Here is a 917,985-nt window from a genome sequence, read left to right on the forward strand (position 1 = left end):
TCGCGCCGACGGCGATGGCTTACAATTCCAGACCAGCCGAACCCAGGATCCTCGCCTGCCATGGAAGCCAAGCCCCAAACCGGTCCGCGTCGCACGCGCGACCGTATCCTCGATGTCTCGCTGCGCCTGTTCAATGAACTGGGCGAGCCCAACGTCACCACGACGACCATCGCGGAGGCCATGGAGATCAGCCCCGGCAATCTCTACTATCACTTCCGCAACAAGGACGACATCATCAATTCCATCTTCGTGCGCTTCGAGCAGGAGATGGAACGGCGCCTCAAGCTGCCCGACGACCACAAGGCCACGCTCGGCGAAAGCTGGGGCTACCTGCAGTACATGTCGGAATTCCTGTGGAATTACCGCTTCCTTTATCGCGACATCAACGATCTGCTGGCGCGCAACCGCATGCTGGAGACCAACTTCAAGCGCATCGTCGACCAGAAGAAGCGGTTCGCGCTCGAGATCTGCCGCCAGTTCCAGGAAGACGGCGACATGGAGGCCACGCCGGAACAGGTGGAGGCGGTCTGCACCAACATCGTGGTGATCGCCACTTACTGGCTGTCGTTCCAGTTCGTGCAGCATCCGCGCCAGTACAACGATGCCGAACAGATCCGCGGATATCTGCACGGCTCCAGCTATCACATCTTCTCGATCCTCGCGCCATACCTGCGTGGCAAGGCACGCGAGGCGTTCGACCAGCTTGCGCGCGAGTACGCCACCGCCAAGGCGGAAGCGGAACGGGCCCAGGCGGCCAAGGACAACAAGTGAAATCTGTCTGCGTCTATTGCGGTTCCAGCCCTGGCAACCGTCCCGAATACGCCGAGGCCGCCGCGCTGCTCGGCCGCACGCTGGCCGCGCGCGGCCTGGCGCTGGTGTACGGCGGCGGCAAGGTCGGCCTCATGGGTATCGTGGCCGACAGCGTGCTCGCGCATGGTGGCACGGTAGTGGGCGTGATTCCGGACGCGCTGATGCAGAAGGAAGTCGGCCATCGCGGCCTGACCGAGCTGCACGTGGTGCGCAACATGCACGAGCGCAAGCAGATGATGGCGGACCGTGCCGATGCCTTTATCGCCTTGCCGGGCGGCGTCGGCACGTTCGAGGAACTGTTCGAGACCTTCACCTGGCTGCAGCTCGGCTATCACGACAAGCCCGTGGGGCTGCTCAACGTGGCCGGTTTCTACGACGGCATGCTCGGCTTTCTCTCGCATGCCGTGCACGAGGGCTTTCTCAAGCCCGTGCACGCCGATCTGCTGCACGTGGCCGATACAGCCGACGGGTTGCTGGGCAAGCTTGCCGCGGCGCCGCGCGTGCGGGTCGACAAATGGCAGGAAGCGCGCGACCAGACCTAGGGTTTGCGTCGTCGGTGGCCCCGCGCGAACGCGGCGCCAAGCGGATGCGAACCTAGCCCGCGATCCACTGCGCAAGCCACCGTGCCACCGGCGGTCCGCCAATCGCCAGCCACGTCCCCAGGCACAGGATCAGCGCCAGCATGACCGCGGCGCTGCCAAAGTCCTTGGCGCGCTTGGCCAGACTGTGCCGTTCCAGCGAGATGCGGTCTACCGCGGCCTCGACGCTGGAGTTCAGCAGCTCGACGATCAGCACCAGGAACAGCGTGCCGAGCAGCAGGATCCGTTCCACGACGGTGGCCGGCAACAGGAACGCGCACGGCGCGAGAATCACGAACAGCGTCAGTTCCTGCCGGAACGCGCTCTCCTCCAGCACCGCGTAACGCAGGCCCGACAGCGAATTGATGGCCGCATGCCAGGCGCGCGTCAGGCCGCGATTGCCCTTGTGCGGATTCTGCTCGATCGAGTAATCACTCTCCGGTTCGGCCGACCCCCGGGCGGGGTTCGGCGGGCGGTGCAGCGGCGGTTCGGTGGGCAGCATGGGACGGGGTTTGGGCATGATCGTGCGACGCGGATACGGCGGAACCGCCACCGGCGGCGGGGAGCGGACGCAGGTGGGCCAGGAACTGCTCGGACGCGGCCCGCCACGAAAAGCGCTCGGCATGCGCGCGCGCGGTGGCGCGGTCGATGCGCAGCGCTTCCAGGCAGGCTTCGCGCAGGTCTTCGTGCATCACGCCGGCCGGGCTGTCGCCAAGCACGTCGATCGGGCCGGTGACCGGATAGGCCGCCACCGGCAGGCCGCTCGCCAGTGCTTCGAGCAGGACCAGGCCAAAGGTGTCGGTGCGGCTCGGAAACACGAACACATCTGCGGAAGCATACACTCTGGCCAGGTCCGGCTGCTCGAGCACGCCGAGGTAGTTCACGTTGGGGTAGCGCGCCTTGAGGCCGGCCAGAGCCGGGCCATCGCCGACCACCCACTTGGAGCCGGGCAGGTCGAGCTGCACGAACGCCTCGACATTCTTCTCCACCGCCACGCGGCCCACGTACAGGAAGATCGGGTGGGCGGTGTTGAGCATGTTGGCGCGCGCTGCGGTAAAGACATCGAGGTCGACGCCCCGTGTCCATAGCACGCCGTGCGTAATGCCGTATTTGCGCAGGTCATCGAGCACCACCGGCGTCGGCGCCATCACCGCGCGCGCGGGGCCATGAAACCAGCGCAGGAAGCGATAGGTCCAGGCGAGCGGAATCGCGAAGCGGGCCTGCACGTACTCCGGAAAGCGCGTGTGATAGGCGGTGGTAAAGGGCAGACCGTGGCGGATGGCATAGGCGCGCGCGGCGATGCCGAGCGGGCCCTCGGTGGCGATATGGAGCGCGTCGGGGCGGAAGCCGTCGATGCGGCGGCGGACCTTGCCGCCCGGAAACAGCGACAGGCGGATTTCCGGATAGGTCGGGCACGGAATGGTCTGGAATTCAAGCGGGGTCAGCAGGTCCACGGTGTGGCCCATCGCCTCGAGTTCGCGGCGCGTCGACTTGAGCGTGCGGACCACGCCGTTGACCTGCGGTTCCCATGCATCGGTAACGATCAGGACTCTCATTCGATCTCCTTGGCGGCATGCGCCCTCTGGTGGCAGGTGTGGCAGGTGTGGCAGGTGTGGCGGGGTGGGCGGTGAGGCCGCCGTGCCGGCCGGTCCCGCCGCGTGCGTGGGCATGTCAGCCTTCCACGGCAGCGGCGGCAGCGGTGGCGGCAGTCCGGCGTCGACGCCGCGCCGCGGGGGCGGGCGGATCGAGCAGCGTGGTCCAGTAGACGATCTTCAGTTCGCCTTCCATGGTCTCGACCAGCGCCGACAGGCTTTCCACCCAGTCGCCGTCGTTGCAGTAGAGCTGGCCGTCCACCTCGCGGATCTCGGCCTTGTGGATATGCCCGCAGACCACGCCGTCGCAGCCGCGCCGGCGCGCTTCCTCGACCATCGCGTGCTCGAACGAGTTGATGAAGTTCACCGCATTCTTCACCTGGTGCTTGAGGTATTGCGAAAGCGACCAGTACTCGAAGCCGAGCCGCGTGCGCACGCGGTTGAAGTGGCGGTTCACGGCGAGGATGAACGTATAGAGCGAGTCGCCGAGGTACGCCAGCCAGCGCGCGTGCTGCACCACGCCGTCGAACAGGTCGCCATGCACGACCCACAGGCGGCGGCCGGTGGCGGTCACGTGGATGGCATCCTCGCGCACCACGATGTCGCCAAAGGCCATGCCGTTGAACTGGCGCGCCACCTCGTCGTGATTGCCGGGGACGTAGATCACGTCGGTCCCCTTGCGTGCCTTGCGCAGCAGCTTCTGCACCACGTCGTTGTGGCTTTGCGGCCAGTACCAGCCGCGCTTCAGTTGCCAGCCGTCGATGATGTCGCCCACCAGGTAGAGCTGGTCGGACTCGTTGTGCTTGAGGAAGTCCAGCAGGTAGGTGGCCTGGCATCCCGGCGTGCCGAGGTGGATGTCGGACAGCCAGATCGCGCGGTAGCGGTTGACGGGAGGGGTGGCGGTGTGGGGTGGCTGCGCGCCGGCGGTATCGTGGTGGGAGGGGGCCGGTACGGCGGCGGAGGGAGCAGGTTCCGACGCGGGCGGCATGTAGGCCGCGAGCGCGGCGGTCAGGCTGAGCGTCGCGTCAGGTTTGCCGCGCAGGCGTTGCGCGGCCCTCGACAGACGTCCGCGGGCAAATCGGATTGCTTGAACCATGGCGGCCCCGGTATCGGCGATGGCTGCATTGGGCCTGTGCCGCATGACGGGACCGTGACGGAAACATGAATGTCATATGAAGATTGCCGGCCGGGCCATGCGCGCCGGCTGCGCAGTGGGCGCTTGCAATGCGGCCAGCGCATCGAGCGTGGCGGCGATCGCGCGCGGATGTCGCAGTAGCGAGACATGGCCGATGCCGGCAAGCGGGATATGGCGCGCGCCGTCGAGCCAAGAGGTGCCGGCGGGGCCGGCGATGGAGTCGTGCCAGCTGAACACCGACACGATCCGCGCGCGCTGGGCCGGCGTTTCGGCAGCGGCGAGCGCGTGCAGCCAGCGGCTGCCGCAACGCATCTGGCGCGCGTTGTGGCCGCTGCCGAAGCGCGCGAGCGCGCAGCCGTGATGCGGGCTGCCGAGCGTGACGATGCCGGTGCAGGACGCGGCCTCGCCGCCAAGTACCTGTGCCGCGCGCGCGGCGAGTCCGCCCATGCTGTGGCACACCAGCAACGGCGGCTGGCCGCCGCGCCCGGCCATCTCGCGCATGCGGTCCAGCAGCATGGACGCATAGCCATCGATATCGCCGAGCACGGGCTCGAGATCGATGCCTTCGCACCGATAGCCCGCCGCCGCGAGATGCGGCGCGAAGTCGAGCCACACCGCGTGGTTGCAACCGTAGCCGTGCACCAGCAGCACGTCCGGTCCGGTACGGTCCCGGCCCGACGAGGGGGCGCTGGCTGACGTCGCTGAAGCCGCTGAGGGCCCCAACGCGGATGCCGACGTGGATGCCGACGTAGATGCGGCCGGTGCCGGTGGTGCCGCGACCGTGGCCGTCGAGCCCGCCGCCGGCGCGGTGAACTGCAGGCGCGAGCGGAACGGTTGCAGCCAGTTGAACATGCGGAACACCGCGCGGCACTCGTGGAGGTAGCATGCCAGCGCGCCGGCAAGCCCGAGCGATGGTCGCGGCGGCCCCGGCGGGGGCGTGGGGCGGTCGTGTGCGTGCACGCGAAAGCCGCCAAGCGTGGCGGCAAAGGCCAGCGCGATCGAGGCGCAGAACACGGTCAGCACCACCACCGCGCCAGCGAGCAACGCCAGCGGCCATGGCCATCCGGCCTGCCACGCCAGCACGGCCGCCACACCGTACGCGGCGGCCGCCTGGACCGCCACGGCCACTCTGCGCAGGGCGGCCGCCGTCAGGCTCATGGGCGCCGCGGAGCCGCCGCCGGGCGCAGGTCGGTCAGGCGGGTGCCGGCCAGGCGATCGTGCAGAAACTGTCGGCGCGGGTCGAGCCACGCCAGCGAAACCCAGATCAGCAGGCCAACCACCAGCGTCGCCACGAACGGCCCCTTGACCAGGCCCAGCGCATGGCCGACCACTGCCGCGGGCGGCAGCCATAGCCACGCCAGCAGAAAGCGCAGCAGCGCGCGCGGCCAGCGCGGCGGCACCCCCGCGGTGGTCTCCAGGCGAATGCGCCAGGTCTGCATCGCCAGGGTCTGCCCCGTCCGTTGCCAGAACCACGTGAAATAGCCGGCCAGCACGACGAAGTTCCAGACCTGGCCCACGTAGAGGTTGTCGAGCCCGAACTGGCGCAGCACGGGACGCGCGAGCACATACAGCGCGGTGGAGGCCATCAGCACGCCGAACAGCAGCACGCCCTCATAGAGCATGCAGGTCACGCGCCGGCGTAAGGTCGGCGTGCGCGCGGCGTCGGCGATGGGAACGTGAGGGGCGGTGGTGGCGGGCATGGGCGGATTATGCCATCGGGCTCACGCACATCCCAGCCGGAGGCAGGGGAAGCGGGCGTGCTGGCGGCGGGCGGCGCGCGGCATCGCCGCCCGCAGTGACGCGGAGCGGCGAGGCACGGCCGCGCTCAGCGACTCTCGGCTGGGGCGGCGACCGGAAAGTCGGTCGACGCTTCGCCCGTCACAGGCGGCGCGAGCGGGGCCGTGGCCGCGGGTGGCGAGACCACGGTGGAGGCTGGCAAGGGCGCCGCCGGCGCCATGGTGCTGGCCGATGCCGGGGCGGCAAGCGGCGCGCTGGCGGCGGAGGGCGCGGATGCCGCAGATGCCGCGGCGGTAGAGGTAGCGGTAGCGGCGGTAGCGGCCAGGGCCGGCGCCGCCGTACCAGCGGCATTGGCCGTAACGGCCGCTGCGGTGGCCGGTGCGGCGGTCTTCCGGGTGCCACGGATCTGACGCGAGGTATCGGGAGGCAGGTGCTTGCCGGACGGCAGCGCACTGACCGCTCCCGGACGGCGCGGTACCTTGTCGGCGGCGGCGAGCTTCTTCTTCTGTTCGTCCGATAGCTGCTGGTAGCGTTGCCACGCCTCCGCCTTCGTCTCGGGCGGCAGCGAGCGCGTGATCTGGTAGTTCTCCCTCGCCAGCCGGCGTTGCTGGGGCGTCATCCGCACCCATTCGGCCATGCGCGCCTGCAGACGCTCCTGGTTCTGGTGCGAATACTTCGGGTAGCGCTCGGCGATGCGCAGCCACTTGTGGCGGTTGAGCTCGGGCATCGTGTTCCACAGCGGCTGCAGCGGTGCCAGGATGCGTTGGTGCGCGGGCGACAGCTCGTTCCACGTGGGGTGAGCATTCACTGCTGTGGCCGGAGCGGTGACAGGGGCTGCGCGGGTGGCGGGGGCGCCAGGGGCCTGCCCCTGGGCATGGACGGCGGGCAGGGCGGCGCAGCCCAGCGCGGCCAGCACGGCCAGCAACAGGCGGCCGAGCTGGTCGGGGAGCCGGCGGGCGAGCTGGCGGGCGAGCGCGTCGGGACGATCTTGCGTACGCGCCATCCTATTGTCCGCGCTTGAGGAACACGTGGAAGCCCTGGTCGGCGTAGGCCTGCGGCGGCAGGTCGTCAAGCAGCATGGCGGCATCGACGTCCGCCAGTTCCTCCACGCGTTGCTGCTTCTGCCAGTGGTAGATGCCGGCCAGGCCACCCACCAGCACGATCAGCAGCCATACCAGCGCCAGCTTGCGCAGCCAGGCACCGGCACGGTGCAGCGGGGTATCGTCGTCCAGGTCGGACAGCGGTATGCCCCCCTGTGTCGCGAACTGCGGCACGCGCACGGGCGCCTCCGCTTTCTTGCGGGCAAGCGCGATACGGCGCCCGGCGGCGAGCCGTTCGGCGATGTCGGCCGGCACCGCGTCCGCGGAGGCATCGAGTGCCGAGCGGATGTCGCGCGCCAGGCGGCGTTCCTGGATATCTCTTTCGTTTCTGCTCATAGTCGGACCCCTCGCGCGCGCAGCGCTTGCGCCAGGGTATGCGTTGCACGGGAACAGTGCGTCTTGACGCTGCCTTCGGAACAGCCCATCACGGCGGCGGTCTCGGCCACGTCCATGTCCTCCCAGTAACGCATCAGAAAAGCTTCACGTTGACGCGTCGGCAGGCGCTGGATTTCCTGTTCGATGATGTGCATGACCTGGGCCCGCTCCACCTTGTCGGCACTGCTTTCGGCTGATTGGGAGCCGGCCTGCGCCTCGAGGGTGTCGAGCAGGTCATTATCGTCGCCTTCGCGGTCGTCGCGCAGGTTCGAGAACAGCGTCACCCACGTATTGCGCACCTTCTGGCGCCGGAACCAGTCGTGAATGGTGTTCTGGAGGATACGCTGGAACAGCGGAGGCAGTTCGGCGGCGCTCTTGTCGCCGTATTTCTCGGCGAGCTTGATCATCGCATCCTGCACGATATCGAGCGCGGCCTCGTCGTCCCGCACCGCGAATACGGCCTGCTTGAACGCCCGTCGCTCGACGCTGGCGAGAAAATCGGAGAGTTCCTGGTCGGTGGCCATGCAGGCGAGTTGCGGGCGGAATAACGGCTTGCTGCGGACGGCATGGCGACCAGAAGTGCTTTGCGCGCCCCGCCGCAATACCAAAATGCCTGCGATCCTAGCAAAAAACACGTGAGTGTGACCACTGCTGTATGGCGATGCAGACATGGCGGGTTGCCGGCAGGCACGGTTGTGGCATCCCCCGCCCGGGTGATGCCAGAAGATCGTAGACCGCGCTGGTGCATTGCAGTATCATCGTCGGTTCACGACATCAGTGGTTGTCTCATTTGACCGCTTATGAGGCGGTCTTCCATGCAGACGCGCACCGCTTGAACCCGAGCCACAAGCCCGGCAGAGAGCATCCAAACAATTTTTTGCCGAAAATTGCAAAGGACTGAAATGAACATGCCCAGCGCGGATTTCTCCCACGCAGACAGCAACGCATCCTCCGCACCCGAAATGATCGGCGCGGAAATCCTCGTCCATGCACTCGCCGAAGAAGGCGTCGAATACGTCTGGGGTTACCCCGGCGGCGCCGTGCTGTATATCTACGACGAGCTCCACAAGCAGACGAAGTTCGAACACATCCTGGTCCGCCACGAGCAGGCCGCGGTGCATGCCGCGGACGGCTATGCGCGCGCGACCGGCAAGGTGGGCGTGGCCCTGGTGACCTCGGGTCCCGGCGTGACCAACGCCGTCACGGGCATCGCCACCGCGTACCTGGATTCGATCCCGCTGGTGGTCATCACCGGCAACGTGCCGACCCATGCGATCGGCCAGGATGCCTTCCAGGAATGCGATACCGTCGGTATCACGCGTCCGATCGTCAAGCACAACTTCCTCGTGAAGGACGTGCGTGACCTGGCCGCGACCATCAAGAAGGCGTTCTTCATCGCGTCCACCGGCCGTCCCGGCCCGGTGGTGGTCGACATTCCGAAGGACGTTTCGCGCAACGCATGCCGCTTCGAGTATCCGAAGACCATCGACATGCGTTCGTACAACCCGGTCAACAAGGGCCACGCGGGCCAGATCCGCAAGGCCGTGGCACTGCTGCAGCAGGCCGAGCGTCCGTACATCTACACGGGCGGCGGCGTGGTACTGGCCAATGCCAGCGACGAGCTGCGCCAGCTCGCGGCCATCACCGGCCATCCCGTCACCAACACCCTGATGGGCCTTGGCGCGTTCCCGGGCACGAGCAAGCAGTTCCTCGGCATGCTTGGCATGCACGGCACGTACGAAGCCAACATGGCGATGCAGAACTGCGACGTGCTGATCGCCATCGGCGCGCGCTTCGACGACCGCGTGATCGGCAACCCCGCGCACTTCACGGCGCAGGCACGCAAGATCATCCATATCGATATCGATCCGTCGTCGATCTCCAAGCGCGTCAAGGTGGACATCCCCATCGTCGGCAACGTCAAGGATGTGCTGCAGGAGCTGATCGCCCAGCTGCAGGCCAGCGACGTCAAGCCCAGGCGCGAGGCGCTCGCGAAGTGGTGGGACCAGATCGAGCAATGGCGCTCGGTGGACTGCCTCAAGTACGACCGCCACAGCGAGATCATCAAGCCGCAATACGTGGTGGAAAAGATCTGGGAATTGACCAAGGGCGATGCGTACATCTGCTCCGACGTCGGCCAGCACCAGATGTGGGCCGCGCAGTTCTACAAGTTCGACGAGCCGCGCCGCTGGATCAACTCGGGTGGCCTCGGCACCATGGGCGTCGGCCTGCCGTACGCGATGGGCATCAAGAAGGCGTTTCCGGAGAAGGAGGTCGTCACCATCACCGGTGAGGGCTCGATCCAGATGTGCATCCAGGAGCTGTCGACCTGCAAGCAGTACGACACGCCCGTCAAGATCTGCTCGCTCAACAACGGCTATCTGGGCATGGTGCGCCAGTGGCAGGAGATCGAGTACGACAACCGTTACTCGCACTCCTACATGGATGCGCTGCCCGATTTCGTCAAGCTGGCGGAGTCGTTCGGTCATGTCGGCATGCGCGTGGAGCGCGCCGCGGACGTGGAACCGGCGCTGCGCGAGGCGTTCCGCCTGAAGGACCGTACCGTGTTCCTGGACTTCCAGACCGATCCCACCGAAAACGTGTGGCCGATGGTTCAGGCCGGCAAGGGGATCTCCGAAATGCTGCTCGGCTCGGAGGACCTGTAAATGCGACACATCATTTCGGTTCTGCTCGAGAACGAACCCGGCGCGCTGTCGCGCGTGGTGGGCCTGTTCTCGGCCCGTGGCTACAACATCGAGACGCTGACGGTGGCGCCCACCGAGGATGCGTCGTTATCGCGCATGACCATCGTCACCACCGGTTCGGACGACGTGATCGAGCAGATCACCAAGCACCTGAACCGGCTGGTGGAAGTGGTCAAGGTGGTGGACCTGACCGAAGGCGCGCACATCGAGCGCGAGCTGATGCTCGTGAAGGTGCGCGCGGTCGGCAAGGAACGCGAGGAGATGAAACGCACCGCCGACATCTTCCGCGGCCGCATCATCGACGTGACCGAGAAGACGTACACCATCGAGCTGACCGGCAACGGCGGCAAGCTGGATGCGTTCCTCGATGCGATCGATCGCACGGCGATCCTGGAAACCGTCCGCACGGGCGGCTCCGGCATCGGCCGTGGCGAGCGCATCCTGAAGGTCTGACCGGCGCCCCCGGCAGCGGCGGCCCCTGGCGCGGTTTCGCCAGCAGGCCGCCACGCAGTATCCCCGGCGGTGCGACCCGGTAGCGCGAACGATGCGCGCGCCGCAGATGCCGCCTCACTCATACCCAGATCAAAGCAATTGAAGGAACCATCATGAAAGTGTTTTACGACAAGGACGCGGACCTCTCCCTGATCAAGGGCAAGAACGTCACCATCATCGGCTACGGCTCGCAAGGCCACGCCCACGCGCTGAACCTGAAGGATTCGGGCGTGAACGTGACGGTGGGTCTGCGCAAGAGCGGTGCGTCGTGGAACAAGGCCGTCAACGCCGGCCTGCAGGTCAAGGAAGTGGCCGAAGCCGTCAAGGGCGCCGACGTGGTCATGATTCTGCTGCCGGACGAGCAGATCGCCGACGTGTACAAGAACGAAGTGCACGCCAACATCAAGGAAGGCGCCGCGCTGGCCTTCGCCCACGGCTTCAATGTGCACTACGGTGCCGTGATCCCGCGTGCCGACCTGGACGTGATCATGATCGCGCCGAAGGCCCCGGGCCACACCGTGCGCTCGACGTACGCGCAGGGCGGCGGCGTGCCGCACCTGATCGCCGTGCACCAGAACAAGTCCGGCTCGGCCCGCGACATCGCGCTGTCGTACGCCACCGCCAACGGCGGCGGCCGTGCCGGCATCATCGAAACCAACTTCCGCGAAGAAACCGAAACCGACCTGTTCGGCGAGCAGGCCGTGCTGTGCGGCGGTACCGTCGAGCTGATCAAGGCTGGCTTCGAGACGCTGGTGGAAGCGGGCTACGCGCCGGAAATGGCCTACTTCGAGTGCCTGCACGAACTGAAGCTGATCGTCGACCTGATCTACGAAGGCGGCATCGCCAACATGAACTACTCGATCTCGAACAACGCCGAGTATGGCGAGTACGTCACCGGCCCGCGCGTCGTGACGGAAGAGACCAAGAAGGCCATGCAGCAGTGCCTGAAGGACATCCAGACCGGCGAGTACGCCAAGAGCTTCCTGCTCGAGAACAAGGCCGGCGCACCGACCCTGATCTCGCGCCGCCGCCTGACGGCCGAGCACCAGATCGAGGAAGTGGGTGCCAAGCTGCGCGCGATGATGCCCTGGATCGCCAAGAACAAGCTGGTCGACCAGTCGAAGAACTAAGCCTGCTGGCCGCGTGATCGCCGGTTTGTGCTGGTGATCCATGCCGCCCAGTCTGCCGCCACACCTGTCTCAGGGTGTAATTTTGGCGGGGGCTGGGCGGCTTTTTGTTATCCTGTCGCGACTTGAACCTCTGACCAACGTTTGCATGAACTATCCTCATCCGCTGATCGCCCGTGAAGGCTGGCCGTTCCTGGCCGGCGCATTTGTCATCTCGCTGCTGGTCCATGTCAGCGCGGGCTTCTGGTGGGCGCTGCCGCTGTGGATCCTGACGCTGTTCGTGCTGCAGTTCTTCCGCGATCCGCCGCGCCCGATTCCGTCGGCACCGAACGCGATCCTGGCCCCGGCCGACGGCCGCATCGTCTCGGTGGAAAAGACGCAGGACCCGTATGCGGGCCGCGAGGCGCTCAAGATCAGCGTCTTCATGAACGTCTTCAACGTGCACTCGAACCGCGCGTCGCTGGACGGCAAGGTCGAGAAGCTCGAATACTTCCCCGGCAAATTCGTCAACGCCGATCTCGACAAGGCATCGATCGAGAACGAGCGCAACGCGGTGGTGATCCGCCGTGCTTCCGATGGCCAGATCGTTACGCTGGTACAGGTGGCCGGACTGGTGGCGCGCCGCATCCTGTGCTACACCAAAGTGGGCGACACGCTCGCGCGCGGGCAGCGCTACGGCTTTATCCGCTTTGGCTCGCGCGTGGACGTGTACCTGCCGCTTGACGCGCGCCCGCGCGTGACCATCGGCGAGAAGGTGTCGGCGTCGTCGACCGTGCTCGCCGAACTGGACGAACACAGGTAAGCCATGGCTTTCAATCGCCGCAACAAGCGCGTCAGCAATGGCAACGTGACGCACCTGCGTCCGTTTCGCCATAACCAGCTGCGCAACGATACCGGCTACGACGACGATGCCGACGAGCACGACGTCGAATACGTGCGTCCGCGCCGGCGCGGTATTTACCTGTTGCCCAATGCGTTCACCACCGCCGCCTTGTTCGCCGGGTTCTTTGCCATCGTGCAGGCGATGAACATGCGCTTCGACGTGGCCGCCATCGCCATCTTCGCGGCGATGGTGCTCGACGGCATGGACGGCCGCGTGGCGCGCATCACCAATACGCAGAGTGCGTTTGGCGAGCAATACGATTCGTTGTCGGACATGACGTCGTTTGGCGTGGCGCCCGCGCTTGTCATGTACGAATGGATCCTGCACGACCTTGGCAAGTGGGGCTGGATCGCGGCGTTCGTCTACTGCACCTGCGCCGCGCTGCGGCTGGCGCGTTTCAACGCCAATATCGGCGTGGTGGACAAGCGCTTCTTCCAGGGCCTGCCGAGCCCGGCTGCCGGCGCGCTGATCGCGGGCTTTATCTGGCTGGCCATCGACAACAAGCTGCCGGTCAAGGAACTGTGGATGCCGTGGGCCGCGTTCGGCATCACGATGTATGCGGGCCTGTCGATGGTTTCCAACGCGCCGTTTTACAGCGGCAAGGCGCTCGACGTGCGCTATCGCGTGCCGTTCGGCATGATGGTGCTGCTGCTGGTGCTGTTCGTGGTGGTGTCGACCGATCCGCCGGTGGCACTGTTCGGCCTGTTTATCGCCTATGCGATCTCGGGCTACGTGCTGTGGGCCTGGCGCGCCATCCATGGCCAGCCCGGCGGCGTGCGCAAGGCGCGAGCGAACGACAGCGCCTCCTGATTTTTCTCCCCCTGTGCCGCGCGCGGGACGGGGGGAACATTCGCAGCATTGCATTCACTCACGTTTCGTCAGGAGGATGTCATGGGCATGTTCGATTTCATCAGGGACGCAGGCGAAAAGCTGTTCGGCAAGGGCGAGGCCAAGGCGGCCCAGGAAGCCGCCAAGGCCGACAACTCGGCCGAGAAGGTCGAGGCCGCCAACCGCGCGGCGGGCGATGCCATCGAGGCATATATCCAGCAGATGGGGCTGTCCGCAACCGGGCTGACGGTCACGGTGGATGGTTCGCAGGGCAAGGTCACGGTGTTCGGCGTGGCGCCCGACCAGGCCACGCGCGAGAAGATCGTCCTGTGCTGCGGCAACGTGGAAGGCGTCGAGCAGGTCGAGGACAAGATGTCGGTCAATACCGAGTCGAGCGAATCGCAGTGGCACACCGTGGTGAAAGGTGACACGCTGTGGGCGATTGCCCAGGCCGCGTATGGCAATGGCGCCGAGTACAACAGGATCTTCGAGGCCAACAAGCCGATGCTGTCGCATCCGGACAAGATCTATCCGGGGCAGAAGCTGCGTATTCCGCCTAAGGGTTGAACCGCCGAGGGGTGAAGCCGCCGAAGGGTGAAGCCGCCGCCCAAGGATGAACGCGGCGGCGGGTCGCCCCCGGATTGCCAACGCGGGGGGTGCTGGCGTGTTGCACGTCCTCGCCAAACCGGCTATAGTCGCCAACATGATTTCGCGCCAAGCCCTTTTCGCACGCGCTGCTTCGGCAGTTGCCCTGTCCCTGCTAGGTGGCCTACTAAGCCATCAGGTCGGGACGCGCGCGCGCTAAGGGTAAGGGAAGCCAGAAACCCCTAGCGCGGAAACCACGGAATTTCCAACGCCCCGGCCTGCATCCTTGCACGCCGGGGCGTTTTGCATTGGGTCGCAAACTGCTCGTGCGTGAGGGATGGGTGGGCGGCAAGATCCACGCAACGCGACTAAAACAGCCCAGGAGCTCCACAAAATGTCTGACAAACTCATCATTTTCGACACCACCTTGCGTGACGGCGAACAGTCGCCGGGCGCCTCGATGACGCGCGAGGAGAAGATCCGCATTGCCCGCCAGCTCGAGCGCCTGAAGGTCGACGTGATCGAGGCCGGCTTTGCGGCGAGCTCCAACGGCGACTTCGAGGCGATCCGCTCGATCGCGCAGGTGGTCAAGGACTCGACGATCTGCTCGCTGGCCCGCGCCAACGACAAGGACATCGCGCGCGCGGCCGAGGCGCTCAAGCCGGCCAACTCGTTCCGCATCCATACGTTCATCGCCACTTCGGCGCTGCATATGGAGAAGAAGCTGCGCATGACGCCGGACCAGGTTTACGAGCAGGCGCGCCTGGCGGTGCGCTTTGCGCGCCAGTTCACCGACGACATCGAGTTCTCGCCCGAAGACGGCAGCCGCTCGGACATGGACTTCCTGTGCCGCGTGCTCGAAGGTGTGATCGCCGAGGGCGCCACCACCATCAACCTGCCCGATACGGTGGGCTATGCGGTGCCGGAAGGCTATGCGGAGCTGATCCGCTCGGTGCGCGAGCGCATTCCGAATTCGGACAAGGCGGTCTGGTCGGTGCACTGCCATAACGACCTCGGCATGGCCGTGGCCAACTCGCTTGCCGCGGTCAAGCTTGGCGGCGCGCGCCAGATCGAGTGCACCATCAACGGCCTGGGCGAGCGCGCCGGCAATACCAGCCTCGAGGAAGTGGTGATGGCCGTGAAGACGCGCCGCGACTACTTCAACATGGACGTTGGCATCGATACCACGCAGATCGTGCCGGCCTCCAAGCTCGTGTCGCAGATCACCGGCTTCGTGGTGCAGCCGAACAAGGCCGTGGTGGGCGCCAATGCGTTTGCCCATGCCTCGGGCATCCACCAGGACGGCGTGCTCAAGGCGCGCGACACGTACGAGATCATGCGGGCGGAGGATGTCGGCTGGACCGCCAACAAGATCGTGCTCGGCAAGCTGTCGGGCCGCAACGCGTTCAAGCAGCGCCTGCAGGAGCTTGGCATCGAGCTCGAGAGCGAGGCCGAGGTCAACGCCGCCTTTACGCGCTTCAAGGAGCTGGCCGACCAGAAGGCCGAGATCTTCGACGAGGACATTGTCGCGATCGTCTCCGACGAGGCGCACGATGCCGCCAACGAGCACTATCGCTTCATCTCGCTGTCGCAGCGCTCGGAAACCGGCGAACGTCCGCATGCGCGCGTGGTGTTCAGCATGGACGGCCAGGAACATACCGGCGAAGGCGAGGGCAATGGCCCGGTCGATGCCACGCTGCATGCGATCGAGGGCAAGGCCGCGAGCGGCGCCGAGCTGGTGCTGTATTCGGTCAACGCCATCACCACCGGCACGCAGGCCCAGGGCGAGGTAACCGTGCGCCTGTCCAAGGCCGGCCGCATCGTCAACGGCGTGGGCACCGATCCCGATATCGTCGCCGCCTCCGCCAAGGCCTACCTGGCCGCGCTGAACAAGTTGCACGACAAGGCAGTGCAGAAGATCAATCCGCAGATCTGAGCGGAACTGCCGGCGCTCCGGGAGCCATGATGGTCACCCGGAGCGCCGGCGGCGTGTGACGGACTCACGAGGTCCGGCGCCGCTCCCGACAAAGGCCCGCTGCCGCGTACCACGCGGTGGCGGGCTTTGTCATGATGGCCGGCGCTTCTCGGCGCTTCTCGGCGCTTCTCGGCGCGTTTCGGTCCGTTTCGGTCCGTTTCAGCGCTTCAGCGCCGGTCGCTGCGATCACGCAGCGGATCGGGCGTGATCTGCGTCTGGCGCAGCACGCCGGCATCGTCGAAGTAGAAGTTGAACATCGAATACCACTGGCGGTCCTGCAGGAAGCGGTAGGTCCACACCTCGCGCCTGAGCCGCGGGAAATACTGGTTCGGTTCACGCGGGGCGCCGAAATGCTCGAGCACGTCCTGCTTGGTCCAGACATTGACCTGCGCCTTGTAGAGCTCCAGCGTGGTCAGCATGTTGCGGAAGTTGGTCAGGTTGCCGTTGCGGTCGAAATCGGCGGCATAGGCGTCCTCGCCGAGCGGCTGGGTCGAGTAGATCCAGCGCGAGGTGCCGTCCTGGAACTGGAACTTGTCGGTCGGCGCGCCGAAAGTCGCCTGGACCGCGCTCTGCGGCTGGCCGACCAGCTTGAGGCCGGTACTGACCGGCGCCAGCGTGGCACATGCCGTGGCCAGCACGACCACCGAGGCGAGCGCGGCGCGGCGCAGGCCAAGTCGTAGCAAGTGTGGCAGCGAGGGTGACAAGGGAAGGGAAGCGGTCAGGCGGGCGGGGAACATGGCTGCACTCAAGGGGGCGGCGGGGGAGAAAGATCCAGTATCCGGCAGTGTAGTCCCGGCCGGAAAGTTGTGTGGCCCCGGCGTTGCTTGCGGCAGCCGGACGTGCCGAGACGCCGTCTGCACCGGCAGTTTCGCCACGCGGTGGATTTCGGCTATAATGCGCGGCTATCGTTTGCCGGGCTTTCCCGGTGGCCGATGAAGCGCGCACGACACAGGCGGCGCATCCCGCGCTGCGGTGTTCGCAAGTGAAACAGAAAGGAAAACATCATGGCAGTTGCCGATATCAACAAGTCCGAAGTCATCAAGCAGTTCGCCCGCGGCGCCAACGACACGGGTAGCCCCGAAGTCCAGGTCGCTCTGCTGACCACCCGCATCAACGAACTGACCCCGCACTTCAAGGCCAACATGAAGGATCACCACAGCCGCCGCGGTCTGCTGCGCATGGTGAGCCGTCGTCGCCGCCTGCTGGACTACCTCAAGGCCAGCGATGCCGACCGCTATCGCGCCCTGATCGAAAAGCTGGGCCTGCGTAAGTAAGAAGGTTCGCGGATGGTGACACCGATCCTGCAAGTGGTTGGGTTGCACGGTTTCGCGTGAGGCCACGATGCCTGCGTCAGCGTTGCTGAGGCAGGCATTTTGCTTTTCTGGTGGCTGTTTTTACCGATTTGCGATAAAAACACCGCCGCTGATGTGCTATCTGCTTCACTCGACGGGGGCTTCACCGGCAACCCGTCGCCCGTTGCGCCATGTTGTGTAACGGAGTAAGTTGTTTTGCTCTTTAGCTCCGAGACACCGGAGCCGGGCAAGGAACCGGGGTTTTGTGTCATTCCATCGCGTGGTGACCAGCGTTCATGGTGACGCGATGGAATGGCATAGCACTTCCCTGCGACCGCGGCCGGCAATGCCTCCGGCAGTACGCCTGCGGCTGCGAGCGCAGGCAAGGCGCGTCCATGCATGGGCATGGCGCGCAGCATGAATCGAAGGAACGCTCATGACCATGTTCAACAAGACCGTCAAGGAATTCCAGTGGGGCCAGCATACGGTCCGCATGGAAACCGGCGAAATCGCGCGCCAGGCCAGCGGCGCCGTGATCGTCGATGTGGAAGACACCGTGGTGCTCGCCACCGTCGTGGCCGCCAAGAGCCCGAAGGCCGGCCAGGATTTCTTTCCGCTGACCGTCGACTACATCGAAAAGACCTACGCCGCGGGCAAGATCCCCGGTGGCTTCTTCAAGCGTGAAGGCCGTCCTTCCGAACTCGAGACGCTGACCTCGCGCCTGATCGACCGTCCGCTGCGCCCGCTGTTTCCGGAAGGCTTCTACAACGACGTCCAGGTGGTGATCCACGTGGTGTCGATCAACCCCGACGTGCCGGCCGACATCCCCGCGATGATCGGTGCCTCGGCCGCGCTGGCCGTGTCCGGCATTCCGTTCAACGGTCCGGTGGGCGCCGCGCGCGTGGGCTACAAGGATGGCCAGTACCTGCTCAACCCGACCCGCAGCCAGACCGCCTCGTCGGAGCTGGACCTCGTGGTGGCCGGTACCGAGCGCGCCGTGCTGATGGTGGAATCGGAAGCCAACCAGCTGTCGGAAGAAGTAATGCTGGGCGCGGTGGTCTATGGCCACGAGCAGATGCAGATCGCGATCAACGCGATCCACGAACTCGTGCGCGAAGCCGGCAAGCCGGAGTGGGACTGGGCGCCGCCGGCCAAGAACGAAGCGCTGATCGCCAAGGTGAGCGAGATCGGCCTGCCGCTGCTGCAGGAAGCCTATCAGCTGCGCCAGAAGTCGGCGCGCAGCCAGAAGCTCAAGGAAATCTACGGCAGCGTCGATGCCAGGCTGGCCGAGGCCGGCGTGGAAGCCGACAAGGTCGAAGTGGGCAACATCCTGTTCGACCTCGAGGCGAAGATCGTGCGTGGCCAGATCCTGGCCGGCGAGCCGCGTATCGACGGCCGCGACACGCGCACCGTGCGCCCGATCGAGATCCGTTCGTCGGTGCTGCCGCGCGCGCACGGCTCCTCGCTGTTCACGCGTGGTGAGACGCAGGCGCTCGTGGTGGCCACGCTGGGCACCAAGAGCGACGAGCAGATCATCGACGCGCTGGCCGGCGAATACCGCGACCGCTTCATGCTCCACTACAACATGCCGCCGTTCGCCACTGGCGAGACCGGTCGCGTGGGCAGCCCCAAGCGCCGCGAAATCGGCCACGGCCGTCTGGCCAAGCGCGCACTGATCCCGGTGCTGCCGCGTGAAGACGAATTCGCCTATACGATCCGCCTGGTGTCGGAAATCACCGAGTCGAACGGCTCGTCGTCGATGGCATCGGTGTGCGGTGGCTGCCTCGCGCTGATGGACGCCGGCGTTCCGGTCAAGGCGCACGTGGCCGGCGTGGCCATGGGTCTGATCCTCGAAGGCAACAAGTTTGCCGTGCTGACCGACATCCTCGGCGACGAGGATCACCTCGGCGACATGGACTTCAAGGTGGCCGGTACCGATTCGGGTATCACCGCGCTGCAGATGGACATCAAGGTCCAGGGCATCACCAAGGAAATCATGCAGGTGGCGCTGGCCCAAGCCCGCGAAGGCCGCATGCACATCCTGGGCAAGATGCAGGAAGCCATGGGTCACGCGCGCACCGAGCTGTCGGAGCACGCGCCGCGCATGATCACGATGAAGATCCATCCGGACAAGATCCGCGAAGTGATCGGTAAGGGCGGCTCGACCATCCAGGCGCTGACCAAGGAAACCGGCACCACCATCGATATCCAGGAAGACGGCACCATCACCATCGCGTCGACCTCGACCGACGGCATGGCGGAAGCCAAGCGCCGCATCGAAGGCATCACCGCGGAAGCCGAAGTGGGCAAGATCTACGCCGGTACCGTGCTGAAGCTGCTGGACTTTGGCGCCATCGTCAACATCCTGCCGGGCAAGGACGGTCTCCTGCATATCTCGGAAATCGTCAACGAGCGCGTCAAGGACATCAAGGACTGGCTGAAGGAAGGCCAGCAGGTGCGCGTCAAGCTGATCCAGGCCGACGAGAAGGGTCGTCTGCGTCTGTCGCTGAAGGCCGCGCTGGCGGAAGAGGGCGGCAGTATCAGCCCGATCGCGCCGCAGGGCGATGCGCCGGCGGCACCGTCGGGTAGCGACCAGCAGTAAGCGGGAGCGGGAGTTTCCTGCCGCGGTGCCATGGATGGCACGGCAGGCAGGGCAAAAAGCGGCTGGCGATGTCCAGCCGCTTTTTTGTTTACACTGCCGGACATCGCGGCGCCTGTTCCCGCAGCGCCGGCCCCATTCGACAGAGACACGAGGAGTCCAGATGAAAGCCATCGAGATCCGTGAATACGGTGACCCGGAAGTTCTGCAACTGACCGAGCGCCCCGACCCCACGCCGAAAGCGGGCGAGATCCTGATCCGCGTGGCCGCGGCCGGCGTCAATCGCCCGGACGTGTTCCAGCGCAAGGGCAACTATCCGGTGCCGCCGGGGGCCTCCGACCTGCCGGGCCTGGAAGTCGCGGGCGTGGTCGTCGGCGGCGATCTCGCTCATGCCGACAACCGCTTCGGCCTGAAAGTGGGCGACCGCGTCTGCGCGCTGGTGCAGGGCGGTGGTTACGCCGAGCTGTGCACGGCGCCGGTGGCGCAGTGCCTGCCGGTGCCGGCCGGGTTGTCGGATATCGAGGCGGCCGGGCTGCCCGAGACGTTCTTCACCGTGTGGAGCAACGTGTTCGATCGCGGCCTGCTGGGCAAGGGCCCGCGCGGCGCCGACGAGACGCTGCTGATCCAGGGCGGTTCGAGCGGGATCGGTACCAGCGCGATCCAGATTGCCAAGGCGATGGGCTTCAAGGTCTTCGTCACCGCGGGCAGCGACGACAAATGCAAGGCATGCGAGGCGCTGGGCGCCGATCGTGCGATCAACTACAAGACGCAGGACTTTGCGGCCGAAGTGAAGGCGCTGACCGATGGCAAGGGCGTTGACGTGATCCTCGACATGGTCGGCGGCTCGTATCTCGCGCGCGAGCTGTCGTGCATCGCCGACGATGGCCGCATCGTGATCATCGCGCTGCTGGGCGGCGCCAAGGCCGAGATTCCGCTCGGCGATATCCTGCGTCGCCGCATCACCATTACCGGTTCCACGCTGCGTCCGCGTCCGCCCGCCTTCAAGGGCGCGATTGCCGAGGCGCTGCACCGGCATGTGTGGCCGCTGCTGGCCGCGGGCAAAATCAAGCCGGTCATCCACAAGGTGTTCCCGGCCGCGCAGGCCGCGCAGGCGCATGCGCTGATGGAGTCGAGCGAGCACGTCGGCAAGATCATGCTGACCTGGTAATTGCGGCTGCTCGGTGGCGGTCCCCCCGGTCGCACGTTACAATAGCGGGTTTTTGATCGAGAGGGGACCCCGTGAGACAAAAGCTGGTCATCGGCAACTGGAAGATGCATGGCAGCCTGGCCGCCAACGCGACGCTGCTGGCAGGCATCAAGGCCACCCCGGCGCGTGCGCGCCTTGCGGTGTGCGTGCCATTTCCGTATCTGGCCCAGTGCCAGGCCGAACTGACCGGGTCGTCGATCGGCTGGGGTGCGCAGGATGTCTCGGCCGAGACGCGCGGCGCGTTCACCGGTGAAGTCGCGGCGCCAATGCTCGGCGACTTCGGCTGCACGTACGTGCTCGTGGGCCACTCGGAACGCCGTACCTATCACGGCGAAACCGATACGACCGTGGCGACCAAGGCGTTGCGCGCGCTGGAATCCGGTATCGTTCCCGTGGTCTGTGTGGGGGAGACCCTCGCGCAGCGTGAAGCAGGCGAGACCGAGGCGGTGGTGGGCCGGCAACTGACGGCCGTGCTCGATGCCCTCTCTATCGAGCAGTTGGGTCGCATTGTGCTGGCCTATGAGCCCGTCTGGGCCATTGGCACCGGCAAGACCGCGACCAGCGCGCAGGCGCAGGCCGTGCATGCCTTCCTGCGTCAGCAGGTCGCAGCGCGCGGCAGCGAGTTGGCCGAAGTGGCCGCACGCCTGCCCATTCTGTACGGCGGCAGCGTCAAGCCCGACAATGCGGCCGAACTGTTTTCCATGTCCGACATCGACGGTGGCCTGATTGGCGGCGCGTCGCTGAAGGCGGAAGATTTCCTGGCGATCGGCAATGCCTGATGCCGATGGCATGTATTGATCAGGCAAGCGAACGAATTTAACCAAATGGCAATCTTCAAGACTTTGTTAGTGCTGGTGCAGGTGCTGTCGGCACTCGGCGTGATCGGCCTGGTGCTGCTGCAACATGGCAAGGGTGCCGACGTCGGTGCGGCGTTCGGGTCCGGCGCCTCGGGCAGCCTGTTCGGCGCCTCGGGCTCGGCCAACTTCCTGTCGCGCACGACGGCCGTGCTGGCCTCGCTGTTCTTCGTCTGCACGCTCGGTCTCACGCTGCTTGGCAACTACAAGCCGCAGACCTCGCTGGGCGTGATGGGCGCAGCCCAGCAGGGCGCGCCGGCGACGGCCGCGAGCGGTGCTTCGGCACCGGCCGCGAATGCCGGCGCCGCTGCGCCCGCGGCCTCGGCGGCGTCCGTGCCCGCAGCCCCCGCAGTCCCGAAATAATTGGCCTGCATCGGCCACGATTCCTGATTAAATTTGCAGTTGTGCATTGAACAAATCAGGAATCTTGAGTTAGAATGCAAGGCTTGAAACGATTCCCCAGCGACGGGGCTCAAACAGGAGCAAAGACGCTCTTGCCAGAGACCCGGAGGGCTTAAAACCCGGCGCCAGGCAATATTGTTTCTCCCCCAGCCGACGTGGTGAAATTGGTAGACACGCTATCTTGAGGGGGTAGTGGCGAAAGCTGTGCGAGTTCGAGTCTCGCCGTCGGCACCAAACAACTTGATCGGAGCACTGCGTGATGTTGCTTCGGGTATTCAGGAATGTTCTACCCGAACCGATAACATGGAGGGCTCCGGCAGTCCGCAAGGCGGCGCCGTGATCTAGACGGAATGGCGCTTGGGGTGGGCAACAGAACGCCGCTTCAGCTGGTGCTGTTGACAACATTCCAGATAAGGCTGGCCGTACCTTGACTCTCGAAGCCTACTTCCCCGTCCTCATCTTTATCCTCTTTGGCGTCGTGCTCGGCGGAGCGCTGATGTCCATCGGTCGGATACTCGGTCCCAACAAGCCTGATCCCGCGAAGCTGTCGCCATACGAGTGCGGCTTCGAAGCATTCGAGGATGCGCGCATGAAGTTCGACGTGCGCTATTACCTCATCGCCATCCTGTTTATCCTGTTCGATCTCGAGACTGCCTTCCTGTTTCCGTGGGGTGTTGCCCTCAAGGACATCGGCTGGCCGGGGTTCATCGCGATGGGCGTATTTCTGTTGGAATTCATCGTGGGCTTCGTCTACATCTGGAAAAAGGGCGCGCTCGATTGGGAGTGATGTGAAATGGCAATCGAAGGCGTTCTCAACGAAGGCTTCGTCACGACTACCGCTGACAAGCTGATCAACTGGACCCGCACCGGGTCGCTGTGGCCGATGACGTTTGGCCTGGCCTGCTGTGCGGTGGAAATGATGCATGCCGGCGCGGCACGCTACGATCTGGACCGCTTCGGCGTGGTGTTCCGCCCGTCGCCGCGCCAGTCGGACGTGATGATCGTGGCCGGCACGCTGTGCAACAAGATGGCGCCCGCGCTGCGCAAGGTCTACGACCAGATGGCCGAGCCGCGCTGGGTGATCTCCATGGGTTCCTGCGCCAATGGCGGCGGCTACTACCACTACTCGTATTCGGTGGTGCGTGGTTGCGACCGTATCGTGCCGGTGGACATCTATGTTCCGGGCTGCCCGCCGACGGCGGAAGCGCTGATCTATGGCGTGATCCAGCTCCAGAACAAGATTCGTCGTACCAACACCATCGCGCGCAAGGGCTGACCATGGCGACGCTCGATACCCTCAAGGCCGCGCTCGAGAAGGTTCTCGGCAAGCGCGTGCAATCGCTGGTCATGGCGCCGGAATCGGTTGGCGAACTGACGCTGATCGTGAAGGCGGCCGACTACCTGGAAACCGCGCTGCTGCTGCGCGACGATCCCGCGCTGCGCTTCGAACAACTGGTCGACCTGTGCGGCGTCGATTATTCCGAATATGCCGAAGGTACGTGGGACGGCCCGCGCTTTGCCGCCGTCTCGCACCTGCTGTCGATCACGCACAACTGGCGCCTGCGCCTGCGCGTGTTTGCGCCCGATGACGACCTGCCGGTGCTGCCGTCGCTGATCGACGTGTGGAACTCGGTCAACTGGTTCGAACGCGAAGCCTTCGATTTCTACGGCATCGTGTTCGAAGGCCATCCGGACCTGCGCCGCATCCTGACCGACTACGGCTTCGTGGGCCACCCGTTCCGCAAGGATTTCCCGGTATCCGGTTATGTCGAGATGCGCTACGACCCGGAACAGAAGCGGGTCATCTACCAGCCGGTGACGATCGAGCCGCGCGAAATCACGCCGCGCGTGATTCGCGAGGAAAACTACGGCGGCACGCAGCACTGAGATCGCGCGATGGCAGATATCAAGAACTACACCCTCAACTTCGGCCCCCAACACCCGGCGGCGCACGGCGTGCTGCGCCTGGTGCTCGAGCTGGACGGCGAAGTGATCCAGCGCGCCGACCCCCATATCGGCCTGCTGCACCGTGCCACCGAGAAGCTGGCCGAACAGAAAACCTGGATTCAGAGCGTGCCGTACATGGACCGTCTCGACTACGTGTCGATGATGGCCAACGAACACGCCTACGTGATGGCCATCGAGCGGATGCTCGGCCTCGAGGTTCCGATCCGCGCGCAGTACATCCGCGTGATGTTCGACGAGATCACGCGTCTGCTGAACCACCTGATGTGGATCGGCGCGCATGCACTCGACGTGGGCGCGATGGCGGTGTTCCTCTACGCGTTCCGCGAGCGCGAGGACATGTTCGACATGTACGAGGCGGTCTCGGGTGCGCGCATGCACGCGGCCTACTATCGTCCGGGCGGCGTCTATCGCGACCTGCCCGACACGATGCCGCAATACCGCGCCTCCAAAGTCCACAACGAGCGTGCCATCAAGGCCATGAACGAAGCGCGTTCGGGCTCGCTGCTGGACTTCATCGAGGACTTCACCAATCGTTTCCCGACCTACGTCGACGAATACGAGACGCTGCTGACCGATAACCGCATCTGGAAGCAGCGCCTGGTTGGCATCGGCGTGGTGAGCCCGGAGCGCGCGCTGCAGATGGGTTTCACCGGTCCGATGCTGCGTGGCTCGGGCATCGAGTGGGACCTGCGCAAGAAGCAGCCGTACGAAGTGTACGACCGCGTCGAATTCGACGTGCCGGTGGGCGTGGGCGGCGACTGCTACTCGCGCTATCTGGTGCGTGTGGAAGAAATGCGCCAGTCGACCCGCATCATCAAGCAGTGCGTGGACTGGCTGCGCCGCAACCCGGGCCCCGTGATCACCGAGAACCACAAGGTGGCACCGCCGTCGCGGGTGGACATGAAGTCCAACATGGAAGAGCTGATCCACCACTTCAAGCTCTTCACCGAAGGGATTCACGTGCCGGCCGGCGAAGCCTATGCCGCGGTCGAGCACCCGAAGGGCGAGTTTGGCATCTATGCGATCTCGGACGGCGCGAACAAGCCGTACCGCCTGAAGATCCGCGCGCCGGGCTTTCCGCACCTCGCGGCCCTGGACGAAATGGCCAAGGGACACATGATTGCGGACGCGGTGACGATCATCGGTACGCAGGACATCGTGTTCGGCGAGATCGACCGATAAATGGAGACCGATTCAGGACCTCTCGTTCTGAATCGGTCGGTAGACCGTCGCACGGACGACGATCCGGGCATCGCTTCGCGGCTGGCTGGCAGTTGCCGGCAGGCGGGGTGGCAGGCGATGCCTGCGACGGAGTGTGGCCGGACGCAGCGTGTCCGGCGGCAGAACAAGGCAGCGACGGCTGCAAACCAGCGGACGTGCCGCGCGGATTGGCACGCGGCGTTCGCCGTATGACTGCAATGACCATGCTATCAGCAGAAGCTCTCAAGGAAATCGATCGCGCGATCGCGAAATATCCGGCCGACCAGAAACAGTCGGCCGTGATGGCGGCACTCGCCGTGGCACAGGGCGAGGTGGGTTGGGTTTCCCCCGAAGTCATGCAGTTCGTCGCCAGCTACCTCGACATGCCGCCCGTGTGGGTGGAAGAGGTGGCCACCTTCTACAACATGTATGACACCCGGCCGGTGGGCAAGTACAAGCTCACCGTCTGCACCAACCTGCCGTGCGCGCTGTCGGGCGGCGAGCGGGCGGGCGACTACCTCAAGCAGAAGCTGGGCATCGACTACAACGAGACCACCGCGGATGGCTGCTTCACCCTCAAGGAGGGCGAGTGCATGGGCGCCTGCGGCGACGCCCCGGTGATGATCGTCAACAACACCCGCATGTGCAGCTTCATGAGCAACCAGAAGCTCGACGAACTGGTCGAGGAACTGCGTGCCGAGGCCGCCGCCAAGGGGGACAAGTAACATGACCTGTCTGCACGACCGTCACATCAAGCCGCTGATCCTGGCGGGCCTGGACGGCAAGAACTGGCATCTCGAGGACTACGTCAAGCGCGGCGGCTACAAGCAGCTGCGCCGGATCCTGACCGAGAAGATTCCGCCCGAGCAGGTGATTGCCGACGTCAAGGCGTCGGGTCTGCGCGGCCGTGGCGGCGCGGGCTTCCCGACCGGCCTGAAGTGGAGCTTCATGCCGCGCCAGTTCCCGGGCCAGAAGTACCTCGTCTGCAATACCGACGAAGGCGAACCCGGTACGTTCAAGGACCGCGACATCATCCGCTACAACCCGCATTCGCTGATCGAGGGCATGGCCATCGGCGCGTATGCGATGGGTATCACCGTGGGCTACAACTACATCCACGGCGAGATCTGGAACGAGTACAAGATCTTCGAGGAGGCGCTGGAAGAAGCGCGTGCCGCCGGTTTCCTCGGCGACAACATCCTCGGCTCGGGCTTCAACTTCCAGCTGCATGCGCACCATGGCTATGGCGCGTACATCTGCGGCGAGGAAACCGCGCTGCTCGAATCGCTGGAAGGCAAGAAGGGCCAGCCGCGCTTCAAGCCGCCGTTTCCGGCGAGCTTCGGCCTGTATGGCAAGCCGACCACGATCAACAATACCGAGACGTTTGCGGCGGTGCCGTTCCTGCTGGAAGTCGGTCCGGAAAACTACCTGAAGATGGGCAAGCCGAATAACGGCGGCACCAAGATCTTCTCGATTTCGGGTGACATCGAGCGCCCGGGCAACTACGAGATTCCGCTCGGCACGCCGTTCGCGACGCTGCTCGAGCTGGCCGGCGGCATGCGCGGCGGCAAGCGCATCAAGGCGGTGATTCCGGGCGGTTCGTCCGCTCCCGTGGTGCCGGGCGACATGATGATGGCGACCGACATGGACTACGACTCGATCGCCAAGGCCGGCTCGATGCTGGGCTCGGGCGCGGTGATCGTCATGGACGAGACGCGCTGCATGGTCCGTTCGCTGCTGCGCCTGTCGTATTTCTACTTTGAGGAATCGTGCGGCCAGTGCACGCCGTGCCGCGAAGGCACCGGCTGGCTCTACCGCATGGTCAATCGCATTGAACACGGAGAAGGTCGCCAGGAAGACCTGGACCTGCTCAACAACGTTGCCGAGAACATCATGGGCCGCACCATCTGCGCGCTCGGCGATGCGGCGGCGATGCCGGTGCGCGGCATGCTCAAGCACTACTGGAAAGAGTTCGAGTATCACGTCGAACACAAGCAGTGCATGGTCCCGGCCCACACCCACTCCTAAGCGTGGCAGAACATGGTTGAACTCGAGATCGACGGCAAGAAGGTAGAGGTTGCGGAAGGCAGCCTCGTGATGGAAGCGGCCCGCAAGCTGGGCACCTACATCCCGCACTTCTGCTACCACCGCAAACTGTCCATCGCGGCGAACTGCCGCATGTGCCTGGTCGAGGTGGAAAAGGCGCCCAAGGCGCTGCCCGCCTGCGCCACGCCCGTGACGCCGGGCATGAAGGTCTTCACCAATTCGGAGAAGGCCGTCAAGGCGCAGAAGTCCGTGATGGAATTCCTGCTGATCAACCACCCGCTCGACTGCCCGATCTGCGATCAGGGCGGCGAATGCCAGTTGCAGGATCTGGCGGTGGGCTACGGTGCATCGGAGTCGCGCTACAAGGAAGAGAAGCGCGTGGTGTTCCATAAGAACGTGGGCCCGCTGATCTCCATGGAAGAGATGACGCGCTGCATCCACTGCACCCGCTGCGTGCGCTTTGGCCAGGAAGTGGCCGGCGTGATGGAGCTGGGCATGCTGAACCGCGGCGAGCACTCCGAGATCACGACGTTCGTCGGCCAGACGGTCGACTCCGAACTGTCGGGCAACATGATCGACCTGTGCCCGGTCGGCGCGCTGACCAGCAAGCCGTTCCGCTACTCGGCCCGTACCTGGGAGCTGGCGCGCCGCAAGTCGGTGTCGCCGCACGACAGCCTCGGCGCGAACCTCGTGGTGCAGACCAAGAACCAGCGCGTCATGCGCGTGCTGCCGCTCGAGAACGAAGACATCAACGAGTGCTGGCTGTCGGACCGTGACCGCTTCTCGTACGAAGGCCTGAACAGCCCGGACCGCCTGACCCGTCCGCTGCTCAAGCAGGGCGGCGAATGGATGGAAACCGACTGGCAGACCGCGCTCGAATACGTGGCCAACGGCCTCGCCAGCATCAAGCGCGACCATGGCGCCGACCAGATCGCCGCGCTGGCCAGCCCGCACAGCACGCTGGAGGAGCTGTTCCTGCTGGGTAAGCTCGTGCGCGGCCTCGGTAGCGACAACGTCGACTTCCGCCTGCGTCAGTCGGACTTCTCGGCCAAGCTGAACGGCACGCCGTGGCTGGGCCTGCCGATTGCCGACGTGTCGGCGCTGCAGCGCGTGCTCGTGATCGGCTCCTCGCTGCGCAAGGATCATCCGCTGCTGGCCTCGCGTCTGCGCCAGGCCGGCAAGAAGGGCGCCCGCGTCGCGGTGCTCGGCGCCGGTGGCGAAGACCTGCTGATGCCGCTGGCGGCGCGCCTCGACGTGGCGCCGTCGGCCTGGGCCGGCGCGCTGGCCCGCGTGGCCAACGCGATTGCCGCCGCCAAGGGCGTGGCCGCACCGGCCGGTATCGAAGGCCATGCCGCCGACGACCTCGCACGTACGGTGGCCGAGGCGCTGCTGTCCGGCGAACGCCGTGCCGTCTTCCTCGGCAACGAGGCCGTGCGTCATCCGCAGTTCTCGGCGCTGCACGCGCTGGCGCAATGGATCGCCACGGAAACCAGCGCCACGCTGGGCTTCCTGACCGAAGCGGCCAACACGGTCGGCGGCTATGTCGCCGGCGCGCTGCCGCAGCAGGGCGGTGCCGATGCGCGGGCGATGCTGGAGACGCCGCGCAAGGCCTACGTGCTGCTCAATACCGAACCGGAATTCGATACCGCCGATCCGCGCCTGGCACTGGCCGCGCTGCAACAGGCCGGTACCGTGGTGGTGCTGTCGCCGTTCGCGTCGGAAGCCGCCATGCAATATGCCGACGTGATCCTGCCGGTCACGCCGTTCACCGAGACCGCCGGTACCTTCGTGAATGCCGAGGGCCGTGCCCAGAGCTTCAACGGCGTGGTGCGCGCGCTGGGCGAATCGCGCCCGGCCTGGAAGGTGCTGCGCGTGCTGGGCAACCTGCTCGAGGTGCCGGGCTTCGACTTCGACACCGCGGAAGCCGTGCGCGAGGCCGTGCTGGCCAACCCGGTGGCACCGACGCTGAACAACACCACCAGCGCGCCGGTCCGCGTGAGCGCGGCGGCGGCCGGCGGTGTGGAGCGTATCGCGGATGTGCCGATCTACCACGCCGATCCGATCGTGCGCCGTGCCGATTCGCTGCAACTGACCGCCGCCGCCCGCCGTGCCATGCAGGTGGCGCTGTCGTCGGACCTGTTCGACCAGCTGGGCGTGCAGGTGGGCGATCCGGTGCGCGTGACGCAGGGCGAGGGTAGCGTGGTGCTGCCGGCCGCCCTGGAGAACACGCTGCCGGCCAACACCGTGCGGGTGTCGGCCGCCACCGTCGCCGCGGCGAGCCTCGGCGCCATGTTCGGCACCGTTACCGTGGAGCGCGCACTCGATCTGTCCGCGGGCCAGCAGGCCGCGACGGTCACCGCATAAGAAAAGCGAGAACGCAACATGATCGAATGGATTACCTCGCAAGGTCACGCAGTCTTCGGTAGCGCCTGGACGCCGCTGTGGATCCTGATTCGTGCCGTGCTTATCGTGGTGCCGCTGCTGCTGTGCGTGGCATACCTGATTCTGTGGGAGCGCAAGCTGATCGGCTGGATGCACGTGCGTCTGGGTCCGAACCGCGTGGGTCCGCTCGGCCTGCTGCAGCCGATCGCCGACGTGCTGAAGCTGCTGCTCAAGGAAGTCATGATGCCGTCGCAGGTCAGCGGCGTGATGTACCTGGTGGCGCCGCTGATGGTGCTGATGCCGGCCGTGGCGATCTGGGCGGTGATTCCGTTCCAGGCCGAAGTGGTGATGGCCGACGTGAATGCCGGCCTGCTGTACGTCATGGCGATCAGCTCGGTGGGCGTGTACGGCGTGATTCTCGCCGGCTGGGCCTCGAACTCGAAGTACGCGTTCATCGGCGCGATGCGCGCCGCGGCGCAGATGGTGTCGTACGAAATCGCCATGGGCTTTGCGCTCGTGACGGTGCTGATGGTGTCGGGCAGCCTGAACCTGTCGGCCATCGTGAACGGCCAGAACACCGGCTACTTCGCCAACATGGGCCTCAACATCCTGTCGTGGAACTGGCTGCCGCTGCTGCCGATGTTCGGCGTGTACTTCATCTCGGGCGTGGCGGAGACCAACCGTCACCCGTTTGACGTGGTGGAAGGCGAATCGGAAATCGTGGCCGGTCACATGATCGAGTACTCGGGCATGGCGTTCGCGCTGTTCTTCCTGGCCGAATACATCAACATGATCGTCATCTCCACGATGACCGCGCTGATGTTCCTCGGCGGCTGGGCGCCCCCGTTCTCGAGCGCCATCACCAACGCGATCCCCGGTTTCTTCTGGCTGCTGTTCAAGGTTTTCCTGCTGCTGTCGGTATTCATCTGGATCCGCGCGTCGTTCCCGCGCTACCGCTACGACCAGATCATGCGTCTGGGCTGGAAGGTGTTTATTCCGCTCACCGTGGGCTGGCTGATTATCGTGGCGATCTGGATCAAGTCGCCGTGGAACATCTGGCATTGAATTAGGAAGTCATCGTCATGCTGACCACGATCAAGGACTTTTTCAACAGCCTGCTCCTGAAGGAACTCTTCAAGGGCATGGCACTGACCGGCCGCTATCTCTTCGCGCGCAAGGTCACGGTCCAGTTTCCGGAAGAGAAGACGCCGATGTCGCCGCGCTTCCGCGGTCTGCACGCGCTGCGCCGCTACCCCAACGGGGAAGAGCGCTGCATCGCGTGCAAGCTGTGCGAGGCCGTGTGCCCGGCGCTGGCCATCACGATCGAATCGGATGTGCGCAACGACGGCACGCGCCGCACCACGCGCTACGACATCGACTTGACCAAGTGCATTTTCTGCGGCTTCTGCGAGGAAGCCTGCCCCGTTGACGCCATCGTCGAGACGCACATCCTCGAATACCACGGCGAAAAGCGCGGCGACCTGTACTTCACGAAGGACATGCTGCTGGCCGTGGGCGACCGCTACGAGCCGCAGATCGCGGCGGCCAAGGCTGCCGACGCGAAGTATCGCTAAGCAGTTTTCAAGCTATTGCAATCAGGCGCGCCCCGGCAATGTCCGGGGCGCCCAACAGAAGGATGCCGCTGCATGCCAGGACACCCCGTGGGTGGCCTGTGCGGAACACGGCAAGAGAATCCGACACGGACCATGGAACTCACGACCACCATCTTCTATGTCTTTGCCCTGGTGCTGGTGCTCTCCGCACTGAAAGTCATCACGGCCAAGAACCCGGTGCATGCCGCACTGTTCCTCGTACTGTCGTTCTTCACGGCCGCCGCGATCTGGATGCTGCTGAAGGCCGAGTTCCTGGCGATCCTGCTCGTGCTGGTCTACGTCGGCGCCGTGATGGTGCTGTTCCTGTTCGTGGTGATGATGATCGATATCGATATCGAGCACCTGCGCCGCGACTTCTGGACGTATGTGCCGATGGCCTCGGTGATCGGCGCGCTGATCATCGCCGAGATGGCGATCGTGCTGGTGCGCAACTTCATCGGCACCACCACGCCGGTGGCGATCGCGGGCGCACAGGACCCGAACTATTCGAACACCGCCGCGCTCGGCAAGCTGATCTATAGCGATTACGTGTATGCGTTCGAGGTGGCCGGCATCATCCTGCTGGTGGCGATCATCGCCGCCGTGGCGCTGACGCTGCGCCGCCGCAAGGACGTCAAGGCCCAGGACGTGTCGGTCCAGCTGCGTACGCGCCGCGAAGACCGCGTGCGCCTGGTCAGCATGCCGGTCGCGTCGCAGGGCAGCCGGGCCGAAGCGGATGCCGCGGCAACCGCCAACAAGAACTAAGCCCGGAGAAATCGCTGTGCTCTCTCTCGCCCACTTCCTCGTGCTCGGTGCGATCCTGTTTGCGATCAGCATCGTCGGCATCTTCCTGAACCGCAAGAACGTGATCGTGCTGCTGATGGCGATCGAGCTGATGCTGCTCGCGGTGAACATGAACTTCGTCGCCTTCTCGCATTACCTGGGCGACCTGGCCGGACAGGTTTTCGTTTTCTTCATCCTCACGGTGGCCGCTGCCGAGTCGGCAATCGGTCTGGCAATCCTGGTCGTGCTGTTCCGTAACCTGGACACGATCAACGTCGACGACATGGATACCCTGAAGGGCTGATCCGTGCCGGACACGACGAACACCGACCACACACCGACCGCACACCAATAAGCGTCCTATGGCAACCACGCTCAACCCCAACCTGCTGCTGGCGATTCCGCTGGCGCCGCTAGCCGGCGCCGCGATAGCCGGCCTGTTCGGTACGAAGTTCTTCGGCCTGTTTTCCTCCGAGTCGCGCGGCGGCCGCGTCGTGGCGCACTCGGCCACGATCCTCGGCGTCGCGATCGCGTTCGTGCTGTCGCTGATGGTGCTGAACGACGTCATGGACGGCGCTGGCTACAACGCCACGGTCTACGAGTGGATGAACATCGGTGGCCTCAGGTTCGAGGTCGGCTTCCTGGTGGATTCGCTGACCGCGATGATGATGGTGGTGGTGACCTTCGTCTCGCTGATGGTGCACATCTACACCGTCGGCTACATGGAAGGGGACCCCGGCTACAACCGCTTCTTCGCCTATATCTCGCTGTTCACGTTCTCGATGCTGATGCTCGTGATGAGCAACAACTTCCTGCAGCTGTTCTTCGGCTGGGAAGCGGTGGGCCTGGTGTCGTACCTGCTGATCGGCTTCTGGTACACGCGTCCGACCGCGATTTTCGCCAACCTGAAGGCGTTCCTGGTCAACCGCGTGGGCGACTTCGGCTTTATCCTCGGCATTGGCCTGCTGCTGGCCTACAGCGGCAGCATGAACTACGCCGACGTGTTCGCCGCGCGCGAGAAGCTGGCGGCGGTGATCTTCCCGGGCACCGACTGGATGATGCTGACGGTGGCGTGCATCTGCCTGTTCATCGGCGCGATGGGCAAATCGGCGCAGTTCCCGCTGCACGTGTGGCTGCCCGACTCGATGGAAGGCCCGACCCCGATTTCCGCGCTGATCCACGCGGCCACCATGGTGACGGCGGGCATCTTCATGGTCACGCGCATGTCGCCGCTGTTCGAGCTGTCGGACACCGCGCTCTCGTTCGTGCTCGTGATCGGCGCCATCACGGCCCTGTTCATGGGTTTCCTGGGCATCATCCAGAACGACATCAAGCGCGTGGTGGCGTATTCCACGCTGTCGCAGCTGGGCTACATGACCGTCGCGCTGGGCGCCTCGGCCTACTCGGTGGCGGTGTTCCACCTGATGACCCACGCGTTCTTCAAGGCGCTGCTGTTCCTGGGCGCGGGCTCGGTCATCATCGGCATGCACCACGACCAGGACATCCGCAACATGGGCGGCCTGCGCAAGTACATGCCGATCACCTGGATCACCTCGCTGGTCGGCTCGCTGGCGCTGATCGGCACGCCGTTCTTCTCGGGCTTCTACTCCAAGGACTCGATCATCGAGGCGGTGGCCGAGTCGCACCTGGCGGGTTCGGGCTTTGCGTACTTCTCGGTGCTGGCCGGTGTGTTCGTGACGGCGTTCTACTCGTTCCGCATGTACTTCCTGGTGTTCCACGGGGAAGAGCGCTTCGGCAAGGCGCATGCCGACCATGGCCACGGCCATGACGCCCATCATGCCGATGCGCATGCCGACGATCATGGCGATGACCACGACGAACATCACCACGGCCTGGCCCCGGGCCAGAAGCCGCACGAATCGCCGTGGGTGGTCACGCTGCCGCTGGTGCTGCTCGCCATCCCGTCGGTGATCATCGGCGCGATCGCGATCGAGCCGATGCTGTTCGGCGACTTCTTCAAGCATGGCGTGGCCTTCAAGGACGTAATCTTCGTCGGCGAGAACCACCATGCGATGGAGGAACTGAAGGAAGCGTTCCACGGCTGGGTGCCGATGGCGCTGCACTCGCTGACGACGCCGGTGCTGTGGCTCGCCATCGCGGGCGTGGTGCTGTCGTGGTTCTTCTACATGAAGCGTCCGGACATTCCGGCCGCGCTGCAGAAGCGCTTCTCCGGTCTCTACAAGCTGCTCGACAACAAGTACTACATGGATGCGATCAACCAGGCCGTGTTCGCGCGCGGCGCGCGCCTGCTGGGCACCGGCCTGTGGAAGGGCGGCGACCAGGGCCTGATCGACGGCCTGCTGGTGAACGGCTCCGCCCGCGTGGTGGCGACGTTTGCCGCGGCCAGCCGCTACCTGCAGTCGGGTTATATCTACCACTATGCGTTTGCGATGATCGTCGGCATGCTGGTGCTGCTGACGCTGACGGTCACCGGCGTGATAGGCACCAAGTGATAGGCACCAAGTAAGGAAAACAAGGAAATGGTTCTGTCTTTCGCAATCTGGCTGCCTATCTTTTTCGGCCTGCTTGTCCTCTTCTTCGGCTCGGACAGGAGCAAGTGCTTCGTGCGCTGGGTGTCCCTGTTCGGCGCACTGCTGAGCTTCGTCGTCACGCTGCCGCTGGTGGCGCACTTCGAGCCCGGTACCGCGGCGATGCAGTTCGTCGAGCAGATGACATGGATCGAACGCTTCAAGATCCAGTACCACCTCGGTGTGGACGGTATCTCGATGTGGTTCGTGGTGCTGACCGCCTTCATCACCGTGATCGTGGTGATCTCGGCCTGGGAAGTGATCACCGAGCGCGTGGCCGAGTACATGGCCGCGTTCCTGATCCTGTCCGGCCTGATGGTCGGCGTGTTCTCGGCGCTGGATGGCCTGCTGTTCTACGTGTTCTTCGAGGCCACGCTGATCCCGATGTACATCATCATCGGGGTGTGGGGCGGTCCGAACCGCGTCTATGCGGCCTTCAAGTTCTTCCTGTACACGCTGCTCGGCTCGCTGCTGACGCTGGTCGCGCTGCTGTACCTGTACAGCAAGACCGGTACCTTCGACATCCTCAGCTGGCACCAGGCCAAGCTGTCGATGAGCGAGCAGATCGCGATCTTTGTCGCGTTCTTCATGGCCTTCGCGGTCAAGGTGCCGATGTGGCCGGTGCACACCTGGCTGCCGGATGCCCACGTGGAAGCGCCGACCGGTGGCTCCGTGGTGCTGGCGGCGATCATGCTGAAGCTCGGTGCGTACGGCTTCCTGCGGTTCTCGCTGCCGATCGCGCCGGACGCGAGCCACACGCTGGCCCCGTTCATCATCACGATCTCGCTGATCGCGGTGATCTACATCGGCCTGGTGGCGCTGGTGCAGGCCGACATGAAGAAGCTGGTGGCGTACTCGTCGATCGCGCACATGGGCTTCGTCACGCTGGGCTTCTTCATCTTCAACGACATCGGCGTCGAGGGCGGCATCATCCAGATGATTTCGCACCACTTTGTGTCGGGTGCGATGTTCCTGTGCATCGGCGTGCTATATGACCGCGTGCACTCGCGCCAGATCGCCGACTACGGCGGTGTGGTGAACGTGATGCCGAAGTTCGCGGCGCTGTCGGTGTTCTTTGCGATGGCCAACTGCGGCCTGCCGGCCACCTCGGGCTTCGTCGGCGAATTCATGGTGATCCTGGGTGCCGTCAAGTACAACTTCTGGATCGGCCTGCTGGCCGCCACGGCGCTGATCTTCGGCGCGGCGTACTCGCTGTGGATGGTCAAGCGCGTGATCTTCGGCGAGATGGTGCACCAGCATGTGCGTGAGCTGGTGGACCTGAACCGGCGCGAGTTCTTCATGCTCGGCGTGCTGGCGCTTGCGACCCTGTACATGGGCCTGTATCCGAAACCCTTTACCGATGTGATGCACGCATCGGTGGCGAACCTGCTGACGCACGTCGCGCAGTCCAAGCTGTAAGCGGGGGAGAGAAATCAACATGCAACCGTCGTCTAGCCTGGCCCCCGTGGCGCCCATCATTTTCCTCGCGGTCGCCATCGCGGCGATCAACTGGATCGACCTCGCGCGCGGCAAGGGCCGCCAGAGCGTGGCGTATCCGCTTTCGCTGCTGACCACGCTCGTGCTGACCTTCTGGTTCGGCCTCGACGCGGCCAGCGGCCAGACCCATTACGCGTTTGCCAACCTGGTCGTGATCGACCCGATGGCCAACGTGCTGTCGGCGTTCTGCTCGCTCGGCATGTTCGTCACGCTGGTCTACACGCGCCGCTACCTGCAGGAGCGCGACATGTTCGCCGGCGAGTTCTACATGCTCGCGCTGTTCACGCTCGGCGGCCAGATCGTGATGATCACCGGCAACAACTTCCTGACCCTGTACCTGGGCCTGGAACTGCTGTCGCTGTCGTCGTACGCGCTGGTGGCACTGCGCCGCGAGTCGCGCGTGACGTCGGAATCGGCAATGAAGTACTTCGTGCTGGGCGCGCTGGCCTCGGGCTTCCTGCTCTACGGCATGTCGATGATGTACGGCGCCACCGGTTCGCTGAACCTCGGCGAAGTGTTCCGCGTGGTCGAATCGGGTCGCGTCAATACGACCATGCTGGCGTTTGGCGTGGTGTTCATCGTCGCCGGCCTGTCGTTCAAGCTTGGCGCCGCACCGTTCCACATGTGGATTCCGGACATCTACCAGGGTTCGCCGACCGCGGTCACGCTGCTGATCGCCGGCGGCCCCAAGGTGGCGGCCTTTGCGCTGATCGTGCGCGTGCTGGTGGACGGCCTGCTGCCGCTTGCCACCGACTGGCAGGTGATGCTGGTGGTGCTGGCCGTGGCGTCGCTGGCCATCGGCAACCTGACCGCGATCGTGCAGACCAACCTCAAGCGGATGCTGGCGTACTCGACCATCTCGCATATGGGCTTCGTGCTGCTGGGCCTGCTGTCTGGCGTGGCGGGCGGTTCCGCCCAGGGCGCGCCGGAGGCGTACAGCGCATCGATGTTCTATTCGGTGACGTACCTGCTAACCACGCTCGGCACGTTCGGGCTGATCCTGCTGCGTACCGGCAAGGGCTTCGAAGCGGAAACGCTCGACGACCTGAAGGGCATGTCGCGTCGCAGCCCGTGGTTCGCGTTCCTGATGCTGGTGATGATGTTCTCGATGGCCGGCATTCCCCCGATGGTGGGCTTCTACGCCAAGCTGGCGGTGCTGGAAGCTGCCGTGCACGCCGGCATGACCTGGCTGGCCGTGGTGGCGGTGCTGTTCTCGCTGATCGGCGCGTTCTACTACCTGCGCGTGGTCAAGCTGATGTACTTCGACGCACCGGCCGGCGAAGAACCGATCGAGGCGACGGCGGGCCTGCGTGGCGTGCTGAGCCTCAACGGCCTGGCCGTGATCCTGCTCGGCATCTTCCCGGCCGCGCTGATGAACCTGTGCTACCAGGCGATCCGCGCCTCGCTGGCGTCGTAAGCGGAAACCCATCGTGAACGCGGCGGCGGGCGGCTGGTTTGTCATCTTGCTGGCACTTGTGTGTGCCAACCTGCCGTTCGTCAACCAGCGGCTGTTTGCGGTGGTGCCGCTGCGCTGGGCGCGCAAGCCCATGTGGCTGCGCCTCGGCGAACTGCTGGTCTGGTACGCCGTGGCCGGCGCCGCCGGCTTTGCGGTGGAGTCCAGCCTCGGCAACGCCTTCCCGCAAGGCTGGCAGTTCTACGCGATCACCGGCTGCATGATGCTGGTGTTCGCGTTTCCAGGCTTCACCTGGCAATACCTGGTCAAACATCGCGCGGCCTGATGTCCCTGCGCCCGGGCCCGCACCTAACCCGGAGCGTTCATGACCAACAAGATCGACGACCTCACAGAGCAGGATGACACCGGGCTGACGGAGACCTGCGTCGCGTCGGCCACGATCCATCGCGGCAAGTTCCTCACCCTCAGGCACGACATCGTGCGGCTGCCCGACGGCAAGCAGGCCGGGCGCGAATACGTGCTCCATCCGGGCGCGGTCATGATGATTCCGCTGTTCGACGACGGCACCGTGCTGATGGAGCGGCAGTTCCGCTATCCGATCGGCGAGGTCATGGTCGAATTCCCGGCTGGCAAGCTCGACCCGGAAGAGGGCGCGCAGCGCTGCGGCGAGCGCGAGTTGCTGGAGGAAACCGGGTACCGCGCGGCGCGCTGGGACTACCTGACGCGCATCCATCCCGTGATCTCGTACTCGACCGAATTCATCGACCTGTTCCTGGCCCGCGACCTGACCGCGGGGCAGGCGGCGCTCGACGATGGCGAGTTCCTGGAGACCTTCATTACCCCGGCTGGCCAGGTGATCGACTGGGTACGGCAGGGACGCATCACGGACGTCAAGACCATCATCGGCGCGTTCTGGCTCGAGAAGATCCTGTCGGGCGCGTGGCAGCCAAGCGAGCAGCGCGAGCCGGCGTTTCCGGCGTCCCGGCCCACCCAGGGCTGAATCTCACGATTGCTGATAAGCTTGCGGCCAGCGCGGGAGCGGCGGCCACGCCGCGGGTTTTCCCCGAGAATCCCCGCGCCACACGGTCACATAAAAAATTAGCACGACCGTTCACAAATTTTCGATTCACGGCTAATATTGCCCGACGGGCTGGAAAGATCATGAAGGTGCTCGACCTGCGCTGTGCGCAAGACCATCGTTTCGAGGGCTGGTTTGCCTCGGAGGAAGATGCGCAATCGCAGATTGCCCGCGATCTCGTCCAGTGCCCGGTCTGTGGTGACCACGCCGTCAGCCGCCTGCCGAGTGCGCCGCGCCTGAACCTGTCGGGTGCGACCGCCGAGGCCGGCCAGCCCGCGGGGGCAGCCCCCGCGGCGGCCGGCGGCGCACGCCAGGCCCTGCAGGCGTTGCAGTCGCAGTATCTGCGCGCGGTACGGCAGGTGCTCGCCCAGACCGAGGACGTTGGCGACCGGTTTGCCGAGGAGGCGCGGCGCATGCACTACCAGGAGGCACCCGAGCGCGGCATTCGCGGACGGGCCTCGCAGGAGGAAGTGCAGGCGCTGGCCGAAGAGGGCATCGACGCCATTCCGCTCGTGTTGCCGGACGCGCTGAAGCAGACGGCGCACTGACCCGCATCCTGTGTCCAGTCAGGTCCGTTGACCGTCGGCGCAGCATGCGCCCGACACAACAACTCGCCGGCCCCGGTGCCGGCGTTACTGGAGACAGGCATGGACCTCAACTACTCGGCGGCCGACAACGCCTTCCGCGAGGAAGTGCGCAGCTGGCTGGAAGCGAACCTGCCGGCGGACATCCGCGCCAAGGTGCTCAATCACCGCCGCCCCAACCGCGACGACTTCGTGCGCTGGCACAAGGCGCTCGCGGGCAAGGGCTGGTCCGCGCCGCACTGGCCCGTGCAGTACGGCGGCACGGGGTGGAATGCCACCCAGCGCCATATCTGGGACGAGGAATGCGCGCGCGTGGGCGCGCCCGGCGTGCTGCCGTTCGGCGTGGCAATGGTCGCGCCGGTGATCATGAAGTTCGGCAACGAGGCCCAGAAGGCCTATTACCTGCCGCGCATTCTCGACTGCACCGACTGGTGGTGCCAGGGCTATTCCGAGCCGGGCGCCGGCTCGGATCTGGCCTCGCTGAAGACGCGTGCCGAGCTGAGCGCCGACGGCCGCCACTACATCGTCAACGGCCAGAAGACCTGGACCACGCTCGGCCAGCATGCCGACATGATCTTCTGCCTGGTGCGCACCGACCCCGAAGCCAAGAAGCAGGAAGGCATCTCGTTCCTCCTGATCGACATGAAGACGCCCGGCATCACGGTGCGGCCGATCGTCATGCTCGACGAGGAGCGCGAGGTCAACGAGGTGTTCTTCGACAACGTCAAGGTGCCGGTGGAAAACCGCGTGGGCGAGGAGAACCGCGGCTGGACCTACGCCAAGTACCTGCTTGGCCACGAGCGCACCGGCATCGCCCGCGTGGGCAATTCCAAACGCGAGCTGGGCTTTCTCAAGCGCGTGGCGCGCCAGCAGCAGAAGAACGGCAAGCCGTTGCTGGAGGACCCGGTGTTCGGCGCCAAGGTGGCCGCGCTGGAGATCGAACTGATGGCGCTGGAGATCACCGTGCTGCGCGTGGTGTCGAGCGAAGCAGCCGGCAAGGGCCCCGGCCCCGAGGCGTCGATGCTCAAGATCAAGGGCACCGAGATCCAGCAGCTGCTGACCGAGCTGATGGTGGAGGCGGTGGGCCCGTACGCGCAACCGTTCGATACGGCGTATCTCGAATGCGAGCACGACCATGCGGTGACCGGCTACGACGATGCCGCGCCGCTGGCGGCGTATTACTTCAACTTCCGCAAGACCTCGATCTACGGCGGTTCCAACGAGATTCAGAAGAACATCATCAGCCAGATGATCCTCGGGCTGTAAGGAGACACGCGAACATGGACTTCAACCTGAGCGACGAACAGAAGCAACTGGCCGACGCGGTCCGCCGGTTTATCGACAAGAGCTACGACTTCGAATCCCGCCGCGCGACCTACCGGTCGGGCACCGGTACGAGCGAACGCGCGTGGGGCGCGCTGGTGGAGCTCGGCCTGACCGCGCTGCCGGTGCCGGAAGCGCAGGGCGGCTTCGCGGGCAGCGCGGTGGACATGATGGTGGTGCAGCAGGAACTGGGTCGCGGCCTCGTGATCGAGCCGTACTTTGCCACCGTGGTGGCCGCGCATGCGCTCAGGCTGGCCGGCGGCCAGGAGGCGCTGCTGGAGCAGGTGGCCACCGGCGAAGTCAAGCTGGCCACGGCGTTCAACGAGCCGCACGCGCGCTATGCGCTCAACGACGTGCGCGTGACCGCCACCGGCGGCCGGCTCGATGGCCGCAAGGTGGTGGTGATCCACGGCGGGCAGGCGGACCGGCTCGTGGTGTCGGCCCGCACGGCCGGTGCCGAGGCCGACACGGCCGGCATTTCGCTGTTCCTGGTCGATGCCCGCGGCAGCGGCGTCAGCATCGAGGACTACCGCACCATCGACAACCTGCGCGCGGCCGATATCACCTTCACCGACGCACCGGCCACGCCGATCGGGCCGGACGGCCAGGGCTGGGAGATCCTCGACGCCACCGCCGACTATGCCGCGGTGCTGCTGTGCGCCGAGGCGGTGGGCATCATCGACACCCTGAACCAGGCCACGCTGGAGTACGCCAAGACGCGCCAGCAGTTCGGCACGCCGATCGGCCGCTTCCAGGCGCTCCAGCATCGCATGGTGGAGATGTTCATCCACGCCGAGCAGGCGCGTTCGATCACGCTGCTGGCCGCGGCACGCTTCGACGAGGCCAGCCCGGAGGAGCGGCGGCGCTACGTGTCGGCCGCCAAGGCCCGCGTGGGGCAGGCCGCGCGCGCGGTGGGCCAGGAGGCGGTGCAGATTCACGGCGGCATGGGCGTGACCGACGAACTGCCGGCGGCGCACATGTTCAAGCGGCTGACGCTGATCAACACGACCTTCGGCGATGTGGATCACCACATCGGGCGCTTTGCCGCGCAGCCGGGCTTCCTGGCGGCGGCCTGAGCGGGTCGCGCCAGCCGGCCACCCGAGCTGCCCCCCAGGCTGTCACCCACCTTGCCACATCTCGTGGGCGGCGGCCGGCGCAAGCCGGTACGCCGTCCGGCTCGCGGCCTTCGCGATGCCACCCTACCGGAGTGCCCGATGTCATCACCCGTCTATTTCGAAGACTACGTCGTCGACAGCGAACACACGCTCGGCAGCTATACCGTGACCGAGGAAGAAATCGTCGCGTTCGCGCGCCAGTACGATCCGCAGCCGTTCCACGTCGACAGGGAGGCCGCCGCCGGGAGCATCTATGGCGGGCTGATTTCCAGCGGCTGGATGACCTGCGGCATCATGATGCGGCTGCTGGTGCAGTACATGGGCGGGCGCTCGGCGAGCATGGGCTCGCCCGGCGTGGACGAGATCCGCTGGATCAAGCCCGTCTATGCGGGCGATACGCTTGGCGTGGTGCTCAAGGTGCTGGCCACGCGGCCGTCGACGTCCAGGCCGGACCGTGGCGTGGTGCATACCGAATGGCGCGCCACCAACCAGCGCGGCGAACTGGTCTGCACCGTCAAGGGCATGGGCATGTACGGGCGCCGCCCGGCCTGAGACAATCGATCATCCCTTCAACGCGGAGTCCGCATGCGCACCATCGCCTCGCTGGAAGAACTGGAAAGCCTGCAGGGCCAGGAAGTCGCGGTCAGCGACTGGGTCGAGATCACGCAGCAGCAGGTCAACCTGTTTGCCGATGCCACCGGCGACCACCAGTGGATCCATGTCGACGTGGAGCGCGCGCGGCGCGAGTCGCCATTTGGCGCGCCGGTCGCGCACGGCTTCCTGACGTTATCGCTGCTGCCGCGGTTCATGCAGAATGCCCTCCATTTCGAAGGCACCAAGGTGGCCGTCAACTACGGCCTCAACCGCGTCCGGTTTACCTCGCCCGTGCCGGTGGGCAGTCGCCTGCGTGCCCGCATCGCGCTGAAGACGGTGGAGCGGCTGGAGCCGCTGCCGAACGCGCCGGAACTGGTCGGCGCCCAGGCCTGCTGGGAGGTGACGGTCGAGCGCGAAGGATCGGCGCGGCCGGTCTGCGTGGCCGAGTCGATTACCCGCCGGTACGCGTAGATCTGGCGTAAATCCGCCCGGTTTTTGCCCGGATTCGTGTCTTTTTGCCCCCTGACTGGCCGGTGCGCGGCAGGCGGGGTGGGCTGCCATTGTTCGGAATTTGGCGATACGCGGCCCTTGAAGATACGGCGGCGCAAGCAAAATATGTCATAAATAACCGCGACCAAATGTCGCGGTCTGGCAGCCATCCAGCGAGAAAAAGCCGTTTCACGGGCCATTCGTCATGGTGCCGTCAGGTTTGCGTCATTGTCCGTTTTGCAGAACAGTGTTTCCGCTGTCCGTGGGTTTACCCGTAATGTTGCGTTGCGGTACATTCCCGGCCACGATGCTTTACGTATTGCGATATCTGCTCAAGAACCGTGCACGCTGCGCTGGCGTGGCGGTCGCACAGGGTGGGCATGGCAAAGGCATCGTGGATCAACGCCGCGCTGCTGCCAGCACGGTCGCGATCCGGGCAGTCCTCCACCTCAGCGCACGCATCGCCGCTCCGGCGCCACGCGCACGCAGTCGTCAGTCGCTGTCCACGTCCCCGGTTTTTTCCCTGCTCAGCCCAGCCTCTTGCCCCGTGCATCAGGCAGTTGAAGCCGCGTGCCGAGTCCGGCCGTGGCACAACCAGACCGTCGTGACATGAAAACACCTAGAATGCCGCGCTGGACGCGGTTCCTGCCTTGCCTTGGCCTGCTGCTGCTGGCCGGCTGCAACTTCGCGCTGATGGACCCGAAAGGGCAGGTTGGCGTCGACATCAAGGGCATCATCCTGATCGCTACCTGGCTCATGCTGCTGGTGGTGGTGCCGGTGATCATCCTCACGATCGTGTTCGCCTGGAAGTATCGCGCCAGCAATACTTCGGCAACCTACGATCCCGACTGGTCGCACTCGACCAAGATCGAAGTCGTGGTCTGGCTGATTCCCTGCCTGATCATCATCGCGCTGGCGATCATCACGTGGCGCTCGTCGCACGAGCTGGACCCGTACAAGCCGCTCGAATCCAACGTCAAGCCGGTCACCGTCGAAGCCGTGGCGATGAACTGGAAGTGGCTGTTCATCTATCCCGAACTGAAGATCGCGACGGTCAACCAGCTGGCGCTGCCGGTGAACACGCCCGTGAACTTCAAGATCACGTCGGATTCGATCATGAATTCGTTCTTCATCCCGCAACTGGGCAGCCAGGTGTACGCCATGGCCGGGATGGAAACCAAGCTCCACCTGATCGCCAACGAAGCCGGCACCTACGACGGCATGTCCGCCAACTACAGCGGCGGTGGCTTCTCGGGCATGAAATTCAAGGCCATCGCGATGTCGAACTATGACTTCGACGCGTGGGTAGCCAAGGTGCGCGGCTCGACCGAGACGCTCGGCGCCGAAGAATACAAGACGCTTGCCAAGCCGAGCGAGGCCGTGCCCGTGACGCTCTACGGCAAGGTGGACGCCGACCTCTACGAAGGCATCCTGCACCAGTACATGGACATGAGCGGTCACGCCATGGCCCGCGAGGGCTTTGAGGGCGGTCCGGTCTGCACGTCGCGCAACACCATCGGCGACGCGAAGGTCTCCATGACTGCCCCGGCCACGCCGGTGGCGGGCGCGCAATCCTAGGAGCGAAGATGTTTGGCAAATTGACTCTGTCGGCGATTCCGTTTCATGAGCCGATCATCATGGTGACGCTGAGCGCGGTGATGCTCGGCGGCCTGGCGCTGCTTGGCGCCATCACCAAGTTCGGGAAGTGGGGTTACCTGTGGAACGAATGGATTACGTCCGTCGACCACAAGAAGATCGGCGTGATGTACTCGCTGGTGGCCCTCATCATGCTGCTGCGCGGCTTTGCCGACGCGCTCATGATGCGTACCCAGCTGGCCGTCGCCACCGGTGGCAACACGGGCTTCCTGCCGCCCGAGCACTACGACCAGATCTTTACCGCCCACGGCGTGATCATGATCTTCTTCGTGGCCATGCCGCTGATGACGGGCCTGATGAACCTCGTGGTGCCGCTGCAGATCGGCGCGCGCGACGTGGCCTTTCCGTTCCTGAACACGCTGTCGTTCTGGCTGTTCGTGGCCGGCGCGCTGCTGGTCAACGTCTCGCTCGGCGTCGGTGAGTTCGCGCGCACGGGCTGGCTGGCATACCCGCCGCTGTCGGGTCTGGACTTCAGCCCGGGCGTGGGGGTCGACTACTATCTCTGGTCGCTGCAGATCTCGGGCCTGGGCACGCTGCTGACCGGCGTGAACTTCCTGGTCACCATCCTCAAGATGCGGGCCCCGGGCATGACGCTGATGCGCATGCCGGTGTTCACCTGGACCGCGCTGTGCACCAACGTGCTGATCGTGGCCGCCTTCCCGGTGCTGACCGTGTCGCTGGCGCTGCTGGGCGCGGACCGCTACCTGGACATGCACTTCTTCACCAATGAGGCCGGCGGCAACGCCATGATGTACGTCAACCTCATCTGGATCTGGGGCCACCCCGAGGTGTACATCCTGGTGCTGCCGGCTTTCGGCATCTTCTCGGAAATCATCGCGACGTTCTCGGGCAAGAAGCTGTTCGGCTACAAGTCGATGGTGTATGCGACCAGCGCGATCATGGTGCTGTCGTTCATCGTGTGGCTGCACCACTTCTTCACGATGGGCTCCGGCGCCAACGTGAACGCGTTCTTCGGCATCACGACCATGATCATCTCCATCCCGACCGGGGTGAAGATCTTCAACTGGCTGTTCACCATGTACCGTGGCCGCGTGCAATTCACGTCGCCGGTGCTGTGAACGCTGGGCTTCATGATCACCTTCGTGATCGGTGGCATGACCGGCGTGCTGATGGCCGTGCCGGCCGCCGACTTCGTGCTGCATAACAGCCTGTTCCTGATCGCCCACTTCCATAACGTGATCATCGGCGGCGTGCTGTTCGGCTACCTGGCCGGCATCACCTACTGGTGGCCGAAGGCGTTCGGCTTCAAGCTGAACGAGCGTCTGGGCAAGTGCGCGTTCTGGTGCTGGATCGTCGGCTTCTACTTCGCGTTCATGCCGCTGTACGTGCTGGGCCTGATGGGCATGACCCGCCGTCTGAACCATACCGACAACCCGGCCTGGACCCCGTGGCTCCATATCGCCGTGATCGGTGTCGTGTTCGTGGCGCTGGGCATTTTCTTCCAGGTGCTGCAGATCGTCGTGTCGATCCGCGACCGCAAGAAGCTGGCCGACGTGACCGGCGACCCGTGGGGCGGCCGCACGCTCGAATGGGCCACTTCGTCGCCGCCGCCGTTCTACAACTTCGCGCATACCCCGGTGGTGCGTGACCTGGATGCATTTGCCGACATGAAGGCGCGTGGCGAGAAGATCCGTACGGACGGCTATGAGCAGATCCACATGCCGAAGAACACCGCCGCGGGCTTCTACATGGGTGCCTTCAGCCTGGTGCTTGGCTTTGCGCTGACCTGGCATATCTGGTGGCTCGCCGCCGTGGGCCTGATCGGCATGGTGGTGGCGTTCATCCGCCGCGCCAACGACGACCATATCGACTACTACGTGCCGGCCGCCGAGGTCGAGCAGATCGAAGCGCGCAACCTGCAGCGCATCGCTTCGGGGGCCTGATCATCATGACGACTGAAGTCCTGGACCGTTTTGGGGCGCAAGCCCCGTCGCATGCGCATTCGCACGACGAAGCGCATGACCACGCGCATCACGACACCAGCGGGAACACGATCTTCGGGTTCTGGCTGTACCTGATGAGCGACTGCATCCTGTTCGCGTGCCTGTTTGCCGCCTTTGCCGTCCTGCGCGGCGAAGTGGCGGGCGGCCCGACCGGCAAGGAGCTGTTCGAGCTCAACTACGTGCTGGTGGAAACCTTCATCCTGCTGTTCTCGAGCATTACGTACGGCATGGCGATGGTGTCGCTGCAGAACGGGCAGAAGAGCCGCGTGATGGGCTGGCTGGCCGTGACGTTCCTGCTCGGCGCCGCGTTCATGGGCATGGAAATCAACGAGTTCATGCACCTGATCCACGAAGGCGCGGGTCCTGGCCGCAGCGCATTCCTGTCGTCGTTCTTCACCCTGGTCGGCACCCACGGCCTGCACGTGGCCAGCGGCATGCTGTGGATGCTCGTGCTGATGTGGCAACTGACCACCAAGGGCATCACCACCGCGACCACCAAGCGCCTGATGTGCCTGAGCCTGTTCTGGCACTTTCTGGATGTGGTGTGGATCGGCGTGTTCACCGTCGTGTACCTGATGGGAGCCATGTAATGTCGCAAAACCACTCGGCCCAAAACCACGCGGTCTCCGCCGCGCATGGCGACGCCCACGGCCACGCTCATGGCGCCGCCCATGGCCACGCCAGCGTCAAGTCGTACGTGATCGGCTTTATTCTTGCCGTGATCCTGACGGTCATCCCGTTCAAGCTCGTGATGGATGGCACCATGGACCGCGGCACGATCCTCTGGGTCATCCTCGGCATGGCCGTGGTCCAGATCGTGGTGCACCTGAAGTACTTCCTGCACCTGGATGGCTCGAACGAGCAACGCGGCAACGTGGTCGCGTTCCTCTTCACCGTGCTGATCCTGTTCATCGTGCTGGGTGGCTCGCTCTGGGTCATGCACAACATGAACGCCAACATGATGCCGACGATGTCGCGATAGCCGTCGCATATCGCAAGGCAGCGCGGCGGCGCAGGCCGCCGGCGCGCACCAGGGAGCCGCCCGGAGACATCCGGGCGGCTCTTTGCATTTGCGCCATCCGCCGCGGCGCAGCCAATCGCTCTTCACTGAATCCGATCGACACGTTTTTGATTTCAGAAATCTCCTAAAGCTATTCGCTGCGATTGCTCTCACAGTGGAACGGTGACACGTTTCGCGGGAGCGGCGCTGTGAAATCTCTCTATTCCGTGGTCTGGCGTACCGCGTCGATGTGGTGCGTACCGATGGCTGTGCTCGGACAGAACCAGAGCGATGGCGGCGACATCGTGGCGCTCGGCGCGACCCAGGCGCGCGTGGCGGGCAACGATGCGGGAGGGAGCGGCGCCGCGGGTATCGCCATCGTGGATATCGCCGACGCCAACGCGGCGGGCGTGTCCCACAATCGATACGCCGCATTCCATGTCGGCCCGGCGGGAGTGGTGCTCAACAATACCGTTGGCACCGGCCCGGCGGCCCTGTCGCAACTGGCGGGGCAGGTCGGGCCCAATCGCGGCATGACGCGCGCTGCCGCGCTGATTCTCAATGAAGTGGTCTCCCCCGGCCGCAGCCGGCTGGCTGGATTCATCGAGGTGCTGGGTCGCCCCGCCGATGTGGTGGTCGCCAATCCTGCCGGCATTACATGCGCCGGCTGCGGCTTTATCAATACCGGGCGGGCGACGCTGACGACCGGTGTGCCGTTGCTGGACCGGCAGGGTGCGTTGGCGGGCTTTCGCGTCGGGCAGGGGGACATCCTGATCGAGGGCGACGGGCTCGATGCGAGCACGCAACCGGGCACGGACCTGATTGCGCGGCTGGTCCGCCTGGAGGGGCCGGTGCATGCGCGCGATCTGGGCATCGTGGCGGGACGCGGGGTGGTCGCGACGGAGGGCGGTGCGGAGGTTGGAACCGAGGGCGGAACGGAGCGCGTGCCAGAGCGCGGGCCGGATGCCGTCGTGGCTGACGCCGTCGAGCCCGTGATCGACAGCAGCGCACTGGGTGGCATGTATGCGGATCGCATCCGTCTGATCGCGCGCGGCGGCGGTGTGCGGCTTGCCGGCAATGTCGTGGCGAAAGCGGGCGATATCGATGTGGCGGCCGCCGGCGATATCGGCATCGGACGGGCCGCGACCCTGTTCGCGCGCCGCGACCTCCGGCTCGCCACCGGGCCCGGCAAGCTCGATCTCCGTGCCATACCGGTGCCGGAACGCGCCGGCGCGGTGGTCAACGAGGGGCGGGTTCTCGCGGGCAACGACCTGCGCATCGCGGCCGGCGGCAGGCTGTTCAACGCCGCGACGCTGCAGGCGCGCGAGGGCATGGCGGTGCGTACGAATACGCTGGTCAATCACGGCGCGATCGAAGGCGGCACGGTCGATATCGTCGCGACCACGGTCCGCAACGAAGTCGCCGGCGGCGACCCGCGCATATGGATGACCACGCGCTGGAAGGAGGCGAAGGACGGCGAGACCGTGTGGCGCTGGCACGGGCTGAGTTCGACCTATCGCTACTACCAGAACTACAAGGCCACGCGGGTCAGGCAGCAGCGTTACTGGCGCACGCCCGGGAAGTCGCCGCATATCGTGGCCGACCGGCGGCTTGCGCTTGCCTTCAGCGAGCTCCACAACCTTGGCGGCACGCTCGCGAGCGGCGACGCCATGCGGCTGCAGGGCTTTGTGGCGATGCCCGCGGGCGGTGCCCAGGCTGGCGATGCGCACGCCGGGGGGAATGCACACCCTGTGGGGAATGCAGACCCTGTGGGGCACGCAGATCCTAAGGAGCACGGACCCGATATGGGGCTCGCGCACGATCTCCGCGATGATCGTGGCAACCGTTTCCGCCTGCAGGGGGCGACGCTCGTCAACGACAGCCTGGCGCTGGAGACCCAGCACATCGCGCGGCACCGCACGATGACCCGGCGCGATCTCTGGATCCTGCTCGGCACCGCGCGCCAGTTCGACTGGCTGCCCTGTGGCGGGCCAGCCGGCGAGGCCGACGCGGCCTGTGCCTACCAGGGTACGCAGGAAACGGTGCAGAGCACGTTCCAGAATCTGCTGCGCGCCGGCATCTCGGCCCGGCATCTCGCCGGGAGCGGCTTCTCCATCCACAATCGCGGCGTGCCGACCGGGGACCTCGCGGCCGTGCGCGATGACACGCTGCCCGACGTCGCCGAGATCGCCAGCCCGGCCGCACGCGCGCTTGGCGGCCGGGCCGGAGATCTCGGCGACCTCTATATCCGGGACACACCGCCACGGTCGCGTTATCTCCTGGCGCGCAATCCGCTGTATCCGTTGGCAGCCGGTGCATCGGCCGTCGCCGGCGGGCGGCCGGCGACGGCCGTGGCGTCCACCGAGCCGTCCGACCCTGACGCAGGGCCGGCGGCGCCTGCCGCCGCCACTGCCGACGGGATCACCGATGGTGTGAGCGACGGCGCCCGCCATGGCGCCGACCCCGGGCTGCACGACGGCGCAGGCGCCGGTGCCCGGCATGGGCTCGCCGTGTCGCCACCCTCGGCCGCACCTACCACCGAGCCACCCACCGAGCCACCCACCGAGCCGCGCCACGATACGGCGCGGCCGCCGCTGGCCGCCATCGCCACCGATACGGGGCAGCCGGCTGCCCCGGCGGTCGACACGGACTACCTGGCAAACCGGCTTGGGCTCGCTGTCGACGCGATCGGGCTCAGGCTCGGCGATGCCGACTACGAACAGCGTCTGGTGCGCGACCAATGGCTCGCCAGGACCGGTGCCATGGCCCCCGGCATCGAAACCGGCCGGTGGATGCAGACACTGATGGACAATGCCGCGCGCGCGGCGGGCCCGCTGGGCCTGGTGTACGGGCGCGCGCTCACATCCGCGCAGGCGGCCGCGTTGCCCGACGATATCGTGTGGGCGGTCAGGACCGATGTGGCGGCCCGCGAGGTCTTGGTGCCGGTCGTATATCTGTCGCCGCAAACGCATGCCCGGCTGGCGCGAGGCGCGTGGATGCGGGCGACGACGGTCGATATCGCGGCCGGGGAAATCCGCAACGACGGCGGCGAGATTGCCGCCGGGGAATCGCTCGCGCTGCGGACCGCGGGCGATCTCGTCAATACGTCCGGCGTGCTTGCCGGCCGCGAGGTGGCGCTGCGGGCCGGGCGCAAGCTCGTCAACCAGACCTTTCACCGTGGTGGTGGCGGCGAGCAGGCGTATGCGAGCACGCTCGGCGGCGCCGGCACGATCGCGGCGGCGGCGCAGCTGTCGCTCGCGGCGGGTGGGGACCTCGTCAACCTCGGCGCGGCGGTCAGGTCCGACGGCGACGTCGCGCTCGCCGCGGGCGGCCAGGTGGTATTCGACACGATCGCGGTGCAGTCCGCCCGATCGACCACCACCGGACGGGCCGGCCCCGGCGCCGGCACCATGCAGACGCAGGCGACGCGCCAGCTGAGCCAGATGCGATCGCAACTGGTGGCCGGCGGCGATATCGCAATGCGCGGCGAAACAGGGACCGTGCTGGCGGGTACGCATGCGGTCGTCGGCGGCAATGCCGACCTGCGCAGCGGGGCGGCCCCTCGCGCTCGTGGCGCGTGGCCACCGGGCAGAGGTGCGGCAGGGGCACCATGCCAGCGGATGGGGTGCGGCGCGCGCGCTCCATGGTTCGACATCGACGTTTCGCACGGAGGCGTCGACCCGGCACGAGGGGAGTACGCTGGAGGTCCGGGGCAATCTCGATATTGCCGCGCACGCGGATGTCCGCATGGTCGGGGCCACCGTCAAGGCCGGTGGCCGGATCGGCATCGAGGGGCGCAATGTGGAGGCACGCGGTGCGCACGACCTTGATACCGCGCACGTCGCCACGACCAGCTCGGCCATTTTCCATGGGGTACGCCCATCGGCCGACAGCCAGTCGGACACCGCGGGCGCGTCCGTCCAGCACAGCGCGAGTGGTGCCGGAGGCTTCGTGCTGGCCAGTCGCACGCGCAGCGAGACGGTCACGACCGACCTTGCGCACGCCGGCACGACCATCGCGGCGGGCGGCGACGTGCGCCTGCGCGCGCGGCAGGACCTGGTGCTGGAGGGCAGCCACGTGGGCGCGCGCGGACATGCCGCGCTCGCGGCCGCCAATGTGCGCATCGTGGCCGCGCAGGACACCGCCGCGTTGACCGCGACCACGTCCGTGCACGCCATGGGACTGATGGTCGGCGGCGACGCCAGCGCGGGCGCGCGCGCCCATGCCGGCTCCGGTGTGCGCAAGGAAGGCAGGGGGCATTGGCTGGGTGCCGGTGCCAGCGCGCAAGCCAGCGCGGACGGCCGCGTGGATCTGCTGCGCGACAGCACGCGCACCGATGCCACCCTGACCACCCGGCATCGCGCGGCGAAGATCGATGTGGAAGGCGACCTCACGGTACGCGCGCACGACCACTTCCGCCTGGCAGGCTCGTCGCTCAAGGCCGGCGGCAGCATGGGTATCCATGCCCGCCGTCAGCGCGCCGATGCCGTGCACGACGTGAGCGAGGTCCACTGGCACAGCCGCGAACGGAACGCCGGCTTCTATGGCACGGCCGGTGCGGCGGCGCACGCGGCACTGGGCGCGGCGGCGGAACAGACGCAGCCGACGGGGCTTCCCGCCGCGCAGGCCAGCGCGGAAGGCGGCCTCCAGTGGCGCGTTGCGTCGGAGCAAGGTGTGCGGGGCCAGACCGAGGCCGTGGGCGCGCGCATGGAGGCCGGGGCCGACCTGGCGCGCCATGCCGGGGAACAGTTACGCGATGCCGGTGCGCGGATCTCGGCTGGTGCGCAGGTGGTGCAGTCAGGCCAGGTCATCGTCAGCGAGGCGGCATACGACACCACCTATGAAAAAGTCACACGCGGCAGCGATACGGTCCGTCTGGGCGGTTATGGCTCGGCCTCGGTCGGACTGCCCGGCGCGGTGGTGCCGGGGCAATCGGGCAGCACCATGGCCACGGGTTTTGGCGCCGGCGCTGGCCTCAAGCTCGGGTATCGCTACGAGCGCGGTCATGCCGATACGCAGGCGAGCAATGTCGTGGTGTCCACCATCCGCGCCGGCGGCGGCATCTCCAGCGCGTCTTCGGCACGGACCCGGCTGGAGGGCACCGTCATGCATGCGGCAGCCGGTGGCATCGATATCCGTGCCGGTGCGCTCGACTATGCCGCGGCGCGGGCCGGCACCCGTGAGGCGCAGCAGCAAACCGAGGCCGGCGGAGAAGGGCAAATCGATCTTGCGAGCCGCGCGGCGGGCTTGTCGGCGGATGCCGCGAGCGCGACGCGTGGCGGCGACAGCCTGACCGATGTGGCAGGACAGGTGAGCGCCAGCGGCATCGTGTCGGTGCGCACGCGTGGCGACGCCATGCTGGCGGGTACCGCGCTTGCCGGCAGCGAAGTCCGGATCGCGACCGGTGGCGCCCTCGACTATCGCGCCGCGCTGACCGCGCGCGCCGCCCGCGCGTCCAGCCTGTCCGCCCACGGCGCGGTGTCGGCCGGTACGACGTTCGTTGGCGCGAGCGGCGGCATGAACCGCGACCACAGCGCTGAAACCGTCCATCGCGAGGTGGCCGGATCCATCCTGGCGCGCGATGGCGGTATCGACATCCGCGCCGGCGGCGCGGCGCGCTTCGTCGGGACATCGCTCGCGGCGAGCGCCGCGCTGGAGGTCGAGGCGGCCGGCACCCTGCGCTTCGATGGCGCGCGCGAGCACGAAAGCCGTCGCAGCCACAAGGTCAACCTCAGCCTCGATGTGGGCCGCATGAATGGCTCGGCCAGCGTCGGCTCGCCGGGCGCATTCGCCGGCGACAGCGAGTTCGAACGCATGCGCGAGACCGGCGCGGTGCTTCAGGCCCGGCGGGTCAGGCTGGCTTCGGGCGGGGACACCGTCATGGCGGGAACGGTGCAGGCCGACCAGGTGGAATATGCGACCGGCGGCCGGCGCATCGCGATGAACGTCGGCCCCGAGCGCGTGCGCGCGCGTGGTTTCGGCTTTGCCTTGCCGCCAGTGATCAGGCCCGCGCGTATGCGATCCGCCGCGCAGCGGGCGCCTGGGCTGCGCCCGCCGGATGGGATGGCGGGCGCGGTCGCGCGGCATCCTGCGCGCGATGCCTACGACGCGCGCGTGGTACTGCAGGCGGGCCACGATGCGGTCACGAGCAAGGCGGCGCAAGCGCTGGCACGCAAGCATCCGGGCACCATGCTGGCGCGCGCGGCCACCGACGGCAACCTCGCGGCGCCGCTGTCGCAGCCGCTCCACGGCAACGTCAAGATGACGGTGGTGGGGCATGGCGATGCGGCGCAGGGGCAGGTCGGCGCCATGCGCGGCGAGCAGCTCGCGACGACCATCGGCCGCTTGCTGGACGGCAACGCCGGTGCAACGCTGGCCAAGGTGTCGGCGGTCGGCTGCGCGAGCGATTGCGTGCTGCCGGCGCTCGATGCCGCGCTGCGGGCAAGTGGATACGACACGCACGTCCGCGGCCACCAGGGGCCGGTCAAAGTCACCGCCGAGGGGCACCGGGTGGCCGCCCACGCGGGCGACCCGGACGCGCTCGGCAACGAATCGCGCGGGGCACGGCATCCGTTCATCGAGTTGCGGCGGCCTTCCTCCGTGGCCGAGGCGGTGCGCGACGCCACGGCCTTGCGGCCCGTGCTGCAGGCCGCGACGCTGGGACGGGGGCTGAGCGCGCGCGAGCGGCAGGTCCTCGCCCGCTGGACTACTCACGATTATCCCGACGGCGCGGCGCAACGGCCGGTGACCGAGTTGACCGGTGCGCTGGCACGTATCGCCGACTACCGCGGCCCGACCTATTACGTCAATGCGCCCCCGTCAGGCGTGTACGACGCGCAGCTCCCCGGCGCGCAGGCCGCGGGCGGGGAGCCGGCCCGGGGGCTGGTGAGGCCGGGCGATCTTGTCTACACGCCGACCTTCCTGCCGATGACCGCCTCCAGCGTGCCGGTCCGCGCGGCCATGGAGCTCGGCATCGCGCCCGCGGGACATACGCTGACGGCGTTCGCCGTCGACGGTCTGCGCGCCAAGCCGGTGGGCCGCTTTATCCCGCATCACGGCGATGCACTACGGACCGAGGTCGCCTACCAGCGCGGGACACGCTTCCGCGTGGTGGAGGTCGACGAGACCCCCGGCATGACGCTCGCATGGCTGGCGGAGACGAAGGATGCCGCCGATGCGACGATGCGCGACTTCCTGTTTGGCACCCGGCATCGCAACTACCGCAACCGGATGGTGGTGCCGCTCGGCGGCGACGCCGTGACGCTTGCATCCGCCGGCCGGCTTGGCGCAAGGTTCGTCGATACCATGCTGGTCGCGCTCGATGCCGATGGCCGGCCGGCGGCCGGCGCATTGTCGGCACGCGGCGCCGGCACGACCAAGATCACGCTGGTCGGGCACGGCGCGGGCGTGGGCGGCGATGGCGAGGGCACGCTGGGCGGCAAGTCGGTCGAGCAGATGGCGGACATCGTCGACCGCGTGGCCGGTGCGTCGACCTTGTGCAAGGTGAGTCTGGTCGGTTGCCACAGCACGCTGGTCACGCCGGCGTTGCAGACTGCGCTTGGCCTGCGCGGCAGGTATGCGCGCGTCACCGGCCAGCCCGGCTTTGTCGCGGTCGATGACGAGGGCGGCAGAAGGCGCGTCGACCGTACGCATCCCGACGCGCTGGGGGACACGCCGCAGGCGGCGCGCGCGCGGCCTGCGCCCCCCACATCCGGGCTGGTGTCATTCGATCCCGAGGGTGGCGGGGCCAGCGCCGGTGGGCCGACCCTGGCGCCCATGGCGCCCATGGCGCCCAGGCGCGGCGCGCGTACCGGCATCGAGGCAGCGCTGGCGGCCATGCAGCGGCAGCTGCCGCCGCGCCATGTGGCGGACGAGCGGGCCGCACGCTATCGGGATGCCATCGACGATGCGCAGATGCGCACGGCATGGTCGGTGCTGTGGAACCGCGACACGTACGACCCCGTGCGGATCTTCGCGCGGCAGCCCGGCAGCTACAACGCAAGCCTGGCCGACGGCCTGCCGTGGACCGGCCCGGTGACGCGCGATGTGCACGACCTTGCCGCGGCGCTGCAGGCGTTGCCCCCCACGCCGGCGATTTCGTATCTGGGCGACAGAACGTCACCCGATGCCTATCGGGCGCGGATCGTACCCGGCGACGTCGTCGCATCGGGCCAGTTTCTGCTGACGGGCATGGTGCCGGAGGATGCGCGCGACGCCATCGGTAGTGCCACGCGCCAGGGATTCGCGACCATGTTCCGCATCGATGGACGGACCGGCAGGAATATCACCCCCTATCGGGAAGCGTCGGTCCCGCCCGGCCGCGAAGGCAGCGCCGGGCTTGCCTATCTTCCCGCCACGCGATTCCGCGTCAAGGCCTCGGAATGGGATGGCCGCACGCGCTATGTGCTGCTCGACGAAGTGCGCGCGCCCGACGTTGTGCCCACCGCGTCCACCGCGTCCACCGCGTCCACTGCGTCCACTGCGTCCACTGCGTCGTCCGCACCGGCCGCACCCCTCCCGACCGTCGTCAAGGACATGTTCACGGGCCGCGCGATCGACGCCACGCCCCTGCGGCGCTATCTTGCCGGCATTCCGGCCGCGCTCTATCCCGACCCGCCGCCGCCGCTGCCCGATGCCGATGCCGAGCACCAGGCGGCGTTCTTCGGCAGGTTGAAGCGTGAGTTGTCACCCGCCCAGGCCGCGTTCGAGCGTAGCGAGTTCCTGGCGCGCATGCCGGCAGGGGAGGCGCTCCCGCCGGACGATGTCACACCGGCCCGCCTGCACCAGCTGCCCGATTTTGCCGGGCTGTCGTACCGCGGTGGCGCGACCGCGCACGGGGTCTATGGCCAACGCATCGTGGCGGGAGATATCGTGACCTCGCGCCAGGCGCTGTCGAGTTCGACGTTGCTGTCCGAGGGGCAACGCGATGCCGCGCATCGCGCATCGCGCGACGTCGAACCTTATCTGTTCGCCATCGAAGGACCGGGCGGCAAGCGCAACGGGGACACGGAGGTCATCTTTCCCGCGCAAAGCCACTTCAGGATCGTCGCGATGCACGACGCACCGGGCCGGCGCTATATCTGGGCGCGCCGCCATACCGGCGAGTTGCCCGCGATCGTCAAGGACATTCATACGGGCGAGGTGGAACGGCTGGTCGACGTGCCGCCTGCCGCCGGCGCGCGGGCGGCGGGCCGCGACGTGGCATCGATCCTGGCCGCGCCGGCGGGGACGCGCTTCGGGGATCGTCCGGCCGCACTCGACATGCGTGCCACGCAGTTCATGCTGGATCAGGAGACCGGCGTGCTGCGCGTGCGCGCGATGCTGCGCGACGACCTCCCCGCCGTGCTGGGCCGCCAGGTCCGCGACTACATGGCGCGCAAGGGCATACTCAAGCTGCTGCGGCCGGTGGAGCTCGAGCTCGGACAAGGCCCCGGGTCCGAGCGGTTGCGGGACAGGTATCTCGCCGGGTTGTCCAGGGCGCTCGATGGCGTGGCCATCAAGACCCGCTACGTGCCGCTGCGCGCGGTGGCGGACGGCATGTGGCGCTGGCCGCCGGCGGCAGAGTGGGCGAAGTTCGACACGGACACGCCGGTCGCCTTCGATCCCGCCACCCGGACCTTGCGCATCGACGCGGATGCGGGACATGCACAGCCGGAAGCGCTTGCCATCACCCTGGGGGCGCGTCTTGCCGATTATCTGCGGGACGAAGGGATTCCGCGCAGCGAGATGGCACGGATCGAGGTCCGCGTGGCGGGCGGACGCGCGGATCTGCCGGACCGGCTGGCAAACCGCTTGAACCGCTACGCCGGGGTGCCGGTCACCAGCGTGCCGGTCCTGCCGCCCGCGGCGCGTCGCGATACGCTGTCTTCGATTTTCGAGGCGCCGAGGGGCACGCGCTTTGGCGAGTACCCGCGCGATTACCACCGGCCGGAAGCGCTGTTCTGGCTGGACAAGGCGTCGGGGGTGCTCACCGTTCGCCTGACCGGCGCCGACAGCCGCGAGGGGGCCGCTTACGCCGTGCGCTACGCGGTACTGGCCGGCCAGATCCGCGACTACCTGGGACGGCTGGGCGTGAGCAGGCTGACCCGGCCCGTCAGGCTCGAGATCGGACGGGCTGGCGATGGGCGCGCGGAGCCCGATACGTCGGGGCTGTGGCTGCTGGCCGGGGAACTCGGTGTTCCCGCGACCGTGGAGCACGTGCCATTGCGCTTTGTCGGCAACGCGCGCGCTGCGTGGCCGCCGGCGCCGCCTGGTGCCCAGTTCGAATCGGACACGCCGGTGGCGTTTGATCGCACCACTGGAACCATCACGGTGCGGGCCGATCCCGGGCGCGAGAGTGCCGGCGAGTTTGCCGTCAAGCTGGGCCTGCGCATCGCCGAGTTCATGGCGGGCGAGCGCATCGGCCGCCACGAGATGCGCGAGATCGAGGTCCAGCTGGCGGTGGGACGCGACTATCCCTTCGCGGAGGCGCTGTCGTCGCGGCTCGGCCATTACGCGGGCGTGCCGACCGCGATATCGCGGCTCGAACCCGTCGGCAGTTTCGATTCAAAGGCGGCGATTCTGGCCGCCGCGCCGGGGTCCAGGTTCGGCCAACGGCCCGCCGATCATTTCATGCCGGCCACCCAGTTCGCGTACGCGCGCAAGTCGGGTGTCCTCAGTGCACGGGTGCATGGCCGCAGCGGGGATTTCCAGCATGGCGCAACACCGTATGTGCTGGCCGAGCAGATTCACAAATACCTCGACCGGCACGGCATCGTGCGGTTGAAGCGGCCGCTCGAGCTCGAGTGGGGGGTGGGCAATCCACCGGTCGGACTGGCGGCCTGGGACAAGCGCATCCTGTCGGACATTCTCGGGGTGCGGGTCAAGGCGGTGGAAGTACCTTTGCTGTTCGACGGCACCACGGCCGCGGCGTGGCCGCCGGCCGCGCCAGGGCGCCTGTTCTCTCCCGAAACGCCCATCGCCTTCGACGCCGCCACGCGTACGGTTGCCATCGAGGCAGCGGCGGGGCGGCAGCGCGCCGAAGATCTCGCCATCAAGCTAGGGGTCCGCATCGCGGATCACCTGCGCGACGCCGGCATCCCGCGCGGCGACATGGAGAAGATCGTGGTGCAACTCACCGATGCCGACCCGGCGGCCGGCGCGGCGCAAGCTTTGGCGCGCCTGCTGGGCCGCTACGCGGGGGTTCCGGTCAGCATGGCGCCACGTGCGGTGTCGGCGGAGGTGGCGCGCGATGCCGAGGCGACGGTGGCGGGGGCGGCGGCAGCGCATGCCGTGGGCTGGCGTGAGCGCTTGCAGTACTGGAAGCGCGCATGGCCTGGCCATCGCGGGCGGTACCAGCTGTCCGCCGCCGACGCGCAAAACGCGCAGAACGCGCACGGCGCGCTGGCGCCGGCGTTCCGCCGCACGCTGCGGGATGACGTCCCGATGGACGGGGGCGATAGCGACCACGCTCAGATTGGACCTCAGGTGGCGTCTCAGGTCGCGTCTCGGATCGCGTCTCAGGCCGAGTCTCAGGTCGAGTCTCAGGTCGAGTCTCAGGTCGAGTCTCAGGTCGCGCCGGAACCGATGCCGCGCGAGGTCCGGTCACGGCTGCCGCGTCGACCGCGCGCTGAGACGGACGAGGGCGCACAGGTCGATCCCGGCCAACGCGCGCATCACGCCGACCGCCGGGACCATGGCGCCGCCGGCAAGGTCTACAACGGCCGGGTGGTGATCCAGTATGGCGACCACGAGGCGGTCCGCCACGCGGCGGCCCACCTGGTGGCCAAGCATCCCGGCACCCACGTCATGCACGTGGGGGACGACGGCAGTCTGCTCGACCCGCTCGCGCCCGGCATGCTGCGCGGCGATATCAAGTTCAGCCTGCTCGGCCATGGCGGCCGGCAGGACCTCGGTGGCCTCGCGCCGGAGCGGCTGGCGGGAATGGTGGCCGCCGTGATGGCGGAGCAGCCGTCGGCACGCGCCGCCAAGGTGAGCCTGGTCGGGTGCGGGACGGCCTGTCTGCGCGACGCCATGGTGGCGGCATTGCGCGTGCGCGCGATCGATGCCGAGGTAACCGGGGAGAAGGGGCCAGTGGCGATCGACGAACCGGGCCACAAGGTTGCCACGACCGCGGACCATCCGCATGCATTGCCGAACGGGTGGCCGCCACCCAGGCGGCTGGAGCGGAGCGAGGTGCCGCCATGGCCGGTTGCCTTGCAGTGGCACCGCATGACGGATCGGCAGCGCGAAGCGTATACATCGCTGACCGGGTTCGCGCGGTCCCAGGGCGCCCATCCGCGCAGCGTCGCCAGCTACGTCACGGCACGCGGCGAGTTGAAACGCCGGCCGAGCGCGGGACTCTCCAGATTGCGCGCGCTGGCCTGGCAATGGCACCGGATGACCGATGTCGAGCGCGAGGAATTCGGCTCGCGGCGCGCGTTTGCCAACCACCATAGCGTACGCGATGTGAGCCTGAGCCACTATGTCACCGCGGATGGCACCTGGCGAGAACCTGCGCCGGAGGCGCCGCCGCAGCCCGATGCGCCGGCTGCCGCCCAGGCGGGGCAGGGGGCGCAGGCGGTGCCGGTGGCGCGGGTGGTGTCGGAGGGGCAGGCAGGACAGGCAGGACAGGCAGGACAGGCAGGACAGGCAGGACAGGCAGGACAGGCAGGACAGGCAGGACCGGCAGGACAGGCAGGACAGGCAGGACAGGCAGGACAGGCAGGACAGGCAGGACAGGCAGGGCAGGCAGGGCAGGCAGGGCAGGCGGGGCAGGCAGGGCAGGCAGGGCAGGCAGGGCAAGCGGGGCGGGTGGGGCAAGTGGGGCAGGCCGCGCCCATGGATCTTTCCGTCGGCCCGCCGGTGGGACAGCCGCATCTCGCCGCACGCGATGCGCACTGGCAGCCCGGCGCCGGCGAGGCCCGCGCGGACGCCGCGGCGAGCGCCTGGCCGTCGCGGCGCCTGGCGGAGGAGCCCCCGTCGGCGCCTGCGATGCATGCCACGAGCCATTCTCCGATGCATGTCACGACGCCTGTCCCGATGTATGCGCCGGCCCATGTCCCGACCCATGTCCCGACCCATGTCCCAACGCATGTCCCAACGCATGTCCCGATGCACGCCCCGATGTACTCGCGCATCCGTGGCCTCGCCATGCAGCCGCGCAGCCCGTTCCCATCGATCGTCTATCGGCGCGAGGTCATCCCCGCGGGCGTGTACGGAAACCTGCTGCAGGTCGGCGACATCGTCGGCAGCGCCGCGCCGTTGTCCGGCGTTCGCGCCTATGCCGGCGCGGAGACCGACTTTCCGCTGGATCTGAGCGCGACGGGCGTGCCCACGTTGTTCCGCATCGAAGGCGCCGCCGGCAGGATGTTCACTCTTGCCGGTGCGGCGGCAACCCTGGTCGGCCCCGCCGCCGATGGCGCCTACCTGCCTGGCGAGGCCTTCCGGGTGACCTACATCGACAGCGAGCCCCGCCCGGAGGGCCGGCACGTCCATCTGCGCACGTTGCTGCCGGGGGAGCCCGGCGGTCCGGTGTTCAAGGACTACCGGACCGGCCACGCGCTCGATCCGGCGCGTATCGGCAGGATGATCGATGCATCGCTGGGCCTGGTCGATGCCGCCCCGGGGGCGGGCGGCCCGCACACCGGGCCCGAATGACCAGCGGCGGGGCGATGTGATCGCTGATGGTGCGCGACACGCCCGTAACCCGCGCCATTCATGCGTCATGCACGGGAACGGTGCGCGTGCGCGCGGCCTGCATTGGCACTGTCGTGGTGCGCGCCCGCGATATCGTCTCACCGGCATCGCTTTTTGCCATGGCATGCTAGTTGCAGAAAAGGCTCCCGGGGTGCGTTAGTCCCTGACCACATACGAACACTGGGAGAGCTGCAATGAAACGACGTGACATGCTGAAGCTGTCGGCGATAGCCGCCGCGGCGATGATCGGTACCAGCCCGCTGGCGATGGCGCAGTCCAAGGAACCGATCAAGGTCGGCATTCTGCATTCGCTGTCCGGCACCATGGCCATTTCCGAGACCTCGCTCAAGGACGTGGCGCTGATGACCATCGACGAGATCAACAAGAGCGGTGGCGTGCTTGGCCGCAAGCTCGAGCCGGTGGTGGTCGATCCCGCGTCGAACTGGCCGCTGTTCGCCGAGAAGGCACGCCAGCTGATCACCAACGACAAGGTGGCCGTGACCTTCGGTTGCTGGACCTCGGTCTCGCGCAAGTCGGTGCTGCCGGTGTACGAGGAACTGAACTCGCTGCTGTTCTACCCGGTCCAGTACGAGGGCGAGGAAATGTCCAAGAACGTGTTCTACACGGGCGCGGCGCCGAACCAGCAGGCCATTCCGGCAGTGGAATACCTGATGAGCAAGGAGGGCGGCGGTGCCAAACGCTTCTTCCTGCTGGGTACGGACTACGTCTACCCGCGCACGACCAACAAGATCCTGCGCGCGTTCCTCAAGAGCAAGGGCGTGGCCGACAAGGACATCGAGGAGGTCTACACGCCGTTCGGTCATAGCGACTACCAGACCATCGTCGCGAATATCAAGAAGTTCTCGCAGGGCGGCAAGACGGCCGTGATCTCGACCATCAACGGCGACTCCAACGTGCCGTTCTACAAGGAACTCGGCAACGCCGGCCTCAAGGCCAAGGACGTGCCGGTGGTGGCCTTCTCGGTGGGTGAGGAAGAACTGCGCGGCATCGATACCAAGCCGCTGGTGGGCCATCTGGCCGCCTGGAACTACTTCATGTCGGTCAAGAACCCCGAGAACGAAGCGTTCAAGAAGCAATGGGCGGCCTGGGTCAAGGCCAACAACCTGCCCGGCGGCGACAAGCGCGTGACCAACGACCCGATGGAAGCCACCTACGTCGGCATCCACATGTGGGCCCAGGCCGTGAAGAAGGCCGGCACCACCAATCCGGACAAGGTGCGTGCCGCGATGTACGGCCAGACCTTCAAGGCGCCGGACGGCTTTACGCTGACCATGGGCGACAACCACCACCTGTACAAGCCGGTGATGATCGGCGAAGTCAAGGCCGACGGCCAGTTCAACGTGGTGTGGAAGACCGCTAAGCCGATCCGCGCGCAACCGTGGAGCCCGTTCATCTCCGGCAACGAAGGCAAGCCGGACAAGGTGATGTAAGGCCAGTCTGCCTGCGCCGTTTTACCCCTCGTGCCCGCGCTGCGCGGGTGTGAGGCGGGGAGCGGGTGCGAGCGGACCGGGCGACTGCGCCCGCCCCGACGCCCATGCCGGTTCCCCAACCCCTCTGCCGCGATGCGGCCGAGGGGCCAGCACACGCGGTTCTCCAAACCAGCCAAGACGCGATCGATCGCGCCATACCAAGACTCCGCCAGCCTTATGCCTCGTCCCAATTCCCGCTCATGGCTCAGCGCCATACTGGCTGCCTTGTGGCTCGCAGTCGCGCCGCTGTGGGCTGCGCCACTGTGGGCTGCGTCACTGACGCAGGCCGATCTGAAGCCGCTCGCCGGCGACGATTTCGACGCCAAGACCGCCGCGCTCGACGCGCTCGCGCGGGCGCCCGCCACACAAGCTGCCCCGATTCTGAAGGCGTTGCAGGACGATGCGCTGCAATACGCGCCGTCGGTCGGCATGGTGCGCCAGGAGGGCGACCGGACCGTCGACGCCATCACCGGCCAGCCGGTGACCGTCAAGGCCGATGAACTCGAATCGCTGACCCTCAACAACAGCCTGCGCACCATCGTGGACAGCGCGGCCAGCAGCCTGCAGTTGCAGTCGCCCGATATCGCCGTGCGCCGGCAGGCCATCGACACCTTGTTCGATGCCCCCGAGAACGCGTCGCGCGAGGCAGTGGAAGCGGCCCGCAAGGCCGAGGCCGATGCCGGTCTGCGCGCGCGGCTCGACGTGATCTGGGCCAATACCGTGCTGGCGCAGGGCACCGATGCCAGTCGCGAGACGCGCCTGGAGGCGATCCGCATTCTCGGTGCCGACAGCAATCCGCAAAGCCGCCAGAAGCTGGCGCCGCTGGTCGAGCGCGATGAAGCCGGCAAGTATCGCGAGCCCGATACCGAAGTGCGCGTGGCCGCGCAGCAGGCCATCGACACCTTGCGCAGCGATCAGCGCCGCGCCGACCTGGTCGGCAACCTGTTTGCCGGCCTGAGCCTCGGCAGCGTGCTGCTGCTCGCCGCGCTGGGTCTGGCCATCACCTATGGACTGATCGGCGTCATCAATATGGCGCACGGCGAATTCCTGATGATCGGGGCCTATGCCACATACGTGGTGCAGACGCTGTTCCGCGCCTATGCGCCGCAGGCGTTCGACTGGTACCTGCTGGCCGCGCTGCCGGTGTCGTTCCTCGCCGCGGGCCTGGTCGGCTTTGCGCTGGAGCGCATCGTGCTGCGTCATCTGTACGGCCGCCCGCTGGAGACGCTGCTGGCAACCTTCGGCGTGAGCCTGCTGATGATGCAGGCGGTGCGCACGATCTTCGGCGCGCAGAACGTGGAGGTGGCCAACCCGGCCTGGATGAGCGGCGGCATGGAATGGCTGCCGGGCCTCGTGATTCCGTACAACCGCATCATCATCATCGTGTTTGCGCTGGCGGTGGTGGCGATCGCCTGGGGCGTGCTCAACCGCACGCGGCTTGGCCTGTTCGTACGCGCCACCACGCAGAACCGCACCATGGCGGCCTGCGTGGGCGTGCGCACGTGGAAGGTGGACAGCTACGCCTTCGCGTTCGGCGCGGGCATCGCCGGGCTCGGCGGCTGCGCGCTGTCGCAGATCGGCAATGTCGGTCCCGACCTCGGACAGGCGTACATCATCGATTCCTTCATGGTGGTGGTGCTCGGCGGTGTGGGCCAGCTGGCCGGCACCATCGTCGGGGCCTTCGGCCTCGGCATCATCAACAAGTTCATCGAGCCGTTCTACGGCGCGGTGCTGGCCAAGATCTTCGTCCTGGTGCTGATCGTCCTCTTCATCCAGAAGCGGCCGCAGGGACTTTTCGCGCTCAAGGGGCGCAGCGCGGAGGCATGATGACGAGCTTTCGATCCAACTCCTCGGGCGGCGCACCGTTCCGCCTTGCGGTGCCGGAGCGGCAGCCGCTGTTCTCGCGGCGCGCATGGGCGGCCCTGGTGGCGCTCACGCTGGTCATCGCCATCGGCGTGCCGGTCTGTGCGTTGCTGCTGCCGCCGGGCCATCCGCTCCACCTGTCGGCGTACGGGCTGACGCTGGTCGGCAAGATCATGTGCTTCGCGCTGGCCGCCATCGCGCTGGACCTGGTGTGGGGCTACTGCGGCATCCTGAGCCTTGGCCATGGCCTGTTCTTCGCGCTGGGCGGCTATGCGATGGGCATGTACCTGATGCGCGCCATCGGCCGCGAAGGCGTTTACAAGAGCGATCTGCCCGATTTCATGGTGTTCCTCGACTGGAAGGAACTGCCGTGGTTCTGGCACGGAACCGAGCACCTGCCGTATGCGTTGCTGCTGGTGGTGCTGGTGCCGGGCGTGCTGGCGTGGCTGTTCGGCTTCTTCGCGTTCCGCTCGCGCATCAAGGGGGTGTACCTGTCGATCATCACGCAAGCCATGACGTATGCGGCGATGCTGCTGTTCTTCCGCAACGAAACCGGGTTTGGCGGCAACAACGGCTTCACCGACTTCAAGCGCATCGCCGGCTTTGCGGTGGCCGCGCCGGAGACGCGCACGGCGCTGTTCGTGCTGACCTTCCTGGCGCTGCTGGGCGGCTTCGTGGCGTGCCGGTACATCGTGACCTCCAAGCTCGGCCGCGTGGTGACCGCGGTGCGCGATGCGGAAATGCGCGTGATGTTCTCCGGCTACAGCCCGCTCGGCTACAAGCTGTTCGTGTGGACCTTCTCGGCGGTGCTGTGCGGCATTGCGGGCGCGCTGTACGTGCCGCAGGTCGGCATCATCAACCCCGGCGAGATGTCGCCGGCCAACTCGATCGAGATGGCCGTATGGGTGGCGGTGGGCGGGCGCGGCACGCTGATCGGGCCGATCGTCGGCGCCTTCCTGGTCAACGGTGCCAAGACCATGTTCACGGCGTACTTTGCCGAGTACTGGCTGTTCCTGCTCGGCGCGATGTTCGTGCTGGTCACGCTGTACCTGCCCGATGGCGTGGTGGGACTGTGGCGACGCCTGCGGGAGCGCCGTACCATCAAGACGGATGTCGCGGCCCCGGACGCGTCCGATGTGCCGGCCGCGCCGGCAGGGAGGGAAGCATGAACGCGGCATTGACCAACGAGCAGGCCGAGAGCGGCGACGCCACCGGCCTCGGCCGGGTGGTGCGGGACCCGGACGTCATCGACACCACGCACGGCCCGATCCTGTACGTGGAGGACCTGACCGTGCAGTTCGACGGCTTTCGCGCGCTCAACAAGCTGTCGCTGTCGATCGACCATGGCGAGCTGCGCTGCGTGATCGGCCCCAACGGCGCGGGCAAGACCACCATGATGGACGTCATCACCGGCAAGACCGGGCCGCGCAATGCCAATGTGAGCGGACGCGTGTTCCTGGGACAGACCATCGACCTCATGCGCATGACCGAGCCGCGCATCGCGCAGGTCGGCATCGGCCGCAAGTTCCAGAAGCCCACCGTGTTTGAACAGCACCAGGTGTGGGAGAACCTCGAACTCGCGATGAAGGCCGACAAGCGCTGGTGGTCGTCGCTGCGCGCGCGGCTGACCGGGGACGGGCATCGCCGCATCGAGGAGACGCTGGCACTGACCGGCCTCGAAGACGAGGCATACCGGCCTGCGGGCCTGCTGTCGCACGGGCAGAAGCAGCGGCTCGAGATCGGCATGCTGCTGATGCAGCAGCCGCAACTGCTGCTGCTCGACGAACCCGTGGCCGGCATGACCGACGAGGAAACCATGCAGCTGGCCAGCCTGCTCAACAGCCTGCGCGGCAGCTGCTCGATGATGGTGGTCGAGCACGACATGGAGTTCGTGGCCGCGCTGGCCGGCGCCACCGGCAAGGTCACGGTGCTCGCCGAAGGCAGCCTGCTGGCCGAGGGCACGCTCGACGCGGTCAAGCGCGACGAACGCGTGATCGAATCCTATCTGGGAAGATAACGATGCTGCAGGTCAATGCACTGAACCAGTACTACGGCGGCAGCCATATTCTGCGCAATGTCGGCTTCGAGGTGCCGCAGGGCAAGCTGACCACGCTGCTCGGCCGCAATGGCGTGGGCAAGAGCACGCTGCTCAAATGCCTGATGGGCGTGGTGCCCACGCGCAGCGGACAGATCAGCTGGGCCGGCGAAGCGCTCGAGAAGAAGAAGCCCTACGAGCGCGTGGCCGCGGGCCTGGCCTATGTGCCGCAGGGCCGCGAGATCTTTCCGCGCCTGACCGTGGAAGAGAACCTCCTGATCGGCGCGGCCGGCCGCAAGGCGCCGGCCGGGGTGCCGGACCGCATCTATCAGCTGTTTCCGGTGCTGCGCACGATGCGCCAGCGCCGCGGCGGCGATCTGTCCGGCGGCCAGCAGCAACAGCTGGCCATCGGCCGCGCGCTGATGAGCGAGCCGCAGTTGCTGATCCTCGACGAGCCGACCGAGGGCATCCAGCCCTCGATCATCCAGGACATCGGTCGCGCGCTGCGGCTGCTGGTCGACGAATTCGGCATGACGGTGCTGCTGGTCGAGCAGTACTACGAATTTGCGCGGCACCTCGCCGACCACTACGTGGTGATGAGCCGCGGCGAGGTGGTGGCGCGCGGGGAGGGTGCGACCATGGAGCAGGACGGCGTGCGCGAGCTGATCGCGGTCTGACGCGACGTTTTGCGGTGCGGCCTCGCGGGCGAGGGCGGTTGCGCGCTATGATGGCCGACATTCATGCCGGCATCCATGGCCGGTGAGCTGGCGCGCGCCGCTGCCGTTGCCCCAGGCCGTCCGTGCCCGTGTTCGTGCCCTTGCCCGTGCCCGTGCCCCGATTGTCAGTGATTGTCATGCGCCATCCCGATTTTCCGTCCTCGCTCGCCCTGCCCGCCACCTGGCAGGCCAGCCTGCGCCTGCGCTTTGCCGTCGCCGCGCCCCCCGCGTCCGCGCACCCCGGCGCCGCCTCGGTTGCTCACACCGGTGTTCGTACCGTGCTGGCCGAACGCCGGCACCAGGGGCCGTTGCTGGTGCAGAAGCCGCTGTATCCCGAGGGGGCAGCGATCTGCCATGCGGTGGTGTTGCACCCGCCCGCGGGCATTGCCGGTGGCGACCGGCTCGATCTCGATATCGAGGTGGGTGCCGGTGCGCATGCCGTGCTGGCCACGCCCGGCGCCACCAAGTGGTATAAGTCGCTCGGCCGCGAAGCCGCGCAGCATGTGCGGCTGAACGTGGCCGCCGGCGCGCGGCTGGACTGGCTGCCGCAGGAGAACATCGTATTCGACGATGCGCGCGCGCGCATTGCCACCGACGTGTGCGTGGCCCCGGGCGGCAGCGCGATCGGCTGGGACGCCGTGGTGCTCGGCCGCCAGGCTTCGGGCGAGCGCTGGTCCAGCGGCGCGCTCTGGCTCGATACGCGCGTCGGCGATGGCGCGCGCGCGCTGTGGATCGAGCAGTCGCACCTCGATGCCGCCTCGCCGCTGCGCGATGCCGTGGCCGGCATGGATGGTCTGCCGGTGCTCGGCACGCTGTGGGCGGTGGGCGAAGGCGCGACGCAGGAACTGGCCGAGCAGCTCGCCGAGACGCTTCCGTATCGGGCCCGCTCGCCCACCCACTCGCGCACCGACCCCCGCACCGACCTGCGCGCCGGCGTGACGTGCCTCGCCGCGCATGGCCAGCGCATGCTGCTGCTGCGGGTGCTGGGCCGCCAGATGGAAGCCGTGCGCCAATTGATGATCGAAAGCTGGACCCGGCTGCGGGTGCCGATGCACGGCGTGCCGGCACGCCCGCTGCGGCTGTGGTCCACCTGATGCCAAGACCACCGATGACCGGACCACAACAAAGGATGACCCGACCATGGAACTGACGCCGCGAGAGAAGGACAAGCTCCTCATCTTTACCGCCGCGCTGCTGGCCGAACGCCGCCGCGCGCGCGGACTCAAGCTCAACTACCCGGAGGCGGTGGCGCTGATTACCGCGGCCATCATGGAAGGCGCGCGCGACGGCCGCACCGTGGCCGAACTGATGCACGAAGGTACCACCGTGCTGACGCGCGCCGACGTCATGGACGGCGTGGCCGAGATGATCCCCGAGATCCAGGTGGAGGCCACGTTTCCCGACGGCACCAAGCTCGTCACCGTCCACCATCCGATCGTCTGACCTCCTGATCCGCACCGTACCGTCCGACCTGAATACCATCATAGGGAAACCCATGCCAACTACCGCAATTACCCGCTGCCGTGCCCTGGCGCTCGGCGCCACGCTGTCGCTGACCGCCGCCACCGCCTTTGCCCACCCGGGGCACGAGGCCACCACCGTGCTCGGCAGTTTCTGGGGCGGGCTGCTGCATCCGCTGACCGGCGCCGACCATCTGCTGGCGATGGCGTCGGTGGGCGTCTGGAGTGCGCTGTCGACGCACGGTCAGGCCGCGCGCTTCGCGCCGGGCGCGCCCCGGCCGGGCGTGGCGCAGTTGCTGCGCCTGCCGCTCGCCTTCGTGGTGCTGATGCTGGTGGGTGCCGCGCTCGGCATGGCAGGCATGGCGCTGCCCGCGGTGGAGCCGATGATCGCCACGTCGCTGCTCGTGATCGGCCTGCTGGTAGCGCTGCGCGCGCAATTGCCGGCGGCGGCGGGCATGGCCATCGTGGGCGGCTTTGCGCTGTTCCACGGCTATGCGCATGGCACCGAGCTGCCGGCCTCGGCGCCGGTCATGGCGTATGTGGGGGGCTTTGCGCTGGCGACCATGACGCTGCATTGCCTTGGCCTCGGTGCCGGCCTGCTGCTGCGTCGCCGCGTGAGCTGGCTCGCGCGTGCGGCCGGCGCCGGCGTGGCGCTCTACGGCGTTGGCCTGCTGGTGGCTTGAATCCCCCGAGAGGAGCATCGCGATGATTCCCGGTGAACTGATGCCGCAGGACGGCGAGATCGAACTCAATGTGGGCCGCGCCACCGTCAGCGTGACGGTGGCCAATACCGGCGACCGCCCGGTGCAGGTGGGCTCGCACTTCCACTTCTACGAGACCAATGCCGCGCTCGCGTTCGATCGCGCTGCCACGCGCGGCTTTCGCCTCAATATCGCGGCCGGCACCGCGGTGCGCTTCGAGCCGGGGCAGAGCCGCACGGTCGAGCTGGTCGCGCTCGATGGCGACCGCATCGTGTACGGCTTCAACGGCAAGATCATGGGAGCGCTGTGATGGTGAAAATCTCCAGGCAGGCCTATGCCGAGATGTTCGGCCCGACCACCGGCGACCGCGTGCGGCTGGCCGACACCGGGCTGGTGATCGAGGTCGAGCGCGACTACACGATCTACGGCGAGGAAGTGAAGTTCGGCGGCGGCAAGGTGATTCGCGACGGCATGGGGCAAAGCCAGCGCATGTCGAAGGATTGCGTCGATACCGTCATCACCAACGCGCTGATCGTCGATCACTGGGGCATCGTCAAGGCCGATATCGGCCTCAAGGGCGGGCGCATCGCGGCGATCGGCAAGGCCGGCAATCCGGACATCCAGCCGGGTGTGACCATCGTGGTCGGGCCGGGCACGGAGGTGATTGCCGGTGAAGGCATGATCGTGACCGCCGGCGGCATCGATACCCACATCCACTTCATCTGTCCGCAGCAGATCGAGGAAGCGCTGATGAGCGGCGTGACCACCATGATCGGCGGCGGCACCGGTCCGGCCACGGGCACCTATGCCACCACCGTCACGCCGGGGCCGTGGTACATGGAGCGCATGCTGCAGGCGGCCGACGCGTATCCGATGAATATCGGCTTTCTCGGCAAGGGCAACGCCAGCCAGGCCGCACCGCTCACCGAGCAGATCGAAGCCGGCGCGATCGGCCTCAAGCTGCACGAGGACTGGGGCACCACCCCGCAGGCCATCGATACCTGCCTGGGCGTGGCCGACGCCACCGACACGCAGGTGGCGATCCATACCGATACGCTCAATGAAGGCGGCTTCGTCGAGGCCACCATCGCCGCGTTCAAGGGCCGCACCATCCATACCTATCACACCGAGGGTGCCGGCGGCGGCCATGCGCCGGACATCATCAAGGTATGCGGCGAGGCCAACGTGCTGCCGTCGTCGACCAACCCGACGCGGCCGTACACGGTCAATACGCTCGACGAGCACCTGGACATGCTGATGGTCTGCCATCACCTCGATCCGGCCATCGCCGAGGACATCGCGTTCGCGGAGTCGCGCATCCGGCGCGAGACCATCGCGGCCGAGGACATCCTGCACGACCTGGGCGCGTTCTCGATGATCTCGAGCGACTCACAGGCAATGGGCCGCGTGGGCGAGGTCATCATCCGCACCTGGCAGACCGCGCACAAGATGGCCGCGCAGCGCGGCAAACTGCCTGGCGATCCCGACGATGCGCGCGGCGGCCACGACAACTTCCGCGTGCGGCGCTACATCGCCAAGTACACCATCAACCCGGCGCTCACGCATGGCATCGCGCACGAGGTAGGCTCGATCGAGGTCGGCAAGTGGGCGGACCTGGTGCTGTGGAAGCCGGCGTTCTTCGGCATCAAGCCGAGTCTGATCCTCAAGGGCGGCATGATCGCGGCGGCGGCCATGGGCGATCCCAATGCCTCGATCCCGACGCCGCAGCCGGTACACTACCGCCCGATGTTCGCCTCGGCCGGCGGCGCACTGCCGCGCTCGTCGCTGACCTTCGTCTCGCAGGCCGCGCTGACGGCGGACGTGGGCGCGCGCTATGGCCTGGCCAAGACGCTCGCGGCGGTGCGCGGCACGCGTACGGTGTCCAAGCGCGACATGGTTCACAATGACTGGCAACCGCACGTGACCGTCGACCCCGAGACCTACCAGGTGGTGGCCGACGGGCAGCTGCTGATGTGCGAGCCCGCGACCGTGCTGCCGATGGCGCAACGCTATTTCCTGTTCTGAACGCCGTTCATCGTGATCAAGATCGATAAACATCTCCCCGCGCCGCATGGCATCGCGCCCGTATTGGTGAAACGCGCGGCCAGGCTGGTGCTGCCCTTCGGCGCACGCAGCAAGAGCCGCCTGCGGGCGGCGCTCGACGATGGCAGCGAGGTAGCGCTGTTCCTGCCGCGCGGCACCGTGCTGCGTGGCGGCGATCTGCTGGTGACCGAGACCGGCGCGTTCGTCGAGGTGCAGGCCGCGGCCGAGTCGGTGCTGCAGGTGACGTCGGACGACGCGCGCACGCTGATGCGCGCCGCCTACCACCTCGGCAACCGCCATACGCCGGTGGAAGTGGGGCGCGACTATCTGCGCCTCGAATTCGACCCGGTGCTGGCGGACATGCTGGTCCGGCTGGGCGTGCGCGTGGCACGGGCCGAGCTGCCGTTCGAGCCCGAGGCGGGCGCTTATGGCGGTGGGCACAAGCACGGCCACGACGCGACGTTCGCGGAAGACTATGCGGCCGCGCAGGCGGTATTCCACGACCATCACGGGCACGATCACGATCACGATCACGGCCACGGCCACGGCCACGGCCACGGCCACGGCCACGGCCACGCGCATGGTCAAGGACACGACCACGCGCACGATCACGATCACACGTGCGGCCATGACCACGGCGATGCGCATGACCACGGCCATGCACACCGGCACGGCCACCCGCATCGTTCCCGCGACTGATCATTCCCTGGACCGAGGCATGTCCCAACTCCCGCAGCTGATCTCGCTGCTCCACCTCGCCTCGCCGGCCTTGCCGATCGGCGGCTTCAGCTATTCGCAGGGCCTGGAAGCCGCCATCGACTGCGGCCTGGTGCACGATGGCGCCAGTGCGGAACGCTGGATCAGTGACAATCTCGTCCATGTGCAGGCGCAATGCGAGGCGCCGGTCTGGCTATTGCTGCATCGGGCGTGGCGCGCGCGCGACATTGCCGTGCTGCGCGAGTGGAACGACTGGTTCCACGCCACGCGCGAGACCGCCGAATTGCGGCTCGAAACCGAGCAGATGGGATGGTCGCTGGCACGCCTGATCGCGCAGATGACATGGGGCGACGAGGCCCTGCGCGACGCGCTCGCGCAGCTGTCGCAGGATGCGCCCGTCTGCCTGCCGACCGCGTTTGCGGCGGCCTGCGTCGCACTCGGCATCGATGCGCGCGAGGGGCTGGCCGCGTATGCGTTCAACTGGGCCGAAAACCAGGTGGCTGCCGCCATCAAGGCGGTGCCGCTGGGCCAGGTGGCGGGGCAGCATATCCTGCGCGCACTGCATGCGCCGGTGGCGGCCCTGGTCGACGAGGCCATGCACCGCGCCGCGGCCGAGCCGCCGCGGCTTTCCACGTTTTCACCGCTGCTGGGGCTGTTGTCGTCGCGACACGAGACGCAGTACTCGCGGCTGTTCCGTTCCTGAACCGATCTCGATCATGACCCGTACCAAGAAGAATCCTCCGCTGCGCGTCGGCGTGGGCGGCCCCGTCGGCTCCGGCAAGACCACGCTGCTGGAGATGCTGTGCAAGGCCATGCGCGACCGCTATGACCTGGTAGCCATCACCAACGATATCTACACCAAGGAAGACCAGCGCCTGCTGACGATTTCCGGGGCGCTGCCGGCCGAGCGCATCATGGGAGTGGAGACGGGCGGGTGCCCGCATACGGCGATTCGCGAGGACGCCTCGATCAACCTGGAGGCCGTTGATCGCATGCTGGCGAAGTTTCCCGATGCCGATGTGGTGTTCATCGAGTCCGGCGGCGACAATCTCGCCGCGACCTTCAGCCCGGAATTGTCCGACCTGACGATCTACGTGATCGACGTGGCGGGCGGCGAAAAGATTCCGCGCAAGGGCGGGCCGGGCATCACCAAGTCGGACCTGCTGGTGGTCAACAAGACCGACCTCGCGCCCTACGTGGGCGCGTCGCTCGAGATCATGGAGAGCGATACCCGCAAGATGCGCGGCGAGCGGCCGTTCGTGATGGGCAGCGTGAAGTCGGGGCAGGGCCTCGCGGACATCGTCGCGTTCATCGAGCGGCAGGGGATGCTCGGCATCTGACGTGCCGACGGCACCTCGGTGCCGTCGGCAGTCCGGGTGGCCTCAGCGGCCTTAGCGGCCTTAGCGGCCTTAGCGGCCTCGGCGGCCGCGGTGCGGACAGCGCGCGTGTACCGTCAGCGCACGTTCTTCTTGGCGAGTGCGCGCGCCACGGAGGCCACCACGTCCTGCTCCGAATCGTCGAGCGCGGCCATGTATCGCAGCGTGGCCTGTACCGCCGGAGAGGACCCGGGGTCGAACGGGGAACGCGGCTCGTCCACGGCGGACTCGTCCACGTGCTTGGCAAAATCGAGCATCTCCGGCGGGGCCACCCCGAGGGTGTCTGCCAGCGTGCAGATGTTGTAGAGCGCAACATTCCGCGTGCCACGCTCGATGCCGCTGAGGTACGATCGCGCCAGGCCGCTTTCCAGCGACAGCGCTTCCTGCGACCATCCGCGTTGTTTGCGCAACCACGTCAGATGTCGACCGAACAGCTTGAGAGGATCGCCAGTCATGAGCCTTTGTGGATTTTAAGTCGCTCAGAGACTAAGGGTTTGACCTGACCGTCACGACAACTTATAGTTCAACGTTCTATCGGTGCCAGATCCGCATCACAAGGGATGCTCTCGTCACGGGAGCGGCTCGATGGCATGACCGGACGGTGACAAAAACCGTGCCGAAACGGGGCTAGCGCGCGACTGTATCGCTGGGGTGGCATTGCCGCAGGACTGCAACCGGGTCTGCGACTCGTTGGTCTGCATCGTTGGCCTTCAACGTTGGCCTGCATCGTTGGCCTTCAACGTCGGCCTGCATCGTTGTCGTTCAACGTCGGCCTGCATCGTTGTCGTTCAACGTTGTCGTTCAACGTTTCCACCAGAAGTTTCCACACCAGCCCGACTTCGCGCATTCCGGGACCCATCGCGTCCCAGCCGCTCTGTTTGTGGGAATGCCAATGCAGATCTTCTCGCTGTTCGATGCCCAGATGCATGGGGCCACGGCCTCGCCGGACACCACCTTTCTTACGCCTTCCGTCCCACCCGCCTTTACTTCCGGTCTGCGGATCGGGTTCCAGCTTCGCATCATCCCGGCAAGTGCCTCGCTCGGCAATACCTGCGACTATGTTTTTCTGCGTGCCGGTGAAACCCAACCGGCATTCAGTATGAATTCCGGGCGTACCGAATGGTGGGCATGCCTGCGCGGTGGTCTCTGCATTCGCGAGGCCGGGCGCGAGGTCGCCTTGCTGGGTGGCGGCGATGTCTTCGAACCCGCGCCCGGCCGCGGCCTCGAACTGCAGGCGCTGCTGGAAAGCGTGCTGGTGCGCGTGGTGGCCGATCTCGCGGCGCCGTGCGGGCCCGGCGAATGCGCGCTGATCGATGTGGGGGAGGGCGACTGGGCGCGGCACCAGCACGCGCAGTCGGTGCGCTGGGCGGTGTGCTATCGCGGCACACTCAAGCTGCAATGGCGTCCCGAGCGTGACGACAGCCAGGCCCATATCGCCTATATGCATCCGGGCACCGCATTCGCGCCCGATCCGCGCGATGTCTTTACGCTGGAGGCACTGCTGCCCGCGGGCGGCCTGCTGTGTTGCGTGTCGCGGAGCAACGCGCCGCGGGATGCCGCGCAGGGGTAGCGTGCCGCGGCGCGGCGCCGTCGATACGGCGGGGCGCCGCACCACAGCGCACCCCACCACACCGCACCACACCATGCCGCACCCCACCCCACCACCTTGCGCGCGCCTTGCCGTGCCCCAGCGCGTGGCGCGGCCCGCGCGGCCGCGCCGCTGAGCTTACCGCGCCTCCGCTGCCGCCTTACGAACCACGCGTGACCGGCATCCGGATCTCGTCCGGATTCACGCTCATATGCTTGGCCAGCTCCAGCTTGGCGATGGCATTGCGGTGGACTTCGTCCGGGCCATCGGCAAAGCGCAGCGTGCGCTGGTGCGCCCACCAGTTGGCGAGCGGGAAGTCGCTCGACACGCCGGCCGCGCCATGCACCTGCATGGCCCAGTCGATCACGCGCAGTGCCGTGTTGGGCGCCACCACCTTGATCATCGCGATCTCGGCCTTGGCCACCTTGTTGCCCACCGTGTCCATCATGTAGGCGGCCTTGAGCGTGAGCAGGCGCGCCATCTCGATATCGCAGCGCGCTTCCGCGATGCGTTCCTGCGTCACGCCCTGGCGTGCGATCTCCTTGCCAAAGGCCACGCGCGACAGCGCGCGCTTGCACAGCAGCTCCAGCGCGCGCTCGGCCACGCCGATGCTGCGCATGCAGTGGTGGATGCGCCCCGGGCCGAGGCGGCCCTGCGCGATCTCGAAGCCACGACCTTCGCCCAGCAGCATATTGGCGGCCGGCACGCGTACGTCCTTGAGTTCGATCTCCATATGGCCGTGCGGGGCGTCGTCATAACCGAACACCGGCAGAAAGCGCTTGATGGTGATGCCAGGGGTGTCGGCCGGCACCACGATCATGGACTGCTGCTCGTGGCGGCCCGCGTCGGGATTGGTCTTGCCCATCACGATATAGATCTTGCAGCGCGGATCGCCGGCGCCCGACGACCACCACTTGGTGCCGTTGATCACGTAGTGATCGCCGTCGCGCTCGATGCGGCAACGGATATTGGTGGCGTCGGACGAAGCCACGTCGGGTTCGGTCATCAGGAATGCGGAACGGATCTCGCCGCGCAGCAGCGGCTCCAGCCACTGGTCCTTGAGCGCCTCCGAGGCATAGCGCTCCAGCGTTTCCATATTGCCGGTGTCGGGCGCCGAGCAGTTGAACACCTCGGCCGACCACGGGGCCCGGCCCATGATTTCGCACAGCGGCGCGTATTCGAGGTTGGACAGCCCTTCCGGCGCACGCTGCGAGCGCGGCAGGAACAGGTTCCACAGCCCGGCCTCCCGCGCCAGCGGCTTCAGGTCCTCGACCACGCGCGTCGGCACCCATGCGTTGCCGGCTTCGCGGTTGGCCTGGATTTCCGCATAGAACTTCTTTTCGTTCGGGTAGATGTGCGCGTCAAAGAAGGCCAGCAGCCTGGCCTGCATGTCCTTGACCTTCTGCGAGTATTCGAAATCCATGGAGTCTCCTTGTGTGGCATGGGAGGCGGCGGCGCGCCGGACGATGCGGGCCACTCTACCGGATGCCATGTAATAAGAGAAATGAATTTACTGGATTTGCCAGTATCAATGTCCTGCATTCCGTGCCAGAATGCCGGGCATGCAGCTATCCCGGATCGACCTCAATCTTTTCGTGGTGTTCGATGCCATCTACAGCGAGGGCAGCATCACCGCGGCCGCACGCCAGCTCAACCTGACCCAGCCCGCGGTCAGTCACGCGCTGGGCCGGCTGCGCTCGCTGTTCGACGATCCGCTGTTTGAGCGGCGCGGACAGGGCATGGCGCCCACACCGCTGGCGCGTTCGCTGGCCGGCGAGGTACGGGGAGCGCTGCAATCGTTCGCGCGCACGCTGCAGGACACGCCGCACTTCGATCCCACCGCGACCGTGCGCCGCTTCACCATCGGCATGCGCGACGCGCTGGAGTCCACGCTGCTGCCGCCACTGATGACGCGCGTGACCGCGCTGGCGCCGCAGGTGGAGATCGCGGCGATCCGCTTCGACCGGCGCGAGATGGAGTCCGAGCTGCTGGCCGGCACGCTCGACGCGGCGATCGATATCCTGCTGCCGGTCTCGCCGGCGATCCACCACGCGCCGTTCATGTCGGACCCGATGGTCGTGCTGGCGCGCCGCGATCATCCGCTGGTGAAGAAGGAGCTGACGCTCGACCGCTATCTCGCCGCCGAGCATCTGCACGTGTCGTCGCGCCGGCGCGGCGCCGGGCTCGAGGACCAGGCGCTGCATCGCATGGGCCTGACGCGGCGCGTGCGCCTGCGTTGCCAGCACTATGCAGGCGCCTGCCGCGTGGTCAGTTGCACCGATTTGCTGGCGACGCTGCCATTGCGTTATGCGCGCATCGCCAACGAGCCCTATGCCAACCGCATTCTGTCGTTGCCGTTCCAGGTGCCGGCGCTCGAACTGCACCTGTACTGGCATGCCGGGGGCGAGAACGATGGTGCCAACCGCTGGCTGCGCGAGCAGTTGCTCGCCGTGATGGCCTCCCTTGGCGGTGGCGCGGGGGGGCCGGGCGGTGCCGTCGGTACTGTCGAATCCACGCGCGCGTCCTGACACGAGGCCGCGGCCGGGTCCTTGCTCGCGTCTTCAGGCGAGTCTTCCAGCGAATCCTCGCAGCGCCTGCCGGCCCCCTGCGCCCCCCTGCGGCAACCCCGGTGGCGCGCGCGCGAATCACAACGTAAGGAAATGTTCGCGCGCTGGACTGCCCATTCCCCCGGCCCCTACCATCGTGCGGTTTTGTCTTGGGGGGCATACATTGCAACCGCGCCGTTCACCACGTTTTCCGCTACGCCGCTTATCGCGTTTTTCCCCGCGTTTTTCGCCACATCTTTCGCCACGTCTTTCACCCGCATCGGCAATGCTTGCGGCCGCTGCCGCCGCCACGATGCTTGCCGCCTGCGGAGGCGGCGGTGACGGCGGTGCCGGCGCGGGCGCGCCTGCCGCCAATAGCACTGCCGGTCCCGCCGGCGGGACCGGCGTGACCGGCTCCCAGGCGGCCGCTTCGCCGGCGCCCGCAGCCCCCATTACGGCTGCGCAGGCACGCGCGTGCTATGCGGTCAGCGGCAACCCGGCCGCACCCGTCACCGGTGCCGTCGGCATGCTGCCCGCGCGCGGCGCCGCCGGGGTGTCCGGCTACCATGTGCTCGACGACGCGCGCGCCGCGGGCCTGTGCTATGCCAACTATCGCCGCGAGCAGGTCGGCCTGCCGCCGCTGGGCGTGCGCGATCCGCTCGGCACCGCCGCGCAGAACCATAGCGCCTACATGCTGGCGAACCAGCTGCTGACGCACGACGAGAGCGCGGGTCAGCCGGGCTTTACCGGCGCGACCGCCGAGACGCGCATCCAGGCGCTGTACCCCACCAACGCCACCGCGGAAGTGGTGGCCACCGCCAACAAGTGGACCTCGGTGGCCGGGGCCAACCTGACGCTGGCACCCAGGGATGCGCTCGTGGTCGACCTCATCAATGCGCCATTCCACCGTGCCGCGCTGCTGGGCGGCTACGCCTCGGCCGGCAGCGGCTATGCGGAGCGCGTGGGTGCCGGCAGCAATGGCGGTACCGCGGCCAGCTACTACCAGACCATCGACCTCGCCGACGCCAGCCCGGGCGGTGCGGCCAACCTGATGGTCGCGTACCCGTACGATGGCCAGGCCGACGTGCCGGCCAGCTGGGTCAACCACGAGAGTCCCGATCCGGCGCCGGCCTATGCCGGCCGCACCGTCGGCTATCCGGTCACGCTGCAGGCCATCGACAGCGCGCTCGCGTTCAACGCGGATACGTTCACCATCACCGATGCGCAAGGCCGCAATGTCGATTGCGCCAAGGTCGATGCCCGCACCGCTGGCATGGCGAGCGCGGCGCGGGGCCTGGCCATCTGCACGCCGCTGGCGCCACTGGCAAGCGGGCAGCGCTACCACGTCACGGTAACGGGCACGCTGGGCGGGCAGGGCGTCAACCTGAGTTGGGCGTTTACTACGCTGTAGGGCTGGCGGGCGGCCGAAGCTGTCGGTCCTGCGGCTGGTCATGCGGGCAGCTACCTCATGTGGCTAGCGCATGTGGCCACCGCATGCCGTCACCTCATGCCGTCACCTCATGCGGCCATCTCATGCGACGAGCTCATGGCTGGCCGGCACGCACGTCGCCGGCGCGCGAATTTGCCGGAGATCGCTGTTCGAACGGCGGATCGCCGCTACAATCGGCCAATTCTTCCCCCCCCCCAGAGGAGAGCTGGCATGGCGGCAATCGACCTGAGCAAGCGCAATAACGACAGGGGCAGCAACCAGACCAACCACAAGACCAATCCCCCCGGTCATCCGCTGCGGCGCGCCACGCTGGCGCTCGCGGTGCTGGCCAGCGCGGTGCTCGCCGCGTGCGGTACCACCGATGAACACGCGGCGGCCGGTGCGCAGACACCGGCTGCCGCCGGCACGGCCGCGCTCCCCGCCGACAAGGCGGCCCCGGCCGGACTGCCCCCCGCGCCGGAGGTCGCCTCGGGCTATCGGCCGGGCATGACCACCGCCTTCGCGCAGCGCCATATGGCCGCTGCCGCCAATCCGCTGGCTACCGAGGCCGGCCGCGAGATCCTGCGCGCGGGTGGCGCGGCCATCGACGCGGCCATCGCCATGCAGGCGGTGCTGACACTGGTCGAGCCGCAGGCCACCGGCATCGGCGGCGGCGCCTTCATCATGTACTGGGATGGCAAGCGCGTACAGGCTTACGACGGCCGCGAGACCGCGCCGGCGGGCGCCAACGAGAACCTGTTCATGCGACCCGACGGCAAGCCGATGGAATTCGCCGAAGGGCAGATCGGCGGCCGCTCGGTCGGCACGCCCGGCGTGCTGCGCGCGCTGGAGATGGCGCACCGCCAGCACGGCCGGCTGCCGTGGGCGCGGCTGTTCCAGCGTGCCATCCGGCTGGCCGAGGATGGCTTCCCGATGTCGCCCCGCCTCTATGCACAGGTGGCGGCCGACAAGTACATGATGGGTTCGCCCGAGATGGCGGGCTACTTCCTCGATACGCAAGGCAAGGCCAAGCCGGTCGGCACGATCATCCGCAATCCGCAACTGGCGCAGACGCTGCGCGAGATTGCCCAGCGCGGACCCAACGCGCTCTATACGGGGCCGATCGCGCGCGAGATCGCCGCCAAGGTCAACGGCCATCCCAATCCGGGCAGCCTGTCGACGACCGACCTTGCGCGGTACAAGGCGGTGGAGCGCAAGCCGGTCTGCACCGACTACAAGCAGTGGAAGGTATGCGGCATGCCGCCGCCGTCGTCGGGCGGGATCGCCATCGCGCAGATCCTCGGCACGCTGGAAGCGCTGGAGAAGCGCGATCCGCGCTATGCGCTCGCCAGCCTCAAGCCGCGCGCCGTCAATACGCCGGCCGCGCTCGAAGCCGATCCGCTGGCGGTGCATGCGATCGCGGAAGCCGATCGCCTGGCCTATGCGGACCGCGGGCTCTATGTGGCGGACGCCGATTTCGTACCGGTCGACGTGGCCGGCCTGGTCAGCCCCGCGTACCTGCGCGAGCGCGCCGCGCTGATTGGCGACCGCAGCATGGGCAAGGCCCAGCCCGGCGTGCCGGCAGGCTCGACGGTCGCCTTTGCGCCCGACCGCTCGCCGCTGCGCATTTCGACTTCGCAGATCGTGGCCGTGGACGACCGCGGCGGTGCGCTCTCGATGACGACGACCATCGAGTCGTACTTCGGCTCGCACATCATGGTGCGCGGCTTCATGCTCAACAACCAGCTCACCGATTTCTCGTTCGTGCCGAGCGAGAACGGCAAGCCGGTCGCCAACCGCGTGCAGGCCGGCAAGCGTCCGCGCTCGTCGATGGCGCCGACCCTGGTGTTCGATCGCCAGAGCGGGCGCCTGGTGGCGGCGCTGGGCTCGCCGGGCGGGTCGCAGATCATTGAGTACGTGTCGAAGACGCTGGTGGGCCTGCTCGACTGGAACATGGATGTCCAGCAGGCGGTCGGCATGGCGAATTTCGGCAGCCGCAATGGGCCGACGGAGGTCGAGAAGGGACTCGTGACGCCGGGCCTGGTCGACGCGCTGCGCCAGCGCGGGCATCAGGTGGCGGAAATCGAGATGACGAGCGGCACGCAGGCGATCATGCGTACCACGCGCAATGGCCGGGCCGTCTGGGCCGGTGGCGCGGATCCGCGCCGGGAAGGGGTCGCGCTCGGCGATTGAGGGACGGACGCAGGCGCCCGGATGCCCGGGGCGCCTGCGCAAGCGCTGCTCTCCTGGCGCGCGCCTTCAGGCGCGCCCCTTTAGGCGCGCCCCTTTAGGCACGCCCCTTTAGGCACGCCCCTTTAGGCACGCCCCTTCAGGCGCGCCCGTTCATGCCCGCTCAGGCATCGAGCTTCACGCCGGCCGACTTGACCACCGCGGCCCAGCGCTTTTCCTCGCTCACGAAGAACTTGTTGATTTCCGGCGGCGTCATGGTGACCACCTCGGCGCCCTGGCCGGCCAGCTGCGCGCGGATTTCCGGCGTGCGGATAATGCGGATCAGTTCGTTGCTCAGGCGCGCCACGATCGCATCGGGCATGCCCTTCGGCGCCATCACGCCCTGCCACGTACCCGATTCGAAGTTCGGCACGCCCTGCTCGGCGATGGTCGGTACCTGGCTCACCAGCGCCATGCGCGTCTTCTTGGAGACCGCCAGCAGCTTGAGCTTGCCCGCCTGCACCTGCGGCAGCGTGGCCAGCATGCCGTTCATCAGCACCTGGGCGGTGCCGCCCACGGTATCCGCCACGGCCTGCGCGCCGCCCTTGTAGGGCACGTACTGCCACGCCGCGCCGGTGGCCTGCTGCACTGCCACGCCGGCCAGATGCGGCGCGCTGCCGATGGCCGTCACGGCGAAGTTGAGCGACTTCTGGTGCGACAACGCCACCAGTTCCTTGAGGTTATTGGCCGGCACGCTCGGATGCACCACCAGCAGGTGCGGCGAGTAGGCCAGCATGGCCACGCCCTTGAGATCCTTTTCCGGGCTGAAGGTCAGCTTGGTATAGACCGACGGGCTGATCGCCAGCGCGCCCACGTCGCACAGCAGCAGCGTGTGGTTGTCGGCACCGGACTGGGCGACCATCGCCGCGCCGATATTGCCGTTGGCACCGGGACGGTTATCCACCACCACCGGCTGGCCGAGCGCCTCGCCGAGCTGCTTGCTGATCAGGCGCGCGATGATGTCCGACGAGCCGCCGGCAGGGTAGGGCACGATCAGGCGGATCGGCCGGGTCGGCCACTTCTCGTCGGCCCATGCCGACAACGGGGCCAGCAGGCCGGAAGTACCGACAGTCCCGAGGGCAGCCAGGCCCGAGGCCTGGCCAAGAAAACGGCGACGTGCATTCATGTTTTGTCTCCTGTAGCGCTTATCATCAGTTGTCGTACAACACGGGCTGGAGTGTAGTCGCCTTTTTACCGATGGTCTATCAGGATTTACGCAAGTCCATACTGAGGAAATGGGGAGGGTGTGGGCGGCCGATATGATCAGTTGTCCGATAACGTCGCGGGCGCGGTAACGGAACGGTGGAGCAGCCAACGATGGCGCTTCCCTGCCGCCGACAGAGGCAGGGAGCCCGGCCGCGCCCGGCGGCCGTCAGGCGCCGGCCTTCTGCGCGTACTTCCAGCCCATTTCCGCCATCGGCCGGGCGCGCTTGCCCGCATCGAGGGCCTGGGCGGACGACGCGGTGCCGTCGACCACGCGCTTCATGATGCCCTGCAGGATGCCGGCGATACGGAACATGCTGAAGGCGAGGTAGAAGTTCCAGTCGCCCGTGATCGGCCGGCCGGTGCGCTGCTCATACAGGCGGCGGTAGGCGGCCTCGTCCGGAATGCCGAGCGCGGCGTAATCGAGGCCCGCGATGCCGCGGAACTGCCCGGGCGCGATATGCCAGCTCATGCAGTGGTAGCCGAAGTCCGCCATCGGATGGCCCAGCGTGGACAGCTCCCAGTCCAGCACCGCCAGCACGCGCGGCTCGGTCGGGTGGAACATCAGGTTGTCGAGCCGGTAGTCGCCATGCACGATGCTTGTCAGGGCATCGGCGTCGGCGGGAATATGCCCGGGCAGCCACTCCATCAACTGGTCCATGGCCGGGATCGACTCGGTCTCGGACAGCTTGTACTGCCTGGTCCAGCGCTCGATCTGCCGTTGAAAGTAGTTGCCGGGCTTGCCGTAGTCGCCCAGGCCGATGGCCCGGTAGTCGACGCTATGCAGCGCGGCGATCACGCGGTTCATCTCGTCGTAGATGGCGGCACGCTCGGCCGGGGTCATGCCGGGCAGCGACTGATCCCACAGCACGCGTCCCGCCACGAACTCCATGATGTAGAAGGCGCGGCCGATCACGGTCTCGTCCTCGCACAGCGCATACATGCGTGCGACCGGCACGTCGGTGCCGGCCAGCGCCGACATCACGCGGTATTCCCGCTCGATCGCATGGGCCGACGGCAGCAGTTTCTCGCGCGGGCCGGGTTTGGCGCGCATGACGTAGGTCTGGCCCGGCGTGATCAGCTTGAAGGTCGGGTTGGACTGCCCGCCCTTGAACTGCTCGACGGTCAGCGGGCCGGCAAAGCCCTCCACGTGCTGGCGCATCCAGGCCTCCAGCGCGCCCGTGTCGAAGCGCTGCTGCTCGGCCACGGGTCGCGTGCCTTCGAAGTGCGAAACATTGTTCGAACCATTGCTCATGCTGTCTCCGTCCGTGCCTCGTCTCTGGTCTGTTCTCGTGCCGCCGCGTCGCGTTATCGGTTGCGCGCTGGCGTTGGTCGTGGCTGCGCCTAGCGGTAGTTCGGCTTGCGCTTCTCAAGAAACGCGCTGATGCCTTCGCCGCCATCGGCATGATGCAGTGCTGCCACAAAGCTGTCGCGCTCGGCCGCCAGATGTTCGGTCAACGTGGCGTTCTGGGCATGGTTGATCAGCGCCTTGATGCCGCGCACCGCGTTTGGCGATTCGCGGCCGAGCTGCTCCGCCAGCCGCGTCGGCTCGACCAGCGCCTGGCCCGGCGGCACCACACGGTTGACGATGCCGAGCTGGGCGAGGCGTGCCGCATCCACCGGCTTGCCTTCCATCATCATCTCGCTGGCCAGCTGGCGCGGCAGCATGCGCGCGAGTTCGTAAGAGCCGCCGCCATCGGGCGTGAGGCCGACCTTCACATAGGCCATGACGAACCGGGCATCGCTCGCGGCCACCACGAAGTCGCAGGCCAGCACCAGCGAGAAGCCGGCGCCCGCGGCCGGGCCTTCGACTGCGGCGATGATCGGCTTGGGATGCGCGTGCAGCGTCTCGATCCAGTGATTGAGCGTCTCGATGCTTTCCTCCTGCACCGAGCGCGGCCTGGCACGATTGCCGAGCAGGCGGTTCAGGTTGCCGCCCGCGCAGAACACGCCATCGGCACCGGTGATGATGACGGCGCGAATCGCGTCGTCGCGCGCGGCCACCTCCAGCGCCTCGTGCGAGGCCGCGTAGATATCGGGATGCAGCGCATTGCGCGCCTCCGGATTCGAGATGGTCAGGACCAGCGTCGAGTCGACGCGTTCGGAAAGCAGCTGGGCAGTCATGGCGGGCTCGGTACGGTATCGGCGGAAAACAAAACGGGCGCCCCGCGACAGGGCGCCCGCGCTCAGGCTTCCTCGGTCAGCAGCGACAGGCCCAGGCCCGCGCGCCGCCACAGCCACGGGCTCGGACGATAGCGCATGTCGCCGGTGAGGCGGTCGAGGTTGCGCAGCACCTCGAGGATCAGGTCGGGGCCGATGGCGTCGCCCAGCGAGAGCGGACCGCGCGGATAGCCCAGCCCGAGGTTGACCGCGAGGTCGATGTCGGTCGGCGTGGCGATACGCTGCTGCGCGATATCGCTGGCGATATTGACGATGCAGCAGATCATGCGCTGGGCCACAAAGCCAGCCGAGTCGCGGATTACCGTCACGGGCACGCCGTCGCTGGCAAACAGGCCATGCGCCGCGTCGCGCGCGGCCGCGCTCGTGGCCGGCGTGGTCATCAGCGTGCGGCGCCTGGTCGCCTCGAACGGCAGCAGCGTATCGATGGCCACGGTGCGGCTCGCGTCGAGGCCCTGCTCAAGCGCGGCGGTGGTGGCATCGAGGCCCAGCGGCGTGACCACGATCAGTGCTTCGGCCGACGGCGTGTTGCCGACTTCCGGCGTCACGCCCATGGCGGTCAGCAGCTTGACGGTCATGGCATGGCCACGCTCGTGCGCGCGGCTCACCCACACGCTGGACGGACGCGCCGCGGGCGCGACCGCGGCGGCGGGCACCTGCTTCTGGCCCTCGGCATACGTGTAGAAGCCGCCACCGGTCTTGCGGCCGAGCAGGCCGCCGACGTAGCGCAGCGCCGTGATCGGCGACGGACGATAGCGCGCTTCCTGGTAGAACTGGTTGTAGATCGACTCCATGACCGGATGCGAGACGTCGAGCCCGGTCAGGTCCATCAGCTCGAACGGCCCCATGCGGAAGCCCGCCTGCTCGCGCATGATGTTGTCGATCTCGGCAAACGAGGCCACGCCTTCCTGCGCGACCTTGAGGCCCTCGATATTCATGCCGCGGCCGGCATGGTTGACGATGAAGCCCGGCATGTCCTTGCAGCGCACCGGCGTATGGCCCATGCGGCGCGACAGCGCCATCAGCGCATCGCCCACCGCGGGGTCGCCCGAGAGGCCGTCGATGACTTCCACCACCTTCATCAGCGGGACCGGATTGAAGAAGTGATAGCCGGCGATGCGGCCCGGCAGGCGCGCACCCACCGCGATCGCGGTGATCGACAGCGACGAGGTATTCGACGCGATGATCGCGTTCTCGCGTACGATGGCTTCCAGCCTGGCCACCAGGTCGCGCTTGACCTCCAGCTTCTCGACGATCGCCTCCAGCACCATGTCGCAACCGGACAGGTCCTCGAGCGCGTTGCACGGCTTGACGCGCGCCAGTGCGGCATCGGCATCGCCGGTGCTCATCTTGCCCTTGTCGGCCAGCTTGGCGAAGGTGTCCTGCAGGTACTGGCGCGCCGCCGCGACGGCCTGGGGATTGGTGTCGAACAGGTGCACGGTCAGGCCGGCCTGCGCGGCGATCTGGGCGATGCCGCGGCCCATTGCGCCGGTGCCCACGATGCCTAAGGTGTCGATCGGGAAATTGCTCATGATTCCGGTCCAAGAAGATGTGGTTAAATTAGCACGACCGTACGTTTTTTGCACTTGGCGCGGGCCCGGTCTTTTGCACGCCGCGTGCGCTGATCGGCCACGCCGGCCGCGCGCCAGTCACGATCCACGACGTCCGAAGAGAGGGGAGAGAGACATATGATCAAGCTATGCGGATTCGCTGCCAGCAACTACTACAACAAGGTCAAGCTGGCGCTGCTGGAAAAGAACCTGCCGTTCGAGGAAACGCTGGCATGGATGGGCGAGACCGATGCGGCCGCGTCGCCGGGCGGCAAGGTGCCGTACATGATCACCGATTCCGGACCGCTGTGCGAGTCGGAAACGCTGGCCGAATATATCGAGGCCACCTATCCGCAACGTCCGCTGCTGCCCGCCGATCCGTACCAGGCCGGCAAGGTGCGCGAGCTGGTGTCGTACATGGAGCTGTATCTGGAACTCACCGTGCGCGAGTTGTATCCGGAAGCGTTTTTCGGCGGCAAGGTCAGCGACAACGTCAAGGCGCGCCAGCTGCGGCTGCTGGAGCGCTATATTCCCGGCTTTGCCACGCTCGCGAAGTTTTCGCCGTATATCGCCGGCGACACCTTCACGCTCGCGGACTGCGCGGCGATCTGCCACCTGCCGCTGGTGTCGTCGGCGACCAAGATCATCTATGGCCGCGACCTGCTGGTCGAACTGGCGCCCGGACTGCCGGTCAAGGAGTACCTCAAGCGCATGAGCGAGCGGCCGAGCGTGCAGAAGGTCAACGCCGATCGCAAGGCCAATGTCGAGCTGATGATGAACCGCAACAGGTAAGGCCGCTCAGATCCGCGCCAGTCGCTCGAGCGCGAGGGCCAGCGTCTCTTCCTTCTTGGCAAAGCAGAAGCGCACCACGCCCGATTCGCGCGGCTGCGAATAGAAAGCCGAGACCGGGATCGCCGCCACGCCGATCTCGCGCGTGAGCCACATGGCGAAATCGGCCTCGCTCATATCCGAGATGGCCGAATAATCGACGCACTGGAAGTAGGTGCCGTCGGACGGCAGCAGCTTGAAGCGCGTGGTGGCCAGGCCGGTGCGGAAGAAGTCGCGCTTGGCCTGGTAGAACGCGGACAGCTCCAGGTAAGGGCGCGGGTCCGTCATGTACTCGGCCAGCCCGTGCTGCATCGGCGTATTCACGGTGAAGACGTTGAACTGATGGACCTTGCGGAATTCGGCCGCGAGCGCCGCCGGCGCGGCCACGTAGCCGACCTTCCAGCCGGTGACGTGGTAGGTCTTGCCGAAGCTCGACACCACGAAGCTGCGGCGCGCCAGCTCGGGATGGCGCGACACCGATTCGTGGCGCTGGCCGTCGTAGACCATATGCTCGTAGACCTCGTCCGACAGCAGCAGGATGTCGGTGCCGGCCAGCAGGTCGGCCAGTTGCTGCATGTCTTCGGCACGCCAGATCGTCCCCGTGGGATTGTGCGGCGTGTTGATCATGATCATGCGCGTGCGCGGCGTGATGGCCGCGGCGAGGCGGTCGAACGGAATGCGGAACGCGGGCGCATCGAGCGCGACCGGCACCGCCGTGCCGCCGGCCAGTTCGATCGCGGGCAGGTAGCTGTCGTAGCACGGTTCGAGCACGATGACCTCGTCGCCCGGATGCACGGCGCACAGGATCGAGGTCAGGATGCCCTGGGTGGCGCCGGCCGTGATCGTGATCTCGCTGTTCCAGTCGTAGCGATGGCCATACTGCGCGGCGATCTTGTCGGCGATGGCCTGGCGCAGGCGCGGAATGCCCGCCATGGGCGGATACTGGTTGTGGCCCGCGCGCATGGCCTCGGCCACCGCGTCGACGATGCGCGGGTCGCAATCGAAATCCGGAAAGCCCTGGCCCAGGTTGACCGCGTTCTTCTCGGTGGCCAGCGCGGACATCACGGTGAAGATGGTGGTGCCGACCTTCGGCAGGCGGGACAGCGGGGGCGTGAGCGGGGCGAGTTGGGAATCCATGGACGTTCCGGAAAAAAGGGAAGGACGACGGCCGTCGTCGGGGCCACACGGGCTGCCTGTCGCGCCCGCCAGGTCCAGCGTGCTGCCGGCGGTCGGACCGGCCGGCTCAGGCTGGCGCCGGTGCGGGCGCGTGCGTCATTCTAGCGGGGATCGCTGCGGCTGCCACGCGGCCAGCCACGCGCCGAAGGCCCGCGGCGGCAGGATGTCGACGCCGCTGGTGCGGCGCAGGCGGCTCCTGAGCTTGAGTACGGCCTTGTCCTTGGACACCAGCAGCGCCGCACGCGCGTCGTGCGCGAGCTCGATAAACTTCTGGTCGTCGGTGTCGCGGCAACGCGGCAGGCGGATGCCGTCGGCGCTCTCACCCGCGCTCTCACCCGCGCTCCCATCCGCGCTCTCACCCGCGCTCGCCCCCCGCAGCGGCGCCGCCACCAGTGTGCTCACGCGGTCCACCTCGGCCAGCGCCGCGCCGATATCCACCGCAAAGCGCGCAAACTGCGGATAGGCCAGCACGCGGCGCAATTCCTCGCGGCAATCGGCGCGGATCACCGGCGCGATGGTGCCGGCCGCCAGCGCGGCGCGGATCGGCTCCACGTGGGGATCGCGAAACACGAGCAGGTCGACCCAGATATTGGAATCGAGCACCACGCGCGGCACGGCGGCGGGTACGGTCCCGCCTGGAGCCTCGCTTGCGGCTTTGGGTGCGGCTTTGGTTGGGGCCCTGGTGGAGGCGTCAGTTGCGGCATCGATGGGGGCATCCGTGGGGGCGTCCGGCAGGACGTCCGGGTGCGCCTCGGGTCGAGCGGCGGGTAGGGCAGCCAGCACGGCGTGGGCGGGGTCGGCGATGGGATCGATGGGCATTCGCTACAATCGGGATTTTGCTTCTGCCCGCGATTTTGCCATGCTCATCGTCCTGTCTCCCGCCAAGTCCCTGGACTACGAGACGCCCGCCCCCATCAAGACCCACACGCTGCCGCGCTTTATCGAGCGGTCGACCGCGCTGATCGAGCGCCTGCGCCGCCTGGCGCCGCGGGACATTGCGTCTCTGATGGACATTTCCGACAAGCTCGCGGTGCTCAATGCCACGCGCTATGCGGACTGGTCGCCCGAATTCAGTGCGGCCAACAGCAAGCAGGCCGTGCTGGCCTTCAATGGCGACGTGTACGATGGTCTCGACGCCAGGACCCTCAGCACCGACGACCTCGCCTTTACGCAGAAGCACGTGCGCATCCTGTCCGGCCTGTATGGCGTGCTGCGCCCGATGGACTGGATGCAGCCGTACCGGCTCGAGATGGGCACCCGCCTCGATACCGCGGCCGGCAAGGACCTCTATGCGTTCTGGGGCGACGACGTCACGAAGTTGCTGAACAAGGACCTGGCCGACCTCAGGCACGAGGGCCCGGCCACGCTGATCAACCTCGCCTCCGAAGAGTATTTCAAGGTGGTCCGGCCCAAGGTGCTCAATGCGCGCGTGATCACGCCCGTGTTCGAGGACTGGAAGGGCGGCCGCTACAAGATCATTTCCTTCCATGCCAAGCGTGCGCGCGGCACCATGGCCCGCTATGCGGTGACGCACCGCGTGACCGAGCCGGCCCGCCTGCGGCGTTTTGCCGAGGACGGCTATGCGTTCGACAAGGCCGCTTCCAGCGACGACCGCTGGGTGTTCCGCCGCCGCCTGGAAGACTGATGGAGCTCGCCGCTATGACGCAAACGCCGAAGAACCAACCGCCGATGACCGCAACGCCGAAGAGCCAACCGCCGATGACGCCAGCCCTGCATATTTCCTCGTCGTTCGATTCGGGCGCCATCGAGGTCGAGTCGCTCGACCGCGCCGACGATATTCGCCTGCGCATCCGCGCCGACTCGCACGCCGACTTCCGCCAGTGGTTTCATTTCCGCCTGCAGGGCGCGCAGGGGCAGGCCTGCACGCTGCGTTTTCTCAACGCGGGCGAATGCACGTATCCGGACGGCTGGCGCGACTACCGCGCGGTGGCCTCGTATGACCGCGTCAACTGGTTCCGCGTGCCCACGCGCTACGACGGCAGCACCATGACGGTCGAATGCACGCCCGCGCACGACAGCATCTGGTTCGCGTATTTCGAGCCCTATGCGGAAGAGCGCCACCTGGCGCTGGTGGCCACCTGCCAGCGCTCGCCGCTGGCGCGGCTGTCGCACCTCGGCAGCACGGTGGATGGGCGCGACCTGACCTGCGTGACGGTAGGCCAGCCGGGTCCGGGCAAGAAGACGGTGTGGATGATCGCGCGTCAGCATCCGGGCGAAAGCATGGCCGAATGGTTCTGCGAGGGCGTGCTGCAGCGCCTGACCGGTACCGGCATGTGGGCCGGCGATCCCGTGGCGCGCGTGCTGCTGGAGCGCGCGGTATTCCATATCGTGCCGAACATGAACCCCGATGGCTCGGCGCGCGGCAACCTGCGCACCAACGCCGCGGGCGCCAACCTCAACCGCGAATGGATGACGCCATCGCTGGAGACCAGTCCCGAGGTCTGGCATGTGCGCCGCGCGATCGAGCAGACCGGCGTCGATCTGTTCTTCGATATCCACGGCGACGAGGCACTGCCGTACAACTTCGTGGCCGGCAGCGAGATGCTGCCCAGCTTTACCGAGGCCCAGCGCGAACAGCAGAGCCGCTTTATCGAGGCCTTCAAGCGCGCCTCGCCCGATTTTCAGGACGTGCACGGCTACGCCGCCAGCAAGTACAACGCCGATGCGCTCAAGCTGGCCTCCAAGTACATCGGCCATACGTTCGGCTGCCTCGCGCTGACGCTGGAGATGCCGTTCAAGGACAACGCCGACCTGCCCGATGCGGAGCGCGGCTGGAACGGCGCGCGCAGCGCGCTGCTGGGAACGTCGATGCTGCAGGCCATCCACACGTTCCTGGGCTGACGCCGCGCGGCGCCGCGCTCAGTGCTTCTTTTTGCTGGTGGTCTTGGTCGACGTCTTCGAGGCGGTCGACTTCGACGATGCAGCCTTGGACGACGAAGCCCTGGAGGTCGACTTGGCGCTGCCCTTGCCCTTGGCCTTGCTCCGGCCATGACCGGTGGCTACCGCCGGGGCCGCGGGCGGCTCGCTGATGGTGTCGCCGTCGCTGTCGAGCAGTTCGTAGGCCAGCATCATGCCGTCGTCGTAACCGCAACGCACCTTGACCGGTTGCCATTGGGCTTCGCCCTGGCGCCGGTGCGCGCTCGCGGTGAAGGTGACCACCGAGGTCACGGGCACGGCCTGCTTGCCGCGCGAGAAGCGGCCGCTCCACGGCTCCACCGTGGCGGCGCCGTTCGCCAGCGCGCCGGTCGGAATCTTCAGTGCATCAAAGATCGGCGAACGTGGCACCACCCAGCTCGCATGCGCCGCGCAATCGGCCACTTCGGGCGCCGCGTTGTCGCTCTTCATCAGTTGTTCGCGCATCTGCGCGCGGTACTCGGCCAGGCTGACGCGGCCTTTTTCGGGCAGGGTGACGGTCTTGGTGGGGGGGCGGGCAGTGGCGGGGGCCTTGCCGGCAGCGTTCGGGGCGGCGGGCGCGGTACCGGCGGGAGCATTGGCGGCGGGCGTGGCGGGCGATGCGGCAGCGGCCGGCTGTGCGGTGGCATCGGGCTGGTCCGCCGGCGTGGTGGCGCATCCGGCCAGCGCGATGGCCCCGGCCACTGCGGCACTCAGCATGCGGAGCCGGGTACCAAGCAGGTGGGTGAGATGTCGGATCACGGAATCGTCTTGCTGGATCAGCAAAGGGATTGGCAAAAGGATTGGCGAAGGATTGCCATGATAGAGGATGCCTTCGCCGGAAAGTTCGTAAATGTTGTTACCCTTCGTTCAAAGGCGCGTAAAGACCCCGCAAGCCTCCGGCAACGGCGGTCAATCAGCGAAGGGGAGTAGCGGCGCGCTTACCCGCAAACGCCGATGGCGTCGTGCGGCGATAACAGACAGCGCAGGGATGGCGCAAGACCGGGGGAACCCCGTGACGCGCCGGCGAGACGGATCGCCGGGCGCCGCGGGGCAATGCAACAGCGGTGGTCGCGGTCGCGGGACCCAACCGGGACAGGCGCGCGCGGCACGTACCGCGCGCGTGACACGCACTAAGCGTCGCGGGTGAAGCGCAGCAGGTCGTCCATCAGCGCGTTGAGATCGCGCTGCAGCTTGGAGAAGCCCGGGCCATGGGTCAGCGCGGTTTCATCCATGTAGAGCTTGCGGTTGACTTCGAGTTGCAGGCTGTGACGGTTGGCCTGGGGCTGGCCCAGCACGCGCACGATCTCGACACCCTTGTACGGGTGATTGCGCCACACCTCGTAGCCCATCTCCTTGAGCACGCCCTCGACACGATCGGTAAATCGCTTGTCGCAGGTGGTGCCGTCGCGGTCGCCCACCACGAAGTCCGGATGCTCGATGCCCGGATGCTCGGTGGCAAAGCGCGCGGCCTGGCTCGGCATCGAATGGCAGTTGATATGCCACACGCGGCCGTGCTGCGCGAGCGCGCGCTCGGCGAGCTTCTGCAACTGCGCGTAGTAGGGCAGGTAGTAGCGCTGGATGCGGGCCTGCACCTCGGCCACCGGCAGCTTGCGATCGTAGAGCGCTTCGCCGGTATCGAGCACGCGCCAGACCAGGCCCTTGCCCAGGCGCGTCTTCGAGGTGACCTGCAGCGGCTCGGGCCACGGGGCGTCGAGCAGCATCTCGTCGATTTCCTCGAGGCCACGGTTGGCATCGAGGTAGCTGCGCGGAAAGCCCGCGCACAGCAGCGGAATGCCGCGCGCCGGCGCATCGGCGTAGAGCTCGTCGACGAAGGTGTCCTCGGCCTGCCGCAGCAGCGGCAACGGCAGGCTCGCGGCATGGCCGAAGTCGGCCGGGTAGACCGTGCAGCTATGCGGCGAATCGAGGAACAGCGGGCCGCACGCACCCGCGGGCATCTGCAGGAAGTACGGCGCAGAGGCCTGCGGCGCGGCGGCGCCCGTTCGGACGGTATCTGTCATGATGCGGGGCTTCAGTCCAGGGAGATCTTGGCGGCTGCGGCCACGCGCTTGTTCTTGGCCACTTCGCTGGTGATCTGCGCGCCAAAATGGGCAGGCGTATCGCCGACCGGCGTGGCGCCCAGTTCCTCGAGCTTCTTGCGCACTTCGGGCTGAGCCAGCACCTTCACCGCGGCGTCATGCACCTTGGCCTGGATGTCGGCCGGCAGCTTCGCGGGGCCGATCAGGCCGAACCATGCGGAATCGTTGACTTCGGGCAGGCCCAGTTCGGCGAAGGTCGGCACATTGGGCAGCGCCGGCACGCGCTTGGGCGCGGCCACGGCGAGCGCATGCAGCTTGCCGGACTTGATGAACTGCAGCGACGACGGCAGGTTGTCGAACAGCACCTGCACCTGGCCGGCCAGCGCGTCGTTGAGCGCCGGGCCCACACCCTTGTACGGCACGTGCAGCAGTTCGGTCTTGCTGCTCATCTTGAACAGTTCGCCCATCATGTGCGAGACGCTGCCGTTACCGGCGGAACCGTAGGCGATCTTGTTCGGCTCCGACTTGGCGAGCGCGATAAAGGCCTTCATGTCGGCGACCTTGACCGCCGGGTTCACGCTCATCACGTTCGGCACCGAGGCCAGGTTGGTGATGGGGGTGAAGTCCTTGGTGGCGTCATACGGCAGCTTCGGATACACGGCCGGGTTGATGCCATGCGTCGAGGCGGTGGCGACGCCGAGCGTGTAGCCGTCCGGCGCGGCCTTGGCCAGGTACGCGGTGCCGATGCTGCCGCCGGCGCCGCCACGGTTGTCCACGACCACCGGCTGGCCCAGTTCCTGGCCGAGACGATCGGCGACCACGCGCGCGACGATATCGGTGGTGCCGCCGGCCGGGAACGGCACGACGAGCGAGATCGGCTTGGTCGGGTAGCTGCCTTGCGCGAAGGCAGGCACGGCGAAGCCGGCGGACAGGGCGGTGGCGGCGGCGAGGGCGCGGATCAGGTGACGGCGTTGCATGGGAACGATTCCGTAAGTGGGGGAGGGAAAGCGCAATGTCTGCGTTTGCAGGCAATTCTGAGCCCGCCACGCAAGGCATGCAAACGATTTAAAATCGCACGGTCATTCCAAATGGTATTGCACTCGTGCGCAAGGATTCGGGAAATAAAGGTGATTTATGAGGCGCTTATGTCCGTCGATGACCGAGCTTCAGGCGTTTGAGGCGGCCGCGCGGCATAACAGCTTTACGCTGGCCGCGCGCGAACTCCACGTCACGCAGGGCGCGGTCAGCAAGCAGGTGCGCAGCCTGGAGGCGTTTCTCGGCGTGGAACTGTTCGAGCGGGTGCGCCAGCGCCTGCTGCTGACCAGCGCGGGCGCGCGCTATCTTGAGCGGATCCGCCCGAGCCTCAACGATATCGAGGCCGCCAGCGTGGAGCTGATCGCACGCAAGGGGCGCGGCGGCATTCTCCATGTGGCGAGCATGCCGACGCTCGGCGCCAAATGGCTGATCCCACGCCTGCCGCAGTTCTTTGCGCGCCATCCGGAAGTGACGCTCGAATTCGTGCCGCATGCGCAGGGCTACGACTTCTCCGAGCCCGATCTCGATGCGGCGATCCGCTTTGGCGACGGGGTATGGCCGGGCAGCCTGGCCGACTATATGACCGGACGCGAGGTGGTGCCGGTCTGCCGCCCGGGCCTGCTCGCGGCCGAGCCCGGCGGCATGGCGCAGGCGCCCGAGGCCCTGTTGCGCTACCCGCTGCTGCACCATACGACCGTGCCCGAGGCCTGGCCGGACTGGCTGTCAGCGTTGGGCGTCTCGGCCCGGCAGGCATGGAGCGGCGCGCGCTTCGACCAGTTCTCGCTGCTCACGCAGGCCGCGGTGTCGGGGCTCGGCATCGCGCTGATCCCGCGCTGCCTGATCGAGGAGGAGCTGGCCACCGGCGCGCTGGTGATCGCCCACCCCGCGCGCGTGCCGGCGCGCAAGGCCTATTACCTGTGCTATCCCGAGCAGAAGGCTCATATGCCCGCGCTGCAGACGTTCCGCGCGTGGCTGATGGAGGGTGTGGACGTGGTCGCGGAGGATTGACCCGCGGCCTACTTCGACAACACCTTCATCGCCTGCTCCAGCCCCGCGATCGTCACCGGATACATGCGCGACTTCATGATCTGGCTGATCACCGTGATCGACTGCCGGTACTGCCACAGCCCTTCCGGCTCGGGGTTGAGCCAGACGAAATGCGGAAACTGCTCGATCAGCCGGTTGAGCCAGACCGCGCCCGCCTCCGGGTTGTTGTATTCGACCGAGCCGCCGGGTTGCAGGATCTCGTACGGACTCATGGTCGCGTCGCCGACGAAGATGACCTTGTAGTCGGGCGTGTACTTGTGGATCAGGTCCCAGGTCGCGATCTTTTCCGCGTGGCGGCGGCGGTTGTTCTTCCACACGTAGTCGTACACGCAGTTGTGGAAGTAGTAGTACTCGAGGTGCTTGAACTCGGTCTTGGTCGCCGAGAACAGTTCCTCCACGCGCCTGATGTGGTCGTCCATCGAGCCGCCCACATCCATCAGCATCAGCACCTTGACCTTGTTATGGCGTTCGGGCCGCAGCTTGATATCGAGCAGGCCGGCGTTGGCCGCGGTGGAGTGGATGGTGTCGTCGAGGTCGAGCTCGGTATCGGCGCCTTCGCGCGCAAACCGCCGCAGGCGCCGCAGCGCCACCTTGATATTGCGCGTGCCCAGTTCCACCTGGTCGTCGTAGTCCTTGTATGCGCGCGCCTCCCACACCTTGATCGCGGTGCGGTTGCCCTTGGACGGCCCGCCGATGCGGATGCCCTCGGGGTTGTAGCCGCCATGGCCGAACGGCGAGGTGCCGCCGGTGCCGATCCACTTGTTGCCGCCCTCGTGCTTTTCCTTCTGCTCGTCGAGCAGCTGGCGCAGGCGCTCCATCAGCTTGTCGAGCCCGCCCATGGCCTCGATCCTGGCCTTCTCCTCGGGCGAGAGCTCGCGCTCCAGGGTCTTCTGCAGCCAGTCGAGCGGAATATCGCTCTTCCAGTCGACCAGGTTCTCCACGCCCTTGAAGTACGCCGCAAAAGTCTGGTCGAACTTGTCGAAGTGCTTCTCGTCCTTGACCAGCGTCATGCGCGCCAGATAGTAGAACTCGTCGATCGACGGCGAGATGACCTGTGCGCGCAGCGCTTCCAGCATGGTCAGGTATTCCTTGACCGAGACCGGCAGCTTCGCGTGCCGCAGCGAGAAGAAGAAGTCGATCAGCATCGTGGCCTCCCGGGTTGCGCCCCGTCAGCGCGGACGCGCGAGCTGGAACTGCAGGTGCGAGCGCACCATCGGCCATTCGCTGGCGATGATCGAGAACACCACGGTGTCGCGCAGCGAGCCGTCGGGCAGGCGCTGGTGGCTGCGCAGCACGCCGTCCTGCTTGGCGCCGAGGCGCGCGATCGCGGTGCGGCTCTGGTGGTTCATCCAGTGCGTGCGGAATTCCACCGCGATGCAGTGGCGCTTGTCGAACGCATAGCTCAGCAGCATGAGCTTGCATTCGGTATTGAGCGGGCCGCGCTGCACGCGCCTCGCGTACCAGGTGGAGCCGATCTCGACGCGCCGGTTGGCCGCATCGATATTCATGAAATTGGTCATGCCTACCAGCTCGCCGCTGGCATTGCAGCGCACCGCGAACGGCTGCCACAGGTCCTTTTCCTGCAGGTCGAGGCGGCGCCTGATCTCGGCTTCCATGGTGTCGGGCGCCGGCACGCTGGTGTACCACAGCTTCCACAGCTCGCCGTCGGTGACGGCCTCGGCCAGGCCCGCCGCGTGCGCGGGCGTGAGCGGTTCCAGCGTCGCGTGGCGGCCGACCAGCGTGGTCGGCTGGACGAAGGCGTTGGCAGGGGTCATGGCGATCAGCGGTTGGAGCGGTTCATGAACACCAGGCGCTCGAACAGGTGCACGTCCTGCTCGTTCTTCAGCAGCGCGCCGTGCAACGGCGGAATCGCGGCCTTGCGGTCGGGACTGCGCAGCGCTTCGGCCGGGATGTCCTCGGCCATCAGCAGCTTGAGCCAGTCGATCAGTTCCGAGGTCGACGGCTTCTTCTTCAGGCCCGGCAGGTTGCGCATCTCGTAGAACGCGTCGAGCGCGGCCGCCACCAGCTCGCGCTTGATGCCGGGGTAGTGCACGTCCACGATGCGCTGCATGGTCTCGGCATCGGGGAACTTGATGTAGTGGAAGAAGCAGCGGCGCAGGAACGCGTCGGGCAGTTCCTTCTCGTTGTTCGAGGTGATGATCACCAGCGGGCGATGGCGCGCCTTGACCAGCTCGCGCGTCTCGTAGACGTAGAACTCCATGCGGTCGAGTTCGCGCAGCAGGTCGTTGGGGAATTCGATATCGGCCTTGTCGATCTCGTCGATCAGCAGCACCATCGGCTGGTCGGCCTCGAACGCCTGCCACAGCACGCCCTTGACGATGTAGTTGCGGATGTCGTGAACCTTGTCGTCGCCGAGCTGGGAGTCGCGCAGGCGCGACACCGCGTCGTATTCGTACAGCCCCTGTTGCGCCTTGGTGGTGGACTTGATGTGCCATTGCAACAGCGGCATGCCGAGCGCCGCTGCCACTTCCTCCGCCAGCATGGTCTTGCCGGTACCCGGCTCGCCCTTGATCAGCAGCGGACGCTCCAGCGTGCGCGCGGCATTGACGGCGAGCTTGAGGTCGTCGGTGGCTACATATTGATCACTGCCCTCGAAGCGGGCCTGGGACGGATTGGCATTGGACATGAGGCAACCTGGAGGCGAGAAGATGGCGTCGACGAAGATGGCGTGAATAACGGCAGCGCGGAGGCGATACCACAGTCCATCCGCAACGGAATGGGCCAGTATAAGAGCGTTTCGGATTCGTGTCCGAATGGCGCCACCCTGACTGGACTGCCACGTGCCGGCTGCTGTACAATGCGGCGGTTTGACGCGCCCCAAGTCAAGGTTCCCTCATGCCCGGAAGTCTCCGGGACACGGCGATCGCGCGAGATGGTTGCAGAATGGTGTTTGAGCACCGCGGCACATCATGAACGCCAGGTTGCTTACGGTCTGACCGGCAGGATCTAGCCCAGCGAGCCCAGCGAATCCATCAGGGTTATTCAGGGCTACTCAGGGCTTTACACGCCCGCCGGATTTCCCACACCCTCCCTCTGAAGCTGTCCACCGCCCGACCGGTCCGACCGAGGACTCCAACGCGGCAGGTGGGTCACGCATGGTTTAACACTTCCCCAATCATCCAAAGACAATGAATAAGCTCCTCACGATGGTGGTGTTGGGCGCGGCCGCAACGGTCGCGCAGGCCCAGGAAGTCAAGGGCAATGTGGACGCCGCCAAAGACAAGGTTGCAATGTGCATCGGTTGCCATGGCATTCCCGGCTACCGTGCATCGTTTCCGGAGACATACGAAGTACCCATGCTTGGCGGCCAGAGCGCCAAGTACATCGAGAACGCGCTCAAGGGATATCAGAAGGGCGACCGCAAGCACCCGACCATGCGCGGGATTGCCGCCTCCCTGACCGAACAGGACATCGCCGACGTGGCTGCGTATTACTCGCAGCAGACGGCCGATACCAAGAACAACTCCCTGAAGTGAGAGACGCGAGATCATGAAGATGCCGAACACGTCCAAGTCGTTCCCGCTGGCGGTGGCCGCCGCGCTCGCGCTGTGCGCCGCCGCTTCGGCCAACGCCGCCGACATCGCCGCCGGCCGTGCGCTGGTCGAGAAGGGCGGCTGCGTGGCCTGCCACGGCCCGGGCCTCAACAAGCCGATCACGCCGGACTATCCCAAGCTCGCCGGCCAGCATGCCGACTACCTCTATCACGCGCTGCTGGCTTACCAGACCAGCGGCAGCCTGATCCTGGGGCGCACCAACGCGATCATGGCCGGCCAGGTCAACGCCAATCCGGCGGTCACCGGCAAGGACGGCAAGCCGCGTCCGTTCACGCGCCAGGAGTTGAAGGACATCGCCGCGTATATCGAATCGCTGCCCGGCGATCTCGTCCTGAAGAAGTAACCAGCGCGGCAACCCGACGGCAGGGCTGCCCGCATGCCGGTCACCGGCCCCCTGCACGGGGGCCGGCGCATTTCAGTTGCCGCTGCCGCCGGCCAGGCGGCGTGCCTTCACCGCATTCGCCAGGCCTTCCAGCACGGCCGTCGAATCGTCCCAGCCGATGCAGGCATCGGTCACCGACTGCCCGTAGCACAGGTTTTCCACCGGCGTGCCCTGGACATGGTCCTGACGGCCGGCCACGAGGTGCGACTCCACCATGACGCCGATGATGCGCTGGTCGCCGCCCGCGATCTGGCGGCCGATGTCCTCGCACACCGGAATCTGGTTCTCGTGCTTCTTGCTGCTGTTGGCATGCGAGGCATCGATCATCAGGCGCGCCGCGAGGCCGGCCTTGGCGATCGCGTCGCAGGCTTCCTGCACGCTCGCGGCATCGTAGTTGGGCGTCTTGCCGCCGCGCAGGATGATGTGGCAGTCCTCGTTGCCCGAGGTCGACACGATGGCCGAATGGCCGCCCTTGGTCACCGACAGGAAATGGTGCGGCTGCGACGCGGCCTTGATCGCGTCGACCGCGATCTTGACGTTGCCGTCCGTGCCATTCTTGAAGCCGACCGGGCACGACAGGCCCGAGGCCAGTTCGCGGTGCACCTGCGACTCCGTGGTGCGCGCGCCGATCGCGCCCCAGCTCACCAGGTCGGCGATGTACTGGGGGCTGATCATGTCGAGATATTCGGTGCCGGTCGGCATGCCCATCTCGGCGATGTTCAGCAGCAGCTCGCGCGCGGTGCGCAGGCCATCGTTGATCTTGAAGCTGCCATCCATGTGAGGATCGTTGATCAGGCCCTTCCATCCCACCGTCGTGCGCGGCTTTTCGAAGTAGACGCGCATCACGATCTCGAGCTCGTTGGCGTAGCGCTCGCGCTGTTCCTTGAGCAGGCGCGCGTATTCCAGCGCGGCACGCGTATCGTGAATCGAGCAGGGGCCGATGATCACGATCAGGCGGTCATCCATGCCATGCAGGATGCGGTGCATGGCCTGGCGGGCGTGGAAGATCACGTCCGACGCCGATTCCGACAAGGCGAATTCGCGGATCAGGTGCGCGGGCGGCACCAGTTCCTTGAGTTCGCGAATACGCAGGTCGTCGGTGTTCTTCAACATGATGGCTCCGGGTCTTGTTTGGGCTGCATTGTGGGGTTTGTCTGCGACACGGGAATTTCGGCGGATAAAAAAAGCCGCCAGTGTCGCTGGCGGCTTTTTTCAGAATTTCGGGCTGCTTACAACTGTCCCTCTCCATCCGCCAGCGGTGCGAGATCGCTAAAAAAGTAAAAATAAAACTTGGCGAACATGGCGGATATATCGGATATAGCGGGGTTCAGTGCAGGTAAGGCTAGCTTGTGTCGGTTTCGGTAGAAAGCGTGCGTTTTATATCGCGGCGTTCGCGATCGAGGCATAAAATTGCGTGCCGCTAGTCAAACTATCGGCCGCCGTTTATGCGACCGCCACGACGAAGCATCTTTATATCGCTTTTCGATGTGGTTGGCAAGCGAGCCCCGTCGCCGGGGCCCCTCGCTTGCCCATCGCCCGGGCGATCCCTCAGGCCGTGCCGCCCACCGTCATGTTCTCGATGCGCAGCGTCGGCTGGCCTACCCCCACCGGCACGCTCTGGCCTTCCTTGCCGCACACGCCCACGCCCGAGTCGAGTCGCATGTCGTTGCCGATCATGGTCACGTCCTTGAGCGATTCCGGCCCGTTACCGACCAGCGTCGCCCCCTTGACCGGCGCGGTCAGCTTGCCGTCCTCGATCAGGTAGGCCTCGCTCGCCGAGAACACGAACTTGCCGTTGGTGATATCGACCTGGCCGCCGCCGAAGTTGACCGCGTACAGGCCGCGCTTGACGCTTGCGATGATTTCTTCGGGGTCGCGGTCGCCGTTGAGCATGTACGTGTTGGTCATGCGCGGCATCGGCAGCGATGCATAGCTTTCGCGGCGCGCGTTGCCGGTCACGGGCATCTTCATCAGGCGCGCATTGAGCGTGTCCTGGATATAGCCGCGCAGGATGCCGTCCTCGATCAGCGTGGTGCACTGGGTCGGATTGCCTTCGTCGTCGAGGTTCAGCGAACCGCGGCGGTTGGCCAGCGTGCCATCGTCCACCACGGTGACGCCCTTGGCCGCCACGCGCTCGCCCATGCGGCCGGCAAACGCCGACGAACCCTTGCGGTTGAAGTCGCCCTCCAGGCCGTGGCCGACCGCTTCGTGCAACAGCACGCCGGGCCAGCCCGGGCCGAGCACCACGGTCATCGCACCGGCCGGAGCCGGGCGTGCCTCCAGGTTGACCAGCGCCGAATTGACCGCTTCGTCGACGTACTGGCTCAGCAGGTCGTCCGCGAAATAGCCATAGGCATACCGTCCGCCGCCGCCCGACGAGCCGATTTCGCGGCGGCCGTTCTGCTCGGCAATGACGGTCACCGAGACCCGCACCAGCGGCCGCACGTCGGCGGCGATCACGCCGTCGCTGCGCGCCACCAGCACCACGTCGTATTCGCCCGCCAGGCCGGCCATCACCTGGACCACGCGCGGGTCCTTGGCGCGTGCCATCTTCTCGACGCGCTCCAGCAGGGCCACCTTCTCGGTAGCGGTCATCGAATCGAGCGGATCGTTGGGCGTGTACAGGTTGCGACCGCTCTGCGAACTGAGCGCGCGTGCGACCTTGACGCGGCCGCTGCCGCTCTTGCCGATGGTGCGCGTGGCCGCCGCCGCTTGGGACAGCGCGGCCAGGCTGATGTCGTCGGAGTACGCAAAGGCCGTACGATCGCCCGACACGGCGCGCACGCCCACTCCCTGGTCGATGCTGAAGCTGCCCGACTTGACGATGCCTTCCTCGAGGCTCCATGCCTCGTTGCGCGTGTACTGGAAGTAGAGATCGGCGTAGTCGACCTTGTGCGTGAAGATATCGGCCAGTACGCGTTGCAGCTTGGCCTCGTCGAGGCCGTACGGGGCCAGCAGGATCTGCTGGGCGGTGGCCAGGTTACGGATTCCGAGTTCGCCGGCGTTCATGATCGTCCTTGTGTCTGGCGCGGGTGGCCCGCGACCGCATGAGTATGGGTATCGATGGGTGACATCCTACAGCACCCGATGGCGCAACGCTGGCAGGTTCTGACGCACTTCCGCCAGCCGCGCCGGGTCGATGGTGCCGCGCACCACGCCTTCGCCCTCGGGCAGCACGGCCAGCATGTCGCCCCACGGATCGACCAGCATCGAATGGCCCCAGGTGCGGCGGCCGTTCTCGTGCTTGCCGCCCTGCGCGGCGGCCAGTACGTAACACTGGTTCTCGATGGCGCGGGCTCGCAGCAGGATCTCCCAGTGCGCCTGCCCGGTGGTGTAGGTGAAGGCGGCCGGCATCAGAATCAAGCTGGTGCCGCCGCCGGCGGCGAGGCCGCGATACAGCTCGGGAAAACGCAGGTCGTAGCAGACCGACATGGCCACACGGCCGCATGGCGCGTCGAAGGCGACCGGCGCGTGACCGGCCAGGATCGTGCGCGATTCGTCATAGGCCTCGGTGCCGCGCGTAAAGCCGAACAGGTGGATCTTGTCGTAGCGCGCCACGCGCTGCCCGCGCGGGTCGAAGGCGAGCGAGGTGTTGTAGACGCGGCCATCGTCGCCGCATTGCAGCGGCAGCGTGCCGCCCACCAGCCAGATACGGTGGCGACGCGCGGCATCGGCCAGGAAGGTCTGGATCGGGCCATCGCCGTCCGCCTCGCGGATGGCCACCTTGTCGGTGTCGGCGCGGCCCATCAGGCAAAAATACTCGGGCAGCAGTACCAGTTCGGCACCGCCGGCCGCGGCCTCGGCGATCAGCGCGTCGGCGCGGGCAAGGTTGGCGTCGAGCGAGGTGCCGGACACGGTCTGGATGGCCGCCACCTGGAACGGGGCAGCGTGCAGCGCTTCATTCGTGGTCATGACGGTTCCGTGAAAACGTTGGGCGGTCCATGCAGCGGCTGGTGCGAGCGGGTAGGGTGATTGGGATGATAGGGACGATAAGGGGGCGCCAGGCGCGGTTGAATCCACTAGCTCGACAAGTGCGACAGGGCGACAGGGCGACAAGGGCGCCAAGCGCGACAGGCGCGACTAGCGCGGGAAGGCGCCCGAGCGGTCCTGCACCGGCGCCGGACGCGGCTTATTCTCCTCCACTTTGGCGACCTTCGGATCGGCCCACGGGCCGGTGATGCGGTAATGCTGCGTGAACACCTTGGAGAACTCGTCGGCGAACAGCAGTTGCGCCGCCAGCGTGCCGATGCCGAGCACCGGGTTGATAAAGGCCGCGGCCACGGAGGTGGTGGCAGCATTGATGCGCGGAATCACTTCGACGTCGAGGTCCTGCGTCTCGCGCAGCAGGTTGGCCGAGCCCGTCATCGATGCCAGCACCTGGTTGCTCTTCATGCGGAACGACTCGATCGTGCCCACGCCGTTCTCGATGGTACCGTTGCCGGCGATCTCGTCGAACACCGTGCCGCGGCCGGTCACGCTGCGGAAGTCGAGCGTGGCGAAGCGCAGCAGGCTTTGCAGGCTCAGCACGCCCAGCAGCCGCGCGGCACCGGGATCGACGCTCAGGATCTGGCCGTTGTCGAGTTGCAGCGAGAGCTTGCCCGACAGCGTCGGGTAGTCGATCGACAAGGGCGAGCCATGCCACAGCACGCGGCCCTCGAGCTTGCCGTGCCCGTCGCGCAGCGTATGCGGCAGGCCCATGCGGTCGAGCAGGGCGCCGGCGTCGCGGATATCGAGCTGGAAGTTGAGCAGCGTGCGCCGGTTGCCGGCAGCGGCATCCGCGGCCTCGCCGGCGTGATCGCGCACGCGCCGCGGCAGGCGCCAGCTGCCGCTGCCCGTCAGCGTGCCGCCCGGCTGCTCGATGGTGAGCTGGTCGAGCGTCCACACCGGCTGGTTGTCCTCGCGCGCGGTATGGGCGCGCATCGCGACCTTGCCGAAGTTGTGGCCGCGCAGGATGAACTGGTCGACCACGAGGTCCACCGCAGGCAGTTCGTCGAGGTTGGTCGGCATCGTATCTGCCGCATGACTGGCGCTGCCGGCTTCGCCGCCCTCGCTCGCGTCGGGAATATCGAGACGGCTCAGGCGCAGCGTCAGCGCGCCGGCCGGCAGGTTGGCATCGCGCCGCCATTGCCCGGTGCCGCTCGCCTGCCTGGCGCCGATCTTCATGTCCCAGCCGCCACGCTCGCGATTCGCTTCGAACGTCACGTCGTCGAGATTGCGGCCGAACGCGTCGACCGTGCGTGCGCGGACCATGATGCGCTCGGGCAGGAACGGCGAGCTGCGCTGACCGCTGTTGCCGCCCGGCGAGGACGGTGACAGGGGAATTGACGGCCTGGGCGAGGGCGCAGACGCGGAAGCCGGTGCGGACGAAGCCGGAGACGAAGACGGCAGGGATGGCGACGCGGCGCGCTCGCCGTCGAGCGCGCCGCCCAGCAGCGTGTGCCATGCGGCCACATCGACGTGATCGACGTGGGCCGCCGCGACCACGCCGCTGGCCGGTTGCGGCGCCGCCTGCAGCAGGCCGATCCCGCCCGCGATGACCTCGGTCGTCTCGCCGCGCCGGATCACGTAGCGCAGGCTGAGGGCGTTACCGTACTGAACCAGCATCTCATCGGGACTGGCGCGTTCGCCATTGCCGCGCTCGCCGCCGCCGCGACCGGCCGGCGCGCCGGCCTGGGCCAGCGGCCGCAGTTCAAAGCGCAGCGGCACTTCCTGCGTCGCGCTCTTGGCGAGCGGCGCGGGCAGGTTGATCGCCATGCCATTGAGTTCCGAGGCCACCTGCACCTGCAGGCGCTGGTCGCGCACGCCGACCACGGCGTTGTACGGCGTGCTGCCGTCGAGCCGCGCGCCCAGGCCGGCCAGGTCCGAACCGGCCAGCGCCTCGCGCACGCCGGCCGCGGTGGCATTGCCGGCCACCGTCACGCGGGTGGCGCCGTCGGGCTGCGTGCCGCCGGCCAGCCGCACTTCGCCGCCGATAAAGCGCCCGCGTATGCTGTCGAGGCGGAAGCCGTGCTCGTCGAAGGCAATGGCACCCGTGGTACCACCCAGCGGCGGCAGCTCGGGCATCAGCACCAGGTCGTTGCCGGGAAAGCGGAACTGGCCATCGACCCTGGTCCCGGCCGCATGGTCGAGCGGCATGTCGAGCTTGATCTTCAGTTCGCCGCTGCCCTGGCCGCGCGCCTCGTCGGCCACGCCGCCGGTCCAGCGGCGTACCGGGCTCGCGGCGATATAGCGCAGGAACGCCGACAGCGTGCCCTGGCCGGTCCCTTCCACGTGCAGGTGACCATGGTCGCTGAGATCGTCGATCTGGCCGCTGACATCGTGCAGCGTCACGCCCGGAATGCCGTGCACGGCGGCGCGCCGCACCAGGAACGACATGGTGTTGCGCTGGAACACCAGATGGCCGTCGATCTCGCTGAAATCGGGCCAGACGCGCGCGCCGGTGGCACCGAGTTCGTGCGGCGCCACCTGGTAGCTGACGCGGCGCAGCGGCACGTCCACGCGGAAATCGCCGGCCTGCTCGTGCGGGGCCTGGAACGGAAAGTGATACAGGTCGCCACGCAGCATGAATTTCGTGTCGATGGCGTCGCCGCTGACCAGCGCGCCGGCCAGGTAGTGGCGCGTATTGGGCATCGACAGCGGCAGGTAGCGCACCACCCGCGCCGCCTGCGCGCGCGTCAGTTCGCCCGAGAGATCGGCAATGCCGCTCTTGCCGTCGCCACCGGCGCGCCAGTTGCCGCGCACGGTGCCGGCCAGGTCGGCATTGGCAAAGCGCAGGCCTTCGGTGCGCACCACGAGCTTGCCGTGCTCCTGGGCCCAGCGCACTTCGCCGCGGAGTTCGTCGAACGGGACGCGGGGTTCCTCGAACAGGCCCGGGAAGATCAGCGTCGCGCCCGCGCTGTCGATGCGGGCGCTGCCCTGGCGGTCATCGAAGCTGAAGTTGCCCGACAGGCGTATGAAGCCGGGCGTGCCCACGCGCGGATGGCCATCGGCACCGATTGCCGGCACTGCGGGCTGGCCGTTGACCGAGACCCCGCGCAGCGTGCCCTGCACGGTGTAGTGCGGCTCGCCCGGGCGGCGGTCGAGCAGGCCGAGAGGCTCGCGCGACCACGCCACGTCGAGGTTGTCGATATGGCCGGCCGGCTGCAGCACGCGCAGTTGGCGCAGCAGCTCGGTGTCGATCGGCATCGAGGTGGCCAGCGCGCGCACGGTGTTGAGGTCGAAGGTCGGCGCCTTCAGCGCGAACTTGCGCAGCACGCCCTGACGGTCGCGGTTCCAGTCGATGACGACGCGGCGCATGCCTTCGCGCATGGTCTCGCGCTGCGGGTCGCTTGCGCTCGGCGGCCCCGCCAGCGGCTCGGTCTGCCACAGCAGCGTGTCGATGGTGATCCGGTTGTTACCGGCGCGGTCCCCGCTGTGGATCAGGTAGGCCTGCGCATTGCCGAGTTTGAGCGGGGCCGGCGCGCCGGTCAGTTGCAGGTCCACGGCGTTGGCGCGCAGCCGGGTCTGGCTGCGCTGGATATTGCCGGCACGAAAGTCGATGGTGCCGCTGGTACTGAAGGTACCGCTGTCCACCTTGTCGAAGATCGGCAGATAGCGTTGCACCACCGGCAGTTGCACCTGGGTGAAGTCCCAGTCGGCCTGGCCGTTCCAGTGCAGCCAGTTGCCCGCGTCGTGCAGGTAGTCGTGGCGGAAACTGGCCTGTATCACCAGCGGTTGCGGCGCCAGCGAGGTGCTGCGCGCCTCCAGCCGCAGCGTATGCTGGCCGCCATCGCGTAACGCGCTGAAGTGGATGTCCGCCACGTCGAGCTGCGGCAGGCCGGCGCGTTCATCGAGCCAGCGCAGGTTGCCGCCGGTCAGCTCCAGCTGGCCCTGGCTCATCAGCCAGTTGAGGAAGGGATCGTCGCCGGCTGCGCTCGCGCCGGTCTCCACCGGCACGCCGGCTACCAGCAGCGCGCCCTCGGGGGTGCGCCGGATCAGCACGTCGGTGCCGTTGGCCTTGAGGCTGGCAAACTGCAGGCTCAGTCCCGCCAGCGACTGCCAGGCGAGCGTGCCGTCCACCGTGCCGGCCGCCAGCAGCACGCGCTGCCGGTCATCCACGGCGCGCACGTCGCGCGCGCGGAAGGCCGGATGCCAGCCTTGCCAGAAGGTTTCGAGCCGACCGATGGTGAACTGCGCGTGCATGGCATCGGAAGCGCGCTGCTCCAGCCATTGGCGCGCCTCGTGCGCCTGTGGCCACAGCACAAAGCGGACCAGCAGCACGATCGCCACCGCGAGCACCGCCGCCAGCAGCGCCAGCCGGCCCAGCAGGCGGGCCAGTCCGCGCCAGAACGGATGCCGGAGGGCGCCGCGCACGCCGCGCCAGAACTGGCCGGGCAGCCGGCGCGCGGTCGCCCGCCAGCGCGCCGCGCGGGCGGCGGACGCGGGGGATGCCGAGGCTACCGGGGGGCACGGGCGCGGCCAGCGTGGCGGACCCGTCGCTACCGCCGCGCGGGTGGCGGGCAGAGGAGGGGGGGCTACCAGTCGTGGAGGTCGTGGATGCGGCGGCGGCACCGGCGGCGGTGCCGTCGGCAGCGGCGGATGGGCGGCTGGACATGGGCAGATTATCCGACAATACTAGCCGCTCTCCAAAGTGGTGCGGGACGGTCCCGCAGGTCGAAAAATTACTGGAATGACTGCCCCTGATCCGACGAGTTCCGTGCCGGCTGCCTCGGCTTCCGACGCATCGTTCCAGGCTGCCGATGGCGCGGCCGGGCATGACGCTGTCGCCACATCGCCGTCCGCTCTCACACCCGCCGTGGCACCTGTCGCAGACGGCCTCGGCACCATGGCCGAAGGCGCCTTTGCCACCATGGCGGCGCAGGGTTTCGCGCCCTCGGACTGCGAGGGCCACGTATTGTACTCGGCTGCGTATTCGCATTACGCGCGCCGCGTGATCCAGGCGCGCCCGGCCATGGCCGCGGTGGTGGCCGAGGCCGCCGCGGCGCCGCTCACGCGCGCCTGGATGGAGGCGCGCCTGCGCGCGCTCCACGCGCCGGCGGCCGATGTCGACGCGGCCGCCGGCCAGGCGCTGCGCCGGCTGCGTGCCGAGGTCATGTGCGTGGTGATCGAGCGCGACCTGCGCGGCGTGGCCACGCTGGCCGAAGTCACCGGGGCCATGACCGACCTCGCCGAACTCGCCATCCAGCATGGCCTGCACGTGCTCGGCGACGATCTTGCCGCCACCTTCGGCCGGCCCATGTGCCAGCAGGGCAGCGAAGTCCAGGAGCTGGTAGTGGTCGGCATGGGCAAGCTCGGCGGGCGCGAGCTCAACGTCTCGTCCGATATCGACCTGATCTTCCTCTACGACGAGGATGGCGAGACCCAGGGCGGTACCCGCAGCCTGTCCAACCATGAATACTTCATTCGCCTCGGGCGCCGGCTGATCAGCCTGCTGTCGGAGGTCACCGCCGATGGCTACGTGTTCCGCGTGGACATGCGCCTGCGCCCCAACGGCGATGCCGGCCCGCTCGCGTGCAGCCTGGGCATGCTCGAGGAATACCTGATCGTGCAGGGCCGCGAGTGGGAGCGCTATGCGTGGATCAAGGGCCGCGTGGTGTCGGCCCAGGACACGCCGCATGCGCAGCGCACCGCCGCGCTGCTGGCACGCCTGACCACGCCGTTCGTGTTCCGCCGCTATCTCGACTATGGCGTGATCGCGGCCATCCGCTCGCTCCACGCGCAGATCCGCAGCGAGGCGGCCAAGCGCAGCGGCGGCCTGGCCGGGCACGGCATGAACCAGCGCTCGTTCAATATCAAGCTGGGGCGGGGCGGGATCCGCGAGATCGAGTTCATGGCGCAGGTGTTCCAGCTGATTCGCGGCGGGCAGGACCCCGCGCTGCGTGTGCGGCCCACGCTCGAAGTGCTGGCCGTCGCGGTCGAGCGCAACCTGCTGCCGGCGGGCCAGGCGGCGCAGCTGGCGGATGCCTATCGCTTCCTGCGCCAGCTCGAGCACCGGCTGCAATATCGCGACGATGCGCAGACCCACCACCTGCCGACCGGCGCCGAGGAGCAGCAGGCGGTTGCGCTTGCCATGGGCTGCGCGGACTGGCAGGCGCTGGTCGAGCGCATGCACGCGTTGCAGGAGCCCGTGGCGCAGCAGTTCGAGGCCACCTTTGCCGACCCCTATGCCGAAGGCGACACGCAGCCGGCCGAGGCGCTCTGGCCGGACCTCGTGCGCGAGGAACAGTCGAGCCGCGCCACGCAGGACGGGCCCGACGAGACCGACCCGTCCTCGTCGCCATGCCAGCGCCTGCAGGCGGCGGGCTTTCGCGATTGCACGGGACTGTACGACCGCCTGCGCGCGATCGCGACCTCGGTGCGTTATCGCGCGCTGTCCGAAACCAGCCGCGCGCGCTTCGACCAGCTCGTCAATCGCGCGCTCGATCTTGCCGCGCGGCAGGACGATGCGGACAGCACCATTGCGCGCTTTCTCGACTTCCTCGACGCGATCAGCCGCCGCGCGTCGTACCTGTCACTGCTCTCGGAATACCCGCAGGCGATGGATCGCGTGGCCCACACGCTGCACGCCTCGCGCTGGGCCGCGGCGTACCTGACGCGCCATCCGCAACTGCTCGACGAACTGCTCGACAGCGACGCGCTTGCCAGCGTGCCCGACTGGGCGGCATTCCGCCAGCGCGTGGCGGACCGTCTGGCGGCGTCCGACGGGCAGGTCGAGACCCAGATGGACATCCTGCGCCGCGAGCATCATGCCGAGACCTTCCGCGTGCTGCTGCAGGATCTGCGCGGCATGCTGACGGTCGAGCAGATCGCCGACCGGCTCTCGGACCTGGCCGATACCATGCTCGAGATCACGCTGCAGGCGGTATGGCGCCAGCTGGCCACGCGCCATACCGAGCAGCCGCGCTTTGCGGTGATCGCGTATGGCCGCCTGGGCGGCAAGGAGCTGGGCTATGCCTCGGACCTCGACATCGTGTTTCTCTACGACGACGATCACGAGCGCGCGCCCGAGGTCTATGCGGCTTACGCGCGCCGGCTGATCACCTGGCTCACCAGCCATACCGCGGCCGGCATGCTGTTCGACGTGGATACCCGCCTGCGGCCCAACGGCGAGGCGGGGCTGCTGGTCACGAGCTTCGATGCGTTCCGTCGCTATCAATGTCGCGAGGGCGACAACACGGCGTGGGTGTGGGAGCACCAGGCGCTTACGCGCGCGCGCTTCTGCGCCGGCGATCGCGCCATTGGCGCGCGCTTCGAAGCGTTGCGCGAGGACATCCTGCGCCAGCCGCGCGATGCCGCTGCGCTGCGCGACGAGATCGTCGGAATGCGTGGCAAGGTGGCCGACGGGCATCCGAACCCCACACCGCTGTTCGACCTCAAGCACGATCGTGGCGGCATGGTCGATATCGAGTTCACCGTGCAGTACCTCGTACTGCTGCATAGTGGCGCGCATCCCGCGCTGACGCGCAACGCGGGCAATATCGCGCTGCTGCGCATCGCGGGCGAGCTTGGCCTGATCGACGGGAATCTCGCCCACGCCGTGGGCGATGCCTACCGCCTGTTTCGCGCGCGACAGCACCAGTTGCGGCTCGATGGCCACGGCCAGGCCCGCGTACCGCCGGCCTCGGTCGCGCAGGAGATCGCGCAGGTGCGCGCGCTCTGGCACGCGGTGTTCGGTGACGGTGGCGCGACGGCGGCGTGATGCCTGACATGCCCGGGCCACCCGGTCCGCCCGCAGCGCCTGGCGCGCGCGAATTGCCTGGCACACCCGGCACACCCGGCACACCCGGCACGCCCGAAGCGCCCGAAGCCGCCGCGCCGATGTCCCCCCATCCGCCCGTCACACGCTGGCCCGCGATGCTCGCCACGATCGCCGCCGTGGCCGCGCTGGCGGCGCTCTTCACGTTCGTCCCGTGGCTGCATGCGCACGGCCTGTATGTACGCGACGCGGTGCGCTTCGACCACCAATGGTGGCGCCTCGTCACGGCCATGTGGGCGCACCTGGACTGGCGTCACTGGCTCGGCGACGTGGCTGCGGCCAGCGGCCTGTTGCTGCTGGCGGGTCGCGAAACGCGCCCGCGCGCGATGCTGACGGTGCTGGTGATCTGCGGCATCACTGTGCAGATCGCGCTGTTGCGCCTGCCGGCCATTGGCTGGTACGGCGGCCTGTCCGGCGCGCTGCACGGCCTCGCGCTGTGGACCGGCCTGCGGCTGCTGCCGGCCCCGGGACTCTCGCGGCTGATCGGGGTGGTGACATGCGTGGCCGTGCTGGCCAAGGTGTGGCTCGAACAATCATGGCTCGCCGCCATCGTGTTCGATCCCTCGTGGGGTTTCGGCGTGGTCCGCGCCGCGCACGCCGCGGGCGCGGTGGCGGGCCTGGCCTGCTGGCTGGCGCAGGAGTGGTGGGGCAACCGCCGCTAGCCGGCGTTGCCCGTGGCAGCGCCGCGCCATCGTGCGGCACCGCGACGTCAGGCCGCCACGCTGGACGCGCCCCACATCGAGCCCGCCCTGCGGCGCCGCAGGGCAGGCCGACGCCCTCAGCGCGCCGTCGCGCCGCGCTGACGCCGCAGCGCGAATCCGGCGACGCCGGCCAGCGCCAGCAGCAGGCCGGCCCACGGCGTGACCGCGCCCCCGCCGCCGCCGCCGTCGCTGGCCACCGGCTGCGCGGCCGGCGGCGGCGTGGCTGCCGCGGGCGGCGTCGGGGCCAGCGTCACGGCGGCATCGGCATCGAGCAGGCCGGCGCCGCAGACCTGGGTCGACTGCATCGTGCAATACGTATTGGCCGGATGCGGTCGCGCCGAACTCTGCAGCACGCGGGTCACTTGCGCCGGTGTCAACGACGGATTCGCCGCCAGCATCAGGGCCACCACGCCCGATACCATCGGCGTGGCGAAGCTGGTGCCTTGCGAGGCGACCTCGGTATCCGTGCCCAGCGCAAACTGCCCGGTGTTGGACAACGTGCGGATAAACGACTGGCCGCCCACACAGGCACCGTTCTGCACCTTCGAGTTGCCGCAGCCGCCGCCCGGCGCGCTGATGGCCACCGCCGGACCGACGCGCGCAAAGCTGGCGTTCTCGCCATCGTTGGCATGCGCGGTGACCGCGATCACGCCCGCGCAATCGGCCGGCGCCTCGACGGCAATGTCCTGCGGATTGTTCGGGTCGATATTGCCGCTGGCCGCCACCACCACCACGCCGCGCGCGGCAAGGTCGTTGACGGCCTGCTGCTCCACGCTGCTGCAGGTGCCGCCACCGAGGCTCACGTTGATCACGCGCGCCGGCGTGGGATTGTCGGCCACGCCCGGCACCGACAGACCACCGGCCCAGCGCATGCCGTCGACGGTGTCGGACAGCTGCGCGCCGCAGCGGCCCGATACGCGCACCGGCTGGATGCGCGCGTTCCAGTCGACGCCCGCCATATTGGCGCCGTTGTTGGTGATGGCGCCGAGCACGCTGGCCACACGGGTGCCATGCCAGCTGTTGGGCTGCTCGGTACTGATGACGGTGCCGCCGCAATTGCTGCCGGCCAGCTCGTTGTCGCCGGCATCGGTGGGGTCGCCGTCGCGGCCGTCGCCGTCGTTCGACACCGTGGGCGAGGTAATGAAGTCATAGCCCGGCACCAGTCGGCCGGCGAGGTCGGCGTGCGGCAGGTAGCCGGTATCGACCACCGCGATCACCAGCGCGCTATTGCCGCGCGTCCGGTCCCAGGCGCGCGGCAGGTTGACGCCGCCCGCCACCTGCGACGGCGGGCCGAGATAGACCTGGCCACTGGCAAAGTCCGGGTCGTTCGGAATGGTGTCCTGGATGCGCAGCCAGCGGTCCGGTACCGCATCGGCGATGCGCGGATCCTGGCGCAGCCTGGCCGCCACCGCTTCCGGATCCTGCCCGCCGGCGTTGGCCACCGACAGCAGTTGGAACGCGCCACCCATCTGGCGCTTGACCGACATCGCCACGCCCGTGTTGGCCTCCAGCTGCCGCATGCGGCTGGCGGTGTCGACCGTGCTGCTGGACGGGGCCTGCCCGTCGCGCCAGCGCACGATGTAGTTGCCCGTGTAGCGCGGTGCCGGGCGCAGGCGCACGGTCGTACCGCCAGCATTGGCGGCGGCATCGCTGGCGGCCGCGGCCGGAGTCTTGAAGACGGGCGCCTTGCTGGTCAACGCGGGGCCATCGGGATGGTCGGCGGCATGCGCCGTTGCGGGCAGGGCGGCCCACCATGCCGTGGTTAGCAGCACCACCCCCGCGCCGCGCCAGCGGCGCCATCGGGTGGGCGTACGTGCAATGTTTGACCGGGACATTGACTGGGGCGCTGCATGGGACATCGAAAGCCTCCTGGGGCGTCTTTTATCGGAACGGCAACAGCACAGGCACCCGGCAACCTACATCGTGCCAACCACATCGTGCCAACCACATTGGGCGAACCGCATTGGGCGAACCGCATTGGGCGAACCGCATTGGGCGAACCGCATTGGGCGACCCACATTGGGCGACCCGCATTGGGCAAACCACAGACGGTGCAACCAGCGGCATGGCGCGCCGGCGCGGCGCTTCTCCCCGGCGCACCGCGCGCGCGGCGCATGCCGCAACCTGAAGCACGCCACGTGCCTGAACGCGCAACCGGCTTCGTCCGATGACAACGCCTCCACGGCATGACCGTCGCGCGGCGCCCTCGATCGCGCCGTCGGTGCCGCTCAGTTCGGCGGCATATCGCGCGTCGTCGGCAACGTCCGATGTGGCTTCAGCATACGATCTGGTTCGGCTGTTTGAATACGGGGAGCCGCCCGCAGGCGCGTCACGGCCTGATCGAGCGTGGCGTCGGTCGACGCGCTGATGGCAGTCACCAGCCAGACCCCGCCCGACATCGGCCGCTTGACCACAAAGCGGTACGGGCCCTCGATGCCTGCCAGCAACTTGCCGGCGTCCTCGGACCGGATCACCTCCGGCGCGGTAAAGCGGACCATGATGTCGCCCACGGCGCGGTCATCGGTAATGCTGCCCGGCGGCGGCGCATACGAGCGGGCTTCCGATGCGCAACCGGACAGCGTGACGAGCACGGACGCCGCCACGATGGCAAGCGTCAGCGGATGCCTGCCGGCAAGCCGGGCAAGACGAAGGCCGGCCAGGCCTGCGCGGCTCCGGCGTGGATGGCGGCCGGCGTGCGGCTGGATCATGCTGTTTGACTCCTGAAGACGGAAGGGTGGCTGGCGGGTACGGATGACATGGTACGCGGCTTCAGCCCGCGGCCCGCCGGGGGCGCCGGTTGTCCTTGGTGGCGGGGCGCGACCCGGCGCGCGCGCCCGCGGCCGCAGGGGTACCCACGCCGGCACGCACGCCCTGTGCCAGCATCTCCTCCGCATGTTGCACGGTTGTGGCGGTGACGGTCGCGCCGCCGAGCATGCGCGCGGTTTCGGCCACGCGCCCCCCGGTATCGAGCAGCCGGATGCGCGAACGCGTGACCGGACCGTCGCGGCTGCCATCGACGGTCTCCTTGCTGACCAGCAGATGCGTGCCCGCCTGCGCCGCGACCTGCGGCAGGTGGGTGACGCACAGCACCTGGCGTGCCCGCCCGAGTTCCTGCAGCCGGCGGCCGACCACCTCGGCCACCGCGCCGCCGATGCCGGTATCCACCTCGTCGAAGATCAGCGTGGGCGTGGGCGCCGCCTCGCTCGTGATCACCGAGATGGCCAGGCTGATACGCGCCAGTTCGCCGCCGGACGCGACGCGGGCCAGTGGCCGCGCGCTGACGCCCGCATGGCCCGCGACGAGGAATTCCACCTGCTCCAGACCATAGCTCTGGCCTTCCTCGAGCGGGTGCAGCGCCACCGCGAACGTGCCACCGGCCATGGACAGCCCCTGCATCGCCTCGGTCACCGCGGCGGACAGGGCTTCGCCCGCGCTGCGGCGGGCCGCCGACAGATGCCGCGCGAGCGTGAGATAGGCGGCGCGGGCGGCGGTCTCGCGCGCCATCACCTTGTTGATATCCTGCGCGGCCTGCAGGTCGTCGAGCTGCTGGCGGCGCGCGAGCAGTTCGTCGGGCAACTGCTCGGGCGGCAGCCGGTACTTGCGCGCGGCCGTGTGCAACGCCTGCATGCGTTCCTCGACCACCTGCAGGCGCTCGGGATCGAGTTCGATACGGTCGACGTAGCGCGACAGCGAATGCGCGGCCTCCTCGGCCTGGACCTGCGCCGGCTCCAGCGCGGCCAGCACATCGGCCAGCGCGGGATCGAGGTCGGCCAGCTGGCGGATCTTCTGGATCAGGCTGGTCAGCGTGGACAGCACCGAGCCATCGGCCTCGTGCAGCGCGTCGAGCGCGGCGCGGCTGCCGTCGATCAGGCTTGCCGCATGCGACAGGCGGTTGTACTCGGCCTGGATGTCTTCCCATTCGCCAGGCTGCGGCGCGAGCTTGTCCAGCTCGCCCACCTGCCATTCGAGGCGCTCGCGTTCGAGCTGCATCTCGCGCGACTGCTGTTCCACCGCCTCGCGTTGCCGCACGCAGGCGCGCCATGCGCGCCAGGCCTCGGCCACGGCGGCGGTCTGCGCGGTCAGGCCGGCATGGGCATCGAACAGCAGGCGCTGCGCATCGGGCCGCAGCAGTTGCTGGTGCGCGTGCTGGCCATGGATGTCGACCAGCTGGTCTCCCACCTCGCGCAGTTGTGCCAGGGTAGCGGCGGCACCGTTGATAAAAGCCTTGCCGCGGCCACTCGCATCCACCGTGCGGCGCAGCAGTACCTCGCCGCCGTCTTCGCCGGCGAGTTCGCGATCGGCCAGCCACGCGTCCAGTGCCGCATGCGTGGAGAAGGTGGCGCTGATACTCGCGCGCGGCGCGCCCTCGCGCACCACGCCGGCATCGGCGCGTTCGCCCAGCACCAGCGCCAGCGCATCGATCAGGATCGATTTGCCGGCACCGGTCTCGCCGGTGAAGACCGTAAAGCCGGCGGAGAAGTCGAGGTCGAGCGTGTCGACGATGACGAAATCGCGGATGGACAGGCTGCGCAGCATCGTGGGTGAGGGGAAGGGAAGCGGATGGTCCGGAGGTAGCGAAGGTATCGGAGGTTCGCGGCGGGTGGCCGGGCGGCGGGACCGGATCCGGCGCCGGGCGCCAGCCCCGCGCGCAGACCCGGCGGCCGCCGGGGCCGGATGCCGCGCCGGGATCAGAGCCGGTTATCCTCGGTTGGATATTCGTGCCAGTGCAGCTTCTTGCGCAGCGTAGCGTAGTAGTTGTAGCCGACCGGATGCAACAATTGCACAGTCTTGTCGGAATGACGCACCACAATGCGGTCGCCCGGCAGCAGTGAGGTCAGCGACTGCATGTCGAAGTTGACGCTCGCATCGCGCGCGGTGGCCACCTCGATCGTCACCTCGGCGTCATGCGGCAGCACGATCGGCCGGTTCGAGAGCGCATGCGGGGCAATCGGCACCAGCACCAGACCGGACAGGGTCGGATGCAGGATCGGGCCACCGGCCGAGAGCGCATACGCGGTCGAACCGGTCGGCGTGGACACGATCAGGCCGTCCGAGCGCTGGTTGTACATGAAGTACCCGTCCACCGACACCGCCAGTTCCACCATGCCGGAAATGCCCGAGCGGTTGACCACCACGTCATTGAGCGCCAGCGCGGTAAAGATGATGTCGTCGTCGCGCACCACGCGCGACTCCAGCAGCATGCGGGTCTCGGCCTCGTAGCGGCCGGCCAGCATGGCGGGCAGCACCGCGCTCACATCCTCGAGCGGAATGTCGGTCATGAAGCCGAGGCGCCCATGGTTGACGCCGATCACGGGCACGCCGGCGCCGGCCAGCTGGCGTGCGATGCCCAGCAGCGTGCCGTCGCCGCCTAGCACCACGGCCACATCGGCGGCGCGGCCGATCTCTTCGGGCGTCAGGGCCGGATAGCCGGTCAGGCCGGTGGCCTGCGCGGTCTCGCGTTCGAACACCACGTCCTGGCCGCTGCGGGCGATGCAGGAGGCAATCTCCTCCAGCGGGCCTTCGATGCCGGCGGTCGAGTGCCGGCCCACCAGGGCGACGGTCTTGAACGGCGCGCGCGGCGCGGGGGTCTTGGGGGGGACGGACATGGCGGGATTAGACCATACCGATATGAGGATTGTCAGCAACCGGCCGGCTTCGGGTCCGCGCCGCCCGAAGCGGGAAAACTTGATTAGAATCTGGGCATTATGGACGAACGTTCAAAAACCCTCCTGAAGACGCTGATCGAGCGGTACATCGCCGAGGGCCAGCCCGTGGGGTCACGCACCCTCTCCAGGTACTCGGGCCTCGACCTGTCGCCGGCGACCATTCGCAACGTGATGTCCGATCTTGAGGAGATGGGCTTTATCGCCAGTCCCCATACCTCGGCCGGGCGCGTGCCCACGCCGCGCGGTTACCGCCTGTTCGTCGATACCATGCTGACGGCGCGCTCGCTCGACAGCGCGCCCGAGCTGTCGGCCGAACTGTCGCAGCTGGCCGGCCAGATCCAGGGCCAGCTCGCGGGCCAGCAGCAGACCCCCCAGCGCATGATCACCAGTGCCGCGCACACGCTGTCCAACCTGTCGCGCTTTGCCGGCGTGATCATGACCCCGCGCCGCACGCAGTCGTTCCGGCAAGTGGAATTCATGCGGTTGTCCGACAAGCGCATCCTGCTGATCATCGTCAGCCCGGAAGGGGACGTGCAGAACCGCATCATCCAGACGGAACGGCCGTACACGCCGGCCCAGCTGATCGAGGCCGCCAATTTCTTCAATACCCACTATGCCGGCATGAGCTTCGACGCCGTGCGCGACCATCTGCGGCTGGAACTGCAGGACCTGCGCCGCGACATGTCGGCCCTGATGCAGGCGGCGGTGGAGGCGGGCAGCAGCGCCATGGCCGACGAGGACGATCAGGTTTTCATCTCGGGCGAGCGCAAGCTGCTCGAAGTGGAAGACCTCGCATCCAGCATGGACAAGCTGCGCCGGCTGTTCGACGTGTTCGAGCACAAGACCAACCTGCTGCAGCTGCTCGATGTCTCCAGCCATGCCCAGGGTGTGCAGATCTTTATCGGCGGCGAGAGCCAGCTGGTGCCGATCGAGGACATGGCCGTGATCACCGCGCCGTACGGGGTGGACGGCCAGATCGTCGGCACGCTCGGCGTGATCGGCCCCACGCGCATGGCCTACGAGCGCGTCATTCCCATTGTCGATATCACGGCGCGGCTGCTCTCCAGCGCGCTCAGCCAAAACTAGAATCCAGAACGGATGACGTTTTCCCCTGAACCGACGTACCAGCACGGCCAGGCGCCGCGCACAGCCATCCTGCTCATCAACCTGGGCACACCCGATGCCCCCACGCCCAAGGCGGTCGGCCGCTATCTGGCCGAATTCCTCGGCGATCCGCGCGTGGTCGAGATCCCGCGCATCGCCTGGCTGCCGCTCCTGCATGGGGTGATCCTGCCCATCCGTTCGCGCGCCTCGGCGCTCAAGTACGAATCGATCTGGCTGCGCGAGGCGCATATGACCGGCTCGCCGTTGCTGGTCTATACCGAGCGTCAGGCCCATGCCCTGCAGCAATGCCTGAACCAGCTCGGACACGAGGTCACGGTGGCCTGCGCGATGCGTTACGGCAATCCATCCATCGCCTCGGTGCTGGAGGCGCTGCGCCGGCAGGGGACCGAACAGATCCTGCTGCTGCCGCTGTATCCGCAGTTTTCCGGTACCACCACGGCGACCGCGTTCGACGAGGTGTTCCGCGTGCTGCGGCAGTGGCGCAACCAGCCCGAACTGCGCCTGGTCAAGCATTTCCACGACCATCCGGCCTATATCTCGGCGCTGCACCAGCAGGTAGGCGCATACTGGGCCCAGCACGGCACGCCGGATTTCGCCCGTGGCGACAAGCTCATCCTGTCGTTCCATGGCCTGCCGCGGCGCCTGCTGGACCTGGGCGATCCGTATCACTGCGAATGCCTGAAAACCGGCCGCCTGCTGGGCGAAGCGCTTGGACTGCAGCCGGGCCAGTACCAGGTGACCTTCCAGTCGCGCTTCGGCCGCGCCGAATGGCTGCAGCCCTATACCGCGCCGACCCTGGTCGAGCTCGGCAAGGTGGGCACCGCGCGCGTCGACGTGTTCTGCCCGGGTTTTCCGGCCGACTGCATCGAGACGCTGGAAGAGATCGCAATGGAAGGGCAGTCCGAATTCCGCGTTGCCGGTGGCCGGGAGTTCCATTTCATTCCGTGCATGAACGATGCGCAGCCGTGGATCGCCGGCCTTGCCGAGATCGCGCTGCAGCACCTGCAGGGGTGGCCGCTGCGCATGCCGCATCCGCACGAACTGGAGGCGCGGCGCAGTCGCGCCCAGGCCAGGGGGGCGGCGGCATAGCGGTCGGCACGGCCCCTGCATGACGGGCGAAGCGCCGTCGGCAGCGGTCGGCAGCGAAAGGTAGGGAGCAATCGTGATGAACGTCGATATTGAACCCGATGCGCGCCTGCGCATCGATAAATGGCTCTGGTGCGCGCGTTTCTTCAAGACCCGCTCGCTGGCTGCCGAGGCGGTCGAGCGCGGGCGGGTGGCAGTGAACGGCCAGCCGGTCAAGAACTCGCGCGAGGTCAAGCCCGGCGACACCATCGCCATCGAAGCCCATCAGCAGCGCTGGGAGGTGGTGGTCAAGGGCATCGCGGCATCGCGCGGTCCGGCGCCGGTGGCGCAGACGCTCTACGAGGAGCGCGCGGAGAGCGTGGCGCGGCGGCGGGTCGAGGCCGAACGGCGCCGCTTGCAGAGCGAGCCTGCCGCCCAGTTGCAGGGTCGCCCGACCAAGCGCGACCGGCGGCGCATCGATGACTTCCGTGGATAAATTGCGGTAATAAATCAGGCGCGGGTGGCCGGCGGGAGCCTGCCGTGCCGGCACGGCATGTCAGCGGGCGGGCATCCTCTGGCCGGCGTCCGTTCAGCTATCCGATGGGGCGTCGGGCTGTGGACATGGGCTAGCAGACATGGGCGAGCGGACAGGGGCTAGCGGACAGGGACTAGGGGGCAGGGACTAGGGGACAGGGACTAGCGGACATAGTGGACGAGGTAGTGCTTGAACACCGCCTTGCCGCTGCCATACTCGGTCTCGCGCGAGGTAAACGCGCCGGAGACGCAGATGAACACAGTCATGAGCGACAAGGCTGTGAGCAGGCATAACGTCACCACAGGTAACTTGTGCATGGCGGACCTTCTGAAGGTTGCACCAAGATGATTCACGTCCGCCTCCCGGCATTTTTGTCATTTTTTCAAAGTTCATCTTAGTGTGTGCGATGCAGCAACGCAACGACGCTTGAGTCTCAATCGACGTGCCTTTGTAACGGGGTGTTTCGCGGCCGGTTACAGGCGGGACCGGCGTCTCCGTACCGTCACCCCCTTGAAAAATGACGGCGCGTCGCCAACTGCGCGCTACACTTGCCGACTTATCCGCCGAGTTACCACCGTGCCTTGCCTGGCGCCAGCCGGGTCGGGCCGAGAACCGCTTTTCGTATAACGGATCGACATGGAAGAACAGAATCAGACGCCATCCCCCACGACGCCGCTCGCCGATGACGCGAACCTGGCACCCGGCGCCCAGAACGCTGGCGGGGACGACGTGGTTGCGCAATTGACGCAACAAGTCGCCGACCTCGAAGCCAAGGCCAAGGAGCATTACGACATGTTCCTGCGCGCCACCGCCGAAGGCGAGAACATCCGCCGCCGCGCCCAGGAGGACGTGGCCAAGGCCCACAAGTTCGCGATCGAGAACTTCGCCGACAACCTGCTGCCCGTGATGGACAGCCTGCAGGCGGCGCTGGCCGACAACAGCGGCGACGTCGCCAAGCTGCGCGAAGGTGTGCAACTGACCGCGCGCCAGCTTGCCAGCGCGTTCGAACGCGGCAAGATCGTCGAGCTCAACCCGGTGGGCGAGAAGTTCGACCCGCACCGCCATCAGGCCATCTCGATGGTGCCGTCCGAGCAGGAACCGAACACTGTGGTAGCCGTGCTCCAGCGCGGTTACATGATTGCCGAGCGCGTGCTGCGTCCGGCGCTGGTCACGGTGTCCGCGCCGCGCTGACGCGCACGGCCTGCCGCCGCCGGCCCGCCACCTGCCGCCGGCCCGCGCTGGCGGTGCCATCGCACGCCCGGAAGCTGTCGCTCCGGGCGTTTGTTTTTTGAGGAGCCCTGACCATGTCCGATACTCCATCCGCGGGCGATGCGCCGCACCTCGATCACCGTGCCTTCGAGGCCTTCGGCATGCGCGAAGTCGATGGCGCTACCATCGATGCCGCCATTGCCGAGGCGGCCGATGCGCTGGTCTGCGTCTTCTTCTGGGGCGTGGATTGCTTCAATTGCGAGATGGCCAAGAAGGCCATGCTGGCCAACCCCGATCCTGTGCGTGCGCTCGACCTCCACTGGCTGCATGCCAACGTCTACGCGCACCCGGAACTTGGCAAGCGCTTTGGCCTGCACGGCATACCCGTGTTCATGTTTTTCCATCGCGGCAAGAAGCTGGGCCGCGCCACCGGCTGGCACGGCCACGGGCAATTTGCCGCGGCGGTGGCCAATGCGCGCCTCAAGGCTGGCGGCAAGCCGCTGGCGGGGTGACCGCCTAGCGCGACAGCGCGTAGCCGATGCGGAACTGCCAGGGCGACTTCTGGTTGTAGTCGAGCAGCGACTCGCCCCAGCCCCAGAAATAGCCCGCCATCAGGTAACCGGCGGTACCCGGCACCAGGTGCGCAAGCGGATAGGACAGGTAGGCATCGATGCTGCCATAGCCCTTGCGCGTGCCCTTGCGCAGCGTGGCCGAAAACTCCCACGAATCGGGCTTGCCATAGGCGATGTTGAGATCCATGTAGCCGCGGTAGTGCGGAATGTCCTCGTTGTCGCTCTTGCCGACGTACGCGTAGACCTTGGGCGCCACGCGCCAGTGCCAGTCGGTCTGGTCGCCGAAGTAGAAGGTCGGCTTGAGGAACAGTGTGTTGATGCTGCGCGACTCGTCGCCGCTGCGGCCGTTTGACTCGTGCTCGAAGCCGGTAGCCAGCGACAGGCGGCTGACGTTGCCGATGCGCACGCCGGTGTCGGACAGGTAGTAATACAGGCTGGGCCGGTAATTGGTGTCGCGGAACGGCCGCGAATCGCCATGGAGGTCCCAGAGCGAAAACTGCGTATAGCCGAAGTAGAGGTTGTTCAGCACGCCGCGCGAGGTCGGATCCTCGCCCTCGAAGATGCGGTACTTGAAGCTCAGCTGGAACTTGGCGTTGGCGCCGTTGTGCGCGCCGACCAGAAAATACATCGGCTCGTTGAATGACAGCCGCTGCCCGTCGCGCAGGTCGGCCGGCGCGGGGGCGCCATTGGCCGGGCCCGAGGCGAGCGCGGTGGGGGCTGCGCCGGCCGCCTCGGCCGCCGCGCCGGCGGTGGCGCCGCCCTGGGTGCCTGCCGTGGTGCCCGCCGTGGTGCCTGCCGTGGCGCCCGCCGTGGTGTCGGCGGCGGTGCCAGCACGGTTCGATGGCTCGCCAGCGGCCGCGGTCGCCTCGGCCGGCGCGCGGTTGAGCGTGACCAGCACCGGCGCGGCATCGATGCCGGCGACGTCCAGCCGCACCTGTCCGCGTAGCGTCACCGGCCAGTCGGCGGTGTAGCGGATGGTGCGGGTCTCGCCGTCGGCCAGCCGCAGCACCGCCGGGCCGTGCCCCGCGCGCCGCGCTTCGACGCGGATCGGCGCCAGCAGGTCGGCCGAGGCCGTGACCTGCAGCGTGGCGGGCACCGTGAAGCGGCGCGTCTGCGCGTCGCCGGTGACCAGTAGCGTCACCGTCATTGGCCGTGTGCCGTCGATGATGCGTGGCGGCTGCAGCAGCGCGACGGCGGCGTCGGCGGCGAGCGGGGCGAGCGCGAGCAGCATGGCCAGGGCGGCGTAGGCGGCAGAACGGGCGGCAGAACGGCTGACGGAACGGGTCACCGAAGCGGTCACCGAACGGGCGACAAAACGGGCGACAGAACGGGCGACAGAACGGGCGACAGAACGGTCTGCCGAGCCGACCACCATGCGTGCCGCGGCCGGGAGCGGGCGCCAGGCGGACGAGGCGGCGGGCGGGCGTACCAACGAGGGGGTAAACGACGTGACGAACGGCGAGACGAACGACAAGACAAACGACGGGGCCGGGCAGGCGTGGCCCGCGCGGTGGCGGGGCGCATTCAAGGTCATCGGGGGCGAGGCTGCATGCCCGTCACAACGTCGACAACGCGGTGCGGGTCACGCAGAGGTGTCAGGTTGGCAATGCCGCACAGGTTAACACGGCACCGTCGCGACGCCTGTGACCATTTGTTCGCCAGACGCGCGTATCAGCCTGCCGCGCGCCGCTTGACACAGTCGATATAGTGCTGCCCATCGGGCGGCAGGCCGGTCCGCTGGGCCTGCCACAGCATCTCGCCCAGGCATTCCATCACCTGGTGATGCGCCTCGTGCGGCGAGTCGAGGCGCCGGGCCAGGGCCTCGTAGGCGGCGCGGATGCCCGGCGGCTGGTCGATCGAGATCTGCTCGGCGATCGAGAGATGCATCGACAGGTGCAGAAACGGGTTGGTCTGGCCGCGGTCGGGCGTGTAGTCCTGCGTCAGGGCGCCCTCGGTGTCGCTCAGCAGCGACTGGTACTCGGGATGCTCGCCGATCCAGTCGACGGCAATCGCTTCGAGCGGGGTCAGGACATTGCCCGCGAGCTGCTTTTGCCATGCATCGCAAAAAAAGCGGCGGACTTCTTCTCGGGAAGGATTGAACATGATGCCCGGTATTGTAGAGCAGCCCTCGCCGCGCTGCCGGCCGGCCCCGTGGGCCCGGCGCGCGCCGCCGCCATGTGCTGCCATGGCAGGCGCGTCGGCCGTGCATCCGGTGACGGATTAGAATCCCGGATTCCCCCGCTCACCGGACGTCCGTATCGACCCATGCGCAGCTCCGCCTCCACCCTCGCCAATCTCCAGGGCACGCTTGCCGGCGTGCTGCTGATCGCCGTGTCCGCCAGCGCGTTCGGCGCCATGGCGATTTTCGCGCGCTTTGCCACCGCCTCCGGCGCCGATGTCTACGGCATGCTCGCGGTGCGCTTTGCCGTGGCCGCGGCGGCACTGGCCTGGATCATGCGCACGCGTGGCATCCGGCTGCCGCCTTGGCGCCGCGTGCTGGCGCTGGCGGCCATGGGCGGCATCGGCTATGTGGGCCAGTCGTTCTGCTTCTTTACCGCGCTCAACCATGCGCAGGCCAGCCTGGTGGCGCTGCTGCTCTATCTCTACCCGCTGTTCGTCACGATCCTGGCCGCCATTTTTCTCAAGGAACGGCTGACCACCACGGCGGTGATCGCGCTGATGCTGTGTTCGGTCGGCGCCGGATTGACCGTCGGTGGCGGCGAGGGCAGCCCGCTCGGCATCGCGCTCGGCGTGGCGGCGGCGATCATCTATTCGGTTTATATCGTGGTGGGCGCCCGCCTCACGGCCGGCGTCAATGCACTCGCCACCACCACCGTCATCTGCACCGCGGCCACCCTGGTCTATGGCGTGGTCGGGGTGTTGCGCACCGTGGCGGGCGTACCGCCGCAGTTTCCGGCGGATGCCGGCGGCTGGCTGGCGTTGCTTGCCATCGCGTTGCTGTCCACCGTGCTCGCCATCCTGACCTTCTTTGCAGGCCTGCAGCGGCTTGGCGCGGCCAGGGCCTCGATGTTGTCCACGCTCGAGCCCGTGGTCACGGTTATCCTCGCGGCCGTGGTGCTGGGCGAACATATCGGCGCGACCCAGGCCGCAGGCGGTGCGCTGATCCTCGTCGGCGTGCTGTGGCTGACCCGGCGCGGCCGGGCCGACGATCCTGCCGCGGCCTGACGGGTAACGGCGGGGCAGCGGCGGGGTAACGGCGGGGCAGCGGCGGGGCAGCGGGGGGGGCAAGGTTCGGCGCGCGGGCTGACGCGGAAGGATCAAGAGAATTGAATGCATTGATCAAAGCGCCTGTCGGGAGGTGTTCGCGGCTTATGTAGAATCGCACGCTTCTTACACAAGCACACGGATACCGCATGACCACGATCGCTCCGGCCTCGCTGGCCCAGCTGTTCACTGAAGCGCGCACGCATAGCGTCTGGCAGGACCGGCACGTCGACGATGCCTTGCTGCAACAGATCTACGAGGCGATGAAGTTCGGCCCCACGGCAGCCAACAGCTCGCCGGCCCGTATCGTCTTCGTCAAGTCCGCCGAGGCCAAGGCGCGCCTGGTCGAATGCGTGTCCGCCGGCAACGTGGAAAAGACGCGCACCGCCCCGGTCACTGCCATCATCGCGTTCGACAACAACTTTCACGATCAGCTGCCGCGCCTGTTTCCGCATGCCGACGCACGCTCGTGGTACGCCGGCAATCCGGGAAAGATCGCGCGTGACGCGCTGATGAACAGCTCGCTGCAGGGCGGCTACTTTATCCTCGCCGCGCGTGCGCTGGGCCTCGATTGCGGGCCCATGGGCGGCTTCGATGCGGCCAGGGTCAATGCCGCCTTCTTCCCGGACGGCAAGTGGTCGGTCAACTTCCTGGTCAACCTCGGCTATGGCGTGCGGGACAGCCTGCATCCGCGCGGCCCGCGCCTGCCGTTCGACGAGGCCTGCCGCATCGTCTGATACGGGAGTGTTACTGCGCCGGCGCTGGCGTCTTCTCGCGGAACTCGCACAGCGGTTCGATCGCGCAATGCCAGCACTCCGGCTTGCGCGCCTTGCAGACATAGCGCCCATGCAGGATGAGCCAGTGGTGCGCGTCATGCAGGAACTCGGCGGGCACCACCTTCAGCAACTGCTGCTCGACCACATCCACATTCTTGCCCGGCGCGATGCCGGTGCGGTTCGACACGCGGAAAATGTGCGTGTCCACCGCGATGGTGGGTTGCCCGAACGCGGTATTGAGCACGACGTTAGCGGTCTTGCGCCCGACCCCCGGCAGCGCTTCGAGCGCGGCACGATCGGGCGGCACCTTGCCGCCATGGCGTTCCACCAGGATCCGGCAAGTCTCCATCACGTGTTTGGCCTTGGTCTTGTACAGGCCGATGGTCTTGATGTAGTCGATCAGCCCCGCTTCGCCGAGCGCGAGCATCTGTTGCGGCGAATGCGCGACCGGAAACAGCCGGCGCGTGGCCTTGTTGACGCCCACATCGGTCGCCTGCGCCGATAACAGGACCGCGATCAGCAATTCGAACGGCGAGCTGTATTCCAGCTCGGTCGTGGGCGTCGGATTGACTTCCCGCAGGGTCTCGAAAATGGCCCGGATCTTGTCGGCTTTCATGTCTTGCTGGGGTCGTTCGGTCCGGCCGCGGGGGTCAGGCCGGCGCGTGCGCGGCGTGCTTCCGCCGCGTCGATCTGCGCCTGCACGGCCGGCGAGACATTGTCCGTATTGCGCGGCCGCGTGCCCGCCGCGGCCTGCTTCTGGCGCGCACGCTCGATGGCGGCCTGGATGATGGCCTGCTTGCGCGCCTGCGCCGCACGTTCTTCCTCGCTCTGCACGGGCTCCGCCTGCAGTGCCTGGAGCTTGGCGGCCGCCTTCGCCGCGAGGCGCGCGTCGTTTTCCTCACGCTCGCGCACCAGCCGCACGCGGCGCGCCGCATAGCGGTCGTGCGCGGCATCGGCCTGGGGCTGCGACCACGCGGCCCACCCCGTGCGCGCGCCGGTGACGGGAATCATCGCGATGCAATCGACGGGGCAGGGCGCCACGCAGAGATCGCAACCGGTGCACCAGTCCGCCAGCACGGTGTGCATCTGCTTGGGCGCACCCACGATCGCGTCGACCGGACACGCCTGGATGCACAGCGTGCAGCCGATGCACAGGGTCTCGTCGATGCGCGCCACCGCGCGCGGCTGCTCCACGCCGCGCGCGGGGTCGAGCGGTTGCGGCGCCACGCCGAGCGCGGACGAGAGGCGCACGATCCCTTCCGCGCCGCCGGGCGGACAGCGGTTGCAGGCGGCATCGCCGCGCGCCATGGCCTCGGCATAGGGGCGGCAGCCGTCGAACCCGCACTTGGTGCATTGGGTTTGCGGCAGCAGGGCCTCGAGGCGGTCGGCAAGGGCGGAGTCGGACGGATTCACAACGGGAGAGACTGGTATTCGCGGGATATCTGTAGGGTTTGCGCGCGGTGTTCGGCAGCATCAAGGTGCCAGCGCGGTGCCAGCGCGGTGCCATCGCGTGGCCTCCACGCGGGCGCGCGCGGACTCTGCGGACTTCGGTGCGTGCGGCGCGGCAAGGATTATCCCCGATTTCGGTCGCGCGCAGAAACGGCGATCATGCGCGGGTCCCTCCCGATGGGGGATATGCCGCTTTTCCTGTGCCATAATCCGCCGCAACGACCGACCCGGAACCCATGTCAAACGAGCCAAGAACCAAGCGGGATCCAGAAGGAACGCGCCGGCGCATTCTTGCGGCCGCCACCGAAGAATTCGCCAAGGGCGGTCTGGCTGGCGCCCGTGTCGACCAGATCGCGCGCCGGGCCGAGACCAACGAACGCATGCTGTATTACTACTACGGCAGCAAGGAAGGCCTGTTCCTGGCGGTGCTTGAGAAGCAGTACGCGGAGTTTCGCGCGGCCGAGGAGCGTCTGCATATCGTTGATGAAGACCCGGTGGCCGCGGTACGCACGCTCGCGCGTTTCGTGTGGGACTGGTATTACCAGCATCCCGAGTTCATCCGCCTCGTCAATAGCGAGAACCTGCACGAGGCGCGGCACCTGAAAAAGTCCTCGCAACTGCATCAGCTCATCAACCCGATCGTCGATGTGCTGGCGGACATCATTCGCCGGGGCCAGAAGCAGGGCGTGTTCCGCGACAACATCGACGTGTCGCAGTTCTATCTGACCATTTCCGCGCTCGGCTACTACGTCCTGTCCAACCGCTATACCATCAGCGCGGTGATCGGCCGCGATATCGCCACGCAGGAAGAGCACGAGCGCTTTGCCGGGCTCCATCTCGACATGCTGCTCTGCTACCTCACCCGGACCTGAGGCCCGCCAGCCGCAAAGCAGAACGCCCGCGCATGCGGGCGTTCTGCTTTGGCGCGAACCATGCAATCAGCGGTACTTGCGGATAAAGTCGCGCAGCTCCGGGTAGATGTTCTCGCGCCAGCGGCGGCCCGAGAAGATCCCGTAGTGCCCACACTTGGGCGCGGTCAGATGGTGCTTGCGCGTTTTCGGAATGCCTTCGCACAGGTCGTGCGCGGCAGCGGTCTGCCCGGCGCCGGAGATATCGTCGAATTCGCCCTCGATGGTCAGCAGCGCGGTGCCCTTGATGTCCTGCGGACGCACCGGATCGCCATCGATTTCCCACGTGCCATTGGCCAGGCGGAATTCCTGGAACACTTCACGGATGGTGTCGAGGTAATACTCCGCGGCCATGTCCAGCACCGCGTTGTATTCATCGTAGAAGCGCACGTGGGCCTCGGCATCGTCCGCGTCGCCCTCGACCAGGCTCAGGTAGTAGTCGTAATGCGAGGACAGGTGGCGGTCCGGGTTCATCGCGACAAACCCCGCATGCTGCAGGAAGCCCGGATACACCCGGCGGCCATGCCCCGGGTAATTGGCCGGCACGGTGTAGATGACGTTGTTCTCGAACCACTCGTACGACTTGTTGGTGGCGAGCGAGTTGACGGCGGTGGGGCTCTTGCGCGCGTCGATCGGACCACCCATCATCGTCATCGTGCGCGGCGTCTTCTCGCCGGCCGAAGCCATCAGCGAAATCGCGGCGAGCACCGGCACGGTGGGCTGACAGACCGAGATCACGTGGAGGTCCTCGGCGCCGATATGGCGGATGAACTCCTGGATGTAATAGATGTAGTCGGACAGATGGAACGCGCCATGCTCGACCGGCACCATGCGCGCATCGACCCAGTCCGTCACATAGACCTTGTGGTCCTGCAGCAAGGTGCGCACCGTGTCGCGCAGCAGCGTGGAGTGGTGGCCCGACAGGGGCGCGCACACCAGCACCACCGGCTCGTCCTTGAGCAGCTTGATGGTGGCCGGATCGTCGGCGTAGCGTTTGAAGCGGATCAGCTTGCAGAACGGCTTTTCCAGCACGGTCTGCTCCACGATCGGGATGTCGCGGCCGTTGGAGCGCACCGACTTGATGTCGAAGTCGGGCTTTTCGTATTCCTTGCCGAGGCGGTAGAGCAGTTCATAGCCGGCGGCCAGGCGCGGCGCGCCTGGCACGAGCGAGAGCGGGCTCAGTGGGTTCGTGAACGTCTTGGCGGTCGCCTGGGCCCACGCGGTGAGCGGGTGCAGCAGTGAGCGCTGGAACTCGTGCAGTTGATAAAGCATGCCGGATACCTGTACCTGTCTTGCCGAGTTGTCGGCGGATATGAGCCGCCAACAATTATGCCCGCAATGAATGGATCGTGCTTTGCAGCATATAACTGCAAGTTACTTTCTCATGCGGAAAGCACAATAAGACAAAGGCGTTAAATCTGGATGATGGTGTCCTACAACGGCGGCGGAAGCGGCCAAAGTGCGCCCGAAGCGCCTTCCAGGCGTCCTTCGACCGCTAAGCGCCTTCCAGGCGTCCTTCGACCGCTAAGCGCCTTCCAGGCGTCCTTCGACCGCTAAGCGCCTTCCAGGCGTCCTTCGACCGCTAAGCGCCTTCCAGGCGTCCTTCGCCCGTTTTCGTCGGCATGAAAAGTTTTCGTCGGCATGAAAAAAAGGCGACAAGGGGTTTCCCCCAGGTCGCCTTGTATCGCCCTGCCGCCAGCGTCGGACCGGCGGCGGCGTGTGTTGCTTTTCAGCGTCAGCGCCGGTGTGCGCTGGCGGGTGTTTAGTACACCGCAGCGATGGCGTTGACCACCGCGTCGATGTTGCGGCTGTTCAGCGCCGCCACGCAGATACGGCCCGTGCTCACGGCGTAGATGCCGTGCTCGTTGCGCAGGCGGTCCACCTGGTCCGAGGTCAGGCCCGAGTACGAGAACATGCCGCGTTGCGCCTTCACGAACGAAAAGTCGCCCGGCACGCCCTTGGCGGCCAGCTTGTCCACCAGTGCGTGGCGCATCAGCTTGATGCGGTCGCGCATTTCGGCCAGCTCGGCCTCCCACATCGCGCGCAGCTCGGGGCTGTTCAGCACGGTGGCGACCACCGTGCCGCCGTGCGTCGGCGGGTTGGAGTAGTTGGTGCGAATCACGCGCTTGACCTGGGACATCACGCGCTGCGCTTCTTCCTTGCTGGTCGTGACGATCGACAGTGCGCCCACGCGCTCGCCGTACAGCGAGAAGCTCTTCGAGAACGAGCTGGAGACAAAAAAGGGCAGGCCCGATTCGGCAAACAGGCGCACGGCGGCGCCGTCAGGCTCGATGCCCTCGGCAAAGCCCTGGTAGGCCATGTCGAGGAACGGGATCAGGTTGCGCGACTTCACCAGCTCCACCACCTGCTTCCACTGGTCGGCCGACAGGTCCACGCCGGTCGGGTTGTGGCAGCACGCGTGCAGCACCACGATGGTGTTGGCCGGGTAGGACTTCAGCGATTCCACCATGCCGGCGAAGTTCAGGCCATGGCTGGCGGCATCGTAGTAGGCATAGTTCACCACCGGGAAGCCCGCGGCTTCGAACAGCGCGCGATGGTTTTCCCAGCTCGGGTCGCTGATGGCGACCTTGGCGTCCGGGTAGAGACGCTTGAGAAAGTCGGCGCCGATCTTCAGGGCGCCGGTACCGCCAAGTGCCTGAGCGGTCACAACGCGGCCGTCGGCGATCAGCGGCGAGGTCTTGCCGAAGAGCAGCGTCTGCACGGCCTGGTCATAGGCGGCAATGCCCTCGATCGGCAGGTAGCCACGCGGCGTGGCGGTGGTCAGGCGTGCCTTTTCGGCTTCCTGCACGGCGCGCAGCAGCGGAATTTTCCCTTCGTCGGTGAAGTACACGCCCACGCCCAGGTTCACCTTGGTGGCGCGGGTATCGGCGTTGAAAGCTTCATTCAGGCCCAGGATCGGGTCGCGCGGGGCCATCTCGACGGCAGAAAACAAACTCATTTGGGATCTCGTGGTCAGCTGTGTATCAAAACGGAGGGCGTAGAATGCTTCGGACTGCGCTGGCTGCGGCGGAACATTTACTGACGGCCCTTGGTGCTCTTTCGGTGCTCTTTCGGTGCTCTTTTGGTGCTTTGGGCGCCCTGGGTGTCTTTCCTGCCTTGGGTGCCGCCTACTGACAGAACCTGACAGTGACGCAGGTTACTCTGGCGACAATCCTTGGCGACCCTGGCGATTATCCCTGGCGACCATCCGCAATCCGACCAGGTCTGCCGTGGTCTCGCAGGAGTGACCGACCCACCGCCTTGAACTGGTCCGCGCAACCCCAAGATTCTAGCGTATCCGCCCGTATTTCTGAGGTTTTTCCCTACCCTATGTCGAATCTCGCCGAAGCCGCCCCGGTTCTGGACGAAAGCAAGTTCGTCTCGTATCCGGGCTCCCCGTTCCAGCTGTATCAGCCCTATCCGCCGGCGGGCGACCAGCCGGAAGCGATCCGGCAACTGACCGAGGGTATCGGCGACGGCCTCTCGTTCCAGACCCTGCTGGGGGTGACCGGCTCGGGCAAGACCTTCACGATGGCCAACGTGATCGCCCGCATGGGGCGGCCGGCCATCGTCTTCGCGCCCAACAAGACCCTCGCGGCGCAGCTGTATTCGGAGTTCCGCGAGTTCTTCCCGCGCAATGCGGTGGAGTACTTCGTCAGCTACTACGACTACTACCAGCCCGAAGCCTACGTGCCGCAGCGCGACCTGTTCATCGAGAAGGACTCGTCGATCAACGAGCATATCGAGCAGATGCGGCTGTCGGCCACCAAGAGCCTGCTCGAGCGGCGCGACACCATCATCGTGGCGACGGTGTCGGCCATCTACGGTATCGGTAATCCGAGCGAATACCACCAGATGATCCTGACGCTGCGAAGCGGCGACAAGATCAGCCAGCGCGACATCATCACGCGGCTGATCGCGATGCAGTACACGCGCAACGAGAGCGACTTCCAGCGCGGCACTTTCCGCGTGCGTGGCGACACGCTCGACATCTTCCCCGCCGAGCATGCGGAGATGGCGGTGCGCGTCGAGCTGTTCGACGACGAGGTGGACACGCTGCAGTTCTTCGATCCGCTCACCGGCCGCGTGCGCCAGAAGATCCCGCGCTTCACGGTCTACCCGTCGAGCCATTACGTGACGCCGCGCGACACCGTGCTGCGCGCGATCGAGAACATCAAGCTTGAATTGCGCGAGCGGCTCGACTTCTTCTACAAGGAAAACCGCCTGGTGGAGGCGCAGCGATTAGAGCAGCGCACCCGCTTCGACCTCGAAATGCTGTCCGAGCTTGGCTTCTGCAAGGGCATCGAGAACTATTCGCGCCACCTGTCGGGCGCCGCGCCGGGCGAGCCGCCGCCGACGCTGGTGGACTATCTGCCGGCGGATGCGTTGATGTTCCTCGACGAATCGCACGTGCTGATCGGTCAGCTCAACGGCATGTACAACGGCGACCGGGCGCGCAAGACCACGCTGGTGGAATACGGTTTCCGGCTGCCGTCGGCGCTCGACAACCGCCCGCTCAAGTTCGACGAGTTCCAGCGCAAGATGCGCCAGGTGGTGTTCGTCTCGGCCACGCCGGCGCAGTTCGAGCGCGATCATGCCGATCAGGTGGTCGAGCAGGTGGTGCGTCCCACCGGCCTGGTCGACCCCATCATCCACGTGCGGCCGGCCAGCTCGCAGGTGGACGACCTGCTGTCGGAGATCCATATCCGGCTCAAGTCGAACGAGCGCGTGCTGGTCACCACGCTGACCAAGCGCATGGCCGAGCAGCTCACCGAGTTCCTGTCCGAGAACGGCATCAAGGTGCGCTACCTGCATTCGGACATCGATACCGTCGAGCGCGTGGAAATCATCCGCGACCTGCGGCTCGGCACCTTCGACGTGCTGGTGGGCATCAACCTGCTGCGCGAGGGCCTGGATATTCCCGAGGTGTCGCTGGTGGCAATCCTCGATGCCGACAAGGAAGGCTTCCTGCGCGCCGAACGCTCGCTGATCCAGACCATCGGCCGCGCCGCGCGTAACGTCAATGGCACCGCCATCCTCTATGCCGACCGCATGACCGACTCGATGCGCATCGCCATCGGCGAGACCGAGCGGCGTCGCGCCAAGCAGATGGCCTTCAACGAGGCCAACGGCATCACGCCGCGCGGCGTGGTCAAGCGGATCAAGGACATCATCGACGGCGTCTACGATCCCGACGAGGTCAAGGCCGAGCTTTCCGCCGCGGCCGAGCGGGCCAGGTACGAGGACATGAGCGAGAAACAGGTGGCCAAGGAAATCAAGCGTCTGGAGAAGCAGATGCTCGATCACGCCAGGAACCTCGAGTTCGAAAAGGCCGCCCAGGTGCGCGACCAGCTTGCCAAGCTGCGTGCCCAGGTGTTCGGTGCCGGCGCGGAGGGGGACCATCTGTAGCGCGCTGCCGATCCGGCCGCGGGAGCCTATAGTGGAGGGTGAGGAGCCCGAATCACGAGCCTGGAGCGCCCCATGGTGACGCAATTCGAATATGGTGGTTACGCGGTCGTGGTCAGGGCCATTCCCCATGCCAGCGGCGGCTACGCCGGCGTGGTGCAGATTGCCGACGCGTTCGGCGAGTCCCGCGGCCCGACCTACGAGACCGAGACCGGCGCCGCGCCAACCCCTGAGGCGGCACTGGCGCTGGCGGAAGCTGCCGCGATGCGAACCATAGATGCCGGCGAGGTGAGCTGATCCCCGGCCAAGGGACCGCCGGCCCGACAGGAGACAAGGTCATGGCCTATCGCAGTGAATGGAAGAAGAGGGTTTTCGAGACGCACGAGATCCAGGTGCTGGTGAAACCCCGGTCACAGAACGAATGGGAGTACACGGTTCGCGTCTGCCGCGCAGGCACCAATATCCGTGCCGCCAGCACGATGACCGAGACCTCGGCGATCACGGATCACTTCAGATCTCCCGAGGAAGCCGAAGCCGCTGGCTTTGCGCGCGGCAAGGCGCTGGCGGCGCAGGTGTGAGCCGCGCCCGGCCAGGGCGACGCGCGGGACGTGCGGCGGATCGGATGGCTTGCATCGGGTAGCATGCCGAAGATGAAGACATTCGCGATACTTCTATGCTGCATGGGCAACATCTGCCGTTCGCCGACCGCGGAAGGCGTGTTGCGGGCGAAGCTGATCGAGGCAGGCCTGGACGGCGTGGTGGAACTCGATTCCGCCGGGACCCACGACTATCACGTGGGGCGTCCGCCGGATGCGCGCAGCCAGCGGCATGCGCTGCGGCGCGGGTACGACCTGTCGGCGCTGCGGGCGCGCCAGGTGGTGGCTGGCGACTTCGCGCGCTTCGATCTGGTGCTGGCGATGGATCATGCCAACCTGGCAGCGCTGCGGCGCCTGCATCCGGAAGTCGACGACGCGCGGCTGCGCTTGCTGATGAGCTTTGCGCGGCGTCATCGCGTCGACGAGGTCCCCGATCCGTACTACGGGGGAAGGGGATGGCTTCGAGCGCGTGCTCGACTATGTCGAAGACGCCTGCGACGGACTGGTGGCGATGCTGCGGCAGCGGCTCGGCCAGCCACCGCGGGCGGTCTAGCACATTTCCGCCGGCCGCGTGCGGGGCCGCGCAATATGATGCAGCGCGGTAGGGTTACTTGACTAAATTAGTCGGGAAAATTTATACTCGACCGAAACGATCAAGTATTCCATCCCTGAGCATCATGAGACTCACGACAAAAGGCCGTTTCGCGGTGACCGCCATGATCGACCTGGCCATGCGCCAGGACCAGGGTCCCGTTACGCTGGCCGGCATCAGCCAGCGCCAGAAAATTTCCCTCTCCTACCTCGAGCAGCTCTTTGGCAAGCTGCGCCGCCACGAGATCGTGGAAAGCGTGCGCGGCCCGGGCGGCGGCTACAGCCTTGCCCGCAAGGCCGAGGACGTGACGGTAGCGGACATCATCATCGCCGTCGACGAACCGCTCGATGCCACCCAGTGCGGCGGCAAGGGCAACTGCCATGGCGATGAAGGCGCGGGCGGCCGCTGCATGACCCACGAGCTGTGGGCGACCCTCAATCAGAAGATGGTCGAATACCTCGATTCCGTATCCCTCAAGAACCTCGTCGACCAGCAGCGCGCCAAGCAGCCCGCCGTGCTGCACGACATGCGCGAGGATGCGGCCGTCGCCGAGCAGCCGGTGGCGGTGAACCGCGGCAAGGCGGACAAGCAGGAAAAGCCGGCGCGCGCGCGCGTCGTGAACTCGGTCTTCAGTCTGGCGCAGTCCTGACGCGTCGCCAGAAGTTGTTATAAACTATCGATAAGCGCAATCGATTAGCGGTCCCTATAAGGCAGTCATAACGATGAGCACCCCACATTTCCCCATCTACATGGATTACTCGGCCACCACGCCGGTGGACCCGCGCGTGGCGGACAAGATGATTCCGTACCTGCGCGAGCAGTTCGGCAATCCCGCGTCGCGCAGCCATGCGTACGGCTGGGACGCCGAGCGCGCCGTGGAAGAGGCGCGTGAACAGGTGGCCGCGCTGGTCGGTGCCGATCCGCGCGAAATCGTGTGGACATCGGGCGCCACCGAGTCGAACAACCTCGCCATCAAGGGCGCAGCGCATTTCTACTCGGGCAAGGGCAAGCACATCATCACCGTGAAGACCGAGCACAAGGCCGTGCTGGACACCACGCGCGAGCTGGAGCGCCAGGGCTTCGAGGTGACCTATCTGGACGTGAAGGACGACGGCCTGATCGACATGGACGTGTTCAGGCAGGCGCTGCGCCCGGACACGATCCTGGTGTCGGTGATGCTGGTGAACAACGAGATCGGCGTCATCCAGGACGTCGAGCAGATCGGCGCGATCTGCCGCGAAAAGGGCATCATCTTCCATTGCGACGCCGCGCAGGCGACCGGCAAGGTGATGATCGACCTGAGCACGCTGAAGTGCGACCTGATGTCGTTCTCGGCCCACAAGACCTATGGCCCCAAGGGCATCGGCGCGCTCTACGTCCGCCGCAAGCCGCGCGTGCGCCTGGAAGCGCAGATGCACGGCGGTGGCCACGAGCGCGGCATGCGCTCGGGCACGCTGGCCACGCACCAGATCGTCGGTATGGGTGAGGCGTTCCGCCTGGCACGCGAGGAAATGGCGACCGAGAACGAACGTATCCGCATGCTGCGCGACCGCCTGTGGAACGGTCTGTCGGGCATGGAAGAGGTGTACCTGAACGGCTCGATGGAACATCGCGTGCCGCACAACCTGAACATCAGCTTCAACTTCGTCGAAGGCGAGTCGCTGATCATGGCCATCAAGGACGTGGCGGTATCGTCGGGTTCGGCCTGCACCTCGGCATCGCTGGAGCCGTCGTACGTGCTGCGGGCGCTGGGTCGCAACGATGAACTGGCGCACAGCTCCATCCGCTTTACGGTGGGTCGCTTTACCACCGAGCAGGAAATCGACTTCACCGTGGATCTGCTGAAGAACAAGATCGGCAAGCTCCGCGACCTGTCGCCGCTGTGGGAGATGTTCAAGGACGGCGTCGACCTGAACTCGATCCAGTGGGCCGCGCACTGACGACGGACCACGCAACAAGAACACTCCCCATAAAGAGATAAGCAAGAGGTAGCCAACATGTCTTACAGCAACAAGGTTCTGGACCACTACGAAAATCCGCGCAACGTCGGTTCGTTCGACAAGAACGACGACGCGGTGGGCACCGGCATGGTCGGCGCTCCGGCCTGCGGCGACGTGATGAAGCTGCAGATCAAGGTGAACGAGGCCGGCGTGATCGAAGACGCCAAGTTCAAGACCTACGGTTGCGGCTCGGCGATCGCCTCGTCGTCGCTGGTGACCGAATGGGTCAAGGGCAAGACCGTCGATCAGGCGCTCGAGATCAAGAACACGCAGATCGCCGAGGAACTGGCGCTGCCGCCGGTGAAGATCCACTGCTCGATCCTGGCCGAGGACGCCATCAAGGCGGCGGTCGAGGATTACAAGAAGAAGCACGCGGGTGCTGCGCAGCAGGCTGCCTGAGCCTGACGCAAGGCCAGTCGAACCAAACCGCAGAAACATGGCAGGGCAACGATGATCACGATGACCGAAAAGGCGGCGAAACACGTCGCACGCTACCTCGAACGCCGCGGCAAGGGTGTGGGCCTGCGCCTGGGCGTGAAGACCACGGGCTGCTCGGGCCTGGCGTACAAGCTCGAGTATGTGGATGAACTGCTGCCCGAGGACCAGGTGTTCGAGACGCACGGCATCAAGGTGATCGTCGATCCGAAGAGCCTGCCGTATATCGACGGCACCGAACTCGATTTCGCGCGCGAAGGGCTGAACGAAGGGTTCCGCTTCAACAACCCGAACGTGAAGGACGAGTGCGGCTGCGGCGAATCGTTCCGGGTCTGAACGATATCCGCGCGACGCGCTGCGCAGGCAGCGGCGCCAGCGGGACGAAGGGGCGGCACGACCGCTCCTTTTTGTTGGGGAAGCTTTTGAAGGAAGCGCTTTGAAGGACGATTACTTCACGCTGTTTGGCCTGCCGGCCCGCTATGAGGTGGACGAGGCCGCGCTCGACGCTGCCTATCGAACGGTCCAGTCGCAGGCGCATCCGGACCGCTTTGCCAACGCCGGCGATGCCGAGCGCCGCGTGGCCATGCAGTGGGCGGCGCGCGCCAACGAGGCGTACCGCACGCTGCGCCAGCCGCTCAAGCGCGCAATCTACCTCCTGCACCTGCGTGGCGTGGATATCGAGGCCGAGAGCAATACCGCGATGGCGCCGGACTTCCTGATGCAGCAGATGGAGTGGCGCGAAGCCCTGCAGGATGCCGTGGAAGCCCGCGATGCCGACCGGCTCGATGGCCTGCTGCGCGATCTGCGCCAGGAAAAGCGCGAGCGCCACGCGGCGCTCGGCGCGCTGCTCGACCAGGGCGACGCGGACGGCGATGCATCCGCCGGCGCCGCGGCGCGACAACTGATGTTTATCGAGAAGATCGAACACGACGCCAGCGAGGCGATCGATCGGCTCGAAGAGTAGGGCGCCGGCGCCGACCGTGCGCGCTGCGACATAAACGCGAAGAAACACCATGGCACTGCTCCAGATTTCCGAACCCGGCATGTCGCCGGCCCCGCATCAACGCCGGCTGGCCGTGGGGATCGACCTCGGCACCACCAATTCACTCGTGGCCGCCGTGCGCCACAGCATTCCCGAAGTCCTGTCCGATGATCGCGGCCGTCCGCTGCTGCCGTCGGTGGTGCGCTATCTGCCCGACCGCACCGCGCATATCGGCTACCGCGCGCAGGAAGAAGCGGTGCGCGATCCCAAGAACACGATCGTCTCGGTCAAGCGGTTCATGGGGCGCGGTCTGCGCGACGTGGCCAATATCGAGCACAGCCCGTACGACTTTGTCGATGCACCGGGCATGGTGCAGATCAAGACCGCTGCCGGCGTGAAGAGCCCGGTCGAGGTATCGGCGGAAATCCTGGCCACGCTGCGCCAGCGCGCCGAGGACTCGCTCGGCGACGACCTCGTCGGCGCCGTGATCACGGTGCCCGCGTACTTCGACGACGCCCAGCGGCAGGCGACCAAGGACGCGGCCCAGCTGGCCGGCCTGGAAGTGCTGCGGCTGCTTAACGAGCCGACCGCGGCGGCCATCGCCTATGGCCTGGACAACGCGGCCGAAGGCATCTACGCGGTCTACGACCTCGGTGGCGGCACCTTCGATATCTCGGTGCTCAAGCTCACCAAGGGCGTGTTCGAGGTGATGTCGACCGGCGGTGACTCCGCGCTGGGCGGCGACGACTTCGACCAGCGCCTGATGTGCTGGATCGTCGAGCAGGCGGGGCTGCAACCGCTGTCCGCCGAGGACATGCGCCTGCTGATGGTGCGCGCGCGCGCGGCCAAGGAGGCGCTGTCGGAAGCCGATAGCACGGTGATCGACGCGGTGCTGTCCACGGGCGAGATCGTGCATCTGACGCTGACGGGCGAGGCGTTCAACGCCATGACCGCGCACCTGGTGCAGAAGACCCTGGCGCCGGTGCGCAAGGCACTGCGCGACGCCGGCGTGACGCCCGAGGACGTCAAGGGCGTGGTGCTGGTGGGCGGCGCCACGCGCATGCCGGCGATCCGCAAGGCCGTGGGCGACTATTTTGGCCAGACCCCGCTGACCAATCTCGATCCGGACAAGGTGGTCGCGCTGGGCGCGGCCATGCAGGCCAATCTGCTCGCCGGCAATCATGCGCCGGGCGAGGACTGGCTGCTGCTCGACGTGATTCCGCTCTCGCTGGGCGTGGAAACGATGGGCGGCCTGGTCGAGAAGATCATCCCGCGCAACAGCACGATTCCGGTCGCGCGCGCGCAGGAGTTCACCACGTTCAAGGACGGCCAGACCGCGATGGCGATCCACGTGCTGCAGGGCGAGCGCGAGCTGGCCAGCGACTGCCGCTCCCTGGCGCGCTTCGAGCTGCGCGGCATTCCGCCGATGGTGGCCGGTGCCGCGCGCATTCGCGTGACATACCAGGTCGATGCGGACGGGTTGCTGTCGGTGTCGGCGCGCGAGATGGGATCGGGCGTGGAGGCATCGGTCTCGGTCAAGCCGTCCTACGGGCTGGCCGATGACGATATCGCGCGCATGCTGCAGGAGAGCTTCCGCGAGGCTGAGCAGGACATGAAGAGCCGCGCGCTGGCCGAGGAACGCGTGGAGGCCGAGCGCCTGGTCGAGGCGACCACGCGCGCGCTGGAGGCCGATGGAGCGCTGCTCGACGGCGACGAGCGGGCCGCGGTGGAAGCGCTGATCGCCAAGGTGCGCACGGTTGCCGCTGGCGACGACCATCGCGCCATCAAGGCCGCGGTGGATGCGCTCTCGCATGGCACCGACGAATTTGCCGCGCGGCGCATGGACCGTTCGATCAAGAGCGCGCTGGCCGGCCGCAAGGTGCAGGAGATCGGCTGAACCCGGCCGCGGCTCACGACAGAATCATCTCAGGAAGAACATGCCACAGATCATCGTTTTGCCCCACGTCGAATACTGTCCCGAAGGGACCGTGATCGAAGCCAAGCCCGGTATCAGCGTATGCGATGCCTTGCTCGCCAACGGTATCGAGATCGAGCATGCGTGCGAGAAGTCGTGCGCCTGCACGACCTGCCACGTGATCGTGCGCGAGGGCTTCGATTCGCTCAACGAAGCCGAGGAGAAGGAAGAAGATCTGCTCGACAAGGCCTGGGGGCTGGAGCCGAATTCGCGGCTCTCGTGCCAGGCGATCGTCGCGGACGAGGACCTGACCATCGAGATTCCGAAATACACGATCAACCACGCCAAGGAAGGGCACTAAGCCCCTCGGATCCCCACGGAGCCCCTCAATGAAATGGACTGACACCTACGACATCGCGTCGGCCCTGTACGACAAGTACCCCGACGTGGATCCCGCCACGATCCGCTTTACGGACCTGCACCAGTGGGTCATGGCGCTGGATGGCTTCGACGATTTGCCGGATCGCTCGGGCGAGAAGATCCTGGAGGCCATCCAGCAGGCCTGGATCGAAGAAGCGGAATAAGACATGTCGCCGCGCCCGCTCAGCGGTATGCGGGCGACAACAAAACGGGCGACAACAAAAAGGGCGACAACAAAAAGGGCGCACCGGAAACGGTGCGCCCTTTGTCTTTGTGGTGACCTCGATCAGCCGGTCACCAGCACGCCCCGCTCCATATGCACGCGCTGACCCACCTCGACGCCCGGCGCCTGCTGATAGGTGAAGGTGCGGTGCGTACCGTCGTCCATCTGCACGCTCACGCGGTACTGGGTGTCCTTGTTGACGTGCTTCTCGACCGTATTGCCGGCATACCCGCCCGCTGCGGCGCCGGCCACGGTGCCCAGGATGCGGCCGTTGCCGCGGCCAATCTGGTTGCCGAGCAGACCGCCGACCACTGCGCCGCCCAGCGCGCCAAGGCCACTGGTCGGCTTCTCGCTCTGGATCGGCGTAACGGCCGTCACGCGACCGGCGGTATGGCTGGGCCTGGCGGCTGGGGCGGGCCGTTCGGCGCGCTCCGGCGGCGGCGCGGTATTGGCCGCCTGGCGGGAGGCCTGTTGGCCTTCCTGGCCGTAAGCGGGCGGACGCGTGGTCGAGCCCGGCGGCGGGCTCGTATTGTCGTTCTGGTAAGCCGTGGCGGCCGGTGGCGTTGACATCGACAGCGCGTCGCCCTGATTGGCCTTGCTGAGCGGTAGCACGCCGGTCACCGCGGCCACGGCGGTCAGGCTCGCCACTACCACGGCCACCGCGGCCGCGCCGATCAGCGGATGCAGCCTGCGCTGCGGCGGCAGCGCGGAGGGAGCGGGGGTTTGCGAGGTTTGTGACGGCGTAGTTGACGTAGTGGTCGACGTGGTGGGAGACGTGGACGGGCTCTGCATTCTTGTTCTCCTGAGGCAACCGGCCGGTACGGGAACCGCCGGACTGATGCACCTAGTTTGGCGCAACGCCGCCCCGAATGCCGTTGGATTTTGTAAGAATGTGTAGGCCGAAAAACGCCGTGGAATCAGTCATTTACGGCGATGTCCGCAAGTGTCCGACAGGGGTGGCTGTAACAAATTCTGCGGCTGCAACGGCAACCGCGTACGCGGTGTGGGCAGGCCGTGCGGCGCGGGGCGGAGACGCATCGGCGGCGCGTTGCGGCCGGTGCAGGGGGAGGGGAATAAGGAAGGGAAGCCGGAAGGCGGCGCCTCTCCCGTGCGGAAGAGGCGCCCGATCCATCAGTCCTCGCGGCGCAGGTGCGGGAACAGGATGACGTCGCGGATATTGGGGCTATCGGTCAGCAGCATCACCAGGCGGTCGATGCCGATACCGCAACCGCCCGTGGGCGGCATGCCGTATTCGAGCGCGCGGATATAGTCGGCGTCGAAGTACATCGCCTCCTCGTCACCGGCATCCTTCTGCTCGACCTGCTTGCGGAAGCGTTCGGCCTGATCCTCGGCGTCGTTGAGCTCCGAGAAGCCGTTGGCGATCTCGCGGCCGGTGATAAACAGTTCGAAGCGCTCGGTGATGCCGGGCACGGTGTCCGAGGCGCGCGCGAGCGGCGACACCTCGACCGGGTAGTCGATGATGAAGGTCGGCTCCCACAGCTGGCTCTCGGCGGTTTCCTCGAACAGCACGAGCTGCAGCGTGCCCAGACCCGCATTGAGGAACTGCGGCGCGCTGGTGTTGACGCCGAACTTCTTGAGCTCGGTACGCAGGAAATCGGCGTCGGCCAGTTGTGCGTCGGTGTACTGCGGCGCGAACTTCTGGATCGCCTGCGTAATGGTCAGGCGATGGAACGGCTTGGCCAGGTCGAGTTCGCGGCCCTGGTAGGTCACCACCGCACTGCCGCGCGCGTCGATCGCGGCCTGGCGGATCAGGTTTTCGGTGAAGTCCATCAGCCAGCGGTAATCCGTGTAGGCCGCGTAGAACTCCATCATCGTGAACTCGGGGTTGTGGCGTGGGCTCACCCCTTCGTTGCGGAAGTTGCGGTTGATTTCGAACACGCGCTCGAAGCCGCCGACGATCAGGCGCTTGAGGTAGAGCTCGGGCGCGATGCGCATGAACATCTGCATGTCCAGCGCGTTGTGGTGCGTGATGAACGGCTTGGCCGCGGCGCCGCCCGGAATGGGATGCAGCATCGGCGTTTCCACCTCCATGAAGCCGGCATCGGCCATATGGCGGCGCAGCGACGCGATCGCGTCGGTACGCGCGCGGAACGTGGCGCGCGTCTCGGGCGAGACGATCAGGTCCACGTAGCGCTGGCGGTATTTCATCTCCTGGTCGGCCAGGCCATGGAACTTGTCCGGCAACGGCCGCAGCGACTTCGACAGCAGGCGCAGCTCGCGCACCTGCACCGACAGCTCGCCCTTGTTGGTGCGGAACAGTTCGCCGCGCGCGCTGACGATGTCGCCGAGGTCCCAATGCTTGAACGCGGCGTAGACGTCCTCACCCACCTTGTCGCGCGTGATGTAGAACTGGATCTGCCCGCTGCCGTCCTGCACGGTGGCAAAGCTGGCCTTGCCCATCACGCGCTTGAGCATCATGCGGCCGGCGATGGCCACTTCCACGGGTGCGGCCTCGAGCGCGGCCTGGTCGGCCTCGCCATATTGCGCGTGCAGCGCGGCGGCCTGGTGCGTGGGGCGGAAATCGTTGGGGAAGGCGACGCCTTGCTGGCGCAGGGCCTGCAGTTTCTCGCGCCGCTCCGCGATGATCTTGTTCTCGTCTACGGCCGGTGCGTCACCGGCAGATGTGCCGGCAGTTGCGGCGGCAGATGGGGCGGCATTCGCGCGCGTCGGTTCAGTCATGATGGGTTCAATAATTGCGGATGTCGTCGATTTCGGTCGTGCCGAAATCCGGACGGGCCAGATAGGCGACGATGCGGCGCGCGGTGTCGTCGGGCGAGGCGAGCTTGTCGTTCGCCTTGAGGTCGCGGAAGCGTGCCACGTCAGCAAAGTCCGCGCCGCGGATGGTTTCCTGCATGCCGGTGTCGACCACGCCCGGGGCCAGCGCCACCGCGCGCAGCGTGCGCGGCGCGGCCAGGCTGCCGAACTCGGCGTTGATCGAGCGGACGAACATGTCGAGCGCGGCCTTGCCGGCGCAGTACGCGCTCCAGCCCTGGACCGGATTGCGCGCGGCCCCGGACGAGATCGCCAGCACCTTGCGCGGGCAGTCGAAGCGCGCGGTGTGTTCGATGAACGCGCCGGTCATCGTCATCGGCGTGGCCAGGTTGGTCAGCAGATGGGGCACCAGGGTGGTTTCGTGCAGCTGGGTGATCGGCCCGATGGGCTCGACCACGCCGGCGTTGAGGATCAGCGTGACGCTGGCCGGGGCTTCGTCCACCGCGTCCAGCACGCTGGCCAGCCAGCCCGCGGCCGCGCCCGGTTGCGACAGGTCCTGCAGATGCCAGGCTACCGGCACGCCGCTGGCGGTGGCTTCCGCCTCCATCTCCGGATTGCGGCTGCGGGCCACGCAGACCACGCGGTTACCCGGCGCGAGCAGCGCGCGGGTCAGGGCCGCGCCCAGGCCGCGCGAGGCGCCGGTCACGATATACAGGTGTTTGGCTGCGCTCATGAAATCCCCCGGATTTCTCGTCGATGCTGTCGTTGGTCTTGGTGCCGCTCCGCTGGCTCGCGGAGCGGCCGTGCTGACTGGCGGCGAGCGCCAGTACGGTCTGCTTACAGGCCCTGCTTGAGGCTGGCCTCGATGAACGGATCGAGATCGCCGTCCAGAACCTTCTGCGTATTGGACATTTCCACATTGGTGCGGAGGTCCTTGATGCGGCTCTGGTCCAGCACGTACGAGCGGATCTGGTGGCCCCAGCCCACGTCGGTCTTGGTCGATTCGAGCTTGTCGGCTTCGGCCTGGCGCTTGCGCATCTCGTGCTCGTACAGGCGCGACTTCAGCATCGACATCGCTTCCGCGCGGTTGCGGTGCTGCGAGCGGTCGTTCTGGCACTGCACGACGATGCCGGTCGGGATGTGCGTGATCCGCACGGCCGAATCGGTCTTGTTGATGTGCTGGCCGCCCGCGCCCGAGGCGCGGTACGTGTCCACGCGCAGGTCCGCCGGGTTGACCTCGACCTCGAACGAATCGTCCACCTCGGGGTAGACGAATACCGACGAGAACGACGTATGGCGGCCGCCCGACGAGTCGAACGGCGACTTGCGCACGAGGCGGTGCACACCGGTTTCCGTGCGCAGATAGCCAAACGCGTATTCGCCCTCGATCTTGATCGTGGCGCTCTTGATGCCGGCCACGTCGCCCTCGGATTCCTCCAGCACTTCGGCCTTGAAGCCCTTGCGCTCGCAGTACTTGAGGTACTGGCGCAGCAGCATCGAGGCCCAGTCGCACGCCTCGGTACCGCCGGCGCCGGCCTGGATGTCGATGAACGCGTTGGCCTGGTCCATCTCGCCAGAGAACATGCGGCGGAATTCCATGTCCGCGACGATGTCCTCGAAGCCCTTGACGTCGGTCTCGATGGCTTCGAGCGTGTCGTCGTCACCTTCCTCGCGCGCGAGCTCGAACAGCTCGTCGGCACCGTTGAGGTCGTCGGTCAGCTTGCCGAGCACACCGACCACGCCCTCCAGGGTCTTCTTTTCCTTGCCGAGGTCCTGGGCCCGCTTGGGGTTGTTCCAGACGTCGGGGTCTTCCAGCAAGCCGTTGACTTCGTCGAGGCGTCCTACCTTGACATCGTAGTCAAAGATACCTCCGTAGATCTGCCGTTCGCGAACGGAGATCGGAGATGGCACCGGAGATGGCGTTGAGGCGTTCTGCTTCCATGATTTACCTGCGCTTCCAAAACCGGGAATTATAGCGGATCGGCGGCCCCGGCTCCGGTCAGATTGTGCCGTCGACGGGCCGGCGGGCGCCGGATGCGCCGGCGTGCGGGCCGAACGTTGGCCGCATGCCACGGTCACAGCCGGAGGCGGGCGCGCCACATCGGCGACAATATGCCCCGATACCAGGAGGAAAGCACAGACGCATGACGGCGATCCATCACGCATTGCAGCCCACTCATCCGCGCGAGACCGATCCGCACCAGACCGATCCGCACCAGACCGATTCGCGCCAGACCGATCCGCATGCCGCGCCGCAGCCGGCCCGGGTGCGCCGGCGCACGCTGGCCGCGCTGGGGGCCACCGCGCTGGCGGCGGCATTGGCCGCGTGCGGCACCACCGGCAGTGCCGATCCCGCGCCGGACGGGTTCTATCGCGTCGAGCGCGGCGACACGCTGTACTCGATCGCGCGGCGCCATCGGCGTTCCGTGGCGGAACTCGCGCGCTGGAACAACCTGGCCAGTCCCGACCAGATCGAGGTTGGCCAGCTGATCCGCGTGCGGCCGGCCGGCGCCACCGCGGCCGCCGCCGAGCGGCCCGCGCGCACGCCGGAACGGGCCGAACGGACCCCGCAATTGCCGCAGGGCAAGGTGCCGACCAGCACCATCCGCCTGCAGTGGCCGGCCGAGGGCCGCATCACGGGACGCTTTGCGCCGCCGGGCGAAAAGGGCATCCGCATCGCGGTGCCGGCGGGCGGCAAGGTGCGGGCGGCAGCGTCGGGCTGGGCCATTCACGTGGGCAACATGCGCGGCTACGGCATGCTCGTGATCGTCAAGCACAACGACGACTGGCTGACCGTCTATGGCAATCTCGACAAACCGCTGGTCAAGGAGAACGCGCAGGTCGCGGCCGGGCAGGATATCGGGACGATGGGCGCGGACGCGGAACTGCACTTCGAGGTGCGCGGCGGCACCACGCCGGTGGACCCGCTGCGCTACCTGCCCGCGCACGGCTGACCGGCGCGCGCCCGCGCCGCGGGGCGGGCGGCGCGCGGTGCGGATGCGTAGTGCGGATGCGTTGTGCGGACGCGTTGTGCGGACGCGTTGTGCGAACGCGTTGTGCCGGTGCGCGATATGGGTGGCTGCGTACCCGGTGCGAGCGCGAGTGCCGGCGCGGGCGGGATGTCGCTACTGCGCGTGCTCGATCACGAGCTGCACGCGCGTGACGCCGTTGAAGGTGTTGTTGTCGAGCCGGTAGGCGACCGTGGCGCTGGCACCGTCGAGCGCCTCCGCATGGTTGAACCAGATCGCGTCAAAGCGCTGGCTGCCGCGCCCGAGCTGCAGCTTGAGATGCTTGCCCTTGAGCACGGTCTGGCGCAGCACGTCGAACTCCCCGCTGAAGGTGGGCGCCGGAAAGCCCTGGCCCCAGACCTGCTGTTCCAGCAGCGTGACGAACTCGGGGCTGAAGCATTCCTCGCCGATATCGCCATCGGTTTCCACTACCCGCGCGAGCTGGTCCTGGGTCAGCCATTCGCGGCCCACGGCCTCGAATGCCGACAGGAAGGTCTCGAACTGGTCGGCGCGCAACGTGAGCCCCGCCGCCATGGCGTGCCCGCCAAACTTGACCAGCAGGCCCGGATGCCGCTTCGACACCAGGTCGAGCGCATCGCGCAGGTGGAAGCCCGGAATCGAGCGTCCCGAGCCCTTGATATGCACGTCGTCGCCGGGGGCGAAGGTGATGGTCGGGCGGTGGAATTTCTCCTTGAGCCGCGAGGCGACGATGCCGATCACGCCCTGGTGCCACGTATCGTTGAACACACTCACGGTGTAGCGCGCGCCCGGGTCGAGGCCGTCGAGCGGAGCTTCCAGCAGCTTCAGCGCTTCCTGCTGCATGCCGGCCTCGATGTCGCGGCGCTCGCGGTTCATGCCGTCGAGTTCCTGCGCGATGTCCCATGCGCGGTTGTGATCGTCGGTAAGCAGGCATTCGATGCCGAGCGACATGTCGGCCAGCCGGCCGGCGGCGTTCAGGCGCGGCCCGAGGCCGAAGCCGAGATCGAAGGTGTTGGCGCGCGTGGCATCGCGGCCGGCCGCGCGGAACAGCGCCGCCACGCCGGCATGCATCTGGCCCGCGCGCATCTGGCGCAAGCCCTGCGCCACCAGCACGCGGTTGTTGGCGTCGAGCTTGACCACGTCGGCCACGGTGCCGAGCGCCACGAGGTCGAGCAGGCTCTGCAGCCTGGGCTGGGTCGCCTGGGTGAACACACCGCGCCGGCGTAATTCCGCGCGCACCGCCAGCAGCACGTAGAACATCACCCCCACGCCCGCCAGGTTCTTGCTCGGAAAGCCGCAGCCTGGCTGGTTCGGATTGACGATGACCGCGGCGTCCGGCAGCACCGGGCCGGGCAGGTGGTGGTCGGTCACCACCACGTCGATGCCGCGCGCATTGGCCGCGGCCACGCCGTCGACGCTGGCGATGCCGTTGTCGACGGTCACGATCACGTCCGGCTGCTGGCGCGCGGCCAGGTCGACGATCTCGGGCGTCAGGCCATAGCCGTATTCGAAGCGGTTGGGCACGATGTAGTCCACCTGCGCGCCCAGCATGCGCAGGCCGCGCACGCCTACCGCGCAGGCGGTGGCGCCATCGCAGTCGTAATCGGCCACGATCAGCAGCTTGCGGCGCGCGCCGATGGCGTCGGCGAGGTATTCGGCCGCGTGGGCAATGCCCTTCATCGCGGTGGGCGGTGTCAGCACGGCCAGCTCCGTGACGAGCTCGTCCGGATGGAGCACGCCGCGCGCGGACAGGATGCGCGCGAGCGTGGGATGGAGCCCGGCGGCGGCCAGGGTGTCGGCGTGCGAGGCGGAGTAGGAGCGAACGGCGATCCGGGTCATGGATGTCGGGTCATGGATGGCTTGAGCGTGGGATCAGGCCGTCATGGCCAGGTTGGAGAGCAGCGCACGCCAGTCGCCGCGCGCGCCCATGCCGCGCCAGAACTTGCGCAGGTCGCCGGGGCGCACCGTGAATTCGGCGAAATGATGTTCGCCGGCCAGCACCAGCGTCAGGGCCTGCAGGCGTCCGGCCGCGAGCGCGGCCTGGGCCGGGGCGAACCAGGCGGCGTCGAGCCGGTGCATGCGTTCGAGCCAGGCATGCCAGTCGGCCGCGATATGTGCCTCGGCGGCATCGTCGAGCAGGGCCAGCGCGCTGCCCGTGGCCGCTTCCAGCTCGGCATGCTGGCGCGGTTGCGGTGCCCGGCGACTGTTGCCGGCGAGGGCCAGGCCGGCGAGGAACGGGTCGTCGCCGAAGACGGTATCGGCCAGCGGGGTGACGGCCTGCGCGCTGCCGCCGCCATGAAGCCAGACCGAGTTGATCGCCAGCCGGCCCTGCGCCTCGCGCGCCTGGTTGACCGGATGGTCGTGCCACGTCATCTGGATCTCGTTCTGCAGGCGCCGCCAGTCGCGCGCGCGCGCGCCGGCCTGCAGCCAGATATCGATATTGCGGCCGGTCGCGCGCAGCGGAGTGGTGGCCTCCAGCGGGCCGAAGGTGGCCTCGGGCAGATACCAGCGCGCCGGGGTGGGGGCGTCCAGCGCGATGCCGGCATCGCGCAGCAGCTCGTCGATGGCGGCCAGCAAGGCGCTCGCTTCCTCGGGGCGGATATCGAGCTGGTCGGGGTGCATCAGAACCAGATGATCGCGCGCGGCGTGGATATGGACGGGCTGCAGGCAGGCCCAGGCCTGCCCGGTGTCCACCTCGCCGCGGTCGGCCATGCGCATATAAGGCGCGGTCGGCACCCGTTCGGTCGGTAGTCCGGCCCGCCCGGCGAGCCAGCGCTCGTGCGGCAGGGTGCGCAGCCAGGGATCGTCGTGGCGCTCGCGCGGGCCCGGGCTGCCCCGGGTCAGCAACTTTCCGAGCGCCGGCAGCTCCAACTGGCGCAGCAGGGCGCTGGCGACGACGTCGTCGGCACTATCCTCGCCGCCGGCGCCCGGCGGGACCGAAAAAGGGACAATCAGGGTCAGGTGCGTCATCATGGTGGCCGAGATTGTAAACTCCCGGCTGTCCGGACGGTTCGAACCCCCGTCCGGCGCCGTTTCCGAGACTCAACAGGACTCCTCTTGAACTTTCCCTACGAGTGGCAGATCGGCTGGCGTTATACCCGCGCGAGCAAGCGCGCCAGCCGCAATACGTTCATTTCGTTCATCTCGATGATCTCGATGCTGGGCATCGCGCTCGGCGTGGCCGCGCTGATCGTGGTGCTGTCGGTGATGAACGGCTTCCAGAAGGAAGTGCGCGACCGCATGCTGTCGGTGCTGGCGCATATCGAGGTGATCGCGCCCGGGCCGCTGCCGGACTGGCGCAAGACCGCCGCCGAAGCCATGCGCAACAAGGAGGTGATCGGCGCCGCGCCGTATGTGGCGGCGCAGGCGTTGCTGACGCGCGAGGAAACCGTGCGTGGCGTGCTGCTGCGCGGGGTGGACCCCGCCGAGGAGCCCAAGGTTTCCGATCTCGACAAGGAGTTCAGCGCCGGCGGCATGCAGGCGCTGGTGCCGGGCGGCTTCGATATCGCGCTCGGCAGCGAGCTGGCCGCCGCCATGGGCGTGCGCGTGGGCGACAAGGTGACGCTGGTGGCGCCGCAGGGCACCATCACTCCGGCCGGGGTGCTGCCACGCCTCAAGCAGTTCACCGTGGCCGGCATCTTCTCTTCGGGGCATTACGAATTCGACAGCGCGCTGGCACTGATCAATATCCGGGACGCCGAGACGCTGTTCCGGCAGGCCGGCCCCACCGGCGTGCGGCTCAAGCTGACCGACATGCAGCGCGCGCCGCAGGTGGCCGAGGAGCTGGCCGGCACGATGACCGGCGACCTCTACCTGCGTGACTGGTCCAAGCAGAACCGCAACTGGTTCGCGGCGGTGCAGACCGAGAAGCGCATGATGTTCATCATCCTCACGCTGATCATCGCGGTGGCGGCGTTCAACCTGGTGTCGACGCTGGTGATGACCGTTACCGACAAGCAGGCCGATATCGCCATTCTGCGCACCATGGGCGCGCAACCGCGGTCGATCATGAAGATCTTTATCGTGCAGGGCGTGGCGATCGGCTTTATCGGCACGTTGCTCGGCGTGCTGGGCGGCACGCTGATTGCGACCAACATCGACGTGATCGTGCCGTTCATCGAGCGGCTGCTGCACGTGCAATTCCTGCCCAAGGACATCTATTTCATCAGTGAACTGCCATCGGATCCGCGTGTGAACGATATCGCCACCATCGGCATCATCTCCTTTGTGCTGGCGACGCTGGCCACCATCTATCCGAGCTGGCGTGCGGCCCGCGTGAACCCGGCGGAGGCCCTGCGCTATGAGTGAGACGACCGTGCTGCACGATGTGCCGAACGCGACCGATGTGCCGAACGTGACCGGCACGCCGGTGCTGGTGGCCGAGGGCCTGACCAAGCGGTTCCGCCAGGGCGGGCTCGATGTCGAGGTGCTGCGCGGCGTGGATGTGCGCATCGACGCCGGCGAGAAGGTGGCCATCGTGGGTGCCTCGGGCTCGGGCAAGAGTACGCTGCTGCATGTGCTGGGCGGTCTCGACAATCCCGACTCGGGTCGCGTGGCGCTGCAGGGCAAGCCGTTCACGGCGCTGCGCGAACGCGAACGCAACGAGGTGCGCAACCGCGCGCTGGGCTTCGTCTACCAGTTCCATCACCTGCTGCCTGAATTCACCGCGCTCGATAACGTGGCGATGCCGATGCGCATTCGTGGCCTCGACGAGGGCGCGGCGCGCGCGGCGGCGCAGGCCATGCTGGAGCGCGTGGGGCTGGGACAGCGCTCGAAGCACCGGCCCGGCGAGCTGTCTGGAGGCGAGCGTCAGCGGGTGGCGATCGCGCGGGCGCTGGTGGGATCGCCGGCCTGCGTGCTGGCGGATGAGCCGACCGGTAATCTCGACGACCATACCGCCGGCGGCGTCTATGACCTGATGCTCGAACTGTCGCGCACGCTGGGCACCAGTTTTGTCATCGTCACGCACGACCTCGACCTGGCGGGCCGTTGCGACCGCGTGCTGCGTTTGCGCGACGGGCATCTGCATCGCGAACGCTGAGCTGGCCATGTGGATCGACACCCACTGCCACCTGGATGCGAGCGAGTTCGATGGCGATCGCGCCGAGGTGACCGATGCCGCCGCGCGTGCGGGCGTATCGGGCATCGTGTTGCCGGCGGTGGCGGTGTCCAACTTCGCGGCGGTGCGTGCGCTCGCGCATGGCGATGCGCGCTGCGTCTACGCGCTTGGCATTCATCCGCTGTGCACGCCGGGCGCAGGGCAGGCCGACCTCGATGCGCTGCGCCGCGAGGTGGCGGCCTCGATCGACGACCCGCGCCTGGTGGCGATCGGCGAGATCGGGCTCGACTTCTTTGTGCCGGGGCTCGATGCCGCGCATCAGACCTGGCTCTATGCCGAGCAACTGAAGATCGCGCGCGAGTTCGATCTGCCGGTGCTGCTGCATGTGCGCAAGTCGCAGGATCAGGTCTATGCGCAGTTGCGTCGCGTGGGCGTGCGCCAGGGCATTGCCCATGCATTCAATGGCAGCCATGAGCAGGCGCGGCGTTTTGTCGCGCATGGCATGAAGCTTGGCTTCGGCGGCAACATGACGTTCGAGCGCGCGCGGCAGATCCGGCGGCTGGCCGCGGACCTGCCGCTGGAGGCGATCGTGCTGGAAACCGACGCGCCCGATATCGCGCCGTCGTGGCTGTCCGATGGCCAGTTCGGCGAACAGCACAAGGCGCGCAATACGCCGGGTGAGGTGGCCGGCGTGGCACGCGCGCTGGCGGCATTGCGCGACATCGCGCTCGACGACCTGGCGCCCGCCATGTGGGCCAATTCCGTGGCGGCACTGCCGCGGCTGGCGACCTTCGCGGGGACGATGGCGCCGCGCTGACGGCATGGCGGGTGCTGCTGGCTGGCAGCCTGGCGGTGGCGGCGCGGCATCCGCTGAACGGGAACAGTACGCCGGGGTGGCCGTTGGGGTGGCCGTTGGGGGGCCCGTCGGGGTGGCGTTGATACGCACGCCGTTTCGATCTGCCACAAAGCCACAACGCTTCGACACGTTTCTCCAGGTCGATCCACGTTACAACGCTCCTTCCGAAGTTTCCGACGCGGAGAGGAGCTCGCCATGCGTCTTTGCCTGCTGGCCTTTGTGGCTGGCTGCTGGTGGCTGCAGCAGCAGGGACGGCTGCCGGCATGGCCCGGCTTTCTTCCGGTCGTCGTGCTCGCCATGGCATGGCTGGCCTGGCGGCGTGCGCATGCGCGCGCGGTCGCGATCGTGCTGGCGTTGACGCTTGGCGCCGGCTGGGCGGCCTGGCGCGCGGACCAGCGGCTTGCGGACTGGCTGCCGGAGGCGGAGGCGGGCCAGGACCGCGAACTTGCCGGCGTGATCGCAGGCTTGCCCGACGAGGCCGATCACGGCACGCGCTTCGTGTTCAGGGCGGACCGTCATGTCCCCGCGCGCGTGCTGCTGACCTGGCGCAAGCCGCCGGTCAAGCTCGTGCCCGGCCAGCGCTGGCAACTGACGGTGCGGCTGCGGCCGCCCCGTGGTCTGGCCAATCCGCATGGTTTCGACTACGCGTACTGGCTGCTTGGCGAAGGCATTGGCGCGACCGGTTACGTGCGCGCGGCCCGCGCCGGCCCGCAGCACGACGACGCGGCCCGCATCGAGCGCTGGCGCGCGCAATTGCGCGACCGGCTGCGGGCCGCGCTGCCGCCCGATGCACGCCTGGGGGGCGTGCTGGTGGCGCTGGCCATTGGTGACCAGCGCGGCATTGCGGCGGCGGACTGGGAGGTGTTCCGGCGTACCGGCATTGCGCATCTGGTCAGTATCTCGGGCCTGCATATCACGATGCTGTCCGGCGCCGCGGGTGCGCTCGTGCATTGGCTATGGCGGCATTCGTTCGGGTTTGGCCGCATCCTGCATCGGCCGCCGCCTGGCTGGCGGCGGGGTTTGCGATGGTGCGCGCTGCCGCTGTGGTGTCCGGCGCGACACGCCGCGCTGGTGGCCGCCGTGTTGACCGCGCTCGGTTATGGCCTGCTTGCCGGCATGCAGATTCCTGCGCTGCGCACGGTGACGATGCTGACGGTGGCGGCCATTGCGTTGTGGGGCGGGCGCGCGCCGCCGCCCTCGCTGGTGCTTGCATGGTCCGCTGCGGCAGCCGTGGCGCTCGATCCGTGGGCGGTGATGGCGCCTGGGTTCTGGCTCTCGTTTGGCGCCGTCGCGGTCATCCTGCTGGTGGCGGTACGCGCCCGGCAGTCTGCCGACATGACCTGGCCGGCGCGCCTGCGTGCATGGCTGGCCGACGCCGCGCGCGTGCAGTGGGCCGTGACCGTGGGCCTGGTGCCGCTGACGCTGCTGCTGTTCGGTCAGGTATCGGTGGTGTCGGCGGTGGCGAACGCGCTCGCCATTCCCGTGGTGAGCCTCGTCGTCACGCCGCTCGCGCTGGCCGCGGCCGTGCTGCCGCACGCGCTCGCAAGCTTCGCGCTGGCCGTGGCACACACCGCCATGGTGTGGCTGTCCGCTGCCCTGGCGTGGCTGGCCGCGCCGTCATGGGCGGTCTGGGAGGCCGCGCACGCGGGATGGATACCGCTGGTGCTGGCCGTGCTCGGCGTGGCGCACGTACTCATGCCGGGCGGCAACCGTGCCATGCGCTCGCGCGGCGTGCTGCTGATGCTGCCAATGCTGGTGGCGGGGCGCCATCCCGTGCCGCATGGCGAGATGCGCATTACCGCGCTGGACGTCGGGCAGGGCACGGCGGTGCTGGTCGAGACGCGCCGGCATGCGCTGCTCTACGACACTGGCCCGGCCTATGCATCGGGAGCGAGCGCCGGCGCGCAGGTGGTGGTGCCGTATCTGCGGGCGATGGGTGTGCGGCGTCTCGATCAGCTGATGGTGAGCCATGAGGATGCCGACCATGCCGGTGGCGTGCGCGAGGTCGAGGCGGTGGTGCCGGTTCGCGCCCGCCTGACGGCGGCGCCGCCGGGCCAGCCGTGGATGGCGCAGCCGTGGCGGCCCTGTGCGGCGGGTGCGTCCTGGGAGTGGGACGGGGTCGGGTTCGCGATCCTGCATCCGCCGGCCGCGCAGGTCGGGAACGCGCGTCATGCGAGCAACGCGCGCAGTTGCGTGCTGCGGGTCGTTACCGCGCAGCGCAGCGTGCTGCTCACGGGCGATATCGGCGTGCGCGAGGAGCGTGCGATCGTGGCCCGGATGGCGCAGCCCGCTGCGGCCGCAACGAATGCAGCGTATGCAGCGTATGCAGCGTATGCAGCAAACGCGCGCGAGGCAGGGAAAGGGGGTGACGGGGGTGAGGGGGGCGAAGTATCTGACGTGCGCGAGGTACCCGCGGTGGCCGAGGTGGCCGAGGCCGGTGACGCAGCCGACGCAGGCGACATCGGCGCGGCAGAAGACCCGGCCAGCCCCGATGCCGCCGACATGGCGCTTGCCGCCAGCGCCAGCCTGCAATCGGACATCCTGATCGTGCCGCATCATGGCAGCGGCACCTCGTCGGGCGACGCCTTTCTGCGCGCGGTGGCGCCGGAGCTCGCGATTTTCCAGCTTGGCTACCGTAATCGCTACCGTCACCCGCGCGCCGATGTCTGGGCCCGCTATGAGCGGCTCGGCATTGCGCGCTATCGCACCGATGAGACCGGCGCCGTCTCGATCGTCACACGCGGCGCGTGCCACGAGGTGTCGACCTATCGCCAGCGCGTGCGCCGTTACTGGCGCGAGGCGCCGCCGGTGCCGCGCTGACGCCGGCGGCGTGCGGGCGTGGGTGCCGCAGCCGAAGGCGCGGCGCCTTGCGCAAGCGCGTCGGCAAGCGTGTTGGGTATCGCGGCCGGCTCGGCGCCCGCGATGCGGCGTTCGCGCAGATGGGCCTTGGCGCGCTGCAGCCCGCTCGCCACCGCATCGGCACGCTCCAGCGCCACGCCGGCAGCCAGCACGTCGCCCAGCACCAGATGGCAGATGCGCGACGTCATCGGTGTATAGACCTCGCTGTCTTCCTCGACATCGGAGAACACGCAAACATGCGCCAGCCCCGCCAGCGGCGAGCCGCTATGCGTGAGCGCCAGCACGCTCGCACCGCTGGCGCGCGCCAGCGTGGCGGCGGTCAGCATATCCCACGTGCGGCCGCTGTTGGAGACCAGCACCGCCACATCGCCGGGACGCAGCAGCGCCGCCGACATGCTGAACACATGCGAGTCCGAATACGCAGTGGTCGGAATGCCCAGGCGGAAGAACTTGTGCTGGATATCGAGCGCGACGATGCCCGAGTTGCCGCAGCCGTAGAACTCGATACGCCGCGCATTGGCCAGCAACTGGATGGCATGTTCGATCTGGTCCGCCGAGAGGGCATTGCGCACGGTCATCAGCGTGGCGATGGTGCGGTCGAACACCTTGCCGGCGATATCGGCGGGGCGATCGTCCGCCTTCACGTCCTGATGTACGAACGGCGTCCCGCCCCCAACGTTCTGGGCAAACTGGAGCTTGAATTCGCGAAAGCCGTCGTAGCCGAGCGCGGCGCAGAAGCGGGCGATGGTCGGCTGCGACACACCGGCACGCTCGGCGAGTTCCGGCATGGACAGGCGGATCACGGTGGCGCCGTGACGGGCCACGTAGTCGGCCAGGCGGCGCTCGGAAGGGCGGAGCGTGTCGTAGACGGCAAGGATTCGGTCGCGCATGGTGAGCTTCGGTGATTGTAGATATTCTACACGCGGAGTGGCGCGATTCTCGGTGAGGACATCAATGGCTCGCACTTAGGATTTACCCGTATGAAGGCATTTTTGCGCCCGGTAACGCCTTTTTTTGCCTTTTGTGCGAGTGGCAACGATTCCTCAATCTGGCGATGCATGGCTATAATGTAGAAAATCTACAGAACACGGACCGCTTCATGCCCCACGACGTACATCCCGAGGTACTGGCCGTCACCGCACGCGTCCTGGCCCGCAGCCGCGCCAGTCGCGCCGCCTATCTGGCCCGCTGCGCACGCACGCAGCAGGAACTCGGGCCGCTGCGCGGCATGTCGTGCGCCAATCTCGCGCACGGCTATGCGGCGCTGCCCGCCAACGACAAGCTCAAGCTGCGCGTCGAGCATGCGCTGAACCTCGGTATCGTCACCGCTTACAACGACATGCTGTCGGCGCACCAGCCGTACGAACGCTATCCGGCGGTGATCCGCGAGGCCGCGCGCGCGGTGGGCGCGGTGGCGCAGGTGGCGGGCGGCGTGCCGGCGATGTGCGACGGCATTACGCAAGGCAATGCCGGCATGGAGCTGTCGCTCTTCTCGCGCGATGCGATAGCGATGGGCACCGCCATTGCGCTGTCGCACAATACCTTCGATGCCGCGGTCATGCTCGGCGTATGCGACAAGATCGTGCCCGGCCTGATCATGGGGGCACTGCAGTTCGGTCATCTGCCGGTGGTGTTCGTGCCCGCGGGGCCGATGGCGAGCGGCCTGTCGAACAAGGAAAAGGCGCGCGTGCGCCAGCTTTACGCGACCGGCCAGGTCGGCCGCGAAGCGCTGCTCGAGGCCGAGAGCGCGGCCTATCACGGCGCGGGCACCTGCACGTTCTACGGCACCGCCAACAGCAATCAGTTCCTGATGGAGATCATGGGCCTGCATATGCCGGGGGCGGCCTTCATCCATCCGGACAGCGGGCTGCGCGACGCGCTGACCACCGCGGCGGCGCAGCGCGCGCTCGCGCTGACGGCCCGGGGCGACGCCTATACCCCGATCTCGCGCATCGTCGACGAACGCGCCGTCGTCAACGCGATGGTCGGGCTGCTGGCCACCGGAGGCTCCACCAACCATACGATCCACCTCGTGGCCATGGCGCGCGCGGCCGGCATCGTCATCGACTGGAACGACTTCGACCGGCTCTCGCGCGCCACGCCGCTGCTGGCGCGCGTCTACCCCAACGGCTCGGCCGATGTGAACCACTTCCATGCCGCCGGCGGTGTGGCCTACGTCATCGCGCAGCTGCTCGACGCGGGTCTGCTGCACGAGGACGTCGACACCGTGGCCGGGCACGGCCTGGCACGCTATACGCAGGAGCCGGTGCTGACCGATGGCGCACTGCGCTGGCGCGACGGCCCCGCCACCAGCGGCGACGCCACCGTGCTGGCGCCGGCCAGCGCGCCGTTTTCCACGGAAGGCGGCCTGCGCCTGATGGCGGGCAATCTCGGGCGCGGCGTGATCAAGGTGTCGGCGGTGGCCGAGGAACATCGTGTGGTGGAGGCGCCGGCCCGCGTGTTCGATTCGCAGGAGGCCCTGCAGGCCGCCTTCGAGGCGGGTGAACTCGAGCGCGATGTGGTGGCGGTGGTGCGCTTCCAGGGCCCCAATGCCAACGGCATGCCCGAGTTGCACCGCCTTACGCCCGCCCTCGGTGCGCTGCAGGATGCCGGCCACCGTGTGGCGCTGGTGACCGATGGCCGCATGTCGGGCGCGTCCGGCAAGGTGCCGGCGGTGATCCATGTCGGTCCGGAAGCGCTGGCGGGCGGCCCGCTCGCGCGCGTGCGCGATGGCGACGTGATCCGCGTGGATGCGGTGGCGGGCACGCTCGCATGGGTCGGCGATGCTGCCGCCCAGGCCGAGTTTGCCGCGCGCCCGTGCGCGGCGGCGCCGGCCGACGAATTTGCGGGCTTCAGCCTCGGGCGTGGCCTGTTTGGCCTGTTCCGCCGTCACGCGCGCGGCGCGGAGGCGGGCGGCAGCGCCCTGGACCTCTCCGAGGCGGATGCTGTCCAAACGGCTACGGCCGTCGCACAATAAGACGCCAGGCCTGGCGACAAGGCTGGCGCGGCACGATCCGACGATCGACGCTCGATCGTCGACCATCCCCTCGTCCGCGACCCGCCGCCCTCCGTACCGTTGCGTGCGGGGGACCACGATACGGAGCAGACATGATCTACATCCTGATGGGCGTTTCCGGCAGCGGCAAGACCACGGTCGGCCAGTTGCTGGCGAGCCGCCTGCATTGCGGTTTTCACGACGCCGACGAGTTCCACAGCGCGGCCAACAAGGAAAAGATGCACGCGGGCATCCCGCTCACCGACGACGACCGCTGGCCGTGGCTGGCCGCGATGCGCGCTGCCATCGACGCCGCCCGCGCCGAAGGCCGCCCGCACGTCTTTACGTGCTCCGCGCTGCGGCAGGTCTATCGCGATCGCCTGACCCCGCCCGACGGCGGCGTGACCTTCGTGTTCATGAAGGGCGATGCCGCCACCATCGGCGGCCGCCTGTCCGCGCGCACGGACCACTTCTTCAATCCGGCCCTGCTGCAGAGCCAGTTCGAGACCCTTGAGGAGCCGCGCAACGCGCTCGTGCTCGATATCCGGCGTACGCCGGAGACGCTGGTGCAGGACATCCTCGCCCAGTGCCCCCCGGACGCGGCGCGCTGCCCGCCCGCGGCCCGCGACGCCCCGCACGCCGGTGGCGCCGCCTGAGGCCCGCTAGCCTCGACGGACGTCGGCGGAGGCCGGCCGTGCTCGGCCGTGCTCGGCTGGGGCTCGACTGCGATCGGCCAACCTTGCCGGTCGTCCCCCGGCGCCCCCCGCCGTCTCCAGATAACCCGGTCGTTCCCGCCGGCGGCGCTTCCCGGCGCCGCGCCAGGTTGGCAAGCATCTTGCTAAATCCCGGAGGCGTCTCCGGATCGATCGGTAGCTTCCAGTCTTGCGCGATTGCCCGATCCGGATATGCTGAAAAGGCCAGTATCCAACACGGCATCGAACAAGAACAGGTCCGCCTTCGCGGCAGGCCCATACAGAAGAGGAGCGGCCATCATGGCGGCGCGGTTTTTCGACGAGATGCTGGAGCCAGGGGATGACGGTGGTGTGGCGCGTATCCTGGCGGGAGAAATGTTGCCGGCGGGCGCGGTGCGCGCGCATTACCGCAGTTTCGCCGACTGGATCGGGCGGCAGTCGGCCGCCTCGATGGACAACAAGCGGGCCGAGGCGGACCTGATCTTCCGCCGGGTGGGCATCACCTTCGCGGTCTATGGCGACAAGGACGAGTCCAACAGCGGCACCGAGCGGACCATTCCGTTCGACGTGATCCCGCGCATCTTTCCGGCCAGCGAGTGGGCCACGCTGGAGCGCGGCCTGCGTCAGCGCGTGGCCGCGCTCAACCGCTTTATCCACGATATCTATCACGGTCAGGACATCATCCGCGCCGGCGTGATTCCGGCCGACCAGATCTACAACAACGCCCAGTACCGGCCCGAGATGCTCGGCGTCGACGTGCCGCGCGACATCTACGCACATGTGGCGGGCATCGACGTGGTGCGCGCGGGCGAGGGCGAGTTCTACGTGCTGGAGGACAACCTGCGCGTGCCGTCTGGCGTGTCGTACATGCTGGAGAACCGCAAGATGATGATGCGGTTGTTCCCCGAGCTGTTCGCGCGCAACCGCGTGGCGCCGGTCGCGCATTATCCCGACCTGCTGCTGGACATGCTGCGCGGGGTCTCGCCGCAGAGCATCACCGATCCCACCGTGGTGGTGCTCACGCCCGGCATGTACAACTCGGCGTACTTCGAACATGCGTTCCTGGCCCAGCAGATGGGCGTGGAGCTGGTCGAGGGCAGCGACCTGTTCGTCGAGGACGATCACCTCTACATGCGCACCACGCAGGGGCCGCAGCGTATCGACGTGATCTACCGCCGCGTGGACGACGATTTTCTCGATCCGCTCGCGTTCCGGCCCGACTCCGCGCTGGGCGCCGCGGGCCTGCTGTCGGTCTATCGCGCCGGCAACGTGACCATCTGCAATGCCATCGGCACCGGCGTGGCCGACGACAAGTCGATCTATCCGTACGTGCCCGACATGATCCGCTTCTACCTCGGCGAGGAAGCGATCCTCTCGAACGTGCCCACGTACATGTGCCGGCGTCCGGACGACCTGCAGTACGTGCTCGACCATATGCACGAGCTCGTGGTCAAGGAAACCCATGGCGCGGGCGGCTACGGCATGCTGGTGGGGCCGGCCGCCACGCGCGCCGAGATCGACCAGTTCCGCGAGGTGGTGCGCGCACGGCCCGCCCAGTACATCGCGCAGCCCACGCTCGCGCTGTCGACGTGCCCGACCTATGTGGAGTCCGGCATCGCGCCACGCCATATCGACCTGCGGCCATTCGTGCTGTCGGGCAAGGAAGTGCGCATGGTGCCCGGCGGCCTGACGCGGGTGGCCTTGCGCGAGGGCTCGCTGGTGGTGAATTCCTCGCAAGGGGGCGGCACCAAGGACACGTGGGTACTGGAACGCTAGGGAGAACATCATGCTGAGCCGTACCGCCGACCACCTGTTCTGGATGGCCCGCTACACCGAGCGCGCGGAAAACACCGCGCGCATGCTCGACGTCAACTACCAGACCTCGCTGCTGCCGCAGTCGGCGGAAGTGGCGGAGCAGGGCTGGTGGGCCATGCTCGATATTTCCGAGCTGACCAACGCCTTCGACCACAAATACGGGCTGCTGACGCGCGACGACGTGATCGACTTCATGGTGCGCGACATGACCAACCCGTCGTCGATCATGAGCTGCCTGCGCGCGGCGCGCGAGAACGCGCGCGCGGTGCGCGGCTCGCTGACGACGGAAGTGTGGGAGACCCTCAACACCACCTGGCTGGACGTGCAGCGCATGATCGCCGATGGCGAGCTGCACGAGGACCCGTCGCGCTTCTTCGAGTGGGTCAAGTTTCGCTCGCACCTGGCGCGCGGCGTGCAGTTCGGCACCATGCTCAAGGACGACGCGTTCCACTTCATGCGGCTTGGCACCTTCCTGGAGCGCGCCGACAATACCGCGCGGATCCTCGACGTGAAGTTCCAGGCGTCGGGCAGCGAGATGGGCGCCGAGCGCGAGGCACGGGGCGATACGGGAGGCGAACCTGCCGCCGAGCAGAACGATTTCTATCACTGGGCCGCGGTGTTGCGCTCGGTGTCTGGCTTCGAGGTCTACCGCAAGATCTATCGGGCCTGTCAGATTTTTAGTGTGCCGAGGCCATGAGACGATAACGGAAATAACGTCCTATGACCGATGCAACCGTGACCAAGAAGAGCAAGAACCCGAAGGCGCCGAAGCTGTTCCCCGATGAGCTGATCGATCAACTGCTTGCCCAGGTGCAGAGCAAGGATGCCGAGTCGATCCTGGGCGAATCGGGCTTGGCCGGCCAGCTCAAGAAGCAACTGGCCGAGCGCATGCTCGCGGCCGAGTTGAGCCACCATCTGGAAACCGAGGCCGAGCAAGGCAAGGCGGGCAACCACCGCAACGGCACAAGCCGCAAGACGGTCCTCACGCCCAACGGCGAACTGACGCTGGATATTCCACGCGATCGGCAGGCGACGTTCGAGCCGCAGTTGGTCGGCAAGTATCAACGCCGGCTGCCGGGCTTCGACGACCACGTCATCAGCATGTATGCGCGCGGCATGAGCGTGCGCGAGATTCAGGGCCATCTGCTGGAACTGTACGGGCTGCAGGTGTCGCCCGATCTGATTTCCACGGTCACCGACGAGGTGCTGGCCGACGTCGAGCAATGGCAGCAACGCCCGCTCGAGGCCATGTATCCGATCGTGTACTTTGACGCGCTGCGGCTGAAGATCCGCGACGAAGGCACGGTCAAGAACAAGGCGGTCTATCTGGCGTTGGGCATCCGCGCCGACGGCCGCAAGGAAGTGCTGGGTTTGTGGATCGAGCAAACGGAAGGCGCCAAGTTCTGGCTGAAGGTCTTCAACGAGTTGAAGAACCGCGGCTTGCACGACATCCTGATCGCGGTGGTCGATGGTTTGCGCGGCTTCCCCGAAGCGATCGAGGCGGTCTATCCGGCCGCCCAAATCCAGACCTGCATCGTGCATCTGATCCGCAATTCGCTGAATCTGGCGAGCTGGAAGGACCGCAAGTCGCTGGCTGCCGCGATCAAGCCGATCTATCAGGCCGCCACGGCCGAGGCGGCGGCAGCGGCGCTCGACGCCTTTGCGCAGAGCGAGTGGGGGCGCAAATTCCCTACCGTCGCGGCCATGTGGCAGCGCCAATGGGAACAGGTGATCCCCTTCTTCGCCTATCCGCCCGAGGTGCGTCGAATCGTATATACGACGAACGCCATCGAGAGCATGCACATGCAGTTGCGCAAGATCGTCAAGAACCGCGGCCACTTCCCGAGCGACGAAGCCGCCAGCAAACTGCTGTTTCTGGCCTTGCGCAACATCGAAAAGGATTGGAAGATGCCGCCTATCACCTGGCGGCAAGCAGTCAATCAGTTCGCCATTCTGTTCGGCGAGCGATTCACCGCCGCCATCAGCTGAGATCTTTTAACCGACCTCAGCACACGAAATTCCTGACACGTCCGATCTATCGCGCGGTGATCACGCCGCAACGGGTGGCCGAGCTGCTGATCCTGCGGCCCGACATGCCCCGCTCGCTGGTGTCCAGCATGGACGAAGTGGTGGCGATCCTGGCGCTGGTGGCCAACCAGCAGTCCGCGGAGACCGAGCGGCAGGCTGGTAAACTCCACGCCGACCTCAAATACGCGCGCATCGACGACATCTTCGCCTGCGGTCTGCATGCCTACCTGACGAGCTTTCTCGAGCGCATCGGCGATCTTGGCAACGGCATCAGCCGGGACTTCCTGGTGCCGCTCGCTGCGTGACACACCGTGAAATACAAGATTCATCACAAGACCGTCTATCACTACGCGGAACCGGTACGCCGCAGCGTGCACGAGTTGCGGCTGGCGCCACGCTCGGGCCCGTTGCAGGCGGTGCGCGCGTGGCATATCTCGGTGCCGGGCAACCTGTCCGAAGCGCGCGACGGCTTTGGCAATATCGTCCACAACTTCACCATGGCCGGCCCCGCCAGCCGCATCGAGATTGCGGCCACCGGAGAAGTCGAGGTGCATGCGCCGGGCGGGGATCCTGCCTTCCAGGACTTGCCCGAGGCCGGCGAGGCACGCGTGTCGCCGCTCTACTTCATGGCCGGCACGCCGACCACCACCGCACCGGCCGAGATGCGCGCGTTCGCCGCCCCGTTCCTTGCGGCCGGACACGAGCTGCCGGCACTGCTGGCGCTGGCCGACGGCATTGCCGAGCGCGTGCGCTACAAGGCCAACACCACCGATGTCGGAACCTCGGCCGCCGAGGCGTTCCACCTGGGCAGCGGGGTCTGCCAGGACCAGGCGCAAGTGATGGTCGCCGCCTGCCGCGCGCTCGGTATTCCGGCCCGCTACGTCAGTGGCTACTTCTACGATCCGGCCGCCACGGCGCTGGCCAGTCATGCCTGGGCCGATATCTGCCTGGACCCGGCCAGCGCGCTCTGGTGCAGCATCGACGTGACGCACCGCTGCGTCACCGATGCGCGTCACGTGCGCCTCGCGGTGGGGCGGGACTATGCGTCGGCCGCACCAATCCGGGGCGTGCTGGAGGGCGGCAACGGCGAGACCATGGCGGTGGATATCGCGATCGCGCCGCTGGACTGACGCCGCGTGGTGATGTGCACGTCTCAAACGCCGTGGGCGGGCGGGCAGGGCGTGCGCGGGAGGCTAGAATGCAGGTTTATTCCGCGCGACCCGGCGCGGAAGAGCCCCCGACAACAAGAGCCATGACGTACTGCGTAGCCATGCGGCTGGATGCCGGCCTGGTATTTCTTTCCGATTCCCGCACCAATGCCGGGGTGGACGCCATCTCCACCGCGCGCAAGATGACCGTCTTCGAGGAGCCCGGCGACCGCGTGATGGTGCTGATGACCGCCGGCAATCTCGCCATCAGCCAGTCCGTGCGCCAGGTGCTGGCCGAGGGGCGTGACGAGAAGCGCTCGCTGTGGACCGCGCGCGACATGTTCGAGGCCGCCACCATCGTCGGCGATGCGGTGCGCACGGTGCACAAGCGCGACGCGCACGCGCTGCGCGATGCCGGCATCGAATTCAACGTGAGCCTGATTTTCGGCGGCCAGATCCGCGGCGAGCGTGTGCGCCTGTTCAATATCTACGCGGCCGGCAACTTCGTCGAGGCCACGCCCGAGAACTGCTATTTCCAGATTGGCGAAGCCAAGTACGGCAAGCCGATCATCGACCGCGTGGTGCATCCTTCGCTGCCGCTGGGCGAGGCCGCCAAGTGCGCGCTGATCTCGATGGATTCGACGCTGAAGTCGAATATCTCGGTGGGCCTGCCGCTCGATCTGCTGGTCTACGAGAGCGACGCGCTGCGCGTCACGCGCTTCGCCAATATCGACGAGAAGAACGCCTACTTCCGCATGATCCGCGATACCTGGGGCCAGCGGCTGCGCCAGGTGTTCGGCGAGATCTGCAACCCCGAATGGGATGCCAGCAAGCCGGCGGAATTTCCGCTCGCGCGCGACGAGGCCGACCGCTGGGGACAGCCGGTGCGGGCGCGGCACGACCGTTCCTGACCGCGCCGGATGCGCGATCTGCTGCTGTTCTCCCATGCCAACGGATTTCCGGTGCGGACGTACCGGAAGCTGTTTGGCGCGCTCGAGGACGAATTCGAGATTCGCGCGGTGGAGCGCTACGGGCATGACCCGCGCTATCCGGTCACGCGCGAGTGGCCGCACCTGGTGGACGAACTGCTGGCGGAGCTCGATACGCGGATGGCCGGCACCGGGCCACGCCCGGTCTGGCTGGTCGGTCATTCGCTGGGCGGCTTTCTGTCGCTGATGGCGGCGCTGCGCCGGCCGGGCTGCGTGCGCGGCGTGGTAATGCTCGACTCGCCGGTCATTGCCGGCTGGCGTGCCTCGCTGCTGCGCGCGTCGCAACTGCTGGGCCTCGACGAGCGCGCCGGCCCGGCCGCGGTCACGCGGCGGCGCCGCACGCACTGGCCCGACGCGCAGGCGGTGTGGGCGCATTTCCAGTCCAAACCGAATTTCGCCATCTGGGATCCCGAGGTGCTGCGCGACTACACCGAACACGGCACCGAGCCCACCGCGCGGGGTGCTGAACGGCGGCTGCGCTTCGCGCGCGAGGTGGAGTACCGGATCTACCGCACGCTGCCGACCAGCCTTGGGCGGCAGGTGGCGCATGGCGCGCCGGTGCCGGTGGGGTTTATCGCCGGCACGCGTTCGGTCGAGGTGCGGCAGGCCGGCCTGGGCGCGACCCGCAGGCTGGTGGGCCAGCGCCTGCGCTTTATCGAAGGCGGCCACCTGTATCCGATGGAAAGGCCGCTGGAGACGGCGGCGGCGATCCGCGACCTGATCGGCACCATGCGCGCGGGGTGAGTGGGCGCCGAGCGCGAACCGAGCGCGGGCGCCCTGGCGGACGTGGCCCACGAGGCGCCGGCGCGCGTGCGGAAGGCGGGGACAACCATGGCAACAGGCCGCCGCGCCGGGCATGAGAAGTAGCCGTCGCAGACGGTCCGGGCAGGGCGGCGGTCACAAAATCCGCGGCGCCGGCGACGGGCCGCTCATGTATAATCCCGATTTCCCCGGCAAGCTCGGTTTATGACCAAATTCGTCTTCGTCACCGGTGGCGTCGTCTCTTCTCTCGGCAAGGGCATCGCTGCTGCTTCGCTCGCGGCCATTCTCGAGTCGCGCGGCCTCAAAGTCACCCTCCTCAAGCTCGATCCCTACATCAACGTCGACCCCGGCACGATGAGCCCTTTCCAGCATGGCGAGGTGTTTGTGACCGAGGACGGCGCGGAAACCGATCTGGACCTTGGCCACTACGAGCGCTTCGTTTCGGCCAAGATGCGCAAGTCGAACAACTTCACGACGGGCCAGATCTACGAGTCGGTGATTCGCAAGGAGCGCCGCGGCGAATATCTCGGCAAGACCGTGCAGGTCATTCCGCATATCACCAACGAGATCCAGGCCTTTGTCGAACGTGGCGCCGCTGCCTCGCATGACGGCAAGGCCGACGTCGCGCTGGTCGAGATCGGCGGCACGGTGGGCGATATCGAATCGCTGCCGTTCCTGGAAGCCGCACGCCAGATGAGCCTGCGCCTGGGTCGCAACCACTGCGCGTTCGTGCACCTGACGCTGGTGCCGTTCATCGCCAGCGCCGGCGAGCTCAAGACCAAGCCGACCCAGCACTCGGTGCAGAAGCTGCGCGAGATCGGTATCTCGCCGACCGCGCTGCTGTGCCGCGCCGACCGTCCGATTCCCGACGACGAGCGCGCCAAGATTTCGCTGTTTGCCAATATCCCGCAGGAAGCCGTGATTTCCGTGTGGGATGCCGACAGCATCTACAAGATTCCGCAGATGCTCAACGAGCAGGGCCTCGACCGCCTGATCTGCGAAGAACTGCGTCTGGACCCCAAGCCGGCCGACCTGTCGATGTGGCAGAAGCTGGTCAACGCGCAGGAAAACCCCGAGCACGAAATCCGCATCGGCATGGTCGGCAAGTATGTCGACCTGACCGAGTCGTACAAGTCGCTGATCGAGGCGCTGCGCCACGCCGGCATGCATACCGCGACGCGCGTGAACATCGAGTACATCGACTCCGAGGAACTGGAGTCGGGTCACCTCGAAGTGCTGGCGCCGCTCGACGCGATCCTGGTGCCCGGCGGCTTCGGCAAGCGCGGCACCGAAGGCAAGATCCGCGCGATCCAGTACGCACGCGAGAACAAGGTACCGTATCTCGGCATCTGCCTCGGCATGCAGCTGGCCGTCATCGAATTCGCCCGTCACGTGGCGGGCATGGGCGATGCCAACTCGACCGAATTCAACCTCGATACCGAACACCCGGTGGTCGCGCTGATCACCGAATGGGTGGACCGCGAGGGCAAGGTCGAGCAGCGTAGCGCCGAATCCGATCTCGGCGGCACCATGCGCCTGGGCGCCCAGCGCGTGCCCATCAAGGCGGGCACCATGGCGAGCCAGATCTATGGCGCCGAGGTCAACGAGCGTCACCGCCATCGCTACGAAGTCAACAATCACTACGTGCCGATGCTGGAAGCGGCCGGCATGGTGATCTCGGCCCGTACGCCGACCGAGAACCTGCCCGAGATGATGGAGTTGCCCGCCAGCCTCCATCCGTGGTTCGTGGGCGTGCAGTTCCACCCCGAGTTCACCTCGACGCCGCGCGACGGCCATCCGCTGTTCAAGGCCTACGTGGAAGCCGCGCTGGCCAGCCAGCAGCGCAAGGGCGCGAAGGGCGCCTGAGCGTCCGGCACACGACAGGAGACAGTCATGAAACTGTGTGGATTCGACGTCGGTCTGACCCGGCCGTTCTTCCTGATTGCCGGCCCGTGCGTGATCGAGTCCGAGCAGATGGCGCTCGACACCGCGGGCGAACTGCGCGAGATCGCCGGCGCGCTCGACATTCCGTTCATCTACAAGTCGTCGTTCGACAAGGCCAACCGCTCGTCGGGCAAGTCGTTCCGCGGCCTCGGCATGGAGCGTGGTCTGGAGATCCTGGCCAGGGTGAAGCGCGAGATCGGCGTGCCGGTGCTGACCGATATTCACGAGATCGACGAGATCAAGCCGGTGGCGGCTGTGGTGGACGTTCTGCAGACGCCGGCCTTCCTGTGCCGCCAGACCGATTTTATCCGTGCGTGCGCGCAGAGCGGCAAGCCCGTCAATATCAAGAAGGGCCAGTTCCTCGCCCCGCACGATATGAAGAACGTGATCGACAAGGCCCGCGACGCCGCGCGCGAAGCAGGCCTGCCCGACGACGTCTTCATGGCCTGCGAGCGCGGGGTCTCGTTCGGTTACAACAATCTGGTCTCCGACATGCGCGCCCTCGCGATCATGCGCGAGACCGGCGCCCCCGTGGTGTTCGATGCCACCCACTCGGTGCAATTGCCGGGCGGACAGGGCACCAGCTCGGGTGGTCAGCGCGAGTTCGTGCCGGTGCTGGCGCGTGCCGCGGTGGCGACCGGCATTGCCGGCCTGTTCATGGAGACGCATCCGGATCCGAGCAAGGCGATGTCGGACGGCCCCAATGCCGTGCCGCTGTCGCGCATGAAGGAACTGCTGGCCGTCCTCAAGGACCTCGACGCGCTGGTCAAGCGCGCCGGCTTCCTCGAAGACAACTTCGGCTGGCCCGTGGCCTGCGCGTAAACCTGCTGCCCGACCTGCCGCCCGCGTCTCCCGCGGGCGGTGTGCTTTCCGGCGGGGCTGCGCTGCCGTATCGAGACTCCATACAAAAGATTCGCAGATACAGCATGGCCGGTGCGAGCAAGTTGGCCTATTCTTTCCCGGTTTCCCAATCGAGCAGCATCAAGCATCAACAGTAAGAGAGAGGAATTCATGAGTGCAATCGTAGATATCATCGGTCGCGAGGTTCTCGACTCGCGCGGCAATCCCACCGTCGAGTGCGACGTGCTGCTGGAATCCGGCGTGATGGGCCGCGCCGCGGTGCCGTCGGGCGCGTCCACGGGTTCGCGCGAAGCGATCGAGCTGCGCGATGGCGACAAGTCGCGCTACCTCGGCAAGGGCGTGCTGAAGGCCGTCGAGCACATCAATACCGAAATCTCCGAAGCGATCATGGGTCTGGATGCCTCCGAACAGGCGTTCCTCGACCGCACGCTGATCGACCTCGACGGTACCGACAACAAGGGCCGCCTGGGCGCCAACGCGATGCTGGCCGTGTCGATGGCCGTGGCCAAGGCCGCCGCGGAGGAAGCCGGCCTGCCGCTGTACCGCTACTTCGGCGGTTCGGGCGCCATGCAGATGCCGGTGCCGATGATGAACATCGTCAACGGTGGCGCGCACGCCAACAACAGCCTGGATATCCAGGAATTCATGATCATGCCGGTGTCGCAGACGAGCTTCCGCGAAGCGCTGCGCTGCGGCGCCGAGGTGTTCCACGCGCTCAAGAAGATCCTGGCCGACAAGGGCATGTCGACGGCCGTCGGCGACGAGGGCGGCTTTGCGCCGAACTTCTCGTCCAACGAGGAGTGCCTGAACACCATCGTGCAGGCGATCGAGAAGGCTGGCTACCGTGCCGGCGAGGACGTGCTGCTGGCGCTCGACTGCGCCGCCAGCGAGTTTTACCACGAGGCCGAGGATGTCTATCAGCTCGAGGGCGAAGGCCTGAAGCTGAACTCGACCCAGTTTGCCGACTACCTGGCCAACCTGTGCGACAAGTTCCCGATCGTCTCGATCGAGGACGGCATGGCGGAAGGCGACTGGGACGGCTGGAAGACGCTGACCGACAAGCTCGGCAAGCGCGTGCAGCTGGTGGGCGACGATCTGTTCGTGACCAACACCAAGATCCTGAAGGAAGGCATCGAGCGCGGCATCGGCAACTCGATCCTGATCAAGATCAACCAGATCGGCACGCTCACCGAGACCTTTGCCGCCATCGAGATGGCCAAGCGTGCCGGCTACACGGCCGTGATCTCGCACCGTTCGGGCGAGACCGAGGACAGCACCATCGCCGATATCGCGGTGGGCACCAATGCCGGCCAGATCAAGACCGGCTCGCTGTCGCGTTCGGACCGCATCGCCAAGTACAACCAGCTGCTGCGCATCGAGGAGGATCTCGGCGACGTGGCCAGCTACCCGGGCAAGAGCGCGTTCTACAATCTGCGCTGAAGCTCGGCAAGCAACTTGCCGATATGACGGCGCTGCCCGGATACATCCGGCAGCGCCGTTTTTTGTTGCATGTTGGAACAGCTGTTACAGCGGTTCTTGAGTTTTGCTTTGCAATCTCCGGCGGCATGGTGGATCATGGTGCCGGTCGTTTGCCGGCCACCTGCTCGCCGATCCGACCGACGTACCGACGTACCGACGTACCGACGTACCGACGTACCGACGTACCGACGTACCGACGTACAGACTGACATACCGACCGACTGACCCGCGCCCTCACCGGTTTCCGATGCGCCTGATTTCGCTGTTGCTGTTCATCCTGCTGCTGGCTATCCAGTATCCGCTCTGGCTGGGCAAGGGCGGATGGCTGCGCGTCTGGGATCTGAACCACCAGGTCGAGGAACAGGCCAGCCGCAACCAGTCGCTCAAGCTGCGCAATGCCAAGCTGGAAGGGGAGGTGAAGGACCTGCAGGATGGCACCGGTGCCATCGAGGAACGCGCCCGCTACGAGCTGGGCATGGTCAAGGACGGCGAGGTGTTCGTGCAGTTTGTCGCGCCGGCGCCGAAGGTCAGCGCCACGCCGCCGCTACCGCCGCCGCCGAATTCCGTCGCCGCGACCGGGCACTGAGCCCGCAATCCCCGCAATCCCCGGAATTCCCGCAATCCCCGGAATTCCCGCGATCCCCGCAATCCCGCCGCTCTACCACCACCCATAGGGGTAGCCACCCCAGCCCCAGTAGCCGGGCGAGCCCACGCTCACGCCATACCCCCAGCGCCCGCCGCCCCATCCCCCGTAGTACAGGTTCCAGTTGGAATACGGATAGGCATAAGCCGCATTGGCCCATGCCTCGGCCTGTTGCTGCCGCGCGATGGCGGCCTCCTGCTCCTGCAGGATCTGGGCGTTGAGCGTGGTCAGCTGCTGCTTCTGCGCCTCGGTCACCGGAGGCGGCGGCACGCCATTGGGGGCGAGCCGCGCCGTGAACGGAGAACCGTTGCTGTCGCGCGGCAGCGGCGCCGCGCAGCCCGCCAGGGTGGCGGCGAGCAGTGCGGCCAGCGCCAGCGCGCGGGGCGGGCGCAGTGCGGTCGACGGGTTCATGGTTGCGGCCCCCCTGGCATGCCGTGGTGTGGATCAGTGATGCTGGTGCGCGCCATCGCCGGCGCCGGTGGCCACCGGCGCGGTGAACAGCTGCGCGCTGTCGACCGGATCGAACTCATAACGCTGGCCGCAGAAGTCGCAGTGGATCTCGACGTGACCGCGTTCGGCGATGATGCTTTCGACCTCTTCCCGGCCCAGCGTCTGCAGCATGCCGGCCACCTTGGCGCGCGAGCAGGAGCACTGGAAGTGCGGCTGCATGGGCTCGAACACGCGCAGGCCGGTCGCCTCCAGGTCTTCCCAGAACAGCCGGCGCAGCAGCGTCTCGGGCGCCTCGGCCAGCAGTTCCTCCTGCTTGAGCGTGGCACCGAGCTGGCAGGCGCGATCCCAGGTATCGAGATCCTGCGGGCGACCATCGTCGGTCAGCGGCGCGCCGGTCTCGCCGACCTCGGCGGCCGGCATGCCCTGACCTTCCATGGTGCCGCCATACGACGGCAGCTTCTGCAGCAGCATGCCGGCCGCGACCTGGTCGTTGGCCGCCAGCCACAGGCGCGTATCGAGCTGTTCCGAGGCGCGCATATAGTGCTCCAGCACCGCACCGACCGAGCCGAGCGGACCGTGCTCGTCCGAGAGCGGCACGATGCCCTGGTAGGGCTGCTGGCCCGGCAGCTTGTCCTGCGGGTCGAGCGTGATGGCAAAGCGGCCCTGACCGCGCACGTTGACCATCTGGCGCAGCGTGGCGTCGTCGGCGATCGCGGCGTCCTCGGCCAGCTTGGCGGTGGCGCGCATCGACAGGTCCGACAAGCATTCGATCACGAGCATGCGCACCGGGCCGTCGCCGTGCAACTGCATCACCAGCGCGCCGTTGAACTTGAGGTTGGCCGACAGCAGCGCCGCGGCCGCCATCATCTCGCCGAGCACGCGCCGCACCGCCACGGGGTAGGCATGGCGGTTCAGCACTTCCTGCCAGGTGGCTTCCATGCGGACCAGCTCGCCGCGCACGGGGGCGGCGTCGAACAGGAATTTCTGCAGAATGTCGGGGTTGGTGGTCGCGGTCACTAATCGGTCCTTCAAGGTACTTCCGTCAAATCAGTCGATGCGCTTGAGCGCTGTCTTGTACATGGCCTGGCGCTGCGCGTACGTCTCGGCGTTGCGGTAGAGGTTGGCCACATCCTCATCGGTCAGTTCGCGCACGACCTTGGCCGGCGAGCCCAGGATCAGCGAGCGATCCGGAAACACCTTGCCTTCGGTCACCAGCGCGCCGGCGCCGACCAGGCACTCCTTGCCGATCACGGCGCCGTTGAGGACCACGGCCTGGATGCCGATCAGCGAACCATCGCCCACCGTGCAGCCGTGCAGCATGGCCTGGTGGCCCACCGAGACCCGGTTGCCCAGCGTCATCGGGCGGCCCGGGTCGGTATGCAGCACGGCGCCTTCCTGCAGGTTGGTGTCCTCGCCCACCACGATCGGCTCGTTGTCGCCACGGATCACCACGCCGGGCCATGCGCTGGCGCGGGCCTTGAGCGTCACGTTGCCGATGATCGTCGCTTCCCTGGCCACATAGGCGTCGTCGCTGATGATGGGGGTAAGGTCGCCAAGCTGGTAAAGCGCCATGAGAACTCCTGCCTGAGGCATTCGAGGTAAGTGGGGATGGCCGCGCGGATTTCAAAGTGCGGGGCCGGGCGGCCCTACAATGGCGGCATTCCGAGATTTTACGCCCATGCCAGCCGATTCATCTTCCGTGCCGTCACATTCGTCAGCAGGGTCGTTCCCACAGCGGCCGCGCCGGCAGGCCTTCGATCTGTTGTGCATGAACGATGCCAGGGACAAGGCCACGGCCACGCGCGCCCTGTATGCGGCGGTTCTGGCCGCCGGCGGCGCGGTGGCGGATTACGCCCAAGCCCTCGGCGGTACGGCGGCGCCGGCCTTGCCGGCCCGACCGTTACCGGGCCGGCCGGCAAGGCCGGAGCTGGTGCCGCCGCAGCGCGTGGAGCGCCGCCGTTCGCTGCACACGCCGGCCGGTCGCGCCAACCTGATCCACGCGCTCTGCCATATCGAGTTCAATGCCATCAACCTCGCGCTGGATGCGGTCTGGCGCTTCGACGGCATGCCGCAGGCGTTCTACGCGGACTGGCTGCGGGTGGCGGACGAGGAGGCGCTGCACTTCACGCTGCTGGCCGACCACCTGGCCACGCTCGGCTTTGCCTATGGCGATTTTCCGGCCCACAACAGCCTGTGGGAGATGTGCGACAAGACCGCCGGCGACGTGCTCGCGCGCATGGCGCTGGTGCCGCGCACACTGGAAGCGCGCGGGCTCGATGCCTCGCCGCCCGTGCGGGCCCGGCTCGCCGAGGCCGGCGACCTGGCCGCCGCGGCCATCCTCGACATCATCCTGCGCGACGAGGTCGGGCACGTGGCCATCGGCAATCGCTGGTATCGGTGGCTGTGCGCGGGCCGGGGACTCGATCCGGTAGCGACCTATGCGCAACTGGCGGAACGGTACGGCGCACCGAAGCCGCGTGGCCCGTTCAACCTCGCTGCGCGCCGCGCGGCCGGGTTCGATGAGGACGAACTGGCCTGGCTGGAAGGGGCGGCCGGGTAGGGCGCGGCCGGGCAGGGCACGGTCATCGGGCCCCGGCGCGACCCACGGCCCCGGGCCGCCTCATGTCTTACGCCGGTTTGCCCGCCGCGCGCTCTTCCTCCAGCAAGCGCAGCACGCGCCGCTGGATCTTGCCTGTCGTCGTCATCGGCAGCTGGTCGATAAACTCGATCGCCTTCGGATACTCGTACGGCGCCAGCTGGCCGCGCACATGCTGCTGCAGTTCCGCCACCAGCGCGGCATCGCGCTCGGCGGAGCGTTCCACCGTCGGGGTCAGCACGACAAACGCCTTGACGATGGCGCCGCGCTCGGGATCGGGCGAGGGCACCACCGCGCAGTTCGAGACCGCCGGATGCTTGAGCAGGCAATTCTCGATCTCGCTCGGGCCGATGCGGTAGCCCGACGACTTGAAGACATCGTCGGCGCGGCCCTGGTACCAGAGATAGCCGTCGGCATCCATGCGCGCGAGGTCGCCGGTGCGGCACCAGCGCAGGCCCGCGTGCTCCACGTACTTGTTCTCCGTGGCCGCGTCGTTCTTCCAGTAGCCGAGGAAGAACACCGGGTCGGGATGGCCATGGATATCGGTCGCACAGACCGCCACCTCCCCATCCACGCCGGGCGCGCATGGGGCGCCGTCCTCATCGATCACGGCCACGCGGTGGCCCGGATAGGGACGCCCCATCGATCCCGGCCGCGCCGGCCACCCCAGGCGGGTCTCGTCGTACTGCGCCGTGCAGTTGCCGACGATGTAGTTCATCTCGGTCTGCCCGAACATTTCGTTGACGATCACGCCCAGCGCGTCGCGGCACCATGTGAAGACGGTCTCGCCCACCGCCTCGCCCGCGCTCATGATCGCGCGCAGGCGCAGATCGTAGCGCGTGGACGGCTGCGGGCACGCCTTCATCATCTGCTTGAGCGCGGTCGGGAACAGGAAGGTGTTGGTGACGCGATAGCGTTCGAGCAGCTCGAAGGCGCGCTCGGCCGAGAAGCGGCCCTGGTAGCCAACGATCGGCTTGCCAAAATAGAGCGCCGGCATCAGCGCGTCCCACAGCCCGCCGGTCCAGGCCCAGTCGGCCGGGCTCCAGAACACATCGTGGTCCTGCGGATACCAGTTCTGCGAGCACACGAAGCCGGTCAGGTTGCCGATCAGCGCGCGGTGCGGCAGCAGCGCGCCCTTGGGCGGACCGGTGGTGCCGCTGGTATAGATCAGCACGGCCGCTTCGTCGGCCTTGGTGACCTCGGCCGTGAAGGTCGGCAACTGCGCCGCGAGCAGCGTATCCCAGTCGGTATCGCCGCGGCCCTGGGCGTCGCCTACCGCGATCACGCTGGCGAGCGTCGGGCATTCGTGGCGAGCCGTCAGCAGGTTGTCGATCGAGGTTTCGTCGGCGATGGCGACGCGCGCCTCGCTGTGATCGATGCGGTAGGCCAGCGCTTCCGGACCGAACAGCATCGACAGTGGCATGGCCACCGCGCCGAGCTGGTAGACCGCCATGCCGGCGATCACGGTTTCGATGCGCTGCGGCATGATGATCGCCACGCGGTCGCCGCGGCGCACGCCAAGCTGGCGCAAGGCGCGCGACAGCCGGTTGGCCTCGGCCTGGATATAGGCGTAGGTGTGCGCCCCGCGCCGCCCGTCCTCGTGCTCGGTGTAGACCGCAACGCGCAGCATGGTGCCGGGGTCGCGCGCCCAGCGGCCGCAGCACACCTCGGCGAGGTTGAAGGTCTCGGGCACCTCCCAGTGGAAGGTGTCGTGCAGGGCGCGATAGTCGTCGCGGCGGTCCGCGGGCAGGGCGGTCATGCGAGTGTCTCCGGTTGTACGAACTGTCGTCGGCACGGCAGGATCGTTATAATCCTCCATCAATCGAACGATCGTTCTATTTTTGTCCAGGTTCCCATGCCGGTCCTGGGCCCGGAAAGCACCATGACCATCACGGAAACATCGCGTTCGGAATTTATCACGCTGCGCGGGCTGCGCACGCACGTCCGTCACTGGGGCACTCCGGGGGCCCCCCGGCTGTTCATGCTGCACGGCTGGATGGACGTGGCCGCCTCGTTCCAGTTTCTGGTCGACGCGCTGGAGCGGCGCTGGCACGTGATCGCGATGGACTGGCGCGGGTTTGGCGAGACCGACTGGCCGAGCCGCTACCCCGGCACGCAGTCGTACTGGTTTGGCGACTATGTGGCCGACCTCGAAGCGTTGCTGGACCACTATCAGCCCGAAGGGCAGGTGGACCTCGTCGGCCATAGCATGGGGGCCAATATCGTCTGCATCTATGCCGGCGTGCGCCCGCAGCGCGTGCGCCGCGTGGTGGATCTGGAAGGCTTTGGCATGACGCGCACGCAGCCGGAACAGGCCGCGGGCCGCCTGGCCCACTGGCTCGACGAACTGCGCGCGCCGCCCGGGCTGCGGACCTACGCGAGCGAGCGCGAGGTGGCCGAGCGGCTGCAGAAGACCAATCCGCGGCTGCGCGACGATCGCGCCGCCTTCCTGGCCGCGCACTGGTCGCGCCGCAATGCGGCCGGGCAATGGGAATTGCTGGCCGATCCGGCCCACAAGATGATCAATCCCACGCTGTACCGCATCGACGAGATCATGGCGATCTGGTCGCGGGTGACGGCGCCGGTGCTGCATGTGGAGGGGCGCGCCTCGACCACGCTGGCGCGCCTGGCGGACCAGGAGCCGGTGGCCGACTTCCGCGCACGCTTTCGCGCCTTTCCGCACTTCCGGGAGGCGGTGGTGGACGATGCCGGCCACATGCTCCACCACGACCAGCCCGAGCGGGTGGCGCGGCTGGTCGAGGACTTCCTGGCCGGGGCATGACGACGCGTGGACGCGCCTTTCGTTGCCCCATGGTTGCGCCATCGTCGCCCCCTCAGCGCCCCTCAGCGCCCCCATCAGCCGTGCGTGAGCTTTTCCTTGAGCGCCGCGTTGTTGCTGGTGTGCACATGCACGAGCGACTTGTCCGGAAAGGCGTAGTGGTACGCCTTGCGCAGCGCGAGCGCGGCCTCGTGGAAGCCGGACAGGATGAGCTTCTGCTTGTTGGCGTAGAACGCGATATCGCCGGCCGCAAACAGCCCGCGGCGGGAGCTTTCGTACGTCGTGGTGTCGACCAGGATGCGGCCCGCGCGCATGTCCATATCCCAGTGCGCAATCGGTCCCGGCTCGGAGACCAGGCCGTAGAGCGCAATCACGTCGTCGACCGGCACCTCGCGGTCGCCGTCGCGGGTCTTGATCTGCGCCGCGGTCAGCGCGCCCTCGGTGGCCCCGGTGGCCCCGGCGGCATCGGTGGTCCGCAGCGCGCCGAGCATGCCCACCATGAAATCCATCTCGCCGGCCGCCACGGCCGCGCGCATCGACGCCACCGTATGGTCGGCCGCACGGAAGCCTTCGCGCCGGTGCAGCAGCGTCACCCGCGCGGCCACTTTGCGCAGCGCCAGCGCCCAGTCCAGCGCCGAGTCGCCGCCACCGGCAACGATCACACGCTTGCCGGCAAAGCGGGCGACATCGCGCACGGCGTAGTGGACGTGCCGGCCCTCGAGCGCGGTCGCTTCCGGCAGCGACACGCGCTGGGGCGCAAACGCGCCGGCGCCGGCGCAGATCAGCACCGCCGCCACGTCGAAGCGGCGGCCCGCGTCGGTCGTCACCAGCAGGCGCGCATGGCCGTCCGCGTCGGTGATGTCGGTCACGCTGTCGGCGCGCTCGCCAAAGTGCATCGGAAAGCCGAACGGCGCGCATTGCTCGAGCAGGCGATCCACCAGTTCCTGCGCGTTGCAGCCGGGAATGGCCGGAATGTCGTAGATCGGCTTTTCCGGGTACAGCTCGGTACATTGCCCGCCGGCGCGGTCCAGCACGTCGACCAGATGGCAGCCGAGGCCGAGCACGCCGGCCTGGAAGGCGGCGAACAGGCCGACCGGCCCGGCACCGACGATCAATACATCGGTGCGCCCGCTGCGCTCGCCGCGGTCGGCAAGCGTGGCGGCGGAGGGGGCAGCGAGGGTGGCAGGGGCGGCGGGGGCGGCGGGGGGCGGCGGGGGGTGGCGGGGGGAGTCGGACATGGACGAGGAGAGGGGGAATGCGCTCGAATGCCTGCCACTATACCGCCCTGTCCGCGCGCCCCGGCCGACGCCAGCATTGCGGGCAGGGCTATCCGGCGCCGGGTGCCCCCGGCGTGCCCCGCGCATGGGTGGGGCGGGCGGCGCAACGCACGTGCCGGGAGTAGAATGACGCCATGGAAAACGCCCACGCGATCAATGCCGACCTGCACTGCCATTCCACCGTTTCGGACGGCGTGCTATCGCCCGGCGATGTCGCCGCCCGCGCCCGTGCCGGCGGCGTGGCATTCTGGGCATTGACCGATCACGACGAGCTCGGCGGCCAGGCCGAGGCGCGCCACGCCGCCGAGGCGCTGGGCATGCGCTACGTGCCGGGTGTGGAAATTTCCGTCACCTGGGCCGGCCAGACCGTGCATATCGTCGGATTGCAGATCGACCCTTTCCATCCCGACCTGATCGACGGCCTGGCGCGTACGCGCGACGGACGCGGACGCCGCGCGCAGGATATTGCCGAGGCGCTGGCGCGGGTCGGCATCGCCGATGCGTACCGGGGTGCGCTGCGCTACGTCGGTAATCCCGATCTCATCTCGCGCTCGCACTTTGCGCGCTGGATGGTGGACGCCGGCCACTGCGCGACCATCGGCGACTGCTTCGACGAGTACCTGTCCGAGGGGCGTCCCGGCTTTGTCGGTCACCGCTGGGCCTCGCTGTCGGACGCGGTGGGCTGGATCGTCAAGGCGGGCGGCATTGCCGTGATGGCGCATCCGGGCCGCTATCACTACACCCCGACCCAGCACGATGCGCTGTTCGACGAATTCACGCAACTCGGCGGCAAGGCGGTGGAAGTCGTGACCGGCAGCCACACGCCCGACCAGTTCCGCCGTTACGCCGAAGTGGCGCGCCACTACGGGTTGCTGGCGTCGCGGGGCTCCGACTTTCATGGCCCTGGCGAGGGGCGCGTGGAGCTGGGCTCGCTGCCGCCGCTGCCGTCCACCGTCACGCCGGTCTGGCACGACTGGTAACCCGGCCGCGAGCGCGGCCCGAGCCCCCACCCGAGCCCCCACCCGACCCCCCTCGGATTCCCAGAAGCAGGCAGACACCCGGCGCCGATGTCCCAGTACTTCGAGATCCATCCGCTCAATCCCCAGGCACGCCTCATCAAGCAGGCCGTGCAGATCGTGCGCCAGGGCGGCCTGATCGCGCTGCCCACCGACTCCAGCCACGCGCTGGCCTGCCAGCTCGACGACAAGGCCGCGGTGGAGCGTCTGCGGCGGCTGCGCGGCATCGATGACCGGCACCACCTGACCCTGATGTGCAGCGACCTGTCGGAACTCGGCAATTTTGCGCGCGTGGACAATCGCCAGTACCGGTGGATCAAGGGCGCGACGCCGGGCCCCTATGTGTTCATCCTCGAAGCCACCAAGGAAGTGCCGCGCCGGCTCTCGCACCCGGCGCGCAAGACCATTGGCGTGCGCGTGCCCGACCATGCGATTCCGCTCGCGCTGCTGGCCGAGCTGGGCGAGCCGCTGATCTCGGCCACGTTGCAGCTCCCCGGCGACGACATGCCGCTCAACGATCCGGCCGAGATTCGCGCGCGGCTCGAGAAGCAGCTGGAGCTCGTGATCTGCGGCGGCCCCGCGCCGGCCCAGCCGACCACGGTGATCGACCTCACCGGCGGCGAGCCCGCGCTGGTGCGTGCCGGGCGCGGCGACCTGGCCCACTTCGGCCTCTCCGCCGAGGTCTGAAGCGGGCGCTGTCCAATGCGACGACAGCTCGCCGGCGGCGTTGCCATCCACGGCGCTGCGCGCGCTGGGTACAATGGCAACATGGATTCCTCTCTCATCCAGACCTTCGCGGTCTATGCCTTGCCGGTCCTGTTCGCCATCACGCTGCACGAAGCCGCGCATGGCTACGTGTCGAAGTATTTCGGCGACAACACCGCCTACGTGCTGGGCCGGGTCAGCCTCAATCCCGTGCGCCATATCGACCCGATCGGGACCATCGCGGTGCCGCTGCTGCTGTACTTCCTGACCAAGGGTCAGTTCGTGTTTGGCTACGCCAAGCCGGTGCCGGTGGTCTTCGGCCGTCTGCGCAATCCACGCTGGCATGGCATGTGGGTAGCGCTGGCGGGCCCGGGTAGCAACCTCCTGCAAGCCTTCGTGTGGGCGCTGATCCTGATCGGCCTGACGCTGGCGCGCGTGGAAGAGCCGTTTTTCACCGCGATGGCGCGCGCCGGCGTGCTGGTCAACCTGGTGGTGGCGGCGTTCAACCTGTTCCCGATTCCACCGCTCGACGGCGGCCGCGTGCTGACCGCGCTCCTGCCGCAGCGCATCGCACAGGCGGTGAGCCGGATCGAACCGTATGGCATCTTCGTGGTGCTCGCGCTGGTCGCGGCGGGCGTCATCACGCGGGTGTGGATGCAACCCGTGGTCGCATTCCTCAGCACGCTGATCCAGCTGGCGCTGCAACCCATCCTGATGCTGCTGCAGTGAGTTCCGCGCCTTCCCCATGGGTGGTGCGCTGGGCGCACCTGGTCCGCCCGGGCGGGCGCGTGCTCGACCTGGCGTGCGGCGCCGGCCGGCATGCCGTCTGGCTGGCCGGGCGCGGGTTCGAGGTAACCGCCGTCGATCGCGATGCCCAGGCGGTGGCCGCCCTGCCGGCGCCGATCGCCGGCCGCGTGGCGGACCTCGAGCAGGGCGACTGGCCGCTGGCCGGGCTGCCGCCGTTCGACGCCGTGGTGGTCACCAACTACCTGCACCGGCCCCTCTGGCCGCACCTGCTGGCGGCCGTCGCACCGGGCGGCGTGCTGGTCTACGAGACCTTCGCGGCCGGCAACGAGACGGTGGGGCGGCCGTCGCGCCCCGATTTTCTGTTGCGTCCCGGTGAACTGCTGGACGTCGCGCGCGGTCCGCTGCGGGTAGTGGGCTACGAGGATGGCGTGCTGGCGGTGCCGGCGGAGCCCGGCGCGACGCGCACGGTGTTCGTCCAGCGTATTTGTGCAGTGCGGGAAGCGGCGCCGGGGGCAGCGGACGCGCCGCCGCCGCGGTATCCGCTGCCGTAGCGGCGTTGGTGTCGGTGCCGATGCCGGCACCGGCGGCAGTGCCGGCCCGCAGTGCCGGGCAGGGCAGCGCCTGCCGGGTGCGGGTGGCGTTGCGGTCCCCCCGGGCGTTGGGTAGGCTCGTGTCGGCGCGAACGGCGCCGCACACGTTGCACTCGTAGACGTTTTCCCTCACCCCGTGGGTGGTCGGAACCGCGGACGGTTCCGGTACAATCGCGGAATATCCGTATCCCGAGTTTCCCGAACATATGACACAGATTACCGGCAGCATCGTGGCCATCGTGACCCCGATGCATGAGGATGGCAGCCTGGACTACGCGGCCCTGCGCGCCCTGGTGGACTGGCACGTGGCCGAAGGCACGGACGCCATCGTGATCGTCGGCACCACCGGCGAATCGCCGACCGTCAATGTCGATGAGCACTGCGAGCTGATCCGTGTGGCCGTGGAGCAGGCCGGCAAGCGCATCCCGATCATCGCCGGCACCGGCGGCAATTCCACGCGCGAGGCCATCGAGCTGACGGCATTTGCCAGGCAGGTCGGTGCCGATGCATCGCTGCAGGTGGTGCCGTACTACAACAAGCCCACGCAGGAAGGCATGTACCGCCATTTCCGCACGATCGCGGAAGCCGTGGACCTGCCGGTGCTGTTGTACAACGTGCCGGGCCGCACGGTGGCGGACATGAGCAACGACACCATCCTGCGCCTGGCGCAGGTGCCGGGCATCGTCGGCGTGAAGGAAGCCACCGGCAATATCGACCGCGCCGCGCAGCTGATCAAGGACGCGCCGGCCGACTTCGCCATCTACAGCGGCGATGATCCCACCGCGGTGGCGCTGATCCTGCTCGGTGGCAAGGGCAATATCTCGGTGACCGCCAACGTGGCACCGCGCAAGATGCACGAGATGTGCGTGGCGGCGCTGAAGGGCGACGTGGTGACCGCGCGCCGCCTGCATATGGAACTGATCGACCTCAACAAGGCGATGTTTGTCGAGGCCAATCCGATCCCGGTCAAGTGGGCGCTGCAGCAGATGGGCCGCATGCAAGGCGGCATCCGCCTGCCGCTGACGCCGCTGGCCGACAGCCAGCACGACACCGTGCGCCGCGCGCTGGCCGGGGCCGGCCTGCTCGGCTGATTTCCTGTAATTTCGGCCCTAATTTTCGGCGCCTTCCGGCGACGTGCCGATATCCCGTTGAATAGGATTGTGTGTCAATGAAACTGAAGCTTAACCGCCGTGGCGCGACGCAAGTCGGTCGCCGCGCCGCAGTGGTCGCGCCTGTGCTGGCCATGACCCTGATTGCAGGCTGCAGCAGCATCAACGAGGCGATGCAGCCGGACAAGATCGACTACAAGTCGCAGGGCAAGAAGACGGCATCGCTCGATATTCCGCCCGACCTGACCAAGCTCGACGGCGATCGTCGCTATACCGTGCCCGATGCGGCCGGCACGTCGACGCTGTCGACCTACAACCAGGCCAACAAGGTCGCGCGCGAGCAGACCGGTACCGACAACGTGTTGCCTACCGCCAGCGGCGTACGCGTGGAGCGCGACGGCAACCAGCGCTGGCTCGTCATCAGCAACGGCATGCGTGCCGACCAGCTGTGGCAGACGCTGCGTGGCTTCTGGCAGGAGAACGGTTTTCTGCTGGTGGAGGACTCGCCCGAGACCGGCATCATGGAAACCGACTGGGCCGAGAACCGCGCCAAGATTCCGCAGGATCTGATCCGCCGGACCATCGGCAAGGTGTTCGACGGCCTCTACTCGACCTCGGAGCGCGACAAGTTCCGTACGCGGGTGGAACGCACGCAGAACGGTCAGCTCGAGGTCTATATCAGCCACCGTGGCGCGCAGGAACAACTGACCGGCGTGGAGAAGACGAATACGGTCTGGACCCCGCGTCCGGCCGATCCGGAACTCGAGGCGGAATTCCTTTCGCGCCTGGCCCAGCGCCTGGGCGTGCAGAAGGAGCAGGCCGACCGGATGGCGCAGAACCCGACGCCGGTGGGCAACTCCGCCGCCGCGCAGGCGCCGCAAGTGTCGCCGGCCGCGACCGGTATCGGTGCCGTCGCCGCAACCGGTGCCGCCAGCGCCAATCCGGACAAGTCGTTCCTCTCGCAGGTCAACGGCGCGCCGGTGCTGCAACTGCCGGAGCCGTTCGATCGCGCCTGGCGTTCGGTCGGTCTTTCGCTCGACCGTGTCAACTTCACCGTCGAGGATCGCGACCGTGCACAGGGGCTGTACTACGTGCGCTATGTCGATCCGCGCTCCGAGGTGGACAACCGCGGCTTCTTCTCGCGTATCTTCACCAAGGCCAACGACGGCAAGACCGCGAAGAAGTATCGCGTGGCGCTGAAGGGCAACGGTACGGGTACCACGGTGACGGTGCTGAATGACGCCGGCCAGCCGGAGAACACCGAGATCGGCAAGCGCATCCTGTCGCTGCTCGACGAACAGCTGCACTGATGGCGGCTGTCGTCAACAGTCGTCCCACGGCGCCAGCCGCCGTGGGACATCGGGCGGCATATCGTGTTGACCCTCTTCCGCGAGCGCATCGATGATGCGCTTTGCTTTTCTGGGCAGCGGCAGCGAGGGCAACTCGCTGCTGATCGAATCGTCCGACGGCATCGGCACCACGCGCGTACTGCTCGATTGCGGCTTCGGTATCCGCGAGACCGCGCGCCGGCTGGAGCGCCTCGGTGTCACACCGGCGCAGCTCGACGCCGTGCTGGTCACGCACGAACATAGCGATCACGTCGGCTCGGCCTATGCGTTTGCCGCGCGGCATGGCCTGCCCGTGCATACCAGTCACGGCACCTGGCTGGCGACCTCTCACTTGCGTGGCGCCGATGCTGCCGATGTGCGGGTGTGCTGCGCCGACCACGGCTTTGCCGTCAAGGGGCTGCAAATCCTGCCCTACACCGTGCCCCACGACGCCCGGGAACCGCTGCAGTTCGTGCTGTCCGATGGCGATGCCCGGCTGGGCGTACTGACCGATGCGGGCATGGAGACGCCGTACGTGACGGCACGGCTGGCGGGCGTGCATGCGTTGGTGCTGGAGTGCAATCACGACCGCGAGATGTTGCGGAATTCGGCCTATCCGTATTCGCTCAAGCGCCGCATTGGCGGGGACTTCGGTCACCTCGCCAACGAGGTGGCGGCAAGCATTCTCGCGCAGGTTGCGCATGCAGGCCTCGCGCGCGTGGTGGCGGCGCATCTGAGCAAACAGAACAACACGCGCGAACTGGCGGCCGGGGCGCTGGCGGGTGCGCTGGGTGTGACACTCGACGACATCCTGATCGCGGACCAGGAAGAGGGGCTTGCCTGGCAGCCGGTACGGGGCTGAGGCGGTGGCGTGGAGCGAGGGGTGAAGACAGGCAACAAAAAAGCCGGCGCGAAGCCGGCTTTTTTGTACGGAACGAACCGATTACTGCTTGGCAGCCGGAGCCGAAGCGTCAGCAGCCGGAGCCGAAGCGTCGGCAGCCGGGGCTTCAGCGGCGGGAGCCGAAGCGTCAGCAGCCGGAGCGGCAGCGGCGGGAGCCGAAGCGTCGGCAGCCGGGGCAGCAGCGGCGGGAGCAGCAGTGTCAGCGGCCGGAGCGGCAGCTTCTTCCTTCTTGCCGCAAGCGGCGAGAGCAACGGCGGCCAGCAGGGAAGCGATCAGGAGAGACTTCTTCATTGTTCGTCCTTTAACTTTTAATAACCAAAAACAGGCGATGAATAATTACCGGTAATTATCGCTCTTGAACTGCAAAATCTTCCAGGCAGATCCAGAGCCAAAAAGCTGAAGGCCGTCCTGGTGCCGCAGAATGCAGTGGTACACAGTACGAGCCAGCGGGCGATTATATCCGCGTTTTCCCGGCTTGTGTACAGGCGAAATTTATCGGTTCTCTTGTTACGCATTATTACACCCGCGCTGGCGCAAGTTGCAACCAGCCTTCCATGGTCCAGTCATGGAAGGTTTCCAGCAGGTCCGGCAGCGGTGCGCATGCTGTCACCTCAGCGGGCGTCAGACAGCGCCTGTCCGCGAGCCGACGTAGCCATTTGGCCAGCGCCGCCGGCGGCTCGTAGGCTTCCCCATTGAGGAAGAAGTGCGTTCTGTCATAGAGCGCTATGGAAGCGGGAGCAAGGACCACGCCATGTGCCTGGGCCAGCTTGCCGTATTTGCGCAGCGGGATTTCCCCCACCTCGGCAAACTCGACGCCCGGTTTGGGTTCGGACAAATGGGTGCCGAGAAACTCGGACACCATGGCGGGCGTCCAGCGCATGGCGGCCAGACGGTCGGTCACCGCCCGTGTGAGGTTGGCCGGAAGCATCGCGGGCGTCACGGTGGCGGCCTCGCCAGCGTCGGCGTAGCGACCGGCCAGTGCCTCGTTGTCCTCGACGGTCTCCGACAGCCACGCGAGGAAGTGTCCCGCCAGTTCGCGATAGGCCGGTGCGCGGAAACCGATCGAGGCGGTCATGCACTCGCCTTCGGCCACGCCGTCGTGCGCGTATTGCGGCGGCAGGTACAGCATGTCGCCCGGTTCCAGCACCCATTCTTCTTCGGCGGTGAAGTCGGCCAGGATCTTGAGCGGCAGGTTCGGCACGAGGTCGAGCCGGGTCTGCGAGGAAATGCGCCAGCGGCGCCGGCCCGAGACTTGCAGCAGAAATACGTCGTACGAATCGAAATGCGGACCCACGCCACCGCCGTCGGTGGCGTAGCTGATCATCACGTCATCGAGGCGCGCATCGGGAATGAAGCGGAACTGGCTCATCAGCTCGGCCGTCGCGCGGTCATGCAGGTTGACGCCCTGGACCAGCAGCGACCACTGGCGCGTCTTGCGCGAGGGCAGGTTCTCGGCCGCGAACGGACCGTGCTCGAGCTTCCAGCGGTTGCGAAAGTACGACACCAGGCGCGACTCCACGTCGTCTCGGTCGGCGAGCGAAAAAAGCGATTCGCGCGACACAGGTGGCACGATTCCAGGCACGGCCTGTCGAATCAGCAAGGGTTTGCGGTGCCAGACGTCACGCATGAACGCCGCGGGCGTCATGCCGCCAAGCAGGGCGAGCGGCGCATCGGGATCAATGGGGCCCGCAGGCAAAGCCTGCGCGTATAATGCGGAATCGCTCATGGAGTCAAGAATTGAAAATCGCTAAGAACACGGTGGTGTCCGTGGTGTACAAACTCTCGGACGCGCAGGGCAATCTGATCGAGGAATCGGACGAGCCGATGGTCTATTTGCACGGCGGCTATGATGGCACGTTCCCCAAGATCGAGGAAGCGCTGGACGGCCACGACGCGGGCTTCGAAACCCAGTTGCAGCTCGAGCCCGATGACGCGTTCGGCGATTACGACGCCGAGCTCGTCAAGGTGGAACCGCGCGACCGTTTTCCCGAGCCGCTCGAAGTCGGCATGCAGTTCGAAGGCGTGCCCGAGGACGGCGATGACGATGACTCCATCATCTACACGGTGACCGACGTGGCGGAAGACAAGGTCGTGCTCGACGGCAACCATCCGCTGGCCGGCATGGCGCTGCGCTTCTGGCTCAAGGTGTCGGGCGTGCGTGAAGCCACCACAGAGGAAGTCGAACATGGCCACGCCCATGGCGCATCGGGTATCGAAGTGGTGGATGAAGACGAGGACGAAGACGGCGCCAGCCGCACGCTGCACTGAGCGGCGTCTGCATCGACACGAAAGCCGGCACGGGTTGCCGGCTTTTTTATTGCTGCCGCGCCGCGCACTGCTCAATCGGGCTTGGGCCCGTCCTGCAGCCGTACCTGGAACACCGAGCGCGTGCCCGGCATCACCATCAGCTCGGTCCACTGTGCGGGAGTGCCAACCGGCAACGCCACGCGCGTGAAATTGGCGATGACCTTGCCGGAGTTTTCGCGCAGCGGCTTGTCGACGCTGAACCCGCCGAGGCTCGCGTGCACCAGCAGCACCTGCCCCGCATAACGCGGCGTAAGCTCACGCAATTGCCGTTTGAACTCCAGATAGCCGTCGCGCGTGCCATGGCGCAGAAAGCCGTCGAGCAAAGTCGGCCTGCCGCGCTTTTCCCAGCCGTTGCCGAACTGCGGATCGCCATGGACCACGATAACGATACCGGCCAGGTCGCGTTGCTCCGCCACCGAGAACGCGCGTGCCAGCCATTGCCGGTTGGCTTCGCGCCGGTCCTCGAACTCGCTGTTGCGACCGCCCTCGGTGCGGTAATGGTTGTTGTCGCCGGGCAGGTTCATGCCCACCACCATCACGTTGCCGAGCACCAGCCGGGCATTCTCGCGATAGCTGCGGAACAGCGCCTGGTCCGATTGCCGGACCAGGGGTAGCGTGCGCCGGCCGAGCGTCGCATCCACCGGGAAGAACAGTTCGCGCAGGCGGTTGAGCCGCTCCGGCGCGTCGAACTTGCCGTTGATGGGCTGATGGCATTCGGCCCAGTCGGCTTCACCGGGCACGTACAGCAGCGGCAGCGGCGCATCGTCGAGCAACTGCTTGCGCGCGAGCAGCAGGGCGTCGCCGCAGGATTCGGTATCGCCCTTGATGCCGCCGGCATGCACGGCCAGATCTACCTGGCGACTGGCAAGCAGATTGAACAGCGCGGCGGTGCTGGCTTCCGCCGCCGGCCATTGCGGCAGGTCGGCGAGCAGGGCGATGCGCAGAGGCTGCACGGCGGGCGCAGGCGGCGGCGCGACCTTGCTGGTGCGCGCGGCATGCGCGGGCAACTGCAAGGCGACGGCCGTCAGCGCGGCCAGTGCCCACACGAGCCCGCGCCGTGGCGTCATGACTGCGCCGCGCCGCTGGCGAGCGCCTTGAGCCGGTAGAGCGCGTCGAGCGCATCGCGCGGCGTCAGGCTGTCCGGGTCGAGGTCGGACATGGCCTCGAACAGCGCCGCCTGCTCGGGCGTGGCGGCCCCCTGCGTGCCGTCGCGATGCAGGTCGTCATCGTGCTCGCCATCCTGTTCCTCGTCGCCCGGCGGCGTGTCCGGCGCGGCAAACAGGTCGAGCTGCGGGGTGGGCGTGGCATCGGTCGATTGCTGTTCCAGCCAGGCCAGGTGCTTGCGCGCCGCGCGGATCACCGGCTGTGGCACGCCGGCCAGCTGCGCCACCTGCAGGCCGTAGCTCTGGCTCGCGGGGCCGTCCTGCACGGCATGCAGGAAGACGATGCCGTCGCCATGCTCCACCGCCGACAGGTGCACGTTGGCGGCCTGCGGAAACTCCTGCGGCAGTTGCGTGAGCTCGAAGTAGTGCGTGGCAAACAGCGTGTGGCTGCGATTGTGCGACAGCAGGTGGCGCGCGATCGCCCACGCGAGCGCAAGCCCGTCGAAGGTCGAGGTGCCGCGGCCGATCTCGTCCATCAGCACCAGGCTCGACGGCGTGGCGTGATGGAGAATGCCGGCCGCCTCGGTCATCTCGACCATGAAGGTCGAGCGGCCGCCGGCCAGATCGTCGGCGGCGCCGATACGCGTGAAGATGCGGTCGACCGGACCGAGCACCGCGCGCCGTGCCGGCACCCACGCGCCCACGCATGCGAGCAGCACGATCAGCGCGGTCTGGCGCATGAAGGTCGATTTGCCGCCCATGTTCGGGCCGGTGATCAGCAGCAGCTTGCGCGCTTCCGTCAACTGGCAGTCATTGGCGATAAACGCCACCGACTCGGCTGCGAGCTGACCTTCCACCACGGGGTGGCGTCCCTGCACGATATCGATCACGTTCTCGCCGACGCGCTCGGGCTGCGTCCAGTCGAGCGTCTGCGCGCGCTCCGCCAGCGCGGCCAGCACGTCGAGCCGGGCAAGGGCGCCGGCCACGCGCTGCAGGCCGCCGATATGCGGCAACAACTGCTGCAGCAGCGCATCGTAGAGCTGCTTTTCGCGGGCGAGCGCGCGGTCCTGCGCCGACAGCGCCTTGTCCTCGAATGCCTTCAGTTCCGGCGTGATATAGCGCTCGGCGTTCTTGAGGGTCTGGCGCCGGCGATAGTCGTCGGGCACCTTGTCGGCCTGACCATTGGTGACTTCGATATAGAAGCCATGCACGCGGTTGTATTCCACCCGCAGGTTGGCGATGCCGGTGCGCGCGCGCTCGCGGGTTTCCAGGTCGATCAGGAACTGGCCGCAGTTCTCCGAGATATCGCGCAATTCGTCGAGGTCGGCATCGTAGCCGCGCGCGATCACGCCGCCATCGCGGATCACGGTCGACGGTTCGTCCGCCACCGCGCGTACCAGCAGGTCCAGGCAGTCCTGCGGCACGGCAAGGTCCTCGACGGTCTGCGCCAGCAGCGGCGCGTCGTCGACCACCGTGACGCTGGCCTGGACTTCCGGCAGCGCGCGCAGCGTGTCGCGCAGCGACGACAGGTCGCGCGGTCGCGCCGACAGCAGCGCCAGACGCGAGGTAATGCGCTCCACGTCGGCAAGCCGGCGCAGCACGCCGCGCACGCGCTCGGGGTTTTGCGCGATCAGCGCGCCGATGGCCTGCTGGCGCGCCTGTGGCAAGGCCGGGTCGCGCAGCGGGTGATGCAGCCAGTGGCGCAAGGCGCGGCTGCCCATTGCGGTGGCGCAGGTATCGAGCAGCGAGAACAGCGTGGGGGCTTCGCCGCCGCGCAGGGTTTCGGTCAGTTCCAGGTTGCGGCGCGTGGCGGTATCGAGGCCGACGAATTCCGTCTCGCGCTCGACCGTCACGCCCTGGACGTGCCGCAGCGATTGGCCCTGCGTGGTGGCTGCGTAGTTGAGCAGTGCCCCGGCCGCGCCGAGCGCGGCGCCCAGGCCGGCGCAACCGAACGGCTCCAGGCTGGCCACGCCGATCTGTTCGCGCAGCCGGCGCGTGCCGGCGTCCTGGTCGAAGTGCCATTCCGGCAGGCGGGTACGGGCGCAGGCCAGCGTGGGGAGGTCGATGCCGTCGGCATGCAGCAGCTCGGCGGGACGGATGCGCTCGAGCTCGCGCGCCAGTTGCGCGGCCTCGCATTCCATCAGGCGCAGTTCGCCGCTGGCGAGGTTCAGCCATGCCAGGCCGGTCTTGCTGATGCCGCGGCGCGTGGTCTGCTGGTGCACGGCCATCAGGAACGTATCGGCCTTGTCCGGCAGCAACGCGGCGTCGGTCAGCGTGCCCGGCGTGACGATGCGCACGACCTTGCGCTCGACCGGCCCCTTGCTGGCGGCGGGATCGCCGATCTGTTCGCAGATGGCCACGGATTCGCCCAGCTTGACCAGCTTGGCCAGGTACTGCTCGACCGAGTGGAACGGAATGCCGGCCATGCGGATCGGCACGCCGCCCGATTGCCCGCGCGAGGTCAGCGTGATGTCGAGCAGCCGCGCGGCCTTTTCGGCATCGTCATGGAACAGCTCGTAGAAATCGCCCATCCGGTAGAACAGCAGCGTGTCCGGATGTTCGGCCTTGATGCGCAGGTACTGCTGCATCATCGGCGTATGCGCAGAGAAGTCTATTTTTTCCATTGAAATCAACAACTTACGCTTTCTTCGATCACTTTTTGGTGTAATTTTGGTGTAATCTGAGCCATGTTTTGCATGCCCTCCCAGATGCGCTCAAGCTCCCTGGAGGACTCCGTGTCTATCCATCGGCCATAGACCTCGACCAGCATCGAATAGTCCTTGTGCCCCATCTGGTTGGCGATGAAGGCCAGGTTGCCCCGAGCCGTCAGGTTCCAGCAGGCGAACGTGTGGCGGGTCTGGTAGGCCGGCCGCGCACGAATCCCGGCGCGCCGCACGAGGTTGCCCCACTTGGTGTTCCAGGCGCTCGGCACGAAGTAGTCGTTCACGATGGCCTTGCGCGCCTGCGTCTTCGGTGACAACAGCACGCGCACATGGTCAATGCGCGATTCATGACGATTAAGCCACACCGTGAGGTCGGCTGCCTTGCGCGTCTCGGCGTCGGCGACCAGCACCTTCATCGCCTCCCGCGCCGGCGGCTGAAGAAGAACTGTGCGCTCTTTCTTCGTCTTCGGAACCTTGAAAGTCACGGATTGCGTGATCGAGCGGCGCACCGTGATCCGGCTGAAGTCCGGCGCCACGTCCTCCGCGGCGAGGGCGCACAGTTCGCCCGGTCGCAGTCCGGTATAGACGGCCACCGTCACGGCCGCCTTGTCGATGGGGTGCAGGCACCCCTTCTCGATCAGCGCTAGGTATTCCTCGTAGAGCAGTGGGTCCGGGTCCTTGATGCTCTTGGTGAAGCGCACGCAGTGCTTGCCAAGCTCGCGGCAGTAGTTGTTGCTCTCGCACCAATAGAGGAAGCCGGAGAAAGTCGCCAGATAGTGATTCACCGTGGACACGGCCCGCGTGGCGATCAGGTCCACGCGCAGTTTCTGGATGTCCTCGGGGAGCAGGGAATCGACCATGCGGTTGCCGCCGAGCGTAGTCACGCAGATGTTGAGCGCTGTTTCGTAGCGCTCCTGGGTTTCCGGCGTGATGTCCACGGCCTTGAGCGGCTTGTAGCGCTCGCACAGGTCACTCACGCGCTTGCCAGGTGCCATGCTCGCGGCCGAGCGCGCGTGCGGGAAGAAGTCTGCCTCGTTGTATGTGCCATTCCTCAGCGCGACCAGCGCTGCGCTTCGCAACCGATCAGCATGCTTGACATTGTTTCGAGTCGGTTCAAGGCGCAGCGTGTAGCTATAACGGTCGCGCTTGAACATGAAGAACACGCGAATCGAATTGCCGCGCGCTTCAACGCCGGGGAAGCCCGTATTGGTTGCCGCTGTTTTCGCCATCTCTTACCTCACAGGTTGCCTATCGGAGATGCCATCGAGAGGCCACTGGCCGGTCTTGAGCATGAACAGCTCGAACAGACCGGGTGGCATGGCTCGATCGCCGGCCTCCCATTGCTGCCACCCACGCAGCGAGGCGCGCACCGTGTGCGCGGCCTCTGTCTGCGTGAGCCCCACGGCGAGGCGAGCTTTGCGGATGGCGTCGGGTGTAGGGTTGTGAGGTTTCGGGGCGTTCATGGCGCCGGTAGCGAAAGCCCGATCCGCAGGCGCGGCCGGGAGGGAACTACGCGGACGTATTGTACGCTCAATGAGCGCATGCGTAATTCCTTGAATTTCCGCCGTGACCGTCCCCACTCCAAAGGGACTAGAAGGCATGGGCAAGCGCATCGCTTTCGACCCAGCGCTCGAATTCGCCCAGGTTCACGAAGATACGCCCATCCGGGGCCTTTTTCCAGATGCGGCCTTCGATCCAGACGCCGCCCTTGATCTTGTGACGCACGGCGTTTTCGCTGTAGCCGGTGATCTCGGCAAAGCGCTTGATGAGTACCCACTGGCTCGGATTGCCCATGTTGACCTCCGCTCACGTTCAACTCACGACGCCAACAAAGTTCGATGGCCGTGTCGAGGATCAAGTGTGTCGGGTGAAGGCCGAACAGAAAACCTGCGTGGGCGTGCATGGGCGTAGACGAGCGTGCGACGGCCGGGCCGAATTCTCGTATCACCGATACGACATTTCGCGGCTTCGCAGGGAGATGGCTTCGCCTGGGATTTCCGAGACAGTGTCTGGGAAATTCGCTCGACGGTGTCTGGCGGATCGTTCTCTGTGCTGCCTGAAAACCCTGGGCGTCCCGGCGTTCCGCCGTCGCGCTGTCGTGCTTGCGCATCGAGCCGCCTACGGCGTCTCGCCCCTATCGGGCTTCCATCGTCCCCTCGCTGCGCTCGGCTGACGCCTCCGGCCCGGCTCGCTGATCCGGGCCTGCGCGCTGCGCTTGCCATTCGGGTTGCGTGGCGGTGTGGGCTGGCTTGCTGGTTCCCTCCATCCTGTCACGCCGTTCTCGCGCTCAAGGTCTGCGCGTGCGCTGCACGCTTGCGGCCTGTGGCCGTCTGCGAACCTGTGACCACTGCGCTGCGGCGTGCCGTCTCCGGTCTCGGGCAATCCCGCCCGATCACTGGAGTTTGTCATGACGCACGATCTGTTCTCTTCCCTCGATTCCTTCGCTTTCGCTTCTTCTTCGTCACTGATGGTCTGCGACGGGGCAGGGCAGTACCGGCCGGCTGTGGCCGATGAGGTGTTGCAGGCTGCGCAGCGGGTGCTGGCCAGCCAGGTGCGTGGCGCAAACCTGCTGGACTCGCCGGCTGTGGTCAAGGATTTCCTGCGGACGCGGCTGGGTACGCTGCCGCACGAGATCTTTGCTGCCTTGCATCTGGATGCGCAGAACCGGGTGCTGGACTACGTGGAGATGTTCCGTGGCACGGTGAGCCAGACATCGGTGTACCCGCGCGAGGTTGTCAAGGACGCCTTGATGCGTGGTTCTTCGGCCCTGGTGCTGGTGCACAACCACCCTTCAGGTGTGGCTGATCCGTCGAGGGCCGACGAGGCGCTGACGCAGGCTTTGAAGAGCGCGCTGTCGCTGATCGACGTTCGGGTGCTCGATCACCTGATCGTAGCTGGGCCGACGGTGCTGTCGTTCGCGGAGCGCGGCCTGATCTGACCGAGGGGGCTTCGGCTCCCTTTTTTTGCTGCGCCTGGTGACGCTGCTGCGGCCCTGGCGGGTCTGCGTAACGAATACAGGGTGAGGTGGTTGGGGCGGCTTGCTGTGTCCCTTCACCGTATCACGCCGTGCTCGCCGTCAAGGGCGGCGCGCGCCATGCGCGCTTGCGTCCTGGCGGCCGTCTTCGACCCCTGACTGCTGCGCTGCGCCGTGAGGGCGACGGTTCCGGGCAATTCCGCCCGAGTAACCGGAGACCATCATGGACGACAAATCCTACGTTTCACTGGAGCAGCGCGTGTGCCTTGTGTGCGGTGCTTCTTTCGACACTGGCAGCTTGTTGCTGGACAAGCGCCTGCGCGCGAGCATGAAGCGCCATACGACGACGGGCTGGGGCCTGTGTCCCGAACATCAGAAGATGTCCGACGATGGCTTTGTCGCCTTGGTCGAGTGCGACCCCGAGCGCAGCGGCGCGGCTGCGGGTGGGCGCTTGAAGCCCGAGCAGGCATATCGCACGGGCCGGCTGGCCCACCTGCGGCGCGAGGTGTTCGCGCAGGTGTTCAACGTGCCGATCGAGGACAAGCAGGCGTGCGTGTTCGTCGAGCCTGGGGTGATCGACCAGTTGCAGTCGATGGTGGCGTCGGCATACTGATTGCGCGCCTTGATGCGCCGTTCTCTAGGGGCGGTGCATTTTGCTCTGCTGCATTTGAGACTGCATATTCGGCCTGCCCTTCTAAGTTCGAGGATGTGATGGAGGGTGGCGGCGTGCTGATTTCCCCCATCGGGCCACGGCATGCTCGTGGTCAAGAGCAGTGGCTGCCCGCGGGCTTGCGGCCCACCGCCCCGGGCAGCCTTCTCACTCTGGCTAATCATGTTGGGGCAATCCTCATCATGAGACAGAGTGGTGCTTCAATGTGGCTGCGTGAAACTTCGAGGAGGTGGCTCGACAGTGTGTCGCCATGTTACGAATAAGATATGGCAAGAGCACCGCCCGAAGGAAGAAGCCATGGCAGAGACCGAACTACAACCATCCCCAGCGGGGCGTATCAGCCCGCTGCTTACGACATTGGCCACTGAGCGCACCGGGAACGCGCAGTTGCCGGGGACGTACTGTAGGCAGCGGCATGTATGGCTAGTGGAGGGCGCACCAATCGTCGAAGCTCTGTCGAACTTGGCGGAGTTGACCACTAAAACCGAGGCTCAGTTGGAGCGAGACGACAGCTCCGATCCCTCCCTACTGGAACTACAAACTAAAACAAAGGCGGAGGCTGAGCAAGATGACCAAGACTGGAACGCTCACATCCTGGGACTTACTACGAAAACGTTCGCCAACATGGAACGCGACGACTGATGTAGACCATGATTCTCATCGTTACCAGCAAGAGGGATCTAACGAGCGATTTCATCGTACTTGAGCTCCAACGCAAAGGGCTAGCCTACCTGAGGCTTAATACGGAGGAGCTTCCGAAAGGTACCTTTAGCTGCCAGCCGGGATCCCGCGAAGGTTGGCATTTCGATCTCGAAGGAGGGTCCTTTGATCTGTCTGATGTCAAGGCAGCTTACTTTCGCAGGCCTGGCGCACCCGAGCCGCTTGCGGAAATTGAAGAAGCCGAACAGGCCTACACCGGCCTAGAGTGGCAAGCAGCATTGCAATCGCTCTATTGGGCGGTCGGCGATCGTTGGCTCAATGCCCCTCACGCGATAGCGCTCGCCGAAGACAAGATCAGACAGTTAACTGTTGCTCGGCGACTCGGCTTTCTGATACCCGAAACGCTGATCGGGAACTCCCCAACGGCTGCAGCGGCATTTGTGGCTGAAAGAAATGTTGTCGGTAAGCCGCTGCGAAATGCTGTCGTGAAAGGGCAATGCACCGACAGGGTCGTCTTCACGTCTCGCGTTCACATCAATGGTCAAACCGATCCCCTTGCCATCAGGGCCTGTCCACTGATTCTTCAACAAGAAATCAAGAAGCAGTACGACGTGCGCGTTACGGTTGTCGGAGATCAGGTCTTCGCCGTAACCATTGACTCTCAAGGTCATCCCGAAACGGAGGTGGACTGGCGCAAGACCTCGACGCCGGATCTTGCGCATTCCGTGTACGCCCTTCCGTTCGAGATCGCCCGGAAATGCGTAGACATGACGCATAGCATGGGCCTGCGTTTCGGCGCGCTGGATTTCGTATTGGACCCTGATGGAAAACTCTGGTTTCTTGAGATCAATCCGAATGGCCAGTGGGCATGGATAGAAACCCGGACGGGGCATCCCATAGCCGCCGCCATCGTGACCGAACTGGAGCAGATCGCGAATGAAAAAGCTACTGCAGGCGATCTGGCCAAGGCCTAAAAGGTGCTCGCCTGCGGAGCTCGCCCAGCTTCTGCAGGACGGTCGCGAATGGGACGCGCGCATTCAGAGCCTGCAGGGCATAGGTGACGCGGAAGCGCCTTTGTTGCTGGAGGCAGCCAGGCGCATCACAGAGGAAGAAGACAAGCGCAAAGCCGGAGCCGAGGCCCGGGCGACGACCTATATTGCTGCCGTCGCCGCGTTGATTCCATTGATGACATGGGCCATCGGCAATGCCGCGCCTTCGTCGACATGTTCCCCGGGCGGGGGATGTTTCGCGTGGACAGCCATCTTCGTCCTCGCGGTCATCTACTTCGTCACCGCAGCCCACTGGGCTCTCAAGACCCTTTCAGTTGCGAACTATCACGTCATTGGCGTGGAGGATCTCGTTCAAATCAAAGAGCAGAGGAGGAACCTTCACAAGATTCTGATCCAACAGACGCTGCTGCAAGGCAGGCGCAACCGCGACACCATTAACCTGAAGCTCACCTTCATCAAGGTGGCACAGCGGCGCTTTTTCAATGGTCTTGTCGTCCTCGGGGCGCTACTAATGCTTGATCCCGCGTCACGACTCGGCCTGATTGAGACGGCGAAAAATCAGCTTGCTGCCGAAACCAGCTACTTCAGGGCCGTTCCCAGCGATCCGTCAAGCAACCCGCAGACGGGCGTTGCCGCTCCGAAAGAGGCCGTAGGCTCTGAGCTTCGCTTGCGAATGACTCGACAGTTGTCCGGAAACGCGTCGCAGCGGCCTTAGTACGATCATCCTGTCGATGGCGGAGCGCGGGCTGGTCTAGCGTTCCGGAGGCTGTGGGCCCATACGCCGGCGCGGATCACGCGACCGGCGCTTCGCCGTCTTCCGCCGCCGGTACGTCGGTCTTCGGCGCCAGGCTCACGGACCAATGCCCACCTTCCTCCTGGCGCGGGATGAGCAGGTCATAGGTCTTGACCATGTTCAACAGGCCGGAGTGCCCGTAGGTCGGCGGCGAGAAGGCGGGGTCGGTGCGCTTGAGGTACTGGCCCAGCACGCCCAGGCCCACCTTGCCCTTGGACGTGTCGCTGGCCAGCAGCGACACGGCTTCGGCCACGAAGCGCGGCCGGCGCTTGACGGCCGGCTTGGCCGCCTCGGGTCCTTGGGGGCGGCGTCCACCACGGGCTCCGCCGGCGGCTCGGGCCGCGTCCATTCGAAGAACTGGTCGCTGGCGTTGCGCAGGGCATCGGGCGTCTTGGCTTCTCCGACGATGCAGACCGTGGCACCGCGCTCGCGCAGCTTGCGGCAGAGGTACGCGAAATCGGAGTCGCTGGTGACCAGGCAGAAGGTGTCGGCCCGGCGGTCGAACAGCGCCTCCAGTGCGTCCAGCGCCAAGGCGATGTCGGCGGTGTTCTTGCCGGCCGCGTACTGGTATTGCAGGCACGGCGTGAAGGCCAGGCGCACCAGGGCGTCCTGCCACCTGTGGGCGAGGCTGCCCTGGTTGCCGTAGCCCCGGCGCAGGACCACCCGGCCGAACTGGGCCACCATGCGCAAGGCGTGTTCGAGGATCTCGGGGGAGACGTTGTCGCAATCGACGAGGACGGCCACGCGGGTCTCGGAGGCGGGTGCTGGAGTGCTCATCCGGTTTCTCTGTGTATTGGGATCGAACGTGCCGAGACGGTAACGGATTCCGGGCGTCCCCGGCCACCTGGGAGATGGCCGGTCGCGCTGTCGTGCGCATAGCGCATCGAGCCGCCTGCGGCGTCTCGCCCCTGTCGGGCTTCCATCGTTCCCTCGCTCCGCTCGGCTGACGCCTCCGGCCCGGCTTCCAGCTTCGGGCCTGCGCGCTTCGCTTGCCGTGCGGTCGGCGCATAGGGATGACCGTTGCCATGTCCAGCCGTCTTCCCTGACCTCATCACCTTGTCCGCGACTGTAGCCCGTGCCCGTGTGCCGCCAAGGCGCGCAGGGCCGTGTCCTCGCTTCGCTGCGGGCCGCACCAACCCTGCGCTTGTCTCCTTGACGGCCCCCGTCCACGCGCTCCCTTCCGTCGCGGGCGATGAACTCAGGAAAGACGGTGGCAACAGGGCCAACCGGGTTCCTCGTGCCGACCGCACCGAACAGCCGAAAGGCTGGGCTCCGAATCTTGGAATCCGGTGTGCGGTTTTCTTCAACAGCCTTTTTGTTCAGGAGAAAGACCATGCAACTCGCGTCCCGCTTCGCTTCCCATTCCACCGCGCTGCGCACCGACCACCCGCTGTCCGATGACCAGATTCGCAGGGTGGCCCCGTCCATCTTCGCGGACGCACCGCACCAAAGCCGTTCCGAACGGTACAGCTACATCCCCACCGCCGCCGTGCTGGCCGAGCTTCGCAAGGAAGGGTTCCAGCCCTTCATGGCGTGCCAGACCCGTGTGCGCCGCGATGATCGGCGCGAGTTCACCAAGCACATGCTGCGCCTGCGCCATGCCAGCCAGATCAACGGCGCGGAGGCCAACGAAATCGTGCTGCTGAATTCGCACGACGGCACCAGCAGCTATCAGATGCTGGCGGGCCAGTTCAGGTTCGTTTGCAGCAATGGGCTGGTGTGCGGTGACACCGTGGCCGATGTGCGCGTGCCACACAAGGGCGACGTGGCGGGGTCGGTCATCGAAGGCGCCTACGAAGTCCTGAGCGGCTTTGACCGCGTGCGCGATTCCCGCGATGCCATGCGCGCCGTCACGCTGGACGATGGCGAATCCGAGGTCTTCGCCCGCGCCGCACTGGCCCTCAAGTACGACGACCCGGCCAAGCCCGCGCCCGTCACGGAATCGCAAATCCTGATGCCGCGCCGCTTCGAGGACCGCCGCCCCGATCTCTGGAGCGTGTTCAACCGCACGCAGGAGAACTTGACCAAGGGCGGATTGTCCGGGCGCAGCGCCAACGGACGCCGTCAGCAAACCCGGCCCGTGCAGGGAATCGATTCCGACATTCGCCTGAACCGCGCCCTGTGGCTGCTGGCCGATGGCATGCGCGCCCTCAAAGCCTGAACCCCTTTCCGACGCTTTCCCCGCCGGAGGGGCGGTTCCCCTCCATTCCCTTGTTCACTTGATTGGAGATTCACCATGAACGCCGTTAACCACACCGAAGCCCAAGCCGTCAGCACCGCAGCCAACATGCTGCAAGCCGCCGACCCGAGCAAGCACATGATTCTGGTGCCCCTGTCGCGGCTGGTGCTGCGCCCCACGGGCCGCAACGTGCGCAAGACCGTCCCGCGCATGTCCATCCCCGAACTGGCCGCGAGCATCCAGCGCGTGGGCTTGCTGCAAAACCTCATCGTGATTCCGGCCAGCGATGGCGAGCATTACGAGGTGGTGGCAGGTGGCAGACGCCTTGCCGCGTTGAAGCTGCTGGCGAAGAAGCACCGCATCGCCAAGGATTGGCAGGTGCCTTGCCTGCAGGTGGCCGATGGCACGGCGCGCACTGCCAGCCTCACCGAGAACGTGCAGCGCGAAGCCATGCACCCGGCCGACCAGTTCGAAGCCTTCGCGGCGCTGGTGGCCGAAGGCCGTCCCATCGAGGACATTGCGGCGGATTTCAGCGTCACGCCGCTGGTGGTTCAGCGCCGCTTGAAGCTGGCGAACGTATCACCGCGCCTGATGGCCGACTATCGCGCCGATGCCCTCACGCTCGATCAGTTGATGGCCTTGTCCATCACCGATGACCACGCCGCGCAGGAAGCCGCGTTCTACGAGGCCCCACAGTGGCAGCGCCAACCGTCCGCGTTGCGCGAACGCCTCACCGAGCGCGAAATCGACGCCTACCGCCATCCGCTGGTGCGCTTCGTCGGGCTGGACGCCTACGAAGCCGCAGGCGGCGGCGTCCGTCGCGACCTGTTCGCGGAAGGCGATGCGGGCGTGTACCTGACCGATGCCGCGCTGCTGGAACGGCTGGCGCAAGCCAAGCTGGCAGGCATTGCCGCCGAGGTGCGCGGCGAAGGCTGGGCCTGGGTGGATGCCACGCCGGGCGTGACCCATGCCGACCTGCACGCCTTCCAGCGTGCTCCGCAGGCGCGGCGCGAACCGACCAAGCGCGAGGTGCAGCGCATCGAGAAGCTGCAAGCCAAGATGCAGGCCATCGGCGAAGCGGTCGATGCCGCGATGGACGAGGACGACGAGGACAAGGCCGACGCCTTGCAGGAGGAAGGCGAAGCCGTGGGCGAGCAGTTGCAGGCACTGGAAGATGGCTTGCAGGACTACAGCCCGAACGTGAAGGCCGCAGCCGGCGCCATCGTCACCATCGATCGCAACGGCGGGGCCGTGATTCATCGCGGCCTGATGCGCGAGGCCGAGGCCAAGGCATTGCGCACGCTGGAACGGCTGCGCCAGGGCTTCGTCAGCGATGGCGAAGCTGCGAACGACGAAGGCGAGGACGGGGACGGGGACGACGACAGGCAACCCAAGACCGCCGCCATGTCCGACCGGCTGGCGCAGCGGCTAAGTGCCCACCGAACCGCCGCGCTGCAAATCGAAGTCGCCCGGCATCCGCAAGCCGCGCTGGCCGCCGTGGTGCATGGCATGGTGCAGACCGTCTTGCAGGAACGCCACTACGGGCATGACCTGCCGCTGGGCATGCGCCTCACGGTGCAAGACCGGTTGGAAGGCATGGCCCCCGATTGGCCGGAGTCGCCCGCCGCCGTGGCATTGCGCGAGGCACAGCAGGCATGGGCGGGCAAGCTGCCTGGGGATGGCGCTGAACTGTTCGCCGCGCTGCTGGCGATGGAGCAGGGCGAGCTGGTCAAGCTGCTGGCCGTGTGCGTGGCCTCGACGGTGGACGTGGTGACCTCCCGCACCACGCAGCAGCAACCGGGCGTGGAATTGGCGCAGGCCGTGGGCCTGGACATGGCCGCATGGTGGCAGCCTACCAATGAAGGCTATTTCCGGCATGTGCCAAAGGCTGCGATTCTGCAAGCCGTGGGCGAGTATGCGCCGCAGGAAGTCACACGACTGGCGAAGCTCAAGAAGGCCGACATTGCCAGCGAGGCTGAACGGCTGGCCGATGGCACGGGCTGGATGCCCGCCATCTTCAAGGCCACAGGCTCGCAGGATGCCGTGCAGGACGCCCCGGAGGACGCCGACGCCGTGGCGGATGAACCCGCCGACGCAATGGCCGCCTGACCTGCGCCGAAGGCAAGCGCCCCGGCCTCGACCGGGGCGTTTCGCTGGAGGGAAAACCGCCCATGACTCGCACCACGACCAGCTGCCCACGCATGGCGGCAACCTATGCCCCTGGCGCGGTACGCGCCCGCCGCTGGCATGGCGAAGGCGACGTGCGCGGCTACCGCCCGCCTTCGGGCTGGTCGGCCCGCGCCGACCTCACCGACACTCATCCCATCACGGGCCGCGCCTTGCCGCGTGCCGTGTGGTGGCTCATCGAGACAAAGGAGTAACCGCGAGCAGAACCGCGCCCAGGCCGTTCCGCCCTGGGCGCGGTGGACGCAAAGTCCGGGCGCGGCGGTGGCCGCGCCCGGTGGTCAAGGTCAACAGCCGAATCAGAACGCCGCCGCCTTCGCGCTGGCTCAGGCGGTGGCGTTGAAGGCATCGCTGTAGTGCGCGATGCCTTCCGGCACTGTCCCATGCAGGGCCAGCGCCATGAAGTAGCCGGGCGGCACGCCCGGCAGTTGCAGGCCCGCATGGGCCTGAAAGCCAAAGCGCCCGCAGTACGCGGGTTCTCCCAGCAGCACGCAGCCTGCGGCCCGCATGGCCCGCAGTTCGGCAAGCGCCTGTTCCAGCAGGCGCGAGCCGATGCCGTGCCCCTGCCTTGGCGGCAGGACGGAGATCGGCCCCAGCCCATACCAGCCCACGGCCTGCCGGCCTTGGGAATCGGTGATCGTGACCGGGGACAGTGCGACGTGGCCGACGACCTGCCCATGTTCCTCGGCCACGATGGAGAGCGTCAATTCATGGGCCGCACGCAAGGCGCGCACGATGAATTGCTTGGTGTGGCTGGTGTGCGGTGCATCGGCGAAGGCAGCGATGGTCACGGCCTCAATGGCGGCAATGTCGTCAGGGGTTTCGTGTCGGAGTTGGATGGTCATGGTGTTCTGCGCTCCCTGTTCAAAATATAGAACGGCCTGGGCGTGTCGGCGCGATGCGCCGCCGGGCTTTCGGGCTGCGCCCCGTGCCGTCTTTGCCGTCACGGCCATTCGGCTTCAATCCCTCACGCCTTCGCGCCTGCGGCGCTGCGCGCTTCGCTTGCCTCCAGGGGAAAGCCCTGCGGGCTATCCCCGCCGCGCCTAGCTTGGCGCCCCTCGATACCGCCGAACCGGCCTGAGCCGGATCGGCCCGGCCAGCGCCCCGCCGCGATGGACGGGGCAGGGCAGGTACGCCGTGGCTTGCTGCGGCAGGTTGCACGAAGGCGTGCCGTCCTCGACGCTGGCGATTCGTTGTCCAGGCGTCACGAAGGCGGGTTCACGGACACGCCGCTTGGCCTTGCGGGGGGGCTTCCATGCCGCGCCTTCGGGAGAGCCGCCGCAAGAGAGTAGGGTGCTTTCCCGCAGTCGTTGGGCGTGGCCTTGGCAGTGTCAGGGGGCGTGCCACTGAATCCGCCAGGCGGGATGCCGAGGTGGCCATGCTCCTTTCGGGGGCGGGTCGGCCCAAGGCGTCCTGTCTGTTTGTGAATCCTGGCGATGGCCGGGCTTCGATGGCCGCAACCTTGCAGCCCAAATAATTTCCCCTGCGCTGCGCGCATTCCTCGCGAGCCAAATTATTTGGGCCTCCAGGCGCTCCACTGCGTTGCGCCCGCAGGCGGTGCAGCCAGCCCTTCCCCCGCCGGCCGGATCACAACAGGACGCGATGGGCGCGAACCTGTTTCAACCGAAAGGAGATTCATCATGGCAACCATCGGCAACTTCACCGCGGACAAGGACGGCTTCAACGGCACGCTGCGCACCCTGACGCTCAACGTCAAGGCCAAGCTGGTGCCCAACGACAAGGGGGAGAGCGAGAAAGCCCCGGACTTCCGCGTGCAGGCGGCCAGCCACGACATCGGCGCGGCATGGAAGAAGACCAGCGAGGCCGGGCGGAACTACCTGTCCGTGACCATCGACGATCCTTCGTTCCCGGCTCCGGTCTATGCCCGCCTGATCGAAGGCGAGGACGGCACGCACGACCTGATCTGGTCGCGCAGCAAGCCCCAGGCGGCGTAACCGCCGCTGCGCCCCGTCAACATGGCGGGGCGCAGTGCTGCTCGCGCAGCGCTGCATCGACCAACTCGACGGAGCGCGGCCCATGTCGGGTTGCTTCCGTTTACGCTGAGTCTGTGGCTTCAAAAGGAGCAAGGCGTGTCGGCGCACAGCGCCGCCGGGCTTTCGGGCTACGCCCCGTGCCGCCTTCGCCGTCACGGCCATTCGGCTTCAATCCCTCACGCCTTCGCGCCTGCGGCGCTGCGCGCTGACGCTTGCACTCCAGGGGAACGCCCTGCGGGCTATCCCCGCCGCGCAGGGCTTGGCCCCCCTGGATAACCCCGAACCGGCTGCGCCGGATCGGCCAAGCCAGTGTCGATGGACGCTATGGCGCATCGCCTTGCCGCGTCACGACCTCCAGCTCCTGGCGCACCTGCGCCAGAAGCCGCTCGACCCGCCGCATGTCATCGCCAGCATAGGCCAGCGCCAGCAGCGTGAGCGGATGGACCTCCATGACCTCGCACAGCTCGGTCAACTTGCTGAGGGTCGGGCTTTTCAGATCGCGCTCCAGTGAACTCATGTAAGTGCGGCTGGAGACATTGGAGAAGGCTTCCTGGCTCAAACCCCGCGCCTTCCTGATGGTCTTCAACGCTTCCGACAGTGTGTGCTTCGCTCCCAACCTTGGATCTCCCAAAAATCCAAGATGACAGCCGATTGCGCCCTATAGGACTACAATCTATAGTGTTCATTGTTGCGCTTCCTCGTTTTTGCGCCTTCACAGAAACCCGCTTGCGCTGATTCCCACAGAACCGTAAAACCGCATTCGTGCCTTTCCCCACATGCGCCGATGCGGCTTCGCGCTTTCACGCTTCCGCGGATTCGTCCATTTAAGGGGACCGCCCATGAACCGACTCATCACCGAGGACGAACGCCGGCAGCTCCTGGCTCACGGCCAGGCCCGCGCCGCGGGTCAGGCCATCGACCCTTGGCCTGTGGTGCGGCTGTTTACCCCCGATGCACATGCCACATGGCTGCTGGCTGCGCTCGACCCCGCCGATGGCGACACGGCTTTCGGCCTGATCGACCTGGGGCTGGGGATGCCGGAACTGGGCCAGATCAAGTTGTCCGACCTTGCGTCCATCGTCGGGCCGCGCCAGCAGCCCGTGATGCGGGATCGGTACTTCAAGGCGGTGCGTCCGCTGTCGGAGTACCTGCGGCTGGCACAGGAGGACGGAACCGTCCCTGATTAACTCGGCGTATTGAGACTATTTTTGTCACGCTCAAGACCCATCAGGTCTTAGTCTGTACCGTTGCACCAAAACGGTTCGACCTGGGCGCAAAAAGTCATGATGACCGTTGCTGCCTGCTGCAGTGTGGTCGCTTGCAGAGACCATTCGATCTCAGGCACCGCAGTAGCTTTCAGACGATGCGAGCAATGTACCCCATGCATATCGTCTTGACACAAAAGTTACGCTCCATTCCGCTTTTTTTGCGATTGGATTCTGTGCAGTAATGCTTGCACGGTGTGGCTTGTGCCGTGGCTCCTGCGTTCGACATAGGAGCTTGCGCCATGACCGACCATCACACCGAGCCTTGGTATCCGACGGCCGCGTACCTCTACGTGCTGCACCTCGATGGCCCCGCGCTGGCCTGGGAGTACCTGCGCCGCCATCCCGACTACCAGCTCGACTGGCTGCGCCGTCGCCGCCAACCGGATGCGGCGCATCGCTGGGGCTTGCGCCTGTTCGAAGACCCGGACCTGGATGCGCGCGACGCGCATCCGGCCTGGTTCCCCGACCACGACGGCGTGCTCCAGGTTCATCCCGACGCGGACCCGCCGCCGGGTGCCGGCGCCTTCGAGTTTTGGAACGTCCCTGGACGCAAGCACCTGGTCCACGACGGCAAGCGCCTCGTGCTGACGGCGCACTGGCCCGGCTGCTGCGTGCGCCTCGCGCTCGCGCCGGGCCTGGAAGACGGAATGGCCTGCCTTTACGCCATGCGGACCTGCGCCACGCCCTGCGCCCGCTACCGCGCGCTGGCTGCCGGGCTGGACGCGCTGTCCGCCGCCGCTGGGGCTGTGCCTGCGGCAACAGTCCGCGCTCGGCCCACGACCGCCGCGCTGCAGGAACTGCATACCCTGCAGGCGCTCGACGCAACCCTGGCGGGCGCGTCCTTGCGCGAGGTGGGCGAGGGGCTGTTCGGCGTGGATGACGTGGCCGGCTGGTACAGCGACGGCGGCCTGCGCGCCCGTGTGCGCCGCCTGGTGCAGCGCGGCGATGCGCTGATGCGCGGCGGTTATCGCCGCCTAGCACAGCTGCCCCCGCTTGAGAAGGGCCGTTCTGCATCCAGCGCAGATCGGCCCTGAGCAGGAGGGCTTCGTTTTCTGAGACTGCCTCCATCCGGTTGCGCTGTGCGGCCGGAGCTTTGACACCGATGGAGGTTCACACCATGCGTCCTGCTCCCTTGCGGCCTGCCGCTGCTGCCGCAACTGTCTCGACCGCTGCCGCGCAACCGCAGCGCTATCTCACCAACGACGAAGCCGCAGACTACCTGCGCCTGTCGCCGCGCACGCTGGAGAAACAGCGCGTGTTCGGTAGCGGCCCCAAGTTCCGCAAGTTCGGCCGGCGCGTCATGTACGCCGTGGCTGACCTCGATGCCTGGGCCGCCGAGCACAGCTTCGACAGCACGTCCGATCCCGACTACGCCGAGCACCATGCGGCGGACAACCGTGCGCGCTGACCGCTGGCGCGCGGATGGCCTTCGCCCTGTCCAAGCCATCGCAGGAGCGCGAACAGCTCGACCTGTTCCGCGCCCTGCCGGGCGACATGGCGCCGCGCGACAGCCAGGACCTGATGGCCTTTCCGTTCTTCTCGCTGGCCAAGTCGCGGCGCACGGCGCCGATCGACTTTCGCGGAGGGAACGTCACGATCCGCGTGGAGGGCACGGCCGAGCATGGCATTGCCACCATCTGGGATGCGGACCTGCTGATCTGGGCCGCCAGCCAGATCGTGGAGGCGCGCGACGCGGGCCTGCGCCCGTCGCGCCTGATGCAGGCCACGCCTTACGAGATCCTGCGCTTCATCGGGCGCGGCACGTCGCTGCGCGACTACCAGCGCCTCAAAGCGGCGCTGGATCGCCTGCAATCCACGACGGTGGCCACGTCCATCCGCGAAACCACGGGAAGGCGATTGCACCGCTTCTCATGGATCAACGAGTGGAAGGAACTGGCCGATGCCCGCGGCACGCCGCTGGGCATCGAGTTGATCCTGCCGGACTGGTTCTATGCCGGGGTGATGGACGAGGCCCTGGTGCTCACCATCGACCCGGCCTATTTCCGGCTCACCGGCGGCATCGAGCGCTGGCTTTACCGCCTGGTGCGCAAGCATGGCGGGCGCCAGGAGGCTGGCTGGCAGTTCGACTTCCAGCACCTGTACCGCAAATCGGGCAGCGTGGCGCGGTACTACGACTTCGCGGCCGACCTGCGCGCCCTGGTGGCGCGGCAGGCCTTGCCTGGCTACCACTTGCGCATCGAGCAGGTGGCGGGCATTGCCTCGCCGTTGCTGATGTTCCGGCCCGTGCCGTCCGCGGCACGGGGATAAGCGGTGCGTGGCCTGTGGACGGGCTCGTGCTATCAGGCAACAGAGGTATCGTGCTATCAGGCAACGAATCCTCGTGCTATCAGGCAACAAAATCGGCCGAAAAGCCAATGCCGGCGCGGGTTTCGGCCTCTCTTAACTTTCCTAACTCAAATTCTCTAACTGGTAGTAGAGGCGCCGCGCCACGGTGGACAACCGCCACGCGGCACGATGCACGGCAGAGAAAGACCGGCTTTCCAGCACGGAGGGCCGCGCCATGATCGTCGCGCTGCTCAACCAAAAAGGCGGCGTCGGCAAGACCACGCTCGCCACGCACATCGCTGGCGAGCTGGCGATGCGCGGCCAGCACGTCGTGCTGCTGGACGCCGACCCGCAGGGTTCATCGCTGGACTGGACGCAGCGCAGAAGCCAGCAAGGTCTCTCAAGGCTGTTCAGCGCCGTGGGCCTTGCACGCGAAACGCTGCATCAGGAGGCGCCAGAACTCGCCAGGCGGGCCGATCATGTAGTCATCGACGGGCCGCCGCGCATCGCCGCCTTGGCGCGCTCCGCGCTGCTGGCGGCCGAGCGCGTGCTGATTCCGGTGCAGCCCAGCCCCTACGACCTGTGGGCCAGCGCCGAGATGGTGGCGCTGATCCGCGAGGCGCAGGTGTTCCGGCCGCTGCTCCGCGCGGCCTTCGTCATCAACCGGCGCGTCAGCACCACCGTGATCGGGCGCGAAGCGCGCCAGGCGCTCGCCGACCAGCCGCTTCCGGCGCTGCGCGCGGAAGTGCATCAACGCATCGTGTTCGCCGACAGCGTGGCCGCTGGCCGGCTGGCACGCGAGACGGCGCCGGACAGCGCGGCCGCCCGCGAAATCACCGCACTGGTGGACGAACTGCTGCGGTGGCCGACATGACATCGAAGCCGCCACCGAACAGCAAGCGCGCGGCAAAGCGCGTCGGCATCGGCGCGCGCCCGCCCGCGAATCCGCACGCCGAGGCGTGGATTCGCCAGGGCGACGCGGATGCGCTGGGCAAGGGCGACCTCTACACCGCTCGCCTGACCCTTGACATCACGCCCGCGCTGCGAGCGCGCATCAAGGTGTCAGCCTTCACGCAAGGCGTGACAGTGGCCGACCTGCTACGCGGCCTGCTGGAACGGGAGTTTCCAGAGAACCGCACGGAGAACACACCATGACTACATCCGCTTCGCCGGCCACTGGCGCGGCCACGGCTGCGCCGCAGCCTTCCCCGGCCACGCTCGCCGGCCAGCCTGCCAACGCGCCGCTGACGCGCGTGGCGCTGGCCTACATCGAGGCCCGTTTCAAGCTCTACCTGCGCTTCGGTGAACCCGCGCGCACGCTCCAGCTCGACCGCTGGCGGCGCTGCGCTGTGTTCTTGCCGGGCGCCGTGTTCTGCCGCATCCGTTGGCAGGCCAACGACTACGGCACCGTGCGCTGGCAGCTCATGGTCATGCAGGCTTGCACGCCGCTCGATGCGGCGCAGCGCATCCCCGGCGTGCAGCCGGGCGCGCGCTTGCTGCTGCACGCCGAGGGCGAGAACGCAGTGCGCGCCGTGCTGGAACGCATCGACGCCATCGAGGCGCTGGGCATCGCGCCTGTCGGTGCCTCGCCCGCGTACTGGCGCACGCTCGCCAACCGGCTTGCTGCGCGCCAGCCGCTGCCCGAATACACAGCCGAGCGACACGCCGCTTGGCTCACCGGGAGGGCGCTGCCATGACCGCCGCTTGTGCTGCCGACACCGCGTCGCATCCTCGCTCGCGCCTGCGCGCTCGCCTCGTGCTGGCGGGCCTGTCCGCCTGCAGCCTCTCTGCGCTGGCCTGGGCGTCCTTCGTGCATCCGCTGCCGCGCCTGATCTACAACCCGTCTGACAGCGTGGCGGTCGGCTGGTATCGCGTCGATCCGCTGGGCCACGGCACCGGCTCGCTGCCACGTCCTTTGTCCGTGGACAGCATCGTCCTGACCACGCTGCCGCCAAACGCCGCCGCGCTGGCTGCGCAGCGCGGCTACCTGCCGGCGCGCGTGCCGTTGCTCAAGCGCGTGGGTGCCATCCCGCCGCAGGAAGTGTGCATCTCTGGCCGCATCGTCCGCATCGACGGCGTGCCTTCGGCCGCTTTGCTGCGGGCCGATCGCTGGGGCCGGCCGCTGCCAGCCTGGCAGCAATGCCGTCGCCTCGAACCCGGCGAACTGTTCCTGCTCAGTACGACCAACCCGGCGTCGTTCGACAGCAGGTATTTCGGGCCGGTGCGCGCGTCCGCCGTGATCGGCGTCGCGCATCCGGTCTGGCTGGAGTCACGCCCATGATGGCGGCCGATTCGCTGCACGTTGCCGTGCATCTCATCGTTCCCTCGGGCGTGCCGATCCAGTGGCTTTCCGCATGTCGTCGCGCGTGCAGTGCGAGCGCATCCGCGCTGCACTTCGCGCTGCCTTCCCATGTGCAGGCGTCTTGCCTCGAACGCGCCCGGCCTATGGCCGTCGCCGCGTTCGCCGGCACGCTGGCTGCTCACGCGGCAGCGCTGCCGGGCCGCCGCTGCCCGGAGCGCCAGCGAGGGGCAAAGGCGGAAGGCAAGACAAAAGGACGCGGCACCGGGCCGTGTCGAAAGCCTGTCTGCACGTGGGGTTGGCGCAGCACGGCGCGGCTTCGCCGCCGTGCTGCTTGTGGCGCGAGGCCCGCGCCAATGCAGGCATGTCCGCGTGCTTCGCACGACCGGACACGCCAGAGCTTGCAGAGGGCACAGCCATGACCGACCGCCGCGACGACGATTTCCGCATCCGCCCCAGCGCCCCGAAGAACCGCGGCCAGGGCTTCATCTCCAAAGTGCTCAAGCAGGCAGGCAAGGCCAGCGGCGGCAAGTCCTCGGTGCGCCGTCCTGGGACGGCTGGCGGCACCGGGAGGGGCACCGGCCAGCGGCCCGGCTCGCGCCTGGGGCGCGGCCATACGGCGGCGCGCTTCGCGGGGGCGAAGCTCACGCCCATGTCGCGGCGCGTGACCATCAAGACGCTGCTGGTCAACCAGCGCCAGGCCAGCCCGCAGTCGCTCGCCAAGCACCTGCGCTACATCGAGCGTGATGGCGTGGGCCGCGATGGCGAGCCGGGCCAAGCCTACGGCCCGCAGACCGATGCCGCCGACCTCGACGCCTTCAAGGAACGCTGCGCCGACGACCGGCATCATTTCCGCTTCATCCTCTCGCCCGAGGATGGCGCCGAGCTGGAAGACCTGCGCACCTACACCCGGCACCTCATGGCGCGCATGGAAGCCGACCTGGGCACGGGCCTCGATTGGATGGCCGTCAACCACTGGAACACCGACAACCCGCACACGCACATCGTCGTGCGCGGGCGCGACGACACCGGCAAAGACCTCATCATCGCGGGCGACTACATCGCCGATGGCTTCCGCCATCGCGCCGCCGAACTGGCGACCGAATGGCTGGGGCCACGCACCGAGCTGGAGATCCAGCAGACCTTGCAGCGCGAGGTGGAGCAAGAGCGATGGACGAGCCTCGACCGCACGCTGCAACGTGAGACCGGCGAGGATGGCCGGGTGCAGATCGAACGCTTCAACGAGCCCTGGCTGCAACGCCAGCGCCTGCTGCTGATCGGCCGGCTGCAACGCTTGCAGCGCCTGGGCCTGGCCGATGAGATGCAGCCCGGCACCTGGGCCGTCCATACCGATGCGGAAAAGACCTTGCGCGCCCTGGGCGAGCGTGGCGACATCATCCGCACCATGCAGCGGGCCATGCGCGGCGAGCCGCGCGAGCTGGCGGTGTTCGAGCCGGGCCAAGATGCTGATGGAAGCGGCCGAACCATCCTCGGCCGCGTGGCCGCGAAGGGGCTGGCCGACGAACTGCGCGACCGGGGTTATCTGGTCATCGACGGGGTGGACGGCAAGGCCCACTACGTTGCGCTCAATGCCCGCGACGAGTTGGCGAACTATCCGACCGGCGCCGTGGTGGAGGTGAAGGGATCGGCCGACGTGCGCGCGGCCGACAAGAACATCGCCGCACTGGCGAGCGATGGGCTGTACCGCACCGATCATCACCTGGCGATTGAGCACGGCCGAGCCGAGCCTGGCCGTGACCCGCAGGAAGTCGTCGCGGCCCACGTCCGCCGCCTCGAAGCCCTGCGCCGGGCCGGCATAGTGGAGCGCGTGGCCGAAGGGCTATGGAAGGTGCCGGACGACCTGGCCGAACAGGGCCACCGCTACGACGCGCAGCGCCTAGGCGGTGTGGCTGTGGAACTGAAATCGCACCTGCCCATCGAGCGGCAGGCCCGCGTGATTGGGGCCACCTGGCTCGACCAGCAGTTGATCGGCGGCGGCTCTGGCCTGGGCGACCTGGGCTTTGGCGCGGAGGCCAAGCAGGCGATGCAGCAGCGCGCCGACTTCCTGGCCGAGCAGGGGCTGGCCGAGCGTCACGGGCAGCGCGTGATCCTGGCGCGCAACCTGCTGGGCACGCTGCGCAATCGGGAACTGGCGCAGGCCGCCAAGGACATTGCGGCCGAAACCGGCTTGGCGCATCGGCCTGTGGCCGACGGGCAGCGCGTGGCTGGCATCTACAGGCGCTCCGTCATGCTCGCCAGCGGCCGCTACGCGATGCTTGATGACGGCATGGGGTTCAGCCTGGTGCCGTGGAAGCCGGTGATCGAGCAACGGCTTGGGCAGCAGATCGCCGCGAAGGTGCGCGGCGGTGGGGTGTCGTGGGAGGTGGGGCGACAACGTGGCCCATCCATCGGCTGATGTAGCAGGTGTAGCTTCCCCGTCTGAACAGCGGAGACCCACATCACTGCAGGAAGATGTGCAGCGTCAGCGTTGCGGCTCTAGCTGTCTGCGTGCGGTGTTGGATTTTTCACCAACGCCCCAATTTTCCGTTGTACTCGTCAATGACGAAAACGGTTGTCGCAGGGTGAACAGCCCCGGGGCTGTTCAGTAGCTACGCCCAAGCTTTAGGCCACCAACATGAAGTGGGCAATGTAGGCTCAAAGGCGAACAATGCATATGACCTCAAAAAGGTGACCGAGTCTCGTTTCGATACTGTCTACTTACCTTCTGCCTCCAGCTCGACCAACGTGGTTCCTTTGGAAACAGTCGCACCCAGAGCAATGGGTAGCGAACGAACCACGCCGTCCCGCGGCGCATGCAGCGTATGAAACAATTTCATGGCTTCGAGAACCGCTACGGGTGTCCCTGCCAAGACCGTGTCGCCTTGGGAGACCAGGATTTGCGACAGCACCCCCGGCAGGTCTGCAGAAATAACGTCGGCCGATGAGCCGTCCGCTCCAACTGCTGCGGGCACGGAGACCAACGAGCAAACTTTGAACGTGCAGGACCATCCACCACTCCAAACCTCGACGTTTGTGCCGGTGGTCCGGGTGTGGAAAGATTGGGCGCTCCGTTGGCTCAACCACGCTGACTCGCTGATTCGCCGGATCTCATGCTCATTGCCTTCCGACAGCCACCACGCTCCTTCGGTTGATATGCGAAGTGAGAGAGGGGTAGCGACGGTTCCGTCATTGACCACGACATGGGAGCGACCCAATCCATTGACATTGGCCATCGTTCGCCAGGACGTCAATGTCGCCATAGGCCGATCACCGCGCGCGCGGCGGGCATGGAGCCAAGCTGCAGCTGCAATGGCCATCGCTTCTTGTTGCAACTCCTCCGCATGACGCCATCCGTCGGGCCAGTGCTTGCCGAGGAAGTTAGTGGTCAGGACATTCTTGAATGCTTCTGAACGGAGTATCTCGATCAACAAGGGTTGGGTGGTCTGAAGCCCTGAAATACGCAGCTCCTCCAGCCCCTCGACCAATCGCCGCTGCGCTACATCGCGATGGCTACCAAAGCCGATGACCTTGGCAACTAGGGAGTCATAGTGCGGCGTGATCTCGCTGCGCGCATCGATGCCGCTGTCGATCCGTACTCCCTGGCGGTTTGGCTCTGCATAGTACAGAACTGGACCGAAGGAAGGCGCGAAACGATCAGCCGGCGACTCGGCGTTGACCCGTGCTTCGATAGCCCAGCCCGTCTGCTTCAGTTCGGATTGGCCGAAAGCCAGTGGTTCACCTGCTGCGACCCGGATCTGCCATTCGACGAGATCCAATCCCGTCGTGAGCTCTGTGACCGGATGCTCCACCTGCAAGCGGGTATTGACCTCCAGAAAATATGGCTCGTCGTTGTGATCTGCATCCAAGACGAATTCAACAGTCCCGGCTGAGTCGTACCGAATCTCTCGCCCTAGAGCCAAAGCCGCCTCGAACAAGCGATTTTTGACGTCCTGATGCAGGTGAGGGGCCGGTGCTTCCTCTATGAGCTTTTGGTAGTTCCGCTGGATGGAGCACTCACGCTCGAAGAGGTGAACCAGACCGCCATGCTTGTCACCCAGGAGTTGTACCTCCACATGGCGAGGTTGGACGATATAGCGTTCCAACAGAATCTTGTCGTCTCCGAAAGCAGCCTTCGCTTCGGCGCGTGCGGTGACAAGATGGGCCTGTAGATCCTCAAGTTTGTCCACACGGCGCATTCCCTTGCCGCCACCGCCTGCGCTGGCCTTGATGAGCAGAGGAAAACCGATGCGTTCGGCTTCTCCGTACAGCCGCTCCAAGCTTTGATCATCGCCGTCGTACCCAGGAATGCAAGGCACGGAGGCCGCTCTGGCGATGCGCTTGCTTTCGATCTTGGACCCCATGGCCGCAATTGCGTTGCGATGAGGTCCCACGAAAACGATGCCAGCGTTGTCGCAGGCTTCGATGAGGTCGAGGCGTTCGGAGAGGAAGCCGTATCCGGGGTGGATCGCCTGAACTCCCGTCTTCTTGGCCGCCTCGATTACAGCCTGAGCGTTCAGGTAGGAATCCTTGGCCTTGGCAGGTCCAATACAGACTGCCTCATCGGCTTCGCGCACATGTCGAGCCTGCGCGTCGGCTTCCGAATAGACCGCCACTGTCCAGATGCCCAGGCGTCGGCAGGTCTTGATGATGCGGCAGGCAATTTCGCCGCGATTTGCAATGAGTAAACTGGAGAACATGATTACATCCGGTAGACAGGGCTTTGACCGCTGAAGCGAGGCGTACTTTCATCTGCCAGTTGCAAGCAGACTCCCAAGACATCGCGCGTCTGTCCTGGTTCGATGATTCCGTCATCCCACAGACGTGCAGTAGCGTAGTACGGGTCGCTCTGGGTCTCGAACTGCTGACGGGTCGTGTCCTGGAGCTCCCGGAGCTCCTGTTCATTGACCGGGCCCTTGAGCGAAGATCGGCGCAATTCGGTCAACACCGTGGTTGCGACGTCGGGACTCATGGTGGCGATCCGGCTGTTGGGCCAGGAGAATAGGAATCTCGGGCCAAAGCCCCGACCACACATCCCATAGTTCCCTGCGCCATAACTGCCGCCGATGAGCACCGTGAACCTTGGAACACGTGCCGTGGCCACCGCGTAAACGAGCTTGGCGGAATGCTTGGCAATGCCACCCCGCTCGGCCTCGGTGCCCACCATGAATCCAGTGATGTTTTGCAGGAAAAGGATGGGGATGCGGCGTTGGTTGCACAGTTCGATGAAATGCGCGCCTTTCATGGAAGACTCAGAAAAGAGCACACCGTTGTTGGCAATGATTCCTACCGGATAGCCGTGGATATGTGCGGTCGCGCACACGAGCGTGGTGCCGTACTCGGGTTTGAATTCCTGATAGTCACTTCCGTCCACGAGGCGGGCGATGACTTCACGCACGTCGAAGGGCTGACGCAAGTCCGTGCCGATAATTGCAGGAATCTCGCTCGCATCGAACTTCGGGGGCACCACCGGCGCCCGGGTCGCGGCGGAGGTTGTCGTCCAATTGAGCTTGGCGACGATCTGCCTGAGGCGCTCCAGCGCCTCGGCTTCGTTCATGGCGAGATAGTCCGTCACTCCAGAGACGCGCGCATGCATTGAGGCACCGCCCAGAGTTTCACCGTCGACGACCTCTGAAATGGCTGCCTTTACGATGGGTGGGCCGCCTAAGTGAATACGGCCAGTGCCGTCCACCATCACCGATTCGTCGGACAGTGCTGGAATGTAGGCGCCCCCAGCCGTGCAGCCGCCGAAGACTGCCGAGAGCTGTGGAATGCCGTCCGCACTCATGCGACACTGATGGTAGAAGGTGGTGCCAAAGTGTCCGTAGTCAGGAAAGACACGATCCTGCTGTGGCAGGAATGCGCCGCCGCAGTCCACCAGATACAGGCAAGGCAACCTGTTTTCCCAGGCGATTTCTTGTGCCCGAACGTGCTTTCTTGTCGTCTCGGGGAAGAAGCTTCCCCCTTTGACCGTGGCATCGTTGGCAATGATCATGCAGTTGACGCCACTCACCTGTCCGACACCAGTCACGATTCCTGCAGCGGGGACCTCTCCCCCGTGGAGTTCCCATGCGGCGAGGGGCGACAGTTCCATGAACGGGCTGCCTGGGTCAAGCAGCAGATCAATGCGCTCCCGCACGGGGATCTTTCCACGGGCTTTGTGTCGTTCGTGCAATCGATCGCCTCCACCGGCGACAGCCCATTGCATCCGCTGTCGCAGGGTCTTGAGGGCCTGGTCGTAAAGTTCTTTCTTTGACGCGTGCGCTGCCAAAGGGGCATCTGTCTTGGTCATCGTTTTCTCCGAAGTCGGCGTTTGAAGCCGTGTGGGCTAAGTGTCTTTTGGAGGGCGGCTCAGCAATCCGTTTAGGATCAGTTCAGTCATCTCGTCGGCCATGGCTTTGAGTGATACGTCGCCGCCTTGGAACCAATCCAGCGTCCCATTCATTGCAGTCAGCAAGAACAGGCGAGCAAGCCTAAGGTCCCGTTGTTTATCGAGAGGTCCTTGTTTTGCACAGCGGCTGAGAAGAGATGTCCAGTAGCGTTCGTAGGCATCACGCAATGGAAGATGTGCTTCCCTGATATGCGCGGGCACTTGACCGAAAATCCGAACGTTGGCCGATGTGTAGTCCTGAAGCTGAAGCATTGCTTGCAGGTGCCGATGGATCGCGGTCTGAAGAAGGGTTCGTGGTCCGGCATTGGGGGGGAGTTCGTCTATCGCTTGTTTGACGTGCTCGAACACACGTTCAACGCCAATGCGCAAGACCTCGCTTACGATGGCATCTTTGGATTCGAAATGGTGATAGAGACTCGCAGCGCGCATCCCTGCTTCAGCGGCGATGTCGCGTAGTGATGTGCTTGCATAACCTTCCACGCGAAATAGTTTTGCGGCGGTGTCGAGAATCAACTCGCGACCATCGGGGGTGTTGATGGCAGATATGTTTTTTGCAGCCTTAGTGGCCATGTTGTTCCTCTGGAGGGGTGAATGAGAATGACAATCCTGAAGCAGGAATGCCGCGTTCCCCTTGCGCAAATTCAGTTGCGCGCTCCACTTCATCCAACTCCAGCACAGGGGTAACGCATGCATCACTGCCTGCGAATATTTTGTCCCATGCGGCTTGCGGCTTGGTCTCAAAACATCTGGCCAACTCCGCTTCGATCGATGGCCAGCAAGACTCGTCATACTGAAGTGCTGGGTCGATCCTTGCTCCGAGCAAGCTGAGAAGTTCCCTGAAGAATTTGGGCTCTATCGCGCCCACTGCCACCCATTTCTCATCAGCGGTGAGGTAGCACCTGTAGAACGGAGCGCCCCCATCCAGGAGATTGCTCTCGCGGCGAGGCTTCCACTTGCCAGCCCGCCTAAGTCCGTGCAAATGAGTGCTTAGTGCGAGTGTCGAGGTAAAAATGCTGGTGTCGACAACGCAGCCGTGGCCCGTGGTACGTGCGGCCAAGATGGCTGAAACGACTCCGAGGGCAAGATGCATCGAGGCCCCACCAAAATCGCCCACGAGATTCAGGGGCGGGATTGGGCGCTCGCGGGGCCCCAGGGCTGACAGGAGCCCCGACAGCGCAAGATAGTTGATGTCGTGTCCAGCGGTGAACTTGCGAGTGCTTTGCTCACCCCATCCACCGCACCTCGCAATGACGAGCTTTGGATTGAGTTTGCGGAGGGTGGCCGGCGATAGACCCAGCCGCTCCAATGTTCCAGGCCGATAGCCTTCGATGAGGGCGTCTGAATCGCGTAGTAACTCATGCAAGTCAGCCTGTCCTGAGGTCGATTTCAAGTCGATCAGGACACGTCGCCGACCAACCAGAAGCGGATCGTCTGCGAGAGGGATGCCGACCGCTCGTGCCACAGGCGACGACACAAGCGTTACTTGAGCACCGAGCTGAGTCAGCACCAGTCCAGCAAAGGGGACGGGGCCGATGGCTTCTAGCTCAACGATTCTTGTGTTCTGCAAAGGCATTGGATTGTTGTGACTTCCCATGCCGCAATACTAACGAACGACAGTCAGTTTGTCACCGTCGTTTTTATCGGGTTTCCCCTATGACATACGGATGAAAATTGATGTCGAATACAACCTAACGATCGTTACAGCATAGGAGCTTACTCATGATGTCTACTTCCCCCTTGTCACAGGTCTTTCCGCTCTTCACGCAAGAGCACGAGATGTTTCAGTCCTCCGTGCGGCGATTCGTTCGAGAGTGCGTGGAGCCGTTTGCACTCGAGTGGGAGGAGTCCGGCTTCGTTCCGCGTGAGGTGCTGCGCCAGATGGGCGATTTGGGGTTTTTGGGTGTGCGCTATCCGGCCGAGTACGGCGGAGCCGGCATGGACACGCTGGCTACCGTTGTGCTGGCCGAGGAATTGGGTCGCTCTACCTTCGGCGGCTTTGCCATCACCGTGCTGGTTCACACCGACATGGCGAGTCCGCACCTGTTCCACGCGGGAACGAAGGAGCAGCAGCAGCGGTATCTGCCCGACATCATTGCCGGCCGGAAGATCGCCGCCGTGGCGATGACCGAAGCCGATGCAGGGTCCGACCTGCAGAGCATGAGAACGACGGCTAAGCGGGAGGGCGATGAATGGGTGCTCAATGGCAGCAAGATGTTCATCACCAATGGCGTGCATGGTGATGTGTTTTTCGTGGCTGCCAAGACTGGCCCGACGAGCGGGCGGGGGCGCGACATCTCGATGTTCATCGTCGAGAAAGGAACACCTGGTTTCAACATCGCGCGGCCTCTGAAGAAGCATGGCTGGCTCTCCAGCGATACCGCGGAGTTGTCATTCGAGAACTGCCGCCTGCCGGCCAACGCACTGCTCGGCCAGGAACATCGGGGCTTCTACGCGCTTGTCAAGAACTTGCAGAACGAGCGCATCGTGCTGGGCGCGCAGGCCATGGGGGAGGCGTCGCGTGCCATCGAGCTGGCACATGAATGGGTCACGCAGCGCCAGGCCTTCGGTGGTTCGCTGTGGGATATGCAAACCATCCGGCACCGGCTGGCTTGGAGGGCGTCGCAGGTCGAGGCGGCACGCAGCTTCATCTACACCACGGCTTGGCGGGACGCGGCGGGCCAGCAGGTGGCCAAAGAGGTGTCCATGATCAAGGCGCTTGCCGGAACGCTGGTCAACGAAGTCATCTACGACTGCCTGCAGTTCCATGGTGGTATGGGCTTCATACGGGAAACCGCCATTGAGCGTATGGCGCGCGATGCGCGTGTTCAGGCCATCGGCGGGGGGGCCACCGAGGTCATGCTCGAAGAGGTCGCCAAACGTATGGCTTGACGCCTCCGGTATAGCGATCGGCAATGGGCTAGAGCCGGCGCAGTCGTGCTGTGTGCACTGGCGAAATCAGTGAATGGGTTGACAAGATTTTCTCGAAAAGGACAAGGCATGCAAACGACTTTCCCCAGGCTCCTGTTGCGCAATGCCGAGCGACACCCGTCGGCTCCTGCAATGCGGGAGAAGGAGTACGGTATTTGGCAGGCCTTCAGTTGGTCGCAGATGCTGGAACTGGTCGAGACGCTGGCGTGCGGGCTCCATCAAGTGGGGCTGAAACGGGGTGAGCACTTGGTGGTGATCGGAGCGAACCGGCCTTGGCTTTACGCCACCATGCTAGCGGCACAGTCGGTTGGAGCCATCCCGGTTCCTCTGTATCAAGACGCAGCGGCCGTTGAATGTGTTTATCCACTGAACAACGCTGAAGTACGCATTTGCGTAGTCGAGAACCAAGAGCAGGTGGATAAGCTCATCGAGGTGCGGGCGCAGTGCCCAGCTATCACACACATCTACTACGACGATCCACGTGGTTTGCGTCACTACACCGAGGTGGGACTGGCGTCGCTGGCAGAGTTGATGGCCGCAGGCAGGGTGTTTGCGGACGAGCATTCGCAATGGTTTCGCATGGAGGTGGAGCAGGGCTGTCCGGATGACGTGGCAGCCATGTTCTTTACTTCAGGCACCACGGGCAATCCTAAGGGTGTTGTTCATACTCATTTCACATTGCTGGACCGCGCGGCCGCGGGAGCCGAATTCGACAAACTGTGTGATCGCGAGGAAGTCCTCGCCTATCTACCGCCGGCCTGGATCGGCCAGAACATCTTCAGCTATGCACAGTGGCTTTGTTGTGGCTACGTAGTCAATTGTCCCGAGTCGGCAGGCACGGTGCACATCGATCTCAAAGAAATCGGACCCACCTACTACTTTGCGCCCCCGAGGATATTCGAAGCGTTGCTTACCAGCGTGATGATCCGCATGGAGGATGGCGGTGCTTTCAAGCGCAAGATGTTTGAGGCAGCAATGAATCTCGCGCGTCGTGTCGGCCCGTCCTTGATGGACGGAACGTCAGTGAGAGCTGTCGATCGTTTGAAGTACGCCTTAGGCAATCTATTCGTCTATGGGCCTTTGCGCAACGCACTGGGCTTCGCTCGCGTGAGGGTGGCATACACCGCCGGTGAGGCCATTGGCCCAGACCTGTTTGCCTTCTACCGCTCGATCGGCATCAACCTCAAGCAACTCTATGGCTCCACCGAGACGGCTGTGTTCGTCTGCCTGCAGCCAGACAACCAGGTGCTCGCTGACACGGTAGGAATTCCCGTGCGCGGCGTGGAGCTCAAGGTGGCCGAAAACGGCGAGATCATGGTCAAGTCGGCGGGCCTGCTCAAGGAGTACTACAAGAACCCGCAGGCCACGGCCGAGGTACTGACGGCTGATGGCTGGTACCACACCAGCGACGCCGGCTTCATCGACAACCAGGGACACCTCAAGATCATCGACCGCGTAAAGGACGTCGGGCGGTTGGCCGGCGGCGCTATGTTCGCGCCCAAGTACGTGGAGAACAAGCTCAAGTTCTTCCCGCACATCAAGGAGGCCGTGGCCCTGGGCGACCGGCGCGAGAAGGTGTGCGCCCTGATCAACATCGACTTCGACGCCGTGGGCAACTGGGCCGAGCGGCGCAACCTGCCCTACGCCGGCTACACCGACCTGGCGCAAAAACCCGAAGTCTACGAGCTGATCCGCGACTGCGTCGAGAAGGTAAACGCCGATCTGGCCGCCGATGCCCTGCTGGCCGGCTCGCAGATCAGCCGCTTCCTGGTACTGCACAAGGAGCTGGACGCCGACGACGGCGAACTCACCCGCACCAATAAGGTTCGGCGCGGCTTCATCGCCGAGAAGTACGCCGTGCTGGTCGATGCGCTGTACGCGGGCCGCACCGAGCAGTACATCGAGACGCAGGTCAAGTTCGAGGATGGCCGCACCGGCAGCGTGAGTGCCACGCTCCGGATCGTCGACGCCAAGACCTTCACGACCGTGAAGACCGCCGCATGAAACCCGCGCTCTGCCCACCCGAGAGGCAATACCCGACCATGACCGCAAAGAAGATCGGCGATGTCATCCTCGACATCCAGAACATCAGCCTGCGCTTCGGCGGCGTGAAGGCGCTGACCGACATCAGCTTCAACGTGCGCGAGCATGAAATCCGCTCCATCATCGGCCCCAACGGCGCCGGCAAGAGCTCCATGCTCAACTGCATCAACGGCGTGTACACGCCGTCCGAAGGCTCCATCACCTTCCGGGGCAAGACGTTTGACCACATGAACTCGCGCCAGGTGGCCGAGATGGGCGTGGCCCGCACCTTCCAGAACCTGGCCCTGTTCAAGGGCATGAGCGTGCTTGACAACATCATGTCGGGGCGCAACCTCAAGATCAAGAGCAACCTGATCCTGCAGGCGCTGCGCATCGGCCCGGCCGAGCGCGAGGAGATCGCACACCGCGAGAAGGTCGAGCACATCATCGACTTCCTGGAGATCCAGGCACACCGCAAAACCCCCGTCGGCCAGCTGCCCTACGGCCTGCAAAAGCGCGTGGACCTGGGCCGCGCGCTGGCCATGGAGCCGCAGGTGCTGCTGCTGGACGAGCCGATGGCCGGCATGAATGTGGAAGAGAAACAGGACATGTGCCGCTTCATCCTGGACGTGAACGATGAATTCGGCACCACCATCGTCCTCATCGAGCACGACATGGGCGTGGTGATGGACATCAGCGACCGCGTCGTGGTGCTGGACTACGGCAAGAAGATCGGCGACGGCGCGCCGGACGAGGTGCGCAACAACGAAGACGTGATCCGCGCCTACCTGGGCACCAGCCACTGAGGCGGAGGCAAGCAAATGGCATTCTTTCTCGAAACACTGATCGGCGGCCTGATGGCCGGCATGCTCTACGCGCTGGTGGCCCTCGGCTTCGTGCTGATCTACAAGGCCTCGGGCGTGTTCAACTTTGCACAGGGCGCGATGGTGCTGTTCGCCGCCCTGGCGATGGCCCGCTTTGCCGAATGGGTCCCAGCCTGGACAGGCATCAACAGCACGGTTCTCGCCAATGTAATGGCCTTCATCCTGGCGGCGGTGGTGATGTTCTTCGTGGCCTGGGTCATTGAGCGGCTGGTGCTGCGCCATCTCGTCAACCAGGAGGGCGCCACGCTGCTGATGGCCACGCTGGGCATCACCTACTTCATGGAGGGCCTTGGCCAGACCCTGTTTGGCAGCGACATCTACAAGATCAACATCGGCATGCCCAAGGACCCGATGTTCGCGCTCGAATCCGTGTTCCAGGGCGGCATCTTGATCAACAAGGAAGACGTGATCGCCGCCGGCATCGCCGCCGCGCTGGTCGCCGCCTTGAGCCTGTTCTTCCAGAAGACCGGCACCGGCCGGGCGCTGCGCGCTGTGGCTGACGACCACCAGGCCGCGCAATCGATCGGCATTCCGCTCAACCGCATCTGGGTCATCGTGTGGTGCGTGGCCGGCATCGTGGCCCTGGTGGCTGGAATGATCTGGGGCAGCAAGCTCGGGGTGCAGTTCTCGCTCACCACCGTGGCCCTGCGTGCCTTGCCCGTGGTGATCCTGGGTGGCTTGACCTCAGTGCCCGGCGCCATCATCGGCGGCCTGATCATCGGCGTGGGCGAGAAGCTCTCCGAGGTGTACCTCGGCCCCTTCGTGGGCGGCGGCATCGAGATCTGGTTTGCCTATGTGCTGGCGCTGGTGTTTCTTCTCTTCAGGCCCCAGGGCTTGTTCGGCGAAAAAATCATCGACCGCGTGTAACCCATAACAAGAACGACAGGAGACAACCATGCTTTACCGCGAAAACGGTCAGTTCAAGACCACTTACCGAGCCGATCAGCAGATCTTCCCGATCGCCCAGGACCGCATTGCCATCGCCCTCATGCTCGTGCTGGCGTTCGGGGTGGTGCCTGCGGTGGCAAGCGACTACATGTTCCGCGCCATCCTGATCCCCTTTGTCATCATGTCGCTAGCGGCCCTGGGGGTGAACATCCTGGTGGGCTACTGTGGCCAGATCTCGCTGGGCTCGGGCGCCTTCATGGCGGTGGGCGCCTACGGGGCCTACAACTTCTTCGCCCGCATCCCGGGCATGCCCCTGATTCCCACGCTGATCCTGGGCGGCCTGTGCGCCACGGCCTTCGGCATCCTGTTCGGGTTGCCGAGCCTGCGCGTCAAGGGCCTGTACCTGGCCGTGGCCACCCTGGCTGCGCAGTTCTTCAGCGACTGGATGTTCCTGCGCATCAAGTGGTTCACGCTGGACAACTCCTCGGGCTCGGTGGCCGTGTCCAACCTGCAGGTGTTCGGCCTGCCCCTGGAGAGCGACGTCAGCAAGTACCTGTTCTGCCTGGTGGCCCTGACCGTGATTGCCTTGGCCGCCAAGAACCTGGTGCGCGGCGCAATTGGCCGCGAGTGGATGGCCATCCGCGACATGGACGTGGCCGCCGCCGTGATCGGCATTCGCCCCATGTACGCCAAGCTCAGCGCGTTTGCCGTCAGCTCTTTCATCATCGGCGTGGCTGGTGCCCTGTGGGCCTTCTTCTACCTGGGCGCCTGGGAGCCGGGTGCCTTCTCGGTGGACTTGTCGTTCAAGCTGTTGTTCATGGTGATCATTGGCGGCATGGGCTCCATCATGGGCAGCTTCTTCGGCGCGGCCTTCATCGTGGTGTTGCCCATTGCCTTGAATCAGATCCTGCCCGCACTAGCCGGCCTGATCGGCCGCGAGATCACCACCACCGCCGCATCGCACGCCGAACTGATGATCTTCGGCGGCCTGATCGTGTGGTTCCTGATCGTCGAGCCGCATGGCTTGGCCAAGCTGTGGTCCACGGCAAAACACAAGCTGCGCCTTTGGCCCTTTCCGCATTGAACGCGGACCTGCATGTCTACCAAAAATCCAGGCAACGCCCATTGAAATCGCTTCTCAACGGTGTTTCACATAACCTTAAACAGGAGACAACATGAAGATTTGCAAACCAACCTTCATCGCCACTTTGGCCGCCACAGCGGCCGCGGCCTTGCTCAGCATGAGCGCCTTCGCGCAGGAGCAGTACATGCCGGTGCTGTCCTACCGCACGGGCCCTTACGCGCCCAACGGCACGCCGATCGCCAACGGCATCGTCGACTATTACAAGCTGGTCAATGCGCGCGGCGGTATCAATGGCGTTAAGCTGCTGGTGGAAGAGTGTGAAACCGCGTATGACACCGCCCGCAGCGTCGAATGCTACGAGCGCATGAAAGGTAAGCATGGCGGCGCGGCCGTGGTCCAGCCCTGGTCGACCGGCGCCACTTTTGCCATCACGGAAAAAGCCCCGACCGACAAGATTCCCCTGATCACCGCCGGCTACGGCCGCAGCGAAAGCGCCGACGGCATGGTGTTCAAGTGGAATTTCCCGGTGGCGGGCAACTACTGGGTGGGTGCCGACGTGCTGCTCCAGGCGATTGCCAAGAAAGAGGGCGGCCTCGACAAGCTCAAGGGCAAGAAGATCGCCCTCGTCTACCACGACAGCCCTTATGGCAAGGAGTCGCTGCCTGTCCTGCAGGAGAGGGCCAAGCTGCACGGCTTCCAGCTGAACGAGTTGCCCGTAACCGCTCCGGGCGTGGAGCAGCGCTCCACCTGGCTGCAGGTGCGTCAGTCGCGTCCCGACTACATCATCCTGTGGGGCTACGGTGTGATGAACTCCACCGCGCTCAAGGAAGCGCAAGCCACGGGCTTTCCGCGCGAGAAGATGTTCGGCTCCTGGTGGGCTGGCTCAGAACCCGATGTGCGTGATGTTGGCGAAGGCGCCAAGGGCTACAACGCGGTGACGCTGCAGAACAGTGCCGACTACGACGCCAAGGTGGTCAAGGAAATCCTGTCCACGCTGCACGCCAAGGGCCATGGAACAGGGCCCAAGGAAGAAGTGGGCCAGGTGTTGTACCTGCGCGGCGTGCTGAGCTCGATGCTGGCCGTCGAAGGCATACGCGCTGCCCAGGAGCGTTTTGGCAAGGGCAAGGTCATGAACGGTGAGCAAGTGCGCTGGGGCCTGGAAAATCTGAACCTCACGCAAGCCAAGCTGGATGCGCTGGGTTTCGCCGGTGTGCTGCGCCCCATCAACACCACGTGCGAGGACCACATGGGTGCTGCCTCGGCGCGCATCCATACCTGGGACGGCAAGGCCTGGAAGGTCAGCAGCGACTGGATGCAGGCGGACGAGAAGATCCTCAAGCCAATGATCAAGGCCCAGGCAGCGAAGTATGCCGCCGAGCGCAAGCTGACGCCGCGGACGCCGGCCGACTGCAACTCCTGATCGGCCTCCAGTGATGTACCACGCCCGATGCGGTTTGCGTCGGGCGTGGTGCTCACGCTCCCCCCCGAACCCGTATCCAGGGGTTCTCTTTGTCTCCCAAGAAATGCCATGGCAAAACCCAACATCGTTCTCAGCGTCAACGGCATCGAGGTGATCTACAACCACGTGATCCTCGTGCTCAAGGGCGTCTCGCTCCAGGTCGAGGAAGGCAGCATCGTGGCCATCCTGGGCGGCAACGGCGCGGGCAAGACCACCACGCTGCGCGCCATCTCCAACCTGCTGGCTGGCGAGCGCGGCGAGGTGACCAAAGGCAGCATCGACCTGCGCGGTGAACGCATCGAAAACCTCTCGCCCGCCGACCTCGTCAAACGCGGCGTGGTACAGGTGATGGAAGGGCGCCACTGCTTTGCCCACCTGACGATCGAGGAAAACCTGATGACGGGCTCCTACACCCGCAGCAGCAAGGCCGAGATCGCCGCCAACCTGGAGAAGGTCTACAACTACTTCCCCCGGCTGAAAACCCGCCGCACCTCGCAGGCGGCCTACACCTCGGGCGGCGAGCAGCAAATGTGCGCCATCGGCCGGGCCTTGATGGCCAACCCGAGCATGGTGCTGCTGGACGAGCCCTCCATGGGCCTGGCCCCCCAGGTCGTGGAAGAGGTCTTCAACATCGTGAAAGACCTCAATACCAAAGAGAAAGTCACCTTCTTGCTGGCCGAGCAAAACACCAACATGGCCCTGAAGTACGCCGACTACGGCTACATCATGGAAAGCGGCCGCGTGGTGATGGACGGCCCCGCCACCGACCTGGCCAATAACGAGGACGTCAAGGAGTTCTACCTGGGCGTGGGCGGCGGCGAGCGCAAGAGCTTCAAGGACGTGAAAAGCTACAAGCGGCGCAAGCGCTGGCTGGCTTGATCCCCTTTCCCAGGAAACGACCGTGAGCGATTTTTACGACGCCCTTGAAACCCGCTCGCCTGCAGAGCGCGAAGCGGCACTGCTGGCGGCGCTGCCGCAACAAGTGGCCCACGCACAAGCCCATGCCCCGGCCTTTGGCCGCCTTCTGGCGGGGGTGGATGCCGCCACCGTCTGCACCCGGGAAGCACTGGCCCGGCTGCCCGTGACGCGCAAATACGAACTGCTGGAACAGCAAAAACGCTCGCGCGCGGAAGGCGGCAGCGTGTTCGGCGGCTTCAGCGCGATTGAACGGGGCGCCCGGATGCGCCGTGTGTTTGCCAGCCCCGGCACGATCTACGAGCCCGAAGGCACCGGCCAGGATTACTGGCGCGTGGCCCGAGCGATCTACGCCTCGGGCTTTCGCGCGGGCGAGCTGATCCACAACAGCTTCAGCTACCACTTCGTGCCTGCCGGCTCGATGATGGAAACCGGCGCCCATGCCCTGGGCTGCAGCGTGTTTCCAGGCGGCACCGGCCAGACCGAGCAACAGGTGCAGGCCATGGCCGAACTGCAGCCGGCCGGCTACATCGGCACGCCCAGCTTCCTGAAAATCATCGTGGAGAAGGCCGCCGAACTGGGGGTGGCCCTGCCCAGCGTCAAGAAGGCCATGTTTGGTGGTGAAGCCTTTCCCCCCAGCCTGCGCGACTGGTTTCTGGCACGTGGCATTGACGGCTACCAGTGCTATGCCACAGCCGACCTGGGCCTAATCGCCTATGAAACCAGTGCCCGCGAGGGCCTGGTGCTGGACGAAGGGGTGATCGTCGAGATCGTGCGCCCAGGCACCGGCGACCCCGTGCCCGAGGGCGAGGTGGGTGAACTCGTCATCACCACACTGAACACCGACTATCCGCTGATCCGCTTCGGCACGGGCGACCTCTCGGCCGTGCTGCCCGGCACCTGCCCCACGGGGCGCACCGGCACGCGCATCAAGGGCTGGATGGGCCGTGCCGACCAGACAACGAAGGTACGCGGCATGTTCGTGCACCCGGGCCAGGTGGCGGCCATTGCGCGGCGCTTCCCGCAGGTGCTGCGCGCACGCCTGGTGGTGCGCGGCGAGATGGCCAACGACCAGATGGTGCTGCTGGTCGAAACGGTCGAGACCGCCGAAGGCCTGGCCCTGCAGCTGGGCGAGGCCATCCGCGAGGTCACCAAGCTGCGCGGCGAGGTGCAGATGGTCGCGCCCAGCAGTCTGCCAAACGATGGCAAGGTCATCGAGGACGCGCGCAGCTATGACTAATCGGCTTAATGAAACCATTGCCGATTTGCCTTGTTACAGAAGCTGAGCCCTATTGGTGTGCTAAGCGGCTGTGAATGGTTTTCTTCCAACCCTAGGAGCTTCTCCCATGTCAGGACTTTATTTCGAAGAGTTTTCCCCCGGTCAACAGTTCAAGCATGACTGGAGCCGCACCGTCACGGAGATGGATAATGTACTTTTCAGCTCGCTGACCATGAACGTGCAGCCACTGCACATCGACGCGCACTTTGCGGCAAAAACCGAGTTCGGCAAACCATTGGTCAACAGCTTGTTCACCTTGGGTCTGATGATTGGCATGACCGTGAACGACACTACCCTGGGAACCACAGTTGCGAATCTAGGGATGACGGACGTGGCATTTCCCAAACCTGTTTTTGCAGGAGACACCATCCGCGTGCAGACTTCAGTTCTTTCGGTTCGGGAAAGCAAGTCGCGCCCCAAGGCTGGCATTGTCGAGTTCGAGCACAAGGCCCTCAACCAGCAGGGCGAGGTTGTCGCTGCATGCAAACGCGCGGCGCTCATGCACAAGCGCCCCAACGCGGAGTCGTCCTGACCATGTCGCGCTCGTTTCTTTTCGTGCCGGGCGATTCTCAGAGAAAGTTCGACAGTGCGGTCGCTTCGGCATCCGACGCGTTGATCCTTGATCTTGAGGACTCCGTCGCCCTGTCCCAGAAGGACATGGCACGTACGCTCGTTCAACAACTCCTCCCAAGAATACCGTCCCATCAGCAAGGCTGGGTTCGGGTAAATAGCTTGGATACCGGCCTCCTGCTTCAGGACTTGGTTGCTGTGGTGCCCGCTCAGCCATTCGGGATTCTGCTACCCAAATGCGAAGGCCGGGAATCGTTGCGGCGGGTCGCCGATTACCTGGATGCGCTTGAATTGCAAGCGGGCGTTCCGGTCGGTCAGACGCAGATTTTGGTGATTGCGACGGAGACCGGTCGCGCCATCTTCGAACTAGGTTCGTACGCAGGCGTGACCCCAAGGCTGTGGGGTATTTCGTGGGGCGGCGAGGACTTGGCGGCCGCAGTGGGCTCATTGAGCAATCGCGTGGACGGTCGCTACACGGAACCTTACCGAATGGCGCGATCATTGTGTCTCTTTGCTGCCGCAGCTGCCGGCGTCCGGCCTATCGACACGGTCTGCGTAGAGCTCTCCGCGCCTGAGACCTTGGTGAACGAGTCGCGCGAGGCTTTCAGGGATGGCTTCGTGGGGAAGCTCGCTATCCATCCTCGGCAGATCGTACCGATTAACGAGGCCTTTCAGGCCAACGAATCGCAACTGAACTGGGCGCGTCGAGTTCTCGCTGCGTTCGCAGAAAGCCCGAACGCAAGCGCGTTCAATCTCGACGGGCAAATGATTGATCAACCTCATTTGCGACTAGCCCGGCGGTTGTGTGGGGAGGGCTGATCGCTGCGTTCTGCACGGCGACCATTGGCGCGCTTGCCGTTACCGACATCGCGATCTTTCGGGACGCCTACGCCCCGCTGCTAATTCGAAGCCACATCGTGACCTCGCCGGACCAACGATTCGGCAATGAGGCCATGGCGTTAGACGAGATGCGCGAGCTGCTCGCAGAACGCCACAACCAAACCGCCGCCGTCATCGCCGAGCTCTTGGTGCTGTGCCGCCGGCACTTCGATGAACGCGCCGTCGAATCTGAGAGCATTGCGCGCGCTGTGCACGGGTTCGGGGTGCACCTGATCGCCGACGAGATCGCCGTCGGATGTGGCCGAAGCGGCGCTCTGCTCTCGCGATGAGCGCCTGAGTTACTGGAAGATGCGTTATGAAATCAGTGGATTGCCTTTCGTCGCATCCTTCTATGTGACGCAAGTGAGGCACGAATAGCTGCGCAAAGGAGGCGCTTCATGGAGCTCCGTCATTTACGTTGTTTCATTGCGGTAGCCGAAGAACTCCACTTTGCTCGTGCTGCCGAGCGGCTGCACATTGACCAATCGCCGCTGTCACGCAGTATCAAGGAACTGGAAGAAGAACTCGGAACGCGCTTGTTCATACGCACTACGCGCAACACGCAACTGACCCGCGCGGGGAGGTTGTTCCTGAAGCATGTTCCGCGTGTCTTTGTTGCACTGGAGCAGGCCCGCGATAGTGCCAAATCTGCCGCCAGCGGCTTTCACGGCCAGTTGCGTATCGCTTTGTCCGATGGCATCACGCCCTCGCGCATGCCGGCACTACTGGCGCGGTGCCGAGAGGAAGATCCAGAACTCGACATTCGGTTGTTTGAGGTGCCGTTGGACCAGCAGATCAAGGGTCTGCACGATGACCTGTATGACGTCGGCTTTTCGATGGCCGAAGATGTGGGCGACGGCATTGTGGTCAGGCGTGCGTGGGAAGACGAATTGATGGTAGCGGTCCCGGCTCGCCATCCCGTGCTCGCCCACAAGCACGTTCCGTTGGAGGAAGTGTTGCGCTATCCGTTGGCGCTATGCGATCCGGCGATATGCGAAGGCCATGCACGTCAAGTCGATCGCGTTTTGCACCGGTGCGAGCAAGAGCCATTGATCGCTCAGCGCGTTGCGTCTTATGAGGTGATGATGACCTTGGTCTCCGCCGGATTGGCACTGGGTTTGGCAGGTGCTGCGCACATTGCATCCGGCCGTGGGCCAGGTGTTGTAGCCCGGCGCTTGGCGGGCAAGCCGCAGATGCTGGCCACGTATCTACTGTATCGTGACGTGGAGCCATCCGAAATGCTGAGTCGGTTTATCGAACGAGTGGCCTCTATTGATTCGGCGAATGAGCTGCGCACTGCCGACGACTCCTGATCTAGCCGATGAAAGGACCAAAACCATGACCCGACTCCTACCGCTGCTGATGGCCGCTGTATTGACGGCCTGTGGGCAATCTCAACCGACGGAAACCGTGGACGCGCTCGTCGCCAACCCCGGCCGGATCAAAGAGATTCAACGGCTGTGCAAGGAGGACCGAGCAACGGTCGGAGATGAACTCTGCCTGCGTGCCGCCGAAGCCGCGAAGCGGCGCTTCTTCGGTGATCGGCCGGAGCAGAAGAGCCAGTAGATCCTTCCGCAGTCGCATCGCCGCGACATAGTTCTTTCTGTTACCTCAATACGCCGCAGCGCGCTCGCGCCCGCGGCGTTTTTATTGTCTTCGCCACAGCAATAAGTCTGGCTTTTTGGGCCTCAATCGCAGCCGGAACAGTCTTTGACCAGCACGCTCCACGGCACCGATCCTGATGCCTGCGGCACGTCGTTGCGCCGCCATTGGAGGCTGGGGCATGCAGGGAACAAACGTGCTGTTCGGTCAGATCGCCGTGGTGTTCGGCATCGTGATCGCTGGCGTGTGGGGCGCTACGCAATGGACGGCCGCTGCCCTGGGCTACCAGCTACGCCTGGGCTCGCCGTGGTTCGACTTCTTCGGCACGCCGGTCTATCACCCGTGGCGGCTGTTCGAGTGGTGGTTCTTCTTCGACGCTTACGCGCCGCGCATCTTTGACACGGGCGGAGCGATTGCTGGCGGCAGCGGCCTGGTGGCCGTGGTGATCGCCATCGCCATGTCCGTATGGCGCTCGCGGCAATCGAAGCTGGTGACGACCTACGGCTCGGCGCGATGGGCCGAAGCCGCTGACATTCGCAAGGCGGGCCTCGACCAGCCTGCTGGCGTTTTCCTCGGCCTGCATCGCCAGCAGTACCTGCGGCACGAAGGCCCAGAGCACGTCCTGACTTTCGCGCCCACGCGCTCGGGCAAGGGCGTCGGCCTGGTCGTGCCCACCTTGCTTTCCTGGCAGGCATCAGCCGTGATCCACGACATCAAGGGCGAGAACTGGAGCATTACCGCAGGCTGGCGCTCGCGCTTCTCGCACTGCCTGCTGTTCAACCCCACCGATGCGACGTCGGCCGCCTACAACCCGTTGCTGGAGGTGCGGCGCGGCGCGCATGAAGTACGCGACGTGCAGAACATCGCGGACATCCTTGTCGATCCCGAAGGCGCACTGGAGAAGCGCAACCACTGGGAGAAGACTTCGCACGCGCTACTGGTTGGCGCCATCCTGCACGTGCTCTATGCCGGCGAGGACAAGACGCTGCGCGGCGTCGCCAACTTCCTCAGCGACCCGGCGTGCCCGTTCGAGCTGACCTTGCACCGGATGATGACCACCGCGCATCTTGGCCTGGATCAAGGAGGGATGCCGCATCCGGTCGTTGCATCGGCGGCGCGCGAAGTCCTGAACAAGTCGGACAACGAGCGTTCCGGCGTGTTGAGCACCGCCATGTCATTCCTCGGCCTGTACCGTGACCCCACGGTGGCCGAAGTCACCTCGCGCTGCGACTGGCGAATCGCCGACCTGATCGCGTCGAAGCATCCGGTATCGCTGTACCTCGTGGTGCCGCCCTCGGACATCAGCCGCACCAAGCCGCTGATCCGGTTGATCCTCAACCAGATCGGCCGGCGGCTCACGGAATCGCTGGACGGCAGCGATGGCATCCAGCGCCGCCACAAGCTGCTCCTGATGCTCGACGAGTTCCCGGCGCTGGGCCGCCTGGACTTCTTCGAGACGGCACTGGCCTTCATGGCGGGGTATGGGATTCGTGCCTTTCTCATCGCGCAATCGCTCAACCAGATCGACAAGGCGTATGGGCAGAACCACTCCATCCTCGACAACTGCCACGTCCGCGTGACGTTTGCGACGAACGACGAACGCACGGCCAAACGCATTTCCGAGACGCTGGGCACGGCCACCGAGCTGCGCGCGCAACGCAACTACGCTGGCCACCGGCTCGCGCCGTGGCTGGGCCACCTGATGGTGTCACGGCAGGAGACAGCCCGGCCGCTGCTGACTCCCGGCGAGGTGATGCAGCTTCCGCCCGACGAAGCGGTGGTGATGGTGTCCAGCTTGGCGCCAATCAAGGCGAAGAAGCTGCGCTACTACGCCGACGCCAATTTCAAGCGCTGCGTATTGCCGCCGCCCTTGCTCACGGCCGGGCGCTACGCCGACGTGCCAACGGCACGTGCCGATGACTGGAGCGGGCTGGCGATTCCTGCCGCTCCGGCGGTGCCCGCCACTGAAGCGATCGATGCCATGGGCGGCATCGACGACGGTGGCCCGCGCCGGCAGCCCGAACTTACTGAGGCCGTCGCCTACGACCCCGAGCGGGCCGCGTCCGCAGCCGACATCGCGCTCCTCGATGACGACGACGAGCCGCTTCCCCTTCCGCGCCAGCTTGATCCGGCCCAACAGCGCACGGCCCGGCTGGCATCTCTCGACCCTGACGACGGAATCGAGCTATGACCCAGCATCGTTTGAACCTCTTCATCCAGCCCGAGCACGCCAGGCGCCTTGACGAGCTGGCCGCCAAGAAGGGCGTGTCCAAGTCCAGCATCGTGGCGGCGGCACTCGCCTCGTGGCTGTCACCTGACGCGAGCGACCAGCGCGAGGCGGCCATCGCCAAGAGGCTGGATCGCCTGTCGCGTCAGGCCGAGCGCATGGAGCGCGACCAGAACATCCAGATCGAGACGCTGGCGCTGTTCATCCGCTACTTCCTCACGGTCAGCACGCCTGTGCCTGAAGCCCACCAGGACGCGGCCCGCGCCCAGGGCAAGGCGCGCTTCGAACAGTTCGTTGAACAGTTGGGCCGCCACTTGCTGCGCGGGCGTAGCCTGGTGCGCGACGTTGTGGAAGAACTGCACCCCGACCCGGCGCGCATGGATGAAACGCAGGAGCGCGCCTCATGAGCGCCGTTCCGCCGTCCTTGAATGCCACCTCGCTCGACCGCCGCATCCAGATGCTGCGCACGGCGATGGGGCCGCTGATCGCCGCCGCGCTGGAAGACCCGGACGTGGTGGAGATCATGCTCAACCCCGACCGGACGTTGTGGATTGATCGCCTGTCCACCGGCCGTGCGCCGATGGGCGTGGAACTGTCCGAGGCCGATGGCGAACGCATCATCCGCCTCGTGGCCGCACACGTCGGCGCTGAGGTGCATCGCGGCCAGCCGCTGCTGACCGCCGAGCTGCCCGAGACGGGCGAACGCTTCGAGGGCATCCTGCCGCCGGCCGCGCCCGGCCCGGCCTTCGCGCTGCGCAAGCGCGCCGTGGGCGTGATCCCGCTGACGCAGTACGTCATCGACGGGATGATGACCAGCGGGCAGGCGGATTTTCTGGTGCGGGCGGTGCGCGAGCGGCAGAACATCCTGATCGCGGGCGGCACCAGCACCGGCAAGACCACGCTCGCCAACGCGCTGCTGGCCGAGATCGCCGCCACCGGCGACCGCGTGCTGGTCCTTGAAGACACCATCGAGCTGCAATGCGCCGCCCGCGACCACGTGCCGCTGCGCACGCGCCAGGGCGTGGTGTCGATGCAGGAGCTGGTGCGTTCGTCCATGCGCCTGCGCCCGGATCGGGTCGTGGTCGGAGAGGTGCGCGGCCCCGAGGCGCTGGACCTCATCAAGGTCTGGGGTACGGGCCATCCGGGCGGCATCGCCACCGTCCATGCCGGCTCCCCGCTGGCCGCGCTGCTGCGGCTGGAGCAACTGATCCTCGAAGTGGCGGTGAACCCGCCCCGCGCGCTGATCGCCGAGGCGGTCAACGTGGTGATCCACATCGCCGGACGCGGCCGCAAGCGCCGCATCGAGAGCATCGCCTGCGTCGTCGGCTTCGACGGCGCGGGCTATCGCCTGGCGGATGCACTGGAAACGCCGTTTCCCGAGCTGACGCCGGTTCATCTCGCAGCCGATGCGGCTGCGCCTTTCCTGTCCCCTGACCAACCTGGAGAACTGCCATGACGCAGATGACCGTTCCTGCTTTCCGCTTTTCCGTAAATCCGCTTTCCATGTCGATGCGGCTGCGTTGCCTGGCCCGTCCCGCGGTGCATGGGCTGTTCCTCGCCGCGCTCCTGCTGTGCCTGGCCGGAACGGCCCAGGCCGCGGGCTCTTCGATGCCCTGGGAAGGGCCGCTGCAGTCCATCCTCGAATCCATCCAGGGGCCGGTGGCGCGCATCGTGGCCGTCATCATCATCATCGCCACGGGCCTGGCGCTGGCCTTCGGCGACACGTCCGGGGGCTTCCGCAAGCTGATCCAGATCGTGTTCGGCCTGTCCATCGCGTTCGCGGCATCGAGCTTCTTCCTGTCGTTCTTCAGCTTCTCGGGCGGGGCGGTCGTATGACCATGCCCGACACCTTTGCGGCTGGCTTCGAGGTGCCGCTGCATCGCTCGCTGACGGAGCCGATCCTGCTGGGCGGTACGCCGCGCACCGTGGCGATCGCCAACGGCACGCTGGCCGCCGCCGTGGGCCTGGGCCTGCAACTGTGGATTCCGGGGCTGGCGCTCTGGATCGTCGGCCATGCGCTGGCGGTCTGGGGCGCGAAGGTCGATCCGCAGTTCATGCAGGTCTTCGCGCGGCACATCAAGCACCGGCCGCTGCTAGACGTGTGAGGGGGATGCCGCGATGCTGAACCTTGCCGAATACCGCCAGCGGCCCGCGCTGCTGGCCGACTGGCTGCCCTGGGCCGGGCTGGTCGCCCCAGGCGTCGTCTTGAACAAGGATGGCGCTTTCCAGCGCACGGCGCGTTTTCGTGGCCCGGATCTCGACAGCGCGACGCAAGGCGAGCTGATTTCCACGTCGGCACGGCTCAACAACGCGCTGCGCCGGTTGGGCTCCGGCTGGGCCTTGTTCATCGAGGCCGAGCGCCGCCCGGCGGCGGACTACCCGCACTCCGATTTCCCCGAGCCGCTGTCCTGGCTGGTGGACGAAGAACGCAGGGCCGCCTTTGAGGACTCAGGCCACCACTTCGAGAGCGGCTACCACCTGTCGCTGGTGTACCTGCCGGCGGAGGAATCCCGCGCCCGCGCCGCCGGCCTGCTGTACGAGAACCGTCCGACCGAAGGCGTGGACTGGCGCGAACGGCTTGCTGCCTTCGTGGCGGAAACCGATCGCATCTTCGACCTGCTCGATGGCGTGATGCCGGAGATCGCGTGGCTGGATGACGGCCAGACGCTGACCTACCTGCACTCGGCCATCTCGACGCGGCGCTACCGCGTGGGCGTGCCCGAGGTACCGTTCCACATCGACGCGCTGCTGACCGACTGCGCGCTCATCGGCGGCCTGGCGCCCATGCTGGGCGACCAGCAACTGCGCGTGGCCACCGTGCGGGGCTTCCCGACCTCGACCTGGCCGGGGATTCTGGACGACCTCAACCGCCTCGGCTTTGGCTACCGCTGGAGTACGCGCTTTCTCTGCCTGGACAAAGCCGACGCGGAACGGGAACTCGTGCGCCTGCGCCGGCAGTGGTTCGCCAAGCGCAAGAACGTGGTGGCGCTGCTGCGCGAAACCATCTTCCAGCAGGAAAGCCCGCTGGTCGACACGGATGCCAGCAACAAGGCGGCCGACGCCGATGCCGCGTTGCAGGAGTTGGGTGGCGATCAAGTTGCCTTCGGCTACCTCACCGCCACGGTGACGGTGCTCGACGCCGACCCGGCCGTGGCCGACGAGAAGCTGAGGATGATGGAGCGCGTCATCCAGGGTAGGGGCTTCGTGACGATCCCCGAGACCCTGAACGCCGTGGATGCGTGGCTGTGTTCGATCCCCGGCAATGCCTACGCGAACGTGCGCCAGCCCATCGTCTCGACGCTGAACCTGGCGCACTTGATGCCGGTGTCCGCCGTGTGGGCTGGCCAGGACCGCAACGCGCATCTTGACGGCCCGCCTCTGATCGTCACGCGCACCGATGGCTCGACGCCGTTCCGGCTGGTGACGCACATCGGCGACGTGGGCAACACCTTGGTCGTGGGGCCGATCGGCATGGGCAAGTCCGTGTTGCTGGCGACGATGGCCATGCAGTTTCGCCGCTATCGCGGCTCGCGCATCTTCGCCTTCGACATGGGACGCTCGATCCGCGCGGCTGTCCTGGGCCTGGGTGGCGAGCACTACGACCTCGGCGCCGATGGCGAGATCGCCTTTCAGCCGCTGGCGCGCATCGACCGGGAGGGCTACCGCACCTGGGCCAGCGAATGGGTGGAAGGCCGCCTGGTGCACGAAGGCGCTGCCGTCGGCCCGGAGGAGAAAGCGGTCATCTGGTCGGCGCTGGGCAGCTTGGCCAGCGCGCCGGTGGAGCAGCGCACGCTCACCGGCCTGACGGCCTTGCTGCAATCGAACGCGCTGCGCCAGGCACTCGCGCCCTACGTCCTGGGTGGCGCGCACGGCAGGCTGCTGGACGCCGATCGCGACCGTCTCGGCACGGCCGATGTGCAGGCATTCGAGATGGAGGACCTGATGCACAGCAAGGCCGCTGTGCTCGCGGTGCTGCGCTATCTGTTCGCGCGCTTCGAAGAACGGCTGGACGGGGCGCCAACGCTGCTGATCCTCGATGAAGCGTGGCTGTTCCTCGACGACCCGGTGTTTGCGGCACGCATCCGTCAGTGGCTCAAGACACTGCGCAAGAAGAACGTGGCGGTGATCTTCGCCACGCAGTCGCTGGCGGACATCAAGGATTCGAGCATCGCGCCCGCGATCATCGAAAGCTGCGCCAGCCGCATCTTCCTGCCCAACCCGCAGGCCACAGAGCCGCAGATTCGCACGATCTACGAGGGCTTTGGCCTCAACCGGCGGCAGATCGAGATCGTCGCCACTGCGCAGCCCAAGCGCGACTACTACTACCAATCCCGCCTCGGCAACCGCCTGTTCGACCTCGACCTGGGACCGGCCACGCTCGCCTTCGCGGGTGCTTCCACGCCCCAGGACCAGCGCGACATGGATCGCGTGTTGCGCGACGCCGGCTTGCCCGGCTTCGCGGACGCCTGGCTGCGCCATCGCGGCCTCGATTGGGCGGCCGACCTGCTGCCCTCGTTCCCCGGCCTTGCGCCGGGTTCCCTCGCTGACCAACCCCTGGAGAACCTGCCATGAAGAAGCGCCTTGTCGCCGCCGCCGTCGCGGCCATGCTTTGCACCGCCACCGCCCATGCGCAATGGGTCGTGATCGACCCCACCAACCTCGTGCAGAACACGCTGACCGCGATTCGCACGCTGGAGCAGATCAACAACCAGATCCAGCAGCTCCAGAACGAAGCGCAGATGCTGATGAACCAGGCGCGCAACCTCGCCAGCCTGCCGTCCAGCGTAGTCGGCCAGTTGCGCGCCAATCTGGCGACGACCGAGCGGTTGATCGCCCAGGCCCGAGGCTTGGCCTACAACGTGACGAACCTCGATCGGGAGTTCGCGCGCCTGTATCCCGAGCAGTACGCCGCCACCGTCAGCGGCGACCAGATGTACCGCGACGCGCAGGAGCGTTGGAGGAACACGCTCAACGGCTTGCAGACCACCATGCAGATGCAGGCCCAGGTGTCGCAGAACCTGGGCGAAGACGAAAGCGTGCTGGCCGACCTCGTGACCAAGAGCCAATCTGCCGTGGGCGCGCTGCAGGCGATGCAGGCGACGAACCAGTTGCTGGCCTTGCAGGCCAAGCAGTCGATCCAGGCGCAGCGCCTGCAGATCACGCAGGACCGCGCTGCATCACTGGAACTGGCGAGGCAGGCCGCGGCCACCGAGCGCGGGCGCGAAGTGACGCGGCGCTTCCTGGGCAGCGGCACGCCATACACGCCGCAGTCCGTGAACTTCTACGGCAACTGACACGCTGCCATGGACGACGTGACGGTCATCGACCGCTTCCTCGACACGTTCTCACGCTACATCGACTCGGGTTTCGGGTTGCTGCAGGGCGAGGTGGCGTTCCTGACCGCCACGTTGATCGTCATCGACATGACGATCGCCGGGCTGTTCTGGGCGATGGGCCATGCCACGGGCCAGGGCGAGGACGTGATCGCCAAGCTGCTGCGCAAGGTGCTCTACGTGGGCGCCTTCGCCTACATCATCGGCAACTTCAACACGCTGGCGGGCATCGTGTTCCGGTCCTTCGCCGGCCTGGGCCTGACGGCCAGTGGCTCCGGCTTGAGCATGGGCAACTTCCTGCAGCCGGGGCGGCTGGCGAAGACGGGCATTGACGCCGGGGCGCCGATCCTCCAGCAGATCGGCGACCTGGCCGGGTTCCCCGAGGTGTTCGTGAACATCGCGCCCATCGTGGTGCTGTTCATTGCCTGGCTGATCGTCGTCCTGTGCTTCTTCGTGCTGGCGGTGCAGCTCTTCGTGACGTTGATCGAGTTCAAGCTGACCACGCTGGCCGGCTTCGTGCTGGTGCCGTTCGCGCTCTGGAACAAGACTGCTTTCCTGGCCGAGAAGGTGCTGGGCAACGTGGTGGCCTCGGGCATCAAGGTCTTGGTGCTGGCGGTGATCGTGGGCATCGGCACTGGGCTGTTCGCCGAGTTCACGGTGCATCCCGCCGAGCCGTCCATCGACCATGCGCTGGTCATCATGCTGGCCTCGCTCGCGCTGCTGGCATTGGGCATCTTCGGGCCGGGGATTGCCACCGGCCTGGTGTCCGGGGCGCCGCAGCTTAGCGCGGGCGCAATGGCCGGAGCTGCCGTTGGCGCGGCGGGTGCCGCCGTCGCCGTCGGTGCCGCAGCCACGGGCGTCGGCAGTGCTGTCGCCGCTGGCGCCCGCATGGCGCCCGGCGCCGCCCGCATGGCAGCCAGCGGGGCGCGTTCAGCGGCTTCGACGGCTACCAGCGCGAAGGCGGCCTTCCAGGCCGGCTCTGCTTCGGCGGGCGGAGGCATCAAGGGCACTGCTGCCGGCTTGGGCAATGTCGCCAGGACCGGCGCGCAGGCGGCCGGGCAGAAGGTGGCCGATGGCGCACGCTCGATGAAGGCGCGTGTCGCCGCCGCCTTCCGGCCTGATGGCGCCGCCGCGCCATCGGCTACCGGCGCAGCCGCACGGGGCGCCGGCGATGCCGCCGCGCCCCAGCCATCCATGGAGCAACCGGCCTGGGCCAAGCGTCTGCACCGCAGGCAGCAGCTTACCCACGCCGCCACGACCGCCGCGCACGCGCTGCGCGGGGGCGACGGCGGTGGCTCGGGGCAAGGCCCGAGCCTTCGTGATTCCGATTCCTGACTCTCAAGGAGAACTCCCATGCGATTCAAACGACCGCAGGTGCGCTATGCCGACACGCCGCAGCCTGCAACGCCGTACCAGGCCGCCGGCCAGGTCTGGGACGAGCGTATCGGCTCGCCCCGTGTGCAAGCCAAGAATTGGCGCTTGATGGCCTTCGGCTGTCTGCTGCTGGCGCTGCTGATGGCGGGCGGGCTGGTGTGGCGCTCGGCGCAGTCCATCGTCACGCCCTACGTGGTGGAGGTGGACAACGCGGGCCAGGTGCGCGCCGTGGGCGAGGCCGCCACGCCGTACCGGCCCAGCGATGCGCAGATCGCGTACCACCTGGGCCGCTTCATCGGCCTGGTGCGCTCGCTGTCCATCGACCCCATCGTCGTCCGCCAGAACTGGCTCGATGCCTATGACTACACCACCGACAAGGGCGCCGTGGTGCTCAACGAGTACGCCCGCGTGAACGACCCGTTCGCGCGCATCGGCAAGGAGTCGGTGACGGTGCAGATCACAAGCGTGACCCGCGCCAGCGACACGTCATTCAACGTGCGCTGGACGCAGACGCGCTTCGTCAACGGCGCGCTGGACCGCACTGAACGGTGGAACGCAGTGGTGTCCATCGTGCAGCAGACCCCGCGCACCGAGCAGCGCCTGCGCAAGAACCCCCTGGGCATCTACGTCAACGGACTGTCGTGGAGCCGCGAACTGGATTCGTCCGAAGGAGCAAAACCATGAATCTGCATTTCTGTAAATCCGCTTTGCCGGTGATCCTGCTGGCATCGACCGTCCTGTTCGCGGGTTGCGCGACGCAGGGCAAACCGCCGCCCGTGATCGCGCTCGATGAACCCGTGCAGGCGCAGCCGCTGCCGGAGCCGCCTGCGCCGGTGGAGGTGGTCACGGTGCCCGAACCGCTGGCGCTGCCGGCGCAGTTGAAGCCGCTGCAAGAACCACGATCCGGTGCGGAGGCGGCCCCGGCTGCGCCGGAGCCTGCCGACGAGAAGGTGCGCGTCTCGCGCGCCAACGCCGAGGCGCGGGTCGCGCCGACGCGGGAGGGCTACGTCAACGCAATTCAGGTCTGGCCATACAGCGATGGCGCGCTGTATCAGGTCTATGCGGCGCCGGGGCGCGTGACGGTGGTGTCGTTGCAACCGGGTGAGGAACTGGTGACGGTGGCCGCGGGCGATACCGTGCGCTGGATCGTGGGCGACACGTCCAGCGGCAGCGGCGATGCGCTGCGCGTGAACGTGTTGGTCAAGCCGATCCGTTCCGGCCTCAAGACCAATCTGGTGATCACCAGCAACCGGCGCACCTACCTGCTGGAGCTGACCTCGACGGAAAAGGCATGGATGGCCTCGGTGTCCTGGGAGTACCCGAAGGATCGGATGCTAGCGCTCCAGCGCCAGGCCCAGGCGGCCAGCGCCGCCGCGCCGGTCGATACCGGCCTGTCGCTGGAGAAGATCCGCTTCCGCTACGCCATCAGCGGCAGCGCCGCCCCATGGAAGCCGCTGCGCGCCTTCGATGACGGCGAGAAGGTCTATATCCAGTTCCCGCCGGGCATCGCTCAGGGCGAATTGCCGCCCCTGTTCGTCATCGGCGCGCAGGGTGACGGGCAACTGGTGAACTACCGCTTCCGGCCGCCGTACTACATCGTGGATCGGCTCTTTGGTGCTGCCGAACTGCGCCTGGGTGGAGGCAAGGGCGACGTGGTGCGGATTGAGCGCACTGATGGCGTTGCGCGGGGGAACTGACGATGAGCCAGGACGACACCCCGGACCGTGCCGCGCCTTCGTCCGACAAGGTCGCGCCCGAGGCGGTTGCGCTGCGCGCCCAGCCGCGCCCGGTCACGCGCCTGAACCGGCGCACGCTGGCCATCCTCGCCGGCGGCCTGTCGGCCGCCGTGCTCGGCGCCACGATCTGGTCATTGCAGCCGCATCGGCGCGGCGCGGGCGAGCAGACCGAGCTTTACAACGTGGATCGCGTCTCGAAGTCCGAAGGACTGGACGGTTTGCCTTCGGATTACTCGAAGCTGCCGGCGAAGGTGCCCGAGCTGGGGCCACCGCTGCCCGGAGATCTCGGTCCGGCCATCGTGCATTCGCAGCAACCGGTGACGCCGGCCTATGCGCCGCCCGGCCACGACCCGGCTGATGCGCTGCGCAAGGAGGCCGATGCGGCGGCGGCTTCGTCGGTGTTCTTCCGCTCGGGCAACCAGGGCAAGGGCGCTGCCACGTCACCGCAGGTGGCTGCAGCCAGCCCGGCATCCGGACTCGCGGGCTTCGACCCGCTGGCCGCCGGGCCGGCCTCGCCGGCGGCCCAGCCAGCCGATCCGACCGCCGTGCAGAACCGCCAGGACCAGAAGGAGGCTTTCCTGAAAGGCGGCTCTACGGATACCCGCAATACCGGCAACCTGCAAATGCCGACCTCGCCATACCAGGTGATGGCCGGGACGGTGATCGCGGGCGCGCTGGTCACGGGCATCAAGTCCGACCTGCCGGGCGACGTGATCGCCATGGTGACGGAGCCGGTCTACGACACGGCCACGGGCAAGTTCCTGCTCATTCCCCAGGGCTCGCGCATTCTGGGCAAGTACAACAGCCAGGTGAGCTACGGTCAAAGCCGGGTTCAAGTGGTCTGGAACCGGGTCATCCTGCCCGACACGTCCTCGCTGACGCTCGACAACCTCGTGGGCACCGATCCGGCGGGCTACGCCGGCCTGGAGGACGGCGTGGACTGGCACTGGGGCCGCATCTTCGCCGGCGCGGCGCTGACGACCCTGCTGGGCGTAGGCGCCGAGCTGGCCGCGCCGGAGAACCGGCAGGACGGGAGCCGCATCGTGATTGCTGGGCGCGACAGCATGCAGGACAGCATCAACCAGGTCGGCCAGGAGATCACCCGGCGCAACATGAACATCCAGCCGACGCTGACCGAACGGCCGGGCCTGCCGGTGCGGATCATCGTGAACCGCGATCTGGTGCTGCGGCCGTACCAGCCGCTGTTCTTCAACCAGGGAGCAGTGCGATGAATACGACCAAGAAGCTGCGGCTGGGGCCGCTGCCCAAGACTGAGAGCACGAAGCTCACGTTCTCTTGTCCGACAAGCCTGAAGGCTGAACTCGACCGCTACGCCGCGCTGCACGCGCAGACCTACGGCGAGGCGGTCGATGCAGCGACGTTGATCCCACACATGCTGGAGGCTTTCATGGCGGGGGATCGGGGTTTCAGGAAGATGGACGAGAAACGGATCGCTTTCTCTGCTACGACTAGGCCGCCTCGTGGCCAGGGGTAAAGGGGCCCAGAGTCCCCAGGGGCCGTGCGAGAAAGGAAGCCTTTGGGTCGATTCGGGGCGCAAGGGCCTCGGATAGGGCATTCTGCTTTTTTGACGTCCCCCAACTCACCGGCATGAGCAGGAAGGTAGCGCGGGTTCGGGTCCCGTTGCTCCCAATCGCCCTGAAGGCGGCTAGGTCGCCTTCGGCTCGTCACGATCGCTTCGCGTCATGCGCGCCGGGCGCGAAATGACGATTGCATCTTCAACGCCGCGCAAGCGCGTCAGGCCTTGCAAAAGTTCAGGATGCTCCTCGGTCCTTGCTTCATCGTCCCAGATGAAGGCAACGATGTGCTTGTAGCCCGAACCCTTCTGGAGGTAGGTGCTGGCATCGGCAGCGACCTCCTTGATCACGTCGACAAAAACAGCCTTGCCGCCTTTCCGTAGGTACTTGACCTCGATGATGAGTTCGAGTGAAGGGATCGCAAGATCGGCGCGCGGATGATGCTGGCCGAGGGATTTCAGCCATTCCTCGTCATCAAGATCGGGAAACAGGGGCGCGAGGATCGCCCACAGCATGTCCTGAACGTGGTACTCGTTGTCAATGTCCCAGTGCGCGGCAACGGAGTTCTTGCTAAGCGGCTTTTCGTCCCAGGCCCAGCGTCGCATCGATCGCGCAACCCCGGCAAGAAGTCGCGCCACATCCGCGATCGAGGTCGCCCCGGGGCGAAGCGTTGACGCATCCCGCAGGAGCGTCGTCAACGCCGCGAGTTGCGTCGCAGCCCTGCCCATCCCGTCGCTCTCGCCCATCAGGGAGGAGATGATCGTCCAGGCATTGGCACGTACCGCCTCGCTGGCGTTCGCCAAGCCTTTGGCCGAAAGCGCTACGACAAGATCATCGGCGACCATGCTCCCGCTCCATGCGCCGCCGGGTTGTCGGCGCACAGCAAGCGCCGCTTGAATCAAGGATTCATTCCAGTCAGGCTTCCGCGATCGTGAAATGGACTTGGCGAGCACGCTGTCCAGCCAAGCGCTCGCTGCCGCCGACGTGGCGGCATCAAGCTTGGACAACCCGGTCGCAACGCCCAGAAGCGCCAGACCGTCAATCTCGAACGTCAACGGGCGGCCCTGCACGAAATACTGGCGCGCCCGCAGCCACGCAAGCCCATCAGCGAAGGGCGTGACGAAGCGATCATCGAGACTGGCCGCATATCCGAGAACTGCAACATGCGAGGTTTCGCGCGCTGCACCTTGGGCCTTTGTGGCCTCGTCGGCCAGTGCGCCGAGCAACGCCGCTTGCCCGAGGCTTTCGAGCTGGACCCAGGCGGCAAAGGCGCGCGCGTGCGGGGGCTGCTGATGATCGTCCTCCGCTGCCGCCGCTAGAGTTTTTCGCAACTGCCAGTGTGACAGGTCCTTCATAGGAACCACCTCGTCCGGCTGATCGGACTCAGCATCACGTCGGGGTCCCACTCCGGCACGTGCCGAAGTCCCGTGAGCAAGCGAACCATCAGCTCGGAGTAATGGATCGTGATCGGCAGCGGCGCCGGAGTGAACATTCGCCAAGTGTGGTTCGCGAAGTCGAACGCCTGTCGTGTCAGATAGGTCATGTCGCGAAATGTCGACCGATGATGAAGCCGCAACAAGGACGGAAGCGGCATACCATCACGCGCCTGCTTCAGGTCGCGTCCTCCGGTGAAATACAGGAGTGTTTCCGTCTCGCCGAGCGTGACGGACAAGCCTCGCTCTGGGGCGTAGACGCCCTTCATTCCTCCGCTCCACGTCTTTGTACCGGTGTTTGCTTCATCGAACACCACGAAGGGGTGATCTTCCACGATATGTAGGAACGCGTACTTCACGTCTGCGAGGCCGAGCTTCTGGATCAGCTTGTCTACGGCGTCCGCCTCGTGATCAGCCATCTGCTTGAACACATGGAAGATCAGGCGGACAGCATCCGTGCTTCGCCAGTTATCCTCCGCGCGTACGGCCTCGATCGAACGTGCGAGAGATTTGAACAGCTCTTCGCTGTAGTGTTCATAGTCAACTGCCGCAGTCCGATCGTCGAGAAGGTACTTCCCGTCGCTGCTGAATACCGTCGTCAGTCCAACGATGCGCTCCTTGCCGCCGAGCCGGCTTGTGGAGAAGTTCTGCGAGCCGATGCCGACGACGAGCTCATGCGCGACGCGAGGCTGTGTCTTGAGAAGCCAGGGCGTACCGCCGATCTTGGCGTAGGTGGCGACGCTCATGTTGTTAAGCACGTAGACGAGTTGCTCGTCTGCGAGGCGCATCGTGTCGAGCGTCACTTCCTGCACAGGGATGCGGTGTTTGAGAAGGACTGCCTTCGTTGCAAAGTACGGGTTGCTTGCGTCATCGAGTTCCTTGAAGTCCTTGTCGATCTGGACAAGGGCAAGGTCCCATTCGAAGCGACCCGCTGTTGACGACTCGACTGCGGTGCGACAGGCCGCTGCATAGTCCGCAGATGAACTTCCGGCCGTGGTGAACGTGGTCACCTTCGGCTTCTCTAATCCATAGCGCCGAATGAAGCCCTTCGCATAGGGCGTGCGAGTCCATTCCCCCTTGCCAGTAGTCACGTCGGGAAGTCCGTCGAGGAACTTCGCCAGAAAGGTATCGACCTGGCCCTCATAGGGGCGTTGGCAGATGACCGCAATCCGCAATTGCTTTGGTGTGTAGGTTCGCTGATCGTAAGGGCCATGCTTGTCGAGCCCGCGCTCGTTCCACGTGTCCGTTCGCGTGCCACTTGGATCGAACACCAGCACCGGCTTCTTGATGATTTCGTTGGAGAACGTCCACGTTCCCTTCTCGCTACCGACGAGCGGCCCTAGGATGGCCGGAATGCCGGGTGCAACCTCGAAGTTGTGGGTCCGAAGGTAGTCGAAGGTCTTTCGGATGAGACTCAGGCGCTCGGGCCCTGACAGATGAGCGGCAGCGGCGCTGTCTGCCTCGGCCAGCACGCGTTCCGCAGAAGTGCCCAAAAGGTGATTTGCGCACCAGACGAGATTTTCCTTCCGAGCCTCTAGATACGCATGCGCTGCATCCATTGAAGACGGTCTGTCGCCATGGTCTTCGAGCATCAGCGTGGATCCAGCGATCCGCGTCACCCGTCCGGCCAAACGCACGAAGTCAGTCACGCGCGGATCGTTAGAAGGTTCCCGCGTCACGACATAGCGGCCAGCTAGTGGCACACCGGCGTCGATCAGCGTCTGGCAATCCGCGTCGATCAGGTTTCGGGTGCGGACCCCACACGCGAGAAGAACGTGCGAGCTGTCATTCCCATCCTTGACATTTCTCGTCTCGAACTCAAGTACGACGCGGCGCTGTAGCCAGCCTGGCAGCTTCGGGTGCTGGGGCAGCAGGTTCGCGGGCTTCTGCGAAAGCAAGCGAAGCGGAAAGCGCGGTTTGAGGATCGGACGTTGAAGATCCACAAACCCCTGCAGAAGAGCTTCCAACGCGAGCGGCGCGAGTAACCAAGGGGCATGTGCCAGAGCGAATCGCTCGGTTTTATCGCCGACGATCGGCAAGCCTTCCTTGAGAGCTACGGAATAGACAAGATTGCCTTCCTCCCCGCTGCGGCGAAACAGGTAGTCGCCACGATGCCTTTCCCGCAAGGTGTCGAGTGCATCTTTTGTGTATGGCAGGACGCCGGCGACAACCTGCGCGTCAGTGCGAACGGTGACAGGTACGGCATTGAGCAGCAGTTTGGCCATCTTAGTTCTTCTTCCTTGTGCTTCCTAGAAATACCAAGCGCGGAATACTTTGTCCGGGCTTGCGAGCGCCGAATGCCACCCCATGTCCGCAGTTGTTCTGGGAGCAATCCCGCAGACGCAGGCAACGCTGTTGCGTCTATCGCGCGAGGCGCAAAGTCCGGAGTTATTCGGTATGACGTGCATAGCCAAGAAACTCCTGGAGAGGGGTGCGGTACTCATCCCAGCGTCTCGGGGCCTGGGTGGGACGTTGTCTCCGCTCCGCTACGGTCAGCAGTAACCGGCGCTTGGCCCTGGATATGCCAACGAAGAATGCTGCGCGTTCCTCTGATCGGTTGCCCCAGAAAGTCTGCTCTTCCACTCCAAGGATGACCGTGGTGTCGAACTCCAAACCCTTGCTCTTGTGGATCGTCATGATTCGCACGGCGCGATCCTCGGAGAAGCGCGACAACGCCTCGGCTGCGCTGGTGCCGTGCCGATACAGTTCTTCCAGGCGCGCAAATGTCTGCTCGATCACATCGTCCAGGCGGGGGCCGCGCTCATAGTCGGCGGAGAGCGCAACGATGGCTCGGCGCCCGAGCAACTCCAGTAGCGCTTCGGCGTGGTGCCGCAGCGAATCGGCGTTGCCTTTGATTTGGCCATCACCGTCGCGCATCTGCTTCCGCACATCGTCGATGAAGCGATGCCAGCGCGACCGTTCCCGGTAGGCGGCATCCTCATCGACACCGGTGGCCAAAAGAGTCGACATGAGCCGCCCATAGGCATCGGGGTCGCGGTCGGAAACAACGACACTCAGGAAGTCAATGATGAGCCGTGTCGCGGGCTCGGCGCCTAGATCCTGCAGTTCCTGCTCGTTGCGAAATGCGATGCCCCTGTTACCCAACGCAGCCATGACGAGGTCCGCGTAAAGGTGTGGCTGCCTCGACACGAGGATCGCGATTTCCGACGGGGCCAATTCATCTTCTTCAATCCAATGCTGAACTAGATCGGCGATGGAATCGGCCTCTTGCTGGCTGTCCTCGAAGCTGTGGATTTCTACGGAACCTCCCGGGCCATTCAATTCTTCGTCCGCGACGGCCGCAGGCGGGTCCATCACCTTGACCATGGCGTTCTGCATGCGTCGCAGCCGCGGCAATGACCGAAAGTTCTGGTAGAGATTGAGCGGGCGTGCATTGAAGTCGCCCGCGAACGTGCCGAACACGCCCTCGAGCGCGCCGGCCCATCCCATGATCCGCTGCTTCGTATCACCTACAGCAGTCAGCGGAATGCCAGTACCTCGGAACGCCTCGCAGATCAGCTGGTACTGGACATCAGTGCAGTCTTGGAACTCGTCGAGGAACACGTGGCTGTAGGTCTGGCGGACGGCGTTGCGCGCTACCTCGCAGGTTTGAAGAATCTGGACAGCTAGGGGAACCATGTCCTCGAACTCAATCTGCCGACCTTGAATACGGGGCGAGCCGACCGAATAGTGGGCGTGAAGGGCGTCACGCCCAGTCAAAGCAGGCCGGAAACGATCGATGAGGCGTTTGGCGAAGGCATGAAAGGTGTGGCTGTCCAGACGGGCTGCCAGCTCGGGGCCGCAGCGACGGCGTACGCGCTCCTTGAGGTTGCTGGCGGCATCGACCTTGAATGCGATCGCCAGAATGCGCTGGGGATACGGGCATGTCCCCGTGCGCAACAGGAAGTCTGCTCGCTGTGCCAGCATCTCCGTCTTGCCGGCGCCTGGTCCGGCGGTCAAGGCGAGGCTGCGCGAGGTCTCGCGCGCAGCCGCCAGCGCGTTGGGTTCGAGCTTGAGCCCGTCTGCGGGCTGCCAGCGGTCAGGCCGAATCATTCAGGCAGGCCTTCGAGTTTCTTTCGCACCGCTTCGATCAGGCGGCCGATGCGCTGGGGCACCTCGTCCACCATCTCCTGGTCTTCCAGCGCCGCCATGGCCTGTAGGTGCTGGCTGGGCTTGCTGCCGAGCTTGAAGCGGCGGTGGTAGGCGGCGAAGTACTTTTGCCGGGCAGCGCTGTACTGATCTTCGCCGTGGCGCTTCTTGCCCAGCACCGCCTTCAGCGTGGCCTCGTCGGGCGCCTCCAGTTCGTCTGCCTCCACGCCGTAGGCGACCTTGAAGCGCAGCAGCATTGCGAAGTCAAGATCCAAGGGGGAGGAGAAGAACACGTCCATCCCCTCAAGCCACTTCAGCCATGCTTTGCCGGTGTCGGAAGTCACGACGTTGTCCGTTCCGTTCCAGGCTGGCAAGCCGTCGATGGCGGCTTCAGTAAGACCAGAGATGGGCCTGCCGAGGGCCAGAATCTGACGGGCTGCGTATTTGACTCGACCCCAGCCACCTTGATAGCGCGCCAAGTCCAGATCGAGCAGCGTTACATAGGGGATCTCCAGGCCATCGAGTAGTCGCCAGAAGTGATTTACGTGGCGCCCCCCTAGCGGTGCCACGACGATGGAGGTGTCGTCCTCGGCCAGGCCATGAGCCTGCAACAGCCGCGGCAGCACGATCTCCTCGCTGTCGCCCTCGCCCAGTATCACCAAACGGGAGAAGTAAACCTCGGGAAAGGCCTGCACGGCCTCGCGCACGAACTTGTGCGCGTCGTCAGAGACGGGCGGCAGGATGATGGAACGCACCGCGGTCTGGCGCTGCTCATTGAGGCGCAGGTAGCGGATCGTCTCAGGCGGCACGCGGCGTAGCAGGGCAGGGGCGTGCGTGGCCACGATGGCCTGGGCATCGTGGTGGGTCGAGAACTCCGTCAGGGACTTGATCACGCGCCCAAGGTAGTGGGGTGATAGGCTGTTCTCCGGCTCTTCCATGGCCACGAGTGTGAAGATAGCCGGACGCAGCTTGGCGGGATCGAATCCGTCTCGCTCGCCAGCCAGGACTTCCCGTCCGATGGCCTGCACGGACAGGACCAGCGACACATAGAGCAAGGACTGCTGGCCATCGCTCAGCCGTGAAAAGTCGACGAGGTGTTCCTCCGCTCCCGGCGTGAAGCCGATCGTGAGGTGACGCAGCAGGTTGTCCAGCTCGTTGCGCGCAAATGACAGAGCGGGGCTCGTGTAATACGTGCCCCTGTGAAGCGCCTTCCAGGCGGCGCTGATGTGATCGCCCAGCCCGGTCACCGCATTGTTTGCGGCCAACGCCTCACTGATCTCCTGTGTGAGCTCAGCCACAGTCTCGCGCTCTTCCTGCCAGTCGGCGGCGCGCAGCGCACGGCCCAGCAAGGAGTTGGCCGTGTAGGAGATATGGTCGGCCGGGTTGCGTCGTGCTGGAAGGTAGTGAACCTGGATGCTGTTGCGATCGAGCTTCGAGACAATCGATGTCTTCGTGGGTTCGCCTGCCGCGTCCGCCTCGATGACGTAGACCAGCGACTCTTCGATATCTCCTTCCTCGTCAATCTGCGCGGCCAGTCGAATGCGCATGCGGGGTACCCCATCGGCAGTCACCAGTTGCATGTGCGCGAAGTTTCCGGGAATGGTTGGAAGCTTCTTTTTGGTCTTCTTCGCGAGTTCTGGGAACTCGAACTGCGCCTCCAGCCAAAGCCGAGACGGCGTGACTTTGCCCTTGGCGAGAGCGGCCGCATCCACATGGAAGTCGGTGCTTCGGATGCGTCGCAATGACGGATCGAAGCCGAACATACGTGCGAGCGCCTGCAGCACAGCGGTCTTGCCAGATCCGTTCGGCCCGAGCAAGAACGCCATGGCGTCCAACGTTAGTGTGGTGGCCACAGGTCCAAAGGACTGGAAGTTGCTGACTCTCAGTTGGGTTAGCTTCATTGTTGTTGGTGTGCGGTGGTGAATCGGAAGGGCGTACGGGCGGGAAACTGCCTTTATGCATTTCTGGCAGCTTGACGGACAGTTTCGGGAAGGCAATGGCACGCCGCAGCACGCTCATTGCCAATGAGATTGACCACCCAATTCACATAGTGCGGCAATACGCGCATTCGCGCGGAAAGCAAAGCCGTATGAAGTGCGTCTGCCAAGCGCGGCTGCCCGAGAGCATGCTTGACGGCTTGGTGCGACAGCAGGTCGAGAGTGCAGCCCAGTTGGATATGAGGAAATCGGCTTGAACAAAGCCGCATTGCCTTCCGTTCGTCGATGATCGCGCTCGCGTTCGTATCGATGGCGTAGGCGATCGTCGCAGCTTCACCGTCGTCCAGTGTTTCGGCGCTCGCGCCGACGACCAAACTCTCGAATTGTGGAAGCGCAGTCTCGCCGAGGCTGGCAACAGTTACGACGCCAGCCTTGACCAGATCGGCGAGCATTGCCGCATCGCCTCGTCCCTTCGACCTGCCGTACTCAAGTTCGCCGACGACTACATCGACGACGGCGACATGCTGGGGCAGCGCGTCGAGAATTTCTTTTGCGCATCCGGTCGCATTGAGATTGATGACGACACTTGTGTCCACCACGAGCAATTCGTTGTCAGGTAAGGAGGATTGGGGCTCCATCAGCCTCGTCCTCCTGAACTTCCATGTCATGAAGCATCTCGCGCAGTTCAACCCGGTCGACCTGCAGCAGGCGGGCGAGTTGTCCTTCGGTCAACAGCTCTTGCCGATAGGCTTCCGCCGCAAGGAGGTTGAGCCTCAGAGTCGTCGGGCGGTTGGCCTCGGCTTTCTGCGGGTCAGAGGCCTTGAGGTCCCCAAGGACTTGACTGGCTTGGTCATCCGTGATTCCGCCGTTCTCTTCAAACCAGTCCCAGGTGCCTTTCTTGGTGAGGCCAAGCTCTTCCAGTCTCCGAACAATCGCCTCTCGGGAGACGCCAAAAAAGTGAGCAAGCACGATGATGTGCCGTCGCGTCAGCCTAGACGATCCGGCCGTCACTTCCTGGAATTTCTGCCGTACGGCCCCAGCAGGCGTCATGAACGACCTGCCAAACGCATTTGCATAACGCTCTTCCCGTGAGTTTTCAGGCTCGTCTGCATGGAGCACTTCAGGGGCGTTCCGCACTGAAATGAAATGCCCCAGCTCATGTCCGGCCGTCTGGTTCCGCCGCTCCCTCGGGTGATTGGCGTTCAGAAGAATGCACCCCCCGAGGGTTTCGTCGTAGGCGAAGACGCCCGACACGGAGCCATCAAAGCGTCTCACGTAGACGCGGAGACCTAGCTCCATTTCCAAAAGGGTCACGATATCCACGGCGGGAGCGAAGCCGAGGCCGAGGCGTTGCCTGAGTTCGAGGGCGTCCTGTTCCGCCTGCATACGCACGTCGCCGGACAGAATGGGGCGCTCCGGCGGGTAGTTTCGCGCGCGCTTGATGCCGAGCAGGTTTTCCAGTTCGACTTCAGCGCGTGCGAGATTGGCAAGCAACTCGGTCGCCTTGACTGCACCCGAGTCTTCGCTACCAAGCAGCTTGCGGAAGCGCGGAACGAGATCGACGTGGACGGCTTCGCGGCGCAAGATGGCGTTCACAGAGGTCTGATAAAGCTTTGCCAGCCGCTGGAGTTCATCCATCTTCACGCGGCGCTGGCCCTGCTCGATGGCAACAAGCGTCGTGCGTGCGACGCTGATTGCGTCAGCCGCCTGCTTTTGCGTAAGTCCCGCCGCTTCCCGTGCCAGCCTGAGCCGCTCGCCTAGCTCGGCGATAGGAAGCTGACTGAGAGGAGAGTCATTCATGGCCGTGGAACCCAGTTCGCTACGAACGAGCCCGGTCCGAGGTAGTCGAGATATTGCATCCATTCGCTTTCATGTTTGTCGAGGAGTCGATTGAGAGACGTTCTGATCCCAACTTCTGGGATGGAGCGGGATCGACTGAGTTGAGAGACCGCCAGGTCCAGCGTTCCGTGGTTTGCGGGTGACGACCTGAGGGTCGCAAGATGGTCGAGGTGCAATGCGCCCGCGATGGCATATTCCCGGTGCGCGCCCGTGATTCGGCGGAATGCAGGAGCGGCACCGGCATCGAAGGAATCCGCCGCAAGGTTTTCCCAGACGTAGGTCTCAGGCGCTTCCTCAAGGCCTGCCGCATGAACGCTGAGCCGTCGCAGGAAGCAGGCAGCGCAGATCCCGCATTGACGTTTGCGTCCGGAGACCGACGAGTGCCGGTTTTGCCGCCAACAGGACCACGTCGTATTCCAGGAGGAACCATCCTCACACTCGCGCGCGAACGCTGCGAGCGTTTCGCCTTTGGTGTTCCAAAGCCTGGGGAACTCGAACCGGAACTCGCGGCCGAACAGGCCTTTCAGCAGCTTCTCCATCCGATCGGTGAAAAGAGGGTGCGTGCGGTAGTCCTCGTAGGCCTGACCCACAGGAACGAGCGCCGGACCGAGCGAGCCTTGACCACTCTCCGTCACGATGATGCGGTCGGCTTTCACCATGTAGGCCGCAATGCCGCTGATCATGGAGAATTTGAAGCCCCGCGACCGTGCGCTGGATTCGACAAATGCGCGCGTCCGTGGCTTGACCTTGTACGGAATCGACGTGAACGGCTGTTTCATGCCGATCTTCCCTGCGACGGGCTTGAACTCCTTAGACCCCAGTCGCACCCTGATCAGGCGGTCTCCCAGTTCTCGGTGCATGAGGCCGGCCACGGCCCGCGAGTCAAGGCCATCGCTGAACGGAATGACGGCGCTGCAATCGCCCGGGATGTCAAAAGACGCCTGCTGTGGCACGAAGGCCCTGACCTTGCGGTTGACAAAAGTAAGCGTCCACCGATCCCCTGTCAGGAATTCGAGCGAATCCTTCAAGGGCAGCGCGACTGAACGTGCATTCCAACGATCAGGGTCGTGAACAGGGATGCGCAGTTCGATATCTCGCCCCCAATGGAATGTTTGCCGTTTTTGGATGCGATCGCAGAATTCGATCGCGGCTGCGACAACAAGCGCGTCGAAGATGACTGGCTCCCATTGCGCCAGGCAGTAGCTCTCCAAATGGCTCGTCGAGAACGTGAGGTCGCCGCCAATTTCGCAGGCGATACGCCCACGGCGGGCGCGCAGGCCAGTCTCCGTCACATCGACCTTTACGCTAATACCTGCGCTTTCCTGCGGTGCGCCATTGACTTGCGGGTTCATAGTGGCACTCCGTCATCAAGAGAGTTGTGCTTGATGGACCGTGGCTTTCCGGCCTTCGGCTCCAGGCCCGAGCATTGCTTGGCGAGTCCGTTGAAGTCAGCGGTCGCGATTGCTCCTGCAATGCGTTCGCGGACCTGCTTGGTGAGTTTCCCGGATGCCTCTCGGCAATAGTGTTCCTCGATCTGCCGTGCAGCTCTTGCCGCATACGCATACAGCGCCCGCTGGACCGTCTCCGCCAACGCGTCTTCCCCGTGCATCCCTTCCGCGAGCACTACGACAGCGTGTTCAGTGAGCAAGCGGCCCAATCCGAACCCTGCAGCCGCGCTTGAGAGCGCCTGCGCCTGCGTCGTCTGGGCGTCGCCGAACAGGTCGGGCCGTCCCTCGAGGAAGATGTCACGCAAGCCCTTGGAAAGCACAGATGGCACCTCGCTGCCCCACGTGCTTGCGAGGGCGTGCATCGCCGCCGCAGCCGTGTCGGCCGGGTCGAAATTGGAATTTCCGGCGAGCTTTGCTAGGCGTTTCCATGCCGAGGGCATCTTCAGGCTTCGATAGGGTCCGTCACTCATGCGCACCTCCAATGTCAGAAGAATAACAAGAATATTCTGACAATGTCAAATACGTGGTGTTGTCATGTCTGCCGAGGATAGTGCGTCATGGTTCGGTAGTTTGAAAAAGTCGTATTTATCGTAGTTGTGCTACGATTCAAAGGTACATTTCAATTTGGTCGGTATTTGAATAAAATATATGAATCGTAGTATGGCTACGACTGGAACCAGTAAGCTAAACGCGCTCTATAGCCGCCTCCCACCAGGAACGCCGCTGACTTCGGAGGACTTGGCGGGCCTCGGCATCTCTGCGGACCTCGCCGTGCACTATGTACGCGCAGGCTGGCTCACGCGCCTGACGCGTGGGGTGTTCTGCCGCCCCAATGACACCCCGGCCCTGCATCCGAGCTTGCTCCTACTGCAGCGCCGCTTCGAGGGCCTACACGTGGGCGGCAAGTCGGCCCTGGACTGGTATGGCGTGCGCCAGTACGTGGCGCAGCAGCCGGTGCTGCAACTCTACGGCTGGGCGGCCGGGCACCTGCCGGAGTGGTTCACTGAGCGCTTTCCGGCCGAGTACCACCGCAAGCGACTGTTTGATGAGCAGCCCAGCGCCTTGCTGCACGTCGGGCCGTTGGAGAAGCGCGATGGGGCGCCGCAGGTGTCGGCGCCGGAGCGCGCGCTACTGGAACTGCTGAGCGACGTTGGGGTGCGGCAGCCACTGCAGGAAGCGCGCGAACTGGTGGAAGGCGTCTACAGCCTGCGCGCCGACGTGCTGCGCGAACTGCTGCAGCGCTGCACCAGCGTCAAGACCGTGCGGCTGTGCCTGCAGCTTGGCCGCGAGGCCTCGCTGCCCTGGGCAGCCAAGCTTGATCCGGCCACCTTGCCCACGGGCAGCGACCGGCCCTGGGTGTCCCGATCGGCCGATGGCCTGCTGGTGCTCAAGGCATGAACCAGACCTATCTCGACACCGCGCGGCTGTTGGTCCAGGTCGCGCCATTGGTGTTCGTGGACGATACGTTCGCGCTGAAAGGCGGGACCGCGATCAACCTCTTCGTGCGCGACATGCCGCGCCTGTCGGTGGACCTCGATCTGGTCTTTCCCGACCACACGCTGCCGCGCGACGAGGCGCTGGCACGCATCAACGAAGCCGTCCGGCAGTCTGCCGAGCGCTTGAAGAAGCGGGGCTTGCAGGTGCATGCGCCCGCGGCGGCAGCGGGCGAGACCAAGCTGCTGGTGCGGCGCGGCCCCGTGCAGGTCAAGATCGAGGTGAACTTCGTGATGCGAGGCACCGTTCGGCCGGTGCGCCAAGCCTCGCTCACGCCGGCCGCGCGCGACGTGCTGATGGCCGACCTGGAGATTCCGGTGGTGTCGCTGGAGGACGTGTACGGCGGCAAGCTGGTGGCGGCGCTGGACCGGCAGCACCCGCGCGACCTGTTCGATGTGATGCAGCTCTTCGCGCACGAAGGCATCACGCCAGGCATCCGACGCGCCTTCGTCGTCTACCTGGCCAGCAGCAACCGTCCGGTGCACGAGGTGCTGTTTCCGCCGCTGCGAGACATCCGGCACGACTTCGAGCACAACTTCCAGGGCATGACGGTCGAGCCGGTGCCGCTGGACGCATTGGTCGAAGCCCGCGAGCGCCTGGTGCGCGAGATCCAGCAGGGACTCGATGATGACGAGCGCCGTTTCCTGCTGTCGCTGGTCGCCGGCGCACCCGAGTGGGCGCTGTTGGGCATCGACCAGCTGGAGCATCTGCCAGGCGTGCGATGGAAGCTGCACAACCTGACGCAGCTGCAGAAGACCAATGCGAAGAAGTTTGCAGAGCAGGCAGCCTTATTGGCCGCCCGATTGAACGGCTAGGAAAATGCGCTAGCGCGTGCAATCAGAAGGAGGAGACATGCATCCAATTCAAATGCAGGAAGGCGACCGTGGGATCGGCATGGGCTACACCGTCTTCATCAATAGGTTCGAGGCGATCTGCCAAGAACACCTGCATGAAGGACGGGCCAGGGCCTTTGCATTCGTCTTCTACAACATGACCAACGGCGTGGTGCGCCGCGCCCTGAGCGACGCTCACGGCTTCCGGCTGCTGCACGAGAAGACCGGCAACGACATCACGCTCTTCTATCTGCATGATCGTGCGTTCGAGACCCACTGGCGCAGCTTCAACAAGACGTTCATGGAGGCGCTGGGGGTTCAGGATCAAACGGTGCCGCCCTGCATGGTGTTCTTTCGCGTGCATGGGGATGACATCGAGGACGTTTCGATCTACCGCATCGATGAGCAGACCACAGACCCCGTTCTGGTCGTCGCCGAGCTTGAGCAGTATGTGGGCGACGCCATCAAGCGTCTGAACGCCGAAGGCGACGTCTCCGCATTATCTGCTCTGGGCAAGCTGACCGCCCCGGTCGGGGCGCTGGCCAAGCTGGGCGAATTCCTGCTCAAGCTCAAGGGAGCCGCCTAGATGCCGAATATTCGATCGCTCGACATGAGGTTTCTCGACGACTTGTTCGAGATGAACGGCGGCTACGTCCTCGACTTCACAGACAGCAGTATGGCGCGGTTCTTCGCAGAAGAACTGAACGTCGACATCAACGACGACGCCTACCGGGAGCACGGTACCTCGAAGGCGAAGCGACTTCGGTGCTACTTGAACAAGGTCGACCTGTCCACTTCGGTCAAGACGCTGCAGATCCTATGGGACTACCGTGAGGGGGGCCGGAAGCATCGCGAGCGTGAGGAGTGGGTCCCGAACGCGGAGGGGCGGTTCTTCTCGCTCTTGAATCGCATGCAGGGCAAGCCCGATGTGGCTCCCGCGGGTGAGCCGCCCAAGGTCGCCTTCGACCTGCCGAAGATTCTCGCGTTGAAGCAACGACTGATTGATCTTTCCTCGATGAAGCCGCATCCGCGAGGTTATGCGTTCGAGGTCTGGCTGCGCGATGCCTTCAATTTCTATGGGTTGGAGGCCCGCGAGCCGTTCAGGAACAAGGGCGAGCAGATCGACGGCAGCTTCGTGCTGCAGGGCGAGACCTATCTGCTGGAAGCGAAGTGGGAAGCGGCGAAGACCAACGCTGCCGATCTCCACGCATTCCAGGGAAAGCTGGAGCAGAAGGCCGCGTGGGCGCGAGGCCTGTTCGTCAGCAACAGCGGCTTCACCGAAGACGGCTTGATCGCCTTCGGGCGCGGCAAGCGCGTTGTCTGCATGGACGGCCTCGATCTCTTCGACGCGCTTGATCGCGAGCTGCCGCTCAACCTCGCGATCGACCGGAAGGTTCGACGTGCGGCGGAAACCGGCCTTCCATTCGAGAGGATTCGGGATCTCTTCTCACGTTGACCGTGCGTTTGCAGGCGCACTCTGCGACCGCGAAATCGCGTGGCTTCAACGTGTCGCTTTCGCACCTTTGGCGGGACGATGGCAGATACTCCAACGAGATACAGCGCGTGCGGGCGAGCTCTGTCTAAGTACGCTGACATACCCTTGTCTATGCCACAGTTTCCGGGCCGTTTGGTTGGTGTAATTTTGGTGTAGTTCCACCGCCAAACCACGCCAATCCAAGCCCAAAGCGCACCCCAGCGAGGTCCGGCGTAGATTCCCTAAGTGTTTGTCGCGAAAGGGAAAATTGCCGTTCGCTCGCCGCAGTACGCCGCCCTGGCTACACAATGGGCGTGTGCTTCTCCGGCGCGGCGCGCTTGTTGTCGTTGGCGGCGCTGGTGGTGACATCGCCGGGCTGGCGGGCCTCGTGGCTCGATTCACCACGCGGCTCGACACCTTGGCCTGCGTCGCGGTTGGATAGGGCTTCTGCTGACATGCGATCCTCTCGGGCGGCTCGCTGCGGAACCGCCTGTGGTCAGGTGTTCCGGCGGTGCGCTGGCACGGAAGTGCCGGTGCCGCCGGAGCAAATGCGCATTTTACTGCGAGGCTGTCGCGCGCGGCACGCCAGCGGCACGGTTACCGCCGAAAACCGCTGGAATATGGGGTGCTTCTCCAGGGAGCGGAGGACGGGGCAAGGCCGTGTGCGCTTCCCATCGCGGTGGCGCGCGGGCGGCAGCGAGCTGGCGGTGCGATAAGGCGGTCGCTTGCGGGTAAGGCGGCAAAGCGGCAAGGCCGCAAAGCGGCAAAGGTGAAGGTGAAGCGGTGAAGCGGTGAAGCGGTGAAGCGCGCGGGGGGATGCGGGTCGACGATGCGCCGGCCGCGCGCGCGATCGCTGCGCGGCCGGGCGGGGTGAGCGTGTTACTCGTCGGTGGCCGCGGGTTTGGCGCTGCGCCTGGCGTTATCCAGCGAATACGGTGCCAGCAGGCGCACCATCTGCGCAAACGCCTTGGGGTTGCCGGCCAGGATTTCGCCCTGTTCGATCTGGCGTGCCTCGCCCGCGTAGTTGCCGACCAGGCCGCCGGCTTCCGTGATCAGCAGCATGCCGGCCGCCATGTCCCAGGGCTTGAGGCCACGCTCGAAGAAGCCGTCGAGGCGGCCGCAGGCCACATAGGCCAGGTCCAGCGCGGCGGCGCCCGGGCGGCGCAGGCCGGCGCAGTTGCGCGTCATCAGCGCGAACATCTCCAGATATTCCTCCACGCCCTCCAGATCGCGGAACGGAAAGCCCGTGCCGATCAGGCAGTCGGCCAGCTTGTCGCGGCGCGTGACGCGGATGCGGCGGTTGTTGAGGAAGGCGCCGGCACCCTTGCTGGCGGTGAACAGTTCGTCGCGGGTGGGGTCGTAGACCACGGCCTGCGCGGGCTGCCCCTTGTGGAACTGCCCGATCGACACCGCGTACTGCGGAAAGCCGTGGATAAAGTTGGTGGTGCCGTCGAGCGGGTCGATGACCCACGTGTATTCGTGGTCGGTGAGTTCGCCCTCCGACCAGGACTGGCCCGACTCTTCCGCTAGAATGGCGTGCTCCGGGTAGGCGGTGCGGATGATCTCGATGATCGCGGCCTCGGCGGCGCGGTCTACCTCGGTCACGAAATCGTTGTGCTGCTTGCGCGAAACGCGCACCAGATCGACGTCGATCGACGCGCGGTTGATGATGGAACCCGCCTTGCGGGCCGCCTTGACGGCGATATTGAGCATCGGATGCATGAATCTCTCCAGGCTGGCCTGACCGCGGGGCGGATGCGCACCATGCCACGTGGGTGTCGTGCAACGGTGGACTGACCGGCTTGAGCGGCCGGAGCCGTCAGAGCCGTCAGAGCGCACCTCACACGAACCTGCACGGGGACACGGGGATTCCGGGTCTGCCAGGCAACAGCAACACAACGAATTGTCGAAGAACGGCGACGCGGCCAGCGGCAGCGTCGGCAATAAAGGCAGCATTGTATAGGAAGCCGGCCGTTGACACACGTGGGCCGGCCTTGCAGCCGCCAGATTCCTACATGAACCAAGAGCCACAACGACCCTCGCCGCACTCGCCACAACCCACGCCCTCCGGCGCCTTTGCGCGCGTACGCGTGGTGCTGGTGGAAACCAGTCACCCCGGCAATGTCGGTTCCGTGGCGCGCGCCATGAAGACCATGGGCTTTGGCGAGCAGCCGGGCAGCCTGGTGCTGGTGTCGCCGCGCGAGCCGGCGGTGCTCACGCACCCCGACGCGGTAGCGATGGCCAGCGGCGCCGATGACGTGCTGGCCGGCGCCCGCATCGTCGACGATATCGAAGCCGCGCTGACCGGCGCGGCACTGACCGTGGCGATGACGGCCCGCCAGCGCGAGTTCGGTCCGCCCCGGTGGCTGCCGCGCGAGGCGGCCGAGCGTGCCGGTACGCTGCTGGCGCGGCCGATGGGTGGGGCCGGGGCCGGTGGGGCCGACCCGGGTGGGCCCGAGATGCGTGGGACACCGGCGGCGGAGCCGTCCGGAGCCGCGGTCGCCTTCGTCTTTGGTAACGAACGCTATGGGTTGCCCAACGGGGTGGTCGAGCGCTGTTCCGCCGTCACGCATATCCCCGCCAATCCGGCCTATGCGTCGCTGAACCTCGCGCAGGCGGTGCAACTGCTCGTCTACGAGATGCGCCTCGCGCTGTTGGCACTGCCGGCGGTGCCGGGCAGGCCCGCTGGCTTGCCCGCGCCGCCGCACGGCGCAGGGGGCGGCTCGGACGCCGGCGTCAATATCGGCTATGCTGGTGAGCCCGCCACGGCGGAGCAGATCGAGTCGATGTTCGGCCATCTGCAGGCGGGACTGGTTGCCATCGGTTTTCTCGACCCCGACAATCCGCGCAAGCTCATGCCGCGTCTGCGCCGGCTGTTTGCTCGCAGCGGCCTCGAGCGCGAGGAGGTCAATATCCTGCGTGGCATTGCACGCGATATGGTGCGTGCGGGCGAGCAGGGTGAGCGCGGTGAGGGCGGTGAGGGCGGTGGCGCCAGCAAGTCAGCACACCAACAGGAGCGATGATAGTGGCGGAGATTCCGGCGTACTACATGCGTGGCGGCACCAGCAAGGGCATGTTCTTCCTCGCGGATGACCTGCCCGACGACGCCGAAGCGCGCGACGCGCTGCTGCTGCGCGTGATCGGCTCGCCGGACCCGTATGCGCGCCACGCCGACGGCATGGGCGGCGCTACCGCCAGTACCAGCAAGGTGGCGCTGGTCCGGGCCTCGCGTCACCCCGACTGCGATATCGACTTCCTGTTTGGCGCGGTGGCCGTCGACGCGCCGCGCATCGACTGGTCCGCCAACTGCGGCGACCTGCTCGCCGCGGCCGGCCCGTTTGCGATCTGGCGCGGTTTTGTGCCGGCCCGCGATGGCGTGGCCACAGTGCGGATCTGGCACGAGAACGTCGGCCAGGCCATCCTGTCCCATGTGCCGTGCCGCAACGGCCATCCCGTCGAGTCCGGCGAGTTCAGCGAGGACGGCGTGCCGTTTCCGTGCTCGGAGATCGTGCTCGCCTATCTCAATCCCCCCGAGATCGTCCACCACAGCGCACGCCGTCTGATGACCGGCCTGGTGCACGTGCCGGAGCGATGTTGAGCGGGACGATGCCGGCGCGCATGCGCGCGCGAATGTCCCTGACGGCATCAGGGCCCGGCGTGCGGAACCCAAATCTCTTACACTCCCTGCTCCCGCGCTGACCCGGGCTGCCGTCATCCCCCGGCAACGACCCCGCTGGCGACCGCCTGCATCGACGCTGCTTCCGCGGCGTCGCTGGCCGGCGGCGTACAGCGGGGCATCACGACCAGACCATGATGTTCACTCGCCTGAAGGAAGATATCGACACGATCATGCTGCGCGATCCCGCCGCGCGCAGCCGGCTCGAGGTACTGACCTGCTATCCCGGCCTCCATGCCGTGATGTTCCACCGCTTTGCCCATGCGTGCTGGTCGGCCGGATTCCGCTGGCTCGGCCGCTGGATCTCGCACTGGTCGCGTTTCCTGACCGGTATCGAGATCCATCCGGCGGTCAAGCTGGGCCGCCGGGTATTCATCGACCACGGCATGGGCGTGGTGATCGGAGAGACTGCCGAAATCGGCGACGACTGCACCATCTACCAGGGCGTGACGCTCGGCGGCACCTCGCTCTACAAGGGCCAGAAGCGGCACCCGACGCTGGGCCCCAACGTGGTGGTCAGTGCCGGCGCCAAGGTGCTCGGTGGCTTCGAGGTGGGGGCAGGCGCACGCGTCGGCTCCAACGCGGTGGTACTCAAGCCGGTGCCCCCCGGCGCGACCGCGGTGGGTATTCCGGCCCGCATCATCCTGCCCGATGCGCCGCCGCAGCAGCAGGGCGCCAAGCAGGAGTTCTCGGCCTACGGGATCACGCCGAATGCGGACGACCCGGTGTCGCTGGCGCTCAAGAGCCTGATCGACAATGCGGCGCGCCAGCATGACCGCATCGAAGCCGTGCTCGCCGCGCTGGACCGGCTGGGCGAGCATCTGGAAAACACGCCAAACGACCGTTTCGACGCCAGCGAGCTGCGCAAGCTGATGAAGTAGCGGCGGCGCCGTCGCGCGATTCCTGCCCGGCATCCGCCCGGGGTCCCCCGCCAACCGCCGCCAGCCGGCCCCGGAGTACCCGGGGCGCCGGGGCGGAAGGTCTTGCCCGGGGCCCGGGCAAATTCCCCTTGCCAGCGCCCGTATCGCGCCCTAATATTTTAGATATAAATTATTTAACCCTGATGGGAATGGCCGCGCGCCGTCGCGGCGGTCGGGCAGGAGACAGGCAATGCGCGTGCTGTGTATCGGCGGTGGCCCGGCGGGGCTCTACTTCGGCTTGCTGATGAAATTGCGCGACCCCGGCAATGACGTGGTCGTGGTCGAGCGCAATCGGCCATACGACACCTTTGGCTGGGGGGTGGTGTTCTCCGACGCCACGCTCGACAACCTGCGCCAGGCCGACCCGGAAAGCGCGCGCGAGATCGATGCCGCGTTCAATCACTGGGACGATATCGAGATCCACTTCGGCGGTCGCACCATGCGTTCCGGCGGCCATGGCTTTATCGGCATCGGCCGCAAGCGGCTGCTCAATATCCTGCAGGCGCGGTGCGAGGCGCTCGGCGTGCGGCTGGTCTTCGAGACCGATGTCACCGACGACCAGGCGCTGGCACGCCAGTACCGCGCCGACCTCGTGGTCGCCTCGGACGGGATCAACAGCCGCATCCGCGCGCGTTACGCCGCGACGTTCGAGCCCGATATCGATACGCGCCAGTGCCGCTTTGTCTGGCTCGGCACGCACAAGCTGTTCGATGCCTTCACCTTCGCCTTCGAGAAGACCGCGCATGGCTGGTTCCAGGCGCACGCCTACCGCTTTGACGACACTACCTCCACCTTTATCGTCGAGACGCCCGAGTCGGTGTGGCGCGCGGCCGGGCTCGACCAGATGAGCCAGGAAGAGGGCGTGGCTTATTGCGAGCGGCTGTTTGCGCGCTACCTCGATGGCCATCGGTTGATCAGCAACGCCACGCACCTGCGCGGCTCCGCCATCTGGATCCGCTTTCCGCGCGTGATCTGCCGCCGCTGGGTGCACTGGAACACGCTTGAAGAGGGCCGCCGCGTGCCGGTGGTGCTGATGGGGGATGCCGCGCATACCGCCCACTTTTCGATCGGCTCGGGCACCAAGCTGGCGCTCGAGGATGCGATCGACCTGGCCGCGGAAATCGGCGGGGGGCGTGCCGGCGTCGATGGCCTGCCCGACGCCTTGGCGCGCTACGAAGCCACGCGCAGCGTGGAAGTGCTCAAGATCCAGAACGCCGCGCGCAATTCCACCGAATGGTTCGAGCATGTCGACCGCTATGCCGGGCTGGCGCCGGAGCAGTTTGCCTACTCGCTGCTGACGCGTTCGCAGCGCATCTCGCATGAGAATCTGCGCGTGCGCGATGCTGGCTACGTGGCAGGCTTCGAGCAGTGGCTGGCGGGGCAGGCCGGCGTGGAGTCGGCGTCGCAGTCGCAGTCGCAGTCGCAGTCGGCGTCGGCGTCGGCGTCGGCGTCGGCGTCGGCGTCGGTGCCAGGGACAGGTCCGAAGGCGCGGCCGCCGATGTTCACGCCGTTCCGCGTGCGTGGCCTCACACTCAAGAATCGCGTGGTGGTCAGCCCGATGGCGATGTATTCCGCCGTCGATGGCGTGCCGGGTGATTTTCACCTGGTCCATCTGGGCGCGCGCGCGCTCGGCGGTGCCGGCATGGTGGTGGCGGAGATGACGTGCGTCTCGCCCGACGCGCGCATCACGCCGGGGTGCCCCGGTCTGTGGAACGATACGCAGCGCGAGGCGTGGCGACGCATTGTCGCTTTTGTCCACGCCAACAGCGATGCGCGCATCGCCATCCAGCTCGGCCATGCCGGTCGCAAGGGCTCGACCCAGCTCGGCTGGGAGCAGCCGGATCATCCGCTGCCGGACGGCAACTGGCCGCTGCTCTCGGCGTCCGCGTTGCCTTATCTGCCCGGCATCTCGCAGATGCCGCGCGCGATGACGCAGGCCGATATGGCGCGGGTGCGCGACGACTTCGTGGCCTGCGCGCGGCGTGCCGCCGAAGCCGGCTTCGACTGGCTCGAACTCCATTGCGCGCACGGTTACCTGCTGTCGAGCTTTATCTCGCCGCTGACCAACCTGCGCGACGACGCCTATGGCGGCACGCTGGCCAACCGGTTGCGCTTTCCGCTCGAAGTGTTTGCCGCGGTGCGGGCGGTCTGGCCCGTCGAGCGCCCGATGTCGGTGCGGATCTCCGCGCACGACTGGGTCGAGGGCGGCATTACCGGCGACGACGCGGTGGAGATCGCGCGCGCGTTCAAGGCCGCTGGCGCCGACATGATCGACTGCTCGTCGGGACAGGTCAGCCCCGACCAGGCGCCGGTGTACGGGCGCATGTACCAGACGCCGTTTGCGGATCGCATTCGCAACGAGGCCGGCATTCCGACCATTGCGGTCGGGGCGATCTTCGAGGCCGACCACGTCGACAGCATCGTGGCGGCGGGGCGCGCCGACCTGTGCGCGATTGCGCGGCCGCATCTGGCCGACCCGGCGTGGACGCTGCATGAAGCGGCGCGGCTGGGCTATGGCGAGGTGCGCTGGCCACGGCAGTATCTGGCCGGCAAGCGCCAGCTCGAAACCAATCTTGCGCGCGCCGCCGCCAATGCCACGCCGCCGGGGAGGTGACGTGGCATGCCGTGAAGCGGCGTGGCGTGGCGTGGCGTGGCGCGGCCGGTCACGGCCGGATGCATGCGTGCGGGATGCGTACCGATGAACGCAGCGGGCAAGACGTGAACAGGGAACACATGGAGACACAACAGGCAGGGGCGGGGGCGCAACTCGTAGGCGTGCGCGAAGTGCCCACGCTGGCTGACCGTCACGCGCTGGTCACCGGCGGCGGGCGCGGCATCGGGGCCGCGATTGCGCACCGCCTGCTGGCCCATGGCGCGCGCGTCACGCTCCTGGGGCGCGATGCCGCCACGCTTGCGGCCGCCGCGCGCGACATGGCGCAGACGCACGGTGCCGCGGGCGAAGGTCCCGCACGCATTCACACCGTCACCGCCGATATTGCCGATGCCGACAGCGTTGCGCACGCGTTTGCCGCGGCCGCCGCGCGCGCCGGTCCCATTACGCTGCTCGTCAACAATGCCGGGCAGGCGCACAGCGCCCCGTTCGCCAGGACCGACCTGGCCCTGTGGCAGCGCATGCTCGACATCAACCTGACCGGCACCTTCCTGTGCACGCAGGCCGCGTTGCCCGCGATGCTGGAGGCCGGCTGGGGCCGCATCGTCAACGTGGCCAGCACGGCCGGACTGACCGGCTATGGCTACGTGACGGCCTACTGCGCGGCCAAGCATGGCGTGATCGGTCTGACGCGGGCACTTGCGCTGGAAGTGGCCACGCGCGGCGTCACCGTCAACGCGGTCTGCCCGGGGTATACGGAGACCGACATCGTGCGCGACGCGGTGGCCAACATCGTGGGCAAGACAGGGCGCAGCGCGGAACAGGCGCGCGCCGAGCTGGCCGCGCGCAATCCGCAGCGGCGGCTGGTGCAGCCCGAGGAGGTGGCCGATGCGGTCGCATGGCTATGCCAGCCGGCGGCCGCGGCAATCACGGGACAGGCCATTCCGGTGGCCGGCGGCGAAGTCATGGCGGGCTGACGGATTCGATGCAATGCAAAGAGAGGAACCATGAGCGATACCACGCACGCGCAACCCGCGCCACCGCATGATGAGCCACCCGACGACCGCGCGCAGCCGGGCATGCGGCATCATCGGCGTCCGTTCGCGGGCTACCAGGCGCGGCATTTCCTGTGGTCGGCCTCGCCCGACGGCAAGGTCGGCACCATTACGCTGAACCGGCCCGAGCGCAAGAATCCGCTGACGTTCGATTCCTATGCCGAGTTGCGCGATCTGTTCCGCGGCCTGTGCCATGCCACCGATATCAAGACCGTGGTGGTCACCGGCGCCGGCGGCAATTTCTGCTCGGGCGGCGATGTGCACGAGATCATCGGCCCGCTGACGCGCATGCGCATGCCCGAGCTGCTCGACTTCACGCGCATGACCGGCGACCTGGTCAAGGCGATGCGCGCCTGCCCGCAACCGGTGATCAGCGCCGTCGACGGCATCTGCGCCGGCGCCGGCGCGATGATGGCGCTCGCCTCCGACATGCGCCTGGGCACGGCGCAGGCGCGCACCGCCTTTCTGTTCGTACGGGTGGGCCTGGCCGGCGCCGACATGGGCGCGTGCGCGCTGCTGCCGCGTGTGATCGGCCAGGGGCGGGCCAGCGAACTGCTCTATACCGGCCGCGCCATGACGGCCGAGGAGGGCCTGGCATGGGGCTTCTTCAATGCGCTGCATGCGCCCGACGCGCTGCCGGCGGCAGCCCAGGCGCTGGCCGCACAGATAGCCGCGGGTCCCACCTTTGCGCATGGCATCACCAAGAAGCTGCTGCACCAGGAGTGGAACATGGGCCTCGACGAAGCCATCGAGGCCGAGGCCGAGGCGCAGGCCATCTGCATGCAGACGCGCGATTTCCAGCGCGCCTACGAGGCTTTTGTCGCGCGACAGAAGCCGGTGTTCCAGGGCGACTAGGAGCCGACGTGCCGGACCAGACCTACCTCGATCTGCCATTCTTCGACGCAGGCCACCGTACGCTTGCGCGCACGCTCGACGCGTGGTGCGCCGAGGCACTCGCCGGCGTCGATCACGCCGATACCGACCGCGCCTGCCGCCAGCTCGTACGCATGCTGGGCGAGGCCGGCTGGCTGCGCTACTGCGTGCCGGCCGCGTATGGCGGCGCGTTGCCGGCGCTCGATTCACGGGCCTTGTGCCTGTTGCGCGAGACCCTCGCCCGTTACGAGGGCCTGGCCGATTTCGCCTTTGCCATGCAGGGGCTGGGCTCGGGTGCCATCACGCTGGCCGGCAGCGATGCCTTGCGCGCGCGCTATCTGCCGCGCGTGGCGCGGGGCGAGGCGATTGCGGCGTTTGCATTGTCCGAGCCCGAGGCAGGCTCCGATGTGGCGGCCATGCGGTGCACGGCGACGCTCTCCGCGGATGGCAGCCACTACGTGCTCGACGGCGTCAAGACGTGGATCTCGAACGGTGGCATCGCCGATTTCTACTGCGTGTTTGCGCGCACCGACGCCTGCGCCGAGGCGCCGGCAAAAGGCGCGCGCGGCATCACCGCGTTCGTGGTCGATGCCGATACGCCAGGCGTCTCGATTGCCGAGCGTATCGATGTCATCGCGCCGCATCCGCTCGCCACGCTGCGCTTCGACCACTGCCGCGTGCCGGTCGGCCAGCGGCTGGGCGCGGAAGGGCAGGGCTTCAAGGTCGCCATGATGACACTCGACATCTTCCGCGCCTCGGTGGCGGCGGCGGCGCTCGGCTTTGGCCGTGCCGCCCTCGACGATGCGCTGGCGCGCGCGACCTCGCGCGACATGTTCGGCGGCAAGCTCGCCGACCTGCAACTGACGCAGGCCGCCATCGGCGACATGGCCACCGCGCTCGACGCCGCCGCGTTGCTGACCTACCGCGCCGCGTGGCTGCGCGATGTCAACCTCGACCGGGGCTTGCGCACCACGCGCGAGGCCGCGATGGCCAAGATGGTGGCCACCGAGAATGCCCAGCAGGTGATCGACCGCGCGGTGCAGATCTTCGGCGGCATGGGCGTCAGGGTCGGCACGCGCGTGGAACGCCTCTATCGCGAGATTCGCGCGCTTCGTATCTACGAGGGCGCGACGGAAGTACAGAAGCTGATCATCGCGCGCGAAACGCTCGCCGCGCATCACGCCTCACGACAGTGACATGGAGACCCGCATGGCCGCCACCCCTGCCCGCACCACGGCTCACGTCGACACCTTCGCGCAAGACCGCCTGCCGCCGCGCGACCAATGGCCGGTGTTCCAGTTCAACGCGGATACCGATTACCCGGCGCGGTTCAACTGCGTGACGGCGCTGGTGGACCGGCATGTGGCCGAGGGCCGCGGCGCGCGTGTCGCGGTGCGGCACGAGCAGGGCGCGGTTACCTACGCGGAACTCGCGGCACTGGTCAATCGCATTGCGCATGTGCTGGTGGACGACATGCGCCTGGTGCCGGGCAACCGGGTGCTGCTGCGCGGCCCCAACAACCTCATGATGGCGGCCAGCTGGCTGGCGACCGTCAAGGCCGGGCTGATCGCGGTGCCGACCATGCCGCTGCTGCGCGCCCGGGAGCTCAGGCAGATCGTCGAGAAGGCGCAGGTCAGCGCCGCGCTGTGCGACGCCAGGCTGGGCGACGAACTGGCCATGCTGCGTGCGCCGGGCGACTTCCATTGCCCCACGCTGCGCGAGGTGCGTTATTTCCATGGGGACACTTGCCATGGCCATGATGCCGTCGGCGACGATGCAAAAGGCGGCGCGCGCGAGGCCCTGGAGGCGGCCATGGCCGGCAAGCCGGACAGCTTTGCCGCCTGCGATACCGCCGCCGACGATATCTGCCTGATCGCCTTTACCAGCGGCACCACCGGACAGCCCAAGGGCACCATGCATTTTCATCGCGACGTGCTGGCGATGTGCGACCTGTTTCCGCGCCATGTGCTGCGGCCAACGCCGGACGATGTGTTCTGTGGCACGCCGCCGCTGGCCTTCACGTTCGGGCTCGGCGGCATGCTCTGCTTTCCGCTGCGCATCGGGGCCACCACCGCGCTGGCGGAAAAACTCACGCCCGAGGGACTGCTCAGGCTGATCGAAACCCGGCGCGCCACCATCGTATTTACCGCGCCGACGTTTTATCGGCAGATGGCCGCGCTGGCGCCCGGGTTCGACCTGAGCAGCCTGCGCAACAGCGTATCCGCCGGTGAGGCGCTGCCCGATGCCACGCGACAGGCCTGGCGCGCGGCCACCGGCATCGAGATGATCGACGGCATCGGCGGCACCGAGATGATGCACATCTTTATCTCCAGCGCTGGCGCCGACGTGCGCCCCGGCGCGATCGGACGCGTGGTGCCCGGCTACGAGGCCCGCATCGTCGACGACGACATGCGGACGTTGCCGCCGGGGCAGGCCGGGCGGCTGGCGGTGCGCGGCCCGACCGGTTGCCGCTACCTCGACGATGCGCGCCAGCAGGTCTACGTCCGCGACGGCTGGAATCTGCCCGGCGATACCTTCATGGCCGATGCCGATGGCTATTACTTCTACCAGGCGCGCTCCGACGACATGATCATCTCGGCCGGTTACAACATTGCCGGGCCCGAGGTCGAGAGCACGCTGATGCTGCACGCCTCGGTGGCCGAGTGCGGGGTGGTGGGCGCCGCCGATCCCGAGCGCGGCCAGGTGGTGACCGCGTACGTGGTGCTGCGTCCCGGCGTTCCCGCCGACGATGCCACGCGCGTGGCGCTGCAGGAGTACGTCAAAGGCCATATCGCGCCGTACAAGTACCCGCGCCGTATCGAGTTCGTGACGGCGTTGCCGCGCACCGAAACCGGCAAGCTGCAGCGCTTTCGACTGCGCCAGATGGCTGAAGGACAGACATGAGCGAGATTTACCGCAACACCGTGCTGATTCGCTTCAAGCATTGCGATACCGCGGGCATCGTGTTCTACCCGCGCTACTTCGAGATGCTCAACGATTTCATCGAGGACTGGTTTGCCGAAGGCGTGGACTGGCCTTACGACACCATGCACGTGGCCGATCACGCGGGCGTGCCGACCGCCGAGCTGCAATGCCGCTTTCACCGGCCCAGCCGGCTCGGCGAGCGTCTTGCGCGCGAGCTGCGCGTCGCCCGCATCGGCCGCTCGAGCTTTACGCTGGACATCCGCTTTGCCGGTCCCGCCGACGACACCCGCTTCACCGTCACCCAGCGGCTGGTGTGCGTGGACACCGCCGGTACCGTGCCGCGGCCGTTACCCGCCGCCGTGCGCGCGGCCATGAGCCGCTATCTGCAACCCGAGGCTTCCAAGGAGCACCCATGAAGACGCTGCAACCGCCCGGCTGGGCGCCTCCCCGCGGCTACGCCAACGGCATGATGGCCGAGATGCAGGTCGGCAGCCGCCTGATCTTCGTCGGCGGCCAGATCGGTTGGAACGCGCAGTGCGAGTTCGAGACCGACGATTTCGCGCTCCAGGTGGCGCAGGCGCTGCGCAACGTAGTGGCGGTGCTGGCGGCCGGCGGCGGGCGACCGGAGCATATCGCGCGCATGACCTGGTATGTGAAGGACAAGGCGGAATACGTGGGCGCGTACAAGGCCATCGGGCAGCATTACCGCGATATCGTGGGGCGGCATTTCCCGGCCATGACCGCGGTCGAGGTGGCGGATCTGGTCGAGGCGCGCGCCAAGGTGGAAATCGAAGTGACCGCTATCGTGCCGCCCCCGGCATGAGCGTTGCGGGCCGTGCGGCTAGCGCGGCCAAGTCCTTGAAAACTTGAGAAATTGCGCGGTGCAGGATATAATTCGAAAGTTTCGCTTTCAGAACCCTTCACCCTAGCGCCTACCCGCCAACAACGGCCAACTACCGCACACGACCTTCCGCCGCCCTGATCCCAAGGAGCTTTCAAAGGCCTGCCGCACGGCACGACAAATATCGTCCGTGAGTGCCAAGTGCCGCGCTCCCGGGTATTGACGGGGCGCGGGGCGTTGAGCAGGTCGGTCACGGGGTGAATCCAGCAGGAGCCTACCCGTGTTACCGTCTTTCCCGTCCGCCATCCTCGCGCTTGCAGACGGCACGGTCTTTCGTGGCTATTCCATCGGCGCTTCCGGCCATACCATCGGCGAAGTGGTGTTCAACACCGCCATCACCGGTTATCAGGAAATCCTCACCGACCCGAGCTATTCCCGGCAGATCGTCACGCTGACGTATCCGCATATCGGCAATTACGGTGTCAACGTTGAGGACGTCGAAGCCACGAAAGTCCATGCCGCCGGCCTGATCATCAAGGATCTGCCGATCCTGGCCTCGAATTTCCGCAAGGAGCATACGCTCTCCCACTACCTCAAGCAGGAAAAGGTGGTGGCCATCGCGGGCATCGACACACGCAAGCTGACCCGCATCCTGCGTGAGAAGGGCGCGCAGAACGGCTGCATCCTGGCCGGCGAGGACAACGTCCAGAAGGCCATCGACCTGGCCCGCTCGTTCCCTGGCCTGGCCGGCATGGACCTGGCCAAGGTGGTGTCCGTGCGTGAGCCGTACGAGTGGAGCCAGACCGAGTGGAAGCTCGGCGAGGGCTACGGCAAGCTCGAGCAGCCGCGCTTCCATGTGGTGGCCTACGACTACGGCGTCAAGTTCAACATCCTGCGCATGCTGGCCGCGCGCGGCTGCAAGGTGACCGTGCTGCCGGCCCAGGCCAGCGCCGCGGACGCGCTCGCGCTCAACCCGGACGGCATCTTCCTGTCCAACGGCCCCGGCGATCCGGAGCCGTGCGACTACGCCATCGCGGCCACGCGCGAGTTCATCGCGCGCGGCATTCCGACCTTCGGTATCTGCCTGGGCCACCAGATCATGGCGCTGGCCGTCGGTGCGAAGACGCTCAAGATGAAGTTCGGCCACCACGGCGCCAACCATCCGGTCAAGGACCTCGACGACGGCCGCGTGGTGATCACTTCGCAGAACCACGGCTTTGCCGTCGATGCGGCGACGCTGCCGGCCAACGTGCGCATCACGCATACGTCGCTGTTCGACGGGTCGCTGCAGGGCTTTACGCTGACCGACAAGCCGGCGTTCTGCTTCCAGGGTCACCCGGAAGCCTCGCCCGGTCCGCACGACGTGGCCTACCTGTTCGATCGCTTCATCAAGCTGATGACGGACGCGAAGCAGTAAGCCAACGGAGACAGACGCGATGAACGCCTTCATGCACGCCACGCTCGGCATTACCGATTTCTGGACCTTCCTGCTCGGCACGATCTTCATCGTGCTGCTGCCGGGTCCGAACTCGATGTATGTGCTGTCGGTCGCGGCCCAGCGCGGCATTCGTGCCGGCTACCGTGGCGCGTGCGGCGTGTTTCTCGGCGATGCGATCCTGATGGTGCTGTCGGCGGCGGGCGTGGCCTCGCTGCTGAAGGCCAGTCCCGCGCTGTTCCACGTGGTCAAGTACGTGGGCGCGGGCTATCTGGCCTGGATCGGCCTGCAGATGCTGCGCGGCGCGTGGCGCGCCTGGCGCCAGCGCGGGCAGGCGGCCGCCCCGGTCGGGGCAGGGGCGGGGGCGGCGCCAGCCGTGAACCCGGCCAGTCCGTTCCGCAAGGCGCTCGTCATCAGTTTGCTGAACCCGAAGGCGATCCTGTTCTTCATCTCGTTCTTCATCCAGTTCGTCGATCCGCAATTCGGCTACCCCGCGCTGTCGTTCGTCGCGCTGGGGCTCGTGTGCCAGGTCTGCAGCTTTGCCTACCTGACCACCATCATCCTGGTGGGCGCGCGGCTGGCCGACGCCTTCCGTCGCCGCCGCCGCCTCTCGGCCGGCATGACGAGCGGCGTGGGCGCAATGTTCCTCGGCTTTTCCGCCAAGCTGGCCACGGCGACCCTGAACTGACGAGCGGCCATATCCTGATATCCGGCGCGATGCGCGACAGTCTCGCGCACCGGCCAACAAAGAGAGCGTGCAATGCCAAAACGCACAGACATTAAGAGCATCCTGATCATCGGCGCGGGCCCCATCATCATCGGCCAGGCGTGCGAATTCGACTACTCCGGCGCCCAGGCCTGCAAGGCCCTGCGCGAGGAAGGCTTCCGCGTGATCCTGGTCAACTCCAACCCGGCCACGATCATGACGGACCCCAACACGGCCGACGTAACCTACATCGAGCCCATTACGTGGGAAGTGGTCGAGCGCATCATCGCCAAGGAGCGTCCGGATGCGATCCTGCCGACCATGGGCGGCCAGACCGCGCTGAACTGCGCGCTGGACCTGCATCGCCATGGCGTGCTGGACAAGTACAAGGTGGAACTGATCGGCGCCTCGCCGGAGGCGATCGACAAGGCGGAAGACCGCCAGAAGTTCAAGGACGCGATGACCAGGATCGGTCTCGGTTCGGCCAAGTCCGGCATTGCGCACTCGATGGACGAAGCCATGGCGGTGCAGCAGCGCATCGCCCTCGATACCGGCACCAGCGGCTACCCGATCGTGATCCGCCCGTCGTTCACGCTGGGCGGCACCGGCGGCGGCATTGCCTACAACCGCGAGGAGTTCGAGGAAATCTGCAAGCGCGGCCTCGACCTGTCGCCGACCCGCGAGCTGCTGATCGAGGAATCGCTGCTGGGCTGGAAAGAGTACGAGATGGAAGTCGTGCGCGACCGCAACGACAACTGCATCATCATCTGCTCGATCGAGAACCTGGACCCGATGGGCATCCACACCGGCGACTCGATCACCGTCGCCCCGGCACAGACGCTGACCGACAAGGAATACCAGATCCTGCGTAACGCCTCGCTGGCGGTGCTGCGCGAGATCGGCGTGGACACCGGCGGCTCCAACGTGCAGTTCTCGATCAACCCGCGCGATGGCCGCATGATCGTGATCGAGATGAACCCGCGCGTGTCGCGTTCGTCGGCACTGGCTTCCAAGGCCACCGGCTTCCCGATCGCCAAGGTCGCCGCCAAGCTCGCGGTGGGCTATACCCTCGACGAACTGAAGAACGAGATCACCGGCGGCCAGACCCCGGCGTCGTTCGAACCGTCGATCGACTACGTGGTCACCAAGGTGCCGCGTTTCGCTTTCGAGAAATTCCCGCAGGCCGACAGCCACCTGACCACCCAGATGAAGTCGGTGGGCGAGGTGATGGCCATGGGTCGCACGTTCCAGGAGTCGTTCCAGAAGGCGCTGCGCGGCCTCGAGGTCGGCGTGGACGGCCTGGACGAGAAGTCCACCGACCGCGACGAAGTGGTCGAGGAAATCGGCGAGGCCGGCCCCGACCGCATCTGGTACGTGGGCGATGCCTTCCGCCTGGGCATGTCGATCGAGGAAGTCTATGCCGAGACCGCGATCGACCCGTGGTTCCTGGCCCAGATTGAAGACCTGGTGAAGACCGAAACCCAGGTGCGCGCGCGCACGCTGGCATCGCTGTCGGCGGCCGAGCTGCGCCACCTCAAGCAGAAGGGCTTCTCCGACCGCCGCCTGGCCAGGCTGCTGAAGACCGATGCCAAGTCGGTGCGCGAGGCGCGCCTGGCGCAGAACGTGCGTCCGGTCTACAAGCGTGTGGATACCTGCGCGGCCGAGTTCGCCACCAACACCGCCTACATGTACTCGACCTACGAGGCCGAGCATGGCGAGTGCGAGGCCGACCCGACCGGCAACAAGAAGATCATGGTGCTCGGCGGCGGTCCCAACCGGATCGGCCAGGGCATCGAGTTCGACTACTGCTGCGTGCACGCGGCGCTCGCGCTGCGCGAAGACGGGTACGAGACCATCATGGTCAACTGCAACCCGGAAACCGTGTCCACCGACTACGACACCTCGGATCGCCTGTACTTCGAGCCGCTGACGCTCGAGGACGTGCTCGAGATCGTCGACAAGGAAAAGCCGGTTGGCGTGATCGTGCAATACGGCGGCCAGACCCCGCTCAAGCTCGCGCTCGACCTGGAAGCCAACGGCGTGCCCATCATCGGCACCAGCCCGGACATGATCGATGCGGCCGAGGACCGCGAGCGCTTCCAGAAGCTGCTCAACGAACTGGGCCTGCGCCAGCCGCCCAACCGCACCGCACGTGCCGAGGACGAAGCGCTGCGCCTGGCCGAGGAAATCGGCTACCCGCTGGTGGTGCGCCCGTCGTACGTGTTGGGCGGCCGCGCGATGGAAATTGTGCACGAGCCGCGCGACCTCGAGCGCTACATGCGCGAGGCGGTCAAGGTGTCGAACGACTCCCCGGTGCTGCTGGACCGCTTCCTCAACGACGCGATCGAATGCGACGTCGATGCGCTGTGCGATGGCCAGCGCGTGTTTATCGGCGGCGTGATGGAGCACATCGAGCAGGCCGGCGTGCACTCGGGCGACTCGGCGTGCTCGCTGCCGCCTTACTCGCTGGCCCAGGCCACCGTCGACGAACTCAAGCGGCAGACCGCCGCGATGGCCAAGGCCCTCAACGTGGTGGGCCTGATGAACGTGCAGTTCGCCATCCAGCAGTCCGGTGGCGAGGACGTGGTCTACGTGCTCGAAGTGAACCCGCGCGCCTCGCGCACGGTGCCGTACGTGTCCAAGGCCACGGGCCTGTCGCTGGCCAAGATCGCCGCGCGTTGCATGGCCGGCCAGACCCTTGATGGACAAGGCGTGGGCGCCGAGGTGGTGCCACCGTACTTCAGCGTCAAGGAAGCCGTGTTCCCGTTCAACAAGTTCCCGGGCGTCGATCCGGTGCTGGGACCCGAGATGCGCTCCACGGGCGAGGTGATGGGCGTGGGCAAGGTGTTCGGCGAGGCCCTGTTCAAGAGCCAGCTGGCGGCCGGTTCGCGCCTGCCGGAGAAGGGCACCGTGCTGATCACCGTCAAGGACAGCGACAAGCCGCGCGCGGTTGGCGTGGCGCGCATGCTGCACGACCTCGGCTACCCGATCGTGGCCACGCGCGGCACGGCTTCGGCGATCGAGGCGGCCGGCATTCCGGTGCGCGTGGTCAACAAGGTGAAGGACGGCCGTCCGCATATCGTCGACATGATCAAGAACGGCGAACTCGCGCTGGTCTTCACGACCGTCGACGAGACCCGTACCGCGATCGCCGACTCGCGCTCGATCCGCATTGCCGCGCTGGCCCAGCGCGTGCCGTACTACACCACCATCGCCGGCGCACGTGCCGCGGTCGAGGGCCTCAAGCACATGCAGAGCCTGGAGGTCTACGACCTGCAGGGCCTGCACGCCTCGCTGGCCTGACGGCTGCGGGGCCGGTTGCCGCGGGCGGGGCGCGGGCGCCCCGCCTGACCGCCGGGTTGCTGGCGGCGGGCTTCTTGGCCTACACTACGTCGGATTCGCGGTGCGGAACGCTGTTGCGTTGCCGCATCGCTGGAATATCGTCTGAAAAGCCGCGGTCGAGCGGAAGTGCCTTTGGCAGACCTTGTCGAAGGCATGGTTCGCTCCGCTGCGGCTCATTTTTTTGTTGAACGAGTTTTGTTGAACGAGACATGAGCACCATTCCGATTACCAAGCGTGGCGCCGAACTCCTGAAGGAGGAGTTGCAGCGCCTCAAGGCCGTCGAACGTCCCGCGGTGATCAACGCCATCGCGGAAGCGCGTGCGCAGGGCGACCTGTCCGAAAACGCAGAATACGACGCCGCCAAGGAAAAGCAGGCGTTTATCGAGGGTCGCATCCAGGAGGTGGAGGCCAAGCTGTCCGCCGCCCAGATCATCGACCCGACCCAGCTCGATACCGATGGCCGCATCGTCTTTGGCGCCACGGTGGACCTCGAGGACCTCGAATCGGGCAAGGAAGTCAGCTACCAGATCGTCGGCGACGACGAGGCCGACCTCGACTCGGGCAAGATCTCGGTAAGCTCGCCCATCGCGCGTGCCCTGATCGGCAAGTTCGAAGGGGACGTGGCCACCGTGCTGGCGCCCGGCGGCGAGCGCGAATACGAAGTCATCACGGTCCGCTACGTCTGACGGGCGGCACGGTCGTGTTTTCGTCCTCCTACGCAAACCTGCCGCCGCTGCCGCACCGCATCTTTCTGCTGCTGACCGTGATCTGGGCCGGCAGCCTCTGGACGGTCGGCTACATGGTGGCGCCCACGCTGTTTGCCGTGCTGCCGAGCCGCGAGACGGCGGGTATGATCGCCGGCCACCTGTTCCGCACCGAGGCCATCCTCGGGGTGACGGTGGGCGTGCTGCAGCTGGTATTGTGCAACGTGATGATCCGCCGCGGCGCGGCGCGCTACCGTACGCTACGCTGGCTCGTGCTGGCCATGCTGGTGTGTGTGCTGGCGGGATATTTCGGCGTGCAGCCCTTTATGGAAAACCTGCGCGAGAAGGCGCAGGCCGTGGGCCTCGGTGTGTCCGAATCGCAGTACAAGGCGCAATTCGGCATGCTGCACGGCGTGTCGAGCGTGATCTACCTTGTGCACAGCCTGCTGGCCCTGGTGCTGGTATGGCGCGCCTCGGCGCCGCGATCGGCGGGGGAATAACGCCAGCCGGCGGAGCAGGGCCGGCGGCAAGGCCGGCCAGAGTCGGGCCGCGGACTGTTGGGCTCCGGACTGCTGGGCTCACGGACTGCTGGGCCCCGGACTGCTGGGCCCCGGACTGCTGGCCGCAGACAGCCTGGGCCCCGAGCTACCCCGCCGCCGCCCGGGGCGATGCCCGGGACGGCCGGGCGGCAACACCGCTCGTTCAGCCCAGGGCCTTCTTCTTCTGGCTGGCCGGACGGGCGCGCGAGCGCTTGACGTTGCCACCCGCGGTCACGCGCTGGTTACCCAGTACCGTCACCTCTTTGCGGGTCGGACGACGGTTAGGTGCGGCGCTCGGCTTGCGGATCGTCACGGTGCGCGGCGCGGCGCCGGAGCCCGTGCCCGTGCTGCCGCGCTTGAGCGGACGGCGGCCGATTTCCTCGGGCTGGTTTTCCTTGAGGCGCGCCGGACCGGGCCGCCAGACCACCAGCAGCTTGCCGATATGCTGGATCGGGGCGGCATCCAGGTCGTCACAGATCGCTTCGTAAATGGCGATGCGCGTGTCGCGCTCGTCGCCGAACACGCGGATCTTGATGAGGTCGTGCGCTGCCAGGCTGCGGTCGATCTCGGCCAGGACCGCGCGGGTCAGCCCCTCGGCACCGATCATGACGACCGGATTGAGGCCGTGGGCACGGGAGCGGAGTTCGGAACGCTGGGCGGGAATCAGTTGTAGGGCGGGCATGGGATCTGCGGAATCGAAGTGGCGCGTATTATCCGCCAAATCGGGGTCCGCTGGCGGCAAAAAATCGGGTATTACGGCAAAACATGGCCAAGAACAAGTTCAACCAGTCGTGGCTACACGACCACATCAACGATCCTTATGTAAAGATGGCGCAGCGCGAGGGCTACCGTGCGCGCGCCGCCTACAAGCTCAAGGAAATCGACGAGCAGGACAAGCTGATCAAGCCGGGCCAGGTCATTGTCGACCTGGGCGCCGCGCCGGGCAGCTGGAGCCAGTATGCGCGCAACCGCCTGGCGGCCTCGCCGCGTGCCCGGGATGGCAAGATCGACGGCGCGGTGGTGGCCATCGATATCCTGCCGATGGAGCCGGTGGCCGACGTCACATTCATCCAGGGCGATTTTCGCGAGGAATCGGTATTTCACCAGCTCGAAGCGGTGGTGCTGGAAGCGTCCGGCGGCTCGCGCATCGACCTTGTTATCTCGGACATGGCCCCCAATTTGTCCGGTGTGGCCTCGGCCGATGCGGCGCGGATCGAATATTTATGCGATCTCGCGCTCGAATTTGCCCAGGCGCACCTGAAGCCGGACGGGGCTTTACTGGTAAAGTGCTTCCACGGCAGTGGCTACAGCCAGATCGTGGAGAAGTTCAAACGCCAGTTCCGGGTGGTCGCCAAACGCAAGCCCAAGGCGTCGCGCGACAAATCAGCAGAAACCTTTATCCTTGGGCGGCATCTGAAAACGGTCGATTGAGACGGGTGGGTGGCTCATGGGTTTTCCCCATGGGGCGCAACGGGCACTATCGGCATCATAGATTTGGGTTTTCCCCCCGGGGGCGGGCGCTGCATTACAATGCAATGCAGCTACCCGTTGGCAAGGCAATTGCAAAGGAGTTCGGCCTTGAATAACAACCTGTTTCAAAAGGCGGCAATCTGGCTCGTGATCGCGCTGGTATTGTTCACCGTCTTCAAGCAGTTCGACAAACCTCGCGCGCAGGACGGCGTCACCTATTCGCAGTTCATGGACGATGCGAAGAACGGCAAGGTGAGCCGCGTCGACGTACAGGGCCGGAACCTGGTGGTGACACCGAAGGAAGGCACCAAGTACACCATCATTTCGCCGGGCGACATCTGGATGGTCGGCGACCTGATGAAATACGGCGTGCAGGTCACCGGCAAGGCCGACGACGAACCCAATGTCCTGGTCCAGGCGCTGTATTACCTCGGACCAACCCTGCTGATCATCGTGTTCTGGTTCTACATGATGCGGCAGATGCAGGGCGGCGGAAAAGGCGGCGCCTTCTCGTTCGGCAAGTCGCGTGCGCGCCTGATCGATGAAAACCAGAACGCGGTCACCTTCCAGGACGTTGCCGGGTGCGACGAATCCAAGGAAGAAGTGGTCGAGCTGGTGGACTTCCTCAAGGATCCGCAGAAATTCCAGAAGCTGGGCGGCCGCATTCCGCGCGGCGTGCTGCTGGTGGGCCCCCCGGGTACCGGCAAGACGCTGCTGGCGCGTGCCATCGCCGGCGAGGCCAAGGTGCCGTTCTTCAGCATCTCGGGTTCGGACTTCGTTGAAATGTTTGTCGGCGTGGGCGCGGCCCGCGTACGCGACATGTTCGAAAACGCCAAGAAGCAGGCGCCCTGCATCGTGTTCATCGACGAAATCGACGCAGTCGGTCGCCATCGTGGCGCCGGCATGGGCGGCGGTAACGACGAGCGCGAGCAGACCCTGAACCAGATGCTGGTGGAGATGGACGGCTTCGAGGCCAACTCGGGCGTGATCGTGATTGCCGCGACCAACCGTGCCGACGTGCTCGACAAGGCGCTGCTGCGTCCGGGCCGTTTCGACCGCCAGGTCTACGTGGGCCTGCCGGACATCCGCGGCCGCGAGCAGATCCTCAAGGTCCATATGCGCAAGGTGCCGATCGGCAACGACGTGGACGCTTCGGTGATCGCGCGTGGTACGCCGGGCTTCTCGGGGGCCGACCTGGCCAACCTGGTCAACGAGGCCGCGCTGTTTGCCGCCCGCCGCAACAAGCGCGTGGTCGACATGCAGGACTTCGAAGACGCCAAGGACAAGATCTACATGGGTCCGGAGCGCAAGTCGACGGTCATGCGCGAGGAAGAGCGCAAGGCCACGGCTTACCACGAGTCCGGTCACGCGGTGGTGGCCAAGCTGCTGCCGAAGGCCGACCCGGTCCACAAGGTCACGATCATGCCCCGCGGCTGGGCGCTGGGCGTGACCTGGCAGTTGCCGGAGCACGACAAGTACTCGAAGTACAAGGACAACATGCTCGAGGAGATCGCGATTCTCTTCGGCGGCCGGGCAGCGGAAGAGGTGTTCCTCAACGCCATGAGCACCGGCGCGTCCAACGACTTCGAGCGCGCCACGAAGATCGCGCGCGACATGGTGACCCGCTTCGGCATGAGCGATACGCTTGGCGCGATGGTCTATGTCGATACCGAGCAGGACGGCATGTTCGGCAAGCTGTCGTCGAAGACCGTGTCCGAGGCGACGCAACAGAAGGTCGACGCCGAGATCCGCCGCATCATCGACGATCAGTATGCGCTGGCCAAGCGCCTGCTCGAAGAGAACCGCGACAAGGTCGAAGCGATGACCAACGCGCTGATGGAGTGGGAAACGATCGACGCCGAACAGGTGAACGACATCATGGCCGGCAAGCCGCCGCGTCCGCCGCGTGGGGTCTCGGGCCCGAACGGTGGCGGCAGCACGCCGCCCGGAGGTTCGCCCGTGACGCCGCCGACCAACGCGCCCGCCACGGCCTGAACCTGGTATTGCTGCCAGCATGCTGGCAGCCTGAAAGCCGGTGCACGCGCACCGGCTTTTTTCTTTTGCAGGAGCCAAGTTGTCGACATCGTTTTTCCAGTGCGGTCGTTACCGCTTTGCCCTTGATCAACGGCCGCTGGTGATGGGCATTCTCAACGTCACGCCCGATTCGTTTTCCGATGGCGGCCGGCACGCCTCGCGCGACGCCGCGCTCCGCCACGCCGAGCAGATGATCGGCGAAGGCGTGGACATCATCGATATCGGTGGCGAATCGAGCCGGCCTGGCTCGGCCGCGCTACCGCTGGACCAGGAGCTCGAGCGCGTGATGCCGATCGTCGAGGCACTTGCGCATTGCGGCAAGCCGCTGTCGATCGATACCTACAAGCCCGAGGTCATGCGCGCGGCGCTGGCGGGCGGAGCGGATTTGATCAACGATATCTGGGGTTTCCGCATGCCCGGCGCCGTGGCGGCGGTAGCGGAGGGCCAGGCGGGGCTGTGCGTCATGCACATGCAGCGCGATCCGCAGACGATGCAGGAAGATCCCCATTACGACGACGTGGTGGGCGAGGTGGCCGGGTTCCTGCGCGAACGCGTGTCAACCCTGCGCGCGGCGGGCGTGGACAAAACGCGTATTTCGCTGGATCCGGGCTTTGGCTTTGGCAAGACACCGGATCATAATCTGCGTCTGCTCGGACAATTGCAGCGGTTGGCAATCGACGGCCTGCCGATTCTCGCGGGGCTGTCGCGCAAGTCCACCCTCGGCGCCATCGTGGGTGGCAAGCCGCCGCAGCAGCGGTTGGCGGCCAGCCTGGCCGCGGCGGTATGCGCTGCCGAGCGCGGAGCATTTATCGTGCGCGTGCACGATGTAGAACAGACGGTGGACGCCCTCAGGACGTGGTGGGCGATCCGTCACGAATCGGTTGCCGCGGCGCACGAACCGGCGCGGCAATAGCAGAGAGAGAGAACAACATGACACGCAAATATTTCGGGACAGATGGAGTGCGGGGCAGGGTCGGCGAGACGCCGATCACGCCGGAATTCGTCATGCGCCTCGGCTATGCCGCGGGCAAGGTGCTGGCGCTCAGTCAGCGGACGGACCAGGGCAAGCCGACCGTGCTGATCGGCAAGGACACGCGCATTTCGGGCTATATGCTCGAAGCCGCGCTCGAGGCGGGCTTTACCTCGGCCGGTGTCAACGTGCTGCTGACCGGGCCGCTGCCCACGCCGGGCATTGCCTACCTGACGCGCGCGCTGCGGCTGGCCGCGGGAGTGGTGATTTCCGCCAGCCACAATCCGTACTACGACAACGGCATCAAGTTCTTTTCGTCGGCCGGTGACAAGCTGCCCGATGCGGTGGAGTCGCAGATCGAGGCCGCATTGGAAGCGCCGATGGACTGCGTGCGCTCGGACGATCTCGGCCGCGCGCGTCGTATCGACGACGCCGCGGGTCGCTATATCGAGTTCTGCAAGAGCACGTTCCCGTATGAGCAGGATCTGCACGGCCTCAAGCTCGTGGTCGATTGCGCGCATGGCGCCGCTTACCACATCGCGCCGCACGTGTTCCATGAGCTCGGCGCCGACGTGCTCGCCATCGGCAACCAGCCCGATGGGCGCAATATCAATGCCGGCTATGGCGCCACCGCGCCCGACAAGCTGGTGGAAGCGGTCAAGGCCCATGGCGCGGATCTCGGCCTGGCGTTCGACGGCGATGCCGACCGCCTGCAGGTGGTGGATGCGAACGGGCGACTCTACAACGGCGACGAGCTGCTCTACGTGATCGTGCGCGATCGTCAGTCCGCGGGCCAGAAGGTCGAGGGCGCGGTCGGTACGCTGATGACCAATATGGCCGTCGAGCTGGCGCTGCGGCGCCTGGGCGTGTCGTTCGTGCGTGCCAACGTGGGCGACCGCTATGTGCTGGAAGAACTCAACCGCAACAAGTGGATGCTCGGCGGCGAAGGCTCGGGCCACCTGCTCTGTCTTGACCGGCATACCACCGGTGATGGCATCGTCTCCGCGCTGCAGGTGCTGGCCGCGCTGCGCCGCAGCGGCAAGACGCTGGCCCAGATGCTGGAGGGCGTCAAGCTGTTCCCGCAGACGCTGATCAACGTGCGGGTGGAAAAAGGCTTCGACTGGAAAAGCCACGCCGGCCTGCAGGCCGCGCGCGAGCAGGTGGAGCCCGAACTCGAAGGCCGAGGCCGCGTGCTTATTCGCGCCTCGGGCACCGAGCCCGTGGTACGCGTGATGGTGGAAGCCGAGCAGGTGGAAACCGCTGAGCGGGCCGCCCAGACCCTGGCCAAGGCGCTGCAGTCCTGAGGGTAGGCCGGGCGCGGGTGGGGCGACGGAACGTCGCCGCCCCATCGCGTCCACCCCATCGCGTCCACCCCATCGCGTCCACCCCCATCGCGTCCACCCCCATCGCGTCCACCGCCTCCACGCCCTCCGCACCCGCCCCGCCACTTCACCCCTCCACATCACTCCTCCACATCACCCCTCCACATCAGCGCTTGCTGGTCGGACTGTCGTCGTCCACCAGGTGAAAGCCCGCCCGCTGCTTGACCAACGCGGACGGCAGGCTGACCGCATCGGTCAGTACCGACTCCATGCCGCGGTGCTCCGCATATTGCAGGAAGTGATGAAGCGCGTAGGTGGCCGCGCCACGGACGGTGCCTTCCGTTTCGGGCGACAGCACGTTGCGCGGCGCGCTGACCACCATGCCGACTTCGGCCACCAGTGACCGGCGCCGTGGTATGCGCCCCTGCAGCACGGCCATCGGCTGGCCCTGGTAACTGACGATGATGTATTCGTTGTCCGCGTCGGCCTGCTCGATCTCGTCCACGATACCCATCGCGATGCTGGCTCCCGAGGATGCGAGGAAGACGCTGTTGCCATACGGATGATCGGGGTAGGGCGAGCGCCCATCCGGTGGCGCCGGCTCCGCCAGATATTCCTGTGCCCATCGCCGCATCAGCAGCACGAGGTCGTGCAGTCCGCCAGCATCGCCGGCATGTACCCGGGCAAAGGTAAAAGGCTCGTACGACGTCTCCCAGGCTCCCCCACGGCGGACGCGTGGCAGCGCAAGGCGCGGCACGTAGCTGCGCAGGTTCAGGCGATAGAGTCCCAGCACACCATGACGTTGGAGCGCTTCCGTGTCATGGAAGGCCGAAGCCGGGGATGGGCTGGCGCTGCCGGTCGGCGGCGTGCCCTGCGCATCGGGGGCTGCACGCATCGCGAGCGATTCCATGTCCATGCGCCGGGCGAGCGAGTACGCGCGCAGGACGTTGGCATGGTGGAAGGCCCGGATCGCATCCGCGCGGCGCTGGTCGCGCGCGCCGGTCTGCAGCCGGATCTGGGCCACGAACTCCGCTTCCAGCGCCGGGTCGTTGGCGGAGGTGATGCCGATCGTGCCGTTGGTGAGGGCCATGTCGACCACGCGCGTGTACTGCTCGGCATCCCAATGGTCGGGAAATATGAGCTGGTACAGCTCGATCAGCCGGCTCGTGCGCGCGAAACAATCCCCCGGCGCGCGCTTGGTGCGCACCACGGGCAGGTTCTCGAGCGGCACATTGCAAGTCCGCGCCGCCGCATGGATGGCGAATGGATTGCGCTGATCCGACAGGATTCTGTCCAGTGGCATGACATTGTTGCCCGGCGGCGGCGCGTCCACCGTCGTCTTCTTCGCGGGCGCGGGAAGACGGCCGGCCAGGACCAGGAAGCCGTCCTCCGCCGGCCGGCCGGCGGTCGTGCTGGTTTCCGCGGTCGGCTTGAGCGCTTGCCGATCCGGTGTGCAATTGTGAAACAGCGCATTGATGATCGCGAAGATCGGGTTGCTGTTGCAGCCGACGCCGCGCACCGCGCGCGGCGTTTCCGTGGCCACGCCGACCAGCAGCTCGGCCATCTCGGTCGGGCGGATGGCGGACACATTCCGGATCGAGAGCGTATCGGCCATGTGGGTGGGCCACGGCAACGTGACGGGTACCGTCGCATCGATATACCGGCGCTGCGCATCGTGGCGTGCGAGTTGCAGTTCCACCCAGGCGCCTGGCCGGAACGACAGCGCGACGGTGACGTAGCGCACGTCGGCATTCGGCGCGAGCGAGGCCAGCGTGCGCGAGGGTTGGAAGGTAAGCGCGACGGCGCCCGTATAGCGCACGCTGATGGCGAGATCGGGCCCGTACTGGACCAGCGTGTTCTTGCCGTCGTCCGCGGCGAGCGCGATCGCGATCTGCGGCACGCGTGCGGCCCGGGGCCGCCAGTAGGTGCCGAACAGGCCCGACAGGTCATATGCGTCGGTGGTCGGTATGAGGCAGTTGCTGGTGCAAGGGGGATCGGTACGCGTGACCTGCAGGGACCGGATGGCGTCCTGCATGCCGATGGCCGCCAGTCCGGCGGCACCGGTGTGCTGGCGCAGCGTCGACTCGCGCCCGGCCCTGACCACGTCGGTGGAAACCTTGAGGCTCAGCGACGGGGGCACGCGCGCCGACGACACTGCCCGGTCGAGCGGTGCCGGCAGGGACGACACCACCTCGCCGGGGGGATAACAAAGGCTCGCGCCGCGGAAGTCGGCATCCTGGTAGATGCACGCGGTGGGCAGCAGCTTGAGCGCGCCCACGTTGCCACCTGCCAGGCCACGGCGCTCCAGGCCGGCGCGATCGATGGTGGTGTGGATGACGCGGATGCGCCCCTGAAAGCGGGAGGCATCGGAGAGCGCGACGACGGCATTGTCGTCGAGGCGGATCTGCTGCACGGGATAGGCGGGCAGGCCCCGCTCCCGCGCCAGCGCGAGCAGGTCGAGTTCGCCTTCGCCGGCCAGGCACAGTGCGGGCGGCAGCTGCGACGCGGTGGTGAGGACGCACGCATCGGCCCATGCCGGCGCCGGGGTCCATAGGGTCCCCGCGACGGCCAGCACGCTCATCGCAAGGCGTGCCCGGCATGTGCCGAGCACGCGCGGGGGATACGCGGCGGCTCGCGCCGCCAGCCGGCTGCACCAGGATCGCCAGATTGTCATCGCACGTGCTCGCTCGAGTTGCCATGGTGCCAAGCTAGCAGTGGCCACTATCGGCGCGAATCGCCTTGCCACGAAATATCGCGGACGGTCGCGCCCGTTCGCGGAATCTCCCTGCCATCGGCTTCAGGTCAACCGGCGCGTTCGCGGTTTCAACGCAATTAACCGCCAGAGTTTCCACCCATCCGAGGGGTGGCGGCGGCAGCACCGGGGTAGCGAGTCCCGCGCCATTCCGCCGAGTTTGAAGAAGATCTGAAGATGTCATGGAACTGTCATATAGACCGCATACAGTTCGACTTGTCAAAAATTTGTCATTCCCAACCATGTTCTCTGGAGGACATATGAAGCTGGTCAAGACTGCCGTAGCAGGCATCGTTTCGATGGTGGTGGCGGGCACTGCGTTCGCGGCGGAAATTACCGGTGCAGGCGCTTCCTTCCCGGCGCCCGTGTATTCCAAATGGGCAGATGCCTACCAAAAAGCAACGGGCAACAAGGTCAACTATCAATCGATCGGTTCGTCCGGCGGCATCAAGCAGATCGGCGCCAAGACGGTCGATTTCGGTGCCTCGGACGCGCCGCTGAAGGACGAGGACCTGGCCAAGCAAGGCCTGGTGCAGTTCCCGACCGTGATCGGCGGTGTGGTGCCGGTGGTCAACCTGCAAGGCGTGAAGCCGGGCGAGCTGGTCATCACCGGCGACGTGCTGGCCAACATCTACCTGGGCAAGATCAAGAAGTGGGACGATCCCGCCATCAAGGCGCTGAACCCCAAGGTCAAGCTGCCGAGCCAGGACATCCTGCCGGTGCGCCGCGCCGACGGCTCGGGCACCACCTTCATTTTCACGAACTACCTGTCGAAGGTCAGCCCCGACTGGAAGAGCACCGTGGGCGAAGGTACCACCGTCAACTGGCCGGCTGGCGGCACGGGTGGCAAGGGTAACGAAGGCGTGGCCGCCTTCGTGCAGCGCCTGAACGGCGCCATCGGCTACGTCGAGTACGCCTACGCCAAGCAGAACAAGATGACCCACCTGGACATGAAGAACACGTCCGGCGAAGTGGTGCAGCCGAGCGACGACGCCTTCCGCGCCGCCGCCGCCGGTGCCGACTGGAGCAAGTCGTACTACCAGATCCTGACCAACCAGCCGGGCAAGGGCGCATGGCCGATCGCTGGTGCCACCTTCATCCTGCTGCACAAGACGCAGGACAAGCCGGCCCAGGGCGCGGAAGTCATGAAGTTCTTCGACTGGGCCTACAAGAGCGGCGGCAGCATGGCGTCGGACCTCGACTACGTGCCGCTGCCGGATTCGGTCGTGAACCAGATCCGCACCACGTGGAAGCAGTCCGTCAAGGACGGCTCGGGCAAGTCGCTGTACTAAGCCGAGTCTGGCCTGCCAGCCGCGTCGTGGGGCACCGCGTTCCATGACCGGCAGCCGGCCCGGACGGGCCGCCTGCAGCAGGGGGGCGGCCCGCATCCCAAGTATCTACGTATTCCAGACCCCACCATGGCGACTTCGTCCGATCTTCCCGCCGTACGGCCACCGAGCCGCACCGGCGACATCCTGTTCGGCGGCCTGACCCGCGGCGCCGCCATCGTGACGTTGCTGCTGCTGGGCGGCATCATCGTCTCGCTCGCCATCAGCGCGTGGCCCTCGATCAAGCAGTTCGGCCTGAGTTTCCTGTGGACCGCCGAATGGGATCCGCCCGCCGACGTGTACGGCGCGCTCGTGCCGATCTACGGCACCATCGTGACCTCGCTGATCGCGCTCATCATCGCCGTGCCGGTCAGCTTCGGCATTGCCCTGTTTCTTACCGAGCTGTCGCCCGCGTGGCTGCGCCGTCCGCTCGGTACCGCCATCGAGCTGCTCGCCGCCGTGCCTTCCATCGTCTACGGCATGTGGGGGCTGCTCGTGTTTGCGCCGATCTTCGGCGAATACTTCCAGAAGCCGCTGTCGGCCACCCTTGGCCAGGTGCCGGTGATTGGCAAGCTGTTCCAGGGCGCGCCGCTCGGTATCGGCCTGCTGTGTGCCGGCGTCATCCTGGCCATCATGATCATTCCGTACATCGCCTCGGTGATGCGCGACGTGTTTGAAGTGACGCCCGTGCTGCTGAAGGAATCGGCGTACGGGGTGGGTTGCACCACGTGGGAAGTGATGTGGCGCGTGGTACTGCCTTATACCCGTGCCGGTGTGATCGGCGGCGTGATGCTGGGCCTGGGCCGCGCGCTCGGTGAAACCATGGCCGTCACGTTCGTGATCGGCAACACCAACCTGCTCGACAACGTCTCGCTGTTCTCGCCGGGCAACAGCATCACCTCGGCGCTCGCCAACGAGTTTGCCGAAGCCGGTGCCGGCCTGCATACGGCGGCGCTGATGGAGCTGGGCCTGATCCTGTTCTTCATCACGTTCGTGGTGCTGGCGCTGTCCAAAGTCATGCTGTTGCGTCTTGCCAAGAACGAGGGGGGCAAATGAACCAAGCGACTCAAGCCGTGGCATCGGCCTCGATTCCGGCTGTCCGTCCCGACTCGGACGCCATTCGCGCGCGCCTGCAGTCGTCGCGCCGCCGCACCAACCTGTACGCGCTGACCGCGTCGCTGCTGGCCATGGTCTTTGGCCTGTTCTGGCTGGCGTGGATTCTCTGGACCACCATCTCGCTCGGCGTGGGCGGCATGTCGCTCGACCTGTTCACGCAGATGACGCCCGCACCCAATACCGCGGGCGGCGGCCTGGCCAACGCCATCTTCGGCAGCTTCGTGATGGTGGCCCTGGCCACCTTGCTCGGTACGCCGCTCGGCATCCTGGCGGGGATCTACCTGGCCGAGTATGGTCAGAAAAAGGTGCTGGCCAGCATTATCCGCTTTATCAACGACATCCTGCTGTCGGCGCCGTCGATCGTGATCGGTCTCTTCGTCTACGCGCTGGTGGTCACCCGCATGGGCCATTTCTCGGGCTGGGCCGGCATCTGCGCGCTTGCGCTGCTGCAGATTCCGATCGTGGTTCGCACCACCGAGAACATGCTGAACCTGGTGCCCAACGCGCTGCGCGAGGCCGCGGTGGCGCTCGGCACGCCCAAGTGGAAGATGGTGATGTCGATTACCGTCAAGTCGTCGTACGCCGGCATCATCACCGGGGTGCTGCTGGCGGTGGCCCGGATCGCGGGCGAGACCGCGCCGCTGCTGTTCACGGCGCTCTCCAACCAGTTCTGGAGCGCGGACCTCGACAAGCCGATGGCCAACCTGCCCGTGACGATCTTCCGCTTTGCCATGAGCCCGTTCGTCGAATGGCAGCAACTGGCCTGGGCCGGTGTGTTCCTGATTACCATCGGTGTGCTGGCGCTGAATATCGTCGCGCGCATGCTGTTCAAGAAATAACCGGCGCCACGTGGCCCCCTCACCGAATTCCAGCGAGACATGAGCATGACTTCCACCGTCATCGACATTCCCGATACCGTGCGCGCCAAGATCGACGTGCGCAACCTGAACTTCTATTACAACCAGTTCCACGCGCTCAAGAACATCAACATGTCGATCCCGGACCGCAAGGTCACGGCGTTCATCGGCCCGTCGGGGTGCGGCAAGTCCACGCTGCTGCGTACCTTCAACAAGATGTTCGCGCTCTATCCCGAGCAGCGCGCCGAGGGCGAGATCAGTATCGACGGCGAGAACCTCCTGACCAGCAAGCAGGACATTTCGCTGCTGCGCGCCAAGGTCGGCATGGTGTTCCAGAAGCCGACCCCGTTCCCGATGTCGATTTATGACAATATTGCGTTTGGCGTGCGTCTGTTCGAGAAGCTGTCGCGCTCCGAAATGGACGACCGCGTGGAATGGGCCCTCTCCAAGGCCGCGCTGTGGAACGAAACCAAGGACAAGCTCAACCAGTCCGGCTACGGGCTGTCTGGCGGCCAGCAGCAGCGGCTGTGCATCGCGCGCGGTATCGCGATCCGCCCCGAAGTGCTGCTGCTCGACGAGCCGTGCTCGGCGCTGGACCCGATTTCCACGGGCCGTATCGAGGAATTGATCGCGGAGTTGAAGGATGAATACACGGTGGTCATCGTGACGCACAACATGCAGCAGGCCGCGCGTTGCTCCGATTACACCGCCTACATGTACCTGGGCGAACTGATCGAGTTCGGCGAGACGGAGAAGATCTTCATCAAGCCGCATCGCAAGGAAACCGAGGACTACATCACCGGCCGTTTCGGCTGAGGATGCGACAGACGTCATCCGGAAAGCGTGAACGCGTACCAAACCGCATAGCGGCCAGGAGAACATCATGACTGACAAGCATCTGTCGACGCAATTCGACGCCGACCTCAACGCCATCAATACCAAGCTGCTGCAGATGGGCGGTCTGGTGGAATCGCAGATCGAGCTCGCCATGCGCGCGCTCGCCGACTTCGATCCCGATCTCGCCGACCAGGTGATTTCGCGCGAGCACGAGCTCAACCAGCTCGAGGTGGAAATCGACGCCGACTGCGGCAATATCATCGCGCGCCGCCAGCCCACCGCGCGCGACCTGCGCCTGGTCATGGCGATCTCGAAGACCATCACCAACCTTGAGCGCGCGGGCGACGAAGCCGAGAAGGTCGCCAAGCGCACCAAGCACATCATGGAAGACGCGGCGGCGCACAATATCAACTACGCCGAGGTCAAGCTGTCGGGCGAGATGGCGATTTCGCTGCTGCGCCAGGCGCTGGACGCGTTTGCCCGCCTGGACACGGTGGCCGCCGCGCGCATCGTCAAGGACGACAAGGCCATCGACGACGAATTCCGTGCGTTCGTGCGCAAGCTCATTACCTACATGATGGAAGATCCGCGTACGATCTCCGTCGCGCTCGACTTTCTCTTTATCGCCAAGGCGGTGGAGCGGATTGGCGACCACGCCAAGAACATCGCGGAATTCATCATTTATATCGTCAAGGGCACCGATGTCCGTCACGTTTCGCGCGAAGACATGGAACGGGAAGCGCTGAGCTGATGCGCGGCCTGACTGACGTTGCGGAGAACTTATAAATGCCAAGCAGTATTCTCGTTGTCGAGGACGAACCGGCGATCGCGGAACTGATCGCCGTCAACCTGCAGCACGCGGGGCACTATCCAATCCGGGCCTATAACGCCGAGCAGGCACTGTCGCTGATGAGCGACGTGCTGCCGGACCTGGTGCTGCTGGACTGGATGCTCCCGGGCAAGTCGGGGGCGACCTTCGCCAAGGAGCTGCGTACCAACGATCGCACCAAGCAGATCCCCATCATCATGCTGACCGCGCGTAGCGAGGAGCAGGACAAGGTGATGGGCCTGGAGGCCGGTGCGGACGACTACGTGACCAAGCCGTTCTCGCCGAAGGAGCTGCTGGCGCGGATCAAGGCCGTGCTGCGCCGCCGCGCACCGCAGCTGACCGACGACGTGGTCGCCATCAACGGCCTGCGGCTCGACCCGGCCACGCATCGCGTGACCGGGCACGACGAGAGCGGTCCGATCAAGCTCGATCTCGGCCCGACGGAGTTCCGCCTGCTGCATTTCCTGATGACCCATCCCGAGCGCGTGCACAGCCGCTCGCAGTTGCTGGACCAGGTCTGGGGCGACCACGTATTCGTGGAAGAGCGTACCGTCGACGTCCATATCAAACGCCTGCGCGCCGCGCTCACCCCCGGTGGCTACAGCAACATGATCGAGACAGTCCGCGGCAGCGGCTATCGCCTCGCGCGCTCGCCCAACCACTGACCGGCTGCCCTCCGGCGGCCATATCAGCGCCATATTCCGCGTCCCTCGGCAGGAGGGGTGCGGAAGCCGTCCTCGCCACGGCCTCTCCGATCGCCGACGCACCCCCGCGCTGGCAGGGAATCTGCCCGTTGTCATAAACTCGTGGCACACTCTGACCGCAACAGCGGTGTCACCGCTTGCCTGATTCCCACTCGTTCGCATGAATATCATCTGGGCCCGATCCGCCGCCGCCCTGGTCGCCCTCGCAGTCCTGGCAGCCGTGGCCTACGCCTTCGCCGGCGCGGTGCCGGCGCTGTCGCTGTTATGCGTGGCGCTGTTTGCCCTGCTGGCGTATTACCTGTTCCAGATCAATCGCCTGTGGAAGGTGCTCGATGCTCCGGCCTACGGCGAGATTCCCAGTGCGCTCGGGCTGTGGGGCGAGGTGTATTACCGCCTGCACCGTCTGGTCAAGCGCTGGCGCACGCAGGTGCTGCAGGTGGAGCAGCAACACACGCGTTTTATCCAGGCCATCCAGGCCTCGCCGTATGGCGTGTTGATGCTCGACGATGCCGACCAGATCGAATGGTGCAACGACGTGGCCGAGCAGCATTTCGGCCTCAATGCGCGGCGCGACGTGCGCCAGCGCATTACGCACCTGATCCGGCGGCCAGAATTCGTCCATTACCTCACGCGCGAGCGCTATGACGAGCCGCTGGTCATGCGCGACATGGGCGAGCACAAGCGCAATGTCACCGCCGTCCAGATCCTGCCGTACGGGGAAAACCGCAAGCTGGTGCTGACCCAGGACATCACCAAGCTGGAGAACACCGAGGCCATGCGGCGCGACTTCGTGGCCAATGTCTCGCACGAACTCAAGACGCCGCTGACGGTTCTGACCGGCTTTCTGGAAACGGTGCGCGACCTGCCGGTCTCGGAAGAAGATCGCCTGCGCTATATCGACCTGATGCTGGTGCAGTCGCGGCGCATGCAGCGCATCGTCGAAGACCTGCTGGCGCTGGCCAAGCTCGAGAGCGATGTACAGCCGCCGCCGCTCGACCGCATCAATGTGTCCGCGCTCGCCGCGCACCTGGTGCACGACGCCGAGGCGCTGTCGCAGGAACATCATCAGATCGAGGCCGATATCGACCCTGCGGTGGTATTGCGCGGTGCCGAACTGGAAATCCTCTCGGCACTGGGCAACCTCGTCTCCAACGCGGTGCGCTATACGCCCGAGGGCGGCCGCATCGCCATCCGCCTGAAGTACACCGACGGGCAGGCGGTGTTCTCGGTCAGCGATACGGGCCTGGGCATCGCGCCCGAGCATATTCCGCGTCTGACCGAGCGCTTCTATCGCGTCGACCGCAGCCGCTCGCGCGATACCGGCGGCACCGGCCTGGGCCTGGCCATCGTCAAGCACGTGCTGTCGCGCCACCATGCCGACCTGCGCGTAACCAGCGAGGTCGGGCGGGGCAGCACGTTCCGCGTGGTGTTTCCGAAGGATCGCAGCGGCTATGAGCCGGAGCCGGCCCAGCGCACGGATGCCCCGCAACATGTGGCGTGAACCGCGGGGCCGTGGGGGCCCACGGGCGTGATCGGAGCCGCCTGATCCCGGCGCGCCCCTCGGCGCGCTGCGCTATGCGCCGAAGATCTCCAGCAGTTCCAACTGGCTGACGTGCTTCGCCTTGGACCGCGACATCTTGCGCACGTACTCGCCGTCGGGTTGCATGACCCATGCCGAGGCGTTGTCGCGCAGATGAATCTGCAGGCTTTCCTTGATCACCCTTGCCTTGAGCGCCTTGTCCAGGATGGGGAAGGCGACTTCCACGCGACGGAACAGGTTGCGGTCCATCCAGTCCGCGCTGGAGAGATACAGTACCTCGTCACCGTCGGCGCGGAAGTAATAGACGCGGTGATGCTCGAGAAAGCGCCCGACGATCGAGCGTACCGTGATGTTCTCGGACATGCCGGGCACACCGGGGCGCAAGGCGCACACGCCGCGCACGATCAGGTCGATGCGGACGCCCGCGCGCGAGGCCTTGTACAGTTCCTCGATAATCGACGGCTCCAGCAGCGCATTCATCTTGGCCATGATGCGGGCCGGCTTGCCCGCGCGCGCATGGCGTGCCTCGGCACGGATATGCTCGACCAGGTTGGTGTGCATCGTGAACGGCGACTGCCAGAGGTGGTTCAGGCGAATCGTGCCGGCGGTGCCCGTGAGCAGCTGGAACACGTGGTGCACGTCCTCGCAGATCTTCTCGTCGGCGGTGAGCAGGCCGAAATCCGTATAGAGCCGGGCCGTGCGCGGATGGTAGTTGCCGGTGCCGAGATGGGCATAGCGGCGCAACCGGACCGACTTGCTTTTGGCGCCGGCGGCCTCGCGCCGGACGATCAGCAGCATCTTGGCGTGGCACTTGTGGCCCACCACGCCGTAGACCACATGCGCGCCCGCCGATTCCAGGCGCTCGGCCCAGTTGATGTTTGTCTCCTCGTCGAAGCGCGCGAGCAGCTCCACCACCACGGTCACTTCCTTGCCATTGCGCGCGGCCGTCATCAGCGCTTCCATCACGGCCGACTCGTTGCCGGTGCGATAGACGGTCTGCTTGATGGCGACCACGTTGGGATCCGCCGCGGCGAGCTGGAGCAGGTCGAGTACCGAGGCAAAGCTTTCGTATGGATGGTGCAGCAGGACGTCCTGCTGCCGGATGACATCGAACATCGGCACGCCCGGCGGAAAGGCCTTGACCGTCGCCGGCACGTGCGGCGGGTACTTGAGGGCAGGGCGGTCGACGAGGTCGGGGATCTGCATCAGCCGCACCAGGTTGACCGGGCCGCTCACGCGGTAGAGGTCCTGTTCGGCCAGGCCCGACTCCAGCAGCAGACGGCGGGCGAGCGGCGCCGGCGTGTCCGACGACACTTCAAGGCGTACCGTATCGCCAAAATGGCGCGCCGGCAATTCGCCCTGCAGCGCTTCGCGGAGATCGGTAATATCGTCTTCCGAGACGAACAGATCGGAATTGCGCGTGACGCGAAACTGATAGCAGCCCAATACCTCGATCGCGGGAAACAGCTCATGCACAAACGCCTGCATGAACGACGACAGCATGACAAAGCCGTACGGGTAGCCAGACAGCTTTTCGGGCATCTTGACCACGCGCGGCAGTGCACGTGGGGCCTGCACGATGGCCAGGTCGGCGTCGCGGCCAAAGGCGTCCTTGCCCGAGAGCTCGACCACGAAGTTCAGGCTCTTGTTGAGTACGCGCGGGAATGGGTGGGCCGGATCGAGCGCGATCGGCGTGAGCACCGGGCCCAGCTCGCGCAGGAAGAAATCGCGCGCCCAACTGCGCTGCTCGTCGGTCCAGGTGCTGGTCAGGTGGAAAAACACGCCTTCTTTTTCCAGCGCCGGGAAAATCACGTTCTGCAGCATGTCATACTGCGAGGCCACCAGGCGCTGGGTGCGCTCGGTGACGAGCTGGTAGGTCTGCAGGAAGGAGAGCCCGTCGGGCGTCATGCCCGCCGCGTTGTCGCGGATCTGCTCCTTGAGGCCTGCCATCCGGATCTCGAAGAATTCGTCCAGGTTGCTGGACACGATGCAGATGAACTTGAGTCTTTCCAGCAGGGGTACGGCGGGGTCGGCCGCTTGCGCGAGCACACGCCCGTTGAATTCCAGGATGCCCAGCTCACGGTTCAGCAAAGTGCCGGGCGGCGTCGTCGACATGGTCATGAATATTCTTTTGGTAATGTGGCGACTGTTCCATAGAAGCATGTCAGTTTCATGACACTTTGAAAGTGTCATGATCGCGACATGACAAGGACATAATTTACGGGGTTTGATGCCATGCCGCCAGCCGGCAGCCCCCGTGCACAGACCCCCGCGCTTTAGGATGCGATGACACCAACACCACGCTTGCTGGCCGCCGTAGACATGGGTTCGAACAGTTTCCGCCTGATGATCGGGCGAGTGGACGAAACCCCGACGGCCTCCGGACCCGCCAGCCAGATCTTCCAGGTCGACGCCCTGCGTGAGCCAGTGCGGCTTGCCGCCGGGCTGACGCCCGACAAATATCTCGACCAGCCCGCGCGCCGCCGCGGCATCGAGGCGCTGCGCCGGTTTGGTGACCGCTTGCGCGACTTTGCCCCCGAGCACGTGCGCGCGGTGGCCACCAACACGCTGCGCGTGGCCCGCAACGCATCGGAATTCCTGATCGAGGCCGAGCATGCGCTGGGCTTCCCGATCGAAGTCATTGCAGGCCGCGAAGAGGCGCGCCTGATCTACCTGGGCGCCTCGCACGATGCGCCGGCGTGCCAGGGCAACCGGCTGGTGGTCGATATCGGCGGCGGCTCCACCGAGTTCATTATCGGCAGCGGATATCAGTCCAAGCTGATGGAAAGCCTTTATATCGGCTGCGTTTCGCACAGCCGTCATTTCTTTCCGAGCGGCAATGTCGACGAGTATGCGATGAAGCAGGCCGAGCTGGCCGCGCGCCGCGAGATCCAGGTGCTGGTGCGCCAGTATCGCGCGGCCGGCTGGCAACAGGCGGTGGGGTCGTCCGGGACGGCGCGTGCGCTCGCCGAGCTGATCGAGCTCAACGGCATGAACGACAATCCCGCCGAGCACGGCATTACGCGCGAGGGCCTCGAACGCCTGAAGCGCGCGCTGATCAAGGCCGAGAACACCAATCGCGTCAAGCTGGCGGGCCTGAAGGCGGACCGCATTCCGGTCTTGCCGGGCGGGTTATCGATCATGCTGGGCGTGTTTGCCGAGCTCGATATCGATCGCATGGACGTGACCGACGGCGCCTTGCGGCTAGGCGTGCTGTACGACCTGCTCGGCCGCAGCCATCACGAGGACATGCGCACCGTCACCGTGGACCAGTTCATGCGCCGCTATGCCGTCGATCGCGCGCAAGCGGTCCGCGTGGGCCATGCCGCCCGTGAGTTGCTGTCGCAGTTTCCCGAGCCGCCGCACGAGCGGCGCGAAGACAATCTCGCGCTGCTGGGTTGGGCCGCGAGCCTGCATGAGATCGGCATGTCGATCTCGCATAGCGGCTATCACAAACATTCGGCGTATATCGCCACCCATGCCGACATGCCAGGATTCTCCAAGACCGACCAGGCGCGGCTGGCCACGCTGCTGCTGGGGCATGCGGGCAAGCTGGGCAAGCTGTCGGGCAGCGGCAAGTTCGTGGACTGGCGCATGCTGTTCAGCCTGCGTCTGGCATTCGTGCTATGCCGCCGTCGCGCCGATGTGAAGCTGCCGGAGATTCGCGTGCGGCAGCGGTCGGATGCGCTCGACGAAGGGTTCGAGGTGCGCCTGCCCAAGGTCTGGATCGATGCCAACCCCCTGGTCGAATACAGCCTTGGGCAGGAGGCGGACGAGTGGGAGCGAATCGGCAAGCGTTACAAGGTGGTGTACGCCTGAGGGGAGGGCGTTGGCGGCTCTCTCTCCGCTGGATCGTGGCATCAAAACAGAAAACGGCGACCCGCGAGGGTCGCCGTTCTCGTTTGGTGTCAGGCCTGCAACGCCGTAGCCTGCCACATGCGCATTACTTCAGCCCGAGGAAGTGCCGGGCATAGCGCGGGTTCATGTCGCGCACGCGCAGCAGCGTGAGGAAGTCCGCCACGTTGAAGTCCGGATCCCAGGCCGGCAGGCCGCAGATTCGTGCGCCCAGGCGCAGGTAGCCCTTGATCAGCGCCGGCGGTTCCACGTCCAGCGTCTGGTTGAGGTCTTCCACCGGCAACGGCAGGCGCGGAAATGCGTGGTATTCGATCGGCGCGAGCGAGCGCTCCGAGAACTGGCGGTGCAGGCTCGCCGCATAGTGGCCGCCATCGCTCATCGGCACGCTTGCGCAGCCGAGCATCGACTCCAGGCCGTAGCGCTGCAGGTATTCGCCCAGCCCGCCCCAGAGCGCCATGATCACGCTGCCCGAGCGGAAGTCGCGGTGCACGCACGAGCGGCCCACTTCGACCATCTTGGGGCGCAGGTGCGCCAGGCGCACCAGGTCGAATTCCGATTCCGCGTAGAGGCAGCCCAGGCGCTTGGCCTGATGCGGGGGCAGCGCGCGGTAGGTGCCGACGACCTTGAGCGTCTCCTGGTCGCGCACGATCAGGTGGTCGCAATAGGCGTCGAACATGTCGACGTCCATGTCGGGCGTCGAGGTTTGCAGGCGGGCGCCCATTTCTTCGGCAAAGACCTTGTAGCGCAGGCGCTGCGCCTCTTCTACTTCGTCCTGGTGGCGAGCCCACGCCACGATGAAAGCAGGTGCCGCATTCGCTTGATCGGGTTGCTGACGAGGAAGACGCCTCCGCGCCGACTGGCCCGGAAGGCTCGTCGGCAAGGAGTCGAAAATCGGCTGGGTAGGCGTCGGAAGGTCTCGCATCAGTGTGTCCTTTCGGTGACGAAACGGCTTCGAAACAATGTAGAGACGCCCAGTGACAGCGCCGTGAATCCACTATGACGATTCTGTGACGAAACGGGCCGTTTCATGGGTGCCGGGTTTGACTCTAACCGGCTTGCAGCCCAGACGCCATGGGCAATTCGTGAAATGTGAATGCTAGGATACAGAATTATGACATGTCGACCGTGCAAAGACGTGTCCGACACGGCAGTCAGAGAAATTCCGGGTTGATCACGGCGCGCAACACGATTTGCGCCTCCGCTTCGCGCGTGCGGCTCGTGAGCCACCAGACACCGCTTTTGCGCACGCTCCACGGAATTTCGTCGCCGGCCAGCAACAGGCTCGCCAGGCGTCCGATCCAGGGCTGGTGACCTACCACCACGGTGTCCTCGCCAACCGGCCAGCCGACTGCGGCCAGTACCTCGCTGACGTCGGCGCCGGGGGCGAGCGCGGCGGCAATGTGGACCTCGGCACCCAGGGCGGCCGCGGTCTCGCGCGTTCGGAGCGCGGGGCTGGCGATGACACGGTACTTGTGGGGGAGGTGCTGGCGCAGCCATCTGGCCGACGCCTCCGCCTGCTTGTGGCCGCGTCGGGTCAACGGGCGCTGCAGGTCGGCATTGCGGGAGAGGCCGAGGGCGTGGGGCAATTCCTCTGCCTCCGCATGGCGCCACAGAATCAGATTCATGGACTGGCAGGTTCCGGTGGTCTGTCGTATGGCCTTGAGTATGGTCAGGCGCATTGCCCGACGCAAGGCCGTGGTGGCCGTCTCAAGTGGTACGCCCGGGATGGACGCGAGGGTCCGCGGGAGGGTCGGCGCGAAGGGGCAGCGCCCGGCCCGACGTCAACCTGCCAGTATGTGGCGGGGCAGTGTCACTCCCGTGACAGCTGCCACGCTATCCAGCACGCATCGAACTCTGGGGAGTCGAACTCAGGATTTGTGGCGGAAATTGATGCGGCCCTTGGTCAGGTCGTAGGGCGACATTTCCAGCGTCACGCGATCGCCGGCCAGGATGCGGATGCGGTGCTTCTGCATCTTGCCCGAGGCATAGGCCCAGATCTCGACGCCGTTTTCCAGCGTCACGCGATAACGATTGTCGGGCAGGGCTTCCGACACCACACCACCGAATTCAATGAGTTCTTCCTTAGCCAATGTTTATCCTTTGCGGGCAGCTCCAGGCTGCGTGGGTTGAATGCGAGAATCGAGCCGGGATCGAGGGAAAGACACCCGCCGATCGCCTTGTCTCGCGGTCGATGATAAAGAATGAAGACGCGACCGCGCGTAGGTTGCGGGACAGGCGGGCAAGGTGTTTCCGGGCGCGCCTGACCATGCGATGGAGATGGGGATGGGCAGGTGGATTGCAAATGACGCTGGCGCCGCAAATCGGTGCCACAAATCGGCGCCACAAATGCATACGGCGCCCTGGAGGCGCCGCCCGGTTACAGGGCATGCTCAGATACCCGAAACTGACGTCGGATTATATCACGAGCCGCGCCGTCGGGAGGCCCGCAAACTGCCTGCCGGGGCGGGCTGGCGGCATTGACGCGGTGCAATGGCAGGGGCTGTCACGACAAGCTTGGTGACGGAGCCCGGCGGGGCCAGATGGTCGTCCCGGCTGCAGCCAATCCGGGCCTTGGGGAGCTCGGGGCAGACGCCGCGGGGAGGCGCTGGAGCGCACGGGAAGCCCGTGAGCGGCCAGGCAGTGAGAGGCCATGCAACGACAGCCTCAAGAAAAACGGCCCGTACCGAGCGGTACGGGCCGATTCCAAACGTCAAACATCGCAAAACACTGCAAAAACAGCACTGCAAAAACTGGTCGGAGCGATAGGATTCGAACCTACGACCCTCTGATCCCAAAGCAGAACCAAAATAGCCTTGCAGGCCGCGCCAGATAATCGGATATGGCTATTTGGCTTCCAATATTTTCCGGCAAATAGCACCACGGCAGCATGCGGCTTTCCGGGTGGCGATAGGCGGCATATTGGAAGGGTATCAACCCGCCTTAGGCAGCTTAAGGCGCACTTCGCTGACCGGCACTGACCGCGACTTCACGTAGATTTCCGTCGTCTTCGAGTCGGCGTGCGCGGCGGCGACCTGGAGTTGCTCGATGCTGTAGCCAGCCCGCTCGGCATCCGTCAGCGCCTTGGCACGGATGTCCTTGACCGTGTACCCCGCATCCTCCAGCTTGGCCCGGCGCGCCGCCCGTTTCCACGCCGTCAGCAGGGCATTGGCCGCGTACGGCTGGCCGTCGATCGAGTGGATGACGTACTGGCTGCTCTTCACCTTGCCCGTGGCCTGGGCCCGCTTCAGCACCTTCTCGATCTGCGGCGTGATTGGCCAGTCCACCGCCTCGCCCGTGCTGTCCTCAGTCTTGGTCGGCACGAAGTGGATCACCTTGGCGTCCCAGTCCACCCATGACGCGCCGCCAGCGGTGCCCGCCTCGGGCTTCCAGCGGAGCAGCCTGATCTCGGTGGAGCGCTGGACCGTCAGGTAGCACAGGTCGACGAAGCATTGCATCATGTCGCCGGCCGGCACCTTGCTGACGATCTCCTGGCCCTCCTTGGTCTTTCGCACGTAGCTGAGCAGCTTGGCGCGGATGGCCACGAAATGGGCGTCCGAGATATACACGTCGCGCGCCTTGGGCTTCTTCAGCTTGACCTCGCGGCATGGGTTCACCGCGATCAGGCGCTTGCCGATGCACCAGTCGAAGAAGCCGGACATGAACGAGCGCATGACACGCTGCATGTGCAGCTTGCCAGCCCAGTTCAGCCGCAGGAACTCGGCGACGTCCGCCGGCGCAATGGCGGCCAGGTTGGCGTCCTTGAACGACTCTTCCGCGTAGCGCCCGTACGCGGGCCAGGCCTTTTCCCGATGCTCGGCCTTGTGCAGCCGCACGTATTCGGCGATCAGAGGCGCCATGTCGCCCGTGCCGGCGTGTGCCTCGAAGTCGCCGATCTCCACGGCCAACCGGGCGAGCATCTTCCGCTGGCCCTCGTCTACGCGGCACAGCCGAATCCATTTCTGGTCGCTCGGTCGCACCCAGTAGAAGCTGGCGCCGCGCTGGTACACGCGGTTCGGCATGCCAAGGTTCGTCTGCCGCCGGCGTGCGTTCATGCCGCGCGCCCTTGGAAGGTGACCTTGCGCAGCGTCGGGCGCGCGGTGGGCGTCAGCTGCACCACCTCGGCGTTGCCGACACCGGCCTTCTTCGCTTCCAGCGCGCGGTACGTTTCCCACGTCATCATGACCCGGCCGTCCCCGCGGCGCAGCGGCTCGATCCTGAACGCCTGTTCGAGCCAGCGCGCTTGCGCCGACCAGCGCTTCTTGCCGGTCAGCTCCTGCAGGTCTTCTTCGGTCATCCATCCTGTCTTCATGGTCCCATCCCCCCAAAGCTGGCGAGTCGTTTCGATAATGCGTGCTGCTGTTGCGGAAAATGCGTGTTCTGTTGCGGTCATCCGGTGAATCGATCGTCGAACAGGTCGTATTGCGCCGGAAGGCCGGTGCGTCGCAACGCGGCGTACCTCCGGCGACGGGCGGCCGCCCACGATAGTAGTTTCGCGTGCCATGCCGGGTGGCGTCTCGCCGCGCGCGCCTGGGCGAGAAAGACGCGGGCCATATGGGCGTCCGTCATGCCAGCTCCCGTTTGAGATTTCTCGACCAGGCGTCGCGCCATGCCTCCGCTTCGGCTGGCGCGCCGAGGACACCTTCAATCCGGCGGCGGAAACACATCGCCGCGCACTGCCGCAGCGTGATGGGCACCGCGCCGGCGGCAATCGCGAGCTCGCGCTTCACCATGGCGATGTCGAAGTGCTCGCCCGGCTCGCCCGCATGCTGGATCCATTTCCGCTGCACGCCGATCGTGTCGACCATGGCGAGCAGCTCCGCCTGCGTGTCGGCGATCAGGTGCGACATCTTCATGCGGCAGAACTGGCCCATGGGCTGCTGGAACATGTCGTCGACGTAGACGGTCATGGCCCGATCCTCCGAAACTCGACGACCCATACCCAGGGGTTGGCATTCCACGACTCGGCGCCGTTGATGGAGTGCCACAGCTCGCGAAACGCGGCGCGGTGCGTGTCGTGCATGAAGTCCAGGCTCGTGCCTTCGGCCGCCGCATCGGCCTCGCTGCAGTTGTTCAGTCGCTCGACGCGCACGCCGGTGACCTCCAGCACGAGGCGGCATGCTGCGCGTGGCATGTGTATGCTGGGCTTCCACGGCATCGACGGCATGAAGTCATCGGCCTCGGTCGCCTTGTAGTGCCAACCGCCACCGTGAGAGGCGGGCGCGGGGAAGAATGTCTCCCGCACCCACAGGCGATCGCCGGGCAGGCCATACGGGCAAGCCACACGCTTGATCGTCTCGTGCACCTCGTGGCCTGGGCCGTCGCCGTGCAGCCACGACAGTTCCGCTACGCCGTCTTCGCAGCCGACACTCAGGCTCGGGCCGATCGCCTGCTTTAGCACACGCCGCGTCTGCGTCTTCCGGCCGCCGAGGATGGCGCGGACCATAGGCACGGAAAACAATATCGGCCGCTCTTTCATACATGACTCCATGTTTCGTTGTTCCAGATGCTTTGCACGGTAGAGGGAGATATGCATGCGAGCCGAGCAACTTCGTAGGCGGACACGTTTGTTCCCTTTAGGCGCTTGATCGTCCTAACCACAAACCGATCGAGCTTTGCGGATCCGTTCTGTTCACCGCTTCGAGTCCGTCCGTGCGCAGTTCGGTCCGCAATGTTCTCCTTCGCAGTGGCCCAGCGCAGATTCGTCAACGAGTTATGAGCGGGATTTCCATCGGCGTGCGCGGCTTGCTTCCCGGCAGGCCGCGGCCCGACGAAAGCCTCCAGCACCAAGCGATGTACGGCGAAGCTCTTTTTGGTGCCGTTCGCGCTGCGCAGGGTCACGTAGTGGTAGCCCTTGTTCTGGACCCAAGTCGCCAGGATGCCGCCGCTGGTTGCTCGATACGAACTGAGAGAGCGCACATGGCCAGCGTCGGAGACCTCGTAGCGCCCTTCGTATCCTGGTACTGGCTTCCATACGGCGCCGGTGGGCTCATTCACGATTGCGCCTCCAGAACGAGCCCCGGCTGCCGCGTGCGCTCAGCCTGAAGGGCGATGTAGTCGGGATTCAGCTCGGCGCCCAGCCACCGGCGGCCGAGCCGCTGGGCTACGCTGGCCACCGTGCCCGAGCCCATGAACGGGTCAAAGACGATGTCGCCCGGGCGCGAGCCGGCCAGAATGCAAGGCTCGACCAAGTCCTCCGGAAATGTCGCGAAGTGGGCGCCCTTGTACGGCTTCGTGGCAATCGTCCAGACGCTACGCCGGTTGCGAGTCTGGCTGTAATCGACATCCTCTCGATCGGGTCGATGTTGAGCCTTTTGTCCATGCTCACCGGACGTGTATTTTGTCTCGCGCGCGAAGCTGTTGCGCTTCGAGTAGCGACCGCTCATCGAGCGGTGACCGCCTTCGCCAGTGTCCCAGCCTGCAGGCACGCGCACGCGCTCTTTCGGATCCGCGTCATACCCGTGCCCGAACCCAACACCAGTCGGCGTGGCGCCGTACGTCGCCGGCTCCCGGATCGCGACCTGGTCGTAGTAGTACTGCTCGCTCTTCGTGAGCAAGAACAAGTACTCGTGCGCCTTCGTGCATCTGTCGCGGACGCTTTCCGGCATCGGGTTCGGCTTGTTCCAGATGATGTCCTGGCGGAGCCACCAGCTTGCGTCCTGCAGCGCGAAGGCGAGGCGCCAGGGCTGACCCATGAGATCCTTGGGCTTGATGCCCTCGTCGCGGATCTTGCCAGTGCCGCTGACCTTGCGCTGGCTCGCTGCGATCTGCCGCGCGCTCAGTGACGTCTCGGCAACGCCACTGTAGTCGCGCCCCTGAGATCCCCACGAGCCCGCGTAGCTGTCGCCCATGTTCAGCCACAGCGTGCCGTCGTTGGCCAGCAGCTCGCGGCAGAGCTCGAACACGTCGACCATGTTATCGATGAACTCGCGCAGCGTTGGCTCCATGCCGAGCTGGCCGGCCACGCCATAGTCGCGTAGGCCCCAGTACGGCGGACTGGTGACGATGCACTGCACGCGCACGCCGTCGGCGATCAGCGATCGCATGACGTCGCGGCAGTCGCCCTGGTAGCAGTGGTCGAGGGTCACGCCGCCTCCGTTTGCTGGGCCACCGTCAGCGCAATGGCCACCGGCCGCACCCACACGGGCGTCGACGACAGCATGAAGGTCTCGCCCGTCTCGGCCAGCATCAGCGTAGTGCCCATCACCTCGGCGATGGCCACGGCCGCGTCAGGTGGTACCGCGTTGCCGATGCGCTCGCGCCAGGCCTGATCGCTCAGGCCATCCAATTCCAGGTATTCCTCCGGTTCGATCAGCGACTGCAGCGCGGCCAGTTCCAGCGTGGTGAACGGGCGGTGCCACGTGCCGTCCAGCGCGCGGATGATGGCCACCACCTTCTCGTTAGCGGCTGGCAGGCGCGGGTCGGCCACTGACCACCGGCCGTTGTCGTGGCCGGCTGCCGCTGACACGGCGCCGCTGGGCTGATCCCAGCCGACCACGCCGTAATGGCCACCCGTCAGGTAGTTGTCGCCGCGCTCGCGCCGCATGCCTGGACGCGGGTCGGCTACCGCGAATGCTCCCTGACCGGTGGTGCTGCCGGCTATCACCGTGCCGGTAGCCTCGTTCCATGGCGTCACCGCGTATTTGCCGAATGCCGGGCCGTCGCGGCGAGGGTCGGCAACGCACTGGCCGGTACCGTGCGCACTGGTAACGGCGCCGGCAGCTTCTGCCCACGGCACGATCCGATACTCGTTGTTGTGCTTAGCCGGGCCGGTGTGGCGCGGATCCGCCACGCTGAACGTGCCCTGACCGGGGTTCGTACCTGCCGTGATCGCGCCAGAAGCCTCGCCCCAGCGCAGCACGCCGTACTGCTGGTATTGCGCTGCCCCGGCAGCATGGCGCGGGTCGGCCACGGAGAAAGCGCCGTTCGTTGGCAGTGATTCGCCGGCCACGGTGCTGGCCGGTTCGTGCCAGTCCACCACGCCCGGATGGCCGCCGCGGCGCTCGGGCAGGATCAGGTAGTCGCTCAGGTAGCCGTCCCGCACGGCCAGCTTGTTCAGGCTGCGCCAGTCGCTGCCGGCCTCCACGAACGCCAGGCGCACCCACGTCTTCCATTGCAGCGCCGGCACGCGGTGCATCGGGCCGCCGGTCGTGTCGCCGGGGAGCGGCATGCGACCAAGCACGGTACCGACGCCCTGCAGGCGCCGCACGGGCGGCTCGTACAGGAAGGCGGGCACCTTGGCGACGTGCCGCGCGACCAGGAGGAAGCGTTTCCGGCTTTGAGCCAGCCCGCCGATTACGCCGCAGTCGTGCGTCGTCTCGTTCACGGCATAGCCGTAGTGCCGCAGGATCTGGCCGATCTGGTCGAGCAGGTGCCGGCCGCGCGTGGCCAGACGGGGCACGTTCTCGAAGACGATCAACTCGACCGGGTCGTCCTTCCACGCCTCGCACATCAGCCAGACGCAGCGCAGCGTCAGCTCGTTCAGGGCCTGGTATTTGGGCGTGCGGCTCAGCGTCTCCGACAGCAGGCCGGACGCGCCCTTGCACGGGCTGGAGATGAACACGCAGTGCGGGTGCTGGTGGCCAGCAGCTCGGACGATGTCGTTCGGCGTGGCCTCGCGCCAGCCCGCCGGCGGCTCGGCGCCGTGGAAGGCTGTGTATTGCTCGCGGGTGAACAGGTCCATCACCGTGCAGGGCACGCCCACCAACGTCTCGAAGTCGCGGGCGGCGGCCGGATCGTTGTCGATGCCGCCGATGCACTTCCAGGTGCCGATCATGTTGCCGACGCGGGAGACGGCTTTCTTGAAGCCCTTGGCGCCGCCGCCCAGACCGCAGCAGAAGCCGAAGCTGTTGTAGACGCGTTTGATCACAGCGCATCCCCCTGCTCAAGCGCGCCGGGCTCGCCGTGTGCGGGGTAGGGGGCGGGCCGAAGATCGACGTGTTCAGCCTGCACCTTGACGCGTTGCATGATGTCTGCCACGGTGATTTGAGGCATGAACACCTTGAGCCGTCCGTTGCCGTCCCGCCTCGTCTGAAGCATGCAGCTGCCAACGCTTTCGATCTCGACCTCGATTTCCCCGGATTGCGGCTGCGAGAGGGCGGCTGTGTTTTCGCGCGCGATTGATCGAATAAGCCGAGCGGCGCGCAATGCATCGGCGGTGCTCATGAATGCACCATCCTTCGACAGGTACTCGGCAGCTTCCAATAGCAACTTCTTCTTGTCCTCGCTCATTGCTTGCGTGTTCGTGCTCTTCATGGCTTCCTCGCGATGACGGAATCGATGGCCTGCGCCTTAGGCCCGAAGCGGACCCACCGGCCGAGGTGCCAGGCGCTGTGGCGCGCGGCATCTCGCACCATGCGCTCGATGATCGATTCGGTTTGCAACAGGTTGGTGGATGCGATCGCGTGTGCCGTGCGCAGCGTCTCGACCGCGGTGGTCAGGTCGCGGACCTCGGACTCCAGGCGTGCGACCGTCGCGCGCAGCTTCGCGTTGTCGAGCTCAAGTCCGCTGGTCTTCAGCGCGCGGTCTTCGATGCATTCCTGCAGGCGGCGGTCGTTGCGCGACAGGGTGGCGATGTCGATGGGCCAGGTCATGGCGCGGGCATCCGATCGGCGGCCGGCAGGTCGTCGAGGCTGGCGATGATGCTGCTTTCGGGAACGTCAGAGCCTGCTCCCACCATGTAGTAGCGGAGGCTCTGGCTTCGGCTAACTGGATTTCCGCGGCGCTGCGCGTCGTGGACGATCTCAACCGTGAAGCGGATAGTCTGGATCCGGTAAGGTCTAACCGACTCAATGCGACCGCGATAATCGCGACCAATGACGAAAACATCCTGTCCTGCTTCGAACTTGGGGCGAACCAGGTCGGCGATGTTGATGGTTTGGTCCATGGTGGTCTCGCTATGTAGGGTGGGCAGACCGGCGACGATCCCATCCAAAGGAGAAAGGCGTCGCGCGCTGTTTAGGGACTCGGCGTTGTCCTGCCGCCGGTCCGCCCATTGAGGGGTGGGCTACTCGCTGCGTCCGCCTTACTCGTACTGCCTTCCGACGGCATCCGCTTTCGCCCGTTGAAATCGGGTGCCGGTTACCCTGCGTCCGGCGCCGCGTCAGACCCCTGCGGCGGGGCCATCTTGCGGCGGGTGACCAGCAGCGGTGCTGGTGCCAGCCAGTTGCCGGAGACTCGGCTTCTGACGTCTCATGGCGGGCCTACCTCCTGACGACCAGTGCTCGACCGGCAGTCGGATTGCGGCGATGCTCTGCCGCGCGGCCCTCTCGGGGTGCATTCGTTATTCGACGCTCTCCTGCGCGTCCTCATCGACGCCCAGGCTCATGTGCACTTCCTGCCCGAGCAGCGCGATCACGCGCGCCGCAGTTTTCTCGTCCGGGTGGGCCTGGACGAGGTAGTTGTAGAAGACCGTCCCGCCTTCCTGCATCTCGATCGACAGCTTCTTCACGCGCACGTCGTCGAGCGTCAGGCCGTCCTGCTTCTTCGCCTTGTCGAGGATCTTGAGCAGCTGGTGCTCCCACGTGCCGTCCCACTTGATCACGCCGATCTTCGGGTTCTTCAGGTTGGGCAAGTGGTCGGCGCTAGTCACCAGGTCGCCCTGCACGCTGTCGTCCTTGTGGTAGAAGCTGGACTTCAGCGTGGGCGAGAACATGGCCAGAGAGTCGTTCGACATGCGCGTCTGCAGCCGCATGTCCATGCCGAGCACCTGTTCGTCGCCGTGGCGCTCGTTGCGCACGTTGACGTGGACGATCTTGGTCAGTTGGTTGTCGAGTTCGAGCATTCGTCGGCTCCGGTGGTGAAGGGGATCAGGCGGCGTTGTCGAACGCCGAGAAGTCGAGCTCGCAGAGCCAGCCGATCACCTCGGCCTCGGTGGCCTCGAAGTGGCTGACTAGCGCGGCAACGATCTCGGCGTCTGCCGGGCGCGGCTGGCGGTTACGCGGCGTGAGCTGCGTGACGGGCACGGGCTGGCGAGCGGGCGGCGCGGTGCGCGAAGCGACCGGAACAGGCGCAGGCGTGGGGACAGGAGCGGGCGCGGATGCGGCTGCGGGCGCGCGGCGATAGTAGAAGTGGGCGTTCATCTCATGACTCGGCCCACAGTTGCGCCACTGATCCTGCGGCGCGCGGCGGTACTCAAGATGCTCACCGCGTTCCAATGCTTCAATGGCCTCATCGAAGCTGGGATACTCGCCGCGCGCGCGCATGGCTTGCTCGTTGAGCAGCTTGTCTGCTTCCTCTTTGCGGATGCGGTCGCGCGTCGCCTGTTCCTTCGCTTCCTCGTCGGCCTTGTGCTTCGCGATGCGGGTGTCCACCACGAGGCGCAGATCGTCGAGCTGCTTGACCACGAGACCGAGACGGTCGGCGAACAGCGCCTCGTGCCCCTTGATGGCGTCGTCGAAGTAGGCGATGTTCGTGCGAATGCGCTTCGCCGCCGAATCGGCCGCGATCTTCGCGTTGGCCAGCAGCGTGTCCACCGCGTCGCGAATGCTGTCCACCGAGCGCTTGCCCTTAGCCGCGCCGGCGAAGTCGGGCATGCCCATCTCCACCCATGCGCCGCCGGTCTCGGCCTTGAGTCCGCTCACGTGCGCGGTGAACGCGTCGCGGCCGCCGCGGATGATCTGTTCTTTGATCATCTCCTTGCGCACCTTGACGGTCTTCTCAAGATTCAGTCGCACGCGCCGTGCCTCTGCGCTCACCTCATCCATGATGCGGAACGCCGTGTCGAGCGATGACGTTTGCGACAGGGCATGCTCCTTGGCAGCCTCAATCCGGACCTCGATGTCGCCGCACCACTTGGCTGTCTTGTCGGCGTCCGCAAATTCCTGATCGGTTGACGGCTCCAGATTGATCTCGGCAAACACAGCAAATGCGTGGTCGCGATACGCAACAAGGTTGCTCGCGGTGACTTCGCCCCTCATCTCCAGGTGGAGCGCGGGCAGCGTCTCCGGCGTGCGGCCGAGAGGTTTCACCTCGACCGGCTGTGGTTCGTGGTTGGCGAGATCGCTGTCGAACTGCATCCAGCCGAGGACGATGCGATCGAACCACGCCTTGTCTCGCTCAACGTCTGTCCACACCATGCGATCGCGCGTCCCGTCCGACACCACGAAGCGCACGCGCTCGGCGCCGGTGACGAGCAGGATCTGCTGGCACTGCGGCATGTGGCTGTCAGGCACGATCCCTTCGCGCACACTGGCGGCCAGTGCCTCGTTCCACTGCTTGTGCTCGAAAGCCGTGGTGCCGTCCATGGTCAGGCCGTCGAGCGACGATGACAGCCAGCCCTCGTCATCGCGGCAAGTCACTGGGTACAGATCCTCGCCGAGGTCTTCCTCGACCAGCGGCCGTGCCAGCGCCTCGACCTCGTGGCCGTAGTCGAGCACGTGCTCTTGTACCCAGTCGCTGAATTCCTTCGGCGTGCCGGTCTTCTTGACGCGCAGCAGCTCGGTGCGCTTCGTGTTCGGCGAGAGGCCGAGCATGGCCGCCGCCTCGGACGCGCCGTGGTACTGCATGCGGAACTCGAGCCACTCGGGCGAGCCTTGGGTGAGGTTGAGGATTTTCATTCTTGGTCACCGCCTTCGGTAGCAGCAGGCGTCGCCCAGCCAGCGATTTCCATCTTCTGGTCGGCGGTGAGCGATTCCTTGGTTTCGATCATGGCGATCAGGTCGTTGACGGTCTTCGCGCCCGACTCGATCTGCTTCTTCCAGCCGGGGGCCTTCTTCTTGAACGCCTCATCGGTGCAGACAGGCTTCTGCTTGGGGTCGGCCTTGGGGCCGTCGCCAGCTGCCGGCGGCTTCCCGTCCTGCTCGGCCTTGTTGTCCATGACGGATTTCCATGTGGCTTCGCCGTCCTTGATGGCGCCGTAGATGCCGCGCAGATCGACCAGTTCGGCCGGCGAGCAGTTGTCGAGCGAGTGGCCGAGATAAGCCTGCAGGTCGGAGACCTTCACGCCGATGCCGGCGAAGGCGTCGGCCACCTTCTTGCGCTCCGCGTCCGGGTCGCGCGCGGCTTCGTCCATGCGCACGCTCTTGATAATGTCCTCGGCCTCGTCCTGCATGTCGCCGGGGATGATGCGCAGGCCGAGCGTGCGGATCGCCTTTGAGATCTGCGCGGCGCGCTTGTTGAGCAGGTCGTCGTCGTTCGCCGGCACGGTGAAGACGTCCTTGCCGTAGCTGTTCTTCCGCACGGAGAGGAAGCTGCCATCGTCCATCGGCTTCGAGCGCTCGACCGTCTTCGACACGCGAACGTCGAGCGGGTAGGTCAGGTTCGATTCGAGATCGGTCACCGACACGCGGTGCACTTCCTTGCTGTCGTCCTCGAAGATCATCGACGTCTCGACGAGGACGTTCGTCATGCAGCGCAGCGCCACCTCGACGAAGCGGATGCCGAGGCCTTCGACGCCCTGGCCAATCGGCTTGCGGTAGTAGGCGCTCTTGTTGTGCGCGAAGGACGGACGGCGGCACTCGCGCAGCAGCGTCTGGCGAACGGCGTCCCAGTTGCGGGGGCGCTGCATCGCCATCACGTAGCGGGCCTCGACCATCGCCTTCGCCTGCGCAGCGACGGCCGTGGACGCGGTCTCGACGAGGGCGTGGGTGGTTTGCTGTGCGCCGAACTCGTTTCGCACGGCGAGGGCAGTGGACGTCATGGTGTCGTCTCCTAAAGCGGTAGGGGGTGGTCAGGCTGCGGTCGGCTCGGCCGGCTTGGCCTCGACCTTCGCGTACGGGTACTTCTTGTCGTACGGCTTGATGTGCTTGCCGAAGTGCGAGCCTTTCGACTCGGCCTGCTCGAACGCGGCGAAGTCCTCGGCCGTGAAGTTGCTGTAGTGGTACAGCGACGTCGGCTGGTCGGTCTTGCGATCGCGGAAGCGAATGGCGAGCGTCTGGCTCGCGGCGTCGTACCCGATGCTGTGGATCTGGCTGCTGTCGACTTCCTGCAGCGCGATCGAAGGAACGGCAGTGGTTTCCATGGGGCGTATCTCCGGGGTGGTGAAGGTCAGAACAGCACGCCGGCGCGATAGGCGACAGCGACGTACCAGATGACGGGTGCGCAGACGCAGAAGCCGATCGCGCACGCGTAGTCGATGGCGCGCTGGCGTTTCACCAGGCGCAGCAGCTCGTTGGATTCGGGGTCGTAGGTCATGCGAGCACCTGGCGAATGAGGGCGACGATGGCCCAGCCGAGCGCGACCAGCGCGGCGCGGGCGAGCCAGCGGTTGTTGCGGTCGATGTCATGCATTGCGTGCCTCCCGATCGGCCCAGCCGTATTCGATACGGCCGATATCCGCCACCTTGCCGACAGCGTTCAGATCCATGTGCTTCCATGAGAACGTGGTGTTGTGGCCGGCGCCGATATAGAGCAAAGACATCAGACGCAACGCGCGGCCTGGCTTCTTGCTGGCCTGCTGCCGCACGCGGATGCTGACGTTGCCCGTGCCGCTGGTCGCATGCGGATAGAAGATCAACGTGACGTCGCGCGAAACGAATCGGAACGCCTCGTAGTCGTATGAGCTCCACGACAGCTCACCCGGGGCATCTTTGAGGACGAGGCTCGCCATCGCAAACTCGTGCTTGGCCTCGCGCTGGTACTTGCCAGCCATCGGATCGCGGCTCATCAGGACACCATCGAGGCGAGAAGCGTCGCGGCTAGCACGACCAGCGGCGGCGCGACAGCGATGAGCAGGGCGGTGTAGAAGGTGTCGCGGCTCACGATTGCTCTCCCGTCGCCTTCTTCAGCGCGCGCTGCAGCATCTGGGCTACCTCGACGCGCGCTTGGGTGGGGGATAGTTCGCCGATGCACTGCATGGCAGCGCGGGCCGCTTCGAGCAACTCCGGCGCAGCCGCGATGAGGCGGGCGTTAGCCTTTGCACCCTCGCGGCCGAAGTAGCCGGTGGTGCTAGCGACGAGATAGCCGTTGACGACCTCTCCCACGCACTGTCCGTCCGGAGTGGGACCGAATGCGTCCGCCGTTACCCACGGGCCAGGAGTGTGCGCGCTCATGCCGACCTCGCCATGCGTTGCATCGTCGCGGCCTTGGCCATCGCGTTGCCGTGCAGCACGCGGGCGTATTCGACGACCTCGTATTTGTCGATGCCGTTCCAGACCTTGCGCTTGTCGACAGAGGCGATGTAGTTCGCCAGCAGCATCACGGCTCGCGGGCCTTCAGCGATCTGGTCGAGGAACGCTTTCTCGGCGGTGGTGCCGTAGGCGTGGTTGTCGGCGGCGGTCTTCATGCGGCCCTCCGCGACTCGGCGATGTCTTCGGCAGCCTGCTGCTCAAGGTGAGCCACGAAATCGGCGTGCAGGTGGTCGAGCATGGCGTCCGACACGCTGCCATCGTCGTGCACGAGGCGGATATCGGAGGCGATGAAGGCAGGCGTGCGGCCGATGGCCGGCGTGGTCAGCTCACCCGTGACCGACCAGAACAGGCCGGCGGCTTCCACGAGGGCGCGCTTCTGGTCGGCGCGCTCGCGCGGCTGACGGACCTTGGCGTAGTAGGCCAGGCCGCCACCAGCGCGTTGCCTCGCTTCATGGGCTTGCTGATAGGCGGCTGAGGGGGGAAGTGCGGTTGGCATCGCGGCTCCATCGGTGTGTTGATGGAGCTATAGTAAGACTGAAACGTCTACATAACAAGACGAAAATGTCTATGTAAGACGAAAACGTTTCAATCGGACGGATATGTCCGATAGTTTTCTCTATGAGTCGGATTTGGACTATCAGTCGTAAAGCAGTGGGAGGTCTTCCCGCATCTTCATCGGGCGGGTGTCTTCAGCCTTGATCTTGAACTCGACAACACGTCCAGCTTCCAGACTGAAGTACCTGAAAGTCAGTAGACGTGAATCTGCACCGAGACTCCAACATCCAACTGAATTGGATAGTCCAGGGCGGCCTGCAATCCGCTCGTTCTGGAGGATCAGCCCAGAGAACCATCCTTTCCCGCAATAGGCATCGGGAGCGGGTGAGTGGGTCATTACGACGACCTTGTAGGAACTGTCCAGCGTCGGCGCAAAGGCTGCTAGGACGTCAATCATCGGAGCTGCATGAGCTGACGACGCGACAAGATACGTGGCTATGGTCGATACAAGCATGCGTTTCACAGCCTGGCTCCCATCCAAAAGACCTTTCCGATGATCGTAACGTACTCTTCCTTGTCGACTGGCACTGAGATGTCCGGGTACCGATGCTTGTCAGGGTTGTCTGAAACGATCAGAACCCCGCCTCCAATTTCCTTGCGCAGGCGCTTCACCAGGATCTCACCTTCGACGCGGATCACGTGGATGGAGTTGTTGACCATTTCCTTCTTTGCGAGGTCGACAAGGAGTACAGCTCCATCAGGAATGGTCGGTTCCATGCTGTTTCCGTCTGCATAGATGACCACGGCGTCGGGTTCTTTTACGCCTTCCTGCCGCAGGAAATCACGTCGGAAAGCCAATCGACCACGCTCCGTTTCAATGAACACCAGGTTCCCATTCCCTGCTGACGCCTTTACGTCCAGCCTCGGAAGCATCGCGAAGTCCGTGTCTCCCGCGTCGGGCCGAGTCGCGGAAAGCAATTGCACCAAAGGCATTCCCAAGCCTGTGGCTATCTGCTCGATCAGTTCGATGGAGGGGACCTGTTCTCCCTTTAGCAAGCGGTTCAGCGACTTCTGTTGAACGTTTGTAGCGCGAGCCATGGCGGCCTCGCTTTTGAATCTCGAGTCCGGCCCGATGAGCGACTTGAGATTCGCTATCAGATTTTGAAGTGCTTTGTCCATGGCATCGGATGCTACCGATGGGATCAAGACGTTTGTGTCTTGATTTTCAGGCGGATGCGCCTTAGTATTGTTAAGACGATTATGTCTAGACACGGCGGGAGCCCCACTATGGAAGAGATGAAGGTGCTGCGTAAGTGGCTTGAGGACAACAAAGGCCGTTGGACCAAGATCGCGTCAGAGACTGGTCTGAGCACTAAGACGCTCTCGCGTATCGCCAATGGTGAAGTCGAGTCCGTCCACTTGAGCACCTACGCCAAGATTCGTGAGGCGATGCAGCCGATCGCCATGGACCAGCCGCAGATCGCGGCGTAGTGGATATCTCGATGAAATCGCTAATGTCGTTGTGGACGCGAAGCCTGGCCCGGACGATCGCGCTGCCGCGTAACACCAGCACTCCACTGGCGCCTCTCGCGGCGCCTTTATTTGGCCCGCCGGCCGACTGTGGTGGCAACTGTGGTTTCGATTGAATTTCCCAATCAGGAGAAGAGCAAATGCGGGTAGCCGAACAGCCGAAAACCGGCTCTGGCAAAGGGTTTCAGGGTTATGAGCATAGCGCCGGGCGCTTCTTTCCGGACGCTGTTATCGCCAGTTGCGGGACGTTTCGCGACGCGTGCGCGCTGGCGTGGGAAAACCGCGCCAATCCGAGCCTGACGTTCCAGATGCTCGCCGTGATGGCCGGTCTGCAGAACCAGCACGTCGGCGAGTACTTCCAGCGCGAGCCGTTCAATGCGAAGGGCAACCCGCGCCGGCCGCTGCCTGCCGAGAAGCTGCATGCCGTCGAGGCCGTTCTCGGCAACCGGATCCTGAGCCAGTACCTGATGCACCGCGGGGAACTGACCATTTTTGAAGCAGTGGTGGCAGCGAGGGGTGCATGACCTATCAAGAAGCGCTCGACGTGGCCCAGAAGGCCATGGAAGACGCAGTGGGGCGTTGCGATGGAGACGACATCGAGCTGACCAAGGCGCTTGCCGAGGCGACGCAGGACCCGGTGGTGGCACAGGCCTTCGAGATCGTGGGCATGCGCGACCTGCTGGCCGAACAGAACACCAAGCATTGAGGGGCCGTATGGACGCACAGCAAGCCGAGCGCGCGCACGTGGGCTGGATCCACGAGCTGCTGCACCGCATGACGGTCGCCGAGACGAAGGACGTGCGCCTTCACCTGTGCGCCCAGGCCAAGGAAGCGATCGCCGAGCTGCAGCAGATGGCGGCGGCGGGGAGCAAGAAGTAGCCATGGCCAGAATCCGCTCCATCAAACCTGAATACTGGACCTCCGAGCAGGTCATGGGGGTGTCGCGCGACGCGCGGCTGCTCTTCATAGGCCTGTGGAATTTCTGCGACGACGGCGGCAACCATCCCGCCAGCGCGATCACCCTCAAGGCTGAAGTCCTGCCTGGCGACGACGTTACCGCGGCCACGGTCATGCAGTGGGTAGACGAACTGATCGAGCAGCAGTTGCTGGTCGAGTATGAAGTCGACGGCCGCGAGTTCTGGCACGTCACTGGCTGGCACCACCAGAGGATCGACCAGCCGACGCTTCGTCACCCGACAGGTGACACACATGGTGACGCAGGTGACACAGGTGACGCGCGTCACCACAAAAGACTGGGTGGGAAGCAGCGCCAACTGCTGTTGAAGAAGTTGCGCGAGTTTCGAGGTGACACGTGTCACCAGTGCGGTGACGCACCCGGTGTCACGTTGGCACGCGTCACCTATGTGTCACCTGATGAGGCGCAGGAATACAAGGGTTACGGGTTAGTGTGCGCTTCGTGTAAGCGGAAAATCGGTGCCGGTGACGCACTGGTGACGCAAGGTGACGCACGGTGTCTCGATGGTGACTCGCCTACGGAAGGGAAGGGAGTGGAGGGGAGTGGAGGGGATCTATTAAACCCAACCACCACTAACGTGGTGGTCGTCGATAGCGTCCCCGCTACCGACCTCGTCCTCGTGCACAAAGCCGAGGACATCGAAAAATCGGGCAAGCCTTCCTGCCCGCATAAGCAGATCATCGCGCTCTACCACGAGATCCTGCCCATGTGTCCGGAGATTCGTGAGTGGACGCCGACTCGTGCCGAGCACCTGCGCGCTCGCTGGAGCGAAGACCCGAAGCGCCAGAGTCTCGACTACTGGCGGAAGTTCTTCGCGTACGTCGCCGAGTCCGAATTCCTGACGGGCCGTGCCTACACGCAGCCTGGGCGAAAACCGTTCCGTGCTGACCTCGAATGGATCTGCAAGCTCGCCAACTTCACGAAGATCCGCGAGGGCAAGTACCACGAGGGAGAAGCCGCATGAGCGCGCCCGACGATCTGCCGCAGGCCCGGCCGCTGCACAGCGTCGAAGGCGAACAGGCCGTCCTCGGTGGCCTTCTGCTCGACAACGACGCCATCGACCGCCTCAACGGCCTGGCGGAAGCGCACTTCTGGCGCGATGACCACCGGATGATCTTCCGCGCCATCGTGCGGCTGGTGACGGCCAACAAGCCGGCCGACGTGGTGACCGTGTACGAGTTCCTGCAGACGCACGGCGTGGAAGAGCGCGCGGGCGGCCTGGGCTACCTGACCGAGCTGGCGCAGCGCACGCCGACCGCTGCGAACATCTCGCGCTACGCCGAGATCGTGCGCGACCGCGCGCTGATGCGCGAGACCGCGGCCGCCGCGCGTAAGGTGCTGGAGCTCGTCGAGACGCCGGGCCCGATGAAGGGCGCCGAAATCGTGGACAGGGCGCAGTCGCTTCTCGCGGACCTCGCGCAGGTCGGGGTGAGCCGCGAGCCGAAGATGATCGCCGAGCTGCTGACCGCGTTCGTCGAAGAGGTGGACGAGCGGTACCACAGCCGCGTCGATCCATCGATCTCGACCGGCATCGAATCGCTCGACCGCGCGCTGAACGGCGGCTTGCACCCGGGCAACCTGGTGATCGTGGCTGGTCGCCCGTCGATGGGCAAGACTGCGCTGACCACCGACGTCGGATTGAACATCGCCCACGCCGGCCGCAGCGTGCTGCTGCTGTCGATGGAAATGCCCGACCGCGAGATCGTCGCGCGGGCCGTGGCAAACCGCGGAAAGATCGGCCTCTCGCGGCTGCTCAGTGGCCGCCTTGAGGACAGCGACTGGCCGCGCATGACGTGGGCGATCCAGAACATCGGGAACATGACCTTCGCGATCGACGACTCGCCCGCACTGTCGCTGCTCGAGGTGAAGACCAAAGCGAAGGCGCACCGGCGGCGGCACGGGCTCGACGTGCTGATCGTCGACTACCTTGGCCTGATGTCCGGCGGCGAGGAAAAGATGCGCACGCAGCAGATCGGCGCCTACTCGCGCGGCCTGAAGTCGCTGGCCAAGGAGCTCGACATCCCGGTCGTCGCGCTCGCACAGCTCAGCCGCAAGAACGAAGAGCGCCCGGACAAGCGGCCAATCCTGTCGGACCTGCGCGACTCCGGCGACATCGAGCAGGACGCGGACGTCGTGATGTTCGTCCACCGCCCGGAGATGTACGACCCGAACAACCCCGACCTGAAGGGCTACGCCGAGGTGCTGATCCGCAAGCAGCGCAATGGCGCGCTCGGCGACGTGCCGCTGCTGTACCAGGGCGCCGTGACGAAGTTTGCCGAGTGGTCGGGGCCGCTGCCGACCATCAACGCCGGCCCGCCGGCGCGCAAGCGCGGCATTGCCGCCGAACTGTGAGGACCCCATGACCGACCTTTTCGAGACCATCACGAAGGCCGACGATGCGAAGTGGCCGTTTCCGCGAGATCGCAAGAGCGCCGACCGGCTCGTGCAGGAGGCGCTCGCGCACCGCGAACTGGCACCGAAGGCGAGGGCTGCGATCGACGCCGAGGTCGCATTGACGGTGGATCCCGCAGGCCCACCGCTCAACCAACGTTGCCCGAATTGCTTTTTCAAAGGTCGAGATGTATGCCTCTGCTACGAGAAATTTGCCAATCCCGAGCACGCAGATGTGGGTACGCCTTCGCGCATCAACGAGCCTCCACCCACACCGCTGCCGACTCGAGCGAGTTGGAATGGCTTGCCGGACGGTCCCGCGATGGTTCTGGCCATGGCATCGCCCGCCTGCAACGCCAACATCCTCGCGCTCGACCTCGGCACGAAAACGGGCTGGGCACTGGGCCTGCGCGACGGCAAGGTGCGCAGCGGCAGCGAATCGTTCGCCGCGCGCCGTAACGAAGGCCCGGGCCAGCGCTGGCTGAAGTTCCAGGCATGGCTGGGCGAACAGTACCGCGCGGCCGGCGAGCTGCAGGCGATCTACTACGAGATCGTCATGGCGCACGGCCCCAGGGATCAACCCAACACGCTGGCCGCCCACGTGTACGGCGGCTTCGAGGCATTCCTGCAGGCGTTCGCCGACCGCAACCGCATCCAGTTGGTCGGGGTGGGGGTGGGCACGATCAAGAAGTCCGCCACCGGCAAGGGCAACGCGAAGAAGGAAGCCGTGATCGCCGCCATGCGCGCGCGCGGCCACCGCGTCATCGATGACAACCACGGCGATGCTCTGGCGCTGCTCGAGTACGCGCGGCAGCAGGAGGCGTGACATGGCCGCCCGCTGGACACCCGCCGAAGAGCAGATGCTGCGCGACCTCGTGGCCACCGGCCAGTCGTACCGGGTCATCGGCGCGCACCTTGGCCGCACGGGAGACACGGTCTTCCACAAGGCCAAGGCCATGGGCCTCGGCTCGAAGCCGCTCACCGCCGAGCGCTCGCCGACCTGGATCGCCATCCAGCGCGTGTGCGCTGACGGCGTGCCGCGCACGACCAGGGAGCTGGCCGCTGCCACCGGCGCCGCGCGCCACACCGTCGACTGCCTGATGGCCGAGCGCCGGCGCAAGAAGCAGGCGCACGTTGCGCGCTGGGTGGCAGGCCATGGCGCTCCGGTGCCGTACTGGCTGCCGGTGCCGGGACGCAATGCACCGCGGCCCAAGGTTCTGTCTCCCGCGGAGGTGTCGCGCCGATTTCGCGAGCGCCAGCGCAAAGAAGACCCACTCGCGTACGTCGCGCAACTGCTCCGCAACGTTGTGCGGCAGGCGCTGAAGAGCGGGAAGTCCAACACGACGCAGCACGCGCTGGTCCGCGCGCTGTATGGCATGGGAGAGATCTGATGGAAGAACTGTTTCTGATCTTCGGCGCGCTGGTGATCGCGGTCACCCTCGGCGTGCCGGTTGCCTGGAGCCTGCTGCCATGAGCGATGCACGCGATTTCTGCTGCCGGTGCGAGTGCTACGGGCACCGCGCGTCGAGCTGTCCCATGTGGCGAGGGCTGCGGCTGGCCCGGCCGGAGGTGTGAACCATGGCGACCCTCTACCGCGAGTTCGTGCTCAAGAACCGGGGCGTATGGCCGTTCGTGGTCGCCTTCATCAAGGCCAACGCGGCAACCTACATCGAGCGGGGCAAGCCGCTGCGGCTGATCGTGACCGCCGAGGAAAAGAAGCGGACCGCCGAGCAGAACGCCTTCTACTTCGGCGTGGTGCTGCGCGACGTGGCCGAGCAGGTGTGGGTAGACGGCCAGCAGTTCAGCCAGTCGGCCTGGCACGAGATGCTGGCCGAAGAGTTCGCGCCGCGCGAAGAGCTCAAGCTGCCCGGCGGCAAGATCTTCAACCGCCGCAAATCCACATCCGACATGTCGGTCAGCGAATTCAGCGAGTACGTGACCAAGGTGCAGGCCTATGTGGCCAACGAGTTCGGCGTGTCGTTCGACGGGGGGACGCATCCATGAACACCATCCTGATCGTGCTGCTGGCGCTCGCCGCGGTGCTGCTGGCCGTGACCTACGCGCTGCGCCGGATGGGCGGAATCGGCGAGGGCGATGTCATCGAGGAACCGGACTACGAGACCTGGCGCCGCGAGACGTTCGACCGCTATAAGGACAACCGCGTGCGCACGCTGCACGCCCGGGATGCCGAATGACGCTCACCATCGTGCCTATCACGTTCGCCGAAGCCAACGAGTTCGTGCGGCGGCATCACCGCCATCACCGGCCGCCTGTTGGGTGCAAGTTCTGCGTCGCCGTCTCGGCCGGTGGCGCTGTCGTGGGCGTCGCCCAGGTCGGGCGGCCAGTCTCGCGAGCGCTGGACGACGGCTGGACGCTCGAAGTGAACCGGCTCTGCACCGACGGACATCGCAATGCCTGCTCGATGCTGTACGCGGCAGCATGGCGCGCGGCACGAGCACTGGGTTATCGGAAGCTGATCACCTACACGCTCCGCGAAGAGGGCGGTGCATCGCTGCGTGCCGCCGGTTGGAAGGTCGTGGCCGAGACGGACGGCGGCAGCTGGAGTTGCCCGAGCCGGCCGCGCGTGGACACGCACCCACTGCAGGCCAAGCTGCGATGGGAGGCCGCATGACGGTTCTGCCGAGCTACTGCTACCGCGACCCGGCAGAGGTCTATGAGCGCAACGAGGCGCGCAGCTGCAAGGGCTGCGCATACGAGAAGTCGGCGAAGTTGATGGGCACCACGCACACCGTGTGCACGAAGCTGCTGTCGGGTGGCAAGAGGCGAGCGCACGGCCAGCGCTGCCAGAGTTTCATGATCGGGGAGAAGTAGATGGACAAACCGCTGTTCGCAGACGTCTCGCACGCGCTGCACGTTTCCTACCTGGTGCTGTCGATGCCGCCGCGGCAGAAGGCGCCGTTCCGCAACATGCTGATCCAGCTGCTCGAGGCGATCGACGAGCCCACGGCCGCGCAGGAGAAATGGCTGGCCGAGCTGCGCGGCGCCGTCGCCGGCGGCGACTATGACCCGGACCGGCTGACCATGGACGAGATGCGCGCCCAGTACGCGATGGTCACCGATGCGGCGAAGACCCGGCTGCCGTCGCCCGAGTATGCCGTCGTGCTGGCGCGCTATGGCCACGGCACCGACAAGGTGGAAGGGTGCAAGCGGCTCGCCGTCTATGCGCGCCGGTCCTGCGGGCTGACCGCGCTGAACCTGATCGCCAGCCTGGTCGTCCGCCACTACCTGCCGCGCAAGCAGCGCGATGGCTACAGCCTGCGTGACCTGGCCGAGAAAGGGAAGGTCGGCACCGATCGCGTGTTCCGCGCGGCGAAGTGGATGGAGAAGAATTTCCGGTCGCTGGAAGCGCTGGCGCTCGAGCGGCTGGAGCCGTCATTCGTGGCCCACGGCCTCGTGCCGGACCGTGCAGCATGCGAGTCGGCGCAATCTGTTGCTGCGTAAGGGATAGCGCCGAAAATCCCCTTGCGTTTTTCAAACAAGCGATGTAGATTCCACCCAGACTCAGCCAAGCCCCGCCCGGTTCACGCCGCGCGGGGCTTTTTCATTGGAGCCAGCATGCGCAGATCGAAGCCCCGGCCGCGGCTGGTCGAACGCCTGTGGCCGCTGTTCTGCTGGCACGACTGCTGCGTCTGCAATATGCAGTTCCGACGTGAGGCGGGGTGGTCGTTTCGGTTCAGACCGAAGTCCAACCATGCCCCCTTCGGGGTTCGCGTTTCGGCATGCATCTGCCACCAGTGTGGGCCTACGGAGGCTGAGGCAGTCGCGCGCGCCGAAGAGTTCATTCGGGACTGGAAGCCAGCTTCCATACCGCCGCCGCCCATGCCGAAGTGCAAAAGCAGCGCACCACCTCCAGCGCCTGAAGGGCCGCCGTCAAGGACGGTTCCGCGCTGACCCTTTCATCCGCGCGCAACGCGCACCCCCGGCCGGCGGTGGGGCATAACACCGGCAGCAACCCGACGCGGTGACAAGCCGGTCTCCTACCTGTGCATGGCTGTGGGGCGCAGGGCATTTTCGGCGGTGGGCGGGTTGCCCCTTCATTCTTCTGGAAGCACACACCATGGGACGTCCCTCGAAGCTGACCGACGCCCAATGGGAGACGATCGGCAAACGCCTGCTGGCCGGCGAATCGACATCAGCGCTGGCGCGCGAGTACAAGGTAAGCAAGACCGCCATCTCTGTCCGGTTCTCGAAACGTAACGAAACGATAAAAACCGTTGCGAATCAGATAGTTGAGACTGAGCGCGCTCTTTCGAAACTCAATGTTTCGGAACAAATGGCCGCCCGGTCGCTGGCTGACTCGCTCAAGGACATCTCGGAACACCTGGCTGGCGCTGCACGGTACGGCGCCATGACCGCGCATCGGCTGGCCGGCATCGCCGCGCAGCAGGTCGAGAAGATTGACGATGCAGACCCGCTCAAGAAGAGCGCCACCCAGCTGATGGGTATCTCGGCCCTGACGAAGCTGGCCAACGGCGCGAGCGAGATTGGCCTGAACCTGCTGCGCGCCAACAAGGAAGCGCTCGAAGAAGCAGGGCGCGGCAAGAAGCCCGTGCCCACCGGCCTGAACCACTTCTATGGCGAGTCCTCTGATCCTGCCGAACCGGCCGACGCTTAATCCGGCGCTGCGCCCGTTCTGGCTGGCCAAGGCTCGCAACCGTGTCCTCGTGGGTGGCCGTGCCTCGACGAAGTCATGGGATGCCGCGGGATTCGCTACGTTCCTGACGGCGAACTACAAGCTGCGCGTGCTGTGCGTGCGCCAGTTCCAGAACAAGATCGAGGAATCGGTCTACACGCTGCTGAAGGCGCAGATCAGCCGCTTTGACCTGACGCCACAGTTCCGCATCCTCGACAACAAGATCATCGGGCGCGAGACCGAGAGCGAGTTCCTGTTCTACGGGCTGTGGCGGTCGATCGACGAAATCAAGTCGCTGGAAGGCATCGACATCCTCTGGATCGAGGAAGCGCACAACCTCACCGAGGAACAGTGGAAGATTCTTGAACCGACGATCCGGAAGGCCGGGTCGCAAATCTGGATCATCTTCAACCCGCGTCTGGCCACGGATTTCGTCTACCGGCGCTTCGTGCTCAACCCGCCGCCAGACACGATCGTTCGCCACATCAACTACGACGAGAACCCGTTCCTGTCGGAGACGATGCTGCGCGTGATCAACGCGGCGAAGGAAGAAGACCCGGAAGAGTTCGCCCACATCTACCTGGGCGTGCCCAAGGATGATGACGACGGCGCGGTCATCAAGCGGTCGTGGATCCTGTCGGCCATCGATGCCCACAAGAAGCTGGGCTTCGCGCCGGCCGGGCGCAAGCGCATCGGCTTCGACGTGGCCGACGATGGCCCGGACAAATGCGCCAACGTCTATGCGCACGGGTCTGTGGTGCTGTGGGCCGACGAGTGGAAGGCTGGCGAGGACGAGCTGCTGCAGAGCTGCGCCCGGACGTACGCGGCGGCGCGCGAGCGCGGTGCCGGCATTACCTACGACTCGATCGGCGTCGGCGCCATGGCTGGCGCGAAGTTTGGCGAGATCAATGCCGCGCGGCGCGCCGAGGGCGATGTCCACCAGGTGCACTACGAGAAGTTCAATGCAGGCGGTGCGGTCTGGCAGCCGGACGACATCTACCAGCAGCCGGACATCACCAACAAGGACCAGTTCTCCAACATCAAGGCGCAGGCCTGGTGGATGGTGGCGGACCGGTTCCGCAACACGCACAACGCCGTGCAGCGGGGCATGCAGTTTCCCGACGACCAGTTGATCAGCCTCGACAGCGCGTGCCCGCATCTGGACAAGCTGATCGATGAGCTGGCCACGCCGCGGCGCCAGTTCGATGAAAACGGCCGCGTGAAGGTCGAGAGCAAGAAAGACCTGGCCAAGCCGAACCGCAAGGGCGGCCCGAAGCCGTCGCCGAACATCGCTGACGGCCTGATCATGTGCTACGCGCCGGGCGACCGGACCCTCGAAACTTGGGCGAAGCTCGGACAATGAAACGCAAAGACCGCAAGACCGTGCGCGATGCACGCATGGGCGTGCCCACCGCCGCCATGCAGCAGGCGCGGGCCTCCGGCAAGCGCTGGCTCAGCGCCGACAGCTTCCAGAACTTCGAGGCACGCGTGGGGCTGGGCACGGCCAACCAGGCCAGCCAGTTCACGTACGGCTTCGACTTCACCAGCCGCAATCGCATCCAGTTGGAGGCGATGTACCGCTCGTCGTGGGTGGTCGGCGCGGTGGTGGACTGCGTGGCCGACGACATGACGCGCCAGGGCACCGAGATCGATTCGGATCTTGATCCTGCCGACCAGGCGAAGCTGAACACCGCCTTCGAGCGGATGGCGCTGTGGGACCGCATCAACGACACCATCAAATGGTCGCGCCTCTACGGCGGCGCGCTGGCGGTGATGCTGATCGACGGGCATAACCCGGCCACGCCGCTGCGGATCGAGTCCATCGGCAAGGACCAGTTCAAGGGCCTGTTCGTGCTGGACCGCTGGCTGGTGCAGCCATCGCTCGAGGACCTGGTCACAGAGATGGGCCCGGACATGGGCATGCCGCGCTACTACGACGTGGTGGCCGACAGCATGGCCCTGCGGCGCCAGCGGATCCACTACAGCCGCGTGCTGCGGATCGACGGCGTCGACCTGCCGTACTGGCAGAAGATCGCCGAAAACCTGTGGGGCCAGTCGGTCATCGAGCGGCTGATCGACCGGCTGGTGGCGTTCGACAGCACGACGGTGGGCGCGGCGCAGCTGGTCTACAAGGCGCACCTGCGCACGATCAGCATCGAGGGCCTGCGGCAGATCATTGCCTCTGGCGGGCCCGCGCTGGAAGGTCTGCTCGCTCACATCGAGATGATCCGGCGCTTCCAGAGCAACGAGGGCATGACGATCCTCGACGCCAAGGACAAGTTCGAAGCGCACCAGTACACATTCTCGGGCCTCGACAACGTGCTCATGCAGTTCGGCCAGCAGCTGTCCGGCGCGTCGCAGATTCCGCTGGTGCGCCTGTTCGGCCAGTCGCCGGCCGGGCTGAACAGCTCGGGCGAGTCCGACCTGCGGACCTACTACGACAACACGAAGCAGCAGCAGGAGCGGCGCCTGCGCAGCCCGGTGACGCGGCTCTATGACGTGCTGATCCGCTCCGAACTGGGCATGGCGCCGCCCGAGGGCTTTGCCTACCAGTTCACGTCGCTGTGGCAGCTCTCCGACACCGAGAAGGCGCAGAACGCCAAGACGGTAGCGGAAGCGGTCACCGCGGCGTACGACGCTGACCTGGTCGACCGCTCGACCGCCATGAAGGAACTGCGGCAGTCGAGCCACGGCACCGGCATCTTTACCAGCATCACCGACGAGCAGATCACGGAGGCGGAGAACGAACCGCCGCCCGCCCCGGAGTTGGACCTTGGCCCTGACGATCGACCGCAAGAAGCGCCGGCAGAACCCGGTGAAGACCAGCGGACCGGAAAGGCTGTACAGGACGCAGCTTCGGCAGGTCGCACGGCAGGTAGGCGGATTGGTAAATGGCTTTCCGCCTGGCGATCCGGCCGCACTGCCGACGATTGAGCAGGTACTGCGCGCGTACGCCGAGGCCTTGACACCATGGGCCGCGGCGACCGCGCAGACGATGCTGCGCGAGGTGAACCGGCGCGATGAGGCGGCATGGGCGGAATACACCCGCGAGCTGTCGCGCGCGCTGCGCACTGAGATCCGGACCGCCCCGACTGGCGCGGCCATGCAGGCGCTGCTGGCCGAGCAGGTGACGCTGATCAAGTCGATTCCGCTCGACGCCGCCCAGCGGGTGCACAGGCTGACGCTGGAAGGCATCGAGAACAGCACGCGCGCGTCGGCCATCTCGAAGGAGATTCAGCGCTCCGGCGAAGTTGCGGAGAGCCGCGCGGATCTGATCGCCCGCACCGAGGTCGGGCGCACTGCTTCGACGTTGACCGAGGCGCGCGCGCTGCACGTTGGGTCGGAGGGCTATATCTGGCGCACCTCCGGCGACAGCGACGTGCGTGAAGACCACCGTGAGCTGGAAGGCAAGTTCATCCGCTGGGATTCGCCGCCGATCGCCGACAAGCGGACGGGGCGGCGCGCTCACGCTGGGTGCATATATGGCTGCCGGTGCTATCCGGAGCCTGTGATTCCCGAGGATTGAACATGATGACCATCCAACGTGCCGCGGTGCGCATCCCCGGCGTGCTGCGGGCCTCCAAGTTCGACGACCTGGTGCATGTGTCCGTGCTCGGCTTCTGCGTCTACGTGCGCGCCGGCAAGCGGCGGAAGCTGTTCGGCATCGTCTGGGAGAGCAACTGATGGCAATGCGCTTCTACACCGTTCAGAAGCTCGGCCCCAAGCGCTCACTGACGCCCGAGGGCTTCCTGCTTTGCGAAGAGGTGCCCGTCGCGCGCACCGGCGAGATGCTGTACGGCCCCGGCGAGGTGCCCGTCGAGCCCGGCCCGGACGGCCTGATCCGCATCAGCCGGACGCCCGAAGAGGTGTTCCGCGACGCCACGATGGCGAGCTGCATCGGCAAGCCGGTCACGCTCGACCATCCCGAAGACTTCGTCACCCCGGCCAACTTCGCCGCGCTGGGCAAGGGCTCGATGCTGAATCTGCGCCGTGGCGCGGGCATCGCCGACGACCTGTTGATCGCCGATCTGCTGGTCACCAGCCAGGACGCAATCGACGCGATCCAGAAGAAGCGCATTGACGAAGTCAGCCTCGGATATGAGGCCGACTACGAGCAGGTATCACCCGGCCGCGGGGTACAGCGGAACATCGTTGTCAACCACGTAGCCCTCGTCGAGCACGGCCGTTGCGGCCCGCGCTGCGCGATCGGCGATAAGGAACCCGAAGACATGAAGACCAAAGACAGCAAGCCGGCGGGCAAGCGCACCTGGATGGACCGCCTCATGACGGCGCTGCGGGCCAAAGACGAGGCCGCCGTGCAGGAAGCCATCGAGGAAGGGCAGAAGGCCATGGACGATGAGTCCGAGGAAGAGCAGAAGAAGCGCGAAGCCGAGGAACGCGAGGCGAAGACTGGCGACGCGCTGAGCCAGATCCTGAAAACCGTCAAGGCTCTGGATTCCCGCCTGGCCAAGATCGAGGCTCGCGACGAGGAATCCGAGGAAGAGCGCAAGGCGCGCGAGGCCAAGGAGAGGGAAGGCAAGACCGGCGACGACGGCGATCTGACGAAGCCCGAGACGGCGCCGACGCTCAACCAGGCAGAAGTCGACCTCTACACCGGCGACTCGGCTGCCAGCATCCCGTCGCGCGCCGAGATCCTGTCGCCGGGCATCAAGCTGCCGACCCTGGACGCCGCGACCTCGACGAAGGACCGCGCGGCCGCGCTCTGCAAGTGCCAGCGAAAGGCGCTCGGCGATGCCTACGGCACCGAAGCCGGCAAGGCGGCGATCTCCCCGTTTCTGGGCGGCGCGAAGGCGGATTTCGAGCGCCTGCCGGCCGCGCTGGTGCATGCGGCTTTCATGGGCGCCAGCGAGCTGATGAAGGCCCAGAACAACGGCCGCGCGCACGACAGCGCCGCCAAGACCAAGGACTTCGGCAAGCCGACCACGGTTGCCGAGATCAACAAGCGCAACTCGCAATTCTGGGCCGACCGGTCCGCTCACTAAGGAGTCCCGCACATGGGCAACGCAATCCTGTATCGCATGGCCTCGGGCATTCCGGGGGACATCTCGCGCCAGTCGCAAGCGACGGTCGAGTCGCAGATCTTCAACTCGTCGCTGCCGTTCCCGTCCTACGGCGTGCCGGGCAAGATCGTATCGGGCAAGTTCGTGCCGGTGGCCAGCGGCGACGCCGCGACGGTCATCTACGGCCTGCTGGTGCGCCCGTATCCGACCACCGGCGGTAACGGTTCCGAGCCGCTGGGCACGGCCACGCCGCCGACCAAGGGTGTCGCGGACGTGATGCGCCGCGGCTACATGACCGTCAAGAACAACGCCGGTACGCCGGCGCTGGGCGGCACGGTCTACGTGCGCGTGGCCAACGCCGCGGCCGGCAAGCCGATCGGTGGCATCGAGGCCGTCGCCGACAGCACCAACACGGTCATCATGGCCGGCGCGTCGTTCATGTCGGCGGCGGATGCCGACGGCAACGTCGAAATCGCGTTCAACATTTAAGGGGCAACACAGAATGAGCAAAATCATCGTTCCGCGCATGGCCGCGGCAGCCGCGATCGCCATGGTCAACGCCCCGGCCATCATCCGCGCCCGCACGCGCGACAGCATGCTGACGTTCGACTCGCGCACGATCGACAGCACCGGTGCATTCCTGATTGGCGAGCTGGAGCGGCTTGACCAGACGCTGCACGCGCCGCTGGCGTCGGTCACCTGGTCGCGCGACATCGACCTCCGCGAGGACGTGTCGATTGCCGACGAAACCTCGTCGTTCACCAACTCGTCGTTTGCTGCTGCTGGCGGCCCGTCGCCCGGCGGCAAGTCGTGGATTGGCAAGGACGCTTCCGCGATCGCGGGCATTGCCCTGGACATCGGCAAGACGGCCAATCCGCTGACGCTGTGGGGCATGCAGGTCGGCTGGACGATTCCCGAGCTGGAATCGGCCCAGAAGCTGGGACGCCCGGTCGACCAGCAGAAGTTCACGGGCATGCAGCTCAAGCACAACATGGATATCGACGAGCAGGTGTACATCGGCGATACCGTGCTCGGCGTGACCGGCCTGGTGAACAATACCGCCGTGACGAACGTCAGCAATGCGGCCAACGGCAACTGGTCGGACCCGGCAACGACGCCGGACGAGATCGTCGCGGACATCAACGAGCTGCTGACCAGCGTGTGGGGTGCGTCGGCATACGCCGTGTGCCCGAGCGAGCTGCGCCTGCCGCCGGTGAAGTTCGGCACGCTGGTGAGCCGCAAGGTCAGCGACGCCGGCAATATCAGCGTGCTCGAGTACGTGAAGCAGAACACGATCTCGAACTCGATCAACGGCAGGCCGCTGAATATCCAGCCGCTCAAATGGCTGTACCAGCGCGGCACGGCCAGCGCGGACCGCATGATGGCCTACACGAAGGAACAGGACAAAGTCCGCTTCCCGATGGTGCCGCTGCAACGCACGCCGCTGGAATACCGCGATCTGCGCCAGCTGACGACCTACTTCGGTCGCCTGGGCGTGGTCGAGGTCGTGTACCCCGAGCTGATCGGCTACCGCGACGGCATCTAAGGGGAAGCGCATGGCGACCAAGACCAAATACGTCCACAAGGCTTTCACCCTGCAGCACGAGGGCGAGAAGCACAAATTCGCCGTCGGCGAAGTGCTGCCGGAGAAGTTCCACGACCACTGGTATGCCAAGGCGCATTCCAGCGATCAGCCGGTGCCGACCGATGCCGGCGCGGCCGAGGAACTGATGGCCGAGCTCGAAGGCAAGGCCCAGGAGTTGAAGGCCCAGGCCGACAAGCTCACCGAGCGCGAGAAGGCGACGGAAGCCCGCGAGGCCGACCTGGCCAAGCGCGCCGAGGCGCTCGACGCGCGCGAAGCGGCCCTCACCGAGCGCGAGAAGGCGGCGGAAGCGAAGCAGCAGTCCGGCAAGCAGCAGAAGTGAGCAGGGTAAGATGCCCCTCGTGGGCATCTCCCTGACCCGACCATGACACCTGACCAGTTTCGCGAAGATTTCCCCGAGTTTGACGACACCGAGGCCTACCCGGAAGCCCAGGTGGCCCTGTGGCTGATGGTCGGGGAGAAGCTGGTCAATCCCTGCCGCTGGGGCGATCTGACCGACCTCGGCATCAAGCTCGTGGCAGCGCACCACCTGGTGCTCGCGCAGCGCGACCAGCAGGCGGCGGCGATCGGCGGCGTGCCCGGGCAGATGACCGGCCCGCTGTCGTCCAAGGCAGTGGACAAGGTCAGCGCCGGCTACGACACGGGCGCGGCCACCATCGATGGCGCGGGCTTCTGGAACCTGACGACCTACGGCGTGCGCTATGCCACGCTGGCGCAAATGATGGGCGCGGGCGGCATGCAACTGTAGCCGCGCGCGGGCCCATCGGGAGAATCCCATGGGCTTCATCAAGACCGATCGACTGAAGGAAGTACTCGAGTCGATCAGCGGGCTCGTCGATAAGCAGGTGCTGGTCGGAATCCCCGACAGCGCACCGGAGCGCAAGGACGACGAGCCGCTTAGCAATGCCGCCATCGGCTACATCCAAGAGACCGGCTCGCCTGCGAACAATCTGCCCGCGCGGCCGTTCCTCGTGCCGGGCGTTGCGTCGGCCGAAGAGAAGACCGTCCCGCAGTTGCAGAAGGCTGTGGAGGCGGCACTCGACGGCGACCTGCCTCGCGCGGAGAAGCGCATGGCCTCTGCCGGCCTGGCCGCGCAGAACAGCGTGCGCGCGAAGATCAACAGCGGCATCGCGCCACAACTGAAGGACTCGACGCTGGCCGCGCGCCGGCGCCGCGGGCGCACCGGCACCGTGCCGCTGATCGACACGGGCCAGCTGCGCAACAGCATCACGTACGTCATTCGGAAGAAGGGGTAACCGATGGCATTCCTCGATGTCACGGACATCCTGCTCGACCCCGATTTCATGGACACCGGGCTGCAGTGCCGGCGCATGACGCAGTCGGTCGATGACCACGGGCGGGCGACCAACACGCCGACGGACACACCGTTCGCCGCGGTCGTGACCAGCGATGCTGGCGACGTGCTGACGCGCGGCTCGGATGGCAGCAGGATCACCGGCTCGATCACCCTGCATACGCCGTTCCGCCTGCGCGACGGGGGCGACGGCGCCGATGCCGACGAAGTCGTGTGGCAGGGCCGCACCTACACCGTATCGGCGGTCAACGATTACAGCCACTTCGGGCGCGGCTTCGTCGCCGCCACCTGTGATTTGAAGCCACTCTCGGGGTAAAGCATGGCCAACACGAGCGCAACCGGCGGACCGCTGGCACCAGCCGTCGCATCGCCGCCGCTCGATGACGATGCACTCGACGACCTGCTGCAGGAGCTGGTGGCCGGCGTGACAGGCCTGCCGCCGTCGCTGGTGCGGCCGCGCTGGCAGCCGGTGGTGCCCAAGCAGCCGGAGCCCGGTACCGACTGGTGTGCGATCGGCATACCTCATCAGGAGAACGACGCCGGCCCGGTCATCCAGCACGATCCGGCCGGCGAGGGCAGCGACACGTACATCCGGCATCAGGAGATCGAGCTGCTGTGCACCTTCTACGGCCCGCACGCGAAGGGCTACGCCCAGCGCCTGGCCGATGGCATGGCAATCCCGCAGAACAGCGAAGCGCTCGGCGCGGCCGATATGCGGTTTATCGCCGCCAGCGGCATCAGGGCGGCGCCGGACTTCGTCAACCAGCAGTGGGTGCGACGCTATGACCTGACGCTGACGCTGCGCCGCAAGATCACCCGGACCTACCCGGTTCTCAACCTGTTGTCCGCCGAAGTTCAACACACAACCGATTCGGTGCCGCCGGTAGCCGGCACGACAATCATCGACCAGTAGAGGGATCACCATGTCCAACGGACTGCCGGTATCGCGGCTGATCAACGTCACCATCAACATGTCGCCGCTGGCGGCCCAAGGCGCCAACCTGAATACGGCTGTCTTCCTGGGCGCCTCCGCGGTGATCGACACCAACGAGCGCATGCGGTCGTACGGCACGATCGCGGAAGTGGCGGCGGATTTCGGTACCAGCGCACCGGAATACCTCGCCGCTCTGCTGTACTTCCAGCAGACGCCCCAGCCGTCCGAGCTGAGCATCGGCCGCTGGGCGAAGACGGCCACCGCCGGCTCGCTGCGCGGCGCCGTGCTGTCGACCGCACAGCGCGAGATGGATCTCTGGACCGCAGTCACCGCCGGCGGCTTCAAGATCACGGTGGATGGCAGCGAAAAGTCGCTCACCGCGCTGGACTTCTCCGAAGAGACGAACCTGAACGGCGTCGCCAGCGTCATCGACGCGGCGCTGACGGGCGCCTCGATCGTGTGGAACGGGTCGCAGTTCGTCGTGACGTCCGACACGACTGGCGCTTCCTCGACGGTCGGCTATGCGACGGCGCCCGCGAGCGGTACCGACATCTCGGCCATGCTGGGCCTGACCAGCGGGCTCGCCTCGGCGCCGGTGGGCGGCATCGTGGCGGAGACGCCGGACGCCTGCGTGTCGATCTTCCTCGACCGCTTTGCGAACAAGTTCCTCGGCGTGCTGTTCGCCGACACCAGCCTGACGAACGACCAGCACGTGGCCGTGGCCGACCTCATCGAGGCCGATCAGAAGCACCTCTACGGCGCCACCTCGCAGGAACCGGGCGCGCTGGACGCGACCACGACCACCGACCTGCTGTCGCGCTTCAAGGCCAAGGGCTACAAGTACTCGTTCTCGCAATGGTCGAGCACCAGCGCGTACGCCGCGGCCTCGATGTTCGGCCGGCTGCTCACGACGAACTTCAACGCGAACAACACCACCATCACGCTGATGTGGAAGCAGGAGCCCGGTATCGTGCCGGAGAACCTGTCGAGCACGCAGGCGAACGTGCTGGAGGACAAGCGCGGCAACGTCTTCGTCGCCTACAACAACGACACGGCGATCATCCAATACGGCGTCACGCCGAGCGGCATCTTCATCGACTCGGTCTACAACTCGATCTGGTTCCAGAACCGTATCCAGACCGATGTGTACAACCTGCTGTACCAGAGCACCACCAAGATTCCGCAAACCGACGCCGGCAACGCGCTGATCGCGGCCGTGATCACCAGCGCGTGCGACGCCGCGGTGAACAACGGCTACCTGGCGCCGGGCGTCTGGAACTCCGGGGGCTTCGGCGCGATCAGCCAGGGCGACACGCTGGCCAAGGGCTACTACGTCTATGCGCCGCCGATCGCGCTGCAGTCGCAGTCCGACCGCGAGGCGCGCAAGTCGGTGCCGTTCCAGATCGCCGCCAAGGAAGCCGGCGCAATCCATACCGTTGACATCCTGGTCAACGTGAACCGCTGATAGGGGAAACCATGTCGGGAACCTATTCCTTCATCGACGTCCAGGCCTCCATCACGGGCCCGGGCGGCTCTTTCTCGCTGGGCTACGGCGAAGCCACCGCGCAGGAGGGCATTACCGTCGCGATGGCAAACGACAAGAACGTGATGACCATCGGCGCCGACGGCGAGGGCATGCACAGCCTGCACGCTGACAGCTCCGGCCAGATCACGCTGCGCTACCTGAAGACGGCCCCCGTCAACAAGACGCTGATGGCGCTGTATAACGGCCAGAAGCTCGGCAGCGCGCTGTGGGGCAAGAACGTGATCACGGTCAGCCAGTCAGCCGCCGGCGACCTGGTGGTGGCCGTGCAGTGCGCATTCAAGAAGGTGCCGGACCTGACCTACGCGCAGGACGGCGGCACGGTCGAGTGGGTCTTCGACTGCGTGAGCATCGACGAAATCCTCGGGAGCTACTGATGGGCCGTGAGATCGAGCTCGGGCGCAACCGGTATTCGATTGGCCGGCTGAGCGCCATGCAGCAGTTGCACGTGTCGCGCCGCATCGCGCCGATCGTGCCGGCGCTCATCCCGGTGTTTCTGAGCCTGCGCGGCAAGGTGGACCGCGGTGATGATCTGGAAGGCCTGGCCACGGCGCTGCAGCCGCTCGCCGATGGCCTGGCCGGCCTCAAGGACGAGGACGCCGAGTATGTGGTCGGCACGTGCCTGTCCGCGGTGCAGCGGTGGCAGGAAACCGGGTGGGCCCGCGTGTGGGCCATCGAGCAGAAGCGCCTCATGTTCGACGACATGGACATGGGTGTCATCCTGCCGCTGGTGGTGCAGGTCGTCGTGGCCAACCTAGGCCCTTTTATTCAAGGGCTGCTTACCAGCCAAGCGAGCAGCCCGGATCCGGCGGCACAGGCTGGGTGAGGCACCTGCCGGGCGGCGAGGACTGGCTGCTCGCGCCGGTGGCCGAGGGCATGTGCAAGTACGAATCGCTGCTGGACGGCACGCTCGGGCTGGAAGACATCGCGCTGATGAACGACGCGCTGGCCGTGCGGGCAGACAACCAGGCGGCCGCGCGCCGCATCGCGCAGGAACGACAGCATGGCCAATAAGGACATCATCCGCGAGTTTCTGGTCGCGCTGGGATTCCAGGTCGATGAGAAGGGCCTGAAGAAGTTCAACGACGGGGTGGAGAAGGCCACCAAAGGCGTCAAGCAGTTGGTGACGACGCTCAGCGCGTCGGCGCTGACCGTGAGCGTGGGCGTCTCCGCGCTGGCGTCCAAGCTTGAGAACCTGTACTTCGTCTCGCAGCGCACCGGCGCCGCGGCTACAAGCCTCAAGGCATTCGCCTTTGCTGCGCGCAACCTTGGCATCACGTCGGAGACGGCCTTCGGCGCCGTCGAGAGCCTGGCGAAGTTCCTGCGGAACAACCCGGCCAGCGAAGGGTATCTCGCGTCGATCGGCGTACAGACGCGCGACGCCAACGGCGAGCTGCGCGATACGGTCGACATCCTGGCCGACATCGGCAAGGAACTGGCCAGCAAGCCGACCTGGCTGGCGAGCCAGTATGGCAACGTTCTCGGCATCGACGAGAATCTGCTGCTCGCCATGCGCAATGGCGATTTCGACCGTTTCATGAAGCAGTACCGGGAAATGTCCCGGAACAGCGGCCTTGACAAGGCGGCCGAGGACTCGCACCGCTTCATGGTGCAGCTGCGCGAGCTGGGCGCCACGTTCGAGAACCTCGCCATCAAGGTGGAGGGCGCGCTGCTGCGCAAGATCGGGCCGCTGCTCGAACGATTCCAGCGGTGGTTTGCGGATCATTCGGATGAGATCGCCGAGAGGGTGGCTGATGTAGCGAAGGCCATCCTGGCCGCGGTCGAGGTCGTCGGGCCGCCGCTGCGCTGGCTGGCGGACATGTTCGTCGACCTGGACAAGACCACGGACGGCTGGTCGACAAAGATCGCGCTGCTGGTGGGCGCGTTCGGCGCGTTGGGCGGCTTCAAGATCGTCTCCGGAATCTGGAAGATGGTCGCCGCCGTGCGCGCGCTCGGCACGGCCAGCGCCGCCGCGGCAACTGCCGGTGCTGCCTCTGGTGCTGGTGGTGCCGCCGCCGGTGCTGCTGGCGCGGCAGGTGCTGCCGGTGCCGTCGCGACTCGTGGGTGGATCGCTCGGACACTGCCTTTCCTCGGGCGCCTGCTCGGCGGGGCCGGGCTGGCCTTGTACAGCGGAGGCCTGAACGAGGGTGAGGACGCGGAGCTTGCGCGCCGCCGCGCGGCCGCCGGGCAACCCGAGAAGCCGCCCCGCACGGCGGTGGACGCGGTGGGCTTCTTCCAGCGTATGGGATGGAACCACGATCAGGCGGTCGGGATCGTGTCCAATCTCGTGCGCGAGAGCCAATTGGACCCGCGCGCGGAGGGGGACAACGGCCGGGCGTATGGCGCGGCGCAGTGGCATCCGGACCGCCAGGCGAATTTCAAGGATTGGGCCGGCAAGGACATCCGGGAATCGTCGCTGATGGAGCAACTGCAGTTCGTTCACTACGAGCTGACGCAGGGTGCCGAGCGGCGGGCGGGCCAGTTGCTGCGTGCGGCGCAGAACGCGCAGCAGGCGGGAGAGATCGTGTCGCGCTACTACGAGCGGCCGGGTAAGGAAGAGGCAGACAAGGCTCGGGAAGCTGCGCTGCGGGGCCGGGCGGCCATAGATCTGTCACAGCAGACCACGGTGAACGTGTACGGCGTTTCCGACCCGGCTGCCGCTGGCCGCGCGGTGGCCGACGCGCAGAGTCAGGTGAACGGTGACATGGTGCGCAACATCCAAGGGGCCTACCAGTGAGCATTCTCGACCTCATCACGATGGTGCCCAAGAAGATCGGGCCCATCACGATCGGCGTGGAGCTAGAGGAATCGCACCTCGACGAGGTGCAGATCACCGAGCACCCGGTCGAGAAGGGCGCCGAGATCAACGACCACGCGTTTAAGCGCCAGCCCGAGCTGACGCTGAAATGCGGGTGGAGCAATTCGCAGTTCTCGGCTCTGGCCGGCGCGCTGCAGTCGATTTTCCAGGGCGGCGAACTGCCCAAGGCCGACTATGTGAGCACGGTCTACTCGCAGCTGCTGGCGCTTCAGGAGACGCGGCAGCCGTTCGATGTAGTGACGTCCCTTCGGATCTACCGCGACATGCTGTTCAAGTCGCTGGCGGTGACCAAGGACCAGAAGACCGGTTCGGCAATGACGGTCACCGCCACGCTCAAGCAGATCCGGATCGTGCAGACGCAGGTCACCAAGCTGCCGCCGAAGCAGGATCAGGCCAAGCCGAAGTCGACCGCCGAGACGATCATCAGCGGCGTCAAGGCCGCGCTGCCGGCAGTTCCGATCCCGGGCGGCTCGGTACCGTCCATCGTATGGGATTTCTGAATGAACACCTTCGAGATTCCCCTGTCGCCGGACCCGCAGCGCTTCACGATCACGCTCAGCGGCGTGGAGTACCGCCTGACCGTCCAGTACCGCGAGGCTGGCGGCGCCGGCTGGGTGCTCGATATCGCGGACGCCAGCAACCAGGCATTGGTGGGCGGCATCCCGCTGGTGACCGGGGTGAACCTGCTGCGGCAATACCGGCATCTTGGCTTTACCGGCGGCATCTGGGTGCAGGGCGCCGTCGATCCCGACAGCGTGCCCACGTTCGACGATCTGGGCATCGGATCGCATGTCTTCTGGGTGACTGAGTAATGGGCGTTCCTCAATTCGGCCGCAAGGTCTCAATCCTGGTCGGGCAGGACTCCGGGCCAGCAATTGAGCTGTCGGAGCTGCGATGCACCTACACGGTCAAGCGCGGCGACCTCCAGACGCCGAACTCCGCGCGGCTGCGGGTGTACAACGTCTCGCAGTCGACCAAGCAACGCATCGAGAAGGAATTCACGCGGCTGGTGATCCAGGCGGGATACGAAGGCAACTTCGGCATCCTTTTCGACGGGACGATCAAGCAGGTGCGGCGCGGGCGCGACAGCCAGACCGATACCTACCTCGACATCACCGCCGCCGATGGCGACAGCGCCTACAACTTCGCGATCGTGAATACCACGCTGTCCGCTGGCTCGACGCCGGCCGACCACGTGGCGGCGGCGTGCACGGCCATGAATCCGTATGGCGTGACGCTCGGCTACACCCCGTGGGGCAAGCCGGCGACGCCGAAGCCGACTGCGGCCGAGATTGCCGCGCAGCAGGCCAGGGTCAACGAAGCGCGCAAGGTGCTCGATGACAAGCTGAATCAACGATCAGCGCTGCTGGCCCGCTCCAACGAACTGGATAAGCAGGCGGCGGATCTGGCCGAGGCGGGCGACAAGGCCGGCGCGGCCGCGCTGCTGCGCCAATCGCTGGGCCTGATCAACCAATCGATCGAAATAGGCAAGGAGGTGAATACGATCTACTTGCCCACCTGGCAGCGTGAAGATGCGAAGCTGCGGGCGATGCAGGCCGCTGCGGCGCTTCCCGATACGGTGCCCGTAGAGCTGCAAGGCCTGCCGCGCGGAAAGGTGATGTTCGGCATGGCGCGCGATTTCATGCGCTGGACAGCGCGCTCGCAGCAGGCTGTGTGGAGCATTCAGGACGGCAAGGTGATCGTGGTGCCAGAGACGTCTTACATGCCTGGCGATATCCCGGTGATCACTGCCGAGACGGGTATGGTCGGCCTGCCCGAGCAGACGCAGAACGGCATCACGATCAAGATGCTGACGAACCCCAGCGTCAAGATCGGCACGCTGATCCAGATCGACAACAAGAGCGTGCAGCAGTACGAGTACAGCCTGAACGTCGGCCAGCAAGTTGAGAACGAACGAATTGCCCTACAGGCAAAGCTGCAGGACGACGGCTATTACTACGTAATGATCGCCGAGCACTCTGGCGACACGAGGGGCAACGAGTATTACACCGAGGTGATATGTCTCGCAGTCGACGCCACCGTGGTGAAGGGATTTATCGATCGTGTCGAGGTCCCGCCAGATAACGTGATCAAGCGCTTTGGCTAGCGAAGGGCTTTGTGATACGCGTCGACATTTCGGCGGTAGTCGTCTGACGAATACGCCGATTTGATGAACCTTCCTGAACCGTCGGGAAGGATCCTCATCTCGGCATAGTTGATAAGCGAGTCATGGCGTCTATCACCAAACTTTGTGATGATCACGATCTCGTCATTGAGCGGACTCACCAGCCTTCCCCAGCAGGCCGGTACGAGTGCGCGCCCGTATAGCGTTTCCCCAGCCCGGAGGTGCTTTGCGTCGGCGAACGGCAGGGAACATGGCGTGTCGCGATATAGGACGGTGACCATGGCTGTACGCGGGGTGATCTCGTCGATCTGCGTTGCGAAGATGATGGCCGTCCTACCAGCGGTGCTTGGATCGAACGACTTTATTTTTATCTCGGCGTCCTCCGCCTCCTGCTTGATTTTCCAAGCGGGCTTCTGAGCCTTTTGCGCGGCCAGTTCGCGATTGCTTTGTGTCAGTGCATCTGCGTCGAACGCGAGCGCGTGGCTTGCAGTCGCCGTCAGGATAATTGCAACCAGGATCTTCATAGCGACACCATGGATAGACGAGAACGGGTCAATGATCCCGAAGTTGCCCTCCGGGAGGCCTTGGACGGATACCGGACCGGGATCTGGACCGCCTTGCCGGGGATCATACAGTCATTCCAGAGCGGGCCCGGCCGGCCGCCCACCTGCTCGGTGCAGCCGGCCATCAAGATGAAGGTGCGCCAGCAAAATGGGGCGATCGTCAGCACGGCGCTGCCCATGCTGGTGGACTGCCCGGTGCAGTTCCCGGCAGGCGGCGGGTGCACACTGACTTTCCCGGTCGCCGCGGGGGACGAATGCCTGGTGGTCTTCGCCAGCCGCTGCATCGACGCCTGGTGGCAGTCTGGCGGCGTGCAGGAGCAGGCCGAGCTGCGCATGCACGACCTGTCCGATGGGTTCGTGCTGCTCGGCTTCCGGTCGGTGCCCCGCGCGCTTTCAGGCGTGAGCATGACCACCGCGCAGCTACGCAGCGATGACGGCACTACCTATGTCGACCTGGACCCAGCCGGGAAGGTGGTGAAGGTCACCGCGCCTGGCGGCATGGTGCTGGACACGCCGACGGTGACAGTGACCGGGGTGATGGCCGTGCAGAACGCCGGCGCGGCGCCGACTGCCTTCTCCATCAACGGCAATACGCAGTTCACCGGCCAGGTGCGCGCCAACGGTAAGCGCATCGATGACGCGCACACGCACAGCGGCGTGCAGCCGGGCAGCGGCAATACTGGCTCGGTCAACTGAGGAATCCCCATGCGCTACCGCAAGCTCGACGCTGACGGCGACTACGTCTTCGGCGGGCAGCAGACCGACTTCTACACGGACGTACCGGAGGCGGTCGCGCAGGCCGTGCTCACCCGTCTGCGCCTGTTCCGCGGCGAATGGTTCCTCGACACCACCGAGGGCACGCCGCTCGACCAGATCATCGGCAAGTACACGGCCGGAACGTACGACGCCGCGATACGCCAGCGCATTCTGGCTACGCAGGGCGTGACCGCGCTGACCGCCTATTCGAGCGACCTGAACGCCGACACGCGGGCGCTGCGCGTCGTCGCGACCATCACCACTCAATACGGGGGCGACCCTGTGCAGATCGAGGCGACACTGTAATGGCCATCACGACCACCGCGCCGACGATTGACGCCAACGGCATCACCGCGCCGACCTATGCCGAGGTGCTGCAATACCTTCAGGACCAGTACCGTGGCATCTATGGGCCTGACGTCTACCTCGAGGCGGACAGCCAGGACGGGCAGCTGCTCGCCGTGTTTGCCGCGTCGATCAACGACGCCAATGCCACAGCGATCGCCATCTACCGGTCGTTCAGTCCGGCCACGGCCCAGGGCGACGCCCTGTCCAGCAACGTGAAGATCAACGGCATCGCGCGCAAGGCCGCGTCGTTCTCCACTGCGGACCTGGTCATCGTTGGTCAGGCTGGTACGACGATCACGAACGGCATCGCCAAGGACGCGAACAACAATCAGTGGACCCTTCCTGCCACCGTGACCATTCCACCAGAGGGAGAGGTCACGGTTACCGCCACCTGCGTTTCGGTGGGCGCGATCGAGGCCGATGCCGGTACCATCAATCAGATCGGAACGCCCACGCGCGGCTGGCAGACCGTGAACAATCCCGCTGATGCTGCTGTGGGGGCACCGGTGGAGTCGGATGCAGCGTTGCGGCAGCGCCAGACGGTGTCGACGGCACTGCCGTCGCTCACGGTGCTGGATGGCATCGTCGGCGCCGTATCGAACATTGCGGGCGTCACGCGACTGCGCGCGTACGAGAACGACACGAACGCAACGGATAGCAACGGGCTGCCCGCGCACTCCATTTCGCTGGTAGTCGAAGGGGGCGACGCGGACGCCATCGCGGCAGCGATCGCGGAGAAGAAGACGCCCGGCTCCGGAACATATGGCACCACGGCGATCGTCGTGCTGGATGTGTACGGCAGGCCGATCACGATCCGCTTCTTCCGCCCCTCGGATGCGGCCATTACCGTAGCGATATCGCTCAAGGCGCTCACCGGCTACACGACCATCACGGGCAACGCCATCAAGCAGGCGGTGGCCGACTATATCAACGGTGTCGACATCGGCGGGGGCACGTCGGGCAGCGTCGAGTGGGCGGACGCGATCACGGCGGCAAATGGTGTGGGCGGGGGTACCACATTCAAGCTGACCGGCCTGACGTTGGCCGGGCCGGGCGGCGCCGGTGCACCTGATGTCGCGCTGGCGTTCAACCAGGTGGCGACGTGCTCTCCCGACGACGTCGTGCTGACGGTGACCTGACATGGCAGACATCAGCGATTACACCGGGCTGGTCACGAGCGAGCACAACCAGAAGCCGAAGTTCATGGGCGTGGTAGCGGCCGTGGCCGGCACTATGGTCGACCAGGCGAATCTGCTGGCCAGCATGCCCGGCAAGTTCGACCTCGACGGCGCGGTGGGAGACCAGCTCGATGCCATCGGCATCTGGGTTGGCATCTCGCGCAACGTGCCGCTTCCTCTCACCGACGTCTACTTCTCATTCGATACCGAGGCGCTCGGCTTTGACCAAGGCAGTTGGAAGGGCCCGTTCGATCCGGACGCTGGCCTGACGCGGCTGGACGATGACACGTACCGGCTGGTGATCCGAGCGAAGATCGGAGCGAACCACTGGGACGGCACCCTGGGTGCCTCGAAGGAGATCCTCGATTCTATTTTCGGGGGCGGCACCTTCGTCTTCATTCAGGACAACCAGGACATGTCCATGACGATCGGCATTGCCGGCGTCATCCCGTCCGCTGTATTTCTTGCGCTGCTGCGCAACGGGCTCATCCCGCTCAAGCCAGAAGGCGTGCGTATCAACATCGTCATCGTAACGAGCGTCGATGGCTCGCCGCTGTTCGGCTTCGATATGGAAAACGACCTCGTGTCCGGCTTTGATGCTGGCGCGTGGGGAACCCCTCTGTAAGGACTCTCATGGCGACAAACGACTTTCTGCCGTTCGGTGGCGACGGTGCGGCCAACGTGATTACGCAGGCCGAATACGCTGCGCTTCTCGCGCGCCTCACCGGCTTTCAATCGGGAGTAGCGCACTCCGACGAGCTCAACAAGGTGTGGCGGCAGGCGAGCATTATGGCGGCAGTGCTTGCGCAGTTCATCGCAGACCGCAGCTTGCAGGACGTGGTGGACGACGGCTCAACGGAGACCATTCTGTCCAACCTGAAGGCCGTGCTGCCAGTGAATGCGGCGCCGCAAGGGCAACTCTCCTACAACGCGGGAAACCTGCTGCTCTCGCCATATCGCGGCAACAAAGTGTTCATCCCTGGGCAAGGAATTGCCACGATTCCTAATGGTGGCGTGAGCTACACGCCGGCAGCCCTGACGACCAACACCTTGTACTACGTCTATGCGACGCTGGTCAGTGGTTCGCTGGTGCTGCAGCTATCCACCACCGGACACGCGACTGACGCGACAGGCGTCGAAGTGATGACCGGCGACAACACGAAAGCCCTGGTCGGCATGGCCTATGCGCTCGGCGCTACGTCGATCGAGGCTACCGTTCGGTCGTGGGCCAATGACCCTGGCTATGCGACGGTCAAAAATCTGACGTCCAACTCGTCCACCACCTCCACCACGCCGACCAACATTAACACCAGTCTCATTACTCCATTTTTGCTGTGGGCGAAAGAAATCCCCACCATCTCGGTCATATCAGGCGTTTCCGTCAGCACCGCCAACTTCTCTGCCGGAACAACCATCGCGGTGGACAATGCTGTGCTTCCGGGTGGCATTGCGACGGTGACCCCGCCGGCGGCAGGCGCGTCGTATAGTTCGGCACTGACGCAATTCGCGGTCGGGCTCGCTGAAGGGCGACACACAGCGAACCTTTTCGGCAACGTGGTTGGGTCGGTGACGGGGACGTGGAGCGGATCGGCTGGCACTTCGAGCCAGACTTCGCTGTCGTTCTCCATCCCCCCGCACAACTGAGGAAATCGCAATGACGAAGAAAGCCATCGGCCCCACCTTCCCCGCCGAACTTGAAGTAGCCGGCCTCATGGGCCTGCCATTCTCATGGTCGGAAGAAGGAGACATCTTCTACTCCGACGCGATCACCGATGCACAGATGGCTGCCATCGAAGCGGTCTACGACAAACACGACCCCACAGCACTGCTGAACCCCTGAGTATTGGGCCGGGATACAATCCAACTTTTCCCCGGAGGGCTGTTTCCGTGAACCGACTGCTCGATCACGCCTATATTCTCTCGATGGTGGCGTTTACGGCCTACAGCCAAATGATCATGCGATGGCAGGTGGGGGCAGCAGGACCGTTGCCTACTGGTACGGCAGACAAGATCTGGTTCATTGCGAAGTTGCTTATGAACCCGTGGGTGCTATCCAGCATTGTCGCGACGTTCATGGCGGGCGTTTCCTGGATGCTTGCACTGACGAAATTCCAGCTTAGCTACGCGTATCCGTTCACAGGCCTCATCTACCTTTTCGTGCTGGTCGCTGGCTACTGGTTGTTCCGAGACAACATCACCGTAGGTCGTGTCGTCGGAACGGCGGTAGTGCTGCTTGGGACGATCATCATCGTCCGCGCAGGTTAAAGAAGGAAGTGCGAAGCCACCAGCGCTATCACGCCGGTCGCTGCAGCTATAACCACGATGGCGCCTACAAGGAAGATTTTTGCGTAGGCTTCTGTCGAGCTAGCTACGTGAGGCTGGTGGTGCGGGGCAGAGTATTTTTTCTGAGACATTTCTTACTCCTAACGGAGCCGCACTAGCATCGCGGCGCCCATCATCCTACCACTTTCAGCATTCTCGCCATTTTCGGTGAGAGGTATCAAAGCCCGCCACATGAACTGAACCCCAGAAGTTGGACGGTTCAAGAAGACTAGGCTTGCAAGGGCTGGGTCCTGTACTGCACGGGACTCAGCCCTTTTAGCTTCAGTCGGATACGTTCGTTGTTGTAGTAGTGGATGTATTGTCGGATCCCACTTTGCAACTGCTTCACGCTGTCGAACTCGTTCAGGTAGAAGAACTCCGACTTGAGCGTTCCGAAGAAGCTTTCCATCGCGGCATTGTCGAGGCAATTTCCCTTACGGGACATACTCTGACGGACCTTTTTGCCCAGGAGCCGTCGATAGGCGGGCATCCGATATTGCCAGCCCTGATCCGAATGCAACAATGGCCGCTCACTACGCTTGAGGCGTGAGATCGCTTTCTTCAGCATGCCGCTGACCAGATCGAACGTGGGCCGTGTGGAACTCTGCCACGCGACGATCTCGCCGTTGTACAGATCCATGACCGGCGACAGGTACAACTTCTGCCCCTTCACGTTGAACTCGGTTACGTCCGTTACCCATTTCTCGTTAGGCCGTTGTGCGGCGAACTGTCGGTTGAGCAGGTTCGGAGCTGCCAGTCCGAGCCCTCCCCGGTAAGAGCGGTATTTCTTCGGTCGTACCAGCGACTTCAGGCCCAACTGCAGCATCAGGCGCCGGACCAACTTGTGATTGACTACCTCGCCGTCCTGCCGAATTGCCGCAGTAATGCGCCGATAGCCATATCGGCCTCGATGGCGCTCATAGATCGCTCGAATGCGCTGCTTGAGTTCAGCGTAACGGTCTCCTGCCAGCAGGGCCTTCTGCTGATAGTAGAAGGTGCTGCGCGCCAGTCCTGCCACCGCCAGCAGAACGGCCAATGGATGATGCTGCCTCAATTCGAGTACTACTTGCGCTTTGCGCGCGGCGCCTGACGCTGCTCCGCTCGAATCAAGGCATCGAGTTTTTTTAGGTACGCCACCTCCGCGCGCAGGTATTCGTTCTCCTTGAGCAACTGCTCACGGGTACGCTGGTCCTGTTCGGATTCCGGCGCAATGGGTTCGGGTGGTGATGAGTTCGGCATCTTCCGGGGACGTCCCTTGGGACGAGGCAATAGTGCAGGCAGACCACCCTCATGATACTGGCGCTCCCAACGGCTGATGGCACCCGGATCACGAATCCCCCAGATCGCTCGCGCCTCAGATTGCGACAGGTTGTCCCGCTGGATGCCTTCAAGCACCGCCAGCTTGAATTCCGCGCTGTACTTGCTGTGCCCCTTGCGTCGTAACCCGCGTCGACCGTGAAGCTCATGCAGCGCAACCCACTCGCGGGCCAGCGTACGGCCCACCCCATACTCCCGCGCTAGCTCCCTAAAGCCTATACCTCCGGCCAGATATCGCTTTACTACTCTGAGCTTCAATTGCTCGTCGTGCTTCGCCATGAAAAACACCCCAAGGGTTGGATCAGTGTCCAACTCTTGGGGTGCAGTTCAACAAGCGGGCTTTTTCATTTCCGGGGGTCTCATGGCAGAAAGCACAACGACGGGAGCGGAGAAGAAGCCCCGATGGATAGACACGACCATCAATCTGCAGACGCTGCTTGGCAGCGTCATCGGCGGAGGGATCGCGCTCGCTTTCGCCTATTTCGGCGTGGTGCGCGATGTCGCAGCACTCAAGCAGACCGACCAGGAACACGAACGGCGGTTCGCCCGAGTCGAATCCGACATCCGCCAGACGCGTGACGACACATCGCAGCAGCTGCGTGCAATGGGCGCAGACATGAAAGAACAGCTCAACGTGGTCAGCAACGATGTCAAGGACATCCGTCGCTACCTCATGGACAACGCCGCCGGCGCGCGGCCCGACATCAAACGGTGGACGCGATGACGAAATTCCTGGCCGACGAGTGGTCGGCGATCAAACGGTGGTGGTCGGTCTGGGTTGGCGTGCTCACCGCCGCGCTGCTGGCCGCAGTGCCGGTGGTGGCCGAGCGCTGGCCCGACCTGGCGCCGGGTTTCATCGCGCTGTTTCCGAAGCACGGCGAGCAACTGGCGCCGCTGGTGGGCGTGCTGCTGACCGTGGCCGCGCGGCTGATCAGCCAGGCTGCGGTCATGGATGCGTTCCGCCGGCTGTTCCGGAACAAGGGGGGCGACGATGCCGCGGATCACACCTGACGCTGCTGGTGGCCAGAACGTGTGCGCATTTCTGGATCTCATCGGATACAGCGAGGACACGTCCACTCGGGCGAATAGCGACGATGGCTACAACGTCATAGTGGGTGGCACGCTGTTTCCTGACTACAGCCAGCATCCGCGCATTGCGATCAAGACGCGCTGGGGTTGGTCGGACGCCGCGGGTCGCTATCAGATCATGGCCGCGATCCCCAACGTCATTCGCACCGACACGTGGGACTGGGCGAGCCGCGCGTGCAAGGTGCCAGACTTCAGTCCGCTATCGCAGGATTTGGTCGCTATCTACCTGATCCGACGCCGCGGCGCGCTGGAAGACGTCAAAGCCGGGCGCATTGCGGTGGCAGTGGACAAGTGCCGGAAAGAATGGGCCAGTCTGCCGGGGGCGGGCTATGGGCAACGCGAACACTCGGTGGATTTCCTGATCGCCGAGTACAAGAAGGCCGGGGGACGACTGTCATGACCGCGCTATTTGCCATTGTCGCGAAGCTGTGGCCAGCGCTGCTCGGCGCCATTGTCGCGGCCGGCGGCTTGCTTGCCGGCTGGGCGCGCCACAAGCAGGCGCAGACGACGGACGCGCAGGCGGCCCAGAAAGCGGCCGAGGCCGATACCAAGGTCGCCAACGTCGAAAAGTCCGAAGCTGAAGCCAATGCCGTGGCGGCGCGCGTCGGCGCCGAAGCGGCCAAGGAGAGAACCCATGTGGAAAATGACATTGCTGCTGGCGCTCCTGGCGAGTCTGCTGAGCGCCTGCGCAGCGAATGGTCCCGCGACTGAGCCCGATCCCCAGGTTGTTACCCGCACGCGCGTCGTGGACACCGGCTGCGACTGGACGAAGCCTATCCTCGTGAGCAAGTCGGACGTGCTGTCCGACGACACGGCCAAGGCGATCCTCGCCCACAACGTGGCCGGCGCCAAGGTCTGCGGCTGGAAACCAAAGGGGAAGTAGACTCGTTTGTCTTGAATGTGTGGGGTTCCTACCATTGATGAAACAATGATGACATGGAAGAATGTGCCACTTTTTGCATTGTGGCGCCAACTCCATGACATACGACGAATTCCGGAGGGCCCGGTACTTCGATTCCCTGACAGGCCTGCGTGCCATCGCGGTCTCGCTGGTGCTGGTCAATCACTACGCCGGTAAGTCCGGAGACTTCCTGATGGGCTGGCTCGGCGTGCAGATCTTCTTTGTCCTGAGCGGATTTCTCATCACCACGCTTCTGCTGCGTGAGCATGACGACACTGGTTCCGTCTCCCTGATCAACTTCTACGTCCGCCGCGCATTCCGGATTTTCCCGGTCTACTACCTGATCTTCGCCGTTCTGCTGTGGCAGGCATTCAACATGGGCGGCGAGCGGTGGGACACGCTGGTCAAGGCGCTGCCGTACTACCTCACCTTCAACAACGAGCAGTTCGGTGCGACCTCGTGGCGCATCACCTGGACGCTCGGTATCGAGTGGAAGTTCTACCTGCTGTGGCCATTCCTCGCATTCGTGGTCGCGCGCGGCCCGCGCTCGCGATTCGCCATCGGCATCTTTACGATGATCGTGCTGGTATGCACGTGGCGCGGCCACTTCGTCGGCCCGGCGCATTACAGCGTTCTGCTGGCTGGCGCGCTGCTGGCGATGGTCATGCACGACCGTCGCTTGTACCGCATCGTACAGCCGCTGACCACACCCGTCGTGAGCACGTCGGTGTGCGTCGCCTTTGCGGTCATGCAGTTCTATTTGACCGATATCCGCAACTGGATGGGCAATCCCAATGACGGACCTTTCGACAACCTGTATGGCCTAATGGTCTGCCTGCTTCTGCCGGCGATCCTCGGTGACGGGCTGCCGCGCAAGGTGCTGTCCAGCAAGCCATTCAAGTTCGTGGGCGACCGGTCCTATTCCCTCTACCTGATCCAGATCTCGGTTGCCGAGGCGGCGTCCGGCTTCGCCATTTGGCGCCAGTGGAATTTCGAGTTCATGCTCATCGTCCTGGCGTTCGGGCTGATCGTGGCCGACTTCCTGTACCGCTACGTCGAGAAGCCGATGATCCGCGTAGGACACAGGATAGAGGGCGCCGTAGCGAGGCTAAAAAAAGCGCCGCATGGTATTACGGCGGCGCGAATGACTTCAGGGGAATGACAGTATCCGACCGCGGCGCGGCGGCTTCAATTCGATTCTGAGGTATCAGCTTCTGGTCGGAGCGTCGGCGCGCCAGGCAGACCAGTAGTAGTGCGAATGCCGCCCGTGCTTTACCCGTTTGCGCTCGACCGACAGCCTGACCCGGCCAAGCGGGCCGGCATCGATCTCGACCTCATGCCGATCCGCGCCGGGCATGGATGCCGGGGGAAGGGTGGCCAGGCCCTTGGAGATCAGGTCACCGGGGACCAGTGAGAGGATTCCATTCTCGCTGTCGGGCTGGCGCTCGCCGGCCGTATCGTGGGCCGGTAACTGGCAGCCCTGCGCTAGCTTGCTGTTGCCCATGGTGCACACCGATTACTGTATGGGCATACAGTGTATAGCTGCCGTACCTCTCTCAGAACGGACGTCACCTGTTTATTTTTACAGTGCTGTATGGGGCACTGTATTTTGGAAGCACGCTAACCGGGATATTGGAAAGCGTTGGAACGGAAAGACAAAGGGCTCACCCCTTGTGGGGGTAAGCCCTTGATCTAAAACGGCAAAACACTGCAAAAACTGGTCGGAGCGATAGGATTCGAACCTACGACCCTCTGATCCCAAATCAGATGCGCTACCAGGCTGCGCTACGCTCCGAAGCCGGCGATTGTAGCCTCTTGGCGACCGGCGGGTCAATTGCGGCGTGCGCCTCATGGATGGAGGTGCCGCACAGTTGTTGCCAGGGCGAGGCTGGCGGCCCTTTCCCGATCTGAAATTTTGGCTTGACTTGGTGCGTTGCGCTGAGATAATCCGCACACCGCTAGGGTCCGATGCTCCGCGCAATCTTGCGGGGCGCATGCAGATCTCATCCGGACCCGGTCCCGACAATCACAACAATGGCACGCCTGCCGTCGCGAGCGACGCGGCGGCATGTCCGTTGCCTGAGCAAGGCTCGCCCTGCGTGTGTGCAGGAGCGCGGGCGCGCATCCGGAACCGGCGGAAACGATATGGCGGCCCATCGCAGGCCGTAACAGAAGGACGGCAGCGCGGCGCGGAGCCTTGTCGGGGCCTTGGTGAACGGGAAAGAAGATGTTTCAGTCGCAGGTGGTAGTGCTGATCGCGGGCTTGTTCGCGCTGCAGATGGCGGTCGTCTGCGCCGTGCTGCGGCGTTCCACGGGCATGGATCGCAGCGGGCTGACCTCATGGGCGATCGGCGACCTCACCGTGGCATTCGCGGTGGTCCTGCTGGCCATGCATATGATGCGCCCGGAATGGCCGCTCGATGCGCTGCCGGAGCTTGTGCTGAGCGCGGGTCTGTCGATGATGGTTTACGGTACGCGTCATTTCTTTGGCCGGCCCGGCCGGGCCAGGTTGCTGCTGGCGCTCAACGTGCCCGGTCTCGCGGCGTACGGCGTGCACGCGCTCGACTCCGCTCTCATGCCGGCCGCGGCCGGCAACCCTGAACCCGTGGTCGCGGGGCTGGCGCTGGCCGCCTCGGTAATCCAGATCCTGTTGCTGCTCGAGCTGGTCCGCGTGACCGTGCCGCGCCTGCGCTTCAAACGCGGCACTGGCCGGCTGGCCGCGCTCTCGCTGATCCTGATAGCGCTGGCCTGCACCGGCGCGGTGGGCCTGTCGCTGTCGCCGGCGGTAGCGGCGCTGATCGAAGAGCGTGCGCTGCGCACCGCGCTGCCGCACGATGGCCTGATCGTGCTGCTCGTGTTTGGCGTGGTTGGCCTCTCGGTCAGTTTTGCGCTGATGGCGCATGATCGCCTGCGCCGCATGCTGGAGCGGCGCGCACGGCATGACGACCTGACCGACGTGCTGTCGCGCGGGGCGTTCTGGGAAGAACTCGAGGCAGCGTGCGCACAAGCGGAACGTTCGCGCCAGCCGTTGACGGTGGCGTTTGTCGACCTCGATCACTTCAAGGCCATCAACGACCTCTACGGTCATATGGCGGGTGACAGCGTGCTGCGGCACTTTGCCGGCCTGCTCCGGAAGTCCGCGCGGCCGCAGGACGTGCTGGGTCGCCTGGGCGGCGAGGAGTTTGCCGTCGTCATGCCCGGCACCTCGATGGAAACCGGCCGCGCCGCAAGCCTGCGCCTCAATACGCTGGTCCGCGCGACGCCATGCCCGTCGGAACCCGACCCGATTGCCTACACCGTCAGCATCGGCATGGCGGAATGGCGCGCTGGCGAAAACGCCGATGCTGTCATGCGCCGCGCCGACCGCGCGCTCTACGATGCCAAGCAGATGGGACGCAACTGCGTGTCGTCGCACGACGCTGGCGAAGGCGTTGGCATGCCGCGCCGACCGCGCGTGAGGGAAGGCGAGCGCGAGGCCTCCTGAGGTGTCGCGCGCTGCCGGCTCACGTCCGGCAGCCGGGCGCGCCAGGGAGGTGGTCTTCTTGCCGCCCGCGACCTACGGTAGAATGCGGGCCTCACCACCGGCCGCCCTTAGCTCAGTTGGATAGAGCACTCGCCTTCTAAGCGAGTGGTCAGAGGTTCGAATCCTCTAGGGCGGGCCACTGCATCCGCATACTCCCGCTCCGGCGGGTTTCGGCATCCTGCCGCGACCCTCCGCTTCATCGTTTCCGCTGCTTTCTCCTCTCCCGCTGCCGATTTCCCGTGTCGCCGCATTGGCGGCCATTGACGGGCAATGCCTGTCTTGCCTGCTTCGGTCGCTTCCACTCATGTTCGCACGTAAATCCTGTTGTTGAAAATAGATAAAACAAATCACCTGACATTGAATTTGATGCGGGTGAATATTGTCTGAAAAATTTTCATAAATGTTTTTTAGACATTTAATCTTTCGATAAAAATCAGGAAATCAGCCTGTGGGGAAGCTTCCGGAGTGATGGACGCTTGCTTTTTGACGCGGCATTGCTATTTTTCATGCAAGGCTGTCGAGATAAATTGCCGTCGACAAAAAGAATAAGAATTTCACCTGTCATTGGTGAGAAGTCGATTTTAATAAAGTCGTCGCCGGAGAATGTGCGATGTCAAGGAACGCAGAAATCCCGATGCGAGCACGGGATTTCTCGCGTTGCCCGATGGCCAGATGGCACCGCTGGCCCTGGGGGGCGAGCCGCTCGGCCCGGCCGAATCGCTGATTCCGACGCAGAGCGAGAGCGCGGGTTTGTGGGGGATGCCGCCGTGGCTGTTGCTCGCCGGTGTGGGAGCGGCCATCGCCGGCGACTTGGGGCGATGAGGTTGTTGATGACGGAAGAACACAGTTTGTCGTCTCGGGAGACGCGCAGGACAGCGTGAATCTTCGCAAACCGACCGGGAGTACGTGGACGGACGCCGGCACGCAAACCGTGGATGGCGTTTCGTATCACGTTTTCACGTTTGGCACCAGCGAACTGTTGGTGGATGACAGGGTGCATGTAACGCAGATCTAGCGCCCAGGCGCGCATGGAGCATGACATGAAACCACATGAGATTGCTTCCCTCCGGCGCTGCGCCATCGGCTGCGCGGTCTGGCTGGTTTCGTCCACGTCTACTGTGGCGCAGGCGGGCATCGCCTTTGCCGCCGAGGTCGATCTCGGCCCGCCAGCGTCGTTGGCCACGGCAATGGAGGGCCCGGTCTATGCGCCGGTACCCGCTGCCGCGGCGGACCAGGCGCAGATCGTGTTCTTCCGACCGTCGTTGCCGAGTAGTGCTGCGCGCTCGCAGCCCGCACACATCTACCTGGACGGCGAGTTCCAGACCGCGTTGATGCCCGGTGGCTTCAATCGCTTCTGCACCACGCCGGGTGGCCATACGCTCGAGGCCTACATCGGCGATGCGCCCACCTATGCCGGCAAGGCGAGCCCCGGCGAAAAGGTCGATCTGGCAGGTGGGAAAACCTACTTCGCTGCGGTGTCGGAAGACGGCAGGACGCGCGCGATGCTGTACCAGCGCCCCGAAGCCGAACGCATGCTCACCAGCGTGCGAGAGCAGCGCTATGTGCTGAGCCGCGCCAGCGCCGCCGTGCCCTGTACCGGCGAGTCGCCGGAAAAGCCGGACTTCACGCTTGCGGGCGACATGTTGTTTGCGTTTGCCAGGTCGGATCTGGGCAGCATGACGCAGGCCGGACGGGCCGATCTTCGCAATATCGCCGGGCAGATCCGGCAGAAGGTGGGCGATGCCACGGACGTCCGTGTTTCGGTGCGGGGTCACGCGGATCCCATCGGACCTGCGGCTTTCAACCAGAGACTGTCTGAAGCCCGTGCGGAAACTGTCCGTCGCGTGCTTGTCGAGAACGGCGTGCCGGCCAACATCATCGTCGCCAATGGCGTGGGGAGTAGCCAGCCCTTGGTGTCGTGTCCGAAGCGCGGGAAGTTCTCGGCGCGTATCGATTGCAACGCGCCGAATCGCCGCGTGGAGATTCGGGTGAATCGCATGCCGTGAGTTGCTTATGTCGCCCGACGATACGACGCTTGCCGCCAGCGCCGTGGTCGCATCGGTGACGGTGGCTACTGGCCGGGAGTCGGCAGGGGTTCGGTAGCGCTGGTGTCGCGCGATTGTGCGCGGGATGGAGTGTGACGTATGTCCAAGGTCGCAGAGGTGATGATCAGCACATCGGGAACCATGCCGGGCAAGACCCTGCGCATCGACCGCAACGCTCCCGTGAAGATCAAGGCAGTGGGCGGTGTCCACTATGTGTTGAAAGATGTCGATGCCGACGTCTCTCCTGAGAACGTCACTCTAGAGCGCGTGGGAGACGACCTGCAGGTCGCGCTGGAGGGCGACCCATTGCCGGCGCTGACGCTGGAAGATTACTACGCGTTGACGGAAGCGGCTGGCATCTATGGCGTATCGGAGGACGGCGAGCTATATCGCTACGTGCCGACGAATGCGAGCTCGGATTCGGCGGCGTTGCCCGACGGCCAGATGACAGCGATGGCGCTGGGCGGAAACCCAGTGAGTCCGGCCGAGGCCATCGATGACAAGGACGTTGGCGATGGATCGTCCGAAGCGTCCGAAGCGTCCGAAAAGTCCGAAAAGTCCGAAAAAGGCGAAAAGTCCGAAGAGTCCGACTCCGATCAACCCGTTCCCTGGTGGCTGTGGGGATTCGGCGGCCTCGCCGTGGCCGGTGGTGTCATCGCGGCCGTTGCGGGAGGCGGTGGCAGCAGTGGAAGCAGCAGCGGAGGCGGAGGGCAGAAGCCGACCGCCGCGCCACCGACCAATGCGCAGGCGCTGGATCAGGTCGGGGACACGCGGGGCGTGCTCACCGATCAGTCCGTCAGCGATGATGCCAGGCCAGTGATCAGCGGTACCGGCATCGCTGGCTATACGATCACCGTGTATGACGGCACGCAGGCAATCGGTACCACCACCGTTGCGCCGGATGGATCCTGGTCGTTCCAGCCGCCGGCGCCGCTATCCGATGGCAGCCACGATATCAACGTGACCCAGCAAGGGCCGGATACCTTGCCGAGTGCGCCGGTTCCGGTGGTCAGCGTGGTGGTCGATACCGTGGCACCCGCCACGCCCGCGGCGACGGTGGCAAATGCAGCAGACGGCATGACGACAAATCAGCCGACCCCTACGATCGCGGGCACCGGCGAGCCTGGAGATACGGTCGCGGTCATGTTTCCCGGTGGCGAGGTGCAACGCACGACGGTGGCTCCGGACGGAACATGGTCTGTGACGCCACAGACTGCGTTGCCCGAGGGTCCGCAATCCATCGTCATTACTGAGCAGGATCCGGCAGGGAATGCCTCCACGATGACGTTGCCGGTGGTGATCGACGCCGCGATGCCGCTGACGCCTGCAATCGTCACCGTGCTCGACGACGTCAGCAATGTCACAGGGTCCGTGACCAATGGAGGCGAGACCAACGATGCGCGACCAACGATATCGGGGACCATCGATACGACGGGTGGGGGCCTCGGCGGCGGTGTCGGTGTCGGGAACGGTGTCATGGTCGACATCTACGACAACGGCATGAAAATTGGTACGGTCTCCGCTGACGAAACCGGCAGGTGGACTTTTGTGCCGATGACGCCGTTGTCGGATGGATTGCACAGCATGACGGTGACTGCCACCGATGAGGTCGGCAATACGAGTCCCCCGTCCGGGACGTTTGCATTCACCGTGGATACCGTGGTCCCGGCAGCGCCCGTCGTGGAAGACGCGATCGATAACGCGGGGACGGACACGGGGCCGGTGCCGGCAGGAGGTACGACCGATGACACCACGCCCACGCTGAACGGCACCACAGAGCCAGGGGATATCGTCGACATCTACGACAACGGTACAAAGATCGCCACGGTGATAGCGGACGAGACCGGTGCCTGGAGCTTTACCCCCGCCACGCCACTGGCCGAAGGCGAGCACAGCCTGACGGTAACGACGACCGATGAGGCCGGCAACGTCAGCGATCCTTCGGCCCCGGTTGAATTCACCGTGGATGCCGGCTTGCCGCCCAAGCCGGTAATTGCCGGGGCAACGGATGACGTGGGTTCGATTACCGGCACCATTTCCGTTGATGGTGTAACCGACGATACGATGCCGACGTTGAATGGCACCACGGAGCCGGGCGATATCGTCGACGTCTACGACAACGGCACGAAGATCGGCACGGTCACAGCCGATGAGACCGGCGCATGGAGCTTTACACCGGAGACGCCGCTGGCGGACGGCGAGCACAGCCTGACGGTAACGACGACCGATGAGGCCGGCAATGTCAGCGAGCCGTCGGCACCGATAGCAATCACGGTGGACACCACCGTGCCGACGACGCCGGCCATCGCAGGGGCGACGGACGATGCAGGCACAATCACCGGCTCCATTCCCGCCGATGGCGTAACCGACGATACGACGCCGACGTTGAACGGTACGACGGAGGCCGGTGCCACCGTCGACGTCTACGACAACGGTACGAAGATCGGCACGGTCACAGCCGATGAGACCGGCGCATGGAGCTTCACACCGGAGACCCCCTGGCGGACGGCGAGCACAGCCTGACGGTCACCACCACCGACCCCGCAGGCAATGTCAGCGAGCCGTCGGCACCGATAGCAATCACGGTGGACACCACCGTGCCGACGACGCCGGCCATCGCAGGGGCGACGGACGATGCCGGCACAATCACCGGCTCCATTCCCGCCGATGGCGTAACCGACGATACGACGCCGACGTTGAACGGTACGACCGAGGTTGGTGCCATCGTCGACGTCTACGACAACGGCACGAAGATCGGCACGGTCACGGCCGATGACGCCGGCGCGTGGAGCTTCACACCGGAAACGCCCCTGGCAGACGGCGAACACAGCCTGACGGTAACGACGACCGATGAGGCCGGCAATGTCAGCGAGCCGTCGGCACCGCTAGCAATCACGGTGGACACCACCGTGCCGACGACGCCGGCCATCGCAGGGGCGACGGACGATGCCGGCACAATCACCGGCTCCATTCCCGCCGATGGCGTAACCGACGATACGACGCCGACGTTGAACGGTACGACCGAGGCTGGTGCCACCGTCGACGTCTACGACAACGGCACGAAGATCGGCACGGTCACGGCCGATGACGCCGGCGCATGGAGCTTCACACCGGAAACGCCCCTGGCGGACGGCGAGCACAGCCTGACGGTAACGACGACCGATGAGGCCGGCAATGTCAGCGAGCCGTCGGCACCGATAGCAATCACGGTGGACACCACCGTGCCGACGACGCCGGCCATCGCAGGGGCGACGGACGATGCCGGCACAATCACCGGCTCCATTCCCGTCGATGGCGTAACCGACGATACGACGCCGACGTTGAACGGTACGACCGAGGCTGGTGCCATCGTCGACGTCTACGACAACAGCACGAAGATCGGCACGGTCACGGCCGATGACGCCGGCGCATGGAGCTTCACACCGGAGACGCCGCTGGCGGACGGCGAGCACAGCCTGACGGTCACCACCACCGACCCCGCCGGCAATGTCAGCGAGCCGTCGGCTCCGATAGAAATCACCGTGGACACCACCGTGCCGGCGACGCCGGCCATCGCAGGGGCGACGGACGACGCCGGCACGATGACCGGCTCCATTCCCGCCGATGGCGTAACCGACGATACGACGCCGACGTTGAACGGTACGACCGAGGCTGGTGCCACCGTCGACGTCTACGACAACGGCACGAAGATCGGCACGGTCACAGCCGATGAGACCGGCGCATGGAGCTTTACACCGGAGACGCCGCTGGCGGATGGTGACCATAGCCTGACGGTCACCACCACCGACCCCGCCGGAAACGTCAGCGAGCCGTCGGCACCCATAGCAATCACCGTCGACACCACCGTGCCGACGACGCCGGCCATCGCAGGGGCGACGGACGATGCAGGCGCGATTACCGGTCAGATTCCCGCCGATGGTTTGACTGACGATACGACGCCGACGTTGAACGGTACGACCGAGGCCGGTGCCTCCGTCGACGTCTATGACAACGGCACGAAGATCGGCACGGTCGCAGCCGATGAGACCGGTGCCTGGAGCTTTACACCGGAGACACCGCTGGCAGATGGCGACCACAGTCTGACGGTCACCACCACCGATGCTGCAGGCAACGTCAGTGATTCGTCGGCCGCAGTGGCGTTTACGGTAGATACGACTGTGCCGGCGGCACCGGTCATTGGTAACGTAACGGACGATGTCGGTATCACGACGGGGCCAGTTCCCGCCGATGGTGTGACCGACGATGCAACCCCAACGTTGAATGGCACTACGGAAGCCGGGGCGACGGTCGATGTCTATGACGGCACGACGAAGATTGGTACGGTAACCGCCGATGAGACCGGCGCCTGGAGCTTTACGCCGGAGACGCCTCTGTCGGATGGGGACCACAACCTTACGGTCACCACCACTGACGCAGCAGGCAACGTCAGCGATCCGTCGGCGCCGGTGGCATTCACCGTCGACACGACCACGCCGACGACACCGATCATTGCCGGCACGACGGACGACGTCGGCCCGATCACCGGGCAGATTCCCGCAGGTGGGGCCACGGATGACGCGACGCCGACGCTCACCGGCACGACGGAGGCCGGTGCGACGGTGGACGTCTACGACAGCGGTACGAAGATCGGCACAGTCACGGCGGATGACGCTGGCGCCTGGAGCTTCACGCCGGAGACGCCCTTGGCGGATGGCGACCACAGTCTGACGGTCACCACCACCGATGCTGCGGGTAATGTCAGCGATCCGTCGGCACCGGTAGCATTCACGGTCGACACGACGGCACCGACCACGCCGGTCATTGCCGGAGCGACCGACGATGTGGGCGCAACGACCGGACAGATCCCGGAAAATGGGGTCACCGATGATGCGACACCGACGATTACCGGCACGACGGAGGCTGGTGCGACGGTGGACGTCTACGACGACGGCACGAAGATCGGTACGGTGACCGCCGATGAAACTGGCGCCTGGAGTTTCACGCCGGAGACGCCCCTGGCGGATGGCGACCACAGTCTGACGGTCACCACCACCGATGCTGCGGGCAATGTCAGCGATCCGTCGGCACCGGTAGCATTCACGGTCGACACGACGGCGCCGACCACGCCGATCATTGCCGGAGCGACGGACGACGCCGGCCCGATCACAGGTCAAATTCCCGCCGACGGAGCCACCGACGACACGACCCCTTCGTTGAGTGGTACCACCGAGCCAGGCGACATCGTCGATGTCTACGACAACGGCGCCAAGATCGGCACGGTAACTGCCGATGAAACCGGCGCGTGGAGCTTCACGCCGGAGACACCTCTGGCAGAAGGCGACCACAGTCTGACGGTGACGACCACGGATTCAACCGGTAACGTCAGTGATCCATCCGATCCTGTCGCGTTGACGATCGACACGACGGCACCGACCACGCCGGTCATTGCCGGAGCGACCGACGATGTGGGCGCAACGACCGGACAGATCCCGGAAAATGGGGTCACTGATGATGCGACACCGACGATTACCGGCACGACGGAGGCTGGTGCGACGGTGGACGTCTACGACGACGGCACGAAGATCGGTACGGTGACCGCCGATGAAACTGGCGCCTGGAGTTTCACGCCGGAGACGCCCCTGGCGGATGGCGACCACAGTCTGACGGTCACCACCACCGATGCTGCGGGCAATGTCAGCGATCCGTCGGCACCGGTAGCATTCACGGTCGACACGACGGCGCCGACCACGCCGATCATTGCCGGAGCGACGGACGACGCCGGCCCGATCACGGGTCAAATTCCCGCAAATGGGGTCACCGATGACACGACCCCGACGATTACCGGCACGACGGAGGCCGGTGCGACGGTGGACGTCTTCGACGACGGTACGAAGATCGGCACAGTCACGGCGGACGAAACTGGTGCCTGGAGCTTTACGCCGGAGACACCCCTGGCAGAAGGCGAGCACAGCGTGACGACGACGGCGACCGACGCGGCCGGCAATGTCAGTGAACCATCGACACCGGTGGCATTCACCGTGGACACCACACCGCCCGACGTCTCCCAGCTAGCCATCACCGGGGTACTGGACGACGTTGGCACAGTCACGGGCAATGTGGATAACGGCCTCACGACGGACGACGCCAGTCCCGTGATCCAGGGTACCGGTACCGCCGGCGACACGGTGATCGTGTCCGTCACGGACCCTGGCGGTGCCCGCGAGATCGGACGTGCCACCGTCGGCGAGGATGGCGCTTGGTCGCTGCAGCCTGAGGTGCCGCTCAATACCGGCAGCAACAGCATATCGGCGGTAGAGGTGGACGAGGCCGGCAATGCGACGAGCCCCAGCGCTGCCTATGTCATCGTGGTCGATACCGCCGTACCGGCGGCGCCCGTCATTGCAAGCATTGAAGACGACGTTGGGCAGTTCACCGGCACGGTCTTGAGAGGCGGGCTGACCGACGATACGTTGCCCACCATCGGTGGCACTGGAGACGTGGGTAGCACGATCAATGTGTTCGACGGAGACACGCTACTCGGAAGCACGACGGTAGACGAAAACGGCAACTGGACTTTCATCCCTGCGACGGGCCTGGACGATGGCACGCATGTGTTCACCGCTACGGCGACCAACCCCGTCGGACAGACCAGCGTACCGAGCGCGAGCTGGAGCGTGCTGGTCGACACCGTGGCGCCTGGTCCGATCACAGGTTTGCTCGCGGCGGATGACGCAGGCGCGCGCACGGGCATACTGGTCAGCGGCGATGTCACTGACGATACCCGACCTGAATTCCACGGCGAGGCCGAACCGCTCACCTTGGTCGAGGTGTTCGACAATGGCGTCCAGATCGGCGGCGCGGTCGTGGGTGCGGGCGGCGAGTGGGGTTGGCTTCCGGCGACACCGCTGACGGAGGGCGAACATTCGTTTACCTTCGTTGTGGTCGACTTCGCGGGCAACAGCAGCGCCGCCAGCGATCCCTTCGATCTGATCGTCGATACGACCGCACCGGCTGCCCCAACCATCGGCGAACTGCTCGACAATGCGGGTCCGCTGCAAGGCCCGGTGTTGTCCGATGGCGTCACTGACGATAACACCCCGACCCTCAGCGGAACTACCGAGGCCGGGGCGCTGGTCGACATCTATGACGGTGGCACGAAGATCGGCACGGTAACCGCTGACGAGACCGGCGCGTGGAGCTTCACGCCGGAGACTCCGTTGACCGACGGCGATCATAGCGTGACAGTGGCGGCGACCGACGCTGCCGGCAATACCGGCGCGCCCACCGCAGCCGTGACATTCACCGTCGACACCGCGGTGCTCGAGGGACCCGTCACTTCGGAAGTGATCGATGACGCGGGAACAGACCGCGGCGCTATCCCCGAGGGCAGTCGGACCGACGATGCCACGCCAACGTTCATTGGCACGACGGAGCCAGGTGCTACCGTCGATATTTATGACGATGGAGAAAGAATCGGCACGGTGACAGCTGCCGATACTGGAGCATGGTCCTTCACACCTGCCACGCCTTTGGACGATGGTGAGCACAGTATCACGATGACCACCACGGACGAGCGCGGTGTCGTGAGCGATCCTACCGCGCCGTTTCTGTTTGTGGTCGATACCATTGCGCCAGCGGTACCGGTCATCGACGGCCTCACCGACAACGTGGGCCCGGTCCGAGGCCCCATTGCGGACGGCAGCATCATCGACGATGCCACTCCCACTTCGAATGGCACCGCGGAGCCGGGCACACGGATTGCCATCTTTGACAATGGAGAGCAGATTGGCACCGTCATGGCCGACGATGCGGGAAACTGGAGCTTTACGCCGGAGACGCCGCTGGCCGAGGGACCGCACAGCCTGACAGTGACGACGACGGATGAAGCAGGCAATACGAGCGAGGCGTCGGCACCTCTGGCCTTCACGCTGGACACGACCGCCCCCGCCATCCCGGCCATCGCGGGGGCGACCGACGACGTTGGCGCCACCACGGGGCTTGTGCCGGCCGGCGGGGTAACCGACGACGCGACCCCGACGCTGACCGGTACGACAGAGGCGGGCGCGACAGTCGAACTCTACGACAACGGTACGAAGATCGGCACGGTAACGGCCGACGACACTGGCGCATGGAGCTTTACGCCGGAGACAGCGCTGGCCGAGGGCGATCACAGTCTGACCGTAACAACCACGGACCCCGCGGGCAACGTCAGCGAGCCATCGGCTGCAATTGCGTTTGCGATCGACGTCACGGTGCCAGAAAGCCCCGCCATCGACGGGCTGAGTGACGACGGGGGCGCCACGACCGGCGCCATACCATCCGGAGGCGTGACCGACGATGCCACACCCACGCTGGCCGGTACGACCGAAGCGGGTGCGACGGTCGATCTCTACGATAACGGCACGAAGATCGGTACGGTGACCGCCGATGAAAACGGTGCGTGGAGCTTTACGCCGGAGACGCCACTGGCCGATGGCGACCACAGCCTGACGGTGACGAGTACGGATGCGGCGGGCAACACGAGCGAGGCCTCGTCATCGCTGCCATTCACAGTGGATACCACGGCGCCAGCCGGGGTGACGGGACTGACGGTGGCGGACGACGTGGGGGCCGCGCAGGGGGCGCTGAGCGATGGCGGCGTGACCGATGACAGCCGCCCCGAGTTTGGTGGCCAGGCGGAAGCGGGCAGCACGGTGGAGGTGTATGACAACGGCACGCTGATCGGACAGGCGGAAGTGGCGGAGGATGGCACCTGGCGGCTGGAGCCGGCGGAGGCACTGACCGATGGGGCGCATGCGTTCACGACGGTGGTGGTGGATGCGGCGGGCAACCGCGGCGAGGCGAGCGCGGCGTTGAACGTGACGCTGGACACGAGCGCGGTGCTGGTGCAGATCGCGGAGATCGTCGACGATGTGGGCCCGACAACGGGGAACATCGTGCCGGAGGGGTGACCGACGACGCGACGCCGCAGATCAACGGTACCGGCACGAGCGGCAGCACGATCACGGTGTACGACGGAAGCACCGCGTTGGGCACCACGGTGGTGGACGCAAACGGGGCGTGGAGCTTTACGCCGCCGACGGCGTTGAGCGAAGGCGTGCACAGCATCACGGCGACGGCAACGGATCTGAACCAGAACGTCAGCGATCCGACACCGGTGTTTGCCTTCACGGTGGACACCACGGCACCGGTCGCGCCCGCGATTGCGGGACTCGGCGACGATGTGGGTGCGGACCAGGGACCGGTGCCCGCGGGCGGCGTCACCGACGATACGACGCCGACGCTGAATGGCACGACCGAAGCCGGTGCGACGGTCGATCTCTACGACAACGACACGAAGATCGGTACGGTGACCGCCGATGAAAACGGCGCGTGGAGCTTTACGCCGGAGACGCCCCTGACCGAGGGGGATCATAGCCTGACGGTAACGAGCACGGACGCGGCGGGCAATACGAGCGATCCATCGGCGCCGCTGGCCTTTACGGTGGACACGACGGTGCCGGCGGCCCCGGCAATCTCGGCACTGACCGACGATGTGGGCGCCACGACAGGCGCCATACTGGCCGCAGGCGTGACCGACGATGCGTCACCGACGCTGACCGGTACGACGGAAGCAGGTGCAACGGTCGACATCTACGACAACGGCGAGAAGATCGGCATCGTGATCGCGGACGAGGGCGGTGCGTGGCGCTTTACGCCGGAAGTCGGTTTATCGGATGGCGAACATAGCCTGGTGGTGACCACGACGGATGGCGCAGGCAATATGAGCGATCCGTCGGCACCCGTGGCATTCTCGGTGGATACGACCGCGCCGGAGGTGCCATCCATCCCTGTCTTGCGTGACGACGTCGGTGCCATGACAGGTGCAGTGGTGGCCGGAGGCGCCACCGACGATACGACGCCGACGCTGAGCGGCACGACGGAAGCAGGCGCGACGGTCGATCTCTACGACAACGATACGAAGATCGGCACGGTGACCGCCGATGAAAACGGCGCGTGGAGCTTCATGCCGGAGACGCCGCTGTCCGATGGCGATCATAGCCTGACGGTGACGAGCACGGACGCGGCAGGCAACGCGAGCGCGGCATCCGTACCGCTGGCCTTTACGGTCGACACGACCGTGCCATCGGCGCCGGCGATCTCGGGGTTGACCGACGATGTGGGCGCCACGACCGGCGCCATCCCATCCGGAGGTGTGACCGACGATGCCATGCCCACGCTGGCCGGGACGACCGAAGCGGGTGCGACAGTCGAGCTGTACGACAACGACACGATGATCGGCACGGTGACAGCCGATGAAAACGGTGCGTGGAGCTTTACGCCGGAGACCCCGCTGGCCGATGGCGACCATAGCCTGACGGTGACGAGCACGGATGCCGCGGGCAACACAAGCGAGGCTTCCGCGCCGGTGACGTTCACTGTCGATACATCGATTCCCGAGGCCCCCGCTGTCGGCGAGCTGAGCGACGACGTGGGCGCCACAACCGGCGCCATACCATCCGGAGGCGTGACCGACGATGCCACACCCACGCTGGCCGGCACGACCGAAGCGGGTGCGACGGTCGATCTCTACGACAACGACACGAAGATCGGTACGGTGACCGCCGATGAAAATGGCGCGTGGAGCTTTACGCCGGAGACGCCACTGGCCGATGGCGACCACAGCCTGACGGTGACGAGTACGGATGCGGCGGGCAACACGAGCGAGGCCTCGTCATCGCTGCCATTCACAGTGGATACCACGGCGCCAGCCGGGGTGACGGGACTGACGGTGACGGACGACGTGGGGGCCGCGCAGGGGGCGCTGAGCGATGGCGGCGTGACCGATGACAGCCGCCCCGAGTTCGGCGGCCAGGCGGAAGCGGGCAGCACGGTGGAGGTGTATGACAACGGCACGCTGATCGGGCAGGTCGAAGTGGCGGAGGATGGCACCTGGCGGCTGGAGCCGGCGGAGGCCCTGGCCGATGGGGCGCATGCGTTCACGACGGTGGTGGTGGATGCGGCGGGCAACCGCAGCGAGGCGAGCGCGGCGTTGAACGTGACGCTGGACACGAGCGCGGTGCTGGTGCAGATCGCGGAAATCGTCGACGACGTGGGCACGATAACGGGGAACATCGTGCCGGAGGGAATGACCGACGACGCGACGCCGCAGATCAACGGTACCGGCACGAGCGGCAGCACGATCACGGTGTATGACGGAAGCACCGCGCTGGGCACGACGGTGGTGGACGCAAACGGGGCGTGGAGCTTTACGCCGCCGACGGCGTTGAGCGAAGGCGTGCACAGCATCACGGCGACGGCAACGGACCTGAACCAGAACGTCAGCGATCCGACACCGGCGTTTGCCTTGACGGTGGACACCACGGCACCGTCGATGCCAACCATCGATGCCATCAGCGATGACGTGGGCATCGTTCGGGGCGAGCTGGCGGCCGGTGACGCAACCGATGACGACCGTCCGGCGCTAAGCGGACAGGCCGAGGCGGGTGCGGTGGTCGATATCCATGACAACGGAGCAAAGATCGGCCAGGCCATCGCCGACGATAATGGCATCTGGTCATTTACACCCGCCGAGCCGCTTGCCGAAGGAGCGCACGCCTTTACCGTAACCGCGGTCGATGCGGCAGGCAATGCGAGTGCGCCGTCGTCGCAGTTTGCCATTGTCACCGACTACACCAGTCCCGACGGCGCCTCATTGGCCATTACCGACGTGAGCGATGACGTGGGGCGCATCGTCGGATCCATCGTGGTAGGCGGGGTCACGGACGATGACACGCCTACCATCGAAGGAACCGCCGCGGCGGGGAGCCTGGTGACGATCCATGTGACGGACAGCGCCGGGGCGCGCGACATTGGCACGGCCATGGCCGGCGCCGACGGCAGATGGTCGATGGTACCCACGGTGCCGCTGCTGCCCGGAGAAAACATTCTCAGCGCGGTGGAAATGGATGCGGCGGGCAACGCCTCTCCGCACAGCCCGCCATACACTATCGTCATCGACAAGTCAGCGCCGATGTCGACGCCGGCGATCACCGGCATCAGCGACGATACCGGCGGCAGCGACAGCGACTTTGTCACCACGGACCGCACGCTCGTGATTCACGGCGTACTGGCGAGCGCGCTGGCATCCGGCCATACCGTCGAAGTGTCGCTGGACGACGGTGCGTCGTGGCAGATGGCCACTGTGGACGCCGATCGACTGAACTGGTCTTTTGACAATGCGGCGAGCACGCTGGCGGATGGCACATACACCGTGCACGCACGCGTGGTCAGCGCGGCCGGCGTCAATGGCGAAGAGACGGCGCAGGCCATCACCGTCGACAATCGCGGGCCGACCAATCTTGTTACGCTGGACCTGGCTGCGGACAGCGATACCGGCGTGTCGTCGACCGACAACCGGACTTCCGAGATCACGCCCACCGTCCAGGGGCAGGTGGCATCGGGCTCCCACGCACTCGACGCGCTGACGGTCACGGTTTTCGAAGACGCCAACGGCAATAACGTCATGGATGGTGAAGACCGGGTCCTCGCCGCCAATATCGCAGTGGAGGCCGACGGCAACTGGTCGGCCTCGATCCCTTCGCTGCCGCCTGGCACATACAAACTCATGGCGTCGGCGGTAGCCACCAGCGGCGCTGCGGGCACCGTCGCATCGCTGGACGGCAACGACGCGCGACTTGTCATCGCCGTGGACGAGCCGCAACAGATTCACGGTGACACTGCCGGCTTCCAGCTCGGGTGGGATGTCACGACGGCCGGCGACTTCAATGGCGATGGCATCGACGACCTGCTGGTCACCTCCCAATGGGCCGACACCCCCGGCCGCGCCAATAGCGGTGCATCCTACATCCTTTACGGCACGCCGGGCGGTCTGCCGAAGATTCACACGATCGGCGAGGTAACGCCGACGACCGGTCTGAAGATCCTGGGGTCGCGTGCGGGCGACCGCATGGCCACGGCAATCAATCCGATCGGCGACTTCAATGGCGATGGCTACGACGACGTTGTGCTGGCGTCGCACTGGCAAGACAAGGCCTATGTCATCTTCGGCAACCAGACCAACGCCTGGCAGGCCGGCACGCTCGACCTGAACGCGATCGACGCGGGCGACAACACACACGGCTTTGTCATCCGCAATCCCGGGTCGACCGCAACCGCGCGTGGGCAGGACAGCTGGTTCGGCATCGGCGCCGGCGGCGGTGGAGATTTTGACGGCGACGGATACAAGGATCTGCTGATCGGCAACCGGCAGGCGGGCGACAGTGCGCGCGGGGAGGGCTTCCTGCTCTATGGCGGCGCCGGAGACGGCACTGGCACCGGCTGGCACAACATCACCATGGTATGGCCGGCGGGCGAGACCAGCACGTGGCAGTTTCCCGCCGGCATCCGCGGCACGGTCATCAGTGCCCCGTATGCCGGCACCATGGGGGTGGCCAACGTCCAGGGTGTCCGCAGCGTGGACCTGGGCGACTGCATCAACACCGTCGGCGATGTCAATGGCGACGGGGTCGACGACTTTGTCATCAGCGACCCGCGCGCGGAAAATGTGATGTCCTACGGTTATGGGGGATCCGCTGGCACCGCATTCCTGATCTACGGCCGCGCAGGCGGGCTGCCGTCGCAGATCGATCTCAACACGCTTGCGGCGACCGACGGGATACGTATCCATGCCCAGCACTATGAGTGGCTGGGGTCGGCAACGGCCAACGAATCGGGTAACGCCATCCAGGCGCTGGGCGACATCAACGGCGACGGCGTTGGCGATTTTGCGCTCGCGGCGTCGTACTCCGAGCCGGGAGATCCCGGACGTGTCTGGGTCATCTATGGCAAGCAGGGCGGTTACGCATCGGATCTCTATCTCGATGCCTACAACACGCAGAACGCCCAGGTCGGCTATCGGGGCACCAACTTCACCAGTGAGCACGGCTTCCTCATCGTCAATGAGAAATCCAGCCCGCCGTCGGGCCCCGGGACGACCTATCAGCAGAACCAGCAGACGCAGAGCAGCACCCTCGAGCGCTTCGGCTCCGGCATTCGCGCGTTAGGCGACGTCAATGGCGACGGAATCGGCGACTTCGTCATCGGTGCCACCAATGCGGACCGGCCAGGACGCGGCACCGGCGACGATGCCGGTGCCGCCTATGTCGTATATGGCCGGGAAGGCGGATTCGACGCCTCCGTGTGGTCCATCAAGGAGGTCGTCGATGATCCATCCAAGGGACTGGTCTATCGCGGTGCGTTCGCCAATGCGTTGCTCGGCAGCGGCGTGACGATCGGTGACTGGAACGGAGATGGCTTGTCGGATGTAGCCGTGACGGCCGATGGCGACGACGCCAACGGCACCAACGCCGGCGTGCTGAACATCTACTACTACATCCCGCAATTCACGCAGTCCTTCACCGCGGGAGACGACGTCTTGACCGCCACGTCCGCCAAGGACCTGCTGGTCGGCGGCAGGGGCAACGACACGATCGCGGACATCGGTGCGGCCGACTACGTGAACGGTGGAGACGGCGCCGATACGGTGCGCCTGGCCAGCACCAATTTCCTTGCGGTGAACGGCGGCACCGGAGTGGACACCCTGGTCATGGACGGTCACGGCGCGACGCTCGACCTGAAGGCGCTGGGCAACCGTGTCACCGGCTTCGAGATCATCGACCTCGGCACCAATGGCGGGAATGCGCTTGTGGTCCACGAAGACGACGTCAAGCGGATGGGTGGGACGGATCTCGTTGCCACCGATGGCAACCGCCAGATGGTGGTGCGCGGAGATGCCACCGACAGCGTGCAACTCGTGTCCGGAGCCGGCACCGCCTGGACCGATGCGGGTACCAAGGTCGTCGGCGGTATCGGTTATCACGCCTATATCTCGGGCGCCAATGAAGTGCTGACCGACGAACGGGTCCATGTGACCCTGATGTAGCCGGGCGGTCGAAGGCGGAGAACGATGCGAAAGATCGACATGGCAGCAGGGAAGGAGCGCCCGCAAGCACACGCCGGGGGGGCGTCGAAGCAGCCAGGCGGCTGCGACACGCTGCTCGAAGCCGTGCGCTGGATCTGCGCCCACCATGGCCTGACCATCACCCCCGCGGCCCTGCAGGCCGGCCTGCCGCGCGAGGCCAGGCTGACGCCCTCCCTCGCCGTACGCGTGCTGGAGCAGGCGGGCATCGCCTCGGGCTGGGTCAAGCGCGATATCGACGCGCTGTCGTCCTATCTGTTTCCGCTCGTCATCCTGTGCCGCAACGCGCGCGTCTGCGTGGTCTCCACGCGCCATGGCGAAGGCGAGGAAGCGCGCTATGACGTGATCTTTCTCGAGATGGCTGAGCGCACCTGCATCATGAGCGGGGCGGAAGTGCGGTCGCTGTATGCCGGCCACGCGCTGCTGGTCAAGCCGCGCCCGCAGCTCGACGACCGTGCCGGCGACCCCGAGCCGGAGCACGAGGGGCATTGGCTCTTCTCCACGCTGTGGCGCTACCGCCGCTACTACACCAGCGCGGCGCTCGGTGCGCTGCTGATCAACGTGCTGACGCTGGCCAGCACGTTCTTCACCATGAACGTCTACGACCGCGTGATTCCCAACCAGGCGTTCACCACGTTGTGGTCACTGGCGATCGGCGTGATCGTCGCCATGCTGTTCGAGTTTGTCGCGCGCCATGTGCGCTCGCATCTGGTCGACGTGGCCGGCAAGAAGGCCGACCTGATGCTCGGCACGCTGCTGTTCCGCAAGGTCATGACCACGCGCATGGAGTTCAAGCCGCAGTCCGCCGGCTCCTTTGCCAACCAGCTGCGCGAGTTCGAATCGGTGCGCGACTTCGTCACCTCCGCCACGCTCACCACGCTGTCCGACCTGCCGTTCTGTCTGCTGTTCGTCGCCATCATTGCGCTGGTTGCCGGACCGCTGGCGCTGGTACTGGTGGCAACGATTCCCGTCATCATCGTCGTCAGCGTGGCGATCCAGCGGCCGCTGGCCCGGACCATGCGCGAGAACCTGCGCGAGGCGTCGCTCAAGCAGGGGCTGCTGATCGAGGCCGTGGAGGGTATCGAGTCGCTCAAGACCGTGCATGCGGAAGGCGCCATGCAGCGCAAATGGGAGAACTTCAGCGCGCTTGCCGCCGCCAGCGCGATGAAGTCGCGCGCGCTGTCGAGTCTTGCCGTGAACTTTGTCACGTTTGTCCAGCAGATCCAGACCGTCATCATTGCGGTGTGGGGCGTGTACCTGATCGACGAGGGACGCATCACCATGGGTGCGCTGATCGGCGCCGTGATCCTGGGCGGGCGCGCGGTGTCGCCGCTGGCGTCGGTGGTGGGGCTGGCGGTGCGCTACCAGCAGGCAAAGGCCGCGCTGCAGGGGCTCAATGCCCTGGTCAAGCTGCCGGTGGACCGCATCCCGGGCCGGCGTTATCTGCCCAAACCCCAGTTTGCCGGCGCCATCGTGCTCAAGGGTATCGGTTTTGCCTATCCGGCGCCGCCCACGCAGCCCGCGCCGAAGGTGCTGCACGATATCTCCCTCACCGTGGAGGCCGGCGAGCGCGTGGCCATCCTCGGCAATATCGGCAGCGGCAAATCGACGCTGCTGCGCGTGATGGCGGCGCTGTATGAGCCGAAGAGCGGCCAGGTGCTGCTCGACGGCATCGACGTGGGGCAGATCGATCCCGCCGACGTGCGCGCGGCCGTCGGTCTGCTGGGCCAGGACACCCGCCTGTTTCATGGCTCGCTGCGCGAGAACGTGATGATGGGCAATCCGTCCGCCACGACCGAGGACTTCCTGGCCGTGGCACGGCTGACCGGCGTCGACCAGATCGCCGCCAGTCACCCGCGCGGGTTCGACATGGCGGTGGGAGAAATGGGGCAGGGCCTCTCAGGCGGCCAGCGGCAGCTGGTGGCGCTGGCTCGCTGCCTGCTGTTGCATCCGCGCATCCTGCTGATGGATGAGCCCACCAGCTCGATGGACCTGCAGACCGAGCGGCAGTTCCTGTTCCGGCTGGCGATGGCGTCGGAGTCGCAGACGCTCGTGGTGGCCACGCACCGGTTGTCGGTGCTCAATCTGGTGGAACGAGTGGTGGTGCTGAACGAAGGGCACGTGATGCTCGACGGGCCGAAGAATCGTGTGCTTGAGGAACTCGGCATCGTCTCCTTGCCCGTGCAGGGCGGGCAGGCACCTCCGGCCAGGGCCAGCGCGACGGCGTAGTACTGTGGCCATGCACGGCTGGAATGCACTGCGGGAATCGAGGTTTGTCATGGACAGCGTGAGCGAAGTACCGGCGGCAACGGACAGGAGGGCGGGCGTGGTGCCGATGCGCCCCACTGGCCGGGCGCGTGCGGAAGATGTTGCCTATATGCGCGATCTGCGCGAGGCGATGCTGATCCAGAAGCCGCAAGGCAGCCTGGCGGTGCTATACCTGATGGCGGCCGTGTTCGTGGGCGCGCTCGTGTGGGCCGGCTTTGCCCGGGTCGAGGAAATCACGATGGGCGAGGCTCGCGTCATTCCGGCGAGCCGGGAACAGGTGATCCAGAGCCTGGAAGGCGGCATTCTCGAATCGCTGTTCGTCCGTGAAGGGGACGTGGTCGAGCGCGGGCAGATCCTGCTGGAGATCGACCCCACGCGCGCCGGTGCCGCGTACCGCGAAGGTATGTCCAAGGTACTGGCGCTCAAGGGCACGGTGGCGCGCCTGCGGGCCGAGGCATACCAGCAGCCGCTTGAGTTCACGAAGGATGTGCGCGCCGCGCCCGGCATCGTGCGCGACGAGACCCAGGCCTACAACGCGCGTCGCAAGGCCCTGCAAGAGGCAGTGAGCGCGGTGCAGCGCGGGCTGGACCTGGCCGAGCGCGAGATCGCGCTGTCCGAGCCACTGGCCGCGCGCGGGCTGGTGTCCGAGGTGGAGATCCTGCGCATGAAGCGCCAGGCCAACGAGTTCCGCCTGCAACTGGCCGAGCGGCAGAACAAGTTTCGTGCCGATGCCAATGCCGACCTGACACGGCTCGAGGGCGAACTGGCCCAGGCACAGGAGAACGCAGGTGCGCGCGAGGACGTAATGTTGCGCACCACGCTCCGGGCGCCGGTCAAGGGCACCGTCAAGAATATCCGGGTGACCACCATCGGCGGCGTCATCCAGCAGGGTGGCGACATCATGGAGATCGTCCCGCTCGACGACCAGCTGATACTGGAGACCAAGGTCAAGCCGTCCGACGTGGCCTTCGTGCGGCCGGGCCTGCCGGCGACCGTGAAGGTCTCCGCCTACGACTACGCGATCTATGGTGGCCTGCAGGGCGTGGTCGAACACATCAGCCCCGACACGCTCAAGGACGAGGAGCGCACACGCCAGGGCCGCACCGACACGTCGTACTACCGGCTGCTGGTCCGCACCGACAGGGCCTACCTGAAAGCCGGCGGCAAGACCTACCCGATCATGCCGGGCATGACGGCCACCGTCGAAATCCGCACCGGCGAGAAAACGGTACTGAGCTATCTGCTCAAGCCCGTGCTCAAGGCGCGTGAAGCGTTCCGGGAACGTTAGGGGATGCCATGGCACGTCGACCGAGATGGGTGCAATGGAGTGCCGTGGCCGTATCGGGCATGCTTGGCGCGTCCGCGCTCGCGCAGCCACCGCGCGCCGAGTTGCCGCCGCCGCCGCGCTTTGTCGATGCGGACGCCGCCGCGGCAACCGGACCATCTGCGACATCCCCGACATCCCCGACATCCCCGACATCCGCGGCGGCTGTGGCGGCTGTGGCGGTCGCGGCCTCCGATCCCGCCGGAGGGGCTGCATCGCCGCATGCCGTGACGCGCGTGATCGCCGCCGTGCAGGGCTACGCCTCGGCGGCATTCCAGCCGTTCATGGTGGAGATGGTCAACAAGGCGTTGATCGTGAGCCCCGAGGTGCGCGAGGCAGCAGCCAAATGGCAGGCGGCGGACTTCGATGTCAGCCAGGCCAGGGGCCAGCGCTGGCCGCAGGTCCAGGTCGGCGCGGCCACGCCCTCGGCGGCGTTTGGGGGCGGCGCGTCCAACAATACGGCGACCAGTCCGTTGGGAACCGTGCAGATCAACACGCCGCTGTTCGACTGGGGCCGCATTCGCAGCACCATCGAGAGCCGTGGCGAGACCTCGCGCGCGGCTTATCAGGAACTGGAAGTGGCGCGGCAGAAGGTATCGTTCGATACGGCATCGGCGGTGCTGGAGCTGCTGCGGCAGCATCAGGCGCTCGATCGCACGCACGCGTACGTCAAGCGCATGGCGGAACTCGTGGTCATGCTGAACCAGATCGTGATGCGCGATGCTGGCCGGCGCAGCGAGCTGACGCAGGCGCGCGCGCGGCTGCTGCAGGCCTTGAGCAGTCGCGACCAGGTCATCGCGCGCATGCGCGAGTCGGAGGTCACGCTCTACAAGCTGGTGGGCGAGGAGGTCACCCTGCCCGAACACCCGCAATGGCAGGCGATACCGATCGGCCTGCAGACCGCGATCGATGGCGCGCAAACCAATCCGGCGCTCGAGCAATCGCGTGCCGAGGCCCGCGCCGCGGGCTATTACGCCGATTCGGTGCGCGCCGGGCGCTGGCCGCAGGTGAGCTGGATCATTTCCAAGACCACGCAGCCCGACAGCCTGGGGCGATCGCAACCCTGGTTGACCAGCGTGGGCCTGCAATGGAACGCTTTCCAGGGCGGGTCCGCGCAGGCGGCCGAACGCGCCGCGCGTCAGCGCCAGGAGGCCGGCGAGCAGCGCGCCCAAAGCGTACTGCGCGATCTCGAGTACCGCCTTCGCACGAGTGCCGAGCAGCGCGATGCCGCGTCCACGCGCGCGACGCAGTTCGGTGCGCTCAGTGTGGAGACCGATCGGGTGCGCAAGGCCTTCTTCGACCAGTGGTATCACCTTGGCCGGCGCACGCTGCTCGACGTACTGATCGCGGAGACCGACTACTACAACAATCGCATCGCCGAGGTCAACGGGCGCTTCGACGCGGATGCGGCGGACCTGCGCATGCGCAACGATGGGGGGTTGATGCTGGCCTGGCTGCTCGGGACGGCGGACATGTGACGGCGCGCATGGGCGCTAAACAATTCGTTGAATCGTGATTGTTGCGTCGGTGGCTCACATGGTCTGCTTGCACGCACCCGGATACCCGAGTGGAGACCTCAGATGAAGCAGCGTGGTGCCATGTTTTGCCTGACTGCCTTGATCATTGCTGGCGCGACGACGGCGCGGCCGGCGTTTGCGCTGGCCACGCCACCGACCTCGCTGGCGCGCGTGGTAGGCGCCGACGAGAGCGTGCCGCCCGGCGTGGACCGCATGGGGCCGCCGCCAACCGGCGCCACCGAAGTGGTGTTCCGCGACGCCGACCGGCGCAGCATGCTGATGCTGCCGGATACCGCCAACGATCGCGATCGGATCGCGGTGCGATCCGAGACGCGGCGCCAGTCCACCATCCACCATGGCAATGTGGATATCCGCGGCACGCTGAATCTGAGCTATGGCGACCGCTACGAGTTCATCTATCGCAAGGACAGCGCGCGCTGGATCATGGTGCGTCACCCGGAGGTCGTGTTGGCGGCGGCTGCGCTTCCGGACGGAAAGATTCCGGCCGTGCGCGCGCCCACCACGCGGATCGACGTTACCGCCGGCGACGGTGACTCCCGGCCCATCGTGTTGCCGGACGAGGCCAATCCGGGCGACCAGATCCTGGTCAACGGTGCCCATGATGCGCGGACGGTGGTGGTGACCGCCGCGCAATCGGGCCGCAACAGCTGGAAGGTCCGGCCCGGCGATCGCGTGCGCTTTACCTACACGAGCGGCAGCGGCTGGAGTCAGGGCAACATGGTTGTCAGGATGCTGTTGGTCTATGGCGACCAGGCCGCGGCCCGCATGGGCGCCAGCGCCATGCAGGCGCGGATGGCGCACGCCGTGCGGATGACCAACCAGGCGTTAGCGGATTCGCGGGTGCATCTGTGGATCAATCCCGTTGGATTCCTGCAGCACGAGGTCCAGGGACCTGTTCCGGTCCTGCTGTCCAACATGGTCGGCGACCGGCGCGTGCAGGCGGAGCGGCTGCGGCTCCACGCCCATGCGGCCTACTACGAAGGCGTCCTGAATGACCCCAATACTTGCGGCCGCGCCTATGTCGGCGTGCTGGGTCGCCATTGGTGGTATGCGTTAGGCATGACGGTTGTGAGTTGCGCCTCCGGCGTGATGGAGCACGAGTTTGGCCATATTGCCGGCATCCACCATGCCGACGGGCCGCCGTCGCCACGGCAGCCGCCCTATGCGCGCGGTTACCTGCCGGCGAGCACCATCCTCGCCTTTCGCTATCTCAGCACGACGGTTCCGTATTACAGCAATGCCGATCTAGCGGATCCCATCACGGGCGCCCCCCTGGGGTCGAAGTCGACTGGAGACGCGGCGCGTGAGATGAACGACGTAGCGGAATTGATGCAGAAGGACCCGGAGATACCTGACTAATGAACCGCTTCATTATCCTGGCGAGCCTGGTCATCGCGCCGGTGGCCGTCGCGGTGTTTGTGCGGACCGCTTCCGACTTGCGCGGCGCAGGCGAGGGTGGCGCGGCGCAACGATCGTCCTCGGCGCCGTCCGCCGGGGGCCGTCCGCTCTCCAGTGCGTGGCTGTCAGCCGAGCGGGGCATGGACAATGTGCGCGCGGACAGCGTCGTGTGGCCTGTGGACGCGGCGGAGGTAAGCCTGCACGTGCCGTACCTATCGGCGGCGGAACTTGCCGACGGACGCCGCTTTATCCGCTATGCATTCGATGCGTTAGGGCCATTGGGCGTGCGCGATCGCTTTGCGTTCTATCTGCCCAACCTCGACATGACCGCCGAGGCCGTGATCGCCGAACGCGTGCACAGGAGTGGAGTCATCAGCTGGAGTGGCAGGCTGGCAGGCATTGATGACGGCCTCTACCGCTTTCATCTGTCCCACGCGCCCGCCGACCGATATGCCATCGGGAGGTTCGAGACGCCCGAGGGCGCGTTCGAGATGGAGGTCAAGGACGGCTATGGCTGGTTCCGCCCGATGATCGACGAAAGCCGGCTCCGCGACGACGCGGTGGAGTTGGCCCCCTTGCCATCGCCGGACGGTGCGCGCCCGTAAACGGACAACGCCCTCGCGCGCTGCGGAGGGCGTTGTCGTCAAGGTGCTGTCGTCAAGGCGTTGGCGCCAGGCAGGCCGGATTATTCCTCTTCGACGCTCGCGCCAACGATATTGAAGCCGCCATCGACGTAGGTGATCTCGCCGGTGACGCCGCTCGACAGATCGGACAGCAGGAACGCGGCCACATTGCCGACTTCATCGATGGTCACGTTGCGGCGCATCGGGGCCACGTTCTCGAAGTGCCCGAGCAGCTTGCCGAAGCCCTTGATGCCGGAAGCGGCCAGCGTCTTGATCGGACCCGCCGAGATGCCGTTGGCACGGATGCCGCGCGGGCCGACCGACGATGCCAGGTAACGCACGCTCGCCTCGAGCGAGGCCTTGGCCAGGCCCATGGTGTTGTAGTTGGGTACCACGCGCTCGGAACCGAGGTAGGTCAGCGTGACCAGCGACGCCTTGTCCGACAGCAGGGGCAGGGCGGCCTTGGCCAGTGCAGGGAAGCTGTAAGCCGAGATGTCGTGCGCGATGCGGAAGCCTTCGCGCGACAGACCGTCGAGGAAGTCGCCCGCAATCGCTTCACGCGGGGCAAAGCCGATCGAATGCACCAGACCGTCGAATTTTTCCCAGCGTTGCCCCAAAGCGGAGAACAGCGCCTCGATCTGCGCGTCGCTGCCGACGTCGCACTCGTAGATCATGTCGGAACCGAATTCCTTGGCGAAGTCGCTGATGCGGTCCTTGAAACGTTCACCGACATAGGTGAAGGCGAGCTCCGCGCCCTCGCGTTTGCACGCCGCCGCGATGCCATAGGCGATCGAGCGATTGGATAGCAAGCCGGTGATCAGGATCCGCTTACCTGCCAGAAATCCCATAAGTTCTCCAAGACGTAATGACATGCGGGCATGCTTCGTGCGATGCGTTTCGCGCCCGAGCGTGGGTTGCCGCGCGTAAAGGGAATGTCCGGATGGCTGGATGTCATCTGGACACATGTAAAATTGTCGCACATCTTTGCCTGGCCTCTGCTCGCCAGGTCGTCCGGATATTCTTGGAGGTCTGCAACGGGATGCTGATTCGCGCACGTTGGCCGCTGCATGCGGCAAGGCAGTATTTCCGTCGTGGCGCGGTACTGCAGTGGGGGCTGGCACTCTCGTTCGTGCTGGCCTCGGGTTTTCCCCTATCCGGGATGGCAGCGCATGGTTATGCGCTACATGGCGACCTGAAGTATTCCGCCGATTTCAAACACTTCGATTATGTCAATGTCGATGCGCCGCAAGGCGGCACGCTGACGCTGGCCAATCCGGACCGCCGCACGAGCTTCGACAAATTCAATCCCTTCACGCTCAAGGGCACTTCGGCGCCCGGGCTCAGCGCGCTGATGTTCGAATCGCTGCTGATCGGCAGTGCCGACGAGACGGCCAGCGCCTACGGTCTGCTGGCGGACGACGTCACGCTGGCACCGGACGGGCTTTCAGTTACCTTTCATATCCGGCCGGAGGCCCGGTTCTCGAATGGCGACCCGGTGCGTGCCGCCGACGTCAAGCATTCGTATGACATGCTGATGGGCAAGTGGTCCAGCCCCGGTTACCGCAGCATGTGCATGGACGTGAAGGCCGTGGTGGTGACGGGCGAACGCACGATCCGCTTCGATTTCAAGCAGCGCAACGGCGAATTGCCGCTGATCGTGGGGTCGCTGCCGGTCTTCTCCAAGAAGTGGACCGCCAAGGTCCCTTTCGAAAAGCTGACATTCGAGGAGCCGATCGCCAGCGGGCCCTATGTCATCGAGCGCTACGATGCCGGCCGCGGCATTACCTTCAAGCGCGATCCCAAGTATTGGGGCAAGGACCTCGCCGTGCGCCGCGGCACCTACAATTTCGCGCGCGTGGTGTACCGGCTCTACAAGGACGAGACCGCACGGCTGGAAGCGTTCAAGGCCGGCGAGTTCGACGCCATTGTCGAATATCGCTCCAAGAACTGGGCCAAGAGCTATACCGGGCCCCGCTTTCGTGACGGCGACCTGATCAAGACCGAATTTCCGCACCGCAACGGCGCCGGCATGCAGGGCTTCGTCATGAACATGCGCAAGCCGATCTTCCAGGATGTGCGCGTGCGCAAGGCGCTGATCCTCGCGCTCGACTTCGAGTATCTGAACCGCCAGCTGTTCTACGGCGCCTACAAGCGGCTCGACAGCTGGTTCTCCAACAGCGAGCTGGCCGCCAGCGCCACCTATGACGGCCGCCCCGGCCCGGGCGAGTTGAAGCTGCTCGAGCCGCTGCGCGACCAGCTGCCGGCGGAAGTCTTCGGCCCGGACGTGGTCCAGCCCACCACCAGTCCGCCGCGCTCGCTGCGGGACAACCTGCGCGAGGCGCGCCGCCTGCTGGCCCAGGCCGGCTGGACCTACGAGGATGGCGCACTGCGCAATGCCAGGCACGAGCCGCTGGTATTCGAGTTCCTCGATGATGGCGGCGCCATGAGCCGCGTGATCACGACCTATATCCGCAACCTGGAGGTGCTCGGCATCGAGGTGCACCAGCGCACCACGGACTTTGCGCTCTACCAGAAACGGCTCGAGGATTTCGACTTCGACATGGTGTCGATCCGTTTCCCGGACTCCCAGAGTCCCGGCAACGAACTGCGCGACCGCTTCTCGTCGGAGGCGGCCAGCATGCCCGGCTCGGACAACCTGTTCGGCCTGAAGTCGCCTGTGGTCGACAAGCTGGTCGATGCCGTGCTCCATGCGGAGAGTCGCGGCGAACTGATTACCGCCGGACGCGCGCTCGACCGTGTGCTGATGCACGGTTACTACATCGTGCCAAACTGGTACAGTGCGCTCCATCGCGTTGCCTATCGGAAAACCCTGTCCTATTCCAGGCCGCTGCCGTATTACTACACGGCGGAAGGCTGGATCCTGAGCAACTGGTGGCGCAATGATCTCCAGCCAAACGTGCAATAAGCCACGTCGGCTGACCCAAGGACGGCCATGATCGCCTACCTCCTCAAACGTATCCTGTTGATGATCCCGACGCTGGTCGGCGTCATTACCCTCACGTTCATCGTGATCCAGTTCGTGCCCGGCGGCCCCGTCGAGCAGATGATGATGGAGATGAAAGGGCGCGGCGCCGGTGGCGAAGCCAGTGGCGGCGGTGCCGAGTATCGCGGCCGGCGCGGCGTCGACCCCGACAAGATCAAGGAAATCCAGGCACTCTACGGCTTCGACAAGCCGCCGCTGGAGCGCTATTTCCTCATGCTCAAGCGCTTTGCGAGCTTCGACCTCGGCCAGAGCTATTTCCAGCACCGCAGCGTGTGGGAACTGGTGAAGTCGAAGCTGCCGGTCTCCGTCAGCCTCGGGCTCTGGACCTTTTTCCTGAGCTACCTGATCTCGGTACCGCTCGGCATTTCCAAGGCGATCCGGGCGGGCAGCCGCTTCGACGTGATCAGCAGCATGGTGGTGCTGGTGGGCTATGCGATTCCGGGGTTCGTGCTTGGCGTGCTGCTGCTGGTGCTGTTCGGCGGCGGTACCTTCGTGCAGTGGTTCCCGCTGCGCGGCCTGACTTCCGACGACTGGGACCAGCTCTCGCTGATGGGCAAGGTCATGGATTACCTCTGGCACCTGGTGCTGCCGATCACCGCTTCCGTGGTGGGCAGCTTTGCCGTGGTGACCATGCTCACCAAGAACGCGTTTCTCGAGGAGATCCGCAAGCAGTACGTGCTGACCGCGCGCGCCAAGGGCCTGGCCGAGCGTCGCGTCCTGTGGAAGCACGTCTTCCGCAATGCGCTGATCCCGCTGGTCACCGGCTTTCCGGCGGCGTTTATCGGTGCGTTCTTCACGGGCTCGCTGCTGATCGAGACGCTGTTCTCGCTCGACGGCCTGGGCCTGCTGTCCTATGAGGCGGTGCTGCGCCGCGACTATCCGGTCGTGCTCGGCACGCTGTACCTGTTCACGCTGATTGGCCTGGTCACGCGGTTGATTTCCGATGTCTGCTACGTGATGGTCGATCCTCGCATCCATTTCGAAGGGATGCCCCGATGACGGTTCTTTCCCGCCTGCGCCGCCGGGCGCCGGCCACCGGGCAGCCCCAGTTGCCCCACTCGCTGTCGCCGCGTCAGCGCGCCTGGCAGCGTTTCCGCCACAATCGGCTGGGCTACTGGAGCCTGGTCCTGTTCGTGGCGATCTTCGTGCTCAGCATGTGTGCCGAGCTGCTGTCCAGCGACCGCCCGCTGGTGGTGCGCTACAAGGGCGAATGGTACTTCCCGATCGTCAAGGTGTACCCCGAGACCACGTTCGACGGCGACTTTCCCACGCGTACCGATTACCTCGATCCGTTTATCCGCGAGCGTATTACCTCGCACGGCAATTTCGCCATTTTCCCGCCCAATCGGTACTCGTACGAGACGCTCAACTATTTTGCCAAGGAGCCTAATCCGGCGCCCCCCTCGGCGGACAACTGGCTGGGTACCGACGACCGCGGACGTGACGTGCTGGCCCGTCTGCTGTACGGCTTCCGCGTATCGGTGCTGTTCGGCATGGCGCTCACACTGATCGGCGTACTGATCGGCACGCTCACCGGTGCGCTGATGGGTTTCTTCGGCGGGCGCTTCGACCTGTTCTCGCAGCGGGCCATCGAGATCTGGAGCTCGATGCCTGAGCTCTACCTGCTGATCATCTTTGCGTCGATTTTCGAGCCCAGCCTCAGCCTGCTGATCATCCTGCTGTCGCTGTTCGGCTGGATGGGCCTGTCCGACTACGTGCGCGCCGAGTTCTACCGCAACCGCTCGCTCGACTACGTCAAGGCGGCGCGCGCGCTCGGGCTCTCCAACGTCCAGATCATGTGGCGCCATATCCTGCCCAACAGCCTGACGCCGGTCATCACGTTCCTGCCGTTCCGCATGAGCGCCGCCATTCTGGCGCTGACCAGCCTCGACTTCCTTGGCCTCGGCGTGCCGCCGACCACGCCGAGCCTCGGCGAGCTGCTCGCGCAGGGCAAGGCCAACCTCGACGCATGGTGGATCTCGGTGTCGACGTTCGCGGTGCTGGTCGTCACGCTGCTGCTGCTGACCTTCATGGGCGATGCGCTGCGCGATGCGTTCGATACGCGCATGGGGCTGGCGCAACTGCGCGGCCGCGTGCAGCCCAAGGTGCCCGCCGGCGGCGCGCCCGCCGCGGAGGTGGTGCCATGAGCCTGGCCGCACCGTTCGAGGCGCCCGTGGAGGCGCCCGCGCCCGGCACCACGCTGATGTGCGTGGAACATCTGTCCGTGACCTTTGGCGAAGGCGAGGGTGCCACGCGCGCCGTGCGCGACGTGAGTTTCGACCTGCGCGCCGGCGAACGCTATGCGCTGGTCGGCGAGTCCGGCTCGGGCAAGACCGTGACGGCGCTGGCCATGCTGCGGCTGGTCGAGGACGCGCATTATCACGGTGCCATCCGCTTTGAAGGGCGCGATCTGCTCAGCGTGTCCGACCGCGAGATGCGTGGCATCCGGGGCTCCGAGATCGCCATGATCTTCCAGGAGCCGATGACCGCGCTCAACCCGCTCTATACGATCGGCAACCAGATCGTCGAGACGCTGGCGCTGCACGAAGGGCTTGACCGCCGCGCCGCGCGCGATCGCGCCATCGCGCTGCTCGAGCGTACCGGCATCAGCGATGCCGCCAACCGCTTCAACAGCTTTCCGCATCAGCTCTCGGGCGGCCAGCGCCAGCGCGCGATGATTGCCATGGCGCTCGCGTGCCGGCCCAAGCTGCTGCTGGCCGACGAGCCCACCACGGCGCTCGACGTGACCATCCGCGCGCAGATCCTCGACCTGCTGCGCGACCTCCAGGCCGAGTACGGCATGGCAGTCATGCTGATCACGCACGACCTCAACCTCGTGCGCGCGTTTGCACAGCGCGTGGGCGTGATGGAGAAGGGCGTGCTGGTGGAGACCGGCGAGACCGCCGAGGTCTTTGCCAACCCGCAGCACCCATACACGCGCAAACTGATCGACAGCCGGCCGCGCCGCGAGGTGCTGCCGCTGGTGCCGCTCGCGCCGGTGCTGCTCAATGTGCGCGGCCTGTGCGTCAACTATGCCAAGAAGAAGCCCGGCATCGCCGGCTGGTTCGGCAAGGAGCAATTCCCGGCGGTCAAGGATGTCGCGTTCGAGCTGCGCGAGGGTGAGACTATCGGCATCGTCGGCGAATCGGGGTCCGGCAAGACCACGCTCGCCCATACCGTGCTGGCGCTGCAAGGCAAGAGCGCCGGCACCATCGACTTTCTTGGCTACGAGCTCCACACCTGCGCGCGCAAGAAGCGCAGTTCGCTGCGGTCGCGCATGCAGGTGGTGTTCCAGGATCCATTCGGCTCGCTGGCGCCGCGCATGACGATCGAACAGATCGTGGGGGAGGGGCTCGCACTGCATCAGCCCGACCTTTCGCGCGAAGCCATGCGCGAGCGCGTGATCGAGGCGCTGCGCGAGGTCGGCCTCGATCGCACCGCGCTGGGGCGATATCCGCACGAATTCTCGGGCGGCCAGCGTCAGCGCATCGCCATCGCCCGGGTGCTGATCCTCAAGCCCCAGGTCCTTGTCCTCGACGAGCCGACCTCGGCGCTGGATGTCTCCATCCAGCAGCAGGTGCTGGCGCTGCTGTCTCAATTGCAGCACAAGTACAACCTCAGTTATCTGTTCATCAGTCATGACCTCGCGGTAATCCGCGCCATGGCCCACCGGGTCATCGTCATGAAGAACGGCGAGGTGGTCGAAACCGGCGAAACCGAGTCGGTCCTCGGCGCACCGCAACATCCGTATACGCGCAAGCTGATGGCGGCTGCCCAGTTAGGGGCGGTGTAGGTGATGTGCGCCGCACCATTCATATGGCAGGCGCATGTCAACCACAATTCTTCCGTCGCAATGCGAGAAAAAAGATACGTTTTTCGCGCTAGCTTATTGATTTGCCTCGTTAATCGGCGAAATTTGTAACCATCTTTGACAGGTCAAGGGTTAGCCTTTACTATCGCGCGATACCTATTTTCGGGGGTGGTTCGTCAGTTGCCTACGTGACCCGGAGCTTGCCAGGGCGTTCCGGCAGGCTGAAGAAGGAAGTCGCGACGCACGACGATGGTGCAAGCCGGTAGCTCGGGAAAGGCCTTTGCTGGATTCCGCTTGGTTCCATGTGGTCATCCATTTGGTCATTCCAGCCTGGCCTGCTTCTTGCGTACGATCCGCCCTGATGTTTTCAGCCTGTCCGGCGATGTCCGACATCCCGGTCAGACATGTCCGACTCATCAGGAGAACCAATGCAGCGAACGGTACTTCATTCCCTGGCGCGCGTCGTCATTGGAATCGCCTTTGCCTGCGGTGCGACTGTGTCGAATGGAGTGCTGGCGGATACGGTGTTCAAGGACCCCGACGCACGCATCGATAGCCGCGCGGAAATCAGCGTGGAGTCGCATGCGGAAGGCAAGCGCGGCTTGCTGTCGTCGGTGATGAACACCACCAGCACGGTGGCCAGCAAGGCTGGCGACCTGGTCATGAACGCGTTGGGCCTGATTGGCGTGCGGTACCGCTTTGGCGGTAACAGCCCGGAATCGGGTCTCGATTGCAGCGGCTTTGTCCGCTACGTGTTCAACGACACCTTCGGTCTCGCGCTGCCGCGCCGCTCCGTCGAAATCAGCCAGGTGGGCACGACCGTGGCCGCCAATGATCTGCGCCCGGGCGATCTGGTGTTCTTCAACACCATGCGCCACGCGTTCTCGCACGTGGGCATCTATATCGGTGACAACAAGTTCGTGCACGCACCGTCGACCGGCAGCAAGATCCGCGTCGACGATATGCGCGCCAGCTACTGGGTTACGCGCTATAACGGCGCGCGGCGCATCGACGAGCCCTCGCAGGGCGCGGCTGGCGGCGTTGGCAATATGGTCGAGACGCTCAAGCGTTTCGATCCCAATGCGCAGGGCCGCTCGCTGTATGGCGGTTGATGGTGGTGGCTGACGACTGTGCGTGATCGCGCGGCGACCATGCTGTCGCAATGGCGAAACAAAAAAGGACTGCCTCGGCAGTCCTTTTTTGCGTTCAACGTTGGGCGTGTCTCAGGCGCTGGTTGTGCCCGAAGCGTTGGGCGGCAGGCGGCTTACTCCCATTTGCCCTGGACTACAGGGTGACACCTCATGTCACCCCACCATGGTGGGGTGACGAACCTTGTCAACAAGCGTGACAAAGCGTTGCGCGCACGAGCTACTGCGCTGCCACCGTCCCGGCGGGCCGCAGGCGCGCTTGTGCCAGCTTGTCGCGCAAACCAGGTAGCGCCGCGGCCGTGGCCACTTCGCCCGCCAGAATGGCGCGGTTGCGCGAGGTAAAGTCGCTGCCGCCCATATCGGGCAGGTCGGGCCGGATCACCACGTCGGCACGCGCCAGCGCCATGCGGTTGATGGACTGGCCCATGATGGCCGTGGTCTGCAGTAGCACGCCGCTCTGCCCGCCGTTGTTCTGCGTCGCCGGATCGGCGGAGATGTTCACCGCGATCACGAAGTCGGCGCCCATCTCGCGCGCCGCATCCACCGGCACCGGCTCGACGAGGCCGCCGTCCACATAGTCGTGCCCCTGGATGGAAACGGGCTGGAACACGCCGGGTACGCTGCTCGACGCGCGCACCGCCTGGCCGGTATTGCCGCGCCGGAACAGGATGCGCTCGCCGCTCTTGAGATCGGTGGCCACGATGCCAAGCGGCAGCTTCATCGCCTCGATGGGGCGCTGCTTGACCAGCCGGTTCACGTAGTTCTGCAACGCTTCGCCCTTGAGCCAGCCTCCGAAGCGCGTACCGAAGGGCAAGGCCCAGTCGGCAATGGTGGCTTCGTCCATGGTCAGCGCCAGCTTGTTGAGCGTGAATCCGTCCATGCCCGAGGCATACAGTGCGGCGACCACCGAGCCGGCGCTGGTGCCAGTCACGATATCGGGATGGATGCCTTGCGCTTCCAGTGCCTTGATCACGCCGATATGCGCAAAGCCGCGCGCGGCACCGCCACCGAGCGCGAGACCGATGCGGACCGGGCGCGGTACCGGCGACGGTGTCGTGGCGACCGGCGCCGCGGTATCGGGGGCCGGCTTCGGGCCGGTCGAGCAGGCCGCCAGCAGCATCGCGGCTGGCACGCCGAGGAAATGACGTCGTTTCATCTGGGGACGGGAGATCAGCGATGGCAACGTGGCCGGATCGGCAGGATAGGCTGGATAGGCAGCAACGCTGCAAGTGATGCCATGGGCATCCGGATGCCGACATCTTACGCGCGGCTGCGGGTCAGACCGGCTCCAGCATAAATGATTCCGCCGGCCCGCTATAATGCATCGTTCATCGCATCCGGCCCGCGCGCATCCGTGCGTGGGCCTTTTTGTTTCTCCCCCAGCTTATGACACAACGCGTCCGCACCCGCTTTGCGCCGAGCCCGACCGGCTTCATCCACCTCGGCAACATTCGCTCCGCTCTTTATCCCTGGGCCTATGCCCGCCGCATGAAGGGCGACTTCATCCTCCGCATCGAGGACACCGACGTCGAGCGTTCGTCGCAGGAGGCGGTGGACGTCATTCTGGAAAGCATGGCCTGGCTCGACCTCGATATCGACGAAGGTCCGTTCTACCAGATGCAGCGTATGGACCGCTATCGCGAGGTCGTGCAGCAGATGCTCGATGCCGGCCTGGCGTATCACTGCTACATGAGCACCGAGGAACTCGATGCATTGCGCGAAGCCCAGCGGGCGGCGGGCGAAAAGCCGCGCTACAACGGCTTCTGGCGCCCCGAGCCGGGCAAGGTCCTGCCCGAGCCGCCCGCCGGCGTGACGCCGGTGGTGCGGTTCAAGAACCCGATCGGCGGCAGCGTGGTGTGGGACGACAGCGTCAAGGGGCGCATCGAGATTTCCAACGACGAGCTCGACGACCTCGTGATCGCGCGGCCGGACGGCACGCCGACCTACAACTTCTGCGTTGTGGTGGACGATCTCGACATGCGCATCACCCACGTGATCCGCGGCGACGACCACGTCAACAACACGCCGCGCCAGATCAATATCATCCGCGCGCTCGGCGGCACGCCGCCGGTCTATGCACACCTGCCAACCGTGCTGAACGAGCAGGGCGAGAAGATGAGCAAGCGCCATGGCGCCATGGCCGTGACCGGCTATCGCGACGAAGGCTACCTGCCGGAGGCCGTGCTCAATTACCTGGCGCGCCTGGGCTGGGCGCATGGCGACGCCGAGATCTTCTCGCGCGAGCAATTCGTCGAGTGGTTCGATCTCGAGCACCTCGGCAAGTCGCCGGCGCAGTACAACCCCGAGAAGCTGGCCTGGCTTAACAACCACTACATCAAGGTGGGTGACAACGCGCGCCTGGCGGAACTGACGCGGCCGTTCATCGAGGCGCTGGGTGGCAAGGTAGAGGGCGCCGACCTGGTGGGCGTGATCGCGCTGGTCAAGGACCGCGCCAATACGCTCAAGGAAGTGGCCCAGACCGCGTTGCTCTTCTATCGCGGCGAACCGCAGGCGGACGCTGCGCTCAAGGCGGAGCATCTCACCGACGAGATCCGTCCGGCGCTGCGCGCGCTGGCCACGCAACTGGCGGCACTGCCCGAGTGGAAGCGCGAGGCCATCGGGGCCACCTTCAAGGCGGTGCTGGCCGAGTTCGGCCTGAAGATGCCCAGGCTGGCCATGCCGGTGCGTCTGCTGGTGGCCGGTCAGCTGCAGACGCCGTCGATCGACGCCGTGCTCGAACTGTTTGGCCGTGACGTGGTACTGCGCCGCATCGACGCTGGCGCGTGACAGAAAAAAATCCCGGCAGGGGGCTTGCGCTCCCGCCGGGACTTAAGCATAATCTCGTTCTCCCTGCAGCGCGGTTGAAAAACAAAGCGAGCTGACTGAGATTCACGAATATCGATTATCTCGCTGCCAAGCGAGTGCTTCGAGAAAGCGAAAAAAGTTAAAAAGGGGGTTGCAAAAAATCAAGGTTGTTATATAATCTTGGCTTCGCTGGAAACAACAAAGCAACGTTGAAAACAAAGCGAATTGCAGTGAGCAGTAAATGTAGTTGCGGTATTCATGGGGCTATAGCTCAGCTGGGAGAGCGCTTGCATGGCATGCAAGAGGTCAGCGGTTCGATCCCGCTTAGCTCCACCAAGATACCGGGAAGTATCTGAGTAGTAAAAAGATGCTTCCCAAACGAGGTGAAGTCAGTTAGAATAGCGGACTTCGCAGCGTCAGACGGAACGCGTTGAAAGACAAGTTTCTGTCCCCTTCGTCTAGAGGCCTAGGACATCACCCTTTCACGGTGAGTACAGGGGTTCGAATCCCCTAGGGGACGCCAAACAACAGGGCGTAATCAAACGTCCAGTTTGTCGTCAAAGGCAAGCGGCAGTACCAATCGGTAGTACCGATTGCCAATGATGATGAGCCGACTATGGAGTGGTAGTTCAGTCGGTTAGAATACCGGCCTGTCACGCCGGGGGTCGCGGGTTCGAGTCCCGTCCACTCCGCCAAAACTAAACCCGCTTGGTTAATACCAAGCGGGTTTTTCTTTTTCTGCGCCGTCATCCGCAGATAATCCTTCCATATTCCACTCGCACGCCACGGGATAATCGCGCGCGGCGTCTCTTCGCTGCCCGTCGCGCTTTACCGCGCCGCCCGCGTCGAGCTCTAGATAATCAATCGTCGCGCTGGCTCACCAGCATGAAATATCGCACCAGCAGCCCGCCCGCGATGGCCAGGCTGACGCTGTTGGCCAGCCAGAAGCCTGCCGCACCCCGGGTAAAGGCGGGCATGCCGTCGATCAGTCCAAAGCCCAGCACGTAGCCGCCGCCGAGGCCCACGCCCCATAGCGACGTAGCGTAGATCAGGGTCGGGATCAGCGCGATCTTGTAGGCGCGCAGGATGAACGCGGTCATGACCTGCACCGCGTCGAAGGCCTGGTAGCAGGCGATATACGCCATCAGCGGCAGCGCCTTGGCCACCACCGCCGGATCCTTCGCGTAGAGATGGAGCAGGGGCTCCCGTGTCACCCACAGGATCGAACCGACGACCACCGCGATGCCGGCGGCAAAGCGAATGCCGCGCCAGGAAATCCGCCGCGCCGCGGCGCGATCGCGCGCGCCCAGCGACTGGGCCGCGAGCGTCGAGGTGGCGATGGCCAGAGACAGCGGCATCATGTACGCCACCGCGCCGAGGTTGGCGATGATCTGGTGTCCCGCGAGCGTGGTCAGCCCGAGCCGCGTGATAAACACCGACATCAGCGTGAACGACGTGATCTCGATCAGATAGGTCAGTCCCATCGGTACGCCAAGCCGCAGTTGCGCGCGAATGCGGCCCCAGCGTGGCCGCTCGCAGACGCTGAAAATCGCTAGCGCCGCGTAGCGGCGATCGAAGCGCAGGATCAGCACGGCGATCACGCACCACAGATAGCTGACGATGATCGAGGCGAGCGCGCAACCGGGGCCACCGAGCGGCGCCACGCCATAGCCGCCATGGATAAACCAGGCATTGAGCGGAATCTTCAGTGCGAGACCAATCAGCTGCAGCGCCGTGACCATGATCGGCCGCGACAACGCATTGTTGAGGGCCTGGTAGATCCGAAAGCCGAGCGCGGCCGGCAGGCCGAAGGCAACGATATGGAGATAGTGCGTGGCCTTGTCCACGAGTTCCGGCGGGGCCTGCGCAAACCGCAGCAGCGGTCCCGGATACAGCAACAGCAGCATGCCGGGGACGGCAAGCGCCAGGCCGAGCCAGGCGGCTTGCCGTACCTCGACGCCGATCTCGTGCAGGCGATTGGCGCCATAGAGTTGCGCGGCGATCGGGGAGAGCGCCTGCAGCACGCCCATCAGGCTGATATAGATCGTGACGTAGATCGAGCTGGCCAGGCCCACCGCGGCCAGGTCGGCGGCCGACACGCGACCGGACATGACCGTATCGATCACGCCAAAGGCCACCAGCGCAAGCTGGCCGACCAGCACCGGCGCCGCAAGATTGACGATGCGGCGGATATCCTGCAACGCGCTGGCCATCAAGGCTGGCGTGGCAGTCGACGGGTCCGGGCCGGACGCGGGGCCACGACCGGCGGCGTCTCCACCAGTCGATACATGCGGAAGCGCTCGTCGCGGTCGGCGGGACGGCGGCCTTCCCAGATCAGGCGCCATTCAAAGTGCGAGATGCTGCTCGGGGCGCCATAATCGACCGCGTCATGGCGCAGCAGAATGTCGCAGCCATCGTTGGGCCCGCCAAACCGGATATGACCGAAGTAGGCAAACGACGCCAGTTGCGCATTGCCCATGCGGATCGGCTGCACACACTGGTATGTCTGCGGCAGGGCGAGTGCGGCAGCCTGGGCCACGTCCCGATAGGTCTTGCCGTAGTTGATCGACGGCAGCCACAGCGTCATCGCCATGACCCACATCAACGTGGTGCCGGCAGCCGAGATCACCACCGGGCGCCAGATCTGCTTGGGCGCGCGCGACAGCCGCCAGCGCACCACGAGCACCCAGCATGCCGTCACGATCAGCGCAAACACCACCGCGCTGAGGGTGAACGAATGCTGGAAGCCCGGCAATTGGCGGAACACGTTGTTGGCCACGCGAGGCGGCCATCCCGTGGTTTTGGCGATCCACATGAACCAGACTGTGCCGCCAAAGATCGTGAAGAACAGCAACGCGAACCAGTCGATTGCGTTGATCGCGCCGCGCGTCAGCGTGGGCAGCGCAAAGGCCGCGAGCACTGCCATCGGCGGCAGCAGCAAGATGAACTGCACGTCGCCGGCCTGCCGCTGCAATACCAGCAGGAGCAACAGCAACAGCAGCAGCGAGAGGGGCAGTGCCACATGGGGCGCGCGGCGCATGCCGCGCCACGAGAACCAGGCCCAGATGGCGATCGGCCATACCGGCCACGAGAACAGGAAGAAGTTGCGCGCGATAAAACCGAGCGTCTGCGCGGACGGACCGCCGTAGGTGCGCCGGTCGTAGCGCGTCCATTCACGGATAAACGACACCGCTTCGTCGCGGTCGATCGCACCCAGGTAGGTCGCGGCCAGCCATGCCGCGACGATTGCGAGGGCGAGCGGCAGGCCGACCTGGAGCAGGCGGCCGAGCGGCAGCGGCTTGCATGCGGCCCCGGCCACCAGCGCGGCCGCAAACAGCGAGATCGCGAGAATCGGCCCGCTCGAGAGGCACAGCGAGCCAAGCGCCAGCCCCACCCACAGGCTGCCCTGGATCGGCTTGTCGAGGCTTCGGACCATGCCGTACAGCATCATCGCGATAAAGCAGACCTGGCCGACCTGGGCGGTGGTTTCGTGGCCGCGCATGGCCAGGCCCACACATGCCAGCAGGATCAGCAGCGCGCCGTCGGCGAGCGCGCGGCCATAGTCGCGCGCATCGGGTTGTCCGCCAAAGGCATAGGCGAACGGCTGCACCTCGTCGCGGCGGCCCAGCAGGTAGGTCGCGTACCAGACGAAGGCGCAGGTACCAAAGTAGAACAGCGCGGTCGACAGTCGTGAGGCATCGGGCGCGCCGAGCCAGCCGCCGAACAGGCGGATCATGATGCCGCCGATCCAGAACACCAGCGGACCGTCCTCACTGTACGGCCGGCCGGCGATGTTCGGCATGAGCCAGTCCTGCGTGCCGCCCGAGGCCAGTTGCCACATCACGCCAAAGCCGGCGGCGTCCTCGTTTTTCCACGGATCGCGGCCGAACAGACCCACCAGTCCGTAGACGACGCAGATCGCCAGCAGCAGGACGCGGGGCAGCGCTCCGGTGGCGGCGGCGGTCAGTTGAACGGGCGAGGAGGTCTTGGCTTGACGCATCGGCGGGGTCGGGTCACTGCGGGTCGCGGTACTGCGCACGTTGACCCGCATGGCGCCAGCTGGGCAAGGCGGGCGAGAAAAACAACGAGGGCCGGATCAACAACGGGGCCAGAAAGCAAAGACGGCACAAAAAGCAAAGACGGCCAGAAAAAGCAAAGAGGCAGCTGATGCTGCCTCTTTTTTGCTGCGCGCCGCCGGAGCATCTGTCCCTGCAGGCGCGGCGATGGCTCGGAAGAGCGTGCTCGCTGGAGCGATTACTTCTTGATCTGGCCCAGCTTGCTGCCGAACTTCTGGCGGAACTTCTCGACGCGGCCGGCCGTGTCCATGATCTTCTGGGTGCCGGTGTAGAACGGGTGCGATTCCGACGAAACTTCGATCTTGGCCAGGGGGTATTCCTTGCCTTCGTGAACGATCGTGTCCCGGGTCTGGATGGTCGAGCGGGTCACGAACTTGAAGTCGTTCGACACGTCGTGGAACACGACTTCACGGTAATTCGGGTGGATGCCTTCTTTCATGGTGATTCCTTTCTGGTTGGGTAGCCAGCCCGCTGGCCGTTCGTTCATCGGTGGATGCTTCTGTGGATGCATCCGGATGCTGGCGGCGAGCGAACCACTTGCCGATAACGGGCAAACCGGGATTATGGCAGAGAAACAAGGACTTGGGCAAGTCGCCCTGTGTGATCAGGGCAGGGCCGCGCCCGGATCCTGGCGATAAAACACGGCCAGTGCCTGATAGACCTGCGGCCAGTGCCGCCGGAGCGCATACGGTTCGACAAAAAATGACTCGGACGCCACCGCGAAGAACTCGCTCGGCGCTTCGCTGCCGTACGGATCGATGACGCGCAGGCGTGGCGGCAGGCGTTCGGGATGGTCCCAGGCGCTCTCGGCCACCGCATCGCACGCCTCGGCAAAGCGGTCGTACTGCGTCAGGAAGTCTTCTGCCCATTGCCCGGCATCGACGTCCGGATGGAGCACGCGCGAGAACGGCGGCACGCCATCGGCTTCGCCGTCGAGCATGTCGAGCTTGTGCGCAAACTCGTGAACGACCACGTTGTAGGTGTCGGGCGGTAAGGCCTGTGCGGCCTCGCCGCCGAGCCCCGCGCCGGGGGTGCTGACATCGGGCCAGGAGAGGATCACGGGCCCATGTTCCCATGCCTCGCCGCTGGCTTCCTCTTCCACGCCGTGCACGAGGCCGTATTCATCCTCGACGGTCTTGCGGATCAGGAATTCGCCAGGATAGAGCACGATGCCATGCCAGCCGCGATACCACGCGATGCCGAGCTTGAGAATCGGTACGCAGGCCTGTACGGCGACGCTGACCACCATCTCGTCGGTGAGCGGAAGATCGTGCGCGGTGGAGTATTCCTTGTCGGCGATAAACAGCGTGGCCAACTCGCGCAGGGCGGTGCGGTCCGCGTCGTCATAGCGCGCGACGAACGGCAAGGCGGCCACGGTGCGTGTCCACAGTTCGTCGGGAATGGCGTAATGCTCGAGCTTGCGGGCGCGCGAGCGGGAGCGCAGGAAGCGGGTCAGTTTGCCAAACATGGTTCCTGCTCACGGTGTGGGCCCACGCTGTCCGCCGATCTTGCCACGGTGGGCCGTGTCGATCAGCGTGGGGGGAGGGGCAGCAACGCCCCTCCGGCTGGTCGGACGTCAGCCGCCGCGACGCATCATGTCGAAGAACTCGGCGTTGTTCTTCGTCGGCTTCATCTTGTCGAGGATGAATTCCATGGCCTGGACTTCATCCATGTCCGAGATGAACTTGCGCAGGATCCAGATCTTCTGGAGGATCTCCGGTTTGATCAGCAATTCCTCGCGGCGCGTGCCGGACTTGTTGAGGTTGATGGCCGGGTAGACGCGCTTCTCCGCAAGGCGGCGCTCGAGGTGCACTTCCATGTTGCCGGTGCCCTTGAACTCTTCGTAGATCACGTCGTCCATGCGGCTGCCGGTTTCGATCAGCGCGGTCGCGATGATGGTCAGCGAACCGCCTTCCTCCAGGTTGCGCGCGGCGCCGAAGAACCGCTTGGGACGTTGCAGCGCGTTGGCGTCCACACCGCCGGTGAGCACCTTGCCCGATGCCGGTACCACGGTGTTGTAGGCACGTGCCAGACGCGTGATCGAGTCCAGCAGGATCACCACGTCGCGCTTCAGTTCGACCAGGCGCTTGGCCTTCTCGATTACCATTTCGGCCACCTGTACGTGGCGGATGGCGGGTTCGTCGAAGGTGGAAGCCACCACCTCGCCGCGCACCGAGCGCTGCATTTCGGTCACTTCCTCGGGACGTTCGTCGATCAGCAGTACGAACAGGTCCGCTTCCGGATGATTGTTGGCGATGGCGTGGGCGATATGCTGCAGCATCACGGTCTTGCCGGACTTCGGCGATGCCACCAGCAGCGCGCGCTGGCCGCGGCCAATCGGCGCGATCATGTCGATGATGCGGCCGGTGATGTTTTCCTCGGCGCGGATATCGCGTTCGAGCGTGAGCGGCCGGTTCGGATGCAGCGGCGTCAGGTTCTCGAACATGATGCGGTTCTTCACCGCTTCGGGCGGCTGCCCGTTGACCTTGTCCACCTTCACGAGCGCGAAGTAGCGCTCGCCGTCCTTGGGCGTACGCACCTCGCCTTCGATCGAATCACCGGTATGGAGATTGAAGCGGCGGATCTGCGAGGGGCTGATGTAGATGTCGTCCGTGCTGGCGAGGTACGAAGTTTCCGGCGAACGCAGGAAACCGAAACCGTCGGGCAGAACTTCCAGCGTGCCGTCTCCGTAGATGGTTTCGCCCATCTTGGCGCGCTTCTTCAGGATGGCAAACATCAGTTCCTGTTTGCGCATCCGTTGCGCGTTGTCGATCTCGAGCGTTGCCGCCATTTCGAGAAGCGCAGACACGTGAAGCGATTTGAGTTCTGTCAGGTGCATAGACGAGGGGTACAGATGGACAGTAGGGGAGCCACTTGGGTGCTCGCTTGGCGACTCACGTGGAGGCCCACTGGGTTCTCAGGGCAGGCAGGCGACCTGCATGACCGGCTCCGGCAAGACGGCATTGCGACCGGCGCGGTGAGACTACTACTGTCAGCGAGCCAGGCTTCTTAACCGAAGCGCCCTGACTGAGTGACCCGAGTGGGTGACCTAACAGGCTGCTGAAGTACTAGCCGCGTAAAAAGCGAAGCTTCCCTCTACAAGCCTGAGGGGCTCGCTATTTTTCACAATCCGGAAGCGCGGCGTCACTTCACCGACTTTTTCGTTGATTTGACGACCGTTTCGGGCCTCATCACCACGATTACTGCAACTGTGGGCGGATTTGTCCCAGCGAGCGCATGCGCACGAGGTTGTAGGCGGCCATACTCAGCACAAACATTTGGTCGACCTTCTTTCGACCGCGCACCATTACCTGGCGCATGCGCCCAACGGTCTTGGCCCATCCAAAGCCTTGTTCAATCAGCTTGCGCTTTTGCTGTGAGATGGCATAACCCTTGGTGCCTGCAATGGCGTCGGGAACGGCCGAGCGCCGGCCGGAGGTGTTTTGTGCGACGTGCGGCGTCACCTTCATCTCCAGGCAGGCTTGAATGAACTCGTGCGCGTCGTAGCCCTTGTCCGCACCCACGGTGACTTCCACATTCAGGTCCTCAATCACCTGCCTGGCATCGTTAAGCATGACCTTCGCGGCCTCGCGCTCGGCGTGTCCGTCCGCATTGGTCACCATGGCGCTGACCACCAGGCCGTGGCGGTTGTCGCTCAAGGTATGACCCATGTAGCGCAGTTCACTGGCGGTTTTGCCCTTGCGATACAGCCTGGCATCGGGATCGGTTTTGGACTCGTGCGTCTCGTTGCTGCGCTTTTCACCCTTGAAGTCAGCACCGTCGTTATCGTCTTTGTCGTCGCCATCCTTGCGTACAAAGCTCTTGTGGCCAGCCCACGCCTTAATCAACGTGCCGTCGACGCTGAAGTGCTCGCCCGACAGCCAGTCCTTCTTCTGCGCGATGGCCAGCACTTCGTTGAAGAAGTCGATCACGGCATCGTGCTTGATCAGCCGTTCCCGGTTCTTGCTGAAGACGCTGGGCACCCAGACCACATCATCCATCGCCAGGCCAATGAACCAGCGATACAGCAAGTTGTAGTGCGTCTGTTCCATGAGCTGGCGCTCCGACCGGACGCTGTAGAGCACCTGCAGCAGCATGGCCCGCAGCAACTTCTCCGGCGCGATGCTGGGCCGGCCACCCTTGATATCGGCCTCGTACATTTGCGCGAACAGCCGATCCATCTTCGCCAGCGCCTGGTTCGCCATGGTGCGGATCGGGCGCAAGGGGTGGGACTTCGGCACGAAATCTTCCAGCCGCCGCATGGTGAACAAACTTTCGGTGAAGGTGTCAGCGCCGCGCATGAATGTGGGGTTGTATGGAGTCCTCAGATTAACGCTTCAGCTAGTCGTCGCGCGGACATCCGCTGCCGGTATTTCAGCAGCCTGCTAAGTGGGTAACTTAAGCGTGAGCAGCAACCTAAAACGACCTAAGCGGAAATAAAGCGACCTAAGCGGAAAGGGGGAAGATATGAGCGAACGCTCGGGGAAATTGTTGATGGCATCTTAGCACAATCCGGCCGGCGCGCCAGGGTTGGCGCACGCACACCGGATCATGCTTTCGGATGATGCCCCCCTGCCGAAGAAGGGGGGCACACCGGCGTCGACGGTGCGACGCGCTTACAGGTTGCCGTCGAGGAACGCGGTCAGTTGCGACTTCGACAGGGCGCCGACCTTCTGCGCCGCGACCGAACCGTTCTTGAACAGGATCAGCGTGGGGATACCGCGGATGCCAAACTTGGCCGGCACTTGCTGGTTCTCGTCGACGTTGATCTTGGCGATCTGGATCTTGTCGCCGTAGTCGCGGGCCACTTCGTCCAGGATCGGGGCGATCATCTTGCAGGGACCGCACCACTCGGCCCAGAAGTCCAGCAGGACGGGCTTGTCGGACTTGAGAACGTCGGCATCGAACGACGCGTCGCTTACATACTTGATTTGTTCGCTCATGGCGGAAAACCTCTGGTTTCGCTCAATTAGTGTTGAAGGCGGAATGCTGAATGCGGGTAACTACTGTGGGCCGAACCGCTACCATACACGAGATTCCGCGGATTCGCCGGACGGCTGCCGAAAGCGCCGGACGGTGTCCTCGAAAACGATATGTTACCAGTTCGATGGAATTCAAGACCCTCGCTGAAACCCGCATCGGGCAAGGCCCGGACAACCCCCACTGACGCCTCGATTGTGCGCTTGCGGCGCGCCTCGCGTGAAACATTGTTTAAATCGCGGCGAAAGATTTAGTCAATCGACAATGCGTTTGGGCGGGGTAGTTTGCCGCCGTGGTTTGACGCGGTTATTCCGCGTCGCAGGGATTTCCCTGAATATAGGGGACCCGGCATGCTCTAGAATGCACATGGGAACACTCTTATTTGGGCTGGCGCGACGCCCCAGTAGAATGGAAGCGCGATATCCCCCGGGCAGTGCCCCGCGCCGGTACCCAGGCCGGTACCCGCGCTGGTACCACGCCGGCACCCACGCCGATGTGCGGACCATCTGCGCGCAAGCCGCTCACCGTTGGCATCCGCACGTAAGCCACTAACCGTAACCGACAAGGCCACCTGACATGAATCCCGATCCCCGTGAACCCCGCGACACGCCGGATGCGGAGCATCTTGGCGACGCGCTCGCGCACCTCAACCAGGCGGTGGAGAGCAACAGCATTGCGACCGGTGCCGCCAAGGGGCTGGTCTATAGCGTGATGGAGACGCTGGGCACCCTGGTCGGCGATCCCGATTTGCCTGAACATGCGCGCTCCGGCTACGAGGGGCTGCTGGAGACCGCCCGCGAGATTCGCGCGCGGCTCGAGGGGCGCGGTCACTGAGCGGGCGGGCGCCGCGCCGGTGCGATCATCCGGGACATTGCGCCGAGGTATTGCTGTTGATCGCGATGGCGGCAGGCGGTCGATCGCGATGGCGGCGGGCGGTCGATCGCGATGGCGGCGGCGCACGCGCGACCGCCGGCCCGACCTTCGTCCCGGTGAGGGCCGGCGCTGGTTGCCCCTGGCGCATGCCGGTGCGGCCGCGCCGCCTTATTCTCCGTGTGCCTGCGCCGCCGTGGTGTTTTCCTCGCGCTTGCCAGGCGTTTGCCTTGACTCTTGCTTGACCCCGATCCCGATCCACAGGGCTCGCGATGTACGTACCGCAAGCGGTGTGCCTCGCGCGCCTGCCGTCTGATATGTCCCGGCTCCAGTTTCCACCCGGCCCCGCGTTTCTCGCACAGGCCGCCACCACCGCGTGGCATTTTCTCGACCACTGCGGCGAGCAGGCTGCGGCCGCGCACGTCGTGGTGCCGACCGCCGCGCAGATCCCGGGCGTGCGCGCCGCGCTGGACGCCGCCGCGCGCGCACGCGGCAAGCCGCGCCTGCTGCCGCGCGTGCTGACGCTCGGCCATTGGCTGCTCGACCTGCCGCCGGACCTCGACGCCGAGCCGGTCCCGGTGCGCAGTCATGCGGCGCGCCTGCTGGCAGTGCAGCAAGCCATTCGCGGGCAGGCGTGGCTGCGTGCCGCGTTTGGCGCGCAGACCGAGGCGGCGGCGTGGGGCCTGGCGCAGACGCTGCTGTCGATCAGCGACGAACTGAGCGCGCGCTGGCTGGAAGATGCCGCCGTGCGCGCCGACGATGACATCGAGGGCGACGACCGTGCCGCGCTGCTGCAGGGCGCGCTGCAGCGAACCTATGCCCACCTTTCGGAGCGGTTTCTCGGCCAGGAGGCGCAGATCGTGCTGGCGTTCTGGCAGCAACTGTCCGGCCCGGACGATCCGCTGCCGGCGCGACGGCGGGCGCTGCAGCGGCTTGCGCAACTGGTCGACGGGCCGGTGATCTGGGTCGCGCCGACACCGCTCACGCCCATCGAGGCCACCTTCCTCGCGCAGGTCGGCGAGCAGGTGCCGACGCTGGAGATCGGCTACGACTGGTCGGGCGGGGCGCACGAGGCGGACGAAGATCTTCGCCACGAGGACGCGTGGGCCGATGACGCCGCCGGCCGGGGCACCAGCGATGACGACAATTTCGGCGATAGCGATAGCGATAGCGATGGCGATGGCGATGGCGATGGCGATGGCGATGGCGATGGCGATGGCGATGGCGATGGCGATGGCGATGGCGCGGCCGACTGGTACACGACGCTGCTCGCGCTCTGGCCCGAGGCGCGCCGCCTGCAACCGCCCCCGGCCGGGCAGGGAGGGACAGCCGCAAGGCGGCGCGCGCCAGCACGCATCGCGCGCGATGCCAGCGCGGCCCGTGGCCCTGCCGCGCCGTCTGCCGGCCGAGCGGCCCCGTGTGCGCGTGGTCGGCAGCGCGCGCTTCGAGGACGAGGCGATTGCCGCCGCCGACCAGCTCGTGGCGTGGCTCAACGAAGGACGTCGGCACGTGGCGCTGGTCGCGCACGATCGCATCGTGGCGCGGCGCGTGCGGGCGTTGCTGGCCCGTGCCGGTGCGCCGGTGCGCGACGAGACCGGCTGGAAGCTCTCGACCACGCGCGCGGCTGCCGCGCTGATGCGCTGGTTCGACGTGCTCGCGCGCGACGGCGATACCAATGCGCTGCTCGATCTGCTGAAGAGCCCATTCTGCCTGCCCGAGGTGGCACACCGTGGCACGGCCATCGCCATGATCGAGCGACAGGTGCGACGCGAGGCGATCACCGGCGGCTGGGCGCGCCTGCGGCACCTGCTGGCCGAGCGCGACGGCGGTGCCGCTGGCGGAACGCGCGCGGGCGCACCCTGTCCTGACCCTTCCGGCCCTTCCGACCCTTCCGGCCCTTCCGACCCTCCCGACCCTCCCGACCTCGATGGCGAGGCGGCCACGCACGAGGCCCGTGCCGCCGCACGCGAGATGATCGTGCGTCTGGCCGACCAGGCCGCCACGTGGCCACGGGGCCAGGCGCAGAAGCCGCTCTCGACCTGGCTCGCGCAGCTCGACACCACGCTCGACGCGCTCGACATGCGTGCCGCGCTCGCGGCCGACGATGCCGGGCGTCAGATGCTCGACGCGCTGGCGCGCCTGGCCGACCTGCCCGACGACGAGACCGGTGCCCATGCCACGCTGGCCCAGCACGAATTTCGCGCGATGCTGTCGGCCATTCTCGAGTCGGTGGCCTACAAGGAGCCCACCGCGCCGAGCGCATCGCGCATCACGATCCTGCCGCTCAACGGCGCGCGCATGCGCCGCTTCGAGGGCGTGGTCATCGTCGGCTGCGACGATGCGCAACTGCCGTCGAGCGCGGCGGAACTGATGTTCTTCTCCAACCAGATGCGGCGCGAACTCGATCTGGAAGACCGCGAGGCGCGCTTTGCGCAGCAGGCCCGCGATCTTGCCGAGGTGCTGCTCAACAACGACGACGTCGTGCTTACGTGGCAGCGGTTCGGCGCACGGGGCGAGCCGCATCACGTGTCGGGCTGGATCGAGCGCCTGTCGGCCTGCTGTCGTCGCGCCGGTGCGCCGATCGAAACCGCTGCCGCGCCGCGCCTGTTCGACACCGTTGCGCGGCCGGGCCGCATGCCGGCTCCGTCCGCGCCCGCGCACGTGCCGGTCCGCTGGAGCGCGCAGGCGTACAACATGCTGCGCCGCTGTCCGTACCAGTTCTTTGCCGGCCGCATGCTGGGCCTGGCCGGTCTGGAAGACGTCAGCGACGACCTTGAGAAGCGCGATATCGGCAACCTGCTGCACCGCGTGCTGCACCGCTACCACAGCGAAATGCAGGCGCAGGAGATCCGCGATCCCGCGCACCGCCTGGCGCGCCTGCGCGAGATTTCCGAGCACGAGTTCGGCCCGCTGATGCGCGACGACGGCAATGCCATCGGCTACTACTGGCGCTGGTGCGAGGTCCTGCCGTCGTATGTGCAATGGCAGGCCGCGCGCGAAGCCGAGGGTTGGCACTGGCAGGGCGGGGAGATCGACGTCAGCGTCGAGATCGGCATGCGCGATGGCGTGCCGCTGCGTCTGGCCGGCCGGATCGACCGCGTCGACATCGGTCCCGATGGTAGCCGCGCCGTGCTCGACTACAAGACGCAGAGCGCAGCGCGCCTGCGCCGCAAGGTCGGCGACGTCGAGGAGGATTGCCAGCTGCCGTTCTATGGCCTGCTGCGCAAGGACGCGCATGCGGGCAGCTGGATTGCGCTGGAGGGGGCGAAGGACGGTCCGTCGCAGGACCAGCCGGCCCGGCAGCGCGAGGTCGACCTGCCCGATTTCGATGGCGCGGTACGCTGGCTCGAGGGCCAGCTGCGCAGGGACGTCGGCCGCCTGCGCGAGGGCGCGCGGCTGCCGGCGTTCGGCGATGCCTCCGCCTGTACGTATTGCGAAGCGCGCGGCCTGTGCCGCAAGGGCTTCTGGGAATCCACCGCACTGCCTGATCTGACATGACCGCCCACGCTTACCTGCGCGACGGCCACACCGTCTCCGAAGCCGATTTCACGCGTGCGGCGTGCGATCCCGTCCGTTCCGTCGTGGTGGAGGCCTGTGCCGGCAGCGGCAAGACGTGGCTGCTGGTGGCGCGCCTGGTGCGGCTGCTGCTGGCGGGCGCGCAACCGCACGAGATTCTCGCCATCACCTTCACGCGCAAGGCTGCCGAGGAAATGCGCGAGCGTCTGCTCGAGGTGCTCGCGGAACTCGCCGGCGCGAGCGATGCGGATGTTATTGCCGCGCTGACCATGCGCGGCCTCGATGCCGACGCCGCGCGTGCGGCGCTGCCGCGCGCGCGCAACCTGCACGCGCAGGTACTGGCCGCGCCGGGCCGCATGGCCATCGATACGTTCCACGGCTGGTTCGGCACGCTGCTGCGCGGCGCGCCGCTGTCGTCGGGCATCGTGCCCGGCGCGATGCTGCGCGAGGACGCGCTGCGCATGAAGCGCGAGGCCTGGGCGCCGTTCTGGCGCGCGCTGGCCTCGCCGCCGTACGCGCCGTTGCGCGCCGCGTACGAACGACTGGTGAGTGCCATCGGCGAATTCCAGGCGCGCGCATGGCTCGATCGCATGTTCCACGCACGCAGCGAATGGTGGGCGCTGCGCGAGGCCGGCGATCCGGCCGCGATGCTGGCCGCCGACCTTGGCGACGATGCCGTGAACGACGTTCTGGTGGAGGCGCTCGCCGATGACGACTGGCTCGCCGATTGCCAGCAACTGGCCTCGTTGCTGGGCAATGGGGGCAAGACCGAGCAAGGCCATGCCAATGCCATCGGCGAGGGTCTCGCGGCTATCGCGGCCTGGCGCACGGCGGGCCGCGAAGCGGGCAGCGCGGCCGCGGAAGCCTTTGCGCGCCTGCGCGCGGCGTTCTTCACGGGCGCGGGCAAGCCGCGCGCGCTGCGCCGTACCGCCGCGCTGGCCAAGGCCGCCGGTGGCGACGCCGGTGTCGAGGACGTGCTTGCGCGCCATCTCGAACATTGCACGCGTCTCGACGAAATTGCCGCGCGCCGCTGCGAAGCCGCCGTGCTGGCCGTCAACCTGGCGCTGTACCAGCTGGGCGATGCCTTGCTGGAGCGCTACCAGGCCTACAAGAGCGAGGCGCGCGCGATGGATTTTGCCGACCTCGAATGGCTGGCCGCGCGGCTGATGTCCGACGAGGAAACGGCGACCTATCTGCAGGTGCGGCTGGATGCGCGCTATCGCCATCTGCTGCTCGACGAGTTCCAGGACACCAACCCGCTGCAATGGCGCATCCTGCAAGGCTGGCTGGCCGGCTACCAGGGGCTGGCCGAGCGGCCCACGGTGTTTCTGGTGGGCGATCCCAAGCAGTCGATCTATCGCTTCCGGCGTGCCGATGCGCGTTTGTTCGGCACGGCGAGCGAGATGCTGCAGGCCGAGTTCGGCGCCACCGTGTTGCGCACCAACCGCACGCGCCGCAACCGGCCCGAGGTGCTCGACTGGGTCAACGCAGTGTTCGATGACGCGCGTGCCGGCGGCCGTTATCCGCTCTTCGAGACCCAATCCACCGCGCTGACGGAACCTGGCGGGCCGGTCTGGCTGCTGCCGCTGGTCGAGATGCCGGCGGACGAGGCGGCGCGCAACGAGGCGGCGGCGCTCGCAGGTCTGGACGCCAGCGAAGCCGCTTCGCAGGCTGCGGCCACTGGCACTGGCACTGGCATCGCCACCGCCACCGGCACGCAGGGCGCCGAAGCCGGTCACCGCGACACGCTGAGGCAGCCGCGCACGCAGGAGGGGGATTCGTTGCGCTTCGAGGAGGGGCGTCGCGTGGCCGCATGGCTGCGCCATATCCGCGCGCACGTGCCGGTGCGCGAGAAGGGTGTGGAACGCCCCGCCAGCTGGCGCGACATGCATCTGCTGGTGCGCCGCAAGACCCATCTGGCGGACTACGAACGCGCGTTCCGCGAGGCCGGCATTCCATGCCTGAGTCCACGCCGCGGCGGCCTGCTGGCCACGCTGGAAGCGCTCGATATCTCGGCGCTGCTCGCGTTCCTGATGACGCCGGAGTCGGACCTCGACCTCGCGCACGTGCTCAAGAGTCCGATCGTGGGCGCCACCGACGACGACCTGCTGCTGCTCGCCGGCACCGGGGCCGAGCGCGGCTGGTGGGCCCGCATCGCGTCGACCGACCTCCCGCCGACCGCATCGGACGCGCTGCGTGCTGGTGTGGTGCGCCTGCGCAAATGGCTGGCGCTGGCGCCGCGGCTGCCGGTGCACGACCTGATCGACCGCATCTATGACGAAGGCGAGGTGCGCCGGCGCTATGCGGAGGCCGCGCCGAGCGCGATCCGGGACCAGGTGCTGGCCAACCTCGATGCGTTTCTCAAGCTGTCGCTCGATCTCGACGGCGGCCGCTATCCGAGCTTGCCGAAATTTATCGACGAGCTGCGCGAGATCCGCCGTGGCGACGAGGACGAGAGTCCCGATGAAGGCGGCATGGGCGAATTGGTGGAAGACAGCGAGGCCGAGCCTGAAGACGATGGCGATAGCCAGCTCGATGCGGTTCATATCCTGACCGTGCACGCGGCCAAGGGCCTCGAGGCCCCGTTCGTGGTGCTGCTCGACGCCAACCACAGCGATCCGGCGCCCGATCGGGGCGGCATCCTGGTCGACTGGCCCCCCTCGTCGCGCGTGCCCAGTCATTTCTCGGCCTATGGCAAGCGCGCCGAACGCGGCCTGGCGCGCGCGCATCTGTTCGAGGCCGAGGCGGCGCTGGCCGAGCGCGAGAACTGGAACCTGCTGTACGTGGCGATGACGCGCGCGCAGCAGGGCCTGCTGGTGAGCGGCGTCAATGGACGCAAGGGACGCAATGGCAAGGATGGCGACGGCAAGCGCGAGACCAACGGCGACAACAACGGCGAAAACAATAGCGAGATCGCGGGCAGCTGGTATGTGCGGCTGGCAGCGGCGGGCGTCGGGGAGCCGGTGCCCGCGTATCCGTCGGGCGAGGCGGCAGCGCTGCCGTATGTGACAGCGGCGACAGCCGCAGCGGCACCCGCGGGCGAGCGCGTGCGCTTTACCGACTTCCGCGAACGCTTTCGCGACGCGGGGGTGGTCGACCGCGCCACCGGCAATGGCGACGGGAGCGACGGGAGCGACGGGAGCGACGGGAGCGACGAGACGAGCGGTGCCGACGGCGAGGACGATGACGGTATCGTGTTCGACGCCGCCGCCGCGCGTCATGGCGAACTCGTGCACGCGCTGCTGGAGCGCATCACGCGCTATCCGCAGGCGTTTGGCGCGGTGCCCGATGTCGACACGGTGCTGCGCTGGTTTCCGGCCAGCGGCGCCGGCATGGCGGGCGTGCAGGCGCAATGGCGTGAGCAGGTCGGCCTGGCCGTGCGCGAAGCGGGGGCGATGCTGGCCGCGCCGGCGTTGCGGCCGCTGCTGTTTCCGTCAGACGCGGCCTCCGCACGCAATGAGGTGGAGCTCTACGACGCGCGCGGACGGCTGCTGCGTATCGACCGCCTGGTCGAATTCCACGACCGGGTGGTGATCATCGACTACAAATTGCGATTGCTGCCGCAGGAACGCACGGCCTATGGCGCGCAGCTCGCGCGCTATGTGGCAGCGGTGGCGCCGATGTTTCCGGGCAAACGCATCGAGGCCGGCGTGGCAACGGCGGACGGCGAATGGATCGACGCGCAGTCATTGCGGCCCGTGATGCACGGCGAGCAGGGCTCGTTGTTCTGAAATTCGCGCGGGAATGGCGCAGAATAGACGCGGATGCGGACGGAAAGCCGAAGCAGGGAAGCCGGAAACGGGAACCGCAGGGGGAGGCAGGATGGTGCCGAAGGCAGGTGCCGTACGAAGGCGCCGTACGAACACGCCGCACCGAGGAACAGTGAGGAACGGCGAGGAACGGCGAGGAACAGTCAGGAACAGCGAGGAAAAAAGGTGAAGGGGGACGAGCCTGGCCCTCGGCACTGGTGGAAAACGGCTGTGGCTGCTTCGTTCCCGACCTGACCAGGTTGACCGCGCCACCATGCGAGGAGGCCCGTCCGACCGGCATTGTAACCGAAGCTGCGGCAAGCCGCGAGCGCCGTCCGAAAATCGTTAAAAAAAAGGGCGTGTGAGGACGCATCGCACGCCTGGCACGGGGCACCGCCGCAAGGTATCGCGACAAGGCATCGCGACAAGGTATCGCGACAAGGAATCGCGACAAGGAATCGCGACAAGGAATCGCGACAAGGTATCGCGACAAGGAATCGCGACAAGGCATCGCCAACAAGGCATCGCATATGAACGCAAACGACCAGATTCTTCACGGTGAACTCGCTCCGCAGGACATCTCGATCGAGGTACTGCGCGAGAAGTATGCGAAGGGCGAGGAAACCACCATTGCCGATGTCCGCGCGCGCGTGGCGCGTGCGCTGGCGGAGGCCGAGCCTCCCGAGCAGCGGCAAGGCTGGGAAGCGCGCTTCCTGTGGGCGCTCGAATGCGGCTTTGTGCCGGCGGGGCGCATCAACTCGGCCGCCGGTACCGGCATCCAGGCCACGCTGATCAACTGCTTTGTGCAGCCGGTGGGCGATGCGGTATCCGAATCGCAGGGCGGCAAGCCGAGCATCTACACGGCGGTGGCGCAGGCGGCCGAGACCATGCGGCGCGGCGGCGGCGTCGGCTACGATTTTTCCGCGATCCGGCCGGCCGGTGCGCTGGTGCGGGCCACGCATTCGCGTGCGTCGGGCCCGGTGTCGTTCATGAAGGTGTTCGACGCGTCGTGCGCCACCGTGGAATCGGCCGGCGCCCGCCGCGGTGCGCAGATGGGGGTGCTGCGCTGCGACCATCCCGACATCGAGGCGTTTATCCATGCCAAGGACCGCGGCGAACTGACCAACTTCAATCTGTCGATCGGCGTGACCGACGCGTTCATGGCGGCGGTGGAGGCCGGGGACGACGTCGAGCTCGTGCACGAGGCCGCGCCGTCGCCCGAGATGATCGCCGCCGGCGCCTATCGGCGCGACGATGGCCAGTGGGTCTACCGGCGCGTGCCGGCGCGGCAGTTGTGGGACCAGGTCATGCAGGCCACCTACGATCATGCCGAGCCTGGCATCCTGTTCCTGTCGCATATCAACGCCGACAACAACCTGTATTACTGCGAGACCATCGAGGCTACCAATCCGTGCGCGGAACAGCCGCTGCCGTCGTACGGCTGCTGCTGCCTCGGTTCGATCAACCTGACGCGGTTTGTGCGCGAGCCCTTCACACCGCAGGCGGGCTTCGACTTCGAGGCGTTTGCCGAGGTGGTGCGCGTATCGACGCGCATGCTCGACAACGTGCTGGACGTCACGTTCTGGCCGCTGCCGGAACAGGAGGCCGAGGCCCGCGCCAAGCGCCGTATCGGGCTGGGTTTTCTCGGCCTCGGCAGCGCACTGGTGATGCTCGGACTGCGCTATGACGCCGAGCCCGCGCGCCAGATGGCCGCACGCATCGCCGAGACATTGCGCGACCAGGCCTACCTGGCCTCGGCCGAACTGGCGGCGGAGAAGGGCGCGTTCCCGCTGTTCCGTACCGACGACTACCTGCACGGCGGCTTTGTCAGCCGGCTGCCCGCCCATGTGCGCGAAGCGATGACCACCTACGGCATGCGCAATTCGCACCTGCTGTCGATCGCGCCGACCGGCACCATCACGCTGGCGTTTGCCGACAACGCGTCCAACGGTATCGAGCCCGCGTTCTCGTGGACCTACAACCGTCGCAAGCGCATGCCCGACGATACCTATCGGGTGTTCGAGGTGGCGGACCATGCGTGGCGGCTGTATCGCCATCTCGGGCACGACATGGCGCAATTGCCCGATAGTTTCGTGACCGCGCTGCAGATGTCCGCGCTCGACCATATGCGCATGCTCGAGGCCGTGCAGCCGTATATCGACACCAGCATCAGCAAGACCGTCAACGTGCCCGAGGATTATCCGTACGAGGCCTTCCGCAACCTGTACCTGGAGGCCTGGAAGGCGGGCCTCAAGGGGCTGGCCACCTATCGGCCCAACAAGGTGCTGGGCGCGGTGCTGTCGGTGACGCCGCCGGCCACGCCGGCGCCGGGCGCGGCCCAGGCGGCGCCGCACGACGACGACCCGCTGCTGCGCCAGTTCAACAGCCGGCCGCTGGGCGACCTGGAAGGCGTGACGTCGAAGGTCGAGTACATGACCTACGAAGGCCACAAGACGGTATACCTGACCGTGAATTTCCTGCGCGTGGCGGGCGTGGTGGGCGGCGAGGCGGTGACGGTCGAGCGGCCGATCGAGTTTTTCATGCCGGCGGGCCAGCGCACCGAGGGGCAGCAGTGGATCACGTCGACCATGCGTCTGCTGTCGATGGTGGCGCGCTCCGGCGGGCAGGTGGCCAAGGCGCTGGCCGATATGCGCAACGTGGTCTGGGACAAGGGCACCGTCCGCTATGGCATGGTGACGCGCCCGGACGGCAGCGAGGTGCCGCGCTTTCATGACTCCGAGGTGGCGGCCATCGGCTACGCGCTGCAGCGCATCCTGATCAAGCGCGGCTTTCTCGACGCCGAGGGCATGCCGGTGCCGGTGACAACCCTGGCGGCCCGCCTGGCCCGGCGCGACGGCGGGGCGGGCGGGCTGGGTAGCGACGGGGCCGGCGGCAGCGGTGCCGCGGCGGCGGGCGGCGGCGCGGCCGTGCCGGGGCCGTCGCTCGGCACGGGCACCGGCAAGCCGTGTCCGGAGTGTGGCGCGCATGCGCTGCATCGTATCGATGGCTGCGCCAAATGCGCCAATTGCGGGTATGTGGGGGACTGTGGCTAGGGCGCCGCGGCGGTGGCCGGCGCGGCCGCGATGCAAGGTCTGCCATTTGCTACAATCGCCGCCATGAGTTATCAAGTTCTAGCGCGCAAATGGCGCCCCAGGGATTTCACCACGCTGGTCGGTCAGGAGCACGTGGTCCGTGCGCTCACGCATGCGCTGGAACAGCAACGGCTCCACCACGCCTATCTGTTCACCGGCACGCGCGGGGTCGGCAAGACCACGCTGTCCCGTATCCTGGCCAAGGCCCTCAACTGCACCGGCACCGACGGCAACGGCGGCATTACCGCCGCGCCCTGTGGCCAGTGCAAGGCCTGCACCGAAATCGACAGCGGCCGCTTTGTCGATTACATCGAAATGGATGCGGCTTCCAACCGCGGCGTCGACGAGATGGCGCAGCTGCTGGACAAGGCGGTGTACGCGCCGACGGTGGGCCGCTTCAAGGTCTACATGATCGACGAAGTCCACATGCTGACCAACCACGCCTTCAACGCCATGCTGAAGACGCTGGAAGAGCCGCCGGGACACGTCAAGTTCATTCTCGCCACCACCGATCCGCAGAAGATTCCGGTCACGGTGCTGTCGCGCTGCCTGCAGTTCAATCTCAAACAGATGCCGCCGGGACATATCGTCTCGCATCTGGACCATATCCTCGCGCAGGAAGGCATTGCCCACGATGGCAATGCACTGCGGTTGCTGGCCCAGGCCGCGCATGGCTCGATGCGCGATGCGCTGTCGCTGACCGACCAGGCCATTGCCTACAGTGCCGGCCAGGTGTCCGAGGACGCGGTGCGCGGCATGCTCGGCGCGATCGACCAGAGCTATCTGGTGCAACTGCTCGATGCGCTGGCCGCCGAGGATGGCGCCACCATGATGGGCATTGCGGACTCGATGGCCGACCGCAGCCTGTCGTTTGCAGGCGCGTTGCAGGACCTCGGCTCGCTGCTGCACAAGGTGGCGCTGGCCCAGGCGGTGCCGGCGTCCGTGCAGGAAGAATGGCCCGAGGCCGACGAAGTCCGCCGCCTGGCCGGCGTGTTCGACGCGCAGGAAGTGCAGCTGTTCTACCAGATCGCGAACATCGGCCGCAGTGAACTGGCGCTTGCGCCGGACGAATATGCGGGCTTCACGATGACGCTGTTACGCATGCTCGCGTTCCGGCCGTCGGCCAGTCCGGCGCCGGTGACGGGGCAGGGCGGCGGTGGCCAGGCCGTACGGCCGCGTTCCGGGGGCATGGCGGGCGCCAAGGCGCCGGCGGCGCGCATGGCGATGCCGGAAGCGTCGACGGGTGCGGCCGAGGCCGGCATCGGCCGCCAGACCGCCGAGCCGCATGCCGCGACGCCCGATGGCATGGTCGCGGCGCAGGCCGGGCAGTCTTTGCCGGCGGCACCGACGGTCGCCCCGGTGGGTGCGTCGGTGGGCGCGGCGGCGTCTCCGTTGTCCGCGCCCTCGGTCGCGCCCTTGTCGTCTTCCTCGCCCTCGTCACCCCCGTCGCCATCGTCACCCTCGTCGGACCTGGCGATGCCATTACGGCCGGATGCCGGATCGGGCGAGCTGACCACCGCACAAGCCGCACAAGCCGCACAAGCCGCACAAGCCGCGGATGCTGTGCCGGCCACCGACGTCGCGATGTCGCCCGCGCGTGCCGCGCTGGCGGCCGCGCGTCAGGCCGCCGCCGGTCGCGGTGGACGCCCGGCCTCGGCACCCGCGCCGGTCGCGGCACGCCCGGCCGGCCCGGCAGCCGCGCGCCCGGCGGCGCCGCCCGCCCAGCCGTTGCGGCCGCCCGCCGCCAACCGCCCGGCCGCCGCCGCGGTGGCGGCCCCGGTGCCGCAGCCTGCGGCCGAAGCGATGCCGGCAGCGCCATCGTTGCGTCCGGCCGCCCGCGACGCCGCCGTGGCGCCGCCGCAGGCCCGTCCTGCCGCCGACGCCGGTCAGTTCGCCGGCCGTGCCAATGCCGCCGGTTTTGCCGACCCGGCCAACGACGTGCCGCCTTGGGAAGCGCAGGGTGGCAGCGACGTCCCGCCGTGGGAGGAATTGCCGCCCGACCTGCCGCTGATCGGACCTTATGACAGCGATCCCGGCATGGCCTTCGCGCCAATGCCGACGCGGCCTGCCAACGCACGCCAGGTGACTCCGGCCGGCGAGGGGAGGTCGGGCTCCGGCACCAGCGCGAGCACGGATACCCGGGTTTCGGCACGAGCGGACGCAAGGGCCGACAGCGATAGCCGCGCCGGCGCGCAGGTCGCTGCCCACGCCGACGGTGCCGCCGCGCAGCCCGCCCCCGAGGCCGTGTGCGAAGCCGACGCCGATGGCACGCCGCCGGTCTTCAGCGGCGACTGGCCGGCGCTGGCCGCCAGCCTGCCGCTACGCGGCCTGGCGCGCCAGCTTGCGCACCAGAGCGAACTGGCGCGCGTGGTCGGCCGGGCCGTGTACCTGCGCGTGCCCGTGGCGGCGATCGCCGAAAACGGTGTGGCCGAGCGCCTGCAACAGGTACTGAGCGAACATTTTGGCGTGGCGGTCCGCGTGCAATGCGAGATCGGCGCGGTTTCCGCCACGGCCGCCGCCGTCGATGCCCAGGCCAGAGCCGAGCGCCAGCGCGAGGCCGAGGCCAATATCGAGGGCGATCCGTTTATCCAGGGCCTGCTGCGCGAATTCGGCGGGCAGATCGTGCCTGGCTCGATCCAGCCGCGCGCCGCCTGACACCACACCACCAGGGCGGCTGCCATGACATGGCCGCCCGACACCATCCACACGACTTCAGGAGTAATCCCATGATGAAAGGTCAACTGGCCGGGCTGATGAAGCAGGCCCAGCAGATGCAGGAAAACATGAAGAAGATGCAGGAGCAACTGGCCCAGATCGAGGTCGAGGGCCAGTCCGGCGCCGGTCTCGTCAAAGTGGTCATGACCTGCAAGAACGACGTGAAGCGCGTCAGCATCGACCCGAGCCTGCTCGCGGACGACAAGGACCTGCTGGAAGACCTGGTGGCCGCCGCGTTCAACGACGCCGTGCGCAAGGCCGAGGCCACCACGCAGGAAAAGATGGGCTCGATGACCTCGGGCCTGCCGTTGCCCCCGGGCTTCAAGCTGCCGTTCTGAGGATGAAGGCTGCGCCTCCGACCTCGCTGCAGGCGCTGATCGAGGCGCTCAAGGTACTACCCGGCGTGGGACCCAAGTCGGCCCAGCGCATGGCGTACCACCTGCTCCAGCACGACCGCGACGGCGCGCGCAAGCTCGGCGACGCGTTGCGCGGGGCCGCCGACGGGATCCGCCACTGCGCGCGCTGCAACACGTTCACCGAGCAGGAGATTTGCGAGACCTGCCGCGATCCGGAGCGCGATGCCGCGCTGTTATGCGTGGTGGAAACGCCTGCCGACCAGATCATGATCGAGCAGACGCTGACCTATCGCGGGCAGTATTTCGTGCTGATGGGGCGGCTGTCGCCGCTCGACGGCGTGGGCCCGCGCGAGATCCACCTCGACCGGCTGCTCGCGCGCGCGACCGAGCCGGAACTGGGCGGCCCGGTGGCGGAAGTCATCGTGGCTACCAACTTCACCACCGAAGGCGAAGCCACCGCGCACTACATCGGCGAAATGCTGAAGGCGCGCGGGCTCAAGGTGTCGCGCCTGGCGCGCGGCGTGCCGGTAGGCGGTGAACTCGAATATGTCGATGCGGGGACCATCGCGCGTGCCGTGATGGATCGTCGCACCCTGTAACAAGATGAACCTGGCTCGCTTCGATCTGGTCACGCTCGGGCTGTTTGTCGCCGTGGCGCGGCATGGCAGCATTTCCGCCGGCGCGCGGCAGTCCCACCTGGCGGTGGCGGCGGCCAGCAAGCGCATCTCGGATCTCGAGACCGCGGTAGGCGCCCCGCTGTTCTTTCGCCATGCGGCCGGGGTGCAGCTGACCGAGGCCGGCCAGGCCTGCTACCACCATGCCCTGACCATTCTGCAGGACGTGGAGCGCATGGCGGGCGTGATGTCGGACTACGCGTCCGGCGTGCGCGGACAGGTGCGCGTATGTGCCAATACCTCCGCCATCACGCAGTTCCTGCCCGACGATCTGGCCGAATTCATGCGGCTGCACCCGACCATCCGCATCGAGCTCGAGGAACAGAACAGCAGCGATATCGTTGCCGCGCTGGTCGAGAATCGCGCCGACGTCGGCATCTTTGCCGACCGCACGCCGTGCGCGGGTCTGGTCACCGTGGAGTACCGGCAGGACGAACTGGTCATCATCACGCCGCCCGGGCATCCGTTGTCCGAGCGCGGTCCGGTCCGCTATGCCGATACGCTGGACTACGACTTCGTCAGCCTGCCGCAGGTGACCTCGCTGGCCGCGCGCCTGCTGGAGGAAAGCAGCCGGCTGGAACGGCCATTCCGGCTGCGCATCCAGGTGCGCAGCTTCGACGCGATGTGCCGCATGGTGATGGCCGGTCTGGGCGTCGGGGTGCTGCCGCGCATCGCGGCGGAGCCGCACGTCAAGTCGATGGGGCTGTCGCTGGTGTCGCTGCAGGACGCCTGGGCGCGCCGCTCGCTGCTGATCGGCATGCGCGACCCGGCCGCGCTGACGGTCTCGGCGCGCCTGCTGATTACCCATCTCTGCGGCGACCGCGCACCGTTCTAAGCGCTATCCGGACGCCATCCGGACGCTATCCAGGCGCCATCCGGGCATGCCCGGCACCGGTTCCTTCCTCCGCGTTTTCCCTAACCCTTCGCGTTCCGAGAAAGCCCGCTTTCCGGAATGCCGATTCCGTCGCGAGACCGGACTGGGGCACACTCGCGCCAAAACAACACAAACGCACGATCGCGGCACGATCACCGCAAGACAAGCCGCCCGGGACCCCGGCGGCGTATATCCGGAGACAACGCAAGATGGCACGACAGATCCTCGAAGGCATTCGCGTGCTCGAGCTGGGACAACTGATTGCCGGCCCGTTCGCGGCCAAGACGCTCGCCGACTTCGGCGCCCAGATCGTCAAGGTGGAGCCGCCCGGCCAGGGCGACCCGCTGCGCAAATGGCGCATGCTGCATGAGGACACCTCGGTCTGGTGGGAGGCGCAGTCCCGCAACAAGCAGTCGGTCTGCATCGACCTGCGCCAGCCCGAGGGCCAGGCGCTGGTGCGCAAGCTCGCGGCCGAGGCCGATATCCTGATCGAGAACTTTCGTCCCGGCACCATGGAGAAGTGGGGCCTGGGCTGGGATGTGCTGCACGCCGACAACCCCAAGCTGATCATGGTGCGGGTGTCCGGCTACGGCCAGACCGGTCCGCGCAAGGATGAACCGGGCTTTGCCGCGGTGGCGGAGGCCATGGGCGGCCTGCGCTACCTGACCGGCGAGCCGGGTCGCGCGCCGGTGCGCGCGGGCCTGTCGCTGGGCGATACCATCGCCGGCCTGCATGGCGCGCTCGGCGTGCTGCTGGCCCTGTACGAGCGCGATGCACGCGGCGGGGTGGGGCAGGTCATCGACGTGGCGCTCTACGAATCGCTGTTCAACCTCACCGAAAGCCTGCTGCCGGAATACTCGGCGTTTGGCGCCGTGCGCCAGCCGGCAGGCGGTGCGCTGCCCGGCATCGCACCGTCCAATGCCTATCCGTGCGGCTGCGGCGACTTCGTGCTGATCGCGGCCAATGGCGATGCGATTTTCCGCCGGCTGATGCAGGCCATCGGCCGCCAGGACCTCGGCGAGGACCCGGCGCTGGCGCGCAACGATGGCCGCGTCAAGCGGGTGGAAGAGATCGACGCCGCGATTGCCGCGTGGACGCGCACGCAGACCGTCGATAGCGCGCTGGCTGTACTGCGCGAGGCCGAGGTGCCGTCCGGCCGTATCTACACGGTCAAGGACATTGCCGAAGACCCCCATTACCGCGCGCGTGGCGTGATCGAGTCGATTACCTCGGCCAAGGGTTTGACGGTGGAGATTCCCGGCATCATGCCCAAGCTGTCGTCCAACCCCGGCGCGGTCCAGCACCGCGCGCCGACGCTGGGCGAGCATACCGACCGGGTGCTGGTGCAAGCCGGCTTCGACGCCGCGGCCATCGCCGACCTGCGCGCAAGGGGAGTGATCGCATGAGTGCCCACAGCTACCGCCTGGCGGGCCCGGCCCGCGTCGAGATCAATGAAGTCGCGCCGCGCGACGGGCTGCAGATCGAGCCCGTAGTGGTGCCGACCGAGGGCAAGGTCGCCTTTGTCAACGCGCTCGCCCGGTGCGGCTTTGCGCGCATCGAGGCCACCTCGTTCACTTCGGCCAAGGCGATTCCCGCGCTGGCCGATGCCGAAGCCGTGATGCACCAGGTGGAGCGCGTGTCCGGTGTGCGGCTCACGGTGCTGGTGCCGAACCTGCGTGGCCTGGAGCGTGCGTTGTCGTGCCGCCCCGACGAGGTCAACCTGGTGATGTCGGCCAGCGAGACTCACAACCGCGCCAACCTGCGCATGACGCGCGCGCAGTCGCGCACGCAATTGCTGGCGATGATCGCCGAGGCGCGCCAGGCCGGGGTGCCGGTCAATATCTCGCTGTCCACCGTGTTCGGCTGTCCGTTCGAGGGCGAGGTCGCGGTCGACGACGTGATGGCGCTGGCCGAGACGTTCGCGGCCGCCGGCGCGGCCGGCATCACGCTCTGCGACACCACGGGCATGGCCTATCCGAATCAGGTGGCCGCGCTGTGCGAGGACTTCCAGCGCCGTCTGCCCGATATTGGCCTGACCATCCACCTGCACAACACGCGCGGCATGGGCCTGGCCAATGCCGTGGCGGCCTGGCAGACCGGCGTGACGCGCTTCGACGCCGCCGCCGGTGGCCTCGGTGGCTGCCCGTACGCACCCGGCGCGAGCGGCAACGTCAGTACCGAGGAGCTGGTCCACATGTTTGCATCGATGGGGGTGGACACCGGTGTGGACCTGCCCGCGCTGCTCGACGTGGTGGCGGCGCTGCCCGCCCTGGTCGAGCGCGAGCTGTCGAGTCAACTGCTGCGCGCGGGGCCGCGCCTGCGCACGCACCAGCCGCCCGCGTGGCTGGCCGAACATTTTGCGGGGCAGTGATGCCGCACCCGGCACCGGCCTGACGTGCCGTGGCAGGGCCCGCTCCGCGCCGCGAATGTAGCGCTGCACGGAATCGTCGTTTTATCGCCTTGGCCGACTTGGCCGACTTGGTTTTATCCATACGCTTTCAACTAGAACATCCGGAGACAGACATGAACCGCTTCCCCATTACCCTCGGCAAGACCTTCGCGATCCCGGTCGCCACGGCGGTGGCCGCTTCGCTCGGCGCCGCCGCACTGCTGGCCGCCGGCCCGGCGCGCGCGCAGGACGGCAGCTATCCGACCCACCCGATCATGCTGGTGGTGTCGGCCGCGGCCGGCGGCACCACCGATATCGCCGCGCGCATGATCGCGGAGCCGCTGTCGAAGGCGCTCGGCCAGTCGGTGGTGGTGGACAACCGTCCCGGCGGTAACGGCACCATCGCCGCGCAGATGGTGCAGCGCGCCAAGGGCGACGGCTACACGCTGCTGTTGCAGTACTCGGGCTTCCACGTCATCACGCCGCTGCTGACCAAAACCGCATGGGACCCGGTCAAGGACTTCGCGCCGGTGGCCAACGTGCTGTCGGCCCCGCAGGTGCTGGTGGTGCGCCAGAACCTCCCGGTCAAGTCGCTGAAGGAACTGGTGGCCTATGCCAAGGCCAACCCGAACAAGCTCAACTACGCGTCGTCGGGCAACGGCTCGCTCCAGCACGTGTCCACCGAGCTGCTCAACCAGATGGCCGGCATCCAGATCACGCACGTGCCGTACAAGGGCACCGGCCCGGCCATGACCGACCTGCTGGGCGGCTCGGTGGATCTCACCATCACCACGCCGCCGCCGCTGATGGGCCATATCGCCGCGGGCAAGCTGCGTCCGCTGGTGGTGACCAGCAAGACGCGTCTGCCGAGCCTGAAGGATGTGCCGTCGGCGCCGGAGGCGGGCTACCCCGACCTCGACGTCTCGTCGTGGTTCGCCATGTACGCCCCGGCCGGTACGCCGAAGCCCGTGATCGACAAGCTGACCGGCGAGATCGAGAAGATCATGAAGACCGATGCCTTCCGCAAGAAGGCCGAGGAACTCGGCGCCGAGGCCAAATACATGAGCCCGCAGCAGCTCGACCAGTACCAGAAACAGGAACTGGCGCGCTGGACCAAGGTGATCAAGTCGGCCGACATCCGCGCCGAGTGAGTCCGGGCAATTCCGGGTAAATCCGCGCAGATCCGAGCAAACGGGGGGCGTGCCGGGCGCGTTGTTCCCGCGCGCGCCGGCAGCGGTGTAAGCGGATAGAAAGCCATCGGCCGGCTTTCCCGCTTACAGTACTGTTCCCGATGCGAAGATGCCGCCACTTGGGGTAGCATCGCGAAGCAGCCACCCGGCGCAACGTCCCGCGCCGGGGGCGCACGGAAGACAGGTTGGAGACCACGACATGTACAACAAGAAATTCTGGAAGCAAGTCCTGATCGCGCTGGCATTGTTCCTGGCCGGGTGGTTCACGTTCGGCCAGGCCTTTGCTCAGGGCAAGCCCGAGAAGACCAAGGTCACGGTGGCCGTGGGGGGCAAGAACCTCTTCTACTATCTGCCCCTGACGATCGCGGAGCGGCTCGGCTACTTCAAGGAAGAGGGCCTCGACGTCGAGATCGTCGACTTTGCCGGCGGCGCCAAGGCGCTGCAGGCAGTGGTGGGCGGCAGCGCCGACGTGGTATCGGGCGCGTACGAGCACACCATCAACCTGCAGGCCAAGGGCCAGCAGTACCAGGAATTCGTGCTGCAGGGGCGCGCGCCGCAGATCGTGCTGGTGGTCTCCAACAAGACCATGCCGAACTTCAAGTCGATCGCCGACCTCAAGGGCAAGAAGATCGGCGTGACCGCACCGGGCTCGTCGACCAACATGATGGCCAACTTCGTGCTGGCCAAGTCCGGCCTCAAGCCGTCGGACGTGTCGTTTATCGGCGTGGGCGCCAGCGCTGGCGCGGTGGCCGCGATGCGCTCGGGCCAGATCGACGCGATGGCCAACCTGGACCCGGTCATCTCCATGCTGACCGAGAAGAACGAGGTCAAGATCGCCTCCGACACGCGCACGCTCAAGGACACGCAGTCGGTGTTCGGCGGCAATATGCCGTCGGGCTGCCTGTATGCCTCGGTGTCGTTTATCCAGAAGAACCCCAACACCGTGCAGGCGATGACCAACGCGATGGTGCGCGCGCTCAAGTGGCTGCAGAAGGCCGGACCCTCGGATATCGTCAAGACCGTGCCGGAGAGCTATCTGCTGGGCGACCGCGCGCTCTACCTGGCGACGTGGGAGAAGGTCAAGGAAGCGATCTCGCCCGATGGCGTGATGCCGGCCGACGGTCCGCGCACGGCGCTGCATACGCTCGAGCAGTTCGACCCCGAGCTCAAGGGCAAGCCGATCAAGCTCGATACCACGTTCACCAACGCGTTCGTGCAGAAGGCCAACGCCAAGTACAAGTAAGCCACCGACCGACGTTGTTCGGCGGCCATTCTTCCGGCCCGCTCCCCGAGCGGGCCTTTGCGTTTCGGAAAGCCTCATGACCACGCCAGCCTTATCCCTCGACAACGTGACCTGCACCTTCGTCTCGCGCGAGGACCGTAGCCAGCGTTATACCGCCGTGCGCGATGTCACCCTGGCCATCCAGCCCGGCGAGTTCGTCTCCGTGGTAGGACCCACCGGCTGCGGCAAGTCCACGCTGCTCAATGTGAGCGCGGGCCTGCTGGCACCGTCCACCGGCACCGTGCGTGTATTCGGCGAGGTGCTCGATGGCATCAATGCTCGCGCCGGCTACATGTTCCAGACCGAAGCGCTGATGCCGTGGCGCAGCGCGCTCGACAACGTCATTGCGGGGCTCGAGTTTCGTGGCGTGTTGCGCGCGGAGGCCGTCGCGCAGGGCGAGGAGTGGTTGCGCCGCGTCGGCCTCGGCGGGTTTGGCGACCGCTATCCGCACCAGTTGTCCGGTGGCATGCGCAAGCGTGTGAGCCTGGCGCAGACGCTGGTGCTCGACCCCGACATCATCCTGATGGACGAACCGTTCTCCGCGCTCGATATCCAGACGCGCCAGCTGATGGAGAACGAAGTGCTCGACCTGTGGGCGGCACGGCGCAAGGCGGTGCTGTTCATCACGCACGACCTCGACGAGGCGATTGCCATGAGCGACCGCGTGGTGGTGCTTTCGGCCGGGCCGGGCACGCATCCGATCGGCGAATTCGCGATCGACCTGCCGCGTCCGCGCGATGTGGCCGAAGTCCGCGACAACCCGCGTTTCGTCGAGCTGCACGCGGCCATCTGGGGCGTGCTGCGCGAGGAAGTGCTCAAGGGCTATGCGCAGCAGCGCAAGGTCGCCTGATCGAACCGAACGAGATAACAATCATGGCTTTTCGTACCGATTCCCGCGGCATGCTGCGCGTCTGGCAGCTGCTCGTGCTGGTCGTGATCCTGGGGGCGTGGCATATGGCCACGCGCTCGCAGCAGGTGGCATTTTTCTTTGGCGAGCCGCTGATGGTGGCCCAGCGCATCTGGAACTGGTTCGTCGTCGAACGCGACATCTACCTGCATCTCGGCGTGACGCTGATCGAAACCGTGCTGGCCTTTGGCATCGGCACCGTGGCGGGACTGGGGGTGGGACTGTGGCTGGCGCTGAGCCCGCTCACCGCGGCGGTACTCGATCCGTATGTCAAGGCGATGAATTCGATGCCGCGCGTGATCCTGGCCCCGATCTTCGCGGTCTGGTTCGGCCTCGGCATCTGGTCCAAGGTCGCGCTGGCGGTGACGCTGGTGTTCTTTATCGTGTTCTTCAACGTCTACCAGGGCGTCAAGGAAGTGAGCCCGGTGGTGCTGGCTAACGCGCGCATGCTGGGCGCCAATCGCCAGCAATTGCTGCGGCACGTGTACCTGCCGAGCGCGACGAGTTGGGTGTTCTCGTCGCTGCACACCTCGGTGGGCCTGGCCTTCGTCGGCGCGGTGGTGGGCGAGTATCTGGGCTCTGCCAGCGGCGTGGGTTACCTGATCCTGCAGGCGGAAGGCACCTTCGACATCAACACGGTGTTTGCCGGCATCGTCGTGCTGACGGCGTTTGCGCTGGTGCTGGACTGGATCGTCGGAATCTTCGAGAAGCGGCTCATGAAGTGGCAGCCACAGAGCGGCGAGACCGAGAGGCTGTAAGCGCTTGCCGGCCGGCGCCCGGTTGAGCGGCCGGCGTTCCGTCCCGCACGGGCGGGAGCGGGGCGGGAGAGCCGAAGCCTTACGGCACGATCACGATCTTGCCGGTGACCTTGCGCGCCTCCATGTCCTTCAATGCCTGCGGCGCCTGCTCGAGCGGGTAGCGCGCCGAGATATGCGGGCGGATCTTGCCTTCCTTCATCCAGCCCAGCATCTGCGCCATATTGGCCTGGTTATGGCGCGGCTCGCGGCGCGCGAAGTCGCCCCAGAACACCCCGACCAGCGACGCGCCCTTGAGTAGCGCGAGATTGAGCGGCATCTTCGGGATCTCGCCGTTGGCAAAGCCGACCACGAGGTAGCGGCCGCGCCAGCCGATCGAGCGGAAGGCCGGCTCGGCGTAGACGCCGCCCACCGGATCGTAGATGACATCGGGGCCTTTGCCATCGGTCAGCGCCTTGATGCGCTCGCGCAGATCCTCGCTGGTGTAGTTGATGACGGCATCGGCGCCATGTTCCTTGCATACCGCGAGCTTCTGGTCGGTGGAGGCGGCGGCGATCACGCGCGCACCGAGCGCCTTGCCGATCTCGATCGCCGCCAGCCCCACGCCGCCCGCCGCGCCCAGCACGAGCATGGTCTCGCCGGCCTTGAGTTCGCCCCGGTCGACCACCGCGTGATGCGAGGTGCCGTAGGTCAGCGTAAACGCGGCCGCGGTCTCGAAGTCGATGCCGGGCGGCATCGGCACCACTGCCGCCGCCGGTGCCTTGGCCTGGGTGGCAAACGCACCGTTGCCGAGATAGGCGATCACGTTATCGCCGGGCTTGACGTGCGTGACCCCGGTCCCCACCGCACGGACCACGCCGGCCAGCTCCGAGCCCGGCGAGAACGGCAGCGCGGGCTTGGCCTGGTACTTGTTCTGGATGATCAGCACGTCGGGAAAGTTGACCCCGGCGGCCTTGACGTCGATGACCACCTCGCCCGCGCCGGGCACGAGGTCCGGCAGGGTCTCGACAACGAGCGAATCGGGTGGTCCCCAGGCTTTGCACAGTACGGCTTTCATGGTGTCTCCAGTGGTGTCGGGGGGGGGCGGGCCGCGCGTGCCGCGTGCGCGGGAATGCGGGCAAGTGTAGCGTAAAAAAGCACGGTCGTTCTGTTTGTGGTCATGCCCGTTTTTTGCCCGCTATTGCCGCGTGAGGTGTCACGGTGCTCGGGTACAATCGCGGCCATGCATATCCTTCTCGCCAACGACGACGGTTATCTCGCGCCAGGGCTGGCCATGCTGCACGCCGCGCTGGCGCCGCTCGCGCGTGTCACGGTCATCGCGCCCGAGCAGAATCACAGCGGTGCCTCGAACTCCCTGACGCTGCAGCGTCCGCTCTCGGTGTACGAGGCGCGCGAAGGGGTGCAGAAGGGGTTTCGCTTCATCAACGGCACGCCGACCGATTGCGTGCACGTGGCGCTGACCGGCCTGCTCGAGGACCGGCCCGATCTCGTGGTTTCCGGCATCAACCAGGGCCAGAACATGGGCGAGGACGTGCTGTACTCGGGCACCGTGGCCGCGGCCATCGAGGGCTACCTGTTCGGTATCCCGTCGATCGCGTTCTCGCAGGTCGAGAAGGGCTGGGAGCATCTCGACGCGGCCGCGCGCGTGGCGCGCGAAATCGTCGAGCGCGTCATCGCGGCACCGCCCGAGTCGCCGTTCCTGCTCAACGTCAATATTCCCAACCTGCCGTACGAGCATATCCGCGGCCAGCGTGCCACGCGCCTGGGCAAGCGGCATCCATCGCAGCCGGTCATCATGCAGGTCAATCCGCGTGGCGATACCAACTACTGGATCGGCCCCGCCGGCGATGCGCTCGATGCCAGCGAAGGCACCGACTTCCACGCCACCGCCGCCGGCTTCGTTTCGCTGACGCCGCTGCAACTCGATCTCACGCATCGGACCCAGCTCGCGCAGCTCGGCCAATGGCTGGAGCGGACTTGAGGCGCGCGCGCGGGGTGTCGAGCCGCGGATGTGCCGGGAGCGAGCGCGCATGAACGCGCCGCGCCGGTCCCGCTTTCCGCTCACGCTCGACGCAGTGGTCGAGCGCAAGCCCGCGCCGGAGCGGACCGCGGGCATGCCTGCCATCGAGTCGCCGCGCAAGTCGTCGGTGCCGGTCACGCCGGCCCCGCCCAATGCGCTGAAGCCATTGAGCTCGGCGGTGCAGCGCGCGCGCAAGACCACCTCGTCACCGTTGTCGCCGTTCCCGCAGCCATCGCAGCCGCCGCAACCGGTCACGCCGGTCGCCCCCGTCAGCGCGGTGGCGGCGCGCACGTCCGCGGCCACGGCCGGGGGGGGCGGCATGGCTTCGGATCGTGCGCGCGCCGCGCTGGCGGCACGGCTGCGCGCATCCGGCATTCGCGACGCACGCGTGCTGCAGGCCATCGGCACGATTCCGCGTCATCTGTTTGTCGAGCCGGGACTGGCCTCGCAGGCCTACGAGGACGCGGCGCTGCCGATCGGTCATCAGCAGACCATCTCCAAGCCGTCGGTGGTGGCACGCATGATCGAGTTGCTGCGCGAAGGACTCGCGCCCGCGCAACCGCTTGCGCGCGTGCTGGAAATCGGCACCGGCTGCGGCTACCAGGCCGCCGTCTTGAGCCTCGCAGCCGACGAAGTTTTCTCGATCGAACGAATCCGGCCGCTTCACGAGCAGGCCAAGGCGAACCTGCGGCCGTTGCGACTGCCTAATGTGCGGCTGCACTACGGCGATGGCATGCTCGGCCTGCCGCAGGCGGCGCCGTTCTCGTCGATCATTCTCGCGGCTGCGGGCATGGAGGTGCCCGAGGCCCTGCTCGAGCAACTGGCCATCGGCGGCCGCCTGATCGCGCCGGTGGCAGTACCGGCGGGCACGGGCGGGGGCGCGGCGCAGCAGTTGCTGCTGATCGAGCGCCAGGGCCGGCATCGTTTCCAGCGGACCGCGCTTGAAGCTGTTTTCTTTGTGCCATTAAAATCGGGCACCATCTGAGTCGAACTATGCACAACAACGTGAATTCGGAACATTTCGCTCGCGCTGGACAGATTCTTGTCGTCACTGCACTCGCCGCCATGCTCGGTGCGTGCGCGAATTCCCCGATGCCGGCCCCGGCGCCGGTGGTGGATCGCACCTCCACGTCCGGCACCGCCGCCGCCGCCGCGCTGGAGCCGGCGCCGCCTGGCTACTATCGGGTCAAGCGAGGCGATACCCTGTACCGTATCGCGCTCGAAAACGGCCAGTCGTACCGCGACGTGGCCACGTGGAACAATATTGGTAATGCCAATCAGATCGAGGTAGGTCAACTGTTGCGCGTGGTGCCGCCAAGCGCGGATCCGAACGCCGCCGCGGGCGTCGCCACGCTGCCGGTGGCGCCCGGCACGGTACAGGCACAGCCGATCGATGCCTCACGTCCGGTGGGCACGCCGATGACCGCCACCCCGGCGCCTGGCGCCGCGCCCGCGCCTGCCGCAACACCCTCCGCGGCGGCGTCCGCACCGGCCGCGCCGGCACCCTCCGCGGCGGCCGACTCATCCATTCGGATGGTATGGCCCGCGAGCGGACAGCTGATCGGAAAATTTGACGAGAAAGGCAATAAAGGCATCGACATTGCAGGCAAGAAGGGCGATCCGGTGATTGCTGCCGACGAGGGTAAGGTGATTCACGTAGGCCCCTTGCGCGGCTACGGGAATCTTGTCATCATCAAACACAATGAAACGTATCTCACCGCATACGGTCACAACGACAAAGTGCTGGTGGCAGAGCAGTCAACGGTTCGCAAGGGCCAGAAGATTGCCGAGATGGGCAACAGTGATACTGACAGGGTCAAGCTGCACTTCGAGGTTCGCAAGAACGGAAAACCGGTCGATCCAATGCGGTATCTGCCGCCACAGTGAGGTTTCATGCCACGCCAGAAAACAGTCTCATCCGGAGTTGTCAGCAGGACCCGCCGTCCCAAGCAGCCGGAAGGAAAGGCTGGCGTGGCACGGGCTGACGATTCCCTCGATACCGCTGTCCATCCAGGCATGGAAGCCGCGGTCGACAGCGGGATGTTCGAGCCGGATCCGGCCGCCGAACTGGTACCGGTGACGGACGAACCGATCACTGCGGTGACGCGCGCGGGCCTGCGCGAGGAAGTGGTTGCCGACGGCGAGGACCAGGCCGACGACGAGGAAGAGGAAGCCGAGGACGAGGAAGAGAGCGCCGAGGCCGCGCCCGAGCCCGACGACTTTCGCACGGTCCTGCATACCGAGCTCGCGGCCGATACGGTCCAGCATTACCTCAATCGCATCAGCATCAAGCCGCTGCTGTCCGCGCCGGAGGAGCTGCATTTCTCCACGCTGGCCAAGGACGGCGATTTCTCCGCGCGGCAGGTGATGATCGAACGCAATCTGCGTCTGGTCGTCAGCATTGCCAAGGGTTACCTGAATCGCGGGGTGCCGCTGCTCGACCTGATCGAGGAAGGCAATCTCGGCCTCATGCACGCGATCGAGAAATTCGATCCCACCCGCGGGTTCCGCTTCTCGACGTATGCCACCTGGTGGATCCGTCAGAGCATCGAGCGTGCGATCATGAACCAGGCCCGCACGGTGCGGTTGCCGGTCCATGTGATCCGCGAGCTCAACCAGGTCCTGCGCGCCAAGCGCCACCTCGAGAAGGGTGGCACCGACGGCCGCGACGCCAGCCTCGAGGACATCGCCCACCTGCTCGGCAAGACGCCGGACGAGGTGCAGGACGTGCAGGCTCTCAATGAACACACCACCTCGCTCGATACGCCGTTCGATCTCGATCCGGGCTCGAGCCTGCTGGACTTCCTCTCCGACGAGCACAACGCCGCCCCGGACCAGGAAGTCGCCCACCGCGAGCTGGAAAACCTGATGAAGCTCTGGCTGGCACGCCTGTCGGAGAAGCATCGCTATGTGGTGGAGCGCCGCTTCGGCCTCAACCATATCGAGCCGGCCACGCTCGAAGAGCTGGCCGAGGAAATGGGTCTGACGCGCGAGCGCGTGCGCCAGATCCAGCAGGAGGCGCTGGTCAAGCTCAAACGGCATTTCGCTTCGCAAGGTGTACGCAAGGACGCCGTTTTATGATCCCTGTGCTGGTATTCGACATCGAGACCATTCCCGATGTCGCCGGCCTGCGCCGTTTGCATGACCATCCCGCATCGATGAGCGACGCCGACGTCGCCGAGCATGCGTTTGCCGCCCGCCGGGACAAGACCGGCTCCGACTTTCTGCCGCACCATCTGCAACGGGTGGCGGCGATTTCGTGCGTGCTGCGGCGGACGCAGCGCGATGGCTCGGCGGTGTTCCATGTGGGCTCGCTCGGCACGGTCGAGGATGACGAAGCCACGCTGATCCAGAAATTCTACGAACTGATCGCGCGCTACAGCCCGCAACTGGTGTCGTGGAATGGTGGCGGTTTCGACCTGCCCGTGCTTCACTACCGAGGCCTGGTGAACGGCGTGACCGCGCCGCGCTACTGGGAAATGGGCGAGGGTCGCGACGATGACAGCCGCGACTTCAAGTGGAACAACTACATCAGCCGCTATCACATGCGGCACCTGGACCTGATGGACCTGCTGGCGATGTACCAGCCGCGCGCCAGCGCGCCGCTCGATGACCTCGCCAAGCTGTGCGGCTTTCCCGGCAAGATGGGCATGGACGGCAGCAAGGTGTGGGAAGCCTATCAGGCGGGGCAGCTCGACGCGATCCGCGCGTACTGCGAGACCGACGTCGTCAACACCTATCTCATGTACTGCCGCTTCCAGCTGATGCGCGGCGGACTGTCGCCACGCGAGTTCGATCACGAAGTGGCCTTCGTGCAGGAGTCGCTGGCCGAGCTGCCGGGCGAGCAGTGGATGGAATACCTGCGCGCCTTTCAACTGCGCCCGCTGACGCAAGGCGCCGAGGACGACGAGTCGTTCTGACGCCTCGGCGCGCCTGCCGCCCTGCGCTCATGGGTCCACGCTCATGAGGCCGCGCTCATGGCCCCACCTCATGGCCCGACCTCATGGCCCTGCCTCATAGCCCTGCCTCATAGCCCTGCCTCATAGCCCTGCCTCATAGCGCCACGCTCAGGTGCAGGGGCTGGTGATCGGAGTGGGGCGTGTCCCCATTGACCTCGCAGCGCCGCACGCGCGCCAGCAGGTTTCCTGTCACAAAGATGAAGTCGCATGCGAAGGGCGGCTCCGTCCATTGCTCGCGATCGTAGAGGCCGCAGGTGGGCACATGTGGCTGGCCCGGGTGCATATGACACCAGGCATCGTGCCAGTCGGGCGTGGCGCCTGTGTCGCGGTCTGTGCCGCTGTCCGTGCCGCTGTCCGTGCCGCGGTCCGTGCAGTCATATGGCGCCAGCATGCGCCGGTAGGCCACGTCATCGGGCTTGCTATTGAAATCGCCGCACAGGATGGCCTCGGTGGGCCGCGCCTCGGGCACGAACGGCCCCGGCTTGCCTTCGCTCTTGCCAGGGTGCCGCGCATGGTCGCATGCTTCCGCATGCCAGTCGCGCAGGGCCTCGGCTTGCGCCGCGCGTTGCCGGCTCGAGTAGTACTCGAGGTGGGTGCAGATCACGCGCACGCGCCGCGTGCCGGTGTCGAGCGTGGCCTCCAGCGCGACGCGCGGCATCGACGCGACATCGGCATCGGCCGGCCACGGCAGCGCATGGCGAAACACCTCGCGTACCGGCAGCCGCGTGGCAATCACGTTGCCGAACTGGCGTGGCCCGCCATCGCTGCCGGTCCGGTCCACACCGGGCGCGAACAGGATGCGATAGCCGGGTAGCAGTGCGGCCAGCTCGGCCACCTGGTCGGGCTGCGGTTGCCCGGCCATATCGGAGAAGCCGCGCGTGATCTCCTGCAGGCAGATGACATCGGCATCCGCCATATCGCGCAGGGTGGCCACCGTGCGGGCCAGGTCGACGCGGCCATCGGCGCCGCGCCCCCATTGCACGTTCCAGTTGAGCAGTTCCATGGTGCCGTGGCCTCCTTTGGTGCCAATGGCGCCGAGGCCTGCCGTCCGGCGCCGTGAGTGGACTACAATCGCGCTTTCGCAAAACAATACGCCAGGTCCCGCAGGTGTCTCAATCCGTGTTCGTCTCGCCCCATTCCGGCCAACCCGATGCGGGCCAACCCACGCCGGGTCGGTCCGCATCGTCAGGTGCCGCGCCCGCCGCATCCGCCGCCCCGTCCGATCCGGTCGTGGTGATCGAGAGTCTCGACATGGAGGCGCGCGGCGTGGGCCGTCTGGTCAACCAGGACGGCACGCCGGGCAAGGTCATTTTCGTCGAAGGGGCGCTGCCTGGCGAGACCGTCAGCTATCGCAGCTACCGGCGCAAGCCGAGCTACGAGCAGGCGCACCTCGTCGAGGTGAAGCACGCCTCCGTCATGCGCGTGCAGCCGGGCTGCCAGCATTTCGGCGTGTGCGGCGGCTGCTCGATGCAGCATCTGGATGCGCGCGCCCAGCTCGCGATCAAGCAGCGTGTGCTGGAGGACAACCTGTGGCATCTGGCCAAGGTCCGGCCCGACGTGGTGTTCCGCCCGATCGCGGGTCCCGACTGGGGCTATCGCTATCGCGCGCGCCTGACGGTACGCCATGTGGCCAAGAAGGGTGGCGTGCTGGTCGGCTTTCACGAGCGCAAGAGCAGCTACGTGGCCGACATGACGCGCTGCGAGGTGCTGCCGCCGCACGTGTCGGCGCTGCTGGTGCCGCTGCGCGAACTGGTGGCCGGGCTGTCGATCCGCGATCGCATGCCGCAGATCGAACTTGCGGTGGGCAACGAGGTGACCGCGCTGGTGCTGCGCATTCTGGAGCCGCTCACCGACGCCGACAAGGACCTGCTGCGTGCCTTTGCCGATCGCCACGACGTGCAATTCTGGTTGCAGCCCAAAGGCCCGGACACGGTCTACGCGTTCTATCCGGCCGACCGCGAACTCGCGTACACGTTGCCGGAGTTCGGCATCCGCATGCCGTTTAAGCCGACCGACTTTACGCAGGTCAATCATCAGATCAACCGTGTGCTGATCGGCCGCGCGCTGCGGCTGCTCGATGCGCAGCCCGGCGATCGACTGCTCGACCTCTTCTGCGGCATCGGCAACTTCACGCTGCCGCTGGCCACGCAGGGAGCATCGGTGATGGGCATCGAAGGCAGCGAGGCGCTGACCACGCGCGCGCTGGCCAATGCCGAATACAACCAGCTCGCGCCCAAAACTGCGTTTGCCTGCCGTAACCTGTTCGAGGTCACGGCCGAGGATATCGCTGCGCTGGGCCGCTTCGACCGCTGGCTGGTGGACCCGCCGCGCGAGGGTGCGCTGGCAGTGAGCAAGGCGCTGGGAGAACTCCATCAGCAAGGCAGCGATGCACTGCCGCGCCGCATCGTCTACGTATCGTGCAACCCGGCCACGCTGGCGCGCGACGCGGGGCTGCTGGTGCACGAGGCGGGCTACCGCCTGAGTGGCGCGGGTGTGGTCAACATGTTCCCGCACACCTCGCACGTGGAGTCGATCGCTGTGTTCGATCGGGCCTGATGTCCGCTTGGGACCAGCGCCACGCGCAGAAAAAAGCCGGCCCCAAGGCCGGCTTTTTTTGCATGCCGAGGCATGCAGGGGGCAGCCCCGCAGGGGCTTTCCCCACTCAGTCGCGGTTGCCGCCGAAGATACCGAGCAGCGCCAGCAGGTTCGTGAACACGTTGTACACGTCGAGGTAGATCGCGAGCGTGGCGGTCACGTAATTCGTCTCGCCGCCATTCACCACGCGCTGCACGTCGACCAGCATGAACGCCGAGAAGATGGCGATCGCGATCAGCGAGAACACGATCATCAGCGACGGCAGTTGCAGCCAGATATTGGCGATGCCGGCCAGCAGCAGCATGATCGCGCCGACCATCAGGAACTTGGTCATGCCCGAAAAATCGCGCTTGCTGGTGGTGGCGATCGTCGCCATCGTCGCGAATACCGCGGCGGTGCCGCCAAAGGCATACATGATCAGCTCGGGGCCATTGGAGAAGCGCAGCGTCACACCGATCAGGCGCGACAGCATCAGGCCCATGAAGAACGTGAATGCCAGTAGCAGAACCACGCCCCAGCCGCTGTTCTTGGTCTTCTCGATGGCATAGAAGAAGCCGAACGCGATGCCGAGGAACAGGATCAGCGACAGGCCGGGGCTGCCGGCGACCATCGTGAACCCGGTGGCGACGCCGAGCCAGGCTCCCAGCACGGTGGGCACCATCGACAGCGCAAGCAGCCAGTAGGTGTTGCGCAGGACCCGGTTGCGGACAACGACGTCGCTGGCGCCGCCGATCGTGTTGGCGCCGTTGCCGAATCGATAACTGTCAAGCCTCTCGTTCATGGTGACTCCTGTGTTCCTGTCTGCTGTGTCCAAGTACTGCGTTGTTAGCTGCAACGTACGCCGTAACGTACGCCATAACGTAAGACATAACGTAAGCCGCAACGTTGCACCCGGCTGGGCCGGGCGAAGCACAGTGCCAATGTGGCATCGCACGGGGTGAATTGCAAGGGGTTTGGAGTGACTTTGTCTTGACAACTACGTTGGCACCCGCTTGTCTTGCTGATTCGACAACATTTGACGGAGAGCAAGGCGAAGCGTTCCCTTGGTGTGATTTAAAGAACGCTTGCCGGCATTTCCCGCCTGGGTGGGAGCGCCGCGGGGGCACCGCCGGGGTCCCGGCGGACGCCGTCGTGCGCGATGCCGGATGCCCGCTCGAATCCGTCATTGTCTCGTGCTAGAATTGCACGTTTATTCCTTTAGTAACCCCTTCATTTTTCGGAGTTTTTCATGGCGATCGAACGCACCCTGTCGATTATCAAGCCGGATGCCGTGGCCAAGAATGTCATCGGCCAGATCTATGCCCGTTTCGAGGGCGCCGGCCTGAAGGTCGTGGCCGCCAAGATGGTTCATCTGTCGCGCGCGGAAGCCGAACAGTTCTACGCCGTGCACAAGGCCCGCCCGTTCTTCAAGGATCTGGTGGACTTCATGATTTCCGGCCCGGTCATGATCCAGGCGCTGGAAGGCGAGAACGCCATTGCCAAGAACCGCGACCTGATGGGCGCCACCGACCCGAAGAAGGCCGAGAAGGGCACCATCCGCGCCGACTTCGCCGACAGCATCGACGCCAACGCCGTGCACGGCTCGGACGCCGCCGAGACCGCCGCCGTGGAAGTGGCCTTCTTCTTCCCGGGCATGAACGTTTACAGCCGCTGATTGTCCCACGCTGCTGATTTGCGTTGATTTCCACGCTGGAACCCTTGCCATGAACCCTCTCGTCAATCTGCTCGACCTGGATGCGGACGGGCTCACCGCTTACTGCGGAGAGCTCGGCGAGAAGCCGTTCCGCGCAAAGCAGTTGCAGCGCTGGATCCACCAGTTCGGCGCCAGCCAGTTCGACGCCATGTCGGATCTCGCCAAGTCGCTGCGCGAGAAGCTCGCCACGCGGGCCGAGATCCGTGCGCCGGCCGCCATCACCGACCACCTGTCGGCCGACGGCACGCGCAAATGGCTGGTCGACGTCGGCGCCGGCAACGCGGTGGAGACCGTCTACATCCCCGAGGAAACGCGCGGCACGCTGTGCGTCTCCTCGCAGGCGGGGTGCGCGGTCAACTGCCGGTTCTGCTCGACCGGCAAGCAGGGTTTTTCGCGCAACCTGAGCACGGGCGAGATCATTGGCCAGCTGTGGATGGCCGAGTTCGCGATGCGTGCCCAGCTTGGGCGCGGCCCCAAGGACGACCGCGTCATCTCCAACGTGGTGATGATGGGCATGGGCGAGCCGCTGCTCAACTACGACCAGGTGGTGCCGGCCCTGCGCCTGATGCTCGACGATAACGCGTACGGCCTGTCGCGCCGCCGCGTGACGGTGTCCACTTCGGGCGTGGTGCCGATGATGGACCGCCTGGCCAAGGACCTGCCGGTGGCATTGGCGGTGTCGCTGCACGCGTCGAACGATCCGCTGCGCGACATGCTGGTCCCACTGAACAAGAAGTATCCGCTGGCCGAACTGATGGCGGCATGCCGCCGCTACCTCGAATTCGCGCCGCGCGATTTCATTACTTTCGAATACTGCATGCTCGATGGCGTCAACGACGGCGTCGAGCATGCGCGGGAATTGTTGAAGCTGGTGGCCGACGTGCCCTGCAAGTTCAACCTGATCCCGTTCAACCCGTTCCCGGAATCGGGGCTGAAGCGCTCGCAGAACGACCAGATCCGCCGCTTTGCCCAGGTGCTGATGGACGCGGGCATTGTCACCACGATCCGCAAGACTCGCGGCGACGATATCGACGCTGCCTGCGGCCAGCTGGCCGGCGAGGTCATGGATCGTACCCGTCTGGCCGAGCGCGGCAAGTTCGGCAAGATCACACCACTGGTGCCGGTCTCCGCCGCCGGCCAAGCTCGGGAGGCACGCCCCGCATGATGCGTCTGATTGTCGCGACCCTGTTCGGGTTGTTGATGTTGTCCGCCTGTACCCTGCCGAAAGCGCCGCCGCAGGGTATCCCGACCGCTTCCGACCAGACCGACGTCAGCCGCCGCGCCGCGCTCCGGCTGCAGTTGGCAATGAATTACCTGGAGGCGGGCCAGTACACGGTGTCGCTCGACGAGTCGAAGCAGGCGATCGCGATCGATCCGACGCTGGTCGACGCGTATCATGTACGCGCGCTGGCGTACATGGGCATGAAGGAAAGCGCGCTGGCGGAGGACAGTTTTCGCACGGCGCTGTCGATGCGGCCCAACGATCCCGATGTGCTGAACAACTACGGCTGGTTCCTGTGCCAGGCCAACCGCTACAACGAAGCCCTGCCGGCGCTGCGCCGCGCGGTGGACATCCCGGCCGCGGCCGGTCCGGTCAAGCCGCTGATCAGCCTGGGCGCCTGCCAGCTGCGCACCGGCGACAGCCAGGGCGCCGAGCAGTCGCTGCAGCGCGCGCTCGGCTACGACCGCAACAATTCCGCCGCCATCACCAACCTGGCGCTGGTCTATTTCAAACGAGGCGATATCGCCCAGGCCCAACAATACATCGGACGTGTCAACAGCGGACGGAACCCGAGCGCGCAATCGCTCTGGCTGGGTGCGCGCATCGCGCACCGTCGCGGCGACGCGGCCGCGCAGAGCGACCTTGTGGCGCAACTGCGCAGCCGGTTTCCCGACTCGCGCGAGTTGACCGCCTACGAACAAGGAGCATGGGATGAGTGACCAGGAGCGAGCCGTCGGCCACGCCGCGGCGGAGGTCGTGGAGGCCGATCGCGATGCGGTGGCGCGCGAGATTGGCGCGCAGCTCAAGGAAGGGCGCGAGGCGCAGCGACTGTCGCTCGAGGATGTGAGTGCGCGGCTCAAGGTGGCGGCGCCCAAGCTGGCGGCGATCGAGGCCGGCAATGTGTCGAGCTTGCCGGACGTGACGTTCGCCAAGGGTGTGATGCGCGCCTATGCCCGTACGCTCCACATGGATATCGATCCGCTGCTCGGCCGCTACCACGCGCAGGCCCAGGCCACGCCGGTGGTGGAAATCACGCGCCGCAACGAAGGCGCGCTTAACCAGACCTTCAGCGACCGCAACCGCTTTGGCGGTGGCGGCGCCTCCGCCGGTACCGGTGGCCGCTGGGTCTGGCTATGCTTCGTGATCGCCGTGCTTGCCGCTGGCGGCTGGTTTGGCTACGACCATTTCAAGGGCTGGCTCGATGCGCGCAACAGCCAGCACGCGGAGGCGCCCCCGCCGGCCGAGGAGGCACAGGTCGAGTCGCGCGGCGACGGCACCGTGACCGCCACGCTGCCCCCCGTGATGACCGGCAACGATTCGCCGGCACCGTCGGAAGCGTTGCCCGCCTCGGCGGCGGCACCGGCCAATACGGTCCCCGCGCCCACTACCGCCGGCGGCATGCCGCTGGCCACGGGTGGCGCGCTTGGTCCGGCCGAAGCCGCGGCCCCAACGACCCCATCGGCCCCGGCCCCGGCGTCGGCCGCCAAGGCGGCCGCGGGTGGCGAACTGGAGCTGCGCTTCGCGGCCGATACCTGGTACGAGATTCGCGATCGCAACGGCAAGGTGGTACTCGGTGGCACGGCCCACGCCGGCGATGTGGTGGCCGGTGGCGGTACCCCCCCGTACAAGGTGGTGATCGGCAACGTCAAGGGCGTCGAATCGATTCGACGCAATGGCGAGCCAGTGGATTTCAAGAGCGCTGACCGTAACAACGTGGCACGGATGACGTTGCCATGAGGTCGTCCGCGAGGCGCGGTCGGTGCAAAACCGTCAAGCATGCAAGGTGGTAATGCGATGAATCAAGAGGCTTTCCAGCCCGTCCTGCCGGGGCCGCTGCCGCGCCGGCAATCGCGCCAGGCGCGCGTCGTGTGGGGCGACAATGTCGTCACGATCGGCGGCGATGCGCCCGTGCGCGTGCAGTCCATGACCAACACCGATACCGTCGATGCGATCGGTACCGCCATCCAGGTGAAGGAGCTGGCGCGTGCCGGCTCCGAGATCGTACGCATCACGGTGAACACGCCCGAGGCCGCCGCCGCCGTGCCGGCCATTCGCGAGCAGCTCGACCGCATGGGCATCAACGTGCCGCTGGTGGGTGACTTCCACTACAACGGCCACAAGCTGCTGCAGGACTATCCGGCGTGCGCCGAGGCGTTGTCGAAGTACCGCATCAACCCGGGCAACGTGGGCCAGGGCGCCAAGCGCGATACGCAGTTCGCGCAGATGATCGAGATGGCGTGCCGCTACAACAAGCCGGTGCGTATCGGCGTCAACTGGGGCAGCCTGGACCAGGACCTGCTCGCGCGCATCATGGACGAGAACGCCGGCCGGGCCCAGCCGTGGTCCGCCCAGAGCGTGATGGTCGAGGCGCTGATCACGTCGGCGATCGAGTCGGCGCGCAAGGCCGAGGAGATCGGCTTGCCGGGCAGCCAGATCATTCTGTCGTGCAAGGTGTCGCAGGTGCAGGAACTGGTGGCCGTGTACCGCGAGCTCTCCCGCCGCTGCGAATACGCGCTGCACCTGGGCCTGACCGAGGCCGGCATGGGCAGCAAGGGCATCGTCGCCTCGACGGCGGCACTGTCGGTGCTGCTGCAGGAGGGCATCGGCGATACCATCCGCATCTCGCTGACGCCGGAACCGGGCGCGCCGCGCGAGAAGGAGGTCTACGTCGGGCAGGAAATCCTGCAGACCATGGGCCTGCGCAACTTCACCCCGATGGTGATTGCCTGCCCGGGCTGCGGCCGCACCACCAGCACGACGTTCCAGGAACTCGCGGCCAGCATCCAGACCTATCTGCGCGAGCAGATGCCGGTGTGGAAGACTGCCTATCCGGGCGTGGAAGAAATGGATGTGGCCGTCATGGGCTGCATCGTCAACGGTCCCGGCGAAAGCAAGCACGCCAATATCGGCATCTCGCTGCCGGGCTCGGGCGAATCGCCGGCCGCGCCGGTGTTCGTGGACGGCGTCAAGGTGAAGACGCTGCGCGGGGAGCGCATCGCCGAGGAATTCCAGGCGATCGTGGATGAATACGTGCGCACGCACTACGGCCCGAATGCCGTGCGTGCCGAACAGGGCGCGACGGCCTGATCGGGCCGCGGTCCGTTCGACCCAGAAGAACCGATACAGAAGAGATGACGACGCAATCCGAGCAATCCGGGCAACCCGAAAAATCCGCCAGGTCGGACAAGGCCGAGAAGGTGCGCGCGCTGCAGGGCGTGAAGGGCATGAACGACATGCTGCCCGCCGACGCGCCGCTGTGGGAGCAGTTCGAGACTGCGGCGCGGTCGATGCTGCGCGCCTATGGCTACGAGCAGATCCGCACGCCGATCCTCGAGCAGACCCAGTTGTTCGTGCGCGGCATCGGCGAAGTGACGGACATCGTCGAGAAGGAGATGTACTCGTTCACGGATTCGCTCAACGGTGACAGCCTGACGCTGCGCCCCGAGGGCACGGCCGCCGCGGTGCGCGCCACGATCGAGCACAATCTGCTGTACGACGGCCCCAAGCGCCTCTGGTACATGGGCCCGATGTTCCGTCACGAGCGTCCGCAGCGCGGGCGCTATCGCCAGTTCCACCAGCTCGGCATCGAGGCGCTCGGCTTTGCCGGCCCCGACGTGGACGCCGAGATCATCCTGATGTGCCAGCGCCTGTGGGACGACCTCGGCCTGACCAATGTCCGGCTGGAACTGAATTCGCTGGGCCAGGCCCACGAGCGTGCCGCGCATCGCGAGGAGCTGATCCGCTATCTCGAGGGCTTCCAGGACATCCTCGACGAGGACGGCAAGCGCCGCCTGTACACCAATCCGCTGCGCGTGCTCGATACCAAGAACCCCGCGCTGCAGGAAATGGCGAGCAACGCGCCGAAGCTGATCGACTTCCTCGGCGAGGAATCGCGCGCGCACTTCGAGGGCGTGCAGCGTCTGCTCAAGGCCAACAATATTCCGTTCAAGATCAACCCGCGCCTTGTGCGTGGCCTCGACTACTACAACCTGACGGTATTCGAGTGGGTCACCGACAAGCTCGGCGCGCAAGGCACCATCGCCGGCGGCGGCCGCTACGATCCGCTGGTCGCGCAGATGGGCGGCAAGCATGCGCCCGCGTGCGGCTGGGCCATGGGGATCGAGCGGATCATCGAGCTGATGCGCGAAGAAGGCCTGACGCCGGAAGCCGAAGGGTGCGACGTCTATGTGGTGCACCAGGGCACCGCGGCGGCGGAGCAGGCGATGATCGCGGCCGAGCGCCTGCGCGATGCCGGACTCAACGTGGTGCTCCATGCCACCCCCGATGGCAAGAGCGGCAGCTTCAAGTCGCAGATGAAGCGTGCCGACGGCAGCGGTGCCAGCTTTGCCGTCATCATCGGCGACGATGAAATCGCCGCCGGCGTGGTGCAGGTGAAGGAGCTGCGTGCCGGCGCGGCTGGCGAGGGCGGCCAGCAGCAAAGTGTGCCGGCCGAAGGTCTGGTCGAGTTCGTGATCGACGCCATGGTCAATGCGATCGAGGCCGATGACGACGACGCCGGCGACGAAGCCGACCACGTCCGTGGTACCACGCACTGAGTACGCACCGGTCACGCAGCACCACGTGGCAGCGGCCACTGGCAACGAAACAATCAATCAACGCGGGTGACGCCTCGACATGGCTTACGATCTGGAAGAGCAGGAACAACTTGAGAATATCAAGGCCTGGTGGAACCAGTATGGCAACGTCATTACCTGGGCCCTGATCGCGGGCCTGCTGGCCTTTGCGGCCTGGGGTGGCTGGAATTACTGGAAGCGCTCGCAGGCGCGCGACGCCGCGCTGCTGTACGAGCAGGTGACCAAGGCCGCCGAGGCGCACGATGCCGACCGCGTGAAGCGCGCCGCCAGCGACCTCGAGAGCAAGTTCGGCGGCACCGCCTATGGTCCGATGAGCGCGCTGGTCGCGGCCAGGACGCTCTACGATGCCGGCGACCTGGCCGGTGCCAAGGCGCAGCTGCAATGGGCGATCGATCACGGCGATGGCGACTATGCATACCTGGCGCGCGTGCGCCTGGCTGGCGTGCTGCTCGACGAAAAGGCCTACGACCAGGGTCTCGCGCTGCTGAAGGAAGATCCGCCGGCACCGTACGTATCGCTGTACGCGGACCGCCGCGGCGACCTGCTGGCCGCCCAGGACAAGCGCGACGACGCGCGAGCGGCCTATCGCCTCGCACTCGACAAGCTGGGCACCGGCGATGCCGGCATGCGCCAGGTCATTCAGTTCAAGCTCGACGCGCTGGGCACCGCCTGAGGCGGCGCCGCGAGATCGAGCATCAGAGAGAAGAGAGAAGGGAACGCATTCTCATGACGTCACTGCTACACGCCGCTGCCAAACGTTCATCCCGTCAAGCGTCGCGGCAGGTCGCGCGCGCGCTGACCGTCGGCGCCTGCCTGGGCGTGCTGGGCGGCTGCTCGCTGTTCGGCAAGGAGAACAAGCACCCGCCCACCGAGCTGAAGCCCGTGTCCGCCACACTGTCGGTGCGCAAGGCCTGGAACGTCGACGTGGGCAGCAGCGGCCCGTACGTGATGGCGCCCGCGGCGTCCGGCAACAACGTCTACGTGTCGTCGAAGAGCGGCAACGTGATGGCCATCGACGGCAACTCGGGCCGCACGCTGTGGAAGGCGCGCACCGATATCGACCTGACGTCCGGCCCCGGCACGGATGGCAGCGTGACGGCGGTTGCCGGCGAGAAGGGCGCGATCTACGCTTTCGATGCGAGCGGCAAGCAGTTGTGGAAGAAGCAGGTCAACGGCGAGGTCCTGTCCGCGCCGCTGGTCGGCAACGGCCTGGTGGTGGTGCGCACCACCGATACGCGCGTGCTTGGTCTCGATGCGCAGACCGGCGAGCGCCGCTGGATCTATCAGCGCTCGCAGACCCCGCTGAACCTGCGCGCGGCGATGGGCATGGTGTTCGCCGGCGACGGCATCGTGATGGGCTTCCCGGGCGGCAAGCTCGGCGTGCTGGCCCCCGGTAATGGCGTGCTGCGCTGGGAAAGCACGGTCTCGTATCCGAAGGGTGTGTCGGAAATCGAACGCCTCAACGACGTGACCGGACAACCCATGGTCAGTGGCCGCCAGGTATGCGCGACCACGTTCCAGGGCCGCATCGCCTGCCTTGAACTGGCCAACGGCCAGCCGCAGTGGGGCAAGGATTTCTCGTCGCCGACCGGCCTTGCGCAGGACGACACGACGCTGTTTGCCAGCGACGAATCGTCGACCGTCTATGCATTCGACCGCCAGAACGGCAACGAACGCTGGAAGAACGACCAGCTGCGCTACCGCAGCCTGGGCACGCCGCTGGCGCTGGGCCGTTCGGTGGTGGTGGGGGACTATGATGGCTACGTCCACTTCCTGTCGCGCGAGGACGGTCAGATCGTGGCCCGCATGCGGACCGACGGCAGCGCGATCAGCGCGGCGCCGGTAATCGCGGGCCAGACCCTCGTGGTGCAGACGCGCGACGGCGACGTGTACGGGTTCGTACCAAACTGATACGGCCGTCCCGCGCTGGCGCCCATGCCCCTGTCGCATGGGCGGCGCCAAATCCGGTAGCATGATCCACGGTCGTGCCACCCAGCCCGTGTGCAAGCCCGGCATTGCCATGCCGTCCCGGCTTCGCACAGGCCCCGACAGGACCGACGACGGGGCGCCCGATGGCCTCTTCGCCGGGGGCATGTCGGGAGGTATCCGAACAGCGTCGGGAAATCGTCGCCTGCCACATGGCAGGCCGCGCCATATATGACTCCGGAGCAGTCGGGGCGGCATCCGCCGACCCCCGGCCCCGTTTCCGTTTATTGCATGAAACCAGTTATCGCACTCGTCGGCCGCCCTAACGTGGGCAAGTCGACGCTATTCAACCGGATGACCCGGTCGCGCGACGCCCTCGTCGCCGACCTGCCGGGCCTGACACGGGACCGCCATTATGGCGAGGGCCGTATTGGCGATCGTCCCTTTATCGTGATCGACACCGGCGGCTTCGAGCCCGTGGCCAAGGACGGCATCGTCGCCGAGATGGCCAAGCAGACCCGCCAGGCCGTGGTAGAGGCCGATGTTGTCATCTTTCTGGTGGATGGCCGCCTGGGGCTGGCGCCGCAGGACCGCGTGATCGCGGACTATCTGCGCAAGACCGGCCGGCGCATCATGCTGGCGGTCAACAAGGCCGAAGGCATGAAGTACACCTCGGTCGCGTCGGATTTCTACGAACTGGGCATGGGTGACCCCTATGCGATTTCGTCGACGCACGGCGACGGCGTGAGCGAGCTGGTGGACGAGGCGCTCGACCTCGCCGTGCAGGAGCGGCCGGAGCTGGCCGAGCCGGAAGACGGCGGCCAGCACGGCGTCAAGATTGCCATCGTGGGCCGCCCCAACGTGGGCAAGTCGACCCTGGTCAATACGCTGATCGGCGAGGAGCGCGTGATCGCGTTCGACATGCCCGGCACCACACGCGACGCCATCTACGTGGAATTCGAGCGTGGCGGCAAGCCCTACACGCTGATCGATACGGCAGGCCTGCGCAAGCGCGGCAAGGTGTTCGAGGCGATCGAGAAGTTCTCGGTGGTCAAGACGTTGCAGTCGATCGCCGACGCCAACGTGGTGGTGCTGCTGCTCGACGCGCAGCAGGACATTTCCGACCAGGACGCGCATATCGCCGGCTTTATCGTCGAGTCCGGCCGGGCGCTGGTGGTGGGGGTCAACAAGTGGGATGGCCTGGACGGCCACACGCGCGACCGCATCAAGCACGACCTCGAGCGCAAGCTGCAGTTTCTCAATTTTGCCAACTTCCATTTCGTATCCGCACGGGAGCGTACCGGCATCGGCGCGCTGATGCGGTCGGTGGACGAAGCCTACGCCGCGGCGATGATCAAGCTGCCGACGCCGCAACTGACGCGCGTGTTGCAGGAGGCCGTGGAATTCCAGCAGCCCAGGCGGGTCGGCACGTCGCGGCCGAAGCTCCGCTATGCGCACCAGGGCGGTTCCAACCCGCCGATCATCGTGGTGCATGGCAATGCGCTGTCCGGCGTGGCGGAGACCTACCGGCGCTATCTGGAGAACCGCTTCCGTACCGCTTTCAAGCTTAAAGGCACGCCGCTTCGCATCGAATTTCGCACGAACAAAAACCCGTACGTCGACTCGAAGGAATGAGTCGCTACGGTGCCGCGAGCCCGGCTTGCGGGCGCGGGCAAGATTCGTTTGCGTTCGTTTGGAACTGCGGCTAAATTCACGGTTAGCAGGGGGAAGCCCCCCTGCGCCTTGAGGTCCGGCTGGTACCGTTTTGATCTTTTTTGGCGCGTTTTTGTGCCGATAGACTTGAACCGGGGATGTCCGTCCCCATGATCCATCACTAAATCTATAAATTTGGAGTGTGCCATGAGCAACAAAGGGCAATTGCTACAAGACCCGTTCCTGAACGCGCTGCGCAAAGAGCACGTGCCGGTTTCCATCTACCTCGTCAATGGCATCAAGCTGCAAGGCAATATCGAGTCGTTCGACCAGTATGTCGTCCTGCTGCGTAACACGGTGACGCAGATGGTCTACAAGCATGCGATCTCCACGGTTGTCCCGGCGCGCGCGGTCAATTTCCGCGTGGATGACTCCACCGAGGGCTAAGCGCATCCCGTCTGTCCGCGGCTGCATTCCGGTGCGGCCGCGCGTTGACTTGATTGTTTCTGTTGGCTTTACGGGCAGTACCGGCCTTGCCGGCGTCTCCCGCTTCCCGGGCTTTACTCGCTTAACCCGCTTTACCCGCTTAACCCGCTTAACCCGCTTAACCCGCTTAACCCGCTTAACCCGCTTAACCCGCTTAACCCGCTTTACTTGCTTCAATCGCTTCAATCGCTTTGCTGGCATCCGTGCCTCCGCGCATCCGTGTCTCAGCGCAGATCGGCGCGCGACCGTGCCGCATGCCCGCGCCGGCGTTCCGACGGTGTCGCGCTGTGTTTCCGCGCCTGTGTTTCACCGTTTTTTACGGCCGCCCGCATGCCTGGCATGGGGCCCGTCGCGTTTCGCGTGGCCACGCATCGCCCGTCGTGCCATGCGGCCGGTCGGCGTCCAGAACCGCGTCCCGGTCAGCGTCAGTCGGGCCTGTCACTGATGGCACGCTGATCCAACGAATTCCTACCCGGCGCCCCGCGCCCCTGTCCCGCCCTTGCAACCCAGAGCCACCTCCCATACCGAGCCGTCGCGCGCCATCCTGGTCGGCGTCGATTTCGGCAAGCACGACTTCCAGGAAAGCCTGTCCGAACTCGCGCTGCTGACCACGACCGCCGGCTCCGTGCCCGTGCATACGTTGACCGGCCGCCGCCCACGTCCCGATCCCGCGCTGTTTATCGGCTCGGGCAAGGCCGAGGAACTCAAGGAAGCGGCCGACGCGCTCGACGCCGACGTGGTGGTGTTCAACCATGCGTTGAGCCCCGCCCAGCAGCGGAACCTGGAGCGCTTCCTGCAACGCCATGTGATCGACCGCACCGGGCTGATCCTCGATATCTTCGCCCAGCGCGCACAGAGCCATGTGGGCAAGGTGCAGGTGGAACTGGCGCAGGTTCAGTACCAGGCCTCGCGCCTGGTTCGCGCCTGGAGCCACCTGGAGCGGCAGAAGGGCGGGATCGGCATGCGTGGCGGCCCTGGCGAGCGCCAGCTCGAACTGGACCGCCGCATGCTGGACGAACGCGCCAAGCGGCTCAAGGCCGACCTGTCGCGGCTGCGCCGCCAGCACCGCACCCAGCGCCGTGCCCGGGCGCGTAACGATACGCTCAGCATTTCGCTGGTCGGCTATACCAATGCCGGCAAGTCGACGCTGTTCAACGCGCTGACCAAGGCGCGCGCCTATGCCGCGGACCAGTTGTTCGCGACCCTCGATACCACCTCGCGCCGGCTCTTCCTCGATGGGCTGGGCAACGTGGTGCTATCCGATACGGTCGGATTTATCCGCGACCTGCCCACCCAGCTGGTCGAGGCGTTCCGGGCCACGCTGGATGAAACCGTGCATGCCGACCTGCTGCTGCACGTGGTGGATGCCTCGAGCCCGGTGCGCCGCGAGCAGATCGAGCAGGTCAACCGTGTGCTGGCGGAAATCGACGCCTCGGACATTCCGCAGATCATCGTCATGAACAAGATCGACGCGGCGCCCGAATTGCTGGAGTCGGGTCCCCGCATCGAGCGCGACGAGGACGGCGTGCCGACCCGCGTTTTTATTTCGGCGCGCGATGGCCTGGGCCTCGACGCCTTGCGCGAGGCCGTGGTGGAGGTGGCGCACTGGCTCGCCTCGTGCCCGCCCGTGCCCCCCGAGTACGACCCCCGGCTCGACCATCCGGTGCCGGACGCCGGCGACGGTGGCGCCCCCGACGAGAGCGGCGGGGAGGCCAGGGGCAACCAGAAAGGCAGCATCGAGGGCAATAAAGGGGGCGGCAACGGCGGTAGCGCTGCTGATAAGCCTGGATTTGCCGACGATCATGGCGAGATTGCGTAAATGTGATCGGGATGGCTGCTAGAATCCCCCTGTTCACAACTTCCCGGACCCGTGCACTTCATGCCCCAGTTCTCCCGGAATCCTGACTCGCGCTACGCGACCGGCGCCTCGTCACACCCTGCGCCGCGGCGCGGTGGCTGGCAGCGCCTGCGCGCCATCTTCTCGCTGAACGACCCCCGGTGGGGCCGCAACGGTCAGGACGACGAAGACAAGGACAAGGACAACAACCGCCAGCAGAACCAGCGTCCGCAGGACGGCCCGCCCGACCTGGACGAACTCTGGCGCGATTTCAACCGTCGCCTGAACGGCCTGCTGGGCCGCAAGGACAACAACGGCGGCGGCAACAACCAGGGCTTTGGCGGCCCGCGTACCTCCGGCAAGGGCTCGGGCGTGGGCGTTGGCGTGCTGATCGCCGCCATCGTCGGCATCTGGCTGGCGAGCGGTTTCTTCATGGTGCAGGAAGGCCAGACCGCGGTGATCCTGCAGTTCGGCAAGTACAAGTACAGCACCGGTCCCGGTATCAACTGGCGCATGCCCTGGCCGATCCAGTCGGCCGAGGTGGTCAACCTGTCGGCGGTGCGGTCGGTGGAGGTGGGTCGCGCCACGTCGATCAAGGACAGCAACCTGAAGGACTCGTCGATGCTCACGCAGGACGAGAACATCATCGACGTCCGTTTCACGGTCCAGTACGACATCCAGGACGCGAGCGAATTCCTGTTCTTCAACAAGACCGATCGCGGCGGCGACGAGGAGCTGGTGACGCAGGCCGCGGAAACGTCGGTGCGCGAGATCGTCGGCCGCAACAAGATGGACGCGGTGCTGTACGAGAACCGCGAGCAGATCGCGCAGGCGCTGGCCAAGTCGATCCAGGCCATCCTGTCGGCGTACAAGACCGGCATCCGCGTGATCTCGGTGAACGTGCAGAGCGTGCAGCCGCCCGAGCAGGTGCAGGCCGCGTTCGACGACGTCAACAAGGCCAGCCAGGACCGCGAGCGCGCCATCAGCGAAGGCCAGGCCTACGCCAACGACATCATTCCGCGGGCCAAGGGTACCGCGGCGCGCCTGAAGGAAGAGGCCGAGGGCTACCGCTCGCGCGTGGTGGCGCAGGCGGAGGGCGATGCCTCGCGCTTCCGCTCGGTGCAAACGGAATACGCCAAGGCGCCGCAAGTGACGCGCGACCGTATCTATCTGGAAACCATGCAGCAGATCTACGCCAATTCGACCAAGGTGCTCGTCGACGTCAAGCAGGGCAGCAACCTGCTGTACCTGCCGCTCGACAAGCTGATGGCGCAGACCCAGGGCGGCACGCCCACGCCGGCCGCGACCACGCCTGGCACGACGGCACCGGCGGTGCCGGACGCGTCCACGGATATCCGCTCGCGTGACGCGATGCGCAACCGCGACCGCGATTCGCGCTAAGGAGACCGTCATGAACCGACTGATTTCCTTTGCCATCGGTATTGTGGTCGTGCTGGCCGTGGCTTCGTCGATGCTGTTCGTGGTCGACCAGCGCCAGTACGCCGTGGTGTTCGCCTTCGGCGAGATCAAGCAGGTGGTGCGCGAGCCCGGCCTGCACTTCAAGCTGCCGCCGCCGCTGCAGAACGTGGTCTTCATGGACCGCCGCCTGCAGACCATCGACGTGGCCGCCAACGAGCGCTTCCTGACCGCCGAGAAGAAGAGCATGGTGGTGGACTGGTTCGTCAAATGGCGCATCGTCGATCCGCGCAAGTTCTTCGTCGCCTTCGGCGGCAACGTGCGCGGCGCGCAGGATCGCATGACACAGCGTATCGATGCGGTGGCGCGCGAGGAGTTCGGCAAGCGCACCGTGGCCGACGTAGTGGCGGGCGAGCGCGACAAGGTGATGCAGAACATCCGGGTTGGCATGGGCGAATACGCGCAGTCGGTCGGCGTCGAGATTCTCGACGTGCGCCTCAAGCGTGTGGACCTGCTGCCCGCGATCAGCGAATCGGTGTACCGCCGCATGGAGGCCGAGCGCAAGCGCGTGGCCAACGAGCTGCGTTCCACCGGCGCGGCCGAGGGCGAAAAGATTCGCGCCGATGCGGATCGCCAGCGTGAAGTGGTGCTGGCCGAGGCGTATCGCGACGCGCAGGTGATCAAGGGCGACGGCGATGCCAAGGCATCGCAGATTTACGCCGACGCGTTTGGGCGCGATCCCGGCTTCGCGCAGTTCTGGCGCAGCATGGAGGCGTACCGTGCCACCTTCCGCGACAAGCGCGACGTGATGGTGCTGGAACCGAACTCCGATTTCTTCCGCTATATGCGTTCCGCGGGCGGCGCCAATGCGCCGGCGGCAAGCGGCAAGAAGTAGGGCGTCGCCACCACCGAGTTTGACGACGAAACCCCGGCTCGTCCGGGGTTTCGTCCGAGGTCCGTCCGCAACGCAAAGGCATGAACCGGCGCGACGTACCTCCGCAACCGTATGACAGAAATGAGAAGCACCATGTCCAATCACTGGCTCCTGCCGGAAAACATTGCCGACGTCCTGCCGTCGGAGGCGCGCAAGATCGAGGAACTGCGCCGCCGCATGCTGGATCTGTTCCGCACCTATGGCTACGAGCTGGTGATGCCGCCGATGCTGGAGTACCTCGAGTCACTGCTGACTGGGACCGGCCACGATCTCGACCTGCGCACGCTCAAGCTCGTCGACCAGTTGTCGGGTCGCACGCTGGGCCTGCGCGCCGATATCACGCCGCAGGTCGCGCGCATCGACGCCCATCTGCTGAATCGCCCGGGCGTGACGCGCCTGTGCTACGCCGGCAACGTGCTGCACGCGCGTCCGGCCGGCTTTCATGCCACCCGGGAGCCGATCCAGATCGGCGCCGAGATCTACGGCCATGCCGGCCTCGAGGCCGATGTGGAAATCCAGGAACTGATGCTGGCCGCGCTGCAGGCGGCGGGCCTCTCGGACGTGCGCCTGGACCTGTGCCACGCGGGCATCCTCGGGGCGGTGCTGGACGGGCTGCCGTCCGTGCGCAAGGTCGAGGACGCGCTGTTCGCCGCGCTGGAAACCAAGGACGTGCCGGGCCTGCGCGAACTGACCGCGGGTCTGCCGCAGACCGAGCGCGAGGCGCTGCTCGCATTGCCCACGCTGTATGGCGGGGTGGACGTCATCGAGCGCGCGCGCGCCACGCTGCCGGCCAGCCCGGTCATCGGCCGCGCGCTTGACGAACTGGCGGCTTTGGCGGCGCAGGTGCGCGGCGCCAGCGTCAATATCGACCTGGCCGATCTGCGCGGCTATCACTACCACAGCGGTGTGATGTTCACGGCCTATGTGGCTGGCCTGCCCAACTATGTGGCACGCGGCGGCCGCTACGACAAGGTGGGCGAAGCCTTTGGCCGCGCGCGGCCCGCTACCGGGTTTTCGCTCGACCTGCGCGAGGTGGCGGCCCTGTCGCCGGTCGAGGTGCGGGCGCAGGCCGTGTTTGCGCCATGGGATGCCGATCCGGCGTTGCGCGCGGCCATTACCGCGCTGCGCGCCGCGGGCGAGATCGTGATCCAGTCGCTGCCGGGTCATACGCACGAGCTCGACGAGTTCAACTGCGACCGCCAACTGGTGCGCCAGGGCGACGGCTGGGTTGTGACGCCGCGCTAGGTGTGGCGGTGCGCGCCATGCGGCGCGCCGTTTTTCCCCTTCTTTTTCACTTCTCGCGTGACCCGCAGGCCCTCCGGCATTCCGGAGGGTGTGCACAGTCTTGTCACATAGCAGCCGGCAATCGCCCAAAAAACGGGCATCGACCGGCAACGAGAGTAGAATACGTTTTTAACCTTCTGACCAATTCAACATGTCCGCATCCGCAGTAGGCCAGGGACGCAACGTCGTCGTGATCGGAACCCAGTGGGGTGACGAAGGCAAAGGAAAGATCGTCGATTGGCTTACCGACCATGCAAAAGGCGTGGTGCGGTTCCAGGGCGGCCACAACGCCGGCCACACACTCATCATCGGCGGCAAGAAGACCATTCTGCGGCTGATCCCGTCGGGCATCATGCGTGAAGGCACGGTCTGCTACATCGGCAACGGTGTGGTGCTGTCGCCCGAGGCGCTGTTCCGCGAAATCGAGGAGCTCGAGGCCGCCGGCCTGCAGGTGCAGAGCCGCCTGCGCATTTCCGAGGCGACCACGCTGATCCTGCCGTACCACGTGGCCATCGACAAGGCGCGCGAAGCCCGTCGTGGCGCCGCCAAGATCGGTACCACGGGTCGTGGCATCGGTCCCGCGTACGAAGACAAGGTGGCACGTCGCGCGCTGCGCGTGCAGGACCTGTTCGACCCCAAGGCGTTTGCCGAACGCCTGCGCGAGAACCTCGATTTCCACAATTTCATGCTGACGCAGTACCTCGGCGCTGACGCGCTCGACTATCAGCAGATCCTGGACGAAATGCTGGCCTACGCGCCGCGCCTCAAGCCGATGGTGGCCGACGTGTCGGCGGAGTTGTACGCGGTCAACGCGGCCGGCGGCAACCTCATGTTCGAGGGCGCGCAGGGCACGCTGCTGGACGTGGACCATGGCACCTATCCGTTCGTGACCTCGAGCAACTGCGTGGCCGGTGCGGCCGCCGCGGGTGCCGGCGTGGGCCCGGGTCGCCTGAACTACATTCTCGGCATTACCAAGGCGTATTGCACGCGCGTTGGCGCGGGTCCGTTCCCGAGCGAGCTGTACGACAACGACAATCCGTCGCGCCAGGATGCGGTAGGCGTGCGCCTGGCCAACGTCGGCAAGGAATTCGGCTCGGTGACCGGCCGTCCGCGCCGTACCGGCTGGCTCGATGCCGCCGCGCTCAAGCGCTCGGTGCAGATCAACGGCGTGTCGGGCCTGTGCATGACCAAGCTCGACGTGCTGGACGGCCTGGAGACCATCAAGCTGTGCGTGGGCTACCGCCTCGACGGCAAGACGGTCGACATCCTGCCGCGCGGCTCCGACGCCGTGGCAGCGTGCGAGCCGGTGTACGAGGAATTCCCGGGCTGGAACGAATCGACGTTTGGTGTGAAGCGCTGGGACGCATTGCCGGAAGCGGCGCGCGTCTACCTGAAGCGCATCGAGGAAGTGGTCGGCATTCCGATCGACATGATCTCGACCGGTCCCGACCGGGACGAAACCATTCTGCTGCGTCACCCTTACCAGGTGTCCTGACGCGGCACGCCGGCGGCGCACGAGAGCCGCGGCAGATCGAAAGGATTTCGGCCCGCGTTTGCGGGCCGAAGCCTTTATCGGGTATCGCGGCAGCCGTAAGCGGGCATGCCGCGCGCATCAACGGTCAATACAACACCGGGCACAACCGGGTGACAGAACCGGGTGACAGAGCCCGGTAATACCGGGCACGACTGAGAGAAGAGCACGCTATGAACCTTCCGACCAATGACGAAGAGAACCTGTGGGTCTCCTGGGACGAATACCATCGGCTGATCGCGCGGCTGGCACTGAACGTGCACGAGTCGGGCTGGAAGTTCGACAAGATCCTGTGCCTTGCGCGCGGCGGTCTGCGCGTGGGCGACCAGATGTCGCGTATCTTCGACGTTCCGCTCGCTATCCTGGCGACCAGCAGCTATCGCGAGGCGGCTGGCACGCAGCAAGGCGAACTGGATATTGCGCAATACATCACGATGACGCGCGGCGAGCTGTCCGGCCGCATTCTGCTGGTGGACGACCTGGTCGACTCGGGTATCACGCTGGAACGCGTCGGCCGGCATTTGCAGGAGCGTTATCCGGCGGTGACCGAGGTACGCTCGGCGGTGATCTGGTACAAGGCGTGCTCGAAGGTCGAGCCCGATTATCACGTGACGTTCCTGCCGACGAATCCGTGGATTCACCAACCGTTTGAAGAGTACGACACACTGCGGCCGCATAACCTGGCGGCCTGGCTCAAGCGCGGCAAGCGCGCGAGCCTGCTGGACGACGATTCGGCCGAGTGAGGCCAGGATCTTGCACATGGGGCGCGCGCCGGCGAGGTTCGCGGGCAAAGCCCCTCAATTCTCGCGATACCGGGCGAGGGCATGGCAGGATAATGCCGGAAGCGCCACTGAATACTGATACACTCATTCACCAGCACCGACATAAGCGCCGTAGCCAGGCCCGACGTGCGTGCGCGCCTGAATGCCAATGTGCCAATGAAGGGAGTTTGGAAAATGCAGCGGATGTCCGGCGTCGCAAAACATGGCAGCGTAACGCGTGTCAGCCCGCGTGTCAGCCCGCGTGTCAGCCCGACCCATGTCAGGTCCGAATATGGCGAAAAACAAAAAACCCGCAGGCTGGAATGCGCTGCGGGTTTCTCGATGGTCCGGATCGGATGTGCGGTAATTGCGCGAAGCAATATTGCACAAGACAATCCGGGAATTTGGTGCCCAGGAGAGGACTCGAACCTCCACAGTGTTGCCACCGCTAGGACCTGAACCTAGTGCGTCTACCAATTCCGCCACCTGGGCAGGTGTCGAAACAACCGAAGGCGCCATTATAGCGGCCATAAAACGTTTGTCAAATAGTTTCCAAAAATTGAATCAGAACAACTATCCGATCCCTAGCCGGGAAGAGATCCTCGGCGTGCTCAGAACTTCGGGGTCACCGCTGTCGGCTGGCGATATCGCCAAGGCCCTTGCCGTTACGCGCAAGGAACACGACGGCTTTCAGAAGCGGCTTGCCGCGATGGAGCGCGACGGTCAGATCGAACTGAACCGCAAGGGCCGCTACGAGCTGGCCCATCAACCCAACTTCGTGGTCGGCCGCGTGCAGGGCCATCGCGACGGCTTTGGCTTCCTGATCCGCGACGATGGCGAGGACGATATCTTCCTGCCGGAACGCGAGCTGCAGAAGGCCATGCATAACGACCGCGCGCAGGTGCGCGTGATGGGCTACGACCGCCGTGGCCGTCCGGAAGGGCAGATCGTCGAGATCATCGAACGGGCCAACCGGTATGTCATCGGCCGGCTGCTGTCCGAGAACGGCGTGCTGGTGGTGGCGCCCGAGGACAAACGCATCGGCCAGGACATCCTGATCCCGCCCAAGGCACAGGGCAAGGCGCGCGTGGGGCAGGTGGTCAGTGTAGAACTGATCGAATACCCGGACCGCTACGTGCAGCCCGTGGGACGCGTGGTCGAGGTGCTTGGCGACATCGACGATCCGGGCATGGAGATCGAGATCGCGGTGCGCAAGTACGGCGTGCCGCATGCGTTCTCGCCGGCCGCCGCCAAGGAAGCGCAGGCGCTGCCCGATGCGGTGCGCGAGCAGGATCTCGACCATCGCATCGACCTGCGCGATGTGCCGCTGGTGACCATCGACGGCGAGGACGCGCGCGACTTCGACGACGCGGTGTACTGCGAGCCGGTCAAGATCGGCCGTACCAAGGGCTGGCGCCTGATCGTCGCGATTGCCGACGTGTCGCACTATGTGCGGCCGGGCACGCCGCTCGATGCGGACGCGCTCGACCGCGCCACCTCGGTGTATTTCCCGCGGCGCGTGATTCCGATGCTGCCGGAGAAGCTGTCCAACGGCTTATGCTCGCTCAATCCGCAGGTCGACCGCCTGTGCATGGTGTGCGATGCGGTGGTCACGGCCAAGGGCGAGCTCAAGGCCTACCAGTTCTACCCGGCCGTCATGCATTCGGCGGCGCGCCTGACCTACAACGAGGTCTGGGCCGTGCTGTCGAATACCAAGGGTCCGGAAGCGCACAAGCGCGCCGAACTGGTGCCGCACCTGCAGAACCTGTACGAGCTGTTCCAGGTCTTGCTGAAGGCGCGCCGCGCGCGGGGTGCGATCGACTTCGATACCACCGAGACCTATATCGTCTGCAATGCGCAGGGCAAGATCGAGCAGATCCTGCCGCGCACGCGCAACGACGCGCACCGGCTGATCGAGGAGTGCATGCTGACCGCCAACGTCTGTGCGGCGGACTTCCTGGAGCGCTTCAAGCATCCGACGCTGTACCGCATCCACGCGGGCCCGGGCGAGGAGAAGCTCAAGAACCTGCGCGAATTCCTCAAGACCGCGGGGCTGTCGCTGGGCGGCGGCGACAAGCCGCAGGCGTCGGACTATGCCGAGGTCATGGACAAGATCAAGTCGCGTCCCGATGCACCGATGCTGCAGACGATGCTGCTGCGCTCGATGCAGCAGGCGGTCTACAGTCCCGACAATATCGGCCACTTCGGCCTGGCGTACGAGGCCTACGCGCACTTCACGAGCCCGATCCGCCGGTATCCGGACCTGCTGGTGCACCGCGCGATCAAGGCGGTGCTGGCGCACACCAAATACCAGCCGGCCTTTGCGCACGGCACTGAGCTCAATACGGCGATCTCGCCCAAGGCGCGCCGCATGCAGGCCAAGGACGCCGAGCAGCGCGCCGAGGCTACCGCCGCGCGCGCGCGCCGCAACGAGGCCATCTGGGACGAACTGGGCCTGCACTGCTCGGCCAACGAGCGCCGCGCCGACGAAGCCTCGCGCGACGTGGAGGCCTGGCTCAAGTGCTACTTCATGCGCGACAAGCTCGGCAGCGATTTTGCCGGCACCGTGAGCGCGGTGACGTCGTTCGGCATCTTCGTGCAGCTTGACGAGTTGTATGTCGAGGGCCTGGTGCATGTGACGGAACTGGGCAGCGACTACTTCCAGTTCGACGAGGCGCGCAACGAGCTGCGCGGCGAGCGCACCGGCATTCGTTACCGGTTGACCGATCGTGTGCGGGTACAGGTGTCGCGCGTCGACCTCGATGCCCGCAAGATCGACTTCCGTCTGGTGCAGGAGCCATCGGCCAAGACGCTGCGCGCGCGTGCCGCGGGACCGGAGGCGCAACCGCGCGTGCCGGCCGCGCATGCGGTGCCCGCGCGCAAGAAGGGTCGCCAGCTGGCGGCGCTGCTGGGCGGGACGTCCAAGCCGGAGGAGTCGTTCGACGAGACGCTCGATCGCGTCATCGAGGAGCAGCCGGTATTCGAGGCCGTCATCACGCCGCTGAAGCCGCCCGTGAAGACCCATGGTGGCACGCACGGCGGCGGGGCACACCCGCCCGCGCGCGGCAAGCCGGCCAAACGCGCGGCCAAGCCCAAGCCCGCGCATCTCGAGCAGGCTCGCAAGACCGGGGCGAAGTCGCACAAGACCGCCGCCAAGGGCCCGACCAAGGGTGCGGCCAAGGGCGCAACCAAGGGCACGCGCTCGGGCCGCAAGCACTAGCGTGCCGCAGGCGGTCGCCGCGCTGCCGAGGACGGTGGCGCGGCGACCGCCGTGCCATCGTCGTCTGCTCCTGCGGGGCTGGCGGCGGACTGCCGGCAGGCTGCGCCTCTGGCAGGCGAGTACAATCGCGCCCATGGCCAAACACAAACTCCTGATCGGCTTTCACGCCGTCACCGCACGCCTTCGCCAGGACGCGAAGGGCGTATCCGATGTCTATATCGAAGCCTCGCGCCGTGACCGGCGCATGCAGGACTTCGTACGCCTGGCTGAAGGCCTTGGCGTGCGCCTGCATCCGGTCGATGCCGACCGGCTGCGCGGCATGGCCGGCACCGACCGGCACCAGGGCGTGGTGGCGCGCGCCGAAGAGGTCTCGCTCGCGCTGACGCTCGATGAACTGCTCGACGGTATCGAAGGCACGCCGCTGCTGCTGGTGCTCGATGGCGTCACCGATCCGCATAACCTGGGCGCCTGCCTGCGCGTGGCCGACGGGGCCGGCGCGCATGCGGTGATCGCGCCCAAGGACCGCAGCGTCGGCCTCAATGCCACCGTGGCCAAGGTTGCCAGTGGCGCCGCCGAGACCGTGCCCTATATCACCGTGACCAACCTCGCGCGCACCTTGCGCGAACTGCAGGAGCGCGGCATCTGGGTGGTCGGTACCGCCGATGGCACCGACAAGTCGCTCTACGACGTCGACCTCAAGGGCCCGATGGCACTCGTGATGGGTGCGGAAGGCGAGGGCATGCGCCGCCTGACGCGCGAGACCTGCGACGAACTGGTCGGCATTCCGATGGCCGGCGGCGTGGAGAGCCTCAACGTCTCCGTGGCCAGCGGGGTCTGCCTCTACGAGGCGGTGCGCCAGCGGCGCAGCCGGTAATGCACGCGGACGCGCCCACCGACGCCATCGCCATCCCCCCGTCCGACCTGGCACAGGCCCGCGCCTGGATTGCCGAGGCGGAGCGCATTTTCGTCCTGACCGGCGCCGGCATCTCGGCCGAGTCGGGCGTGCCGACCTTCCGCGATGCGCTGACTGGCTTGTGGGCGCGCTTCGATCCGGAAGAACTGGCTACCGAAGCGGCCTTCCGCCGCCAGCCGACGCTGGTCTGGCAGTGGTACCAGCACCGGCGCGCGCTGGTGGCCGCCACGCGGCCGAATCCTGCCCACCACGCGCTGGTGGCGCTGGCCGCGCAGAAGGCGGTGACGCTCGTGACGCAGAATATCGACGGCCTGCACCAGCAGGCCGGCAGCACACATGTGGTGGAACTGCACGGCAACCTGTTTGCCAACAAATGGCTCGATGGTTGCGGGCGCTGCGATACGGCCGCGCCGGTACCGGGCGAGCCGCCGCGTTGCAGCCTGTGCGGCGCGATGATGCGGCCGGGGGTGGTGTGGTTTGGCGAGGATCTGCCGCGCGTCGCGCGCTATCGCGCGGAATATGCGGCCGATCACTGCGACCTCTGCCTGGTGGTAGGCACCTCGGGACTGGTCTATCCGGCGGCAGCGCTGCCGGGCGTGGCGAAGGCGCAGGGCGCGCGCGTGATCGTGGTCAATCCGCAGCCCTCGGCGCTCGATGCCACCGCGGATCTGGTGCTGGCCGCACCGGCAGGATCATGCCTGCCGATGCTTTGGTCCCTGTCGCACTGAGTTGTCGCAGGGAGCAGGGTGTCGCCGCACTGCGTGGTAGCACCGAGTTGCCGCGCCGAGTAGCCGTACCGGGCGGGTCCGCCGGGATGCCGCCCGCCGCGTGCCGGCCAGCACGCGGCGAGTACGGGCCCGGTGGAAGCACTCAGCTTGCCGTGCTGGCAGACAACTCCGCGATCAGTCCTTCCAGCTTGACCGCGTCCGCGGCGAACTGGCGGATGCCTTCCGCGAGCTTTTCGGTGGCCATGGCGTCTTCGTTGAGCTGCCAGCGGAACGCGGCCTCATCGGCAGCCACGCGCGCGATATTGCCGGCCTGGGCCTGGTCCACCGACAGCTTGCGCGGGACTTCGCCCGTGCTGGCGGCGAGCTGCTCGAGCAGCTCGGGGCTGATGGTCAGCAGGTCGCAGCCGGACAGCGCGAGGATCTGGCCCGTGCCGCGGAAGCTTGCGCCCATGACTTCGGTGGCATAGCCGAACTTCTTGTAGTAGTCGTAGATCTGGCGCACCGAACGCACGCCGGGATCGTTGTCGCCGCCGTTGGCCACGGCGTCCCACTTGTCGCCGGCCTGTTTCTTGTACCAGTCGAGAATGCGACCGACAAACGGCGAGATCAGCTGTGCGCCGGCTTCCGCGCAGGCCACGGCCTGGACCAGCGAGAACAGCAGCGTCATGTTGCAGCGGATGCCGTCGCGCTGCAGGATCTCGGCCGCGCGGATGCCTTCCCATGTGGATGCGATCTTGATCAGCACGCGTTCGCGCGCGATGCCACGCTGCTCGTACAGCGTGATCAGGTGGCGCGCCTTGTCGACCGTGGCCTGCGTATCGAAGCTCAGGCGTGCATCGACCTCGGTCGAGACGCGGCCCGGCACGATGGCCAGGATTTCGAGGCCGAACGCGATCAGCAACTGGTCGATCACGGCGTCCTTGCCGCTGGCGGCGTGGTCGCGCACGGCGGCTTCCAGCAGCGGCCGGTACTCGGGCTTCTGCACGGCCTTGAGAATCAGCGAGGGATTGGTGGTCGCGTCCTGCGGCTGGTACTGCTTCATCAGCTGGAAGTCGCCGGTGTCGGCCACCACCGTCGTGTATTGCTTCAGTTGTTCTAGCTGGTTCATGATCGTACGCGATGGAGCGGAAGGGAGAGCGGACCATTGTACCGTTGCGCGGCACCTGGCCGGCAGTGGAAGCGTCCCGATCCGCTACACTACGCGCTTTCCCCCAATGCAAGTGGCAGCAGACATGACTCAGGACGAACTCAAGGCCCAGGTGGCACAGGCCGCCGCCGAATATGTGAAGGAGCATGTGCCCGCGGGTGCGGTGCTCGGCGTCGGTACCGGCTCCACGGCCAATCTGTTCATCGATGCCGTGGCCGCGTTCAAGGAGCGCTTCTCGGGCGCGGTGTCCAGTTCGGAGGCATCCACGCGCCGCCTGCAACAGCACGGCTTTCAGGTGCTGGACCTCAATGAAGTCGACGAGATTCCGGTCTACGTGGACGGTGCCGACGAGATCGATGCCTCCGGCGCCATGATCAAAGGCGGTGGCGGCGCGCTGACGCGCGAGAAGATCGTCGCCTCGGTGGCTGGCCGCTTTGTCTGCATCGCCGACGGCAGCAAGCTGGTGGAGGTGATGGGCGCGTTTCCGCTGCCGGTCGAGGTGATCCCAATGGCACGCGCCGCCGTAGCCCGCAAGCTGGCCGCGCTGGGCGGCCAGCCGCGCCTGCGCATGACCAAGGAAGGCGGTATCTACAAGACCGACAACGGCAACGTCATCCTCGACGTGACCGGCCTGCGCATCACCAGTCCCAAGGCACTCGAACAGCAGATCAACCAGTACCCCGGCGTGGTGACGGTGGGCCTGTTTGCGCTGCGCGGCGCCGACGTGCTGCTGCTGGGCACGCAGGATGGCGTGCGCCGCACCGACTACTGAGCCTCCTTGCGGCCGCGCCGCGCTTCTTGCGCGCGGGGGTCGTGACGCTGGCACGTGCCGAATGTGATAAACGGCGACACTTCGTCCGGTTGCAGCAGGTAGGCCAGCGAGTTGTCGTCCAGGGGCAGGATGGCGTGATCACGCGTGGCCGGCCAGCCCCTGGGCACGAACAGGATCTTCCACTGCGCCCACGCGATACCGTCGACCGGGCCGCCCACTCTGCCTTCCGCGTCCGGATCCGCGGCCGGGCTCGCAGCGGCCGGCCGCCCCGCGCCAATAAACGGCTCGCCGGCGTGATTGCGCACTAGCGAGGTTTCGTAGCCGGAAGCGCGGCTGCTGATCCGGCCATCGACGACGGTGATCACATCCGTGCTCAGGCGGCCATTCCACAAACGTCCCACACCGGCCTCGGTCGGCGGCACGCTGGCATGCCGGCAGCGCCATGGCCCGTGTATCGCGGCCCCGGCGAGTTCCTGGCTTGGGCGCATGATCCAGGTCTCCACCCGGACACTGGAGACGTTGGGAATGCTGTCGCCGCGCAAGAGCGTCCAGCCGCCGTCGGTGCGTGCCGCGACGAATAGCTTTCCAGGCGGTTGCTCCGGCTGTTGCGCATCGGCATCGGCAGCGTCGCCCGCCACGGGCAATACATCGAACGCGCCCGGCCAGCGCGTCTGGTCGGCCGGCGTCAGGCGGGCGGCAATCATGCCGGCGCAGCCGTCGCGATAGGTCTGACCGGGGCAGGCGTGCAGGTTGCCGGCCGCGTCGATCAGGATCTGCCCGGCCTGTGCCACCTGGGTGCCCTGGCGCAGTCGGCCGGTGTAGCTGGTATAGGTGCCGCCGTGGCGGAGAAAGCTGTAGCGGCCCGCGAGGGCGGACAAGTCCGGCAGCGTGCGGCGGCTCGAGGCGTGGATCGGTCCTGCCAGCTGTGCGGGCGTGCGGGTGCCCGGGTTGCGCAGCCGCGCGATATCGCCGGTCAGCGTGTCGCCGGCGGTGCGGAACGTTAACTGCAGCCGTGCCAGGCGCTGCCTCATCGATTCCGGCAACGGATGGACCGGATCCGATTCGAATTGTCGTGCGGTGTACAGGCCGCTGGCCAGCGTATAGGTCGAGATCGCGCTGCCGGTGAGGCCATATGGCGATTCGTCGAAGCGCAGGGTCAGCTTGCCGGCGGCGGGCGCGTCGACGATGACCGAGATCGTACCGCCGAACGCGGCGATGCCGGAGTAGGTGGTGGCCGCCCGGGCGCCGCCGGCCAGCCCACCCGCGAGAGCGCCCGCCAGCAGCAGGCCGGCCACCCGGGATGGCGGCACATAACGGCAGCGGCGCCGACGCTGTGGCGCGAGTGGCGCGGGCGGCGCGTGAGGGGGCAGCACCGCGGCGCCCGGCTGCGACCGGTCTTGCGGCATGCCTGGCGATGCGGGGGACGATATCTGCCGCAACACCGGATGCGACATCCGCTGCAATACCCGCTGCAGTACCCGTTGCAGTACCCGTTGCGGCAACGTCATGGCTTGCGCTCCTTCCCGTGGCAACCAGAGGCGAGCGTAAGAAGCGCGATACGTCCCGGTATTGACGGGCGTCAACGGGCGGGCGTTTGAATGCGCGCCTGCACACGCGTTGCGTGCAATAAAAAAGGGTGCCCATGGGCACCCTGCATGCGGCAACGCGCGACGCGCGTCAAGCCGACGGCGGCGGCACGTAGCCGGCGGCCTGGTCGGCGCCGTCACCAAAGAAATACTTCTCGGTCTGCTTGAGCAGGTACTGGCGCGCGCGCGTATCCGCCATGTTGAGACGGTTCTCGTTGATCAGCATGGTCTGATGCTTGAGCCAGCCAGCCCAGGCCTCCTTCGACACGCTCTGCCAGATCTTCTTGCCGAGTTCGCCCGGCAGCGGCGGGAAGTCGAGGCCTTCGGCTTCCTTGTTCAGCTTGATGCAGTGGACCATGCGGGCCATGTGGGACTCCTGTTTTGGTGTGGCGCCATTTTCGCGTGGCGCTATTGTAGCCAAGGCTGGCGCAGACCGGCCTTGTCCCTGCCCGCCTTACAGTTTCTTCATCAGCACCATGGACTTGCGCTGCCAGTTGTAGAGCTTGCGCTTGTCCTCGGGCAGGTCGTCGACGGTCGCGTGTACAAAGCCGCGCTTGAGGAACCAGTGCTCGGTACGCGTGGTGAGCACGAAGAGCCGTTCCAGCCCGAGCGTGCGGGCACGCCGCTCGATGCGCTTGAGCAACCGCTCGCCGTCGCCAGTGCCCTGGGCTTCCTGCGACACCGTCAGGCAGGCCATTTCGCCCATGTTCTCGCGCGGGAATTCGTAGAGCGCCGCACAGCCGAACAGCACGCCATCGTGTTCGATCACCGAGAAGTTGCCGATATCGCGCTCGATCAGGTGACGGCCGCGCGGCACCAGCGTGCCATCCGCCTCGAGCGGCGCGATCAGCTGGAGGATGCCGCCCACGTCGTCGAGGGTGGCCTCGCGCAGGCTTTCCAGGTCGGTATCGGAAATCATCGTGCCCACACCGTCGTGCAGGAACAGTTCGAGCAGCATCGAGCCGTCCATCGCGAACGGAATCAGGTGGGCGCGTGGCACGCCGCCCTTGAGCGCCTTGACCAGGTGCTGCAGGTAGTAGGCCACGTCCGGCGGCAGGTGGTTGTTCTGCAGCCGCTCGGCGGCGGTCCGCAGCGACATTTCCTTCATCAGCTTGCCGACCGGATCGGGCACGCCCGGCACCTCGGTGATGAAGATCAGCTTGTCCGCCTTGAGCGCGCTGGCGGTGGCGCTGGCCACGTCTTCCATCGACAGGTTGAAGGCCTGCCCGGTCGGCGAGAAGCCGAGCGGGGAGAGCAGCACCACCTTGCCGTGCGACAGCGACATGCGCATGGAGTCGTTATCGACCTTGCGCACCAGGCCAGTGTGCTGGTAGTCCACGCCGTTGACGATGCCGATCGGCCGCGCCGTGACGAAGTTGCCGGACACCACCGAGAGCTGCGCGCCGGCCATCGGCGTATTGGGCAGGCCCTGGCTGAACGCGGCCTCGATATCGAGCCGCAGTTCGCCGGCCGCTTCCTTCGCGCATTCGAGCGCGGCATTGTCGGTGATGCGCACGCCTTCGGCGAAGTGCGACTCCACATGGCGCAGCGCAAGCTGTTCCTCGACCTGCGGGCGCGAGCCGAACACGAGCACGATCTGCATGCCCATGGCATGGAGCAACGCCACGTCGTTGACCAGCGCGTTGAGCACGCCGGCCTTGACCAGTTCGCCGCTGAAGGCGATCACGAAGGTCTTGCCGCGGAACGCGTGGATATACGGGGCGACCGCACGCAGCCAGTCGACGAACTGCTGGTGGTCGGGGCCACCGAATTCCGCGCCGGCTTCCAGTGCGACGCTGGCCGCGGCTGAGGAAATGGGGATGGCGGGCGCGGCGGGGGGCGCTGCGGGCGTGGCGGGTGTCGGGTCGGAGGGCGCAGCCGGGGGTTCGGCGGGCTCCGGAGGCGTGTCGGTTCGTGCGTTCATGCGGCGGATTATAATCCCGGCCAATGTCAGCACAACGTCCCGCACCACGTTCCGCCAAGGCGCCGCCAGTCGATGGCAAGCCGGCTGGTACTCCGACCGGCAACCCGACCGGCAACCCGACCGGGAAACCATCCGGCAAACCGTCCCGTCCCGCGCGTCCGGATCGCCCCGCGCGCCCCGAGCGCCCCGAGCGCGGCAACCGTCCCGCGCGCCCCGATCGTCCGGCCCGGCGCGCCAATGCGCTGCCGCCCATCACGTTCCCCGAGGCATTGCCGGTTTCCGCGCGCCGCGACGAGATCGCGGCGGCGTTGCTGGCCAACCAGGTCGTGATCGTGGCCGGCGAGACCGGCTCGGGCAAGACCACCCAGCTGCCCAAGATCTGCCTGTCGATCGGGCGCGGCCCGCTGCGCGTGGACGAAGCCGAGGGCGCGCGCAACGGCGGCCTGATCGGCCACACGCAGCCACGCCGCATCGCCGCCACCTCCACCGCCAAGCGCATCGCGCAGGAACTCGGCTCGCCCGCCGGCGAGCACGTCGGCTACCAGGTGCGCTTCAACGACACCATGTCGCCCGGCGCCTCGGTCAAGCTGATGACGGACGGTATCCTGCTGGCGGAGACGCAGAACGACCCGCTGCTGCGCGCGTACGACACCATCATCATCGACGAGGCGCATGAACGCAGCCTCAACATCGACTTCCTGATCGGCTACCTGCGCCAGATCCTGCCCCGGCGGCCGGACCTCAAGGTGATCATTACCTCGGCGACCATCGACGCCAGGCGCTTTGCCGAGCATTTCGCGCGGGACGGCAAGCCCGCCCCGGTGATCGAGGTGAGCGGCCGGCTCTATCCGGTCGAGGTGCGCTACCGCCCGATCCGCAACGACGGGCCGGCCGAGACGTCGAAGGGCGCGCCGAAGGCTGCGCCCGCGCAGGCCAGGGAGCGCGATCTCTACGACGGCATCGTCGACGCCGTGGACGAACTGTGCCGCCTGGGCCCGGGCGACGTGCTGGTGTTCCTGCCCGGCGAGCGCGAGATCCGCGAGGCGGCCGAGGCGCTGCGCAAGCATCATCCGCCCCACACCGAGATCCTGCCGCTGTTCGCACGGCTGTCGGTGCAGGAGCAGGAGCGCGTGTTCAAGCCGTCCGGCGCGCGCCGGATCGTGCTGGCCACCAACGTGGCCGAGACCTCGCTGACGGTGCCGGGCATCCGTTATGTGGTGGATACGGGCCTGGCGCGCGTCAAGCGCTACTCGTACCGCAACAAGGTGGAGCAGCTGCAGATCGAGCCGATCTCGCAGGCCGCCGCCAACCAGCGCGCGGGCCGCTGCGGCCGCGTGGCCGACGGCGTCTGCATCCGGCTCTACGAGGAGTCCGACTTCGCCGGGCGGCCGCGCTTCACCGACCCGGAAATCCTGCGCTCGTCGCTGGCGGCGGTCATCCTGCGCATGAAGGCGCTGCGGCTGACCGATATCGAGTCGTTCCCGTTCATCGAGCCGCCGCTCGGGCGCGCGATTGCCGATGGCTACCAGCTGCTGCAGGAACTCGGTGCGGTGGACGAGGCCAATCAGCTCACCGGCATCGGCCGCCAGCTTGCCAAGCTGCCGCTCGATCCGCGTGTGGCCCGCATGATCCTGGCCGCGCGCGAGCAGCATTGTCTGCGCGAGGTGCTGGTCATCGCCAGCGCGCTGTCGGTGCAGGATCCGCGCGACCGCCCGCAGGAGGCGCAGGAAGCCGCCGACCAGGCCCATCGCAAGTTCATGGACGAGAAGTCCGAATTCCTGGGCTGGGTCCGGCTGTGGAAATGGTTCGAGGACGCGGTCGCGCACAAGAAGAGCAACCGCCAGCTGCAGGACCAGTGCCGCGCACACTTCCTCTCGCACCTGCGCCTGCGTGAATGGCGCGACGTGCATTCGCAGCTGCTGACCACGGTGACGGAGCAGGGCTGGCGCCTGAACGAGAGCGAGCCCACCTACGAGCAGGTGCACAAGGCCCTGCTGACGGGCCTGCTCGGCAACGTCGGCTGCAAGCTCGACGAAGCCGACGGCAAGGGCCGCGAATACCTGGGCGCGCGCGGTATCAAGTTCCACCTGTGGCCGGGCTCGCTGATCGCGCGCAAGGTCGGACGGTGGATCATGGCCGCGGAACTGGTGGAGACCAGCCGGCTGTTCGCGCGTACGCTCGCGCGCATCGAACCCGAATGGCTCGAGCAGGTCGGCAGCCACCTGCTCAAGGTGAGCTGGAGCGATCCACACTGGGAAAAGAAGGCGGGCCAGGTGCTCGCGCTCGAGCGCGCCACGCTGTACGGCCTGGTGGTCTACCAGCACCGGCGCATCCACTACGGGCCGATGAATCCGGCCGAGGCGCGCGAACTGTTTATCCGGCGCGCGCTGGTGGAAGGGGAGTTCGACACGCGTCTGCCGTTCTACGCCCACAACCAGCGGCTCGTGCGCGAGATCGAGAACCTGGAGCACAAGTCGCGCCGGCAGGACGTGCTGGTCGACGACGAACTGATCCATGCGTTCTACGACCGCGCGCTGCCCGCCGACATCCACAACCAGGTCTCGTTCGAGCAGTGGTACCAGAAGGAGTCGGCCCGGGACCGCAAGCTGCTCTACCTGAACCGCGACGAGCTGATGCGGCACGAGGCGGCCGGCATCACCACCGACCTGTTCCCCAAGACCATGCCGGTGGCCGGCGTGGACATGGGGCTGACCTACCATTTCGAGCCCGGCAGCCACCGCGACGGCGTGACGCTGACGGTGCCGCTGTACGCGCTGAACCAGGTGCGGCCCGAGCGCGCCGAATGGCTGGTGCCGGGCATGATCAAGGAGAAGGTGCACCTGCTGCTGAAGTCGCTGCCGCAGAAGCTGCGCCGGCATTGCGTGCCGTTGCCCGACTATGCGGCCGGGTTTGTCGCGCGCCAGCCGTTTGGCGAGGGCGACCTGCTCGACGTGCTGATTGCCGATGTCCGCGAGCAGACCGGCACCATGATCCGGCGCGCCGACTTCAAGCTGGAGACGCTGCCCGCGCACCATGCGATGAACTTCAAGGTCATCGACGAACACGGCCGCCAGCTCGATATGGGCCGCAACCTCGCGCAATTGCGCGCGGAGTTCGGCGGCCAGGCCCAGCAGTCGTTCCAGAACCTGGCGGCGCGCGATGTGCCGGCGGCGGAGGCGGGCCAGTACGAGAACCTGACCGCGTGGTCGTTCGGCGAACTGCCCGAGCTGCTGGAGATCCGCAAGGGCAACCAGACGCTGTTCGGCTATCCGGCGCTGGTCGACCATGGCGATCATTGCGACGTGGAAGTATTCGACGATCCGCAGGAAGCGGCGCGCATCCATCACGCCGGCCTGCGCCGGCTGTTTGCGCTGCAACTGCGCGAGCAGGTCAGGTTCATCGAGAAGAACATCCCCAACCTGCAGCAGATGGCCATGCAGTTCATGACCCTCGGCACGCAGGAGCAGTTGCGCGAGCAGATCGTGCTGGTGGCGCTGGAGCGTGCCTGCCTGCAGGCGCCGCTGCCACGCAACGAGGCTGAGTTTACTGCGCGCAAGGAAGAAGGGCGCGCGCGGCTGTCGCTGCTGGCGCAGGAGATCGCGCGGCTGGCGGGCAGCATCCTGGCCGAATTTGCCGGGCTGCCGCGCAAGCTGCTGCAGGCGAAACCGTTCGGCGGCGCGTATCAGGACCTGGAGGCCCAGCTTGCACGGCTGATGCACAAGTCGTTCGTGGTCGATACGCCGTACGCGCAGCTCGTGCACTATCCGCGCTATCTCAAGGGCATGGCGATGCGGGTGGACAAGCTCAAGGGCGAACCGGCGCGCGACAGCCAGCGCATGCAGGAAATGGCGCCGCTGATCCAGCAGTGGCAACGCGCGGAGAAGCAATTGCGCACCCAGGGCCGCGGCGCCGCCGATGCGCGCCTGGACGAATTCCGCTGGATGCTCGAAGAGTTGCGTGTGGCGCTTTTTGCACAGGAGTTGCGAACCCCGGTGCCGATGTCGGCCAAACGCCTGCAGAAGGTGTGGGAATCGATGCAGCGCTAAGGGTTTTCGGCGCGCTGCGTGCGCTCAAATACCTTGTGATGACGTCATCGAAAACGGCTCGCGAAACGTTAGAATGCCCGATTCGTCATCAGTGAACGGTCTTATGCTCGTATTGCGTCGTGTAGTGGCTGGCGCGGTTTTCGCCGGTGCCCTGTGGTTGGGGGTGGCCCTGCCTGCCCAGGCAGAAGTGGTGGTCGTCCTCAATTCGGGTGATGCAACCGTCACGCTGATCGACAAGGACACGCAGAAGGTGCTGGAGACCTTTCCGATCGGCAAGGAGCCGCACCACCTGATCGCCACGCCCGATGACAAGTCGCTGATCGTGGCCAACGCGGTCGGCAACGACCTGGTCTTCCTCGATCCGGTCACGGGCAAGGTGCAGCAGCGCGTGCCCAATATCGACGATCCGTATCAGGTCGGCTTTTCGCCCGACCAGAAATGGTTTGTCGCCACCGGCAACCGGCTCGACCGCGTCGACGTGTACCGCTGGGACGGCCACGCGCTCAAGCTCGCCAGGCAGTTTCCGCTTGGCCGTACGCCGAGCCACATCGCCTTTACCAGCGACAGCCGCATCGCCTTCATCACGCTGCAGGACTCGAACCAGGTGGCCGCAATCGACCTGGCCACGCTCAACGTGATGTGGGTCATGGAGGCCGGTTCCGCGCCTGCCGGCGTGTGGGTCACGCCCGACCAGAAATACCTGCTGGTGGGCATGACCGGTGCCGACTACGTGGCCGTGATCGACTGGCGCACGCGTACCGTGGTCAAGCAGATCCAGACCGGCAAGGGCGCGCACAATTTCCGCGCGGTGGGCGACCGCCGCCATCTGTTCCTGACCAATCGGGTGTCGGGTACCATCAGCATCATCGACCAGCAGACGCTGTCGAAGGTCGGCGATATTACCGGCTTGCCGCCCGGCCCGGACGATATGGAGCTGACCGCCGACGGCAAGATGCTGTGGGTGTCGTGCCGCTGGGCGCGCTCGGTGGCGCTGGTCGATGTGGCCACGCGCAAGGTGGTCCGTACCATCCGCGTCGGCAAATCGCCGCACGGTATCTATTTCCGTACGCGCGCGCCGCTGTACTGACGCGGGAAGGGCGATCATGCGCAAGCTTCTGGGTAGTCTTGGCACGGCGCTCGCGCTGACTACCGTCGGCACCGCCGCCGTTTCCACCGGCGCGCTGCTCGCATCCGCGCCGGCCGCTGCCGCCGGCGCCTGCCGCGCCGGCACGCTCTACCTGACGTTCGACACCGGCAGCATGAGCCAGGCCGAGCTGATCGCGCGCACGCTGCGCAAGCACCATATTCGCGCCACCTTCTTCCTGGCCAACGAACCCACCGTCAACCACGACAACTCGCTCGACGCGAGCTGGGCGCCGTACTGGAAATCGCTCGCCGCGGACGGCCATGTGTTTGGCAGCCATACCTTCGACCATGTCTACTTCCGCGCCGTGCGCGACGGCAAGGTCATCATGCGGCCGCAGTTCGGCGCCGAGGGCGGCAAGGACGTCGCGATGACCGCGCAGACGTTCTGCGCGGAGCTGCGCCGCAGCGCGCAGGCGTTCCAGTCGATGACCGGCCAGCCAATGGCGCCGCTGTGGCGCGCGCCCGGCGGTCGCACCGCGCCGCAGACGCTGCAATGGGCGGAGCAATGCGGCTTCCGCCATGTGGCCTGGGCACCGGCCGGCTTTCTGGGCGACGAACTGTCGTCGGAGCGGTATCCCAACCGCAAGCTGCTCGACCAGGCGCTGCGCGACCTGCGCGATGGCGATATCACCATGGCGCACCTGGGCATCTGGTCGCGCAAGGATCCATGGGCGCCGGCCGTGCTCGATCCGCTGCTGACGGGGCTCGAGCAGAAGGGCTTCTGCTTTGCCACGCTGCGCGAGCATCCGGCGTACCAGGCGTGGTTCGCCACCGCGCATGCCCGCCAGCAGGAGGGCGCCCGCTGATGTGGAGCACATGATGTGGAGCGCATTTACCGACTGGCTCTCGGGCCTGATCGGCCAGGTGGAAGGCGCGGTTTTCCAGAACCTGGTGCTGCCCGTGGTCTATCACCTCGGCTTTGGCGGCTATGCCGAGGAAGCGTTCACCGGGACCGAGTGGCTGCTGGTGGGCGTGGTCCAGATCGTCGTGATGATCCTGATCCTGGGGCCGCTGGAGAAGCTGCGTCCGGTGGAACCGGTGACCGACCGGGCCGCGATCCGCACCGACATCCTCTACACGGCGATCCACCGGCTCGGCGTGTTCCGGCTGGCGATGTTCTTCCTGCTCGATCCGCTCAGCGACCTGGTCGAGGGGCATCTGCGTCTGCTGGGCTGGCACCGCGTCAATGTCGAGGACTGGTGGCCGGCGGTCACCGCGCTGCCGCTGGTCAGCTTCCTGATCTACCTGGTGCTGTTCGACCTGGTCGACTACTGGTACCACCGCTTCTCGCATACCTACCGCTGGTGGTGGAGCCTGCATGCGACGCACCATAGCCAGCGCCAGATGACGCTGTGGAGCGACAACCGCAACCACCTGCTCGACGATATCCTGCGCGACACGGTGTTCGCGGTGGTGGCGCTGGCGGTGGGCGTGGAACCATCGCAGTACGTGCTGCTGGTGGCGCTGTCACAGTTGTTGCAGAGTCTGCAGCATGCCAACCTGCGCCTGCACTTTGGCCGCCTCGGCGAGCGCCTGCTGGTGTCGCCGCGTTTCCACCGCACCCACCATGCGGTGGGGCTGGGGCACGAGCGCGCGGGCGCCAACGGCAAGCCCGTGCGGCTGGGGGGCTGCAACTACGGCGTGCTGTTTCCGTGGTGGGACATGCTGTTCGGCACGGCGGTGTTCACGGACCGGTATTACCCCACCGGCATCCGCGACCAGATGCCTCCGCCGGCGGGCAAGGGCCGCGACTACGGCGCGGGCTTCCTGTCCCAGCAGTGGTACGGCATCAAGCGGCTGCTGCGGCGCGGCTAGCGGCGGCAGGGGGCTGGGGGCCCGACGCGGGGCTGTGCTAGTCTCTTGGGCGCACAGTCCGACAAACCGCGCGACTCACAGTGGGCGGCGCCGCTGCTTGCCAACCCATCGCATCTTCCTTACCCCTGCATGAACGACATCCTCCGCGCCTTTGCACGCGCCCTCGTCAGCCAGTTCCATCCGCGCATGCTGATGTTGACGCTGCTGCCGTTCGCCCTTGCCACGGCGCTGTGGGGCGGGCTGCTGTGGTGGGGATGGGACCCGATCATGAGCACCACGCGCGCCTGGCTCGAAGGCTCGGTGCTGACCGGCTGGATCTACTCGGCGCTGGACTGGCTGAGCCTGCAGTCGCTGCGCTCGGTGGTGGCGCCGCTATTCGTGCTCACGCTCGCGGTGCCGCTCGTGATCGCGTCGATGCTGGTGTTTATCAGCCTGTGCTCGGTGCCGGCCGTGGTGCGCCATCTGGAACGCAGCTATCCGGACCTGGCCAAGGCCCACGGCGGCAGTGTGCTCGGCAGCGTGGTGGCCTCGTTCGGCAATACCGCGGTATTCCTGCTACTGGTCATCGTCACGCTGCCGCTGTGGCTGGTGCCCCCGTTCTTTGCGCTGATTCCGCCCATCCTGTGGGGCTGGCTCACCTATCGCGTGATGACCTACGATGCGCTGGCCGAGCACGCCACGCCCGAAGAGCGCAAGACGCTGATGAAGCGGCATCGCGGCGCGCTGCTGGTCATCGGCATCGCGGTCGGCCTGCTTGGCTCCGCGCCCACGCTGTTATGGGTCTGGTCGGCCATGATCATCTTCCTGTTTCCGGTCGTGCTGGTCGGCACGCTGTGGCTGTATGTGCTGATCTTCATCTTCTCGGCACTATGGTTCGGCCATTTCTGCCTGCGCGCGCTGACCCAGCTGCGCGCCGAGCGCGCCGCAGCGGCGCCGCCGCCGGCCGGACCCGATGTCATCGATCTGGCGCCGGCGGACGTCCGGCGTATCGAGGGATCCTGAAGCCAGCGATCCTGAAGCAAATCATCCTGAAGCGAGGTCAACATGGGTTTCGGCCTGATCGTCATTGGTGACGAGATTCTGTCGGGACGGCGCGAAGACAAGCACATGCGCCGTGCCATCGAACTGCTGGGCGCACGCGGGTTGCCGCTCGACTGGGCGGAGTACATCGGCGACGACCGCGCGCGCATCACGGCCACGCTGCGCCGTACGCTGGCCGGCAGCGACGTGGTGTTCTGCACGGGCGGCATCGGAGCCACGCCGGACGACCATACGCGCCAATGCGCGGCGGCCGCGCTGGGCGTGCCGCTGGCGCTGCATCCCGAGGCGCGCGAACTGATCGCGCAGCGCATCCTCGAGACCGCCAACGGCGATCCGGTCAAGGCCAACCTCGATTTGCCCGAGAACCAGCACCGCTTCAAGATGGGCGAGTTTCCCGTGGGCGCCCGCATCATCCCCAACAGCTACAACCGCATTCCGGGCTTCTCGGTGGCGGACCACCATTTCATGCCGGGCTTCCCGGTGATGGCGTGGCCCATGATGGAGTGGGTGCTCGACCATTACTATCCGCATCTGTTCCACCTGGCCACGGAGCAATCGCGCGCGTTCTACGTGTTCGAGGCACCCGAGTCGACGCTGACGCCGCTGATGGAGCAGGTGGAAGCCGCGTTCCCCGGGATTCGTGTCTTCAGCCTGCCCTCGGTCGGCGATGTCAGCCGCGGCGACCGCTTTGCGCGGCGCCATATCGACCTTGGCGTGAAGGGCCCGGAGGCGCTGGTGGCGCCGGCCTACGCGATGCTGCTGGCCGGCGTGGCGGGGGATGGGTTTCGAGGTGGTGGAGCAGGGCGCCTGAGCGCCCTGGCGATGTGCCCTGGCGCCGCTCAGGCGCCGTGCCACGGCAGGCCGCGGAAGCACCAGCCTTCCACGGTCTTGCGGTGGTACTCGTCGTCGCGCGCGCCCTCGAAACCTTCCAGCACATCCATGGCCCGGGTAAAGCCGGCCGCGGCGGCCACGCGCGCCGCATGCTTGGAACGCGCCGCGCTGCGGCACAGGAACAGCACCGGTGCGTCGGCCGGCACGCGCGCCTGCAGTTCGGCGATGAAGTTCGGGTTCTGCGTGCCGCCCGGGTAGGTCGACCATTCGATATGGGCAAACTGCTCGTCCGGCAGCACCACCCCGCCCACCCAGTCGAGTTCCGCCTGGGTGCGGACGTCGACCAGCACCGCGGTCGGGTCGGCCTGAAGCAGCGCATAGGATTCCTCGGGGCTGAGCGCGCCGTAGTAGGGGAGCTGGTGTTGCTGCTGGCGCGCCTGGGCTGCCTGCAGGAGTTCGTCTCGGGTCGTCATGGGTGACAAGGTAGTAAGGATGCGGCGCTATTCTAGCGCCGAGCCGCGGCGACTAGGCCAGAATGCGTTGTCATGGTGCACAAGCACAAGAACGGTGCGTCAACTTGATTTATGCACCATCGTGGTGTTTGATGAGGGCGAAAACAGTGCCCGCGCGGTGCCTGCTGGCGTCACTTGGCGAGCCCGCTGCGGGGTCTCCGGTTCCCGCCGGGGATTGCATGCAATCCGGCATGCCGCAAGGGCGTGCGGGCTGCGGGAGGTTGCACATTTTTCGGGCTTCCGGGCCTAAAGATACGAACCGTTGGCATGCTTTCTGCTAACATTCCTCGTCCCTTTTGGGGCGGTTTCCGCAGGCGTCTGCCGCATGGCTGTGCGATGACGCGGCAGGGCTGGAGCCGACCCAACAATGGCTTTCAGACCTTTTTCATACCCGGTTCCAGATTCAGCCGAATTTCCAGGAGATAGGCATGGCCCAAAGCGTTGCAGATGTAATGAAGCTCGTGAAGGAGAACGACGTCAAGTTCGTCGATTTCCGCTTCACGGATACCAAAGGCAAGGAACAGCACGTGTCGGTGCCCACGTCGCACTTCGATGAAGACAAGTTCGAAAGCGGCCATGCATTCGACGGTTCGTCCATCGCCGGCTGGAAGGGTATCGAAGCTTCGGACATGCTGCTGATGCCGGATTCGAACACGGCCCACATCGACCCGTTCTACGAAGAGCCGACGCTGGTGCTGACCTGCGACGTGATCGAGCCGTCGGACGGCAAGGGCTACGACCGCGATCCGCGTTCGATTGCCAAGCGCGCCGAGGCGTACCTGAAGAGCACCGGCCTGGGCGACACCGCCTACTTCGGTCCGGAACCCGAATTCTTCATCTTCGACGGCGTGACCTGGAACGTCGACATGCAAGGCTCCTTCGTGAAGATCCAGTCCGAAGAAGCGCCGTGGTCGTCGGGTCGTGAATTCGAACACGGCAACAGCGGTCACCGTCCGGGCAAGAAGGGCGGCTACTTCCCCGTGGCCCCGATCGACACGTTCCAGGACATGCGTTCGGAAATGTGCCTGATCCTCGAATCGCTCGGCATCCCCGTCGAAGTGCACCACCACGAAGTGGCTGGCCAGGGCCAGAACGAAATCGGCACCAAGTTCAGCACGCTGGTGCAGCGCGCCGACTGGACCCAGCTGCAGAAGTACGTGATCCAGAACGTCGCCCACACCTACGGCAAGACCGCCACGTTCATGCCGAAGCCGGTCGTTGGCGACAACGGTTCGGGCATGCACGTGCACCAGTCCGTGTGGAAAGACGGCCAGAACCTGTTTGCGGGCAACGGCTACGCCGGCCTGTCGGAATTCGCGCTCTACTACATCGGCGGCATCATCAAGCACGCCCGTGCGCTGAACGCCATCACCAACCCGGGTACGAACTCGTACAAGCGTCTGGTGCCGGGCTTCGAAGCACCGGTCAAGCTGGCCTACTCGGCCCGCAACCGCTCGGCCTCGATCCGTATTCCGTACGTTGCCAACCCGAAGGGCCGCCGCATCGAGACCCGCTTCCCGGATCCGCTCTGCAACCCGTACCTGGGCTTCTCGGCGCTGCTGATGGCCGGCCTGGATGGCGTCATGAACAAGATCCACCCGGGCGAAGCCGCCGACAAGAACCTGTACGACCTGCCGCCGGAAGAAGACGCGAAGATCCCGACGGTCTGCGCGAGCCTCGACCAGGCGCTGGAGTACCTCGACAACGACCGTGAGTTCCTGACCCGCGGCGGCGTGTTCACCAACTCGATGATCGATGCCTACATCGAACTGAAGATGGAAGAAGTCACGCGCTTCCGCATGACGACTCACCCGATCGAGTTCGAGATGTACTACTCGCTGTAAAGCGAAACGGTGAGCGATACGGTTGCCGGGTTGTGACCGGGCAACAGTTGCACCAGGAAGGGGCGGCCTAGGCTGTCCCTTTTTGTTTGAAAGACCCGATGATCGCTAGAATGGGGCTCTTTTCCCAACCCTTCAGCCGATGTCCATGGACGCCATTTCGAACCAGGTTTCAATGCCGCGCAAGCGGGACGCCGCGCACCAGTTCCGTGTGAATTTCACCGTTCTGGGGCGTGCCGCACGCCGTCATGCCTCATCGCTGGTCTCGTCGCTTGCGTCGTCGCTTGCCGCGTCGGTGGCGGCGATGCTCGTGCTGGCCGTGGCCGCATGGAGCGCGCCGGCTGCCGCGCAGTCTTCCGACGTCTACATGTGCACCGGCCCCAACGGCGTGCCGGAGTACCGCAATGGTGGCGGTGGCAAGGGTTGCAAGAAGCTGAGCCTGCCCGACGTGGTGACGGTGCCGGGCACGCGACCGCAGGGCGGCGGGACCTCACGCGGCGCCGCGCCGGCCGCGCCGGCGGCATTTCCGCGCGTGGACAGCGCCACGCAGCGCAGCCGCGACAGCGAGCGCCGCAGCGTACTCGAGCAGGAGCTGCAGAGCGAGGAGGCCAAGCTGGCCGGGCTGCGCGCCGAGTACAACAACGGCGAACCCGAGCGCCAGGGCAATGAGCGCAACTACCAGAAGTATCTCGATCGCACGGCCCGGCTGCGCGACGATATCGCGCGCAGCGAAGCCAATGCGGCGTCGCTGCGGCGCGAGCTTGGAAATCTAAAGGACTGATTGCATGCGTCGGCTGATTCGCGGTGTGTCTCGGAAGGTGACTGGTGGCGATCGGGGTGCCGATCGCGCCAGGGAGGAAACGCCAGCGGATACGGCCGCCCGGCATGACGCCACGCACGATGCGGAGGTCGTGCCGCTCGGCGACGTGGCGTTTCATCCGGGCCTCGATATCGTGCCCAATCCCGTGCTGCTGGTGCGCGGCCCGGGCCTGCACGTGGTCTATGCCAATCCCGCTGCGGAATCGACCCTCGCGGTATCGCGCCGCGCGATGGTCGAGCTCACGCTGCAGGACCTGTTCGGCGCGTCCGAGGACATGGCCAGCATGATCGAGAGCGTGGTCGCGCGCCAGGTCGACGTGCGCCGGCAGGACCTCGTATTGCGCCCGCCGCTGCAGGAGCCGCTGCACGCGCATGTGGTGATCGGCGCCATCGAGGGCCACACCGACACAGTGCTGGTGGAGCTGCTGGCCAACGAGCAGAAAGTGCGCAGCGACCGCGAGGAGCGCATTCTCGACCTGACCTCGGCCAACAAGGAACTGATCCGCAATCTCGCGCACGAGATCAAGAACCCGCTCGGCGGCATCCGCGGCGCGGCCCAGTTGCTGGAGTTCGAGCTGCCCGAACGCGCGCTGCGCGAGTACACCCAGGTCATCATCAAGGAGTCGGATCGCCTGCAGACGCTGGTGGACCGCCTGCTGGAGCCGCACCGGCATCCGCATATCGTGTCCGAGCTCAATATCCACGAGGTGCTCGAGCGCGTGCGCTCGGTGGTGCTGGCGGAATTCCCCAATGGGCTCGATATCGTGCGCGACTACGACGCGAGCCTGCCCGAGCTGCGCGGCGACATGGAGCAACTGATCCAGGCCGTGCTCAACATCGTCCACAACGCCGCGCAGGCCCTGCACGAGCGCATCGCCAACGGCGATGCGCAGATCATCCTGCGTACGCGCGTGGCGCGCCAGGTCACGATTGCCAAGCGGTTGTCGAAGCTGGCACTGGACTTGCATGTCATCGATAACGGCCCGGGCATCCCCGAGGACATTCGCGAACGCATCTTCTATCCATTGGTATCGGGCAGGGATGGCGGCAGCGGACTCGGTCTCACACTCGCTCAAACCTTCGTGCAGCAGCACGAGGGCTTGATCGAATGCGAGAGCCGGCCGGGCTGTACCGACTTCCGTATCCTGCTGCCGCTGCACTAGTCACCCGCCTGGCCTCGCTGCCCGTGCCGGTGCGCGGGGCGGGCCCGCCACCAGCGGGAATACGGGAGACCACATGACACCGAGCAGACAAGCGACGCACATGAAGCCGATCTGGATAGTCGACGACGATCAATCAATCCGCTGGGTCCTCGAGAAGGCCCTTGCCCGTGAAAGCCTGCTCTCCCGCAGTTTTACCAACGTGCGCGACGTGCTTGCCGCGTTGGAGGACGACGAGCCGCAGGTCCTGATTTCCGATATCCGCATGCCGGGTGGCTCGGGCCTGGACCTGCTGCAGGCCATCAAGGCGCGCCATCCCGGGTTGCCGGTCATCGTGATGACCGCGTACTCGGACCTGGACAGCGCCGTGGCGGCGTTCCAGGGCGGAGCGTTCGAATATCTCGCCAAGCCGTTCGACGTGGACAAGGCGGTGGAACTGATCCGTCGCGCGCTCGAAGAAAGCCTGCGCGAGGAAGAGATGGACGACCGCCTCGTCGACGCGCCCGAGATCCTGGGCCAGGCGCCGGCGATGCAGGACGTGTTCCGCGCCATCGGCCGCCTGTCGCAATCGAACGTGACGGTGATGATCACCGGCGAATCGGGCACCGGCAAGGAGCTGGTGGCGCGCGCGTTGCACAAGCACAGCCCGCGCGCCAATGGCCCGTTCATCGCGCTCAACACCGCGGCCATTCCGAAGGACCTGCTGGAATCCGAACTGTTCGGCCACGAGCGCGGTGCGTTCACGGGCGCGCAGACCATGCGGCGCGGCCGCTTCGAGCAGGCCGAGGGCGGCACGCTGTTCCTCGACGAAATCGGCGACATGCCGTTCGACCTGCAGACCCGGCTGCTGCGCGTGCTGTCCGATGGCAACTTCTATCGTGTGGGCGGGCACAACCCGCTGCGCGCGAACGTGCGCGTCATCGCGGCCACGCACCAGAACCTGGAGACGCGCGTCAAGGAAGGGCTGTTCCGCGAGGATCTGTTCCACCGCCTCAACGTGATTCGCCTGCGCCTGCCGCCGCTGCGCGAACGGCCCGAGGACATCACGCTGCTGGCCCGCCATTTCCTGCAGAAGAGTGCCAAGGAACTCGGCGTGGAACCCAAACGCATGTCCGACGACGCGCTCGCCTATGTCAGCACGCTGCCGTTCCCGGGCAACGTGCGCCAGCTCGAGAACCTGTGCAACTGGCTGACCGTGATGGCGCCGGCCCAGACCATCGAGGTCAAGGACCTGCCGCGCGAGATGATTGGCACCGGCGTGCCGGAGAGCGGGGGCGCGATGCGCGTCGCCGAGCGGATGCCGGGCGCCGGGACTGGCGGCGCATTCGCCGCCGGTGCCGCTGGCGAATACGATGCGATCGACAGCGGCGATTACGCCATGGGCATGCCAGGCGATGGCGATACGCTGGTGGCCACGCGCCCGGCCAACCCGCTCAGTGTGGTGCCGGGGCTGGTGGTGCCGACGCCGGTGGCCGCCGCGGCAAGCTGGGAGACGCTGCTGGCGGCCGAGGCCAAGGCCATGCTCGAGGCCGGCCAGCCCGACGTGATGGACGCGCTGACGCGGCGCTTCGAGAAGTCGGTGCTGGAAGCCGCGCTCGGCGTCACGCGCGGACGGCGCGTCGAGGCAGCCACGCGCCTCGGCATCGGCCGCAATACGATCACGCGCAAGCTGCAGGAACTCGGCTTCGATTGAGCCTCGCGTGCCGGCCGGACGGGGGCCCGCCTGGCCCCGGTCCGCGCGGGGGTGCTGGCCCCGCGCGGGACACCGCTTACGTCCGGTGGGCCAGCAAGTGCTCCACCATCTCCGCAAAGCCTTCTCCACCCGCCGCCGCGGTGACATAGGCCGGTGTCACCGGCAACTGCGGCAGGATCTCGCGCACGTTCGCCACGCCCACCGAAAGCGGAAAGTGGCCGAACATCGCCGCATCGTTGGCCGAGTCGCCAATAAACAGCCATTCGTCGCGCCGCGCATCGACGTCGTCGCCGAGCAGCTCGCGCACGCACAGCCGGCTCATCGAGAGCTTGTCGTGCGCGCCGAACCAGCCATTGACATGGATCGAGCTGACGGTCGCCGTCATGCCGGCGTCATGCATCATCGCGATGATACGGGCCACGGCGTCGGCCGGCAGCGGCGCCACGTCCTCGGCGTGGTCGATGGCGAGATCGGCCGCATGCCAGGCCTGGTCGGAGGCGAGCGCGGAGCCGGGCACCGCCTGCACGATGCGCTCGCCCAGCGCGCGGAGGCGCGCGAGGTTGTGCGTGCGCGTATCGGCATCGTCGAGGTAGCGCGTGACCAGCTTGCCGGCGCGTAGATGGCAGTAGAACGCGCCGTTCTCGCCGATGATCGCGTCCACCGGCCACAGCCGCGTGAGGATTTCCGCCCAGGCGATGCAGCGGCCGGTGACCGGAATCACATGGAGGCCGGCACGGGCGAGGCGGTCCAGCGCATGATAGGCAACGGCGGGCAGCGCGCCGGCGGTGGTCAGCGTGCCGTCGATATCGGTCAGCACGCCACGGACACGGCGCAGGGCCGCGGGGTCGATGGAATGGAAGGGTTGCATGGCTGCGCATTGTAGAGGGCATCCGTGACGCGGGCACCTGTGCGCGACATCGTCGCCCACACGACGGACCCCTCCCACACGACGGACCTCGCCCATACGACGGACCTCGCCCACACGACGGAGTCTCGGTACGCCACGATGCGATCTCGGTGCCTCCCGGGCGGCGAGCCCGGGGGAGACCCGTCGAGGATCCAGGCGGGCGTCATTCGTCAAGTCAGTCTTGTGTCGTAAAAAAGCTGCAAGAATCATGAAACAAGCGGGTTTGCCCGGTTACGCCCGTACCGCGACCGGCGTAACATCCCGCTGACACAAAAAATGCATAGATTCAGTCGCTTTTTCTACGATTGATGACACTCCAGGAGAGTCGCAGATGTCCTTCCCGCGCAACATGCTGAAGTTTGCCGCGGTGGCCGTGCTGGCCACCGCCGGGTCCGCCCACGCCGCCGTCGAGATCCAGTGGTGGCACGCCATGGAGGGCGCGCTCAACGACAAGGTCAACGATATCGCCAACAAGTTCAACGCGAGCCAGACCGACTACAAGATCGTGCCCGTGAACAAGGGCAACTACGACGAAACGCTGGCCGCCGGCATCGCCGCGTTCCGTGCCGGCAGCGCCCCGGCCATCCTGCAGGTCTTTGAAGTGGGCACGGCTACCATGATGAGCGCCAAGGGCGCCATCAAGCCGGTCTCGCAGGTCATGAAGGACGCCGGCGAGAAGTTCGACCAGAGCAGCTATATTCCTGCCGTGGCCGGCTACTACACCTCGTCCAAGGGCGAGATGCTGTCGTTCCCGTTCAACAGCTCGACGACGGTCTTCTATTACAACAAGGATGCCTTCAAGAAGGCGGGCCTCGACAAGCCGCCCAAGACCTGGCCCGAGGTCATGCAGTATTCGGCCAAGCTCAAGGCCTCGGGCGTGAACTGCGCGTACACCACCGACTGGCAGGGCTGGGTCCATCTGGAGAGCTTCTCGGCGTGGCACAACACGCTGTACGCGACCAAGAACAACGGCTTTGGCGGCACCGATGCGCGCCTGGTCTTCAACAGCCCGCTGCACGTGCGCCACATCACCAACCTGCAGGACATGGTGAAGAAGGGCTACTTCAGCTACGGCGGCCGCAAGGCCGAGTCGCAGGCCAAGTTCTATAACGGCGAATGCGCGATGTTCACCGGCTCATCGGCGTCGCTGGCCAATATCCGCAAGAACGCCAAGTTCCAGTTCGGCGTGTCGACCCTGCCGTACTACCCGGACGTCCAGGGCGCGCCGCAGAACACCATCATCGGCGGCGCCTCGCTGTGGGTGATGGGTGGCAAGAAGGCCGACGAATACAAGGGCGTGGCCAAGTTCTTCACGTTCCTGTCGCGCCCGGAAATCCAGTCCGACTGGCACCAGGCCACCGGTTACCTGCCGGTCACCATGGCCGCCTACGAGCTGACCAGGAAGTCGGGCTATTACGACAAGAACCCCGGCGCCGACGTGTCGGTGCAGCAGATGGTCGTGAAGACCACCGACAAGTCGCGCGGCGTGCGCCTGGGCAACCTGGTGCAGATCCGCACGGTGGTGGACGAGGAGCTGGAAGCGGTGTGGGCCGGCAAGAAGGAGCCGCAGGCCGCGCTGGACAGCGCCGTGAAGCGCGGCAACGAGCTGCTCGAACGTTTCCAGAAGACCGTCAAGGAATAATCGCCGGCATGTCTGCCGGGTCGTGAAGGCCGGACCGCCGCGGCGGTCCGGCCTTATGTATCATCGCAACTCCGCATCGTCACCCCGCAACCCGCATCGATCTCCCGATGGAAAAGCGCGTCGTCTTCCGCTCGCCGTGGTTGCCGTATCTGCTGGTGCTGCCGCAGATCGCCATCACGCTGATTTTCTTCTTCCTGCCCGCCGGTCAGGCGCTGTACCAGTCCATGCTCCAGCAGGACGCGTTCGGCATCAACCTGGAATTCGTCGGGCTCGACAACTTCAAGGTGCTCTGGGGCGACCCGCTTTATCTCGAGTCGTTCCGCATCACGGCCGTCTTCGCCGTCGGCGTGACCGTGGTCGGGCTGTCGTCGGCACTGCTGCTGGCCTACTTTGCCGACCGCGTGGTGCGCGGCGCCACCGCCTACAAGACGCTGCTGATCTGGCCGTACGCGGTGGCGCCGGCGGTCGCGGGCGTGCTGTGGATGTTCATGTTCAATCCGACGCTCGGCATCGTCTCGTACGCGTTGCGCGCGCTCGGCGTCAACTGGAACTTCCTGCTCGACGGCAACCAGGCGCTGCTGCTGGTGGTACTGGCCGCGGCCTGGAAGCAGGTCAGCTACAACTTCCTGTTCTTCCTGGCGGGGCTGCAGAGCATTCCGCGCTCGCTGATCGAGGCCGCGGCCATCGACGGCGCGGGCCCATGGAAGCGCTTCTGGTCGATCGTCTTTCCGCTGCTGTCGCCGACCACGTTCTTCCTGCTCGTGATCAACGTGGTCTACGCCTTCTTCGACACCTTCGCGATCATCGACGCGGTGACCCACGGCGGCCCGTTCAACTCGACCAACACGCTGGTCTACAAGGTGTTCCACGATGGCTTCCGCGGCATGGATATCGGCGGCTCGGCCGCGCAGTCCGTGGTGCTGATGGTGATCGTGATCGCGCTGACCGTGGTGCAGTTCCGCTACGTCGAGCGCAAGGTCCAGTACTGAGGTGAGGCCATGGTAGAGCGCCGTCCGTTTCTTGATTTCCTGAGCCACCTGGTGCTGATCGTCGGCATCGTGGTGGTCGCTTTTCCGGTTTACCTGACCTTCGTGGCTTCCACGCTGACGGCCGAGCAGGTGCTCGACGCGCCGATGACGCTGATTCCGGGCGGCCACCTGATCGACAACTACCGCACCGTGCTGTTCCACGGGGTGGGCGAGTCGGCATCGCCCGTCACGGCGATGATGAAGAACAGCCTGATCATGGCGCTCGGCATCGCGCTCGGCAAGATCGCGATTTCGATCATCTCGGCGTTCGCGATCGTCTACTTCCGCTTTCCGCTGCGCAAGCTGTTCTTCTGGCTGATCTTCATCACGCTGATGTTGCCGGTGGAGGTCCGTATCCTGCCGACGTACAAGGTGGTGTCGGACCTCGGCATGCTCGACAGCTACTTCGGGCTGACCATTCCGATCATCGCCTCGGCCACGGCGACGTTCCTGTTCCGGCAGTTTTTCCTGACCATTCCCGACGAACTCGCGGAGGCGGCGCGCATCGACGGCGCCGGGCCGCTGCGCTTCTTCTGGGACGTGGTGCTGCCGCTGTCGCGCACGAGCATCGCGGCGCTGTTCGTGATCCAGTTCATCTACGGCTGGAACCAGTACCTGTGGCCGCTGCTGATCACCACGCAGAAGTCGATGACGCCGGTGGTGGTGGGCGTGACGCAGATGATCTCCCGCTCGGGCGATGCCGCCACCGACTGGAATCTGGTGATGGCCACGCTGATGCTGGCCATGGTGCCGCCCGCGCTGGTGGTGTTGCTGATGCAACGTTGGTTCGTCAAGGGCCTCGTCGAGACCGAGAAATAATAGTCATGGCAAGTCTGTCACTTCGCAACGTCCAGAAGACCTACGCCGGCGGCACCCAGGTCGTGCACGGCATCGACATGGAGATCGCCGACGGCGAGTTCATCGTCATCGTCGGCCCGTCGGGCTGCGGCAAGTCCACGCTGCTGCGCATGGTCGCGGGGCTGGAAACGATCACCGGCGGCGAAGTCCGCATTGGCGACAAGGTGGTCAACGACCTCGAACCCGCCGCGCGCGACATCGCGATGGTGTTCCAAAACTACGCGCTCTATCCGCATATGAGCGTGTACGAGAACATGGCGTACGGCCTGCGCATCCGCAAGATGAGCCGGGCCGAGATCGACCAGCGCGTCAAGCACGCGGCCGGCATCCTGGAACTCGCGCCGCTGCTCGAGCGCAAGCCGCGCCAGCTGTCCGGCGGCCAGCGCCAGCGCGTGGCCATGGGCCGCGCCATCGTGCGCGAGCCCGCGGTATTCCTGTTCGACGAGCCGCTCTCCAACCTCGACGCCAAGCTGCGCGTGCAGATGCGGCTCGAACTCAAGGATCTGCACCGCCGCCTCGGTACCACCAGCCTTTACGTGACGCACGACCAGGTCGAGGCAATGACGCTCGCCGATCGCATGATGGTGCTCAACGGCGGCCGCGTCGAGCAGGTCGGTTCGCCGCTGGAGGTGTATTCGCGCCCGGCCAGCACCTTCGTGGCCGGCTTTATCGGCTCCCCGCCGATGAACCTGGTACCGGTGGCGCGCAATGGCGACGGCGGCGGCGGACAGGCGCAGATGCGCGTGACGCCGAAGGAAGGGCAGGCCGCCACGGCCACGCTCGGCCACCTGCCGATGGGCCTGCATCTGCCCGCGCAGGCGCTGCTTGGCTTGCGGCCCGAGCATATCGAGCCGTGCGCGGCGCACGAGGCCATCGCCCAGGTCGACGTGCGCGTGGTGGAAGCGCTGGGCGCCGACTCCTATGCCTACGGTTCGCTCGGCGGCCAGCCGATCGTGGTGCGGCTCGACAGCCATATGCCCGTGCGCGGCGGCGACAAGCTGCCCATCACGGCCTCGGCCGACCACCTGCATTTCTTCGACCCGGCCTCGGGCAAGCGCATCGAGGCCCACGCATGACACGCGCCCCGGTGGATTTTGCCAACTGGCCGTATCCGCGCCATATCGCCCATCGCGGCGCCGGCAAGCTGGCGCCCGAAAACACGCTGGCGGCATTTCGCCATGGTGCGTCGTTCGGCTACCGGATGTTCGAATTCGACGTCAAGCTGTCCGCTGACGGCAAGCCTGTGCTGATGCACGACGCCACGCTCGACCGTACCACCTCGGGCAGTGGCCGCGTGGACGCGCTGACGCTCGGCGAGCTGGCCGCGCTCGACGCCGGCAGCTGGCACAGCCCGGCCTATGCCGGCGAGCCGGTGCCGACACTGGCGGCGGTCGCGCGCTATACGCAGGCCAACGGCTGCTTCGTCAATATCGAGATCAAGCCGGTGCCGGGCAACGAATACCGCACCGGCGCGGCGGTTGCGCTCGATGCGCTGGCGCTGTGGCAGGACGCCGCGGTGCCGCCGTTGCTGTCCTCCTTCTCCGAGGTTGCGCTCGAGGCCGCGCGGCTCGCCGCGCCCGGCCTGCCGCGGGCGTTGCTGCTCGACCGGCTGCCCGCCGACTGGCTCGACCGGTTGCGCCGGCTCGATTGCGTCGCGCTCGATGCCAATCACCGCGAACTCGATGCCAACGTCATCGGGCAGGCGCATGCGGCCGGCTTCAAGGTGCTGTGCTATACGGTCAACGAGTCCGCGCGTGCCGACGATCTGCTCGGCTGGGGCCTGGACGGCTTGATTACCGACGCGGTCGACCTCATTGTTTCCACAGGGAAAATGTCGTCGCAAGCCTGACGAAAGGGTAGCGAGCGAATCCGGCGAAGCGGGCCGGCGACGTCGGTGCAGCGTGGATCCGATATACCGTGTCGTGATTTTGCATCACGAAAAGTCCGCACTGCCCGTACTCAAACGTGCTATTCTTGCGCGAGTGAAGACTTAGGTCCTTCCCCGCACAACTTGCCCAATTTGCAATTTGCCATTTTGGGCTCTAGGACGCTGGAAGTCGGAACCTGAAGCCACGGCACCGGATCATCATCGCCGGTGCCTTTGTTTCGAGGTTGCTTCGGTTGGCTCCAAGAGTTGTTTGCAATCCGCTAACCGGTCAAGCCGTGTCGCGGAAGGTTGATGAACCCGCTTAACTCCGGGATACCCGGAGAATAGTGAGCGCCCCATGATGCAGCAGTATCAGAGCAATTCGTACCTCTTCGGCGGCAATGCGCCCTATGTGGAAGAGCTGTACGAGGCCTACCTCCAGAATCCCAGCTCGGTTCCCGACAACTGGCGCGCGTATTTCGACGCGATGCAGAATGTCCCGGCTGTGGACGGCTCCAACGCCCGCGACATCCCCCACGCACCGATCGTTGCCTCGTTCGCCGAGCGCGCCAAATCGGGTCCCATCCGCACCATCGTTGCCTCGGCCGATTCCGACATGGGCCGCAAGCGCGTCGCTGCCACCCAGCTGATCGCCGCCTACCGCAACATCGGCTCGTACTGGGCCGACCTCGATCCGCTCAAGCGCCAGGAGCGTCCGCTCCTGCCGGACCTCGATCCCGCGTTCTACGGCTTCTCGGAAGCGGATCTCGACATCGTCTTCAATGCCAGCAACACGTACTTCGGCAAGGAGTCGATGAGCCTGCGCGAGCTGCTCAACAACCTGCGCGAAACCTATTGCGGCACCATCGGCGCCGAGTACATGTACGTGAGCGACCAGGCGCAGAAGCGCTGGTGGCAGGAGCGCCTGGAAACCACGCGTTCCAAGCCGCAGTTCACGCTGGAAAAGAAGAAGCACATCCTCGACCGCCTGACCGCGGCCGAAGGCCTGGAGCGCTTCCTCCACACCAAGTACGTCGGCCAGAAGCGCTTCTCGCTGGAAGGCGGCGAGAGCTTCATCGCGGCGATGGACGAACTGATCCAGCACGCCGGCAGCAAGGGCGTGCAGGAAATCGTGATCGGCATGGCCCACCGCGGCCGTCTGAACGTGCTGGTCAATACGCTGGGCAAGATGCCGGCCGACCTGTTTGCCGAATTCGAAGGCAAGCACGTGGACGACCTGCCTGCCGGCGACGTGAAGTACCACAAGGGCTTCTCGAGCGACGTCTCGACCGAAGGCGGCCCGGTGCACCTGTCGCTCGCGTTCAACCCGTCGCACCTGGAAATCGTCAACCCGGTGGTCGAGGGTTCGTCGAAGGCGCGCCAGGAGCGCCGCGGCGACGCCGGCCACAAGGAAGTGCTGCCGGTGCAGGTGCACGGCGACGCGGCCTTTGCCGGCCAGGGCGTGGTGATGGAAACGCTGAACCTCGCGCAGACCCGCGGCTACGGCACGGGCGGCACGATGCACATCGTCATCAACAACCAGATCGGCTTCACTACCTCCGACCCGCGTGACGCGCGTTCGACGCTGTACTGCACGGACGTGGTCAAGATGATCGAGGCGCCGGTGCTGCACGTGAACGGCGACGATCCCGAGGCTGTGGTGTACGCGATGCAGCTGGCCGTGGACTTCCGCATGGAGTTCAAGAAGGACGTGGTCGTCGACATCATCTGCTTCCGCAAGCTGGGCCACAACGAGCAGGACACCCCGGCCGTTACCCAGCCGCTGATGTACAAGAAGATCGCCCAGCATCCCGGCACGCGCAAGCTGTACGCGGACCGTCTGGCGGCGCAGAACCTGGTCGGTGCCGAGTTCGGCGACGAGAAGGTCAAGGAATACCGCGCCGCGATGGATGCGGGCAAGCACACGGCCGATCCGGTCCTGTCGAACTTCAAGAACAAGTTCGCGGTGGACTGGATGCCGTTCCTGAACCGCAAGTGGACCGATGCCGCCGACACCGCCGTGCCGGTGACCGAACTCAAGCGTCTGGCCGAGCGTATCACCACGGTGCCCGAGCACCTCAAGCTCCACCCGCTGGTGGACAAGGTGATCAAGGACCGCGCCGCCATGGGTCGGGGCGACCAGTCGCTCGACTGGGGCATGGGCGAACACCTCGCCTTCGCCTCCCTGGTGGCTTCCGGCTATCCGGTCCGCATCACCGGCCAGGACGCCGGTCGCGGCACCTTCACGCACCGGCATGCCGTGCTGCACGACCAGAACCGTGAGCGCTGGGATGCCGGCAGCTACGTGCCGCTGCAGAACGTGTCGGACAACCAGGCCCCGTTCACCGTGATCGACTCGGTGCTGTCGGAAGAAGCGGTGCTCGGTTTCGAGTACGGCTACTCGACCGCCGAACCGAACGCGCTGGTGATCTGGGAAGCCCAGTTCGGCGACTTCGTCAACGGCGCACAGGTCGTGATCGACCAGTTCATCTCGTCGGGCGAAGTGAAGTGGGGCCGCGCCTCGGGCCTGACGCTGATGCTGCCGCACGGCTACGAAGGCCAGGGTCCGGAACACAGCTCGGCCCGTATCGAGCGTTTCCTGCAGCTTTGCGCGGACCACAACATGCAGGTCTGCCAGCCGACCACGCCGGCCCAGATTTTCCACCTGCTGCGCCGCCAGATGATCCGTCTGTTCCGCAAGCCGCTGGTGATCATGACGCCGAAGTCGCTGCTGCGTAACAAGGATGCGGTGTCGCCGCTGTCCGACCTGGCCAAGGGTCACTTCGAGACGGTCATCCCCGATCACGAGGAACTCAACGCCAGCAAGGTCAAGCGCGTGATCATGTGCTCGGGCAAGGTCTACTACGACCTGGTCAACACGCGCAAGGAACGTGGTGCCGGCGACGCGGCGATCATTCGCCTGGAGCAGCTCTATCCGTTCCCGCACAAGGCGGTGGCCGCGGAACTCAAGAAGTACCCGAACGCGACCGAAATCCTGTGGTGCCAGGACGAGCCGCAGAACCAGGGTGCCTGGTTCTTCGTGCAGCACTACATCATGGAAAACATGACGGAAGGCCAGAAGCTCGGTTATGCCGGTCGTCCCGCCTCGGCTTCGCCGGCGGTGGGCTACTACGCAAAGCACAACGAGCAACAGAAGGCACTGCTCGAAGCCGCCTTCGCCAAGCTCAAGGGCTTTGTTCTGACCAAGTAAGCCATACGGCGGGGCGAAGGCGCACAAGGATGCGCTGCCGCTCCGCCGGCTCAACCACACACGCATACATCGAGGAATTTCCAAACCATGGCTATTGTTGACGTCAAGGTTCCGCAGCTGTCCGAATCGGTTGCCGAAGCGACCATGCTGAACTGGAAGAAGAAGCCTGGCGAAGCCGTCGCCCAGGACGAGATCCTGATTGAAATCGAGACCGACAAGGTCGTGCTCGAAGTGCCGGCCCCCTCGGCTGGCGTGCTGTCGCAGATCATCAAGAACGATGGCGACACCGTCGTGGCCGACGAAGTGATCGCCAAGATCGACACCGAAGCTACCGCTGGCGCCGCTGCCCCGGCCGCTGCCGCGCCGGCGCCTGCCGCCGCCGCGCCGGCTCCGGCCCCGGCCGCTGCCGCGCCTGCCGCCGCTGGCGCCGTGGCCATGCCGTCGGCCGCCAAGCTGATGGCCGAGGGTGGCCTGTCGGCCGGCCAGGTGCCCGGTACCGGCAAGGATGGCCGCATCACCAAGGGTGATGTGCTCGCCGCGACCGCCGGCGGTGCCGCCCCGGCACCCGCCGCCAAGGCCCCGGCCCCGGCGCCGGCTGCCAAGCCCGCACTGCAGCAGGTGTCGGCCCAGGTGGACTTTGCCGCTCTCGGCGACCGTCCGGAAGAGCGCGTGCCGATGAGCCGCCTGCGCGCCCGTATCGCCGAGCGTCTGATCCAGTCGCAGTCGACCAACGCCATCCTCACCACCTTCAACGAAGTCAACATGAAGCCGGTGATGGACCTGCGTGCCAAGTACAAGGACCGCTTCGAGAAGGAGCACGGCGTCAAGCTGGGCTTCATGTCGTTCTTCGTCAAGGCCGCCGTGCACGCGCTCAAGAAGTACCCGATCATCAACGCGTCGGTGGACGGTAACGACATCCTCTACCACGGCTACTTCGATATCGGTATCGCGGTGGGTTCGCCGCGTGGCCTGGTGGTGCCGATCCTGCGCAACGCCGACCAGATGAGCCTGGCCGACATCGAGAAGAAGATCGCCGAGTTCGGTGCCAAGGCCCGCGACGGCAAGCTGTCGCTGGAAGAGCTGACCGGCGGCACGTTCTCGATCTCGAACGGCGGTACCTTCGGTTCGATGCTGTCCACACCGATCATCAACCCGCCGCAATCGGCCATCCTGGGCGTGCATGCGACCAAGGACCGCGCCGTGGTGGAAGACGGTCAGATCGTGATCCGCCCGATGAACTACCTGGCCATGTCCTATGACCACCGGATCATCGACGGCCGCGAAGCGGTGCTGGGCCTCGTGGCCATGAAGGAAGCGCTGGAAGACCCGGCGCGCCTGCTGCTGGACCTGTAAGCGTCCGACTCTGTTGAAAGCGCCCGCGCGCTCCCTCCGCCCCGTGCGGGTGGACGGGGGGCCGGCGCGCAAAAGGAATTTCCATGAGCAAACAATTCGATGTGCTGGTGATCGGCGCCGGTCCCGGCGGCTATATCGCCGCGATCCGCGCGGGCCAGCTTGGCCTCAACGTGGCCTGCTGCGAAGGCAATGCGTTCGACGATCCCAAGGGCGAGCCGCGCCTCGGTGGCACCTGCCTGAACGTGGGCTGCATTCCGTCCAAGGCGCTGCTGGCTTCCTCGGAAGAATTCGAGAACCTGCAGCATCACCTGGGCGACCATGGCATCACCGTCGGCGACGTCAAGCTCGACGTGGCCAAGATGCTCAAGCGCAAGGACGATATCGTCGGCAAGATGACCAAGGGCATCGAGTTCCTGTTCCGCAAGAACAAGGTCACGCTGCTCAAGGGCTACGGCAAGTTCGTCGGCAAGAACGCCGACGGCTTCCAGGTCGAGATCGCCGGTGAAGTCGTCACGGCCAGGCAGGTCATCATCGCGACCGGTTCCAAGGCCCGCCACCTGCCGGGCATTCCGGTCGACAACAAGCTGATCAGCGACAACGAAGGCGCGCTCAAGTTCGACACGGTGCCGAAGAAGCTGGGCGTGATCGGCGCCGGCGTGATCGGCCTCGAGCTCGGTTCGGTGTGGCGCCGCCTGGGTGCGGAAGTCACCGTGCTGGAAGCGCTGCCGACGTTCCTGGCCGCCGCCGACGAGGGCGTGGCCAAGGAAGCGCAGAAGCTGCTGACCAAGCAGGGCCTGAAGTTCAACTTCGGCGTCAAGGTCGACGAAGTGAAGACCGGCAAGGACAACGTCACGGTCCGCTACACCGACAAGGACGGCGCCGCGCAGACGCTTGAAGTCGATCGCCTGATCGTGTCGGTGGGCCGCGTGCCCAACACCGACAACCTCGGTCTCGACGCCGTCGGCCTGGGCGTGGACCAGCGCGGCTTCATCGAGGTGGACGACCACTGCCAGACCAAGGTGCCGGGCCTGTGGGCCATCGGCGACGTGGTGCGCGGCCCGATGCTCGCGCACAAGGCGGAAGACGAAGGCGTGGCCGTGGCGGAGCGCATCGTCGGCCAGAAGCCGCACATCGATTTCAACACGGTGCCGTGGGTCATCTACACGTTCCCGGAAATCGCATGGGTGGGCAAGACCGAGCAGCAGCTCAAGGCCGAAGGCCGCGCGTACAAGTCGGGCCAGTTCCCGTTCATGGCCAACGGCCGTGCGCTGGGCATGGGTCATCCGGAAGGCTTCGTCAAGATGCTGGCCGATGCCCAGACCGATGAGATCCTGGGCGTGCATATCGTCGCCGCCAATGCCTCGGACCTGATCGCCGAAGCTGTTGCAGCGATGGAATTCAAGGCCGCCAGCGAGGATATCGGCCGCGTCTGCCATCCGCACCCGTCGATGTCGGAAGTCATGCGCGAAGCCGCGCTGGCCGTCGACAAGCGTCAGCTCAACATGTAAGGCTCCTGCCTTTCGTGTCAGCCGTACCGGCGCGCTGCAATCTTGCAGCGCGCCGTTTTCACTTGCAGCGCCGCGGTCCCGGAGCGTCAACTCCGGGCACGGTCGCGCCCCAATAGCATGAACGTCAGCGAGTATTACGAGCACGAGCTCAAGCAGCGTGGTTACACCTCGGACGAAGCCCAGCTGCGCGCCGTCGCGCGTCTGCAGCAATGCTACGAGGAATGGGTGGCCTACAAGAATCGCCGCAACAATGCGCTCAAGAAGCTGCTGGTGCATCCCGACGTGCCCAAGGGCGTGTATCTGTGGGGCGGGGTAGGGCGCGGCAAGTCGTTCCTGATGGACAGCTTCTATACCTGCGTGCCCGTGGTGCGCAAGACGCGGCTCCATTTCCACGAATTCATGCGCGAGGTGCATCGCCAGCTCGAGGAGCTGCGCGGACGCCCCGATCCGCTCGACGAACTGGCAAAGCGCATCGCGCGCCGGTTCCGCCTGATCTGCTTCGACGAGTTCCATGTCAGCGACGTGGCCGATGCGATGATCCTGCACCGCCTGCTCCAGCAGCTGTTCGAGAACGGCGTGCAGTTCGTCATGACGTCGAATTACAGGCCCGACCTGCTGTATCCCGATGGCCTGCACCGCGACCGCGTGCTGCCCGCCATCGAGCTGTTGCAGACGCGGCTCGACGTGCTGAATGTCGATGCCGGCATCGACTATCGCAAACGCGCGCTCGAGCAGGTGCAGGCGTATCACACACCGCTCGGCCGCGAGGCCAGCGCCGCGCTGCGCGACGCCTTTGTGGCGATCGCGGGGGTGGCCGACGAATCGCCGATCCTGCATATCGAGCATCGCGAACTGCGGTCGCTGCGCAAGGCCAACGGCGTGGTGTGGTTCGATTTTGCCACGCTGTGCGGCGGTCCGCGCTCGCAGAACGACTACCTGGAACTGGCATCGCAGTTCCATACCGTGATCCTGTCCGATGTGCCGAAGATGACGCCGCGCATGTCCTCCGAGGCGCGCCGCTTTACGTGGCTGATCGACGTGTTCTACGATCACAAGGTCAAGCTGCTGATGTCGGCCGAGGTGCCGGCGGACGAGCTCTATACCGAAGGGCAGATGGCCAACGAGTTCCACCGCACGGTGTCGCGGATCATCGAGATGCAGTCGCGCGAGTACCTGGAATCGGCCCGGCGCACGATGGATACGTCGCTGACCTGAGGAACGGCGGCTGACGGGCGCGGCGCCCGTCATCGTCTCATTCCATACACCTTGATCTGCGTCAAGGTGGCAGGCATGGGCGCTACCTACTATCCAGTGGGTAAAAGAGCGCCCCATGTCATCTTCCGTTTTCAGCGTCCAGCCGGACGCCTCCTTCCGCGAATTCGCCCGCGACGCACGTACTGACGGCACACGTACTGACGACGTACGTACTGACGACGCACATATCAGCGACGCACATATCAGCGACGCACATATCAGCGACGCCGGTATTAACGAAGCCGGTATTAACGACGCCGGTATCCAGGACGCCGGTATCCAGGACGCCGGTCTCAAGGACGCCGGTATCAAGGACGCCGGGATCAAGGACGCCGCCCGCCCGTCTCCGGAACCGTCGCTCTGCTTTCACTGCGGCCAGCCGGTCGCCGCGGGCGCCTCGCTGGCGGCCACGCTCGACGGCGCGCACCGGTCGTTCTGCTGCGGCGGTTGCCTGGCCCTCGCGCGTACGCTGCACGAGGCTGGCTTCGGCCATCTCTATGGCGATACGGCCCGCTTCGCGCGACCCATCGACGACGACGCGCGGCGCGCTGCCGAACCGGTCTGGGCGGCCTACGACACCCCGGAACTGCGCGCGCAGTTCGTGCGGCCGGTCGGCGAGGGCGTGGCCGAAATCACGCTGGCGCCAGAGAATATCCGCTGCGCGGCCTGCGCATGGCTGATCGAGCAACATCTGCAACGCCTGCCCGGCGTGGTCTCGGCCGTGGCCAACGTGGCCACGCGGCGCGTGGTGGTGCGCTGGCATACCGCCACGCAGGCAGTGGCGGGTCTGCTGGGCGCACTTGCCGATATCGGCTATGTCGCATGGCCGTTCGAGCTCACGCGCGGCGACGACCGCGACCGCCGCGAGCGCCGCGCGCTGCTGATGCGCGTGGCCGTCGCCATGCTGGCGATGATGCAGGTCATGATGTACGCATGGCCGCTTTACACCCATGAAGCCACCATCGATCCCGCCCAGCTTGGCCTGATGCGCTGGGCCAGCTTTGCGCTGACGCTGCCCGTGGTGGCCTACTCGGCGTGGCCGATCTTTGCCGGGGCATGGCGCGACCTGCGCGGGCGCCGGGCCGGGATGGACGTGCCGGTGGCGATCGGCGTGGCGGCCGGCTTCGTCGCCAGTACCGTGGCAACGGTGCGCGGCAGCGGCGAGGTGTATTTCGATTCGGTCACGATGTTCGTGGCCTTTCTGTTATCGGCGCGCTATCTGGAACTGCGCGTGCGGCAGGCCTCGCGCAGCGGCGCCGAGATGCTGGCCCGCCAGTTGCCAGCCACCTGCGAACGGCTGCACGAGACCGGGGGCGTGGCCGAGCGCATTCCGGTCACCCGCCTGCGGGCCGGCGATCGCGTGCGGGTCAAGGCGGGCGAGGTGGTACCCGCCGACGGTACGCTCGCGGCCGGGGCGAGCGCGTTCGACGAAGCGATGCTGACCGGAGAGTCGCGCCCGGTGCCGCGGCGTGCCGGCGATGGCGTGCTCGCCGGCAGCTACAACAGCGCCAGCCCGGTCGAGATGATCGTCACGCGCACCGGCGCCGCCACGCGGCTGGCCGAGATCGTGGCCGTGCTCGACCGCGCGCTGGCGGAAAAGCCGAGACTGGTGGCACTGGCCGATCGGGTGGCCACATGGTTTGTCGGCACGCTGCTCGCGCTTGCGGCGCTGACCGGCGCCGTATGGGCGTTGTGGATCGATCCCGCGCGCGCGCTGCCGGTCACGGTGGCGGTACTCGTGGTCAGCTGCCCGTGCGCACTCTCGCTGGCCGCACCGGCGGCGCTGGCGGCGGCCGGCGCGGCGCTGTCGCGGCAAGGCCTGCTGCTGACGCGCGGCCATGCGCTGGAAACCCTCGCGCGCGTGACCGATGTCGTGTTCGACAAGACCGGCACGCTGACCGAAGGCCGCTTCACGCTGGTTGCCACCGAGGTCCTGCGCGCGCCCGGGGCACCTGGCGCGCTCGATGCGGCCGCGTGCGTGGCACTGGCCGCGGCGCTGGAGCGCGGCGGCGAGCATCCGATCGCACGGGCGTTGCTGGCCGCCGCCGGCGGCGACGCGCGTCCGGTTGAGGCATTGCGCAATGTGCCGGGGCAGGGACTGGAGGCGCGGGTCGATACGCGTCTGGTGCGGCTCGGGCGGCGCGACTTTGTGGCCGCCCTCGGCGAGGGCGCGATGTCTGCCACGCCGCCGCCGGTGGCCACGCCCACGTCCACGCTCAAGGCCACGCTCACCTCTCCCCTGACGTCCGCCCACGCCGACGGCGACCCGTCCGCCCACGCCGACGGCGCCGCCGGTGCCACGGAGATCTGGCTCGGCGACGCCGACGGCCTGCTGGCCCGGCTGCGTCTGTCCGATGTGGCGCGCGCGCAGGCACCCGGCCTGCTGCGGACGCTGGGCCGACTCGGCGTGCACGTGCATCTGCTGTCGGGCGATCATCCCGGCACGGTGCGCTGGTGGGCGCAGCGCTTCGGGATTGCCGACGCCGCCGGCGGCCGTACGCCGGAAGACAAGCGCGCCGACGTCGACCGCTTGCAGCGGGCAGGCGCCATCGTGCTGGCGGTGGGCGACGGCATCAACGATGCGCCGGTGCTGGCACAGGCGCATGTCTCGATCGCCATCGGCAGCGGCGCGCCGCTGGCACAGGCGGGGGCCGACGCCGTGCTGATGCACGACGGCATCGGGCGCATCGCCACCGCGCTTGCGGTCGCGCGGCGCACGCGGCGCGTGATGCGGCAGAACCTGGCGTGGGCCTTTGCCTACAACGTGGTGGCCATACCGCTGGCCGCCACCGGTCATGTCACGGCGTGGATGGCCGGCATCGGCATGTCGGTGTCGTCGCTGCTGGTGGTGGCCAACGCCTGGCGGCTGCTGCGCGTGCCACGGGAGGGCTGAGCATGGAGACGCTGTTCCTGCTCGTGCCGCTCAGCCTGATTCTGGCCGCGCTGATCGCCGGCGCGCTCTGGTGGGCGCTGCATGCGGGCCAGTACGACGATCTCGACCGGCCGGCCGAAGCGATCCTGCTCGACAACGATCGACCGGCATCCCCGCGACCGGGCCCACCGCCCCCCATACCCCAAAAAAGTTCATCGCATTTTTCTGAAAGTTGACAGAGGTCAACGATCACCATGTGACGCTTTTATACAGTCATGACGTCACCAGGGTTTTTCAATTTTCTTACGCAGGTTACGTAGCAGGGGGTCTGAATGGAAGTCACCACCGCGGCTGCACGCGCGGACACCTTCAACTATGGCGTGGTGCGGCAGTTCGCCATCATGACCGTGGTCTGGGGGATCGTCGGCATGGCCGTCGGCGTTCTGCTGGCGGCACAACTGATCTGGCCGGATCTCAACTTCAATACGCCGTGGCTCTCGTTCGGGCGCCTGCGGCCACTCCACACCAATGCGGTGATCTTTGCCTTTGGCGGCAGCGCGCTGTTCGCGACCTCGTATTACGTGGTCCAGCGCACCTGCCAGGCGCGCCTGTTCTGCGGGCCGCTGGCCACCTTCACGTTCTGGGGCTGGCAGGCGGTGATCGTCGCCGCGGCGATCACGCTGCCGCTGGGCATCACTACCTCGAAGGAATACGCCGAGCTCGAATGGCCGATCGACATCCTGATCACGCTGGTCTGGGTGGCCTATGCGATCGTGTTCTTCGGCACCATCATCCGCCGCAAGACGCGCCACATCTATGTGGCCAACTGGTTCTTCGGCGCCTACATCCTGACCATCGCGCTGCTGCATATCGTCAACAATATCGAGATGCCGGTGTCGCTGTGGAAGTCCTACTCGGCCTACGCGGGCGTGCAGGATGCCATGGTGCAGTGGTGGTACGGCCACAACGCGGTGGGCTTCTTCCTTACCACGAGCTTCCTCGGGATGATGTACTACTTCATTCCCAAGCAGGCCGAGCGTCCCATCTACTCGTACCGCCTGTCGATCGTGCATTTCTGGGCGCTCAACTTCACGTACATGTGGGCGGGTCCGCACCACCTGCAGTACACCGCGCTGCCGGACTGGGCGCAGTCGCTTGGCATGGTGTTCTCGCTGATCCTGCTCGCGCCGTCGTGGGGCGGCATGATCAACGGCATCATGACGCTGTCGGGTGCCTGGCACAAGCTGCGCACCGATCCCATCCTCAAGTTCCTGGTGGTGGCGCTGTCGTTCTACGGCATGGCCACGTTCGAGGGCTCGATGATGTCCATCAAGACCGTCAACGCGCTCTCGCACTACACGGACTGGACCATCGGCCACGTGCATTCGGGCGCGCTCGGCTGGGTGGCGATGATCTCGGTGGGCTCGCTCTATTACCTGATTCCGCGCCTGTTCGGCGAAAAGCAGATGTACAGCGTGCGGCTGATCGAGTGGCACTTCTGGATCGCCACCATCGGCGTGGTGCTCTATATCGCCTCGATGTGGATCGCCGGCGTGATGGAAGGCCTGATGTGGCGCGCCACGCAGCCCGACGGCACGCTGACCTACGCGTTCGTCGAGGCGGTCAAGGCCAAGTATCCGTTCTACCTGATTCGCCTGCTGGGGGGGCTCTGCTTCCTGACCGGCATGCTGATCATGGCGTGGAACGTGTTCCGCACGATTGCCGGCAAGACCGCGGTGGATGCGCCGATTCCGGTGCCCATCGCAGCCGCCGGTGCGGGCGTCGCGCCCGCCACCGCACCGGCCACCGCGCCGGCCACCGCTGCCACGGCGCACTGATAGCCAAGGATTCGCGAAATGTCAGCACAACAACATAAGTTCTGGTCCCACGAAACGCTCGAGAGAAATGTCGGCTGGCTGATCCTCGCCACCATCGTGGTGGTCAGCATCGCCGGGCTGGTGCAGATCGTGCCGCTGTTCTTCCAGCACTCGACCACGGCGCCCGACGCGGGCATCACGCCGTATTCGCCGCTGCGACTGATGGGCCGCGACATCTATATCCGCGAGGGCTGCGTGGGATGCCATTCGCAGCAAGTGCGCACGCTGCAGGCGGAAACCGAGCGCTACGGGCATTTCTCGACCGCCGGCGAGTCGGTGTACGACCACCCGTTCCTGTGGGGCTCCAAGCGGACCGGTCCGGACCTGGCCCGCGTGGGCGGCCGCTACTCGGACGACTGGCAGCGGGTGCATCTGCGCAATCCGCGCGATGTGGTGCCCGAATCGGTAATGCCGTCGTATCCGTGGCTTGAGCGTACGCCGCTGCGAACCGACGACATCCAGGCCCGCATGCACGCGCTCAAGCGGCTTGGCGTGCCGTACACGGACGCTCAGATTGCGGGCGCGCCCGAGGAACTGGCCGGCAAGACCGAGGAGGACGCGATGGTGGCGTACCTCCAGAGCCTCGGCATCAATCGCCGCAACGTGCGGAAGGAGTAAGCGCCATGGCCCACCTTACTGGTCTTGTCACGGTGGTCTCGATGCTGGTGTTTCTCGGCATCTGCTGGTGGGCATGGTCCGCGCACCGGCAGGCCGCCAATCTCGAATCCGCGCTGCTGCCCTTTGCGCTGCCGGACGAAACTACAACGATCGCGAGCGGGACCCCTCATCATGAGTGACTTCACATCCGGATTCTGGAGCTACTACATCGCGGCCATCGCGCTGGCCGGCATCGTCTGGTGTGCGTGGCTGCTGCTGTCGCAACGCCGCCTGATCAAGCAGGCCGGCACTGTCGAAACCACCACCGAGGACACCGGCCACGTGTGGGACGGCGACCTGCGCGAACTCAACAATCCGCTCCCGCGCTGGTGGATGTGGATGTTCCTGCTGTCGTGCATCTTCGCGCTCGGCTACCTGGTGCTCTATCCCGGCCTCGGTTCCTACGCCGGCGTGCTCGGCTTCTCCACCCAGGGCGAGCTTGCCGCCAGCCGCCAGGCCGCCGAGGCCAGGCAGCAGGCGATCTACGGCAAGTACATGAAGCTCGACGTCAAGGCGATTGCGGCCGACCCTGAAGCACGCGAGATCGGTCAGCGCCTGTTTCTCAACTACTGCGCGCAATGCCATGGTTCCGACGCGCGCGGCAGCCGCGGCTTTCCGAACCTGACCGACGGTGACTGGCTCTACGGCGGCGACCCGGACACCATCCACCAGACCATTGCCAAGGGACGCAACGGCAAGATGCCGTCGTTCGCGGCGGCAATCGACGGCAAGCTGGCCGGCGACGTGGCGCAGTACGTGCGCTCGCTGTCGGGGCTGGCCTACGATCCGATCCGCGCCTCGCGTGGCGAGTCAACCTTCAAGACCACCTGCGCAGCCTGCCACGGCAGTGCCGGCACCGGCAACCAGGCGCTTGGGGCGCCCAACCTGTCAGACAAGGTCTGGCTCTATGGCAGTTCCGAGGCGAATATCGTCGACGGCATTCTGAAGGGGCACGAGGGCCATATGCCCGCGCATGAAGAGATTCTCACGCCCGAGCGCATCCAGATGCTGACGGCATACGTGTGGGGCCTGTCGAATGGCGGCGGGGCAGGACGATGAACGATGGCAGCTGGCGGCCGGTCTCCATGGCGGGATCGGAAAGCTCTGAAGATGCGCTCTACGAGGTCCGGCGCAAGATCTATCCGCGTTCGGTCACGGGGGCGTTCGACCGCTGGCGTGTCTGGCTGGTGCTGTTCACGCAGCTGATCTTCTACGGCACGCCCTGGCTGCAGTGGAATGGTCGGCAGGCGGTGTTGTTCGACCTCGGCGCGCGCAAGTTCTATCTGTTCGGCGTGGTGCTGTGGCCGCAGGACGTGATCTACCTGTCGGTGCTGCTGGTGATCTCGGCGCTCGCGCTGTTCCTGTTCACGGCCATCGCGGGACGGCTGTTCTGCGGCTATGCGTGCCCGCAGACCGTCTATACGGAGATCTTCCTCTGGATCGAGCGGCATATCGAAGGCGACCGTTTTGCGCGTATCCGCCTCGACGGCGATCCGTGGAGCGCGCGCAAGCTGCGCATCAAGGCCACCAAGCATGTGCTCTGGGTACTGATCGCGCTATGGACCGGCTTCACGTTCGTGGGCTACTTCACGCCGATCCGGACGCTCGGCGGCGAGGTCCTGAGCCTGTCGCTGGGCCCGTGGCAGACCTTCTGGATGCTGTTCTACGCGTTTGCCACCTGGGGTAATGCGGGCTTCATGCGCGAGCAGGTGTGCAAATACATGTGTCCGTACGCACGCTTCCAGAGCGTGATGGTCGATCGCGATACCTTTGTGGTGACGTACGACGTGGGGCGCGGCGAGCCGCGCGGCAGCCGCGGCCGCAAGACCGATCACCGCGCGGCGGGCCTGGGCGACTGCGTGGACTGCAGCATCTGCGTGCAGGTGTGCCCGACCGGCATCGATATCCGCGACGGACTGCAGTACGAATGCATCGGCTGCGGGGCGTGCATCGATGCCTGCAACCAGGTCATGGACAAGATGAACTATGCGCGTGGCCTGATTCGCTATACCTCGGAAAACGCGATGCGGCAGGGCCTGTCGCTGGCCGCGGCACGCAAGCGGCTGATACGACCGCGCGTCCTGCTGTACGCCGGCATCTGGCTTGTGCTGGCCGCCGGCCTCGCCGTATCGGTGGCGATGCGCGCGCCGCTCAAGGTCGATATCCTGCGCGACCGCGGTGCGCTGGGGCGCGAGGTCGACGGGCAGTGGATCGAGAACGTCTACCGCCTGCAATTGATCAATACCACCGAGGCGCCCATGCATATCGTGGTGCGCGCCGACGGCGCGGACTTGCCCGGCATGACGATCGAGTACGACCACGCGGCCGCGGAGCTGGCGCCGACGTCCAACCGCCTGGTGCCGGTCCGCATCCGTGTACCGATCGACGCCGCGGGGCAGGGCACGCATGCCATCGACATGGTGGTGCAGGCCGAGCAGACGGGTGCAAAGGGCACCCAAACGGTGGCCGAAGTCCGGCAATCCACGCGGTTTATCGTGCCGCGCAATCTTTGACGAAGGAGTTGCCATGTCCCAGGCAAAACCGTGGTGGAAGGAACCGTGGCCCTGGCTGTTGATGAGCGGGCCACTACTGGCGATGATCGGCTGCGGTATCACGATCTGGCTGGCCGCGACCCATGCGGACCGCCCCGTCGGCGAGGCCGTGCGGCATGGCCTGGTGGTGGAGCGCGCCGCGCCGGGACAGCCCGGCACCGAGGCGAGGCGGCCATGAGATGGCGCTGGCTGATGTGGGTGCTCTGGCCCGCGTTTCTCGTCGCGGGGGTGGCGACGGCGGGGGTCTTCTCGCTGATCGATCCGGGCGACCTGATGTTCTTCGGCCATCCGATCCAGGCGTCGCGCGAGGCGGTCTACACGGTGGGGTTCCTGCTCGCGTGGGCGCTGTGCGCGCTGTCGAGCGGACTCACGCTCTATACGATGCCGGTGCGGCTGGCCGATACGGACGAGCTGGAGTAGGTGAGACGGTGAGACTGTGAGAGGGAAGTGGCGCCGGGCGGGGCGCTGGCGCGCCGGCGGGTTCAGCAGCTACGGCTGTAGATCTGCTTGAGGCCCGCCGTATCGACGAGCTTGACATGACGCTGACGAATCTGGATCAACCCCGCTTCGGCAAAGCGCGAGAACAGGCGGCTCACGGTCTCGAGTTTGAGGCCGAGATAGCTGCCGATTTCCTCGCGGCTCATGCGCAGCACGAACTCGCTCGACGAGTAGCCGCGCGCGGCCAGACGGTTGGACAGGTTGATCAGGAACGCGGCCAGTCTTTCCTCGGCGCGCATCGAGCCGAGGGTCATCAGCATCAGATGGTCCTGCGAGATCTCGCGGCTCATCAGGCGGAGAAACTGCTGCTGCAGCGAAGGCAGTTCGCCGGACAGCGCGGTGAGGTCGTTGAAGCGGACCACGCAGACCTCGGTGTCTTCCAGCGCGGACGCATCGGAGGCGTGCTGCATTTCGCAGAGGCCATCGAGTCCGACGATCTCGCCCGGCAGGTGAAAGCCCGTGATCTGCGAGCGGCCGTCTTCCATCGTCACATGCGTCTTGAGGGTGCCAAAGCGGATCGCGTAGACCGCGGTGAGCGGATCGCCCATGCGGTAGAGCGTGTCGCCCTTGTGAATGCGAAAGCGTTCCTGGACAAGCGTATCGATCTTCTCGAGGTCCTGCTCGTTCATGCCAACCGGCAGGCAGAACTGACCCAGTGCACACGTGGAGCAGCGGGGGGACATCTCGGTGATCGGGATCGGCGTGAGCAATTGGAACCTGTGAATAAGGAACCTGCGAACAAGGAACCTGCGAACAAGGAACCTGCGAACAAGAACCCTGTGAATACGGAACCGGTTGATAAGAAACCGGTTGCCAGGGAGTCGGTAAGGAACCGGTTGCTTAGGCGCGCTCGCGGGGGCGCACGATGAAGGCATTCTAGCTTGCGCGCCTAGACGAAAGCGAGAAACACTTGATATTTGAGATACTTTTCAGCGTATTCCTATTAGCGTTATTTGGCGGCATCCATTGCGCGGCAATGTGTGGCGGCATCTCGCTTGCAGTGGAACGCCATCGCGAAACGCCGGTGCGGATAATTGCGCGTGCCGACGGTGTGCAATGGCGTCGTGTGTGGTGGCGCGACACGCTCGTCATGCATGCGGGCCGCGTCAGTACCTACACGATGCTCGGTGCGCTGATGGGGGCCATGGGCGCGCTCGCATGGAAGCAGGACATCGTGCCGCTGCAGCGCGCGCTGTTTGGCGCCGGTAGCGCGATGCTGGTGCTGTCCGGTCTCTGGCTCGCGCGTGGCAGCGCCCCGCGCCTGCCCCGGCTTGAACGCATGGCGGCCCGCGCGGCGCAGGCGCTGACCGGTATCGCGCGTGCCGCGCTGCACGCCGCGCGTGCCACGCACGGGCTGGGCCTCGCGAACGGCGACAGCCTGGCCGCGCTGCGCAGCCCGGGTCACGCCATGGTGGCGCCACCGTGGCTGCGCCGCTACGCCATCGGCCTGGCGTGGGGCCTGGTGCCGTGCGGGATGGTCTATGCCGCGCTCGCGCTGGCACTGCTGGCCGGCAATGCCGCCTCGGGCGCGCTCGTGATGATCGCGTTCGGCCTGGGCACGCTGCCCAACCTGATCGTGCTGTCGGGCCTCTCGGGCTGGCTGCGCCAGCAGGCGCGCCGGCCGCCGGTCCGCATGGTGGCCGGGCTGGTGATCGCGACGTTCGGCGTGGCCGGCGTGGCGCGGGCCATCCTGCTGCCGGACGTGCTGGCCGCGCATGGCTTCTGCCTGGTGCTCTGAGCGCCGGCGTCGTGGCGCGGATGCCACCGCGGATGGGCGCGGCCCATGGCGCTGCGGCACGGTACCCGGCGTGACACCGGCGTGGCACCGGGAGCGGGCATCGTTGCAACGATGTCCCGTGGCGGTTGCAGCCGGGCCCGGGTATGCCATACAATCGCGGGAACCACGGTATCGCACGTAGTTTGTGGCGTCCGCGTCATCGATGGCGGCTCCCTGATCTGGGGAGTGCGTCCAGGGATCCAGGGCAGCGAAGGCGTGCCTGATCCGTTCCCACGGTATTTCCGGTTTAAAAGATCTGGTTCAAAAGACCGGGCAACGCTGGGGAGCGGCGATGCCGGCCCCGGGTGTAGCATGCCTTGAGCCGGCGACCTGGATGGCGCGTGAGGGCGCGTGAGGGCGTCAGTGAGTGCCTGATAGGGCTCGATACCGCTTTGTCGTTTTATCTTGCCGTCGCGTCGTCCGGTTCGAGGGATCTGAATGGTCCGGTACGGTGCGAAGCGACGATGGTCCGCCCCTGAGGGAGGAGGCGCGACGCAAGAGGTCCATCGGCCGGCCACGCCGGACGCAGGACAATCTCCTGCCGGATCGACCCGGCAAATCGAGGCATCACAACGAAGTGCACGGCTCTGGTGCGGCAAGCATGCGAGTTGGCTGCGCGATGAGATGGCGGTAGTGTTCCTGCCGCTGAATCCGAAATCTCCCGTGCTTCGGGACTTGTCCGGAAGCAGGTGCAATACAGGCTGCACGCAATCACATGAATACCCAAGAGGCGAAGATCGTCCTCGAGACCGCGCTGATCTGTGCGCAGGAACCGTTGCGCGTGAACGACCTGCGCAAGCTGTTCGCCGATGACGTCGGGGCCGATACGATCCGCGTATTGCTCGAGGAACTGCGCCAGGATTGGCAGCAACGGGGGGTGGAACTGGTGGCGCTGGCCAGCGGCTGGCGCTTCCAGAGCCGCCCGGAAATGCGTGAATTCCTGGACCGCCTGAATCCGGAAAAGCCGCCCAAGTATTCGCGCGCGGTCATGGAGACGCTGGCGATCATCGCCTATCGCCAGCCGGTGACGCGCGGCGATATCGAGGAGATTCGCGGCGTGACGGTCAGCACGGACGTCATCAAGAAGCTGGAGGATCGCAGCTGGATCGAGGTCATTGGCCATCGCGACGTGCCGGGACGCCCGGCGCTGTACGCGACCACCAAGGCGTTCCTCGACGACCTCGGCCTGCGTACCCTGGACGAGCTGCCGCCGCTGGAGGACGCGCAGGCGCAGGTGCAGGCCGCGCTGCTCGACCAGCAGGCCATCGATTTCGAAGAGATTGCCACGGCCAATCCGCCGGCCAGTGGCGACGAGGAAGCATTCGCGGAACCGGAAACGGTAATGGAACCCCCGGCGGCCGCGTTACCGGAAACGGTAACGGACGGGCAGCCGGAGGCAGTTCGCGTCGATGACCCCATCGGCGAATCCACCGAGGACCAGGCTGTCGCCGCCGACGAGCCGCCCCCTCACCACGGTCAGGATGACGACGGACCTGTCACGCAGGCCAACGGCATCCATCTGGACATCGACGCACCTGCCGGGGAGGCATCCCCGGAGTCGCCGGACGGCAACCTGCCGCATCCGGCCGAGGACGATGAGCGCGTGTCCAACTGAACAACATGCAACATCCGATAGTGAATATTTTGTCTGATTCCGTTGAGCAAGACGTCCGCCAGCCGGACGACACCGGTGCGACGCCGGATGCCGGTGGCACCGACGGTGCACCGCGCCGCAAGGGTCTGCGCCGTGGCTTGCGCAACCTGGTGGCATCGCGCCGCCAGGCCGCACAGGACCGCGATCCCGGTCGCACGGAAGCGGGCGGCGAGAGTACGGCGGGCGAGGCGGGCGGTGCCACCGAGGCTGCCGGCGCGGCACCCGCGCGCGAGCCGCGTGGGCGCGGCCGGCGCAAGCCGGTAGCGACGGAGGCAGGCGAACGCGGCGAAGCCGCGGCGGGTGCGCAGCCGGGTAGTGCGGGGGGGCAACCGCAGGGCCAGGCCCCAGGCCAGTCCCAAGGTCAGGCGCAGGGTAACCGCAAGCGTCGCCAGCAACCGCAGCGCAAGGCCGCGCTGGTCGACGGCGAGACGCGTCCGGCCGGCGGCAACGCAGCGGGCAAGCGCAAGCCGGGTGGTCCGCGCAACAAGAACCAGGGTCAACAGGGTCAGCAGGGCCCGAACCGGGCCGGCGACCGGAACGGCGGCGACAAGCCGTTTGCCAAGGGCGCCAAGCCGGGCAAGGGCGGCGTGAGCGGTGCCGAAGACCTGTTCCGCTTCGTGATCTCGGACCAGTACGACCAGGAAGACATGGTCCTGCCGCGCACCAAGGCCAAGCCCGTGCGCGAACTGTCCGCCGAGGACGATGCGCCCAAGCTGCACAAGGTGCTCGCGGAAGGCGGGCTGGGCTCGCGCCGCGAGATGGAAGAGCTGATTCTGCAGGGGCGCGTTTCCGTCAATGGTCTGCCCGCGCATATCGGCCAACGCATCCTGCCGACCGACCAGGTGCGCGTCAACGGCAAGCTGATTCACCGCAAGATCTCGAGCAAGCCGCCGCGCGTGCTGCTCTATCACAAGCCGGCCGGCGAAATCGTCAGCCAGTCCGACCCGGAAGGCCGTCCCACCGTGTTCGACAACCTGCCGCGCATCAAGACCGGCAAGTGGGTCGCCGTGGGCCGTCTCGACTTCAACACCGAAGGCCTGCTGATCTTCACGACCTCGGGCGATATCGCCAATCGCTTCATGCATCCGCGCTACGGCGTGGAGCGTGAGTATGCGGTGCGTACGCTCGGGGAGCTGGCCGAGGCCGATCGTCAACGCCTGCTTCATGGCATCCAGCTCGACGATGGCGAGGCGAATTTCCTGCGCATCGCCGATGGCGGTGGCGAGGGCGTCAACCAGTGGTACCACGTGGCGCTGACCGAAGGGCGCAATCGTGAAGTGCGCCGCATGTTCGAGGCCGTGGGACTGACGGTGTCGCGCCTGATCCGCACGCGCTATGGCCAGTTCCTGCTGCCGCGCGGCCTCAAGCGTGGTCGCTGGCAGGAACTGGAGGCGAGCGACGTGCGCGCGCTGATGACTGGCATTGGCCTGAAGGCGCCAGCCAAGGGCGAGCAGCAGTCCAAGGGTGGCACCAAGGTGGGCGGCCGCAAGCAGCGTACCGAGGCTGCCATCGCCGGCATGCCCATGCCGACCGGCATGGATGGCCTGCCGCGCTTCGACAAGGGCGGCGCGCGGGCCGGCAGCGGTGCGGGCCGCGGTCAGCCCGATCCGATGCAGACGTCGATGGGTTACATCCCGACCGGGCCCGCGCCGCTGACGTCGCACACCACCAAGTTCGGTGGCGGCCAGCCCGGCATGCGCGGTGGCGCCGGTGGTGGCGCCGGCAATCGTGGTGGTGCGCGCCAGCAGCAACGGCGCGGTGGCGGCGACGTCAACGGCAACGTGATGCCGAAGGCCGCCAAGGGCGGTGCCAACCGTCGCCAGCGCGGCCGCGGCGGCCATCATGGCGGCGGCGGCGGGCAGGGCGGCAACCGCTGAGCACGGAGGGATCCGGCGTCACCGCGTCTGGTGTCGCCGGAGGCGGGTGTGCCCCGGCACGGGGCGCGATATGCCGCAGGCTTTTGCCTTTTGGACATAATCCGCGTATAATTAAAGTCTATTCAAAGAGTCATCCTCCTCGTGAGGGTGGGCGAATGATGGGCATTGCGCCCATTTTTTTTTGGTTCGCCCGTTTGTGCACGGTTTGTGCGCGCCGCGAGGGTGTGTGCCTCGTGCGCGGCATGGGAGGATGGCCGGCAGGCAGGCAAGGTTGCCGGCCCGCCAGCCCCCCATCGGTTGTTGATGGCCATTACTCGGGATTACAGTGCATCTGGCAGATTTGATCGAAACCACCCTTAGCGGCATGGGCTACGAATTGGTTGAGCTTGAGCGTGCCCCGGCCGGACTGTTGCGTGTTTATATCGATCAACCTGACACCGGCATCGTTATCGAGGACTGCGAAAAGGTAAGCCGCCAGCTTACCCACGTGCTCATGGTCGAAAACGTCGACTACGAGCGCCTCGAGGTATCGTCGCCCGGTCTCGACCGGCCGCTGAAGAAGTTGGCCGATTACGTCCGTTTTGCCGGGGCCGAGGCGCGCATCACGCTGCGCCTGCCGGTCAATGGCCAGAAGAATTTCGTTGGCATCCTGCGTGAACCCGCGGGAGAGGCCGGAGCCGAGAAGATCGGCCTGGAATTCGAGGGCAAGGATGGCCCGGCGCTGCTGGAATTTGCCATATCCGATGTCGACAAGGCACGCCTGGTGCCGGTGATCGACTTCAAAGGAAATCAAAGAAAAGGGAACAAGCAATGAGCCGCGAAGTTCTGTTGCTCGTCGATGCGCTTGCGCGTGAAAAGAACGTCGACAAGGATGTGGTATTCGGTGCGCTGGAAGCGGCACTCGCTTCCGCCACCAAGAAGCGTTTCGAGGAGGACGTGGATATCCGCGTCGCCATCGACCGTGAATCCGGTGAGCACGAGACGTTCCGTCGCTGGCTTGTGGTTCCCGATGAACAAGGCCTGCAGGAGCCGGACAAGCAGATCCTGCTGTTCGAGGCCCGCGAGCAGAACCCGGACGCCCAGCTCGACGACTATGTCGAAGAGCAGATCGAGTCGGTGGAGTTTGGCCGGATCGGCGCGCAGGCGGCCAAGCAGGTGATCTTGCAGCGTATCCGCGACGCGGAGCGCGAGCAGATCCTGAACGACTATCTGGACCGCGGCGAGAAGGTGATGACCGGTACGGTCAAGCGCGCCGACAAGAAGGGCCTGATCGTGGAATCGGGCCGGGTTGAGGCGCTGTTGGCGCGGGACCAGATCATCCCGAAGGAAAACCTGCGTACCGGCGACCGCGTGCGGGCGTATATCCTCAATGTGGACCGCGCCGCGCGCGGACCGCAGATCGAGCTGTCGCGCACCGCGCCCGAGTTCCTGATCAAGCTGTTCGAGAACGAAGTGCCCGAGATGGAACAGGGCCTGCTCGAGATCAAGGCCGCGGCGCGCGATCCGGGCGTACGTGCCAAGATCGCGGTGGTGGCGCACGACAAGCGCATCGATCCGATCGGCACCTGCGTCGGTGTGCGCGGTACGCGTGTGACCGCGGTGCGCAACGAGATTGGCGGCGAGGCCGTGGACATCGTGCTGTGGTCGGAGGATCCGGCGCAGTTCGTGATCGGCGCGCTGGCACCGGCCCAGGTGCAGTCGATCGTCGTCGATGAAGAGAAGCACAGCATGGACGTGGTGGTGGACGAAGAGAATCTCGCCGTCGCCATCGGTCGCAGCGGGCAGAATGTCCGCCTCGCTTCCGAGCTGACCGGCTGGCAGATCAACATCATGACGCAGGAAGAATCGGCGCAGAAGCAGGCCGAGGAAAGCGAGGCCGTACGCAAGCTGTTCATGGCCAAGCTGGACGTGGACGAGGAAGTGGCGGATATCCTGATCGAAGAGGGCTTCTCCACGCTGGAAGAAGTGGCCTACGTGCCCATCAACGAAATGATGGAAATCGAGGCCTTCGACGAGGACACCGTCAACGAGCTGCGCAATCGTGCACGCGATGCGCTGCTGACGATGGAACTGGCACGGGAAGAAAAGGTGGAAGAGGTATCGCAGGACCTGCGCTCCCTCGAGGGCCTGACTCCCGAGCTGATCGGCAAGCTGGCCGAAGGCAATATCCACACGCGCGACGACCTGGCCGAGCTGGCCGTCGATGAGCTGGTCGAGATGATTGGCGTGAGCGAGGAAGATGCCCGCGCGCTGATCATGAAGGCACGGGAACATTGGTTCAACTGAGGGACACGGCCGGGATGGCTTCCGGCCGCGCTTTCCGCATCAATCTGTCCCGACGTAGAAACCGAGTATTGAAAGGGTTTGAATGGCAAGCACAACAGTTGCCCAACTGGCCGCAGAACTGAGCCGCAGCGCAGCTGCCCTGCTGGAACAATTGCAGGCAGCTGGGGTGGGCAAGGCGACGCCTGAAGACATCATCACCGAAGCGGACAAGACCAGACTGCTCGACTATCTCAAGCGGTCGCATGGCCAGGCCGACGACAGCGCTCGCAAGAAGATCACGCTGACCAAGCGCGAGACTTCCGAGATCCGCCAGGCCGACTCCACCGGCAAGACACGTACCGTGCAGGTCGAGGTGCGCAAGAAGCGCGTCCTGATCAAGCGCGACGAAGCCGCGGCCGACGGCCAGGCCGAGCAGGGTGAGGCGCACGAAGTGAGCGCTGCTGCCGAACAGGCGCGCCGCGAGGAAGACGAGCGCCAGCAGGCGGAACTGGCACGCCAGGAAGCCGAACTCAAGGCACGCCGCGAGGCCGCCGAGCGTGAGGAAGCCGAGCGTCATGCCCGCCAGGAAGCGCTCGAAGCCGAGCAGCGCCGCCAGGCCGAACTGCTGGCACGCAAGGCCGAGGAAGAAGCCGCTGCCGCGCGTGCGGTGGCCGAGGCCGCCGAGGAAGCCGCGCGCAGCAAGGCCGAGGACGAGAAGAAGCGCCTCGCCGCCGAGCGCGTGGAAGCGCAGAAGGCCGCCGACGATGCCAAGGCAGCCGCCGATACGGCGCGCGCCGAGCAGGATGCCGCGCGCCGCCGCCGCGAAGCCGCCGAAGCCGAGGCCCGCGCCATCCAGCAGATGCTGAATGCGCCGGCACGCGTGCTCAAGGCACCGTCGGAACGCAAGGCCGAGGAGAAGAAGGCCGAGCAGACCGGCACGCTGCACAAGCCGGTCAAGGCGCCGGGTACGGAAGCGAAGAAGGACGACAAGAAGGCGCCCGCCACGGCGGCCGCCGGCGCGGGTGCCGCCGCCACGACCGACAAGAAGGGCAAGCTGGTCAAGGCCGGCACGTCGTCGACGTGGCAGGACGAAGGCTCGCGCAAGAAGGGCAGCGGCCTGAAGACGCGCGGCGATTCGTCGGGCGGCGTGGGTGGCTGGCGCGGGGGCCCGCGTGGCCGCGGCGGCAAGCAGCATGCCGACGATGCGCGCAGCAACTTCCAGGCGCCGACGGAACCGGTGGTGCGCGAGGTGCACGTGCCCGAGACCATCTCGGTGGCCGACCTGGCGCACAAGATGTCCGTGAAGGCATCCGAGGTCATCAAGCAGATGATGAAGCTCGGCCAGATGGTGACGATCAACCAGGTGCTGGACCAGGAAACCGCCATGATCGTGGTGGAGGAAATGGGCCACAAGGCGTTTGCCGCCAAGCTGGACGATCCGGAAGCGCTGCTCGTGGTGGATGGCGAGGAACACGCCGACGCCGAACTGCTGCCGCGTCCGCCGGTCGTGACCGTGATGGGCCACGTCGACCACGGCAAGACCTCGCTGCTCGACTACATCCGCCGCACCAAGGTCGCCGCGGGCGAAGCGGGCGGCATTACGCAGCATATCGGCGCGTATCACGTGGAAACCGATCGGGGCGTGATCACGTTCCTCGATACTCCGGGTCACGAGGCCTTTACGGCAATGCGTGCACGTGGTGCCAAGGCAACCGATATCGTGATTCTGGTGGTGGCCGCCGATGACGGCGTGATGCCGCAGACCAAGGAAGCCATCGCCCACGCCAAGGCGGCCGGGGTGCCCATCGTGGTGGCGATCAACAAGATCGACAAGCCCGAAGCCAACCCGGACCGCGTCAAGCAGGAACTGGTGGCCGAGCAGGTGGTGCCGGAAGAGTACGGCGGCGATTCGCCGTTCGTGCCGGTGTCGGCCAAGAACGGTACCGGCATCGACGAACTGCTCGAGCAGGTGCTGCTGCAGGCCGAAGTGCTGGAACTGAAGGCACCGGTCGACGCACCGGCCAAGGGCCTCGTGGTGGAAGCGCAGCTCGACAAGGGCAAGGGTCCGATCGCGACGATCCTGGTGACAAGCGGTACGCTCAAGCGCGGCGACGTCGTGCTGGCGGGCAGCGCCTATGGCCGCGTGCGCGCGATGCTCGACGAGAACAGCAAGCCGGCGAAGGAAGCCGGTCCGTCGATCCCGGTGGAAATCCAGGGTCTGTCGGAAGTGCCTGCCGCTGGTGAAGAAGTACTGGTACTGCCGGACGAGCGCAAGGCGCGTGAAATCGCGCTGTTCCGCCAGGGCAAGTTCCGCGACGTCAAGCTGGCCAAGCAGCAGGCGGCCAAGCTCGAGACCATGCTGGAGCAGATGAGCGAAGGCGAAGTCCAGACGCTGCCGTTGATCGTGAAGGCCGACGTGCAGGGTTCGCAGGAAGCGCTGGTGCAGTCGCTGCAGAAGCTGTCCACCGACGAAGTGCGCGTGCAGATCGTGCATGGCGGCGTGGGTGGCATCTCCGAGTCCGACGTCAACCTGGCCACGGCCTCGAAGGCGGTCATCATCGGCTTCAACGTGCGGGCAGACGCCGGCGCGCGCAAGCTGGCCGAGCACAATGGCATCGACATCCGTTACTACAACATCATTTACGATGCGGTGGACGAGATCAAGGCAGCCATGTCGGGCATGCTGGCGCCGGAGAAGCGCGAGACCACGATTGGCCAGGTGGAGGTGCGCCAGGTCTTCCGTGTGCCGAAGGTCGGCGCGGTGGCCGGCTGTATGGTCACCGACGGTCTGATCAAGCGGACTTCGCTGGTGCGCGTGCTGCGCAACAACGTGGTGATTCACAGCGGCGAACTCGATTCGCTCAAGCGCTTCAAGGACGATGTCCGCGAAGTGAAGCAAGGCTTCGAGTGCGGCCTGTCGATCAAGAACTTCAACGACGTTCAGGAAGGCGACCAGCTCGAGGTGTACGAAATCACCGAAGTGGCACGGACGCTGTAAGGCGACGCAACGGTGGCGGGCAAGTCCCGCCACTGTCACTTTGGAACCAGACAGTTTGGAATGGCCAAGAAAGGCACGATCTCTTCCCGCAATATCCGACTCTCCGATCAGATCCAGAAGGACCTGGCGGAGATGATCCAGCGCGAGCTGCGCGATCCGCGCCTGGGGCTGGTGACGCTCCAGTCCGTGACGCTGACGCCGGACTATGCGCATGCCAAGGTGTATTTCACCGTGCTGGGCGCCGAGCCCGAGGTGGCAGGCGCGATTCTCAACGAGAAGGCCGGCTACCTGCATTCGCTGCTGTTCAAGCGCCTGCATATCCATACCGTGCCGACGCTGCATTTCCATCACGACACCTCGGTCGAACATGCCATCGAGATGTCGAAGCTGATCACCGAGGCCAACGCGACGCGCTCGAAGGACGAGGCTGCCGACGAGGCCAGCGACGACACCAGCGACGACACCAAGGGCGACAAGTAAGTCGTCTGTCCTGTGGCGTGCCGCGCGGCGCGCCTTTTTCCCCGATGACCGATTCCCAAGCCACCCGTCCGCCCCGCTTGCCGCGCCGCGACGTGCATGGCGTGCTGCTGCTCGACAAGCCCCTGGGCTTGTCTTCCAACGACGCGCTGGTGCGCGCCAAGCGTCTGCTGCGCGCGCTCAAGGCCGGCCACACGGGCACACTCGATCCGCTTGCCACCGGCCTGCTGCCGTTGTGCTTTGGCGAGGCCACCAAGTTCTCGCAGGATCTGCTCGATGCCGACAAGACCTACGAGGCCGTGGTGCGGTTGGGCCAGACCACGACCACCGGCGACGCCGAGGGCGAGGTGCTGGTCGAGCGCGCGGTGCAGTGCGACCGTGCGGCGGTCGAAGCGGCCATGACGCGCTTTACCGGCACCATCGAGCAGGTGCCGCCGATGTACTCGGCGCTCAAGAAGGATGGCCGGCCGCTCTACGCATATGCGCGTGCCGGGCAAACCGTGGAGCGCGCGGCGCGCACCGTCACGATCCATGCGCTGTCGTTACTGGCGCTGTCGCTCGACGCAGGGGTGACGCCGGCCCTGACGATGCGGGTGACCTGCAGCAAGGGCACGTATATCCGGACGCTGGCCGAGGACATCGGCGAGGCGCTGGGCTGCGGTGCGCATCTGACGGCGTTGCGGCGCACGGCGGTCGGCGACCTGACGCTGGCGGGTGCCGTCACGCTGGAACAGATCGAGGCCCAGCCCGACGAGGCACGCCCGACGCTGCTGGCGCCCGTGGATGCGCTGCTGCAGCGTTGTGCGCCCGTGCAGCTCGACGATGCCGCCACGGCGCGTTTCCTGCAGGGCCAGCGCATCGCACGGCGCGATCTGCCCGTCGACACCGTGCTCGACGAAGGGGTGCTTGCGCGCGTCTATGGCGGTGTGCCGGCGCGCCTGCTGGGTGTGGCGCGGATGCGCGAAGGCGCGTTGCGACCCGAGCGGCTGGTCCGGCTCTAACGCTTCAATGCGCCCCCGCCGCATCGGCACCGCCGCCGCCGCGGGCGCGTCTGGTCAGCCAGACGAAGACGATCAGCACAAAGAACAGCACGCCCGAAATCCAGAAGATATCGTTGGCGCCCAGCATCGCCGCCTGTTGCGAGATGTTGCGTTCGATCACGCCGACTGCCTGGGTCTGGCTCATGCCCAGTTGCATCAGCTGATGCAGCTGGGCGGTATACGTCGGGTTGTACGGATTGATCTGCTCGACCAGCTGCGCGTGGTGAAGGGCGGAGCGGTTCTCCCACACCGTGGTCGAGATCGACGCGCCGATCGCACCGAACGTGATCCGCACGAAGTTCGACAGCCCCGATGCGGCCGGAATCTTCTCGGGCGGCTGTCCCGACAGGATGATCGCGGTCAGCGGAATGAAGAACATCGCCATGGCGGCGCCCTGGATCAAGGTGGGGATCATCAGCGTACGTGTGTCGACGCCCGTGGTGAACTGCGCGCGCATCAGACTGACGATGCCGAATGTCACGAACGCGGCGGTCGCTACCCAGCGCGCATCGATCCTGGGCAGCACGCGGCCGATGACCGGCGATAGCAGGATGGCGAAGATACCGACCGGTGCCATCACGATGCCGGCATCGGTCGCGGTATAGCCGATGATGGTCTGCAGCCACAGCGGCAGGATCACGAGGTTGCCGAAGAACAGGCCATAGGCGACCGAGATCGCCACCACGCCTGCCGTGAAGTTGCGGCCCTGGAACAGGTGGATATCGACGATCGGATGTGTCTCGTAGAACTCCCACGCAACAAAGAACAGGAAGCCGACCACGGCGACGATGGCCAGCGTGACGATGGCGGTCGAGTGAAACCAGTCGAGCTCCTTGCCCTTGTCGAGCATCAGTTGCATCGAACCGACCCAGATCACGAGCAACGCCAGGCCGATGCGGTCGATCGGCAGGATGCGCGTGGGGGTTTCACGCTCGCGGTAGATGGCCCAGGTGGCATAGGCGGCGCCGAGGCCGACCGGGATGTTGATATAGAAGATCCACGGCCACGTCATGTTGTCGGAAATCCAGCCGCCCAGCAGCGGCCCCATGATGGGCGCCACCAGCGTGGTCATGCCCCAGAGCGCGAGCGCCATCGAACTCTTGGCCGGTGGGTAGCTGGCCAGCAGCAGCGATTGCGAGAGCGGAATCATGGGCCCGGCGACGGCGCCCTGCAGGATCCGCGCGGCGAGCAGCGTCTCCAGGTTGGGCGCCACGCCGCACAGCCAGGACGACAGCACGAACAGCAGGATCGACGTGACGAACAGGCGCACCGCGCCGAAGCGCGTGGTGAGCCAGCCTGTGAGCGGCACCGAGATCGCGTTGGCCACGGCGAACGAGGTGATGACCCAGGTGCCCTGGTTGGGCGCCACGCCGAGGTCGCCCGAGATGGCAGGAATCGATACGTTGGCGATCGACGAGTCGAGCACGTTCATGAACGTGGCAAGCGATAGCGCGATGGTGCCGACGATCAGGCGGCCGCCGGTCAACGGAGCCGGGGCGGCCGGCCGGGCAGGGGCGGCACGGGGGCCGTCGGCGGGGGCGGTGATGGCGTCGGCCATGGCGGGTGGGTCAGACGTGCTTGCCCGCGGCGCGCGCGGCGCCGGCCGGCGTCGGTCCCACCACGGGGCCGGTGGCGGTACGGCCACCGTTGTTGAGCGCGATGATGCGCGCGATCAGCTGGTCGGCATCCTGCGCCACCTTGTCATAGACGGTGGTTTCCAGCGGCGGGCGGTTGACGGCGCTGGTCATGGTCGCGCCTTCTTCGCGGCGCACGTCGACCGTGACGTTCATCGACAGGCCCACCCGTAGCGGATGGTCCTTGAGCTGCCGCGGATCGAGTGCGATGCGCACCGGCAGGCGCTGCACCACCTTGATCCAGTTGCCGGTGGCGTTTTGCGCCGGCAGCAGCGAGAACGCGGCGCCGGTGCCGGCCGAGAAACCTTCCACCTTGCCGGTGTAGCGCACCTTCGAACCATAGACATCGGCCTCGAGCTCCACCGGCTGGCCCACGCGCATATGCGTGATCTGGACTTCCTTGAAGTTGGCATCGACCCAGACCTGTTCGAGCGGGACCACCGCCATCAGCGGCGCGCCCGGCGCCACACGCTGACCCACCTGCACCGAGCGCTTGGCGACATACCCCGTCACCGGCGCCGGCAGCGTGGAACGCGCAAAGGCGAGATACGCGGCACGCAGGTTGGCGGCGGCGCGCTGCACGGTGGGATGCTTCGCCACCGTGGTCTGGTCGGTCAGCGCCTGGTTGGATGTGAGCTGTTCCTGCGCGGCGAGCAACGCCGATTCGGCGGCCTGCAGGGCGGTGCGCGCGTGGTCGATTTCCTCGCTCGATACCGCCCCCGAGCCGGCGATGGCCTGGCGGCGGCGCAGATCGTCACGTGCCTTGGCTACGTCGGCACGTCGCATGGCGACCTGCGCGGCGAGCGAGCCGTTGTTGACGTAGAGCGTGCGGACCTCGCGCACGGCCTGTCCAAGCTGCGCCTCGGCCTGTTCCAGCGTAACCTGCGCATCGGCCCGGTCGAGCTGGATCAGCGGCTGGCCCGCGGTGACGAGTTGCGTGTCATCTGCCGCGATGGACACCACCGTGCCGCCCACCAGCGGGGTGACCTGTACCACGTTGCCGGCCACGTAGGCATCGTCGGTGGATTCGAAATGGCGCGCGTAGAGCGCCCAGTAAAGGCCATAGCCGATTCCGGCCACCACCACGGCGGTGGTCAGGGCGATCAGCAGGCGCCTGCGCTTGCCGTTGTTGCCGGCCGGTGCCGGCGGGTTGGGGGTGCCGGCCGCTGGTGCGTTGTTGCTCATGTCGGTCTCTCGGGTGTGCTGTGTGCGTTGTGCCGAGGCTGATGGTCGGCCTGGCTGTCGCTGTGGCTGTCGCTATGGTTGTCGCTATGGCTGGCGGCCGGGTGGCTGGCTTCTGGTGCGGTCTCCTGGTAGCCACCGCCAAGCGCTTTCACCAGGCCGATCTGCAAGTCGAGTCGCCGCGCCTGCAGGTCGGTGGCCAGGCGGCGCTGCTGCAGCACCGTGCTCTCGGCGTTGAGTACGGTCAGCTGCGTGCCCAGGCCGGCCTTGTAGCGTGTGGTGGCCAGCGCATAGGCATGCTCGGCAAGGTCGAGCGCCTCGCGCTGCGTGCGGATCTGCTGGTCGACGCTGCGAATGCTGGTGACGGTGTCCGCCGTCTCGCGCAGCGCATCGACCAATGTCTGGTTGTAGCTCGCCACGGCGATGTCGTACTGCGCATAGCGGCCCTTCAGGTTGGCGCGCAGGCGACCGCCGGCAAAGATCGGCAACTGGATGGCGGGGCCGAAGCCGAACGTGCGGCTGATGCCGAGCAGCAGGTTCGACGGGTCGAGCGAGGCCACGCCGGCATACGCGCTGAACGTGATATCGGGCAGGAATTCCTTCCGGGCCACGCTGACGTCGCCGGCGGCGGCCTCCACGCGCCAGCGCGCCGCGACGATATCGGGCCGGCGGCCGAGCAGGCCGATGGTGAGGTCGTCCGGCAACTGCGGTGTGGCACGCGCAAGCAGCGTGGGCCGCGCGATCTGCAAGCCGCGGTCCGGCCCCTTGCCGAGCAGCGCGGCAATCTGGTTGCGCGCCAGCGCGATGTCTTCGTCGATGCGTTCCAGATCGGTCTGCGCGGCGGCCACCGTCCCGCGCGCCTGCGTGGTTTCCACCTGCGTGTCGAGACCGGCGGCGAGCCGCTGGCGCGACAGCTCGGTCAGGTCGCGACGTTGGGCAATGGCGCGCTCGGCCACGTCGCGCTGGGCGTAGAGCGCGGCCAGTCGGTTGTAGTTGCGCGCGATGGCCGTGGCCAGCATCAGCTTCGACGCCTGGCTCTCGGCCTCGGCGGCACGGTCTTCTGACAACGCGGCTTCGAGCGCAGCGCGGTTCTTGCCCCAGAAATCGAAGTCGTAATCGAGCCCGAACTGCAGGCGCGAGGCGTTTTGCCACGAGCCGGCCAGCGGCGTGCCCGCGAACAGGTCGGTCGACGAGAAGCGCTGGCGTACGATGCTGCCTTCGAAATCGATGCCCGGATACAGGTTGGCGCGCGTGGCCTGGGCCATGGCGCGCGAGGCCTCTACCCGCGCAAACGCTGCCTGCAGGTTCGGATTGTCGTGGACGGCCTCGTCGACGAGCGCACGCAGTTGCGGGTCATGGAACTGGTCGACCCAGTCTTGCGAGGGCCACTGGCCATGCTGCGCGGGCAGGGTGCTGGCCGACGCGAGCTGACCGGGCTGTGTCATGGTCTGCGTGCTCTGCGAGTCGCCGAACGCGGCGCAGCCGGCGAGCACCGCCGCGGCCATGGCCGTCAGCGCAAGCTGCCCCAGCTGGCGAACGTGGTTCATGATCGATCCTGTCTGTAGAGGTCGTGGTGGTTCTCGATCACGCGCTGGAGCATGCCGCGCAATGTGTCGATCTCCTCGGCCGAGAAGCCCTTGAAATGGCTGCGCAGCACGTCGCAGTAGACGGCGGGCAGCCGGCTGGCCAGCGCCGCGCCCGCGGGCGTGATGGACAGATCCACGACGCGGCGGTCATCGTCGCGGCGCGTGCGCGCGATCAGCCCGCGCCGCTCCATGCGGCTCAGCAGCCGGGTGATGGAGCCGGCGTCGGTGCCGAGCTCGCGGCCCAGATCGGTCACGGTATGGGCGGTGCCCTGGGCGAGCATCATCAGGCAGCCAGCCTGCGCGTGCGTGATATCGAGATCGGCGATCTGCTGCTCGACCGCACACGCCAGCCGGCTCTTGGCCCGTGCGAGCAGATAGCCGATGCTGCGCCCCATTTGGTACGACGCCGGGTCGAAGAGATCGTCGCCGGAGCGGGCGCGGTCGGTGGGCGCGGATTGTGCGGTCGATGTCATCTGTTGCCACTGCAAAGGTTGCCGTGGCAAATGTAGGCATGTGACGCGGGGGTGACAACCGATGCAATGCCATATTGCACGGTTAGCAATAAAATGAACTGACCTGTCTGACAGTGCCGTCGGCGCTGCCGGCAATGAAAGGGTGCCGTCTTGCGCTGCAGCATGCTAGAATGTCGGGTTATTTTTTGATCGCTCCGCTTCAGGGGACGCTGCAATGACCCGCGCTATCCGCAACATCGCCATCATCGCCCACGTCGATCATGGCAAGACCACCCTGGTCGACCAACTCCTGCGCCAGGCAGGCACCTTCCGCGAAAACCAGCAGATCGCGGAACGCGTGATGGACTCGAACGACCTGGAAAAGGAACGCGGGATCACGATCCTCGCGAAGAACTGTGCCGTCGAATACAACGGCACGCATATCAATATCGTCGACACCCCGGGCCACGCCGACTTCGGTGGCGAGGTCGAGCGTGTGCTCTCGATGGTCGACGGCGTGCTGCTGCTGGTGGACGCCGTGGAAGGCCCGATGCCGCAGACGCGCTTTGTCACCCGCAAGGCGCTCGCGCTAGGCCTGAAGCCGATCGTCGTGATCAACAAGATCGACCGTCCGGGCGCACGTCCCGACTGGGTCATCAACCAGACCTTCGACCTGTTCGACAAGCTCGGCGCCAACGACGAGCAGCTCGACTTCCCGGTGATCTACGCCTCGGGTCTGAACGGCTACGCCGGCCTGACCGAAGACGTGCGCGACGGCGACATGAAGCCGCTGTTCGAGACCGTGCTGGCCAAGGTGCCCGTGCGTAACGACGATCCGGACGGTCCGCTGCAACTGCAGATCATCTCGCTCGACTATTCGAGCTACGTCGGCAAGATCGGCGTGGGCCGCATCTCGCGTGGCCGCGCGCGTCCGCTGCAGGACGTGGTGGTCAAGTTCGGTCCCGAGGGCAACCCGATCAAGGGCCGCATCAACCAGGTGCTGAAGTTCCGTGGTCTCGAGCGCGAGATCGTGCCCGAAGCGGAAGCCGGCGACATCGTGCTGGTCAACGGCATCGAGGAGCTTGGCATCGGCTGCACCGTGTGCGCGCCGGAAGCGCAGGACGCGCTGCCGATGATCAAGGTGGACGAGCCCACGCTGACCATGAACTTCTGCGTCAACACGTCGCCGCTGGCCGGCCGTGAAGGCAAGTTCGTCACCAGCCGCCAGCTCCGCGAGCGCCTGGACCGCGAACTGAAGTCGAACGTGGCGCTGCGCGTGGCCGACACCGGCGACGACACCGTGTTCGAAGTCTCGGGCCGCGGCGAACTGCACCTGACCATCCTGCTCGAAAACATGCGCCGTGAAGGCTACGAGCTGGCCGTGTCGCGTCCGCGCGTGGTGTTCAAGGACATCGACGGCGTCCGTCACGAGCCGTACGAACTGCTGACCGTGGATGTGGAAGACGGCCACCAGGGTGCCGTGATGGAAGAGCTCGGCCGCCGCAAGGGCGAACTGCTCGACATGGCCTCGGACGGCAAGGGTCGCACCCGCCTCGAGTACCGTATTCCGGCCCGTGGCCTGATCGGCTTCCAGGGCGAATTCCTGACGCTGACGCGCGGTACCGGCCTGATCAGCCATATCTTCGACGACTATGCGCCGGTGCGCGAAGGCGGCCTGGGCGATCGTCACAACGGCGTGCTGATCTCGCAGGACGATGGCGATGCGGTGGCCTATGCGCTGTGGAAGCTGCAGGATCGCGGCCGCATGTTCGTCAAGCCTGGCGATGCGCTCTATGAGGGCATGATCATCGGTATCCACAGCCGCGACAACGATCTCGTGGTCAACCCGATCAAGGGCAAGCAGCTGACCAACGTGCGCGCGTCGGGTACCGACGAAGCCGTGCGCCTGGTGCCGCCGATCCAGATGTCGCTCGAATACGCGGTGGAATTCATCGCCGACGACGAGCTGGTGGAAATCACGCCGAAGAGCATCCGCCTGCGCAAGCGCTTCCTGAAGGAGCACGAGCGCAAGCGTGCCGCCCGCGAAGGCGCATAAGTGCCGATGCCAATAAAAAGCCGCGCCTCCGGGCGCGGTTTTTTATTGCCTGCGTTCAGCGCGGCGCAGCCTTCGCCGCCGGCGCGCGCGGGCTGCGCCATTCCGGCGGCTTCCACAGATAGCGCGGATCGCGGTCATGCCAGGCGTCGGCGAACATGGCGCGCCATTCGTGGAAAGTCAGCGTGAGCGGATTGTGGGTGCGGATCTGCCGCGTGATGCCGAATTCCGGGGCTTCCCGTTCCGGCACGAAGGTGCCGAACAGGCGGTCCCACACCGTCAGCACGCCGGCGTAGTTGCGATCGATATACGCGGGATTGCGTGCATGGTGGACGCGATGGACCGAGGGCGTGTTGAACACGGTCTCGACCCACGGCCAAGGCGCGCCGAGGCGCGTGTGGACGAAGAACTGGAACGCCAGGTTCAGGCCCACCGCCAGAATGACCCAGTCAGGCGTGAAGCCGATCCACGCCAGTGGCAGCCAGAACAGCCACATGCCGGAGAGCGGATACGTCAGGCTCTGCCGGAACGCCGTTGAAAAATTCATTCCTTCCGACGAGTGGTGCGTGACATGCGACGCCCATAGCCAGCGCACGCGATGGCTGGCACGGTGAAACCAGTAATAGAGCAAGTCCTGCAATACCAGCAGCAGCACGAACGACCACCAGGTCTCGGGCAACGCGCGTAGCCCGTGCGTGTAGGTCCAGGCATACACCGTGCGAATCATCAGCCACAGGAAGAATACATCCGAGGCCTGATGCATGAGCGCGAGCGTGGCATTGGATATCGTGTCGCGCCAGCTGTATATCGACCGGTCTCGTCGCGCCCAGTACCAGGCTTCCCAGCCGACGGTGAGCAGGAATACCGGAGCGAAGGCGAGCAGGATCAGGCCGGGATCGAGCGCGGCGCTGGCGGGTGGGCCGGGCAGGGTGGTCGTCATGTTGCCAGTGTGCACGGTTCGCCGAAAATTGCATGGAGGAAGTCTTCCATACGCGGTCCCGATGTCCGGAAATGTCGTGCCCGCGTCGTGGCGCCCGGCAGGCTGGCGTAGAATCGTGCGATTCAGGCGATCCGCGGCTCGGGGCGGATCGGCATGGCCCGCGCGGCGCTTATCCAACGCCAGGGCAACCCGCTACGGCCGCAAGCACAACATGAAGCCACAGGGGAGTCGAGACAAATGACGGAGTTTGTAGCAACGACGGTGCAAGGCGGTGTCGGGTACCTGACGCTGACGCGGCCTCAGGCCCTCAACGCGCTGTCGCTGGAAATGATTCGCGCCATGACCGATGCGCTGCAGCGGTGGGCGACGGATCCGGCCGTGGCCGCCGTGGTGGTGGCCGGGGCGGGTGGCAAGGCGTTCTGCGCGGGTGGCGATATCCGCTGGTTTCACCGTGCGCACCACGAGGGCGATCCGTTGCTCGACCAGTTTTTCGTCGAGGAATACGCGCTCAATCATCTGATTCACCGTTACCCGAAGCCCTATATCGCGTTGATGGACGGCGTGGTGATGGGCGGCGGCATGGGCATTTCGCAGGGCGCGCGGCTGCGCATCGTGACCGACCGCACCCGCATGGCCATGCCGGAAACCAATATCGGCCTGTTTCCCGATGTAGGCGGCGGCTGGTTCCTGGCCCGCACGCCGGGCCGCATCGGGGAATACCTGGGCCTGACCGGTACCGTGATCACGGCTGCCGATGCCATCTATGCGGGTCTTGCCGATGCCTACCTGCCCGCCAACACGCTGGCCGAGATGGTGGCCTCGCTGGAGGCCGCGCGCTTCGACAGCGGCGACGCCGTGCTTGCGCATATCGACAGCCATATCGAACGCTTCCGCCGCGAGCATCCCGACGCATGCCGGCCGCGCGACAGCGAACTCGCGCAGCGTGCCGGGGAGATCGACCGCACCTTTGGCGGTGCCACGGTCGCGGCCATCCTGCACGATGTGAGCGATACCGCCGGCGACTGGGCGGCGCAGACCGCCGCCATGTTGCGCACGCGTTCGCCGCTGATGCTGTGCGTCACGCTCGAGCAGATTCGCCGCGCGCGCGATATGGCGCTCGAGGACGAACTGCGCATGGAGCTGGACATGATGTACGAAGTGTTCCGGCATGGCGACGGCGTGGAAGGTATCCGCGCGCTCGCCATCGACAAGGATCACAAGCCGCGCTGGAGTCCGGCGCGGCTCGACGAAGTTTCACCCGCCCGTGTGCGTGCGTTCTTCGACAGCCCATGGCGGCGCGAGGACCATCCGCTCGCGGGCCTCGGCCGCTAGGCAGGCGCACCGTCAAAGACGGTGCTTTCTCACCTTCCCTCTCTCCCAAAGGAAACAGTATGAGTCATCCCCGTGATGTCGCCGTGATCGTTGGTAGCCTCCGCAAGGAGTCCCTCAATCGCAAGATGGCACTTGCCCTGGCCGCTGTCGCGCCGCCGCAGCTCAAGCTGGAGATCGTGGAGATCGGCGAGCTGCCGCTCTACAACGAGGACCTGGAAACCGACCAGCCGCCCGCGGCCTGGACCGCGTTCCGCCAACGTGTGCAGCGTGCGGATGCCGTGCTGTTCCTCACGCCCGAGTACAACCGCTCGGTGCCCGCAGCGCTGAAGAACGCGCTCGACGTGGGTTCGCGCCCGTATGGCAAGAGCGTGTGGAGCGGCAAGCCGGGCGGCGTGATCAGCGTGTCGCCCGGTGCGATCGGCGGCTTCGGCGCCAACCACCATCTGCGCCAGTCGCTCGTGTTCCTCGACATTCCGGTGTTGCAGCAGCCGGAAGCGTATATCGGCGGCGCGGCCAACCTGTTCGATGCGAGCGGCAACGTGACCAACGAGAGCACGCGTGGCTTCCTCAGCAAGTACATGACGACGTTTGCCAACTGGATCGAGCGCACCGGTACGCGCTGATCGCGGTGAGTGGGTGAATGCGGTGAACGCGGTGAACGCGCGCGCGGAGGTGGGGTCAGTCCAGTCCTACATGCGGTCGCGGGCGTGACCCGACATCGGTGGGGTGGCTGCCTTTCTATAGTGGAATCACAGATTCACGACAGGAAAGGAGCAGACATCATGCCGTACATCATCGCCTGGCTACTTGGTGTTCCCGCGTTTGTGCTGATCCTCATCTGGCTGTTCATGCACTAAGCATCGACGCACAGTGAGACTACGACGACCTGGGAAGACAAACCAAAGCGGCGCCTGCGGGCGCCGCTTTTGTTCGATCCCGGGCAGCGAAAATTTTTGTGCGTAGTACTAGCCATCGATCGAAGTTACTTGTAGAATCTTGGTTTTCGTTGATCGCGAACAAGCGGTGAGCGAATAACGACGGTGGCTGTAGCTCAGTTGGTAGAGTCCAGGATTGTGATTCCTGTCGTCGTGGGTTCGAGTCCCATCAGCCACCCCAAGCATTCCTCAAAACAGCGCCTCTTTGCAGGCGCTGTTTTGTTTTGGGTGGTGCTTCGTTGGCGGTGCCTCGTTGGTGGTGCTTGATTGGTGCTTGCTGGGTTGCCGAGACCGGTAGCGGCAGCGATCAACGGCCGCCTTGCCATTTGGCTTCGAGCAGCACCGCTTCCTTGATGGCGGCGATGGTGTCTTCCTCGCTCGGGAACAGGCCCAGCAAGCGCTTCGACTTGCCGTTGAGGACATCCTGTTGCAGCGCCTTGCCGGCGGCGTCGGAGGTTCCGTGGTGCCAGCAGTAGCGGGCTGTCCATTTGCCGTCCTGCAGCTGTTCGGCCACCCAGATCAGGCGATAGTCTTCGAAGATCACGCCGAACGACTCTTGCTCGTCCATTTTCCAAACACCTTCCAAGCCTGGGTTCGATTACCGTCGCGACCGGGTTCGGGACCGCGTTCGACCGTAATCGGATACGTCCGGCTTACAGCGATTTATCCTCCGCCTCGAGCCCGCGTTTTTGCGCGGCGCTCGCACCCCTTATGCCGACTCCGCAGCATTGAATCGGATCGTAGCACGGGTTTTGGCCCGTACCGCGGAATTAACACTGCTGCTTGAGACGGGTGTGCGATATCGACGGGGCATTCGGAAAATGGGTGGCCCAAAATCGGAAAAATCTAACGCCGTCGCCCCTACCAAGGCAGGGTTCTGTCGAGATGGCGGGCTGCGAGATACTTGTTGCCGAGGGACATTGACCCCCCTCGACATTCCCGTCAGGCGGCCTTCCATCGAAGTGTCGCCTGCTTTTTTCTGGGGAAGCCGGCCGCCGTCCACAGCGCGCGTAGCCGACGCGCGCTGCACCTGCCCTGCGGATGTATCCCGGCGCGGGCAAAAAAAGAGCCCGCCGCAGCGGACTCTTAAATTTAGCGATCTCAATTGCCCTGAAGGCCCCTCCAATGTAGCTGGCGCGTGCGTGCTCGACCATTCGGGTAAACGGAGGTAAGCGCGGCAGCGGGGCATGCCAGCCCTCCGGGACGGGCATTCATGAAAAAAAAGCCCGCACGGGGCGGGCTAATAATCAGTTGAAGAAAGCCCTGTATTCGAGGGCCCGCTCAGTTTAAGAACTTGAGGCAGTGCTGGCGAATTAGGGGAATCCCTTTGCCGGCGCGGGTTTGCGGACGGCGGCAGCCGCAAAGTGCCGGTCCCACTACGTTTTCAGTACGATCGTTCGAAATTAGAGTGTTTCCTCGGTGCGGCGCAGCACACCCCGCCGCGGGCCGGGATCAGGCAGCTTCGAGCCATTCCGGCCGCAGATGCGAGCGCGCTTCCTCGAACAGGGCAGCCACGTCCGCCACCGAGCGCGCGGCGTGCATGCGGCGCGCATCGGACAGCACACGACGCCAGCCGCGACCGCCGTGCACCCCGCGATGGAGGCCCAGCATATGCCGGGTGGCGGCGCCCATATAGCCGCCGGTCGCGACCAGCTGGCCGATATAGTCCTGCATCGCCAGTTCGACATCATGGCGGCCGGGGACCGGGGTGTCGGCCCCATAAAAGCGCTGGTCCATTTCCGCCAGGAAGTAGGGCTGATGATATGCCTCGCGGCCGATCATCACGCCATCCACATATTCAAGATGCGTGGCAATCGCCTCGTACGATGCGATACCACCATTAATCAGTATTTCGAGGTGCGGAAATTCGCGCTTCAGCTGATAGGCAACTTCATAACGCAGCGGCGGAATTTCCCGATTTTCTTTCGGGCTCAATCCCTTCAAAATGGCATTGCGCGCATGCACAATAAATGTTTCACATCCGGCCGCCGCAATGGTCCCGACAAAATCCCGCACAAAATCGTAATGTTCAATCGTGTCGATCCCAATCCGGTGCTTTACCGTGACCGGTACTGAAACCGCATCGCGCATCGCCTTGACGCAATCGGCAACCAGTTGCGGCTCGGCCATCAGGCAAGCGCCAAAGGCACCGCGCTGCACCCGCTCGGAGGGGCAACCGCAGTTCAGGTTGATCTCGGCATAGCCCCAGCGCTCGCCCAGCCTCGCGGCCTGGGCAAGGTCAGCGGGTTCGCTTCCGCCCAGTTGCAGCGCCACAGGCTGTTCCGCCGCGTCGAAATCGAGATGCCGCGCCACGTCGCCATGCAGCAGCGCGCCGGTGGTCACCATCTCGGTATAGAGCCAGGTGTGCTGGCTTAGCGAGCGGTGAAACATGCGGCAATGGCGATCGGTCCAGTCCATCATGGGAGCGACCGAGATGCGGCGGGGATTGACTTTCATCGACAAGGATTGGCAGGGCGCGGGTGGCGCGGGCATTCCGGACGGGCGCGTGGTGCGGGTGATCGGGTTGATCGGCCGCGCGCCGGGCACGAAAAACACAGCAGTATAGGCGAGCCCGTGCGATCGTGCTTGGCGTGCTGGATGGGTTGGAGGCGTGACGCCGACGCCTGGGTCGTCTTCGGGTCGCATGGTTCTGCGCGGACGTGTGGCACCGCACCAAGCGTTACGTAGTGCCTGCTGAAATCAGCTAGCATTCCCAAGCTTTCCCCAAGCTTTCATTTTTGTCATGCAGGCGTCCTGGCCTGTCACACAAAAGCGAGAAACCATCGTGAACGCACCCATGGGGTATGACGAGTTTGCCGCGCTCACGACCTACGAGAAGGTGATTCCGCCCGGCGTGCTAGCCGAGATCAATGCTGCCATTGACTCGTCATTCACGCCGCAGCCCGTGCGCGTGCAGCCCCGGGAGGTGGCGGATATCCTGCGGCAGGTCGACGCCTTCGCGCAGCTCGAATCGAGTGCCTGTGCAACGACGCGTGCCTTTGCGCGCCTGATGGCCAGGGGGCCGCTGGAAGACCGGCCCCATCATGTCTTGCGATGCGTCAGCGTGGCCAATCATCCCGATGGTCATTGCCGGCACTTCGACTCGCATCTGCTGACGTTGCTGATTCCGCTCCAACTGGCTGCGCCGGACGCGTTCTTCAACGGCGACCTGGTGGTGTATCCGCGCGTACGGCGTCGCATTTCCACGATCGGCAACGTGCTGTGCAAGCTGCGACATGGCATCCAGCGCAATCTGCCGTTTGCCTTGCGCAAGCGGCTAACGCTACGCGATCTGCGCCGCGGCCGGTGTACGCGCGTGGGCGTGCAGCCCGGCAACGTCTACGTTTTCAACGGGTTTGCGCTCAAGCACGCCAATCTGCATGTGGAGGCGGGGCAGCGGCGCTCGTTGCTGATCCACTATTACGATCCCGGCTTCTCGCTTGGCTTGAGCAAGGTGCTGCGCCTGATGCGGAAAATGCGCGATCGCCTGCATCGCAATATGACGGGAATGTATTGATCACGACGGCAGTGGCGCGCATTGCCTTGCCAAGGATGCCAGCGATGCGCGCCGTGCTGGCATCGGCAAATAGGCGAAAAAAAACCGGTACTCGGCGGGGAAGCGTCAAGTTCCGGTTCTGCGCATCGGCGCGGATAACGAGTGCAGCAAATTTGCCGCACCGACAGAATTAAATCATATTTAGGTGCGAGTTAAGTGGGGTCTCAAACTACGCGTTGTGAGCCTGCAACTGCATTTTTTACAACGCACGGGTCGCACAAACGGCCTGCTTGCACTTTGATGCTGCGTAGCCTTTTGCGTCTGCTTCACGCGGCCAGCTTGGCGGGCAATTCGTCGAGTTCCAGCATGCGGCAGATTGCGGCCATGCTGCCGACCATCGTACGGCGCTGCGCACCCTGGTAGACGCGGACGCCCTTGGTTTGCCGGAACGGCACCGGCTTGACGGGACGGCGGGCGGCGATGGAATTGATTTGCGGCATGGCTACACCTCGTGATTTGAGACAGCAAGGGGCCGCGCCCGTCGTTCAGCAGGAACGGAGCGGCTGGGGCAATGCAAGGCGGATCAATGTACGGCACATCCCTCGTTGCCAGCCTGGCAACCGCGCCGCCTTGGAAGTCAGATGCCGGAAGTCAGAAGCCGGACGAGCGAATCAGTCCAACTGCTATGCCTTCCAGGGAAAACTCTTCGCGGCCGGGCTGCACCACGATGTTCGGATAATCGGGATTCTCGGCGATCAGTTCGATGTTGCCGCCACGACGCTGCAGTCGCTTGACAGTGACATCCTCGCCAAGGCGCGCCACCACGATTTTGCCGTTCGGCGCCTCGCTGGCGCGCTTGACGGCGAGCAGGTCGCCATCGAGGATGCCGGCGTCGCGCATGCTCAGGCCGCGCACCCGTAACAGGTAGTCGGGCCGATCGTCGAAGACCGTGGCATCGACGTGGTATTGCCGGTCGATATGTTCCGCGGCAAGGATCGGGCTACCGGCAGCGACGCGGCCGACCAGCGGTAACGTGAGTTGCATCACCCCTGCCATCGGCAGCGAGAACTGGTCCGGTAGCTCGGAATCGCTGCGCGTGACCTTGAGGCGGATGCCGCGCGAAGCGCCGGGCGTCAGCTCGATCACCCCCTTGCGCGCCAGCGCCCGCAGATGCTCCTCCGCCGAGTTGGGTGAGGAGAAGCCGAACTCCGCAGCGATTTCCGCGCGGGTTGGCGGAAAGCCGGTACTCCGGATGGTGTTCCGGATGAGGTCGAAAATCTGCTGCTGCCGCGGTGTGAGGGTCGCCATGGGTCGCCTGTCAGTCCGTGATTCTGCGATTGTTCTAGGTCGTTCTACTTCGTCTTCTGGACCGTGCTACCACTCGCGCTATCTGGCGCAACGCACGACCAGCACTGTATGTTTAAACAGTATGCTGTGATTTTATACAGTATCGTGTGAAGTGCAAGCACAATCTTAGGCGGGGCCGCCCCGACGTTGCCATTGCGCGGCGTGTGTGGCGGATATGCCCGGGTGTATCGGATGCGCACGCGCACTCGCCGGGGCGCCGCGCCATTGGGGCCAGCCGCAATGCCGGAGCACGGGGCAGGGCCGCTACAATCGGCGGCCATATCTACCGCTTGCGCATGCTTTGCCGCATGCCGCCTCCATGTCCGCTCCGTTCTCGCAGTTGCCTCGTATCGTCGTGCTCGCCACTGGCGGCACCATCGCGGGCTCGTCCGGCAACCCGGGCAGCAGCGCCCAGTACCAGGCTGCCACCGTGCCGGTGAGCGCGTTGCTGCAAGGCGTGCCCACGCTCGCGGCGGTGGCGCGGATCGAGGCCGAGCAGGTAGCGCAGATCGACAGCAAGGACCTGACGTTCGCGCTGTGGAGCGTGCTCTCGGCACGTATCGCGCACTGGTCCGCCCAGCCCGATGTGGACGGCATCGTCATTACCCACGGCACCGATACGCTCGAAGAGACGGCGATGTTCCTGCACCTGACGCAGCCCTGCGCGGTGCCGGTGGTGCTGACGGCGGCCATGCGGCCGTCGACCTCGCTGTCTGCCGACGGCCCGCTCAACCTGCTCGACGCCGTGCGTGTGGCGGGCAACGCGGCCGCGCGCGGCAAGGGCGTACTGGTGGTGCTGAACCAGCAGATCCATGCGGCGCGCGATGTCGTCAAGGCACATACCTCGGCCGTGGATGCGTTCGTCTCGCCGCTCACCGGGCCGCTCGGCTTTGTGCAGGACGATCATGTGCGCGTGCTGCGGCAGCCCCTGTCCGGCGGTCGACGGCTGCCGGTGCCGCACGACTGGCCGCCGGTCGAGATCGTGGCCAGCTACGCCCAGCCGGGCCGGGGCATGGTGGACGCGCTGGTGGCCGCCGGCGTGCGCGGCATCGTGGTGGCGGCCGCCGGCAACGGCTCGGTGCACGAGGTGCTGGGCGCGGCGCTGGCCGATGCCGCCCGTGCCGGCGTGGCCGTGGTACGCAGTTCGCGTACCGGCGCGGGCCACGTGGCGATTCCGGAGACGCCGCGCGCGCTGCCGGGGGCGTTTCCGTCCGCGCTCGACCTCAATCCGTACAAGGCGCGCGTGCTGCTGATGCTGGCCCTCGCCGCCGATCCCGCGCTGGGTACCGTGCCCGCGCGCCTGCAGGACGTGCTGCGCCAGTACTGAGGCGTGGCGAGGCATGGCGGGCGGAAGCCCGCCGAGCGGCGGACGGGAGCGCGCCGGTATGGGGGCGTATGGGGACTGTATGGGCCGCGGCTTGCGGGATCGCAGGGCGCGGGCTATACTCGCGGGCTATCCAACCTTGCCGCACCGGACGTGACGCCCGGGTGGCTTCATCCAAAAGGAGCGTCAATGCGTCATTACGAAATCGTCTTTATCGTCCACCCGGACCAGAGCGAACAAGTGCCGGCGATGATCGAGCGCTACAAGCAGCTCGTGACCTCGCAGAATGGCCAGGTGCATCGCGTGGAAGACTGGGGCCGCCGTCAGATGGCCTACATGATCCAGAAGCTGGCCAAGGCCCACTACGTTTGCCTGAACATCGAATGCGGCAAGGACACCCTGGCCGAACTCGAGCACGCCTTCAAGTTCAACGACGCCGTGCTGCGTCACCTGATCGTTCAGACCAAGAAGGCTGAAACCGCTCCTTCGCCGATGATGAAGGAAGTGCAGCGCGAAGAAGCCCGCAAGGCCGCGCAAACGACCACGGAAGGCCAGGCCGCCTGAGCGCGGACTGCGGTGCCAGCGCATAGCGCGTCTCGCGTCAGCACCCTGGGTGCGATGGGCGGGGGCGGCACGGCAAAGCAGATCACGGGATCGATGCGGTGAACCAGCTCCGGCTAGCCGCCACCCTCGTCGAACGCGATGCCCTGCGCTATACGCCGGCCGGTGTGCCCGTCGTCAACTGCATCCTGCAGCATGCCGGCGAGGTACTGGAGGCGGCGACGCCCCGGCAGGTGGAGTTCGCGATCGCGGCATTGGGGATCGGCCCGGTGGGCCAGAAGCTGGAGCGGCTGCCGCTGGGTACGCTGCTCGACTGCGAAGGATTCCTTGCCCGCAAGCACCGCAACAGCAAGACGCTGGTCTTTCACATCACTGGATGTAGAGCATTCGAAAAGGATTGAATCATGGCATTCGTCAAACGTGACAACAAGAACAAGAAGCGCTTCCAGCAACAGAACCCGCTGTTCAAGCGCAAGCGCTTCTGCCGCTTCACCGTGGCAGGTGTGGAACAGATCGACTACAAGGATCTGGACACGCTGAAGGACTTCATCGGCGACAACGGCAAGATCACGCCGGCTCGCCTGACCGGTACCAAGGCACACTATCAGCGTCAGCTCGATACGGCCATCAAGCGTGCGCGTTTCCTCGCGCTGCTGCCGTACACCGACCTGCACAAGAACTGATCGTCCCCAGGACCGCAAGGAGAAATACACGATGCAAGTCATTCTGCTGGAAAAAGTCATCAACCTGGGCAACCTCGGTGACATCGTTCGCGTGAAGGACGGTTACGCTCGTAACTTCCTGATCCCGTCGAAGAAGGCCCGCCGTGCAACGCAGACGGCCATCGCCGAGTTCGAAACCAAGCGCGCCGAGCTGGAAAAGGCTGCCGCCGAGAAGCTGGCCGCCGCGCAAGCCGAAGGCGAGAAGCTGAACGGCCTGACCGTTCAGCTGACCCAGAAGTCGGGTGTTGACGGTCGTCTGTTCGGTTCGGTCACCAACGCCGACATCGCCGAAGCACTGGGCACCCAGGGCTTCAAGGTCGAGAAGTCGCAAGTGCGCATGCCGAACGGCCCGCTGAAGGTCGTGGGCGACCACCCGGTCAACGTCGCGCTCCACACCGACGTGGTGGTGGACGTGACCGTGTCGGTGCTGGGCGAGCACGTTTAAGACGTCTTTCCCTCCGCAGCACGTTGCAAAAAGGCAGGAGCCTCGCTCCTGCCTTTTTGTTTTTGGACCGCCGGGGCCATCGGCCCCATCGCCGCCGCTATAATCCCACCCCATGAACGCGCCCGCCGCCGACCCCCAACTCGACAGTCTCAAGGTTCCGCCGCATTCGATCGAGGCCGAGCAATCGGTGCTCGGTGGCCTGTTGCTGGACAACGCCGCCTGGGACCGCATTGCCGATTTCCTGTCGGAAGCGGATTTCTATCGCTTCGACCACCGTTTGATCTTCCAGAGCATTGCGCGCCTGATCGCCGCCACCAAGCCGGCGGACGTGATTACGGTCTACGAGATGCTGCAGGTGGCCGGCAAGTCCGAGGAAGTCGGTGGCCTGGCCTATCTGAACTCGCTGGCGCAGAATACGCCGAGCGCGGCCAATATCCGCCGCTATGCGGAGATCGTGCGGGAGCGTTCGGTGCTGCGCAAGCTGGTGACCGTGGCCGACGATATCGCCTCGGCGGCATTTGCCCCCAAGGGCCGCGAGGTGCGCGAGCTGCTCGACGAAGCGGAATCCAAGGTGTTTGCCATCGCCGAAGAGGGCGCGCGCGGACAGCAGGGCTTTCAGGAAATCCAGCCGCTGCTGACCCAGGTGGTCGAGCGCATCGACGAGCTGTATCACCGCGACTCGACCTCGGACGTGACCGGCGTTCCCACCGGCTTTATCGACCTCGATCGCATGACCAGCGGCATGCAGCCCGGCGACCTAGTCATCGTGGCCGGCCGCCCGTCGATGGGTAAGACGGCGTTCTCCCTGAATATCGGCGAACACGTGGCGGTGGAGCAGGGCCTGCCGGTGGCGGTGTTCTCGATGGAAATGGCCGGCACGCAGCTGGCCATGCGTATGCTCGGCTCGGTCGGACGGCTCGACCAGCACCGGCTCCGTACCGGCCGCCTGCTCGACGAAGACTGGCCGCGCCTGACCCATGCCATCCAGCGCATGAACGACGCGCAGCTGTTTATCGATGAGACGCCGGCGCTGAATCCGATGGAATTACGCGCCCGCTCGCGTCGTCTGGCGCGCCAGTGCGGGCAGCTCGGCCTGATCATCATCGATTACCTCCAGCTGATGTCGGGATCGGGCGGCGGCGAGAACCGCGCAACCGAGATCTCGGAAATCTCGCGTTCGCTGAAGGGGCTGGCCAAGGAACTCAACTGTCCGGTAATCGCACTGTCACAGCTGAACCGCAGCCTGGAGCAGCGACCCAACAAGCGCCCTGTGATGTCCGATCTGCGTGAATCGGGCGCTATCGAACAGGATGCCGACGTGATCCTGTTCATCTATCGCGACGAGGTGTACAACCCCGATTCGCAGGACAAGGGCACTGCGGAAATCATCATCGGCAAGCAGCGTAACGGCCCGATCGGTACGGTGCGCCTGACCTTCCTGGGGCAGTTCACCAAGTTCGACAACTTTTCGGGCGGCCCGGCGTTCTTCGACAATGACACCTGAGCGGGCGGCGCACGGAAGCGTCCTGCCCATCCGTGCAACACCCGGACGCATGCATGCGCCCGTTCGGCGCCGCAACCCTGTAAAATATTGCGTTTTGATGACAGCCGCCTTCTGTGCGGCTGTCATGCCATAAGCGTCTCCCCCGGCGTCTCCCCCGGCGCCTGCCCCGTTTTTTTTGTAAACGATTTCTACGCGTGCGACGGCACGCATCAAGGACATTTCATGTTCGGCCGATTCATGCCCACCGAGGGCAAGTTCTTCGAATACTTCAACCAGCACGCCGACTGCGCGGTCGCGGCGGCGCATGAACTGGAAGCGCTGGTCAACGACCTGCCCAATGCCGAGGCCCATGCGCGCCGTGTGCAGGCCACCGAGAAGAAGGCGGACCGCATCACGCACGACACGATCGATCTGCTGCACAAGACCTTCATCACGCCGCTCGACCGGGACGAGATCCACAACCTGATCACGACCATGGACGACATCCTGGACCTGATGGAGGACGTGGCCGAGACGATTTCGCTCTACGACGTGACCAACCTGACCGAGGAAGCGCGTCACCTGGCCACCATCTGCGTGCAGTGCTGCGACCAGGTCAAGATTGCCGTGGGCCTGCTCGAGGACATGAGCAATGCCGGCGCGATCCTGAAAACCGCCCAGCAGATCGACCAGCTCGAGTCCGAGGCCGATCGCGTGATGCGCGCGGCGATGTCGAAGCTGTTCCGCGAGGAAACCGACGTCAAGCGGCTGATCAAGCTGAAGGCCATCTACGAACAGCTCGAGACCATCACCGACAAGTGCGAGGACGTTGCCAACATCATCGAAGGCATCGTCCTGGAGAACGCGTAAGACGCGGACGCCATGCAGACCATTCAAATGAGCTTGTGGGTCATTGGCCTGCTCGTCGCGCTGGCCTTGCTGTTCGACTTCATGAACGGCTTTCACGACGCGGCCAATTCGATTGCAACGGTGGTATCCACGGGCGTGCTCAAGCCGCACCATGCCGTGGCCATGGCGGCCATGTGCAACGTGGTGGCGATCTTCGTGTTTCACCTGAAGGTGGCAGCCACGGTCGGCACCGGTACCATCGACGTTCATATCGTCGATCACTACGTGATCTTTGGCGCGCTGATGGGTGCCATCGTGTGGAACGTGATCACGTGGTTCTACGGCATTCCGTCGTCGTCCTCGCATGCGCTGATCGGCGGCCTGGTGGGTGCCGCGGTGGCCAAGGCCGGCACCGGTGCGCTGGTGGGCAACGGGCTGATCAAGACCGTGGCCTTCATTCTGATCTCGCCGCTGCTGGGGTTTCTGCTCGGGTCGCTGATGATGATCGTGGTGGGCTGGACCTTCTTCCGCACGCCACCCTCGCGCGTGGACCGCTGGTTCCGTCGCCTGCAGCTGGTATCGGCGTCGCTCTATAGCCTGGGCCATGGTGGCAACGATGCGCAGAAAACCATCGGCATCATCTGGATGCTGCTGATCGCCAGCGGGCATGTCGCGGCAGGCGGCGCGGAACCGCCCGTGTGGGTCATCATCAGCTGCTACGTGGCCATCGGCCTGGGTACGCTGTTCGGCGGCTGGCGCATCGTGCGGACCATGGGTCAGAAAATCACCAAGCTGAAGCCGGTGGGCGGTTTCTGCGCGGAAACCGGCGGTGCAATGACGCTGTTCATCGCCTCGGCGCTGGGCGTGCCGGTCTCGACCACCCATACCATCACGGGTGCGATCGTCGGCGTGGGCTCGGCACAGAAGATGTCGGCGGTGCGTTGGGGTGTAGCCGGCAATATCGTCTGGGCCTGGGTGCTGACGATTCCGGCGTCGGCCTTTATGGCGGCCATCGCCTGGTGGGTCGGCACGCATATCCTGTAACGACTGCCGGGTGCCTGTCCGGCGGCCGGCCTGTGCGCCGGCCTGTGCGCACGCTTGCGTGTCGGTTTGCACCGTCGGTTTGCGCCGTCGATTTGATCAGTCGGTTCGATCAGCGGCCGGCGGGCTACTGAAGGTTGGCGAAGGCTGCGATAGGATCGTCGTCGGGCGCAGGTGCCGCCGGTGGCGGTGCTGAAGGTGCGATCGGCGCTGGTGGCTGCATCGACGGCACCGGCGCAGCCGGCTCCGGCAGGCTGTATGCGGCTACCACGCGCCGCGCGCCGTTGTAGCGCGTGGCCCAGTACGACTTGCCCATATCCTCGAGCCGCACGGTACCGCCCGTGGCCGGCGCATGCACAAAGCGATTCTGGCCGACATAGATGCCCACGTGCGAGTTGGCGCGGCCGGTGGTGTTGAAGAACACCAGGTCGCCCGAGGCGACTTCGCCGCGGTCGAGCGAGGTGCCGCGCTTGCCCATCTGTTCGGTGGTGCGCGGCAGTGTCACATTGGCGGCGCGCTGGACCACGTAGCGCACCAGGCCGCTGCAATCGAAACCGGCATCGGGCGTATTGCCGCCATAGCGATAAGGGGTACCGACCAGCGACATCGCCTGGATCGAGATTTCCTCGAGTCCGGCGCTGGGATCGTTCATGGGCTTGCCCGGTGCGCGCGAGGGCAGGGACGTGTGGCGCGCCGGCGGGCCGCCGGCACAGGCGGCCAGCAGCAGGGCCGCCGCGCAGAGCGCGGGTAGACGGGTGCGGAAGAGAAAAGACGGGCGCTGCGGCATCCTTGTGTCTGGTCAGGTTGCCGGGTCCAACGCCCATGACGTGCTACGTGCGCGGCAACCGGCTGGCCGCAGTACTTCACCAGGCAGTACTTACCACGCAGTACTTACCACGCAGTACTTACCAACGCAGTTGCGCATTGTGCGTGCCGGTGCTGATCTTGATGGTCTTGGGCTGACCCTTGTAACTGGCCTCGATATTGTAGCTGCCTTCTGGCGCACGTATGAGGCAGCGCGGGCCGCCGGCCTTGAACGTGGCCACCTGTTGTCCATCGTCCATGGTGAGCTTGACATCGACGTCCGCCAGGTATTCGCCGCTGGGCCCCTTGGTGAACAGGATGCCCATGTTGAAGTTCTTTTCCTGCGCGGCCAGGCGGGCGCGCTCGTCCTCTGCCACGCCGCCGCAGACATAGCTGACCGGGCCCATGGTGCGGATCACCATTTCATCGGCGGCTTTGGCATCGGATGCCATGCCGTCCGCGGCGCGCACCGGCCGCCAGGTCAACGCGACCAGCACGGCCGTGCCGATCACGGCGGCCGCCGCCATGCGCCGACGGCGCGCCGCCCGCGCCGTGCGCGAGAACAGTGTCCGGCTGCCCGGCAGGTAATGGTTGAATGGCTGCTGCTTGTGCATCGACGCCTCCCCGATTTCGCTGACTGCAACAGATCAGTCATGTACAGGCATCATAGCCAACACGGCCCGCGCTGGCTGTCGGCAAAAGCCTGACGGCGCCTGCCGGAAGAGGCCGACAGGCGCGCGCCGTGCCGGATGCTACCCAGGGCGGGGCGCGGAGGGCGCGGGCGGGGCGCCGGCGGCTGCGCCGGCCCCGCCCGGGCCCGCCGCCGCTCAGAGCACGTCCGCCGCGTGGTCGGCCAGGCGCGAGCGTTCGCCGCGCGCCAGCGTGACATGGCCGCTATGGCTCCAGCCCTTGAAGCGATCCACCACGTAGGTCAGGCCCGACGACCCTTCGGTCAGGTACGGTGTATCGATCTGCGCAATATTGCCGAGGCAGACGATCTTGGTACCGGGGCCGGCACGCGTCACCAGTGTCTTCATCTGCTTGGGCGTCAGGTTCTGCGCCTCGTCGATGATGACGAACTTGTTCACGAACGTGCGGCCACGCATGAAGTTCATGCTCTTGACCTTGATGCGCGAGCGGATCAGTTCCTGGGTGGCCGCGCGGCCCCATTCGCCGGCACTGTCGTCGCTCTTCTGCAGCACCTCGAGGTTGTCGTCGAACGCGCCCATCCACGGCTGCATCTTTTCTTCCTCGGTGCCGGGCAGGAAGCCGATATCCTCGCCCACGGGCACGGTGGCGCGCGTGACGATGATCTCGTTGTAGAGCTTCTGGTCGAGTACCTGCTCCAGGCCCGAGGCCAGGGCGAGCAGCGTCTTGCCGGTACCGGCCTGTCCGAGCAGCGTGACGAAGTCGATGTCCGGGCTCATCAGCAGGTTGAGCGCGAAGTTCTGCTCGCGGTTGCGCGCGGTCACGCTCCACACGTTGTTCTTGTTGTGCGTGTAGTCCTTGAGCGTCTGCAGCAGCGCGGTCTTGCCGTTGATTTCCTTGACCTGTGCGTAGAGCGGGAGGCTACCGTCCATCGGCTCCAGGTAGACGAACTGGTTGACGAGGAACGACGGCACCAGCGGACCGGTCAGGCGATAGAACATCGCGCCGGACTTGGGGTCCTGCCAGCTTTCCACGCCCTTGCCGTGACGCGCCCAGAAATCGTTGGGCAGTTGCATCACGCCGGCGTAGAGCAGGTCCTTGTCCTCGAGGACCTGGTCGTTGAAGTAGTCCTCCGCGGGCAGTCCGAGTGCGCGCGCCTTGATGCGCATGTTGATGTCTTTCGACACCAGCACCACCTGGCGCTCGGGATGTTGCTGCTGCAACGCGCTGACTACCCCCAGGATCTGGTTGTCGGCCTTGCCTTGCGGCAGGCCTTCGGGCAGACGGATATCGTTGAGCCGGGTCTGGAAGAACAGTTTGCCCTGCGCGTCCTTGTTGCCGAGCCGCGCGAGCGGCAGGCCCTCGTCGAGCACGCCGTCGGTGCCGCCGACCAGCGAGTCGAGCGTGCGGCTGACCATGCGCGCGTTGCGCGCGACTTCGCTCATGCCCTTCTTGTGGTTGTCCAGCTCTTCGAGCGTCATCATCGGCAGATAGATGTCGTGCTCTTCAAAGCGGAACAGCGAGCTCGGGTCGTGCATCAGCACGTTGGTGTCGAGCACGAACAGCTTGCTCGGCCCCTCGGTCTTGCGCGTGCGCCGGGTCGGGCCGGCAGCCGGCTTGACGAGGCTGACCGCTGCCGGTGCCGCGGGCGCCGTGGGCGGAGCCGGGGCATCGGTGGTGCGGGCCCGCGAGGTGCTGCCCGCGCGTGCGCGCGTGGCGGGCGCCGTGGTGTCGCCGGTCTCGAGTAATGCCACGCGCTCGAGCACCGGCACCGGTTTTTTACCCTGCGCCGCGGCTTTGGCCTTGGGCAGGGCGACCGGTGCGAATTCGCTCGGGTCCAGCAGTTGTGCAGGCTTGGCGGGCATGGTGGGCAGCGGCATGCTTGGCTTTCCTTTCAGGGGCGAACAAGAATCCGGGCAACAAAAAAGCCGCCTTGCCTGAGGATCAGGTGAGGCGGCTTGTCGTGGTGTCCGTGGGAGATGCCGTGAGGGTCGGGCGAACTGACGTCCTGGTGGTCAACCGCAAACCTTGACACGGCAGTTCCACCTCCGGCCCTTGGCGCAAGCCGCCTGGGCCGGACGTGTGAGGAAGCGTGGCAACTGTGATCGGAACGCATTACGAGCCAATGTATCCGAACGTTTTCGGTTTGGCAATCGTCCTTCCATGCGAGCCCGCGAGAGTGTCGCGGGCTCGCCGCGCCAGGTGCCCGCGCTTACATCGACTTTACGATCTCCAGCACTTCGTCGACGTGGTTCGGCACCTTGATGCCGCGCATCTCGTGCCGCAGGATGCCCTTGCCGTCGAGAATGAAAGTGCTGCGCTCGATGCCACGCACTTCCTTGCCATACATCTTTTTCATCTTGATGACGTCGAAGGCCTGGCAGAGCGCTTCGTCGCCATCGGAGATCAGCTCGAACGGCAGCTCGAGCTTGCCCTTGAAGTTCTCGTGCGACTTCATGCTGTCACGCGAGATGCCGTATACCACCGCGCCGGCCTTCTCGAAGGCCTCGTGCTGGTCGCGGAAGTTCATCGCCTCGGTGGTGCAGCCGGGCGTGTTGTCCTTGGGATAGAAGTAGAGGACCACGGTCTTGCCGCGCTGGTCGGCCAGCCGGAAATCGCCACCGGTGGCCGGGGCCTGGAAGTCGGGAACGGCCTGGTTGAGACTGACTGTCATGCTGATGGCTCCTGGGCGGGCGGGCAGCGGGGAAGGGGCCGGTAAGGGCCGGTAAGAGCTGCCGCCCGTTGTTTATCTTGGGCTCCTGCCATGGCTCGTGCAGATGGGGGCGGCCAGCCGGACTTCAAGCGTGCCGTCGGCTCAACCTGGCAAAATATCCGCCGATGACCGCTGACAAGGGCGGCGGCGCAAAGCCGGCCGGGCGTCTGGCGTCTGGCGCGGCCGGCTGGGCCATGTCACGCCCGTGCGCGCGCCCGCGCGGTGGCAGTCAGCTAGCCGCCGCCGCGTCCAGCAGCAGGATCGCGGCCACCTTGCGGCCCTCGGCCATCAGAATATTGTAGGTGCGGCATGCGGCCTGCATATCCATCGCGTCCACGCCGATGCGGCGCCTGGACAGCGCCGCGGTCAGGCGCGGATGCGGAAAGCGCAGACGCGCGCCGGTGCCCAGCAGGACGACCTCGGGGCCCTTTTCCAGCAGGGCCTCGAAGTGCTCCGGCGCGAGGTCCTCGAAGCGCTCCACCGGCCACGGCTCGACCGTGCCCTCGGGCATGACCAGCAGCGAGCGTTCGTGGCGGATGGCGTTGATCTCGATATAGCCGGGACCGTAGGCGGTCACGGTGTTGAGGCTTTGGGGTTGGTCGGCGTGGAGTTTCAAGGGGCGGTCCTCGCGGCCGCCAGGGACGCCGGTGCGCGCCATTCCGCCGCGGGAAGGGGCGCAGCGGAGGCTGGCGACGAAACGGTGAAGGGGGAGCGACTGGCAGGATTGTGCGTGCCGCGCGGGAAAGCGGTCGCTGCGGTGCAAGAATCCGTACAGAAGTCTGTCATAATCCGATAAATTATAGCTTTTGCCTCCCTGTCTGCCACGTTCGCGTTGCATCCCGGCGGACGCGCGTCTGAAGTTCCGAATTCGACTGACCCCAACACGATTCCGAGTACGCCGCCCCGACCGCGGGCAGCCTTGCCGCCGACATTTCTCACTGCCGCCGTGAAACCCATCCAGAAATCGAACAAACTCCAGAACGTCTGCTACGACATCCGTGGTCCGGTGCTCGAGAAGGCCCGGCAGATGGAAGAGGAGGGGCACAAGATCATCAAGCTGAATATCGGCAATCTCGCCGTGTTCGGCTTCGATGCGCCGGAAGAGATCCAGCAGGACATGATGCGCAACCTGCCCAATTCGGCCGGGTATTCGGATTCCAAGGGCATTTTTGCCGCGCGCAAGGCGATCATGCACTACACCCAGGAAAAGAAGATCCAGGGCGTGGGGCTGGACGATATCTACGTGGGCAACGGCGCGTCCGAGCTGATCGTGATGTCGATGAACGCGCTGCTCAACGGCGGCGACGAGGTGCTGGTGCCGGCGCCCGACTATCCGCTGTGGACCGCCGCGGTCAGCCTGTCCGGCGGCACGCCGGTGCATTACGTGTGCGACGAGGCCAACGGCTGGATGCCCGACCTCGACGACATCCGCCGCAAGATCACGCCGCACACCAAGGCAATCGTGGTGATCAACCCGAACAACCCGACCGGCGCCCTGTATTCCGACGAGCTGCTGCAGGCGATCGTCGACATCGCGCGCGAGCATGGGCTGATCATCTTTGCCGACGAGATCTACGACAAGGTGCTCTACGACGGCCACACGCACACGTCGATCGGCGCGCTCTCGACCGACGTGCTGACGGTCACCTTCAACGGCCTGTCGAAGAACTACCGCTCGTGCGGCTACCGGGCCGGCTGGATGGTGGTGTCCGGTGACAAGCGTCCGGCGCTCGACTATATCGAGGGCCTCAACATGCTGTCGTCGATGCGGCTGTGCGCCAATGTGCCCGGCCAGTGGGCGATCCAGACCGCGCTGGGCGGCTACCAGAGCATCAACGACCTGGTCGCCGAGGACGGCCGCCTGCGCCGCCAGCGCGATCTGGCGTACGAGCTGATCACCGCCATTCCCGGCGTGAGCTGCGTCAAGCCGAAGGCGGCGCTGTACCTGTTTCCGAAGCTGGACCCTGAGATGTACCCGATCCAGGACGACCAGGAATTCATTTACGAACTGCTGCAGGAGTCGAAGGTGCTGCTGGTGCAGGGCACCGGTTTCAACTGGGAGCGCCCGGACCATTTCCGCATCGTGTTCCTGCCGCACGAGGAAGACCTGCGCGAGGCCATTGGCCGCGTGGGCCGGTTCCTCGAAAGCTATCGCAAACGCCACGGCACGGCGTAATCGCGCGTGCCGCCGAATTTCCGCATCAAGAGAACGAGAGTCAGACGTCCATGAATCCCATCAAAGTAGGCCTGCTCGGCATCGGTACCGTCGGTAGCGGCACGTTCAACGTGCTCAAACGCAATCAGGAAGAAATTCGCCGCCGCGCGGGCCGCGGCATCGAGATTGCGATGGTGGCCGACCTGGACACCGAACGCGCCCGCGAGCTGACCGGTGGGGAAGTGGAAGTCGTGGGCGACGCCAACCTCGTGGTGACGCGTCCGGACATCGATATCGTGATCGAGCTGATTGGCGGCTACGGCATTGCTCGCGAGCTGGTGCTCAAGGCCATCGAGAACGGCAAGCACGTGGTCACCGCCAACAAGGCGCTGCTGGCCGTGCATGGCAACGAGATCTTCGAAGCGGCGCGCCGCAAGGGCGTGATCGTCGCGTTCGAGGCCGCGGTGGCCGGTGGCATTCCGATCATCAAGGCGCTGCGCGAGGGCCTGACCGCCAACCGCATCCAGTGGATCGCCGGCATCATCAACGGCACCACCAACTTCATCCTGTCGGAGATGCGCGACAAGGGCCTCGACTTCGACGCGGTGCTCAAGGAAGCGCAGCAGCTCGGTTACGCGGAGGCCGACCCGACCTTCGATATCGAGGGGGTGGACGCCGCGCACAAGGTCACGCTGATGAGCGCGATCGCGTTCGGCATGCCGGTGCAGTTCGACCGCGCGCACGTGGAAGGCATCACGCGCCTGGCCGCGGTGGATATCAAGTATGCCGAGGAACTGGGCTACCGCATCAAGCTGCTGGGCATCACGCGCCGCCGCGAAGAGGGCGTGGAACTGCGTGTCCATCCGACGCTGGTGCCGGCCTCGCGCCTGATCGCCAACGTCGAGGGCGCGATGAACGCCGTGCTGGTGCAGGCCGACGCCGTGGGGACCACGCTGTACTACGGCAAGGGCGCCGGCGCCGAGCCGACCGCGTCGGCCGTGATTGCCGACCTGGTCGACGTGACGCGCCTGCATACGGCCGACCCCAACCATCGCGTGCCGCACCTGGCGTTCCAGCCGGATGAGCTGTCGACGGTGCCGGTGCTGCCGATCGAGGAAGTCACCACCTCGTACTACCTGCGCATGCGCGTGGCGGACGAGACCGGCGTGCTGGCGGAGATCACGCGCATCCTGGCCGAGGCCGGCATCTCGATTGACGCCATGCTGCAGAAGGAATCGCGCGAGGGCGAGCCGCAGACCGACATCATCATCCTGACGCACCTGACGCGCGAGAAGCAGATCAATGCCGCGATCGGCCGCATCGAGTCGCTGGCGACCGTGCTGTCGCCGGTCACGCGCTTGCGCATGGAAGAACTGAACTGAAGCGCAACGGAACCGAAGCGCCATACGATCCATGAAATATCAGTCGACGCGCGGCCACGACGTGCCGCAATCGTTCTCCGAAATCCTGCTGGGCGGCCTGGCGCCGGACGGCGGGCTCTATCTGCCCAAGGCCTACCCGCAGGTCACCGCCGACGAACTCGAGGCCTGGCGCAAGCTGCCGTACGCGGATCTCGCGTATGAAGTGCTGCGCAAGTTCTGCGACGATATTCCGGCCGAGGACCTGCGCGCGCTGACGCGCAAGACCTACACGCCCGAGGTGTACTGCAATGCGCGCCCCGGCGACAACACCGCCGATATCACGCCGCTGCGCACGCTCGGCGAGGAGGGCGGTACCCGGTTGCAGCTGCTGGGCCTGTCCAACGGCCCGACGCTGGCCTTCAAGGACATGGCGATGCAGCTGCTGGGCAACCTGTTCGAGTACGCGCTCGCGCGTGCGGGCCAGGAGCTCAATATCCTGGGGGCGACCTCGGGCGATACCGGCAGCGCCGCCGAGTATGCGATGCGCGGCAAGCGCGGCATCCGCGTGTTCATGCTGAGTCCGCATCGCAAGATGAGCGCGTTCCAGACCGCGCAGATGTTCAGCCTGCAGGACCCGAACATCTTCAACCTGGCCGTGGAAGGCGTGTTCGACGACTGCCAGGACATCGTCAAGGCGGTGTCCAACGATCTCGACTACAAGGCCCGCCAGCGCATCGGCACGGTCAACTCGATCAACTGGGCACGCGTGGTCGCGCAGGTGGTCTATTACTTCAAGGGCTGGCTGCTGGCGACCACCGGCCCGGGCCAGAAGGTGTCGTTCTGCGTGCCATCGGGCAACTTCGGCAATGTGTGCGCGGGCCATATCGCGCGCATGATGGGCCTGCCGATCGACCAGCTGGTGGTGGCCACCAACGAGAACGACGTGCTCGACGAGTTCTTCCGCACCGGCACCTACCGCGTGCGCAAGTCGGCCGAGACGTATCACACGTCGAGCCCGAGCATGGATATCTCGAAGGCGTCGAACTTCGAGCGGTTCGTGTTCGACCTGCTGGGACAGGATGCCGGCAAGCTCGCGGCCATGTTCCGCGACGTGGACAGCAAGGGCGGGTTCGATCTGGCCGGCACGCCGGAATTCGAGCGCATCCGCCAGTTCGGCTTTGTCTCGGGCCGCAGCACGCATGCGGATCGCGTGGCGACCATTCGCGACATGGACGAGCGCTATGGCATCACGATCGACACCCATACCGCCGACGGTGTGAAGGTGGCGCGCGAATACCTGAAGCCGGGCGTGCCGATGGTGGTGCTGGAGACCGCGTTGCCGGCCAAGTTTGCCGATACCATTCGCGAGGCCCTGGGCCGCGAGCCGGAGCGTCCGGCCGCATTCGAGGGCATCGAGGCATTGCCGCAGCGCTTTGAGGTCATGCCCAACGACGCCGCCAGGGTGAAGGCGTTTATCGCGGCGCGGACAGGGCTCTGATCGGCCCGCGGGACGGCGGGGCCGGTCACCGGCCGCGCGGCGCGTGGCCAGGACCGTGCCGTCCCGCCTGGTGATGCTGGTGCCCTTCGGTGCCGGTGTCCGGCGCTGTGCCGGTCCTTCATGTATCCATCTGTGCCGAAGCGCGCCCACCGCCGTGCCGGCAAGTCGCTACAATCGGGGTTGCCGTCGTTTCTGCAACCGTCGATGACCCAAGCCCCCAACTCTCCCGCCGCGCCGCCTTCTGGGCTACCTTCTGCGCTACCTTCTGCGTCACCGTCCGCGCCTTCCCCCGCGCGTCCCCCGATGCTCACGCTGGTCCAGGCACTCGATGCGCTGCTGGCCGGCGCGCGCGTCGTGCCCGACACCGAGACCGTCGACACCCTGGCCGCCAACGGCCGGGTCCTGGCCGCGCCGGTCACCAGCACGCTGCGCGTGCCGCCGGCCGACAATACCGCCATGGACGGATATGCCGTGCGGGCCGCCGATATCACGGCGCCGGGGGTCCGGTTGCCGGTGTCGCAGCGGATTCCGGCCGGCCATGTGGGTGCCGCGCTGGCGGCCGGCACCGCGGCGCGCATCTTTACCGGCGGCCTGATTCCGCCTGGCGCCGACGCCGTGATCATGCAGGAGCAGTGCGCGGCCGATGGCGATGCGGTGGTCATCCGGCATGTGCCTAAAGCGGGTGAGTGGATCCGGCGCGCGGGCGAGGATATCGAGGCGGGCAGCGTGATCCTGCCCGCCGGCACGCGGCTTACGCCGCAGGCGATGGGGCTGGCGGCGTCGGTCGGCCAGGCCACGCTGGAGGTACGCCGTCGCACGCGCGTGGCGGTGTTCTTCACCGGCGACGAGCTGGCGATGCCGGGCGAGCCGCTCAAGCCCGGTGCCATCTACAACTCCAATCGCTTTACGCTGCGCGGCCTGCTGGAGAACCTCGGCTGCGAGGTGACCGACTTCGGCATCGTGCCCGATACGCTGGCCGCCACGCGCGAGACGCTGCGCCGTGCCGCCGCCGGCCACGACGTCATCCTTACCTCGGGCGGCGTCTCGGTGGGCGAGGAAGACCATGTGCGGCCGGCGGTGCTGGCGGAAGGGCGCCTCGACCTGTGGCAGATCGCGATCAAGCCCGGCAAGCCGCTCGCGTTTGGCGCGGTCGGTGATGCGGCCTTCCTGGGGCTGCCAGGCAATCCGGTTTCGAGCTTCGTCACGTTCCTGCTGTTCGTGCGGCCGTTCCTGCTGCGCATGCAGGGCGTGCAGGCAGTGGTGCCACGCCGGCTGCCGCTGCGCGCGGATTTCGACCTGACCAGGGGAGACCGCCGCAACGAATTCCTGCGGGCGCGCATCAATGCCGAGGGCGGGCTGGAACTGTTTCCGAACCAGAGCTCGGGCGTGCTGACCTCGACCGTATGGGGCGACGGGCTGATCGACAATCCGCCCGATCATCCGATTCGTCGCGGCGACCTTGTGCCGTTTATCCCGTTCCAGGGTTTGCTGGACTGAGCATCATGCATATCGAACTCCGATTCTTCGCCAGCGTGCGCGAGCAGGTCGGCACCGGCGCCGAGCGTGCCGAGGTGCCGGCCGACGTGCGTTCCGTGGGCGACCTGCGCGCCTGGCTGCGCGCGCGTGGCGGCGCCTGGCAAGAGGCGCTGGCCGATGGGCGGGCGCTGCGCATGGCGGTCGACCATGCCGTGGCGCGCGCCGAGACCCCGCTCGCGGACGGCTGCGAGGTGGCTTTCTTTCCGCCGGTGACCGGAGGCTGAGATGCGTGGGAGCCCGCAATGAGCGTACGCGTACAGCATGAGGACTTCGATCTTGGCGCCGAGGTGGCCGCACTGCGGTCGGGTGATGCCGCCGTCGGTGCCGTGGCGAGTTTTATTGGCACGGTGCGCGACGTGAGCCATGGCACGCGCGTCAGCACGATGGAGCTCGAGCACTATCCGGGCATGACCGAGAAGGCGCTGGCGCGCATCGAGGCCGCAGCGCGTGCGCGTTGGCAACTGCTCGGCGTGACCATCGTTCATCGCGTTGGCCTGCTGCAGCCGCGCGACCAGATCGTGCTGGTGGCGGTGGCGTCGGCCCATCGCGGCGAGGCGTTTGCGGCGTGCGAATTCATCATGGACTACCTCAAGTCCGAGGCGCCGTTCTGGAAGAAGGAAGACACGCCCGAGGGGGCGCGCTGGGTCGATGCGCGGGTGTCGGATGACGCGGCGCTGCGTCGTTGGGGCATCGAATCGTTGAACGCTGAAGCGGCAGGCTCGGCCGGTCCGGAAGCATAAGGAAAAAATACAATGGGTCCGCTTGGTTTTGTCGCGGTCGGCATCGGTGCGGCCGTGGGCGCGTGGTTGCGCTGGGGATTCTCGGTGATGTGGAATGCGCTGAATCCCGCGCTGCCTTACGGCACGCTGGCCGCAAACCTCGCCGGTGGCTACCTGATCGGTCTGGCGGTGGGATTTTTTGGCGCGCACGTCGAACTCGCGCCCGAATGGCGGCTGCTGGCGGTGACCGGCTTCCTCGGCGGCCTGACCACGTTCTCGACGTTTTCGAGCGAGGTAATCGCCAATCTGCTGGCGGGCGACTATGGCTGGGCGGCGACCCACCTGTTGCTGCACGTTGGCGGCTCGCTGCTGCTGACCGCGTTCGGCATCTGGACATATCGCCTGCTTTCCTGACGGCGCGGACAGGGCGGGTTGGCGCGTATCGTCAGGCAGCGGCGCGTACTGGCGCCTATCGGCGTCCCCCGGTGCGGGTCGGCGCGTGTCAGTGCGTACCCGCACGTGTAAAGTTGGGCGCGGGTAAGTCACTATCCGTGCCGGGCGCGTCCAGCGCCTACTATCTTCCTCTGGGGGCCGCTTGCGCTCCCGGCTTGCGTTTGTTGTCGTTGCCTCAGTTGTTGTTCCCCTTGTCGTTCGCCTTGTTGTTCCCCGCATGCGGTACATAAGAGAGGAGACACTCCGTGCATTCGAGCCAGAAGCGCCCGCGCCTGCGCGTGCCCCAGACCCTGATCGCCCTCGCGGCCGGCATCCTTGCCGTGGCTGCCTGTGGCGGGTCCGACCATCCCGATGATGGCGGCAATCCCAATCCCAATCCCAATACGCTGCCGTCTTTCGTGAGCGGCACCGTGGGCGTGCAGTCGTACGACGGCAATACCGACGATCTGCTGACCGGCGGTCTCGGCAAGGACGGCATTGCCAGCGCGACCGCGCCGCTGCCCGCCAATCCGGCCGCGCCGACCGCGGCCGAGCTGCGCCGCTATGCGATCTACAACAACTATCGCGCGATCGTCGATACCACCGCGGGCGGTGGCTACGGCACGCTGTACGGGCCCAATGTCGATGCACAGGGCAATGTGACCGCGAGCCAGGGCAAGATTGCCGGCGTGGAATACCTGGCCTACGCCGACGATGGCACCGGGCGGCTGAACGTTACGCTGATGGCCCAGATCCCGGCCACGTTCGACCCGGCCAACCCGTGCCTGATCTCGGCCACGTCGTCGGGTTCGCGCGGCGTCTATGGCGGCATCGCGGTGGGCGAGTGGGGCCTCAAGCGCGGCTGCGCGGTGGCCTATACCGACAAGGGAACCGGCGCCGCGCCGCACGACCTCGATACCGATACGGTGCCGCTGATCGATGGCACCCGTACCACCCGCACCGCGGCCGGCAAGAACGCGCAGTTCGTGGCGCAGCCGGGCGCGCAGTCGCTGGCCACTTTCACCGCTGCCACGCCGCACCGGCTCGCCTTCAAGCACGCGCATTCGCAGCAGAATCCGGAGAAGGACTGGGGCCTCAATACGCTGCAGGCCATCGAGTTCGCGATCTGGGCCATCAACGACCGCTTTGGCGCGACCAATCCCAATGGCTCGCGCCAGGCCTCCATTGGCAAGGACAAGATCCTGGTGATCGCTTCGGCGGTCTCCAATGGCGGCGGTGCGGCCATTGCCGCGGCCGAGCAGGATACCAACGGCCTCATCGATGGCGTGGCGGTGGGCGAGCCCAATGTGAACCTGCCGCCCACGGCCGGCGTGACGGTGCGCCGCGGCGGCATTCCGGTGCTGGCCTCGGGCCGTCACCTGTACGACTACACCACCACCGCCAATCTGATGGAGCTGTGTGCAAGCCAGAACCCCTCGCTCGGTAACGCGCCGTTCATCACGGGCGTGCCGGCGGCCACCGCGGCCAACCGCTGTACAGCACTCCAGAACGCCGGGTTGATCTCGGGCGGGGACCTGGCCACGCAATCGGCCAGCGCGCTCGACGCGCTCCATGCGGCGGGCTGGGAGCCCGAGTCGGATGAACTCTACGCGTCGCTGTCCGGCCTGGAGGTCGGCAGCGCGATCGCCGTGACCTACGCCAACACGTATGCGCGCGCCAGCGTGACCGACATGCTGTGCAACTACGGTTTTGCGGCCGTGGCCACCACCGCGCCGTTCGTGCCGGTGCAGATTTCGCCGGCGGTGCTCAATCTGCTGTTCTCCACCGGCAATGGCGTGCCGCCGGGCGGTGGGGTGACCCTGATCAACGAAGCGGCCGCGGGCGGGCCGTCGCGCGATTTCACCTCGGTCTCGACGGGCAGCGGGGTGGCCGATGCCAACTTCCCGGGCGCCAGGTGCCTGCGCGATCTGCTGACCGGCACCAGCGCCACCGCGCAGGCGCTGCAGGCGGGCATCGCGCAGACCTATCGCACCGGCAACCTGCGCGGCAAGCCCGCCATGATCGTGCATGGCCGCAGCGACGGCCTGCTGCCGGTGAACCATACGTCGCGGCCATACCTGGGCTTCAACCGTGCGCAGGAGGGGACGGGCAGCCGGCTGTCGTATATCGAGGTGGAGAACGGGCAGCATTTCGATGCGTTCATCGGCGCGATTCCGGGTTACAGCAACCGCTTTATCCCGCTGCACGTGTACGTGAACCGGGCGCTGGACGCGGTGTACGCCAACCTGCGCAGCGGCGTGGCGCTGCCGCCGTCGCAGGTGGTGCGGACGCTGCCGCGCGGTGGCACCAATGGCGCCCCGGCGCCGGCCATCACGTCGTTCAACGTGCCGCCGATCGCGGCCACGCCGACGCCCGCCAACCAGATCGCCGTGAGCGCGAACCTGGTGGACGTGCCCAACTGATGGCAGCCTGGGGGATGTGCGGTGGGTGTGCTATAAAGCACATCCATCCCGCGTCATCCTGAGGCCACCCCGGGGCCAATCTGGCGCCGGGGTGCGTCTTGAAATGCCAAACGAAAGCCCTATCTTTCGGAAGTAATCTGTGTCCGGCAGGGCATACGAGCGCAACGACAGAACATGCGCCGCCGCACCCCCGCAGCAGGACACGCTCATTCGAGAGAGAGGGGTTCTTCATGCGACTTGATAAATTCACCACCCGCTTCCAGGAGGCGCTGTCCGATGCGCAAAGCCTGGCGCTGGGCAACGACAACCAGTACATCGAACCGCAGCACCTGCTGCGCGCGCTGCTGGCACAGAACGACGGCGCGGCGCGCGCGCTGCTGGCCCGCGCCGGCGTCAACGTGAACGGTCTGCAGACCGCGCTGGATGCCGCCATCAAGCGGTTGCCGCAGGTCTCGGGCACCAACGAGGTGCAGATCGGCCGCGACCTGGTCAACCTGCTCAATGCCACCGAGAAGGAGGCCATCAAGCGCAACGACCAGTACATCGCCAGCGAGCTGTTCCTGCTGGCCGTGTCCGACGACAAGGGCGAGGCCGGGCGCATTGCGCGCGAGAACGGGCTCAGCCGCAAGTCGCTGGAAGCGGCCATCGTGGCCGTGCGTGGCGGCGATACGGTCAACAGCGCCGATGCCGAATCGCAGCGCGAGGCCCTCAAGAAGTACACCATCGACCTGACCGAGCGCGCGCGGGCGGGCAAGCTCGACCCGGTGATCGGCCGCGACGACGAGATCCGCCGCGCGATCCAGATCCTGCAGCGCCGGACCAAGAACAACCCGGTGCTGATCGGTGAACCCGGCGTCGGCAAGACCGCCATCGTCGAGGGCCTGGCGCAGCGCATCGTCAACGGCGAAGTGCCCGAGTCGCTCAAGAACAAGCGTGTGCTCGTGCTCGACATGGCGGGCCTGCTGGCCGGCGCCAAGTATCGTGGCGAGTTCGAGGAGCGCCTGAAGGCGGTGCTCAACGACGTGGCCAAGGACGAGGGCCAGACCATCGTCTTTATCGACGAGATCCACACCATGGTGGGCGCCGGCAAGGCCGAGGGCGCCATCGATGCGGGCAACATGCTCAAGCCCGCGCTCGCGCGCGGCGAGCTGCACTGCATTGGCGCGACCACGCTCGACGAGTACCGCAAGTACATCGAGAAGGACGCCGCGCTGGAGCGCCGCTTCCAGAAGGTGCTGGTCGACGAGCCGAGCGTCGAGGCCACCATCGCGATCCTGCGCGGGTTGCAGGAGAAGTACGAGCTGCACCACGGCGTGGAGATTACCGACCCGGCCATCGTGGCCGCGGCCGAGCTGTCGCACCGGTACATCACGGACCGCTTTCTGCCGGACAAGGCGATCGACCTGATCGACGAGGCCGCGGCACGGATCAAGATGGAAATCGACTCCAAGCCGGAGGCGATGGACAAGCTCGAGCGCCGCACCATCCAGCTCAAGATCGAACGCGAGGCGGTGAAGAAGGAAACCGACGAAGCGTCGCTCAAGCGGCTGGAGCTGATCGAGCAGGAGATTACGCGCCTCGAGAAGGAGTACGCCGATCTCGACGAGATCTGGCGCGCCGAGAAGGGGGCCGCGCAAGGGGCCGCCGCACTCAAGGAGGAGATCGACAAGATCCGCCTGGAGATCACGCGGCTGCAGCGCGAGGGCAAGCTCGACAAGGTGGCGGAGCTGCAGTACGGCAAGCTGCCTGAACTGGAGGGCAAGCTGCAGGCGGCGACCAAGGCCGAGGCCAACGAGCAGAAGCAGCCCAACAAGCTGCTGCGCACGCAGGTGGGCGCCGAGGAAATCGCCGAGGTGGTGAGCCGCGCGACCGGCATCCCGGTGTCGAAGATGATGCAGGGCGAGCGCGAAAAGCTGCTGAAGATGGAAGACCGGCTGCACGCACGCGTGGTGGGCCAGGATGAAGCCGTGCGGCTGGTGTCGGATGCGATCCGGCGCTCGCGCGCGGGCCTGGCGGACGAGAACCGGCCGTATGGGTCGTTCCTGTTCCTCGGGCCCACCGGCGTGGGCAAGACCGAACTGTGCAAGGCACTGGCGGAGTTTCTGTTCGACTCCGAGGATCATCTGATCCGCATCGACATGAGCGAATTCATGGAGAAGCACAGCGTGAGCCGTCTGATCGGCGCGCCGCCGGGATATGTGGGCTATGAGGAAGGCGGCTACCTGACCGAGGCCGTGCGCCGCAAGCCGTACTCGGTGGTGCTGCTCGACGAGGTCGAGAAGGCGCACCCGGACGTGTTCAACGTGCTGCTGCAGGTGCTCGACGATGGCCGCCTGACCGATGGCCAGGGGCGCACCGTGGACTTCAAGAACACGGTGATCGTGATGACGTCGAACCTCGGTTCGCAGTTGATCCAGTCGATGTCGGGCGAACCGCAGGAAGCGGTGAAGGGCGCGGTCTGGCAGGAGGTGCGGTCGCACTTCCGCCCCGAGTTCCTGAACCGGATCGACGAGGTGGTGGTGTTCCACGCGCTCGACCAGCAGCATATCGAGTCGATCGCGCGTATCCAGTTGCAACGCCTGCAGACTCGCCTGGCCCGCATGGACATGACGCTGGATATCACCGAGGCGGCACTGGCACGCATCGCGAGCGCGGGCTACGATCCGATCTTCGGCGCGCGTCCGTTGAAGCGTGCGATCCAGCAGCAGATCGAGAACCCGGTGGCACGGGCGATCCTGGAAGGCAAGTTTGCCGCCAAGGATGTGGTGCCGGTGGACTACGTCGACGGCGAGTTCACCTTCGGTCGCTCGCTGCATTGAGCGCTGTGCATTGAGCGGCGTGCATCGAGCGACGTACCCGTCGGCACGAACCCCGCCCCCTCGCAAGAGGGGCGGGGTTTTTTATTGGCGCGCGCGGCCCTTGGGCTGGCGGCGTGGGACGACGATGGCGGCGGGCGGCCGAGGGCCGGTCGCGGTGGCGGAGTGGCACGGGCGGCGGGGGTAGCAGGGGCAAGGCGAGGGTTCACCGAAATCGGAATGCGGCGATAGCGACGTCGCGGCCGGTCGCCGATAGTGGTTCCGGATGGGCGTCGGAATCGGGAGGCATCGGTGAAGCGCGTCTTGCAGGCCTTATCGAGCGTTGCCACGGCGTGGCTGGCCTTGCCGCAGGCACAGGCACAGGCACAGGCGCAGGCACAGGCACAGGCACAGGCGCCGTCGGTCGTCGTCGCCGACGCGCGGACCACGGCCTATCTGGCCCCGGGTGGCGTGACGGTGGTCGACATCGCGGCGCCGGGCGCCGCAGGGGTATCCCACAATCGCTATGACCGATTCGATGTCGGCGCCGCGGGACTGGTGCTGAACAATGGGGTCAGCGGCGGCAGCCCACAACCGGCGCGGCTGGCGCCTCTCATGGTAAGCGGCAATCCCGCGCTGGAGACCGCCGCCAGCGTGATTCTCAACGAGGTGGTTGGCAGTCATCGCAGTCTGCTGCAAGGCAAGGCGGAGGTGGTCGGGGCGCGAGCCGACCTGGTGGTGGCCAACCCGCACGGCATCCTCTGCAATGGCTGCGGCTTCGTGAATACGGATCGGGTCACGCTGGCAAGCGGGGTGCCGCAAGTCGACGCGGGCGGTCTGCGCGACTTCGCCTACGGGGATGGCGAGGTCGTCATCGGCGGCAAGGGACTCGACGCGGCGGCGCTCGAGGTGGTGCTGCGTGGCCGTGTCATCCGCGTGGCTGCCAGCGATGATGCCAGCCGCGCGGCGCAAGCGGAGGGCAGCGGCGCGCGTCTGGACAGCGTACGGCTGGGCGGTGTGCATGCCGACCGCATTCATCTGGTGGCTTCCGCGCAGGGCGTGGGCGTGCATCGCGTCCCTGCCACCGTCCCCACCGTCGCCACCGCCCCCACCGTACGTATCGACGGCCCGCTGCGCGCACGGCAGGCGGTGTCCGTGCGTGGCGATGCGATCGTGACCAACACTGGCGATATCGTCAGCGACGGGACCGTATCGATCGAGGCGACGGCGCTGATCAACCACGGCCGCGTGCGTGGTGGGCAGGCGCTGTCGGTCGATGCGGTGACAGTGCGTAACGTGGTGGGCGGCGGGACGGGTTACGCGGCGCCTTACGTAGGGAACGACGCAGGTAACAGGGCGGGTAACAGCGCAGGCAACAACGCAGGCAACAACGCAGGCAACAACGCAGGCAACAACGCAGGTAACAACGCAGGCAACAACGCGCGGGATGGCGCGAGGCACCACGCCGGGGTGGCCGCCGCAGGTCCCGGCACGGCGGTCCATGCGGCAGCCCGCGCTGCGCGTGCCAACCAGGCTACGCAAACCACAGGCACTACGCAAACCACACGCACCACGCCCGTGATGCGGCCGGACGGCGCCGGCTATCACGATAACGGCAATGGCGGTAACCGCGATGACTTCCAGGACTATCGGACCACGTGGACCGAGACGCACGGGCCCGCCGCCGACGACGCGCGCGAGCCGGTGCTGGAGGCCGGCGGAACGCTGCATCTGAGGTTCCAGTCGGCGCTCAACCTCGGCGGCACGCTCTCGGCCGCGCACGTGCAACTGCAGGGCCGCGCCGGTACCGGCAGCGCGCGTCTGGTCAATGCCGGGCTGGCGCGCGAGACGCGGCGCTATACGTCGCTGCATACCGATACACGCAAGGAAGCGGGCCCGCTGGGCGGCGTGAGCGTATATGGCTTCAGTTACTGTCATCGCGCCGACGGTGGGGCCTACGACGCCGGTTGCCGGTATGACGGCGCGCGACAGGCCTATCGGGCGGAGTTCGCGGCCGTGAGGACGGCCACGATTCGCGCGCAAACGTTGCAGATCGACGGTATGCACCTGGTCAACGATGGCGCACGCGCGGGCGCGGCGGCGATCGAGACCACGGACGGCACGCTCGCGCTCAGCGGGCTGGTGAACGCCGATGCGCGCATCGAGGCGCGTGGCGCGCTGCAGGTGACGAGCCGGGAAGGCATCAGCAATCTGTCGGGCGAGATGACGGGCGCGCGCCTCGCGCTGTCCAGCGAGGCCAGCGTCAGCAACCTGACGCAGGTGTCCAGCGATGGCAGCGATGCCATCCGGCTGCCAACGTTCGGTGCACGCGGACGCATCGCCGCCAGCACCGTGCTGACGATCCACGCGGCGGACGATGTCGTCAACCTGGGTGCGGACCTGATCGGCAAGTCAGGCATGCACATCGAGGCGGGCAAGGCGGCGCACTTCGACACCGCGCAGGCGGAGCAGGTGGAGGCGTTGCCCACGGCTTTCGCCGGCGACGCCGCGCGCAGGACGGTCACCACCACCACGCGCGCGCTGCGCAGCCAGATCGGTAGCCGCCTGATCAGCGGTGGCGATCTGCACGTCAAGGCCGGCACGGACCTGACGGTGGCGGGCACGCACGCGCTGGTGCAAGGGGATGCCGCCCTGCGCGCGGAAGGTGTGCTGCGCCTGGTGCCGCGCGAGCATCGGGTGGAGACGCGGCAGCTCACGCGCGACTTCGGCTTGCTGTCTGCCGGGCCGCCGCGCGCCAGCGAGCGGCTGTCGATCCGAAGCCTCGGGTCGACGATGCGCGTGACGGGTAACCTCGACCTTCACGCGGCCGGCGCGCTGATGGTGTCGGGGGCGACGTTGCAGGGCGCCGGGCGTGGCCGCATGGACGGGCGGCGCATCCATGTTCTGCCGGCCCGTCGGCTCGACAGCACCGACGATGGCCACGTAGCGCGCGCGCGCCCGGCGCGCCTGTCGTTCGGCGGACGGCTTGCCATGCGCGCCGACGAAGACATCGTGGTACATGGCGGCGACGTGCGCGCGCAGCACGCGGTGACGATGCGCGCGCACGACGTGGCGTTGACCGCCGCGCGGCAGAGCGCACACGCAGACGGTGTGCCGGCCGATGCGACTACGCCGGGGCCGCGCGGCACGCATGCCGAAGGTGCGGACGCGCAGGGCCTGGCGTGTTTGCGGCACGATTGCCGCGACTGGTGGGGCCTGAGCGGCAGCGCGCAGGCCTATGCCAACGGTGCCTACGACATCGCACGCTGGCGCGACAACGCCGGTGCGCCAGGCGCGGGGGGCGCGGAGCACGCCGTGCACTACCGCGGCACTACCGTGGCGGCAGGTCACGCGCTGGCGATCGAGGCCGGCAATACGTTGCTGCTGAAGGGCTCGTCACTGCTTGCGGCCGGTGACATGCGCATCCAGGCGCGCAACATGGCAACACTCGCGATCGAGGATACGAAGGTGGCACGGGCGGTCTCGCGGGGCGGTGGATTGGCCACCTACTTCGATGCCAACGCAGGCGCGCAGGGCGGCCTGGGCGGGCAGCAGGACGACACGCTCCCGGCCGGCCTGCCGGAAGACTGGAGTTATGGCGAAGCCGGGGCGAAGGCAGGCCTGGCGCAGACCACGGAGGCGGACACCGCAACGTCGGCGTCGATATCGCGAATCATGGCCCAGGGGCATCTGGGGCGGCATGCGCGGGATCGCATGCACGACGTGGGCAGCCTGCTGTGGGCGGGCGGCGACCTCCGGCAGTCCGCGCGGGTCATGACCAGCGAAGCGGCGCGCCAGGCCGGCCATCGCGCCGTGCAGGACGAGCGCGACGCCTTGCGCGCGGGCGCCTACGCCGCGGCCTCCGCCGGCATGCCCGGTACGTTTGCCCCGGGGCAGGGCTGGAGTCGCCTGCTGGGAATCGGCGCGGGGGCCGGCATCGTGCTCGGCGTCCATCGGACGGCGGCGCGCCACGACGCGCATCGCGCGCGATACCTGCTTCCCGCGCTGGAGGCCGGCGGCGACCTGATCAGTGTGGCGCGCGAGGGCATGCGCCTGGAGGGGACCTCGGTCCGCGCCGGCGGACATGCATGGATCGAAGGCGGCGCGCTGCACTTTGGCGCCGTGCGCGAGCGGTCCGAACGCGCGACCGGGCTGCGCGACAGCGATGGCAGTCTGCTTGCCAACCTGGTGTCGGCCGAGATCGGCGCGCAACTGGTCGATACGGACGTGGCGACGCATCGCGTGGATGAGATCGCACTGGCCGGCGCCGTACATGCGGGCAAGCGGCTGCGCCTCGGCAGCGGCACCGACATGCGGCTGGACGGTACCACGCTGAAAGGGGAGGAAGGCGTCGTGATCGACGCGGGGGGCAACCTGGACTTCGGCGCGCTCATGTCATCGAGCCACATGTCCAGCCACCATCACGTCAGGCAAGGCGGCGTGATGTGGTTCGTCATTCCGGCGGGCGGCTTCAACGACGCCGACGAGGTCGCGGGCAGCCGCAAGGCGCTGGTGGGGCAGGTGCGGGCGGGGGGGCACGGGTCGATCGAGGTGGCGGCGCGCAAGGGCCTGCGACTGGCGGGCACCCACCTTGCAGCCGGACGCGACGTCACGGTGCATGCGGCGGCTAACCTGGCGTTGCGCGGCGTCATGGAAAACGACTTCCGGCTGCGGCACAAGGAGGTCGGCAACCTGTATGGCTGGGTCTTGCACAAGGTATTCGGCCTGGGTACCGGCGCCAGCTACGTGGGCGACCGTGCGCATGCGCACTGGCGCGAAGTCACGCCCGCCATCGAGGCGGGCGAGGGTATTGCGCTGTGGTCCGGCCGCGATATGGTGCTGGAAGGCGTGAACATGGCGGCACCGCTGGTGATGCGCAGGGCGGCCGGCCGCTTGCATCAGCGACAGCCCCGGCCCGAGACGAGCCGCGAGGGGCGGCGCGACAGTTTCGACCCATTGCACTACATGCTCGGCATGGTCCACATGGTGCCTGCCCTCGCGCGCGGGACGGCGCCGGAGCATCTCGGGCCCAAGGCGGAGGGCGAGCGCAGTCATGTCGTTCTGCAGCGCGGCGAAGACCAGGCCACCGGCGAAGCCGCGCAACGCCTGGCGGCCAAGCACGCTGGAAGCCGGCACGTGCGCGTGGGGCCGGATGGCGAACTGCTCGACGCGTTGGCGCCCGCTGCGCTGAGCGGCGACGTCAAGTTTCATATCGTCGGCCATGGCGACGCCGACGGCAAGCGGCTCGGCGGCATGACCCCGCGTGCGCTTGCCGATATGGTGGCGATGCTGATGCGCCGGAGTCCGCAAGCGAGGCTCGGCAAGCTGAGCATGGTGGGTTGCGATAGCGCCTGCATGCGCCGCGATATGGCGCGGGCACTGCGGGCATGGCACATCGATACGCAGGTCACGGGCGAAACGGGCGCCGTCCGCGTCGACGCGGCAGGGCACAAGGTTGCCACCACGCACACGGACCTCCGTGCCTTGCCCGCCGACACCGGAGCACCGGGGGCGCACGCGGCGGACCCGGCGGACGCGGCGGACGCGGCGCCGTCCCGCGCCGAGGGATTGATGCACGAGACGTTGTCGCAGTGGCTCGACTGGAACTTCGAGCGCGGTGCCGGGCAGGATCGTGCGGCGGCGGCGCGCATTCTCGACCTGACCGCCTTGCTGCCTGAGCCACTCGACAACGCCGAGCGGCATCGCCTCAGGACGGCTTACCAGAGGCTGCGCCGCGAGAGGACGGAGACCCCGGAGGGCGCGGTGCTCGACGATCCGCCCGTCGACGATCTGCTGGCACGGCTGCCGGACTATCGCGGTGTGACGTACCGACGCACCTTTACGCTACCGGGCTTCTTCGCGGTGGGCGACGGCGCCGAAGGTGCCGGCGCGCCCGCCGTCGCGGAAGGCGATCTGGTGCGCACGGACCGCATGCTGCTGACGACGGCGTCGATGGAAGAGGCAAGGGACGACTATCTGCCGACCACGCTGCTCGGACAGGATCCGTCGCCATGGGCCGGCGAGGAGCCCGTCGTGCTGATCGTGGACGGGCGGCGCGGCAAGCCGTTTCCCCGCTACCGTCTCCATTACGGCGCGGCGGGTCCCGATGGCAACGGGCGCGAGGTAGCGAACATGGGATACGTCGACGAGATCGCGGTAATGCATCGGCGGAATACGACCTTCCGGGTCGCGTCGATCGCGCAGCGCGACGACGTCAAGTTTGTCGTGCTGACGGAGGTGGACCATCCAAACGACCGCACCGTGGCGTCGATGGACCATCTGCTGCTGACATGGGATGCGGCGCGGCAGGCGGTGACCCGGCAGGCCCTGGCGGGCGGTCATCCCAATTACGCCAACCGGGTCGTGTACGCGCTGGAGCGCAACGAAGCCGTCATGCGGGCGGCGCGTGCGCTGGTGGGCAAGCATCCTCATGCGCTGCTGGTCGAGCCGAACGGCAATGGTACGTTTCCGACCGCGTTCAGCCTCAAGCTCGAAGGCGGGCGTACCAAGGTCACCATGGTCGGGCATGGCACCAAGCCTGGCGAGCCGGGGGGCGACGCGCTGCTCGGCAATCGGTCCGCCAGCGCGCTGGTGCACCTGCTGGATACGCATTTCCGCGGCATGCACCGGGAGGGGGCCGGCTTTGCGTTGAGCAAGGTCAGCCTGGCGGGTTGCGACAGCCGTTGCATGGTGCGCGATGTCAGTCGCGGCCTGGCGCGATGGAAGGCCGGGACATCGTTACCGGAGATCGCGGTCAGCGGGCACGACGGCGCGCTGGCGGTCGATCCGCAAGGCCGCAAACAGCCCGCCGCGTACGGCAGCGAGGGCGTGCTGCATGGAAAATGGTCCGGATCGGCGGGCCGCTCGACGGCGGATGGGGCGCGGGCAGCGACGACCACCCCAGCGACGACCACCCCAGCGACAACGACCCCGGCGGCGACGACCACGGTAGCGGCCGCGACGCCAGTGGAACCGGCGCGCGCTTTGCCGGATGCCGCCACCCTGGCCGGCCACGCCGCGCGTGCCGGTTCGGGCCAGGCTGCCAAGTCCGGCAAGCCGGCCAAGCCGGCCAAGGAGGCCAAGGAGGCCAAGGCGGGCAAGCCCTCGCTGGCGACGCGGCTCAGGTCATGGGTGCGCGGCTCGTCTTCATCGCGGGCAGAGCCCGTGCGCGGCACGGAGGGACCGGAAGCGCGGCGATCCGGCCGCGCCCCGGGCGCGGCGGCGGATCCGCGTCTCGCGCACTGGCATGTCGCGCTCGACGACGACGGATCCGATGCCGAGGTCAAGTCGAACGACACGGAGGTCGAGTCCCTGAGCAGTGCCGATGGTACCGATGGTGCCGATGGTCCCGATGGTCCTGATCCCTCGCCGGCACCTCCGGATGCGCGGCGCGATGCGGGTCGGCGCTTGCCGCCAGCGGCCGCGGCGGACACCGGATATGACGCGATCGTCCTGGTCTCCAGCGCGGGCAGCTCCGCGGTGCGGCAATCGCTGGCAAATCTTCAGCGCAAGCATGCCGGTGCGCATGTGCTGTACGTGCGCCCGGATGGGACGGTGCGTAACCCGTTGGCGCCCGCATCGTTACGCGGCAAGGTGAAGATGATCTGGCTCGGGCACGGCGATCGCCGGCGCCAGACCCTCGACGGTGCCAGCGAGGCGATGATCGCCACGGTGGTCCGCGCGGTCATGCGCGATCAGCCGGACGCGGCGTTGGGCAAGCTCAACCTGGCCGGATGCGACACCGATTGCATGCGCGCGTCCGTGGCGCACGCGCTGGCCGGTGCCGGCATCGATACCGTCGTGACGGCCGAAGTCGGGCCGATCCAGGTTGACGCATCGGGACACAAGCGGGCGGTGATGCGGGACGATCCGGCCGCGCTGCCGCATTCGCCGCTGCCTGGGCAAGCCCACGGTGCCGAAGGAGCCGTGGGCGTCGAAGGCGTCGAAGGCGTCGAAGGCGTCGAAGGCGTCGAAGGCGTCGAAGGCGTCGAAGGCGTCGAAGGCGGCCAAGGCGGCCAGGGCGGCCAGGGCGGCCAGGGCGGCCAGGGCGGCCAGGGCGGCCAGGGCGGCCAGGCCCAGGCAAAGCGGCATACGCCGCCGCTCTATGGCCGGCGCGTGGGCGCCCAAGCCGCGCCGCACGAGTCGCCGCCGGCAGGGGTCCCGGGACCCGCGTCGCCGCGGACACCGACAGGCGCGGACAGCGAGATCTGGTTCGACCCCATGGCCGGCGTGATCCGCGTCAAGGCGAGTCTGGCGGACGCGGGGCCGGCCCGGCTCGCGGCCCGGCTCGAGGCACGCATCGCCGGATTTCTCGACAAGGCGGGCATCGCCGGGCGCGATGTCAAGGAAGTGAGAGTGCATATGCGCGATGGCAATGACGAGGTCAACCAGCACGTCGCGGATAGCCTGGCCGCGCTCGTCAGACCCACGGTCCGGGTTCGTACCGACCCGCGGGCGGCGCCGGGTAGCGCGATGCAGGCGGGCCTGCCGGCGCCGTCGGGCGCGCCACCGGCCGTTGCCGCGGGCGCCCTGGTGCCAGCCGCGCAGGTACCGGTTGCCATGGCCGGCGCGGCCGGCCAGGACCGCCACCCCGACGCCGGGGGCAGGATGCGGGCGGTCATCGACCACTGGAAGGGTCGTCTGGCGCAGCGGCGCCCGGCGACCGCATGGCGGCTGGTCCTGCAGGTCGGCAACGACGCCAGTACGCGGCGCGCCGCGGAGCGCCTTGCGGCCGCCCATCCGGACGCGCGCATCGTCCGGTTTTCGCCCGAGGGCTGGCCGCTTGACGACATGGCCGAGGTCGGTGCGCTGGCCGGACCCGGCAAGATCGCGGTCGTCGAACATGCGGGCCGTCACCGCGACGCCCGTGCGCTCGACGTGCCAGGCCGGTTGGTGGAATGGCTTGGCAAGCTGATGGGGCGTCAGCGCGACGCCGCGCTGCGCCAGGTGAGCCTGACCGAATGCGGCTCGGCCGCGATGTGCGCCGATATCCGGCACCGGCTGGGCGCGCTTGATCGCGATATTGCGGTCAAGGGTAATGTGGTGGGCCCCATGAGCGAGTCCCTGTCGGGTCTCAGGAAGCGGCTCGGCCGCGGAGGCCGGCATCGGAGTAGGCGCCGCTAGCGGCGTGGTGTGTGCCGCAGGGCTGCTCGAGTGGCGCTTGAAGGGCGGTTGAAGGCGGTTGAAGGCGGTTGAAGGCGGTTGAAGGGCGCTAGGGGTGGAGGGGCTTGGAAGGCGTGGAAGGGCTTGGAGGGGGCTTGAAAGGCGCCGGCGGGGCCTGAGGGGCCCTTCGCCCCCGGCCAAAGGCCCGATTTTGCGCGCCGGAAAGGCCGGCTCGGGCGCCGGAAAATCGCCGTGACGGCAGTGCCGGTTCGTCCACAGTAATGCCGCCGACAGCAAAATCAGGCAAAATTGCGGTTTGCCGCCGGTGTGTGACCGCTGTGCCCCATGTCTGGCGACGCTTTCCCAACCTGATATTTATCGCGAGACATGCAATGAGTACCCAGCAGCCCACCATCATCTATACCCTGACCGACGAGGCCCCGCTGCTGGCGACCAGCGCCTTTCTGCCGATCATCCGCACCTTCACGGCACCGGCCGGCGTGAACGTCGAGACCAGCGACATCTCGGTGGCGGGCCGTATCCTGGGCGCATTCCCCGAATATCTGACCGAGGAACAGCGCGAGCCGGACAACCTCGCCGAGCTGGGCCGCCTGACGCTGATGCCGGACACCAACATCATCAAGCTGCCGAACATCAGCGCGTCGGTGTTCCAGCTGACCAGCGCCATCAAGGAACTGCAGTCCAAGGGCTACAAGATTCCCGATTTCCCCGAAGACCCGAAGACCGACGAAGAAAAGGCGATTCGCCAGCGCTACTCCAAGGTGATCGGCAGCGCCGTGAACCCGGTCCTGCGCGAGGGCAACTCGGACCGCCGCGCGCCGGCCGCCGTCAAGAACTTCGCCCGCAAGCACCCGCATACGATGGGCAAGTGGAGCATGGCCTCGCGTACGCACGTGGCGCACATGAAGCACGGCGACTTCTACCACGGCGAGAAGTCGATGACGCTGGATCGCGCGCGCGACGTCAAGATGGAACTGGTCACCAGGAGCGGCAAGACGCTGGTGCTCAAGCCGAAGGTTTCGCTGCTCGAAGGCGAGATCATCGACAGCATGTTCATGAGCAAGAAGGCGCTGTGCGAGTTCTACGAAGAGCAGATGGAAGATGCGCGCGAGACCGGCGTCATGTTCTCGCTGCACGTCAAGGCGACCATGATGAAGGTGTCGCACCCGATCGTGTTTGGCCACGCCGTCCGTATCTTCTACAAGGAAGCGTTTGCCAAGCACGGCGCGCTGTTCGATGAACTCGGCGTCAACGTGAACAACGGCCTGGTGGACCTGTACGCCAAGATCGAATCGCTGCCGGAGTCCAAGCGCGAGGAAATCATCCGCGACATGCACGCCTGCCACGAACATCGTCCGGAACTGGCGATGGTCGATTCGGCCAAGGGCATCTCCAACCTGCACGCGCCCAACGACGTGATCGTCGACGCCTCGATGCCGGCCATGATCCGTATCGGCGGCAAGATGTGGGGTGCCGACGGCCGTCCCAAGGACACCAAGGCCGTGATCCCCGAGAGCACCTTCGCGCGGATCTACCAGGAAGTGATCAACTTCTGCAAGACCAACGGCGCGTTCGATCCGGTCACGATGGGCACGGTGCCGAACGTCGGTCTGATGGCCCAGCAGGCCGAAGAATACGGTTCGCACGACAAGACCTTTGAAGTGGCGGAAGCCGGCGAGGCACGCATCGTCGACATCGCCACCGGTGAAGTGCTGCTGACGCAGAACGTGGAAGCGGGCGACATCTGGCGCATGTGCCAGGTCAAGGATGCGCCGATCCGCGACTGGGTCAAGCTGGCCGTCACGCGCGCGCGCAATTCGGGCATGCCGGTGGTGTTCTGGCTCGACCCGTATCGTCCGCACGAGGCCGAGCTGATCAAGAAGGTGGAAACCTACCTGAAGGATCACGACACCAAGGGCCTCGACATCCAGATCATGTCGCAGGTTCGCGCCATGCGCTACACGCTGGAGCGCGTGATTCGCGGCCTGGACACCATCTCGGCCACCGGCAACATCCTGCGCGACTACCTGACCGACCTGTTCCCGATCATGGAACTGGGCACCAGCGCCAAGATGCTGTCGATCGTGCCGCTGATGGCGGGTGGCGGCATGTACGAAACCGGCGCGGGTGGTTCGGCTCCGAAGCACGTGCAGCAGCTGGTGGAAGAAAACCATCTGCGCTGGGATTCGCTGGGCGAGTTCCTGGCGCTGGCGGTCTCGCTCGAGGAACTGGGCATCAAGACTGGCAACGACAAGGCGAAGCTGCTGGCCAGGACGCTGGATGCCGCCACCGGCAAGCTGCTCGACAACAACAAGAGCCCGTCGCCGAAGACCGGTCAGCTGGACAACCGTGGCAGCCAGTTTTACCTGGCCATGTACTGGGCCCAGGAACTGGCCACGCAGACCGAGGACGCGGCGCTGGCCGAGACCTTCAAGCCGCTGGCGCAGAAGCTCACCGACAACGAGAAGACTATCGTCGGCGAACTGTCGGACGTGCAGGGCAAGCCGGTCGATATCGGCGGTTACTACCGCCCCGACTTCGCCAAGCTGGAAAGCGTGATGCGCCCGAGCAAGACCTTCAACGCGGCGCTGGAAGCCGTGAAGGCCTGAGCGTCGATGCAAGGCTTGCCGACGTAGCGGTCAGCTCGTAAAACCGTTGTATCCGGACAACCCCGCGGAAGATCGCGCGGGTGTCCGGGATGGCCCGTGTTCGAGGCATGCACCAGTGCATGCGCCGCACACGGGCTTTTTTGTTGCCGTCGCGGTGCGCATCTCCCCGCTGGCGGGACGTCTGCCCGGCCGGCATGGAGGCGATGTCACGATGCGGTGCATGGCTTAAATACGTTGTAATAATCGTGCGGCAGCGCATCTTGCATAACGAATCGCATGTAGTAGGCTGACTACATTTCCGATACGCACGCAGTCGTCACGCATCATGGCCGATACCAATTCGTCCTAGCCGCCGCGTCCCCCTCCGCAGTCCCCACCTTCCGTCGTTCTGCCCGACATGCCGCCCTGCGCCGCGGCAGGGGAGCTTTTGCGTCTGTTTCCGGCAGTCATCCACGACATTGGAGAATATCGTGTTGCATAAGAAGAAGAGAGCCCCACTGGCATTGGCGACAGCGGTCGCCAGTACCTTGCTGATCATTTCGTGCGGCGGCGGTGACGACAGTCCCGCGCCGCCGCCTGCGACACCGCAGGCCGACACCAGTTGCCAGGTACTGGCGAGCAACGGCACCTCGGTGGTGGTCGGCTCGAACCAGCCTGGCGATCCGTCCCTGCCGGAGGCCGCGTCGGGTTATCGCACCGGCCTCAAGCCGGTCTATGCCAGAACGTACATGGTGTCGAGCTCCAATGCGTATGCAAGCGCCGCCGGATGTGCGGTGCTCAAGAAGGGTGGCAGCGCCGCGGATGCGGCCGTGGCCGTGCAGTCGGTGCTCGGCCTGACCGTGCCGGAGGCCACCGGCATGGGCTCGGGCGGCTTCATGCTCTACTACGATGCGCGCAACCGCACCGTGCAGGCGTACGATGGCCGCGAGTCGGCACCGGCTGCCGCGACCGAGAACTACCTGCGCTATATCGACGACGTCACCACTCAGACACCGCCGGTGCCGAGCGCGCGCGCCAGCGGCCGCTCGATCGGCACGGTCGGCGTGCCGCGCCTGATCGAACGCGTACAGCGCGAGCATGGCAAGCTCGCATGGAAGGACCTGTTCGGCGATGCCATCGCGCTGGCCAGCAATGGCTTTCCGATCGGCGGCCGACTGGCGGCGGCGATCCAGAGCAATGCCACCGCGCTCAAGCGCGATCCGGAAGCGCTCGCGTATTTCTTCAATAGCGACGGTTCGCCCAAGGCCCTTGGCACGGTGCTGAAGAATCCCGCCTACGCCAACACGCTCCAGCTGATGGCGGCCAATGGGGCCAACGCCATCTACACGGGGCAGATTGCCAACGACATCGTGGCCAAGATCGGCTCGACCGTCGCCGCCGACGGCACGCCGACGACGCCGGGCAAGACCACGCTCGCCGACCTTGCCGCGTACCAGGCCAAGGTCCGTGAGCCGATCTGCACGACCTACCGCGCGTACTGGATTTGCGGTGCCCCGCCGCCGACGTCGGGCGGCATCACGGTGGCATCGGCGATGGGCATTCTCGAGAACTTCGACATGGCATCGCTCAAGCCGACCGCGATCGACGGCGAGGGCGGCAAGCCGACCGTGCTTGGCGTCCACTACGTCAGCGAAGCCGAGCGCCTGGCCTATGCGGACCGCGACAAGTACGTGGCCGACACCGATTTCGTGCCGCTGCCCGGTGGCTCCGCCAATACCATGCTCAACAAGCCGTACATGGCTTCGCGCGCGGCGCTGATCTCGCCGACCGCCAGCATGGGCACGGCCGTGGCCGGCAATCTCGGTGCGGTGCCGCTTGGCATTGCGTCGCTGATCGAGCATGGGACCAACCAGTTCACCATCGTCGATGCCGACGGTAGCGTGGTCAGCGCGACCACCTCGGTCGAGTCGAGCATGGGCTCGTTCCATATGACCAACGGCTTCCTGCTCAACAACCAGCTCACCGATTTTTCGGCATCGCCGACGGATGGCTCGGGTAATCCCATCGCCAACCGCGTGCAGCCGGGCAAGCGGCCGCGCAGCTCGATGGCACCGACCATGGTGTTCCGCCAGGCCGCCGATGGCTCGATGGGTGACTTCCTGATGGCGACCGGTTCGCCCGGCGGCGGCACCATCCCGCAATACGTCGTGAAGACGCTGGTGGGCGTGCTGGACTGGGGGCTCGATGCCCAGCAGTCCTCGGGGCTGGTGGATTTTGGCGCCAGCAATTCGCCCAACACGACCGTGGGCGGCGAACATCCGAATATCGATGCGACCAACGGCGGTGCCAACGACCCGCTCATCACGGGCCTCAAGGCACTCGGTCATGGCATTTCCACCTCGGCGCAATCGAGCGGCGTGAATACCATTCTGCGCACGCAGGCCGGCGGTGGTGCGGCCTGGATGGGCGGAACCGATCCGCGTCGCGAGGGGGTGGTGCTGGGCAATACATTCCTGCCCTGAGTCAGGCGCCCGCGGCGCGCGCCTCGGTGACATACCGGGTGCGCCGCTCCGGGTCGCGCCGTCACGGCGCACGACCCCGGTCCCTCGGGACGCATGGCATAGGGTCGTGCTGTCCTGCGTCATCGCAGGGCGCATGACGCGGCGGTGCTTTGTCGCACCGCCGTTTTCCGGAATATCTGCGTTTGCCAGCGAGTTGGATCGCCGTTTGATGGCGGTCAATTTCATACGCGCGTGCGCCTTCTAGGCTCGATCGTGTCGACCTGTCCGAGGGAGCGCACGATGACCGCACGAGCTACTGCATCAACCACCACGCCCACCACCACGTCCACCACCGCGCCTGCCACCGCGGCAACCACCTCAACCCGTACGCCTGCTGCCAGACCGGCCACCGTCCGGCGGGCCCGTGTGCTGGCAATCGTGCCCGCCTGCCTGCTGCTGGCCGGGTGTCCGCAAGAGGGCGCAGATGGCGCCGATGGCGCGGGAGGCAAGCTGACGCCCGCTGGCACCGTCATGGGCAGTGTCCAGACCGGCACCGGCTCCCGGGCCGAGGTGGTGTACCGGGGCACGCTCTCGTTCGGTGGAACGATCGCCCTGTCGTTCCCAGCGGCGGACCGCGGCAAGGTCACGATCTCGTTTCCGCATTCGCCCTATGGCCTGAGCGGCCGTCTGATCGGCGATGTCACCACGCGGGCCAGCGATGGCCGGCAAGTGGTAACCAACCTGCGCGCGGACAGTGCCGATCCACCGCCGGATCTGCTGGCGGAGTCGTTGCGCGACATCGCGCTCAGCTTTGCGACGGCCAACGGTCTGCTGACCGGCGATATCGAAGGCGTGCCCAACGTCAGCCTGACGCGCGCGGAGTCGCCCGGCAACCGGCCCGCACGCGTCAGGCGGCAGCGGGGCGACGCGGCCGATATCGCACGGCTGGCGGGACTCATTCATGCCTCGGCCACCACGGCACTGCCGGCCCTCGCCAGCATCGCGGGCACCTATGCCTATCTGGCGCAACACCAGCGGATGGAAGACCTGTGGCCGGACCCGGACATGGGCATGCAGCGAGCCGAAAGCGGACAGTTGCGGATCGGTGCCGACGGCTCGCTTGCCACTTGCCCCAGCCAGCCATTCCAGCCCGACTGCAAATCGCTGCGGGCAGGCGAGGCGGTGCACGCAATGACGCTACGCGCGGCGGACCAGACGCGCTTTCCGGGCATGTTCGACGTGCTCGATACCAGCGCGAGCCCGACCCCGACCCCGGTGGGACAGCTGTTCATGCGCGAGGTGGAAGGCAAGCCAGTCTTGCTGCTGAACCTGCACGCCGAAGCGGACGATCGCCTGCGTATCGGCACATGGGTCGCGCGGACCGCGGAGCCGTTACCCGACCGTCTGCTGGACGGATCGTGGACGTGTCGGCAGCCCGACCGGGACGGATTGCCGCGCGACGCATCGGTCGGCGATGGCGGACTTGCATTGCCGCAGTGGCGTGTCGCCGAGGGGTGGATCGAGATGGCGCCCAACCAGCCGATGGAGGCGGCCCGGCTCACGCTGAATGCGGCCTTCGGCGTGGGCGGCGACGGGCGGCCCGCGCCGCTGGCCGGTGTCGCGCATGCCCAATGGGCGGACACGCCGGCGCCGGTGGGTACGCAGGGTTCCCGCCAGCAGGTGATGCTGCCGCTCGATGGCAAGCAGTTTGTCTACCTGGCCGAGGACGATGCCGGCGACGACGAGGTGGTGTGGGGGAGTTGCGACAAGGTGGCCGAAGGGATTCGTCAACCGACGGAGGGGAAGGATGGACATAAGAGTCATGGGGCGGTTGCTGCTGTGCCTGTGTCCGGTGATACAGGGGTGTCCACCCGCTGAGACGGCTTCCGGATCGGGCGGCAAGGCAGCGGTCGCGCCGGCCTCGCCTTCGGCCGCGGGGCCCGATGCGTCAGTGACGTCGGTGAGGCGCGTCACGCCGGTCAGCTACCTCGGTGCGACGTCGTTCGGCGGCACGATCGCCATCCACACGCATACACCGGCGCCCGGCAAGGTGACCGTGCGCTTTGTCGATTCGCCGTTTGGCCTGGCCGGCAGCGTGGTCGGCAACGTGTCGGTGACCAACGGCTGGCACACGATTACCGGCCTCGTGCCCGATGGGGCCACACCGCCGCCGCCGCATGTCAGCGCGGCATTGCGTGCGGTCCGACTCGGCTTCCGCGTGTCCGGCACGCTGCTGTCGGGCGAGATCGCCAACCTGCCGCGCAGCGAACACGGTGGCACCGGCACGCTGGCGGGAGTGATCCACGCCACCAGCGTCGACGTGTTGCCGCCGCTCGCGAGCATCGCGGGCGTCTACGCGTTTATCGCCACGAACGTCGATTTGCGCACCAGCGATCATGGCGAGGTGCCGCGCTCGGTCGCGTCGTTCAGCGGGCAGGTCCGTCTCGATGCGGACGGCCGCCTGCGTGTCTGCGCGGCGCAAAACTATCGCGACGGCTGCGTTGACCCCCGTAGCGGCAAGCCAGCGCCAGGCGCGCATTTGCACCCGGCGGACCAGACCCGGTATCCGGGCGTCTATGCGCTGCGTGCGGATGGCGAATACGCCGGGCGGGTGTTCGTCGCGCGCGATGGCGAGCGGCTGACCCTGCTGATCGACCAGCGGCAGGGCTACGGTCCCGAGGAGACCATCGGCGCTTGGATCCTGCACAGCGCCCGGTCCGTGGCGGCTGCAGACCTCGATGGCGATTGGCAATGCCGCCAGCCGCCGGCCGATTTCGATGCGCTGGCGTCCGTCGCGCGCGATGGTGGCATGGCCACGCATCCGTTATGGATCGACGACCAGGCCGCGACCACAGGCAGTACGCCCGCGATCTTCGGTCAACTCGAGCGCGATGGCAGCGCTGGCGTGGGTGACGAGGAAAGGCCGGTGCGGATAGAAGGTCTCGCGCATATCCGCTGGCTCTATCCGGAGGCGGTGCCTGACGGTGACATTCGCGAGCAGGTCCTGTTGCCGCTCGACGCGCAGCGCCTCGCCTATGTCAATGCACGGCGCGTGAGCGCTCATCCCGCGCCAGCATCGCGTGCGAATGTGGACGAGGTGGTGTGGGGCTTTTGCGTGAAAGGTGACGGCATTGGCGTAGTTGGCGATCAATTCGCTGTCATCTGACTTAAATCAAGTTGAGCTCGCCATCGGCTGGCTATGATTCCCATCGTCATGGAGATGCGGGGGCGCTCTCCATGGCTTGTCTACCCGTTTCCGGAATGGAAACTTGCCCGCGGCACGAAAGTGCGGCGGGCTTTTTTTTATCTGCAGCGGGCGCATTCCAGCTTGCGGTCGGCGATTGCCATCGCGCGACCATATGCGGAAAACGTGCAAGGATCGGCGAAACCGTTCGTTCCGTTCAGATAGGCCCGTCGGTAGTCTCTGTCCCGGATGCCTTAGCCCGCCCGCACGTGGCGGGCTCCGCATGGATGAGGGCAAGCCGCCCATTCACGACTCGCTGGACTACTGACGGAGCAAGACAAGATGATTCGCAAGCTGGCCCTCGGCCTCGCTGCCATTGCCGCACTGGGTGCACTCGGCGCGGCCCCGGCTGCCTCGGCCACTACCAACCTGCTCAATGTGTCGTACGACCCCACGCGCGAGCTGTACGTCGACGTCAATGCCGCCTTTGCCAAGGCCTGGAAGGCGCAGACCGGCGATACGGTCACCATCCGCCAGTCGCACGGTGGCTCGGGCAAGCAGGCGCGCTCGGTGATCGACGGGCTCGATGCCGACGTGGTCACGCTTGCGCTCGGCTACGACATCGACGCGATTGCGGAGCGCGGCCTGCTCAAGCCCGACTGGCAGAAGCGGCTGCCCCACAACGCTTCGCCCTACACCTCGACCATCGTCTTCCTGGTGCGCAAGGGCAACCCCAGGCAGATCAAGGACTGGAACGATCTGATCCGGCCCGGCGTGCAGGTGATCACGCCGAACCCCAAGACTTCTGGCGGTGCGCGCTGGAATTACCTGGCGGCGTGGGGCTACGCGCTGCGCCAGCCGGGCGGCGACGAAGCCAAGGCCAAGGCATTCGTCGGCGCCCTGCTCAAGAACGTGCCCGTGCTGGACTCGGGCGCGCGCGGTGCGACCACGACCTTTGTCGAGCGCGGCCTCGGCGATGTGCTGATCGCCTGGGAGAACGAGGCGATTCTCGCCATCAAGGCGCTGGGCCCGGACAAGTTCGATATCGTGGTGCCGTCGATCTCGATCCTGGCGGAGCCGCCGGTCGCGGTGGTGGACAAGGTGGTCGACAAGAAGGGCACGCGCAAGGCGGCCGAAGCGTACCTGCAATTCCTGTACACCGACGAAGGCCAAGAAATTGCGGCCAGGAACTATTACCGCCCGATTTCCCCGAAGATTGCCGCCAAGTACGCCGCCAACTTTCCCAAGATCAAGCTCTTCACGATCGATGAAGCGTTTGGCGGCTGGCAGAAGGCGCAAAAGGCCCACTTTGCCGATGGCGGCTCGTTCGACCAGATCTATCAGCCTGGCACGCGCTGATCCCCGCGCCGTGCCGCCGCCCCTGCAGTCGCCCCTACAGTCGCCCTGCCTGATTTGTACGCACGTATCGCGCACCCATACACATTCTTCATGTTTGCCCTCGACAGGAGCTTCTATCATGAGGTGTCGCTCGCCAGACCTTGAGGAAATCGCCATGCCGGACGCGCTCGACCGCTATCTGCAAACCCTGCCTGGCGCGCCCGTGGCGGGGCGTGAATTGTGGCGCGACGCGAGTGGCCAGGTGCAGGGCCAGTATTTCCACTGTTCGTTGACCAGCGCGTTCGAGCCGCTGGTGACGCTGGCGGGGCGCGAGGTGGTGGCGCACGAGGGTTCGATCCGCACCTATGCCGAGGATGGCGTCGGGCTGGCGGCATGGAAGCTGTTCGCCATGGCCGCCGATGACGCCGCGCTGGTCTCGCTGGACCGGCTGTCGCGGCTGGTGCACGCGCTCAACTATTTCTCGGGCCCGGCCGGGCAGGAGGGCCAGCACAAGCTCGTGCTGAATGTGCATAACCGGCTGCTCGCCGCCGTGGCGGACGACCATGGCGCCGCGTTCCGCCGCGCGCTGCAATCGCTGGGACTGCCGCTCGAGCGCTTCGTGATCCAGGTGCCGGCCAGCGCCAACGACGATCTGCCGTTGCTGCTGCACGTAGTGGGCAACTACCGGCGCAATGGCTTTGCCGTGAGCCTGCAGGCTTCCGATCCGGCCGAGGCGGGCGCGCTCATGGCGCATGCATTGCCCGACTGGCTCAAGCTCGATATGCGCCGCATCTGGACTGACCGCCAGCTTGCCGGCTTGCGCGCCAGCGCCGATAGCGCCGGCGTGACGCTGATCGGCCGGCGCCTGCAGGACAGCCTCGCGGTCGAGCGGCTGCAGGCGGCGGGGATCGGGCTCGGCCAGGGCGTCGTGGCCGGGCGACCGGTCTCGGCACGCCAATTGCATGCCGCTACGGTCGCATCGCATGCTTCCCATCCCAGCAAGGAGCCGGCATGACGGATTCCATCGCTTCGCGCGCCCCGCAATCGCCCGCCGCGGCGGCCTCGCCATGGTCGCCGCTGGCGGTCCCGCGCGGGCTGCAGATCCTGACCGTGCCCGGACTGCACAGCAGCGGCCCGGGCCACTGGCAGAGCCGCTGGGAGGCGCGTCATCCGGACTGGCAGCGCATCGAGCAGCATGACTGGTCGCGGCCGAGTCTGCCGCTTTGGGCCGAACGGGTGTCCGAAGGCATCATGCGGGCGCGGCGCGTGGCGGCACGAGGCGCAGTGCTGGTCGCGCATAGCTTCGGTTGCCTGGCCACGCTGCGCCAGGCCGCACTCGATCCGGTCGGGATTGCCGGTGCCTTGCTGGTGGCACCCGCCGACCCCGACAAGTTTGGCGTGGGCGCGCTGCTGCCGACCTGGCGCCTGCCGTTTCCGACCATATTGATTGCGAGCCAGGACGATCCGTGGATGCCCCAGCGCACCGCATTCAGCTGGGGCACGCTGTGGGGCAGCGAGCTGGTCGATGCCGGCTTGCTTGGGCATATCAATGCCGACTCCGGACTCGACGCCTGGCCCGCAGGGATAGGCTATCTCGCCACATTGCTACAGCGGATCGAGGCGGACGGGCTGCAGAAGGGTGCTTATGGTGGCTGGAACGCCGCGTGGGATGGCGATATGGAGGTGGGCAACCCGGCGCCTTATATCTGAAACGTCTAAAGAAATGCAAAAAGATTCGTTCTGTTTATAAAGGGCGATCGGCGATATTTGTCTCGCCAGCCGGCGTCTGATGCGCCGGGTTTATCAGCGAGACGATATGCCGCCTTCCGTTACCGCCGCCAGCGGCACCCCGCCGGTGCCGCCCGCGCGCCAGCCAGCCGCGCGTCAACCATCCGCGCCGCGCGCCCGCCAGCGTTACACCGTGCTGCCGGGGTTTGGGTTGTCCCTCGGCTTTACGCTGTTCTATCTGGCGCTGATCGTCCTGATTCCGCTGTCGGCGACCTTCCTCAAGACCTTTACGCTGACCTGGGACGCGTTTGTGCGCACCGTCACCGACCCGCGCGTGGTGCACTCGCTCGAACTGAGCTTTGGCGCATCGCTGGTGGCCGCCGTGATCAACACGGTGTTCGGGCTGATCGTGGCATGGGTCCTGGTGCGCTATCGCTTTGTGGGGCGTCGCCTCGTCGATGCGCTGGTGGACTTGCCGTTTGCGTTGCCGACCGCCGTGGCCGGTATCGCGCTGACGGCGCTGTTCGCCGGCAATGGCTGGATCGGACGCTATCTGGAGCCGCATGGCATCAAGGTCGCGTTCACGCCGCTCGGCATCGTGGTGGCGCTCACCTTTATCGGCCTGCCGTTCGTGGTGCGTACCGTGCAGCCCGTGCTCGAAGATGTGGAGCGCGAACTCGAGGAAGCGGCCGCGAGTCTCGGCGCGAGCCGCGTGCAGACCTTCCTGCGCGTGATCCTGCCTGCCATCCTGCCGGCGTTGCTGACCGGTTTTGCGCTCTCGTTTGCACGCGCCACCGGCGAATACGGCTCGGTGGTGTTTATCTCCGGCAACATGCCGATGGTCTCGGAGATCGCGCCGCTGATGATCTATTCCAAGCTGGAGCAATACGACTACGCCGGCGCCACCGCGGTGGCCGTGGTGATGCTGGTGATCTCGTTCGCGCTGCTGCTGCTGATCAACCTGCTGCAGGCCTGGACGCGACGTCACCAGAGCGGTGCGCGCGCGGCGGCCAGCGAACGCCTGGCGGTGGAGCACTGAGATGGCCGGCTCGATTTCGCGCCTCGGCAAGGCCGGCTCCAGCGCTCACCCTCCGTACGATGCCACCGGCGAGGCCGCCTGGGTGCGTTACACGCTGATCACGGTGGCGGTGCTGTTCCTCGCGCTGTTCCTGTTCGTGCCATTGGCATCCGTGTTCTACGAGGCGTTGAAGAAGGGCGTGGACACCTACCTCGGCGCGCTCACCGAGCCGGACGCGGTCTCGGCGATCCAGCTCACGCTGACGGTGGCGGCCATCGCGGTGCCGCTCAATGTGGTCTTCGGCGTGGCCGCGGCATGGGCCATCGCGAAGTTCGATTTCCGCGGCAAGCACCTGCTGATCACGCTGATCGACCTGCCGTTCTCGGTGTCGCCGGTGATCTCGGGGCTGATCTACGTACTGCTGTTCGGCGCGCAGGGCTGGCTCGGGCCATGGCTTGAAGCGCATGACATCAAGATCATGTTCGCGGTGCCGGGCATCGTGCTGGCGACCATCTTCGTCACCTTTCCGTTTGTCGCGCGCGAGCTGATTCCGCTGATGCAGGCGCAGGGCAGCGAGGAAGAAGAGGCCGCGATCGTGCTCGGCGCGTCGGGCTGGCAGACCTTCCGGCATGTCACGCTGCCCAATATCCGCTGGGGCTTGCTGTACGGCGTGATTCTGTGCAATGCCCGGGCGATGGGCGAGTTCGGTGCGGTCTCGGTGGTGTCGGGCCATATCCGCGGGCTGACCAACACCATGCCGCTGCACGTGGAGATTCTCTACAACGAATACAACTTTGCCGCGGCGTTCGCGGTGGCGTCGCTGCTGACGCTGCTGGCGCTGGTCACGCTCGGTATCAAGACCCTGGTGGAAATGCGCGCCGCGCGCGAACAGGACGATGGCGCCGGCGCGCCGCAGGTGTTATGGCAAGGACAGGCATCATGAGTATTCAGGTCAGGAACGTGGAGAAGCGCTTCGGCGATTTCGTGGCGCTCGACAATGTCTCGCTCGACTTCGACGAAGGCGAGCTCACCGCGCTGCTGGGGCCTTCCGGCTGCGGCAAGACCACGCTGCTGCGGATCATCGCCGGTCTGGAGCGCGCCGACGCGGGCCAGGTCGTGCTCGGCGGTGCCGATGCCTCGCGCCAGCACGTGCGCCAGCGCAATGTCGGCTTTGTATTTCAGCACTATGCGCTGTTCAAGCATATGAGCGTGTTCGAGAACGTGGCGTTCGGCCTGCGCGTGAAGCCGCGTGCCGAACGGCCGTCGGAAGCGAAGATTCGCGAGAAGGTCAAGTCGCTGCTGGAACTCGTGCAGCTCGACTGGCTGGCGGACCGGTATCCGTCGCAGCTGTCGGGCGGCCAGCGCCAGCGCATCGCGCTCGCGCGTGCGCTGGCGGTGGAGCCGCGCGTGCTCCTGCTCGACGAACCGTTTGGTGCCCTCGATGCCAAGGTCCGCAAGGAACTGCGCCGCTGGCTGCGCCGGCTGCACGACGAGCTCCACGTGACCAGCGTGTTCGTGACGCACGACCAGGAAGAGGCGCTCGAAGTCGCGGACCAGGTCGTGCTCATGCATCGCGGACGGGTCGAGCAGGCGGGCACGCCCGAGGCGGTCTACAACCATCCCGCGACGCCGTTCGTGTTCGGCTTTCTCGGCAACGTCAACCTGTTTCATGGCCGGCTCGAAGTGGGCGATAGCGGCGGTCTGCTGCATACCGGCGATGCGGTACTGCCGGTGGTCGGCAGTGGCCACGAGACGGCGGGCGACGCGGTGGCGTATGTCCGGCCGCACGATCTCGACCTCGAACGCTATGCGCCGGGCACGGACGGCATCGCCGTCACGCTGCGCCGGGCGCTGACGCTCGGGCCGGTGGCCCAGCTCGAACTGGAACGCGAGGACAACCAGGACGTGATCGAGGTGGCCCTGCCGCTCGAACGCTTCCGCCATGCGGGCTTTCGCGAGGGCGAACTGCTGGCGGTGCGGCCGCGCCAGCTGCGCGTCTTTGCCCGCGACGGACAACATGGAGCGGCACGATGAACTTCCAGCAATTGCGGTCGATCCGCGAGGCGGTACGCCGCCAGTTCAACCTGACCGAAGTCGCCAACGCGCTCTATACCTCGCAGCCCGGCGTATCGCGCCAGATCCGCGAACTCGAGGAAGAACTCGGCGTGGAGATCTTCGAGCGCTATGGCAAGCGCCTGACCGGTCTGACCGAGCCGGGCCGCGAGATCGTGCGCATCGTCGAACGGCTGCTGCTCGAGGCCGAAAACCTGCGGCAGGCCGGCGACGAGTTTGCCGGCCGCCATACCGGGCGCCTGACGGTGGCCACCACGCATACCCAGGCGCGCTATGCGCTGCCCAAGGTGGTGCAAAGCTTCCGGCGCGAATATCCGCACGTGACACTGGCGCTGCAGGAGGCCTCGCCGCAGCATATCGTCGAGCTGCTGCTGACCGGCCAGGCCGATATCGGCATCGCGACCGAGGCAGTGGCGAGCGAGGCGGGCTTGACCTCGTTCGAGGCGTACAGCTGGCAGCACGTGCTGGTGGTGTCGCCCGGTCATCCGCTGACGCACGTGCCGGAGCCGTCGCTGGAGGATATCGTCAATTTTCCGATCATCACCTACGACGCCGGCTTTACCGGCCGCCGCAAGATCGACGGCGCGTTTGCCGAGGCCGGGCTGCAGCCCGAGATCGTGCTGACCGCGATGGACGCGGACGTGATCAAGACCTACGCGGAGCTCGAACTCGGCGTGGGCATCATCGCCTCGATGGCCTACGATGCGCGCAAGGACGCGGGGCTGGTGCGCATGACGGCCGATCACCTGTTCGAGCCCAATGTGACCAGCGTGGCGGTGCGGCGCGGGGCCTATCTGCGCGGCTACGCGCATGCCTTTATCAACATGTTCGCGCCGCACCTGTCGCGCGATACCGTCTCCAGCGCACTGGCCGAGACCATGCGCGGGCAAGCCCTGGCCGCCTGACGCGCCGGTCGGGCCCTGCCATGCGCGAGTGGCGCCGTCCGCGGACGGTTCGTCGCACGACACTTTCTTCCTTCCGCCGACCGGCGTAAAGTCCGCTTTACGCACGGGCGTTCCGACTTACGCATGGTCCCGGGCGTGCTGCAGCGCAGCAGGCAGGCCACGCGCATCGGGTACCGGCGGTACATCGATCGCGCCGCACGTCTCACAGACCGCGCGCGGCCAACGAGATCCAGGAGGGAGATATGAGGGCATACCCACGGCATGACCGTGATGGGAGCGCACGCGTATGAACCGCTGCCCCCGCGCCGCGCTCCCGTCGCGGCTGACCATTCTGGCGCGCGACCTGCTGTTCGTGATCTGCATGAACACGGTGATCGCGCTGAGCCTCAACTACGGCTTCCGCACCGGCGGCACGCTGTTCCACAACCTTGTCTACAGCCAGCTGATCGGCCTCTCGATCTGGGCGCTGATCGATATTCCGCGCGTGCTGATCTGGTGGAACGAGCGCCCGCGCCGCTGGCCGTTCGTGTGTCTGTCCGTGGTGGCCGTGCCGGTCGGCGTGGTGATCGGCACCTGGGCCACGCGCGAGGCGCTCGACTTGCCGGCCAAGTCGGTGGCGGAAACCAGCGACATGCTGCGCATGTGCCTGGTGGTGGGGATGCTGGCCGCGGCCAGCATGATCTATTTCTACTGGTCGCGCGAGAAGCTGGCCTACTTCGAACGGCAGGCGGCACTCGACGCGCTGCAGCGCGAGGAAGCGGAGAAGCAGCTCGTGCGGGCGCAACTGATGGCCCTGCAGGCCCAGATCGAACCGCACTTCCTGTTCAACTCGCTGGCCAACCTCGACGGGCTGATCGCCACCGATCCGCGCGCGGCGCGTCAGTTGCTGCAACGGTTGATCGGCTTCCTGCGCATGTCGCTCACGCATACGCGCGCGGAGCAGTGCACGCTGCGGCAGGAGTTCGAGCTGCTGCGCAGTTACCTGGAAATCCAGTCGATGCGGTTTGGCTCGCGGCTCGAGTTCGAGATCGACCTGCCGCCGGCGCTGGCCGAGGCCGAGATTCCACCGATGCTGATCCAGCCGCTGGTCGAGAATGCGGTCACGCATGGCATCGAGCCGTGCATGCGCGGTGGCAAGATCCTGCTGTCCGCGCGTGACCTCGGTGAGAACCGCCTGGAGGTGGCGATCGCGGACACCGGCGTGGGCTTCTGCCAGGGTGGCAGCAAGGGGTCGGGCATGGGGCTGACACACGTGCGCGAACGCCTGGCGCGCATTTTTGGCGCCACGGCCACCATGCGGATGGAGGAAAACGATCCGCGCGGCGTGATCGTGCGGCTGAGCCTGCCGCTCGTGTGGCGCACGGAGCCGACGCAGGCGCCGGCGCAGGCCCGGCCGGCGGGGGTGTCGGCGTACGGCGCGGCGGAGACGGCGGCCGCGACGGTCAGGCCGGCGCATTCCTGATGATGTCCGCAGACCGCCGGTGCATGGCCGCTGGCTGCGCCGACTGCGCCGACTGCGCCGGCTTGCGCCATCGGCGGTACCGTTCGCGCACCGCCCAGATGACCGCTGTCGCCTTTTTTGCCCGCTTTTTTGTCTGATATCGCGCCATGTCCCCGACCCTGCTGATCGCCGACGACGAATTGCTGCTGGCTCGCGTGCTGGAGAGCGAGCTCACCTCGCTCTGGCCCGAGGCCCGCATCGCCGCCGTGGTGCACGACGGCATGGCCGCACTCGATGCGGCCCGCGCGCACGAGCCTGACGTCGCGTTCCTCGATATCCGCATGCCCGGCATGAGCGGCATGGACGTGGCGCGCGAGCTGATCGAGCTCGACCGTCCGCCGCTGGTGGTATTCGTTACCGCCTACGATCAGTTCGCGCTGGAAGCGTTCGAGCGCGCGGCGGTGGACTACGTGCTCAAGCCCGTCCAGCGCGAGCGGCTGGAGGCCACCGTCGGCCGGCTCAAGGCCAGCCTGGCGGCGCGGATTGCGGTGCGTCCCGCCAGTGCGGGGGAACCCGCCGTGGTCGACGCCGGGCGGCTGGCGCAATTGCTGCAACGGCTCGAATCGCTGGAACATCCCGCGCCCGAGCGTGGCGCGCAGATGCCGGGGCAGGGCGGGGCACACTACCTGCGCTTTATCAAGGCGCTGGTCGGGCAGGAGGTGCGCATCATTCCCGTCGATGAGGTGATCTACCTCGAGGCTACCGACAAGTATGTGAACGTGGTCTCCGCCAGCGGCGAGGCGCTGATTCGCACCAGCCTGCGCGAGCTGACGCAGCAGCTCGATCCCGATCGTTTCTGGCAGATCCACCGCGGCACGGTGGTCAATATCGATTGCGTGGCGAGCGCCGTGAACCAGTCGCTCGGGCGGGTCTCGCTGAAATTGCGCAACCGCCCGGAATCGCTCGCGGTGGCGCGGCAGTATGCATATCTGTTCAAGCAGATGTAGCATCGCTGCCACGCGTCTCATGCCAGCGGGGCATTCATGAAAGGCGCGTCGATTGCATCGAGGGTTCACGGCATGTGGGCATAAGATGAATCGTCACCACTCGCCATCTACGCCATGCCTCACGTATTCGTATACGGCACCTTGCGTGCCGGGGAAGCCAACGATATTCACCTGGCCGCGCAACGCCACGGCATTGCGGCGCCGACGCTGATCGGCGTCGGGACCATTGCCGGCCACCTCTACGATTTCGGCAACTATCCCGGCCTTGTGCTGGACCGCGCCGGCGGGCAGGTATTCGGGGACATCTACGACATCGCCGAGGGGTTGCTGCCGGTGCTCGACGAGATCGAGGAAATTTACCCCGGCCAGCCGTCGCTGTTCGTGCGGCAGACCCACGCGGTGACGCGCGCCGACCAGGCGCTGGCGTGCCTGCTCTATCCGGTGGCGCAACACACCGTGGCCGGGCTCCCGCGCATCGAGAGCGGCGACTGGGTGGCGTATCGCCGCGCGCGCGATAGTGGGGCTGGCTGAGCAGGGCGAAATGCGTTGGTCAGCACGCCGCGCGGGGGCTTCCGGCGCGGCGCCCAGATTTCACCATGCGGAAAGCTGTTTTGGTCCGCAAAAATACATGGGTGCGCAGCACAAGGGGCGTTTCTCATGATGAAAGAGGGCGTGCCATATCGTGAAACGTACTCCATAACATCATGAATATAAACGGATAAAAAACTGTCCAGGTGTTCGCTCGGAAGCTTGTTGCGACGCGGGAAGGTTCTCTAGACTCTTATATAAGACACATGACCTGACGGTCGCCGTGTCACAAGTTTCGAAGCCCACCCGATACGCCAACAGGAGAGTGAACATGACCCGCCAACAAGATATCCAGAAGCTCCAGCAAGACTGGGACACCAACCCGCGCTGGAAGGGCGTCAAGCGCAACTACTCGGCCGAGGACGTCATCCGTCTGCGCGGTTCGGTGCAGATCGAACATACGCTCGCGCGTCGCGGTGCAGAGAAGCTCTGGCACCTGCTGAACACCGAACCGTTCGTCAACACGCTTGGCGCGCTGACCGGCAACCAGGCCATGCAGCAGGTCAAGGCCGGCCTCAAGGCCATCTACCTCTCGGGCTGGCAGGTTGCCGGCGATGCCAACCTGGCCGGCGAGATGTATCCCGACCAGTCGCTGTATCCGGCCAACTCGGTGCCGCAGGTGGTCAAGCGCATCAATAACACGTTCCAGCGCGCAGACCAGATCCAGTGGAGCGAAGGCTCGGGCGATGTCGACTTCTTCGCGCCGATCGTGGCTGACGCCGAAGCCGGTTTCGGCGGTGTGCTCAACGCGTTCGAGCTGATGAAGGCGATGATCGAGGCAGGCGCCGCCGGCGTGCACTTTGAAGACCAGCTCGCCTCGGTCAAGAAGTGCGGCCATATGGGCGGCAAGGTGCTGGTGCCCACACGCGAAGCCGTGGCCAAGCTGCACGCGGCGCGTCTGGCCGCCGACGTGTCGGGCGTGCCGACCCTCGTGATTGCACGGACCGACGCCGAGGCTGCCGACCTGCTGACTTCCGACGTGGACGAGCGCGATCGCCCGTTCTGCACCGGCGAGCGCACCGTCGAAGGCTTCTTCCGCACCCGTCCGGGCATCGACCAGGCCATTGCACGCGCCGTTGCCTACGCAGAGGTGGCTGACCTGGTCTGGTGCGAAACCGGCAAGCCGGATCTCGAGTTCGCCAAGAAGTTTGCCGAAGCCGTGCATGCGCGGCACCCGGGCAAGATGCTGGCGTACAACTGCTCGCCGTCGTTCAACTGGAAGAAGAACCTCGACGACGCCACCATCGCCAAGTTCCAGAAGGAACTCGGCGCAATGGGCTACAAGTTCCAGTTCATCACGCTGGCCGGCTTCCACTCGCTCAACTACTCGATGTTCAACCTGGCCTACGGCTATGCGCGCAACCAGATGAGCGCGTTCGTGGAATTGCAGGAAAACGAGTTCGCGGCAGCCGAGAAGGGCTTCACCGCGGTCAAGCATCAGCGCGAAGTCGGTACCGGCTACTTCGATGCCGTGACGCAGACCATCGAAGGCGGCCAGTCGTCGACCACGGCGCTCAAGGGCTCGACCGAGGACGAGCAGTTCTTCGAGGAAAAGAAGGCAGACAAGAAGGCCGCCTGACGGTGACCTGAGCGGGACCCGAGAGGGGCCGGGGTGATCAGGCAGGTCACCCCGGGGAGGGGGCATCGCTGGCGCCGCCACCCATGAGGGTGGCGGCAAGCCGGCGGGTGCCAGCGAGCTCAGCGATAGACGATGACCGGGATATCGGTGTGCGTGAGCACCTTCTGGGTTTCGCTGCCGAGCAGCAGGCCCGACAGGCCGCGCCGGCCATGCGACGCCATGAAGATGACATCGCAGCCATGGCGTTCGGCCGCGTCGATGATGCCGAGATACGGCACGGCAAAGGTGGTCATGTCCGCGTCGAAGGGCAGGCCGGCCTCGACCGCCGCGGTCTCGATCTCGCGCAGATAGAGCCGCGCCTGGTTCTCGATGCGGTCCTTGAAGGCCTGCGGCGCCTCCACCACGATCTCGCTGAACGGGGTGTAGGGATACTCCTCCAGGCACACATAGGCCGTGACGCGCGCGCCGATGGCCTTGGCCAGTTCAAGGCCGCCGTCGATCGCCTTCTTGGACAACGCGGAACCGTCGGTGGGTAGCAGGATGTGCTTGAACATGCTGAACCTCCTTCTCGAAGTCAACGCGACAAGTTCATTCTAGTCCTCATGTGGCCCCAGACGTTGCTAAGGATCAACCCCAATCGTGTCGTGGCACACGCTGCCGGCGGCCATGCCGGCGCCGACCGCCGCGCTCGCGGCCTGCTCGGCGCGCCGCCAGTAGGCCGGGTTGCCGTAGGTGTTCTTCAGATGGTCGATGAACAGCCGCACCCGCAGCGGCAGGTGCTTGCGCTGTGGAAACACCGCGTGGATGCCGATGGGCGGGGCCTGGAAGTCGTCCAGTACCGTGACCAGCCGGCCGCTGGCGATTTCGTGGCCGACTTCCCACCACGAGCGCCAGGCCAGACCATGGCCCTGCAGGCACCACGCGTGCAACACGGCGCCGTCGGTGCATTCCATATTGCCGCCGACCTTGATCGTCACCGCGCGGCCGTCCTGTTGAAACACCCAGCCGCGCTGGACATTGGCGCTGGCGCCGAAGGCCAGGCAGTTGTGACGCGACAGTTCTTCCGGTTCGCGCGGCGTACCGGCGCGCGCGAGGTAGGCGGGCGAGGCCACCACCACGCGGCGGTTTTCGGCCAGGCGGATCGACACCAGGCTGGAATCGGGCAGATCGCCCAGGCGGATGGCGCAGTCGAATCCCTCGTTGACGAGGTCGACCACGCGGTCGGCCAGGTCGAGGGTCAGCGTGACGTCGGGATGGGACTCGATGAACAGCGGCACCACCGGCGCCACGTGCTTGCGGCCAAAGCCGGCCGGCGCCGTGATGCGCAGGTGGCCGCTGGCCTTGACCCCGCCGGCGGACACGCTGGCCTCGGCATTGTGGAGGTCATTGAGAATGCGCTGACAGTCCTCGAGAAAGGCCGAGCCCTCGAACGTCAGCGTGATCTTGCGAGTGGTGCGGATCAGCAGTTTGACCCCCAGCCGCTCCTCGAGCGCATCGATGCGCCGGCCGATGATGGCGGGGGCGACCCCTTCGGCCGCGGCGGCCGCAGAAAGGCTGCCACGTGATGCGACCGATACAAAAGTCTCAAGCTGCTTGAAGTGATCCACGGTTGCCGCGCATGAGTTCCATTGGAATCGGGCAAGATTAGATGCGGAAAAGTAAAAGATCAAGTGACCCCCGCCGCCTTTGTCGCAGTGCAACGCGTGCCTACAATCCAGTGCATTCAGACGTGTACAAGGCCATTCAGTCCAACCATGCACAAGATCCGCGCGGTCGTCTTCGATGCCTACGGCACGTTGTTCGACGTCTATTCCGTTACCGCGCGTGCCGAGCAGCTCTTTCCCGGCAAGGGCGAGGCGCTGGCGCTGCTATGGCGCGAGCGTCAGATCGACTACACGCGCGTGCGCAGCATGGCGGCGCCGGACGGCTCGCTCTACAAGCCGTTCTGGGCGCTGACCGTCGATGCGCTGCGCTATGCCGCGGAACGATTGCAGTTGCGCATGGACGACACGACCGAGGCGCAACTGCTGAAGGAATACACGTGCCTGTCGGCATTTCCGGAGAACCTGGGTGCGCTCAAGCGCCTGCGGCGCGCCGGGCTGCCGCTGGGCATCCTGTCCAACGGCAACCCCGAGATGCTCGACATCTCGGTCAAGAGTGCCGGCATGCAGGGCCTGTTCGACCATGTGCTGTCGGTCGAGGCCGTGCGCCAGTACAAGACCGCGCCGGTCGCGTACGCGCTGGCGCCCGCCGCATTCGACCTGTCCGTGCAGGACATCCTGTTCGTGTCCTCCAATGGCTGGGACGCATGCGGCGCCACCTGGTACGGCTACACCACGTTCTGGATCAATCGCGCCGGCCATCCGGCGGAGCGCCTCGATGTGGCGCCCACCGGCAGCGGGCACGACATGAACGACTTGCTCGGCTTTATCGCCGCCAACGGCGTTCCGGTCTGACGCGCAACCCTTTCACCCATCCCATCGCATACACAGGAGAAGACTGATGGCTATCACGCTGCCCGCGGGCATGAAGATTACCGGCGACATCCTGCCGGCCTATGAAGACATCCTGACCCCGGAAGCCCTGGCTCTGGTCGACAAGCTGCACCGTGCCTTCGAACCGCGCCGCCAGGAACTGCTGGCCGCGCGTGTAGAGCGCGCCAAGCGTCTGGATGCCGGTGAGATCCCCGACTTCCTGCCGGAGACCAGGTCCATTCGCGAAGGCGACTGGAAGGTGGCGCCGGTGCCCCCGGCGCTGGCATGCCGTCGCGTCGAGATCACCGGTCCGGTCGAGGCCAAGATGGTGATCAATGCGTTCAACTCGGGTGCCGACAGCTACATGACGGACTTCGAGGACTCCAATACCCCGAACTGGCACAACCAGATGCAGGGGCAGGTCAACCTCAAGGCCGCGGTGCGCCGCACGCTGACGCTGGACGCCAACGGCAAGCACTACAAGCTCAACGACAAGATCGCTACGCTGCAGGTGCGCCCGCGCGGCTGGCACCTCGACGAGAAGCACGTCACCATCGACGGCAAGCGCATCTCGGGCGGTATCTTCGACTTCGCGCTGTTCCTGTTCCATAACGCCAAGGAGCAGATCGCACGCGGCGCCGGTCCGTTCTTCTACCTGCCCAAGATGGAAAGCCATCTCGAGGCGCGCCTGTGGAACGACATTTTCGTGATGGCGCAGAACGAGATCGGCCTGCCGCAGGGCACCATCAAGGCCACCGTGCTGATCGAGACCATTCTCGCCGCGTTCGAGATGGACGAAATCCTGTACGAACTGCGCGAACACAGCGCGGGCCTCAATGCCGGCCGCTGGGACTACATCTTCTCGTGCATCAAGAAGTTCAAGGTGGACAAGAACTTCTGCCTGGCCGATCGCGCCAAGGTGACGATGACCGCGCCGTTCATGCGCGCGTACGCGCTGCTGCTGCTCAAGACGTGCCACCAGCGCGGCGCGCCCGCCATCGGCGGCATGAGCGCGCTGATCCCGATCAAGAACGATCCGGAGAAGAACGCCATCGCGATGGAAGGCATCATCAGCGACAAGCGCCGCGATGCCACCGACGGTTACGACGGCGGCTGGGTGGCCCACCCGGGCCTGGTCGAGCCGGCCATGAAGGAATTCGTGGCGGTGCTCGGCGACAAGCCGAACCAGTTCGAGAAGCAGCGCCCGGACGTGCAGGTGAAGGCCGCCGACCTGCTCGACTTCAAGCCGGAAACGCCGATCACCGAGTACGGCCTGCGCATGAATATCAACGTCGGCATTCACTACCTGGGCGCCTGGCTGGCCGGCAATGGCTGCGTGCCGATCCACAACCTGATGGAAGATGCGGCCACCGCCGAGATCTCGCGCTCGCAGGTGTGGCAGTGGATCCGCTCGCCCAAGGGCAAGCTCGAGGACGGCCGCAAGGTCACCGCGGAGCTGGTGCGTGCGCTGATCCCCGAGGAACTCGCCAAGGTCAAGGAAGTGGTCGGTGGTGAGACCAGGACGTACGACCGGGCCGCGCAGATCTTCGAGCAGATGTCGACGGCCGAGGACTTTGCGGAATTCCTGACGCTGCCGCTGTACGAGGAAGTCTGAGTCCCGGACGGGACGCTGTCACGCTGTAGACCAAGCCCCCGCGGCCTCGCCGTGGGGGCTTTTTCTGGGCGCCCCGGTTCGATGCCGGTGCCCGGCGGGCCAACTCAAGCTGCGACGATGGCGTAGCCCTGGCCGCGCCATTCGATCAGGCAGAGGCCGTGGCCGAAGGGGTCCGACAGGCGGGCCTGACGGCCCCAGTCGAAGGTCTGCGGCCAGTCTTCGATTTCGGCGCCCGCGGCCAGGGCGCGTTCGATGGCGGCGTCGAGGTCGGCGACTACGAGGTCGAGGTGTACCGGGGTCCAGTGGCGCGCGTAGCTGCGGCGGGCGTCGGCGCGGGCGCTGGCAAGGCTGCCGGGCGCCTTGGCCAGCAGGTAGATGGGGGCGCAGGCGCCCAGCATTTCGGCGACCGTGCCGTCGAACAGGCGGCGTCCGGGTTGCAGGCCCAGCGCCCGGGTGTAGAAGTCGACGGCGCGCGCGAGGTCATCCACGTCGATATTGATCAGCAATTCCATGCGCGCGTCTCCTCCTGACGGTTACTGACGATCCTGACGATTCGACGCGGATTGTGCGCCGGGACTCCTGTCAGCGGATGTCAGTAGACCTTGCTCGCGCGACGTCCGGTGTTGACAACCTCCGGACGCCGCCAAACCGGCCAAAGGCCTCCATAATACGGATATCGACGATAGGGAGGTAATGAGTTGCGTTTCGAGCACCTGGTAGAGATCAACGATCCCGGCAATCCAGCGCTGGAGCCGATGACGGCAGGCCAGCTATGGCAGGGCCTGGTATTGCGCGCGGAGTCGCCCGAGCAGTTCATCCTGGGCCTGGACCGTGCCGAAGTGACGCGCCGGGGCGATGGCTGGATCGAGCGCGTGCTGCATTTCGGCGAGACCAGGATTCGCGACCGCGTGGTGTTCGAGTCGCCACGGCAGGTGCGCTATGAAACCGCGGCTACCGCGGAACACGCCGGCGGCACGCTGACGATGGTGGTGGAGACGCCGGGGCCCGGCGCGCTCCTGCTGCGCTTTGTCTACGAGACCACGATGCCGGCGGTGGACGCGAGCGGCGACGACCGCTACGCGGAGATCGTCAAGTCGGCTTACCACGAGGCCGATCTCGATACCGTGCGCAAGATCCGCGAGATTGCCCATACCGGGCAACTGGGCTGAGCGTGGTACCGGGTGCCGCCGGCGCGGCGGGCCCTGACCGGCCCGACGGGCCTGGGCCCGGCGCCGGAGCTGGCGCCGCCCGGCGGCCGGGTGCGGCACGCGCCGCGAGGTGCTGCCCGCTCAGCTGACCGCGCCGCTGCGCAGTTCTTCCACGAGGTCGATGTACTTCTGCATGGCCTCGTCCCTGGCGGTACCTTTCAGCGATTCCCACGCTTCGAACTTGTAGCGGCCGACGAAGTCCGTCATGCCCGGCTTTTCGCCATGCGCGTCGCCTTCGCTGCCCTGTTTGTAGAGCGCGTACAGGCGCAGCAGGGTCATGTTGCTGGGGCGCTCGCTGAGCGCCTTGACGTCGGTCTGGGCCTGTTCGAAGCGGGCTTGCAGATCGCTCATGGGGTCTCCTGTTTCAAGAATGGCAAGTGGAAAAGGGCGCGCAATGCCGGACGGCGTCGGGGCAGGCATTGCCCGGATGCGTCCGATGATAGCCTTGCCTTCGCGCGGTTCGAGGACAAAAAAACCGAAGAAGCCCTCGGTCGCCCCTCGGTCGCCCCTCGGCCGCCCCTCGGTTTGCCGCCGGGTTTGCCACTTGGTTCGCCGCGCGGTTTGCCCTCGGTTCACCCCGGTCGCGCCTTGCGCGTGAGACAACGGATACAATCGCGGCATGTCCTGGATTCTAGCTGTCGAGACCTCCACAGAGTGGTGTTCCGTCGCACTCGGGCGTGCCGCGAGCGACGGCGCTGCCGGGTGTGTCTTCCGTCATGACCACACGGGCCCGCGCTCATCGTCGCGGGTGTTACCGGCCGTGGCCGAAGTCCTGGCCGAGGCCGGCATCCGGCTGGCCGACTGCGCGGCAATCGCGTTCGGTGCCGGCCCGGGGTCCTTTACCGGTTTGCGTACCGCGTGCGGCGTGGCGCAGGGCCTGGCCTTCGGTGCCGACCTGCCGGTGATCGCCGTCAATACGCTGATGGCCTGCGCCGAATCCGTGCGCACCGGCCAGCCGTCGCTGCCCCCCGACACTGCCGTGCTGGTCACGCTCGATGCGCGCATGGACGAGGTGTACTCCGGCACCTTCGCCTGGGATCCCGCCGCAGGCGAGTGGCAAGTCCGCGGTGCCATGCGGGTGGGTCCCGCCGACGCGGTCACGGCGCCCGACGGCGACTACTGGATTGCCGGCAACGCGCTCGCGGTGTTCGGCGCGCGGCTGACCGTGGCCGCCGGTGCGGCCCGTCAGGTGCCCGACGCCATGCCCGACGCACGCGCCATCGTGGCCATCGCCCGGCGTGCGCTGGCGCGCGGCGACGCCATCGAGCCCGCGGAGGCCATGCCGATCTACCTGCGCGACAAGGTCGCCCAGACCATTGTCGAACGCGAGGCAGTCGCGGCTGCCAAAGCCGCGCGCGCGGCGGGTGGCGCGGGTCAGGCGGCAGCGGTGGGCGCCGCGGGCGTGCCAGGGGAGGCGCGTGAGGCCGCTCGGGCTGCTCAGACCGCTCAGACCGCTCAGACCGCTCAGACCGCTCAGACCGCTGAGGCCGGTGGGGCCGGTGGGGCCGTCCGCGGCGTGACCGGAGGCCCGGCATGAATGCCGCGCTGCAGCCGTCGAGCGCCGGCGCCTGGCCAGAGGTCCCGGTCATGCCGACCTTGCCTGACGGCTGGGCCGTGGGCCGCATGAGCGCGCTCGACCTGCACGCGGTCGCCGACATCGAGCAGCGCGCCTACAGCCATCCGTGGACGCGCGGCAACTTCGAGAATTCCCTCAAGGCGGGTCACCTGGGCCTGACCCTGCGCGATCCCGCCAATGTGCTGGTCGGCTATGCGGTGCTGATGCCCGTGGTCGACGAGATGCATCTGCTGAACATCACCATCGAACCGCGGCGTCAGCGCCAGGGGCTCGGCCGCATGTTGCTGGCCGTGGCGCTGGCCACGGCGCACGACCACCATCTTTACACCATGCTGCTCGAGGTGCGCCCGTCCAACACCGGCGCGCTGGCGCTCTACCGCGAAGCGGGTTTTGCGGAGATCGGCCGCCGGCGCGGCTACTATCCGGCCTCGGCACAGGGCCGCGAAGATGCGCTGGTGTTGCGGCGCAGCTGGCATGCCGGCAAGGAGGCGCCATGAATCGTCGCGCGGAATTTCTCCAGGTACTCGGGATCGGCACCGAATGGGTGCCGCGCCGGGTGCCGCCGCCCGCGCAGGCCGCGCTGGCCGACGACGCGGTGACCACGGCGCCGGTTGGCGACGCCGCGCGGGGGGCGGCTCGGGAATGGCCGGCTGCCGCAGCCGGGCTTGCCCCGGTCGTTGCCGATGGCAGGATCGCCACGGATGCCATGGGTGCCATGGATGACGGGGCGGCGGCAGAGCCAGCCGCGATGGTCGCGGTCGAGGACGCCGTGGCGGAAGTGGCGGAGGTGGCGGAGGTTCGCGCCCGACCGGTCACGCGCACGGACCCCGCGGCGCCGGCCGGCCCGCTTGCCGCCGGGCCCGCTGCGGCCGAAGCCGAATCGTCCGGGCGCGCGGCCGCCATCGCCGCGCTCGACTGGGCGGGGCTGGAGGCCAGCGTGGCTGGCTGCACCGCATGCGGACTCTGCAACACGCGCACGCATACGGTCTTCGGCGTGGGCGACCGCGCGGCGGAATGGATGCTGGTGGGCGAGGCGCCGGGCCAGAACGAGGACCTCCAGGGCGAACCGTTCGTCGGCCAGGCCGGCAAGCTGCTCGACAACATGCTTGGCGCACTCGGGCTGGCGCGTGGACAGAACGTGTTCATCGCCAACGTGCTCAAGTGCCGGCCGCCCAACAACCGCGATCCGGAGCCGGGCGAGGTAGCGCAGTGCGAGCCGTATCTGCGTCGCCAGATCGCGCTGGTCAAGCCGAAGGTCATCGTCGTGCTGGGCCGGTTTGCGGCCCAGTCGCTGCTGCGCACCACTACGCCGATTGGCAAGCTGCGTGGAACCGTCCACGAGTACGAAGGCATCCCCGTGGTGGTGACGTACCACCCGGCCTACCTGCTGCGCACGCTGACCGACAAGGCACGGGCGTGGGAGGATCTCTGCCTCGCGCGCGAGGTACACGATCGTGCGGGAGCTCAAGCCTGACCTCGCACAGGCATTGACCCCTGGCGGACCGGTGCTGACCGGCCGCGAGGCGGGCGACCTGTGGCGCCATGCGCCATCGCAGCGCGTGCGCGACCTCGCGTGGTGTTCGCTGTCGCCGCCGCTGCTATCCCACCTGCCCGCGGAATACGGCGGCGAGCCGTTCGGCCTGGCCAGCTGGCCCGCGCAAGCGCGGTCGACGTGGCAGCGCTGGCTGGCGGCCGCCGATCCGGCCATGCTGCCGGAGACCATCGCCGAACTCAGTCGGCACCCCGATGCCGGCCGCAGCCTGCGGCTCGGCCGGCATGCAGAGCGTCTGCTGCATTTCGCGTTGAGCCATACCGAAGGGCTCGAGCTGCTGGCGTCGAACGTGCCGGTGCGGCATGCGCTGCCGCACGGCGTCCGCACCCTCGGCGAACTCGACGTGGTATGGCGCGATCCTGCCAGCGGCCAGACCGTGCACTGGGAAATGGCCGCCAAGTTCTACTTGCACGTGGGCGCTCCTGGCGCGCCAGCCGGCGACCGGCGCGCGTTTGTCGGCCCCAACCTCGTCGACCGGCTGGGTGACAAGCTCGACCACATCGTGCGGCGTCAGCTGCCGCTCGGCCGCACGCCGCAAGCGCGGGCCGCGCTGGGGCGCGAGATCGATCGCGGCGAGGTCTATCTGCTCGGCTGGCTGTTCTATCGCGATGGCGTGCCGCCACCGGGCCTCGATGCGCTCGGCATTGCCCCGGATCACCTGCGCGGCTGGTGGTCCACGCTCGACGACTGGGTCGCGCGGGCCCGCCGCCAGCCCGGCACGCGCTGGTGCCGGCTGCCGCGCGCGGGCTGGCTGTCCGGTGCGCGCGTGGCGGCGGATGGAAGCGCGGCGGCGGATACCGAGGCAGGCATGGCGGCGGGTACGGAGGTGGGGGCGGCGCTGGGGACGGAAGACGTGGAGGACCTGCACGCGGCGCTGGCGCAGCGCTTTGCGGATCCGCACCAGGCCCATAGCTGGCGGCGTGAATCACCGGTCATGCTGTGCGAACTGGAGCCCGGCGCGGGGCCCGGCAGCGTGTGGCAGGAGCGCTCGCGCGGATTTGTGGTGCCGCCGGGGTGGGAGGCGCGGGCGCGCGAGCGGGCCGGCACGGCCTGAGCGGCCTGAGCGGCCTGAGCGGCCTGAGCGACCTGAGCGACCTGAGCGACCTGAGCGACCTGAGCGACCTGAGCGACCGTACGGCGACCACGGCCACCCCGGCCCCGGATCGATGGGGGCCCGGATTCCGCAGGTGTCTCAGTGGTGCTTGTCCTCGCCGATCAGCGCGAGCGAGTCGAACACCCTGACGTTGTAGCGGTGCAGCCGCATCACCAGGTACATGGTGATGCAGATAAACAGGCCGAGTGCGACGATAACGAAGCTGATCGGGCAGTTGAGCTTGATGAGCAGCGCGTAGAGGCACAGCATCAGCAGCACCGAAACGTTCTCATTGAAGTTCTGCACGGCGATCGAGTGGCCGGCCGAGAGCAGCACGTGCCCGCGGTGCTGGAGCAGGGCGTTCATCGGCACCACGAAGTAGCCCGACATTGCGCCGACGATCATCAGGAACACATAGGCAATCGCCATGTAGAGCGGCATATGCCAGCCCAGCACGTCGAGCATGACGGCCGGCATCGCGTCCTTGGTATAGAACGCCATCAGCAGGACCACGGCGCCCATCGCCACGCCGATCGGCAGCACCGACAGCGACTTGCGCAGCGGAATGCGCGCCGCCGCCAGAATTGCGCCCACCGCCACGCCCACCGCCACCACGGCTTGCAGCAGGGCACCCTGCGACAGGTTGAGGCCCAGCGAATGCTCGGCCCATTTCAGCACGATGAATTGCAGGGTGGCGCCCACGCCCCAGAACAGCGTGGTAACCGCCAGCGAGATCTGGCCCAGCTTGTCGCGCCACAGGGCAATGAAACAGTCGCCGAACTCGGCGATCAGCTTGATCGGGTTCTTTTCCTGCTGCGGATAGCGCGCGCCGGTGTCGGGGATGAACAGGTTGAACATCGAGGCCGTGAAATAGCACAGCATGATCACGACCATGGCCGCTTCGGCCGGGGTATTGATGCCCGTATCGATGTACGGGATGTCGAAACGCAGCAGGATTTCCGAGATATGGACCGAGATCAGCGCGCCGCCGACCACCGTGCCGAGGATGATCGAGCCCACCGTGAGGCCTTCGATCCAGCCATTGGCCATCACCAGCTTTTCCGGCGGCAACAGCTCGGTGAGGATGCCGTACTTGGCCGGCGAGTAGGCCGCCGCCCCGAATCCAACCACGCCATAGGCAAGCAGCGGGTGTAATCCAAACATCATGATGGCGCAGCCGACGATCTTGATGGCGTTGGTGATGAGCATCACGCGCCCCTTCGGCATGGAGTCCGCGAAGGCGCCCACGAAGGCGGCCAGCACCACATAGGACAGCACGAAGAACAGCTTGAGCAGCGGGGTCATCCACTGCGGGGAATGCAACTCGGTAAGAAGGGCAATGGCTGCGATCAGCAGGGCATTGTCGGCCAGCGACGAAAAAAATTGCGCGGCCATGATGGTATAGAAACCCTTCTTCATACTGTCGACTTTGTCTCCATCGCGGGCGTCCGCGCGTGCGGACGGGGGCGCGCCGACCGGCAGCGTCGCGGCTTGCAGGGAATCTGGCACGGCGGCCGTGTCAAAGTGCGGCGAATGCTTGACATTCGCTCGTCGCGCGGCTTGCCTGACCGTCATTGACATATGCTTCACTTTTAAAACATGGCCTGAGCGTCCGGCTTTATATCATGAATCCGGAACGTTACAGCCATCGACTGCACATCGGAGATCGGCCTTTTTTGACAGCAGGTGGCGGGATCGATTCCCGTCGTCCGGCATCGGCTGGGTTCGAGAGTGTGTTCAAATACCGGCTGCGCGCCGTGCCGCTCCCGCGCCGGTATCGGCACCAGGGTCTCGGCCCGGGTGTCACTGCCCCGGTGACCGTGCCAGGGCATCTGTGCCAAGGTACCCCGACGACACACGGGCACAAGGATAGCGTCGCCCGCGCGGCGCCCGGCACGGGGTCTTCCCTGATCCCGACACGGATTCCAGATACGGACACGCCCGTGCGCCAGATGTTCCGAGCTTCTTACCATGCCAAGACCCATTCACGCCGTCATTCACCAGCCCGCCCTCGCCAATAACCTGGAAGTGGTCCGTCGCCGTGCGCCGCAGTCGCGCGTCTGGGCCGTGGTCAAGGCCAACGCCTACGGCCACGGTATCCGCCGCGCCTTTGCCGGCCTGCGCGCCACCGACGGCTTCGGCCTGCTGGATCTCAACGAGGCCGTGCTGCTGCGCGACCTCGGCTGGCAGGGCCCGATCCTGCTGCTCGAAGGTTTCTTCCAGCCCCAGGACGTGGCGCTGCTGGAGCAATACCGCCTGACCACGGCGGTCCACTGCGAGGAGCAGTTGCGCATGCTGGAACTGGCCCGTCCCAAGGGGCCGCTCGCGCTCCAGCTCAAGCTCAATACCGGCATGAACCGGCTCGGCTTTCGTCCGGCACAGTACCGCGCCGCATGGGAGCGCGCGCGCGCCATGTCGTGTGTGGGCAGTATCGTCCATATGACCCACTTCTCCGATGCCGACGGTCCGCGCGGCATTGCGCATCAGGTCGAGGCGTTCGATGCCACCACGGCCAACCTGCCGGGCGAGGCCAGCCTGTCCAATTCCGCCGCCGTGCTGTGGCATCCGCAGGCCCATCGCGCCTGGGTGCGGCCCGGCGTGATCCTGTACGGCGCCGCGCCGACCGGTGTCGAGGCCGATATCGCCGATACCGGCCTGCAGCCGGCGATGTCCCTGCATAGCGAGCTGATCGCGGTGCAGGACCTGCAGCCTGGCGATACGGTCGGTTATGGCTCGCAGAGGCCGGCGGAGCGGCCGATGCGCATCGGCGTGGTGGCCTGCGGTTACGCAGACGGATACCCGCGCCATGCCAGCGGCTGGGGTGAGCGGCGCGCGCCGGTGCTGGTCGACGGCGTGCGCACCGAACTGGTGGGCCGGGTGTCGATGGACATGCTGTGCGTGGACCTGACCCCGGTGCCCAAGGCGCGCGCGGGCACCCCCGTCACGCTGTGGGGCCATGGCCTGCCGATCGACGATGTGGCCGCCGCGAGCGGCACGGTCGGCTATGAACTGATGTGCGCGCTGGCGCCGCGCGTGCCCACCACGGTGGCGACGGTGACCGGCGCGGTCGATCTGGCCGGCGCCTGAACGCTGGCGGTTGCCCCCCGAGCGGGCGGGCCGGTGGTCTGGCCGGCGCCGTCGCCGGCCACAGCGCGTCTTCGTTTGCCCGTCATCGCTCGCCATGGCGCGCCAGGGCTGGCCGGCCGTCCGGCGGCAGGCAGCCAAGGTAGCCTGGATCTCCGTTTCATTACCTTCCTGGAGCCGGTTTGGCCAAGACCAAGACTGTCTATACCTGCACCGAATGCGGCGGCACCACGCCGCGCTGGCAGGGTCAGTGTCCGCATTGCCAGCAGTGGAACACGCTGGTGGAAACCATCGCCGAGTCGGGCTCGGCCGCGGCGCGGCGCTTCCAGCCGCTGGCTGCCTCGGCGGTGGTGCGCAAGCTGTCCGAGATCGAGGCGGCCGATGTGCCGCGCTTCTCCAGCGGCATCGATGAGTTCGACCGCGTGCTCGGCGGCGGCCTGGTGGCCGGTGGCGTGGTGCTGATCGGCGGCGACCCCGGCATCGGCAAGTCCACCTTGCTGCTGCAGGCGCTGGCCAACCTGGCGGGCGAACGCCGCGTGCTCTACGTGAGCGGCGAGGAATCAAGTGCGCAGATCGCGCTGCGCGCGCAGCGGCTGGGCGTGGAGAGCCCCTCGCTGGGCCTGCTGCCCGAGATCCAGCTGGAGAAGATCCAGGCCACGCTGGAGGCCGAGAAACCCGAGGTCGCCGTCATCGACTCGATCCAGACGCTGTATTCGGAGGCGCTGACTTCCGCGCCGGGTTCGGTGGCGCAGGTGCGCGAATGCGCGGCGCAACTGACGCGCATTGCCAAGAGCAGCGGCATCACCGTCATCCTGGTCGGCCACGTGACCAAGGAGGGCAGCCTGGCGGGGCCGCGCGTGCTGGAGCATATCGTCGACACGGTGCTGTACTTCGAGGGCGACACCCATTCTTCGCACCGCCTGATCCGCGCGTTCAAGAACCGCTTTGGCGCGGTCAACGAACTGGGCGTATTTGCCATGACCGAGCGTGGCCTGCGTGGCATCAGCAATCCGTCGGCATTGTTCCTCTCGCAGCACGAGGAAACCGTGGCCGGCTCGTGCGTGCTGGTGACGCAGGAGGGCACGCGCCCGCTGCTGGTGGAAGTGCAGGCGCTGGTCGATACGGCTGGCGTGCCCAACCCGCGCCGGCTCGCGGTCGGGCTGGAGCAGAACCGGCTGGCGATGCTGCTGGCGGTGCTGCACCGGCATGCCGGCATTGCCTGCTTCGATCAGGACGTGTTCCTGAACGCGGTGGGCGGGGTCAAGATCACGGAGCCGGCAGCGGACCTTGCGGTGCTGCTGTCGATTCACTCGTCCATGCGCAACAAACCGCTGCCGCGCGGGCTGGTGGTGTTTGGCGAGGTCGGCCTGGCTGGCGAGATCCGGCCCAGTCCGCGTGGGCAGGAGCGCCTCAAGGAGGCCGCCAAGCTCGGCTTCACCATTGCCGTGATTCCCAAGGCCAACGCACCCAAGCAGAAGATCGACGGGCTCGAGGTGATTGCCGTCGAGCGGATCGAGCAGGCCATCGACCGCGTGCGCCATCTCGATTGAGCGCCCGCACCGGATCGTCATCGGCGGCATTCTTGCTGCCGCGCTGAAACCTCTGGCGCCTTGGTGCGGGCTCGGTGCCGCACCAGCGCCATGCGATCCGGCCGGGCTTGCGCACCGGCGCGCTCCATTGCGCTCCATTGCGCTCCACCGCGCGCACCATTTCTTGCACCGAGCGGGCGCCGGGCGTGCACCTGCCCGGCGCAGCCGGACCGCTGGTCTTGAGCCATCGCCTCGCGCCCCCCCGTGCCATCGGGCATGGCACGCATGTTGCGAACGTCCCCGCGATATTTTTTCGAAGGAGTCGTTCATGCGTTCCGTTGCGGATTCGGTTGCAGACGGTGCTGGCCTCGGTGTTCCGCAGGCAGTGCCGCTGGCGCGCACGCGCTGGATTCAGTTGTTGCTGGGCCTCGCCTGCATGATGGCGATTTCGAGCCCGCAGTACGTGTGGACGCTGTTCACCAAGCCGCTCTCGGCCAAGCTCGGTGTGCCGCTGTCGGAGTTGCAGATCACGTTTTCGCTCCTGATCGTGCTGCAGACGTTCTTCTCGCCGTTCCAGGGCGCGCTGATCGAGCGCTTCGGGCCGCGTCGCCTGATCGCGCTCGGCACGGTGCTCTCCGGCCTGAGCTGGATCCTCGCTTCGCAGGCGCACACGGCCGGCATGCTGTATCTGAGCTACGGCATCGTCGGCGGTCTGGGCACCGGCATCGTCTACGTCGGCGTGGTGGGGCAGATGGTGCGCTGGTTCCCGGATCGGCGCGGCTTTGCCGTGGGCATGGTCGCGGCCGGCTACGGCATGGGCGCCATCGTCACGACCTTCCCGATCGCGGCGTCGCTCGCCGGCAAGGGGCTGGAGTCCACGCTGTGGCAGTTCGGCCTGCTGTTCGCCGTGGTCGGCTTCCTCGCCTCGCAGGGTTTGCGCGCGCCGGCCGCCGACGAGGCACTGCCACGCGCCGCGCACGCGGCCACCGGCGTGGTGGATGTGCCCACCCGTACCATGCTGCGCACGCCGCTGTTCTGGCTGCTGTTCGTGATGATGACGATGATGTCGACCTCGGGCCTGATGGTCACATCGCAGATGGCAGCCTTTGCCAAGGACTTCGGGGTGTCCGGCGCGGTCGTGTTCGGCATGGCCGCACTGCCGCTCGCGCTGACCATCGACCGCCTGACCAATGGCCTGACGCGGCCGCTGTTCGGCTGGGTGTCGGACCGCTGGGGCCGCGAGAACACGATGTGCTTTGCGTTTGCGCTGGAAGCGGTGGCCATGACCCTGTGGCTGCTCACGCGCGAGAACGCCGTCCTGTTCGTGCTGCTGTCCGGTGTGGTGTTTCTTGGCTGGGGCGAGATCTTCTCGCTGTTCCCGTCGACGCTGACCGATACCTTCGGCACGCGCTACGCCACCACCAACTATGGCTGGCTCTATATTTCGCAGGGCATCGGCTCGATCTTCGGCGGTCCGCTCGCCGCGCTTATGCACGAGCGCCTGGGCAGCTGGATGCCGGTGTTCGGCGTGGCCATCACGCTCGATATCGTCACCGCGCTGCTGGCGATCGCGGTGCTCAAGCCCTGGCGCCGGCACTATCTGGCGGCGGTGCGTCAGGCTGCCTGACGGGACTCGCGCCGCCGCGCGGCGGGCGCGGCCGCGGGCAGGCGCGAGGCGGGTGAGGCGCGGGTGAGGCGCGGGTGGGGCGGGTGTGTGGCGCGTGTGTGTCAACTCGCCGCGGCGTCTTGCGCGCAGGGCGCGGGCAAGGTCACGAAAATGGGCCATAATGCGCGTCGACACTTCGTCATGCGCCGCATGACACTTCCTGTAACCGACGCCCATGCAAGCCAATTCCCGCGCTTATTTTCTGCTGATCGCCATCGTCTCGTTCGCGCTCGTCGGCGCCGCGCTCTATCTCCAGATCGCCGAGGGCTACCAGCCGTGTCCGCTCTGCATCATGCAGCGCTTCGCGTTTCTCGGCATTGGCATTTTCTGTCTGCTGGGCGCGATTGCGCAGAGCACGCGCTCGCTGTGGCAAGGCCTCGGCATGCTGTCCGGCGTGGCGGGAATCGCGGTGGCCGGCTATCACGTTTCGCTGCTGCTGAATCCCAAGGCCTCGTGCGGCATCGATCCGCTCGAGAACTGGGTCAACCAGTTGCCCACCGCGCGCGTGCTGCCGCAGCTGTTCTATTCCGATGGCCTGTGCACCGCGCCGCTGCCGCCGCTCCTGGGCCTGTCGATCCCCGCGTGGTCGCTGATCTGGCTGGTGATCCTGACGCTGACGCTGGCGGTGGGTCTGATCCGTCGCGAGAAGCACTACCGCTGAGTCGGGTGCCATGCCGGCGGGGCTGCGCTCCCGGGCGGGAGGGCAGCGGCAGGTCTCCCGTCAGGTCACGCGGTGCGCGGCCGGGGGCAGGCGGTCTTCGAGCCAGTATTCGGCATTGACCTCGAAGTTCTCCTGCAGGGTCGCGAGGTCGACCATCTGGCGGCTCCACAGCATTACCCACTGCCCCAGCAGATCGACATCCTGCTCGATCTGCTTCGACATCGTATTGGCTCGCCCGGCCCGCGCGCAGTTGTGCAGCCAGGCCACCCATTCCCGCGCAAAATCCTGTTGTTGCGCCTGCAGGCGCTGGCACATGGCTTCCTGCAACCGCAGCAGGCCGCTCCAGTCACGCGCATCGAGCAACGGCATCAGGCTCACGGCCCGGGCGCCCGCGGCGGTGGCGCGAGCCGCGCGGCCATGGCTCAGTCGCGTCAGCGTCAGCGCATGCCGCAGCGCGCAGGGCTGGCTTGCGGCCAGCCAGTGCCACGTGCGGTCGATGGTATTGGCGATGGATGTATCCATGGTGTCTTCCCTCAACCGCCAAGCCGGCGCAGCATGCCGTGGATGGCCTGGATCTGGATGGCGTCGCGCGAGTAGTAGTCGGGGCGCGCCGCACCGGCGCACGTATAGCCCCACCAGTCCCAGCAGCCGTCCGGATTTTGCGTCGTGCTGTTGTCGGTACCTTGCGCCTGCGGGTAGAGCACGATGAGGTTGTTGCTGTCGGCGATCTCGTTGTAGCCGGTGGTGGTGATATAGCGATTGCCGTACGGCGGCTGGTTGGCGTAGTCGGACTGGCCGAACGAGAAGTCGATGTAGTTGTACCCCTGCTTGCAGCCGTGCAGCACGATATGGACGCGGGCGCTGGCGCCTTCTGCAACGGCGCGCGGCACGTAGGCGTAGCCATACGGGCTCATGCTCGCGCGCGGCGCGTTGCCGAAGAACTCGGTCTGGTCGAAGCGCAATAGCTGCCCGCTCAGGTGCCGGGCCGGCGCCTTCAGCTTGCCGTAGATATGGCGCAGGATGTCGTGCGACTGGATAAAGCCGCCGTTATTGATATACGGCGGCTGGTTCGTTGCCAGCGGCGAGTCCTCGGCGTTGGCGGTGAGGATCGAATGGCCGGCCGGTACCGTGTCGTCGTACCGGATGTCAGCGGGGTGCACGCCGAGCAGCTCATAGAACGCGCGCGTGCGCGCCACCACGACGGAATCGACCACGCTGTCCTGGCTGCCGGTAAAGATATAGAGACGTTGCCCGCCCAGATGCGCAATGGCATCGATGGCGCCGGCCTGCGCAGTCTGGCGTGCGAGCTGTGCGAGTGCGCGCGCATCGGGCGCGTTTTCCGGGACCAGCGGATTCATGCACAGGTGCAGCGCGCTCAGTTCGTAGGCATCTTCCGCGACCGGCGCGGCCGCGCGAAAGGTCTCGGCGCAACGGTACGGACCGCCGGCGATAATGCCGGCACCGCAAAAGCTCGCGGAGTGTGCAAGATGCAGCTGCACCGTCATGAAGGCACCGGACGACAGGCCGGAGATGGAACTCTTGCCTCGCTCGACCTTGTACGCGCCAAGCTGCCGCACGTCGCTCTCGACTTCGCTCGCCATTGTCGACATTGCCAATCCCCAGGGTGGATGAGCGGCCGATTCTGAGGTTTCAAACGTACGCTATGCAACGCGTTTTTCCATGGCGGCAAGGGCGTTGCGCACACCCGTCAGTGAGCCATCGGAGATCGACGAAATCGAGACCCGTTCAACTGGGGTGCTGCATCAGGTCAAGGTAAAGGCGCGGTGATTGTGGTTCCAATCGTCCAGTGGGCGGGACTCAGCCGAGCGCCATCGCCCCATCACGCGATCTGCTCGATCTGTTCCTGCAGCTCCAGCCAGCGCTCTTCGAGCTGCCCGAGTTCGCCGGCGACCTCGCCCTGGCGCTTGAGCATCTCCATCAGCTTTGCCTTGTTGGCCTCGGCGTAACTGTTCTCGTCGGCCATGAAGCGGTCGATCGCTTCCTTGTCGGCCTGTAGTACCGTCATCCGTTTCTCGATCTTCTCCAGCTCCTTCGTCAGCGGCTTGCGCAGCTGCGCCAGGCGCTGGCGTTCGTCCGCTTCGGCGCGGCGCTGGTCCTTGCGGTTGGGCGCGGGGGTGCCGTCGCCGCCGGCGGCATGCGCGGCGGTGGCGGCGTTGCGCTTGGCGGCAGCCTGCTGCAGCAGCCAGTCGCGATAGTCGTCGAGGTCGCCGTCGAACGGCCGGATGGTGCCGTCGGCCACCAGCATGAACTGGTCGGACGTCGCGCGCAGCAGGTGGCGATCATGCGAGACCAGGATCAGCGTGCCTTCGAACTGCGCCAGCGCCATGGTGAGCGCTTCGCGCGTGTCGAGATCCAGGTGGTTGGTCGGTTCGTCGAGCAGCAGCAGGTTGGGCTTCTGCCAGACGATCAGCGCCAGCGCAAGCCGCGCCTTCTCGCCGCCCGAGAACGGCGCGATCGGCGCCGTGGCCATGTCGCCGCGGAAGTTGAAGCTACCGAGGAAGTCGCGCAGTTCCTGCTCGCGCGTATCGGGCGCCAGCCGTGCCAGATGCTGCAGCGGCGAATCGTGGTCGCGCAGCGTCTCCAGCTGATGCTGGGCAAAGTAGCCGATCACCAGCCCCTTGCCGAGCCGCAGCGTGCCGGCCATGGGCGGCTGGGTGCCGGCCAGCGTCTTGACCAGTGTCGACTTGCCCTGGCCGTTGGCGCCGAGCAGCCCGATGCGCTGGCCGTTCTGGATCGACAGCGTGAGGTTGTGCAGGATGGTGACGGGGGGCTGCGCTTCCGGATAGCCGCAGTCGACGCCATCGAGCACCATCATCGGATTGGGCGCGGACTCGGGCTCGCGGAATTCGAAGGCAAAGCCGGCGGCGGCGTGCACCGGTGCCAGCCGTTCCATCTTCTCCAGTGCCTTGACCCGGCTCTGCGCCTGGCGCGCCTTGGTGGCCTTGGCCTTGAAACGGTTGATAAACGATTCCAGGTGCGCGATTTCCTTTTGCTGGCGCGCATAGGCGGCCTGCTGCAACGCCATCTGCTGCAGGCGCAGCGTCTCGAACTGCGTGTAGTTGCCGCCGTAGCGGCGCAACTGCAGGTTCTCGATATGGACCGTGACGTTGCAGATCGCGTCGAGGAATTCGCGGTCGTGCGAAATCATGACCAGCGTGCCCGGATAGCGCGCGAGCCAGTCTTCGAGCCAGACGATGGCATCGAGGTCGAGGTGGTTGGTCGGCTCGTCGAGCAGCAGCAGGTCGGACGGACACATCAGCGCCTGGGCCAGGTTCAGGCGCATGCGCCAGCCGCCCGAGAACGACGCTACCGGTTGCGCGACCTGCGCCAGCGTAAAGCCGAGCCCCAGCAGCAGCGCCTCGGCGCGCGCGGGCGCCGTATAGCCGTCGGCATCGGCAAAGGCGGCATGCGCCTCGCCCTCGGCGGTGCCGTCGCCCGCGGCCTGTGCCGCGGCGATGCGGGCCTCGATCTCGCGCAGGCGCGTATCGCCGTCGATCACGTAGTCGACCGCGCTGCGGTCCACGGCGGGGGTTTCCTGCGCCACGTGCGCGACGCGCCAGACCGCCGGCACGAACACGTCGCCGCCGTCCGCGTGGAGCTCCCCGCGCAGCATGGCGAACAGGGTCGACTTGCCGCTGCCGTTGGCGCCGACGAGGCCGACGCGCTCCCCGGGGTTCAGCGTCACGCTGGTATGGTCGAACAGCACCTTGGTGCCGCGCTGGAGAACGAGCTGGTCGATTCGGATCACGGAGAGAACTGGCGATGGGCGTGTGAGGCAGGCCGGTATTGTAGCGCGGACGCGCGCTTCCCCTTTTTTCTAGGGGAATACCCGTAATCTGCGCGCGCGGGGTTCTCCTGGTATGCCATTTGCGTGTAAATTTATTTACATAAACGAACGCACCGGGTAAGTGCCTTTTCATGGTGCTTGTCTGGCGGCCCGGGGGATAGTGCCCGCCGGGCGTTCCCGAAACCGGTGCAAACACACGCAAACTGGCCCCGCATGCACGACGGTCTGTCGATTTCCGAGCGTATCGCCCGCAGCCTGCCGACGCTGACGCCCGCGCATCAGCGCATGGCGCGCTACGTGCTGGACAACCTGTTCCGCGCCGCAACCATGCGCATCGACGAGTTCGCCACGGCGGTGGACGTGTCGGTAGCCACGGCCAACCGTTTTGCGCGCGCGCTCGGCTTCGAGGGCTATCCGCAGTTTCGCGCCGAGCTCGTGCGCGGATTCGAGGCGACGCTGGCGCCGGTGGAACGGTTGCGCACGGAGCTCGAGCGGCCGTCGTCGGTGGCGGACGTCATCGCGGCGGCGCTCGAAGACGGCGCGCGCAATCTCGAGGCCACGCGGCGCGCGCTCGATGTCGATGCGTGCGAGCGGGCCGTCGATGCGATCCTCGGGGCCGAACGCGTCTATGTGATGGGCTTTGGCGCCAGCGGCTTCCTGGCCGGCCTGTTGCAGCATGGGCTGGAGATGCATTGCCGCATGGTGACGTCGGTGTCCGCCGCGGGCGGCGCCTCGCATGCCGCGCGCCAGTTGTTCAAGCTGCAGCCGCAGGATCTCGTCATCGCCATCGCCTTTCCGCGCTACGTGACGGACACCATGCTGCTCGCGCAACGTGTCAAGGCGCATGGTGGCCGCTTGCTGGCCCTGACCGATGGTCCCACCTCGCCGCTGGCGCCGCTGGCCGATATCGCGCTGTATGCGAACGCCGGCAACCGCCTCTCGGCCAACTCCGATGCCACCGTGCTGGCGTTGATCGAGGCCCTGTGCGGGGCGGTGGCGTATCGCTCGGCACGCTCGGTCAAGGCCGCCGCCGAGATGACCGAATTCCTGCTGCCCTGGCTGTATGGCGCGCCCGGTGCGCGCGGTAACGGCCAGGCCGGCGCGGTACCGCCCGAGAACGGTGCCGCCGGTACCCGAGGTGCCCGCTCCCAGCGCGGCGCCGCTCCCAAATCCACAGATTGAGTTCCTGCTGATATGAATCCCGCTGTCATTGCCATTCACGGTGGCGCCGGCACGATTACCCGCGCCGCCATGGACGCGCAACGCGAACGCGAATACACCGAGGCCCTGGAGCACGTGCTGCGCGCCGGCCAGCGCGTGCTGTCCGAGGGCGGCAGCGCGCTCGACGCGGTGACCGAGGCCGTACGGCTGCTCGAAGACTGCCCGCTGTTCAACGCGGGCAAGGGCGCGGTGCTGACGCACGCCGGTACCTACGAACTCGATGCCTCGATCATGGATGGCGCCACCCTCAACGCCGGCGCGGTGGCCTGCGTCAAGCGCGTGCGCAATCCGGTGCTGGCCGCGCGCGCGGTGCTGGAGCACAGCGAGCATGTGCTGTTTGCCGCCGATGGCGCCGAGGCGTTTGCGCAGGCGCAGGGCCTGGCACTGGTCCCGCCCGACTACTACTTTACGCAGGCCCGCCACGATCAATGGCAGCGCGCACGTGCCACCGCGGGCATGGCGCTGCTCGACCACGATGCCGCCGCGCTGGCGGCGCAGGCCGGACAGGGCAAGCCGGAGCCGACCGATCCGCTCGATCCCGACCGCAAGTTCGGCACGGTGGGCGCGGTGGCCTGCGATGCCAGCGGCAACCTGGCCGCGGCCACCTCGACCGGCGGCGTGACCAACAAGCAGGTGGGCCGCGTCGGCGATACGCCGGTGTTCGGCGCCGGCTGCTACGCCGACGACATGGCCGCGGTGTCGGCCACCGGCACCGGCGAGATGTTTATCCGCACGGTGGCGGCCTTCGATGTGTCGGCGCAGATGCGTTACGCCGGCCTGTCGCTCGACGAAGCGGCGCGCCGCGTGGTGATGGAGAAGCTGCCGGCCATCCAGGGTCGTGGTGGCCTGATCGCGGTGGACCGCGCCGGCAACGTGACGCTGCCGTTCAATACCGAAGGCATGTACCGCGGCATTGCGCGCGTGGGCGAGCCTGTCAACGTCTGGATCTACGGTTGAGCATGAATTCTCGGAATCATTCCTCCGGCCTGGTGCTGCCCCCCGAACGCGTGGTGGCGGTGCGTGGCCTCACGGTGCGCTTTGCCACCAGCGAGCGCAGCGTGGAAGCGGTGCGCAACCTCTCGTTCCATGTCGATCGCGGCGAGACGCTCGCCGTGGTGGGCGAGTCGGGCTCGGGCAAGTCGGTAACCTCGCTCGCGCTGATGCGGCTGGTTGAGCATGGCGGCGGCCGCATCGTCAGCGGCAGCATGTCGCTGCGCCGTCGTGGCGGCGATGTGATCGACCTCGTCAATGCCAGCGATGCCACGCTGCGTGGCGTGCGTGGCGCCGACGTGGCCATGATCTTCCAGGAGCCGATGACCTCGCTGAATCCGGTGTTCCCGGTGGGCGAGCAGATTGCGGAATCGATCCGCCTGCACCAGGGCATGAACCGCGCGGCCGCGCGTGCCGAGGCGCTGCGCATGCTGGAGCTGGTGCGCATTCCGGAAGCGCGACGTGTGCTGGACCGCTTCCCGCACCAGTTGTCCGGCGGCATGCGCCAGCGCGTGATGATCGCGATGGCGCTGTCGTGCAAGCCGGCGCTGCTGATCGCCGACGAGCCGACTACCGCGCTCGACGTGACCATCCAGGCCGAAATCCTGCAGCTGATCCGCAGCCTGCAGGCCGAGATGCATATGGGCGTGGTCTTTATCACGCACGACATGGGCGTGGTGGCCGAGGTGGCCGACCGCGTGCTGGTGATGTACCGCGGCGAGAAGGTGGAAGAGGGCACGTCCGACGACGTGTTCCACGCGCCCGCGCACCCCTATACGCGCGCGCTGCTGTCGGCGGTGCCCAAGCTCGGCGCCATGACCGGTACCGAATTGCCGGCCAAGTTCCCGCTGGTGCAGGTGGACGATGCGGCCGCGGCCGCGGCCGAGACGCCGCAGGACACCGTGGCGCGCGACGCCGAGCCCATCCTGCGCGTGCGCGACCTCGTCACGCGCTTCGATGTGCCGGGCGGCCTGCTGGGTCGTGTCACGCGCCGGGTGCACGCGGTGGAGAAGGTCAGCTTCGATCTCTACCCGGGCGAGACCCTCGCGCTGGTAGGCGAATCGGGCTGCGGCAAGTCGACCACGGGCCGCTCGCTGCTGCGCCTGGTGGACTCGCAGAGCGGCACCATCGAGTTCGCGGGCCAGAACATCAGCCAGCTCACGGGACCGGCACTGCAGAGCCTGCGCCGCAATATCCAGTTCATCTTCCAGGATCCGTTTGCCTCGCTCGACCCGCGCGTGCCGGTCGGCTACTCGATCATGGAACCGCTGCTGGTGCACAAGGTGGCCGGCGGCAAGCAGGCGGAAGATCGCGTGGCCTGGCTGCTGGAGAAGGTGGGGCTGACGCCGGCCCACGCCGCGCGCTATCCGCACGAGTTCTCGGGCGGCCAGCGCCAGCGCATCTGCATCGCGCGTGCGCTCGCGCTCAATCCGAAGGTGGTGGTGGCGGACGAGTCGGTGTCCGCGCTCGACGTCTCCATCCAGGCCCAGATCGTCAACCTGATGCTGGACCTGCAGCGCGAACTCGGCGTGGCGTTCCTGTTCATCTCGCACGACATGGCGGTGGTGGAGCGTGTGAGCCACCGCGTGGCGGTGATGTACCTCGGCCAGATCGTCGAGATCGGCCCGCGCCGCGCGATCTTCGAGAATCCGCAGCACCCGTACACCAGGAAGCTCATGTCCGCGGTGCCGATCGCCGATCCGGCGCGGCGTCACATGAAGCGCGAACCGTTGTCCGATGAAATCCCAAGCCCGATCCGCGCGGTCGGCGACGAGCCCGTGGTGCAGCCACTGGTGCCCGTCTCCGGCAGCGGCGCGCATGGTCACTATGTCGCCCGCCATCCGGTCGGCGGCGCCTACTGAAGTTCTGGTCCTGTCCACTAGGAGAATAAAAGAATGTCTACCCGTATGGTTTCGCCCAGGCTGATCGCCGGCGCCGTGGCAATCGGCGCGATGGGCATGCTGGCCAGCCCGGCGTTTGCCGCCAAGGACGCGGTGATGGCCGTGGACTCCACGTTCACCACGCTCGATCCGTACGATTCGAACGACACGCTGTCGCAGGCCGTCACCAAGTCGTTCTACCAGGGCCTGTTCGGCCTGGACAAGGACCTCAAGCTGCAGAACGTGCTGGCCGAGAGCTATGAGGCAAGCAAGGATGGCCTGACCTACACCATCAAGCTCAAGAAGGGCGTCAAGTTTCACGACGGCACCACGTTCGATGCCAACGCCGTCAAGGCCAACTTCGACCGCGTGACCGATCCGGCCAACAAGCTCAAGCGCTACACGCTGTTCAACCGCGTGGCCAAGACCGAGGTGGTTGACGCCAACACGGTCAAGATCACGCTGAAGGAGCCGTTCTCGCCGTTCATCAACGTGCTGTCGCACCCGTCGGCCGTGATGATCTCGCCCACCGCGCTCAAGAAGTACGGCAAGGAAATCGCCTTCCATCCGGTCGGCACCGGCCCGTTCGAGTTCGTCGAATGGAAGCAGACCGATTACCTCAAGGGCAAGAAGTTCGCGGGCTACTGGAAGACCGGCTACCCGAAGATCGACACCATCACCTGGAAGCCGGTGGTGGACAACAACACGCGCGCCGCGGTGATGCAGACCGGCGAGGCCGACTTCGCGTTCCGCATTCCGTTCGAGCAGGCCGCCGTGCTGAAGTCGAGCCCGAAGGTCGACCTGATCGACGCGCCGTCGATCATCGCGCGCTATGTCTCGTTCAACACCCAGGTCAAGCCGTTCAACGACCCGAAGGTGCGCCAGGCCATCAACTACGCGATCAACAAGGAAGCGCTGGTCAAGGTGGCCTTTGCCGGCTACGCCACGCCGTCCGAGGGCGTGGTGCCCGCCGGTGTGGACTATGCCGAGAAGCTGGGCCCGTGGCCGTACAACCCGGCCAAGGCGCGCGAGCTGCTGAAGGAAGCCGGCTACCCGAACGGTTTCGAGACCACGCTGTGGTCCGCGTATAACCACACCACCGCGCAGAAGGTGATCCAGTTCGTCCAGCAGCAGCTGCAACAGGTCGGCATCAAGGCCACCGTGCAGGCGCTCGAGGCCGGTCAGCGCGTGGAGAAGGTGGAGAGCGTGCAGAAGCCGGAAGACGCCGGCGTGCGCCTGTACTACGTGGGCTGGTCGTCGTCGACCGGTGAGTCGGACTGGGCGCTGCGTCCGCTGCTGGCTTCGGAATCGATGCCGCCCAAGCTGCTGAACACCGCGTACTACAAGAACGACCAGGTCGATGCCGACATCGCCGGCGCGCTGCGTACCACCGATCGTGCCGAGAAGGCGCGGCTCTACAAGGACGCGCAGGAACGCATCTGGAAGGATGCGCCGTGGGCGTTCCTGGTGACGGAGAAAGTGCTGTTCGCACGTTCGAAGCGCCTGTCGGGTGCGTACGCGATGCCGGACGGCTCGTTCAACTTCGACGAGATCGATATCAAGCAGTAAGCGGCCCAGGCCGTGGATGGACGCCCTCTCCGGGGCCGCGCTTGCGGGCGCGGCCACACGGGGAGGGCGAAGCAAAGAAGTGGTAAAAAAAGTCGCGGTATTACAAGAAACAACAAGGCAGTAAAACCGTAACGGCCGTCCGTCCGCGATATGCGGGGGCATGGATGGACGGCCGGCGGTTCCTTTTTCCGGTGTGCGATGCTGAATTACTTCCTCAAACGATGTCTGGGCGTGATCCCGACACTGCTGCTGGTGGCGGTGCTGGTGTTCCTGTTCGTCCATATGCTGCCGGGCGATCCCGCGCGGCTGGCCGCCGGCCCCGAGGCCGACCAGGCCACGGTCGAACTGGTGCGCAAGGATCTGGGCCTCGACCGGCCGATGCATGAACAGTTCGTGCGCTTCTTCACGAACGCGCTGCAAGGGGAGTTCGGCACCTCGCTGCGCACCAAGCGGCCCGTCAACGAGGAGATCGGCGAGCGCTTCCTGCCGACGCTGTACCTGACGTTGACGTCGATGGCCTGGGCCGTGATCTTCGGCATGGGCATCGGCATCTGTTCCGCCGTGTGGCGCAACAAGTGGCCGGACCGCCTCGGCATGACGCTGGCGGTGTCCGGCATCTCGTTCCCGGCCTTCGCGCTCGGCATGCTGCTGATGGAAGTGTTCTCCGTGCAGCTGGGCTGGCTGCCGTCGATCGGCGCCGATAGCTGGAAGCACTACATCCTGCCTTCGCTCACGCTCGGTGCCGCCGTGGCGGCGGTGATGGCACGCTTTACGCGGGCATCGTTCATCGAGGTGCTGCAGGAAGACTTCGTGCGGACCGCGCGTGCCAAGGGTGTGCGCGAGACCGTGGTGGTGGTCAAGCACACGCTGCGCAACGCCATGATTCCCGTGGTAACGATGATGGGCCTGCAGTTCGGCTTTCTGCTGGGCGGCTCGATTCTCGTCGAGAAGGTGTTCAACTGGCCCGGCCTCGGCCGCCTGCTGGTCGACGCCGTGGAGATGCGCGACTACCCGGTGATCCAGGCCGAGGTGCTCCTGTTCTCGCTCGAATTCATCCTGATCAACCTGGTGGTGGACCTGCTCTACACGGTGATCAATCCCGCCATCCGATACAAGTAAGAGAGGCCGGCATGTCCGATATTTCCACGCCCGCCAACGCCGGTCCGCACGAAGCGGCCACCGTCAACCCGTTCTCGCGCGAGCCCGTACGCACGCCCTGGAGCGAGTTCTGGCGCAAATTCCGCAAGCAGCACCTGGCGCTGGCCGCCGGCGCGTTTGTGCTGATGCTGGTGGTGATCGCCATCCTCGCACCGCATCTTGCGCCCTACGATCCCGAGAACTACTTCGACTACGATGCGCTGAACGCGGGGCCGTCCGCGTCCCACTGGATGGGCGTCGATTCGCTCGGCCGCGACATCTTCAGCCGCATCCTGGCCGGCACCCGTATCTCGCTGGCCGCCGGTTTCTTCTCGGTGATCATCGGCGCCATCGTGGGCACCGTGCTGGGTCTGCTGGCCGGGTATTACGAAGGCTGGTGGGACCGCATCGTGACGCGTATCTCGGACGTGCTGTTCGCGTTTCCGGGCATCCTGCTGGCGATCGGCATCGTCGCCATTCTCGGCAACGGCATGCCCAACGTGATCTTTGCCGTGGCCATCTTCAGCATTCCCGCGTTTGCGCGCCTGGTGCGCGGCAACACGCTGATGCTCAAGCACCTGACGTACGTGGAAGCCGCGCGCAGCATCGGCGCGTCCGACTGGACCATCCTGATGCGCCATATCCTGCCGGGTACGGTGTCGTCGATCGTGGTGTACTTCTCGATGCGGATCGGCACCTCGATCATCACCGCCGCCGGCCTGTCGTTCCTCGGGCTCGGGGCGCAGCCGCCCACGCCGGAGTGGGGCGCCATGCTCAACGAGGCGCGTGCCGACATGGTGACGGCGCCGCACGTGGCGATCTTCCCGAGTCTGGCGATCTTCCTGACCGTGCTGGCGTTCAACCTGCTCGGGGACGGCCTGCGCGACGCGCTCGATCCCAAGATCGACCGCCGCTGATCATGCCGGCTCCGGTCATCGCTCCGGTTATCGCTCCAGTCATCGGCCAGCTGCCGGCGGGTGCGCGCAACGCGATCACCGATGTCGCCGGCGTGACGGTCGGCCATTGCACGCTGGCGCAGGGGGCCTGCCAGACCGGCGTGACGGTGGTGCGGCCCCATGCCGGCAATCCCTATACCGACAAGGTGCCTGCCGCCGCGACGGTGCTCAATGGCTTTGGCAAGAGCATCGGCCTGGTGCAGGTGGAAGAGCTGGGCGTGCTGGAGACGCCGATCGCGCTGACCAACACGTTCTCGGTGGGCGCGCTGGCGCAGGCCCAGATCGGTGCCGCGATTGCCGCCAACGCGGAAATCGGCCGCGCCTGGCCGACCGTCAATCCGCTCGTGTTCGAGTGCAACGACGGCTATCTGAACGACATCCAGGCCATGGCCGTGCATGCCGGGCACTATGCGCAGGCGCTCGCCGACGCCGGGGCCGAGGTGGCGCAGGGCGCCGTCGGCGCCGGTCGCGGCATGTCGTCGTTTGGCGTCAAGGGCGGGATTGGCACGGCCTCGCGCGTGGCCGGGAGCTATACGGTGGGTGCGCTGGTGCTGGCCAATTTCGGTACGCCGGAATCGCTGGTGCTGGCCGGCCGGCAGGTGGGCCAGACGCTGGTGGCGCGGCTGGCGGGTCATGGGCCGGCCACGTCCCCCCCGACCGCGCCCGAGAAAGGCTCGATCATCATGATCGTGGCCACCGACGCGCCGCTCGATGCGCGCCAGCTGCGGCGCCTGTCGTTGCGCGCCGGCGCCGGTCTGGCGCGCACCGGGTCCGTGTTTGGCCATGGCTCGGGCGATATCGCGCTGGCGTTTTCCACCGCCTACACCGTGCCGCATCTGGCCGACCGGCCCATGCCCGCGCTGGCGATGGTGCACGAGACCCGCCTCGACCCGCTGTTTCGCGCGGCGGCCGACAGCGTCGAGCAGGCCATCGTGCATGCGCTGTGGCATGCGGAGGCGGTCACTGGCCGCGACGGGCATCATCGGCACGCGTTGCGGACGTTGCTGGGTGCGATGCCCGGTGATGCGCCGTGATGCCTACCCCGAGGGCGACGAGGGCGACGAGGGCGACGATGGTGACGATGTGCCGACGCACCGCAAGAGCCACCGCATGCCGCCGTGAAGCGCGCGGCGATTTCCTGACCGAGTGACCATGAAAATCCTGATCTCCGCCGATATCGAAGGCGTGGCCGGCGTCTTCCATCCGGAACAGACGCGCGCCGGCAATGGCGAATACGAGCGCGCCCGCGCCTGGATGACCGCCGAGGCCAATGCCGCCGCGCAGGGCGCCTTTGCGGGCGGGGCGAGCGCCGTGATCGTCAACGATTCGCATGGCGGCTTTCGCAACCTGCTGCCCGACCAGCTCGACCCGCGTGTGGAGCTGGTGCTGGGCAAGCCGCGCTATCTCGGCATGATGGCGGGCGTGGAGCAGGACTGCGACGGCGTGTTCATGATCGGTTATCACGGGCGTGCCCAGAGCCGCGGCGTGCTCGCGCATACGATCAACAGCGGGGCCTTTGCGCGCGTCTGGCTCAACGGGCTCGAGCTCGGTGAAGCGGGCATCTATGCGGCGCTGGCGGGCGAGTTCGATGTGCCCGTGCTGCTGGCAAGCGGCGATGACGTGTTCGTCAACGAGACGCGTCCGCTGATGCCGTGGGTGCGCTATGTCCAGACCAAGCGCGCGGGCGGGCAGGGCAGCGGCACCTCGCTGTCGCCGGCGGCGGCGCGCGATGCCATTGCGCAGGCGGCCGAAGCGGTGACGCGCCAGGCCATCGAGCGGCCCGAGGCGCGCTGCTTCGAGCTGACCGGACCGGTGGGGGTGCGCCTTCAGACCATGACGCCGGCCCATGCCGACCTGTTCTGCCAGTGGCCGGCGCTGGAGCGCGTGGACGGCGACACGCTCACGTTCCGCGCCGACTCGGTGCAGGCCGCGGTGCGCATGCTGAATTCCCTGTCGGCGATGTCGTTCATGCTGAAGTAACACGCCCCCCGCGTTCCTTGCGCGCTTCCTGCACGATCTGCCGCGCAGTCGGCGCGCGATTGCGGCGATAATGGCGCCTGATCGTTTTCTATCCGGCGCCGTACCATGGCCATCACCGACTCCACGAGCTGGCGGCCCGTCCGCAAGGACTTCGTCGATCCCGCGACCACGCGCTGCCACGCACGCTCGGCGCGGGGCGGGCGCCATCATGGCTTTCCCACGGGGCACGCCTATATCCTGCGCGATGGCCACGGACATGAATACCCGTTTGGCGCCGACTGCGCACGCGCCTTGCTCGGCGATGCCAGCGCGCTCGACCGGATTCCCGATTACACCGTCCGCGATGCCGCGGGCGCGGCTGCCCCGGCCGCCAACGCTGGCACCCGCGAGGCCGTCGCCGCCCCCGCGCGGGCCCGCCGGCCCAGTGCGGATGCGCGCGAGATCGAGCGCCGCAATGCCGCCACGCGCTATGTGGTGCTGCGCATGGAGAAGGTCGCCGCCGTGCCACGCGTGCAGCCGACCGTGCGGTTCGCGCCGCTGGAAGGGGTCTACCAGCAGATCGTGCGAGGCGAGCCGCTGACGCCCGCGCAGGTGTCGCGCGTGCTCGCCATCGAGCGTAGCGCCACCACGCCGCCCCGGCTCAAGAGCGAGAATCTGCTCGACGTCTATACCGCGCATATCCATCTGGAACGCCTGATCGCGGCATCCGGCAGCGTCGAGAACATTCGCTTCCTGCGCAGCTTGCACGACTGGCTCGCGCGCCATCTGGTGCTGTCGCGCGCGCAGCTCGACGCGGCCGGCATTGCCATGCATCCGCACGCCTTCCACACCGCCGCGGCCGGCGCCGGGGTCCGCGAGACGTTCTGATCGCGCTGCCCCGGTGGCGGCGCGAGGGGGCACGGAGGGCACGGGGGGCACGGGGGGCACGGGGGGCACGGGGGCGGGGACATCAGGGGCACGAGGTGGCAGAGCGCCGCGATTTGGCGTCTAATCAGGCATCGCCACTCGGCTCCGGCCTGCGCCGCCATGCGTGCTTCCGATTGCTTCGCGCCCAGCTATGCCGCGGCGCGCCAGAAGTTTCTCGACGCCGCCCGCGCCGCCGGCGCCGCGCTGACCGCGTTCCCGCACCCCACCCACCATGGCGCCGACGGCGAGGCGCTCGCCATCGATGTGGCCCTGGCCGGCCGCGCCGACGCGCCGCACCTGATGATGGTCACCTCGGGTGTACACGGCGTGGAAGGATTGTGCGGCGCGGGCGCACAGGTGGCGCTGCTGCGCGACGAGGCGCTGCGCCAGGCATGCGAGCGCGCCGACGTGGCGTTGTTGCTGGTGCACGCCGTCAATCCGCACGGCTTCTCGCACCTGCGGCGCGTCAACGAAGACAACGTCGACCTCAACCGCAACTTTCTCGATTTCGACCAGACGCTGCCGCATAACGCCGCCTATGCCGAGATTGCGCCGCTGCTGTTGCCGGTGCACTGGCCACCGTCCCAGGCCGACCTGACCGGCCTGATGCAGGCCGTGGCGGCCAGGGGCGTGGCGTGGTACCAGGCGGCCGTGAGCGCGGGCCAGTACCAGGACCCGGACGGCATGTTCTACGGCGGCGCGCGGCCGACCTGGAGCAACTACACGCTGCGCCGCATCATCGCGCGCTTCGGTTCGGGACGCGCCTCGCTGCGCTGGCTCGACATCCATACCGGGCTCGGCCCGCGCGGATACGGCGAACCCATCCACATGGGCCCGGACCGTGCCGAATCGCTCGCGCGCGCCCGCGCGATATGGGGCCGGCATGTCACGTCGGTCTACGACGGCTCGTCCGCCTCGCCCAACCTCAACGGCATGGCATGGGTCGCCGTGCCGCAGACGCTGCCAACCGTCGACTACGCCGGCATCGCGCTCGAATTCGGTACGCTGCCGCTGCCCGACGTGCTGGAGGCGCTGCGCGGCGACCATTGGCTCCATCTGCATCCCGAGGCCGACGAGAACCAGCGCACGCTGATCCGGCAGGCGATGTGCCAGGCGTTCTATTGCGACAGCGAGCCGTGGCGCGAGGGCGTGATCGCGCAGGTGACGGAGGCGGTGGCGAAGGGTATCGTGCGGTAGACCACAACGAGAATAACAATCGCACGATGTCCATCGACACCACGCTACTGATCATCGCACTCGGCGCCATCGTCGCCGGCTTCGTCCAGGGTCTCTCCGGTTTCGCGTTCGGCATGGTGGCCATGTCGTTCTGGGCGTGGTCGGTCGAGCCGCGGCTGGCGTCGGCCATGTCGGTATTCGGCGCGCTGACCGGGCAACTGCTGGCGGCGTTCACGGTCCGGCGCAAATTTCACTTCGCCACGGTACTGCCGTTCCTGATCGGCGGCGTGCTGGGCATCCCTCTGGGCGTCACCATCCTCCCCATGCTGAACGTGCACTGGTTCAAGCTCGTGCTCGGGACCGTGCTGGTGCTGTGGTGCCCGCTCATGCTGTTCTCGGCCAGGATGCCGCGCATCACGCATGGTGGCCGCGTGGCCGATGGCGTGGCCGGCTGGCTGGGCGGCATCATGGGCGGCATCGGCGGCTTTACGGGGGTGTTTCCCACGCTCTGGTGCGCATTGCGCGGCTTCGACAAGGACAAGCAGCGCACCATCATCCAGAACTTCAATCTCGGCGCGCTGATCGTGACGATGGCGGTGTACATCGGCACGGGCATCATCACGCAGGACATGCTGCCGAAGTTCGCCATCGTGGCCCCGGCCATGCTGATCCCGACCCTGCTTGGCACGCGCGTGTATATCGGCATCAGCGACCTCGCGTTCCGCCGCATCGTGCTGACGCTGCTGACGTTGTCCGGTGTGGCGATGCTGGCGGCGGCGGTGCCAAACGTGCTCGCGTGAGGCGCCAGCCTGGTCATTCTGACAACGGGCGTCATCCGTGCATGCCAAAACTACCGGCGGTGCGCCCACCGCTTGTGCACACTGCGCCGCCCGCGCTCGTTCGCTTCGCGCCGGCGACGGGCCCCAGGTCGTGCCGCGCGCTTGTCGTGGCACTTTCAGGCGCCTTCTCGCGTGACCGCCTGCGGGGGCCGCGCCGTGCGTTCTGGTGATCTCCGGGCATCGTGACAGGATCGCGCCCCGTCGGGCCCCGCTTTTGCTACTAAGCTTCTTGGGGTTGCCCGGGCCCGGGCAGTCCGACGTTCCATCTGTGAGGAGATCACGATGAAAACGAAGTTGTTAATACCCTCCGTCCTGGTCGCGGCAGGCATGCTGGCCGCGCCATTTGTCCATGCCCAGAGCGGGCAGATGCCAGGTCAGCCTGGCCAGGCCGCGCCGAGCGGCCCGCGCCCGATGCCGGCACCTGGCGAGCAAGGTAGCTCGCCGTCCACCGCCACGCCCATGCCGCCCGCCACCGGAGGCGGCGCCACTACCCGTCCGCAACGGCCGGGCGGACCGGGCATGCATCACCAGCAGCAGCGGTCCCCCGGCGCCATGCCTCCGGGTGCCATGAGTGGCCAGTCGGGTGGGGCACCGATGGGCGCGCAATCGCCCTACGCGCCGCAGAAGTGGAACAAGGGCGACAAGCTGCCCGCCGAGTTCCGCGATCGGCAATACGTGATCGACAACTACAAGCAGTACGACCTGCCCGCCCCGCGCAAGGGGTATCACTGGGTGGGCATTGGCGCGGACTATTACCAGGTGTCCGGGAACGGCACGATCTACTCGGTCGGTCCGCAATAGGCGCGGGCAGTCGGTCCGTCAACGAGAAACGGGCACACCGTACGATCGACGGTGTGCCCGTTTTTCCTGGCGCCGGCGCGCCGCATGCGCCCGCCCCGAGTCAGTCCGGCAAGGCCTCCGCCGTCACCAGGAACACCTGCTCGTCGCCAGCGCTGACCGGCAGCCAGACGATGTCGAGGTCCGGAAAGGCGGCTTCGACGTTGGCATGCTCGTTACCGATCTCGACCACCAGCACGCCGCCCGGGTTGAGACGCGCCTTCGCGCCGGCGATGATGCGGCGGACCACATCCATGCCGTCGTCGCCGCCCGCCAGCGCAATACGAGGCTCGGCCAGGTACTCGGGCGGCAGGTCGCGCATCGAGGCCTCGTTGACGTAGGGCGGGTTGGTCAGGATGACGTCGTAGGTGGCGCCCGCCGGCAGCGGTGCGTACAGGTCGCCCGCGAACAGCGTGATGCGGTCTTCCAGCTTGTAGTCGGCCACATTGCGGCGTGCCACGGCCAGCGCATCGGGCGAGATATCGACGGCATCGATCCTCGCCTGTGGCCATACATGCGCGGCAAGAATCGGCAGGCAGCCGGAGCCCGTGCACAGTTCGAGCACCGGACCGATCTGGCCGGCCTCGCCCAGCCACGGCTCGAGTCCTTCCTGCAGCAGTTCGCCGATAAAGCTGCGCGGCACGATCACGCGCGAATCCACGTAGAAGCGCAGGCCGTGCATATACGCTTCGTGCGTGATGTACGCGGCGGGCACACGATCGGTCACGCGGCGCTCGATCACCGCGAGTACGGCGTCGATCTCGTCGGGCAGCAGCCGGGCGTCGAGGAACGGATCGAGCGTATCCAGCGGCAGGTTCAGCGTATGGAGCACGAGATACGCCGCCTCGTCATACGCGTTGGCGCTGCCATGCCCGAACGACAGTTTGGCCGCGCTGAAGCGCGATACCGCATAGCGCAGCAGATCGCGTACGGTGTGGAAGACAGCGGTGGGGTGCGTTGCCATGTCGGCCTCCGTTCAGGCGATCAGGCGTTCGAGCACGCCGCGATAGATGTTCTTGAGCGGCTCGATAAAGCGCACTTCCACATGCTCGTCGATCTTGTGGATGCTCGCATTGGGCGGGCCGAACTCAATGACCTGCGGGCAGATCGTGGCGATAAAGCGGCCATCCGAGGTACCGCCCGTGGTCGATAGTTCCGTCTTGACACCGGTCTCGGCGGCGATCGCCGCGGACAGCGCTTCCGACAGCTCGCCACGCGGCGTCAGGAACGGACTGCCGCCCAGCGTCCAGTCGAGCGTGTAGTCGAGCTGGTGCGCATCGAGAATCGCGTGCACGCGCGCCTTCAGGCCTTCCGGCGTGCTCGCCGTGGAAAAGCGGAAATTGAAGTCGATGGTGATATGGCCCGGCACCACATTGGTCGCGCCGGTGCCGGCGTGGATATTCGACATCTGCCACGTGGTGGGCGGAAAGTACTCGTTGCCTTCGTCCCAGACCTCGCCGACCAGTTCGGTCAGCGCCGGCGCCACCAGATGGATCGGGTTGCGTCCGAGGTGAGGGTAGGCGATATGGCACTGCACGCCGCGCACGGTGAGCTTGCCGGAGAGCGAGCCGCGCCGGCCGTTCTTGACCATGTCGCCGAGCGTATCGACCGAGGTCGGCTCGCCGACCACGCAGTAGTCGAGGCGCTCGCCGCGCGCGCGCAGCGCGTCCACCACCTTGATGGTGCCGTCATGCGCGGGACCTTCCTCGTCGCTCGTGATCAGGAACGCGATGGAACCGGCATGGTCGGGATGGCGCTGCAGGAATTCCTCGACCGCCACCACAAAGCCGGCAATCGACGTCTTCATGTCCGCGGCGCCGCGGCCATAGAGCTTGCCGTCGCGATGGCTCGGCAGAAACGGGTCGGACGACCATTGGTCGAGCGGACCGGTCGGCACCACGTCGGTATGGCCGGCAAAGGCCAGCAGCTTGCCTGCCTGGCCCTGCGTGCCGCGTCGCACCGCCCACAGGTTGGTCACGCGGAAATCGTCAGGACCGCTGACGATGGACTCGCAGGTAAATCCGAGGGCTGCGAGGCGTGCGGTGAGCACGGCCTGGCAGCCTTCGTCGGCCGGCGTGACCGAGCGGCGGCGGATCAGGTCTTCGGTCAGGGCAAGAGTGGCATTCATGATCGATATTCTCAGGGACTCAGAACAACCCGGCGTAGGTATCCGCGGCAAAGCCCACGGTCACCTTGCCCGCGCGCTCCAGCACAGGCCGCTTGATCAGCGACGGGCTCTGCTGCATGAGCGCAATGGCGCCGGCTTCCTGCTCGGCACGCGCCTTGTCCGCGTCGGAGAGCGCGCGGTAGGTGGTGCCCTTCTTGTTGAGCAGCGTGGTCAGCGGCACCTGCCGGAGCCAGCCGTGCAGCAAGGCCGCGTCCACACCCTGCTTCTTGAAGTCGTGGAAGGTGTACGCCACGCCGTGGTCGTCGAGCCAGGTGCGCGCCTTCTTGACGGTGTCGCAGTTGGGAATGCCGTAGAGCAGGACGGTCATGATGTCGATGGACGGGAGGAGGACGCGTGTCACGGGCGGGCGCCCGCGGCACGCGCGGTATTAACGGAACAGCAGGTTGAGGGCGACCACCAGCGCGCCGATGCCCAGCGCCACGCCGCCCATCGCCACGGCTGTCATCAGTCGCAGGCGGCGGTCGAGGCGGCCGGCTTCCTTGCGCAGCGCCTCGATCGTGATCGCATGCTGCTCGGCAAGCAGCTTGACCGCCTCGGCCTGCTGCATGGCCGCGGCTTCCAGTTCGGCGATGCGCTCGGCGTTGCGCGTCGCGAGGTCGCGGCCATCCGCGGGCTCGGCGCCGGCAGCATCCGGTGCATCGGGCGCGCCATCCTTGCGCCGTCCCTTCTTGATCTTCTCGATGGTCTTGTTGGCCTGCTCGAGAATGGTCGGCAGCAGGGAAAGCACGGTCGTGACGGTAGCAGGATCCAGGGCCATGAGTCGCTTGCGCAAGGAGGGCATCGCCAGCGGGCGATCAGTCGCCGCGCAGGAGGTCGTTCAGGCTGGTCTTGGCGCGCGTCTGCGCATCGACCTTCTTGACGATCACGGCGCAGTACAGGCTGTACTTGCCATCCTTCGACGGCAGGTTGCCGGCCACCACCACCGAACCGGCCGGCACGCGGCCGTAGTGGACCTCGCCCGTTTCGCGGTCGTAGATCTTGGTCGACTGGCCCAGGTACACGCCCATCGAGATCACCGAGTTCTCTTCGACGATGACGCCTTCCACCACTTCCGAGCGGGCGCCGATAAAGCAGTTGTCCTCGATGATCACCGGGTTGGCCTGCAGCGGTTCCAGCACGCCGCCGATGCCGACGCCACCCGACAGGTGCACGTTCTTGCCGATCTGCGCGCACGAACCGACCGTGGCCCACGTATCGACCATGGTGCCTTCATCGACGTACGCGCCGATGTTCGTGTACGACGGCATCAGCACCGCGTTCTTTGCGATATACGAGCCACGACGCGCCACCGCCGGCGGCACCACGCGGAAACCGGCGCGGGCAAAGTCCTCGGCGCTCCAGTTGGCGAACTTGGTGGGCACCTTGTCGTAGAACTGGGCAAAGCCGCCGGCGCTCATCGGCGCGTTGTCCTCCAGGCGGAACGACAGCAGCACGGCCTTCTTGACCCACTGGTTGACGACCCACTCCTTGCCTTGCTTCTCGGCCACGCGCAGCGCGCCCGAATCGAGCTGGGCGATCACGTTGGCCACGGCTTCGCGGATATCGTTCGGCGCGGACTTCGGCGACAGGCTGGTGCGGTCTTCCCAGGCCTGGTCGATCAGGGCTTGCAGTGCTTGCGTCATGATGGTCTTCTCGGTAGTAATGGGTGAGCGGTGCGGGGGCGCAAGGTGCCGGGAGGCCGGGGCCGCGCCGCCGCTGGTATGGATCTCGTGGGCGTTGCTGGTGCTGCTGCTGGTGGGTCTGCTGGGTCTGCTGGTGCGTCCGCTGGTGTGTTGATACGCGCTGCGCCTCAGCGCAGCGACCGGCAGAACTCGACGATGCGGCGCGCGCCTTCGAGGCATTCGTCCGGCGTTGCCACCAGCGCCATGCGCACGCGGCCGACGCCGGGGTTCACGCCATGGGCGTCGCGCGCCAGATAGCTGCCCGGCAGGACGGTCAGGTTCTGCGCCGCCAGCAGGCGGCTGGCAAATTCGGTGTCCGACAGTCCGGTGCGCGAGACATCGGCCCACAGGTAGAAGCCGGCGTCCGGCAGCACAACGTCGACCACCTCGGCCAGCATCGGCGTGACTTCGCCGAACTTGCGCACATAGGCCGCGCGGTTGTCGCGCACATGTGCCTCGTCGTTCCACGCGGCCACGCTCGCGGCCTGCGCGGCCGGGTTCATGGCGGCGCCGTGGTAGGTGCGGTACAGCGCGAATTTCTTCAGCAGCGCGGCATCGCCGGCCACGAAGCCCGAGCGCAGGCCCGGCACGTTCGAGCGCTTGGACAGGCTCGAGAACATGACCAGGCGCTCGAAGCCGCGGCCCAGCTGGTGCGCGGCCTGGAGCGCGCCGAGCGGCTTGCGGCGCTCGTCGAAGTAGATCTCCGAATAGCATTCGTCGGAGGCGATGACAAAGCCATAGCGGTCGGACAGCGCAAACAGCTGCTTCCAGTCCTCCAGCGACAGCACCGCGCCGGTCGGATTGCCGGGCGTGCAGACATACAGCAGTTGCACGTTGGGCCAGACGTCGGCGCCGATCTGGTCGAACGCCGGGGCAAAATTGCGCGCCGGATCGCTGTTGGCGAACACCGGACGCGCGCCGGCCAGCAGCGCGGCGCCTTCGTAGATCTGGTAGAACGGGTTGGGGCACAGCACCAGCGGGTTGGGCTGCGTGCTGTCGATCACGGTCTGGGCAAACGCGAACAGCGCCTCGCGCGAACCGGTCACCGGCAGCACCTGCGTGGCCGCGTCGAGCGCGGGCAGGTCGTAACGGCGCGCCAGCCAGCCGGCAATGGTCTGGCGCAGCGTATCGCTGCCGAGCGTGGTCGGGTAGTTGGCCAGGCCGCCGAGCGCCGCCGTCATCGCATCCTTGATGAACTGCGGGGTGGGATGCTTGGGCTCGCCGATGCCGAAGCTGATGGCCGGCTTGTCGGCGGGCTTCACGTCCGCCACCAGCGCGCGCAGTTTCTCGAAGGGATAGGTCTGAAGCAGGTCGAGGCGCGGGTTCACGTTGGCGGTCCGGGGCATGCGGTGGAAACGCAGCATTATAGAGGAATGGCGAGCGCCGCTGCGCCCTCCCGCGGCCACCATGCCCGTCCGCCATCGGTCCGCCATCCGTCCGCCATCCGCGCGCCACCCCGGTGCGCCGCGACCACCGCCGCCTGCCCCGGCGGGGCGCCCACCTCCGGATCAGTGCAGGATCGCCAGCGACACCATTGCCACCAGCGGCCGATGCACCAGCTTCTCGATGCGCGCATGCAGGTGCAGCGGCCGCAGCAGCATCTTGATCGTCATCTCGATCGGCAGGTTGTGCCGCACGATCGTGCTGCACTGCGAGTTGAGCCGTGCCACGTCCTGGTCGGGAATATCCTCGCGGTTGCGTTCCACGCGCAGCACATTACGCAGCGCGATCTCGACATCCTCGTTCTTGATTTCCAGCAGGCGCCGCGCCAGCGCGCCGAAGACCTTGAGCCGGCCCAGCCGCTCGTGGCCGTTCAGCAGGTTGAAGTAGCGGAAGAAATACTTGTAGTGGCGCACCTCGTCGCTGGAGATGCGCCGCGCCAGGTCGCACAGCACCGGTTCGTCGGTGGCTGCCTGCAGGGCGCGGTAATAGGACGCGGTGCCGGTTTCGACCACGCAGCGCGCCGCCATTTCCAGCGCGCGCGAGGGCTCCAGGTTGGCGTCGACGCAGGTCTGGCCGTACTCCTCGAAAAAGCGCACGTAGCCGCGCTCCCAGTCGTATTCCGGCCACACATGCTCGACGTAGCGGCGCAGCGCCAGGCCGTGCTGCAGTTCCTCGCGCTCCCAATGGCGCGCCAGCCACTCGGCCGCCTCGGGCGTTTCGGCGTAATAGCGGGCCAGGTTGCCGGCGTAGGTGTCGGAGCCGCTTTCCATAGGACGCGGCCGTCAGCAGGTAGAACAGGGTCCGGTTGTCGCGCACGCGCGCGACATCGATCGCGGCGTAATCGATTTCATCGACGGACCATGGCATGCCGCCGGAAACCGGGACGCCGGGTTCGGCGTCGCGGGATTCCGGGGCGGCCAGGCCTGCCGGTTGCATCGTGGTCATGCTGATTCCTCCTGGCAAGAACCGCTTCGGGGCCGGTGCGCATGGGGTCACGGCAGCGCCCAAGCCCGAGGGGACGCCCGCGCCACGCCGGCATGGGCAGAGACTAGCACTAACCCTAAGAGGTTTCCGTGCGTTTTGCCAGTGTGACCGTTCGATGTCAAACCAATCCGTTCTCGACAGTGCTTTAACCAAGGCACGCAAGCAGCGGAAATACAACGATTTTTGACTTGACACGAGGCGGCTTTCGAGGCGGTTGCAACGGTCGAGAAAGCGTCCGGAAGGGCGTTTGGCGATGGTATGATTGTCGCCATTCTGCCGGACATCCCGGACCGGATGGGACGCAGGCATCACGCCCCCCAGGGCCGTCCGTCCACCGGCGTCCGTCCTTCCATTTCCGTAACGCCGAAAAACCACACGATAACGTGCGACTGTCATCGATCAAGCTGGCGGGCTTCAAGTCCTTCGTCGATCCCACCAATTTTCAAGTGCCGGGCCAACTGGTCGGCATCGTCGGTCCCAACGGCTGCGGCAAATCGAACATTATTGATGCCGTGCGCTGGGTGCTTGGCGAGTCACGCGCTTCGGAATTGCGTGGCGAGTCCATGCAGGACGTCATCTTCAACGGTTCCACGGCGCGCAAGCAGGCGGGCCGGGCCAGCGTCGAACTGGTGTTCGACAACGCCGAGGGCCGCGCCGCCGGCCAGTGGAGCCAGTACGCCGAAGTGGCGGTCAAGCGCGTGCTGACGCGCGACGGCACGTCCTCGTACTACATCAACAACCAGCCGGTACGCCGGCGCGACATCCAGGACATCTTCCTCGGCACGGGCCTGGGCCCGCGCGCGTACGCCATCATCGGACAGGGCATGATCTCGCGCATCATCGAGGCCAAGCCCGACGACATGCGCATCTTCCTGGAAGAAGCCGCGGGTGTGTCCAAGTACAAGGAGCGCCGCCGCGAGACCGAGAACCGCCTGTCGGACACCCGCGAGAACCTGACCCGCGTCGAGGACATCCTGCGCGAGCTCGGCGCCAATCTGGAAAAGCTGGAAGGCCAGGCCGAAGTGGCGCAGCGCTTCAAGACGCTGCAGTCCGAGGGCGAAGAGAAGCAGCACCTGCTGTGGCTGCTGCGCAAGCGCGAGGCTCAGGCCGAGCAGGAACGCCACCAGCGCGCGATCGAGCAGGCGCAGATCGACCTCGAGGCCCAGACCGCGCAGCTGCGCCACGTCGAGGCCGAACTGGAAACCATGCGCGCCGCGCATTACACCGCGTCCGACGGCATGCACGCGGCCCAGGGCGCGCTCTATGAGGCCAATGCCCAGGTCAGCAAGCTCGAGGCCGAGATCCGCTTCGTGGTGGAGTCGCGCAATCGCGTGCAGGCCCAGATCGCGGCGCTGACGGCGCAGCGCGAGCAATGGCAGGGCAAATCCGAGCAGTCCACCGACGACCTCGCGCAGGCCGAGGAAAGCCTGGCCGTGGCCGAAGGTCGCACGGTGGAGGCGCAGGAAACCGTGGCGCAGAAGAGCGACGAGCTGCCGACGCTGGAAGCGCAGTGGCGCGACGCCCAGCAGCGCCTCAACGAGCAGCGCACCGGCATCATGCAGGCCGAGCAGGCGCTCAAGCTGGAGGCCGCGCAACAGCGCAATGCCGACCAGATGCTGCAGCAGCTGGAACAGCGCCGCGAACGTCTGTCGCTGGAAGAAAAGGGGCTGGACCGGCCCGACGAAACCCGCCTGGAGCAACTGCGTGCCGAACTGGCCGAGCAGGAGGCGCTGCTCGAAGAAGCGCAGGCCGTGCTGATGGACAGCGAGGACAGCGTGCCGCGCCTCGATGCCGAACGCCGTGCGGCGCAGGAGCGCGTGCAGAGCGAAGCCGCCGCCATCGCCGCGCTGGAAGCGCGCCTGGCCGCGCTGCGCCAGCTCCAGGAAAACGTGCAGACCGATGGCAAGGTGCAGCCGTGGCTGGAGCGCCATGGGCTGGCCGAGCTGCCGCGCCTGTGGAAGAAGGTCCATATCGAGCCCGGCTGGGAAAACGCGCTGGAATCGGTGCTGCGCGAAAAGCTCGCCGCGCTGGAAGTCTCCAACCTCGACTGGGTCAAGGCGTTCCTCTCGGATGCGCCGCCGGCCAAGCTCGCGTTCTACACCCCGCCGCCCGCCGCGCGCCCGATGGAAGCGCCACCCGGCCTGCGCCCGCTGATGTCGCTGGTGCAGATCACCGAGCCCGGCATCCGCGCGGTGATGCAGGACTGGCTCGCCGATATCTACACCGCGACCGATATCGCGCAGGCCATGGCCGCGCGCCAGACGCTGCCCGAGGGCGCGTCGTTCGTGGTGGCGGAAGGCCACCTGATCGGCCGCAACGCGATCCAGATCTACGCCGCCGATTCGGAACAGGCCGGCATGCTCGCGCGCGAGCAGGAGATCGAGAACCTGCAGAAGCAGGCGCGCGCGCAGATGCTGCTGTCCGACGAGGCCAGGAGCCAGGCCGTGCGTGCCGAGGCCGCCTACACGCAGGCGAGCCAGGCCCTGAGCGAAGCGCGTACGCGCGCCGAGCAGGCCACCCGCCGCGTGCATGCGCTGCAGATGGACGTGCTGAAGCTGTCGCAGGCGATGGACCGCTTCTCGGCCCGCAGCGGCCAGATCCGCGAGGAGCTGGCGGAAATCGTCGCGCAGATCGAGGAACAACGCGCGGTGCGCGCCGAATCGGAAGCGTCGTTCGAGCAGCACGATGCCGCGCTGGCCGACATGCAGGCCGCGCACGAGGACCAGCAGATGGCCTTCGACGCCCTCGACGCGAAACTGTCGCAGGCGCGTACGCAGTTGCGCGACTTCGAACGCGCGGCGCAGGAAGCGCTCTTCGCCGAACGCAATCTGGCCGGTCGCATCGACGAGCTGCGCCGCAATATCCAGATGGCGGGCGACGAGTCCGAGCGCATTGCCGAAGCGCTCGAAAACGCGCGCGCGGAGCTGGAGACCATCAACGAGCAGACCGCGCATACGGGCCTGCAGGAAGCGCTGGAAATCCGCGCCGAGAAGGAAGAGAAGCTCGGTGCCGCGCGCATCGAACTGGACGCGCTGTCCGCACAGCTGCGCCAGTACGACGAGCAGCGCCTGGCGGCCGAACGCAGCCTGCAACCGCTGCGCGACCGCATTACCGAATGCCAGCTCAAGGAACAGGCCGCGCGCCTGAACCAGGAGCAGTTCAGCGAGCAGTTGTCGACCGCGCAGGTCGACGAGGCGGCGCTGGCCGACAAGCTTACGGGCGAACTCAAGCCGTCGTATCTGCAGGGCGAGGTCACGCGTATCAACAATGCGATCAACGCGCTGGGGCCGGTCAACATGGCCGCGCTCGACGAGCTGGCCGCCGCGCGCGAGCGCAAGACCTTCCTCGATGCGCAATCGGCCGACCTCAACGACGCCATCAACACGCTCGAGGATGCCATTGCCAAGATCGACCAGGAAACGCGCGCGCTGCTGCAAGGCACCTTCGATCAGGTCAACCATCACTTCGGCGAGCTGTTCCCGTCGCTGTTCGGCGGCGGCCAGGCACGCCTGATCATGACCGGCGAGGAAATCCTCGACGCCGGCGTGCAGGTCATGGCGCAGCCCCCGGGCAAGAAGAACTCGACCATCCACCTGCTGTCCGGTGGTGAAAAGGCGCTGACCGCGATCGCGCTCGTGTTCGCGATGTTCCAGCTCAACCCCGCGCCGTTCTGCCTGCTGGACGAGGTGGACGCGCCGCTCGACGATGCCAATACCGAGCGCTATGCCAATATGGTGGCGCGCATGTCCGACAAGACGCAGTTCGTGTTTATCTCGCACAACAAGATCGCCATGGAGATGGCCCACCAGCTGATCGGCGTGACCATGCAGGAGCAGGGGGTCTCGCGCATCGTCGCGGTGGATATGGATGCGGCGGTGTCGATGGCGGAGGCAGCATGAGCAGCAGGCAGTGGCTCCGCGTAGCGGAGATGCAAGCGGCCGCGGTGGCGTGCCGCGTCCGACACGATGATTCCATGAAGACCACGACCCGGATGGAGGCCGCCGCTTGATGGAACTGCAGAATGCCTTGATCATTGCCGGCGTTGTCATCCTGCTGCTGTTGATCGCCTATAACCGTTGGCAGATCTACAAGGCGCGCCGTGTGCGGCCGCTGATGCCCGAGGACGAGCTGCCGCCGATGCGCGAGCCGGTGGTCAGCAAACACGTTCGTCCGGAAACGGCGGAGAAGCTCCAGAATCCGCCGCCCGACCAGGTGCAGCGACGCGAGCCGACCCTGGGCCACCTGGGCAAGGGCCTGCAGCAAACCGATGAAGCGCTGGCGGCGGCTGCGGCGCGTGCCGCCGTCGCCAACGGTGCCGATGCCGACCAGGCCGTGGCCGATGAGGTCGCCGTGGCCGCCGCCACGCCGCGTGCGGCGGACGAGGGCGGTGCCGAGGGTGGGACGCAGGATGGCGCACAGGATGGCGCTGCGGACGGCATGAACGGCGACACCAGGGGCCGCGCGGATCAGCGCGCCGCGCCCACGGTCGCCGCCACCGGTAGCCCGAGCGCGGCCCCGTCCGCCCCCGCGTCCGTATCCGCTTCGGCCTCCGCGCCGGCGCCGGCCGAACCCGTGCTCGACGGCCAACCGTCGCCGGCGCTCATCGATCCACTGATCGACTGCATCGTGCCGATGCATCTCGAACGCAAGGCCTCGGGCGATCGTATCCTGCCGCTGACCGGCCGCCTGCGTCGCGCCGGCACCAAGCAGGTCCATCTCGAAGGGCTGCGCACCGAAACCAACGCGTGGGAAGCCGTCACCGCCGGTCATCAGTACGAAGACCTGCAGGTGGCCGTGCAGCTCGCCAATCGCAGCGGCCCGCTCAACGCGCTTGAATTCTCGGAGTTCGTCAACGCGGTGGAGGCGCTGGCCGAGGCGCTCGATGCTTCCGCCGAGCTGCCGGACATGTCCGAGACCGTCGCCAATGCGCGCGAGCTCGATGCCTTTGCCGCGGGCTGCGACGTGCAACTGGGCGTCAATGTCATTTCCGACGGGGCGCCGTGGTCGGCCGCCTACGTGCAGACCGTCGCCACCCAGGACGGCCTGGTGCTGTCGCGCGACGGCACGCGATTCTCGCGTTACCAGGCCGATGCCGACGGTGTGCAGCGTCCGCTGTTCACACTGCAGTTTGGCGAGACCAACTTCCTGCGCGACGATCTCACCGTGCACGCGGGTCACCGCATCACGCTGCTGCTCGACGTGCCGGTGGCCACGCAGGCCAGCAAGCCGTTCAAGACGGTCTGCGAGTACGGATACAGCCTGGCCCAGCGCATGGGCGCGCAGCTGGTGGACGACAACATGCGTCCGTTGACGGAAGCGTCGTTTGTGGCGATCTTCGGCCAGCTCGAGAAGCTCTACGAGAAGCTCGAGGCGCGTGGCATGCCGGCCGGCTCTCCGGTTGCGCTGCGCCTGTTCAGTCTGTAGGAGGCCTGCCATGACCGGAAAGACTCGTGGCGCGCAGGCCCAGGCCTCCGCGCCGGCTGGCGCTTCTCCTTCTGCCGCCGAGCGCGTGCACTGGCTGCGCGAGGAGCTCGACCGCCATGCGTACCAGTATTACGTGCTCGACGCGCCGACCATTCCCGACGCGGAATACGACGCGCTGTTCGGCGAACTCCAGGCGCTGGAGACCGAACATCCCGAACTGCTGACCGACGACTCGCCGACGCAGCGCGTGGGCGGGGCGCCGCTGGCCGCGTTCGACGCCGTGCGGCATCGCGTGCCGATGCTGTCGCTCAACAACGGCTTTGACGACGACGACGTGGTCAACTTCGACCGCCGCTGTGCCCAGGGCCTCGGCCGCAACGCGGCACCGGCCGACGGCGCGCAGGACCTGTTCAGCCAGGCCGAAGCGGTGGAATATGCGTGCGAACTCAAGTTCGACGGCCTCGCCATGTCGCTGCGCTATGAGAATGGCCGGCTGGTGCAGGCGGCCACGCGCGGCGACGGCGAAACCGGCGAGGATGTCACCGCCAACGTGCGCACCATCAAGTCGATTCCCCTCAGGCTGCGCGGCGAAGCGCCGGCCGTGCTGGAAGTGCGCGGCGAGGTCTTCATGTACCGCGAGGATTTCGACCAGCTCAACGCGCGCCAGGCGCAAGCCGGCGAGAAGACCTTCGTCAATCCGCGCAATGCGGCCGCGGGCAGCCTGCGTCAGCTCGACCCACGCATCACGGCCAGACGGCCGCTGTCGTTCTTTGCCTATGGCGTGGGCGAGTTGCAGGGCGTCGATCGTCCGCAGACCCACAGCACCATGCTGGACGGCTTTGCCAGGCTGGGGCTGCCGGTCTGTACCGAGCGCCAGGTGGTAAAGGGCGCCCGGGGCCTGCTGGCTTTCTATCGCGATATCGGCGCGCGCCGCGACCAGTTGCCGTACGACATCGATGGCGTGGTCTACAAGGTCAACGCGCTGACCGAGCAGGAGCAACTCGGCTTTGTCTCGCGCGCGCCGCGCTTTGCGCTCGCGCACAAGTTCCCCGCGCAGGAAATGACCACCGTGGTCGAGGACATCGAGGTCCAGGTGGGCCGCACCGGAGCCATTACGCCCGTGGCGCGGCTGGCGCCGGTGTTCGTGGGCGGCGTGACGGTGACCAATGCCACGCTGCACAACGAGGACGAGATCCGCCGCAAGGACGTGCATATCGGCGACACGGTCATCGTGCGCCGTGCCGGCGACGTGATTCCCGAGGTGGTGGCGGTGGTGGCCGAGCGGCGACCCGCCGATGCGCGCGCGTTCGTCATGCCGACCGCGTGTCCGGTGTGCGGCTCGCATATCGAACGGCTCGAAGGCGAGGCCATTGCGCGCTGCACGGGCGGGCTGATCTGTGCCGCGCAGCGCAAGCAGGCGTTGCTGCATTTTGCGCAGCGCCGCGCCATGGATATCGAGGGGCTTGGCGACAAGCTGGTGGAGCAGCTGGTGGACCAGGGCATCGTGCGTACGCCGGCCGATCTCTACAAGCTGGGCGTGCTCAAGCTGTCCGCACTGGAGCGCATGGCGGAGAAATCCGCGAGTAACCTGATCGAGGCCATCAATGGCTCGCGCACGCCGGCGCTGAACCGCTTTATCTTCGCGCTGGGCATTCGCCACGTGGGCGAGTCGACCGCCAAGGACCTGGCCAGGCATTTCGGCAAGCTGCAGGCCGTGATGGACGCCGACGAAGCCGCGCTGCTCGAAGTCAACGATGTCGGCCCGGTGGTGGCGCAGTCGATTGCGAGTTTCTTTGCCGAGGAGCACAACCGGCAGGTGATCGAAGACCTGCTGGCGTCCGGCGTGACCCCGTCCGAGAGCGAACCGGCGGCCCGCGCGCCGGCGCCGCTGGCCGGCAAGACCTTTGTGCTGACCGGCACGCTGCCCACGCTGTCGCGCGAGGATGCCAAGGAACGGCTCGAAGCGGCGGGCGCCAAGGTGGCCGGATCGGTCTCGAAAAAAACCGACTATGTGGTGGCCGGCGCGGAAGCGGGCAGCAAGCTCGACAAGGCGCAGGCACTCGGTGTGCCGGTGATCGACGAAGACCAGCTGCTGGCGCTGCTGGCCGAGGTCGGGGCGGGCTGACCATGCATGCGCAGCGCGATGTCGTGACGGCGAACCGATAACTGACGCCAGGAGTACCGCAACATGATCCGAAACATCCTCAAGATGGGTGACCCACGACTGCTCCAGGTGGCGCGGCCGGTGACCCAGTTCAACACGCCCGAATTGCGCGCGCTGGTCGAAGACATGTTCGACACCATGGAACACGCCAACGGCGCCGGCCTGGCCGCGCCGCAGATCGGGGTGGACCTGCAGGTGGTGATCTTCGGATTCGACCGCATCCAGCGTTATCCCGACGCGCCGCCGGTGCCAAAGACGGTGCTGATCAATCCCGTGCTGGAGCCGGTCACGGACGAGCGCGAGGACGGCTGGGAAGGCTGCCTGTCGGTGCCGGGCCTGCGCGGCGTGGTGCCGCGCTACACGCACCTCAAGTATTCCGGCTACGACCTCGAAGGCCATCGGATCGAGCGCGTGGCGGAGGGCTTCCACGCGCGCGTGGTGCAGCACGAATGCGATCACCTGATCGGCGTGCTGTACCCGATGCGGATCGAGGACTTCACGCGCTTTGGCTTTACGGAAATCCTGTTTCCCGAACTGCCGGCCAACTACGACGACTGATCACGACGACGGGCGGCTGGCGGCGGCAGCGGCCGGTATGCCCGGACGCCCATGCCGCGCGTGGAACAATGCCGTCCCCGCCAGCAGGATCGTCATCATCAGCAGCTCGGTGCCCAGGCTGGCCAGCGTGGCATCGAGGTAATGCCCGGGCTCGCGCGCGGTGTGGTGCAGCGTCTGGGCGAATACCGTGCCCAGCAGCGCCGAGCCGAGGCCGAACGCCGCCTGTTGCACCGTCGCCAGCATGGCGCTGCCCGCGCCGGCGTGATCGGACGGAATGTCAGCCAGGCCGATGCGATAGAAGCAGCCGACCACGAGTGCATTGCCAAAGCCGATCAGGATCGTCGGCGGCGCCAGATCGAGCAGCGTCGGCTGCGGCCAGACCTGACGCAGCGTGTAGCAGAGCGCGACGATGCCGATCATCTGCACCACGCAGCCGATCATCAGTACCCGCGTGCGGCCCAGCGCCGCGACGATACGCGTGCTCAGCAGCGAGCAGACAAAGTAGGCCGCGCCAAGCGGAATAAAGGCGTTGCCGGCGTCGGTGGGCGACAGGTGCGCGCCGGCCTGCAGCATCAGCGCCAGCACGAACATCAGGCCGCTCCAGCACGCGAAGAACAGGATCGCGATCAGAAAGCCGAAGCGCACGCTCGGCAGCCGCATCAGCGACGGCGGCAGCAGCGGGTGGCGGCCCTGCCGTTCCTGCTGCAGTTCCACCTTCCACAGCAGGCCCAGCAGCGGCACCGCCGCGGCCATTGCCGCCAGCAGCGGCCAGGCCCAATGCAGCGTCGGCCCCATCGACAATGGCAGCAGGATGGCAAGAATCACGAGCGCGAGCAGCAGCGTGCCCGGCACATCGACGCCAAACGCATGCTCGCGGCGCGTTTCCGGGATCAGCCGCGGCGAGAGTGCCAGGATCACCGCGCACACCGGCAGGTTGATCAGGAACGCGCTGCGCCAGCCAAGTCCCGCGATATCGGCGGCCACCAGCACCCCGCCCAGGACCTGGCCGATGATGAAGGCAATGCCGCCCACGGAGGCGAACAACGCCAGCGCGCGCGAATGGGCGTGGCCACGCAGGCCGACGTGGATGGTCGCCAGGATCTGCGGCACCAGCAGAGCGGCGGCCGCGCCCTGCAGCACGCGGGCGACCAGCAGCGTCCACATCGACGTGGCGATGCCGCACAGCAGCGAGGCCACGCCGAACAGCAATACGCCAGCGTTGAAGACGCGGCGGCGGCCGAAGTTGTCGCCCAGGCGGCCACCCATGGCCAGGCATACGGCGAAGGCGACGCCATAGACGGCGACCATCAGTTCCAGCTCGGTGGCGCTGGCGTGCAGCGAATGTTCGATGGCGTTGAGAGCCACGTTGACGATCGAGAAATCGATCTGCGGCAGCAGTTGGCCGGCCAGCAGGACGTACAGGCCGGTGCGGGTCAGGGTGGGGGCGGAAGAGGGGGTGTTCATGGCAACCACTGGCTCGACAATTTCGATGTGCGGTAGTATCGGAGCCTGTTTAGACTGGTACAAGATTCCAGTTAGACTGGTATAAATTGTGTCAGCGTGGGTCGCCCCGATCCCGCCTTATGCCGGAGCACCGCATCATGACCGCCAGACCCGGATCACTTGGGTTCGAGACCGCCACCTCCGCCACCTCCGCCACCTCCGCGGCCTCCGCCTCGTCCATCGAGGACGACCTGCCGCCCGACAGCCGTTCGCTCGAACTCGGCGCGTTTCTGCGCGCACGGCGCGAAGGGCTCGATCCCGCGCGGGCCGGCCTGGCGCGGGTGGGCCGGCGCCGCACCCCGGGGCTGCGGCGTGAGGAAGTGGCCGCGCTGGCCGATATCGGCATCACCTGGTACACCAAGCTCGAGCAGGGCCGTCCCATTCGTGTTTCGGCCCGCGTGCTCAATGCGGTGGCGAGCGCGCTTCAGTGCAGCGAATCGGAGACCGAGCACCTGTTCAACCTGGCCGGCATGACGCGCCCGGCCGAGGCGCGACCCCCGTGCGAAGCGGTGTCGGCGGCGACGCAGCGTATTCTCGACCAGTTGTATCCGTTGCCGGCCGTGGTGGAGAACGCGCGCTTCGACATTCTTGGCTTCAACGATGCGTATTGCCGCCTGATTGGCGTCAACCTTGCAAACCTGCCGCCGGCCGACCGCAACTGCATCTACCTGGGGCTGACGCAGCCGGCATGGAAATCGATCGTGGTCGACTGGCATGGCATGGTCGCGACCCAGGTGGCGCTGTTCCGCGCCGGCATGGCCGAGCATATGCAGGACCCGGTATGGCAGGCCCATCTGCAGCGCTTCATGATGGCATCGGAGACGTTTGGCGAACTGTGGCAGCGCTATCAGGTCAGTCGCGTGGAGAACCACGTGAACCGCTTCTTCCACGCCGAAACCGGCGTGCTGACCATGCAGACCAACAACTGGTGGTCGGCGCCACGCAATGGTGTGCGCATGCTGGTCTATGTACCGACCGACGCGCAGAGCGAGGCGGGATTGCTGAAACTGCCCGAGGTGTGACGGCAGGCGCGGGCTGGCAGCGTCTGCCCGGGCCTGCGTTGCCGGCACCCGTGGTGGTCGCCGGTAACGCGGCCCGCGCGTTCAGAACTTCTCGAACGGTCCGAGAAAGCGCCATTGCCCCGGCGGCAGATCGCCGAGTACCACGCGGCCCATGCGTACGCGCTTGAGGCCGACCACCTTCAACCCGACCTGCTCGCACATGCGCCGGATCTGGCGTTTGCGGCCTTCGCGCAGGACAAAGCGCAGTTGCTCCTCGTTCTGCCAGCTGACCTTGGCGGGCTTCAGCGCGACGCCATCGAGCGCCAGCCCGTGACGCAGGCGGTCGAGCTGCTCGGGCGGAAACACCGCGCTGATATTGCGCTCGACGTCGCCGTCCGGCGATTCCCACACCACGCGCACCAGGTATTCCTTCTCGACATTGGAGTCGTCGCCGATCAGTGCGCGCGCCACGCGACCATCCTGGGTCAGCACCAGCAGGCCGGTGGAGTCGATATCGAGGCGTCCGGCGGGCGCGAGGTTCTTGCGTTGCCACGGCGCAAAACGCTTGCGCGTGGGGTCCTGTTCCCACTGGTTCTCGGGGGCAAACAGCACGGCGGCGGGTTCATAGCCGTCTTCCGCCTGGCCCGAGACATAGCCGACCGGCTTGTTGATCAGCACGGTCACGCGCTCGCCCTGTTCGGAGCGTGCGGCCTGCAGGATTTCGATCTCGGCGTCGGGACGGATGCGCGTGCCAAGCTCGGTCACGGGCTTGCCGTCGACGAGTACCCAGCCACGCGGAATCCATTCGTCGGCCTCGCGGCGCGAGCACAGGCCGAGTTCGGACATGCGCTTGGACAGGCGGACCAGGCCGCCGTCGTCGGCTTCCGGGCGCGTTGCGGCGGGTGTGCCGGAGGCCGTCCTTGGACGCGCGTCGGCATGCGATGCCGCACGCTGCCCCGGCCGCGGCGCGGGGCGCGCACGGTCGCCCGTATCGCTGAAGCGTCGTTCGCGCGTTGGCGCCGGGCGGCCGTCATCGCGACGCCAGTCCTGACCTTCGCCACGCCCGCGCGGCGGGCGCGCCTCGCCTTCGCCGAAGCGACGTGGGGCGCGTTCGGCGTCATCGCGGCGCGGACGTGCAAAGCGTTCACCGTCATCGCGGCGCGGGCGGGCAAAGCGCTCGCCCTCGTCACGCCCGCGCGGCGGGCGCGCCTCGCCTTCGCTGGAGCGACGCGGCGCGCGTTCGGCGTCATCGCGGCGCGGACGCGCAAAGCGTTCACCGTCATCGCGGCGCGGGCGGGCAAAGCGCTCGCCCTCGTCACGCCCGCGCGGCGGCCGTGCCTCGCCTTCGCTGGAGCGACGCGGCGCGCGTTCGGCGTCATCGCGGCGCGGACGCGCAAAGCGTTCACCGTCATCGCGGCGCGGGCGGGCAAAGCGCTCGCCCTCGTCACGCCCGCGCGGCGGCCGTGCCTCGCCTTCGCTGGAGCGACGCGGCGCGCGTTCGGCGTCATCGCGGCGCGGACGCGCAAAGCGTTCACCGTCATCGCGGCGCGGGCGGGCAAAGCGCTCGCCCTCGTCACGCCCGCGCGGCGGCCGTGCCTCGCCTTCGCCGAAGCGACGCGGCGCGCGTTCGGCGTCATCGCGGCGCGGACGTGCAAAGCGTTCACCGTCATCGCGGCGCGGGCGGGCAAAGCGCTCGCCCTCGTCACGCCCGCGCGGCGGCCGTGCTTCGCCTTCGCCGAAGCGGCGCGGGCCACGCTCCGCATCGTCGCGCCGCGGCCGTGGCGGCCGGGCGGGGCGTTCGCCGGGAGCGCGCGCGGTATTGTCGGGCGGGGCAGGCGGGCGTTTGCCGCCGGCCTGCTCGCCGGGCTTCCCATCGCGCGCCTTGGCGCGCCTGATGCCTTCCTGCACCGCCTGCACACGCTTGCGGTTGAGGTCCGAGACGCGCACGGGACGGCTCGCGCCGGTCTTGCGCGCGGAGGCAGTGGTGGCGGTCTTGATGCCCAGCGTCTTGCGGCCAGGCGATTTGCTATCGGTCATTGTCTTGATTGAATGCGAAGCGCGCGCGGATCAAACCGAGAGCGCTTCGAGCAGTTCCTTCTCGAGCTGGAGCTGCAGTCGGTTGTCGGCGGACAGGCGGCCGCCATCGACCAGGAATACGTCCTCGACGCGCTCGCCGAGCGTATTGATGCGTGCGGAAAATACCGACACGCGATGCTTGGCCAGCACGCGTGCAATCAGGTACAGCAAGCCGGTACGGTCATTGGCGGACAGCGACAGAATGTAGTACTGGCCGCGCTCGTCGGCCCGCAGGTCCACGCGCGGCTTGATCGGAAAGCTGCGCGACTGGCGCGACAGGCGTCCCTGCGTCGGCTCGGGCAGCGGGCACTCCAGTCGCAGCCGTTCCGCCAGTTCATGCTCCACCAGCGCGAGAATATCGCGGTAGTCGCCGGCCAGGCCAGGGTCGGTCACCTGGAACGTATCGAGCGCGTAGCCATGGCGCGTGGTGTGGATCTTCGCGTCCTGGATCGAAAACGCCTTGCGCTCGAAATAGCCGCAGATGCGCGCAAACAGGTCAGGCTGGTCCTTCACGTAGACCGCGATCTGCAGGCCCTCGCCGGCGGGCGAGATGCGCGCCTTGACCACCGCGCTGTCGCTGTCCACCTTGTTGAACAGATGGCGCGTCAGCCAGGCGATATCGCGCGCATCGTGGCGCAGGAAGAACGACACGTCGAGCTTGTCCCACAACGGCTTGGCCAGCTCCGGATCGAACGCCTTGAGACGCAGTTGCGCCACCGTATCGTCGCGCCGCTGCGCCCACAGCGAATGCGGGTCGAGCTGCGCGCCGCCCAGTACGCGCAGCGTAATGCGATAGAGGTCTTCGAGCAGCTTGCCCTTCCATGCATTCCATACCTTGGGACTGGTGCCGCGGATATCGGCCACCGTCAGCAGGTAAAGCGCGGTCAGATAGCGCTCGGTGCCCACCACCTTGGCAAACGCGTGCACCACATCCGGATCGGTGAGGTCCTGCTTCTGCGCCACATGGCTCATGGTCAGGTGATGCTCGACCAGCCAGGCGATCAGGTCGGTGTCCTCGCGCGCGATGCCATGCTGCTTGCAAAAGCGCCGCGCATCGACGGTACCGAGGCGCGAATGGTCGCCGCCACGCCCCTTGGCGATATCGTGGAACAGCGCCGCGACCCACAGCACCCACGGCCGGTCGAAGCTCGCCATCAGCTGGCTGCAGAACGGAAACTCGTGGGTATGCTCGACGATGGCAAACCGGCGCATATTGCGCACCACCATCAGGATATGCTGGTCCACCGTATAGACGTGGAACAGGTCGTGCTGCATCTGGCCGACGATGCGGCGGAAGTTGATCAGGTAGCGGCCCAGCACGCTGGTCTGGTTCATCAGCCGCAGCGCATGCGTGATGCCCTGCGGCTCCTGTACGATGGCGAGGAACAGGCGCCGGTTTTCGGGATCGTTGCGCCAGCTCGCGTCCATTACCGTACGCGCGTTATACAGGCCGCGCAGCGTGCGCGGCGACAGGCCCTTGACGCCCGGCGTGCGCTCGTAGAGCAGGAACGTCTCCAGGATCGCGTGCGGATGCTTCTCGTATAGGTCGTCGCTCGTGATCTCCAGCATGCCCTGCCGCTCGACAAAGCGATCGTTCAGCACGCGCGTCACCTTGGACTCGCTCGGGAACAGCATCGCCTCGATATTGAGCAGCAGCACGCTGTTCAACTGCGTGACCGCCTTGGCGGCCCAGTAGTAGCGCCGCATCAGCTGCTCGCTGGCGCGCTTGTGGTTGTTCTGGCGATAGCCGAATGCTTCCGCGAGCGCGGTCTGCAGGTCGAACACCAGCACGTCCTGGCGCCGCCCCGCCAGCAGGTGCAGGCGCGCGCGGATGGTGCGCAGCAGGCGTTCGTTGCGCGTCAGCTCCTGCGCTTCGCGCTCGGTCAGCAGCCCGCGCTCGAACAGCTGCTTCCAGCTGTCGCCAAGGCCGGCCGCCTGCGTCATCCACAGAATGACCTGCAGGTCGCGCAGGCCGCCCGGGCTTTCCTTGCAGTTGGGCTCCAGGGCGTAGGGCGTGTCCTGGTACTTGGCATGGCGCTGGCGCATTTCCAGCAGCTTGGCCTGGAAGAAGTCGCCCGCGTCCATGTCCGCCTGGTAGCGCTGGCGCAGCTCGTCGAACAGCGCGCGGTTGCCCGTCAGCAGGCGCGCTTCCAGCAGCGAGGTGCGGATGGTGATGTCGGCGGCCGACTCGCGGATGCAGTCGTCGACGGTACGCACCGACGAGCCGATCTCGAGCCCCAGGTCCCAGCACAGGCCAATAAAACGTTCCAGCCGCGATGCCGTATCGGCGTCGGGCTCGGCGCGCAGAAGCAGCAGCACGTCGACGTCGGAATAGGGGAACAGCTCGCCGCGGCCATAGCCGCCGACCGCCACGAGCGCGGCATGGGCGGGCAGCTCCAGCCCGCTCCACGCTTCCACCAGCGCGGCGTCGACCACACGGCGCAGGCGCGTGACCAGCGGGTTGACCTGGTTATGCGCTTCGAACTCGGCAAACAGCACCTGCTTGTCGGCGCGCAGCCGGTCGCGGATGCGTTGGCACAGCAGCAACTCCGGCGTGGTGTCCATGGCGGGGGCAAATGAAGACGTCAAGGCGAGTGTGCGTAAAGGCGCCGAAAGCGCGAAAGCGTGGAGACGGGCGGCCCGAAGTAGAAAGGGCGCCCTCGTCGGCGCCCTGGACAGGTGGCGGGCCTCAGGCCGCGACCGGTTCGGTGATGAAGGCTGGCGGCACCGGCGAGCCCGCCGACAGCGTCAGCACCTCGTAGCCGGTCTCGGTCACCAGCACAGTATGCTCCCACTGCGCGGACAGGCTGCGATCGCGCGTCTTGACGGTCCAGTGGTCGGGCATGGTGCGGATATCGCGCTTGCCGGCGTTGATCATCGGCTCGACGGTGAAGATCATGCCGGCCTTGATTTCCATCCCGGTACCGGGACGGCCGTAATGCAGGATCTGCGGATCCTCGTGGAAATTCTTGCCGATGCCGTGGCCGCAGTATTCGCGTACCACGCTATAGCCGGCGGCTTCCGCATGGGTCTGGATGGCGTGGCCGATATCGCCTAATCGGGCACCGTTGCGCACTTGCTGGATACCCTTCCACATGCACTCGTACGTCACCTGCGCCAGGCGCCTGGCCAGGATCGAGCCTTCGCCGACGATGAACATGCGGCTCGTGTCGCCGTAATAGCCTTCCTTGGTGATGACGGTGATGTCGAGATTGATCACGTCGCCGTTCTTCAGCACCCGGTCGCCCGGAATGCCGTGGCAGATCACGTCGTTGACCGAGGTGCAGATGGCACCGGGGAAGGGCGGGTAGCCCGGCGGCGCATAATTGAGCGGGGCCGGGACGGTGCCCTGCACATCGCGCATGTACGCGTGGCACAGCTTGTCCAGTTCGCCGGTGGTGACGCCTGCCTTGACGTGAGGGGTGATGTAGTCGAGAACCTCGGAGGCAAGGCGGCAAGCCACGCGCATTTGGGCGATGTCCTCGGCGGTGTTCAGATAGATGCTCATGCTGCTTCGCCGGAAAATGTGATGACCGAGTCACTGACTGGTCGAATATCGAGTCGCAAGGCGGGATTATCGCACCAACCGGACGCGATGGCTGAAAATGCGCTTGCTTCTATATATAGCAAGGCCGCGGCCAGCGCGCGGCGCGGCGCCGGAACAAATGCCCGGCTTGAACAAATCGCTGCTTTGTTGCTACAATCGCGGGCTGACTTCCTGACGCTTTCATGGGCGGGACAGTCAGTAGCTGTTGCGAAAATGCCGTTGCGAAAATGCATGTGCGCAACCGCATGTATGCATGTGCGCAACCGCATGTGCGAAGACTTCGCAGAAAATTTTTGGTAAATCGCTGGTCCGCCCATCCGGGGTGTTCCTCTTCAGGAATGTCGGGGCGGACTTCAGACCCAACCCTATTGGAGCATCATTCATGTCCGTCACCATGCGCGAAATGCTGGAAGCCGGTTGCCACTTTGGCCACCAGACCCGCTTCTGGAACCCCAAGATGGCCCCGTTCATCTTCGGTCATCGCAACAAGATTCACATCATCAACCTCGAAAAGACGCTGCCGATGTTCCAGGACGCGCTGAAGTACGTGCGTCAGCTGGCGGCCAATCGCGGCACCGTCCTGTTCGTGGGTACCAAGCGTCAGTCGCGCGAAGTTCTGGCCGAGGAAGCTGGCCGTGCCGGCATGCCCTACGTCGACGCCCGCTGGCTCGGTGGCATGCTGACCAACCACAAGACCGTCAAGATCTCCATCAAGCGCCTGAAGGACATGGAAGCCGCCAAGGAAGCCGGCGCGCTGGAATCCATGAGCAAGAAGGAAGCGCTGATGTTCGAGCGCGAAATGCTCAAGCTGCAGAAGTCGATCGGCGGCATCAAGGACATGGGCGGCATTCCTGACGCCATCTTCGTGGTGGACGTCGGTTACCACAAGATCGCCGTGACGGAAGCCAACAAGCTGGGCATCCCCGTGATCGGCGTGGTCGACACGAACCACTCGCCAGAAGGCATCGATTACGTGATTCCGGGCAACGACGATTCGAGCAAGGCCGTGGCCCTGTACGTGCGCGGCGTGGCTGACGCCATCCTGGAAGGCCGCGCAAACGCGGTGCAGGAAGTGGTGGAAGCCGCTCGCGGCGAAGGCGACGAGTTCGTCGAAGTTCAGGAAGGCTGATGCCGGGCCCGCGTCGTGCATGGCACGGGCGGGCGCCGGACGTGAGAAGAGGGGGCACATCCGTCGCCCCCTTTTTTCAAACTGGCATGGTTGTCATCCGCGCAGCGTAGCATCGCGCGCCGGTGATGCCGGATCCAGGCAACACAGACACCGGCCGGGCGCTTTGCGCTGACAGCGCGGGGCGGCCGGCCCGAACCAACCAAGGAGTGACAAATGGCGGCAATTACCGCAAGCATGGTTGCAGAACTGCGCGCGAAGACCGACGCGCCGATGATGGAGTGCAAGAAGGCCCTGACCGAGGCCGAAGGCAACCTGGAAAAAGCCGAGGAACTGCTGCGCGTCAAGCTCGGCAACAAGGCCAGCAAGGCTGCCTCGCGCGTGACCGCCGAAGGCGTGGTCTCCTCCTTCATCGACGGCACCACCGGCGCGCTCGTGGAATTGAACTGCGAGACCGATTTCGTCTCGAAGAACGATGACTTCCTGGGCTTCGCCGCCAAGGTGGCCGAGCTGGTTGCCAAGCAGAACCCGGCCGACGTGGCCGCGCTGTCGGCACTGGAAATCGACGGCGTGTCGGTGGAAGCCACCCGCACCGCCCTGATCGGCAAGATCGGCGAGAACATGACGATCCGCCGCTTCCAGCGCTACGCCAACGGCGGCAAGCTGGCGGCCTACCTGCACGGCACGCGCATCGGCGTGATGGTCGAGTTCGACGGCGACGAAACCGCCGCCAAGGACGTGGCCATGCACGTTGCCGCGATGAAGCCGGTCTCGCTGTCGTCGAGCGACGTGCCGGCCGACCTGATCGCCAAGGAGCGCAGCATTGCCGAGCAGAAGGCCGTGGAGTCGGGCAAGCCGGCCGACATCGCTGCCAAGATGGTCGAAGGTTCGGTGCAGAAGTACCTGAAGGAAGTGTCGCTGCTGAACCAGCCGTTCGTGAAGAACGACAAGCAGTCGGTCGAGCAGATGCTCAAGGCCGCCAACACGACCGTGAAGGGCTTCACGCTGTACGTCGTGGGCGAAGGCATCGAGAAGAAGCAGGACGACTTCGCTGCCGAAGTGGCTGCCCAGGTGGCCGCTGCCCAGAAGGGCTGAGATTGACGGTGGCCGACCGGTATTCCACGCGGGATACCGCCGCTGCCACCGTATAATGCCGAGGGGCGCCGCAAGGTGCCCCTCTGCACAAGTAGGCTACCCGGCCAGGCGCCAAGCCTGGCAGCCCGTTTTCGTCGTGATCCGTGCCCCCGCCATGCCCATCGGGCAGTGCTGCGGGTCACGACGAAAACCGGTTCCTGACCGGCTTTCCCCGTATCACGCGCGGCCGGTGCCGACGGTGCTTCCGTGCCGAAAGCCCCCGAACCGCCCGCGCCTATTCAACATTCGTCTCGATAGAGCGACCCAAGAACCAGCCCGAGGGTGAACATGCCAGCCTACAAGCGCGTCCTTCTGAAACTGTCCGGTGAGGCCCTGATGGGCGACGATGCCTTCGGCATCAACCGCGCCACCATCGAAGCCATGGTCAACGACATCGCCGAGATCGTGAAGCTGGGCGTCCAGGTGGCGGTGGTCATCGGCGGCGGCAATATTTTCCGCGGCGTGGCCGGCGGCGCGGCCGGCATGGACCGTGCGACGGCGGACTACATGGGCATGCTGGCCACCATGATGAATGCGCTGGCACTGCAGGACGCCATGCGCCACGCCAATATCGAGGGCCGCGTGCAGTCGGCGCTGCGCATGGATCAGGTGGTGGAGCCGTATATCCGCCCGCGTGCGATCCGCCAGCTCGAGGAAGGCAAGGTCGTGATCTTCGCCGCCGGCACCGGCAACCCGTTCTTCACCACCGACACCGCCGCTGCGCTGCGCGGCTCCGAGATCGGTGCCGAGATCGTGCTCAAGGCCACCAAGGTCGACGGCGTGTACACGGCCGATCCCAAGAAGGATCCCAGCGCCACGCGCTACACCACGATCACGTTCGACGAGGCCATCTCGCGCAACCTGCAGGTCATGGACGCCACCGCCTTTGCGCTGTGCCGCGATCAGAAGCTGCCGATCAAGGTATTTTCCATCGTCAAGCCCGGCGCGCTGCGTCGCGTCATCCTGGGCGAGGACGAAGGTACGCTGGTGCACGTATGACAGGGGCAGGTCGGGTCAGAATAGGGATCCGGCCAGTCCTTGAGAGTAGAATGGTTCATTTTCGGCCCCGCCCCGGGCGGGACCCTGTCTGGCATTTCCGGAGGTAAACATGAGCGTCGCCGATACAAAGAAGAGCGTCGAGCAGAAGATGCAGAAGTCGATCGAAGCCTTCAAGGCCGATCTGGCCAAGATCCGTACGGGCCGTGCCCACGCCGGCCTGCTCGACCATGTGCAGGTGGACTACTACGGTTCGATGGTGCCCATCAGCCAGGTCGCCAACATCGGCCTGGCCGATGCCCGCACGATCAGCGTGCAGCCCTGGGAAAAGAAGATGGTGCAGGCCGTGGAGAAGGCCATCCGCGACGCGGACCTGGGCCTGAACCCGTCGACCATGGGCGACGTGATCCGCGTGCCGATGCCCGCGCTGACCGAAGAGCGCCGCAAGGAACTGACCAAGGTGGTCAAGAGCGAGGCCGAAGGCGCCAAGGTGGCGGTGCGCAACCTGCGCCGCGACGCCAACGAGCAGTTCAAGAAGCTGGTCAAGGACAAGACGATCTCCGAAGACGACGAGCGTCGGGGCCAGGACGAGGTGCAGAAGCTGACCGACAAGTTCGTGGCCGAGATCGACAAGATGGTCGCCGAGAAAGAGAAGGAGATCATGACGGTGTGATGCCGTCTGCCGCCATGCAGCACATCAGTTCGACGCTCAGCGTTCCCGATACCAGCTACGTGCCCCGACACGTTGCCATCATCATGGATGGCAACGGCCGCTGGGCCACGCAGCGCCATCTGCCCCGCGTGGCGGGCCACAACCGTGGCCTCGACGCGGTGCGCGCCGTGGTGGAAGCGAGCGCCGCGCGCGGCGTGCAGTTCCTGACGCTGTTCGCCTTCAGTTCGGAGAACTGGCGGCGCCCGGCCGACGAGGTGTCGTTCCTCATGCGGCTGTTCACGACCGCCTTGCGCCGCGAGGTGGTCAAGATGCACGCCAACAATATCCGCCTGCGCGTGGTGGGCGACCTGAGCCGTTTCAGCCCGCGCATCCAGCAACTGATCGCCGATGCCGAGGCACGTACCGCGCAGAACACGGGCCTGACCGTGACCATCGCCGCCAACTACGGCGGCCGCTGGGACCTGCTGCAGGCCATGCGCAAGATGCTGGCGCGGCAGCCGATGCTCGACCCCGAGCAGATCGACGAAGGCGTGCTGGCGCCGCATCTCTCGATGGCGTTCGCGCCCGAGCCCGATCTGTTCATCCGCACCGGAGGCGAACAGCGCATCAGCAATTTCCTGCTGTGGCAGCTGGCGTATTCCGAGCTCTATTTCACCGATACCTTCTGGCCCGATTTCGACGCCGCCGAGCTGGACAAGGCGTTTGCCTCGTATCGCCAGCGCGAACGGCGCTTCGGCCGCACCAGCGCGCAGCTGGTCGCGCCCGGCCTGTCGGGAACCGCCTGAGCGGATCCGCGCGCCGTATCGCCTCGGCCAGTCATTCACAGGAAACCCGCAGCGCATGCTCATCACCCGCGTCATCACCGCCCTGTGCCTGTTGCTGTTGATCCTGCCGATCCTGTTCCTGGCACCGCCGGTGGCGTTGGCGGGCCTGGTGGCGGTCATCGTGCTGCTGGCCGGCTGGGAGTTCGGCCGCCTGATCGGGCTGCGCGGCGCCATGCCGTACGTCTACGCCGTGGTGTGCCTGCTGGTGGCGCTGGTATGGGCTACCACCGCGGTGCCCTATGCGGTGACGGTGCTGCTGCAAGCCGCGGTGGCGGCATGGGGTGTGGCGCTGGTGCTGCTGGCGCGCGGCGTGCGCACGGCCACGCCGATGTTTACCGCGCTCGGGGCCGTGCTCGGCCTGATCATGCTGCCGGCCTTCGGCCATGCGGTCATGATGCTGCGTGGCTTTGGCATCGCGGTGCTGCTGTCGGTTGCCGTGCTGGTCTGGGTGGCCGATATCGGCGCCTATTTTGTCGGCAAGGCCATCGGCCGCCGCAAGCTCGCGCCGACCATCAGTCCCGGCAAGTCGTGGGAAGGGGCGCTCGGCGGATGGGTGCTGGTGATGGCGATGGCCATGGCGCTGGCCGCAACGCACGCGTTTGCCCCGACGTGGTTTTCGTCCATGGCCGATCGCCATGGCATGGCGGTGGTCGCCGTTCTGACCACGCTGCTGGTGGCGGCGAGTGTCGTCGGCGATCTGTTCGAGTCGCTGCTCAAGCGGCAGGTCGGCATGAAGGATAGCAGCCGGCTGCTGCCCGGCCATGGTGGCGTGCTCGACCGCATCGACGCGCTGATCCCCGTATTTCCGCTGGCGGCGCTGCTGCTGGCGTGGCTGTGACCCTTTCTGAATTGGCTTCTATGCAACGCATCACCATTCTCGGCGCTACCGGTTCCATTGGCGAAAGCACGCTCGACGTCGTGCGCCGGCATCCCGACCGCTACCGCGTGCATGCGCTCTCGGCGCATCGCCAGGTCGACAAGCTGGCTGCCGCCTGCGTCGAATTCCGCCCGGCGCGCGCCGTGGTCGGTTCGGCCGAAGCCGCGCGCGAGCTGGAGCAGCGCCTGCGCGCCGCCGGGGTGTCGACGGCCGTGAGCTACGGCCCGGCCGAGCTCGACGCGGTGGCCGCCGATGCGGAAACGGATGCGGTCATGGCCGCCATCGTCGGTGCCGCCGGTCTGCGCTCGTCGCTGGCCGCCGCGCGCGCCGGCAAGCGCGTGCTGCTGGCTAACAAGGAAGCGCTGGTCATGTCGGGCGCGATCTTCATGGACGCGGTGCGCGAACACGGTGCCACGCTGCTACCGATCGACAGCGAGCACAACGCGATTTTCCAGTGCCTGCCGACCGACGATCCGCGCTATCGCGCCGGGGTGTCGAAGGTGCTGCTGACCGCCTCGGGCGGCCCGTTTCGCACGCGCGACCCGGACACGCTGCACGACATCACGCCGGACCAGGCATGCGCGCATCCGAAATGGGTGATGGGCCGCAAGATCTCGGTCGATTCGGCCACCATGATGAACAAGGGTCTCGAGGTGATCGAGGCTCACTGGCTGTTCGGCGCGCCGGCGGATCGCATCGAGGTGCTGATCCACCCGCAGAGCATCGTGCATTCGATGGTCGCGTATGCCGACGGATCGGTGCTGGCGCAGCTCGGCAATCCCGATATGCGTACGCCGATCGCCTACGGCATGGCCTATCCGGAACGGATCGACTCGGGCGTGACCCCGCTCGACCTGACCGTTGCTGGCGGGCTGCATTTCGAGACCCCGGACCTTGTCCGCTTCCCGTGCCTCGGGCTAGCCTTCGAGGCATTACGTGCCGGTGGGGTGGCGCCGGCGGTGCTGAACGCCGCCAACGAGGTGGCGGTGGATGCGTTCCTGGCCGGCGGCATCCGCTTTACCGATATTGCGCGCGTGGTGGCGGGCGTCCTGGAACAGCCGCACGGCGGCTCGGCGGACACGCTGGAAGGCGTGCTCGAAGCGGATGCCGGCGCCCGCAGGGCTGCGGGCGAACTCGTCGCGGGCGCCGCTCGCTGACGCTGAAGGGCGGTGCGGTGCGCCTCCCGCTGAAGTCTGAAGGGATATGCCATGCAAACCGTGATCGCTTTCATCGTTGCCCTGTGCATCCTGATTTTCGTGCACGAGATGGGGCACTACCTGGCGGCGCGCGCGTGCGGCGTCAAGGTGCTGCGTTTCTCGATCGGCTTTGGCCGGCCGCTGGCGCGCTGGGTATCGAAGGGGCGTGACCGCACCGAGTGGACGCTCGCGGCGATTCCGCTGGGCGGCTACGTGAAGATGCTCGACGAGCGCGAGCGCGATCCGGACCTCGATGCGCCGATCGACGCGGCCGAGCTGCCGCGTGCCTTCAACCGCCAGCCGGTGGGCAAGCGCTTCGTGATCGTGGCGGCGGGGCCGGTGGCCAACTTCGCGCTGGCGATCGCGTTCTATCTGGTCCTGTTCGCCGGCGGCATGAGCGAGCCGGTGCCGGTGGTGGCCGCGCCGCCGGCCGGCACGGTGGCCGCCGAGGCCGGCGTGCGTGAGGGCGACCGCGTGCTGTCGCTGACCGCGCAGGACCATACGGAGGTCGTGCGCTCGTGGAATGACCTGCGCATGGCGGTGTTCACGAGCGGGTTCGGCGATGCGTCGGCGGTGCTGCGGGTGCGCGGCACCGACGGTGCCGAACGCGATGTGCGGCTCGCGCGCCTGCCCAATACGGGGGGTAACCCCGAGCAGGATCCGCTGGCCACGCTCGGTCTCCATCTCAAGGGTGGGCCGATCACGGTGGCCGAGGTGTTGCCGGACTCCGCGGCGCAGCGCGCGGGACTGCGCGCCGGCGATCAGGTGGTGTCGTTCCAGGGCACGCCGCTGACGCAGGCGAGCCAGTTGATCAAGGCGGTGCGCGGCCAGCCGGGCCAGCAGGTGGTGCTCGGCATCGAGCGCGGCGGCCAGCGGCTGGAGGTGCCGGTCAAGCTGGACAGCGCGGCCGGCGATGCCGCCGCGAGTGGCACGCCGGCCCCGGCCGGCAAGCTCGGCGCGGCGCTCAGCCAGGCCGTGCAGACCGAGATCGTGAGCTATCCGGTCACGCAGGCGGCGGCGCGCGCGGTGGCGCAGGTATGGAATACCAGCGCGCTGTCGCTGAAGCTGCTCGGCAAGATGCTGATCGGCGAGGCGTCGCTGCAGAATCTGAGCGGCCCACTCACGGTGGCCGATTATGCGGGCCGTGCCGCGAATATGGGTTGGCAGCCGTTCATCAGTTTCCTGGCACTGGTCAGCGTCAGCCTCGGCGTACTGAATTTGTTACCTATTCCGGTTCTGGACGGGGGGCATTTGCTGTATTATTGCGTGGAATTTTTGACTGGCAGGCCCGTACCAGACCACTGGCAGGCGACGCTGCAGAAGGTCGGCATCGCCTGCATCTTGCTCCTGACCTCACTCGCTTTGTTCAATGACGTCAGCCGGTTGTTCCTGGCGCGCGGCTAGCCGCGTGCGCATCGGAACGTCAGGCGGCGGGGAGGGCGGTCGTATCCCGGGGGCAGTGATCCCGGGTCGGCCACGCACTGCCGGCAGCATCAGGCAACAGCGTCATCAGGCGCGGCCTGGGCGGCATCGGTTGGCATTGCCGGGCGGATCGGAGCCAAATTCCTGCATCTGGTATTGCATCGCGCCGTGTTGCACCGCGTTGATCGTATTGCGTCGTATTGCGTCGTATTGCGTTGTATTGCACCGAGTCGCGACCGTATCGCACCGTATCGCATCGTATTGCATCGCATCAGATCGAATTGAAGAGAGAGGGGATCGACATTGATCAGAAATAAGCGCATCTCGCTGGGCGTGCTGACGAGTGCGATTATCGCGGCCTGGAGCCCGTCCGGGTGGGCCGCCGATCCGTTCGTAGTCAAGGACATTCGCGTGGAAGGCCTGCAGCGCGTCGAACCGGGCACCGTGTTCGGCTACCTTCCCGTCCGCGTCGGCGAAACCTTCACCGACGACAAGGGCGCCGACGCCATCCGCGCACTCTATAACACCGGGTTCTTCAAAGACGTACAGATCCGCGCCGAGGATGGCGTGCTGGTCGTGCAGGTGGAGGAACGGCCCGCGATCTCGCAACTGGAGTTCGTCGGCATCAAGGAATTCGACAAGGACACCCTGCGCCGCTCGCTGCGTGCCGTGGGCGTGGCCGAGGCGCGCTATTACGACAAGGCCCTGATCGACAAGGCAGAGCAGGAGCTCAAGCGCCAGTACGTCGCGCGCGGCTACTACGCGGCCGACGTGCAGACCACCGTGACGCCGGTGGACCGCAACCGCGTGTCGGTGGTGTTCAACGTCGACGAAGGTCCGGTCGCCAAGATCCGCCAGATCAATATCGTCGGCAACAAGGCGTTCAAGGAAAGCACGCTGCGCGACGAGATGCAGCTGTCCACGCCGAACTGGCTGTCCTGGTACACCAAGAACGACCTGTATTCCAAGCAGAAGCTCACGGCCGACCTGGAAGCCTTGCGTTCGTATTATCTGAATCGCGGTTATCTGGAATTCCAGATCGAATCGACGCAGGTTTCGATTACGCCGGACAAGAAAGACATCTACCTGACGCTGAATATCAAGGAAGGCGAACAGTACAAGGTGTCCGACATCCGCCTGGCCGGCGAACTGCTGGGCAAGCAGGAGGAAATGGAAAAACTGCTGAAGCTGAAGAAGGGCGATATTTTCTCGTCCGAGAAGCTGACTGCCAGTACCAAGGCCATTACCGATCTGCTCGGCACCTACGGTTATGCGTTCACCACCATCAATCCCCAGCCGAACATCGATCAGGCCAAGCGCGAAGTCGCGCTGACGCTGATGGTCGACCCGGGCCGCCGGGTCTACGTGCGCCGCGTCAACGTGGTGGGCAACAGCAAGACGCGCGACGAAGTCGTGCGCCGCGAGATGCGCCAGATGGAAAGCTCGTGGTTCGATAGCGAGAAGCTCACGCAGTCGCAGGCACGTATCAACCGGACCGGCTACTTCACCGACACCAACATCACCACCGAGGACGTGCCTGGCGCGCCCGACCAGGTCGATGTGAACGTGAACGTGACCGAGAAGCCAACCGGCCAGATCAGCCTGGGTCTCGGTTTCTCCTCGACCGACAAGCTCGTGCTGCAGGCCGGCCTGCGCCAGGACAACGTGTTTGGCTCGGGTACCAGTCTCGGCCTCGACGTGAACACCGCCAAGTCGTTCCGCACGATTTCGCTGACGCAGTACGACCCGTACTTCACGGTGGACGGCATCAGCCGCTCGACCGATATCTACTACCGTACCGCGCGTCCGCTGTATTACACCGGCGACCAGGACTACAAGATCGTGACCGCCGGCGGCGGCTTCAAGTTCGGCGTGCCGTTCTCCGAAGTCGACACGGTCTTCTTCGGTATCGGCTACGAGCGTACGCAGGTCTACACGTCGACCAACATCCCGACGCAGTACCAGGACTGGCTGCGCAAGGTGGGCAAGAACAGCGGCGATCCGATCAACAACTTCCCGTTCACGATCGGCTGGGCGCGCGACCGTCGCGACAGCGCGCTGATTCCGACCAAGGGTCCCTATACGCAGGCCAACCTGGAAGTCGGTGTGCCGGGCGGCGATACGCAGTACTACCGCGTCAGCCTGCAGCAGCAGTACTTCTACCCGCTCTCGAAGGCCTTCACGCTGGCCTTCAACGGCGAGGCCGCATACGGCCACGGCTACGGCGACACGCCGTTCCCGGTGTTCAAGTACTTCTACGCCGGCGGTATCGGCTCGGTGCGTGGCTACCAGACCAGCACGCTGGGTCCGAAGGACCAGAACGGCAACCCGGTGGGTGGTGCCTCCAAGCTGATCGGCAACGTCGAATTCGTGTTCCCGCTGCCGGGCTCGGGCGTGGACCGCACGCTGCGCCTGTTCACGTTCTTCGACTTCGGTAACGTGTATCAGGAAGGCCAGCCGATCAAGGTCAACGACCTCAAGTACTCGACGGGTTTCGGTATGTCGTGGCTGTCGCCGATCGGTCCGCTCAAGGTCAGCATGGGCTTCCCGCTGAAGAAGGATGACAACGATCGCGTACAGCGCTTCCAGTTCCAGATTGGTACCGCGTTCTGATTGCGACAAAGGATTCGTTTCATGAAACTCCATACCCCACTGATCAAATCCCTGAGCGCGGCCGCGCTGGCCGCTGCGGCCCTGTGCGCGGCGGCGCCGGCGATGGCTCAGGAGGCGCGCATCGCCGCGGTGAACTCTGAGCGCATCCTGCGCGATTCGCAGCCGGCCAAGGCCGCGCAGGTCAAGCTCGAGCAGGAATTCTCCAAGCGCGATCGCGAGCTCCAGGACATGGCGCAGAAGATCAAGGGCCTGGCCGACAAGCTCGACAAGGACACCGCCGTGCTGGCCGACGCCGATCGTCAGCGCCGCCAGCGTGAAGTGGCCGACCTCGACCGCGAATTCCAGCGCAAGCAGCGCGAGTTCCGCGAAGACCTCAACCAGCGTCGCAACGAGGAACTGGCGCAGGTGCTCGAGCGCGCCAACCGCGTGATCCGCCAGCTGGCGGAGCAGCGCAAGTACGACCTGATCGTGCAGGAAGCCGTGTACGTGAATCCGCGCATCGACATCACCGACGACGTGATGAAGGCGCTGAATGCGAGCAGCACGGGCGGCAAGTAAGCCGTCCGCCGCGCGACGAGCGCTCTTTTTTCAGGAAGTACCGCCATGCAGACACCCACACTGGGTCAGCTCGCCACCGAGAACGGCGCGCAGGTTGTGGGTGATCCCAACCTTGCCGTGGGTGGCCTGGCTCCCCTCGATCAGGCCGGTCCGTCCGATCTGTCGTTTCTTTCCAATCCGTTGTACCTGGCGCAGGCCGTGGCCTCCGGAGCCGGGGCGATCATCGTGTCGAACGCCGACCTTGAGCGCATCCGTGCCGAGGGGCATGCCGACGGGCGCAACTGGCTCGTGGCGCGCAATCCGTATGTGTGTTTTGCGCGTATCGCCCAGCGCTTCGACCGTGCCAATGCGGATACCCGCACCGGTATCGATGCGCGTGCCAGCGTGGCGCCGGATGCCGTGGTGCCGGCCTCGTGCTTTATCGGCCCCAACGTGGTGATCGAGGCGGGTGCGCGGCTGGGCGAGCGCGTGCGCATTGTCGGCAACAGTTTTGTCGGTGCGCACGCCGAGATCGGCGATGACACGCTGGTGTACGCCAATGTCTCGATCTATCACCATTGCGTGGTGGGCGCGCGCAATATCCTCCACAGTGGCGTGGTGATCGGTGCCGACGGCTTTGGTTTTGCGCCGGATATCGGCCCGGCCGGCGTAAGCTACGTGAAGATTCCGCAGACGGGGCGGGCGGTGCTCGGCGACGACGTGGAGGTCGGCGCCAATACCGCGATCGACCGCGGTGCGATGGCGGACACGGTCATCGAGGAGGGCTGCAAGCTCGACAACCAGGTCCAGATCGCGCATAACGTGCGGGTCGGCGCGCATACCGTGATCGCGGGCTGTGCCGCGATTGCCGGCAGTACACGGGTCGGCAGGTTCTGCGTGATTGGCGGCTCCGCCAATTTCGCCGGGCATCTGACCATCGCCGACCGGACCACGGTATCCGGCGGCACCTCGATCACCAAATCGATCCGGCAACCCGGCGGCCATTTCACCAGTGTGTTTCCGTTCCTGCCGCATGGCGAATGGGAGCGCAACGCCGCCATCGTGCGCGGGCTCGCCAAGCTGCGCGAACGGGTGATCCAGTTGGAGCGGCGCCTGCGCGGATCATCCGCGAGGCCCACCCCCTCACAAGACGAAGAGAAAACATCATGACCGCATCCGACATCGACATTCGCAAGATCCTGAAGCTGCTGCCGCATCGGTATCCGATCCTGCTGGTCGACCGCGTGCTGGAGTTCGAACCGCAAAAGCGGATCAAGACGCTGAAGAACGTCACCATCAACGAGCCGTATTTCATGGGGCATTTTCCGGAACAACCGGTAATGCCCGGTGTCATGATTCTGGAAGCGCTGGCGCAATCGGCCGGCCTGCTGACGTTTGGTGCCGACATGGAGCGCCAGGCGGGCTCTCTGTACTACTTCGTCGGCATCGACGGTGCGCGTTTCAAGCGCGTGGTCTACCCGGGCGATCAGCTGCACCTGAACGTGACCGTCGAGCGCTACATTCGTGGCATCTGGAAGTTCAAGTGCAACGCCACCGTGGACGGCGACATCGCCTGCGAGGCCGAACTCATGTGCACGGTCAAGCAGGCCGACGCCTGACGCCGGCGTTCGCCGCCCCGACAGGGGCTGAGGCTTACCGCATCCAGACCACAGACTCCAGACCACAGACCACAGGACAGGACGTATGACGCAAATCCATCCCACCGCACTGGTCGACCCGAAGGCAGAACTTGGCGCCGACGTGAGCGTCGGCCCGTTTTCCATCATTGGTCCGAATGTGCGGATCGGCAGCGGCACCCGGATCGGCTCGCATACCACCGTCGAAGGCCACACCACGCTGGGCGAGGGCAACCGCATCGGACCCTATGCCTCGATCGGTGGCACGCCGCAGGACATGAAGTACGCCAACGAGCCGACCCGGCTCGAGATCGGCAATCGCAACACGATCCGCGAGTTCACCACGATCCATACCGGGACCGTGCAGGACCGCGGCCTGACCCGTATCGGCGACGATAACTGGATCATGGCCTACGTGCATATCGCGCACGACTGCGACGTGGGCAACCACACGGTGTTCTCCAGCAACGCGCAGATTGCCGGCCACGTCCATGTGGGCGACTGGGCGATTCTCGGCGGCATGAGCGGCGTGCACCAGTTCGTGCGCATCGGCGCGCATGCCATGCTCGGCGGTGCGTCGGCGCTGGTGCAGGATGTGCCGCCGTTCGTGATCGCGGCGAGCGACAAGAACGGCAACAAGGCGACGCCCCACGGCATCAACGTGGAAGGCCTGCGCCGCCGCGGCTTCGATGCAGGACAGATCGCGGTGCTGCGCCAGGCGTACAAGCTGCTCTACAAGTCGGACCTGGGCTTCGACGATGCGCGCAACGACATCAACGCGTTGCTGAGCCAGTCGGATGCGGCGACCGGCGCGCCGCTGCGCGCGTTCGTCGAGTTCCTGGCGACGACGCAGCGCGGTATTGTCCGCTGACGCCCGCCGGACGCCGCCAACCATGGTCGATGCCGCTGTGCGGATGGACATGCCCGCCGAAACCGTAACGCAGACAGGCAAGCGAGGCACCATCGCGATGGTTGCCGGCGAAGCGTCCGGCGACCTGCTGGCCTCGATGCTGCTGGAAGGGCTGCGTGCGCGGCTTGGCGAGACGGTCGACTATGCCGGGATTGGCGGCCATCGCATGCAGGCGCAGGGCTTTGTCTCGCACTGGCCGATGGAGACGCTGTCGGTCAATGGCTATGTGGAGGTGCTGGGCTCGCTGCGCGAGATCCTGGCCACGCGCCGCGCGATACGCGAGAAGCTGCTGGGCCATCCACCGTTGTGTTTCATTGGCGTGGATGCGCCGGATTTCAATTTCGGGCTCGAAGTGCCGCTGCGGCGCGCCGGCATACCGGTGGTGCACTTTGTCAGCCCGTCGATCTGGGCCTGGCGCGGCGGGCGTATCCGTACCATCGCGCGCGCGGTCGACCATATCCTCTGCCTGTTTCCGTTCGAGCCGGAAATCTACGCACGTGCAGGCATTCCGGCCACGTATGTCGGCCATCCGCTGGCCGATGTGATTCCAATGGTGCCGGATGTGGCGGGCGCGCGCGACAAGCTCGGGCTGCCCGCGGGCAAGCGCGTGGTGGCCGTGCTGCCGGGCAGCCGCCAGTCGGAGGTGCGGCATCTGGGGGCGACGTTCTTTGGCGCAATGTCCCGCATGCATCGCATGGACGGCAATCTCGCCTTCGTCCTTCCGGTGGCGAGCGCGCCGCTGCGAGCGATTATCGAGACCCTGCACGGGCAGTATCCCGAACTCGATCTGACCATCGTCGACGGGCAATCGCACCTGGCGATGGAAGCGGCCGACGTGGTGCTGCTCGCCAGCGGCACCGCCACGCTGGAGGCGGCCCTGTACAAGAAGCCGATGGTGATTTCGTACAAGGTGCCCTGGCTGACCGCGCAGATCATGAAGCGGCAAGGCTACCTGCCGTACGTCGGTCTCCCCAATATCCTGTCGGGGCGTTTTGTCGTGCCCGAGCTGCTGCAGGACGACGCTACGCCTGAGGCGCTTGCGCGCGAAACGCTGCTGCAGTTGAATGACGAAGGCAACATCGCCTTCCTGCGCGAACACTTCACCACCATGCACGAGACCTTGAAGCGCAATACCGCCGACATCGCCGCCGGGGTCGTGGTGGAGCTCATGCATAGCCGGGGAGTGCGCTGATGCCCCGCCCGAAAGCGCCATCGCCGCAACTGGGCCTCGAACTGACGCAGACCGTCGCCGTGGTGCAGCGCTTGTGCGGCGTCGATGAAGCCGGACGCGGGCCCCTGGCCGGCCCCGTCTATGCGGCGGCCGTGATCCTCGATCCGTCGCGGCAGATCCGCGGCCTGGCCGACTCCAAGATCCTGACCGCCGAGCGGCGCGAGGTGCTGTTCGAGCGTATATGCGAGCGTGCCCTGGGCTGGCATATCGCCTCCGCCACCGTGGCGGAGATCGATTCGCTGAACATTCTGTGGGCCTCGATGCTGGCGATGAAACGCGCGGTGCAGGGGCTGGCGGAAAAGGGCGTGATTCCCGATCTCGTGCAGGTTGACGGTAATCGTTGCCCCGAAGTGGCCTTTCCGGTCGAGGCCGTGGTGGGCGGCGATGCCAAGGTGCGGGCGATTTCCGCGGCGTCGATCCTGGCCAAGGTGGCGCGCGACCGCGAACTGCACGCGCTGCACCAGGAGTTTCCGCAGTACGGCTTCGACAGCCACGTCGGCTATCCCACGCCGCAGCATCTGGCGGCGCTTGAGCAGTTCGGCGCCACGCCGCATCATCGTCGTTCGTTTGCGCCGGTCCGACTGGTGCTCGAACGCGAAACCCCGCCTTTCTGAGTCTGGCCTTGAAGCACGTTACCTCGCGCGACAATGCGCTGTTCAAGCACCTCAAGGCGCTGATCGGATCCACGCATCAGCGCCGCAAGGCCGGCCAGTCGGTGCTCGACGGCGTGCATCTGGCGCAGGCCTACGTGACAGCCCTGGGCCAGCCGGTGAACTGCGTGGTGAGCGAGCGCCACTACGATCATGCGGAAGTGCGTCCGTTGCTGGAGCAGGTGGACACCGAGCGCCTGGTGGTGCTGGCCGATGCGTTGTTCGCGCAGATCGCCACCGTGGCCAATGGGATCGATCTGCTGTTTGTCATCGATACGCCGCCGGGGCATCTGCCGCAGGTGATCGACACCGATTGCGTGATACTCGATGGCGTGCAGGACGCCGGCAATGTGGGCTCGATCCTGCGCAGCGCCGCCGCTGCCGGCGTACCCCATGCGTTCCTGACCACGGGCTGTGCGTTCGCCTGGTCGGTCAAGACGTTGCGGGCCGGCATGGGTGCCAACTTCCACCTCAATATCGTCGAACACTGCACGCTCGACATGCTGGTCTCGCGCCTGCGCGTGCCGCTGCTGGCGACGTCCTCGCACGCGGATGCCACGGTGTTCGATACCGATCTGCGTGCACCGGTGGGGTGGGTCGTCGGCAATGAAGGCGCGGGTGTCAGCACCGAGTGGATGCAACGTGTGTCGCGCACGGTCGGTATTCCGCAACCGGGTGGGCTGGAGTCCCTGAACGTGGCCGCCGCAACCGCCGTCTGCCTGTTCGAGGCCGTGCGGCAGCGTCGCGGCGGTCGTCCCTAAGGCAGCTTGCTGCGTCAGCGCTGGCGACCGGCGCCGGCCGTACCTGCGACGCTTGCGTGCTGGTCCGGACGGTTGTCCACCTTGTCGAGACGCGCGTCGATCCGGTCGAGCCGCCAGCCTGCATGCGTGAAGGACATGGTATTCATTCTTCAATGGATGTTACCGGTCCATCGTGGCACGCTCCCCCGCGTCCGAACAGGAGACGATTCTCAAGCTTTTTTAGTAGTTATCGCGGTCCACCTTGATTTCCTGCAGGATGGTCGTGGCGATTTCCTCGATCGACTTGTGCGTCGACGATAGCCATTTGATGCCTTCGCGGCGCATCATCGCCTCGGCCTCATTGACCTCGTAGCGGCAGTTCTCGATCGCTGCGTACTTGCTGCCCGGGCGGCGCTCGTTGCGGATCTCGGTCAGGCGCTGCGGGTCGATCGACAGGCCGAAGATCTTGCCCTTGAACGCATAGAGCGCCGACGGCAGGCGGCCGCGCTCGAAGTCGTCGGGAATCAGCGGGTAGTTGGCGGCCTTGAGGCCGTATTGCATGGCCAGGTACAGGCTGGTTGGCGTCTTGCCGCTGCGCGACACGCCCACCAGGATGACGTCGGCCTCCTCGAGGTTCTTGTGGGACTGCCCGTCGTCATGCGCGAGCGAAAAATTGATGGCCTCGATGCGGTTCTTGTAGGCTTCGGTATCGGCGTTCTGGTGGAAGCGTCCGATCGCGTGGGTGGACTTGAGGCCCAGTTCCTTCTCGAGCGGCTCGATAAAGGTCTGGAACATGTCCAGGATCATCGCCTTGGCCCGGCGCAGCGCCTTGTTGGACTCGGCGTTGACCAGCGTGGTGAAGACGATCGGCGGCACGCCCTCGTTGTAGAAGGCCTCGTTGATCTTGCCTACGGCGACATGCGCCTTCTCGGGAGTGTCCACAAACGGCATGCGCACCTTGCGGAAACGCATTTCGAACTGCGCCAGGATCGAATGACTGAACGTTTCGGCCGTGATGCCGGTCCCATCGGAGACGATAAAGACCGTACGGACGGCAGGGCGATCGACGGGGGCTTCAGCTACGGGCGCCGGGATCGGCACGGCTGGCGGCGCGGCTGGTGGCACGGGCGGAACCGGCTGCGAGGTGGACTGGTGCGCTGGTGGCGGGGCATCAGGCGTGTCAGGTGCTTCTGGCGCTTCCGGGTGGGACATGTCTGATCAATTATTTGAAGCCGCCGTTTCGCGAAAGTGCGGTGCGGCACGGTAGAATAGCGGCGATCTTTTGGCTAAGCAATTGCGCAGTCACAGGCGGGACAACGATTGACAGCCCGATTGTCGACAATGTGCACCGCAGCATCGGCTGCGTCGAATGGGCGGAGTGCGCTAAGTGGGCGGTGCGCGGAGTGCGCTGAATCCGCTGAATCCGCTGAATCCGCTGATTGCGTCGAATGCTTAGCCAAACGATCGACCCGGGGCAGAACTCCAACAACATACCGGGTGGCGAGAAAGATTTCTTACTTTGTTTTGAGGCTTTCATGACCAACCAGGCCAATCCGGCAATTGACGGCGCATATGTGCTGCCGTTCGAGCAACTGCGCATGCACGACGTGGAAATCGTCGGCGGCAAGAACTCCTCGCTTGGCGAGATGATCTCCCAGCTGGCGCAAGCCGGCGTGCGTGTTCCTGGCGGTTTCGCCACCACCTCGCTGGCGTTCCGCGACTTCCTCGCGCACAACGACCTGACCACCCGCATCTCCGAGCGCCTCAAGGCGCTCGACGTCGATGACGTCAAGGCACTGGCCGAGGCCGGCGCCGAGATCCGCGGCTGGGTGGCCAGCGCCCCGTTCCAGCCGCGCCTGGAACAGGAAATCCGCGACCACTACGCCCGTGTCTCGGCGCGCGAAGGCGCCGAGGCATCGTTCGCCGTGCGCTCGTCGGCCACCGCCGAGGATCTGCCCGACGCATCGTTCGCCGGCCAGCAGGAGTCGTACCTCAACGTCAGCGGCATCGACGACGTGCTCGACAAGATCAAGCACGTGTTTGCCTCGCTCTACAACGACCGCGCCATTTCGTACCGCGTGCACAAGGGCTTCGCCCATGACGTGGTGGCGCTGTCGGCGGGCGTCCAGCGCATGGTGCGCTCGGACCTGAGCGCCTCGGGCGTGATGTTCACGATCGACACCGAGTCGGGCTTCCCGGACGTGGTGTTCATCACCTCGAGCTACGGCCTCGGCGAGACCGTGGTGCAGGGCGCCGTGAACCCGGACGAGTTCTACGTCTTCAAGCCGACGCTGCAGGCCGGCAAGTACCCCATCATCCGCCGCTCGATCGGCTCGAAGCTGATCAAGATGGAATTCACCGCGCCTGGCGAAGCCGGCCGCGTGAAGACCGTCGACGTGCCGCCCGAACTGCGCAACCGCTACTCGATCAACGACGACGACGTGTCGGAGCTGGCGCGCTACGCGATGATCATCGAGAAGCACTACGGTCGTCCGATGGACATCGAGTGGGGCAAGGACGGCAAGGACGGCAAGATCTACATCCTGCAGGCGCGTCCGGAAACGGTGAAGAGCCAGGCCGGCAACAAGGTGGAACAGCGCTTCCGCCTCAAGGGCACCGCGCCCGTGCTGACCAGCGGCCGTGCCATCGGCCAGAAGATCGGTACCGGTCCGGTACGCGTGATCAACGATCCGTCCGAGATGGAGCGCGTGCAGCCGGGCGACGTGCTGGTGGCCGACATGACCGACCCGAACTGGGAGCCGGTGATGAAGCGTGCCTCGGCCATCGTGACCAACCGTGGCGGCCGTACCTGCCACGCGGCCATCATCGCGCGCGAACTCGGCGTGCCGGCCGTGGTGGGCTGTGGCGATGCCACCGACGTGCTGAAGGACGGCACACTGGTGACGGTGTCGTGCGCCGAGGGCGACGAGGGCCGCATCTATGACGGCCTGCTCGAGACCGAGGTCACCGAGGTGCAACGTGGCGACATGCCCGAGATCGAGACCAAGATCATGATGAACGTGGGCAATCCCCAGCTCGCGTTCGACTTTGCGCAGATCCCGAACCACGGTGTGGGCCTGGCCCGCCTCGAGTTCATCATCAACAACAACATCGGCGTTCATCCGAAGGCGATCCTCGACTATCCGCAGGTCGATGCCGACCTCAAGAAGGCCGTGGAATCGGTGGCCCGTGGCCACGCCAGCCCGCGCGCGTTCTACGTGGACAAGCTGGCCGAGGGCATTGCCACGATCGGCGCGGCGTTCTATCCGAAGCCCGTGATCGTGCGCCTGTCGGACTTCAAGTCGAACGAGTACAAGAAGCTGATCGGCGGCTCGCGCTACGAGCCGGACGAGGAAAACCCGATGCTGGGCTTCCGCGGCGCGTCGCGTTACATCGCCGACGACTTTGCCGAGGCGTTCGAGATGGAATGCAAGGCCATGAAGCGCGTGCGCGACGAGATGGGCCTGACCAACGTCGAGATCATGGTGCCGTTCGTGCGGACGCTGGGCCAGGCGGCCAAGGTAGTCGAGCTGCTGGCCAAGCACGGCCTCAAGCGCGGCGAGAACGGCCTGCGCATCATCATGATGTGCGAGGTGCCGTCCAATGCGATCCTGGCCGAGGAATTCCTGCAGTACTTCGACGGTTTCTCGATTGGCTCCAACGACCTGACGCAGCTGACGCTGGGCCTGGACCGCGACTCCGGCATGGAGCTGCTGGCCAAGGATTTCGACGAGCGCGATCCGGCGGTGCAGTTCATGCTGTCCCGTGCCATTTCCACGGCGCTGCGCCTGGACAAGTACGTCGGCATCTGCGGCCAAGGTCCTTCCGACCATCCGGACTTTGCGGCCTGGCTGGCCAAGGAAGGGATCAAGTCGATTTCGCTGAACCCGGACTCCGTGATCCAGACGTGGCGCCAACTGGCGTCCTGATCGGGATCTGATGGCGCTGCGAGGCATTTGGCGTCACAATAGCAACGACCGAAATCGAGACGGCGCCCGGCCTGGCCGGCGCGCCGCGTAGCACCGGCCCTGCGGCAGGTGTTTCCACTGCCCCCGCAGACGCCGCCGGCGTCCCGGGGGTTTTTTGTGGGCGAAAGGTTTTGGGGGACCCGATAACGATGATCGGGGGGATGGCGCAGGGTCTTGCAAGGGGTATCGGCCATGGAGGCGTATTACCTGTGGTTCGCGGCCGCGGTGGTGCTGGTGGTCGCGGAGCTCGCAACGGGGACGTTTTATCTGCTGATGGTGGCGCTGGGCATGGCCGTCGGCGGCATCGCCGCGCTGCTTGCGGTCGGCGCGGGCGCGCAGGCGGTTATTGCAGCCGCCGTTGGCGCGGCGGCGGTCGTGGTGCTGCGCCGCTCGCGCTATGGCGTGACGCAGCGCAAGCGCAATGCGGCCACCGATCCCGACGTCAACCTCGACATCGGGCAGGAAGTCGACGTGCCGGGCTGGGACGACCATCGCCGCGCACGTGTGCCTTACCGGGGTGCCGACTGGACCGTGGAGCTGGCACCCGACAACGCGCCCGCACCGGGCCGTTTCCGCATCGTTGCGGTCCGTGGCAGCACGCTGATCGTGGCGCCGCTCTGAGCGCGCACCCTGGGCCGCGACACCGTCCGTAGTGGCGTGTCCCGCGGCGCTGATCTGGTGCGTAACTGATTTCCCGCGTAGCTGATGTCCTGCATGGCTGATTCCCTGCGTGGCTGTTTTTCCTGACGGAGACCTACATGTATTCCTTTTCCCTGGGCCTGCTTCCGCTGATCGTACTGGTGGGCGCGATCGTGCTGATCGCCAAATGCATCAAGATCGTGCCGCAGCAGCATGCATGGGTGCTCGAACGACTGGGCCGGTATCACGCCACGCTCACGCCGGGGCTGACCATCGTGGTCCCGTTTATCGACCGCGTGGCCTACAAGCACAGCCTCAAGGAAATTCCGCTCGATGTGCCGAGCCAGGTCTGCATTACCAAGGACAACACGCAATTGCAGGTCGACGGCGTGCTGTACTTCCAGGTCACCGACCCGATGAAGGCCTCGTACGGGTCGAGCAACTTCGTGGTGGCGATCACGCAGTTGTCGCAGACCACGCTGCGCTCGGTGATCGGCAAGCTGGAACTCGACAAGACCTTCGAGGAGCGCGATTTCATCAACCATAGCGTGGTGAATGCGCTCGACGAGGCGGCCGCGAACTGGGGCGTGAAGGTGCTGCGCTACGAGATCAAGGATCTGACGCCGCCCAAGGAAATCCTGCACGCAATGCAGGCGCAGATTACCGCCGAGCGCGAGAAGCGCGCGCTGATCGCGGCGTCCGAAGGCAAGCGTCAGGAGCAGATCAACCTGGCATCCGGCGCGCGCGAGGCCGCCATCCAGAAGTCGGAGGGCGAGAAGCAGGCGGCCATCAATACCGCGCAGGGCGAGGCGGCCGCCATTCTCGCGGTGGCCGAGGCCAATGCGGCGGCGATCGAAAAGATCGGTCGCGCCATCCGCACGGAAGGCGGCACCGAGGCCGTCAACCTCAAGGTGGCGGAAGAATATGTGGCGGCGTTCGGCAACCTCGCCAAGCAGGGCAATACGCTGATCGTGCCGGGCAACCTCGGCGAGATGGGCAGCATGATCGCGTCCGCATTGCAGATCGCCAGGGGCCAGAAAGTGCTCTGACGCCGCGCCGCGGCCGGGGGGGGTGGTGGGCGGGGTGTAAGGGTGAGCGGGGCGTAAGGGTGAGCGGGGTGTAAGGGCGGGCGAGACCGGGCGGGGCGAGGGCGGGTGTGGCGGGCGTTATTCCTTGCCGCCGCCCTTGATCAGGCGCGCCTTCTCGCGCTGCCAGTCGCGGTTCTTCTCGGTCTCGCGCTTGTCGAACTGCTTCTTGCCCTTGGCGAGGCCGATCTCGCATTTGACGCGGCCACGCGTGTAATGCAGGTTCAGTGGGACGAGCGTATAGCCGCGTTGCTCCACCTTGCCGATCAGCTTCTTGATCTCGTCGGCCTTGAGCAGCAGCTTGCGGGTACGGACCGGATCGGGCGTGACGTGGGTCGAGGCGCTCTGCAACGGGCTGATATGGGCGCCGATCAGGAACATCTCGGCGTTGCGCACGACCACATAGCCTTCCTTGATCTGGACGCGGCCCGCGCGGATCGCCTTGACTTCCCAGCCTTCCAGCACGATGCCGGCTTCGTATCGTTCTTCGATGAAGTAGTCGAAAAAGGCTTTCTTGTTGTCCGCGATGGTCATGCGATGTGGTGTGTCCGGTGGCGTGTGCCGAGCGGTGATCAGTGGATGGAAAACCGGCCGCAGGCGGCGAGGATGCCGCAAATCCGCGTGTCGGCTAAAATTCGGATTCTAGCAAACCAGACAGGCGCCGGCCCAGCCCCCCAGCCCAGTCGCGCCCCCCGAATCGCATACATGGCAGACGTCCACAAATCCGTCCTGCTCGGGTACTCCGCCGAACAGATGTACGACCTGGTCACGCGTGTCGAGGACTATCCCAAGTTCCTGCCATGGTGCGGCGGGGTGGAAGTTTTCGAACAGACCGAGACCCTGCTCGATGCCAAGATCTTTATCCACTTCAACGGCATCAAGCAGTACTTCCGTACGCGCAATACGCAGGAACGTCCCACGCGTATCGATATGACGTTCGCCGACGGACCTTTCAAGACCTTCAATGGCTCGTGGCGCTTTATTCCGTTGCGGGCCGATGCCTGCAAGATCGAGTTCCACCTGCACTACGAGTTCTCGAGCATCATCCTCGAGAAGATCATCGGCCCGGTCTTCAGCATGATCGCCAACACATTTGTCGATGCCTTCGTCAAGCGTGCGGAGGTGGTCTATGCCAGCGCCTGAGGCCGGCGCGATGGTCCGACTGTCGGTCTGCTATGCGCGGCCGGAGCGCGTGTTTCTGCAGGAAATCGAGGTGCCGGCCGGCACCACCATCATCGGCGCGGTGCAGGCGAGCGGCTTGGTGCAGGCGTGTCCCGAGGTCGACCCGAATACGATGCGCGTGGGCATTTTCGGCAAGCTCAAGACGCTCGATACGGTAGTGCGGGTGGGGGATCGCGTCGAGATCTACCGCGCGCTTACCGCAGATCCCAAGCAGGCCCGGCGCAAACGCGTGCAGAAGACCCGGGAGTCTGGTACGCGCGAAGGCCAGAAATGGCTGCGCGGCAAGGCTGGCGCCGACCAGGCCTAGGGGGGAGCGCCACCCTCGGGGATCATCCTCAGGCCCCGCGCTCAGGCACTATCCTCAGGCACCACCCTCAGGCACCACACTCAGGCACGACCCTCAGGCACCACACTCAGGCGCCACACTCCTGCGCCATGGTGGCATTGATGCGTGCCAACGCGGCGGCGCGTTCGGCGTCGTCGAGCACCTGGCGTGCGCCATCGGGTCCGATGGTGGCAATACGTTGCCCTTGCGACAACCCGGTCGCGTAGTTGCTCAGCTCCTGGCAGCGCGCCGTGCGCTGCGCCAGCTTCGCTTCCTTGGCGGCTTCGTCGGCCTCCTGCTTCAGGCGGGCCGCACGGCGCTTCTCGAACCCTTCCTTCTGGGCTTCCAGCGTGGTCTGCTGCCGCGTCGCGGCGCCCGGCTTGCCGGCATTGCCGTCCGCCCTGGCTTCGACATTGGTGCCCCCCTTGGACTCATCCGCCCGGGCCTCGGCTTCCGTCGGCACATAGGCGCCGGCCATGCGGCCCGGCGCGGCGATGATGTTGCGGTTCGGCACACTGGGCGGCGGCGGCGTGTCGCTGAATACCCGGCGTCCGGCTTCGTCACGCCATTGCCATTGCGACAATGCGGTGCCGGGGAGGGCGGCGATGCAGGCGGCGGCAAGCAGGTACAGCGCGGACGAGCGTGTCATGGCGAAAGCGTCTGGACAGGTTTGCGGTTTGCGCGGCGGTACGGCAGGGCGCGGATGGAAATCCTGGCGGGTCGAGTGACCCGCGCGGCATGCCGGTAGTCTACGCAGACTTGTCGGCGGCGTGCAAGCGCACCGACCAGGCCACGCCGACCATCAGCAATGCAATGGCGGCAACTTCCAGCGGCCGCGGCCAGCGATGATCGAAGCCAAACCCGTATGCCAGCGCGAAGAGCGTCTCGAAGACGATCATCTGGCCGGACAGCGTGAGCGGCAGGCGCCGCGCCGCGATATTCCACAGGTTGTTGCCAATAAGCGACGCCCCGATGGCAACCGCCGCGTTGACGGTCCAGAACCACTGCCAGTCGCGGCTCGCGACGGCGCTCGCCGTGGTGCCTGCGGACGGCCATGCCCAGGACGCCAGCCAGCCCAGCAGCGCAAGCACGGCCGCTACCGCGCCGGTCGACAGGCCATAGAGAGCCGACCACTCGTTGCCGCTGAAATGCGGATTGCGTTGCAGGTGGCGGGCGTTGTCCACCGCGTAGAGCGTCCAGCAGATCAGCGCCCCGGCGGCGCACAGCACGCCGGCAACCTTCTGCCAGACCGGGCGCGCCAGTTCGATCGCCGCGGTACCATGCGCGCCCGCGCTGCCGCCCCCACCGAACAGGTCGAGGTTGATGCAGGCAATGCCGGCCACCACGACCAGCAGCGGCCGGGCCAGACGCGACAGCGGCACCGCCCCATGGTCGCGCCGGCCCATCACCGTCACCGTAATCGGCAGGATGCCGACGATCAGCGAGGTCGGTCCCACGCCGGCCAGCTGCACGCCGAACGCGAGCAGCACGTAGTAGAGCAGGTTGCCCGTGATGGCCTGGCGCAGCAGCGCAACGCAATCCGTGCGGGTGAGCTTGCGCAGGATGCGCCGGAGCATCGGCAGCGTGGCGACGAAGGCCACCACGCCATACGCGAGATAGCGTCCGATCGCCAGTTCCCACGGCGAGAAGGCCGGCAACAGCTTGGGGGCGATGAACACCATGCCCCAGAGCGCGCCCGCCAGCAGGCCGCACAGTACGCCAACTCCCATGGTCTGCCATGATCGAATTTACAAGGGAGGGCGAGCTTAACAAACGGATTGTGGGAAAGCATCAGCAAATCCTGCATTCCTGTATAATCTGCTTTTGCGCCTAGAGGATTCGCTATGCGTCTTGTCCAGAAAGCACTCACGTTCGATGATGTGCTGCTCGTCCCGGCCTATTCGGCCGTCCTTCCCCGGGATGTTTCCCTCCGCACCCGCCTGACCCGCTCCATCGAGTTGAACATTCCGCTGGTGTCCGCCGCCATGGATACCGTGACGGAGTCGCGCCTCGCCATTTCCATGGCACAGGCGGGCGGTATCGGCATTGTCCACAAGAACCTCAAGCCGGCCGACCAGGCGCGCGAAGTGGCGCGCGTCAAGCGTTACGAATCGGGCGTGCTGCGTGATCCCATCACCATTTCGCCGGACATGAAGGTGCGCGATGTGATCGCGCTGTCGCAGCAGCACGGCATTTCGGGCTTCCCGGTGCTGGAAGGCAAGACCGTCGTCGGCATCATCACCAACCGTGACCTCCGCTTCGAGGAAGACCTGGAAGCGCCCGTGCGCGCCAAGATGACGCCGCGCGAAAAGCTGGTGACCGTGGCCGAAGGCGCGCCGCTGGAAGAAGCCAAGCGGTTGATGAACCGGCACCGTCTGGAGCGTGTGCTGGTGGTCAACACCGCGTTCGAGCTGCGCGGCCTGATTACCGTCAAGGACATCCAGAAGGCGGTGGAGAATCCGCTGGCGAGCAAGGACGACCATGGCCAGCTGCGCGTTGGCGCGGCGGTGGGCGTGGGCCCGGACAACGACGAGCGCGTGGACCTGCTGGTCAAGGCCGGCGTCGACGTGATCGTGGTGGACACCGCGCATGGTCACAGCCAGGGCGTGCTCGACCGCGTGCGCTGGGTCAAGCAGAACTACCCGCAGGTGCAGGTGGTCGGCGGCAATATCGCCACCGGCGCCGCCGCGCGTGCGCTGGTCGAGCACGGCGCCGATGGCGTCAAGGTCGGCATTGGCCCCGGCTCGATCTGCACCACGCGGATCGTGGCAGGCGTGGGCGTGCCGCAGATTACCGCCGTGACCAATGTGGCCGAGGCGCTCAAGGGTACCGGCGTGCCGCTGATCGCCGATGGTGGCGTGCGCTATTCGGGCGACGTGGCCAAGGCGCTCGCCGCCGGTGCGCATACCGTCATGATGGGCGGCATGTTCTCCGGTACCGAGGAGGCCCCGGGCGAAGTGTTCCTGTATCAGGGCCGCTCGTTCAAGAGCTATCGTGGCATGGGTTCGGTCGGCGCGATGAAGGACGGCGCCGCGGACCGCTACTTCCAGGAAGACAATACCGCCAACGTCGACAAGCTGGTGCCGGAAGGCATTGAAGGCCGCGTGCCGTACAAGGGCTCGGTCACGACGATCATTCATCAGCTGACCGGCGGCGTGCGTGCCTCGATGGGCTACTGCGGTAGCAGCTCCATCGAGAAATGGCACGAGACCGCGGAGTTCGTGCAGATCACGGCGGCCGGCATGCGCGAGTCGCATGTGCACGATGTGCAGATCACGAAGGAAGCGCCGAACTACCATATCGACTGATTTGCGCGATATGGCCCGCCCCATCGAGGGCGCCCGCAAGGGCATGACGGCCGCGCACCCTCGCCGAAGCTGGCGAGCGTGCGCGGCCGTCCTGTAATAGGAGCGCCAATGAAGGTATTGCTACGAGCGGTCTTGTTTCTCGATGCCGTGCTCGACCTGCTGCTCGGCATCCTGCTACTGATGTCGCCGGTCACGACGCTGTATGCGGCGCTGCAGTTGCCGCAACCGCAGCCCGCGCTGTACGGCCAGATGCTTGGCGTCGGCATGCTCGGTCTGGCCTGGCTGCTGACGCAGGCCACCATCAACGGTCAGTTGACGGTGGCGGTGGCGCGTACGGTCGGCCAGGTCAACCTGGTGAGCGCCATCCTGATCGTGGTTTGGACGCTGTTCCTCGATCTGCCGGTGCAGGGCGCGGGCAAGATCTGGCTGCTCGCGCTGGCCGGGGTGCTGGCCTTTTTTGCCGCGGTACAGATTCCGGCGGCCAAGCGCGTGCGCCGGCGCGAACGCGAACAGGAACTGGCGATGCGCGAGACCGCAAGGAAAGACCCCCGCGATAGCGGGCGCGATGTCCGCGGCGTGGATCGCTACGATACAGAACCGGGCGCCGCGCGCCCGACCCCATCCCCCGAATACCGGCGCGAGCCGGTCATCACGCCGCCGCCGGGCTATGGTCCCGGCACCGAGGTGATGCCCGAGCCCGCGACGGACGAACTGCCACCCGCTCATCATGCACGACAAAATCCTCATTCTTGATTTCGGCTCGCAGGTAACGCAGCTGATCGCCCGCCGCGTCCGCGAGGCCCACGTCTACTGTGAGATCCATCCGAACGATGTGTCCGACGAGTTCGTGCGGCAGTTCGCGCCCAAGGGCGTCATCCTGTCGGGCAGCCACGCCAGCACGTACGAAGACCACCAGCTGCGCGCGCCGCAGGCGGTGTGGGACCTGGGCGTACCGGTGTTCGGTATCTGCTACGGCATGCAGACGATGGCGGTGCAACTGGGCGGCAAGGTCGAATGGAGCGACCACCGCGAATTCGGCTACGCCGAGGTACGCGCGCATGGTCATACCAACCTGCTGAAGGACATCCAGGACTTTGCCACGCCGGAAGGCCACGGCATGCTCAAGGTCTGGATGAGCCATGGCGACAAGGTGGCCGAACTGCCGCCGGGCTTCAAGCTGATGGCGTCGACGCCGAGTTGCCCGATCGCCGGCATGGCCGACGAAGCGCGCGGCTACTACGCGGTGCAGTTCCACCCGGAAGTCACGCACACCGTGCGCGGCCGCGACATGCTCGAGCGTTTTGTGCTCGGCATCGCCGGGGCCAAGCCGGACTGGGTCATGCGCGACCATATCGAGGAAGCCGTGGCCAAGATCCGCGCGCAGGTGGGCGACGAGGAGGTGATCCTCGGCCTGTCCGGCGGCGTGGATTCCTCCGTGGCTGCCGCGCTGATCCATCGCGCCATCGGCGATCAGCTGACCTGCGTGTTCGTCGACCACGGCCTGCTGCGCCTGGACGAAGGCAAGATGGTGATGGACATGTTTGCCGGTCGCCTGCATGCGAAGGTCGTGCATATCGATGCGTCGGACCAGTTCCTCGGCCACCTGGCCGGCGTGACCGACCCCGAGCAGAAGCGCAAGATCATCGGCCGCGAATTTGTGGAAGTGTTCCAGGCCGAGGCGAAGAAGCTCAGCAATGCCAAGTGGCTGGCGCAGGGCACCATCTATCCGGACGTGGTGGAGTCCGGCGGTACCAAGACCAAGAAGCAGACCACCATCAAGAGCCACCACAACGTGGGCGGGCTGCCGGAAACGCTGGGCCTGAAGCTGCTGGAACCGCTGCGCGACCTGTTCAAGGACGAAGTGCGCGAACTCGGCGTGGAGCTGGGCCTGCCGCCGGAGATGGTCTACCGCCACCCGTTCCCGGGCCCCGGTCTGGGCGTGCGGATTCTCGGCGAGGTCAAGCGCGACTACGCCGAGCTGCTGCGCCGCGCCGATGCGATCTTTATCGAGGAACTGCGCAAGACTATCGCCACGGAACAGGATGCCGCTGCGGGCCTGTGCGAGCCGCATCAGGTAGGCAAGACCTGGTACGACCTGACCAGCCAGGCCTTCGCGGTGTTCCTGCCGGTGAAGTCGGTCGGCGTCATGGGCGATGGTCGCACCTACGACTACGTGGTGGCCCTGCGCGCGGTGCAGACCACCGACTTCATGACCGCACACTGGGCGCACCTGCCGTACTCGCTGCTGGGCCGTTGCTCGAACCGCATTATCAACGAGGTGCGCGGGTTGAACCGGGTGGTGTACGACGTGTCGGGGAAACCGCCTGCGACGATCGAGTGGGAGTGAAATCAGGTCCTTCGGGGACTATCGCGGGCTATCGAAAAAATGTCGTAACGTGTTGATTTAAAAGAAGATACGTCACGGCGACTATCGGTAGCTATCGCCGGCCAGCAGAACAGGTTGGCGGTGGAACTGGCGGTAAGAACCGAGGGCCGGATTAAGACCGTCCCGTTCACTATCCAGACCAAACCGGTCTTTGACGGTAAAGGTCTCCTCGGGAAAGCTTGTTTTATGCGGCTTTCCCGGCATCAGCAGGTCTCCTGGCCCCTGACGGTAAAAGCCGTCACAAAACAGGAGAAAAACCTCGATGCTTACCGACACAGCACTGCGCAATCTCAAGCCTAAGTCCAAGATTTATAAGGCTTCAGACCGCGATGGGATGTACGTAACGGTATCGCCTACCGGTACCGTCACCTTCCGCTACGACTACCGTCTCAACGGACGCCGCGAAACTCTCACCATTGGCCGCTATGGACCTGCCGGTATTTCGCTGGCCCTGGCCCGTGAAAAGCTGATCGACGCCAAAAAGGCCGTCGCTCAGGGCAAGTCTCCCGCGCTTGAGATCCAGCGCGAGAAGCGCCGCCTGACCGCCGCCAAGACATTCGACGAGATGACCGGGAAGTGGCTGGCGGGCGCCTGGATGGCCGACAGTACCAAGGCGATGCGCAAGAGCATCGTCGATCGGTGTCAAGCGCAGCCCAAATCTGAGCCACTTCGCGCGCCCGCGCGCAAAGTAAATGTGAACCAGTTGATTAGTTCTTCGTGGCGGGCACGTGGCCGGCCTTGCGTTGCTGTTTCAGCCGATAACTATCTCCTTTGATTTGGACGATGTGCGCGTGATGCAGTATCCGGTCCAACATTGCCGCAGTCAGCGTGGTATTGCCGCCGAAGGTCTGATCCCATTGGGTGAAGGGAAGATTGCTGGTGAGGATCATGGAGCCGCGTTCATATCGCTTGGCGACGATCTGGAAGAAGTGGCTGGCTTGGTCGCCGGACAGGGGTAAGTAGCCGATCTCGTCAACGATTAGCAGGCGTGGGCCGAGGATGTTGTGTCGCAGGACGGCGTCGTATCGCTCCTGACGCCTGGCGGCCTCGAGTTGCAGCATGAGGTCGGCGGCGGTGATGAACTTGGTCTTGATCCCGGCTTGTGTGGCGGCGTATCCGATGGCAATCGCCAGATGAGTCTTGCCGACGCCGGAGGGACCAAGCAACACGGCGTTCTGACTGCGTTCGATGAACCGCAGCGTCGCCAGTTCGTCGATCAACTTCCGAGGCGCTCCCACAGCAAAGCCGTAGTCGTACTCGTCCAGCGTCTTGACCGCTGGGAACCCGGCCATGCGAACCAGCGTCTGGCGTGAGCGGACTTGGCGGGTATCACGCTCATGTTCCAGCACGTGCTCCAGATAGTCCATGAAGCTCCAGTCCTTGTTCACCGCGTCACTGGCCATTGCGCGGTATGCCTGCATCAAGCCCTCGAGCTTGAGCGTCTGGCAATGGGCATCAATTCGCTCCTGTTGCAGGTTCACGCTCGTACCTCAGTCAAAAGTTGCTGATAGACCGACAGGGGGTGTTGCAGCGTGGCGTCCAGCGACGGAGCAGCTTGTGTGACCTTCATGAGCTGGGAGGGCTGGGAGGGCTGGGAGAATGCTGGCAGCTCACGCAAGAACGCGCGCTCTCGCTGAGTGAACAACTCCGCTGGCGCGTATCCGGTTACCGGATGCACACGCTGGTTCGCCACGTCGCGCAGCCACTTGCCGACTTCGGCGTTAGCTGTATCGACGTCCAGCACCAGGCCCGATTGCTTCAACCAACTGGTCAACGGCACGTAGAAGTTGCCACGCAGGTACCGATTGTCAACGCCGATCTAAATCTGACCCACTTTGGCTGAGATCGCCGAAGTAAATCTGACCCACCCAGGCCACTGGCCGCACCATAGTGCGACCCCGTTTATTAAGTCAGCGGGGCTCTCCTGGTCGTTTGACCCGCCTTGCGCTTGTCCTTGAGACGGAAGCTCTCGCCCATGATCTGAACGATGTGCGCATGATGCAGCAGGCGATCAAGCATGGCAGCGGTCAGGGTCTGATCGTCGGCGAACGCACCTGACCATTGCGTGAATGGCAGATTGCTCGTCAGGACCATCGATCCGCGCTCGTAGCGCTTTGCCACTACGTTGAAGAACAGATTGGCCTCATCACGCCCGAATGGCAGGTAACCGATCTCGTCGATCACCAACAGCTTTGGCCCCAGCACCGCTCGGTTGAAGTACTCTCGTAGCCGGCCCTGAGCCTTGGCTGCTGCCAACTGCATCATCAGATCGGCCGCGGAGATGAACCGTGCCTTGTGTCCCGCCATCACCGCGCGCTGACACAGGGCCAGTGCAATGTGTGTCTTGCCCACGCCACTGGGGCCTAAGAGCACGACGTTCTCCGCACGCTCGACAAACGTCAGATGGCCCAACTCCATAATTTGGGCTTTGGGTGCTCCCGCGGCCTGCGTCTAGTCGAACTGCTCCAGCGTCTTGATGGCGGGCATCGTTGCCAGCCGACTCAGCGTGGTGCGCTTGCGCTCCTCGCGTGCCTGCACTTCGCCGGTGAGCACGGCTTCAAGGAAGTCGGCGAAACTCTTCTCCTGCCGCGCTGCATCCTGCGCCAGCGCTGCCCAGTCACTGGCGAGACGTGCCAACTTGAGCTGGTCGCACAGCGCGACGATACGGTCATGTTGCAAGCTCATCGGGCCAACTCCAGCAATGCGTCGTACACCGCCAACGGGTGCTGCAAGCTCTCCACCGGCACGGCCACGCGCTGACGTTCTGGCGGAACGGCCTTGAGAGCTGGCGCCGCAAGCATGACCGCTCGTTCCTGCTCCAGCATCACGGCGGGCACCGCCTTGGTGGTGGCGTGGATGCGGGCGTTCGCGACTTCGTCGAGCCAGCGGCGGACGTGCACATTGGCCAGGTTCGCATCCAGACGAAGTCCGCTGGCTTCCACCGTTGCCGCCAGTGGTACCACGAAGCTGCCCTTGAGGTAAGCGTTGAAGCGCTCCACCTTGCCCTTGGTCTTGGCGCGATAAGGCCGACACAGCCTCGGCGTGAAGCCGCAGGCTTCGGCCAACTCTAGCAAGTCGCTGTTCCATCGGTGCAGGCCTTCGCCGTATGCATCGCGCTCAATGACCACTGCCTTGGTGTTGTCGAACAACACGTGCTCGGGCACGCCACCGAAGTAGTCGAAGGCTTCGCGCAAGCCTGTGCAGAGCGTGCCAGCATCCTCGCCGGACGCGGCGACGAACTTTACGAAGCTCGCTCGGCTGTAGCCCATCGTGGCAACGAACGCCAGCAGAGCGTCACGGCCACGGCGGACATAGGTGAAGTCGGCCTGCATCTGCTTGCCTGGCGCCGTCTCGAACCGGACCAAGGGTTCGGGCTCGCTCGTCTTGAATGGCGCTACCCATGCCTTGAGCTGGCTGATTCCGCCGGTATATCCGCGCTCGCGAATCTCACGCAGCAGCACGGTTGCCGGAATCCATCGGGGGCGAGCCTGCTCGATCCGCTCCTGCAGGTACCCCTTGTACTCGTCGAGCTTACAGGCACGGGGCTCACGTGGTCCATATCGTTGTGCCCCGTCGTCTCGAAGGTACCGGCGTACCGTGTTGCGAGAGCACTCCAATTGCTTGGCGATCGCTCTGACGCTCTCGCCCCTTCGGGCCAATACTCGTATCTCCACTGCTTGCTCCTGAGTCAGCATTGGCAGCCCTGAAAAAGCTGCCATCCTCGCTCAGGTGGGTCAGTTTTACTTCGGCGCTAGGGGGTCAGTTTTACATCGGCGCTAACAACCGATGGAAGCGTTCGACTTTGCCTTTGGTTTGGGCACGATACGGACGACAGAGGCGGGGAATGAATCCATAACGCTTGGCAAGGTCCAGGAGGCCGGGATGCCAGCGGTGATGGCCCTCTGCGTAAGCATCGCGCGACGCGACGATAGTCTTGGCGTTGTCGTACAGGATCTCCCGCGGAACCCCGCCCAACGTCTCGAACAGTGCGTGATGGCAGGTCATCAGCGTTTCCGCCCGCTCGTTCGTGGTGAATCTGGCCCAGCGCCAGCGACTGAACCCCAGAGTCGCGGTAAAAGCGTAAAGCGGGTCAGCGCCACGGCGAAAGACGACGAAGTCGCATTGCATCTGATGACCCGGCGCGGTCTCGAACCGCACGATCGGATCAGCCGCTTGCAAAGGCTTATGCGCGTGCATGAAGGCTTGGAGACTGCGCAGCTGTCCCTGATAGCCTCGCGCTCTTAGCTCGCGCAATAGCGCGGGCGCCGCGATCCAATCCGGAAAGGCAGCTTGCATGCGCTCGCGGATGTAATCGTGAAACGGGTCGAGCTTGGTCGGGCGAGCCTCACGCTGCTTGTAACGGGGGACATCGTCCGCAGCCAAGTAGCGAGTTACGGTATTACGAGAGACGCCCAGCCGTCGCGCGATCTCGCGCAGCGACAGCCCTTGGGCCTTGAGCACATGGATCTGCATCCACTGTTCCTTCAAAAGCATCGTCGGCCTTCGCGCGGAAAAGGCAGACTGTACGGAAAAGTGGTTCAGATTTACCTTGCGCGAAGTGGCCCAGTTTTACTCTGCGCGCAACATCGGGACATCTTGCCTGCCTTCGGGAACCGGCAACTCAACGAGATCGCCTCCGACGACCTACGAGCCCTGTGCAACAAGGTGAAGGAGCGTGGCGCTCCCGCCACTGCGGTGCACATCCGCGACATCGTGAAGCAGGTCTATGCCTTCGCCATCTTGCACGGCGAGAAGGTGGAGAATCCCGCTGCCGATGTGGGGGCCGCGTCGATCGCGACCTTCGTGCCGAAGGATCGCGCCTTGTCGCCGCTTGAGATCCGCCTGATGGCGCGACAGATGGAATCGGTGGCGACCTATCCGACCATCCGGCTGGCGTTACGCATGATTCTGCTGACGCTGGTGCGCAAGAGCGAACTGATCCAAGCCACCTGGGATGAGGTTGATTTCGAGAACGCGACTTGGACCATCCCGAAGCAGCGGATGAAGGGGCGCAACCCCCATGTCGTCTACCTGTCGCGCCAGGCGCTCGACATCTTCGTGGCACTGCACACGTGCGCAGCCGGTTCCAAGTTCGTGCTGCCGTCGCGCTATGACGCCGACCGTTGCATGTCGAATGCGACCCTCAACCGGGTCACGCAGATCGTGGCAGAACGGGCCAAGGCCGCCGGCTTGCCGCTGGAGCCGTTCACCGTCCATGACCTGCGCCGTACCGGCTCGACGCTTCTCAACGAAATCGGCTTTAACCGCGACTGGATCGAGAAGTGTCTGGCCCATGAGGACGGACGTTCTTCGCGCTCGATCTACAACAAGGCGGAGTACGCCGAGCAGCGGCGCCACATGTTGCAAGAGTGGGCCAACATGGTCGATGCCTGGATCGACGGGCAGACCTACGTGCCGAAGCTGATGCCGGAAAACGTGGTCGTACCCGCGTTGAGCGCAACTGCCTGACAGGGTGAAAGGGCGGCTGGGGGGGCTGCAGGTCAACATGGCAAAGGAAGTCCGGTGGTTGCCGCCCCTCGACGTCCAAGCAACGACAGCCGTGGTCTGATGAGCGCCCGCCCTCGTCTTCATTCCTCGCCCGAATCCGTCCGGACAGGGCGAGTTTTTCGCAGGTGGACATCCGGCTTCGGGGTGCCAACGCGAGGGGTTTGCTTGCGCTGCTCGATCCACGCTTCCACTTCGGCCAGGTCCCACACGACGCAGCGCGGGGTCAGGTTGAAGCGACGTGGGAACTCGCCGCGGCGCTCCATTTCGTAGATCGTCGTTTCTGCCAAGGGGACGATCTGACGCAGCTCCTTTCGGCGGATGGTGCGGCGGAAGGGAAGAGCGCTGCGTTTGGGGAACTGCGGCAGCGACTCGTAGGCTTCTGTCCCCGGCAACGGGAGGGACTGATCGGCGTCGATGCCATCCGTGTTCAATGCTTGCGGTAGCTGTTTCACCTCGGACTCCATGAGTGTGCTGCATGGAGTCATGGTGAGGTTCAGTACCTATCGGAGACAACCCGCTAGGGCGTGTTGGGGAACACTCCAGCGGACGTACAGTCCGCTCGGAGCGTTCCGCTTCCAGCTATCCGAGCAATGCTCGTAGGTTGTCGCGAACGAGGCTGGCCACGTCGCTCGCAGGTAGCCGATGCAAACGCCCCAGTTCCTCGACGACGCTTGCTACATCGGTCGGCTGTGAAGGCCTGTCGCCGGTGCGAGTGAAAGGACCATCGGTTTCCGTCAGCATCCGATCCAAGGGGATAGCCTGCACCATCGGTGCGTGCCTCTCATTGCCCAGCATTCCCGCGTTGATGGAGAAGTAGCAGCCCAACGCCAACGCGCGCTTCGCCTCGCTCTTTGTTCCCGTGAACCAGTGGAGAACGATTCTTCCGCGCTCGGGCGGTAGATTCGCTTCGACGAGATCGAGTACCGCTTTGGCCGATCTGATGCTGTGGACCGTAATGATCTTGTCGCCGGCCTGCGCGCAACGCTGCAACACGTGCTGGAAAACACGCTTCTGCGCATCGAGCGACTTGAAGAACCGGGGGCCGGCGTCCAATCCGACTTCGCCAACATAGCGCGTCTCCGCGAGGTATCGATCCCACAGCTCGATCTCGCTTTCACGCTCCGCGACCAGTTGGGGGTGCAGCCCCAGCGCTGCGCGCACATGCTTCGTGCGCTGCGCGAGTTCGTGATTGCGGGGCCACGCGCGAGGTGTCGTCGTTACGGCCAGCGTGAACACGCCGGACGCCTCCGCATCCTGGACTGCCGCTGCATGGTCCGGGTAGAGGTCAAGATGGCAGTGGAAGTCCACGAGGCCCGCAGTGGCGATCATGCGCGTACCCTCATCTTGGTTTCGCCTCAGCACCATCGATGAGTCGTGCGACTTCGCCCAGGCCGCGACGGTAGACATCGGCAAGCTGGTCCAAGTGTGCGGCTTCATCCGCAAGCGAGCCGGGCTTGTGGATCAAGAGGTTCGCGAGCTGGGGCTTACCCTTCAAGCGCTCGATAGCGTACTGGAACGACCTGACCTGTACTCCTGTCGCCTGGCGTGTGTCCAACGGCTGCGCATGAAGATCGGGTACCGTGTACGTCGTCGGGTCGTTCCCGGTCCCCCATGCTGCTGTCAACGCTGCGCGACGGATGAGGCATGGCAGGCAATAGCCACATTGTTCGATACCATGTCCTAGCCATCTGGCCTTGGCGGGCGACGAGCACGACAACGAATCTGTCGCCAGCTTTTTCAAGAGGTCTGGGTTGCGGCAGGCTGCGGCCATCTCGCCCTTCGTCTTGTCCCAGTATGGATTCCGGATCTCGCCATCTATGCCGAGTGCGACGAGCAGGTCGTTCCACCTCGCCATGTAATACGGATGCGTGGTGCGGGTGCTGTTTGATCCCAACCGCAGGGGGTCCAAAGGCACATTCAGCGCGATCAGCCCATTCTCGGGGACACGCAGGACGAAACGGCACCCAAGCCCAGTACCCGCGAACACCCCGAGAGCGAAGAACAGGAACGACCTGCCGCGTGTGCTGTTCTCGCCGCCGACGCCTTCCACAAGACCATCCATGAAGGTCATGCCGACCCGCAAACGCTCGAAAGATGACTTGACGTAGTGCTTCTTCAAACCTGCGAACAGCTTGCCTTGAGCATCGCTCGTCGCGCCCTCGCCGAAGTGGCTGACCAGTAGGGGAGTGGAGCCGTCCTCCAGGAGATCGATCGCCCCGATCAAGCTGTCCAATCCACCCGAGAACAGGCTGACGGAATCAAAGGGAGGAGCGATCAGACTCGGAGGCGCTGCTTGGGTGATCGTCGCGAACCGATCTGGACGTGCCCGGAACCCGATCGTCCAGCGATCGCCCGTCAGGAAATCCAGAGACTTCTTGAGAGTCGGTGCCGCAGCGGTCCAGCGAGATGGATCGCTTACCGGCACAACCAGTCGTATCTCGCGCGTCCATGAGTCCTGCGATTGCTCGGTGCGAGAGATGCGTGTGTCCGCCGCATGGACATGGGCGGCCAAGACCAGCAGGTCAATGCCGATCTCCGAGGGAAACACACCGATTTTTTTCAAGCTAGTCAGCGCGCCACCGATGCCATGATCCAAAGACTTCTCGCCGGCAACGAGTTGCAGGTAGGTCCTTTGTTCATCGGCGCCCGCCGTCACATCGAAGCTGTCGTCAGGACCGAAGCGGCCCGCCAGGAGTTGTCGCTTCATTGGTCCGCCTCCGCATCGCCCAGGGTTTGCAAGATTGCAAATGCAGACTCGTACAGCGCGTCGACGAAACCCTGAATTCGCTCGGGCGTGAGATTCGGCGTTTCCGCACGGGCCCGCGTCAGCGCGTCGCTCACCCCGCCCCGGATGAAGTCGCGCAACTGCTGTTCGACGCGGTGCGCAGCTTGCGTGTCGGCAGGCATGGTCACGGCCTTTGTGCCAATGTCGTTGCAGATGCGGGCTTCTATCGCGTGTGTGGCGTACAGCTCGAAGACTGTCTGCATCTGATCCGGCGTGAAGGTGGTCAGATCGGTAAGCCCTTCACTTGCCAGTTCAACGATGGTTTCAATGTACGCCTCGCGGGCGATGCCTTCATCGACGGTGCCCGCGCCTGGGCAGACGTAGTCGGCTAGGCCGACGAAGATCTCCGTTAGCGGTCGTCCGGCCAACGACTCCAGGTCCAGCGCCCGTAGCGCCTCGCGCACACCCCTTGCTTGTGCATCGGCCAGAAAACCAAGCAGCCGTGCACCCGCTCCGCGCGAGGCACCCATACGTTGGGCAGCCTGGCGCGCGCCGCCGGCTGATGTTGAGACGTATTTTGAAACTGCACGGCCCAGGTTGGCACGGTCGCTGCCGCCAGAACCGGCAAATCGCGTGAAGCTGTTGCGAGCACCGGAGAAACGCTGCGGATCTGCCGTTTTGGGGATGGGGGGCCGGTTCGGCGGCACCGGCGGCGCGGTGCCGTCCGCCGGCGGCTGGCCGTCCGGGACTGCGCCGTCGCCAGGAGGGGCTGCAGGGGCGCCCGCGCCATCGGCGTCACCCAACCATGACGGAACAAGCGGTGTTCCGCCGCCAGGGCCGCCGTAAGCCGTCGAGGTTCCCATCAACGTCCTCCCTTCAAATCCTTGAGCGCCGCTTCGGCGCTGGCCTTGAGGCCGGGGTTATTGGTGACCTTGCTCCAGTCTCCCAGCAGCTTCGTCAGGCGAGCAGCGCATTCGCTGTCCTTGATGACGCCTTGCCAGCCGCTGACAGCCCAAGGCCCACACTTGCCACTTGGCAGTGCCTCCAGGAAATCCATCAACCGGCTCTGGAGTCCAGGCTGCGCCTTCACAAGGACGGCGAGACCATCGATGCCTGCAGGCCTGGTATCGAAGGTGCCCGTGCTCATGATCTTGCTGCGCACTGCCTCGAACACCTTTTCGGCTTCGGGCTGCACGAGCTGCTTCAACTCGGCTTCGTAGCCCTGGACGGTCATCTTGCCGCCGAACAATTTCTCGACCACGCCAGCTAGGTGGCCGAGTACCGACACCGGACCGAAGTAGTCCTTCTTGTCCTTTGTGACGAACAAGTAGGGGCGCAGATCGATTCCTGATAGCTTCGGGGAGAGGTGCGCCCAGTCGCGCACCGTCTCCGATGACTTCCACTCGTTCAACACGGCGTTGTCGGAGGCGGGCACCGCTTCGGCGGCCTTTTGCCCCTTCGACTCGCTATCCTTGCTGTCAGCCGATACCAGGCTCCTCTCCAGCGTTTCGAGGTCTTCACACAGCCCTTGTGGATGGACCGCCGCGACGAACGCGATTTGCTCGAACAACCTTGGGATGAATCGTTCTGCGAGCATCAGCTTCGCGAGTACGGGGAGCTTGATGTCGTCGCCAAAACCGCGTGCAGTCGCAGTGCGCTCGCGCAACAAAAGCGTGTTGAGGAAGCGTTTGATTTGGCGTGGGTTGCCCTTTGCGCCGCTCGCCAGGATGGGGCCGATCTGGTCGCTGAGTGCCAGCGCATTGTTTGCCTTTTCGGCCTGTTGGCCGAGCGCTGTCTTGACCGTCGCGGCATCCAGACCGCCACTGGTCCACGGCCGTTTCAGCTTCTCTCGCGCTGCAGCGATCAGCTTCCCGTAGTTCTCGTCGTTCTCGCCGACTTCGGCGCCAGCGAGCAACAACGTCACATAGATCCGCGTCTCGGTGTCACCCAGGGCCGGGATGCGGAACGGAACTTGTATGAGTTTTTCAAGGTAATTGCGGGCATAGTCACGCGGCCCGGTGCTGTCGGGCAGGTCTGGAAAGTGCTTGCGCACCGCGTATTCGATCATTGCCTCATCAGCCGCGACGACGAAGGCCGTTCGCGCGGTGAACACGAACAGCCGGATGGCTTCGAGCGTTTCAATGGCGGTGTCGGGCAGGCATCGATCAAGGTCGTCGATCAGGACAACGAGCTGCTTGATGCCTGCATCTTTCAGGAGTTGGTCGAATGCCTTGCGGAAGGCCTCCACTTCCTCCGGCACATTCTTGGACTCGCCCGGTTTCAGCGCGGCCTTCGCCTCGTCGATGACTGTCGAGAGGTTTTCTTTCGTGATGAGCTTGGCGGGGTCCGCCACGAGTGCTTCGAGTGAGCCGACGATGGCTCCGATTTGCTCGGGCGTCGGAATGCCGGTGAATGCGGTCAGGGCTAGACCCCCGGCACGCTTGGCGACCTTCAGCCAGTCGATGCGACGGAAGACATCCTTGATAGCCACCGCCGCTTTTTTTAGCGCTGGGCGTTTTTCGACCAAGCCGGTGACGATTCCCTCGATCAACGCGATTTTCGCGTCCTCGAATCCTTGGAAGCGCCACCCATTGAACTTGAGGCACAGGACATCTTCCTGATCGGCAAAGCCAGCCTCGATCATTTCGAGCACACTGGACTTTCCCGCACCCCAATCGCCGTGCACGCCGATCGTTACCGGATGGTCGGGCTTCGCGCGAAGCAGCCCGATGATCGTGGTGGCAATGGCCTCGTTGTTTAGCAGATCAACTTTGGTTTCGTTATCGGTCAGGATCATTAGTCTCTTCCCGTTCATACGCCAACGCCGGCGGCATCACTCCTCGGGCGCAATAGTGTGGCTGTGCCTGCCCCCACGCAGCGGCGAAGTCGGTCATCGTCGAGATTTTTCAGGTCATCCTCGTTGCGAACACCGTGGGACAACAATTCCAAGCGTTGGCCGCGTGTCAGCCGCACCGAAACCTTCGTGAGGGGTAGGGCGCTGGAGGGCAGCCCGAATTCGAGCCGCTGAAGAATCTCGTCCAAGCCCTTGAGGAAATCAGGTTGATCAGGGAAGAGCGTTGCGAGAATCTGATGCGCGGAGCGCAAGTGAAAGCGCGTCGCATCGGCAATGCCGATGATGTTTCCGTAGCCGATGGCCCCGCCAAATGGCGTGGTGGAGTAGCGCTTCTCCAGCACGTCAACGGGCGTTCCCTCGATCCAGTCATGAAGCAGCGCCGCGCGCTTGCAGCGAGCCCAGAACTCGATCTGGTCGCGGCAATACCGCTGCAGCATTTGAGGCATCTGATGTCCGAAGCGCTGCGATGCCTCCCCAGCGCGCACGCTCTCCGATTGGCCCTTCTTCATGACTGGCGTGTAGATGGCGTCCAGTTCATCCAACACCTGCACCATCGCGAGGATGTGGCCGGGCGGCGTCTGCGCTACGTTCAGGTGTCCCATCAACTCGACCAGGCGCAAGCTCGACTCGAACGACAAGGACGAGGAGCCGCAGGCGCGCCCGAGCAGCGTCAAGTGAATGAGATCGCCTTCGCGCTCGGCCAAGCCCGCTTGCAGGAGGCGATCAACCAGCGTGGTTACGTCCCGCTCCACCATCGCGACCCATTGCGGATTCGCGCGCGACGCCGAATATCCTCCGAACGTGTTGACCAGCAATCCCGGAATCTCATCGGCGCGAACGCCGCGCACCTGGCTAAGCAAGCGCAACGTCCATGTCGGCAGGTCGCGTTGCTGGAAGGAGGACTTCACGTCCTCAGGAACGCCCAGCACGTAGCGCTGAAAAAGCTGAGCACGTTCCATTGGCGTTTCCGCCAAGATGATCGCCTTGCCAATCTCGTTGAAGCCCAGCCGTCCGGCACGACCCGCCATATTCTTGTACTCGGCCACGGTAAATTGCCGGCCGTCTTCACCGACGAACTCGTTCTCCGCGAGCACGACCGTGGATGCTGGCGTGTTGATGCCGGCCGCCAGAGTCGTTGTGGCAACCAGCGCGTGAATGCCACCCGTGGCGCTGCGATAACCTCTCTCAACGGCCTCACGCTCCGCTCGCAGCAAGTTGGTGTTGTGAAACGCGGTGCCCCCGCTTAGGCACTCCCGCAAGTCTTGTGAGGCGCCGGTCAGATCCTGGGTCGGCAGAACGTCGAGGACAGCGGTTGCTGGTGGCAGACCCAGTTCCTTGGCGAGATACTTCGCGCAACCTTGGGCGGGGCCACGCATGTTGCGAAAGATCAGCAGTTTCTCGCCCTGTCCCACCAGTTGCTGTGCAAGAGGCACGATCACGTCCTGGGAACTGGGTTTGTCCCGGCGCTGCACGATGCGATGCGAAGACGGCAAGGCCTCGGTCTTCGTGCTTCCATCGGCATCGACGTACTGGAATGTTCCGCGGCGGTCGAGCACGCCTTCGACCAACGGCACTGGCCGCTCGCGCGACAGTAGGAGCGGAACGCCAAGCCAGCGGTCGAAGCTGTTCAGATTGCCGATGACCGCCGACAGGATCACGAGCTGTGGCTCGATACCCCGCTGGCGTGCCCGCAAGAGCAGCGAGAAGATCAGTTCGACCGTGATGCCGCGCTGCGGGTCGGTGATGAACTGCCCCTCATCTAGCACAACCAGGCCGAGCTGCGTCAGAAGCCGTGGCGAGCCGAGGGCGAGGTTAAGAAAGGTCTCGTAGGTGAAAAAGCCCAGGTCATAGCGCCCGGCCAGCACGGGCCCAATGCCGTCAGTGGCGTCTCCACTGCAGCGGGCTACGCGCAGTCCTGCCGCCGCATAGCGCTCGGTGAACTCCTCGAACTTTTCGTTGACTAGTGCCCGATAAGGCAAGAGGAACGCCGCCTTTTTGCCGGCGGTGACTGCCTGAATCGCCGCCACCTCGCCGACCATCGTCTTGCCTGAACTCGTCGGCGCAACCACCAACAAGGAATTGCCGCTGAGTACGCCGAACTCGTTGACGGCCTTGAGCTGCAGCGTGTTGAGGCCTTGAGGAAAGTCTGCTGACCATCGCTCGACGATCTCGGGCGGAAAGCCGTGCGCGGAAAACTCCGCGAACGATCCGGACATCTGCTGTACGGTTCTGGCGGGAAAAGCCGCGGCGTAGTTGTCGCCGCGCTTGAGAATCGGGAAGGTCAGGCCGCCCTGAACATTGCCGAGGAACACGGGCGTTTGCGTGACGCTGATCCGCTCGGCCTCCACCCGTGCCACGCGGATGATCTCGCCCGCGATCTCGGGGAAGCTGACAGATTCGCCGGCGCCGCCGGTCAGGGCCTCGATTACCGCATGTGTGAGTAGACCGTGCCCGGTGCCCGGTTGCTCCCATGCCGATTCGTTGGTTGCGCAGGCGGCCAGGAGGATGCGCCCTTCACCGTAGATGCCGGTGAGCGCGAACGCGTTGCGCGGGCGACCTGCCGTCTCCAGGACGCGTGCCGGCGCTTGACCGCTGAAGCAGCAATCGAGGATGCACAGGACGGCACGGGCCTTCGTTGCCTTGAAGGCATCCGCCAAACCAGCCATCGACAGGGCCGTTCCTGCGAGGTCACTCGCGTTCGTGTCGAACAGTACCAAGTTGCCGTCTGGCGAGCCATGCCCGGCGAACGCGATGACCACCACGTCGTCCGCGCTCGCGGCAGCCAAGGTGCCGAGCATGGCGCTTGAAACTTCCGTGTGCGTCGCGGCTTCATCTATCAGCAGACGTGCACTCAGGCCTTCGATCGTATCGGTGAACAACGCCCACAACGCTGTCGCGTCACGGCGCGCTCCGCTCAATTCGGGTATGGAGCTATCGAGATGCTTGTTGATGCCTACGAAGATTGCTTTGATCGCCATGCATGTCCCCCTTATCCGATTCGCGCAAGGAGTTGTTCGATCACGTCGCTGGCTTGACGCTGCCGCAATGCCCGTACTTCGCGTTGCTCGGGATCATCGCCTTCGCCCAGCTCGAACTTGGCAACCGACACGGGGCCATCCTTGCGATACCCCTCCGTCTTCTCGTCATTGGTGAAACGGCTACGCAGGATCGCCAGCGAGGCTTCGATGACGGCGCCATGCTTGCCAGCTCGTTCTTTGCGGAAGTGTTCGGCCACGGCGTCCATGCCTTCGGGCGCGTGCTCGATGCAATAGATCAGATCGTGCGCGTCTTTACGCTCGAATCGCTGGTCGAACGCTAAAGACTTCAGGCAGGTGAAGCTGACAAGATTGGCATGCTTGATCTTCTCGGTGGCGACGCCGTTGCCGCCCAGCAGCTCCGCCTGGATTTCGGTGACCTGATGCAGGTCGAAGACGATCGATGAATGCGGGATGTTCAGGGCCGAGATCGTCCCCTCGGTCGGCAGGGGCTGTACCTTGCCGCCGGCGAGATCCGGGGCGTCCGCCAGTAGTTCCAGGACCATCAGCGCACCATGTTCGGTGCGGGTCTGCCAACGCCACGAGAGTTTTTTCCCAGCTTCGTTCTCGGCGCGCTCGAAGCCCATCCTTTTGAGGTTGTCCTCCAGCGTGTGATACGCCTCGGTGTCGGCCAGGATTTGCAGGTCGATCACGATGTCCACGTCCAGGGTGCCTGCGTGCGCCGGGACCACAGGCGGCCGCGCGGCGACGAGATACCGTGGTGTGAGCCCACCGACCAGGTAGACCGAATCCTTCCACGGCCCGAGACCGCGCAGCAGCGTCACGAGGACACGTTCGCAGTCCACCGTGTATTGGTCGCTATAACCGTCGAGCGTTGCGGGCTTGGCCATCAGAAGCCGATCCTTTCTTTGCGGAAGTGCTCGGCCATTTCCTTGGAGCGGCCTTCGCCGCGCAGCAGATCGAGATAGATTTGGATTGGGCTAGCCAGCCATAGGCCATCCATCTGCTCGCGAAACAACAGCTCACCCGGAGACTTGGCTTCGATGACGCCCAAGTTAGCGCCTTCGTTGACGACACGTGCATCCAAGTCGCCGATCGCGGCATCGGCGTTCGCCCCGATCAGTACCCGCACGCGCACCTGGGAGACGTTGGAAAGGAACGGTGCATAGCGTTGCGCGGCGGCCTCGTGGCTGACCTCGTACTGGACGTCGTGCGCGTCGAAGGCACGGCCGATCCGCGCCGCCAGCGCGTCGGCCTTTGTGCCTGGCACGTAGTACCGGCGCAGGGCTAGCGGGCGAATGGTGGCGAGTTGCTTGGCCCAGGCGTTCAGCAAGGCAGCCGGCTCGCGAAGGTGGCGCTCCTTGCTTGGGCCTTGCCCACGCGACTCAAGCCAGTCGAAGCGCTCCAGCTCGGTCAGCACTTGCGATGTGGTGGCAGGCGACACCATCGCCTGCTGTGCCAGCTCTGTGACGCCAAACCAGTTCTGATGCTGCACCAACAGGGCATGAAGCACTTGGGCGCGCCGCCCAGTAAACAGCGTCCGCACCGACTTCGTCAGCGCCTTGGGCGGCGGTCTATCGACATAGAGGTAGGCGCCGGGCGCGGGTAGATATAGGCTGCCGCCGCTGTCGTAATAGCCCACGCGCTCGCTTCTGAGCAGTTCCTTCGCGCCGGGGGAGATGGACTCTGCTACGAGAAGCGCCAGGGGTTCGTCCCCGTGCTCTGTTGGCCTCCTGTGGCTTGACGCCCGAAGCTGCCAGATCACTTGGCGGACATCTCGCGGAAAGACGGCTTTCTTGGCTTCGAGCAGTAAGACGAAGGACTTGCCGGCGACGTGCAAATCGACCTGAGCATCGTACCCACGGTCGCCGTGCTTCCCGATGGGCTCCCTATGGTCGAGGTCTGCCTGTACCTCCGGAAGCTCACGCAAAGCCTCTATGAAGCGCGCGATCAGCTGTTGTTCGGTCAGGGATGAGGACTCAAGCATAAGGCACGGATGGCTTGTTCACTGTTCAGTAAATATCAGCACTATACCGAATATTCGGCGTAATTGCAATTTTTACTGCGCAGTGAAAGTGAGGCCGCCTGTGCTCGGGCTGAAGAAGATTCAGTGAGCGTCCCGGCGTTCCAGCGTTAGGTTCGCGGGCTACGCCCCGCGCCTCGGGCCGAGTCGCGGCCCTCCGGCTTTGCCCCCGACGCCATCGGCCACTGCGGGCCTGTGCGCCTCGCCTGCCTGGGTATAGCTGCGAGGGGGAGGGCGGTCTTGCTGTTTCCTTCACCGTACCACGGCGTTCTCGCCGTCAAGGGCGGCGCGCCGATGGCGCTGGCGTCCTGGCGGCCGGCTTCGGCCCCTGACTGCTGCGCTGCGCCGTGCTGGCGACGGTTCCGGGCAATTCCGCCCGTGCAACCGGAGATCGCCATGAGGGCATTCATCACCGACGAACAACGCTTTCTGCTGCTGGCCAATGGCCGCGAATCCTTGGATAACCCCGACTTCGATCCGGCTCCCGTGGTCAAGCTGTTCACGCCGGACGCCGGCGCGACCTGGCTGCTGACCGAGATTGACCCGGACGATCACGACCACGCCTTTAATTTGTGCGACTTGGGCCTGGGGATGCCCGAACTTGGCTGGGTCAGCTTGCAGGAGCTGGCGACCGTGCGCGGGCGACTCGGCTTGCCGATCGAGCGCGATTTGCACTTCCGTGCGGAGAAGCGCCTGAGCGCCTACGCGCGTGATGCGCGGCGGGCAGGGCAGATCGTTGTGGAGCCCAAAGCAAGCGCGCCGTCCAAAGGACGGCGCGCTCATTCTTCTATCACTCCAACGTCACTGCAGAACGGTGCGACCTCGTTAGAACTCCGGCAAGTTCCCCAAGTTATCCCGCTCGGTGCTGTTCCTGTCAGTCGTCAGGTACACATCATCGATGAGATGCACATCCGCGCCCCGCGTCCACGTGTCGTCGGCTGTTTTCATTCGCGTTTGGAAACTGGCTTTTTCAAGACGGATGAGATCCGCCACGAAGGCGCGCGCAACCGTCCTCGGTGCACCGATTGTTTTCGACTTTTCCTCTCGCACCTGCACATATTCAATGTGATTGCGGTCTGTGCTGTAGCGAACTGCCGTAATGCAGAAATCTGCCATATCCCCCCCTATTGTTGACGGCGAATGCCGTTGTCGATAGGTGAGGATACGCGGCTGTTTTTCAAGCGTTGTCGCTCGAACAGGCTATGGGCGTCCCCGCCACCACGTGGCCGGCCGCGCTATCGTGCTTCGCATCGAGCCCCGCTACGCGAGTCTCGCCCCCTACGGGCTTCCATCGCTGACGCCTACGGCCCGGCTTCCAGCTTCGGGCCTGCGCGCTTCGCTTGCGTGCGGTCTGCACATCGAGGCGGCCGTTGCCATGTCCAGCCGTCTCCCCTGACTTCATCACCTTGTCCGCGACTGTAGCCCGCGGTCGTGTGCCGTCAAGGCGCGCAGGGCCGTGTCCTCGGCTGCGCCTGCGGGCCGCACCAACCCTGCGCTTGTTTCCTTGACGGCCCCCGTCCGCGCGCTCCTGACCGTCGCGGGCGATGAACTCAGGAAAGACGGTGGCAACAGGGCCAACCGGGTTCCTCGTGCCAACCGCACAAAACAGCCGAAAGGCTGGGCTCCGAATCTAGGAATCCGGTGTGCGGTTTGAACAGCAAACCCTTTTCGTCAGGAGAAAGACCATGCAACTCGCATCCCGCTTCGCTTCCCGTTCGCCGGTGCTGCGTTCGGAACGTCCCTTGTTGGATGACCAAATCCGAGCCGTCGCGCCTTCCATCTTCGCGGACGCCCCGCATGAAAGCCGTTCCGAGCGGTACAGCTACATCCCCACCGCAACCGTGCTGCAAGAACTGCGCGGGGAAGGTTTCGAGCCGTTCATGGTGTGCCAGACCCGTGTGCGTGCCGAAGACCGCCGCGATTACACCAAGCACATGATTCGGCTGCGCCATGTCAGCCAGATCAACGGGCGCGAAGCCAACGAAATCATCCTGCTGAATTCGCATGACGGCACGAGCAGCTATCAGATGTTGGCCGGCATGTTCCGTTTCGTGTGTCAAAACGGACTCGTTTGCGGCGACACCGTGGCGGACGTGCGCGTTCCGCATAAAGGCGACGTAGCCGCCCACGTCATCGAAGGCGCTTACGAAGTCCTGCACGGCTTTGACCGTGTGCAGGAATCCCGCGATGCCATGCAGGCAATCACGCTGGACGCCGGGGAATCGGAAGTGTTCGCCCGCGCCGCGCTGGCGTTGAAGTACGACGACGACAAGCCCGCGCCCATCACCGAATCGCAAATCCTGCTGCCGCGCCGTCACGACGACAGCCGCAGCGACTTGTGGAGCGTGTTCAACCGCACGCAAGAAAACCTCATCAAAGGCGGCTTGTCTGCCCGTGCCGCGAACGGTCGCCGCCAGACCACGCGCGCGGTGCAAGGCATCGACAACGGCATCCGCCTCAATCGCGCCCTTTGGCTGCTGGCCGATGGCCTGCGCCAGTTGAAAGCCTGAACCCCACAGCGGCAGGGGCAGGCAGCAGCCCTTGCCGCTTTCTTCGCTGCTGCATCCCAACCGCTAGGAGCAATCACCATGAACGCCGTTACCAAAACCGAAGCCTTCGCCGTCGAAACCGCCGCGCCGCTGGAAGTGGCCGACCCGACCAAGAACCTGATTCTGGTTCCGCTGTCGCAACTGTTGCCGCGCCGTTCCAAGCGCAACGTCCGCACGACACCGCGCCAGTCCATTCCCGAACTGGCCGCGAGCATCGCCCGCGTCGGCCTGCTGCAAAACCTCATCGTCATCCTGTCCGCCGATGGCGAGCAGTACGAAGTCGTCGCAGGCGACCGCCGCCTGACCGCCTTGAAGCTGCTGGCGAAGAAGAAGCGCATTGCCGCCGACTACGAAGTGCCGTGCCTGCTGGTGGCCGATGCGTCCGCCCGTACCGTCAGCCTCGCCGAGAACGTGCAGCGCGAGAACATGCACCCCGCAGACCAGTTCGTGGCCTTCGCGGCGCTGGTCGAGGAAGGCCGACCCATTGAAGACATTGCCGCCGATTTCGGCGTGTCCCCGCTGGTGGTGCAGCGCCGTCTCAAACTCGCCAATATATCGCCGCGCCTGCTGACCGACTACCGCGCCGGAGCCGCCACGCTGGAACAGTTGATGGCCTTGACCATCACCGATGACCATGCCGCGCAGGAAACCGCGTACTACGGTGCGCCGGAGTGGCAGCGCAGCGCATCCGCGCTGCGCGACCGCCTGACCGAGCGCGAAATCAATGCCTCGCATCCGCTGGTGCGTTTCGTCGGGCTGGACGCCTACACGGCGGCAGGCGGTGGCCTGCGCCGCGACCTGTTTGCCGAAGGCGATGCCGGAACCTACCTAACCGACGCCGCACTGCTGGAAACGCTGGTGCGCGGCAAGCTGGACGCGCTGGCCGAGGACGTGCGCACCGAAGGTTGGGCGTGGGTGGAAGCCGTACCGCACATGAGCCACGCCGACCGCCAGACGTTCCAGAACGCGCCGCGCCATCGCCACGAACCGACTGCCCGCCAAGCGCGCCGCATTGCCTCGCTGCAAACCCGCCTCGAAAAGATCGACGCCGAACTGGAAGATGCCTACGACGCGGAAGACGAGGACAAGGCCGGGACGCTGGAATCGCGCCGCGAACAGGTGGCCGAGGAACTGCAAGCCGTGGAGGATGCCTTGCAGGGCTACGCCCCGGAGGTGCGTGCCGTGGCCGGTGTCATCGTCACGCTCGACCGCGAGGGTGAAGCCGTGATCTATCGCGGCCTGTTGCGCGAAGCGGAAGCCAAGGCGTTGCGCACGCTGGAAAAGCTGCGGCAGGGTTTCAGCGCGGGCGATGGCGCGAACGACGAAGAAGACAGCCGCACCGACGAGACGCCCCCCACTGCGAGCCTGTCCGACCGGCTGGCGCAGCGGTTGAGCGCCAACCGCACCGCCGCGCTGCAAATCGAAGTCGCACGGCATCCGCAGGTGGCGTTGGCCGCGCTGGTGCATTGCATGGTGCAAACCGTGCTGCAAGACCGCTACCACGGCCACGACTTGCCGCTGGGCGTGAGCCTGAAAGTGCAAGACCGGCTGGAAAGCCTCGCCCCGGACGTGTCGGAATCGCCTGCCGCCGTGGCGCTGCGCAGCTTGCAGGAAGTCGCGGGCGAAGCCTTGCCGCAGGACAGCGCCGAACTGTTCGCCGTGCTGCTGGCGAAGTCGCAAGATGAACTGGTGCGCCTGCTAGCTGTATGCGTGGCTTCCACGGTGGACGTGGTGACGCCCCGCGCTACGCAGCATCAGCCCGGCGCGGAATTGGCGCAGGCCGTGGAGCTGGACATGGCCGCATGGTGGAAGCCGACCGCCGAGGGCTATTTCCAGCACGTCCCCAAGGCCGTGATTCTGGAAGCCGTGAACCAGTACGCCCCGGCGCATTTCACCCGCCTGTCAAAGTTGAAGAAAGGCGACATTGCCAGCGAAGCGGAACGGCTGGCGGATGGTACGGCTTGGATGCCCGCCGTATTCCAGACCGGCCATAACACCGAGCCGGAAGGCGTGCCAGAGGCGGCGGACGAGGCTGACGCCGACGCGCCGGAAGACGCCACCAGCGAGGAGGAAGCGCACGCGCTGGCCGCGTGAAGTAGTCCCATAGCCCCGGCGCACAGCGCCGGGGCTTTCATCCGAACCGGGCGCGGCAGTGGCCGCACCCGGTTTTCAACGCCTGCAGCAAAATCGCCACGTCGCCGCCTTCGACCAGGCGGCGACGTGGCGGGCGTGCAAGCGCCTTGCACGCGGCACGGCAATCCGCGCCCGCTGGCGCGGGCAAGATTTCGATGGCGCCCCGCCGCAAAGTGCGGGGCTTGTGGGGCTACGCCCCGGCTTGCTGCGGCAGGTTGTGCCAAAGCGTGCCGTCCTCGACGCTGACGTACTCGTGAAGCCCATCCGTTCGAGCCTCAAGACGAATCTTGTCATCACGACCAATCGGCGCACCTACCTGATCGAGCTGACCTCGACGAACAAGGCATGGATGGCGTCGGTGTCGTGGGAGTACCCGAAGGACCAGATGCTGGCCCTGCAGCGTCAAGATCGAGCCGCGCAGGCAGCGGCGCCAATCGATTCCGGGCTGTCGTTGGAGAAGATCCGCTTCCGTTACGCAGTCAGTGGCAGCAACCCGCCATGGAAGCCGCAGCGGGCCTTCGACGACGGCGAGAAGGTCTACATTCAGTTTCCGCCCGGTATCGCCCAAGGCGAACTGCCACCCTTGTTTGTAATCGGGGCGCAGGGTGACGGCCAACTCGTCAACTACCGTTTCCGTTCGCCGTACTACATCGTGGACCGATTGTTTGGCGCGGCCGAACTGCGCCTGGGTGGAGACAAGGGCGATGTGGTGCGCATCGAGCGCACGGACGGCACGCGGGGGAATTGACCATGAACCAGGACGACACCTCGGACTTGCCGACCCCCGACGCTGCGCCGAAGGTCGCACCGGAAAACTTGACCCTGCGGGCGCAGCCGCGCGCGGTGACACGCCTTAACCGACGAACGCTAGCGCTGCTGACTGCTGGCCTGGGCGTTGTGGTGCTCGGTGCAACGATGTGGTCGTTGCAGCCGAAGCACCGGCGTGCTGGGAACGAGCCAACAGAGCTTTACAACGTCGATCGCGTGTCGCGCTCGGAAGGACTCAACCAGCTTCCCAGCGATTACTCGAAGCTGCCAGCGAAGGTATCAGAGCTGGGGCCGCCGCTGCCGGGCGACTTGGGACCAGCCATCGTCAAGTCGCAGCCGCCTGTGGTGGCCAGCTACAGGCCGCCCGGACAAGACGCGGCGGCGGCTGAGCGCGACGCGCTGCACAAGGAGGCCGAAGCGGCGGCAGGTTCGTCGGTGTTTTTCCGCTCCAGCAACCAGCGCGCCGCTGCTGCGCCCGCGCAGGTTGCCACTCCCGTCCCGGCCTCCGGCCTCGCGGGCTTCGACCCGCAGGCCGCTGGGCCGGCATCGACCGCGGCGCAGCCCGCCGACCCGACTGCCGTGCAGAACCGGCAGGATCAGAAAGAGGCATTCCAGAAAGCCGGATCTGCAGAAACCCGTAATTCTGGCAATCTGCAAATGCCGACCTCGCCGTATCAAGTCATGGCCGGGACGGTGATCGCAGCGGCGCTGGTGACGGGCATCAAGTCCGACCTGCCGGGCGACGTAATCGGGACGGTGACGGAGCCAATATATGACACAGCGACTGGCCGGTATCTGCTGATCCCGCAGGGCTCGCGCATCTTCGGCAAATACAACAGCCAGGTCGCCTACGGGCAGAGCCGCGTGCAGGTGGTGTGGAACCGGATCATCCTGCCGGACACGTCCTCGCTCACGCTCGATAACCTGGCCGGCGCCGACCCGGCCGGTTACGCCGGCTTGGAGGACGACGTCGATTGGCACTGGGACCGCATCTTCGAGGGTGCCGTACTGACGACGCTGCTGGGCGTCGGGGCTGAGCTGGCGGCACCAGAGAACCGCAATGGTGATCGCGTCATCATCGCCGGCCGCGACAGTTTGCAGGACAGCGTGAATCAGACTGGCCAGGAGATGACTCGGCGCAACCTGAATATCCAGCCGACGTTGACCGAGCGGCCGGGGTTGCCTGTGAGGATCATCGTCAATCGGGATCTGGTGTTACGGCCGTATCAACCTCTGTTTTTCAACCGCGGGATTTCACGATGAATAGTGCAAAGAAGCTGCGGCTCGGACCGCTGCCAAGAACCGAAAGTGTCAAAATGAGCTTTTCTTGCCCTGCAGATCTCAAGGCCGACCTGGATCGCTATGCCGCGCTATATGGGCAGGCTTATGGCGAAACGGTCGATACGGTGGTGCTGATTCCACACATGCTGGAGGCATTTATGGCCGGAGACAGGGGATTCAAAAAATCTCGGGGTTAGAAAAGTAGCAGGAGATGCTCACAGAGGCGCAGAATGGCTGAGCCTCGGTTGCCGTGCGATGGATGCTAGGCACGTCACCTTGGACGAAGTGACTGAAAAATATTGTTAAGTGCATCCGTGAACTCTTGGATAATTAATTATGAATACACCAATCTGTCGATGTTTAAGTAGCGAAAGCTTTGAGGTATTTAACCTGTTGCGACAAGATTCAAACCTATAACTGAGGTGATTCAGTAATAGCTATTCTTCAACGGCGCTGTCTCTACTAAAGGGTATGAGTGATGGGGGCTGAGGTTAAAATTCTTGAGAAGGAACACTTTCCGGGCTGGCCTCGGTTTCTTGATGCTTTGAAGGCAGTAAATTCGGCTGACGCAATCACGGTGATTCGCTTATTTACGCGCCAGAATGCATTGAAGAATGATGGCACCTTTAGTGGCGTTCCTCCGATTTATGATATGAATATCCATCCCGTTGTCAAGGAATGGTTCATTCTCCTAGTTATTGAAGAATTGCGTGAGACGTTGGATCCATCAATCACCAAAGCGGTCCTGGAGGTTCTTCGCTCTGCCTGCGCTCAGATTAATGAAATTCGAGAAAACCATGGGGCGCTGAGTAGCCGCTTGGAACTCCCGGCTGATCTTAAATATGAGAGATTGCTAAGAAAATTATGGTTTACGCATTTGGAGCAGCAGGGCAGCTCGTGGGCGCCCAAGTTTGAGATTGGCCGGAGTCGGCGCATGTTTGTGGAGATATGGGCCACGCTTCTTGCGAACGAAAGTATCCATGTCAAATCGTTAGAGCACACAGCGTTTCTTGATATATCCAATAGGCTGCTGCTTATCATGGGGTTATGGCAGTCTGCGGGCTACCATTCAGATATCCGCAATCTGATGGAGCACACAACGTTCAGTGAAGCACAACTGGCCACAATTGCACAGACAGCGTTCCCGACGCTTCAGGAGGTGCAGGAGTATCTTGGCAAGACTCCTGCATACCCAGGCAGTATTCAAAATCCATTTCGGCGTTTTCCGATTGTTAGAGTGGGTGAGTGGGGTTTGCTCGCTCCTCTTCCCCACATGATGTTGCAATGGTGGGATCTGCAGAATCTTTTTGATGCTATGGAGTGCACCATTGCGAATTTAGGTGCGCAAAACGGGGCAGCCCAGTTCTACGGCGCGTTGGGGTTGGTCGTTGAGGAATATATGCGCGATCTTCTACGCGAAATCGCGTGTGCGTCGGAACGAACGGAATTTGTCGCACCTTTTCATTTTCTACCTGCGCATGATAGCCCCGACGGCTTTCTGCATAGTCAAGATGACCGGACCATAGTCTTTGAGTCCAAATGCTACCGGGTTCCGCAGCAACATTACGAGACTGTTGAACTTGATGGCTTTCTTAGTTGGTTTTCCAACCTGCTTGGTTCAAATGAGAGGGGGCGACAACCTCTTCGTCAAGGGCATGTGTTTTTCTCTGAGTGGTTGGCCTCGAATGATGCAATAGTGTGCAATCTGAGCGGCGCATCTGTCGATAGTAGTTTGTACGTGGTTGTGTCCTACGAAGACGTACCGCTTTTTGTTTCGATGAAGCGCTTTCGTGACTGGTACGGGACCAAAATAGAAGAAGAAGTGCGAGGACTATGGTCACAGACCTTGGTGATTTCTATTCGAGACCTTGAAGTATTTGCTGCAGCGGCGCGCGTTGCGGGGAAGGCGGAAGGTCCACCCCTTCCGTTCTCGCCGGCTGGCACTCTGGCAGATTATCTTCATTACCAGAATACTGCGCCCGATGTAGAGGAAACGCCGGAGGGGCCGCTAATTAAGTTTGGGCTGAGCGCTTGGCTTATTAGACGCTGGCCAGCGGTTATTCACGCCGAGCCGCGGATAATAGAAGAAGCGAGAGACCGACTGTTTCAGAAAATGTATCATGCCGGATTTGGATGTGATCTGAGCTGATACATAATGCTTGATGCTGTGTCCAGGCGCGAAACTAGCCGCCACGATTAGACGACTATCTACTCCACTAAGCTGAAACTAAACCGATGCCGGATATTTGTATTTTATGCGAAAAACCTGCAAGCACAGGAGAACACCTTTTCCCCGCTGCGATGGGCGGTCGCCGAGAGAACCAGGGTATCTATTGTGGTGAACATAACGGGGGATTCTCTGGACTTGTCAATTTATTGGTTGAACAAGTCGCCGCCCTTAACGCCCGTTTAGGCGTATTACACGACCGTGGCCGCAAGCCTCAGAAGTATTCCTTCACTGATGGTGGAACGGGTAGGGCATATACTATTTTTGGCAACCATATTGAACCGAACATGCCAGGGCCGGTTGCCACGAAAATCGATGGTGAAGAGCCCCCGACTTATCATTTCGCAGGGGAGTCACAGTTTCAGCAATGGTTGAAACGCGAACGAAAGAAACCGGGAAAGATCGTTTTCGAAAAACGCGGGGGAATCACGTCGTCTTATTTAACGGAGCGGCCAACCCTATCTTCCGGGTTTGGAGGCACTGAAGGCATTCGAGCGATTTCCTATATAGCGCTGACGCATTTTGCTCATTATTTTCCCGACGAAGCACGCCAGCCTGGCTTGGACGCTTTCAAGGCCTATGTTTTAGGAGGTAAAAACATTCGCTTTGCTTGGTGGGATATTCTTCCCGATGCAATAAAGCAGGCTGCTCAGTTTGAGTTTTCGCACTGGATCATCATAGGCGTGTCCTCGTCGACGCAGAGCGCGTATGCAAGGGTGTCTCTATTCGGTTTCGCGGATTTTTCTGTGAATTTTGGGGCGATCAATGTATGCGCTGACAAGGAGGTTGTTGTCGAAATAAATCCGACTGCGCTTCATTATTCGCACCATGTCAACGAACAGATTTCCGATATCGTAAAAGCATTTCCTATCTACCCCATTGAGCCAGAAGAGACGTATCGTCCGCGAGTAGTACAGACCTGCCTTCAGGCGTTGTCGAAGCTTCTCGGAAAACTTGAGCGTAAAGAATTAGAGCAATTGCTCGACGAGATATTTCCTGTGCTAGCAGAAAGCGCCACCATGACGCGACGTGATCGAGTCGCGTGTATTCATAGCATAGTTGGCATCCAATCCCAGCGCGTCTTGATGCTATTGAAGGCGGCGGTAGCAGGGCTGGCTGAGCAGTTCCGAGCGTCGTACCTGGCGGATGCGGTACGCGATGAGATTGATAGCTTCATCCAGCCAGATGCCGCAGCTCAAAGCGGTTTGTCGGAAAAAACCGAACACCTGCTGGGTTTGGCACTAGCTCGTTTTGAGGCAGAGTTGCTTGACCAGATCGAAACCGGCAGGTTGGATCGTGCGTCTCTCGCGTTGCTCCTAGACGGCGGGCCGGGTGCTGCAGTTGTCGGACCGGTGGTCATGCCATTTCTTAAGGAGGCAGTGGTGAGATATATGGCCGGGCGAGGCGCATAGGGGCAAAGCTAAGTAGGACTGGTCTTGGCGAATGGGGTGCGCCTCTACTTTTTAGGATACTGCTGGTATCATTCTAGGTGATTGACGATACTGTTACAGAGATTGTTGCCCTACAAATTGTATTATTTTCTGTGTTTGCAAGGGCGTGTGATTCTGACGGTAAAAGCGACGGTAAATCCTATGTCAATCATTGCCAACCCCTTTAACCACGCGGATCTCGGTGACCTGTTAATGACCGAGTGGGAGTGAAGCCAATCAGGGCGGTGATTCCGCTTGCGATACTGACGGCCGTAGGATTATCGGCAACGGATCTATATCTACCTGCCGTCTCGTCTCTGCCCTCGGAAATCGGCGGCACCATTCCGCAAGCGCAGGCGACGCTCGCTGTTTTCCTGGCGAGCCTGGCGCTATCGCAGTTGCTCTGGGGCGTAGCCGCTGATCGGTTCGGTGGGAAAGCGGTCCTTAAAGTCGCGATCGGGCTCCAGATCGTGGCTGGGATCGCCTGCGCGATGGCGCCCTCCATAAGCGTTTTGATCGTCGGAAGAGCATTTCAGGGGTTAGGCGTTGGCGCTGCCACTGTCGTCGTTCCTTCGTTGATACGGCAGCGGTTCAGCGACCGCGATACGGTTCGTGCGATGTCGTGGCTCGGTATCGCGGAGAGTCTCGTACCGGCTGTCGGACCGATCGCAGGGACTGCGCTGTTGAGTCTGACCGACTGGCGCGCCAGCTTTTGGATTGTCGCGGGTCTCGCACTCGTGTTGACGCCGTTTGCATTGAGGAGTGTCCCTGAACAGCGGCGCCCCGTGGGCGGTGAGACTTCGCTGGGTTACATGGTGTTGCTGCGTGAGCCTGCCTATGTTGGGTATGCGCTTGGCCATGCGCTCTGCTTTGCGGCGCTTTTGACCTTTGTCGCCAGCGCACCGCAAGTCGTTCAGGTCTGGCTACGCGCGGAACCGCAGACGTTCGCCATTCTCCAGGCTCTCGGCGTATCCGCCTTTGTTGTTTCGGCATCGCAGAGCGGTCGGCTGACCGCCTCGTATGGTATCGATCGGTTGATCGCTGCAGGGGTCGTGCTGCAGGTAGTTGCGACGGCCGCGATGCTCGCGCTGGCTTTACTGGAAGCTCGCTCCGCGACCGCGCTGATTGCAACCTGGGTCCTGTTTTGCGGCGCTCTAGGTCTGAGAGGGCCGGCTACGATGGCGCGCGCCCTCGACGTTTCGCCTGAATACGTCGGCCGGGCGTCTGGTCTTCTTATGTTTCTCGCGCTCGGCCTCGCCGCGGCGGCTACTCAAGCTGTCGCACCATTCCTGGTTGATGGGCTGCTGCCTGTAGCGGTGATCTCGGTCGGATATACACTGGCAAGTGCGCTGATCATCCTTATGGGGCGCCAGTTCCTTGTCCGGAACAAAGAACATGGATCGGGCGCCAACGCGAGCCCGTCGTCCGATGCGACATTCACCGTGACACGCCGCCGTCCTTGAGCTCACAGCCCGGCACCAGCACCAGCACCAGCAACGATTGGGTGCCATTGACGGTAATGCGAGGGTAAGAGAAACATGACCATCTTCGATCGCCTGTCCCGGGCCGGCCTGCAACTTCCGCCGCCCATTCGTCCACTCGGGTCCTATCGGACCGTATCGGTTTCAGGCAACCAGGTGTACGTGTCCGGCCTCGGCCCATTCAAGGATGGCAAGCCGGTGGTCGGCATCGTCGGTCACGATCTCTCGCTGGAGGAGGCGCAGGAAGCCGCGCGTCTGACCATGCTGATGATCCTGTCCTGCATCGACGAGGCATGCGGACTGGACAATATCGTGCGATGCGCGCGATTGACGGTGTACGTGCGCGCGGCGTCGTCCTTTATCCATCATCCGCAGGTGGCCAATGGCGCCAGCGACGTGCTGTTGACCCTGTATGGCCAGGATCAGTTGCCGGCGCGAAGCGCGCTGGGGGTCCATACGCTGCCAATGGGCATCCCGGTCGAAATCGACAGCATCTTTGAGCTCAGGCACTGACGCTCTGCCGGGTTAGCGTCCACTACTCCAGATGCACGTTGGCCTCGCGCACCACGTCGCCCCATTTGCGGATTTCCGCCTCGATCATCGTGCCGAAGCGCGCTGACGGGCCGCCCACCACTTCCACGCCCTGGTCGCGGAAGCGCTTGACCACGTCCGGTTCCGCCAGCACCTTCGCGATCTCGCCGTTGAGCTTCTGCACGACCGGCGCGGGCGTGCCGGCCGGGGCCTGGATGCCGAACCAGACGTTGACTTCATAGCCGGGGACGCCGGCCTCCGCCACGGTCGGTACATCGGGCAGCAGCACGGACCGCGTCTGCCCGGTCACCGCGATCGCCTTCATCTTGCCGGCGCGCAGCTGGTTGATCACGTTGGGCAGGTTGTCGAACATGAGATCGGTCTCGCCGCCGATCAATGCCACCACCGCGGGGCTGCTGCCCTTGTACGGCACGTGGGTCATGCGCGTGCCCGTCATCTTCTGGAACAGCTCCATCGACAGATGGTTGGACGAGCCCGCACCGGTGGAGCCGTAGTTCAGCTTGCCAGGCTGCCGTTTGGCAAAATCGATCACGTCCTTCACCGTCGCCAGGCCGAGGTCGTTGCGCGCAACCAGCACGTTCTGCGTGCTCGCCGCCCAGATCACGGGCGCGAAATCCCGGGTCGGGTGATAGGGCAGCTTGCTGCCGTAGAGCGCGGGCAAGGCGGCAAACGGCAGGGGCGTGATCAGCAGCGCGTAGCCGTCGGGCGCCGACTTGGCCACGAGGCTGTTACCGATCACGGTGTTGCCGCCCGGGCGGTTGTCCACCACCACCGACTGCTTCCACCACGTGGTGATTTTCTCTGCGACCGTGCGCGCGAGCGTGTCATTGAATCCGCCCGGCGGGTAGGGCACCACGATGCGGATCGGCTTGTCGGGATAGCCGTCGGCCTCGGCGGCATGGAGGGACTGGACTGCCAGCGTAGCGAGCAACGCCAATGCAGCGGCCAGCCAGCGACGCGGTCTGGTTGCGGTCATGCATGTCTCCTTCACCATCTTGTTGTGGTTGACGCTCCGGATAGGTACAACTTACCATACCAAACTGGTACTACCAAATAAATATGACCACTTCCCGATGCCTGCGCCACTGATCGTCGCCACCGACCGCATTCACGCGGATGCGCAAGCCTTGCTGGAGGGTGCCGGCCGCTTTGTGGTACGGCCATGGCGGGACGGCGACGGCTATATCGACGATCTCGCGGATGCCGATGTCGTGGTGGTGCGAAATCGCCTGCCGCCATTGCTGTTTGCGCGGGCGGCCCGACTGCGCGCGACCATCCGCCATGGCGCGGGGCTCGACATGATTCCGGTGGCGGAAGCGTCCGCGCATGGCGTGCTGGTGGCCAATGTGCCGGCGGTCAATGCGACCGCGGTTGCCGAATATGTGGTGGGCCAGATGCTGTCGCTATCGCGGCGGTTGGCGGAACAGGAAGACCGCCTGCGTCATGCCGCGTGGCAGGACGGTCGTGCCGTTGCCGACCAGGGCCAGCAGATCAGCGGCAGGACCGTGACGATCATCGGGGTGGGGGCCATCGGCCAGCGCGTGGCCGCGATCTGCGCGCTCGGGTTTGGCATGCGCGTGCTCGGTGTGCACCCGTCGCGCACCGGGACCACCGCGCCGAACGTGACATACGTGGCGCTCGAAGAAGGGCTGGCCAAGGCCGACTTCCTGGTGTTGTCGTGTCCGCTCAATGCCTCGACGCAGGGCCTGATCGGCGCGGCCGAACTCGCGGCGATGCAGCCGTCGGCGTATCTGATCAATGTATCGCGTGGCGCGGTGGTAGACAGTGATGCGCTATGCGATGCGCTGCATGCCGGCCGCGTGGCCGGTGCCGCGCTCGACGTGTTCGCGACCACGCCGTTGCCGCCTGGCGATCCGCTGCGCGCGTGCCCGTCCACGCGGCTGACCCCGCATGCCGCGGGGATCTCCGCGCAGAGCCTGCACGCGATGAGCATGGGCGCCGCAGCGCAGGTGCTCGATGTACTGGCCGGCCGCTTTCCGCCGCACTGGGTCAATCGGGACGCGGAGGCGCAGATCCTTGCGCGCTGGGCGACGTTGCCGCGCTGACGCGTGTCTTGCCTGTCGTTGTGCCTGACCCCTCGCGCGAACGACGTCGTGCCGATCGCGCCGGATTTCCACCAGGAGTATTGCTCGCATGTCCAGAATCCAATCCATCCAGGCCATTCCCCTGTCGTTCCGCCTGCCCGAGGGGAAGACGGTCAAGCTCGGCATCGGCAGCACCATCAAGCGCGACGCCATCATCGTGCGCGTGCAGACCGAGTGCGGCGTGGTCGGCTATGGCGAGGCGCATCCGGGCCGCAGTCCCGGCGCCGTGACGAGTCTGATCGCCAATACGCTGGCGCCGCTGGTGACCGGCATGGACGCCTTCGACACCAATGGCGTCTGGAGCCGCATCCACAAGATGCAACTGGCGAGCCACGGCCTGGGCGCCGGCGCCGCGCTCGCGCTCTCGGGCATCGATATGGCGCTATGGGACGCTCGCGGCAAGCTCTGCAACCAGCCGCTGTACAAGCTGCTTGGCGGCAGCAGCAAGCCGATTCAGGCGTATGCGGGCGGCATCGCGCTGGGCTTCCAGGCGCCGGAGTCGCTTGCCGGGGAGGCCCTGACGTATATCGATCGCGGCTATCGCGCGCTCAAGCTGCGCCTTGGCGATACGGTGGCCAACGATGCCGCGCGCGTCGCCCATGTGCGTAGCGTGCTGGGCGACGATATCGACATCCTGACCGATGTCAACGCCGCCTATTCGATTGACGAGGTACGCCGCCTGATGCCGGCGCTCGAGGACGCGCGCGTGGGCTGGCTGGAGGAGCCGTTTGCCTGCGACAACTTTGGCGCTTACCGCGCCGCGGGTGCGCTCGGCTCGCGCGTGCCGCTGGCGGCCGGCGAAAACCACTACACGCGCTACGATTTTGCGCAGTTGCTGGAGGAGCGCGCCGTGCAGGTGTTCCAGCCGGACCTGTCGAAGACCGGCGGCGTGACCGAGGGCATGCGTATCGCCGCGCTGGTATCGGCGTGGGGTTACAAGGTGCATCCGCACAGCTCGGCCACGGGCCTCAACCACGCGGCGTGCGTGCATATGCTGGCGGCGGTCGACAACCCCGGCTATTTCGAGGCGTGCGTCTCGCACTTCAATCCGTTCCGCGACATGTTCGGACCGGCCTTCGCGACCGATGCGGACGGCTGCGTGAAGCCATTGGAGAAGCCCGGTCTGGGGCTTGAGATCGACGAAGCGGTCTTCAGCGATTTTCCGTTTATCGACGGGCCGGGCTACGTGGTCAAATTCTGATCGTCAGGCGGGCATGCGCCGCAAACAGTAGTAATATCCGGCGCAACATTCCGGGCGCCCGCTCCCGCCAGGTGCGGCGCGGGCGCTTTTCCATTGTTTCCCCATGTCCACCGAAAAGCAGGAACTGACCACCCGCACGCTTGCCGATGTGCTGTCGTTCATCCAGAAGCGCAACTACGATCCCGGTGAGCGGCTGCCCTCCGAGCGTGAACTCTCGGAGCGCTTTGGCGTGGGACGCGGCGTGGTGCGGGAGGCCTTGTCCGTGCTGGAGAACCTGCGTTATCTGACGCGTAAGCCGAACTCGGGCGTATTCCTGACGGCCACGCCCGAGCGCACCAGCCTGGAGACGCTGAGCCTGTTCTCGGAGCTCGGCATCAGCCTGACCACCGACAAGCTGCGCGAGGCGCTGGAAGTGCGGCGCATCGTCGAGGTACAGGCAGTACAGCTCGCCTGCGCGCGTCGCACCGACGCGGACCTGGCGGCGCTCGACGCCATTGTGGAGCGCTTCGATGCGGCGATTGCGGGGGCGCACGAGCAGGCTGCCGATCTCGACTACGCGTTCCATATGGCCATCTTCACAGCGGCGCATAACACGGTGCTGACGCAAATGGTGCATCCGTTTTACCTGATGTCCGCCCATCGCCGCGCCACGTTCTTTGCCGACCGGACGCGGTGCATCGCATCGAATGCGCAGCACCGCGCGCTGGTCGATTGCCTGCGCCGTGGCGATGCCGCCGGCGCACAGCGCATCATGGGAGAACATATCGGGCGTGTGGAAGCGGCGCTGCAGACCGCATCCGAATAGCCGCGCGACGGGCGCGGCCTACCTCGCCTGGTCGAGTTCGATGCCCCTGAGTTCGGGGATCAGGAAGAGGGTGGCCAGCATGTCGATGACATAGATGCCGGCCAGCAGCGCGATGGCCAGCTGGAACGAATATGTCGCGGCCAGCGTGCCCACCACGATCGGCCCCAGTCCGCCCACGGCCCGGCCGAGATTGAACAGCACGTTCTGCGCGGTAGCGCGCGCCGCGGTCGGATAGGCTTCCGAGATCAGCGCGCCGTAGCCGCCGATCATGCCATTGACGAACATGCCCATGACGGCACCGGCCCACAGCATCGTCATCGGATCGGACAGCTGCGCGTAGGCGATCACCATGATGACCGCGCCGGCCTGGAACAGCAGGAAGGCCGGCTTGCGGCCGATGCGGTCGGCCAGGTGGCCAAACACGCAGATGCCGATCATCATGCCGACGATCGTGACCGAGGTCCACATGGCCGAACGGGTCAGCGAGAAGCCGAGCGTCCGGGACAGGTATGTCGGCAGCCAGATCATGATGCCGTAGTAGCCGAAATTCTGTACCGCGCACAGGATGACGATGCCGACGCTGGTGGCCGTGGTCCTGCGGTCCGCCACCAGCAGGCGGAAGGCATTGGGCACCGGCGCGCGACGTACGAACACCTCCGGTTCATGCAGACGGTTGCGGATAAACCAGGCGACAAAGGCCGGAATCACGCCGATCAGGAACATGCCGCGCCAGCCTACCACGGGCAGCAACAGCGGCGTCAGCAGCGCAGCCATCAGGACGCCGGCCTGCCAGCCGAGCGCCACGTACGAGGACACGCGCCCGCGCTTGCCCGCCGGCCAGGCTTCTGCGGCCAGCGCCATGCCGATACCGAATTCACCGCCGAGCCCGATGCCGGCAATGGTGCGGAACACCAGCAGCTCGTGAAAGCCCCGCGCAAACGCGCAAAGGCCGGTGAACACGGCAAACAGGACGATGGTCCAGGTCAGCACGCGGACGCGTCCGTAGCGGTCGCTCAGTGCGCCGAAGACGATGCCGCCGGCCACCGCGCCGATCAACGTCCAGGTGACCAGCGCGCCGGACTGACTGCTGTCGAGCGCCAGTGCGGCACTGATGGCGGGCAACATAAAGCCGAGGATGAGCAGATCGAAGCCGTCCATCGCATAGCCGATGGCGGCGCCCGCCAGCGCTTTCCATGCGTAGGGGGATGGGGACGCTTCGGCCACGGATGGCGCGGTAGAGATCGGCTGGCTTTGCATGGGCACGCGAAGTTGGGACGAAAATGGCGGGAGCCGGCGCGCATTGTAGCGTTGGAATGACGGCCTGCCGGTCGCCGCCAACCGGTCGCTGCCAACCGGGCGCTCCCGCCGGCCGCCAGCCCGATCCCCCATCTCTGCGAGCAACCCCGGCGAGCAACCGCGGCGCGCCGGCCCTGGGCCGTCGACTTCCGCGCTCGTCGTGGCCGCGTGACTCAGCGCTTGCGGTGAAACTGCCGCGTCATGGTCAGGAACGCCGTCATCGCGCTCGACACATAGGCGTCGTGCCGGCGGATGAACAGCGTCTCGACGCGTGCCAGCTCGCGTGGCATGCGGTGGATCGCAATGCGCCCGTACGCGGCAGCCGGGGCCAGCACGCCGCGCGGCAGCAGCGTGATGCCCACGCCGGCGGACACGCAACTCACGATGGCGTCGAGCGAGCCGAATTCGAGCGGGCGGGCCACCACGATGCCGGCGCCCGCGAGATAGGACTCGAGCCGCTGGCGATACGAGCATCCCGCCTGGAACACCACGATGCGCAGGTCGCTGACAGCCGCGAGCGCCTTGAGCGAGTCGATGTCGGGACGGGTGGCCAGCACGAGCTCCTCGGTGAAGACGCTTTCCTGATGCACGTCCGGATGGGCGACCGGCCCGGCCACGAACGCGCCATCCATGCGCGAGGCCACCACGTCGCGCACCAGGCCTGCCGTGGTGCCGGCCGTCACCGCGAGCCTGACCGCGGGGTAGGTGCGCGCAAACTGTGTCAGCAGCGGCGACAGCCGCAGGGCCGTGGTGGTCTCCAGCGAGCCCAGCATCAGCGCGCCGGCCGGCACGCCATCGTCGCGCGCGGCGGCGCGGGCTTCGCCCATCAGCTTGGCGATACGACCCACAAACGGCAAGAGGCGTCGACCGGCCGGCGTGACGAGAACCCCGCGCGCGTGGCGCTCGAACAACACGGTGCCAAGCTCGTCCTCCAGCGCGCGAATGCGCGCGGTGATATTCGACTGCACGGTATTGAGCTCGGCCGCGGCCTTGTTCATGCTGCCATGCCGGGCCACGGCTTCGATCGTCTTGAGGTCGGTGACGTCCATCTCGTACTCGCTGTCTGGCTGGTATAACGGCCCGACTCTACCTGCATTTCCGCACCGGCGTAGATATCTGGAATGCAGATAACAGCGATCACGCTAATTCAGTTCTCATGATCGCAGATCGGGTCTAGCCTTGAGCTCTCAAGGATGACGATGGACCGCGGGGTCAGGAAAGGCAAGGCGCGATGACGACGATGAACGACATGACGTGGGCAAAGCCGAGCTACGCCGAACGCAACCAGCCGTACTGGCACCGCAACCTGATGGTATGCGTGTTCGGTTCCTTCACCACGCTGGTGAGCCTGAGCATGCTGCTGCCGTTTCTGCCGCTATACGTGGAGCAACTGGGCGTGACCGCGCCGGGCGCGGTGGTGCAGTGGTCGGCCGTGGCATTTGGCGCCACCTTCTTCGGTACCGCCATTACCGCGCCATTGTGGGGGCGCCTCGCCGACCGCTATGGCCGCAAGCCGATGCTGATTCGCGCCGCCGTGAGCATGGCGGTGGTCATGTCGCTGATCGGCCTTGCGCATAACGTGACCGAACTCGTGCTGCTGCGGCTTGTGGCCGGGCTGGCGGGCGGCTATGCGTCCGCCTCGATCGTGATGATCGGCACGCAGGCGCCACGCGAGCGTGCCGGTTGGGCGCTTGGCGTGCTGTCCACGGGTGCGCTGGCGGGCAACCTGATCGGCCCGCTGGTCGGTGGCTTCCTGCCTGCACTGGTCGGGATTCGCGGCACCTTTTTCATGGGCGGCGCGATGATCGCGGTGGCGGCAGCGGCTACCATCCTGCTGGTCCGCGAGGACTTCGACCGGACCACGGATGCCAGGGCGCATCCCGGCACGGGCGCGGCAGACGCGCCACCGACCGGTGGATCGCAGCGCCTCGTGATCGGCGCATTGCTGACGACCGCCATGATGGTGCTGCTGGCCAACATGTCGATCGAGCCGATCATCACGGTCTATATCGGCCAGCTCGGCGTGCCGGTCGATCACCAGGCGCGCGTGGCGGGCATCGTGATGGCGGCGTCGGCGTTCGGCAGCATGCTGACCGCGCCGCGGCTCGGCGCGCTGGCCGATCGTGTGGGCAGCTGGAACGTGATCGTGGGCTGCCTGGTTGCCACGGCGGTGGTCATGGTCCCGCAGGCGTACGTGACTGCATGGTGGCAACTGGCTGTGTTGCGCGGCCTGATGGGGATGACCATTGCCGGCCTGCTGCCGTCGATCGCCAAGCTCGTGCGGCATTCGGTGGCGGAACACCGCTCGGGCAAGACGCTGGGCTACCTGCAGTCGGCGCAGTTCTCCGGGCAGGTGATCGGGCCGCTGCTGGGCGGGCAGATCGGTGCCCATCTTGGCTTGCGCCAGGTGTTTCTGGTGACGGCGACGCTTCTGGTGCTGTGCGCGCTGATGAACCGGTCGGTGCGGAGCCGCATGGCCTGACCGCGGGGCTGCCGGTCGGGGCGCGGTCGTGAGCATTGGTGGCGTGGTGGTGGAGTGGCGTGGTGGTGGCGCAAACTTCCCTGAGTCGAGCCATGCACGATAGCGGCTTGCTTGATAATATGCACGGCGGATCGGGGCTTGCCATGGCCGTCGACGCCAACCCGGCAAACCCGATCCCGACACGATTTGACGACCCCGCACCCTCGCACCCTCGCACCCTCGCACCCTCGCACAAGGACGCCCGATGAGCCTTTCGATGTATGACGCCTCGATCCCGGTTTTTATCCGCTACCTGACCAACCTCGCGACCATCCTCGACAAGGGCGCCGCGCATGCGCAGGCGCAGGGCATGGATCCGCAGGACCTGATCCAGACCCGCCTGGTCGCCGATATGGATCCGCTGCCCGCGCAGATCCAGCGCGCCAGCGATGCGGCCAAGGGTTGCGGTGCGCGCCTGGCGGGCCTTGAAGTCCCGTCGTATGCGGACAACGAAGCCTCGTTCCCGGAGCTCCAGGAGCGCATTGCCAGGACCATCGGCTTCCTCAAGACGATCCGTCCCGAGCAGCTCGAGGGCAGCGAGTCACGCGTGGTGGAGCTCAAGGTGCGCAACGGTCCGGTGACGTTCGACGGCAAGACCTATCTGCTGGGCTTTGCCCTGCCGAACTTCTTCTTCCACGTGACCACCGCTTACGACATCCTGCGCCACAAGGGCGTGCAGATCGGCAAGATGGACTACCTGGGCCCGCGCTGACCGCGCCCAGCCGCTACCCGCGTGGCGTGCCCCGCGGGTAGCCATCCGGTGCGAGCGGGGCCTACCTTGCGGAATTCAACGCGCGGACGCGCCGGACTCTTGCACCACGGCCCGCCACTTCACATATTCTTGCTGCACGAATTTGGCGAACTGCTGTTGCGTTCCGCCCACCGGTTCGGCACCTTCCCGAATCATCTGGGCCTCGAGACCCGGCAATGCTTCGTTAACGGCCTTGTTGATGGTGGCAATCACGTTTGCCGGCGTGTTCCGCGGCGCGAAGAATCCGGTCCAGGAGTTGGCTTCGAACCCCGGGTAGCCACGTTCCGCAACGGTGGGGACGTCCGGCAGCGCACGCGACCGTTTCTTGCTGCTGACCGCGAGCGCTCGCAGCTTGCCTGCCTGGATGTGCGAGATCACCGAGGGCAGGGTCGCAAACATGAACGTCAGCCGGCCAGACAGTAGATCGTTCAGCGCATCGGCGCCCTTGTAGGGAATATGCGTCGCCTGTACGCCGCTGCGCTTTGCCAGCATGTAGCCGGCCAGATGGGACGACGTTCCCACTCCGGTGGAGCCGTAGTTGGCGGCGCCGGGATGAGCCTTCATGTACGAAACCAGTTCTTCGATCGTCTTCACCGGCGTGTCGGGACTGGTCACCAGCACGTTTGGCGAGTCTGCAAGCTGAACGATCGGCACCAGATCCGTGGTCGGATTGAAGCGCAGGTTCGGGTACAGGGTCGGATTGACCGTGATCGGCCCTACCGAGTTGACCATCAAGGTGTAGCCGTCAGGCGCCGCGCGTACGACCGCCTCCGTGCCGATATTGCCGCCGGCGCCGGGCTTGTTGTCGACCACGAAAGGCTGGTTGAAGCGCTCCGCGAGCTTCTGGCTGACGCTGCGCGCCAGGATGTCGGTCGTACCGCCGGCCGTGAAGGCAACAATGACGCGCACTGCCTTGGTCGGGTATTCCGCCGCTTGGGCCCACGTCGGGGCGAGGGTCAGCGCGGCGAGCACCGTCAAGGCGGTGCGGCGGGTCATGGGGGGCGTCATGAGTCTGTCTCCGTGGTGCAGTTTGATTTAGTACTTGTAGGAAGGGTCCAGGCGGTCCAGCTTGCGTAGCAACGCTGGCCATTCCATCAGCCCGTAGGGCCGCCGGGTGCCTGGCTGATAGTTGTTCCACGTTGCTTCGAGAATCTGCTGTGGAACCATGGTGAGCCTGGAGCCGGTGGCCATGGCCGCCAGTTGGGAACGGCATGCCAGTTCCAGGCGGCGCATCCAGTTGAACGCCTCGCCAGGCGTGTTGCCGACCACCAGCGCGCCATGATTGCGTAGGATCAGGGCTTCGCCTTGACCCAAGTCCCTGACCAGCGATGCCTTCTCCTGTTCGTCGAGCACCACGCCTTCAAAGCCGTGGTAGCCGATCTTGAGGAATCGCATTGCCGTCTGGGTGATCGGCAGGATGCCGCACTCGAGTGCGGAGACGGCCATGGATGCCCAGCTGTGCGTGTGAATGACGCAGCCGACTTCCGGCCGGGCCTCATGGATGGCACTGTGGATGACGTAGCCAGCCCGGTTCACGCCATACTTCAACGGGCCAAAATCCGGCGCGGACAAGACCTCGCCGGCAAGATTCACCTTCAAGAGGCTGGATGCCGTGATCTCCTCGTACATCATTCCATAGGGATTGATCAGGAACGACTCTTCCCCTGGTACGCGCACGGAGATGTGGTTGGCCATCATGTCCGACATGCCGTAGAGGTCGATCAGCCGGTAGCATGCGGCGCAATCCACGCGCATCTGCCACTCCTCGTCCGAACACCGGTCTCGCATCGAGGCAATTCCAAGCACGCCTTCACTCATGTTTTGTCCTGTGTAGTACGTCCCCGCGCGGAAGGGCGCGGATCGAAGAGCGCAGTCTAAGAACAGATAGCTATGCCAAAAAGTGGTATTTTGGAAAGGTCATTTGACCAATCGTCATAGCAATTCAGCGAATGAAAGAGCTCGACCTCACGTCTTTGCGCTACTTTGTCCGGGTGTGCGAGACCGGCAACATCTCGCGTGCCGCGGAACAGGAGAATGTGGTGCCATCGGCCGTCAGCAAGCGGATTGCCATGCTGGAGCAAGGTTTTCAGGTGGTGTTGCTGGAGCGGCGCAGGCGCGGCGTGGTACCCACCAATGCCGGCGAGACCCTGTTGGCCAACGCCAGGGCGATCCTGTCGAGTGCCAACCGGATTGCACAGGATATGTCGAGCTACGGCAGCGGCGTGCGCGGTCATGTGCGTCTCCTCGGCACCGTATCGGCGATCGCGGAGTCGTTGCCTGACGACGTGGCGGCGTTCATGCAGAAGGAGAAACACCGCGACATCCAGGTTCACATCGAGGAGGAGTTCAGTCGCGAGATCACGCGTCGGGTGCGGGAGGGCAGCGGCGAACTGGGGGTGCTCTGGGATGCCGCCGATCTCGATGGCCTGCAGACCATGCGCTACCGTTCCGACCACCTGGCGATCGTTGCTCACGCGTCTCATCCCCTTGCCGGCAAAGGCCGGGTGGCGTTCGAGGATACGTTCCAGTATGAGCATGTCGGCCTGCAGTCGCCGAGTGCAATCAATTCGATGCTCGACAGAGCGATGGCCATCGCCGGCAGGCGGCTGGAATTCCGGTCGACGGTGTCCAACTTCGAGGCGGCGCTGCGCGTGGTGAGAGCCAACCTCGGCATTGCGGTCATTCCTAGCGAAGTGGCGGGATCGTCGGCGGAGATGTATGGCCTGAAGGTCATACCCCTGACCGATGAATGGGCTCGCCGCAACTACGTCATCTGCTTTCGTGGCCGCGAGTATCTGTCCCGCGCCGCCCAGATGCTGCTGGATTTCCTGGGGTCCCGGAAGAAGCGAAGCGCAGGGGCGTGAGTGTCAGGGCCGGCCGGTGCGGTGTGGGACTGGATATTTGATTAATATTCAAGAATGAAGCTCACACTCGAAGAACTTGCCGCATTCGTGACCGTGGTCGACCGCGGCTCGATCACGGCCGCCGCGGATACGCTCGACCAGACCGTGTCCGGCATCAGCCGCGCCTTGTCGCGACTGGAAGAGAAGCTTGCGACCACGCTGCTGCGCCGGACCACGCGCCGGCTGGAGTTGACCGAGGAGGGCGAGGCCATGCTGGCTCATGCGCGCCAGATCCTGGCCGCGACCGAACTGGCCGAGGAGCAGATGGCGCTGCGGCGCCAGCGTCCGGCCGGGCGGCTGCGCATCAATGCGGCGTCGCCGTTCATGCTGCACGTGGTAGTGCCGCTGGTGGAGGCGTTCCGCGCCTGCTATCCGGAAATCGAACTCGAGCTGAACACCGACGACCAGATCATCGATCTGCTGGAGCATCGCACCGATGTCGCCATCCGCATTGGCGTGCTGCGCGATTCCACGCTCCATGCGCGCCCGCTCGGTTTCAGCCGCATCCGTGTGCTGGCGAGTCCGGCCTACCTCAAGGCGCGCGGACGGCCGCGCTCGGTGGCGGACCTGGCCAGCCATACGCTGCTGGGCTTCAACCAGCCCGAGCACCTGAACCGCTGGCCGCTGCGCTCCGACGATGGCGAAGAGGTGACGATCACACCGCACCTGAGTGCGTCGAGCGGCGAGACACTGCGGCACCTGGCGCTGGCCGGGCAGGGTATCGTCTGCCTGTCAGACTTCATGACCGAGGCCGACCGGCGCGCCGGCGACCTGGTGCAGGTACTGGTGCGCGAGCATCTGGACGTGCGCCAGCCGATTCATGCGGTTTACTATCTGAATACCCAGCTGTCGGCGCGGATCTCGGTCTTTCTCGACTTCCTCTCGCGGCACCTGGGCAGGGCGCTCGGCGGCGAGCACGGCAACGTGGTGCCGCCGCTGATGCCCGAGCGTCTGTGCGAAACCACGGACGCGGCCGACCGGCTGCGCGTCCGTAAGCGAAAACCCTGATCGACTGGTATACTTTCCTGTTTTTCTGCGGGCAGGGGCATGACTTACGCCGTCAAGGAAATCTTCTACACGCTGCAGGGCGAGGGCGCCAACGCGGGCCGGGCGGCGGTGTTTTGCCGTTTTGCCGGCTGCAACCTGTGGACCGGGCGCGAGGAAGACCGGGCGCGCGCAATCTGCCAGTTCTGCGATACCGACTTTGTCGGCACCGACGGTACGCGTGGCGGGAAGTACCGCACGGCCGCAGAGCTGGCTGCGGTGGTGGCCTCGGAATGGCCGCAGGGGCCCGGCAGCGCGGGGGGCAAGCCGCTGGTGGTGTGCACCGGCGGCGAGCCGTTGCTGCAGCTCGATGCACCGCTGATCGACGCGCTGCACGCGCAGGGCTTCGAGATCGCGATCGAGACCAACGGCACGATCGCGGTGCCCGATGGCATCGACTGGGTGTGCGTCAGTCCCAAGATGGGCGCGGAACTCGTCGTGACCCGCGGCGACGAACTGAAGGTCGTCATTCCGCAGCCGGGCCAGGACTTTGCGGCATACGAACAGCTCGATTTTCGCTATTTCATGGTGCAGGCCATGGACGGCCCGCTGGCACGGCAGAATACGGCCGCGGCGGTCGAATTCTGCCAGCGTCATCCGCGCTGGCGCCTGTCGCTGCAGACCCACAAGCTGCTGGGCATTCGCTGATCCATGACCAAACACGTCTCCATTACCCGCCGGCTCGAATTCGATGCCGGCCACCGCATCCCGAGCCATGGCGGCCAGTGCCGCAATATCCATGGCCATCGCTATCGCCTCGACCTCACGCTGTCGGGCGAGGTGCTGCATCGCGAGGGCGCGTCCGACGACGGCATGATTCTCGACTTCGGCGATATCAAGTCGCTGGCGAACGAGCACCTCGTCAACAAGTGGGATCACGCCTTCCTGATCTATCGGGGCGACACCGCGCTGCTGAACTTCCTGCAGACCATGGATGGGCACAAGACGGTGGTGATCGATGCGATTCCGACCGTCGAGAACCTCGCGCAGGTGGCCTTCGATATTCTGGCGCCGGTGTTCAAGGACTGCTTCGGTCATCATCTGCAGCTCACGCGGCTGGTGCTGTTCGAGACGCCCAACTGCTGGGCCGAGGTCACCGCCTCGATGGAACTGCCAGCCCAGGACTGATGACGCCCGTCGACGCCCCCGCGGAGTTTCCCGCGGATTCCTCCGATACTGCCGCGCGCGACCGCCACTACATGGCGGCGGCGCTGGCCGAGGCACGGCTGGCCGAGGCGGCCGGCGAGGTACCGGTGGGCGCCGTGGTGGTATGGAACGACCGCATCATCGCGCGTGGCCATAATCTGCCGATCCGCTCGGTCGATCCGTCCGCGCATGCGGAAATGCAGGCGCTGCGCGCCGCCGCCCAGGTGCTGGGCAACTACCGCATGCCCGAGTGCGAGCTCTATGTCACGCTGGAGCCCTGCGCGATGTGTAGCGGGGCGATCCTGCATGCGCGGCTGCGGCATGTGGTGTTCGGCGCCACCGACCCCAAGACCGGGGCTGCCGGCAGTGTGGTGGACCTGTTTGCGCAGGCCAGTCTCAACCATCAGACCGAGGTCACGCGTGGCGTGATGGCCGACGAATGCGGCCAGCTGCTGCGCGATTTCTTTGGCGCCCGGCGCCGCGCGCAAAAGGCTGCGCAACAAGCCGCACAACAGGTTGCACCACAAGCGGCACCACAAGCGGCACATCAAGCGGCCCATCAAGGCTCGCCGGAGATTGCGCCCCCAGCCGCGCCGCGGCCCGCCCAGCCGGGCACGGACGGGGCCGCCCACCCGAAACCCGAGGCATGACCTCGCCACAGGACCGACCCGACCGCATGAGCCAACCGCTTCCCGCCGTCCGCCTGCTCGCACCCTCCGGCTATCCGCATGACGAGGCGACCGCCGCGCGTGGCTGCTCGTGGCTGGCGCGGCATGGCTGGCAGGTGGGCAATCCCGAGGTGCTGGCGCGCCGGCACTACCGCTTTGGCGGCACCGACGGAGAGCGCCTGGCCGACCTGCACGCGATCGGCACCGGCGGTGCGCAGGAACTGGCGCTGGCGGTCCGCGGTGGCTATGGCATGGCTCGCCTGCTCGACCGCATCGACTTTGCACGGATTGCCGGACAGGCGCGCGCGACGCGGACGCTGATCGTCGGCCACAGCGATTTCACGGCGTTCCACCTGGCCTATCTGGCCGCCACCGGCGGCGTGAGCTTTGCCGGGCCGATGCTGCTGGCCGACTTTGGCGCGGAACCGGTCGATGCGTTCATGTGGACGCATTTCGAGGCCATCGTGCGCGACCCCGGCCATGTGGTGGAGGTCACGGCACCGCAGCCGGCTGGCCAGGCCTTCAGCGGTACCGTCGGCGGTACGCTGTGGGGCGGCAACCTCGCCATGCTGTGCTCGCTGCTCGGCACGCCGTATCTGCCGCGCGTCGACGGCGGCATCCTGTTTCTCGAGGACATCAACGAGCCGCCTTACCGCGTGGAGCGCATGCTGCTGCAGTTGCTGCAGGCGGGGGTGCTGCAGAACCAGCGGGCGATCGTGCTCGGCGATTTCTCGAACTACCGCACCACCGATTACGACAACGGCTACGACATGGAAACCGTGTTCGGCTATGTGCAGGACCGGCTGCGGATCCCGCTGCTGACGGGCCTGCCGTTCGGGCACTGCGCGCGCAAGCTGACGCTGCCGGTGGGCGGCCAGGCCAGCCTGACCGCGCGGGCGGACGGGTTTGCGCTGGCGCTGTCGGGATATCCGGTGGTGCGCTGACGGTCCACGGGCCAGTGCCAATGCCCGCGCCCGGCCGGCGTGGATGGTAAAATCCCGTTTTGCTTTTCTTCCAACCGTGCGGCCCGGGCGCTGACAGGTATCCTGACAGGTATCACTTCCACGCGCTTTTACCGGTGTTTATCCGCCGCATCGACATTTTCCGGCATCCAAGCCGGGCGCTCCCGCGCCATATCCAGACAAGGTTCCTGACGTGCTCTCTACCGCAAACATCACCATGCAGTTCGGCCCCAAGCCGTTGTTCGAGAATATCTCGGTCAAGTTCGGCGAAGGCAACCGCTACGGCCTGATCGGCGCGAACGGCTGCGGCAAGTCCACCTTCATGAAGATCCTCGGTGGCGACCTCGAACCGTCGGCCGGCAACGTGATGCTGGAGCCGGGCGTGCGCCTGGGCAAGCTGCGCCAGGACCAGTTCGCCTATGAGGACATGCGCGTACTGGACGTGGTGATGATGGGCCATACCGAGATGTGGGCGGCCGCGCAGGAGCGCGATGCGATCTACGCCAATCCGGAAGCCACGGACGAGGACTACATGAAGGCGGCCGAGCTCGAGGCCAGGTATGCCGAGTACGACGGCTATACGGCCGAGGCACGTGCCGGCGAACTGCTGCTGGGCGTGGGCATCCCGACCGAGCAGCACCAGGGCCCGATGAGCGAGATCGCGCCGGGCTGGAAGCTGCGCGTGCTGCTGGCACAGGCACTGTTCTCGAACCCGGACGTGCTGCTGCTGGACGAACCGACCAACAACCTCGACATCAATACGATCCGCTGGCTGGAACAGGTGCTCAACGAGCGCAACTCCACCATGATCATCATTTCCCACGACCGCCACTTCCTGAACTCGGTGTGCACGCACATGGCGGACATGGACTACGGCACGCTCAAGGTCTACCCGGGCAACTACGACGACTACATGGAAGCGTCGATGCAGGCGCGCGAGCGCCAGGTGGCGGCCAACGCGCGCGCCAAGGAGCGCATCTCGGAGTTGCAGGACTTCGTGCGCCGCTTCTCGGCCAACAAGTCGAAGGCACGCCAGGCGACCTCGCGCCTGAAGCAGATCGACAAGATCAAGGTCGAGGACATCAAGCCGTCGTCGCGCCAGAACCCGTTTATCCGCTTCGAGTTCGAGAAGAAACTGCACAACCTCGCGGTGGAAGTGGAGGGCGTGACCAAGACCTACGATCGCAAGATCCTCAGCAATCTGTCGATGGCCATCCAGGCGGGCGAGCGCGTGGCGATCATCGGCGAGAACGGCGCGGGCAAGACCACACTGCTGCGCACGCTGCTGAACGGCGCGGTCAAGGGCGGCGTGGCGGCAGACCGCGGCACGGTGAAGTGGGCCGAGAACGCCAGCGTCGGCTACATGCCGCAGGATACCTACGAGGAATTCCCCGAGGACCGCGACCTGATGGACTGGATGAGCCAGTGGACGCAGGCCGGCGACGACGACCAGTCGCTGCGCGGCACGCTGGGCCGGCTGCTGTTCTCGGCCGACGATATCAAGAAGTCGGTCAAGGTGCTGTCCGGTGGCGAGAAGGGCCGCATGATCTGGGGCAAGCTGATGCTGGGCCGCCATAACGTGCTGGCGCTCGACGAGCCGACCAACCACATGGACATGGAATCGATCGAGTCGCTGCAGATTGCGCTGGACAAGTACCCGGGCACGCTGATCTTCGTCTCGCACGACCGCGAGTTCGTGAGCGGCCTGGCCACGCGCGTGATCGAAGTGCGCACGGATGGCACGCTGACCGATTACCTCGGTACGTACGACGAATACCTGCAGTCGCAGGGGATCGACGGCTGACGCGGGTCGGCCGAGCCCGATCGAGACTTCCGGGGCGCACTCGCCCATGCGCCCGGAAGCGCATCCTCTGCAGCCCCCGTTACCCCCGGATCGATACGGGGCCGGCGCTGGCCAGCAACTGGTCGAGCTGCTCGATGATCGCGCGTGCGGTGAGATCGCCCTTGGCCTTCTGCAGGGCAAGACCGAGCATGTCGCGCAGTGCGGCCAGTTCGCCGACCGACGATGCCTTTTCCACCTTGACCTGCAGCACATAGCCGCGCAGGCCGAGATGATGGCCGATGACGTCGGTATAGAAGTGGTAGAGCTGCTGATAGGCATCGCCTTCGTGCGCGGGCGCGAGGGCCGCCGCGAGGGCGGGGGCGGCGGGTGGCGTCGCTGCCACCGCCCCGGCGCCGACCTCCGTGGTCTCGATCAGACCCAACGAAAGCAGGGTATCGAGCGCGTCGGGGCCGACGCCCATGCCGCCGACCTGCGCCAGCAGTTCCGACTGCGGGCGCTCTCCATTGACGATCAGCAGCAATGCGCGCAGCTTGTGCTCCAGCTTGCGTGCGCGTGTGCGGATTTCCTCCTGTCCAGCCTCCGTCTTCCGATATATCGGGTCGACCATGTCTCGCTCCTTTAGTTATGGATCGGCCGCCCGCGGCGAGCCCAGATGGATTCGCGGCCGATTTTCATCCCATTCCCGATACGGGATACGGACTCGACAAATTGCCGGCCGCATTCCGCTCTACAATGTGGTGCACCATAAAAGTAACAAAAAAATTGCAAAACCCGTTTCAACCCTCAGAGAACTGTGGCCATGCAGCAACGAGACAAGCTTTTTATTCACGGTAAATGGGTCAGTCCCCACGGCTCCGGATCGATCGACGTGATCAACGCGAGCACGGAAGCCGTCATGGGCCGGATTCCGGAAGGACATGCGCGCGACGCGGAAGATGCCATTGCCGCCGCCCGTGGCGCGTTCGAAGCGTGGGCGAACACACCGCCCGCCGTGCGCGCCGGTTTTTTGCGCAAGATCGCGCAAGGGCTGCAGGACCGCACCGAAGAACTCGCGCACCTCATCGCCGGAGAAGTCGGCATGCCGCTCAAGCTCGCGCGCATGATCCAGGTCGGTGGTCCGGTCTATAACTGGGGACAGGCGGCATCGGTGCTGGAGCAGTTCGAGTTCGAGGAGCAGGTCGGCAATTCGCTGGTGGTGCGCGAGCCGGTGGGCGTGGTGGCGGCCATCACGCCCTGGAATTTCCCGCTCAACCAGATCACGCTGAAGGTCGCGCCGGCGCTGGCCGCCGGCTGCACCGTTGTGCTCAAGCCGTCGGAAGTGGCACCGCTCAACGCATTCGTGCTGGCGGAAGTGATCGAGGCCGCGGGCCTGCCGCCCGGCGTCTTCAATCTCGTCACGGGCTATGGGCCGGTGGTGGGTGAAGTGCTCGCAAGCCATCCGGAAGTGGACATGGTGTCGTTCACCGGCTCCACGCGCGCGGGCAAGCGTGTGTCGGAACTGGCGGCGCAGTCGGTCAAGCGCGTGGCGCTGGAACTCGGCGGCAAGTCGGCCTCGGTGATCCTCGACGACGCCGATCTGGCGCAGGCGGTCAAGGGCACGATCAATGCGTGCTTCCTGAACTCGGGGCAGACCTGCTCGGCGCATACGCGCATGCTGGTGCCGCGCGCGCGTTACGACGAAGTCCGCGAGATCGCGCGCAAGGTCGTGGCGGGCTTTACCGTGGGCGACCCGCTGGACGAATCCACGCGCCTGGGTCCATTGATCTCCGCCACGCAGAAGGAGCGCGTACTGGGTTATATCCGCCGTGGTCTCGACGAAGGCGCCGAGCTGGTGGCGGGCGGTCCCGAGGTGCCGGAGGGCCTCGACAAGGGGTTCTACGTCAAGCCGACCGTGCTTGGCAACGTGGACCCGAAGGCGACCGTGGCCCAGGAAGAGATCTTTGGTCCGGTCCTGTCGATCCTTTGCTACGACACCGAGGAAGACGCGATCCGCATTGCCAACGACAGCATCTACGGTCTGGGCGGTGGCGTGTGGTCGGGCGACGAGTCCCGTGCGATCCGCGTGGCGCGCCGCATCCGCACCGGTCAGGTGGACATCAATGGCGGTCCGTTCAATATGAACGCCCCGTTCGGTGGCTACAAGCAGTCCGGCAATGGGCGCGAGGCAGGACGTTACGGCATGGAAGAGTTTCTCGAATACAAGTCGCTGCAGCTGCGCAAGCCGAACTGAGCGGCCTGGGCAGTATCTGTGCGCATGCCGGCGAGCGCCGGCATGCCATGTGCAAGGACGATGCAATGCCCGGCTGGCCCGGGCATTTTTTCGCAAGCGATAATCTGCCGTCCATCCCGAGGGAGATCACCCAATGCGCTGGTTCAAACGGCTTGCCTGGTGGCTGGTATCGCTGCTGCTGATTGTGTCGACGGTGCTGATCGGCGGCTATGCGTGGTACCGCCAGGCCTCGCAGCCCGATACCGCGGGCACGCTGCGCTTGCCGGGGCTGCGCGACCGCGTGGTGATCGTGCGCGATCGCAATGCCGTTCCACATATCCAGGCGGGCAACGCGCTCGACGCCTATTACGCGCTGGGCTACGTGCATGCGCAGGATCGGCTGTGGCAGATGCAGATGAACAAGCGCGTGGTGGCCGGCCGCCTGGCTGAAGTGGTAGGGCAGCCAGGCGTGGAGACCGATCGCTTTCTGCGCACGCTCGGCGTGCGTCGCAATGCGGAGGCGATCGTCGCCCAGGCACCGCCGGAAGCGCGCGCGATCCTGCAGGCCTATGCCGACGGTGTCAATGCGTATATCGACACCAGCAAGGCGCCACTGCCGCCGGAATTCCTGATCCTGCGGACCAGGCCCGAGCATTGGGAGCCCGCCGATACCATCGGCTGGCAGACCATGATGGCCTGGGATCTCGGCAGCAACTGGACGCAGGAGGTGCTGCGCATGGGGCTGGCGCAGCAGTTACCCACCGCGCGCATTGCCGAGCTGCTGGCGCCATACCCGGGTGACCGGCCGCTGCGCACGATGGACTACGCGCGCTTCTATCGCCAGCTGGCGCCGCTGGCCACCGCGATGGCGAGCGTGGAGCGCCACGCGCCGGCCGGTTATGTGGAGGGCATGGGCTCCAACAACTGGGTGGTATCGGGCGCGCATACCCGCAGCGGCAAGCCGCTGCTCGCCAACGACCCGCATCTGGGCCTGCAGGCGCCGGCGCTGTGGTATTTCGCGCGGCTGCAGGCGCCGGGACTCGATGTGACCGGGGCCACGCTGCCCGGCGCACCGGTGGTGGTGCTCGGCCACAACCGGCGCATTGCGTGGGGCTTTACCAATACCGCGCCCGATGTGCAGGACCTGTATATCGAGCGCGTGCAGCCCGGGCATCCGGACCATTACCAGACGCCCGACGGTTGGGCGGCATTCGAGACGCGTACCGAAACCATCAAGGTCAAGGGCGAACCCGATGTGACGCTGAACGTGCGCAGCACCCGCCATGGGCCAGTCCTGTCCGATGTGGCGGAGGGGCTGTCGGCGGCCGCGCGTCCGCTTGGCGCGCAATATGTGGTGGCATTCCAGTGGACCGCGCTGCGGCCGGACGACAAGACCTTCGAGGCGAGCCTGCGGCTTGGCCTGGCCAGCGACTGGAAGAGCTTTGTCGCGGCCTTGCGCGAGTTCCATGCGCCCCAGCAGAACATGGTGTATGCCGACGTCGATGGCAATATCGGCTTTATCGCGCCGGGCCGGGTGCCGATGCGTCGGGCCGACAACGACCTCAAGGGGCTGGCGCCGGCGCCGGGCTGGGATGCGCGTTATGACTGGACCGGTTTTGTGCCGTTCGACCAGTTGCCGCGCAGCTTCAATCCGCCCGACGGCGTGATCGTCACGGCCAACCAGAAGATCGTCGGCAACGACTATCCGTACTTCATCACGAGCGAATGGACCGTGCCGTACCGGTACCGGCGCATTCGCGCGTTGCTGGAGGCCACGCCCCGTCATACGCTCGATACGTTTGCCGCGATCCAGGGCGATGTGGTGTCGCTGGCGATGCGCGATGCCTTGCCGTTGCTGTTGGCGGCGCCGGTGGCGGCCGACACGGGGCGCAGTCCGCGTGAGCGCGCGTTGTTCGAGGCCTTGCGGCAATGGGACGGCACCATGCGGGCGGACCGCGCCGAGCCGCTGGTGGCCAGTGCGTGGCTGCGCGAACTGTCGCGCCTGCTATTCGAGGACAAGGTCGGCGACGCGCTGTTCCGGCGGCTATGGGAGCAGCGCAACGTGCAGCAGCCGATGCTGGCGGCCCTGCGCGATCCGGCGGGCATGGGTGCGTTCTGGTGCGATAACACGCATACGCCGGCGCGCGAGACCTGTGACGACACCATCGGGCTGGCGTGGCGGCGCGCGGTGGCGGATCTCGACCGGCGCTATGGCGAGAACCCCGCGACATGGCGGTGGGGACGCGCCCATACGGCCCGCTCCGAGCACAAGCCATTCGGCAAGGTGCCGTACCTGTCGAGCCTGTTCAACCTGCGCGTGCCGACCGGCGGCGATACCTATACGGTGGATGTGGGTCGCAATAACCTGCGTGACGAGCGCGCGCCGTTCGAGAGCACCCATGCGGCCAGCCTGCGCGCGATCTACGACCTCGGCGACCTGTCGGCGTCGCGCTTCATGCTGTCGACCGGGCAATCGGGCAATGCGCTGTCGCCGCACTATCGCGACTGGACCGACAAGTGGGCCGCGGTGCAATCGATCACGATCGGCGCGCCGCCGCGCGCGCCGGCGGGCGATGCATTCGATACGCTGGTGTTGCGGCCGGAGGGCGAGGCCAGGCCGTAGTGCGGTGACATACGCCATATACAATGCGCTGCCATGCTGTGGCCGTCTCTGGCGGCCTGCTCCCGCCATCCGTCCCATTTTTCCGTTCCCATTTCCAGACAGGAGATCGCGATCTCATGGAAACTTCCGACCCATCCTCCGGCGCATCCCGTCGTGCCGCGCCCGCGCGTCGGGCCGACATTGTCATGCATGTCGCCTTCGAGCACGCGGGCGTGCTCGGCGACGTGTTGCGCGCGCGTGGCTACGAACTGCGGCTATTGCAGGCAGGCATCGACGATCTGGCAACGGTGGTGCAAGATCCGCCCGCCTTGCTCGTGATCCTCGGCGGCCCGATCGGTGTGTACGAGAACGACGTCTATCCGTGGCTCGATGCGGAAGTCGAGACGATTCGCCAACGCTTGCGCGATGGCCTGCCGATGATCGGCATCTGCCTCGGCGCGCAGCTGATTGCGCGCGCGGCCGGGGCGCGGGTGTATGCGGGGACGCGCGAGATCGGCTGGGCGCCGGTCAGGCCGAGCGAGGCCGGGATGGCTTCACCGCTGGCGGAACTCGGGCGGGCAGACTGGCAGGTCCTGCATTGGCATGGCGATACGTTCGACTTGCCCGAAGGCGCGACCTTGCTGGCTTCGACCGATGCGGTGAAACACCAGGCCTACGCGATCGGCGCGCAGGTGCTGGCGTTGCAGTTTCACCCGGAGGTACGCGCCGGCGATATCGAGACCTGGCTGATCGGCCACACCGTCGAGCTCGGCAAGGCGGGCATCGATCCACGCGAGATCCGTCGTCGTACCGCCGAGATCGGTGAGTCGGTGGCGGCGGCCGGCAGCCGCATGTTTGCGCGCTGGCTCGACGCGGCCGGCTGCTGAGCCTGCTTGAGCGCGGCGGTGTGTGGGAGCGTTCAGCCCTGCCGGAATCGGCGTGCGGTGCCTTCCGCGGTGATGCGTTCCCACACCGCCTGCTTTTCCTCGTCGCTGAAGAACACCCAGTTGCTGACCTCGGCCGCGGTACGGCCGCAGCCCTGGCAGATTTCGTCGAACAGGGTCGAGCAGATGCCGATGCAGGGGCTGTCGGGGCGGTCGCCGAGCTGGGTGGATCCGTTGTCCTGTGCGGAGGCGGCGGGAAGGACGGCACGGGTCGGGTCTTGAGGCATGCAGGCGAATCGTTGAAGCGGTAGGGGTTGAGGCATCACGGGGTGACGCAGCAGGGCGCCATTATACGTGGCCGGCCGCGGCCGACCCCGCGGCGTCGAACGTCGAAGCCGGTCAAACGCAGCCGATGCGGCCAGACCGGCGCGCTCGCGTCGAGGCAAGCGCGCCCTGCCACCCGGCAAGTCCGCGTCAATACTTCCAGAAGATCTGCTGCAGCGCCTTCGGATCGTTGGTGCGGGTCAGCGCCAGCGCCATCAGGATGCGCGCCTTCTGCGGCAGCTGGTCGTCGGTGACGATCCAGTCGTACTTGTCGTCCGGCTGCTCGCCATTGCGGATGACCACGCCGCTACCGGTGCGCGAGGCGCGCACGATCTGCACGCCCTTGGCGCGCGCGGCCTTGAGCGGTTCGACCATATAGTCGCCCACGCTGCCGTTGCCGGTGGCCGCATAGACGATCGCCTTGGCGCCGTTCCTGACCGCCGCGTCGATGCTGGCCGGATTGACATTGCCATACGCATAGACCACCGCGACCTCCGGCAGGCTGTCGATGCGGTCGATGTCGAACTCGGTCTGCGTGGTATGCGGGCGTGCCGGCGCGCGGAAGTACAGCGTGCGGCCTTCCACCACATAACCCAGCGGGCCGAACGGCGAGCGGAATGTCTCCGTCTTGAACGTGTTGGTCTTGGTGACGTCGCGGCCGGTGTGGATCTCGTCGTTGAGCACGACCAGCGCGCCCTTGCCGCGCGAAGCCGGACTGGATGCGACCAGCACCGCGTCATACAGGTTTAGCGCGCCGTCGGCGCCCAATGCGGTGCCAGGGCGCATCGAGCCCACCACCACGACGGGCTTGTCGGACTTGAGCGTGAGGTTGAGAAAATAGGCGGTCTCCTCGATGGTGTCGGTGCCATGCGTGATGACCACACCGTCCACGTCCGGCTGCCGGGTCAGCTCCGACACACGCTTGGCCAGCTTGAGCAGCCGCTCGTTGTTGAAACTTTCCGAGCCGATCTGGAAGATCTGCTCGCCGCGCACGTTGGCGACCTTGGAGATTTCCGGCACGGACGCGATGATCTTGTCCACCGGCACCACGGCCGACTGATAGGCCGCGGTGTTGGTGGCCGCCGCACCGGCGCCGGCGATGGTGCCGCCGGTCCCGACGATGACGATATTGGCCTTGCGCGCCTCCGCCGTGGTGCCGGTGGCGGCGGCATTGGTGGGCGTGGCAGGGGCAAGCTGGGCGTGAGCCGGCGCCGACAGCAGGGCAGCCGACAGCAGGGCAGCGGCGGCGCAGGTGAGATGGGCAGTGCGCTTCATGATTCTCCTCTTGGGGCAGGGCACGGTTCTTGTGGAACCGCGCCAGTCATCGATTCATGTCAACCGTCCGTCTGGCGCACGTGCGGGATACCGTGTGGCCAGTCGTACGGAGCGAGCACTATAACGGTGCGGTGAAACGATGTCGATCCGGGAGAATCGAGGGGACGCACAGGGCATCCCCCCTGGAGATCGGATCCGGTCGGAAAAGGCCGAATCCGTGTGGACGATCCGATCAGAACGCGTCGCCGGGCACGCGGATCCAGCCCTCCATCAGCACGCGCGCGCTACGGCTCATGATGGCCTTGGTGACGACCCACTGCCCATCTTCCTGCCTGGCCTCCGCGCCCACGCGCAGCGTGCCCGACGGGTGGCCGAAGCGCACGGCCTCGCGCGCTCCGCCACCGGCCGCGAGGTTGACCAGCGTGCCGGGGATCGCCGCCGCGGTGCCGATCGCCACCGCGGCCGTACCCATCATCGCGTGGTGCAGCATCCCCATCGACAGCGCGCGCACCAGCAGGTCGACATTGCCGGCCTCGACGGTCTTGCCGCTCGACGCGGTATACGTGGCCGGCCTGGCCACAAACGCCACCTTGGGCGTGTGCTGGCGCGTCTTCGCTTCCTCGGCATGCCTGATCAGCCCCATGCGCAAGGCCCCGGCGGTGCGAATGGTTTCGAACATCGCCAGCGCCTTGGGATCGCTGTTGATATCGCGCTGCAGCTCGGTGCCGGTGTAGCCGACCGCCTCGGCATTGACGAAGATGGTCGGAATGCCGGCGTTGATCAGCGTCGCCTTGAGCGTGCCGACGCCGGGCACTTCGAGGTCGTCTACCACATTGCCGGTGGGGAACATCGCGCCGCCGCCGCCATCGTCGGGTTCATCGGCGGCCGGGTCCATGAATTCGAGCTGGACTTCGGCGGCCGGGAAGGTCACGCCATCGAGCTCGAAGTCGCCGGTCTCCTGCACCTGTCCGTTGGTGATGGGCACCTGCGCGACGATGGTCTTGCCGATATTGGCCTGCCAGATGCGTACGGTGACCGTGCCGTTCTGCGGAATGCGGCTTGCCTCGATAAAGCCGTTGGCCACCGCGAACGGACCGACCGCCGCCGACAGGTTGCCGCAGTTGCCGCTCCAGTCGATAAACGGCGCGTCGATCGAGACCTGGCCAAACAGGTAGTCGACGTCGTGGCCGGGCCGCGTGCTCCTCGAGATGATCACGGTCTTGCTGGTGCTCGAAGTGGCCGCGCCCATGCCGTCGATCTGCTTGCCGTACGGGTCGGGGCTGCCGATCACCCGCATCAGCAATGCATCGCGCGCGGCGCCGGGCGTCTGCGCGCGCTCGGGCAGGTCCTGCAGGCGGAAGAACACGCCCTTGCTGGTACCGCCACGCATGTAGGTGGCGGGAATCTTGATCTGGGGTACGTGAGCCATGTTGGATTCCTTGATGCGGGTGCCTCAGGCCGCCTGGGCGGATTCGAGGAAGTCCTGCGCGAAGCGTTGCAGCACGCCGCCGGCTTCATAGATCGAGACCTCTTCGGCGGTGTCGAGCCGGCATTGCACGGGCACTTCCACGCGCTCGCCGTTCTTGCGATGGATCACCAGCGTGAGTTCGGCGCGCGGCTTGCGCGCGCCCATCACGTCGTAGGTCTCGGTGCCGTCCAGGCCGAGCGTCAGGCGGTTGGTGCCGGGCTTGAACTCCAGCGGCAGCACGCCCATGCCCACCAGGTTGGTGCGGTGGATGCGCTCGAAGCCTTCGGCCACGATGGCCTCCACTCCGGCCAGCCGCACGCCCTTGGCCGCCCAGTCGCGCGAGGAGCCCTGGCCGTAGTCCGCGCCGGCCACGATGATCAGCGGCTGCTTGCGGTTCATGTAGGTCTCGATGGCTTCCCACATCCGCGTGATCTTGCCTTCGGGCTCGATACGCGCGAGCGAACCGGCCTTGACCTGGCCGTCGACCACGACCATCTCGTTCCTGAGCGTCGGGTTGGCAAAGGTCGCGCGCTGCGCGGTCAGGTGGTCGCCACGGTGGGTGGCGTACGAATTGAAGTCTTCCTCGGGCAGGCCCATGCGGGTCAGGTACTCGCCCGCGGCGCTGTCGGCCAGGATCGCGTTGGACGGCGACAGGTGGTCGGTGGTGATGTTGTCGCCGAGCAGCGCGAGCGGACGCATGCCACGCAGGGTGCGTTCGCCGGCGAGCGCGCCTTCCCAATAGGGCGGGCGGCGGATATAGGTGCTCTGCGGACGCCAGTCGTACAGTGGATCGGCCCGCTCGCCATTGTCCACGGCCAGCGCGAACATCGGTTCGTAGACCTGGCGGAACTGCTCGGGCTTGACGCTGCTGGCGACGATCGCGTCGATCTCTTCGTCGCTGGGCCAGATGTCCTTGAGCGTGACGGGCTTGCCCTCGGCATCGATGCCGAGCACATCGCGCTCGATATCGAAGCGCACGGTGCCCGCGATGGCATAGGCCACCACCAGCGGCGGCGAGGCCAGGAACGCCTGCCTGGCGTAGGGATGGATGCGGCCATCGAAGTTGCGGTTGCCGGACAGCACGGCGGTGGCATAGAGATCGCGATCGATGATCTCCTTCTGGATGGCCGGATCGAGCGCGCCGGACATGCCGTTGCACGTGGTGCAGGCAAACGCGACGATGCCGAAGCCAAGCTTTTCCAGCTCGGGCAACAGCTTCGCTTCCTCCAGATACAGCTGCACGGCCTTGGAGCCAGGCGCGAGCGAGGACTTGACCCACGGCTTGCGCACGAGGCCGCGCGCATTGGCATTGCGCGCGAGCAGGCCGGCCGCGATCACGTTGCGCGGATTACTGGTGTTGGTGCAGCTCGTGATGGCGGCGATGATGACGGCGCCATCGGGCATCTGGCCGGGGACTTCCTCCCACTTGCCGGCAATGCCGCGCGCGGCCAGGTCGGAGGTCGGCAGCCGCTTGTGCGGATTGGACGGGCCGGCCATGTTGCGCACCACGGTCGACAGGTCGAAATGGAGCACGCGTTCGTACTGGGCGTGCGCCAGACTGTCGGCCCACAGGCCGGCGGCCCTGGCATAAGTCTCGACCAGGCGCACCTGTTCGTCGCTGCGGCCGGTCAGGCGCAGGTAGTCGAGGGTCTGGTCGTCGATAAAGAACATCGCCGCGGTGGCGCCGTATTCGGGGGCCATGTTGGAGATGGTGGCGCGGTCGCCGAGGGTCAGCGTCGCAGCGCCTTCGCCGCGGAATTCCAGGTACGCGCCGACGACCTTTTCCTTGCGCAGGAATTCGGTCAGGGCCAGCACGATGTCGGTGGCGGTAATGCCGGGCTGGCGGCGGCCGCTCAGCTCCACGCCGACGATATCGGGCAGGCGGATCCACGAGGCGCGGCCAAGCATGACGTTCTCTGCCTCGAGGCCACCCACGCCGATGGCGATGACGCCGAGCGCATCGACGTGCGGGGTGTGGCTGTCGGTGCCGACGCAGGTGTCAGGGTAGGCCACGCCATGGTCGGCGTGGATCACCGGCGACATCTTCTCCAGGTTGATCTGGTGCATGATGCCGTTGCCGGGCGGGATCACGTCGACATTGCGGAAGGACTTCTTGGTCCAGTTGATGAAGTCGAAGCGGTCTTCGTTGCGGCGATCCTCGATGGCGCGGTTCTTGGCGAACGCATCGGGATCGAAGCCGCCGCATTCGACCGCGAGCGAGTGGTCGACGATCAGCTGGGTCGGCACCACGGGATTGACCAGCGCGGGATCGCCCCCGCGCGCGGCGATCGCATCGCGCAGGCCGGCGAGGTCGACCAGTGCGGTCTGGCCGAGGATGTCGTGGCAGACCACGCGGGCCGGGTACCACGGGAAATCGAGATCGCGCTTGCGGCCGATGATCTGCTGGAGCGAGGCGGTCAGCGTGGCCGGGTCGCAGCGGCGGACGAGGTTTTCGGCCAGCACGCGGGAGGTATAGGGCAGCTTGTCGTAGGCACCGGGCTCGATGGCCTCGACCGCGGCGCGCGTATCGAAGTAATCGAGCGTGGTGCCCGGCAGCGGCTTGCGGTAGGCGGTGTTCATGGCGTGTGGGGTAGGGTGGCGTCCGCGGAAAGACGGGGGTGCCTGCGCACCCCCGCGGTCAGGCTCAGCGCTTTTCGATCGGCACGAACTTGAGATTTTCCGGGCCCGTGTAATTGGCGCTCGGACGGATGATCTTGTTGTCGATCCGTTGCTCGATGATGTGCGCGGCCCAGCCGGAGGTGCGCGCGATCACGAACAGCGGCGTGAACATCGCCGTCGGCACGCCCATCATGTGGTAGCTGACGGCGCTGAACCAGTCGAGGTTCGGGAACATCTTCTTGGCGTCCCACATGGTCGTTTCCAGGCGCTCGGCGATATTGAACATCTTCATCGCGCCGGCATCCTTCGACAGCTTGCGCGCGACTTCCTTGATCACCTGGTTGCGCGGGTCACCGGTGGTGTACACCGGGTGGCCAAAGCCGATCACGACTTCCTTGTTCTCCACACGGCGGCGGATATCGGCTTCCGCCTCATCGGGCGTGTCGTAGCGCTTCTGCACTTCGAAGGCCACCTCGTTGGCGCCGCCGTGCTTGGGACCGCGCAGCGCGCCAATCGCGCCGCAGATCGCCGAGTACATGTCGGAGCCGGTGCCGGCCACCACGCGCGCGGCAAAGGTGGAGGCGTTGAATTCATGCTCCGCGTACAGGATCAGCGAGGTCTGCATCGCGCGCTCCCACAGCTTGGACGGCGTCTTGCCGTGCAGCAGCGTGAGGAAGTGGGCGCCGATGGAGTCGTCGTCGGTCTCGACTTCGATGCGGCGGCCATTGTGGCTGTAGTGATACCAGTAGAGCAGCATCGAGCCGAGGCTGGCCATCAGGCGGTCGGCGATGTCGCGCGCGCCCGGCGTGTTGTGGTCGTCCTTCTCGGGCAGCACGGTGCCGAGCACCGAGACGCCGGTACGCATGACGTCCATCGGGTGGGCGCTCGCGGGCACCCATTCGAGCGCGGCCTTGACGTTGGCGGGCAGGCCGCGCAGCGCCTTCAGCCTGGCCTTGTAGGCGGCCAGCTCGGCCTTGTTGGGCAGCTTGCCGTGGACCAGCAGGTGGGCGATCTCCTCGAACTCGCAGGTGTCGGCGATATCGAGGATGTCGTAGCCACGGTAGTGAAGGTCATTGCCGCTGCGGCCGACCGTGCAGAGCGCGGTGTTGCCGGCAGCCACGCCAGACAGCGCGACGGATTTCTTGGGCTTGGGCGTGGCGAGCGGTTGTGCTTCGGACATATGGGTCTCCTGGGTTGTGCTTGCGGATTGACGCTTCCCTGTCGGCATGATCGGGGTGCCGTTGGCGACTTAGCGCGCCTTGTTTTTGGCGAAGAGCGCGTCCAGCTTCTGTTCGTAGGCATCGTAGCCGATGCGGTCATACAGTTCCTGGCGCGTCTGCATGGTGTCCACGACGTTCTTCTGCGTGCCGTCGCGGCGGATGGCCTGGTACACGTTCTCGGCGGCCTTGTTCATCGCGCGGAACGCCGACAGCGGGTACAGGATCATGGCCACGCCGATGTCGCCGAGTTCTTCGCGGGTGAAGTACGGGGTGGCGCCGAATTCGGTCAGGTTGGCCAGTACCGGTACCTTCACCGCCTCGACAAAGCGGCGGTACATGTCCAGATCGGTCATGGCTTCCGGGAAAATCGCGTCGGCACCGGCTTCCACGCAGGCCACGGCGCGCTCCAGCGCGGAGTCGAGGCCTTCCACGGCCAGCGCGTCGGTGCGGGCCATGATGACGAAGTTCTGGTCGGTACGGGCGTCCACCGCGGCCTTGATGCGGTCGACCATTTCGTCCTGCGACACGATCTCCTTGTTGGGGCGGTGGCCGCAACGCTTGGCCCCGACCTGGTCTTCGATATGCATGGCGGCCGCGCCGAACTTGATCAGCGAGCGGGTGGTGCGCGCCACATTGAAGGCCGAGGAACCGAAGCCGGTATCGACGTCGACCAGCAGCGGCAGGTCGCATACGTCCGTGATACGGCGGATATCGGTCAGCACATCGTCAAGGTTGGAGATGCCGAGGTCAGGCATGCCGAGCGAACCGGCCGCCACGCCGCCACCCGACAGGTAGATCGCCCGATAGCCGGCGCGCTTGGCCAGCAACGCATGGTTGGCGTTGATGGTGCCGGGGATCTGCAGCGGTTTTTCGTCGGCCAGGGCCTGACGGAAGCGGGCACCGGCGGAGCGGGCGAGTTCGGCAGCGGAGAAGGTCATGGTGGGGTCGAAAGCAGCAATAGTGGATCGGAAGGAACGTGCGCTATTGCGCAAATGGTGTGCCAAGGGCGATGGAAACCGATGCTGATTTTCTTGGCATGCCAGTAAGTATCATAAAAACAGAGGCTTATATGTTAAATCTAAAGTTATTTCTATCATTGGGGCATGCGGTGTGGCACGTATGCCGGGACGGTGAATTTCAGCTTTGAAAGCTTATGCATTTCAAAGTTGAAATGCGAACGCCGGGCGCGCACAATGACGCAGGTCCCGTATGCCGGCTGCTTGCCACACATGTCGGCGCGATCCAACCCGGCCCAATGAACTCGGGCCAGATCAACTCGGGCCAGATCAACTCGGGCCAGATCAATATACGCCGCCGGTAGCCGTTCCATGACGCCTGTTTCGCATCCGCTTCCCCTGCCGAATGCCCTGCCTGCACCGGCCCCGCCCGCCGCCGGCGCGCGGCCCCGCATCTGGGCGGTCGGTATCAGCCGCCTGACGCGTGCCTTCGCCGAGCTGATTCCCTCGTACACCGCCCACGCCGAATTCCGGATCCTCGACAAGGGCTACGACGCCGCGGCGAGCGCCATCGCGCGCGACGGTCGCGTGGACGTGGTGGTGGCCGGTGGCTCCAATGGCGCGTACCTGCGCCAGCATGTGGATGTGCCGGTGGTGCTGGTCAAGGTGACGGGTTTCGACGTGATGAGCGCGCTCGCCACCGCGCGCAGGATTTCGCCGCACGTGGCGCTGGTCACGCACGCGGCGACGTTTGCCGAGGTCGACGATTTCGTGCGGACCTTCTCGCTGGCGATTCCGACCTACACCTACCTGACCGAGGACGATGCCACCGCGCGCGTGCGCGCGCTCAAGGAAGAGGGCGTGCGCGTGATCGTCGGACCTGGCATGGTGACCGATCTGGCCGAGCGCTACGGGCTGGTCGGCGTGTTCCTGTACTCGGGCAATGCGGTGCGGCTGGCGCTCGAAGACGCCATCGAGGCGGCCCGGCTGCGGCGCATCGAGGCGAACCGGCGCGACTACGTCAATACGATCCTCGCGCATCTCAACGAAGGGGTGGCCGCGGTCGATGTCGAGGGCCGCATCCAGTCCTTCAACCCTGCCATGGAGCGCTTTCTGGGGACTTCGGCCACTGCTGCAGCCGGCCGCAAACTGGCCGCGCTGGCGCCGGGGCTCGACCTCGACGGCGTGATGCAAAGCGGCACGCAGGAGCTGGAGGCGATCCATCGGCTCGGTGACCGCATGGTGGTGGTCAACCGCATTCCGATCGTCGGCGAGGCCGGTACCACCGGCGCGGTGCTGACCATCCAGGATGCCAATGCGATCCATCGGGCCGACCGCAACCTGCGTTCGCGCAGTCGCACGCGGCGTGCCGGTGTGCGGTACACGCTCGACGACCTGGCCGGCGCCTCGGCCGCGATGACGGACCTGCGCGCACTGGCGCGGCGCTATGCGGGGGTCGACTCGACCGTGCTGATCGGTGGCGAGAGCGGCACCGGCAAGGAGGTGCTGGCGCAGGGCATGCACGACGCGAGCCCGCGCCGGGCCTTTCCGTTCGTCGCCGTCAACTGCGCGGCGTTTCCGGAATCGCTGCTGGAGAGCGAGCTGTTTGGCTACGAGGAGGGCGCGTTTACCGGTGCCCGGCGCGGTGGCCGCGCGGGCCTGTTCGAATCGGCGCACAACGGTACGCTGTTTCTGGACGAGGTCGGCGACATGCCGCCCGCGCTGCAGACCCGCCTGCTGCGCGTGCTGCAGGAAAAGCAGGTGTTGCCGATCGGCGGGCTGGAAGCGGTGCCGGTCAACGTGCGCGTGATCGCCGCCACTCATCGCGACCTGGCCGCGCTGGTGCGGGACGGCTCGTTCCGCCAGGACCTGTACTACCGGCTCAATATCCTGCGCATCGACATGCCGCCGCTGCGCGAACGCGCGCAGGATCTGCCCGAGCTTGCCGAGCTGTTGTTCCGGCGCGCGCAGGAGCGCCTCGGTATCGCGCAGCCGGCGCCCTTGCCCGCGGCCGTGCGCAGGCGCCTGGCCGGCTATGCGTGGCCCGGCAATATCCGCGAGCTGGAGAATGTGACCGAGCGCATCGCCGTGATGATTGCGGGTCGGCGGCTCGAGCCGGCGGCCCTGTTGCGGGATTTGCAGGCAGCGGTGCCGGAGTTGTTTGCCGGCACGGGCATGGCGGATGGCGCGGCGTCTAAGGGCGCGCGCGCGGATACCGGCGGCGGTGTTGATGGCCAGGCGGGTGCCGAAGGGGACGATGGGAGCCCGGCGCTCGGGCAGCGGCGCTTGCCTGCCAGCCCTGACGCAGTGCAGGGGCGCTCGCTGGCGGGGGTGGCGCGTGCCAGCCAGGCCGAGCATATTCGTCGGGTGCTGGCCGAATGTGGCGGCAATCGCGCTGCGGCCTGCCATGTGCTGGGAATCAGTGCCACCACGCTGTGGCGCCGGCTGCGGGAGGGGTGAGGCGGCAGGCTTGAGGCCCGCCTGGGTCGGCCCTTCCTGTGGTGCGTTCGTGTGGGTCGTTCCTGCGGGGCGTTCGTGTGGGCCGTTCCTGTGGGCCACTTCGTGTGGACCATGAGGGCCGTATCGGGATCATGGTGAGACCTGGCCCGGGCCCGGATACGTCCCGCGTTCAGGGGAATTCGCGCTCGGGGATGCTGACGTTGCGCGCTTTGCCTTCCACGCTGTAGAGCGTGAGGATGTTCTTGGCAAAGCTGGTGCCGGTGGCCTCCTGAATCTCCTTGAGCTCGAAACGCTCGGACTTGAAGATCTCGCCCGTATCGAGGCTACGGTAGCGCACGTCGTAGTTGCCGGGCGCGATGTTCTCCATGGTGAAGCTGGTCCCGCTGCGGACGTAGCTGGTACGCACCGGCAGCGGACGGGCCGTGTCGGTCGACACCAGCTTGAGGAAGACGTCCGACTTGTTGCGCGTGTTGTCGACGGTCAGCATCGACAGGCCGTCGGTACGGAGCACCGGGTAACCGGGCAGATAGCCCGAGCGCTCGGGCCATGGATCGCCCTTGGGGGTGAGTGTCGGGCGGATATAACGTGTCTCCTCCCGCGTGGAGACGATGCTGGTGGCCGGCGCGGCCGGCACCGTATCCGTGGCGATCGCCTGGGTCGCGTCCGGGGTCGGCGCGGCCGAGGAGGTGGTCGGCACCCAGTCGCTGAGCAGGATCACGATGGCGGCGATCACCAGCCCATAGACCAGGTACGACCACGAGCGGCCCGAGATCCGGGCCGGGCGGAAGCCGTCCTCGCGCATCGGCTGGTCGCCGGCTTCGGCGCGCTGGCGCGCGCGCTCAGCCTCGGGGCGGGAGCGCTCGCTGCGTTCCGGGCGTTCGGCGCGTTCGCTGCGCCCGGTCCGTTCGGGCTCGGGCTTGCGCGCGCGCTCCTGCCGCGCCTGCGCCTGGGCCTGGGGCTGAGGCTGCGGTCGCGCGCGGGTACCCGCGGGCGGCGGCGTGCCGGTGCCGGGCCGTGGCGGCGCACCGGCGGCGGCGCCGCGCGGCGGTGGGCGCCGCGAGCGCTGTGCGGCTTCCAGCTTCTCCTGAGTGGCAATCCAGCGGTCGTGCTCCTCGCGCTTGACCGGGTCGCTCAGCACTTCGTACGCGGCGTTCAGCAGCCGCATGATGCGGTTGGCCTCCTCGGCGTCGGCATGCCGATCGGGGTGATATTTCTGGCTGAGCGACTTGTAGGCGGCCCGGATGACCTCGGACGGTGCGTCGCGTGAAACCTTCAGATTGTCGTAATGGGTGTGCATCAAGTAGGAACGGCGAAACCGTGATGAGCCGACACGATTAACGGCAGTCTGGGGAAATTCTCAAGTTTCGCCGTTCCGGAACGGCATGGGAAGCCGTCAAACGCACATTCCACATGAACGCCACAGAATACCGCGGCCCCGTGGAAAGGGCCGGCGCGTGGCACGACAGCAGGGGTACGGCAGCAGGGGTACGGCAGCAGGGCACGACCGCACGGGCACGGCGGCACGGGCACGGCGGCACGGGCGCGGTGGCACGGGCGCGGTGGGCAGGGGATGGCGGCCAGTCAGGCCGTGCCGGTGTCTTCCAGCAGGGCGCGCAGCCGGGCCAGCCCGGCCTGCATGGCGCCGATGGAGATGCCGCCATAGCCGAACATGAGCGCTGGCCGGGTCGGCGCCCCCGCATACATTCCCGCCACGCCATGGAGGCCGACCCCGAGCCCGGCGGCACGCCCGATCAGGGCCGCCTCGGCCTGCGGGGCCTGGCTGCGGAGGGTGGCCGTCAGATGGATGCCGGCCGCCGCGGGCAGCGGCGTGAGCCACGGCGCGAGGTCATGTTCCAGATGGCGCAGCAGGACCGCGCGCCGCGCCGCATATTCCTTGTGCATGCGCCGCACGTGCTTGGCAAAGTAGCCGTCGTGCATGAACTTGCCGAGCGCGATCTGGGTCATCGTGCAGCCATGCCAGTCGCCGGCCTGCTTGGCGCGACGGATGGCCGCGCCGAGCGGGGCGGGGGGAATCACGTAGCCCACGCGCAGGTCCGGGAAGATGGTCTTGGAAAACGTGCCGACGTAGGCCACCACGCCGGCGTTGTCGAGGCTCTTGAGCGATTCCATTGGCCGCCCCTCGAAGCGGTACTCGCCGTCGTAGTCGTCCTCCACCACGAGCGCGCCATGGTGCCGGGCCCAGTCGAGCAGCGCGAGCCGGCGCTCCAGGCTCATGGGCATGCCGAGCGGAAACTGGTGGGACGGCGTGACATAGACGATGCGGGCATCGGCCGGCAGGCCATCGACGCGCATGCCGTCGGCGTCGACCGGCACCGGTACCACCCTGGCGCCGAGCGCGGTAAAGATGGTGCGCGCGGGCGGGTAGCCGGGATCTTCCATCGCCACCACGTCGCCCGCGCGCAGCGTGACGCGCGTCAGCAGGTCGATGGCCTGCTGGGCGCCTTGCGTCATGATCACGTCCTGCCAGTCGCCGACCACGGCCCGGCTGAAGGCAAGGTAGCGCGAGACCGCCATGCGCAGCTCCTGCTCGCCGGCCGGATCGCGGTAGGCGCCGCGCCCGCGTGCCTGGATGCGCAGCGCATGGCCGACGCAGCGGCGCCATTGGTCGAACGGAAACAGCGACTTGTCGGTGACGCCGATGCCGAAGTCGTATTCGGCTGGCGTGCCGGTGTTGGCGGCCGGCGTGTCGACGCTGAGGGCCGGCCTGACGTCGGGCAGGGTCTGCCACAGGTGCGCCGCCGCCTGCAGCGTGGGGGTGCGCTGCGGCGCAGGCGCGAGCCGGGTCATTTCCTCGGCGACGAAAGTGCCATCGCCGGTGCGCGAGCGCAGGTAGCCCTCCGCGACCAGGCGCTCGAAGACGTCGAGCGTGGTCTTGCGCGAGACGCCGAGCTGGATGGCCAGCTCGCGCGTGGAAGGCAGGCGCTCGCCCGGCGCCAGGCGTCCATCGATGACACCCGCGCGCAGTTGGCGGTAGATCTGGCCGGCCAGTCCCTGGCGGCCCTGAATCGTCAAATGCACGTTCATGTCGGAAAGGACGTCGGATAAGTCGATCGCCCGGTGCGTAATGACTGGTTACCTCGCGCGCCGGAAGGCTGGTTGATTTTAGGAACCGGTGCTGGCTTTCGCCAAGGTCCATGGGAGCGCTGACGGCCGATTCTAATAAAGGTGCATTTGAATTGCAATTTATCCGCCGGTGCTTGTGAGGAAACACGGCGTCCATCCGCCAGGCACTACTCGCGCGCGCCCGCGTGTGCGACGCTGTGCCGCGCGGCATCTCGAACGCCCGCTGGAGTGGTCACCCCAAAAATGGAAAAAGTGGCTATGGGTTGTTGCATGCCGAATGCGTAATCTGCCGGATTGTCGGCCCCGCCCGGCCGGCACCAGGCGTGCGTTCGCCCATCCTCCCGCTATTGCCATGAATACCATCGCCATCCTGCTGTCGGCTTTCCTGCTGTCGGTGTTCGCCCTCGGGGCGTTCATCTGGGCCATGCAGCGCGGCCTGTTCGATACCTCGCCCGCTGCCGCGCGGGTCATCTTCGCCGAGGGCGAGACCGGGCAGCCGGAGGACCCATCCGCACCGGACGGAGGCCACGGCATGCACGATCCCGCCCGCGACCTGGCCGACCAGTCGTCGGCGCAGATCGTGTTCGTGTTTCTCTGCTGCGCGATGGTCTGGCTGGTGGTGGCGTCCGCCGCCGGGCTGACGGCCTCGATCAAGCTGCACGAGCCCGACCTGCTGGCGTCGGTGCCATGGCTGTCGTTCGGCCGTATCCGCACCATCCACCTGAACGCGGTGGCCTATGGCTGGGCCCCGATGGCCGGCCTTGGCATCGCGCTGTTCCTGTTGCCGCGCCTGCTGCGCACGCCGCTGGTGGGGGCGCGCTGGGCCGTGCTGGGCGCCGCGATCTGGAATGCGGCGCTGATCGCCGGGATCGGCAGCATCGCGGCCGGCATCTCGGACGGGCTGGAGTGGCTCGAGATTCCCTGGCAGGTCGATATCCTGTTCGTGATCGGCGGCGCGCTGGTCGGCATTCCGCTGGTGCTGACACTGGTCAACCGGACCGTGGATCATCTCTACGTGTCGGTCTGGTACATGGGCTGTGCGCTGTTCTGGTTCCCGGTGCTGTTTCTCGTGGCGAATTTCCCGGGGCTGCACTTCGGGGTGGAGCAGGCCACCATGAACTGGTGGTTTGGCCATAACGTGCTGGGGCTGTTCTATACGCCGCTGGCGCTGGCCTCGATCTACTACTTCCTCCCCAAGATCATCGGCCAGCCGGTCAAGTCGTATGGGCTCTCGCTGCTGGGCTTCTGGGCGCTCGCGTTCTTCTACGGCCAGGTCGGCGGGCACCACCTGGTGGGTGGCCCGGTGCCGGGCTGGCTGATCACGCTCTCGATCGTGCAGAGCATGATGATGCTGATTCCCGTGATCGCGTTCTCGATCAACCAGCACCAGACGCTGCGCGGCAACTTCCGCCGCCTGATCGATTCGCCGACGCTGCGCTTTATTACCTTTGGCGGCATGATGTACACGCTGAGCTCGGTGCAGGGGTCGTTCGAGGCGCTGCGCGCGGTCAATCGCGTGACCCACTTCACGCACTACACGGTGGCGCACGCGCACCTGGGGCTCTACGCGTTCGTAAGCTTTGCCTTCTTCGGCGCGATCTACTTCATCCTGCCGCGCGTGATCGGGCGCGAGTGGCCGTACCGCTGGATGATCTATTTCCACTTCTGGCTCGCGGCCGGCGGTATCGGTGTGTACTTCGTCGGGCTGTCGATCGGCGGCTGGTACCAGGGGCTGGCCATGCTCGACGCGTCGCGTCCGTTCATGGATTCGGTGACGCTGACCGTGCCATTCCTGAAGGCCCGTTCGATCGGCGGCGCGATGATGCTGATCAGCCATCTGTTCTTTGCCGCCAACTTCGTCAGCGCGATCTTCGGGCTGGGGCCCAATCGCGATCGTCCGGCCCTGTTCCACCAGGGTCGCAAGCCGGCACAGGGAGTGTGACACCGTGAACAATGAGAGCACCCTGCTGGCAGGCGGCATGACCATGCTGGCGCTGGCCACGAGCGCGCTGGTGGTGATTCCGTACCTGCAGTTGAAAGACATCAAGCCGACCGAGGGCATCAAGCCGTATACCGCGCAGCAACTGCGTGGCCGCGAGGTGTATATCGCCAATGGCTGCATCTACTGCCATTCCCAGCAGCCGCGCGACAGCCGCTTTGCACCCGACGACAAGCGCGGCTGGGGGCGGGTGTCGGTGGCCGGCGACTATTACTACGACAACCCGCACCTGCTCGGCACCATGCGCACCGGGCCGGACCTGATGAATATCGGAGTGCGCCAGCCCAGCGCCGACTGGCACCTGGGACACCTGTACCAGCCACGTGCCTACGTGGGCGGCAGCATCATGCCGAGCTATCCGTACCTGTTCGACGTGAAGGACGCCGCCGAGGCCGGCGACAAGCCAATCACACTGCCACCCGGCTATGCGCCGCCCAACAAGGTCGTGGTGCCAAAGGCGGAGGCGCTGGACCTGGTGGCGTACCTGCAGTCGCTCAACCGCACCGGCGCGGTGCTGCCGGCGGCGGATGGCGCCGTGGATGGTGCGGCGAGCGGCGGCACGGAACGCGCCACTGACGTGGTCGCTAACGTGGCCGCTCACGTGGCCACTAACCGGGCTACTAACGGCGCGGCGGGCGCACGGTAAGGCGGAGACGATGCCGATGGACAATTCTTCCGAACAACGCCACGCCGCGGCCGCCCGCGCGCGTGAACATGCCGATCCGCACGAGAATCGTGCGCCGATTCCCAAGCCGGTGCTGGCGCTGGTGGCCGTGCTGATCGCGTGGGGCGCGTTCTATATCGTGACGCAGCCGATCAATGCACCGTCATCGCTCGGCGACAGCCGCACCATGGCGGACCTGCGCGGCAAGCCGGCCACCGCGGGCGGGGCCGTGGACGGCGCGGCGGTGTTCCAGAGCCGCTGCGTGGCCTGCCACCAGGCCACCGGCATGGGTTTGCCGGGCGTGTTTCCGCCCCTGGCCGGCTCCGAGTGGGTCAATGGCAAGGAGACCACGCTCGCCGCCATCGTGCTGCGTGGCGTGAACGGCAAGCTGACCGTCAAGGGCAATGCCTACAGCGGCGCCATGCCCGCGTTTGCCGACCAGTTGAGCGATGCCGAGCTGGCGGCGGTGCTGACCCACGTGCGCAGCCAGTGGGGCAATGCCTCGCCGGCGGTGACGGCCGGCACGGTGGCCACGGTCCGCGCCGAGACTGCGGCCATGAAGGCGCCTTTCGATGGCGACGCCGCGCTCGGCAGTCCGGGCGGCTGAGCGCCGGACCGTGGCCGCCGTGCGACCGCCAGGGCTGCGTTCGGTGGTGCCGTCGCTGGTACTGTTGCTGGCGCTCGCGGCCAGCGGCGCGGCGATCTACGGCGTGACCGATGGTCTGACCGCATGGACGCTGGACCAGCGCCGCGACACCCGCATCGCGGCGGGCGTCATGCGGTTGCCCGCCATCGACGTGCGCAACCAGCAGGGTGGGCGGGCGCGCTGGTTTGGTGCGGACGGCGCTGGCCCGCGCATCTATCTGGTTGACTTCGTCTATACCCGCTGCCTGACGGTCTGCCGTGCGCTTGGCGCGGAATTCACCCAACTGCAGGAACAGATCGCGCGCGACGGCCTGGCCGGCCGGATCGGCCTGCGCTCGCTTTCCTTCGACCCCCGCGACGACGTGCCCGACCTCGCCGGCTATGCGCGGCAGCATCGCGCCCGCCTGCCGGGCTGGGACGTTGCCGGCCCGGTGGCGCCGGCTGCCATGCGGATGCTGCTGCGCGATGCCGATGTGCTCGCCATTGCCGATGGTCTCGGCGGCTTCGAGCATAACGGGGGTCTGCACGTAGTGGATGCGCACGGCCGCATCCTGGCAGCGTTTCCGCTCGAGGAATTCCGGCAGGCCTACGCCTTTGCGCGACGGCAACTCGATGGGGAAGAGGGGGTGCGGCCATGAACGGCCTCCGCGCGAAGACCGCCCGGCAGGCCGCCGCCGCTCCCGCTATGCCCGGTACGCCCGGTACGCCCGGTACGCCAGCCTCTCCTGGCATGGCCGCAGCCGCCGGCCACCACCGCAGGCGCAGACGCGTTGCCGTTGTGCTGGCCGCCGGGGCCGCGCTGCTCGCCCTGCCGCCCCTGCGCGCCTTGCTCGAAGGCATCATGGCGCTGCAGATGCTGGTGCTGCTGCCCGCGGTCTTCGCCATGGGCGGGCTGCTGCCGTGGCTGCTGACGCCGCGCCAGCGTGGCCGGCTGGCCGGCGTGCTGCGGCCCCATGCGCTGACGCTGCTGGTGCTGGCAAGCGTGGGCTACGGCTTGTGGATGATCCCCATCGCGCTCGACCTGACGCGACTCTCGACGCCCGTCAACCTGGCCAAGTACGCCTCGGTGCTGCTGGCCGGCGTGGCCGCCGGTCTGGCGGGCCGGGTTAGCGCCTGGCCGCTGGTACTGTTTTTTGGCGGCAACATGGTGTGGATGGGCCTGACGGTGGGCATGTTGTTTCTGGATGCCAACACTCGGCTGTGTGCGAGCTACCTTCTTGGCGATCAGCGCATGACGGGGGCGGGGCTCATCGTCTATGCTGTGGCGCTGGGTGGCTGGCTGCTGGTGTGGGCCGCGCGTCGCGCGGACCGTAGCGGAAGGAAATCCAGGGCCGGGAAATCCAGGGCCGCACCAGCGCGCTCCTGAAGCGCGTCCCCGAACTGCGTCCCGGAACTGCGTCCCTGAACTGCGGCTCGCTGAAGTGCGGCTCTGACAGCGCGGCGATGAGTTGGCACGGCCGCCCTAAAGAATTGGAGAACTCTGCCGTTAACGCGGGCCAGTGGGCCAGCGGGCCGCATGGGGTCGCGTCCAGAGAGTCACGGCGGGCATGCCGCCAGGCTCCGGCGACAGAGGAGCCAGCAAGAGCTCTTATTCCGGGCACGCGACGATGACGAAGGCGTCGACAGGTCGCGCCCAATTCAAGGGGCTTATTGCATGCTGAGAAGAATCAAGGCGGAGCAGCTGCAGGTCGGTATGTTTGTGGCCAGGCTAGGCGGACCCTGGATCAACCACCCATTCTGGCGCTCGCGCTTCCTCGTGACCAGCGACGAGCAGGTCGAACAGATCCAGTCGGCCAATGTGCAGGATGTCTGGATCGACATCCTCAAGGGCCGCAACCTGCCGACGCCGGCCACGCCGGACGCGATGGAAGCGGACGTCAGCGACGAACCCGAGAGCGGGTTCGCGGACGAACTCGAGCGCGCGCGCGAGCTGATCCGCTCGGCGCGGGCGCTGGTCGGCAACATGTTCGGCGATGTCCGCATGGGCCGCGCGCTGGAAAGTCAGGGCGCGCTGCTGCTGGTCGATTCGGCCTCGAATTCGCTGACGCGGCATTCGCAGGCGCTGATCGCGCTGTCGCGGCTCAAGGACAAGGACGACTATTCGTATCTGCACGCTTTTTCCGTGTGCGTGCTGATGATCGCGGTCGGCCGGACGCTCAAGCTGCCCGATGGCGAGATTCGCGAACTCGGGCTGGCCGGCCTGATGCACGATATCGGCAAGCTGACCCTGCCGGAGTCCATCCTGCAGAAAGCCACCGATCTGACGCCGTCGGAAGAGGAGGCGATGCGCCGCCATCCGTCGGCCGGCTACCGCATTCTCAATGAGGCGCGGCTGTACACCAATATTCCGCTCGATGTCTGCGTGCACCATCATGAGCGCGTGGACGGGCGCGGCTACCCGTTTGGCCTGGTCGAGCACGAGATCAGCGTGCATGCCAAGATCGCCGCCATCTGCGATACGTACGATTCCCTGACCTCGGCGCGGCCTGGCCACCAGCCGTGGTCGCCCGCGCGCGCGATGGAATATATCGCCGTGCGCGTGGACACCTTGTTCGACCGGCGCGTGTTCAAGGCATTCACGCGTACCGTCGGTATCTATCCGCTCGGCACCGTGCTGCGCTTGCGCTCCAACCGGCTCGCGGTGGTATGCGGGCAGAACGACGACGAGCCGCTGCGGCCGCGCGTGATGACGTTCTATTCGGTCTCGGAATCGACGGCGCTACCGCCGCAGGTGATCGATCTCACCCAGAGCGAGGATACCGTGGTGGCGTTCGAGGATGCGCGCCAGTGGGGGTATTCGGACGAGCAGCTGATGGCGATGTACGCGCCGCACTGCTAGGGGCGGATTTTCGCTGTTCGCGTCGCACCTCTCCGCGCACATCTCCACGCGCTTCCCCTCACTCCCCCTGCCGCGCTTCCTGCCGCTCTCCCGCTTGCGCGAGAGCGGCAGGTTGTCATGATCGGAGAGGCTCGGTCCGAATTAATGCAAACAGAAAAATAATAAGCATTATATCTAGACTGATCTTGATTAATTTGTTTGTGCCGTAGTGATGTTTAAATGACGGAATTCGGTCATATGACGCCGAATTTCGCGTGATGTGTTCTTGCTTTTCAAGGCGGTATTGCTATTTTTTATGCAAGGCTGTCGAGATAAAGTGCCGTCGACATAAACAATAAATAGTTCTCCAGGCATGGTGAGAAGTCGATTTTAATAAAATCGTCATCGGAGAATATGCGATGTCAAGGAACGCAGAAATCATTGTCAGCCGGCAAGGCAAGCTGCTGGGCAAGGCGGTACGCATCGACAGCACTTCGCCTGCAAAGATCAAGGCGGTCCCGGGGGCGCGGTACGTGTTAAAGGAAGCGGATTCGGACGTTTCGCCCGAGAACGTGACGGTCCGCCGCGTGGGTGACGACCTGCAGGTCATGCTGGAGGGGGAGGACGCCCCGGCCCTGACCCTGGAGGGCTATTACGCGCTGTCGGAGCCGTCGGGGCTGTACGGGATTGCCGAGGACGCCGGACTCTATGCCTATGTGCCGACCGATGCGAGCACGGGATTTCTCGCGTTGCCCGATGGCCAGATGGCACCGCTGGCCCTGGGGGGCGAGCCGCTCGGCCCGGCCGAATCGCTGATTCCGACGCAGAGCGAGAGTACGGGCTTGTGGGGGATTCCGCCGTGGTTATTGCTCGCCGGTGCGGGAGCGGCCATCGCCGGCACGGTCGTGGCGGCGACGAGTGGCGGATCGGGAAGCAAGACGCCGGCCCCGGCCCCGGTCAATCCGCAGGCGCTGGACCAGGTGGGGCCGGTACAGGGTGTGCTGACCAATGGCGATGTCAGCGACGACACGCGGCCGGTGATCACGGGCACCGGCATCGCGGGCTATACGATCACGGTCTACGACGGCGAGCAGGTCATCGGCACCACGGTGGTGGGCGCCGACGGGATATGGCGCTTCCAGCCCGAGGCACCGCTTGGCGATGGCGAGCACCATCTCGCGGTCACGCAGGCGGGACCCGACGCGCCGCCGAGCGCGCCGGTGCCGGTGGTCGATGTGGTGATCGACTCGGTGCCGCCCGCGACGCCGGCGGCCACGATTGCCGGCACGGTCGACGGGCTGACCACCAACGACACGCGGCCCACCATCAACGGCACGGGCGAGCCGGGCGATCGGATTACCGTGACCTTTCCCGGCGGCGAGAGCAAGACCACCACCGTGGCAGCCGACGGTACCTGGTCGGTCAAGGCCGATACGGCGCTGCCTGACGGTCCTCAGGACATCGTGGTGAGCGAGCAGGATCCGGCCGGCAATACCACGACCATGACGATGCCGGCAGTGGTGGATACCGAAGCCCCGCCGACCCCGCTCATCGACGGCATGACCGATGACGTGGCGCCGGTCACCGGGCCGGTGCCCAATGGCGGACAGACCAACGACACGACGCCGACGCTCGCGGGGGTGGCCGAACCGGGCAGCACGATCAAGGTCTACGACAACGAGGAACTGATCGGCACGGTGACGGCGGACGGGCAGGGCGCGTGGTCGTTCACGCCCGCGCAGCCGCTGGCCGAAGGCGATCATGCCATCGAGGTGACCGCGACCGACCGCGCCGGCAACACGAGCGAGGCGGCGTCGTATGCGGTGACGGTGGACACCTCGGCGCCGCCGAAGCCCGCGGGTCCGCTCGGCCTCGACCAGGTGCTGGACGATGTGGGGCCGATCCAGGGACCGATCGCGGCGAATGGCGTCACCGATGACCGCCGGCCCACCTTCACGGGGTTCGGCACGGCGGGCGAGACGGTGACGGTGTACGACAACGGCCAGGCCATCGGCCGCGCGCCGGTAGCCGCCAACGGGCAATGGAGCCTGACACCATCCGCGGATCTTGCCGAAGGGCAGCACCGCATCACCACCACGCAGACGGATCTGGCCGGCAATGAGAGCGCCCAGTCGGATGCGTTTGTCTTCAGCCTCGATATCACCCCGCCGGATGCGGCGCGCGTGTCGATTACCGGCGTCACCGACGACGTGGGCACGGTAACCGGCAACGTGGCGGCGGGCGGCACGACCGACGACAGCCGGCCGCTCATTCGCGGCACGGGGGTGGCGGGCGACACCATCATCGTGTCCACCACGGACAGCACCGGCACGCACGAGGTGGGGCGGGCGACGGTGGCCGCCGATGGCACATGGACGCTGGAGCCGGCCTTGCCGCTGCTGGGCGGCGCGAACTCGCTGCGCGCGGTGGACATGGACGCGGCGGGCAACCAGTCTGGCCCGAGCGCGCCGTACGCCATTACGCTGGACTTCGGCAAGCCGGCGCCGCCGGTGATCGGCAACGTGCAGGACAACGCCGGCGCGATGACCGGCATGCTGCAGAAGGGCGATACGACCGACGACAATACGCCCACGATCCTGGGCAATGCGCAGCCGGGCAGCACGGTGACCCTTTACGATGGCACCACGCTGCTGGGGACGACCATCGCGGACGCCAGCGGCAATTTCAGCTTTACGCCCCAGATGGCGCTTGCCGATGGCGCGCACGGCATTACCGCCACGGCAGTGAACCCGGTCGGGCAGGCCAGCGCGCGCAGCGAGGCGTGGCAGCTGAGCGTCGATACCACGGCCCCGGCCGCGGCCAGCAATGTCACGCTCACGGACGATACGGGCGCGGTGCAGGGTCCGGTCAGCAGCGGCGCGACCATCGACGACAGCCGCCCGAGCTTTGCGGGGACGGCCGAGGCCGGCAGCACGGTCACCCTCTACGACAATGGCACGGCGATCGGCACGGCCAGGGCCGACGACGCCGGCAACTGGCGTTTCGAGCCCGCAACGGCGCTGGCCGACGGCCCGCATGCCTTTGCCACCGTCGTCACCGATCCCGCCGGCAACAGCAGCGCCATGACGCCGCTCCTGAGCGTGACGCTCGATACGGCAGATGTGGTGGTACAGATCACCGCCGTCCAGGACGACGTCGGCGCGGTGTTGGGCACCGTGGCCGCCGGCGGGCCGACCGACGATGTGCGGCCCACCATCCAGGGCACCGGTCAGAGCGGCAGCACGATCACGGTGTTCGACGGGGCCACGACGCTTGGCACGACCACCGTCGATGCCACGGGTGCGTGGAGCTTTACGCCCGCCGCCGACCTGGCGGAGGGGGCCCACAGCATTACCGTCACGGCAACCAATCTGGCCGGAAATACGAGTGCCCCCACGCCACCGTTCGCGCTGGTCGTCGATACGACGGCACCGACCGGCGCGGCCATCACCACGTTGACCGAGAACACCGGCGCCACGCCCGGTCCGGTACCCAATGGCGGCGTCACTGGCGATGCGCGGCCCCAGTTCGAGGGCAAGGCCGAGGCCAATGGCAGAGTCGATATCCTCGATAACGGCACCACCATCGGCACGGTAACGGCCGACGAGAACGGCAACTGGCGTTTCACGCCGGGCACCGCGCTGCCCGAAGGCAGTCACGCGTTTACCATCACCGTGACCGATGCGGCGGGCAACACCAGCGTGCCATCCGCACCGATGACGGTGACGACCGACTACACGCCGCCCGATGCGGCCGGCCTGAGAATCACCGGTCTGGTCGACGATGTGGGCGCCGTCACCGGTAACGTGGCGGCCGGCGTGACCACCGACGATGCGAGCCCGGTGATCCAGGGGACGGGCACCGCCGGTGACACCATCATCGTCTCGACGGCAGACAGCACCGGCACGCACGAGATTGGGCGCACGACCGTCGGCACGGACGGCACGTGGTCGCTGGAGCCGGCACAGCCGCTGCTGCCGGGCGAACACACGCTCACTGCGGTAGAGGTCGACCCGGCCGGCAACGCGACCGCTCCCAGTGCGCCGTATGCGATCGTGGTCGATTTCAGCAAGCCGTCCGTGCCGACGCTGGCCAACGTGCTGGACGATGTCGGCATCGTCACCGGCACGCTGCAGAAGGGCGACGTCACCGACGACACGCGGCCCACCTTTACGGGCACCGCGCAGGCCAACAGGGGGTCGTCTCAGAAAACGGAAAATAAAGCACGCTAAGGCATAGCCGAACCTGCCAAGCTTGCTCCACCCTGTAGTGACGCGATCAGCGGGCAGGAAACGTTCCCCCTTCGCGCATGGCAGGCGCACACCAACTCAGACAGCACGGCCTCCATGCGCGCCAGGTCAGCCATTTTCTCGCGCACGTCCTTGAGCTTGTGCTCGGCCAGACTGCTGGCTTCCTCGCAATGGGTGCCATCCTCCAGCCGCAGCAGCTCGGCGATCTCATCCAGGCTGAAGCCCAGCCGCTGGGCTGATTTCACGAAGCGCACCCGCGTTACATCCGCCTCGCCATAGCGGCGGATGCTGCCATAGGGCTTGTCAGGCTCCAGCAACAAGCCCTTGCGCTGATAGAAACGGATGGTCTCCACATTGACCCCGGCCGCCTTGGCGAAAACGCCAATGGTCAGGTTCTCCAAATTGTTTTCCATATCGCTTGACTCCGTACATGAGTACGGAAGTAAGGTTACGCTATCCAATTTCAATTCGAAAGGACAAGCGCATGTCTGAACCAAAAACCGGGCGCGGCGCGCTCTTCACTGGAGGGCTTGCCGCCATCCTCGCCTCGGCTTGCTGCCTCGGGCCGTTGGTTCTGATCGCCTTGGGGTTCAGCGGCGCTTGGATCGGCAACTTGGCGGTGTTGGATCCCTATCGCCCCATCTTTATCGGCGTGGCGCTGGTGGCGTTGTTCTTCGCCTGGCGGCGCATCTACCGGCAGGCAGCGGCCTGCAAACCGGGTGAGGTCTGCGCGATTCCCCAAGTGCGAGCTACTTACAAGCTCATTTTCTGGATCGTGGCCGCGCTGGTTCTGGTCGCGCTCGGATTTCCCTACGTCATGCCATTTTTCTACTGATCGGAGTTCACCATGAAGAAACTGTTTGCCTCCCTCGCCCTCGCCGCCGTTGTTGCCCCCGTCTGGGCCGCCACCCAGACCGTCACGCTGTCCGTACCGGGCATGACCTGCTCCGCCTGCCCGATCACTGTCAAGAAGGCGATTTCCAAGGTCGAAGGCGTCAGCAAAGTTGACGTGACTTTCGAGACACGCCAAGCGGTCGTCACCTTCGACGATGCCAAGACCAGCGTGCAGAAGCTGACCAAGGCAACCGCAGACGCGGGCTATCCGTCCAGCGTCAAGCAGTGAGTCACTGAAAACGGCACCGCAGCACAACGGACGTCATTGTCTGGCGCCACAAACGATAAAGGATCTGTTGCATGACCCATCTAAAAATCACCGGCATGACTTGCGACTCGTGCGCGGCGCACGTCAAGGAAGCGCTGGAAAAAGTGCCAGGCGTGCAGTCGGCGCTGGTGTCCTATCCGAAGGGCACAGCGCAACTCGCCATCGTGCCGGGCACATCGCCGGACGCGCTGACTGCCGCCGTGGCCGGACTGGGCTACAAGGCAACGCTAGCCGATGCGCCACTGGCGGACAACCGCGTCGGACTGCTCGACAAGGTGCGGGGATGGATGGCCGCCGCCGAAAAGCACAGTGGCAACGAGCCCCCGGTGCAGGTAGCGGTCATTGGCAGCGGTGGAGCCGCGATGGCGGCGGCGCTGAAGGCCGTCGAGCAAGGCGCGCAGGTCACGCTGATCGAGCGCGGCACCATCGGCGGCACCTGCGTCAATGTCGGCTGTGTGCCGTCCAAGATCATGATCCGCGCCGCCCACATCGCCCATCTGCGCCGGGAAAGCCCGTTCGATGGCGGTATTGCGGCAACTGTGCCTACGATTGACCGCAGTAAGCTGCTGGCCCAGCAGCAGGCCCGCGTCGACGAACTGCGGCACGCCAAGTACGAAGGCATCCTGGGCGGTAATCCGGCCATCACCGTTGTGCACGGTGAGGCGCGCTTCAAGGACGACCAGAGCCTTACCGTCCGTTTGAACGAGGGTGGCGAGCGCGTCGTGATGTTCGACCGCTGCCTGGTCGCCACGGGTGCCAGCCCGGCGGTCCCGCCGATTCCGGGCTTGAAAGAGTCACCCTACTGGACTTCCACCGAGGCCCTGGCGAGCGACACCATTCCCGAACGCCTTGCCGTAATCGGCTCGTCGGTGGTGGCGCTGGAGCTGGCGCAAGCCTTTGCCCGGCTGGGCAGCAAGGTCACGGTCCTGGCGCGCAATACCTTGTTCTTCCGTGAAGACCCGGCCATCGGCGAGGCGGTGACAGCCGCTTTCCGTGCCGAGGGCATCGAGGTGCTGGAGCACACGCAAGCCAGCCAGGTCGCCCATATGGACGGTGAATTCGTGCTGACCACCACGCACGGTGAATTGCGCGCCGACAAACTGCTGGTTGCCACCGGTCGGACACCGAACACGCGCAGCCTCGCGCTGGACGCAGCGGGGGTCACTGTCAATGCGCAAGGTGCCATCGTCATCGACCAAGGCATGCGCACGAGCAACCCGAACATCTACGCGGCCGGCGACTGCACCGACCAGCCGCAGTTCGTCTATGTGGCGGCAGCGGCCGGCACCCGTGCCGCGATCAACATGACCGGCGGCGATGCGGCGCTCGACCTGACCGCAATGCCGGCCGTGGTGTTCACCGATCCGCAAGTGGCGACCGTGGGCTACAGCGAGGCGGAAGCCCACCACGACGGGATCGAGACCGACAGCCGCACCTTGACCTTGGACAACGTGCCGCGTGCGCTCGCCAACTTCGACACACGCGGCTTCATCAAGTTGGTTATCGAGGAAGGCAGCCATCGGCTGATCGGCGTACAGGCGGTCGCGCCGGAAGCGGGTGAACTGATCCAGACGGCGGCTCTGGCCATTCGCAACCGCATGACGGTGCAGGAACTGGCCGACCAGTTGTTCCCCTACCTGACGATGGTCGAGGGGTTGAAGCTCGCGGCGCAGACCTTCAACAAGGATGTGAAGCAGCTTTCCTGCTGCGCCGGGTGAGAAAAAGGAGGTGTTCAATGAACGCCTACACGGTGTCCCGGCTGGCTCTTGATGCCGGGGTGAGCGTGCATATCGTGCGCGACTACCTGCTGCGCGGATTGCTGCGCCCGGTGGCGTGCACACCAGGCGGCTACGGCTTGTTCGATGACGCCGCCTTGCAACGGCTGTGCTTCGTGCGGGCGGCCTTCGAGGCGGGCATCGGCCTCGACGCGCTGGCGCGGCTGTGCCGGGCGCTGGATGCGGCGGACGGCGACGAAGCGGCCGCGCAGCTTGCCCTGCTGCGTCAGTTCGTCGAGCGTCGGCGCGAAGCGTTGGCCGATCTGGAAGTGCAGTTGGCCACCCTGCCGACCGAGCCGGCACAGCACGCGGAGAGTCTGCCATGAACAACCCCGAGCGCTTGCCGTCCGAGACGCACAAACCGATCACCGGCTACCTGTGGGGCGGACTGGCTGTGCTGACTTGCCCCTGCCACCTGCCCATCCTCGCTGTCGTGCTGGCCGGCACAACCGCCGGTGCTTTCCTCGGCGAGCATTGGGTCATCGCGGCGCTCGGTTTGACCGGCCTGTTCCTTCTGTCCCTGTCGCGGGCGTTGCGGGCATTCAGGGAAAGAGAATGAGCGCTTTCCGGCCGGATGGATGGACGACGCCGGAACTGGCCCAAGCGGTCGAGCGCGGGCAGCTTGAACTGCACTACCAGCCCGTCGTCGATCTGCGCAGTGGTGGGATTGTCGGCGCGGAAGCCCTGTTGCGCTGGCGTCATCCGACGCTTGGACTATTGCCACCGGGCCAGTTCCTGCCCGTGGTCGAATCGTCCGGCCTGATGCCTGAAATCGGCGCTTGGGTGCTGGGCGAAGCCTGCCGCCAGATGCGTGACTGGCGAATGCTGGCATGGCGACCGTTCCGGCTGGCCGTCAATGTTTCGGCGAGCCAAGTGGGACCGGACTTCGACGGGTGGGTAAAGGGCGTGCTGGCTGATGCCGAGTTGCCCGCCGAGTATCTCGAAATCGAGCTGACCGAATCGGTCGCGTTTGGTGATCCGGCGATCTTCCCCGCCCTGGACGCCTTGCGGCAGATCGGTGTGCGCTTCGCCGCCGATGACTTCGGGACGGGGTATTCCTGTCTGCAACATCTGAAGTGCTGCCCAATCAGCACGCTCAAGATCGACCAATCGTTTGTCGCCGGGCTCGCCAACGACCGCCGCGACCAAACCATCGTGCACACCGTGATTCAGCTTGCGCACGGGCTGGGCATGGATGTGGTGGCTGAAGGCGTGGAAACATCGGCGAGTCTTGATCTATTGCGACAAGCGGACTGCGACACAGGACAAGGCTTCCTGTTCGCGAAGCCAATGCCGGCGGCGGCATTCGCCGTCTTCGTCAGTCAATGGAGGGGTGCCACCATGAATGCAAGTGACTCGACCACCACCAGTTGCTGCGTGTGCTGCAAGGAAATCCCGCTCGATGCCGCCTTCACCCCGGAAGGCGCGGAATACGTCGAGCACTTCTGCGGGTTGGAGTGTTATCAACGCTTCGAAGCGCGTGCCAAGACAGGGAACGAAACCGATGCCGATCCGAACGCCTGCGACTCGCTACCGTCAGATTGAGGCATACCCTAACTTGGCGTCAGACCATCCGGCGCTAAATCGTCAGAATAGAGTTGCCTTCCGAATTGATTGACATACGCCGTCAAGGGTCATAGATTTCTTCCTGACACATTTCCCTCAGGAGGATACCTTGCACGGTCAGCGCATCGGTTACGTCCGCGTCAGCAGCTTCGACCAGAACCCAGAACGGCAGCTCGAACAGATCCAGGTGGATAAAGTGTTCACCGACAAGGCGTCGGGCAAGGACACACGGCGGCCCGAACTGGAACGGCTGCTCGCCTTCGTGCGCGAAGGCGACACGGTCGTGGTGCACAGCATGGATCGTCTGGCGCGCAACCTCGACGACCTGCGCCGCCTGGTGCAGGGCCTCACCCAGCGCGGCGTACGCATCGAGTTCCTTAAGGAGCATTTGACCTTCACCGGCGAGGACTCGCCGATGGCGAACCTGATGCTGTCGGTAATGGGCGCGTTCGCCGAGTTCGAACGCGCCTTGATCCGCGAGCGGCAGCGCGAGGGCATCGCGCTCGCCAAGCAGCGCGGGGCCTACCGTGGCAGGAAGAAATCCCTGTCGTCTGAGCGTATTGCCGAACTGCGCCAACGTGTCGAGGCTGGCGAGCAAAAGACCAAGCTGGCTCGTGAATTCGGAATCAGTCGCGAAACCCTGTATCAATACTTGAGAACGGATCAGTAAATATGCCACGTCGTTCAATCCTGTCCGCCGCCGAGCGCGAAAGCCTGCTGGCGTTGCCGGACACCAAGGATGAGTTGATCCGTCACTACACGTTCAGCGAAACCGACCTCTCCATCATCCGGCAGCGGCGCGGCCCGGCCAACCGGCTGGGCTTCGCCGTGCAGCTCTGTTACCTGCGCTTTCCTGGTGTCATCCTGGGCGTCGATGAGCCGCCGTTTCCGCCCATGTTGAAACTGGTCGCCGACCAGCTCAAGGTCAGCGTCGAAAGCTGGGACGAATACGGGCAGCGGGAGCAGACCCGGCGCGAGCACCTGGTCGAACTGCAAACGGTGTTCGGCTTCCAGCCCTTTACCATGGGCCACTACCGGCAGGCCGTCCAGTTGCTGACCGAGATGGCCTTGCAGACCGACAAGGGCATCGTGCTGGCCAGCACCTTGATCGAGCACCTGCGGCAGCAGTCGGTCATTCTGCCTGCCCTCAACGCCGTCGAGCGGGCGAGCGCCGAAGCAATCACCCGCGCCAACCGGCGCATCTACGATGCCTTGGCCGAACCGCTGTCGGACGCGCATCGCCGCCGCCTCGACGATCTGCTCAAGCGTCGGGACAACGGCAAAACGACCTGGCTGGCCTGGCTGCGCCAATCGCCCGTCAAACCGAATTCGCGGCACATGCTGGAACACATCGAACGCCTCAAAGCGTGGCAGGCGCTCGACCTGCCTTCTGGCATCGAGCGGTCGGTGCACCAGAACCGCCTGCTCAAGATCGCCCGTGAGGGTGGCCAGATGACGCCCGCCGACCTGGCCAAGTTCGAGGCGCAGCGACGCTATGCCACCCTGGTGGCGCTTGCCATCGAGGGCATGGCCACCGTCACCGACGAAATCATCGACCTGCACGACCGCATCCTGGGCAAGCTGTTCAACGCCGCCAAGAACAAGCATCAGCAGCAATTCCAGGCGTCCGGCAAGGCGATCAACGCCAAGGTGCGGCTGTTCGGCCGCATCGGCCAGGCGCTGATCGAGGCCAAGCAGGCGGGCCGCGATCCGTTCGCCGCCATCGAGGCCGTCATGTCCTGGGATGCCTTCGCCGAGAGCGTCACCGAAGCGCAGAAGCTTGCGCAGCCCGAGGACTTCGATTTCCTGCACCGCATCGGCGAAAGCTACGCCACGCTGCGCCGCTACGCGCCGGAATTCCTTGCCGTGCTCAAGCTGCGGGCCGCTCCCGCCGCGAAGGACGTGCTCGACGCCATCGAGGTGCTGCGCGGCATGAACAGCGACAACGCCCGCAAGGTGCCCGCCGACGCGCCGACCGAGTTCATCAAGCCGCGCTGGCAGAAGCTGGTCATGACCGACACCGGCATCGACCGGCGCTACTACGAACTGTGCGCGCTGTCGGAGATGAAGAACGCGTTGCGTTCCGGCGACATCTGGGTGCAGGGGTCGCGCCAGTTCAAGGACTTCGAGGACTACCTGGTGCCGCCCGCGAAATTCGCCAGCCTCAAGCAGGCCAGCGAATTGCCGCTGGCCGTGGCCACCGACTGCAACCGGTACCTGAACGACCGGCTGACGCTGCTGGAAACACAGCTTGCCACCGTCAACCGTATGGCGACGGCCAACGAGCTGCCGGACGCCATCATCACCGAGTCAGGCTTGAAGATCACGCCGCTCGACGCGGCGGTACCCGACACCGCCCAAGCGCTGATCGACCAGACGGCAATGATCCTGCCGCACGTCAAGATCACCGAACTGCTGCTGGAGGTGGACGAATGGACGGGATTCACTCGGCATTTCGCGCATCTGAAATCGGGCGACCCGGCCAAAGACAAGAACCTGTTGCTGACCACGATCCTCGCCGACGCGATCAACCTGGGCCTGACCAAGATGGCGGAGTCTTGCCCCGGCACGACCTACGCCAAGCTGGCTTGGCTGCAAGCCTGGCACATCCGCGACGAAACCTACGGGGCGGCGCTGGCCGATCTGGTCAACGCACAGTTCCGCCATCCCTTCGCCGAGCACTGGGGCGACGGCACCACCTCATCGTCGGACGGCCAGAACTTCCGCACCGGCAGCAAGGCCGAGAGCACCGGCCACATCAACCCGAAATACGGGAGCAGCCCAGGGCGGACGTTCTACACCCACATTTCTGACCAGTACGCGCCATTTCACACCAAGGTCGTGAACGTCGGCGTGCGCGATTCGACCTACGTGCTCGACGGCCTGCTGTACCACGAGTCCGACTTGCGGATCGAGGAGCATTACACCGACACGGCGGGCTTCACCGATCACGTCTTCGCCCTGATGCACCTCCTGGGCTTCCGCTTCGCGCCGCGCATCCGCGACCTGGGCGACACCAAGCTCTACATCCCGAAGGGCGACGCCGCCTATGACGCGCTGAAACCCATGATCGGCGGCACGCTCAACATCAAGCACGTCCGCGCCCATTGGGACGAAATCCTGCGGCTGGCCACCTCGATCAAGCAGGGCACGGTGACGGCCTCCCTGATGCTCCGAAAGCTCGGCAGCTACCCACGCCAGAACGGCCTGGCCGTGGCGCTCCGCGAGCTGGGCCGCATCGAGCGCACGCTGTTCATCCTGGACTGGCTGCAAAGCGTGGAACTGCGCCGCCGCGTGCATGCCGGCCTGAACAAGGGCGAGGCGCGCAATGCGCTGGCCAGGGCAGTGTTTTTCAACCGCCTGGGTGAAATCCGCGACCGCAGTTTCGAGCAGCAGCGCTACCGGGCTAGCGGCCTCAATCTGGTAACGGCTGCCGTCGTGTTGTGGAACACGGTCTATCTGGAACGGGCTGCGCACGCGCTGCGTGGCAACGGCCATGCCGTTGATAACGCGCTGTTGCAGTACCTGTCGCCGCTCGGTTGGGAGCACATCAACCTCACCGGCGATTACCTCTGGCGCAGCAGCGCCAAGATCGGCGCGGGCAAGTTCAGGCCGCTACGACCGCTGCAACCGGCTTAGCGTGCTTTATTTTCCGTTTTCTGAGGCGACCCCAACAGCACCATCACGATCTACGACGGCCCCGAGACACCAGTACCATTGGGCACCGCCACGGCCGACGAGAACGGCAACTGGAGTTTCACGCCCGCCACCGCACTGGCGGACGGTGCGCACAACATCACGATCACTGCCATCAACACGGTTGGGCAGACCAGCGATCCCACCGAGGCATGGCGCATCACGGTCGATACCACTGCGCCGGACGTCTCTCGACTCGCCGTGACCGGCGTTGGCGACGACGCTGGCGCGGTCACCGGCAACGTTCCCAACGGCGGCAGCACCGACGACACGCGTCCCCTCATCCAGGGCACAGGTACCGCGGGAGACACCATCATCGTATCGACGACCGACTTCTCCGGCATGGTGGAACTCGGTCGCACCACCGTGGCGAGTGATGGCAACTGGTCGTTTACGCCGACCGCCGACCTTGCCGCAGGTAGCAACGCCTTCTCGGCGGTGGAGGTGGACCCCGCCGGCAATGCGTCAACGCGCAGCGCCAATTACACGATCACGGTGGTCACGGTCAAGCCGCCGGTGGCGATCACCGAGATCCTCGATGATGTGGGCGATGTCACCGGTGCGTTAAAGCCGGGGAGCGCGACGGACGACGGCCGTCCGACGATCAACGGCGTTACGGAGGCGGGCAGCACGGTATCGGTCTTCGATGGCGCGACCTTGCTGGGTACCGCCGTGGCGAATGCCAGCGGGGACTGGACGTTTACACCCCTTGCAGCACTGGCCGAGGGCCTGCACAACCTGACTGCGCGCGCCGTCAATCCGCTGGGACAAAGCAGCGATCCGACCCCGGGCTGGGGCATCAACGTAGATGTCACGCCGCCTGTGAGTGCTTCCACAACGCTCGATCTCATGGATGCCAGCGATTGGGGGGTATCCAACAAGGACAACATCACTGGCGACGCGACACCGGATCTTGAAGGCAAGGTCGTTGCTTCCGCCGAAACGCTCGACAAATTGACCGTGACGCTTTTCGTTGACGTGAATGGAGATAACCAGGCCGGTCCGGGAGACATGTTTCTTGCACGATCCATTCCGGTGCAGGCGGACGGTTCATGGAGCACGAGCCTCGCCAGTCTCAAGACAGGCACCTATGCCCTGAGGGCGGTTCTCGTGGATGAGGCGGGCAATCAGCAGGTGGCCTCGGCGGGAAGTCTGATCGGGCCGACGGGAACGCCCAATTCGCCGCTGGTGATCGAGGCTGGTGGCCGTATGACATATATCGGCGCGAAAGCCGGCGACCAGGCCGGCTGGGAAATGGCGGACGCCGGAGATTTCAACGGCGACGGGATAGGCGACTTCATCGTCACGGCCCCTTATGTTGATGGCAACAGGGCGGATACAGGTGCCGCGTACATTTTATTTGGTGGCGCCGGAGGGCTGCCGCCTATCGTCCATCTCGGTCAGTTAAAAGCGTCGCAGGGGCTGAGAATAAAAGGTCATGCCTTTGTCAAAGATAACCAAACCAATGATCTGATGGGGCTGGTATTAAATAAGTTTGGCGATTTCAACAGAGACGGTTATGCGGACGTCTTCCTTGCCAGCCATTATAACGACAAGGCGTATGTTGTTTTCGGGGCGCCGAATGGAAGCTATGCCGATGGGGTGCTGGATCTCTCGACTATCGATGGAGGGGACTTGGGGACTTCACCGATTGATAATTCTCATGGCTTTCTTATAAGCGAGTTGCCGTTATCGGAAGATAGCGGGATGGGTTACAGCATTGGCGGGTCCGATATAAACGGCGACGGCTATCTCGATCTAATGATATCGAATATCTCAGGCAATAAGGCGGCCGGTAGCACCGGACATGCGCTTGTGATCTATGGCGGCGCAAATATGAATGATTCCACTACGGGATGGAAAAATATAACACTTAGCCAGACTAATAAAGATACAATTTTTCGCGTTCAGCAGGATGTAAAAAATACTTCAATAACGGGAGGCGACGCCTCTAACGTTGCCGGCAATCGCGTCAAGAATGCTAATATTGGAGATAACATTACATCCATCGGTGATGTAAATGGCGATGGCATCGCGGATATGTTGATCATCGACTCGACGTCCGGCGGAAAAACCCAGATTAATCCGCTCACTTCCGGCGGCGGCACTGCATATGTCGTTTACGGAAAGACCGGCGGGCTTCCTGCCACAATGGATCTGAGGAACTTCAAAAACGGCGTTGATGGCGTGCGTCTGCATACGATGCTTGACGACACCCTGGGAACGGACAATTTCGCAAGCCACGTCATGACCTCGGCGCTTGGGGATATCAATGGCGATGGCGTAGACGACTTTGCCATGGGATCCCCAGTCAATCTGGGGCGGGTATGGGTGATTTATGGGAAAGCAGGTGGGTACGCTGCCCGTGACATATATCTCGATGTCGGCGCTCCCAACGATGGGAAAAATTACTTCGCCCGTGACCCTGGGCATGTCAAATCGTTCACCAGTGCCGATGGTTTTGTCATATTAAACAAGGCTTCCACGGTAGCCGCACCCGCCAGGTCGACGGAGCAATTCGGCTATGCTGTCAAGGCCGATGGTGATATTAATGCTGACGGCATTCCTGATTTTGTCATCGGTGCACCTAATACCAAAAACCCCGCTGGTCTCCAGACTGGAGCTATCTATGTAGTTTATGGCACGGGACAGAACATCAGTCAGCCGGTGCTGGCGATTAACGATATCATCGCCGATCCGGCCAAGGGTATAGTGATATATGGCGATAAATCCGGCGAAAAACTCGGCAGCTCGGTGGCGGTGGGCGACTGGAACGGTGATGGTCTGGTCGATATCGCGGCCGGATCGTCGGGGAGTGATGTGTCCGGCAGGGATGCTGCCGGGCAAAATTATGGCGGAACCGATTCCGGTGCGGCATATATATATTATTCGCGGGCCGATTTTACTCAGCCCTATACGAATGGAAATGATATATTGACTGGCACGCTGAATGGCGGTGCTGACGGTTTCGATAGACTATTTGGAGGGAGTGGAAGTGACACCTTCCTGTCAGTAAGTACCGGTGATTACGCAAACGGGGGGGCTGGCAACGACACGATTCATGTGAGTGCGCTTGATTTTAAAGCTGTGGATGGTGGGATGGGGACGGATGTTCTCGTTTTCGATGGGAAGAATCAGAACATCGATCTGAATTTGTTTAAATCGAAGATCACGGGTATCGAGAAGATCGATCTCGGCATCAATGGAAGCAACCTGATGACGATCGGCTACAACGATGTTCAGCGCCTCGGCGCGATGAATCTGGCGAGCAACGACGGCAAGGCGCAGTTCATTGTGACCGGGGACAACACCGACACGTTAGCGCTCCGCAAGCCGACCGGATACAACTGGACCGACGCCGGCCATCAGACCCTCGATGGCGTTTCCTATCACGTCTACACCCTCGGTACCAGCGAGTTATTCGTCGATGACAGGGTGAACGTGACGCTGCTGTAGGCAACGCCGGACGGTGCATGGCATGCGGCAGGACGCATGAAGCCGATTGGCACCGGGCCGGATCGGTGCGCTTTGGGCAGGCAGCCCCTGCATGGGCTGCCATCGGCTGCGTATGACCGCTGGACTTACCCGGCCACGCGCGGCTTGACGCGGCTCGCTGCTTCCTTGGCGTTGGTGCGCGCGGTGTCGACATCGGCGGCATAGGCCAGCGCAACACCCATGCGGCGCTTGGTAAAGCTTTCCGGCTTGCCGAACAGGCGCACTTCGGTCTGCGGGACACGCAGCGCGGCGTCCACGCCATCGAACACCACACCCTGGGCATCCACGCCGCCATAGATGACCGCGCTGGCACCGGGGCTCTTGAGCGCGGTGCTGACCGGCAGGCCCAGGATGGCACGGGCGTGGAGCTCGAACTCGTTCTGCCACTGCGTGATCATCGTCACCATGCCCGTGTCGTGCGGACGCGGACTGACCTCGCTGAACCAGACCTGCTCGCCCTTGACGAACAGCTCCACGCCAAACAGGCCCTGGCCACCGAGATTGTTCGTGACTTCGCGCGCGATATGCTGCGCGGTCTCGAGCGCCTTGGGATGCATCGGGTGCGGCTGCCAGCTTTCCACATAGTCGCCGCTGACCTGCACGTGGCCGATCGGCTCGCAGAACTGCGTGCCGATATCGCCGTTGGCTTCCTTCGCCCGCACCGTCAGCAGCGTGATCTCGTAGTCGAAGTCGATAAAGCCTTCCACGATCACGCGGCCATGGCTGACGCGGCCGCCGGCCATCGCGTAGTCCCAGGCGGCCTTGACGCCCTCGGGGCCGTCGATCTTGCTCTGGCCCTTGCCCGAGCTGCTCATGACCGGCTTGACCACGCACGGGTAGCCGATGCCGCCGTCGATCGCGGCCTGCAGTTCTGCCAGCGAGTCGCAGAACTGGTAAGGGCTGGTGGGCAGGCCGAGCGTTTCCGCGGCCAGGCGCCGAATGCCTTCGCGGTCCATGGTCAGGCGCGCGGCGCGCGCGGTCGGGATCACGCGTACTACGCCCGCGGCTTCCAGGGCTTCCAGGGTCGGCGTCGCGATGGCCTCGATCTCCGGCACCACGAGGTCGGGGCGTTCGGCCTCGATCAGGGCCCGCAGCTGGTCGCCATCGGTCATCGCGATGGTGCGCGCATGGTGCGCTACCTGCTGGCCGGGCGCGTTCTCATAGCGGTCCACCGCGATGGTCTCGACGCCCAGCCGCTGCAGCGCGATCAGGACTTCCTTGCCGAGCTCGCCCGAGCCCAGCAGCATGACTTTGGTGGCGGAGGGGGAGAGGGGCGTTCCGAGGGTCGTCATGGCGGTCTTCCGGTGTTCGGTTGGGCGAGTGAAAACCGGCATTGTAATGGCTACGGTCCGGGCCCGGTCGGCTACGGTCCTGACCCGGTCCGCCGCTCGTCAGCCACGGCGGCCGCGGCGGCGAACGCCTTCCCGCGCGGGGGCAACGGCGGCCCACCCATCGGCGGCCCACCCATCGGCGGCCCACCCATCGGCCGCCGGTGGCCGGCGCGCCGCGGTCCCGCCGCCCCGCCGTCTCCTCAGGACCCGCTCAGTACGAGATCTTCGCGCTGATGCTGAACGCGCGCGGATCGGCCGGCTGCATGAAGTCGGCGTACTGAAAGCCCCAGTAGCGCTTGTTGGTGAGGTTCGACAGCACCGCGCGCAGCGTCACGTCCTTGCCGCCGATACGCGTGTTGTAGGTCGCGCCGGCATTGAACACGGTGTAGCCGCCCAGCGTGATATCGCCGGCCGGACGCAGTTTGGTGGTGCTCGTGTACTTGCCGTCGACACCCACGCGCAGGCCCGGCACGAACGGGATGCGATAGCCCACGCCGCCTGCAAGCACGAGGTTCGGCGCGCCGGCCACGCGGTTGTCGTTGTTGGCGTTGCCGCGCGCATACCAGCTGTCGAGGTACATCGCGCTGCCGGTGAGATCCCATTGGCCGAGGCGGGCGTACGACTCGAGTTCCACGCCCTGGTAGATCTCCAGCCCGTCCTGCGCGAAGTAGTCGCCCTGGCGATACTGCGCGCCGCGCTCCAGGCGGAACAGCGCGGCGGTACCGGTCCATTTGCCCTGGTCGGTCTTGACGCCCAGTTCGTACTGCTTGCTGCGCACGGGGTTGAGCTGCTGGCCAAAGTTGACGAGGCTCGGATCGGTAACCTGCTGTCCGGGTTCGAGCGACTCGACATAGCTCGCGTACAGCATGGTGCTGGGCATCGGCTTGAACATCAGCGCGACGGTCGGCGAGAGCACGCCGCTCTTGCTGTACGTGCTGGTGGTGGTGCCGGCGCGATCGTAGTTGTTCTGCTCGAAGTTGGTATAGCGCAGGCCACCGAGGATCGACCAGCGCTCGGTCAGCTGCACCGTATCGGACACAAAGGCCGCCTTCTGCTCGATATCGCTCGCGCGGTAGTTGCTGAAGCCGCCTTGCGAGTAATACACGTTGGCATTCGGCTGGAACAGGTTGCCGGTGCCAAGCTGGAAGTATTTGTCGGTGCCGATGCTGTAGCGGTCGATCTGCTTCTGCCAGGACACGCCTGCCACCAGCTGGTGCGAGAGCGGGCCGGTGCGGAATTTGCCCTCGACCATCGCATTCCAGAAGCTGAACTGGTGCCCCTGGGTGCCGTCGTAGCGGAAATCGTCGTAGTTGCCGGCGGTATCGAGCAGCACGTACGAGGTCTCGTTACGGCTGCGCGACTGCTTGCTGAAGCTGTAGTTGGTGCTGACCGTCCAGTCGGAATTGAGGTTGTAGCGCAGACCGGTGGTGTACAGCTGGAGGTTGGTGTAGAGATGCTGGTCCGGTCCGGCATACACGCCGCCGCGACCGCTGACCACGCTTGGCAACTGCGTGCCGGCGGGCAACATGTACGTGGCGAAGGTCGGCGTCTGGCCCCAGGAGTTGCGGTCCTGGTAGATGCCGTCGAAGGTCCAGGTGAGGTCGCGTGTGATACGCGCGTCGAGACCGAGCGACACCGAATTGCGATTGACGCCGACGGCGTTGGAAGGCTTGCCTTCCTCGTGCGTGACATTGAGGCGGTAGCCGAACATGTCGTCGGGTCCGGCGCGGCCGCCTACGTCGACGTGTTCCCACCAGACGTGCCCGGTCCGGTAGCCGGCCTCGACGCTCGCCAGGAAGTGCTCGGGCGGCTTCTTGGTGACGTAGTTGATGGTGCCGCCCGGGGTGGCAAAGCCGTACATGAAGGCCGCCGAGCCCTTGAGCAGTTCCACCTGTTCCAGTTGCTCGTAGGGCAGCGTATTGCCATAGCCCACGTACGGCATGCCGTTGATCTTGAACGCGTTCTGCCAGTCCAGTTGCACGCCGCGCACGGTCAGGTAGGCGGTCCAGCTGCTGTTGGCGTTGCTGTTGTCCGAGACCGACGCGTTGAGCGCAAAGATGTCGCCGAGCTTGGTGACCTGGCGGTCGGCAAGGTTCTCGCCGCTGACGATGCTGGTCGAGAACGGCGTGTCGAGCTGCGAGCGCGACCCCAGGGCGCCGCTGCTGACCTTCTTTTCCAACTGCTGACCGCTCTCGTCGACCGCGGCCGCGCTCACCGTCACGGTAGGCAGCGCGGCCTCACCAGCGGGCGCCGCCGCTTGCTGCGCAAAGGCCGCGCCGCAGAGCGGGAAGCCGCCCACCACGACCATGCGGGCGAGGCGGGCGGCGGGCCGGATGCGCAGGTGCCGTGACCAGGCACGGTGCGGGTTGAGGCTGGCAAGCGGCGGGGAAGGCGGATGGGAAGGCGGATGGGAAGGCGGGCAGGAGGTCAGGCTCGATATCATTATGGTCGCTCGAAATAAGAACGTTAACGAGAACGATTCGCGTTACAAAAGCCGAATGATACCCAGCGAGTCACGTGAGCGTCAATAAAAACCGTGTGAATCTGTGGCGTTTATGCGATCGCTTGCAGGGATCCGCCGTCAACAGATGCGAAATGGTGCCGATCTGTCAGGCAGTCATCGCGCGGGCGGCGGGGCGAGGTCAGGCGGCGTGAGGGGCGCGGCCGGTGTCGTATATGGCCGCTCCCGGGACTGGGCGACGGTGCGGCCATCCGGCGCAGATCAATAGGCAATCCGCGCGCTCAGGCTGAACGCGCGCGGGTCGGCCGGCTGGATGTAGTCGGCGTACTGGAAGCCCCAGTAGCGCCTGTTGGCGAGATTGGAGAGCGCCGCGCGCAGCGTCACCTCCTTGCCGCCGATACGCGTGTGGTAGCTCGCGCCGGCATTGAACACGGCGTAGCCGCCCAGCGTGATATCCCCGGCCGGACGCAGTTTGGCGGTGCTCGTGTATTTGCCGTCCACGCCCACGCGCAGGCCCGGCACGAACGGGATGCGATAGCCGATGCCAGCCGCGAGCACGAGGTTCGGTGCGCCGGCTACGCGGTTGCCCTGATTGGCGTTGCCACGTGCATAGCGGCTGTCGAGGTACATCGCGCTGCCGGTGAGATCCCATTGACCGAAGCGCGTGAACGACTCGAATTCCACGCCCTGGTAGATTTCCAGACCGTCCTGCGCCATGTAGTCGCCCTGGCGGTATTGCGCACTGCGTTCCAGGCGGAACAGCGCGGCCGTGCCGGTCCATTTGTCACGCTCGGTCTTGACGCCAACCTCGTACTGCTTGCTGCGCACGGGGTCGAGTTGCTGCCCATAGTTGGCGAGGCGCCGGTCGGAAACCAGCTGGCCCGGTTCGAGCGATTCGACGTAACTCGCGTACAGCATGGTGCCAGGCAGCGGCTGGTACATCAGCGCGGCGGTCGGCGACAGCACGCCACGCTTGCTGTAAGTGCTGGCGATCGCGCCCGTCGCCGCGTAACGGGTCTGCTCGAAGTTGGTGTAGCGCAGGCCGCCAAGGATCGACCAGCGTTCCGTCAGTTGCACGGTGTCGGAGACGAACGCCGCCTTCTGGTCGACATCGCGCACCCGCTTGAGGCGATAGCCGCCCTCCGAGAAGTAGACATTGGTATTGGGCCGGAACAGGTTGCCGGTGCCGAGCTGGAAGTATTTGTCGGTACCGCTGCTCCATGCGTTGCGCTGGTGCTGCCACGAGATGCCGGCCACGAGCGCGTGGGCAAGCGGGCCGGTGTGGAAACGGCCCTGCGCCATCGCGTCCCAGTACGCGTACCGGTTGGCCTGTGGGCCGTCATAGCGGAAATCGTCGTAGTTGCCGGCGCGGTCGCGCAGCACATAGATCCCTTCATTGCGATTGCGCGCCTGTTTGCTGAACGCATAGCGTGTGCTGAGGACCCAGTCGGGGTTCAACTGGTAGCGCAGGCCAGTGGTGTAAAGCTGCAGGTTGGTATAGAGGTGCTGGTCCGGCCCCGCAAAGACGCCGCCGCGGCCGCTGACCTCGCCCGGCAGCGCGCCGCCGGTCAGACGGTAGGTCGCGAACGAAGGTGTCTGCCCCCAGACGTCGCGATCCTGATAAAGCCCGTCGAAGCTCCAGGTGAGGTCGCGCGAGAGGCGCGCGTCCAATGCCAGCGACACCGAGTTGCGATGGATACCGACCGCATTGGATGGCTTGCCTTCCTCGTGCGTGAGATTGAGCCGGTAGCCAAGCATGTCGTCGGGACCGGCGCGGCCGCCCACGTCGGCATGCTGCCACCAGATATGCGCGGTCCGGTAGCCGGCTTCCACGCTGGCCAGAAAGCGGCCGGGCGGCTTGCGCGTGACGTAGTTCACCACGCCGCCCGGCGTGCCGAAGCCGTACATGAAGGCGGCCGAGCCCTTGAGCAGTTCCACCTGCGCGAGTTGTTCGTACGGCAGCGTGTTGCCCATCGCCATGAACGGCATGCCGTCGATCTTGTAGGCGTTGCCGCGGTCGAGCTGCACGCCGCGCACGGTCAGGTAGGACGCCCAGCTGCCGTAGGCGTTGCTGTTGTCGGTGACGGCCGCGTCGAGCGCGAAGACACCGCCAAGGCTGACCACCTGGCGATCGGCAAGATTCTCGCCGCCGACGATGGTGGTCGAGAACGGCGTATCGCGCTGCGTGCGCGCGCCGAGCGCGCCGTTGCTGAACGGCATGTCGAGCTGCTGGCCGCGCTCGGCCTCGGCGAGTTCCGCCAGTGAGCCGCTGGCATTGACGGTTACGGCGGGCAGGGTGGACGTGGCGGGAACTACCGGCGCATCGGGTTGGGCCGCGGCCGCGCCGGCGCCGAGGGCAAAGCCGTGCAGGACGAGCGCCCGCGCCAGCCATGCCAGCGGGCGAGTGCGGAAAGGCCGGAAGACGCCCATCGCGGGGGCAATGAGGGCGAAGGGGGCGAAGGGAGCACGGCGCGCGCAGCGCAGGTGGGCCAGGAAGGGCTGACGGAAGGACCGACGGAAAGACCGACGGAAAGGCCAACGGGGCCGACGGAAAGTCATGGTCTGGATGCCTCACAGGGCGAATTCTCTCGCTAACGCGTGTTTGCTAACGAGAATTATTCGCGTTTGAAAGAGGCGAATACTGCCGATCCAGACCGATCAGCGAAACCGAAATTCTACGAATTCGTTACGGCAACTTCGGCGAAGTGCACGCGAAAAATCATCAATCGCTCGGAAGCGTCCGAGTTTGATTCAGACGCTTCCCGGGCCGCTTTTCACTCCCGCGGGCTACGGCTTCTCCTCCGGCGCGCTCCGCGACAGTGTCGCCTCGATCGCGCCAAGCAGTTCCTGCAGCCGCAGCGGCTTGCCGCAGACCGCGTCGAAACCAGACTCCAGGGCCGCGCGCCGGTCCTGCTGCCGGGTGAAGGCCGTCAGCGCGATAGCCGGTACGCGCCCCAGCGATTCGAGTGCTTCGCGGATGCGGATATCGCGGATCAGGTCGTTGCCGTCGCGGCCCGGCAAGCCGATATCGCTGATCAGCAGATCGGGAGTCGCCGCCGACATCGCTGCCAGTGCCGCGTCGCAATCGCGGGCGGTGCGCACGCGCGCGCCATAGCTGCCGAGGATGGTGGAAAGCGCGGCGGCTGCGTCGGCATCGTCCTCTACCACGAGGATATCGAGCGCGTCGAGAGGAACGGTCTGCGCGGCGACCGCGGGCTCGCTGCGCACGGGATGGGCTTCGGGCGTCTCGCCCACGGGTACCGTGACCTCGAAGGTCGAGCCCTGGTTTTCGCCACCGCTGACCGCGTGCACGGTGCCGCCGTGCATCTCCGCGAGATGCTTGACGATGGCGAGGCCGAGCCCGAGCCCGCCATGCTTGCGCCGGTTGGTATCGTCGCTCTGCGTGAAGCGGTCGAACAGCAACGGCAGGAATTCGGGCGAAATGCCGCGGCCCTGGTCGATCACGGACACGTGCAGGGCGTCTGCGTCGGAGCGTGCCACCACGCGCACGTCGCCCCCGTCGGGCGAGAACTTGATGGCATTGGACAGCAGGTTCCACAGGATCTGCTGAAAGCGTGCCGGATCGATCCAGACACGCTCGATCAGGTCGGGTGCAAGATCGACGTGGAGCCCGATGTGGCGCTCGCGCGCCGACGCTTCCATGCTTTCGATCGCGCTGCGGATGGCGTCGGCCGGATTGGCCAGCTCGCGCTCCAGTTTCATCTTGCCGACGTTGAGCATCGACACATCGACGAGGTCCGCCACCAGGCGGCGCTGGATGGCGATATTGCGTTCCACCGCCGCGAGGCCGCGCCGGCCTTCGTCGGAGTCGATATGCCGGCTCAGCACGTGCGTCCATACCGAGATCACGTTGAGCGGATTGCGCAGTTCGTGCGACAGGATCGCGATGAAATCGTCCTTCATGCGGTTGAGGCGTTCCACGGCGGCGCGCGCGGCCTGTTCTCGCTCGATCAGCTGCTCGCGCTGCCGCTCGAGCATGACGCGGTCGGTGATATTGGAGGCCACCGCCACCTTGACCGCGGTTTGCAGCACCGCCGAGATGCTCCATTCGAAATAAATCGGCGCGCCGTCGCTGGCGATCAGCGGAAACGAGCCTTGCCAGCCTTGCACGGCGCCGCGGCCGGTGGCGGCGACCACGCGTTCGCGCCACTCGCGCGGCGCGAATGCGGCCACCGGCTGGCCGACCAGCGCCTCCGGCACGCGCCGCAGCAGCGTCTGCATGGCAGGATTGATATCGACGAAGCGGCCGTCGAGGTCGATGGTGCAGATGCCGCCGATGGCCTGGTGATAGATCGCGCGGAAACGCGCTTCCGACTCGCGCAGCGAGCGCTCGGCGGCGCTGGCGCGCAACAGCGAGGAAATGGTCGCCACCAGCACCGCGGGCTCGGCCGGGTGGATCAGGTAGGCGCTGGCGCCGGCATCGAGCCCGCGCACCTTGTCGTAGTCGTGCACGTAGGTGGCGGACAGATGGACCACGGGCACGGTGGCGGTCTCGGGCTGGTCGCGCAGGATGCGGCAGACCTGGAAACCGTCGATATCGGGCAGGTTGACGTCGAGCACGATCGCCGAGACGTCGACATCCGCGCGCTGCAGGGCCTCCTGACCGCTTTCGGCCTCCAGCGTGCGATAGCCGGCCGCGGCCAGCACGCGCACGGTGGCATAGCGCGTGACGGGGTTGTCGTCGACCACCATGACCAGCGGCGGCGTGTCGAACGGCGGAATCAGATGCGAATACGGCTCATTGTCCATGGACCATCCCTCGTATCATGCGCTCGCTCCCTTGCCCGGGTCGCCGTCAGAGACATCGGCCGCCGCCAATGCTACCGGCACCGTCACGTAAAAGCGCGAGCCGACGCCGACCTCACTCTCGAAACCGACGCTGCCCCCGAGCAGCTCGGCCAGGCGCTTGCTCAGCGCCAACCCGAGGCCGGAGCCGCGATGGCGGCGCTGCAGCGGCGAATCGATCTGGACGAAGTCCTGGAACACCGCCGCGTGGGACTCGGCGGGAATGCCGATGCCGGTGTCGCGCACCGAGAACGTAATGGTGGCCGGCGCGCTGTCCCGCGAGGCATGGTCGGCGGACGACACGTGCGCCGATACGCGGACTTCGCCGCTGGGCGTGAACTTGAGCGCGTTGGAGATGAAGTTGCGCAGGATATGCGACAGCTTGCGGTCGTCGCTGAAGAGCTTGGGCACCCCATGCGGTGCCTCAAAGATCAGCGACACTTCCGGATTGGTCAGCACGGGCTTGAACATGCCGCGCAGCGCATCGAACAGTGCCACCATGTCGAACCACGCCGGAGAGACATCGACACGCCCGGCCTCGAGCCGTGCCAGGTCGAGCAGGTCATTGACCATGTCGGCAAACTCGGCGGCGGTATCGCGCACAAAGCCCACCTGGCGCTCCTGCTCCGGCGTGAGCGGGCCGTCCACACGATCGATCAGCAGCCGCGTGATGCTCTGGATGGACACGATGGGCGTACGGAATTCGTGGCTCATATACGCCAGGAAACGGCTCTTGAGCTCCGTGGCCTGCCTGAGCTGCTCGGCCTGCATGTCGAGTTCGGAGTAGAGCGCGAGCACGCCGCGATTGGTCTCTTCGAGTTCGGCGCGCAGGGCCACGAGCTCCTCGGTGCGTGCCCGCAGCGCGGCCTGCAGCGTCGCCACGTCGTCCGCCATGGCGGGAGACCGGCCGGCGTTCCGATCGGCCTGGCCAGACGGCGGGGTGGTATCGGGTTCGTATGCGGCCATGTCAGGTCTCCGCGCGGCGGATCACGACCACGGTCGCGTCGTCGCGGCCGCGGCAAAACTTCCAGATCACGAACGCGGCCACCAGGGCCGGGTCGCGTTGCAGCAGGGTGCCGTCGTCGAGTTGCCAGCGCGACTGCACGCCGTCGGAAAAAAGCAGCAGCAGGGCATGCGCGGGCCATGCCACTTCCTGCTCCTGCACCGTGCGCAGTTGCACGCCGGCCGTGCCATGCTGGGTCAGCAGCGTGCGGTCCTCCACGCCGGACAGGATACGCCCAATCACGTTGCCCGCGCCCGCATAGCGGATCCGGCCGGCGCGCGCGTCGAGCCGGGCCGCGGCCAGCGCCGCGCCACGGGTGCCGCGCAGGGCCGCGTGGGCAAGTTCCAGAAACCGTCCCGCGCCGGGCGGGCGGGGGACGTCGAAGGCCGTCAGCGCGGCATCGGCGGCCGCGGCGGCGTCGGGGCCATGGCCAAGGCCGTCCACGACCATCACCTCGGCGACAGCGTCGCCGTTGGCATCCGTATCGATGCGCACGGCCCAGCCGTCGCCGCTGACCCGCTCGCCGGGCGCCGCCAGGCAGACCGCGCCGACCGCAAAGCCGGCCAGCCGGCGAGGCAGGTCGGTGCCGTCGCGCTCGCGATGGAAGCGCGCGAGCACCAGCGTGCCGCCGCCAGGCTGCGAATGGATGTCGAAGTCATCGGCCATGCGGCGGATCGCGCCAAGCCCCTGGCCGGCACTGCCGGCGGTGGAATAGCCGTCGCGCAGGCAGGTCTGGATGTCGCTCATGCCGGGTCCCTGGTCCATCGAGATCAGTTCGATGGCCACGTTGTCCCCGACCGCGCGCGTGCCGATCAGCAGGCGGCCGCCGACGGCATGGCGCAGCAGGTTGTTGCCGAGCTCGTTGACGACCACGGCGATGCGGCCCGACTGGATCGCATCGAAGCCCAGGCGGGTGGCCATGTCGGCCGCCAGCCGACGCGCCTCGCCGACCCGGCTCGGATCGCCCATGGGGATGGCAAGGTGGGGACCGTAGGTGCTATTTCCACCGCGTGATGCTGACACAGGTGCCCTCGCCGACATTGGTACGGATGGCGAATTCGTTCACCAGTCGCTTGCTGCCCGATAATCCCATGCCAAGGCCGCCGCCGGTGGTCCAGCCATCGGTCAGCGCCTGTTCGACATCCGGAATGCCGGGGCCGTTATCCTCGAAATGCAGCCGCAGGCCCTTGCGAACCGCGTCACCGATGACTTCCCAGCGCATTTCGCCGCCCAGGCCATAGACCACGGTATTGCGGGCCAGCTCGCTGGCCGCCGTGATCATCTTGGTCTGCTCGACCAGCGAGAACTTGAGGCCGATGCTGAGCGTACGCACGATCGCGCGCGCCTGGACGATATCGCGCTCGTCGCGCAAGGGGGTGCTGCCGGTGAGGGCGAGTTCGCCGCTCATGTCATCTGGTCCCGCACGGTTTCCAGCATCGCCATGCCGCGCTCCACGTTGAGGGCGGTGCGGACACCGGTGAGGGACAGGCCAAGCTCGACCAGCGTAATGGCCACCGCGGGCTGGATCCCGACCACCACGGTCTCCGCGCCGAGAATGCGCGCAATGCCCGAGATGCTCACCAGCATGCGGCCGATAAACGAATCGACCAGTTCGAGCGCGGACACGTCGATCAGCACGCCACGCGCGCCGGTCTTCTCGATCCGGGTGGCGAGGTCTTCCTGCAGTTGCAGGGCGGTCTGGTCCTGCATGTCGATCTGGATCGTGACCAGCAGGAACTGGCCCATGCGGAGGATCGGAATGCGTTCCATGGCGGGGGGCTCAGACGGTCCGGCGCGTGACCATATGCCCGGTCTTGCGCATGGCCTCGGCCAGCGCGTCGGCCAGCGTCGCGCGGGTCTGGATGCCCTGCAGGTCGATGCCCAGGTGCACGATGGTCTGGGCAATCTGCGGGCGGATGCCGCTGACGATGCTTTCCGCGCCCATCAGGCGGATCGCCGTGACGGTTTTCATCAGGTGCTGGGCGACCAGCGTGTCGACGGTGGGCACGCCGGTGATATCGATGATCGCGAGTTCCGAGCCGGTCTCGACCAGGCGCTCGAGCAGCGTCTCCATCACGATCTGGGCGCGGCTGCTGTCGAGCGTGCCGATCACCGGCACCGCCAGCACACCTTCCCACAGCTTGATCACCGGTGTCGACAGCTCCAGCAGCTCGTGTTGCTGGCGCGCGATGATGTCCTCGCGCGACTTCTGGTAGGTCGACATGGTCCATTGCGCCATGCGGTCGACGATCGAGGATGCCGCCCACAGCACCTCGATCTGGCGGTCCACTTCGCCCCGATGGCGCTGCAGGCCATCGAAGATCGGCCGTTTGAGCGCCAGCACGAAGGCGCTGGTGACATCCGCGGTCTCGCCCTGGGCGGCGCGCGAGGCCGACAGTTGCGCCAGCGCGTGCCGGACTGGCGTCCACTGGTTGCCGGATTCGAAGCTGCTGGCATCGCCATCGGCGTGCACGGCTGCCGCCAGGCCGCGCAGCAGTTCGGTCTGTTCGGCCGCGAGACGCTGGCTGATGCCGCGACCGCCGGCATTGGCATGGTATTCGGCGGTCCAGCCGCGGACGATGGTGTCCTCATCGTCGCGGAGCAGATCGGCGAGACGCTGGTTTTCTTGGCGCATGAGAGTGGCTCGTTTGGGAATGGCAGGGCCGGTGAGCGGGCAGCAATGCGGCACCAGGCGGGATGGATGGGGCAATGCGCGGGCGCGAGGTCCCACACAAAGCGCCAAGGTATTCTAGGAGAGATTGATAGCTCACACTATCGGCGTCCGGCTGATTGACGGCCCAACGCATTCCGGGGTAGTGATTCGCGTTTGCACGTCCCCAAAGGGCGCTGTGGGACGGCGCCGACAGCCGAAGGGGACATCGGCGGCTGGCGCCGGCGGGCTGCTTCGGGACGACAATGTGGCATGGAACCGGACAAGCCCATGGAGAGCAACGACCTGGTGGTGGCGCGGCCCGAGGGCCTGTATTGCCCGCCCGGAGATTTCTATATCGACCCGTGGCGGCCAGTGGCGCGCGCGGTGATTACCCATGCGCATGCGGATCACGCCCGCTTTGGCCACGGCCGGTACCTCTGCGCCGAGCCCGGCCGTGGCGTGCTGCTGGCGCGGCTGCCCGGTATCGCGCTCGATACGCTGCCGTATGGCGAGGCCATTACGCACCACGGCGTCAGGCTGAGCCTGCATCCGGCCGGACACGTGCTGGGCTCGGCGCAGGTGCGCCTGGAGCATGGCGGCCGGGTGTGGGTGGCATCGGGCGACTACAAGGTCGAGGACGACGGCACCTGCGCGCCCTTCGAACCGGTGCGCTGCGATACCTTTATTACGGAAAGCACGTTCGGCCTGCCGATCTATCGCTGGCCCTCGCAGGCCGCGCTGATGGCGGAGATCTTTGCGTGGTGGCAGCTCAATGCCGCGGCCGGGCGTGCCAGCGTGCTGTATGCCTATGCCTTTGGCAAGGCGCAGCGCATCCTGTCTGGCCTGGCGCGGCATGCCGGCGCGGCCCTCGCGCTGCCCGGGCCGATCGTGGTGCATGGTGCGCTCCATGCGCTCAACCAGGCCTATCGCGACGCGGGGGTAACGCTGCCCCCGGTGCAGGCCGCGGGCGAGCTGCCGGCGCGCAGTCCGCTGCTGCGGCGCGCGCTGGTGCTGGCGCCGCCATCGGCGCAGCGGTCGACCTGGCTGCGCCGCTTTGGCGAGGCGTCGGACGCGTTTGCCAGCGGCTGGATGCAGCTGCGCGGCACGCGGCGCCGCCGTGGCGTCGATCGCGGCTTTGCGCTGTCCGATCACGCGGACTGGCCGGGCCTGCTGTCGGCGATCTCGGCGACCGGCGCCGAGCGCGTGATCGTCACGCATGGCAATGTGCCCGTGATGGTGCGTTATCTCTCGGAGGAAGGCTGGCGGGCGCAGGCATTCGATACCGAATATGGCGACGAGGCGGACGAGGGTGAGTCGCGGCAAGGCCCGGCCGAGGCGGACGGCACAAAGGCCGAGCACGATGCCGCCACTGGCGGGGACGCCGCCGCTCGGGTCCACCTCGCCGACCCGCGGGCCGACGCTCCATCCGCGCGGGAGATCGCTCCATGAAGGCCTTCGCCGATCTCTATGCCGCGCTCGACAGCACCACATCGAGCAACGCCAAACTGGCCGCGCTGGTGGCATACCTGCGCGGCGCGCCGCCGCAGGACGCCGCCTGGGCGGTCTATTTTCTTGCCGGCGGCAAGCCGCGCCAGATCGTGCCGGTGGCGCTGCTGCGCGACCTGGCCCGGCAGGCTGCCGGCCTGCCGCCGTGGTTGTTCGAAGAGAGCTACCAGGCCGTGGGCGATCTTGCCGAAACCATTGCGCTGCTGCTGCCCGATCCGGCGCAGACCGATACGGCCGGGCTGGCGGAATGGGTCGAGACGCGCCTGCTGCCGCTGCGCGGCCTGCCGCCCGAGGTGCTGGCCGGCCGGCTCGACGCCTTGTGGCGGCCGCTCGATGCCAATGGCCGGCTGGTCCTGTTCAAGCTGATTACCGGCAGTTTTCGCGTGGGCGTCTCGCGCCTGCTGGTCACCCGTGCCCTGGGCGAAGTCGCCGGTATCGACCCCAAGCGCGTGGCCGAGCGCATGGTGGGCTATACCGACCTGTCCGCGCGCCCGGACGCGGCGCACTACCTGGCGCTGGTCGCCGCCGACGACGAGCCCGGCAACGCGCGCAGGCGCAGCGGACAGCCGTATCCGTTCTTCCTGGCCCATCCGCTGCAGGTGCCGGTCGAGGCGTTCGACGACGTGCTGGGCGCACCGGAGCGCTGGCAGGTGGAGTGGAAATGGGACGGCATCCGCGCCCAGCTGGTGCGCCGCGATGGCGGTACCTGGCTATGGTCGCGCGGCGAGGACCTGATTACCGAGCGCTTTCCGGAGCTGACCGCAGCCGCGGCGCAATTGCCCGACGGCACCGTGCTCGATGGCGAGATCGTGATCTGGAAGGACCGGCGCGTGCAGCCGTTTGCGCTCCTGCAGCAGCGCATCGGCCGCAAGACGCTGGGGCCGAAGCTGCTGCGCGATGCGCCTGCCATCCTGATGGCCTATGACCTGCTCGAGTGGCAGGGCGAGGACTGGCGCGCGCGTCCGCAGGCCGAGCGGCGCGCGCAGCTGGAACGGGTGGTGGCGGACGCGGTGCACCCCGCGCTGGAACTGAGCCCATGCGTGGCGGCGGACAACTGGCCGCACTACGCAACGCTGCGCGAGGCTTCGCGCGACCTCGGCGTGGAGGGCTTCATGCTCAAGGCCGCCGACGCCGCCTACGGCGCCGGCCGCACGCGCGATGTCGGCATCTGGTGGAAATGGAAGATCGATCCGTACGCGGTGGATGCGGTCCTGATCTATGCGCAGCGCGGTCACGGCCGCCGCGCGAGCCTCTACACCGATTTCACCTTTGCGGTATGGAATGCGCCGCCGGGCACCCCGGGGCGCGCACTGGTGCCGTTTGCCAAGGCCTATTCCGGGCTCACCGACGAGGAGATGCGCGCGGTCGACGCGATCGTGCGACGGACCACGGTGGAGAAGTTCGGGCCGGTGCGCAGCGTGGAGCCGACCCAGGTGTTCGAGCTCGGCTTCGAGGGGATTGCCCGCAGCAGCCGCCACAAGAGCGGGATCGCGGTGCGTTTTCCGCGCATGCTGCGCTGGCGTACCGACAAGCCGATCGAGGAGGCCGACACGCTGGCTACGCTGGAGGGCATGCTGCCGACGCCGGGTGCGGCGGGCGAGGATGCGGCATGAAGGCGCCCCCGAGGTCGACCGGGAATTCGCCCACCGGGTCCTCGCTAGCGCCGCAGGCCGCGGCAGCGTCCCCGGCCACGCCGCTGGCCGAGCGGCTCGATGCGCTGTTCGACGCGCGCGGCTGGCAGCCGTTTCCGTTTCAGCGCGAGGTCTGGGACGCGATGGCGGCCGGCTGCAGCGGACTGGTCCATGCCACCACGGGTACCGGCAAGACCTACGCCGCGTGGCTCGGCGCTTTGCGTGCGTTCGCGGCCCCAATGCCGCGTGGCACGCAGCCGCCCCCGCTGACGGTGCTGTGGCTCACGCCGATGCGCGCGCTGGCCGCCGACACCACGCGCGCGCTGCAGGCGCCGCTGGCCGAACTGGGTATCGACTGGACCGTGGCGCTACGTACCGGCGACACCGGCAGCAGCGAACGTGCCGCACAGGCGCGCCGCTTGCCGACCGCGCTGGTGACCACGCCGGAGAGCCTGTCGCTGCTGCTGACGCGTGCCGATGCGCGCGAGGTGCTCGGCCGCGTACGGCTGGTGGTGGTCGACGAATGGCATGAGCTGATCGGCAACAAGCGCGGCGTGCAGGTCCAGCTGGCGCTGGCCCGGCTGCATCGCTGGCAGCCCGCATTGTGCGTGTGGGGCCTGTCGGCGACGCTGGGCAACGTGCAGCATGCGAGCGATGTGCTGCTGTCCGGCGTGCCGCCGTCGCAGCGCGTCAGCGTGCGGGGCCACCAGCCCAAGTCGCTGGTGATCGACACCTTGCTGCCGGACCGCGCGAGCCGCTTTCCATGGGCTGGCCACCTGGGCCTGTCGATGCTGCCGCATGTGGTGCGCGAGCTCGAGGAGAGCGGCACCACGCTGGTATTCCTCAACACACGCTCGCAGGCCGAGCTCTGGTATCAGGCCTTGCTGGATGCGCGCCCGGACTGGGCCGGCCAGATCGCGCTGCATCACGGTTCGCTCGATCGCGCCGTACGGGAGTGGGTCGAGGCCAACCTCAAGAATGGCGCATTGCGCGCGGTGGTGTGCACGTCGAGTCTCGACCTCGGGGTGGACTTCCTGCCGGTCGAGCGCGTGCTGCAGGTGGGCTCGCCCAAGGGCGTGGCGCGCCTGCTGCAACGGGCGGGTCGATCGGGCCACGCGCCGGGCCGCACGTCGCGCGCGACCGTGGTACCCACCCACAGCCTGGAACTGGTCGAGGCCGTGGCCGCGCGCCATGCGGTGGCCGCGGGCCGCATCGAGGCGCGCGAATCGCCGGACAAGCCGCTCGACGTCCTGGTGCAGCATCTGGTGACGGTTGCGCTCGGCGGGGGCTTCCGCGCCGAGGCGCTGCTGCAGGAGGTGCGCACGGCCTGGGCGTATCGCGACCTGACCGACGACGAATGGCAGTGGTGCCTGGATTTCGTGCAGCAGGGCGGCAAGACCCTGTCCGCCTATCCCGACTATCGGCGCGCCACGCCCGATGCGGACGGCGTCTGGCGCGTGCCGGACGCACGGCTGGCGCGGCGGCACCGCATGAGCGTGGGTACCATCGTCAGCGACGCCACCATGCAGGTCCGCTACTGGACCCGCGCCGGCACGGGCGGCGCCTCGCTCGGCAGCGTCGAGGAGGGTTTCATCGCCCGGCTGACGCCGGGCGACTGCTTCCTGTTCGGCGGCCGCCTGCTCGAACTGGTCCGCGTGCAGGAGATGACGGCCTACGTACGGCGCGCGAGCGGCCGGCGCCCGGTGGTACCGCGCTGGAACGGCGGCAAGATGCCGCTTTCCACCGAGCTGGCGGCGACCATGCTGGACGTGCTCGCCGCCGTGGCTGCCGGCGGCGCCGACGCGACGCTCGATCTGCGCCATGCGCCCGAGCTGCCGCTGATCGAGCCGATCGTGGCGCTGCAGGCGCGCTGGTCGGCCTTGCCGTCGCGCCATGCACTGCTGGCGGAGACGCTGCATTCGCGCGAGGGCTGGCACCTGTTCCTGTATCCGTTCGCGGGCCGCTCGGTGCATCTGGGTCTGGGCAGCCTGCTGGCCTGGCGTTTCGGGCAGAAGGCGCCGGCCACGTTCTCGGTGGCGGTGAACGACTACGGGCTCGAACTGCTGACGCCGGCACCGTTCGACTGGGAGCGCTGGCTGCCCGTGGTGCTGGCCGAGGAGACCGCGCGCGACCTGGCCGCCGATGTGCTGGGCAGCCTGAATGCCGGCGAGCTGTCGCTGCGGCGCTTCCGCGAGATCGCGCGCGTGGCGGGGCTGGTCTTCCAGGGCTATCCGGGTGAGGTACGCAGCGCGCGCCAGTTGCAGGCATCGTCGAGCCTGTTCTACGAAGTGTTTCGCCAGCACGATCCCGACAACCTGCTGCTCGGCCAGGCCGAGCGCGAGGTGCTGATGCAGGAACTGGACGCCCACCGTCTGAGCGTCACGCTGAAGCGGCTGGCGGCGCTGCCGCTCGACCTGCGCGTGCTGCGCCGGCCGTCGCCGTTCGCGTTCCCGCTCGTGGTGGAATTCCTGCGCGAGAAGCTGACCACCGAGAAGCTCGCCGACCGTATCGCGCGCATGCTGGCTGAACTCGAGCAGGCCGCCGGGCCGGCGCCCGACTATGCCGGACCGATGCACGATGCGCCGCGCGTGGCGGCGCTCGCGCGTTTTGGCATGAGCGACCACGCGGGACCGGCGGGGCCGCGCAAGCCGCGCCGTGCCCGCAAGCCCTCCAGACCGTTGCCACGGCTATGAGCGAGGCCCTGACCGCGATTGGTGCGAACCCCGTGCGCGTGGCCGCAGAAACGCTCTGGCTGCTGCCCGAGCACGCCATCTGGTGGCCGGGGGGCGCCATGCTGATGGTGGCCGACGCCCATATCGGCAAGGCCGCGGCATTTCGCGCGCTGGGCCAGCCGGTGCCACCCGGCACCACGGCCGACAACCTGGCGCGGCTCCATGCGCTGGCCATGCGCCACCCGGCGCGCGAACTGGTGTTCCTCGGCGATTTCCTGCACGCGCGCGCGGCGCGTACGGCGGCGGTACTGCTGGCCCTGCACGACTGGCGGCGGGCGTTGCCGGCCGGGCTGCGCGTCACGCTCGTGCGCGGCAATCACGACCTCCATGCCGGCGATCCGCCACCGGAGCTGCGTATCGACGTGGTGACCGAGCCGCTGGTAGCGGGACCGTTTGCGCTATGCCACACCCCGGTCGATGGCCGCATGGCATCGCCGGCGGGCTATGTGCTTGCGGGCCATCTGCATCCCGCGTACGCGTTGCGCGGGGCGGGCGCGGATGCGGTGCGGCTGCCGTGCTTCCTGTTCGGGCCGCATGGGGCGATCCTGCCCGCATTCGGCGCCTTTACCGGTCATGCGACGGTGCGGCCAGGATCGGACGAGCGCGTGTTCGTGGTGGGCGACGGGCGCGTGTGGCCCGTGACGCCGCGCGGCCGCCGCTGAGTAAAAGCTACACGCAGGCCCGCCTGGCGCCCGGTAAGAATTGCGCGGAATACGCGCGCCTCCGCGGCGGCGCAACGCCAGGTGCGCTGGCGCCCATCTTGCAAGGGAGCAAGCCCGATATGACAAGACTGCCCCATGCCCGGTAAAGATCAGCGTGGCGCCGGGATGCCCGGCGCGCAACCGTCCGCCATGCCGGCGTCCGGCCGCCAGCCACAGGGACTCGAGCCCGCGCAGGACGTACGCAAAGGCCAGATCACGGCCAGGATGTCGCGCGACGCGTTTCGCCAGCGCTTCCTCGCGCGCTTCCAGGACCCGGCGTTCGAGGCGGAGGCGCCGGCGCTCGACCGTCTCGAAGCCATCGCCTGGGACGCGTACTGCGACAGCCGCAAGGCGCCCGTGACGGCCAAGGCGGGCGCGGGTGCGGCCGATCCGGATTACGACGTATCGGTCGAATGGCTCGCGGCGCGCGACGCCGTGCAGGCCGCCCAGCGGCGCCAGCAGGATCCGGCCTCGCCCTCGCGCGTGTTGCTGGTGGTGGCGGCGGCGCGCAACGACTTTACCTGTCCCGGCGAGATGTCCAAATCCTGGCGCCTGGCCGAGCGCGCGCGCCGCCGGCTCGAAGACGAGGGCATGACGGTGGACCTGCTCGACCTGAGCCACCTGACCTCCGATCCCGATCGCCATATCCACCCGTGCAAGGGCTGCGTATCGACCGCGATGCCGCTCTGCCACTGGCCGTGCAGCTGTTATCCGAACCATGCGCTGGGCCAGGTCAACGACTGGATGAACGATATCTATCCGCGATGGGCCGCGTGCCATGGCGTGATGATCGTCACGCCGGTCTACTGGTACCAGGTCACCAGCCCGCTCAAGCTGATGATGGACCGGCTGGTCTGCGCCGACGGGGGCAACCCCGATCCCAGCAGCACGCATGGCAAGACCGTGACCGAGGCCAAGGCGCTGGAGCTGAACGGCTGGGATTATCCCAGGCACCTGGCGGGACGCGTCTACGGCGTGGCGGTGCATGGCGATGTGGCCGGCATCGAGGGCGTGCGCCGCGCGCTGTCCGACTGGCTCGGCTGGATGGGACTGATCGATGCCGGCCAGCAGAGCCAGCTCGACCGCTTTATCGGCTACTACGAGCCGTATGCCACCAGCCATCGCACGCTGGATGCGGACACCGCGGTCCAGCAGGAGGTGGAGAACGTGGCCGCCGCGGTCGCCCGGGCGGTGCGGCTGCGCCGCGCCGGCAAGCTGCCCGCGCCAGGCGCCGACCTCCACGCGCCGCGCCGCAAGTAAGGCCGGGGCGTCGTGCGCATGTGCGCCGCGGCGTCAGTTGCCCGCGAAACCAAACCCGGCAATGGTTGCCAGCAGCTTGTCGAGATCGACCGGCTTGACCAGGTGCGCGTGGAAGCCGGCATCATGGGTCTGCTGCCGGTCGGACGCCTGGCCGAAGCCGGTCAGCGCGATATAGCAGGTCTGGGCCAGCGCCGGCATGCCGCGCAAGGTGTGGATCACCGCAAAGCCGTCCATGCCCGGCATGGCGAGGTCGATCAGCGCCACGTCGGGGCGCGTGCGCGCGGCGGCGTGAATCGATTCCATGCCGTCGTAGGCCACCGCCACTTCATGGCCGGACATCTCGAGCAGCATGGCCATGCTGTCGGCGGCATCGCGGTTGTCGTCCACCAGCAGCACACGCAGGGGCCGGGTCCGCGGCACGGAGCCAGGGGCGGGGTCGGCCGCGGCCGCCGACTCGGGCCGGCTGGCCAGCGGCAGCCGCACCGTGAAGGTGCTGCCAAGGCCGGCGCCCTCGCTCATCGCGGAGATCGAACCGCCATGCATTTCCACCAGCGAGCGGCTCAGCGACAGGCCGATGCCAAGCCCGCCCTGCGCGCTGCTGCCGGGGCGGTCCTCCTGCACGAACAGGTTGAAGATCTCGTCGAGCGCCGTGGGCGCGATGCCGCGGCCGCGGTCGATGATATGAATCACGAGCGTATGCCCCTGTACGTAGGTGGAAATGACGACCGGCGCGCCGGGTGGCGAGAACTTGGAGGCATTGAGCAGCAGGTTCTGCATGACCTGCGCGAGGCGGGTCTTGTCGACGAACAACGGCATGGTGCCGCGTTCGGCGTCGAACGAGACGGTCTGGTGCTTCGACTCGAGCGCGGGCTGGGCGGCCTCGATGCCGAGCGTGATCACGTCGACCGCATCGATGAGCTCGCGGCGCAGTTCGATCTTGCCGGCGGCAATACGTCCCACATCGAGCAGGTCGTCCACCAGCCGCGACAGATGGGTCACCTGGCGTTCGATCAGGCCGAGACCCTTGTCGGTGGCGGCCTGGTCGCCCGGAAGCAGACGCATGGCCGTCAGCGCATTGCGCACCGGTGCCAGCGGATTGCGCAACTCGTGCGAGAGCGTGGCGAGGAATTCATTCATGCGCCGGCCGGAACGTTCCAGTTCCTCGAGTCGCTTGCGCTCGCTCATGTCGCGCGTGACCTTGGCGAACCCGTGCAGCTGCCGGCGCTCGTCGTAGACCGCGGTGAGCGTCACGTTGGCCCAGAACAGCGAGCCGTTCTTGCGCACGCGCCAGCCTTCGTCCTCCACGCGGCCGCTCTGGCGCGCGGCTTCCAGGATCTGCGCGGGCTTGCCCGCGGCGACGTCGTCGGGCGGATAGAACAGCGAGAAATTGCGGCCGATGATTTCGTCGCGCCGATAGCCCTTGATATAGGACGCGCCGGCGTTCCAGCTCATCACGTGGCCCTGGGGGTCGAGCATGCAGATCGCGTAGTCCTTCACGCTTTCCACCAGCAGGCGGAAGGTTTCCTCGCTCTGGCGCAAGGCCTCGGCGGCACGGCGCTGCTCGGTCATGTCGCGCGTGACCTTGCCAAAGCCGATCAGCCGGCCGTCGAGGTCGCGCAGCGCGGTAATCACGACGTTGGCCCAGAAACGGCTGCCGTCCTTGCGCACGCGCCAGCCCTCGTCCTCGAAGCGGCCCAGATCGGCGGCCGCGCGCAACTCCGTGCCGGGCCAGTCGCGCGCCTTGGCTTCCTCGGTATAGAAGCGCGAAAAATGGCTGCCGAGGATTTCCTCGCGCCGGTAGCCCTTGATGCGGGCTGCGCCGGCGTTCCAGCTGGTGACATGCCCGGTGGCATCCAGGGTGAAGATGGCGTAGTCGCTGATGGTATCGACCAGCGTGCGGAAGCGGTCGGCGGCATTGACTTCCGCCTGGGCAGGGGCCTGGCGAGCGGCCGGGGTGCCTGGTTCGGTCGCGGGTGGCGTAGCGGGGGGAGCAGGGCGGGACATGGTCTGGCGCACGTGCGGATATGTCGCAAGGATACTCGCCTTGGCCCCCCTGGCGCGCGTTTCGGGTGCGCCGGTCGGGCCCGATGGTCGCCGGCGCATGAGAAGGCACCGCCCCGGACGCTGCCTGTTGTTTTTCTGTTTGCCCGATCTTTGTTCGGGTTTGCCCGACCCCGCGCGCTTCAAGTAGACTCCAAGGCAGTCAGCTACTGGCGCCGGCCCGGCCAAATCAACCGTAAAGAACAATCGTCGCAGGCATTTTTTTGACGCAAGGAGACGTGCCGCATGTATGCAGAGACTTTGCTTGACAACCCCACCATCGAGACGCCAGCCGATCCGGTCGAGCGCGATCTGCGCCGCGTGCCGATTCACCCCGATCACTGGTATCCGCTGGCGTGGTCGCGCGAGGTCGGCAAGGGCAAGGCCCATGGTGTGCAATTCGCCGGCGAGCCGATCGTGCTCGTGCGCACCGAGACTGGCAAGGTATTCGCGCTGGAGGACCGTTGCGCGCACCGGCAGGTACCGCTGCACGCCGGGGTGGTGGACGGCGAATCGCTACGTTGCTGCTATCACGGCTGGACCTATGATTGCACCGGCCGCTGCGTCGACGTGCCGTACCTCGGCAAGGAGCGCCTGCCCAACGGCGTGCGCGCCTACCCGTGCCGCGAACACGCCGGCATGATTTTCGTATTTCCCGGCGATCCCGCGCTGGCGGACACCCGCCCGCTGCCGGCCCTGGCCTCGGTGTCCGACCCGCAGTACAAGACGCGCCGCTTTGGCCGCGAGGTCAAGTGCCACTACTCGTTCATGCACGAGAACCTGATGGACATGAACCACCAGTTCCTGCATCGCCGCCAGATGGGCCGCATGCGCGCGCGCTCGCTGGGGCGCCGCCGCGGCGAGGGCTTCGTCGAGGTCGACTACACGTTCACGCGCGAGGAGGGCAAGCAGCCGCTCGGCGAGTCGGTGGTGTTCGGCGGCGGCAAGAAGAACGAGAGCGGTACCAACGAGAAAGACGTGATGACCGTGCGCACGGGCTATCCGTACCAGACGCTGCAGATCCGTACCGCGAGCGGCACCCTGGTGATGGACCTGTGGATCGTGTACGTGCCGCTGGACAGCGCGCAGCGCACCAACCGCACGTTTGGCATGCTGTCGATCCGCCGGCCCAAGCTCGGCTTTGCGCTCGATCTTGGCTGGCCGCTGCTGGTCTGGTTTACCGAACGGATCTTCCAGGAGGACCGCTGGATCGTAGAACGCGAGCAGGAGGCGCACGACAGGCAGGGCGCCGACTGGAACCATGAGGTATTTCCGGTCATCCGCGAACTGCGCGAGCTGCTGCGCGAGAACGGCGGGCGGACGGTCATTCCGATCTACAAGGCGTAGGCCCCGTAGCACCGCCACCGCCGTAGTGCTGCCGTAGTGCTGCCGTCGTCCTGCCGTGGTCCTGCCGTGCGGCCGCACGGCAGACGGTCCGGACCACAGGGCAGATACTGCCCTGCAGGCTTCACCGAGTTGACGGATACTCCGACCTTTCCGATCTTCGACGTGGAGTCATCAACATGCAAGTCGCATTCATCGGTCTGGGTACCATGGGCGCCGCCATGGCGGCCAATCTCGTCAAGGCCGGCCACCAGGTGCGTGGCTGGAACCGCTCGCCGGAGCCGGTCGCCACGCTGGCCGCGGCCGGCGGCGTCGCGGCGGCCAGCGCGGTGGATGCCGCGCGCGGCGCCGAAGTGCTGATCACGATGCTGGCCGACGATCAGGCCACGCGCGCGGTGGTCGATGCGCAGGTGCTCGGCGCGCTCGCGCAGGGCGCGATCCATGTCAACATGGCCACGGTGTCGCTAGCCTTCACCCAGGAAATGGTGGCGCTGCATGCCGCGCACGGCGTGGGCTACCTGGCGGCGCCGGTGCTTGGCCGCGTCAACGTGGCGCGCGAAGGCAAACTGCAGATCGTGGCGGCGGGCGACGCGGCGCTGCTCGACCGGGTGCAGCCGCTCTTCGATGTGATGGGGCAGAAGACCTGGCGCTTCGGCGACCGGCCCGAGCAGGCTGCGGTGGTCAAGCTCGGCGTCAACTTCATGATTGCCGGCGCCATCGAGGCGATGGGCGAAGCGAGCGCGCTGGCCCAGAGCCAGGGGGTGGCAAAGACCGACTTCATCGACATGGTCACCTCCACGCTGTTCGCGGTGCCGGTCTACCGCGGCTATGGCATGGCGCTGGCGAGCGGTCAGTTCGAGCCGCCCGGCTTCAAGCTGTCGCTCGGCTACAAGGACGTGCGCCTGGCGCTGGAAGCGGCCGGGGCCGGCGCGGTCCCGATGCCGTTTGCCAGCTTGCTGCGCGATAACCTGCTCGACAGCCTGGCGCACGGCGAGGGCAACCAGGACCTCGCGGCGCTGGGCAAGGTGGCCGCCCGCCGCGCCAATCAGGGCTGAGCGCGCCGTGGCGGCCATGCGCGGGCGCGCTGTGCCGGGCGCGCTGAACCCGCCGCTCGGAAGGCGCGCCGCGCTCAGAGGGCCAAGCGCTACGCTCAGGAGGCCACGCGCTGCGCTCAGGACGCCGCCAGCAGCGGGTAGTCCGTGTAGCCGCGCGCACTGGCGTGCTCGAGGTCGTAGATGGTGGCGCTATCCACGGCGTTGAGCGGCGCGCGCCGGCGCAGGCGCTCGACCAGGTCGGGATTGGCGATATAGGCCCGGCCAAAGGCCACCGCATCGGCGTGACCGTCGTCCAGCACCGCCTGCGCCGCGTCGAGGTCGAAACCGTCATTGGCGACAATGGCGCCGCCGAATTCGCGCTTGAGCAGCGGCAGCAACGCGCCTTCGCCGCGCGTCTCGCGGACGAACAGATAGCCCAGGCCGCGCTTGCCGAGTTCCCGCGCCACATGGCCAAAGGTCTCGGCCGGATTGGCGTCCGACATGGAGTAGCTCGGCGAGCGCGGCGCCAGGTGCACGCCGACATACTGCGGGCCCCATACCGCGGCCGCCGCATCGGCCACCTCGCACAGCAGTCGCGCGCGATGCGTGACCGGGCCGCCGTAGGCGTCGGTACGGTGGTTGGTACCTGTCTGCAGGAACTGGTCGAGCAGGTAGCCGTTGGCGGCGTGCAGGGTGACGCCGTCAAAGCCGGCTGCCTTGGCATGCGCGGCCGCGCGGCCGAACGCCTTGACCACCTCGCCGATCTCTTCGAGCGACAGTTCGCGCGGTACCACGTAAGGGCGCTGCGGGCGCAGCAGGCTCACATTGCCGTTCGCGGCGATGGCGCTTGGCGCCACGGGCTGGCGTCCGTCCAGCAGGTCCGGATGCGAGATCCGCCCCACATGCCACAGTTGCGCCACGATCCGTCCGCCCGCCGCGTGCACCGCGTCGGTCACCAGGCGCCAGCCCGCGACCTGCGCGTCGGACCAGAGACCTGGCACGTTTGGATAGCCGACCCCGTCAGGCGACACCGGCACGCCTTCGGACACGATCAGGCCCGCCGAGGCGCGTTGCACGTAATACTCGGCCATCAGGGCATTGGGCACGTGAACCGGATCGGCCGCGCGCAGGCGCGTGAGCGGTGCCATCACTACGCGATTGGGCAATTGCAGGCCGCCCAGGGCAACGGGTTCGAACAGAGAGGTCATGGGTGTGCGTCCACAAGATTTCATAATGAAAGTCTCTGGATGGTAGCAGCGCTGCGGAATTCTTGCTGGCCACCCTACCAGGGGCGCAGACGAAGCGCGGAAGGTCGTGCGGGGGGGGAACGCGACAGCAAGCGACAGCAAGCGACAGCAAGCGACAGGAACTGCGAGGGAAAGCACGGGAAAGCGAGGGGAAAGCGAGGGGAAAGCGGCGGAAGGGGGGGCGGGGGAAAGCCCGGGGGGACGGGGGCGGCCGGATACGGTCAGGCCCGCCGGAGGGTACGCGGCCCACGCACCCTCCGGCTCCGGCATCAGCCGATCGACGGCACGGCCGGGAAGTCGATGGCCGTGTCGTTGATGCGGTTGAACACGTTGGTGAATACCGTCAGCGCAATCGCCAGGCTGATATCGACCAGTTGGCGGTCGCTATAGCCCGCGGCCTTGATCGCTTCGAACTGCGCGACCGGGACCGTGCCGCTGGTCGAGGCCAGCGTGCGCACGAAGCTCGCCAGCGCGTCGCGCTTGGCATCACCGGTGCCGCGGCCGGCGCGCAGGTCGACCAGCGTGTCCGGCTTGAGGCCGGTCAGCTTGCCGAGCAGCGAGTGCGCCGCCACGCAGTAGTCGCAGCCCGCCACTTCGCTGACGATCAGCTTGATGGTTTCCTGATCCTGCTTGGACAGCGAGCCGCCGGCCAGCACGCCGTCGGCGGCCAGCACGGCCTGCAAGGCTTCCGGGCCGTGCGCGCCGATGCTGGCGAAGGTGTTGGGCACACTGCCGGCTGCCTTCTTGATCTGGGCATAGATCTCGGCGGTGGCGCCGGTTGCGGTGTCGAGTGCGGGGGTAGCGATGCGGGTCATGGTGAACTCCTCTAAGTGGAACAACGGTTGGTGTGATGCCACTATAGGGAAGCGATTTGAGCTTGATAATGTCGTAAGCGCTCAATAGAATGCCAATTCGTCTCACCCTCCCGCGATGCATGCTTATGGACTGGCTCAGCCACCTGCTCGACATCATGCCGGTCAGCGGCCGACTGGAAATCCGCTGCGTCTACGGCGCCCCCTGGCGCGTGACGTACGAGCAGTCGTCCCCGGGCGAAATGCCCTATCACGTGATCCTGAGCGGATCGGCGATTCTCGAGGACGGCAACGTGCGCGAGCCGCTCTATGCCGGCGATATCGTGATGCTGTCGCATGGCTCGGCCCATGTGCTGCACGACGGCAGCGGCGTGGCGCCCGCGCCGGCGCGTCACCGCGATACCTCCAACATCGTGGTCAGCGAGAACCGCGGCAAGGGCGAGCGGCTCGACATGCTGTGCGGCCGCTTTGTGGTGGCACCGCAGCACGACCGGCTGGTGCGCAGTTATCTGCCGGGGGCACTGATCGTGCGGGCGGGCACGCGTGGCGGCACGCAGGGCGAGAGTGCCGAAGGCAGCGACGTGAGCCAGCCGTCCGAGACCGCGGCCAAGGTGATCGACCTGGTCGGATTGATGCGCAGCGAGTCCGGTGCCGACAGCCTGGGCGGCCTTGCCATGCTCAACAGCCTGTCGGCGGCCCTGTTCGCGCTGGCATTGCGGCTGGCCAGCGAGGCCGAGGCCGCGCCGGTGGGGCTGCTGGCGCTGGCCGGCCATCCGCGTCTGGCACCGGCGCTGACGGCAATGTTCGACAACCCCGCGCATCCCTGGACGCTGCCCGAACTGGCGCAGCGCTGCAATATGTCGCGCGCCACGCTCGCGCGCCATTTCGCCGAGAAGGTCGGCAAATCCGCCAACGAACTGCTGACCGATATTCGCATGACGCTGGCGGCCAGCGAACTGCGCAAGCCCTCGGTGTCGACCGATGCGGTGGCGGACCTGGTGGGCTACCAGTCGGTGGCGGCCTTCCGGCGCGCCTTCAAGGACCGCATGGGCGTAACGCCCGCCGAGTGGCGGCGGGGCGGGGCCGCGGCCGAGTCCTGAGCCCCGAGCCCTGAGCCCGAGCACGAACCCGAGCCTTGAGCTCGTGCTGGCAGACCGCCATCCGCAGGATCCAACCACTACCTATAATCGTTCGCACCCCAATCCTCCGAGGAGTGCAGCAATGACCGCCCCAGAACGTTTCGACGCGATCCTGATCGGTACCGGCCAGGCCGCGCCGGCACTCGCCAACCAGCTTACCGCCGCCGGCATGTCGGTCGCCGTGATCGAACGGGGCAACGTGGGCGGTACCTGCGTCAATGTCGGCTGCACGCCTACCAAGGCCATGGTGGCGAGCGCCTATGCGGCACGCATGGCGGCGCGCGCCGCCGAGTATGGCGTGGTGCTGTCCGGCCACGTGCGGGTGGACATGGCGGCGGTCCGCGAACGCGTGGCGGCCATCGTCGCCAAAAGCCGCAATGGCGTCACGCGCTGGATCGAGAACATGCCGCGCGGGCAACTGGTGCGCGGCCATGCGCGCTTCGAGAGCCCGCGCACCGTGCGCGTCGGCGAGCGTCTGCTGGAAGCGGACCGTATCTTTATCAACGTGGGCGGCCGGGCGCTGGTGCCGGAAGCGATCCGCGGCCTGCCCGCGGTGCCGCACCTGACCAATGTCGATATGGTCGCGCTCGATCGGGTACCGCGTCACCTCGTGGTGATCGGGGGCAGCTATATCGGGCTCGAGTTCGCGCAGGTGTTCCGCCGCTTTGGCGCCGAGGTGACCGTGGTCGAACGTGGCGAGCGGCTGATCTCGCGCGAGGACGAGGAAGTGTCGGCGCAGATCCGCGCGATCCTGGAGGCCGAAGGCATCGCCATCCGCACGCACGCCAACTGCATCACGGTCAGCCGCCATGCGGAGGGTGTGGAAGTCGGCGTCGATTGCGCCGCCGGTGAGCCCACGGTGATCGGCAGCGATGTGCTGGTGGCGGTGGGCCGCGTGCCCAATACCGACGATCTCGGTCTCGACAAGGCCGGTGTGCGGACCAGCGAGAGCGGCCATATCGTGGTCGACGACCAGTTGCGTACCAACGTGGAAGGCATCTGGGCACTGGGCGACTGCAACGGGCGCGGCGCCTTTACCCATACCGCCTACAACGACTTTGAAGTGGTGGCCGCCAATCTGCTCGAAGGCGCCAGCCGCTCGGTCGCCGATCGCATTCCCGTCTACGGGCTGTTTACCGATCCGCCGCTGGGCCGCGTCGGCATGACCGAGGCGCAGGCGCGCCAGGCGGGGCATCGCATCCGCATCGGCAAGCGCATGATGACGCGGGTATCGCGCGCGGTGGAAAAGGGCGAGAGCCAGGGATCGATGCGGGTGGTGATCGATGCCGATACCGACCGTATCCTGGGCGCGGCGATCCTTGGCCCTGGCGGCGACGAGGCGGTGCATTCGGTGCTGATGACGATGGCGGCGGGCGCGCCATATACGCTGCTCAAGGAAACCATGGCGATCCATCCGACCGTCGCCGAGCTGATCCCGACCATTCTGGGCGAACTGGGACCGGTGCAATGATCGGCGCAGGCCGACTTGCTACACTGCGGGCTTCTCGATGACAAGCGACGCAAGGTAGAGCCATGGGGCGCCTGGAGGCAATCCGGATCTTCGCAAAGGTAGCGGAGACGCAAAGTTTTTCGAAAACCGCGGACCTGATGGATATGCCGCGCGGTTCGGTCAGTCGGACCATCCAGGCGCTCGAGGAGCAGCTCGGGGTACGGCTGCTGAGCCGCAGCACGCGCCAGGTAAGCCTGACCGATGCGGGCAAGCTTTATTTCGAAGGGTGCCAGCGCATCCTCGGCGACCTGTCCGAGGTGGAGGCCGCGCTGACCCATGTGCGGACCGCGACCAGCGGCACCGTGCGGGTGGATACCTCGGGCTCGATCGCCCGCGCGCTGGTGGTGCCGGCGCTGGAAGCCTTCTTTGCCGAGTATCCCGATATCGATGTCCGCATCGGTATCGCCGACCGCAATATCGACCTGATCCAGGAGGGCGTGGATTTCGTCATCCGCGCGGGCGCGCTGGAAGAGTCGAGCCTGGTCGGACGGCGCATCGGCAATGCGCGCGTGGTGACCTGCGCCGCGCCGGCCTATCTCGAACGTCATGGCACGCCCGGGACGCTGGCGGATCTCGCACGGCACGTGGCCGTCAACTACGCTTCCGCGCGTACGGGGCGGCTGCTGCCGTTCGAGTTCGTGCAGGATGGCCAGTCGCACCGCGTGGCGATGAAGGGCAAGGTCGCGGTCAACGATGGCTCGGCCTATATCGATGCCGCCGTGCTCGGGCTTGGCATCATCCAGCCGTCACGCTACTACGTCACCGACCTGATCCGGCAGGGCAAGCTCGTCGAGATTCTCGCGCACGAGGCCAGCACGCCCATTCCGCTGTCGATCGTCTATCCGCATCGCAATCACATCAGCTCCGCGGTCCGTACCTTTATGGACTGGATGACGGAGACCTCGCGCCGGCATCCCGACCTGAACGCCTGACGGTAGCGGCGCGCGCGCCGCCTTCGCCTGCACGCGCGCGCCAAGGCGAAGCGTGCTTCGCGTCGGTGCCTGCCGTCATGACCTGCGCCGAACGCGGCTTCGCCTGACGGTTCTGGTCATCGGCGCAAATTCCCCATGCATTCAACGACTTGCCGCCCGCCGGGCGGCTGGCATGCCCTTCGCGATACGGTGCTGCGAGCGAGACGTCCTATCTCGCCAACCCGAGCGGAAAGGAGCGGCAAATGCACGATATCGGAAGTTCCAGACCTGGTGGCTGGGGGACCGGCTACAGCAACGAGTTCGAGCAGGGTTACTCGGCGGAGGCGGGCGGCTATGGCGCCGGCGAGCTGGGTGAGTTCGAGGGCGAGTTCGGACTCCAGGGAGAATTCGAGGGTGAGTTCGAAGGCGAATTCGAAGGCGCGCTGGACGGCAGAGGCGGCTTCGCCAACGAGTTCGAGGGCGAGTTCGAGCAGGAGATCTCCGGCGAGATGCAGGAGATGGAGCTCGCTGCCGAGCTGCTGGCCGTCAATAGCGAACAGGAGATGGAGCAGTTCCTTGGCGGGCTGATCAAGTCGGTTGGCCGCGCCGCGACGAACTTCGCCAGGTCCTCGGCCGGCAAGGCCCTCGGCGGCATCCTGCGCTCGGCGGCCAAGTCGGCGCTGCCGGTGGTGGGCAGCGCGCTCGGCAACCTGGTGGTCCCCGGTGCGGGCGGCGTGATCGGCGGCAAACTGGCCAGCATGGCCGGCAACGCGCTCGGGCTCGAGCTGGAAGGGCTCAGCAACGAAGACCGGGAGTTCGAGGTGGCACGCCGTCTGGTGCGGATCGGCCGCCAGGCCGCCGGCCATCTGTCCACCATGCCGCCGCAAGTCCCGCCGATGCGGGCCGCGCGCGCGGCATTCCTGCGCGCGGCGCGGCAGGTCGCGCCGGGTCTGCTGCCGGCGATGCGCAATATCTCGCGCCACGGCGTGGCGGCCGCGCGGCAGACCGGGGCGCCGATCTTCGGGGGCCCCACGGGCGCGGGCATGCCGGTGCCGGTGGGGAACCAGGCGCCGCTGCCCCAGGGCGGCCCGGTCACGGCCGGATGCCCGTCGTGCGGCACGCAGGTGGCCTTGCCCGGGCATCTGCCGCAGAGCGGGCACTGGCGGCGTTCGCGCAATGGCCGCGCGATCATCCTGTTCCTGCGCCCGCAGCGGCGGATGTACTGAGTGCGGCCAGGGATATCGCGATGAACACGAGTCTCCAGGCCATGCAGCTGCTCGAACAGGAGGTGCTCGGTATCCGCGCGCGCCTCGACGCGCAACTGCCTTATGCCCTGCAGATGCCGATGGTACCCGCCGCCAACGTTAGCGACGAGGCGATGGGCGCCATCGAGCAACATATGCAGGCCGAGCGCCGGGCCTTGCGCGTGCGCATCGCGGCGTTCCTGTGGCAATTGCGCAAGCTCGCACCCACGCCCCGCAACGTCGCGCTCGCGCAGCAGCGCTACGCCTTGCTGAAGCTGTACTTTCACGCCGCGCTCACGCATTTCGAGATCTTTGCCGAAGTGCTGACGCAGCGCAGCCAGCACGGCACCGGCATCTGGCTGTCGGGCCTCGATGTGGCGGCGCAGGACGGGCTCCGGCAGCCGGGCACCGATCTGCGGCCACCACCCGTGATCTGCTACGTCGAACGCGGACATGGCGGGGCGATCCGGCGCGCCCGCACGCGCCTGCCGGGCGGCGGCAGCAATCCCGTGGCGGTGATCCGCATGCCGCGCGAACGCATGGTCGGCACCGGCATCGCCGCGTCCCTGTTCCATGAGGTGGGGCATCAGGCCGCGGCGCTGCTCGATCTGACCAATGCGTACCGGCGCGCCTCGGCGGCGCGCGTGGGCACCGCGCAGACGCCCGCACAGAAGCGATGGCTGGCGTGGGACCGCTGGATCAGCGAGATCGTCGCCGATCTGTGGGCGGTCTCGCGCGTCGGCATCGCCGCCACCTGCGGGTTGATGAGCGTGGTGAGCCTGCCGCGCGCGTTCGTGCTGCGCATCAACCTGGAAGATCCCCATCCCGCGCCGTGGATCCGCGTCAAGCTGTCGCTGGCGATGGGGCGCGCGCTGTATCCCCATCCGCAATGGGACGCGCTGGGACAGGTGTGGGAGCAGTTATACCCGCGCGCGCAGATGAGCGCGGCACAGCGTCATGCGTTCGACCAGCTCGACCGCGCGGTGCCCTGGTTCGTCGCCACGCTGCTGGCGCTGCGGCCGCCATCGCTGGGCGGGCGCACGCTCGGCGCCGCGCTGCGCCTGCCCGACCGGCATCCGCAACGCCTGCTGGAAATCTGGCAACAGGTGCGGGCCCGTCCCCAGGAGCGGCTCGCGGACACCCCGGCGCTCGCCTTTGCCGTGCTCGGCCAGGCGCGCTATAGCGGCCTGCTGCCGGCCAATCAGGAACTGCGGGTGATATCGGAGCTGCTGCAACGGTGGGCGCTGGCGGGTTACCTGCCGTGGACCGCCGGCAGCCGGCAACTGAGTGTGGCGTTGAACCAGCGGCAGCCGATCCGGACCCCGCTGGCCGCGAATGCTTGAACTTCCCGAGGAGAAGCAAGATGGCAAGCAATTTCGAGAACCAGCTCAGCCTGGACGTCAAGCCCGATCTCGACGACTACTATCTGGTGAGCGTGCAGTCGCTGCCGGAAGCCGAAGGGGTACTGGAAACTCATCTGGACTGGGAATTCGGCGCGGGGGCGCAGAGCACCGAACACCGTATCCGCGTGCCGGCCGGTACCCAGGTCGCGGCAAAGCTGACGATGAGGCTGACCGAGTCGATGCGCAAGAAGCTGGCGGGCAATCCCGCCACGCTGATCCAGGCCATCACGCCTTTCCTGGCCGATCCGCAACAGGTCATGCAGGCAGCGTACCGCCTTGCACTCGACCAGCCCGTTGCGCTGACGCGTGTCACGCGCATCCCCATGCCCGTGGACTTTCATGCGCGCATCGACGACATTGCCGTGCGTTCGCAGCAGCTCGACAGCGCCGAATATGAGTCGCCCACGCCGGTCCGCCTGCAACGGACACCGCGTGCGCTGACGGGCGATGTGGCGCTGTGGTTGCTGATCAAGCTGAATTCGCAGATGCTCGGCTGGGACAATTACGTGCGGCAGATCGACTCCCTGTTCTACGAGGACGATGCCACGCAACGCAAGCATGGCCGGCCGCAGCTCTATGAAGGCGCGGCACCGCTGAGCCGTCGGCGCTTCCTGCCATTTACCGATACGGATGCCTACCGGGCGCTCAAGGTCGCCACCGAAGCATTCGTTGTCACCTGGGGCGCGGTGGTGCCATCGGGACCGAATTCGGAACAGATCGCGGAACTGCTGGCGTACGATCCGGCGGCCATTGCGCTGGCCAACGATCGCCTTGGCCTGAAAATCTCCAATCCCAAGGCGCTAGCCACGCAATACTTCGGCGGCGGCGCCTCGCCGACACTGCCGTATCTGCAGCGGGTGGCGTCCGCCCTGCAGGGTTCCGACGTCGGCGAGCGGATCCTGGAGGCGTTGCACGAGGTGCCGCTGCTTACCGCGCCGGGCACGACTGCCACCACTGGCGCGTTGGCGGAAGCAAACGCGCCGCAGGGCAATCATTCCCGCCAGTTGCACAATCCGGATTCCCGCGCGCACGATTGCTGCGGGGATGGCTGCCTGTGGCTCGACCACTGGAATCGCGACATCTCCGCCAAGCTCACCTATCCGCCGCTGATCGAACTGATCTGGAGCTACTGGATGGAAGAGCTGCAACTGGTGCAGACCATGAACGCGATCGCGCGCCGCTTCCAGAACGTGTCGGGTGGGCCGCGCGATCCGCTCGCGCAGTTCGAGCTCGATGCGCTGCGGCCGCTCAACAACATGATCTGGGGCTGGGTCCAGGACGAGCAGCATCGGCTGCCGATCGAACGCCGCGCGGCCGAGTATCAGCACGAGTACGGCTTTCGCCTGATCGGGCGCGCCGTGCCGCAGGTGCAGGCCGCGGACAACCGCAGCAAATTCCTCGGCGCATTCCATACCTTGCTGAACCTGTGCGTGCCGTTCTTCCGCCAGGCCGACGACACCACCGTGGTGCCGGATGGCTTTCCGCTGCTCAACGCCTTGCGCGAAGTCCACCTGATCCTGTCGGAGGGCGCGCATAACCAGTTCCGCGACCTGCCCACCACCTCGCGCGTGGAAATGATGATGCAGCAGTGGATGCTGGCGCGGCCCGAGTTCCGCGAGTTCCTGCCGCGGCGCGCGATGATCGCCTATCCGGAACCGTGGATGCACTCGGTGGAAAGCATGCGCAAGCTGCAGGGTTGGGGCGATACCAACACCTACCAGTTCTGGCAGCTCGCCACCACCGGCGAGCAGATCGTGTCGTCGATCCGCTGGAGCGACTGGAACTCCGTCAGTGATCCGGTCAATGCGGCCAACTGGGCGGCATTTTTCCGGCCGGAGATCCAGGCGTATATCCACTCGTATCGTGCCGTCACGGGCGTCGATATCGGTGCCGAGCCGGTGGACGTGCAGGTGCCCGGCATGCATCTGCTGCGGCGCCTGCATGAGCACCAGGGATACAAGGTCGCATGAACGCGGCAGGGGAGCGCCATGATCGATTTTGCTTCCGCGCTCTACCTCGGCCTGCGGCATCCGGCACGCGCGCTGGGCGACTATGCGGCGTTGACGAGCGGGCATCCGGCCGCGCTGGCGGCGTCGCCGCTGGCGCGCCAGGTGTCCGCCGATGCCGCCGCGTTGCAAGGCAGCGAGGCCGGCATGGTGGCGCCGTCGACGCTGCATCTCGCGATCGATGTTTTCGACGCGCTGGGCCGCACGCATGTGTTGATTGCCGATGAGGCGCTGTATCCGGTGATGCGCTGGGGCATCGAACGGGCCCGCGGCCTGGGCGCGCCGGTGGCGTGGTTCCGACAGGGCGACCTCGGCGAGATCGCGCGGCTGGTCGGGCGGCGCTGCCAGCGCCGGCCGGCGCCCGGTCAAGGCGGCCGGCGCGGTGAGCCACCTGATGAGCCACGTGGTGTGCAACACGCTGTGCAACATGGCGCGCCACGCGGCGAGCGACACGAAGGCCCGGCCGACTGGCCGGCGCGGCCCCCGGCACTGGTCACCGATGCCACGCGCGCCGACGGCAGCCCGGTGCCGTTGCCGCACTACCTGCAACTGGTACAGCGGCACGGTGGACTGGTGGTGATCGACCATAGCCAGATGCTCGGCCTGATGGGGGCGCGGCCCTCGTCCGCCATGCCATGGGGGGCGGGAGGCGGCGGGGCGTTGCAGTATGCGCACCGTGCGCATACTGGGCGGGCGGCCCAGGTGTTGCTGCTGGCGTCCTGGGCCAAGGCCTTTGGCGCGCCGCTCGCCACGCTATGCGGGCCGCTCGACCTGGTACGCGCGGTGGCGCGCGATGGGCCGACCCAGGTGCATAGCAGCACGGCCAGCCAGGCCGCCTTGCTGGCCGCCCGGCGCGCGCTGGCGCTCAACCGGCGCGATGGCGAATCATTGCGTGCGCGTCTATGGCGGCTGCTATGCCGGCTGCGCGCGGGTTGGCAATGGCTCGCGCGCACGCACCTGCCGGACCTCCATATGCCGGTGCGCGACCATCCGCTGCAGCAGGTGCGGCTGGAGAGCGCGGCGCGCACGCTGGCGCTGCATGCCGGCATGCGTGCCGCCGGGTTTCGGACCGCGCTGCTGCGGCAGGCGGATGGCCGCCACGCGCTGGCCGTGATCGTCAGGGCCGACCACGCGGAGGCCGAGATCGATGCGCTGCTGGCGGCGATGGCCAATCTCGCCCCACGCCTGCCGACGCCACATCGGTCGCTCGATGCGACCGACCCATCGCCATCCAGGAAGGAGTACCAGCATGTTTAAGACCGCCGATGGAGACACGCTGGAGCTCGCGCCGTGGCGCATGCGCCGGCTGATGCGGATCGTGGCCGAGATGCACCGTTATCCGCCCGGCACGCCGCCGCAGATGCTGGTCAACGACCTGCGGCAGATCATTGCGCGCGCCCGCCGTGTCAGTACCGAACCGCGCCTCGGCACCGCCAGGTTCGAGAGTGCAGGCGCGTGCTGCCGCGCCTGCCTGCTGGCGCGCCGCCAGGCCGGCACCATGCAGCTGCTCGGGCTCAGCCTTGCGCCGCGGCGCGGCGACCATCTTGCCGAGGCGCGCGGCTGGACGCTGGAATTCGAGTCCGCTCCCCGGTCCACCGCGGGCACGTTGCAACTGCAATGGCAGTACTACCCCTCGCTCGCCGTGGCCGCCGCGCGCACGCGCCATGCCGGCGTCTACCTGCTGTTCCGGCGCTCGCTGCATGCCGGCGCGAGCGAGCCGCTGGAACGGGTCCGGAAGGTCCCGGTGTATGTCGGCCGCTCGAAGGATCTGCCGACGCGGCTACGGGAGCATCGGCAAGCCGCGGCGCGCTACCAGTGTGGCGATCTGCAGGTCTGCGTGGCCAGCATGGCCGATGCCGACACGTTTGCCGTCGAGCATGCGCTGGTGCGCGTGCTGGGCCGCACCGTCGCCAACGACAGGCTGCAGGGCCGGATGACCGTGGGACCGGGCGACGTCACCATCAACAACCTGCTGCCGCTCGGCGTGGTGGCCAGGGGCGAGGGGGCGCGCAAGCTCACCGGCAACAGCCTCTACCTCAAGCGCGGCGATACGCTCGAAATCGGCTGGCCATCATGATCGTCGACTTCCACGTCCATGCGGGGCAGGGCGACGGCATGACGGGGCCATGGGATACCACCGCGCCGCTGGCTGCCTACGCGCGCCGCGCCAGCGCGGCCGGCATCGCGCGCTCGGTACTGTTGCCGGTGTTTCAGTCCGACTATGCGCAGGGCAACCGCGATGTCGCCGCGCTGGTACGCGCCGAACCGCAACGCTGGATCGGCTTTGCCATGGTGCATGCCGAGCGCGACCGCACGCGCTTGCATGCGATGATCGAGGAGGCGGTGCTCCGGCTCGGTCTGCGTGGCATCAAGGTCCATCGCCACGATGCGCGCATCCATCGGCAGGTATGCGATGCCGCGCGCCAGTGGCGCCTGCCGGTGCTCTACGATCCGGGCGGCGAGACCGGGGCGTTGAGCCTGCTGGCCCAGACCCATCCCGATGTGGCCTTCGTGTTTGCGCATCTCGGCAGCTTTGCCGACGACTGGGCGGCACAGCGCCAGGTGATCGACCTGATCGTGCGGCATCCCAATCTGTTTGCCGATACCGCGGGCGTGCGGCGCTTCGATCTGCTCGAAGAAGCGCTCGCGCGCGCGGGACCCGGCAAGCTGCTGTTCGGCTCCGACGGCCCCTGGCTCCATCCGGGGCTGGAACTGGCCAAGATCCATGCATTGCGGCTGTCCGCGACCGCGTTCGCGCGTATCGCCGGGGGCAATGCCATGCGTCTGATGGCGCGTGCGCGCGTGCCCGCACCGCGGCTACTGGCATTCCTCGGGCGGCCGGCCCTGGCGCCGCAGCTGCAGCGCGCGCGGCGTTACCCGTAGCAGCTCCGCGGCGCGACTGGTGGAGCCGGCGCGGCGTTCGGCCACGCGCACCGCGATCGCCTCGGCGATCTGCCCGATGCTCTTGAGGCCGAGCCCCGCATCGAGCGCACCCTCGACCGCGTGCGCCAGCGCACCTTCCCATCCACCCGCCAGGCGCGCCATATCGGCCAGCGCGCCCGGCCAGTCGAGTGCGCCCGTGCTGAGCACGCGGAAGCCGCGCTGACGGTCGGCCATGCGCAGCACCACATGGCGCAACTCGCGCACATTGCCGGGATAATCGCGTGCCATCAATTGCTGCATGACCTCGGGCATGACGCGTGGCGGCGCATCGGCGCGCTCGGCGAGGAAATGCTCGACCAGCAACGGGATGTCGTCACGGCGTTCCGCGAGCGGCGGTGCGCGCACGGTCCACTGCGTAATGCGGAAAAAGAGGTCGCTGCGAAAGCGGCCCGCCGACACTTCCGCTTCCAGATCGCGGTTGGTCGCGCAGGTGAGGCGGAAATCCGACTGGCGCCAGGAGTCCTCGCCCACCCGCTTGTAGGCGCGCTCCTGCACCACGCGCAGCAGCCGGGCCTGCAACGGCAGTTCGAGCTCGCCGATCTCGTCCAGGAACAAGGTGCCGCCATGTGCCAGCGCGACCGCGCCATCGCGTGCCGACACCGCATGGGTAAAGGCGCCGCGCGCATGACCGAACAGTTCGCTGCCCGCCAGCTCGGGACTCAGCGTGGTGCAGTCGACGACGATAAACGGCCCGCGCCGCCGTGCCGGATCGAGGTCATGCATCAGGCGCGCCAGCAGCTCCTTGCCGCAGCCGCTCTCGCCGGTCAGCAGGCAGGCACCGCTGCCGAAGCGGCCGACCTGGGCGATCGCGCGCAAGGTGTCGCGCCACGGGACAGAGCGGCCCACCGCACGCTTGCGCAACCACTCGGCGCTGAGGATCGCTTCCAGTTCATGCAGCCGCGTCAGGCGCAGCGCCAGCTCGGCCAGCAGGCCGTCCTCGTCGTCGGCGGCCACCACATCGCAGATGGCGGCCGGCCACCAGGGCTCCTGGCGGCAATGCGTGCGCGTGCCCGCCGTGCATGCCGCGATAAAGGCGTCCGGCAACGGCGCGCGCCGCAGCCAGTATTCCGCCGCGGCCGCCACGCGTGTCTGGTGCGCCAGGGCAACCACGACCACCAGGCCGTCGCCCGTGGCCGACAGGTCGATATGGTCGGGCAGGCCATGCGCGCGGAGCAGGGGGGCAAGCCGTTGCACATCTTCCTGATGGAACACGACACGCATGCACACCTCGCGTTGGTGCGAAAACTGCGTCGGAGGGAGAGGGGGCGCCGCGCCGCGCGGCATGGTTGGCGCCGGTCCCACAGGATATTAGGCGAAGCGCAGGCACTCGCCATATCAAAGTTGCGCAGTTCTGGGTTGCCTCGTGTTGAAAGCACAAGCGCGTGTTTCATGCGTGAAAACGGCACCATGCGCGATACGGGGAGGTCCGTTGTCGGGACGTTTCATCGTTGCGACATTGTGGGTTCCGGACAGATCAGATGCAGACGCCATCGAGCCGCTGCGGCGCGCCCGGGCTTCACGCAAGCCGCCGGTCGCCGCATCGCCGCATTTCCGCATCGCCGCGCGGACGCGCGTAGACTGGCTTCATCTCAACCACTGTCTTTATCTGGAGCAGTCATGAGTCTCAAAGACAAGCTTGCCGGCAGCGTTCTCGGTTTCGGTACGGCCCCGCTGGGCAACATGTTCCGCGATATCCCGGAAGCCGAGGCGCAGGCCACGGTCGCGGCTGCCTGGGAGCAAGGCGTGCGCTACTACGACACCGCGCCGTTCTATGGCGCCGGCCTTGCCGAGATTCGCCTCGGCGACGCGCTGAGCCAGCATCGGCGCGATCAATACGTGCTCAGCACCAAGGTCGGGCGCCTCGTGCTCGACGAAGTGGAAGACGCCAATGCGCGTGCGCTTGGCGAGAAGAGCGGCCTGTTTGCGAGCGGGCGTCCCAACCGGATGGTCAACGACTACTCGGCCGACGCGACGCTGCGCTCGATCGACGACAGCCTCAAGCGGCTCAGGACCGACCGCATCGACTTTGTGTGGATCCACGATATCGCGCAGGACTTCTATGGCGACGAGTGGCTGTCGTACTTCGAAATCGCGCGCAAGGGTGCGTTCCGCGCGCTGACGCGGCTGCGCGACGAGGGCGCGATCCGGGCCTGGGGGCTGGGCGTCAATCGTGTCGAGCCAATCGAGCTGACGCTCGACCTCGACGAACCGCGGCCCGACGGGTTCCTGCTCGCAGGGCGCTACACACTGCTGGATCATGAACGCGCGCTGCAGCGCCTGATGCCCAAGGCAAGCGAGCGCCAGGCCGAGATCGTGGTCGGCGGCCCCTACAGCTCGGGCATCCTGGCCGGCGGTACGCACTTCGAATATCGGCAGGCCTCGCCGGAGATCATCGCCCGGGTCGAACGCATCAAGGCCGTCGCACAACGGCACAAGGTGAGCATCAAGGCGGCCGCACTGCAGTTCGTGCTGGCCAACCCGGCCGTGGCGGCGGTGATTCCGGGCGCCAGCCGTCCCGCCCGCATTGCCGAGGACGTGGCCGCGCTCCAGGAGAAAGTGCCCGCGGATTTCTGGCGTGAGCTCCGCGCCGAACGCTTGGTGGCGGTCAATGCGCCGCTGCCGACCGATCGCGCGCAAGACTGAAGCGACCAGACGCGCGAAGCGCCGCCGTCACACCGCCCGCATGAACAAGCCACTCATGCGGCATTTTTTTGGCATTAACTTCAAAAAATATCAAGTTATAAATTATTGATTCATCAATATCGATTACTTAAACTCATTTCAACATCACCACAAAAGACCACGGCCGCCAACGGCTGGGTACGGAGACAAATGCTCGGATCGGAACTCGTCATCCGCGCGCTCGCGCGCCGCGGCGTGACCACTATTTTCAGTCTCTCGGGCAATCAGATCATGCCGTTGTACGACGCATGCATCGACGCCAATATCCGCATCGTTCATGTCCGGCACGAAGCCGCCGCGGTCTTTATGGCCGACGCATGGTCGCAGGTGACCGGGCAGATCGGTGTGGCATTGCTGACCGCGGCACCCGGCATTGCCAATGGCGTGGCGCCGCTGTTCTCGGCGAGCCAGGCGGAAAGCCCGGTGCTGGTGATCTCGGGCGATTCGTCGGTTGGCGAGGATGGCATGGGCGCGTTCCAGGAACTCGACCAGGTTGCGATGACCGCGCCGCTGACCAAGTGGTCGCACCGCGTGACCGATGGCAAGGCGCTCGTCTCCGCCATCGATACGGCCTGTGCCACGGCGCTCGCGGATCGTTGCGGTCCGGTGCATCTGGCCTTGCCGTTCGATGTGCTGACGCGGGAAGCGGGACTCGATGCGTTGCCGGCGCCGATGCCGGACCCAGCGCCCGTGGCGCCCGAGCTGGCTGCCATCGACGACATCGACGCCATTGCCGACCTGCTCGGCAGCGCGCAACGCCCGCTGATCCTCGCCGGACCCACGCTGTGCCGCGCCCGCCATCGCCCGACCCTGGACGCCTGCAGCCGTGCGCTCGGCACGCCGATCGTGCCGATGGAAAGCCCGCGTGGCCTGCGCGATCCGTCGCTCGGCGCGCTGGCCGAATCCATGGCGGAAGCGGACCTGATCGTGCTGCTCGGCAAGCGGCTCGACTTCACGGTGGGCTTTGGCCGCGAAGCCGCGATCGGCAAGACCGCGCGCGTGGTGGCGATCGATCCTGACGAAGCCATGCTGGAGCGTGCGCAGCGCCTGCTGGGCGACCGTCTGGCGGCACGCTGCCGCGCCGCGGTGGTGCCCGCACTGGAGGCCCTGCGGCGGCGCAGCGGCGTGGCGACGCCAGCGCGCGATGCGTGGCTGACCCGGGTGGCACAGGCGTGCGCGGAGCGTGGCGCGCCGGCAGTTGCACCGGCTCCCGTCCCGACTGCCGTCCCGGTACCTGCACCGGCGGCGGGACCGACAAGCGCGGCCACCGCTGCAGGCATCCATCCGCGTGCGCTGTGCGAGGCCGTCGACCGCTTCCTGCGGACCGCCCCGACCCCCATTCTCGTGTGCGACGGCGGCGAATTCGGGCAATGGGCGCAAGCCTTCTGCCAGGCGCCCGTGCGCATCATCAACGGCATGTCCGGCGCCATCGGTGGCGGCATCTGCTACGCCATCGCGGCCAAGCTCGCGCGTCCCGAGGCAACCGTGGTGCTGTTGATGGGCGACGGCACCGCGGGCTTTCACCTGGCCGAATTCGATACCGCGGTGCGCGCAGGCGCGGCATTGGTGGCGGTGGTCGGCAACGACCGCCGCTGGAATGCCGAGCATGTCATCCAGCAGCGCAGCTATGGCGAAGACCGGCTGATCGGCTGCACGCTCAGCGCCAGCGCGCGGTACGACGCCGCGGTGGCCGGTCTCGGCGGCTTCGGCGCGGCGGTCGACCAGCTCGACGCGCTGGCCCCTGCGCTCGACGCGGCCACAGCCAGCGGGCTGCCGGCCTGCATCAACGTGCAGCTCGACGGAAAGCCCGCACCGACCTTCGCGCGTACGCAGTCGGGCGCATCCGCACATTGATCGACAAGGGAGACCAGGTCATGCAGGCGACTGTCATGGAGACCACCGTCATGGAGACCACCACAGCCCCGCAAAGGATGTTGACGGTCCGGATTGCACGCGGCACCGGCGAGGGCAGCTTTACCACATACGAGGTGCCGTGGCGCGACAACCAGACCGTGCTCGACGTGGTCACCGAGGTGCAACGGCGCATGGAGCCCACGCTGTCGTACCGCTTTGCCTGCCGCGTGGGGGTATGCGGATCGTGCGCGATGACGGTCAACGGGCGTCCGCGCTGGACCTGCCGTACGCACGTCAGCCGCGTGGAAGAGGGCGGCGTGATCGTCATCGAGCCGCTGCGCAATATGCCGCGTATCAAGGATCTTGTGGTCGACATGTCGGAATTCTTCGAGAAATGGAAGCGTGCCGGCAACACCTTCGTCGGCACCGCCACGCGCGAGGACCCGCCGGCCGCGGTGTCACCCGCCAGCCGCAAGCGCAAGCTGGCCGATGCGGCGATCGAATGCATCAACTGCGGCGTCTGCTATGCCGCATGCGACGTGGTGTCGTGGGACCGCGAGTATCTCGGCCCGGCGGCACTCAATCGGGCCTGGACGCTGTTCAACGACGAGCGCCATGCCGATCCCGGGGACGTTCTGAAGCAAGCCACTTCCGGCAGCGGCTGCAATGCCTGCCATACGCAGGGCAACTGCATGACGCATTGCCCGGTGAGCCTGAGCCCGACCGGAAGCATTGCCGGCCTCAAGAAACAGGCGCTGCTGCAGTTCCTGAAGGGCGGAGGCTGAGATGGAGGCACGCCTGTTCGCCCTCCAGCGCCTGACCGCGATGATCATGGCGCCGTTTGTGCTGGTGCACCTGGGCGTGATCCTGTACGCGGTGCGCGGCGGCCTGACCGCGGCGGAAATCCTCGCGCGGACCCAGGGCAGCTGGGTATGGATCCCGTTCTACATGCTGTTCGTATTGAGCGTGGCGGTGCATGTGCCGATCGGCCTGCGCAATATCCTGATCGAATGGGCGCGCCTGCGCCGCCCCGCGGCGTCGCTGGTCTGCGCCCTGTTCGGGCTGTTGCTGCTGGGCCTGGGGCTGCGCGCGGTGGCGGCGGTGGGAGGGCTGCTGTCATGAAGTCGCCGCGCAATCATCGTGCCTACTGGGCCTTTCTCGGCCATCGCCTGTCCGGGCTTGCGCTCGGCCTGTTCCTGCCGGTGCATTTCTATGTGCTCGGCCTTGCGCTCGAGCAGCAAGCCCGCATGGATGCGTTTCTCGCATTCGCCGAGATGGGCGCCGTGAAGTTCGGCGAGTGGGGCCTCGTGTTGCTGCTCTCGATCCATATGTGCTTCGGGCTGCGATTGCTGGCGCTCGAACTGTTGCCTTGGCGTTCGACGCGGGACGCCCGCCTGTCCTGGATCGGCTGGGGCGGCGCGCTGTCGCTGCTGATCGGCGTGATCTTTGCCCTGGGAGTGATCTGAATGCAAATCGAGACCCACAAGACGGACATCCTGATCCTCGGCACGGGCGGGGCGGGTCTGTTCGCGGCGCTGCACGCGCGCAAGGCCGATCCTTCGCTGCGCGTCACGGTGGCGGTCAAGGGGCTGCTCGGCAAATGCGGCTGTACGCGCATGGTGCAGGGCGGCTACAACGTGGCGCTCTCCGCCGGCGACTCGGTCGAGCGTCATTTTATGGACACCATCGAAGGGGGCAAATGGCTGCCGCGCCAGGACCTGGCCTGGCGGCTGGTGGAAGGCGCGGTCGAGCGTGTGCGCGAACTCGAGAACGAAATCGGTTGCTTCTTCGACCGCAATCCGGACGGCACCCTGCACCAGAAGGCCTTTGCCGGGCAGAGTTTCGACCGCACCGTGCACAAGGCAGACCTCACTGGCATCGAGATCATCAACCGGCTGATGGAGCAGGTGCGTGCGCTCGATGTGGAGGAGATGGAAGAACATCGTGCCATCGAGCTGATTCCCGCCTCGGATGGCTCGGGCATCGCGGGCGTGCTGTTCATCGATATGCGGCGCGGTATCTATCGGCTGGTGCAGGCCAAGGCGGTGCTGCTCGCCACCGGCGCCGGCCCCACCATGTACCGCTATCACACGCCGTCCGGCGACAAGACTTGCGACGGCCTTGCCATGGCCACGCGCTATGGCCTGAGCCTGCGCGACATGGAGATGGTGCAGTTCCATCCCACCGGTTTGCTGGGCGGGCCCGATACGCGCATGACAGGCACGGTGCTGGAAGAAGGCCTGCGCGGTGCCGGCGGCTGGCTGCTCAACGGCGACGGCGAGCGCTTCATGACGAACTATGATGCGCGCGGCGAACGCGCCACGCGCGACGTGGTGAGCCGCGGCATCTATGCCGAGATGCGCGCGGGACGCACCGGACCGATGGGCGGGGTCTATATCCAGATGAGCCATCTGGGCGCGGACAAGGTGGCCAGGACGTTCCCCGGCATGGTCAACCGCTGCAAGGACTGCGGCTTCGACCTCGCGGGCGGCCGCGTGGAAGTGGTCCCCACCGCCCACTACCTGATGGGTGGCGTCGAATTCAATGTCGATGCCAGTACTGCGTCGCCGGGGCTGTTTGCCGCGGGGGAAGATTGTGGCGGGGTGCATGGCGCCAACCGCCTGGGCGGCAATGGCGTGGCCAACTCCACCGTGTTCGGCGGGATCGCCGGCGATGCCATGGCGGCCTATGTCGCGGGCGTGCAGCACTGGAAGGAACCCGACCGCCGCGTGATCGCCAGCGGCATCGCGCGTGCCGAGTATCCATTCTCGCGGCCCGCCGGCCCCATCCACGAACTGCGCGACGCGCTCGCGCAGACCATGTGGGACGACGTCGGGGTATTGCGCCACGACGCCGCTATGCGGCGTGGCCTGGAGGCGCTCGGCACGCACCGCCGCGCGCTGATGTCGATGGGCGTGCCGGATGGCGACCGGCGCTACAACGTGACGTGGCACGACTGGCTCAATCTGCAGAGCCTGGTCGATATGTCGCGCGTGATTACGGTTTCCGCGCTGGCGCGCGAAAACAGCCGCGGCGCGCATTACCGCGAGGACTTTCCCGAGGCCGGCGATCTGCACGGCAGCCGCTATACCCGTGTCACCGCTACGGGCGAGGACGACCTGCGTCTCGACATGGTGCCGGTGAAGTTCGACATCGTGCGGCCCGGCATGTCGCTGATCGCCGGCGACGCCGCACCTGCCGGGCAGCCCCCGGCCGGCCAACCCTCTACAGCTGCAGCATAAGGACCGCTACCATGACCATCTCCATCGACCGGGTCGAGGAAGCCGCGTTCGAGATCATGAAACGCGCGGCGATCGAGATTCCGCAGGACTACCGGCAGGGCATCGCGGCCCTGCAGAAGACCGAGACCGGCAAGCTGCCGCGCTTTGTCATCCACGCCATGCAGGACAACTGGGACGCCGCCGACGAGGACCGCCGCCCGATGTGCGCCGATACCGGGCTGCCGCGCTACTACGTCAAGGTTGGCAACAGCGCCAGCGTGCAACGCGGCTTTGTCGCCGTCGAGCGTGCGCTGCGCAAGGCCACCGCCGACGCCACTCAGGCCATTCCGCTGCGGCCCAATCGCGTGCATCCGCTCTGGCGCACCGACCACAACAATAACGTCGGCATCAATGCGCCCGAGATCGAGTGGTCGTTCGAGCCCGATGCGGACTGGGTCGATATCACGACCGTGCACAAGGGCGGGCTGTTCGGCACGGACTATCGCATGTTGTTTCCGGGCGACGGCATCGACGGCATCAAGCGCTTCGTGCTCGATACCCTGATCGCGTTCGGCAAGCGCGGGCTGGCGTGCCAGCCGGCCATCGTCGGGATTGGCCTGGGCGGCTCCAAGGATACCTGCATGCAGCTCGGCAAGCAGGCCGCCTGCCTGCGCGTGGTGGGCGACCGCAATCCCGATCCGCGCATCGCCGCACTGGAGCTCGAGCTGATGAAGCTGGGCAACTCCATCGGCATGGGCGCGATGGGCTTCGTCGGTTCGTCCATGGTGGTCGACTGCCATATCGAGGTCGGCCATACCCACACCGGCGGCATGCCGATCAGCCTGCATACGTTCTGCCTGTCGTCGCGACGCGCTACCGCGCGCATCCATGCCGATGGCGACATCGAATATCGCACGGACCCCCAGTGGTTCACCCCTTACCTGCGCAGGGAGACGGTCGAATGGTAAATCCGCAAGACGAAGCGCCCAACGAGGATGGACTCAAGGTCTTCCATCTCGATCTGCCGGCCACGACCGACGATATCGCCCGCCTCGAGCTCGGCTCGGTGGTCTATCTGAATGGCCTGATCTATACCGCGCGCGAGGGCGTCTACAAAAAGGTGCTCGACGACGGCCTGGCACCGCCGGCGGACCTGCGACAGCTCAGCAATGTCAACTTCCATTGCTCGCCGGCAGCGGCTCCGGACCCGGGGGGCGGCTATAACGTGGGCGCGGTCACGGCTACCGCGAGCTTCCGGTTCTCGAAGTGGATCCCGCGCTGGATCGAGCAGACCGGCTGCCGCATCTTTATCGGCAAGGGGGGCATGCCGGCCGACGACTACCAGCGCGTGCTGGCGCCGGCCGGGGCGATCTACCTGACTACCGTGGGCTATGGCACCGGTGCGCTGCTTGGGCGCGGCATCCGGCGCGTCAAGGATGTGTTCTGGCTCGACGAGCTTGGCATTGCGCAGGCGATGTGGATGTTCGAGGTCGAGAACTTCGGGCCGTTTATCGTGGAGAGCGATCTCGCCGGCAATTCGCTGTTTGCGCAGCATACGGAAGTGATCAACGCCGGCATCGAGAAACTGTACGCTGGCCTCAAGCCGCCGGCGCTGCATCGCTACGGCGAGACCGACGACCGCAAGCACGAGGTGATGTAGGCCACCGCACCGCACGATATTGCACAGAGAAGGGACACCATGATCATCGATTTTCGGCTGCGGCCGCCGCTCGGCGGCTTTCTCGATACCCTGATGTACGCCGCCGGCGAGCGCCGCGACGGCTTTACGCGCACGGTCGGCTTCGAGCCTTCGCCGGCGGCGCAACAGCAGTCGATGCCGCTGCTGCTGGCGGAGATGGATGCCGCCGGTGTCGACCAGGGCGTGGTGGTGGGGCGGCTGGCCGGGACATTGGGCAGCGTTTCCAACGACGACGTGGCGCGCATCGTGCGCGACTATCCGGGCCGCTTTATCGGCGCCGCCTCGATCGATCCCACCCACCGCGTGGCCGCCTGCAAGACGATCTCCGATGCCGTCGCCAATGGCTTCCGTGCCATCAATATCGAGCCGGGCTCCTACCCGGTGCCGATGTACGCCGACGACCGCCGCCTGTATCCGATCTATGCACACTGCGAGGACCTGGGCGTACCGGTGATCCTGATGGTGGGCGGCACCGCGGGCCCCCACCTCGGCTACTCCGATCCGATCCGCACCGACCGCGTGCTATGCGACTTTCCCAACCTCAAGGTCGTGGTGGCGCACGGCGGCTGGCCCTGGGTCACGGAGATCCTGCATATCGCGTTTCGCCGGCCCAACCTGTACCTGTCGCCCGACATGTATTTCTCTCGCATGCCGGGCTGGGAGGAGTACGTCAAGGCCGCGGATACCTTCCTGGCCGATCGCATGCTGTACGCGAGCTCGTTCCCATTCTGCCCGGTGCACGACTACAAGACATGGTTCGAGACGCTGCCGCTCCGGGCCGAGAACCTTGCCAGGGTGATGGGCGGCAACGCGCAACGCCTGCTGGGGCTATAGGCGATGGACGTCAAGACGCTCTATACGCTGGTGGCGATTGCGGACCGCGGCAGCTTTGTCGAAGCCGGCAATGCCATCGGCCTGTCGCTGTCGGCTGTCAGCATGCAGATGCGCGCGCTGGAGGAGGAGCTCGGCATGAGCATCTTCGACCGCAGCCGGCGCCCGCCCGTGCTGACCGACGCCGGGCTGGCCTTCACCAATCGCGCGCGCGACCTGCTGGCCCATTGGGAGAGCATGAGCGCCGCGCTCAAGCGTGAAGCCGCTGGCGGTGTGCTCAAGCTCGGCTCGGTGCATACCTGCGTGTCCGGCGTGCTGCCGCTTGCGCTCAAGCGCCTGCAGCAGCAGGGCCATCGCATCGACATCCACCTGACCACCGGGCTGACGCATGACCTGGAGCGCGCCGTGTTCCGGCGCCAGCTCGATGTGGCAGTGGTGACCGAACCCGAGATCCCGCGCGTGGACCTGCAGTTCATGCCGTTCTTCAACGAGGAGTTCGTCGTCATTACTCACGCCACCACGCGTGGCGACTCCGACAAGGGTGTGCTGGAAACCACGCCTTATGTGCGCTTCAACCGCACTGCCCGGGTCGGCCTGCTGGTGCAGGAAGAAATGATCAGGCGCCAGATCGCGGTGCGCTCGACCATGGAGATCGACACGCTGGAAGGCGTGATCGCCATGGTGGCCAACGGGCTGGGGTCGTCGGTGGTGCCGGCGCGCGGCGTGCGGAACGAGTTCCCGTCGACCATTCGCACCATCCCCTTCGGCTCGCCGCCGTTGACGCGCCGGCTCGGCATCCTGGTGCCGCGCGATAACCCGCGTGCGCATCTGTCGAAACTGCTGTTCGATGCACTGAGCGCGGTGACTTCGCCGACGGACGCCGAGGCGTCGGCAGGCGGCAATGCGGTCGCGGCCGGATTGTCCGGACGTCGACGTAGTGGATAGCAGCCGCTCGCGGCCCGTCAACGGCAGCCAAGGCAGTACCGCAGCACCGTAGTACCGCAGCCCCGTCGTTACGCAGCACCCGTCGTCACGCAGCACCCGTCGTCACGCAGCACCCGTCGTCCGACCATCATCGCAAGCGGAACGCGCCGGAACGAGCGCGCAGGGGATCCTTTTGTCTGGAAAGCAGCCACCATAACCCGCATCGACAAGCACCAACCATAAGACACCAACCATAAGACGCCAACGGTAGGCATCAGGGGCGCGGCGGACATCGCAGCGCAAACCGGAAGCATCGACCGCGATCGCCGCCAGCCGTGCGGAGACGCCCACCACCAAGGAGACAACCATGAAATCAGCAGGCCCCGGGAAGTTGCTTGAAGAATGGTCGCGCCGCGCGCGTCAATGGCTGGGGCGCTGGCGTCGGCATCCGCTCGTCAAGGAGCTGTGCGGCGATGCCGACGCCAGGCGGCATGGCTCCACGGCAGTGGCCATGTTCGCGTTTGCGATCGCGCCGTTGTATATGGTGCCCGCGCATGCCGAGGAGTGGCCGACCAAGCCGATCCGCCTGGTGGTGCCGTTTGCCGCGGGCGGTGCCACCGATCTGCTGGGCCGGGCGCTGGCGGTGGAGCTGGGCAAGCAATGGAAGCAGACCGTGGTGGTCGACAACCGCCCAGGCGCGGGCGGGGCGGTCGGCGCCGAGGCCGTGGCCAAGGCGGCGCCCGACGGGTATACGCTGCTACTGGCCTCCGGCAGCATGTTCACGGTCAATCCGTTCATTTATCAGAAGCTGCCGTACTCGGGCGAAAGCTTCGAGATGATCAGCAAGGTGGCCAGCGGCCCGATGGTCGTCACCGTCAATAGCAAGATTCCCGCGCGCACGTTGCCGGAGCTCATCAGCTATGCCAGGGCCAATCCCGGCAAGCTGACGATTGCCTCCGCCGGCAATGGCAGTCAGGTCCATATCGCCGGCGAGGCGTTTGCCGAAGCCGCTGGCGTCGAATTCGTCCATGTGCCCTACAAGGGCGACGGCCCGGCCAACGCCGACCTGATGGCCGGCAATGTCGACCTGACGGTCGGCAATATCAACTCCATCTCCCCGCTGCTCAAGGGCGGCCGCCTGCGCGCGCTGGCCGTGACCGGCAAGGAGCGCTCGTCGCTGCTGCCCGACGTGCCGACCGTAGCCGAGGCGGGTCTCGACGGTTTCAGCTTCTACGGCTGGTTTGCACTGATGGCGCCGGCGGGTACGCCCAGGGAGCTTGCTGCCAGGATGTATGCCGATCTTGAGCGCGCCGTGGCGGAACCGGGCATGCAGCAGTACATGGCCTCGCAGGGCATGGCGCGCTCGATCACGCCCAAGGGCCGGCTGCCCGATGAAATCGCACGAGAGTCGGGCCGCTGGAAGGTGCTGGTCTCAAAGCGCAAAATTTCCGTCAACTAGCCCGCCATCGTCCATGCAGAGAGGAGACCGAGATGATCCCGATCCATTGCAGGACGAGGGCGCGCATGATCGCGTGCAACATGGCGCGAACTCTGGCGCGCCCCCCGGCGCCCACCCTGGCGCGAACCACGCCGCGCAGCCTGGCGTGCGCGATACTGGCCACCGGCATGCTGGCCGCGCTGTCGGTGTCGGCCCAGACCGTGCCGGGCTACCCAAGCCGGCCGGTTACCATCGTGGTGCCGTTCAGCGCGGGGGGCGATGCCGATCAATCGGCGCGCAACCTGTCGGTCACGGCCACGGCGGCGCTGGGCCAGCCGGTGGTGATCGTCAACCGGCCCGGCGCGAATGGCGCGATCGGCTCGCAGATCGCGCGCGATGCCGCGCCCGACGGCTACACGCTGCTGCTGGCGCGGGTGGGCTCGCAGGTACTGTTGCCGGCCATGCAGGAAAGCGGCCTGTCGTACAAGTGGAACGACTTCACGTTTATCGGCCTGCTGGAACTCAATCCGGTCGTGTGCGTGGTGCATCCCGAATCGAAGTACAAGACGCTGGCCGACCTCGCGGCGGATCTGCAGGCCCGGCCGGGCAAGCTCAACTACAGCGCGTCCGGTCCCGCCACGGTGCAGAACCTTGCGCCGCAACTGCTGCTGCATAGCCTCAAGCTCAAGCCCACCGATGCTGTCAGCGTGCACTACAAGGGCGGCAATGAAGCCGCCATGGCGGTCATGTCGAAGGACGTCGACTTCAGTTGCAACAACCTGAGCTCGATGGCAGGGCAGGTGGCGGGCGGCAAGCTGCGCGCGCTGATGACCACGACGCCCGAGCGGCTCAAGCAGTTCCCCGACGTGCCGACCGCGCGCGAGTCTGGCTTCCCGGCGCTGGAAGCGGTGATCGGCTGGAGCGCGCTGTACGGTCCGCCCCGGATGCCGACGGACCTGGTCCGCAAATGGGCCGACGTGCTCAAGGCCGCGTCGACGGACGCACGCTGGATTGCCGCCAACGCGAGCTATGGCGGGATTCCGCGCGTGCTCACGCCGGAAGCGACGGCCACCTATGTGTCGGAAAACTTCGCCACGTACCAGGCGCTTGCCCGTAGTGCAGGCATCAGGATGCCATAAGGCTGCCATCAGGCGCGCACGCATGATCGACCACTACGCAATACTCGGCGTGACCATCGCCGCGGCCTATACGGTCTTCGGCCTGACCGGCTTTGGCGCGGCGATGGTGGCCGTGCCGATCCTGGTCCAGTTCATGCCGCTGCAGGCGGTGGTGCCGATGCTGCTGGTGCTCGACCTCGTCGCCACCACGCTGGTGGGGCTGCGCAACTGGCAGTCGGTATCCCGTGCCGAGTTGATGCGGCTGCTGCCCTGCATGGTGGTTGGGGTAGCGCTCGGCACCACGGTGCTGGCGCGCGTCGATTCGCGCTGGCTGCTGGTGGCGCTCGGCGTATTCGTGCTGGCGATGACCGCGCGCGCATGGATGGCAGCGTCCGCGCAGGCGGCGCCGGCCGCCAGGGGCTGGTCGGTTCCTGCCGGCGTCGTGGGCGGGGTATTCAGCGCGCTGTTCGGTACCGGGGGGCCGGTCTACACGATGTATCTGTCGCGCCGGTTGCCACAGCTGGATCAGTTCCGCTCGACCATCGCCGCCGTCATCCTGGTCAGTGCATTGATGCGGCTGGCCGCGTTTGTGGGCAGCGGCCTGTTGCTGCAGGGCGAGGTCTTGCGCAGTGCGGCATTCGCGGTGCCGTTCAGCGTGCTTGGGCTGGTGGCTGGCGGACAGTTGCGCAAGCGGATTTCGCCTGATGCGGTGCGACGCGCCTTGCTGGTCTTCCTGGCCGCCAGCGGCTTGTCGGTGCTATGCCGGGGCTTGCTGATGTAGCGCGCCGCGCCTATCTGAAAAATCGGTAACGCATAACATAAATACCATTTGTTCCGATGACGCGCGTGCGCTACGCTGAGTGACGGGAACATCCCCACACGGCCCCGAGGAGACAGGATGGCCAAAGAAGAGAAGAGCGTCAGCGTCGATCGCGCTGGTATCGATCAACGACGCCGCAGCGCCATGAAGGGCGGCGCTGCCATGACACTGCAGGCAGCCCTGGGACTGGTCGCGCCCGGCGCATTCGCCGCCGGCACGGCCCGCACGCGTGATTTGCCGTTCGAGAATGGTCATCGCGAGCTGGTCGCATTCCCCCAGAAGCGGCCGATGATTCTGCTGACCAGCCGCCCCCCGCAACTGGAGACGCCGTTCGAGGTGTTCGGGCAGAGCGTGATCACGCCGAACGACGCGTTCTTCGTGCGCTATCACTGGAGCGGTATTCCGACCCGCATCGACGCGGCCAGCTATCGCCTCAAGATCGACGGACATGTCGCGCAAGGGCTGGAGCTGTCGCTCACGGAACTGCGCAAGCTGGCCAAGCCGGTCGAGATCGTCGCGGTCAACCAGTGCTCCGGCAATAGCCGTGGCTTCTTTACGCCGCGCGTGAATGGTGGGCAGCTCGGTAACGGCGCCATGGGCAATGCGCGCTGGACCGGCATTCCGCTGCGCGTGGTGCTGGAGAAGGCCGGGATCAAGCCCGGCGCGGTGCAGGTCAGCTTTGACGGGCTCGACCATTCGCCGCTCGATACCGGCCCCGACTTCACCAAGGCCCTGGCAGTCGACCATGCCATGGACGGCGAAGTCATGCTCGCCTGGAGCATGAACGGCAAGGATCTGCCGTTCCTCAACGGCTATCCGTTGCGCCTGGTGGTGCCCGGTTATTACGGCACGTACTGGGTCAAGCACCTGTCCCATATCGAGGTGCTCGACAAGCCGTTCGACGGCTTCTGGATGAAATCGGCGTACCGCATTCCCGATAACGAATGTGCGTGCGTCGAGCCTGGCAAGGCGCCCACCAGCACGGTGCCGATCGGCCGTTTCAATGTGCGTTCCTTTATCACCAGCCTGGCCGCGGACAGCGTGATTCCGGCGGGCCGCGAGGTCACGGTCAAGGGCATCGCGTTCGACGGTGGCAAGGGCATCGAGGAGGTCTCGTTCTCGGCGGATGGCGGCCAGACCTGGCGTGCGGCCCGGCTCGGCAAGGATTACGGCAATTACGCGTTCCGTGAGTGGAGCATCGGCTTCCGTCCCGAGCAGAAGGGGGAATACGACCTGCGCGTGCGCGCCAAGGCGCGCGGTGGCGAGATCCAGCCGTTGACGGCAAGCTGGAATCCAGCGGGCTATATGCGCAACGTCGTGGAATCCACGCGAATCGTGGTTAGCTGAGGGCGCCCATGAACAAACATTCTCATGTCTTTGTGCGTGCCGCCTCAGCGCTGCTGACGCTGGCTGCCGTCACTGCCATGTCCAACGCCATGGCGCTCGAGATCAAGGTGCCGCAGGAGACCGCGACGTTCAAGCCAAGCACGCTGCCGGGCTACAACCTCGCGCTGCAGAACTGCATGACCTGCCATTCCGCGCAGTACATCTCGACGCAACCGCCATCGTCGCCGCGCGCGTACTGGGAGGCCACCGTCAAGAAGATGAAGAGTCCGTTCGGCGCACCGCTGAAGGACGAGGATATGCCCGCCATCGTGGACTATCTCGTCAAGACGTATGGGGCGGAACGCCCGCAGGCACAGGCAAGCGCGGCCGGCTCGAAGTAGGAGGTACCCGGCCAGCGCGGCCCCACACTGCGCCGACGCCGGCCCGGTACGTCACCGCTCTGGCGGGCGCCACCTCCGAGGCCGGTGCCCGCCTTGCCACGCGCGCATGGCGATGGCCACCGTGCGCAACGTGGCGTGCGCTCAGGCCGCCGCCAGCTCGGTATAGCCCTTGGCACCGCCGCCAAAGAAGGTCTCCGCGCCCGCTTCATGCAGCGGCGCCTCCACCCGCAGGCGCTCGACCAGATCCGGATTGCCGATAAACGGCTTGCCGAAGGCGATCATGTCCGCATGGCCCGCGGCGGTCGCATCGAGCGCGCGCTGACGGTCATAGCCGTTGTTGGCGATATAGGCACCGCCGAACGCGGCACGCAACGCCTGCACATCGAACAGGTCGGCACCGTTGCCGGCATGCAGTTGTCCTTCCACCACATGCAGGTAGGCCAGGCCCATCTCGCCCAGTCGACGGGCAAGGTAGGCATGCGTGGTCATCGGCTGGCTGTCCAGCGGCGTATCGCCAATCGCGGTCGAGAGCGGCGAGAGGCGGATGCCGACGCGATCGGCACCCCAGGCGCCGGCCACGGCTTCCACGACTTCCAGCGGAAAGCGCGCACGGTTCTCCAGCGAGCCACCGTAGCGATCGTCGCGGTGGTTGGTGCTGTCACGCAGGAACTGCTCGAGCAGATAGCCGTTGGCGGCGTGCACTTCGACCCCATCGAAGCCGGCGGCCTTGGCCAGGCGCGCGGCATGGCGGTAATCCTCGATGATGCCCACCAGTTCCTCCGTGGCCAGCGCACGCGGCGCGGATGGCGGCAGGTGACCGGCTTCCGTATAGACCGTGCCACCGGCCTGGAGCGCGGACGGTGCCACCGGTGCGGCACCACCTTCCTGCAGGCTCACGTGCGACATGCGGCCCACATGCCACAGCTGCAATACGATGCGTCCGCCGGCGGCATGGACACGCGCCGTGACCGGCGCCCAGGCTGCCACGTGCGCTTCGTGATAGATGCCGGGCGTGTAGGCATAGCCGCGCCCCTGACGCGAGATGTTGGTGGCTTCGGCAATGATCAGGCCGGCGCCGGCACGCTGGCCGTAGTATTCGGCCGCGAGCGGCGTCTGCACGCCGTCCATGTCGGCACGGGCGCGGGTGAGGGGAGCCATGGCAATGCGGTTGCTGACATCGATGGCACCAAGGCGGGTCGGGGTGAAAAGCGTAGCGGCAGACACGGCAGCTCCAGTGTGTGCGGGGATTCGGCATGAGGGCTGGCAGCGGCCGGATCGGACGTGCGTTGCCAGCGCCTCGTTGGAAGCGAGTATGGTGTCTGGCTACTCATTGATCCAATTTATTTGTCGAATTCCAGTTATATTCACCAGAATATGACTGGATGCGAGGAGACATCGGCGACGGATTGGCGAAGGTGTTCGGGTGTTGCCGATGAACGGGCAGTGCTGCCATGATCGTGGATCATGGCGTGCCTGCCATGGATCGGGCGTCCGCGCGGTCGCGCTGCGCCAACGGTCCGATCGCAATCGCGATCTTTCCCTGCAAGCCGTTGTCGGACCGCTCGAGTCGGGCATGGGCGAGAGGGATGTCGGCGAGGGAATAGATGGCACCGACGTGCGGCCGCAGTCGGCCGCGCTCGACCAATGCGCTCAGTTCATCGAGCTTGCCGCGGTTTTGCCGGGTGAACACGAAGTGGTAGCTGGCGTTCTTGCCCCATGCCTGAATCACGTTCTGCGGCTGCGGGGTATCGACGATCGAGACGACGCGACCGAGTTGGGCGAGGGCGTCTGGGCTGCGGGACAACGTGCTGCCGCCGATGGTGTCCAGCACCACATTGACGCCTTTTCCGCCGGTTTCACGCAAGACCGCGTCGACATAGTCTTCTCTCCGATAATCGATGACCACGTCGGCGCCCTGGCGTCTGGCAAACGCGAAGTTGGCGTCGCGTACGGTCGTGAATACTCTGGCTCCCATCGCTTTCGCGAGCTGGATCGCGAGATGCCCGACGCCGCCCGCACCGCCGTGGATCAGAATGCTTTCTCCCACCCGCAGCGCCGCCCGCGCGACCAACGCCTCCCACACCGTGCCGCCGACGAGGCTCAGACTTGCGGCTTCGACATGGCTCAGGGAAGCGGGTTTTTTCGCCACGATTTTCTCGGAAGCGACGTGGTATTCGGCATAACTTCCGGGGCCGTCGAAGATCTGCGGGGTGTACCAGACTTCGTCGCCGGGGCTGAACGCCGTCACACCGGAGCCGACGGCTTCGACGATCCCAGAGACGTCGTGGCCGGTAATGGCGGGCAGCGGCACCAGGTCCGCGTAGTCACCGCGCCGGACCTGATAGTCCAGGGGATTGACCGAGGTCGCCTCGACCCGGACCAGGACTTGTCCTGCCTCAGGCGCGGGCTTTGGCACGTCGCTCAGCGCAAATGCCTCGGGGCCGCCGAATGTTTTCAGTACAAGTGCTTTCATGGTGAGATCGCTCCGATCGTTTCGGTAAATAGGGATATCGGTAAATATCGATATTCATAGACAAAAAATTACAGCTCCTTCCCGATGCGCTGGGCGAGGGCGCTGATGGCGGCTTCGTTCCGCTTGTAGTAAGTCCACTGTCCAATGCGCCGGACCTCGACCAGACCTGCACGCTGCAGCGTGGCCAGGTAATCCGATACCGTCGATTGCGACAGTCCAACCCCTTCCTGGATGCTGCTCACGCAAACGCCCACGGTGTGAACGTCGCCTTCATCCTGCGGCGGAAAGTTCTTCACGGGATCCTTCAGGCCGCGCAGGATATCGAGGCGTGTCCGGTTCGAGAGGGCTTTGAAGATGTCGAGCAAGTCCATGTCGGCAGTATATCGAGATTTCCCGATATGTCAAATCGGGCGGGCGCACGGTGCGCAATGCACGACGGTGCGGCTGCAATCGCGATGTTGGTGCCGAACCAGGGTCTCCAGCACGTTAGCGCGATGCGGGCGAGCAGTTCCGGCTTTGGGTGCGCTTCCGCTTGATGAGCAACGAGCCCCATGCCAGACCGAGCATGCCCGCGCAGAAAGATCCCACCAGTACACCAAATTTGGCGGCGTCGATGTGGCCTTCGTCGCCAAACGCCAGCATGGCGATAAAGATCGACATCGTGAAGCCGATACCAGCCAGGAGCCCGACTAGCACGATCCATGACCATGTCACACCCTCTGGCAGTCGGCATAGTCCCAGGCGGACGGCCAGCCACGTTACGGCGACAATGCCCAGGGGCTTACCTGCGCACAGCGCCAGGGCGATACCCGTCGTTATCCATAGAAGCTCCGCGGACGAGACATCCACGCCGCCGAGGCTGACGCCGGCATTCGCGAGCGCGAACAACGGCATGATGCCGTAGGCGACCCATGGGTGCAGCGCCATCTGTATGCGGACGACGGGTGGGAGGATCTCGCGTTGCGCAACGCGGAGCTCCTTGATAGGTCGACCTAGCCGATGCGCATCGGGGGAGGCGCGTGTGGCGTCACTGTCGAGCTCACCCGCGATACGCGAGACGATCTTCGTTGGACGCTCGCGCATGGGCGTCGATGTGACGGGAGTCATCAGTCCAAGCAATACGCCGGCCAGCGTCGGGTGGGCCCCGGTTTTCAGCAAGCCGATCCATACGATCGCGCCCGGAATTACGTAAGCGTTAGCGGTTCCGATACCCATCCGCTGCAAACAGAACGCCAGTGCGACGCCCGCACCCGCGATGACGAAACCGAAGTAGTTCAGCCCATCGGAATAGAAAAGGGCGATGATGAGCACCGCGACGATGTCGTCGATGATGGCTAGCGCGAGCAGGAAGACGCGCACATTGCCGGGAATCCCGCGTCCGAGCAGCGCGAGCACGCCGACGGCGAAAGCGATATCGGTTGCCGTGGGCACCGCCCAGCCATCGCGGCCCGGTGGTTGGTGATTGAGCGCGAAGTAGATGCACGCGGGTGCCACCACGCCACCGAGCGCCGCGGCGATTGGCAGTGCTGCTTGCCTGAGGTCGCTCAACGCGCCTTCATGTATCTCGCGCCGGATCTCCAGGCCGACCACCAGAAAGAAGATGGTCATCAACGCATCGTTGATCCAGAAATGCAGCGGCTACACGAACTGATAGCTGCCGACGCCGAGCGTCAGAGGCGTATGCCACAGGTCGTGATAACTGTGATTGTCGGGCAGATTCGCCCATACCAGCGCAATGGCCGCGGCCACCAGCAGCACGGTGCCGCTGACGGATTCGATATGGAGAAAGCGCTCGAGCGTGGCAAACGCACGTTCGGTGAGAAGTTGGGCGCGCGGAAGATCCTGCTGCGAAGGCGAGCGGTGGTTCATGGGGCGTGAGGGCGTAAAAACCTGAAGACGTGGCAAAGACGCGCGGCGGCCCGACCTGCGCGATTTACCTGTCCCGTTGCACTCACGCGCAACTAACACCCGCGGGCGATTATACCTTGTGACCGTGCCAGCGCTAAGCCCGCGATGACGCATGGGCACTTGTGCCTCACGTCGGCTGGACGGTCACTGCCGTGTGGCGTAAAATGCGGGCGGCGAGAAGGTAGTCAAGTCCGTGCCGGAGTTCCCTCCTTCTTCCTGAATTTCCCTGAAATTCCCCGAACAACGCGTTTCTGCTTCTCTGCTTCTCTCCTTCTCAATAGCGCCCCCGATGTAACTGCTCCGCGTCTCTCTTTCGTTTCAACTACCTGACCGAACGAGAGGGCTCGCGGAATCGGCGCGCATATCCGGCATACCGTCGTACCCTGAACCGACTCTTCACCAGGCCGTGCATTGCCATCGGACGTGACGGGCACGGGTGCGCAGCCGCCGCGCTCTTCGTCCCTTCGACCCTTCGTCGGCCTGATTCGACCATCTTCGGCCTCCGGGCTCTGATATGAAGTCTCCTTCCTTCCGAGAGGAATGGTTCGCCAACGTACGTGCGGACATTCTTGCGGGTGTCGTGGTGGCGCTTGCGCTAATCCCCGAGGCCCTGGCCTTTTCCATCATCGCTGGCGTCCCGCCGCAGGTTGGACTTTACGCGGCCTTCAGTATCGCTGTCGTCTCCGCCATTGCCGGTGGCAGACCCGGCATGATCTCGGCCGCAACCGGTGCGGTCGCTTTGCTGATCGGCTCGCTGGTAAAGGACCACGGCGTGCAATATGTGCTTGCCGCGGGCGTCCTTGCCGGTCTCCTGCAGATTGGCGCGGGATACCTGCGCCTGGGTGCCGTGATGCGTTTTGTCTCGCGATCCGTCGTCACGGGTTTCGTCAATGCGCTGGCCATACTGATTTTCCTCGCGCAGCTACCGCAGCTTTACAACGCGACATGGTATGTGTACGCAATGGTGGCAGGGGGACTGGCCATCCTCTACCTGTTTCCGCGCGCGACAAAGGTTGTGCCGTCTCCACTGGTGTGCATAGTCGTTTTGACAGCCATCTCGATGGCTCTGGGGCTGGACTTGCGGACGGTCGGAGACATGGGCGCATTTCCGCAGGAGCTGCCGACCTTTGCGCTGCCACAGGTGCCGTTCGCCTTCGATACCCTTCGCATCATCTTCCCGTACTCGGTAAGCATCGCCGTGGTTGGCTTGCTGGAGTCGTTGATGACCGCGAGTATTGTCGACGACTTCACCGATACGCCAAGCGACAAGAACCGCGAATGCCGCGGTCAGGGGTACGCCAACATCACTGCCGGCTTTCTAGGTGGCATGCCGGGCTGCGCCATGATTGGCCAGACCGTGATCAATCTGAAGTCCGGCGGGCGCGGCCGGCTCTCTACCTTCGTGGCCGGCGCCTTCCTTCTCGTACTGGTGGTCTTCCTTGGTCCTTGGGTACGCCAGATTCCCATGGCGGCGCTCGTGGCGGTAATGATCATGGTGTCGATCAGTACGTTCGACTGGCGCTCGATGGCGAAGCTGCGCACGAACCCTAAAAGTTCGTCCGTGGTCATGTTGACGACCGTGGTGGCGGTGGTCGCGACCCACAATCTGGCGATAGGCGTCGGGCTCGGGGTGCTACTCAGCGCCATCTTCTTTACCGAAAAGGTACGCCGGATCCTGAGCGTCGAATCGGCGCTCGACCAGGCTGGAGAGCAGCGGCGTTATCTGGTTCGCGGCCAGGTTTTCTTCGCGTCTTCGGAAGCCATGGTCGCCGAGTTCGATTTCAGGGAAGCTATACGCTCCGTGCGTCTGGACCTTTCGCACGCGCATTTTTGGGATATTACGGCCATTGAAGCGCTTGACCGTGTGGTTCACAAATTTCGCCGTAATGGCATCGAGGTGGAAGTAGTGGGGCTGAACCGCGCCACTGCAACGATGATCGAAAAATACGCGACGCACGACAAGCCGGACGGCGATGCCGCCGGGTTGTCGCATTAAAGGGCGTGATCTCCTCCCGCCTGCGCGCCCCTCCGTCTATCTTCGGACAGCTTCAGGATGGGCAGCGCGGTGCGCAGATTGTCAGGCTGAATCCTTTCCCAAAGGGTGCCTTTTCCCGATGCACGGCCCAGTTGGTCTTCGCGCCTGAGCCATTGCTCCACCGTCCGGATTCGACCCGGGTGGATGTCGTCGAGCAAAGCGTAGTCACGCTTGATGATCCCGTGTTTCCACAGATTCCAGAAACCGGTGAAGTTGTCACGGAAGCTCATGGTGCTGCTGTCGCCCGGATCGGCGTTGTATCCGCTAGGCAGATGCGCCGCCGCTTTAAGCGGGCCACTCCAGTACGCTTCCAGCTCAGTATCGACATACTGCGCTGGATGTCCCGTTACCCGTTCGAATGCCTCGGCAAGCCTGGCATACTCGACGTGTTCGATGGCGACCTCCAGATTCATGCCATTTGCGCGTTCCCGATTGTCGAAGAGCCAACGCGCGTAGTACCCGCAGTCCTCCAGTGCGACATGCGGAATCGCACCATGACCGAGCGGCACTCTCCAGGTGGCAACCCCGTCTTCTACGGTGGGCGTCATCGGCGTCATCGACGAGATGGCCATCTCCATGTATGGGCCGGTGGTCAGCAGGGCGGCGCCCATTCGGTCACGATTCGTCTGGTTCTGAAAGAGTATCCATTCGCCTATGCGGCCTTTGCCATCGTAGTGGCCGGTGCGAAAGCGCGAGTCGTAACCAGACGCTTTGAGCCCGTAATCGAGGTTTCCATATACGAAGAATTCCACGCCTTCTTCGATCGCTATTTCATAGCATCGGATAGCCCAATAGATTTCCGTCTTCTCGCCGGTGTTGAATCCATCGAGATTGATGTACGCCGCGTTGCAATGACGAAAGCCATTGCGCAGAACGGCTTCATCGGCGAAGGTGCCCTTGAGGATCGACACATTGCCGAGTGCGGATAGCACCTTGGCCCGTCGCGACTCAGGATCACGGCTCAAGGCGCGCACCGTATATCGCCCGTCGGCAACGAGGGCACGAATGACTGGCAGGCCCTGCGCCCCGGTCCCCCCGATGACGAATATTTCCGAAGATTTGCGTGACGACATGGATTGGCGGACAGGAAGTAACTGAATTTCGCGCTTCGCGTTCATGCGCGTCGTCCGGACGATTTGCCGAACGATTGCCAGCGGGCCGCTGCCGAGCGGGGTTGCCTGCCACCTTGCAGCAGAAAAACACCACCGAGGATCGCCCCCATCGCCAGCACCTCCACCAGGCCCATTGGCTCATGCGCGATCCAGGAACCCATTACCAGTGCCACGACCGGCGGAATGTAGGTCACGCTGGAAGCAGCGACTGCGCCGAGCCGCGCGATGATGAAGTAGTAAAGGATATAAGCGATACCGGTGCCGGTCAGACCCAGTCCGAAAATGAGGCCAAGCAGGGCCCGCGTGTCGCCAGTGACCCGCGCCATGCCATGGAAGTCGGTGACGCAGCCGACCAGAACGAGCGCAATGCCGATCTGCCATGTGGAGAGCGCCAGCGGCGACAGGTCAAGATCCGACAGAAAGCGACGCGCGTAGACGAACGAGCAACCTACACTCAGCGAGCCGGCCACCATGTAACCGACTCCGGCAAGACTGACGCCCGCGGCGTGCGCGCTCCATGGACGCGCGATCAGCAGTACGCCGGCGAATCCGCATACGATGCCCGCCATCATGCGCACGCTGGGACGCTCCTGGCGCAGCAACACCCAGGCACACAGGAAGGAGAAGAGGGGAATGGCACCGCTCAACATGCCGGCAACACTGGAGTACAGCAGGCCCGTTCCCTTTGCGAAGGCGTAGTAGTAGATCACTGTCGCCAGCAGGGACATCACCAGGAAGTGGTGAACGTGCCGGACATGCCGCCATGCGAGCGCCTTGCTGAACAGCGCGACCGCCAGCAGTGGGAGAAAGCCGAAAAGGACACGCAAAAACACGATCTGGCTGGCAGTCAGTTCGATGCTTGCCCACTTCATGAACATGAAGTTGGTGCCCCAGATCAACCCGAGGGCGGCAAAGGCAAGGTAGGCGGGGTTCATGACACTGGACCAGGGCAGGGGAGGAAGGTCCTATTGTGTTCGGCGTGAACCTGTCGTACAAACGATTAAATGTTGGCTATGAAATAGAAAAACTGCATCATGCGACCGATTCCTCCCCTGAAAGCACTGACTGCGTTTGAAGCCGCGATGCGGCTCGGCAGTTTTACTCTTGCTTCGCAGGAGTTGAACGTCACGCCTGGCGCGGTTGGCCAGCAGATTCAGAAGCTCGAGCAATGGCTCGGCACCGAGCTGTTCGTGCGGCAGATCCGGCAGGTGACGCCGACCGAAGACGGCCGTACCTATTTCGCGCAGATCCAGCCGGCCCTGGCCGAGCTGATTCATGCGAGCCACCGCATTCGCGGGCGCCGCGGCAGCGGTCTGCGGCTGTCGATGCCACCGAGTTTTGCGGCAAAGTGGTTTGCCCCGAGGATGGCCGACTTTCTGCAGGCTAACCCGGGGATTTCACTGAGCCTGAGCACAACGACGACGATGGTTGACTTCGAACTCGATGGCGTCGATCTCGCGGTGAGACATTTTGACGGCAACGATCCACAGTTGTCGGTTCAACTTCTTTGCCATGACGAAGCTCACGCATATTGCCACGCGACATACGCGGACCAGCATCGATTGGGGCGCCCTGACGATCTGCGCAGGGCGACGCTCCTTCATAACACGCTGCATCCACACTGGGCCGCCTGGCTGAGTCGGTTCAGCGATCTCGCCGAACCCGAGATCGAAGCGATTGCCGGCATTGGCTTTGATCAGTCGCTAATGGCGATCGACGCGGCGGTGCGCTCGCAAGGCGTCGTGCTGACAAGCCCGCTGCTGGTGGAGAGAGAACTTGCTCGGGGGGAACTGATCGAGCCGTTCGGCGATGCGCTTCCCTTAAGCGCGGGGTACTACCTCGTCCATCCTGCCACCGCCGGAACCAGACCGAACGTTCAGGCGCTCAAGACCTGGTTCCTCGATTGCATTGCCACCGGACCGGGCCATGGCGTCCTGTAATCGTGATCATGAATGGAAGAAGGAAGCTGCTTTTTGCGTGCCACGAGAGCGTCGCAAATGCGCGGCGCCGGCCTCGCTCACTTTGACCTCGGCGACGCCCCCAGGTGAGTGGATTCGAGTCAGATACCCTCGCGCATTGGCTTCTTCCCAAACCGGCAGGCGAGGGCACGAGGTGCGCCAGGTTTCGATGACCTCGCTGTACGGGCGTGCATCGGGTCCGACCCATTCCAGAAGATCAAGCACCAGGGGCTCGACGGCATCACGGGTGTCGGGCCCGGTGTGACGGAACCGGGCTTGTCCAAGAACTGCTGGGTTGACAACGTGGATCGGGTGTCCGGCCGCGAAGGACACGACCTGCTCGAAGATGTCGGAGAACTGTAGCTCGAACTCGTCTTCTGTCACGTAGCCGATGTGGGGCGTACACACCACGTTGGGCATTTGCAGCAGTGGATGCCGCGGATCGCGCAGCGGTTCTTTATCGTAGACGTCCACGGCCGCCATGCCGGGCCTTCCGTCGTGCAATGCCTGTTTCAGCGCGCCCGGCGCGATCAATCCAGCGCGACTGGTGTTCACAAGCAGGGCAGTGGGCTTCATCCCGGCCAGGTCTTCCGCCGTGACGATGCCACGCGTTGCCGGTACCAGACGCATGTGCAGCGACAGGACGTCGCAAGTCTCGAAGAAAGTCTGCCTGTCGGGTGCGACGTCCCAGCCATCGTCGCGTGCACGCTGCAGCGAAGTCTCGCTGGCCCAGATCAATACCTTCATGCCGAACGCCGCACCGTAACGTGCCAGCTCGGCGCCGATGCGGCCATAGCCGTAGATGCCCAGCGTGCGTCCGCGCAAGGTCTTGCCCACGCCGATCTGCCAGCGGCCGTCCTGTAGGGCCCGCATTTGCTGCGGAATCTGGCGCATGGCCGCCAGAATCAATCCCCAGGTCAACTCGGCGGCGGCATAGGACGGGGTATCGGCATGCTGGTTCGAGGAAACGATCACACCGTGCGCGGTGCAGGCATCGATATCGAGATGCGGAAAGACGCTACGCTGGCTGATCAACTGCAGTTTCGGCAGCCGGGCGATCAGCGGTGCACGGATTTCCGTACGCTCGCGGATCAGAACGAGGACTTCGGTATCGCGCAAGCGCTCGGCCAACGCATCCACGTCCTGCACGTGATCGTTCCATATGGTCACGGTATGGCCGTCCAACTTGCGGAAACAAGGCAGGCCGCGCAGCGTGTCGAAATAATCGTCCAGGATGGTGACGTTCATGGCTTGATCGGTCATGGCGGCGCTCCGGTCCACATCAGGCGCAACCAGTATAGGTCCGGGAAGCGGACATTCTGATTTGGCCCTAACAATCAAAAAGTTTTACAACGCGTATTATGTTAAATGGTGACTGTGGGCGGGACTGCCAAGACTGGCGCGGGTTCTGGCCGATTTCCATCCCACTCACGTGGTGATGGCCGCTCTACCAGGACCCGCCCATATTCAAAGGCCCCCTGCAATAAGACCGGGGCTTTTTTCAGGGGTCCTCAATGGTTGCGCAGCACGCCAATTTCCACGAATTCAGTCACTACGCCTCAGGTCTGCCGCCTCAGGCGCTCGCACGCTTTCTCCGATGCTCTCCTGCCACCGCACGTGCATGGCAGACAGGACGCCGCCCGGCGCCCTGGTGGGCTGTTGCTGTCCTGCGACTCGACCACATCGAGCGCATGGATATGGCCCGTCAGATGGGTTATGCACACGCGCTCAAACGGTTCGGCGTTGTCCGCGGCGAAGTGATCGAATTCCCGATGCGCCAACCACGGACTCTGCCGCTGGCGCCCGTCGCCGTAGGCGAACTCATGCAGGCATAATCCATGACAGACAATCGCAGCTTCTACGCCGAAACCGTTGCCGAACAGCAAGCCGCTGGCATCGTCCACGACCCATCACCACGGGGCGTGCCCGCTCCGCGCGTCGCGCTGTTGCAGGCGCTGCTCGCGGTGGAGGGAATACCGATCAGTGAGGAACAGGCCGCGCGCGTGCTCGCCTCCCTCGGATGACAAAAAGCCCCGGTTTCTGAACTGCACCCCAAGAGTTGGACACTGATCCAACCCTTGGGGTGTTTTTCATGGCGAAGCACGACGAGCAATTGAAGCTCAGAGTAGTAAAGCGATATCTGGCCGGAGGTATAGGCTTTAGGGAGCTAGCGCGGGAGTATGGGGTGGGCCGTACGCTGGCCCGCGAGTGGGTTGCGCTGCATGAGCTTCACGGTCGACGCGGGTTACGACGCAAGGGGCACAGCAAGTACAGCGCGGAATTCAAGCTGGCGGTGCTTGAAGGCATCCAGCGGGACAACCTGTCGCAATCTGAGGCGCGAGCGATCTGGGGGATTCGTGATCCGGGTGCCATCAGCCGTTGGGAGCGCCAGTATCATGAGGGTGGTCTGCCTGCACTATTGCCTCGTCCCAAGGGACGTCCCCGGAAGATGCCGAACTCATCACCACCCGAACCCATTGCGCCGGAATCCGAACAGGACCAGCGTACCCGTGAGCAGTTGCTCAAGGAGAACGAATACCTGCGCGCGGAGGTGGCGTACCTAAAAAAACTCGATGCCTTGATTCGAGCGGAGCAGCGTCAGGCGCCGCGCGCAAAGCGCAAGTAGTACTCGAATTGAGGCAGCATCATCCATTGGCCGTTCTGCTGGCGGTGGCAGGACTGGCGCGCAGCACCTTCTACTATCAGCAGAAGGCCCTGCTGGCAGGAGACCGTTACGCTGAACTCAAGCAGCGCATTCGAGCGATCTATGAGCGCCATCGAGGCCGATATGGCTATCGGCGCATTACTGCGGCAATTCGGCAGGACGGCGAGGTAGTCAATCACAAGTTGGTCCGGCGCCTGATGCTGCAGTTGGGCCTGAAGTCGCTGGTACGACCGAAGAAATACCGCTCTTACCGGGGAGGGCTCGGACTGGCAGCTCCGAACCTGCTCAACCGACAGTTCGCCGCACAACGGCCTAACGAGAAATGGGTAACGGACGTAACCGAGTTCAACGTGAAGGGGCAGAAGTTGTACCTGTCGCCGGTCATGGATCTGTACAACGGCGAGATCGTCGCGTGGCAGAGTTCCACACGGCCCACGTTCGATCTGGTCAGCGGCATGCTGAAGAAAGCGATCTCACGCCTCAAGCGTAGTGAGCGGCCATTGTTGCATTCGGATCAGGGCTGGCAATATCGGATGCCCGCCTATCGACGGCTCCTGGGCAAAAAGGTCCGTCAGAGTATGTCCCGTAAGGGAAATTGCCTCGACAATGCCGCGATGGAAAGCTTCTTCGGAACGCTCAAGTCGGAGTTCTTCTACCTGAACGAGTTCGACAGCGTGAAGCAGTTGCAAAGTGGGATCCGACAATACATCCACTACTACAACAACGAACGTATCCGACTGAAGCTAAAAGGGCTGAGTCCCGTGCAGTACAGGACCCAGCCCTTGCAAGCCTAGTCTTCTTGAACCGTCCAACTTCTGGGGTTCAGTTCATTTCCCGGGGCTTTTCATTTTCCCTTCGATATGACTTTCGAGGGGATCAGCGCTTCTTGCGCTTGCGGAATTGGCCGTTCGCCTTGCGCGGCGGTGTGCGCCGTTTCTTCGTTGCCATGGTTCTCTCTCCCGGTTGTCACCACAAAATGCGGTCCTGTTGATCCTTGAGCGTTATCGTGCCCTGCGTCGCGATCCATTCCTTGAGGCGCGGGAAGCGCGACAGGATGACGGCGGCGCAGATGACACCGCCGATGACTATCAGCGTTTCCCGTCCAATTTCAGCCGGCGTCGGCAGCCACCCGTGCACACTCATTCCCCGATTCCCAGCTTTGCTTCGATGCGGGCAAGACGCGTCTCGAGTCGTACCACGTAGCGGAAGCCGAACAGCGGCACGCCCAAGAGGTTCACGACGCCACAGGCGAGCGCTACCGCTTCCGCCGCGCCCATTACTTGCCCTTCCCCTTTTCCGGCATGAACACGGCCACCGCTGATACCACGGCGCCGACGACCTGTGCCACCACGTTCACCTTGTCCGGGTTCGCCCCGAGCGCGATTGCCATGCCCGCAAAGCCGGCCCACGTGGACGGCTCGCGCAAGCGTTGCAGAAAATTCACGATGCTCTCCTGATTCGCGGATAGAGGAAGGCCGCACCGCCCGCGTTCTCGGTCACGGCCCAAGGGGTCACAGGGCGCGCTGCATATGTACCTGTGTAACTGTCAATCGAATAGTCGGGCTGTCGGTCACCGCTCACCAGTGAGTTGAGGAACGTCCCTGCCGGGCACGCGAAAGATGCATCCCACGTGCGCCCCTCCGCTATAGCGCGCTCGCATTCGGTCATGTCCGTCCTGGGGATACCCAGCACGTCACCAATACCCAGCACTGCCCCGCTCGCTGCATCCCCCACCGCCCCCACCAGCGCGCTCGCTGCACCCGCAGCCGCACCCTGTAGTCCGCCGTTTTTTTTTACGACGAAGACGATTGCTGCAATGGCGCTCGCGGCCAGCAGCAGCTTTGCAGTGCTGTCGCGCATGTCAGCCCGCCCAGCTCATGAAGTTGCCCAAGGTCGGCACTTCGACAGGCGATCCGAAGGTATAGGCACCGTTCAGGTTGCCGAACTCGCCGGGCGTAAATCCGTCCGTCGCGTCGCGACCCAAATATCCGAGCCAGCCGCTATTCGCGTTGTAGTCGAGCGCGGCGGACGTCCCACCGCCAAACAGGCCGGACACTGGCGCACCGCCGATGACGGCATCGGGCGAGCCCGCCCCGAACAGGCCTGCGATGGTGCCCACGATGCCGATTCCCGCCTGCGTGTATGCGATGTTTCGTTGCGCCGTCAGATCTGGGCGCAACTGCGTGGCCGTGCCCATCGGCACGCCCGTTGCCGAGAACGCGGCGCGCGACCGCATCGCGAGGAACGCCATAGCGCCGATGGCGGCGATCAGCAGAAAATCCGGCCCGCCGCCCCCTGCATGTCCCTTAGCCATACACCACACCCCCTGCCGCTTCGAATGCGGCCTGCAAGTCCGCGAGCGCGCGCTCGGGCTGGCCGTAGCCAGCACCGGGCATGCTCGCCCAAATTTTTCGCACTTTGCGCACTGCCTGCGCGAAACGGCCCGCGTCCACGTCGCCCAGCGCGCCCGCCTCGCGAATCAACTCGATCGCGGCGGCGTCCTGGCTCTGCGGCGAAAAGTCCGGCAGGCCGAGGCGCGCGGCCAGCGTGTCCCACGTTCGAATCAGGAACTGATAGGCGCCCGCCGCGCTGCTCGTGATCGGCTTTCCGTTCGACTTGCGCGTGATGTACTGGCGCGGGTGGTCCGCGAGCGAGTCGAACAGCCCGCCGCCGAACAGCGTGCGATATCCATCGCGCCCCGCGGTGCCCTCCGCCGTGCGGATCGTCAGCAGGAATGCGGATCGATTCAGCGATGCCTGTCCCATGTCGATGTCCTGTTCGCCGCCGAACAGCGTGCCGTCGGCGGCGTCGTAAAAGTAGTTTTCAGCTTGGTCAAGGATGTCGGGCATCTGCGCGCCGGGTTCCTCGCTTCGCTGCCAGTCTCGCCAGACCACATAGCCCACGGCGGCGAGTGCCAGCAGCGCGAACTCATACCGCGTCATCGTCAGAACGCCTCTTCGTAGAACTCGAAATTCACGCCAATATCCTCGCCAACATTGGCTAGGCCATTCAGCACGATCAGCCCGCAGCCCGGCGCGATCTGGATTGGCTCTGAGAATTTCAGAACCCGCAGAGCCTTGTCGAACGCCATGAGGTTTGTAGCGCCGATCAGAGTTGCAGACGATTGGACGCGCAGTTCCGCCGACGAATTCGTAGCCCCGATCTTCTTCGAGGCCGGGTTCCCGAAGATCGTACTCAGTGGCCCGTTATGGCCGCGCACGCCGACACCGCTAGATAGTGTTCCGCCCGTGATAACGGACACCTGCTCAACGAACAGGTTTTTGGTATTTCCAGCCGGGTTCCAGAGTTCGACGTGCGGATATAAAGCGCCCCCTGCGGTTTGGTACGCGTAGCCGCTGAATGCAAGCCCGCCCATCGTCCGCGCCTTGCCGCCGTCGATGACATCGACGGTGCCCGCGATGCGCTGGTCAAAGAAGTCCCCCGAGCCGATCAGCAGGAAGCCTTGCAGCGGCACGCTGCCACGATTGAAGACGACCCAGCGTGTCACCTGTTCGCTGAATCGGAAGCCCTGTCCTGGCCTCAGGCTGATATTGCCCTGTGCGTAGTTCGGACGAATCTCGATCTTTGCGAACGGATCGACAGCAGACAGAAACTGGATGCGGTCTCCGGCCACGTCAATATTCTGCGCGCCACCTGGCTGGATGTTCAGGTCGTATTGTTGTACCGATTCAATGATTCCCACGGTCACCCCTTAAGCTTGCTCACGGCCACGATGCCGGCCAGCACGAGACCACCGGCAACAAGGAACTTCTGGCCCGTGCTGATTTCCTGCACGTTGCTGTATGCCTCTTTGACGTTGGCCGTTGCGTTCTCATTTACCGTCTTGGCCGTGTCCAGCAGCTTTCCCATGGCATCGAGGAAGCCCTTTCCGTTCACCGCCTGCTGGTCGAACGTCAGCTTCATGCCGTCCTTGAGAATGCCCATTGCATCCGCCGTGGACTTGAATGCGCTCTCGGTACTGCCGCGCGAGAAGTCGAACGCCATGCCGATGGCGCCGTTGTCCAGCACCGTATTTCCCGATCCGTTGACGCCGACGCTCGCACCATCGTTCACCATCCGGTTGTCGGTATTGGTCGTTGTCGTCGTTGTCGTGCTGACGTTGGACGAACTACTTTCGCGCTTGGCGCCATCGCCAAAGAAACTACCCATGATCTTTCCCCATGCGCTTGCGCATTAGCACCGCATCACTTCGATAGCCTAGGCGCTGCAGCTTGCGCACCATGCCCCTCCGGCACGTTGTCACGCGGATGGAATCTGCTTCCCTGCACTGCCACTCGATCAGCGGCATGACCTCCGCCACAAGATCGCAGTCCGCGCGTCCATGGGCCAGCGCCACTTCGACTTCGATAGCGTCAAGGTACCTGTGCGCAATCGCCACGTACCACATGACCGGCTCGCCGTCCCGGTAGACACGGCAGAACACGCCGCCATTGCGGAGATACTCAGTGGTCGGCCGAAGCCCACCACTGGTATCCGTCTTGCGCAGCGTCTTTCCCGAGAATGCCGTCAGGATTTCCGCGTCGTGCGCGTCCGTCCACGGCTCCGGCTTTATCTCCATGCGCATTTAGCCGCGGCTCCGGAAATACGCGAGCGCAATCACTGCGCCCGCGATCAGCACCATCGGGTTTTGCAGCAGGCTCAATGCCTGCCCCGCCGTCGCCTGCACTGCGCTGGTGACGGTGGGCAACGCCCTGGCATCGCTGCCACCGGTCGCAACCACCCAACCCGAGCCGTCGAAATGCTGGTCGAACATGCCGGACCCAGAAATCGCGGTGTTGCTGGGATCCGGCCCGCCCATCATCTGTCCGGCCACGGACGCGGCGCCCATGATGCCTGCGGCCCATGGGTTCGCGGCGGCAACGCCACCGATTCCGACGTTGATAGGCAAGCCGGCCATCAGGTTTTCTCCGCGATCAGCCAGATTGCCAAACCGGCGATCGCAATCGGCATGAGACCGCCGCCAAAGAGCGCGAACGCCGGCATTGCCCCCTGCGGCGCGGTCGTGACAGTCAGGCCACCCGACTGAATGACCGCCGCCGTGTTGGTGTTCTGTAGCGCGCGCACGGTCTGCACGTCGATGAGACGCGACAGACCGAGGCGCAGCACATCGGCGGCACTCTGCGCCAGCGGGTTCAAGTCGCTGGCACCCCCCGCCGTGCTCACCATCGGGTCGGAGTAGTACGACTGTGGCTGGACTTCATCCCACATGGCGCCTCCCGATTACAGGTTGAACGGCAGGTCGATGCACTCGACGTACACGTCCAGACCATCGGCAGCGGTCAGGAACGCATTGAACTCCAGCGCCGCAGCATCGGCGGTTTTCAGCGCCCCCGACTGGTTGTTGTCGAAGATGAAGTCCACGCAATAGTGCTTGGACTGCGGCACCTTACGCTGCTCCTGCTGCATGAACCGGGCCACGCGGCTCGTCGCTTCGAACACGATGAGGCCGTTCTTCTTGACCTCCATCTTGTTGACGTTGCCGTCGGTGGTCGACGTCCAGTCGGTGCCGGCGTAGAAGACGTGCACGCGCTTGATAAGCGCGCCCTTGGCCGCGAAGTTGATCGGAAACTTGCCGGCAACGCTGGTCGACGCCGGGAAGTACAGCAGCTTGTGGATCAGTTCACCGGCGCCCTGGCCTTGCGGCGGGGTGAGGAACATGTAGCCGGCCAGTTGCGGCGCGGTAGCGCCCGCGATGGTGATTTCCAGATTCAGGTTGTCGGGCCACGCGGTCAGGTCGAATCCGCCTACCTCCTTGCCATCGATGCTGGGCGCGTCGCGCTCGGTGAAATCGATGGTCAGAAAATTGGCGTCGTCGTAGATACCCTTGTACTTGTTGATGGCATCGAGGCGAGTGCCGCTCACGTTGTACACGGTGCGCGCGCCGATCTTGACCTTGATATCGGTGATCATCGCCTTCGTAAAGGCGGTGCCGGCCAGCGCGAGCACGATGCGCGTCAGCGTGTTGGCGTAGCGCGGCACTTGCAGCGTGGCGACGCCCGATGCTACGACGTTCAGGAACGGAGGAAGTTGTTGGACGATTGCCATGTTTTTTCTCAGCCCACCAGTGCGGTGGCAACGAGTTGATCGGTCACCGGCAGGCGGCGCAGGACGTAGATGGTCAAGAGCACCAGCGCGGTTGTCTTGACGGCGTTTTTGACTTCGCTCACGAGGCGTCTCCTCCCACGACTCAGCCGAGGAACTTGCGCAGCGAATCCGGCAGGTACTGCTTGCCGAAATTGATGATGACCAGCGAAACAGCCGTCATGGCGACGGCCTTGCCGATTTCCTTCACGCTCATGGTTTTCTCCCGATAGGATGCGTGTTTGCAAACTCGGGGCTGTCCCCCGCTGTTGAGCCTTCACTATGGAGAGCGACAGCGGGGTCCCACAAGGCGAGGCCGTTACGTTACGTTCTCGGCATCGGATTCGGGCAACGTACGTACGTTACGTTCGAGCGGTGCGGTGTTGTTCCCGCGTGAATCCAGTTGCCCGTACCCCGTTTCGCCCGTCTTCATATTCCGCTCGATGTACTGGAACACGTTCGCTTGGTCGTCGGCGCGCAGGTTCCTGACGTCATCCACGGGCACGCCGAGCACCGCCGACATGACCGCGATATCGTTTTTGTCGTTCAGGCGGCAGCAGTGCAGCAGTGTGCAGTTGCCGAGGAACGTTTTGTCGATCACCGCGGGCCGTTGCGTGACCGCGAATAGCGTCATCGCACGGTGCCTCCCCTTGCGCGACAGACGCGACCAGTAGGGCGGCGCATAGCTCGCGCTGGTGACGTCTGCCACCTCCTCTACCACCACGCACAGGCGTTCGATGTGATACGCGATTTCGCAGAATAGATCGAACTTCCAACGATACGTGCTCATGTCGTCGCCGGGCTGGTAGACGATGCTGAACGTATCCGTGCTGGTGAGCGCGGCGAGCCGCTCCACCAGTTCGCGAGAATCGGTCACGGTGTCCCCGAACTCGGTGTATTCGTCCTGGGGGTCCCAGATCAGCAGCCGCGGCGGTTTCATGATCCGCAAGCCGTCCTTGAGCCATCGAGATTTTCCACTGCCCGACGCGCCGATAACGCCCACGATGCGGGCAACGTTCTGACTTCCGACCATCATTCCCCCACTGCGCGCAGTCGCCCGCCGTTGTCCTGCATGTTGGCTCCGAGTCTTTCGTTCACCTGAGTCGGCACCACGGATGACGGCGGCGCATCGTCCACCGTTCGCGCCGCCTCCTGTTCGGCCCGCCATTGCTTGTGGGCGACGACCGTAGCGAGCGCGAGCGGCCCGGCCACCATCAGCAGCCCGATTTCCGGGCCCGCCATGATGCCGCCCACGGACAAGCCGTATTTGTTCGCCACAGGCACGATGGCCGCAGCGAGGGCCTTGATCGCCTCCGGCGTGTAGATGGTCGGTACGTACGGCAGCGCGGGCGATAGCGCGGCCACCAGCACGTTCAAGGTCATCTCCCATTCGACAGCCGGGTCGATTGGCTCGGGCTCGCCCGGCAGGGGCGGCAGGTCGGCGCCGGCTTGGCTCTCGAATGCGTGTGCCTTGCGCCGCAGGGTATCCAGCGCGTCAAGCTCGATCAGGCTGCCCATGACATGAGCCCTCCCCCTACCTGATTTGCCGTACGTACGGGATCGGGCGCCGTTACGTTACGTTCGTTCGTTGGACCGTCGCCAATGATGAAGCGCTCGCGGATTCGTTCGTCGGCGTCGTCGGATCGGGCGAATAGCTGGATGCCGCAGCCGGGCGCGGTGCACGTAACGCACACCCGCCCGTTTTTCATCGGCTTCCAGCGCGCGCCCTGGCCACATACCGGACAGGTGCACGTGCTCGGCATATCAGGCCCCCTGCCCGGCTTGGAGCGCCGCGCGGATGATGGTTTCGACCGCGACAGTCGCCGTGGTGTCGGGTGGCAGATTGGCGATAGCCGTCACGCCGGCAGCCATCATTTCGGTCGTCGGCTCGGTCGGTGGCGACAGCGCCTGTTCGGCCATGGCAAACACCATTTCCGCCTGATGCAGCGCGGCGCCGTACTGAGTGGCACCGGTGTCGCTCACATGCGGCCCGACGCTCTGTACCTCCGCTAGCAGCGCCGCCAGTTCAGTCTTGATGGTGGACATGTGACGCTCCCTTGAGTTGATCGATTGCCGATGCCATGTCTTTCAGCAACTGGCGGATGTCGGCGGGCAGGATGCCGCCATAGACCAGCAGCGCCCGGTCGGCGCGCTGCGCAAAAGTCCTCTCACTCACGATGTTTCCCCTCTGCGTTGATGGCCTTGCGGCCCCGAATCGGCCCCTTCGAGCCGCCTTATCCAGTCGGGCCGGCGTTCTACCGGACCCGACGCGCTGCGCGCGCCGTTGGGGCGCGTACAGTTATTGACACGAGTCCGAGTGCTCGCGGCTTCGCCGCTGCGCTCAACCCGTGACCATTGGTAGCGCGTCGCCGGCACGAACACGGCATCGCACGTCAGATCACCCGACACAGCCATGCGGTACCACTGCGGCGCCTCTACGCCGCGCGGCACGCGCCGCAGCGCGAGCCCGTATCGGCCCGCCTCCATGCTCTCGGTGTAGCGAATCGAAATGCGGCGCCTCTCGCCGGCCACGCCGCCCTGTGCCCGGGCGTACTCGGCCCAGCTTGCGGCCTTATCGTCGGTGCGCTGCGCGGCGTTCCAGGCGGCAACGATGGCCGGCGCGTCCTGCGCGTCCGGCAAGTCTTCTGCCTTCACCCGCCGCAGCTCTCGCCATACACCTACCGGCGCCCCTCCGAATGCTTGAAATTGCCGGATGCCCCACGTTGCCGCCCATGCCTCGACGCGCTGCGCCGGCACGATTACGTCATCGCCCAGCCAGTCGGCTTGCACCGTGTAGCCTTCACCCGTCTTGTGCTCACCCACGGCGTGGCCGTCGATGTTCTTTGCGATGTACTTCGCGATGTAGCCCACCGCCGACCCTTTAGCGCGGTCGATATGCTCGAATCGCACCCGGCGCTGCTGTGCGCCGGCTTCGTCGCCGCTATCGCGCAGGGCGTGCGTGCGGATGACTTCGCAGACCTCGTGCGTGCGATCGGAGAACAGCAGGCCGTGCCAGTGCGGGCATCCATCGTGGTGCGGCTCCGCAACGCGCATGCCGAAAAATGTGATGCCACGGCGCCCAAGGTCGGCCCGGATGCGCGCCCATACCTTACGCAAATAGCCCTGCGCCGCACGCGGGTCCGCACCTTCATACTTCGGATTCGGTTGGAACTTGTGTCCGGCCTGACGCACGGCGTGGAATCGGCTCGGGCACGTGATCGTGAACATGACGCCGGCAAAGCCTGCCGCGTCGGCAAGCTCTTCGCTTCCCTTGAGCCGCGTCATCAACTCGCCCCGGCGCAGCGCCTTGTTTGCGACTGACCGCTCCGCCAGTTCGGCCAGCGTGAATTGCTGGCCGTGCTCGTTCTCGAGTTTCACCGCTGCCAGAGTCGCGGCGTTGCGGCGGTTCTGTGCCACGCGACGCCGAACGGCATCGTTGCTCGCGTAGGGGTCGCTCCGGTAGTGGACGTAATGCAGTCGGATGTTCGAATGTTCCAGCGCGCGGATATGCTTCGTGCGCAGGCGGCGGCGCCACCATAGTTCACAGCGCACGCGCGCTACCTTGTCCGCCGCGCCCGGGAAATCCGGGGGCTCGACACCCTGGCGCTCGCACTCGCGCATGCACACGATCAATGCATCGTCAGGGGCAAGGCCGTTCGTACGTAGGAGCACGTCCGCCGATATCTGGCGGGCCTTCATGCAGATTTCGTAGTCGCTCGCGTCGGGGCGTACCGGCATGTCTTTCGGTGCATGCTCGGCCATGAATGCGGCCACCGCAGTCGCTGCCGCTCCGAGATCAAACATGTCCGGCCGGCCTAGCTTTTCGGCGCTGGCCCGCCCTGCCCTGTCCGCCGCGCGCATCGCCCGGTTGTACCAGCGCATCGGCACGCGCGCCCGCGCTTCCCGAAGTTCGGGAAGCGCGGGCATCGCCTCTGCCGCGTCGCGCAGGTATCCCCACATGGTCAGTAGCGCCAGTTCTTGATGGCTGACTTGTGGGTCGCGAGAATCGCGCGCGCCTGTTCCAGCGCGGCGAACGCGATCGCGTCGCTACGCTCGCTGCGCGCTGCAGCGCTGCTCGCATTGGCCGTCTGGTGGCTCGGGTGGAGTGGCTTCGGGTCGTTCTTTGGGTTGTAGCCCATGTCACGCTCCCAGCCAGTAAAAGAAGCGATCCAGCAAGACGCTGGCGCGCGTGGCGCGGCGGAAATACGGGCCATCTATGGTGAAGCCGCCGAGGGCGGCGCGGTAGATGCGGGCGGGCTTCATTCGTTCACCTCTACGATGCGCGCGACGATCACATCCGGTGCAACTCTCACCAGCACGACGAAGTGTTCGTCGCACCCGCCTTCGTCCACATCGCAGAGAACAAAATGCGGAATCCGCATGACGACGCCGGCCTCCGCTGCCACCTGATTTGCTGCACCACAGTGCGGGCACTTGGCCGAGATTTGTAACTTCATGTGACCACCCCCTGTATCCCTACCCTGTCGGAGAAGGCCCCCAACCCCGGGGGCAGGCGTGGCGCCACGCTGGCGGATCAGGCCAGCACTGGCGGGGTAGGCACCAGCCGGCGCCACGTCTGGGACGGAATATAGTCACCCCCGATTTACATGTCAATGAAAGATGACGTCACCCTCCATTGCGCTTGACAGTCACCGGCCAATGACTATCCTGCGGTCTGGGTAGACTTCTTAGGGGTAGTGATGAAAACGACTCTTGAATACGTGGACGCCGTGAAGGTCAGACTTGACCTGCCGTCCGACTATGCGATTGCCAAGGCGCTGTGCGTTTCGCGTCAAGCAGTGAGCCAGTACCGTCAAGGCAAGGCAGCCTTTGATGACCTGACAGCCGTCCGTGTGGCAGAAATCCTTGGACTGAACCCGATGGAAGTCATCGCGGCCGCGAATCGTGAGCGCGCCAAGAGCGACGATGCACGCCGCGTGTGGACCGGCCTTTTCGACCGCTTCGCCGTAAATTTTGAAGCCCTGCTGACCGTGATGGGACAGCGCCGGAGCCCCGCTCTGGCGTAGGTCAGCAGGTAGTCCCGTCCGAGCCACCACGTATTATGTTAAATAAAGGATCTGCCATAAAGATCAGCCACGTGTATCCCGTGTACTTCCCCCATGAAACATACACACGTGATGGTATAGTCGCCGCGCTGTATCGGAATGCTCCAGGCGGCACTGCAATGCGTTCTTCGGCGCCGTGATCCTGGGCCCGACCCACAAGGCGTTTGGCGATGCGGTACGCCCCGTCAACGTGCAATTGCGCCTGGGGTATGCAAGGGAACTGATGGGCACCGGCCGGCAAATCACGGTTCTCTCGCAGGACGGTACGCTGTTCCCGGCGCCGGGTGTGGCACTGTCGCGCGACTATGTCACGGGCGGCGCCAGCGTAAGCTTCCGGCCGTCGAAGGCAACGATCGTCTCGCTGGGATACGACGGGCTGATCAATACCGGGCACGCTTCGGCCCAGTCGGGCTACGCGCGGTTCGATTACCGGTTCCGAGCGACCTCAGGGGCGGACAGGACGAAGATGGCGCGGCACCATCGGTTCTCGACCTGAGCGCCCCCTCTCCGGCACCATCCGCACCGGCTTAATAGAACGCCACGTTGAACGGGCTCGGCGCGGTCGGCGCGGCGCCACCCACGACCACCGGCGCGCCCGTAAGCGGGTCGAGCCGATACACGGTGACATCGCCCGAAGTGGAGTTGGCCACGTAGAGGAAGGAGCCCGTGGCGTCGAGTGCCAGGCCAATGGGCTGGATGCCCGCCGCTATCGTGGTGATCGGTGACAGTGCTCCCGTGGCCGGATCGATCTGATATGCGGTGACGTTGTCGTCGGCCTGGTTGCCGACGTACAGGTAACGGCCGGTGGGATGCACCGCGATGCCGCGCGCGCCGGAGCCTGCCGGGGCCTCGGAGGCCAGCGTCAACGTCCCCGTATCCGGGTCCACCCCGTAGACCGCAATCTTGTTCTGGCCCATCAGGTTCACGTACAGGAATTTTCCATCGCGGCTCATCGCGATGGTGTAGGTATTGGCGACCGTGAAAGGCGATCCCGCGATCTGCGATAGCGCGCCGTTCGCGCCGATGTCGTACACGAAGATACTGGCGCTGCCGCTGTCGCTCACAAAGGCATGCTTGCCGGTTGGATCGATCACCATCCCGCGCGGGCCGAAGCCGGCAGCGAACGGCGATCCGGGGACCGCCGTCAATGCGCCGGTGCTGCCATCGACGGCGTAGGCGGAAACGCTGCCGGACAGGCTCAAAGCGTAGAAAAAGTTTCCGCTCGGGTGCGGCACCACGGCCTGCACCGAGGTGTTGGTCGTATAGGGCGAACCGGCTGCCTGGGTCAGCGCCCCGCTGCCGGCATCGATCTGGTACACCGCCACCCCGCCGCCGCTGGCGCTGTTGCTGTTGCCGGCAAAGAGGAACCGGCGCAACGGGTCGACGGCAACGATATAGGGGGACGGGAACGGCGTCGTGACACTACCCGTGGAAAGCAGCGCGCCGGTCGTCGCGTCCGCGGCGAAGGTGCTGATGTCGCTCGACGCGACATTGGCGACATAGGCAAACCGCGAGGTCTGCGTGGTGCAGTTGACGGTGACGTCGCTCACGTCCGTATCGGCCGCGGTACCGGATGCCGCGCCCACCGTGCATTGCTGGAGCGGGAAGGCGGGCGGCGTCTTGACCGTAACGGTGTACCCCGCCCCGCGCGCCACCGGCGTGGAGAACACAAAGGTACCGTTGCCATTGATCACCAGATCATCGCCGGCGTTATTCTGCAAGACCATCCCGATGCCGGTGATCCCGCTGGCCGTGCCGCGGATGTTCACGCTGGTGGTCGAGCACGTCACCGTGGCGGTGTTGGCGCCGGTCTCGCTGGCCGTGCCCGCACCGCCGTTGACGGTGCAGAGCTGGTTAGGCGCAGTCGGCTGGGTTTTGACGGTCACCGCATAGGGGGAACCCGCCGCAACCGGATTGCCGAAGGTGAATTGGCCGTTGGCGGCCACGCCGAGATCGTCGCCGGCGTTATTCTGCAGAATCAGGCCCTGTCCAATCAGCCCGGTGACAGATGCGTGGACGGCCACGTTGACCGGCGGCGGCGAACCGTTGCCGCCAGCGGCGCCACCCCCACTACCCCCACCGGCGCCGGTGTCCCCATCCCCGCCGCAAGCGGCCAGCGACAGCGCGCTCAACAGCATGACGGCAATCCGTGAAACACGCTGGCGCGCCCGCGCCTGTGGTTCGACTGTTCTTGTCATGACCAACCCGCCCCGTATTTGTTATTGCCCGACGCGCATGATCAAACGCCCCAGGTTACTCGTTGCGCCGAATAGTAGCATCGCGATGCCAGCCTGAGAATTGGTAGGAATTACAAAGGCTTGCCCTACATTTGCGGACAGATCGCAGCCCGTACCGCGCGCGGCGATATCTGACCGGACACTGGTAATTGCGGGCCTGGCGACTACCATGAGCCGAAAATACCGGCGCGGAGGCTTCCATGGCGCGATCGCGGAGACCGCATCCCACCTCGGCGCAATGCCAGAGCGCGATTGCCCGTCTGCTTGCGCAGGGACATCTCGACGAGGCGCGCAGACACGTCAAGGCACACCTGAGGCTGGCCCCGGCAGATCCATGGCTGCTTAACGAAGCGGGCCGCCTGAGCCGGCGTGCCGGGGACCTGGCCGAGGCCGAGCGTTGCTATCGGCGGCTCCTGGCCCAGAATCCGTGCGATGCCGGCGCGCTCAATGGCCTCGGGCTGACGCGCTATGACGGCGACGATCTTGTTGCCGCGGAGCAACTGTATCGGCAGGCATTGCAACACGTGCCCGCTTACAGCGCCTGCCATAACAATCTCGCCGTGCTGCTGCACCGGTGCGATCGGCACCAGGAAGCCATTGCCGCGTATCGGGCCGCGCTACAGCATGATCCGCACTATCACGCCGCGCGTTACGGGCTGGCCACGGTGCTTGCCCACGCCGGCGAGCTGGCCGCCGCCGAAGCGTGCGTACGCACGTATCTGCAAGCGTATCCGCACGACACCCGCGCACAGACGACACTGGGCATGGTCCTGCTGCAACAAGGCCGCTTTGGCGAAGGATGGCCGCTGTATCGGGCGCGCTACGCGGCCGACAATCCGCAGCGCTTTGTGACCCTGCCCGACTGGCCGGTGCCTTACTGGCAGGGCCAGTCGTTGCAAGGCCGCACACTGCTGGTGCTGTGCGAGCAGGGTTTTGGCGATGCCCTGCAGTTTGCGCGCTACCTGTGCCGCATCAAGGATGAACATGGCGCCGCGCGCGTGCTGCTGGTATGCCGCGAGCCGTTACGAACGCTGCTGGCTACGCTCGCGAACGTCGACGCGGTCCTGGTCACGGCCCCGCGTGACGCGCTGCCACCGTTCGATGCCTGGTGCATGCTGCTCGATGTGCCTGCGCATTTTGTCGAGAGCGCCACCCCGTTTGCGCCCTGCCCGCCCTACCTGCGGGTGCCGGAGCCGGTGAGCACGTCGTTGAGATTGCCGGAAGACCGCCACCGACCCGGCGCAAAGCGGATGCGCGTCGGCCTGGTCTGGCGCGGCGCGGCGGCGCATCTCAATGACCGCCACCGCTCCTTGCACGGCCTGGATGATCTCGCGCCGCTGCTGGGCCGCACGGATATCCAATGGGTCAGCCTGCAGAAAGGCGCGGGCGAAGACGACGCGCGCACGGCCGCGCGGCAGGGCAAGCTGCTCGCGCTCGGACACACCCTGCACGGCTTTGCCGATACCGCCGCGGTGGTGGCGCAACTCGATCTGGTGATCACGGTCGATACCGCGGTCGCGCATCTTGCCGGTGCGATGGATGTGCCGTGCTGGGTCATGCTGCCCGCGCTGGCGCGCGACTGGCGCTGGCTCGAGGGGCAGACCCGCTCGCCGTGGTATCCGCGCATGCAGCTGTTCCCGCGCGGCGCCACCGAAAGCTGGCGCGAGGTGGTGGCGCGCATGGCGCGGCAACTGCCTGCGTCTGCCGCGCCCTCCTCCACCGCTCAATAGTCCACGGTCATCGATACCTTGAACGTGCGCGGATTGCCGATATACAGCGTGCTCGCCGAGGTGGAAACACCTGCCCAGTAATCCTTGTTGGCGACGTTTTCCACGGCGGCGCGCAGCGTGTAGCGCATCTGCGACGCCTTGAAGGTATAGCGGGCACCGAGGTCGAAGCGGTTCCACGACGGCAGCGCGATCGTGTTCTGCGTGTTCGCGTACTGGCGGCCAGTCTGGATAAAGCGGCCAGATACGGTGGCGCCGGCCAGGAACGGCAGATCGTATTCCCCGCTCAGCGTCAGCGTGTAGTTAGGCACGCCCACGCCCTTCTTGCCTTCGGTGAGCGGATTGCCCGTGTTCTGGTACGCCGAATCGATATACGACACGCCGCCCAGCAGACGCACGCCACGCAGCGGTTCGCCAAACACGTTCAGTTCCACCCCGCGGTTGCGCAGGTCCTGCAGCCCAAACACGTTGCCCGCCTGAGTAGTGCCGATCGGTTGCTCGATCTGGAAGAAGGCCAGGGTCGTGCCGAACCTGCCCGCGTCGTACTTCACGCCGGCTTCATGTTGCTTCGACTTGCTGGGCGGGAATACCTCGCCGCGATTGACGGCGGTATTGCCGGCGGTCGGGCCCTGCGCCAGGCTCTGGATGTAGTTGTAGTACAGCGACAGGTTTTCCAGCGGCTTGACCACCAGCCCGAACATCGGCGACGTCGCCGACTCGCTGTATGCCGAAGTCTGCGCGCCATTGGCGGTGGCATAGCCGCGCACGTTGATGACCTGCTGACGCACGCCCGCGGTGAACAGGATGCGGTCGTTGAGGAAGCCGAGCGTATCGGACAGCGACACGCCGTTGAGGTTGACGCGCTGCGTCACGTACGGATCGGACATGTTGCCCGTGGCCGGGGCGGCCGGATACGGCACGATCGGCGCGTGATAGAGATTGGTGGCAAAGCTGCCCGAGAACTCGAACGCGGTCGCCTTCTTCTGCTCCAGTCCGGACCAGCTCAGGTTGACCGTATGCCCGACCGGACCGGTCACGAACTTGCCGCGCACCCCCACCTCGCCGCTGTAGGTGTCCTGCTCGAACGGCACGGTCAGGCGCGTGGCGGTGCCAAAGCCATTGTTGCCGACGCTCGCGCCGCTATAGCTGCCGAACTCGTTGGTATGGTGCGCGCCGAAGGCGGCGTAGGCGGTCCAGTCCTGCGCGACATCGTATTCGGCGCGGATCGTGCCGTAGATGTCCTCGAGGGACGAATTGGTCCACGGCTGGGCGAAGTTGGTGGTGGCGGACGGCACCGGCGGCAGCGCCGTGCCCGTCAGGCTGACCGTGCTGCGGCCCTGGTAGATGCGTTGCTTCTGGTAGCCGAAGTCGGCATTGACGCGGAATTTGTCGCCCTGGTAATCCATGCCGAGCGTGAACAGACGCTGCTGGCGGCTTTCGTTGTCGATGGCGGTATCGCCGCCACGTGCCATGGCGTTGACGCGTACGCCGAACTGCTTCCTGTCGCCGAAGCGGCGTCCCACGTCGATATGGCCGCCGGCCTGGCCGTCGCTGGTGTAGTCGAGCGTGCCCTGCGTGACCGGTGCCGCGGTGGCGTACTTCGGTACCAGGTTGATGGTGCCGCCGACACTGCTGCCGCCGGGGGAGACGCCGGTCAGGAAGGCGTTGGCGCCACGGAACACTTCCACGCGCTCCAGGCCTTCGGTGGAAGCGAGCTGGCGCGGCGCAATGCCGTACAGGCCGTTGTAGCTGATGTCGTCGGAGGTCAGCGTAAAGCCGCGCACGACGAAGGTTTCGGAGAAATTGCCGAAGCCCGAGCTGACACGCACGGCCGGATCGTCGGCCAGCACCTGTCCCACTGTCCGTGCCTGCTGGTTCTGCATCTGCTCGGCCGTGTAAGACGTAATGCTGAACGGCACATCCATGAAGTCCTGGTTGCCGAGCAGGCCGATGCGCGCGCCGCGTGCCACCTGGTCACCGGCATAGGCGGGCGGCAACTGGTCGGGCGTGGCCTCACCGCGCACGGTCACAGTGGGGAGCGTCGCGGACTGGGCAGGCGCGCTCGCTTCCTGGGCGGCGGCCAGGGTCGGCAGCGTGCCGGCGGCGGCCAGTGCAAGGACGAGGTGGCGCATCTGGAGCGGCGCACGAACATGGCGCGAAGCCGCGCGGGTATGGACGGATGACAAACTGAAACTCCCTGAAGGTAAGAAGCCGGCGCTGGCGAAGCCGTCGCCAGGCCGCGGAGAGACCCGATTTCCGAAGTGGATGGCTGCCGCTACGTCGGCGGCAGCCTGGTTGGCTACGACAACATGAGAAATCCGACTGCAAGCATGGAAAGCGCGGCCGCCGCCGGTGCCAGGCGGCGGGTCAGGCGGGGTGCGGTGGAGACCAGGGCGACCGTGCCCCACGCGCAGACCGACAGCACGCCGGCCCAATAGAGCAGGCCGAAGGCCCAGCCTTCCGTGACCACGCAGGCCACGAGCGCCAGCGCGAGCGCGAGATAGCCCTGAGTGCGCAGGCGCAGCACGTGGGCACGCGCGGGCTCGCTGCCGCGGCCGTGCAATTCCGCGTGATGACGGTCGATGGACTGGGCAAGCCAGGCAAAGCCGCTGAAAGCGAAACCGAGCCCGGCAAAGCCGGCCCAGGCGAGACCGCTCGTCATGACAGGTCTCCCGCCATCGCGCGCGGCACAACCGGTGCACGCAGCCGGGGCTTGCGCCCGAGCCACCATGCGGTGGCGCCAAAGCCGGTGCCAAGCGCCAGTACCACCAGATCGAAACCGATCACCGGCGCGGGCAGACGCGTGAGCGCCGCCGAGGTCGTCACGGCATCGAGCACTGGGAGGGTGGCAAACAGCACCGCGACGAGGCCCAGCATGGCGCGCCACATGCCCCGCGTGGGACGCCACTGGCCCAGCAAGGCGACCGCTGCCCAGGCGATAAAGAACGCGCGAATCTCCATGTCGGAACGGTGCGCAAGGTCGGCCGGCAGCAGCCGGTTGGCCCAGAAATACGCGGCAAACGCCATCGGCACGCCGGCAATTGCGCCCAGGTTCAGTGCCTCGACCAGGCGCAAGCCGAATGGCGTGCGTCCGGTCTGCGCGATGGCGCGCGCTTGCTGCTGGCGGGTCTTCACCGCCCATAGCAACGCGCCTGTCGCGACCATCAGGCAACCCGCCAGACCGGAAAGGAAGAACAGCGCGCGCAACAGCGGCGGCGCAAAGCTGGCGATATGCAGGCCGACCATCACGCCGCGCGTGGCATTGGCCGGCGGCACCGTATCGCCGAGCATGGCGCGTAGCGCGCCCGTGGCGCCATCGAAGACCACCGTGGGCGGCTGCGACGTCAGGTTGCGGCCGTTGTCGCGCATGACGGAGACCAGTGCCTGCGCATCGTTGGGCCGATCGATGGAGATCCGTAGCGGCCGGGTGCCGTCCCAATGGTCGATGGCCTGCCGCACCATCGGTCCGATCGGGGCCAGCGGCGCGGCCACGCCGGCCGCCTTGACCTGTGGCGCCCGCGCGGCGAGTTCGGCGTTGAAGGCCTTGTCGTCGCCGCGGTACACCGCCTGGATGCCCCAGGGCATATACAGGAACAGCAGCGTGACCAGACCCGTATAGGTGATCATCAGGTGGAACGGCAACGCGAGCACGGCGGCCACGTTATGGCCGTCGAGCCAGGACCGCTGGCCCTTGCGCGGGCGAAATGTGAAGAAGTCCGCAAAGATGCGCCGGTGCGTGATCACGCCGCTGACAATGGCCACCAGCATGAACATCGTGCAGACGCCGATGATCCAGCGCCCCCATTTGGCGGGCATGTAGTGCAGATCGAAGTGCAGCCGGTACAGGAATTCGCCGCCGCGCGTCTCGCGCGCGCCGGGCACGGGCGCACCGGTGGTGGCGTCGAGGTGGCGGGTTTCCAGTCGTGCGCGTGCGCCCTTGCCGGCATCGTCGGGCCCGGCCTTGCGCAGCCAGAACGCCGTAATGGTGGGCCGACGGTCGTTCGGCATCTGGATAAACCAGCGCTCGGCGTCGGGGGCTTGACGCTGCAGGAAGGCCACCGCCTGCTCGGCGGCCGCGACCGGCGCCACCGGGGCGGCCAGGCGCGCATGCCATTCGGGCTTCATCCAGGTGGAAATCTCTTCCTTGACGTAGCTGGCGGTGCCGCTGCAGTACACCAGGAACAACACCCAGCAGACCAGCAGGCCGGACCATGTATGTAGCCACGCCATGGCCTGGCGCAGGCCCTGAGGCTTGTTGAGGTCTGACATCTCGGACGCCCTGCCGCTACTGCACGCGCATGGCGAGCCAGCCCAATGCGAATACCAGGCCGGGCAGGACCAGACCGCCCCAGGCGCGCACGGCCGAGCGCGCGACAAACACCCAGATCACGGCCAGCACGTACCAGACGAACGAAAGCATGGTGGCCGTGACCACGGCTTCGGCGCGGACCATGCCGGCCCAGCGCACGAGCGCCAGGGACAGGCAGCCGGTTGCCAGGGCGGCCACGGCATAGCCTCCCAGGACGGCGGCGGTCGCACGCGATGCCACCGCGAGGCGGTATTGAATCGAGGGGCGCTGGGTCATGCGGAACAATTACCTGCGAATCAGAATACGAACGCGCATGATAATGGTTCTCATGTTCATTGTCTGCACTTGTAGGATGACGCGCATGTCTGGCGTTGCAGACAATGGGAGACATGTCGTAAAAATGTTAAACATCGGCGAGCCGGTTTCACGGCTCGACGGATTAGAATGGCGTGCCCCCTGGAGGCCTTGATTCCTTGCATAACAAAGATTTGGAGACGTAATGAACTTTGCATTCCCCCGCCGCGTTGCCACGCTGGTCACCGTGGCCGCCGCCGCCTTTGGCGCCATGCCCCTCGCCCAGGCCGAAGACGCCTGGCCCAACAAACCGATCATGCTGGTCTCACCGTACGCACCGGGTGGCACTACTGACGTGCTGGCCCGCCTGCTGTCCACCCGCCTGGGCGAAAAGCTGGGCCAACCGATCGTGGTGGAAAACCGTCCCGGCGCCGGCGGCAACATCGGCACCGCATACGTGGCCAAGGCCAAGCCGGACGGCTACACGTTCCTGCTCGCGGCAAGCGGCCCGATCGTGATCGCCGGTGCGCTCTATCCGAAGCTGAACTACAACCCGCAGAAGGACTTCACGGCGGTCTCGCCGCTGGCACACACGAGCTTCGTGGTGGCGGTCAACGCCAAGTCGGGCCTGAACTCGCTCAACGACATCATCGCCAAGGGCAAGGAAGGCAAGCTCGCCTTCGGTTCGGCCGGCTCCGGCACGCCGCAACACATCATCGGCGAGATGTTCAACGTGGCTGCCCAGACCAAGATCCAGCACATTCCGTACAAGGGATCGGGCCCGCTGCTGAACGACCTCGTCGGTGGCCAGGTGCCGCTTGCGTTCGAGAACCCGCTGCCGATCATGCAGCAGGTCAAGGCCGGCAACCTGAAGGTGATCGCCGTGACCGGCGCGCAGCGCTCGCCGGCCATGCCCGACGTGCCTACGCTGGCCGAAGCCGGCATCAAGGGCTTCGACGCCCAGCCGTGGTACGGCCTGCTTGGCCCGGCCGGTCTGCCGCAAGCCATTACCGATCGCATGAACGCCGAAGTGCAGGCCATCCTCGCTTCGCCGGACGTCAAGGCGCAACTGGCCGGCCTGGGCGTGGAGCCGATGGCCATGAAGCCGCAGCAATACCAGCAGTTCATCTCGACCGAGATCACCAAGTGGGGCGCCGCGGTGAAGGCGTCGGGCGCAACGGTCGACTAAGCGGTATCCTCCGTACCGATCGCACGCCTCCCCAAGCTCACGCGCGCGCCTCGCCCACGGGCAAGGGCGCGTGGGAGCGTGGGGAGCGCGCGGCAGCCTGACCTCAACCCACGCCCCACGCAATGCCGCCGCTGCCCGACTCCGCTTCCAACTCCGGTCCCAACTCCGCTGCCGATTCCCCCATCGACTACCCTGCCCTCGTGGCGCTGGCACAGCATTCCGACGCCGTGACCGCGCCGTGCGCGTGCGTCAAGTCGCTCTCCGCCGCCTGGGAAAGCCAGCCGGTCTCGTTTCCCGAAGACCAGCTGCGCGAGGTCGGCACCCTGCGTGTCAGCGAGGACGAACCCCCGTTCGACGAATACCATCCCGCGCGCACCCAGTTCTGGTCGCCGGAAGCACCCATCGCCCCGCGCTATTTTCCGTATAACCGCTGCGACGTCTGGGCCTGCACCGTGTGTGGGCGGCACTTCCTGCGCTATGTGGAAGGCGGCGGGTACTTTGTCGACCGCCGCATCCGCAAGCTCGCCGCGGCGCTGCTCGTCGACGCACCGCTGTAATTGCCGCGCGGCGTGCCGCCCGAGGGGCGGCGGCCACGCTCACCGGCGTTTGCCATCCGCTAGAATCGCGGCAGATTTCCACCACCTCATATCTGCAGTGACGCTTCCGCAGGGTTTTATCCTGACCCGGCACTGGCGCGACACGCCGGCAGGCACCGAAGTCGACTTCTGGCTGGCCACCGACGATGGCCCGCGCCAGCTTCGCCTGCCCTATCAGCCCTCGGTTGCCTTTATCCCGGCCGAGCAGCGCGCGCTTGCCGAAACGGTGCTGCAACCAGGTTCGCGGCACCGGGGCAGCGCGGGCAAGGTCGAGGCCGAACTGCGGCCACTGCAACTGCAGGACTTCCGGCAGCGTCCGGTCATCGGCGTCTACTGCGCGCAGTATCGCCAGCTGCTGCAGGCGGAGAAACTGCTGCGCCAGGCCGGCATCGATGTGTACGAAGGCGATATCCGGCCGCACGAGCGCTACCTGATGGAACGCTTCATCACCGCCCCGGTGCGCTTCAGCGGACAGCCGGATGCGGACGGCGTGCTGCGCGACGCCCAGCTCAAGCCCGATCCCGACTATCGGCCCAACTTGCGGCTGGTGTCGCTCGATATCGAAACCAATGCGTTCGGCGAGCTCTACTCGATCGCGCTGGAGGGCTGCGGCGAGCGTCAGGTCTATATGCTGGGGCCGGCCAACCGCGATACACCCGCCGATCTCGACTTCACGCTCGAATATTGCGAGTCGCGCGCGGCACTGCTCGAACAGCTCAATCAGTGGATGGCCCGTCACGACCCCGATGCGATCATCGGCTGGAACCTGGTCCAGTTCGACCTGCGTGTGCTGCATGAGCATGCCCGGCGCCTGCAGGTACCGTTGCGGCTGGGCCGCGGCGGCGCCGTGCTCGAATGGCGCGAGCACAGCCAGCAGCAGCATTACTTTGCGGGCGCGGCGGGACGCCTCATCATCGACGGCATCGAGGCACTGCGCTCGGCAACGTGGAGCTTTCCGTCGTTCTCGTTGGAAGCGGTGGCGCAAACGCTGCTCGGCGAAGGCAAGGCGATCGACAATCCGTATGACCGCATGGATGCGATCGATCGCATGTTCGCCGAGGACAAGCCCGCGCTCGCGCATTACAACCTGCAGGACTGCGTGCTGGTCACGCGTATCTTCGAGCAGACGGAACTGCTGTCGTTCCTGCTGGAGCGCGCCACCGTCACGGGGCTGCCGGCCGACCGCAGCGGCGGCTCGGTGGCGGCGTTCACGCACCTGTACATGCCGCTCATGCATCGCCAGGGCTATGTCGCGCCCAACCTTGGCACCTTGCAGCCGGAGGCCAGCCCCGGCGGCTTTGTCATGGATTCGCGGCCGGGGCTGTACGAGTCGGTACTGGTGCTCGACTACAAGAGCCTGTATCCGTCGATCATCCGCACCTTCCTGATCGACCCGATCGGCCTGGTGGAAGGCATGGGCAGCAGCGATCCGGCGGCGTCGGTGCCGGGTTATCGTGGTGCGCGTTTTTCCCGCACCCGGCACTGCCTGCCGGCCATCGTCGCGCGGGTATGGCAGGGGCGCGAGGCCGCCAAGCGCGAACACAACAAGCCGCTGTCGCAGGCGCTCAAGATCATCATGAACGCGTTCTACGGCGTGCTCGGATCCAGCGGCTGCCGTTTCTTCGACCCACGGCTGGCGTCCTCGATCACGCTGCGCGGACACGAAATCATGCGGCAGACGCGCGCGTTGATCGAGGCGCGCGGCTACGACGTGATCTATGGCGATACCGATTCGACCTTCGTCTGGCTCAAGCGGCCGCATTCGGAGGCGGATGCCGCGGCCATTGGGCACGATCTGGTGCAGCAGGTCAACCAGTGGTGGCGCGAACATCTGCGCAAGACATTCGACCTCGACAGCGCGCTGGAGCTGCAGTTCGAAACCCATTTCCGCCGCTTCCTGATGCCGACCATCCGCGGCACCGACCTCGGCAGCAAGAAACGCTACGCGGGCCAGGTGCTGCGGCCCGATGGCCGTAGCGAAATGGTGTTCAAGGGGCTGGAGACCGTGCGTACCGACTGGTCTCCGCTTGCGCAGCAATTCCAGCAGACGCTGTACCAGCGCGTGTTCGACCGCGAGCCGTATCAGGACTATGTGCGGGAGACCGTCCGCAAGACCCTGGCGGGCGAGCTCGACGATCAGCTGGTCTATCGCAAGCGCCTGCGCCGGCAGCTCGACGACTATCAGCGCAATGTGCCGCCGCATGTGCGCGCCGCGCGCATGGCCGACGAGTTCAACGCGCAGCAGGGTCGGCCGCGCCAGTACCAGCATGGCGGCTGGATCAGCTATGTGATGACGGTGGCCGGGCCCGAGCCGCTGGAGACGCGCCGGTCGCCGATCGACTATGCCCATTACATCGGCAAGCAGTTGCAGCCCGTGGCCGATGCGATCCTGCCGTTTCTCGGGGATGACTTCGATACGCTGCTGACGGGGCAGATGGAGCTGTTTGGCGGCGGCTGAACCGCGCATGTTGCGGCGCGGCGAGGCCGTGCGCGCGCAAGCCGTTAAACTGGCGGCTGTTGTGCGTGGCGTTCTGCCTGGTGTGCTGTCGGCTCGTCTGCGCCACCATCGTCGCCACTCACGCATTCACGCATTCACGCCATTCCGGCATCACTGCCATCACCGCCACCCTCAACCTCGCCGTCATGTCCGTCGCCCCAACCTCTCCCGCCCGCTCCAAGGCCCTGCGCATGGCCGCCAGCGTACTCGTGCTGCGCGATGGCGCCGACGGCATGGAAGTCCTGCTGATGCAGCGACCCGAGCGCAGCGACGACCGCAGCAGCGGCGCCTACGTGTTTCCCGGTGGCACGCTCGATTCGCAGGACGCGGCACTCCATCCGCTATGCGTCGGCCTCGACGATGCCGCCGCGAGCGCCCGCCTTGGGACGCCGGGCAACGGGCTCGATTTCTACCTGTGCGCGATTCGCGAGGCGTTTGAAGAGGCCGGCCTGCTGTTCGCGCGCGACCGCGCCGGCCAGCTGATCGCGCTCGACGATCTCGACACCGCCACGCAGGACACGCTGCGCGATGCGGCGCGCTATGGCGGCAAGGGTCTGTCGCATGTGTGCGAGACGCTGGACCTGCGCATTGCCGTCGACGAACTCGCCTATGTGAGCCACTGGCTGACCCCGCCGGGACTGGCCAAGCGCTTCGACACCCGCTTCTTCCTGGCTCTGGCGCCCGCACGGCAGACGGCCACCCACGATGGCGTGGAAGCGGTCGACCATCGCTGGATCCGGCCCGTCGATGCGCTGCACGAAGCGAGCGGCATGTCGTTCGTCAATGTCACGCGCAGGATGCTGCAGTCGATCTCGCACTTCACCAGCGCGGCGGCATGCATCCAGCATGCGCGCCAGCTGCGCAGCATCGTGCAGATCATGCCGCGGCTGGCCACGGGCGCCAGGGGCGTGCTTCCGGTCATGCCCGAGGAAGCGCCCTATGCGGAGATCGGCAAGATCGATCCGGACGGCGCCGGCCATGGCCGCTATGCGCTGGAGCCCGATGTCGCGGTGACACTGTCCGAACGCGTGATCCGCGTGACGGCGAACAACGGCAGCGTGATGACGGGGCCGGGCACCAACACGTATCTGATCGCCGGTGCGGACAACCAGTGGGCCGTGCTCGACCCCGGCCCGGACGACACCGCGCATATCGATGCGGTGCTGGCGGCCGCGCCCGGACCGATCCGCTGGATCCTGGCCACGCATACCCACCTCGACCATTCGCCGGCCGCCGTGCGCATGCGCGCCGCCACCGGCGCCATCGTGCTGGGCCGCGTGACCACCGTGCGGGATCGGCAAGACCCGACCTTCGCGCCCGATCGCATGCCCGAGCATGGCGAACGCATCGCGTTGAGTACGCATACCACGCTGCGCGTGGTACACACCCCGGGCCATGCCTCGAATCATCTGTGCTTCCTGCTGGAGGAAGAAAAGATGCTGTTCACGGGCGACCATGTGATGCAGGGATCGACCGTGGTCATCAATCCGCCGGACGGCGATATGCACGCGTACCTGGCGTCATTGCATGCGCTGCTCGCGGAAGACATCGACTGGATCGCCCCCGGCCACGGTTTCCTGATGGCACGCCCGCACGATGCGATCCGCCTGTTGATCCGCCACCGGCAACAACGCGAAGCCAAGGTCGTCAACGCGCTGCGCGCGCTCGGCCCGGCGGATATCGCCACGGTGCTGGCCAGCGTCTACGACGACGTGCCGGCCCGCATGCATCCGGTGGCGCAACGTTCGTTGCTCGCGCATCTGCACAAGCTGGTGTTGGACGGCGTGGCGGTAGAAGCCGACGGCCGCTGGCAACTGGGCTGAGCGGGCGCCTGCAGGCCATGCCGCGCAAGCCAGTCCGGGTCCGCGAGCCCGGACGGTCAACCACGCGTCAATAACAGCACCGCGAAGTGTGTGCGCGTTTCCTGTTCCGCACGCATCCGTCGCGAGGAGAACGGCCGCTTGCGGCAAGTTCCGGCACGATCCGTCCGCGTGCCGTGTTCTGGTGCTAAGTTCCGGTACACCGCAAACGTGTATGGCTTCACGCCAACAAGGACAGTGATTGCAGATGGATTCCTACACCTCCGCTACGATGCGTATCGGCGGCGCCCAGGTGGCGCGGCTCGGTCTGGGCGCCATGCGCCTGTCAGGGCCCGGCATGTTCGGCTTTCCGGCCGATATGTCCAATGCGCGCAAGGTATTGCAGCGAGCCGTGGAGCTCGGCGTTGATTTTATCGATACCGCGGATGCCTACGGGCCGCAGGCCAACGAGCAGCTGATCGCCGAGGCGCTCGCGCCCTATCGCAAGGGTCTGCAGATCGCGACCAAGGCGGGTTGCGTCAACGGCGGACCCAATGTACCGCCGCCATGGCCTTCGCTGGGTCGCCCGGAGTACCTGTTCCAGCAGGCCGAATTGAGTTTGCGCAACCTGAAGGTCGAGTGTCTCGATCTGTGGCAACTCCATAACGTCGATCCGCACGTGCCCATCGAGGAAAGCCTCGGTGCCGCCGCGCGTCTGCAGGAACAGGGCAAGATCCGCGACATCGGACTATCGAACGTCAGCGTCGAGGATATCGAGCGTGCGCGTCGCGTGGTCGATATCGTGAGCGTGCAGAACCTGTACAACATCGCCTATCGCGGCGAGCAGCCGGTGCTGGATTACTGCGAAGCGCACGGCATGGCGTTCCTGGCCTATTTTCCGCTCGGCGGCGGATGGTTTCCGATGCCGAGCGAGTTGCTCTCGCGCGCCGCAGCCAGACACGGCGCCACCGTGGCGCAGCTCTGTCTTGCCTGGCTGCTCCAGCGCAGTCCATCCATTCAACCGATCCCCGGCACCAGCTCGCTGCCGCATCTCGAGGAAAACGTGCGGGCGCGAGCATTGCAACTCAGCGCGACCGAGTGGGCAGAGATCGACGATGCCATCGTCGCGCTCGACTCGCCCGCCCGCACGCGGACGGCGCGCCAACTGATCGAAGCGCCGCTGGGCCACTACTGAGCAGGAATTCCCGCGTCCTGCGGCGCCAGCGCACCCGCTGGCGCGACGCGTGCGGAAGCACCCGCAAGCGCACGGGCGCCCCGCCCGCGCGGCCGCTCATGGCGTGAGGAACCCTTCGAGCGCGGTGACCACGCCCTGAGCGAACATCGCGAAGACCGGTTCGCTGACAAAGCCCATATGCGGCGTGACCACGAAGTCCTGGCGCCGGCGTAGCGGCGCGTCGGCCGGGACCGGTTCGACATCGAACACGTCGAGCGCTGCCAGGGCCGGGCGGCGTTGGTCCAGCGCACGCGGCAGCGCGTCCATATCGATCAGCGCGGAACGCGAGGTATTGACCAGGATCGCGTCAGGACGCATCAGCGCGAGGCGCTCGGCATTGATCAGCCGCGTCGTGGCCGGCGTCGGCACCAGATGCAGGCTGACCACGCGCGAGGTGGACAGCAGCGCCTCCAGGCTGACCGCCGTCACGCCCTCTTCCGCCGCGCGTTGGGGCGTCATGCGCGGACTCCACGTCACCACTTCCATGCCGAAGGCCTTGCCGACGCGAGCCACGCGCTTGCCGATCTCGCCGAGGCCGATCAGGCCCAGGCGTGCGCCATGCAGGACGCCCGGCAACGGCGCGCTCGCGGCGGGTCGCCAGCCGCCGTTGCGCATGGTCGCGAACTGCGCTTCGAGTTGACGGGCCGCCGCCAGGATCAGCGCCCACGTCATTTCGCAAGTGCTTTCCTTGGACGGACCCCATTCGGTGTTGGCAACCGGAATGCCGCGCGCGCGCAGCGCTTCCTGGTCCAGCGTGGTGTTGCGCGTGCCGGTAAAGACCACGAACTTCAGCCGCTCGGCCAGGCGCAACGTGGCCGCATCGAGCGGCGTGCGGTCGCGCACGAGCACCAGTCCCTCGGCCTCGCGCAGCACCGCCGTCAAGGCCTCGCCTTGCACCGGCTCATGATGGAAGACCACCTCGGCGCGCGCCTCGATGGCCGACCAGTCGGCCAGCCGCGTCAGCGCGCGCTCGTAGTCGCCGAGTACCGCAATACGGGGGCGCGTCATGATTACGGACGGGCCAGCGCCGTGATGGTGCGCACGTCGGGGCTCTGACCGAGCTTCCAGCAGGCATCGATCAGCTGGCCCACCTTGCCTTCGCCCAGGATCGGATCGGCCAGCGCATGGAACTTGGCGCCAAGGTCGGCATCGCTCATCGGGCGCTGCAGCGATCCGATCGCGTGCTCGACGTTGACGCGTACATCGCGGCCATCCTTCAGCACGGCCTTGACCAGCGCGGCCGCCTCGTCGACGCCGCCATCGGCGGTGGCCACTACCTTGCGGCGCAGCGCCACCACGTCTTCGCGCGTGACGATATGATCCGAGAATTCCTCTTCCCCGGCGCGACCGAAGATCAGGCCGGCGGCGCAGCCGTGGTAGACACTGAACTTGGCCAGCAGGCCGTCGCTCGGTTCCTTCTTGCCGGTCAACTCCAGCACCAGCGGATGCACGGTCAGTTCGATGCGTTCCACATCGGCAGGCGTGACGCCCTGCTGGCGCAGTTGCACGCACGCGTCGATGCTCGGGTGGATCACGATGCCGCAGGCAAACGGCTTGTACGTGTTGAACGAGATCTCGAAGCGGCTGCCGAGCTCGTCGGTGATTTCGTTCCAGTCGGCCTTGGCCGAGATCACCTGCATGAAGCCACGCGGCGCTTCCAGCGCGCGCGCGCTCGCCGTATAGCCATGGCGCGCCATCAGCGCGGACATCAGCCCGGCGCGGGCGGCGCCGCCCGGATGAAACGGCTTGGTCATGGTGCCGAACTGCTCGCGCAGCCCCACCGGTTGCGACGCGGCCAGGCCAAGCGCCATGGTGGTGCGTTCCTCGTCGAGTTCAAGCAGGCGCGCGCACGCCGCGGCCGCGCCGAGCATACCGGTCGAGCCCGTGATGTGCCAGCCGCGGTCGTAGTGGTCCGGATACATCGCGTTGCCCACCCGGCAGGCGACGTCGATGCCGAGCACCACGGCATCGGTCACCGCGCGACCGCTGGCGCCGATATGCTCGGCCAGCGCCAGCGCGGCCGATGCCACCGGGCCGGCCGGGTGGATGATGGTCTTGAGGTGCGTGTCGTCAAAGTCGAAGGTGTGCGACGTAATGCCGTTGACGAGCGCGGCGCTGGCCATGTCGACCTTGTCGGCGCGGCCGAGCACGGTGGCCTGGGCGGACGGTTGCAGCATCGCGACCGCCGCCAGCGTGGCTTCGGCGGCTTCGTGACGCGCGGCGCCGACGGCGCAGCCCAGCCAGTTCATGAAGGTGCGGTGCGCCTCGTGGTCGACGGCATCGCTCCAGCCGCGCGAGGGATGGGTGGCGACATACTTGCCGAGTATGCGGGTGACCGGCGGCGCGTTGAGGTCGGCGGCGACGTGGGTATTGCGGGCCATGGATGCTTTCCTTGTTCAGTCTGTGAGCAGCCGGATCAGCTGTCGAGTTTGATGCCGCGATCGCGCGCGACCTTGCCCCAGCGGGCCACTTCGTCGGCGATATAGCGGCGGAACTGGTCGGGTGTCATCGGTTGCGGCTGCAGCGCTTCCGATGACAACTTGTCCGCGAGGTCGGGACTCTTGAGCACCGTGGTCAAGGTGCTGTTGAGCTTGGCGACGACGTCCGCGGGAATGCCGGCGGGGCCTACCACGCCATACCACTGCATGGCGTCGAAGCCCTTGAGACCGGCCTCTTCCAGCGTGGGCGTGTCCTTGAGCAGCGGATGGCGCGCATGGCCGGTCACGGCGATCGCCTTGACGCGTCCGGAACGGATATGCGGCAACGCCGCCGAGAGGCCCGGGAACATCGCCTGGGTCTGTCCGCCAATCAGGTCGTTGAACGCCGGCGCAATGCCGCGATACGCGGCATGCGTCAGTTGCAGCTTCATCTGCTGCGCGAACAGCTCCATCGTCAGGTGCGTGAGCGAGCCCGGTCCGGACGAGCCATATGGCATGCCGGGATGCTTGCGCGCGTAGTCGACGAACTCGCTCAGATTGGACGCCGGCACGCTGGCCGTGACCACCAGCACGTTGGGCGTGCCACCGATCATGCCGATCGGCGTGAAGTCCTTGACCGGGTCGTAGGGGACTTTGCGCGTGGCCGGGTTGGTGCCATGCGTGGCCACATAGCCCTGCATCAGCGTATAGCCGTCCGGAGCGGATTTCGCCGTCATCTGGCACGCGATGACGCCGCCGCCGCCGGCCTGGTTCTCGACCACGAACGACTGGCCGAGCAGGCGGCCCCAGCGATCGCCCACGGTACGGCCGATCAGGTCGGAACCGCCGCCCGCGGAGACCGGGACGATATAGCGCAACGGCTTGTTGGGAAACGGGTCCTGTGCCTCGGCAAAGCCGGGCACGGCGAGCAGCATCGCGCTGGCCTTGAGCAGGGTGCGGCGGGTCTGGTTCATGTCTTCCTCCTGCGCCATGGATGGGAGTCGGGCGCTATGTTCTGGATCGCTCCCCGGAGCACCGCCACTGCAGGGGCGAGCCGAGGGAAGCCGTATCATCGCTGCCCGGTGATAGACTGTGAATTGCAAGTTTCTTCAAGATTGATGCAAGGTCTGCATGAATTTCAATTTGTCCGATCTGCGCGCCTTCGTGGCGGTGGCCGAACTCAGCAGCTTCCGCGCCGCCGCGGCGGAACTGCACCTGTCGCAACCGGCGCTGTCGCGGCGCATCGAGAAGCTCGAGGACGTGCTCGGCGTCCGCCTGTTCGACCGCACCACGCGCTCGGTCGAGATGACCGCCGTGGGACGCGAGTTTTCGCGCAAGGCGCGCGAGCTGCTCAACGGACTCGAGGAATCGCTGCTCGGCATCCGGGACGTAGCCACGCGCATCACCGGGGAAGTGACGGTCGCGTGCGTGCCCTCGGCGGTGCGTTACTTCCTGCCGGCCGTGCTGCGCCAGTACCACGCGCGTTATCCGCGCATCGTGGTACGACTGATCGACGAGGGCGCCAACGAGGTGCTCAACATGGTGGTGCGCAACGAAGCCGACTTCGGGCTCAACTACATCGGCACGCAGGAGCCCGATGTGGAATTCGAGCCGGTGCTCAAGGAGCCGTTCGTGGTGGCCTGCCCGCCCGACCATCCGCTGGCACGCAAGCGCAAGGTCGCGTGGGCGGAACTTGGCCAGTACGACGCATCCCACGCTCAAGAGCGTGCCGCTGGTAGAGCCGACGGTCACGCGCACGGTCGGGCTGATCCGCCGCCGCGGCCGCTCGCTGTCGCCGGCAGCGCAGCAACTGTACGAAATGTTGCGCACCGCCAACAGCGACACGCCGGCGGCGGGCACCCGCCGGGTCCGCAGGAAAAGCACGGCGTAATCCGTCCTGTCAGACGGATCCGACTGGCGGGCCGAGAGATCGCTGCCTACATTGATTGTCAGACGCCAAGCGCAGGCCCCTTCCCTACAATCCGGTCTCATTCCGGCCCGCCGTCCGCAAGCGACGGCACTGCGGTCGCAACTTACGACTGTGACGAACCATGCTGCCTCTCACCGTGATTGTTGCGTATGTGCTGGCCTGCATCGTGGCATTGGCCTTCGGTGCCCGCTGGGTACTCAAGAACGACCCGCTGCTGCGCCAGCAGGTGATGGACCCGGGCAATCGCCAGGGTGGAGACAAACACCGCTAGGCGGACGGCGCGAAGGCGTGCCGCCGGCGCAGGTTTGGCGCTGTGTAGCGCTGTATCAGTTCCCTTGTTAGCCCGGAGGTAGCATTCCGGGCTTTTTCTTTTTCGTCGTCGCTTCGTTCGTCGCTTCGTTCGTCGCTTCGTTCGCCGCTTCAGTTCACCCTCTCAGTTCGCCGCCTTGCGGTATCGCTTCGCGGTAAGCGCCTGAACGGCCTTGGGCGGCACACGGGCACGGTCTCGCGCCGCCGTCCTACAGCGGGAGGCGCGCCGCGCCGACACCGGCGGCGTGCCGGTTGGCTATGGTGTTAGCAGTAGGCATTGTGCCTGCCACGCGCATCCATCATGTCCATCGCCACGCCTGCCGCCACGACCCCATCCAGTCCTGCCGAAGCCAGTCCGGAGCCTCCCGAGGCGCCGCTGGCGGCGGCCACGTCCGAAGACACTCCACCGCCCTGGGCCCCCTCGCTGCACCGCGCCAGCGTGGCGCTGACGATCCTGGCCGTACTGGCCTCGCTCTACGCGCTGCACGCCGCACGCACGTTTCTCGTGCCGGTGGTGATGTCGGTGGTCATCGCCTATCTGCTCGATCCGCTCGTCGCAACGCTGCAGCGGTGGCGTGTGCCCCGCACCGTCGGCGCGACGGTGGTGCTGCTGGCGGCGATGTGCCTGCTGTCCAGCCTGGCCTACCTGCTGCAGGGGCAGGTAGAGTCGATCGTCGACCGCTTGCCCGAGATCGCCAGCAAGCTGTCGCGCTCCGTGGGTGCGCTCATGAGCGGCGACGATTCGATGATCCAGAAGGTCCGGCGCGCCGCAACCGTGCTGAGCGGCACCGGCCAGCCGCCGCCCGCGCGTGGCGCGCAGATCGTGGTCGAGCGGCCCAGCGATGGCCTCGGCAACGTGTTGTGGCTGGGCTCGGCCAGCGTGTTCGCGATGATTGCGCAGACCACGGCGGTATTGTTCCTGACCTGGTTCCTGCTGCTGGCGGGCGACATGTTCAAGCGCAAGTTCATCAAGATGACCGGCCCCACCATCACGCGCAAGAAGATCAGCGTGCATATGCTGGACGAGATCAACCGGTCTATCCAGCGCTATATGCTGATGCTGGTGGTGACCAACGCCGCGCTCGGTGCGTGTACGTGGCTGCTGCTCAAGTGGATCGGCCTCGACAACGCAGGCACCTGGGCGCTGGCGGCGGCCGCGCTGCACCTCGTACCCTACTTCGGTGCGGTGCTGATTGCCGCATGCCTTGGCGTGGCGACGTTCATGCAGTTCGGCACGCTTGGCATGGCCGCGGTGGCCGCGGGTGGATCGCTGTTCATTGCCACGCTGATCGGGTCGGTGGTCACAACCTGGATGACCGGGCGCATGGCGCGCATGAACGCCGTGGCGGTGTTCGTGGCGCTGCTGCTGTTTACCTTCCTGTGGGGCACCTGGGGCATGTTGCTGGCGATTCCGCTCGCCGTGATCGTCAAGGTGGTGGCCGACCATGTCGAGGGTATGGAAGTGATCGCCGAGTTTCTCGGCGAGTAGCCTGGCAGATCGCGACGCATGCAGGTTTCATGCGGCAAAACTTTGCCGCAACGCAAAATGACGACCCGCTCCGTATCGCCTATAAAGCGATAACGTCGCGGAAAACAGTTTCACGCGGCGAAATCCAACAAGATTCGGAGACAACGCGTGACGGTTCCCAGCACGTCCTTGCAGAAGGCCTGTCGGCTGCTGCGCGCGCTATCGGATACGCGCCATACGCGCCTGACCGACGTGGCGGCGGCCGCTGGCGTGGACAAGGCTTCGGCGCTGCGCCTGCTCGAGACGCTGGTCGCCGAAGGCCTGGTCGAACGCGATGCCGAAACCAAGGCCTTTTCCCCGGGGCGCGAATGGCTGACGCTGCAATCCGCTGCACTGCGCCGACTCGACCTGCGGCCCATTGTCCGGCCCGCGCTGATTCGCCTGGCCAACACCTTCGAGGACTCCGCCATCCTGTCCGTGCCCAGCGGCTGGGAGTCGGTCTGCATCGAACTGCGCCTGGGCACCTTTCCCATCCGCGCCAACTATCTCGATATCGGTAGCCGCCGCCCGCTCGGCATCGGCGCCGGCAGTCTGGCGCTGCTGGCGGCGCTGCCCGATGCGGAGATGGAGACCGTGCTCGGCTGCATCGCCCCGGCGCTGCGGCGCTACCCCCGGCTGAGTGCCGACGCGCTGCGCCGGCATGTGGAGGCCACGCGCGAGCGCGGCTATGCGGTGCTGCTCGACGTCGTGGTCGAGCGTATGGGCGGCATTGCGATTGCGCTGCCCGACGCCGATGGCTACCCGCTTGGTGCCATCAGCATGGCCGCACTCAACGAACGCATTACCGAACGCGAACCCGCGCTGGCGCGCGCACTGCGGCGCGAGGCGGAGACCATCTGCGCGACGTGGCGCGGCCATGCGCCGGTGCCGACGGCCGGCGCGGCCAGGGTGGCCGACAAAGCGGACGAGCCAGCGCGCGCACCAGCCCGGGGGAGCGGCACGGCAAGTGCCGCCACCCACCTGTCCGCAACCCGTACGCGCACCGCCCGCCCCGCCCCGGGCCGGCCCGCGTCCCACATCGAGGAGGTCTGACCGCATGCGCTGGAAGCAACGTCCTGAGGGCTCCAACTGGGGAGATTTCGGTCCCGACGACCAGCTGGGTCGCGTCAACCTGCTCGGCGCCGAACAGGTGGTCAAGGGCGCGCAGGAGATCCGGGCGGGCCTGAGTTTCTGCCTGTCGCTGCCGCTCGACTATCCAGGCGGCAACAAGCTGAATCCGCGCCGCCATCCTCCCGTGCTGCGGCCGACTTTCCGCGAAGACGTGCCTTACCTCAACTTTCCGCTGGCCAAGGTGGATCCGGCCGCGACCGACGTAATCAGCGACGACCAGGTCCTGCTGTCGCTGCAGTATTCGACCCAGTGGGATTCGCTTGCGCACGTGGGCGCGCTGTTCGATGCCGATGGCGACGGCCGCGCCGAGCGCGTGTACTACAACGGCTACCGTGCCAACGCCGACATCGTGGGCCCCATGGAGTACGCCGAGGACAATCACTTTGCCGCGCACCCGTGCGGCCACGAGCATAGCCATGCCGATGCGCTCGGCATCGAGAACTTTGCCGTCAAGGGCATGCAGGGACGCGGCGTGCTGGTCGACCTCGCGCACGTGTTCGGCACCGACTTCCGCAATGTGGGCTACGACGACCTCATGCACGCGATGGAAGCCGGCCGGGTGGAGGTGGAACGCGGCGACATGCTCCTGTTGCGCACCGGCTTTGCCGAGGTGGTGCTGTCGATGGCGCGCAATCCGGACGAGACCGTGCTGCACCATAGCTGCTGCGCGCTCGACGGCCGCGACGAACGGCTGCTGCAATGGATTACCGATGCCGGCATGGCCGCGCTGATCGCCGACAACTACGCGGTGGAGCGCTATCCCGCCCGCCCGGCGCCGCCCGGGCAGGCCACGCACCCGCTGCTGCCGCTGCACCATCACTGCCTGTTCAAGCTTGGTCTGCCGCTCGGCGAACTCTGGTACCTCAAGGACCTCGCGGACTGGCTGCGCGCACACGGCCGCAACCGCTTCCTGCTGACCGCGCCGCCGCTGCGCCTGCCCGGTGCGGTGGGCTCGCCGGTGACGCCCATTGCCACCGTGTAGTACCCCCATAAGAAAACAGAGGAGACAGACATGCAAATGACCTTTGGCCGCAAGGCCATTGGCGCGCTCGCCATGACCGCCATCGGCGCGCTCGTCGCATTGAGCGCGGGTCCGGCCGGCGCGCAGGCCAGGCCCGGCATTTCCGACGATGTGGTGAAGATGGGCCTGCTGCTCGACATGAGCGGGCTCTACGCCGACGTGACCGGTCCCGGCAGCGCGGCCGCCGCGCAGATGGCCATCGACGACTTTGGCGGCAAGGTGCTGGGCAAGAAGATCGAGCTCGTGGTGGTCGATCACCAGAACAAGGCCGATATCGCCGCCAGCAAGGCGCGCGAGTGGTTCGACACCGGCCATGTCGACGCCATCCTCGACGTCGCCGCGTCGGCGCCGGCCCTGGCCGTGCTCGATGTGGCGAAGCAGAAGAACAGGATCGTGGTGTTCTCGGGCCCCGGCAGCGAGCGCATCACCAACGACCTGTGCACGCCGGTCTCGGTCCACTATGCGTACGACACCTACGCACTTGCCAACACCACCGCCAAGGCCATGGTGCAGCGCGGCGGCAAGACCTGGTTCTTCCTGACCGCCGACTATGCCTTTGGCCATACCTTGCAGCAGTCGGCCACCACGGTCGTGCAGGAAGCCGGCGGTACCGTGCTGGGCGCGGCACGGCATCCGATCGGCGCGAGCGACTTTGCCTCGTACCTGCTGCAGGCGCAGGCCAGCAAGGCGCAGGTGATCGGCCTGGCCAACGCGGGCGGCGACACCGTCAATGCCATCAAGGCCGCCTCGGAGTTCGGTCTGACCCGCAACGGCGCGCAGCGCATGGCGGGCCTGCTGCTCTACATCAACGATATCCACGCGATCGGACTCAAGACCGCGCAGGGCCTGGTGCTGACCGAGGCGTTCTACTGGGACATGAACGATGCCACCCGCGCGTGGTCGCGCCGGTACTTCGAGAAGGTCAAGAAGATGCCGAACATGAGCCAGGCCGGCGTTTATTCGTCGGTGACGCACTACCTCAAGTCGGTGCAGGCGGCCGGTACGGACGAGACCGCGGCCGTGATGAAGCAGATGAAGACGCTGCCGATCAACGACTTCTTCGCGAAGAACGGCCGCATTCGCGAGGATGGTCGCATGATCCACGACATGTACCTGTTCGAGGTGAAGGCGCCGTCGGAATCGAAGTATCCGTGGGACTACTACAAGGTGCTCGCCACCGTCCCCGGCGACCAGGCGTTTATGCCGCCGTCCAGATCGCAATGCCCGTTGATGAAGAAATGACCCTGAGCTACATACGCGGCGTGGGTAACACGCCCTTCGGCCGGCTGCCCGGCAGTACCCCGTTGACCCTGATGGCGCAGGCCGCGGAAGGCGCGCTGGCGGAAGCCGGCCTGCGCCGCGACGAGGTGGACGGTGTGCTGTGCGGTTATGCCACCACGCTGCCGCACCTGATGCTGGCCGACCTGTTCTGCGAGGCGGCCTCGCTGTCTCCGGCCTATGCCCATGGCATGGCCGGCGGCGGCGCCACCGGCGGGCTGATGGCGATGCTGGCGCACGACCTGGTCCGTGTGGGGCGCTGCCGCAACGTCCTGGTGGTGGCCGGCGAGAACCGCCTCTCCGGACAGAGCCGCGACCAGTCGGTGCAGACGCTGGCGCAGGTCGGCGATCCGGCCATCGAGGTCCCCAACGGTGCCTCGGTGCCGGCGTACTACGCGCTGCTGGCTTCGCGCTATCTGCACGAGACCGGGCTCGACGCCGACGCGCTGTCGGATTTCGCGGTGCTGATGCGCAGCCATGCGCAGGGGCATCCCGATGCGCACCTGCGCGAGCCGATGACGCTGGCCGAGGCGCGCGCCGCGCGTGCCATCGCGGCGCCGCTGCGGTTGTCCGACTGCTGCCCGATCTCGGACGGTGCCGTGGCCGTGGTGGTGTCTGCCGAACCCGGCCGCGGCGCGCCGGTACGCATCGCGGGCGCCGGACAGGCGCATCGCCACCAGCACCTGTGCGCGCTGCTGGACGTGATGGATACCGGCGCTGCCGAGTCCGCCGCGCGCGCCCTGGCGGAGGCGGGCTGCGGTGTGGGCGATGTGGATCTGCTGGCGATCTACGACTCGTTCACCATCACGCTGGTCATGCTGCTGGAAGAGCTTGGCGTCGCGCCGCGTGGCGGCGCTGCCGGCCGCCTGCGCGCGGGAGACTTCGGCCGCGACGGCGCCCTGCCCCTGAACACGCATGGCGGGCTGCTCGCCTTTGGTCACTCTGGCGTGGCTGGTGGCCTGATGCACCTGGCGGAAGCCAGCCGCCAGCTGGCGGGACGCGCGGGTGCGAGGCAACTGGCGTTGGCGCGCCGGCGCGCGCTGTTTCATGCCGATGGCGGCGTGCTGTCGTCGCACGTGAGTCTGATCCTGGAGGCCGCATGACGAGTCAAACCAACAGCCGCCAGACCGGCAGTCCTTATCTGGAAGGTCTGGCCGCCGGCGTAGTGCGTTATCAATGTTGCGACCACTGCGGCGCGTGGCAACCGGGCGTGCGGCTGGCCTGCCATACCTGCGGGAGCGCGGCATTGCGCTGGCAGGACGCGAGCGGCCATGCCACGGTCTATGCCGTTACCGAAGTCACGCGCGCGCCGACCGATGCCTTCCGTGAACTGGCGCCGTACACGCTCGTGGTGGCAGCGCTCGACGAAGGCCCGCGCGTGATGGGCCATGCCGAGCCCGGGACGTGTCAGGAATTTCGTGTGCTGAGGTCGGTTAAAAGATCTCAGCTGATGGCGGCGGTGAATCGCTCGCCGAACAGAATGGCGAACTGATTGACTGCTTGCCGCCAGGTGATAGGCGGCATCTTCCAATCCTTTTCGATGTTGCGCAAGGCCAGAAACAGCAGTTTGCTGGCGGCTTCGTCGCTCGGGAAGTGGCCGCGGTTCTTGACGATCTTGCGCAACTGCATGTGCATGCTCTCGATGGCGTTCGTCGTATATACGATTCGACGCACCTCGGGCGGATAGGCGAAGAAGGGGATCACCTGTTCCCATTGGCGCTGCCACATGGCCGCGACGGTAGGGAATTTGCGCCCCCACTCGCTCTGCGCAAAGGCGTCGAGCGCCGCTGCCGCCGCCTCGGCCGTGGCGGCCTGATAGATCGGCTTGATCGCGGCAGCCAGCGACTTGCGGTCCTTCCAGCTCGCCAGATTCAGCGAATTGCGGATCAGATGCACGATGCAGGTCTGGATTTGGGCGGCCGGATAGACCGCCTCGATCGCTTCGGGGAAGCCGCGCAAACCATCGACCACCGCGATCAGGATGTCGTGCAAGCCGCGGTTCTTCAACTCGTTGAAGACCTTCAGCCAGAACTTGGCGCCTTCCGTTTGCTCGATCCACAAACCCAGCACTTCCTTGCGGCCGTCGGCGCGGATGCCCAACGCCAGATAGACCGCCTTGTTCTTGACCGTGCCTTCGTCGCGGATCTTCAGCCGCAGCGCGTCAAAGTACACGATCGGATACATGGCCTCGAGCGGGCGTTGCTGCCATTGCTCGACGTCGGCCAGCACCTCGTCGGTGACCGTGGAAATCAGATCGGGCGACACCTGCAGCCCGTACAGTTCCAGCAGATGGCCCTGAATCTCGCGCACGCTCATGCCGCGCGCATACATGCTGATGACGTGGTCGTCGAAGCCCGGCAGCCGGCGTTGATACTTGCCGACCAACTGCGGCTCGAACGTCGCCTGCCGATCGCGTGGAATATCCAGCGTCAGTTCGCCGTTGGGCGTGAGGACCGTCTTGCGGCTTGTGCCGTTGCGGTGGTTGCCCGCCTTGCCTTGCTCGGCCTCGGTTTCCAGATGGTGGCTCAACTCGGCCGCGAGCATGCGCTCGGCCAGTTGCTTCTTGAGCTGGCCGGCCAAGCCCGATTCGCCCAGGATCGACTCGGCATCCTTGCTCTGCACCTGGGCAAGCAGTTGATCGATCAGCTCATCGGGGAACAGCTTCGGCGCCTTCGGGTTCTTGCTCTTCTTGGTCACGGTTGCATCGGTCATAGGACGTTATTTCCGTTATCGTCTCATGGCCTCGGCACACTAAAAATCTGACAGGCCCCGAGCCCGGCGTGCGCATCGGCGACCACGTCTGCGCCGGCTTCCTGCCGTTTGGCGACGGGACGCTGCTGCGGTTCCGCCGCGCCTGAGCCACCCTCGTCCGCTCCTCTCGCTTCAGCCCTGTCCGCACGCTGCTCGCGCGGCGGAGAGGGCATCAACCTGTCGAATTGCCATGAACGCCACCTCCACCCCCACCTCCACCCCCTCCTCGCACCTGAACGCACTGCTCGCCCCGGCCTCCATCGCCGTGATCGGCGCCTCGGACAACATTCACAAGATCGGTGGCCGGCCCATCTACTACATGCGCCAGCACGGCTATGCCGGCACCATCTATCCCGTCAATCCGCAGCGCGAAACCATCCAGGGGCTGACCGCCTATCCGTCGCTCGATGCGCTGCCGGCGTTGCCGGAGCTCGCCATCGTGGTCGTTGCCGGCGAAGCGGCGGTGCAGGCGGTGCGCGACTGCGCGCGGCTGGGCGTGGCGTCGGCCATCGTGATCGCTTCCGGTTTTGGCGAGGCGGGCGAGGAAGGCAAGCGCCAGCAGGATGACATGGTGCGTATCGCCCGGGCCGGCAACCTTCGCATCATCGGGCCCAACAGTCAGGGCCTGGCCAACTTCGGCAACGGCGCGGTGGCGAGTTTCTCGACGATGTTTATCGAGGTGCCGCCGCAGGACGGCCCGGTAGCGGTGGTCAGCCAGAGCGGCGGCATGGCGGCGATGGTGTATGGCCTGTTGCGCGGCCAGGGTATCGGCGTGCGGCACGTGCATGCCACGGGCAACCAGGCCGATGTGACCGTGAGCGAACTGGCGCTGGCGGTGGCGCACGACCCCGACGTCAAGCTGCTGCTGCTCTATCTCGAGAGCCTGTCCGATCCCGACATGCTGGCGCAGGCCGCCGCGGTGGCGCGGGCACGCGGCGTACCGGTGGTGGCGGTCAAGGCCGGCCGCACCGGTGCCGGCCAGCGGGCCGCGGCTTCGCATACCGGCGCGATGGCCAGCGAGGATCGCGCGGTGGACGCATTCCTGGCGCGGCACGGCATCTGGCGCGCCGACGACGCGCATGCGCTGGCGCGTTGCGCGCCGCTGTACCTGCGTGGCTGGCAGCCTGGCGGGCGTCGCCTGGTGGTGGTCAGCAATTCGGGCGCGAGCTGTGTCATGGCCGCCGATGCCGCCGATACGCTCGGTCTGTCGATGGCACCGCTGGCCGACCAGACCCAGGCCGCGCTGGCCGGGCGCCTGCCGGGTTTTGCCGCCACCGCCAACCCGGTGGACGTGACCGCCGCGCTGCTGACCAACAGCGCGCTGTTCGGCGATGTACTGCCGGTGGTTGCCGCCGATCCCGCGGCCGATCTGTTCCTGCTCGATATCCCCGTCGCCGGCATGGGCTACGACGTGCCGCGCTTTGCGCGCGATGCCGCCCACTTTGCCGATACGGCGGGCAAGCCGATCGCCGTGGCCGCCTGGCAGGAGTCGGTGGCCAGCGTGTTCCGAGCGGCCCAGGTGCCGACCTTTGCCAATGCCGCCGACGCCCTCGCGGCATTCCGGCAACTGACCGGTCACCAGGAACTGCTGCGCGCCCTTGCGGCCGACCCGCCCGATGTCGCGCGCGAGCAACGGCAGGTTCGCGCCGGTGTTACCAGCCGCACACTGTCCGAGGCCGCCAGTCTCGCGCGTCTGGCGGCTGCCGGTGTCAACGTGGTCGACCATACCTTATGCCAGAGTGCCGACGATGCCGTCGCTGCCTGGCGTCGCATCGGCGCACCGGTGGCCGTCAAGGCCAGTTCGCCGCAGGTCCCGCACAAGAGCGAACACGGCCTGGTGATGTTGCATTGCAACGATGCCGATACCATCGCCCAGGCGTTTGCCGCGCAGACCCGGACGCTTGCGCAAATGCACGCTTCCTGCGAAGGCGTGATCGTGGCACGCATGACACGCGCACAGCGCGAACTCATGGTGGGCGCGCATTGGGACCCGGTTTTCGGGGCCGTGCTGCTGGTTGGCGATGGCGGCAAGTACGTCGAGGTCCTGCGCGATACCGCGCTATTGCTGGCCCCCGCCAGCGAAGCGGCAATCGCGCAGGCGCTGTCGAAATTGCGCATCGCACCATTGCTTGCCGGCGTGCGCGGCGAGCCCGCGGTCGACATGGCGGCGCTCTGTGCGCTGGCCGCGAGGGTGGGTCGCATGGTGCACGATGCTGCCGGCGAGATCGTCTCGGTCGACCTGAATCCGGTGATGGCGGGCGCCGATGGTGCGGTGGTCGTGGACGCGCTGATCGAAGTCAGAGACTGAACGGGTCGCGATGTGGGGGTTGCAGTGAAGCAGCACAAGGGCTTCTATTGTTCATGGACTGGAACACACTGTCAGCAGAAGTGGACTATGTGCGTGACTTACCTGCCAGTACATTAGGCGGCCCGCGTGTTCCGAGCCATATGTCCGGATGTTTGATATGTCAACGGCAGATGTAGACGTATGAGGACGTGCGAGGCTGCACAACAAGGATCCCCACAAAATGAAAGCCCATCATGCCTGCCTGGCGGCACTGTCCATGCTGCCGGTGGTCGCTTCCGCCCAGGGAAGCGGTATCACCCTCTACGGTGTCGTCGACGACGGCATCGAGTACATCAACCACCTGCCCCGCGCCAACAACAGCAGCGCTTCGGTCGTGCGCATGTCCGCGGGCAACCTCTCGACGTCCCGCTGGGGGCTGCGTGGCCGCGAGGATCTCGGCAGCGGTCTGGCGGCAGTCTTCCAGCTCGAGAACGGCTTCGACCTCGATACCGGAGTTGCCAACCAGGGCGGACGCCTGTTCGGACGCCAGGCCTACGTCGGTCTGCAGAACCGGTTCGGGACGCTGAGCCTGGGCCGTCACCAGAATCTGGTCTACGACTTCTCGTCCGCCTTCGACCCGATGAGCATCGCCACGCGCTACTCGCTGCTGATGCACGATCGCTGGATGTCCAGCCGTACCGACAACTCGGTCAAGTTCTTCGGCCAGACCGGCGGCGTCTACTACGGGCTGCTGTACAGCACCGGCTACGACAGCAGCGCGGGCGGCGAAATTCCGGGCGACTACAAGGCGGGCCGCGAAATGAGCGGCGCGGTCGGGTACGCGGCGGGACCGCTGGCGTTGCGCGTGGTGTATGACGACCTGCATGGCAGCACGCTGGCCACCGACGACAACCGCGAACGTCGCGCCATGATCGCTGGTACCTATGCGTTCGGCCCGGCCAAGGCCTTTGTCGGCTATCGCTGGTACTACGGCGACTTCACGACCAGTTCGCTGCGCACCAATCTGTACTGGGCCGGCATGCAGTATCAGCTCACCCCGGTGATCTCCGTGACCGGCGTGGCCTACTACACCGACGTGCGCAATAGCGGTGGCGATCCGTACAGCTTTGTGCTGTCTGGCAACTACGCCTTCTCCAAGCGCACCGACGTCTATACGGTGCTTGGCTTCACGCGCAACCGGGAAGGTTCCAACCTGAGCCTGACTGGTTTCGGCCCGTCACTGAACCCGTCGGCCACCACCTTCGTGAACACGTCGGAACAGGTGGGCGCGGGGCAGAACCAGTTCGGCGCGGTGATCGGCATCCGCCATCGCTTCTGACCGGCACGCAACGTTTTCCCTTCGTTGAACATTGGGCCCGCCGCATGGTGGGCTTTTTTTCGCCGGCAAGGCGCGAAAGCCGTTCGTAGCCTTTTGTACGCAGCAATCTGGCATGAAACCATGACGCCTGGCGAGCGGCCCGGGAGCACGCGAAGAGCCGGTTGATAATCTGACTTTTGCCCGCACCTACCCGTCACCGTCAGGCCGAATGCCCATCCTGGGACAGGTACCTACAGGAGTCATCGATGAAAACGTACGAGAAGACGAGCGCCGCGCTTGCCAGGCTGTCGCCCGAGGAATATCGGGTGACGCAGGAGAGCGGAACCGAACGTGCAGGCACCGGGGCGCTTCTGCACAACAAGGAGCCGGGCATCTATGTCGACATCGTCTCCGGCGAGCCGCTTTTCGCCTCCTCGGACAAGTTCGACTCGGGCTGCGGATGGCCGAGCTTCACCAAGCCGATCGAACCGGCGTATGTGACCGAGCTGCGCGACACCAGCTATGGCATGATCCGCACGGAAGTGCGCTCGAAGCACGGCGACAGCCATCTCGGCCACGTATTTCCCGACGGGCCGCGCGATCGCGGCGGCCTGCGTTACTGCATCAACTCGGCCTCGCTGCGGTTTGTGCCGCGCGCCGACATGGCGGCGCAAGGATACGAGGAATATCTCAACCAAGTGGAGGACATCTGATGACGACTGAGCGCGCTGTTCTTGCCGGCGGTTGCTTCTGGGGGATGCAAGACCTCATCCGCAAGCTGCCTGGTGTGGTTTCGACCCGGGTGGGATACACCGGTGGCGACGTGCCGAACGCGACCTACCGCAATCATGGCACCCATGCCGAGGCGATCGAGATCGTCTTTGACCCCGCGCAGATCACGTATCGCCGCCTGCTCGAGTTCTTTTTCCAGATTCACGATCCGACGACGTTGAACCGCCAGGGGAACGATCGTGGCATGAGCTATCGCTCGGCGATCTATTTCACCGACGACCGGCAAAAGGCGATCGCGCTCGACACGATTGCGGACGTCGATGCGTCGGGCCTGTGGCCGGGCAAGGTCGTGACCGAAGTGGAGCCGGTCGGCGATTTCTGGGAAGCCGAGCCCGAGCATCAGGATTATCTCGAACGTATCCCGAACGGGTACACGTGCCACTATGCCCGTCCGGAGTGGGTGTTGCCCCGCCGGACAAGCAACGCGGCGTAGCCGACCGGTTGGCTCGCGGCGCCATGCCGCGGGCCACTACGGATAAGGCGTCGGCGCTGTGCCGCCGAGCGCTCCGCTGTGAGGTTCGCGATGCGGCCGTTGCGCTCATATCGGCCAGTGCATTCAGACCTGCGCGGCAACGGGGACCCGGAACGGGGCGCCAAGACGATTGAAGGCGTTCATCGCGGCAATCGTGATCGTGAGGTCGACCAGATCCTTTGGCGCAAATGCCGCCGCGGCGGCCGCGTAAGCTTCGTCCGAAGCATGCGTTTCGCTCACGCGCGTTACCTCCTCCGCCCATGCCAGCGCAGCGCGTTCCTGGTCGGAGAACAAGTGCGGCACCTCTTCCCACACCGGTAGCAATGTGATCTTGTCAATGGACATGGTTTCCCGCAGGTCGCGGCTATGCAGGTCGATACAATGCGCGCAGCCGTTGATCTGCGAGACGCGGAGGAAGACGAGGTGGACGAGTGCCTCGGGCAGGTTTGTCTTCTTCGTGACGTAATGGTGGATGCCGAAAAGCGCCTTCGCGCCGTCGGGTGCGATCTCCTGCCAGTTCAAGCGTGCCATCTGGGGTCCTTTCCTGTCGTCGAGTTTGAGAACGGTGGCGGCGAACGCGCCCGGCGCCGCATCGACGCCGCGCGCGATTCATGTCATAACGACACGTTACGCCTCCAGTATTGGCTTCGACAGACCCAAGAACTGGCGAAACGACTGATCCAAGATGCCCGACTCCCAAACGCCTGCCGCGCTTTCCATCCGGCTGGACCGTACCGCCGCATTGCCCATCGGCGACCAGATCTATGCGAGCCTGCGCCAGGCAATCCTGGACGGGCGCCTGGCCCCCGGGGGGCGCCTGCCGGCTGGCCGGGTGCTCGCGGCGCAGCTTGGCGTCGCGCGCGGCACCATACGCGTGGCATACGATCGTCTGAGCGCCGAGAACCTGGTATTCGGCGCGGGGTCCGCGGGCACGCGCGTCTGCGCGCAACTACCGCAACCACCTCAGCGACCACGAAGCCGTGCCGACCCCGAAGTGCCACTCGATGGTCCGCTGGCCAGCTTCACCCGCCCCTATTCGAGCGCGCCGCAACCCTTCCAGATGGGCGTACCGGCCCACGACGCGTTCCCCGCCAAGGTTTGGGCCCGCATACGCACGCGTGCCGTTCGCGCCGACGCCGTCGCCTATACCACCTACGCCGACCCACGCGGCGAGCCGGCGTTGCGGGAGCAGATTGCGAGCCACCTGGCCGTCAGCCGACATCTCCGCTGCCATCCCGATCAGATCGTGGTCACCAGCGGGTACCGGCATGGCCTGATGCTCGCGCTGACGGCGCTGCGCGCGCACGGACGTACGGCGTGGCTCGAGGAGCCCGGCTATCCGCTGGCACGGCGCGCGCTGGAACTGGCGGGCGTTGCGATCGAACCGGTGCCGGTCGATGCCGAAGGGCTGCGCGTGGCCGACGGCATCGCCAGTGCGCCGGACGCGCTGCTGGCGCTGGTGAGCCCTGGTCAGCACGCCCCGCTGGGCGTCACGTTATCCCCGTTACGTAGACGCGCCCTGCTCGACTGGGCGGCGACGCGAGGTGCCTGGATCATCGAGGACGACTATCTGGGCGAGCTGCAGCTCGATGGCCGGGCGGCGCCGGCCCTTGCCGCAGGCGACGGCGCCGAGCGCGTGATTCATATCGGCACGTTCAGCAAGACGATCAGTCCTGCGCTTGGCCTCGGTTTCGTCGTCGCACCGCGAGCCTTGACGGAACGTCTGGTCGAGGTGGCCGCCGTGTGGGCTCCCGCGCCAAACCGGACCACCCAACTGGCAGTCACGGAGTTTCTGGAGGACGGTCACTTCCTGCGCCACCTGCGCCAGATGAAGGCCCTGTACGCCGAACGCAGACGCCGCGCGCTGGCAATTGTCACCGCGTTTCTGCCCGGCACGCTGACGGCAGGCCTGGGACTGATCGCACCGCTGCCACCAACCGCCGACGACATTGCGCTCGTCCGCCTGGCCCGTGCCAGCGGCCTTGCCCCCTCCGCCCTCTCCGCCTGGCACTTTCGTCCCAGCCAGGCGCAACATGGCTTGCTACTGAGCGTGACCAACCTTGGCCCCGACATCGTCGGCACTGCATGCGCCAAGTTGGCAACCATCGTCGCATCCCATTGCACCGCTCGGTAGGGGTCGCTTCGGAAAACGGAAAATATTGCACACCAAGGCTTTGGCTGCGGGAGGGCTGGATTGTCTTCGCGCAAAGGCGCCACCATGCAGAACCATTTGATGTATATAGAATAAATCTTAATTTTTTGAATTAAAAAAATTCAGAGTTTTATTAACACTTGACACTGAAATTATCGGTTAAAGTGCGCGCCAATCCGCACCTTGCACTTGACCGAGAATATGAACCGCTGTTGCCATCGAGTTGTTTTCAACCGGCACCGTCGCACGCTCATGGCGGTCCCGGAATCGGCCGCGAGCCAGGGCAAAGGGCGCAACAGCGGTATCGAGACCCCGCTGCCGACCGGCTCGACGCACACCGCGCGCCTTGTGTTGCCGATCCTGGTAATGTCGATCTGGATGGCACTGGGCATGCCGGCAGCTGGCTGGGCGCAGGTGGTGGCGGACCCCAATGCGGGGGCAAACCGGCCCACAGTTGACCAGACAGCCAATGGACTGCAGCAGGTCAATATCACGCGACCGTCGGCCGCCAGAGTATCTACGAACGCCTACACGCAGTTCGACGTGCCGAAGGCGGGCGTCATTCTCAATAACGCTCCAACCATTACTAGCACCCAGCCAGCGGGGTACATCACCGGCAATCCCAATCTGCTCCCCGGGGGCTCTGCCAGGATCATCGTCAACCAGGTAACGAGCACACTGCCGAGTCAGTTGCGCGGATATCTGGAAGTTGCGGGTCCGCGCAGCGAAGTGATCGTGGCCAACCCAAACGGGATCTTGGTGGATGGCGCTGGCTTCATCAATACCAGTCGTGCCACGCTCACCACCGGCGGGCCCGTATATGGCGGCAGCGGCAGTCTGGACGCGTTTCGCGTCACCGGTGGCCGGATCACGGTCCAGGGCGACGGACTCAATGCCGCGAACGCCGATCAGGTCGATCTGATCGCACGAGCGGTGCAGGCCAATGCCGCATGAGTTGGCTACGAAGGCCGTAAATGAAATTCTGGAAAGGGGCGTGAAGACTACCGGGGCTGGTGGAAGGTACCCTAATGGGTGGGTAACATACACCTTGCCAGATGGGCGGGCGGCTAGCTGGACGGCAGCAGGCGAGTTCATCGGATTTAGAGGAATGCAATAATGAGCAGATTAGTGTTCGAAAAGGTAGGCGACATCAACTTCGTTTATCCGTATCTTTGCGTCTATATGCGTGGAGAACAGGAGCCTTTTATGGAGATCGGCGTTACCGACTTTAAGGAGCTTCAGTTCACAGTTTACGCGTCTGGACAACCTGTCGTTCTACAGTCAGAGGAGTGGGAGGAAATCCAACGGAGGGCCGCGGAGTTTCTACCTCGAGTACTCGCCGACGAAGACGCATGTTCATGAAACAAGCCACGTTGGTCCATCGATGTCGATGGCGCTCGAATATGTCTTCTGGATGCTATTAGTTCCGCTTTAGGTGAATCTAAAACAAAAAATTTGCTCATTGTCAGGCATGGGAGGAAATCCGGCAGGCGGCAGAAGTTCTACACAACGTACGAACACGCGTTTTCGTGAAGCGGCAGGAATTTTCTGTGGCGCATTAATAGAGGCATGAAACTACTTCGGTCCTATACGACCTACGTTTCCCTTCGCCTCATCTTGGTGTTCCGCTGAGCGAATGAGTTCCCACTCTGTGGAGCGGCCCCACGTATCTGAGGACACAAGGACTCTCTTAAAATAAGGGATAGTCTTGTGCCTATCAGTAAGCCTAGTCATTACGTGGAACCCATCGAAATTCTGACCGAGCCGGAGCGCCGTCGTCGGCGCACGGCGCAGGAAAAAGTCGCTATCGTGCAGGAGACGCTGGCCCCTGGCGCCTCGGTGTCTGCCGTGGCCCGGCGGCACGGCGTGAATCCGAACCAGGTGTTCGGCTGGCGCAAGTAATACCAGGAAGGCAGTCTGGCAGCGGTGCAAGCTGGCGAAACTGTAGTCCCGGCATCGGAGTTGGCCGCCGCAATCAAGGAAATCAAGGAACTGCAGCGCCTGCTTGGGAAGAAGACGATGGAAGTCGAGATCCTGAAGGAGGCTGTTGAGTGGGGCCGCTCAAAAAACCTGATTGCGCGCTCGCCCTTGCTGCCGGGGGACGACCATTGAAAACGGTCTGCGAAGTTCTCGGCGTAGCGCGCTCCGGTGTGGCGGTGAAACGGGTTCGTCCGTCCGATTGGCAAGATGGTCGCAGCGCTAGAGTGACTGACGACACGGAACTGGTCGAAGAAATCCAGGCCCACGTTGCGCACCTGCCAACCTACGGCTACCGGCGCATCTGGGCGCTGCTGCGCCGCACTCGCGAGCTGGTCGGCGCACCGCGCACCAACCACAAGCGCGTGTATCGGGTCATGCGCGAGCATCATTTGTTGCTGCGCCGTCCCGGCGTGCGCCGAGACACTCGGCGGCACGACGGCCGCGTGGCCGTGGACAGGAGCAATAGCCGCTGGTGCTCCGACGGATTCGAGTTCCGGTGCGACGACGGCACGCCGCTGCGCGTGACCTTCGCACTGGACTGCTGCGACCGAGAAGCGATTAGCTGGGCGGCAACGACTGGCGGCCATAGCGGGGACGTGGTGCGCGACGTCATGCTGGCTGCCGTCGAACAGCGCTTCGGCACCACGCATGCCCCGCAGCCCATCGAATGGCTTACGGACAACGGCTCGGCCTACATCGACCACCGCACGCGCAGCTTCGCTCGCGAACTGGGCCTGGAGCCGCTGACTACGCCGGTACGTTCACCGCAAAGCAATGGCATGGCCGAATCGTTCGTGAAGACCATGAAGCACAACTACGTCGCCTATATGGACAAGGCCGACGTGCCAACGGCACTCTCTCGCCTGGCCATTGCGTTTGAACACTACAATGCGCGCCACCCGCACAAAGCCCCGAAATATCGCTCACCTCGCGAGTTCAGACGGACTGCAGTGTCATCAACCTAGCGGTGTCTGCGTGTCCTGAGGTACAGGGGCAACTCCATCCGGTTCGAAAACGGCCGACGGCCAGCCGCGAAACGACACTGCATCTGTTTATGGCTCAAAAACCGGGTATGTAGTTATCAATGATCGAACGGGAGAGGTTGTACAAGTTAGCGGAAGGAATGATCCAGGTTGGATCCCGGATAGTCGTATCAAATGGAAGTAAGAAAAATGAAAATTGATCCACAACGTCGCTACGAATTGGCTGATGCCTTTTTCGAGTTGGACGGGAGCGTAGTTATGAAACTGGCTGCGGGCGCGGCGGAGGCTATCTGTAACGCTGCGGAAGCACGTGGGCTCCTTGTCACGCGCGTGGAGGGCGGGATTTGGCACTATCCCGGATTTGAGGCAAGAATTGACTGTATCTGGGATGGCGCAGACCCCCCGGTGAGTCGTGATGAGGCTGTGGTCAATAATCGAGCTGCCCGTGACTTTATCAGTGAAGAAAAGTCGGAACATGATACTTTCGTTATTACGGCATTGCGCTTTGCAAGTTAGACGGAAACAGGACCAAGCTTCCGTTGATCCGTGCGGACGACCCGGGTATTGAGTCGCGGGGTAATCCCCCCGCTGGATAAGCGGGTCGGCAAGTAGAATATTCCAGCAAAGGGAGTTCTACGGATGAAGAAGTCGAAGTTCACGGACAGCCAGATCATGGAGGCGCTCAAACGCGCGGAGTCGGGCCTGGCGGTGCCGGAGATTTGTCGCGAGCTGGGCATCAGCACGGCTACCTTCTATAACTGGCGCGGGAAGTACGGCGGCATGGATGTGTCGCTGATGGCGCGGATGAAGGAGCTGGAGGCGGAGAATACCCGGCTGCGCAAGATGTACGTCGAGGAAAAGATCAAGGCCGACATCGTTGCTGAGGCGCTGGCAAAAAAAGACTGAGGCCATCTACCCGCCGCGAGATGGCCAGGGACGCAGTGGCACGCCGGGGAGTGTCGATCCGGCTTGCCAGCGAGGCATTTGGCGTAGGCCAGACGTGCTACCGCTATGAGCGTCAGCGCAATGCGGAGAACGAGCAGATTGCAGATTGGCTGCTACGACTGACCGACAATCACCGCAACTGGGGATTCGGGTTGAGTTTCCTGTATCTGCGCAACGTGAAGGGCTTCGGCTGGAACCATAAGCGCGTCTACCGGATTTACCGGGAGCTGGAACTCAACCTGCGCATCAAGCCGCGCAGGCAACAATCATGAGCGCCCGAACATGGGCATCGGTGGCATGACGCCAAAACAGCGGCTCTTGGCCGCAGCATAGTCTCTACTTCCGCCCCGCGTTAAAAGCGGGGGGATTACCGGTAGGCGGCCGCAGCTCGGCCGTTTCCGATGCTGCGGCACAACAGACAGGGCTTGAAAAAAGCCAGATACTGTATATATTCACAGTAACTGTATGAATGAACAGTATCGAGGCCTGTGATGGAACATCTGATCCGTGTACAGAATGAATACGACCGCCAGGTGCTGGGCTGGCTGCGCGTGCGCGTGGGCGATGCCGCCCTGCAAAGCGTCGCGCGCCGTGTCGCCGTTGACGGTCAAAAGCCTTATATTTCAACGATTTGCCGCAGCCTGGGGATTCGGCCGCCCTCGCGCCGGGCGTTCCGCGACGAGGCCGCGAAAAGCCACCGCGCGGTGGGCGAGCGCTATCTGGCCAGGATCCGCCAGATCCTGAGCGCGCCCTCGGCACCGGCGCATGCCGCCGCGACGAGCCTGGGCACGGCTCTCCGTTCCGAAGGCCGCCTGCAGGGCTCGTTGTTCTGAGTGGGGCGTGGCGGCGCTGACGGCCGTTAGCCGTCGCTCGCGCCATCAGAAAGTTCCGGCGGCCAGTGGCTGAGCGCCGAAGCGCTTCGGGTGGATCCAGGCTGCTTCCGGCCGATTCAGGCCGCCGGTCGGGCCGGTTCAGGCCGCCGGTCGGGCCGGTTCAGGCCGCCGGTCAGGCCGGTTCAGGCCGGCAGGTCTGTCACGCGCATGGCCGGCGTGATCTGCAACGGGTCGGTCATCAACTCGATCAGGGCTGGCTTGCCTGCCGCCCGCGCGCGCGCCAGCGCCGCCGGGAAGTCTTCGGTCCGCTCGACCCGCTCGGCCCAGGCACCGCACGCGGTCGCCATGCCGATGAAATCGGGATTGGCGATGGTCGTGCCGCTCTGCCGGCCCGGATAGCGGCGTTCCTGATGCATCCGGATGGTGCCGTACATGCGGTTGTTGACGACGATCACGATCAGGTTGGCGCCGTGCGCGGCCGCCGTAGCGATCTCCTGCGGGTACATCAGGAAGCAACCGTCGCCAGTCAGGCACACCACCGTCTTGTCCGGCGCGCGCAGCTTGGCTGCAATGGCGGCGGGCAGCCCATAGCCCATCGCGCCACAGGTAGGCGCCAGCTCGGTGCGGGCGCGCTTGTAGGCATAAAAGCGGTGCAGCCAGACCGTGTAGTTGCCGGCACCGTTGCTCAGGATGGCATCCTCGGGCAGGGCCGTATTCAGGTGCGACATGGCGGCTGCCATATCCACCCCCGTCAGTTCCGCATGCGGCTTCGGCACCGACACGAACGCTTCGTGCTCGGCGCGTGCGCCCGCCGTCCACGCATGCCACGCGGGCGCATTGGCCGGCTGCAGTGCGGCCAGCATCGCCGCCCCGGATTCCACGCCGGCGTGGATCGGCAGCGCGGCCTGATAGACGCGGCCGAGCTCGGCGCTATCGGCATGGATATGCACGAGCGTCTGCTCGGGCCGCGGCGCTTTGAGCAGCGTGTAGCCATCGGTGGCGATATCGCCCAGGCGCGTGCCGAACGCGATGATCAGGTCCGCACCCTTGACGCGTTCCGCCAGCTTGGGGCTCACGCCCAGGCTCAGATGGCCCACGTAATGCGGATCGCGGTTGTCGAGCACGTCCTGGCGGCGGAAGGCGCAAGCCACCGGCAGGTCCCACGTCTTGACGAAGCTGGCAAAGTCCCGCACGGTCGCCTCCGTCCAGTTGGCCCCGCCCGCAATCACCAGCGGGCGGCGCGCCTGTGCAAGCGCATCGGCCAGCGCCCGTGCGTCGTCAGCCCGGGGCGCGGCCGCCACCGCGCGATACGGCGCCGCATCGGCACATTCGCACAGGTTGTCGAGCACATCTTCAGGCAGTGCCAGCACCACCGGGCCGGGACGGCCCGAGGTAGCCACCTGGAACGCACGCGCGACCATCTCGGGGATGCGTGCCGGATCGTCGATCTCCGCCGCCCACTTGGCCATGCTGCCGAACACCGCCGCGTAATCGACCTCCTGGAAGGCCTCCCGTCCCTTGTGCGCGCGGGCGATCTGCCCGACAAACAGGATCATCGGCGTGGAATCCTGCGCGGCGATATGGACGCCGATGCTGGCATGCGTGGCACCGGGTCCGCGCGTCACGAAGCAGATGCCCGGACGGCCGGTCAGCTTGCCGTCGGCCTCGGCCATATTGGCCGCCGCCCCTTCGTGCTTGCAGACCACCAGATCGATTTTCGGCTGGTCATGGAGGGCGTCGAGCACGTCGAGAAAGCTCTCGCCCGGCACGCAGAAGATGCGATCGGTACCGTGGATACGCAGCTGATCGACAAGAACGCGGCCGCCAGTGCGAGCCGGTTGGGGGGTGGACTGAGCGGTCATGGCAGAAGATTCGATGAGGACGGGAAACCGGAAAACCTGAATTGTTTGCGATTGTTCCGTTTGACGGCGGTCGCTGCGCGGTCTATCGTGCATTTCTGTTATGCAAATCCCGCAAGACACCGCCGCGGACAGGCGTGTAGATTTGCTGGCGGAGCGCTCGTGAGAACGCCCTGAAAACTACAGAACAACAGGAGACCACGCAATGCCCTACCCCCTTCGCATCATTCGTCCGATGCGGCCGCTGCTGGCCGCGCTTTGCCTTGGCTGCATGGCGGTCGTGCCGCAGGTGCGGGCGCAGAGCGCGGACAAATGGCCGAGCAAGCCCATCAACTACGTGGTGCCCTTTGCCGCAGGCGGTACCACCGACCTGCTCGGGCGGCTGATCGGGCAGCGTCTGTCGCAGGTGCTGGGGCAATCCGTGGTGGTGGAGAACCGGCCCGGCGCCGGCGGCAATATCGGCTCAGACTACGTCGCCAAGGCGGCACCCGATGGCTACACGCTGGTGGGCGGCACGGTCAGCTCGCATTCGATCAACGTGAGCCTGTACCCCAAGATGCCGTATGACCCAGTCAAAAACTTCCAGCCCATCACGCTGATCGGCACGCTGCCCAACGTGCTCGTGGTCAATGTCAGCAGTCCGTGGAAATCGGTGCAGGACGTGATCGCGGCGGCCAAGGCCAGGCCGGGCTCGATCAATTTCGGTTCGTCTGGCAACGGCACCTCGCAGCATCTGTCGGCCGAACTGTTCGCCAACATGGCGGGCCTCAAGCTTACGCACGTGCCCTACAAGGGCAGCAGCCAGGCGGTGCAGGCCCTGCTCGGCAACCAGGTGGACCTGGTGTTCGAGAACAGCATCGCCGCCATGCCGATGATCCAGTCGGGCAAATTCCGCGCGCTCGCCACCACCGGCAGCAAGCGCGCCGCCGAACTGCCCGATGTGCCGACCGTTGCCGAGGCCGGCCTCACGGGCTACGAGATCGTGTCGTGGCAGGCGATCTTTGCGCCGGCCGGCACCCCGATGCCGATCGTCAACCGCCTTGCCACCGAGATCGGCAAGATCATCCGCGAGCCCGAAATCCGCAACCGCCTCGCCGCGCTCGGCGTGGAGCCGTCCGGCGCCGGTCCGGCGGAACTGGGCGCGTTCCAGAAACGCGAAGTCGCCAAATGGGCGGAGCTGATCAAGGTGGCCAACATTCGACTGGAGTAAACGCAGCATGAGCGAACATCGCATTCCGGCCGACGGCCTGCACCGGTGGGTGCAGGACCTGTGGCTGGCCGCCGGCTCCGACGCACGCGAGGCGCGGCTTACCGCGGACCATCTGGTGCTGGCCAATCAGTCCGGGCACGACTCGCACGGCGTGGGCATGATTCCCAAGTACGTGCTGTCGTGGCAAGCCGACCAGTTGCAACTGAACCAGCGCGTGACCGTGGTGCACGAGTCGGAAGCCATCGTCAGCCTCGACGGCAATCGCGGCATGGGTCAGGCGGTGACCGAGGAGGCCATGCGCATCGGCATCGAACGTGCAAAGGTGCATGGCGTCTGCGTGCTGGGCCTGCGCCGCGCGCACCATCTGGGCCGCGTCGGCCACTGGGCCGAGCAGGCCGCGGCGGCGGGACTGATCTCGATTCACTTCGTCAACGTGCTGTCCAAGCCGATCGTGGCGCCGCACGGCGGCTACGATGCGCGCTTTGGCACCAACCCTTTCACGATCGCCGTGCCGGTGCCGGGCCGCCCGCCACTGGTGCTCGACTTTGCCACCAGCGCGGTGGCGCTCGGCAAGGTGCGCGTGGCCCATAACAAGGGTGTACCGGCCCCGGCCGGCAGCCTGATCGACGATCACGGCAACCCGACCGACGATCCGTCGGTGATGTTTCCCGCGAGTGGCGGGCCGCGCGGCGCGCTGCGTACCTTCGGCGAACACAAGGGCTATGTGCTCGCCGTCATGTGCGAGCTGCTCGGCGCTGCGGTGACCGGCGGCCACACCATCCGCCCCGAATCGCTGACGCACGAGCATGCGGTGTGGAACAACATGCTGGCGATCGTGTTCGATCCGGCGCGGCTCGGCAGCAGCACCACGTTCGGGCACGAGGTCGAGGCATTTGTCGAGTGGGTCAAGGCTTCGCGGCTACAGCCCGGCATCGACACCATCCGTTTTCCCGGCGACCCGGAGCGCGCGTGGCGCCAGCTTCGTGCCGAAACGATTCCGGTCGATGCCGGCACGCTCGCCCAGCTCGACGATGCCGCCGCGCGCGTGCTGCAGTCGCGCGGCAACTCGCCCGGGCCGCTTTCGCGGCTCGCGCTCGATTGATCCGGATGCACACAGGAGTACCCATGACCACTGCCCACCTTCCCCACCTGTCGCCGCTGCCCAATCGCTTCCGGGCCGACGTGCTGGCACGCAAGCGCCTGATCGGCTGCTGGAGCTCGCTCGGCCACCCCATTACCACCGAGATCGTCGGCCTGGCCGGCTTCGACTGGATCCTGCTCGACGGCGAGCATTCGCCCAACGACGTGCTGAGCCTGGTGCCGCAGCTGATGGCGCTCAAGGACAGCGTGAGCGCGCCGGTGGTGCGCCCGCCGTGGAATGATCCGATCATGCTCAAGCGCCTGCTCGATATCGGCTTCTACAACTTTCTGATTCCGTTTATCGAATCGGCCGACGAGGCGCGCCGCGCGGTGCAGTCCACCCGCTATCCACCTGACGGCGTGCGCGGCGTGTCGGGCGCGCAGCGCCAGAACCGCTACGGCACGCTGCCGGACTTCTTCAAGACCATCAACGAGAATATCTGCGTGCTGGTGCAGATCGAGAGCCGCAAGGGTGTGGCAGCCGTGGACGAGATCTGTGCGGTCGATGGCGTCGACGGCATCTTTATCGGCCCCAACGACCTTGCCGCCGCCTATGGTCACCTGGGCAACCCCAATCATCCGGACGTGCAGGCCGCCGTGCAGCGCATCTACGATGCCGCCAACCGCGCCGGCAAGGCCATCGGCACGCTCACACCGGTGGAAGCCGATGCACGCCGTTACCTGGACATGGGCGCGCACTTCGTTGCCGTGGGTCTCGACCATGTCCTGCTCCGCGACGCCACGCGCGCGCTGCGCGAGCGTTTTGCCGGTTGATACCGCCTGATGTACCCACTCTGAATGGAATGTTGATATGAGCAAGATCGGATTCATCGGACTTGGCGTGATGGGCAAGCCCATGGCGCTTCATCTGCAGCAAGGGGGCCATACGGTGTATGCCCATACGCGCAGCGGCGTGCCGCAGGAGCTGCTGGACGCGGGCATGCAGTCGTGCGGCAGCGCCGCCGACGTGGCCCGCGAGGCGGACGTCGTTTTCCTGATGCTGCCCGACACACCCGATGTGGCACGCGTGCTGTTTGGCGACAAGGGCGTGGCCGAGGGTCTCTCCAGGGGCAAGACCGTGGTGGACATGAGCTCGATCTCGCCGATCGAGACGCGCGAGTTCGCCGCGCGCCTGGCCCAGCTCGGCTGCGAGTATGTCGATGCGCCCGTCTCCGGTGGCGAGGTCGGGGCCAAGGCCGCCACGCTGTCGATCATGTGCGGCGGCAAGCAGGATGTCTTCGATCGCGTGCTGCCGCTGCTGCAGCTGATGGGCAAGAACATCACGCTGGTGGGCAATGTCGGCGATGGCCAGGTGGCGAAGGTGGCCAACCAGGTGATCGTCGCGCTGACCATCGAGGCGGTGGGCGAAGCGCTCGTGCTCGCGGCCAAGGCGGGCGCCGATCCGGCGCGCGTGCGGCAGGCGCTGATGGGCGGCTTTGCGAGCTCGCGCATCCTGGAGGTGCATGGCGAGCGCATGATCAAGCGGACCTTCGATCCGGGCTTCCGCATCGAGCTGCACCAGAAGGACCTGAATCTGGCGCTGTCCACCGCCAAGGCGCTCGGCGTGGGTCTGCCCAATACCGCTTCCGCGCAGCAGCTGTTCAATGTGTGCGTGGCCCAGGGCGGCGGCGCGTGGGACCATTCGGGCATGGTGCGCGCGCTCGAACATATGGCCTCGTTCCAGATCGGCGACACGCCGAAGGGCTGAGGTGGCCGCGCTGGATCCTTCCGCTCGCCAGTCGGGTCACGCTACGGGTGGCACCACGACTCGCACCACAACGCGCACCACGACACGTGCTGCCAGTGGCCCTGCGCCGGGCGCCTCGTTGAACGCTCCGCTGAACTCGGACGATCTCGCGTGGTTTGTCTGCGTGGCCAATACGCAGAGCATCTCGCGCGCGGCGCTCGAGCTTGGCGCCGACCAGTCGACCGTGAGCCGCCAGATCGCGCGGCTCGAGGCCGCACTCGACACGCGCCTGTTCCATCGCAGTGGGCGTGGCGTGGTGCTGACCGATGCCGGCAACACGCTGCTCGGCTACGCGCGGCAGGTTGCCAGTACGCTGTCGGAAGCGCGTGCCGCCGTGCGTGCCTCCACCGCGCAGGGGCCGTCGCAACTCGTGATCGCGGCGCAGCCGACCATCGCCAATACCGCCTTCGCGGCCATTGGCACCGCGCTCAAGCAGCGCTTTCCGGCCACCCGGCTGCGCTTTGTGGAAGGACTTGCCAGTCCGATCCTGGCCTGGCTGGCCGCGGGCGAGATCGACGTCGCCCTGCTCTACCTGCCGGAGCAGCAAGGCGCGCTGAAGGTGGACATCCTGCTGGAAGAAGACCTCACGCTGGTGACGCCGACCTCATGGAGCCACCTCGGGCCGACCTTTCCGGCGCGTCGTCTCGGCGAGATTCCGCTGATCCTGCCGAGCACCGGCCATGGCCTGCGGCTGCTTGCCGAATCCCTGGCGGCGCGCGTCGGCACCACGCTCAATATGGCGCTCGAATGCGATGCGTCCAATACGGTATCGATGCGGCTGGTGGAAGATGGATGCGGCGCGACGCTGCTGCCGTTTGCCGCGGTCGCGGACCGCGTGGCACAGGGGCGCCTGCATTCGGCACGGCTTGTCGAGCCGGTGGTGACACGCCAGGTGGCACTGGCCACCGCGCGCAACCGGCCGGCGGTGCCCGAGCTGTGGGACATCATGCAGACCGTGCGGATGTCGGTGCGGAATATCGTGATGTCGGGCGCGTGGCCCGGCGCGCGACTGGTGTGAACGCCGTGTGAGCGCTGGTGCGAATGTCGCGCTGGTGTGAATGTCGCTGGTGTGAGTGTCGATGCGCCGGTGCGGGCGTTGGCCCCACCATGCCGCTGGCGTGGCTGCCGGTGCTGGCAAGCGCGAACCGCGCCTACCGGCACCGTCAAACGGTATGACGCGCGGCGACACCGCACGGCGCGGTGTCGCCTGGCAGCTTACTGCTTCGTGCCTTGCTGCAACTCCTGCTTGGCCTGTTCGTTAGCCTCCTTGTAGGCTTCCTTGCGCTCCTGCTTGGCCGCGCCGACCTCCTGCTTGTACTCCGACTTGGCGGCCTTCTTCTGTGCCGAGTATTCATCGCGCGCCTGCTTGCGGGCTTCCCGGCGTTCGACCAGCGGATCCTTGGGCGGCTGGATCTGCGTCATGCCCGGTGGCACGGCGTTGGTCGCGTTGGCCGGTGCCGTGGTCGTCTGCGCAAACGCGGTCGCGGACATCAGGCCGGCGGCGAGCGCGCCAATCAGCGTCGAGTAACGAAGGGTACGATTCGAAGACATGTTGAGACCTCTCAGGATGTAGTTATCGGACAGCGCCACCGGCAAGACACCGGGCAGCGTGGCGCCACACGTTGGCATGCGAAGACCTCGTGCGACGGTGGGCGCGTCATAGGCAATGCGGCAGGCAATTGCGTTGTGGCAGGCAATTGCGTTGTGCGAATTGCCTTGTGCGAATTGCCTTGTGCGAATTGCCTTGTGCGAATTGCCCCGTGCGAAATGCCTCGTGCGCCGTGTCATACGAGTCCTCTCCGCCGTGCACGGAAGTTTAGAAGCCACATCGTGTCGCGTGTGCCGCATTCACACATCTCCTTACAAAAACACGCGCGCGCTGACAGACAGAACCCGACAACGCCACAGTCGGGGCCATTTTTTCGCGGGTTTTGGCGCGCGCACCGCTTGCGATCACCCGCGCGCTGGACCACACTGAAATCAGTGCGACATGGCCGGAGGTCTTATGCATCTCGAAGGATCCTGTCATTGCGGCGCGGTCCAGTTCAGCCTGGAATCCGATTCGCCGTACCCTTACCTGCATTGCCACTGCTCGATCTGCCGCAAGACTGCCGGCGGCGGAGGCTATGCGATCAATCTTGGCGGCGATGCCAATACCCTGCGCGTACGCGGCCAGAAGAACGTCGGGATCTATCACGCCGTGATGCGTGAGCCCGGCAAACGGCCGACGCGGTCCAAGGGCCAGCGCCATTTCTGCGTCAAATGCGGCAGCGCCCTGTGGATGTGGGACCCACGCTGGCCGGATCTGGTGCATCCGCATGCGAGCGCCATCGATACCCCGCTACCCAGGCCGCCGGAGGTGGTCGAGGCCGGGCTCGCGTGGGTCGCGCCATGGGTCGATGTGCCGCGCGGCAAGGGCCACCGGCATTGCGACACATGGCCCGAGGAATCGCTGCACGACTGGCATGAGCGGCACGGCCTGCTGTCTTCCAGGGAGATCTCATGACGCGTCGACCGCTTTCACTGTTGTCGCTGTTCGCACCACTGCCGCTGGTGTGCGGCGCGCTGTTGCTTGCCGGCTGCGGGGAATCGTCGCGGTTGCCGGATTCCGCCACCTTCGGCCCGACCCCGCTACTGTCCGAACCCAAGCAACAGACCATTCCCACCGTCCATATCGCGCCGGCCAAGGGCTGGTCGAATGGCCACAAGCCCGTCGCCGCCGACGGCATGCAGGTGACCGCGTTTGCCGACAAGCTCGACCATCCGCGCTGGGTGTACGTGTTGCCCAATGGCGATGTGCTGGTGGCGGAGTCTAACGCGCCGCCCAAGCCTGACGACGCCAAGGGCATTCGCGGCTGGGTCATGAAGCAGGTCATGAAGCGCGCTGGCGCCGGTACGCCCAGCGCCAACCGCATCACGCTGTTGCGCGATACCGATGGCGACGGTGTAGCCGACGTGCGGGCGGTCTTCCTGCAGAACCTGAACTCGCCGTTCGGCATGGCCATGGTCGGCAGCGACTTCTATGTGGCCAACACCGATGCCGTGCTCCGCTTTCCGTACCAGCCGGGTCAGACCAGCATCACGGCTCCTGGCCAGAAGGTGGTGGACCTGCCGGCGGGCACCATCAACCATCACTGGACCAAGAACATCATCGCCAGTCCGGACGGCACCAGGCTCTATGCGACGGTGGGTTCCAACAGCAATGTCGCGGAGAACGGCATCGACAAGGAAGTCGGGCGCGCGGCGATCTGGGAGATCGATCCGCGCACGGGCCAGCATCGCATCTACGCCAGCGGACTGCGCAATCCCAACGGCATGGCGTGGGAATCGAACACCGGCATGCTGTGGACCTCGGTCAACGAGCGCGACGAGATCGGCAACGACCTCGTGCCCGACTACATCACGTCGGTGCGCGATGGTGGCTTTTATGGCTGGCCCTACAGCTACTACGGCCAGCATGTCGACACCCGCGTCAAGCCGCCCGCGCCCGATATGGTGGCCAAGGCCATCGTGCCGGACTATGCCGTCGGCGCGCATACCGCCTCGCTCGGCATGACCGCGGCGCAGGGCAACAGCCTGCCGCAGCGATTCCAGCAGGGCATGTTCGTGAGCCAGCATGGTTCCTGGAACCGCAAGCCGCGCTCGGGTTACAAGGTGATCTTCGTTCCGTTCGACCAGGGCAAGCCGAGCGGCGCGCCATTCGATGTGCTGACCGGCTTTGTCGACGACGACGGCGATGCGCAGGGCCGCCCGGTCGGCGTGGCCATCGACAAGCGCGGTGGACTGCTGGTGGCGGACGATGTCGGCAACATGATCTGGCGCGTGAGCGGCGCGCGCTGATGCGATACGCCGGCGCGGGCGGCCGGCTGGCTGCGCGGCTTGCCTGCGCTGGGGGCCGGTCGGCTTCCCGGTCGGCTGCCGCTAGCGCCGGCTGACGACTTTCTCGAACCAGTCGTCGAGCATGGCCTTCTCGTACCGCAACGGATCGTTGCTGGCGTACAGGCTCACACCGGATTGGAAGTTCATGTTGTTGACGTGCTGCTTCTCGGCGCGGGCAACCACGTCATCCCCATGCCGCAGCACATAGCTCAACGTCATGCGGGGCCACGTCGCATCGCGGATCACGCGAATATCGCCGGAACGGTAGTGCCAGTCGACATAGCCAGCCAGGTCGACGTCGAGCACCCGCACATCGAGCGAATAACCCGCCGGCAATTCGCGACTGGCCAGCTTCTGCAAGTGCGCCCGGATCGCGTCAAGCACGCGCGGATCGGCACCATAGCTCGCAGAGGGCGAAGCGTCCGTATAGGCTTCCGGATGGACGAACGTGACCACCAGGGCACTCGCGGGGCCTTCCGCGCCGGTGGCGGCAGGCGTCTCCGCGGCGGTGGCGGAACCAAGCGCCGCAAGCAGCGCGATGGCGACGGCGGTAAATCGGGACATGGCACGCCCCCTGGCAAGATCAGCGGCTTCCATCTTAGGACAGGCAGCTTTCAATCCTCCACTGTCGCCGCGACATTCGCCCTCCATTCGCCCTCCATTCGCCCTCCATTCGTCCGTCGCTTCGCCCACGATGCGCCGGCGTTCCTTCCACCATGCGTCCGCCGTGCGCTCGTCCCGTGCCCGCTCGCCCCTCACGCACGCATCCAGCCGATACGGACAATCGCGTCGATGCCGGACATGACGGTGCCCGCGCGGCGCGCATCCCGGCCTGCCACCGTGGTGCCGGCCCATGCCCAGCCCCGCGCAGGCGAGAACTGCATTAAGCTTGTGTCTTATTGCCATGCCGGCGGGAAACACGACATGCCTACCTACGACTACCGGTGCGAACAATGCGGTGACTTCGCCAGGATGCGACCCATCTCGCAACGCGACACGCCCTACCCCTGTCCTGGCTGCGGCGCACCGGCCGCACGCGCCCTGGTCGCCGCCCCCTCCCTCGCCGGCACGACGGCCGGCTCCCTCGACCGCAACGACGGCGGCGCCTCCCACATGCACAGCGCCACTTGCGGCTGCGGCTCCGGCGGCGTCAGGCTGGCGGGACGGGCGGGTTAGGCCTGGCTGCCTGGGGCGGCGAAGGCCGCTTCATGCTGCGTTGTGACACGGGCGGTCAGGCGAATATGCCTAGCCCTGCGCGCTGCGAAACGCGGCGTCGATATCGCCGGCCAGCCGCATCAGCAATGGCGCGAGTTCGCGCGCGGCCTCCTCGATCGGCGCGCGCGTGGAGAGGCTCACGTTGAGCACATGCACCGGATAGTGGCCGAGCTGCATCGGCGTGGACATCGCCACCACCTCGGGTTGCCAGCTGGCGATGCACCAGCCCTGCTGCCGGACCTGCGCCACCGACGCGCGGATATCGGCTTCCAGTTCGGGCCAGTGGGCGGGAAAACGCCGCGAAAAATGCGTCATCAGCGCATCGCGCTCGGCCGGCGGCGCGCTGGCCAGCCAGGCGCGGCCCAGCGAGGTCAGGGCCATCGGCACGCGCTGCCCGGCCGCCACATTGCGCAGCGAGGCACGGCGGCCGTAGCGGATCGATTCGAGATAAACCATCTCGTCGCGATCCGCCATGGCGAGTCCCACATTGAGATGTTCGGCCTGCGCGAGGTCGCGCATGAGCGGCGCGGCCACATGCAACACGGTCGATCCCGTACGCATGGCGTGCGCCAGGCTCAGTAGCGGTACGCCCAGACGGTAGGCGCGCAAGGCGGCGTCGTATTGCAGAAAGCCGGTGTCGACCAGACTCTGCGTCAGGCGGCTGACGGTGGAGCGGGCCAGCCCGGTACGCTCGGCCAACTCGCCATTGCCAAGGATCTCGGAGCCGGGGCGAAACGCGCGCAGGATCTCGATACCCCGCTCGAGCGAGCGGTTGGCTTGCGTACTGGCCGGGCGGCCCCGGGCCCGGCTACGGGCGTCCTGCGAATCCACGTTCCTGTCTCCTGCGCGGCCATGACCGGCGGCCGTATTTCCGTCATGCGGAAATATCTGATCCAGCGCGCGAGTCTCGCACAGTGCGCTTGTGCCCTCAAGCGTCAGCGTGCAAGCCAGTCGAGCAGCAATGCGTTGACGGCGGCATGGGCCTCGTACTGGACCCAGTGCCCGGCGCCCGGCACCAGCGCGCCCTCACGGCCCGCGCGGCCCGCGATCATGCCGGCCAGCACCGCCTCGGGCACGGCCGTCACATCGTTCTCGCCCCATGCCATCAGCACCGGTCCGCCAAAGCGGTCGAGCGCGTCGGCCAGCCCGCCCGCGCGCGAAATCTGCTTGCTGCGGAAGCGCGTGTGGCGACAAGACTCGGTGTAGGCAAGCATCGCCAGCGCATCGACCTGGCGCGGATCCTCGATCATGAATGCTTCCACGTTGTGCCGCATGGCATCGGCGAGGGCCTGCGCATCGGCGGCCTGGCGGCAGTCGACCAACGCGCGCTGCTGGCGGCGCGGGCCGGCATGGCCGCCGGGGCCGAGCAACGCCAGCTTGCGCACGCCCGGCAAGGCGCTGGCCAGATGCGAGGCGGTCAGGCCGCCGAACGAGAAGCCGATCAGATCGACCGGCCGCGGCACGGACGCGCCATCCGCCACGGCCGGCAACTGCGCGTAACCGGCCACCACGGTCTCGACCAGCGTCTGCAAGGCGGGGCCGGACGGATCGCCCGATTCGCCAAAGCCTGGCAGGTCGGGGGCCCACACCGTGTGGTGCGCGGCGAGGGCCTCGATATTGCGTACCCAGTGCAGCCAGCTACCATGGCCGCCATGCACCAGCAGCACATCGGGTCCCGCGCCAAAGCGCCGCCATACGATCTCGCAAGCGGCGGCATCGGTCACGAAATAGCGCGCCTGCGCCGTCAGCCTGTCGACAAATGCCGCCGCTTGCGCTTCCTGCGCGCGCGACACGCGCTCCAGGACCTCGCCAGAAGCCACTTCCACCATCTTGCCTACTCCTGCTCAGTACTGCCTTGCATCGAGGACGACCACCCCATCCGCCGCGCGCACGCCCTGGCCGGCCGGCAGCACGAACACCGGGTTGATCTCCGCTTCGACCAGACGAGCACCCATGGTTGCCGTCATGACCGAAAACGCGACAATAGCATCCGCGAGCGCTTCCACGTCAGCTTTGGGCCGGCCGCGGTAGCCATCGAGCAACGGCCACGTCTTCAAATCCCGGATCATGGACGCGGCTTCGGCGCGCGACAAGCCGCCTTCCGCCGGCAGCAGCCGCAGGGTGGTGTCCTGGAACAGTTCGGCCGTCACGCCGCCCATGCCGAGCAGGATCGCGGTACCCAGCGCATCGCGGTGCATGCCGAGAATCAGCTCCACGCCGCCGGTCACCATTTCCTGCACCAGAAAGCGCGAGGGGGTGCTGCCCGTGCGTTCCCGCACGTCGTCGCGCATGCGGGCCAGACGCGCGCGCACGTCCTGCGGCGCCACGTCGACCGCCACACCGCCCACGTCGCTCTTGTGCGTAATGGCCGCCGACAGGATCTTCAGCACCACGCGTTCGCCCAGACCCTGCGCGGCCGCCACGGCGGCGTCACCAGCATCGCCAGCATCGCCAGCATCGCCAGCGTCGACCACGACTTCGCGCACGCCGGGTACGCCAAAGCGCGCAAACAGCTGCTTGGCCGCAGCCTCGTCGAGCGGGCCGGCCGGCAGATCGGCGGTATCCACATCGTGGCGCGCGGGCACGCCCGGTTCCGGACGCGCAAAGCCGCTCGCATGGAGCATGGCGTCGAGCGCCACCGCACAGCTCTCCGGCGCGCTGAAGGCCGGCACGCCACGCTGGTTCAGCACCGCGGCCACCTGCGGCGCATGCGGGCTGACGTAGGCCAGCACCGGCTTGTCGCTCTCCGGCAGGCAGTCGTTGATGGCATCGGCCATCAACGCGGGCATCGCCAGGCCCGAGGAGCCGACGATCACCGTGACCGCATCATAGGTCGGGCTTGCCAGCAGCGCGCGGATCGCGCCGCGCAGCAGGTCCGGCTGCAGACCTGCCAGCGTGACGTCGATCGGATTGCGGTCGAGCGCGGCATGATCGCCCTGCTGCAGCGCGCGCAGCAGGTCCGCGGTGGCGGCATCGGGCGGCGGCGTCTCGAAGCCCGACACGCCGAGGCTATCGGACACCAGCGTGCCGGCGCCGCCGGTCGAAGTCAGCACCGCCACGCGCCGGCCATGCAGAACGCGGCCCGTGGTCAATGCGGCCGGAATATCGATGAGATCGGAAAACGCCTGCGCACGAATCACGCCGACCTGCCGGTACAGCGCATCGTACATACGATCGGCGCCGGCCATCGCACCGGTATGCGACACCGCGGCGCGTGCGCCCGCTTCCGAGCGGCCAATCTTGAACGCGACCACGGGCTTGCCCGCTGCCGCCGCCTTGAGCGCCGCCGCGCGGAATTTTTGCGGATGCCGCACGCTCTCCACGTAGAGCGCAATCACGCGCGTGGCCGGGTCGTCGGCGAGATAGTCGATAAAGTCTGCCAGGTCGAGATCGGCCTCGTTGCTGGTAGACACCAGCTTCGACAGTCCGATGCCGCGCGCCGCGGCCCGCGACAGCAGCGCGCCGAGGATGCCGCCGCTCTGCGACACCACGCCGATGCTGCCGGCCGGAAAGTGCTCCATCTCGAGCGCGCCGCTGGCCGAGAGCGGAATGCCGTCGGTCACGTTGACCAGCCCGATGGTATTGGGCCCGAGCAGACGCATGCTGCCGGCGGCCTCGAGCAGCTCGGCCTGGCGCCGCGCGCCCTCCTCTCCCGTCTCCGTATATCCGCTGGCGAGCACGATGGCGGCAGTGGTGCCACGCTGCGCGAGCTCGCGCACGGCCCGATGCGCGCGCTCGGCACCAAGCAGTACGATGCCGACGTCAGGCACTTCCGGCAGTGACCCGATATCGGCATAGCAGCGCATGCCGCCGATCGCGTCGACCTTGGGATTGACCGGATAGATCGCGCCACCAAAGCCATGCCGCGTGAGATACGACACCGGCCGGCCCGAGGTCTTGTTGGGATCGGCCGAGGCTCCGATCACTGCCACGCTGCGTGGCTTGACGAGGCGGGCGATGGCGGCCGCGGTGGATGCCGACGTGGATGGTGATGTGGACGGCGGCGTGGAGGCGGTCGCGGCGGCGCCAGCAACATGCGAGGTAATCATGCGCGTCAGCTCCCGGACTTGGCGGCGGCCGTTCTGGCCAGGAACGCCAGCACCGATTCGCGGTGCTCGTGGCTCGTATAGCAGATGCCCTGCGCCTGGCTGCCCTGCGCAAAGACCTGGCTCGCGGTCAGCTCGAAGGTCTGGTTCAGAATGGTCTTGCCCAGCGCCAGCGCGGTGGCCGATCCCTGCGACAGTGCCGTAGCCCATGCCACGGCCTCGTCGACGAGCGTCTCCGGTGCCTGGCTCAGGCGGTCGGCGATACCGAGCCGCAGCGCCTCGTCCGCCTCCACCTTGCGCCCGCTGAAGATCAGCTCCTTCGCCGTAGACAGGCCGGTACGACGCGGCAGGAAGTACATGCCGCCGCCATCGGGAATCAGGCCGCGATGGATATACGACCACGTAAAGCTGGCCGCCTGCGACGCGATCACGAAATCGCATGCCATCGCCAGGTCGGCACCGAGGCCATTGGCGCCGCCATTGACGGCCGCGATCACGGGCTTGGGCATATCGTGCAGCAGCGCCACCGAATGATGCACGCGCTGCTGGCGCGTCCAGCCGTTGAAGCCGACCTCGCCCGCCGGCGCATCCATGCGGCGCTGCATGCCGGCCACGTCGCCACCGGCGCAGAAGCCCTTGCCGCTGCCGGTCAGCACCAGCGCGCGGACCGTGCGATCGGCGGTCACGCGTTCCAGCGCGGCGATCAATTCCGTGCGCATGTCGTCGCTGATGGCGTTGCGCTTGTCGGGACGGTTCAGGGTCAGCACGGCGATGCCCGCGCGATCCTCCAGCGATATCAATTTGAATTCGTTCATGGTGCGATGGTTGAAAACTTGAAGACTGCGAATCCAGGCCCTGGAATGGGGAGCGACGAACCGGATGCCGGGTTTGCCTAGTTCAGCGTGATGCGCGCGTCCTTGACGACCTTGCTCCAGCGCGCCTCCTCACCGTGCACATAGCGGGCAAAGTCCTCCGGCGTACCGGGCGTCACCATCAGCCCTTCGGCTTCGGCGCGCTTGCGAAAGGCGTCGGCGGTCACGGCCTTCCTGGCCGCGGCATTCAGGCGTGCGATGACCGCATTGGGCGTACCGGCAGGCGCGAACAGCCCATACCAGCTCTCGGCGACGTAGCCGGGCACGCCGCTCTCGGCGATCGTCGGTACCTTGGCCAGGTCGGGGCTGGGGGAACGCTGCGCGGTGGTCACGCCGAGCGCGCGCAGCTTGCCCGATTCCAGCAGGTTGCCGACCGCCGAGGCGGTGGCGAACATCAGGTCCACCTGACCGCCCAGCAGATCGGTAATGGCCGGACCCGCGCCCTTGTACGGGATATGCGTGAGGTCGACGTGGGCCAGGCTCTTGAACAGCTCGCCCGCAAGATGCGCCGAGGTGCCCGGCCCCTGCGAGGCAAACGAGAGGCGGCCGGGCCGGGCGCGCGCGGCCGCAAGCACGTCCTGCACGGTCTTGTACGGACTGTCGGCACGCACCACCAGCACGTTGGGCGAGCGGCCCACCAGCATCACCGGCGCAAAGGCCTTCTCGGTGTCGTACGGCAGCTTCGGCTGCAGGCTGGGGTTGACCGCATGCGCGAACGTGGCCATCACCAGCGTGTAGCCGTCGGGCGCGCTCTTGGCGACATTGTCGGTACCGATGATGGTGCCGCCGCCAGGACGGTTGTCGACCACCACCGGCTGGCCCAGATCCTGGGCCATCGCCACGCCCATGGCACGTGCGACCAGGTCGGTGCCGCCGCCCGGCGAGAACGGTACGACGATGCGCAGCGGCTTGTCGGGAAACGCCGCGTGGGCCGGCGCCGCGACCGTCGACAGGCAGGCGGCGATGGCAAGCGCGGCCGTGGCCGGCAGCGCGGGAAAAGTCTGGCGGGCCCGGCGGGCCCACTGCAGGGGCTGGAAAAAGGTACGAGTCACGCGTGTCTCCTGTTGCGTTGTTATCGCCATCCGATTTCCATCCTGCGGAATCGGCGGCACGTTGTCGTTGCTGGGAGATTAGGCCGTTTGCCGGCCTGCCGCATCCGTCGAATTCCATTGAATGGAATCAATTGGCTTGTCAGCCAGACCCTGGCGCACAAAAAAATAGGACGGCCCGTGCGGATCACGCACGGCCGTCCCAAGGAGTGTCCGGAGCTTCCGGCGCGTGGCTTACGCGCGCAGGCGCGCGATCACGTCCGGATTGGCCAGGTTGGCCGGCATGCCGGCGAAGAAGCTGTTGATGTTGTCGAAGGCGCCACCGTAGTACGCCTCGTAGTTGTCCTTTTCGACAAAGCCGATATGCGGCGTGCATAGCGCGTTATCGAGTTGCAGCAGCGGATCGTCGGCCCCCAGCACCGGCTCGCGCTCGTAGGCGTCCACCGCCGCAAAACCCGGGCGCCCCCCGCGCAGCGCCGCCGGCAGCACGCCCGGCGCAATCAGCTCGGCCCGGCTCGTGTTGACGAGCAACGCGGTAGACTTCATGCGAGCCAGGTCGGCCGCGGTGACGATACCCTCGGTCTGCGCATTGAGGCGGATATGCAGGCTCACGATATCGCTCTCGGCAAAGAACGCGTCGCGCGATGGCGCCACTTCGAAGCCATCCTTGCGCGCATCGGCGGTCGAGGCCTCGCGTCCCCACACCCATACCTTCATGCCGAAGGCCTTGCCAAAGCCGGCCACCTGCTTGCCGATGCGGCCATAGCTCCAGACCCCGAGCCGTTGTCCGCGCAACTGCTGGCCCAGGTGGCCCTGCCACTGTCCTGCGCGCAGGCGATTGACCTCGGCCACCAGGTGGCGCCGGCTCGCGAGCATCAGCGCCCAGGTCAGTTCGGCCGTGGCCGCGCCCGAGCCGCTGCCTTCGGCCACGGCAATCCCGCGTTCCGTGCACGCCGCCAGGTCGACGTGTCCGGCCACCTTGCCGGTCTGACTGATCAGCCGCAGTTTGGGTAAGCGGTCCAGCAATTCGGCCGTGATGGCGGTGCGTTCGCGCGTCAGCACGATGGCGTCGGCGTCGGCAAAGCGCGCGGCCAGCGCATCCGTGCCCTTGACGTTGTCGTGATAGACGGTCACATCGTGGCCCGCCAGGCGCGCATAGCAGTCGAGGCCGCGCACGCAGTCCTGGTAATCGTCGGGGATGGCGATTCGCATGGGAAGTCCGTTGGGAGAGAGAAGACGATGCGCCATATCGCGATTGGCGCCCCGGCCAGTTATCGGGTCCGCACAGTGTAGGAAGAAAATCACGGCCGGAAAGGGGGCATTTCCGTTGCCTGGAAATACGCCACGTCGGCGCGCTGGCCGGCGCGCGCGCACTGGCCTAGATTCGAGGCTGCGTCCCCCAGGCGCCGCCCCACCGCCCTCACCCCATGGAGGGTGGGCCGGCAGCCGACGCACCACGCATAACAATGACAAAGGAGCGCCCCATGCCCACCTATCAGCTACAGGTCAACGGCAGGCAACAGTCCGTCGACGTCGATAGCGATACTCCCCTGCTCTACGTGCTGCGCGACAACCTCGGCCTGCACGGTCCCAAATTCGGTTGCGGCCTCGGCCAATGTGGCGCCTGCACGGTGCTGTTCAACGGCACCGCCACCCGTTCGTGCCTGCTGCCGGTGTCCTCGATCGGCAACGGCAAGGTCACCACGCTCGAAGGCCTGGGCACGCCCGAGGCCCCGCATCCGGTGCAGCAGGCGTTTATCGACGAGCAGGCCGTGCAGTGCGGCTATTGCATCAATGGCATGGTCATGACATCGGTGGGCCTGCTGGCGCAGCATCCCAAGCCCAGCGAGACCCAGATTCGCGAGGCGCTTGCCGGCAACCTGTGCCGCTGCGGGACCCATACGCGCATCATCAAGGCCGTGCGGCGAGCCTCCGGCCAGGCCACCGCCACGGTTGCCGCGGACGCCGCGGCCACCACCACGCAGGAGGCCTGACCATGGATCGTCGCGCATTTCTCAAGGGCAGCGGCGGGCTGCTGGTCTCGTTTACGCTGCCGGGACTGGTGCCGCCAGCGCTGGCGCAAGGCGTGACCGGCGTGACCGGCGTGACTGGCATCGACGCCGCCGGCAAGACGGTGACCCGAAGCTCCAATGCCAAGGGCGAGGTCGATGCCTGGCTGGCAATCGGCCCGGACGGCCGTGTCACCGTCTATAGCGGCAAGGTCGACCTCGGCACGGGCGCCCGCACCGCGCTCGCCCAGATGGTGGCGGAAGAACTCGACGTGGGTTTCCGTCAGGTCGACCTGGTCATGGGCGATACGCTGCTCACGCTCGACCAGGGCCAGACCGCCGGCAGCCTGACCATCCAGGACGGCGGCACCACGCTGCGCCGGGCCGCCGCGTGCGCACGCCGGGCGCTGGTCACCAAGGCGGCTGCGCAATGGGAGGCCGACCCGGCCACGCTGACGGTGATCGACGGCGTGATCGCCGGCGGCAGCCGCAAGGCCAGCTATGCCGAGCTCGTCGCCGGCAAGCCGCTGCAGGTGGCGCTCGACCCCAACGTCCCGCTCAAGCCGCCGGCTCGCCATACGCTGGTAGGCAAGAACGTGCCGCGCGTCGATATTCCGGGCAAGGTGACGGGTCAGTTCACCTTCATGCAGGACTTCCGCCTGCCCGGCATGCTCCATGCTCGCGTGATTCGCCCGGCCGGCCCGGGCGCCAGGCTGGTCAGCGTCGACGAAAGCTCGATCCGCGCCCTGCCCGGCGCGCGCGTCGTGCGCAAACAGGACTTTCTCGCCGTGCTGAGCCCCAGCGAATGGGGCGCCATCAAGGCTGCCCGCACGCTCAAGGTGCAATGGGACGATCCGCCGCACTTTCCCGACCAGGCCGATCTCTACGGCTACTGGCGCAAGCTGCCGGTCAGCAGCGTCGAGACGCCCGCCGACAAGGGCGATGTGGCCGCCGCGCTGGCCGGGGCCAGCCAACGGCTGGAAGCCACCTACGAATTTCCGCCCAACACACATGGCTCGATCGGCCCGGCCTGCGCGGTGGCCGATTTCCGCGACGGCCAGTGCACGATCTGGTCCGCCGCGCAGTCGACCCACTCCCTGCAGGGCGAAATCGCCATCACGCTCGGCCTGGACAAGTCCAGGGTCCGTCTGATCTATCTCGATGGCGCCGGCTGTTATGGCCGCAACGGCCACGAGGATTGCTCGGCCGACGCCGCGCTGGTGTCGCAACTGGCCGGCGCGCCGGTACGCGTGCAGTGGATGCGCGCCGACGAGCATGGCTGGGACCCGAAGAGCCCGCCGACGGCGATCGATCTCAAGGGCGGCCTCGACGCGCAACGGCGCCCGGTCGCATGGCAATCGGCGTTCTATGCGGCCGCGCAGAAAGGCACGATCGCCGAGTTTCCGCTGCTGGCGACGGTGACGTCAGGTATTGCCCGTCCGGCTTACGTGACCGGCAATATTTCGAAGAACGCTGACGTGCTCTATGCCCTGCCCAATGTCAGCACCAAGGTGTACCGCGTCAAGGACAGCGCCTTCCGCACCGCGCATCTGCGCTCGCCGGGCCGCCTGCAGAATGCCTTTGCCAACGAGGCGTTCTTCGACGAACTGGCCATGGCCGCCGGCGCCGATCCGCTGCAATGGCGTCTGGAGTACCTGTCCGACCCGCGCGCCCGTGCCGTGCTCCAGGACGTGGCCAGGCTCGCCGGCTGGAACGCGCGCGCGGCCCGCGCCATCCGCCACCAGGGCGATCCGCGCGAGGTCGTGCGCGGCCGCGGTCTCGCCTTCGTGCGCTACGACAACGACCGCACCTATGTCGCGACCGTGCTCGAAGCGGCCGTCAATCGCAAGACCGGCCAGATCCGCGTGACCGATGTCTGGTGCAGCCACGATTGTGGCCAGATCATCAACCCGGACGGCACGCGCAACCAGATCGAGGGCGGCATCGTGCAGACGGTCAGCCGGGTGTTGATGGAGGAACTCCATTTCGACGCGCATCGCGTGACCTCGGTCGACTGGGCGAGCTATCCGATCCTGCGCTTTCCGGATGTGCCGAACATCCATGTCAGCCTGATCGACCGGCCCGACGCCGCACCCTGGGGCGCTGGCGAAATGGCGCCGGCCACCATCCCGGCGGCCATCTCGAACGCGGTGTTCGCGGCTACCGGCGTGCGGTTGCGCTCGGTGCCGTTCCTGCCGGAGAAGATGCTGGCGGGATTGAAGGCGGGCAGCGGTAGGCGCGGCAAGCCCGCCCGGGCGGAAAAAGTCGGCGTCTGAGTCCGAAGAGTGCGGCATCCACCGCTTCTTTCGCCGCGGGCGGGCGTAGGTGCGGTGGCCGCCGGACTGGCATGGATCGCAAATGCGATTCATTATCAATCGCAACCTTAGCCATAACCAATTGGCCGAGCGGGCCCGCAGTGTCCACAATAGCTTGGAAGGGTGGCATGAGCCGCCCGGACACTACATCAGGTAACCGATCATGCCGCCGCCGCTCGAAACCGCCGTACTGCCGTCCCGCCCCGCACAGGTCGCTGCGCAGCCGCGCTCGCGGTTTGCCTTCCTGGGCGCCGGCGCGCTGGTCGCGGTGGGCTACATGGACCCGGGCAACTGGGCCACGGCCATTTCGGGCGGCGCCAGGTACGGTTATGCGCTGCTGTCGGTGATTGCCGCCGCCAGCCTGGTGGCCATGTTGCTGCAATGGATGGCTGCCCGCGTTGGCGTGGTGACCGGGCGCGACCTTGCACAACTGAGCCGCGAGCGTTTCTCGCGCCGGACCACCATCGGGCTGTGGCTCGCCAGCGAGATCGCGATCATCGCCACCGATGTGGCCGAGATCGTCGGTAGCGCGGTGGCGCTGCAGTTGCTGCTCGGCGTCAATCTCTGGGTGGGCGTGCTCATGGCCGCCGTCACCACGGTCGCCATGATGGCGGTCCAGCGCGAAGGCCGGCGTACGCTCGAAGGCACCATCGCGGTCCTGATCCTGATCGTCGCGCTCTGCTTTGTGGCGCAACTGGCGATGGCCCAGCCCGAATGGCGCGCGGTGATCGGCGGCCTCAAGCCGTCGGCCGAGCTGGTGCGCAACGCCGGCATGCTCTGGCTTGCCGCCGGCATCGTCGGCGCGACCGTCATGCCGCACAACCTCTACCTCCACTCCGCCCTCGTGCGCAGGTTCGCGCCGGAGCGCGGCGACGCGGTGCAACGCAAGGCCGAGATGACGCAGATCCTGCGCGGCGTCAATCTCGACACCTTCGGCTCGCTCGGCTTCGCGTTCCTGATCAACGCCTCGCTGCTGATCGTGGCGGCCGCCGTGTTCCACGCCAATGGCCTTACCGAGGTGACCGACCTTGCCGATGCGCACCGCCTGCTCGACCCGTTGCTTCATTCGGAACTCGCGAGCCTGCTGTTCGCCGTCGCCTTGCTGGCCTGTGGCCTCAACTCGACCGTGACCGGCACGCTGGCGGGCCAGGCCGTGATGGAAGGGTTTCTCAACCTCCACATGTCGCGCCTGCGTCGCGCGGTGTTGACACGGGCCATTGCCATCGTCCCGGCCCTCGCCGCGGTGGGTGTGTTCGGCGAACACGGCTCGGCCGAGCTGCTCGTGGCCAGCCAGGTCGTCTTGAGCCTGGCACTCCCGCTTGCCGTGGTACCGCTCGTGATGTTCGGCGCCAATCGCGGCCTGATGGGCGAATGGCGCGTCAAGGGCATCGCGCTCGGGGCGGCATGGACCTCGGCCATTGCCATCGTGTTGCTCAATATCGTGCTGCTCTGGCAAAGCGCGCTGGCCTGACGCCAGGCCGGGCCGGAACGTGGGCCGGCCCGCTTCAGACCGCGGCGGCGGAGGCTTCCCGCTCGATCTCCGCTCCCCCGCTGGCCGCCAGCACCGTCGCGGGCCCGGCCGGCCGTTGATAGAGATATCCCTGCGCGCAATCGACGCCGATCTCGGCCAGCAACGCATGCTGGGCCTCGGTCTCGATCCCTTCCGCCACCACCACCAGGCGGAAATGATGGGCCATGGCCACGATACTGGCCAGCAGCGCCTTGGCATCCTCATCCACGTCCTGCGTGAACTGGCGGTCGATCTTGAGATAGTCGAACGGAAAAGTGCGGAGCAGGTCGAGATTGCTGTTGCGCGTGCCGAAGTCGTCCACGGCAAGTCGGATACCCGCGCGGCGCAGGCGATCGAACGCTTCCATCACCACGCCCTGGTCGGCAAGCAGATGGCGCTCGGTGAGTTCCAGCACCAGCGCCGCGCCGGCCGGCATGCGGTTTTGCAGGGCAATGAGTTCGGCTTCGAAATCCTTGCGGCGGATATTGAGCGGCGCCACATTGACCGCGATATGCATCGGCATGGCGGGCCGGTAGCGCTCGATATCCTCGACCACGCGCTGCAGCACGAAGCGCGTGATATCGACGATCAGCGGCGTCGATTCCACGACCTCGATATACGAGCCCGGCGGAATCGTGCCCCAGCGCGGATGCCGCCAGCGCAGCAGCGCTTCCACGCCCACCCGCTGGCGCGTCCGCACCGACACGATCGGTTGATAGACCACCGTGAACTGGTCACGGCGCAGACCGGTACGGACGGCCTGCAGCAGCAGCCGTCGCGGCGCCGCGACGATCAGGAATCCCGCGAGCAGCAGCAGGCCGATCAGCAACCCGATCGGGCCGAACATCAACGCGTACCTGCGCGTGGTGGCCTCGACAAACGCCGGCGACGCGGTGACCGTCACCAGCAACGGAAACGTCTGCGAGCGCACGCGCGTGCTGGTGCCTTCGGGCACCGGCGCATCGCGGAACGTGCCATCTTGATAGATGGACGAGCGGCCGACCGACGCCACCACCTCGCCCGCGCCAAAGCCCGTGCCATGCATCAGCGCATCGACGAGGTAGACGCCCTCGATCAGATAGAGCACGCCCCGGCCGCCCGCCTGCGCGTCAGCGTTGACATCGGTGCCGGTGCCGGCCTTCGTGTCGGTCGTCGCATCCGCCGTGGCGTTCGCCGGCGCCCCACTCGCGGGCTCGAACAGCACCAGCGCAGGTGCCCCTTCCCGGAACGGCGTGCGCCCGGCCAGCGCAATCAGACGCGCGTGTGTGTCCGTAGCGACCCCGAAATACCATGACAGCGGCACCCGGATGCTGCCGCGCGTGGACGAGCAATACGCCACGCCATCGGCGACCGTGGCCGCCGCGCGCAGGTACGGAACATAGCTTTGCCGCTCGTTCAGGGCAGCGGCGATCGCGCTGCACGGTTGCCCTGCCAGCGGGCCGATGCGGCCCTGCCCATGCCTTGCCACGGAGCCGATCATGTGTTCGAGCGACGCCACCACCTCGGCGGCAATCGCGTGCTCGCGCTGGCGGATCACGTCGTCGGCATGCCGCCCGCCAAACCAGAGCGCGGCGGCGGTCGTGCACGTGCAGATGGCCAGCCACAGCAGCAACGCAGCTGGCGAGGGCGACCATCCGCCGAACGCTTCTCGCCAGGTCTTGCCGATCAAGTTCGCCCCCAGTCGCCCCGCGTCATTTACCGTAACCCTTGACCCAGCCCATGAAAGACCGATTGTGCGGACGCGCGCGCGGCGGAGATGTCAGTGGGTGTCCTACATTGCAACAATCGGACGTCGGAGGGATGGCATCGAGTCCGCGTGTGTGCAGGAAGCGGCCGGTTTGGGCGGGCAACGCCAGCTACGACGTCGGTTCGAGCTTGCGGTACTGGTTGTAGTGCCGGATCGCCCGGTGCGGATCGCCCAGCGCTTCGTGCAGTCGCGCGGCGTTGTAGTGCGCATCGGCAAAGTCTGGCGCAAGGTCGATGCAGGCATGGTAGCTCCGCAGCGCCTCGCGCGTGACGCCCGCATCTTCGAGCGCCACCCCGAGGTTGAAGTGCAGCACCGGCTGATCGGGCAGCCGCTTCAGCGCCGCGCGATAGAGCGCGATGGCTTCCCGCACGCAACCGCGGTCGCACAACAGGCAGCCGAGGTTCAGGTACGCATCGAGGAAATCGGGATCGGCCGCCAGCGCCGCCGCGTATGCCGCGCGCGCCTGCTCCGGCGCATGTTCCTCGGCCGCCACGCCACGCTCGAAATGCACGAGCGCGTCGTCGGCCGGCACCATCGCCTGCCGCCAGCCAGCCCGAGTTTCGCCTGCCCTCCCTGCGCTGGTGCTCCCTGCGCCGGTGCCCCGCTCGGTGGTGCCCCGCGCGTTTGCACTGGGCAGTGCCACCACGGCGCCGGGCGCGGGCCCCTGCCGCGCGCCCTCGCCCTGCGCCTCGAAGTCGAACACGAACTGGCCCGTATCGACGTGCCATTGCCCGTTGCGGTCGCGCACCGTGATATCGCGTCCGGCCGCGCCGACGCGCAGGCCGGTGGGAGGGCGACCCTGCTGCTCGACGGTCTGCAGGCGCTTGAGCGCACGGGTGATATTTCGCGTGGAAATGCGCGAGGCGCGCAGGGATTGTGCGGTGCGTAGCAGCACCACATCCTGGAACGTGAACCGGTATTCGCGCCGCACACCCCGGCGCGGCGCCACCACGCCGGCCGCGATCAGGGCGGTGACGACAGTGCGCGAAATGCCGAGCAGCGTCTGGACATCCCGCATCGTGTAACCATGCATATCACCGCATCCCAGGTCCGCGTGGTCCCATCTAACCGTGCTTGCGCGCGGCGCGCTTCGGTGCCGCCGCTGGCGCCGGGGCCGGCGCGGCGCGCCGGGCGGTCTTGCGCGGCACGGCTTCCACCGCTGCCTCGCGAGCCGCCCTGGCGCCGCCCGCCTTCGTCGTGCCCGCGGTGCCCGCGGTGCCCACCGTTCCCGCCGTTCTGGCCGCCGGCTCCCCCCTGGCGGTCTTCGCCGCGGGCTGGCGCTTGCCGGTGCCGATGCTCTTGCGCAGCGCTTCCATCAGGTCGATGACCTCGCCGCCCGTCGCCACCGGCGCTTCGGCCGCCACCGTGATCTTCTTGCCCGCGATCTTCTTGTCGATCTGTTCGAGAATGCGTTGCTTCTCCTCGTCGACGTATGCGGCGGGATCGTATCCCTCCACCGAGTTCTGCTCGATCAACTGCTGCGCCAGCGCCAGTTCCGCCGGTTGTACGTCGGTATGCTCGACATGCAGATCCGCCATCGAGCGGACCTCGTCGGCATACAGCAACTGCTGGAGGATCAGGCCATCCTCGCCCACGCGGATCTGCACCATGTACTGCTTGCCTTTCCACGACCACTTGGCCAGTGCGCAGGTCCCGCTCTCGCGCATGGCCTCGGCCAGCAGGTTGTAGGGCTTGGCGCCACGCTTGTCCGGGCCCAGGTAGTAGGCCTTGTCGAAGTAGATCGGGTCGATCGCGCCAAGCGGCATGAACGCCACGATATCGATGGTCTGCTGTGCCGCTTCCTCCAGTGCCGCCAGCTCGTCCGGCGTGAAGGTGACATAGCGGTCTTTCTCGAATTCGTAGCCCTTGACCATGTCCGCCCGGTCGACGATCACGCCCTCCTTGAGGCAGATGTACTGCTGCCGCAGGCGCGATCCACAGCCCTTGTGCAGCAGGTTGAACCCGATCGCCGATTTGCTCTCGGTGGCCGAGTAGACCTTGACCGGGATCGATACCAGTCCGAAGCTGATCGATAACGACGCAATGGATCGGGCGGCCATGGCTTCCTCCTGCGACACGACAAACGTACCGGCAAGGTTACACCCAGCGCCGGCCGCGATACCAGCGCGACATTCGCGAGTGCCTTGGCCGCCGCGTCACGAGGCCGCCGCGGCCTCGCCCCGACGATCGCGCTCGGCCCGGCGGAAGGCACCCGGCGCCATGCCGAAGTGCTGGGCGAATACGCGGCCGAACGCCGCCTGCGAGGCATAGCCGCATTGCTCGCCCACCGCGGCCGCCGACAGTCCGCCGTCGCGCAGCAGCCGCGCCGCGCGTTCCATGCGCAACGCGGTCACCAGTTCAAGCGGCGTGATGCCACCCAGTTGGGCAAAGCGCCGCGCCAGCGTGGCGCGCGACACGTTGCAGCGCTCGGCCAGTTCGTCGAGCGTCCACGGGTGTTCGGGTGCCCGCACGATGGCCTCCACCGCACGGGTCATGCGCGCATCCGCCATCAGCGCGATCAGGCTATGCGCCACGCCGCCGCGCGCGATCAGCGTACGCAGCAGCACCGTGAACAATGTGGTCGACAGGCCCGAGATGATGGCGGTGCTACCGCCGCGCGGCGCCTCCGCTTCCGCATGCATCATGCCGATCAGCCCGCGCAGCCAGCTCACTTCCGACTCGTCGCCAACGTTGGCGGTGGGAACGCGCACCACCTCGGGCAGTGTGCGCAGCAGCAGCATCGCCGACGGATTCAGTACGAACGTACCGCACAGGATATTGAGCGGCGCAGCCGCGCCCGGCACCACGATCTCGGTCACCACGCCGTTGAACTGGCGCGTGGGCGCGCGCCGCGTACCGCTCTGCATGGCGCGCATGGTATGCGCGGCGCCGTGCGGAAACAGCAGTACGTCGCCCGCGCGCAGTTGCAGCTGTTCGCCGCCCACGGTCAGTTGCGCCTCGCCGTCCAGGATGACGTGATAGGGCACGTGCCCCGGCGCAGCCTGTTCATGATGCGCGGACCATGCGCCCGCTACCCGGCAATGCAGGTCTACCGTGCCGGCCGGTTCCAGCAAACGGACGAATTCGCTGAGGGTATCCATAGGTGATACGAATGAGCAAAAAGGTGCGCCGATTCTAACTCATTCACATCGATTCGGTGCGTACTATGGAACCCATGGAGACGCCACTACCGCGCTTCCCAACCAGAACCTCAGGAGAATCATCATGACCCGCCTTCATACCAGCCCCGTCAGCGAAGCCACCGGCCAGACCGCTCAACTGTTCGACGCCATCAAGAAAGCCATTGGCAAGGTGCCGAACCTCTACGCCACCATCGGCACCAATGCACCGGAGGTACTCGCCCACACGCTGGCCAGCGGCCAGTTGCAAAAGCACGCCTCCCTGTCGCAGCGCGAGTACGAGGCCATCAACCTGGCGATCAGCGAGGCGACCGGCTGTGACTACTGTCTCGCCGCCCATACGCTGACCGCCAAGATGAAGGGCTATACGGTGGAACAGACGCGCCAGCTGCGTCAGGGCAGCTACCCGGAAGACGCCAGGATCGATGCGCTGGTGCGCTTTGCGGTCGAGGTGGTCACCACGCGCGGCACGCTGCCGGCCGCCACGGTCGAGCGCGTCAAGGCCGCCGGCTACGATGACCGCCAGATCGTGGAGGCGGTCCAGGCCATCAGCGCGATCCTGTTCACCAACATGATGAATCGCGTGAACGACACCACGCTGGACTTCCCGGCCGTCGACTGACCCTCGCCGGACCACGCGGCAGCCCGGCCTGGAGCCGCCCACCGCTTCCCGGATCCGGCTGCACGGTACGGGAAGCGGTGGCACGGGCAGCGCACCGGTCATGCCCTGCCCTGCGACTTCAGCCGGCGCGGGCCACCAGCGTCGCCAGCACCGCCCGCAGCGATATCCCGCCCTTGCGCACGGCATCGTCAGGACCTTCGAAGCGGATCCACGCTTCGTTGAAGCCATCGATCATCTGTGCACGCGGGGTGGGATTGCGCATGCCCTGCGCGCGGAAGCGCGCTTCCCATTCGGCGCGCGGCACGGCGCGTGCCTGCACCGGACGACCCAGCAGGGACGACAGCGTGGCCGCGATCTCGAGCGGCGTCACGCGTTCCGGGCCTTCCAGTTCCACCACGCGATGGCCGTGCCATGTCTCCTGCAGGAGCGCCGCGGCCGTGCGCCCCACGTCGACGGTCGCGACCATCGGCACCGGCTTGTCGAGCGGCTGCAGATAGCTCTCCAGCACCCCGGTTACCTGCGCCGGCTCGATATCCCACATGGTGTTCTCCATAAACCATCCGGCGCGCAGGAAGGTGACCGGCATCGGCAACTGGCCCAACTGCTCCTCCAGGTAAGACAACTGGCGCAGCAGGTTGGGCTGACGCGCCTGCGCGCCGATCGTGGACAGGCACACCACCCGGCGTGGCGCTGCGGCGACCAGCGCCGTCCGCAGCGCATTCACCATGCGCCGGGACTCGGCAAAGTCTTCGGACGGATCGAAGACCGGCGGCAACAGCACGAAGACGCCCTCGGTGCCGGCAAACGCCCGCTCCAATGCCGCTGCGTCATGCATCTCGGCCAGCGCGGTTTCGTAGCCACGCTCCGCGAGCGCCTGCGCCTTCTCCTCCGAGCGCACCACGGCGCGTACCGGGCAGCCATCCGCGACCAATACCCGCCCCACTACGCCACCTACCTGCCCCGTAAATCCAGTTACTGCAAACATATCGTCCTCCTGCTTCCATGGGCGGCACGATGGCCGCGGTGACGGCATTGTGGGTCGCCGGGCCGGATTTCGCGATAACATGCCCGTCACTTGATTCATGACTACGAGGCATTAAACATGGGGTTCGATCCGCGCATGCTCGACGGCATCGGTGTCGTCATGGCCATTGTCGAGAACGGCAGTTTCGTGCGCGCCTCCGAAACGCTCGACATGACCCAGTCCGGCGTCAGCCGCGCCGTGGCCCGGCTGGAAGCCCGCCTTGGCATCCGCCTTTTCGATCGCACCACGCGCTCGGTCACCCTGACCGACGACGGACGGCGCTTTTATGACGACGTCAGCCCGTTGCTGGCGCAGCTCGAGGAAGTCACCACGGCGGCAACGCAGGGCGTCAAGGCCGTACGCGGACGCCTGCGGGTCAATATCGATCCGTTCTTTTCGCGGCTGGTGCTGGGCCCGCGCCTGGGCGCGTTTATCGAAGCGCATCCCCATCTCACGCTGGACCTGGTCACGCGCGACACGCTCGGCGATATGGTCGCGGACGGGTTCGACGTGGCCCTGCGCTTCGGCTACCCGCGCAATGCCACGCTGGTCGCGCGCAAGCTGCTCGATGCGCCCGTGGTCACACTGGCCGCGCCGACTTATCTCAAGCGGCGCGGGCGTCCGCAAACGCCCGCGGACCTGGAAAGCGACCGGCACAACTGCATTCACTTTCGCGACCCGGAAACCGGGCGTCCGTTTTCATGGGAATTCGTACGCGGCGATGAGCGGGTGGTGGTGCATCCGCCAGGACGGCTGGTGGTCAATGAAGGGGGCACCATGCATAGCGTCTGCCTGGCGGGACACGGGATTATCCAGACGCTCGAATATGCGGCGACTACACTGATTGCCGAGGGCCACCTGATCCGATTGTTGACAGATTGGCCGGATGAGACATATCCGCTTTATGCGCTTTATCCATCGCGCCAGCATTTACCGGCCAAAGTGCGCGCATTTGTCGATTTTGTGGTGGAGCTTTGTCGCCATTAGCGGCACACTAAAAACCAGTTTGTCCGCACCAAAAATATCACCCGAACGGGGCAAAATAGATACGATGCGCCACCCGATTTGTACTGAATTGGTATAGGACGGGCAATTTCAATTTCATCTAAATCTAACAGCAATAAAATTAAATTCACATTCGGCAAGGCAGTGCCAAAATATGAGGGCGATGCCGTAGCGGATGACATCGCCATGTCCAGCAAGCCTCTCTGGCCGGTTCCGGCATGCTTGTATCACACTCTGACAGACCAACCAGAATAGCAGAGCAGATCAGGAGAAATCCGTAATTGACAAAAGGGGATGATGCTGTGAAGCACTACAATCGCGATAATTTCATGCTTACCCAGAGCATTGGATTTCATCTGAACCGGGCCCGCAATAGCTTGTTGATGGAGATGGATTCGGCACTGCGGCCGCTCGACATCAATGGCCAGCAGATGGGCATTCTCATGACGCTCATGCGGGGAACGGCGACCACGCCATTCGAAATCAGCAAGCTGCTTAGTATCGACAGCGGGCTGATGACGCGCATGCTCGACAAACTGGAGGAGAAAGGACTGTTGTCGCGCAGCCGAAGCATCGATGATCGCCGCGTGGTGAATCTGGATCTGACCGACAAGGGACGCGGCATAGCCGCGCAGATTCCCGATATTGCGCCGGAAGTCCTGAACGAACGACTTAAGGGTTTTTCCGAAACCGAATTTGCCGAATTCGGCAGGCTGCTACAGAAATTCACTACCCGAAATTGAGGTTGCCCGACTGGCGGCGCTCCCCGTCGCCGGCCAGTTGCCGGCCCCTGTGGTGCCGGCAGTCCGCGCGCCATGCGACTCTCCGCGTCACACCCCCGTGGCGCACCGTGGCATGGCGCGCACCGGGACCTGTCCGAGGCGCTGGGACCGGCATACTGTGACGAATCGGTGATCTTCGTCTCATAAATCAGAAAGTTGCCATTTTTGTGATGATTGAGCAGTGGTCAAATGCGGGCTCGCGGCAAGAGGAGGAAGCGCCGCACCCGCGCGGTGGACGAGGCAGAGGTGGATGCGCCGCCCGCGCGGCTAAGCCAGGGCTAAGCCCTCGCTAAGCCTTCGCTAAGCCTTCGCTAAGCCCTGGCTTAGCCCTACCTTCCAACGCAACAACCCTCAACATCTCGCCAGCTTCATACGATGACAACGTTCCGCCTTGCCACCTGCTGCGTCCTGTTTTGCCTGTCAACCAATACCCGGGCCGAGAACGTGACCCTGCGGATCACCGGCACCATCCAGCCGGCGGCATGCATGCCGACCGTCGTCGGCGTCGACAGCCAGAATGCCATTCACTACGGCACCATCGCCGTCCCCGAACTCGAAGACAACAAGTTCAAGGCGTTGCCGGACAAGACCATCACGCTGCTGATCTCCTGCGACGCGCCGACGCGTGTCGCGGTGAATTTTCTCGACAACCGCTCGGACTCGATGATCATGGGTCTGTCCGCGTCGATCGGGCCCTATGGCGACGTCGGCTCCTATGGTCTTGGCATGCATCGGGACAAACGGCTGGGCGGGTACGTGATCGTGCCCGAACTGGCCGCGACCGCCGATGGCAGCCCGGTAGTGCCGGCGTGGTCGACCATGCCCGGCAAATGGAATCATTACCACGCGGCGGGTGCCAACGCCATGCTACGACCCAACATCGCCCATGCATGGACCAGCGGCAAGGGCGTGATCGCGACGCCGGACGCCTACCAGCAGATCACGCAGAAATTTACCATCAAGGCCGCGCTGCAACGCAAGAACAAGCTGCAGCCGATCACCGGTCCGATCGAGCTCGACGGGCAGACCACGATCTCGTTGTTCTATTTTTGAACCACACGCGTGCCGCTGCCGCGGCACGATTCACGATATCTCGACCAGGCCCTCGACCGCGCGCCAGCCCTGTTCCACGGCAGCGGTCAGAGAGGGACTCGCCGCGCTGTCGCTGTTGGCGATACGCACATTGCCGACGCCCTTGCCGGCCTGGGCCAGGGCTGCCTGCAGCGTGGCATCGTCAGCAGACAGCGTGCTGGGCATATAGCTGTAGCCGTGTGCCCAGCGGTTGACGGTGATGGCGCGGATGACATCCTTCGAGGCAAAACCGGCGGGTCCCAGCATCCGGTCGAGCTGCGTGCGGATGCCATGTTCGAGTTCGTTGAACGGCGTGCCGAGCAGGAAGGCGCGCCCCGCACGGAAGCGCTCGCGCGCGCTCATGCCACTGTCCGGTACGGTCGGCACATAGAGCATATGCAGCACGACCGGATCGTCGGGCGTGGCGGCGGACGCATTGCCGGGGGATCCGGTGGCTGGCGCGGCGGTGGCCGGGGTCTCCAGCCACAGGTCCGTATAGGCCATGGCCGGCGCGTGGATGCGCCACGCCTTGAGCGCGGCAAACGCGCGCCAATGATCGAGCGCGACCTTGGTATAGAGCATCGGTGCCTTGACCTCGGCGCGCAACGCCTCCTTCTGCGCGGCGGGCAGGCTCGGCAGGATGAACGGAATCATCATGTTGTAGCCGGCCAGCACCACGTGCTGGGCTTCCACGCGATGCAGGTTGCCGCGCCAGCCGTATGTCACGCGCGTGATGCGCGTATCGGGTTCGACTGCAATCGCGGTGGCTTCCAGGCGAATACGGACGGGATTGCCGTCATGGTCGAGGCGGCCGTAGTCGAATGCGGCGCGGCCGATGTCTTCGGCTCGCCCTGCCGCCGCCACGCCCGGTACCAGGTCGCGCGCGAGCAGGCGCGCCAGCGACGCGTTGCCATCGGCAAACCACAGGCGCGACGCCGGCGATTTGCCAAGGCGCGGATTCAACGCGGGCGGCGGCATATTGGCGCCCGCCGGCAGGCCGATCGCCATCGCCTCCGCCACCGAGATGCCATCGGCATCGAGCGCGTAGGCATCGTTGCCGCGGCTGCGCAAAAAGCGTAAGCCGGCCAGGCCGAGGCCGGCGCGGTCGCGCAGGAACGTCGCATAGCGCGTGCGGGCCAGATAGGCGGCACGGTCGCCCGCGGCCATGCCGGCCAGGTAGTCGGTGTCGCCCGCGGCCAGTCGCACGAGCGCGGCCCGGTCCTGTGCCGGGAGCGGTGCCGCCGCGAGAAAGCGCTGCAGGCTCGGGGCATCGCCGTTGCCTCCGTTCTTGCCACCCGGGTTGCCACCGCCGATGTTTCCGTTGCGCGCATCGATGAGATCGGCAAACGGATCGCCGGCAACCATGCGGTCCTGGCCAAAATGATCCGCATCGAAATAGACCGCGCGGCCCATCCCGAACGCGGCATAAGGCGTCTCCGGCATGACCGGCGCGCGCGCCGCATCGAGCCCGAGCCCCGCCAGCAGCGTCTGCACGGCGGCATTCCCTGGCGCGGTTGCCGGCATTTCGGCGCTGCCGCCATACGTCACGAGCTGCCGCCCGCGCACGCTGAACTCGTTGCGCTTGGCATGGCCGCCAAAGTCGTCGTGGTTATCGAGGATCAGGATGCGACGGTTCGCGCCGAACTTGCGACGATAGAACCACGCCGCCGCAAGGCCGCTGAGGCCGCCGCCGACCACCACCAGGTCGTAAGCTTCCTGCGCCAGCACCGTCGGATACGTTGCGCCTTCGCGCGCAAGGCTGTGCGCGAGCGTAAACGTGCCGGCGTGGTTGCCACGCAGCCCGGTCAAGGCGGGTGGATACGGCGCCAGCCCGGCCGCAGCAGGCGCGCTCGCGGCCTGCAGCAAGGCCGACGGTGCCATGCCCGCGGCAATGGTCAACGCGGTGCCGTTGAGAAAGTCCCTGCGGGTGATGGTCATGACGACGTCTGTCTCTCGGATGGATGGCGCGTCCGCCGGGCTGGGCCCTTCAGCGCGCGTGCGCCGCCGTCGCGGCAGGTGTGCCCATGGCCTTGCGGCGCTCGCCCACCAACGCCTCGGTCACGGGCGCGGCGCGGTTCCCCCAGCTACCGCGGATAAAGGTCAGCACGTTGGCCAGTTCCTGGTCGTCCATGGTCCAGCCATAGCCAGGCATGTGATAGTCGGTCGGCGCGGTACTCACGCGCGCGGTCACCGCGCCGTCGAGCAGCAGGTTGACCAGCGAAGCGGAATCCGGATCGGCCACGGTCGGATTGCCGGCCAGCGGCGGAAATACCCGCGCAAAACCCTTGCCGTTGGCGCCGTGACACGGCATGCAGAATTGCGCGTACTGGCGGGCGCCGGTACTGTCGAAGCGGCCCTGCTCCAGTTGCATGGCAAGCGCGGGGTCGTAGCGGAACGGCGTGGTCTCGCCGCGCGCGCCCGGTATCGACTTGAGGTAGGCGGCCACGGCATCCAGGTCGGCATCGGCCATGAACTGCGTCGACGAGGCGATCACCGTGGACATCGGCCCGAACGACGTCGCATGCGCGTTGCGGCCCGTGCGCAGGTATTCGGCGATCTCGCCCCTGGACCATGCGCCGAGTCCGGTGAGCTGGTCGCCCGTGAGGTTGGTGGCCGACCATCCCTCCACCACCGAGCCCGCCAGGAAGTGCCGGCTGCGCTCGTCGAGCCCTTTCTCGCCAAACAGCATGCCGCGCGGCGTGTGGCACGCACCGCAATGGGCGACCGCCTGGACCAGATAGGCACCCCGATTCCATGCCGCGCCCCTGGCGACATCCTGGCGCACGGGCCGGTCGTCGAGGTGCAGCCAGTTCCAGACCACGAGCAGCCAGCGCTGACTGTACGGCCAGCGCATTTCCGCCGCCGGCGCAACTTGCCGCACCGGCGCGACTTCGGTCCGCAGATACGCGTAGAGCGCGGCCACGTCGTCGCGCGTCATACGCGCATACGACGTGTAGGGCATGGCCGGATACAGGCGCTTGCCGCCACGGGCCACACCGTGCCGCACGGCGCGGTCGAAGTCCTCCAGGGAATAACGGCCGATACCGGCATCCGGGTCAGGGGTGATATTGGTCGAGTACACCGTGCCAACGCCGGTGCGCAACGGCAACCCGCCGGCCAGCGGCGCGCCACCGGCACTGGTGTGACAGGCTGCGCAATTGGCCACCTTGGCGAGATAGCGTCCGCGCTCGGCCAGGGCCGCATTGGCGGACGGTGCCGGTGCTGTACCGGCCGCGGTGCCAGGACCCGCACCAGGCGTGGGCGCGGACGCAGGCGTGGCCGCGCCGGCCGGGTCGACGAGCGCGGCAAACGCCAGCGTGATCAGCACGGCCAGGCCCGTGGCCATCAGCCATCTTGCGGAGGAGCGCATGGAGGAAAGGTCGCGGGTTGTCGGAGTCGGCAATGGCTCGTGGGCCACCGATGCAGCAGCCTGGTCGGGTTGGTATCAGGTTCCATGGGAGCCGTGTCATCCCCCATCAAGGCGCTCATCGATAGGGCAAGCGCGCGTACGGCGGCCGCCGATACCACGCAGTGTGCCAGCTTTGGCGCGCCACCGGCCAAAGCCTGCACAGTTTCGCGCGTCCCGGGTGCACCAAACAGCATCAGATCCGACATAATTTTGCATATCAGATCATCTCCCGCTCCCCGCGATGAAACGCTACGAAGCCCTCGCCGAAACGCTGGCCCAGGATATCCGCAACGGCAGCCTGCCGCCCGGCACGCGCATGCCATCGATCCGCAAGACCGTAGCCCAGTACGGGGTGAGCCCGTCCACCGCGTTCCAGGCGTACTACCGGCTCGAGGAACGCGGCCTGGTGCGTGCGCGCGAACGCTCGGGCTACTACGTGGCGGGGGCGGCCGGCCGCACGCTGGCCCCGCCCCGGGCCCGCCCTTCGCAACAGCCGTCGACCGAGGTCGATGTCTCGGCGCTGGTGTTCTCGGTACTGGACGGCGCGCGTGACCGTTCGCTGGTCCAGTTCGGCTCGGCCTTTCCATCGCCGGACCTGTTTCCCTGGGACCGCCTTGGCCGCTCGGTATCGCGCGCGGGCCGTGCGCTCGACCCATGGCACTCCGTCAACGACCTGCCGCCCGGCAATCCGGTGCTGCGCCAGCAGATCGGCCTGCGCTACCTCGGCGCCGGCGCACCGCAGCGGCCCGAGGACATCATCGTCACCAATGGCGCGCTGGAGGCCCTCAACCTGTGCCTGATGGCCGTGACCGAGCCAGGCGATGTGGTGGCGATCGAATCGCCGGGTTTTTACGCCGCCCTGCAGGCGCTGGAACGGCTGCGCCTGAAGGCCGTGGAAATTCCGGTCGACCCGGTGACCGGTGTCGACCTGGACGCGCTGGCGGCGGCCTTGCGCCAGCATCCGATCAAGGCCTGCTGGTTTATGACGCAGTTCCAGAACCCGACCGGTGCCAGCATGCCCGAGCCGCGCAAGCGCGAGCTGGTGGCGTTGCTCGCGCGTCATCGCGTACCGCTGATCGAGGACGACGTCTACGGCGAACTCTATTTCGGCAAGCGCGGCCCGTTGCCGGCCAAGGCCTTCGACACCGAAGGGCTGGTCATGCATTGCAGCTCGTTTTCCAAGACGCTGGCGCCCGGTTTTCGCATCGGCTGGGTGGCACCGGGGCGCTACGGCGAGACGATCCGGCGCCTCAAGCTGATGACCACGCTCTCGGCCGGGGTACCGATGCAACTGGCACTCGCGGAATATCTGCAACACGGCGGCTACGACAAGCATCTGCGCAAGCTGCGGCATGCGCTGGAGGCACAGCAGGGCCATATGCTGGAAGCGATCGGCCGGCATTTTCCGGAGGGCGTACGCGTGTCGCGGCCCGACGGCGGCTATTTCGTGTGGGTGGAGTTGGCCGGCAGCTTCGACGCGCTGGCCTTGCACCGGGCGGCCCTCGAAGCCGGTATCGGCATTGCGCCGGGCCCGATTTTTTCCGCGCGCCGCGAGTATCGCAACTGCATCCGCCTCAACTATGGCCATGCGTGGAACGAGGCGGCCGCCGCGGCGGTCCGGCAGCTCGGGCAACTTGCCATGACCATGTCCGGCTGAGCGGGAGTGCAACGCCGTCAGTGGCCGCTCTTGTTACCGCTCTTGTTACCGCCCTTGTTACCGCCCTTGTTACCGCCCTTGTTACCGCCTTGGTGCGGCCCTTAGTACCGCCGTTGCCCGGCCGTTAGTCCCGCTGTCGGTCCCGAACGTCCGTACCCGTTGTCGGCCCATGGCGGTGCAGTCGCCCGTGCAACCACGCCCCGCGACGGCAGGCGCCGCGCTCAGCGTGCGCGCCCGCGCCGCAGGCGATACTCCACCAGCCCAAAGCCCCATTCGATCAACAACGCCATGGCCGCGGCCGGCATCGCGCCGGCCAGCAACTGCACGTGGTCATTGAGCGCCAGCCCGGTGGCGATGCGTTCGCCATAACCGCCCGCGCCCACGAACGCGGCGATGGTCGCGGTGCCCACACTGATGATCGCGGCGGTCTTGATGCCCGCCAGCAGAACCGGCATGGCCAGCGGCAGTTCCACATACCGCATGATCTGCACCGGCCGAAACCCGAGCGCACGCGCGGCGTCGCGCATGCCGCGCGAGATCTGTTCGAGCCCTGTGCAGGTATTGCGCACGATCGGCAGCAACGCATACAGGAACAGCGCCACCAGCGCGGGCCACACGCCGATGCGCCCCAGCAGGGGAATCAGCATGGCCAGCAGTGCCAGCGACGGCACCGTCTGCAGCACGCTGACGCCGGCCAGCACGCCCTGCCCGATCCGGCGATAGCGCGCGGCCACGATGCCGAGCGGCACGCCAACCAGGATGGCCGCGCCCACCGAGCCGAACACCAGCGCCAGATGGCGCAAGGTCAGGCGCCATGTATCGGCACTAAACAGCGTGCGCGCCAGGTTGCCACGCATCTCGCCGGTGCGCGGCGGCGGTACCTCCAGGTGGTTGCCGATCCGGCCGGCCAGGAATTCCCGCGCGGCGGCCGCAAACGATTCGCCGTCGATTTCCACCGCGGCGTTCATATCGATCATCTGGTCCACGTGGATCTTGCCCGCCAGCGCCTGCAGCGCGGGCCAGATCCGGGGGAAACGCGCGGGCACGTCGAGCCGGTACACCACCACCGCGTGGTACTGCGGAAAGAAATGCCGGGGGTCCGCCAGGACGTGCAGATGGTATTTGCGGATCTTGGCGTCGGTGGAATAGATATCGATCGCGTCCACCTGCCCCTGTGCCAGCGCCTCGTAGGCAACGCCATGATCGATGCCGATCGGCTGCTGCGGCAGGCCATAGGCCCGGGACAATCCCGGCCAGCCATCCGCGCGACCGAGAAACTCGTGGGACAGCCCGAGCTTCAGTTGTGGATAGCGCGCGAGATCGGCCAGCGTATGGAGCGTACCGGCCCGCGCAGCCGGCACCGCGATCGCATAAGTGTCCTCGAAGCCCAGCGGAATGGCGGCGCCGAGTCCCATCGGCGCAAGCGCCGCGTTGATCTGATCCAGGTCCGCATTGGTCGGCAGCTTGAGAATCTCGCTCGCGAGCGTGCCCGTGTAGTCGGGGTACAGGTCGATGCTGCCGGCCTTGAGCGCCTCGAACACGATCGCGGTATTGCCAAGGCCCGCGAGATGCCGCGCGTCGCCATGCAGGCGTGCGGTCTGCGTCAGCACCTCGCCCAGAATGTACGACTCCGTAAAGCGCTTGGAGCCGATCCGCAGGGTGTCCGCCCCCGCGCCACGCACGCCCAGGCCAATCATGACCAGTACCAGCAGCAGCGCCAGGCGTCGCACCACGCTAGTCCCCGCCGCCCGGCGCCAGCACTTCGCGTGCGCCATTGCGGCCCATCGGCGAGACCATGCCGGCGTTCTCCATCTGCTCCAGCAATCGTGCCGCACGGTTATAGCCGATGCGTAATTGCCGCTGCACGGCCGAGATCGAGGCACGACGCGTGTTGAGGACAAAGGCCGCGGCTTCGTCGTAGAGCGGGTCCGCTTCGCCATCGCCGCCGCCATCGCCGAACAGGTCGCTGCCAGCCGCGTCGGGCGCATCGCCGGCGAGAATCGCCTCATCGTAGTCGGGCTCGCCAAACTGCTTCCAGTGCTCGACCACGCGATGCACTTCCTCGTCCGCCACGAACGCGCCATGCACGCGTTGCGGATAGCCCGTGCCCGGCGGCAGGAACAGCATGTCGCCCTGTCCCAGCAGGCTTTCGGCCCCCATCTGGTCGAGAATCGTGCGCGAATCGATCTTCGACGACACCTGGAATGCCACGCGCGTCGGAATATTGGCCTTGATCAGGCCGGTAATGACGTCCACCGACGGACGCTGCGTGGCCAGGATCAGGTGGATACCGGCTGCCCGTGCCTTCTGGGCGAGGCGCGCGATCAGCTCCTCGATCTTCTTGCCAGCCACCATCATGAGGTCGGCGAGCTCATCGATCACGACCACGATCAGCGGCAGCGTCGACAGCGGCTCCGGCGCGTCCGGCGTCAGCGAGAACGGGTTCGGCACCTTCTGCCCCGCGGCCTGCGCGGCGCGGATCTTCTGGTTGAAGCCGGCCAGATTGCGCACCCCCAGCGCCGACATCAGCCGGTAACGCTTCTCCATTTCGCCGACACACCAGTTGAGCGCATGCGCGGCCTGCTTCATGTCGGTCACCACCGGCGCCAGCAGATGCGGAATGCCCTCGTAGACCGAGAGTTCCAGCATTTTCGGGTCGATCATGATCAGGCGCACATCTTCGGGCGTGGCCTTGTACAGCATCGACAGGATCATCGCGTTGACCGCGACCGACTTGCCCGAACCGGTCGTGCCGGCCACCAGCAGGTGGGGGGCACGCGCGAGATCGGTGACCACCGGGTTGCCGGTAATGTCCTTGCCCATCGCGAGCACGAGGCGCGAGCTGTGCTGCTGGAAGGCCGCGCCGCTCACGATCTCCGAGAGCCGGATCATCTGCCGGCGGGCATTGGGCAGCTCCAGGCCCATGCAGGTCTTGCCCGGGATCGTTTCCACCACGCGGATCGACGTCACGCCGAGCGCGCGCGCCAGATCCTTCATCAGGCCCACCACCTGGGCGCCCCGCACGCCCACGGCGGGGTCGACTTCGAAGCGCGTGATCACCGGCCCGGCGCTGGCGCCGACCACGGACACCGGCACCTTGAACTCTGCCAGGCGCTGTGCGATCAGCTCACTGGTTTGCTGCAGGTGGGCCTCCGAGACCTGCTCGGCATGCTCGTTCGTCGGCGCCAGCAGCGTGCTGTCGGGCAGGCGGTAGTCCAACACGCGCGGCGGTGCGGCAGGTGGCTGCATGGCGGGCACCACGGCCGGAGCCGGAGCCGGAGCCGGAGCCGGAGCCGGAGCAAGCGGCACCGTGCGGCCCACCACCGCCGGCAAGACGATGCGCGGCTTGGGCGTTGCGGTCTCGACCAGCACGTTGGCGTCGAGCACGCCGTCGGCGACATCGCCCCTGGGGGCCGGCAATGGCGAGGGCAGCGCGGCCGCTTCCTCCACTGCCCGCGCGACCGCTTCCGCGGGGGTCGGCAGCCGAGGTGCGACCTCCGCAGGCGCAGACGCAGCGGACCCGGCGGTCGGCGCCGACGGTGCGTGCGACGCCGCCACGGTGGCGGCAGGCGTCGCGCCATGCGCATCCGTGGCGGCCGGCGCGGAGCCTGAGATGGCGGCAGCGCTCGGATCCGACGTCAGGATCCCAACTGCCGGCATGCCCGCCGCATCCGCGCGCGGCGCATCGCCATGGCGATGCGCCAGTTCGCGCAGCTCTGCCAAGAGGTCGAGCGCCTCCTGGCGAATGGCAGCCAACGCGGCGTCCGCCGCCTCTGCCGCCTCTGCCGCCTCTGCCGCCTCTGCCGCCTCTGCCGCCTCTGCTGCCTCTGCCGCCTCTGCCGCCTCTGCTGCCTCTGCTGCCTCTGCTGCCGCTACAACCGCCGCCGCCTCTGCCACCTCCGCAGCCTCGGCCAGGTGTGCCGCTGCGACAGCCTCTACCGGCTCCGCGACCTCTGCGGCATCGACAGCTGCCACGCCAGTGTGACCTGACACGGGCGCGGCGCCACCGACGGCTTCCGGCTCCAACGGGGTCTGCGCTGTCAGCGCCGTTCCCGCGCCCGCCATCGCCGCCTGCGCTGCGGGCAGCGTGGTAATGCCGGGGCGCCTGTCAGCCTGACCCTGCAGCGCCAGTTGCGGGTTGCGGAACGGACTGCTGATGATCGTGCCGCGCGCGGGCCCGGCACCTTGCCCGCCGCGAGCCGAGGCGGTCGAGGCCGCCGAGGCCAAGGAAGCTCCGCTTGCCTTTCCAGCGGATACAGGCGTGGCGGCCTTTGCCGCGGACGCGGAGGTAGCGACACCGCCGGTACCGGCAACCCTGCCGGCCCTGGCGAGCGATGGCGCGGCCGCGACAGTCGCGGCCTCCATCGCCGTGGCCGTCGCTGCCTGCGCGGCTTCCGCCACCGGCCGGCTCCAGATCTCGCCCGGTTGCGGCGGCGACGCGCGCGTGCGCGGCGGCGGCTGCCATGGCGCCTGCTTGCGCGCGGAGATCGCCTCGATACCCTTGTGCCGCGGAGTGCCACTGCTCAAGGAGGCGGAGGCAGCCGTAGCACCGATCGACGCATTCGAGGCGGTTGACGACGAAGCCATGGAAATCGACACCGCCGAAGGAGACACGGCGGCAGGAGACGCCGCGGATTGGGACGCGCCCGGATGAGATATCCCGAACTGGGACCCCCTCGAATGGGACACCCCGGACGACACCATGTTGTCGCCATTGCCATCGTCCGCCGCGCCCGGCTTGCGCAGTAACAAGAGACTGCGCCAGGTCTCGCCAAACACCATCGGCACCGACAGCGCAAAGATCCCCAGCATCAGTAGCAACGCGGCGGTCCAGCCCACCACGCCGGTGGTCATGCCTGCCAGCGCATGGCCGGCGGCACCTCCGGCGAGTGCTCCCTCCCCTTCCGTTCCGGTGAGCGCTTCCAGCGCGGCGCTGGTGCACATCACGATCAGGGTACCGAGCCATACGCGCAACGTGCCGCGCCCCAGCAGGCGGCGTTCGCGCGTGAGGACGCGAAGCGCCAGCCGCCATGCAAGCGGCACGATCCACAGGGTCGACAATCCGAACCAGCCCAAGCCCATGTTCGACATTCAAGGTGAAAACTACGGGCAGCGATTGTAGCGGGTAAGGCGGCGATCGGTCCGCCTCGATCCGCATCGTGTCACTTATTTTGCAGTGAAATTTGCAACGAAATCTGCTGTCACGGCGCAACACGGTCGCGATCAGCGCTGGCAACGGGGGTGCCGACCCCATCCCGCCCCCATCCCGCCACCATCCCGCCACCATTCGGCCATCGTCCGCCATGGCGCGTGACAGCACCCTGCCCGTCGGTGTCCCCTCCCGCGTGCTCCGCCGGCACGCGCATGGGAGTAGTATCAGCGGATCACCTGCCAGACACACCCGCACCAAGCCGCCATGTCACCGCCCGCCAACGACCTGCGCATTCTCGTGGTCGAGGACGATCCGTTCCAGCGTACCGCCGCCGCCGACCTGCTGCGCGCGTGCGGCATCGCACGGCTCGAGTTCGCGGGCAACGGTCTGGAAGCCGCCGCGCGGCTTGCGTCCACGACCTTCGACATCGTACTGTGCGACATCGAAATGCCGGTGGCCAACGGCCCCGAGCTGATTTCGGAGCTCAGCCGCCGCGGCCCGGCCGCGCTGGCCGGGCCGCCGCCGGTATGGGTCTGGTTGACCGCGCTCGCCGACGACATCCTCGATTCCCATCGCGATCTCATGGTCACGCTCGGTTTTCCGCGCGTGTACGCCTTGCACAAGCCGCTGCGCGCAGCGTCCCTGGCGCCGGTCATCGACGACGCCCGTGCACGCCGTGCCAGCACGCCCACGCCAGCACGCGACGATGTCATGCCCCCTGACGACGACTTGCTCGCCGCCATGGGTCACGGCCCGCTGCCGGGCGGCGACTTCCATATCGAATGGCAACCGCAGTTCGATCTCGTCACGGGCCGCCTGACCGGGGCCGAGGCGCTTTGCCGCTGGCACCACCCCGTGCTGGGACCGATTCGCCCCGACCTGTTTATCGCGCGGCTCGAAGCGCTGCATGCGGCCGACGCGATCCTGTTCCTTGCCACCGACCGATGCCTGGCCTTGCAGCAGCGCCTGCTCGCGGCAGGCATCGAGATTCCGCTGGGCGTCAATGCGTCCGCGCAGACGCTGTGCCAGCCCGGTGTGCTGGAACGGTTCGAGGGCATGGTCGCGAGCGCGCGCCTGCCGCGCCGGCTGCTGACGATCGAACTTACCGAGGGCTTTCCCGTGGCCGACCCGATGGCGCTGTCGGTCGCGCTCAATCGGCTGCGCGTGCTCGGCTACGGCGTGGCGATCGACGATTTCGGCGTGGGCATTGCCACGCTCAAGCTGCTGGCCGACCTGCCTTTCACGCAGATCAAGCTGGACCGCTCGTTCGTGTCCAGCGTCGACACCGAGAACCAGCGCACCGTGATCTGCCGCACCATGATCCGGCTCGCGCTGGAGCTGGGGCTGGAGTGCGTGGCCGAGGGTATCGAAACGGAAGCGCAGCGCGCCGCGCTGCAGAAGCTCGGCTGCCGGCTCGGACAGGGCTACCTGTGGTCGCGCCCCCTGGCGCTGAATGCGTTTGTCGCGCGCGCCCTGGCGGCAACGCCATGGACGGCAGCGGCCGCAACGCCGGCGCCCACACCGGGCTCCGCGCGCACCTCACCGTCCGAACCGGGAGACGCTCCACCGGCAACGCACTAGATCCTGCCTACGCGCGCCTGCCCACACCGGTGCTATTGCCCCGCGCGGAACGGATATTTGGCAAAGATCTGCGCCACCACCTTGTCGATCGCCGCCTGATTGTTCCGTGGATCCGCCTCGTCCGCCGCGCCACGCGCAATGCCTTCCCACACCAGCTGGTTCCTCCTCGCGTCCACCAGATCGATATTGAGCGTCCCTTCGGTGTAGGTATAGGTGTCGGAATAGAAGCCATAGCCGGGCCAAGGCGCATACAGTCCGCCACGGTAGGCGTAATACCCCACGTAGCCGGGCGGCGGGAGCGGCGCGGGGTCGCTGACGATGCGCTGGTGCAGCCGTGCATTGAAGTTGACCAGCAGGTCGGGCGACTGCGGCGCATACCGGTAGCCGCGCGCGGTCATTTCGCGCTGCACCGCTGTCTTCAGATATTGCGTGGTGAGGCTCTCGTAACCCTGGTGATCGGTGCCAGGCCGCGCCACGAAACCAAAGGTCCGGTACGCCGAGAAGTTCGTGGCCGGATTGAAATCGCTGCGGATATCGGGGCCGGTGGCACACCCCGCCAGCGCCAGGGCGGCAAGGGTCGCGATGGCGGCGCCACCGGGGCGACGGGACCAGGGCAGACGGGACTGGCCGGGGACGGACTGCAGCGCGGACATGGCGGCTCCTCGAAAAATTGGCGGTCGTGCTGGTGCTGCGGGTGCTGCGGGTGCTGCGGGTGCGTTACGGGGTGGCCCTGGCGGCGCGGCCCTCGGCCCCGTGACCCCGGCCGCCGTCCGATCGTTTCCTAGTTCCATCTGCCATCGAGACCGCCCACGCTGAAGCGGCCCGCGCCGAGCAACGCAACCGCGAGCGCCGCGGCCAGGTACATGCCCTGCAATTCGAGCGCCCAGCCGCCCGAGTCGGACATCATGCCGAGCTGGCCGGCGTGCACGAGGCTCAGCGCAAAAATCATGTTGATCGCGACGATCAGCCCTGCGAGCCGCGTCCACAGCCCCACGATCAGCAGCAACGGCGCCAGGATCTCACCGACATACACCAGGTACGCCACCGGCTCCGGCAGGCCGGCCGCGGTGACAACCTTGATGACGAAAGCGGGCCCGGCCATGAGCTTGGCAAGTCCGTGCAGCAGGATCAGGATGCCGAGCACGATTCGAAGAATGGCCTTGCCGAGGTCTTGTGATCCTTGCATGCGACTCATCGTCATCGCTCCTTGCCGAGTGAGGAAAAAGAGTGAGGGAACATTGCCGGTGCGCCATTGCCGACACGCGCCGGCTCGCTCAAGTACCTTAGTGCGCGGCGGCGTGAAGGTAAAGGCTCAAGCGCCGGAAATCGTGCGATGCGAAAGGCGGCTTTCTATGCTGTCGGCGGCGCATTCCAGCCTTCCTCCCCGGCGCCCGGCGCGCGATGCGCGGCCCCGGGCGATGGCAACTCGAACATCCCGAATCGCTCCGCGTGCTCGGGCAGCAGATCGCCGAGGAAGTCCAGGAACAGCCGCAGCGCCGGCGTAACACCCTTGCGCGACGGGAACACCGCGTGCAGCACGCCCATCGGCAGGTCCCATTCCGGCAGCAGCACTTCGAGATCTCCGCGCGCAATCTCCTCGCGGCAATACATGCGCGGCAGCATCGCGACGCCGCGCCCGGCCAGGCAAGCCTCGCGCAGCAACGCAAATTCGTCGCTGACCAGTTGGGGTTCGTATCCCACGTGCACCGACTGGCCGGTCTTGCAGAACAGCGTCCACACATGCTTGCCGTCGTGCGGCTTCTGCCCCACGCCCGGCACGCCCTCCAGCGCCTGCGGCGTGCGCGGACGGCCGATGCTGTCGAGCAGCGCGGGCGCCGCCACCAGCATCAGCTGGCTGCGTCCGAAGGTACGTACGGCGAGGCTCGAATCGTCGAGCACATCGCGCACACGCAGCGCGAGATCGACGTTCTCGCCAATCACGTCCACGCGCCGGTTGGTCGCTTCGATCTCGAGCCGGATGCCTGGATTCGCCCGCATGAAGCCGCCGATCGCCGGTGCCAGCAGAATCTGCACAATCGCCACCGGGCAAGTGACATGCAACCGCCCGCATGGCTTCTCGCGCGCCAGGTCGACGATCTCGCGCGCCGCCTCCGCTTCCGCCAGCATGGCCTTGCAGCGCGCATAAAACGCCTCGCCGAGCTCCGTCACACGCACTTGCCGCGTGGTCCGGCGCAGCAACTGCACGCCCAGATCCTTCTCCAGCTGGGCGATACGCCGGCTCAGCCGGGACTTGGGCACGCCCGTGGCGCGACTGGCGGCGGAAAAACTGCCGTGCTGTACCACCCGGGCGAACAGGGACAGGTCATTGAGGTCTTGCATGGCGATGGGCGGAATTGGTTGTTGCACTGATGGAACGATAATTTCTATTTTGCCTCACTACCGCTACCAATGCCCAGCCGCTATCTTTCGTTCATCCAAACCAAACATTGTGTGGAGTGACGAAATGAACATCCTGCAGATCGATTCCAGCGTCCTTGGCGACAACTCCGTTTCGCGTGGCCTGACGGCCAGCGTGGTGGCCGACCTGGTCGCGCAGAACCCGGGCGCCAAGGTAGTGGTGCGCGACCTGGATCAGGACGTGCCGGCCCACCTGACGCATGACCTGCTGCCCGTGCTGGGCGGCCCCAAGGAAGGCCTGAACGCCCTGCAGCAGGCCGAACTGGAACGCACCGAAGCGTTCCTGGCCGAATTCCTGGCCGCCGACATCCTCGTGATTGGCGCGCCGCAATACAACTTCGGCATCCCCAGCCAGCTCAAGGCCTGGATCGACCGCGTGGCCCAGGCCGGCCGCACCTTCCGCTACACCGAGAACGGCCCGGTCGGTCTGGCCAAGGCCAGGCGCGCGATCGTGGTGTCGTCGCGCGGCGGCGTGCGCCAGGATCCGAATGCGCTCGACCTGCATGAAATCACGCTCGACACGGTGCTGCGCTTCCTCGGCGTGCCTGAAGTCACGATCGTCCGCGCGCACGGCCTTGCCATGGGCAACGACAGCCGCGAAGCCGGCCTGAGCGCCGCTCGCACCGCGATCGCCGCCCTCAACGACAGCGGCCGCGCCGCCGCCTGAGGGACGGCGCCGAGGGACGTACCTCAGCGACGTACCTCAGCGACGCACCTCGGCGACGCACCTTATGCTCGCGCCTTAGGCACGCACCCCGGCGCCGCGGCCCGGGGAGCTTGCCGGGCGCCCTGCCTCCGCCCGCCGGACGCAGGGCGCCCGTGCGAGGCCGGCCACCCGCATCCGACGGCGCCGTCATGCCCCGCCGGCTTCCGGGAGGACGCGAGGCGGGCGCCTCCGTCCGTCTCCCGGCATCGGTGTCATCCCCCACGTCAGCATCGTCCGACACCCGCACCAGCCCTCCCCGCCTCGCTGCCACCCGTGTTCGGGTCTATGATGGTCGGAACGCAGACCGACACTCCGGGAGCCCGCATGACCTCAGCCCTGCTGCCCGCCGCGGCCAGCCACCCCCCGCACGAACCCGCGCTGTCTTCCCAGTACCGCCATATCCGCGCCGCCACCGAGGCGATGGTGGCGGACCTGTCGGATGCCGACGCGACCGTGCAGTCGATGGACGACGCCAGCCCGGCCAAGTGGCATCTGGCCCATACCACCTGGTTTTTCGAGGAATTCGTGCTGGCGGCGCGCGTGCCGGACTACGAGCCGGTCGACCCCAGCTATCGCTACCTGTTCAATTCGTACTACGAAGCCGTCGGCGCGCGGCACCCGCGTCCGCGCCGTGGCCTGCTGACCCGCCCATCGCTCGACGAGGTGCTGGCCTACCGGGAGGCAGTGGACGAGGCCATGCTGAGCCTGCTGGCCGACGCCCAGACCGACGAGGAAGCCGCGCTGATCACGCTCGGCCTCCATCACGAACAGCAGCATCAGGAACTGCTGCTGACCGACATCCTGCATCTGTTCGCACAGAATCCGCTGCGGCCGGCATTCGCTCCCGAACTGCCCGCCGCGGTCGTGGCGGATCCACGGCCGGCGCCCGAGTGGATTGCATTTTCGGGCGGCGTGGTCGCGATCGGCCATGGCGGCGACGACTTTGCCTTCGACTGCGAGGGTCCGCGCCATAACGTGCTGCTGCAGCCGTATCAGATGAGCTCGCACCCGGTCAGCAACCGGCAATGGTTCGAATTCATCGAGGACGGCGGCTACCAGACCGCGGGACTATGGCTGTCGGACGGCTGGCGGTGGGTGTGCGACCATCGCATCCAGGCCCCCGAATATTGGGAAGAGCGCGACGGCACCTGGTGGCAGATGAGCCTGCGCGGCATGCACCCGGTCGATCCGGACAGCCCCGTCACCCATATCAGCTTCTTCGAGGCGGACGCCTTCGCTCGCTGGGCCGAGCGCCGCCTGCCCACCGAGGCCGAATGGGAACACGCGGCCCGCAACCTGCCGCCCACCGGCAACTTTGTCGAAGGACGCGCGCTACGTCCGTTGCCGGACCGGCAGAACACCGCCGGCACCCTGCGCCAGATGTTCGGCGACGTGTGGGAATGGACCGGCAGCGCATTCCTGCCCTACCCGGGATTTCGCCCCAGCGCGGGCGCGGTGGGCGAATACAACGGCAAGTTCATGAGCAGTCAGATGGTGTTGCGCGGCGGTTCCTGCGTCACGCCCGAATCCCATATCCGCGCCACCTACCGCAACTTCTTCTATCCTCACCAACGCTGGCAGTTCACCGGCGTACGGCTGGCCGACGACCGGTGAGCCGGCCTGTGGCCATCACGACTTCGGCGCCGCCGGCTTGACCTGCGGCGGCGGTTCCTTGCCGTAGAGCTTGACCCAGCGTGCGCGCAGGCCGTCGGCGATTTCCTGCTGGTTGTACAGCAGCGCGAAGTCGATGACGTTCATGCCCTGCTGGTTCTTCAGGCGCATGTCCGCGCCCTCGTCCAGCAGCAGCTTGACCGTCTCGATATGCCCGCCGCGCGCCGCCATCATCAGCGGCGTGGTGCCGTTGGGGCTTTCCGCGTCGATATAGGCGGCATGGTCGACGAGGTACTTCACCACGTCGTTGTGCCCGTTGGTCGCCGCGTAGTGCAGCGGCGCCCAGCCCGTCTTGTTGATCTCCGCCTCCTGGCCGTCGACCATCAGCTTGATCGAATCGAGGTCGCCCTGCAGGCTGGCCATCATCAGCGCGTTCTCGCCCGCGGGGTTGGTCTTGTCGAAGTCGATGTTCTTCGCCTTGATCAGAGCGGCCGCCGCCTTCTTCGATTTTTCGCGCAAGGCGACCACCAGCATCGGGTTGCCCTTGTCGTCGACGAGATTGGGGTCGACGCCGCGCGCGAGCAGCTTCTGGATCGTCCTGGCGTCGTCAAACTCCACCGCCTTGCGCATATCGTCCACGGGCGCGGCCCAGGCAAGGCTGGCGGCGCCAAGCCAGGCGGCCGTGGTGGCGACCACCGCCGCACGGCGAATCCGGTTCACATCAAACATTAGCATTCCTGTCTATGTGCTTGAACAGATTGAAAAAATTGTCCGTGGTCTGTTCCGCCACCTGAGCCACCGGCAGGCCGCGCAGGTTGGCGATGAACTCGCCGACATGCCGCACCCACGCGGGTTCATTGGTCTTGCCGCGATAGGGCACGGGCGCCAGATACGGCGAATCGGTCTCGATCAGCATGCGGTCCAGCGGCACCTTGCGCGCGGTCTCCTGCAAGTCGGCGGCGCTCTTGAAGGTGACGATGCCCGAGAACGAGATATGGAAGCCCTGGTCGAGCGCCTGGCGCGCGATGTCCCAGGTTTCCGTAAAGCAGTGCATGACACCGCCCACCTCGCCCGCGTTCTCCTCGCGCATCAGGCGCAAGGTGTCGTCCGCCGACGAACGCGTATGGATGATCAGCGGTTTGCCGGTCTGGCGCGCGGCGCGAATATGGGTGCGGAAGCGCTCGCGCTGCCATTCCATATCGGCCACGCTGCGCCCGTTCAGGCGGTAGTAATCGAGCCCGGTCTCGCCGGTGCCGACCACGCGCGGATGCGCGGATAGCGCCACCAGCCGCTCGACGGACGGTTCCTCGCTGTGTGCGCCAGGTTCGTAATCGGGATGTACGCCGACCGAGGCATACAGGTTGGGATGCTGCTCGGCCAGGGCGCGCACGCGCGGAAAGTCTTCCAGCGTGACCGAAATACAGAGCGCATGCGTGACCTGGTTGGTCCGCATATGGTCGAGCAGCTGCGGCAGGCGTTCCGCCAGTTCAGGAAAATCGAGATGACAGTGGGAATCAACAAACATGGCAATTCAATGACTGGCGCGGCAGCCCCTGGGGGCGCATGGACGAGCCCGACCCGGCGCATTGCCGGGCGGACCACCCCATGGATCTTACAGGGTCCGCGACCCAAGGTCGGCTACAGCGTCTGCGTCGGGCGGCCCGATTCGATCGCCTTGCCGAGGATTTCCTCGACCGCCTTGCGCAGGTTCCGGCCGTTATCGTCGTCGGGCAGGTGCACCCCCACGCCGGGCGTCTTCAGCGGCGTACCGGCAGGGGTGATCCATGCCACCTCGCCGGCAATCTGATATTTCTGGCGGTCCAGCAACGACAGCACGAGGAACACCTGCTCGCCCAGCCGGAACGGCCGGTTGGATGGCACGAAGATGCCGCCGCGCGTCAGGAACGGCATATAGGCCGCATACAGGCCCGCCTGGTCCTTGATCGACAGCGACAGTACATTCGGCCGCGATGGCGCCGCGGCGCCGGCCGTCGCCGGCCCCGCCGCTACCGGGCGCGTCGGCGCCCCCGTGACTGCAGTATTCATGATGACCCCAGGTTTGCTGGCCGCTCTCGCGCGGCCTATATGAATAAACCAATGACGCCGGCAACCGGCTTACGACCACCGATCAACGACCAACGACCAACGACCAACGAATTGGCCGCCTGCCGGACCCGGCAATGGCGACACCCTAACGAAACAGCTGGCGGTAGTCGAGAAACACCGACTCCATCACCAGCCGCGCCGCCAGGGGATGATTCTCGTGGCGCCGATGGGCGACCAGCCGTGCCGCAAAACCCTGCAACCGATGCGCATCGGTGGCCTGCGCGCAGCGCGCGAGCACCGCATGTTCCTTGGGAAAGTAGCGCACCGCCTTGCCGCTCCTGGCATCGAGCCGCACCGCCAGCAGATCGTACGTCCAGCGCTGCAGGATGCCAAGCACGGCCGGCACCGGAAGCTTCTGCACTTGATCTGCCGCAGACAAGGCGTCGAACGCGGCGCCACTGCCAAGCTGGCCGACCAGCCAGCGCTGCAGCGGTTGCTCCTCCGCTTCGGCGGCATGCAGCGCGGTCAGCGGCGCGCCGCCGGCCAGCGCCAGCTGTGCCTCCGCATCGGCCACCCCCTGGCTTGCCAGCCAGCCCAGCGCCGCCGCGTGCGAGGGCCGTGTCACGCCAAACTGGCGGCAGCGCGACAGAATGGTCGGCAGCACGCGATCGAGCCGGTCCGTCACGAGCAGGAACACTGTCGACGGCGGTGGCTCCTCCAGTGTCTTGAGCAGGGCGTTGGCACCCTCGGTCTGCAACGCATCGAGCGGGTACACCACCACCACGCGCAGCCCGGCCCGGTGTGTCCCCACGCCCACGGCCTCGATCAGGCTACGCACCTGCTCCATGCGGATGATCTTGCTGGGTGCCTTTTTCTTGCTGCCGCCCTCGGTCTCGCCTTCGCCATCGGCGCCGGCCTCCAGCGCTTCGGGCCGCACGACGGTGAAATCCGGATGATTGCCCTGGCTGAACCAGTGACAGGCACCACACTTGCCGCAGGGCTGACCGTCGCCGAGCGGCGCTTCGCACAGCAGCCCCTGCGCAAAATGGAGCGCCAGATCGCGCTTGCCGATGCCTTGCTGCCCATGCAGAAGCAACGCATGCGGCAGCCGGCCGCGCAGGTCGGCCAACCGTTGCCAGTCTTCTCGTTGCCAGGGATAAAGCATTGCGTCTCAGTCAGTTAGCGGCTGGCTCTCATGTGCTTTCTCAGCACCGGCACCAGACATCACAGCAGCAATATACTGGTTTCAATTCAAAGCGTTGTGAGAATTTTCTCAAGTTCGACCCGAATATCCTCGATGGAGCGCGTGGCATCGATGACGCGGAAGCGCGCCGGCGATTGCGCGGCCCGGCGCAGGTACTCGGCCCGGGTCCGCGCAAAGAATGCGCGCGACTCGGCTTCGAACTTGTCCGGCGCGCGTGAGGCGGCCAGCCGTTCGCTCGCGGTCTCCAGCGGCACGTCGAACAGCAGGGTCAGGTCGGGCTGGAGGTCGCCCTGCACCCATTGCTCGAGCACCTCGAGCCGCGCCGTTGCCAGGCCCCGCCCGCCGCCCTGGTAGGCAAAGGTGGCGTCGGTAAAGCGGTCCGATATCACCCAGTCGCCGCGTTCCAGCGCGGGCGCGATCACCTCGGCGATATGTTCGCGGCGCGCCGCGAACATCAGCAACGCCTCGGTCTCCAGATGCATGGGGCGATGCAGCAGCAACTGGCGCAGGTCCTCGCCCAGCGGCGTGCCGCCCGGCTCGCGGGTCGTGACCACGGCGCCGTTGCCCGGGCGCGCGCGCAGGCGCTCGGCCACCCACTCGATATGCGTGCTCTTGCCCGCCCCGTCGATGCCTTCGAAAGTGATGAATTTGCCTCGCATGAAGCCTTATTTGCCGCGTTGGAACTTGTCCACCGCGCGATTGTGTTCGGGAAGGGAACTGGAAAAATGACTGCTGCCATCGCCGCGCGCCACGAAGTACAGCGCGTCCGACGGTGCCGGCGTAGTGGCCGCGGCCAGCGATGCCAGCCCCGGCAACGCGATCGGGGTCGGCGGCAGCCCGGCACGGGTGTACGTATTGTACGGGGTGTCGGTCTGCAGGTCGCGCTTGCGCAGGTTGCCGTCGAAATGCTCGCCAATGCCGTAGATCACGGTCGGGTCGGTCTGCAGCATCATGTTCTTGCGCAACCGGTTGACGAACACCGCCGCGATCATCGGCCGCTCGGTGGCCTGCCCGGTCTCCTTCTCGACGATCGAGGCCATGACCAGCGCCTCGTAAGGCGTCTTGTACGGCAGATCCGGGGCGCGCGCATTCCATGCATCCGTCAGGCGCTTCTGCATGGCGCGATAGGCATGCCGGTACAGCTCCACGTCGCTGCTGCCGCGCGCAAACAGGTAGGTATCGGGAAAGAACATCCCCTCCGGCGACGGCTCGGGGGCGCCGATCGCGCGCATCAGGTCGGCGTCGCTCATGCCGAGCGTGTCGTGGCGCAAGGCGGGATTGGCGTCCACCGCCGCGCGCATCTTGCGGAACTCCCAGCCCTCGATCACCGTAACCACATAGTGCGTGACCTCGCCGCGCGCGAGCTTGTCGAGCACCTGGAGCGGGGTCACGCCCGATTCGAACTGGTAGCCGCCGGCCTTGAGGCTTGCGCCCTGCCCGGTAATGCGCGCCAGCAGCACGAACAGGCGGGCATCGACTGGCACGCCGCCGCGCTGGATCTGGCGCGCCACGCTGGTCACGGCGGAGTTAGGCTTGATGATCACCTCGACGGGCGAGGCAGCGAGGGTCAGCGGTTGATTGGCCCACCAGGCAAAGCCACCGGCGGCGGCAATCGCCACGACCACGAGTAACCCGACCAGGCGCAGGAAGAAACGTTTCATCTTGTCTTCATTGGAATCGCGCCATGCCCCCACCGGCGGGTCGGGATCGGATGGCAGCCGGCTGGCATGGCGCAAGCCCCATATAATACCGGGAGCCTTGCGCCGCCACGAGAGCGTACCGGCACTTCGGGGCCCAGCCTGGCCGGGGCGTCGCTTGATGTGTCATACAAGGTGTCGCCCAAGGTGTCGCCTCAGGTGTCGCCTCAGGTGACACCGATCGTGTTAGCTATCGTGTCGCCAATCCGTCCCACTCCGTCATTGTTGATGGCGCCATCACCCCCATATGCACGAGGGTGCCGAATGACGTCAATCCTGATCGCATGACCGCATGACCGCAAACGAATTCCCGCCTCTCTCGTCCAGCATCGATGCCCTGCGCACAACCGGCATCGTCTGCGCGCCCGCCGGCGTCGGCCTGATCCGTGTGAGCGGCGACGACGCCGCGAATTTTCTCCATAGCCAGCTGACCAACGCGGTGGAAGACCTGTCCCCTGCCACCGCGCGGCTGGCCGGCTTCTGCTCGGCCAAGGGCCGGCTGCAGGCCAGCTTCCTGATGTGGCGCGATGCCGACGGCATCGTGCTGCAACTCTCGGCCGACATCCTTGCCCCGATCCAGAAACGCCTGACCATGTTCGTCGTGCGCGCGAAGGCGCGGCTCACGGACATCTCGGCACAGACGCGGTTGCTCGGCGTGGCAGGGCCGCAGGCGGCCAGCGCGCTCGCCGCCGCAGGCCTGCCCGCGCCGGCGCAGGCGTTCGCGGCGGCCAGCGCCGACGGCGTGACCGTTATCCGCCTGCCCGACGGCGCCGGCCAGCCGCGCTGGCAGGTGGCGCTGGCAGCCGAACGAAGCGAAGCGCTGCGCGCGAGCCTGGCCCGGACGCTGGCCAGCGCGGGCAGCGAGGTGTGGGACTGGCTCGAGGTGGAGGCCGGCCTGCCGCGCATCGTGGCGGCCACGCAGGAACAATTCGTGCCGCAGATGATCAACTTCGAATTGATCGGCGGCGTGAATTTCCGCAAGGGGTGCTATCCGGGGCAGGAAGTCGTGGCGCGCAGCCAGTATCGCGGCACGCTCAAGCGGCGCATGTGGCGAGTGCATGGCGAAGGTGCCGTGCCCGCGCCGGCGGCCGAGGTCTTCCGTCCCGAGGAAGCCGGGCAGCCGTGCGGCATGATCGTCAATGCCACGGCCGCGCCGGACGGCGGCTGGGACGGCCTGGCCGAGCTCAAGATCGACGCCGCCGCAGGCGCGCTGCGCCTGGGGGCGGCCGATGGTCCGGCCCTGGTCACGCGTGCGCTGCCGTACGATGTGCCGCTGCCCAATGAGGCAGGCTGAGCGGCAAACCGCATGCAACGCCAACCGCCAGCCGCGATCTGGAGCGCACCAGATCGACCGCACCGATCGACCGCACCGATCGACCGCACCGATCGAGCGCACCGATCGAGCGCACCGATCGATCGCACCGATCGAACGCACCGATCGAACGCGTCAGATGGATGCGCACCACATCGAGCGCATCAGACCGAGCACATTTATCGATGCGCATCGATTTGTGCGCATGCAGGGGAGGCACGCCGTGAGCGATCATCTGTTCGTGTATTTTCGCGTGCCCGAGGCGCGCGCGGCCGAGGCCCTGCCGCAGTGGCATCGCTGGATGGAAACGGTCGCCGAGGCGACCGGGATTGGTGGTACGCTGATGCGCAGGCCCGAGACCCGGGCCGGCGTGCAGACGTGGATGGAATGCTATGCCGATGTGCCGCCCGCGTTCGATGCAACGCTCGACGGGCTGTGGCGGCAGAGCGGATTGGCAAGCTGGATCAGTGGCGAGCGGCAGGCCGAGCGCTTTGTCGATCTCGATGCGCTGTAGGCGCGCCGGGATCGTGGCTCGCCGATGCGGCGTCGATGCGCGGCAAGCCATGTGGCGGTCGCCTCGGGTTCGCACCACCTGCGCCGACACCCACGCCGACACGCACGTAGACACGCACGTAGACACACAGGCACGGCGTAGACACACGCAGACGGACACGCAGGCAATACGCAATACGTAAAGAAGGACACGAGACATGTGCCTCATTCTGGTCGCCTGGCACGCTCACCCGGACTATGCCCTGGTGGTGGCCGGCAACCGCGACGAATTCTATGCGCGCCCCGCGGCGCCCGCGCACTGGTGGCACGATGCCCCGCACGTGCTGGGTGGCCGTGACCTCGCCGAAGTGATCGGCGATGCGGGCACGTGGATGGGCATTGCCAATCTGCCCGGGCAGGATACGTGGTCGGGTGCGCGCTTCGCGGCCCTGACCAATTTCCGCGCGCCGTCCGAGAAGCGCGTCGATGCGCGCTCGCGCGGCGAGCTCGTCTCGCATTTCCTGCGCGGCGAGCAGGCGCCCAGGGACTATCTCAACGCGCTTGCACGCGACCATGGCGCGTACAACGGCTTCAACCTGCTGGCCAGCGACATGCATGACCTGTGGTGGTACAGCAACCGCGCGCCGTCGCGCCAGCCGCAACGGCTCACGCCGGGCGTGTATGGCCTGTCCAACGCGCTGCTCGATACGCCGTGGCCCAAGGTGCGCAGCCGCGTGGGCGCGATGTGCGAGGTACTCGCTGCCGACCGTGGCGACAGCGGTGCCAGCGCCGAGCCCTATCTGCAGATGCTGGGCGACGAGCGCCAGGCGCTCGATTTCGAATTGCCCTCGACCGGCGTGTCCTACGAATGGGAGCGCGTGCTGTCGTCGGCGTTTATCCGCTCGCCGAGCTATGGCACGCGCGCCAGCACGCTGCTGCGCGTGCGGCACGACGGCCGCTTCGACTTCAGCGAGCGCAGCTTTGGCGCGGAGGGCCAGATCGGCGAAGTCAGCTACCGCGGCCAGCTCGACATGGCGCGCGATCCGGACGTACCGGCACCGCGCTGACCTGCCTCCATGCCGCAACACGTTCCAGGCGCGCTGGTAACGCGCGCGTCCGGGGCTTTGCAGCGCCGCGCGCTTCGCCCACAATACGGCGACAATCAGGAGCAGCATTCCAGACCAGTCTCGGGCCCGGTCCATCGCCGCCCCGCAACGAGGAGACATCCATGCCGCGCTTTGCCGCGAACCTGTCGATGATGTACCAAGAGCACGGCTTTCTGGACCGCTTTGCCGCCGCCGCGTCGGACGGCTTCCAGGCCGTGGAGTATCTGTTCCCGTTCGAACATCCTGCCGCGGAGATTCGCCGCCGCCTTGACGACAACGGGCTGACGCAGGTCCTGTTCAACGCGCCGCCGGGCAACTGGGCCACGGGCGAGCGCGGCACCGCCGCCCTGCCCGGCCGCGAGACCGAATTTCGCACGGGCTTTGCGCAGGCCCTCGAATATGCGGCCGTGCTCGGCAACGAGCGTGTACACGTGATGGCCGGCATCGTGGCCTCCGATGCCGACGCCGCGCGCTGCCGTGCGGTCTATCTGGAGAACCTGGCCTATGCCGCGGCGTCCGCCGCAAAGCATGGCCTCACGGTGCTGATCGAGCCGATCAATACGCGCGACATGCCCGGCTATTTCCTGAGCCGGCAGGACGATGCCCATGCCATCTGCGCGCAGGTGGGCGCGGCCAACCTGCGCGTGCAGTTCGACTGCTATCACTGCCAGATCATGGAAGGCGACCTCGCGGTCAAGCTCAAGCGCGATATGGCCGGCATCGGCCATATCCAGATCGCGGGCGTGCCCGAGCGGCACGAGCCGGACCTCGGCGAGGTCAATTACCCGTACCTGTTCGACGTCATCGACGGCCTCGGCTATGACGGCTGGATCGGCTGCGAGTACCGGCCGCGTGCCGGTACCTCGGCTGGGCTCGGCTGGGCCAGGCCATATCTCAAGCGCTGAGACACCGCATGCGGATATTGATGACCGGCGGTGCCTACCGGGAGGATGCGGGCGTGTGACGACGGGACGGGCTTCCGCCCACTGGTCGCCCCGTCCCCCGTCCCCCGTCCCCCGTCCGTCGTCCCTCGCCCCTCGTCCCTCGTCCCTCGTCCGTCGCCCCACTTCACGCCGCCAGCAGCGCCGCAAAGCGATCGGCCAGCGTCGCCCGCGAGCGCGTCGGCCAGATCGCGCTTAACTCGAACGGTGGCAGATTATCGCCATCGCGCACATCGTGGAAACTCACGCCGGCAAACTGCAGCGCGGTAACCGATCGTGGCAGCAACGACGCGCCGCACCCGGCCGCCACGCAGGCCAGGACCGTCAGCGAGCGATTGGCGTCCTGCACCACATTGGCCTCGCAGCCAGCCTTGCGAAACGCACTGAGGATACCGGCGCGAATCACCGGCAACTGATCGCCGGGAAACCACACCAGGCCGAGGTCCGACAACTCGCGCAGGCCGACCTGGCCGTCGGCGGCCACCTCGTACGTATTGGGTACCACCGCCAGCAGCCGCTCGCGCACGATCAGCTTCTCGCGCATGCGGCCGCCCACCGCCACCGGCGTGTGCAGCAGGCCGATATCGATATTGCCCTTCTCGAGCGCGCTGGCCTGCTCGGCGTTGCTCATTTCCCGGAGCACCAGCTCGATATTGGGCACCTCGCGCCGCAGCGCCGCGATGGCGCGCGGCAGCAGGCTGAACAGCGCGGCCGAGACAAAGCCGACGGTCAGCCGGCCGCCGCGCTGCGCGCCGATCTCGCGCGCGCGGTGCGAGGCCGCGTCGATGCGTGCCACGCTGAGCCGCACGTCCTCGACCATGGCCTCCCCGGCCGCGGTCAGCGCGGCGCCACGCCGCGTGCGCTCGAAGAGCTTGACGCCGAGGTCGCGCTCCATGCGCGTCAAGGCCTGGCTCAAGGCGGGCTGGGCAATGTCGAGGGCCTCGGCGGCGCGGGTCACGCTACCCGCGTCAACCACGGCGAGGAAGTACTTGAGGTTTCGCGTCTCCATTCCGGGTCCTGTCCGCGCCTGATCCAGTGGCGCACGAGCATATCAGAATGATATGAAAGATAAACGTTTCCATAGTATGCACCGGATATCTGCCTGCATAGAATGCGGCCATCAGCGCCTTGCAGCCGCAAGCGTACGCACAACAAGACCGCGCCGCTGACGGGTGGCACAGGAGAGACACATGAACTGGTACCGCGAGATATCGTCCACGGAGAAGCGCACGTTGTGGGGCTGCTTCGCCGGTTGGGCGCTCGACGCCATCGATGCGCAGTTGTTCAGCCTCGTGATTCCGACCCTGATCGCCACCTGGGGCATCGGCAAGGGACAGGCCGGC

General features: G+C 66.1%; 798 protein-coding genes, 8 tRNA genes, 1 other RNA gene and 22 pseudogenes (1 of these 829 only partly in view). 557 read left to right on the forward strand and 272 right to left on the reverse strand.

Annotated features, from left to right (window positions below; all coding sequences use genetic code 11):
• The first annotated feature begins 60 nt into the window (after positions 1-60).
• Both DFLDMN_RS00005 and DFLDMN_RS00010 read left to right on the forward strand, forming a co-directional pair.
• Positions 61-771, forward strand: a complete 711-nt coding sequence (locus DFLDMN_RS00005; RefSeq protein ID WP_423196499.1) for a TetR/AcrR family transcriptional regulator — start codon at positions 61-63, stop codon at positions 769-771.
• Positions 768-1,352, forward strand: coding sequence for a TIGR00730 family Rossman fold protein (locus tag DFLDMN_RS00010; protein WP_423196500.1), 585 nt, complete (start codon positions 768-770; stop codon positions 1,350-1,352). The genes DFLDMN_RS00005 and DFLDMN_RS00010 overlap by 4 nt, the downstream gene beginning before the upstream one ends.
• A 52-nt stretch (positions 1,353-1,404) precedes the next feature.
• Here the strand turns inward: DFLDMN_RS00010 and DFLDMN_RS00015 are convergent, their stop codons facing one another.
• The 8 genes from DFLDMN_RS00015 to DFLDMN_RS00050 form a co-directional block, all read right to left on the reverse strand.
• Positions 1,405-1,908 (reverse strand): diacylglycerol kinase, encoded by a 504-nt coding sequence (locus DFLDMN_RS00015; RefSeq protein WP_423196501.1) that lies wholly within the window; start codon positions 1,906-1,908, stop codon positions 1,405-1,407.
• Entirely contained in the window at positions 1,820-2,944 is a 1,125-nt protein-coding gene (locus DFLDMN_RS00020) for a glycosyltransferase family 4 protein (RefSeq protein ID WP_423196502.1), read from the reverse strand. Before DFLDMN_RS00020 ends, DFLDMN_RS00015 begins: the two co-directional genes overlap by 89 nt.
• Before the next feature lie 115 nt (positions 2,945-3,059).
• Positions 3,060-4,076 (reverse strand): UDP-2,3-diacylglucosamine diphosphatase, encoded by a 1,017-nt coding sequence (locus tag DFLDMN_RS00025; RefSeq protein WP_423196503.1) that lies wholly within the window; start codon positions 4,074-4,076, stop codon positions 3,060-3,062.
• 72 nt (positions 4,077-4,148) lie between these two features.
• Positions 4,149-5,273 carry an esterase/lipase family protein gene (locus DFLDMN_RS00030; protein WP_423196504.1) on the reverse strand — a complete coding sequence of 375 codons (1,125 nt, stop codon included), beginning with the start codon at positions 5,271-5,273 and terminating at the stop codon, positions 4,149-4,151.
• Positions 5,270-5,815: an RDD family protein gene (locus DFLDMN_RS00035; protein ID WP_423196505.1), complete on the reverse strand. Its 546-nt coding sequence runs from the start codon at positions 5,813-5,815 to the stop codon at positions 5,270-5,272. The genes DFLDMN_RS00030 and DFLDMN_RS00035 overlap by 4 nt, the downstream gene beginning before the upstream one ends.
• 125 nt (positions 5,816-5,940) lie before the next feature.
• Entirely contained in the window at positions 5,941-6,855 is a 915-nt protein-coding gene (locus DFLDMN_RS00040) for a DUF3106 domain-containing protein (protein WP_423196506.1), read from the reverse strand.
• 1 nt (position 6,856) lies between these two features.
• The gene (locus DFLDMN_RS00045; protein WP_423196507.1) at positions 6,857-7,288 is read right to left on the reverse strand and encodes a DUF3619 family protein; all 432 of its coding nucleotides are present in this window, start codon (positions 7,286-7,288) and stop codon (positions 6,857-6,859) included.
• The gene (locus tag DFLDMN_RS00050; protein WP_423198486.1) at positions 7,285-7,851 is read right to left on the reverse strand and encodes an RNA polymerase sigma factor; all 567 of its coding nucleotides are present in this window, start codon (positions 7,849-7,851) and stop codon (positions 7,285-7,287) included. The genes DFLDMN_RS00045 and DFLDMN_RS00050 overlap by 4 nt, the downstream gene beginning before the upstream one ends.
• Before the next feature lie 378 nt (positions 7,852-8,229).
• Here DFLDMN_RS00050 and DFLDMN_RS00055 point away from each other — a divergent pair, with 378 nt between their 5' ends.
• The 7 genes from DFLDMN_RS00055 (at position 8,230) to DFLDMN_RS00085 (ending at position 15,883) form a co-directional block, all read left to right on the forward strand.
• Entirely contained in the window at positions 8,230-9,993 is a 1,764-nt protein-coding gene (locus tag DFLDMN_RS00055) for an acetolactate synthase 3 catalytic subunit (protein WP_423196508.1), read from the forward strand.
• Complete coding sequence (gene ilvN / locus DFLDMN_RS00060) at positions 9,994-10,485, forward strand: acetolactate synthase small subunit (protein WP_008643328.1); 492 nt, start codon at positions 9,994-9,996, stop codon at positions 10,483-10,485.
• A gap of 152 nt (positions 10,486-10,637) precedes the next feature.
• Entirely contained in the window at positions 10,638-11,654 is a 1,017-nt protein-coding gene (ilvC, locus tag DFLDMN_RS00065) for a ketol-acid reductoisomerase (protein ID WP_423196509.1), read from the forward strand.
• 145 nt (positions 11,655-11,799) lie between these two features.
• The gene (locus DFLDMN_RS00070; protein WP_423196510.1) at positions 11,800-12,453 is read left to right on the forward strand and encodes a phosphatidylserine decarboxylase; all 654 of its coding nucleotides are present in this window, start codon (positions 11,800-11,802) and stop codon (positions 12,451-12,453) included.
• Between the two features lie 3 nt (positions 12,454-12,456).
• A complete protein-coding gene (gene pssA, locus DFLDMN_RS00075) occupies positions 12,457-13,344 on the forward strand; it encodes a CDP-diacylglycerol--serine O-phosphatidyltransferase (RefSeq protein ID WP_423196511.1) in 888 nt (295 codons plus the stop codon).
• Positions 13,345-13,425: 81 nt separating this feature from the next.
• On the forward strand, positions 13,426-13,929 hold the full coding sequence (gene lysM / locus DFLDMN_RS00080; protein ID WP_423196512.1) for a peptidoglycan-binding protein LysM: 504 nt from the start codon (positions 13,426-13,428) through the stop codon (positions 13,927-13,929).
• A gap of 412 nt (positions 13,930-14,341) precedes the next feature.
• On the forward strand, positions 14,342-15,883 hold the full coding sequence (locus DFLDMN_RS00085; protein ID WP_423196513.1) for a 2-isopropylmalate synthase: 1,542 nt from the start codon (positions 14,342-14,344) through the stop codon (positions 15,881-15,883).
• Positions 15,884-16,089: 206 nt separating this feature from the next.
• Here the strand turns inward: DFLDMN_RS00085 and DFLDMN_RS00090 are convergent, their stop codons facing one another.
• Positions 16,090-16,614 (reverse strand): hypothetical protein, encoded by a 525-nt coding sequence (locus tag DFLDMN_RS00090; RefSeq protein ID WP_423198487.1) that lies wholly within the window; start codon positions 16,612-16,614, stop codon positions 16,090-16,092.
• Positions 16,615-16,926: 312 nt separating this feature from the next.
• On the opposite strand from DFLDMN_RS00090, the gene rpsO reads away from it, so the two are divergent.
• The 47 genes and pseudogenes from rpsO (at position 16,927) to ureG (ending at position 73,552) form a co-directional block, all read left to right on the forward strand.
• Positions 16,927-17,196, forward strand: a complete 270-nt coding sequence (rpsO, locus tag DFLDMN_RS00095; protein WP_423196514.1) for a 30S ribosomal protein S15 — start codon at positions 16,927-16,929, stop codon at positions 17,194-17,196.
• Between the two features lie 454 nt (positions 17,197-17,650).
• Positions 17,651-19,816 (forward strand): polyribonucleotide nucleotidyltransferase, encoded by a 2,166-nt coding sequence (gene pnp, locus DFLDMN_RS00100; RefSeq protein WP_423196515.1) that lies wholly within the window; start codon positions 17,651-17,653, stop codon positions 19,814-19,816.
• 160 nt (positions 19,817-19,976) lie between these two features.
• On the forward strand, positions 19,977-20,981 hold the full coding sequence (locus tag DFLDMN_RS00105) for an NAD(P)H-quinone oxidoreductase (RefSeq protein ID WP_423196516.1): 1,005 nt from the start codon (positions 19,977-19,979) through the stop codon (positions 20,979-20,981).
• 71 nt (positions 20,982-21,052) lie between these two features.
• Entirely contained in the window at positions 21,053-21,799 is a 747-nt protein-coding gene (tpiA, locus tag DFLDMN_RS00110) for a triose-phosphate isomerase (RefSeq protein ID WP_423196517.1), read from the forward strand.
• A 45-nt stretch (positions 21,800-21,844) separates the two neighbouring features.
• Complete coding sequence (gene secG / locus DFLDMN_RS00115; RefSeq protein ID WP_423196518.1) at positions 21,845-22,237, forward strand: preprotein translocase subunit SecG; 393 nt, start codon at positions 21,845-21,847, stop codon at positions 22,235-22,237.
• 188 nt (positions 22,238-22,425) lie between these two features.
• Positions 22,426-22,510, forward strand: a tRNA-Leu gene (locus DFLDMN_RS00120).
• Between the two features lie 193 nt (positions 22,511-22,703).
• The gene (locus DFLDMN_RS00125) at positions 22,704-23,063 is read left to right on the forward strand and encodes an NADH-quinone oxidoreductase subunit A (protein ID WP_423196519.1); all 360 of its coding nucleotides are present in this window, start codon (positions 22,704-22,706) and stop codon (positions 23,061-23,063) included.
• 6 nt (positions 23,064-23,069) lie between these two features.
• A complete protein-coding gene (locus tag DFLDMN_RS00130) occupies positions 23,070-23,552 on the forward strand; it encodes a NuoB/complex I 20 kDa subunit family protein (protein WP_020203631.1) in 483 nt (160 codons plus the stop codon).
• A gap of 2 nt (positions 23,553-23,554) precedes the next feature.
• Positions 23,555-24,163, forward strand: coding sequence for an NADH-quinone oxidoreductase subunit C (locus tag DFLDMN_RS00135; RefSeq protein ID WP_423196520.1), 609 nt, complete (start codon positions 23,555-23,557; stop codon positions 24,161-24,163).
• Positions 24,164-24,172: 9 nt separating this feature from the next.
• Positions 24,173-25,426 (forward strand): NADH-quinone oxidoreductase subunit D, encoded by a 1,254-nt coding sequence (locus DFLDMN_RS00140; protein ID WP_423196521.1) that lies wholly within the window; start codon positions 24,173-24,175, stop codon positions 25,424-25,426.
• A gap of 242 nt (positions 25,427-25,668) precedes the next feature.
• Complete coding sequence (gene nuoE / locus DFLDMN_RS00145) at positions 25,669-26,169, forward strand: NADH-quinone oxidoreductase subunit NuoE (RefSeq protein WP_423196522.1); 501 nt, start codon at positions 25,669-25,671, stop codon at positions 26,167-26,169.
• 1 nt (position 26,170) lies between these two features.
• Positions 26,171-27,472: an NADH-quinone oxidoreductase subunit NuoF gene (gene nuoF / locus DFLDMN_RS00150; RefSeq protein ID WP_423196523.1), complete on the forward strand. Its 1,302-nt coding sequence runs from the start codon at positions 26,171-26,173 to the stop codon at positions 27,470-27,472.
• Positions 27,473-27,484: 12 nt separating this feature from the next.
• Positions 27,485-29,854 carry an NADH-quinone oxidoreductase subunit NuoG gene (nuoG, locus tag DFLDMN_RS00155; protein ID WP_423196524.1) on the forward strand — a complete coding sequence of 790 codons (2,370 nt, stop codon included), beginning with the start codon at positions 27,485-27,487 and terminating at the stop codon, positions 29,852-29,854.
• 18 nt (positions 29,855-29,872) lie between these two features.
• Positions 29,873-30,937 carry an NADH-quinone oxidoreductase subunit NuoH gene (nuoH, locus tag DFLDMN_RS00160; RefSeq protein ID WP_423196525.1) on the forward strand — a complete coding sequence of 355 codons (1,065 nt, stop codon included), beginning with the start codon at positions 29,873-29,875 and terminating at the stop codon, positions 30,935-30,937.
• 17 nt (positions 30,938-30,954) lie between these two features.
• Positions 30,955-31,446 carry an NADH-quinone oxidoreductase subunit NuoI gene (gene nuoI, locus DFLDMN_RS00165; protein ID WP_423196526.1) on the forward strand — a complete coding sequence of 164 codons (492 nt, stop codon included), beginning with the start codon at positions 30,955-30,957 and terminating at the stop codon, positions 31,444-31,446.
• A gap of 132 nt (positions 31,447-31,578) precedes the next feature.
• Positions 31,579-32,229, forward strand: a complete 651-nt coding sequence (locus tag DFLDMN_RS00170; protein ID WP_423196527.1) for an NADH-quinone oxidoreductase subunit J — start codon at positions 31,579-31,581, stop codon at positions 32,227-32,229.
• A 16-nt stretch (positions 32,230-32,245) separates the two neighbouring features.
• Positions 32,246-32,551, forward strand: a complete 306-nt coding sequence (gene nuoK / locus DFLDMN_RS00175) for an NADH-quinone oxidoreductase subunit NuoK (protein ID WP_006156828.1) — start codon at positions 32,246-32,248, stop codon at positions 32,549-32,551.
• A gap of 58 nt (positions 32,552-32,609) precedes the next feature.
• Positions 32,610-34,721, forward strand: a complete 2,112-nt coding sequence (gene nuoL / locus DFLDMN_RS00180; protein ID WP_423196528.1) for an NADH-quinone oxidoreductase subunit L — start codon at positions 32,610-32,612, stop codon at positions 34,719-34,721.
• Between the two features lie 27 nt (positions 34,722-34,748).
• Entirely contained in the window at positions 34,749-36,215 is a 1,467-nt protein-coding gene (locus tag DFLDMN_RS00185; protein WP_423196529.1) for an NADH-quinone oxidoreductase subunit M, read from the forward strand.
• Positions 36,216-36,234: 19 nt separating this feature from the next.
• Positions 36,235-37,710: an NADH-quinone oxidoreductase subunit NuoN gene (gene nuoN, locus DFLDMN_RS00190; protein ID WP_423196530.1), complete on the forward strand. Its 1,476-nt coding sequence runs from the start codon at positions 36,235-36,237 to the stop codon at positions 37,708-37,710.
• Between the two features lie 13 nt (positions 37,711-37,723).
• Positions 37,724-38,032 (forward strand): DUF2818 family protein, encoded by a 309-nt coding sequence (locus DFLDMN_RS00195; RefSeq protein WP_423196531.1) that lies wholly within the window; start codon positions 37,724-37,726, stop codon positions 38,030-38,032.
• 39 nt (positions 38,033-38,071) lie between these two features.
• The gene (locus tag DFLDMN_RS00200) at positions 38,072-38,707 is read left to right on the forward strand and encodes an NUDIX domain-containing protein (protein WP_423196532.1); all 636 of its coding nucleotides are present in this window, start codon (positions 38,072-38,074) and stop codon (positions 38,705-38,707) included.
• Between the two features lie 161 nt (positions 38,708-38,868).
• Positions 38,869-39,333, forward strand: coding sequence for a DUF1178 family protein (locus tag DFLDMN_RS00205; protein ID WP_423196533.1), 465 nt, complete (start codon positions 38,869-38,871; stop codon positions 39,331-39,333).
• 99 nt (positions 39,334-39,432) lie between these two features.
• Complete coding sequence (locus DFLDMN_RS00210; RefSeq protein WP_423196534.1) at positions 39,433-40,635, forward strand: acyl-CoA dehydrogenase family protein; 1,203 nt, start codon at positions 39,433-39,435, stop codon at positions 40,633-40,635.
• Between the two features lie 14 nt (positions 40,636-40,649).
• Positions 40,650-41,768 carry an acyl-CoA dehydrogenase family protein gene (locus tag DFLDMN_RS00215; protein WP_423196535.1) on the forward strand — a complete coding sequence of 373 codons (1,119 nt, stop codon included), beginning with the start codon at positions 40,650-40,652 and terminating at the stop codon, positions 41,766-41,768.
• A 138-nt stretch (positions 41,769-41,906) separates the two neighbouring features.
• The gene (locus tag DFLDMN_RS00220; protein WP_423196536.1) at positions 41,907-42,359 is read left to right on the forward strand and encodes a MaoC family dehydratase; all 453 of its coding nucleotides are present in this window, start codon (positions 41,907-41,909) and stop codon (positions 42,357-42,359) included.
• Between the two features lie 33 nt (positions 42,360-42,392).
• Positions 42,393-42,872 (forward strand): MaoC family dehydratase, encoded by a 480-nt coding sequence (locus DFLDMN_RS00225; RefSeq protein WP_423196537.1) that lies wholly within the window; start codon positions 42,393-42,395, stop codon positions 42,870-42,872.
• A 627-nt stretch (positions 42,873-43,499) separates the two neighbouring features.
• Complete coding sequence (gene cyoA, locus DFLDMN_RS00230) at positions 43,500-44,468, forward strand: ubiquinol oxidase subunit II (protein ID WP_423196538.1); 969 nt, start codon at positions 43,500-43,502, stop codon at positions 44,466-44,468.
• Between the two features lie 8 nt (positions 44,469-44,476).
• Positions 44,477-46,450 (forward strand): annotated as a pseudogene (gene cyoB / locus DFLDMN_RS00235) (cytochrome o ubiquinol oxidase subunit I).
• 5 nt (positions 46,451-46,455) lie between these two features.
• The gene (gene cyoC / locus DFLDMN_RS00240) at positions 46,456-47,100 is read left to right on the forward strand and encodes a cytochrome o ubiquinol oxidase subunit III (RefSeq protein ID WP_423196539.1); all 645 of its coding nucleotides are present in this window, start codon (positions 46,456-46,458) and stop codon (positions 47,098-47,100) included.
• Positions 47,100-47,492: a cytochrome o ubiquinol oxidase subunit IV gene (gene cyoD / locus DFLDMN_RS00245; protein WP_423196540.1), complete on the forward strand. Its 393-nt coding sequence runs from the start codon at positions 47,100-47,102 to the stop codon at positions 47,490-47,492. The genes cyoC and cyoD overlap by 1 nt, the downstream gene beginning before the upstream one ends.
• Positions 47,493-47,773: 281 nt before the next feature.
• Positions 47,774-51,340 carry a filamentous hemagglutinin N-terminal domain-containing protein gene (locus DFLDMN_RS00250; protein WP_423198488.1) on the forward strand — a complete coding sequence of 1,189 codons (3,567 nt, stop codon included), beginning with the start codon at positions 47,774-47,776 and terminating at the stop codon, positions 51,338-51,340.
• Positions 51,225-52,922: pseudogene (locus DFLDMN_RS00255) on the forward strand (hemagglutinin repeat-containing protein); the annotation flags it as partial. The gene DFLDMN_RS00250 and the pseudogene DFLDMN_RS00255, both read left to right, overlap by 116 nt.
• 105 nt (positions 52,923-53,027) lie before the next feature.
• On the forward strand, positions 53,028-61,148 hold the full coding sequence (locus tag DFLDMN_RS00260; protein WP_423198489.1) for a C80 family cysteine peptidase: 8,121 nt from the start codon (positions 53,028-53,030) through the stop codon (positions 61,146-61,148).
• A 233-nt stretch (positions 61,149-61,381) separates the two neighbouring features.
• Entirely contained in the window at positions 61,382-62,638 is a 1,257-nt protein-coding gene (urtA, locus tag DFLDMN_RS00265; protein WP_423196541.1) for an urea ABC transporter substrate-binding protein, read from the forward strand.
• A gap of 216 nt (positions 62,639-62,854) precedes the next feature.
• Positions 62,855-64,504 carry an urea ABC transporter permease subunit UrtB gene (urtB, locus tag DFLDMN_RS00270; RefSeq protein ID WP_423196542.1) on the forward strand — a complete coding sequence of 550 codons (1,650 nt, stop codon included), beginning with the start codon at positions 62,855-62,857 and terminating at the stop codon, positions 64,502-64,504.
• On the forward strand, positions 64,504-65,709 hold the full coding sequence (gene urtC, locus DFLDMN_RS00275; protein WP_423198490.1) for an urea ABC transporter permease subunit UrtC: 1,206 nt from the start codon (positions 64,504-64,506) through the stop codon (positions 65,707-65,709). Before urtB ends, urtC begins: the two co-directional genes overlap by 1 nt.
• Positions 65,706-66,557, forward strand: coding sequence for an urea ABC transporter ATP-binding protein UrtD (gene urtD / locus DFLDMN_RS00280; protein ID WP_423196543.1), 852 nt, complete (start codon positions 65,706-65,708; stop codon positions 66,555-66,557). The genes urtC and urtD overlap by 4 nt, the downstream gene beginning before the upstream one ends.
• A 2-nt stretch (positions 66,558-66,559) precedes the next feature.
• The gene (urtE, locus tag DFLDMN_RS00285) at positions 66,560-67,252 is read left to right on the forward strand and encodes an urea ABC transporter ATP-binding subunit UrtE (protein WP_423196544.1); all 693 of its coding nucleotides are present in this window, start codon (positions 66,560-66,562) and stop codon (positions 67,250-67,252) included.
• Between the two features lie 176 nt (positions 67,253-67,428).
• Positions 67,429-68,385 (forward strand): urease accessory protein UreD, encoded by a 957-nt coding sequence (locus DFLDMN_RS00290; RefSeq protein ID WP_423196545.1) that lies wholly within the window; start codon positions 67,429-67,431, stop codon positions 68,383-68,385.
• A 46-nt stretch (positions 68,386-68,431) separates the two neighbouring features.
• Positions 68,432-68,734 carry an urease subunit gamma gene (locus tag DFLDMN_RS00295; protein ID WP_423196546.1) on the forward strand — a complete coding sequence of 101 codons (303 nt, stop codon included), beginning with the start codon at positions 68,432-68,434 and terminating at the stop codon, positions 68,732-68,734.
• Positions 68,735-68,786: 52 nt separating this feature from the next.
• Complete coding sequence (locus tag DFLDMN_RS00300; RefSeq protein WP_423196547.1) at positions 68,787-69,434, forward strand: HupE/UreJ family protein; 648 nt, start codon at positions 68,787-68,789, stop codon at positions 69,432-69,434.
• A 22-nt stretch (positions 69,435-69,456) separates the two neighbouring features.
• Positions 69,457-69,762: an urease subunit beta gene (locus DFLDMN_RS00305; protein WP_423196548.1), complete on the forward strand. Its 306-nt coding sequence runs from the start codon at positions 69,457-69,459 to the stop codon at positions 69,760-69,762.
• The gene (gene ureC / locus DFLDMN_RS00310) at positions 69,759-71,477 is read left to right on the forward strand and encodes an urease subunit alpha (RefSeq protein ID WP_423196549.1); all 1,719 of its coding nucleotides are present in this window, start codon (positions 69,759-69,761) and stop codon (positions 71,475-71,477) included. The genes DFLDMN_RS00305 and ureC overlap by 4 nt, the downstream gene beginning before the upstream one ends.
• 12 nt (positions 71,478-71,489) lie before the next feature.
• A complete protein-coding gene (gene ureE / locus DFLDMN_RS00315; protein WP_423196550.1) occupies positions 71,490-72,194 on the forward strand; it encodes an urease accessory protein UreE in 705 nt (234 codons plus the stop codon).
• Positions 72,195-72,213: 19 nt separating this feature from the next.
• Entirely contained in the window at positions 72,214-72,915 is a 702-nt protein-coding gene (locus DFLDMN_RS00320) for an urease accessory protein UreF (RefSeq protein ID WP_423196551.1), read from the forward strand.
• Between the two features lie 13 nt (positions 72,916-72,928).
• Positions 72,929-73,552, forward strand: coding sequence for an urease accessory protein UreG (gene ureG, locus DFLDMN_RS00325; RefSeq protein ID WP_423196552.1), 624 nt, complete (start codon positions 72,929-72,931; stop codon positions 73,550-73,552).
• Positions 73,553-73,665: 113 nt separating this feature from the next.
• On the opposite strand, the gene DFLDMN_RS00330 is transcribed toward ureG, so the two are convergent.
• A complete protein-coding gene (locus DFLDMN_RS00330) occupies positions 73,666-74,043 on the reverse strand; it encodes a helix-turn-helix domain-containing protein (RefSeq protein WP_423196553.1) in 378 nt (125 codons plus the stop codon).
• A gap of 437 nt (positions 74,044-74,480) precedes the next feature.
• Between DFLDMN_RS00330 and DFLDMN_RS00335 the strand changes: the two genes are divergently transcribed.
• On the forward strand, positions 74,481-75,158 hold the full coding sequence (locus tag DFLDMN_RS00335) for a hypothetical protein (protein ID WP_423196554.1): 678 nt from the start codon (positions 74,481-74,483) through the stop codon (positions 75,156-75,158).
• Between the two features lie 178 nt (positions 75,159-75,336).
• Here the strand turns inward: DFLDMN_RS00335 and DFLDMN_RS00340 are convergent, their stop codons facing one another.
• Positions 75,337-76,599 carry an acyl-CoA dehydrogenase family protein gene (locus DFLDMN_RS00340; RefSeq protein ID WP_423196555.1) on the reverse strand — a complete coding sequence of 421 codons (1,263 nt, stop codon included), beginning with the start codon at positions 76,597-76,599 and terminating at the stop codon, positions 75,337-75,339.
• A 139-nt stretch (positions 76,600-76,738) separates the two neighbouring features.
• Between DFLDMN_RS00340 and DFLDMN_RS00345 the strand changes: the two genes are divergently transcribed.
• The 3 genes from DFLDMN_RS00345 (at position 76,739) to DFLDMN_RS00355 (ending at position 81,344) form a co-directional block, all read left to right on the forward strand.
• Complete coding sequence (locus DFLDMN_RS00345; protein WP_423196556.1) at positions 76,739-77,704, forward strand: LysR family transcriptional regulator; 966 nt, start codon at positions 76,739-76,741, stop codon at positions 77,702-77,704.
• Between the two features lie 304 nt (positions 77,705-78,008).
• Complete coding sequence (locus DFLDMN_RS00350) at positions 78,009-79,133, forward strand: CAP domain-containing protein (RefSeq protein WP_423196557.1); 1,125 nt, start codon at positions 78,009-78,011, stop codon at positions 79,131-79,133.
• Between the two features lie 249 nt (positions 79,134-79,382).
• A complete protein-coding gene (locus tag DFLDMN_RS00355) occupies positions 79,383-81,344 on the forward strand; it encodes a gamma-glutamyltransferase family protein (protein ID WP_423196558.1) in 1,962 nt (653 codons plus the stop codon).
• 160 nt (positions 81,345-81,504) lie between these two features.
• On the opposite strand, the gene DFLDMN_RS00360 is transcribed toward DFLDMN_RS00355, so the two are convergent.
• From DFLDMN_RS00360 to DFLDMN_RS00375, 4 genes are all read right to left on the reverse strand, one after another.
• Positions 81,505-82,506: a Bug family tripartite tricarboxylate transporter substrate binding protein gene (locus DFLDMN_RS00360; RefSeq protein WP_423196559.1), complete on the reverse strand. Its 1,002-nt coding sequence runs from the start codon at positions 82,504-82,506 to the stop codon at positions 81,505-81,507.
• A 246-nt stretch (positions 82,507-82,752) separates the two neighbouring features.
• Complete coding sequence (locus DFLDMN_RS00365) at positions 82,753-83,838, reverse strand: phosphotransferase (protein WP_423196560.1); 1,086 nt, start codon at positions 83,836-83,838, stop codon at positions 82,753-82,755.
• Positions 83,839-83,927: 89 nt separating this feature from the next.
• The gene (locus DFLDMN_RS00370; RefSeq protein WP_423196561.1) at positions 83,928-84,707 is read right to left on the reverse strand and encodes an oxepin-CoA hydrolase, alternative type; all 780 of its coding nucleotides are present in this window, start codon (positions 84,705-84,707) and stop codon (positions 83,928-83,930) included.
• Between the two features lie 62 nt (positions 84,708-84,769).
• A complete protein-coding gene (locus DFLDMN_RS00375) occupies positions 84,770-86,293 on the reverse strand; it encodes a 3-hydroxyacyl-CoA dehydrogenase (protein ID WP_423196562.1) in 1,524 nt (507 codons plus the stop codon).
• Positions 86,294-86,449: 156 nt separating this feature from the next.
• On the opposite strand from DFLDMN_RS00375, the gene DFLDMN_RS00380 reads away from it, so the two are divergent.
• Positions 86,450-87,103: a glutathione S-transferase gene (locus DFLDMN_RS00380; RefSeq protein WP_423196563.1), complete on the forward strand. Its 654-nt coding sequence runs from the start codon at positions 86,450-86,452 to the stop codon at positions 87,101-87,103.
• Between the two features lie 6 nt (positions 87,104-87,109).
• On the opposite strand, the gene DFLDMN_RS00385 is transcribed toward DFLDMN_RS00380, so the two are convergent.
• Positions 87,110-88,276, reverse strand: coding sequence for a pyridoxal phosphate-dependent aminotransferase (locus tag DFLDMN_RS00385; protein WP_423196564.1), 1,167 nt, complete (start codon positions 88,274-88,276; stop codon positions 87,110-87,112).
• Between the two features lie 135 nt (positions 88,277-88,411).
• Entirely contained in the window at positions 88,412-88,930 is a 519-nt protein-coding gene (locus DFLDMN_RS00390; RefSeq protein ID WP_423198491.1) for a PIN domain-containing protein, read from the reverse strand.
• Positions 88,931-89,174: 244 nt separating this feature from the next.
• On the opposite strand from DFLDMN_RS00390, the gene yaaA reads away from it, so the two are divergent.
• A complete protein-coding gene (yaaA, locus tag DFLDMN_RS00395) occupies positions 89,175-89,960 on the forward strand; it encodes a peroxide stress protein YaaA (RefSeq protein WP_423196565.1) in 786 nt (261 codons plus the stop codon).
• Between the two features lie 74 nt (positions 89,961-90,034).
• The gene (locus DFLDMN_RS00400; RefSeq protein ID WP_423198492.1) at positions 90,035-91,177 is read left to right on the forward strand and encodes a M14 family metallopeptidase; all 1,143 of its coding nucleotides are present in this window, start codon (positions 90,035-90,037) and stop codon (positions 91,175-91,177) included.
• An 18-nt stretch (positions 91,178-91,195) separates the two neighbouring features.
• Here the strand turns inward: DFLDMN_RS00400 and DFLDMN_RS00405 are convergent, their stop codons facing one another.
• From DFLDMN_RS00405 to DFLDMN_RS00415, 3 genes are all read right to left on the reverse strand, one after another.
• Positions 91,196-91,990, reverse strand: coding sequence for a BspC domain-containing protein (locus tag DFLDMN_RS00405; protein ID WP_423196566.1), 795 nt, complete (start codon positions 91,988-91,990; stop codon positions 91,196-91,198).
• A gap of 371 nt (positions 91,991-92,361) precedes the next feature.
• A complete protein-coding gene (locus DFLDMN_RS00410) occupies positions 92,362-93,249 on the reverse strand; it encodes an N-formylglutamate amidohydrolase (protein WP_423196567.1) in 888 nt (295 codons plus the stop codon).
• A gap of 11 nt (positions 93,250-93,260) precedes the next feature.
• Entirely contained in the window at positions 93,261-94,244 is a 984-nt protein-coding gene (locus DFLDMN_RS00415) for a tripartite tricarboxylate transporter substrate binding protein BugE (protein WP_423196568.1), read from the reverse strand.
• Positions 94,245-94,401: 157 nt separating this feature from the next.
• On the opposite strand from DFLDMN_RS00415, the gene DFLDMN_RS00420 reads away from it, so the two are divergent.
• Positions 94,402-95,310: a LysR family transcriptional regulator gene (locus DFLDMN_RS00420; RefSeq protein WP_423196569.1), complete on the forward strand. Its 909-nt coding sequence runs from the start codon at positions 94,402-94,404 to the stop codon at positions 95,308-95,310.
• A gap of 8 nt (positions 95,311-95,318) precedes the next feature.
• Here the strand turns inward: DFLDMN_RS00420 and DFLDMN_RS00425 are convergent, their stop codons facing one another.
• Genes DFLDMN_RS00425 through DFLDMN_RS00435 form a run of 3 tightly spaced genes read right to left on the reverse strand, consistent with a single transcriptional unit; the run spans position 95,319 to position 97,996 of the window.
• Positions 95,319-96,494, reverse strand: a complete 1,176-nt coding sequence (locus tag DFLDMN_RS00425; RefSeq protein WP_423196570.1) for a vWA domain-containing protein — start codon at positions 96,492-96,494, stop codon at positions 95,319-95,321.
• A gap of 24 nt (positions 96,495-96,518) precedes the next feature.
• Entirely contained in the window at positions 96,519-97,124 is a 606-nt protein-coding gene (locus DFLDMN_RS00430) for a GNAT family N-acetyltransferase (protein ID WP_423196571.1), read from the reverse strand.
• Positions 97,125-97,129: 5 nt separating this feature from the next.
• Positions 97,130-97,996, reverse strand: a complete 867-nt coding sequence (locus DFLDMN_RS00435; RefSeq protein WP_423196572.1) for an AAA family ATPase — start codon at positions 97,994-97,996, stop codon at positions 97,130-97,132.
• A 502-nt stretch (positions 97,997-98,498) separates the two neighbouring features.
• Here DFLDMN_RS00435 and DFLDMN_RS00440 point away from each other — a divergent pair.
• On the forward strand, positions 98,499-98,846 hold the full coding sequence (locus DFLDMN_RS00440; protein ID WP_423196573.1) for a c-type cytochrome: 348 nt from the start codon (positions 98,499-98,501) through the stop codon (positions 98,844-98,846).
• Between the two features lie 19 nt (positions 98,847-98,865).
• Positions 98,866-99,267: a c-type cytochrome gene (locus tag DFLDMN_RS00445; RefSeq protein WP_423198493.1), complete on the forward strand. Its 402-nt coding sequence runs from the start codon at positions 98,866-98,868 to the stop codon at positions 99,265-99,267.
• A 72-nt stretch (positions 99,268-99,339) separates the two neighbouring features.
• Here the strand turns inward: DFLDMN_RS00445 and aroG are convergent, their stop codons facing one another.
• The 4 genes from aroG to DFLDMN_RS00465 all read right to left on the reverse strand — a co-directional run bounded on the left by aroG (position 99,340) and on the right by DFLDMN_RS00465 (position 107,658).
• Positions 99,340-100,419, reverse strand: a complete 1,080-nt coding sequence (aroG, locus tag DFLDMN_RS00450; RefSeq protein ID WP_423196574.1) for a 3-deoxy-7-phosphoheptulonate synthase AroG — start codon at positions 100,417-100,419, stop codon at positions 99,340-99,342.
• A gap of 435 nt (positions 100,420-100,854) precedes the next feature.
• On the reverse strand, positions 100,855-102,315 hold the full coding sequence (gene tldD, locus DFLDMN_RS00455) for a metalloprotease TldD (RefSeq protein WP_423196575.1): 1,461 nt from the start codon (positions 102,313-102,315) through the stop codon (positions 100,855-100,857).
• 66 nt (positions 102,316-102,381) lie between these two features.
• The gene (locus tag DFLDMN_RS00460; RefSeq protein WP_423196576.1) at positions 102,382-103,218 is read right to left on the reverse strand and encodes a carbon-nitrogen hydrolase family protein; all 837 of its coding nucleotides are present in this window, start codon (positions 103,216-103,218) and stop codon (positions 102,382-102,384) included.
• A gap of 168 nt (positions 103,219-103,386) precedes the next feature.
• Complete coding sequence (locus DFLDMN_RS00465; RefSeq protein WP_423196577.1) at positions 103,387-107,658, reverse strand: YhdP family protein; 4,272 nt, start codon at positions 107,656-107,658, stop codon at positions 103,387-103,389.
• A gap of 316 nt (positions 107,659-107,974) precedes the next feature.
• Here DFLDMN_RS00465 and glnE point away from each other — a divergent pair, with 316 nt between their 5' ends.
• Both glnE and rrtA read left to right on the forward strand, forming a co-directional pair.
• Complete coding sequence (gene glnE, locus DFLDMN_RS00470) at positions 107,975-111,004, forward strand: bifunctional [glutamate--ammonia ligase]-adenylyl-L-tyrosine phosphorylase/[glutamate--ammonia-ligase] adenylyltransferase (RefSeq protein ID WP_423196578.1); 3,030 nt, start codon at positions 107,975-107,977, stop codon at positions 111,002-111,004.
• 119 nt (positions 111,005-111,123) lie between these two features.
• Positions 111,124-111,723 carry a rhombosortase gene (rrtA, locus tag DFLDMN_RS00475; RefSeq protein ID WP_423198494.1) on the forward strand — a complete coding sequence of 200 codons (600 nt, stop codon included), beginning with the start codon at positions 111,124-111,126 and terminating at the stop codon, positions 111,721-111,723.
• A gap of 116 nt (positions 111,724-111,839) precedes the next feature.
• Here the strand turns inward: rrtA and mprA are convergent, their stop codons facing one another.
• From mprA to DFLDMN_RS00495, 4 genes are all read right to left on the reverse strand, one after another.
• Entirely contained in the window at positions 111,840-113,597 is a 1,758-nt protein-coding gene (gene mprA / locus DFLDMN_RS00480; protein WP_423196579.1) for an MprA protease, GlyGly-CTERM protein-sorting domain-containing form, read from the reverse strand.
• A gap of 393 nt (positions 113,598-113,990) precedes the next feature.
• Positions 113,991-114,470, reverse strand: a complete 480-nt coding sequence (locus DFLDMN_RS00485; RefSeq protein ID WP_423196580.1) for a hypothetical protein — start codon at positions 114,468-114,470, stop codon at positions 113,991-113,993.
• A 61-nt stretch (positions 114,471-114,531) separates the two neighbouring features.
• Positions 114,532-116,298: a DNA repair protein RecN gene (recN, locus tag DFLDMN_RS00490; RefSeq protein ID WP_423196581.1), complete on the reverse strand. Its 1,767-nt coding sequence runs from the start codon at positions 116,296-116,298 to the stop codon at positions 114,532-114,534.
• 152 nt (positions 116,299-116,450) lie between these two features.
• Positions 116,451-117,368: an NAD kinase gene (locus DFLDMN_RS00495; RefSeq protein ID WP_423196582.1), complete on the reverse strand. Its 918-nt coding sequence runs from the start codon at positions 117,366-117,368 to the stop codon at positions 116,451-116,453.
• Positions 117,369-117,467: 99 nt separating this feature from the next.
• Here DFLDMN_RS00495 and hrcA point away from each other — a divergent pair, with 99 nt between their 5' ends.
• The 3 genes from hrcA (at position 117,468) to DFLDMN_RS00510 (ending at position 120,114) form a co-directional block, all read left to right on the forward strand.
• Positions 117,468-118,514: a heat-inducible transcriptional repressor HrcA gene (gene hrcA, locus DFLDMN_RS00500; protein WP_423196583.1), complete on the forward strand. Its 1,047-nt coding sequence runs from the start codon at positions 117,468-117,470 to the stop codon at positions 118,512-118,514.
• A 12-nt stretch (positions 118,515-118,526) separates the two neighbouring features.
• The gene (hemH, locus tag DFLDMN_RS00505; protein ID WP_423196584.1) at positions 118,527-119,642 is read left to right on the forward strand and encodes a ferrochelatase; all 1,116 of its coding nucleotides are present in this window, start codon (positions 118,527-118,529) and stop codon (positions 119,640-119,642) included.
• Between the two features lie 76 nt (positions 119,643-119,718).
• Positions 119,719-120,114: an RNA-binding S4 domain-containing protein gene (locus tag DFLDMN_RS00510; RefSeq protein WP_423196585.1), complete on the forward strand. Its 396-nt coding sequence runs from the start codon at positions 119,719-119,721 to the stop codon at positions 120,112-120,114.
• Between the two features lie 200 nt (positions 120,115-120,314).
• Here DFLDMN_RS00510 and DFLDMN_RS00515 read toward each other — a convergent pair whose 3' ends face one another.
• On the reverse strand, positions 120,315-120,470 hold the full coding sequence (locus DFLDMN_RS00515; protein ID WP_423196586.1) for a hypothetical protein: 156 nt from the start codon (positions 120,468-120,470) through the stop codon (positions 120,315-120,317).
• 319 nt (positions 120,471-120,789) lie between these two features.
• Here DFLDMN_RS00515 and grpE point away from each other — a divergent pair, with 319 nt between their 5' ends.
• Both grpE and DFLDMN_RS00525 read left to right on the forward strand, forming a co-directional pair.
• Positions 120,790-121,344: a nucleotide exchange factor GrpE gene (grpE, locus tag DFLDMN_RS00520; RefSeq protein ID WP_423196587.1), complete on the forward strand. Its 555-nt coding sequence runs from the start codon at positions 120,790-120,792 to the stop codon at positions 121,342-121,344.
• 113 nt (positions 121,345-121,457) lie between these two features.
• Positions 121,458-121,874: a thioredoxin family protein gene (locus DFLDMN_RS00525; RefSeq protein WP_423196588.1), complete on the forward strand. Its 417-nt coding sequence runs from the start codon at positions 121,458-121,460 to the stop codon at positions 121,872-121,874.
• A 4-nt stretch (positions 121,875-121,878) separates the two neighbouring features.
• Here DFLDMN_RS00525 and DFLDMN_RS00530 read toward each other — a convergent pair whose 3' ends face one another.
• Together DFLDMN_RS00530 and DFLDMN_RS00535 are read right to left on the reverse strand one after the other, a co-directional pair.
• Positions 121,879-123,222 (reverse strand): phospholipase A, encoded by a 1,344-nt coding sequence (locus DFLDMN_RS00530; protein WP_423196589.1) that lies wholly within the window; start codon positions 123,220-123,222, stop codon positions 121,879-121,881.
• Between the two features lie 383 nt (positions 123,223-123,605).
• Positions 123,606-124,037, reverse strand: a complete 432-nt coding sequence (locus tag DFLDMN_RS00535; protein WP_423196590.1) for a DUF1841 family protein — start codon at positions 124,035-124,037, stop codon at positions 123,606-123,608.
• 162 nt (positions 124,038-124,199) lie between these two features.
• Between DFLDMN_RS00535 and DFLDMN_RS00540 the strand changes: the two genes are divergently transcribed.
• Positions 124,200-125,120 carry a DMT family transporter gene (locus DFLDMN_RS00540; protein WP_423196591.1) on the forward strand — a complete coding sequence of 307 codons (921 nt, stop codon included), beginning with the start codon at positions 124,200-124,202 and terminating at the stop codon, positions 125,118-125,120.
• Between the two features lie 188 nt (positions 125,121-125,308).
• Positions 125,309-125,896, forward strand: coding sequence for a malonic semialdehyde reductase (locus DFLDMN_RS00545; RefSeq protein ID WP_423196592.1), 588 nt, complete (start codon positions 125,309-125,311; stop codon positions 125,894-125,896).
• 10 nt (positions 125,897-125,906) lie between these two features.
• Here DFLDMN_RS00545 and nth read toward each other — a convergent pair whose 3' ends face one another.
• Together nth and rsxB are read right to left on the reverse strand one after the other, a co-directional pair.
• Positions 125,907-126,551, reverse strand: coding sequence for an endonuclease III domain-containing protein (nth, locus tag DFLDMN_RS00550; protein WP_423196593.1), 645 nt, complete (start codon positions 126,549-126,551; stop codon positions 125,907-125,909).
• Positions 126,548-127,348: an electron transport complex subunit RsxB gene (gene rsxB / locus DFLDMN_RS00555; protein WP_423196594.1), complete on the reverse strand. Its 801-nt coding sequence runs from the start codon at positions 127,346-127,348 to the stop codon at positions 126,548-126,550. The genes nth and rsxB overlap by 4 nt, the downstream gene beginning before the upstream one ends.
• A 272-nt stretch (positions 127,349-127,620) precedes the next feature.
• Between rsxB and DFLDMN_RS00560 the strand changes: the two genes are divergently transcribed.
• The gene (locus DFLDMN_RS00560; RefSeq protein WP_423196595.1) at positions 127,621-128,256 is read left to right on the forward strand and encodes a TetR/AcrR family transcriptional regulator; all 636 of its coding nucleotides are present in this window, start codon (positions 127,621-127,623) and stop codon (positions 128,254-128,256) included.
• A gap of 66 nt (positions 128,257-128,322) precedes the next feature.
• Here the strand turns inward: DFLDMN_RS00560 and DFLDMN_RS00565 are convergent, their stop codons facing one another.
• Both DFLDMN_RS00565 and DFLDMN_RS00570 read right to left on the reverse strand, forming a co-directional pair.
• On the reverse strand, positions 128,323-129,564 hold the full coding sequence (locus DFLDMN_RS00565) for a polyhydroxyalkanoate depolymerase (RefSeq protein WP_423196596.1): 1,242 nt from the start codon (positions 129,562-129,564) through the stop codon (positions 128,323-128,325).
• A gap of 490 nt (positions 129,565-130,054) precedes the next feature.
• Positions 130,055-131,251, reverse strand: coding sequence for an amino acid aminotransferase (locus tag DFLDMN_RS00570; RefSeq protein WP_423196597.1), 1,197 nt, complete (start codon positions 131,249-131,251; stop codon positions 130,055-130,057).
• A 371-nt stretch (positions 131,252-131,622) separates the two neighbouring features.
• On the opposite strand from DFLDMN_RS00570, the gene uvrB reads away from it, so the two are divergent.
• From uvrB to iscX, 12 genes and pseudogenes are all read left to right on the forward strand, one after another.
• Positions 131,623-133,701, forward strand: a complete 2,079-nt coding sequence (uvrB, locus tag DFLDMN_RS00575; protein ID WP_423196598.1) for an excinuclease ABC subunit UvrB — start codon at positions 131,623-131,625, stop codon at positions 133,699-133,701.
• Positions 133,702-133,773: 72 nt separating this feature from the next.
• Positions 133,774-133,995 carry a hypothetical protein gene (locus tag DFLDMN_RS00580; protein WP_423196599.1) on the forward strand — a complete coding sequence of 74 codons (222 nt, stop codon included), beginning with the start codon at positions 133,774-133,776 and terminating at the stop codon, positions 133,993-133,995.
• 41 nt (positions 133,996-134,036) lie between these two features.
• Complete coding sequence (locus DFLDMN_RS00585) at positions 134,037-134,276, forward strand: hypothetical protein (RefSeq protein WP_423196600.1); 240 nt, start codon at positions 134,037-134,039, stop codon at positions 134,274-134,276.
• A 72-nt stretch (positions 134,277-134,348) separates the two neighbouring features.
• Positions 134,349-134,847: pseudogene (locus tag DFLDMN_RS00590) on the forward strand (low molecular weight protein-tyrosine-phosphatase).
• 124 nt (positions 134,848-134,971) lie between these two features.
• Positions 134,972-135,535, forward strand: coding sequence for a Fe-S cluster assembly transcriptional regulator IscR (iscR, locus tag DFLDMN_RS00595; RefSeq protein ID WP_423196601.1), 564 nt, complete (start codon positions 134,972-134,974; stop codon positions 135,533-135,535).
• 67 nt (positions 135,536-135,602) lie between these two features.
• Positions 135,603-136,826: an IscS subfamily cysteine desulfurase gene (locus DFLDMN_RS00600; RefSeq protein ID WP_423198495.1), complete on the forward strand. Its 1,224-nt coding sequence runs from the start codon at positions 135,603-135,605 to the stop codon at positions 136,824-136,826.
• Positions 136,827-136,883: 57 nt separating this feature from the next.
• Positions 136,884-137,285 (forward strand): Fe-S cluster assembly scaffold IscU, encoded by a 402-nt coding sequence (iscU, locus tag DFLDMN_RS00605; RefSeq protein ID WP_423196602.1) that lies wholly within the window; start codon positions 136,884-136,886, stop codon positions 137,283-137,285.
• A gap of 51 nt (positions 137,286-137,336) precedes the next feature.
• Positions 137,337-137,657 (forward strand): iron-sulfur cluster assembly protein IscA, encoded by a 321-nt coding sequence (gene iscA, locus DFLDMN_RS00610; protein WP_423196603.1) that lies wholly within the window; start codon positions 137,337-137,339, stop codon positions 137,655-137,657.
• Positions 137,658-137,757: 100 nt separating this feature from the next.
• The gene (hscB, locus tag DFLDMN_RS00615; RefSeq protein WP_423196604.1) at positions 137,758-138,285 is read left to right on the forward strand and encodes a Fe-S protein assembly co-chaperone HscB; all 528 of its coding nucleotides are present in this window, start codon (positions 137,758-137,760) and stop codon (positions 138,283-138,285) included.
• Between the two features lie 49 nt (positions 138,286-138,334).
• Positions 138,335-140,200: a Fe-S protein assembly chaperone HscA gene (gene hscA / locus DFLDMN_RS00620; protein ID WP_423196605.1), complete on the forward strand. Its 1,866-nt coding sequence runs from the start codon at positions 138,335-138,337 to the stop codon at positions 140,198-140,200.
• A gap of 40 nt (positions 140,201-140,240) precedes the next feature.
• Positions 140,241-140,579, forward strand: coding sequence for an ISC system 2Fe-2S type ferredoxin (gene fdx, locus DFLDMN_RS00625; protein WP_423196606.1), 339 nt, complete (start codon positions 140,241-140,243; stop codon positions 140,577-140,579).
• Positions 140,580-140,607: 28 nt separating this feature from the next.
• Positions 140,608-140,802, forward strand: a complete 195-nt coding sequence (gene iscX, locus DFLDMN_RS00630) for a Fe-S cluster assembly protein IscX (RefSeq protein ID WP_423196607.1) — start codon at positions 140,608-140,610, stop codon at positions 140,800-140,802.
• Between the two features lie 122 nt (positions 140,803-140,924).
• Here the strand turns inward: iscX and DFLDMN_RS00635 are convergent, their stop codons facing one another.
• From DFLDMN_RS00635 to prfB, 4 genes are all read right to left on the reverse strand, one after another.
• Positions 140,925-141,653: a glycine zipper 2TM domain-containing protein gene (locus DFLDMN_RS00635; protein ID WP_423196608.1), complete on the reverse strand. Its 729-nt coding sequence runs from the start codon at positions 141,651-141,653 to the stop codon at positions 140,925-140,927.
• A gap of 339 nt (positions 141,654-141,992) precedes the next feature.
• Positions 141,993-143,561, reverse strand: coding sequence for a lysine--tRNA ligase (gene lysS / locus DFLDMN_RS00640; protein WP_423196610.1), 1,569 nt, complete (start codon positions 143,559-143,561; stop codon positions 141,993-141,995).
• A 7-nt stretch (positions 143,562-143,568) separates the two neighbouring features.
• The gene (locus DFLDMN_RS00645; RefSeq protein ID WP_423196611.1) at positions 143,569-144,327 is read right to left on the reverse strand and encodes an SDR family oxidoreductase; all 759 of its coding nucleotides are present in this window, start codon (positions 144,325-144,327) and stop codon (positions 143,569-143,571) included.
• Positions 144,328-144,431: 104 nt separating this feature from the next.
• A protein-coding gene (prfB, locus tag DFLDMN_RS00650) for a peptide chain release factor 2 (protein WP_423196612.1) occupies positions 144,432-145,536 on the reverse strand; the annotation gives its coding sequence in 2 pieces (ribosomal slippage) (positions 144,432-145,454 and positions 145,456-145,536; 1,104 coding nt in all).
• Positions 145,537-145,738: 202 nt separating this feature from the next.
• Here prfB and DFLDMN_RS00655 point away from each other — a divergent pair.
• Positions 145,739-146,548, forward strand: coding sequence for a peptidoglycan DD-metalloendopeptidase family protein (locus DFLDMN_RS00655; protein WP_423196613.1), 810 nt, complete (start codon positions 145,739-145,741; stop codon positions 146,546-146,548).
• A gap of 171 nt (positions 146,549-146,719) precedes the next feature.
• Here the strand turns inward: DFLDMN_RS00655 and recJ are convergent, their stop codons facing one another.
• The gene (recJ, locus tag DFLDMN_RS00660) at positions 146,720-148,420 is read right to left on the reverse strand and encodes a single-stranded-DNA-specific exonuclease RecJ (RefSeq protein ID WP_423196614.1); all 1,701 of its coding nucleotides are present in this window, start codon (positions 148,418-148,420) and stop codon (positions 146,720-146,722) included.
• A 33-nt stretch (positions 148,421-148,453) separates the two neighbouring features.
• Positions 148,454-149,554: a hypothetical protein gene (locus tag DFLDMN_RS00665; RefSeq protein WP_423196615.1), complete on the reverse strand. Its 1,101-nt coding sequence runs from the start codon at positions 149,552-149,554 to the stop codon at positions 148,454-148,456.
• An 84-nt stretch (positions 149,555-149,638) separates the two neighbouring features.
• Between DFLDMN_RS00665 and DFLDMN_RS00670 the strand changes: the two genes are divergently transcribed.
• The 4 genes from DFLDMN_RS00670 to DFLDMN_RS00685 all read left to right on the forward strand — a co-directional run bounded on the left by DFLDMN_RS00670 (position 149,639) and on the right by DFLDMN_RS00685 (position 155,316).
• Positions 149,639-150,889, forward strand: coding sequence for a lipoprotein-releasing ABC transporter permease subunit (locus tag DFLDMN_RS00670; RefSeq protein ID WP_423196616.1), 1,251 nt, complete (start codon positions 149,639-149,641; stop codon positions 150,887-150,889).
• Positions 150,882-151,622 carry a lipoprotein-releasing ABC transporter ATP-binding protein LolD gene (gene lolD, locus DFLDMN_RS00675; RefSeq protein ID WP_423196617.1) on the forward strand — a complete coding sequence of 247 codons (741 nt, stop codon included), beginning with the start codon at positions 150,882-150,884 and terminating at the stop codon, positions 151,620-151,622. The genes DFLDMN_RS00670 and lolD overlap by 8 nt, the downstream gene beginning before the upstream one ends.
• Positions 151,623-151,629: 7 nt before the next feature.
• Positions 151,630-152,457, forward strand: coding sequence for a TatD family hydrolase (locus tag DFLDMN_RS00680; protein WP_423196618.1), 828 nt, complete (start codon positions 151,630-151,632; stop codon positions 152,455-152,457).
• A 234-nt stretch (positions 152,458-152,691) separates the two neighbouring features.
• Positions 152,692-155,316 carry a DNA internalization-related competence protein ComEC/Rec2 gene (locus DFLDMN_RS00685; RefSeq protein WP_423196619.1) on the forward strand — a complete coding sequence of 875 codons (2,625 nt, stop codon included), beginning with the start codon at positions 152,692-152,694 and terminating at the stop codon, positions 155,314-155,316.
• On the opposite strand, the gene DFLDMN_RS00690 is transcribed toward DFLDMN_RS00685, so the two are convergent.
• Positions 155,283-156,245: a MurR/RpiR family transcriptional regulator gene (locus DFLDMN_RS00690; protein WP_423196620.1), complete on the reverse strand. Its 963-nt coding sequence runs from the start codon at positions 156,243-156,245 to the stop codon at positions 155,283-155,285. The genes DFLDMN_RS00685 and DFLDMN_RS00690 overlap by 34 nt on opposite strands.
• Before the next feature lie 209 nt (positions 156,246-156,454).
• Between DFLDMN_RS00690 and edd the strand changes: the two genes are divergently transcribed.
• The 12 genes and pseudogenes from edd to eno all read left to right on the forward strand — a co-directional run bounded on the left by edd (position 156,455) and on the right by eno (position 170,029).
• Positions 156,455-158,332, forward strand: coding sequence for a phosphogluconate dehydratase (gene edd, locus DFLDMN_RS00695; RefSeq protein WP_423196621.1), 1,878 nt, complete (start codon positions 156,455-156,457; stop codon positions 158,330-158,332).
• Between the two features lie 131 nt (positions 158,333-158,463).
• Positions 158,464-159,006, forward strand: coding sequence for a gluconokinase (locus DFLDMN_RS00700; RefSeq protein WP_423196622.1), 543 nt, complete (start codon positions 158,464-158,466; stop codon positions 159,004-159,006).
• A gap of 336 nt (positions 159,007-159,342) precedes the next feature.
• Positions 159,343-160,818: a circularly permuted type 2 ATP-grasp protein gene (locus DFLDMN_RS00705; protein ID WP_423196623.1), complete on the forward strand. Its 1,476-nt coding sequence runs from the start codon at positions 159,343-159,345 to the stop codon at positions 160,816-160,818.
• A gap of 10 nt (positions 160,819-160,828) precedes the next feature.
• Positions 160,829-161,521, forward strand: a pseudogene (locus DFLDMN_RS00710) (alpha-E domain-containing protein); the annotation flags it as partial.
• Positions 161,522-161,577: 56 nt separating this feature from the next.
• Complete coding sequence (locus DFLDMN_RS00715) at positions 161,578-162,846, forward strand: IS256 family transposase (protein WP_025647994.1); 1,269 nt, start codon at positions 161,578-161,580, stop codon at positions 162,844-162,846.
• Between the two features lie 38 nt (positions 162,847-162,884).
• A pseudogene (locus tag DFLDMN_RS00720) lies at positions 162,885-163,190 on the forward strand (alpha-E domain-containing protein); the annotation flags it as partial.
• A gap of 6 nt (positions 163,191-163,196) precedes the next feature.
• Entirely contained in the window at positions 163,197-164,015 is an 819-nt protein-coding gene (locus DFLDMN_RS00725) for a transglutaminase family protein (protein ID WP_423196624.1), read from the forward strand.
• A 122-nt stretch (positions 164,016-164,137) separates the two neighbouring features.
• Entirely contained in the window at positions 164,138-164,944 is an 807-nt protein-coding gene (locus DFLDMN_RS00730) for a peptidase (RefSeq protein WP_423196625.1), read from the forward strand.
• A 9-nt stretch (positions 164,945-164,953) separates the two neighbouring features.
• A complete protein-coding gene (locus tag DFLDMN_RS00735) occupies positions 164,954-165,766 on the forward strand; it encodes an alpha/beta fold hydrolase (RefSeq protein WP_423196626.1) in 813 nt (270 codons plus the stop codon).
• Between the two features lie 222 nt (positions 165,767-165,988).
• The gene (locus DFLDMN_RS00740; protein WP_423196627.1) at positions 165,989-167,650 is read left to right on the forward strand and encodes a CTP synthase; all 1,662 of its coding nucleotides are present in this window, start codon (positions 165,989-165,991) and stop codon (positions 167,648-167,650) included.
• Positions 167,651-167,677: 27 nt separating this feature from the next.
• Complete coding sequence (gene kdsA, locus DFLDMN_RS00745; protein WP_423196628.1) at positions 167,678-168,550, forward strand: 3-deoxy-8-phosphooctulonate synthase; 873 nt, start codon at positions 167,678-167,680, stop codon at positions 168,548-168,550.
• Between the two features lie 189 nt (positions 168,551-168,739).
• The gene (gene eno / locus DFLDMN_RS00750) at positions 168,740-170,029 is read left to right on the forward strand and encodes a phosphopyruvate hydratase (RefSeq protein ID WP_423196629.1); all 1,290 of its coding nucleotides are present in this window, start codon (positions 168,740-168,742) and stop codon (positions 170,027-170,029) included.
• Here eno and DFLDMN_RS00755 read toward each other — a convergent pair.
• Complete coding sequence (locus DFLDMN_RS00755) at positions 170,014-170,166, reverse strand: hypothetical protein (protein WP_423196630.1); 153 nt, start codon at positions 170,164-170,166, stop codon at positions 170,014-170,016. The genes eno and DFLDMN_RS00755 overlap by 16 nt on opposite strands.
• Positions 170,167-170,315: 149 nt before the next feature.
• Between DFLDMN_RS00755 and ftsB the strand changes: the two genes are divergently transcribed.
• A complete protein-coding gene (gene ftsB / locus DFLDMN_RS00760; RefSeq protein WP_423196631.1) occupies positions 170,316-170,654 on the forward strand; it encodes a cell division protein FtsB in 339 nt (112 codons plus the stop codon).
• Positions 170,655-170,726: 72 nt separating this feature from the next.
• Here ftsB and DFLDMN_RS00765 read toward each other — a convergent pair whose 3' ends face one another.
• Genes DFLDMN_RS00765 through DFLDMN_RS00775 form a run of 3 tightly spaced genes read right to left on the reverse strand, consistent with a single transcriptional unit; the run spans position 170,727 to position 172,733 of the window.
• Positions 170,727-171,122 carry a hypothetical protein gene (locus DFLDMN_RS00765; protein WP_423196632.1) on the reverse strand — a complete coding sequence of 132 codons (396 nt, stop codon included), beginning with the start codon at positions 171,120-171,122 and terminating at the stop codon, positions 170,727-170,729.
• Positions 171,123-171,155: 33 nt separating this feature from the next.
• Entirely contained in the window at positions 171,156-172,178 is a 1,023-nt protein-coding gene (locus DFLDMN_RS00770) for an Hsp33 family molecular chaperone HslO (RefSeq protein ID WP_423196633.1), read from the reverse strand.
• Positions 172,179-172,208: 30 nt separating this feature from the next.
• Entirely contained in the window at positions 172,209-172,733 is a 525-nt protein-coding gene (locus DFLDMN_RS00775) for a gamma carbonic anhydrase family protein (RefSeq protein WP_423196634.1), read from the reverse strand.
• Between the two features lie 79 nt (positions 172,734-172,812).
• On the opposite strand from DFLDMN_RS00775, the gene DFLDMN_RS00780 reads away from it, so the two are divergent.
• A complete protein-coding gene (locus DFLDMN_RS00780) occupies positions 172,813-173,721 on the forward strand; it encodes a ferritin-like domain-containing protein (RefSeq protein WP_423196635.1) in 909 nt (302 codons plus the stop codon).
• A gap of 67 nt (positions 173,722-173,788) precedes the next feature.
• On the opposite strand, the gene DFLDMN_RS00785 is transcribed toward DFLDMN_RS00780, so the two are convergent.
• Positions 173,789-175,516, reverse strand: a complete 1,728-nt coding sequence (locus DFLDMN_RS00785) for an acyl-CoA synthetase (RefSeq protein ID WP_423196636.1) — start codon at positions 175,514-175,516, stop codon at positions 173,789-173,791.
• 123 nt (positions 175,517-175,639) lie between these two features.
• Between DFLDMN_RS00785 and DFLDMN_RS00790 the strand changes: the two genes are divergently transcribed.
• Positions 175,640-176,539, forward strand: a complete 900-nt coding sequence (locus tag DFLDMN_RS00790) for an alpha/beta fold hydrolase (protein ID WP_423196637.1) — start codon at positions 175,640-175,642, stop codon at positions 176,537-176,539.
• A 74-nt stretch (positions 176,540-176,613) separates the two neighbouring features.
• On the opposite strand, the gene DFLDMN_RS00795 is transcribed toward DFLDMN_RS00790, so the two are convergent.
• Complete coding sequence (locus tag DFLDMN_RS00795) at positions 176,614-177,774, reverse strand: NAD(P)/FAD-dependent oxidoreductase (RefSeq protein ID WP_423196638.1); 1,161 nt, start codon at positions 177,772-177,774, stop codon at positions 176,614-176,616.
• Between the two features lie 173 nt (positions 177,775-177,947).
• Between DFLDMN_RS00795 and DFLDMN_RS00800 the strand changes: the two genes are divergently transcribed.
• The 7 genes from DFLDMN_RS00800 (at position 177,948) to DFLDMN_RS00830 (ending at position 184,170) form a co-directional block, all read left to right on the forward strand.
• Positions 177,948-178,793, forward strand: a complete 846-nt coding sequence (locus tag DFLDMN_RS00800) for a 3',5'-nucleoside bisphosphate phosphatase (RefSeq protein ID WP_423196639.1) — start codon at positions 177,948-177,950, stop codon at positions 178,791-178,793.
• An 87-nt stretch (positions 178,794-178,880) separates the two neighbouring features.
• Entirely contained in the window at positions 178,881-179,516 is a 636-nt protein-coding gene (locus DFLDMN_RS00805) for an L-threonylcarbamoyladenylate synthase (RefSeq protein ID WP_423196640.1), read from the forward strand.
• A gap of 81 nt (positions 179,517-179,597) precedes the next feature.
• Positions 179,598-180,263, forward strand: a complete 666-nt coding sequence (locus tag DFLDMN_RS00810; protein ID WP_423196641.1) for a site-2 protease family protein — start codon at positions 179,598-179,600, stop codon at positions 180,261-180,263.
• A complete protein-coding gene (locus DFLDMN_RS00815) occupies positions 180,260-180,832 on the forward strand; it encodes a class I SAM-dependent methyltransferase (RefSeq protein WP_423196642.1) in 573 nt (190 codons plus the stop codon). Before DFLDMN_RS00810 ends, DFLDMN_RS00815 begins: the two co-directional genes overlap by 4 nt.
• A gap of 245 nt (positions 180,833-181,077) precedes the next feature.
• Positions 181,078-181,962 carry a 4-hydroxy-tetrahydrodipicolinate synthase gene (gene dapA, locus DFLDMN_RS00820; protein ID WP_423196643.1) on the forward strand — a complete coding sequence of 295 codons (885 nt, stop codon included), beginning with the start codon at positions 181,078-181,080 and terminating at the stop codon, positions 181,960-181,962.
• Positions 181,963-182,039: 77 nt separating this feature from the next.
• A complete protein-coding gene (gene bamC, locus DFLDMN_RS00825) occupies positions 182,040-183,290 on the forward strand; it encodes an outer membrane protein assembly factor BamC (protein WP_423196644.1) in 1,251 nt (416 codons plus the stop codon).
• A gap of 91 nt (positions 183,291-183,381) precedes the next feature.
• Complete coding sequence (locus tag DFLDMN_RS00830) at positions 183,382-184,170, forward strand: MBL fold metallo-hydrolase (RefSeq protein ID WP_423196645.1); 789 nt, start codon at positions 183,382-183,384, stop codon at positions 184,168-184,170.
• An 81-nt stretch (positions 184,171-184,251) separates the two neighbouring features.
• On the opposite strand, the gene DFLDMN_RS00835 is transcribed toward DFLDMN_RS00830, so the two are convergent.
• Both DFLDMN_RS00835 and DFLDMN_RS00840 read right to left on the reverse strand, forming a co-directional pair.
• A complete protein-coding gene (locus DFLDMN_RS00835) occupies positions 184,252-184,500 on the reverse strand; it encodes a hypothetical protein (RefSeq protein ID WP_423196646.1) in 249 nt (82 codons plus the stop codon).
• A 226-nt stretch (positions 184,501-184,726) separates the two neighbouring features.
• The gene (locus tag DFLDMN_RS00840; protein ID WP_423196647.1) at positions 184,727-185,935 is read right to left on the reverse strand and encodes a JmjC domain-containing protein; all 1,209 of its coding nucleotides are present in this window, start codon (positions 185,933-185,935) and stop codon (positions 184,727-184,729) included.
• Between the two features lie 11 nt (positions 185,936-185,946).
• Between DFLDMN_RS00840 and DFLDMN_RS00845 the strand changes: the two genes are divergently transcribed.
• Positions 185,947-186,477 (forward strand): FKBP-type peptidyl-prolyl cis-trans isomerase, encoded by a 531-nt coding sequence (locus DFLDMN_RS00845; RefSeq protein ID WP_423196648.1) that lies wholly within the window; start codon positions 185,947-185,949, stop codon positions 186,475-186,477.
• Positions 186,478-186,548: 71 nt separating this feature from the next.
• On the opposite strand, the gene DFLDMN_RS00850 is transcribed toward DFLDMN_RS00845, so the two are convergent.
• The 4 genes from DFLDMN_RS00850 to DFLDMN_RS00865 all read right to left on the reverse strand — a co-directional run bounded on the left by DFLDMN_RS00850 (position 186,549) and on the right by DFLDMN_RS00865 (position 192,076).
• The gene (locus tag DFLDMN_RS00850; RefSeq protein ID WP_423196649.1) at positions 186,549-187,583 is read right to left on the reverse strand and encodes a hypothetical protein; all 1,035 of its coding nucleotides are present in this window, start codon (positions 187,581-187,583) and stop codon (positions 186,549-186,551) included.
• Positions 187,580-190,243 carry a DNA mismatch repair protein MutS gene (gene mutS, locus DFLDMN_RS00855; RefSeq protein WP_423196650.1) on the reverse strand — a complete coding sequence of 888 codons (2,664 nt, stop codon included), beginning with the start codon at positions 190,241-190,243 and terminating at the stop codon, positions 187,580-187,582. The genes DFLDMN_RS00850 and mutS overlap by 4 nt, the downstream gene beginning before the upstream one ends.
• Positions 190,244-190,248: 5 nt before the next feature.
• Entirely contained in the window at positions 190,249-191,511 is a 1,263-nt protein-coding gene (locus DFLDMN_RS00860) for a tyrosine-type recombinase/integrase (RefSeq protein WP_423196651.1), read from the reverse strand.
• A 361-nt stretch (positions 191,512-191,872) separates the two neighbouring features.
• Positions 191,873-192,076 carry an excisionase gene (locus tag DFLDMN_RS00865; RefSeq protein WP_423196652.1) on the reverse strand — a complete coding sequence of 68 codons (204 nt, stop codon included), beginning with the start codon at positions 192,074-192,076 and terminating at the stop codon, positions 191,873-191,875.
• Positions 192,077-192,689: 613 nt separating this feature from the next.
• On the opposite strand from DFLDMN_RS00865, the gene radC reads away from it, so the two are divergent.
• The 5 genes from radC to DFLDMN_RS00890 all read left to right on the forward strand — a co-directional run bounded on the left by radC (position 192,690) and on the right by DFLDMN_RS00890 (position 196,311).
• The gene (radC, locus tag DFLDMN_RS00870) at positions 192,690-193,220 is read left to right on the forward strand and encodes a RadC family protein (protein ID WP_423196653.1); all 531 of its coding nucleotides are present in this window, start codon (positions 192,690-192,692) and stop codon (positions 193,218-193,220) included.
• Positions 193,221-193,479: 259 nt separating this feature from the next.
• Complete coding sequence (locus DFLDMN_RS00875) at positions 193,480-193,869, forward strand: ATPase (protein ID WP_423196654.1); 390 nt, start codon at positions 193,480-193,482, stop codon at positions 193,867-193,869.
• Between the two features lie 354 nt (positions 193,870-194,223).
• A complete protein-coding gene (locus tag DFLDMN_RS00880) occupies positions 194,224-194,568 on the forward strand; it encodes a hypothetical protein (RefSeq protein WP_423196655.1) in 345 nt (114 codons plus the stop codon).
• Positions 194,569-194,576: 8 nt separating this feature from the next.
• Positions 194,577-195,560 carry a hypothetical protein gene (locus DFLDMN_RS00885; protein ID WP_423196656.1) on the forward strand — a complete coding sequence of 328 codons (984 nt, stop codon included), beginning with the start codon at positions 194,577-194,579 and terminating at the stop codon, positions 195,558-195,560.
• A complete protein-coding gene (locus DFLDMN_RS00890) occupies positions 195,523-196,311 on the forward strand; it encodes a hypothetical protein (protein WP_423196657.1) in 789 nt (262 codons plus the stop codon). The genes DFLDMN_RS00885 and DFLDMN_RS00890 overlap by 38 nt, the downstream gene beginning before the upstream one ends.
• 76 nt (positions 196,312-196,387) lie before the next feature.
• Here DFLDMN_RS00890 and DFLDMN_RS00895 read toward each other — a convergent pair whose 3' ends face one another.
• Together DFLDMN_RS00895 and DFLDMN_RS00900 are read right to left on the reverse strand one after the other, a co-directional pair.
• Positions 196,388-196,738 carry an OST-HTH/LOTUS domain-containing protein gene (locus tag DFLDMN_RS00895; RefSeq protein ID WP_423196658.1) on the reverse strand — a complete coding sequence of 117 codons (351 nt, stop codon included), beginning with the start codon at positions 196,736-196,738 and terminating at the stop codon, positions 196,388-196,390.
• Positions 196,739-196,797: 59 nt separating this feature from the next.
• A pseudogene (locus DFLDMN_RS00900) lies at positions 196,798-197,817 on the reverse strand (NYN domain-containing protein); the annotation flags it as partial.
• On the opposite strand from DFLDMN_RS00900, the gene DFLDMN_RS00905 reads away from it, so the two are divergent.
• The 3 genes from DFLDMN_RS00905 (at position 197,723) to DFLDMN_RS00915 (ending at position 200,949) form a co-directional block, all read left to right on the forward strand.
• A complete protein-coding gene (locus tag DFLDMN_RS00905) occupies positions 197,723-198,550 on the forward strand; it encodes a DUF932 domain-containing protein (protein WP_423196659.1) in 828 nt (275 codons plus the stop codon). The pseudogene DFLDMN_RS00900 and the gene DFLDMN_RS00905 sit on opposite strands and share 95 nt — an antisense overlap.
• 75 nt (positions 198,551-198,625) lie before the next feature.
• Complete coding sequence (locus tag DFLDMN_RS00910) at positions 198,626-200,677, forward strand: ParB N-terminal domain-containing protein (RefSeq protein WP_423196660.1); 2,052 nt, start codon at positions 198,626-198,628, stop codon at positions 200,675-200,677.
• A gap of 62 nt (positions 200,678-200,739) precedes the next feature.
• The gene (locus DFLDMN_RS00915) at positions 200,740-200,949 is read left to right on the forward strand and encodes a hypothetical protein (protein WP_423196661.1); all 210 of its coding nucleotides are present in this window, start codon (positions 200,740-200,742) and stop codon (positions 200,947-200,949) included.
• A 129-nt stretch (positions 200,950-201,078) separates the two neighbouring features.
• Here the strand turns inward: DFLDMN_RS00915 and DFLDMN_RS00920 are convergent, their stop codons facing one another.
• Complete coding sequence (locus tag DFLDMN_RS00920; RefSeq protein ID WP_423196662.1) at positions 201,079-201,597, reverse strand: GNAT family N-acetyltransferase; 519 nt, start codon at positions 201,595-201,597, stop codon at positions 201,079-201,081.
• 795 nt (positions 201,598-202,392) lie between these two features.
• On the opposite strand from DFLDMN_RS00920, the gene DFLDMN_RS00925 reads away from it, so the two are divergent.
• Positions 202,393-202,707 (forward strand): DUF736 domain-containing protein, encoded by a 315-nt coding sequence (locus DFLDMN_RS00925; protein WP_423196663.1) that lies wholly within the window; start codon positions 202,393-202,395, stop codon positions 202,705-202,707.
• Positions 202,708-203,068: 361 nt separating this feature from the next.
• Here DFLDMN_RS00925 and DFLDMN_RS00930 read toward each other — a convergent pair whose 3' ends face one another.
• A complete protein-coding gene (locus tag DFLDMN_RS00930; RefSeq protein ID WP_423196664.1) occupies positions 203,069-203,362 on the reverse strand; it encodes a helix-turn-helix domain-containing protein in 294 nt (97 codons plus the stop codon).
• Between the two features lie 223 nt (positions 203,363-203,585).
• Between DFLDMN_RS00930 and DFLDMN_RS00935 the strand changes: the two genes are divergently transcribed.
• The 9 genes from DFLDMN_RS00935 to DFLDMN_RS00975 all read left to right on the forward strand — a co-directional run bounded on the left by DFLDMN_RS00935 (position 203,586) and on the right by DFLDMN_RS00975 (position 211,015).
• On the forward strand, positions 203,586-203,933 hold the full coding sequence (locus tag DFLDMN_RS00935) for a DUF2958 domain-containing protein (protein WP_423196665.1): 348 nt from the start codon (positions 203,586-203,588) through the stop codon (positions 203,931-203,933).
• A 320-nt stretch (positions 203,934-204,253) separates the two neighbouring features.
• Positions 204,254-205,048 carry a DUF2285 domain-containing protein gene (locus DFLDMN_RS00940; protein ID WP_423196666.1) on the forward strand — a complete coding sequence of 265 codons (795 nt, stop codon included), beginning with the start codon at positions 204,254-204,256 and terminating at the stop codon, positions 205,046-205,048.
• A gap of 83 nt (positions 205,049-205,131) precedes the next feature.
• On the forward strand, positions 205,132-205,422 hold the full coding sequence (locus DFLDMN_RS00945; RefSeq protein ID WP_423196667.1) for a helix-turn-helix transcriptional regulator: 291 nt from the start codon (positions 205,132-205,134) through the stop codon (positions 205,420-205,422).
• Between the two features lie 14 nt (positions 205,423-205,436).
• Entirely contained in the window at positions 205,437-206,282 is an 846-nt protein-coding gene (locus DFLDMN_RS00950; protein WP_423196668.1) for a replication initiator protein A, read from the forward strand.
• A 253-nt stretch (positions 206,283-206,535) separates the two neighbouring features.
• On the forward strand, positions 206,536-207,174 hold the full coding sequence (gene parA / locus DFLDMN_RS00955) for a ParA family partition ATPase (RefSeq protein WP_423196669.1): 639 nt from the start codon (positions 206,536-206,538) through the stop codon (positions 207,172-207,174).
• Entirely contained in the window at positions 207,171-207,455 is a 285-nt protein-coding gene (locus DFLDMN_RS00960) for a chromosome partitioning protein ParB (protein WP_423196670.1), read from the forward strand. Before parA ends, DFLDMN_RS00960 begins: the two co-directional genes overlap by 4 nt.
• Positions 207,452-207,997: a DUF2840 domain-containing protein gene (locus tag DFLDMN_RS00965; RefSeq protein WP_423196671.1), complete on the forward strand. Its 546-nt coding sequence runs from the start codon at positions 207,452-207,454 to the stop codon at positions 207,995-207,997. The genes DFLDMN_RS00960 and DFLDMN_RS00965 overlap by 4 nt, the downstream gene beginning before the upstream one ends.
• On the forward strand, positions 207,994-208,581 hold the full coding sequence (locus tag DFLDMN_RS00970; RefSeq protein ID WP_423196672.1) for a S26 family signal peptidase: 588 nt from the start codon (positions 207,994-207,996) through the stop codon (positions 208,579-208,581). Before DFLDMN_RS00965 ends, DFLDMN_RS00970 begins: the two co-directional genes overlap by 4 nt.
• A 436-nt stretch (positions 208,582-209,017) precedes the next feature.
• Entirely contained in the window at positions 209,018-211,015 is a 1,998-nt protein-coding gene (locus tag DFLDMN_RS00975; protein WP_423196673.1) for a relaxase/mobilization nuclease domain-containing protein, read from the forward strand.
• Between the two features lie 298 nt (positions 211,016-211,313).
• On the opposite strand, the gene DFLDMN_RS00980 is transcribed toward DFLDMN_RS00975, so the two are convergent.
• Genes DFLDMN_RS00980 through DFLDMN_RS00995 form a run of 4 tightly spaced genes read right to left on the reverse strand, consistent with a single transcriptional unit; the run spans position 211,314 to position 216,560 of the window.
• Positions 211,314-213,296, reverse strand: coding sequence for an acetyl/propionyl/methylcrotonyl-CoA carboxylase subunit alpha (locus DFLDMN_RS00980; RefSeq protein WP_423196674.1), 1,983 nt, complete (start codon positions 213,294-213,296; stop codon positions 211,314-211,316).
• A gap of 2 nt (positions 213,297-213,298) precedes the next feature.
• Entirely contained in the window at positions 213,299-214,888 is a 1,590-nt protein-coding gene (locus DFLDMN_RS00985; RefSeq protein ID WP_423196675.1) for an acyl-CoA carboxylase subunit beta, read from the reverse strand.
• 36 nt (positions 214,889-214,924) lie between these two features.
• On the reverse strand, positions 214,925-215,557 hold the full coding sequence (locus tag DFLDMN_RS00990; protein ID WP_423196676.1) for a TetR/AcrR family transcriptional regulator: 633 nt from the start codon (positions 215,555-215,557) through the stop codon (positions 214,925-214,927).
• Positions 215,547-216,560: a CoA transferase gene (locus DFLDMN_RS00995; protein ID WP_423196677.1), complete on the reverse strand. Its 1,014-nt coding sequence runs from the start codon at positions 216,558-216,560 to the stop codon at positions 215,547-215,549. The genes DFLDMN_RS00990 and DFLDMN_RS00995 overlap by 11 nt, the downstream gene beginning before the upstream one ends.
• A 146-nt stretch (positions 216,561-216,706) precedes the next feature.
• Here DFLDMN_RS00995 and DFLDMN_RS01000 point away from each other — a divergent pair, with 146 nt between their 5' ends.
• From DFLDMN_RS01000 to DFLDMN_RS01120, 25 genes are all read left to right on the forward strand, one after another.
• Positions 216,707-217,876, forward strand: coding sequence for an acyl-CoA dehydrogenase family protein (locus tag DFLDMN_RS01000; protein WP_423196678.1), 1,170 nt, complete (start codon positions 216,707-216,709; stop codon positions 217,874-217,876).
• A 108-nt stretch (positions 217,877-217,984) separates the two neighbouring features.
• Positions 217,985-219,919, forward strand: coding sequence for an AMP-dependent synthetase/ligase (locus tag DFLDMN_RS01005; protein ID WP_423196679.1), 1,935 nt, complete (start codon positions 217,985-217,987; stop codon positions 219,917-219,919).
• A 38-nt stretch (positions 219,920-219,957) separates the two neighbouring features.
• Positions 219,958-220,743, forward strand: a complete 786-nt coding sequence (locus DFLDMN_RS01010; protein ID WP_423196680.1) for an ABC transporter ATP-binding protein — start codon at positions 219,958-219,960, stop codon at positions 220,741-220,743.
• 15 nt (positions 220,744-220,758) lie between these two features.
• Positions 220,759-221,688: a branched-chain amino acid ABC transporter permease gene (locus tag DFLDMN_RS01015; protein ID WP_423196681.1), complete on the forward strand. Its 930-nt coding sequence runs from the start codon at positions 220,759-220,761 to the stop codon at positions 221,686-221,688.
• A 28-nt stretch (positions 221,689-221,716) separates the two neighbouring features.
• Positions 221,717-222,793 (forward strand): branched-chain amino acid ABC transporter permease, encoded by a 1,077-nt coding sequence (locus DFLDMN_RS01020; RefSeq protein WP_423196682.1) that lies wholly within the window; start codon positions 221,717-221,719, stop codon positions 222,791-222,793.
• A 91-nt stretch (positions 222,794-222,884) separates the two neighbouring features.
• Entirely contained in the window at positions 222,885-224,213 is a 1,329-nt protein-coding gene (locus DFLDMN_RS01025; RefSeq protein ID WP_423196683.1) for an ABC transporter substrate-binding protein, read from the forward strand.
• 108 nt (positions 224,214-224,321) lie between these two features.
• A complete protein-coding gene (locus DFLDMN_RS01030) occupies positions 224,322-225,131 on the forward strand; it encodes an ABC transporter ATP-binding protein (protein ID WP_423196684.1) in 810 nt (269 codons plus the stop codon).
• 22 nt (positions 225,132-225,153) lie between these two features.
• The gene (locus tag DFLDMN_RS01035) at positions 225,154-226,407 is read left to right on the forward strand and encodes a phenylacetate--CoA ligase family protein (protein WP_423196685.1); all 1,254 of its coding nucleotides are present in this window, start codon (positions 225,154-225,156) and stop codon (positions 226,405-226,407) included.
• 106 nt (positions 226,408-226,513) lie between these two features.
• Entirely contained in the window at positions 226,514-226,978 is a 465-nt protein-coding gene (locus DFLDMN_RS01040; RefSeq protein ID WP_423196686.1) for a MaoC family dehydratase, read from the forward strand.
• A gap of 2 nt (positions 226,979-226,980) precedes the next feature.
• The gene (locus tag DFLDMN_RS01045; RefSeq protein ID WP_423196687.1) at positions 226,981-227,835 is read left to right on the forward strand and encodes an HpcH/HpaI aldolase/citrate lyase family protein; all 855 of its coding nucleotides are present in this window, start codon (positions 226,981-226,983) and stop codon (positions 227,833-227,835) included.
• Positions 227,836-227,933: 98 nt separating this feature from the next.
• On the forward strand, positions 227,934-228,185 hold the full coding sequence (locus DFLDMN_RS01050) for a hypothetical protein (RefSeq protein WP_423196688.1): 252 nt from the start codon (positions 227,934-227,936) through the stop codon (positions 228,183-228,185).
• A gap of 108 nt (positions 228,186-228,293) precedes the next feature.
• Positions 228,294-229,208, forward strand: a complete 915-nt coding sequence (locus DFLDMN_RS01055; protein ID WP_423196689.1) for a LysR substrate-binding domain-containing protein — start codon at positions 228,294-228,296, stop codon at positions 229,206-229,208.
• A 25-nt stretch (positions 229,209-229,233) separates the two neighbouring features.
• Positions 229,234-229,461, forward strand: a complete 228-nt coding sequence (locus tag DFLDMN_RS01060) for an EexN family lipoprotein (protein WP_423196690.1) — start codon at positions 229,234-229,236, stop codon at positions 229,459-229,461.
• Positions 229,462-229,678: 217 nt separating this feature from the next.
• Positions 229,679-231,688, forward strand: coding sequence for a conjugal transfer protein TraG (locus DFLDMN_RS01065; RefSeq protein WP_423196691.1), 2,010 nt, complete (start codon positions 229,679-229,681; stop codon positions 231,686-231,688).
• The gene (locus DFLDMN_RS01070) at positions 231,685-232,131 is read left to right on the forward strand and encodes a CopG family transcriptional regulator (RefSeq protein ID WP_423196692.1); all 447 of its coding nucleotides are present in this window, start codon (positions 231,685-231,687) and stop codon (positions 232,129-232,131) included. Before DFLDMN_RS01065 ends, DFLDMN_RS01070 begins: the two co-directional genes overlap by 4 nt.
• Positions 232,128-233,180: a P-type conjugative transfer ATPase TrbB gene (gene trbB / locus DFLDMN_RS01075; protein WP_423196693.1), complete on the forward strand. Its 1,053-nt coding sequence runs from the start codon at positions 232,128-232,130 to the stop codon at positions 233,178-233,180. Before DFLDMN_RS01070 ends, trbB begins: the two co-directional genes overlap by 4 nt.
• The gene (locus tag DFLDMN_RS01080; RefSeq protein WP_423196694.1) at positions 233,177-233,560 is read left to right on the forward strand and encodes a TrbC/VirB2 family protein; all 384 of its coding nucleotides are present in this window, start codon (positions 233,177-233,179) and stop codon (positions 233,558-233,560) included. The genes trbB and DFLDMN_RS01080 overlap by 4 nt, the downstream gene beginning before the upstream one ends.
• Entirely contained in the window at positions 233,557-233,829 is a 273-nt protein-coding gene (locus tag DFLDMN_RS01085; protein ID WP_423196695.1) for a VirB3 family type IV secretion system protein, read from the forward strand. Before DFLDMN_RS01080 ends, DFLDMN_RS01085 begins: the two co-directional genes overlap by 4 nt.
• Positions 233,830-233,842: 13 nt before the next feature.
• Positions 233,843-236,296, forward strand: a complete 2,454-nt coding sequence (gene trbE / locus DFLDMN_RS01090) for a conjugal transfer protein TrbE (RefSeq protein WP_423196696.1) — start codon at positions 233,843-233,845, stop codon at positions 236,294-236,296.
• Positions 236,293-237,018, forward strand: coding sequence for a P-type conjugative transfer protein TrbJ (trbJ, locus tag DFLDMN_RS01095; RefSeq protein WP_423196697.1), 726 nt, complete (start codon positions 236,293-236,295; stop codon positions 237,016-237,018). Before trbE ends, trbJ begins: the two co-directional genes overlap by 4 nt.
• A 9-nt stretch (positions 237,019-237,027) precedes the next feature.
• Positions 237,028-238,392, forward strand: a complete 1,365-nt coding sequence (gene trbL, locus DFLDMN_RS01100) for a P-type conjugative transfer protein TrbL (protein WP_423196698.1) — start codon at positions 237,028-237,030, stop codon at positions 238,390-238,392.
• A gap of 18 nt (positions 238,393-238,410) precedes the next feature.
• Positions 238,411-239,115 (forward strand): conjugal transfer protein TrbF, encoded by a 705-nt coding sequence (gene trbF / locus DFLDMN_RS01105; RefSeq protein ID WP_423196699.1) that lies wholly within the window; start codon positions 238,411-238,413, stop codon positions 239,113-239,115.
• Positions 239,112-240,128 (forward strand): P-type conjugative transfer protein TrbG, encoded by a 1,017-nt coding sequence (gene trbG / locus DFLDMN_RS01110; protein ID WP_423196700.1) that lies wholly within the window; start codon positions 239,112-239,114, stop codon positions 240,126-240,128. Before trbF ends, trbG (DFLDMN_RS01110) begins: the two co-directional genes overlap by 4 nt.
• Before the next feature lie 2 nt (positions 240,129-240,130).
• On the forward strand, positions 240,131-241,399 hold the full coding sequence (locus tag DFLDMN_RS01115; protein ID WP_423196701.1) for a TrbI/VirB10 family protein: 1,269 nt from the start codon (positions 240,131-240,133) through the stop codon (positions 241,397-241,399).
• A complete protein-coding gene (locus DFLDMN_RS01120) occupies positions 241,396-241,662 on the forward strand; it encodes a DUF2274 domain-containing protein (protein ID WP_423196702.1) in 267 nt (88 codons plus the stop codon). Before DFLDMN_RS01115 ends, DFLDMN_RS01120 begins: the two co-directional genes overlap by 4 nt.
• A 171-nt stretch (positions 241,663-241,833) precedes the next feature.
• On the opposite strand, the gene DFLDMN_RS01125 is transcribed toward DFLDMN_RS01120, so the two are convergent.
• The 8 genes from DFLDMN_RS01125 to DFLDMN_RS01160 all read right to left on the reverse strand — a co-directional run bounded on the left by DFLDMN_RS01125 (position 241,834) and on the right by DFLDMN_RS01160 (position 252,918).
• The gene (locus DFLDMN_RS01125; RefSeq protein WP_423196703.1) at positions 241,834-243,057 is read right to left on the reverse strand and encodes a hypothetical protein; all 1,224 of its coding nucleotides are present in this window, start codon (positions 243,055-243,057) and stop codon (positions 241,834-241,836) included.
• Positions 243,054-245,360 carry an argonaute/piwi family protein gene (locus DFLDMN_RS01130; RefSeq protein WP_423196704.1) on the reverse strand — a complete coding sequence of 769 codons (2,307 nt, stop codon included), beginning with the start codon at positions 245,358-245,360 and terminating at the stop codon, positions 243,054-243,056. The genes DFLDMN_RS01125 and DFLDMN_RS01130 overlap by 4 nt, the downstream gene beginning before the upstream one ends.
• Before the next feature lie 163 nt (positions 245,361-245,523).
• Entirely contained in the window at positions 245,524-247,188 is a 1,665-nt protein-coding gene (locus tag DFLDMN_RS01135) for a UvrD-helicase domain-containing protein (protein ID WP_423196705.1), read from the reverse strand.
• On the reverse strand, positions 247,185-249,125 hold the full coding sequence (locus tag DFLDMN_RS01140; protein ID WP_423196706.1) for an ATP-dependent nuclease: 1,941 nt from the start codon (positions 249,123-249,125) through the stop codon (positions 247,185-247,187). Before DFLDMN_RS01140 ends, DFLDMN_RS01135 begins: the two co-directional genes overlap by 4 nt.
• A 53-nt stretch (positions 249,126-249,178) precedes the next feature.
• Positions 249,179-249,799: a DNA-binding protein gene (locus tag DFLDMN_RS01145; protein ID WP_423196707.1), complete on the reverse strand. Its 621-nt coding sequence runs from the start codon at positions 249,797-249,799 to the stop codon at positions 249,179-249,181.
• On the reverse strand, positions 249,774-250,961 hold the full coding sequence (locus DFLDMN_RS01150) for an ImmA/IrrE family metallo-endopeptidase (RefSeq protein ID WP_423196708.1): 1,188 nt from the start codon (positions 250,959-250,961) through the stop codon (positions 249,774-249,776). Before DFLDMN_RS01150 ends, DFLDMN_RS01145 begins: the two co-directional genes overlap by 26 nt.
• On the reverse strand, positions 250,958-252,352 hold the full coding sequence (locus tag DFLDMN_RS01155; RefSeq protein ID WP_423196709.1) for a 7-cyano-7-deazaguanine synthase: 1,395 nt from the start codon (positions 252,350-252,352) through the stop codon (positions 250,958-250,960). Before DFLDMN_RS01155 ends, DFLDMN_RS01150 begins: the two co-directional genes overlap by 4 nt.
• Positions 252,349-252,918: a hypothetical protein gene (locus tag DFLDMN_RS01160; protein ID WP_423196710.1), complete on the reverse strand. Its 570-nt coding sequence runs from the start codon at positions 252,916-252,918 to the stop codon at positions 252,349-252,351. Before DFLDMN_RS01160 ends, DFLDMN_RS01155 begins: the two co-directional genes overlap by 4 nt.
• 190 nt (positions 252,919-253,108) lie before the next feature.
• Between DFLDMN_RS01160 and DFLDMN_RS01165 the strand changes: the two genes are divergently transcribed.
• Genes DFLDMN_RS01165 through DFLDMN_RS01180 form a run of 4 tightly spaced genes read left to right on the forward strand, consistent with a single transcriptional unit; the run spans position 253,109 to position 256,231 of the window.
• Positions 253,109-253,846: a type IV toxin-antitoxin system AbiEi family antitoxin domain-containing protein gene (locus DFLDMN_RS01165; protein ID WP_423196711.1), complete on the forward strand. Its 738-nt coding sequence runs from the start codon at positions 253,109-253,111 to the stop codon at positions 253,844-253,846.
• Positions 253,843-254,757 carry a nucleotidyl transferase AbiEii/AbiGii toxin family protein gene (locus tag DFLDMN_RS01170; RefSeq protein WP_423196712.1) on the forward strand — a complete coding sequence of 305 codons (915 nt, stop codon included), beginning with the start codon at positions 253,843-253,845 and terminating at the stop codon, positions 254,755-254,757. Before DFLDMN_RS01165 ends, DFLDMN_RS01170 begins: the two co-directional genes overlap by 4 nt.
• A 37-nt stretch (positions 254,758-254,794) precedes the next feature.
• Positions 254,795-255,361, forward strand: coding sequence for a hypothetical protein (locus tag DFLDMN_RS01175; RefSeq protein WP_423196713.1), 567 nt, complete (start codon positions 254,795-254,797; stop codon positions 255,359-255,361).
• Positions 255,362-256,231 (forward strand): restriction endonuclease, encoded by an 870-nt coding sequence (locus DFLDMN_RS01180; RefSeq protein WP_423196714.1) that lies wholly within the window; start codon positions 255,362-255,364, stop codon positions 256,229-256,231.
• Between the two features lie 319 nt (positions 256,232-256,550).
• Here the strand turns inward: DFLDMN_RS01180 and DFLDMN_RS01185 are convergent, their stop codons facing one another.
• Both DFLDMN_RS01185 and DFLDMN_RS01190 read right to left on the reverse strand, forming a co-directional pair.
• Positions 256,551-256,706 (reverse strand): hypothetical protein, encoded by a 156-nt coding sequence (locus DFLDMN_RS01185; RefSeq protein WP_423196715.1) that lies wholly within the window; start codon positions 256,704-256,706, stop codon positions 256,551-256,553.
• Between the two features lie 422 nt (positions 256,707-257,128).
• On the reverse strand, positions 257,129-257,971 hold the full coding sequence (locus DFLDMN_RS01190) for an inositol monophosphatase family protein (RefSeq protein ID WP_423196716.1): 843 nt from the start codon (positions 257,969-257,971) through the stop codon (positions 257,129-257,131).
• Positions 257,972-258,264: 293 nt separating this feature from the next.
• On the opposite strand from DFLDMN_RS01190, the gene DFLDMN_RS01195 reads away from it, so the two are divergent.
• The 15 genes from DFLDMN_RS01195 to DFLDMN_RS01265 all read left to right on the forward strand — a co-directional run bounded on the left by DFLDMN_RS01195 (position 258,265) and on the right by DFLDMN_RS01265 (position 275,837).
• On the forward strand, positions 258,265-259,272 hold the full coding sequence (locus DFLDMN_RS01195) for an RNA methyltransferase (protein WP_423196717.1): 1,008 nt from the start codon (positions 258,265-258,267) through the stop codon (positions 259,270-259,272).
• A gap of 2 nt (positions 259,273-259,274) precedes the next feature.
• Positions 259,275-259,847, forward strand: coding sequence for a PrpF domain-containing protein (locus DFLDMN_RS01200; RefSeq protein ID WP_423196718.1), 573 nt, complete (start codon positions 259,275-259,277; stop codon positions 259,845-259,847).
• 215 nt (positions 259,848-260,062) lie between these two features.
• Complete coding sequence (gene cysE, locus DFLDMN_RS01205; protein ID WP_423198496.1) at positions 260,063-260,806, forward strand: serine O-acetyltransferase; 744 nt, start codon at positions 260,063-260,065, stop codon at positions 260,804-260,806.
• A 229-nt stretch (positions 260,807-261,035) separates the two neighbouring features.
• A complete protein-coding gene (locus tag DFLDMN_RS01210; RefSeq protein ID WP_423196719.1) occupies positions 261,036-263,459 on the forward strand; it encodes a bifunctional salicylyl-CoA 5-hydroxylase/oxidoreductase in 2,424 nt (807 codons plus the stop codon).
• A gap of 119 nt (positions 263,460-263,578) precedes the next feature.
• Entirely contained in the window at positions 263,579-264,433 is an 855-nt protein-coding gene (locus DFLDMN_RS01215; protein ID WP_423196720.1) for an SDR family NAD(P)-dependent oxidoreductase, read from the forward strand.
• 102 nt (positions 264,434-264,535) lie between these two features.
• Positions 264,536-265,366, forward strand: coding sequence for an enoyl-CoA hydratase family protein (locus DFLDMN_RS01220; RefSeq protein WP_423198497.1), 831 nt, complete (start codon positions 264,536-264,538; stop codon positions 265,364-265,366).
• Between the two features lie 8 nt (positions 265,367-265,374).
• Positions 265,375-266,580, forward strand: a complete 1,206-nt coding sequence (locus tag DFLDMN_RS01225) for an acyl-CoA dehydrogenase family protein (RefSeq protein WP_423196721.1) — start codon at positions 265,375-265,377, stop codon at positions 266,578-266,580.
• Positions 266,581-266,593: 13 nt separating this feature from the next.
• On the forward strand, positions 266,594-268,288 hold the full coding sequence (locus DFLDMN_RS01230; protein WP_423196722.1) for an AMP-binding protein: 1,695 nt from the start codon (positions 266,594-266,596) through the stop codon (positions 268,286-268,288).
• Positions 268,285-268,725 (forward strand): acyl-CoA thioesterase, encoded by a 441-nt coding sequence (locus DFLDMN_RS01235; RefSeq protein WP_423196723.1) that lies wholly within the window; start codon positions 268,285-268,287, stop codon positions 268,723-268,725. The genes DFLDMN_RS01230 and DFLDMN_RS01235 overlap by 4 nt, the downstream gene beginning before the upstream one ends.
• On the forward strand, positions 268,722-269,132 hold the full coding sequence (locus DFLDMN_RS01240) for a RidA family protein (RefSeq protein ID WP_423196724.1): 411 nt from the start codon (positions 268,722-268,724) through the stop codon (positions 269,130-269,132). The genes DFLDMN_RS01235 and DFLDMN_RS01240 overlap by 4 nt, the downstream gene beginning before the upstream one ends.
• A 298-nt stretch (positions 269,133-269,430) precedes the next feature.
• Entirely contained in the window at positions 269,431-270,567 is a 1,137-nt protein-coding gene (gene carA, locus DFLDMN_RS01245) for a glutamine-hydrolyzing carbamoyl-phosphate synthase small subunit (RefSeq protein WP_423196725.1), read from the forward strand.
• Positions 270,568-270,586: 19 nt separating this feature from the next.
• Positions 270,587-271,273 (forward strand): leucine efflux protein LeuE, encoded by a 687-nt coding sequence (gene leuE, locus DFLDMN_RS01250; RefSeq protein WP_423196726.1) that lies wholly within the window; start codon positions 270,587-270,589, stop codon positions 271,271-271,273.
• Positions 271,274-271,345: 72 nt separating this feature from the next.
• On the forward strand, positions 271,346-274,594 hold the full coding sequence (carB, locus tag DFLDMN_RS01255) for a carbamoyl-phosphate synthase large subunit (protein ID WP_423196727.1): 3,249 nt from the start codon (positions 271,346-271,348) through the stop codon (positions 274,592-274,594).
• Between the two features lie 248 nt (positions 274,595-274,842).
• Entirely contained in the window at positions 274,843-275,319 is a 477-nt protein-coding gene (gene greA / locus DFLDMN_RS01260; RefSeq protein WP_423196728.1) for a transcription elongation factor GreA, read from the forward strand.
• A gap of 14 nt (positions 275,320-275,333) precedes the next feature.
• The gene (locus DFLDMN_RS01265; protein ID WP_423196729.1) at positions 275,334-275,837 is read left to right on the forward strand and encodes a DUF4149 domain-containing protein; all 504 of its coding nucleotides are present in this window, start codon (positions 275,334-275,336) and stop codon (positions 275,835-275,837) included.
• 202 nt (positions 275,838-276,039) lie between these two features.
• Here DFLDMN_RS01265 and DFLDMN_RS01270 read toward each other — a convergent pair whose 3' ends face one another.
• On the reverse strand, positions 276,040-276,558 hold the full coding sequence (locus tag DFLDMN_RS01270) for a YhbY family RNA-binding protein (protein WP_423196730.1): 519 nt from the start codon (positions 276,556-276,558) through the stop codon (positions 276,040-276,042).
• Positions 276,559-276,641: 83 nt separating this feature from the next.
• Here DFLDMN_RS01270 and DFLDMN_RS01275 point away from each other — a divergent pair, with 83 nt between their 5' ends.
• The 4 genes from DFLDMN_RS01275 (at position 276,642) to glmM (ending at position 281,654) form a co-directional block, all read left to right on the forward strand.
• Positions 276,642-277,307 (forward strand): RlmE family RNA methyltransferase, encoded by a 666-nt coding sequence (locus tag DFLDMN_RS01275; RefSeq protein WP_423196731.1) that lies wholly within the window; start codon positions 276,642-276,644, stop codon positions 277,305-277,307.
• Positions 277,308-277,454: 147 nt separating this feature from the next.
• The gene (ftsH, locus tag DFLDMN_RS01280) at positions 277,455-279,341 is read left to right on the forward strand and encodes an ATP-dependent zinc metalloprotease FtsH (RefSeq protein ID WP_423196732.1); all 1,887 of its coding nucleotides are present in this window, start codon (positions 277,455-277,457) and stop codon (positions 279,339-279,341) included.
• A gap of 79 nt (positions 279,342-279,420) precedes the next feature.
• On the forward strand, positions 279,421-280,293 hold the full coding sequence (gene folP / locus DFLDMN_RS01285) for a dihydropteroate synthase (protein WP_423196733.1): 873 nt from the start codon (positions 279,421-279,423) through the stop codon (positions 280,291-280,293).
• A gap of 17 nt (positions 280,294-280,310) precedes the next feature.
• Positions 280,311-281,654, forward strand: a complete 1,344-nt coding sequence (gene glmM / locus DFLDMN_RS01290; RefSeq protein ID WP_423196734.1) for a phosphoglucosamine mutase — start codon at positions 280,311-280,313, stop codon at positions 281,652-281,654.
• A 184-nt stretch (positions 281,655-281,838) separates the two neighbouring features.
• On the opposite strand, the gene DFLDMN_RS01295 is transcribed toward glmM, so the two are convergent.
• Positions 281,839-284,346, reverse strand: coding sequence for a hypothetical protein (locus DFLDMN_RS01295; RefSeq protein WP_423196735.1), 2,508 nt, complete (start codon positions 284,344-284,346; stop codon positions 281,839-281,841).
• Between the two features lie 338 nt (positions 284,347-284,684).
• Here DFLDMN_RS01295 and pstS point away from each other — a divergent pair, with 338 nt between their 5' ends.
• The 7 genes from pstS to phoR all read left to right on the forward strand — a co-directional run bounded on the left by pstS (position 284,685) and on the right by phoR (position 291,596).
• Entirely contained in the window at positions 284,685-285,716 is a 1,032-nt protein-coding gene (gene pstS / locus DFLDMN_RS01300) for a phosphate ABC transporter substrate-binding protein PstS (RefSeq protein WP_423196736.1), read from the forward strand.
• 126 nt (positions 285,717-285,842) lie between these two features.
• A complete protein-coding gene (pstC, locus tag DFLDMN_RS01305) occupies positions 285,843-286,808 on the forward strand; it encodes a phosphate ABC transporter permease subunit PstC (protein ID WP_423196737.1) in 966 nt (321 codons plus the stop codon).
• Positions 286,805-287,707 (forward strand): phosphate ABC transporter permease PstA, encoded by a 903-nt coding sequence (gene pstA / locus DFLDMN_RS01310; protein WP_423196738.1) that lies wholly within the window; start codon positions 286,805-286,807, stop codon positions 287,705-287,707. Before pstC ends, pstA begins: the two co-directional genes overlap by 4 nt.
• Positions 287,708-287,752: 45 nt before the next feature.
• Positions 287,753-288,541, forward strand: a complete 789-nt coding sequence (gene pstB / locus DFLDMN_RS01315; RefSeq protein ID WP_423196739.1) for a phosphate ABC transporter ATP-binding protein — start codon at positions 287,753-287,755, stop codon at positions 288,539-288,541.
• Between the two features lie 67 nt (positions 288,542-288,608).
• Positions 288,609-289,313 (forward strand): phosphate signaling complex protein PhoU, encoded by a 705-nt coding sequence (gene phoU, locus DFLDMN_RS01320; RefSeq protein WP_423196740.1) that lies wholly within the window; start codon positions 288,609-288,611, stop codon positions 289,311-289,313.
• 35 nt (positions 289,314-289,348) lie between these two features.
• Positions 289,349-290,056, forward strand: coding sequence for a phosphate regulon transcriptional regulator PhoB (gene phoB / locus DFLDMN_RS01325; RefSeq protein WP_423196741.1), 708 nt, complete (start codon positions 289,349-289,351; stop codon positions 290,054-290,056).
• A gap of 199 nt (positions 290,057-290,255) precedes the next feature.
• Positions 290,256-291,596 carry a phosphate regulon sensor histidine kinase PhoR gene (gene phoR, locus DFLDMN_RS01330; RefSeq protein ID WP_423196742.1) on the forward strand — a complete coding sequence of 447 codons (1,341 nt, stop codon included), beginning with the start codon at positions 290,256-290,258 and terminating at the stop codon, positions 291,594-291,596.
• A 72-nt stretch (positions 291,597-291,668) separates the two neighbouring features.
• Here phoR and ppk1 read toward each other — a convergent pair whose 3' ends face one another.
• Positions 291,669-293,750, reverse strand: coding sequence for a polyphosphate kinase 1 (ppk1, locus tag DFLDMN_RS01335; RefSeq protein ID WP_423198498.1), 2,082 nt, complete (start codon positions 293,748-293,750; stop codon positions 291,669-291,671).
• 171 nt (positions 293,751-293,921) lie between these two features.
• On the opposite strand from ppk1, the gene ppx reads away from it, so the two are divergent.
• Positions 293,922-295,454 (forward strand): Ppx/GppA phosphatase family protein, encoded by a 1,533-nt coding sequence (gene ppx / locus DFLDMN_RS01340; protein WP_423196743.1) that lies wholly within the window; start codon positions 293,922-293,924, stop codon positions 295,452-295,454.
• A gap of 124 nt (positions 295,455-295,578) precedes the next feature.
• Here the strand turns inward: ppx and DFLDMN_RS01345 are convergent, their stop codons facing one another.
• The 24 genes from DFLDMN_RS01345 to DFLDMN_RS01460 all read right to left on the reverse strand — a co-directional run bounded on the left by DFLDMN_RS01345 (position 295,579) and on the right by DFLDMN_RS01460 (position 312,228).
• Entirely contained in the window at positions 295,579-296,412 is an 834-nt protein-coding gene (locus DFLDMN_RS01345) for a GNAT family N-acetyltransferase (protein ID WP_423196744.1), read from the reverse strand.
• Positions 296,413-296,641: 229 nt separating this feature from the next.
• On the reverse strand, positions 296,642-297,115 hold the full coding sequence (locus DFLDMN_RS01350; RefSeq protein WP_423196745.1) for a SixA phosphatase family protein: 474 nt from the start codon (positions 297,113-297,115) through the stop codon (positions 296,642-296,644).
• A gap of 243 nt (positions 297,116-297,358) precedes the next feature.
• Positions 297,359-297,580, reverse strand: a complete 222-nt coding sequence (gene infA / locus DFLDMN_RS01355; RefSeq protein ID WP_008641674.1) for a translation initiation factor IF-1 — start codon at positions 297,578-297,580, stop codon at positions 297,359-297,361.
• An 840-nt stretch (positions 297,581-298,420) separates the two neighbouring features.
• Positions 298,421-299,542, reverse strand: coding sequence for a tyrosine-type recombinase/integrase (locus tag DFLDMN_RS01360; protein WP_423196746.1), 1,122 nt, complete (start codon positions 299,540-299,542; stop codon positions 298,421-298,423).
• On the reverse strand, positions 299,539-299,799 hold the full coding sequence (locus DFLDMN_RS01365) for a DUF4224 domain-containing protein (RefSeq protein ID WP_423196747.1): 261 nt from the start codon (positions 299,797-299,799) through the stop codon (positions 299,539-299,541). The genes DFLDMN_RS01360 and DFLDMN_RS01365 overlap by 4 nt, the downstream gene beginning before the upstream one ends.
• Before the next feature lie 253 nt (positions 299,800-300,052).
• Positions 300,053-300,397 (reverse strand): DUF4031 domain-containing protein, encoded by a 345-nt coding sequence (locus DFLDMN_RS01370; protein ID WP_423196748.1) that lies wholly within the window; start codon positions 300,395-300,397, stop codon positions 300,053-300,055.
• Positions 300,394-300,966, reverse strand: coding sequence for a hypothetical protein (locus DFLDMN_RS01375; protein WP_423196749.1), 573 nt, complete (start codon positions 300,964-300,966; stop codon positions 300,394-300,396). Before DFLDMN_RS01375 ends, DFLDMN_RS01370 begins: the two co-directional genes overlap by 4 nt.
• On the reverse strand, positions 300,963-301,484 hold the full coding sequence (locus DFLDMN_RS01380; RefSeq protein ID WP_423196750.1) for an NUMOD4 motif-containing HNH endonuclease: 522 nt from the start codon (positions 301,482-301,484) through the stop codon (positions 300,963-300,965). Before DFLDMN_RS01380 ends, DFLDMN_RS01375 begins: the two co-directional genes overlap by 4 nt.
• A complete protein-coding gene (locus tag DFLDMN_RS01385) occupies positions 301,481-302,533 on the reverse strand; it encodes a DNA-methyltransferase (protein ID WP_423198499.1) in 1,053 nt (350 codons plus the stop codon). The genes DFLDMN_RS01380 and DFLDMN_RS01385 overlap by 4 nt, the downstream gene beginning before the upstream one ends.
• A 38-nt stretch (positions 302,534-302,571) precedes the next feature.
• On the reverse strand, positions 302,572-304,356 hold the full coding sequence (locus DFLDMN_RS01390; protein WP_423196751.1) for a DNA cytosine methyltransferase: 1,785 nt from the start codon (positions 304,354-304,356) through the stop codon (positions 302,572-302,574).
• Positions 304,353-304,742 (reverse strand): hypothetical protein, encoded by a 390-nt coding sequence (locus DFLDMN_RS01395; RefSeq protein WP_423196752.1) that lies wholly within the window; start codon positions 304,740-304,742, stop codon positions 304,353-304,355. Before DFLDMN_RS01395 ends, DFLDMN_RS01390 begins: the two co-directional genes overlap by 4 nt.
• Positions 304,739-305,080, reverse strand: a complete 342-nt coding sequence (locus DFLDMN_RS01400; protein ID WP_423196753.1) for a hypothetical protein — start codon at positions 305,078-305,080, stop codon at positions 304,739-304,741. Before DFLDMN_RS01400 ends, DFLDMN_RS01395 begins: the two co-directional genes overlap by 4 nt.
• Complete coding sequence (locus DFLDMN_RS01405; RefSeq protein WP_423196754.1) at positions 305,077-305,373, reverse strand: hypothetical protein; 297 nt, start codon at positions 305,371-305,373, stop codon at positions 305,077-305,079. The genes DFLDMN_RS01400 and DFLDMN_RS01405 overlap by 4 nt, the downstream gene beginning before the upstream one ends.
• A 396-nt stretch (positions 305,374-305,769) precedes the next feature.
• Positions 305,770-306,270: a hypothetical protein gene (locus DFLDMN_RS01410; RefSeq protein ID WP_423196755.1), complete on the reverse strand. Its 501-nt coding sequence runs from the start codon at positions 306,268-306,270 to the stop codon at positions 305,770-305,772.
• A 25-nt stretch (positions 306,271-306,295) separates the two neighbouring features.
• Positions 306,296-308,044 (reverse strand): YqaJ viral recombinase family protein, encoded by a 1,749-nt coding sequence (locus DFLDMN_RS01415; protein WP_423196756.1) that lies wholly within the window; start codon positions 308,042-308,044, stop codon positions 306,296-306,298.
• Entirely contained in the window at positions 308,041-309,126 is a 1,086-nt protein-coding gene (locus tag DFLDMN_RS01420) for a hypothetical protein (protein ID WP_423196757.1), read from the reverse strand. The genes DFLDMN_RS01415 and DFLDMN_RS01420 overlap by 4 nt, the downstream gene beginning before the upstream one ends.
• 30 nt (positions 309,127-309,156) lie before the next feature.
• Complete coding sequence (locus tag DFLDMN_RS01425; RefSeq protein WP_423196758.1) at positions 309,157-309,447, reverse strand: KTSC domain-containing protein; 291 nt, start codon at positions 309,445-309,447, stop codon at positions 309,157-309,159.
• Positions 309,448-309,473: 26 nt separating this feature from the next.
• Positions 309,474-309,620, reverse strand: a complete 147-nt coding sequence (locus DFLDMN_RS01430; RefSeq protein WP_423196759.1) for a hypothetical protein — start codon at positions 309,618-309,620, stop codon at positions 309,474-309,476.
• 87 nt (positions 309,621-309,707) lie between these two features.
• On the reverse strand, positions 309,708-310,091 hold the full coding sequence (locus DFLDMN_RS01435; RefSeq protein ID WP_423196760.1) for a hypothetical protein: 384 nt from the start codon (positions 310,089-310,091) through the stop codon (positions 309,708-309,710).
• 91 nt (positions 310,092-310,182) lie between these two features.
• A complete protein-coding gene (locus tag DFLDMN_RS01440) occupies positions 310,183-310,407 on the reverse strand; it encodes a hypothetical protein (protein ID WP_423196761.1) in 225 nt (74 codons plus the stop codon).
• Between the two features lie 65 nt (positions 310,408-310,472).
• The gene (locus DFLDMN_RS01445) at positions 310,473-310,709 is read right to left on the reverse strand and encodes a hypothetical protein (RefSeq protein WP_423196762.1); all 237 of its coding nucleotides are present in this window, start codon (positions 310,707-310,709) and stop codon (positions 310,473-310,475) included.
• Positions 310,706-311,050, reverse strand: a complete 345-nt coding sequence (locus DFLDMN_RS01450; protein WP_423196763.1) for a hypothetical protein — start codon at positions 311,048-311,050, stop codon at positions 310,706-310,708. The genes DFLDMN_RS01445 and DFLDMN_RS01450 overlap by 4 nt, the downstream gene beginning before the upstream one ends.
• 141 nt (positions 311,051-311,191) lie before the next feature.
• Positions 311,192-311,506: a hypothetical protein gene (locus tag DFLDMN_RS01455; RefSeq protein ID WP_423196764.1), complete on the reverse strand. Its 315-nt coding sequence runs from the start codon at positions 311,504-311,506 to the stop codon at positions 311,192-311,194.
• A gap of 62 nt (positions 311,507-311,568) precedes the next feature.
• Positions 311,569-312,228, reverse strand: a complete 660-nt coding sequence (locus DFLDMN_RS01460; RefSeq protein WP_423196765.1) for an XRE family transcriptional regulator — start codon at positions 312,226-312,228, stop codon at positions 311,569-311,571.
• A 108-nt stretch (positions 312,229-312,336) separates the two neighbouring features.
• Here DFLDMN_RS01460 and DFLDMN_RS01465 point away from each other — a divergent pair, with 108 nt between their 5' ends.
• The 34 genes and pseudogenes from DFLDMN_RS01465 to DFLDMN_RS01630 all read left to right on the forward strand — a co-directional run.
• Positions 312,337-312,540 (forward strand): helix-turn-helix domain-containing protein, encoded by a 204-nt coding sequence (locus DFLDMN_RS01465; RefSeq protein WP_423196766.1) that lies wholly within the window; start codon positions 312,337-312,339, stop codon positions 312,538-312,540.
• 179 nt (positions 312,541-312,719) lie between these two features.
• A complete protein-coding gene (locus DFLDMN_RS01470; protein WP_423196767.1) occupies positions 312,720-313,103 on the forward strand; it encodes an XRE family transcriptional regulator in 384 nt (127 codons plus the stop codon).
• A complete protein-coding gene (locus DFLDMN_RS01475; RefSeq protein WP_423196768.1) occupies positions 313,100-313,285 on the forward strand; it encodes a hypothetical protein in 186 nt (61 codons plus the stop codon). The genes DFLDMN_RS01470 and DFLDMN_RS01475 overlap by 4 nt, the downstream gene beginning before the upstream one ends.
• An 8-nt stretch (positions 313,286-313,293) precedes the next feature.
• On the forward strand, positions 313,294-313,458 hold the full coding sequence (locus DFLDMN_RS01480; RefSeq protein ID WP_423196769.1) for a hypothetical protein: 165 nt from the start codon (positions 313,294-313,296) through the stop codon (positions 313,456-313,458).
• 2 nt (positions 313,459-313,460) lie between these two features.
• A complete protein-coding gene (locus DFLDMN_RS01485) occupies positions 313,461-314,519 on the forward strand; it encodes a hypothetical protein (RefSeq protein WP_423196770.1) in 1,059 nt (352 codons plus the stop codon).
• The gene (gene dnaB, locus DFLDMN_RS01490; RefSeq protein WP_423196771.1) at positions 314,516-315,907 is read left to right on the forward strand and encodes a replicative DNA helicase; all 1,392 of its coding nucleotides are present in this window, start codon (positions 314,516-314,518) and stop codon (positions 315,905-315,907) included. The genes DFLDMN_RS01485 and dnaB overlap by 4 nt, the downstream gene beginning before the upstream one ends.
• A gap of 7 nt (positions 315,908-315,914) precedes the next feature.
• On the forward strand, positions 315,915-316,772 hold the full coding sequence (locus tag DFLDMN_RS01495) for a hypothetical protein (RefSeq protein ID WP_423196772.1): 858 nt from the start codon (positions 315,915-315,917) through the stop codon (positions 316,770-316,772).
• 1 nt (position 316,773) lies between these two features.
• Complete coding sequence (locus DFLDMN_RS01500) at positions 316,774-317,337, forward strand: hypothetical protein (protein ID WP_423196773.1); 564 nt, start codon at positions 316,774-316,776, stop codon at positions 317,335-317,337.
• 187 nt (positions 317,338-317,524) lie between these two features.
• Positions 317,525-317,950 carry a recombination protein NinB gene (locus DFLDMN_RS01505; protein WP_423196774.1) on the forward strand — a complete coding sequence of 142 codons (426 nt, stop codon included), beginning with the start codon at positions 317,525-317,527 and terminating at the stop codon, positions 317,948-317,950.
• The gene (locus tag DFLDMN_RS01510) at positions 317,947-318,141 is read left to right on the forward strand and encodes a hypothetical protein (protein ID WP_423196775.1); all 195 of its coding nucleotides are present in this window, start codon (positions 317,947-317,949) and stop codon (positions 318,139-318,141) included. Before DFLDMN_RS01505 ends, DFLDMN_RS01510 begins: the two co-directional genes overlap by 4 nt.
• On the forward strand, positions 318,138-318,578 hold the full coding sequence (locus DFLDMN_RS01515) for an XF1762 family protein (protein WP_423196776.1): 441 nt from the start codon (positions 318,138-318,140) through the stop codon (positions 318,576-318,578). Before DFLDMN_RS01510 ends, DFLDMN_RS01515 begins: the two co-directional genes overlap by 4 nt.
• Positions 318,575-318,778: a hypothetical protein gene (locus DFLDMN_RS01520; protein WP_423196777.1), complete on the forward strand. Its 204-nt coding sequence runs from the start codon at positions 318,575-318,577 to the stop codon at positions 318,776-318,778. Before DFLDMN_RS01515 ends, DFLDMN_RS01520 begins: the two co-directional genes overlap by 4 nt.
• A complete protein-coding gene (locus tag DFLDMN_RS01525) occupies positions 318,779-319,408 on the forward strand; it encodes a hypothetical protein (RefSeq protein ID WP_423196778.1) in 630 nt (209 codons plus the stop codon).
• 616 nt (positions 319,409-320,024) lie between these two features.
• Positions 320,025-320,582 (forward strand): helix-turn-helix domain-containing protein, encoded by a 558-nt coding sequence (locus DFLDMN_RS01530; protein ID WP_423196779.1) that lies wholly within the window; start codon positions 320,025-320,027, stop codon positions 320,580-320,582.
• The gene (locus DFLDMN_RS01535; RefSeq protein ID WP_423196780.1) at positions 320,542-321,963 is read left to right on the forward strand and encodes a PBSX family phage terminase large subunit; all 1,422 of its coding nucleotides are present in this window, start codon (positions 320,542-320,544) and stop codon (positions 321,961-321,963) included. The genes DFLDMN_RS01530 and DFLDMN_RS01535 overlap by 41 nt, the downstream gene beginning before the upstream one ends.
• Positions 321,960-323,534, forward strand: coding sequence for a DUF1073 domain-containing protein (locus tag DFLDMN_RS01540; RefSeq protein WP_423196781.1), 1,575 nt, complete (start codon positions 321,960-321,962; stop codon positions 323,532-323,534). The genes DFLDMN_RS01535 and DFLDMN_RS01540 overlap by 4 nt, the downstream gene beginning before the upstream one ends.
• A complete protein-coding gene (locus DFLDMN_RS01545; RefSeq protein WP_423198500.1) occupies positions 323,416-324,126 on the forward strand; it encodes a phage minor head protein in 711 nt (236 codons plus the stop codon). Before DFLDMN_RS01540 ends, DFLDMN_RS01545 begins: the two co-directional genes overlap by 119 nt.
• A gap of 2 nt (positions 324,127-324,128) precedes the next feature.
• Complete coding sequence (locus DFLDMN_RS01550; protein WP_423196782.1) at positions 324,129-324,284, forward strand: hypothetical protein; 156 nt, start codon at positions 324,129-324,131, stop codon at positions 324,282-324,284.
• Positions 324,285-324,289: 5 nt separating this feature from the next.
• A complete protein-coding gene (locus tag DFLDMN_RS01555; protein ID WP_423198501.1) occupies positions 324,290-325,603 on the forward strand; it encodes a DUF2213 domain-containing protein in 1,314 nt (437 codons plus the stop codon).
• A 12-nt stretch (positions 325,604-325,615) separates the two neighbouring features.
• Positions 325,616-326,110 carry a structural cement protein Gp24 gene (locus tag DFLDMN_RS01560; protein WP_423196783.1) on the forward strand — a complete coding sequence of 165 codons (495 nt, stop codon included), beginning with the start codon at positions 325,616-325,618 and terminating at the stop codon, positions 326,108-326,110.
• 13 nt (positions 326,111-326,123) lie between these two features.
• Positions 326,124-327,167, forward strand: a complete 1,044-nt coding sequence (locus DFLDMN_RS01565; RefSeq protein WP_423196784.1) for a DUF2184 domain-containing protein — start codon at positions 326,124-326,126, stop codon at positions 327,165-327,167.
• Positions 327,168-327,177: 10 nt separating this feature from the next.
• Positions 327,178-327,546 carry a hypothetical protein gene (locus DFLDMN_RS01570; RefSeq protein WP_423196785.1) on the forward strand — a complete coding sequence of 123 codons (369 nt, stop codon included), beginning with the start codon at positions 327,178-327,180 and terminating at the stop codon, positions 327,544-327,546.
• 42 nt (positions 327,547-327,588) lie between these two features.
• Entirely contained in the window at positions 327,589-327,972 is a 384-nt protein-coding gene (locus DFLDMN_RS01575) for a DUF4054 domain-containing protein (RefSeq protein WP_423196786.1), read from the forward strand.
• 28 nt (positions 327,973-328,000) lie between these two features.
• Entirely contained in the window at positions 328,001-328,480 is a 480-nt protein-coding gene (locus DFLDMN_RS01580; RefSeq protein ID WP_423196787.1) for a hypothetical protein, read from the forward strand.
• 3 nt (positions 328,481-328,483) lie between these two features.
• Positions 328,484-328,855 carry a phage head completion protein gene (locus DFLDMN_RS01585; protein WP_423196788.1) on the forward strand — a complete coding sequence of 124 codons (372 nt, stop codon included), beginning with the start codon at positions 328,484-328,486 and terminating at the stop codon, positions 328,853-328,855.
• 3 nt (positions 328,856-328,858) lie between these two features.
• Positions 328,859-329,452, forward strand: coding sequence for a phage neck terminator protein (locus DFLDMN_RS01590; protein ID WP_423196789.1), 594 nt, complete (start codon positions 328,859-328,861; stop codon positions 329,450-329,452).
• Positions 329,453-329,462: 10 nt separating this feature from the next.
• Positions 329,463-330,938 (forward strand): DUF3383 domain-containing protein, encoded by a 1,476-nt coding sequence (locus DFLDMN_RS01595; protein ID WP_423196790.1) that lies wholly within the window; start codon positions 329,463-329,465, stop codon positions 330,936-330,938.
• Between the two features lie 11 nt (positions 330,939-330,949).
• The gene (locus DFLDMN_RS01600; RefSeq protein WP_423196791.1) at positions 330,950-331,393 is read left to right on the forward strand and encodes a phage structural protein; all 444 of its coding nucleotides are present in this window, start codon (positions 330,950-330,952) and stop codon (positions 331,391-331,393) included.
• Entirely contained in the window at positions 331,393-331,842 is a 450-nt protein-coding gene (locus tag DFLDMN_RS01605) for a phage tail assembly chaperone (protein WP_423196792.1), read from the forward strand. Before DFLDMN_RS01600 ends, DFLDMN_RS01605 begins: the two co-directional genes overlap by 1 nt.
• The gene (locus DFLDMN_RS01610) at positions 331,839-332,030 is read left to right on the forward strand and encodes a DUF6889 family protein (RefSeq protein ID WP_423196794.1); all 192 of its coding nucleotides are present in this window, start codon (positions 331,839-331,841) and stop codon (positions 332,028-332,030) included. Before DFLDMN_RS01605 ends, DFLDMN_RS01610 begins: the two co-directional genes overlap by 4 nt.
• Positions 332,020-333,753, forward strand: a complete 1,734-nt coding sequence (locus tag DFLDMN_RS01615; protein ID WP_423196795.1) for a phage tail tip lysozyme — start codon at positions 332,020-332,022, stop codon at positions 333,751-333,753. The genes DFLDMN_RS01610 and DFLDMN_RS01615 overlap by 11 nt, the downstream gene beginning before the upstream one ends.
• Positions 333,750-334,334, forward strand: a complete 585-nt coding sequence (locus DFLDMN_RS01620) for a phage baseplate protein (RefSeq protein WP_423196796.1) — start codon at positions 333,750-333,752, stop codon at positions 334,332-334,334. Before DFLDMN_RS01615 ends, DFLDMN_RS01620 begins: the two co-directional genes overlap by 4 nt.
• Positions 334,335-334,646, forward strand: a complete 312-nt coding sequence (locus DFLDMN_RS01625; RefSeq protein WP_423196797.1) for a phage baseplate plug family protein — start codon at positions 334,335-334,337, stop codon at positions 334,644-334,646.
• Positions 334,646-335,086: pseudogene (locus DFLDMN_RS01630) on the forward strand (hypothetical protein); the annotation flags it as partial. The gene DFLDMN_RS01625 and the pseudogene DFLDMN_RS01630, both read left to right, overlap by 1 nt.
• A gap of 851 nt (positions 335,087-335,937) precedes the next feature.
• Here the strand turns inward: DFLDMN_RS01630 and DFLDMN_RS01635 are convergent.
• Entirely contained in the window at positions 335,938-336,483 is a 546-nt protein-coding gene (locus DFLDMN_RS01635; protein WP_423196798.1) for a hypothetical protein, read from the reverse strand.
• A gap of 9 nt (positions 336,484-336,492) precedes the next feature.
• Between DFLDMN_RS01635 and DFLDMN_RS01640 the strand changes: the two genes are divergently transcribed.
• Genes DFLDMN_RS01640 through DFLDMN_RS01670 form a run of 7 tightly spaced genes read left to right on the forward strand, consistent with a single transcriptional unit; the run spans position 336,493 to position 341,069 of the window.
• Positions 336,493-337,218: a Gp138 family membrane-puncturing spike protein gene (locus DFLDMN_RS01640; protein WP_423196799.1), complete on the forward strand. Its 726-nt coding sequence runs from the start codon at positions 336,493-336,495 to the stop codon at positions 337,216-337,218.
• 9 nt (positions 337,219-337,227) lie between these two features.
• On the forward strand, positions 337,228-337,584 hold the full coding sequence (locus DFLDMN_RS01645) for a hypothetical protein (RefSeq protein ID WP_423196800.1): 357 nt from the start codon (positions 337,228-337,230) through the stop codon (positions 337,582-337,584).
• Positions 337,584-338,765, forward strand: coding sequence for a baseplate J/gp47 family protein (locus DFLDMN_RS01650; RefSeq protein ID WP_423196801.1), 1,182 nt, complete (start codon positions 337,584-337,586; stop codon positions 338,763-338,765). The genes DFLDMN_RS01645 and DFLDMN_RS01650 overlap by 1 nt, the downstream gene beginning before the upstream one ends.
• 1 nt (position 338,766) lies before the next feature.
• Positions 338,767-339,429 carry a DUF2612 domain-containing protein gene (locus DFLDMN_RS01655; protein WP_423196802.1) on the forward strand — a complete coding sequence of 221 codons (663 nt, stop codon included), beginning with the start codon at positions 338,767-338,769 and terminating at the stop codon, positions 339,427-339,429.
• Positions 339,430-339,437: 8 nt separating this feature from the next.
• Positions 339,438-340,448, forward strand: a complete 1,011-nt coding sequence (locus DFLDMN_RS01660) for a hypothetical protein (RefSeq protein ID WP_423196803.1) — start codon at positions 339,438-339,440, stop codon at positions 340,446-340,448.
• A gap of 10 nt (positions 340,449-340,458) precedes the next feature.
• Entirely contained in the window at positions 340,459-340,644 is a 186-nt protein-coding gene (locus DFLDMN_RS01665) for a hypothetical protein (RefSeq protein ID WP_423196804.1), read from the forward strand.
• 47 nt (positions 340,645-340,691) lie between these two features.
• Positions 340,692-341,069, forward strand: a complete 378-nt coding sequence (locus DFLDMN_RS01670; RefSeq protein ID WP_423196805.1) for a hypothetical protein — start codon at positions 340,692-340,694, stop codon at positions 341,067-341,069.
• A gap of 286 nt (positions 341,070-341,355) precedes the next feature.
• Here DFLDMN_RS01670 and DFLDMN_RS01675 read toward each other — a convergent pair.
• A protein-coding gene (locus DFLDMN_RS01675; RefSeq protein WP_423196806.1) for an IS3 family transposase occupies positions 341,356-342,722 on the reverse strand; the annotation gives its coding sequence in 2 pieces (ribosomal slippage) (positions 341,356-342,245 and positions 342,245-342,722; 1,368 coding nt in all).
• A gap of 82 nt (positions 342,723-342,804) precedes the next feature.
• Between DFLDMN_RS01675 and DFLDMN_RS01680 the strand changes: the two genes are divergently transcribed.
• The 5 genes from DFLDMN_RS01680 to DFLDMN_RS01700 all read left to right on the forward strand — a co-directional run bounded on the left by DFLDMN_RS01680 (position 342,805) and on the right by DFLDMN_RS01700 (position 345,595).
• Positions 342,805-343,167 carry a hypothetical protein gene (locus DFLDMN_RS01680; protein WP_423196807.1) on the forward strand — a complete coding sequence of 121 codons (363 nt, stop codon included), beginning with the start codon at positions 342,805-342,807 and terminating at the stop codon, positions 343,165-343,167.
• Positions 343,164-343,454: a hypothetical protein gene (locus tag DFLDMN_RS01685; protein WP_423196808.1), complete on the forward strand. Its 291-nt coding sequence runs from the start codon at positions 343,164-343,166 to the stop codon at positions 343,452-343,454. The genes DFLDMN_RS01680 and DFLDMN_RS01685 overlap by 4 nt, the downstream gene beginning before the upstream one ends.
• Complete coding sequence (locus DFLDMN_RS01690; RefSeq protein WP_423196809.1) at positions 343,435-343,932, forward strand: glycoside hydrolase family 104 protein; 498 nt, start codon at positions 343,435-343,437, stop codon at positions 343,930-343,932. The genes DFLDMN_RS01685 and DFLDMN_RS01690 overlap by 20 nt, the downstream gene beginning before the upstream one ends.
• Positions 343,929-344,243 (forward strand): hypothetical protein, encoded by a 315-nt coding sequence (locus DFLDMN_RS01695; RefSeq protein WP_423196810.1) that lies wholly within the window; start codon positions 343,929-343,931, stop codon positions 344,241-344,243. Before DFLDMN_RS01690 ends, DFLDMN_RS01695 begins: the two co-directional genes overlap by 4 nt.
• Before the next feature lie 266 nt (positions 344,244-344,509).
• Positions 344,510-345,595, forward strand: coding sequence for an acyltransferase family protein (locus DFLDMN_RS01700; protein ID WP_423196811.1), 1,086 nt, complete (start codon positions 344,510-344,512; stop codon positions 345,593-345,595).
• A gap of 45 nt (positions 345,596-345,640) precedes the next feature.
• On the opposite strand, the gene DFLDMN_RS01705 is transcribed toward DFLDMN_RS01700, so the two are convergent.
• Positions 345,641-345,937 carry a hypothetical protein gene (locus DFLDMN_RS01705; RefSeq protein WP_423196812.1) on the reverse strand — a complete coding sequence of 99 codons (297 nt, stop codon included), beginning with the start codon at positions 345,935-345,937 and terminating at the stop codon, positions 345,641-345,643.
• A 214-nt stretch (positions 345,938-346,151) separates the two neighbouring features.
• Positions 346,152-346,228, reverse strand: a tRNA-Pro gene (locus DFLDMN_RS01710).
• Positions 346,229-346,660: 432 nt separating this feature from the next.
• Here DFLDMN_RS01710 and DFLDMN_RS01715 point away from each other — a divergent pair.
• The 12 genes from DFLDMN_RS01715 to DFLDMN_RS01770 all read left to right on the forward strand — a co-directional run bounded on the left by DFLDMN_RS01715 (position 346,661) and on the right by DFLDMN_RS01770 (position 372,072).
• A complete protein-coding gene (locus DFLDMN_RS01715) occupies positions 346,661-347,917 on the forward strand; it encodes a diguanylate cyclase (RefSeq protein WP_423196813.1) in 1,257 nt (418 codons plus the stop codon).
• A gap of 101 nt (positions 347,918-348,018) precedes the next feature.
• Positions 348,019-348,095 (forward strand) — tRNA-Arg (locus DFLDMN_RS01720).
• A 464-nt stretch (positions 348,096-348,559) separates the two neighbouring features.
• Entirely contained in the window at positions 348,560-348,778 is a 219-nt protein-coding gene (locus tag DFLDMN_RS01725) for a hypothetical protein (protein ID WP_423196814.1), read from the forward strand.
• A gap of 218 nt (positions 348,779-348,996) precedes the next feature.
• Positions 348,997-349,962 (forward strand): OmpA family protein, encoded by a 966-nt coding sequence (locus tag DFLDMN_RS01730; protein ID WP_423196815.1) that lies wholly within the window; start codon positions 348,997-348,999, stop codon positions 349,960-349,962.
• A 138-nt stretch (positions 349,963-350,100) separates the two neighbouring features.
• Positions 350,101-352,524 (forward strand): Ig-like domain-containing protein, encoded by a 2,424-nt coding sequence (locus DFLDMN_RS01735; RefSeq protein ID WP_423196816.1) that lies wholly within the window; start codon positions 350,101-350,103, stop codon positions 352,522-352,524.
• On the forward strand, positions 352,476-358,931 hold the full coding sequence (locus DFLDMN_RS01740) for an Ig-like domain-containing protein (protein ID WP_423196817.1): 6,456 nt from the start codon (positions 352,476-352,478) through the stop codon (positions 358,929-358,931). Before DFLDMN_RS01735 ends, DFLDMN_RS01740 begins: the two co-directional genes overlap by 49 nt.
• Positions 358,928-364,903 (forward strand): Ig-like domain-containing protein, encoded by a 5,976-nt coding sequence (locus DFLDMN_RS01745; protein WP_423196818.1) that lies wholly within the window; start codon positions 358,928-358,930, stop codon positions 364,901-364,903. Before DFLDMN_RS01740 ends, DFLDMN_RS01745 begins: the two co-directional genes overlap by 4 nt.
• 24 nt (positions 364,904-364,927) lie before the next feature.
• Complete coding sequence (locus DFLDMN_RS01750; RefSeq protein WP_423196819.1) at positions 364,928-367,168, forward strand: type I secretion system permease/ATPase; 2,241 nt, start codon at positions 364,928-364,930, stop codon at positions 367,166-367,168.
• A 49-nt stretch (positions 367,169-367,217) separates the two neighbouring features.
• Positions 367,218-368,495: an HlyD family type I secretion periplasmic adaptor subunit gene (locus DFLDMN_RS01755; RefSeq protein ID WP_423196820.1), complete on the forward strand. Its 1,278-nt coding sequence runs from the start codon at positions 367,218-367,220 to the stop codon at positions 368,493-368,495.
• An 8-nt stretch (positions 368,496-368,503) separates the two neighbouring features.
• On the forward strand, positions 368,504-370,009 hold the full coding sequence (locus tag DFLDMN_RS01760; protein WP_423196821.1) for a TolC family protein: 1,506 nt from the start codon (positions 368,504-368,506) through the stop codon (positions 370,007-370,009).
• Between the two features lie 210 nt (positions 370,010-370,219).
• The gene (locus DFLDMN_RS01765) at positions 370,220-371,428 is read left to right on the forward strand and encodes a hypothetical protein (protein WP_423196822.1); all 1,209 of its coding nucleotides are present in this window, start codon (positions 370,220-370,222) and stop codon (positions 371,426-371,428) included.
• On the forward strand, positions 371,428-372,072 hold the full coding sequence (locus tag DFLDMN_RS01770) for a hypothetical protein (RefSeq protein WP_423196823.1): 645 nt from the start codon (positions 371,428-371,430) through the stop codon (positions 372,070-372,072). Before DFLDMN_RS01765 ends, DFLDMN_RS01770 begins: the two co-directional genes overlap by 1 nt.
• Before the next feature lie 80 nt (positions 372,073-372,152).
• On the opposite strand, the gene fabI is transcribed toward DFLDMN_RS01770, so the two are convergent.
• The gene (fabI, locus tag DFLDMN_RS01775; RefSeq protein WP_423196824.1) at positions 372,153-372,938 is read right to left on the reverse strand and encodes an enoyl-ACP reductase FabI; all 786 of its coding nucleotides are present in this window, start codon (positions 372,936-372,938) and stop codon (positions 372,153-372,155) included.
• A gap of 191 nt (positions 372,939-373,129) precedes the next feature.
• Between fabI and DFLDMN_RS01780 the strand changes: the two genes are divergently transcribed.
• From DFLDMN_RS01780 to DFLDMN_RS01800, 5 genes are all read left to right on the forward strand, one after another.
• Positions 373,130-375,016 carry an extracellular solute-binding protein gene (locus DFLDMN_RS01780; RefSeq protein WP_423196825.1) on the forward strand — a complete coding sequence of 629 codons (1,887 nt, stop codon included), beginning with the start codon at positions 373,130-373,132 and terminating at the stop codon, positions 375,014-375,016.
• Positions 375,017-375,043: 27 nt separating this feature from the next.
• Complete coding sequence (locus DFLDMN_RS01785) at positions 375,044-376,093, forward strand: microcin C ABC transporter permease YejB (protein ID WP_423196826.1); 1,050 nt, start codon at positions 375,044-375,046, stop codon at positions 376,091-376,093.
• On the forward strand, positions 376,090-377,241 hold the full coding sequence (locus DFLDMN_RS01790) for an ABC transporter permease (protein WP_423196827.1): 1,152 nt from the start codon (positions 376,090-376,092) through the stop codon (positions 377,239-377,241). The genes DFLDMN_RS01785 and DFLDMN_RS01790 overlap by 4 nt, the downstream gene beginning before the upstream one ends.
• Positions 377,238-378,887, forward strand: a complete 1,650-nt coding sequence (locus DFLDMN_RS01795; protein WP_423196828.1) for an ABC transporter ATP-binding protein — start codon at positions 377,238-377,240, stop codon at positions 378,885-378,887. The genes DFLDMN_RS01790 and DFLDMN_RS01795 overlap by 4 nt, the downstream gene beginning before the upstream one ends.
• Before the next feature lie 446 nt (positions 378,888-379,333).
• The gene (locus tag DFLDMN_RS01800) at positions 379,334-380,017 is read left to right on the forward strand and encodes a C40 family peptidase (protein WP_423196829.1); all 684 of its coding nucleotides are present in this window, start codon (positions 379,334-379,336) and stop codon (positions 380,015-380,017) included.
• A 256-nt stretch (positions 380,018-380,273) separates the two neighbouring features.
• Here the strand turns inward: DFLDMN_RS01800 and DFLDMN_RS01805 are convergent, their stop codons facing one another.
• Positions 380,274-381,209 (reverse strand): patatin-like phospholipase family protein, encoded by a 936-nt coding sequence (locus tag DFLDMN_RS01805; protein ID WP_423196830.1) that lies wholly within the window; start codon positions 381,207-381,209, stop codon positions 380,274-380,276.
• Positions 381,210-381,439: 230 nt separating this feature from the next.
• On the opposite strand from DFLDMN_RS01805, the gene gltX reads away from it, so the two are divergent.
• The 4 genes from gltX to DFLDMN_RS01825 all read left to right on the forward strand — a co-directional run bounded on the left by gltX (position 381,440) and on the right by DFLDMN_RS01825 (position 383,553).
• On the forward strand, positions 381,440-382,840 hold the full coding sequence (gene gltX, locus DFLDMN_RS01810; protein ID WP_423196831.1) for a glutamate--tRNA ligase: 1,401 nt from the start codon (positions 381,440-381,442) through the stop codon (positions 382,838-382,840).
• Positions 382,841-383,118: 278 nt separating this feature from the next.
• Positions 383,119-383,194 (forward strand) — tRNA-Ala (locus tag DFLDMN_RS01815).
• 111 nt (positions 383,195-383,305) lie between these two features.
• A tRNA-Glu gene (locus DFLDMN_RS01820) sits at positions 383,306-383,381 on the forward strand.
• Between the two features lie 95 nt (positions 383,382-383,476).
• Positions 383,477-383,553, forward strand: a tRNA-Asp gene (locus tag DFLDMN_RS01825).
• 165 nt (positions 383,554-383,718) lie between these two features.
• On the opposite strand, the gene DFLDMN_RS01830 is transcribed toward DFLDMN_RS01825, so the two are convergent.
• From DFLDMN_RS01830 to trxA, 7 genes are all read right to left on the reverse strand, one after another.
• A complete protein-coding gene (locus DFLDMN_RS01830) occupies positions 383,719-385,071 on the reverse strand; it encodes an MATE family efflux transporter (RefSeq protein ID WP_423196832.1) in 1,353 nt (450 codons plus the stop codon).
• Complete coding sequence (locus DFLDMN_RS01835) at positions 385,071-386,858, reverse strand: ArnT family glycosyltransferase (RefSeq protein WP_423196833.1); 1,788 nt, start codon at positions 386,856-386,858, stop codon at positions 385,071-385,073. The genes DFLDMN_RS01830 and DFLDMN_RS01835 overlap by 1 nt, the downstream gene beginning before the upstream one ends.
• 254 nt (positions 386,859-387,112) lie before the next feature.
• Entirely contained in the window at positions 387,113-387,373 is a 261-nt protein-coding gene (locus tag DFLDMN_RS01840; RefSeq protein WP_423196834.1) for a type B 50S ribosomal protein L31, read from the reverse strand.
• 165 nt (positions 387,374-387,538) lie between these two features.
• Positions 387,539-388,402, reverse strand: coding sequence for a M90 family metallopeptidase (locus DFLDMN_RS01845; RefSeq protein ID WP_423196835.1), 864 nt, complete (start codon positions 388,400-388,402; stop codon positions 387,539-387,541).
• Between the two features lie 108 nt (positions 388,403-388,510).
• A complete protein-coding gene (rho, locus tag DFLDMN_RS01850) occupies positions 388,511-389,773 on the reverse strand; it encodes a transcription termination factor Rho (protein ID WP_066734373.1) in 1,263 nt (420 codons plus the stop codon).
• 361 nt (positions 389,774-390,134) lie between these two features.
• Positions 390,135-391,235: an IS5-like element ISRme1 family transposase gene (locus DFLDMN_RS01855; protein WP_205182406.1), complete on the reverse strand. Its 1,101-nt coding sequence runs from the start codon at positions 391,233-391,235 to the stop codon at positions 390,135-390,137.
• Positions 391,236-391,550: 315 nt separating this feature from the next.
• Complete coding sequence (gene trxA / locus DFLDMN_RS01860) at positions 391,551-391,877, reverse strand: thioredoxin TrxA (RefSeq protein WP_423196836.1); 327 nt, start codon at positions 391,875-391,877, stop codon at positions 391,551-391,553.
• A gap of 613 nt (positions 391,878-392,490) precedes the next feature.
• On the opposite strand from trxA, the gene DFLDMN_RS01865 reads away from it, so the two are divergent.
• The 4 genes and pseudogenes from DFLDMN_RS01865 to DFLDMN_RS01880 all read left to right on the forward strand — a co-directional run bounded on the left by DFLDMN_RS01865 (position 392,491) and on the right by DFLDMN_RS01880 (position 400,031).
• Positions 392,491-392,748: a hypothetical protein gene (locus DFLDMN_RS01865; RefSeq protein WP_423196837.1), complete on the forward strand. Its 258-nt coding sequence runs from the start codon at positions 392,491-392,493 to the stop codon at positions 392,746-392,748.
• Positions 392,749-393,101: 353 nt separating this feature from the next.
• Positions 393,102-393,851, forward strand: a pseudogene (locus tag DFLDMN_RS01870) (recombinase RecB); the annotation flags it as partial.
• Positions 393,852-394,149: 298 nt separating this feature from the next.
• Complete coding sequence (locus DFLDMN_RS01875; RefSeq protein WP_423196838.1) at positions 394,150-396,282, forward strand: PD-(D/E)XK nuclease family protein; 2,133 nt, start codon at positions 394,150-394,152, stop codon at positions 396,280-396,282.
• A complete protein-coding gene (locus DFLDMN_RS01880; RefSeq protein ID WP_423196839.1) occupies positions 396,279-400,031 on the forward strand; it encodes a UvrD-helicase domain-containing protein in 3,753 nt (1,250 codons plus the stop codon). The genes DFLDMN_RS01875 and DFLDMN_RS01880 overlap by 4 nt, the downstream gene beginning before the upstream one ends.
• A 210-nt stretch (positions 400,032-400,241) precedes the next feature.
• On the opposite strand, the gene ffs is transcribed toward DFLDMN_RS01880, so the two are convergent.
• Positions 400,242-400,340: signal recognition particle sRNA small type (gene ffs, locus DFLDMN_RS01885), an RNA gene on the reverse strand.
• 239 nt (positions 400,341-400,579) lie between these two features.
• Here ffs and DFLDMN_RS01890 point away from each other — a divergent pair.
• From DFLDMN_RS01890 to DFLDMN_RS01940, 11 genes are all read left to right on the forward strand, one after another.
• The gene (locus DFLDMN_RS01890; protein WP_423196840.1) at positions 400,580-403,102 is read left to right on the forward strand and encodes an adenosylcobalamin-dependent ribonucleoside-diphosphate reductase; all 2,523 of its coding nucleotides are present in this window, start codon (positions 400,580-400,582) and stop codon (positions 403,100-403,102) included.
• Between the two features lie 63 nt (positions 403,103-403,165).
• Positions 403,166-405,796 (forward strand): DNA polymerase III subunit gamma/tau, encoded by a 2,631-nt coding sequence (locus tag DFLDMN_RS01895; RefSeq protein WP_423196841.1) that lies wholly within the window; start codon positions 403,166-403,168, stop codon positions 405,794-405,796.
• A 71-nt stretch (positions 405,797-405,867) separates the two neighbouring features.
• Positions 405,868-406,194 carry a YbaB/EbfC family nucleoid-associated protein gene (locus DFLDMN_RS01900; RefSeq protein WP_423196842.1) on the forward strand — a complete coding sequence of 109 codons (327 nt, stop codon included), beginning with the start codon at positions 405,868-405,870 and terminating at the stop codon, positions 406,192-406,194.
• Positions 406,195-406,196: 2 nt separating this feature from the next.
• A complete protein-coding gene (recR, locus tag DFLDMN_RS01905; protein ID WP_423196843.1) occupies positions 406,197-406,811 on the forward strand; it encodes a recombination mediator RecR in 615 nt (204 codons plus the stop codon).
• 4 nt (positions 406,812-406,815) lie between these two features.
• Positions 406,816-407,721 (forward strand): LysR family transcriptional regulator, encoded by a 906-nt coding sequence (locus tag DFLDMN_RS01910; protein ID WP_423196844.1) that lies wholly within the window; start codon positions 406,816-406,818, stop codon positions 407,719-407,721.
• 248 nt (positions 407,722-407,969) lie between these two features.
• Positions 407,970-409,166: a CaiB/BaiF CoA transferase family protein gene (locus DFLDMN_RS01915; protein WP_423196846.1), complete on the forward strand. Its 1,197-nt coding sequence runs from the start codon at positions 407,970-407,972 to the stop codon at positions 409,164-409,166.
• Complete coding sequence (locus DFLDMN_RS01920) at positions 409,163-410,131, forward strand: hydroxymethylglutaryl-CoA lyase (protein ID WP_423196847.1); 969 nt, start codon at positions 409,163-409,165, stop codon at positions 410,129-410,131. Before DFLDMN_RS01915 ends, DFLDMN_RS01920 begins: the two co-directional genes overlap by 4 nt.
• A gap of 152 nt (positions 410,132-410,283) precedes the next feature.
• The gene (locus DFLDMN_RS01925) at positions 410,284-411,300 is read left to right on the forward strand and encodes a Bug family tripartite tricarboxylate transporter substrate binding protein (RefSeq protein WP_423196848.1); all 1,017 of its coding nucleotides are present in this window, start codon (positions 410,284-410,286) and stop codon (positions 411,298-411,300) included.
• Between the two features lie 238 nt (positions 411,301-411,538).
• Positions 411,539-412,582 (forward strand): ABC transporter substrate-binding protein, encoded by a 1,044-nt coding sequence (locus tag DFLDMN_RS01930; RefSeq protein WP_423196849.1) that lies wholly within the window; start codon positions 411,539-411,541, stop codon positions 412,580-412,582.
• A gap of 76 nt (positions 412,583-412,658) precedes the next feature.
• Positions 412,659-413,471, forward strand: a complete 813-nt coding sequence (locus tag DFLDMN_RS01935; protein WP_423196850.1) for an ABC transporter ATP-binding protein — start codon at positions 412,659-412,661, stop codon at positions 413,469-413,471.
• Between the two features lie 23 nt (positions 413,472-413,494).
• Positions 413,495-414,286, forward strand: coding sequence for an ABC transporter permease (locus DFLDMN_RS01940; protein WP_423196851.1), 792 nt, complete (start codon positions 413,495-413,497; stop codon positions 414,284-414,286).
• A 79-nt stretch (positions 414,287-414,365) separates the two neighbouring features.
• On the opposite strand, the gene DFLDMN_RS01945 is transcribed toward DFLDMN_RS01940, so the two are convergent.
• Positions 414,366-415,340 carry an NADPH:quinone oxidoreductase family protein gene (locus DFLDMN_RS01945; protein ID WP_423196852.1) on the reverse strand — a complete coding sequence of 325 codons (975 nt, stop codon included), beginning with the start codon at positions 415,338-415,340 and terminating at the stop codon, positions 414,366-414,368.
• A 165-nt stretch (positions 415,341-415,505) separates the two neighbouring features.
• Between DFLDMN_RS01945 and surE the strand changes: the two genes are divergently transcribed.
• The 5 genes from surE to DFLDMN_RS01970 are packed head-to-tail and all read left to right on the forward strand — an operon-like array spanning position 415,506 to position 420,223.
• Complete coding sequence (gene surE, locus DFLDMN_RS01950) at positions 415,506-416,264, forward strand: 5'/3'-nucleotidase SurE (protein ID WP_423196853.1); 759 nt, start codon at positions 415,506-415,508, stop codon at positions 416,262-416,264.
• A gap of 49 nt (positions 416,265-416,313) precedes the next feature.
• Positions 416,314-417,288 (forward strand): protein-L-isoaspartate(D-aspartate) O-methyltransferase, encoded by a 975-nt coding sequence (locus DFLDMN_RS01955; RefSeq protein ID WP_423196854.1) that lies wholly within the window; start codon positions 416,314-416,316, stop codon positions 417,286-417,288.
• 8 nt (positions 417,289-417,296) lie between these two features.
• Positions 417,297-418,190, forward strand: a complete 894-nt coding sequence (locus DFLDMN_RS01960; RefSeq protein ID WP_423196855.1) for a peptidoglycan DD-metalloendopeptidase family protein — start codon at positions 417,297-417,299, stop codon at positions 418,188-418,190.
• Positions 418,191-418,196: 6 nt separating this feature from the next.
• Positions 418,197-419,384: an RNA polymerase sigma factor RpoS gene (gene rpoS, locus DFLDMN_RS01965; protein WP_423196856.1), complete on the forward strand. Its 1,188-nt coding sequence runs from the start codon at positions 418,197-418,199 to the stop codon at positions 419,382-419,384.
• Positions 419,381-420,223 (forward strand): 3'-5' exonuclease, encoded by an 843-nt coding sequence (locus tag DFLDMN_RS01970; protein ID WP_423196857.1) that lies wholly within the window; start codon positions 419,381-419,383, stop codon positions 420,221-420,223. Before rpoS ends, DFLDMN_RS01970 begins: the two co-directional genes overlap by 4 nt.
• 133 nt (positions 420,224-420,356) lie before the next feature.
• Here the strand turns inward: DFLDMN_RS01970 and DFLDMN_RS01975 are convergent, their stop codons facing one another.
• Positions 420,357-421,265, reverse strand: coding sequence for an endonuclease/exonuclease/phosphatase family protein (locus tag DFLDMN_RS01975; protein WP_423196858.1), 909 nt, complete (start codon positions 421,263-421,265; stop codon positions 420,357-420,359).
• 104 nt (positions 421,266-421,369) lie between these two features.
• Between DFLDMN_RS01975 and rlmD the strand changes: the two genes are divergently transcribed.
• Positions 421,370-422,818 (forward strand): 23S rRNA (uracil(1939)-C(5))-methyltransferase RlmD, encoded by a 1,449-nt coding sequence (rlmD, locus tag DFLDMN_RS01980; protein WP_423196859.1) that lies wholly within the window; start codon positions 421,370-421,372, stop codon positions 422,816-422,818.
• A 106-nt stretch (positions 422,819-422,924) separates the two neighbouring features.
• On the opposite strand, the gene DFLDMN_RS01985 is transcribed toward rlmD, so the two are convergent.
• Entirely contained in the window at positions 422,925-423,638 is a 714-nt protein-coding gene (locus DFLDMN_RS01985; protein WP_423196860.1) for a Bax inhibitor-1/YccA family protein, read from the reverse strand.
• Between the two features lie 447 nt (positions 423,639-424,085).
• On the opposite strand from DFLDMN_RS01985, the gene ndk reads away from it, so the two are divergent.
• The 16 genes from ndk to DFLDMN_RS02065 all read left to right on the forward strand — a co-directional run bounded on the left by ndk (position 424,086) and on the right by DFLDMN_RS02065 (position 442,177).
• Entirely contained in the window at positions 424,086-424,511 is a 426-nt protein-coding gene (ndk, locus tag DFLDMN_RS01990; protein ID WP_423196861.1) for a nucleoside-diphosphate kinase, read from the forward strand.
• Between the two features lie 49 nt (positions 424,512-424,560).
• On the forward strand, positions 424,561-425,715 hold the full coding sequence (gene rlmN / locus DFLDMN_RS01995; protein WP_423196862.1) for a 23S rRNA (adenine(2503)-C(2))-methyltransferase RlmN: 1,155 nt from the start codon (positions 424,561-424,563) through the stop codon (positions 425,713-425,715).
• On the forward strand, positions 425,712-426,491 hold the full coding sequence (pilW, locus tag DFLDMN_RS02000) for a type IV pilus biogenesis/stability protein PilW (RefSeq protein WP_423196863.1): 780 nt from the start codon (positions 425,712-425,714) through the stop codon (positions 426,489-426,491). The genes rlmN and pilW overlap by 4 nt, the downstream gene beginning before the upstream one ends.
• The gene (locus DFLDMN_RS02005; RefSeq protein ID WP_423196864.1) at positions 426,484-427,509 is read left to right on the forward strand and encodes a helix-turn-helix domain-containing protein; all 1,026 of its coding nucleotides are present in this window, start codon (positions 426,484-426,486) and stop codon (positions 427,507-427,509) included. Before pilW ends, DFLDMN_RS02005 begins: the two co-directional genes overlap by 8 nt.
• A 57-nt stretch (positions 427,510-427,566) precedes the next feature.
• Positions 427,567-428,859 (forward strand): flavodoxin-dependent (E)-4-hydroxy-3-methylbut-2-enyl-diphosphate synthase, encoded by a 1,293-nt coding sequence (gene ispG / locus DFLDMN_RS02010; RefSeq protein ID WP_423196865.1) that lies wholly within the window; start codon positions 427,567-427,569, stop codon positions 428,857-428,859.
• A gap of 137 nt (positions 428,860-428,996) precedes the next feature.
• The gene (gene hisS, locus DFLDMN_RS02015; RefSeq protein ID WP_423198281.1) at positions 428,997-430,328 is read left to right on the forward strand and encodes a histidine--tRNA ligase; all 1,332 of its coding nucleotides are present in this window, start codon (positions 428,997-428,999) and stop codon (positions 430,326-430,328) included.
• Positions 430,329-430,407: 79 nt separating this feature from the next.
• On the forward strand, positions 430,408-431,040 hold the full coding sequence (locus DFLDMN_RS02020; RefSeq protein WP_423196866.1) for a YfgM family protein: 633 nt from the start codon (positions 430,408-430,410) through the stop codon (positions 431,038-431,040).
• A gap of 53 nt (positions 431,041-431,093) precedes the next feature.
• Positions 431,094-432,278 (forward strand): outer membrane protein assembly factor BamB, encoded by a 1,185-nt coding sequence (bamB, locus tag DFLDMN_RS02025; RefSeq protein WP_423196867.1) that lies wholly within the window; start codon positions 431,094-431,096, stop codon positions 432,276-432,278.
• 306 nt (positions 432,279-432,584) lie between these two features.
• On the forward strand, positions 432,585-433,928 hold the full coding sequence (gene der, locus DFLDMN_RS02030; RefSeq protein ID WP_423196868.1) for a ribosome biogenesis GTPase Der: 1,344 nt from the start codon (positions 432,585-432,587) through the stop codon (positions 433,926-433,928).
• Between the two features lie 225 nt (positions 433,929-434,153).
• A complete protein-coding gene (gene hfq / locus DFLDMN_RS02035) occupies positions 434,154-434,393 on the forward strand; it encodes an RNA chaperone Hfq (protein WP_238263859.1) in 240 nt (79 codons plus the stop codon).
• 538 nt (positions 434,394-434,931) lie between these two features.
• A complete protein-coding gene (hflX, locus tag DFLDMN_RS02040) occupies positions 434,932-436,251 on the forward strand; it encodes a GTPase HflX (RefSeq protein ID WP_423196869.1) in 1,320 nt (439 codons plus the stop codon).
• Positions 436,252-436,311: 60 nt separating this feature from the next.
• Positions 436,312-437,670, forward strand: a complete 1,359-nt coding sequence (gene hflK, locus DFLDMN_RS02045) for an FtsH protease activity modulator HflK (protein ID WP_423196870.1) — start codon at positions 436,312-436,314, stop codon at positions 437,668-437,670.
• Positions 437,671-437,680: 10 nt separating this feature from the next.
• Entirely contained in the window at positions 437,681-438,580 is a 900-nt protein-coding gene (hflC, locus tag DFLDMN_RS02050; RefSeq protein ID WP_423196871.1) for a protease modulator HflC, read from the forward strand.
• Positions 438,581-438,712: 132 nt separating this feature from the next.
• On the forward strand, positions 438,713-439,864 hold the full coding sequence (locus DFLDMN_RS02055; RefSeq protein ID WP_423196872.1) for an ATP phosphoribosyltransferase regulatory subunit: 1,152 nt from the start codon (positions 438,713-438,715) through the stop codon (positions 439,862-439,864).
• 190 nt (positions 439,865-440,054) lie between these two features.
• The gene (locus tag DFLDMN_RS02060; protein WP_423196873.1) at positions 440,055-441,398 is read left to right on the forward strand and encodes an adenylosuccinate synthase; all 1,344 of its coding nucleotides are present in this window, start codon (positions 440,055-440,057) and stop codon (positions 441,396-441,398) included.
• A gap of 209 nt (positions 441,399-441,607) precedes the next feature.
• Positions 441,608-442,177 carry a phosphoribosyltransferase gene (locus DFLDMN_RS02065; protein WP_423196874.1) on the forward strand — a complete coding sequence of 190 codons (570 nt, stop codon included), beginning with the start codon at positions 441,608-441,610 and terminating at the stop codon, positions 442,175-442,177.
• Between the two features lie 423 nt (positions 442,178-442,600).
• On the opposite strand, the gene DFLDMN_RS02070 is transcribed toward DFLDMN_RS02065, so the two are convergent.
• Positions 442,601-442,687: transfer RNA gene (locus DFLDMN_RS02070), tRNA-Leu, on the reverse strand.
• 67 nt (positions 442,688-442,754) lie between these two features.
• Here DFLDMN_RS02070 and rnr point away from each other — a divergent pair.
• The 3 genes from rnr (at position 442,755) to DFLDMN_RS02085 (ending at position 447,056) form a co-directional block, all read left to right on the forward strand.
• A complete protein-coding gene (gene rnr / locus DFLDMN_RS02075) occupies positions 442,755-445,415 on the forward strand; it encodes a ribonuclease R (protein ID WP_423196875.1) in 2,661 nt (886 codons plus the stop codon).
• 133 nt (positions 445,416-445,548) lie between these two features.
• The gene (rlmB, locus tag DFLDMN_RS02080) at positions 445,549-446,289 is read left to right on the forward strand and encodes a 23S rRNA (guanosine(2251)-2'-O)-methyltransferase RlmB (protein WP_423196876.1); all 741 of its coding nucleotides are present in this window, start codon (positions 445,549-445,551) and stop codon (positions 446,287-446,289) included.
• Positions 446,289-447,056 carry an SIR2 family NAD-dependent protein deacylase gene (locus DFLDMN_RS02085; protein ID WP_423196877.1) on the forward strand — a complete coding sequence of 256 codons (768 nt, stop codon included), beginning with the start codon at positions 446,289-446,291 and terminating at the stop codon, positions 447,054-447,056. The genes rlmB and DFLDMN_RS02085 overlap by 1 nt, the downstream gene beginning before the upstream one ends.
• 142 nt (positions 447,057-447,198) lie before the next feature.
• Here the strand turns inward: DFLDMN_RS02085 and tal are convergent, their stop codons facing one another.
• A complete protein-coding gene (gene tal / locus DFLDMN_RS02090) occupies positions 447,199-448,164 on the reverse strand; it encodes a transaldolase (RefSeq protein WP_423196878.1) in 966 nt (321 codons plus the stop codon).
• Between the two features lie 124 nt (positions 448,165-448,288).
• On the opposite strand from tal, the gene rpiA reads away from it, so the two are divergent.
• A complete protein-coding gene (rpiA, locus tag DFLDMN_RS02095; protein WP_423196879.1) occupies positions 448,289-448,975 on the forward strand; it encodes a ribose-5-phosphate isomerase A in 687 nt (228 codons plus the stop codon).
• On the opposite strand, the gene DFLDMN_RS02100 is transcribed toward rpiA, so the two are convergent.
• The 3 genes from DFLDMN_RS02100 to argA all read right to left on the reverse strand — a co-directional run bounded on the left by DFLDMN_RS02100 (position 448,969) and on the right by argA (position 452,485).
• Positions 448,969-450,483 carry a hypothetical protein gene (locus DFLDMN_RS02100; RefSeq protein WP_423196880.1) on the reverse strand — a complete coding sequence of 505 codons (1,515 nt, stop codon included), beginning with the start codon at positions 450,481-450,483 and terminating at the stop codon, positions 448,969-448,971. The two genes, rpiA and DFLDMN_RS02100, sit on opposite strands and share 7 nt — an antisense overlap.
• Positions 450,484-450,652: 169 nt before the next feature.
• Entirely contained in the window at positions 450,653-450,928 is a 276-nt protein-coding gene (locus tag DFLDMN_RS02105) for an oxidative damage protection protein (protein WP_423196881.1), read from the reverse strand.
• A gap of 87 nt (positions 450,929-451,015) precedes the next feature.
• A complete protein-coding gene (gene argA / locus DFLDMN_RS02110) occupies positions 451,016-452,485 on the reverse strand; it encodes an amino-acid N-acetyltransferase (protein ID WP_423196882.1) in 1,470 nt (489 codons plus the stop codon).
• 23 nt (positions 452,486-452,508) lie between these two features.
• Here argA and hrpA point away from each other — a divergent pair, with 23 nt between their 5' ends.
• The 6 genes and pseudogenes from hrpA to DFLDMN_RS02140 all read left to right on the forward strand — a co-directional run bounded on the left by hrpA (position 452,509) and on the right by DFLDMN_RS02140 (position 461,344).
• A complete protein-coding gene (hrpA, locus tag DFLDMN_RS02115; protein ID WP_423196883.1) occupies positions 452,509-456,531 on the forward strand; it encodes an ATP-dependent RNA helicase HrpA in 4,023 nt (1,340 codons plus the stop codon).
• Between the two features lie 103 nt (positions 456,532-456,634).
• The gene (locus DFLDMN_RS02120; RefSeq protein ID WP_423196884.1) at positions 456,635-457,618 is read left to right on the forward strand and encodes a beta-propeller fold lactonase family protein; all 984 of its coding nucleotides are present in this window, start codon (positions 456,635-456,637) and stop codon (positions 457,616-457,618) included.
• 16 nt (positions 457,619-457,634) lie between these two features.
• On the forward strand, positions 457,635-458,483 hold the full coding sequence (locus DFLDMN_RS02125; RefSeq protein ID WP_423196885.1) for a polysaccharide deacetylase family protein: 849 nt from the start codon (positions 457,635-457,637) through the stop codon (positions 458,481-458,483).
• A 13-nt stretch (positions 458,484-458,496) separates the two neighbouring features.
• Positions 458,497-459,492 carry a sterol desaturase family protein gene (locus DFLDMN_RS02130; protein ID WP_423198282.1) on the forward strand — a complete coding sequence of 332 codons (996 nt, stop codon included), beginning with the start codon at positions 458,497-458,499 and terminating at the stop codon, positions 459,490-459,492.
• Between the two features lie 129 nt (positions 459,493-459,621).
• Complete coding sequence (locus tag DFLDMN_RS02135) at positions 459,622-460,494, forward strand: EI24 domain-containing protein (RefSeq protein WP_423196886.1); 873 nt, start codon at positions 459,622-459,624, stop codon at positions 460,492-460,494.
• Between the two features lie 42 nt (positions 460,495-460,536).
• Positions 460,537-461,344 (forward strand): annotated as a pseudogene (locus DFLDMN_RS02140) (competence/damage-inducible protein A).
• A gap of 28 nt (positions 461,345-461,372) precedes the next feature.
• Here DFLDMN_RS02140 and DFLDMN_RS02145 read toward each other — a convergent pair.
• Positions 461,373-461,837, reverse strand: coding sequence for a rhodanese-like domain-containing protein (locus DFLDMN_RS02145; protein WP_423196887.1), 465 nt, complete (start codon positions 461,835-461,837; stop codon positions 461,373-461,375).
• A gap of 467 nt (positions 461,838-462,304) precedes the next feature.
• Here DFLDMN_RS02145 and DFLDMN_RS02150 point away from each other — a divergent pair, with 467 nt between their 5' ends.
• The 4 genes from DFLDMN_RS02150 (at position 462,305) to ntrC (ending at position 467,389) form a co-directional block, all read left to right on the forward strand.
• Complete coding sequence (locus DFLDMN_RS02150) at positions 462,305-463,720, forward strand: 3-hydroxylaminophenol mutase (protein WP_423196888.1); 1,416 nt, start codon at positions 462,305-462,307, stop codon at positions 463,718-463,720.
• 145 nt (positions 463,721-463,865) lie between these two features.
• Positions 463,866-464,498: a DUF4124 domain-containing protein gene (locus DFLDMN_RS02155; RefSeq protein ID WP_423196889.1), complete on the forward strand. Its 633-nt coding sequence runs from the start codon at positions 463,866-463,868 to the stop codon at positions 464,496-464,498.
• Positions 464,499-464,502: 4 nt separating this feature from the next.
• Entirely contained in the window at positions 464,503-465,699 is a 1,197-nt protein-coding gene (gene glnL / locus DFLDMN_RS02160) for a nitrogen regulation protein NR(II) (protein ID WP_423196890.1), read from the forward strand.
• A gap of 100 nt (positions 465,700-465,799) precedes the next feature.
• Positions 465,800-467,389, forward strand: coding sequence for a nitrogen regulation protein NR(I) (gene ntrC, locus DFLDMN_RS02165; protein ID WP_423198283.1), 1,590 nt, complete (start codon positions 465,800-465,802; stop codon positions 467,387-467,389).
• A 76-nt stretch (positions 467,390-467,465) separates the two neighbouring features.
• Here ntrC and DFLDMN_RS02170 read toward each other — a convergent pair whose 3' ends face one another.
• The gene (locus tag DFLDMN_RS02170) at positions 467,466-468,257 is read right to left on the reverse strand and encodes an HAD-IIB family hydrolase (RefSeq protein ID WP_423196891.1); all 792 of its coding nucleotides are present in this window, start codon (positions 468,255-468,257) and stop codon (positions 467,466-467,468) included.
• Between the two features lie 370 nt (positions 468,258-468,627).
• On the opposite strand from DFLDMN_RS02170, the gene ugpB reads away from it, so the two are divergent.
• The 18 genes from ugpB to DFLDMN_RS02260 all read left to right on the forward strand — a co-directional run bounded on the left by ugpB (position 468,628) and on the right by DFLDMN_RS02260 (position 489,395).
• Positions 468,628-469,938, forward strand: a complete 1,311-nt coding sequence (gene ugpB, locus DFLDMN_RS02175; protein ID WP_423196892.1) for a sn-glycerol-3-phosphate ABC transporter substrate-binding protein UgpB — start codon at positions 468,628-468,630, stop codon at positions 469,936-469,938.
• A gap of 107 nt (positions 469,939-470,045) precedes the next feature.
• The gene (gene ugpA / locus DFLDMN_RS02180; RefSeq protein WP_423196893.1) at positions 470,046-470,927 is read left to right on the forward strand and encodes a sn-glycerol-3-phosphate ABC transporter permease UgpA; all 882 of its coding nucleotides are present in this window, start codon (positions 470,046-470,048) and stop codon (positions 470,925-470,927) included.
• A gap of 9 nt (positions 470,928-470,936) precedes the next feature.
• Positions 470,937-471,785 carry a sn-glycerol-3-phosphate ABC transporter permease UgpE gene (gene ugpE, locus DFLDMN_RS02185; protein ID WP_423196894.1) on the forward strand — a complete coding sequence of 283 codons (849 nt, stop codon included), beginning with the start codon at positions 470,937-470,939 and terminating at the stop codon, positions 471,783-471,785.
• A 5-nt stretch (positions 471,786-471,790) separates the two neighbouring features.
• A complete protein-coding gene (locus DFLDMN_RS02190; protein ID WP_423196895.1) occupies positions 471,791-472,900 on the forward strand; it encodes a sn-glycerol-3-phosphate import ATP-binding protein UgpC in 1,110 nt (369 codons plus the stop codon).
• Positions 472,897-473,673 (forward strand): glycerophosphodiester phosphodiesterase, encoded by a 777-nt coding sequence (ugpQ, locus tag DFLDMN_RS02195; protein ID WP_423196896.1) that lies wholly within the window; start codon positions 472,897-472,899, stop codon positions 473,671-473,673. Before DFLDMN_RS02190 ends, ugpQ begins: the two co-directional genes overlap by 4 nt.
• A gap of 376 nt (positions 473,674-474,049) precedes the next feature.
• Positions 474,050-476,902 (forward strand): 2-oxoglutarate dehydrogenase E1 component, encoded by a 2,853-nt coding sequence (locus DFLDMN_RS02200; RefSeq protein WP_423196897.1) that lies wholly within the window; start codon positions 474,050-474,052, stop codon positions 476,900-476,902.
• Between the two features lie 87 nt (positions 476,903-476,989).
• The gene (gene odhB, locus DFLDMN_RS02205) at positions 476,990-478,255 is read left to right on the forward strand and encodes a 2-oxoglutarate dehydrogenase complex dihydrolipoyllysine-residue succinyltransferase (protein ID WP_423196898.1); all 1,266 of its coding nucleotides are present in this window, start codon (positions 476,990-476,992) and stop codon (positions 478,253-478,255) included.
• A gap of 83 nt (positions 478,256-478,338) precedes the next feature.
• Positions 478,339-479,763, forward strand: coding sequence for a dihydrolipoyl dehydrogenase (gene lpdA, locus DFLDMN_RS02210; protein ID WP_423196899.1), 1,425 nt, complete (start codon positions 478,339-478,341; stop codon positions 479,761-479,763).
• Positions 479,764-479,880: 117 nt separating this feature from the next.
• Positions 479,881-480,978, forward strand: coding sequence for a cell division protein ZapE (gene zapE, locus DFLDMN_RS02215; protein WP_423196900.1), 1,098 nt, complete (start codon positions 479,881-479,883; stop codon positions 480,976-480,978).
• A gap of 115 nt (positions 480,979-481,093) precedes the next feature.
• Positions 481,094-483,910, forward strand: coding sequence for a heavy metal translocating P-type ATPase (locus tag DFLDMN_RS02220; RefSeq protein WP_423196901.1), 2,817 nt, complete (start codon positions 481,094-481,096; stop codon positions 483,908-483,910).
• Between the two features lie 2 nt (positions 483,911-483,912).
• Positions 483,913-484,125: a cbb3-type cytochrome oxidase assembly protein CcoS gene (gene ccoS / locus DFLDMN_RS02225; protein WP_423196902.1), complete on the forward strand. Its 213-nt coding sequence runs from the start codon at positions 483,913-483,915 to the stop codon at positions 484,123-484,125.
• Positions 484,126-484,221: 96 nt separating this feature from the next.
• The gene (ccoN, locus tag DFLDMN_RS02230) at positions 484,222-485,727 is read left to right on the forward strand and encodes a cytochrome-c oxidase, cbb3-type subunit I (RefSeq protein ID WP_423196903.1); all 1,506 of its coding nucleotides are present in this window, start codon (positions 484,222-484,224) and stop codon (positions 485,725-485,727) included.
• An 18-nt stretch (positions 485,728-485,745) separates the two neighbouring features.
• Complete coding sequence (gene ccoO / locus DFLDMN_RS02235; protein WP_423196904.1) at positions 485,746-486,384, forward strand: cytochrome-c oxidase, cbb3-type subunit II; 639 nt, start codon at positions 485,746-485,748, stop codon at positions 486,382-486,384.
• A 5-nt stretch (positions 486,385-486,389) separates the two neighbouring features.
• The gene (locus DFLDMN_RS02240; protein WP_423196905.1) at positions 486,390-486,563 is read left to right on the forward strand and encodes a cbb3-type cytochrome oxidase subunit 3; all 174 of its coding nucleotides are present in this window, start codon (positions 486,390-486,392) and stop codon (positions 486,561-486,563) included.
• Positions 486,556-487,482 (forward strand): cytochrome-c oxidase, cbb3-type subunit III, encoded by a 927-nt coding sequence (gene ccoP / locus DFLDMN_RS02245; RefSeq protein ID WP_423196906.1) that lies wholly within the window; start codon positions 486,556-486,558, stop codon positions 487,480-487,482. Before DFLDMN_RS02240 ends, ccoP begins: the two co-directional genes overlap by 8 nt.
• Positions 487,479-488,936, forward strand: coding sequence for a cytochrome c oxidase accessory protein CcoG (gene ccoG / locus DFLDMN_RS02250; protein ID WP_423196907.1), 1,458 nt, complete (start codon positions 487,479-487,481; stop codon positions 488,934-488,936). The genes ccoP and ccoG overlap by 4 nt, the downstream gene beginning before the upstream one ends.
• A 13-nt stretch (positions 488,937-488,949) precedes the next feature.
• The gene (locus DFLDMN_RS02255) at positions 488,950-489,153 is read left to right on the forward strand and encodes a hypothetical protein (RefSeq protein ID WP_423196908.1); all 204 of its coding nucleotides are present in this window, start codon (positions 488,950-488,952) and stop codon (positions 489,151-489,153) included.
• Positions 489,150-489,395 (forward strand): hypothetical protein, encoded by a 246-nt coding sequence (locus DFLDMN_RS02260; RefSeq protein WP_423196909.1) that lies wholly within the window; start codon positions 489,150-489,152, stop codon positions 489,393-489,395. Before DFLDMN_RS02255 ends, DFLDMN_RS02260 begins: the two co-directional genes overlap by 4 nt.
• 62 nt (positions 489,396-489,457) lie before the next feature.
• On the opposite strand, the gene fnr is transcribed toward DFLDMN_RS02260, so the two are convergent.
• Positions 489,458-490,183 carry a fumarate/nitrate reduction transcriptional regulator Fnr gene (fnr, locus tag DFLDMN_RS02265; RefSeq protein WP_423196910.1) on the reverse strand — a complete coding sequence of 242 codons (726 nt, stop codon included), beginning with the start codon at positions 490,181-490,183 and terminating at the stop codon, positions 489,458-489,460.
• Positions 490,184-490,383: 200 nt separating this feature from the next.
• On the opposite strand from fnr, the gene DFLDMN_RS02270 reads away from it, so the two are divergent.
• From DFLDMN_RS02270 to truB, 8 genes are all read left to right on the forward strand, one after another.
• Positions 490,384-491,211 (forward strand): sulfite exporter TauE/SafE family protein, encoded by an 828-nt coding sequence (locus tag DFLDMN_RS02270; protein WP_423196911.1) that lies wholly within the window; start codon positions 490,384-490,386, stop codon positions 491,209-491,211.
• A 754-nt stretch (positions 491,212-491,965) separates the two neighbouring features.
• The gene (scpB, locus tag DFLDMN_RS02275; protein ID WP_423196912.1) at positions 491,966-492,865 is read left to right on the forward strand and encodes an SMC-Scp complex subunit ScpB; all 900 of its coding nucleotides are present in this window, start codon (positions 491,966-491,968) and stop codon (positions 492,863-492,865) included.
• 5 nt (positions 492,866-492,870) lie between these two features.
• Complete coding sequence (rluB, locus tag DFLDMN_RS02280) at positions 492,871-494,781, forward strand: 23S rRNA pseudouridine(2605) synthase RluB (RefSeq protein ID WP_423196913.1); 1,911 nt, start codon at positions 492,871-492,873, stop codon at positions 494,779-494,781.
• Between the two features lie 325 nt (positions 494,782-495,106).
• Positions 495,107-495,595, forward strand: coding sequence for a ribosome maturation factor RimP (gene rimP / locus DFLDMN_RS02285; protein WP_423196914.1), 489 nt, complete (start codon positions 495,107-495,109; stop codon positions 495,593-495,595).
• On the forward strand, positions 495,592-497,067 hold the full coding sequence (gene nusA / locus DFLDMN_RS02290) for a transcription termination factor NusA (protein WP_423196915.1): 1,476 nt from the start codon (positions 495,592-495,594) through the stop codon (positions 497,065-497,067). Before rimP ends, nusA begins: the two co-directional genes overlap by 4 nt.
• Before the next feature lie 82 nt (positions 497,068-497,149).
• On the forward strand, positions 497,150-500,044 hold the full coding sequence (gene infB, locus DFLDMN_RS02295) for a translation initiation factor IF-2 (RefSeq protein WP_423196916.1): 2,895 nt from the start codon (positions 497,150-497,152) through the stop codon (positions 500,042-500,044).
• Between the two features lie 60 nt (positions 500,045-500,104).
• Positions 500,105-500,524 carry a 30S ribosome-binding factor RbfA gene (gene rbfA / locus DFLDMN_RS02300; protein ID WP_423196917.1) on the forward strand — a complete coding sequence of 140 codons (420 nt, stop codon included), beginning with the start codon at positions 500,105-500,107 and terminating at the stop codon, positions 500,522-500,524.
• A 44-nt stretch (positions 500,525-500,568) separates the two neighbouring features.
• A complete protein-coding gene (gene truB, locus DFLDMN_RS02305; protein ID WP_423196918.1) occupies positions 500,569-501,522 on the forward strand; it encodes a tRNA pseudouridine(55) synthase TruB in 954 nt (317 codons plus the stop codon).
• Between the two features lie 4 nt (positions 501,523-501,526).
• Here the strand turns inward: truB and DFLDMN_RS02310 are convergent, their stop codons facing one another.
• Genes DFLDMN_RS02310 through DFLDMN_RS02325 form a run of 4 tightly spaced genes read right to left on the reverse strand, consistent with a single transcriptional unit; the run spans position 501,527 to position 506,436 of the window.
• On the reverse strand, positions 501,527-503,119 hold the full coding sequence (locus DFLDMN_RS02310; RefSeq protein WP_423196919.1) for a DHA2 family efflux MFS transporter permease subunit: 1,593 nt from the start codon (positions 503,117-503,119) through the stop codon (positions 501,527-501,529).
• Between the two features lie 10 nt (positions 503,120-503,129).
• Positions 503,130-504,380: an HlyD family efflux transporter periplasmic adaptor subunit gene (locus tag DFLDMN_RS02315; protein WP_423196920.1), complete on the reverse strand. Its 1,251-nt coding sequence runs from the start codon at positions 504,378-504,380 to the stop codon at positions 503,130-503,132.
• Positions 504,377-505,924 carry an AdeC/AdeK/OprM family multidrug efflux complex outer membrane factor gene (locus tag DFLDMN_RS02320; RefSeq protein WP_423196921.1) on the reverse strand — a complete coding sequence of 516 codons (1,548 nt, stop codon included), beginning with the start codon at positions 505,922-505,924 and terminating at the stop codon, positions 504,377-504,379. The genes DFLDMN_RS02315 and DFLDMN_RS02320 overlap by 4 nt, the downstream gene beginning before the upstream one ends.
• The gene (locus DFLDMN_RS02325) at positions 505,921-506,436 is read right to left on the reverse strand and encodes a MarR family winged helix-turn-helix transcriptional regulator (protein WP_423196922.1); all 516 of its coding nucleotides are present in this window, start codon (positions 506,434-506,436) and stop codon (positions 505,921-505,923) included. The genes DFLDMN_RS02320 and DFLDMN_RS02325 overlap by 4 nt, the downstream gene beginning before the upstream one ends.
• Before the next feature lie 214 nt (positions 506,437-506,650).
• Between DFLDMN_RS02325 and typA the strand changes: the two genes are divergently transcribed.
• Positions 506,651-508,471: a translational GTPase TypA gene (typA, locus tag DFLDMN_RS02330; RefSeq protein ID WP_423196923.1), complete on the forward strand. Its 1,821-nt coding sequence runs from the start codon at positions 506,651-506,653 to the stop codon at positions 508,469-508,471.
• Between the two features lie 55 nt (positions 508,472-508,526).
• Here the strand turns inward: typA and DFLDMN_RS02335 are convergent, their stop codons facing one another.
• Positions 508,527-509,408 (reverse strand): sterol desaturase family protein, encoded by an 882-nt coding sequence (locus DFLDMN_RS02335; protein WP_423196924.1) that lies wholly within the window; start codon positions 509,406-509,408, stop codon positions 508,527-508,529.
• Positions 509,409-509,645: 237 nt separating this feature from the next.
• Between DFLDMN_RS02335 and DFLDMN_RS02340 the strand changes: the two genes are divergently transcribed.
• The 3 genes from DFLDMN_RS02340 to DFLDMN_RS02350 all read left to right on the forward strand — a co-directional run bounded on the left by DFLDMN_RS02340 (position 509,646) and on the right by DFLDMN_RS02350 (position 511,856).
• Complete coding sequence (locus tag DFLDMN_RS02340) at positions 509,646-510,740, forward strand: enoyl-CoA hydratase/isomerase family protein (RefSeq protein WP_423196925.1); 1,095 nt, start codon at positions 509,646-509,648, stop codon at positions 510,738-510,740.
• A 59-nt stretch (positions 510,741-510,799) separates the two neighbouring features.
• Complete coding sequence (locus DFLDMN_RS02345; RefSeq protein WP_423196926.1) at positions 510,800-511,363, forward strand: NADPH-dependent FMN reductase; 564 nt, start codon at positions 510,800-510,802, stop codon at positions 511,361-511,363.
• 417 nt (positions 511,364-511,780) lie between these two features.
• A tRNA-His gene (locus tag DFLDMN_RS02350) sits at positions 511,781-511,856 on the forward strand.
• Positions 511,857-511,982: 126 nt separating this feature from the next.
• Here the strand turns inward: DFLDMN_RS02350 and DFLDMN_RS02355 are convergent.
• The gene (locus tag DFLDMN_RS02355) at positions 511,983-512,243 is read right to left on the reverse strand and encodes a hypothetical protein (RefSeq protein WP_423196927.1); all 261 of its coding nucleotides are present in this window, start codon (positions 512,241-512,243) and stop codon (positions 511,983-511,985) included.
• A gap of 884 nt (positions 512,244-513,127) precedes the next feature.
• Positions 513,128-514,132 carry a tRNA dihydrouridine(20/20a) synthase DusA gene (gene dusA / locus DFLDMN_RS02360; protein ID WP_423198284.1) on the reverse strand — a complete coding sequence of 335 codons (1,005 nt, stop codon included), beginning with the start codon at positions 514,130-514,132 and terminating at the stop codon, positions 513,128-513,130.
• 328 nt (positions 514,133-514,460) lie between these two features.
• Here dusA and DFLDMN_RS02365 point away from each other — a divergent pair, with 328 nt between their 5' ends.
• Entirely contained in the window at positions 514,461-515,192 is a 732-nt protein-coding gene (locus DFLDMN_RS02365) for a hypothetical protein (RefSeq protein WP_423196928.1), read from the forward strand.
• Between the two features lie 305 nt (positions 515,193-515,497).
• On the opposite strand, the gene DFLDMN_RS02370 is transcribed toward DFLDMN_RS02365, so the two are convergent.
• Positions 515,498-515,671, reverse strand: coding sequence for a hypothetical protein (locus DFLDMN_RS02370; protein WP_423196929.1), 174 nt, complete (start codon positions 515,669-515,671; stop codon positions 515,498-515,500).
• Between the two features lie 151 nt (positions 515,672-515,822).
• On the reverse strand, positions 515,823-516,479 hold the full coding sequence (gene lexA / locus DFLDMN_RS02375; RefSeq protein ID WP_423196930.1) for a transcriptional repressor LexA: 657 nt from the start codon (positions 516,477-516,479) through the stop codon (positions 515,823-515,825).
• Between the two features lie 358 nt (positions 516,480-516,837).
• Between lexA and DFLDMN_RS02380 the strand changes: the two genes are divergently transcribed.
• The 8 genes from DFLDMN_RS02380 to DFLDMN_RS02415 all read left to right on the forward strand — a co-directional run bounded on the left by DFLDMN_RS02380 (position 516,838) and on the right by DFLDMN_RS02415 (position 522,946).
• Complete coding sequence (locus tag DFLDMN_RS02380) at positions 516,838-517,845, forward strand: asparaginase (RefSeq protein ID WP_423196931.1); 1,008 nt, start codon at positions 516,838-516,840, stop codon at positions 517,843-517,845.
• Between the two features lie 186 nt (positions 517,846-518,031).
• Positions 518,032-518,406 carry a 30S ribosomal protein S6 gene (gene rpsF, locus DFLDMN_RS02385; RefSeq protein WP_061958219.1) on the forward strand — a complete coding sequence of 125 codons (375 nt, stop codon included), beginning with the start codon at positions 518,032-518,034 and terminating at the stop codon, positions 518,404-518,406.
• A gap of 98 nt (positions 518,407-518,504) precedes the next feature.
• Complete coding sequence (gene priB, locus DFLDMN_RS02390; RefSeq protein ID WP_423196932.1) at positions 518,505-518,804, forward strand: primosomal replication protein N; 300 nt, start codon at positions 518,505-518,507, stop codon at positions 518,802-518,804.
• A gap of 3 nt (positions 518,805-518,807) precedes the next feature.
• A complete protein-coding gene (gene rpsR / locus DFLDMN_RS02395; protein ID WP_006575387.1) occupies positions 518,808-519,086 on the forward strand; it encodes a 30S ribosomal protein S18 in 279 nt (92 codons plus the stop codon).
• A gap of 31 nt (positions 519,087-519,117) precedes the next feature.
• On the forward strand, positions 519,118-519,570 hold the full coding sequence (gene rplI, locus DFLDMN_RS02400; RefSeq protein ID WP_423196933.1) for a 50S ribosomal protein L9: 453 nt from the start codon (positions 519,118-519,120) through the stop codon (positions 519,568-519,570).
• A 112-nt stretch (positions 519,571-519,682) separates the two neighbouring features.
• Positions 519,683-521,074 carry a replicative DNA helicase gene (locus tag DFLDMN_RS02405; protein ID WP_423196934.1) on the forward strand — a complete coding sequence of 464 codons (1,392 nt, stop codon included), beginning with the start codon at positions 519,683-519,685 and terminating at the stop codon, positions 521,072-521,074.
• A 222-nt stretch (positions 521,075-521,296) separates the two neighbouring features.
• Complete coding sequence (locus tag DFLDMN_RS02410) at positions 521,297-521,923, forward strand: DUF47 domain-containing protein (protein WP_423196935.1); 627 nt, start codon at positions 521,297-521,299, stop codon at positions 521,921-521,923.
• A gap of 12 nt (positions 521,924-521,935) precedes the next feature.
• The gene (locus tag DFLDMN_RS02415; RefSeq protein ID WP_423196936.1) at positions 521,936-522,946 is read left to right on the forward strand and encodes an inorganic phosphate transporter; all 1,011 of its coding nucleotides are present in this window, start codon (positions 521,936-521,938) and stop codon (positions 522,944-522,946) included.
• Positions 522,947-523,070: 124 nt separating this feature from the next.
• Here DFLDMN_RS02415 and DFLDMN_RS02420 read toward each other — a convergent pair whose 3' ends face one another.
• The 5 genes from DFLDMN_RS02420 to DFLDMN_RS02440 form a co-directional block, all read right to left on the reverse strand.
• A complete protein-coding gene (locus DFLDMN_RS02420; RefSeq protein WP_423196937.1) occupies positions 523,071-523,730 on the reverse strand; it encodes a C40 family peptidase in 660 nt (219 codons plus the stop codon).
• A 118-nt stretch (positions 523,731-523,848) separates the two neighbouring features.
• The gene (locus tag DFLDMN_RS02425; protein ID WP_423196938.1) at positions 523,849-524,361 is read right to left on the reverse strand and encodes a hypothetical protein; all 513 of its coding nucleotides are present in this window, start codon (positions 524,359-524,361) and stop codon (positions 523,849-523,851) included.
• A 213-nt stretch (positions 524,362-524,574) separates the two neighbouring features.
• A complete protein-coding gene (locus DFLDMN_RS02430) occupies positions 524,575-526,275 on the reverse strand; it encodes a PhoH family protein (protein ID WP_423196939.1) in 1,701 nt (566 codons plus the stop codon).
• A gap of 332 nt (positions 526,276-526,607) precedes the next feature.
• A complete protein-coding gene (locus tag DFLDMN_RS02435; protein WP_423196940.1) occupies positions 526,608-527,069 on the reverse strand; it encodes a peroxiredoxin in 462 nt (153 codons plus the stop codon).
• A gap of 268 nt (positions 527,070-527,337) precedes the next feature.
• Entirely contained in the window at positions 527,338-527,724 is a 387-nt protein-coding gene (locus DFLDMN_RS02440) for an Mth938-like domain-containing protein (RefSeq protein WP_423196941.1), read from the reverse strand.
• Between the two features lie 330 nt (positions 527,725-528,054).
• On the opposite strand from DFLDMN_RS02440, the gene DFLDMN_RS02445 reads away from it, so the two are divergent.
• The 25 genes from DFLDMN_RS02445 (at position 528,055) to aceA (ending at position 569,061) form a co-directional block, all read left to right on the forward strand.
• Complete coding sequence (locus DFLDMN_RS02445) at positions 528,055-529,284, forward strand: pyridoxal phosphate-dependent aminotransferase (protein WP_423196942.1); 1,230 nt, start codon at positions 528,055-528,057, stop codon at positions 529,282-529,284.
• Between the two features lie 50 nt (positions 529,285-529,334).
• Entirely contained in the window at positions 529,335-530,645 is a 1,311-nt protein-coding gene (locus DFLDMN_RS02450) for a homoserine dehydrogenase (RefSeq protein WP_423196943.1), read from the forward strand.
• Between the two features lie 31 nt (positions 530,646-530,676).
• Positions 530,677-532,122, forward strand: coding sequence for a threonine synthase (gene thrC / locus DFLDMN_RS02455; protein ID WP_423196944.1), 1,446 nt, complete (start codon positions 530,677-530,679; stop codon positions 532,120-532,122).
• A 303-nt stretch (positions 532,123-532,425) separates the two neighbouring features.
• Positions 532,426-533,619 (forward strand): gephyrin-like molybdotransferase Glp, encoded by a 1,194-nt coding sequence (glp, locus tag DFLDMN_RS02460; RefSeq protein WP_423196945.1) that lies wholly within the window; start codon positions 532,426-532,428, stop codon positions 533,617-533,619.
• A 5-nt stretch (positions 533,620-533,624) separates the two neighbouring features.
• Entirely contained in the window at positions 533,625-533,882 is a 258-nt protein-coding gene (moaD, locus tag DFLDMN_RS02465) for a molybdopterin converting factor subunit 1 (protein WP_423196946.1), read from the forward strand.
• 18 nt (positions 533,883-533,900) lie between these two features.
• Positions 533,901-534,398, forward strand: a complete 498-nt coding sequence (moaE, locus tag DFLDMN_RS02470; RefSeq protein ID WP_423196947.1) for a molybdopterin synthase catalytic subunit MoaE — start codon at positions 533,901-533,903, stop codon at positions 534,396-534,398.
• A gap of 12 nt (positions 534,399-534,410) precedes the next feature.
• On the forward strand, positions 534,411-534,791 hold the full coding sequence (crcB, locus tag DFLDMN_RS02475; RefSeq protein ID WP_423196948.1) for a fluoride efflux transporter CrcB: 381 nt from the start codon (positions 534,411-534,413) through the stop codon (positions 534,789-534,791).
• A 284-nt stretch (positions 534,792-535,075) separates the two neighbouring features.
• Positions 535,076-537,232 (forward strand): 3-hydroxybutyrate oligomer hydrolase family protein, encoded by a 2,157-nt coding sequence (locus DFLDMN_RS02480; RefSeq protein ID WP_423196949.1) that lies wholly within the window; start codon positions 535,076-535,078, stop codon positions 537,230-537,232.
• Positions 537,233-537,462: 230 nt separating this feature from the next.
• Complete coding sequence (clpB, locus tag DFLDMN_RS02485) at positions 537,463-540,051, forward strand: ATP-dependent chaperone ClpB (RefSeq protein WP_423196950.1); 2,589 nt, start codon at positions 537,463-537,465, stop codon at positions 540,049-540,051.
• A gap of 288 nt (positions 540,052-540,339) precedes the next feature.
• The gene (locus DFLDMN_RS02490; protein ID WP_423196951.1) at positions 540,340-549,150 is read left to right on the forward strand and encodes a C80 family cysteine peptidase; all 8,811 of its coding nucleotides are present in this window, start codon (positions 540,340-540,342) and stop codon (positions 549,148-549,150) included.
• A gap of 371 nt (positions 549,151-549,521) precedes the next feature.
• The gene (locus tag DFLDMN_RS02495) at positions 549,522-551,759 is read left to right on the forward strand and encodes an NADP-dependent isocitrate dehydrogenase (RefSeq protein WP_423196952.1); all 2,238 of its coding nucleotides are present in this window, start codon (positions 549,522-549,524) and stop codon (positions 551,757-551,759) included.
• 527 nt (positions 551,760-552,286) lie between these two features.
• Entirely contained in the window at positions 552,287-554,221 is a 1,935-nt protein-coding gene (locus DFLDMN_RS02500) for a gamma-glutamyltransferase family protein (protein WP_423198285.1), read from the forward strand.
• Between the two features lie 279 nt (positions 554,222-554,500).
• Complete coding sequence (locus tag DFLDMN_RS02505; protein ID WP_423196953.1) at positions 554,501-556,078, forward strand: hypothetical protein; 1,578 nt, start codon at positions 554,501-554,503, stop codon at positions 556,076-556,078.
• 73 nt (positions 556,079-556,151) lie between these two features.
• On the forward strand, positions 556,152-557,366 hold the full coding sequence (locus tag DFLDMN_RS02510; RefSeq protein WP_423196954.1) for a hypothetical protein: 1,215 nt from the start codon (positions 556,152-556,154) through the stop codon (positions 557,364-557,366).
• Positions 557,367-557,726: 360 nt separating this feature from the next.
• The gene (locus DFLDMN_RS02515; RefSeq protein WP_423196955.1) at positions 557,727-558,743 is read left to right on the forward strand and encodes a sulfate ABC transporter substrate-binding protein; all 1,017 of its coding nucleotides are present in this window, start codon (positions 557,727-557,729) and stop codon (positions 558,741-558,743) included.
• Between the two features lie 118 nt (positions 558,744-558,861).
• Positions 558,862-559,737, forward strand: a complete 876-nt coding sequence (locus DFLDMN_RS02520) for an EAL domain-containing protein (RefSeq protein WP_423196956.1) — start codon at positions 558,862-558,864, stop codon at positions 559,735-559,737.
• Positions 559,734-560,432: an RBBP9/YdeN family alpha/beta hydrolase gene (locus DFLDMN_RS02525; RefSeq protein WP_423196957.1), complete on the forward strand. Its 699-nt coding sequence runs from the start codon at positions 559,734-559,736 to the stop codon at positions 560,430-560,432. The genes DFLDMN_RS02520 and DFLDMN_RS02525 overlap by 4 nt, the downstream gene beginning before the upstream one ends.
• A 106-nt stretch (positions 560,433-560,538) precedes the next feature.
• A complete protein-coding gene (gene cysT / locus DFLDMN_RS02530; protein WP_423196958.1) occupies positions 560,539-561,489 on the forward strand; it encodes a sulfate ABC transporter permease subunit CysT in 951 nt (316 codons plus the stop codon).
• A 1-nt stretch (position 561,490) separates the two neighbouring features.
• Positions 561,491-562,411, forward strand: a complete 921-nt coding sequence (gene cysW, locus DFLDMN_RS02535) for a sulfate ABC transporter permease subunit CysW (protein WP_423196959.1) — start codon at positions 561,491-561,493, stop codon at positions 562,409-562,411.
• The gene (locus DFLDMN_RS02540) at positions 562,408-563,502 is read left to right on the forward strand and encodes a sulfate/molybdate ABC transporter ATP-binding protein (protein ID WP_423196960.1); all 1,095 of its coding nucleotides are present in this window, start codon (positions 562,408-562,410) and stop codon (positions 563,500-563,502) included. Before cysW ends, DFLDMN_RS02540 begins: the two co-directional genes overlap by 4 nt.
• Positions 563,499-564,446, forward strand: a complete 948-nt coding sequence (locus DFLDMN_RS02545) for a CysB family HTH-type transcriptional regulator (RefSeq protein WP_423196961.1) — start codon at positions 563,499-563,501, stop codon at positions 564,444-564,446. The genes DFLDMN_RS02540 and DFLDMN_RS02545 overlap by 4 nt, the downstream gene beginning before the upstream one ends.
• A gap of 286 nt (positions 564,447-564,732) precedes the next feature.
• The gene (locus DFLDMN_RS02550) at positions 564,733-565,908 is read left to right on the forward strand and encodes a sensor histidine kinase (protein ID WP_423196962.1); all 1,176 of its coding nucleotides are present in this window, start codon (positions 564,733-564,735) and stop codon (positions 565,906-565,908) included.
• 146 nt (positions 565,909-566,054) lie between these two features.
• Positions 566,055-566,894: a LytR/AlgR family response regulator transcription factor gene (locus DFLDMN_RS02555; protein ID WP_423196963.1), complete on the forward strand. Its 840-nt coding sequence runs from the start codon at positions 566,055-566,057 to the stop codon at positions 566,892-566,894.
• 114 nt (positions 566,895-567,008) lie between these two features.
• Positions 567,009-567,425 (forward strand): gamma-glutamylcyclotransferase family protein, encoded by a 417-nt coding sequence (locus DFLDMN_RS02560; RefSeq protein WP_423196964.1) that lies wholly within the window; start codon positions 567,009-567,011, stop codon positions 567,423-567,425.
• A 328-nt stretch (positions 567,426-567,753) separates the two neighbouring features.
• On the forward strand, positions 567,754-569,061 hold the full coding sequence (aceA, locus tag DFLDMN_RS02565; protein WP_423196965.1) for an isocitrate lyase: 1,308 nt from the start codon (positions 567,754-567,756) through the stop codon (positions 569,059-569,061).
• Positions 569,062-569,180: 119 nt separating this feature from the next.
• Here aceA and DFLDMN_RS02570 read toward each other — a convergent pair whose 3' ends face one another.
• Together DFLDMN_RS02570 and DFLDMN_RS02575 are read right to left on the reverse strand one after the other, a co-directional pair.
• Positions 569,181-569,615: a universal stress protein gene (locus tag DFLDMN_RS02570; protein ID WP_423196966.1), complete on the reverse strand. Its 435-nt coding sequence runs from the start codon at positions 569,613-569,615 to the stop codon at positions 569,181-569,183.
• A gap of 66 nt (positions 569,616-569,681) precedes the next feature.
• Positions 569,682-570,731, reverse strand: coding sequence for a LysR substrate-binding domain-containing protein (locus tag DFLDMN_RS02575; RefSeq protein ID WP_423196967.1), 1,050 nt, complete (start codon positions 570,729-570,731; stop codon positions 569,682-569,684).
• Between the two features lie 84 nt (positions 570,732-570,815).
• Here DFLDMN_RS02575 and DFLDMN_RS02580 point away from each other — a divergent pair, with 84 nt between their 5' ends.
• Positions 570,816-571,517, forward strand: coding sequence for a haloacid dehalogenase type II (locus DFLDMN_RS02580; RefSeq protein ID WP_423196968.1), 702 nt, complete (start codon positions 570,816-570,818; stop codon positions 571,515-571,517).
• A gap of 46 nt (positions 571,518-571,563) precedes the next feature.
• A complete protein-coding gene (gene aceB / locus DFLDMN_RS02585) occupies positions 571,564-573,150 on the forward strand; it encodes a malate synthase A (protein WP_423196969.1) in 1,587 nt (528 codons plus the stop codon).
• 104 nt (positions 573,151-573,254) lie between these two features.
• On the opposite strand, the gene DFLDMN_RS02590 is transcribed toward aceB, so the two are convergent.
• On the reverse strand, positions 573,255-573,662 hold the full coding sequence (locus DFLDMN_RS02590; RefSeq protein WP_423196970.1) for a VOC family protein: 408 nt from the start codon (positions 573,660-573,662) through the stop codon (positions 573,255-573,257).
• A gap of 186 nt (positions 573,663-573,848) precedes the next feature.
• Between DFLDMN_RS02590 and DFLDMN_RS02595 the strand changes: the two genes are divergently transcribed.
• Positions 573,849-574,319, forward strand: a complete 471-nt coding sequence (locus tag DFLDMN_RS02595; RefSeq protein ID WP_423196971.1) for an SRPBCC family protein — start codon at positions 573,849-573,851, stop codon at positions 574,317-574,319.
• 120 nt (positions 574,320-574,439) lie between these two features.
• Here the strand turns inward: DFLDMN_RS02595 and DFLDMN_RS02600 are convergent, their stop codons facing one another.
• Positions 574,440-574,709 carry an acyl-CoA-binding protein gene (locus DFLDMN_RS02600; RefSeq protein ID WP_423196972.1) on the reverse strand — a complete coding sequence of 90 codons (270 nt, stop codon included), beginning with the start codon at positions 574,707-574,709 and terminating at the stop codon, positions 574,440-574,442.
• Between the two features lie 268 nt (positions 574,710-574,977).
• On the opposite strand from DFLDMN_RS02600, the gene tsaB reads away from it, so the two are divergent.
• From tsaB to DFLDMN_RS02620, 4 genes are read left to right on the forward strand one after another with little or no spacing between them, the layout of a single operon-like run.
• Complete coding sequence (tsaB, locus tag DFLDMN_RS02605; protein WP_423196973.1) at positions 574,978-575,895, forward strand: tRNA (adenosine(37)-N6)-threonylcarbamoyltransferase complex dimerization subunit type 1 TsaB; 918 nt, start codon at positions 574,978-574,980, stop codon at positions 575,893-575,895.
• Positions 575,892-576,431: a ribosomal protein S18-alanine N-acetyltransferase gene (rimI, locus tag DFLDMN_RS02610; protein WP_423196974.1), complete on the forward strand. Its 540-nt coding sequence runs from the start codon at positions 575,892-575,894 to the stop codon at positions 576,429-576,431. Before tsaB ends, rimI begins: the two co-directional genes overlap by 4 nt.
• Positions 576,428-577,408 (forward strand): uracil-DNA glycosylase, encoded by a 981-nt coding sequence (locus tag DFLDMN_RS02615; protein ID WP_423196975.1) that lies wholly within the window; start codon positions 576,428-576,430, stop codon positions 577,406-577,408. Before rimI ends, DFLDMN_RS02615 begins: the two co-directional genes overlap by 4 nt.
• Complete coding sequence (locus tag DFLDMN_RS02620; RefSeq protein WP_423196976.1) at positions 577,389-578,540, forward strand: DUF1853 family protein; 1,152 nt, start codon at positions 577,389-577,391, stop codon at positions 578,538-578,540. Before DFLDMN_RS02615 ends, DFLDMN_RS02620 begins: the two co-directional genes overlap by 20 nt.
• Before the next feature lie 138 nt (positions 578,541-578,678).
• Here the strand turns inward: DFLDMN_RS02620 and lplT are convergent, their stop codons facing one another.
• Positions 578,679-579,998, reverse strand: coding sequence for a lysophospholipid transporter LplT (lplT, locus tag DFLDMN_RS02625; protein WP_423198286.1), 1,320 nt, complete (start codon positions 579,996-579,998; stop codon positions 578,679-578,681).
• 552 nt (positions 579,999-580,550) lie between these two features.
• On the opposite strand from lplT, the gene alr reads away from it, so the two are divergent.
• The 4 genes from alr (at position 580,551) to DFLDMN_RS02645 (ending at position 585,519) form a co-directional block, all read left to right on the forward strand.
• Positions 580,551-581,666 (forward strand): alanine racemase, encoded by a 1,116-nt coding sequence (gene alr, locus DFLDMN_RS02630; RefSeq protein ID WP_423196977.1) that lies wholly within the window; start codon positions 580,551-580,553, stop codon positions 581,664-581,666.
• A 179-nt stretch (positions 581,667-581,845) separates the two neighbouring features.
• Entirely contained in the window at positions 581,846-583,213 is a 1,368-nt protein-coding gene (gene radA / locus DFLDMN_RS02635; protein WP_423196978.1) for a DNA repair protein RadA, read from the forward strand.
• Between the two features lie 307 nt (positions 583,214-583,520).
• Entirely contained in the window at positions 583,521-584,819 is a 1,299-nt protein-coding gene (gene oxlT, locus DFLDMN_RS02640) for an oxalate/formate MFS antiporter (RefSeq protein ID WP_423196979.1), read from the forward strand.
• Between the two features lie 214 nt (positions 584,820-585,033).
• Entirely contained in the window at positions 585,034-585,519 is a 486-nt protein-coding gene (locus DFLDMN_RS02645; protein WP_423196980.1) for a disulfide bond formation protein B, read from the forward strand.
• A gap of 60 nt (positions 585,520-585,579) precedes the next feature.
• Here the strand turns inward: DFLDMN_RS02645 and DFLDMN_RS02650 are convergent, their stop codons facing one another.
• The 3 genes from DFLDMN_RS02650 to DFLDMN_RS02660 form a co-directional block, all read right to left on the reverse strand.
• A complete protein-coding gene (locus DFLDMN_RS02650; protein ID WP_423196981.1) occupies positions 585,580-586,041 on the reverse strand; it encodes a hypothetical protein in 462 nt (153 codons plus the stop codon).
• A gap of 11 nt (positions 586,042-586,052) precedes the next feature.
• Positions 586,053-587,129 (reverse strand): poly(3-hydroxybutyrate) depolymerase, encoded by a 1,077-nt coding sequence (locus DFLDMN_RS02655; protein ID WP_423196982.1) that lies wholly within the window; start codon positions 587,127-587,129, stop codon positions 586,053-586,055.
• Positions 587,130-587,359: 230 nt separating this feature from the next.
• Entirely contained in the window at positions 587,360-589,288 is a 1,929-nt protein-coding gene (locus DFLDMN_RS02660) for an ATP-binding cassette domain-containing protein (protein WP_423196983.1), read from the reverse strand.
• Between the two features lie 252 nt (positions 589,289-589,540).
• Between DFLDMN_RS02660 and DFLDMN_RS02665 the strand changes: the two genes are divergently transcribed.
• The 12 genes from DFLDMN_RS02665 (at position 589,541) to DFLDMN_RS02720 (ending at position 602,782) form a co-directional block, all read left to right on the forward strand.
• Positions 589,541-590,509, forward strand: a complete 969-nt coding sequence (locus DFLDMN_RS02665; RefSeq protein ID WP_423196984.1) for a MurR/RpiR family transcriptional regulator — start codon at positions 589,541-589,543, stop codon at positions 590,507-590,509.
• A 12-nt stretch (positions 590,510-590,521) separates the two neighbouring features.
• Positions 590,522-591,505: an isoaspartyl peptidase/L-asparaginase family protein gene (locus DFLDMN_RS02670; protein WP_423196985.1), complete on the forward strand. Its 984-nt coding sequence runs from the start codon at positions 590,522-590,524 to the stop codon at positions 591,503-591,505.
• A 2-nt stretch (positions 591,506-591,507) separates the two neighbouring features.
• Positions 591,508-593,400, forward strand: a complete 1,893-nt coding sequence (locus DFLDMN_RS02675; RefSeq protein WP_423196986.1) for a dipeptide ABC transporter ATP-binding protein — start codon at positions 591,508-591,510, stop codon at positions 593,398-593,400.
• A gap of 33 nt (positions 593,401-593,433) precedes the next feature.
• Positions 593,434-594,987 carry a glutathione ABC transporter substrate-binding protein GsiB gene (gene gsiB, locus DFLDMN_RS02680; RefSeq protein ID WP_423196987.1) on the forward strand — a complete coding sequence of 518 codons (1,554 nt, stop codon included), beginning with the start codon at positions 593,434-593,436 and terminating at the stop codon, positions 594,985-594,987.
• Positions 594,988-595,185: 198 nt separating this feature from the next.
• Positions 595,186-596,106, forward strand: a complete 921-nt coding sequence (gene gsiC, locus DFLDMN_RS02685; RefSeq protein WP_423196988.1) for a glutathione ABC transporter permease GsiC — start codon at positions 595,186-595,188, stop codon at positions 596,104-596,106.
• An 11-nt stretch (positions 596,107-596,117) separates the two neighbouring features.
• A complete protein-coding gene (gene gsiD / locus DFLDMN_RS02690; protein ID WP_423196989.1) occupies positions 596,118-597,041 on the forward strand; it encodes a glutathione ABC transporter permease GsiD in 924 nt (307 codons plus the stop codon).
• A 2-nt stretch (positions 597,042-597,043) separates the two neighbouring features.
• A complete protein-coding gene (locus DFLDMN_RS02695) occupies positions 597,044-598,114 on the forward strand; it encodes a P1 family peptidase (RefSeq protein WP_423196990.1) in 1,071 nt (356 codons plus the stop codon).
• 118 nt (positions 598,115-598,232) lie between these two features.
• Complete coding sequence (locus DFLDMN_RS02700) at positions 598,233-599,060, forward strand: M55 family metallopeptidase (RefSeq protein ID WP_423196991.1); 828 nt, start codon at positions 598,233-598,235, stop codon at positions 599,058-599,060.
• A 105-nt stretch (positions 599,061-599,165) separates the two neighbouring features.
• A complete protein-coding gene (locus DFLDMN_RS02705; RefSeq protein WP_423196992.1) occupies positions 599,166-599,927 on the forward strand; it encodes a hypothetical protein in 762 nt (253 codons plus the stop codon).
• Between the two features lie 159 nt (positions 599,928-600,086).
• The gene (locus DFLDMN_RS02710; RefSeq protein WP_423196993.1) at positions 600,087-601,163 is read left to right on the forward strand and encodes a M14 family metallopeptidase; all 1,077 of its coding nucleotides are present in this window, start codon (positions 600,087-600,089) and stop codon (positions 601,161-601,163) included.
• A 32-nt stretch (positions 601,164-601,195) separates the two neighbouring features.
• The gene (locus DFLDMN_RS02715; protein WP_423198287.1) at positions 601,196-601,942 is read left to right on the forward strand and encodes a sulfite exporter TauE/SafE family protein; all 747 of its coding nucleotides are present in this window, start codon (positions 601,196-601,198) and stop codon (positions 601,940-601,942) included.
• A gap of 321 nt (positions 601,943-602,263) precedes the next feature.
• Complete coding sequence (locus DFLDMN_RS02720; RefSeq protein WP_423196994.1) at positions 602,264-602,782, forward strand: RcnB family protein; 519 nt, start codon at positions 602,264-602,266, stop codon at positions 602,780-602,782.
• A gap of 100 nt (positions 602,783-602,882) precedes the next feature.
• On the opposite strand, the gene prmB is transcribed toward DFLDMN_RS02720, so the two are convergent.
• Genes prmB through dapD form a run of 5 tightly spaced genes read right to left on the reverse strand, consistent with a single transcriptional unit; the run spans position 602,883 to position 606,628 of the window.
• Positions 602,883-603,782: a 50S ribosomal protein L3 N(5)-glutamine methyltransferase gene (gene prmB / locus DFLDMN_RS02725; protein WP_423196995.1), complete on the reverse strand. Its 900-nt coding sequence runs from the start codon at positions 603,780-603,782 to the stop codon at positions 602,883-602,885.
• A 12-nt stretch (positions 603,783-603,794) separates the two neighbouring features.
• Positions 603,795-604,946, reverse strand: coding sequence for a succinyl-diaminopimelate desuccinylase (dapE, locus tag DFLDMN_RS02730; RefSeq protein WP_423196996.1), 1,152 nt, complete (start codon positions 604,944-604,946; stop codon positions 603,795-603,797).
• A gap of 19 nt (positions 604,947-604,965) precedes the next feature.
• Positions 604,966-605,313 (reverse strand): arsenate reductase, encoded by a 348-nt coding sequence (locus tag DFLDMN_RS02735; RefSeq protein WP_423198288.1) that lies wholly within the window; start codon positions 605,311-605,313, stop codon positions 604,966-604,968.
• 60 nt (positions 605,314-605,373) lie between these two features.
• A complete protein-coding gene (locus DFLDMN_RS02740) occupies positions 605,374-605,763 on the reverse strand; it encodes a hypothetical protein (protein ID WP_423196997.1) in 390 nt (129 codons plus the stop codon).
• A 37-nt stretch (positions 605,764-605,800) separates the two neighbouring features.
• A complete protein-coding gene (dapD, locus tag DFLDMN_RS02745; protein WP_423196998.1) occupies positions 605,801-606,628 on the reverse strand; it encodes a 2,3,4,5-tetrahydropyridine-2,6-dicarboxylate N-succinyltransferase in 828 nt (275 codons plus the stop codon).
• Here dapD and DFLDMN_RS02750 point away from each other — a divergent pair.
• Positions 606,627-606,782 carry a hypothetical protein gene (locus DFLDMN_RS02750; RefSeq protein ID WP_423196999.1) on the forward strand — a complete coding sequence of 52 codons (156 nt, stop codon included), beginning with the start codon at positions 606,627-606,629 and terminating at the stop codon, positions 606,780-606,782. The genes dapD and DFLDMN_RS02750 overlap by 2 nt on opposite strands.
• Before the next feature lie 13 nt (positions 606,783-606,795).
• On the opposite strand, the gene dapC is transcribed toward DFLDMN_RS02750, so the two are convergent.
• On the reverse strand, positions 606,796-608,013 hold the full coding sequence (gene dapC, locus DFLDMN_RS02755) for a succinyldiaminopimelate transaminase (RefSeq protein WP_423197000.1): 1,218 nt from the start codon (positions 608,011-608,013) through the stop codon (positions 606,796-606,798).
• A 162-nt stretch (positions 608,014-608,175) separates the two neighbouring features.
• A pseudogene (locus DFLDMN_RS02760) lies at positions 608,176-608,977 on the reverse strand (ferritin-like domain-containing protein).
• A 500-nt stretch (positions 608,978-609,477) separates the two neighbouring features.
• Here DFLDMN_RS02760 and smc point away from each other — a divergent pair.
• From smc to def, 4 genes are all read left to right on the forward strand, one after another.
• Complete coding sequence (gene smc, locus DFLDMN_RS02765; RefSeq protein WP_423197001.1) at positions 609,478-612,993, forward strand: chromosome segregation protein SMC; 3,516 nt, start codon at positions 609,478-609,480, stop codon at positions 612,991-612,993.
• Between the two features lie 109 nt (positions 612,994-613,102).
• Positions 613,103-614,518, forward strand: coding sequence for a cell division protein ZipA C-terminal FtsZ-binding domain-containing protein (locus tag DFLDMN_RS02770; protein ID WP_423197002.1), 1,416 nt, complete (start codon positions 613,103-613,105; stop codon positions 614,516-614,518).
• Positions 614,519-614,528: 10 nt separating this feature from the next.
• On the forward strand, positions 614,529-616,643 hold the full coding sequence (ligA, locus tag DFLDMN_RS02775; RefSeq protein ID WP_423197003.1) for an NAD-dependent DNA ligase LigA: 2,115 nt from the start codon (positions 614,529-614,531) through the stop codon (positions 616,641-616,643).
• 63 nt (positions 616,644-616,706) lie between these two features.
• Positions 616,707-617,240 carry a peptide deformylase gene (gene def / locus DFLDMN_RS02780; RefSeq protein ID WP_423197004.1) on the forward strand — a complete coding sequence of 178 codons (534 nt, stop codon included), beginning with the start codon at positions 616,707-616,709 and terminating at the stop codon, positions 617,238-617,240.
• Here def and DFLDMN_RS02785 read toward each other — a convergent pair whose 3' ends face one another.
• A complete protein-coding gene (locus DFLDMN_RS02785) occupies positions 617,241-618,704 on the reverse strand; it encodes an MFS transporter (RefSeq protein WP_423197005.1) in 1,464 nt (487 codons plus the stop codon).
• A gap of 137 nt (positions 618,705-618,841) precedes the next feature.
• Here DFLDMN_RS02785 and DFLDMN_RS02790 point away from each other — a divergent pair, with 137 nt between their 5' ends.
• Complete coding sequence (locus DFLDMN_RS02790) at positions 618,842-619,765, forward strand: helix-turn-helix transcriptional regulator (protein ID WP_423197006.1); 924 nt, start codon at positions 618,842-618,844, stop codon at positions 619,763-619,765.
• Positions 619,766-619,846: 81 nt separating this feature from the next.
• On the opposite strand, the gene DFLDMN_RS02795 is transcribed toward DFLDMN_RS02790, so the two are convergent.
• From DFLDMN_RS02795 to map, 3 genes are all read right to left on the reverse strand, one after another.
• Positions 619,847-621,781 (reverse strand): pseudouridine synthase, encoded by a 1,935-nt coding sequence (locus DFLDMN_RS02795; RefSeq protein WP_423197007.1) that lies wholly within the window; start codon positions 621,779-621,781, stop codon positions 619,847-619,849.
• A gap of 30 nt (positions 621,782-621,811) precedes the next feature.
• Positions 621,812-624,385 (reverse strand): [protein-PII] uridylyltransferase, encoded by a 2,574-nt coding sequence (locus DFLDMN_RS02800; protein WP_423198289.1) that lies wholly within the window; start codon positions 624,383-624,385, stop codon positions 621,812-621,814.
• A gap of 124 nt (positions 624,386-624,509) precedes the next feature.
• A complete protein-coding gene (gene map, locus DFLDMN_RS02805; RefSeq protein WP_423197008.1) occupies positions 624,510-625,328 on the reverse strand; it encodes a type I methionyl aminopeptidase in 819 nt (272 codons plus the stop codon).
• Positions 625,329-625,349: 21 nt separating this feature from the next.
• Here map and DFLDMN_RS02810 point away from each other — a divergent pair, with 21 nt between their 5' ends.
• The 17 genes from DFLDMN_RS02810 to DFLDMN_RS02890 all read left to right on the forward strand — a co-directional run bounded on the left by DFLDMN_RS02810 (position 625,350) and on the right by DFLDMN_RS02890 (position 641,954).
• Positions 625,350-625,667, forward strand: coding sequence for a hypothetical protein (locus DFLDMN_RS02810; protein ID WP_423197009.1), 318 nt, complete (start codon positions 625,350-625,352; stop codon positions 625,665-625,667).
• 82 nt (positions 625,668-625,749) lie between these two features.
• Positions 625,750-626,496 carry a 30S ribosomal protein S2 gene (gene rpsB / locus DFLDMN_RS02815; RefSeq protein WP_423197010.1) on the forward strand — a complete coding sequence of 249 codons (747 nt, stop codon included), beginning with the start codon at positions 625,750-625,752 and terminating at the stop codon, positions 626,494-626,496.
• Between the two features lie 213 nt (positions 626,497-626,709).
• A complete protein-coding gene (tsf, locus tag DFLDMN_RS02820; RefSeq protein WP_423197011.1) occupies positions 626,710-627,588 on the forward strand; it encodes a translation elongation factor Ts in 879 nt (292 codons plus the stop codon).
• A 327-nt stretch (positions 627,589-627,915) separates the two neighbouring features.
• Positions 627,916-628,626 carry a uridine monophosphate kinase gene (pyrH, locus tag DFLDMN_RS02825; RefSeq protein ID WP_423197012.1) on the forward strand — a complete coding sequence of 237 codons (711 nt, stop codon included), beginning with the start codon at positions 627,916-627,918 and terminating at the stop codon, positions 628,624-628,626.
• Between the two features lie 109 nt (positions 628,627-628,735).
• On the forward strand, positions 628,736-629,296 hold the full coding sequence (frr, locus tag DFLDMN_RS02830; protein WP_423197013.1) for a ribosome-recycling factor: 561 nt from the start codon (positions 628,736-628,738) through the stop codon (positions 629,294-629,296).
• Between the two features lie 14 nt (positions 629,297-629,310).
• Positions 629,311-630,081, forward strand: coding sequence for an undecaprenyl diphosphate synthase family protein (locus tag DFLDMN_RS02835; RefSeq protein ID WP_423198290.1), 771 nt, complete (start codon positions 629,311-629,313; stop codon positions 630,079-630,081).
• A gap of 55 nt (positions 630,082-630,136) precedes the next feature.
• Positions 630,137-630,958 carry a phosphatidate cytidylyltransferase gene (locus tag DFLDMN_RS02840; protein WP_423197014.1) on the forward strand — a complete coding sequence of 274 codons (822 nt, stop codon included), beginning with the start codon at positions 630,137-630,139 and terminating at the stop codon, positions 630,956-630,958.
• 20 nt (positions 630,959-630,978) lie between these two features.
• Positions 630,979-632,154 (forward strand): 1-deoxy-D-xylulose-5-phosphate reductoisomerase, encoded by a 1,176-nt coding sequence (ispC, locus tag DFLDMN_RS02845; protein ID WP_423197015.1) that lies wholly within the window; start codon positions 630,979-630,981, stop codon positions 632,152-632,154.
• 51 nt (positions 632,155-632,205) lie between these two features.
• Complete coding sequence (gene rseP / locus DFLDMN_RS02850; protein ID WP_423197016.1) at positions 632,206-633,597, forward strand: RIP metalloprotease RseP; 1,392 nt, start codon at positions 632,206-632,208, stop codon at positions 633,595-633,597.
• A gap of 321 nt (positions 633,598-633,918) precedes the next feature.
• Positions 633,919-636,228: an outer membrane protein assembly factor BamA gene (gene bamA, locus DFLDMN_RS02855; protein ID WP_423197017.1), complete on the forward strand. Its 2,310-nt coding sequence runs from the start codon at positions 633,919-633,921 to the stop codon at positions 636,226-636,228.
• A gap of 21 nt (positions 636,229-636,249) precedes the next feature.
• The gene (locus DFLDMN_RS02860; protein WP_423197018.1) at positions 636,250-636,786 is read left to right on the forward strand and encodes an OmpH family outer membrane protein; all 537 of its coding nucleotides are present in this window, start codon (positions 636,250-636,252) and stop codon (positions 636,784-636,786) included.
• 45 nt (positions 636,787-636,831) lie between these two features.
• Positions 636,832-637,935 carry a UDP-3-O-(3-hydroxymyristoyl)glucosamine N-acyltransferase gene (gene lpxD / locus DFLDMN_RS02865; RefSeq protein WP_423197019.1) on the forward strand — a complete coding sequence of 368 codons (1,104 nt, stop codon included), beginning with the start codon at positions 636,832-636,834 and terminating at the stop codon, positions 637,933-637,935.
• On the forward strand, positions 637,932-638,384 hold the full coding sequence (gene fabZ, locus DFLDMN_RS02870; RefSeq protein ID WP_423197020.1) for a 3-hydroxyacyl-ACP dehydratase FabZ: 453 nt from the start codon (positions 637,932-637,934) through the stop codon (positions 638,382-638,384). Before lpxD ends, fabZ begins: the two co-directional genes overlap by 4 nt.
• Before the next feature lie 85 nt (positions 638,385-638,469).
• A complete protein-coding gene (gene lpxA, locus DFLDMN_RS02875; protein ID WP_423197021.1) occupies positions 638,470-639,273 on the forward strand; it encodes an acyl-ACP--UDP-N-acetylglucosamine O-acyltransferase in 804 nt (267 codons plus the stop codon).
• Between the two features lie 22 nt (positions 639,274-639,295).
• The gene (lpxB, locus tag DFLDMN_RS02880) at positions 639,296-640,504 is read left to right on the forward strand and encodes a lipid-A-disaccharide synthase (protein WP_423197022.1); all 1,209 of its coding nucleotides are present in this window, start codon (positions 639,296-639,298) and stop codon (positions 640,502-640,504) included.
• Positions 640,504-641,157 (forward strand): ribonuclease HII, encoded by a 654-nt coding sequence (gene rnhB, locus DFLDMN_RS02885; protein ID WP_423197023.1) that lies wholly within the window; start codon positions 640,504-640,506, stop codon positions 641,155-641,157. The genes lpxB and rnhB overlap by 1 nt, the downstream gene beginning before the upstream one ends.
• A gap of 8 nt (positions 641,158-641,165) precedes the next feature.
• The gene (locus tag DFLDMN_RS02890) at positions 641,166-641,954 is read left to right on the forward strand and encodes a TrmH family RNA methyltransferase (protein WP_423197024.1); all 789 of its coding nucleotides are present in this window, start codon (positions 641,166-641,168) and stop codon (positions 641,952-641,954) included.
• 14 nt (positions 641,955-641,968) lie between these two features.
• On the opposite strand, the gene DFLDMN_RS02895 is transcribed toward DFLDMN_RS02890, so the two are convergent.
• Both DFLDMN_RS02895 and ppsR read right to left on the reverse strand, forming a co-directional pair.
• Complete coding sequence (locus DFLDMN_RS02895; protein ID WP_423197025.1) at positions 641,969-642,091, reverse strand: hypothetical protein; 123 nt, start codon at positions 642,089-642,091, stop codon at positions 641,969-641,971.
• 82 nt (positions 642,092-642,173) lie between these two features.
• Positions 642,174-643,145 (reverse strand): posphoenolpyruvate synthetase regulatory kinase/phosphorylase PpsR, encoded by a 972-nt coding sequence (gene ppsR, locus DFLDMN_RS02900; RefSeq protein WP_423197026.1) that lies wholly within the window; start codon positions 643,143-643,145, stop codon positions 642,174-642,176.
• Positions 643,146-643,468: 323 nt separating this feature from the next.
• Here ppsR and ppsA point away from each other — a divergent pair, with 323 nt between their 5' ends.
• The 3 genes from ppsA to DFLDMN_RS02915 all read left to right on the forward strand — a co-directional run bounded on the left by ppsA (position 643,469) and on the right by DFLDMN_RS02915 (position 647,589).
• On the forward strand, positions 643,469-645,862 hold the full coding sequence (gene ppsA / locus DFLDMN_RS02905) for a phosphoenolpyruvate synthase (protein ID WP_423197027.1): 2,394 nt from the start codon (positions 643,469-643,471) through the stop codon (positions 645,860-645,862).
• Between the two features lie 231 nt (positions 645,863-646,093).
• On the forward strand, positions 646,094-646,522 hold the full coding sequence (locus tag DFLDMN_RS02910; protein ID WP_423198291.1) for an NfeD family protein: 429 nt from the start codon (positions 646,094-646,096) through the stop codon (positions 646,520-646,522).
• A 137-nt stretch (positions 646,523-646,659) separates the two neighbouring features.
• Positions 646,660-647,589 (forward strand): SPFH domain-containing protein, encoded by a 930-nt coding sequence (locus tag DFLDMN_RS02915; protein WP_423197028.1) that lies wholly within the window; start codon positions 646,660-646,662, stop codon positions 647,587-647,589.
• Between the two features lie 117 nt (positions 647,590-647,706).
• Here the strand turns inward: DFLDMN_RS02915 and smpB are convergent, their stop codons facing one another.
• Positions 647,707-648,159, reverse strand: coding sequence for an SsrA-binding protein SmpB (smpB, locus tag DFLDMN_RS02920; RefSeq protein ID WP_423197029.1), 453 nt, complete (start codon positions 648,157-648,159; stop codon positions 647,707-647,709).
• Between the two features lie 171 nt (positions 648,160-648,330).
• Between smpB and DFLDMN_RS02925 the strand changes: the two genes are divergently transcribed.
• On the forward strand, positions 648,331-648,768 hold the full coding sequence (locus tag DFLDMN_RS02925; RefSeq protein ID WP_423197030.1) for a type II toxin-antitoxin system RatA family toxin: 438 nt from the start codon (positions 648,331-648,333) through the stop codon (positions 648,766-648,768).
• Positions 648,755-649,114 (forward strand): RnfH family protein, encoded by a 360-nt coding sequence (locus DFLDMN_RS02930; protein WP_423197031.1) that lies wholly within the window; start codon positions 648,755-648,757, stop codon positions 649,112-649,114. Before DFLDMN_RS02925 ends, DFLDMN_RS02930 begins: the two co-directional genes overlap by 14 nt.
• A 106-nt stretch (positions 649,115-649,220) precedes the next feature.
• Here DFLDMN_RS02930 and DFLDMN_RS02935 read toward each other — a convergent pair whose 3' ends face one another.
• Together DFLDMN_RS02935 and DFLDMN_RS02940 are read right to left on the reverse strand one after the other, a co-directional pair.
• Positions 649,221-649,781 (reverse strand): DUF4124 domain-containing protein, encoded by a 561-nt coding sequence (locus tag DFLDMN_RS02935; RefSeq protein ID WP_423197032.1) that lies wholly within the window; start codon positions 649,779-649,781, stop codon positions 649,221-649,223.
• A 100-nt stretch (positions 649,782-649,881) separates the two neighbouring features.
• A complete protein-coding gene (locus DFLDMN_RS02940; protein ID WP_423197033.1) occupies positions 649,882-650,862 on the reverse strand; it encodes a DMT family transporter in 981 nt (326 codons plus the stop codon).
• Positions 650,863-650,976: 114 nt separating this feature from the next.
• Here DFLDMN_RS02940 and guaB point away from each other — a divergent pair, with 114 nt between their 5' ends.
• The 4 genes and pseudogenes from guaB to DFLDMN_RS02960 form a co-directional block, all read left to right on the forward strand.
• Positions 650,977-652,440 carry an IMP dehydrogenase gene (gene guaB / locus DFLDMN_RS02945; protein ID WP_423197034.1) on the forward strand — a complete coding sequence of 488 codons (1,464 nt, stop codon included), beginning with the start codon at positions 650,977-650,979 and terminating at the stop codon, positions 652,438-652,440.
• A gap of 108 nt (positions 652,441-652,548) precedes the next feature.
• A complete protein-coding gene (locus DFLDMN_RS02950) occupies positions 652,549-653,193 on the forward strand; it encodes a hypothetical protein (protein WP_423197035.1) in 645 nt (214 codons plus the stop codon).
• Positions 653,168-654,787 (forward strand): glutamine-hydrolyzing GMP synthase, encoded by a 1,620-nt coding sequence (gene guaA / locus DFLDMN_RS02955; RefSeq protein WP_423197036.1) that lies wholly within the window; start codon positions 653,168-653,170, stop codon positions 654,785-654,787. The genes DFLDMN_RS02950 and guaA overlap by 26 nt, the downstream gene beginning before the upstream one ends.
• A 301-nt stretch (positions 654,788-655,088) precedes the next feature.
• A pseudogene (locus DFLDMN_RS02960) lies at positions 655,089-655,473 on the forward strand (Arm DNA-binding domain-containing protein); the annotation flags it as partial.
• 60 nt (positions 655,474-655,533) lie between these two features.
• On the opposite strand, the gene istB (DFLDMN_RS02965) reads toward DFLDMN_RS02960, so the two are convergent.
• The 5 genes and pseudogenes from istB (DFLDMN_RS02965) to istA (DFLDMN_RS02985) all read right to left on the reverse strand — a co-directional run.
• On the reverse strand, positions 655,534-656,307 hold the full coding sequence (istB, locus tag DFLDMN_RS02965) for an IS21-like element ISOcsp1 family helper ATPase IstB (protein ID WP_144817098.1): 774 nt from the start codon (positions 656,305-656,307) through the stop codon (positions 655,534-655,536).
• A pseudogene (locus DFLDMN_RS02970) lies at positions 656,304-656,633 on the reverse strand (IS21 family transposase); the annotation flags it as partial. The pseudogene DFLDMN_RS02970 and the gene istB (DFLDMN_RS02965), both read right to left, overlap by 4 nt.
• Positions 656,634-656,731: 98 nt before the next feature.
• Positions 656,732-657,511 (reverse strand): annotated as a pseudogene (gene istB, locus DFLDMN_RS02975) (IS21-like element helper ATPase IstB).
• Positions 657,508-658,521, reverse strand: coding sequence for an IS21 family transposase (gene istA / locus DFLDMN_RS02980; RefSeq protein WP_423198292.1), 1,014 nt, complete (start codon positions 658,519-658,521; stop codon positions 657,508-657,510). Before istA (DFLDMN_RS02980) ends, istB (DFLDMN_RS02975) begins: the two are co-directional and overlap by 4 nt.
• An 82-nt stretch (positions 658,522-658,603) precedes the next feature.
• Positions 658,604-659,320: pseudogene (istA, locus tag DFLDMN_RS02985) on the reverse strand (IS21-like element ISOcsp1 family transposase); the annotation flags it as partial.
• A 93-nt stretch (positions 659,321-659,413) separates the two neighbouring features.
• Between istA (DFLDMN_RS02985) and DFLDMN_RS02990 the strand changes: the two are divergent.
• Positions 659,414-660,295, forward strand: a pseudogene (locus DFLDMN_RS02990) (tyrosine-type recombinase/integrase); the annotation flags it as partial.
• A gap of 119 nt (positions 660,296-660,414) precedes the next feature.
• Here the strand turns inward: DFLDMN_RS02990 and DFLDMN_RS02995 are convergent.
• The 8 genes from DFLDMN_RS02995 to DFLDMN_RS03030 all read right to left on the reverse strand — a co-directional run bounded on the left by DFLDMN_RS02995 (position 660,415) and on the right by DFLDMN_RS03030 (position 670,896).
• Positions 660,415-660,798, reverse strand: coding sequence for a helix-turn-helix transcriptional regulator (locus tag DFLDMN_RS02995; protein WP_423197037.1), 384 nt, complete (start codon positions 660,796-660,798; stop codon positions 660,415-660,417).
• A 115-nt stretch (positions 660,799-660,913) separates the two neighbouring features.
• Positions 660,914-661,663, reverse strand: coding sequence for a Qat anti-phage system TatD family nuclease QatD (gene qatD, locus DFLDMN_RS03000; RefSeq protein WP_423197038.1), 750 nt, complete (start codon positions 661,661-661,663; stop codon positions 660,914-660,916).
• A gap of 10 nt (positions 661,664-661,673) precedes the next feature.
• Positions 661,674-663,041 (reverse strand): Qat anti-phage system QueC-like protein QatC, encoded by a 1,368-nt coding sequence (gene qatC, locus DFLDMN_RS03005; protein ID WP_423197039.1) that lies wholly within the window; start codon positions 663,039-663,041, stop codon positions 661,674-661,676.
• The gene (gene qatB, locus DFLDMN_RS03010) at positions 663,038-663,922 is read right to left on the reverse strand and encodes a Qat anti-phage system associated protein QatB (RefSeq protein WP_423197040.1); all 885 of its coding nucleotides are present in this window, start codon (positions 663,920-663,922) and stop codon (positions 663,038-663,040) included. The genes qatC and qatB overlap by 4 nt, the downstream gene beginning before the upstream one ends.
• Positions 663,922-665,856, reverse strand: coding sequence for a Qat anti-phage system ATPase QatA (gene qatA / locus DFLDMN_RS03015; protein ID WP_423197041.1), 1,935 nt, complete (start codon positions 665,854-665,856; stop codon positions 663,922-663,924). Before qatA ends, qatB begins: the two co-directional genes overlap by 1 nt.
• A gap of 14 nt (positions 665,857-665,870) precedes the next feature.
• Positions 665,871-668,891, reverse strand: coding sequence for a DEAD/DEAH box helicase (locus tag DFLDMN_RS03020; RefSeq protein ID WP_423197042.1), 3,021 nt, complete (start codon positions 668,889-668,891; stop codon positions 665,871-665,873).
• 11 nt (positions 668,892-668,902) lie between these two features.
• The gene (locus tag DFLDMN_RS03025; protein ID WP_423197043.1) at positions 668,903-669,799 is read right to left on the reverse strand and encodes an antitoxin; all 897 of its coding nucleotides are present in this window, start codon (positions 669,797-669,799) and stop codon (positions 668,903-668,905) included.
• Entirely contained in the window at positions 669,799-670,896 is a 1,098-nt protein-coding gene (locus tag DFLDMN_RS03030; RefSeq protein WP_423197044.1) for a hypothetical protein, read from the reverse strand. Before DFLDMN_RS03030 ends, DFLDMN_RS03025 begins: the two co-directional genes overlap by 1 nt.
• Positions 670,897-671,328: 432 nt before the next feature.
• On the opposite strand from DFLDMN_RS03030, the pseudogene DFLDMN_RS03035 reads away from it, so the two are divergent.
• A pseudogene (locus tag DFLDMN_RS03035) lies at positions 671,329-671,673 on the forward strand (DUF2958 domain-containing protein); the annotation flags it as partial.
• 84 nt (positions 671,674-671,757) lie between these two features.
• Here the strand turns inward: DFLDMN_RS03035 and DFLDMN_RS03040 are convergent.
• Positions 671,758-672,048: a DUF3892 domain-containing protein gene (locus tag DFLDMN_RS03040; protein WP_423198293.1), complete on the reverse strand. Its 291-nt coding sequence runs from the start codon at positions 672,046-672,048 to the stop codon at positions 671,758-671,760.
• Positions 672,049-672,617: 569 nt separating this feature from the next.
• On the opposite strand from DFLDMN_RS03040, the gene DFLDMN_RS03045 reads away from it, so the two are divergent.
• The 9 genes and pseudogenes from DFLDMN_RS03045 to DFLDMN_RS03085 all read left to right on the forward strand — a co-directional run bounded on the left by DFLDMN_RS03045 (position 672,618) and on the right by DFLDMN_RS03085 (position 683,314).
• Positions 672,618-673,442 (forward strand): DUF932 domain-containing protein, encoded by an 825-nt coding sequence (locus DFLDMN_RS03045; RefSeq protein ID WP_423197045.1) that lies wholly within the window; start codon positions 672,618-672,620, stop codon positions 673,440-673,442.
• Positions 673,443-673,520: 78 nt separating this feature from the next.
• Entirely contained in the window at positions 673,521-675,575 is a 2,055-nt protein-coding gene (locus DFLDMN_RS03050; protein WP_423197046.1) for a ParB/RepB/Spo0J family partition protein, read from the forward strand.
• A 274-nt stretch (positions 675,576-675,849) separates the two neighbouring features.
• Positions 675,850-676,362: pseudogene (trbG, locus tag DFLDMN_RS03055) on the forward strand (P-type conjugative transfer protein TrbG); the annotation flags it as partial.
• 2 nt (positions 676,363-676,364) lie between these two features.
• Entirely contained in the window at positions 676,365-677,645 is a 1,281-nt protein-coding gene (locus DFLDMN_RS03060; RefSeq protein WP_423197047.1) for a TrbI/VirB10 family protein, read from the forward strand.
• On the forward strand, positions 677,642-677,860 hold the full coding sequence (locus tag DFLDMN_RS03065) for a DUF2274 domain-containing protein (RefSeq protein ID WP_423197048.1): 219 nt from the start codon (positions 677,642-677,644) through the stop codon (positions 677,858-677,860). Before DFLDMN_RS03060 ends, DFLDMN_RS03065 begins: the two co-directional genes overlap by 4 nt.
• Positions 677,861-678,141: 281 nt before the next feature.
• Complete coding sequence (locus DFLDMN_RS03070; protein ID WP_423197049.1) at positions 678,142-679,812, forward strand: hypothetical protein; 1,671 nt, start codon at positions 678,142-678,144, stop codon at positions 679,810-679,812.
• An 86-nt stretch (positions 679,813-679,898) separates the two neighbouring features.
• Positions 679,899-681,302, forward strand: coding sequence for a hypothetical protein (locus DFLDMN_RS03075; protein ID WP_423197050.1), 1,404 nt, complete (start codon positions 679,899-679,901; stop codon positions 681,300-681,302).
• A gap of 245 nt (positions 681,303-681,547) precedes the next feature.
• Positions 681,548-682,783, forward strand: coding sequence for an MFS transporter (locus tag DFLDMN_RS03080; protein WP_423197051.1), 1,236 nt, complete (start codon positions 681,548-681,550; stop codon positions 682,781-682,783).
• 75 nt (positions 682,784-682,858) lie between these two features.
• Entirely contained in the window at positions 682,859-683,314 is a 456-nt protein-coding gene (locus DFLDMN_RS03085) for a RidA family protein (RefSeq protein WP_423197052.1), read from the forward strand.
• Positions 683,315-683,336: 22 nt separating this feature from the next.
• Here DFLDMN_RS03085 and DFLDMN_RS03090 read toward each other — a convergent pair whose 3' ends face one another.
• Positions 683,337-684,329, reverse strand: a complete 993-nt coding sequence (locus DFLDMN_RS03090) for a tripartite tricarboxylate transporter substrate binding protein (RefSeq protein ID WP_423197053.1) — start codon at positions 684,327-684,329, stop codon at positions 683,337-683,339.
• Positions 684,330-684,426: 97 nt separating this feature from the next.
• On the opposite strand from DFLDMN_RS03090, the gene DFLDMN_RS03095 reads away from it, so the two are divergent.
• From DFLDMN_RS03095 to DFLDMN_RS03105, 3 genes are all read left to right on the forward strand, one after another.
• The gene (locus DFLDMN_RS03095; protein WP_423197054.1) at positions 684,427-685,419 is read left to right on the forward strand and encodes an NAD(P)-dependent oxidoreductase; all 993 of its coding nucleotides are present in this window, start codon (positions 684,427-684,429) and stop codon (positions 685,417-685,419) included.
• 88 nt (positions 685,420-685,507) lie between these two features.
• On the forward strand, positions 685,508-686,659 hold the full coding sequence (locus DFLDMN_RS03100) for a mandelate racemase/muconate lactonizing enzyme family protein (RefSeq protein ID WP_423197055.1): 1,152 nt from the start codon (positions 685,508-685,510) through the stop codon (positions 686,657-686,659).
• Positions 686,660-686,762: 103 nt separating this feature from the next.
• Positions 686,763-687,464 (forward strand): FadR/GntR family transcriptional regulator, encoded by a 702-nt coding sequence (locus DFLDMN_RS03105; RefSeq protein WP_423197056.1) that lies wholly within the window; start codon positions 686,763-686,765, stop codon positions 687,462-687,464.
• 18 nt (positions 687,465-687,482) lie between these two features.
• Here the strand turns inward: DFLDMN_RS03105 and DFLDMN_RS03110 are convergent, their stop codons facing one another.
• Both DFLDMN_RS03110 and DFLDMN_RS03115 read right to left on the reverse strand, forming a co-directional pair.
• Positions 687,483-688,721 (reverse strand): MFS transporter, encoded by a 1,239-nt coding sequence (locus tag DFLDMN_RS03110; protein ID WP_423197057.1) that lies wholly within the window; start codon positions 688,719-688,721, stop codon positions 687,483-687,485.
• A gap of 212 nt (positions 688,722-688,933) precedes the next feature.
• Complete coding sequence (locus tag DFLDMN_RS03115; protein WP_423197058.1) at positions 688,934-689,809, reverse strand: LysR family transcriptional regulator; 876 nt, start codon at positions 689,807-689,809, stop codon at positions 688,934-688,936.
• 182 nt (positions 689,810-689,991) lie between these two features.
• Here DFLDMN_RS03115 and DFLDMN_RS03120 point away from each other — a divergent pair, with 182 nt between their 5' ends.
• Together DFLDMN_RS03120 and DFLDMN_RS03125 are read left to right on the forward strand one after the other, a co-directional pair.
• Complete coding sequence (locus DFLDMN_RS03120) at positions 689,992-691,242, forward strand: MFS transporter (protein WP_423197059.1); 1,251 nt, start codon at positions 689,992-689,994, stop codon at positions 691,240-691,242.
• A 244-nt stretch (positions 691,243-691,486) separates the two neighbouring features.
• Positions 691,487-691,993, forward strand: coding sequence for a DUF1993 domain-containing protein (locus DFLDMN_RS03125; protein ID WP_423197060.1), 507 nt, complete (start codon positions 691,487-691,489; stop codon positions 691,991-691,993).
• A 75-nt stretch (positions 691,994-692,068) separates the two neighbouring features.
• Here DFLDMN_RS03125 and DFLDMN_RS03130 read toward each other — a convergent pair whose 3' ends face one another.
• Positions 692,069-693,040, reverse strand: coding sequence for a Bug family tripartite tricarboxylate transporter substrate binding protein (locus DFLDMN_RS03130; protein ID WP_423197061.1), 972 nt, complete (start codon positions 693,038-693,040; stop codon positions 692,069-692,071).
• Positions 693,041-693,067: 27 nt separating this feature from the next.
• A complete protein-coding gene (locus DFLDMN_RS03135) occupies positions 693,068-693,850 on the reverse strand; it encodes a class II aldolase/adducin family protein (RefSeq protein ID WP_423197062.1) in 783 nt (260 codons plus the stop codon).
• Between the two features lie 131 nt (positions 693,851-693,981).
• Between DFLDMN_RS03135 and DFLDMN_RS03140 the strand changes: the two genes are divergently transcribed.
• The 7 genes from DFLDMN_RS03140 (at position 693,982) to DFLDMN_RS03170 (ending at position 700,559) form a co-directional block, all read left to right on the forward strand.
• Complete coding sequence (locus DFLDMN_RS03140; RefSeq protein ID WP_423197063.1) at positions 693,982-694,896, forward strand: LysR family transcriptional regulator; 915 nt, start codon at positions 693,982-693,984, stop codon at positions 694,894-694,896.
• 54 nt (positions 694,897-694,950) lie between these two features.
• Positions 694,951-695,943 carry a LysR substrate-binding domain-containing protein gene (locus DFLDMN_RS03145; protein WP_423197064.1) on the forward strand — a complete coding sequence of 331 codons (993 nt, stop codon included), beginning with the start codon at positions 694,951-694,953 and terminating at the stop codon, positions 695,941-695,943.
• A 39-nt stretch (positions 695,944-695,982) separates the two neighbouring features.
• A complete protein-coding gene (queE, locus tag DFLDMN_RS03150) occupies positions 695,983-696,627 on the forward strand; it encodes a 7-carboxy-7-deazaguanine synthase (RefSeq protein ID WP_423197065.1) in 645 nt (214 codons plus the stop codon).
• A gap of 3 nt (positions 696,628-696,630) precedes the next feature.
• Positions 696,631-697,107, forward strand: a complete 477-nt coding sequence (locus DFLDMN_RS03155) for a 6-pyruvoyl trahydropterin synthase family protein (protein ID WP_423197066.1) — start codon at positions 696,631-696,633, stop codon at positions 697,105-697,107.
• Complete coding sequence (gene tadA / locus DFLDMN_RS03160; RefSeq protein WP_423197067.1) at positions 697,107-697,775, forward strand: tRNA adenosine(34) deaminase TadA; 669 nt, start codon at positions 697,107-697,109, stop codon at positions 697,773-697,775. The genes DFLDMN_RS03155 and tadA overlap by 1 nt, the downstream gene beginning before the upstream one ends.
• Before the next feature lie 26 nt (positions 697,776-697,801).
• Positions 697,802-698,737 (forward strand): muramoyltetrapeptide carboxypeptidase, encoded by a 936-nt coding sequence (gene ldcA, locus DFLDMN_RS03165; RefSeq protein WP_423197068.1) that lies wholly within the window; start codon positions 697,802-697,804, stop codon positions 698,735-698,737.
• A gap of 211 nt (positions 698,738-698,948) precedes the next feature.
• On the forward strand, positions 698,949-700,559 hold the full coding sequence (locus DFLDMN_RS03170) for an ABC-F family ATPase (RefSeq protein ID WP_423197069.1): 1,611 nt from the start codon (positions 698,949-698,951) through the stop codon (positions 700,557-700,559).
• 79 nt (positions 700,560-700,638) lie between these two features.
• Here DFLDMN_RS03170 and DFLDMN_RS03175 read toward each other — a convergent pair whose 3' ends face one another.
• Positions 700,639-701,166 (reverse strand): hypothetical protein, encoded by a 528-nt coding sequence (locus DFLDMN_RS03175; protein WP_423197070.1) that lies wholly within the window; start codon positions 701,164-701,166, stop codon positions 700,639-700,641.
• Between the two features lie 192 nt (positions 701,167-701,358).
• Between DFLDMN_RS03175 and DFLDMN_RS03180 the strand changes: the two genes are divergently transcribed.
• From DFLDMN_RS03180 to DFLDMN_RS03190, 3 genes are all read left to right on the forward strand, one after another.
• Complete coding sequence (locus DFLDMN_RS03180) at positions 701,359-702,789, forward strand: aldehyde dehydrogenase family protein (protein WP_423197071.1); 1,431 nt, start codon at positions 701,359-701,361, stop codon at positions 702,787-702,789.
• Between the two features lie 133 nt (positions 702,790-702,922).
• Positions 702,923-705,391, forward strand: a complete 2,469-nt coding sequence (locus tag DFLDMN_RS03185; protein ID WP_423197072.1) for a penicillin acylase family protein — start codon at positions 702,923-702,925, stop codon at positions 705,389-705,391.
• A 116-nt stretch (positions 705,392-705,507) separates the two neighbouring features.
• Positions 705,508-706,257 (forward strand): glutamine amidotransferase, encoded by a 750-nt coding sequence (locus DFLDMN_RS03190; protein ID WP_423197073.1) that lies wholly within the window; start codon positions 705,508-705,510, stop codon positions 706,255-706,257.
• Positions 706,258-706,289: 32 nt separating this feature from the next.
• Here DFLDMN_RS03190 and DFLDMN_RS03195 read toward each other — a convergent pair whose 3' ends face one another.
• The 6 genes from DFLDMN_RS03195 to prpB form a co-directional block, all read right to left on the reverse strand.
• The gene (locus tag DFLDMN_RS03195; protein ID WP_423197074.1) at positions 706,290-706,541 is read right to left on the reverse strand and encodes a DUF1289 domain-containing protein; all 252 of its coding nucleotides are present in this window, start codon (positions 706,539-706,541) and stop codon (positions 706,290-706,292) included.
• A 187-nt stretch (positions 706,542-706,728) separates the two neighbouring features.
• Complete coding sequence (locus DFLDMN_RS03200; protein ID WP_423197075.1) at positions 706,729-707,853, reverse strand: asparaginase; 1,125 nt, start codon at positions 707,851-707,853, stop codon at positions 706,729-706,731.
• A 232-nt stretch (positions 707,854-708,085) separates the two neighbouring features.
• On the reverse strand, positions 708,086-709,282 hold the full coding sequence (gene prpF, locus DFLDMN_RS03205) for a 2-methylaconitate cis-trans isomerase PrpF (protein WP_423197076.1): 1,197 nt from the start codon (positions 709,280-709,282) through the stop codon (positions 708,086-708,088).
• A gap of 24 nt (positions 709,283-709,306) precedes the next feature.
• Positions 709,307-711,901: a Fe/S-dependent 2-methylisocitrate dehydratase AcnD gene (acnD, locus tag DFLDMN_RS03210; RefSeq protein ID WP_423197077.1), complete on the reverse strand. Its 2,595-nt coding sequence runs from the start codon at positions 711,899-711,901 to the stop codon at positions 709,307-709,309.
• A gap of 64 nt (positions 711,902-711,965) precedes the next feature.
• A complete protein-coding gene (gene prpC / locus DFLDMN_RS03215; RefSeq protein ID WP_423197078.1) occupies positions 711,966-713,120 on the reverse strand; it encodes a bifunctional 2-methylcitrate synthase/citrate synthase in 1,155 nt (384 codons plus the stop codon).
• Positions 713,121-713,189: 69 nt separating this feature from the next.
• Entirely contained in the window at positions 713,190-714,098 is a 909-nt protein-coding gene (gene prpB / locus DFLDMN_RS03220) for a methylisocitrate lyase (protein ID WP_423197079.1), read from the reverse strand.
• Between the two features lie 390 nt (positions 714,099-714,488).
• Between prpB and prpR the strand changes: the two genes are divergently transcribed.
• Positions 714,489-716,576: a propionate catabolism operon regulatory protein PrpR gene (prpR, locus tag DFLDMN_RS03225; protein ID WP_423197080.1), complete on the forward strand. Its 2,088-nt coding sequence runs from the start codon at positions 714,489-714,491 to the stop codon at positions 716,574-716,576.
• Positions 716,577-716,745: 169 nt separating this feature from the next.
• Here prpR and DFLDMN_RS03230 read toward each other — a convergent pair whose 3' ends face one another.
• Together DFLDMN_RS03230 and DFLDMN_RS03235 are read right to left on the reverse strand one after the other, a co-directional pair.
• Positions 716,746-717,873 (reverse strand): J domain-containing protein, encoded by a 1,128-nt coding sequence (locus tag DFLDMN_RS03230; protein ID WP_423198294.1) that lies wholly within the window; start codon positions 717,871-717,873, stop codon positions 716,746-716,748.
• 284 nt (positions 717,874-718,157) lie between these two features.
• The gene (locus DFLDMN_RS03235) at positions 718,158-719,621 is read right to left on the reverse strand and encodes a PLP-dependent aminotransferase family protein (RefSeq protein ID WP_423197081.1); all 1,464 of its coding nucleotides are present in this window, start codon (positions 719,619-719,621) and stop codon (positions 718,158-718,160) included.
• A 391-nt stretch (positions 719,622-720,012) separates the two neighbouring features.
• Here DFLDMN_RS03235 and DFLDMN_RS03240 point away from each other — a divergent pair, with 391 nt between their 5' ends.
• The 7 genes from DFLDMN_RS03240 to DFLDMN_RS03270 all read left to right on the forward strand — a co-directional run bounded on the left by DFLDMN_RS03240 (position 720,013) and on the right by DFLDMN_RS03270 (position 730,018).
• Positions 720,013-721,602 carry a cbb3-type cytochrome c oxidase subunit I gene (locus tag DFLDMN_RS03240; protein WP_423197082.1) on the forward strand — a complete coding sequence of 530 codons (1,590 nt, stop codon included), beginning with the start codon at positions 720,013-720,015 and terminating at the stop codon, positions 721,600-721,602.
• 4 nt (positions 721,603-721,606) lie between these two features.
• The gene (locus DFLDMN_RS03245) at positions 721,607-722,305 is read left to right on the forward strand and encodes a cbb3-type cytochrome c oxidase subunit II (RefSeq protein WP_423197083.1); all 699 of its coding nucleotides are present in this window, start codon (positions 721,607-721,609) and stop codon (positions 722,303-722,305) included.
• Positions 722,306-722,321: 16 nt separating this feature from the next.
• The gene (locus DFLDMN_RS03250) at positions 722,322-722,930 is read left to right on the forward strand and encodes a c-type cytochrome (protein WP_423197084.1); all 609 of its coding nucleotides are present in this window, start codon (positions 722,322-722,324) and stop codon (positions 722,928-722,930) included.
• 10 nt (positions 722,931-722,940) lie between these two features.
• Complete coding sequence (locus tag DFLDMN_RS03255; RefSeq protein WP_423197085.1) at positions 722,941-723,606, forward strand: SCO family protein; 666 nt, start codon at positions 722,941-722,943, stop codon at positions 723,604-723,606.
• Positions 723,603-724,334: a hypothetical protein gene (locus DFLDMN_RS03260; protein ID WP_423197086.1), complete on the forward strand. Its 732-nt coding sequence runs from the start codon at positions 723,603-723,605 to the stop codon at positions 724,332-724,334. The genes DFLDMN_RS03255 and DFLDMN_RS03260 overlap by 4 nt, the downstream gene beginning before the upstream one ends.
• Before the next feature lie 288 nt (positions 724,335-724,622).
• Positions 724,623-725,807: an HD-GYP domain-containing protein gene (locus DFLDMN_RS03265; RefSeq protein ID WP_423197087.1), complete on the forward strand. Its 1,185-nt coding sequence runs from the start codon at positions 724,623-724,625 to the stop codon at positions 725,805-725,807.
• A gap of 398 nt (positions 725,808-726,205) precedes the next feature.
• Complete coding sequence (locus DFLDMN_RS03270; protein ID WP_423197088.1) at positions 726,206-730,018, forward strand: Ig-like domain-containing protein; 3,813 nt, start codon at positions 726,206-726,208, stop codon at positions 730,016-730,018.
• Here the strand turns inward: DFLDMN_RS03270 and DFLDMN_RS03275 are convergent.
• The gene (locus DFLDMN_RS03275; RefSeq protein WP_003131969.1) at positions 730,015-730,449 is read right to left on the reverse strand and encodes a mercury resistance transcriptional regulator MerR; all 435 of its coding nucleotides are present in this window, start codon (positions 730,447-730,449) and stop codon (positions 730,015-730,017) included. The genes DFLDMN_RS03270 and DFLDMN_RS03275 overlap by 4 nt on opposite strands.
• A 71-nt stretch (positions 730,450-730,520) precedes the next feature.
• Here DFLDMN_RS03275 and merT point away from each other — a divergent pair, with 71 nt between their 5' ends.
• From merT to DFLDMN_RS03320, 9 genes are all read left to right on the forward strand, one after another.
• On the forward strand, positions 730,521-730,871 hold the full coding sequence (gene merT, locus DFLDMN_RS03280; RefSeq protein WP_006224622.1) for a mercuric ion transporter MerT: 351 nt from the start codon (positions 730,521-730,523) through the stop codon (positions 730,869-730,871).
• Between the two features lie 12 nt (positions 730,872-730,883).
• Complete coding sequence (gene merP / locus DFLDMN_RS03285; RefSeq protein WP_003131987.1) at positions 730,884-731,159, forward strand: mercury resistance system periplasmic binding protein MerP; 276 nt, start codon at positions 730,884-730,886, stop codon at positions 731,157-731,159.
• Positions 731,160-731,230: 71 nt separating this feature from the next.
• A complete protein-coding gene (gene merA / locus DFLDMN_RS03290; protein ID WP_003156770.1) occupies positions 731,231-732,916 on the forward strand; it encodes a mercury(II) reductase in 1,686 nt (561 codons plus the stop codon).
• A gap of 17 nt (positions 732,917-732,933) precedes the next feature.
• Positions 732,934-733,299 (forward strand): mercury resistance co-regulator MerD, encoded by a 366-nt coding sequence (merD, locus tag DFLDMN_RS03295; RefSeq protein WP_000995360.1) that lies wholly within the window; start codon positions 732,934-732,936, stop codon positions 733,297-733,299.
• A complete protein-coding gene (gene merE, locus DFLDMN_RS03300) occupies positions 733,296-733,532 on the forward strand; it encodes a broad-spectrum mercury transporter MerE (RefSeq protein WP_003132004.1) in 237 nt (78 codons plus the stop codon). Before merD ends, merE begins: the two co-directional genes overlap by 4 nt.
• Positions 733,529-734,518 (forward strand): DUF3330 domain-containing protein, encoded by a 990-nt coding sequence (locus DFLDMN_RS03305; RefSeq protein WP_003132006.1) that lies wholly within the window; start codon positions 733,529-733,531, stop codon positions 734,516-734,518. The genes merE and DFLDMN_RS03305 overlap by 4 nt, the downstream gene beginning before the upstream one ends.
• Before the next feature lie 130 nt (positions 734,519-734,648).
• A complete protein-coding gene (locus tag DFLDMN_RS03310; RefSeq protein WP_003124096.1) occupies positions 734,649-735,209 on the forward strand; it encodes a recombinase family protein in 561 nt (186 codons plus the stop codon).
• Positions 735,210-735,211: 2 nt separating this feature from the next.
• Positions 735,212-738,178, forward strand: a complete 2,967-nt coding sequence (locus DFLDMN_RS03315) for a Tn3 family transposase (RefSeq protein ID WP_423197089.1) — start codon at positions 735,212-735,214, stop codon at positions 738,176-738,178.
• A gap of 42 nt (positions 738,179-738,220) precedes the next feature.
• Complete coding sequence (locus DFLDMN_RS03320; protein WP_423198295.1) at positions 738,221-741,691, forward strand: Ig-like domain-containing protein; 3,471 nt, start codon at positions 738,221-738,223, stop codon at positions 741,689-741,691.
• Between the two features lie 125 nt (positions 741,692-741,816).
• Here the strand turns inward: DFLDMN_RS03320 and purT are convergent, their stop codons facing one another.
• The 9 genes from purT to DFLDMN_RS03365 form a co-directional block, all read right to left on the reverse strand.
• A complete protein-coding gene (gene purT, locus DFLDMN_RS03325; RefSeq protein ID WP_423197090.1) occupies positions 741,817-743,022 on the reverse strand; it encodes a formate-dependent phosphoribosylglycinamide formyltransferase in 1,206 nt (401 codons plus the stop codon).
• A gap of 250 nt (positions 743,023-743,272) precedes the next feature.
• On the reverse strand, positions 743,273-745,369 hold the full coding sequence (locus DFLDMN_RS03330; RefSeq protein ID WP_423198296.1) for a TonB-dependent siderophore receptor: 2,097 nt from the start codon (positions 745,367-745,369) through the stop codon (positions 743,273-743,275).
• A gap of 414 nt (positions 745,370-745,783) precedes the next feature.
• Positions 745,784-747,952, reverse strand: a complete 2,169-nt coding sequence (locus tag DFLDMN_RS03335; RefSeq protein ID WP_423197091.1) for a TonB-dependent siderophore receptor — start codon at positions 747,950-747,952, stop codon at positions 745,784-745,786.
• 357 nt (positions 747,953-748,309) lie between these two features.
• Entirely contained in the window at positions 748,310-750,292 is a 1,983-nt protein-coding gene (locus DFLDMN_RS03340) for a response regulator (RefSeq protein WP_423197092.1), read from the reverse strand.
• Between the two features lie 15 nt (positions 750,293-750,307).
• Positions 750,308-751,222, reverse strand: coding sequence for a sensor histidine kinase (locus tag DFLDMN_RS03345; RefSeq protein WP_423198297.1), 915 nt, complete (start codon positions 751,220-751,222; stop codon positions 750,308-750,310).
• 73 nt (positions 751,223-751,295) lie between these two features.
• Entirely contained in the window at positions 751,296-752,300 is a 1,005-nt protein-coding gene (locus DFLDMN_RS03350) for an anti-sigma regulatory factor (RefSeq protein ID WP_423197093.1), read from the reverse strand.
• A gap of 28 nt (positions 752,301-752,328) precedes the next feature.
• Positions 752,329-752,739, reverse strand: a complete 411-nt coding sequence (locus DFLDMN_RS03355) for an ATP-binding protein (protein WP_423197094.1) — start codon at positions 752,737-752,739, stop codon at positions 752,329-752,331.
• Entirely contained in the window at positions 752,736-753,101 is a 366-nt protein-coding gene (locus tag DFLDMN_RS03360) for an STAS domain-containing protein (protein ID WP_423197095.1), read from the reverse strand. Before DFLDMN_RS03360 ends, DFLDMN_RS03355 begins: the two co-directional genes overlap by 4 nt.
• A 10-nt stretch (positions 753,102-753,111) precedes the next feature.
• Positions 753,112-753,966: an STAS domain-containing protein gene (locus tag DFLDMN_RS03365; protein WP_423197096.1), complete on the reverse strand. Its 855-nt coding sequence runs from the start codon at positions 753,964-753,966 to the stop codon at positions 753,112-753,114.
• 306 nt (positions 753,967-754,272) lie between these two features.
• Here DFLDMN_RS03365 and DFLDMN_RS03370 point away from each other — a divergent pair, with 306 nt between their 5' ends.
• From DFLDMN_RS03370 to DFLDMN_RS03390, 5 genes are all read left to right on the forward strand, one after another.
• Positions 754,273-755,433: a ligase-associated DNA damage response exonuclease gene (locus DFLDMN_RS03370; protein WP_423197097.1), complete on the forward strand. Its 1,161-nt coding sequence runs from the start codon at positions 754,273-754,275 to the stop codon at positions 755,431-755,433.
• Complete coding sequence (locus tag DFLDMN_RS03375; protein WP_423197098.1) at positions 755,430-757,103, forward strand: ATP-dependent DNA ligase; 1,674 nt, start codon at positions 755,430-755,432, stop codon at positions 757,101-757,103. The genes DFLDMN_RS03370 and DFLDMN_RS03375 overlap by 4 nt, the downstream gene beginning before the upstream one ends.
• Positions 757,100-759,814, forward strand: coding sequence for a ligase-associated DNA damage response DEXH box helicase (locus DFLDMN_RS03380; RefSeq protein ID WP_423197099.1), 2,715 nt, complete (start codon positions 757,100-757,102; stop codon positions 759,812-759,814). The genes DFLDMN_RS03375 and DFLDMN_RS03380 overlap by 4 nt, the downstream gene beginning before the upstream one ends.
• A complete protein-coding gene (gene pdeM, locus DFLDMN_RS03385) occupies positions 759,811-760,515 on the forward strand; it encodes a ligase-associated DNA damage response endonuclease PdeM (protein WP_423197100.1) in 705 nt (234 codons plus the stop codon). The genes DFLDMN_RS03380 and pdeM overlap by 4 nt, the downstream gene beginning before the upstream one ends.
• A 264-nt stretch (positions 760,516-760,779) precedes the next feature.
• Positions 760,780-761,814, forward strand: a complete 1,035-nt coding sequence (locus DFLDMN_RS03390; protein ID WP_423198298.1) for a flavodoxin family protein — start codon at positions 760,780-760,782, stop codon at positions 761,812-761,814.
• A 33-nt stretch (positions 761,815-761,847) separates the two neighbouring features.
• On the opposite strand, the gene DFLDMN_RS03395 is transcribed toward DFLDMN_RS03390, so the two are convergent.
• Positions 761,848-763,818 (reverse strand): PAS domain S-box protein, encoded by a 1,971-nt coding sequence (locus tag DFLDMN_RS03395; RefSeq protein WP_423197101.1) that lies wholly within the window; start codon positions 763,816-763,818, stop codon positions 761,848-761,850.
• A gap of 282 nt (positions 763,819-764,100) precedes the next feature.
• Between DFLDMN_RS03395 and DFLDMN_RS03400 the strand changes: the two genes are divergently transcribed.
• Together DFLDMN_RS03400 and DFLDMN_RS03405 are read left to right on the forward strand one after the other, a co-directional pair.
• Complete coding sequence (locus DFLDMN_RS03400; RefSeq protein ID WP_423197102.1) at positions 764,101-765,201, forward strand: Rieske 2Fe-2S domain-containing protein; 1,101 nt, start codon at positions 764,101-764,103, stop codon at positions 765,199-765,201.
• 170 nt (positions 765,202-765,371) lie between these two features.
• Positions 765,372-766,253: an NAD(P)-dependent oxidoreductase gene (locus DFLDMN_RS03405; protein WP_423198299.1), complete on the forward strand. Its 882-nt coding sequence runs from the start codon at positions 765,372-765,374 to the stop codon at positions 766,251-766,253.
• A gap of 116 nt (positions 766,254-766,369) precedes the next feature.
• Here the strand turns inward: DFLDMN_RS03405 and DFLDMN_RS03410 are convergent, their stop codons facing one another.
• Together DFLDMN_RS03410 and DFLDMN_RS03415 are read right to left on the reverse strand one after the other, a co-directional pair.
• Positions 766,370-767,440 (reverse strand): alkene reductase, encoded by a 1,071-nt coding sequence (locus DFLDMN_RS03410; RefSeq protein ID WP_423197103.1) that lies wholly within the window; start codon positions 767,438-767,440, stop codon positions 766,370-766,372.
• Between the two features lie 308 nt (positions 767,441-767,748).
• Positions 767,749-768,294 carry a carboxymuconolactone decarboxylase family protein gene (locus tag DFLDMN_RS03415; RefSeq protein WP_423197104.1) on the reverse strand — a complete coding sequence of 182 codons (546 nt, stop codon included), beginning with the start codon at positions 768,292-768,294 and terminating at the stop codon, positions 767,749-767,751.
• A 125-nt stretch (positions 768,295-768,419) separates the two neighbouring features.
• Between DFLDMN_RS03415 and DFLDMN_RS03420 the strand changes: the two genes are divergently transcribed.
• The 9 genes from DFLDMN_RS03420 to DFLDMN_RS03460 all read left to right on the forward strand — a co-directional run bounded on the left by DFLDMN_RS03420 (position 768,420) and on the right by DFLDMN_RS03460 (position 779,387).
• The gene (locus tag DFLDMN_RS03420; protein ID WP_423197105.1) at positions 768,420-769,391 is read left to right on the forward strand and encodes a cupin domain-containing protein; all 972 of its coding nucleotides are present in this window, start codon (positions 768,420-768,422) and stop codon (positions 769,389-769,391) included.
• Positions 769,392-769,512: 121 nt separating this feature from the next.
• Positions 769,513-770,901, forward strand: coding sequence for an FAD-containing oxidoreductase (locus DFLDMN_RS03425; RefSeq protein ID WP_423197106.1), 1,389 nt, complete (start codon positions 769,513-769,515; stop codon positions 770,899-770,901).
• Between the two features lie 62 nt (positions 770,902-770,963).
• A complete protein-coding gene (locus DFLDMN_RS03430) occupies positions 770,964-771,872 on the forward strand; it encodes a LysR family transcriptional regulator (protein WP_423197107.1) in 909 nt (302 codons plus the stop codon).
• 242 nt (positions 771,873-772,114) lie between these two features.
• On the forward strand, positions 772,115-773,077 hold the full coding sequence (locus DFLDMN_RS03435; protein WP_423197108.1) for a hypothetical protein: 963 nt from the start codon (positions 772,115-772,117) through the stop codon (positions 773,075-773,077).
• Positions 773,078-773,097: 20 nt separating this feature from the next.
• Positions 773,098-774,438 carry a hypothetical protein gene (locus DFLDMN_RS03440; RefSeq protein WP_423197109.1) on the forward strand — a complete coding sequence of 447 codons (1,341 nt, stop codon included), beginning with the start codon at positions 773,098-773,100 and terminating at the stop codon, positions 774,436-774,438.
• Between the two features lie 20 nt (positions 774,439-774,458).
• Positions 774,459-776,468 carry an 8-amino-7-oxononanoate synthase gene (locus tag DFLDMN_RS03445; protein WP_423197110.1) on the forward strand — a complete coding sequence of 670 codons (2,010 nt, stop codon included), beginning with the start codon at positions 774,459-774,461 and terminating at the stop codon, positions 776,466-776,468.
• Between the two features lie 18 nt (positions 776,469-776,486).
• The gene (locus tag DFLDMN_RS03450; protein WP_423197111.1) at positions 776,487-777,761 is read left to right on the forward strand and encodes an aminotransferase class I/II-fold pyridoxal phosphate-dependent enzyme; all 1,275 of its coding nucleotides are present in this window, start codon (positions 776,487-776,489) and stop codon (positions 777,759-777,761) included.
• Positions 777,754-778,581 carry a hypothetical protein gene (locus DFLDMN_RS03455; protein WP_423197112.1) on the forward strand — a complete coding sequence of 276 codons (828 nt, stop codon included), beginning with the start codon at positions 777,754-777,756 and terminating at the stop codon, positions 778,579-778,581. Before DFLDMN_RS03450 ends, DFLDMN_RS03455 begins: the two co-directional genes overlap by 8 nt.
• The gene (locus tag DFLDMN_RS03460; RefSeq protein ID WP_423197113.1) at positions 778,578-779,387 is read left to right on the forward strand and encodes an amidohydrolase family protein; all 810 of its coding nucleotides are present in this window, start codon (positions 778,578-778,580) and stop codon (positions 779,385-779,387) included. Before DFLDMN_RS03455 ends, DFLDMN_RS03460 begins: the two co-directional genes overlap by 4 nt.
• Here DFLDMN_RS03460 and DFLDMN_RS03465 read toward each other — a convergent pair.
• The gene (locus DFLDMN_RS03465; RefSeq protein ID WP_423197114.1) at positions 779,322-780,668 is read right to left on the reverse strand and encodes a sigma 54-interacting transcriptional regulator; all 1,347 of its coding nucleotides are present in this window, start codon (positions 780,666-780,668) and stop codon (positions 779,322-779,324) included. The two genes, DFLDMN_RS03460 and DFLDMN_RS03465, sit on opposite strands and share 66 nt — an antisense overlap.
• A gap of 396 nt (positions 780,669-781,064) precedes the next feature.
• Here DFLDMN_RS03465 and DFLDMN_RS03470 point away from each other — a divergent pair, with 396 nt between their 5' ends.
• The 15 genes from DFLDMN_RS03470 to DFLDMN_RS03540 all read left to right on the forward strand — a co-directional run bounded on the left by DFLDMN_RS03470 (position 781,065) and on the right by DFLDMN_RS03540 (position 795,761).
• Positions 781,065-782,090 carry an aldo/keto reductase gene (locus DFLDMN_RS03470; protein WP_423197115.1) on the forward strand — a complete coding sequence of 342 codons (1,026 nt, stop codon included), beginning with the start codon at positions 781,065-781,067 and terminating at the stop codon, positions 782,088-782,090.
• A 189-nt stretch (positions 782,091-782,279) separates the two neighbouring features.
• The gene (locus DFLDMN_RS03475; RefSeq protein WP_423197116.1) at positions 782,280-783,983 is read left to right on the forward strand and encodes a thiamine pyrophosphate-binding protein; all 1,704 of its coding nucleotides are present in this window, start codon (positions 782,280-782,282) and stop codon (positions 783,981-783,983) included.
• A gap of 50 nt (positions 783,984-784,033) precedes the next feature.
• On the forward strand, positions 784,034-784,768 hold the full coding sequence (locus DFLDMN_RS03480) for a succinate dehydrogenase/fumarate reductase iron-sulfur subunit (RefSeq protein WP_423198300.1): 735 nt from the start codon (positions 784,034-784,036) through the stop codon (positions 784,766-784,768).
• 1 nt (position 784,769) lies between these two features.
• Positions 784,770-785,105, forward strand: a complete 336-nt coding sequence (locus DFLDMN_RS03485; protein ID WP_423197117.1) for a succinate dehydrogenase — start codon at positions 784,770-784,772, stop codon at positions 785,103-785,105.
• Entirely contained in the window at positions 785,102-785,449 is a 348-nt protein-coding gene (locus DFLDMN_RS03490) for a succinate dehydrogenase (protein WP_423197118.1), read from the forward strand. The genes DFLDMN_RS03485 and DFLDMN_RS03490 overlap by 4 nt, the downstream gene beginning before the upstream one ends.
• Complete coding sequence (locus DFLDMN_RS03495; protein WP_423197119.1) at positions 785,450-787,225, forward strand: L-aspartate oxidase; 1,776 nt, start codon at positions 785,450-785,452, stop codon at positions 787,223-787,225. It abuts the gene before it with no gap.
• Positions 787,226-787,236: 11 nt separating this feature from the next.
• Positions 787,237-788,172, forward strand: a complete 936-nt coding sequence (locus DFLDMN_RS03500) for a fumarate hydratase (RefSeq protein ID WP_423197120.1) — start codon at positions 787,237-787,239, stop codon at positions 788,170-788,172.
• Positions 788,166-788,864 (forward strand): fumarate hydratase C-terminal domain-containing protein, encoded by a 699-nt coding sequence (locus DFLDMN_RS03505; protein ID WP_423197121.1) that lies wholly within the window; start codon positions 788,166-788,168, stop codon positions 788,862-788,864. The genes DFLDMN_RS03500 and DFLDMN_RS03505 overlap by 7 nt, the downstream gene beginning before the upstream one ends.
• A 39-nt stretch (positions 788,865-788,903) precedes the next feature.
• Positions 788,904-789,737 carry an amidohydrolase family protein gene (locus DFLDMN_RS03510; RefSeq protein ID WP_423197122.1) on the forward strand — a complete coding sequence of 278 codons (834 nt, stop codon included), beginning with the start codon at positions 788,904-788,906 and terminating at the stop codon, positions 789,735-789,737.
• Positions 789,738-789,740: 3 nt separating this feature from the next.
• The gene (locus DFLDMN_RS03515) at positions 789,741-790,679 is read left to right on the forward strand and encodes a LysR family transcriptional regulator (protein WP_423197123.1); all 939 of its coding nucleotides are present in this window, start codon (positions 789,741-789,743) and stop codon (positions 790,677-790,679) included.
• 346 nt (positions 790,680-791,025) lie between these two features.
• Positions 791,026-792,117, forward strand: coding sequence for a Bug family tripartite tricarboxylate transporter substrate binding protein (locus tag DFLDMN_RS03520; protein WP_423197124.1), 1,092 nt, complete (start codon positions 791,026-791,028; stop codon positions 792,115-792,117).
• Positions 792,118-792,197: 80 nt separating this feature from the next.
• The gene (locus DFLDMN_RS03525; protein ID WP_423197125.1) at positions 792,198-793,235 is read left to right on the forward strand and encodes a Bug family tripartite tricarboxylate transporter substrate binding protein; all 1,038 of its coding nucleotides are present in this window, start codon (positions 792,198-792,200) and stop codon (positions 793,233-793,235) included.
• 22 nt (positions 793,236-793,257) lie between these two features.
• Positions 793,258-793,995: a sulfite exporter TauE/SafE family protein gene (locus tag DFLDMN_RS03530; RefSeq protein WP_423197126.1), complete on the forward strand. Its 738-nt coding sequence runs from the start codon at positions 793,258-793,260 to the stop codon at positions 793,993-793,995.
• 117 nt (positions 793,996-794,112) lie between these two features.
• On the forward strand, positions 794,113-795,381 hold the full coding sequence (locus tag DFLDMN_RS03535; RefSeq protein WP_423197127.1) for a molybdopterin-dependent oxidoreductase: 1,269 nt from the start codon (positions 794,113-794,115) through the stop codon (positions 795,379-795,381).
• A gap of 8 nt (positions 795,382-795,389) precedes the next feature.
• Positions 795,390-795,761 carry a c-type cytochrome gene (locus DFLDMN_RS03540; RefSeq protein ID WP_423197128.1) on the forward strand — a complete coding sequence of 124 codons (372 nt, stop codon included), beginning with the start codon at positions 795,390-795,392 and terminating at the stop codon, positions 795,759-795,761.
• A 141-nt stretch (positions 795,762-795,902) separates the two neighbouring features.
• Here the strand turns inward: DFLDMN_RS03540 and DFLDMN_RS03545 are convergent, their stop codons facing one another.
• The 4 genes and pseudogenes from DFLDMN_RS03545 to nhaA form a co-directional block, all read right to left on the reverse strand.
• Positions 795,903-796,985 (reverse strand): alkene reductase, encoded by a 1,083-nt coding sequence (locus DFLDMN_RS03545; protein ID WP_423197129.1) that lies wholly within the window; start codon positions 796,983-796,985, stop codon positions 795,903-795,905.
• A gap of 238 nt (positions 796,986-797,223) precedes the next feature.
• Positions 797,224-798,234, reverse strand: coding sequence for a zinc-dependent alcohol dehydrogenase family protein (locus tag DFLDMN_RS03550; RefSeq protein WP_423197130.1), 1,011 nt, complete (start codon positions 798,232-798,234; stop codon positions 797,224-797,226).
• Between the two features lie 68 nt (positions 798,235-798,302).
• Positions 798,303-798,605, reverse strand: a complete 303-nt coding sequence (locus tag DFLDMN_RS03555; RefSeq protein ID WP_423197131.1) for an ArsR/SmtB family transcription factor — start codon at positions 798,603-798,605, stop codon at positions 798,303-798,305.
• A 115-nt stretch (positions 798,606-798,720) separates the two neighbouring features.
• Positions 798,721-800,103 (reverse strand): annotated as a pseudogene (gene nhaA, locus DFLDMN_RS03560) (Na+/H+ antiporter NhaA).
• Between the two features lie 553 nt (positions 800,104-800,656).
• Here nhaA and DFLDMN_RS03565 point away from each other — a divergent pair.
• Positions 800,657-802,138, forward strand: coding sequence for a SulP family inorganic anion transporter (locus tag DFLDMN_RS03565; RefSeq protein WP_423197132.1), 1,482 nt, complete (start codon positions 800,657-800,659; stop codon positions 802,136-802,138).
• Here DFLDMN_RS03565 and DFLDMN_RS03570 read toward each other — a convergent pair.
• Positions 802,135-803,295, reverse strand: coding sequence for an NmrA family NAD(P)-binding protein (locus DFLDMN_RS03570; protein ID WP_423197133.1), 1,161 nt, complete (start codon positions 803,293-803,295; stop codon positions 802,135-802,137). The two genes, DFLDMN_RS03565 and DFLDMN_RS03570, sit on opposite strands and share 4 nt — an antisense overlap.
• The gene (locus tag DFLDMN_RS03575; RefSeq protein ID WP_423197134.1) at positions 803,292-804,224 is read right to left on the reverse strand and encodes a DMT family transporter; all 933 of its coding nucleotides are present in this window, start codon (positions 804,222-804,224) and stop codon (positions 803,292-803,294) included. Before DFLDMN_RS03575 ends, DFLDMN_RS03570 begins: the two co-directional genes overlap by 4 nt.
• 99 nt (positions 804,225-804,323) lie before the next feature.
• On the opposite strand from DFLDMN_RS03575, the gene DFLDMN_RS03580 reads away from it, so the two are divergent.
• Positions 804,324-805,229, forward strand: coding sequence for a LysR substrate-binding domain-containing protein (locus DFLDMN_RS03580; protein ID WP_423197135.1), 906 nt, complete (start codon positions 804,324-804,326; stop codon positions 805,227-805,229).
• A 6-nt stretch (positions 805,230-805,235) separates the two neighbouring features.
• On the opposite strand, the gene DFLDMN_RS03585 is transcribed toward DFLDMN_RS03580, so the two are convergent.
• Positions 805,236-806,510, reverse strand: coding sequence for a D-2-hydroxyacid dehydrogenase family protein (locus DFLDMN_RS03585; RefSeq protein WP_423197136.1), 1,275 nt, complete (start codon positions 806,508-806,510; stop codon positions 805,236-805,238).
• Positions 806,511-806,761: 251 nt separating this feature from the next.
• On the opposite strand from DFLDMN_RS03585, the gene DFLDMN_RS03590 reads away from it, so the two are divergent.
• From DFLDMN_RS03590 to DFLDMN_RS03600, 3 genes are all read left to right on the forward strand, one after another.
• On the forward strand, positions 806,762-807,082 hold the full coding sequence (locus DFLDMN_RS03590; protein WP_423197137.1) for a hypothetical protein: 321 nt from the start codon (positions 806,762-806,764) through the stop codon (positions 807,080-807,082).
• 3 nt (positions 807,083-807,085) lie between these two features.
• Entirely contained in the window at positions 807,086-807,271 is a 186-nt protein-coding gene (locus DFLDMN_RS03595; protein WP_423197138.1) for a hypothetical protein, read from the forward strand.
• A 68-nt stretch (positions 807,272-807,339) separates the two neighbouring features.
• Positions 807,340-808,706 (forward strand): IS3 family transposase gene (locus DFLDMN_RS03600; RefSeq protein WP_423196806.1). Its coding sequence is split into 2 segments (ribosomal slippage): positions 807,340-807,817 and positions 807,817-808,706, totalling 1,368 coding nucleotides; the frame shifts between segments, so codons are not numbered across the junction.
• A 172-nt stretch (positions 808,707-808,878) separates the two neighbouring features.
• On the opposite strand, the gene DFLDMN_RS03605 is transcribed toward DFLDMN_RS03600, so the two are convergent.
• From DFLDMN_RS03605 to DFLDMN_RS03695, 19 genes are all read right to left on the reverse strand, one after another.
• A complete protein-coding gene (locus DFLDMN_RS03605; protein ID WP_423197139.1) occupies positions 808,879-809,055 on the reverse strand; it encodes a hypothetical protein in 177 nt (58 codons plus the stop codon).
• A gap of 133 nt (positions 809,056-809,188) precedes the next feature.
• A complete protein-coding gene (locus tag DFLDMN_RS03610; protein WP_423197140.1) occupies positions 809,189-809,356 on the reverse strand; it encodes a hypothetical protein in 168 nt (55 codons plus the stop codon).
• Positions 809,353-809,772 carry a hypothetical protein gene (locus DFLDMN_RS03615; RefSeq protein ID WP_423197141.1) on the reverse strand — a complete coding sequence of 140 codons (420 nt, stop codon included), beginning with the start codon at positions 809,770-809,772 and terminating at the stop codon, positions 809,353-809,355. The genes DFLDMN_RS03610 and DFLDMN_RS03615 overlap by 4 nt, the downstream gene beginning before the upstream one ends.
• A gap of 1 nt (position 809,773) precedes the next feature.
• Positions 809,774-810,226, reverse strand: coding sequence for a hypothetical protein (locus DFLDMN_RS03620; RefSeq protein ID WP_423197142.1), 453 nt, complete (start codon positions 810,224-810,226; stop codon positions 809,774-809,776).
• Positions 810,219-810,854, reverse strand: a complete 636-nt coding sequence (locus tag DFLDMN_RS03625; protein ID WP_423197143.1) for a glycoside hydrolase family 104 protein — start codon at positions 810,852-810,854, stop codon at positions 810,219-810,221. The genes DFLDMN_RS03620 and DFLDMN_RS03625 overlap by 8 nt, the downstream gene beginning before the upstream one ends.
• A gap of 2 nt (positions 810,855-810,856) precedes the next feature.
• Complete coding sequence (locus DFLDMN_RS03630) at positions 810,857-811,615, reverse strand: hypothetical protein (protein ID WP_423197144.1); 759 nt, start codon at positions 811,613-811,615, stop codon at positions 810,857-810,859.
• A 2-nt stretch (positions 811,616-811,617) separates the two neighbouring features.
• On the reverse strand, positions 811,618-812,082 hold the full coding sequence (locus tag DFLDMN_RS03635; protein ID WP_423197145.1) for a hypothetical protein: 465 nt from the start codon (positions 812,080-812,082) through the stop codon (positions 811,618-811,620).
• Complete coding sequence (locus DFLDMN_RS03640; protein WP_423197146.1) at positions 812,075-812,497, reverse strand: hypothetical protein; 423 nt, start codon at positions 812,495-812,497, stop codon at positions 812,075-812,077. Before DFLDMN_RS03640 ends, DFLDMN_RS03635 begins: the two co-directional genes overlap by 8 nt.
• Positions 812,498-812,830 (reverse strand): hypothetical protein, encoded by a 333-nt coding sequence (locus DFLDMN_RS03645; protein ID WP_423197147.1) that lies wholly within the window; start codon positions 812,828-812,830, stop codon positions 812,498-812,500.
• A complete protein-coding gene (locus DFLDMN_RS03650; protein WP_423197148.1) occupies positions 812,830-813,141 on the reverse strand; it encodes a hypothetical protein in 312 nt (103 codons plus the stop codon). The genes DFLDMN_RS03645 and DFLDMN_RS03650 overlap by 1 nt, the downstream gene beginning before the upstream one ends.
• Positions 813,142-813,153: 12 nt before the next feature.
• The gene (locus DFLDMN_RS03655; RefSeq protein WP_423197149.1) at positions 813,154-813,978 is read right to left on the reverse strand and encodes a major capsid protein P2; all 825 of its coding nucleotides are present in this window, start codon (positions 813,976-813,978) and stop codon (positions 813,154-813,156) included.
• A 355-nt stretch (positions 813,979-814,333) separates the two neighbouring features.
• Positions 814,334-815,050, reverse strand: a complete 717-nt coding sequence (locus DFLDMN_RS03660) for a hypothetical protein (RefSeq protein ID WP_423197150.1) — start codon at positions 815,048-815,050, stop codon at positions 814,334-814,336.
• Positions 815,047-815,532 (reverse strand): hypothetical protein, encoded by a 486-nt coding sequence (locus tag DFLDMN_RS03665; protein WP_423197151.1) that lies wholly within the window; start codon positions 815,530-815,532, stop codon positions 815,047-815,049. Before DFLDMN_RS03665 ends, DFLDMN_RS03660 begins: the two co-directional genes overlap by 4 nt.
• A 246-nt stretch (positions 815,533-815,778) precedes the next feature.
• On the reverse strand, positions 815,779-816,060 hold the full coding sequence (locus DFLDMN_RS03670; protein WP_423197152.1) for a hypothetical protein: 282 nt from the start codon (positions 816,058-816,060) through the stop codon (positions 815,779-815,781).
• Complete coding sequence (locus tag DFLDMN_RS03675) at positions 816,041-816,190, reverse strand: hypothetical protein (RefSeq protein ID WP_423197153.1); 150 nt, start codon at positions 816,188-816,190, stop codon at positions 816,041-816,043. The genes DFLDMN_RS03670 and DFLDMN_RS03675 overlap by 20 nt, the downstream gene beginning before the upstream one ends.
• Positions 816,187-817,974: a replication endonuclease gene (locus DFLDMN_RS03680; protein WP_423197154.1), complete on the reverse strand. Its 1,788-nt coding sequence runs from the start codon at positions 817,972-817,974 to the stop codon at positions 816,187-816,189. The genes DFLDMN_RS03675 and DFLDMN_RS03680 overlap by 4 nt, the downstream gene beginning before the upstream one ends.
• A gap of 2 nt (positions 817,975-817,976) precedes the next feature.
• Positions 817,977-818,153, reverse strand: coding sequence for a hypothetical protein (locus DFLDMN_RS03685; RefSeq protein ID WP_423197155.1), 177 nt, complete (start codon positions 818,151-818,153; stop codon positions 817,977-817,979).
• Position 818,154: 1 nt separating this feature from the next.
• Positions 818,155-818,277: a hypothetical protein gene (locus tag DFLDMN_RS03690; protein WP_423197156.1), complete on the reverse strand. Its 123-nt coding sequence runs from the start codon at positions 818,275-818,277 to the stop codon at positions 818,155-818,157.
• Entirely contained in the window at positions 818,274-818,471 is a 198-nt protein-coding gene (locus DFLDMN_RS03695; RefSeq protein WP_423197157.1) for a hypothetical protein, read from the reverse strand. The genes DFLDMN_RS03690 and DFLDMN_RS03695 overlap by 4 nt, the downstream gene beginning before the upstream one ends.
• A gap of 243 nt (positions 818,472-818,714) precedes the next feature.
• Here DFLDMN_RS03695 and DFLDMN_RS03700 point away from each other — a divergent pair, with 243 nt between their 5' ends.
• Together DFLDMN_RS03700 and DFLDMN_RS03705 are read left to right on the forward strand one after the other, a co-directional pair.
• Positions 818,715-819,041, forward strand: a complete 327-nt coding sequence (locus DFLDMN_RS03700; protein WP_423197158.1) for a helix-turn-helix domain-containing protein — start codon at positions 818,715-818,717, stop codon at positions 819,039-819,041.
• A gap of 175 nt (positions 819,042-819,216) precedes the next feature.
• Positions 819,217-819,576, forward strand: a complete 360-nt coding sequence (locus tag DFLDMN_RS03705; protein ID WP_423197159.1) for a hypothetical protein — start codon at positions 819,217-819,219, stop codon at positions 819,574-819,576.
• Between the two features lie 31 nt (positions 819,577-819,607).
• Here DFLDMN_RS03705 and DFLDMN_RS03710 read toward each other — a convergent pair whose 3' ends face one another.
• Positions 819,608-821,218: a lactonase family protein gene (locus DFLDMN_RS03710; RefSeq protein ID WP_423197160.1), complete on the reverse strand. Its 1,611-nt coding sequence runs from the start codon at positions 821,216-821,218 to the stop codon at positions 819,608-819,610.
• Positions 821,219-821,517: 299 nt separating this feature from the next.
• Between DFLDMN_RS03710 and DFLDMN_RS03715 the strand changes: the two genes are divergently transcribed.
• Complete coding sequence (locus DFLDMN_RS03715; RefSeq protein WP_423197161.1) at positions 821,518-823,047, forward strand: tetratricopeptide repeat protein; 1,530 nt, start codon at positions 821,518-821,520, stop codon at positions 823,045-823,047.
• Here the strand turns inward: DFLDMN_RS03715 and DFLDMN_RS03720 are convergent.
• The 4 genes from DFLDMN_RS03720 to DFLDMN_RS03735 all read right to left on the reverse strand — a co-directional run bounded on the left by DFLDMN_RS03720 (position 823,041) and on the right by DFLDMN_RS03735 (position 827,629).
• Positions 823,041-825,176, reverse strand: a complete 2,136-nt coding sequence (locus DFLDMN_RS03720) for a TonB-dependent receptor (protein WP_423197162.1) — start codon at positions 825,174-825,176, stop codon at positions 823,041-823,043. The two genes, DFLDMN_RS03715 and DFLDMN_RS03720, sit on opposite strands and share 7 nt — an antisense overlap.
• A gap of 167 nt (positions 825,177-825,343) precedes the next feature.
• Positions 825,344-825,706: a DUF3325 domain-containing protein gene (locus tag DFLDMN_RS03725; protein ID WP_423197163.1), complete on the reverse strand. Its 363-nt coding sequence runs from the start codon at positions 825,704-825,706 to the stop codon at positions 825,344-825,346.
• Positions 825,703-827,313: a PepSY-associated TM helix domain-containing protein gene (locus DFLDMN_RS03730; RefSeq protein WP_423197164.1), complete on the reverse strand. Its 1,611-nt coding sequence runs from the start codon at positions 827,311-827,313 to the stop codon at positions 825,703-825,705. The genes DFLDMN_RS03725 and DFLDMN_RS03730 overlap by 4 nt, the downstream gene beginning before the upstream one ends.
• A 16-nt stretch (positions 827,314-827,329) precedes the next feature.
• Positions 827,330-827,629 (reverse strand): iron transporter, encoded by a 300-nt coding sequence (locus DFLDMN_RS03735; protein ID WP_423197165.1) that lies wholly within the window; start codon positions 827,627-827,629, stop codon positions 827,330-827,332.
• Between the two features lie 223 nt (positions 827,630-827,852).
• Here DFLDMN_RS03735 and DFLDMN_RS03740 point away from each other — a divergent pair, with 223 nt between their 5' ends.
• The 5 genes from DFLDMN_RS03740 to DFLDMN_RS03760 all read left to right on the forward strand — a co-directional run bounded on the left by DFLDMN_RS03740 (position 827,853) and on the right by DFLDMN_RS03760 (position 834,923).
• Positions 827,853-828,836 (forward strand): Bug family tripartite tricarboxylate transporter substrate binding protein, encoded by a 984-nt coding sequence (locus DFLDMN_RS03740; RefSeq protein ID WP_423197166.1) that lies wholly within the window; start codon positions 827,853-827,855, stop codon positions 828,834-828,836.
• A gap of 122 nt (positions 828,837-828,958) precedes the next feature.
• Positions 828,959-829,393: a hypothetical protein gene (locus tag DFLDMN_RS03745; RefSeq protein ID WP_423197167.1), complete on the forward strand. Its 435-nt coding sequence runs from the start codon at positions 828,959-828,961 to the stop codon at positions 829,391-829,393.
• A gap of 97 nt (positions 829,394-829,490) precedes the next feature.
• On the forward strand, positions 829,491-831,890 hold the full coding sequence (locus DFLDMN_RS03750) for a DNA polymerase II (RefSeq protein ID WP_423197168.1): 2,400 nt from the start codon (positions 829,491-829,493) through the stop codon (positions 831,888-831,890).
• Between the two features lie 185 nt (positions 831,891-832,075).
• Positions 832,076-833,752 carry an MBL fold metallo-hydrolase gene (locus DFLDMN_RS03755; RefSeq protein WP_423197169.1) on the forward strand — a complete coding sequence of 559 codons (1,677 nt, stop codon included), beginning with the start codon at positions 832,076-832,078 and terminating at the stop codon, positions 833,750-833,752.
• A gap of 244 nt (positions 833,753-833,996) precedes the next feature.
• Positions 833,997-834,923, forward strand: a complete 927-nt coding sequence (locus DFLDMN_RS03760; protein WP_423197170.1) for an aldo/keto reductase — start codon at positions 833,997-833,999, stop codon at positions 834,921-834,923.
• 96 nt (positions 834,924-835,019) lie between these two features.
• On the opposite strand, the gene DFLDMN_RS03765 is transcribed toward DFLDMN_RS03760, so the two are convergent.
• From DFLDMN_RS03765 to DFLDMN_RS03775, 3 genes are read right to left on the reverse strand one after another with little or no spacing between them, the layout of a single operon-like run.
• Positions 835,020-835,970, reverse strand: coding sequence for a D-2-hydroxyacid dehydrogenase family protein (locus DFLDMN_RS03765; protein ID WP_423197171.1), 951 nt, complete (start codon positions 835,968-835,970; stop codon positions 835,020-835,022).
• A 2-nt stretch (positions 835,971-835,972) separates the two neighbouring features.
• Complete coding sequence (locus tag DFLDMN_RS03770; RefSeq protein WP_423197172.1) at positions 835,973-837,343, reverse strand: MmgE/PrpD family protein; 1,371 nt, start codon at positions 837,341-837,343, stop codon at positions 835,973-835,975.
• Positions 837,344-837,378: 35 nt separating this feature from the next.
• Positions 837,379-838,353, reverse strand: coding sequence for a Bug family tripartite tricarboxylate transporter substrate binding protein (locus DFLDMN_RS03775; protein WP_423197173.1), 975 nt, complete (start codon positions 838,351-838,353; stop codon positions 837,379-837,381).
• Between the two features lie 157 nt (positions 838,354-838,510).
• Here DFLDMN_RS03775 and DFLDMN_RS03780 point away from each other — a divergent pair, with 157 nt between their 5' ends.
• From DFLDMN_RS03780 to DFLDMN_RS03815, 8 genes are all read left to right on the forward strand, one after another.
• Entirely contained in the window at positions 838,511-839,449 is a 939-nt protein-coding gene (locus tag DFLDMN_RS03780; protein WP_423197174.1) for a LysR family transcriptional regulator, read from the forward strand.
• Positions 839,431-839,580, forward strand: a complete 150-nt coding sequence (locus tag DFLDMN_RS03785; RefSeq protein WP_423197175.1) for a hypothetical protein — start codon at positions 839,431-839,433, stop codon at positions 839,578-839,580. Before DFLDMN_RS03780 ends, DFLDMN_RS03785 begins: the two co-directional genes overlap by 19 nt.
• Positions 839,581-839,919: 339 nt before the next feature.
• Positions 839,920-841,107, forward strand: a complete 1,188-nt coding sequence (locus DFLDMN_RS03790) for an AI-2E family transporter (RefSeq protein ID WP_423197176.1) — start codon at positions 839,920-839,922, stop codon at positions 841,105-841,107.
• A gap of 147 nt (positions 841,108-841,254) precedes the next feature.
• Entirely contained in the window at positions 841,255-842,178 is a 924-nt protein-coding gene (locus DFLDMN_RS03795) for an IclR family transcriptional regulator (RefSeq protein WP_423197177.1), read from the forward strand.
• A 4-nt stretch (positions 842,179-842,182) separates the two neighbouring features.
• Positions 842,183-843,238 (forward strand): cyclase family protein, encoded by a 1,056-nt coding sequence (locus DFLDMN_RS03800; protein ID WP_423197178.1) that lies wholly within the window; start codon positions 842,183-842,185, stop codon positions 843,236-843,238.
• Between the two features lie 72 nt (positions 843,239-843,310).
• Positions 843,311-844,519: an ABC transporter substrate-binding protein gene (locus tag DFLDMN_RS03805; protein ID WP_423198301.1), complete on the forward strand. Its 1,209-nt coding sequence runs from the start codon at positions 843,311-843,313 to the stop codon at positions 844,517-844,519.
• Positions 844,516-845,658, forward strand: a complete 1,143-nt coding sequence (locus DFLDMN_RS03810) for a thiolase family protein (RefSeq protein ID WP_423197179.1) — start codon at positions 844,516-844,518, stop codon at positions 845,656-845,658. The genes DFLDMN_RS03805 and DFLDMN_RS03810 overlap by 4 nt, the downstream gene beginning before the upstream one ends.
• Positions 845,655-846,047 (forward strand): Zn-ribbon domain-containing OB-fold protein, encoded by a 393-nt coding sequence (locus DFLDMN_RS03815; RefSeq protein ID WP_423197180.1) that lies wholly within the window; start codon positions 845,655-845,657, stop codon positions 846,045-846,047. Before DFLDMN_RS03810 ends, DFLDMN_RS03815 begins: the two co-directional genes overlap by 4 nt.
• Here the strand turns inward: DFLDMN_RS03815 and DFLDMN_RS03820 are convergent.
• The gene (locus DFLDMN_RS03820) at positions 845,999-847,267 is read right to left on the reverse strand and encodes an IS256 family transposase (protein WP_025647994.1); all 1,269 of its coding nucleotides are present in this window, start codon (positions 847,265-847,267) and stop codon (positions 845,999-846,001) included. The genes DFLDMN_RS03815 and DFLDMN_RS03820 overlap by 49 nt on opposite strands.
• 229 nt (positions 847,268-847,496) lie before the next feature.
• Here DFLDMN_RS03820 and DFLDMN_RS03825 point away from each other — a divergent pair, with 229 nt between their 5' ends.
• The 4 genes from DFLDMN_RS03825 (at position 847,497) to msrA (ending at position 852,136) form a co-directional block, all read left to right on the forward strand.
• Complete coding sequence (locus DFLDMN_RS03825) at positions 847,497-849,614, forward strand: acetate--CoA ligase family protein (protein WP_423197181.1); 2,118 nt, start codon at positions 847,497-847,499, stop codon at positions 849,612-849,614.
• Between the two features lie 220 nt (positions 849,615-849,834).
• On the forward strand, positions 849,835-850,932 hold the full coding sequence (locus DFLDMN_RS03830; protein ID WP_423197182.1) for a porin: 1,098 nt from the start codon (positions 849,835-849,837) through the stop codon (positions 850,930-850,932).
• Positions 850,933-851,177: 245 nt separating this feature from the next.
• On the forward strand, positions 851,178-851,624 hold the full coding sequence (msrB, locus tag DFLDMN_RS03835; protein WP_423197183.1) for a peptide-methionine (R)-S-oxide reductase MsrB: 447 nt from the start codon (positions 851,178-851,180) through the stop codon (positions 851,622-851,624).
• On the forward strand, positions 851,624-852,136 hold the full coding sequence (gene msrA / locus DFLDMN_RS03840) for a peptide-methionine (S)-S-oxide reductase MsrA (protein WP_423197184.1): 513 nt from the start codon (positions 851,624-851,626) through the stop codon (positions 852,134-852,136). Before msrB ends, msrA begins: the two co-directional genes overlap by 1 nt.
• 123 nt (positions 852,137-852,259) lie before the next feature.
• Here the strand turns inward: msrA and DFLDMN_RS03845 are convergent, their stop codons facing one another.
• Positions 852,260-852,706 (reverse strand): carboxymuconolactone decarboxylase family protein, encoded by a 447-nt coding sequence (locus DFLDMN_RS03845; RefSeq protein ID WP_423197185.1) that lies wholly within the window; start codon positions 852,704-852,706, stop codon positions 852,260-852,262.
• 154 nt (positions 852,707-852,860) lie between these two features.
• On the opposite strand from DFLDMN_RS03845, the gene DFLDMN_RS03850 reads away from it, so the two are divergent.
• The 7 genes and pseudogenes from DFLDMN_RS03850 to DFLDMN_RS03880 all read left to right on the forward strand — a co-directional run bounded on the left by DFLDMN_RS03850 (position 852,861) and on the right by DFLDMN_RS03880 (position 859,068).
• Positions 852,861-854,309 (forward strand): PLP-dependent aminotransferase family protein, encoded by a 1,449-nt coding sequence (locus DFLDMN_RS03850; protein ID WP_423197186.1) that lies wholly within the window; start codon positions 852,861-852,863, stop codon positions 854,307-854,309.
• A 219-nt stretch (positions 854,310-854,528) separates the two neighbouring features.
• Positions 854,529-855,278: pseudogene (locus DFLDMN_RS03855) on the forward strand (filamentous hemagglutinin N-terminal domain-containing protein); the annotation flags it as partial.
• A gap of 795 nt (positions 855,279-856,073) precedes the next feature.
• Positions 856,074-857,272: pseudogene (locus DFLDMN_RS03860) on the forward strand (IS3 family transposase).
• A 52-nt stretch (positions 857,273-857,324) separates the two neighbouring features.
• Positions 857,325-857,474: pseudogene (locus DFLDMN_RS03865) on the forward strand (colicin E5-related ribonuclease); the annotation flags it as partial.
• Positions 857,465-857,806, forward strand: a complete 342-nt coding sequence (locus DFLDMN_RS03870) for a colicin immunity protein (RefSeq protein ID WP_423197187.1) — start codon at positions 857,465-857,467, stop codon at positions 857,804-857,806. The pseudogene DFLDMN_RS03865 and the gene DFLDMN_RS03870, both read left to right, overlap by 10 nt.
• Positions 857,807-857,929: 123 nt before the next feature.
• Positions 857,930-858,498, forward strand: a pseudogene (locus tag DFLDMN_RS03875) (transposase); the annotation flags it as partial.
• 228 nt (positions 858,499-858,726) lie between these two features.
• A complete protein-coding gene (locus DFLDMN_RS03880) occupies positions 858,727-859,068 on the forward strand; it encodes a hypothetical protein (RefSeq protein WP_423197188.1) in 342 nt (113 codons plus the stop codon).
• Between the two features lie 182 nt (positions 859,069-859,250).
• Here DFLDMN_RS03880 and DFLDMN_RS03885 read toward each other — a convergent pair whose 3' ends face one another.
• Positions 859,251-860,930, reverse strand: a complete 1,680-nt coding sequence (locus tag DFLDMN_RS03885) for a thiamine pyrophosphate-binding protein (protein ID WP_423197189.1) — start codon at positions 860,928-860,930, stop codon at positions 859,251-859,253.
• A gap of 202 nt (positions 860,931-861,132) precedes the next feature.
• On the opposite strand from DFLDMN_RS03885, the gene DFLDMN_RS03890 reads away from it, so the two are divergent.
• The 5 genes from DFLDMN_RS03890 (at position 861,133) to DFLDMN_RS03910 (ending at position 866,042) form a co-directional block, all read left to right on the forward strand.
• Positions 861,133-862,137: a Bug family tripartite tricarboxylate transporter substrate binding protein gene (locus tag DFLDMN_RS03890; RefSeq protein WP_423197190.1), complete on the forward strand. Its 1,005-nt coding sequence runs from the start codon at positions 861,133-861,135 to the stop codon at positions 862,135-862,137.
• Between the two features lie 7 nt (positions 862,138-862,144).
• Positions 862,145-863,239 (forward strand): malate/lactate/ureidoglycolate dehydrogenase, encoded by a 1,095-nt coding sequence (locus DFLDMN_RS03895; protein ID WP_423197191.1) that lies wholly within the window; start codon positions 862,145-862,147, stop codon positions 863,237-863,239.
• Between the two features lie 23 nt (positions 863,240-863,262).
• Entirely contained in the window at positions 863,263-864,051 is a 789-nt protein-coding gene (gene garL, locus DFLDMN_RS03900; protein WP_423197192.1) for a 2-dehydro-3-deoxyglucarate aldolase, read from the forward strand.
• 37 nt (positions 864,052-864,088) lie between these two features.
• Positions 864,089-864,985, forward strand: coding sequence for a 2-hydroxy-3-oxopropionate reductase (locus DFLDMN_RS03905; protein WP_423197193.1), 897 nt, complete (start codon positions 864,089-864,091; stop codon positions 864,983-864,985).
• Between the two features lie 118 nt (positions 864,986-865,103).
• Positions 865,104-866,042, forward strand: a complete 939-nt coding sequence (locus DFLDMN_RS03910; protein ID WP_423197194.1) for a LysR family transcriptional regulator — start codon at positions 865,104-865,106, stop codon at positions 866,040-866,042.
• A gap of 197 nt (positions 866,043-866,239) precedes the next feature.
• Here the strand turns inward: DFLDMN_RS03910 and DFLDMN_RS03915 are convergent, their stop codons facing one another.
• Positions 866,240-866,575: a hypothetical protein gene (locus DFLDMN_RS03915; RefSeq protein WP_423197195.1), complete on the reverse strand. Its 336-nt coding sequence runs from the start codon at positions 866,573-866,575 to the stop codon at positions 866,240-866,242.
• Positions 866,576-867,029: 454 nt separating this feature from the next.
• Between DFLDMN_RS03915 and DFLDMN_RS03920 the strand changes: the two genes are divergently transcribed.
• Positions 867,030-867,530, forward strand: a complete 501-nt coding sequence (locus tag DFLDMN_RS03920; protein ID WP_423197196.1) for a GFA family protein — start codon at positions 867,030-867,032, stop codon at positions 867,528-867,530.
• Positions 867,527-868,864: a PQQ-dependent sugar dehydrogenase gene (locus DFLDMN_RS03925; RefSeq protein ID WP_423197197.1), complete on the forward strand. Its 1,338-nt coding sequence runs from the start codon at positions 867,527-867,529 to the stop codon at positions 868,862-868,864. Before DFLDMN_RS03920 ends, DFLDMN_RS03925 begins: the two co-directional genes overlap by 4 nt.
• An 81-nt stretch (positions 868,865-868,945) precedes the next feature.
• Here the strand turns inward: DFLDMN_RS03925 and DFLDMN_RS03930 are convergent, their stop codons facing one another.
• Positions 868,946-869,467, reverse strand: coding sequence for a DUF3016 domain-containing protein (locus tag DFLDMN_RS03930; RefSeq protein ID WP_423197198.1), 522 nt, complete (start codon positions 869,465-869,467; stop codon positions 868,946-868,948).
• A gap of 191 nt (positions 869,468-869,658) precedes the next feature.
• On the reverse strand, positions 869,659-869,787 hold the full coding sequence (locus DFLDMN_RS03935) for a hypothetical protein (protein ID WP_423197199.1): 129 nt from the start codon (positions 869,785-869,787) through the stop codon (positions 869,659-869,661).
• Positions 869,788-869,875: 88 nt separating this feature from the next.
• Here DFLDMN_RS03935 and DFLDMN_RS03940 point away from each other — a divergent pair, with 88 nt between their 5' ends.
• Positions 869,876-870,079, forward strand: a complete 204-nt coding sequence (locus tag DFLDMN_RS03940; protein WP_423198302.1) for a zinc ribbon domain-containing protein — start codon at positions 869,876-869,878, stop codon at positions 870,077-870,079.
• A 69-nt stretch (positions 870,080-870,148) separates the two neighbouring features.
• On the opposite strand, the gene DFLDMN_RS03945 is transcribed toward DFLDMN_RS03940, so the two are convergent.
• The 6 genes from DFLDMN_RS03945 to DFLDMN_RS03970 form a co-directional block, all read right to left on the reverse strand.
• On the reverse strand, positions 870,149-870,949 hold the full coding sequence (locus tag DFLDMN_RS03945; protein ID WP_423197200.1) for an IclR family transcriptional regulator: 801 nt from the start codon (positions 870,947-870,949) through the stop codon (positions 870,149-870,151).
• Positions 870,950-871,053: 104 nt separating this feature from the next.
• On the reverse strand, positions 871,054-871,947 hold the full coding sequence (locus tag DFLDMN_RS03950; RefSeq protein WP_423197201.1) for an alpha/beta fold hydrolase: 894 nt from the start codon (positions 871,945-871,947) through the stop codon (positions 871,054-871,056).
• A gap of 15 nt (positions 871,948-871,962) precedes the next feature.
• Complete coding sequence (locus tag DFLDMN_RS03955; RefSeq protein WP_423197202.1) at positions 871,963-874,167, reverse strand: acetate--CoA ligase family protein; 2,205 nt, start codon at positions 874,165-874,167, stop codon at positions 871,963-871,965.
• 5 nt (positions 874,168-874,172) lie between these two features.
• A complete protein-coding gene (locus DFLDMN_RS03960) occupies positions 874,173-874,979 on the reverse strand; it encodes an enoyl-CoA hydratase/isomerase family protein (protein ID WP_423197203.1) in 807 nt (268 codons plus the stop codon).
• A 77-nt stretch (positions 874,980-875,056) separates the two neighbouring features.
• Complete coding sequence (locus tag DFLDMN_RS03965; protein WP_423198303.1) at positions 875,057-876,025, reverse strand: tripartite tricarboxylate transporter substrate binding protein; 969 nt, start codon at positions 876,023-876,025, stop codon at positions 875,057-875,059.
• Positions 876,026-876,319: 294 nt separating this feature from the next.
• A complete protein-coding gene (locus tag DFLDMN_RS03970; protein WP_423197204.1) occupies positions 876,320-877,297 on the reverse strand; it encodes a D-2-hydroxyacid dehydrogenase family protein in 978 nt (325 codons plus the stop codon).
• A gap of 272 nt (positions 877,298-877,569) precedes the next feature.
• On the opposite strand from DFLDMN_RS03970, the gene DFLDMN_RS03975 reads away from it, so the two are divergent.
• From DFLDMN_RS03975 to DFLDMN_RS03985, 3 genes are all read left to right on the forward strand, one after another.
• Complete coding sequence (locus DFLDMN_RS03975) at positions 877,570-878,079, forward strand: (2Fe-2S)-binding protein (RefSeq protein WP_423197205.1); 510 nt, start codon at positions 877,570-877,572, stop codon at positions 878,077-878,079.
• A gap of 2 nt (positions 878,080-878,081) precedes the next feature.
• Positions 878,082-880,370: a molybdopterin cofactor-binding domain-containing protein gene (locus DFLDMN_RS03980; RefSeq protein ID WP_423197206.1), complete on the forward strand. Its 2,289-nt coding sequence runs from the start codon at positions 878,082-878,084 to the stop codon at positions 880,368-880,370.
• A gap of 202 nt (positions 880,371-880,572) precedes the next feature.
• Positions 880,573-881,880 (forward strand): Nramp family divalent metal transporter, encoded by a 1,308-nt coding sequence (locus DFLDMN_RS03985; protein WP_423197207.1) that lies wholly within the window; start codon positions 880,573-880,575, stop codon positions 881,878-881,880.
• A gap of 34 nt (positions 881,881-881,914) precedes the next feature.
• Here DFLDMN_RS03985 and DFLDMN_RS03990 read toward each other — a convergent pair whose 3' ends face one another.
• The 4 genes from DFLDMN_RS03990 to DFLDMN_RS04005 all read right to left on the reverse strand — a co-directional run bounded on the left by DFLDMN_RS03990 (position 881,915) and on the right by DFLDMN_RS04005 (position 886,767).
• Positions 881,915-883,588, reverse strand: coding sequence for an EAL domain-containing protein (locus DFLDMN_RS03990; protein WP_423197208.1), 1,674 nt, complete (start codon positions 883,586-883,588; stop codon positions 881,915-881,917).
• Between the two features lie 187 nt (positions 883,589-883,775).
• Positions 883,776-884,684: a tetratricopeptide repeat protein gene (locus DFLDMN_RS03995; protein ID WP_423197209.1), complete on the reverse strand. Its 909-nt coding sequence runs from the start codon at positions 884,682-884,684 to the stop codon at positions 883,776-883,778.
• 46 nt (positions 884,685-884,730) lie between these two features.
• Positions 884,731-885,726: a Ku protein gene (locus DFLDMN_RS04000; RefSeq protein WP_423197210.1), complete on the reverse strand. Its 996-nt coding sequence runs from the start codon at positions 885,724-885,726 to the stop codon at positions 884,731-884,733.
• A 96-nt stretch (positions 885,727-885,822) separates the two neighbouring features.
• Complete coding sequence (locus tag DFLDMN_RS04005; protein WP_423197211.1) at positions 885,823-886,767, reverse strand: AraC family transcriptional regulator; 945 nt, start codon at positions 886,765-886,767, stop codon at positions 885,823-885,825.
• Between the two features lie 124 nt (positions 886,768-886,891).
• On the opposite strand from DFLDMN_RS04005, the gene DFLDMN_RS04010 reads away from it, so the two are divergent.
• Positions 886,892-887,428, forward strand: a complete 537-nt coding sequence (locus DFLDMN_RS04010) for a carboxymuconolactone decarboxylase family protein (protein ID WP_423197212.1) — start codon at positions 886,892-886,894, stop codon at positions 887,426-887,428.
• A 118-nt stretch (positions 887,429-887,546) separates the two neighbouring features.
• Here DFLDMN_RS04010 and DFLDMN_RS04015 read toward each other — a convergent pair whose 3' ends face one another.
• Positions 887,547-888,413 carry an NmrA family NAD(P)-binding protein gene (locus DFLDMN_RS04015; RefSeq protein WP_423197213.1) on the reverse strand — a complete coding sequence of 289 codons (867 nt, stop codon included), beginning with the start codon at positions 888,411-888,413 and terminating at the stop codon, positions 887,547-887,549.
• Between the two features lie 117 nt (positions 888,414-888,530).
• Here DFLDMN_RS04015 and DFLDMN_RS04020 point away from each other — a divergent pair, with 117 nt between their 5' ends.
• The 3 genes from DFLDMN_RS04020 to DFLDMN_RS04030 all read left to right on the forward strand — a co-directional run bounded on the left by DFLDMN_RS04020 (position 888,531) and on the right by DFLDMN_RS04030 (position 891,292).
• A complete protein-coding gene (locus tag DFLDMN_RS04020) occupies positions 888,531-889,439 on the forward strand; it encodes a LysR family transcriptional regulator (protein WP_423197214.1) in 909 nt (302 codons plus the stop codon).
• A gap of 320 nt (positions 889,440-889,759) precedes the next feature.
• Positions 889,760-890,200, forward strand: coding sequence for a MarR family winged helix-turn-helix transcriptional regulator (locus DFLDMN_RS04025; protein ID WP_423198304.1), 441 nt, complete (start codon positions 889,760-889,762; stop codon positions 890,198-890,200).
• Positions 890,201-890,683: 483 nt separating this feature from the next.
• On the forward strand, positions 890,684-891,292 hold the full coding sequence (locus tag DFLDMN_RS04030; RefSeq protein WP_423197215.1) for a DUF1120 domain-containing protein: 609 nt from the start codon (positions 890,684-890,686) through the stop codon (positions 891,290-891,292).
• A 30-nt stretch (positions 891,293-891,322) separates the two neighbouring features.
• On the opposite strand, the gene DFLDMN_RS04035 is transcribed toward DFLDMN_RS04030, so the two are convergent.
• A complete protein-coding gene (locus DFLDMN_RS04035; RefSeq protein WP_423197216.1) occupies positions 891,323-893,248 on the reverse strand; it encodes an NAD(P)-binding protein in 1,926 nt (641 codons plus the stop codon).
• A 49-nt stretch (positions 893,249-893,297) separates the two neighbouring features.
• The gene (locus DFLDMN_RS04040) at positions 893,298-894,680 is read right to left on the reverse strand and encodes a cytochrome c (RefSeq protein ID WP_423197217.1); all 1,383 of its coding nucleotides are present in this window, start codon (positions 894,678-894,680) and stop codon (positions 893,298-893,300) included.
• Positions 894,681-894,960: 280 nt separating this feature from the next.
• On the opposite strand from DFLDMN_RS04040, the gene DFLDMN_RS04045 reads away from it, so the two are divergent.
• Positions 894,961-896,376 carry a PLP-dependent aminotransferase family protein gene (locus tag DFLDMN_RS04045; protein WP_423197218.1) on the forward strand — a complete coding sequence of 472 codons (1,416 nt, stop codon included), beginning with the start codon at positions 894,961-894,963 and terminating at the stop codon, positions 896,374-896,376.
• 221 nt (positions 896,377-896,597) lie between these two features.
• Here the strand turns inward: DFLDMN_RS04045 and DFLDMN_RS04050 are convergent, their stop codons facing one another.
• On the reverse strand, positions 896,598-898,073 hold the full coding sequence (locus DFLDMN_RS04050; RefSeq protein ID WP_423198305.1) for a glycine betaine ABC transporter substrate-binding protein: 1,476 nt from the start codon (positions 898,071-898,073) through the stop codon (positions 896,598-896,600).
• A 37-nt stretch (positions 898,074-898,110) separates the two neighbouring features.
• Positions 898,111-901,458: a DNA translocase FtsK gene (locus DFLDMN_RS04055; RefSeq protein WP_423197219.1), complete on the reverse strand. Its 3,348-nt coding sequence runs from the start codon at positions 901,456-901,458 to the stop codon at positions 898,111-898,113.
• A gap of 334 nt (positions 901,459-901,792) precedes the next feature.
• Between DFLDMN_RS04055 and DFLDMN_RS04060 the strand changes: the two genes are divergently transcribed.
• Positions 901,793-903,109 (forward strand): EAL domain-containing response regulator, encoded by a 1,317-nt coding sequence (locus DFLDMN_RS04060; RefSeq protein ID WP_423197220.1) that lies wholly within the window; start codon positions 901,793-901,795, stop codon positions 903,107-903,109.
• A 32-nt stretch (positions 903,110-903,141) separates the two neighbouring features.
• On the opposite strand, the gene DFLDMN_RS04065 is transcribed toward DFLDMN_RS04060, so the two are convergent.
• The 3 genes from DFLDMN_RS04065 to DFLDMN_RS04075 form a co-directional block, all read right to left on the reverse strand.
• Positions 903,142-903,762 (reverse strand): DUF4136 domain-containing protein, encoded by a 621-nt coding sequence (locus DFLDMN_RS04065; protein WP_423197221.1) that lies wholly within the window; start codon positions 903,760-903,762, stop codon positions 903,142-903,144.
• A 128-nt stretch (positions 903,763-903,890) separates the two neighbouring features.
• Positions 903,891-904,304, reverse strand: a complete 414-nt coding sequence (locus DFLDMN_RS04070) for a DoxX family protein (protein ID WP_423197222.1) — start codon at positions 904,302-904,304, stop codon at positions 903,891-903,893.
• A 155-nt stretch (positions 904,305-904,459) separates the two neighbouring features.
• A complete protein-coding gene (locus DFLDMN_RS04075) occupies positions 904,460-905,449 on the reverse strand; it encodes a LysR substrate-binding domain-containing protein (protein ID WP_423197223.1) in 990 nt (329 codons plus the stop codon).
• A 124-nt stretch (positions 905,450-905,573) separates the two neighbouring features.
• Here DFLDMN_RS04075 and DFLDMN_RS04080 point away from each other — a divergent pair, with 124 nt between their 5' ends.
• Both DFLDMN_RS04080 and egtB read left to right on the forward strand, forming a co-directional pair.
• Complete coding sequence (locus tag DFLDMN_RS04080) at positions 905,574-906,194, forward strand: FMN-dependent NADH-azoreductase (protein WP_423197224.1); 621 nt, start codon at positions 905,574-905,576, stop codon at positions 906,192-906,194.
• Positions 906,195-906,557: 363 nt separating this feature from the next.
• Positions 906,558-907,847 carry an ergothioneine biosynthesis protein EgtB gene (gene egtB, locus DFLDMN_RS04085; protein WP_423197225.1) on the forward strand — a complete coding sequence of 430 codons (1,290 nt, stop codon included), beginning with the start codon at positions 906,558-906,560 and terminating at the stop codon, positions 907,845-907,847.
• 15 nt (positions 907,848-907,862) lie between these two features.
• Here the strand turns inward: egtB and DFLDMN_RS04090 are convergent, their stop codons facing one another.
• The 6 genes from DFLDMN_RS04090 to mltG all read right to left on the reverse strand — a co-directional run bounded on the left by DFLDMN_RS04090 (position 907,863) and on the right by mltG (position 912,755).
• Entirely contained in the window at positions 907,863-908,573 is a 711-nt protein-coding gene (locus DFLDMN_RS04090) for an ankyrin repeat domain-containing protein (protein ID WP_423197226.1), read from the reverse strand.
• Positions 908,566-909,369 carry a TatD family hydrolase gene (locus tag DFLDMN_RS04095; protein WP_423197227.1) on the reverse strand — a complete coding sequence of 268 codons (804 nt, stop codon included), beginning with the start codon at positions 909,367-909,369 and terminating at the stop codon, positions 908,566-908,568. Before DFLDMN_RS04095 ends, DFLDMN_RS04090 begins: the two co-directional genes overlap by 8 nt.
• Before the next feature lie 113 nt (positions 909,370-909,482).
• Positions 909,483-909,890 (reverse strand): PilZ domain-containing protein, encoded by a 408-nt coding sequence (locus DFLDMN_RS04100; RefSeq protein ID WP_423197228.1) that lies wholly within the window; start codon positions 909,888-909,890, stop codon positions 909,483-909,485.
• 145 nt (positions 909,891-910,035) lie between these two features.
• Positions 910,036-911,055, reverse strand: coding sequence for a DNA polymerase III subunit delta' (locus DFLDMN_RS04105; RefSeq protein ID WP_423197229.1), 1,020 nt, complete (start codon positions 911,053-911,055; stop codon positions 910,036-910,038).
• 86 nt (positions 911,056-911,141) lie between these two features.
• Complete coding sequence (gene tmk, locus DFLDMN_RS04110) at positions 911,142-911,753, reverse strand: dTMP kinase (protein ID WP_423197230.1); 612 nt, start codon at positions 911,751-911,753, stop codon at positions 911,142-911,144.
• Positions 911,754-911,759: 6 nt separating this feature from the next.
• Positions 911,760-912,755, reverse strand: a complete 996-nt coding sequence (gene mltG / locus DFLDMN_RS04115) for an endolytic transglycosylase MltG (RefSeq protein ID WP_423197231.1) — start codon at positions 912,753-912,755, stop codon at positions 911,760-911,762.
• A gap of 328 nt (positions 912,756-913,083) precedes the next feature.
• Here mltG and DFLDMN_RS04120 point away from each other — a divergent pair, with 328 nt between their 5' ends.
• The 4 genes from DFLDMN_RS04120 to otnI all read left to right on the forward strand — a co-directional run bounded on the left by DFLDMN_RS04120 (position 913,084) and on the right by otnI (position 916,606).
• Positions 913,084-914,085 (forward strand): YgfZ/GcvT domain-containing protein, encoded by a 1,002-nt coding sequence (locus DFLDMN_RS04120; RefSeq protein ID WP_423197232.1) that lies wholly within the window; start codon positions 913,084-913,086, stop codon positions 914,083-914,085.
• Between the two features lie 241 nt (positions 914,086-914,326).
• Complete coding sequence (locus tag DFLDMN_RS04125) at positions 914,327-914,617, forward strand: DUF4936 family protein (RefSeq protein ID WP_423198306.1); 291 nt, start codon at positions 914,327-914,329, stop codon at positions 914,615-914,617.
• 196 nt (positions 914,618-914,813) lie between these two features.
• Positions 914,814-915,662, forward strand: coding sequence for an NRDE family protein (locus DFLDMN_RS04130; RefSeq protein ID WP_423197233.1), 849 nt, complete (start codon positions 914,814-914,816; stop codon positions 915,660-915,662).
• Between the two features lie 161 nt (positions 915,663-915,823).
• On the forward strand, positions 915,824-916,606 hold the full coding sequence (otnI, locus tag DFLDMN_RS04135) for a 2-oxo-tetronate isomerase (RefSeq protein WP_423197234.1): 783 nt from the start codon (positions 915,824-915,826) through the stop codon (positions 916,604-916,606).
• 163 nt (positions 916,607-916,769) lie between these two features.
• Here the strand turns inward: otnI and DFLDMN_RS04140 are convergent, their stop codons facing one another.
• A complete protein-coding gene (locus DFLDMN_RS04140) occupies positions 916,770-917,651 on the reverse strand; it encodes a LysR family transcriptional regulator (RefSeq protein WP_423197235.1) in 882 nt (293 codons plus the stop codon).
• A gap of 181 nt (positions 917,652-917,832) precedes the next feature.
• On the opposite strand from DFLDMN_RS04140, the gene DFLDMN_RS04145 reads away from it, so the two are divergent.
• Positions 917,833-917,985, forward strand: partial view of an MFS transporter gene (locus tag DFLDMN_RS04145; RefSeq protein ID WP_423197236.1) — the beginning only. Its footprint extends 1,101 nt past the window's final position; 153 of the gene's 1,254 nt are visible here — the first part of the coding sequence; it begins with the start codon at positions 917,833-917,835; its stop codon lies beyond the right edge, outside the window.

It is taken from the genome of Cupriavidus sp. H19C3 (assembly GCF_049393815.1).
In the GTDB taxonomy this organism is placed as follows: Bacteria; Pseudomonadota; Gammaproteobacteria; order Burkholderiales; family Burkholderiaceae; genus Cupriavidus.

Excerpts from the sequence above, each read along its gene's own strand:
- nuoI (WP_423196526.1), top strand. The coding sequence starts at position 30,955 with ATGCTGACCACGATCAAGGACTTTTTCAACAGCCTGCTCCTGAAGGAA.
- DFLDMN_RS03185 (WP_423197072.1), top strand. The coding sequence starts at position 702,923 with ATGCGCTGGTTCAAACGGCTTGCCTGGTGGCTGGTATCGCTGCTGCTG.
- DFLDMN_RS02550 (WP_423196962.1), top strand. The coding sequence starts at position 564,733 with ATGAACCGCTGCCCCCGCGCCGCGCTCCCGTCGCGGCTGACCATTCTG.
- DFLDMN_RS03635 (WP_423197145.1), bottom strand. The coding sequence starts at position 812,082 with ATGGGTAGTTTCTTTGGCGATGGCGCCAAGCGCGAAAGTAGTTCGTCC.
- DFLDMN_RS01550 (WP_423196782.1), top strand. The coding sequence starts at position 324,129 with ATGATGACCATCCAACGTGCCGCGGTGCGCATCCCCGGCGTGCTGCGG.
- DFLDMN_RS02540 (WP_423196960.1), top strand. The coding sequence starts at position 562,408 with ATGAGTATTCAGGTCAGGAACGTGGAGAAGCGCTTCGGCGATTTCGTG.
- DFLDMN_RS04055 (WP_423197219.1), bottom strand. The coding sequence starts at position 901,458 with ATGGGCTTGGGCTGGTTCGGATTGTCGACCCTGTGGATCGTGCCGCTT.
- lysM (WP_423196512.1), top strand. The coding sequence starts at position 13,426 with ATGGGCATGTTCGATTTCATCAGGGACGCAGGCGAAAAGCTGTTCGGC.
- DFLDMN_RS01070 (WP_423196692.1), top strand. The coding sequence starts at position 231,685 with ATGACCCAGCATCGTTTGAACCTCTTCATCCAGCCCGAGCACGCCAGG.
- DFLDMN_RS00800 (WP_423196639.1), top strand. The coding sequence starts at position 177,948 with ATGGAAAACGCCCACGCGATCAATGCCGACCTGCACTGCCATTCCACC.
- DFLDMN_RS03790 (WP_423197176.1), top strand. The coding sequence starts at position 839,920 with ATGTCCATCGCCACGCCTGCCGCCACGACCCCATCCAGTCCTGCCGAA.
- DFLDMN_RS03140 (WP_423197063.1), top strand. The coding sequence starts at position 693,982 with ATGAAAGAGCTCGACCTCACGTCTTTGCGCTACTTTGTCCGGGTGTGC.
- DFLDMN_RS01515 (WP_423196776.1), top strand. The coding sequence starts at position 318,138 with ATGACGCTCACCATCGTGCCTATCACGTTCGCCGAAGCCAACGAGTTC.
- DFLDMN_RS01360 (WP_423196746.1), bottom strand. The coding sequence starts at position 299,542 with ATGAACGCACGCCGGCGGCAGACGAACCTTGGCATGCCGAACCGCGTG.
- nuoG (WP_423196524.1), top strand. The coding sequence starts at position 27,485 with ATGGTTGAACTCGAGATCGACGGCAAGAAGGTAGAGGTTGCGGAAGGC.
- DFLDMN_RS01930 (WP_423196849.1), top strand. The coding sequence starts at position 411,539 with ATGTACAACAAGAAATTCTGGAAGCAAGTCCTGATCGCGCTGGCATTG.
- DFLDMN_RS01655 (WP_423196802.1), top strand. The coding sequence starts at position 338,767 with ATGGCAGACATCAGCGATTACACCGGGCTGGTCACGAGCGAGCACAAC.
- DFLDMN_RS00005 (WP_423196499.1), top strand. The coding sequence starts at position 61 with ATGGAAGCCAAGCCCCAAACCGGTCCGCGTCGCACGCGCGACCGTATC.
- DFLDMN_RS00335 (WP_423196554.1), top strand. The coding sequence starts at position 74,481 with ATGCAGATCTTCTCGCTGTTCGATGCCCAGATGCATGGGGCCACGGCC.
- DFLDMN_RS03370 (WP_423197097.1), top strand. The coding sequence starts at position 754,273 with ATGGAGAGCAACGACCTGGTGGTGGCGCGGCCCGAGGGCCTGTATTGC.
- DFLDMN_RS02525 (WP_423196957.1), top strand. The coding sequence starts at position 559,734 with ATGACGGATTCCATCGCTTCGCGCGCCCCGCAATCGCCCGCCGCGGCG.
- DFLDMN_RS01430 (WP_423196759.1), bottom strand. The coding sequence starts at position 309,620 with ATGACCTACGACCCCGAATCCAACGAGCTGCTGCGCCTGGTGAAACGC.
- DFLDMN_RS00790 (WP_423196637.1), top strand. The coding sequence starts at position 175,640 with ATGACCATCACGGAAACATCGCGTTCGGAATTTATCACGCTGCGCGGG.
- DFLDMN_RS00975 (WP_423196673.1), top strand. The coding sequence starts at position 209,018 with ATGACCGACCGCCGCGACGACGATTTCCGCATCCGCCCCAGCGCCCCG.
- DFLDMN_RS02065 (WP_423196874.1), top strand. The coding sequence starts at position 441,608 with ATGAACCTTCCGACCAATGACGAAGAGAACCTGTGGGTCTCCTGGGAC.
- guaB (WP_423197034.1), top strand. The coding sequence starts at position 650,977 with ATGCGTCTTGTCCAGAAAGCACTCACGTTCGATGATGTGCTGCTCGTC.
- DFLDMN_RS02675 (WP_423196986.1), top strand. The coding sequence starts at position 591,508 with ATGAATTCTCGGAATCATTCCTCCGGCCTGGTGCTGCCCCCCGAACGC.
- iscX (WP_423196607.1), top strand. The coding sequence starts at position 140,608 with ATGAAATGGACTGACACCTACGACATCGCGTCGGCCCTGTACGACAAG.
- DFLDMN_RS03345 (WP_423198297.1), bottom strand. The coding sequence starts at position 751,222 with ATGGCGGACGACGTGGCGACGCTGCAGGCCGCGCTGCGGGCACGCACC.
- DFLDMN_RS02135 (WP_423196886.1), top strand. The coding sequence starts at position 459,622 with ATGAACGACATCCTCCGCGCCTTTGCACGCGCCCTCGTCAGCCAGTTC.
- DFLDMN_RS01915 (WP_423196846.1), top strand. The coding sequence starts at position 407,970 with ATGGCACGACAGATCCTCGAAGGCATTCGCGTGCTCGAGCTGGGACAA.
- DFLDMN_RS00420 (WP_423196569.1), top strand. The coding sequence starts at position 94,402 with ATGAGGCGCTTATGTCCGTCGATGACCGAGCTTCAGGCGTTTGAGGCG.
- DFLDMN_RS01535 (WP_423196780.1), top strand. The coding sequence starts at position 320,542 with ATGGCGAGTCCTCTGATCCTGCCGAACCGGCCGACGCTTAATCCGGCG.
- DFLDMN_RS02255 (WP_423196908.1), top strand. The coding sequence starts at position 488,950 with ATGTCCCAGGCAAAACCGTGGTGGAAGGAACCGTGGCCCTGGCTGTTG.
- rbfA (WP_423196917.1), top strand. The coding sequence starts at position 500,105 with ATGGCCAAGAAAGGCACGATCTCTTCCCGCAATATCCGACTCTCCGAT.
- DFLDMN_RS01495 (WP_423196772.1), top strand. The coding sequence starts at position 315,915 with ATGACCGACCTTTTCGAGACCATCACGAAGGCCGACGATGCGAAGTGG.
- merE (WP_003132004.1), top strand. The coding sequence starts at position 733,296 with ATGAACAACCCCGAGCGCTTGCCGTCCGAGACGCACAAACCGATCACC.
- DFLDMN_RS03355 (WP_423197094.1), bottom strand. The coding sequence starts at position 752,739 with ATGAGCGGCGAACTCGCCCTCACCGGCAGCACCCCCTTGCGCGACGAG.
- DFLDMN_RS01925 (WP_423196848.1), top strand. The coding sequence starts at position 410,284 with ATGAACCGCTTCCCCATTACCCTCGGCAAGACCTTCGCGATCCCGGTC.
- DFLDMN_RS02705 (WP_423196992.1), top strand. The coding sequence starts at position 599,166 with ATGGCCATCACCGACTCCACGAGCTGGCGGCCCGTCCGCAAGGACTTC.
- recN (WP_423196581.1), bottom strand. The coding sequence starts at position 116,298 with ATGCTGCGCAGCCTGTCCATCCGCGATTTCGTCATCGTCGACACGCTC.
- DFLDMN_RS02085 (WP_423196877.1), top strand. The coding sequence starts at position 446,289 with ATGCACGCGGACGCGCCCACCGACGCCATCGCCATCCCCCCGTCCGAC.
- DFLDMN_RS00780 (WP_423196635.1), top strand. The coding sequence starts at position 172,813 with ATGGCGGCATTCCGAGATTTTACGCCCATGCCAGCCGATTCATCTTCC.
- cysW (WP_423196959.1), top strand. The coding sequence starts at position 561,491 with ATGGCCGGCTCGATTTCGCGCCTCGGCAAGGCCGGCTCCAGCGCTCAC.
- DFLDMN_RS00540 (WP_423196591.1), top strand. The coding sequence starts at position 124,200 with ATGCGCAGCTCCGCCTCCACCCTCGCCAATCTCCAGGGCACGCTTGCC.
- DFLDMN_RS01080 (WP_423196694.1), top strand. The coding sequence starts at position 233,177 with ATGACGCAGATGACCGTTCCTGCTTTCCGCTTTTCCGTAAATCCGCTT.
- DFLDMN_RS00200 (WP_423196532.1), top strand. The coding sequence starts at position 38,072 with ATGACCAACAAGATCGACGACCTCACAGAGCAGGATGACACCGGGCTG.
- DFLDMN_RS01530 (WP_423196779.1), top strand. The coding sequence starts at position 320,025 with ATGGGACGTCCCTCGAAGCTGACCGACGCCCAATGGGAGACGATCGGC.
- lplT (WP_423198286.1), bottom strand. The coding sequence starts at position 579,998 with ATGAAGAAGGGTTTCTATACCATCATGGCCGCGCAATTTTTTTCGTCG.
- DFLDMN_RS01960 (WP_423196855.1), top strand. The coding sequence starts at position 417,297 with ATGCACAACAACGTGAATTCGGAACATTTCGCTCGCGCTGGACAGATT.
- DFLDMN_RS01190 (WP_423196716.1), bottom strand. The coding sequence starts at position 257,971 with ATGCATCCGATGCTCAATATCGCCGTCAAGGCGGCCCGCAAGGCGGGT.
- DFLDMN_RS03605 (WP_423197139.1), bottom strand. The coding sequence starts at position 809,055 with ATGAGTGTGCACGGGTGGCTGCCGACGCCGGCTGAAATTGGACGGGAA.
- DFLDMN_RS03980 (WP_423197206.1), top strand. The coding sequence starts at position 878,082 with ATGGATCGTCGCGCATTTCTCAAGGGCAGCGGCGGGCTGCTGGTCTCG.
- DFLDMN_RS02570 (WP_423196966.1), bottom strand. The coding sequence starts at position 569,615 with ATGTTCAAGCACATCCTGCTACCCACCGACGGTTCCGCGTTGTCCAAG.
- glmM (WP_423196734.1), top strand. The coding sequence starts at position 280,311 with ATGACACGCAAATATTTCGGGACAGATGGAGTGCGGGGCAGGGTCGGC.
- DFLDMN_RS02355 (WP_423196927.1), bottom strand. The coding sequence starts at position 512,243 with ATGGACGAGCAAGAGTCGTTCGGCGTGATCTTCGAAGACTATCGCCTG.
- nusA (WP_423196915.1), top strand. The coding sequence starts at position 495,592 with ATGAGCCGCGAAGTTCTGTTGCTCGTCGATGCGCTTGCGCGTGAAAAG.
- DFLDMN_RS03275 (WP_003131969.1), bottom strand. The coding sequence starts at position 730,449 with ATGGAAAACAATTTGGAGAACCTGACCATTGGCGTTTTCGCCAAGGCG.
- DFLDMN_RS02100 (WP_423196880.1), bottom strand. The coding sequence starts at position 450,483 with ATGACGTTGCCGCAACGGGTACTGCAACGGGTACTGCAGCGGGTATTG.
- DFLDMN_RS01395 (WP_423196752.1), bottom strand. The coding sequence starts at position 304,742 with ATGAAGAGCACGAACACGCAAGCAATGAGCGAGGACAAGAAGAAGTTG.
- DFLDMN_RS00580 (WP_423196599.1), top strand. The coding sequence starts at position 133,774 with ATGGTGACGCAATTCGAATATGGTGGTTACGCGGTCGTGGTCAGGGCC.
- DFLDMN_RS00415 (WP_423196568.1), bottom strand. The coding sequence starts at position 94,244 with ATGCAACGCCGTCACCTGATCCGCGCCCTCGCCGCCGCCACCGCCCTG.
- DFLDMN_RS03120 (WP_423197059.1), top strand. The coding sequence starts at position 689,992 with ATGACGACGATGAACGACATGACGTGGGCAAAGCCGAGCTACGCCGAA.
- DFLDMN_RS02335 (WP_423196924.1), bottom strand. The coding sequence starts at position 509,408 with ATGACGACCACCCTGCCCGGCCCACCCGCCAGCGCCGCGCTCGATCCC.
- merT (WP_006224622.1), top strand. The coding sequence starts at position 730,521 with ATGTCTGAACCAAAAACCGGGCGCGGCGCGCTCTTCACTGGAGGGCTT.
- DFLDMN_RS00665 (WP_423196615.1), bottom strand. The coding sequence starts at position 149,554 with ATGATGACGCACCTGACCCTGATTGTCCCTTTTTCGGTCCCGCCGGGC.
- DFLDMN_RS00730 (WP_423196625.1), top strand. The coding sequence starts at position 164,138 with ATGACGTACTGCGTAGCCATGCGGCTGGATGCCGGCCTGGTATTTCTT.
- nth (WP_423196593.1), bottom strand. The coding sequence starts at position 126,551 with ATGAAAGCCGACAAGATCCGGGCCATTTTCGAGACCCTGCGGGAAGTC.
- DFLDMN_RS03820 (WP_025647994.1), bottom strand. The coding sequence starts at position 847,267 with ATGACCGATGCAACCGTGACCAAGAAGAGCAAGAACCCGAAGGCGCCG.
- DFLDMN_RS02700 (WP_423196991.1), top strand. The coding sequence starts at position 598,233 with ATGAAAATCCTGATCTCCGCCGATATCGAAGGCGTGGCCGGCGTCTTC.
- DFLDMN_RS03115 (WP_423197058.1), bottom strand. The coding sequence starts at position 689,809 with ATGGACGTCACCGACCTCAAGACGATCGAAGCCGTGGCCCGGCATGGC.
- DFLDMN_RS03725 (WP_423197163.1), bottom strand. The coding sequence starts at position 825,706 with ATGACGAGCGGTCTCGCCTGGGCCGGCTTTGCCGGGCTCGGTTTCGCT.
- DFLDMN_RS00945 (WP_423196667.1), top strand. The coding sequence starts at position 205,132 with ATGCGTCCTGCTCCCTTGCGGCCTGCCGCTGCTGCCGCAACTGTCTCG.
- ugpQ (WP_423196896.1), top strand. The coding sequence starts at position 472,897 with ATGACACGCGCCCCGGTGGATTTTGCCAACTGGCCGTATCCGCGCCAT.
- DFLDMN_RS00680 (WP_423196618.1), top strand. The coding sequence starts at position 151,630 with ATGTGGATCGACACCCACTGCCACCTGGATGCGAGCGAGTTCGATGGC.
- DFLDMN_RS00645 (WP_423196611.1), bottom strand. The coding sequence starts at position 144,327 with ATGAGCGCAGCCAAACACCTGTATATCGTGACCGGCGCCTCGCGCGGC.
- DFLDMN_RS02190 (WP_423196895.1), top strand. The coding sequence starts at position 471,791 with ATGGCAAGTCTGTCACTTCGCAACGTCCAGAAGACCTACGCCGGCGGC.
- DFLDMN_RS03155 (WP_423197066.1), top strand. The coding sequence starts at position 696,631 with ATGACCAAACACGTCTCCATTACCCGCCGGCTCGAATTCGATGCCGGC.
- DFLDMN_RS04060 (WP_423197220.1), top strand. The coding sequence starts at position 901,793 with ATGTCACCGCCCGCCAACGACCTGCGCATTCTCGTGGTCGAGGACGAT.
- DFLDMN_RS01465 (WP_423196766.1), top strand. The coding sequence starts at position 312,337 with ATGGAAGAGATGAAGGTGCTGCGTAAGTGGCTTGAGGACAACAAAGGC.
- DFLDMN_RS01770 (WP_423196823.1), top strand. The coding sequence starts at position 371,428 with ATGAACCGCTTCATTATCCTGGCGAGCCTGGTCATCGCGCCGGTGGCC.
- DFLDMN_RS03095 (WP_423197054.1), top strand. The coding sequence starts at position 684,427 with ATGCCTGCGCCACTGATCGTCGCCACCGACCGCATTCACGCGGATGCG.
- DFLDMN_RS04020 (WP_423197214.1), top strand. The coding sequence starts at position 888,531 with ATGGGGTTCGATCCGCGCATGCTCGACGGCATCGGTGTCGTCATGGCC.
- mltG (WP_423197231.1), bottom strand. The coding sequence starts at position 912,755 with ATGAAACGTTTCTTCCTGCGCCTGGTCGGGTTACTCGTGGTCGTGGCG.
- pdeM (WP_423197100.1), top strand. The coding sequence starts at position 759,811 with ATGAGCGAGGCCCTGACCGCGATTGGTGCGAACCCCGTGCGCGTGGCC.
- DFLDMN_RS00020 (WP_423196502.1), bottom strand. The coding sequence starts at position 2,944 with ATGAGAGTCCTGATCGTTACCGATGCATGGGAACCGCAGGTCAACGGC.
- DFLDMN_RS01760 (WP_423196821.1), top strand. The coding sequence starts at position 368,504 with ATGGCACGTCGACCGAGATGGGTGCAATGGAGTGCCGTGGCCGTATCG.
- DFLDMN_RS03260 (WP_423197086.1), top strand. The coding sequence starts at position 723,603 with ATGAACGGCCTCCGCGCGAAGACCGCCCGGCAGGCCGCCGCCGCTCCC.
- DFLDMN_RS00025 (WP_423196503.1), bottom strand. The coding sequence starts at position 4,076 with ATGGTTCAAGCAATCCGATTTGCCCGCGGACGTCTGTCGAGGGCCGCG.
- DFLDMN_RS03410 (WP_423197103.1), bottom strand. The coding sequence starts at position 767,440 with ATGACCTCTCTGTTCGAACCCGTTGCCCTGGGCGGCCTGCAATTGCCC.
- DFLDMN_RS02405 (WP_423196934.1), top strand. The coding sequence starts at position 519,683 with ATGAACGCGCCCGCCGCCGACCCCCAACTCGACAGTCTCAAGGTTCCG.
- DFLDMN_RS01505 (WP_423196774.1), top strand. The coding sequence starts at position 317,525 with ATGGCGACCCTCTACCGCGAGTTCGTGCTCAAGAACCGGGGCGTATGG.
- parA (WP_423196669.1), top strand. The coding sequence starts at position 206,536 with ATGATCGTCGCGCTGCTCAACCAAAAAGGCGGCGTCGGCAAGACCACG.
- DFLDMN_RS03235 (WP_423197081.1), bottom strand. The coding sequence starts at position 719,621 with ATGAACGTGCATTTGACGATTCAGGGCCGCCAGGGACTGGCCGGCCAG.
- DFLDMN_RS03190 (WP_423197073.1), top strand. The coding sequence starts at position 705,508 with ATGGAAACTTCCGACCCATCCTCCGGCGCATCCCGTCGTGCCGCGCCC.
- DFLDMN_RS01275 (WP_423196731.1), top strand. The coding sequence starts at position 276,642 with ATGGCCAAGAACAAGTTCAACCAGTCGTGGCTACACGACCACATCAAC.
- gsiB (WP_423196987.1), top strand. The coding sequence starts at position 593,434 with ATGTCTACCCGTATGGTTTCGCCCAGGCTGATCGCCGGCGCCGTGGCA.
- DFLDMN_RS01215 (WP_423196720.1), top strand. The coding sequence starts at position 263,579 with ATGGAGACACAACAGGCAGGGGCGGGGGCGCAACTCGTAGGCGTGCGC.
- DFLDMN_RS01795 (WP_423196828.1), top strand. The coding sequence starts at position 377,238 with ATGAGCCTGGCCGCACCGTTCGAGGCGCCCGTGGAGGCGCCCGCGCCC.
- DFLDMN_RS03755 (WP_423197169.1), top strand. The coding sequence starts at position 832,076 with ATGTCCGTCGCCCCAACCTCTCCCGCCCGCTCCAAGGCCCTGCGCATG.
- DFLDMN_RS02790 (WP_423197006.1), top strand. The coding sequence starts at position 618,842 with ATGACCGCCAGACCCGGATCACTTGGGTTCGAGACCGCCACCTCCGCC.
- rimI (WP_423196974.1), top strand. The coding sequence starts at position 575,892 with ATGAATGCCGCGCTGCAGCCGTCGAGCGCCGGCGCCTGGCCAGAGGTC.
- DFLDMN_RS02340 (WP_423196925.1), top strand. The coding sequence starts at position 509,646 with ATGACGGAGTTTGTAGCAACGACGGTGCAAGGCGGTGTCGGGTACCTG.
- DFLDMN_RS01985 (WP_423196860.1), bottom strand. The coding sequence starts at position 423,638 with ATGAACGAGAGGCTTGACAGTTATCGATTCGGCAACGGCGCCAACACG.
- nuoE (WP_423196522.1), top strand. The coding sequence starts at position 25,669 with ATGCTATCAGCAGAAGCTCTCAAGGAAATCGATCGCGCGATCGCGAAA.
- DFLDMN_RS03490 (WP_423197118.1), top strand. The coding sequence starts at position 785,102 with ATGAAGTCGCCGCGCAATCATCGTGCCTACTGGGCCTTTCTCGGCCAT.
- DFLDMN_RS03380 (WP_423197099.1), top strand. The coding sequence starts at position 757,100 with ATGAAGGCGCCCCCGAGGTCGACCGGGAATTCGCCCACCGGGTCCTCG.
- DFLDMN_RS01920 (WP_423196847.1), top strand. The coding sequence starts at position 409,163 with ATGAGTGCCCACAGCTACCGCCTGGCGGGCCCGGCCCGCGTCGAGATC.
- DFLDMN_RS00290 (WP_423196545.1), top strand. The coding sequence starts at position 67,429 with ATGCGCCATCCCGATTTTCCGTCCTCGCTCGCCCTGCCCGCCACCTGG.
- DFLDMN_RS04045 (WP_423197218.1), top strand. The coding sequence starts at position 894,961 with ATGAAACGCTACGAAGCCCTCGCCGAAACGCTGGCCCAGGATATCCGC.
- ispG (WP_423196865.1), top strand. The coding sequence starts at position 427,567 with ATGAATCAAGAGGCTTTCCAGCCCGTCCTGCCGGGGCCGCTGCCGCGC.
- DFLDMN_RS03020 (WP_423197042.1), bottom strand. The coding sequence starts at position 668,891 with ATGGCGATCAAAGCAATCTTCGTAGGCATCAACAAGCATCTCGATAGC.
- rho (WP_066734373.1), bottom strand. The coding sequence starts at position 389,773 with ATGCACCTGACAGAACTCAAATCGCTTCACGTGTCTGCGCTTCTCGAA.
- nuoF (WP_423196523.1), top strand. The coding sequence starts at position 26,171 with ATGACCTGTCTGCACGACCGTCACATCAAGCCGCTGATCCTGGCGGGC.
- DFLDMN_RS01785 (WP_423196826.1), top strand. The coding sequence starts at position 375,044 with ATGATCGCCTACCTCCTCAAACGTATCCTGTTGATGATCCCGACGCTG.
- DFLDMN_RS03110 (WP_423197057.1), bottom strand. The coding sequence starts at position 688,721 with ATGCAAAGCCAGCCGATCTCTACCGCGCCATCCGTGGCCGAAGCGTCC.
- DFLDMN_RS03720 (WP_423197162.1), bottom strand. The coding sequence starts at position 825,176 with ATGCGCCACCTCGTCCTTGCACTGGCCGCCGCCGGCACGCTGCCGACC.
- ppsR (WP_423197026.1), bottom strand. The coding sequence starts at position 643,145 with ATGTCCCACCCGGAAGCGCCAGAAGCACCTGACACGCCTGATGCCCCG.
- DFLDMN_RS02515 (WP_423196955.1), top strand. The coding sequence starts at position 557,727 with ATGATTCGCAAGCTGGCCCTCGGCCTCGCTGCCATTGCCGCACTGGGT.
- DFLDMN_RS00805 (WP_423196640.1), top strand. The coding sequence starts at position 178,881 with ATGTCCCAGTACTTCGAGATCCATCCGCTCAATCCCCAGGCACGCCTC.
- DFLDMN_RS01130 (WP_423196704.1), bottom strand. The coding sequence starts at position 245,360 with ATGGCCAAACTGCTGCTCAATGCCGTACCTGTCACCGTTCGCACTGAC.
- lpxA (WP_423197021.1), top strand. The coding sequence starts at position 638,470 with ATGACGCAAATCCATCCCACCGCACTGGTCGACCCGAAGGCAGAACTT.
- prpC (WP_423197078.1), bottom strand. The coding sequence starts at position 713,120 with ATGTCCGAAGCACAACCGCTCGCCACGCCCAAGCCCAAGAAATCCGTC.
- DFLDMN_RS01780 (WP_423196825.1), top strand. The coding sequence starts at position 373,130 with ATGCTGATTCGCGCACGTTGGCCGCTGCATGCGGCAAGGCAGTATTTC.
- DFLDMN_RS00070 (WP_423196510.1), top strand. The coding sequence starts at position 11,800 with ATGAACTATCCTCATCCGCTGATCGCCCGTGAAGGCTGGCCGTTCCTG.
- DFLDMN_RS03925 (WP_423197197.1), top strand. The coding sequence starts at position 867,527 with ATGACGCGTCGACCGCTTTCACTGTTGTCGCTGTTCGCACCACTGCCG.
- map (WP_423197008.1), bottom strand. The coding sequence starts at position 625,328 with ATGAGCATCTATCTGAACACCGCCGAGGACATCGCCCAAATGCGCGTG.
- DFLDMN_RS02020 (WP_423196866.1), top strand. The coding sequence starts at position 430,408 with ATGGCTTACGATCTGGAAGAGCAGGAACAACTTGAGAATATCAAGGCC.
- DFLDMN_RS03360 (WP_423197095.1), bottom strand. The coding sequence starts at position 753,101 with ATGGAACGCATTCCGATCCTCCGCATGGGCCAGTTCCTGCTGGTCACG.
- DFLDMN_RS00055 (WP_423196508.1), top strand. The coding sequence starts at position 8,230 with ATGAACATGCCCAGCGCGGATTTCTCCCACGCAGACAGCAACGCATCC.
- DFLDMN_RS01435 (WP_423196760.1), bottom strand. The coding sequence starts at position 310,091 with ATGAGCCGCGATCCGATGGCTGGCAAGTACCAGCGCGAGGCCAAGCAC.
- DFLDMN_RS00250 (WP_423198488.1), top strand. The coding sequence starts at position 47,774 with ATGGCTGTGCTCGGACAGAACCAGAGCGATGGCGGCGACATCGTGGCG.
- DFLDMN_RS03770 (WP_423197172.1), bottom strand. The coding sequence starts at position 837,343 with ATGGCCCGCAATACCCACGTCGCCGCCGACCTCAACGCGCCGCCGGTC.
- DFLDMN_RS02580 (WP_423196968.1), top strand. The coding sequence starts at position 570,816 with ATGCACAAGATCCGCGCGGTCGTCTTCGATGCCTACGGCACGTTGTTC.
- DFLDMN_RS00410 (WP_423196567.1), bottom strand. The coding sequence starts at position 93,249 with ATGACAGATACCGTCCGAACGGGCGCCGCCGCGCCGCAGGCCTCTGCG.
- DFLDMN_RS01730 (WP_423196815.1), top strand. The coding sequence starts at position 348,997 with ATGAAACCACATGAGATTGCTTCCCTCCGGCGCTGCGCCATCGGCTGC.
- DFLDMN_RS00170 (WP_423196527.1), top strand. The coding sequence starts at position 31,579 with ATGGAACTCACGACCACCATCTTCTATGTCTTTGCCCTGGTGCTGGTG.
- DFLDMN_RS03050 (WP_423197046.1), top strand. The coding sequence starts at position 673,521 with ATGAACGCCGTTACCAAAACCGAAGCCTTCGCCGTCGAAACCGCCGCG.
- DFLDMN_RS03200 (WP_423197075.1), bottom strand. The coding sequence starts at position 707,853 with ATGAAGCGCACTGCCCATCTCACCTGCGCCGCCGCTGCCCTGCTGTCG.
- DFLDMN_RS01750 (WP_423196819.1), top strand. The coding sequence starts at position 364,928 with ATGCGAAAGATCGACATGGCAGCAGGGAAGGAGCGCCCGCAAGCACAC.
- grpE (WP_423196587.1), top strand. The coding sequence starts at position 120,790 with ATGGAAGAACAGAATCAGACGCCATCCCCCACGACGCCGCTCGCCGAT.
- DFLDMN_RS01585 (WP_423196788.1), top strand. The coding sequence starts at position 328,484 with ATGGCATTCCTCGATGTCACGGACATCCTGCTCGACCCCGATTTCATG.
- DFLDMN_RS03685 (WP_423197155.1), bottom strand. The coding sequence starts at position 818,153 with ATGGGCTACAACCCAAAGAACGACCCGAAGCCACTCCACCCGAGCCAC.
- pstB (WP_423196739.1), top strand. The coding sequence starts at position 287,753 with ATGACTTCCACCGTCATCGACATTCCCGATACCGTGCGCGCCAAGATC.
- carB (WP_423196727.1), top strand. The coding sequence starts at position 271,346 with ATGCCAAAACGCACAGACATTAAGAGCATCCTGATCATCGGCGCGGGC.
- DFLDMN_RS04040 (WP_423197217.1), bottom strand. The coding sequence starts at position 894,680 with ATGCGCTCCTCCGCAAGATGGCTGATGGCCACGGGCCTGGCCGTGCTG.
- qatC (WP_423197039.1), bottom strand. The coding sequence starts at position 663,041 with ATGAAGCGACAACTCCTGGCGGGCCGCTTCGGTCCTGACGACAGCTTC.
- DFLDMN_RS03960 (WP_423197203.1), bottom strand. The coding sequence starts at position 874,979 with ATGAACGAATTCAAATTGATATCGCTGGAGGATCGCGCGGGCATCGCC.
- DFLDMN_RS02170 (WP_423196891.1), bottom strand. The coding sequence starts at position 468,257 with ATGCAACCCTTCCATTCCATCGACCCCGCGGCCCTGCGCCGTGTCCGT.
- DFLDMN_RS00895 (WP_423196658.1), bottom strand. The coding sequence starts at position 196,738 with ATGGACGCGGCCCGAGCCGCCGGCGGAGCCCGTGGTGGACGCCGCCCC.
- DFLDMN_RS00015 (WP_423196501.1), bottom strand. The coding sequence starts at position 1,908 with ATGCCCAAACCCCGTCCCATGCTGCCCACCGAACCGCCGCTGCACCGC.
- recJ (WP_423196614.1), bottom strand. The coding sequence starts at position 148,420 with ATGACCCGGATCGCCGTTCGCTCCTACTCCGCCTCGCACGCCGACACC.
- rrtA (WP_423198494.1), top strand. The coding sequence starts at position 111,124 with ATGTCCCCCCATCCGCCCGTCACACGCTGGCCCGCGATGCTCGCCACG.
- DFLDMN_RS02155 (WP_423196889.1), top strand. The coding sequence starts at position 463,866 with ATGGACGCCATTTCGAACCAGGTTTCAATGCCGCGCAAGCGGGACGCC.
- DFLDMN_RS02420 (WP_423196937.1), bottom strand. The coding sequence starts at position 523,730 with ATGCCGCAGCGCCCGTCTTTTCTCTTCCGCACCCGTCTACCCGCGCTC.
- DFLDMN_RS00510 (WP_423196585.1), top strand. The coding sequence starts at position 119,719 with ATGAACGTCGATATTGAACCCGATGCGCGCCTGCGCATCGATAAATGG.
- DFLDMN_RS03175 (WP_423197070.1), bottom strand. The coding sequence starts at position 701,166 with ATGGTCGACCCGATATATCGGAAGACGGAGGCTGGACAGGAGGAAATC.
- DFLDMN_RS01715 (WP_423196813.1), top strand. The coding sequence starts at position 346,661 with ATGTTTCAGTCGCAGGTGGTAGTGCTGATCGCGGGCTTGTTCGCGCTG.
- DFLDMN_RS00130 (WP_020203631.1), top strand. The coding sequence starts at position 23,070 with ATGGCAATCGAAGGCGTTCTCAACGAAGGCTTCGTCACGACTACCGCT.
- DFLDMN_RS01840 (WP_423196834.1), bottom strand. The coding sequence starts at position 387,373 with ATGAAAGAAGGCATCCACCCGAATTACCGTGAAGTCGTGTTCCACGAC.
- tldD (WP_423196575.1), bottom strand. The coding sequence starts at position 102,315 with ATGAACGCCGGCGAACTCGGAATCCGTAACCTGGCCACCGCCCAGCAG.
- DFLDMN_RS03330 (WP_423198296.1), bottom strand. The coding sequence starts at position 745,369 with ATGGTCGTGGTGGGCGGCTTCCCGCTCTGCGGCGCGGCCTTTGCGCAG.
- DFLDMN_RS03070 (WP_423197049.1), top strand. The coding sequence starts at position 678,142 with ATGGGGGCTGAGGTTAAAATTCTTGAGAAGGAACACTTTCCGGGCTGG.
- def (WP_423197004.1), top strand. The coding sequence starts at position 616,707 with ATGATCCGAAACATCCTCAAGATGGGTGACCCACGACTGCTCCAGGTG.
- DFLDMN_RS03660 (WP_423197150.1), bottom strand. The coding sequence starts at position 815,050 with ATGATGGTCGGAAGTCAGAACGTTGCCCGCATCGTGGGCGTTATCGGC.
- DFLDMN_RS00085 (WP_423196513.1), top strand. The coding sequence starts at position 14,342 with ATGTCTGACAAACTCATCATTTTCGACACCACCTTGCGTGACGGCGAA.
- DFLDMN_RS00040 (WP_423196506.1), bottom strand. The coding sequence starts at position 6,855 with ATGGCGCGTACGCAAGATCGTCCCGACGCGCTCGCCCGCCAGCTCGCC.
- DFLDMN_RS03915 (WP_423197195.1), bottom strand. The coding sequence starts at position 866,575 with ATGTCTTCGAATCGTACCCTTCGTTACTCGACGCTGATTGGCGCGCTC.
- DFLDMN_RS02555 (WP_423196963.1), top strand. The coding sequence starts at position 566,055 with ATGTCCCCGACCCTGCTGATCGCCGACGACGAATTGCTGCTGGCTCGC.
- thrC (WP_423196944.1), top strand. The coding sequence starts at position 530,677 with ATGAAATATCAGTCGACGCGCGGCCACGACGTGCCGCAATCGTTCTCC.
- surE (WP_423196853.1), top strand. The coding sequence starts at position 415,506 with ATGCATATCCTTCTCGCCAACGACGACGGTTATCTCGCGCCAGGGCTG.
- DFLDMN_RS03700 (WP_423197158.1), top strand. The coding sequence starts at position 818,715 with ATGAAAACGACTCTTGAATACGTGGACGCCGTGAAGGTCAGACTTGAC.
- DFLDMN_RS03430 (WP_423197107.1), top strand. The coding sequence starts at position 770,964 with ATGGGGCGCCTGGAGGCAATCCGGATCTTCGCAAAGGTAGCGGAGACG.
- DFLDMN_RS02695 (WP_423196990.1), top strand. The coding sequence starts at position 597,044 with ATGCCGGCTCCGGTCATCGCTCCGGTTATCGCTCCAGTCATCGGCCAG.
- ldcA (WP_423197068.1), top strand. The coding sequence starts at position 697,802 with ATGAGCCAACCGCTTCCCGCCGTCCGCCTGCTCGCACCCTCCGGCTAT.
- tadA (WP_423197067.1), top strand. The coding sequence starts at position 697,107 with ATGACGCCCGTCGACGCCCCCGCGGAGTTTCCCGCGGATTCCTCCGAT.
- DFLDMN_RS03025 (WP_423197043.1), bottom strand. The coding sequence starts at position 669,799 with ATGGCCAAGCCCGCAACGCTCGACGGTTATAGCGACCAATACACGGTG.
- DFLDMN_RS03585 (WP_423197136.1), bottom strand. The coding sequence starts at position 806,510 with ATGACCGATCAAGCCATGAACGTCACCATCCTGGACGATTATTTCGAC.
- DFLDMN_RS01705 (WP_423196812.1), bottom strand. The coding sequence starts at position 345,937 with ATGGGCAACAGCAAGCTAGCGCAGGGCTGCCAGTTACCGGCCCACGAT.
- DFLDMN_RS03340 (WP_423197092.1), bottom strand. The coding sequence starts at position 750,292 with ATGGACAATGAGCCGTATTCGCATCTGATTCCGCCGTTCGACACGCCG.
- DFLDMN_RS03830 (WP_423197182.1), top strand. The coding sequence starts at position 849,835 with ATGAAAGCCCATCATGCCTGCCTGGCGGCACTGTCCATGCTGCCGGTG.
- DFLDMN_RS03880 (WP_423197188.1), top strand. The coding sequence starts at position 858,727 with ATGGAACATCTGATCCGTGTACAGAATGAATACGACCGCCAGGTGCTG.
- DFLDMN_RS03375 (WP_423197098.1), top strand. The coding sequence starts at position 755,430 with ATGAAGGCCTTCGCCGATCTCTATGCCGCGCTCGACAGCACCACATCG.
- DFLDMN_RS03785 (WP_423197175.1), top strand. The coding sequence starts at position 839,431 with ATGCTGCCTCTCACCGTGATTGTTGCGTATGTGCTGGCCTGCATCGTG.
- DFLDMN_RS03195 (WP_423197074.1), bottom strand. The coding sequence starts at position 706,541 with ATGCCTCAAGACCCGACCCGTGCCGTCCTTCCCGCCGCCTCCGCACAG.
- DFLDMN_RS00525 (WP_423196588.1), top strand. The coding sequence starts at position 121,458 with ATGTCCGATACTCCATCCGCGGGCGATGCGCCGCACCTCGATCACCGT.
- DFLDMN_RS03670 (WP_423197152.1), bottom strand. The coding sequence starts at position 816,060 with ATGTCCACCATCAAGACTGAACTGGCGGCGCTGCTAGCGGAGGTACAG.
- qatB (WP_423197040.1), bottom strand. The coding sequence starts at position 663,922 with ATGGGAACCTCGACGGCTTACGGCGGCCCTGGCGGCGGAACACCGCTT.
- DFLDMN_RS01150 (WP_423196708.1), bottom strand. The coding sequence starts at position 250,961 with ATGAATGACTCTCCTCTCAGTCAGCTTCCTATCGCCGAGCTAGGCGAG.
- DFLDMN_RS00210 (WP_423196534.1), top strand. The coding sequence starts at position 39,433 with ATGGACCTCAACTACTCGGCGGCCGACAACGCCTTCCGCGAGGAAGTG.
- DFLDMN_RS03505 (WP_423197121.1), top strand. The coding sequence starts at position 788,166 with ATGGTAAATCCGCAAGACGAAGCGCCCAACGAGGATGGACTCAAGGTC.
- DFLDMN_RS00515 (WP_423196586.1), bottom strand. The coding sequence starts at position 120,470 with ATGCACAAGTTACCTGTGGTGACGTTATGCCTGCTCACAGCCTTGTCG.
- DFLDMN_RS01575 (WP_423196786.1), top strand. The coding sequence starts at position 327,589 with ATGACACCTGACCAGTTTCGCGAAGATTTCCCCGAGTTTGACGACACC.
- DFLDMN_RS01350 (WP_423196745.1), bottom strand. The coding sequence starts at position 297,115 with ATGAATCTGATTCTGTGGCGCCATGCGGAGGCAGAGGAATTGCCCCAC.
- DFLDMN_RS01560 (WP_423196783.1), top strand. The coding sequence starts at position 325,616 with ATGGGCAACGCAATCCTGTATCGCATGGCCTCGGGCATTCCGGGGGAC.
- dapD (WP_423196998.1), bottom strand. The coding sequence starts at position 606,628 with ATGACGCAAGCACTGCAAGCCCTGATCGACCAGGCCTGGGAAGACCGC.
- DFLDMN_RS01450 (WP_423196763.1), bottom strand. The coding sequence starts at position 311,050 with ATGCCAACCGCACTTCCCCCCTCAGCCGCCTATCAGCAAGCCCATGAA.
- DFLDMN_RS00705 (WP_423196623.1), top strand. The coding sequence starts at position 159,343 with ATGGCGGCGCGGTTTTTCGACGAGATGCTGGAGCCAGGGGATGACGGT.
- DFLDMN_RS00785 (WP_423196636.1), bottom strand. The coding sequence starts at position 175,516 with ATGACCGCCCTGCCCGCGGACCGCCGCGACGACTATCGCGCCCTGCAC.
- dapE (WP_423196996.1), bottom strand. The coding sequence starts at position 604,946 with ATGAATGCCACTCTTGCCCTGACCGAAGACCTGATCCGCCGCCGCTCG.
- DFLDMN_RS01865 (WP_423196837.1), top strand. The coding sequence starts at position 392,491 with ATGAATCCCGATCCCCGTGAACCCCGCGACACGCCGGATGCGGAGCAT.
- DFLDMN_RS00300 (WP_423196547.1), top strand. The coding sequence starts at position 68,787 with ATGCCAACTACCGCAATTACCCGCTGCCGTGCCCTGGCGCTCGGCGCC.
- DFLDMN_RS02840 (WP_423197014.1), top strand. The coding sequence starts at position 630,137 with ATGCTCATCACCCGCGTCATCACCGCCCTGTGCCTGTTGCTGTTGATC.
- DFLDMN_RS01625 (WP_423196797.1), top strand. The coding sequence starts at position 334,335 with ATGAACACCTTCGAGATTCCCCTGTCGCCGGACCCGCAGCGCTTCACG.
- DFLDMN_RS00875 (WP_423196654.1), top strand. The coding sequence starts at position 193,480 with ATGGACGACAAATCCTACGTTTCACTGGAGCAGCGCGTGTGCCTTGTG.
- secG (WP_423196518.1), top strand. The coding sequence starts at position 21,845 with ATGGCAATCTTCAAGACTTTGTTAGTGCTGGTGCAGGTGCTGTCGGCA.
- ugpB (WP_423196892.1), top strand. The coding sequence starts at position 468,628 with ATGTCCTTCCCGCGCAACATGCTGAAGTTTGCCGCGGTGGCCGTGCTG.
- DFLDMN_RS00810 (WP_423196641.1), top strand. The coding sequence starts at position 179,598 with ATGGATTCCTCTCTCATCCAGACCTTCGCGGTCTATGCCTTGCCGGTC.
- ilvC (WP_423196509.1), top strand. The coding sequence starts at position 10,638 with ATGAAAGTGTTTTACGACAAGGACGCGGACCTCTCCCTGATCAAGGGC.
- DFLDMN_RS00460 (WP_423196576.1), bottom strand. The coding sequence starts at position 103,218 with ATGACCACGAATGAAGCGCTGCACGCTGCCCCGTTCCAGGTGGCGGCC.
- rlmN (WP_423196862.1), top strand. The coding sequence starts at position 424,561 with ATGAACCCTCTCGTCAATCTGCTCGACCTGGATGCGGACGGGCTCACC.
- ppsA (WP_423197027.1), top strand. The coding sequence starts at position 643,469 with ATGACCAACCAGGCCAATCCGGCAATTGACGGCGCATATGTGCTGCCG.
- ntrC (WP_423198283.1), top strand. The coding sequence starts at position 465,800 with ATGAAGCCGATCTGGATAGTCGACGACGATCAATCAATCCGCTGGGTC.
- DFLDMN_RS01660 (WP_423196803.1), top strand. The coding sequence starts at position 339,438 with ATGGCGACAAACGACTTTCTGCCGTTCGGTGGCGACGGTGCGGCCAAC.
- lpxB (WP_423197022.1), top strand. The coding sequence starts at position 639,296 with ATGGTCGATGCCGCTGTGCGGATGGACATGCCCGCCGAAACCGTAACG.
- DFLDMN_RS00860 (WP_423196651.1), bottom strand. The coding sequence starts at position 191,511 with ATGGCGAAAACAGCGGCAACCAATACGGGCTTCCCCGGCGTTGAAGCG.
- DFLDMN_RS02655 (WP_423196982.1), bottom strand. The coding sequence starts at position 587,129 with ATGTCGACAATGGCGAGCGAAGTCGAGAGCGACGTGCGGCAGCTTGGC.
- DFLDMN_RS03810 (WP_423197179.1), top strand. The coding sequence starts at position 844,516 with ATGACCCTGAGCTACATACGCGGCGTGGGTAACACGCCCTTCGGCCGG.
- DFLDMN_RS04065 (WP_423197221.1), bottom strand. The coding sequence starts at position 903,762 with ATGTCCGCGCTGCAGTCCGTCCCCGGCCAGTCCCGTCTGCCCTGGTCC.
- DFLDMN_RS02835 (WP_423198290.1), top strand. The coding sequence starts at position 629,311 with ATGCAGCACATCAGTTCGACGCTCAGCGTTCCCGATACCAGCTACGTG.
- DFLDMN_RS03695 (WP_423197157.1), bottom strand. The coding sequence starts at position 818,471 with ATGAAGTTACAAATCTCGGCCAAGTGCCCGCACTGTGGTGCAGCAAAT.
- DFLDMN_RS01555 (WP_423198501.1), top strand. The coding sequence starts at position 324,290 with ATGCGCTTCTACACCGTTCAGAAGCTCGGCCCCAAGCGCTCACTGACG.
- DFLDMN_RS01270 (WP_423196730.1), bottom strand. The coding sequence starts at position 276,558 with ATGCCCGCCCTACAACTGATTCCCGCCCAGCGTTCCGAACTCCGCTCC.
- DFLDMN_RS02995 (WP_423197037.1), bottom strand. The coding sequence starts at position 660,798 with ATGGAGTCCGAGGTGAAACAGCTACCGCAAGCATTGAACACGGATGGC.
- rpiA (WP_423196879.1), top strand. The coding sequence starts at position 448,289 with ATGACTCAGGACGAACTCAAGGCCCAGGTGGCACAGGCCGCCGCCGAA.
- DFLDMN_RS00850 (WP_423196649.1), bottom strand. The coding sequence starts at position 187,583 with ATGACGCCACGGCGCGGGCTCGTGTGGGCACTGGCCGCGCTGACGGCC.
- DFLDMN_RS02240 (WP_423196905.1), top strand. The coding sequence starts at position 486,390 with ATGGCCCACCTTACTGGTCTTGTCACGGTGGTCTCGATGCTGGTGTTT.
- DFLDMN_RS02670 (WP_423196985.1), top strand. The coding sequence starts at position 590,522 with ATGAATCCCGCTGTCATTGCCATTCACGGTGGCGCCGGCACGATTACC.
- DFLDMN_RS03920 (WP_423197196.1), top strand. The coding sequence starts at position 867,030 with ATGCATCTCGAAGGATCCTGTCATTGCGGCGCGGTCCAGTTCAGCCTG.
- DFLDMN_RS01700 (WP_423196811.1), top strand. The coding sequence starts at position 344,510 with ATGACATACGACGAATTCCGGAGGGCCCGGTACTTCGATTCCCTGACA.
- DFLDMN_RS01790 (WP_423196827.1), top strand. The coding sequence starts at position 376,090 with ATGACGGTTCTTTCCCGCCTGCGCCGCCGGGCGCCGGCCACCGGGCAG.
- cyoA (WP_423196538.1), top strand. The coding sequence starts at position 43,500 with ATGAAAACACCTAGAATGCCGCGCTGGACGCGGTTCCTGCCTTGCCTT.
- moaD (WP_423196946.1), top strand. The coding sequence starts at position 533,625 with ATGCATATCGAACTCCGATTCTTCGCCAGCGTGCGCGAGCAGGTCGGC.
- DFLDMN_RS01115 (WP_423196701.1), top strand. The coding sequence starts at position 240,131 with ATGAGCCAGGACGACACCCCGGACCGTGCCGCGCCTTCGTCCGACAAG.
- prpR (WP_423197080.1), top strand. The coding sequence starts at position 714,489 with ATGACGCCTGTTTCGCATCCGCTTCCCCTGCCGAATGCCCTGCCTGCA.
- DFLDMN_RS02325 (WP_423196922.1), bottom strand. The coding sequence starts at position 506,436 with ATGACATCGACCGCACAATCCGCGCCCACCGACCGCGCCCGCTCCGGC.
- DFLDMN_RS01615 (WP_423196795.1), top strand. The coding sequence starts at position 332,020 with ATGGCCAATAAGGACATCATCCGCGAGTTTCTGGTCGCGCTGGGATTC.
- merD (WP_000995360.1), top strand. The coding sequence starts at position 732,934 with ATGAACGCCTACACGGTGTCCCGGCTGGCTCTTGATGCCGGGGTGAGC.
- DFLDMN_RS00925 (WP_423196663.1), top strand. The coding sequence starts at position 202,393 with ATGGCAACCATCGGCAACTTCACCGCGGACAAGGACGGCTTCAACGGC.
- hisS (WP_423198281.1), top strand. The coding sequence starts at position 428,997 with ATGAACGACATGCTGCCCGCCGACGCGCCGCTGTGGGAGCAGTTCGAG.
- DFLDMN_RS04100 (WP_423197228.1), bottom strand. The coding sequence starts at position 909,890 with ATGAATACTGCAGTCACGGGGGCGCCGACGCGCCCGGTAGCGGCGGGG.
- DFLDMN_RS04015 (WP_423197213.1), bottom strand. The coding sequence starts at position 888,413 with ATGTTTGCAGTAACTGGATTTACGGGGCAGGTAGGTGGCGTAGTGGGG.
- pyrH (WP_423197012.1), top strand. The coding sequence starts at position 627,916 with ATGCCAGCCTACAAGCGCGTCCTTCTGAAACTGTCCGGTGAGGCCCTG.
- merA (WP_003156770.1), top strand. The coding sequence starts at position 731,231 with ATGACCCATCTAAAAATCACCGGCATGACTTGCGACTCGTGCGCGGCG.
- trbE (WP_423196696.1), top strand. The coding sequence starts at position 233,843 with ATGCTGAACCTTGCCGAATACCGCCAGCGGCCCGCGCTGCTGGCCGAC.
- DFLDMN_RS01375 (WP_423196749.1), bottom strand. The coding sequence starts at position 300,966 with ATGAAAGAGCGGCCGATATTGTTTTCCGTGCCTATGGTCCGCGCCATC.
- pstA (WP_423196738.1), top strand. The coding sequence starts at position 286,805 with ATGAACCAAGCGACTCAAGCCGTGGCATCGGCCTCGATTCCGGCTGTC.
- DFLDMN_RS02310 (WP_423196919.1), bottom strand. The coding sequence starts at position 503,119 with ATGGCCGACGCCATCACCGCCCCCGCCGACGGCCCCCGTGCCGCCCCT.
- DFLDMN_RS01740 (WP_423196817.1), top strand. The coding sequence starts at position 352,476 with ATGGAGCTTCACACCGGAGACCCCCTGGCGGACGGCGAGCACAGCCTG.
- DFLDMN_RS03395 (WP_423197101.1), bottom strand. The coding sequence starts at position 763,818 with ATGTCCCGCCCTGCTCCCCCCGCTACGCCACCCGCGACCGAACCAGGC.
- rpsF (WP_061958219.1), top strand. The coding sequence starts at position 518,032 with ATGCGTCATTACGAAATCGTCTTTATCGTCCACCCGGACCAGAGCGAA.
- DFLDMN_RS01910 (WP_423196844.1), top strand. The coding sequence starts at position 406,816 with ATGAACCTGGCTCGCTTCGATCTGGTCACGCTCGGGCTGTTTGTCGCC.
- DFLDMN_RS01875 (WP_423196838.1), top strand. The coding sequence starts at position 394,150 with ATGCCAGCGCGGCCCGTGGCCCTGCCGCGCCGTCTGCCGGCCGAGCGG.
- DFLDMN_RS04075 (WP_423197223.1), bottom strand. The coding sequence starts at position 905,449 with ATGCAAGACCTCAATGACCTGTCCCTGTTCGCCCGGGTGGTACAGCAC.
- lysS (WP_423196610.1), bottom strand. The coding sequence starts at position 143,561 with ATGACTGAACCGACGCGCGCGAATGCCGCCCCATCTGCCGCCGCAACT.
- DFLDMN_RS00755 (WP_423196630.1), bottom strand. The coding sequence starts at position 170,166 with ATGATCCACCATGCCGCCGGAGATTGCAAAGCAAAACTCAAGAACCGC.
- radC (WP_423196653.1), top strand. The coding sequence starts at position 192,690 with ATGACGCACGATCTGTTCTCTTCCCTCGATTCCTTCGCTTTCGCTTCT.
- egtB (WP_423197225.1), top strand. The coding sequence starts at position 906,558 with ATGACCTCAGCCCTGCTGCCCGCCGCGGCCAGCCACCCCCCGCACGAA.
- DFLDMN_RS00565 (WP_423196596.1), bottom strand. The coding sequence starts at position 129,564 with ATGCTTTATCAACTGCACGAGTTCCAGCGCTCACTGCTGCACCCGCTC.
- DFLDMN_RS00370 (WP_423196561.1), bottom strand. The coding sequence starts at position 84,707 with ATGACTGCCCAGCTGCTTTCCGAACGCGTCGACTCGACGCTGGTCCTG.
- DFLDMN_RS03780 (WP_423197174.1), top strand. The coding sequence starts at position 838,511 with ATGAATTTCAATTTGTCCGATCTGCGCGCCTTCGTGGCGGTGGCCGAA.
- DFLDMN_RS00185 (WP_423196529.1), top strand. The coding sequence starts at position 34,749 with ATGGTTCTGTCTTTCGCAATCTGGCTGCCTATCTTTTTCGGCCTGCTT.
- DFLDMN_RS01855 (WP_205182406.1), bottom strand. The coding sequence starts at position 391,235 with ATGCGCGGCGCTGACACCTTCACCGAAAGTTTGTTCACCATGCGGCGG.
- DFLDMN_RS02795 (WP_423197007.1), bottom strand. The coding sequence starts at position 621,781 with ATGACCGATAGCAAATCGCCTGGCCGCAAGACGCTGGGCATCAAGACC.
- DFLDMN_RS03625 (WP_423197143.1), bottom strand. The coding sequence starts at position 810,854 with ATGACGCGGTATGAGTTCGCGCTGCTGGCACTCGCCGCCGTGGGCTAT.
- DFLDMN_RS00225 (WP_423196537.1), top strand. The coding sequence starts at position 42,393 with ATGCGCACCATCGCCTCGCTGGAAGAACTGGAAAGCCTGCAGGGCCAG.
- DFLDMN_RS01235 (WP_423196723.1), top strand. The coding sequence starts at position 268,285 with ATGAGCGAGATTTACCGCAACACCGTGCTGATTCGCTTCAAGCATTGC.
- DFLDMN_RS00585 (WP_423196600.1), top strand. The coding sequence starts at position 134,037 with ATGGCCTATCGCAGTGAATGGAAGAAGAGGGTTTTCGAGACGCACGAG.
- DFLDMN_RS00435 (WP_423196572.1), bottom strand. The coding sequence starts at position 97,996 with ATGTCCAATGCCAATCCGTCCCAGGCCCGCTTCGAGGGCAGTGATCAA.
- rpsR (WP_006575387.1), top strand. The coding sequence starts at position 518,808 with ATGGCATTCGTCAAACGTGACAACAAGAACAAGAAGCGCTTCCAGCAA.
- DFLDMN_RS01120 (WP_423196702.1), top strand. The coding sequence starts at position 241,396 with ATGAATACGACCAAGAAGCTGCGGCTGGGGCCGCTGCCCAAGACTGAG.
- DFLDMN_RS03040 (WP_423198293.1), bottom strand. The coding sequence starts at position 672,048 with ATGGCAGATTTCTGCATTACGGCAGTTCGCTACAGCACAGACCGCAAT.
- DFLDMN_RS04080 (WP_423197224.1), top strand. The coding sequence starts at position 905,574 with ATGAACATCCTGCAGATCGATTCCAGCGTCCTTGGCGACAACTCCGTT.
- aceB (WP_423196969.1), top strand. The coding sequence starts at position 571,564 with ATGGCTATCACGCTGCCCGCGGGCATGAAGATTACCGGCGACATCCTG.
- hflC (WP_423196871.1), top strand. The coding sequence starts at position 437,681 with ATGAACCGACTGATTTCCTTTGCCATCGGTATTGTGGTCGTGCTGGCC.
- queE (WP_423197065.1), top strand. The coding sequence starts at position 695,983 with ATGACTTACGCCGTCAAGGAAATCTTCTACACGCTGCAGGGCGAGGGC.
- DFLDMN_RS02545 (WP_423196961.1), top strand. The coding sequence starts at position 563,499 with ATGAACTTCCAGCAATTGCGGTCGATCCGCGAGGCGGTACGCCGCCAG.
- crcB (WP_423196948.1), top strand. The coding sequence starts at position 534,411 with ATGGGTCCGCTTGGTTTTGTCGCGGTCGGCATCGGTGCGGCCGTGGGC.
- rluB (WP_423196913.1), top strand. The coding sequence starts at position 492,871 with ATGCAACATCCGATAGTGAATATTTTGTCTGATTCCGTTGAGCAAGAC.
- hrcA (WP_423196583.1), top strand. The coding sequence starts at position 117,468 with ATGGACGAACGTTCAAAAACCCTCCTGAAGACGCTGATCGAGCGGTAC.
- DFLDMN_RS00105 (WP_423196516.1), top strand. The coding sequence starts at position 19,977 with ATGAAAGCCATCGAGATCCGTGAATACGGTGACCCGGAAGTTCTGCAA.
- DFLDMN_RS00355 (WP_423196558.1), top strand. The coding sequence starts at position 79,383 with ATGGCGGCAATCGACCTGAGCAAGCGCAATAACGACAGGGGCAGCAAC.
- DFLDMN_RS03075 (WP_423197050.1), top strand. The coding sequence starts at position 679,899 with ATGCCGGATATTTGTATTTTATGCGAAAAACCTGCAAGCACAGGAGAA.
- DFLDMN_RS01945 (WP_423196852.1), bottom strand. The coding sequence starts at position 415,340 with ATGAAAGCCGTACTGTGCAAAGCCTGGGGACCACCCGATTCGCTCGTT.
- DFLDMN_RS00865 (WP_423196652.1), bottom strand. The coding sequence starts at position 192,076 with ATGGGCAATCCGAGCCAGTGGGTACTCATCAAGCGCTTTGCCGAGATC.
- phoB (WP_423196741.1), top strand. The coding sequence starts at position 289,349 with ATGCCAAGCAGTATTCTCGTTGTCGAGGACGAACCGGCGATCGCGGAA.
- DFLDMN_RS03540 (WP_423197128.1), top strand. The coding sequence starts at position 795,390 with ATGAACAAACATTCTCATGTCTTTGTGCGTGCCGCCTCAGCGCTGCTG.
- ndk (WP_423196861.1), top strand. The coding sequence starts at position 424,086 with ATGGCGATCGAACGCACCCTGTCGATTATCAAGCCGGATGCCGTGGCC.
- DFLDMN_RS01365 (WP_423196747.1), bottom strand. The coding sequence starts at position 299,799 with ATGAAGACAGGATGGATGACCGAAGAAGACCTGCAGGAGCTGACCGGC.
- ccoO (WP_423196904.1), top strand. The coding sequence starts at position 485,746 with ATGTCAGCACAACAACATAAGTTCTGGTCCCACGAAACGCTCGAGAGA.
- DFLDMN_RS00690 (WP_423196620.1), bottom strand. The coding sequence starts at position 156,245 with ATGCGCGACCGAATCCTTGCCGTCTACGACACGCTCCGCCCTTCCGAG.
- DFLDMN_RS03480 (WP_423198300.1), top strand. The coding sequence starts at position 784,034 with ATGGAGACCACCACAGCCCCGCAAAGGATGTTGACGGTCCGGATTGCA.
- DFLDMN_RS00220 (WP_423196536.1), top strand. The coding sequence starts at position 41,907 with ATGTCATCACCCGTCTATTTCGAAGACTACGTCGTCGACAGCGAACAC.
- DFLDMN_RS04120 (WP_423197232.1), top strand. The coding sequence starts at position 913,084 with ATGACCGCAAACGAATTCCCGCCTCTCTCGTCCAGCATCGATGCCCTG.
- prpF (WP_423197076.1), bottom strand. The coding sequence starts at position 709,282 with ATGGCTCACGTACCCCAGATCAAGATTCCCGCCACCTACATGCGTGGC.
- DFLDMN_RS02910 (WP_423198291.1), top strand. The coding sequence starts at position 646,094 with ATGGAGGCGTATTACCTGTGGTTCGCGGCCGCGGTGGTGCTGGTGGTC.
- DFLDMN_RS03455 (WP_423197112.1), top strand. The coding sequence starts at position 777,754 with ATGTTTAAGACCGCCGATGGAGACACGCTGGAGCTCGCGCCGTGGCGC.
- DFLDMN_RS01485 (WP_423196770.1), top strand. The coding sequence starts at position 313,461 with ATGGCCAGAATCCGCTCCATCAAACCTGAATACTGGACCTCCGAGCAG.
- garL (WP_423197192.1), top strand. The coding sequence starts at position 863,263 with ATGACCACTGCCCACCTTCCCCACCTGTCGCCGCTGCCCAATCGCTTC.
- DFLDMN_RS02345 (WP_423196926.1), top strand. The coding sequence starts at position 510,800 with ATGAGTCATCCCCGTGATGTCGCCGTGATCGTTGGTAGCCTCCGCAAG.
- DFLDMN_RS00400 (WP_423198492.1), top strand. The coding sequence starts at position 90,035 with ATGACGCCAGCCCTGCATATTTCCTCGTCGTTCGATTCGGGCGCCATC.
- DFLDMN_RS01565 (WP_423196784.1), top strand. The coding sequence starts at position 326,124 with ATGAGCAAAATCATCGTTCCGCGCATGGCCGCGGCAGCCGCGATCGCC.
- DFLDMN_RS00905 (WP_423196659.1), top strand. The coding sequence starts at position 197,723 with ATGCAACTCGCGTCCCGCTTCGCTTCCCATTCCACCGCGCTGCGCACC.
- rpoS (WP_423196856.1), top strand. The coding sequence starts at position 418,197 with ATGCCACGCCAGAAAACAGTCTCATCCGGAGTTGTCAGCAGGACCCGC.
- DFLDMN_RS03265 (WP_423197087.1), top strand. The coding sequence starts at position 724,623 with ATGCTGAGAAGAATCAAGGCGGAGCAGCTGCAGGTCGGTATGTTTGTG.
- DFLDMN_RS03575 (WP_423197134.1), bottom strand. The coding sequence starts at position 804,224 with ATGAACCCCGCCTACCTTGCCTTTGCCGCCCTCGGGTTGATCTGGGGC.
- DFLDMN_RS01805 (WP_423196830.1), bottom strand. The coding sequence starts at position 381,209 with ATGAAACGACGTCATTTCCTCGGCGTGCCAGCCGCGATGCTGCTGGCG.
- pnp (WP_423196515.1), top strand. The coding sequence starts at position 17,651 with ATGACCATGTTCAACAAGACCGTCAAGGAATTCCAGTGGGGCCAGCAT.
- DFLDMN_RS04010 (WP_423197212.1), top strand. The coding sequence starts at position 886,892 with ATGACCCGCCTTCATACCAGCCCCGTCAGCGAAGCCACCGGCCAGACC.
- tal (WP_423196878.1), bottom strand. The coding sequence starts at position 448,164 with ATGAACCAGCTAGAACAACTGAAGCAATACACGACGGTGGTGGCCGAC.
- glnE (WP_423196578.1), top strand. The coding sequence starts at position 107,975 with ATGACTGCCCCTGATCCGACGAGTTCCGTGCCGGCTGCCTCGGCTTCC.
- DFLDMN_RS01725 (WP_423196814.1), top strand. The coding sequence starts at position 348,560 with ATGTGCGATGTCAAGGAACGCAGAAATCCCGATGCGAGCACGGGATTT.
- istA (WP_423198292.1), bottom strand. The coding sequence starts at position 658,521 with ATGCTGACTCAGGAGCAAGCAGTGGAGATACGAGTATTGGCCCGAAGG.
- DFLDMN_RS02915 (WP_423197028.1), top strand. The coding sequence starts at position 646,660 with ATGTATTCCTTTTCCCTGGGCCTGCTTCCGCTGATCGTACTGGTGGGC.
- DFLDMN_RS02720 (WP_423196994.1), top strand. The coding sequence starts at position 602,264 with ATGAAAACGAAGTTGTTAATACCCTCCGTCCTGGTCGCGGCAGGCATG.
- DFLDMN_RS01510 (WP_423196775.1), top strand. The coding sequence starts at position 317,947 with ATGAACACCATCCTGATCGTGCTGCTGGCGCTCGCCGCGGTGCTGCTG.
- DFLDMN_RS03305 (WP_003132006.1), top strand. The coding sequence starts at position 733,529 with ATGAGCGCTTTCCGGCCGGATGGATGGACGACGCCGGAACTGGCCCAA.
- DFLDMN_RS04035 (WP_423197216.1), bottom strand. The coding sequence starts at position 893,248 with ATGACCATCACCCGCAGGGACTTTCTCAACGGCACCGCGTTGACCATT.
- otnI (WP_423197234.1), top strand. The coding sequence starts at position 915,824 with ATGCCGCGCTTTGCCGCGAACCTGTCGATGATGTACCAAGAGCACGGC.
- bamB (WP_423196867.1), top strand. The coding sequence starts at position 431,094 with ATGACGTCACTGCTACACGCCGCTGCCAAACGTTCATCCCGTCAAGCG.
- DFLDMN_RS04105 (WP_423197229.1), bottom strand. The coding sequence starts at position 911,055 with ATGCTTTATCCCTGGCAACGAGAAGACTGGCAACGGTTGGCCGACCTG.
- edd (WP_423196621.1), top strand. The coding sequence starts at position 156,455 with ATGCCCCACGACGTACATCCCGAGGTACTGGCCGTCACCGCACGCGTC.
- msrA (WP_423197184.1), top strand. The coding sequence starts at position 851,624 with ATGACGACTGAGCGCGCTGTTCTTGCCGGCGGTTGCTTCTGGGGGATG.
- DFLDMN_RS00560 (WP_423196595.1), top strand. The coding sequence starts at position 127,621 with ATGTCAAACGAGCCAAGAACCAAGCGGGATCCAGAAGGAACGCGCCGG.
- DFLDMN_RS01135 (WP_423196705.1), bottom strand. The coding sequence starts at position 247,188 with ATGATTCGGCCTGACCGCTGGCAGCCCGCAGACGGGCTCAAGCTCGAA.
- DFLDMN_RS00985 (WP_423196675.1), bottom strand. The coding sequence starts at position 214,888 with ATGACCAAGACAGATGCCCCTTTGGCAGCGCACGCGTCAAAGAAAGAA.
- lexA (WP_423196930.1), bottom strand. The coding sequence starts at position 516,479 with ATGGCGACCCTCACACCGCGGCAGCAGCAGATTTTCGACCTCATCCGG.
- argA (WP_423196882.1), bottom strand. The coding sequence starts at position 452,485 with ATGAACGCACGAACCGACACGCCTCCGGAGCCCGCCGAACCCCCGGCT.
- DFLDMN_RS01045 (WP_423196687.1), top strand. The coding sequence starts at position 226,981 with ATGTCGCGCTCGTTTCTTTTCGTGCCGGGCGATTCTCAGAGAAAGTTC.
- dusA (WP_423198284.1), bottom strand. The coding sequence starts at position 514,132 with ATGAAAGTCAATCCCCGCCGCATCTCGGTCGCTCCCATGATGGACTGG.
- DFLDMN_RS01680 (WP_423196807.1), top strand. The coding sequence starts at position 342,805 with ATGGCAGAAAGCACAACGACGGGAGCGGAGAAGAAGCCCCGATGGATA.
- odhB (WP_423196898.1), top strand. The coding sequence starts at position 476,990 with ATGGCTATTGTTGACGTCAAGGTTCCGCAGCTGTCCGAATCGGTTGCC.
- cyoD (WP_423196540.1), top strand. The coding sequence starts at position 47,100 with ATGTCGCAAAACCACTCGGCCCAAAACCACGCGGTCTCCGCCGCGCAT.
- recR (WP_423196843.1), top strand. The coding sequence starts at position 406,197 with ATGAAGGCTGCGCCTCCGACCTCGCTGCAGGCGCTGATCGAGGCGCTC.
- hflK (WP_423196870.1), top strand. The coding sequence starts at position 436,312 with ATGCCCCAGTTCTCCCGGAATCCTGACTCGCGCTACGCGACCGGCGCC.
- DFLDMN_RS03570 (WP_423197133.1), bottom strand. The coding sequence starts at position 803,295 with ATGAACGCGAAGCGCGAAATTCAGTTACTTCCTGTCCGCCAATCCATG.
- rpsO (WP_423196514.1), top strand. The coding sequence starts at position 16,927 with ATGGCAGTTGCCGATATCAACAAGTCCGAAGTCATCAAGCAGTTCGCC.
- DFLDMN_RS01665 (WP_423196804.1), top strand. The coding sequence starts at position 340,459 with ATGACGAAGAAAGCCATCGGCCCCACCTTCCCCGCCGAACTTGAAGTA.
- DFLDMN_RS01645 (WP_423196800.1), top strand. The coding sequence starts at position 337,228 with ATGCGCTACCGCAAGCTCGACGCTGACGGCGACTACGTCTTCGGCGGG.
- DFLDMN_RS02785 (WP_423197005.1), bottom strand. The coding sequence starts at position 618,704 with ATGAACACCCCCTCTTCCGCCCCCACCCTGACCCGCACCGGCCTGTAC.
- DFLDMN_RS03595 (WP_423197138.1), top strand. The coding sequence starts at position 807,086 with ATGACAGACAATCGCAGCTTCTACGCCGAAACCGTTGCCGAACAGCAA.
- infB (WP_423196916.1), top strand. The coding sequence starts at position 497,150 with ATGGCAAGCACAACAGTTGCCCAACTGGCCGCAGAACTGAGCCGCAGC.
- DFLDMN_RS03555 (WP_423197131.1), bottom strand. The coding sequence starts at position 798,605 with ATGGACTTGCTCGACATCTTCAAAGCCCTCTCGAACCGGACACGCCTC.
- DFLDMN_RS02450 (WP_423196943.1), top strand. The coding sequence starts at position 529,335 with ATGAATCCCATCAAAGTAGGCCTGCTCGGCATCGGTACCGTCGGTAGC.
- DFLDMN_RS00440 (WP_423196573.1), top strand. The coding sequence starts at position 98,499 with ATGAATAAGCTCCTCACGATGGTGGTGTTGGGCGCGGCCGCAACGGTC.
- zapE (WP_423196900.1), top strand. The coding sequence starts at position 479,881 with ATGAACGTCAGCGAGTATTACGAGCACGAGCTCAAGCAGCGTGGTTAC.
- urtD (WP_423196543.1), top strand. The coding sequence starts at position 65,706 with ATGAACGCGGCATTGACCAACGAGCAGGCCGAGAGCGGCGACGCCACC.
- msrB (WP_423197183.1), top strand. The coding sequence starts at position 851,178 with ATGAAAACGTACGAGAAGACGAGCGCCGCGCTTGCCAGGCTGTCGCCC.
- DFLDMN_RS03985 (WP_423197207.1), top strand. The coding sequence starts at position 880,573 with ATGCCGCCGCCGCTCGAAACCGCCGTACTGCCGTCCCGCCCCGCACAG.
- DFLDMN_RS01690 (WP_423196809.1), top strand. The coding sequence starts at position 343,435 with ATGCCGCGGATCACACCTGACGCTGCTGGTGGCCAGAACGTGTGCGCA.
- clpB (WP_423196950.1), top strand. The coding sequence starts at position 537,463 with ATGCGACTTGATAAATTCACCACCCGCTTCCAGGAGGCGCTGTCCGAT.
- mutS (WP_423196650.1), bottom strand. The coding sequence starts at position 190,243 with ATGGAAAAAATAGACTTCTCTGCGCATACGCCGATGATGCAGCAGTAC.
- DFLDMN_RS04140 (WP_423197235.1), bottom strand. The coding sequence starts at position 917,651 with ATGGAGACGCGAAACCTCAAGTACTTCCTCGCCGTGGTTGACGCGGGT.
- DFLDMN_RS00920 (WP_423196662.1), bottom strand. The coding sequence starts at position 201,597 with ATGACCATCCAACTCCGACACGAAACCCCTGACGACATTGCCGCCATT.
- DFLDMN_RS03930 (WP_423197198.1), bottom strand. The coding sequence starts at position 869,467 with ATGTCCCGATTTACCGCCGTCGCCATCGCGCTGCTTGCGGCGCTTGGT.
- DFLDMN_RS03135 (WP_423197062.1), bottom strand. The coding sequence starts at position 693,850 with ATGAGTGAAGGCGTGCTTGGAATTGCCTCGATGCGAGACCGGTGTTCG.
- DFLDMN_RS00425 (WP_423196570.1), bottom strand. The coding sequence starts at position 96,494 with ATGCTGATCGACTTCTTCTTCTCGCTGCGGCACGCGAAGCTGCCGGTC.
- DFLDMN_RS00045 (WP_423196507.1), bottom strand. The coding sequence starts at position 7,288 with ATGAGCAGAAACGAAAGAGATATCCAGGAACGCCGCCTGGCGCGCGAC.
- gsiD (WP_423196989.1), top strand. The coding sequence starts at position 596,118 with ATGTCCGATATTTCCACGCCCGCCAACGCCGGTCCGCACGAAGCGGCC.
- ppk1 (WP_423198498.1), bottom strand. The coding sequence starts at position 293,750 with ATGTCGACGACGCCGCCCGGCACTTTGCTGAACCGTGAGCTGGGCATC.
- DFLDMN_RS00495 (WP_423196582.1), bottom strand. The coding sequence starts at position 117,368 with ATGTCCGTCCCCCCCAAGACCCCCGCGCCGCGCGCGCCGTTCAAGACC.
- DFLDMN_RS01040 (WP_423196686.1), top strand. The coding sequence starts at position 226,514 with ATGTCAGGACTTTATTTCGAAGAGTTTTCCCCCGGTCAACAGTTCAAG.
- DFLDMN_RS03350 (WP_423197093.1), bottom strand. The coding sequence starts at position 752,300 with ATGGGCGATCCGAGCCGGGTCGGCGAGGCGCGTCGGCTGGCGGCCGAC.
- DFLDMN_RS01480 (WP_423196769.1), top strand. The coding sequence starts at position 313,294 with ATGGACGCACAGCAAGCCGAGCGCGCGCACGTGGGCTGGATCCACGAG.
- DFLDMN_RS03950 (WP_423197201.1), bottom strand. The coding sequence starts at position 871,947 with ATGGTGGAAGTGGCTTCTGGCGAGGTCCTGGAGCGCGTGTCGCGCGCG.
- DFLDMN_RS03730 (WP_423197164.1), bottom strand. The coding sequence starts at position 827,313 with ATGTCAGACCTCAACAAGCCTCAGGGCCTGCGCCAGGCCATGGCGTGG.
- DFLDMN_RS01370 (WP_423196748.1), bottom strand. The coding sequence starts at position 300,397 with ATGACCGTCTACGTCGACGACATGTTCCAGCAGCCCATGGGCCAGTTC.
- iscA (WP_423196603.1), top strand. The coding sequence starts at position 137,337 with ATGATCACGATGACCGAAAAGGCGGCGAAACACGTCGCACGCTACCTC.
- DFLDMN_RS03030 (WP_423197044.1), bottom strand. The coding sequence starts at position 670,896 with ATGCTTGAGTCCTCATCCCTGACCGAACAACAGCTGATCGCGCGCTTC.
- ispC (WP_423197015.1), top strand. The coding sequence starts at position 630,979 with ATGCAACGCATCACCATTCTCGGCGCTACCGGTTCCATTGGCGAAAGC.
- DFLDMN_RS00910 (WP_423196660.1), top strand. The coding sequence starts at position 198,626 with ATGAACGCCGTTAACCACACCGAAGCCCAAGCCGTCAGCACCGCAGCC.
- DFLDMN_RS01455 (WP_423196764.1), bottom strand. The coding sequence starts at position 311,506 with ATGATTGACGTCCTAGCAGCCTTTGCGCCGACGCTGGACAGTTCCTAC.
- glnL (WP_423196890.1), top strand. The coding sequence starts at position 464,503 with ATGCGTCGGCTGATTCGCGGTGTGTCTCGGAAGGTGACTGGTGGCGAT.
- DFLDMN_RS03445 (WP_423197110.1), top strand. The coding sequence starts at position 774,459 with ATGGCAAGCAATTTCGAGAACCAGCTCAGCCTGGACGTCAAGCCCGAT.
- DFLDMN_RS00485 (WP_423196580.1), bottom strand. The coding sequence starts at position 114,470 with ATGATCCAGCCGCACGCCGGCCGCCATCCACGCCGGAGCCGCGCAGGC.
- DFLDMN_RS02665 (WP_423196984.1), top strand. The coding sequence starts at position 589,541 with ATGCACGACGGTCTGTCGATTTCCGAGCGTATCGCCCGCAGCCTGCCG.
- DFLDMN_RS03425 (WP_423197106.1), top strand. The coding sequence starts at position 769,513 with ATGACCGCCCCAGAACGTTTCGACGCGATCCTGATCGGTACCGGCCAG.
- prmB (WP_423196995.1), bottom strand. The coding sequence starts at position 603,782 with ATGGCAACGCACCCCACCGCTGTCTTCCACACCGTACGCGATCTGCTG.
- DFLDMN_RS02120 (WP_423196884.1), top strand. The coding sequence starts at position 456,635 with ATGCTCGTATTGCGTCGTGTAGTGGCTGGCGCGGTTTTCGCCGGTGCC.
- hrpA (WP_423196883.1), top strand. The coding sequence starts at position 452,509 with ATGTCAGCACAACGTCCCGCACCACGTTCCGCCAAGGCGCCGCCAGTC.
- DFLDMN_RS03760 (WP_423197170.1), top strand. The coding sequence starts at position 833,997 with ATGGATTCCTACACCTCCGCTACGATGCGTATCGGCGGCGCCCAGGTG.
- DFLDMN_RS03500 (WP_423197120.1), top strand. The coding sequence starts at position 787,237 with ATGACCATCTCCATCGACCGGGTCGAGGAAGCCGCGTTCGAGATCATG.
- DFLDMN_RS01175 (WP_423196713.1), top strand. The coding sequence starts at position 254,795 with ATGCATCCAATTCAAATGCAGGAAGGCGACCGTGGGATCGGCATGGGC.
- frr (WP_423197013.1), top strand. The coding sequence starts at position 628,736 with ATGAGCGTCGCCGATACAAAGAAGAGCGTCGAGCAGAAGATGCAGAAG.
- DFLDMN_RS03690 (WP_423197156.1), bottom strand. The coding sequence starts at position 818,277 with ATGAAGCCCGCCCGCATCTACCGCGCCGCCCTCGGCGGCTTCACCATA.
- DFLDMN_RS03085 (WP_423197052.1), top strand. The coding sequence starts at position 682,859 with ATGACCATCTTCGATCGCCTGTCCCGGGCCGGCCTGCAACTTCCGCCG.
- DFLDMN_RS03870 (WP_423197187.1), top strand. The coding sequence starts at position 857,465 with ATGGAAGTAAGAAAAATGAAAATTGATCCACAACGTCGCTACGAATTG.
- DFLDMN_RS00385 (WP_423196564.1), bottom strand. The coding sequence starts at position 88,276 with ATGGATTCCCAACTCGCCCCGCTCACGCCCCCGCTGTCCCGCCTGCCG.
- DFLDMN_RS01955 (WP_423196854.1), top strand. The coding sequence starts at position 416,314 with ATGAACGCGCCGCGCCGGTCCCGCTTTCCGCTCACGCTCGACGCAGTG.
- DFLDMN_RS03365 (WP_423197096.1), bottom strand. The coding sequence starts at position 753,966 with ATGCGCCAAGAAAACCAGCGTCTCGCCGATCTGCTCCGCGACGATGAG.
- DFLDMN_RS00340 (WP_423196555.1), bottom strand. The coding sequence starts at position 76,599 with ATGGATTTCGAATACTCGCAGAAGGTCAAGGACATGCAGGCCAGGCTG.
- DFLDMN_RS04000 (WP_423197210.1), bottom strand. The coding sequence starts at position 885,726 with ATGGCCGCCCGATCCATTGCGTCGTTATCGATCAGCTTCGGACTGGTA.
- DFLDMN_RS01155 (WP_423196709.1), bottom strand. The coding sequence starts at position 252,352 with ATGAACCCGCAAGTCAATGGCGCACCGCAGGAAAGCGCAGGTATTAGC.
- DFLDMN_RS03400 (WP_423197102.1), top strand. The coding sequence starts at position 764,101 with ATGTATGCAGAGACTTTGCTTGACAACCCCACCATCGAGACGCCAGCC.
- leuE (WP_423196726.1), top strand. The coding sequence starts at position 270,587 with ATGAACGCCTTCATGCACGCCACGCTCGGCATTACCGATTTCTGGACC.
- DFLDMN_RS00735 (WP_423196626.1), top strand. The coding sequence starts at position 164,954 with ATGCGCGATCTGCTGCTGTTCTCCCATGCCAACGGATTTCCGGTGCGG.
- DFLDMN_RS00685 (WP_423196619.1), top strand. The coding sequence starts at position 152,692 with ATGCGTCTTTGCCTGCTGGCCTTTGTGGCTGGCTGCTGGTGGCTGCAG.
- rpsB (WP_423197010.1), top strand. The coding sequence starts at position 625,750 with ATGTCCGTCACCATGCGCGAAATGCTGGAAGCCGGTTGCCACTTTGGC.
- trxA (WP_423196836.1), bottom strand. The coding sequence starts at position 391,877 with ATGAGCGAACAAATCAAGTATGTAAGCGACGCGTCGTTCGATGCCGAC.
- DFLDMN_RS03825 (WP_423197181.1), top strand. The coding sequence starts at position 847,497 with ATGAACGCCACCTCCACCCCCACCTCCACCCCCTCCTCGCACCTGAAC.
- DFLDMN_RS03710 (WP_423197160.1), bottom strand. The coding sequence starts at position 821,218 with ATGCTGTTGAGCGCGCTGTCGCTGGCCGCTTGCGGCGGGGATGGGGAC.
- fabZ (WP_423197020.1), top strand. The coding sequence starts at position 637,932 with ATGACCGCATCCGACATCGACATTCGCAAGATCCTGAAGCTGCTGCCG.
- DFLDMN_RS00960 (WP_423196670.1), top strand. The coding sequence starts at position 207,171 with ATGACATCGAAGCCGCCACCGAACAGCAAGCGCGCGGCAAAGCGCGTC.
- DFLDMN_RS02925 (WP_423197030.1), top strand. The coding sequence starts at position 648,331 with ATGGCAGACGTCCACAAATCCGTCCTGCTCGGGTACTCCGCCGAACAG.
- DFLDMN_RS01590 (WP_423196789.1), top strand. The coding sequence starts at position 328,859 with ATGGCCAACACGAGCGCAACCGGCGGACCGCTGGCACCAGCCGTCGCA.
- DFLDMN_RS02055 (WP_423196872.1), top strand. The coding sequence starts at position 438,713 with ATGTCCAATCACTGGCTCCTGCCGGAAAACATTGCCGACGTCCTGCCG.
- DFLDMN_RS02425 (WP_423196938.1), bottom strand. The coding sequence starts at position 524,361 with ATGCACAAGCAGCAGCCATTCAACCATTACCTGCCGGGCAGCCGGACA.
- ligA (WP_423197003.1), top strand. The coding sequence starts at position 614,529 with ATGACCGGAAAGACTCGTGGCGCGCAGGCCCAGGCCTCCGCGCCGGCT.
- DFLDMN_RS04070 (WP_423197222.1), bottom strand. The coding sequence starts at position 904,304 with ATGAGTCGCATGCAAGGATCACAAGACCTCGGCAAGGCCATTCTTCGA.
- smpB (WP_423197029.1), bottom strand. The coding sequence starts at position 648,159 with ATGACCATCGCGGACAACAAGAAAGCCTTTTTCGACTACTTCATCGAA.
- merP (WP_003131987.1), top strand. The coding sequence starts at position 730,884 with ATGAAGAAACTGTTTGCCTCCCTCGCCCTCGCCGCCGTTGTTGCCCCC.
- DFLDMN_RS03800 (WP_423197178.1), top strand. The coding sequence starts at position 842,183 with ATGCGCTGGAAGCAACGTCCTGAGGGCTCCAACTGGGGAGATTTCGGT.
- der (WP_423196868.1), top strand. The coding sequence starts at position 432,585 with ATGAAACCAGTTATCGCACTCGTCGGCCGCCCTAACGTGGGCAAGTCG.
- DFLDMN_RS02590 (WP_423196970.1), bottom strand. The coding sequence starts at position 573,662 with ATGGAATTGCTGATCAATATCGACGTGGATGACCTCGCGCGCGCCGTC.
- DFLDMN_RS01755 (WP_423196820.1), top strand. The coding sequence starts at position 367,218 with ATGGACAGCGTGAGCGAAGTACCGGCGGCAACGGACAGGAGGGCGGGC.
- ugpA (WP_423196893.1), top strand. The coding sequence starts at position 470,046 with ATGGAAAAGCGCGTCGTCTTCCGCTCGCCGTGGTTGCCGTATCTGCTG.
- DFLDMN_RS01940 (WP_423196851.1), top strand. The coding sequence starts at position 413,495 with ATGGCTTTTCGTACCGATTCCCGCGGCATGCTGCGCGTCTGGCAGCTG.
- DFLDMN_RS00140 (WP_423196521.1), top strand. The coding sequence starts at position 24,173 with ATGGCAGATATCAAGAACTACACCCTCAACTTCGGCCCCCAACACCCG.
- DFLDMN_RS02130 (WP_423198282.1), top strand. The coding sequence starts at position 458,497 with ATGTGGAGCGCATTTACCGACTGGCTCTCGGGCCTGATCGGCCAGGTG.
- DFLDMN_RS03905 (WP_423197193.1), top strand. The coding sequence starts at position 864,089 with ATGAGCAAGATCGGATTCATCGGACTTGGCGTGATGGGCAAGCCCATG.
- DFLDMN_RS00570 (WP_423196597.1), bottom strand. The coding sequence starts at position 131,251 with ATGAGTTTGTTTTCTGCCGTCGAGATGGCCCCGCGCGACCCGATCCTG.
- DFLDMN_RS01085 (WP_423196695.1), top strand. The coding sequence starts at position 233,557 with ATGACCATGCCCGACACCTTTGCGGCTGGCTTCGAGGTGCCGCTGCAT.
- DFLDMN_RS03655 (WP_423197149.1), bottom strand. The coding sequence starts at position 813,978 with ATGGCAATCGTCCAACAACTTCCTCCGTTCCTGAACGTCGTAGCATCG.
- DFLDMN_RS01125 (WP_423196703.1), bottom strand. The coding sequence starts at position 243,057 with ATGAAGGACCTGTCACACTGGCAGTTGCGAAAAACTCTAGCGGCGGCA.
- aroG (WP_423196574.1), bottom strand. The coding sequence starts at position 100,419 with ATGTTGAAGAACACCGACGACCTGCGTATTCGCGAACTCAAGGAACTG.
- DFLDMN_RS00715 (WP_025647994.1), top strand. The coding sequence starts at position 161,578 with ATGACCGATGCAACCGTGACCAAGAAGAGCAAGAACCCGAAGGCGCCG.
- DFLDMN_RS03090 (WP_423197053.1), bottom strand. The coding sequence starts at position 684,329 with ATGACCGCAACCAGACCGCGTCGCTGGCTGGCCGCTGCATTGGCGTTG.
- hscA (WP_423196605.1), top strand. The coding sequence starts at position 138,335 with ATGGCACTGCTCCAGATTTCCGAACCCGGCATGTCGCCGGCCCCGCAT.
- DFLDMN_RS03390 (WP_423198298.1), top strand. The coding sequence starts at position 760,780 with ATGTCGCGCGACGCGTTTCGCCAGCGCTTCCTCGCGCGCTTCCAGGAC.
- typA (WP_423196923.1), top strand. The coding sequence starts at position 506,651 with ATGACCCGCGCTATCCGCAACATCGCCATCATCGCCCACGTCGATCAT.
- DFLDMN_RS02125 (WP_423196885.1), top strand. The coding sequence starts at position 457,635 with ATGCGCAAGCTTCTGGGTAGTCTTGGCACGGCGCTCGCGCTGACTACC.
- DFLDMN_RS00345 (WP_423196556.1), top strand. The coding sequence starts at position 76,739 with ATGCAGCTATCCCGGATCGACCTCAATCTTTTCGTGGTGTTCGATGCC.
- DFLDMN_RS00655 (WP_423196613.1), top strand. The coding sequence starts at position 145,739 with ATGACGGCGATCCATCACGCATTGCAGCCCACTCATCCGCGCGAGACC.
- ppx (WP_423196743.1), top strand. The coding sequence starts at position 293,922 with ATGACACCAACACCACGCTTGCTGGCCGCCGTAGACATGGGTTCGAAC.
- pstC (WP_423196737.1), top strand. The coding sequence starts at position 285,843 with ATGGCGACTTCGTCCGATCTTCCCGCCGTACGGCCACCGAGCCGCACC.
- aceA (WP_423196965.1), top strand. The coding sequence starts at position 567,754 with ATGACCCGCCAACAAGATATCCAGAAGCTCCAGCAAGACTGGGACACC.
- DFLDMN_RS03620 (WP_423197142.1), bottom strand. The coding sequence starts at position 810,226 with ATGGCTAAGGGACATGCAGGGGGCGGCGGGCCGGATTTTCTGCTGATC.
- dapC (WP_423197000.1), bottom strand. The coding sequence starts at position 608,013 with ATGCCCCGGACCGCCAACGTGAACCCGCGCCTCGACCTGCTTCAGACC.
- DFLDMN_RS01180 (WP_423196714.1), top strand. The coding sequence starts at position 255,362 with ATGCCGAATATTCGATCGCTCGACATGAGGTTTCTCGACGACTTGTTC.
- DFLDMN_RS01410 (WP_423196755.1), bottom strand. The coding sequence starts at position 306,270 with ATGCTCGAACTCGACAACCAACTGACCAAGATCGTCCACGTCAACGTG.
- DFLDMN_RS02770 (WP_423197002.1), top strand. The coding sequence starts at position 613,103 with ATGGAACTGCAGAATGCCTTGATCATTGCCGGCGTTGTCATCCTGCTG.
- dapA (WP_423196643.1), top strand. The coding sequence starts at position 181,078 with ATGACACAGATTACCGGCAGCATCGTGGCCATCGTGACCCCGATGCAT.
- alr (WP_423196977.1), top strand. The coding sequence starts at position 580,551 with ATGCCAAGACCCATTCACGCCGTCATTCACCAGCCCGCCCTCGCCAAT.
- DFLDMN_RS00965 (WP_423196671.1), top strand. The coding sequence starts at position 207,452 with ATGACTACATCCGCTTCGCCGGCCACTGGCGCGGCCACGGCTGCGCCG.
- DFLDMN_RS02415 (WP_423196936.1), top strand. The coding sequence starts at position 521,936 with ATGCAGACCATTCAAATGAGCTTGTGGGTCATTGGCCTGCTCGTCGCG.
- DFLDMN_RS00215 (WP_423196535.1), top strand. The coding sequence starts at position 40,650 with ATGGACTTCAACCTGAGCGACGAACAGAAGCAACTGGCCGACGCGGTC.
- DFLDMN_RS00365 (WP_423196560.1), bottom strand. The coding sequence starts at position 83,838 with ATGAGCAATGGTTCGAACAATGTTTCGCACTTCGAAGGCACGCGACCC.
- DFLDMN_RS02750 (WP_423196999.1), top strand. The coding sequence starts at position 606,627 with ATGATGGTCTTCTCGGTAGTAATGGGTGAGCGGTGCGGGGGCGCAAGG.
- DFLDMN_RS04090 (WP_423197226.1), bottom strand. The coding sequence starts at position 908,573 with ATGTTTGATGTGAACCGGATTCGCCGTGCGGCGGTGGTCGCCACCACG.
- DFLDMN_RS01060 (WP_423196690.1), top strand. The coding sequence starts at position 229,234 with ATGACCCGACTCCTACCGCTGCTGATGGCCGCTGTATTGACGGCCTGT.
- phoR (WP_423196742.1), top strand. The coding sequence starts at position 290,256 with ATGAATATCATCTGGGCCCGATCCGCCGCCGCCCTGGTCGCCCTCGCA.
- DFLDMN_RS03650 (WP_423197148.1), bottom strand. The coding sequence starts at position 813,141 with ATGTGGGATGAAGTCCAGCCACAGTCGTACTACTCCGACCCGATGGTG.
- DFLDMN_RS04130 (WP_423197233.1), top strand. The coding sequence starts at position 914,814 with ATGTGCCTCATTCTGGTCGCCTGGCACGCTCACCCGGACTATGCCCTG.
- DFLDMN_RS01735 (WP_423196816.1), top strand. The coding sequence starts at position 350,101 with ATGTCCAAGGTCGCAGAGGTGATGATCAGCACATCGGGAACCATGCCG.
- yaaA (WP_423196565.1), top strand. The coding sequence starts at position 89,175 with ATGCTCATCGTCCTGTCTCCCGCCAAGTCCCTGGACTACGAGACGCCC.
- DFLDMN_RS01405 (WP_423196754.1), bottom strand. The coding sequence starts at position 305,373 with ATGGACCAAACCATCAACATCGCCGACCTGGTTCGCCCCAAGTTCGAA.
- DFLDMN_RS03740 (WP_423197166.1), top strand. The coding sequence starts at position 827,853 with ATGAACTTTGCATTCCCCCGCCGCGTTGCCACGCTGGTCACCGTGGCC.
- gsiC (WP_423196988.1), top strand. The coding sequence starts at position 595,186 with ATGCTGAATTACTTCCTCAAACGATGTCTGGGCGTGATCCCGACACTG.
- lpdA (WP_423196899.1), top strand. The coding sequence starts at position 478,339 with ATGAGCAAACAATTCGATGTGCTGGTGATCGGCGCCGGTCCCGGCGGC.
- DFLDMN_RS03815 (WP_423197180.1), top strand. The coding sequence starts at position 845,655 with ATGACGAGTCAAACCAACAGCCGCCAGACCGGCAGTCCTTATCTGGAA.
- DFLDMN_RS02735 (WP_423198288.1), bottom strand. The coding sequence starts at position 605,313 with ATGACCGTCCTGCTCTACGGCATTCCCAACTGCGACACCGTCAAGAAG.
- DFLDMN_RS01030 (WP_423196684.1), top strand. The coding sequence starts at position 224,322 with ATGGCAAAACCCAACATCGTTCTCAGCGTCAACGGCATCGAGGTGATC.
- DFLDMN_RS01880 (WP_423196839.1), top strand. The coding sequence starts at position 396,279 with ATGACCGCCCACGCTTACCTGCGCGACGGCCACACCGTCTCCGAAGCC.
- DFLDMN_RS02935 (WP_423197032.1), bottom strand. The coding sequence starts at position 649,781 with ATGACACGCTCGTCCGCGCTGTACCTGCTTGCCGCCGCCTGCATCGCC.
- DFLDMN_RS02495 (WP_423196952.1), top strand. The coding sequence starts at position 549,522 with ATGAGTACCCAGCAGCCCACCATCATCTATACCCTGACCGACGAGGCC.
- DFLDMN_RS00885 (WP_423196656.1), top strand. The coding sequence starts at position 194,577 with ATGATTCTCATCGTTACCAGCAAGAGGGATCTAACGAGCGATTTCATC.
- DFLDMN_RS02520 (WP_423196956.1), top strand. The coding sequence starts at position 558,862 with ATGAGGTGTCGCTCGCCAGACCTTGAGGAAATCGCCATGCCGGACGCG.
- DFLDMN_RS01420 (WP_423196757.1), bottom strand. The coding sequence starts at position 309,126 with ATGACGTCCACTGCCCTCGCCGTGCGAAACGAGTTCGGCGCACAGCAA.
- DFLDMN_RS03045 (WP_423197045.1), top strand. The coding sequence starts at position 672,618 with ATGCAACTCGCATCCCGCTTCGCTTCCCGTTCGCCGGTGCTGCGTTCG.
- DFLDMN_RS02710 (WP_423196993.1), top strand. The coding sequence starts at position 600,087 with ATGCGTGCTTCCGATTGCTTCGCGCCCAGCTATGCCGCGGCGCGCCAG.
- fdx (WP_423196606.1), top strand. The coding sequence starts at position 140,241 with ATGCCACAGATCATCGTTTTGCCCCACGTCGAATACTGTCCCGAAGGG.
- DFLDMN_RS03955 (WP_423197202.1), bottom strand. The coding sequence starts at position 874,167 with ATGATTACCTCGCATGTTGCTGGCGCCGCCGCGACCGCCTCCACGCCG.
- DFLDMN_RS03125 (WP_423197060.1), top strand. The coding sequence starts at position 691,487 with ATGAGCCTTTCGATGTATGACGCCTCGATCCCGGTTTTTATCCGCTAC.
- DFLDMN_RS01005 (WP_423196679.1), top strand. The coding sequence starts at position 217,985 with ATGCAAACGACTTTCCCCAGGCTCCTGTTGCGCAATGCCGAGCGACAC.
- DFLDMN_RS01890 (WP_423196840.1), top strand. The coding sequence starts at position 400,580 with ATGAACGCAAACGACCAGATTCTTCACGGTGAACTCGCTCCGCAGGAC.
- DFLDMN_RS02060 (WP_423196873.1), top strand. The coding sequence starts at position 440,055 with ATGTCCGCATCCGCAGTAGGCCAGGGACGCAACGTCGTCGTGATCGGA.
- DFLDMN_RS00430 (WP_423196571.1), bottom strand. The coding sequence starts at position 97,124 with ATGACCCCTGCCAACGCCTTCGTCCAGCCGACCACGCTGGTCGGCCGC.
- cysT (WP_423196958.1), top strand. The coding sequence starts at position 560,539 with ATGCCGCCTTCCGTTACCGCCGCCAGCGGCACCCCGCCGGTGCCGCCC.
- qatA (WP_423197041.1), bottom strand. The coding sequence starts at position 665,856 with ATGATCCTGACCGATAACGAAACCAAAGTTGATCTGCTAAACAACGAG.
- DFLDMN_RS03935 (WP_423197199.1), bottom strand. The coding sequence starts at position 869,787 with ATGCAGTTCTCGCCTGCGCGGGGCTGGGCATGGGCCGGCACCACGGTG.
- DFLDMN_RS04050 (WP_423198305.1), bottom strand. The coding sequence starts at position 898,073 with ATGATTGGCCTGGGCGTGCGTGGCGCGGGGGCGGACACCCTGCGGATC.
- DFLDMN_RS03105 (WP_423197056.1), top strand. The coding sequence starts at position 686,763 with ATGTCCACCGAAAAGCAGGAACTGACCACCCGCACGCTTGCCGATGTG.
- scpB (WP_423196912.1), top strand. The coding sequence starts at position 491,966 with ATGAATACCCAAGAGGCGAAGATCGTCCTCGAGACCGCGCTGATCTGT.
- DFLDMN_RS01835 (WP_423196833.1), bottom strand. The coding sequence starts at position 386,858 with ATGCGTCAAGCCAAGACCTCCTCGCCCGTTCAACTGACCGCCGCCGCC.
- DFLDMN_RS03420 (WP_423197105.1), top strand. The coding sequence starts at position 768,420 with ATGGACTGGCTCAGCCACCTGCTCGACATCATGCCGGTCAGCGGCCGA.
- DFLDMN_RS01830 (WP_423196832.1), bottom strand. The coding sequence starts at position 385,071 with ATGGCCAGCGCGTTGCAGGATATCCGCCGCATCGTCAATCTTGCGGCG.
- DFLDMN_RS01240 (WP_423196724.1), top strand. The coding sequence starts at position 268,722 with ATGAAGACGCTGCAACCGCCCGGCTGGGCGCCTCCCCGCGGCTACGCC.
- DFLDMN_RS01195 (WP_423196717.1), top strand. The coding sequence starts at position 258,265 with ATGAACCAAGAGCCACAACGACCCTCGCCGCACTCGCCACAACCCACG.
- DFLDMN_RS03535 (WP_423197127.1), top strand. The coding sequence starts at position 794,113 with ATGGCCAAAGAAGAGAAGAGCGTCAGCGTCGATCGCGCTGGTATCGAT.
- moaE (WP_423196947.1), top strand. The coding sequence starts at position 533,901 with ATGAGCGTACGCGTACAGCATGAGGACTTCGATCTTGGCGCCGAGGTG.
- cysE (WP_423198496.1), top strand. The coding sequence starts at position 260,063 with ATGTTCACTCGCCTGAAGGAAGATATCGACACGATCATGCTGCGCGAT.
- DFLDMN_RS00445 (WP_423198493.1), top strand. The coding sequence starts at position 98,866 with ATGCCGAACACGTCCAAGTCGTTCCCGCTGGCGGTGGCCGCCGCGCTC.
- DFLDMN_RS04005 (WP_423197211.1), bottom strand. The coding sequence starts at position 886,767 with ATGGATACCCTCAGCGAATTCGTCCGTTTGCTGGAACCGGCCGGCACG.
- DFLDMN_RS00830 (WP_423196645.1), top strand. The coding sequence starts at position 183,382 with ATGATGCGCTTTGCTTTTCTGGGCAGCGGCAGCGAGGGCAACTCGCTG.
- DFLDMN_RS02615 (WP_423196975.1), top strand. The coding sequence starts at position 576,428 with ATGAATCGTCGCGCGGAATTTCTCCAGGTACTCGGGATCGGCACCGAA.
- pssA (WP_423196511.1), top strand. The coding sequence starts at position 12,457 with ATGGCTTTCAATCGCCGCAACAAGCGCGTCAGCAATGGCAACGTGACG.
- DFLDMN_RS03520 (WP_423197124.1), top strand. The coding sequence starts at position 791,026 with ATGAAATCAGCAGGCCCCGGGAAGTTGCTTGAAGAATGGTCGCGCCGC.
- ftsB (WP_423196631.1), top strand. The coding sequence starts at position 170,316 with ATGCGCCTGATTTCGCTGTTGCTGTTCATCCTGCTGCTGGCTATCCAG.
- DFLDMN_RS00135 (WP_423196520.1), top strand. The coding sequence starts at position 23,555 with ATGGCGACGCTCGATACCCTCAAGGCCGCGCTCGAGAAGGTTCTCGGC.
- DFLDMN_RS00970 (WP_423196672.1), top strand. The coding sequence starts at position 207,994 with ATGACCGCCGCTTGTGCTGCCGACACCGCGTCGCATCCTCGCTCGCGC.
- DFLDMN_RS02950 (WP_423197035.1), top strand. The coding sequence starts at position 652,549 with ATGAAGGTATTGCTACGAGCGGTCTTGTTTCTCGATGCCGTGCTCGAC.
- trbG (WP_423196700.1), top strand. The coding sequence starts at position 239,112 with ATGAATCTGCATTTCTGTAAATCCGCTTTGCCGGTGATCCTGCTGGCA.
- DFLDMN_RS01800 (WP_423196829.1), top strand. The coding sequence starts at position 379,334 with ATGCAGCGAACGGTACTTCATTCCCTGGCGCGCGTCGTCATTGGAATC.
- DFLDMN_RS02430 (WP_423196939.1), bottom strand. The coding sequence starts at position 526,275 with ATGCCGCTGCCCACCATGCCCGCCAAGCCTGCACAACTGCTGGACCCG.
- DFLDMN_RS01470 (WP_423196767.1), top strand. The coding sequence starts at position 312,720 with ATGCGGGTAGCCGAACAGCCGAAAACCGGCTCTGGCAAAGGGTTTCAG.
- DFLDMN_RS03250 (WP_423197084.1), top strand. The coding sequence starts at position 722,322 with ATGGACAATTCTTCCGAACAACGCCACGCCGCGGCCGCCCGCGCGCGT.
- ccoN (WP_423196903.1), top strand. The coding sequence starts at position 484,222 with ATGGAAGTCACCACCGCGGCTGCACGCGCGGACACCTTCAACTATGGC.
- DFLDMN_RS03805 (WP_423198301.1), top strand. The coding sequence starts at position 843,311 with ATGACCGCCATCGGCGCGCTCGTCGCATTGAGCGCGGGTCCGGCCGGC.
- ccoP (WP_423196906.1), top strand. The coding sequence starts at position 486,556 with ATGAGTGACTTCACATCCGGATTCTGGAGCTACTACATCGCGGCCATC.
- DFLDMN_RS02200 (WP_423196897.1), top strand. The coding sequence starts at position 474,050 with ATGATGCAGCAGTATCAGAGCAATTCGTACCTCTTCGGCGGCAATGCG.
- DFLDMN_RS03550 (WP_423197130.1), bottom strand. The coding sequence starts at position 798,234 with ATGAAAGCACTTGTACTGAAAACATTCGGCGGCCCCGAGGCATTTGCG.
- DFLDMN_RS02105 (WP_423196881.1), bottom strand. The coding sequence starts at position 450,928 with ATGGCCCGCATGGTCCACTGCATCAAGCTGAACAAGGAAGCCGAAGGC.
- DFLDMN_RS01015 (WP_423196681.1), top strand. The coding sequence starts at position 220,759 with ATGGCATTCTTTCTCGAAACACTGATCGGCGGCCTGATGGCCGGCATG.
- purT (WP_423197090.1), bottom strand. The coding sequence starts at position 743,022 with ATGACGACCCTCGGAACGCCCCTCTCCCCCTCCGCCACCAAAGTCATG.
- DFLDMN_RS01975 (WP_423196858.1), bottom strand. The coding sequence starts at position 421,265 with ATGGAACTGCTCAACTGGAACGTGCAATGGGGGCGCGGCGCCGATGGC.
- DFLDMN_RS01685 (WP_423196808.1), top strand. The coding sequence starts at position 343,164 with ATGACGAAATTCCTGGCCGACGAGTGGTCGGCGATCAAACGGTGGTGG.
- DFLDMN_RS03130 (WP_423197061.1), bottom strand. The coding sequence starts at position 693,040 with ATGACGCCCCCCATGACCCGCCGCACCGCCTTGACGGTGCTCGCCGCG.
- DFLDMN_RS00840 (WP_423196647.1), bottom strand. The coding sequence starts at position 185,935 with ATGAGCGATTCCGCATTATACGCGCAGGCTTTGCCTGCGGGCCCCATT.
- DFLDMN_RS00305 (WP_423196548.1), top strand. The coding sequence starts at position 69,457 with ATGATTCCCGGTGAACTGATGCCGCAGGACGGCGAGATCGAACTCAAT.
- trbL (WP_423196698.1), top strand. The coding sequence starts at position 237,028 with ATGGACGACGTGACGGTCATCGACCGCTTCCTCGACACGTTCTCACGC.
- DFLDMN_RS02930 (WP_423197031.1), top strand. The coding sequence starts at position 648,755 with ATGCCAGCGCCTGAGGCCGGCGCGATGGTCCGACTGTCGGTCTGCTAT.
- DFLDMN_RS03145 (WP_423197064.1), top strand. The coding sequence starts at position 694,951 with ATGAAGCTCACACTCGAAGAACTTGCCGCATTCGTGACCGTGGTCGAC.
- rlmB (WP_423196876.1), top strand. The coding sequence starts at position 445,549 with ATGGCCAAACACAAACTCCTGATCGGCTTTCACGCCGTCACCGCACGC.
- bamC (WP_423196644.1), top strand. The coding sequence starts at position 182,040 with ATGAAACTGAAGCTTAACCGCCGTGGCGCGACGCAAGTCGGTCGCCGC.
- DFLDMN_RS02410 (WP_423196935.1), top strand. The coding sequence starts at position 521,297 with ATGTTCGGCCGATTCATGCCCACCGAGGGCAAGTTCTTCGAATACTTC.
- DFLDMN_RS02260 (WP_423196909.1), top strand. The coding sequence starts at position 489,150 with ATGAGATGGCGCTGGCTGATGTGGGTGCTCTGGCCCGCGTTTCTCGTC.
- DFLDMN_RS01295 (WP_423196735.1), bottom strand. The coding sequence starts at position 284,346 with ATGACAATCTGGCGATCCTGGTGCAGCCGGCTGGCGGCGCGAGCCGCC.
- DFLDMN_RS02740 (WP_423196997.1), bottom strand. The coding sequence starts at position 605,763 with ATGGCCCTGGATCCTGCTACCGTCACGACCGTGCTTTCCCTGCTGCCG.
- DFLDMN_RS03460 (WP_423197113.1), top strand. The coding sequence starts at position 778,578 with ATGATCGTCGACTTCCACGTCCATGCGGGGCAGGGCGACGGCATGACG.
- pilW (WP_423196863.1), top strand. The coding sequence starts at position 425,712 with ATGATGCGTCTGATTGTCGCGACCCTGTTCGGGTTGTTGATGTTGTCC.
- DFLDMN_RS03845 (WP_423197185.1), bottom strand. The coding sequence starts at position 852,706 with ATGGCACGCTTGAACTGGCAGGAGATCGCACCCGACGGCGCGAAGGCG.
- DFLDMN_RS01425 (WP_423196758.1), bottom strand. The coding sequence starts at position 309,447 with ATGGAAACCACTGCCGTTCCTTCGATCGCGCTGCAGGAAGTCGACAGC.
- tsf (WP_423197011.1), top strand. The coding sequence starts at position 626,710 with ATGGCGGCAATTACCGCAAGCATGGTTGCAGAACTGCGCGCGAAGACC.
- DFLDMN_RS00765 (WP_423196632.1), bottom strand. The coding sequence starts at position 171,122 with ATGAACCCGTCGACCGCACTGCGCCCGCCCCGCGCGCTGGCGCTGGCC.
- DFLDMN_RS03465 (WP_423197114.1), bottom strand. The coding sequence starts at position 780,668 with ATGCGTGTCGTGTTCCATCAGGAAGATGTGCAACGGCTTGCCCCCCTG.
- DFLDMN_RS03995 (WP_423197209.1), bottom strand. The coding sequence starts at position 884,684 with ATGCGGGATGTCCAGACGCTGCTCGGCATTTCGCGCACTGTCGTCACC.
- urtC (WP_423198490.1), top strand. The coding sequence starts at position 64,504 with ATGACGAGCTTTCGATCCAACTCCTCGGGCGGCGCACCGTTCCGCCTT.
- DFLDMN_RS01385 (WP_423198499.1), bottom strand. The coding sequence starts at position 302,533 with ATGCGATCGCTGATCGCCGACGGCGTGCGCGTGCAGTGCATCGTCACC.
- DFLDMN_RS01020 (WP_423196682.1), top strand. The coding sequence starts at position 221,717 with ATGCTTTACCGCGAAAACGGTCAGTTCAAGACCACTTACCGAGCCGAT.
- DFLDMN_RS01230 (WP_423196722.1), top strand. The coding sequence starts at position 266,594 with ATGGCCGCCACCCCTGCCCGCACCACGGCTCACGTCGACACCTTCGCG.
- DFLDMN_RS01540 (WP_423196781.1), top strand. The coding sequence starts at position 321,960 with ATGAAACGCAAAGACCGCAAGACCGTGCGCGATGCACGCATGGGCGTG.
- urtE (WP_423196544.1), top strand. The coding sequence starts at position 66,560 with ATGCTGCAGGTCAATGCACTGAACCAGTACTACGGCGGCAGCCATATT.
- guaA (WP_423197036.1), top strand. The coding sequence starts at position 653,168 with ATGCACGACAAAATCCTCATTCTTGATTTCGGCTCGCAGGTAACGCAG.
- DFLDMN_RS02800 (WP_423198289.1), bottom strand. The coding sequence starts at position 624,385 with ATGGACACCACGCCGGAGTTGCTGCTGTGCCAACGCATCCGCGACCGG.
- DFLDMN_RS00545 (WP_423196592.1), top strand. The coding sequence starts at position 125,309 with ATGACCACGATCGCTCCGGCCTCGCTGGCCCAGCTGTTCACTGAAGCG.
- DFLDMN_RS00940 (WP_423196666.1), top strand. The coding sequence starts at position 204,254 with ATGACCGACCATCACACCGAGCCTTGGTATCCGACGGCCGCGTACCTC.
- DFLDMN_RS00890 (WP_423196657.1), top strand. The coding sequence starts at position 195,523 with ATGAAAAAGCTACTGCAGGCGATCTGGCCAAGGCCTAAAAGGTGCTCG.
- DFLDMN_RS01650 (WP_423196801.1), top strand. The coding sequence starts at position 337,584 with ATGGCCATCACGACCACCGCGCCGACGATTGACGCCAACGGCATCACC.
- DFLDMN_RS00935 (WP_423196665.1), top strand. The coding sequence starts at position 203,586 with ATGAACCGACTCATCACCGAGGACGAACGCCGGCAGCTCCTGGCTCAC.
- DFLDMN_RS03580 (WP_423197135.1), top strand. The coding sequence starts at position 804,324 with ATGCGACCGATTCCTCCCCTGAAAGCACTGACTGCGTTTGAAGCCGCG.
- uvrB (WP_423196598.1), top strand. The coding sequence starts at position 131,623 with ATGTCGAATCTCGCCGAAGCCGCCCCGGTTCTGGACGAAAGCAAGTTC.
- DFLDMN_RS01580 (WP_423196787.1), top strand. The coding sequence starts at position 328,001 with ATGGGCTTCATCAAGACCGATCGACTGAAGGAAGTACTCGAGTCGATC.
- DFLDMN_RS03335 (WP_423197091.1), bottom strand. The coding sequence starts at position 747,952 with ATGGGCGTCTTCCGGCCTTTCCGCACTCGCCCGCTGGCATGGCTGGCG.
- DFLDMN_RS00915 (WP_423196661.1), top strand. The coding sequence starts at position 200,740 with ATGACTCGCACCACGACCAGCTGCCCACGCATGGCGGCAACCTATGCC.
- DFLDMN_RS02150 (WP_423196888.1), top strand. The coding sequence starts at position 462,305 with ATGGCCCAAAGCGTTGCAGATGTAATGAAGCTCGTGAAGGAGAACGAC.
- phoU (WP_423196740.1), top strand. The coding sequence starts at position 288,609 with ATGACTGACAAGCATCTGTCGACGCAATTCGACGCCGACCTCAACGCC.
- DFLDMN_RS03315 (WP_423197089.1), top strand. The coding sequence starts at position 735,212 with ATGCCACGTCGTTCAATCCTGTCCGCCGCCGAGCGCGAAAGCCTGCTG.
- DFLDMN_RS03765 (WP_423197171.1), bottom strand. The coding sequence starts at position 835,970 with ATGACGCGCCCCCGTATTGCGGTACTCGGCGACTACGAGCGCGCGCTG.
- DFLDMN_RS02895 (WP_423197025.1), bottom strand. The coding sequence starts at position 642,091 with ATGTCCTTCACGCATGCAGGCTGGCGGCTCGACCGGATCGACGCGCGT.
- DFLDMN_RS02505 (WP_423196953.1), top strand. The coding sequence starts at position 554,501 with ATGACCGCACGAGCTACTGCATCAACCACCACGCCCACCACCACGTCC.
- prpB (WP_423197079.1), bottom strand. The coding sequence starts at position 714,098 with ATGACCTTCTCCGCTGCCGAACTCGCCCGCTCCGCCGGTGCCCGCTTC.
- rseP (WP_423197016.1), top strand. The coding sequence starts at position 632,206 with ATGCAAACCGTGATCGCTTTCATCGTTGCCCTGTGCATCCTGATTTTC.
- DFLDMN_RS03240 (WP_423197082.1), top strand. The coding sequence starts at position 720,013 with ATGAATACCATCGCCATCCTGCTGTCGGCTTTCCTGCTGTCGGTGTTC.
- DFLDMN_RS03680 (WP_423197154.1), bottom strand. The coding sequence starts at position 817,974 with ATGTGGGGATACCTGCGCGACGCGGCAGAGGCGATGCCCGCGCTTCCC.
- DFLDMN_RS01635 (WP_423196798.1), bottom strand. The coding sequence starts at position 336,483 with ATGAAGATCCTGGTTGCAATTATCCTGACGGCGACTGCAAGCCACGCG.
- DFLDMN_RS03525 (WP_423197125.1), top strand. The coding sequence starts at position 792,198 with ATGGCGCGAACTCTGGCGCGCCCCCCGGCGCCCACCCTGGCGCGAACC.
- DFLDMN_RS02145 (WP_423196887.1), bottom strand. The coding sequence starts at position 461,837 with ATGACGACCCGAGACGAACTCCTGCAGGCAGCCCAGGCGCGCCAGCAG.
- DFLDMN_RS03735 (WP_423197165.1), bottom strand. The coding sequence starts at position 827,629 with ATGACCCAGCGCCCCTCGATTCAATACCGCCTCGCGGTGGCATCGCGT.
- DFLDMN_RS02560 (WP_423196964.1), top strand. The coding sequence starts at position 567,009 with ATGCCTCACGTATTCGTATACGGCACCTTGCGTGCCGGGGAAGCCAAC.
- DFLDMN_RS02320 (WP_423196921.1), bottom strand. The coding sequence starts at position 505,924 with ATGAACCACGTTCGCCAGCTGGGGCAGCTTGCGCTGACGGCCATGGCC.
- DFLDMN_RS00980 (WP_423196674.1), bottom strand. The coding sequence starts at position 213,296 with ATGTTCTCCAGTTTACTCATTGCAAATCGCGGCGAAATTGCCTGCCGC.
- nuoH (WP_423196525.1), top strand. The coding sequence starts at position 29,873 with ATGATCGAATGGATTACCTCGCAAGGTCACGCAGTCTTCGGTAGCGCC.
- pstS (WP_423196736.1), top strand. The coding sequence starts at position 284,685 with ATGAAGCTGGTCAAGACTGCCGTAGCAGGCATCGTTTCGATGGTGGTG.
- DFLDMN_RS03775 (WP_423197173.1), bottom strand. The coding sequence starts at position 838,353 with ATGAACCAGACCCGCCGCACCCTGCTCAAGGCCAGCGCGATGCTGCTC.
- DFLDMN_RS03435 (WP_423197108.1), top strand. The coding sequence starts at position 772,115 with ATGCACGATATCGGAAGTTCCAGACCTGGTGGCTGGGGGACCGGCTAC.
- DFLDMN_RS00295 (WP_423196546.1), top strand. The coding sequence starts at position 68,432 with ATGGAACTGACGCCGCGAGAGAAGGACAAGCTCCTCATCTTTACCGCC.
- DFLDMN_RS02370 (WP_423196929.1), bottom strand. The coding sequence starts at position 515,671 with ATGCCGCAAATCAATTCCATCGCCGCCCGCCGTCCCGTCAAGCCGGTG.
- DFLDMN_RS01065 (WP_423196691.1), top strand. The coding sequence starts at position 229,679 with ATGCAGGGAACAAACGTGCTGTTCGGTCAGATCGCCGTGGTGTTCGGC.
- greA (WP_423196728.1), top strand. The coding sequence starts at position 274,843 with ATGAGCACCATTCCGATTACCAAGCGTGGCGCCGAACTCCTGAAGGAG.
- DFLDMN_RS01345 (WP_423196744.1), bottom strand. The coding sequence starts at position 296,412 with ATGCGAGACCTTCCGACGCCTACCCAGCCGATTTTCGACTCCTTGCCG.
- DFLDMN_RS03665 (WP_423197151.1), bottom strand. The coding sequence starts at position 815,532 with ATGGGCAGCCTGATCGAGCTTGACGCGCTGGATACCCTGCGGCGCAAG.
- DFLDMN_RS01010 (WP_423196680.1), top strand. The coding sequence starts at position 219,958 with ATGACCGCAAAGAAGATCGGCGATGTCATCCTCGACATCCAGAACATC.
- DFLDMN_RS01460 (WP_423196765.1), bottom strand. The coding sequence starts at position 312,228 with ATGGACAAAGCACTTCAAAATCTGATAGCGAATCTCAAGTCGCTCATC.
- DFLDMN_RS00205 (WP_423196533.1), top strand. The coding sequence starts at position 38,869 with ATGAAGGTGCTCGACCTGCGCTGTGCGCAAGACCATCGTTTCGAGGGC.
- DFLDMN_RS02005 (WP_423196864.1), top strand. The coding sequence starts at position 426,484 with ATGAGTGACCAGGAGCGAGCCGTCGGCCACGCCGCGGCGGAGGTCGTG.
- DFLDMN_RS01160 (WP_423196710.1), bottom strand. The coding sequence starts at position 252,918 with ATGAGTGACGGACCCTATCGAAGCCTGAAGATGCCCTCGGCATGGAAA.
- DFLDMN_RS03495 (WP_423197119.1), top strand. The coding sequence starts at position 785,450 with ATGCAAATCGAGACCCACAAGACGGACATCCTGATCCTCGGCACGGGC.
- tmk (WP_423197230.1), bottom strand. The coding sequence starts at position 911,753 with ATGCGAGGCAAATTCATCACTTTCGAAGGCATCGACGGGGCGGGCAAG.
- DFLDMN_RS03715 (WP_423197161.1), top strand. The coding sequence starts at position 821,518 with ATGGCGCGATCGCGGAGACCGCATCCCACCTCGGCGCAATGCCAGAGC.
- DFLDMN_RS01595 (WP_423196790.1), top strand. The coding sequence starts at position 329,463 with ATGTCCAACGGACTGCCGGTATCGCGGCTGATCAACGTCACCATCAAC.
- DFLDMN_RS03615 (WP_423197141.1), bottom strand. The coding sequence starts at position 809,772 with ATGCGCGACAGCACTGCAAAGCTGCTGCTGGCCGCGAGCGCCATTGCA.
- DFLDMN_RS01900 (WP_423196842.1), top strand. The coding sequence starts at position 405,868 with ATGATGAAAGGTCAACTGGCCGGGCTGATGAAGCAGGCCCAGCAGATG.
- rnhB (WP_423197023.1), top strand. The coding sequence starts at position 640,504 with ATGCCCCGCCCGAAAGCGCCATCGCCGCAACTGGGCCTCGAACTGACG.
- DFLDMN_RS01415 (WP_423196756.1), bottom strand. The coding sequence starts at position 308,044 with ATGAAAATCCTCAACCTCACCCAAGGCTCGCCCGAGTGGCTCGAGTTC.
- lolD (WP_423196617.1), top strand. The coding sequence starts at position 150,882 with ATGAGTGAGACGACCGTGCTGCACGATGTGCCGAACGCGACCGATGTG.
- urtA (WP_423196541.1), top strand. The coding sequence starts at position 61,382 with ATGAAACGACGTGACATGCTGAAGCTGTCGGCGATAGCCGCCGCGGCG.
- DFLDMN_RS00795 (WP_423196638.1), bottom strand. The coding sequence starts at position 177,774 with ATGTCCGACTCCCCCCGCCACCCCCCGCCGCCCCCCGCCGCCCCCGCC.
- DFLDMN_RS03565 (WP_423197132.1), top strand. The coding sequence starts at position 800,657 with ATGAAGTCTCCTTCCTTCCGAGAGGAATGGTTCGCCAACGTACGTGCG.
- DFLDMN_RS04095 (WP_423197227.1), bottom strand. The coding sequence starts at position 909,369 with ATGTTTGTTGATTCCCACTGTCATCTCGATTTTCCTGAACTGGCGGAA.
- DFLDMN_RS00740 (WP_423196627.1), top strand. The coding sequence starts at position 165,989 with ATGACCAAATTCGTCTTCGTCACCGGTGGCGTCGTCTCTTCTCTCGGC.
- trbJ (WP_423196697.1), top strand. The coding sequence starts at position 236,293 with ATGAAGAAGCGCCTTGTCGCCGCCGCCGTCGCGGCCATGCTTTGCACC.
- DFLDMN_RS02650 (WP_423196981.1), bottom strand. The coding sequence starts at position 586,041 with ATGGATACATCCATCGCCAATACCATCGACCGCACGTGGCACTGGCTG.
- DFLDMN_RS03640 (WP_423197146.1), bottom strand. The coding sequence starts at position 812,497 with ATGCGCATGGAGATAAAGCCGGAGCCGTGGACGGACGCGCACGACGCG.
- DFLDMN_RS02645 (WP_423196980.1), top strand. The coding sequence starts at position 585,034 with ATGCAAGCCAATTCCCGCGCTTATTTTCTGCTGATCGCCATCGTCTCG.
- DFLDMN_RS01025 (WP_423196683.1), top strand. The coding sequence starts at position 222,885 with ATGAAGATTTGCAAACCAACCTTCATCGCCACTTTGGCCGCCACAGCG.
- DFLDMN_RS02600 (WP_423196972.1), bottom strand. The coding sequence starts at position 574,709 with ATGAGCGATCTGCAAGCCCGCTTCGAACAGGCCCAGACCGACGTCAAG.
- kdsA (WP_423196628.1), top strand. The coding sequence starts at position 167,678 with ATGAAACTGTGTGGATTCGACGTCGGTCTGACCCGGCCGTTCTTCCTG.
- ilvN (WP_008643328.1), top strand. The coding sequence starts at position 9,994 with ATGCGACACATCATTTCGGTTCTGCTCGAGAACGAACCCGGCGCGCTG.
- DFLDMN_RS01695 (WP_423196810.1), top strand. The coding sequence starts at position 343,929 with ATGACCGCGCTATTTGCCATTGTCGCGAAGCTGTGGCCAGCGCTGCTC.
- DFLDMN_RS03590 (WP_423197137.1), top strand. The coding sequence starts at position 806,762 with ATGGTTGCGCAGCACGCCAATTTCCACGAATTCAGTCACTACGCCTCA.
- DFLDMN_RS00380 (WP_423196563.1), top strand. The coding sequence starts at position 86,450 with ATGATCAAGCTATGCGGATTCGCTGCCAGCAACTACTACAACAAGGTC.
- DFLDMN_RS00950 (WP_423196668.1), top strand. The coding sequence starts at position 205,437 with ATGGCCTTCGCCCTGTCCAAGCCATCGCAGGAGCGCGAACAGCTCGAC.
- DFLDMN_RS01600 (WP_423196791.1), top strand. The coding sequence starts at position 330,950 with ATGTCGGGAACCTATTCCTTCATCGACGTCCAGGCCTCCATCACGGGC.
- trbB (WP_423196693.1), top strand. The coding sequence starts at position 232,128 with ATGAGCGCCGTTCCGCCGTCCTTGAATGCCACCTCGCTCGACCGCCGC.
- DFLDMN_RS00260 (WP_423198489.1), top strand. The coding sequence starts at position 53,028 with ATGAACCGCGACCACAGCGCTGAAACCGTCCATCGCGAGGTGGCCGGA.
- DFLDMN_RS00700 (WP_423196622.1), top strand. The coding sequence starts at position 158,464 with ATGATCTACATCCTGATGGGCGTTTCCGGCAGCGGCAAGACCACGGTC.
- DFLDMN_RS03745 (WP_423197167.1), top strand. The coding sequence starts at position 828,959 with ATGCCGCCGCTGCCCGACTCCGCTTCCAACTCCGGTCCCAACTCCGCT.
- DFLDMN_RS00995 (WP_423196677.1), bottom strand. The coding sequence starts at position 216,560 with ATGCCTTTGCAGAACACAAGAATCGTTGAGCTAGAAGCCATCGGCCCC.
- DFLDMN_RS01145 (WP_423196707.1), bottom strand. The coding sequence starts at position 249,799 with ATGGAGCCCCAATCCTCCTTACCTGACAACGAATTGCTCGTGGTGGAC.
- DFLDMN_RS01000 (WP_423196678.1), top strand. The coding sequence starts at position 216,707 with ATGATGTCTACTTCCCCCTTGTCACAGGTCTTTCCGCTCTTCACGCAA.
- DFLDMN_RS01165 (WP_423196711.1), top strand. The coding sequence starts at position 253,109 with ATGGCTACGACTGGAACCAGTAAGCTAAACGCGCTCTATAGCCGCCTC.
- DFLDMN_RS02860 (WP_423197018.1), top strand. The coding sequence starts at position 636,250 with ATGAAACTCCATACCCCACTGATCAAATCCCTGAGCGCGGCCGCGCTG.
- trbF (WP_423196699.1), top strand. The coding sequence starts at position 238,411 with ATGCGATTCAAACGACCGCAGGTGCGCTATGCCGACACGCCGCAGCCT.
- DFLDMN_RS01210 (WP_423196719.1), top strand. The coding sequence starts at position 261,036 with ATGCGCGTGCTGTGTATCGGCGGTGGCCCGGCGGGGCTCTACTTCGGC.
- gltX (WP_423196831.1), top strand. The coding sequence starts at position 381,440 with ATGACACAACGCGTCCGCACCCGCTTTGCGCCGAGCCCGACCGGCTTC.
- DFLDMN_RS01220 (WP_423198497.1), top strand. The coding sequence starts at position 264,536 with ATGCGGCATCATCGGCGTCCGTTCGCGGGCTACCAGGCGCGGCATTTC.
- DFLDMN_RS03940 (WP_423198302.1), top strand. The coding sequence starts at position 869,876 with ATGCGACCCATCTCGCAACGCGACACGCCCTACCCCTGTCCTGGCTGC.
- DFLDMN_RS00320 (WP_423196551.1), top strand. The coding sequence starts at position 72,214 with ATGTCCCAACTCCCGCAGCTGATCTCGCTGCTCCACCTCGCCTCGCCG.
- DFLDMN_RS03890 (WP_423197190.1), top strand. The coding sequence starts at position 861,133 with ATGCCCTACCCCCTTCGCATCATTCGTCCGATGCGGCCGCTGCTGGCC.
- DFLDMN_RS03885 (WP_423197189.1), bottom strand. The coding sequence starts at position 860,930 with ATGACCGCTCAGTCCACCCCCCAACCGGCTCGCACTGGCGGCCGCGTT.
- DFLDMN_RS03510 (WP_423197122.1), top strand. The coding sequence starts at position 788,904 with ATGATCATCGATTTTCGGCTGCGGCCGCCGCTCGGCGGCTTTCTCGAT.
- nuoN (WP_423196530.1), top strand. The coding sequence starts at position 36,235 with ATGCAACCGTCGTCTAGCCTGGCCCCCGTGGCGCCCATCATTTTCCTC.
- qatD (WP_423197038.1), bottom strand. The coding sequence starts at position 661,663 with ATGATCGCCACTGCGGGCCTCGTGGACTTCCACTGCCATCTTGACCTC.
- DFLDMN_RS01605 (WP_423196792.1), top strand. The coding sequence starts at position 331,393 with ATGGGCCGTGAGATCGAGCTCGGGCGCAACCGGTATTCGATTGGCCGG.
- DFLDMN_RS01845 (WP_423196835.1), bottom strand. The coding sequence starts at position 388,402 with ATGTTTGGCAAACTGACCCGCTTCCTGCGCTCCCGCTCGCGCGCCCGC.
- ureG (WP_423196552.1), top strand. The coding sequence starts at position 72,929 with ATGACCCGTACCAAGAAGAATCCTCCGCTGCGCGTCGGCGTGGGCGGC.
- DFLDMN_RS00880 (WP_423196655.1), top strand. The coding sequence starts at position 194,224 with ATGGCAGAGACCGAACTACAACCATCCCCAGCGGGGCGTATCAGCCCG.
- DFLDMN_RS02220 (WP_423196901.1), top strand. The coding sequence starts at position 481,094 with ATGTCATCTTCCGTTTTCAGCGTCCAGCCGGACGCCTCCTTCCGCGAA.
- DFLDMN_RS01895 (WP_423196841.1), top strand. The coding sequence starts at position 403,166 with ATGAGTTATCAAGTTCTAGCGCGCAAATGGCGCCCCAGGGATTTCACC.
- DFLDMN_RS01475 (WP_423196768.1), top strand. The coding sequence starts at position 313,100 with ATGACCTATCAAGAAGCGCTCGACGTGGCCCAGAAGGCCATGGAAGAC.
- DFLDMN_RS02380 (WP_423196931.1), top strand. The coding sequence starts at position 516,838 with ATGTCCGCTCCGTTCTCGCAGTTGCCTCGTATCGTCGTGCTCGCCACT.
- DFLDMN_RS02435 (WP_423196940.1), bottom strand. The coding sequence starts at position 527,069 with ATGACAGTCAGTCTCAACCAGGCCGTTCCCGACTTCCAGGCCCCGGCC.
- DFLDMN_RS03485 (WP_423197117.1), top strand. The coding sequence starts at position 784,770 with ATGGAGGCACGCCTGTTCGCCCTCCAGCGCCTGACCGCGATGATCATG.
- DFLDMN_RS03970 (WP_423197204.1), bottom strand. The coding sequence starts at position 877,297 with ATGCGAATCGCCATCCCCGACGATTACCAGGACTGCGTGCGCGGCCTC.
- DFLDMN_RS03975 (WP_423197205.1), top strand. The coding sequence starts at position 877,570 with ATGCCCACCTATCAGCTACAGGTCAACGGCAGGCAACAGTCCGTCGAC.
- DFLDMN_RS03415 (WP_423197104.1), bottom strand. The coding sequence starts at position 768,294 with ATGACCCGCATCGCTACCCCCGCACTCGACACCGCAACCGGCGCCACC.
- DFLDMN_RS00030 (WP_423196504.1), bottom strand. The coding sequence starts at position 5,273 with ATGAGCCTGACGGCGGCCGCCCTGCGCAGAGTGGCCGTGGCGGTCCAG.
- hfq (WP_238263859.1), top strand. The coding sequence starts at position 434,154 with ATGAGCAACAAAGGGCAATTGCTACAAGACCCGTTCCTGAACGCGCTG.
- DFLDMN_RS02810 (WP_423197009.1), top strand. The coding sequence starts at position 625,350 with ATGACCGAGTCACTGACTGGTCGAATATCGAGTCGCAAGGCGGGATTA.
- DFLDMN_RS01140 (WP_423196706.1), bottom strand. The coding sequence starts at position 249,125 with ATGAAGCTAACCCAACTGAGAGTCAGCAACTTCCAGTCCTTTGGACCT.
- DFLDMN_RS00050 (WP_423198486.1), bottom strand. The coding sequence starts at position 7,851 with ATGGCCACCGACCAGGAACTCTCCGATTTTCTCGCCAGCGTCGAGCGA.
- DFLDMN_RS03515 (WP_423197123.1), top strand. The coding sequence starts at position 789,741 with ATGGACGTCAAGACGCTCTATACGCTGGTGGCGATTGCGGACCGCGGC.
- hemH (WP_423196584.1), top strand. The coding sequence starts at position 118,527 with ATGACGTTTTCCCCTGAACCGACGTACCAGCACGGCCAGGCGCCGCGC.
- DFLDMN_RS02315 (WP_423196920.1), bottom strand. The coding sequence starts at position 504,380 with ATGAGCAACAACGCACCAGCGGCCGGCACCCCCAACCCGCCGGCACCG.
- DFLDMN_RS01935 (WP_423196850.1), top strand. The coding sequence starts at position 412,659 with ATGACCACGCCAGCCTTATCCCTCGACAACGTGACCTGCACCTTCGTC.
- DFLDMN_RS00375 (WP_423196562.1), bottom strand. The coding sequence starts at position 86,293 with ATGAGCAATTTCCCGATCGACACCTTAGGCATCGTGGGCACCGGCGCA.
- DFLDMN_RS00835 (WP_423196646.1), bottom strand. The coding sequence starts at position 184,500 with ATGAAGAAGTCTCTCCTGATCGCTTCCCTGCTGGCCGCCGTTGCTCTC.
- glp (WP_423196945.1), top strand. The coding sequence starts at position 532,426 with ATGCTCACGCTGGTCCAGGCACTCGATGCGCTGCTGGCCGGCGCGCGC.
- DFLDMN_RS01500 (WP_423196773.1), top strand. The coding sequence starts at position 316,774 with ATGGCCGCCCGCTGGACACCCGCCGAAGAGCAGATGCTGCGCGACCTC.
- DFLDMN_RS03895 (WP_423197191.1), top strand. The coding sequence starts at position 862,145 with ATGAGCGAACATCGCATTCCGGCCGACGGCCTGCACCGGTGGGTGCAG.
- DFLDMN_RS03450 (WP_423197111.1), top strand. The coding sequence starts at position 776,487 with ATGATCGATTTTGCTTCCGCGCTCTACCTCGGCCTGCGGCATCCGGCA.
- lpxD (WP_423197019.1), top strand. The coding sequence starts at position 636,832 with ATGCAGACACCCACACTGGGTCAGCTCGCCACCGAGAACGGCGCGCAG.
- acnD (WP_423197077.1), bottom strand. The coding sequence starts at position 711,901 with ATGAACACCGCCTACCGCAAGCCGCTGCCGGGCACCACGCTCGATTAC.
- cyoC (WP_423196539.1), top strand. The coding sequence starts at position 46,456 with ATGACGACTGAAGTCCTGGACCGTTTTGGGGCGCAAGCCCCGTCGCAT.
- rplI (WP_423196933.1), top strand. The coding sequence starts at position 519,118 with ATGCAAGTCATTCTGCTGGAAAAAGTCATCAACCTGGGCAACCTCGGT.
- DFLDMN_RS03440 (WP_423197109.1), top strand. The coding sequence starts at position 773,098 with ATGAACACGAGTCTCCAGGCCATGCAGCTGCTCGAACAGGAGGTGCTC.
- DFLDMN_RS01170 (WP_423196712.1), top strand. The coding sequence starts at position 253,843 with ATGAACCAGACCTATCTCGACACCGCGCGGCTGTTGGTCCAGGTCGCG.
- DFLDMN_RS01970 (WP_423196857.1), top strand. The coding sequence starts at position 419,381 with ATGATCCCTGTGCTGGTATTCGACATCGAGACCATTCCCGATGTCGCC.
- DFLDMN_RS01520 (WP_423196777.1), top strand. The coding sequence starts at position 318,575 with ATGACGGTTCTGCCGAGCTACTGCTACCGCGACCCGGCAGAGGTCTAT.
- DFLDMN_RS03065 (WP_423197048.1), top strand. The coding sequence starts at position 677,642 with ATGAATAGTGCAAAGAAGCTGCGGCTCGGACCGCTGCCAAGAACCGAA.
- oxlT (WP_423196979.1), top strand. The coding sequence starts at position 583,521 with ATGCGTTCCGTTGCGGATTCGGTTGCAGACGGTGCTGGCCTCGGTGTT.
- DFLDMN_RS03100 (WP_423197055.1), top strand. The coding sequence starts at position 685,508 with ATGTCCAGAATCCAATCCATCCAGGCCATTCCCCTGTCGTTCCGCCTG.
- DFLDMN_RS01570 (WP_423196785.1), top strand. The coding sequence starts at position 327,178 with ATGGCGACCAAGACCAAATACGTCCACAAGGCTTTCACCCTGCAGCAC.
- fabI (WP_423196824.1), bottom strand. The coding sequence starts at position 372,938 with ATGGGATTTCTGGCAGGTAAGCGGATCCTGATCACCGGCTTGCTATCC.
- truB (WP_423196918.1), top strand. The coding sequence starts at position 500,569 with ATGACCGATTCCCAAGCCACCCGTCCGCCCCGCTTGCCGCGCCGCGAC.
- DFLDMN_RS00635 (WP_423196608.1), bottom strand. The coding sequence starts at position 141,653 with ATGCAGAGCCCGTCCACGTCTCCCACCACGTCGACCACTACGTCAACT.
- DFLDMN_RS03230 (WP_423198294.1), bottom strand. The coding sequence starts at position 717,873 with ATGCACACCCATTACGACAATCTGAAGGTTTCACGCGACGCACCGTCC.
- iscR (WP_423196601.1), top strand. The coding sequence starts at position 134,972 with ATGAGACTCACGACAAAAGGCCGTTTCGCGGTGACCGCCATGATCGAC.
- DFLDMN_RS01445 (WP_423196762.1), bottom strand. The coding sequence starts at position 310,709 with ATGAAGACCGCCGCCGACAACCACGCCTACGGCACCACCGCCGAGAAA.
- DFLDMN_RS03060 (WP_423197047.1), top strand. The coding sequence starts at position 676,365 with ATGAACCAGGACGACACCTCGGACTTGCCGACCCCCGACGCTGCGCCG.
- DFLDMN_RS00330 (WP_423196553.1), bottom strand. The coding sequence starts at position 74,043 with ATGACTGGCGATCCTCTCAAGCTGTTCGGTCGACATCTGACGTGGTTG.
- eno (WP_423196629.1), top strand. The coding sequence starts at position 168,740 with ATGAGTGCAATCGTAGATATCATCGGTCGCGAGGTTCTCGACTCGCGC.
- DFLDMN_RS03180 (WP_423197071.1), top strand. The coding sequence starts at position 701,359 with ATGCAGCAACGAGACAAGCTTTTTATTCACGGTAAATGGGTCAGTCCC.
- DFLDMN_RS03475 (WP_423197116.1), top strand. The coding sequence starts at position 782,280 with ATGCTCGGATCGGAACTCGTCATCCGCGCGCTCGCGCGCCGCGGCGTG.
- ccoS (WP_423196902.1), top strand. The coding sequence starts at position 483,913 with ATGGAGACGCTGTTCCTGCTCGTGCCGCTCAGCCTGATTCTGGCCGCG.
- DFLDMN_RS01185 (WP_423196715.1), bottom strand. The coding sequence starts at position 256,706 with ATGTCAGCAGAAGCCCTATCCAACCGCGACGCAGGCCAAGGTGTCGAG.
- mprA (WP_423196579.1), bottom strand. The coding sequence starts at position 113,597 with ATGTCCCGGTCAAACATTGCACGTACGCCCACCCGATGGCGCCGCTGG.
- DFLDMN_RS00350 (WP_423196557.1), top strand. The coding sequence starts at position 78,009 with ATGCTTGCGGCCGCTGCCGCCGCCACGATGCTTGCCGCCTGCGGAGGC.
- DFLDMN_RS02940 (WP_423197033.1), bottom strand. The coding sequence starts at position 650,862 with ATGGGAGTTGGCGTACTGTGCGGCCTGCTGGCGGGCGCGCTCTGGGGC.
- DFLDMN_RS03470 (WP_423197115.1), top strand. The coding sequence starts at position 781,065 with ATGAGTCTCAAAGACAAGCTTGCCGGCAGCGTTCTCGGTTTCGGTACG.
- DFLDMN_RS03530 (WP_423197126.1), top strand. The coding sequence starts at position 793,258 with ATGATCGACCACTACGCAATACTCGGCGTGACCATCGCCGCGGCCTAT.
- DFLDMN_RS03645 (WP_423197147.1), bottom strand. The coding sequence starts at position 812,830 with ATGGCCGGCTTGCCTATCAACGTCGGAATCGGTGGCGTTGCCGCCGCG.
- DFLDMN_RS01400 (WP_423196753.1), bottom strand. The coding sequence starts at position 305,080 with ATGACCTGGCCCATCGACATCGCCACCCTGTCGCGCAACGACCGCCGC.
- DFLDMN_RS01525 (WP_423196778.1), top strand. The coding sequence starts at position 318,779 with ATGGACAAACCGCTGTTCGCAGACGTCTCGCACGCGCTGCACGTTTCC.
- DFLDMN_RS00775 (WP_423196634.1), bottom strand. The coding sequence starts at position 172,733 with ATGGCGCTTTACCAGCTTGGCGACCTTACCCCCATCATCAGCGACGAC.
- iscU (WP_423196602.1), top strand. The coding sequence starts at position 136,884 with ATGTCTTACAGCAACAAGGTTCTGGACCACTACGAAAATCCGCGCAAC.
- DFLDMN_RS03270 (WP_423197088.1), top strand. The coding sequence starts at position 726,206 with ATGTCAAGGAACGCAGAAATCATTGTCAGCCGGCAAGGCAAGCTGCTG.
- DFLDMN_RS00990 (WP_423196676.1), bottom strand. The coding sequence starts at position 215,557 with ATGGCCACTAAGGCTGCAAAAAACATATCTGCCATCAACACCCCCGAT.
- dnaB (WP_423196771.1), top strand. The coding sequence starts at position 314,516 with ATGAGCGCGCCCGACGATCTGCCGCAGGCCCGGCCGCTGCACAGCGTC.
- DFLDMN_RS00360 (WP_423196559.1), bottom strand. The coding sequence starts at position 82,506 with ATGAATGCACGTCGCCGTTTTCTTGGCCAGGCCTCGGGCCTGGCTGCC.
- DFLDMN_RS03850 (WP_423197186.1), top strand. The coding sequence starts at position 852,861 with ATGCCCGACTCCCAAACGCCTGCCGCGCTTTCCATCCGGCTGGACCGT.
- ugpE (WP_423196894.1), top strand. The coding sequence starts at position 470,937 with ATGGTAGAGCGCCGTCCGTTTCTTGATTTCCTGAGCCACCTGGTGCTG.
- urtB (WP_423196542.1), top strand. The coding sequence starts at position 62,855 with ATGCCTCGTCCCAATTCCCGCTCATGGCTCAGCGCCATACTGGCTGCC.
- DFLDMN_RS00035 (WP_423196505.1), bottom strand. The coding sequence starts at position 5,815 with ATGCCCGCCACCACCGCCCCTCACGTTCCCATCGCCGACGCCGCGCGC.
- DFLDMN_RS00535 (WP_423196590.1), bottom strand. The coding sequence starts at position 124,037 with ATGTTCAATCCTTCCCGAGAAGAAGTCCGCCGCTTTTTTTGCGATGCA.
- tsaB (WP_423196973.1), top strand. The coding sequence starts at position 574,978 with ATGTCCTGGATTCTAGCTGTCGAGACCTCCACAGAGTGGTGTTCCGTC.
- DFLDMN_RS01055 (WP_423196689.1), top strand. The coding sequence starts at position 228,294 with ATGGAGCTCCGTCATTTACGTTGTTTCATTGCGGTAGCCGAAGAACTC.
- nuoL (WP_423196528.1), top strand. The coding sequence starts at position 32,610 with ATGGCAACCACGCTCAACCCCAACCTGCTGCTGGCGATTCCGCTGGCG.
- DFLDMN_RS01640 (WP_423196799.1), top strand. The coding sequence starts at position 336,493 with ATGGATAGACGAGAACGGGTCAATGATCCCGAAGTTGCCCTCCGGGAG.
- ccoG (WP_423196907.1), top strand. The coding sequence starts at position 487,479 with ATGAACGATGGCAGCTGGCGGCCGGTCTCCATGGCGGGATCGGAAAGC.